We start from the raw sequence: 922,746 nt of genomic DNA, 5'->3' as shown, positions 1-922,746 counted from the left end.
CGCCGTGCACGTGCCCGTGGGCGGCGCCGGAGCGGTATGCGCTGCCGTACCGCGACCGGACGTGGTCGGGCCACCCCGACCAGTCGGTGACCGTCACCGTGCCCGCCACCAACTGCGCGCCGCGACTGGCGTGCTGCAGGTGGGACGACAGCCAGTGCGCGGGGACGAGCGAATCCGCGTCCGTCGTGGCGAACCACTCGTGCGGGCGCGGGGCGACCGAGTCGAAACCCGCACGCCGGGCGGCGCCGACGTTCCGTGCACCCAGCACGACGACGTCGACGTCCGCCGCGCGGGCGACGGCCTCGCTGCCGTCGGTGCACCCGTCGAGCACCGCGACGATCGTGACCGGCACCGGCACAGCCTGCGCGGCGGTCCGCACCCCGTCGAGGCAGCGCGGCAGCAGCGCCTCCTCGTCGTGGGCGGGCACGACTACCGTGATGTGTTCGACGCGCATGACGTCCCTTCCCGATCATCCACTGTTTCCGGGTTCAGCAAGTACCCAGTCCGTCGTCGGCGGAACCACCGCGGACGCCGATTCGGGAGCGGTCGCCGCGGGTAACCTCCCGCCATGAATGCCGCGGACAGCCCCCGCTACCGGAAGATCGTGCTCACCGTCGACGGCGAGGAGCGGACCCTCGACGTGGACACCCGCACCACCCTGCTCGACGCACTCCGCGACCACCTGGGGGTGACCGCGCCGAAGAAGGGCTGCGACCACGGCCAGTGCGGTTCGTGCACCGTCCTCCTCGACGGCAGGCGCGCCACGTCCTGCCTGACGTTCGCCGTCGCCCACGACGGTGCCCGCGTCGTCACCGCGCACGGACTGGCGGACGGCGACGTGCTGCATTCCGTTCAGCAGGCGTTCGTCGAACAGGACGGACTGCAGTGCGGCTACTGCACGCCCGGTCAGATCTGTTCGGCGATCGGGATGTTCGACGAGTTCCTGGCCCTGCAGCCGAGTGCCGTCACCGAGAACCTGACCGCTCCGCCCGAACTCACCGACGACGAGATCCGGGAACGGATGAGCGGAAACCTCTGCCGGTGCGGCGCCTACCCGAACATCCTCGCGGCGATCCGGCAGGCGGCGGAGGCGTGATTCCCTTCGAGTACGAGCGGGCCACCGACGTCGACAGCGCCGTCGCCACCGTCACGGCCGATCCGCGGGCGGCGTTCCTCGCCGGTGGCACCAACCTCGTCGACCACATGAAACTCGGGGTGGCGGGGCCGCATCTCCTCGTCGATGTGAGCCGCCTCCCCCTCGACGACGTCGAGACGCTTCCCGGCGGTGGGCTCCGGATCGGGGCCGCCGTCCGCAACAGCGACCTCGCCGCGCACGACGTGGTGCGGGCCCGGTACCCAATGTTGTCGCGCGCGCTCCTCTCCGGCGCGTCGGGACAGCTGCGCAACCTCGCGACGACCGCGGGGAACCTGCTTCAGCGGACCCGCTGCGTGTATTTCCAGGACGTCACGACGCCGTGCAACAAACGCGAACCCGGCACCGGGTGTTCCGCGCTCGGTGGTTACGTCCGCTACCACGCCATTCTCGGCGCATCGGAGCACTGCGTCGCCGTGCATCCGTCCGACATGGCCGTCGCGATGACGGCTCTCGACGCGGTCGTGCTGGTGCGCGATACCGGCGGGGAGCGGCGGATCCCGCTCCGCGAGTTCTTCCGGCTGCCCGGCGACCGGCCCGACCGCGACACCGTCCTCCGGCACGGCGACCTCGTGACCGCCGTGGAGTTGCCCCCGCCGCCCGCCGGGAACCGCTCGGCGTACCGGAAGGTGCGGGACCGGGCGTCGTTCGCGTTCGCCGTGGTGTCGGTGGCTGCCGAACTGACGATCGAGGACGCGTCGATCACGTCGGCGCGGGTCGCGCTCGGTGGGGTCGCGCACCGGCCGTGGCGCGCCACACGCGCCGAGGAGGTCCTGCTCGGGTCGCCGCCCACGGAGGACGCGTTCACCGCGGCGGCCGAGTCGGAACTCGCCGCCGCACAGCCGCTTCCGGGGAACGAGTTCAAGGTCTACCTGACCCGCCGGGTACTCGTGTCGGTACTCCGGTCACTCGCCGAGGAGGCGCGCCGATGACACTCGTCGAGCCGAAGGTGATCGGAACCCCCGCCGAGCGCCTCGACGCCCACGACAAGGTGACCGGGACGGCGGCGTATGCGTTCGAGCACCCGGTGGACGACCCGGCATATCTGTACCCGATCCTGTCGACGATCGGCCGCGGCCGGGTCACCGCGATGCACACGGCGGACGCGGAGGCCCTGGACGGGGTGCTCGCGGTCCTGACGGTGTTCGATGCGCCCCGTCTTGCGGACACCTCGGACGGGGAACTCTCAATCCTGCAGGACCCCGAGGTCCACTTCCGCGGTCAGTTCGTGGGCGCGGTGGTCGCCGAATCGCCGGAAGTCGCCCGCCACGGTGCGGGCCTCGTCCGCGTCGACTACGACGAGGCACCCCACGACACCGACTTCCGTTCCGGCCGGGACGACCTGTACGCCCCCGGCGACGTCAACGCCGGGTTCCCGACCGACACCGACGACGGCGACGTGACCGCTGCGCTCGCCGCCGCCGCGGTCACGGTCGATCAGGTGTACTCGACCGCGATGGAACACAACAATCCGATGGAACCGCACGCCACCATCGCCCGGTGGACCCCGGGCGGCAGCGGACCGGTTCTGACGCTGCACGATTCGACGCAGGGCGTTCATTCCGTGCGGCAGACCCTGGCACCGCTGTTCGGGCTCGAAGTCGAGCAGGTGCGGGTGATCGCCCCGTACGTCGGCGGCGGGTTCGGGTCCAAGGGACTGCCGCATGCGCACAACGTGCTGGCGGTGCTGGCGGCCCAGCGGACGGCCGGACGGCCGGTGAAGTTCGCGCTGACCCGGCAGCAGATGTTCGCCCTGTCCGCGTATCGCACCGCGACGGTGCAGCACATCCGGCTCGGCGCGGACGCCGACGGACGGCTGACCGCGCTCTCCCACGAGGCGGTCGAGCAGTCCGCGAAGATCAAGGAGTTCGCCGAACAGTCGGCGGTCCCGTCGCGGATGATGTATTCCACGCCGAACCGGCACACCACTCACCGTCTCGCGGCCCTCGACGTTCCTGCCCCCTCGTGGATGCGTGCGCCCGGCGAGACGCCGGGGATGTTCGCGGCCGAGGTGGCGATGGACGAACTGGCCGTGGCCTGTGAACTCGATCCGGTCGAACTGCGGATCCGCAACGAACCGGACGTCGACCCGAGTTCGGGCCGCCCGTGGTCGGGGCGGCGCCTCACCGACTGTCTGCGGGAGGGCGCCCGGCGTTTCGGGTGGGCGGACCGTGACGCGACGGCGCGGTCACGGTCGGACTCGGAGTGGCGGGTGGGGTTGGGCGTGGCCTCCGCGACGTACCCCGCGAACACCATGCCGGGATCGGTGGCCCGGATCGTGTACGAATCCGACGGCACTTACACCGTGCAGATCGGTTCGGTCGACATCGGCACCGGGGCGTGGACGGCGCTCACCCAGATCGCCGCCGATGCGCTGGGGTGCCCGCTGGACTCGATCGTCCTGCAGATCGGTGACACGAACCTTCCGCCGGCGACGGTCGCCGGGGGCTCCACGGGAACCACGTCCTGGGGCAGTGCGATCGTCGCGGCGGCCCGCGCGTTCCGGGATCAGTACGGCACCACCCCGGTCCCGGGTGCGGAGGCGAGTGCGGGAACCCTCGACAACCCCGACGCCGAGAGGTTCGCGCTCCATTCGTTCGGCGCCCATTTCGTGGAGGCGCACGTCCGCCGCGACTCCTGCGAGATCCGCGTCGAACGCATGCTGGGCGTGTTCGCGATCGGCCGGGTCGTCAACGCCCGGACGGTACGGTCGCAACTCATCGGCGGCATGACGATGGGGGTGTCGATGGCGCTGCACGAGAGCAGTGTGAACGACCCCCGGTTCGGCCACGTCGTGACCCAGGACCTGGCCTCCTATCACGTCAGCACACACGCCGACATCAGGTATCTGGACGCGGTGTGCCTCGACGACGTCGACGAGCACGCCGGCCCGATGGGGTCGAAGGGCGCCGGGGAGATCGGCATCGTCGGGGCCGCGGCCGCGGTGGCGAACGCGGTGCATCACGCCACCGGGCTCCGGGTGCGGAAGGTGCCGATCCACCTGGACGATCTGCTGCCGGGGTGATCGGCCGGGCTACTGCACGCCCCACGCCTGCGCGAGGGAGGTGCGTAGCTGACCTTTCATCGCGCGGATCTTCTGGATGTCGGTGGCCTTCGGCGCGAGTCCGTCGAGCACCAGTTCCATGAAACGGCGGCGGTTGACGCCGAATCGTTCCAGCAGTTCCGCCGCGCTCGCACCGCCGAACGGCGCCCACTGGATCGCGAAGCTGATCATCCAGCGCGCATCCGAGCTCACCGAATGCATCTGTGCGAGCAATTCGCACCGGCGCAGCGCCAGGCGCAGCCATTCGGTGCCGAACGCTTCTTCCGGTTCGCCGAAGGTCTCGGTCGCCACGGCGGTCATCGCGGATCACCGGAGCGGACGGCGAACACCGGTAGTTGTTCCGCCGTCGACGCCGGACGGAACTCGACCCGGACCGGGCAGTCGGACGGTGCCGGGACGTCGCCGTCGATCCAGGTGTACACCCACGGACCCTCGTCGAGTTCGACGATCGCGATCGTGCAGGGGGCGCGGCCACGGTCGACGCCGCTGTGCCCGCGGTCGACCACCTTCGAGGACACGATCGACCCGACTCCGCAGGACGGGACCCGCTCGAGGTTCGAACCCTGGCAGGCGGAGCACGTGGCCATCAACGGTGCGAGCAGGGTCGTGCAGTTGAGACACCGCTGGATCATCAGTTCGCACTTCTGAGCGATTCCCTGCCAGCGGGTCATATTTTCGGTGGTCACGCCGTCACCCCCACGAGATCCTGCCCCACCGCGTCGTATGCCACATGTTTTCCCCCGGCCCACTCGAGACACCGGTCGACGGTGTGCACCCGACGGAGCGTCGGGGGCAGTGGAAGTTGGGGGTCGGGCTTTCGGTGCATTCGGGGATCAGTGGACATCGGGGGCCTCGGTCTGGAGCCGGAGTGGGGGACGTGTATGAGCATCCCGTCCGCAGCGCGGAAGTACAGCGGCTGAACGACCCGGAGACATACCTATTTCGCCCCGCGCGGGTGCCTGGTCAGGGGTGCGGGTCCTGCGCGTTTTCGACGATCCACGCCGCGATCTGGGTGCGTGAGGTGAAACCCAGTTTCGCGAGAATGTGCTCGACGTGCCCCTGCGCCGTGCGCTGGGAGATCACCAGCCGAGCCGCGATCGCCTTGTTGGTCAGCCCGTCGGCGACCAGTTCGGCCACCTGCGATTCGCGTCGGGTCAGGTGCGTCGTCGCGTTCGACGACGCCGCGGCGTCGGGTCGCCGCTCGTCCAGCGCGAGCGCGACCGCGTCGTCGAAAGACGTGTGCATGCCGTGGTCGAACGCCGCGTCGAACACGCGGTCCCCGATCAGCGCGCGTGCCTGCTGCTCACATTCCGCGTGGTGAACGAGCAGGTTCGGGTAGACGGTGCTCGGGTTGCCGACGGCCCGTGCGACGGCCTCCGCGGCACCCATCAGTTCGGCGGCGTTCCGGGCCCGGCCGGAGCCGACGGCCACCCACGCGAGCACCTCGAGCGCCCCGCACGCACTGATCCGGTCGTCCACCAGATGCGACAGCCGCAGTCCCTGCTTGACGTAGTCGTCGGCGAGGGCGAGGTGCCCGCGCTGCCATGCCGCCATGCCCGCCGCCCACAGCGACCAGCCGCGGTACACGGATTCGCCGTGGGCCTCGGTGAGCGCGAAGATCTCGGACCCGCACATCTTCGCCACCGCTCCGTCGCCCTGCATGCCGCTGACCAGAGCCACCCCGAGGAGTCCCCACGTCAGTTGGAGCAGGCTGCCCCGGTCGCGGAACACGGGCAGCGCCTCCTCGAAGCATGCCCGCGCCCGCGGCAGGTCGCCGGCGAACATGGCGCAGCACCCGGCGGCATGCATCACGAGGGCGCCGAGCAGCGTGTCGCCGTTCCGCTCGGCGAGGACGGCCCCCTCGTCGATCAGTGCCTTCGCGGCCTCCCGATCGCCGTGCATGCCCGCGAGCACGCTGTCGACGTACAGCGCCTCGATCCGTTCCCGGCTCGCGCCGCCCGGGTGCCGTCCCAGCAGTTGCCCGAGCCAGCGGCGCCCCTCGCGGAGCTGTCCCCGGGCGCGCCAGTACGGATACAGTGCGGCGGCGGTCCGCAGTCCCGGTTCGGACTCCCCCGGCTCGGTGAGGCAGAAATGCAGCGCTGCCCGCACGTTCAGCTTCTCCGCGTCGAGCCGGCCGATCCACATGACCTGCCGGGGTCCGATCCACTCGGCCTCGCACCGCACCACCAACTGCTCGTACCAGTCGCGGTGCCGCCGCCGCAGCGATACGAGCTCGCCGGTCTCCTGCAGTTTCTCCCTGCCGTAGTCGCGCACGGTCTCGAGCAGGTGATACCGCACCGCCTGCCCGACCTCTTCGCGGATCAGGATCGACTTGTCGATCAACGACGCCACCACGTCGAGGACGTTCTCGACGGGCAGGTCGCCGGCGCAGATTCCCTCCACCGCGTCCAGTTCGAAGCCGCCCGCGAACACCGACAGCCGCGCCCACAGCTCGCGTTCCTCCTCGGTGCACAATTCGTGACTCCAGTCGACGCACAGCCGCAGAGTCTGCTGGCGGCTCGGCGCGCCCCGCGACCCGACCGTCAGCAACCGGTAGCGGTCGGTCAGGCGCTGCAGGATCTGTTCCGCCGACATCACCCGAAGCCGCACCGCCGCCAGCTCGATCGCGAGCGGCAACCCGTCCAGCTGGCGGCAGATCCGGGCCACCGCCACATGGTTCTCCTCGGTGAGTTCGAACTCCGGCACCGCGGTGGCCGCCCGCTCGACGAACAGCGTCACCGCCTCGTACTGCGGCAGGGCCTGCAGGGAGGTGCGTTCGGGTTCCGGCACCGTCAGCGGCGGCACCCGGAGCACCGCCTCCCCGCCGATCGCCAGCGGTTCGCGGGTCGTCGCGAGGATCCGCAGTTCCGGGCAGCTCCGCAGCAACGTCTCCGACAGCGCGGCGGCCGCGGCGACCACGTGCTCGCAGTTGTCGAGTACCAGCAGCAGTTGCCGGTCGGCGAGGTACTCGGTCAGCAGCAGTTCCGGGTTCCCGGTGCGCTGCTCCCGCAGTCGCAGCGCGGACGACACCGCGTCGACGAGGGTGGTGTCGTCGTCCAGTTCCCCCAACTCGACCAGCCACACACCGTCTTCGAAGGCGCGGCTCGCATCGGCGGCCACCCGTAACGCGAGCCGGGTCTTCCCGACCCCCCCGATCCCGGCGAGCGTCACCAGACGGGACACGGACAGCAGGCGTCGCGCCTCGGTCACCTCACGGCGACGGCCGACGAAACTCGTCAGTTCGTGGGGCAGATTTCCCACTGTGCCCTTCACTGCCGCCGGCATCACACCGTCACTCTCGACTCGCAGCCCCCTGCGCACACGGTACTCCCGGTGCGCGGGGGCAACGCCGCTTTCGGCTGCGCGTCCGCGAGTCTCGACGGACCCGCGAACCGGATCACCGCGTCCAGCGGGTGGGCGCCCAGCGGCCGGTGTAGGACCGGATGCGGCCGGCGCGCCGTGGCTGACGCAGCGAGCCGGCCTCGGTCAGGCTGTGCGGGACCATCGCGATGCGCGTGCCGTCGACCACGTATGCGGCGCCAGTGACGAACATTCCTGCCGGCGCACACAGATACGACGCCACCGCGGCGACTTCCCCGTCGTCGGGGCCGGGCGCCGCGAAGTCCGGTTCGACCGCGGGTACCACCACCGAATTGACGGTGATCGAGTACCGCGCCAACTCGGCGGCGAGCAGACCGGTCAGCCCGCCGAGACCGGACGAGGAGGTGGTGACGTTGACGATCCGTCCGCCCCCGCCGCCGGCGATCATGTACCGCACGGCGCGCTGGATGCACTCGACGGCGGTGCTGCCCGGGCAGCTGACGAGGACGCCGATTCCACCCAGGTCCCGGGCGAACTCGTCGACGGCGGCGGCGGAGCCGGGCAGGTCGGCCAGATCCATGCGCTGCACTGCCGCGCGCACCGATCTGGATTCGACGTCGGCGGCCGTGGCTTCGGCGCTGTCCCGGTCCGAAGCATAAGCGAGGCCGACGTCGAAACCGTCGTCCGCGAGCGCCAATGCGACGGCTCGGCCCGTCGGCGAATCAGATCCCGTCACGACTGCGGTGCGTGTACTGGGGTGCATGGCTTCGGAATACCCCCTGGTAGATCTGCTCAAACTCTCAACATTTCGGACTGCGCACGGGCAGAACACAATCCGGCGACGAGCCACAGGGGGCCCGCCGCCGATCGGCACCTGCCGGGTCAGCAGTTGGACGGCGCCGGATCGCCGCGGAAGCGGGCGTCGAGGTAGTCGAGGGCGGTCGGCAGACCCAGAACTGCCGTGGTCAGGTGATCGGGACTCGGGAACAGGTCGGACTGCACCTTGGCGCCCGCGGCGCAGTACCGGGCGATGGTCGCCTCGATCGAATCGACCGGGATGAGCACATCGGTCGGGCTGTGCCATTCGAAGATCGGTGCGGTCGGAACGCCCGGGTACAACTCGACGCTGTTCTCGTTCAGCACCTCCCAGGCCTGCGGACTGCTCATCAGGTCCGTGGTCTTGGCGACCTCCGTGGCGCTGCGGCCTGCACCGGCCGCGAGAATACCGTTGGTGCACGCGTTGACCATCTCGTCGCGCATCGCCAGTCCGCGGTCGTTCAGTTGTTCGCTGATCGGAAGCTTGTCCGGATATTCCCGCTCGAGTCCGAGCGCCGCCGCCATCGCGAGGCCGAACGCCGGATGCGGTTGCATGCCGAGACCGTTGGCCATCTTGCCGATGTTCATGGGCACACCGCCCTCGGCGACGCCGACGATGTTCAGTTCCGGGGCGTACGTCGGTGCGAGTGCCGCGGCCCACGCCGAGGCCATGCCGCCGCCGGAGTACCCGGCCAGCGCGACCGGGCTCTCCGCCACCGCCAGTTCCGGTACCCGCTGTACCGCGCGGATGCCGTCGAGCGTGATGGTTCCGCCGAGCCGGGCGGCGCCGTAGGCACTGTTCGGGCCGAGGTGGTCGGGCAGCGCGACGGTCCAGCCGCGCTGCAGTGCCAGGTTCAGTGCCGGTGCCTCCTTGATCTGGAGGTCGGGGTCGTTCGAGTACAGCGTCCGCGACGGCGCGCACCGCGGCCCGAGTGCGTTGATGATGTGCTGGTACGACAGCAACGGCCCGTTCACCGGCCGGTTGCGGGGTACCAGCACGGTGGTCACCGACGAGATCGGGTGGTCCTCCGAGTTGGTGGTGCGGTACTTCACCTGCCACACGTCGGTGTCGGGGAAGGCCAGCAGCGGCGGCATCGGACGAACCGCGAGCGGCTCACCGACCGCGGCCTCCGCCAGACCCTGCGGCTGCCCATAGAAGGGATCGGGGTCGGAGGCGGGATAGATCGGCAGTGCGGCGGCCACTCCGGCGTTCGCGACCGCGGTGCAGGCGACGAATGCGGCACACAGAGCGCTCGCGGTGAGGCTCGTGATACGTGAGCGCTTCATGTCGCCTCCTGTTGTGGGTAGAGATCGATTGTTACCGAGTTCGCAGGAGTTATCGGTATTCGGGCCCGCCCGTTACTGCACTGCAATAGAGAGCGGGCCCGCTCGCGGAAAAAGCGGGTCAGTGCGTGCCCAGATAGTCCTCGAGGACGGGCCCGACCACGGCCAGAACCTCGGGTTCGATCATCTGGTTGTGCTCGCACTCGATCTTGACTTCCCGGATGCCGCCGGTGACCGAATCGCGCCATTCCTCCGGTGAATGCTCGCCAGTCGACGCCGATCCGGCGGCGGTGAAGAACAGCAGGTCCCCGTCGAACACCTGGGGCCGGAAGTTGTTCATGATCCGCGAGGAGTTCGTGAACCCGGCGCTGATCCGCTCGAGGTGCCGAGGGGTCAGTCCGGTCTTCTGCCCGAACGCGTCGTCCAGCAACTCGACGGCCCGCTCGTAGGTGAGTTCCTCCCCGGCGACGGCCTCGAGGTCCAGTCCGAGACCGTGCAGCAACTCGGACACGGTGAGGCTCTCCGGGCCCTGATCGGCCCCGTTCGCCACGTAACTGTCCATGAGGGCCAGGGTGTCGACGGCCTCGCCCTCCCGCCGCAATTCGACGGCCATGGCGTGCGCGATGACGCCGCCGAGCGACCAGCCCAGCAGGTGGTACGGCCCGTGCGCCTGGACCTTGCGCATCTCCAGCACGTACTGGTGTGCCAGTTGCTCGATCGAGTCGACGGCCGGGCCGCCGCTGATGATCGGCAACTGCAGGCCGAACGCCGGACGGTCCTGCGAGAGGTGCTGCAGCAGTCCCGCATACCCCCAGGACAGACCGATCCCGGGATGGATGCAGAACAGCGGCGGCTTCTCCCCCGTCGGGCGCAGCGGGATGACGACGCCGAGCGCCTCGTCGACCGGCGACCCGGCGGTGTTCTCGGTGTCGATCCTCAGTGCCAGCCCCGCGGGCGTGGGGTCCAGGAACATGGACTGCAACGGGATCTGCCGTCCGAGGCGGTCCTGCAGCACCGTGATCACCCGGGTTGCGACGATCGAGTTGCCGCCGAGGTCGAAGAAGCTGTCGGCGGTGCCGACCCGGTCCACACCCAGCACCTCGGCGAACGCCTCGACGATGATCCGCTCGGTCGCCGTCGTCGGGGCCCGGAAGGCCGCGCCGGTGGTGCCGAACTCGGGCGCGGGCAGCGCCTTGCGGTCGAGTTTGCCGACCGGGGTCATCGGGATCTGGTCGAGCACCACCACGGCCGACGGGACCATGTGCGCGGGCAGGCGGTCGGACGCGTGGGTCCGCAGTTCCGCCGGCTCGAGGTCGTGCCCCTCGGCCGCCCGCACGTACGACGCGAGGAGCGTGTCGCCGGACGGACCGGTGTGACCGATGGTGGCCGCGAACGCGACCGCGGGGTGGCGGGCGAGGACGGCGTCGATCTCACCGAGTTCGATGCGGAAGCCGCGGACCTTCACCTGGAAGTCGGTGCGGCCGATGTACTCGATGGTGTGGTCGCCGCGCCAGCGCACGACGTCACCGGTGCGGTACATCCGGCGGCCGGGCTCCCCGTACGGGCAGGCGACGAACCGTTCCGAGGTGAGCGCGGACCGGTTGTGGTACCCGCGTGCCAGTCCGGGTCCGGTGATGTACAGCTCGCCGGGCACGCCGGCCGGGACGGGCTGCAGGCGTTCGTCGAGGACCAGCGAACCGAAGCCCAGTGCGGGGGCGCCGATGTTCACGACCCCGCCCGGACGCATCGGGGCGCTGACGCTCGCCTGGATGGTCGTCTCGGTGGGCCCGTACCCGTTGTGCATGTTGCGGTGCTTGCCCCAGATCTCCACCAGTTCCGGCGGGCAGGCCTCGCCGGCCACCGCGAGGACCCGCAGCGACTCGAGACCCACGTCCTCGATGGACGACAGCGCGGTCGGCGTGATGAACGCGTGCGTGACCTCGTTGCGCCGGAACAGATCGGCCAACTCGGCGCCACCGAAGATGGTGGGCGGCACGATCACGACCCGGGCCGAGGCGCCGAACGCCATCATCAGCTCGAAGATCGACGCGTCGAAACTCGGGGACGCCAGATGCGAGACCCGGGAGTCGTGCGTGACCTGGAACCGTTCGTGTTCCTCCGCGGTGAGGTTGGCCATGCCGCGGTGAGTGACGATGACCCCCTTCGGTTTTCCGGTCGACCCCGACGTGTAGATCAGGTACGCCGGGTGCGCCAGATGCAGCGGCATCGTGCGGTCGGCGTCGGTGACCGGCGCCGAGGACACGCCCGCGACCTGCTCGGCGAACGTCTCGTCGTCGAGCACCAGCCACGGCACCGTGTCCGGCAGGTTGTCGCGCCTGCCGGCGACGGTCAGACCGACCGAGGCCCGGCAGTCGGTGAGCATGTAGTCGATGCGGTCCCGCGGGTACGTGGGATCGACGGGCACGAACGCGGCACCCGACTTGGCCACCGACCAGATCGACACCACTTCCTCGATCGACCGCGGCATACCGATGGCCACGAACGTCTCCGGTCCGACACCCTGCGCGCACAGCACCCGCGCCAGCCGGTTGGACCATTCGTCGAGTTCCCGGTACGTGACCTGCCGGTCCTCGAACGACAACGCCACCGAGTCGGGGTCGAGGGCCGCGGCGGCCGTCAGCAGGTCCGGCCACACCTCGGGCCGCACGTCGGGCTTGCCGCGCGCCGGGACCATCTCGTCGATCTCCGCCTCGTCGAGCAACGGGACGGTGCCGATCGGCCGGTCCGGGTCGGCGACGACGGCCGCGAGGACCCGCACGAACCGGTCCGCGATCGAGCGCGCCGTGTCGGGGTCGAACAGGGAGACGGCGAAGTCGAGGCCGCCGGCGACGCCCGCGGGCGCACCGTCCTGATCGAACCGCTCGGCCAGGATCACCTCGAGGTCTTCCTTCACCACCCGGGTCTCCAGGTCCACGTTCTCGACCCGCAGGTCCGGAAGTTCCAGCGTCGGGTTCTCGTTGTTCTGGAACTCGAGGGCCACCTGGAACAGCGGTGAGTACGACGTGGACCGGGTCGGGTTGAGTTCCTCGACGAGCCGCTCGAACGGCAGGTCCGCGTGCTGGAACGCGGCCAGGTCGGATTCCCGGATCTGCTGCACCAGTTCGGCGAACGTCGCGGACGGATCGATCCGGTTCCGCAGGACCAGCGTGTTGACGAACATGCCGACCATCTCGTCGAGCGCCTCTTCACCGCGCCCGGCGACCGGGGTGCCGATGACCACGTCGTCGGTGCTGCCGAGCCGCGACAGCAGTACGGCCAGCGCGGCGTGGACGGCCATGAACATGGTGGCGTTGTTGGCCCGCGCGAAGGCCGTCAGCCGCTGATGGAGGCCGGCGTCGATCGCGAACTCGACGCGATCACCCTCGAACGTCTGCTGAATCGGGCGCGGCCGGTCGGTCGGCAATTGGATGACGTCCGGCAACCCGGCCAGCGTCTCCGACCAGAACCGCAACTGCCGGTTGATCATCGACTCGGGATCGTTCTCCGAGCCGAGTCCGGCATGCTGCCACAGGGTGTAGTCGGCGTACTGCACGTGCAGCGGAGCCCACTGCGGGCCTGCGCCCTCGAGCCGCGACGTGTAGGCCACCATGACGTCGCGGGCGAGCGGCGCCAGGGAGAATCCGTCCGCGCAGATGTGGTGCACCACGATCGTCAGCACGTGATGGTCGGGCGCCGACCGGAACAGGGCCGCCCGGACCGGGACGTCGGTGCTGACGTCGAATCCGCGGGACACCAGATCCATGATGTGCCTCGGCAGGTCCGCCGCGTCCACCTCGACCGTGGCGACGTCCGGTTGCGCGTCGACGGCGGCCAGGATCCGCTGGGTCGGTTCGTTGCCGACCGTCGGGAATACGGTGCGCAGCGTCTCGTGCCGTTCGAGGACATCCGCCATCGCCAGGCGCAGGGCGTCCTCGTCCAGGGTTCCGGTCAGCCGCACCGCCAGCGGAATGTTGTAGGCGGGTGAGGACGTGTCGAACTGGTTGAGGAACCACATCCGCTTCTGCGCCAGCGACAGCGGAATCCGGTCGGGGCGTTCGACGGGGGCGAGCGCGGGGCGGGCGCCGCCGCTCACGCTGTCGGCGACGCGTTCGGCCAGCGACCGGGCGTCGGGGGCCTCGAACAGCGCCCGCACCCCGATGTCGGTGTCCAGGGCGTCCCGCAGCCGCGCGGTGACGCGCGTCGCGACCAGCGAGTTGCCGCCGAGGTCGAAGAAGTTGTCGTCGATCCCGATCCGTTCGAGACCGAGGACGTCGGTGAAGATGTCCACGATCTTGCGTTCGAGGTCGTTGGTCGGCGGCTGGAACTCCGTGGTGGTGACGTGGAACTCCGGCGCGGGCAGCGCCGACCGGTCCAGTTTGCCCACTGGCGTCAACGGGATTTCGTCGAGGAACATGATGCTCGTCGGCACCATGTGCGCGGGCAGCCGCGTCGACAGGTGCGCGGTCAGCTCGGCGGGATCGACGCCCCCTTCCGTGACGGGCAGCAAATAGGTCACGAGCACCGTGTCACCGGACGGGCCGGGGGCACCGAGGGTCGCGGCGAAGCTGACCCCGGGGAACGTGGCGATCTCGTTGTCGATCTCACCGAGTTCGATGCGGAACCCGCGGATCTTCACCTGGAAGTCGCTGCGGCCCACGTACTCGACGGTGTGATCGGCGCGCCACCGGACGATGTCGCCGGTGCGGTACATCCGCTCCCCCGCCTCCCCGAACGGGTTGGCGACGAACCGCTGGCTGCTCAGTTCGGGGCGCCGGTGGTAGCCGCGGGCGAGACCCGCGCCGGTGATGTACAGCTCGCCGGGAACGCCGACGGGCACCGGCTGGAGCCGCGAATCGAGCACGAGTTCGCCGACGCCGCGGATCGGGCCGCCGAGGGTGATCGGGTCGCCCACCGTCATCGGGTCGCTGATGTTGGCCATCACCGTGGTCTCGGTGGGGCCGTATGCGTTGGACAACTGCCTACCCGGCGCCCAGCGGGTCACCAGCTCGGGCGGGCACGCCTCGCCGCCGAACACCACGTGCTGGAACTCGTCGAGCCCCTCCGGGTCCACCGTGGACAGCGCCGCGGTGGTGACGAAGGCGTGGGTGACGTGTTCGGACCGGATCAGTTCGGCCAGTTCCGCTCCGCCGTACACCGTGGGCGGTGCGATGACCATGGTGGCGCCGACGCCGAACGCCTGCAGGTACTCGAACACCGACCCGTCGAAGCTCGGTGTCGAGAAGTGCAGTGTGCGGGACGTCTGCGCGGCGGCGAAGCGCTGCCGCTGGTCCTCGGCGAAGTTGTCGAGGCCCTCGTGGGTGACGACGACGCCCTTCGGCTTGCCCGTCGAACCGGAGGTGTAGACGATGTATGCCGCGTTGTCGAGACTTATCGGCGACCGCCGGTCCGAATCAGCCACCGGCAGAGCCGGTTTCGACTGGCACGCCTTCTCGAACTTGGGCGAGTCGAGCTGCAGCCACGGCACCGAGTCGGGCAGCGACTTCTCGTACGCGGCCATGGTCAGCCCGATGGTGGCGCCCGAATCGGTGAGCATGTGCTCGATACGGTCCATCGGGTAGTTCGGGTCGACCGGGACGAACGCGGCACCGGTCTTCGCGACCGCCCACACCGCGAGAACCGACTCGATCGACCGGGGAATGCCGAGCGCCACGAACGTCTCCGGACCCGCGCCGCGGGAGATGAGAACCCGGGCGAGCTGGTTGGAGCGCTCGTTGAGTTCGCGGTAGGAGACGTTGCGGCCCTCGAACGTCAGCGCCGTGCGGTTCGGATCCAGCGCCGCCGCGTCCTCGAAGATCTGCGGCAGCGTGCGGACGGAGAACCCGGGGCGACCGCGCACCGGGGCGAACTCGGCGAGTTCGGCCTCGGTGAGCAGTTGCATGTGGGCCAGCGGGATCTCGGGCCGGTCGGCGAGGGCGTCGAGCACCCGCCGCAGCCGGTCCGCGATCTCGTCGACCGCGCTTTCCTCGAGGACCTCGGGGAGGTACTCGAACTTGAAGTTCAACCGGGCGTCACCGGAGGCGACGACGGCGAGCGGGTAGTGCGCGGAGTCCTTGCCGTCGATGCCGAGGACGAACATCCCGGCGATGTCGGTCTGTTCCGTCAGTCCGGCCTCGTCCACCGGGTACGACTCGAACACGGTCAGCGTGTCGAATGCGCCGCCGCCTCCGACCGCCGACTGGATGTCGGTCAGTCCCACGTAGTGGTGGTCGAGCAGCGTGGCCTGTTCGCGCTGCACGCGTTCGAGCAACTCGCCCAGCGACTCCCACGGGTCGAGGGTGACCCGCACCGGGAGGGTGTTGATGAACAGACCCACCATCGATTCGATGCCCGCGATCTGCGGCGGCCTGCCGGACACCGTCCCGCCGAACACCACGTCGGAGCGGCCGACCAGGCCGCCCAGCACGATTCCCCACGCCGTCTGGACGACGGTGTTGAGGGTGAGCCCACGTTCGCGGCTCAGGTCCCGCAACCGGGTGGTGTGCTCCTCGGACAACGTGAACGCGGTCTCCTCCGCGACGGCGGAGTGCGCCTCGCCCCGCTCCAGCGGGGCCAGCAGCGTCGGCTCCTCGACACCGTCGAGCGCGGTGCGCCAGGCGTCGAGGGAATCCGTGGTGTCGTGGCGCTTCATCCACGACAGGTAGTCGCGGTAGGAGTGGACCCGCGGCAGCAGGCTGCCGTCGGCGTCCAGGGCGTACAGCGTCAGCAGGTCCCGGATGACCAGCGGTGTCGACCAGCCGTCGAGCAGGATGTGATGGTTGGTCAGGATCAGCCGGTACTCGTCCTCGGTGAGCCGGACCAGGGCGAGACGCAGCAACGGCGCGTCCGCCATGTCGAACTTCACCGACCGGTCCTGTGCCACGATCCGCTCGTATTCGCGGGTGGTCTCCTCGGGGCCCAGCGCCGACAGGTCGAACTCCGACCACGGCAGTTCCACGTGCTGCTGGATGATCTGCGCGGAGGCGCCGGCACTGTCGTGGACGAACGCGGCCCGCAGGTTGGGGTGCCGGTCCAGCAGGGCCTGCCCGGCCCGGCGGAACCGGTCCGCGTTCACGTCGCCGCGCAACTTCAGCGCCAACTGCACCAGGTACGGGTCGACCGAGGCGTCCGAGAACTGGGCGTGGAACAGCAGCCCCGACTGCAGCGGTGACAGCGACCAGATGTCCGACAGCGCCGGGAACCGGGATTCGAGCCGGTCGATGGCGTCCTGGTCGAGCGTCACCAGGTCCAGATCGGACGGTGTCACACCGCCGGCGTCGGGCCGCGCGACGTGCTCGGTCAGCGCGGTCAGCGCCTGCACCCACAGGTCGGCGAGCGCGCGGACCTCGGACGGGGTGAGGACCCCGGTCGGGAACGCCCACGTGGCCCGCAGCCGGTTGCCGTCGGCCCCGGTGCCGGTGACGGCGTTGATGTCGAGCGCCGACGCAACCGGGATGTCGGAGGCGGGGATGTCGTCGAGCTTGGTGTCCGTCACCGGAACCCAGGCGTGCCCGTGGATGTCGGTCGACGTCGCGCCGCCCAGCCGGCCCAGGTAGTTGAACGTGACCTGCGGCTTCGCGAGCGCCCGCAGCTGGTCGGCGCTGTCCGGATCCAGGTAGCGGAGCATGCCGTACCCGATGCCGTGGTCCGGGATGGCCAGCAGCTGTTCCTTGATCGCCTTGATCGCCGACCCGGCAGCCTTGCCACCGGCGAACGCGTCGTCCAGGTCGATGCCCGACAGGTCCAGGCGCACCGGGAACATGGCCGTGAACCAGCCGACGGTCCGGCCCAGATCAGCGCCCGGCAGCACCTGGTCCTCGCGGCCGTGACCCTCGAGGCTGACCAGCGATTCACGCGTGAAGTCGCCGTGGGTGCGCCGCCACTGCGCCAGGGCCAGCGCCAGCGCGGTCAGCAGACCGTCGTTGACGCCGCCGTGGAACGCCTCGGGGACCCGGGTCAGCAGAGCGTCCGTGACGTCGGCGGGCACCTCCACGGTGACCTTCTCGACGGTCCCCGCCACGTCGATCGCGGCATCGAGCGGACGCGATCCGATCAGCGGGTCGTCGGCCTCGAGCACCCGGCGCCACAATTCGATCTCGGTGCCGCGTTCGCGGGTCGCGTCGACGAGTCCGTGCGACCATCGCCGCATCGACGTGCCGAGCGGTTCGAGTGCCGGTTCCTGACCGGCGGAGACCTGCGCCCACGCCGTCGCCAGGTCGGGCACCAGGATCCGCCACGACACGCCGTCGACCACCAGGTGGTGGGCCACGACCAGCAGCCGCCCACCCTCGTCGCCGGCGTCGAACCACACCATCTGCAGCATGACCCCGGACTCGGGGTCCAACCGTCCTGCGGCGGCGTCGAGTTCGTGGGTCGCGATCTCCGCGAACGCGGACCCGACCACCGTCGGGACCTCGACCCGGTGCAGCACGTCGTCCACGTCGACGGCGCCTACCGCCTGCACCTCGATCCGCCACTGCGGTGCGGCGCCGAGCAGACGCGCCCGCAGCATGTCGTGGTGATCGACGACGGCCGCGATCGTGCGCTTCAGCAACGTCTCGTCGGCGGCGGCGGGCAGGGACAGCAGCGCGGTCTGGGTGTAGCGGCGGAAGTCGCCGCCGCGTTCGAGCAGCCATGCGGTGATCGGGGTGACCGGCATCTCGCCGATCCCACCGCCGGGCAGTTCGTCGAGGACCACCACATCGGCGGCGCCCGCCCAGGACGCGGCCTCGGCGAGGGCGGCCACGGTCTTGGCCTCGAACACGTCCCGCGGGGTGAGGACCACCCCGGCGGCCTTCGCGCGCGCCACCAGCTGGATCGACATGATGCTGTCGCCGCCGAGGGCGAAGAACGAATCGTCCACGCCCACCGATTCCAGACCGAGCACCTCGGCGAACAGCCCCGCGAGGACGGTCTCCATCTCCGTCGCCGGGGCGCGGCCCGCCGACACCCGGGCCCCGAAGTCGGGTTCCGGCAGCGCGCGGCGGTCGAGTTTGCCGTTGCTCGTCAACGGCAGCGTGTCGAGCACCACGAGGGTGGCGGGCACCATGTACGAGGTGAGCTGAGTGCCCACGAACTCGAGGGCGGAGGACACCTCGACGGTGGCGCCGGATTCGGGCACCACGTAGCCGATCAGCCGGTGGCCGCCGTGCCCGTCGTCGCGGGTGAGGACGACGGCCTGTGCGATGCCGCGGTACCGGAGCAGCGCGGATTCGATCTCGCCGAGTTCGATGCGGAATCCGCGGATCTTCACCTGGAAGTCGCTGCGGCCCAGGTATTCGAGCTGGCCGTCGGTGTTCCAGCGCGCCAGGTCGCCGGTGCGGTACATCCGTGCCCCGGGACGGAGCGGGTCGGCCACGAACCGGGTGGAGCTGAGCCCGGCCCGGCCCAGGTAGCCGCGAGTGACCTGGTCACCCGAGACGTACATCTCGCCGATGGTGCCCGGGGGCACCGGGTGCAGGCGCCGGTCCAGGACGTGCACGTGCAGCCCGGCGATGCCGCGGCCGATCACGCTGGCCGACGCCGACTCCGCGAACGCACGGTCCAGTGCGAGGTAGCTGACGTGGACCGTCGTCTCGGTGATGCCGTACATGTTCACCAGGGTCGGGGCGGAATCGTCGTGCCGGGAGTACCACCGGCCGAGCTGACCGAGGTCGAGAGCCTCACCGCCGAAGATCACGTACCGCAACGCCAGTGCCGCCGCGTGCACGTCGATCTCCGAGACGATGCGGTCGGTCTCGGCGAGCTGGTAGAACGCGGTCGGGGTCTGGTTGAGGACGGTGACCTGCTCGTTGCGCAGCAGTTCGTGGAACATCTCCGGCGACCGTGCCGTGTAGTAGTCGACGACGACGAGCCGGCCGCCGTACAGCAGCGGACCCCACAGCTCCCACACCGAGAAGTCGAACGCGTACGAGTGGAACATCGTCCACACGTCGTTCTCGTCGAACCCGTACAGCGGCTGGGTGTTCGCGAACAGGGTCAGCACGTTGCGGTGCGAGACGACGACGCCCTTGGGGCGGCCCGTGGACCCGGAGGTGTAGATGACGTACGCCACCGACGCGGCGTCGAGCGGGGTCACCCGGTCGGCGTCGGTGATCGTCGCCGGTGACTGCTGTGCGAGGTCCGCGGTGGTCTCCGGGTCGTCGAGCAGGATCGCTGGGGTCTCCGAGTCGGGCAGGGCCGAGACGTCGCCGGTGGTGGTGATCACGCAGTTCGGTGCGGCGTCCTCGAACACGAACGCCAGCCGGTCGGCCGGGTAGGTGATGTCGACGGGCAGGTAGCCGCCGCCGGACTTGATCACGGCCAGCAGGGCGATGATCAGATCGCAGGTGCGTGGCAGTGCCACCGCCACCAGCGTTTCCGGGCCTACGCCCTGGGCGATGAGCAGCCGGGCCAGCCGATTCGAGCGGGCGTCGAGTTCGGCGTACGTCAGCGCCACGTCCTCCGACGTCACGGCGGTGGCGTCTGGGAACCGGGCCACGCTCTGCGCGAACCGGTCCGCGAGGGTGTCGGTGCCCGCCTCGACTCCGGCGGTGTTCCACACGGTCGCCATCGCGGACCGCTCGGCGGCGTCGGTGATCACGATGTCACCGACCGGGGCCTGCGGATCGGCGGTGACGGCGGCGAGGATTCGCAGGAACCGGTCCGCGAACGTGCGGACGGTGCCGGCGTCGAACAGATCGGTGGCGTAGATGAACGACGCGGTGATCCCCGACGCCACCCCGTCCGCGTCGAACCCCTCCTCGACGCTGAGCTGCAGGTCGAACTTGGCGACCTCGAGGTCGAAATCGACGGCGGCCGCGGTGAGTTCGGGCAGCTCGAGGCGCGGTGTCTCATTGTTCCGGAACTCGAGCAACGCCTGGAACAGCGGCGAGTGAGCGGTGGAACGCTCCGGCGCGAGGGCGTCGACGAGCCGCTCGAACGGCAGGTCCGAGTGGTGGAACGCGGCGAGGTCGGTGGCCCGCACCTGATCGATCAGGGCGCCGAAACCCGTGGCCGGGTCGACGGCGCTGCGGAGCACCAGGGTGTTGACGAACATGCCGACCATGTCGTCGAGCGCGGCGTCACCGCGACCCGCGATGGGGGTGCCGACGGCGATGTCCTCGGTGGACGACAGCGCGGACAGCAGCACCGACAGAGCCGCGTGCACGGCCATGAACATGGTGGAGTTGTGTTTGCGCGCCAGCGCGGACAGCGCCCGGTGGACGTCCGCCGGAATCGTGAAGTCGACCTGCGCACCCCGGAACGACTGCTGGACCGGGCGCGCCCGGTCGGTCGGCAGCTGCAGGAGTTCGGGCAGGTCGGCCAGCTGATCCGTCCAGTACCGGAGCTGCTGGGAGATCAGCGACTCGGAGTCGCTCTCGTCACCCAGCAGTTGCAGCTGCCACAGCGTGTAGTCGGCGTACTGCACCGACAGCGGGTTCCACTGCGGTGCGCTTCCCGCGATGCGGGCGGCGTACGCGGTCATGACGTCCCGGGCGAGCGGGGTGAGCGAGAACCCGTCGGCGCAGATGTGGTGCACCACGATGACGAGCACGTGATCGTCGGGGGCGAGCGCGAACAGCGCGGACCGCATCGGCACGTCGGCCGTGACGTCGAAACCGGCGGTCGCGAGACCGGCGATGTGCTCCCGGAGTTCGGCCTCGGACACCTCGGTGATCTCGAGGTTCGGCGTCCACTGGCCGGGCGAGAGCACCACCTGGGTCGGTTCGCCGTCGTGGGACGGGAAGACGGTCCGCAACGACTCGTGCCGGACGAAGACGTCCGTCACCGCCGCGCGCAGCGACTCGACGTCCAGGTGACCGGTGAGACGCACGGCCAGGGGGATGTTGTAGGCCGCCGACGACGTGTCGAACTGGTTGAGGAACCACATCCGCTTCTGCGCCAGCGACACCGGCACGTGCGCGGGCTGCGCCATCGGGCCGAGCGGCAGCCGCACGTGGTCGCCGTCGTGCGCCGGGGCGAAGGCCGTCGACTCGATCAGGCGGGCCAACTGATGGATCGTCGGCGCCTCGAACAGGGTGCGGACCCCGATGTCGGTGTCGAGTTCCGCGGTCAGGCGTGCCGCGACCCGGGTCGCGATCAGCGAGTTGCCGCCAATGTCGAAGAAGTTGTCGTCGATGCCGACCCGTTCGATGCCCAGGACCGTGGTGATGACGTCGGCGATCGTGTGTTCGAGCACCGTCGACGGCGGCCGGAAGGCGTCGGAGGTGGGCAGGAACTGCGGTTCGGGCAGCCCCGCCCGATCCAGCTTGCCGACCGGGGTGAGCGGAATCTCGTCGAGGATCATGATGCTCGACGGGACCATGTGCGCGGGCAGCAGGTTCGCCGTCCACTCCTTCAGCTCCGGCGGTTCGAGCACCGACTCGGCCTCCGGCAGCACATAGGACACGAGCACGGTGTCGCCGGCAGGACCGGGGCGCCCGAGGGTGACGGCGAACGCGACGGACGGGTGCCCGGCGAGTGCGCTGTCGATGTCGCCGAGTTCGATGCGGAAACCACGGATCTTGACCTGGAAGTCGGTGCGGCCCAGGTATTCGACCGTATGATCGGGCCGCCACCGTGCGAGGTCGCCGGTGCGGTACATCCGGTCGCCCGCGTCGCCGTAGGGGTTGGCGACGAACCGTTCGCTGGTCAGCCCGGCGCGGGCGTGATAGCCGCGGGCCAGGCCCTCACCGGAGATGTAGAGTTCGCCGGCGACGCCGACGGAGACCGGTTGCAGCCGCGAGTCGAGGATCACCTCGGACACGCCGCGGACGGGGGCGCCGATGGTGACGGTCTCCCCCACCTGCAGGTGGTCGCTGAGGTTGCTCATGATGGTGGTCTCGGTAGGACCGTAGCCGTTGTACAGGGTGCGGCCCGGCGCCCAGCGGCTCACCAGTTCCGGTGGGACGGCCTCGCCGCCGGCGACCACGTTCTGGAACACGTCGAGACCCTCGGGGTCCACGGAGGCCAGCGCCGCCGGGGTGACGAACCCGTGGGTGACACCCTCGGCGCGGATCAGCTCCGCGAGTTCCTCACCGCCGTACACGGATGGCGGCACGATCACCATGGTCGCGCCGACGGCGAACGACAGCAGGTATTCGAGGACCGAGGCGTCGAAGCTCGGCGAGGAGAAGTGCAGGGCCCGCGACTCCGAATCCGTCGCGTAGCGGGTGCGCTGCTCCTCGGCGAAGTTGTCGAGACCGCGGTGACTGACCACCACACCCTTCGGCTTGCCGGTGGACCCGGACGTGTAGATGACGTACGCCGGGTGCGCGAAGCGCAGCGGCACAACGCGTTCGGCGTCGGTCACGGTGTCGGCGGACATCGCCGCGACGGCGGCGTCGGTCTCGGCATCGTCGAGGGTCAGCCAGGTGACCCCGGCGGGCAGCCGGTCGCGACCGGCCGCCACCCGCAGGCCGAACGTGCACCCGGAGTCGGTGACCATGTGTTCGACCCGTTCACGCGGGTAGGTCGGGTCGACCGGAACGAACGCGGCACCGGTCTTGGTGATCGACCACACGGCGAGCACCGATTCGATCGACCGTGAGATGCCCAGGGCCACGATGTCTTCCGGGCCGACGCCGCGGCCGATGAGCAGGCGCGCGAGCTGGTTGGACCGTTCGTCGAGTTCCCGGTAGGACATCCGGCGGTCCCCGAACACGAGCGCGGTCGCGTCGCCCGACGCGGCGGCCGTGTCGGCGAACATCTGCGGCAGTGTGCGCACGGACCGGCCGGGCCTGCCGCGGGCCGGAACCAGTTCCGCTTCCTCGACGTCGGTGAGCAGGCGCAGCTGCGCGAGCTTCATCCCGGGGTGCTCGGCGAGCGCGATCAGTGCCCGGACGACCCGGTCGCCGATCCGCTCGACCGCGGCCCGGTCGAACAGATCCTCGACGTATTCGAGCTTCAGTTGCAGGTTCTCGTGCGCCGAGGCGATCAGGGCGAGCGGGTAGTGCGCGGCGTTCGCGCTGTCGTGCACGTCGAGGACGTGCATGCCGGCGATGTCGGTCTGCTCGGTCAGCCCTTCCCGGTCGACGGGGTAGGACTCGAACACGGTCAGCGTGTCGAATCCGGCGCCGGGACCGGCCACCGACTGGATGTCGGTCAGGCCGACGTAGTGGTGGTCGAGCAGCGCGGCCTGCTCGCCTTGGATGCGTTCGAGCAACTCCCCCAGCGTTTCCCGCGGGTCGAGGGTGACCCGCACCGGGAGGGTGTTGATGAACAGGCCGATCATCGACTCGATGCCCGCGATCTGCGGGGGCCGACCCGACACCGTCCCGCCGAAGACGACGTCGGAGCGGCCGACCAGGCCGCCCAGCACGATTCCCCACGCGGTGCGGATCAGGGTGCTGAGGGTCAGCCCGTGTTCGCGTGCGAGCACACTGAGCTGATCGGTGCGGTCGACGTCGAGTTCGACGACCAGTTCACTGGACTGCGTGTCGCTCTGGGCCGACGCGTCGGCCGGCGCGAGGAGCGTCGGGTCCTCCACACCGGCGAGGGCGCGCTGCCACACCCCGAGGGAGTCCTCGGTGCTGCGGTGCGACATCCACGCGAGGTAGTCGCGGTACGGGTGCACCCGCGGCAGCACGCTGGTGTCCCCCTCCGTGGCGTACAGGGTGAGGAGGTCGCGGATCAGCAGCGGCATCGACCAGCCGTCGAGCAGGATGTGGTGATTCGTGATGATCAGGCGCTGCTCGTCCGCACCGACCTGGATCAACATGAACCGCAGCAGCGGCGGCGTGGCCATGTCGAATCCGCGGCGCCGGTCGGCGTCGAGGAGTTCCGTCACCTCGGCTTCGCGGATCTCCTCGTCGAGCGCGGACAGATCGATCTCCGTCCACGGCAGTTCCGCGTATCCGTGGACCGCTTGGACGGGGGTGCCGCCCTCGTCGTAGACGAACGACGCCCGCAGGTTCGCGTGCCGGTCGAGCAGGGCCTGCCCTGCCACCCGCAGGCGGGACGCCACGGCGCCGCTCAGTTCGAGCGTCACCTGCACCGTGTAGGAGTCGATCGACTCGTCGGCCAGCAACGCGTGGAACAGCAGTCCGGACTGCAGCGGCGACAGCGACCAGATGTCGGACAGCGCCGGGAAGCGCGACTCGATGCGGTCGATGGCGTCCTGGTCGAGGCTGACCAGTTCGAGGTCGGACGGGGTCACACCGCCGGCGTCGGGGCGGGCCGCGTACGTCGTGAGCGCGGTCAGCGCCCGGACCCAGAGTTCGGCGAGTTCCCGCACCTCGGCGACGGTGAGGACGCCGGCGGCGTACGCCCAGGTGGCGCGCAGCTGGGGCCGGTCGTCCACCTCGGTGGTGACGGCGTTGACGTCGATGGCCGAGGTGACCGGGGTGTCGAGGTCCTGCGCCCGGTCCATGTCGACTTCACCGGTCGGCGTCCAGCCGGCGCGGGTGGCCGCCTCGGACAGGTCGGCGGCGAAGCGTCCCAGGTAGTTGAAGCTGATCTGCGGCAGCGACCGGGCCGCGAGCAGCGGTGCGGTGTCGGCGTTGAGGTACCGCAGCATGCCGTAACCCATGCCGTGGTCCGGGATGGCCAGCAACTGTTCCTTGATCGCCTTGATCGCCGACCCGGCGGCCCGGCCGCCGTCGAACGCGTCGTCGAGGTCGATGCCCGACAGGTCGAGACGCACCGGGAACATGGCCGTGAACCAGCCGACGGTGCGGCCCAGATCGGCTCCGGGCACGACCTGGTCCTCGCGGCCGTGACCCTCGAGGCTGACCAGGGTCCCGTCGACGGACCGTCCGTGCAGGGTGTGGCCGCGGGTGCGCCGCCACTGCGTGACCGCCATCGCCAGCGCGGTGAGCAGTCCGTCGTTGACGCTGCCGTGGATCGCCTCCGGAAGGGCCGTGAGGACGGCCTCGCTGACCTCGGCGGGCAACTGCACCGTGACCCGGCCGACGGTCGCGTTGACGTCGACGTCGGGGTCGAGCGGACGGCTGCCGACGAGCGGGTCCTCGCAGTCGAGGATGCGCTGCCACAGATCCAGTTCGCCCGCCCGGTTCGCCGCCTCGTCGACCAGTCCGTGCGCCCACCGGCGCATGGACGTGCCGACCTGTTCGAGGGCCGGTTCCTGGCCCGCCGAGATCTGCGCCCACGCGGTCGCGAGGTCGGGGACGAGGATGCGCCACGACACACCGTCGACGACGAGGTGGTGCGCGACCACGAGCAGGCGTCCGCCGGATTCCCCGGCGTCGAACCACACCACCTGCATCATGACGCCGGCCGCCGGATCGAGCCGGTCCAGCGCGGCGTCGAGTTCCGCGATGACGGTGGCCGCGAATGCCGGTGTTCCCGGGGCCGCGGACACCGCGACGCGGCGGATCAGGTCCTGCGCGTCGACCGCACCGACCGGGCGGACGGCGAGATGCGAGTCGTCGGCGGAGACCATTAGCTGTGCGCGCAGCATGTCGTGCCGGTCGAGGACGGCCTGGAACGTACCGATCAGCGGTTCGAGTTCGCGCAGGTTCGGTGGCGCGGTCAGCAGCGCGGACTGCGACATCCGGTTGAATTCGCCGCCCCGTTCGAGCAGCCACTTGGTGATCGGGGTGGTCGGCATGTCGCCGACACCGCCGCCGGGCAGTTCGTCGAGAACGACGACGTCGGCGGCGCCCACCCACGACGCCACCGCGGCGAGACCGGCGACGGTCTTGGCCTCGAACACGTCCCGCGGGGTGAGCACCACGCCCGCGGCCTTCGCGCGGGCCACGAGCTGGATCGACATGATGCTGTCGCCGCCGAGCGCGAAGAACGAGTCCTCGACACCGGCGGATTCCAGACCGAGCACCTCGGCGAACAGTCCGGAGAGCACCTGTTCCATCTCCGACACCGGCGCCCGGCCGGTGGACACCCGGGCCCCGAAGTCGGGTTCGGGCAGCGCGCGGCGATCCAGCTTGCCCGCCGGGGTGAGCGGCAGCTCGTCGAGAACGATCAGCGCGGACGGCACCATGTACGGGGCGAGGAATCCGCCGACGAAGTCGAGGACGGCCTCCGGGTCGAGTTCCGCGCCCGCCGTGGGGACGAGGTAGCCGACGAGCCGGTTGGCGCCGGTGCTGCCCTTGTGCGCGGACACCACCGAGCGGGCGACCCCCGGGTAGCGGGTGAGGGCGTTCTCGATCTCGCCGAGTTCGATGCGGAACCCGCGGATCTTCACCTGGAAGTCGCTGCGGCCCAGGTACTCGAGCTGGCCGTCGGTGTTCCAGCGGGCCAGGTCACCGGTCCGGTACATGCGGGCACCGAGGCCGCCGTACGGGTTGGCGACGAACCGCTCCGCCGTGGTGCCCGCCCGGTCCTTGTAGCCGCGGGCCAGACCGGAACCGGTGACGTACAGTTCGCCGGTCACCCCGTTGGGCACGGGGTGCAGGCGGGAATCGAGCACCATCTCGCCGGTGCCCATCGGCGGACGGCCGATGGTGACGCCCTCACCGGGCAGCATCGGTCCGGTCACGCTGGACACGACCGTCGCCTCGGTGGGTCCGTAGGCGTTGAACATCCGCCTGCCGCCGGTCACCCACTGCGCCACCAGCTCCGGCGGGCACACGTCACCGCCGGTGGCGACGCACTCGAGCTGGTCGAGGCCTGTGGGGTCCACGGACGCCATGGCCGCCGGGGTGATGAATGCGTGCGTGACCCGGCCCTCGCGGAGCACGTCGGCGAGTTCGGTGCCGCCGATGACGGAGGCCGGCGCGATCACCATGGTCGCGCCGGACCCGACCGCCAGCAGCAGTTCCAGGATCGAGGCGTCGAAGCTCGGCGACGAGAAGTGCAGGGTCCGCGACCGCGGGGTGACCCCGAAGCGGACGCGTTCGTCGGTGGCGAAGTTCGCCAGACCGCGATGGGTGACGACGACACCCTTCGGGGTGCCGGTGGACCCGGACGTGTAGATCAGGTAGGCCGGGTTCTCCAGCGCGAGCGAATGTGTCCGGTCGGCGTCGGTCACGACGGCGTCGGAGTGCGCGCTCACCTGGTCGTCGAAGCCGGGTGCGTCGACCACCACGTAGGAGGTGCAGTCCGGCAGGGTGGGACGGAACTCGGCGACGGTGAGCGCGAGCGCCGCACCGGAGTCGCTGAGCATGTGGACGATCCGGTCGGTCGGGTAGTTCGGGTCGACCGGCACGAACGCGGCACCGGTCTTGGCGACCGCCCACAGCGACAGCACCGATTCGGGCGACCGCGCCATCGCCAGCGCGACCACCGATTCCGGGCCGATGCCCCGCCCGATCAGCAGGCGGGCGAGCCGGTTCGACCGCTCGTCGAGCTCCCGGTACGTCACCTCGCTGCCATCGTACGACAGCGCGGCGGCCTTCGGGTCCACGGATGCCGCCGACGCGAGCAGTTCGGGCAGGGTCCGCGGCTCGGCGTCGGGCCCGTCCATGACCGGGGTGAGCGCCGCACGTTCGGACGCCACCATCAGCTCGACGTCGCCGACAGCCATGCCGGGCTCGGACGTCACCGCATCGAAGATCCGCTGCAGATAGTCGGCGAAACCCGCGATCGTGGAAGCGTCGAACAGGCTCGCCGCGTACGTGAACGCCGCAGAGATCCCGGCGGGCTCCCCCGACACCCCGAACTCCTCCGTCAGCGTGAGCTGCAGGTCGAAGTTGGAGATGTCGGTGGCCAGGTCGAGGCCGGTGACGGTCAAGCCGGGCAGCTCGAGCCGCGGGCGCTCGTTGTTGCGGAACTCGAGCACCACCTGGAACAGCGGCGAATGAGACGTCGCGCGTTCCGGCGAGATCGCGTCGACGAGCCGCTCGAACGGCAGATCCGCGTGGTGGAACGCGTTCAGGTCGGTGTCGCGGACCGTGGACAGCAGGTCGGTGAACGTGCCGGACGGTTCGACCGGGGTGCGCAGTACCAGGGTGTTGACGAACATGCCGACCATGTCGTCCAGGGCGGCGTCGCCGCGGCCGGCGATCGGGGTGCCCACCGTCACGTCGTCCGTGTCACCCAACCGGGCCAGCAGCACGGCCAGCGCGGCGTGCACGGCCATGAACACACTCGAATTGTGTTCGCGGGCGGTCGTGATCAGCCGACTGTGGATCTGCGCGTCGATGCTGAACGAGTGGATGCCGCCGCGCATCGACTGCTGCGTCGGGCGCGGATGGTCCGTCGGCAGCGCGAGCAGTTCCGGAAGCCCGGCGAGCGTGTGCGTCCAGTAGTCGAGCTGGGCGGCGAGCAGGCTGTCCGGGTCGTCGGCGTTGCCGAGCACCCGGTGCTGCCACAGCGCGAAGTCGGCGTACTGCACCGGCAGCGGCGTCCAGTCCGGTGCCTGCCCCCCGGTGCGGGCCGCGTAGGCGGTCATCACGTCCCGGGCGAGCGGGGCCATGGAAAAGCCGTCGGCGCTGATGTGGTGGACGACGATGACGAGAACGTGCTCGCCGGGATCCGTGCGGAACAGGGCGGCGCGCACCGGCACCGACACCGTGACGTCGAAGCCGGCACCCGCCAGCCGCGAAATATGCTCGGGCAGCTGCTCTTCCGTCGAGTCGATCGGCGACAGATCCGGCACCACGTCCTCGGTCGGCAGGATCACCTGGAGGGGCTCGCCCTCCACCATCGGGAACCGGGTGCGCAGCGACTCGTGCCGGTCCATCACGTCGGCGACGGCGTCCTGCATGGCGTCCTCGTCGAGGTCGCCGGTCAGCCGCACCGCGAGCGCGATGTTGTAGGCCGGGGAATCGAGGTCGAACTGGTTGATGAACCACATGCGCTTCTGCGCCAGCGAGACCGGCAGATGGTCGGGGCGCACCCCGGCCACCAGCGGCGGACGTTCGGCGCCCTGCCCGGCCTCGGATTCGATCCGGGTGGCCAGCGTCGCAACGGTCGGGGCGTCGAAGATCTCCCGGACCCCGATCCGGCTGCCGAGCGCGGCGTTGACCCGCGCCACCAGCCGGGTGGCCACCAGCGAGTTGCCGCCGAGGTCGAAGAAGCTGTCGTACACGCCGATGCGGGGGGCGTCGAGCAGGTCGGCGAAGATCGACGCGAGGATTTCCTCGATCGGGTTGCGCGGGGTGACGAATTCGGCGGACGGGCTGAGGAATTCCGGCTCGGGCAGCGCGCCGCGGTCCAGCTTTCCGGTGGCGCCGAGGGGGAACCGGTCGAGCACGATGATGCGGGTCGGCACCATGTAGGCGGGCAGCGCCTCCGCCGCCGCGTCGCGCACGACCGCGGTGTCGATGTCGGCGCCCGCCACGGGGATCACGTAGCCGACGAGGCTTTCACCGGTCGCCTCGCTACGGTGCACGGTCACGACGGCCTGCGCCACCGACGGGTGCGCCAGCACGGCCGCCTCCACCTCGCCGAGTTCGATGCGCTGGCCGCGGAGCTTGACCTGGAAGTCGCGGCGGCCGATGTATTCGACGTTGCCGTCGGCGCGCCAGCGGACGACGTCGCCGGTGCGGTACATCCGCTGTCCCGGTGCGCCGAACGGGTTCGCCACGAACCGGTCCGACGTGAGGTCGCTGCGACCGACGTAGCCGCGGGCCAGCTGGATACCGGCCAGGTACAGCTCGCCGTGCACCCCGACCGGCACCGGATGGAGCCGGGAGTCGAGGACGTACAGCTGCGTGTTCCACACGGGTGCACCGATCGGGACCGACGCGCGGTCGCCTTCCGTGCACTCCCAGAACGTGACGTCGACCGCGGCCTCCGTCGGGCCGTACAGGTTGTGCAGCGCCGCGGATCCGAATTCGCGGAACGCGTCGGCGGTGGCCGGCGGCAGCGCCTCACCACTGCAGAACACCTGGCGCAGCGAACCGCAGAGGTCCGGTTCGGCGCCCGCCGTGAACACGGCGAGCATCGACGGCACGAAGTGCATGGTGGTGACCTGGTGGTCGGCGATGATGTGGGACAGGTACGTCGGGTCCCGATGACCGTCCGGCGCGGCGAGGACGAGTCGCGCACCGACCTCGAGGGGCCAGAACAGTTCCCACACGGACACGTCGAACGTGACCGGCGTCTTCTGCAGCACCACGTCCGTGTGATCCATCCGGTACGTGTCCTGCATCCACAGCAGCCGGTTCGCGATCGCCCGGTGGCTGACGGCGACCCCCTTCGGCCTGCCCGTCGAACCGGACGTGTAGATCACGTAGGCGGTCGAATCGGGGTGGATCGGAACGCCCCGCTCGGCGTCGGTGATCGGGGTGCTGGACCGCCGGGACAGGTTCAGGGTGTCGATCTCGATCACGGCGGCGTCCGCGCCGTCGACGCCCTCGCACCGATCGCGGGACGCGGTGAGAACGCAGGCGGGTTCGGCACTCTCGATCACGTACGCGATCCGGGACGCCGGATGGTCGGGGTCGAGCGGCACGTACGCGGCCCCGGTCTTCTCCACCGCATAGATCGCGATCATCAGTTCCAGGGAACGGCGCAGCGCGACGGCCACCCGGGATTCGGGTCCGACACCACGGGCGAGGAGTTCGCGGGCCAGCCGGTTGGCGCGGGCATCGAACTCCGCGTAGAGCAGTTCCTCCTCGGCGAACACGACGGCGACGGCGTCCGGGGTCCGGGCCACCTGTGACTCGAACAGGCTGACCAGGGTCGCCGAGTCCGGGACGGGAACGTCGGTGTCGATCCACTGCTCGAGCATCCGCTGCGTCTCGTCCGCGCCGATCAGGTCGAGGTCGCCGACCTTCGCGTCCGACCCGGCGGTGATCGTCTCGAGCAGCGTGACGAACCGTGCGGCCAGCGCCGTCATCGTCGGCGGGTCGAACAGTTCCGACGCGTAGGAGAACTGGACGTCGATCGCGCCAGGGGCGCCGGAGTCCTCGATGTGCTCGGTGAGGATGACCTGGAGATCGAACTTGGCGGCACCGGTCTCGAGGGCCTCGACCTCCACGTCGAGTCCGGGCAGCTCGAGCCTGGTGTTCGCGAATCCCTGCAGCACCAGCATCACCTGGAACAGCGGTGAATGCGCTTCGGAGCGGGTCGGTTTCAGTTCGTCGACGAGCCGCTCGTAGGGCAGGTCGGTGTTGCTGAACGCCTCCAGATCCACGGAGCGGGTGTGCGAGAGGATCTCGGGGAAGCTGCGATCAGGGTCGACGGTGGTGCGCAGGACCACGGTGTTGACGAACATGCCGACGACGTCGTCGAGTTGCCGTTCGCCGCGGCCGGAGACCGGGGATCCGATCGACACGTCGGCCGACCCGCTCGACCGGGACAGCAGGACCGCGAGGGCCGCGTGCACCACCATGAACAGGCTGGCGTCGTTCGCGCCCGCGATGTCGAGCAGCGCGGTGTGGATGCGTGCCGGAATCGTGAAGTCGGCGGTGGCGCCGATCATCGACTGCCGGGCCGGTCGCGGACGATCGGTCGGCAGGTCCATGACCTCGGGGGCACCGTCGAGGGTTCGGGCCCAGAACGCCAGTTGCCGGGACAGCAGACTCGTCGGGTCGTCGGAGGATCCGAGCAGTTCGCGCTGCCACACCGCGAAATCGGCGTACTGCACCTCGAGCGGCGCCCACTGCGGGGCGTCGCCGGCGGCGCGGGCGTGGTAGGCCACCATCACGTCCCGGGTCAGCGGCGTCATCGACAGGCCGTCGGCAGCGATGTGGTGCACCACGAACACCAGCACGTGATCGTCGGTCGCGGTCCGGTACAGCTCCGAGCGGATCGGCGGTTCCACGGTGACGTCGAATCCGGTTGCGGCGTCGGCGATCAGGCGGGATTCGAGTTCGCTCTGGGCGACGTCGATCGCGTCGAGTTGCGGGCTCACCTCCGCGACCGGCAGCACCACCTGGATCGGACCGTTGGGGGTGTTCGGGAACACGGTCCGCAGCGATTCGTGGCGGGTGAGGACGTCACTCACCGCGGTCCGCAACGCGTCCACGTCGAGCGTGCCGCGCAGCCGGATGCCGACGGGAATATTGTACGCGGGCGACGCGGTGTCCAGTTGGTTGATGAACCACATCCGCTGCTGCGCCAGCGACACCTGCACCGGGCCGGAGCCGGCGCGCGGCGCGAGCACGGGGCGCGCGGAGGTGCGGGGCCCCGCGGCGTCGACGCGGGCACTGAGCAACGCGACGCTGGGCGCCTCGAACAGATCCAGCACCCCGATCTCCGTGCTGAGCGCAGTGTTGACCCGGGACACCACGCGGGTCGCGACGAGGGAATCGCCACCGAGGTCGAAGAAGCTGTCGTCGACGCCGACGCGCTCGACTCCGAGCAGTGTCGCGAACACCTCCGCGATCTGCATCTCGGTCGGTGTCACCGGCGCCCGGTAGACGGTGGACGTCGCCTCGAACTGCGGTTCCGGCAACGCCTTCCGGTCGAGCTTGCCCGCCGGGGTCAACGGGACCTCGAGGAGCTCCATCACCCTGGCGGGCACCATGTGCGCGGGCAGCGTGGCGGCCGCGTGTTCGAGGATGTCGCCGACGACGATCTGCGCCCCGCTCTCGGGCAGCACGTACGTCACCAGCGCCGTGTCGCCGGATGGTGCGGTCCGTCCGACGGTGGTCGCGAACGCGACGCTCGGGTGTGAGCGCACGACGGCGTCGATCTCGCCGAGTTCGATGCGGAAGCCGCGGATCTTCACCTGGAAGTCGGTGCGGCCCAGGTATTCCAGCTGACCGCCGGCGTTCCACCGGGCCAGGTCGCCGGTGCGGTACATCCGCTCACCGGGTGTCCCGTGCGGGTCGGCGACGAACCGCTCGGCCGTCGGAACCGACCGATTGTGGTACCCACGTGCCACACCGTCGCCGGTGATGTACAGCTCGCCGGGCACCCCGGCGGGGACGGGGTGCAATCGCGAATCGAGCACCAGCAGACCGCAACCGCGCGACGGGCGGCCGATGGTGACCGGTTCGCCGACCGTCAACGGTCCCGCGACGCTCGCGACGACGGTGGCCTCGGTAGGACCGTAGGCGTTGAACATGACGCGTCCCGGCGCCCACTGCTGCACCAGCGCAGGAGGACAGCTCTCACCACCGGTGACGACGCACCGGATGTGGTCGAGCCCGGTGGGATCGACGGAAGCCAGCGCGGCCGGCGTCACGAACGCGTGCGTCACCCGTTCGCGGCGCAGCAGGTCCGCGAGTTCGGTACCGCCGTATACCGTCGACGGCGCCACCACCATCGTGGCGCCCGCGCCCACGGCGAGAAGCAGTTCCAGGATCGACGCGTCGAAACTCGGTGAGGAGAAGTGCAGGGTCCGCGACCCCGCGGTGACGTCGAACCGCTGCCGCTCGTCCTCGGCGAAATTCGCCAGACCGACATGCGTGACGACCACACCCTTGGGTGTGCCGGTAGAGCCGGACGTGTAGATCAGGTAGGCCGGATCCGCCGTCCGCAGCGGCCGGAGGCGGTCGGCGTCGGTGACCGCGCCTGCGGTGTGCTGTTCCAGTTCCCGCCCGAACGACGCGTCGTCCATCACCAGCCACGGCGTGATCGCCGGCAGCGACGCGCGGTGCGCCGTGGCCGTGAGACCGACGACCGCACCGGAATCGGTGAGCATGTGCTCGATACGGTCGGCCGGGTAATTCGGGTCGACCGGCACGAACGCGGCCCCGGACTTCGCGACCGCCCAGGTGGCCAGCACCGACTCGATCGAACGCGCGATCGCCAGCGCCACGACCGAACCCGGCCCCACCCCGTGACCGATCAGCATGCGGGCGAGCCGGTTCGACTGCTCGTCGAGTTCGGGGTAGGTCAGGGTGCGCCCCTCGTAGACGAGAGCGTCCCCGTCGCCGCCGGCCGCGACGGCACCGGCGAGCAGTGCGGGAAGCGTGCGGGGCTCCACCGCGGGCTCGTCGCGGACCGGCGCGAGTTCCGCGTACTCGGCGGGTTCGAGGAGGTCGACGTCCCCGATCGGCGCGGCCGGATCCGCCGTCACCGCCTGCAGGATGCGGACGAAGCGGGCGGCGAGCGCCTCCGCGCTGTCGCGGTCCCACACGTCGGTGGCGAACCGCAGCCGGCCGTTGATTCCGCCGGTCTCCGATTCGGTGAGGGAGAACACGAGATCCAGCCCCAGGGCGCGGTGTTCACGCTGGATCGGGCTGATAGTCACGTTCCCCGAGGAGTCGTGCGGATGGCCACCGTCGGTGAATTCGAGCATGACCTGGAACAGCGGCGTGTGCGACGGGTCGGGTTCCGCGACAACGGCGGCGACGAGATCGTCGAACGGAAGCGCCGCATGCGAGAACGCGGCCCGGTCGGCGTCCCGGACCCGGCTCAGGTGCTCGACGAACGACGACGCCTCCTCCACCTGCGATCGCAGAACGGCCTTGTTGAAGAACGCCCCGGCCTCCGGGTCTTCGGAGTCGGTCGTGTCACGCCCGACGATCGGTGTTCCGATCACGACGTCGTCGGTGTCACCCAGCCGGCCCAGCAGCACGGCCAGCGCGGCGTGCAGTGCGGTGAAGATCCCGGTGCCCGCCTCCTCGGCCAGCAGTGCCGCGCGGCGCTGCACGTCGGCGTCCACGGCGAACCCGACGACCTCGCCCGCCCCGGCCCGCTCGCTCGGGCGCGGCCGGTCCAGCGGCAGCGCCGTCACCTCGGGCAGTCCGGCCAGCTCCCGCTTCCAGAACTCGAGCTGGGACTCCCGCTCGAGGAACCGCGCACCGAGGCGTGCGCTCTCGACGTGGATGTCGGCGGTCCGCGCCTGCGGCTCCGCGGTGACGAATTCCTCGATCAGTTCCACGAACCGGCGGTGGTGAGCGCGCAATTCCTCCGCGCCGTACCGGTTGGGGTTGCCGCGGAAATCGAGGAGTGTCTCGCCGTCACCGCCCTGATAGATGTTGACCAGCAGGTCGTCCACCGGGCCCGACGTCACGATGTGGTACTCGCCGCTGACGGAGCCCAGCGTGAACGCCTGGTGGAACAGCATGACATTCACCATCGGACCGGCGAGACCCTCCGCCGTCCCCGCGAGGCCGGCGTCACGGCGGATGTCCTCGAGGCTGCACCGCTGATGACGCAGCGCACCCATCAGTTCGAGCTGCGTCCGCTGCACGAGTTCGGCCACCGTGTCCTCGGGGCGGACGGTGATCCGCAGCGGGGCGACGTTGACGAGCATGCCGCCGGACCGCTGCAACGGCGCCGTGGTGCGCGCCGACACCGGCAGGTTGATGAGCACGTCCCGCTTGCCCGTCATCCGGGACAGGTAGCAGGCGAACCCGGCGAGCAGGACGGCCGCCGACGTGGCACCGACCCGCTGATCCGACTCGCCGAGGAAACCCAGCGCGGATTCGGAGATCTTCGCGCTCTCGAGCCTGCTCTTCGCCGCCGCGGGCGCGTCGTGGGTGGCGAGCGTCGACCCGTGCTCGATGCCGACTATCCGTTCGGCCCAGTACAACCGGTCGTTCTCGAACCGGGTCGACTTCCGGTACTTCTGGTCCAGTGCGTACAGATCGCGCAGATCCAGTGCACGGTTCGGTTCCGGTTCGGTGCCCTCTATCGCCGCGGTGTAGAGCGCCGCGATCCGGTTCACCATGGTGTTGCCGCTGTACCCGTCGAGGGCTACATGGTGAATCCTGGTGTACCACAGATAGTGCTGCTCACCGACCTGCAGGACGTTCATCTCGACGAGCCGGTCCCTGGTCAACCGCAGAGGTGTGGCGTAGTCCTCGTCGATCCACGCGTGCGCGGCCGACATCGGGTCGTCCTCGCCGCGGAAGTCGAGGAACCCGATCGACGGGTCGATCGTGAAATCGACCGCCTGGTAGGGCTCCCCGTCGACGTCGAGCAGACGCAGGAACGGCGACTGGAACTCCTGGCCGGCCCGCACGGCCGCGTCGCTCAGCAGGTCCAGGTCGATCTCGCCCCGCAACTCGATGTACTGGGCGATGAACTTGGGGACCGTGGGGCTCAGTTGTTGGGCAAACCACATGCTCCGTTGCACCGAGGAGAGCGGGAAGGCCCCCTCGGGAACGTTCACGTTCACATCTTCGGCGCCGTTATTCGGCTGCGGCGAATTCACAGTCGTCATCTCGTTCCCCCAGCGGGTAGAAGACCTTGGATGCGCAAGTCCTGCGCGTGAGACGGACCAACCGACGCCGGTCTCCCACGCTGTACTGATCGTGCTGTACGTGTGGGCCCGGTGTGCGTCGATTCGTGATGTTCGTTTCGGAATCGCCATCGATCGGCGACGGTCGGACCGGTCGAGCAGAGTGCGTCCCACGCTCCCCTGCCTCTGTGCGAGGCTCAGCGGAAGCGTTCGGCCTCACGTGCGAGTTGCACGAGGTCGGCGCACAGGGACTCCACCTCATGGGCCGCCGCACCTTCGGCAACGGCTGTCGCCACGTCCTCGGCGGCACATCGAACCTGGAAAACCCGGTCGACCATGGCGGAGGCTTCCTCCGACGTGAGCACCACCGCATCGGCGGGGATGCTGGTGCCCTTGACCTGGTTGCGCTGCTCGTACGCGCGTTGCCGGCACGATTGGCGGCAGTACCGGCGACGCCGGCCCATCCCCGTCTCGGCCACTTCGCGTCCGCACCACACACAGGAATCCGGTCTGCGGGAGGCGCTGGTCATGGTCGACCACCTTACTGCGCGGCGCCCCCGAGCCCGCCCGGTAAGATGTCGAGGTTGCATCTGCGCGGCGTGCGGGAACCAATCGGGAGGCCGTGGCGTTGTAGATGAGTGTGAACGCTTGGTGCTGGTCCAGGCGTGCTCGCGCGGAGACGAACGAGGAGAGGACACCACCATGGCAGATCGCGTACTTCGAGGGAGTCGACTCGGAGCGGTGAGCTACGAGACCGACCGTGACCACGACCTCGCACCCCGCCGGATGGCCAAGTACCGGTGCGACAACGGTGAGATCTTCGACATTCCCTTCGCCGACGATGCCGAGATCCCCGGCACGTGGCTGTGCCGCAACGGCCTCGAGGGAACCCTGGTCGAGGGCACGGCGCCCGAGGCCAAGAAGGTCAAGCCGCCGCGTACCCACTGGGACATGCTGCTCGAACGCCGTTCCAAGGAGGAACTGGAAGAGCTGCTGAAGGAGCGCCTCGACCTGCTGAAGGCGAAGCGCCGCGGAGCCTGACACAGGCCACCGAACCGTACGAACGCCGTCTCGGCTCTGCCGGGGCGGCGTTCGCCGCGTCCGGGTGGTATGCGACCCCGCCTTCGGCGTGGTCCGGGACGTCTGCGACCCCGCCTTCGGCGTGGTCCGGGGAGTCTGCGCCCCCGGCTTCGGCGGGGACGGGATGTTCGACACGGACAAGCTTCTGTAGGTCACTGGGCTGGTCACCGTCTCGACAGGACTCATCCAAGCACTCCGATCTGCTGAAACGCGGGCGCGTTACATTCCGAGCACACCAAGCACCGAGCGTCACGCCCCGAACACGCAGTCGAAGAAACCACGTATGACCGACCTCCCGGGCTTCCATACCGTTTGAGAGGTAGGTCACATGACCGCTCTCAATCTACTATTCGGTACGGCGGAGTCAAGGGTTTGGTCTTCTCTTCGGGCAGATCTCACACCTGGGGTATGAAACCGGCACCCTGAAGCCACAGCGCGTCCGGCGTCCACGCCATTCCGGGTGGTGAACCGCTCATTTCCACTACAACCGCTCACCTTTCGTGGTATTCCCCCATCACCGCCCAAACCAAACCTCACGGTCGGTTGAGCGGCGGCGGGGTGCGGTCAGCGCACCGGGTGCGGCCGGTTCTCGCTGTCGTCGGGGTCGGCGTCCCGGCCGGTGTCGGGCGCGGCGTGCCGCGGCCGGCGACGCGAACGCTCGAGGTGCGGCGCGATCGCGGCGAGAGCGTCCGGTGTCGTCATCGTCCAGTGCGTCGCGTCCACCGGGTGCTCGTCGATCCTGCCGCGCACGAACGGGGCCCAGCAGGTCACCGGGTCGACGTGGAAGCCGTCGTCGAGGGCGGCGGTGAAGAACACGAGTTCGCCGTCGAACACTCTCGGCCGGTGTCCGTCGATCAGGTCGGGGGCCCGCAGCGCGTTGCCGTAGATCCGGTCGAGTTCCGGGGCGGTCAGTGCTGCCAGCGGACCGCCGACGATCCGGAGCAGCGCGGCCGCCCGCTCGGCGTCGAATTGCCCGCCGGGCGCGAGTTCGTCGAGAACACCGTCGTCGGGCAGGTCCAGGCCGGCACCGCCGAGGAGATCCGCGGTGGTCGCGGTGTTCTCCACGCTGCGGTCGAGCCCGACGTAGCTGTCGAGGAGCCCGAGCAGCCGCACCTCTTCGCCGGCCTCCTGCAACTGCACCGCCATCTCGTGAGCGATGACCCCGCCGAGTGACCAGCCCACCAGGTGGTACGGGCCGTGCGGCTGGATCGAGCGGATCTCGCGGACGTAGCGATCCGCGAAGTCGGTGATCGTCTCCGGGTGCGGCGCGTCCTCGGTCAGCGCCGGCGACTGCAGCCCGTAGATCGGCCTGTCCTCGGTCAGTTCCCGGCTCAGCCCGGCGTAGCTCCACGCGAGCCCGATGAACGGGTGAACGCAGAACAGCGGTTCCGCCGCCCCTCGGGTGCGGATCGGGAGCAGCACGTCGAGCGAGGTGCCGGCACCGTCCGTTCCGTCGGTCGCCGCATTCTGGATGCGCTGCCCCAGCGACCGCGGTGTGGGGTCGCTGAACATCCACTGCAGCGGGAAGTCGATGCCCAGTTCGGACCCGAGCGCGGACGCGGCGCGGGTGGCGATCAGGGAGTTGCCGCCGAGGTCGAAGAAGCTGTCCGTGGCTCCGACCCGGTCGATGCCGAGGACCTCGCCGAACACGGTGGCGACGGCCCGTTCGGCCGCGGTCCGTGGGGGCTGATACTCGGCGGCGGCCGAGCGGACCTCCGGTGCGGGCAGGGCCTTGCGGTCGAGTTTGCCGTTCACCGACAGCGGCAGCGCGTCCAGGTGCACGACGTGCGCCGGGATCATGTACGACGGGAGTCGGGTCGACAGGTGTGCGCGCACGTCCGACCACTCGGTCGCGCGTCGTCCCACCAGGTAGGCGACGAGGGCTTCCTCGCCGCGTTCGTCCCGGTGCACCACCACGACCGCCTGCGTGACCGCCGGATGCGTCTCCAAAGCCGACTCGATCTCCCCCAACTCGATCCGCTGCCCCCGCAACTTCACCTGGAAGTCCGTACGCCCCAGGTACTCCAGAGCCCCGTCGCCGCGGCGTCGCACCAGATCGCCCGTCCGGTACATCCGCCCACCTGCGACGTAGGGGTTCGCCACGAACCGATCCGAGGTGAGATCGACGCGGCCGAGGTACCCCCGCGCCAACTGGTCGCCCGCGAGGTACAGCTCCCCCGCCACCCCGTTCGGCACCGGGTGCAACCGGGCATCGAGCACATGCAGCTGGGTGTTCCACACCGGACGACCGATCGGGACAGACTGTGTGTCGGACGCACTGGTCTCCCAGTGCGTCACGTCGACCGCGGCCTCCGTCGGCCCGTACAGATTGTGCAGATCCGCACCGCTGACCGCCCGGAACCGTGACACCTGTTCCGGCGTCAGCGCCTCCCCCGAACAGAACACCAGACGCAACGAATCACACTGCGCCGCATCGGGTTCGGCGGTGAACACCGACAGCATGGACGGCACGAAGTGGATGGTCGTCACGTGACGTTCCTGTACCAGCCCGGTCAGATACCGCGGATCGCGATGTCCGTCGGGTGCGGCGATCACCAGGGACGCCCCGACCTGCAGCGGCCAGAACAGCTCCCACACCGACACGTCGAACGTCACGGGCGTCTTCTGCAGAACAACGTCCGCGCTGGTCAGGGCGTATTCGTGCTGCATCCACAGCAGCCGGTTCACGATCGCTCCGTGGGTGACCGCGACGCCCTTCGGCCGGCCCGTCGAGCCGGACGTGAAGATCACGTACGCCGTGTTCGCCGCGGACAGCGGCCGGAGCCGGTCCCGATCGGTGACGGGCGCACTGCCGTGCCGGGAGAGGTCCTCGGAGGCGACGTCGATGACGGGGGCCGAGCCGCTGTCATCGAGTCCGACGCCGCTGACCAGCACACACGCGGGCTGTGCGGTGTCGAGTACGTACGCGGTGCGCTCGGCCGGATGGTCGGGATCGATCGGCAGGTAGGCGCCGCCCGCCTTGACGACGGCATGGATTCCCACGAGCAGATCGATCGAGCGGCGCATCGCCACCGCCACCACCGACTCGGGGCCGACGCCCTGCTCGATCAGTCGGCGCGCCAGCCTGTTCACGCGGGCGTCGAAGTTTGCGTACGTCAGTTCGTCCCGGTCAAAGACCACCGCGATCCGGTCGGGGTTCGTCGCCACGGCCGTGTCGAGCAGCGACGCGAGAGTGCCGGCGGGGACGGGGTGCACGGTGTCGTGGGTGCCGGCGATCTGCTTCCGTTCGCCGTTGCCGAGGATGTCGAGGTCGCCGACCGCAGCGCCCGGACCGTCGACCGCCGCGCGCAGCACCTGCAGGAACCGCTGCCCGAATACGTGCGCGGACGGCTCGTCGAACAGGTCGGCGGCGTACGTGAGGCGGGCGGCGATCCCGTCGGGGCATCCCTCGGGGTCGAACTGCTCCATCAGGGTGAGTTGCAGGTCGAACTTGGCGATGTCCACGTCGAAGTCGACACCGGTCACCGACAGGTCGCCGAGTTCCAGGGTCGCCTGGTCGAGGTTCTGGAACGTGAGCATCACCTGGAACAGGGGGTGCCGCCCGGTGGACCGCGACGGATTGACGACCTCGACGAGGCGCTCGAACGGGACGTCCGCGTGCGAGAACGCGGCGAGATCGGTCTCGCGGACGTCGGCGAGGAGTTCGGCGAATGTGCGCCCGCCGTCGACGTGCTGTCGCAGGACCAGCGTGTTGACGAACATGCCGATCAGGTCGTCGAGTTCGCGTTCGCCGCGTCCCGCGACGGGGGTTCCGATGGCGATGTCCGCGGAACCGGCGAGCCGGCTCAGCAGCACCGCGAGCGCCGAGTGCACCACCATGAACACGGAGGCGTTCGCGTCCCGCGCCGCACCCAGCAGGGAGCCGTGCAGATCGGACGGCACGGTGAAGTCGACGGTGCCGCCCCGGTACGACGCGACCGCTGGACGCGGCCGGTCGGTGGGCAGATCCAGCTGATCCGGAGCTCCTGCGAGGGCCCGTGTCCAGAACGCGAGTTGCCGCGCCGCCACCGAGTCGGGATCGGTTTCGTCGCCGAGGAGGTCTCGCTGCCACAGTGCGTAATCGGCGTACTGCACCGGCAGCGGTGCCCAGTCCGGGCTCGTGCCCGCCGACCGCGCCGAGTACGCCGCCATCACGTCCCGCACCATCGGCGCCATCGACCAGCCGTCGCCGGAGATGTGGTGGACCACCACGGCGAGGACGTGTTCCGTCGCGGAGATCCGGAAGATCCGGACCCGCACCGGCACCTCCGCGGTGACGTCGAATCCGGTGGTCACCAGGTCGGCGATCAGGGCGGGCAGTGCGGTCTCGTCGGTCGGGACGACGGACGCTGCGCCACCGGCCCCACCGGCGGGCAGGATCACCTGGTACGGGCCGTCAACGGAGTCCGGGTAGATCGTCCGCAGCGACTCGTGGCGGTGGAGGACGTCGGTGACCGCGTGTTGCAGGGCGGCGACGTCCAGGACGCCCGACAGCCGGACCGCCACGGGAATGTTGTGCACGGCGGAGTTCGGGTCGAACCGGTTGAGGAACCACATCCGTTGCTGCGCCGAGGACAGTGGGAGCCGTTCGGGGCGCACTGCCGGGGTCAGCGCCGGGCGCGTGGGGGCGGTCGCGTCCGTCGAATCCAGCAGCGCCGCAAGGGCGCCAACGGCAGGCGCCTCGAACAGGGACCGAATCTCGACGCGCCGACCTAGTGTCTCGGACAGCCGGGCGACCACCCGGGTGGCGACGAGGGAGTTGCCGCCGAGGTCGAAGAAGTTCGCGCCGGTCCCGACCTCCTCGACGCCGAGCACGTCGGCGTACACGGCGGCGACGATCTCCTCGGTGGGTGTCGCGGGTGCGCGGTATTCGACTGCCGTCGAAGCGAAGTCGGGTGCGGGGAGCGCCTTGCGGTCGAGTTTTCCGTTCGCGGTCAGCGGCAGGTCCGCGAGCACGACGACGGCGGCGGGCATCATATAACTCGGCACCGCGGCGCCGACGTCGGCCAGCACCGCGGCGGGGTCGACGGTCGCGCCGTCCTCGGGGACCGCGTAGGCGACGAGGGCGGTCCCGGTGTGCGGGTTCCGGTGGGCGACCACGACGGCTTGCCCCACCCCCGCGGACCGCACCAGCGCCGACTCGATCTCGCCGAGTTCGATGCGGAATCCGCGGACCTTCACCTGGAAGTCGGAGCGCTCGAGGTACTCGAGGACCCCCTTGGTGTCCCGGACGCGCCAGCGGACCACGTCACCGGTGCGGTAGAGCCGTGAACCGGGTGCGCCGAACGGGTTGGCGACGAAGCGCTCGGCCGTCAGATCGGTGCGGGCGACGTAACCGCGGGCCAGCTGGTCACCGGCCAGGTACAGCTCCCCAGCGACCCCGACGGGGACCGGGTTCAGCCGGGCGTCGAGCACGAACGCCTGCGTGTTCCATTCGGGTCCGCCGATGGGGACGGTGTCGGCGTCGTCGTCGGTGTGCGCCCAGGCCGTCACGGACACGGCGGCCTCGGTGGGCCCGTACAGGTTGTGCAGGGCGACGTAGCCGAACCGGCGGCGGAAACGGGCGGCGGTGTCGGCGGGCAGCGCCTCACCGATGCACAGCACCCGACGCAAGGCCGGCTGTTCCCCCGCACCCGGGATGAACGCCTCCAGCAGGGACGGCACGAAATGTGCTGTCGTGACGCGCTGCTGACGCATCAGGTCCGCCAGGTAGGCCGGGTCGCGGTGACCGTCCGGGCGGGCGATGACGAGCCGGGCCCCCGACGTCAGCGGCCAGAACAGTTCCCACACCGACAGGTCGAACGTGACCGGTGTCTTCTGCACGACCGCGTCGGTGGTGTCGAGCGGGTATTCGTGCTGCTTCCAGCGGAGTTGGTTCGCGATGGCGGCGTGCGATACCGCGACACCCTTGGGCCGGCCGGTGGACCCGGACGTGAAGATCAGATACGCCGTGTTTTCCGGCCGTAGCGGGGCGCGCCGCTGCGCGTCGGTCACCGGTCCGCGCGGGTCGAGGTCGAGGGTGTCGATCTCGAGCACGGGGACGTTCTCGGCGGTGAACCCGTCCGAGGACGTGGTGAGGATGCACACCGGGCGCGCCGTCTCCAGCACGTACGCCAGCCGGTCGGCGGGATGACCGAGATCGATCGGCAGGTAGGCGCCACCGGCCCGCAATACCGCGTACATCCCGGCGAGCAGTTCGATCGACCGGTTCATCGCCAGCCCCACCACCGTTTCCGTCCCCACGCCCGCATCGATCAGCCGGTGGGCGAGCGCGTCGACGCGGCGGTCGAACTCGGCGTACGTCAGTTCGGTGCCCTCGAAGAACACCGCGGGGTCGTCGGGTGTCCGTGCCACCTGGGCGGAGAACAGGTCGGGGAGGGTCGTCTGCGGCAGATCGACAGCGGTGTCGTTGAATTCGGCGATCACCGACTGCCGTTCGGCGTCGTCGAGGAGGTCGATGGCACCGACGGCGAGGTCCGGGTCCTGCACGACCGACCCGAGGATGCGTAGGAAGCGTTCCGCGAACGCCCGGACCGTCGTGTCGTCGAAGAGGTCGGTGGCGTAGGTGAACTGGGCCTCGATCACGTCCGGGGCGCCGTCGGCGTCGTGCTTCTCCGACAGCGTCAGGTGCAGGTCGAAGTTGGAGATCGTGTTCGGCACGTCGAGTCCCTCGACATGCAGGCCGGGAAGTTCGAGTGTGGCGGTGGCGAGGTTCTGGAACGAGAACGCCACCTGGAACAGCGGGTGGTGCGCGCGGGAACGGGCCGGATTCAGCACGTCGACGAGGCGCTCGAACGGGATGTCCGAGTGCGCGAATGCGCCCAGGTCGGTGGACCGTGCGACGTTCAGGCTGTCCGCGAACGAAGTCTCGAGGTCGACGTGGGTGCGCAGGACCAGGGTGTTCACGAACATGCCGACGAGTTCGTCGAGGGACTCCTCGCCGCGTCCGGCGATGGGCGCGCCGACGGCGATGTCGGATTCGTTGCTCAGTCGCGCGAGGAGGACCGCGAGCGCGGTGTGCATCACCATGAACAGCGAGGCGTTCCGGCCGCGCGCGAGCGTCAGCAGTGCGCGGTGGGTGTCGGCGTCGATGGTGAACGGCACGTGCGCGCCCCGGTGGGATGCGACCGCGGGCCTCGGGCGGTCGGTCGGCAGCGACAGCCGGTCCGGCAGGCCGTCCAGGGTGCGGGTCCAGTACGTGATCTGTTCGGCGGCAACCGATTCGGGGTCGGCCTCGTCGCCGAGGAGTTCCCGCTGCCACAGGCTGTAGTCGGCGTACTGCACCGGCAGCGGCGTCCAGAGGGGGACGTGCCCCTCGGTGCGGGCGGTGTAGGCGAGCATGACGTCGCGGGCCAGTGGGGCGAGCGACCAGCCGTCCCCCGAGATGTGGTGGGCGACCATGACGAGCACGTAGTCGTCGGTGCCGACCCGGTACATCCGTGCCCGCAGCGGCACGTCCGAGGTCACGTCGAAGCCCGTCGTCACGAGTGCGAGCACCCGTTCGAGGACGTCGTCGGGGTGCGCAGGCACCGGTGTCAGGTCAGGCACCGCGTCGGCGGCGGGCAGGATCACCTGGTGCGGGCCGTCGGCGGAGTCGGGGTAGACGGTGCGTAGCGCCTCGTGCCGTCCGACCAGATCGGCGATCGCGATCTGCATGGCGTACAGGTCCACCTCGCCCGACAGCCGGAGTGCGACCGGCAGGTTGTAAGCCGGTGACGCGGTGTCGAACTGGTTGATGAACCACATCCGCTGCTGGGCGAGCGACAGCGGGATGTGTTCGGGTCGCACCCTCGCCGTCAGCGCGGGCCGCCGCGCACCGTGGGTGGTGGTCTCGGTGATCCGGGCCGCGAGCGCGGCGACGGTCGGCGATTCGAACACCTCGCGGACGCCGACGTGGACGTCGAGGGCGGCGTTGATCCGCGACACCACCTGGGTGGCGAGCAGCGAGTTGCCGCCGAGGTCGAAGAAGCTGTCGTGGATGCCGATCTCGGGCAGGGTGAGGATGTCCGCGAAGATGCCGGCGACGATCACTTCCATCGGGTTCCTCGGCGCCTCGAACGTGGTGGCCGCGGCGGCGAAGATGGGTTCGGGCAGCGCGGCCCGGTCGAGTTTGCCCGCCGGGGTGAGCGGCAGGGCGTCGAGCAGGGTGACGGACGCGGGAACCATGTAGGCGGGCAGGGTGCGGCCGACGAAATTCGCGACCTCGACGCGGTCGACGTCCTCGCCGGTGAAGGGCAGCACGTACGCGACGAGGGAGGTCTCCCCGTTCGGGTGCTCGTAGCCGATCGTGGTGGCGTACTCGATCTGCGGGTGTGCGGTGAGGGCGGCGTCGATCTCGCCGAGTTCGATCCGGAATCCGCGGATCTTCACCTGGTGGTCGGTGCGGCCGACGAAATCGAGGACGCGGTTCTCCCGCCACCGGACGAGGTCGCCGGTGCGGTACAGGAGGTCACCGGGCTCGCCGTACGGGTCGGCGACGAAGCGTTCGGCGGTCAGTCCCGGCCGTCCGAGGTAGCCGCGGGCCAGACTCGGTCCCCCGACGTACAGTTCGCCCGGCACTCCCACCGGCACCGGACGCAGCCGCCCGTCGAGCACGAGTGCCCGGACCCCGCGGCTCGGGCCGCCGATGGTGACCGGTTCGCCGGCGCGGAGCGGTTCGGTGATGGACGACATGATCGTCGCCTCGCTGGGGCCGTACGCGTTGACCATGCGGCGTCCGGGCGCCCAGCGGGCGACCAGTTCCGGCGGGCACACGTCACCGGCGACGACGACCACGGCGAGGTCGTCGAGCCCGTGGTGGTCCACCGACGCCAGCGCCGCCGGGGTGGAGAACGCATGGGTGATGCGTTCCGCCGCGAGCAGTTCCGCGAGTTCCGATCCGCCGTAGATCGTGGGCGGCGCAATGACCATCGTGGCTCCCGCACCGAGTGCCATCAGCATCTCGAACACGGAGGCGTCGAAGCTCGGCGACGCGAAATGCAGTGTCCGCGAACGGGACGTGACGCCGAGCAGCTCACGTTCGTCGGTCACCAGGTTCACCAGGCCGCGGTGCGTCACCGCGACACCCTTGGGTCTGCCGGTCGATCCCGACGTGTAGATGACGTACGCCACCTGGTCGGACAGGATCGGCCGCATGCGGTCGCGGTTGGTGAGCGGCAACCGGGACTCGTGGGTGCAGCGCACCTCGAGTGCCGGGTCGTCGAGGAGCATCCACCGGATCGACTCCGGGAGCAGTGCCCGCTTCCCGGACACGGTGATCCCGACCATCGCCCCGGAGTCCTGCACCATGTGCAGGATGCGGTCCGCGGGATAGCCGGGGTCGACGGGAACGAAGGCGGCGCCGGTCTTGGCAACGGCCCAGACGGCCACCACGGATTCGAAGGACCGGGGCAGCGCCAGCGCGACCCGGGATTCGGGTCCCACTCCCCTGTCCACGAGCAACCGGGCCAGCTGGTTCGACCGTTCGTCGAGATCCCGGTACGTCAGGCCGGCACCGTCGAAGACGACGGCGAGGCCGTCGGGTGCCGCGGCGACAGCGTCGGCGAGGATCTCGGGCAGCATCTGCACCGGTCGCGGATCCGCGCCGCGGACCGGGGTGAGGGCCGCGTGTTCGTCTTCGCCGAGAACGGGAATGTCGCCGATCGGCCGCTGCGGGTCGGCGACGACGGCCTCGAAGATCCGGCGCAGCCGCGTCGCGTACCCGGCGGCGGTGCTCTCGTCGAAAATGTCGGTGGCGTAAATGAGTTCGGCGTCGATGCCCGCGTGCTCGGCGGTGTCGTCGAGCCGCTCGGTGAGCGTGAAGTGCAGGTCGAACTTGGCGATGCTCGCATCGAGGGTGAGCGGTTCGACCGACAGTCCGTCCAGCTCCAGTCCGCCGCCGGACACCGCCTGCACACCGAGCGCCACCTGGAACAGCGGGTGGTGCGAGGTGGAGCGGACCGGGCTCAGGACCTCCACCAGCCGCTCGAAGGGCAGGTCGGCGTGGGCGAACGCCTCGAGGTCCACGTCACGCGTCTGCTCGAGCAGCGACACGAACGACGCTCCCGGATCCAGCGTGGTCCGCAGGACGAGCGTGTTGACGAACATGCCGATGATGTCGTCGAGTTCGACCCGCCCGCGACCGGCGACGGCGGTGCCGACGGCGATGTCGGCGGTGGTGCTGAGGCGTCCCAGGAGGACGCTGAGCGCGGCGTGGGCGACCATGAAGATGCTGGCGCCGTGCGTCCGTGCCAGTTCGGCCAGGGCCCGGTGCGTGCCGGCGTCCAGGGTGAAACGGGTCGCCGCACCCCGATGCGACGGCACCGCGGGCCTGCCCCGGTCGCCGGGCAGGTACAGCTGGTCCGGGACACCGGCGAGCGTGCGGGTCCAGTATTCCAGTTGGGCGGCGGCGAGGCTGCCCGGCTCGGACTCGGAGCCGACGACCTCCCGCTGCCACAGCGCGTAATCGGCGTACTGCACCGGCAGCGGCGCCCACGCGGGCGGGTGGCCTGCGGCGCGGCTCGTGTAGGCGATCATCACGTCGCGGATCAGCGGTTCCATGGACACGCCGTCGGCGGAGATGTGGTGGACGACGAGCGCGAGCACGTGCTCGGTGTCGCCGAGCGAATACACCTTCACCCGGAGCGGCACAGCCTGGGAGACGTCGAAGCCGGCCAGGAGGAGTTCCTGGAGGTCGACGCGTAACCCGGCCTCGCTCACGTGGACCGGTGCGATGTCGGGGGTGAAGTCTCCGGGCTCGAGGATCACCTGGTGCGGGCCACCCCGCGAATCGGGAAAGACGGTCCGCAGCGATTCGTGCCGAGCGATCAGGTCACCGATCGCCGCGGCCAGCGCCGCCGTGTCCAGCGGGCCGGTCAGCCGGACCGCCGCGGGCATGTTGTAGGCGGGCGAGGACCTGTCGAACTGGTTGAGGAACCACATCCGCTGCTGCGCGAGCGACAGCGGGATCCGGTCGGGACGCGGCGGCGGCACCAGCGCTGGTCCGGCGGAAGCGCGGTCGCCGGCCCCGGACATCCGCGGCGCCAGCGACTCTGCCAACGCGAGGACGGTGGGGGCTTCGAACAGGTCACGCACCGTGACCCGGATGTCGAGCACGGCGCCGACCCGGGCGGTCACCCGGGTCGCGGAGAGCGAGTTGCCGCCTGCATCGAAGAAATCCGTGTCGAGGCCGATGTCCGTGCCGCCCAGCACGTCGGCAAACGCATCCGCGATCGACCGCTCCAGGGGGTTCCGCGGCGCCCGGTACGCGATCTCCTTGGCTGCCGCACCGAAGTCGGGCGCGGGCAGGGCGGCCCGGTCGAGTTTGCCGTTCGGGGTCAGCGGAATCGTGTCCAGGAACACGAGCGCCGACGGAATCATGTACCCCGGCAGTGCCTGACGCAGGAACGCGAGCAGAGCCGCCGGATCACGGTCGGCGCCCGCACCGACCAGCACGTGCGATGCCAGTCGTGTTTCCGAGGGCGACTCGTAGCCCAGGGTGGCAGCGAATTCGACATCGGGATGTGCGCCCAGGGCGGCATCGATCTCGCCGAGTTCGATACGAAGTCCACGAACCTTGACCTGATGGTCGGAGCGGCCGAGGTATTCGATCGCATGCCCGGGAAGAGTGCCGTCGGTCATGCTGCCGGTCACACCGGAATGTACTGCGCGCCAGCGCACTATGTCACCGGTGCGGTACATCCGGGCACCGGCGGCCTCGAACGGACTCGCCACGAAGCGGTCTGCCGTGAGCGCGGCACGGTCGTGGTATCCGCGTGCCAGAGCCGGTCCCAGCAGGTACAGCTCTCCCACGACACCGACCGGCACGGGCCGCAACCTCGAATCGAGAACCACGGCGGCGACCCCGGGCAGCGGCCCGCCGATGGTGATGTCCCGATCCTGGCCGAGCACCGAGGTGAACGTGGCGCCCACCGTCACTTCGGTGGGACCGTATCCGTTGACGAGGTCGAGTCGGTCGGCCCATCGCGTCACTGTCTCCGGTGGGCAGGCGTCGCCGCCGACGACGATCGCGCGCAGATCGTCCAGTCCCTCCGGATCGACCGACGCCAGAGCGGCATTCGTGATGGTCATGTGCGTGACGCGTTCGGACTGCAACACCTCGTGCAGCTCGACGCCGCCGTACACACCGGGCGGACAGACCACCAGCGCGGCCCCGGACGTGTGGGCCAGAAGCAGTTCGAGGACGGACAGGTCGAACGTCGGGGCCGCGAGGTGCGCGACCCGGGACTTCTCGGTGGCCCGCACTGCGGTGGTATACGCGCCGGCGAGATTCGCGAGCCCGCGGTGGGACACCACCACGCCCTTGGGCAGTCCCGTCGAACCCGACGTGTAGATGAGATAAGCGGGATGATCGACATGTAGAGCGCAGGTGCGATCCGCATCCCCGATCGGCGCCGTGCTCGCCGAGGACAATTCGCGGAGCACTTCCGGGTCGTCGAGTACGAGCCAGTCGGTCACCCCCGGGAGGTGTTCGGCGAACTCCGCACCGGTGACACCGACGATCACTCCCGAATCCCGCAGAATGTGCGCGATGCGGTCCACCGGATGCCCGGGGTCGATCGGAACATAGGCCGCACCGGTCTTGGCAACGGCCCACACGCACAGCACCGATTCGACAGAGCGCGGCAAGGCGATCGCGACGTAGGCTTCCGGGCCGACACCCATTCCGACGAGTGCACGTGCCAGCTGCGTCGATCGCCGGTCCAGCTCACGGTAATCGATCGAGACACCGTCGAAGACGACCGCAGTCGAGTCCGGATACCGTTCCGCCGTCGCGACGAGCAGCTCGGGCAGGGTGGCGTTCGCGAGCAGCGGCCCGCCCCACACCGGGGCGAGGGACTGTTGCTCGGCCGCACCCAGGATGGCGATATCGCCGATGGCGATGTCGTCGCCGGTAGCGACCGCCTCGAGGATCCGCACGAATCGCTCCGCGAATCCCGCGACAGTGGCCCGTTCGAAGAGTTCCGACGCGAAGGTGAAGGCACCGGAGATCCCGCGGTGGTCTCCGGCGTCGTCCACGATCTCGGCGAGCCCCAGATCCAGATCGAACTTCGCGATGTGGGGATCGAAGTCGACGGCCTCCACCACCAACTGCGGCAGTTCCAGCGTCACCGGTCGCAGGTTCTGGAAGGCGAACATCACCTGAAACAGCGGATGCCGATCGGACGACCGGGTGGGACGCAGGATCTCGACGAGCCGGTCGAAGGGAACCTCCGTGTCCTGGAACGCCGTGAGATCGACATCGCGCACCTGTTCCAGGAGTGCGTCGACACGCTCGCCGGGGTGAATCCGTGTGCGCAGGGCCAGGGTGTTCACGAACATTCCGACGAGCGGATCGAGTCCTTCGTCGCCACGACCGGCGACGGGTGTGCCGATCACGATGTCGGTACTGCCGCTGAGCCTGTGCAAGAGCGTCGCGAACGCGGCATGAACAACCATGAACAGGGTGGTGCCGCTCTTCTGGGCGCGCTCGACCAGCCCCCGGTGGGTGCCGGCATCGATCTCGAAGTCCACGCGTTCGCCGAGGTGCGACGCTACCGCGGGGCGAGGATGGTCCGTAGGCAGATCGAGCGCCTCGGGCGCACCGTCCAGAGCCGCACGCCAACGCTCGATCTGCTTGGCGGACAGACTGTCCGGATCGTCCTCGGCGCCGAGCAGTTCCCGCTGCCACACACTGTAGTCGGCGTACTGGACGGGCAGCGGCTCCCACGACGGAGCCAGCCCTTCCGCTCGGGATGCATATGCGGCCATCACGTCGGCGGCGAGCGGACCGAACGACCATCCGTCTGCGGCAATGTGGTGCGCGACGAGCAGCAGCACGTGTTCCGAGCGGTTCTCCCGGAACAGGTGGATTCGGAACGGGATCTCCCGGGTCACATCGAATCCGGCGACGGCGTACTCGGCGATCCGGAGCATCAACTGGTCCGGCGCGGTCCGGATCGGTGTGAGGTCGAATTCTGCCGCGGCGGCAGGCCGGATCTCCTGATGCGCACCGTCCGCAGAACCTGGGTACACGGTCCGCAACGACTCGTGACGTTCCAGGACGTCACCGAGCGCTGCACGCAGGGCCGGGACGTCGATCCTGCCCGACATCCGCAGGGCCAGCGGGATGTTGTACGCAGACGACGAAGGATCGTATTGGTTGAGGAACCAGATCCGCTGCTGCGCCAGCGACAACGGGATCCGTCCGGGATGTTCGCGGCGCGTCAGCGCGGGCCGGCCCGAGGACCCGTCCGCCCGCGACGTGGCCACTGCGGAGACGAGTTGACGCACGGTGGGGTTGTCGAACAGCGTGCGAACGGAGACACGGATGCCGAACGCCGAACCGACCCGGGACACCACCTGGGTGGCGGACAACGAGTTGCCGCCGAGAGCGAAGAAGTCGTCGTCCACACCGATGCGTGATTCGCCCAGCACGTCCGCGAACGCTGCCGCGACTGCGCGCTCGTCCGCCGTGTCGGGTGCGGTGAATCGGGTATGGCTCACGAACACGGGCTCGGGGAGGGCGCGGCGGTCGAGCTTGCCCGCCGGTGTCAGCGGGATCGAGTCGAGAAACATGATCGAACCGGGCACCATGTGCGCCGGCAACGCCCCGCCGACGAACGCGGTCAGGTCGTCGACGTCGACGACGTTCCCCGGTGCAGCGCAGACATAGGTGACCAGTGCTGTGACGCCGGATTCGGTGTCGTGCGCGACGGTCGCGGCGAATCCGACCGCAGAATGCGCTCGGAACACGGAATCGATCTCACCGAGTTCGACACGGAATCCACGAATCTTCACCTGGAAGTCGCTGCGCCCGACGTATTCGATGACGTATGTCCCGGTGCGGGACTCGACCCACCGGACGACGTCGCCGGTACGGTACATCCGCCGACCGGGTGCACCGTGGGGGTTCGCGACGAAACGCTCCGCTGTGAGACCGAGTCGCTGGTGGTAGCCACGGGCAAGCGCCGGCCCCGATACGTACAGCTCCCCCGGCACACCGGGGGGCACGGGATGCAGCCGCGCATCGAGAACGAGAGCCTCGACACCGCGCACGGGAGCGCCGATGGTCATCCGCTCGCCGAGCATCAGCGGTCCGCTCTGCGTCACCATCATCGAGGACTCGGTCGGCCCGTATCCGTTGAACAGTGCCCGTCCCGGTACCCAGCGCTCGGCGAGGTCGGCACCCCAGGCCTCTCCGCCGACGACGATGACGGCGAGTGCGTCGAGTCCTGTGGGGTCGACGGACGCCAACGCGGCCGGTGTGATGAAGGCGTGCGTGACTCTCTGCTCGCCCAGGAGTTCGGCGAGCTCCGTACCGCCGTACACCGAGTGGGGAACGACAACCATCGTCGCACCCCCGCAGAAGGCCATCAGATACTCGAACACGGAGGCGTCGAAACTGGGTGAGGCGAAGTGCAGGACACGGGCGTCGGCGGTGAGCTCGTATTCTTCGGCCAGCTCGGTCAGAAGGTTCGCGAGCCCCGAGTGGGTGACGGCGACGCCCTTGGGCAGTCCGGTCGATCCGGACGTGTAAATGAGGTAGGCGAGTTGGTCCGTGTGCATCCGCCCGAGGCGATCGGCCGCTGTCACCGCCGCCGAGGACTGGGCCGCCACCAGCGCAGTGTGGTGGGGATCGTCCATCACGAGCCACTGTGTCGAGTCGGGTAGTCCGCCTCGGAACTCCATCGTCGTCAGGCCGAGCGCGGCCCCCGAATCGCCGAGCATGTGTGCGATCCGTTCGGCCGGGTAGTTCGGATCCACCGGCACGAACGCGGCACCGGTCTTGGCAACGGCCCAGACTGCGAGCACCGATTCGATCGACCGGGCGAGTGCGACGGCCACGAATGTCTCGGGGCCCGCTCCGGCCTCGATCAGTTGGCGCGCCCAGAGGTTGGATCGCCGGTCCAGTTCGTCGTAGGTCATCGAACGGTCGCCGAAGACGAGCGCAGTCGCGGACGGGTCGGCCGCCGACGCGGCGAGAACTTCGGGCAGCAGTCGAGTGGGTCGACTCGCAGCCCCGCGAACCGGTGCCAGGCGGGCCCTCTCGGCATCGTCGAGGAGATTCACGTCGCCGACCACCGTGGTCGGGTCGGCAATCACCGTTTCGAGGATTCGCACGAGCTGCACCGCGTACCGGCGCACCGTAGCGTCATCGAACAAGTCTGCGGCGTAGGTGAACTCGGCGCGAATACCCGACGGAACGCCCGCGGGATCGATGTCCTCGCCCAATGTCAGCTGCAGGTCGAACTTCGCGACCCGCGCGTCGATGTCCTCGACACGCACCCGGAGTCCGGGGAGCTCGATGTCTCCGATTGCCGTCGGCTGCATCGACAGCGCAGTCTGGATGACCGGGTGATGCGCGGACGTCCGCACGGGGTCGAGAACGTCGACGAGACGCTCGAAGGGGAGGTCCGCGTGGCCGAATGCCCCGATGTCGCCGTCGCGTACCCGCGTCAGCAACTCCGCGAACGTCTCGGTGCTCTCGATGCGCGTGCGGAGCACGAGCGTGTTGACGAACATTCCGACCAGGTTGTCGAGAGCGCGTTCGCCACGGCCCGCGATCGGAGCGCCGACGGCGATATCGTCCGACGCGGACAGGCGGGCCAACAGGAGCGCGAAGGCGGCGTGCGCCACCATGAAGACCGTAGCTCCGTGTTCACGCGCCAACCGCTCGATGCCGCGATGGATCTCGGGGGTGACGGTGAAGCCCACGGATCCCCCCGCGTAGGACTGCTCGGTCCGGCGCGGGCGGTCGAAGGGGAGTTTCAGCTCGTCCGGGAGACCGTCGAGCGCCCGCGTCCAGTACTCGAGTTGGCGTCGGGCGAGGGACTCCGGCTCGTCCTCGCTGCCGAGAACCGCCCTGTGCCACACACTGTAGTCGGCGTACTGCACCGCGAGCGGAATCCACTCCGGACTTCGGGACTCTGCTCGGGCCGCGTACGCGGTCATGACATCCCCGCCGAGAGGTCCGAACGACCAACCGTCGGCGGCGATGTGATGCAGCGTGATCGCCAGAACGTGTTCGCCGGGACCGGTACGGAACAGTGTTGCCCGTACCGGCAAGTCCTCGGACACGTCGAACCCGCGCGAGGAGAACGCGATCATCCGGGAATCGAGCTCGCCTTCCGGCACGTCCACGACCTCGAGGGGCATCGAGAGATCTGCCGCGGCCACGACGACCTGAGCGGGTCCGTCCTCCGTGTCGGGGAAAACCGTACGAAGCGACTCGTGGCGTCCGACTACGTCGTCGAGTGCCTGAGACAGCGCTGTCACGTCGAGAGCACCGGACATGCGGATCGCGAGCGGCAGGTTGTACGCGGGCGAGGCCGGGTCGAACTGGTTGATGAACCACATCCGCTGCTGCGCCGGTGACAGCGGTATCCGGTCCGGTCTCTGTGTCCCGGACAGCACCGGACGCGCGCCTGCTGCGGCCGTGGGCTCGGCGAGACGAAGAGCCAACTCCGCAGCCGTGGAGGCGGTGAACACATCGCGCACCGAGACTGCGGTGCCCGACAACTCACCGAGCCGCGCCGCAACTCGGGTGACGGAGAGCGAGTTGCCGCCGAGATCGAAGAAGTTGTCGTGCACGCCGATCCGGCCCGGAGCACCGAGCACGTCGGCGAACACTGCCGCGACGGTGCACTCGGCCTCGTTTCGAGGTGCGATGTACTCGGTTGCACTCCCGTGGAATTCGGGAGCGGGCAACGCTTTGCGATCGAGTTTTCCGCTGGTGTTCAGCGGGAACTCGTCGAGCACGGTGATGGCGGACGGCACCATGTACGACGGTAGGGACTCCGACGCCTGACGGCGAAGCTCCGCAACGTCCACGTCGCCGGGTGTGCCGACGACATACGCGACCAGATGATCGCCGACGGTGGTGTCCGAGTACACCGACACGACGGCGCCGGTGACCGCCGGGTGGGACCGGAGCACTGTCTCGATCTCGCCGAGTTCAATGCGCTGACCACGGAACTTCACCTGGAAGTCGGTACGTCCGATGTAGACGAGCGCTCCCGCCGACGTCCATCGCACGAGGTCTCCGGTGCGGTACATGCGCTCACCCGTGCGTCCGAACGGGTTCGCGACGAATCGATCGGACGTGAGATCGACGCGGCCGAGGTATCCGCGTGCGAGCTGGGCACCGCCCAGGTAGAGCTCTCCCGGAACGCCGACGGGAACCGGGTGCAGCCGGGAATCGAGCACGTAGGCCTGTGTGTTCCATTCCGGCACACCGATCAGCACGTTCGTGGTGTCGGCTTCACCGGTCTCCCAGTACGTCACCGACACTGCGGCCTCGGTGGGCCCGTACAGGTTGTGCAGTCCGGCCGCGGAGAGTTCCCGGAAACGCAGGACAGTCGCGGGCGGCAGCGCTTCGCCGATGACGAACACGTGCCGCAGCGAACGGCACGACCCCTCCGCGGCGGCCGCGACGAACACGTCGAGCATGGACGGAACGAAATCGGTGACCGTCACCGCGTGCTCGTCGATGACCCGAGTCAGATAGGAAGGCTCTCGATGCCCATCCGGGGTGGCCAGCACCATGGTGGCACCCACCTGCAGGGGCCAGAAGTAGCCCCACACCGACACGTCGAACGTGGTTGCGGTCTTCTGCAACCACACATCCCGATCGGTGAGTGCGTACTCCGACTGCATCCAGAGCAGTTGATTCACGATGGCCGCATGCGGTACCGCGACACCCTTGGGTTTGCCGGTGGAGCCGGAGGTGTAGATGACGTACGCGGGGTGGGCAGGGCGCAACGGTTCGATGCGCTCGGCATCGGTCAGCGGCACCGCAGCGACACCCGAGAGGTCGAGAGTGTCGAGGGCCGACACGGGAATCCGGTTCGGCAGGTCCGGTCGGTCGGCCGAGGTGGTCAGCACGCACACCGGCTTCGCCGACGCGAGCACGTAACTCGTTCGCTCCGCGGGGTGATCGGGATCGACCGGCACGTATGCACCACCGGCCTTGAGTACGGCATAGATTCCGACGACCAGTTCCAGCGACCGCCGCATCACCACGGCCACGCGGGTTTCGGGGGCCACACCCTGAGCGATCAGATGCCTGGCCAGCTGGTTCGCGCGCGCATCGAGGGCTGCGTATGTCAGCACGTCCCCGTCGAACTCGACAGCGACGGCATCGGGTGTGCGGGCCGCCTGCGCCTCGAACAACGTCAGCAGCGTCGACTCCGGCACGGGGTGGTCGGTGGCGTTCCAGTCGTGCAACATCCGCGCGTACTCGCCCGGGATGAATCCGGTGACCTGGGCTACCGCGGCGGAGGGCTCTGCGATCAATGCGCGGATCATCGAATCGAGCCGCGCCGCAATCAACTTCGCTTCGTCGCGATCGAAGGTGTCCGGCAGGTAGGCCACCCCGAGCCGCAGGGTGTCGTCGACCTGGGCCATCAGGCTCAACGGGTAGTGGGTGACACTGTGCACCTGGACCGAATCCACGCGCATACCTGCGATGTCGGTCTGCGCCTGCAGCGCCGCCTGATCCATGGGGTACGACTCGAAGACGGTGAGCGTGTCGAACAGCGCCCCGACCCCCGCCTCGGCCTGGATTTCCGTCAGGCCGAGATAGTGGTGATCGAGCAAATCGGCCTGCTGCCCCTGCACCCGCACCAGCAACGAGGCCACCGACTCGTCGGCGTCGATTCGTACCCGGACGGGGACGGTGTTGATGAAGAGCCCGACCATCGATTCGATCCCGGGGATGTGCGGGGGGCGGCCCGAGACGGTGGCACCGAATACGACGTCGTCCCGTCCGGTGAGTCGCCTGAGCAGCAGAGCCCAGGCAGTCTGGATCACCGTGTTCGGCGTGACGCCGTACTGTCGTGCGAAGGCCAGCAGCTCGGCGGTGTCCGCCGCGGAAAAGTGGACCGGAACTTCCTCCGGGTCCGCCGTCGCGCCGCCGCCGGTGCGCGCAGGCGCGAGCAGAGTCGGCTCGTCGAAACCTTCCAACGCGTGCGCCCACGCGTCCCGTGAGGCGGAGGGGTCTCGGCGCGCCAGCCAGTCGAGGTACTCGCGGTACGGCCGCACCGCAGGCAGCGCGGACTGATCGCCCGCGGTCGCGTAGAGCACCAGCAGGTCCTGGACGATCAGCGGGATGGACCATCCGTCGAGGAGGATGTGGTGGTTGGTCATCGCCAACTCGTACCGCTCGGCGCCCGTGCGCACGAGCAGCAAACGCAGCAGCGGCGCCTCGGCCAAGTCGAACGGCGCGGTCCGGTTCTCTGCGACCAGTGCCTCGAGTTCCCTTTCCCCGGAATCGCTCTCACGGCCCGAGAGGTCGACCACCGTCAGTGGGACCTCCACCCCGCGGAGGGAGATCTGCACCGTGACGTCGCCGTCCTGCACGAACACCACCCGCAGGTTCGAATACCGGTCCAGGAGCGCAGCGGCAGCGGCCCGCATCCGATCCGCCGACACGTCGCCGAGCAGCGTCATCCGCAGCTGGGAATGGTAGACGTCGACACTGTGCTCGGCCGCCAACAGCGAATGGAAGTGGAAACCGGCCTGCAGTGGCGACAGCGCCCACACGTCCTCGAGGGCCGGGTAGGTCCGTTCCCAGACCTCGATCTGGGACTGGGTGAGCGCCACCGTGCCGATGTCCGACGGGGTCAGTCCCCCACCGGATCCGGCGACGACATGCTCGATCTGTGAGACGAGCGCCTGCTGCCACAGATCGACGAGTTCGCGAACGTCGTCGGCTGCGAGCAGTTCACCGGCGAACCGCACCGAAGCTCCGAGTCGCGGTCCGGCATCGGTATCGGTCACTCCGACATTGATCTCGATCGCTGCGGAAGCGCTCATGTCCTGATCGGTTTCACCCGAGAAGACGCGCGACGACGCGAGATCCGGCACCCAGCCGATATCACGCATCTCCGGGGACAGATCGCCCATCCCGGTCTTTCCGAGGTAGTTGAAGACGACCTGGGGCGGGTCGAAGCCCGCGAGGACGGTGGCCGTCGCCGGATTGAGATATCGCAGCAGTCCGTACCCGACGCCCCGATCGGGGACCGCCAGGAGTTGCTCTTTCACCGCCTTGATCGCGGCGCCGGCCGACGCGCCGCCGACGAGTGCCTCCTGTGTGTCCACCCCCTCCAGGGCGAGCCGCACCGGATAAACGCTGGTGAACCAGCCCACGGTACGAGACAGATCGGCGCCCGGCACGACCGACTCCTCGCGGCCGTGACCCTCGAGGGTGACGTACGCAGAAGCGGAGGACACTCCGCGCGCACGGCGCCACTCGGTGAGGGCCACCGCGAAGCCGGCAAGCAGGGAATCGCCGATGGAGCACCCGAATGCCTCCGGAACGCGGGCCAGCAGCGTGCCCGTGATCTCGGTGGACAGCTCGAACTGCAGCTCCTGCGTGGTCGAGGTCCGGTCCCGCACCGGATCGAGCGCCCGGTCACCGAGAAGCGGGTCCGGAGCATCGACGACACCTCGCCAGTAGTCGAACTGCGCGAGGGTGGACGGCTGACGGGCAGCCTCCGTCAACCCGTGCGACCACCGCCGCAACGATGTACCGACCTCCGGCAGGTTCGGAGTGTGACCGGCTGCGACGGCACTTCCCGCCGCGACGAGGTCCGGCACGATGATTCGCCAGGACACACCGTCGACGACCAGGTGATGAGCAACCACGAGGAGCCGCCCGGGCCTGGTCGCACCACGGTCCAACCAGACGAACTGCGTGAGCACCGGGGTCTCGAAGTCGAACCGGTCGGCCGCGGCGGAGAGTTCGCGGTCGATCACTGCTTCGAAGGCTGCGTCACCGACGTCGGGATTCACCGGCACCGTCGTGACCAGTCGATCGGCGTAGACGGCACCGGCGGGCAACACCGAGTGACGCATGTCCGCACCGTCGCGAACCAGCCGGGACCGCAGCGCGTCGTGCCTGTCGAGCACCGCCTGCACCGTCGCCACGATGTCCGATCGCTCGATCCCGGTCGGCAGCGTGAGGAGCACGGACTGTGAATACCGGCCCACCGAACCCGGCCGGTCGAGCAGTGATCGGACAACCGGGGTCAACTCGACGTTTCCCACGCCGCCACCCGCCAGTTCGGCGAGCGCGAGTCGATCCGCCGACGCGGCGGTAGCCACTTCGGCGAGCGCGGCAATGCTCTTGCGCTCGAACACGTCCCGTGGGGTGAATACGATCCCCGCCGCCTTGGCTCGCGACACCAGCTGGATCGACACGATGCTGTCGCCGCCGAGAGCGAAGAACGAGTCGTTCACCCCCAGGTCGTCGACGCCGAGTGCCTCCCGGAACAGGGCCGCGAGTGTTTCCTCCATCGGAGTACGTGGCTCCACTCGATCGACCGCGACGTCACCGACGGCCGGGGCAGGCAATGCCACTCGATCCAGTTTGCCGCTCGCGTTGATCGGGAAGGCGTCGAGCGTGACGAACCCGTCCGGAATCATGTATTCGGGCAGCCGACTCTCGGCATACGCCGTCAGTGCCTCGATGTCGACCGTCGTGCCCGCACGTGCGACGAGATAGGCCACCAATTGTTCGCTCGCCGCTCCGGAGTACACGGTCACGACCGCCTGGGCAACCGAGTCCGCCGACTCGAGTACCGCCTCGATCTCACCGAGTTCGATCCGCAGTCCGCGCAGCTTCACCTGGAAATCGTTGCGGCCGAGGTATTCCAATTCGCCCCGGCCGGTCCAGCGAAGACGGTCACCGGTCCGGTACATCCGGGTGCCCGGCGCGTCGAAGGGGTTTGCCACGAACCGTTCGGCGGTGAGGTCGGGGCGTCCGGCGTATCCGCGAGACACCTGTGTGCCGGCCAGGTACAACTCACCGGTCACTCCGGCAGGAGTGGGGTGGAACCGCTGGTCCAGCACGTAGGCTCGGGTGTTCCACACCGGTGTACCCACGGTGACGATGCCCGAGTTCGAGGTGTCCACCCAGGAGGTGGTGGAAGTGGGCGCGACCTCCGCGGGACCGTACGCGTTGAGGACGGCGGCGTCGGAAACGGCCGCGAACCGCCGCGCCACAGTGACGGACAGTGCCTCGCCGCCGACGAACACGGTACGCAGCGACGAGAACCGGGACGGCGCGATCACGTCGGTGAAGACGGCGAGCATCGACGGGACGAAATGTATCGCCGTGATCTGCTCGGTCTCGATCAGTTCTGCGAGGTAGTCGGGATCCTTGTGTCCGTCCGGTTCCGCGATCACCACCCGTGCGCCCACAGCCAGGGGCCACAACAATTCCCAGAGTGATGCGTCGAACGACTGTGGTGTCTTGACGGCAACCCGATCGGTCTCGTCCAGCGCACCGAGCGACACCAGGAACTCGAAGTGGCTTCCGAGACCGGCGTGCGAGACGGCCACTCCCTTGGGCCGGCCGGTCGAACCCGAAGTGAAGATGACGTAGGCGAGGTTGTCGGCCAGAAGGGGCCGCAGCCGGTCGCGGTCCGTCACCGGGGCATCGTCGAACCGGTCGAGTTCGAGACCGTCCATCGGGAGAACCCGGACTCCGGAGTCCGACTCGAACTCGCCGCGGACCGCGGTCAGAACGAGCACGGGGTGGGCTGCCTCGATGACGTGGGCCACTCGCTCCGCCGGAAGGTCGACGTCGAGGGGCACGTACGCCGCACCACTGCGCAACACGGCGTGCAGGGCGATCAGAAACTCGATCGACCGGCGGGCCGCGACCGCGACGGTAGTGTCGGTTCCGGCGCCTTCGGCGATGAGTTTGCGGGCCAATCGGTTGACCCGCGCGTTGAATTCCCGGTACGTCACAGACACGTCGCGGTACACCACCGCCACCGCGTCAGGCGTCCGCGCCGCCTGCTCGTCGTAGCGGGCGAGGTAGGGCCGCTCGCTCACCTCCACGTCCGTGGCGTTCCATTCGCGCAGTACGCGAACCAGTTCCCGCTGATCCAGCACCGGCAGGTCCCCCACCGCCGTGCCCGGATCGGCCAGCGCCGTCGCCACGATCCGCGCGAAACGGTCGACGAACGACTCCACCGTGTCGCGGTCGAACAGATCGACCGCATACGTGAACGCACCGGTGAGACCGGACACGGTGCCGCGCTCGTCTCGGATCTCCGTGAGCGTCACGTTCAGATCGAATTTCGCGATCTCCGGATTCATCTCGACGGCGCTCACCGTCAGACCCGGTAGTTCCAGCACTCCCGGTTCGAAGTTCTCGTATGACAGACCCACCTGGAAAAGCGGGTGACGGGCCGTGGACCGGGCGGGTTCGAGTACCTCCACGAGACGCTCGAACGGCAGATCGGCGTGCGCGAACGCGGCGAGGTCGAACTCGCGGACCTGCGCGAGCAGGTCCGCGAATGACAGGTCACCGGATACTCGCGCGCGCAGGGTGAGGGTGTTGACGAACATGCCGACGAGGTCCTGCAGAGAGGGTTCGCCGCGGCCGGCGACGGGAGTGCCCACGGTGACGTCCACCGCGTTCGACAGCCGTGAGAGCAGCACCGACAGCGCGGCGTGCCACACCATGAACGGCGTGGCAGCGGAGCGGGTCGCGAGGTCGGCGACGGCTGTCACCGTGGCAGCGTCGACCGAGAACGGCACCGTCGCACCAGAATTCGTCGGCACGGCAGGTCGGGGCCGATCGGCAGGCAACTCCAGCAGGTCGGGGATGCCGTCGAGCGCCGCGGACCAGAATTCGATCTGCTCGGCGGCCTGCGACCGACCGTCGGTCTCGTCGCCGAGAAACTCCGCCTGCCAATAGCTGTAGTCCGCGTACTGCACGTCCAACGGCACCCACGACGGTGCCCGGCCGGCCGTACGCGCCGTGTAGGCGAGCAGGATGTCACGGGCGAGCGGGGCCATCGACGATCCGTCGGCGGAGATGTGGTGCACCACCACGGCCAGCACGTACTCGTCCTCATCGACGGACGGTCGCAGCAATGCCGTGCGCAGCGGCACCGCCGCCGTGACGTCGAAGCCCTCGGTGGCGAGCTTCACGAGTCGCGCCGGCAGCTCGGCCTCGATGATCGGCTCCACGTCGAGATCGAGGAACACCTCGTCGGCGCCGACGATCACCTGATGCGGGCCGTCGTTCGAGTCCGGATACAGCGTGCGCAGGGACTCGTGACGCTCGAGGACGTCGCGAATCGCCGAACGCAGGCCGTCGCCGTCGAGAAAGCCGGACAGCCGCAAAGCGAACGGCATGTTGTAGGCCGCGGATGCGGTATCGAACTGGTTGAGGAACCACATTCGACGCTGTGCCGGGGACAGCGGAATCCGTCCGGCACGCACGGCGGCGACCAGTGGGGCACGTGGTGCCGTCGGCACTGTTCCCTCGATACGCTCCGCGAGCGCCCCGACGGTGGGGGCATCGAACAGGTCACGCAGGGCGAGCGGCGCACCCAACTCGGCCCGAATACGCGAGGTGACCCGCGTGGCGACGAGGGAGTTACCGCCGACGTCGAAGAAGTTGTCCCGGAGGCCGATACGGTCGAGACCGAGGATTTCGGCGAAGATCACCGCGAGGTGGGCCTCGACGGGCGTGCGCGGGGCCACGTACTCCGGGGCGGAACCACCGAATTCGGGTGCGGGCAGCGCCCGACGATCGAGCTTTCCACTGGTATTGAGCGGGAATTCGTCGACGACCATCAGGGCCGCCGGAATCATGTACGCAGGCAGGGACGCGGCGATGCACTCGCGAAGTCGCGTGGTATCGAGGTCGTGTCCCCGCTCGGGCACCACGTACGCGACGAGATGATCGCCGGTGCCGGGATCGGAATGGACCAGCACGGCGGCGCTGGTGACCGACGGTTGCGCCCGCAGCACGAATTCGATCTCACCGAGCTCGATGCGCTGGCCTCGGAACTTGACCTGGAAGTCGGTGCGCCCGATGTATTCGAGTGCACCCGCCGACGTCCATCGCACGAGATCGCCGGTGCGATACATACGCACGCCGGCGGTAAACGGATTGGCCACGAACCGGTCCGTGGTGAGATCGACGCGGCCGAGGTATCCCCGGGCCAGCTGCTCGCCCGCCAGGTAGAGCTCACCGGCAACGCCGGGGGGAACCGGATGCAGACGCGAATCGAGAACGTAGACCTGGGTGTTCCACTCGGGCACGCCGATCGGCACCGTGCCGGTGACCGTGGTCGCGGTGTCCCAGTACGTGACCGAGACTGCCGCCTCGGTGGGCCCGTACAGGTTGTGCAGTCCGGCATCGGACAGCGCCCGGAATCGCGTGACGGTCTCCGGGGGCAGCGCCTCGCCGATCACGAAGACGTGCCGCAGAGTGGCGCACGAGGTGGTGGGCACGGACGCGACGAAGGCGTCGAGCATCGAGGGCACGAAGTCCGTGACCGTGACACCCTGCTCGTCGATGACCCGAGCGAGGTACTCGGGGTCGCGGTGACCGTCCGGGGTGGCCAGCACCATCGTGGCGCCCGTGTGCAGCGGCCAGAAGTAACCCCACAGTGATACGTCGAAAGTGGTTGCGGTCTTCTGCAGTAGCACGTCCCGTTCGGTGAGCGCGTATTCCGACTGCATCCACAGGAGCTGATTGACGATCCCGCGGTGCGGCACCGACACCCCCTTGGGCCGGCCGGTGGAGCCCGAGGTGTAGATGACGTACGCGGGGTTGTCCGGCCGGAGCGGTGCCAGTCGGTCGGAGTCGGTGACGCGTTCGCCGGAACAGGAATCCAGCACGATCCGATCGATCTCGACGAACGACGAACCCGCAGGAAGTGCGCTGCGGTCGGCCGAGGTCGTGAGGACGCAGACGGGCTGTGCGGAGTCGAGCACATACCCGATCCGGTCCGTCGGGTGGTCGGGATCGACCGGCACGTAGGCACCGCCGGCCTTGACGATCGCGTACATGCCCACCACCAGATCCGGTGAGCGCCGCATTGCCAGCCCGACACGGGTTTCGGGTCCCACCCCGCGGTCGATCAGATAGCGCGCCAGACTGTTTGCGCGGCGATCGAGTTGGGAATACGACAGCGTGACGTCGCCGAACACCACCGCCACCGCATCCGGGGTGCGAGCAACCTGCGCGTCGAACAGTTCGGGCAGACACATCGCAGGCACGTGGTGCCCGGTGTCGTTCCACGTGCCGAGAAGGCGGTCGCGTTCGGCGGCGTGGAGCAGGGGCAGATCACCGACCGCCGTCGCGGAGGATGTCGCAACCGAGCGCAACAGGTTCACGAATCGCTCGGCCATCGACGCGACGGTGGACTCGTCGAAGAGATCGGTGGCGTAATCGAAACCGGCCGCGACACCATCCGGCGTGCCCGCCTCGACGAACCGTTCGGTGACGGTCAACTGGAGGTCGAATTTCGCAACGTGGACGTCGATTTCTGTCGCCGCGACCTCGAGACCGGGCAGCTCCACGGCGGTCGGCGCGGTGTTCTGGAACGAGAGCATGACCTGGAAGAGCGGATGGTGCGCGGACGACCGGGTGGGGCTGAGCACCTCCACGAGGCGCTCGAAGGGGACGTCGCCGTGCTGGAATGCGGCGAGGTCGGCGTCGCGGACGCGGTCGAGAACCTCCTCGAACGTGTCGCCCGGCTCGGCGGTCGCGCGAAGGACCAGGGTGTTGACGAACATGCCGACGAGGTGGTCGAGCGCTTCCTCGCCGCGTCCGGCGACCGGGGTCCCGATGACGATGTCCGGTCCGGCGCCGAGGCGGTGGAACAGCACCACGAGGGCTGCGTGGGTGACCATGAACAGCGTGGTGCCGGTGCTCTGCGCCAGATCCGCAAGACCCCGGTGGATGTCGGCGGGGATCGTGAACTCGACGCGGCCACCTCGGTGCGACATCTCGGCGGGCCGGGTCCGGTCGGTGGGCAGTTCGATCACCTGGGGCGCTCCGGCGAGCACCGACCGCCAATGGTCGATCTGCCTGGCGGACAGGCTGTTCGGGTCGTCCTCCGACCCGAGGAGTTCACGCTGCCAGAGGCTGTAGTCGGCGTACTGCACCGCGAGGGGCGCCCAGGCGGGCGCGTGACCGGCCGCACGTGCCGCGTACGCGAGCATCAGGTCGGAGGCCAGCGGCGTCATGGACCAGCCGTCGGCGGCGATGTGATGAACCACGAGGACCAGAACGTGCCGGTCGGGCGCCTCCCGGAACAGCCCGGCGCGCAGCGGTGTGTCGGTGGTGAGGTCGAATCCGGCGCCGCCGAGGACCGTCACCGCGGCGGTGAGCGACTCCGCGTCGACGTCGATCGGATCCGTCTCGGCCAGCACGCTCAGAACGGGCACGACCAACTGGTGGGGACCATCCGCGGTGTCAGGGAAGACGGTGCGCAGCGCCTCGTGCCGTTCCTGGACGTCGTCGAGCGCCCCGCGCAGGGCGTCCCGGTCGAGTGCACCGGTGAGCCGCAGGGCGATCGGCAGGTTGTACGCAGGCGACGCCGTGTCGAACTGGTTGAGGAACCACATGCGTTGCTGCGCAACGGAGAGGGGCACGCGGGCGGGTCGTTCCCGCGCCTCCAGCACGGGACGCGAGTCGGCCTGCGGGCCGGTGTTCGCCGCCGCGACCGCCAGTTGCGACACCGACGGCGCCTGGAAGAGGTCCCGGACCCCGATCCGCACGCCGAGGGCGGCATTCACCCGGGACACGACCTGGGTGGCCGTCAGCGAGTTGCCGCCGAGGTCGAAGAAGCTGGTGTCGACGCTCAGTTCGGGCAGGCCGAGGACGTCGAGGAAGATCGCGAGGAGGATCTCCTCGGTGACCGTTCTCGGGCGCACGACGTCGGCCGAGCGCGCGGCGAATACCGGTGCGGGCAGGGCATTGCGATCGAGTTTGCCGGCCGGGGTCAGCGGCAGCGAATCCAGCACCATGATCGACGACGGCACCATGTACCCGGGAAGGCGCTCCCCGACGAAGTCCGCCAACACCCGGGTGTCGATGTCGGTTGCGGGCGCCGGCAGCACGTAAGAGACCAGCCGACTGGTCCCCCTCCCGTCGTCATAGCCGACCGTGTGGGCGAACTCCACCACCGGATGCGCAGCCAACGCGGCGTCGATCTCACCCAATTCGATCCGGAACCCCCGGATCTTGACCTGAAAATCACTGCGGCCCAAGAACTCCAGGACCGGAGGCCCGTCCGGGGCGGTCACCCAGCGGACGACGTCACCCGTGCGGTACATCCGCGCGCCGGTGCCGAACGGGCTCGCCACGAAACGCTCCGCCGTCAACCCGGCCCGATGCACGTACCCGCGAGCCAAGCTGGAGCCGAGGACGTAGAGTTCACCGCGCACCCCGGCCGGGACCGGACGCAACCGATGGTCGAGGACGACGAGGTCGACACCCACGGTCGGTGACCCGATACTCACCAACTGCCCGGGCGCCATCGGTCCGGTAGCGGACGACATGATCGTGGTCTCACTCGGGCCGTACGCATTGACCATGATCCGGCCCGGCGCCCACCGCGCCACCAACTCCGGCGGGCACACATCCCCCGCCACCACCACCGTTTGCAGATGGTGCAGACCGCGGTGATCGAGCGACGCCAACGCCGCCGGCGTGCAGAACGCGTGTGTCACCCACTGCTCGGCAAGGAATTCCGCCAACTCGGTGCCACCGTAGATCGTGGTCGGCGCTACCACCAGGGTCGCCCCCGCACACACCGCCATCACCAACTCGAACACCGAGGCATCGAAACTCGGCGACGCGAAATGCAGCACCCGCGAATCCGCCGACACCACCAGACGGTCCCGCTCGTCCGCCGCCAGATTCACCACACCCCGGTGCGTGACCGCCACACCCTTCGGCCGGCCCGTCGACCCCGACGTGTAGATCACATACGCGGGATGATCGACCGACAACGCCCGCGTCCGATCGGCGTCCGTCACCGCATCCGGGGGATACACCGCCGCGGTCGTCCGAAACTCGTCGTCGTCCAATACGATCCAGTGCGTGCACTCCGGCAGCCCGTCCCGCCACGCGGCGGTGGTGATACCGATCGGCGCACCACAATCCTCCAGCATGAACGCGATGCGGTCAGCCGGATAGCTCGGATCGACCGGAACGAACGCCGCTCCCGTCTTCGCCACCGCCCACACACTCGACACCGACTCCCGCGACCGCGGCAACGCCAGCGCCACCATGACCTCCGGGCCGACCTGGAGGTCGATCAGGAGACGGGCCAGCCGGTTCGACGCCTCGTCCAGGGCGCGGTAGCTCAGGGTGTCGTCGGATGTCCCGTGCCCGGGCGCGACGAGGGCGTCGCCGTCCGGGTTGCTGCGCACGGCGCCGACGAGCAGGTCCGGCAGCGTGACCGGTGCGAATCCGGCGCGCCCGGCGGCCGGCGCCAGGCTGCGGCGTTCGTTCTCGTCGAGGATCTGGAGGTCGCCGATCGGGCGTGGCGGCCCGTTGCTCGCCGATCCGTGCAGTGTGCCGGTGTCGGAGGTGAGGAAGGCGCCGAGGAATCGGGTGAAGCGGGCGTGGTGGGCGTCGAGGACGTCTTCGGAGTACAGGTCGGGGTTGGCCTCGAGGTCGAGGTTGAGGCTGGTGCCGGCGACGCCGTGATAGATGTTGACCGCGAGGTCGTTGATCGGACCGGTGGACAGCAGTTCGAGCCGGCCGACGATGCTGCCGAGGGTGATCTCGTCGTGGAACAGCATGACGTTGATCAGGGGTCCGTAGAAGCCCTGATGCTCGGTGGCCGCGTCGCGCCGGATGTCGATGTGCGGGTAGCGCTGGTGCCGGAGTGCCGCGGTGACTTCCAGCCGGACCGCTGCCACCAGATCGGTGTTCGTCATGTCCGGGCGCACGTGCAGGCGGAGCGGGACGACGTTGGACACCATGCCGCCGGAGCGGCGGAGCAGCGCGGTGGTGCGCGCAGTGACGGGCAGACTGACGGCGACCTCCTCGCGTCCGGTCATCCGGGCGAGGTACGCGGCGAAAGCGGCGATGACTTCGAACGCGGCCGACGAGTCGTGGCGGTCCGTCGCGGCGTCGAGGTGGCCGACGAGGGGGCCGGGGATCTGGCCGCCCGTCGTGCGGCTGCGTGCCCGCGCGGGGGACGTGCGGTCGACGAGGCTGTACGGTTCGCCGATGGTCGATACCCGCTCGGACCAGTACTCCCCGTCGGCCCGGTAGCGCGACGACGCCCGGTAGTCGTCGTCGACGCGGGCGACGTCGGTGAGTGCGGCAGCCTTGGACGGCGCCACGGCGCGACCCTCGACGGCTGCCGTGTACAGCTGTGTGGTCCGGTCGATGAGCGTCATCGATCCCATGCCGTCGAGCGCGACGTGGTGGACACGGCTGTACCAGTAATGACGATCCGGCCCGGTGCACAGGACCGCCGAGGTGACGAGCCGGTCGCGGTACACGTCGACCGGAGTGGTGTACTCCTGCCGCATCCACTCCTTGGCCGCCGCCCTCGGATCGGGCTCGTGCCGCAGGTCGACGAACCTGACCGACGCGTCCAGCGTCGGATCGACCAGCTGATAGGGAACTCCGTCGACCTCGACGAGGCGGAGGAACGCGGAGCCGAGTTCGCGGCCTGCGGCGATCAGCGACTCCGACAGCAGCGTGACGTCGAGGGCACCCACCAATTCGACGCACTGCGCGATGTTGACGGGCACGTCGGGATCGAGCTGCTGGGCGAACCACATCCCCCGCTGAGCGGTGGAGAGTGGGAATGCACCGTCCGGAATACGATCCACGGCGGTCACGTCACCACCCGGCACAGCTTCGACCACCTTGTACGTCCTCTTCCCACTCCGGCGGTGGGACGAACCCACCGGCCACCCAAGAAACTCATAGTGACCTGCGAACCTGGGAATTAACCGAACCTTACCCGGGAGTACGCTTCAGGTTCCTATCGGACGTGCGGTTCAAACCGTTTCAGGGCGTCTCAGAATGTGGACGCGCGGCGCTTTACCCCTGGGTATCACGTTTTGGAGCACCTAACCCAGCACTGCCCCACTACTTCTGTCGAAGGAATGGGGCAGCGGTTGGTACTCGTGGCGCTATCTGGCAGCCACGCCCTTGATCCGGGCGATCCGGTTCCGCAGCCCCCACTGGGTGACCTTGAGAAGGGCCTCGCGGACGATCCCGCCACTCATCTTGGATTCGCCGATCTCTCGCTCCGTGAACGTGATCGGAACCTCACGGACCGTGAAGCCCTCCTGAATGGCCCGCCACGCCAGGTCTACCTGGAAGCAGTAGCCGTGCGACTCCACCGCGGCGAGGTCGAGTTTCTCGAGCACCTCGCGGCGGTATGCGCGGAATCCGCCGGTGATGTCCTTGATCTTCACGCCGAGGGCCAGTCGGGAGTAGATGTTCCCGCCGCGTGACAGCCACTCGCGGTGCTTCGGCCAGTTGACCACCGTGCCGCCCGGCACGTAGCGCGACCCGAGGACGAGGTCGGCGCCGGCATCGACCTGGTCGAGCAGACGATGCAACTGTTCCGGGGCGTGGCTTCCGTCGGCGTCCATTTCGACGAGGACGGTGTAGTCGCGGTCCAGGCCCCACCGGAAGCCGGCGATATAGGCGGCGCCGAGTCCGTTCTTCTCCGTCCGGTGCATCACGTGGATGCGACCGGCGTCGTCGTTCGACGCGAGGGCGTCCGCGACGTCGCCGGTGCCGTCGGGGCTGCCGTCGTCGACGACGAGAACATGCGTCCGCGGCAGCGCCGCATGCAGGCGCCGCACGATCAGGCCGAGATTCTCCCGCTCGTCATACGTCGGAATGATCACCAGAGTCCGTGCGCTCGGTGCCCCGCTCTGCCCGGAATCGGTCTCCGATGCCATGAGGATCCTCCCTGCCGGCATCTGCCGGCGCCTTCTCGGTACTGCTGTGAATCGGTGTGCGAACGGTGCGTCGTCGTTGCACCACGGCGAACGCGACGGCAGCGACGGCGCCGAGACACAGAAGGATCTCCGGAATCGGGCCGAGCCGACTTGCCAGCGTAGTACCGGTGCTCAGCGGCACCTGCGACACCAGGGCCGCGGGGACGAAGAGTGGGGTCTGCTGCACTGTGGACCCGTCGGGTCCGATGATCGCGCTGACACCGCTGGTGGCGGCCACGACGACGGCGCGCCCGTGCTCCACGGCCCGCACCTTCGACATCGCCAGTTGCTGGTAGGTCATCTCGGTGTCGCCGAACGTGGCGTTGTTGGTGGGGACGGCCAGGAGTTCGGCGCCGCTACGTACCGACTGCTCGAACGCCCGGTCGAAGGCGACCTCGTAGCAGGTCGCGACGCCGACGGCGATCCCGTTCGCGTGGACGACGCCATCGCCGTCGCCGGGAACGAAGTTGCCCGCGCGGTCGGCGTAGGAGGAGAAGTGCCGGAAGAATCCGCGGTACGGCAGGTACTCACCGAACGGCTGGATGATCTTCTTGTCGTGCCGCTCCTGCGGACCGGCATCGCCGTCCCACACGATCACCGAGTTGGTGGTGGTGCGGTCGGAGTTCACGAGCACCGCTCCCACCAGAATGGGTGCGCCGATCGCCTCGGACGCCCGGGAGATGTCCGCGGCGGCGTCGGCGTTGCGCAGCGGGTCGATGTCGGATGCGTTCTCCGGCCAGATGACGAGGTCGGGTTGCGGTGCCGCGCCGGACGCGACGTCGTCGGCGAGTTCGAGGGTTCGGTTCACGTGATTGTCGAGGACGCGTTTGCGCTGGTCGTTGAAGTCGAGACCGAGTTTGGGGACGCTGCCCTGGATCGCGGCGACGGTGATCGTCCGGTCCCCCGAGTCCATGCCCGGCAGCGTCGGCCACAGTGCGAGCGAGACGACCGTCGCGGCGAGGGCGGCGACCAGACCGCCCGCGAGCGGCCGCACCCAGTTCGTGGCGCCGCCCGCCCGGGCTCGCACCGTGACGGCGACGGACGCCAGTCCGGCACCGGTCAGCGCCACCCCGAAGCTGAGCAACGGGGAACCCCCGATGCCGGCGAGCGGCAGGAACCAGCCCTCCGACTGACCGAACGCCAACCGCCCCCAGGGGAAGCCGCCGAACGGCACACTCGCACGCAGCCATTCCGTCAGCGACCAGCACGCCGCGATCCACAGCGGCGCCCAGCGCAGCCGCGACACGAGCACGGCGAGCACCCCGAAGAATCCGATGAACAGCGACTCGACCGCCGCGAGCGCGAGCCACGGGAGGGCGCCGACGAACACCCCGATCCACGGGAGCAGTGGCACGAGAAAACCGAGTCCCGCGAGGTAGCCGTAGCCGAAGCCCGCGCGCAGCCGCGGTGCCGCGCCGCCGGCACCGGTGAGGACCAGCGTCAGCAGGGCGATGCCGAGGGGCGCGAGAAACCACAGGGGGCGGGGTGGAAAACCGGCGAAGACGAGGAATCCGGCGGCCACCGACAGGACGGAGCGCACGAGCACGCCACGCTTTCCGGTGGTCCAGCGTGCCGTCGTGCTACCGCTCATGGACGACGCTCCCCCGGTGAACCGACCGCAGCAGGACCGGCGTGGGCGCGTCGTCCTCGAGACGCGGAAGGGCGGGCACCCGGGACCGGGGATCGGTCGACCACCGCTGCACGGAGTCCTTGGGGGCACTGACGACCAGTTCGCCGGCATCCCACACGGCGTACGACGCCGGTGCGCCCGGAGCGAGCGTCCCGGCGAGACCGTCGCGGACCCCGCCGGCACGCCACGCACCGCGGGTGGCCGCCGAGAACGCCGCGCGCGGGGAGATCCCGCTGCCGGGCGTGCGGTGGTGGACGGCGGCGCGCAGCATCGCCCAGGGTTCCACCGGGGTGACCGGTGCGTCGGAGCTCAGCGCGAGCGACACCCCGGCGGAGGCGGCGGCGGCGAACGGGTTGAGCGTGAGGGCGCGCTCGGTTCCGAGGCGCTGCGCGTACAGTCCGTCGGTTCCGCCCCACAGGGCGTCGAATGCGGGCTGGACGCTGGCGATCACACCCCACTGCGCCAGCCGTGCCGCATCGTCGCCGGTCATCATCTCGGCGTGCTCGAGTCGGTGCCCGGCCGCCGCGACCGCGGGACCGCCCAGTTCGTCGGCGACGACGGCGAACGCGTCGACCGCGGCCCGGACGGCGGCGTCGCCGATGACGTGGAACCCGGCCTGAATTCCGGCGATCGTGCAGGCGCGCACGTGGGCGGCGATCTCGTCGACTCCCAGGTAGCTCTTGCCGGTGCCGCCGTCCAGGTCCGCATACGGTTCGCTCAGCCACGCCGTGTGAGAGCCGAGGGATCCGTCGATGAACAGGTCGCCACCCAGCGCGTGCGCGCCGGTGGCGTCGAGCAGCTTCCTGGCCTCGTCGGCGTCGGTGACCGCTTCACCCCAGTAGCCGCGGACCTCGACGCCGTGCGGGGTGGCGAGGAGTTCACGGAAATCGTCGAGTCCCGCGATGTCGGGTCCGCCGCATTCATGGACCGCGACGATGCCCCGCGAGGCGATGGCGTCGAGGGCGGCGAGGCGGGCGGCGGAGCGCTGCTCGGCCGTCAGCAGTGAGCGGGCGACGGTGCGGGCGGCGTGGTGCGCCTCGAAGGTCAGCGGTCCCTCGGACGAGAACCCGGAGGCCTCGCTCAGATCCGGGACCGACCGGCGCAGGGCCGTCGAGCACACGGCCGAGTGGACGTCGATCCGGGACAGGTACACGGTGCGTCCGGGGGCGGCCTCGTCGAGTTGCGCCGTGGTGGGGCCGGTGCCTTCCGGCCACGCCGATTCGTCCCAGCCGTGGCCCCAGATGACCGCGTCGGAATGGGTGCGGGCGAAGGACGCGAGCCGGTCGAGGCACTCGCGGAGCGAACCGACCCCCACCAGGTCGAGTCCGACGATGTTCAGGCCGAGCGCCGTGACGTGCACGTGCGTGTCGACGAACGCCGGGGTGACGAACGCGCCGCCGAGGTCGACCACCTCGGCGCCGGGGTGCAGCGCGCGGGCCGCGCGGTCGTCGCCGACCCACGACACGACACCGTCGGTCACTGCCATCGACGTGGCGTCTGGTGCAAAGGAACTGTAGATTCGGCCGCCGACCAGCAGTTGTGTAGTCACAGGCAACCAGTCTGCCTGTTAGGGCAGAACGTGGGGATCACGGGTCGGGGTTCGGGGCTCCTCGTCGATCACTTCGCCCTCGAAGACCTCGTCGACGACCTCTCCCTCGATCACCTCACCGCGTCCACGCCGGGGTGCCCGCGCGAACGCCTCGGCTCCGGCCGCTACGGTCGCGGCGCGGCGTCCCGCCAGCAGGACGACGACGGGTCGGAGGGCCCACCGGGTGGGCGGAATGAGGAAGAGCAGTCCGAGCACCGAGGTGACGAGGCCGGGAACGAACATCAGGGCGGAGCCCAGCGCGACGAGTGCGCCGTCCGCGACCGCGGCCCCCGGGGAGCCGTCGCCGCCCGCCGCCCGACGCAGTCCGTCCATCACACGACGCCACTGCGACCGCATCAGCAGCAGTCCGATCAGCGTTCCCCCGAGCAGGAGGAGCACCGTCCACAGCACGCCGATCGCGTGACCGACCAGGACGAGCGCGGCGATCTCCACCACTACGTACAACAGGAACAGTGCGGCGTACATGACGTCCCCTTTCGGACGGCCGGTTCATCGAGGGTCTGGGTCAACCGTCTGATCGTTCAACGTTCGAGGTTGCCGTTTTTCTCCCGGCCGCAGATATCGAAGCGGCCACGATGCTAACCCTCAAGTTGACATTGAGACTCTGCACATGATGCAGTTCACTGCGATGGGGGTCTTCCGATCCCGCGCACAACGAGGAGCCGATATGACTCGTTCCACCGTCTTCCGCCGAGCCGCAATCGTTCTCGCGTCCGCAGCCGCCTTCGGCATGCTGTCCTCGGGACCGGCGTCGGCAGCACCGGTCGCCGACTTCGCAAAGGGCGCCGCCGAACTGCAGGCGCTGGCCACCGAGGTCTCCCCCGCCGCGACCGCCGCCGTCGACGCACTTCTCGGTGCCAGCGTGTTCATCCCGAAGGACGTGCTCGAAGTCGGACTCACCACGCCGCAGGATTTCATGTACCCGTCCCCCACCCTCGGGTGCGGCGTCGCCGACAAACCCGCGACGGTCACACTGGCCAGCGCACAGGGCGGCCCGAACCTGTTCCCCCAGATCAGCGCGAACCAACTCCGCTTCCAGGCGATCCCCGCCTACGTTGCGATCCCGCAGTCGTCCGAACTCAGCGTCGCGTGGATCAACCTGACCACGTTCCAGGGTGGCATCGTGAAACTCGACGACAAACTGCCGATCTTGGGCACCCCACTGCTGTCGAAGATCGTCGACACCGGCAAGGGCACGGTTCTCGCGACGATGTTCGGCACGGTCGGCTATGCCGACGCCGTCACGTGCACGGTGGTCCCGACCGTCGGCACCTTCACCGTCTGACCGCGGTACGCTTCCCCACCCGCCGGCCTACGAGCCGGGTCGCACCAGGCCCGTCTCGTAGGCCAGCACCACGGCCTGCACCCGGTCGCGGACGTTCAGCTTGGTGAGGATCCGGCCCACGTGCGATTTGATGGTCGACTCCGACAGGAACAGCTGAGCGGCGATCTCCGTGTTCGACAGCCCGGTGGCCACCAACTGTAAAACTTCCCGCTCACGCTCGGTCAGCACGTCGAGGACCTCCGGGTCGCGCAACGGCGCCGGACCGTCGTCGAGGAACCTCGCCAGCAGCCGCCGGGTCACCTTCGGCGACACCACGGCATCACCCGCGGCGACGCTGCGAATGGCCGACACCAGGTCTTCCGACGGGGTGTCCTTGAGCAGGAAACCGCTGGCCCCCGCCCGCAACGCACCCATGGCGTGCTCGTCGAGGTCGAACGTCGTCATCACCAGCACACGGCTGGCGACACCGGACTCCAGGATCTGGGCGGTGGCGCTCACCCCGTCCACCACCGGCATCCGGACGTCCATCAGCACCACGTCGGGTTCGAGTTTGCGGACCGCGGCGACGGCGGCCGCCCCGTCGCTCGCCTCACCGACGACGGTGATGTCGTCCTGGGCGTCGAGCACCATGTTGAGGCCCATCCGCATCAGTTCCTGGTCGTCGACGAGTAGCACGGTGATCGGCACAGCGCCAACCTAACACCGCGCTCCGAGTGGGCGCGCTGCCCGCACGACAGGCGGTCACGAGTGGATAACCAAACCAAGACCTCCATTACCCCTGGCATACGCTCGAAGTCTGCCTATGATCGAGACGGCGGACAGTGGGAGAGCCCAGGGATCGGGGTGTCCAGATGCGAATCGCGGATGTGTTGCGGAACAAGGGTCCCGCCGTGGTGACGGTGGATCCGGAAATGCCGGTCAGCACCCTGATCGGCGAACTTGCCCGGCACAACGTCGGAGCCCTGGTGGTCACGGAGAACGACGCCGTCGTCGGGATCGTCACCGAACGCGACATCGTGCGCCGCATCCACGAACGCGGCCCCGACATCCTGAATGCGCGGGTCGTGGACATCATGACGACATCGGTGTTCGCGTGCCTGCCGACCGACACCGTGGACAGTCTCGCCGAAACCATGACCGAACGCCGGATCCGGCATCTGCCGGTGATCGTGGACGGCCAATTGGTCGGCATCGTCAGCATCGGCGACGTGGTGAAGAGCCGGATCGGCGAGTTGCAGACCGAACGCGACCAGCTCGAGTCCTACATCGACCACGGCTGAGCGAGGACCACATGCCACTGTTCGTCGTGGAGTACACCTACAGCCCTGAGACGTCGGCCCTTCGCGACGATCACCGAACACAGCACCGTGCGTGGCTCTCCGAGCTCCTCCGTCGCAAGATCATGCGCTCGACCGGGCCTCTCGCGAGCGGCCACGGTGCGCTGTTCATCGTCGACGCCGAGGACGAGGACGCGGTCGCGCGCGTGTTCGCGCACGATCCGTTCGCCGAGGAGAATCTGGTGGCGAACATGCAGATTCGCGAATGGTCGCCCGCGATGGGCGAATTCAGCGAGTAGCACGCCGGGAGCCATCGGCGGCGGGCGGTCCCGCGGCCTGGGGACTCAACCCGCGGAACCTGGACCGGGTGTGCCACCGGTTGCGCCTCCGACCCTGCGCCATCGATTTCCCGTCAATCCGCGCCGCTAAACACACTGCAAAACGTACGACCTCGTCACCTTCGGGTTCGGTGGCTGCGCGGCGTTTCCCCCTGCCCTCTACGATGTCGCGGTGTCTACAGGATTGCTGAACCCACCGCTCGATCGGTCCACCCCGCCACCGGTCGCGAACCCGTACCGGGCGCCGGCGATCCTCGCCGCATCGGGCGCGGTGGTGGCGGCCGTGCTGTTCTGGGTCGTGTCCGGCAGCCTCACCGACGATGCCTACATCAGCCTGTCGGCCGCCCGGAACCTGGCCGTCCACGGCGAGTGGGCGATCGTGCACGGACTGACCGCGAACACGTCGACGTCCCCGCTGAACGTGCTGGTGCTCGGGGCGCTGACGTTCCTGACCCGGTTGTGGGGCCCGGGCGATCCGCTGCTCGCACTCGGGATGCTCAACGTCGCGGTCACCGCACTACTGGGGTGGGTGCTGGCCCGGATCGGGCGGCGACTCGGCCTCGGAACGTTCTGGGCGGCGCTCGCCGGTGCGCTGGTGGCGTTCAACCCGTTCGTGTTGTCGGCGGTCGGGCTCGAGGTGCTCCTGATCCCTGCCGCGGTCGCGGTGATGGTGTGGTTCGCGCTCGACGGGCGGGCCGCGTGGTTCGGTGCGGCCGCGGGTACGGCGGCGCTGGTTCGACTGGACCTGCTCGTGTTCGTTCTCGTCATCGCGGCCCTGTCGCCGGCGATTCGCGGCGGCCAGGTGCGTCGGGCCCTCGCCGGCTTCGCCGCGATCGCCGCGCCGTGGTACGTGTTCAGCTGGCTCGTCCTCGGTTCGGCCCTGCCCGACACCTTCCTGATCAAGCAGGGGCAGGCCTCCGACGTGGGCGGCTTCAACTACCTCACCGGCCCGATCATGTACTTCGAGTCCAACCCGTGGCGGACCGTCGCCGCTTTCGGGCCGGCAGCACTCGGACTCGTCCTGCTTCTGCTCGCGCTCTTCTCGTACGCCCGCTACCGGAAGCGACCGCTACCGGTGCCGGGGGCGGTCCTCGCGCTCGGGCTGTCCGGCGCGCTGTACTACGTCGCCTACGTCGTCCTCGACACCGTGCCGTACCACTGGTACTACGTGGCGCCCGCGACGACGCTGGCGATGTTCGCCGTCCTCGCCGCCGGCATCCACTGGACCGCCGCTCGCGACACCGCGGACCGCGCCGTCGTCGGTGCGCTGGCCGGTCTGCTCGCCGTGCTGGGCGCCGGCGCAGTGTATTTCGACGTCGAGGGCGGCCTCCCGTGGGAGGCGCCACCCATTTTCGGCAACTGGGCGAGTGCGCAGGACTACGAGCGGGTCGGCCGTGCGGTCGGGACGCTCGTCGGGGACGCACCGGTCCGGTCTCCCGGTGAGATCGGCACGCTCGCGTACTTCTGTGAATGCGTCATCGTCGACGAGTTCTCCGACCGCGGGTTGGTGGTCGAGGACCGGTTGGTGCCGCGGCTCGCCGAGGCCTCCGAGCCGGCGCGAACGATGCTGCGCGCCAACTACGCCTTCTTCGACTACCGACTGGCGCCGGTGAACCCCGCCTTCGACCTCCGGTACGGAGAGGGCCGCGGTCCCGGCGGTCCCATGTCGTGGGAAGTGTTCTCCGCGGCCCGCGGAGTCGGCCACTTCACCCTGGTGCCGCTCGCCGCCGGTTGAGGTGGTGTGGAACGTCCTCGAAGATCTCATAGCCGGGTGTCAAGACGTGCTCGGGGTCGAAGGTGCGCTTGGCCTCACGGAGACGGTCGAACGCGGGCCCGAAATGCCGGCGCCAGTCTTCGGGTGACATCGGGAACGCGCTGACCGGGTAGAGCGTGCCGCCGTTGCTGCGGACGCGTTCGTACACGGCCCGGTTGGCTTCCACGAGCCGGTCGGCGTTGCCGCGGTCGGCCGTCGTCGGCACCCGGACGAAGTTGAACGCGAAGCACAGCTCCTCCGAGGGTGTGCGCAGCAGCGGGCTTGTGATCGCTCCGGTGAAGATCGGAGAGAGCACGATCTGGCCGAATGCGCCGAGGTCGTGTGCGGCGTCGATCCTGCCCAGCTCGTCGTCGACGACGTCCGCGACCCGGGAGTCACCGATGAAGGTCGTGATCCAGGGGTGCGGGTGGAACCACTGGCCGTTGGCGCGCAACGCCGATTCCAGCCCGGCCAACCGGTTCAGGTAGTCGGCATACGGAATGGTGCTCGGCGTCCGCCCGGCCACATCGTCGGACAGACCGGCCAGCAGGACGTCGTCGTCCGGTGGGCTCCCGGTGAAGAATTTCGCGACGTCCACCTGGAACATCAGACCACCGGTCGGCGCTGCCGGAATCGCACCTTGCACCGCATCGAAGCGGCCGGCGCGTACCAGGAGACGCTCGTCCCGCAGCATCGTCGCGAGGTCCGGGTAGGACAGCACGAACCTGCGGACCTGCCGCGGCGCCGCGACGAGCGCGAGCGTCGCCTCGGTGATCACGGCCACCTGGCCGAGACCCGCCCGCACCATGGCGAACAGGTCGGGATGGTGCTCCGCCGAACAGGTGATCGTCCGCCCCGCACCGGTCACCACGACCATCGAGACGACGTTGTCGCTCTGGACGCCGTATCGCCAGGTCGTGCCGCCGACACCCCCGACTGCGAGTGTCCCGCCGACCGACAGCCCGAGGTAGTCGGCGAGCACGGGCGGGGTCTTTCCCTGCGGCAGCGTGGCGGCGAGCACCTCGCTCCACGTCGCGCCCGCGCCGACGACGATCCGGTCTCCCCGGACGTCACCGACGGAATGCCGCGCCGTCATATCGGCCACGATGCCGTCCGGGGCGGACGATCGTCCCCACACCGAATGCCGCTGCCCCTGCGGGGCGAACGTGCGGCCCCGCTTCGCGGCCCAGCGGATCGTCGCGGCGACGTCGTCGGTGGACCCCGGCAGCAGTACGACCTCCGGCGGCGTGCGGACCAGGTGCCCGAAGTCGTCGGCGACGGCGTCGCGCGCCGCCCGGTCGAAGCGCAACTCGCCGTCCACAGCCGGTGGCGGCACGTCCCGGGTCCGTGCGACAGACACGCCCTTGGCTGCCGCCGCACCGACGGCAAGAGCGGCAGCGATCAACACGGTTCGCCGAATGGAGCACATCAGGTTCTCCCCGATGAATTCTACGACCGGACTCGCGGTGTCTGCCGACGGTCACGTGCCCGCCGGGTCCCTCGTCGTTTCGAGTCGCTGAAGCAGGGCGCGTGCGCCGTCCAGGAACAGTTCGAGTGCGTCTGGATACGCACTGCGGTCGGCGAGTCCGACGAGAAGTCCCGCGGTCGCAGCGATGTGCGGGTGTGTCTCGGCCGGCAGTTGCGTGTACGACGATCGCCACAGTTCCCGGTCCGACTCACGGACGTCGTCGGGTAGCGCGAGTTCGGCGCCGTCGAGTGCGGCGAACGCCAGCATCTGATCGACGAACGCGCGGTAGAGGCGGACGGCTGCACCGTCGGGAAAGCCCGCTTCACGCAGTATTCCGAGAATCGTGTCGACTGCGGCTTGCTCGGAGGCGCGGCCGCTGACTCTGCTGGCCGACAGGACTGCCGCCTGCGGGTGATCCAGATATGCCGCATGCGAACGTATTCCGAGTGCGTACAGGTCTCGCCACCAGTCCCCGGTGGGTTCCCAGCCGTGAAACGACCGGCCGATCAGCTCGTCGGCGATCGCCAGCGTCAGGTCGTCGATTCCGTGGAAGTACCGGTACAGGGTGCTCGGGTCGGCCCCCAGCGCAGCCCCGAGACGGCGAGCGGACAACCCCGCGCTGCCGTGATGCCGCAGCAACCGCAACGCCGTTTCGATGATCGTCTGCTCCGAGAGAACGACACCCTGCTTCGTCGGCCTGCGTCTCCTTCTGGGCGAATCCGAGACCATCTGCTTCGCCAATTTCGGGCTCCTTCCGTCGCATCCCGACTTATGCCAACACCGTTGACCATGCGGACATCGACAGTGTTGCATGTCACAGGCAGGGAGCGAAACCCCAGGCACCGGCCGTGAGAAGTCCGGATCCGGGCCTGGCGTCGCCCTCCCCACCCTTCGAGCGAAAGCGACGCAGATGGCAACAGTGAACGACGGCGCGGCCGGCGCGCCCAGGGCGACGGCCTTCCACAAAACCCTCGGAGTCATGGACGGCATTGCGATCGCCGCCTCGAGTACCGCGGCGACGACCAGCATCGGTGTCGGATTGGGAGTCGTCGCCGCCGTGGTCGGCCTCCAGATGCCGGTGGTGCTGTTGCTGGCGTTCGTTCCCATTCTGGGAATCGCCAGCGGATATGCCCGGCTCAACCGGGTCGAACCCAACTGCGGCAACAGCTACGTCTGGGTGGGCCGCAGCCTCAGTCCGTGGCTGGGGTTCCTCACCGGCTGGATGGCCATCGTCGCCGTCGTCGTGTTCATGGCCTACACCACCGCGATCGCCGGGTCGGCGATCCTGCAGCTCGGCGGCATGGCCGGCGTGCACAGTGTCGCCGGACTCCCCCTCGATCCCGATTCCACACTGCAGTCGACGCTGCTGGGACTCACCGTTCTGGGAGCGGTGACCTTCACCGCTGTCCGCGGCGTCGCGGTGGCGGCACGACTGCAGAAGTACCTCCTCGTCTTCGAGTACGTCGTGCTGATCGGTTTCTGCGTGTACGGGTTGTTCGCCGGGAGCCAGCCGTTCTCGCTCTCCTGGTTCAACCCCTTCGCAATTCCGTCGTTCGCCGTGCTGGCGCAGGGCATGGTGATCGCCGTCTTCTTCTACTGGGGTTTCGAAGCGGCGTTCAGCGTGAGCGAGGAGGTGCGCGATCCGCGCGACGCGTCCCGCGCCGGTGTGATCACCGTCTTTCTGGTCCTCGGCTTGTTCCTGCTCGGCGCGGTGGCGTTCCAGCGCGTCCTCACCCCGGCGGAACTCGCGGACAACGGGACCGTCGGGCTCGCGTATCTCGGCGAGGCGCTCGCCGATCAACCGCTGGCCGCGCTCCCCGTGCTGGCGCTGATGTTCTCCGTCGTCGCCTCACTCCAGGCCACCGTGATACCCAGTGCGCGTGGACTGTTCGCGATGGGCAGGGACCGCACACTCGGCCCGGTGTGGACCCGTGTCCATTCCCGTTACGGAACCCCCGCGGCCGGTACCGTGCTGCTCGGCGGCATCTCCGCCGTGGTCGCGCTTCTGGCCACGGTCATCCCCAAGCTGAGCGATCTTCTCGGTGCTGGCATCAGTTCGATCGGACTGGTGGTCGCACTCTGGTACGGCTTGACGGCACTCGCGGCCGCTGTGCGGTTCCGCGGACTCCTGCGGGAACATCCGTGGGAGGGATTGCGCGCGGTCGTGTTTCCCGGGAGCAGTGCCCTGGTGCTGCTGGCGCTCGGCGGATATCTGGGCTGGATTTTCTACACCTCGGCCGATCATCTCGAGATCAGCGCGACCAACGGGTGGTTTCAGCTACTGTTCCCGATCCTCGTCGTGATGTCGGGGCTGATGGTGGCCGCGCATGCGAAATGGGTCCGCCGATCGCCCTATTTCGTCACCGGCCGCGGAACTGACGCCGACGACGCGAACCTGCTCGGTGGAGGTGCGCCCGCCGAGGTCGCCGTCACCACCCGTTCCTGATCAGCGCACCGCCGCGTGATCCGAATACCGACGAAAGCACTTCCCGACAGGAGATTCGCGATGTCAGCACTACCCGCAGATCTGGTCTTCACGGGCGGATCGATTGCCACCATGGATCCGGCGCGCCGCCGAGCCACGACGGTCGCCGTCACCGGGGGCCGGATATCGGCCGTCGGCCACGACGAGGTCCGGGAGCTGATCGGCGCCCGCACCGAGGTCGTCGACCTCACCGGCAGGCTGCTGCTGCCCGGCTTCCAGGACGCGCACATTCATCCGGTGGTGGCGGGCCTGGAGCATGCCCGCTGCCACCTCACTGGCACGAGCGATGCCGCTTCCACCCTCGCTGCCGTCCGCAGCTATGCCGATGCGCATCCGGAATTGCCGTGGATCGTGGGCGGCGGGTGGTCGATGGAGGCGTTCGACGGCGGCACACCCACTGCGCAACTCCTCGACACCGTGGTGCGGGACCGGCCTGTTTTCCTGCCCAACCGCGACCACCACGGGGCGTGGGTGAACACGAGGGCCCTGGCTATCGCCGGCATCACCCGTGAGACGTCCGATCCCATCGGTGGCCGCATCGAACGCGATGCCGACGGCGAGCCGACCGGAATGCTCCAGGAGTCCGCGATGGACCTGGTCGGCCGCCACACCCCACAGCACACCCCCGATGACCGACTCGAGGCACTGCTCCACGCACAGCAGCACCTGCATTCGCTCGGCATCACCGCCTGGCAGGACGCGCTGCTCGGTGACACCTCCGGCATCTCCGACGTCTCCGACGCCTACCTGACCGCGGCCGGCGAGGGGTCCCTCACCGCTCGGGTCGCGGGCGCCCTGTGGTGGGATCGCGACCGGGGATCCGAACAGATCCCCGACCTACTCCGGCGACGCTCCCGTCTCCGCGTCGGGAGGATGCGCGCCGACACCGTGAAGATCATGCTCGACGGTGTCGCCGAATCCCGCACCGCGGCGATGATCTCCCCGTATCTGGATGGATGTGGCTGCGCGACCACACATTCCGGAACCAGCTTCGTCGACCCGGACAAACTGCGAGATTTCGTCACCGAGCTCGACGCCCTCGGATTTCAGGTGCACTTCCATGCGCTCGGCGACCGCGCCGTACGTGACGCGCTCGACGCGGTCGAGGCCGCCCGGACCGCGAACGGATTCCGCGACACCCGCCCGCACCTCGCCCACCTGCAGGTCGTGGACCCCGCCGACATCCCCCGGTTCCGCGCGCTCGGTGCCACTGCCAACATGCAACCGCTGTGGGCAGCCCACGAGCCGCAGATGGACGAGCTCACCATCCCCTTCCTCGGGGACGAACGCACCCGGCGGCAGTATCCCTTCGGTTCCCTGCTCCGCTCGGGCGCAACTCTGGCGGCCGGCAGCGACTGGCCGGTCAGCAGCGCTGACCCCATCCATGGGATCCATGTCGCGGTCAATCGGGTTCTGCCGGGTCGAGACGGTCAGGGGCGTCCGGTGTTCCTACCGGAGCAGCGGATCGACCTCACGTCCGCACTCACCGCCTACACCGCCGGGTCCGCGTACGTGCACCACCTCGACGACACGGGAAGCATCGAGGTGGGCAAACTCGCCGACCTGGTGGTCCTCGACCGGGATCCGTTCACCGGACCCGCCGACCTGATTGCCGAGACCCGGGCCGTCCTCACCTATGTGGGTGGTGATCGCGTCTACGCGGCACCGAGCGCTTGATGTCCCTCGCAGGTGCCTAGATGTCAGCTCGGATGCCGATCGGCGACCCTCGTGGCGCCGATCGGCATCCGCGACCACACTGGAGGTGTCCCGCCGAAGTCAGGAGACAGTGATGAGCGACAACAGGCCGTTCGGGTTCGACCCCGACGATCTCGACCGCGTGATCCGTGAGGCCGGCGAGGAGTTGCAGGGCGTCAAGGACCGGATAGTCAGGTTCCTGGAACAGGCGGATTCCCAGATCCCGTGGACGGGCGTCTTCGCGGACTTCGCCCGGTCGCCGCGCGCCGCGCCGAAGCCGGAGACGACCGGGGAAACGGGCGACGGCGTGTGGGCGATCTACACCGTCGACGGCGAGGGCGTCGCCCGCGTCGAGCAGGTATATGCCACCGAACTCGATGCCCTTCGCGCCCACAAACACAACACCGATCCCCACCGTTCGGTGCGGTTCCTCCCCTACGGCGTCACCGTCAGCGTCCTCGACCAGCAGGAGGAGTCGACGCCGCGGGAAACGGAATGACTTCTCGGCAGCCAGCCCTACCACGTGCTGCGGCGAAACGCGCACACTCCCCGTGTCCACGCTTTCCGCAAGGATGTCCCGATCAGCGCCCCGCAATGACGATCGTCACCGGACGGGGCTACCGGGACTGCGCAGTTCAGCGGGTTCCGGTCAACGGCCGGCTTTCGGGGCGTCCCGCGCTGGACAGCTGGCCGCTGCCGGCCGATTGATTTCGTACAACAGCGACAGCTCACGACACGCTAATTTGGGTGCACCCCAAAGTAAAGGAGAGCCCCGTGGGCAAGGTGGTCATGTACAGCTCGGTGTCGGTGGACGGCTTCGTCGCGGACGCGAATGACCAGCCCGGACCGCTGTTCGACTGGCTGTCCAGCGGTGACGTCCCGTTGGACGAGAGCGGCGAGGTGAAGGTTTCGCAGACGTCCTACGACTACACCCGGCCGTACTGGGACCAGATCGGGGCGACACTCGTCGGCCGCCACGTCTTCGATATGACGGACGGCTGGGACGGGAAGCCTCCCGGCGGGATCGACCACGTGGTCGTCGTGACGCACCGGCCGGAGCCCGAGGGTTGGAACCCCGAGGCGCCGTTTCACTTCGTCGACGGCGTCGAGGCAGCCGTGGCAAAGGCGCAGGAGCTTGCGGGTGACCGCATCGTCGAGGTCGCCGCTGGCGACGTCGGTGGCCAGGTGCTTGCCGCGGGCCTGGTCGACGAGGTGCGCATGGACGTCGTACCCGTCGTATTCGGGTCCGGCAAACGCTACTTCGGGTCGGTCCACGCGCAGCACCTGTTGGAGGATCCTGACGTGGTGATTCACGGCAACCGGGTACTTCACCTGCGCTATAGGGTGCGCAGTTAACCGACGACGGATCACCATCCGGTGCTCCGCTCAGCGTTCCGCTTGCGGGACACTCGGCCCCAGAGTTAGTTGCAGAGGTCTCCAATGGTGCACATGACCGTTCCATCGCCGGGGCTGACCCATACTGCATGCGCGTCCCGAACTTCTGGCTTCAGCAAGCGGAGAGGGCTGCTACTCACGACAGGCCAAAATGTGTGCTCATACCCCGTGAACCAGTCTTGAGCCGCTTCAGCAATCCTTGCCGTGATGGTGACGAGATCCACCTCGACCGGGGTTCCGAAACCATGACTTCCTCCGTGTTCGGTCCTGAGCCCGATTGACCAGCCTCCGTAGACTTTGGTCTCGTCGACTACAAGCCAGCTCATCTCACCGAGCCACCTCAGTTCGTCGTAGCAGCGAGTGTCACGACCCACGGCGTGACATGCCTCCACGAAGTGAGGAGGTGCACCAAGAACGTCGCCTTCGGCGCCGTAGAGTTTCACGTTCCATGAGGGTGTCTCCAATGGATGCAGCGGCGGTCGTCGCGATTCTTTGGAAGCCATCCTTCACCTTCTCAACCGGCCTTTGACCGGTCAATAGCACCGCCGTCACGCCCGGCTGACTGTCCCGGGGATGCATCCCTGAACGGTCGCCTGGTTGCCGCTGGCCGCTATTGCTTGTCGAAGAAGTCTCGGCGCGCGGCGTCGATGAGTTCCGGGTAGTCCATGCCATAGGTTTTCGCGGCGTGCCAGAACGCTTCGATGGCCGATTCGAGCGGTTCGGCTTCCGTGTACATGCTGCGTGAGTAGGCGCGCAACGCCTCGTACTGCTGGACGAGTTCTCGGTGGGCGGGGAGGCCGGAGACGATGCTGCGGGTGATCCGCGGGTCCTGATCGAGTCGGTTGCGGGCGGCGAAGCTGTCGATGAAGTCTCCGTTGACGGGCTTTCCGGCGTCCATGTCGGTGAGGACGTCGCGGAGCCAGTCGATATCTGCGATTCTGGCGCGTTCCCAGGCGCGGTGGACGCACCAGCGGGCGAAGGCCCGCTGGTGCTCCGGGGGTGCGGCGTCGATGCGGTCGATCAGGTCGCGGTCGAGGCCGGCGACGTACCGGCTGGAGAACACTGCTTCGAGCGTGGGAGTGAGCGGTGTGCCGCCGAATGCGTTCAAGTGTGCGCGCACGGCGTTGGCTTCGGGGCCCTTGGGTGGCACTTTGACGACATCGCCTGCGTCGTTGCGGATGTAGACGTAGTCGCGGGAGAGGCTGGATTCGTCGACCTGGGTTTGTGGTGACCATGCCCGGTCGGTCTTGTGCAGGGTGCGGACCGTGCCATCGTCGGTGGGGGTGGGCCAGAGTTGGACGAGGTAGTCCTCGCACGGTTCGGAGACGTCTTCGCCGTATCGGGTGTCGCGGCCGCGGGCGTGCGCACGTACCACGTATCGCCCGGCTGGGATTGGGGTGAGGGTGGTGCTTTCGGTGCCGTCGAGAGTGGTCACGACGATGTCCGAGGTGGTGGTGATCGTGGCTTCTTCGATCACCTCCCATTCCTGCGTGGCCTCCGTGTCGGGGGCGTGTTCGAGCAGGTCGAGGGCGAGACGGGCGGGCCCGTAGGTGATTCCGGTGTAGAACGAGACGAAGCCGGGGCCGACCTCGATCAAGGTGCCCTCGGTTACCGCGTTCAAGGTATCGGCACCGGGTTCACCGAGGGCAAACTGATGATGATCAACTCGCACGAGCTCCCAGTGCGTCACTGCATCAGGCTAAACGCAACGTCTGCATTATTCGTTCATTCAACAATCGTCGACCGGTCATCGATCGGTGACCGGTCATTGATCCTCGATGGGTGACGTGGGTGGATGGCCGTACTGCAGATGGAGGTATGCCCCGGGGCGGCCTGTGTAGTGGGCCTGTTCGCTTGAGCCAAGGGTGCTACCGGGCTGCGGTGGGAGGCCGGTGCGATTCGCACCTTCGGGGCCTGTGTAGTCGACTGCGTAGTCGGCCTGTTCGCGCGAGGGTTCGTTCTCTGCCTCTCGTGTCCAGATCTGGAGTAGGTACCGCTCGGGGTGGCCGGACGCATCATCGGCCGCCCAGCCGAATGCGCGCACGAAAACCGTAGCCGGTCCTGGCTCAGTGAGAATTTCGTCGAGCTCGCCCAGGTTCGATCCAAAGTCGCCGTCAAGGATCCGCTGGGAGCCGTTGTTGGTGTGATAGCTGGTCTCCGCCGCTCTGTCCCAATCCTGAGGCGACGGGGTGTCGGCCGGCGGACCGTCATGGACCTCCACCGTCACCTGAACGGGGCCCCATCTGACCTCGGTGGTGATAGCCAGCACGCCTTGCCCAGGCTGCAGGAAATCCGCGGCCCCGTCGATCGTCGAGGCCTGGGCTGCGAAATGGTCGTCGAACAAGAAGAAGTTGCTGTTCTCGCTGTGAACCAGTCCAGTGAGTCGCCGCATGCGTCGGTTCCTGTCTCCCATTTTCCGCTCCTCAGGAAGGGTGCCACGATTCAGTCCGGTGATGCCGCTGAAGGATCCCTGATTGGTGCTCGGAACGATGTGTCCGTCCTCGACAGAGGATTGGTCGAGATTGCAACAATGGAACTGTGACCGATGCAAGCACGTCCCCACCTCCGGAGAGCGACCTACTTGCCGCAGTCAGGTCGGTTCTACTGCGGGAGGTAGAGCGCGTTGACGACCCGGTGGCCGGCGTCCCGGGCGGAGATCCGTCCGACACATCCGGGTGGCATCCGTACACCGTGGATCACGAGCCGAGTTCGGCGCCGGGCAGGCCCTACTACGACGCGGAATCGTGGCGGTGGTTCCGCCTGATTGATCTGGCAGTCTTGGACGGAACCGTGTTGGTGAAGTTTGGTTGGGACGAACCGGACACACCACCGCTCAATTATCTAGTGCAGATCCCGGTGCCGCGGTACACATCGCTGGACATGATGGGCGTCGCACTGATTGTGCGTATATACCTGCGATCCCTGCTCGCACCACTTGATGCACTGAAGTCGGCTCCGTCGAACGACACACCAGGATGGCGTAATCGAGTAATGCGGACCTGGCTCGAATCGGACTTGGTCCTGATCTCGCCACCGGATCCTGATCGCAGCCAGTCAGCCCTTGACCGGGGGTGGAACTCTTGACCGCGATAGGTGCTCGCGCCGCGTTGAAATAGAACGTCGACGTCGCCTGAGCGGCCAATAGCCGATCCGCTATCGGTGACTGTCAATCAATCGCTTCCGACAGGGCGGTCGGCCATACCCGTCCATTCCATTGGGCGATCCTTCGCCTCACGGCTCGCGCGACACGGATACTGATTGAGTGGAGCGGGACGAGGAGGCGATGGCGACGAATCGGATACAGCGCGGTGCTCCGGTGGCCTTTAGAGGGCAGGACACCGACCGCGACATTCTCAATCCGGCGGCGCGACCTGCTCTGTTATTTCACGGTCATCCAGGGCGAATCACCGACCCGACGCTGCAACACATACTGGTGGATTGGGTGGGGCTCGAGGATGAGCCGGCGAGCTTCGCCGTTGGATTCTGTCCGACCACCGTCGACGGCGGATGGGCCGGTCCTACGGTGCCGGGATTGGCAGAGATTTCGGAGGCCGAATTCAAGGTGCGGAAGCAACGAATCGAGAGCGGTCAGCGCCCCCTGCCATGACTGTCGTTCATGGATCCCTGATTGGTGCTCGGAACGATGTGTCCGTCCTCGACAGAGGATTGGTCGAGATTGCAACAATGGAACTGTGACCGATGCAAGCACGTCCCCACCTCCGGAGAGCGACCTACTTGCCGCAGTCAGGTCGGTTCTACTGCGGGAGGTAGAGCGCGTTGACGACCCGGTGGCCGGCGTCCCGGGCGGAGATCCGTCCGACACATCCGGGTGGCATCCGTACACCGTGGATCACGAGCCGAGTTCGGCGCCGGGCAGGCCCTACTACGACGCGGAATCGTGGCGGTGGTTCCGCCTGATTGATCTGGCAGTCTTGGACGGAACCGTGTTGGTGAAGTTTGGTTGGGACGAACCGGACACACCACCGCTCAATTATCTAGTGCAGATCCCGGTGCCGCGGTACACATCGCTGGACATGATGGGCGTCGCACTGATTGTGCGTATATACCTGCGATCCCTGCTCGCACCACTTGATGCACTGAAGTCGGCTCCGTCGAACGACACACCAGGATGGCGTAATCGAGTAATGCGGACCTGGCTCGAATCGGACTTGGTCCTGATCTCGCCACCGGATCCTGATCGCAGCCAGTCAGCCCTTGACCGGGGGTGGAACTCTTGACCGCGATAGGTGCTCGCGCCGCGTTGAAATAGAACGTCGACGTCGCCTGAGCGGCCAATAGCCGATCCGCTATCGGTGACTGTCAATCAATCGCTTCCGACAGGGCGGTCGGCCATACCCGTCCATTCCATTGGGCGATCCTTCGCCTCACGGCTCGCGCGACACGGATACTGATTGAGTGGAGCGGGACGAGGAGGCGATGGCGACGAATCGGATACAGCGCGGTGCTCCGGTGGCCTTTAGAGGGCAGGACACCGACCGCGACATTCTCAATCCGGCGGCGCGACCTGCTCTGTTATTTCACGGTCATCCAGGGCGAATCACCGACCCGACGCTGCAACACATACTGGTGGATTGGGTGGGGCTCGAGGATGAGCCGGCGAGCTTCGCCGTTGGATTCTGTCCGACCACCGTCGACGGCGGATGGGCCGGTCCTACGGTGCCGGGATTGGCAGAGATTTCGGAGGCCGAATTCAAGGTGCGGAAGCAACGAATCGAGAGCGGTCAGCGCCCCCTGCCATGACTGTCGTTCATGGATCCGCATTCGGGACCGGCGCCCGTTGTCGTCGCCTCGGTTCTGATGCCGGCGCCGCAGGCTGCTTCTCACGGGTTCAGTTCGGGGTACCGATCAATTGATGATGGGCGAGCTCTCGGTACAGCTCGCTGGTCCCGAGCAGCTCGTTGTGGGTACCGATCGCGCGGACCCGCCCGTGGTCGAGGACGATGATCTGGTCGGCGTTCTTCACGGTCGCGAGCCGGTGCGCGACGATGACGACCGTCTGATCGGCGCCGGTGGCCTCGAGTGCGGTCTGGAAGATTTCCTCGTTGCGGCTGTCGAGGCTCGACGTCGGCTCGTCCAACAGCAGCAGCGGTGGTCGGGCGAGCAGCACGCGGGCGATCGCCAACCGTTGTCGCTCGCCACCGGACAGCCGGATCCCGTGCTCACCGATCTGCGCGTTCAAGCCCTCGGCTTCGGTGTCGATCCGGTCGCGCAGGTTGACCGTGTCCAGGACCGCCCAGCACAGTTCCTCCGTCACCTCCGGTGCGGCGAGGGTGAGGTTCTCCCGGACGGTGCCCGAGATCGCGGGCGCATTCTGTTCCACGTATCCCAGCTGTGAGCGCAGCACGGTCCGCGGCAACCCGGTGATGTTCACCCCGGCCAGCTCGATGCGGCCACCGTCGAGGTCGTAGAACCGTTCGACCAGCGCGAGGAGGGTGGATTTGCCGGCACCGGAGAGTCCGACGATCGCGGTCCGGGAGCCGCGGGCGACGGTGAAGCTCACCGAGTCGAGGACCGGATGGGCCGGTCGGTATCCGAACCGGGCGTCGCGGAATTCGACCATCGGCGCCGACGATGCCGGGAGTGTCGGGTGCGTGATGATGTCGGCGGCGTCCTCGGCCGGAATCTGCTCGATCTCGGTGATGCGTTGCAGGGCGCCGAGGGCGGCGGCGACGGACTGCACCGCGGTGAAGGCGGTGTTGACCGGTCCCATGAACAACAGCATGAACAGGATGAACGTGACCAGCTCGGCGACGGTCAGATGCCCGGTGGCCACCCGGTACCCGCCGACGCCGAGGATCACGAGCAACGATGCATGCCCGGTGACCTGCCGGAGCGGTTGGACCGCGGCGCCGGATCGAGCCGCGCCCACCCCGGCGTCGAAGGCCGCCCGGACCCGGGCGCCGAGCCGAGCCTGCGCGCGGTCGGTGGCCCCGTTGGCGCGGATGACACTGATCGCCGACAGGGTCTGGTTCAGGTCGCCGGTCAGATCCCCGAGCCGGGACTGGGTTTCGAAGATCAACGCTCGCAGCCGCCGGGTGACATGCAGCGACGCTGCGACCACGGTCCCCACGACGAGGACGGTGATCACGGCCAGGACCGGGTCGAGCAGCGCCATCGCGGTCAGTGCGCCGACGAGGACGAGGATCCCGCCGAGGGGTTCGACCAGACCGTCGGTGAGCGCGGCGCGCAGCAGGGTGGTGTCCGAGGCGACCCGGGAAACCAGGTCGCCGACGTGGCGGCTGCGGTACTCGCTCATCGGCAACCGCAACAGGTGCCCGATCAGCTCGGTGCGGGCGGTGAGCACCACACTCTCCGCGGTCCGCTGCAGCAGGTAGTACTGGATCGTGGCGAGGATTGCGCCGGCGGCGAGGAACGCGACCAGCGCCCACACCAGTCCGCTGAGCGGGGCACCGTCTCCGACCGCGGTGATGATCCGGCCCACCAGCACCGGTTGCACCAGACTCAGTCCGGCAGCGGCCATGGAGAACACCGCTGCCGCCCCGAGCAGCCGGCGGTGCTCACGCACATACGGCCACAAAACACGCACACCGCCCCGGCCGGTCGTGGCTGTCTTTTCTTCTCCCCGCGACTCCATAAGCCCCCAACCCCAGAAACAAGTTCAGCCATCATATTTGGGCCGGCCCCGAATCTCGGGTTGACCGGCCGAACCGGGTACTGCAGCGGTACTGGGATCTGGGCGCGCATTCATCGGGTATCGGTGATCGATCCTCAAGGGGAACGGCCGGGATACCAGCCGTCATGGTCCGTGTCCGCTACCGCCTGTAGGGGAGGCTGCCACGTGGAGTCGACGCAGTGGGTGCAGGTGTCAGTGCAGATTGTGGATTATCCGAAGTTTCGCTCCATCCAGATGTTTCACTAATCGTGAGCAGCGGATCCCAGTTAAGGCACTGCCCAAACGCCGCCGCCCGGTAGCAGCGTGGTGGGAGTGCCCAGGTAACCGGGCATACCGCCCGCTGTGAACGTAGCGACCACGGTCCCGGATCCGGTCTGGATGACCCCAGGCGTACTCGATCCGTAAAAGAGGTCCGCAGCGCCACTCGCACCGTTCGATAGGTTGCGCCAATGGACGACAAGATCGCAGTAGGGGTATGCGTGTCAGCGGTCATGTAATTCCCCAGGTTGAGGGGTTTGTCCGTCACGTAATTCCCCACCCGGCCGTCACGTAATTCCCCACCCTCGGGGCGTGTCGGCCGGGGTTCCGGTGCTGCTGCAGGTTCGCTCCTGACTGGGCCACCGACGGCGGGCCCGGGAAGGGGCCTGACGGTGGCAAGGAGAACGTGGACGATGATTGATCTGATGGAGTTGTTCCGGCATTGGCATGCCGGCCGGTCCCAGGTGCAGATCTCGACGGCCCTGGGGATCGATCGTAAGACGATCCGGAAATACTTGGCTCCCGCGTTGGCGGCCGGGTTGGCGCCTGGCGAGGGCGGGAATTTTGACGAAACGCTGTGGTGGGAGTTGATCGCTGGGTGGTTCCCGGAGGTCGGTGACCCGGCGGCGCGGGCGGTGACGTGGCCGGCGATCGCCGCGCACCACGACTGGATCGACGGGCAGCTGGCCGCGTCGGTGACGGTCGCGACGATCGCGCAACGCCTGCGTGACGATTACGGCGTCGTGGTGTCCGAATCGACGGTGCGACGTTATGTGGCAGCGCAATTCGCCGAGAAGGTCGCCGAGGCGAAGGTGACGGTGCCGCGGGGTGCGGTCCCGCCCGGTGACGAGGCCCAGGTCGACTACGGCAAGCTCGGGATGTGGCGGGATCCGGCCACCGACCGGCGGGTGGCGGTGTGGGCGTTCGCGATCATCCTGGCTTGTTCGCGGCTGCTGTTCGTGCAGCCGGTGTTGCGGATGGACCAGTCCTCGTGGTGCGCCTCGCACGTGGCGGCGTTCGAGTTCTTCGGCGGCACCCCGGCCCGGATCGTGTGCGACAACCTCAAAACCGGGGTGGACCGGCCGGATTTGTACGACCCGAAGATCAACCGCGCCTACGCCGAACTCGCCGCGTTCTACGGGGTGCTGATCGACCCCGCCCGCGCCGGCAAACCCAAGGACAAGCCCCGGATCGAACGCCCGATGCCCTACATCCGGGACTCGTTCTGGAAGGGACGGGAGTTCACCTCGCTGCCGCAGATGCAGGACGCCGCCCTGGCCTGGTGCACCGACGTCTACGGCCGACACAATCACCGTGGTCTCGACGGCGCGCAACCCGTAGCTGTGTTCGACGCCATCGAAAAGCGCAGTCTCACAGCACTTCCACCCAGAACGTTCGAATCGGTCCTCTACCAGGTCGGCAAGGTCGCCCCGGACTGTCACGTCAAGGCCGACAAGGCCCTGTATTCGGTGCCCTGGCGGCTGATCGGCCAGCAGGTGCTGGCCCGCACCTGCGGCGACATGGTGCAAATTTTTCACGCCGAGCAGGTCGTCGCCACCCATGTGCTGCACCTGTCGGGGCGATCGACGAACATCGAGCACTACCCACCGCACAAGATCGCCTACACACTGCAGACCGTGTCCTGGTGTCGGGCGCAGGCCGAGCAGATCGGCCCCGGCGCCGTCGCCATCGTCGGCGAGTTATCACAGGTCAACGCCCTGCACAGGCTCCGGGCGATCCAAGGCATAGTCCGGCTGCGGGACCGCTACGAGGACGCCCGCCTCAACGCGGCCTGCGCCCGCGCCCTCGCGGTCGGCGACCCCACCTACCGCACCGTCAAGGGCATCCTCGCCGCCGGCACCGAACACGACGGACAAGCCGAGGTGTCCGCGGCGCCAGCGCCGGCATTCCTGCGTGGACCCGACGCCTTCGACAACGAACGCACCGCCTAAGCGTTGAACGCTGCTATGACATGCACTGCACAACAAGTACTTTCACAAGAACAGGGGACTGGTCATGACAATTCACGACCCCAGCCTGCGGGCTGCACTGAAGACGTTGAAGTTGACCGGGATGCTCGACACCCTCGACGCCCGGCTCGCCCAGACCCGGGACGGGCAGCTCGGACACCTCGAATTTCTGCAGGTGCTGTGTGAGGACGAGATCGCCCGCCGGGAAACGGCGGCGCTGGCCCGCCGGCTGCGGCGGGCCAAGTTCGAACAGCAGGCTACCTTCGAGGACTTCGACTTCACCGCGAACCCGAAACTCCCGGCGGCGATGCTGCGGGACCTGGCCGCGCTGCGCTGGCTCGACGCCGGCGAGTCGGTGATCCTCTACGGACCCGTTGGAGTAGGCAAAACACATGTGGCACAAGCGCTTGGGCATCATGTCGCTCGCCGAGGTGGGGACGTGCGGTTCGTCAAGTGCTCCCGCATGCTCGCCGACCTCGCCGGTGGCCATGCCGATCGCACCATCGGTCAGCGGATGCGGGAATACACCCGGCCACTGGTATTGATTATCGATGATTTCGCGATGCGCGAGCACACCACCACCCAGTCCGATGACCTCTACGATCTGGTTTCCGATCGTGCGATCGCCGGCAAACCTCTGATTCTGACGAGTAACCGCGCCCCGAAGGACTGGTATCCGCTGTTCCCGAATCCGGTCGTCGCCGAGTCCCTCCTCGACCGGCTGATCAACACCAGCCATCAAACCCTGATGGACGGCCCGTCCTACCGGCCCCGCAAACGACCCGGACACCGCACCGCCAACGCAACCTGATCCGAACCCCTATCCACTCGGGTTACCCTCAACTCAGCACACCCGAGCATGGGGAATTACGTGACGGACACCCCTGGGGAATTACGTGACGGTCGACAGTATGCGCCGCAGCGGAATCGAGTGATGCCTGGTTCGTCTGGGTTCGTCCTGACAGTGATGTACGTGCTGGAGGGCGGGTTAGTCAATCCAGTCGGTCCGTTGGTCAGTCCCGCAAAGGGGATCGGCAGGACCGTGTCGGTCGAGGCTGCGCTCACAGGCGGGGCGGCTAGCAGCAGTGCTGCGAGAGCGATACCGGCGAGAGTAGTCATTCCGCGGGGCGTCGAAGCGGTTCGGAACAAGGTTTTCCACCTCCTACAGGGGCACTTGGATCGGACTGAGGCTCCCGGGTCAATGCCAGGAGTTCCACCAGAGAACTACGGGCACCAACCAGGGTGTCCATACCATCCAGCTGTTTCCCAATCCGTACGGCGGAATCGGAATCACCGTCATCACCTCCAAGTCAGTGGAAAGGTAGGGAGTTCCACCACGCCAGAAAATTGGGGACCGCTGGCCATAGGAACGGGAACCAGAAGTAGAGATCCACCGGCGACCACCTCCTACGCTGTGCATCGTCCGCCGCAGGCCGATCGGTACAGCCCCGCAATCGGGCATCCAGAACGACCGGGATCACGCTGTCGACATCGCGGCACCCATGGGACCAGCTTGTGGGAGAAATACAAGATTTAGATCTGGCCGGCCGGCCTAGCTGACTCAGTCGTGGTCCAATATCGGAGTGGGCACGCGGTCATGGGCCGCTGCGAGCCTCCAATTCTGTCCGCTCATCGATCGGCAACCGACACCATCGGCGAGCCCTAGTCGCAGACCTGTGGTGCGGCGAGAAACAATTTGCCACAGACGAAGGCGCGGGAGAGCTTCCACTCGTTGTTGTAGCGCACGAAGGGTGTCGGCAGTGTGTCCGCCGGTGGTGTTGTAGAAGTCCTCGGCTCAAACAGTGACGAATTGGTAGGCATTGCCATCGCTCACGATACGACCGACACTGTTCCCTGCGAAGTGCGTGCCGAACACGAGAACATCACTGTCTGCAACGGAGGCGAGGAACTCCTGACGCCGAGCGGAGGACACCTCACGATCCCAGTCACTTCGCGAACTCCAGGTAGGATGGGCGACCTGGATCGGATGATGCACGAAATCGCCGGTGATAAAACCGATCTCGCCCTTCGATTCGATGGTGAGACTGTGATGGTACTTGGTATGACCCGGCGTGGAGGTATACCGCACACCCTCGCAAATGGTGTGGTTGACCGGAACCAGATCGACGAGTCCCGCATCGACACAAGGTTGAATCGACTGCGCGAACACGAGACGCGTCTGCCGGTGGATGTCGGGATCCGCTCCGTTGTACGTGACGGCATGCCCGAGGTCGTCGGAGACGTCACCACCCTCGGTGAGTCCCTTGTGGTACTCGAACTCGTCCTGAACGAAGGTGTACCGGGCGTTCGGGAAGGTCGGCACCCATCGGCCACCCTCGAGCACGGTGTTCCATCCCACGTGATCGAGGTGCAGATGTGTGATGGCGACGTAGTCGATCTGTTCGGGCTTGTAGCCGGCATCCGCCAGTCGATCCAGATAGGGGGAGTCCAGGCCACCCCAGGACGGGATCAGCGGTAGATCCTTGTGATTGCCGCACGCGGTGTCGACGAGAACGACAGACGACCCGGTGTCGACGACGAACGAGTGAACGCTCCAGAGTGTCTGCCCCTGTTCGGTGGCGTAGTCGGGGTACAGCCACGGAACGGCCTTGACCGCATCCGGCGTTGCCTCTGCGATCAGTCCGTCGAGCTCACCGACCTCAACCGCGATTTCGTTTATCTGGGTGATTTTCACATCACCGATCTGCCACCTCTGAGTCATGAGGTTTCCTTCTTTCATTCAGCGTGTGGAGCGCTTGTTCAGACAGCGCGTCCGGCCATCTCGCCTTCGTAGATCGCCTCGTCCACCCGGCGGGGTGCCAAGCAGTCTCCGACGCCGTCACGTCGAACTGCGCTTCGAGTTGGGGAAGCAGGGCCGTATCGGCATCGCGAAGCATGACGGTCACGAGAGACTGCGCCGGCAACCACCAGGCGTCTCTGGGGAGTCGATCACGCCCCAGCCCTCGTCGTAGTTCCATGTCCGCATCGTTCCGATGGTCGGAGACATGAATCGATACTGCATCATCACAACGACCGTGCACATGCCAATTTTCTATTCGGCCACGTCATAGACGGATCCCGTGGATCGATCGCAATCCGGTGCCGAGACACGTTCCGGATCGTCAAAGGCTGCCGATCATTGTGTAACGGCTTCTGTCTGACCAGAACGCGACGGCATCGACAAGGCGAGGGGTCATGAAACCACCGGTGTCACCCCATGGCCATGCCACATGAGCGCGGGCCACCTGATCTTGAACGAGGTCGGCAATGCAGACGACGACCGACTCCTCGTCGTTGTTGACCTGCGCGCCGTATCCGCTCATACCTAAGCTTCCGGGCCCGCGACCGAGCACCGTCACGTCGCTCAGAAGCAGCACACAGCCGCTGTCCGGGTCGTACTCGGCGACCCAGTCGACCCGCTCGACCACACCTCCGTACTGACGCACGTTCAGATCCCGGCCGACACGACCCAGCGCGTTGACCCACGCATCCGGCAGGTCCGACGACACCAGGCGCACGCCTTCCCGCGCAACCCAGGTGGCCGTTAGCACTTGCTCACCGCGAGGGTTCCCGAAGAAGCCAGTCATCGTTCCAGGGTGTCACCGAGACGCGATGTATCGAACGAAATCGAGTGCGCCTGGTCGCGACTATGGCGTCGCCTCGATGCCCTGACCTGTCGGGACACCGGTCAGCGATCCCCTTGTGGTGTCTCATGACGCCGGCTCCCGAGAATGGCGGTTTCTGATCCATGGCCGACCTATCATCGAAACCGAATGGACCCGATGAGTTCTTCGCACGCGGCAGGTCCAAGCTCGTAACATCCGAGGAAAGGACACCGCCATGTCAGAGCTTCTCGTCGACTTCATCACCTCCCTCGACGGCAACGCATCGGGAGAGGGCTGGCCCGGGTTCTGGGGCCTCGAGGGCCCGGAGTACCTCGCTTGGCTCGGCGAGCAGCCCGAGGTCACCTATCTCATGGGAGCGAACACCTACCGGCTGATGTCAGGCTTCGCCGCCGGCGAGGTCCCAAATGGCCAAGACGAATTCAGGGCCGAAGAAGAGGCGTCCGTCGACGAGCTCACGCAAGCGTCCAAGGTGGTGTTCTCCTCCTCGCTCGAGGAGCCACTGACGTGGGCCAACTCCACGCTCGTCCGCGACGACGCCGTCGAGACGGTCCGCGCCATGAAATCGAGTGGCGCAGGGCTCCTCAGCACGATCGGCAGCCTCACCCTGTGCCGGTCCCTGCTACGGGCCGGACTCGTCGACCGCTTCCGAGTCGTGATGTTTCCGGTGATCACCGGGGCTACGGGCGCAGAACGCATCTACGACGGCTACCCGGACGTCGCCCTCGAGATGATCGAGCACCGGACCTTCGACGGCCGCATCCAGCTGGTCGAGTACAAGCCACGCGTGCTCAAGCACCCGCCGCTCGACGCCCCTGCGTGACGTCGCCCGTCCGCAGATGTCGAACACCACCGCCCGCCGCCTGTTCCAACTGGTCGAACCGATCGCGGTCGTCACATACCTGACGCCTGAGCCCACCGAAGCAGCAATGGCGCTCGGCGCCGGGACGATGTGGGACGCCTACTTCGCGCCCGGACCGAGGGTCCCGTGCGTTCACCAGGTGCGCGATGAGTGGCTCGCACCGAGAGTCGATTGCCGTTGCGATCCCGGGTGGTGGACATGCAACGGGTTAGGCTGCGGCCGTGTCGAGAGCAGTGTGGTGGGCCCTAGCTGTGGCCGCGTTGGCGTTCACCGCGGATGTCGGGACCTCGTCCACAATGGCTGAGGTGTCGTTGTCGTGCTCGAAGATCGGTGAGAGCCAATCCTATTTTCGGTGCGATGACCGCATCGTCCACGTCCTGGGGGTATGGCCGCTGGTCGGTCTGGCACTGTTGCTCGCGACACCGCCTATGGTGGCGGCATTAGCAATGCGAAAGCGGGTTTCCTGGTTGGCCGTCGCGGCACTCGTTGGTTTGTCAATCGCCGGGCTGGAGAATTGGGCGTCTACCTCTTACTGGGGATTGCTTCTGTTCGCTGTTCCCATGGCGGTCCTTGGATCAATCACCGCGACGTTCCAGCAAACTGTCCCGCGCCCCGGGACGTCAGGGCGGGGTTCTGCCGCAGCGACGTAAGCGCGGTGCTGAAGACGCTTTGGGTGACACATTTTCAGACACGCTCTAGATCCGGAACGAACCCATAAAACGCCGGAAGCGGATGGCTGAGTGGTCATCGATTGCTGATCGATACGGGCCTGGGGATCGAGAGCCTTCGCCACACCCGTTGGGGTGCTAGCCGCCGTGTTGCTTCACGCGTGTGGCCCGATACTGATAACCGTCCTGATCGGTTACCTGTTCCCAGTCGAGTGTGACGGTGTCACCCACAACCAAGGTTCGGAACCCTTCTCCGACGATATCGCTGTAAAAGGCCCAACAACCGCCCGGTGTCTGAGCGGAGTCGATAACTCCCCACCCCTCTTCGCCATTCCACATCTGCACGGTGCCTACGGTCTGGCCGGTAAGCCGGGGCAGCACCGGCACCGGCACCGGCTCCGCCAGATCCGCCTCGGTGATCTCTTCGACGGTGCCGTCCGGGTGGATCGTCCACGCTCTCGACCTGAAAGCCTTCGGCTCGTCGTATGGCGGTTCCCCGGCCGGCCATGCCCGACTGCATTCATACAGAAGGCCCGACTCGGACTGTTCGTCCCGGTACCATTCGAACTCCACCTGTTGTCCTTTGGACAACGCGGGGAAGCCATCTACCGCGACTGCCCCGAACATGATGTGGCATCCGCCCGGGATATCGTCACCGTCGATAACGCCCTCCATACCCTCGATATCCCAGCTGCGGACCACGCCTCGGCTCGGCATCGATCCAGCATCTTCAGCGCCGCCATCCGGTGCGTCGGGAACGGAGGCGGGAATGAGGTCCGAGGCTGCGCCGTTGAGGAGCACCCCTACTGACACGACAGCAACCACCACTACGCCGGCCGCAATCAAAAGGTGTTTGCGCACAGGGCTCCTTCCACATCCGGCACAATCCGAAACCCAATGGATCGAGGACCGGTACCCGATCGTTGATGACGATTGCGTGGCACTAGCTTGTCACGCTGCGACGACTTGGGGCGATACCCAGACCATGAGGGCGACGAACGCCGTGATAGTTGCCAGCGCTCTTGTCGCGATCACAACCGCGACCTGCGGGTGCTCGCCCGCCGATGACGCCGAATCGCGCGATCCGACCGTCATCATTCACTCCACACAGTTCGCGACGGCGCCGACGCTGATCACCGATCTCGTGCCCACTCCCGAGCAACTGACCGCCCTCTACAACGCCACCACCAACTACTCGATCCGTGAGGAGGACCGCGCGCTGCTCCTGGACGGTCCCAGCGGCCTGACCCTGCCGATCGCGCGCGCCTGGGGTGCGCAGCCCAGACCTCAATACATCCAGTTCACCGCGCTGGAACTCGTCGGCCCAGACAAGATCAACGCGACGGGACCGGGCCGCGTCGAAGGCCTGGAACCTTACCCGGTGGGACCAATACCCTTCGTGCGCTACAACAACGAGTGGAAGCTTTCCCGCGCCTTCGTCTGTGGCAAATTGTTTCTCGCCGCACCGCAGGTCTGCGACTAGGGCTCGCCGATGGGTGATCGGTTGCCGATCGGTCACCGGTCATCTTCTGGATGGAATGCAGGCGCCATAAGGGTGATGCCAAACCATGTTCATGAACGGAGAGGCATGTCGCGGCCAAGGGGTGCAGCCGAGATCCGTGGGGTGATCCCTAATTTAATGGACTGGCTTCAGGGATCACCCCACGGTGTCGGCGACGGAAACGTGCTAGATGACCGCGCGTTCGACCAGTGGCCGGTTCTCGGCGATCCGCCGGTGCGAGAGCGCGGAAAGGTCGAGTGTGCGGAATTCGCCGTATGTGATCAGTTCGGCGACCCCGCGGCCGCAGGCCGGTGCCTGCTGGCTGCCGTGGCCGGAGAAGCCGTTGCACATGAACAGGTTCGGCACTTCGGTATGCGGGCCGATGATGGCGTTGTGATCGAAGGTGTTGAACTCGTAGTGGCCGACCCAGGAGTCGGTCACGGTGACGGCGCCGAGCTCGGGGAGACGCTTGGTGATCACGGGCAGCATCTTGTTCTCCCAGATGTCCTCCGGGTAGTCGAAGTCGTCGACGTCGACCGCTGGGTCGTCGTGGCTGGGTGGGCAGCCGACGAGGTAGTCGTGCGCGCCGTAGGAGCGCATGTGCACCCCGGTCGGGTCGATGGTCAGGGGAAGGTCCTGAGCAAGAGGCCTTTCCGCGGAGAAGATGTAGGTGTAGCGGCGGCGTGCCTCGATGGGGAGGTCCACCCCGGCCATCCGCGCCACGTGCGCGGCGCGGGTGCCGGCGGCGTCGACGACCGTCCCGGCGGTGATCACTTCGCCGCTGGCGAGGGTGAGCGTGTCGATGCGATCCCCGGTCCGGCTGATCGACACGACCTCGTTCTCGATGTAGTCGACGCCGTGTTCGCGGGCCTTGCGTCGATACCAGTCGACCATCACCAGGGCGTCGAAGGCGCCCTCGTCGACGGTGTTGAGGCTGCCGGCGACGATGTCGTCGACGCGGTAGAAAGGATATTTCGCGGCGATCTCCTGACGCGAGAGGATCGTCGTCCCTGCCCCGGTGTAGGCCTGGAGACGCTGGTCCTGGCGCAGGGTTTCGGCGAACTCGTCGTTGTCGGCGAGGTAGAGGTAGCCGAAATTCCGGATCGGCAGGTGCGGGATCTCGGAGTCACCGCCGAGGTTCTCGCGGAAATTCTTCACGAACTCGGCGGCGTACTGCGCGATCTCGATATTGATCTCGGTGGCGAACTGCTGGCGCATGCAGTTGTTGCTCGCGATGGTGGCCGAATTCTTCAGCGACGGGTCGCGTTCGACCACGAGGACGGAGCCGGTGAAGTCGGGGTTGGTGGCCAGGTACCAGGCGACCGCGGAGCCGCTGGTGGCGCCGCCGATGACGACGACGTCGTACGCGGAGTGTGTGGGTGTGGCGGGAAATGGTGTGCTGTTCATGGTTTCGGGCCGCTTCCGTGCCGGGAGGGAGGTCTCGGCGACTGTGTGGATGGACTTGGGAGCTGGTCGGTAGGTCAGTCGAGGGCGAAGATCTGACCGGTCTGGACGCCCTCGATGGAGCGCACGTACGCCTGAGCGACATCCGCGAGGTCGACGGCAGGAAAGCCGGGAAAGTAGTCGCCGTAGGCGTCGAGGGCCTCGGTGAACACGGTCGGGCTGATCGCGTTGACGCGCTGCGGGGCGATCTCGACGGCAGCGGCGCGCACGAACGCCTCCACGGCGCCGTTGGCCAGGGACGCGGCGGTTCCGGTGGCGATGTGGGTGCGGGCGAGGATCCCGGTGATGAGGGTGAACGACCCGGTCGGGGCGATGCGGTGGATGCCCTGCCGGACCAGTTCGACCTGACTGCGGACCTTGCCGTCGTAGGCGGCAGCGTAGTCGTCGGCCGTCATCTCCTGAATGGTCTTGTAGGGCACGGTGCCGGCGGCGCTGGCAACGGCGTCGACGGCGCCGATGCTCTCGTAGAGCGCGGCGACCGAGGCGGGCTCGGTCAGGTCGACACGGAAGTCCCCGGAGGTGCGGCCGGCGGTGAGGACCTTGTGGCCGCGGTCGGCGAGGGCGGTGTGGACGGCCGAGCCGAGGCGGCCGGACGATCCGATCAGCAGAATGTTCATGAGGGCAACGCTAACCACGCCACTCAGCGTTGAGAAATGCTATTTCATGTGGTGTTATGCTCGGCAGTAATGAATATCGAGTTGCGGCATCTGCGTGCCCTCGCCGCCATCGGCGACGAGGGCAGCATCACCGGTGCGGCCGCGGTGCTGCATGTGGCACAGCCCGCGCTCTCACGCACACTCGGGCAACTCGAGGAACGGATCGGGACGAAACTCGTCGACCGCAGCACCCGGCACCTGGAGCTGACCGCGCAGGGGCAGCTGCTCTGGGAGCGTGCACATCGGATCCTGCAGAGCGTGGACGAGGCCGTCGCCGAGGTGCAAGCGGGCCCGGCGCCGCTGCGCGTCGGCTTCGCGTGGTCGGCCCTCGGTCGTCATACGGTGGCGTTGCTGCGGACCTGGAAGGACGACACCGGGACCGAGCTGGTGGTCCGCCGCGTCGACGACCCCGCCCTGGCGTTGCGGAAAGGCGAGATCGACATGGCGTTCTTCCGCGCGAAACCGGGACCACCCTCCTTCGAGCACGCCCTGCTCGGCCACGAGAACCGAATGCTCGCCCTCGCCGACGACGATCCGCTGAACCGCAAGGGCGCCTTGTCGCTCGATGATCTGGTTTCGCATCGAATCGCCTTGTGTTCCAATGCAGGAACGGCAGACCTGCAGCTGTGGCCGAAGAGCAGCCGCCCGGAGAAGACAGTTGTGGTGGCGAACGTCGACGAGTGGCTGACGACCATCGCCACGGGTGCCGCGATCGGTGTGACGAGCGATGCCACCGAGTACAGCCACCCCCATCCGGGGGTCACGTATCTGCCGCTGCCGAACACGAGTCCGGTCCCGGTCTACCTCACCTGGCCGCGCCACAACAGGCACCCGATGACCGACCGATTCGTTGTGCACGCCAAACAGATTCTGAACGAGAGAACACCCGACCCAGCCCGGAAATGATTCTGACCGCGCCGCGATACCCAGCCAGGCGTTGCTCGAGGGAGCCGGGGTGGCCTCGCCAAGAGACAGGAAGGCAGCCGGACCAGCGGTGAGGGCGCCCGTCGCCTTCAACACCCCGGTTCAGCCACTCACCTGCGGGTACCAATTGGGGAACCGCTACAGGTACCCGTCGCTGTCTGCCCTCGACGGCGACTCGGCGGATCGCCATTCGGGGCGAGCCCCTATGGTTTCCCTCACACTCGTCCTCGACGCCGCGCTCATTCCGTTACCTCGAACTCTGTGGATCATCCAAGACCTCGGAAATGCTGATGTGCCCAGCCCTGAATTCGTTCGGAGGGCTTATCGGTGGTAGCCCCATGTTCTCGCGTCGTTCATTGACCGAGAAAACGTATTGTGCAAATTCTGCTTTAACATGCACATCGGGGAATTGCAGTCGAAGCTCGTCGATGATTCGATAGCCTTCGTCGTACCACTCGAAGGGACTTATTCCAGGTCGCCGTTGTGGTCGTGAGCTGAAGTCATCTAGCTCTTCCACAAAGAACTTCTGGAACTGGTCAGTCCATGCCAGTAGTTCATCCCCGAGGGCTTTATCCATGCCGATTTGGCTGGGAAGAACGTAGGGCTCCTCTGAATGGCTGATCACGAGCTCCTGCGAAGGCCACATGGAGCTGGGATGACCATGCTCAGGGTGAACTACGATGGTGAACACAGAACCCGCCATCCTTGGTTGCATCCGCTCCTGATAGTACGTTGCCGTGGTCCCCGATGATTTGGACACCGAAAGCCGATCCGCTACTGGCGACATCTTCTGTGCCGCAGCCGTTATAGTCCGCCGCCTACTCCACCGCCGCTGCTGTTGAAGGGAAAGATGTCGGGATGGGACCCGTCCATGCGTCGAGGTGAGACCGACGAATAGGGGCTCGGTTTCCGGTCATGGAGAAGTCCCCGGAAGCCACGGAGGAGATCTCGAAACGTCATCCTCTGGAACCAGCGTCTCAGGTCGGGCGCGGGCCCAGACTCGTACGGGATCGGTTCCTTGCGCACGTAGTGCTCCATAACCCCGGGTTAGTCGGCATCGAGCGTCCACGTTCTCGCTTGCGCGGACCGCCGCCACTGCGGCGTCGCTCGATACTCAGCTGCCGCCGGGGATGATTCCCGCCCGCGAAAGCTGGCCCATTACATCGATCAGCCAGGAAGTTATTGCGGGCGGAAATGGGGACCAGAAGTTCCAGCTGTCTCCCGCCAGATGGATGAAGCTGTCCATCTCAATCACCTTCTACGAGCAGTGGCTGGCGAAGTCGTCGGGTAGCACAGCCCACGATAGTCGGCATCCGACGGCGGACAACCCAAACAACAATGAGGAGGAGCAGCACGCCAATGGTGACGGTCTTCGATGACTGATCGGCGACCGGTCACGGATCTGTGAAAGGTCTATCACGCCGACTAACGGTGGATCGGCCAAAGGTTCGTGACTCGTTTAGCCGAATACCGGAGCGCCGAACCCTCGAATGCGACTGCCCGTAACTGCGTGCGACGCACCGCGGGTTCGATAGCGTTCGCTGATGGACCTGGTCTTACTCGTTCTCGCGTCCCCACGCGGGCGATTTTTCTGCGCGAACGTCGCGTACCTGTGCAGTACGGCCCCCACCGTCCACGAACGCCTGCGGACGTGCTCGAGGTGATCGAGGCAGTCGATGTTCGAGCCTTGTCGGGACTGTCCGAACTGGACCTACTCGACGCTCTCGCGTTCGCGACAGACTTGGCCCGGTACTGGCAACCACCGGACGAGGAGGATGTCATGTTCGCCCAGCCGGACACCGTCGCGGCTCTGCATCCGGTCGCTGCCGCCGTCCCGGAGTCCCAGCTGACCCGGTGGTGGGACGAGCCGGTCGACCTCGACAACCAGCGGATGATTGCACGACTGCCTGCGAACGAGGAGTGGCCGGAATCGGCGATGCCGTACCGCAGTGCTGCGGTCGGCCTCGACCAATGGCGTGACCACGTCCTCGCGGATGAAGCACGGTTCCGCACGCGGCGCGCGGAATGTCCGGACAACACCACCGGTGGTGAATGGTGGTCGACACCGTTACCGAGTGCCGCCTTGGAAACCAGCATGGGACGGGATGACGTGGGTGCATTGGAATTGCTGCTGGAGGAAGACTCGTTCGGCGGAGACGAAGCACGGGTCTGGCCGGTCTCTGTCAGGAGCACACCACGGGTATACGAGATCACGAACCCGACGGACTGGGCGCGTTTGGTCGCCGCACACCCCTTGCCCGTCCCGGAGTCCAAACGCTCCAACTGGTTCGACACCACCGGCGAGTATCACGACTGGTTCATTCCTGACTGGGTTGCGGTGGCCGACGACTACGACGCCGTGCACCTCACCTTGCACGGCTACCTGACCACACCTGGCCTCGCAATCCCACTGGCAGACAACAACGGTGCGACCGTCCTGGCGGGTTGGAACCCCGACGCGACGTGGTGGCTGAACAACGGTGTCGCTCACGTCGACGACGAGCCGGCCTTGTGGCGATGGTGCGACGACCACTGGGTGCGAGCCTGAGCAACGACTGCCAGCGACGCCCACGAAGCTCGTAGTCCTACGATTCGCCCCCCGCACGGTGGAGCTTCTTCGTCGAGCCACCACAAAAGGATCGGTATGCGGCTTTGCATGCGAAGATTAAAGGCAAGCTGTCGCGCTTTGCCACAATGTGTACCGATGCGGGATACGACAACGCGGACGGGGGAAAGTTGCTGGCGCCAATGGACATCGAGATCGACGTCGACTACAACGCGCTGATTCTTCGGCCACAGTTCGACGGCGAATTTCTCGGTACGGAGTGGTTCAACCAAGAACCGTGGTTCGTGAATGGTGGTCCCGGCCGGGTGGTCATCCACACGGGCGGGCGAGGCGTGATCCGCGTGACTGTCGTCGGAACCGACAATGTGGCTCCTCCAAGCACGGACTCGTTGCTCGATGAGTGGGAGGACATTGGTGAAGCCTAGTTCACCACCGAGGATGACGAGATCTGCTTCGATGGCCTGACTGGGAGCATTATCGGTCCGATGGATACGGCGGGCCCGGGCAGCTACCGGATCCGCGTGCTCGCCCGTGGCCGCACTGATTACTGGGACTCGTACCCCCCTAAGTCTGAGCAGCCACTGGTACACCTCCAACTCCAGATCTGGCCGCAGGCCCCTGCTCCGCGGAGACTCGTCCAGTACCGGGACCGATTCACGGGAGATGTGGTTCGGCCTGTCGGCGGTGTCGTTTAGTAATCGGGCTTCGGGACGAAGGAGCACCGCGTACGGGGCGGGCGAGGCCCACACCCTGAGCGCTATCGCGAGCTCGAGCGTCCACACTGACTCAGTGTTATTCGATGTCGGTCCAGCCCGATTGTTGATCGGTCGCAGATAATTCAGAGCGCTCGACGCCCTAAAAGTGAGCTCGGTTGACAGGGCCGGCCAGCTGGGCGAACGTGGCGTAGGTCGGGGCGGCCGCGAGCACTTACGGTGTGATCAACGAGAGGATCCCCGATGTCACCTTCCCCCATGTGGTACTGGCTCGGTGACCATTATTGGTACACGGTGTATCCGCTGGTAACGATCTTCGGCCCGATTTTCGGCTGACTGCGATGATCGGATTCGGTGACGACGATTTCTACTGGTGGCCGTTCCTATGGCCGGTAGTTCAGTGGTGGAACTCTTGGCACTGAGCCCGGATTCAACGATCGCAGGGAGGTCCAATGATCGTAGGGAGGCGGCGGTTCCCGTCAGTCGGTGGCCGACACTGCACCGTCGGACGCATCGACCCAGTTACCGATCGGTAATCGGCCTCTCGGAGAGACTCGATGTCTGCCGGATCATCAGCAGAGTCAGTGGTGAGGACTCTACGCTGAGGTAATGGACGGTCTAGATCATCCGGCCGCGACGAGTGCCCTTGCGTCCTTCCATGTAGGTGGGCGGAGTGGCGGCGCGGTGGAGCCGTACCGGCTTGTTGTACGTGAGAATGTCGCTGCAGTTGCGCTCCGAAACGCCGAGTCGCGGTACGTCGTCATGGTGAACGAAGTGGACGGGCAGTGGGAAACCCCGCAAATGATGACTGTTGGCGAGTTGCCGCGAGCAGCCCCTGATCGAGATTTCCGGCCATCTTTCATCCAACGCCTGGAAATTTCTCGAACCGGGCCACCCTCTGCTGATGGTAACCCTCCCGACAGTTCATGGATCACCATCAGCGGCTTCGTGGCCAGCGGGGCGCGGAGTATCGCGATTACCACTTCCCTCGATGAGTTTGTTGCGGATGTCGCCGATGACGGATTCATCCTTGCCGTGCTGCGGTCACCATGGCGTCAGAAGCCTTCCGTTATCGTCGTCATGGGAGACGACCGCAGGATCCCGTGTGCCCACCCGAGCCTCGCTTGAACGATCCTCGATCGGGCGACTACTAACCGAACGTGAAGCGCAGATTCGCGTTGATGAGTTCATTCACTCGCTTGCGCATGCGGACGGTCGTTTCTCTGTCTGGGACTGGTTCATCGACGATCAATGTCCAGCACAGAGTAGCGCTGCCGCGTGGTGGGCCCGTGATGTCGAAACGGATCCGTGCATCCGGTCACCACGGCCAGATCGACGTCCAGACGACGAGGTTCGGTTCCACCGCCTCGGCGATCGTGGGACGTTGTTCGTCGTTGTGCAAGATCAGCCACGGACGAACGGGGTCACGGTCAGGATTGGTGAGGGCTTCGAAGACAAAGCGAGGCGGCGGTGGTTGGGTGCGATGCCGGCTAGCAATCTCGGGCACACCCGAACCATATCCATGCTTCTCAGATTCCGGTCGCCGATCCGCTTTTGGGACAACCGTCGGCTGCGCAAGCGCGACAATAGGTGAATGACCGAACTGCAGATCCGCGAGGCGACGCCGGACGATGCCCGGATGTGTGGGCGCATCTTGTTCGACGCTTTCGAGGCGCTCGCCACACGCCATGCCTTTCCCATCGAAGCGGGCACGCCCGAATTCGCCGACTTCCAGATCAGGGCAATGCTCGCCACCGATGGCATCTACGGTCTGGTTGCCGAGCGCGAAGGCCATATCGTCGGCAGCGCGTTGCAGGACGAGCGCGGCAAGATCGTCGGCATAGGTCCCGTCGCCGTTGATCCGGCGGCGCCGGACGCAGGGGCGGGTCGTGCGTTGATGAATGCACTGCTTGAGCGATCGGAGGAGCGTGACGTCGCTGGCATTCGGCTGGTCCAGACGGCGTACAACTATCGGTCTTTCTCCCTGTACGCCAAGCTCGGCTTCGCTGTGCGTGAGCTGTTGACCGTCTTCCAGGGAACGCCACGCGGGTCCGCGATTCCCGGCGCAGTCGTGCGGCCGGCGACACCGGACGATATCGCTGCCTGCGACGAGATCTGCCGGCAGGTGCACGGCCACGACCGTCACGGCGAGCTGCAGTTCTGGGTCAATGCCGGCACCGCCCGGGTGGTCGAGCGTGGCGGCCGGATCACTGGCTATGCGACGGGCTTCGGCTACACCTGCCATGCGGTCGGCAAGGCCGACGACGACGTCATCGCGCTCCTGGTCGGTGCCGACGAGTTCACCGGCCTCGGGTTCCTCGTGCCGTCACGCAACACGCGCCTGATGGCCTGGTGCTTCGATGCTGGACTGAAGATCGTCCAGCAATCGACGCTGATGACGATCGGGCTCTACAACGAGCCTCAGGGCGCGTGGCTGCCGTCGATCGGCTACTAGACGTCCTGGCGCAACGATGCGCCGCGCGCCTCGTGGTACACGCCCGAGGCTGACCCGGCCGGTGCGCCGTTGCCCGGTCCACGCGTAGTAATCGATGCGGCTGAGCGCAGTCGCGCCGGTCTGATAGCCGAACCGTCATCGTCCCGATGACGGTTCGGCAATCGGTCGAGCCCTGCGCCGACCATTGGGCAGCGATCATCGCGGCCCTGAAGCGGGCTTCCGCCGGGGCGGCCGCCCCTGCGGACGTTCGTAAGTACTGAAATTGCTAGGTACCGGAATCTGAATATCCGTCGTGTTGAGGTCGGCGGGCGCGTTTGATCGCCCGGTATACCGTCGACCTGCCAACCGAGAACAAGTCGGCCAGTTCTGCGGTCGAGTACTCGCCCGACGAGTGAAGCTCGACCAGGTGCCGTTCCTGGCGTGGGTTGAGCTTAGGCTTCTTGCCCTTCAGGTGTCCCTTCGCCTTCGCGATCCGCATCCCCTCCCTCGTTCGCGCCCGAATCAGGTCGCCCTCGAACTCGGCGACCATCGCCAGAACGTTGAACAACAGGCGGCCGACCGGGTCGGCCGGATCATGCAGTGTGGCTCCGATCTGCAGGCAGGCATTCCGGGCGGTGAGCTCGTCGACGATGTCCCGGGCATCGGGCAACGAACGGGCCAGACGATCCAACTTCGTCACCACGAGGGTGTCGGCGTTCCGGCACGCTGCCAGGGCATTCTGCAGACCGGGCCGCTGACGATTGGTAGCGGTCAAGCCGTGATCGACGTAGATCCGTTCCGGTGGCACCCCGAGCCCGAGCAGCGCCTGCTGCTGCGCTGTCAGGTCTTGCTGGTCGGTGGACACTCGTGCATACCCGATGTACATCGCTGATTCCCATCTCTCGAACGCGCAACGCCGGCGGCGTGGTGCTTGGGACTCAACGGTCGAATAACACGACGAGGGCGGCTAGACCCGCTCCCGATGAGCTAGTGCCGCAGTGCATGGCCGTAGGCAAGTCCACTGGCGACGCGTACCGAGCGAGTCAACCAGCCAGTACATGAGAGGTGAGACTGCAATGTCTGGCCGTCGTGACAGGATCACGGGCATGGATGAGCGCACCCGGCCGGTCAGCGAAACACAGGTGACCGTGGCGATGGACTACGGCCAGTTTTGTCTCGACGGCGGCCTCGGCGATCCGGACATCGAGCTCGCCCTCCTCGAACGAGCCCAGGCCGATCAACCCAGCGCCGGCAACGGGGCCATGCTGCTGGTGCTGTGCCCCCACCAGAACAACTTCCAGATGGCGGTGACGGTGCAGGTGTGGCCGTCCCGACCACCCGCGGACCGGGATCACTGGCAACAGGTCAGCGAGGGGCGCCTGGAGGTCGACGGCCGCGGGGTGCTGTCCTTGTCGTCACCGACAACCGACCCGGTGGAGGTCCTCGTTCCTGCAGGTCGGTACACCGTGGAGATTTCCGGCCGAGGCTTCGTCAACTATGGGTGGCCGGGATCGACGACACCCGGCGACGTGTGGCGGATCCGGTTGTGGCCGTACGACGGAGTCACGAAATCCCCGGCCCAGATGTGGGACATGCCCGGCTTCGGGGTACCGGAGAACACCCCGCCCCCGGCACCCGCCGCCGCGGAGGAGCCGGGGCGTGACTCGGCGGCGGGCACGAGGACTGCGACCGCGACCAGCACGGCGACGGCGATCGACTTCGCGGCGCATCCCGAGCTGCAAAAGGTGCTGGCGTTGCGTGATTTCGACGACTGAAGTCACCGACGGCGAAAATGTTCGACTACGGCCCGGTGCACCGCCCGCACTACGCGATGCCGGCCCTGTTCAGCGCGACGGACCCACGTCCGGTGGTCGCCGCCTTTCAGGCGTTGTCACACGCCTGCGCCACCTACGCCGAGCATGTGGACACCCTTCTCGCCGCGACCCGAGCCGAGTTCGGCATCCCGGAATAGATACTCTCCGGTAGGGCAACCGGATCCGCACGCGAAACCTCATCGGCCACCGCGTTGGGCGAATACCTGCGTGCGGTCGGGATCCGAGCGCCAGATGAGGGCGAGCGTGGCGAGGACGGCGGTCACGGTCGCGACGACGACAGCGAATCCCGTTCCGGAACGAGCGTCGTCGGCAGCGGGGCAGGCGCTCGGCGCCGATCTCGTCCCGCTGGTGGTTCGTCGCTTTCTGTTCTTCCACGTCGGCCAACTCCGGTACGTGGTCATCGAACGCGAGAACACGAAATTCGATCCGCGCGACGCCGGCCGGCTGGTTTCTATGTCGCCCTCGCCGAGGACCGGCTGCGCATGCCGCAGCACCAGCCCAAGGTCGGAATGCTCCTGGTCGCGGACAAGAACGAGTCCGTCGTCCGGTACGCGCTAGCCGGCACCACCCAGCCGATCGCCGTCTCCCGCTTCGATCTCTCGCCCGCCGAGCAGGCCGCGCTTCCCGCCGAGGACGCCCTCACTCGCGCGGTCGCCCTCGAGCTCGGCGACCACACCCCGGAGTAGACAATCCGAAGTTTCCGAGCTGAGCTGATCGCTGCCTCGAAACCACAGCTACGTCCACCGCGATGCGCGGCGAGTCGATACTGCGCTCGGCGGACGCCTTCCGAACATGGATACCAGCAATTGGATTCGGCTCGGCATTAGGCTTCTCGTCATGACTGAGCCTCCATCACATCCCGGGTCGACCGGCGATACGGTCACGCATGCCCTCAGAGAGGACATCCTCGCTGGACGGTTGTCCGCCGGGGAGCGTCTGATCGAGGATGCGCTCGCCAAGCAATACGGAGTGTCACGAATCCCGGTTCGCGAGGCATTGACACGCCTGCAATCCGAGGGATTCGTCAACATCGTCAGAAACAAGGGCGCAACCGTATCCGACGCCATGCTCAAGGGCGGCCGAGAATTGTTGGAGATTCGACGAGGACTGGAGACCTTGTCCGCGCAGCTCGCCGCCCAGAACCATGGGGGTTCTGTTGTGCGTGAATTGACCGCGATTGCCGACGGCGAAGCCATCGAAGACGACCACGCACCGTTCCACGAACTGGTGGCCGAAGCGTCCGGAAATCAGCAACTGGTCGAGATGCTCAAGTCGGTAAACCTTCGAGTGCAGTGGGGATTGGGACACAATCCCGAAGCCTCGTCCGGAGACCACCGCATCCTCGCAATGGCGATCGTGAAGGGGTCTGCCACCCAGGCCGGGTACCTCATGGACGAGCACCTTCGCCGCGACGAACGCTACTTCGCAGAGAAGTTCGACCACGATCAAACGGGAGCTGAACACCGCCAACAGACCTGATTGTATACCGATCTGGGTGTGTTTTCAGGACGGTAACGAAAATGCCCAGCTGGGAAACGGTGGCGTAACAGGTTTCGTATACAAATTGCTGCAGCGCGGTTGGAGTCAGGGACGACTTGCGATCGGCTCGCCGACAGAATTGCTGCCGGTGCCATAACTCAGCACCCGGAGCCCACTATGTCCCAGAACCAGAACGGCACACTCTCTTCCGAACCAGACAAGACAGCTGTTACCGCTGCAGCCCCGGATCCCAGCTCCACACCCGGACTCACAGCAGCATTGGACCGCATCGGCTTCGGTCGCGTGCAGGCCGCGTTGATCCTCCTTTTGATGGCCGGCCTGTTCTTCGATTCCCTGGAGCAGAACTCGACGGGCGCCATGGGCACGCTTCTCAAAGAGTCCTTCGGCATCGGCAACACCGAGCTGACCATGATCAACACCGCCACCGTGATAGGCGGGTTGGTCGGCCGCATCATCGGCGGCTACATCGCGGACCGCTGGGGGCGCCGAGCCGCACTCAGCCTGAACTTACTGGTCTACACCCTCGGCGGCCTCATCAGCGCGATGTCGGTGAGCTACGAAATGCTCCTGGCCAGCCGCTTCATCGTCGGCATCGGCTTGGGCGGCGAATTCACAGTCGGCCTGGCCATCTTGGCGGAGATCGTTGCCACCCGACACCGCGGATCACTGCTGGCCACGTTGAACATATCTTCCGGGGGAATCGGCAACATCGCATCGTTCGGCTTCTTCTGGCTCGTCCTCGGCCCGCTCAACGGAACACTCGGAGGCAACGACAGCGCATGGCGCTGGACTTACGTCCTCCTCGCCCTCCCTGCCGTACTCGTGGTGTTCTTCCGCCGATACCTGCCCGAATCCCCCCGATTCCTACTCTCCAAGGGACGCGTCCTCGACGCCAACAAAAGCCTCACCCGGCTGGCCAGCGGCAGCATCGCCGGACTGCGAAACCCCGGCCCCACACAGCAATTCGTCACCGTTGCCGATATCCCACTCCAGACCAAGAGTAGCTACACCGAGGTGTTCAAGGGCCAAAACCTGCGGCGCACAGCAGCAATCGGAGCAGCGTCCTGGATGTCGTTCGGTCCACAGGTCACGCTGCTGTTCCTGATGCCGATCCTGCTGGTCTCACGCGGCTACTCCCTGGCCGACTCGCTGGCGTTCACCATGATCATGAACATCGGCTCGCTGTTCGGCGCATGCGCAGCCTCGTACCTCGCAGGCAAAGCGCCCCGAAAGCTCACCGTGACCGTCGCCGCCGTCCTGGGCTGCATCTCGGCCGTCTGCTTCGCCTCGTTCGCCAACACCACAGCTCTGATCCTGTTGCTGGGAATGATCTTTCAGTTCTTCACCATGATGCTCAACACGATGCTCTCCGTCTGGTCACCCGAGCTGTTTCCGACATCGGTACGCGCCATGGGCACCTCGGTCGTCAACGGCATCGGCAACGTAGCGGGAGCAGTCATGCCGTTCGCCGCACTGTTCTTCTTCGACCGCTTCGGTGTTCCTGGCGTCTTCTCCATGATCGCAGTCATGTACGCCCTGCTCGTGGTCGCAGCGCGCTTCGGCCCGGAAACGCTGGGCAAGTCCTTGGAAACCGTCACCGAAAAACCGGTCCTCGCTGCAACCGCAGCCTGACCACCACCCCGAAGGAAACTGACATGATGCACCTCAACATCTCCGCCACCGCACACGGACCGAACTACCTGCCCCAGTACTACGCCGAACAAGAAGGCTTGTTCGGCGCACGCGACATCGTCGTCAACGACACAGCATGCGATCCATGGACCGGCGTCCTCGACGACCTCGACAGCGGCGCCGCCGATGTCGCACTCGGCGGATTGTGGGTTCCTGGAATGTATGCACAAGGGCCACGCGAGCTCACGGTGTTCGCACAAGTCAATCACCAGTTCCCCAAAGCGCTGGTCACTCGAAAGCAGTACCCGGACTTCACCTGGTCCGACCTCGAAGGCGCCACGGTATTGGCACCCGGAATCGGAGGCAGCGCCCCCTTCGCCTTCACCGCGGGATTGATCCGAGAGTCCGGCGTCGACCCTTCCTCGATCACCTTCCTACGCGATCTGTCGACGCCGATGTTCGTCGAACTGTTCGAAGCGGGGCTGGGCGACGCGATCATCCTCGACATGACAACCGCAGAAATATTGCAGCACAGGGCATCCGGGCACATCGCCATCGACTACACCGTCGCGGGCGGCCTCGGGCCCAACAGCGTCTACTATTGCCGCACCGACCGCTTCGCCGAGCTCAGCGACCGGCTCTTCGTGTTCGTATCAGCGTTGCAGGAGTCGATGCAGCTACTCAAATCGGTGACTTCCGACGACCTTTCCCCCCTCCTCGCCGCTCACTGGCCGGCAATTCCGGCCGCGGTCCTGGCGAAGTCGTGCGACACGATGCTGCACTCGCGTACGTGGGACACCGTATGCATCGACGCCGATGCAACCAACAGGTGGATGCGAATTCTGCACGAGGAGAAGATGGTCCAAACGGCACCTACGTTCGAGCAACTTGTCGACACCAGCATTGTCGATCAGCTCTCCCCCACCGCCAGTTCGACGAGCCTGCAATGACTCTCGCGTTGACGCACTCGGACATCCTTTCGGTCCTGGATCGACAAGAAGTGCGCAAAGCCGTCGAGCAGGCGCACGCAGGTCTCGCGATGGGTGAGTGTGCCAACCCAGCTCCCTCTGCCATCGCGTTACCCGAGTCCGGCATCGCGCTCCCCATGGCTACCGGTGGGCGCGGGATGGTGGCGGTGAAACTCCTGTGCGACGTACCTGCGAACCGCGACCGCGGGCTGCCGACCCAGCGCTCGACGATCATGGTGTCCTCCGCCATCACCGGTGAGGCCCTTGCCATCCTCGATGGGCGGGCGATCACTGCGATCCGTACCGCCGCCGCGAGTGCGGTTGCCACCGACCATCTCGCGAGGCGGTCCCCCTCGATGCTCGGTATGATCGGCGCCGGCAACTTGGCGGTCGAGCATGCATTCGCAATCGCCGCCGTTCGGGACATCACGCGGATCGTGGTCTGGTCACGCAGCACCGAGACGATAGGCAGCTTCCGCGCTGCAACAGCAACTCTCGGCATTTCGGTCGAATCGGCGGAATCCCCGGAGGATGTCCTGGCGGTCTCCGACATCGTGTGCACGCTTACTCCGTCCCGGCGGCCCATCGTGCGTGGTGTGTCATTCAGACCGGGACAACATGTCAATGCAGTCGGTGCACCGCCTCGCGCCGATCACCGGGAAATCGACGGCATCGGAATGCAACGAGCAAAAGTAGTCGTCGATAGCTTCCCGACGGCAATGGCCAAATCGGGGGGCGTGCTCCTCGCGATCTCCGAAGGTTTCATCACCGAAGACGACGCACGCACCGAGTTGGGTGATGTCATCGTCGGCAAGGCTGCAGGCCGCATGTCCGATACCGACATCACGTTGTACGAATCGGTCGGCATCGGACTCCAAGATCTCGCCACAGCCGAGCTCGTCATCGAACGCGCTACTGCACAAGGCATCGGCACATCGATCAACCTCAGCGGGTGAACAAGTCCCCGGCAAAGTGCGGCGTCGCGGGCGCAGGTGAACGTTCGGGTTGCTTCGGATGGTCCACACCCAGCATGAAGCGGCCAGAGGCCGCTCGAGGGCCAGGGCGGGGGCGGAGCATCACGACGCACACCTTGTCTTGGCACCGGATCGCGCGAACGTAGTTGCGGCGCTGCTTGCGGCTTTTGCGGCCGGTCGTGGTGAGTACTCCGTGACCAAGGTCGTGCTCCACCCCTCGGGACTTTCAGTGTGCTGGTTCGAAATCTGCCAGCATCTGCTCGAGCGCGGCCTGGTCGGGTCCGACGAAGGCATCGGCTTGCGGGGCGGCGGCGAGCATGTCGAGATACTCCGCAGTGCGGCCCTCCGCCGGTGGAAGGTGAGTGCTGAGGAGGAGTCGGGGCTCGAGAGCGCTCAGGGCCGACACGGTGGCCATGAATTTCTCCTGGTCCACGGTGTGCACCCAGGGGCTGTCCACGGTGGCCCACAGGTGCTGGGCGGCGCGTACGGCGCTCGGCAGGCAGTAGCCGATATCATCGGCGGTGGCGAGCTCCGCGGTCTCCATCGGGGCCCCGAAGCAGTCGGACGAGAAGTACGATCCGCTGCGGTCGTCGAAGCAACCGACCGTGCTCGGATTGTCGAACAGCGGCGGACGCAGCGCGGTCAGCCGGCGATCGCCGACATCGAGGGATTGCCCCGGATTGAGCAGGTACACGCGGTCCAACGGGACGGACCGTTCGCACGACATGATGCCGACACCGGCGAAGGTGGTGATCAGTCGTGCGTGGGGCGCCTCGTCGAGCAGGTCGAAGAGCGAGCCGGTGTGATCGCGGTCCGGATGGGTCAGCCACACCCATTCGACGTCGGCGGGGTCGACCACCGATCCGAGTGCGTCCAGGAACCCGCGGTCGGGCAGACTCAGTCCGGTGTCGACGACCACCGGTTCGGCGGCCTGGAGAACATAGGCGTTCACCGGGAGGTGTCCGATGCCGGGCACTTCCAGTTCGTCGCTGAGGACCGCGATGTCGGGACGTATTCTGTTGATGCGCATGGGAACTCTCCTCAGGCTTCGTAGTCGACGCGGATCAGCGACCGGGCGATCTCGGCCAGCTCGGCGTCGGAAGGGACGTATCCCCGGGGAACCTTCAGGCCGAGTTCGAACGGTGAGGCACCGTCGTCGAGAGCGGCACGGAATGCGGAGCCGCCCTCGGCGGGGGTGGCCTCGAGCAACAGGGCCCGCCCCCGGCGAACCAGGCCCCGGTGGGTGACCGTCACCGGTGCGCCGCCGGCGAAGTTGAACCGCCAGGGCCGCTCGGTGAAGATCAGCGTGTCACCGCCGACGTGGTGCAGGCACACCGGCACCCGCAAGATGCGCCCGGTACGGCGTCCGGTGAACTCGATCAGTCCTTGGCGCCGAATGCGCCGACCCAACGACCGGGTCGTGAGGGCACGCCGGACCAACGGATTGACCAGCCTCATCAATCGGGGAGACGGGGGACTCAGCCGCACCTTCGCGGTCTCGGACTTCGACATGCCCCGACGCTAGGCCCGGCACGGCGGGGGCACCATTCCAGATTTCTGGTATTTCCGGCGTTCGGTCCGGGCTCCTAGGATGGACGGGTGAGCACGGATTCCGTGCAGTGCGCGGCCGACAAGATCGCACGAGTGTGCGCCGCACCGTGCGGCCTCGTCGCGTTGTGGCAGGACGCGTCGGACATCGTGGCCGGGGTGGTCCCGTACTACTGGACGCCGTGCTGGTTCACCGTCGACCCGTCGTCGTTGCTGATGACCAGCCACTATCACTTCGGCATGGACGAGTTCCCCAACGAGTGGCTGGCCGCCGAGTACTACGAGGACGACGTCCAATCGGTACCCGACGTGATGCGTTCGGCCACGGGGATTTCCACGCTGCACGACGCAACCGAGGGGGATCCGTCGCAGAGCCCGCGTTGGCGTCGGAACCGCACACTCGGTGGCGATCAGGAGTTGATCGTCCGACTGCGCACCCGCTCCGGCGAGACCTGGGGAGCGCTGTCGCTCTACCGGGACGAGGGCATGCCCCGGTTCACCGACATTGAGAAGTCTTTCCTCCGTGAGATTTCGCCGATCCTCGCCGGCGGCGCCCGACGTGCGTTGCTGTACGGGCAGGCGGAGGAGCCGGAGTATTCCGATTCGCCGGGCCTGCTCGTCCTCGACCACAATTGGGACGTCGAATCGGCCACTCCGGGTGTCGACCGGTGGATGGCGGATCTTCCCGGCGGGAACTGGGATCGCGGCGAGTTGCCGGCCGCCGTGATCGCTCTCGCCGGCCGAGTGCTGCGTTCCGCGGAAGACCGCGATCACGTCGGCGAGGTCGCGCTCTCACGGGTGCTCTCCCGCTCCGGAGCGTGGCTGGTGCTGCACGGTGCGTGCCTGGCGTCGACCGGCCGCCAGCGGATCGCGGTGATCGTCGAGCCCGCGCACCCCAGCCGGCTCTACCCCCTGCTGATGTCGGCCTACGGGCTGACCGAGCGCGAGAGGGAAGTCACCGCGATGGTACTGCAAGGGGCGTCGACCTCGCAGATCTCGGCCGCACTCTCCGTGTCTGCGTACACCGTCCAAAAACATCTCGAGAGCATCTTCGACAAGACCGGCGTCCGCAGTCGACGCGACCTGGTCGGCAAGGTGTTCTTTCACCACTACGAACCACGGTTCCGCGACAACGAAAAACGCACGCTCGCAGACCGGCCGCTCCGGGGTGGCCCCTGGCCCGCGGATCGTCGGCGCCGCACAGGTCGCTAGACGATCGCTGATCGGCTACCGGGCTGCAGCAAGTCAGGCAGGGTGCGCCCGTGTCGCTTGGCCGAAATCGTCGCGGACGTACCAGGCAATCCAGACGGCTGGAAATACGACACAGCCAACAATGACCAGCCCATCTTGTTGTCGGTTCGGCGATACTCACCCACGCCAGTGAGCACCGCCAACAGGGTTATGAGTGCAATCGGTACCGCGAGCATGACCACCATCGTCACCCGCCACGTCACCGCTCACATCGAAATCGTCTCTGCACCATCCCTACGATGCGAAATCCGCGCAGAAGATGCCCGGACAACGGATCGGTGACCAGATGTCGAATGAACAGGGCACCAACAGGCGATTTCGACACTCGGAAGGCTAGGCTTCCCGCACGTGCGGGAGGTTTGACTCTATTCCAGATGGGCCGGCCTGCAACCATAGCTCTGCGGCATCCGGTACCACGGGCTATGCCGCGCGATTTCGCCACACGCCGAACATCTGATGCGTCGCGGCTCGTTGACAACAAGTTTATTTCCGACAAATGTATGCACGATCAGCGACTTCGAGTGGCCGCCATCCACCAGTCCGGTGAACACGAAATCGTACATCGTGAGCAAACGTCCGCATCGGCAGTACATTCTTTCCAGGTAATACCGATCACCGGCCAGCATGCCTTCCCGCAGATCCAGGAGCCGCTCCATCCGTGCAATATCTTCGTCATCGGATTTCGTTGACTTGGTTTCGTCTTCGAGTTCGGCCTCACTCGGCCCCGACTGCTCAAATTCCGCGCGGGACAACGAAACGACGCTGTTGTAGTCAGCCATTGCGGACCTCCAGGTTGCGGACTTGCGCGTTCCGGACATCGAGACCGGACGCCGGGCAACTCGCCAACATGGGTTATGAGACAGCCTCTTGCCTGGCCCATTCCAGCATCACGCGATGACACAAATTTCTCGACAAGACCGGTTGGTTCCATCATGGTCTGCGGCCGGAGGAAAGTCACGGTCGGTTCGCTTCCCTAATGAAGGCGCACAAACGGTGCCCCGGGCGATAGCGCACACATCGAGGTCCGCCGCCGTCCGCGGGATCAGGGTGGACGTAATCGCCGATCCGCGGTCGCTGGCGTGTGCGAAAAGTACTCACCGAGTTGAGCATGAAAGGCCGAGAGCGCCTGCGCTTCAAATCCGAGCGCGTATCCGGCCGAGGGAAACTCCGATCTGCACGGGTGACATGTGGATCAGCAGCCAGAAGATGAGTCCGTCGCCGTGCGGCATCGTTGCCGGCCACAGCGAGCGGCGAAGGCATACCCAGTCCGATCCGTTGGGAGGAGGTCAGTAACTCCCAGCGCACCGTCGACGTCGGGGTAGGCCGTAGAACCCCGCCGTGAGGACTGCGAAGCGCAGCATGCGCGCGGCCACCGTCGTCGTCGGCGGCGGCTGCAGTCCGGCGACTTGACCTCGGCTCCGACCAAGACGACAACCTCTGCCGCCCATCAACGGCGTCTTCGCCCCCCGGGGGTGCGAAACTGCTGAGCCTCGCCAGCTACCGGCCAACGGTGGAATAATCCAACGAGGAGGATCGTCCACCCCGACGAAGCGATGCCCTTGCAAACGTCGACCCCGGCCCAGGGCCTCAGGACCGCCCGAGTGCGCCGGGGTCGGCCCACAGAGAACGGGTGTGGTCCTGCGGCAACCGACTGCGTTCGAACCAACACCAGACCCACAACCGACGTGGAGGGCTCCGATTTCTTGTCACCCTCCCTAACGTGCGGTAACAAATCGGACCCCGGCGCCGACAAACCAGATGACGAAGTCAACGATGACGGACCCGACCAGAGGGCGCTGGACTCGCAAGGCGAGCAGGCAGATGAACGAACTGCTGAGCACGCTGCCGGAAAGGCACCGGAAGACATGCTCCACCTCGTAGTCGGTATGTCAGCCGAGGAGACGGGCCCCGACCGTGGGTAGTACCGCAAGAGCTGTTCGCGCGGCTCGACACGAAGCCATCGCAAGTGACGAGGGCAGGTGAGAGGCTTGGCTAGGAGCTCCGATCGCAACGGCAATCCCGATGCCGACCTCCCAGGAGACGACGCACCGGTGGACGTCACGGCTGTGCGCCGCGACGATGCGCTGATCGATGCGATCGCCGGTGGCGGTCCCGTCGCAACGGATTCGCCGGAGCAGTACGAGCTCGCGCTTCTGCTGACCAATTGGCGTGCCGACATCGTGTCGACGCCGATGCCGACCGGGCCGCTGCTCGACGACGTGATCGCGGCGATCGACGCCTCGGACAACGTTCGTTCCGCACGCGGCGCCGCCCGCGGCAAGCTCCGCCTGTTGCGACCCATCGCGGGCGCTGCCGCCGCGATCGCGGTCGTCATGGGCGGTGCCACCATATTCTCGTACGACGCCGAACCCGGCGATCCGCTGTGGAGCGTCAAGTCGGTCGTGTTCAGCCAGCAGGCCGATTCGACCGTCGCGCAGATCGACACCACGTCGCAACTGCAGGAGGCCGAGCGGCTGATCGCCGTGGGAGACGCGGAGTCGGCGAAGAACCTGCTCGACGGTGCCGCCGATCGTGCGGGCGGGGTGCGCGACGCCGACATGCGCAACGAACTCGACGTGTGGCGGGCGAAGCTGGCCGCGGAGGTCGAGAAGATGTCCCCGACCACGCCGCCGGCCGCGACGACGACGCCCGGTACCACCACCACCGACGCGCCAACGCAGACCGCTGAACTGCCTGCCACCGTTCCGGGAACACCCGGTTCCACGACAGCTCCGGGAATCGAGCAGCTGCCGGGAACCCTGCCGACGGATCTTCAGCCCCCCGAACTGCTGCCCACTTCACCGCCGCCGCTACCCACGACGACCCTCACACTCCCGCCCGAGACGCTGCCGTCCACCAACCCGGAACCCCCCATCACGATGGTCCCGCCTCCGCAGCCGCCCCTGCCCGTCCCGTCCGACACCCCGACCCCACAACTGCCACTCCCCGCGCCGCCGCCGGACAACCCGACCACACAACCACCCCTGCCTGTCCCACCGAACAACCCGACAGAGCCACCCACCCAGCAGCCGTCGCAGGAGCCTTCCTCGGCGCCGCTGGCGCCGCCGGTCCCGACCAGCTGACCCGCTCCACCCGCTCACCCCGCCCCGAGCACGTTCCCGACAGTGGTCGGCCCGCCGTCAGCTCTGGCTTCTCCCCACTCTTCGGGCGACGAGCAGTGATCGTAAATCAGTCCTTCGATTCGCGGACGTCCTTTCCCTGCTCGGCGAACGCCTTGAAGTCCTGCATGTGCTGTTGCGACTGCTTGCGGAAGGCGCCAGGCATCAAGAGCCCCACTAGCCGCATCAGCAAGCCGCTGAACCGGTATTCGCTCTCGCTCACCCAGAGCGTCGTCTCCGGACCGGCTTCGGTCAGCCGGTCTCGCACGGCGCTCCACATGCCCTCACCGACGATCTCGCGGTCGAAGTGGGACTGTCTGAATAACGGTTGATCTGATCTTGGTTCGACACGCCGAGCTGCTGCTTGGCGGGAAGGATCGATGATGACCGAAACACTGGATCCCATGGCAGCGACCGAAGTGGATCAGAAGCAGTTGGCCGAGCAACTCCTGGCCCAGGCCAAGGAGCAGGGGGTGGATTTGATGGGCCCGGACGGGCTATTGAATCAGCTCACCAAGAACGTCCTCGAAACCGCGCTGGACGCGGAGATGACCGAGCACCTTGGCTACGAGAAACACGACGCCGCCGGCCGCGGGAGCGGGAACTCACGCAACGGCACCCGGACGAAGACGGTGCTGACCGAGATCGGACCTGTGGAAATCGATGTCCCGAGGGATACTGATTCCTCGTTCGCGCCGCAGATCGTCAAGAAGCGTCAACGTCGGCTGACCGGTATCGATGAGATCGTATTATCCTTGACAGCAAAGGGTTTAACTACCGGTGAGGTCTCTGCCCACTTCCAGGATATTTACGGAGCGACGGTGTCGAAGGACACCATCTCGCGCATCACCGACAAGGTCGTCGGCGAGATGACCGACTGGCAGAACCGTCCGTTGGACCGGGTGTACCCCGTGATCTTCATCGATGCGATTCACGTGAAAGTGCGGGATGGGCAGGTCACGAACCGGCCGATGTACGTCGCGATCGGGGTCACCGTCAACGGCGAACGCGACATTCTGGGTGTGTGGGCCGGCGACGGTGGTGAGGGTGCGAAGTTCTGGCTCTCAGTGCTCACGGAGATCAAGAACCGCGGTGTCGCCGACGTCTGCATCGTGGTGTGTGACGGGTTGAAGGGATTGCCCGATGCCATCAACACGGTGTGGGAACTCGCAGTGGTGCAGACCTGCATTATTCATCTGATACGCAACACCTTTCGGTTCGCTGCCCGGCAGTACTGGGATGAGATGGCGCGTGATCTCAGACCGGTCTACACGGCACCGTCCGAGTCGGCGGCCAAGGAACGATTCGATGAATTCGCCGGGAAGTGGGGCGCGCGGTATCCGGCGATCGTACGGATGTGGGGAAACGCGTGGACAGAGTTCGTGCCGTTCCTGGACTATGACGTCGAGATCAGACGAGTCATCTGCTCGACAAACGCAATCGAGTCCGTCAACGCCCGTTACAGGCGCGCGATAAGGGCCCGTGGACACTTCCCGACCGAGCAAGCAGCCCTGAAATGTCTGTATCTCGCCACACGGGCTCTGGACCCCACCGGGAAGGGTAAGGCACGATGGGTGATGAGGTGGAAGCCAGCGCTCAACGCGTTCGCAATCACCTTCGAAGGCCGCATCACCCCGAACGGTGACTAACCGACGCCGAGGTCGGATCCACCGTTAATCGGACACTCCCGTCGAAGTGAACGACGCTCCCTTTCGGGATCCCGCGCAGGTCTGCAGGTTCCCGACGCGTGATGGTCTCGGTGCACTCGATCTTCTGCTTCCCCATCTGCATCACGACCCGCGATTTGGTACCGACCTGGCCGTGCGCCCCACTGAGTGGCTCGTGCAGCACCAGACCCCGCAGCCACTTCGGCAGGTGTGCCGAATCGGCGAGCAGCTGTACCACTGTCTCCCGTGGCAGGGCGATCTCGATCGAGACGGTGTTCTTCATACACACGCAGAGTAGCGCCCCGCTGCCTCGGTGTCGGTGGACGATCTATTGCTCGAGCATGCCGCAGTCACCGAACGGATCTGGTTTCAGCACGTCTTGGCAGTCCTGTACCGTCGCCTCGGCGACGTCAACCTGCGGTTTATCTACCTGCTCGCGATCGAGCACTTCGCGCGTCACGCCGGCCACGGCGACATCCTCGACGAACAGATCAGTCATCCCGTCCCGCCCACCGCTGACGCGTCAGAACAGCCGTAGTGTCGATGTCGCTGGCGCCTCCTTGCAGAGAATTCAGGCTTTGCCTTTGAAGGGCTACGTGAGTGCATCGTCCAGCGAGTTGAACTCAGGCGACATCTCGTGCGACGCATTGAATCAACCTGCTCTGCAAGTTAATCCGAATATCGGCTTGGCGCCACGGTGAATCGAACTGCGCCCGAGCCGCGAGTGAGAGTCGAGCTATGGGAGCCGGGCGCTGCCCGCACCCACGTATTTCAGGTGGTGGACCTCGTCGAGGACCTTGATCACCTCGTCGAAGGTGCCCGGGTCGGTCAGCACGTCGTTGGATTCGGCGATAGTGAGTGCGGTCGAGTCCAGAGGTCCGCGGTCAAGGAGCATCAGGGCGAGTTCGGCGGGGTTGTTGCGGCAACGGTAGATCACGCCGTCCGTGTTCGGGTCAGTGTCGAGGATCTGGTGACAGGTGGTTCGGGACCAGGCGTACGCGGAGCGGTCGCAACCGGCCGAGGTCCCTGACAGGTTCAGGGACCGGAGGTCACCGTCCAGCAGGGAGGCCACGGTGACGTCGCGGCCCAGGACCATCTTGGTGTGCGTCTTGTCCGCGAGCCGCTTCCGGCGCACGATCCCCGACCGCGGGATGGGGATGTCGCGGAGGATGCCTTCCGCGACCGCTCCGGCGAGGGACAGCGCCACCTACAGGTATCCGCCGTGGGAGTCGTCGATCGGCTCGAACCGCCCTTGCAGCGAGTCACCGAGTGCGCGGATGCCGCTCCTGTTGAACGAGTTCGGCGGGTACGGAGATCCGGTCCCCGAAATTCGGTGCAGTGCGGTGCCCGCGCGGATCACCCGGGTCTGCGGGGGCCGGCCGTTGTAGCGCTCACTCACCCGGTCAGTCCATGCCCATCTGCTCGGCAGCCACCATCAGCTGCACCTCGGCGTCCGTCAGCGTCTGCGCGATCAGGCGGTCCACCGGCCGCTGGTCGTCGATCAGTGGGTTCTCGGTGAACCACCAGTCCAGGGTTCCCCACGGGTCGAGGTCGCTCTCCATGAGCCGGTTGGCAGATTCGGCGACGGGGCGGATTTGTTTGCGCTCGCGGTCGAATTGGAACAGCGGGTACCGATACTGGTTGCCGACCTTCAACCCGAGGAGTTGATGAGCCTTCCGCTTGGCGTTGGCCAGTGCCCGATTCACATTCCCCGACGGTGAGAGGATCTCGGAGACTTCCATCGAGGAAATCGCCTCGGAGGACAAGGAGAGCGGAGACTCGTAGGTGAGGTTGCCTGTCGCGGTTTCCAGTTCGACCGCATCGCCTCCGGTCGAGCCCTGATCGGCGAGACCACGTGCGGAACGCGATGCCCGGGCACCACCGGCGCCCTCGGCGACGACGGCACGGGTGGCACGTGGCAGCCGCCGCAACTGGATGGTGACCACATCGGTATCACTAGTGTCGAACAACGCCCGCATCACCACACCACTGGCGTCGGAGAGATTCGCGGCGTCCAGTGCGGTTCGGAAAGCGTCGGTGAGCCAGGGCAGCGCCAGCCCCGTCGCACGAAGATCGAACCGAAACTCGAAGTCGACCTCGATACCACCGGACGGACGACGCGACGCACCCTCGAACGAAGACACCACGCTGGTAATCTCCCGCTGCCATTCCAGTGGGCTCTTCGGGAGCTCCCGGACCAGGGCGCCGGCCGCCCGGCCAACGGCGATCCGCGGCTCCGCCATGACACGGTTTCCACCACGAACCGCCGGTGACGGGACGGGCAGGGAACGACCAGCGGCGACACCGGTACGGCCAGGCCACCGGGCCGCAGCCTTCGACCCGAACCGTCCGGAACCCGCGCTCCGATTCACAATCCGATCGCGCTTGTGACCTGCGTTGACGCTTTCGTCCCTCATGATCCGCTCCAACCCCGCCACTACGTTTCTTACGATACAGCGAGTGTAAGTATCGTAAGGCAGGTAGGTGCTCGCCGTCTTCTCGATGACCGGTGACCGATCGGCAACGTGCACAGATCCGGATTTCTAATTGCAGACGGCGGAACCGTTACCTAGTACTACAGTCGCCCTAAACGCGACTGTAGTACTAGTCGTCGTCATGCCGGCTCTGTCATCACACCGAAGTGGCGCGCTGTCCCGGACAGCCCCGGAAGCTCTTGCACGGGCGACCAGGTGCGCAGCCCATCCGTGCTGTCGGAGTAGAGATACTTTCCTTCGGTGTAGGCGTCGAGATAGATCCGCCAGGCGTCGTTCGGCAATTGAACCAGGGCGGGGCCCTCCACCAGCGAACCCCAATTTCCGGGCGGAACGAATGAATAGGGTCCCGTCGCCGACGTCGCGACCGCATGCTCGACGACCTTCTTCGTCTCGTTCTTGGTAAACGCGTGATAGGTCGATCCCACCTTGACCACGGTGGTGTCGATGTGGTCCGCGCCGATCCCGGCGAGCGGAACGGGCGGGCTCCACAACCTGAGCGATGGTTCCAGTGCCGTCATCAGATACGGCACGAATCCTCCACCGGTCGACAGCGACAGGATGACGTTGACGCGGTCGCCGTCCACGAACCATTCGGGCGCCCAGGCTTTGGTGACGAATGGCGACAGCGACGGTCCGTCCTTGAACCCGGCCGATCCCGAGAAGCCCGGCGGGCTCGCAGAACCTGTGCCATCCCCCGTGCCTGGCATGAGTGCGCAGCAAAACGGGACCGGATAGTTTCCCAGGGGTGTCCAGTTGATGCGGTCGCTGCTGCGCGCGAAGCCGATATTCGCACCGCCGCCTGTTGTATAGGTGACGTAATACAACCCGTCTGTGTTCCGGAAGATGCTCGGGTCACGCACAAGCCCTGACGGGGGCCGAAACGCCGACAGTCCGACGGGTTGGAACTCCGTGCCGTCCCTCGACTCGTATACATCCATGTCGCGGTCGCTGACGTTACTGAACGCCACCATTGTGTATCGCCAGGCGGGCGGGGCGGCTGCGCTGCTCCCCGGGGTCGCGAACAGCAGGCCCGCGACAGCGAGCAGCACCATCGATATGGCCGAGAAGCAGGTCCGTTTGGTCACCATCACCGGTGCAGTATCCCTGACAGCAGGCGCACCATGCGTAACTTTGGCCGCAGGCGCTGCGGACGGTGACGGGCCAGTCGTCGGCGGATGTCAGGGCACGAGGGAACACCACCTTGGGGATCTCGTTCATGGCCTGGGCGGACGGGTGGTCGGAGCTGGGCCGGTAGCCGGCCATGATCTCGTAGGTGTTACGGTCCCTGAGGAAAGTCCCCGCATCCCACAGCCGACTGACGAAGCACTCCTCCTGCTCGGGGTCGTCGATGCTCATCATGACGCCTCGAATTCCGTTGTCCGCGTCAGCGCTCTTGCCGTCGAGCGACACGTAAAAGCCCAGAATCGACTCCTCATCCCAGTACCTCCCTGTGCTTCGTCCCGCGCCGGAACCGTACCCGCGCAGACCCACCGCTGTCGGTGTATCCAGAGGTATCGACCACGGATCCACCCGACATTCATCGGTGCACGCGCGTCAGCCGATCTGCTCGAACAGGGACACGATGATCCCTTCCGGCCCACGCACGTAGGCCATCCGCACGCTGTTCTCGTACTCGCCGATGCCGCCGATGAGCCCGTACCCATCCGCAGCCACCGCGTCGACGGCGGCTTGCAGGTCGCCGACCTCGAAGGACACATTGCGCAGCCCCAGCTCGTTCGCCATCGCTGTTGGCGATCCAGGCACGTGGTCGGGCGTGACGAAGGCCGAGAGCTCCAGCCGGGACCCTTCGCCGGGCGGACGCAGCATCACGATCTCACAATGCGCGCCGGGAATGCCGCAGACGGTCTCCACGAACTCGCCCTCCACGGATCCGGTGCCCTCCACCTCCAGGCCCAGCCCGACGAAGAACGCCGTTACCGAGTCGAGGTCCGCGACGGTGACGCCGATATGGTCGAAACGTTGTACGTGTCCCACGGGATCCATCCTCCACTTGGTGTCCTGCCGATTCGACGCTGGGACGGAGCCCGAGCTTGGATCTCGACATTGAGCTCCGTGGTGGATCAGCGTGCGGAATATTGTGCCCGGCTCAACCAGGGCCGGCCACGGTCCCACGTGGCCGGCCACCGTTCGCCATTCAGGACGGGTTCTCGAAGCTGTAGACGAGAGTCAGGACGCCTTGGCGGGCCTCGGTGGCCTGCCCGGATAATCCGGTTAGCTCCGCCGTGCCGGAATGCGGGATCACGGTCCCGAACGTAGTCTGGTCCGCGCCGTCGGCCAGACCGCCATGCTGAATCACGAACGTCCCGCGCCGGCCGTCCAGAATCGCTTGGATGCGTTCCGAGGCAACGTAACCGGCGCCGTCGGCGCCCTGCGAGGTGAGAACGTCCGCCACCCCGGTTCCCTCGAGTGCTCCTCGGTAGGTCTTGCGAATCACGACCCGGGTCAATTTCGGGCCCTCGTCCGGCTCGTCATAGGGAACCTCATCCCAGCTGTCGATGTCGAACTGGGCTTCGACTGTTCGATGTGTAGTGGTGTCAGCCATGAACACAAAGAATGCCAGACCCGACTGACAACCCGCGAGGGCTCTGCACCGTCCGGGAACGAACAGTCACCAGGGTGCTCCGATTTGCGTGCGGTTGAAGGCCGCCGACGGGAATCGAACAGCGCGGCGACCACGGTCACAGAGCATCTGCAGGCCCTTCTCCACTGCGCGCCAGTCCGCTGACAGGTCGAAGAATCCCAGGAGGTCAACGACCTCGGCCACCCACCGTTTCGCGCCACGTCTGTCCCGTCGCTGCTGGGCATGGTAGATCGCCAAGCAAAGAACGGGCACTGCGACAGCGTTCCACCAATGCCGAACGCCGAGACCCACAACCGATGGACACCACTCGGATGCCGGCGTCGAACAGCCCAGGCGATCCGCGCGGAGGCGCCGCTCCGAGATATGTCGAGGTGCACAGTCGTCGCGACGTACCAGGCGGCGTTGTCGACGAGATTGCGGGGATCAGTTCAACTCGAATTCATTCGATTCGTTCACCGGGTAGCCCAGGGCTGGTTGGCTGAGGGTGCGGGCCGTATCGGCGTCCCGTGTAATCACACCCGATCACTGGAGGACCACAGATGCCCACACGTGACGAAGCCTGGCCGCAGGGAACCCCTTGTTGGATCGATTGTCAGGTCGACGACACCGCGAAGGCCCGCGAGTTCTATGCGGGTCTGTTCGGCTGGGAGATCATGGACAGCCCAGAGGAGGCCGGCGGATATCTCATGGCACTGAAGAACGGCAAGCCGGCCGCCGGTATCGGCCCCAAACCCGAGGGAATGTCCGTCCCCTCGGCGTGGACGACGTACTTCGCGGCGGACAGCGCCGACGACATCGCAACCAAGGTCACCGCCGCCGGGGGTCAGAATTTCATGCCGCCATTCGATGTGATGGATGTCGGCCGCATGTTCGTCGCAGCCGATCCCACCGGCGCGGCGTTCGGGGTCTGGGAGGCCCAGACCCACACCGGCGCGGGCATCTTCAACGAGCACGGAGCCTACTGCTGGAACGAACTGCACACCCGCAGCTACCGACAGGCCCAGGACTTCTACGCCCAGGTCTTCGGCTGGTCCTATACCGAAATCGGTGACGGTGACAGCTTCGTCTACTCGACGTTCGCTCTGCCCGGCGGTGAGGGCATCGGCGGCGTCAGCGACGACACCAAGATGCCCGGTCAGACCCCGGCCCACTGGCTGACTTGGTTCCAGGTCGACGACACCGACGCCGCGCTGGCCAAGGCCACCGAACTGGGCGCCACCGTCATCATGGGTGCCGACGACAGTCCCGCCGGCCGAATGGGCATCGTCCAGGCACCGCAGAGCGAGGTCTTCGGCGTCATCGATCCCACTCACACCGTAGGCCAATTCCCCGGCCAGCAGGGCTGACACGAACACCCGGTCTGCCACCGTGAGCACCCGGACGCTCCTCGAGCCGATCGCGTTGACGAGTTTGGGGCCGACGGGCTCCACGGCCGAGCCGTCGGTGACGACTTCACCGGACGAACGCGCACCTGATCCTCCAGGGGTCCGGAAACGCCGTAGAGGGCCTGCACCAGGATCGATTCGGTGCAGGCCCCTCGCGTTGCTGATCGCTAGATCTCACCCTTGCGGGCGGCAGCCCACGTCGACGTCCGCGGTGGTCACGGAGTGCTCGTCGATGGCGATGACGAGTGAGGTGACCCGCGGGTCCCGCAACGCCCACGCCAATGCCATCTGTGCGAGCGATTACCCACGGGCCGAAGCAATGTCGTCGAGTGCGCGCAGCTGCTCGACCACCGCGGGGGTGATCGAGGCCGGGTCGAGGGAGGAGCCGGCGGCGGCGCGGGAGCCGTCGGGGACCCCGTTCAGATACTTGTTGGTGAGCAGTCCCTGCGCCAGCGCGGTGAAGCCGATCACGCCGACACCGACCTGTAGGCACCTGCGGCATCCTGTTCATCACATCACGTGTCCATCGTCGGCACCGCCGTGGACATCGCCTCGAGGAAGGTAACCGACACCGGCGTCCAGTTCGACCGCCAGCGCCCCGCTCGTTGATCATCGCGGAGCGCGAGTAGCAATGCAGTGGTGTGCGAACCGCCGTCCAGCAGGAAACGGTTCAATCCGCGCTCGTCGCATATCGCCGCCACCTCGGCAAGGGCCGACTTCGCCTCGTCGATCCGCCCAGCCGCCGCGAGGCAAGCGGCGAGTAAACGAGTGGCGTGCAGGGCGGCTCGGCGCCGCCCGGTCCCCTCGAGGTCGTTCACCCACTGCTGCGCCGACATGCACGCGCGAGTAGCGTGCTGCGGTGCGTCCTCGGCGAGCAACAACCGGATCGCAGTATCGTCCTCGATCTGCGCGGTTACCCGGCCTATTCCGTGCATCCCACTGTCGGGCGCCCCGCGCGGCGATCCAGCGGAGACTGACTTCGTCGGCAATCCCAGTATCATCCGTTCGTTTGCGATTCGCGCACGAAGGCGATCGAGTGACAAGAAATCCGCTGTTCGTGATCCTTCCTGCAAATATCTGGTAGCGGTTTCACGGTCCCCTTGCAGTGCTTTGATCCTGGCGCCGATGACGTAGCGGGCGATCATGAAATCGACGACACCGCCCTCGGATCCGAGCTTGTAGCCCTCGTCGATCAACCGTTCGGCCTCGTCGAGGTTTCCCTGCTCGTACCTCAATTCACCGAGGAGGGCGCCGGCGAGGCGGGCCGCATGGGAGTGTGTTCCGCCGGCCTGTCGTGCGACGCGGAGCGCGTTGGTGAACTGGTCTTCGGCCACCGCGAGCTCGAGTTGTTCGTAGGCGGCGATGCCGGCGAAGGCATATCCGTACATGACACTGAAGGGACCATTTGTACGGTCGTGGTAGGTGCGCACCCAGTCCTGGATCCTCTGGGCGGCAGCGAAGTCGAATCGGTAGATCTCAACGAAGGTCGCGACGTTCGCGGCGACGGACACCACCCAGGGACGTAGGGTGTCCGGCCGCGCGAGGGCCTCCCCGAACAGCTCCCCGCCCGCGATTCTATCGGCGTAGATCTCAAGGACACCTGCGGCCACACCTGCCTCGACGCGGATATCCTCTCGTTCCGATTCCGTGAACCCGCTCCGATCCAAAGAGACAGACAGATGATCGAGAGCCCTTTGGGCCGGTGTGGACCGATGCAGGAGAATGTTCGCCCAGGCGACCTCCACCTGCAGCCGAGGGCTGTCGGCGACGGCCAGTGGCGGCAGTTTCGCGACCAGCCCCAGCAACGTGGACATCTGCGAGTGCTCGAGCAGATACGTCCCATCACGCTCGACCAGTTGGACGGCCCACTGCTCGTCCCCCGCGGCCAGGGCATGATCGACGGCCTCGCCGAGAAGTTGATGTTCGGCGAACCACACCGATGCCGTGCGATGGAGACCTTCGATCCTGTCGGGTTGGTCCCGCTCGAGACGGCGACGGAGATATTCGGCAAAGAGGTGGTGGTACCGGAACCATTCCCCCTCGTCGTCGATTCGTCGGAGGAACAGATCACACTGCTCAATCCCTTCGAGCCGCCCCTGCCCGTTGGGCACCCGCGCCAGCACGGACGCGAGTTCGCCGCATACGCGCCCCGTGATCGACGTGGCCATCAGGAAATCGAGGACGTCGGCGTCGAGCGTGTCCAGTACGTTCTCCGCGAGGAACTCGCCGATAGCCTGATGGCGTCCCGACAAGTGGCTGATCATCCGGGTCGGATCGTCGCAACCGCGCAACGACAGCGAAGCCAGCTGAAGGGCGGCAACCCAGCCGTCGGTCGAATCGGTCAAGTCCTCGACGTCGCGCTGCCCGAGGCTCAGCCCGCCCAGATCGACCAGGAACGTTCTCGTCTCTGTCAGGTCGAATCGCAGTTCGACAGAATCGATTTCGAGAAGTTCGTTTCGCACCTTCATCCGGCTCAGGGGCAACCCCGACCGTGTGCGGCTGGTGACGATGATGTGCAGGTGGTGGCAGCAGTTGTCCAGCAGGAAGCCCAGTGCGGCCCGCGTTTCCTTGCTTGTCACGCGATGCCAGTCGTCGATGACGACACCCACCGATTCCCCGCTGCGGTCAATTTCGTTGATCAGAGTCGACAAGACATAGCGTTCGGCCTGGTTCCCGTGCTCCTCGAGTGCCTGACCGAGTTCCTCGGCCAGGGTGACCCGGACCTGTCGGATCGCCTCCACCAGGTGCGAGAGGAACCAGACGACGTTGTTGTCGTCGGGATCGACCGAGAGCCAGGCAACCGCCACCCCCTCCTCCATCAGAATGTCGCGCCATTGGGTGGCCAGGGTCGTCTTCCCATACCCGGCGGGTGCGTGGATCACCGTCAGATGCCGTCCCTGGCCGATGCGCAGGGCGTCGACCAAGCGGCGGCGGGTGACCAGTGGTCGATTCGGCGACGGGGGCCGGTACTTGGTCGAGGGAGTAATGGGCGTCCGACCCACCCCGGCGTGCACCGAGTACGCCGGGGTGGGTCGGGCTCGAAGATCGGCTGGACGTTCGGCCTGGGTCGCTCCCCCGCCGGGAAGGTCATCGCCCGCTTCGGCGACGAGTTCGGCGGGAATCGCCATGTCGACGACGACCAGATCATTCCGGCCCTCGGCTCGTCGAAGCTCGTCGCCGAACTCGACAGCAGTCGCAGGTCGGTCACTCGGCCTGCCCGACATGGCATCTTCGATGGCTGCCGACACATCAGTGGGGATCCCGGCCTCGCGTAGGTCGGGGATCGGCTGGGAGGTGATCCGCAGGAACTGGGCGACAACCTGCTCACCACTGCGGCGTTCGAACCCAGCATGCCCGGTGATGGCGCAGAAGAGGGTTGCCGCGAGGCTGTACACGTCGGAGGCCGGCGTGGGTGGCTGCCCCTGCAGCACCTCCGGGGCGGTGTACGCGGGAGACCCGATGATCGTCCCGGTCGACGTCTCGAAGCCGCCGGTAATGTGGGCGATCCCGAAATCGGTCAGCTGCGGCTCGCCGTAATCGGTGAGCAAGATATTCGCGGGTTTCACGTCGCGGTGCAGTGTGCCCAACCGGTGAGCGGTTTCCAGAGCACCGGCCACCTTCACACCGAGTGCAAGCGCCTCACGCCAGGCGAGCGGACCCCGCCGCCGGATCCTCGACTCCAACGAACCCTGCGGGTGGTATTGCATGACGATGTACGGCCGACCGCTCGCGGTGGTTCCGAAATGAAAAATGTTCACGATATTCGGATGGCCCGACAACCTGCCCATCGCGCGCTGCTCCCGCAGGAATCGCTCAACGTTGGTTGCATGCAAGTCCGCGGTGAGCACCTTGACCGCCACCGTCCGCTCGAGGGCGCGCTGGAAGCCGCGGAAGACCACACCGAACCCGCCCCGACCGACCACCATGACGTTCTCGTACCCCTCCGCCGCCAACTCCGCCGCAATCACGGAGTCCTGGGCGTCAGGCGCGGCGAAGTCGGACATCTTCGTCGCCTCGATAGCACCCACTGTCGTGGGCAACGGACCTGCGCACGCCGATCAACCGGTCATGCCGTGAGGAATCATCCCACCGCAACCGACGAACAATATCGCGCACAATCATCTGACCACCTCATGAGATGCCCCTCCTCATGCTATGCCGCCGACGGATGGTCCCCCGTACCTCAACCCTTGGTGGAGGAGAACTTCCAACGTGGCCTCGCCCCACCGACCAGGAATGCCGTCGGTCGCCGCCACTTGCGGGCTTCGGTCGAGGATTGATCGTGACCGGCGGAGGCAATCGGGCTCGGGCGCGGGCCAAAACATGGATGACACTCGGCCAGGTCTTGACGTGGATTCTGGCCACGACGCACGTATCCGCACAGCGGTGCGCCGAGAATGACCGGACCGCTCAGTCCTCCAACTCGAGCGGCAGCTCCGCGGTGACGCGCCAACTCCCGTCGGTCTGCCGACCCGCCTCGAGCGTGCCGTGCAGGACGGCGACCCGCTCCCGCATCCCGAGTAGTCCGTTGCCCGAGCCGAGCGAGAACTGCCCGGACGAGTTGCCGTTGTCGGTGATCTCGACGAGGACGTCCGTCTCGCGGCGCCGCACCCGCACCTTGGCACGCGGACGTTCTCCGGCGTGCCGGAGCACGTTGGTCAGCGATTCCTGAACGAGCCGATGGACGCCGAGGCTGACCGCCGGGCTGACGTCGTCCAACTCCCCCGTCAGCTCCAGTTCCACGGGCAGGCCGGCGCTGCGCATCATGTCGACCACCCTGGCGAGACCGGCCGTGCCGTGCTGGGGCATGTCGTCGGTCGCCGGTTCGGTGCGGAGCAGCGACACGGTGCGCCGCAGTTCCGCCAGCGCCTCCCGCCCGGTGCTCGCGATGTTGGTCAATGCCTGCTTCGCGATGTCGGGGTTGCTCTTCAGGGCGTAGGACGCACCGTCGGCCTGCACGATCATCACGCTCACCGCGTGGGCGACCACGTCGTGCAGTTCCCGGGCGATCCGGGTCCGCTCGGCGGCCACCGCGTCCTCGGCGCGGCGATCCCGGTCGTAGTCGGCGACGACGAGGCGGGCCGCGACCTCCTCGTCGTAGGCGCGGCGGGCGCCGAGAAATTCCGCGGTGATCCAGGACAGCGCGAAGACGAGGACCGAGAACAAGCCGGCCGCCAGCAATTCCTGCTCCAGCAACCAGATCGACAGGACGGAATCGACGACCAGGCCCACCGCGTACACCGCGGCGGTGCGGCGGTCGACGTACGCGACGAGCGTGTAGAGGGAGACGGCGAGCGCCAGCAGGCCGGGGTGCTCGGCGTCGAGGTCGCCGATGGAGTAGCTGATGAAGGTGATCGTGATCGACATCACCAGCACAGCCCCTGCCGCCGCCCGCGGATATCTGCGGCGCCACGCAATCGGCAGGCACAGCAGGAAACCCATGACCAGCTGCACCCAGGGCGAGCGGTCTCCCGACGCGGTGAACACGAACACCTCGAGGGTGAACAGGATCGCCGCCAACATCGAGTCCGCAACCGTCGGCTTGCCCCGCAGCCACAGACTGAACCTCCTCATGTGCACAGCGTAAGTACCTCGTGGCGGGTGTGGTTGAGTCGGCACCATGAATGTGGGTGACTGGGCGCTTCTTCTCACCGCCGCGACGGCCGCCGGGTGGGTGGACGCCGTCGTCGGCGGCGGCGGGCTGATCCTCATTCCCGCTCTGTTTCTCGTCGCACCGCAGCTGACGCCGCAGGCGGCGCTGGCCACCAACAAGCTCACCGCGTTCACCGGCACGTCCGCCGCCGTCGTCACGTTCGCGCGCCGCATCCCCATGAACTGGCGGCTGCTGGTTCCCGCAGGTGTGCTCGCGGCGGTGACGTCCGCGCTCGGCGCCGCGACGGTGTCGCGCATCGACAAGGACGTCTTCATCCCGCTAATCATGGCGGTGCTCGTCGGGGTCGCCGTGTTCGTCACCATCCGTCCGCAACTCGGGACCACGCTGGCGAAGGATCCGCCGACCCGGCGGAAGGTCGTCGCCGTCGTCCTGCTCTCCGCAGGGCTCCTCGGTTTCTACGACGGCCTGTTCGGGCCGGGCACCGGGACGTTTCTCATCATCAGTTTCGCCACGTTCCTCGGCACGGAATTCGTGCGCAGCGCCGCGATGGCGAAGGTGATCAATCTCGGATCGAATCTCGGTGCGCTGGTGTTCTTCGCCGCCACCGGCCACGTGCTGTGGGCGCTCGGTTTGAGCATGGCGGTCTGCAACGTGATCGGAGCGATCACCGGTTCGCGGATGGCGCTGAGCAAGGGTGCCGGTTTCGTCCGGATCACGCTGCTGGTCGTGGTGATCGCGATGGTGATCCGGTTGGGTTGGCAGCAATTCGGGTGATCGACCGACTACGGTGGTCCAGGTGACGGCTCCACGACAGGTTGATCCGGAATTCCTTGCCCTTCCGCTGCGTTCGCTGGCGGACGCGGCGCTCGCCGCCGCCCGTGCGGCGGGCGCGTCGCACGCCGACCTGCGGGTCCATCGACTGACCAGCCAGTCGCTGCGACTCCGCGACGGCGAAGTGCAATCGGCGGTGGACACGGACGAACTCGGCTTCGCGGTGCGGGTCGTCGTCGACGGCACGTGGGGTTTCGCCTCGCACGCCGAGCTGACCCCCGCGACCGCCGCCGCCACCGCGGAACAGGCCGTCGCCGTCGCCCGGGCATTGCGCGGGCTGAACCGGGAAACCGTCGAACTCGCGGACGAACCGGTGTATCCGGACGTGCACTGGGTGTCCGACTACGAGGTCGATCCGTTCGAAATCCCCGCGTCGGAGAAGATCTCGCTGCTGGGCGAATACTCCCGCCGGCTGCTCGCGTCCGACGGCGTCGACCACGTCACCGCGGGATGCCTGCAGGTGAAGGAGCAGACGTTCTACGCCGATCTCGCCGGGTCCTCCATCGTGCAGCGGCGGGTGCGGTTGCATCCGCAACTCGAAGCGACCACCGTCGACCAGTCGGCCGGCGTGTTCGAGACGATGCGCACCCTCGCTCCCCCCGTCGGCCGCGGATGGGAATACGTCGCCGGAGACGGGGTGTGGAACTGGACCGACGAACTCGCCCGCATCCCGGACCTGCTCGCCGAGAAGGTGAAGGCCCCCAGCGTGGTGGCCGGTCCCACCGATCTGGTGATCGACCCGACCAACCTGTGGTTGACGATCCACGAGTCCATCGGGCACGCCACCGAGTACGACCGCGCGATCGGCTACGAGGCCGCCTACGCCGGCACCTCGTTCGCCACGCCCGACAAGCTCGGCACGCTGCGCTACGGGACACCGATCATGCATGTGACCGCCGACCGGACCGAGCGGCACGGCCTCGCCACGGTCGGGTACGACGACGACGGCGTCGAGACGCAGTCGTGGGACCTGGTCGCCGACGGGATTCTCGTCGGCTATCAACTCGACCGGGCGTTCGCGCCCCGGCTCGGGCTGGAGCGGTCGAACGGCTGCTCGTACGCCGACTCGCCGCACCACGTCCCGATCCAGCGGATGGCGAACGTGTCGTTGCAGCCCGATCCCGACACCGATCGCAGCACCGAGGACCTGATCTCCGGCGTGGAGGACGGCATCTACGTGGTGGGCGACAAGTCCTGGTCGATCGACATGCAGCGCTACAACTTCCAGTTCACCGGCCAGCGGTTCTACCGTATCCGCGGCGGCAAGCTCGACGGGCAACTGCGCGACGTCGCCTACCAGGCGACCACCACCGACTTCTGGGGTTCGATGGACGCCGTCGGCGGCCGGTCCACATGGCAGCTCGGGGGCGCCTTCAACTGCGGCAAGGCACAGCCCGGTCAGGTCGCGGCCGTCAGCCACGGCTGCCCGTCGGCGCTGTTCCGCGGAGTCAACGTACTGAACACCCGGACGGAAGGCGGCCGATGATCGCACCGCAGCAACTCGTCGAGCAGGTCCTCGCCCGGGCCTCCGTGGACGAAACCATCGTGATCGTCACGGATGCCAGCGAGGCGTCGCTGCGGTGGGCGGGCAACTCGATGACCACCAACGGCGTGTCCACCTCGCGCAGTTGGACAGTCATCTCCATCGTCCGGTCCGGGCAGGACGCCAGGGTCGGGATCGTCACCTCCGCGTCCGTCGACGTCGCCGACATCGACGGGGTGGTCCGATCGGCCGAAATCTCCGCCCGCGCAGCCACACCCGCGTCCGACGCGATGCCCCTGCTCACCGGAACCGGCACCGACGAGCGCTGGGAGGATTCGGCGCAGCGCACCGAGATCGGCGCGTTCGAACAACTCGCCCAGGATCTGAGCATGGGCTTCGACGGCGACGACCAGCTCTACGGTTTCGCCCATCATCAGCTGCACACCACCTGGTTGGGCACGTCGACGGGGATCCACCGCCGATTCGTCCAGCCGACCGGGTCGGTCGAGATCAACGGCAAACGCGGCGACGCCAGCGCCTGGGTGGGCACCAGCACCAAGGACTTCACCGATGTGGCAGGCGTGAAGTTGCTCGAGGACCTGTCGACGCGCCTGGATTGGGCCGGCAACCGGGTGGAGTTGCCCGCGGGCCGGTACGAGACGATCCTGCCGCCGTCCGCGGTCGCGGACCTCATGATCTACCTCATGTGGACCATGGAGGGCAGGGCCGCCGAAGAGGGCCATTCCGCCCTGTCGGCGCCCGGGGGCACCCGCATCGGGGAAAAGCTCAGTGCACTCCCCCTCACCCTCTATTCCGATCCGGCCGCGCTCGGCCTGGAATATGCGCCGTTCGTGATCGCCGGGTCGTCGTCCGAATCGGTGTCCGTCTTCGACAACGGGATGGACGCGGGCCGGGTGGACTGGATCCGCGACGGCACCGTCGGCGCGCTCGCGTACCCGCGGGCGGCGGCGAAGGAGTTCGACGCCGAGGCGACCGTGCCCGGCGACAACCTGATCCTCGACGCCGGCGGTTCGGTGTCGCTCGACCAGATGGTGGCCGAGACCGAACGCGGACTGCTGCTGACCACCCTCTGGTACATCCGTGAGGTCGACCCCGCCACGCTGCTGCTCACGGGATTGACGCGGGACGGCGTCTACCTCGTCGAGAACGGGAAGGTCGCGGGCGCCGTGAACAACTTCCGATTCAACGAGAGCCCCCTGGACCTGCTGCGCAGGGTCACGCAGGCCGGCGCCACCGAGCGGACCCTGCCCCGCGAGTGGAAGGACTGGTTCACCCGGACCGCGATGCCGTCGGTGCGGGTGCCGGATTTCCACATGTCTTCGGTCAGCAAGGCGCTCTGAGGGCGCAATTTCTATGCGGACGCTCGTCTAGGTGACAGCCCGTGAGCTTTCCGTTATAAATGCTGCAGACATCACGCATATGAGATTTCTCACTCCAGAGTCGTTTCGCCGCGGATGTCATATTCAGGTCTCCAGAGAACGGGACCGAAACTCACCGCATCGCCGCGTGGTCGGCGCGTGCCGCGAGTCCGTCCCTTGCACGCTGAACAGGAGGTTTCATGCACTCCGATACCCGCATCCGCGAAGCACTCCACGGCCACACCAAGGTCACGAGACGGTTCGCGCTCGCCGACGTGGCTCTGACGACGTTCGTCTGCCTCGTCTGCGCCACCGGCATAGGCATCATCACCGGTTCAGTTCTCGCCGCCGCGACGGGGGGACTGATCGTCGTCCTCGCCACGGCGCTGATGGTGGCGGCGGTATGACCGCGCCGAGCATTCAGCGAAGTACCCCAATCCAGGAGATCACAGTGTCGAACGACGTCCTCGAGGCCGCACCGCCTGCACATTCGATCCCGCACCGCCACCCGGACGGACGCGAAGTTCTCGCCACCGCGAAGGGAATCCTCATCGCCACCCGCGGATACGGCGACGCCGAGGCGTTCGAGGAATTGCTCGACGTCTCCCGCCATCACCACGTCAGCGTGTTGCGGGCGGCGAAATCGCTGGTGGAATTGGCGACTCGGCGGCAGCCGTGCCCGTCCGTGACGACGCCGGCACCGTCGTACACACTCGAGTTCAAGGAATGGACGACGCTGCTGGCGCGGTGACGCCGGCGCGGGGTGTCAGTTGCTGTAGACCCGATCGACCCGGACGAAGACGACCGCCCGACCCTGCTCTGCCATCACCCGGTCGTATTCGTCCCAGTCCTCGTGCGTGCCTCCGGCAGCGACGAACACCTCCCGACGCAGAAGCCGCAGTCTCTCGTCGTCGAGCCACGGCTGGGGGTCGTCGGGACCGGCTATCTCGGCTGTTCCCTCGACGGTCGCCCACTGCCACCCATCGCGGAAGGTGGTCGCGACCTGAGGGCGAGACCGCAAGTTGTTCAACTTCACCCTTCCGTAGGTCACGAATCCCAGAACCGGTTCGCCCGTGGCCGGGTGCTCGAGCAGGCCGACGTTGACCATCGAGGCCTGAATGGTTCCGTTCGCGCGGAGGGTGGCGACCACCGCCAGACCGTTGTCGTCCCGTGCCAGCGCTACAGCGTCCTCGAGAGTCGTCATCCACCGAGACTACTGCGGTTCCTACCGGTCGTCGGCCGTGACGGCGAGTCCGATGGTGCCGGTCTTCCCTCGGCGGAGGAGGCTGCCTTTCATCGTGAGCCAGCCGAGGATGCCGTACTTGCGGGCGATCACGTCCCGTGTGTGGTCGGTGTCCGCGGCGTCGAGGATGACGGCGCGGGCGGGCACCTCGGGGCCCTTCGGCTTGCCACGCGCGTCGCACGCGGCCACCGTCACCTCCGGATTGCGGCGGATGCGTTTGACCTTGTAGGAATCGGTGACCGTCCACATCAGCAGACGGTCACCGTCGGCGGCGGCCCACAGTGGCGTCGCCACCGGAGTGCCGTCTTTCCGAAACGTGGTGAGCAGGACATACTTCGCGGACGACACCCGATCGAATTCTGTGGTCACCCGGCCATGCTAGCCCGGACGCCGGTCAGTCCCCTTCGAGTTCGCCTTCGGTTTCGAGGTACACCTGCCGCAGGCCGTCGAGGGTCTGCTGCTCGGGGTGCTCCCACATGTCCCGCTCGGCCGCCTCGAGGAGGCGTTCGGCGATGCCGTGCAGGGCCCACGGATTGGACTGTTCCATGAACTTGCGGTTCTGCTCGTCCAGCACGTACGACTCGGCGAGTTTCTCGTACATCCAGTCGGCGACGACGTTGGTGGTGGCGTCGTATCCGAACAGGTAGTCGACGGTCGCCGCCATCTCGAACGCACCCTTGTAACCGTGGCGGCGCATCGCCTCGAGCCACCGCGGGTTCACGACCCGGGCCCGGAAGACACGGGACGTCTCCTCCGACAGGGTGCGGGTGCGCACCGACTCGGGCCGGGTGCTGTCGCCGATGTACGCCTCGGGCGACTTCCCGGTGAGCGCCCGCACGGTCGCGACCATCCCGCCGTGGTACTGGAAGTAGTCGTCGGCGTCCGCGATGTCGTGTTCGCGGGTGTCGGTGTTCTTGGCCGCCACGGTGATTCGCCGGTACGCCGTCCGCATGTCGTCGGCGGCGGGTGCGCCGTCCAGTCCGCGGCCGTACGCGAATCCACCCCACGTGGTGTACACGTCGGCGAGGTCGGCGTCGCCGCGCCAGCTCTTGGAGTCGATCAGCTGCAGCAGTCCGGCCCCGTAGGTGCCCGGCTTGGACCCGAAGATGCGGGTGGTCGCGCGACGTTCGTCGCCGTGCTCGGCGAGATCCGCCTGCGCATGGGCGCGCACGAAGTTGCTCTCGACCGGTTCGTCCAGTGCGGCGACGAGCCGGACGGCGTCGTCGAGCAGCGCCAGGACGTGCGGGAACGCGTCCCGGAAGAAGCCGCTGATCCGGACCGTGACGTCGATGCGCGGACGGCCCAGTTCCTCGAGGTCGATCACCTCGAGGTTCACCACCCGCCGGCTCGCCTCGTCCCACACCGGGCGCACGCCGAGGAGCGCGAACACCTCGGCGATGTCGTCGCCGGACGTGCGCATCGCGGACGTGCCCCACACGGACAGACCGACCGACCGCGGCCACTCGCCGTGATCGGACTTGTAGCGGTCCAGCAACGATTCGGCCATCGCCTGACCGGTCTCCCAGGCGAGCCGCGACGGCACGGCCTTCGGGTCGACGGAGTAGAAGTTACGGCCAGTCGGGAGCACGTTGATCAGCCCGCGCAGCGGCGACCCGCTCGGCCCGGCGGCGATGAAACCGCCGTCGAGCGCGTGCAGCACCTGGGCGATCTCGTTGTCCGTCTCCCGCAGCCGCGGCACCACCTCGGTGGCGGCGAAACGGAGGATCTTCGCGACCGTGGCGTCGTCGGTGAGGGTGTCGGCGGCGTCCGGGTTCCAGTCGGCGTCGTGCATGCCCTGCACCAGCGCGTGCGCCTGCTGCTCGATCTCGTCCACGCGGGTGCGGGATTCGTCGCCGTCCTCGCTGAGGCCGAGAGCCTCGCGGAGTCCGGGGACGTTCTGTTCGCCGCCCCACATCTGCCGGGCGCGCAGCATGGCGAGCACCAGTTCGACCTCGGCGTCGTCCCGGGGCGCCGCACCGAGCACGTGGAGGCCGTCCCGGATCTGGACGTCCTTGATCTCGCACAGCCAGCCGTCGACGTGCAGCAGCATGTCGTCGAACACGTCCTCGTCGGGACGTTCCTCGAGTCCGAGGTCGTGGTCCATCTTGGCGGCACGCATCAGCGTCCAGATCTGCTGGCGAATGGCGGGCAGCTTGGACGGGTCGAGTGCGGAGATGTTCGAGTGCTCGTCGAGGAGCTGCTCGAGCCGCGAGATGTCGCCGTAGCTCTCCGCGCGGGCCATCGGCGGGATCAGGTGATCGACGAGGGTCGCGTGGGCGCGGCGCTTGGCCTGCGTGCCCTCGCCCGGATCGTTGACGAGGAACGGGTAGATGAGGGGCAGGTCGCCGAGCGCGGCATCGGTGCCGCACGAGGCGGACATGCCGAGCGTCTTGCCGGGCAGCCATTCGAGGTTTCCGTGCTTACCGAGATGGACGACGGCGTCGGCGCCGAAACCACCCGCCGCGGCGTCCGCCGCAATCCACCGGTACGCGGCGAGGTAGTGGTGGCTCGGCGGCAGGTCGGGGTCGTGGTAGATCGCGACCGGCTTCTCCCCGAATCCGCGCGGCGGCTGCACCATCAGCACGAGGTTTCCGAACTGCATTGCGGCGATGACGATTTCACCGTCGGGGTCCTGTGAACGGTCGACGTAGAGTTCGCCCGGCGCCGGTCCCCAGTGTTCCTCGACGCCCTCGCGCAGTTCGGCGGGCAGCGCCGAGAACCATTCGCGGTAGCGGGCGGCGGAGATCCGGATCGGGTTCCCCTCCAGTTGCTCCGCGGTCAGCCAGTCCGGGTCCTGGCCGCCGGCGGCGATGAGGGCGTGGATCAGCGCGTCGCCGTCCTGGGCTGCGAGGCCGGGCACGGAGTCCGGCCCGTCCGCGGGGCCCAGGTCGTAGCCGGCCGCCCGCATCTCGGTGAGCAACCTGATCGCGCTGGCCGGGGTGTCGAGACCGACGGCGTTGCCGATGCGGGCGTGCTTCGTCGGGTACGCCGACAGCATCAGGGCGATCCGGCGCTCGGGGGCGGGGATGTGCCGCAGCCGGGCGTGCCGGACGGCGATGCCCGCCACCCGGGAGGCGCGCTCGGCGTCGGGAACGTAGGTGGACAGGCCGTCGGCGTCGATCTCCTTGAACGAGAACGGCACCGTGATCAGCCGGCCGTCGAACTCGGGGACCGCGACCTGGGTGGCGACGTCGAGCGGGGACAGTCCGTCGTCGTTGGACTCCCACGACTCCCGGCTGCTGGTCAGGCAGAGCCCCTGCAGGATCGGCACGTCCAGCGCCGCCAGCGCGGCGACGTCCCACGCCTCGTCGTCACCGCCGGCCGAGACGCCCGCCGGCTTGGTGCCGCCGGCGGCGAGCACGGTGACCACCATCGCGTCCGCGCGGCGCAGCGTCGTCAGCAACTCCGGTTCGGCGGTGCGCAGCGACGCGCAGAAGATCGGCAGCGGAGTGCCGCCCGCCGCGTCGACGGCGTCGCACAGGGCCTCGATGTAGCGGGTGTTCCCGGCCAGGTGCTGGGCGCGGTAGTAGAGAACGGCGATCGTGGGGCGGTCCGCGTCGGCGTCGGGCGCGAACGGCGCGACACCCCAGCTCGGCAGGTGGACCGGCGCCTCGAAACCGTGACCGGTCAGCAGCACGGTGTCGGACAGGAAGTGGTGCAGTTGGGCGAGGTTGTCGGCGCCGCCCTCGGCGAGATAGTTGTGCGCCTCTGCCGAGACACCGACCGCGACCGTCGAGCACTCCATCAACTCGGCGTCCGGGGCGTGCTCGCCGCCGAGGACCACCACGGGCAGTCCGCTGGCCAGGACCGCGTCGAGCCCCTCTTCCCACGCCCGCTTGCCGCCGAGGATGCGCACCACCACCAGGTCGGCGCCGTCGAGCAGTCCCGGCAGATCCTCCTCGACCAGCAGCCGTGCCGGGTTGGCCCAGCGGTAGTCCGCCCCGCTGGCGCGTGCGCTGAGCAGGTCGGTGTCGGAGGTGGAGAGCAGCAGGATCACGTGTGGAGCCTTCCTGGGGGTGTCGCGCCCCGTGGCGGTGGTTCTGTGCGGAACCGGAGGTCGGAGGACGGCAGGTGAGGGTCTGGCTCGCCCACCGGTTTCGGCGAGCTCACAGTGGCGCGACCGCACCGGATTCTCACCGGCTTCCTCTCCTGCTGTCGCAAGTGCTGGTGATGCTACCCGGGGCCGGACGTAACCTGGGACCATGGTCGACTCCCGTTCCCGCCCCGATGCATGTCCCGGCGCGTTGCAGGTCCACCAGGCGGCCGACGGCGCGCTCGCCCGGGTGCGCCTCCCGGGCGGCCTGCTGACCTCCGCCCAGGTGCAGACCCTCGCGGAATCGGCGCGCGACCTCGGGAACGGCGAGATCGAACTGACGTCCCGCGGCAACGCGCAACTGCGGGCGGTCCGCGACCCGCTGGAGTTCGCCCGGCGGCTCGCCGGCGCTGGCCTGCTGCCGTCGGAGACGCACGAGCGGGTTCGGAACATCCTCGTCTCGCCGCTGACCGGCCGGATCGGTGGTCTCACGGACCTGCGCGAACTGGTCGGTGTCCTCGACCGGACGTTGTGCGCCGACTCCGCGTTGGCGGACCTGCCCGGCCGCACCCTGTTCACCCTGGACGACGGACGCGGCGACGTCTCGGCGCTCGGCGGCGATTTCGGGGTCCACGCGGTCGATGGGGCGGAGGTCGCGCTGATCCTCGCCGGTCGCGACAGCGGGGCCCGGATCCCGACAGCGGACGCGGTGTCGGTGCTCGTCGATGCCGCCCGCGTCTTCCTGGAACTGCGCGATCGACACTGGCGGCTGTCCGAAATCGCCGACGGGGTCGACCGGACGCTGTCGGCGTTGACGCTCGCACCGACCGCCGATCCGGTGCCCGGGTTCGACGAGCACCGGCCGCCGATCGGGTGGCTCGACCAGCCGGACGGCAACGTGACCCTCGGCGGCGGTCTCGCATTCGGTGTCCTCGACGCCCGGCTGGCGGAGTTCCTCGCCGCGGTCGAGAAGCCGGTGATCGTCACGCCGTGGAAGACGGTGCTGCTGTGCGATCTGGACGAGTGGTCCGCCGAGCAGGTGGTCCGGGTCCTCGCCCCGATGGGCCTGATCTTCGACGAGAACTCCCCGTGGCTGAACGTCAGCGCCTGCACCGGGCAACCCGGGTGCGAGAAGGCGCTCGCCGATGTCCGGACCGATGCGCGGGACGCCGTCGCGAGCGGCGAACTCCCGGTGGAGGGCCGACAGCACTGGTCGGGCTGCGAGCGCTGCTGCGGCCGCCCCAAGGGCGAGGTCGCCGACGTCGTCGCCACCGAGACGGGTTACCGGGTGGACAAGCGGTGAACCCGGAGCCTCTATCGTGAGCGGATGATCGAGTACATCCGAGACGGCGCGGAGATCTACCGCCAGTCCTTCGCCACGATCCGCGCCGAAGCGGATCTCAGTGCCTTTCCCGAGGACGTCTCACAGGCCGTGGTCCGCATGATCCACGCGAGCGGCCAGGTCGATCTCGTGGACGACGTCGCGTTCACCCCCGGCGTCGTGAAGGCCGCCCGCGCGGCGCTGGCGAACGGCGCCCCGATCCTGTGCGACGCGCAGATGGTCGCGGCCGGCGTGACCCGCAAGCGGCTCCCGGCGGACAACGAGGTGATCTGCACCCTGCGCGACCCCCGGGTTCCGGTGCTGGCGGAGCAGATCGGGAACACCCGCTCGGCGGCCGCGCTCGAATTGTGGGCCGACAAGCTCGACGGCGCCGTCGTCGCGATCGGCAACGCCCCCACCGCCCTGTTCTACCTGCTGGACATGATCGAATCCGGTGCACCCCGGCCAGCCGCGATCGTGGGCGGCCCCGTCGGGTTCATCGGTGCGGCGGAGTCGAAGGAAGCGTTGATCGAGCACCCGAGCGGACTCGACTATCTGGTGGTCCGCGGCCGCCGCGGTGGCAGTGCCATCACGGCTGCGGCGCTGAATGCGATTGCGAGCGAGGTCGAATGAGTTCCGAAGAGCGGTCGAGCGGCAAGCTGTGGGGCGTCGGCATCGGACCGGGCGACCCGGAACTGGTGACCGTCAAGGCTGCGCGGGTCATCGCCGAGGCCGACGTGGTGGCGTTCCACAGCGCCCGGCACGGCAAGAGCATCTCGCGCGCGGTCGCGGCCCCGTACCTGAGTGAGGGCCAGATCGAGGAACACCTCGTCTACCCGGTCACCACCGAGACCGTCGACCACCCCGGCGGATACCAGGGGGCGATGGACGAGTTCTACGAGGAAGCGTCGCAGCGACTCGCCGCGCACCTCGAGGCCGGCCGTTCGGTGGCGCTCCTCGCCGCGGGCGACCCGCTGTTCTACAGCTCCTACATGCACATGCACAAGCGGCTGGCGCAGCGCTTCGAGGCGGAGGTGATTCCCGGGGTGACGTCGATCAGCGCCGCCTCGGCCGCGCTGGCGATGCCGCTCGTCGAGGGCGAGGAAATCCTCACCGTCCTGCCCGGCACCCTGCCACGCGGCGAGCTGACCCGGCGCCTGCGCGAGACCGACGCGGCCGCGATCCTGAAACTCGGACGCACCTACCCGGCCGTACGGCAGGCGTTGAAGGACTCCGGGCGCATCGACGAGACGTGGTACGTCGAGCGGGCCAGCACGACCCGGCAGAAGATCGACCACGCGGACGACGTGTCGGACAGCGACGTCCCCTACTTCTCGATCGCCATCGTGCCCAGTCCGTCGAACGCCCGCCGTGACGACCAGCCGCCGCAGGGCGAACTCGTCGTCGTCGGGCTCGGCCCCGGTGATCAGGCCTGGACGACCCCGGAAGTGCAGCACGAACTGTCGCTGGCCACGGACCTCGTCGGATACGGGCCGTACATCGACCGGGTCCCCGAACGTCCGGGCCAGCGCCGGCACTCCAGCGACAACCGGGTCGAGGCCGAACGCGCCGCGATGGCGCTCGACCTCGCCAAGAACGGGGCCCGCGTCGCCGTCGTGTCCTCGGGCGACCCCGGTGTGTTCGCGATGGCCGCGGCGGTGCTGGAAGTGGCCGCCGAGGAACAGTGGCGAGGCGTCCCCGTCCGTGTCCTGCCCGGCATGACCGCCGCGAACGCCGTGGCGAGCCGGGTCGGCGCACCCCTCGGGCACGACTACGCCGTACTGTCCCTGTCCGATCGACTCAAGCCGTGGGATGTTGTGGCGCAGCGTATCTCGGCGGTCGCGAGCGCCGACATGGCCTTCGCCGTCTACAACCCGGCGTCGAAGTCACGCACCTGGCAGGTCGCCGCGATGCGCGACCTCGTCCTGGAGCACCGCTCCCCCGACACCCCGGTGATCATCGGCCGCGACGTGGCCGGCGCGCAGGAGTCGGTGCGGGTCGTGCGCCTCACCGACCTCGACCCCGCCGAGATCGACATGCGGTGCCTGCTCATCGTCGGCTCGTCCATGACGACCGTCGTCGAGAACGAACACGGGACTCGGGTCTTCACGCCCCGGCGCTACCCGGGCTGAGCACCGGGACAGCCCTCACTCGACGCTGCCGGAACGGAGTTCGGTCACCGCGATCCGGGCGACGTGCCCGATGGCGGCATCGACCACCGGTAGCACCGGGTCCGTCCGGGCGGCGCGGGTGAAGACGGCGACGGCGACGGGAATCTCGCCGGGAAACGTCACGACGGCCACCTCGTTGCGGATGGCGCCGATGGTCCCGGTCTTCCCGGCGACGTCCACCCCCGAGTGCGGAAACCCGGAACGGATGCGGTGCTGCCAGATCTGCGCGGACATCACGTGCCGGACGAATTCGCCCTGCGCCCCGGGCACCGCCCGTCCGGTCCAGATCGCGTCGAGAAGCGACGTCATCTCCCGCGGGGTCGTCGCGCTCGCGTACGACGGGTCGTAGGCGGACACCGTCCACGCCTCGTCGTTGTCGGCCAGCGCCGCGAATGCTTCAGCGGTGGTGTGCGCGTGGGCGTCGATGACCAGGCTGCGGTGCGCATCCGCGGTGCCGCCGATGATGCGCGTGCTCGTCAGGCCCAATTCCGACAGTGCCCGCTCGACGCTCTCGAGTCCCACCTGCCCGAGAACCAGGTCGGCGGCCGCGTTGTCGGACACGGTCATCATCGACAGCGCCAGATCACGCCAGCTCAGCACCACCGGGTCGCGGAACGTCGACACGCCGGTCGGCCCCGGGGTGCAGTCGGCCGGATTGACCCGGACGGTCGCGGTCGGCGACAGCTCCCCGGATTCGAAAGCGCGGCACAGGGCCACGAGCAGCGGAAGTTTGTAGACGGACGCGAGCACGACGAGGTCGTCCGCGCCGACCGCGACGTCGGCTGCGTCGTCGAGCGGGGTCCCGACGCGGCGGGCGTGCAACCATCCGGTGCACCCGGCGTCGGCGAAGACGTCACGGATCCGCTTCTCCGCCGACGTCATCGACCGGCCCTGATCAGCACCCGGTCGAGGGCGGCGGCAGACGATGCGACATCGGCCCCGGAGCGCCAGACGATGCGCACGCGCAGCGAGAGGTCGTTGCGCAGCAGATCGACCCAGGCCACACCGGGCATCGCCGTGGGCGGCGTCGCCGTCACCCCGAAGTGCCCGCCGGCGGACACGCGCGTGAGGAGTTCCCGCTGCCCCGAGGCGATCACGATGTCCGGGTCCAGACCCCGGACCCGCCACAGGTCGACGAACAGGTCGTGGGCAGGCGGATTGTCCGAGCGCGGACCGGTGGCCAGCATCAGCCCCCGCAGCATCCGGACCTGCGCCTTCTTTGCGGTTGCCACCGGGTGGTCGTCGGGCACCACCACCCACCGCCGGAGTTTGATCACCGGGCCGCTGTCGAGCCCCGTCAGCAGGGCCGGGTGTTCGACCACGGCGACGTCGAGGCTGCCCGCACGGACGCCGTCCACGAGTTCGGTGGTGGACGCCGTGGTCGTCTCCACCCGGGTAGGGTGCGTGGCGTCGGCGTCGCGTAGCGCACGGACACATCGCACCACCACGGCGTCGGCCACCGAGTGCGGGACACCCCATCGCACCACCGCGTCGCGACCACCCGCGATGCGGTGCGCCTCGTCCTCGAATCGGGTCGCGTCGTCCACGAGAAGCCGCGCACGCGGGAGCAATTGGCGTCCGGCGTCGGTGAGTCCGACGCCGCGGGCACTGCGCTGAATCAACTCCGTGCCGAGTCTCTGTTCGAGCCGGCGGACCCCCTGCGACAGCGGCGGCTGCGTCATGCCGAGTCGCGACGCGGCATTCCCGAAGTGTCCCTCTTCGGCAACGGCGACAAAGAAACTCAGATGGCGAAGCAGATCCATGGCGCCCATTGAACCAGTTCCGACCGCCCGGTTCGGGCGACACCGCCACTTCGCGCACACAAAACGCCCCCCTGAACTGGAGTGATAGCGCACCCGACTCGCGGCGAAGGTCGAGTCGTCTTTGCGCTATGGGCAGGGGCACCCCACATTGGATCCATGCCCAGACATCGACATCACCCAAAGCCCAATCATCCGAAGCCTCGGCGCACCGGTCGTCGCGGCGCCGTTGCCCTGGCAGTGGCTCTGCCGCTGCTGGTCGGGGCGTGCACGGCCACCGCGGAGGAGACCCCACCCGCGATGTCGGAGGTGGTGGCGGCGCCGGATCGCCAGTCCCTGGACGCGAAAATCGAGGCACTGGAAGCGCGGTACGCCACGCGGATCGGCGTGACGGCCGTCGATCCCGCGACCGGCGCGGTCTACAGCCACCGGGGCGACGAACGGTTCGCCATGTGTTCGACGTTCAAGGCTTACGCGTCCGCCGCGGTCCTGCGCAAGGTCGAGGACGGGTCGACGTCCCTCGACAAGACTGTGGTGATCGAACCCGGCGATCTCGTCGAGAACTCGCCGGTCACCGCCGCTGCCGTGGGCACCCCGATGACGTTGGGGCAGATCGCCGAAGCGGCGCTGACCCGGAGCGACAACACCGCCGGAAACTATCTGCTCCGCGAGATCGGCGGCCCGCAGGCGATCACCGCACTCGCCCGCGACCTCGGCGACGAGAGCACACGACTGGATCGGTGGGAGACCGAACTCAACACCGCATTCCGCGGCGATCCCCGAGACACGACGACACCGACCGGCCTCGCCCAGGGTTTCCGGGCGCTGCTCCTGGACGATGCGCTCGACGCAGCGAGCCGCGATCAGCTGCTGGACTGGATGCGGGCGAGCAAGACTTCGGACAAGCGGATGCGTGCCGGTCTGCCGCCCGGATGGACCGCCGCCGACAAGACCGGTGGCGGCGGGTTCGGGACCGCAAACGACGCCGGCGTCGCCTGGAGCCCGGACGGCTCCCCCGTCGTCCTCGCCGTCCTCACCGACAGCCTCACGAATCAGGAAGACGCGCAGGGAAACAACCAGGCGATCGCCGACACGACCGCGGCCGTCATCGAGGGTTTGACTGCGCCGTGAGCCACCTGTGCAGAGACACCGCTAGTTCGACGGGGGCGTCGAACTGGATCAGGTGCCCGGCGCCGTCGATGACCTCGAGTGTCGCACCGGGGATGAGGCGCGCCAGTTCCTCGGCCCGGTCGACGGGGATCCACGCATCGTCTCTGCCCCACACGACCGCAACGGGAAGGTCGATCGACGCATACCGGTCCTGGATCTCGTCGGTGTACCGCTCGTCGGCCTGAGCGATCTGCCGGTAGAACGCGACCTGACCCTCCTCCGACAGCCACGGCGTGGTCACCACGGCCATCTGAGCCGGGGTCAGGCCGCGGTGGGATGCGCCCGCGACGTACGCCTCGAGGGCACCACGGTGCACGGACGCCGGTTGCGCAGCGAAGACGTCGGCGTTGTCCGCGACGAGCCGGAAGTAGTCGGATCCCCACGGCCGCAGCGCCACCACGTCTATCAGGGCCAGCGAGGCGTACCGCGCGCCGTGCAGAAGATGGGCGCGGAGCGAGACGGCGCCCCCGTAGTCGTGCGCGACGACATGAGGTGCGTCGAGGTTCCAATGCCGGAGGAGGTCGGCGAGCAGTTCCCCCTGGACGCCGAGATCGACGTCGTGGGCGCCGTCCTTCGACGACTGCCCGTACCCGGGCATGTCCCACAGGTAGACCGAGAACTCGGCGGCGAGTGCACGTGCGAACGGCCACCACAGCTGCGAAGACCACGGCGTCCCGTGGCACATCACCACGGCGGGGCCGTTCCCGAACCTGTCCCACGCCACCGATCTGCCGCGCCATTCGACGGTCTGCGAAAGCTCCACACCCGCAGTGTGCCATCCCCGCACGTGAGTGGCACGGTGTCCGGACGCACACCGTGCCACTCACCTATCGTTAATGCACGAGGCCGCTTTCGAGGACCGAGTGCCCGCCCTCGACGTCGTGACGGCAATCGACTGGGCGCAGCGACCGTCCGCCCTCGACGACCCGCCGCCCGGCCACTGTCAGCATCGGGCGCGGAATTCCGATCCCCATCACCGGCACGCCCGTCACATGCCCTTCCTTGTAGAGATAATTCGACGCGTCGGCCAATTCGTCCCGGGTCAAGGGCGACGGCGCCCAGCCGACGGTCTCACCGACGGCGTGCGCGTCCAGAATCGGACTCCGATACCCTTCGGTGGCCTTCGCGAGAAGCCAACGCAGAACAGCGTCACGAACCGCCCATTGACGATCGGTAGCTGCATTCACATTTCAGTCCTCCGGTAGATGGCGTTGATGCCTGCATGCACCATAGCCACCGGCAGGGAATAAGCAAGTTCGTGAGCATTACTGCGCTTCTTGGGATCTCGCGACTGCGACTCCGGTGGACTTTCCCGCTGTCCCCGGTATGGTCGGGGCAACGATGCCGGCTTTCGATGCGGGACGTGAATTTCTCCGTGCCCGCCCCTGAACCGCCCTACGATGGATGAATGGAGACCGGAACCGACGCGACCAAGACCTGTTCGTCCTGCCACGGTCCGATCGGATACGAAATCAAGGACGCCCACGCCGGATTCGCGTCGCTGCCTCCGGGCAAACGGTACCGGGTCTTCCACTGCATGAATCGATGCTCACAATCTTCCCCCGACGGCCTCGAATGCGGACACCGCCACGAATACCTCTGACCGACCCGGCATCGTCAGAGCCGGTTCGGACCCGAACCCTCTACGGCGAGTTCATCTTCGGGGTTGAGCAATAGCACGCCTTCATCGTCAGGACGGCCACACCGGTGCGGCTGGACACCTCCCCCACAGACAGCAGGCCCTTCGGATCCAAAAGACATCGGATCTTCCCCTTGACCTCGAGTCCACTCGAGATTTTAGCGTGGAGTGCATGACAACGACCGCCCCGTCACAGGCCGGCTGGTCCGAATTGCTCGGACCCCGGTACCGCTCCACCTCCGCTGTCCTCGCAGGCGGCGTCGGACTGCACGCCGTCAACATCTTCCTGACAACGAGTCTGCTGCCCACCGCCATCGGCGAGCTCGGTCACGAATCGCTGTATGCGTGGAGCGCGACCGTCTTCATGGTGGCATCGGTGATCTCGTCGATGACCGTGAGCCGCCTCCTCGCACACCGCGGGCCGCTCGGTGCGTATCTGTTCGCGCTGGCGCCGTTCTTCGCAGGCACGATGATCTGCGCGATCGGCCCGTCGATGGAGGTGCTCCTCGTCGGACGTGCAGTGCAGGGGATCGGCGGGGGCCTGCTCGCCGGCTCGAGCTACGCCGTGCTGCGCGAGGCGCTGCCCGAACGCCTGTGGGCCCGCGCGACCGCATTGGTGTCGGCGATGTGGGGCGTGGGAACTCTCGCCGGACCGGCGATCGGCGGGCTGTTCGCCCAACTCGGCCAGTGGCGACTCGCGTTCGTCACCCTGGCGGTGGTCGCCGCCACCATCGCCATGATCGCCCCGCGCGCTCTGCCGCGCACTGAGCGTGTGCGCGGCAGCGAACCCGTCCCCACCACGTCACTTACGCTGCTCACGCTGGCGACGATCGCGATCAGTGTGGCGGGCATCCTCGGAAACCGCACCCACATGCTGATCCTGATCGCAGTGGGAGTCGCCTTCATCGCGGCGTTCCTGGCCTGGGAACGGCGATCACCGCGCCGAGTGCTGCCGCGGTCGACGTACCGCCGGGCGTCGTCCCTGAAGTGGATCTACCTCACCATCGCGGTCCTCGCATCCGGGACCGTGTCCGAGGCCTTCACACCGCTGTTCGGTCAACGGCTCGCCGGACTGGCGCCGTTCGCCGCGGGATTCCTCGGCACCATGATGTCGGTCGGATGGTCGGTGACCATGATCTTCAGTTCCTACATCTCCCGCCCGCGTGCCAAGACGGTGGCCATGCTCACCGGACCGCTCATCCTCGCCGCGGGACTACTCCTCACGGCGGCCCTCTGGCGCGAAGACGCCGGACGCGCCGTGGCGATTCTGTGGGCGGTCACGCTGGCCGCCGCAGGCGCCGGCATCGGACTCGCCTTCCCGCACCTGATGGTCGCCGCCATGCAGAGCACCGACGACGCTCAGGAGGGCGCCAAGGCGGCGGCCGGGCTCAACACCGTCAAGTTGATCGCAATGGCCGTCGGGTCCGCGGTCGCCGGTGTGCTGGTCAATCTCGGAGCACCGTCGACCCTCGCCGCGGCGCAACTGCTGTTCCTCGGCCTCGGCGTCATCGCGACGGCCGGAGTATTCACCGCGTACCGCGCGACCCGGGAGGCCGGACGCGACGTCGCCGACCCGTCCTAGGCCCGCGCCGCGAAGTGGTCCGCGCGACGGAGGATGTCATGGGCACGGGCGAGTTGCGGCGGATGACCGCCGTGCGTGACCCGGCTACCGTCCGAACCCAGTCGCTCGATCGTCGACTCGGCCCAGGAGATGTCGTCCGAGTCGGGAGCCAGCGCGGTGTTGATCACGGGCACCTGCTGGTTCGCGAGGGTCAGTTTCCCGGTCATCCCCATCTCGCAGGCAAGGCGAGTGTCGTCACGGACGATCTCGGCGTCCTGCGCCAGCGTCGGTCCGTCGATCGGAGCCGCGATGAGGGCAGCCCGGCTGGCAATGACGAGCCGGGACCGGGCGTAAGACAACGCCATCGGGGTTCGTCCGGCGCCGGTGTCGCGGCAGTAGTCGCCGATCCCGAACGCGAGTCGCGCAACGGGAGCGGTACGAGCGATGTCGTCCACGGCCACGACGGCCTCCGCCGATTCGATGAGGGCGACCACGGGGACACCGGGGATCTCGGCGGCGGTGTCCCGCACCTGTCCGGGCGCTTCGGTTTTCGACAGCATCACCCCGCGCAGCCCGGGCAGGCCGCGGATCGCATCGAGGTCGTTCCGCCAGTGCGGGGTAGTTGCGTCGTTGATCCGCACCCAGCCCGGGTTCCGTTCGAGCCACGCGGCGGCGACGGCACGACCCTCGTCCTTCGCGGCGAACGGCAAGCCGTCCTCGAGGTCGAGGATCAGCGCGTCGGCGCCCGAGGCAGCCGCCGCGGCGAGAACCTCGCTCCCGACCGCGGGAACCAGGAGCCAACTTCTCGCCATCGCGAGGTCGATCTCGCTGCGCTGGGCTGTCTCGACACTCATGCTGTTCTTTCCTCGGCCATACCGAGGAGTCTGCGCTTCACCGGGCGACGGCACACTCGACGAAGCGGAGCGCGGCGGACGCGTCCAGACACCGCTTCGTCAGGTGCGGCGCCGACCTGTGCGGTCCGCCTCAGAAGTCGAAGCCCCAGTTGGCCGGGTTGAAGACGACGCGGTACCAGACGGCGGTGGCCGAGTCGAACGTGCACGGCACGATCACGACTCCAGACGTCTGTTCGAGCGCCGCAGCCTTCCCGCAGAAGTACTCCGCGCCTTCGCCGGACATCTCGGCACGGTAGACGGGTCCGACGTGCCACGGTTCGGCACTCGCGGAACCGGCGCCGACGGTGGCTCCGAGGACGAGGGGTGCGGCCAGGATCCCGGCCATTGCTACAGCACGCCGAGCGGACTTCTTCTGCACGAGAGCTCCTTCGTAGGCGACGACACGACAGTTCTGTGGTTAGTTCGCACAAGAAGCGTCGGACGTTACCGCGGTGCCGCCGCCCTCTCCTCGAACTCCTCACTCGACCCGTTCTGCGCGGCAAGCGCGCGGGCTCTGTCCAGGGCCTCCTGGGCGGCAGCCTTCACCGTGGCGGGATCCTCGTCTGTCGCAGGTACTTCGACCGGTGCGGGCGTCTCGACGACGTCGGGAGTCTCCGCGAGATCAGGCGTCCCGACAGCGTCCGGCGTCTCCAAGACACCGGGTGTTTCGACAGCGTCCGGCGTCTCGACGACATCCGGCGTCTCGACGGGGTCGGGAGTCTCGATTGCCGGTGCAGGCGCCTTGGTGACGGGGGGTACCTCGACGGGCGCTGTGCCACCCTTCTTCAGATACTGGCCGCACACCGGCCACGCGCCGGGGCCTTGGGTTTTCAGGACGTTCTCGGCGACCCGGATCTGCTCGGCCTCACTGGCTTCCGAGGGGTCGCCCTTCCCGCCGTTCGCCTTCCAGGTTTCCGGCGTGAACTGCAGGCCGCCGTAGAACCCGTTTCCGGTGTCGGTGGTCCAGTCTCCGCCGCTTTCGCACTCCGCGACTTCTTCCCAGTCGTGCGGCGCGCCGAACGCGGTTCCCGCGCCCAGCCCCAGTAGGACGGTGGCGGCCGCGCCGATCAGGGCGATCCAGCCGAACGTGCGTTTCTCCATGTTGCGAGTGGTCATGCTGGCTCAATCCTCTCCGCGCTTGCGGACGCGGCATGCCGGCGACTTCACGTCGATTCCCGGCCATCCATTTCGGTGCCTCGTCCCGCGCCTCGAAGGTGTCGGGATCACGAACCCGCGTCGGCAGATCTGCAGCGGCGGGCCCCCGAACGTGGCCTCCTCCCGAAATTCACACGGCATGAACAAGGTACGGATGTTCGACTATTGAGAAACGCGAGTGAAAATTGTGCAGTTCTGAGGTTTCGATACCGTTTCGAGGCCATGTCGTGACAATTCCGACATCTGCTGAACGCGCGCGCAAATGCTGGATGACGGCGCGGTGAACGGACGCTCCCGACCGTCGGAGGTGGCGGTGCAGTGACTACCCTGACGATCCCGACACCGCCGGAGCCCGCCGGCGCGGGGACGAACAGGACAGTGCCGACATGTCGCATGGCTCCGCCGATCCGTGGCGCTCGAGCACAACCCTGGCGCGGTTGCGCGCCGGCCTGGCCACTCTGGGCCCCGGGGAGCAGCGGGTCGCGCGGGTCGTACTCGCCGAGCCCGCGGCGGTGGTCGAGTTGTCGACGGCGGAACTGGCGTCGGCGTCGGGAACGTCCCCGGCGACAGTGGTTCGGGCGTGCCAGCGACTTGGTTTCCGCGGATTCCAACATCTTCGGCTCGAATTGGCCCGTGTGACACCGGATCCCGAGGCCGCGGCGGCCACCCCGGTGGACACGGCATTCCGGGCCGCCGCCGAGGCGCTCACCGCGACCCGCGCGACCATCGATCCCGCCGGGTTCGCCGCCGTCGTGGACCTGATCGTGCGGGCCCGGCGGATCCTGTTGGTGGGTAACGGCTTCTCGTCCCCACCGATCCAGGATGCCGCCTTGCGGTTCACCACCGTGGGTCGCAGCGTGGAGGCACCGCTCGACATTCTGGGACAACAGTTCTCGGCTCGGCTGCTCACCGACCGGGACGTGTGTCTCGCCGTCAGCTACTCCGGTGCGAACACCCACACGCTGCGGGCGTGTGCAGCGGCGCGTGACCGGGACGCGGCGGTAGTGGCGATCACGAGCTACTCCAATACCCCGCTGACCCGCATCTCGGACCACGTGCTGTGGGCAGGCGCGGGGGTTCACGAGAACGAGGCGGATTCGTTTTCTGCGCGGATCAGCCAGTTGACGATCCTGTATGCCCTGCAGCGCGCGGTACTCGGCCATCCCGAGCAGCAGGCGGTCGACACCGGGGCGCGCGACGTCGTTCCGGACGCACTCAGCGATTCACTTCCCGACGAACCGGGTCATACGAACGAGTGCGGCGCCCGGAACATGATCGACTGTTAGCGTTCCCGCCGCCGATTGTTTCGATTCACGGTCCCACCCGTTCAAGCCCGCCCCACACGATGTCACCGACGGAACGCCGTTCCGGAACAGATGGAACGTTGAGTGACAGAGGATGGGTCGTGAATTCGATAGAGGTGGCCGGCACGTTCAACGTGCGGGCGGTGGCGGGACCCGGCCTGATACCGCACACTCTGTTCCGCTCCGCGGCGCTCGACCACCTCGATTCCGGCGGCCGGGACATGCTCTACGCGTACGGCATCCGAACGGTGATCGATCTGCGCGACGCCACCGAGCGCGCCGCGGCCGACACGACCGGCGGCTGGACGGTGGCGCACCACCCGCTGTATGACCCGCGCACGGGGCCACCGCAGGCCGGGGACATCGCCGAGGTCTACCGAGCCCTGCTCGACGAACGTGGCAGCGCACTCGTGGAGGCGCTGCGCGGGCTCGCCTGCTCCCCCGCCCCTGTCCTGGTGCACTGCACCGCCGGTAAGGACCGCACCGGGTTGCTCGTCGCTCTGGCGCTCGCAGCGGTGGGGGTTCCGGACGCCGTGATCCTCGACGATTACGCCCGGTCCGGAACGCAGGTGCGGCCCCACCGCGAGGAAGCGGTGCGGCGCCTGTTGACGGGGCTGGCACTCGACCCCGCCGAGCACGCCCGGGCCCTCGAATTGCACCTGGATTCGCCGCCGTCGGTGCTCGGCGACGCCCTCGCCGACCTCCGTGCCCGGCACGGAACCGTGACGAGCTACCTTCGTGCCCACGGGTTCACGGACGCCGACCTGACGGCTCTGCGCACGCGACTGCTCGACGCCACCACCCTCACGGTGCTGCACCTGAGCGACGTGCATGCCTCCGCGTCCGCGCGGCTCCACACCCGGGTGGACGGCATCGCCCGGGTGCGACTGGTCGCCGAGCGCGTCGAATCGTCGACGCTGCGTCCCGACGTCGTCGTGGTCACCGGCGATCTGTCACACCACGGCGAATCGTCGACCTACCCGGCTCTCGCCACGGCGTTCGACGAGTTGCGGGTCCGACTCGGGTGCCCGGTGGTCGTCGTCCCCGGGAACCACGACGAACCACACAGCTTCGCAACGTTTTTCGGACGGAATCCCGTCGAGCACGTGCACGGTTTCCGGGTGATCGGGCTCAACACCGCGGTGGGATCGGTGTCGCGGGTGGATCTGGACCTGTTGCGCTCCGAGTTGCGCTCGCCCGCAGCGAACGGCACGGTCCTGGCACTGCACCACCCGCCGGTACCGTCGCCGGCGGCCACGCTCACCGGACGTGAACTGGCAGCCCCGGAGGAACTGGCCGCGGCGCTCGACGGTTCCGATGTCGTGGCGATTCTCGCCGGCCATTTCCACCACCCGATGAGCGGAGTGTTCGCCGGGATCCCGGTATGGGTGGGTGGTTCGCTCGCCTACCTGCAGGACACCGGGACGCCCGCCGACACCGTCGTCGGGTTCGACGCCCCGATGTACTCGGTAGTGCGGTGCTCCCGGCACGGAGTGAGCGCGCTGCCGATTCCCCTGCACACCCCCGACGTGCTGTTCCGGTCGAGCCCCACGCTCACCGCCGCCGCATCCTGACCCGACCTCGCCATCCCCCTTCGACCAGGAGAATTCGTGAAATCCCTGTCCCGCCTCGTATCGGCCGCCGCGCTCGGCACGGTCGCCGCGCTCACCCTCGCCGCGTGCTCCGAGCCCGCCGCACCCGACGCCGAACAGACCGGCAACGCCGACAGCGGCGCCGGGACCCTGACGGTGTACACCTCCGAACCGCAGGCCAAGATCGACGCGCTCGTTGCCGAATTCACCGCGGAGACGGGCATCGACGTCGAGGTGTTCCGCGCGGGCACCGGCGACCTGACCGCCCGCATCGAGGCCGAACGCACTACCGGCACGATCGGCGCCGACGTTCTGCTCGCGGCCGACGCCCCGACCTTCGAGGGTTACAAAGCCGAGGGTCTGCTGCAGCAGTACACCCCCGCCGATGTGAACGCGCTGAATCCGGACGTCGTCGATCCGGACGGCTACTACGTCGGCACTCGCATCATCCCGACCGTGATCGCCTACAACACCACTGCAGTCGACGCGCCACCCACCGCATGGAAGGACCTGGCCGACTCGAAGTACCGCGGCCAGATCACGCTGCCGAATCCCGACGTGTCCGGTGCCGCCGCGTTCAACACCGCGGTGTGGCTCAGCACGCCCGAACTCGGCGAGAGCTGGCTCGAGGCCCTCGCCGCGAACGACCCGGTGGTCGCGGAGAGCAACGGACCGGTCGGGCAGGCCGTCGCGGCGGGAACGCAGCCGGTGGGCATCGTCGTCGACTACCTGGTGCGGGAACTGGCGGCGAAGGGATCCCCGATCGCGCTGCGCTATCCCACGGACGGCATTCCGTACATCTCGCAGCCGGCTGGCATCGTCACCGGTTCGGACGACACCGAGGCCGCGCGCAAGTTCGTCGACTTCCTCGTGAGCAAGCAGGGTCAGGAACTCGCCGTGAAGCAGCAGTACCTGCCGGTGCGCGGCGACGTCGGGACCCCGGACGGGGCACCGGCACTGTCCGACCTGGCGTTGCTCACCCCGGATCTGCAGGAGATCACGAAGATCCAGGACGATGCGGTCCGGAAGTTCAATGGTCTCGTCGGTTAGGACGGTCTCGTCGTCCGCCGCCCGGGCCCTTCCCGGGCGGCGGTTCGACCCCGTCGATGCCGTGCGGGTCGCGCTGTGGTTGTTCGTCGCCGCGGTGATCGTCGCGCCGCTCGCCACGGTCGTGTCACTCGGTCTCGGCGGCAACCACATTGCGCAACTGATCGACGACGACATCGTCGGCGCCGCGACCCACAGCGTGGTCTCCGCCGGCCTGTCGGCGGTGTTCGCGGTGGTCCTCGCGACGGTGATGGCGTTGTTGCTCGACCGCACCGATCTGCCCGGCCGCGGCGTTCTGCGCCTGATCCTGCTGTCGCCGTTGCTGATCCCACCGTTCGTCGGGGCGATCGCGTGGACCGGCCTCCTCGGCCCGAGCGGCCTCGTGAACCGGGTGTGGGCGGAACGGTTCGGTGATCCGCTGTGGAACATCTACGGTGGCGACGGCGTCGTCTTCCTGCTGACGGTGCACTCGTACCCGCTGGCGTATCTGATCATCGCGGCAGCGTTGCGGAAGGTGCCGGGCGACCTCGAGCAGATCGCCCGGATCGGCGGCGCCTCGCCGTGGCGCGCGATGCGCACCGTGACGCTACCGCTGTTGCGGCCCGCCCTGCTCGCCGCGTTCACCCTCACCGCGGTGTCGAACCTGGCCGACTTCGGGATTCCCGCACTGATCGGCCTGCCGGAGCGATACGTGACGTTGTCGACGATGGTGTACCGCTATATCCAGTCGGGCACGGTGGACCGGCCGCTCGAGGTGGTCTCCACCATCGGGATCGTGTTGCTGCTGCTCGCGGTCCTCGCGGTGTTCGTCGATCGGCGACTGTCGCGGCACAGCAGGCAACTCGACGGCCCGGTCACCGCCCCGCAACCGTTGCCGCTCGCCGGTGCGCGCATCCTGACCGGTGCACTCGCCTGGGCCGTCGGTCTCGCACTGACGGGGCTTCCGATACTCGCGCTCGCCTCCCAGGCGCTGCTCCCCGCCCCGGGCGTGCCGCTGACCTGGGACAACCTGACCGTTGACAGCATCGTGGCGGCCGTGACCGCGCCGGGCACCATAGTCGGCGTGCAGAACTCGCTCCTCCTCGCCGTCGGCGCGGGAGTCGTCTGCGCTTTCGCAGGACTGGTGATCGGGGTGCTCACCACCCGCACCCGGTCACGGGACAACACGAGCCTCGATCTGCTAGCAATGCTGCCGCAGGCCGTGCCCGGACTGGTCATCGCCGTGGGCTGGCTGATCGTCGGCCGCTACACGGGCTTGTTCGACACCCGTTGGGTGATCCTGTGCGCGTATGTCACCGCGTTCCTGGCAATCGTCGTGCAGGCGGTGCGCGCGCCGCTGTCCACCACCCCCACGTCGCTGGAGGAGGCGGCACGCGCATCCGGCGCGTCACGCCTGCGGACACTACGGGACGTGCCGGTGGCGATGACGGTGCCTGCCGCGGCCACCGGCGGCGTGCTGGTGGCGTTGACTGCGGTACGCGAATTGACCATGTCGGTACTGCTGGTGGCACCCGGCACCCAGACTCTCGGGGTGTCCATCTTCAACCTGCAGCAAGCCGGCGATTACAACGCCGCGTCCGCGCTGTCCCTTCTCGTCGCGCTGGTCGGCATCGCCGGTCTCGGCCTGTTCGCCGGCACCCGCGCCGGGCGTTGACACACTCCACAGATCGGAATCCTCTTCATGTCCGCGATCACCCTCACCGCTGTGGACCTCCACTACCCTGACGGCACCGCGGGACTGTCCGGCGTCGACCTGGACGTCCGCGACGGCGAGTTCGTCGCACTCGTCGGACCGTCGGGTTCGGGGAAGACCACCCTGCTCCGCACGGTCGCCGGGTTTCTCGCCCCCACCGCGGGGCTCGTGCGTCTGGGTGACGAGGTCGTCGCCGACGGCGGCCGCGCCGTGCCGCCCGACAAGCGTGGACTGGGAATGGTGTTCCAGCAGCATGCGATCTGGCCGCACCGCAGCGTCGGGCGTAACGTCGCGTATCCGCTCGAGGTAGCCAAGGTGCCGCGCGCCCGGCGCGCCGAGCGGGTCGCCGACGTGCTTGATCTGGTGGGGCTGCCCGGGTTGGCGAAGCGTGATCCGGCGACGCTGTCCGGTGGGCAGCGCCAGCGCGTCGCGCTCGCCCGGGCGCTGGTGGCGCAGCCGCGCGCGTTGCTGCTCGACGAGGCGCTGTCCGCACTCGACGAACCGCTGCGCGATCGGCTGCGTCTGGAACTGCGCACCCTCACCCGCGCGCAGAACCTGACGGTCGTGCACGTCACGCACGACCGCGCCGAGGCTCTCGCCCTCGCCGACCGGGTCGTCGTGCTCGACAATGGGCGGATTCAGCAGGTCGGCACACCGGAGGAACTCGTGCAGCGACCGCGGTCTGCCTTTGTCGCGAAGTTCCTCTCGGACGCGAACCTGCTGTCCGGCACCGTCTCCGACCACGGCTTCGCGAGCGCCGACGACCGCGTGCACCTGGATCGGAATCGGCTGGCGGACAAACGATCTGGAACCGGCACCCTTGCCGTACTGCCCTCCGACATCGAGGTGACGTCGACGGAGAGCGCAGGTACCACCCAGGGGATCGTGATGTCGTCACTCTTCGGGCGCGACGCAAGCGACGTCGTCGTGGCCTGCCGCGGGGCGGAGTTCCGGTGTGCGGTCCGCGGAACCCGGCCGGTGGTCGGCGACCGCGTCGGACTGACGATCCGCCGAGCCCTGTTCTACCCGGCCCCGGCGAAGGCGGACGTTCCCGCTATCGGTACGGCGGTGCTCGCAGGATCGCCGCGATGAGCGAGGCGACCCGATCGGCGCTGGTCCGCCACGGCCGCACCGACTGGAACCGGCGGGGACTGTTGCAGGGCCACAGCGACATACCACTCGACGACGTCGGCCGCGGGCAGGCCCGCGATACGGCGCGGATGCTCCGAGACGACGCATGGGACACGGTGGTCACCTCCCCGTTGTCTCGCGCGGTCGACACCGGCCGGATCATCGCCGAGCACCTCGGGATCGATGTCACGGGAATGCATTCCGACTTCGTCGAGAGAAGTTACGGCGCCGCCGAAGGGATGACCCGGGAGGACGCCGAACGTCGGTGGCCGGACGGAGCCTTCCCGGACCTCGAGCCGCTCGAGGCGGTCTCGGCGCGGGGCCGCCGTGCAATCGACGCGATCGCCAGGACGCACCCCGGCGGCCGAGTCGTGGTGATCACTCACGGGGCGCTCATCCGGGCGGTGCTCGGCGACCTGTCCGCCACAGCGGTGCCGCGCATCGTCAACGGCGCGGTCTGCGAGATCGAATGGGCGGGAGTGTTGCGGGTCCTGTCGGTCAACCGCACCGACTCCCACAGTTTCGCGGACCCGGGGTAGTCCTTCGCCCGATCGTGGGCGCCAGCCGCCACAATCCGGCGGCGGCGAGCACGTGCCACAGCGCGTGGCCCGGCAGAAGACTGGCGTCCACGGCACCGAGCAGAGCGCCGGACGTGATAAGCACTGCCGCGACGATCGTCGTGCGCCGCAACTCCGGTCGGACGCGGGCGCGTTCGAGGCAGAGTCCCACTGCGGCCGCGGCGAGCAGTGCCTGCACGATCGTCGACGCCGTCGGGCCGGCAGCCACGGTGGGAACCATCAGGAACGGAACAGCGAGCCACCACCCCGGCGACAGCCGACGGCCGAACCGATCGGACGCGGCGTCTACGGCGATGTACGCGAGCAACGTCGCGATCGGGATGTCGTGCGCGTATTCCTGCCACGACGGGTCGGGTCCGTGCTGGACGAGCGACCCGAGACCGACCGCGACGACGAGCAGGCCGTAGGTGACGGACGGCGCGTCGCGCCGGCGACCCGCGAGGACTGCGAGGCCGGCGACCACGAAGGCCAGGCTGGTGACAGCGGCCGCGTGCTGCCCGATGAAGCCTCCCATCGTCCGAGGCTTTCAAAGAGGTCGCCGCACCGCAATCGCGACGGAGCGCTCGTGCAGAAAATGGATCGAGGCGCGCCGACACGGAGGACAAAACCTTCCAGTCGGACTTTTTCTGTGGCATCGTATCGCCCCATGGGGGAATCAGCAGTCGACGCGGTCGCCATGTACCACACACCCGCAGCCGACCGACGGGGTACACCGATGGTGGCGCTGGACTACGACGTCGAGCCCGGGACGCGGGATACGTTGTTGCAGAAATTGGCCCGGCGCGGGTGGCGGGACCCGAGTCCCGTCTTCGACGGTGTCGACGACCTGACGTCGGCCGTGCTGTCGTTGCGCTCGGCCGACGGGCGCACCCTGGTGATCGAGGACGGCACGGACGTTCTCTTCGAGGGTGTCGTCACGCCTCCGCACGGGTGGTTCGAACACGTTCGCGCCCTCGGAGCGGTCGGCGTGATCGCCGGAGCGGGAATCACAGCCGCGCCCGACTGGCAGCGACAACTCCCCCGCCTGGCCCGCGAGAGCGAGCTTCTCGGGTCGATCGCGACGGTCACGTTCGGCAACGTCGCCGGCCGGGAAGATTTCCACGCGTTCGCATACGAGGTGGTCTCGGCGTTGCGGCCGGCACTGCCTCCCGACGCCGTGCACGATGCGGGCTTCGCGCTCGAGGACGACCGGCCCCACCGCGCGGTTCTCGAGGTCGTGGACAGTGCGGTGCGGCACCGGGTCGCCGTTCCCGCGCGCATTGTCGATCTGCTCCAACGCCACGCCGCGGACCGCACGTCGTTCGGGTGGCGGGACGCTCGGACGCTGAAGCGTCTCCTCCGGAAGATTCACACACCCTGACGGTCGGCACCCCGCTGTGCAAGACTCGAATACGCACGGGTGACAGTGGTGCGCCGGACCATGGGGATGCGGAGGGCGTCATGTCCCGATCGGTACCCGGAGGTGCTCCGGACGACATGGGGCACACGACGTACGCGCGTGTGCGCGCCGGCCAGGTGAATGCGGTTCAGGCAGCACTCGAGGACCACACGGGACGCCTGGATTGGCCGCGAGAGCAGATCGAGCACTACCGGACCGCACGGCTGCGGGCCCTCCTCTCGCACGCCTGTGAGCGGTCGCCGTTTCACGCCCGGCGACTACGCGGTCTCGATCCGTCGACGGCCACGGTCGCCGACCTGGCGTCGCTGCCGATGATGACCAAGCAGGACGCACAGGACGAGTGGGATTCGATCGTCACCACTCGTGACCTCGACCGCGAGCGCGCCGAGCGGATTCTGGCCGAGCAGCAATGGTTTTCGTACACCCCGAGCGACGAACAGGTCTTCAGTTCGGGTGGGTCGAGCGGGGTCCGCGGCGTCTACGTCTGGGATTGGCAGTTCTACGTGTCGGCCGCGTGCCTGGCCTGGCGGATACAGACACGGGAGGAACGGCGGGCGCCGGTGCGGTCTCCTTCGCGTCTCGCCGTGCTGGCGGCCGGAATCCCTCCGCACGCGAGCACCCCACTGTTCGATGTGCCGACCGCACCGGGGATGGAGACCGTCGTGATCCCGGCGGGCGCACCGTTCGACGAGATCGTCGCCGCGGTCGCCGCGGCCCGGCCCACGCACCTGGTCGGTTATGCGTCGGTGATCGGGCGGCTTGCCCGGGTCGCCCTGGCCGGTGATCTGCAGGTCCGCCCCGTCCGGGTGAGCACCAATTCCGAGCCACTGCTGGACGAGGACCGGCACGCCATCGACGAGGCCTGGTCGGCGACGATCCACAACCTCTGGGGGTCGACCGAGGTCGGCGTGCAGGCAGTGGGTTGCGGACACGGCGAGGGTCTGCACGTGTGCGAGGACGAGGTCGTGCTCGAACGTGTCGACGCCAGTGGCACTCCGGTCGCCGCCGATGCACCCGCGGCGCGAACGCTCGCCACGGGCCTGGCCAACCGGACGTTTCCCTTCATCCGTTACGACCTCGGCGATCAGGTCACGTTGCTGCCCGGGACCTGCCCGTGCGGAAGTGCGTTCGTGCGCGTCGCCGACATCGGTGGTCGGCGTGACGACGATTTCCGTTACGGGACGAAGACGGTGCCCGCGAGCGCGTTTCGTTACGTCCTGGGCGCAGACCCGCGTGTCTCCGAGTACCAGGTCCGGCAGACCGTCGACGGTGCGGAAATCTTCGCGGTCGGCGAACCCGACGTCGCCCGGCTGACGTCGGCTGTCGCCTCGGCGTTGCGCCGGCAAGGATTGTCCGATCCGCAGGTCCGGATCGAGGTCGTCGACCACCTGCAGCGCCATCACGCGAGCGGGAAATTGCAGCGGTTCATCGCACTGCGGTAACGCGGAATCGGCTCACCGCACCCACTCGGTCGGCCGGCGCCGGACAGGGGTCGCCGATCCTCACCCCAGGGTGTCTGTCGCTGCGGCCGCTTCCGTCCGACGATTGTCGTACACGGTCACCCAGTCGAGGAGCAACGATGACGGACACTGATTCCGGGGCAGTCACCGACGGCACGGATCTCGACCGAGTGCACGCCGAGATCGCCCGCCTCGACGCGGAGATCCTGGATGCGGTCAATCGCCGCCTCGTTCTCGCACAGCTCGCGGCCCGAACCCGGGTCGAGTCCGGTGCACCGATGGTCGCGCTCGGTGGGGAGACCGACGTGATCCGCCGCTATCAGGACGAATTGGGCCCGCGGGGTTCGCTGCTGGCGCTGGAACTGCTCCGGCTGGCGCGGCCACCCTTTTCGTCGACGTACCGAACACGGTAGCCGTACCGACACTCACCTCGGTCGACACCGATCGCGAGAGCAGTGCCCAGCAGTCTTCGCGACGCTGGGCACTGTTCGCCTGTTCAGGCGAGCCGGGAGATGACGGTCATCGCCCGGGCTCACGAGACGTTCTTCAGGCGTTCACTTCCCGCAACTCGTCCGTGGGTCCGGATTCGCCGGCGGTGGCGCCGTCGTCGGCCTGCGCCGTGCGCCCGCCACGAGCGATGAGGCGATCGAGCGAGAGTGCACCGCCGCCGAGGAAGATCATGAGGAACAGGGCCCAGCAGAAGATGGCCGAGAGTTCACCATTGTTCTGGATGGGGAGGGCACCGTCCGGCTGGTGGCTCCAGAAGTAGGCGTACGCCATCGAACCCGAGGCGAGGAACGCCGCAATTCGCGTCCCGAGGCCGAGGAACAACGCGGCGCCGCAGACGAGTTGGATCACGGCACCCCACCAGCTCGGCCAGGCACCTACCGCTGCGGTGTGCCCGCTGTGAGGTGCGGTCGGCCACGCGAACAACGTCGAAGTTCCATGGCAGAAGAAGAGGAAGCCGACAACCACGCGGAACGCCGCGATGGCATAGTCGACACTGGCGCCTTGAAGGCGTGAGATGCTCTTGTTTGTCACATCGCAGAAGATAAGGCATGCCTGCCCTAAGCGTGGAACTTGCAGGGCGATTCGGCGCCGCCACGTGGGAAAACCGGTTCAGGTGTGGTCAGCATCACATCCGCGACGCTGAAGTTGCAGCGTTCCCCCGTCGCATTCGGCACCGGCGGAGCCACATCGGGTGCATCGTGAAGTCCATGCACGATTTCCGATTCTCGTTCAACATTTTCGGGTTCGACTCCCGCGACGCCCTTCTCGATCGATGCCGGCTCGGCGAGAGCGCCGGCTACGACACCGTGTTCGCCGCCGACCATCTCGGCGCCCCGGCACCGTTTCCCCTCCTGGTGGCCGTCGCCGGCGCCACGGGACTGCGGGTCGGAACTCTGGTGCTCAACTCACCGTTCTGGAATACCGCCCTACTCGCTCGCGAGATCGCGACGACGGACGTCCTCACCGACGGAAGGCTCGAGATCGGTCTCGGTGCCGGGCACATGAAGTGGGAGTTCGACGCCGCGGGCATCGAATGGAAGCCGTTCGGCGGCCGGGTCGAGCAGTTGTCGGAAATGGTCGACGGCCTCCGCACGTCCTTCACCACGGACTTCGACGAGCTACCCGAGGGCCGCACCGTGCCACGACCGTTGCAGCGGCGCGGGTTCGGCGGCTCGGGCCCGCCCCTGATCATCGGTGGTACCGGCGATCGGGTGCTGCGGATCGCGGCCGCCCACGCCGACATCGTCGGCGTCGCGGGGACGTTTCAGATTCCGGGCCGGCCCCCGGGCAAATTCCGTCTCGCCACCGCGTACGAAACGGCCGAGCGAATTCGCTTCGTGCGGAAGCATGCCGGTGTGCGCGCCGAGGACATCGAGTGGCATCTACTGGTCCAGTTGGTCGTCGAGACGGACGACCGCCGAGCCGCAGCGAACGAGATCGCGGACCGGCTCGGCGGCACCCTGTCGGTGGACGACGTCCTCGGCACTCCGTACGTCCTCGTGGGAACCGTGGAGGAGATGGCCGAGCAACTCCGGAGCCATCGGGAACGTTACGGCTTCTCGTACATCACTGTCCACGAACCCTACCTGGAGGTGTTCGCCCCCGTGATCCGCCGACTCCGTGAACGGAGTTGACGGACAACGACTCACGGCGTGTTGATGTATTCCTGGATGGCCTGCGCCGCCCTGGGGTTGCCCTGGCCCATACCGACGATCGCACCGGTGATCGCGCCGATCGGCGTGCCGATGATGCAGCCGGCGAGGCTGCCGGGGAACATCGAGACACATCCGACGCCGAGACCCATGAGCGCGCCGATCGCCGTGCCGGCCGCTCCCCCGTTGGCCCAGCCGACGCCGAGTTCGTTGAGCATGTTCTCGAGGGCCTTCTGCTTGTCGACCTCGTGCCGGCCGGGGATCGCCAGTGCCGGCGTTCCCGTGTTCGGTACGACGGGGTCGGCGTGTGCCGTGCCCGCTCCGAGTGTCACCGTCGCTGCGACGAGGACCGATGCTGCCGATTTCTTGATCAAGTTCATCGCGATCCCACCCTGCTGAAGAAGGAAAAACCGGTTCCGACTGTAACCTGCGGCTGCATCATCGGTGGCGAAACCGCGGCATCGGAAGAGTACCGCGGTGAGTGCCCGCCGGCACGGGTGAAAGCCGTCAGTTCACGCGCCGGTTGAACAGTCTTTTCGCCCAGAGATAGCCGAACAGCGCGATGCCGGCGCTCCATCCGACCGCGAGCACGGCGCTGCTGCCGACGGGACCGCCGAGCAGCAGTCCGCGGATGGTCTCGATGACGGGGCTGAACGGCTGGTACTCGGCGAACCACCGGAGACCGGCAGGCATCGAGTCGGTGGGAACGAACCCACTGCCGAGAAAGGGCAGGAGTATCAGAACCATCGGAAGGTTGCTCGCCGTTTCGACGCTCTTGGACACCAGCCCGAACGCGACGGACAGCCAGGTGAGCGCGAACGTGAACATCGCGAGCACCACTGTTGCCGCGACCCACTCGCCGAGCCCGGCGGTCGGCCGGAAACCGATGAGCACGGCGACACCGACGACCAGCACGAGGCTGATCAGTGTCTGGATCATGCTGCCGATGACGTGCCCGGTCAGCACGGACACCCGTGCGATGGCCATGGTCCGGAACCGGGCGATGATGCCCTCGGTCATGTCGGTGGCGACCGAGATCGCGGTTCCCTGGGCGGCGCTGGCCACGGTCATCAAGAGGATTCCGGGTGCCACGTAGTCGATGTAGGCGCCGCGTCCGCCGGCGGGGTCGCCGAGTCCCGCCCCCAGCGTGCCGCCGAAGACGTACACGAAGAGCAGGAGAAGGACGATCGGCATCCCGACGAGGAGCACCGTCACCGACGGGTACCGGATCATGTGCCGGAGGTTGCGTCTCAGCATTGTTGCCGAATCGCTCAGCGCGTAACCCATGGTCGTCATCGCAGGCTCTCTTTCCCGGTTGCGGCGCGCTCGGTGAGCGCGAGGAAGACGTCGTCGAGATCGGGGGTGTGCACGGTCAGGTTCTCGACCTGGATCGACGCGTGATCGAGCCGGTCGAGCAGTGCGCGCAGCGATTGCACGCTGCCGTCGCCGGGAACCTGCAGGGTGAGCGATTCCTCGTTCCGGGTCACGTCCCCGAGGAGCCGGGAGGCCGCGTCGAGTTCGCGCGCCCCGGGCAACTGCAGGGTGATGTGGCCGCCCGGAACGAGCCTCTTCAGCTGCTCCGGCGTTCCCTCCGCGACCAGCCGGCCGCCGTCGAGGAGGGCGATCCGGTCGGCGAGCCGATCCGCTTCCTCGAGGTACTGGGTGGTGAGAAAGATCGTGACCCCGTCGGCGACGAGTTCGCGGATGATCTGCCACATGGCGCGTCGGCTTCGCGGATCGAGACCGGTCGTCGGCTCGTCGAGGAAGATGATCCGGGGATCTCCGACGAGGGTCATCGCGAGGTCGAGCCGGCGGCGCATGCCACCGGAGTAACTTCCGGCCGGCTTCGTGCCCGCCTCGACGAGATCGAACCGGGCAAGCAGTTCCGTTGCCCGGGCGCGGCCCGCGTCGCGGCGCAGATGGTGCAGATCGGCCATCAGCATCAGATTCTCGCGACCCGTGAGCAGGTTGTCCACCGCGGAGAACTGGCCGGTCACACCGATGGTTGACCGCACCGCATCGGGCTCGCGGGCGGGATCGTGACCCGCGATCCGGACGTCGCCGCCGTCGGGGGCGATGAGGGTGGACAGAATCTGGACCATGGTGGTCTTGCCTGCGCCGTTGGGTCCGAGCAGCGAGAAGATCGTTCCCTCGTCGATGTCGAGGTCGATGCCGTCGAGGACGACTTTGTCGCCGTAGGACTTTCGTAGCCCGGTGGTGGTGATCGCGGACCGGGTGGTGATCGATGCTGTCATCACTCTGCCTTTCGACTGGTCGACTTCTGGGAATCGGGGCGGCGAATCACGATGTCGCCGAAACCGGTACGGGCACGCACCTCGACTTTGTCGTCCGTCGATTCGGGCCGGTCGACGGAGTCCAGATGGTTCTGGACCTTGCCGAAGGACGTGTGCGCGTCGAGCCGGGCGGCGGTCCCGGAGCGGATGCCGATCTCGATTCGGCCGTGGCCGGTTTCCAGCGACGCAGCGCCCTGCGTCACCTGCCCGATGCGGATGTCGCCGTTGGCGGTTGCCGCGGCGAGGTCGGCGCGGGCGTCGTCGACGGAGATGTCGCCGTTCGCCGTCTTCACTCGCAGTCCGCCGCTGATCGTGCCGATCCAGTTGTCGCCGTTGGAGTTCTTGATCACGGCGCTGCCGTCGATCGCACCGACGCGGAGTTTCCCCGACCCCGTGCTCACGTCCGCATCTCCCGCGACGTGGTCCACGGTGACCGTGCCGGCCCCGGTGTGCACGTCGAGCGGGCCCGTGTCGCCGAGTTGGACGTCGCCCGCCGATGTCTTGATCCGGCACGCCCCGAGCCGTCCGGCGCCGCGGAACGTCGCCACCGACGCCTCGCCCTCGAATTCGGAACCGGTCGGCAGCGCGATGGTGACGTCGACGGAACCCGCCTTGCCGAACAGGCCGAGACCGCGCGGCTTCGGCGCCTTGACCAGCAGTCTCCCCGCGGAGTACTCGACGCGGGTCTGCTCGGCGGCGCGAACGTCCGATTCCCGCGAACCGTCGCTGGGGCGCACGTCCACGACCGTGTCGTCGCGGTCGCTCGCCGTGATCCGTGCGTCGCCGACGACGAGTTCGACCGTCGCCGAGATCGGCGCCGGGGTGCTGAATGTGGGCATGGTTGTCCTCCGGAATGTGGTGATGGCGAATGAAAGGACGGGCGGGTCGGGTCAGCGCACCCAGCCCGTGAAACGGTCGTTGCCGCGTGGGGCACGCCGTTCGGAACGGCCACTGCCGCCGTCGGACTCCAACCCTGCGGCCGCGGACCGGACGAGCCAGGCGTTCACGGACAGTCCGGCCTCCCGAGCGGCCTCCTCGACTCGGTCCTTGAGGTCTTGTGAGAGACGAAGGTTGATCCGGGTCATGGCGCTGTCTTCCACCTCCGCGACTCGCGGCGGCGTCACGTCCGGACCGGATGCGGCCGGCTCCTCGAACGACTGCTCGACGGGCGCGGGAGTGACGACGAACGTGGGCTCACGTCCGCGGAGTCGAAGATCCACCGAACCCGGTGCGAGGTCGCGGGTGATTTCACTGGCGGCCGCCGACAGCGCGTCGAGTAGCGCGAGCCGGACCCCGGACTCCAATGGTGCGGTGAGTCGCTCGGCGAGGGCACGGGCGTCCTCTCCCCCGGCCTCGGCGGCTACGGCCAGTTCGTGACGGAGGGACGCGACATAGGGTGTGAGATCCATGGTGCCATCATGGCATCACAATGGCACCATCGCAAGACTCGGTCGGGGATCGATGTGCCATCGTGGTGTCACCGCGGCGCAGTCGGTCACCGCGAGCGCAGGTCACGGCAAGAATTCAGGCAGACCGAACTGCTCGAAGTGCTCCGGACCGATGAACGAGGTCAGTTCCGCGATCTTGGTGCCGCGCAGGGTCAACACCGTGATCGACCAGCGGAGGTGGGTGCCGGCGCCCTCGTCCCACAGGTAGAAGGCCACGGCGGGCTGACCGTTGGCTCCGACCGGCAGGTGGCGCCACGAACCGCATCCCGTGAGCGGGACCCGGACCGCGAAATCCGTGACCGCGGCCAGACCGCGGTACCAGTGCGCCATCGGCGGCATCGACCAGGTGACGTCCTCCGTCAGGAGAGCGACCAGAGCATCGGCGTCACCGCGTTCCAGCGCGGTGGAGTACCCAGCGACCAGGGCTCGCAGACGCGCGTCGTCGATCTCGCGCAACGTTTGCGATTGGGTCATCGACGGAATCTTCTCCGCGACGATCGCCCGGGCCCGCTGCAGCGCGCTGTTCACCGACGCCGTCGTCGTGTCCATGGCGGCGGCGATCTCGGCGGCGGAGAACCCCAGGACCTCGAAGAGCAGGAGGGCGGCCCGCTGATTGCCCGGCAGATGTTGTAGTGCCGCAACGAATGCCAGTTCGACGGACTCGCGCTGCTCGTAGCGGGCGGCCGGCCCCGCCGCACCGGCGGCCAGTCCCGCATCGGCGTAGGGACCCAGCCACGCCACCTCGGTGAGCGGGACGTCGCCGACGACGGCGCGATCACTGGAGGGACCGAGGTCGACGGGGAGGGCCCTCTTACCACGCGATTCGACGGCGTCCAGGCAGGTGCGCGTCGTGACGGTGTACAGCCAGGAGCGCAGTGCGCTGCGGCCTTCGAATTTCGCGAAACCGCGCCACGCCCGCAGCAGCGCGTCCTGCAGGGCGTCGTCGGCATCGTGGCTGGAGCCGAGCATGCGATAGCAATGGGCGTGCAGTTCGCGGCGCAACGGTCCGACCAGACGTGTGAACGCGGCGTCGTCTCCGTCCCGGGCTCTGGCCAGGTCGGGATCCTCGGCTTCTACCGACGCGTGCGGTGTTCGAACGGAGTTGTCGCTCACAAACGATGATTCTGCCCCACCGGCGACCCGTGTACCGCGCATCACCTCGTGGGGGTCGGAGCGGGTGTGGGCGCCAGCGACATTCCTGCGTAGATCTCGTCGAGAACGGTGGGCAGCAACGCGTTCGCGGTGGTCTTGCCCTCGGGCGACAGGGTCAGATTCGCCCAGATCACGAGCGTGACATCGTTGTCCGGGTCGTATCCGATGAACGAGTTGAAGCCCGGCAGCTCACCGCCGTGGTAATACATCGACGCGTTCGGCCCGAAACGCTGGTAACTGATCCCGTAACCGTATTGCTGCCCATCGGGTGCGTCCGGGTCCTCGGGTTGCAGACTGTCCCGCCACTGTTGCTGGTAGTCCGGATTCAATACCTCGCCGGATACCAGCGCCCGGATCCATGCAGCCAGGTTTTCCGCCGTGGAGATGGCGCCCCCGGCGGCGGTGGCGTAGGACGAATTCTGGTTGGTGTAGTCGAGGGGCTGCAGTTTCCCCGCCCGCGCGGCGGCCTGCATGTCGGCGGGATACGGCTCGTCCACCAGGGCGTAGGCCGATCCGCCGTACATGTAACCGTGTGAATACCGGTCCGGGATCGCCGTATCGTCGGCGGCGGGAAGCGAGGTCTGGTTCAGCCCGAGCGGCCCGAGCAACCGTTCCTGGAACTGCTCGCCCAGCGGTCGACCGCCGACCTTCTCGGCGACCAGACCCAGCAACGCGTAGTTGGTGTTGCTGTATTCGTACGACGTGCCGGGTGGGAAGTCCGGCGGCCGGCTGAACGCGATGTCCAGGACCTCCTGAGGCGTCCAGGCCTTCGACGGGTCGCTGTCCAACGTCGCCGCCAACTCGGGCGCATTCGTGTAGTTGTACAGCCCGCTACGCATCGTCAACAGCTGTGTGATGGTGATGTTCTCGCCATTGGGCACGTCGGCGACGTAGGTCGACACCGGGTCGCTGAACCGGAGCTTGCCGTCCTGGTCCAGCAGGACCGTCAGCGCCGCCGTCAAGGTTTTGGTGTTGGAGGCGATCCGGAAATGGGTCTGCGCATCCGGCGGTGTGTCCGCGCCCAGTTCCGTGGTGCCGACCACCGCGTCGAAGGTTCCCTGCGGGGTGCGGAGCTGCACCACCGCGCCGGGGATCGACAGCTCTTCGGCGGCGGCGTCGACCGCGGCCTGAAATGCGGCCGGATCGATGGAATTGAGCGCCGAACCCGAAGCAGCCGTCGCCGTCGTCGCGGCAGGCGGTGAAGCATTCTCGGCGGTCGGCTCGGACGTGGGTGAGCACCCCGCGATCACGAGTGCGCCGCACGCCGCGAGCACAGCGAGCCGGGTGGCGCGCAGTGCGCGGAACCGACCCACTGCAGTTCGCGGGTGCCCGATGTACTCCGCCTGGGAATGCCTCATAACCATCACCGCCTCGGCGCCATGGTTCGAGTACCGCGCCGATGGGCGGCACCAGCTGGCAGGCCTCCGTCGAATCCTAGCCCGGGAGCCCACCCACTCCGTCGCGATCACCGGAACATTTCACGGCGGAACGACATACTGCTACCTGTATGCGCGAACTGCCGTCCCCAGGTAACCGTCCGACACGGAAGGCATATTCATGAGCACGCGACGCAGCATTCACAGCACCTCGTTGACCGACGGCGAGATCGTCGAACACTCCGACCTCGGCTCGATCACCCGGGTGACAGCGGACACCTTCCCGATCCTGCGAGGCCTGTCAATCAAGCGGGTGTTGATCAATCCCGGAGCGATGCGCACCCCGCACTGGCACGCCAACGCGAACGAACTCACCTATTGCCTGTCCGGTACGTCGCTCGTCTCCGTGCTCGACACCGGCAGCGTGTTCTCGACCTTCACAGTCGGCGCCGGGGAGATGTTCCACATCGATTCCGGATCGCTGCACCACATCGAGAACATCGGCGACGAGGTCGCGGAATTCATCATCGCCTTCCGGAGCGAGCGCCCCGAGGACTTCGGTCTCGGAGCGGCGTTCGGTGCGATGACCGATGCCGTCCTCGGCAACACCTACGATCTCGACGCCTCCGACTTCGCCGTTCTCCGACGCAACACCGCGGACCGCGCCCTGGCGGCCCGAATCGGCGATCCCGTGGTGCCGTCGGCGGCGATATTCTCGGATGGTCACAAGTTCGCCGTCGAGGAGCAGAATCCGGTCATCAGCCTCGCTGTCGGCTCCGCCCACCTCGCACGCGTCCAGTTCTGGCCCGCCCTGAAAGATCTGTCGATGTACTCCCTGCGGATCCGGGAGGACGGAATGCGGGAACCGCACTGGCATCCGATCACCGCCGAAATGGGTTATGTGCGCCGCGGATCGGCGCGGATGACGGTCATGGACCCGGACGGCTCCCTCGACACCTGGTATCTCGAGCAGGGGGACGTGTATTTCATTCCCCGCGCGTACCCCCATCACATCGAGGTCGTCGGGTCCGACGACATCCATTTTCTGATTTTCTTCGACCAGCCGACGCCCGGTGACATCGGATACCGCGCGTCGGTCAGCGCGTACTCGCGCGAAGTCCTCGCCGCCACGTTCGACACCCACATCGCCGACCTGCCGATCTTCCCGTTCACCCCCGCCGACCCGCTCATCGTCACCCGAAAAAACCCGCTCGACGAACGCGGTTAACCCGCTCCCCGATCCGCTACCCACGCCACGCGCCACCTTCGGGTCGTGGCCGATCTGACGGAGGTTAGTGACCGCGCCGCTCGATTTGTCTGTTGAGATACGTCCAATTCGACCGCGACATCGATCCGTCGTTGTCCTGCGACAAACATCGCCGGGTTGCTGAACGGCCCGAGTCCTCCATATTGGATCACGAAGTCATCTGTGCCGGTCCGGAGATTCTCCGGGCAAATACACTAGTGCACCAGCACTTCCGCGGATCAACCTCGTAAGTGAAGATCAAGGTTACGGTCGGGCGCCGGCTCGAGGGCTCGCTCAGTTACTCAGCGACACCCGAATCGGAGACAGTGCTATGAAGTACCACCAGCAACCGGAACCCACGTCACGCATCCTGCGGACGCCTCACCCGTGATGGGCCGGGAAGGGAAGGCCGAGAAGGTGCGTCGTTGCCAGTCAGGTTCATGTCCGATTGACAGAGGTGGACGTGGTCTCATCCCGGCGCGGTCAAGAGATCACGCGCCCGCAGTGCCAACCAGAGCTCGGTGAGGTGAGCGGTCGCGGAGAGAGTCCGGCCGGTTATTTCCTCGACTCGGCGCATTCGATAGACCACCGTTTGGCGATGGACGCCGGTCGCAGCAGAGGCCTGCTGCCACGATCGGTCGCACGTGAGGAAGATGTCGAGAGTCCTCGTCAACTCGGTCCCGTGATCGGCGTCGTAGCGAAGCAGGGGACCGAGAACACGGTCAACCACGACCTGCGCTTCTTCGGTGTCCCGTAACACCGACAGCAGGGTGGCATCGGCGTATCTACTGACCCGACCGGGTGCGTTCACCGCATCGCGCACGGCCCAGTTCGCCTCACGGGCGGCCGCCGGGGCGCGCAGGGGTGAGACGAGCGGGTCACTGACACCGATCAGCGCGCCAGGGCCCAGTCGCCGGGTCAGCACGTCGAGTGCATCGTCGGATGCCGGGAGTAGTGCGTAGAGGACGCCGGATCGTCGCAGCAGAAGGTTGTTGATCTTGCGGCGGTCGAAACTCAGGTGCAGGTGTTCCTCGCCGGTTTCGCTGCCTCCGCGTGCTGCGACGACGACGCAGTCGTCCGCCGGCAGTCCGCGCTCGGATAGTTGGCGGGCCGCCTCGTCCGCGTCGAGCCGGTGATCGAGGAGATGCGCCAGCAGTTCAGCTCCCACTCGGCGTTCGTGTTCACGTCGGATTCCTTGCTGAGCGATCAGCACCGCTGCTGCCGTGGCGATGTGTTGAAGCAGGACAAGGTCCGGCGGCGAGGCGCGATGAGCGTAGGTCAGTAGGACGGTCGGTTCTTCGTCGGGGACTTCCACGACTTGGGCGCGCATTTCGCCGGCGGCGAGATGTACCACGCCGGGCAGCGCGCCGTTTCGCCGGCGGACTTCCTCCAGCAACGCCTGGCGGAGCGCTTCAGGTACCGCCTCGGGACTGTGTAGCACCGGATCCCCCGACTCGGCATCGAGGACGGCGAGCTTGCATGCAAGGTCGCGGGCGAGCGGTTTCAACGCCCCCGCACTCACCGGCTGGGTGACCGAGCGCCGAATCATCGTGTAGACGCGCTCGGTCACCGCTAAACGCCGGCCCTCGTCGGCTGCATTGGCGTCTGCGACCGCCCGCCCGATGGCGGCAAACCCGACCGAATAGGGAGCGAACACGATGGGCAACGGCAACGAATCCGCCGCGGCAATGGCTGCGGGATCGAGAGCGGGGGTCGCAGGGTCGACACCGAGCACGAGACCGCTGATGCCGTTCGCGGCGAGACCTTCCAACAGCGCCACCTGCTCCGGCGCATTGGGCGGCAGGGTGCGGCCATTCTTCATCAACAGTTCGCCGCCGGTCATCCATTCCCACGGCTTGTCCAGGTCAGAGGTCTGCGCCCACATCACTCGTTTCCCGGCGCCGCCACTGCCGGCCCGAAGTTCGAGGCGCAGGTGGGGCATCTCCAGCAGGTCGCCGAGGCTCGGTCCCATGGGGTGTCTCCACTCTCCGGTGTGTTAGATGATCATACAAACCGCTGGTCGAGATCTATACTCTTCGAGTATTCCCGAGTGGTCGTTTCCCGACCATAGTTGCCTCACCAGGATTTGTGAGGAGCACCACCGTGGAATTGGACCAACCGCAGATCCACACAGGCCGTGACAGGCACCCCCTCGACACGAACACACCCACGCCGACGCACGCGCGTCACCTTTCGTTCGCCAACATCACGGCCAGCGTCGACGCCGAGCTGATCGCACCCTTTAGGTAACCGTCGCGCGTCCGCTCGTTCTCCACTGCGCCGCACTATTCTTTGGGCATCTCCGATAATGCCGTCGAATCCTGGGGCGGTAACGATGGTCGTCGGAGAACCCTCGCAGTGGACGCGCGCCAGCAGTGTCTCTCGGAGGGTTCATCACGTGCGGAAGACCACGTGAGCTTGGACCACAGCTGCCTACTCACGGGGATCCACCATCTCCCTGTTCGGCCTCTCCGGCGGGATTGCACACCCGATACACCCAAGAGATCCCTTGGCCGCAGAGGCCAGCCAGACGAAAACGCCGTAGCCCCGCGCCGTCGGTGCACGAGAACCTCGGTGCCATAACCGGATACATAATTCAGACCAATGGAGGAACACCCCAATGACGAGCATGACAAACTCCACCCGCTCCAGCACCACCACACCCGTCGGTCAGGTCGACGGGCTGAGCATCCCCCGATACGCCGGGCACTCCACCTTCGCGCGACTCCCCCGAATCGAAGACGTCCCCCGCCACGACGTCGCAGTCGTCGGCGTCCCCTTCGACACCGGAGTGACCTATCGCCCCGGCGCCCGGTTCGGACCCGCGCACATCCGCCAATCCTCCCGATTGCTGCGCCCCTACAACCCCGCCCTCGACGTCGAACCCTTCGCCCACCAGCAGGTCGCCGATGCAGGTGACATCGCATTCAACCCATTCGATATCGAGGCCGCAATCACCCAGATCGAGCACAACGCCTACGAGCTGATCCGGAACGGTGCCACACTCGTCACGCTCGGCGGCGACCACACCATCGCCTACCCACTACTCAAGGCCGTCAACCGGGTGCACGGCCCAGTCGCACTCGTGCACTTCGATGCACACCTCGACACCTGGGATACGTACTTCGACACACCCCTCACCCACGGCACCCCGTTCCGACGGGCCGCCGAAGACGGGCTGTTCGTGCACGGCCACAGCGCCCACGTCGGGATCCGCGGCTCCCTGTACTCCTCGAACGACCTGGCCGCCGACGCGGAACTCGGCTTCCAGATCATTCATTGCCGAGAGTTCCAGCGCCGCCCCATCGACGCCATCATCGAGCAGCTCCGAAACACCATCGGAGAAACACCCTTGTACGTGTCTGTCGACATCGACGTCCTCGACCCCGCCCACGCCCCCGCGACCGGGACACCCGAAGCCGGCGGCATGACCAGCCGTGAACTTCTCGACATCGTCCGCGGATTCGATGGCCTCAACCTGGTCGGAGCCGACATCGTCGAAGTATCCCCGGCATACGACCACGCCGAGATCACCGGAGTCGCAGCAGCCAATCTGGCCTACGAGTTCGTCTCGCTGCTCGCGAAGCGACCATGACACCAACGCCGCGCACCACTCGGTGATTCGCGGCAGGACGCCCGCAACGCCCTCTCGGCCTGACGGTAAAGGAGCTGTTGCACTTTACTTTCAATGATGCACCGAGTCGGCTCACCCCCGATTCAGCGGACCGATCCGAACGACTTCTGACACCAAACACACGACGGGAAATTAAATGGACATAGCAATAATCGTCATCTACCTGGGTGCCATGCTGGCATTCGGCTGGTGGGGAAAACGCCGCTCCCACAACTCCTCCGACTACCTCGTCGCAGGAAGACGACTCGGACCGATCCTCTACACCAGCACCATGGGTGCCGTCGTCATCGGCGGCGCCTCCACGGTCGGCGGCGTCGGACTCGGCTACAAATACGGGATGTCCGGAATGTGGTTAGTCGTCTCGATCTCGGTCGGCGTGCTGATACTGAGCCTCCTTTTCGCACCCCGCATCCAGAGACTCCGCGTCTACACGGTCTCCGGAATGCTGAAACTCCGATACGGAATTGACGGCGCCGGTGCTTCCGGAATCGTGATGGCCGCATACACCTTGATGCTCACCGTCAGCTCGACCATCGCCTATTCGACAATCTTCTCGGTGCTCTTCGGCTTCGGCCAGATCTACTCGGTCGTTCTCGGCGGAGCCATCGTCGTCTGCTACTCCTCCCTCGGAGGTATGTGGGCAATCACCCTCACCGACATGGTGCAATTCGTCGTCAAGACCCTGGGCATCTTCGCCCTCATGCTTCCGATCACCTGGAACAAGGCCGGAGGATACGACGGCATCGTCGACCGACTCGGAAATCAGGCATTCGACCTCGGCGCCATCGGCGGGGCCACGATCGTCACCTACTTCGTCGTCTATACCTTCGGAATCCTCATCGGCCAGGACATCTGGCAGCGCGTCTTTACCGCCCGCTCACCGCAAGTCGCCCGATGGGGCGGTACTGCAGCCGGCTGCTACTGCCTCCTCTACGGCGTCGCCGGAGCACTCATCGGGACCGCAGGCGCAGCGCTTCTCCCAGGAATTGAAGCGTCGGATGACGTCTATGCCGACATCGCCAAGAGCATACTGCCCGTCGGCATCAGCGGGCTCGTCCTCGCTGCCGCCGTCGCCGCAATGATGTCGACAGCCTCAGGTGCCCTCATCGCCACCGCAACCGTATGCCGCCAGGACGTCGCCCCGCTCCTACGCTCACTGTTCACAGCACAGCCGACGCCGGCATCCGACCTCGACCCAGAAGCCGACGTCCGAGGAAACCGGCTGTACGTCCTCGCCACCGGAGTTATAGCCGTCCTCCTCGCCGCGATGATCCGGGATGTCGTCGCCGCCATCACCATCGCGTACGACATCCTGGTGGGCGGGCTGCTGGTACCCATTCTCGGCGGACTCGTCTGGAAACGAGCTACCGGTACCGCCGCGCTCGCATCCATGCTCGTGGGCGCCATAGCAACGGTCACAACCATGGCCATCGTTGGGAATATTTTGGCAAACGAGCCGGTGTACTACGGCCTCGTCACCTCACTCGCAACGTTCATCGCAGTCAGCATCTTCACCGCGTCCACACCCGACCACGTGCTGCGGGAATGGACCAGTCGATCGACAGGACGTCCGAAAGAACGTAGCGAGCCAGAAGAGCCCGCCACCGTCTAGCGGAAGATCGCCCCGGTCACTTCGCAGTTCTTGTGCCGCACCCCCGTGCAGTGTCGCATCGCTCACGCGACCGTCGTTGGGTGATGCTCCAGGCATCACCCGACGACGGACCCTGGACACGGAAGCCTTCGTACTCGAGACCACATTCCGCCGCAGCTGTCCCGACATCCCGCCGCAGCCCCACGCTCTGCCGCCGCTCCGGCGAACGACTTGCCCAGGCAAGACACCGACATCGCCACCAGCCAGTACGGGCCCTGCGGCGAGCCCTGGTCGACGCCGGACCGGAGCGACGATCCGAGGACGAGGACCCGCGTACATGCTCGTCACTACGTGACGATCCGACCCACTGGCCCAACCCAGACCCGCTCGACTGATGGGGACGGGCACTCGGCCAGCCCTCAACACCATGCGCGCCCGCAGACCGGTGCACGATCAACAATCAAAGCTGCTACTCGGTGGCAGCGCCGCCGTCCACGCGATACCCCGCCCCACCCCACGTCGCCGCGGAAACGGCGTCACTCACCACGCCAATATCGGCAACGCGTAAGCCGACACTCGGACCGCTGACGACCAGCACCGATCCGCAAGAGCACACGCAGCGGCGGGCGTAAGTGACGTTCTCACTGTGGGCGGCCATGCGCAGAGCAGCGGCACCGACAGGTACCCGGGCCGCCGCCGATCCGCGCCGGTTTCAAGAAATTCTCCGAGGGTAATTGGGGTATATGGGCGCACGAGAGAGGACGACGACAGGGTCGACGGCGCTCGCCGACGCACCCCCGGGACGGCTGCCGCGGAGGCAACCACTGCCGCCCAGGCGGCCGGCAACGTCGACATCGACTTCGGCCGGGTCGCGGCACGGCCTTCCCCGACGGACCACGACGACGGCCCGGCCGAAGCGTACGGATACCCGCACCGAACCCGTCACGAAGCCGGCGGCCCGGAAGCATCCCCGGGACAAGGGGTCCCGCGGACCGGCCCACACCGGATCCTCTGGCGGCGGTCGCACGCGCCTGCCCGATCCGGTTACGCCGGACTTCGGGGACGTCACCGAGTGGCTGCAGGACCAGGTTGGCCGCCTCGTCGACGCACTGCGGGACCGCGGCGAGAAGGAGGCGCAGAATCTCCGGCAGAAATTCAAGAAATGGCTGGCGTCGCTCGTCCACGAGGTGATACACAGCAACGCCGGGGCCGGCGCCGGACTCGAGGGCATTCGCGCCGCGCTGACAGGTAAGAATCCGGTGTGGGCCGCGATCAAAGCGCTGATGTCCGGTTTGAGCGGCAAAGCCAAGGTCGGCCTTGTTCTCCTTCTCCTCGTCGCACTTCTGCTCGGACCGGTACTGCTCGTAATTCTTCTGCTGGCGCTCCTCGTCGCGGTGATCGTCGCGGCGGTACGAGCCGCCAGCCGGTGATATTTCCACCTTGCACACGGAAAGCATTGCAGCTGAATCAGTCTCGAACTACGACAGCGATGCGTCGATCCCGTCTCCGCCTACCGGGATGTGTGGGAAGCGTTCGCCGCGGCAGGTCGGCCGAACCGACTTTTCTGCCGCTGGTTGAGCGTCCTGCCGCTGGGGTAGTCGGGAGACGGCGCCCCCTTACCGCGCACGGTATTGCGACACATTACCGAGGACGGTCCTGCGACACATTGCCGAAGTTGGCGAGAGGTGCGCCGGCGACTACTCGGTAAAGGGGTTCGACGATGAAAACCAAAGGTCAGGTGGCGTTGGCCGTCGGCGCGGGTTACATGCTGGGCCGAACACACAGGATGAAAATGGCACTGATGCTCGCGGCTGCGGGTGCGACCGGACGCTTCCCCGGCGGGCCACGCGATTTATTGGAACGCGGCACGAAGGTGCTCGCGAATTCTCCCGAGTTCGCCAAGATCAGCGATTCGGTTCGACAAGAGCTGGTCAGCGCTGCGAAGGCGGCGGCGGTCACTGCCGCAAGCCAGCGCATCAACCAGCTCAACAACCGGATTCTGTCCGGCGGCGGCGAAGCCGTCAGCGACGTGGGCGACACGGTCGACGACACTGTGGGTGGTGTCGGTAAGTCGGTCGGCAAACTCAGCAGTCTCGGAAAACTCGGTCGCAAGCGACGCGGTCGGTCCGAGGACGAGGAGTACGACGAATCCGAAGTCGACGAAGAGCCGGACGAACAGTACGCCGAGGAAGACGAGGACTACGAGGAGCCCGAACCCGACGAGGACGAAGCCTCCGACGAGGAGGAACCTGCTCCGCGCAAGCGCCCCGCCGCACGTCGGCGCGCGTCCAGCAACGGCAGCTCACGGCCGACAAGCAGGTCACGCAGCGCGAAATCCGACGAGGACGACGAAGACGACGAGGAAGCCCCGACCCGCGGCCGCAGGACCCGGGCCAAAGCCACGACTAATTCCGCGCCCGTCCGGCGCGGCGGGCGGTGAGCACGATGACGAACGCTGCAAAGAAACTGAGAGAGGCCGCACCGGGAGACGGCGGCGGGTCGTCGGGCGTGCTGCAGGACGCATTGCAGAAGCTGGTCGGCACGGTGACGGAGAAAGCGCTCACGTCGGTCTCCGACAAGGTGCAGAACGCTTCGGGCAGGCTCACCGACTACGCCGAGGGTGGTGGCGGAGGGCTGCTCGCCGCCGTGACCGGTTCCGAGAAACTGGCCGAGGGTGAATCACCGATCAAGTCGGCGGTGAGCGGTGGCTGGCAGAGCGCCAAGGAAAAGGTCAAGGACACCGCTTCCGACGTCAAGGAGGCCGTCACCGGTGGTGGTGGTGGTGGTGGCAGCAAAGGCAAGAAGCTCAAGCTGACCAACATCGTCGAAACGCTCGATGTCGGGGTCCCGGTCCAGCTCGCCTACAACCAGTGGACCCAGTTCGCCGACTTCCCCTCCTTCATGAAAAAGGTCGAGCGGGTGGAGCAGGAAGCGGACGAGAAGCTCGAGTGGAAGGCACAGGTGTTCCTGTCGCATCGGACCTGGGAGGCGTCGATCATCGAGCAGGTTCCCGACGAGCGGATCGTGTGGCACTCGAAGGGTGCAAAAGGATATGTCGACGGCGCGGTGACGTTCCACGAGGTGACTCCCGATCTCACCCGCATCGTTCTCATCCTCGAGTATCACCCGAAGGGCCTGTTCGAGAAAACGGGCAACCTGTGGCGCGCGCAAGGACGACGAGCGCGACTGGAGTTGAAGCACTTTGGCCGCCACGTCATGACGCAGTCCGTTCTCCATCCCGACGAGGTGGTCGGCTGGCGCGGGGAGATCCGTGACGGCGAGGTGGTCGAGCCCGACGAGTCCGAGCAGGACGAGAACAACGAGCCCGAGCAGGACGAGCTCGAGGAAACTGACGAAGCCGAAGAAGCCGAAGACGAGGAGCCTGAGCAGGACGAGTCGGAGCAGGAAGAGCCCGAGGAAACTGACGAAGCCGAGTCCGAGGACACGAATGAAGACGACACCGACGAGGAAGAGGAAGAGGAAGCACCCCCGCGAGCGCGCCGAGGTCGCCCACGCAAGACCGCTGCGAGTTCCGAGGACAAGGCTGCCCCGAAGCGGCGGGGTCGCCCGCGCAAGACTGCGGCCAAGAAAGCCGCCGGCTCGCGCCAAGGAGCGCGGCAATGACGGCAATACAACCGGCGGGAGGTGGCGGCGGAGTCAGCGGCGGCCCCAGCTCCAGTAGCCTCGCCGACGTCATCGACACCATCCTCGACAAAGGGCTCGTCATCGATGCCTACGTGCGGGTGTCACTGGTCGGTATCGAACTGCTGACCATCGATGCACGCGTCGTCGTCGCCAGTGTCGACACCTACCTGCGGTTCGCGGAGGCCGTGAACCGGCTCGAGATCGGCAGTGGCGAGCCGAAGGGTCTGACAGACCTGGTCGGCGACGTCACCGAGGGTGGCGCCAAATCGAAGACCAAGGGCGCGATCGAGTCGGCGGGTGAGAAACTCGGCGACTTCCTCGGCGGCGGGCAGGAAGAACCTGAGCGCGAGCGGGTTTCGCGCAAGTCCACTCGAGGGGACAAGTGATGTCTACGTCAAAAGAGTCCAACGACGCGCCCGAGGAGCCGCGCACCAGCGGCATCTACGTGTACGGCATCGTGCCTGCGGACGTGGAAGCGGAAGAAGACGCGGTCGGCGTGTGTGACGGATCGGTCGCCATCGTCACACACGGCGACATCGCCGCGCTCGTCAGCGAGATCTCCGTGGACCGGCCACTCGGAAAACCCGAGGATCTCCAGGCGCACGCACACCTCCTGGACGGTACGTCGGGTGTGGCACCGGTACTGCCGCTTCGTTTCGGGGCGGTCATGACCGACGAGGAGGCCGTCGAGAAGGAACTGCTCGAGGCACACGCCGAGGAGTTCGCCGCAGCGTTGAAAGAACTCGAGGGTCGAGCGCAGTACGTCGTGAAGGGGCGGTACGTCGAGGACGCGATCCTCCGGGAGATAATCGAGGAGAACCAGCAAGCGGGCGAACTGGTCGGCGCGATCCGTGATCAGCCCGAGGAGACCACCCGCGACGCCCGGATGGCGCTGGGCGAGATCGTCAGCAACGGCATCGAGGCCAAACGGGACGAAGACACACGCACGGTGGTCGAGGCGCTCCAGTCGCTGTCCGACTCGGTCAACGTCCGGGAACCGACCCATGAGGAGGAGGCCGCGCAGGTCGCCGTCCTCGTCGAGGTCGCACGACAGGAAGAGCTCGAGAAGGCGGTGGGAGACCTGGCCGAACGGTGGGACGGCCGGGTCGAGATGCGCCTGCTCGGACCTCTCGCCGCCTACGACTTCGTGGTGACGCAGAAGCCGGAGGGCTGACCGATGGGCCTGCTGTCGTTCATCGCCACGCTGCCGCTCGCCCCCGTTCGTGGGGTGATCTCACTGGCCGAGTTGATCCAGCGACAGGTCGAGGAGGAACTCCACAATCCCGCGAGCGCGCGCCGCGCGCTCGAGGAGTTGGAGGACGCCCGTGCGGCCGGTGAGATCTCCGCCGAGGAGGAGGAAGAGGCACAGCAGGCCATCCTCGACCGCATGACCGGAACGGCACGGCCCAGCAGCCCGGAGAAGGAGTGACAGTCGATGGCAGAAGAGGAGCCGCCTCCGTTGCCTGCGCCGGAGATCGCGGAGCTCGCAACTCGTGACATCGCGAAGTTGACCGGCAAGAAACCGCTCGGTGCCACATCGGTCATGCCCACCGACGACGGCTGGACGGTGGAGGTGGAGGTGGTCGAGGATCGTCGGATCCCGTCGTCGACGGACATGCTCGCGTTGTACGAGGTGGTACTGGACTTGGATGGAGAACTGTTGTCCTACCGCAGAACCCGCCGCTACATCCGCGGTGTCGGTGACAGAGGAAGCGCGCAGTCATGACGGTCGCCGGCGGCGGTACGAGCAACCTTCCGCAGAGTTCGGGCGGCGGATTCGGCGGTGGGCACCAGTCGACGAATCTCGGCGAGATCCTCGAGCGGGTACTCGACAAGGGTCTCGTGATCGCCGGCGACATCCAGGTCAACCTGCTCGACATCGAACTGCTCACCATCAAGGTGCGACTGGTGATCGCCTCACTGGAAACCGCGAAAGAGGTCGGGATCAACTGGTGGGAGAACGACCCCTGGCTGACCGGCAAGAACAGCGACATCGAACTCGAGAACCGGAAGTTGCGGGAGCGGATCGCCGAACTCGAGTCCGACAGGTCGGTTCGTCCTGCGGTCGAGGCCGCCGACACAGTCGAGGTGGAGGCGAGGCGTCAGGAGCGCGACGATGACAGCGGATGACGGTGTCTGGCTCTACAGCATCACCACCGACAGTATCGGCGACGCGCAACTCGCCGGGGTCACCGGCGTGGCAGGCGAGCCGGTCCGGGCGGTGACGTCGTCGGGTCTGGTCGCGGTGGTGGGGACGGTGAGTCTCGGCGAATTCGGGCAGGAACCTCTGCAACGCAAACTCGAGGACCTCGACTGGCTGGCCGCCACCGCGAGAGCACACGACGCCGTGGTGGCGGCCGTGTTGCGCAACGGCCCCACCGTTCCGTTGCGATTGGCGACGCTCTACCTCGACGACGATCGCGTCCGCCTCCTCCTCACCGAGCGACAGGAGGAGTTCGGTGCGACGTTGCGCCGGGTGACCGGTCGGAGCGAATGGGGCGTCAAGGGATACGGAGACGCGAAGCTTCTGTCGCAGGACGTGAAAGAGGAGCCGTCCTCGACCGGCGCGACAGGGAAGGGAACCGCGTATCTGCTGCGCCGCCGTGCGGAGTTGAGCGCGCAGCAGGACGTGGAACGCAAGGCGGCCGGCCACGCGGGAGAAATTCACGCTGCGCTCCTGGATCAGGCCGTCGACGGGGTGCGCCGGCAGGTCACCGACCCGGTGCTGACCGGTAGGCGGGCCTGGATGATCTTCAACGGCACCTACCTCGTCGACAACGATCGGGTCGACGGTTTCACCGCACTCGTCACCGCACTCGACGCCGAACGTCCGGGCATCACATTGGAATTGACCGGACCGTGGCCTCCGTATTCGTTCGCCGGAATCGATGGGTGAGCCATGAGCGAGATGGTTCCCGCGGACGACACCCGCCGCATCGCGCTCGTCGACCTACTCGATCGGGTGCTGGGCGGTGGTGTCGTCATCACCGGTGAGATCACGCTGTCACTCGCCGACGTCGACATGGTCCGCATCTCCCTGCGCACGCTCATCGCGTCGGTGAGCGCACTCGTCCCGGATCCGGCCGAGCAGGATTCCGCCGATGGCTGAGCCCGAGCCCGTCAATTCGGATGCTCCGAGCGACATCGGTCGCCGGGTACTGCCGCAGCGGATCGACGCGGATCCCGAATCAGTCGAGAAGGGCCTGGTCACCCTCGTCCTGACGATCGTCGAGCTACTACGGCAGTTGATGGAACGGCAGGCGCTGCGCCGAGTCGAGCACGGCGACCTCAGCGACGACCAGATCGAACGCATCGGCACGACGCTCATGCTGCTCGAGGAACGCATGGCGGAGTTGCGTGATCATTTCGATCTCACACCCGAGGACCTGAACATCGACCTCGGACCACTGGGGCCGCTGCTGTCGAACGAATAGGCCGGACTCACCGAGCGTCGATGATGTCGGTCAGTGTTTGAGGGCGTTCTTGATCTTCTTTCCCGCGTCCTTGACCTTGTCGCCCATCTGCTTGGCATTGCCCCTGGCCTGCTCTTTGCTCCCCTCTGCTTCGAGGTGGGCGTCGCCGGTGGCCCTGCCGACCGCCTTCTTTGCGGCGCCCTCGGCGGTTTCGACCTTGTGGCGGATCTTCTTTCCCATGTTCATGACGCCGTCCTGTCCTCTGCTGTCACTCCCGATTGCCCAGCGTCACCGGTTTCAATCACGCAGCAACAGCGCGCTGTCCCCGAACTCGTGCCACAGATATCCGTGTGCGAGTGCCTCGTCGTAGGCGCGTCGGACGGCCGCCGCGCCCACCACCGATTCGAGCAGCATCAGGTGGGAGGCCCCGGGCGCGTGCCAACCCGTGATCAGCCCCTCCACCACGCGGGCCGGCCGCGCCGCGCTCAACACCAGGTTCGTCCAGCCCGCGCCCGCCACCGCCAGCCCGTCCGGCGTTGCCCGGGTCTCGAGTGCCCTGGTCACCGTGGTGCCGACCGCGATCACGCGGCCGCCCGCAGCGCGGCGATCATTGATCAGCCGCGCGGTGTGCTCGGGCACCTCGTACCGCTCGGGGATCGGCGGCTCCCCACGCTCGGGCGAGGACACACCCGTGTGCAACAGGATCGGCGCCGTTACCACCCCCGAGGTCGCGAGATCGGTCACCATCGGATGCGTGAACGGCCGCGCGGCGCTGGCCATCTCGGCGCTCCCACCGGTGCGGCCGAATATCGTCTGGTAATAGGACAGCGGCCAGCGCTCGTGGACGTACGCGTACGTGATCGGACGGCCCGCGGTGGCGAGCAGTTCCGTCGCTACGTCCGCGACGCCCTCGACCGAGGCCCGCCACAGCCGGGACGAACCACGGGGCCAGGGCTCCCTGAGTGTCGCAACGGCGCCTCGCGGCAGACCGATCCGCCTTCCCGCCCCGACCGAATCGAGGGCTCCCGATACCGGACCCGGCGCTCGAACCTCGACCGCCCAGTCCCCGCCCTCGAGTTCGGTGGAGAAGTGCACGACCACCGGTCCCACCGTGTCGACGGTGCCGTCCACTGCCGCGGCCAGCGTCGCCGACGCGTTCACCACCACCACATCACCAGGCCGGAGAAAGCGCGGAAGTTCGCGAAAAGCGCTGTGCACCAAAGCACCCCGATCGGACACGAGCAACTTGACCGAGTCGCGCAGCACGCCCCGCTCCTCCGGCGGGCCGCTCGCCTCCAACCGCTGCGGCAGGACGAACCGGAATTCGGTCACCGAGTGACTGCCTGCCCGGGTCACGACGACACTCCCGTGCCGGCAGCCGCAAAGTCGGATGCACGGTACCGGCCGCTGGGTGGTCTCGTATCGAGCAGCCTCAGCAGGGCCGGGACCACGGTCTCCGGCTCGGGCCGATCCGAGATGTCCTCGCCGGGGAACGCCGCCTGGTGCATCGCCGTGCGCATGTCGCCGGGATCGAACGCATAGACCGCGAGGTCGGGTTCCTCGAGTGCCAGAACCGCGGTCGCGTGATCGAGCGCCGCCTTCGCCGCACCGTAGCCACCCCAGCCCGCATAGGCCTCGACCGCGGCGTCCGACGAAACGTTGATCACGGAGCCGTCCGCGGCCCGGACCTGCCCGATCAGCTTGGCGATCAACGCGATCGGGGCCAGCACGTTCGTCGCGAAGACCTGCGCCAGTGCGTCCTCCGGGTACCGGGTCAGCGCGGGCATCGGGCTGGGGCCGAGCGCGCTGGCGTTGTTCAGGAGCAGGTCCAGTCGGCCCCGCGCCGCGATCACCTCGGCGATGCGGTCGCGATGCCGCGGATCCGTCACGTCACCGGGGATGGCGGTGATGGTGATCCCCCGCGAGGCGACCCGATCGAGCGGTTCGACCCGCCGTCCGGTGACGATCACCTCCCAGCCGCGCTCCGCGAGCGCGAGTGTGCTCGCCCGTCCCAATCCCGCCGATCCCCCAGTGATCAGCGCCGTTCTGGTGCCGTTCATCGCAGACTCCTTGCCTCCAGTGACTTCTGGCACCATCCTGAAACCTGAAGTCCACTTGATGTCAAGGGCCGCTGTCCTGCGGGGCCGGTCCAGCTGCGGGGCGCCCGCACCGAGGGGTGGGATTCCGGGGTCCAACGGACGATAATGAGTCCCTACCGTGAGACGAATGCGCCACGTGCCACGACCCGCCTGGAAGCCTGCGAGCCGAACCCGGCGCCGACCGAATCGAGAGTGACTTCGCATGAACACAGTCGCAGTGCGCTCGGCGATCGCAGCAGCCGCTGCATTCGCCGCCTTCGCCGCACCCGGTATCGCGGCCGCAGCACCGAACCTCCACGGGGATCCGAAGACTCCCGGCACCCAGGTTCAGGTGGAGAGTGAGCCGGGCGACTCGAACAGCTACACCTGTGGGGCGGTCGGCGTCGCGGGAGCCGGCGTCGGATCGAATTCCTCCGGTGGCGCCGGTTCGGTCAACGGCGCCTATTTCGGACCCGGCCCCGTCCAGGGCGGCTGCGTCGGCAGTGACGGATCGGTGTACTTCCCGACTGGCAACGCCGAATAACGTCTAATCCGAAAACGCTGTCCAGATCCGCGTGACGGTCGCGAGCCAGGCCGGTGCGCCGTCGCCGCCGTGGAATCGCGTGTGAATCCGGTCTGGTTGGATGGCTGTAATGTTCCATCCGGATCCGGGGTTGAAGGCCGCGCTCAACTCCTCCCGGCTGACGGGGTGCGGACCGGCATCGGGGCCGTCGTCGCTGAAGCACAGCACGTACAGGGTCCCGTCAGGTTCGGTCACCGAGGCCAGACTCGCCACGTAACCGGTCCGCTCGCCGGCGTCGAACGTGTGGAACAGTCCGCAGTCCAGTACCGTCGCGAACCTGCGTCCCAGCGTTTCCAGGCGGAGCGCGTCGGCGGCGGTGAACTCGATCTCGATCCGGCGATCCTCAGCCTTCGCCCGCGCGATCGCCAGCGCTGTCTCGGCCACGTCCACACCCACAACCGACAGTCCCAGCGCGGCGACGTGAAGAGCGTTCTCGCCCGTTCCGCAGCCCGCGTCGAGGACCGCTCCGGCGAATCCGCCCTCGGACGCTACCCGCACGATCGCCGGCTGGGGTCCGTCGATATCCCAGGGCGCACGGCCCTCGTGGTACGACTCGTCCCACGGCACGCCCGTCATCCGCTCGTGGCTGGTGGGTTCCCGACCGCTGTACGGATCGTCTGCGAGAGGTCCTGATCGCTCCGACATCACCTGTTTCGCTCAGAGTTCAAGCAGTCGCTGGAAGAACTCGCGATAGCGCTTCAGCGCGAGACGAAGGTCCTCCGTCGAGCCCTCTTCGCCTCGGGCCCACTGCTCTTCGAGCCGCGAACGAGCATCCGAGAATCCGGTCGTGATCCGGTCGACGACGTCGGACACGAGGCCGTCCGCCTTCTGTACGCACTCTCGGGGATCGTCGACGAAGCCCGACTGAACCTCGTCCCAGCGCAGGCGCAGAACCGAAAGTTCGTCCTCGGCGAAAAGTGCCTGCCCGCCCGACGTGTCGGCGTTCTGTGCGGGCGGTTGGGATCCCTCGGCCGACGCGGGTCGGGCTTCCCCCGCCGAGTCCGGGACCTCCGCCGACCGCTGGGCCGCCTCGGGCCGCGCGGCGGCAGCCTCGGGAGCAGATTCGGCTGCTCCCGTGGGTGATCCGGTTCCCTCGGTCGCCGAGGCCGGGGCCTCGGTGGACGTTTCGACACTCCCGGTCGGGCTGGCGCCCTCGGGTTGCCCGTGTGGGGTTGTCATGCGCGTGTCTCCTTCGGCTTGTCCTTGTTCGGCTCGTCTTTGTTCTCATCCGTCTCGAGCAACTTCTCGAAAAGCTCGCGGTAGTGCACGAACGCCTCCCGCTGCTGCTCCGTACCGATCTCGCCCTGCTCCTGCGCGAGATAGATGCCGTGCGCCGTGCGGTAGTTCTCGACGACCTTCGGGTGGTCCACCGAAATGTCGGCCGCCCGCTGATCGAAGTCGTCGATCGGGTAGCCACGTTCGCGCATGACGTGGATCACGAGCCGGTCCGCAGCGGCGACCGCGCTCGACGGGTTGTCGACGAACTCGATCTGAACCGTCCGCCACGAATCGGCGTACTTCGCTCGCGCCTCGGGTGGCAACGGGACGATGTCGAGCTTCTCCCGCTTTCGTTCGCGGGCGGCGAGTTCCTTCTCGGCGGCACTTTGGTCGCCCACCTCACCTACCGTCCGCTCGTATTCGGGGCCGAACCGTCCTTTCAGCCTTTCCGTCCTCTTGCGACTGCTGATCGAGCGGGAAGCGATGATCGCCAGCACCGCGATCACGACGAGCACCGCAATCAAGATCCATCCCCAAACAGGCATCTCCTCAGACCTCCTCGTCCCTCGACCGTGTACCCCGACGGCTCATTCGAAAACGGCGCCGGTCCGCGGCTGCGAGAAGGGGCACGGAATGATCACCGCGGTCTGTGCCATGGTCCTCGGTGTGCTTCGCGGGGGGTCGGACCTGGCGGACCGGTAGCGCAAACGCCAGTCGGAACGAGCGCGTGTCGCCGAGGTCGCTGCCGCCCTCGACCGCTTCCCATGGTTGGTTCTCGACGACCTCGCCGAGGCACGTCACCGGCCCATGTACCGACATCGTCGGCAGGGGGACGAGGAGGTCATGTCGTTCATCACGGCCCGCGAGCGCGCCACCCCGGTGCGGACTCGGTTCGTCAAGATTCAGCGGCACCGCGAAAGCGGTGCCGCTGCCGTTCAGGCAGCCCCGATTCATCTGTTGCGCAGTCTTTTCTGTGCCCTAGAGTCACTCGCATGGTCGACCGTCTCGAGCAGACCGTCGGCGAGGAGGCGAGCACTGCTGTGTGGCACAACAGAATGCGCATCAGGTGTGCAGGGTGTGGGCGAATCCAGCTCGAGCCCCGACACGTGTTGATGTCCGAAAGCGACGGTGCCGCCTGGGGACTCAGTCGTCCCAGACCAGGTTGTGCAGTCGCATCGCTTCGATCAGGTCGCGATCGTCCTTGCGGACGGGACCGAAATCAAGTGGGGTGACCTTGCTGCCGACAGCCCCGTCGCCCGGGCGTTCGTACAGCGCCCACAGCGCGAGATTGTCACCGTGCCGGGAGTCGAACTGGATCCCGGCCACCGGCTCATTGTCCGGGTCGGTGAGGGTGCTGATCCATTGTGAGATCGCCTGGGTCAGGGCGCGCGGCCGGCCGTCACGGATCGCGGCGGTGTCGAGGTCGGCGAGCCCGAGCCGGATCGCGTGCGCACGGAAGATGGTCCGCAACGTCGCCATCGTTTCGGTGTCGCCGGGAACGACGAACCACCCGCTGATCACTCCGCTCCCGGTGACGCGGGCCGCCATCCACGACCGCGGTACCCGCCCCGGCGCGATGGTGGGCCACTCGCCGCCGTCGTTGTCGACGATCTCGTCGAGTGCCACGCTGAGCTCGTCGCTCTTGCGTGCGTAAGCGAGGACTTCGAGATAGCAGGCGAGGCGGGTCGCGCCAATGTACAGGGTTCGCCACACTCCGGCCGGGTCGTCCCATCGGCCGGTGAACCGGCCGTCGGTGGCGTACACCCACGGGGTCCACTCCCAGGAGGTCGGTGGGTAGCCGACCCGGTAGGCGGCGGCGCCCTGGACGTGGACGCAGCAGACCGGGCCGCGTGGGGTGGGGGTCAGTTCGCGGGTGGGTTCGCTCATCCGACCGCCGCAAACTGACGTGCCGCTGCGAGGACCTTCGGTCCGACGTCGTTGAGGTCGCCTTCGCGCAGCATCAGCGCCGGTGGTTGGTCGTCGAGGATCGGGTTCAGGCCCTGGAACCAGGTCTGCGCCACGGCAGGGGTGTCACGCTCGGCGATCAGCCTGGCGGCACGGTAGGCGATGCGGAGTCGTTCGACATCGATTTCGTTGTTGATGGTGCGGGTGCCCTCGGCCCATTGCCGGACGGCCCGGGTTTCCTTGACCTTCCCGAGGTACGCGACCAGCTTGGCGCCGAGCAGTCCCCGCAGCTCCGTGACCAGCTGCGATTGTGTCATACGGGCAGCGTCGTTGTACGCGGCGAGGTCGGGTCGTGGGTGTGCGGCAGTCATCAAATCCACCTCCTAATCACATGGTAAATCACAAACTCAGTGCCGTCCATACTCCCATACCGCTGACCACTATCACCCCCACTGCCCGGGCTGCGCCGCTCGTTGTGGAACTTGCCGCTGGTCCTCGGCACCGGGCGATCGGCTACCTGACCGGCGCACTGGTGCCGGCCATCCCCGCTCCACCGCCGCAGTACAGTTTCCCACCTCGTCTTCCCACCTCGTCCCCGATCGAGGTGTCCCGGTGGGGCGCGGAGAAGCGGCCGGCCGTCAGGTGCGTGACGTTCGCGAAGTCCGACCCCCGCCCGCGGCCTCCCGGAGAAGGCCCTCGAACAAGTCGCCGTAAGGGCACTCCATTCCTGGCCTCGCCGGTGACGGTGGAGGGAAAGCGGTAGTGGGAGTGCATGCTTCCGCCAGTCGTGCTGGCGGTGCTCGTGGCGCCGAGGTTCGCAGTCCACTAGATTGTACGAATGTCTTAACATAGACTCGCGGCATGACCGTAAAGATTGGAATTGTCGGGTACGGCCTCGGCGGCCGGTATTTCCACGCGCCGTTCATCGAAGCCGCCGAGGGGATCACGCTGGGCGGCATCGTGACCCGGTCCGCCGAGCGCGCAGCCCAGGCCGCCGCCGACTTCCCCGGAGTGCCGGTGTTCGCGAGCCTGGGCGAACTCGTCGATTCCGGTGTCGATGCCGTCACCATCACCACTCCACCGCAGACGCGACGCGAACTCGTGCTCGAGGCGGTCGGGCGGGGTGTGCACGTGGTCGCGGACAAGCCGTTCGCGCCTGATGTCACGACGGCCCGCGAGTTGATCGCCGCCGGCGACGAAGCCGGGGTGCTGCTCGGTGTCTTTCACAACCGTCGATACGACGCCGACATCCGCACGCTGAAGTCGGTGCTGCCACGACTCGGCGACATCTGGCGTGTCGAGTCGCATTTCGACCAGGACGGTGCCGACACCCTCGAAGCAGGCCCGACCGGCGGGTTGTTGCGGGACATCGGCGCACACGTCGTCGACCAGGTGCTGTGGTTGTTCGGTCCGGCCGATCGGGTCGACGCACACCTCGATTACGTCGACCGGCCGGAGGGACGCACCGACGCCGGCTTCGTCGTCAACATCACCCACCGCAGTGGTGTCTATTCGACCGTCTCGTCGACCAAGGTCAACCATCTGGAGGGACGTCGGCTGCGGGCGTTCGGCAGTGCCGGCAGCTATGTGGCGGACGGCACGGACGTCCAGGCGCAGGCCCTGTTCGCGGGGACGCGGCCCGTCGACGATCCCGCCGGGTGGGGTCTCGAACGACCGGAGCGGTGGGGTGTCCTGCACACGGCGGAAGGACCGGAAACGATCCCGTCGCAGCGGGGTGCGTATCAGGACTACTACACCGAGTTCGCGGCCGCAGTCGCCGGTACCGGTCCGCAGCCGGTTCCGGCTCGCACCGCACTCGGCACCATCGCAGTGCTGGCGGCGGCACGCGAGGCTGCCGAAACCGGCCGCACGGTCGTCGTGCCACCCGTCGACTGACCGGCGGCGCGCGGCTCAGCTTGCTGCGGAGAGGAATTCGGCGACAGCCGTGTTGAACGGATCCGGTCGCTCCATGTTCGTCGCGTGGCCCGCCCGCGGGATGACGGTCGACGCCCCCTTCGGAGCCAAGGCCGCGGCCGCCTCCGCGTGTGCCGACGGCCAGAATTCGCTCTCGGAACCAGCGACGAAAAGCACGGGAAGGTCGCTCGAACGGATCGTCGGACGCCAATCGCGTTTCGCGTGGTCGTTCAACAGAGCGAGTTCCGGTTGCGACAGTTTCCAGTCGACGCGGCCCATCGCGGCGACGAAGCGGACCAACCGCATGCCGCGCTTCCAGATCGGGGTGCCGTGGCCGGTCGAGGGAATTCCGTCCGCAAAGTACGTGTCTACCTCGTCCGGTCCGTAGCCGTAGAACCCGTATTCCCAGTCCGGTGTGTTGAGCATCGTCGGCGTCTGATCGACCACGACCGCGGCGCGAAGCCGCCCCGTGCCGTACGTGTCGACGTACGACCAGATCGTATTCCCGCCCATCGAGCCACCGATCATCGCCGCATCCTGCAGGTCGAGTTCGTCGAGGAGCGCGTGCACGTGGTCGGCCCGTGTCTGCATCGTCGTTCCGTGCGACATGGCAGGTGCGGTCCCGTGGCCCGGAAGATCCACGGCGACGACGCGGTGGCCGGACCGGATCAGCGACGCGATCTGATACCGCCACGAGGTGGCGGGCGCTTTGAACCCCGCCAGCAAGATCACGGTCGACGAGGACCGGCCGCCGTTACCGTGCACGGTGTAGTCGATTCGAGCCCCGCCGGATTCGATGGATGGCACTGCGTCTCCCGTCGCCCTCCTGCCAGGCGGCACGGTGCCCGCCTGCGTCACTGCGACGGTAGTACAGGGCGAGGGAGCAATCCATGGAGAACTTCTCCACTGCACAAGGACTTCTGTGTGGAGTTCGGCCCGGAGGTGTCGGCCCGCGACGTCTGCAGAATTACTCGACCTCCCGGTGTAACGTTCCGGGCCCTCGCGGACACCATTCGAGTAGCTGTGGACGTCGGGTCCACGCATTCGGACAGGACACTTGAAAATGCACACCTCACTTCCCCACGAGGCTTCCCACGCGTCGAATCGTTCGGGCGCAGTGAACACGCTCCGTCGAGTCCCGCTGCGGAACCGGCTCGTGACGGTCGTTGCCGCCGCCGCTCTCGCCGTCGTCCCTGTCGGGGCGGCCACCGCCGTCGCGGCGGCGACCGAACTCCCCGCAACGACAGTCTCCGCGCCGACCATCCCCGGCGACCGCGGCGACAATGGTGACGGCCCCCGCCATGATCGGCAACGCGACCAACGGCAAGAACGCCGAGACCAGGGCATGACGCTCGACGAACTCCTCGTCGGGTGGAACAGCAGCCAGATTCATCAGATGTGACGTCGCGCGGCATCCGCTTTTCGTTCGTACCGCGAACGGGCGAGGGTGTATGCCGTGCAGAGCAACTCGCGGGTGAGCTCACTGGTGCGGGGACCCGGATTCACGACTGCCAGCCAGGCCGCGGAGCCGTAGACGGGGTGAGCGATGACAGTGTCGGACGCGCCGGCGTCGATGTCGGCGGGCCCCTGTTCCCGCGGCGCGTGGCCTAGCGACGCGATGAACCCCTCCTTCCCGGCGTGGATGTTCACCCGGAAGGCACCGACGCGGTCGAGCCGCGAATCTTCGTCACCCGGATAGTTCTTGGTGACGATCGTGGCGAACGGCTGGGTAGTCGTCGGCACAACCCCATCCGGTGAGTAGTAGAAGAAGGTGTCGCCCCAGCTGATTTCCGGCGAGCCGTCGCCCGGGTCCGGCCGGAGGGTGAGGACGTCGTCGAGACCTTCCACGAAGTGGATTATGTCGTCTATCGTCATGCTTCCAGCGTTTCATTGAAGTGCATGTGGAGACCTTGTAGAGCACGTGCAGGAGAAACAGGGGGTCAAGTCTCCACATGCAGAATTTCCGGACCGTGGACGTGGCCCGCCGTGTCGGGTGCTCCGTCCAGCAGATCCGTAACCTCGAACGCGACGGCGTGCTGCCTCCCGCGACTCGCACAGCCATCGGATACCGGATCTACACCGAGGTGCATGTGCAGTGCGCGCTGGCCTATCGCGAGCTCGCCGTCGCCGCCGGTCCGGTCGAAGCGAAGCGGATAGTTCGCAGCGTGCACACGTGCCCGGCCTCGACGACGGTCGCTCTCCTCGACGCCGCACACGCCCGGCTCCACACCGAACGCGCCGAACTCGCGCTGGCGAAGAAGGCCGCAGCGGTGATCTCCGCTGAGCCGATCGAGGACGTGCGAGCATCCGACTGGATGGGCGTGGCCGAACTCGCCGCCGCGCTCGGCGTCCGCTCGTCCACGTTGCGACACTGGGACACAGAGGGACTCGTCATCCCCGATCGGAACGCACCCACGGGAGCGCGCCGATACTCCCCGTCCCAGGTCCGCGACGCCCGCATCGTGCACCAGTTACGTAAAGCCGGTTACCGCATCGCACCCCTCCGCGCCGTGATGGCACAACTGCGGCGCGCACCCGGATCGGGCGACATCGACGCCGCGCTCGCCATCCGCGACGAGACCCTCACGACCCGCTCGAGAGCCCTGGTCGACGCAACCGCCGCGCTCGCCCGGCTTCTACCACCGTCCGATGTCAGTCCGCGCGGGACAGCACCGCCACCAGAAAGTCGGAGTCGTCGGTGAACGGACGCAGATCCCACGTCGAGAGCAGCAGATCCGCCCTCAGACCGTTGGCTGCGGCGTCCGCGAGGAATTGCGGGAACTCGTAGCCCCGGTCGGCGCCGAACCCGACGATCACCCGGCCGGTCGGGGCGAGATGAGCAGCGAATCCCGCCAGCACCGACTCCCGGGTCGACGGCGCCAGGAACGTCATCACGTTGCCCGCACACACGACCACGTCGAAATCGGCCGCGACGCCGCGGGAGGGCAAATCCAACTCCGCGAGGTCACCGACCAGCCACGTCGGGCCGGGGTGATCCTCCTCCGCGACGCCGATCAGCACCGGATCCACATCGACCCCGACCACGTCATGACCAGCATCGTGCAGATAGCCACCGAGCCGGCCCAGTCCGCACCCCGCATCGAGAACCCGGCCGCCACGGCCCAGCATCGCGTCGACCAGCCGGGCCTCGCCCACGATGTCCTGGCCCTTCGCCTCCATGGCCCGGAACCGCTCGACGTACCACGTCGAATGACCCGGGTCGGCCGCGGTGATCTCCTCCCACCGGCTGGGGGTGCGCTCGCTCATTGTCGATTCCTCCTCGATCCGGCCCGCTCGGCGAGCCAGTGCCACCGTAGCGAACCCGGTTCTCGCGAAGGGTCTCGGTCAACGGGACGCCGCGGCCCACCCCGCCTGTCCTCCGGGGAGGATTCAGCCATGAGCGAGTCCCTTCCCGACCGCGTCCAGATCACCGACCGCCTGCACGTCGTGGCAACCCTGCTCGACACGAAGGACTGGCCGGGGTTCGCCGCGACCCTCACCGACGACATCGTGGCCTACGGCCGGACGGGGCCCGCCGACGTCGTCGCGCGTGTCCGCTCCCACCTCGATGTCTGCGGCGCCACCCAGCACCTGCTCGGCAACATCCGCATCGACCTCGACGGCGACACGGCACGCACGACGTCCTATTTCCGGGCATTTCACGTCGGTCTCGGCGACCGCGCCGGCGCGACGTACGAATGCCTCGGCGAATACCGGGACCAGTGGCGGCGCGGCCCGTCGGGCTGGTTGCTGTCGGGGCGGGTGATCGATGTGCGCGCCGAGATCGGCGACCGGAGTGTCATCGCGCCCCGCTGACCGGTCGTACGGCTCAGTCGTGCTCCCGGCACACCGTCGAGTCCGGATCCGGTGCGCAGATCTGCTGCCAGGTGTAGAAGCCGGAGTTGACCACCACGTGGAGGTTGTCCTTCGTGATGTTCTGCACGGGCAGGAACACCGTCGGCACCGCCACGTATTGATTGTCGATCGTGCCGTTGATCATGTTGTCGGGTAGGTCCTCGCCGTGCAGGATCGACGTGGTCAGCTGTGCGGCGACCTTCGCCTGGTCGGACAGGTTCTTGAAGATCGTGTTGTCGAGGGAGCCCTGTGCGATGAGTTGCAGCGCACCGAGATTGGCATCCTGTCCCCCGGTGACCGGTATCCGTCCCGCCAGCCCGCGGCCGGCCAGGGCGGCGACGATTCCGCCCGCCAGGTCGTCGTTCATGGTGACGAAAAGGTCGATGTCGTTGTTCTCCCGGGTCAGGCACTCGTCCGCGAATGCCTGACCTTCGGCCGGGTCCCAGTCGTCGATCGTGGTCTCGCAGACCACGCGGATCTTGCCGCTGTCGATGAGCGGCTGCAGATACTCGTTCTGACCGAGCAGAAACTGGCGGGTTCCGTACTCACCCAGATTGCCCTGCACCCTGGCGACCTTCAGACCGCCGCCGGGCATCGCGGCGATCAGATCCGCGGCGCGACTCCCCTGACGTCGTCCGACCTCGAGCGGATCGAAGATCACCTGAACCTCCGCCGGTCCGCCGACCGCGTCGTGGTCGTAGAGCACCACCGGAACGTTCGCGTCGGCGGCGGCGGTCAACGCTCCTCCCGAGAATCTCGCGTCCGCGGAGATCAGCACGAGCACCGACGCGCCGTCCGCGATCGCCGACTCGACCTGGCTCTGCTGCCGGCCTGGATCGCCCTCGGCGTTGCGGACCGTCACGGTGGCCTTCGGCGCGAACAGTTCGAGGAAGTCGGTGAACAAGGGCTCGTCTCGCTCGATGAACCGGGTGGTCGTCGTGTTCGGCAGGAAGAAATAGACCTTCTTCGCCCCGTCGTCGCCTGGCGGCGGGGCCGCGCACGCCCCGAGCACCATCGCGGCGACCGAGGCTGCGACACCGAACGCGCGCACTCTTGCGTTCACGATGCTCGTCTTCATGATCCGAGGACCTCCAGGCCAATTATGCCTGGTGTGGACATACCCGCGGGCGCGGGCGGCTACGCGTGCTCGTCGATGCTTTCGGTGTTTTCCGGCACCGATCGGCGCACACTGAGTGCAGGGATGAGGAGGAGTGGGTGTTCGACCAGGACCGCGGCACCGTATCCAGCGGAGAGCGTGACACTTCGCCGGCGGACGAGCACCTCCTGAAAGAATCCCTGCTCGTCGAACCCGACATCCGCCGACGCCCGTGGCGCGAATTTCTGGAGTCGACGCCCGGGCGTCTGTCCGTCCTCGCTGTCGTTCTCGTCGCGGTGGCGCTGACGGCCGGTGTGGTGACGTCCGCCGTGATCGGCGCACGGCAGCAGCGAATGGAAACCCTTCGCGCCCATACCGAACCGCTGGCGGACGCCGCACAGAACCTGTTCAGCTCGCTGTCGATCGCCGACGCCGCCGCGACGTCGTCGTTCATCGCGGGCGCCATCGAACCGCTCGCGGTCCGCGACCGGTACAACCAGGCGATCGGCGATGCGTCGAACGCACTCGTCACCGCGTCGTACGGCGTCACCTCCGGTGATGTGGACTCGCTGCGCCTGCTCACCGAGATGTCGCGGCACCTCGCCGTGTACACGGATCTGGTGGCGACCGCACGGTCCAACGACTCCGCGGGAAATCCGGTCGGGGTGGCGTATCTGGGAACCGCGTCGGCTCTGATGCAGGACACCATCCTGCCGCTTGCCGAACGCCTCTACAACGATCAGGCCGGCGCCGTGGCCGACACCCAGTCCCACACCGCGCGACTGCCCGTCACCGCCATCGTGATCGCGTCGGCGGGAGTCCTCGTCCTCGTCGTCGCGCACGTGTACGTGGCGCATCGAAGTCGCCGCCGGGTCAATCCGGGGCTTGCGTGCGCGACGGTCCTGCTCGCTGCGCTCGTTGTGTGGATCGTGGTAGCGGGACTGTTGTCGACATCGGCGAGCGAACGCGCGCGGATCGACGGCGCCGAGCCTCTCGCGGCGGTCACGAAGGCGCGGATCCTCGCGCAGCAGGCCCGCGCGGACGAGACGCTCGGACTGCTCCGGCCCGGTTTCGATCCGGCAGGCAGCGACTACACCCGGCACACGGACGCCCTGACCGCGATTCTGAACTCGGACGCATCACCGGATGCCGTCGACGTACCGGCGATCGACGATGCGTCCGAAAGTTTCGAGGGATGGCGGAACGCGCACCGGGAACTGCAGCGCAAGCTTGCGGACGGCGACTACCAGGGTGCGGCAGACGTTGCGGTCGGCCCGGGATCGACGGCGTCGACGGCCCAGTTCCGTGCCCTCGACGAATCGCTCGAAGATGCCATCATCGCGCTGCGGACCGAGGAACTCGACGCGATGCGTGAGTCGTACCGGACGATGACAGCGCTCGCCGTAGGTGCCGTCGTGCTCGCCGTTTCCGCGGCGCTCGCCGTGATCGCGGGGATCGAGCCCAGAGTGAGTGAGTATCACTGATGGTGCGACCTTTCCACGCACGACGGCTGGGCCTCACCCGGCGGCTCGGGAGCCTCGCGTTCGGAACTGTACTGATTGCCGGTTGCGGGGCGCCCGATGCACCCACCCCGATGTTCTCCGGAGACTTCACGGAGTTCCCCGTGTCCGTCGGCGCCCGGATCATCGAACCGTCCGAATCGGCGCCACCCGCCGCGGAGCCGTCGTCCTGTGCACCAACGGCGAGTCTGCGTCCGGGGACTGCCGGCGTCGGCGGCACTCTCGACGAGATCCGGGCCCGCGGAACCCTGGTCGTCGCCGTCGATCAGAACACCAACCTGTTCAGCTTCCGCGATCCGACTACCGGCACCCTCACCGGCTTCGGTGTCGACGTCGCGCGGGAGGTCGCCCGCGACCTGCTGGGCGACCCCAGCAAGGTCGAATTCCGCCCACTCGGTTCCGACGACGGAGCCGACATGCTCGCGCACCGGGACGCGGACATGATCGTGCGCCCGGTAGCACTGCCCTGCGAGAGCCCCCAGGATCTGGCCTTCTCCACGGTGTATCTGGAGACGCCCCGCCGACTCATCGTGCGGGACGGGTCCGGGATATCCGAGCCGGCGGACCTGGCACGGCGACGGGTCTGCACGCACGACGATCCGGCGTCCGTGTCGGCGCTGTCGCACATGGCCCCCAAAGCCACGATCCTTGCCGTACCCGACTGGGACGACTGCCTGATGGCCATCCAGCAACGGCAGGTCGACGCGGTCGTGGGTGCTGCCCTTCTCGCCGGCCTCGTCGCCCAGGATCCGAATCTCGACATCGTCGGTCCCGACTCCGATTCCGCCCGGTACGCCATCGCCCTCGCGCCCGGCAACGACGACCTCGTCCGCTTCGTCAATGGCACCTTGGAGCGTCTGCGCACCGACGGAACCTGGACCGTCCTCTACGATCGCTGGCTGTCGCCACTCGGCCCGGCGCCCGCACCGCCGTCCCCGGAGTACCGGGACTGATGCCGCAATTACCGGGCGACCTCGGGATCATCGTCGGCAACTGTCTGCGGAAGGCCGGTCCCCATCGGGTCGAGCAGGGCGGTCGTGCGGGCACCCCACCGCTCGTGCGCCGACTGACGAGTCATTCCGCCGGCCTTTCCGATCGTTGCCCACGTTGCACCCTGAAAGCGCAGTCCGAGAACGGTTTCGATGCCGTCCAGTCCAGCCGCCAGCTGGATGCGAAGACTCAGCAGATGCCAGGCCAGGGTGCGCTGGTTCGGAATGTCCGTGTTCTGCTCGGCATCCCATTCCGCCGTGCCGGGAAGCGGCCCGGTGCCGATGATTGCGTCGGCGTGACGGCTCGCTTCGGCTGCCGCAGCCGTGATCACGGCGCGTGCGGCGGCGTCGATATCGGCACTGACGGCGCGTTCGACGAGTTCCATGACGATCTCCCATTCTGTCAGGACAAGCCTGACAGGTGTCGACCCCGGCGTCAAGGATTACCTGACACGTGCCGGATTACCCTGTCGATGCCGCGCGGAGCTGGGCTGCGAGATCGGTGATGTCGGTCGCCGAGATGTCCCAGCTGACCGTGGGCGCGAGATCGGTGGTCTGATGGGGTCCGTGTTCGAGAGGCCGCAGAATGAACGCTGTCGCCAGGCCCGCAGCCTGTGCGGCCTCGAGGTCGCCGTTGTGTGCGGCCGCGAGCATGACTTCGCCGGGGTGGAGGCCGAGAAGGTGCGCGGTGTGCAGATAGGCCCGGGGATGCGGCTTGTAGATCCGGTTGATATCGGAGCCGATGATGACATCCCACGGGATTCCGGCATTCTTCGCCATGTCGAGCAGCAGAGAAGTGTTGCCGTTCGAGAGCGGACCGATGATGTAGTCGGACCGGATCGCGGTGAGACCGGGCACGCTGTCGGGCCACGGAGTGAGCTCGTGCCATGTGCGCGAGAGCTCGTCCAGCTCTCCAGCGTCGTGATCCGAGGGGTCGATGCCCGATTCGAGGAGCGCGGCGTCGAGGTTTTCGCGGTGCAGGGTATCGAGCGTCACGAACTCGCGGGCGCCGGACCGGATGGGTTCCATCGACGGCTGGTAGCGGTCCCGCCACCGGTCGGCGAACGCGGCTGCGTCCAACTCGAGCCGATGGCGTTCCGCGTAGCCCGCCACAGCGGAGGCGATATCGGTGCGCCAGTCGACGACGGTGCCGAACGTATCGAACAGCACGGCACGAATACTGCGTCCCGTCGACGGGGACCGGAACCGCACACCACCCATGAGGCGCCCTTTCGCTCGAACACACGACGTCGCACCACAATAGGCGCGGCGACTCGTCGTCACGAGTCGCCGCGCGGATGGTTCAGGCGCGCCGAACGGGCATGATCGAGCGCACCAGCGGGTCGCGGAGGTACAGCCCGCCCCACACGAATATGCCCACATAGATCGGGAACAGGGTGGTGCTGACGATCGGTTGCTCGGTGAGCATGTTGGTAGCGACCGCTCCACCGAGGTATCCGGTGAGCAGCACGGCGCCCAGGATCGAGGTGATGGGCACGATGTAGAGAATCAGACACACCAGCAGAACCACCCCGATCACGCGGTTGAGGTTCTCGGCGAAGCCCAGTTCTGCCATCGCCTCACGCACCATCTGGGTGTTCGCGATGTGGATGAGCGAGTCGAAGAGGAGAAACAGCACCGCGAGTGCGCTGACGACGAGCCCTGCAACTCGGGCCTTCTTCGTCGTTCCGTCCGTGGGCGCGGGTGTCGCGGCGGACGCTCCGGTGGCGGGAGGTGTCGTGGTCATGAGATTTCTCCTTGTTGTTCAGGAAGCTGCAGACCGCCGGCCTGAAATGTCTGCCGTCGATGTAGCGCGGCAAATTGTCCGCTCCAACACGCTTCGTGGGTCCTCACACCAGTACAGACCGGAGGTGACGGGAAAACTCACCGCAGCGGGGCGAACTTGGTGCGCCACCCACTCTTCGACCGCCCGCACAGAGGTTCTCACGGGTGGTTGGATGGACTGGTGCAACTCGTGATCGAGGCAACCGACCTTCCCGGATCGTCGTGCCCGCCGGGGTCCAATTTCCCCGGCTACGACAACATCCATGTGGCCGTGCAGCGCCGCGGCGCTCTCGGCGATCTCCTCGACCTGCATCCAGGGGACGCGACCACGGCCCGCTGGGTTCTCGAGTGCAAGGCGACCCCGACGCCGACGGGTCTCGACATCACCGGTCCGTACGTACAGGGCCGCCCCGGCGGGCGCTTCGTCTACCTGTCGTGGGGGTCGATCGGCCGAGATGGCGAATTCGATATGTTCCGGCGGGCAAAGTTAATGTGGGACGGGGTGGATCGGGCCACCGCGGATGCGGCGGCGGCGGCCGGACGCATCACCGCGCGACTCGGACTCACCGACGCCCGCGGGAATCCCCTGTGCGCTGCAGTGCGTCCGCCGTTGATCGAGTGGTCCGCGTAGCCACCGCGATCAGGACGCGGGCACTTCCCACTCGACCACTGTCCCCGGCGCGCCGTCGCGGATGACGGCACGACCGCCGAGTTGCGCGGCTCGGTTGCATATGTTCGCCAGCCCGTGCCCCCGGATGACGTCCGCGCCCATCCCGGTACCGTCGTCGGTCACGCTCAGCGCCAGGCGGTCGTCGTCGGCGGCGACCATCACACGGCACGACGTCGCATGGGCGTGACGGGCAACGTTGCTCAGGGCCTCGCGGAGCACCGCCTGAAGTTCCGGACCGGCGTCGTGGCCCGAGAATTGGTCGACCGGCCCGTCCAGGCACACGTCGGGAGTGAAACCGAGTGCGGCCGTGCTGCTCTCGACGATCTCACCGACCGCCGCACTCAAACTTGCGGACCCGTTCGACAGCCCCGCCGCACCGATCTGAAGGTCGAAGATGACCGCGCGCAATCCGCGAACGATGCTGTCGGTTTCGTCGATCAGCGGATCGAGATCCGTGGCGAGGCGGGGATGCCGTCGAGCCAGGGAGGTCAATGCCAGCCCCAGCCCGAACACGCGCTGAATCGTCAGGTCGTGCAGATCGGCCGCCATCCGGGTCTGTTCGTCGTGGCGGGTTCGTTCGTGTTCCGCCCGCACGAGTTGCCGGTTCTGGGTGAGCAGGCTGGTTCGCATGGTGTCGACGGCGCCGCCGATCATCGACACTTCCCTCGGCCCGTCGGTGCCGATTTCCCGCTCGTAGTCGCCCTCGGCCACCGCGCCGATATCGGCGACGAGACGCTCGATCGGCCGGGTCAGCAATCGTCGCGTCAGATACAGGGAGGCTATCGCGGTGCCGATCGCGAGAACGAACGCCACGGCGGTCGCGACATTCGCCACGATCTGCGCCGAGCGAACCCGATCGACCTGTTCGGTCACCCGTTCATCGGTCAGGGCATTGAGGTCCTGAAGGTGTGAGCGCAGCCCGTCGAACAATTCCTTGCCCGTGGCAGTCATGGCCACGACCTGCTCGTCCGCTATCTCGTCGTTGCGGCGAGCGAGTATCTCCGGCTCACTGGCCTGCGCGGTCCAGGTGTTCGCCGCCTCGACGACCGCGTCCAGCGTTGCCGAAGCCTTGGCGTCGCCGGCAAGCAGCGCGTTCAGATCCGACAGGGACGCGGCCGCGGCGTCCCTGCCTGCGTCGTACGGTTCGAGGAAACTCGGATCACCGGTCAGCACGTAACCGCGCTGCCCGGTCTCCTGGTCCACATAGGCGGTCGTCAGATCCGACACAGCATGCTGCGCGGGCAGGAGGCGCTCGGAGAGTACGTTCTCGGACGCACGAACCACCAGTCTCCCGTACACGGAAAACGCGGCAGAAACGGCGAACAGGGCCACGAGGATCCCGATCGCCAGCCACAGCAACGTCCGCAACGACATCCGCCTGGCATTCGCAGTCCGACCCGACATGGTCAGCCTCTCACCCGTTCCGGACACGGGATCGGGTGCCTGGACGGCCCGACCCCGCCGGTTTCCACACTATTGCGCCCGACCTACGCCGCGTAACCGATTACCGAGTCCGATCGCCGCCGGATCCCGGGTCACGCGGGAGGGTGCGTGCCGAGCCAGGTCGCTGCCCTGCGCGCCGACGCGCGCGAGAGCCACGCATCCTGAACGAGCTCCACCAATTCTTGCCGGGACAACTCGCCGATGCGGCTCCCCCGCAGGAGCACCGACAGGTGGCCGTCGAAGTGTGGGGTGGTGAAGAACGGTGTCGCGCGGTCGCGGACCAGCGCCTGCTTGTCGGCTTCGGACGGCACCCAGAACACGATCACGTCGTCGTAGCGTTCCCCGGTGTCGGGGTCCGTCGCATCGGGTCGGGGATTGCGGAAGAACACGAACGACTTGCCCCCGACCTGGTAGACGGGATTGTCGCCAGGGCCGTGGGTGACGGTGACGTGAGGCATGCCGAGAGCCGACTCGTGCACGTCGTCGACCCGTGCCGCCCGGCTACCGATTCCCATCTCACAACCCTAATTGCCCGACTTCCGCGGCGTCCCGGTACTCGGCATCAGGCCGTGTGGACGCGCGCGGCCTCGGGTTCGTGTTGTGTTGTGTTGTGCGCATGGATGAGTCGGAGGGCCGCGTCCCGGTCACGGCGATCCAGTGCGTCGACGAGATCGACGTGCAGTTGCTGTCGTTCGGCGATGTATTCCGGCAACGGTCTGTCTCCGACCGGTTCGACGGAGACGGTGTGGGATTCGATCAGATCGAGGAGGCTCAGGTAGATCGACTTCAGGATTGCGTTGGGGCTCACTCGGGCGATGGCGGAGTGCAGTTCCCAGTTGGCTCGCACGAATCCCGTCGCGTCGCCGGCCTCGGCGGTCTGCCGCATGACGTCGAGCGCGGTGCGCATACGAGTGATGTCGACGGCCGAACTGTGGTCGAGTGCGTCCTCGATGAGCAGTGGGTCGAGAGCGTCACGGATGCGTACGGCATCGGCGACATCTCCTTCTGCGGCATCGAGGGAGAGGATCGAGTTCCCGAGACGCGCGATGGGGGTGGGTGATGCGGCGAAGAGTCCCCCACCGGGTCCCGACCGGACGGTGATCACCCCGCGCGATTGCAGAATGCGCAGAGCTTCGTTGAAGGTGCCCTTCGCGACACCGCACTGTTCCTGAAGTTCTTTCTTCGTGCCGAGGCGGGCACCGTGCGGCGCCTGCTCCGCGAGTTGACCGATGGCCAGCGCAGCTTGCTCGGTTCGGCTCAGAGATGCGTCCATCATCATCCGCTGCGCGAGATCGGTCATCGTGTCCTCGTTTCGTCGTGCCCACCGCCGCTTCATCGCCGAGAGCCGGGCCAACGCTGATTCTACCGTATTGACCATGCTCGATACGGATTGATTGGGTCGATTCTCTTGACATGCGGCACGGGTCACAGCATGCTGTGTCTATTGAACATGCTCAATAGGGCTCAATTGGCGTCCTATTGCACTCGCACCCGAGGAAGAGCAACGAACATGCAGGACAACACCCACGATGTCGTGATCGTCGGTGCCGGGCCCGTAGGACTGGCGCTGGGACGGATGCTCGGCCTGCGCGGCCACGACGTGGTGATCGTCGAACGCTGGCCGGAGCCGTACCCACTCCCGAGGGCCGTCCATTTCGACGACGAGATCGGCCGTGTCTTCCAATCGATGCGCCTGACCGAGGAGATCGAGTCGATCTCCGAGGCAGTGCCCGACCACTACGAATGGCACAATGCGGCAGGAGAGGCGCTGGTGCGGATCGACTGGTCCGGGACCGGCCCGAACGGCTGGCCGACAGCGAGCTTCTTCTCCCAGCCACAGCTCGAGAAGGTGCTCGCCGAGGCAGTGGCCACGATGCCGAACGTCACTCTGTTGCGCGGCGCCGAAGTGGTCGGAATCGACGAGGGCGCAGACGACGTCGTGGTGACGTTCACCAGCACGGTCGTCAAGCAGCGGCAGGTGCGAGCACGTTTCGTCGTCGGCTGCGACGGCGCGAACAGCTTCGTCCGTGAGCGCATGGGTGCGACCATGCACGACGAGGGCTTCTTCTTCGACTGGCTGATCGTCGACACCATTCCGCTCGACGACCGCGAGTGGGCGCCACAGAACTGGCAGCTGTGCGATCCTGCCCGGCCGACCACGGTCGTGTCGGGTGGACCGGGGCGTCGACGATGGGAGTTCATGCGGCTGCCCGGCGAGACGAGAGAAGAACTGAACACGCCGGAGAAGGCATGGGAATTGCTCCGAGAGTGGGACCGGACGCCGGAGAACAGCGAACTCGAGCGTCACGCCGTCTACACGTTCGCCGCGCGGTGGGCGGACCGGTGGAACTCCGGCCGTCTCGCGATCGCCGGTGACGCCGCGCACCAGATGCCTCCCTTCGCCGGGCAGGGCATGTGCTCGGGCATCCGCGACGCAGCCAATCTGTCGTGGAAGCTCGATCGCGTCCTGCGCGGAGAATCCAACCTCACATTGCTCGATTCGTACTCGTCCGAACGAAACGTGCACCTGCAGCACGCGGTCACGATGTCGGTCGAACTCGGGCGGGTCATCTGCGTCCTCGACGAGGAGAAGGCCACGGAACGCGACGTCCGCATGATCGACGGCGGCGCCGACCCCGCGAAGGTCCTACCGGTCACTGCCCTTCCCGTCCTCGGAGACGGCGTCACCGCGCAGGACACTCACGGCGGCGCGCTGCGCGGGACCCTCGCACCGCAGTTTCCGGTGCGGATCGGCGCCCACAGCGACCTCCTCGACGAGGTCACCGGCTTCGGTACGGTCCTGCTGGTACTCGGCGACACCGATGTCGCGCACTCGGACCCGACACTGCAGCGGCTCCTCGCCAGCACCGGAGTACGGCTGAAGACCGTCGAGGAGTCCGGAGCACCGGATCTGCTCGACGCGACCGGTCGATGGACTCGGTGGTTCCGCGGACAGAACATCAGCGCGGTGCTCGTCCGGCCGGATCACTACATCTTCGGCGCCGTCACCGACAACACCCAACTGACGGATCTGCTCAGCGAATACCGCAACCGACTGCAGATCCTCGACCCATCCCCCACCAGTCTCCACCCCGCATCCACCACCGTTTGACCTCACTCCAGGAGAACCCCTTTCATGCGTATCGCCAATATCGACCACCGTGCCGCCCTCGTCCTCGTCCTCGGAGAGAAGGGTGCCGAGCGGGCCGTCGACATCGCCCACGCCTCCCGCGGCCGGTTCGGCCCGAGCCCGCAGGCCCTCTACGAAGCCTGGGACGACGTCACCGAATGGGCCGCAGGCCAGGACCTCTCGGCTCTCGCGGACGACGGCTTCCCGATCGACCGGTCCCTCCTGCGCGCACCCTCACCGGCTCCCCGGCAGGTGTTCGCCGTCGGCCTGAACTACCACGCCCACGCCGCCGAATCCGGCTTCGAATCCCCCACCCACCTGCCGCCGGTCTTCACCAAATACGCCTCCAGCTTCACCGGCCCCGACACCGACGTGATCATCCCCACCGGCGGCAACGTCGACTGGGAGGTCGAACTCGTCGCCGTCATCGGCCGCGAAGCCGCCAAGATCAACGAATCCGACGCCTGGTCCCACGTCGCCGGACTCACTGCCGGACAGGACATCTCCGAACGGATCACCCAGACGCGTGGTCCCGCACCGCAATTCGGACTCGGAAAATCCTTCGCCGGGTTCTCCCCGCAAGGACCGTGGCTGGTCACCCCCGACGAGTTCGCGGACCCCGACGACCTCGAACTCGGCTGCACCGTCGACGGCGAACAAATGCAGAAGGGCCGCACCCGCGACCTGATCTTCCCCGTCTCGAAGCTCGTCGCCACCCTCTCCCACACCATCACCCTGTACCCCGGTGACGTGATCTTCACCGGCACCCCCGCCGGCGTCGGTGTCGGCCGCGAACCGCAACGGTTCCTGCAGGCCGGCGAGACACTCGACAGCTGGATCGACGGCATCGGAGAGCTGCACCAGCGTTTCGTCGCCGAACCCGACGCGCAGTAAGGACACCACGCCATGGCACTACACGGACTCGGCAAGGTCACCATCGGCGTCCCCAACGTCGACGACACCATCGCCTACTACTCCGACTTCGGGCTCGAACACCGCGGGGGCGGGGTGTTCGCCACCCGCAACGGCGGCGAACAACTCGCAATCGTGCACGCACCCACCCGGCGGCTGGTCGAGCTGACCGTCGCCGCCGACGACGCCGACGACATCACCGCCATCACCGCGCGACTGACCAGGCTCGGTGTGGCGATCCGGCACGACGGCACCTCCGTCAGCGCCGTCGAACCGATCACCGGCACGCTCGTGCACGTGGCGGTGCGACCCCGGATCGTGATTGAGCCCGCGGTGTCGCCGACGCCGTACAACGGTCCCGGCCGGATCGATCGCTGGGGACGGGCCCCGTTCCTCACCCGCACCGACCCGGTACGCCCCCGCAAACTCGGCCACGCGGTGATCGGGTCCACCGACCTCGAGACCACCATGAAGTTCTTCACCGACGGTCTCGGGTTCAAGGTCAGCGACTACATGGGCGACAAGGCCGCGTTCCTGCGCTGCTCCGTCGAGCACCACAACGTCCTCGTCATGGCCGCACCGGTGAACTTCATGCATCACACCAGTTGGCAGGTCGACGACATCGACGAGGTCGGCCGCGGCGCCCACACCATGCTCGACGGCAACCCCGAACGCCACATCTGGGGACTCGGCAGGCACTACGCGGGCGCGAACTTCTTCTGGTATCTCAAGGACCCGGCCGGGAACTTCTCCGAGTACTACTCCGACATGGACACCGTGCCCGAGGACGAACTCTGGTCCCCGGAGGTGCTGCACGGACTGCAGGGCCTCTACGCCTGGGGACCGCCGCCGCCCCCGTCGTTCCTCGAACCGGACGACCTCGCGGCCCTCATGACCGGAGCGCATTCCGCGAGGGGGTGACTCCAGGCTACGTCGACATCGAGAGGGTTCTGCGATGGACTCGGACACATTGCCAACACACGCGCTTGTCGGCCGGGAGGACGACGTCGCCTCGATCCTCGCTCTTCTCCGCGACCCCGCGGTCACGATGCTGACCGTGGTCGGCGCAGGGGGCGTGGGAAAGACCGCGGTCGTCGCTGCCGTGACGAGGGGACTGGTGTCATCGGGCAGCGACGTCACGCCGGTAGATCTGTCGGCATGCGAGTCCGCGACAGATGCGGTGACTCTGATCGGCAACGCCATGACGACGCTGCCCGAATCGGAGAAGCCACACGTCGTCGTGGTGGACAGCCTCGAACGGGTCCGCTCCGAGGTACGCGCTCTCGGCGCGCTCGTGGCTGCCCACCCGCACGTCCGGCTCCTCGCCACGAGCCGGGCCGCGACCGACCTGTCACAGGAGTACCGGCATGTACTGCGCCCTCTCCCCTGTCCGGACGCGGACGGTGCCCCCAACATCGACGCGGCGACCAGTCCAGCACTGACACTCTTCCTCGATCACGCCCGCCGGGTTGCCTTCGAACGAGACCTCGAGGCCCAGTCCTTCACGGTCGCCTCGATTTGCCGACAACTCGGCGGGCTTCCCCTCGCCCTCGTGATCGCCGCCCATCAACTCAGCACGGTGACCCTGGATGCCCTGGCGGCGCGGATCGAAGACGGTTGGTCGCCGAACATGCGCGGACCCGCCGATCTCCCCGACCGTCACCGCACCTTGGCCCGCACCGTGGCGGACACCGTGTCGCTGCTCGAGCCCGTCGACGCCGCCGTGTTCAAGGTCATGGCGGCATTCGACGGCGCCATCGAACCCCCAGCACTGTCCGCGATTCTCGCCGGTACGGTGGGCGAACCGCACGGACCTGCCGGAGTCTGTTCTCCGCACGCGGTGGTGGATCACCTCGACGAATTCGTTCGACTCAGCCTGCTCGCTCCGCTACCCGATCGGCCGGACAGTCGCAGACCCGCCTTCACGATGGCACAGACCACCCGCGACTACGGCAGGCAACTACTGCGGTCCGAACCACAGCCCGAGACCGCCAGAACTGCCCACGCACGGTACTTTCTGCACAGAGTGCTCGACGGCGCCGATCTCGTCGGGCCTGCCGCCGACGACTGGCTCACACGCACCGACGGTGACCTCGGCGACATCAGGTCGTCACTGCGGTACTACCTCGAGTTCGGCGACGGGCGCGCCGTCGACATGGCCGCAGGGATGCGCAGCTATTGGCTCGCCCGAGGTCTCCTGCAGGAGGGCTTGCACTGGCTCACCGACAGTCTGCGGCTCACGGACGGCAGGCGGTCCGTGCCGGCGGTGCGGGCCCGCGAAGCCCGGGCAGTTCTCACCGGTGCCGCCTCGTCATATGCGCACGCCCTCGCCGACCTCGAAGAATGCGCACGTCTCTGGCAGGAATTGGATGAACCGGCCGCGCGAGCCCGCACTCTCGTCGACCTCGCCGCCGCCCGATTCGAGGTGCACGGATTCGACGTCGCCCGCCCACTGTTCGAGGAGGCCATCGCCAGCCTCGACGACGCGGACGACCGGTGGTGGGCAGCCCGCGCCCGCAGCCTCTTCGGTGCCTCCGCCGCCGCGACCGGCCACCACCGCGAGCTCGCCCGCAGCACCCTGGACCGTGCCGTCGAGGGGTTTCGCGGCGTCGGGGACAGCTCGTACACCAATGTGCCCCTGCAACAACTCGGCCGCATTCTCCACGAGGACGGCCACGACACTCAGGCGACAGCGCTGCTCGCAGAGGGACTACGTCTGGCTCAGGACGCCGGTGATGCCTGGAACAGTTCGGTCTTTCTCAACCTCATCGCCGAGATCGAACTGAGCCGTGGCACCGTCGTCGCGGCTGCCACACATTACCTCGAAAGCCTCGCTCTGGCGGCCGCGATCGGTGCGAGACCGCGTTTCATCTGGTGTCTGGAGGGTCTTGCCGTGTGCCTCCACGATCTCGGCGACAAGGACTACGCCGCCCGGCTGGTCGGTCTGGCCATGTCTGTCCGCTCGACGTTGAATCTGCACGGCTGGATCGAATTCCCGGCCAGAGCAATAGATGTGACCGGAATCCTTTCCGGACCGCCGTCGACTCTGTCAGTGCTGCATGCGGAGGGTTTCCGGATGACGGTCGGTGACGTCCTGGCCTACGCACCCCAACTCGTGGCGGCCCGCAGCGCCCGGCGCAGTCGGCAGGATCGCTATCCCGACGGTCTGACTGCCCGTGAGGTGCAGGTGCTCCGATTGATCGCGGCCGGCTCGACCAGCCGGGCGATTGCCACCGAACTCGTCATCAGCATCGAGACCGTCGGCAGGCACATCAGCAACCTGTACCGCAAGATCGGGGCCTCCGGGCGAGCGGACGCCACCGCGTATGCCATCAGATCCGGACTGATGGACGACTGACACCCGCCACGACTCGATTGCGTTCGGCGCCCACGGGTTGCGCCTCAGGGCCGGAGTTGACGAGAACCTGTGATGCGCCGATCGGTGTTGTCGGAGAAGGCTTACGGGCGATACGACAACTTCGACCACAGGAGCGACTGGTGCACGCAATCCGAGGAGACATCGACACCCCCACGCGATCGGCGATTCACGACCTCGTCGTCGAATTCACCTGGAAACTCGACCATGCGGAGCCGGCCGGTTTCGCGGAATTGTTCGAGGCAGACGGAAAGTTCGTCACCGGTCAGGCGGTCACAGCCGGCGCTGCCGCACTGCAGGCGTTCGCCGACGGACGCACAGCAATGGTTCGCACGTCCCGAAGCGTGCTCAGCAACCAACGCCTCGTCCGCCTCTCCTCCTCGTCGATCGAGGGCACAGTGCTCGTCACCTTGTACATGCACGACGGACTCGACGCTGGTGAACCCATCGCACAGTCGTTGGCGGAATACCGGGACATCTACGCTCGGGGCGCCGACGATGTGTGGCGTTTTCGTGAGGGGCGCTCGGTTCCGATCTTCACGAGGTCGCTGTGAATCCGTCCGGCAGCACGGTCGGCGAGGCCACCGATCGAACGCACTTGCTGCACGCGTTGGATCTGGCGCGAGCGGCGCGTGCCGACGGCAACCGGCCATTCGGCTCCCTTCTCGTCGACGCCGCAGGGGTCGTTCTGCTGACGGCCACCAACACCGCCGTCACCGAACGCGACGTCACCGCGCACGCCGAGACCAACGTCGTGCGCGCGGCATCGGCGTCCAGGTGGGGCTACGGCACTTGCCTCGACCACCCTGTACACCAGCACGGAGCCGTGCCTGATGTGCGCCGGTGCGATCTATCTGAGCGGCATAGGACGCGTGGTGTACGCGCTCGCCGCCAAAGATCTGGCGTCGCTGCCGGGGGCATCGGACCGAGTCCGCATGGTCCCAACCCCCATGGCGGAGGCCCTCGCAGGTGGTGACGGCCGTCCCGAGATCCGGCATCAGCCGATGGGACCGGCCGCCCTCGAACCTCACATCGACTACTGGAAGGGGCAGTCACGATGATCCTTACCTCGACGGTTCGCCTCGCTGCCGGGGACGGCCACACGTTCCCGGCCTACTCCGCGGGCCCCGACACACGTCCCGGTCGCGGTGGAATCGTTCTCCTGCACGAGATCTTCGGTATCAACCGTTACATGCGGACCATGGCTGAGATCTTTGCGGCGCAGGGGTTTCAGGCACTCGTCCCCGACTTGTTCGCCCGGCAAGAGGCTGATGTCGAACTCGACTACGCCGGGGAGAACTTCACGCACGCGATCGAATTGCGGGACAACCTGGACCTGTCCACCGCCGTCCTTGACATCTCCGCAGCAATCCAGTGGCTACGCCGAAGCGAGTGGGGCAATGGACGGGTCGGCGCGCTCGGCTATTGCCTCGGCGGCGGTCTGGCGATCCTGGCCGCCGCGAACACCGACGTCGATACGGCGGTGAGCTACTACGGCGTCGGAGTGCAGGACCGCCTCGACCTCGCCGAACAGATCGATGTCCCCGTCCAGTTCCACTTCGCCGAAAATGACCACTATTGCCCGCCCGAGGCACGAACCGCCATCACGGAGGCGTTCGCCGAGAACCCGGAGGTGGAGTTCTACCGGTACCCCGGTGCCGATCACGCATTCGCCACGTTCGAACGCGACACGTTCGATTCCGCAGCCACTGATCTCGCGTTCGAGCGCACCCTGCTGCATCTGCAGCGGTGGCTGGACTGACCTGACACATGCCGAGTTCTCGTCATTGCGGGTGCAACTCGAACCCGCCAGGCTTCTTGCAACGAGACTTTCGCCACACCGCCAGTCTCGACGGATCGCGGGAACCGCGAGTCCCTTCAGATCCCCGACCTCATTCTCGGAGAAGGAAACGACCGATGCACATACTGCCCCGACACGCCGTCATCGCCGGCATGGTCACACTCGCCCTAGTGTCGACGGCGAGTTGTAGTTCCTCGAACACGGAGTCCCGAACCGACGGACTGCTCGACGTCACGGTGGGTCAACTGCCCATCGTCGACTCCGTTCCCTTCAAGTTTGCGGTGGACAAGGGATTCTTCCGCGAGGAAGGAATCAACGCGACCGCAGACTTCACCAATGCCGGTGCCATGATCACGAATCTGGTCAACGGCTCCGACCAGTTCGCTCTCGGTGAGACGGCGATCGTCATCCAGGCGTTCGACAAGGGGCTACCGCTGCGGATCGTCGGGGGTGTCACCAAGAGCACCGATCTCCCCGCGGAGGACACCGGAGTCGTACTCGTCGCGAAGAACAGTTCCGTCACGACACCCGCGGACCTGACGGGCAGAACCGTCGCGGTCGGGGCCCTGAAAGGCAGCGGCGAACTGTCTCTCCGTGCCGCACTCGACAAGGCGGGGGCGGACAGCAACCAGGTGAAATTCCTGGAATTGCCGCTGTCGGACATGACCGACGCCCTCGCGAAAGGCCATGTCGACGCGATCAGCACGATCTCACCGTTCGATACCGCCGCGCTCGCCCAGGGTGCCACCCGCTTGATGTCGCCGGGCGCGGAGGCGGTACCGGGTGGCATGCAGCTGACCGTGGCAACCTCTGCGAAGTTCGAACAGGAGAATCCGGAGGCAGTGCAGGGTTTCGTCCGGGCGCTGAACCGGGGCATCGAATACGCCGCCGCGCACCCGGACGAGGTGCGGGCGGTGCTACCGGCGATCAGCCCGGTTCCCGCAGAACTGATTCCGGCAATGCGGCTCCCTGTCTTCGACGCCGGCAACCCCCGTGCGGCGCTGTCACTGTGGACCGGGCTGATGGAGCAGTACCAGTTCGTTTCCGGGGACGTCGATGTCGACGAGTTGATGAGCTGATCGATCATGACCACGCTCACGCGCACCCCTCGGCCCCCGGCAGTGACCTCACCCCGGTTTCCTCTCCCCCAGCGACGCCGGGCCGCGCGGGTGGCAGTTGTCGTCGCAGCACTGGCAGGCTGGCAACTGGCGGTGCAATCCGGACTGTTGCCGTCGAGTTCGATACCCACCGCTGCACAATCGGTGTCGGCTCTCGCTTCGATGACGACCACACCGGAATTCTGGATGACGCTGGGCCAGACCGCAGTGGGCTGGGTTGTGGGCCTTGCCCTGTGCGTCGTCCTCGCCGTCCCCGTCGGACTACTGATCGGAACATCCGACTTCCTCACTCGCAGCACACGCCTGATGATCGACTTCCTGCGTACCATTCCCGCAGTCGCGCTCACCCCTGTTCTGCTGCTGATCCTGGGCTCGACGATGGAGATGAAAGTACTCCTGGTCGTGTTCGGGGCGTGCTGGCCGCTGCTGACGTCCACCGTCGACGGTGTGCATCACGTCGACCCTGTCGCCGCCGACACCGTGCGATCGTTACGACTCTCGCGGCTCGATCGCATGACGCGACTGGTCCTGCCGTCCGCGCTCCCCTTCGTGGTCACCGGATTACGCACATCGGCCGCCATCGCGCTGATGCTGACTACGGCGGCCGAGTACCTCGGCTCGGCTCCAGGACTGGGCAAGTCGCTGGGTATAGCGCAGCAGGCCGGCGGTGTGGACGTGATGTTCGCCTGGCTGATCGTCGCGGGACTGCTCGGTGTCGCCCTCAACGTGGTCTTCCTCCACCTCGAACGCCGGGTGATTCCGTGGTCGCCCGCCAACAGAGAGACAGTGAAATGATAAGGAGAACAGCACGAGCGGCGGCCGTCGAACTGTGGCTGCCCCTCGTGGCCGTCGCCGGAGCGTGGGTGGCGACAACACGCAGCGAGAGGTTCTATTTCCCCCCACTGCAGCAGGTGGCGCACACCTACAAGCAGATGTGGTTGTTCGACCGGATCGGATCGGATGCCGTCCCCAGCGTGCGGAACTTCCTCTTCGGTCTGGTGATTGCGACCGTGATCGGAATCGGCGCCGGGTTGGTGCTGGCGCTGCGCGAGAGTCTCTACGATGCCGCTCTCCCGGTGTTCGAGTTCATGCGCTCGGTACCCGGAATCGTGCTCGTTCCCATTGGCCTCGTGCTGATGGGGGTCGGGGACGAGATGAAGATTGCCGTCATCGCCTACGGGACGATCTGGCCGATCCTGCTCGGCACGATCGACGGTGTCCGCTCCCTTGACCCGCTGGTACGAGACATGATGCGCAGCTATCACATTCCGTTCCATCATCGGTTGCTACGGGTTGTCCTGCCGGGGGCGAGCCCCCAGATTCTGGCCGGGGCGCGGATCAGCGTCGCGCTCGGCGTGGTGTTGATCATCGCCAGCGAATACGTCGCGTCCACGCACGGAATCGGATACGTGCAACTGCAGGCCGAACGCACCTTCGCGATTCCGGAGATGTGGTCGGCATTGCTACTGCTGGGAATTCTCGGTTACACGAGCAACGTCGTGTTCCGCGGCATCGAACGGTATCTACTCCGCTGGTACTACGGGCTCAGGAAAGCTGGGCAAGGAGGTTCTGCATCATGACCACATCCACCACCACGCCGGTGGCACACACCGACCCGGACGTGCACGATCGTCTCACTCTGGATGTGCGGGCCGTGGCAAAGTCCTACGGGCGCGGGACTGCCTCCCGGCACATCCTGGCCGACGTCACTTTCGCGGTTCATCAAGGGGAATTCGTCACCGTGGTCGGCCCTTCGGGGGCAGGCAAGACCACCCTGTTGCGGTGCCTGGCGGGTCTGCTCTCACCGGACACCGGAGAGGTCGTACTCGAGGGTGCGAACGTCACCGCGCCCCCGAAAGGCCTAGCCCTCGTCTTCCAGGACTACTCGCGGTCGCTGCTCCCCTGGATGAGTGTGGTGGGCAATGTCATGCTCCCACTCCGTCGATCGGGCATGAAACGGACAGAACGCCAACGCATCGCCGAACAGGCGCTGCTGGCGGTGGGCCTTGCACACGCGACGAACCTCTATCCCTGGCAGATGTCGGGCGGGATGCAGCAACGCGCCGCCATCGCCCGCGCAGTCGCGTGCCGGCCCGAAGTGCTGCTCATGGACGAGCCTTTTGCATCGGTCGACGCGCAGACCCGGGCAGATCTCGAGGACCTGATGCTCAGGCTGCGTGAGGAACTGGGGATGACCGTCGTTCTCGTCACCCATGACATCGACGAGGCGGTGTACCTGGCCGACCGCGTCATCGTCCTCTCCGGCGCTCCGACGTCGGTCACCGAGATCATCCCGGTCCCCCTTCCCGGCCCCCGGAATCAACTGCGCACCAAACTCGAGCCGGCCTTCGCCGAGCTACGTGCACACGTCCTCGGATTGATCCGGCGCTGAAGATCCCGAGTTTCGGGGATGAGCCGACGGTGCCGACCCGAGCAGTATCGAGCAAGAACACCTCCCACCACCGACCTGAAGTGAGGGCACGAATGTCGATCAGCACAGACACCCCCGACCGGACCGGCACCACCTCGATCGCCGAAGAATTCAAAGACGCGATGGCATCCCTGTGCGCCCCGGTCACGGTGATCACGGCCATGAATGACGGCATGCCCGTGGGCGCCACTGTCAGCGCCTTCGGCTCGCTGTCTCTGACCCCACCCATGATCACCGTCGCCCTCGACCGCCGCTCGCGGGTGCTGACTGCCGTCACCGCAACCGGCCGGCTGGGCGTGAACATCCTCGGCGAGCACGACGAGGAACTCGCGCGCATCTTTGCGACCGGCGGCATCGATCGGTTCGCCGAGGCGCCCTGGCGAATCGACAGTGGGCTCCCCCGCTTGAGCGACGCCCCCGGCTGGCTCGGATGCGATGTCGCCCGGACCGTCGGCGGCGGCGACCACGTCATCATTCTCGGGCAGGTCAGAACGGTCGAAACCCGGCCCGCCCACACCCTCTCCTACAGCAAACGCCGATTCGGGATCCATACTCCGCTGCCCGCCTCGGCCCGTCCGTGACACCCCCACCGCAAAGGAACCGACCGATGACCTCCACCACCACCGCTCCGCTGACCTCGTGGCCGCTCGCCCGCACCGATCGGCGCGCCGCAGCCCTCGCCGCGGTCGATTCCATCCGCGACGAACTCGCCGTCGGTGCAATCGAATCCGAATCGGGCCGGCGCCTCAGTGACCGCTCCATCGCAGCACTGCGGCAGTCGCGGGTGCTCGGAATCATGACTCCCGACGATCTCGGCGGCAACGTCGTCGATGCCGTCACCGCGTTCGAGGTAATCGAAAAGATTGGCCACATCGACCCCGCCACCGCCTGGACAGCCACGATTCTTCTCGAAGGTGCCGGTGAACTCGCCACAGTCGTCAGCGAAAACACAGCTCGCAGGATCTTCGCCGACGGCATCGCCCTCAAGGCGGCGTCGCTCAAGCCCGGCAACGCGCAAAGGGTCGACGGCGGCTACGTGGTCAGCGGCCGGTGGGACTTCGTCAGTGGTCTCTACCACGCCGACTACGTCACGGCGACGTTCCTCATCGCCGATGAGGCAGGCAAACCGGTACGCCGGGCAGCGCTATTGCCGCGTGGCGAGATAGAGGTCCTCGACGACTGGCAAGTACTGGGTATGCGCGGCACCGGCAGCAGCAGCTTCCAGGCGGACCATGTCTTCGTCGCCGACGACATGATCTACGACCCGATGGGTGAGGGCTCCCGCACCGACACCCCGCTGTCCCGCCTCGGCATGGTGCCCTTCGTGTTGCAGATGCACCCCGGCATGGTCCTCGGCGCGGCCCGTCGGGCCCTGGACGAAATTGTCGGCGCCGCGCCGAGGATTCGGCGCGGCGGGCGAATCAACCTGCATCAGCCTCCTGCCCTGACCGAACTCACCTGGTTTCAACGCGAACTCGGCGAACTCGACGCCCGCGTCCGCGCCGCACGCAGCCTCTGCATCGATACCCTGCATCAGGTCAACGACGTGATCGACGCAGGAGACCGCGTCCAGCTCCCATTGCTCGACCAGATGCAGACCGCCGCCTCGCTCGCCGCGAAGACCTCGGTGGAAGTGGTCACCCGCGCGTTCCGGCATGCCGGTGCCGCCGCGATCCTCGACGACAGTCTCCTGTCCAAACTCCTCCGCGACCTCAACACCATCTCCGCGCATGGGGTGATGGGTGAGGCCGGCTTCGAAAGCCACGCAGAATTCATCCTCGGCCTCCAGACCGACGAGAACCGCCGGATGGTGTGACCGTGGCGTCACCCGACCCATAGAGCCGAACCGGATGGAATCCCGGACGTCAATCTACGACGAAGTGCGTCCGCTCGAAGAACCGCCCGACGCCCCGTTCCCGCTGGCGTCCGATGACATACCGACCAGGGGCGATGCCGGTGGCTCCGTGCTCGGGGTGGATGAGGTAGGCGGTAACGCGGGTGTCGAGGATGCCGAGCGCGAGGCGCCGGGGGTCGTTCACCGGTGTCGACCACATGCACATGCCTTCGTCGGCGACGAGGCTGTGCGGGTTTCCGCCCGCAGCGCTCCGCAGCAATACCACTCCCGACAGCGGTACGTTCTCCGACCGCGTCCATGGGCCGGGCGTGACAATCTCGGCGACAAGCGAATACGGGACTACGATGAGGTCGCCCTGTGCCTGCATACCGTCGATGACGGGTACCGATACTTCCTGGTCGAGATAGTCGAAGACATCGAGGCCTGTGAGGGCCGTGAGATCGGACAAGGTCATGATCGAGTTCATGCGAATCACCTCTGGAGTTCGGGTTTCGGTTTCAGGTTCGACGAACGAGACGGGCGTAGTCGGTGCCGTTGATGCCGTAGGTCCACGCGGCGGCATCCAACGCCGACGAAATCCGTGTCGGCACATAGATCCCGTATCGTCGCCGACGTCCGTCGCGTTCGGGAGAACCATTGACGGCGAGCAAGATGTGATCGCTACGGCCCCAGCCGTCCGATATCACGTAAAGCTGCAGCGTGTGACCGACATTGCCGGGATCATCGGCTCGGTCGATCAGCGCGAGCCCGGCCTCGTCGATGTAGGTGTCCCATCCGATGCGCTCGATCGCGCATCGGCGGACCTCGACATTACGTTCGCGTGCGATGCGTTCGACAGTCGGCTCGAGCACGACCCAGTCGGGAACGATGGTCCCGTGATGCACGAAAAGCAAATGACCGTCCTCGAATTCGAGCGCAGGAGCATCCGGGTGGTGCAATCGGCGTTCGTTGTGTACACGGCCCGGTATGGGCTCGGTATGAAGGGCGGTGGGGCGTTCCGCCATCACGCACACGTTGTCGAACGCCCACCACCACCCGGTCGCGCCGGTCACGGCGGTATGGAGGTCGAGTAGCTCGACGTCGTCGGAGCGGAACCTGGCGAGCCCGAACCGGCGGTACGTGTCGTAGAACGCGACCCGATGTGCTTCTTGCTGCCCATACCAGGTCACCCCTCCGACGACGGCGGGCATCAATGTTCGTATCGCAGCCGCGACCCCGTCGAAAAGGCTCGTGCGCAACGAATCCCACACGGCGGCTCGGATGATTGCATTCGGACTGATGCCGACGCGGGCAGAGTCGTCGGGCGACTGGGTTCGCGCGGTCTCGATCGCCCGGCGTTCGTTCGGCCAGTCGGATCTGCCTCGGGCGATCAGTGTGTCCATGCGTCTGCGCGATTCCGACAGCATGGTTGCTATTCGGGAGGAGACGCACGCGACTCCGTCGCCGGCAAACGACAGCGTCGTCGCCAACCCCTCGACGGCGATGAGGTCCGATCCGGCTGGGGGTGACGGCACCCAGACGAACTCCGGTTCGCGGAATCCTGATCGCCGATACAGTGTTTCGACGGCCGATTCCGCTGTGGTGCGATCGGAGGGCCAGGCGCGCAACCCGTGCCCGAGCCATGCGTCACGCACAGCTCCGACACCGAACATGCATTCGGCGGAGTGATCATTGTTATCGGTGAATGTCGCTCGGCGTGCAGCCACCGGGCGAAGCGGCGCGGTGCTCACGCGATTGTGGCGGAGTCCGCCTTTCCAATAGTCATGCATATGAGCGTGGCACGCGAATGCCCCGAGCGCAAGGCCTCCGGCTGGCACCCCGATCTGTCGCGGCCCCTACCACTCGCCGACTCGATCCCGGGGTGGCCGGACACCACCCCCAGGGGGTCTAACACGGCCCGCCCCTTCGCGCCACGATGGAGTAACACCCGCACAGACCGCCGGAAGGCCGAAAGGGAGACTCCCAGTGACGAACTCTGTTCTCTCGTACACCGACCACGGGCACACCGACGAGATGACGCTCATCCCGGACCACTCCCCGATCGTCATCGGCCGCTCCTCGTACGCCGACCTGTCGCTGCCGACCGACCCGGACATCTCCCGCCTACACGCCACCATCGAGCGCATCGGCATCCACTGGACCATCACCGACGACGGCCTCTCCCGTAACGGCACCTTCGTCAACGGCACCCGCTTGCAAGGGCGCCAGACTCTGCACCCCGGAGACGTCATCCAAGTCGGCGAGAGCATGCTCACCTACCACGGGGAGCCGGGTACGGACTGCGGCATCACCCACATCGGGAACACCCTCGACTCCGACATCATTCTCACACCCGCCCAGCGCACCGTCCTCACCGAACTGTGCCGGCCGTTCCACGACGGCACCGACCACCCCATCCCGGCATCGAATCGGCAGATTGCCGACGCGCTGCACCTGAGCACCGAAACGGTCAAGACCCATCTTCGCGCCCTCTTCTGCACATTCGAGATCGAGGACCTCCCTCAGAATCAGAAACGCTCCCGACTCGTCACGCTCGCCCTCAACAACGGCATCCTCGACTCCCCCGGCCCCGACAACGGGACTGTCTGAATAACGGTTGATCTGATCTTGGTTCGACACGCCGAGCTGCTGCTTGGCGGGAAGGATCGATGATGACCGAAACACTGGATCCCATGGCAGCGACCGAAGTGGATCAGAAGCAGTTGGCCGAGCAACTCCTGGCCCAGGCCAAGGAGCAGGGGGTGGATTTGATGGGCCCGGACGGGCTATTGAATCAGCTCACCAAGAACGTCCTCGAAACCGCGCTGGACGCGGAGATGACCGAGCACCTTGGCTACGAGAAACACGACGCCGCCGGCCGCGGGAGCGGGAACTCACGCAACGGCACCCGGACGAAGACGGTGCTGACCGAGATCGGACCTGTGGAAATCGATGTCCCGAGGGATACTGATTCCTCGTTCGCGCCGCAGATCGTCAAGAAGCGTCAACGTCGGCTGACCGGTATCGATGAGATCGTATTATCCTTGACAGCAAAGGGTTTAACTACCGGTGAGGTCTCTGCCCACTTCCAGGATATTTACGGAGCGACGGTGTCGAAGGACACCATCTCGCGCATCACCGACAAGGTCGTCGGCGAGATGACCGACTGGCAGAACCGTCCGTTGGACCGGGTGTACCCCGTGATCTTCATCGATGCGATTCACGTGAAAGTGCGGGATGGGCAGGTCACGAACCGGCCGATGTACGTCGCGATCGGGGTCACCGTCAACGGCGAACGCGACATTCTGGGTGTGTGGGCCGGCGACGGTGGTGAGGGTGCGAAGTTCTGGCTCTCAGTGCTCACGGAGATCAAGAACCGCGGTGTCGCCGACGTCTGCATCGTGGTGTGTGACGGGTTGAAGGGATTGCCCGATGCCATCAACACGGTGTGGGAACTCGCAGTGGTGCAGACCTGCATTATTCATCTGATACGCAACACCTTTCGGTTCGCTGTCCGGCAGTACTGGGATGAGATGGCGCGTGATCTCAGACCGGTCTACACGGCACCGTCCGAGTCGGCGGCCAAGGAACGATTCGATGAATTCGCCGGGAAGTGGGGCGCGCGGTATCCGGCGATCGTACGGATGTGGGGAAACGCGTGGACAGAGTTCGTGCCGTTCCTGGACTATGACGTCGAGATCAGACGAGTCATCTGCTCGACAAACGCAATCGAGTCCGTCAACGCCCGTTACAGGCGCGCGATAAGGGCCCGTGGACACTTCCCGACCGAGCAAGCAGCCCTGAAATGTCTGTATCTCGCCACACGGGCTCTGGACCCCACCGGGAAGGGTAAGGCACGATGGGTGATGAGGTGGAAGCCAGCGCTCAACGCGTTCGCAATCACCTTCGAAGGCCGCATCACCCCGAACGGTGACTAACCGACGCCGAGGTCGGATCCACCGTTAATCGGACACTCCCCCGACAACTGCTGACAGCAAAATGGTTCCCTCAGCTCCAGCAGAAGGGGTGCAAATCCGAGCCCCAGGGTGTGTTTCGGTGCGCGGAGATCCGGCGGATCCTGTTGTTGCCAACAACGTCTATCCAGTGAGGAATGCATGGATCCGATCGTCGTGATTGTCGGTGGCGCGGTGGGCGCCGTCGCCGCATATGTCGTGCCGCTCTGGCTGATCAAGAGCGGTCGCAGCCCACGGCTGGCCGCGAAACGTGAGGTGTCGACGGCGATCAGCAACGGCGCGCTGCCACCGAACGCAGATATCGGGTCCTGGCCTACGCGACTGGTCGAGAGCCGGCAGTCGGTCGCCCGCGGCCGCTGGGTAATGCTTGCTGCTGGTCTCATCATGTCATTTGTCACGCTCACCGACTTCGCCGACGAGGGTGGCTCACTCCTGACATGGGTGTTCGCCGGGTCGGCTGTATTGTTACTTGTCGACGCGTTCGGGATGCATCGCCAGGTGAAGCGAGCCGATGCTCTACTCGCGGCTATCAGCGCAGGGCCAACTGGAACAAGGAATTCCAGCGCTGGTTGAGTGGACACTCGCATTCGGCGTTCGGTCGTCCGGCAGCAATCGCGAATACACTGTGCCCGCAAGTACGCTCGCCGATCTCGGCGGGGCCGATACTTGCGGGACAAGGAGGACGCATTCGCATGCGACGTGTCGTACGGGCCTTCTGGGGGCCGCGGCCGGAGCCGGTCGAAGCGCTGGCGGGGCAATGGCGGCTGACGTTGGAACAGGTCTCGCGGCTGCTGCCGGAAGCCGCGTCGCCGGCAGGAGGCGCGTGGCGGCAGGTGCACGCGTCGGGACCGGATACCGCGTGTGCGCCGGATGGGCTGACAGCGGTTCTTCTGGTCGCACAGGAGGCGGAGGCGTGGTCGGATCTGACGGGCACCGGGTTGCGGTTGGTCTGCACTGGTGCGGCCGGGTGGTCGGTCGAACTCTCCGGCGTGGCCGGGGGTACCCCGCAGTTTCTGCTGCAGTCGCTGGTGATGGGTGTCGACGCGCCCGACGGTGCCGTCGTCCCCGAATCCGAACTGCTCGCGATGCTCGCGTCGGTGTGGGAACCGGATTTCGGCGACGTCACCGACGACGACATTCTCGATGCCCTCGAGGACGACGCCGGATTCGTAGTCGGCGATCCTGTCGTCGGCCGGTTCGGTTACCTGTGCCCGGCCCGGGCCGCCCTGATACCCGACGGCCTCGAGGCGAGCCGTCGGGCTGTTCCGGACGGCGGCGCGCTTCTGCACATCGCCGCGTCAGGCGAGATCGACCCGGTGGTTCGCGCGTACGAACGGCTGCGGGGCGCCGGCGCACTCGCGCCGCTCCCACGGCCGCTGGACCGGCCGACGCTGTGAGCTCGAGCTCCCACCACATGTCGGCCGACCGCTATTCGTCTTCGGGTTCTGCACTCCTCGGCTGCTCGGTCTGCTTGGGTGCAGCCGGCACCCATTCCCGTAATTGCTGCACCACCGTCCCGTAGAACGCGTCCGCGGAGGACGTGACGCTGCTGATGAAGCTCGCCGCCGTTCCCGACCTTCGGCCGCCCATCGGGAACGACTGTTCGAGACAGAAGGAGACGATGTCCCCGGATCTACCGGCGGTGAGCACTTTCGGATCGGCCCGCACCGCCTCGATGTGCTCGCAGGCTTCATTCCCGCGCTCGGAGAACACTGCCTCCACCTGAACGTCGCCGGGGGCATCCTTGAGTTGCTTGAGCAGCCACGCAGCCGGCGACCGGAGGTTCCCTCGTTCGGCGCCTCGACCGTGGTTCGGCAGCGGATCTTGTTGGTCCGCACATCCGCGATCACCACCAGATCACCGGCAGTCTCCGGGATCCGCAGGACCGCCTCGAACACGCCGTCGGCCGCCAACCGCTCGGCAACCGCCGCGTTGCGGGCCACCGGATCGGTGCCGTGCCTGCGGGGCAGGACGTGTTTGACGGTGACCCCCAACTCGGCGGTCAGTCGCAGTGCGAGATGCCGAGACAGGGACACCCAGGTGTCGGCCACGGTGAGGGCTTTCTGGTCCCCGGCGCGCAGAGTGCCGGCGGTGACCGCGTCGCGGACCGTGACCCAGTGCCGACCCATGTCGACGAACTCGACCGCCCCGGAACGGGGATGGTCGAGGTACCGCAGGAACTCCGCAAGGACCCACGCCTGCAGCTCGCCGTCGATTCCGCCATGGGACAGCAACATCCGTGCCTCGTGCGCCACTTCCGCCCACGACAGGTGCCGCAAAGCGACCTTGGCGAGCATGCGCCGATCGACCTCCACCGGCAACTCCCCCGCGCTGGCCGGGACGTCGTTCGACAGGCTTACCACCACGTCGTACTTCTTCTTCCGAGCCACGTCGAGATAGTTCTCGAGTTGCTCCTTCTTCAGCTTGCCGCTGCCGGTCTTGACCTCGAGCAGACCGGTCCACACCCTGCTGCCGCGGGAAACCTTCAGGACGGCATCGGGAATCACCTTCGTCTCGCCCCGCTCGTAGGCCACCTCCACGTATCCCTCGAAGGTGCCCGTGGGAGCCCCCACCCGGGCACACACGGCGCGTGCGAACGGACGCACTGCCTGCATCGTCGCGATCAGTGCGGACGTGGCACGCCGCTCCTGCTCCTCACCCGCGCCGACCCCGATGACCGAGAACAACCGCGCCGGCTGCCAGGTGTCCTGTTCGGCGAGACCGAATGCGAGTGGCTTCGACTTCTTCACCGCCCGCTTGGTGGTGCGGACACCCCGGGTCGTCGCTTTCCGTGCGACCGGTGTGGTGGGCAGTTCGGGCACCAATTGCGGGGTGTCGGAGTCGGCCGGCACCGCTGCGTCGGAATTCTCACGATCGGATGGGGCGTCGGCGGTTTCGGGGTCCGGGTTGTCGTCGATGTCGACTCCGAAATCCGTGGCCAACCCCGCCAGCCCGGAGTCCCAGCCCTGCCCGACCGCCCGAACCTTCCAGTCGCCGTTGCGGCGGTACACCTCGCCGAACACGAATGCCGACTCGGTGGTGGCATCGGCGGTGACGTACTCCGCCAACGTGTGCCCGGCACCGTCGACGACCCGGAGGGCCAGTTTGCCGAGATCACCGAACTGGCCGGCAGCCACGCTGCCTCCGAGGGCAACGGTGTGCACATCGTCCGGCACGGCGGACAGGTCGATCGCGATCCTCGCCTGCGCACCCTCCTCGGTTCCGCTCGTGCCCAGGAACCGAATCGATCCGTCGGTGGACTCCGGCTGGTTGTAGAACACGAAATCGGCGTCGGAGCGCACCTTCCCGTCCACGTTGAGCAGCAACGCCGACGCATCGACCTCGACGTCCGACTCGGTCCACCCGAGCACCACGTCGATCTGCTCCACGTCGGCGGGCAGGGACAGGTTCTGCCCCTTGGACAGCATCGGAAACTCCACCACAACCACCTTCGTTCGACCCGGAACCGCAACGACTCGTGCGGCGGGACGGGCCTGTGCCCAACCGACGTCCGTCGCATCAACTGCGCATACTAATCGGTTCGTTTCGGTCGAGGCCACCACCCGGCAAACGTCGTGTCGCCGCGGATAATCACTGCCTCAGCAGGTCGACAAGATCCCGTCGTCCCGTGTCAGCTGCGTGAATGACATTGCGGAACAGCCGAAATGACAAGAGGTACGGGACCGAAGAACGGATCACAGGAGCACGCGCACACCGTTCGGCGGATGCGTTTTCCGCACCGTCAGGGCCGGGGTCCGAGTTCAGCCGTGATCGCTCCGGCGGCGAGCTGCTGGGCCCGTTCGAGGGTGATGGATCCGCTGAGCCAGCGTTCGCTCAGCCCCTCGATGAGGGCGGTGAGTCGTTCGGCGGCATCGGCGGGGTCGGCGTCCGGGTCGGCCAGTTCGGCGGCCTGCGCCTTGACGATGAGGGTCTCGACATCCGTTGCCCAGGCGCGGGTCGCGTCGCGGAGTTGGTCGCGGAGGTCTTCGTCGAAGATTGCGGTGGCCCGGAGTTCGCCCCAGGCGATGCTGTTTTCACGGACGGAGGGGGTGTTCTGAATTTCGAGCAGGAGCGTCTGCTCGAGCTGGGTCCGAGGGTTCGTCGAGGCAAGGGCCTCCGTTGTGTAGCGCTCGGCCCGCTCGTTGATGTGCTCGAGGGCGCGGCGCAGCACACCTGCCCGGTCCTGGAAGTGGTAGTAGATCAGGGCGGTCGAGACCCCGGCCTCGGCGGCGAGCTTCTCGATCCGCAGCCCGCGCACACCACTTTGCGCGATCACACGGACGGCTGCTTCCAGAATCAACGTCTGACGTTCGGACACGGAACCTCACTTTACGGGAAGGCGGCGGTGCGGCCGCCGCGGAGACCTCGGTTGCCGCAGCGCGCGATCAGCCCGCGGGCTCTTGCTGGGTAGTGCAGTGAATTCCGCCGCCGCCGGCGGCGATGGCGTCGATGTCGATCTGCACCACACGACGGTCGGGAAAGAGCCGTTCGAGTACCTGCCTGGCGGCCTTGTCCGCCACGGGGTCGCCGAACTCGGGGGCGATCACGGCGCCGTTGCAGACGTAGAAGTTGATGTAGCCGGCCGCGAAATCGTCCGATTCGAATGCGGGTCGGACGGAACCCGGCGCCTCGAGTACCACGACTTCGAGCGGGCGGCCTTGCGCATCCACTGCCGTCTCGAGGATCTCGAGGTGGCGGGTGGTCACGTCGTGGTCGAACGATTCCGGATCCGGATCGTACCCGGCGACGACCACGCCGGGGCGGGCGAAGCGGGCGTAGAAGTCGGTGTGGCCGTCGGTGATGTCCTTTCCCGCGATCCCGGGCAGCCAGATGATCTTGTCGAGCCCGAGCAGCGGTCCCAGTTCGGCCTCGACGTCCGCCTTGGACCATCCGGGGTTGCGGTTGTTGTTGAGCACGCAGCTTTCGGTGATGATGGCGGTTCCTTCGCCGTCGACCTCGATGCCGCCGCCTTCGAGGATGAGGTCCGTGGGCAACGATTCGACACCGGCGTGGCGTGTCACGACGTCCGCCACTCCCGCGTCCCGGTCGAAGTCCTGCTTTTCGCCCCAGCCGTTGAAGTTGAAGTTGACCCCCGCCCTTACTCCGTTGCCCTCGACGAACACGGGGCCGGTGTCGCGCATCCAGAGGTCGTCGAGCGGGGCCGTTACCAGTTCGACGGCGGGGCCGACGAGCCCGCGCGCGAGGTCGAGTTCCTCCTCGCGCACCAGCATCGAGACGGGCTCGAATTGCGCGATCGTCTGGGCGATGGTGGCCAGATTGCGGCGGACCTCGGGTAGCAGCTCGGCTCCCCAGATCTCCTCGCTCGCCCCGAACGCCATCCAGGTCCGCTTGTGCGGTTCCCCCTCCTCGGGCATTCGCCACATCCGCTGATCATCCTCATCGGTACTGCTGCCACCTTCGAGGTAGGACACCGGATCGGTACACGCAGCTACCAGCAGCCCACCGACCGCGGCCAGTCCCGACTGGATGAAGCGCCGTCTGAGCATCACTTCGTTTTCCCCTTTTCCTCGCATTGCAACCCCGGTCCAGCCGGAAGCCAACTGCGACCATACTATCCTGACTAAATTTTTAGTTAGTGATGCGTGCCCAGGACGCCCCACGCAAAGCAGCCACGACGATGCGGTGACGGCTCTTCCAGATGGCCGGTGCAGCGATATCCTGAGGTGCATCCTCGAGAGACCGGCGGTGGTTCACTTCTTCGACAGCGGCGCGAACCGGAAGAATCGATGTAGTCGATGACCGACATCGATCCCTTCGCGACGCAACGCGACGCGTCGGGTTCGGTCACGGCAGAGTTGGCGGCGGCCGGATTCGACGACGCTCAGGAGATCGGCCGCGGCGGGTTCGGGGTCGTGTACCGCTGCACCCAGGCGGCCCTCGACCGGACCGTGGCGGTCAAGGTCCTCACCGCCGACCTCGACGAGGAGAACAGGGCACGGTTTCTTCGGGAGCAGCATGCCGCCGGCCGGCTGACCGCGCACCCCAACGTCGTCAACGTCCTGCAGGTCGGCGTCACCGACAACGGTCGTCCGTACATCGTGATGCCGTACCACGCGCAGGGTTCGCTCGACGCGCGGATCCGCCGTCACGGACCGCTCCCGCTGGACGAAGCGCTGCGGGTCGGAGTGAAGATGGCCGGCGCCCTGGAGACCGCCCACCGCCTCGAGATCCTGCACCGCGACGTCAAACCGGGCAACATCCTCATCACCGACTACGGCGAGCCCGCACTCACCGACTTCGGCATCGCCCGGATCGCAGGCGGGTTCGAGACCACCGCCGGCGTGGTGACGGGATCGCCCGCGTTCACCGCCCCCGAGGTGGTGTCGGGCGAACCACCAGGTGCCCCCACCGATGTGTACGGCCTCGGTGCCACGCTGTTCGCCGCGGTCACCGGGCACGCCGCGTTCGAACGCCGCAGCGGTGAGCAGGTGGTAGCCCAGTTCCTGAGAATCGCCTCGGAACCCGTTCCCGACCCCCGGGAGCACGGCATTGCCGAGGACGTCAGCGCCATCATCGAACGCGCCATGGCCGGCGCCCCGCAAAACCGTCCCACCGCCACCGAACTCGGAGAGCAACTCCGTGCATCGCAACGTCTCCATCGATTTCCCGTCGACGAGATGGCACTGCACACCGGACCGGGAGCTGTGCAACGACAGGAGCAGGCGGTGGCGGCCGACCCGGTCGTTCCCAACGCCCACGAATTCTTCCGCGAGGTGACGAGTTTCGTGGGACGCCGAACCGAAGTCGCGGCGGTCAAGGCGTGTCTGTCGAGTTCCCCGATCGTGACGCTGACCGGATTCGGTGGAGTAGGTAAAACCCGGCTGGCATGCCGCGTCGCCACGGAAGTGCGCAGAACCTACGCCGGCGGCGTCTGGTTTGTCGATCTCGCCGCGATCGCCAGTCCCGAACTCGTCGTCAGCACCATTACCGAGGCACTCGACATCCGCGACGGTGTGACCTCGAGCGGTACCCACAACCTCTTCGAATTTCTCGCGGACAGGCACGCACTCATCGTCCTGGACAACTGCGAGCATGTGATCGAGGCGTGCGGAAGAGTCGCCGTCGAGATCGTTCGGCGCGCCGACCGCGTACAGATCCTGGCAACCAGTCGGGAGCCTCTCGGTGTGCTGGGTGAAACCGTGTTCGAGGTGCCGCCCATGTCGGTCCTGGACGAAGATCAGCTCCCCGAGGGACGAGAAGGCACCAGCTTCAACTCCGAGGCCGTCGATCTTTTCGAGCAACGCGCCGCGTCCGTCGTCCCCGGATACACCCTCGACGACGAGAGTCGCATCGGTGTGGCCCGTTTGTGCCGGCGACTGGACGGCATCCCCCTGGCGATCGAACTCGCAGCAGTCCGGATCAGATCCCTTCCCCTCGACCGCGTCCTGTCGCGGGAAGGCGCACTTTTCGAACTGTTGACTCGGGGAAACCGGGGCGGACCGGTGCGGCACCAAACGCTTCGTGGCGCCATCGATTGGAGTTTCGATCTCTGTTCGCCGGAAGAGCAAGTCCTGTGGGCGCGGCTGTCGGTCTTCGCGGGCGGTTTCGATCTCGATGCGGTCGAGAGCGTGTGCACCGATCCGGACATTGTCCCCGACACTTTTGAGATAATCTCCAATCTCGTTGAGAAATCGGTTGTTTCCACCGTTCAGTCCGGATCCACCGTTCGATACAAATTGCTCGAGAGCATCAAGGACTACGCCGCCCAGAAGCTTGCCGAGTACGGCAGCGAGGAAACGTGGCGGAGGAATCATCGAGACTATTTCCTCCGTTTGTCGGAACGCAGCGAGCGCCAGTCACTGGGATCAGGGCAGCTGGAATGGAACCGTCGGCTCCGGCACGAGCGTGCGAATCTGCGGTCGGCTCTGGAGTACTCCCTGTCCACACCCGGCGAGGCCCGGACCGGACTTCGGATGGCGGGTTCGCTGTGGTTCTTCTGGAACGCGAGTGGGCTGCTGCGAGACGGGCGGTACTGGCTGACCCGAGCGTTGGACGCCGACCCGCAGCCCAGCGCGGAGAGGGCGAAAGCGCTGTGGGTGATCGGGTGGTACGCCATGGTTCAAGGCGATATCGCGACCTCCAAGCAGTATTTGCTGGAATCCAGCGCCGTCGCGGAATCGGTCGGTGATCGCGTCTCCGCGGCGTATGCGCTTCAGTTCCGGGGCGCCGCGGAGGAGATCGACGGCAATCTCGACATCGCGTTGGAACTCCTCACCGCCGCCATGGCACAGCACGCCGAAGCCGGGGATGTCAGTTCCCTGACATTGCTCGGTGGCGCTCAACTCGCGTTCGTACACTGCCTGTCCGGGAACTTGGAACAGTCGCTTGCTTCGGCGCAGGATTCCATCGTCCTGGGCAAGTCCCTGCGGGAACGTTTCGCCACGTCCTGGGCGCTGTGGGCGCGCGGCCTCACGCTGTGGACCCAGCGCGCGTTCGTACCGGCATCGGACTCGTTGAAAGAAGCGATCGAACTGAAGCAGTCGTTGAGTGACTGGCTGGGCGTGTCCGCATGCACCGAGATTCTTGCGTGGATCGCGATCGAAGAAGGAAATCCCGCCCGATCCGCACGTCTGCTGGGCATCGGGCGAACCCTGTGCGGCGAGATGGGAAGCTCCCCACTGTTCGGGAACGAAGCATTGGTTCGCACGCGAACCCGCAACGAACAACGCACCCGCCAACTGCTCGGTAGTTCCGCGTACGAGAAGGAATCCCGGGCCGGTGAACGCCTCGAACACCTCGCGTCGATCGAATTCGCGTTACAGAAGCGCGCGCCCGAGACGTCGACGCCCACCCCACTGTCAGCGCATGTGAAACTCACCCGTCGCGAGAAGGAAGTAGGAAAGCTGGTGGCGGAAGGGCTCACGAACAAGGAGATCGCGGAAAGACTCGTCATCTCGCCCCGCACCGCAGAGGGACATGTCGATCGCATCCTCACCAAGACCGGGCATCGATCCCGCGCGCAACTCGCGGCCTGGATTGCCCGCGAGGAACGCACCAACCACCCGAATCCGTAGCTCGGACCGAGTCCCCACTTCGCAATACACCACCCGCTCGGGCACGCCCATGCGCTACCTGCGTAGAAAATGCGGGTAGTGAAGCAGGTAGATCTTCGCCGTCACACCCGCTGCGAAATTGCGAATCTTATCGCCATGAACAGCACACACCTCCACCAGAACAATTCACACACCAGCAGCACCTCCAAGTGGAAGCGGTTCGCCACCGCCGCAGCCGCCACCGCCGCACTCGGCATCCTCCCCGCCGGCGCCGCAGCCGCCACCGTATCGGCGCAAACTCCCGCCGTCGCCACCCATGACATCTCCCGCGACCACGACACCACCATGCAACAGCAGCGCCGGCACGACCGGCAACGCGATCAACGGCAGGAGCGCCGCGCCGAAACCACCATCGGCAGCCAAATCCACTGGAGCACCAGCAATACCCCGATGTAGGAGCGGCCGCACCGACACTCGAAAACCACTCTGCACCAACAACAACACACCAAGGAAACCCACATGTCTGTCACCGCCGAAGTCGCCATCCGCCCGTTCACCGTCGAGTTCCCCGAGACCGAACTCGAAGCGCTGCGTCAGCGCGTCGCGGCCACCCGCTGGCCCGAAAAGGAAACTGTCGCAGATCAGTCCCAGGGCACTACGCTCGCGACGAGTCAGGCACTCGCGCAGTACTGGGCGTCGGACTACGACTGGCACAAGTGCGAATCGCGGTTGAATGCTCTGCCGCAGTTCATCACCGAGATCGATGGGCTCGACATCCACTTCATCCACGTTCGCTCGAAGCACGAGGATGCATTGCCGCTCATCGTCACGCACGGTTGGCCCGGCTCGATCGTCGAGCAACTGAAGATCATCGAGCCGTTGACCGATCCCACCAAGCATGGCGGTGACGCCTCGGATGCGTTCCATCTGGTGATTCCGTCGATGCCCGGCTACGGATTCTCGGGCAAGCCGTCCACCACCGGCTGGGGCCCCGACCGCATCGCGGGCGCCTGGGTGGAGCTGATGAAACGTCTCGGGTACACGCAGTTCGTGGCCCACGGTGGTGACTGGGGTGCCGTTGTCACCGAGAAAATGGCGCTACAGGCACCTCCGGAACTGCTCGGAATCCACACCAACATGGCGTGCGTCGTTCCCCCTGAGATCGATCAGGCACTCCTCACCGGCAACCCACTGCCGTCGGATCTGTCCGACGAGGAGACCCGCGCGACCGACCAACTGGCCTTCTTCTATCAGCACATCGGTTACGCCGTCGAAATGGGCTCGCGCCCGCAGACCCTGACCGGGCTGGCGGACTCACCGGTCGGTCTGGCAGCGTTCATGCTCGACCACGACGTGGCGAGCTTGGCGCTGATCTCGCGGGTCTTCGACGGACAGTCGGAAGGCCTGACACGAGACGATGTTCTCGACAACATCACGCTCTTCTGGTTGACGAACACGGCGTTGTCCGCAGCTCGTCTCTATTGGGAGAACAGGTCCCCGTTCTTCGCCGCCCGAGGCGTCACCGTCCCGGTTGCCGTGAGCGTCTTTCCTGACGAGCTCTATCAGGCGCCGCGAAGCTGGGCAGAGCAGGCGTATCCCAATCTCGTCCACTACAACAAGCTGGACAAGGGCGGGCACTTCGCGGCCTGGGAACAGCCACAGCTCCTGGTAGAAGAACTGCGCACCGGACTGCGGTCGCTTCGGTAGACGACCGTCGCCGAGCGCGGGCACCTGCCCGCGCTCGGCTGCAGTTGCGTCGTCGCTCAGTCTCGATAGGTAGCCGGGGGTGGGCCTGCGATCGGCCCGAGCGAACCGGCGAGCCACCGGTCGTACAGGCGCATCCACGTGCCGTCCGCGCGCAGGCGGTCGAGGGTGCCGTTGACGAACCGCACCAGGTCGTCCTTGTACTTGTTGACACCGATCCCCCAATGCTCTTCGTCCTCCATCGGTGGTCCCACGATCTGAAAATGCGGGTCCTGGGACACGAGGCCGGCCAGGAGCGAGTCGGAGGTGCTGGTCGCGTCGGCTTGTCGTTTCTGCATGGTGACGAGGCAGTCGTCCCAATCGGGGACGGCGACGATCGTGGCCTCCGGTGCGACCCGTTGGACGGTGGGAAGCGACGTGGTGTCGACGAATGTGCAGACCCGTTTTCCGGCCAGGTCCGCCGGCCCCGTGATGTCGGAACCCCGCGGAACCATGATTCGCTGAAAAGCGCGGAAGTACTCGGTGGAGAAGGCGACGCGTTGGGCGCGTTCGCACGTGATCGCGGTGGCGTGAACGACGACGTCGACATCGTTGTGCTCGAGTGCCGTGAAACGGCCGGCCGAGGTGAGCAGCCGGAATTCGACTTTCGTCGGATCACCGAAGATGTCCTTGGTGATTTCCTTCGCCACGTCGATGTCGAAGCCCTGCAGGGTGCCCGTGGTCGGGTCGCGGAAGCTGAACGGGTTCGTGTTCTGGTCGACACCGACGATCAACCGGCCGCGCGCCGCGATCTCGGCGAGTGACCCACCGGGCGGCATCTGTCCCGGAGGAGGCTGCGGGCCGGGCCGCAGGCTCGCGAGCGCTCCGCACGACTCGGGAGACGGTCCTGCAGGCGGCGGATTGTTCGTGGGTGGGATGATCTGCGCACCGTTCGTCATCGGTCGTGTGGTGTACGTGCCCGCGACCGTCGGGGTGAGAGGGTCGGGTGCTGCGCAGCCGGCGAGGACGACCACAGCGAGAATGCCGACCAGGTGCCGAACACACGGCCTCGCCCCCGGTCTCGAAATCCTCATCTGCGTCATCAGTGGTACTCGTTCAGTCGCGGCCAGATTCCCCCGCCGACGGCGAATCCGCAGGACACGCCAATAATCATGCTACCGACCGCCAACGACGACATCGACCGGTAGGCGTCGGTCACAGCGTTTGCCTCGTCGTCCCGAAGTCGGTCGATCGCGTTCTGCAGGGCCTCGTCCATGGCCGCGAACTTCGCCGCCGACGTACCGGAGCCGGACCCGGCGGCGATCGCCGCGGCGGTCGGGTAGTCACCGCGTTCGAGGGCGATCTCGATGTCCCGGTGCGCGGCCAGCCAGCCGTCGCGGGCCGCCACGGCGTCGCGGAGGTCGTCCGCGGCGACGTCACCGTGCGAGCTGTCCAGCTGCCGGGTGAGCTCGTCGGACAACGCCTGGGAGTGCCGCGTGTAGTCGATTTCCGATTGGGTGTCGGCACCGCGCTGCAGGAGGGCGAGGGTCTCGTCGGCGCGGGCCTGCTGCGCCAGGATACGAGCGCGGGCAACAGTGTTGATGGGTTGTGTTCCTTCGGTTCTCGCGTGTTCACTCGCCGACGTCGACACCAGGCTTCCGGCGATCAGCCAGACCAGCAGTCCCGCCATGAGCAGGGTCGCGACAACAAGACCGGGGTTGAACCGGCGCTTGCTCTTCCGCACCACGTACAGCTGGGCGAGGACGAGCGCGACGAGCGCGGCCGCGGTCACCGTGAACGCGGCCGCGGGAAGTTGGGCCGTGTGTGTCTGGGTCTCGGCGACCGCGTCGGACTGACGGATATACAGCTGCTCCGCCAACGGGAGGATGGTGTCCTGCATGAGCGCGGAGGCATCCGACAGATATGCCACCCCGACCGGGTTGCCGGCCCGATCGTTCGCCTGAGCCGTGGCGACGAGATTGAAGTACTCGGCGAGGTTGCGCACGACGTCCGACAACAGTGCCAGCGATTCGGCATCCTGGGACGACACCCCGTTGGTCGCGGTGACCAGCGCGTTCGACGCGTCCCCCACCGCCTGCGTGAACTGCTCCGCGCCGGTACCCGACTCGCCACCGGAGATGAACGATGTCGTAGCGGCCGCATCGGCGATCGACAGCGAGCTGTAGAGGGCCTGGGCGGCGTTCGCCAGGGGCTCGGTGTGGGTGCGCAGCACCTCGACTCGCTGTTGCCGCGCGCCGATCGCCGCCGACGTGAGCACGCCGGCGGCGATGACCACGGCGATGAGCGCGACCCCCAGCACGGTCAGCCGTCCGGGCGTGGACGTGAGGAATTCGACCCACGGGCGGCGACCTTCGGGCTCGACGAGCAGATCCTCGTCGAGCGTCGGGGTTTCGGTGACGACATGGTCGCCGCGGTGGAACATCCGGCCCTCCTGCACCGCCGCCCGCGATTCCGGTTGAGCACCGATCCGGGCGGCGTCGCTGAGTCCAGTGTGCACCGAACGCGGCGGCCGACGGACCGACATGACGGTCGTCGGTTGCGCTCAATCGGAGCGTGCAGGTGAAGCCGAGGTCCTGCGGGGAAGCAGGGTCGGGTCGAGCAGGCTGACCGTACGCGCGGCGTCCGGTTCCTCGATACGAGCGACGAGCTTCTGCACGGCGAGTTTGCCCATCTCGACATAGTTGTTGTCCACACTCGTCAGGCCGATGTAGCCGGTCCGGGCGAGATAGCTGTTGTCGTAGCCGACCACACTGAGATCTGCCGGGACCGACAACCCCAGCTCCACGGCATGCGACATGGTGATCAGTGCGGCGTAATCGTTGTTGGCGAGAATCGCCGTGGGCCGGGGCCGCGATGTCATCAACGCCCGGGCCGCGCGCGTATCGCCCGCTTCGCTGCGATCACTGATCTCGATCTGAATGTGCTCGGCGAGCCCGTTTCGGTGCATCTCCTCGCGGTACCCGTCGGTGCGCAGGTCAGCCGCGCGTCCCGTTCCGGCGAGGTGAGCGATGCGGGTGTGGCCGAGTTCGACGAGATGCGCAACAGCCCGCGCCGCGCCGGCACGGTCGTCGCCGGTCACCACGTCCACGTTCGGCAGATCGGGCTCCCGGCCGGAGACGACGACTGTCGGCAGATTCCGTGCCGTAGACAGCAACTGTTCGGTCGGGGGCACGGTCCCGAGGCAGAGCAGCCCATCGACGCGGGCTTCGACGAACGCATCGAGCACGGACGTGTCGGTCTCGAGTTGATGATCCTCGGCCAGGAAGAGATTGAGCCCCCGCGCCGACAACTCGGTCCGCGTAGAGGCCAGCAGATCGATGAACCAGGGATTGCGCAGGTCACTGAGAAGCGCGCCCACCGTGAAGGTGCGCTTCTGCGCCAGCGATCGGGCCGCAGCGTTCGGGCGATACCCCAACTCCTCGACGGCGCCCAACACCGCGGCACGCTTGGCGGCGCTCACCCCGGACTTGCCACGCAGGACCACGGACACCAACGATTTCGACACGCCGGCCCGACTCGCCACGTCGAAGATCGTCGGCCGGGCCGCGCGGACGTCGGCCGAGGGTTCGCTGTCGGTCACGGAACCACCACTCCCCTTCTGCGGCATCCGGGGTCACAGCACTGCGTCCGAGACGTCGCCGAGCAAGCATAGCAACTATGGAGCGTTCCACAATCGGTGCCCGCATTCCGCTCGCCGCCGCCGCACCTGCGGCAGCAGCGACGCCCCCGAAGAATCACGCCCGCGCAAGACCGACACCTCGACCAGTTCGGGGTATATCCCCACTTCAGCGCCTGGTAGTACACTCCCCACTCCCCCTGAGGCCATGCATGGAAATCTGCAACACTCTTGACAGCACGATGTGATCGTCGTTACTTTTTGCCGTGTGGAACGTTCCACAATTAGTTCGGATCGGTCGGGATTGCCCTCCGCTTCCGTGTTCAGCCAGAGAAAGCGAGATCGTTCGATGTCCCCACAGCAGAAGATCCGAGTGGCGCTCGTGGGCGCCGGTGCCGCAGGCCAAGCGCATGCCTTCGGGTTCCGCAACGTCTCGATGGCGAGCGGGCTCGACACCGTCCAGATCGACTTGGCCGTAGTCGTCGACCCGAACGTCGAACTGGCGCGTCGCACGGCCGCCCGCTACGGGTACGCCGAGGCCACGGCAGACCTGCAGAAGGTCCTCGACGACCCGACGATCGACGCAATCTCGGTTGCACTTCCCAACAGCGTGCACGCCGACGTGCTGCCGGCCATCCTGCGCTCGGGAAAGCATGTCCTGACGGAGAAGCCGATCGGACGCGGCTCCGCGGAAGCAACCGAACTGGTGGCGCTGGCCGAACAGTCCCCGGCCGTGACGGGAGTCGGCTTCTCGTTCCGGCGCCTGCCCGGCCTGGCGGCGGTACACGACCTGGTCGCCGACGGCGCAATCGGCACCGTCCACAACTTCACCGCCTGGTACAACGCAGACTACGGTTCCTCCCCGCAGACCCCGTTCAGCTGGCGATACGCCAAGGACACCGCCGGTGCGGGCGCACTGATCGACATCGGAACCCACGCGATCGACACGGTGCAGTACGTGGTCGGCCCCATCCGCCGGGTGCTGTCGGCAACCCTGCGGACCGCCATCGACCGCCGTCCCGTCCCCGGTACCGGCGAGTCCGCCGTAGTCGACACGGACGACATCGCATTGCTGACAGTCGAACTCGAAAGCGGCGCAGTCGGCCAGATCCGGGTCAATCGGATCGCGACCGGAATCCCCAACTCCCTGGGTATCGAGGTTCACGGCTCCGAGGGGCATGCTCGGTTCGACTCCATCGCCGCCGGTGAGTTCCACGTCCACATCGCCGAAGGACCGGCAGCGCTGTCAGGCCCCCGCCGCGTCTTCACCAGCCCGGCACATCCCTACTTCTCCGATGTGGCGGCGATGCCCGGCGGCGGCGTCGGTACCGGATACGCCGAGGCGTTCGTCGCCGAGATCCAGCACTTCGTGCGGTGCATTCTCGCCCGGACCCCGATGGACACCGGTTTCCCTTCCGCCTACCGCGTGATGCTCACGGTCGACGCTGCCCAGCGGGCAGCCGAGACAGGAACCGCCGTCTCCCTCGACGAGGTCGACACCACGTTGGCGCTCAGCTCCAGCCCTGCCCCCGCCTGACCCGAAGTACACCGACCTGAAAAGGACGCCGTTATGACCTCACCCGATCTCGCCGCTGCAACAGCGGCCCGGCCCGACCCCGCGTTCTCGCGACTGAGCCTCGGCACCGCCCCCGACTCCTGGGGCATCTGGTTTCCCGACGACCCCAAGCAACCGCACTGGAGCACATTTCTCGACGAGGTCGTCGAGGCCGGCTTCAACACCATCGAACTCGGCCCGTACGGCTATCTGCCCACCCACCCCGAACAGTTGAAAGACGAACTCGGACAACGCGGATTGACATTGACCGGCGGCACTGTCGGCACGGCGCTGCACCACGGCGAGGAGGCCTTCGAGAACGGCCGCAAGGACGCCTTCGCGGTCTGCGAACTACTCTCTGCGATGGACGTTCACCACCTGGTCGTGCTGCCCGAGCAGTACACCGACCTGCACACGGGAGCACTCACCCAACCTTCCGAATTGACCGCCGAGCAGTGGCGTGACCTCGTCGACGGACATTCGAAGCTCGGCCGCCTCGTGGCGGAGGAATTCGCGGTGCGGGCCGGCTTCCACCCGCACGTCGACACCCACGTCGACACCCAGGCGTTCATCGAGAAGTTCCTCGACGACACCGATCCCGAGACCGTGTCGCTGTGCCTGGACACCGGACACGTCTCGTACTGCTCGGGCGACAACCGCGAGATCATCAGCCGCTACCCCGACCGCATCAGCTACATCCACCTCAAGCAGGTCGACCCCGGGGTGGCCGCCCAGGCCCGCACCGATCGCGTCGGGTTCTACGAGGCCGTCCAGCGCGGCGCCATGGTCGAACCGCCGCTCGGTGTGCCCACCATGGAACCGCTGCTGCGTGACCTCGCCGCGCTGGGCCGAGATCTGCGACTGATCATCGAGCAGGACATGTACCCCGCCCCGCCCGGCAGTGCGAAGGCCATCGCCGTCCGCACCCGCGAATATTTCGCCGGCATCGGCCTGCCGCCGGCCGTGCGATAGGTCCCGTCCCGCCGGCACCACCGACTTCGGCGCGCGGGAGCCTGTCCTCCCCGTTTCCGCGCGCCGAACGCACGTCCACGCCCGCGTGTCGTGATCGCCCGATCGGACACCGACACCATCTGCAACTGATCGTCGGCCCCGGAATGCCGGGCCGCGATGAATCGGAGACCGCACGATGAATACCACCCCCACTCTGACCTCCCCCGTCGTACTCCCACCCGACAGACCAGGTCCGCACACGAGGCGGCTCGGCGTGGTCACGGTGGTCGCGTCGTTCGGTGGCCTGCTGTTCGGCTACGACACCGGCGTGATCAACGGCGCCGGCGACCCGATGAAGACAGACCTCGGGCTGAGTCCGCTCAGCGAGGGTTTCGTCGTGAGCATCCTGATCTTCGGGGCCGCCTTCGGGGCGTTGGTCGGCGGCCGACTCTCCGACCGTCACGGACGCCGCCACAACCTACTCATGCTGTCCTGCATCTTCATCATCGGGACCCTCGGGTGTGTGTTCGCCCCGACCTGGCCCGCCCTCGCGGCGTTCCGCTTCGTCCTCGGGTTCGCCGTCGGCGGTGCCTCGGCAACGGTTCCGGTCTATCTCGCCGAACTCGTGCCGGCCGAGCGACGCGGCAGCCTCGTCTCCCGCAACGAAATCATGATCGTCGGCGGAGTGTTCGCGGCATTCATCGTCAACGCCGTCATCATGCATACCTGGGGACACCACCACAACGTCTGGCGCTACATGCTCGCTGTCTCGGTCCTGCCGGCGTTCGCGCTGCTGATCGGCATGCTGAGGATGCCGGAAAGCCCGCGATGGCTCACCTCCCGTGGTCGTGACGGCGAGGCCCTCGACGTACTGCGACAGGTGCGCTCGCCCGAACGGGCCGACGCCGAGATCGCCGAGGTGCATGCCCTCGCCGAAGAGGAGCAGATTCTGCACACGGGCGGGTGGCGCGACCTCGCCGTGCCGTGGATCCGCCGCCTGGTGATCATCGGCGCCGTCCTCGGAATTGTTCAGCAGTTCACCGGGATCAACTCGATCATGTACTACGGCACGCAATTACTGCAGACGGCGGGATTCTCGAGCGGCGGCGCGATCATCGCCAACACCGCCAACGGGCTGTTCAGCATGCTCGGCATCATCGTCGGAGTCCTGCTCATCAACAGAGTCGACCGCCGCACCATGCTCATCGGCGGACTATCCCTGATCGTGACGTTCCACGTACTCGTCGGCACCTCCGCACTGCTGCTGCCCGACAACGCGATCAAGCCCTACATCATCCTGGTGTTCGTGGTGCTCTTCGTGTTCTCCATGCAGGGCACCCTCGGTCCTCTGGTCTGGCTGATGCTCGCCGAGATGTTTCCGCTCAAGCTCCGCAGCTTCGCGATGGGACTGTCCGTATTCGTGCTGTGGGTCGCCGACGCCGTCGTCACATTCGGCTTTCCGCCGCTCGTGTCCGCGCTCGGCATCGCACTAACGTTCTTCGTCTTCGCCGGAATCGGTGTACTCGGGATCGTCTTCGTCGCCACCATGGTTCCTGAGACCCGCGGCAAATCCCTCGAGGAGTTCGAAGACGAGTTCCGAAGCGCCCACGCCCGTCGCTGACCACCCGACCCGACTGCTCACGAACGAGGAGACCCGATATGAGCTCTGCCCAGAGGCATCGCCGCCTCACCACACTCGCCACTGCTGCACTTGCGGCCGCGGCCCTGCTTACCGCGTCCTGCTCGAGCACCGGCGGAAAACCCGCAGATACCGGTAGCGGGATCTCCGCCGGAACCGCCGACACCCCCGTGGCGACGATCGCGATGATCACGCACGGCGTTCCCGGCAACGCCTTCTGGGACCTGATCCGCAAGGGCGCCGAAACCGCCGCGGCCAAGGACAACATCGAACTGCGCTACTCCTCCGACCCGCAGGCCCCAAACCAGGTCAACCTCGTCCAATCCGCGATCGACAGCAAGGTCGACGGGATCGCACTCACTCTGGCCAAACCTGACGCCGTGGGCCCGTCGGTCCGCGCCGCCGAGAACGCCGGGATCCCCCTCGTCGGCTTCAACGCCGGATACGACGCCTGGCGGGACCTCGGCGTTCAGCAGTACTTCGGTCAGGACGAAACCCTCTCCGGCCAAACCGCCGGCAAACGTCTCGCCGCCGAGGACGCCCGCAGAACGCTCTGCATCAACCACGAACAGGGCAACGTCTCCCTCGAAGCCCGCTGCGCGGGTGTGGCGCAGGGTCTATCGGGCGGCAACACCGAAGTTCTCAATGTCAACAGCCAAGACATGACATCCGTCGAGGCGTCCATCACCGCCAAGCTCCAACAGGACCCTACGATCGACCATGTCGTGGCGCTCGATACCGCCATCGCCCTCACTGCCGTGCAGTCCAAAGAGACAGCCGGTAGCGACGCCACCATCGTCACGTTCGACACCAACGCCGACCTCGTCAAGGCCATCCAGGCCGGCGACGTCGAATGGGCCATCGACCAACAGCCGTTCCTGCAGGGCTATCTCGCGGTCGACTCCCTCTGGCTGTACCTGAACAACGGCAACACCATCGGCGGCGGGCAGCCCGTACTCACAGGCCCGGCGTTCATCGACCGGACGAACATCGACTCCGTCGCCGAGTACGCCGCCAACGGCACACGCTGAGTCCGAGACCCGCCCCGTGATCGAGCCCTCGATGCACCCCGTCACACACCGAGTAGCAGGCACCCGGTCATCAGCAGAGCAACGACCTTCACAACTTCCAGACCGATGTAGACGTAGTGCGCGTGAGAACGCGGGACGTCCTCGCCGGCGAGGACGTGTCGGATCAACGCGTCAACCGGGACCGATCCCCAGCCCGAGCGGCACCGTTACCCCAGGTGCACGGAACTTCAGCGGTGCTTCCAGGAACGAGATCGCGACGACCATCCCCGGCCAGATGAACGTCACCGCGATCGAGACGGCAAGAGCTGCGGTCATCTGTTCCTCCCCTTCCTCCTGCTCCCGCCGGTGCGGTGGGTGCATTTCGCGGAAGCATCGAATCTGTTTGGAGGAGAGAGGATATCGCGGTCGAGCACGTGGTTCGCGGGTCACCCTCAGGATCAAAGGATTCGACATCTGCGCTCCGCGGTGACGGTGCGACTCACCCCCCACTGTCCAGTTTCGACTCGCCCTGCCCTTTCCTCCCAGACCGGTCGGGTCCGACAATGGGACGGTGAGTTCGCGAGGTTCCGCCGCAGACTGGGCGCTCGGCCAGGTCCACGCCGTGCGTGACGATCCTGATGCCCGCCTCGAGCTGAGTGCCCGCACGTATCACGGTCCGGTGGGCAACGCACCGCGGCATTTGCCGTTTCGCCGTGCGGCGCTGTCGTTCATGCGCTGGCAGGTCGGCCGCGGCGTGCTGGCCGCGATCGACGCGACGCCACCCGGCAGTCCCTGGTGGCGGGCCGTCAATGAGCGACTGTTGCGCGACGGGTGCGAGGCCGTCGCCCGGAGCGGCGGAATGGGAGGGAGGCCGTCATCGCACGCGGTCGACCTGTGGATGCTGTTCGTTGCCGATCCGACCGCACGCACGTGGTACCGGGCCCACAACGCGAGCATCGCGTCCGCCTATCTCGACCATCGCGACCTCGCCGACACCGAGAGCCGTCCCGAGCGCTTCTTTCTCAACGTCGTGCTGCTCCGCGTTCTCTTCGCCCATGCCTTGGTCGCGGCGCCACGACTGGCGCTCGGGCGGCTCGCGCCGGCAGGACCCCTGCTCGGCGATCCGCGACTGTCGATGACCGGGATCTTCCTTTCCCTCTCGCGGGTTCTCCCCGACCGATATCCACTCGGAGACGACGTCGCTGCGTACGTCGCCGCCGAGCACAACCTCGGCGAGATGCTGGACTACGGCCTGATAGGACCGCGCCTGCAGCAGCTGTACGAATGGTCGGCGGACGAGCTCGACGAACCGCGGCTGCTCGACTGTATTCGCGACGGCAGCCCGATCTATGCCTGGTCGTACACCGATCGCGACGTGTGGCATCCGGCGCGACCGCCCGCAGCGATCCGCGCGGTTCGGCGCTTCGTACCGGCTCGCCGGTAGTTGTCTCTGCAGACCGGGAATGACGAAAGGGATACGAGAATGGCCGACCAGTACGCCCGGCAGGATCCCACCACGCAGTACCCCGATCCCGACCGCGAGCATCAACCGGAGATACCGCACCCGGGACTGACCGCCGACATGGTGTCCACGCCGGATCACGGCGAGAAGACCTATCGGGGCAGCGGCCGCCTCGACGGCCGTCGTGCCCTGATCACGGGCGCGGATTCGGGCATCGGACGGGCAGTAGCGCTCGCGTTCGCTCGTGAGGGCGCGGACGTGGTGGTCAGCTGCCTCGACGCCGAGGAGTCCGATGCACGGGAGACCGTCCGACTGGTGAACGAGGCCGCGCAGCGAGGCGTCGTTGCAACCGGGGACATCACGTCGGAGGACCACTGCCAGACTCTCGTGGACCTGACGGTGCGGGAACTCGGCGGCCTCGACATCCTCGTCAACAACGCGGCGTTTCAGATGGTCCAAACGGGTGGCATCGCCGACATCACCACCGAGCAGTTCGACCGCGTCCTGCGGACGAACCTCTACGCACTGTTCTGGCTGTGCAAGAAGTCCGTCGCGGTCATGGAACCGGGATCGACCATCGTGAACACGTCGTCGATCCAGGGCATGAATCCCTCCCCCGGCCTGCTCGACTACGCCACCACCAAGGCGGCGATCATCAACTTCACCAAGGGACTGGCCGCCGATGTGGCGAAACGGGGAATACGGGTCAACGCCGTGGCACCGGGCCCCATCTGGACGCCGCTGATCCCCGCGACCATGCCCGCCGACGGCTACCGGAACTTCGGCGACGACGTGCCGCTGGGCCGGCCCGGCCAGCCGGCCGAACTGGCTCCCGCGTACGTGTTCCTCGCGTCGAACGAATCCAGTTACGTCACCGGGGAAGTGCTCGGCGTCACCGGGGGCATTCCCTTCACGTGACCACCGTGGTGACTGGCGTGCGACCGCACTCCGAGCGAGCTCACTCCTTGTTCTGAGCGGCGACTATGGCGGCGAGACTGGCCGCGATGTTCTCCTCGACGGCGGCTTTGTCGACACCCAGTCCGGCGAGCACACCGACTCCGTCCTCGACCTCGAGCAGGGCGAGCAAAATATGCTCGGTTCCGATGTAGTTGTGCCCCAGCCGAAGTGCCTCACGGAAGGTCAGTTCGAGTGCTTTGCGTGACTGGGCGTCGAACGGGATGAGTGCGGGTAAATCCTCGACGGCAGGAGGCAGCGTCGCGGTCGCGGCGTGGCGGACCGTGTCCAGATTCACGCCCTGTGCGGCGATCGCTCGGGCCCCGAGCCCATCGGGGTCGGTCAGGAGTCCGAGGACGAGATGCTGAGGCAGGATCTCGGCGTTACTTGCGGCCCTGGCCTCGTTCTGCGCGACGACCACGACCTGCCGTGCGCGCGGAGTGAATCGGCTGAATCCCTGATTCGGATCGAGGTCGGAGGCCTGCCCAGGGTCCTTGGGGACGAACCGCTTCTGCGCAGCCTGCTTGGTGACTCCCATGCTCTTGCCGATTTCGGTCCACGACGCCCCCGAGCGGCGGGCCTGGTCGACGAAATGCCCGATGAGGTGGTCCGCGAGTTCGCCGAGGTGTTCGGCGGCGAGAACCGCGTCGGTGAGTTGCTCGAGCGGGGCCTCCGAGTGCACCTTCTTGATCGCGTCGATGAGGTCGTCGAGGCGGATGGGCGGGGTGGCGGGCGTTGAATTCTCCATGCGTCAACTCTAAGTTGACGGTCCCCCATCGTCAACCCTGGGTTGTCGATCGAAGCATTCACGACGATCCGCAACGAGAAGGCATTGAGCGACGGGCCGTCTGCTACTTTGATGGCTAGCAGATCTAGGGATAGGGGTTCTATGCATATCGAGAAAGATCTGGTGGCCGCGTCGGCCACTCCCCTGGTGCTCGGGATTCTCGCCGAGGGCGAGTCCTACGGGTACGCCATCCTGAAGCGGGTCAACGACCTGTCCGGCGGACGGATCCAATGGACCGACGGCATGCTGTACCCCCTGCTGCATCGGCTCGAACGGCTGGGATTGGTGTCGGCGTCGTGGGGCGCCTCCGACAGTGGGCGGCGGCGCAAGCACTACACGATCACCGATAAGGGCCGGGAAATGCTGGCGGAACGGCGCGCCCAGTGGGACGTGGTCGCGGACGCACTGAGCCAGGTGTGGCGCTCCGTTCAACTGCCCCCGGCGCCCGCGGAAGGATGGTCGTGATGGATACCGACAAGGAACTCGAATCGCAGATCGGTCAGTGGCGGGGGTTCGTCGAGCGCCGCCACGCGATATCCGCCGCCGACACGGATGAGATGGAAGACCATCTACGCGATCAGATTTCGGATCTGTCCGCCGCCGGCCTGAAGACCGACGAGGCGTTCCTGGTCGCGGTCAAACGGATGGGCAACGTCGACGACATCTCCCGCGAGTTCGCGCGGGAGCACTCCGATCGGCTGTGGAAGCAACTCGTCCTGCTGCCCGCCGCGCCGGACGGCGATCGCACTCGCCCCACCCGTGAACTGTTCGTCGTTCTCGGATTCGCGGTCGGCGCCGCACTCGCCCTCAAAGCGGGCTTGGCGACACTCGACGAGCAGGACCTCGCCCGCAACCTCAGCCTGTTCGTTCTTCCCTTCCTCACCGGATACTTCGCGTGGAAACGGAAGGTGACGCTCCGACTGGCCGCGGCGCTGGTGGTGCCGTTCGCCCTGGCGGCGGTCCTGTTGAACGTCTTCCCGTTCGTCTCGAACGGCTCCACCGAGGTGATCGCGGCGATCCACACACCGATCGCGTTGTGGTTCGCGGTCGGCGTCGCGTACGTCGGCGGCCAGCGGCGGTCGGACCGGCGGCGGATGGATTTCATTCGATTCACCGGCGAATGGGTGGTCTACCTGACCCTCCTCGCCCTCGGCGGCGGCGTGCTCATCGGCCTGACGGTCAATGCTTTCGACGCCCTCGGCCTGAGCGTCGAGTGGGTCGTCGAGGACTGGGTGGTTCCGTTCGGAGCGGCCGGTGCGGTCATCGTCGCCGCATGGCTGGTGGAGGCGAAACAGAACGTCGTGGAGAACATCGCCCCCGTCCTCACCCGAGTGTTCACACCACTGACGACCCTCATGCTGCTGGTGCTGCTCGTCGCCTTCGCGACGACCGGCAGCGTGGTCGATGTCGACCGGAACCTGCTGATCCTGATGGACCTCATCCTGGTCGTCGTCCTGGGCCTGCTGCTGTACGCGATTTCCGCCCGCGACCCCTACCTGCCGCCCGACCTGTTCGATCGCCTCCAGCTCGTCCTCGTCGTCAGCGCCCTCGCGGTCGACCTGCTGATGCTGTTCGCCATGCTCACGCGAATCGCGGAATTCGGCTTCACCCCGAACAAGGTGGCCGCACTCGGAATGAACCTGGTCCTCCTCGTCAACCTGACCTGGTCGGCCGTTCTCATCCTCGGGTTCCTGCGGGGCCGGCGCGAATTCGGCTCCACCGAACGCTGGCAGACGCGTTACCTCCCCGTGTTCGGTGTATGGGCGGCGTTGATGGTCGGCGTGCTTCCACCACTGTTCGATTTCGCGTGACCACGTCGTGACCGCTTACCGGGATGCTTCCAATGACCGCGATACCTTCCGAATGACGCTGCCGCTGCGTAACATCAAGCACATCTCGCTGGAATCCCTCTGGAGGCCGACGTGGGTGGACTTGGTATCGATCTCGGAACTGCCAACACTGTCGTCGGAACTCCCGACGACGGCATCGTACTGAACGAGCCGTCTTTCATGCTGGTTCGGACGAAGGAACCGCACCGTGCTCTCGCCATCGGTACCGAGGCGCGAAGTCTCGTCGGCCGTACGCCAATCGGAATAACTCCGGTGCGGCCGTTGCGTGACGGGGTGATAGTCGACCTGGAGTCGGCACGGGCCTTCGTGACGGCGATCGTCAAACGGGTGTCGCCGGGCAGGCGATACGGGGTGCGGCCCAAGGCCGTCATCTCGGTGCCTGCCGGCGCCACCCCGCTCGAGCGCAGGGCCCTGCTCGAGGTCGGGCACGAGGCCGGCCTGCGGAAGGTGGGGTTGGTGCCCGAGCCGGTCGCGGGTGCCCTCGGCTGCGGAATCAATCCGCTCGAAGCACGCGCCCACCTCGTCGTCGACATCGGTGGCGGCACTTCGGAAATCACCGCCATCTGTTTCGGTGGCATTCTCTCCCACCGCAGTTGCCGACTCGCCGGGGACGAACTGACCAACGCGCTGTACCACTACCTGCGGTCGGAGCACAACATCGTCGTCGGCGAGCTCACCGCCGAGCGCGCGAAGCTGGGCGCACCCGACACCGACGAAGGGCAGTCACTCGTCGTCGAGGGCCGTGACGCCGCCACCGGCCGGGCACGGTTCGTCACACTCGAAACCGAGGAGATCGTGGATGCATTGCGGCCGACAACAGCCGGAATCGTCCGCACCCTGACCGAGTGCCTCGAAGACCTTCCGCCCCAGGCGATCGGCGACGTGATGTCGGAAGGGCTGCTCGTGATCGGCGGCGGGGCGATGCTGCGCGGCCTCTCGCAGCTGCTCGAGGAAGCGTTCGGATTCCCGGTGAAGACGGCCGAGCGCCCCCTCACCTGCGTCGCCGAAGGCGCCACCGCATGTCTCGTGCATCCCGAGGTCGTTGCCGCGTACAGCAGCTGATCACCGGGGCGGCGCCGGAGCAGGTGGTCGCGGGAAGTAGTGCTCGAGGATCTTCTTGACCACGGGGCCGGAAGTCGCCGACCCGAAGCCGCCACCACGGACCAGCGCCGTCACCACGATCTCGGGGGCGTCGAATGGCGCCACCGCGGAGAACCAGGCGTTCAGTCCCCCAGGCGCTGACGGATCCTCCGCAGTTCCCGTCTTGGCGCCGGCCGGTACCGGAAGGTCCGCGAGTTGCCCGGCGGTCCCGGCCGCCGCGGACGCCCGCATCCCCGCCCGGACAGGATCGAGACGGTCGGCGAACGCGAGCCGCTGTGGTGCCTCTGTCGGGATGGGGATCAGTTCCGGCCCGTACGACGCGGCCAGCTGAGGAGTCACCATCGCGCCGGTGGCGATCCCGGACGTCCAGCGCGCGACCTGGATAGGGGTCGCGCTGACGGTGCCCTGCCCGATACCCATCAACAGCGTCGACCCGGGATACCACGTGGACCCGATGCTTCCGACGTTCTCCGGGGTGCCGAGGAATCCCTCCGCCTCGCCGGGCAGGTCGATCCCGGACTGCCGTCCCGCGCCGAGTTGACTCGCGACGTCGGCCATCTTCTCCGGACCCAGGAGCTCACCGAGTTTGTAGAAGTAGACGTTGTCGGACCATTGGATCGCCTGCAGCATATTGTTCGGGCCCATCGGCTGCCAGTTCCGGAAGGTGTGCCCACCGTAGGTGTAGGCCGCGCCGGTCTCGACCACCGCGTCGGGCGACAGCATCGGGTACTGCATGTCCGTCGACGCGACGACGATCTTGAATGTCGAACCGGGCGGGACCGCGGTCTGGGTGGCGTTGTTGACCAACGCGCTCGGGCCCGGGGTCTGGCTCTGCGCCGCGAGCGCGACGAGGTCGGCGGGGGGTCCGTAGACATTGTTGTCGGCGCCCGGGACGCTGGCGAGAGCGAGCACGGCTCCGGTCCGCGCATCCATCACGACGGCGGCGCCGAGGTCGCCCTTGCTGGTGCGCATCGCCTCCACGAGCGCGTCGGTGGCCAGGGTCTGCACACCGATGTCGAGGTGCAGGCGCAGATCGTGGCCCCGCACCGGGTCGATGCGCTCGCCGGTGGCCACCGGATTGCCCGACGGGTCGACGTACATGCACTGTTTGCCGTCACTGCCGCGGAGCAGAGCGTCGTACTGCTTCTCGAGTCCCGCTTTGCCGACCCGGGATCCGAGTGCGAGGTTGGGCCAGCGTTCCATGTCGTCGGCGTCGGCGACCCCGACGTGTCCGAGGATGGACGCGAGTACGGCACCGTACGGGTACTGCCTGCGTCCGGACGGCACCACGAGAACACCGGGAAGGTGCGCATCCACGATGCCCCGAGCCTGGTCGGGTGGGACTCTCCCCACCTCCACCTGGGTTTCACCCTCGCCGCCGGCGTCGATCAGGTCCGACAGCTCGTCGGGTGACTTCGCGAGCAGCGCGGCGAGCCGGTTGCGGGCGTCGTCGTCGCTCTTCTCGAACATTCGAGCGACCACGGCAACGGCGTACTCGGCGACGTTCGCCACGAGAGGGACGCCGTTGCGGTCGACGATCAGTCCGCGTTCGGCAGGCAGGCGGATGCACCGCATCATCTGTGCATCACTCATCGACCGATACTCCGCACCCCGGTCGTGCTGCACCTGCCAGGCGAACACCGACATGGCGACGAGTGCGGCGATCATCGTCATCGTGCCCGCCGACATTCCGCGTGGGCGGCGCCGGCGCCGGGGGTCGGGGGCCCACAGTGGTCGCGCGACGCCGTCTCGGCGCACCGCGAGTACCAGTCCGATGGCGGCGAATCCGACGATCGCGGCCGTCCCGCCGTAGCTGAAGAGGGGAATCGGCATTCCGGTGTGGGGCAGCAGCGACAGACTCTGACCGATCGACACCAGCGCGTGGATTCCGAACAACCCACCGATCCCGGCCGCGACGAGTGCAGCCTCCCGGGTCCGTGCCGTGCGCGCAGCGAGTGCGGCCCGCCACACGATCACCGACGTCGCCACCACGACGGCCAGGCCGGCGATCAGGCCCCACCCGTACACCAGGCTGGCGAACGCCAGATCGTGCTCCGATTCGGGGAGAAACTGTGCCCGCACGGAGTACATCGGGTCACGCGCCAGACCCCACAGGCCGCCACTGCCGATCGCAATGTTCGCCTGCAACTCGGCCCACCCCGCGCCTGCCGGGTCGGCGTTGCTCGACAGGAACACGTGCACCCGTTCGAGCTGATACGGCTTGAGGAACAGCACCGCGAGCGGTAGCGACGCAATCCCCACCACGAACAACGGGACCAGCGGCAGCAGCGGGACCCGCGCCAGGATGAGCATCAGCCCGGCTGTCGCAACGAGCACGACGGCCGTCGACAGGTCGGGCTGGACCGCCACGAGCGCCACCGGCACCGCTGCAATAGCCAGGGTGGCGACGAATCGTGCGAGGGTGAACCCACCCGCGAGCATGCTCGCGGGCACCAGAATCAGGGCGAGCTTGGCCAACTCGGAGGGCTGGACGGTGAACACGCCGAAGTTCAGCCAGCGCTGCGCGCCCTTCGTCGCGACTCCTGCCAGGGACACGGCCGCGAGCAACAAGGTCGCCACCGCGAACAGGGCCCAGCCGAAGGCCCGGAGGTCACTGATCCGCATGCGGGACAACACCCACATGATGACCAGTCCGACCGCCGCGAAGAGGAGATGGCGAACGGCGTGGCCTGTCATCCCGGTCGCCGTCAGATTCAGGAGTCCGAGCACGACGAGGACGATCGCCGCCCCGACGATCCACGGGTCGGATTCGTGCTTGTCCTCCTGCATCGCTGCCCCCCCCCCCCCCCCCCCCCCCGGCACTCAGCAGCGTGCGTTCTCGGCGGGGATCAGCAGCGGTTCGGACGCGGCCGTCGCCGGGGCGCTCGTGATCGCCGCGACGGCGAGCGCGGTCCCGGGCGGCAGATCGGTCCGGACGATGCCGTACACCTGCTGAGTCCCGGACTGGACGCGCTCCGACACGTCGCCGCCCGCCCGCACCTCGCCCGAGCAGCGGTCGTACACGTTCACTCTCCAGGTCACGGCGTCGACAGTCGCCGCCGGATCGAGGTGGACGTCGACCCGGATCTCGCACGCCTGCCCGGGCCCGCACTCCCCGTTGGCGCGGGTGGCCGTGACTAGCGTGATCGGCCCGGCGCTGCCGGGCGCACCGACGTCGACGGGTGGCGGCACTCGTCCGGCCTCGGTCGTCGCCGGCGCGGCCTGGTCGGCCGGGGGTTCCGGTGGCGGAGACACGGGTCGAATCTGATTCTGCTCCTCGGGATTCACCGGATTCAGGACGGCGTCCCAGCCTCGCCGCAGTTCCGACCACGCCCGCGGAGCCATCCACACTGCGGCGAAAAGTATCAGGATCGCGACGAGCCCGAAGGCTCCCTGCCTCCGCGAGTGGCGTCTCTTCCTGCGATGCCACGGATTCCGGACCGGCGGGAACCAGCCCGGCGATGCGAGAGTGGACCCGGTGGCCGCCGACGGCGGCTTCTCACCGGCAGGCGGCTCCTCCACGGTGCGGCCGTCGGGGCGCGGTCGTCCCTTGGTCGCCGCGACCAGCCGGGCAATCTGACAGCGTTTCCGACTCTCCTCGGCGGGATCGACACCGGGTTCGATCGCTAGACGAACTCGTTGCAGCAGCGCATCGAGATCTGTTGTTTCGACGAGCGATTCGTGCAACCGTTCAGGCAGGGCCGAACTGCGACAGTTCGTCGCGATGCTACGGAACAGTCCGGCAACCTCCTCGTTCACGTCTTGCCCGGACACCGCACCGCGCCCGTACTCGATCGTGAGATGCCCGCTGTCGGATACCGTCACGTTCCGGAGACGGATGCGGTCGGGCCCGTCGCTGCGCGCCGGTTCGAGTTGATCGAGCGCATCGGCAACGAGCAGCGACGCCTGTGCCGGCGACAGTATCGCCGCCGCGAGAAGTCTGCCGAGTGCCACACCACTGACAGGGCCGGCGTGATCGGGTTGTGCGGGCAGTTCGGGTCGAGCATCGGCGGGTTCATTTCTCCTCGTGAGGAGCCCTGTCACTGCTTCGATCATCGCGCACCCCGACGCTCAGCCTCCCGCGCCGTGCGAACGAGAACGGAGCGGGCGGCGACGGACCTTGAGTTGGGCTTACCCTGTGCCGAAATCCTTTACGCCTGCGTCATTCCATTTAACTCCCGCCGATGCTCCGGCGTCCGCGAAATCGTCCCGCCCGCTTCCGCACAGTCTCGTCAACGTTCGCTGGGGGTACACCGAAGGCCTGCATCACGACCGCACCCCAGTCCCGCCATGCCGGGCAGGGCGGAGGATCCCGGTGGTTCAGGAACCGGATCACCTCATCGTCGAAGGCGGCGGAGGTCGGAAGGGACGAGTGCGCGGCGCGGACCGGGCAACCGTTGCGTTCGACGTCCAGGCGCCGGCCGTGCGGCATCAGTGGAAGATCGGCGGCCGACGCGATACTCAGCACACGCACCCCTTCGGGCAGTCTCTCGCCGAGAACGGCCTGTGCGCTGCCCGCGTCCCCGAGCAGTTGCCGCGCCGCGGGAGTGTCGGGGTCGAAGGAGAAGAACGCGAACTCGATCGCGGGCACCGCCCACCGCAACACGTCGCCGAACACCCGGCCCGGTCGGTCGACGTCCGGCGGCGGAAACCCGAGCGGGGTCTCCGGGAACACACCCACGAGGATCAGCACGTCCACCTGTGCCCGACCCGCGGCGACCGCTTCCCACGCGATCCAGCCGGCGTGGGAATGCGCGGCAACGGTCAACGGCCGCTGCAGGTTCGCCGCCTGCTCGGCGAACAGTGCGACCTGCTCCTCGACGGGACGATGGGTATCGGCCGGTTCGTACGGGGCGCCCGTTCGGATCGGGCAGGTAGCGTCGCGTCGGGGCTGCCCGCCACCGGTTCCGGCATAGGAAAAGTAGTACACCTGTTCGCATTCGTACCCCAGGCGCTGCACGTCGGCCCGGTGCATCGTCCCCTCCCCCGAACGCGAGTCGATGCCGGCCATGACGAGCAGCGAACCCGCCTGTCGTGGCCCGGGTTCCGGATCGTCATAGGTGCGGGTCCGAACGAAGATCATCGACACGACCGTCGACGCGACGAGCACCGCGGCAAGTGCCGCGGCGGGCCGCCTCAGCGGCGCACGGCCCATCGCCCACACCGTCAGCCCCGTCGCCGCTGCAGATACCGGCACGAGCAGCACGGTAAGGGCCGGCACGCGCTCCGCCAGGGCGCCCAGTGCGAGGATCGCCGCGCAATACGGCACCATCACCTCGACTCGCAGGCCCCGGCGCCAGGTCCGCCCCATTGCCGCACGCAGGCCGGTGCCGCCCTGCCACGGCACCGGCCCGAGTATCCACACCAGCACCGCGACGAGCGCTACCGCCGGCCAGAACGCCCGCGAGTACAGCATCGCGTAGCCGGTCGCGTCAGCGCACGACGCCAGCAGGACGGGACCGAACGCGGTCGCGTAGAACGCCGTCGCGAAGCGGATACGCCTCGTGTCGAGACCGCCGAGCAGCCAGGCCATCAACATGATCCGCACGGCCGACACGACAGCCAGCAGCACGAGGAACTGCGGCCACGAGTCGGTGCATACCAGCAGAAGTCGCAGGTCCGCGAACTGATCCAGCGGCGGCAGCGCGACGAGGTGCAACAGTCCCGGCCACACCGGAACCACCCCGCACACCGCGAGCACGACGACCAGCACGGCGGCGGCCGCCAACGGCCACCACCGCGCCCCGCGCCGCTCCCACCGGCTCATCCCTTCGCTGTACTCGCTGCCGGTGGTCGTGCACAACCCGGCCTGCCGGCCGCGCAGGACTTCGTGCCGGACAACGCGATTCCAGGACGGGTCATCCGTGTCCGCGGCGGGATCGTCCCGGCGGAAGAATGAACATGACATAGCCGGGGCGGATCGGGGAGGATGATCACCTGATGGACGGTGCGGAGGTCGGGGGCCACGGGTCGCTCATGACATTCGACCAGTTCGAGGACATCTTCCGGGTGGCCGCCAGTATCGGCGTCGTGAGGGACGACTTTCACCGATTCGACGATGTCGTCACCGGGAAGCTGTACGACCTGCTCGTCGTCGCCCAGTCCGATGCCGCGGCACAGCACCGGCACGTCATCGAACTCACCGACCTGCCGATCACCAGAGGCCTGCAAGAAAACATCGGATTGTTCCGGGAACTCGGACCACACCTCCGGATCGATCCGATCCTGGAGCGACTGACCGGCTACCCGCCGCTCGACGGCGTCCTCGCAACCGACACCCGATCAGGGCTCCCGGACATCACCGGCGGGCTGAGCGTCGCCCTCGCGCGGACCTTCCGCATCGTCTACCCCGAGCTGAGGACCCTGCGGGCCCGGGCCACGCACTGGTCGCTGGTCAGCACCCTCGTCGACCTCTATCTCTGACACACCGACGGCGGGCCACTGCCCATTCACAGCTTTGGGAACACCCCTGGGGGTGCAAACAACCACCCCCGGATGGAGGGTCGACCACCCCTCTGGGGGGAGTTGGCGGGGCCCCGTAACGGCGAAGACTGGTGTTCGTCCACAAGGGACACCGGAAACCCACCCACACCAGACTCAGGAGCAACGCAATGAATTCGACCAAGACACGCATCGCCGCAGCAGCCGCAACGGGCGCCGCCCTCGGACTCGGAATGTTCCTGAGCCAGAGCGCCACTGCCGTCGCCGCACCCGCGCAGTCGACGTCGCCTCAGGTCGTCTCTCCGGATTCCGGGCTCTCCCCGTACAAGGTCGAGGTCAGGGACCGCATCGGTTGCGCCAATGCATGGCCCATGGTCTCCTGCGACGCCCCCGACGAGGACGTGCCGCCGCAGGTCACCCTCGTCGAACCCGGCACCACCCTGGTCGAGCCCGGTGGCACATCCCTCTACGGTCCGGCCTCCGCGACCATCCATCAGGTCAACTACCCCCTCGAGCCCGACGACGGGGTGATCTCCCACCCGCTCGATCCCGACATGCCCTGGATGTGATGTGACGACGACCTGAAGGAGACGACTCGGCCGCCGGAGCCCATGGCACCGGCGGCCGAGGTGTGTGTGAAGACGAATATCCTGCGCAGCCGAAATATTTAGAAAGACGAATCATCGCTGACATTCGCACACGCGAGGAGGACGATAAAACAGACCGGTCTCGCTCTGATCGTGGAACGGGTCCCGTTGTCGCGGGTCTTTTCGAAAGCGATTCACCTTCTCCGCAGTTCCCGATCGAACGTGAGGCGGCCGAGATGACGGCAGAGAACGTAATGGGCTCGCAGACCGCCGATCAGGAATGTCAGGACTGCGGGTATGAACCGGAGCTGAAGCGAACTCTGGGCTCCTTCCAGGTGTTCGCTGTCTCGTTCGCGTTCATCTCGGTGGCGGTCGGGATCTTCGGCACCTACGACGACGTACTTCGCGACGCCGGGCCTGTGGGGATCTGGCTCTGGGTTGTCGTGGCTCTGGGACAAACCCTGGTGGCGCTGGTGATCGCCCAATTCGCGGCCCGCATCCCACTCAGCGGCTCCTCATACCAATGGGCGTCACGGCTGGCCAACCCGAAGGTCGGCTGGTTGTTCGGCTGGCTGACCTTCTGCTACCTGGCGCTCGGCGTGGTGACGGTCGACAATGCGATGGCGAGTTCCGCTCTCATGCCGCTGTTCGGCATGGAGCCCGACGAGGGCACGGCGCGCGTCATCACGCTCGTCGTGGTGCTTGTCCAGGCGGTGCTCGTCGTGTTCTCGACGCGCCTCGTCGGCTTGATCACGTCGGGCGCGGTAGGGCTCGAACTGGTGATCGTCGTGGTGCTCGCGATCGGGCTCTTCGTCGCCGTGGCGGTCACCGGCGACGGCTCCGTCGGCAACCTCACCTCCCGCGGTGTCGCCGAGGGCGCCCCCAATTACTTCGCCGTCGGCGGCGGGTTGATGGCTGCGACGATCATGGGGCTCGCCACACTCGTCGGCTTCGACTCTGCGGCGAACATGGCTGAGGAGGCGAAGGATCCGTTTCGCAGCGTCCCGCGCGCGATCGTGGGATCGGTCGTGGCGGCTGCGGTGCTGGGACTGGTGTTTCTGATCGCGCTCACGATCGCGATCAAAGATGTTCCCCGGATCAGCGCCAGTGACACGCCCGTGGCGGCGATTCTGCGCGATCAGCTGGGTCCGGTGATGGAGAGGACACTGCTGGTGGCGATCGCGTTCGCCTTCTTCGGCGCGGGGATGGTGACGTTGGCGACGTGCTCGCGGATGGTGTTCGCGATGTCGCGCGACGCACGTTTCCCTGCTCACCGGGTGATGCGCCGTGTCAACCCGCGCACGCAGACCCCCATACCCGCGACCATCTTGATCGTCGTCGTGGGGGTCGTGCTGATGGCCGCGCTGCCTGGCGGCGCACTGCTGGAGTTGCTCACAGTGGGAACGGTCATCTCGGCGGTCCTCTACGGCGGGATAATCGTCCTGTATCTCGCGGTCCGCAAACGATTGGATCGTAAGGCGGGCGCGTTCGATCTCGGGCGCTTCGAGCTACCGATTGCAATCGGCGCACTGGCGTGGTCGGCCTTCGTGGTGTTCGTGATCGTGTCGCCCTCGAGTGCGTTGACCTCGATACTGATTGCGATCGGATTGCTCCTGGCGGGCGGCGTCTATTTCACCTACCTGTTGATATTCAAACGCGAGGTTCTGGACACCGAGCCAGGAGACGCAGATGTCTTCGCGCACTGACCGAGAGATAACGCCCCTCACCGCCACCACCGCAATGCTCACCGGTGATGTGGTGCGTCCGGGCGATTCCGGCTACGAGGAGGCGCGGGTCGGCTGGAACCGCCTGTATTCCCGCTACCCCGAGGCCATCGTGTTCTGCTGCGACGCGCAGGACGTGGTCAACGCGGTCCGCTGGGCCCGAGAAGAAGGCATCGCCCTACGTGCCCGCAGCGGACGCCACAGCCTCGAGGGCTGGTCGTCACTCGACGGCGGCCTCGTGATCGACGTCAGCCGGATGAAGAACATCGAGATCGATGAATCGGCGGGCACGGCGACGGTGGGAACGGGCCTGACGCAGACGGAGACGGTCGCGGCGCTCGGACAACACGGCTTCGCCGTTCCGACCGGATCGGAGGGCGGTGTCGGACTCGGCGGTGTGATTCTCGGGGGCGGCTTCGGACTACTGACCCGCAGCATGGGCATGGCCTGCGACAACCTGCTCGCCGCGGAGGTCGTGGTCGCCGACGGCGCACGCTCGGCGAAGGTCGTGGAGGCCACCGAGCACAGCAACTCCGACCTGCTGTGGGCGTGCCGCGGTGGGGGCGGCGGCAACTTCGGGATCGCGACGTCCTACACGTTGAAGCTGCACGAGCTGTCTGACGTCACCTTCCTGGTCGCGAGGTGGACCGGTCACGGCGCTCTCGGTGACCTGCTTCGAGCGTGGCAGCGCGAGGCGCCGGTCGCCGACGAGCGGCTGACGAGCGCACTCGAGGTGGATTCCACCGCGGTCGAGTTGTCTGCGCTGCTGCACGGCGGTTCGCGGCGAGAACTCGAGGACCAACTGCGCTCGCTGTTGACGATCGGCAGTCCCGAGGTGACGGTGACGGAGGGTTCCTGGCCGACCGTGTACCGCGACGTGGACAGGGGGCCGAACGACGTCGCCCTCTGGAAGTTCTATTCCCAGTTCGTCACCCGCCCGTTCCCCGACGAGGCGATCGATCTGATCGTCCACTTCATGGACAACACCCCCAGCCCGCCGAGCAACTTCTTCTGCTCGAGCTTCGGCGGGGCCGTGCGGCAGGCGCCGCCAGGAGGATCCGCGTTCCCGCACCGCGACGCGCTGTTCTACTGCGAGCCGGGTGCGGCGTGGAACGACCCCGCACTGAACTCGGCGGCGCTGGGCTGGGCCGCCGACTTCTGGCGGGCGCTGCGCCCCTACGGCGACGGCGCCTACGTCAACGTGCCCAACGCCGCCGCGTCGGACTGGGAGCGCGAGTACTACGGCTCCCACCGCGAGCGGCTGCGCGAGGTCAAGGCCACCTACGACCCGGAGAACGTGTTCAACTTCGAGCAGAGCGTGCCCCTGTCCCCGGGCTGACCCTTCCGGAACCCTACGCTGGGGCGATGACGGTCAACCGAAGTCGCAGGGCCAGGGTCGCCCGTAAACGCAAGCGCCGGATGGACAGTGTCGAGCACGACCTCACCGACGAGCAGTGGAGTGCACTCACCGAGGCGTGGGGCGGCTGCGCGTATTGCGGTGCGACCGACAAGCCGCTGCAACGCGACTGCGTCCAGGCGCTGTCCCGCGGCGGGCGGTACACCCTCGACAACATCGCCCCGGCCTGCGGCTCCTGCAACGCCAGCAAATGCAACGACGAGGTCACCGGCTGGCTGCGGCGCAAGCGACTCGACGAGCGCGCCTTCCTGCTGCGTCACATCGAGATCAAAACAGCACTCGCGTTGCGGTTCCCTGCGTAACCACCGGCAACGTGCTATTTGGTGCCGAAGATGCGGTCGCCTGCGTCGCCGATGCCGGGCAGGATGTAGCCGTGCTCGTCGAGTTGGCGGTCGACGGCGGCGGTATAGATCGGCACATCGGGATGGGCCTTGTCCAGCGCGGCAACGCCTTCCGGACAGGTCAGCAGACAGACGAACTTGATGGATTTGGGACCGCACTCCTTCAGCCGCTCCACCGCCGCCACCGCGGAGTTGCCCGTCGCCAGTAGCGGATCGACCACGACCACGTCGCGCTCGTGCAGGTCGCCGGGCATCTTGAAGTAGTACTCGACCGCCACGAGGGTCTTGGGATCGCGGTACAGACCGATGTGGCCCACCCGCGCGCCCGGCACGATCGTCAGCATGCCGTCCAGGATGCCGGTCCCCGCGCGCAGGATGGAGACGAAGACCAGCTTCTTGCCGTCGATGACTCTGCCGGTCGTGACCTCGAGCGGCGTCTCGATCTCGACCTCCTGCATCGGGATGTCGCGCAGCACCTCATACGTCATGAGCGCGGAGATCTCGTTCGCCAGGCGCCGAAAGCTGTTGGTGGACGCATCCTTACGACGCATCATCGTGAGCTTGTGCTGTACCAGCGGGTGGTCGATCAGATGTACTGTCCCCATGTGTTCGTCCTCGTTTCGTTCTAGAAGACCGTGCCGTCGCTGACGACGGAGAGCGGAGGCAGTCCACCACGCGTGCGCTGTGCGAGCGCACGGCCCGCGGCCCAGGTGCCACCCTCCAGGACGCAGGCCAGCGGCATCTCCCGGGCATCCACGCCCAGGCGTTCGCGGACCAGGGGGGCCAGTTCGTCCAGCAGCGCGACCGTCAGGGCGCGCCACTCGACGACCAGTTCGTCGCCCGCCGCCCAGCTGCGCGCAGTCCAAGCCGGGTCGCGCAGGCGCAGGACGCCGGTGTCGAGCAGCAGGCCGCCGTTGCGGTATTCGGGCAGGCCCGTCAGCGCGTCCAGCCCCACCACCTGCACGCCGGCCAATTGGTAGGGCTCGAGAAGCGAATAGGTCAGCCACTGCGACAGTTTGTGGAACGGCACCCAGCCCCGTGTCAGACCCGGGCCGGCCACGGCCTCGTGAGGCCAGCAGTCGCCCAGCGGCTCGGTGCCGATGGCGTTGCCCGCCGGCCAGATGCCCGACAGCGACGTCAGAAGCTGCGACAGGATGTCGTGGGCTGCGACCGTCGAAGCGGCCGAACCCTGTGGATCGACCAGCAGGTCGAACAGACCACCCGGCCGGCCGTGCGGGCCGAAAACGTCGGGTTGCGCAGCGAGCGCGTCGCCCAACCGGCGCAGCAGCAGCACCCGACCATCGAGTCCCACCAACGGATTCGACGGACCCACCTGGAACGCCTCGGCCAGCAGGTCCGCGTCCAGGCCACGCAGTCCCGCCGCGTCGACCTGCAGCGGCTGCGTCGCGTCGCTCGAGAACAGTCCGCCCAGGAAGGCGTGCCAACTCGCGACGCCCAGACCCTCGGAACGGGTGAAGGGCTGCCCGCTCGCCGCCTCTCGGTACTGCCAGTCGGGACCGGCGCCGGCATCGAGCAGCACGCTGACGACGGCGAGGTCGATCATGGCGCGGGCGCGGCCCGGCGCGTCCAGCGCCGCCAGCCGTGCGTCCAACTCGGCCTTTCGATCGACTCCGCCGGCCTCGAAATGGCGCCACCGGCTGTGGTACGGAATCTTCAGGTCCGGATAGCGGGCACGCGTGACGTCGACGACCTCGTCCGCGGCAGTCGGCAGTGCGTCGTCGTCCACGCCGAACCAGTGTGAACCGCCCTCGCGCGCGCGACGCAGCAGGAGTTGCGCGCGTTCCCGCACGGCGGACGTGGTGCGCAGGGCCGCGGCCGCCCCCTCGGCCCGCCCGACGTCCAGGGCGGGACCGACGCCGGTCAGGCTCATTCGTCCAACTCCCGACCCTTGGCCTTCGCCAATTCTTCGGCGTCCGGCACCGCGCCCGGGGTGAAGTAGCCGGCCGCCATCTTCGCGTCGATCTCCACGCGCGCGTCGGCCGGAATCAGATCCGCGGGGAGGTCCACCCGCTCCCCGACCTCGATGCCCGAGCCGGTGATGGCGTCGTACTTCATGTTGCTCATGGAGACCAGGCGGTGGATCTTTCTGACGCCGAGCCAGTGCAGCACGTCGGGCATCATTTCCTGGAACCGCATGTCCTGCACGCCTGCCACGCATTCGGTGCGGGCGAAGTACTGATCGGCCGTGTCGCCGCCCACCTGGCGCTTGCGGGCGTTGTAGACCAGGAACTTGGTCACCTCGCCCAGCGCGCGGCCCTCTTTGCGAGAGTAAGACACCAGCCCGACACCGCCACGCTGCGCACCCCGGATGCATTCCTCGATGGCATGTGTCAGGTACGGACGGCACGTACAGATGTCGGAGCCGAACACGTCCGAACCGTTGCACTCGTCGTGCACCCGTGCGGTCAGCTCCACCCCGGGATCGGCGAGGTCTCGCGCGTCACCGAAGATGTACACGGTCTGCCCGCCGATCGGGGGCAGGAACACCTCGAGGTCCGAGCGCGTCACCAGCTCCGGGTACATGCCGCCGGTCTCCTCGAACAGCACGCGGCGCAGATCCGTCTCGCTGCAGTGGAACCGCTCCGCCACACCCGGCAGATGCCAGACGGGCTCGATCGCCGCCTTGGTGACCAGCGCAGCACCGCTGGGCAGCAGGAAGCGGCCGTCCGGGTGGAGGCGACCCTTCTGGATGGCCTCCATGATCTCCGGCAGGATCACGTGCGCCTTGGTCACGGCGATGCTGGGCCGGATGTCGTGGCCGGCCGCCAGCTCGGCCGCGAAGACCTCGGCGACCGTGGCGCCCCAAGGGTCCAGGCTCACGATCTTGCCGGGCTCGCTCCACTGCGGATACGGACCGATGGCAATGGTGGGCGCGGTGTTGGTGAGGTCGGCCTTGTGCTGGCGCGACAGCGCACCCGACGCGACCGCCAGCGCCCGGTAGATGCTGTACGAGCCGCTGTGCGTGCCGATCACGTTGCGGTGGGCGCGATTGGTGGTGGTGCCGACCACCGGACCGCGCTCGGACGCCGTGGGTGCGCCCCAGTGGACCGGAATGGCCCCGACACCGCCGCTGTGGGACGTCAATCGGATGTGGCCTGCGGGGTTCTCGGGCGTCGCGGCAACGGGTTCAGCGGACATGACATTCCTCCGTCAAGGAAGGCCCGGCGGCACGGCATGCCTCCGGAACGTGTCTCCGGCGCCGGATGCTGCCTGCCACCGGAAACCGAAGCATAACCACCTTTCAGCCACAATGTCGTGCGGCGAAGACAGCGGTCTTTTCGGCACAGCGGCAGCGCGGTCGAACCTGATCGCGCGACCCGGCCCTGTGGCGACCGCGAGATAATTCACAGCGACCCCACCTACCGAGGGGTGAGCATCATCGGCACACCGTTGCGCGGCCGCAAGGCGATGTCGTAATGGGGCTCGAGCACATAGCCGGACGCGATCTCGCGGTCGAAGCGTTGGGCGACGGTTGCGACAACGACCTGCTGCTCCAGCAAAGAGAGGTTCGCACCGATGCACAGTCGCCGGCCGAGGCCGAAGGGATAGTAGGCCTCGTTCGGACGCTCGGTGGAGTGGTCTGCACCGAATCGCGTGGGGTCGAATTCCTCTGGGTCAGGCCAATGGGCGGTCAGGCGGTGAGTGACATACGGACTGATGATGAGTGCAGCATCCGGTGGCAGGTTGTACGGGCCGAGCTGGTCGCGGTCGTAGGACGTGCGGAAGAACGTCGGAAATGGTGGATACAGCCGAAGGGATTCGCTGATCACCTGGCGCGTGTAAACCAGCCGTGGCAGATCCTGCAACGACGGAACACGACCGCCGAGCACGAAGTCCAACTCGGTCTGCAATCGCGCATCCGCGTCGGGGTGCTGGGACAGCAGGTACCAGGTCCAACCGAGCGCTGCGGCGGTCGACTCGTACCCCGCCATGAGGATGCTCATCACCTCGTCGCGCACCTGTCGGTCGTCCATAGCCGCTTGGGTGCCTTCATCATCGTGGGCGAGCAGCAACATCGACAGCAGATCCCCGCGGTCGGCCGGGTCTTTGCGGCGCTCGGCGATGATCCTCTCGACGACCTCGTCGACGACGGACAATGCGGCAATGAAGCGCCGGTGACCGGGCCTCGGTATGCGCATCGGGAGGAAGAAACTGAAGACCAGCTTCTCGGAATGGTGAAAGATGACATCGGACGCGGCACGGAGCTTTGCGATCTCGCTGTAGTCGATGCTCGTGCCGAACAATGTCCGCAAGACGATCTCGATGTTGATCGGCACCATTTCCTCGAGCATGTCCACCGGCGTCTTTCGGACGATCCGATCGTTCCAGCGTACCGTCGCCGCTTCGACGACGTCGGTCATGACCCCGATCATCGCGGTCAAACGCGGCCTGTGGAAGGCCGGAGACATCAAGCGCCGCTGCCGTTGCCACAGCTGCCCGTCGCTGCCGAATATCCCGTCGCCGATGATCAGTTTGATCCCGCGGAGGATTGGGCCCTTCCAATAGTTGGCATGATTGTCGACGAGGATGTGCCGGACATGTGCAGGATCACTGACGAGGTACACCGTGGCAGGGCCCAACCTCATTCGGACCAATCCGCCGTAGTCGCGCGCAGCGCCGACCAGGTAGCCGAACGGGTCGCGCGCGAGCATTGGAATGACGCCGACGAGCGGTAAGCCTCGAGGGCCTGGGATTTCACGCTCCGCGGAGAAGTGAGCCGCCATCTGCAACCTCGCTGACATCGCGGTGGCCGATCGGACGCGTCTGCTGGTTCTACTCTAAGACCGCGCGACGCACTCGATAAGGGTGCAGAGGTCCTCGCCGACGCGCACGCCCGCGCCGACGCATCCGCGATGCACGGTGGTACCCGCGCAAATGCCTCCGATAGTGTCGCCGTGGTGACGAAGAATCGAGCGCGCGCCGTGGACCTGCGAACCCAGGACGACGCGGACGACGTCTTCGCGCGTGGGGACGCGTTGCAGGCAACCGTGCCGTCCCGTGCACACGATCACGCCGCGACCGGCGCCGACAGACCGGATGTGCTCGACTTCGTCGAGGCCGATAACGAGGGCAGGCTGGCGAATCTCGTCCCGCTGCGGATCGGTCGGATGATCGCCTCGCCGTTCGCCTTCTTCCGCGGCGCCGCCGGCCTGATGGCCGCCGACCTCTCCGCTACTCCGGTCACCGGATTGACAGCGCAGCTGTGCGGTGACGCGCATGCGGCGAACTTCGGCCTGTACGGGACGCCGGACGGTCAAATTGTCATGGACATAAATGATTTCGACGAGACCATCCCCGGTCCGTGGGAATGGGATCTCAAACGCCTCGCCGCCAGCCTGGTCCTCGCCGGACGCGAAGGCGGAGTGTCCGAGAGCGGGTGCGTCGAGGCCGCCGAAGACGCCGTCAAGTCGTATCGGCGCACCATCCGCGAACTCGCCGAACTTCCGTTCCTCCAGTCCTGGAATGCGCTGCCGGACAAGTCGGTGCTCGCGCGGGCGAAGGCCGACGCCCTGCTCGACGACTTCGACAAGGCCGCACAGAAGGCGCGACGCAACACCAGCGAGAAGGTGGCGGCGAAATGGACCGCCCACATCGAGAACCACGAGACCGGGATCCGCAGCCGACGGTTCATCGACGATCCGCCGATTCTCACCCACGTGGATCGCGCGACCGCCGATGCGGTGACCGACGGGCTCGAACGCTATGTCGAGTCACTTCGGGAGTCTCGACGAAATCTGATCACCCGATTCGCCGTGTCCGACGTCGCCTTCCGGATCGTCGGAACCGGCAGCGTGGGTCTGCGCAGCTATATCGCCCTACTGCACGGCAATCGGGACGAGGTGCTCGTTCTTCAACTGAAACAGGCCCGGCCGTCCGCACTGGCGGCATACCTGCCGGTCGACGAACCGAAGCACGAGGGCAAGCGGATCGTGCACGGCGCCCGGCTGGTGCAAGCGGAGTCGGACATCCTCCTGGGCTGGACGACGATCGACGGCCTCCCCTACATCGTGCGGCAGTTCCGAAACCTCAAAGGCGACATCGATCCGACCGGTCTGGAACGGGACCATCTCGACGACTACGGCCGACTGGCCGGTGCCCTGCTCGCGCGTGCACACACCCGCTCCCTCGATCCGCGGGCGCTCGCCGGATACTTTGCCGGCGACACTGAACTCGACGAGGCGATCGGACGGTATGCCGTCCGCTACGCCGATCAGACCGAAGCCGACTACGCAGAACTGGTGGCCGCCGTGAAATCGGGGCGGATCGCCGCCGAGCCGGCCTGATCCGGCACTGGTAGCTGGATCGTCGTGGGCCGAGACAGGTCGCCACTCCGCCGAGATACGACGCGCGGTTGCGCCTCGTATCCACCCGAGCCGAACTGCCTCGGATTCGTGAGTGTGAGTGGCGACCTGTTTCGTCGCAAGCAGAAACCTACCTCGCCCCACCGACACGAATCTCCCGGCCGGGCTCTGCAGCGGCGGACCGCCGCCGCCAGTTCAACCACCGGAGGGACAGGGCCAGAACTCGCGGCACGACGAGATACACCGCGGTGGGAACGACGACACCGGTCAGCGACAAGGCCCTGAGCCAGGTCGGCCAGGTGGCGGTAACCGGGCCCGACAGCGTCATGACGGTCATGCCCAGCGTGACGAGCGGGAAGATCGAGACCCAGGTGACGGCAACCCGCAGGTGAATGGACGGCACCGGCACGACGCCCGGGGCAGCCCGTCCCGTCCGTGTGCGGTGACTCCTCGTTGCCGCCGGGGCTAGTTGCTCCAGCACTGCGGACGCGAGAGCGAGAGATTCCATCCTGAGGGTGACCCTTCCAAATTCCAACTATTCAGTTGCACTTGGAGTGTAAGGCGTGGAAGAGCAACTTGCAACCAAACAGTTGGAGTTTGTCCTAGGATGCACCGGTGGCGTGGGATATCGAACGAACCAAGAGACTTCTGCTCGACGCCGGCGCCGAGGAGTTCAGTGCGTTCGGGCTGGCCGGGGGCCGAGTCGACCGGATCGCCGCGAAAGCAGGAGTGAACAAAGAGCGCATCTATCAGTATTTCGGCAAGAAGGAGGCGTTCTTCAGCGCCGCCGTCGAGAGTGAACTGACGGCGTCACTAGCCGCCGTCGAACTGTCGGGAGACGGAGTGTCCGCCGTCGCCGACTACGCCGGCCGTCGATTCGACTACCAACGCACGCACCCGGCCTTCACCCGGCTGCTGTTCTGGGAAGGCCTCGAACTCGAGACACCGGTGGCCGAGGAAACCCGCAGGAAGCACGCGCAGACATTGGTCGCGGGGGCTCGGAAAGCCACCGGCCTGTCCGAGGCCGACGCGCAGGAACTTCTCATCACGGTGATCACCCTCGTCGATGGTTGGGTCACTCTCCAGACTGCGGACCGGCTGTTCTCGCCTCCTCCTTCGCGCCGCGACGACCGCGATTCACGAAGACGCGAATTCATCGTGATGACCGTCGACGCCGCCACCCGCGCGGCGATCGCCCGGACCGATCAGACCTGACCCGTTGCGGTGCACGGGAGCGGATCGAACTGGCAAGGTCTAGTCATGGCATTCGGGTGGCGGTCGGTCGCTACGGAGTGGCCGCTGGTGATACCGCCCGTCGCGGTTGCGGTGCTGGGCCTGACCTGGGGCCGCCACATCGGCACGGTCCTGGTGCTCGCCGTCGCCGTGGTTCTGGTCGGTGCGGTGCTCGCGGCCGTTCATCACGCCGAGGTGGTTGCACACAAGGTCGGTGAACCGTTCGGGTCGCTGATTCTCGCGGTCGCGGTCACCGTCATCGAGGTCGGACTGATCGTGACATTGATGATCTCGGGCGGCCCGGCGACTGCGTCGCTTGCCCGCGATACCGTATTCGCGGCGGTGATGATCACCGTCAACGGCATCGCCGGGTTGTCGCTGTTCGTCGGCGCACGAAAGTACGGGCTCGCACTGTTCAATGCGGAGGGCACCGGCGCAGCACTGGCGACGGTGGCATCACTCGCGACGTTGAGTCTGGTGCTCCCGACCTTCACGACGAGCCGGCCGGGTCCCGAATTCTCCTCGGCCCAATTGGCATTCGCGGCGGTGGCCTCGCTGGTGCTGTACGGGATGTTCGTCCTCACCCAGACCGGGCCGCACCGGCACTTCTTCCTGCCTGTCATCGCCGATGAACCGGAAACCCGCGACCGGAACTCCGCGCCCCCGACGGGCAGGATGGCCGGGATGAGCCTCGCCCTGCTGGTGGTGGCACTGTGCGCAGTCGTGGGATTGGCGAAGGTGGAATCACCCGCGATCGAAGATGCGGTCGAGGATGCCGGATTGCCGCAATCCATCGTCGGTGTGGTCATCGCCTTGCTCGTGCTACTGCCGGAGACCCTCGCCGCGGTGCGGGCAGCGCAGCGAAACCGGATCCAGATCAGTTTGAACCTGGCCTTCGGATCGGCGATGGCCAGCATCGGCTTGACCATCCCCGCCATCGCCGTCGCGTCCATCTGGCTGGACGGGCCGCTTCTGCTCGGCCTCGGTCCGACCCAGGTCGTGTTGCTCGCGATCACCGTGGTTGTCGGCATGCTGACGGTGGTCCCCGGCCGCGCCACCCGACTCCAGGGCGGCGTCCACCTGGTGCTGTTGGCCGCGTACGTGTTTCTCTCCGTCAACCCCTGACCACGGTCCGCCACCTCGCCGCCCGTGGAGACGTCACCAGCGCGCCCGCCGGATTCACGTTCGGGTAAGTTTCCGCGCATGAGAACCGCATCGTGGGTCAGCGCGGCGACTGCGGTGCTGCTCGGCGCCACCGCTGCCGCAGCGTGGAGAAAAGCGAATCTTGCCGATCAGGCCAGGCGCGAAGCGGAGGCCGCACTGGATGCGGTGCTAGAGCAACTCGAAGCGATGACCCGGATCGCCCAAGCCGCGCAGCAGGCGCTCCCGCGACCGCTGGAAGTCGAATTCGACGTCCAGCGCATCCGTGGACCCGTCGACCGATTCCGGCTCCACAACGTCGGAACGGGAATCGCCACCAACCTGCGGTTCGTCGTCGATCCCGCCGAGGAGCAGAATCGGCGGGTCCCGACGCCGCAGTGGCTGACCGACGACGCTGTGACGCTGCTGCCGAAGGAGTGGGCCGATTTCTCCGCGAGCGCGCTGTCTCCCGTCGCCGGCTCCTGGCGAATCGTGTTTCCGACCTTTGTCACCGTGATCCACGACGAGGCCGGGACCCCGCGACGCGTCGACCTGCCGACGGCCGTCGCCTCCGAGGACGGAGTGATCGGCTGACTGCCCGACGCCGGCACCCGGCGAGACGCGGCGGAACGTTCACCGCCCCAGCCGGTCCTCGACCAGGTCGAACCAATCGAGCACTGCGCGCTCGTACACGATCCCGAAGTCGAGGGTGGCCATCGCGTATCGGTTGGATCCGTGCACGGCGGCGTCACGCTCGTACTCGGCGAGCTGCTTCTCGTGGGCCGCGCGGTGCGAGTCCAGCATCGCGGCCAATCGCTCGGGCGGAAGGTGCGCGCCGAACGCAACCGTGAGAAGTAGCGGGTAGCGAATGTTCTCCTGGCCGGGTTCTCGCTCGATCCATTCCGCGAACGCCCGGCGACCCTCGTCGGTGAGCGTGTAGGGCTTGCGCTCGCGGGCTCCGCGCTCCCCTGCCTCGATCAATCCGGCCCGCTCCATCGCCGCGAGTTCCCGGTAGACCTGGCTGGTCGTGATCGACCAGAACTTGCCGATGCGTTCCTGCGCGGTCACCACCAGATCCCACCCGGTCTTGGAACCCTCGTGCAGGAACCCGAGGAGCGACGCCGCAGTGGCGTTGAGGGGGCGTTCGTCCATCTCGCGGTCCTTCGCTCGATCGGGGGTTGACATTCCACTGTGGCATATCGATCATAGTGGTAGCGACATTCCACAGTGGAACGTCATCGCCGAGGAGGGTCCGATGCAGTACGCGGACAACATCCGGATATCCGATTCCGAACGTGAACAGGTCGTCGGTGAACTCGGGCGGCACCTCACCGCCGGGCGACTGACCATCGGGGAGTTCGACCAACGGGTGGCAGAGGTCTATCGGTCCACCACCCGGCAGCAGGCGCATCAGGTGTTGCGCGACCTTCCGTCCGCAGCCTCAGCGGTTGCCGCCGCCCCGGTCGCGACACCACCCACCCGTCCGGTGCGTCGCCGCATCCCGGGTCACCAGCAGATCGAGTGGCTCGCCTGGGCCGCCGCGGGCGGACTCAACATCGCGATCTGGGGCATCATCTCGCTCGCTACCGGCGTGATGATCTACTTCTGGCCGGTGTGGGTGATAGGCCCGTGGGGGTTGGTGCTGCTGGGCAGGACGCTGCTCGGCCGCGAGAGCGGGTGCAGCAAATTGACCGACACTCTGCGCGACGACCGGATGAGACCCGTCGCGAGTCGCTGACCATGCCGGCACCCGTCCCTCCCGGCCGAACTGCGTCACCCGGTGAAACGCGTGGTCCAGAGTCGGATCGTCTCCTCGGTGGCACCGCGCTCCCGCAGCCACGCGTGGACTCCACCCGGGTGAGCGTCCCAGCGGGCGAGGACACCCTCGATTGCCTCGGGGACGGCACCGCGCAGATCGCGGTCGTTGGGATGTGTCTGACCGAGTTCGGGGGCGAAGCGGGTAATGCGCGCCAGGACGGCACCCATGTGTTCATTGGTCGACTCGTAGTCGGCGACGATGTGCTCTGGCTCGACTCCGGCGGTTCGCAACAGCAAGGCCACGGCGACCCCGGTGCGGTCCTTGCCCGCCGCGCAGTGCAAAAGGACCGGGCCGGGCGCGGTGGCCGCCACCTGGAGGATGTCCACGAGCCGCTGCCCCGCATTCGCGAGGATGCCCTGGTAGATGTCGGCGAGCCGAGACCCCTGATTCGGTGCGGTGACCTCCGCGTCGGACAGCAGGGAGATCAGGTGCACCACCGTCTCGTCCGACCGCAGCGGGTGCTCCCTGGTCGCGAACTCGCGGGGGCTGCGGAGATCGATGACGGTGCGGGCAGGCCACTCGTCGACCGCGGTAGGGCGGGCGTCGCCCGGCGCGGGCAGTGCGCTGCGGTACAGCACACCGCTGCGCGTCCGGCCGCCCTCGGCAACGGGAAGTCCACCGAGGTCACGCAGGTTGGGAAGAACGTCGAGGTCGGTCACTGTCATATGAGCTTCTTTCTGAGGTAGGCGGCGGCGCGGTCCAGAGCGACCACGACCACCAGGACAACAAGGACGATTGTGAGGACGTTGCCGTACTCGAAGAGCCGGAGTTGCTGGGTCAATTCCATGCCGATGCCGCCGGCGCCGACGATGCCGAGAAGCGACGCGGCCCGCACGTTCCCGTCGAGCACGAGCAGGGTGTAGCTGGCCACGGTCGGCACACTCTGCGGCAGCAGCACCCAGCTGATCCGCTGCGACCGAGTGGCGCCGGCGGCGGCAGCCGACTCCCATGCCCGCATGTCCATGGTCTCGAAGATATCGGCGAACAGCCGCGCCATTCCCGCCGCGGATCCGATGACGATCGCCAATGTGCCCGCGAGTGGGCCCAACCCGACCGCGGAGACGAACAGCAGCGCCCACATCAGTTCCGGGATCGCGCGGGTGACGTTGATCGACGCCCGCGCCGCGTGGTGGAGCCAGGCCTGGTCGAACACCGACCGGGCCGCCAGCAACGCCCACGGCAGCGCGAGCAGGACGCCGATCGCGGTACCGATGACCGCAATGGCGAGGGTCTCGCCCATCAGCGAGACGGCGGTCGGCAGAACGGCGAGATCGGGCGGAAACATGCGGCCGACGAAGTCGGCGATATGGGGTAGGCCGTCGACGACGGCGGCCAGGGAGAACTCCGTGGTCTGCGCCGACCACAGGACGACGGCGAGCACGACCACCACCCCGGCGCCCGTCTGCCAGGAGGGCCGGCGCAGAGCCGCGAGATCGGCGGTCGAGGGCGTGCGCTCGGCAGGCTTCGTGTCGAGTGTCATGGTCACTGCACTCCTGCGAGGGGGCGGGCCGAATCGGCATACAGGAGATCGAGATCGGTGTCGGAAATAGAAGCGGTCGGCCGGTCGAACACCAACCGTCCCGCGCGCAGGCCCACGAGTCGGTCCGCGACGTGCCGCGCCAACTCGACGTCGTGGAGATTCAGCACAGCGGTGAGTCCCTCGACACGGGCCAATCGCACGATGTCGTCGACGACTCCGCGAGCCAGGACGGGGTCGAGGTTGGCGACAGGCTCGTCGGCCAGCAGCATGTCGGGCTGCTGCGCGAGCGCACGGGCGATCGCCACACGCTGACGCTGCCCACCCGAGAGCGCGTCGGCACGCTTGCGGAGTTGTTCCTCGAGACCGAGCCGGCAGACGGCCTCGACGGCAATCTCGCGGTCACGGCTCCGCACGAAATGCACGAGGCTCGGCAGGAGTGGCTGACAGGCGAGCCGCCCGATCAGGGCATTCGACAGCACCGTCGCCCGTTCGACGAGCTGAAACTCCTGAAACACCAACCCCACTCGCGCGTGCGCCCGCCGCCTGGCGCGGCCCCGCAACCCGCTGCGGTCGACACCGTCGTGCAGCACCCGGCCCGATGTCGGCGCCTCCAGCCCCGCAAGACAGCGCATGAGCGTCGACTTCCCCGCGCCACTGCGACCGAGCACCGCGACGATCTCGCCGGGCGCCACCCGCACCGACACCTCGTGCAGTGCCGTGGTGCCGTCGGGATATCGGTAACTCACCGCATCGGCTTGCACGCGGGGAATTCCGTTTCGTGTCGACGTCATTTCCGCGACAACTCCTCGAGATCCACCCCGAGTTCGGACGCCGCGTCACGGAAGATCGTGAAATCGCTGTCCTGCGCCTTCTCGAAGCTGGTTGCCCCGACCACTCCGAGTGCCGCCGCATTGTCTCCGTTCACGAATGCATCCACGATTCCCTGCGAGATGGCCGGGTCGAGATCCTTGCGTGCGATGACCACCAGCGAGACCGGGATGGGGTCGGACTCGGCGACGATCGTCTGCGCTGCTCCGTCGATGACGCCCTTGTCGACCATCGTCTGGTACGACGACCGGGCGTCGGCGGCGCAGTCGACCGAGCCCTGCTTCACGGCGAGTTCGGCGGTGTCGTGGCCACCGGCGTAGCTGCCCTCGATGTCGATCTCCGGATCGATCCCGGCCCGCTTCAGCAGGAGCTTGGGGATGTAGTTTCCGCTGGTCGATCCGGCGTCGACGAACGCGATCCTGCGCCCGCGAAGATCGTCGAGCGAGTCGATGCCACGGTCCGTGCGGCACACGAACACAGAACTGTAGGCCGCACCCTTCGCCACCACGAGCGGCTCGACACCGGCGACGGCCTCGGCGAGGGGCGTCGGGAAGGGGCTGAACGCAGCGACGTCGAGGAGCCCGGACCGCATGGCCTCGACGATCGACAGGTAGTCGCTCGTCGGCTTCACCTCGACCGACTTCCCCGTGCCCGCCGCGACCAGCGAGGTCACCGGCTCGAACTTCGCCTGGAGGTTCGCGTTGGCCTCCGCCGGTGGTAGCCCCACCTTCAGTACGTCGGGCGCGCCGTTTTCGGCGGAGGAGTCGCCGCAGGCGGCGACGCCACACAGGGTCACCGCGCAGGCGGCGGCGGCCAAGGTGCGGCGCAGGGTCGGGTTGATGCTCACGGGCGGGGCCTTTCCGAGATGTATCCGAAGTTGATGTCCGAATATTCATCTAGACAAGTAGCCTAAACCACCTCTTCGGGTGACCGCGAAGTGAATGCATCCTGAACTGGAAAGACGTGTCGATCACACCGCCCGCCCCAGGTCAAAGTCCTCTAGACTTATGAAATGCCGAGCAAAACGCCCACGGGTCGGGTGCCGCTCTACCGACAGGTGCAGGACGTCTTGCTGCAGCGACTCGACGGTGGCACGCTGCGGCCGGGAGACCGGTTGCCGCCCGAGACCGACCTCGCCGCCGAACTCCGCGTCAACCGGCTCACGGTCCGGCAGGCGATCGGCGAACTGACCAGGGCCGGGCGACTGGTCGCCAAGCAGGGGTCCGGCACGTTCGTCGCCCCGCCGCCCCGGCACTTCCCCATCGAACTCGCCGCCAGTTACATCAACGATGCCGACGGTCTCAGCGCGGCGTTCAGATCCGTGGGCCGCACACTGACCGAGTCACTCGTCTCGAGCGAGATCGTCCTCGGCGGTAGCGCACCGCAGGCAGAGGAGTATCTGCCGGGATGCCGGTTGCGCCGCGTCGACACGGTGCTCGCGGTCGACGGTGAGCCGTGGTTCGCGAGTTCGGTCTGGATGGACGACCGCCGGTTCGCCGACATCGACCGGCACCTGCGAGACGGTGTCCCGCTGTACACCGTGTGGCGCGACGTCTACGGCGTCCGGCTGAAGGCGGCGTGGCGTTCATTCGCCGCAGGCGCTGCGTCTCCGCAGGTAGCGGCACTGCTCGGGGTGCCGCCCGGTGCAGCGGTCCTTTTTCGCGACGGCCTGAATCTCGACGACGACGACGCACCCACCGTGTACATCCACCGCGCGTGTCGCAGCGACCGGGTGCGGTTCGTCGCGAACTACTCCGCGAAAGACTGACCGGGTATATCCGGAGCGTGGGGTGGGCGATCCCCGACGCTGTGACCAGGCCAAACATTCCCGGTCGCCGACCGGGAGCCGGCCGCGCGGACCAGAAATAGGTATACCCCCCGGTGATTCGGCCGATGTGTCACGTATCCCGAATGGGCCATGATGTGAGCTGTCTCACTCATAAGCACGGAGTCGCCTGATGGTCCGACGCCGCCACTGACGGAGGATGCCCGCACCGATGAACGCACAACCGATGACCTGCGGTGACTACGTCACGGCCACCTTCGCTCGCGACTTCGTCGCCGAGGGATTCGACCACGACACAGTCGAGCGCATCCACCGCGGACTGTTCGACGAGTGGACACACGCCCTCGCCCAGTCGGGCCTGTTCAGCAACGGAACAGTCGCGGCCACCCTGGACTCCTGGCAGGACGACCCGCATTCCCTCCTCAGCGCCCTGCTCGCCAACGCGGACGAGATCACTCTCAAGCGCTACGACCTCGTCTGGGAAGCCCTGGAACGAAGCGCCCACGCCGGGGCCGACGCCGTCGTCGAATACGCATGACCCGCCCGCCGGCGGCGGTGTCACCGCGAAGTCCACCTCGCCCGGGACCGACCCCTCCGCTGCACCGACCACACCACCCACACCGACGAACGAGACCATGAGCACCAACACATATCCCACCATCGAAACCATCCGCATCGGGCAGTACGGTCACGAATGCCGCTACTGCGGGCACGCCGTCGCGAAGGACGGCCCGGGCTACCGGCACACCACGACCGGTCAGTACCGCTGCGATCCCACCAGTCGAGCGCTGCAGGAAGCGCGACTGTCCGACAGCCTGGTTCGGAGCTGAGCACGATGAACACACAAGCGATGCAGTTGCTCCCGCCCCGTGACGGTCTCGCCGACTACCGCGACGCGGTCGATGCGCTGCGCGCCCTCGAAACCCAGGGCAGCCTTCGGGCCGATCCCCGCACAGCACTGCTGTTCGACAGCCTCACCGACGACCTCATCGAGGCCGCTCAAACGAACGGCTTGGGCGACACGATTTCACAGCGCGACATCTTCGCCATGATCGATTCCGCGATATCCCGCCCGCGCCCCTCGCTGTGAGCTAGTCGCACCGCGACTTCCCTTCGTCAGCAACACCTCACCCGTCTACTACGATCCTTCGTAGATGGGACGCACGGTCCGGGCGCCCGGTGAGACGAAGGATCGGCGATGACGAACGACCCCAGCGAGAGCCCGCAATCCCGATCGAAGCCGGGCGGCCTGCGGCGGCGTCTGCCTTGGCTGGTGGCTGCCGCGGTAGCGGTGGTGGGGGTTGTCGCCGTCAGTGCGTACGTGCTGACCTCCGGTTCCGACGACGCCGGCGAAGCCCACGACTTCGCACCCAGCGCGGACAACCCTGACCCGTCACTGGGAATCGAGGGGATCGTCACCGTCGACTATGGGCCCGCCGACCATGTGCAGGCGCCGCAACGGGTGGCCTACGACCAGAGTCCGCCGTTCGGTGGTGCACACGATCAGTACTGGGCTACGTGCACCGGAATTGTCTATCCCGATGCGATCCGCACCGAGAACGCCGTGCATTCCCTGGAGCACGGGGCGGTGTGGGTGACGTACGACCCGGATCGTCTGAGCGCCGACGACGTCACCGCGCTGGCTGCGCACGTCGACGGGGTGCCGTACACCCTGATGTCGCCGTACCCGGGTCTCGATTCGGCGGTGTCGCTGCAGTCGTGGGGTCACCAACTCCGACTCGACGATGTCCACGATCAGCGGATCGCCGACTTCCTCATGGCGTTGCGACAGAACCCGAACACCTACCCCGAGCCCGGAGCGACCTGCTCGACGGTGCGCGGCGGATTCGATCCCGCCGATCCGCCGCCGTTCGATCCCTCCGCACCGGGTGCGGACGCAGTTCCGATGGACGACAACTGACTCTGAAAATTCTTGCCGGGAATTTCGGCGAAAGTGTCGATATTGCGCTTGCCCATTCGACTCATTGGTAGAAGCACAATGAGGAGGTGAGAGCGATGTTGTCGGCACATCTGTTGTCCGGTCTGACCAGTGACGAGGTCGATCTGATCGTTGCAGAGGAACTGCATCTGCTCGATGCCACCGAATGAGGGGCAATGTCCGCCACGGCGCGTACCGTCAGCCGCTTCGGGAAATGTTTGCGTCGAGCGTAGCGGCGATCCGGTCTCTGATCGAGCGGAAATCGACGTCGGTCACGAATCGGTGCACCGGCCCCCGCGCCGGAGTGACGCCCCAGACACTTGACCGCCCGTCCACCCGGTGCACCCGGGGTTGGGCGTCGGTGGCGGACAGCACGACCGTCGGGTCGAGCATCACGGCGGCTGCGACGGAATCGTGTGAGGTGTAGATCGGGTGGTCTGCGCGGTATGTGATTGTGCAGTGCCGGTGGTAGTCCTCAGTGATGTCGCGGACGAATGTCGCGACTTTCCCCGGTGCGGAGCGAGCGACCAGGTCGGCCCAGTCCAATCCGAGTCGGCCGGTGACATTCATTCCCACCCACGTGATCGACCCCGGCGCTGCCGCGACGGCCGTGGCCGCGGCCGGATCGTGGTTGGTGTTCGTGTCGCCTTTTCCGAGGAACTGTGGTTGCACGGCGGCCTCGGCGCCTCTCCGCGAGGCTGGCCCCATTCCGCCCATGATGGTGACGGACCGGAACCGCGTGAGGATCAGTGGATCGCGTGTGACGGCGGCGGCGATGTTGGCCAGCGGTCCGAGACACAGCAGGTCCACGGCACCGGGCCGTTCTTCCGCGGCGCGGAATAGTTGCTCGACGGCGGAACCGGGCGCCGGGCCAGTGTCCGGCGGTGGCCGATGGCCGCGGTCGCCGAGTCCGTCCAGACCGTGTGCGGACGGCGTTGCGGGCGGTGGCCCGGGACGTGGCCGTCCGATACACACCGGAACGTCGCGGAGGCCGACGACGGAGAGGACTGTGAGGGCGTTCGACGCGGCCTGCGTTTCGGTGCAGTTGCCGAAGACGCTTCCGACACCGACGATCTCGATGCCGGGGTCGTGCGCGAGGGTGAGCAGGGCGAGGGCGTCGTCGACGCCGGTATCGGTGTCGACGAGTACGTGGCGATCGGTCACTGCCCGTCCCGTCCCCCGCGATCCTCGATCGGATCGGACTCGAATGCACTCGTGCGCAGTGTAACTGAATCAGCAACGCTCGCGCCCCGTGCCGGTTCAGTAGCTGAACGTGACCGCTCCTTCGTCACCGATCCACTTCCACATCGGCACCGTCCCGGCGAGTTCGGCATTGGATACCAGCGCGTCCTTGTCGAGGTGCTTGGCCTCGAAGCAGATCGGACACACCATGTAGGTGCCGCCTGCGTTCTCGAATCGTGCCGCCAGATCGGGAAGCGGCGGACAACCTTCGCAGGCAACGCCCTGAATCGTGCCCTCGAGCGCGAGCCGTACCGCTTCCTTCGTGAGAAACATCAGCGTCTGGCGCTGTTGTTCTGCCGCGCCGACCGCGACCAGAAACGCAACCGTCACCTTCTCTGCGTCCTCGAGACCGGTGGTGAGACTGACCACTGCTTTATTAGTCATGAATTCGAGTCTTCGCCGCGCGACAACTACCGACAAGGGCCCGAGGGGAGAGTATCGCGCCTAATCTGAGGTGGTGTTCGAACAGCGTCCGTTACAGCAGATTTCGATGCGGCGGAATGGCGACGGTAAGGTCACCGCTCGGCTCGAAGTCCGCCGAAGTCGCTCCACCAGCGCAAACGTCGCCGAGCATGTCGGTATTCACCCGCGCCTGCTGGCCCGGATCGGAGCCGAGCCCCGTCAGCAGGCACGGGTGAGTCACCGGGGAACGACCGCACTGTTCACACTGATACCGGACGCCGATGTAGGAGGGATCGACACCGTTCGGGTAACTGATGGTGGATGCCGTCGGATCGGCGCCGAACCGGGACACGCGGTGGTCCTCGACCTTCGGTGTATCGACCCCACCGTGTCCGAGGCAGAGGCCGAAGTCGAGGGTGAATTCATCGAGCGGCTCGAAGACGACGGGCGCCATCACCGCCTCGTGGTCCTCGCACCGCACGGCGGCGCCATCGAAAGCCACACGGATCGGCAGGCCGAACAGGTTTTTGCGGCGCTCGGATCGCGCGATTCGACACTGTGGACGTGCAAAGGGTGGCGACCGGCAGGCAACGCATACCGGGCATGGCACATTTCCTCGGGCGATCTCAGCGTGCGCAGCTTCCCGCTTCTACGTTCCCTCGGTGCACGACGATTCCAGTGGGCGGTCTCGTTCCACGGCTACAGAGGACACGACGTCCTCATCGGGGGCCGAGCACCCGCACGGCTCAAATCGGAGGTCCGCAACGCAGTCGCGAAGGCACTCGACGGAACCGGAGTCCGTGTTCGCGTAGCCGAACCCGGAGAACGATACAGCGGTGAATCCGCGTCCAACCTGGTCAACCGCCTCACCGTCGACGGTGCGGGCGGAATCCAGATCGAACAGCCCCGACCCGCGCGGACGCTGTACGGAGAAGCCATCGCTGCCGCTGTCACCGAGGTGTGTGAATCCTGGATCGCCGCCGACGCCGGGCCGTGATCGCCTCACCTGGTCGCCGATACCAACCTTCGCCGGTGCGGCTCACCCACCGGGCGCCCAGCACGGCCCGTCCGGGGGCGGCGTGTGCTCGTAGCCCGGGTAGCACGGCAGCACCTCAGGTGCGGGTGCAGGCGCGGGTGCGGGCACAGGTGCCGGAGCGGGTGGCGAGCCGGGCGGGAGACACGGTCCGTCCGGAGGCGGAGTGTGCTCGTAGCCGGGGTAGCAGGGCAGCACCTCAGGTGCGGGCGCGGGCGCGGGTGCCGGTGCGGGCACGGGCGCCGGCAGCACCGGCGGTGATTGCGGCGCCGGAGTCTCTGCCGGCGGGACTTCGTCCTGAACCGGAGCCTCCGCGGCCGGTGGCGCCTGCTCGGCGGCCGTCGGGTTCGGTCTGGCGGTCGGTGATGTGGCGGGTGCCGGCCCGGCCGCGCTGGACGCCGGCACGGGCACCACGACGTCGGGTGAGGACGATTGCGACCCGATGATCACGCCCCCGACGATTGCGACGGCGATGATCGCGGCGAGCGCGAGCCCTGCGAGCAGGAGACGGTTGCGGTCGTTCGGAGGGGTCGCCGGAGTGGGATCCGCGGCGGGCTGCGGACCCGTCGCCGCGGCACGAGCGGCGGCCGCGGCCAGGTCGCGCGGCGACCGGTAGCGCCGCGCGGGATCGGCTGCCGTTCCGCGCGCGATCACAGCCTGCATGCCGACGGGCAGCGTCGAGAACATCGACGACGGCAATTCCCGGCCGTTCGACGCGAACTGCCCGCCGGTCAGGCACTCGTACAAGACGGTGCTCAGACCGGGGACTCCCGACGCGGCACCGGGAGCCGCAGGGAGCCCGACGTCCGTGAGCTGAACCAGTCCCCCGTCCAGCACGACGACGTTCGCCGACGCCACTCCCCGCTCGACCAGCCCCGCCGCGTGCACGGCCTCCAGCCCCGACGCCAGCTGATCGACAACTCCGACGGCGCGGGATGCCTCCATCGGTCCGCCCGATTGAAGGATCGTCCGCAGGTTCGTTCCCCCGATGAGCGGAGTCGCGAGGTAGAGCCGGTTTCCGATCTGCCCGAAGTCGTGGATCGGTACCACGTGCGGGTTCCGGATGAGTGCCGCGATACCGGCTTCACGAACGAACCGATCGCAGTATTCGTCGTCCTCGGCCGCGTCCCGCGGCAACGCCCGCACCGCGACGTGCCGAGCGGTCACGGTGTCGAATGCAGCCCACACCTCGCCGTTCTCGTCCACCGACAGCGACCGGTCCAGCCGGTATCTGCCGAATAGCGCTCCAGTTTCCATTGCCACTCTCCGCCGATTCGAAATTACCGCGTCTGCGGGTCTGTGCACCTGGGACGGGCGACGCATCGGAGTGGGGCGCCCGCCTCCACCGAGATTCTAGGCGGTGGCGGCCGGCGGTTCGCGGTGGAGGCGATCAGGGCACGTCGAACGTGCCGAAGCCCGGAAGTAGCGCCTGTGGATACTCGGCCGGGGCCATCGTGCCGACGACGATTCGTCCGCTGCCGGTGGCCACGTCGATCTCGGGGCGAGGCGAATCGGTCGACCCGGCGGTTCCGATGGGGATCGTGGCCGCGCCGGTCGCGCCGGTGTTCACGTTCAGCCAGTGCACCCGCACAGCGTTCGCCTTCATGTTGTTTCCCGGTCCGGGTATGCACGTGTCCGCACTGATGGGATTCAGGACGTAACACTCGCTCACGGTGCGTAACCGCACGACTCCGGGTACCCGGCCCGTGACCGCGTCGACGGTGAAGTAGGCCGCGAGAACCGGGCTCATCCCGATCGGTGGGACCTGCAGAGTCGTCACTGTTTCCGTCGTGTCCTCGGGCGCCGCGACTGCGATGCCCTGCCCGGTCGTGGTGATCACCGCCGAGACACCGATTCCGGCGAGAATCATTCCTGCTCTACGCATCTGCACTCCCCCTACCTGCGCCGAGCCGTTCATTGCGAAGGGCCCTTCCCGCATCCTAGGGGCCGCACGGGTGTCACCGGATCGGAAGTTGCCGGATCACCGGATTCGCTGCGGCGGGCGCGATTGACCGGCGCAGCTCTCGCACGCACCGCCATCAGGCATGGATGCCGGCGCGGTCGAGTTGAGAGACTCGTTGCGGGCTCAGGTCGAGGATGACACCGATGTCACGCACCGACAGACCCGATCGGCGCAGGTGCGCCACCGCGGCCCGCGAGGCCCGCGCTGCGCATTCCTGCGCGTGGGCGGCGGACTCGACCTGCCAGTGGGCGGCGCGGGCCTCCATGAGCGCGGACGAATCTCCGATTTCGTAGTCGAGTTCCACCTCGACGTCCTCGGCCCGAACACCCCGGACAAGATGCACGGCCTCCGCCACGATCGCGCACACCTGATCGAGCCGCCGCACCTGGGTAAGCGCGCCTTCGACTCCCGGAACCTCCACCACCCACGATCCGCCGCGACGGGTGGCCGTCGCCGTCACCTTCATCACGAACCTCCCGGCCCGTATCCTGTGCGAAAATTCGCCCTCCCGACAACAAGTCTAGTCCCCCTCTACTGCGCACAACGACACGGACAGAGGACATTCAGCGTGCGCACATGGCGGACGACAACCCGTCGCCTTCACCAGAAGTCGAGTGCCTGCGCGGTCGCAGTGGACTCGGCATGCGTGGGCCGGAGCGCACCGCCGATGGCGTAGACGGTGTGCCCGACCGTCGCGACGGACATCCCGTGAGCTCCGGTGGGCATCGGCGGCAACGCCGACCAGGTCGCCGAGGCGACGTCGTAGGCCTCGACCGTCGAGAGCACCCTGGTCGGCTGTTCACCGCCGACCGCGACGATGCGGCCGTCGATGAACGCCGCCCCGAGCCCACCGCGAGGGGTCGGCATACTGGGCAGCGTCGCCCACGTCCCCGCAGCCGGATCGAAGCGTTCGACCGCGGCCGTGTTCTGATCCGACGCCAGATCGCGCCCGCCGATCGCGTAGAAGTACTTCCCGTCCGAGACGCCGGCCAGATGCTCCCGTGACGTCGGAATGTCCGCGACGGTCGTCCACTTCGTTCCGTCGAACACCTCCGTCGACGCCACCAGTTCGCCGTCCGCCTGGCCCCCGGCGACCACGATCTCGTCGCCCACCACGGCCGCGGCCCCGGCCGCCCGCGCCACGTTCAGCGGGGGCAGATCCACCCAGTTGCCGTCCCGCAGCGCGAGCACCCGGTCCGACGTCTTCCCGGTGAGATTCGGCCCTTCCGGCACCCAGCCTCCGAGGACCACCAACTCGCCGCCGTATTCGACGGCCATCGCATGATTGAGCGGGATCGGAAGATCGGGGCCTGCCTTCCAGGTGTCGATGGCCGGGTCGTTGCCCTCGACCTTCGGGGTCGACCCCACGTTGTCGAGTCCGCCGAACACCCAGATCGTCCCGTCCGCAACGGCCGTCGCGGTCTGCTGGCGGGCGATCGGAGCGTCCCTCAGCGGACGCCACGCCGGTGCCCATTGGGTCTTGCGTGGCGCGATCTGCAGCGCCTCGGAAACCGCGGTCGACTCGGCGTGCGTGGGCTTGATACCGCCGCCGACCGCGTAAACCGTGTTGCCGACTGCGCCGACCGCCATCCCGTGCCGCGGCGTACGCAGAGCAGGCAATTGCGACCACGTCCCTGCGACCACGTCGTAGGCCTCGACGGTGGACAGCACCCGGGTCGGTTCTTCACCACCGACCGCGACGATGCGGCCGTCGATGTACGCCGCCCCGAGCCCGCCGCGCGGGGTGGGCATGCCGGGCAGCGTCGCCCACGTCCCCGCGACCGGATCGAACCGTTCGACCGCGGCCGTGTTCTGATCCGACGCCAGGTCACGCCCGCCGATCGCGTAGAAGTACTTCCCGTCCGAGGCGCCGGCCAGATGCTCGCGGGGCGTCGGGATTTGCGAGACCGTCGTCCACTTCGTTCCGTCGAACATCTCCGTCGGCGCCACCAGTGCGCCGTCGGCCTGTCCGCCGGCAACTACGATCTTGTCGCCCACCACGGCTGCGGCACCGGCCGCCCGCGGCACGTTCAGAGGGGGCAGGTCGACCCATCGTCCGTCTCGCATGGCCATCACCCGGGCGGAGGCTACGGCTGTCAGGTTCTGTCCTTTCGCTTGCCATCCGCCGATGACTACGGGTTCGTCGTTGTAGGTCACGGCCATTGCATGATTGAGCGGGACGGGGAGGTCGGGACCGGCCTTCCAGGTGTCGATGGCCGGGTCGAAGCCCTCCTGCCGGGCGGACACACCATTGTCGTCCAACCCTCCGAAGACCCAGATGGTCCCATCCGCAACCGTCGTCGCCGTCTGCTGGCGGGCGACCCGGGCGTCGGCGACCGGTCGCCACGCCGTAGTCGGGTCGACGGCTGGGGGCTCGCTCGCCTCCTGGGCGGTCGGTCCCGCGGTACCGGGTCCCGATGCCTCCCGGTACACGAGGTAACCGCCACCGGCCAGCACCAGCGTCACCACCAGAGCGAGCGCGATCAGGATCCCGCGCCGCCGGGTGCGCGCCGGTCCACTGCTACCCGGCACTCCGGGCGGCGGCCACGGCGACGGACCCGTCGGCGGCCAGAACGGGCCCGAGGGGTGCGACTCCGGCTGGATCTGCTCGGTCGGTGCGAAGAATCGGCGCTGACCGTCCGAATCCTCGAACCGGATCTGACGGTAGCCACCGGTATCCGCCGCAGACGGGTGCGACTCGGCCGGCTGCGCGGGCTCCAGGGGTGCCAGCGCCATCGCGTCCGAACGCAACCCGATGTGTCGCTGGGCGGCTTGTAGTTCGTGTCCGAACTCTTCGGCGGAGGCCGGCCGAGCGAACGGATTCGATGCCATCGCCCTCTCGATGACGGCGCACACACCGTCCGGGATGCCTTGAGCGCGCAGGTCCGGCACCGTTTGGGTGCTGATCCTCACGAATTGCGCGACGAGTTCCTCGCCGGTCTTCCGCTCGAACGCCGCCCGCCCCGCGATCAGCGAAAAGATCGTGGCGCCCAGACCGTAGACGTCCGAACGCGCGGTCGGCGATTCGCCGTTGAGGACTTCCGGCGCGGTGAACGCCAGTGACCCGGTGAACCCGCCGGTGGCGGTTTCGTAACCGCCGGCGATGTGCGCAATGCCGAAATCGGTGAGCTGCGGCTCGCCGTAGTCGGTGAGCAGGACGTTCGCGGGTTTGATGTCGCGATGCAGGGTGCCCGTCCGGTGCGCCGTCTCCAGTGCACCCGCCAGCTTCACTCCGATGCTGATCGCCTCCGGCCAGGGCAGCGGACCTTCTCGGCGTATCTGCACCGCCAGCGAGTCGCGGGGGTGGTAGTGCATGACGATGTAGGGGCGACCGGACTCGGTCACGCCGACCTGCAGGATGTTGACGATGTTCGGGTGGCCGGAGAGTCCACCCATCGCGTAGCCCTCCCGCAGGAAGCGCTCGCGGTTCTCGGAGTCCAGGTCCGACGTCAGGACCTTGATCGCGACGATTCGACCGAGCGATCGCTGCAGGCAGCGGTACACGACACCGAACCCGCCCCGGCCGACCTCTTCGGCGCCCGCGAACCCGGCAGCGTCCAACTCCGCCACGATCCCGTGGCCGACTGCGCGGATCGACGCCGCCTGTGTCGCGTCCGGGTCGAATTCAGCCATCGAGCGCCTCAGTTCCATCCGACATCCACGCCGACGCGCACACCAGCCGCCGAAGACGCGAACATCTTTCTCCCACAAGGGCGAAATGCGGATTTCCCTCGTCGAGTGTCGACGGGAACCGCCTTGTCAGCAAGTATTCGACGCGTCGCGAAGCACGTCAAGATGACAATTTCCCCACCCCAGGGTGCCTATCGGTGGCCACGAATTCGTGTCACGTCGGCAATGCCGCACCGATCAGGCTCTGCCGCCGCCATGGAAGGTGTCGTCGTACAGCGCGTACCCACCCGCTCCCGCTGCCTTAGCACGATACATCGCCGAGTCCGCCCGCCGAACGAGCTCTTCACGGGTGCACTCCGGATCGGACAGCGCGACACCGATACTGGCACTGATCGGCCACTCGAGTGACCGCGCCCGGTTCAGGTCGGCGAAGCTACCGGCGATCCGGGCGGCAATCGCGACCGCCTCCGCCGCGCCCGCGACATGCTCACAGACAACCACGAATTCGTCACCACCGAGGCGGGCAACCGTATCGCCCGGGCGCACCGCCGACCGCAGATGCCGGGCGAGCACGATCAGAGCGTCGTCGCCGACCGCGTGACCGAGGCTGTCGTTGACGGTCTTGAAGTCGTCCAGATCCACCAGCAACAGCGCCACACGCGGGCCGCCACGCGGCACCGCGTCCAGCGCCTCGTCGAGCCGGCGGCGAACCAAGGTGCGGTTCGGCAATCCCGTCAGCGGGTCGTGCAAGCTCTGGTGCACCAACGCAGCCTCGGCCTCGATCCGGCGGATCGCCGCGGAGAGCACAGCTGTCACCGAGCGCAGAAAGTTCAGGTCACGGTCGGTGTATTCGCGGGGACGCAGACTGTGCGCCGTCAACACACCCCACACCGCGTCGGAACCGATCGGAACGCACACCCCGCTCTCCAGCCCGCGCCCCCTCATCCCCACCGTGGAGAACCGGGTTTCGTGAACCCGATCGGTGCACACGACCACCGACCCGTCGGCGGCGGCGTACCCGGGCTGCGATCCCGGACCCGGGGCGAACGTCTTCGGACCGGGCTCGGGTCCGCGGTAGGCGAGCACGGTGAGTTCGTCGTCGTCGGCCACTCGCGCGATCGACGAACAGTGCACACCCATCAGCGCGGCCGCCGCCCCGGCCGCCGCCGTGAGGAGTTCGTCGAGGTCTCCGCCGACGGCGAGTTGGCTCAGGTCTGCGATCGCCTGCTGCTCCCGGGCCCGGTATGCGGACTCCCCCAGTGCGCGTTGCAGCCGTTGCTCGTCGCCTTCGGCGCCGCGGCGATCCTGGGCAATCGACCCGATCACCGACGGCCCGGTCTCGGTGTATTCGAGCACGAAGGTCGAAATCAGCATCGGGATCGGCTCGCCCGTGACGAAATGGCGAAATTCCGTCAACCCGGTCCACTCGCCCCGGTCGGCCAGAGCCGACTCCACGTCACGCGCCTGCACGAGACCGACGTCGGTGAACAGCTCCGCCGTCGTCCTCGAGTACGCATGCACGGCATCACCGAATCCGAGGACGCCGACACCCGCGGGATTGACATACACGATCCGACCGGACACGAATTCGGACACGAACACCAACGCCGGACTGTGTTCGAGGACTGCGAGCAGCATCCGCGAATCCGGCAGCGACTCCATGGACACTCCCTCCGCTGCAAACCTTCCGTCCTGCACCCGCCTCGACCTCCATCCACGATAGGCGTTCCCGGAAGTGACGCCTCGAGCGTCGTCACGCCATTGTGCCGCGCCTGCCGTCTCGAGTCCCGTCCCACGCACGCGGGCGTGGGACGTTGATTCCGCCTCGATGTAGGTGCACCATCGTGGGCATGCGCAGAGCGCGTTGGCCGGCATTCGCGCCGCCGACAGCCAGTGGGACCGCAGTGCACGGTCCCACCATTCTCGCGTCCGGAACTCACCTCACCCTCGACCTCCTCGGAATTGTCGCGTTCTCGTCGGGAATCCACGTCCGTCTCGCGTTGACCGCTACGGGGCGCACCGCCGAGCGTGCACACCACGAGACACGGGTGCTGTCCGATCCTGCGGATCCCGACACCCAGTGGTCGTATCTGTCGGTGCTGCTGCAGTTGGGGTCTGTCGTGGGCGTTGCCGACCCCTATCTGCCACGGTCCGGCTCACCCCGGAAGTGGGGTGGGGTGCCCGCCTACCGCACGGAGCCGAACTACTGGCTCGGCACGTGTACGCGCCCGCACGACATCATGATCTCGGCGGGGTGGCCGGAGATCGGCCTGGGGCCGACCTGTCTGACTGCGCTCCTGGAACCCAGTCCGTCGACCGTCACATCCGACTGACTCGCGAGGTTCAACCTCACCCATTCCGGAGTGGTTCCGGCTAGCGTCGAAACCACAGGCCCCGAGACGGAGGTTCACGATGCGTTTGTCCACCCGGAACCAGCTCACCGGAACGATCACCGAGGTGACCCTCGGCAGTGTGATGGCGACCGTGAAGGTGCGTCTCGACGGAGGCGAGCAGATCGTCACCGCGTCCATCACGAAGGAGGCGGTCGAGGAACTCGGACTGCAGGCCGGCGTGACTGCAACGGTGCTCGTGAAGTCCACCGAGGTGATGCTCGGCGTCGACTGACCGACGGCCCTGGTCCGGTTCCCGCCGGCGTCGACTCGCTGTTAGAACGCCGAGATCGTGAGGGACTCGGACGCGGTCACGACCTCGAACGGCATCTCGATGTGGGCAACCGTCCCGGAGCGTGGTCCGGGGCGGATGGAGAAGCTGCCCCCGGCCGCGACGACACGGAGTTCGTGCGACGTCAGTCCGATGTGCCCTCGGCTGAGACTGCGGTCTATCGCCTCACGGGAGATACCGCACCCGTCGTCGATGACGTCGAGGACCGCATGCTCACCCGTCCGCGACAGTTCGACCCGGACGGTGCGAGCTTTCGCGTGCTTGACCACGTTGCTCAGCAATTCACGTGCCGCGCTGAACAGCACGTCATCGGCCGACGTGCGCAAGTCGTCGTCCCATTCCACCGTCTGGAGATCCACGTCGAATCCGCCACGCGCCTGGGCGGACCGGACGATGTCGCCGAGAGCGCGGGCAAGTCCGACGCGATCGAGCACCGTGGGATGAAGTTCCGAGACGGTGGCCCTCAGCAGCGACGCGGACTCGGTGAGTGCGTGGGTGATGCGATCGACGGCCTCCGGATCGGCGCCGCCGGTGAGGTCGTCGAGATCCATCTTCGCGGCCAGCACGAATTGCAGCGCCCCGTCGTGGAGTTGCTCGGACAGTGCCCGTCGTTCGCGCTGTTCGAGGCCCATCAGCTCGGCGAGCAGGGCTGTGCGGTCGTGGACGAGGTGACCGATGGTGAGCACCCTGGATCGTTGAATTCTGCTGAGCACGACTGCGCCCGCCGAGAGGATGGCAAGTGCCATCGTGCTGAGCAGGATGGACGACCACGGTTCCTCGTTCGACGCCATCGTGGCCCAACTGGCGGCGAGGAACACCAGCACCGTCGGCACGACCACCGCGGCGCACACACCCGGGCGAAGCTGAGTGCAGGCCAGTAACGGGATCACGAACAGTCCGTTGGTCAAGATGTCTGCGGTCCAACTCTGTTGCGCCGCAATACCGGTCAACAGGGTGAGGCTACCGATGACCGCAAGGTCCACGAACAGGGCGAGCCACATCGCGTTCACCGGGCCCGGACCGCCTCGACGGGTCCACAGCGCGAGCCCGACGGTCCAGAATGCGTAGCCGATCAGGATCGCCAGGCACACATTCGCATCGTTCATGGGCGGGACGAACAGCAGTGTCAGCGCAATGAAGAGCGCGAGCAGACCACGCAGTCCGAGTTGGAGGTGCGCGCCGCGATACGCGTGTTCGAGGACGATGCGTTCGAGATCCGGGCTGCCGCCGAGATCCGCGGGTAATACCGATGACTCAGCCATGGAACGGCCTCCTCGGCCGGGCGACTCCGACAGGAAGATCCGGGTACATCAACTGCTGGACCTGCGACAATGCCCCAAAATTCTAGCATCGCCGAGTTTACGAACCGCAGGATCGGCAGACCACGTCCGCTCGCCCACCACCAGCAGTGTTCGGGGCCGATCCGTCGATGCGACGCGACACCCTGGTATTCGTGGGAACATCTCAGGCGTTCGGTCCCGCGGACCGAACAGAAAGGGGTCTGACGCATGACCAGGATTCGACGGCGGTCGGCGGTGGCTCTGGCCTCGATCGCCGGTGCCATGTTTCCCCTTCTCGCTGCCTGCACCCAGGATGCGTCGTCGACCGGCGGCACGGAATCGGCTGCACCTGGCGCTTCCAGCGAGCAACCGACAGCCGAACCGGCGGTCAATGGGGTCGATGCAAATCAGTACGCGTCGAGCGATCCGACGGGCGACGCATACGGCTTCGTCACGCCGTCGGGAAAATGGCTGTGCGCGATCATACCTGCGAAGAAGCTCGCCGGATGCGCGTCGCATCCCACCGCGGGTCCTCTGGGAGTCCCGGGCACCCCGCAGATCGCGTCGCCGGACGGCGGCGCGCCGGCCGAGGCCAACCTCATCGCGGTCGAGGCGGGGAAGGAGCCGAACTTCCAGAACTGGAACCAGGCGCTCTTTCCCGGCAACGCCAATGTCCTCCCCTATGACACCACCCTCGCGATCGACGGATTCAGTTGCAATGTGCAGTTCTCGGGAGTCTCGTGCCGGGACGATGCGACGGACAAGGGCTTCACCGTCGCCACCAGCGGGTACAGATTCGAGTTCACACCGCTGCCGATGAGCATTCCCAGCGCGGGCCCACCGCCGATCGCACCCACCGCCGCGCCCCTCCCCCAGCAGGCTCGCGGATCGAATCAGTGTGGCCCCGTTACCTACCCGGAGACCGGAAAGCCCGCGACGGTGGTCATCGTGAAGGGGACACTCCGCTGCGACGAGGCGCACACGATGCTCACGAAATACTTCACCGGACGCGACAAGAGCGAACCGGAGTACAGCTTCGACGGGTGGGAATGCCGCCTCGCCGGAGACCCGGAATCGGCTCAGATCGGCTACACGATCAACTGCACCGACGGCAACGGGAACTCCGTCGTCGCGCAGCCGTAGAAGGCACGCGCACGCCCATCACCGACGTCCCGGCATGCCGGCACGACAATCGCCCATACCATCGGATATTCGCGTAACCAGTAGTATGATGGTTCGATGGCATCGGCTACCGGAGGGCAGTTATGGCCGTGCATCGCCTATGAGCAGCGCCCATGGACCAGCACTTCGGCCGACTACGGGTCTCGGCGGGAGAAGCGCCTGACTTCCGGCCCCTACCGCGCTTCGGTACCGGCATTCATCGCGGACCGGGCCCTTTTATTGAGCGGCGAACTGCAGGCATTGACAGAAGAAGCTGCTACCGAACTCGCCCGGTTCGATGTCGAGGTCGGCCACATCACCGCACCCTTCGCCTCCATCCTGCTGCGCACCGAGAGTGCGTCGAGTTCGGAGATCGAGAACCTCACCAGCGGGGCACGCCAGATTGCGCTGGCCGAACTCGGTGAGCACGCCTCCCGCAACGCGCGCCTGATCGTCGGAAACGTCCGCGCAATGCAGGCAGCGTTGGAGTTGTCCGACGCCATCGACGCCGAAGCGATTCTCCAGATGCACCACGCGCTGCTCGAAAATGGTGACCCGACCATTGCCGGTCGATGGCGCGAGCAGCAGGTCTGGATCGGCGGCGGAAATCTCGGACCGCACACCGCACAGTTCGTGCCCCCGCATCACGACCGGATTCCCGAACTGATCGACGACCTGATCGCCTTCGCCAATCGGGTCGATCTGCCCGTCATCGCTCAGATAGCGGTCGCTCATGCGCAGTTCGAAACCATCCACCCGTTTCCGGACGGCAACGGGCGCGTAGGGCGTGCGCTGATTCAGGCGATGTTTCGCGGTGGGCAGCTCACGCGCAGCGTCGCCGTCCCGGTGTCCGCAGGGCTACTTCACGACACGGGAGCGTATTTCGAGGCGCTCGGCCACTACCGGTCGGGGAACATCGAGCCGATCGTCCGCGCGATTGCGGAAGCATCATTCGGTGCGGTCGCCAACGGCCGCACACTGGTGAAGGACCTCGAGTTGGTTCGTGCCGACTGGCGCACTCGCGTCACGGCGAGGCGGGACGCGGCGGTGCACCGACTGGTGGAACTCCTTCTCCGCCAGCCGGTGGTCGACAACAAACTGGTCATGTCTGCGCTCGCGGTGACCGGCGCCAACGCGCAGATCGCCATCGATCGTTTGGTCGACGCGGAGATTCTCACCCAGATCACCGACGGACGACGGAACCGGATCTGGCAAGCGAAGGACATCGTTCGTGTGCTGGACGAGTTCGCCGCCCGCGCCAAACGCCGCCGATAGTGCGGTCAGATCCGGGCCCGATGAAGTCCCAGCGAGACTCGTCGCCCGATGTCTACGCTGACGCCATGCACCCACCGAATGACCAGGCCGGTACCTGGGAAGGTTCGTGGCTCGCGGCGATGACGGTAATCAAGAGCGCTCAGCGGGTGTTCACACCGGAGAACCGCCCGCCTTCCGAGCTCATCCCGCTCGTCGAACCCCTGAGTCGGCTGGGCGATGCGCTGCGGGCAACACCGCCCGACCCCGAGGAGTCGCGTCGTCGCGCGGCCGACCTGGTCGCCGATCGAGACCTGATCACCTGGGCTTGTCGGCCGGACCAGCCCAGCGAAATCCGGAAATTCGGGTTCACCTTGGCCTTCCTGTCCATGAAGCTGACCACCTGAGCCTCGATCCCGCCTACGCGGCAACCCGAACAGCTCAGAAGTCGTAATCGACGACGACCGGCGCGTGATCGCTCATCCGGCGATCCGCCGCCGGGTCCCGGTCGGTGCCGGCTGTCACCGCAGCCCGCGCCAGTTGCGGCGTCGCGAGGTGGTAGTCGATGCGCCAGCCGACGTCGTTCACGAACGACTGTCCCAGCCACGACCACCACGAGTACGGACCGTCGACGTCCGGATGGTGTCGCCGGACGACATCGACGAGGGTGCGCGGCGACACGATGGAGTCGAACCACTCGCGCTCTTCCGGCAGATAGCCCTCGGCCTGATTGCTGCGCCGCCAGTTCCGAACGTCGTATCGGGTGTGCGCAATGTTGAGGTCACCCATCAACAGCAGTTCCCTGCCCCGTGCGCGAGCCGTGCGGCGCGAGCGGGTCAGCTGGCGCGCAAACGCGGACAGAAAACGCATCTTGCGGTCGTAGCGGGCGCCCCCGTCGGGTGCCTCCCGCATCCGCCCGGGCTTCTGGAGATGGGCGGGCAGTCCGCCCTTCGGCAGATACATCGAGACGACGGTGATCGGGGACTCGGCGAGGTCGACCTCGATGTACCGGCCATGGTTCGCGAACTCCCCCAGCCCCCGAGCCAACGGATCCGGATCCAGTTCGACTCTCTCGATGTGCGTTTCACCCGGCGCCTGTACCAGCGCCGTACCGCTCCACGTCCGGACCGCGACGGGCGCGCACCGGGTGAGGATCGCGACACCGTTGCGCCCGGCGAACTCGCCCTCGTCGTATGCGAGGTGATACCGGCCGAACACCCCCCGTGGGATGGCGGCGGCACGAGCGCGGACCTCCTGCAGCGCGACGACGTCGGGTTCACGCTCGCCCAGCCACTCCTCGAAGCCGCGCCGCTGCGCCGCGCGGATCCCGTTGATGTTGAAGGTCGCGATTCGCACGGGACACAGTGTAAGGATCCGTCCCACTCCGCCCGCACTCCGGCGGGATGGTCGCCCGCCCGCACGCGGGTTTCGCTGAGTTGGCCGATTTGTGTGTGAACTCGAGTACTGATTGCTAGCGTTCGCGTAGTCGAGTCCACGGCGGGGGGAGTTCGTGATGCGGATCGCCAAAATGCGGCGAGGTGTGGCTACCTCCGCCCTTGCCGTGTCGGTCGTTCTCGGAGTCGCGACCAGCCCCGCGCCCGCCATCGCATCGGCCGAGACGTTCTTCTTCAACGACGTCGGTTCGACAGCCGTCCCGCGGGCGGACTGCGGTCCCGGTTCGCTGCCGGAGACGGGTATGCAGGGCGACGTTCCGGCCGAAGACCGCAACAGCGGACGAAGCACCCAGGGTTATCAATGCAACATGTCGCTGATCGGGGGCCTGCAGGATCGCGGGGGTGGCCTGCTGTCGGTGACCTATGACCACTGCTCCTACACCAGCACGTTCTTCCCCGGGAACCTGCTGGACCCCAACACACCTGGAGTGCAGGTGCTCGACGTGTCGAACCCCGCCCAGCCGGTGCTGTCCACGACCCTGAACGAACCCGCGATGCTGGGCGGTACCTGGGAGAGTCTGAAGGTCAACAAGGCACGCAAGCTGCTCGCGGCCACCGCGGTCCCGGCAGCTCTAGGCACCGGCTACTTCTCCGTCTACGACATATCCGACTGCGCCCACCCTCGATTGCTCAACCGAGGTGCCGGAACCGACGTCACCATGCCGCTGCCGTTCATCTCGCACGAGGGCGGCTTCTCCCCCGACGGCAACACCTACTGGGTGTCCGGTCCCGCCCCAGGATTCCTCACCGCCATCGACATCAGAAACCCGGCCGAGCCACACATCACCTGGCAGGGACTGCACGGACTCGGCGGGCACGGTTTCGGCATCACCCCCGACGGGAACCGGATGTACCTGTCCAACCTCGGGGGGATCACCGTCCTCGACATCAGCGCGGTGCAACGCGGCGACCCGTATCCCACCGTGCCGCAACTCGCCACCTATCTGTGGACCGACGGGTTTTTCAATCAGCACAGCATTCCGGTCACGTACGGGGGGAAGCCCTACATCTTCACCGTCGACGAAACCGGTGGCGGTGGGATCAAGGTCTTCGACGTCGCCGACCCGGCGCACGCCGACATCGTGCAGAGGATCAAGCTCGAGATCCAGCTTCCCGCCAACGCCGCCGCGAACCTTCGGTCCTCGCAAGGCGGCTCGGTCTTCTCCTACGATCCGCACTACTGCGTCGTCGACCGCCCCACGGATCCGACCGCGCTCGCGTGTTCCTGGGAGTCGTCCGGGATCCGTGTGTTCGACATCCGCGACCTGGACGGCATCTGGGAGATCGCCTACTACAACCCGCCGGCGCAGACCGGCAAGAATCTCCAGTTGACCAATTCACCACACGCGCTGTCCTCGCTGATCGGTGTGTCGCTCTTCGATTTCGTTCCGCTCGCCCGCGCGGTCTTCGAGGGCAAGACGGATCCGCGGGTCGCGTTCGGTCCACGCGCGGGCATGGTGGCGTTCGGCGACCTGTCCGCGGATTGGTGCTTCTCGCCGCCGGAATTCCACGGCAACCAGATCTGGACCTCGTGCAGCGACAACGGTTTCATGGCGCTCCAGTTGGACGACTCGGTCTATCGAGCACCGGCGAATCAGGCTTCGACCTATGGGCAGTGACACGCGGTGGTCGCGGTTCCGTCGCCCCCTCGTCCTGTTGCTGTGCGCCGTGCTGCTCGGTGCCGGCGGAATTGTGGCCGGAATGTGGCTGCAGTCGGCGCGCGGCACCGTCACCGTCGGGATTGAGCTGTCCCCGGCCGACGTCGGTTTCGCACAGGACATGTCGGCGCACCACGAGCAGGCGGTGCAGATCGCCCAGACACTGCCGCAGGACGTCGACCCGCAGATCCGGGTCATCGCCGACCAGATCGTCGTGGCGCAGACTTCCGAGATTGCGACGATGCGGGGCTGGCTCAACCTCTTCGACGAACCCTTCACCACAGCGCATCCGATGCAGTGGATGCACGGTTCCGATCACGTCATGAGCGAACAGGGCGGCGCACCCATGCCGGGAATGGCGAGCACCAGCGAGATCATCCGGCTCGCCGGCCTGCACGGACCAGACGCCGAGGCACTCTTTCTGCAACTCATGATCCGGCACCACCAGGGAGGCGTCGACATGGCCGAGGCCGCCATCCACGCGGTCGCCTCGGAACCGATCCGCCGCGTCGCGCGCGGGATGATCCGCGACCAGAGCAACGAGATCGCTGTGATGACAGCACTACTCGGCACCAGGGACGCGAATCCGCTCCCCCACCCCTAGTCCAATGCACTCGATCGTGGTGGCAGGTCGGCGGACGACTGTCGAGAGGTAGGGCCGGTTTCCCCAGCCCCCGGTGGTACCTCCTGCCGGATCGACTTCATTCAGGGATTTGTACGGCCACATTCCCTCACGAGCAGCGGTCATGTCAATCGCAGTCCTCTCAACTGCGCGATGTTGCGTGCAGCAGAGGGAATGGGGAATGACAGCATTGCCGATTGGGTCTAGATTTGGCCGCACAAATTGTTGTAGCCTTTTGCACAACCGAAGGAGCCTTCATGACGCATCGGCCGTCGCAGCCGCGTACCGATTCACCGCGGTATCTGACCGAGGACCGCCTGGCGATCCGGGACCTGGCTCGCGAGTTCGCGATGACGCAGGTGCTGCCGGTCGCGAACGAGTTGGATCCGGTGCAGGGCACCATCCCGGACACGTTGAAGAAGGCGATGGCCGAGGTCGGGTTCTTCGGGATCATGATCCCGGAGGAACACGGCGGTCTCGGGTTGGGGGTGTTCGAGTACTGCCTGGTCGCGGAGGAGTTGTCGCGGGCCTGGATGAGTGTGTCCGGACTGCTGGCCCGCGGCAACGGGATGGGCGGCGGGTTCACCCCGGAGCAGGAGGCGGCGCTGCTGCCGAAGGTCGCCCGCGGTGAGTATCTGGGGGCGTACGCGTTGTCGGAGGCCGAGGCCGGGTCGGATGTGGCGAACATGTCCTGCCGGGCGACCCGTGACGGCGACGAGTGGGTGGTCAGTGGCACGAAGATGTGGTGCACGTACGCCGACGAGGCCGATTATCTGGTGTTGTTCGCGCGCACCGACCCGCACAAGGATCCGGCGAAACCGCACCGGGGGATCAGCGCGTTCCTGATCGACAAGGAGCGGGGTGGGTTCCCGGCCGGGATCAGTGGGACGAAGATCCGCAAGATCGGGTATTTCGGGTGGAGCACCTGGGAGTTGTCGTTCGACAATGTCCGGGTGCCGGCGACCGCGATGCTCGGGGAGGAGGGCAAGGGCTTCTACCTGGCGGTGTCCGGGTTGGAGGTGGGGCGGGCGCACACGGCGGCGCGGGCGATCGGGTTGGCGCGGGCGGCGTTGGAGGATTCGATCGCGTATCTGCACACCCGGCGGCAGTTCGGGCGGGAGTTGGCGGATTTTCAGCATCTGCGGTTCAAGGTCGCGAAGATGGCCGCCGATATCGAGGCGGCGCGGCAGTTGATGTATGCGGTGGCCACCGATATCGATACCGGTCGGCGGTGTTCGTTGGAGGCGTCGATGTGCAAGTTGGTGGCGACGGAGATGGCGGAGCGGGTGACCAGTGAGGCGGTGCAGATCCACGGCGGCGCCGGGTACACCACCGACTTCCAGGTGGAGCGGCACTGGCGCGATGCCCGGTTGACGAAGATCTTCGAGGGCACCAGCGAGATCCAGATGCGCATCATCTCCGACGAATTACTGGGTACCGTGCGGTAATTGCCTCTCGCGTCCACCGACCACTTCGGGCGTCGCGCGTGATAGAAAGCGGACAAGGGCCGAGACCCGCCGAACATGGCAGCGGGTCCCGGCCGCACCGAGGTCTACTTGCCGCGAAGACCGATCGGGTTGCCATCGGCATCGGCGAGCACGCATACCCGCGCCTCCGGCGTTACCTGGCGCGGGGCACTGCGCTCGGTCGCACCTGCCGCGAGCAGGGTCGCGCGGGCCGCATCGAGATCCTCGACATCGGCGAAGGCCACCGGTCCCCCGCCCTCTTCGCCTGGGTTCAAGGCGACCTCGAAGCCGTCGACGTTGTATCCGACGTAGTAGGGCTGGTCGGTGTGCGGTTCGCCGAGCAGCGCGGTGTAGACGGCCTTCGCGGCGTCCAGGTCGGACACCGGAATCACCAGGCTGCGGATCGTGGCACTCATACTTGTCTCCTCAGAGTCCGGCGGTCGCGTCGGCGACCGCTCTATGTCCACGCTAAGGGCAGTCCGAGACCGGCGCTTCTTTATTCCTGATCGGTCTGCTACCTGTTTCGTCGGGCTCAGTCGAACCTGGAGCCGACCAGTGAAGCGATCTCGTCCACGTGGTCATCTATATAGAAATGACTGCCCGAGAATTCGCGGGTGTCGAAGGACCCGGTCGTGAAGTAGCTCCAGAGCCGGATGTCGGTGTCGGTCACCGACGGGTCGGCGTCGCCGCGAAGGGCAACAATCGGACATGATACGTCCGGCCCGGACTTGTACCTGTAGGTCTCCACTGCCTTGTAGTCGTTACGCACGCTCGGTAACACCATCTCTGCAAGGTCGGGGTTCTCGATCAGCATCTGCACCACATTCGAGTCCGCACCGCCGAGCCGGCGCATGTCGCCGAGCAAGGCCTGATCGCCGGCCAAGTGCAACATTGTCGGCTGGACGACACTCGGTGCCGTTCGACCAGAGACGAACAGTGCCACGAGCGCGTGACCTCGCTGCTCGAACCGTCGCGCCGCCTCGAACGCAACTGTGGCACCCATACTGTGACCGAACACTGCAAGACGCCTACCCGCAGGCGGAGTCGACTCGCGCACCACCTGCTCCGCGATAGCGCCGATGTCGGAAATCATGTGGTCGCCGAGGCGATCCTGCCGACCCGGATACTGCACCGCGAGCAACTCGACCCGCGGGAAAAGTGCCTCGGCCAACTTTCGGTAGGCACTTGCTGTCCCACCACCATGTGGAAAGCACAGCAAAACCCCGGATGCGTTCGGGGAGGCCTGGAAACACCTGATCCACATCTTCACTCACCACTCCCCGCTGTCGACATGACGGTGGACGGTGTTCACGGTAGCGCGTGTCGTGGTCGATCAGCGACACGTAGTCGGCCAGCCGATCCCGCCGGCCCTCAGACGCCGGGCTGGAAGAGTTCGATCAGGTTGCCGGCCGGGTCGGCGATCAGGATCTGGCGCCCGCCCGGACCGGCCACCACATCGCTGCGGAATGCGACGCCGGCATCGCGCAGGCGGGTGAGTTCGGCGTCGAGGTCGCCGACGATGAGGTGAACTCGGTTTCTGCCCGCACCGGCGTTGTCGGCCGGGGTTGCGCGAGCACCCGAACTGGCCGGGCCCGACAGCAGGAGCCTCAGCGAGCCGCGGATCACGTCGGCGAAGGCGGGGGCCGGATTAGTGTGCAGGGCGAAACCGAGGTGGCTGGTGTAGAAGTCGATGGCTGCGGCCACATCATCGACAAGGTAGCGAACACTGACGTATTCGTCGGGTGGCGTCATCATCGCAAACTCCTCTTCACGCTTCGGGGGTGAGAATTGATAAGAGGTACCGGATGCGGGTGTCGATCTCGGCGGCGGTCGCCTGGAAGGCCGGGTACGTGTCCTCGTCGGTGCCGCCGGGAGCCGACGGGTCGGGGATGCTCCAGTGGATCCAGTGCACGTCGTCGCCGCAGTCCGGACAGACTTCACGGGCCTTGTCGCACAATGTGACTACCGTGTCGAACCGGTGGTCGGCGAGGGTGTCGAGGTGGCGGGGATTCTGGCCAGAGATGTCGATCCCGAACTCTTCTCGCAGCACCCGCACCGCATTCGGGTGCATTACCGGTTTGGGACGGGTGCCGGCACTGTGCGCTTCGACCCGACCGTTGGTGCGCTGCCGCAGCAGAGCCTCCGCCATCACGGAACGGGCGCTGTTACCGGTGCACACGAACAGCACTGACGCAGGTGCCTGCGAATCGAACTGCGACGAGACAGGATTCGGCCCGAGCGCAGGGTGCAGCGCGGCGCCCGCGCCGGTCAGCATCTCGGCGCAGCAGTCCAGATCCAGGTGGTAGTAGCTGTCGCGGCCGTCGAAGCTGCTGCGGGTAGCTCTCACCAGCCCGCCGTCACGCAGCAGGCGCAGGTGGTAGGAGACCAGATTCTGCGGCTCTCCCAGCAGAGTCACCATCTCCCGGACCCGGTAGTCGCCGCCGGACAGCGCCGCCAACAACTGCCACCGCAATGGATGAGCAGCCAGTTGCACGAACGCCGGGACGGGCTGACGTACCAACACCACAACACCAGGCTACCACTGAATACATCAAATGAGTTTGATGTATTCAGTGGGGTTCCTCAGGCGTCGGAAATATCGAGACCGAAGGTCTCGCGGGTAACACCGAAAACCATTGCCTGCCATGGTTATTGCATTGTTCACTGTCACCAGTGGGATGGTCATGCTTCAACCTTGGGGTCGGTAATGGGGTGCTGGGAGTGCCTGTCGGACGAGGTGCCCGGACTCGCAGTGCGGTGTCGGGCGGCGGGGACGATCACCGTGAGCACCACGACGAGCGCGAGCAAGAGCAGAATGGTGCTGCCGGTGAGGGCGGCGCCGACGTGGTCGGTCACCGCGGCCGGCCCGTCAAGGGTGCCGCCTACATTGGCCGAGATTGCGACGAGGACGCCGAGTCCGAGCGCCATTCCGAGTTGGTGGGCCGTGTTGACCAGGCCCGATGCCGCGCCGGCGTCCGCCGGATCTACACCGGCGATTCCTGCCCTCGTCAGCGGCCCGAACGCCAGGCCTTGCCCGGCGCCCACCAGGATCATCGGCAGCGCAACGTCTACGAGGTATGCATCGAGTGTGCCGATTCGGCTCAGCCATGCCATGCCGGCCAGGGTCAGCGCCGTCCCGGTAGCGAGCAGAGTCCCGTTCGACAGCCGGGCGCTCAGCCGGGGCACCGCGAGTGCGACAGCGAAGTTGACGAGGGTCATCGGCAGGAAGGCGAGGCCGGCTTGCAGTGGGGAGAAGCCGAACCCGTCCTGGAGCAGTTGGGTGGTGAAGTAGAAGAACCCGACCATCGCCCCGAGGTAGAGCAGCCGAGCGGTGTAGGCACCGCTGCGCTCACGACTGCGGAACAACCGCAACGGCAGGATCGGCTGCTGCACCCGACCCTCGTGGACGACCAACGCGACCAGCAGGACGGCCCCGATTACCAGAGCGGCCTGCACCCGTACCGATCCCCATCCAGCGTCGCCGGATTCGATGATCCCGAAGATGACGGCGCCCATGCCGAGTGTGGCAGCGAGCGCACCGATCACGTCGAACCGCCTGGTTCGCCGTGGTGTTTCCACGAGCACGCCGGACCACGCTATCAACGCGACCGCGATCGGGACGTTGACCAGAAATGCCGCTCGCCAGGAGACCCACTCCGTGAGCGCACCCCCGACGAGAAGACCGAGACTGGCGCCGATACCCGCCGTTGCGGCGTACCAGGCGATGGCTCGATTGCGGGCCTCCCCGCCGAAGTACGTCGTGATCAACGCCAACGAGGTCGGTGCGACGATCGCCGCACCGATTCCCTGCACCGCGCGGGAGGCGATCATCCACCACCCCGCCGGCGCCACCCCGACGAGCAACGACGCGATACCGAAGATCGCGAGCCCGATCCTGAACAGTCGGCGCCGCCCGACAATGTCCCCCGCGCGGGCGGCCAGCAACAGCAGACCACCGAAGACCAACGTATAGGCGTCTTGCACCCACGACAACGCCGTCGGCGACAGGTCGAGTCCAGACCGGATGCTCGGCAACCCGGTGAAGATCACCGAATTGTCCAGCAACACCATGAAATAGCTGACCAGAATGATCCCCAGAATCGCAGACGGCGCAGCGGGAGACCGACTCGAAACCGCGGTCGTCACGGCCGGACCGCGACCTTGAGCGCTTCCCGGGCATCCATCGCGGCATAGCCCAGCGGTGTCTCACCGAGGCCGACGGTCCGGTCGAACACCTTTCCCGGTTGCACGGTGCCGTCCAGGACCGCAGGAAGCAGCTGCTCGATATACGCGCGCACCGGTGCCGGACCACCGGTCAACGTCACGTTCGGTCCGAACAGGCTCCCGAACCCGACCGGCGCGTCCTCGTACTGAGGCACCCCCACCCGGCTGATCACTCCGCCCGCGCGGACGACGCCCACAGCCTGGTCGTAGGCGGGCCGGTGGCCAACCGCCTCGAGGACGATCGCGCTGCCGAGTCCGCCGGTCAGCTCACGAACCTTCGCGATCCCCTCCTCGCCGCGCTCGGCAACCACATCGGTTGCACCGAACTCGCGACCGAGGTCGGTCCGCACGCGGTGCCGACCCATCAGCACGATCTGCTCGGCGCCGAGTTGGCGAGCCGACAGCACGGCCAGCAATCCCACCGCCCCGTCGCCGATCACGGTCACGACACTGCCCTCGCGGACGCCTCCGCGGACCGCGGCATGCCAGCCGGTGCCGTACACGTCCGACAGCGTCAACAGGGAGTTGAGCAGCATCTCGTCGACGTCCTCGCCGACCGGTGCCTTCACCAGTGTGCCGTCAGCCAGCGGCACGCGGACTGCTTCGGCCTGACCGCCTGCCGTTCCCAGCGCCGCGTCGTTCCAGAATCCGCCGCGCACGCACGAAGTCTGCAGACCCTGTGCACAGAACACACAGGTGCCACACGACACCGCGAACGGCGCAATGACGAAGTCACCGGCCCGCAACGACCTCACGTCCGATCCGACCGCCTCGACGACGCCGATGAACTCGTGCCCCATCGACGTGCCCGCAGGGTCGACGCCCATGGAGTGGTAGGGATGCAGGTCACTGCCACACACGCAGGCCCGCACGATCCGTACGAGAGCGTCGGTGGACGATTGGATGGTGTGATCAGGGACATCGATGACGCGGACATCGCCCGCTCCGAACATGTACGTCGCTTTCATGCCTTCCAGTCGACCTCCAATCCGGCCGTCCGGGGAGTCACGGATGTTCCGGGTACTGCCAGTACCTCCCACACCGAGCGGTTACTCCCTACCGTGGACTCATGAGTTCGATCGACCTGCGCACCGAAATCCGCGAATTCCTCAGCACGCGGCGCGCACGCATCACCCCCGAACAGAGCGGACTCCCCGTCTACGGAGGTAACCGCCGAGTCAAGGGCCTGCGCCGCGAAGAGGTCGCCATGCTCGCCGGCGTCTCGGTCGACTACTACGTCCGCATGGAACGCGGCAACCTTTCCGGTGCTTCCGACAGCGTCCTGGATTCCCTCGCCGGCGCCCTGCAACTCGACGACGCCGAACGCGACCACCTCCTCGCCCTCGCCCGCCAATCGCGAGCAAGCAGCACCCGGCGCCCCCGCACCCCGCCCATGACGATTCGCCCGGCGATCCAGCAAATACTCGACGCCACCACCGACGCACCGGCGTGGATCCGCAACGGCCGCCACGACATCCTCGCGATGAACGACCTCGCCCGGGCCCTCTACTCCCCCGTGCTCGCCGACCCGCGCCGTCCAGCCAACACCACCCGATTCGTCTACCTCCACCCCCGCGAAGCTGAAGAGTTCTTCGTCGACTACGACACGATCGCCAAGGACGCCGCCGCCATGCTCCGACTCGAAGCCGGCCGCAACCCCCACGACAAAGCACTCATCGCACTGGTCGGGGAACTGTCCACCCAAAGCGAACTGTTCCGCCAACGCTGGGCATCACAAGACGTGCGCTTCCACCGCAGCGGTCGAAAACGACTGCGCCACCCCGCCGTCGGTCAACTCGACCTCGACTTCGAAGCACTCGAACTGCCCTCCGAACCGGGCCTCCAACTCAACATCTACACCGCCGCCGCCGGAACACCCACCGCCGACGCCCTCAAACTCCTCGCGTCCTGGGCCGCCAGCCAGGAAATACTCGACACCGAACAAGACACTTCCCATAGTCCACGGTGATCCCGAACGCACACGGGTGACCGTCACCGACATCAGGACACGAGCATCGCAGACCCCGCCCAAGGTCTCTACCGACTCGGGATGCGAGGTGGGCCGACCCGCAGGCGGACCCGCATCTGCCCGGCGCGCCCACCGAACGGGTACAGACTCTCCAGCCACCATGTCGCACCGGCCCCGACCCACTCCGACACCGCGGCAACATCATCGGACCCAGACGTCGAGCCGCTCGCCACGTACGCGAAATCGTCCTCCCGCCCGATCGCGAGCCGGATCGCACGGAGGTCATCGGTGGTAACCAGCCCCGTTTCGTCGTCGGCCTTGCGGGGAACCACACCGTCGAAGCGAGCGGCCCGCTCGAACGGCGCCCGGTTCGGCCAGTGACCGCCGACCCAGATCGGGATCGTGCCGTTCACGGGCGCCGGCAGCATCGGTGGACAATGCACGTGGTGGTACCTGCCGTCGAAGTCGACCGGACCACCGGTGAACATCGCCGTCAGGACGGCCAACGATTCGTCGAGCACATCCCCGCGCGCGGTCAGTCGCTCACCGAAGACCTCGAAGTCGTAGTCGGCGCCCATACCCACGCCCAGGAGCGCGCGTCCACCCGACAGGTGATCGACAGTCAGGACCTGACGAGCCAAAATCTGCGGCCGACGACGCGCCAGCGGCGTCACCACCGTCCCCAGCAGCACGTGCGAGGTTGCCGTCGCCGCGGCGGCCAGGCACGTCCACGCGTCAGCGATGGGCGGCGTGCCACCCCACTCGGGGTTCCACGTCACGTGATCCCACAGGAAGAAACCATCCCAGCCCGCCGCATCCGCCTCGGCTGCCATCTGGACAACAGTCAACGGGTCGGACCACTCCATGAACGGTGGCAGCGTGACGCCATAACGCATGGGATCAACCTACCGAGACGACGCCCCGCGGACGCAGGAAGTTCGTCGTGAACTTCTGATCAATACCGAGATTCTGTGCGGCCCCGTGGTTACGCTTCGCATACTCTTCCTCTCTGTTTTGAAGCACTCTGAATGGGGTCGGCATGACGGACATCAGCACATCTCGCGTTGGGTACAAGAGGTTCACTCGCAGTGTCGCGGTCGCGGGCATCGCAGCGCTCGCCATGGTCATGGGCAACGGCACGGCGTCGGCCGGCGTGGACAATTCCAGCTCGGTCGTCGACGCCGCCGGTAACCGGATCGAAGTTCTCCAGGGCGACACCTCGTACCAGGTGGTACCGCCGCTCGACGGCGTACCCACCAGCGTGGAGTTCTTCCACAACGGCTATGCCGGGGTCAACATCACCGGGCCGAATGCGGCGGAGTTCAAGGGCACACAACTCACCGTCGGCTACCAGATCGGTTACCCGATCGCGTTGGCGGGCGCAACGATCGTCCTGAACACACCCGGTCTCGGGTTTGCGATCGGCTCGAGCAACGGCATCGACCTGGGTCTCGTCCCGGACCTCACTCTGGGGCTGAACGCGGGCACCAGCGCCACACTCGCAGGCGACATCATTCCGTCGCAGGAACTCGACATCGACCTCGAGCCGGGCGGCATCACCACTGTCCCGATCCTGGAGGGCCAGGAGTTCGACGGACCGGCGGCCTCGGTGAGGATGCAGGGCGTCCACGGTTCCATCTCCGGCGCCCTCGGTGCGGTCACGATCCGCCCCTACGCCATGGCAGTCACCGCGGACGGCGACACGGTCATGACTTACGGTGTGCCGCAGAAGCTCAACTAGTTCACTCCGACACGAACGACGATGTGCAGGCCGGCGCGACCAAGTCGCGCCGGCCTGTCGTCGCGCGGTGGCCCGAACCGCAAGCGAACTGAGACATGTTCGGAAAGAACAGAATTCATGGCGGTTCGGCCCATGCATGCGAGTAGCATTCAGGGTGTGCTGCTGCAAGTTCGATGCAACCGATCCAGCGGCATGTCGGCCCCCGCTCACTGCCCTCGAAAGCGGTGGCGGGGGCGCGTCGCACGTACGTCAGTTACCCGTATCGGTAGTGCATCATGCCGTGATGGCCACCCCCGTGAGTGATGACCACGACGGCGACCAGGGTGTAGAGGATCACGAACAGGAGCAGCAGCCCCCCGAAGATCCACAGCGACAGTTGCCCGAGTCGGCGCACTCGGTCCGACGCGTCCTGTGCGCCGTCGACGTCGCCGCTCGCCCACAGCGGATACACGTTGAACGCATGTGTGAAAGCAGAAAAGGCCAGCGGCCAGAAGAACAACGCGGACGCCACGGCCCACCCGGCATTCGCCGACGGGCGCGGCCTGGCCGACTCACTCAAGGTGCGGGCAGCAGTAGTGGGCGGGGTCGGGTCCGAAGGAATCGGATCGGTGGCGGAGGACGACATGGCAGCGCTCCTGAGGATCAATGGATTCTCTGCTCACGGTAGGAGCCGAAGCTGAGGAGCGCCTGAGATCCAGCTGGCAATGTTGCACTTCTACGGCGCAACCGGATAGTGGCTGGTGACCGCAACCCGGTTCCAGGCATTCATCACCGTCGCGAGCCAACTGATCGCGGACACCTGCTCGTCGGTGAGGGAGCCGTCGTCCCAGGTTCGCCGTTCCGGAACGGCAAGAGCGGTGACCTGTTCCGCGAGGTCGAGCGCAGCGCGCTCCTGATCGCTGAAGTACTGCGCTTCCCACCACGCCGCGACGACCGCGAGCCGATCCGTCGTCTCTCCCTTGGCCAGGGCGTCGCGGGTGTGCATGCGAAGGCAGAAGGCACAGCCGTTGAGTTGCGAGACGCGAATCTTCACCAACTCCACCAGGAGCGGGTCCACTCCCGCAGTCTCCAGGGCAGCCTTCACGTCCGCGTCCAGCTTCATCAGGCTCTTGTACACGGACGGGTGCTGCTTGCTGAGATTCACGCCGGTCATGATGTTCCCTTCAGTAGGCGGTGCGTGCCGGTCACGCAGACCAGGCCGATTCCATGATCCGCTCCACCATGCTCACGCGGCGGAAACCCGGAACGAAATGTTCGAGCACGTCGGCATTGACGGTGCCGTAGGTCGTGTCCGGCCGGTAACTGAGCCCGTCGACGAAGGCACGCAGAAACTCGTTCTTGAAATCGCCGCGCGGATGAACAGCGGTGATCTCCTCCACCTGCCCCGGATCCAGGCGGTCCAAACCCAACCCGACCACATCGGTGAGGACACCGAAGTTGGTGGCAGCGACCTCGTCCCCCATCCGGCCCGGAATCCCCGGCGTGGTGTGCAACGCGATCGCCGTCCAGACCACCTCGGCAGCGGCACCGGAGAAACCCCGATCGAGCAGGAATTGGCGAGCGTGGTCGGCGCCGTCGAGTTCGAACCGCTGCTCGACTTCCGAGAACGGGCGCAGCAGACCCGTGTCGTGAAACAGGGCCGACAAGTACAGCAGCTCGGGGTCCGGCCGCAGGCCGAGCTCACCAGCCCGGAGCGTGCTGAAGAGGAACACCCGCCGCGAGTGATGGAAGATCAGTGGGTTCGTCGTCTCCCGAATCAGCCGCGTCGCCTCCTCCGCCGCCTGTGTCTCGGGAATTTCCACTCCTGCGATGATCTCGGACATGGGGCCCTGCCCTTCCAGATGTCGATGTTGTAGAACGGACGGTGTGTCCGTCCCCTTACGATGCCGAACATCCCGGACCAGCGCCGCCCCGTTCCGGCCATGAAGCACCCGAATCAGGACAGGCGGTAAGAGTGGACAGCAGCGCCCACCCGCATCGGGTCGCGATTCTCGTCTACGACGGCGTGAAACTGCTCGACGTCGCCGGCCCCGCCGAGGTGTTCGCAGAAGCCAATCGCTGCGGCGCCGACTACCGGATCGGGCTGCTCTCCCCCACCGGCGCCGACGTGGCCTCGTCGATCGGCATCCACCTCTCCGTCGACGGCGACCCCGAATCGGAGCCTGCCCCCGACACCTTCCTCGTCGCCGGCGGCGACATCTATCCCCGAACCGCCGTCGCCCGAGACCTCGTCGACGCCACCCACACGCTCGCCACGCGAGCCGCGCGGGTCGGGTCCATCTGCACCGGGGCGTTCATCCTCGCCGCCGCCGGACTCCTGGACGGCAAGCGCACCACCACGCACTGGAAAGTCGCACACCAACTCGCTGCCCGGCACCCCTCGACGCACGTCGAACCCGATTCGATCTACGTTCGCGACGGCACCACCTACACCTCCGCCGGCGTCAGCGCCGGCATCGACCTGGCACTGGCACTCGTCGAGGAAGACCACGGCCCCGACCTGACCCGCGACGTCGCCCGGCACCTGGTGGTCTACTTGCAGCGCGCCGGCGGACAATCACAATTCTCCGCCCCACTCCAGGGCCCACCACCGCGAACACCCGCCCTGCGCCGCATCGTGGACCTGGTGACAGCGGACCCCGCCGGGAAACACTCCCTCACCGAACTCGCCGAACACCTCAACGTCAGCGCCCGGCACCTCACACGCCTGTTCCGAACCGAACTGTCCACCACCCCGGCCCGCTACGTCGAACTGATCCGCTTCGACCTGGCAAAGGCCCTCCTCGACCAGGGACACACCGCAACACAGGCAGCATCACTCGCCGGATTTCCCAGCTACGAAAGTCTCCGACGCGTGTTCGTGCGAGAGCTGTCGATGTCTCCGACCGCCTTCCAACGCCGCTTCGGCACCGCCCACCGCGCCGACGCGGAGTGACTCGAAGCAGGCCTTGGGTGGTTGCCGCTGGGCACGGGACTGTCGTGGCTCCGGTTACACGACCGCAATTCCCGGCCACAGAGTCGCCGCGACCTTCTCGGCCAGATCCTCGCGATCGCTGTCGCCGCGAAGAAAGGCGGCGTAGTAGCTGCCGAAGCAGACGGTGGCCAGGGTGTGGGTGTCGATGTCCTCGCGTACTTCGCCGCGACTTCGCAGATCATCGAGCACGCGTTCGACCAGATCGACGCGTGGTTCCACTGCGTGTTCACGCACGATCTCGAGTAGTTCGGGTGTTCGGAAGGCCTCGCCCATGAAGTTGCCCATGAGAATCATCGCGTCCGGATTGAAGTAGCACGGGTCGACGCGCCTGATGGCCTCGGTGAAGGCTTCGAACGGTCGCAATTTCGCGAGTTCTTGATTCGGGTAGGTCGCACGTTGCGCGCGGAAGCCGAAGTCGAGGGCGTCGACGACGAGTTCGAATTTTCCCGGCCACCGTCGATAGAGCGTGGGGCGGGTGACGCCTGCATCGGATGCGATGTCGCCCAACGTCATTCTCGAGTACCCGTCGACTACCAATCGCCGCCGGGTCGCCTGGATGATGGCGTCGTCGAGAGATGGATCACGGGGACGGCCCCCACGGGTGGCGGCCTCTGCGTCGGCACTCTCCTGCGAATCCGTGTTGGTTGCCTTCTCGGTCATGACCCACCCTAACGCTCGTTCCGTTACGGGTGATCATTGTAACCGAGTAGCCTCCCCGCTTCGGGGCCGCATTGAAGCTCCGCCCACGTTCCGGGTAGCACTGCTACGCCGTGGAGTTGGCGACTCGGCCGCGCTGCAGCCTCACAGATACGTTACACATATTGACTGTAACTGAACTACGTCTTAGTGTGGCAGTAGCCACAGACGTGGCGGGAAGTCTCATCCAGGAGTGCGCCATGAATCCCAGTCAGGCCCTGATCGATCGCAGTATCCCGTTTCTCGACGAGGTCAAGAACCGGACCGCCGGCGGCGAGTTGGAGGCGTGGCTCAACACCAACTACGGCCCCGGGACCGAGTTGTACGACGACCTGGCTCGAATGATCACCGAAGGCGTCAACGACGGGTGGGCAGCGAATGTGGAGCTCGACGGAGCCAAGTATCGCCGCAGCCGAATTGCCTCGCCGAGTGAGGAACTCCACTTCTTCAGTGTCACTGCGGTCTACATGAACAGCATTTCCCGGTACCGGGGCCAGTACCACCAGCATCCGTACGGTGAACTCAACTTGGTAGTACCCCTCGACCCCGGCGCCGAGTTGGCCGGTCCGCGCGGATGGTGCGGCGCAGGCTGGACCGCACCCGGACCGGGAAGCCACCATTACCCGGAGGTGCGAGGCGGCGCCCTGATCGCTCTGTTCTATCTGCCCGCTGGACGGATCTCCTACGACATCACACCCGCCGCCACCGTCTGATCAAGAAAAGGGGGTGCATGCACTGTGAATGACGTGACCACCACCGCCCCGCCGGCGTCCCGCGCCGTACACCGAGCGAATGACGACATGACCGTCGAGCAGGCGTTACTGAGCAGGCGAAGTGTTCGGGCCTTCCTGCCGACACCGGTCCCCCGCGACGATGTCGAACACCTACTCGAGTTGGCCGCACGGTCGGCCAGCAATTCGAACTGCCAGCCGTGGCAGGTCCATGTCGTAACCGGCTCAGCGAAGACGCGCCTGACATCAGCACTTCTCGCTGCCCACGAATGCGAGGAGCATGTCAGTACGCGGGAGTACAACTACCAGCCCAAACCGGACGAATGGGCGGAGCCGTTTCGTACGCGTCGGCGCCAATTCGGTGAGGGCCTGTACGGCAACACCCTGGGCATCGCGGCAAACGACTCAGCGGCCAGGCTGGCCCACCATCGCCGCAACTACGAATTCTTCGGCGCTCCCGTCGGCATCATCCTGTCGGTCAGTCGGCACCCCCTCGACGGTGCGCTCGTAGACGCAGGTCTCTTCCTGCAGGCATTGATGCTCGCCGCCCGCGGCGCCGGACTCGCCACATGCCCCCAGGCATCGTTCATCGACTTCTACCCGGTTCTGCGCAGGCACCTCGACATCCCCGACGATCAGGTGATCGTCTGCGGACTTGCGCTGGGATATGCGGACCACGAGCACCGGCTCAGCCGGCACCGAACTCCCCGGGAACCCGTCGCCTCATTCGCCACCTTCCACGGCGACTCCCCGTAGGCCAGTGGCCCCCCACACGAAGTGTGGGGGGCCACCGCCGTTTTCGGATTCCTACGTGCCCACCGCAACCTTCGCGGGTCGATAGAACAGCGCCAGTTGTACTACTCCGCCGAGAATTCCCACCCCGGCCGCAATGACGAGGCCGGCCCACCCGTCGACCGGGTTGCCGCCGAACACCAACTGCTCGATACTGATCCGCCCCGCACCGAGCACCGCAACGCACACCGCGGATACCGCGATGACGAGGGTGTACTCCCAACCCGAGGTCATCACGTAGAAGCCCATGGTGCGGTGCACGGTCCACGCTGCAACAAGCATGAGCGCCACAAACACTGCCGCGGCGACGGTGGTGAAGAATCCGGCCGCGAGACCGATTCCGGCGACGATCTCCGTCCCGGCCGCCACCCGAGCGTGCAGGAAGCCCGGACGCATGCCCAAGCTTTCGAACCACTTGGCGTTACCCGAAATTCGGCCACCGAGAAAGATCTTGTGGTATCCGTGAGCAGCCATAGTCAGGCCGAGCGTGACGCGCAGCAGCAGCATGGCGAGATCGAATGAGTTCATCGCTGGTTTTCCTTCGGGATGTTGGGTAGATCGGCCGCGGCGGCATCGAGTGCCCCGCAATGGTTTCGCACCGACCTCCGGCGGGCGAAGCCTAGATCCACGTTTCGTTACAGTCAATGTTCGTAATGCAATACAACAAGTTAGGTTACAGGTATTGACTGTAACGGAACGCACTTCTATGGTTTCAGCACCGGCCCCGATCCACCGTCCGCTCCCAGAAGGGCTCGCGGCGCGTGACGAAAGCCGAAGAACCAACATTCAACTCAACTCAACTCGCACCTGAGCGAAAGCGAAGTCGCAATGGCCTCTGAACTCTCCAGTTCGCACGCATCCGTCACCGGGGTCCGCGTCGGTGAACTCATCGACCGGCAGCCCGTGGGCCGCTTCCACTACCTTCTCCTCGCTCTTGCCGGCGCAGTCATGTTTCTCGATGGCTTCGACACTCAGGCAATCAGTTTCGCGGCCCCGTCCATCGCTCACGAGTGGGGACTACCCGTTGCCTCCCTCGGTCCGATCTTTTCCGCGGCCATCGTCGGCCTGATGGTTGGCTACCTGTGCCTTGCACCGCTCGCTCATCGATCCGGGCAGCGACGCGCAGTTGTCTTCTGCACCGCGATGTTCGGCATCTTGACCCTGCTGTGTGCATTCACAGAATCGCCGCTCCAATTGATCGCACTGCGATTCCTCACGGGGGCCGGGCTCGGCGCTGCCATTCCCAGTCTCGTCGGACTTGTCAGTGAGTTCGCACCGGCCCGGCGACGCTCGTCCTTCGTGATGTTCATCTATTGCTGGTACGCCTTCGGATTCGTGGCGGCCGGGGTCGTCTCCGGATTCGTCATTCCGCTGTGGGGTTGGCGCGCGATGTTCATCGTCGGAGGCACCGTACCGTTGGTGCTGTTGATGTTCTTGCTGCGTTACTTTCCGGAATCCCCCAGATACCTGCTCCTACGCGGCGCCGGCGATCGCGCAAATGCCACTCTGCGCCGCCTCGATCCCGCCCTGCCCTGCAACGCCATCGTCCTGGCGGACGCATCAGAAGACAGCCGCCCCGCGGGAACCTCGAAAGGGAAAACCTCAGCAGTTCTCGACCTCGTACGGGGTCGGTGGTTCCTGAACACCCTCCTGCTCTGGCTTGCCTTCGGTGCGAACCTGGCGGCGTTCTATGCCATCCAGAGCTGGCTTCCGACGATCGTCGGCTCCCTGGGTCAATCGTCACGCGTCGTCATCGCTTGCACTGTTCTCACCACTGTGGGTGGCATTGCCGCGGCCATGTTCATCGGCCCTGCCATGGACCGCATCAGCCCATTTCGCACACTCGGAACGGTCTATCTCGTCGGTGCCGGTTTCGTGGCCCTGCTCGGATGGGTGCTCGGCGGCGGCAGCACCGTGACCCTTCTGGTCGCGGCGTTTCTCACGGGGACATGCGTCACCGGCGGTCAGATGAGCGTGATCGCCTTGGCGACAGTCCTCTATCCGACCGACATGCGCTCGACCGGAGTGGGATGGGCACTCGGAATCGGCCGACTGGGCGGAATCGCCGCCCCACTGATCGTCGGTGCCGCGCTGAGCGCCGGCGTTGCGCCCCGCGAGGTCTTCTTCGCGATGGCGATGATCCTCGTTGTTGCGGGCTTCTGCGTGCTGGCCCTCGAACGGCGTGTGCGGGCCGTTCCGCAGCCGTAACACCAGGACCGCCGTCCTTCGCGGAACCACCCCCGAGGGGTGAATTTCGAACCCGTACAGGGGTGGGGGGATGCCCACCCTGTGGGTGTTACCGCGGGCCCGCTCCCGGAGCAGAGTTGGTGTCGTTCGCAAGACGCGGACTTCACCCACCAGGCAGGAGTAACACAATGACCTCGATCAACACCCGCACCGCCGTCGCAGCCGCCGCAGGCATCGCCGTAGGACTGGGGGTGTTGATGGCGCAGGGTGCCACCGCTGGTGCCGCACCCGCCGACGGGGTCGCTCCACACGGGGTTTCCTCGTACACCGTCCAGGTGCGAGACCGCATCGGATGCGCCGACGCCTGGCCCATGGTCTCCTGCGACGCCCCGGACGAGGACCGGCCCCCGCAGGTCACCTTGGTCGACCCCGGCACCTCGCTGACCCAGCCCGGCGGCACCGATCTCTTCGGATCCTCGAGCGCCCAGTTCCACCCGGCGAACTACCCCCTCGAGCCCGACGACGGCGTGATCTCCCACCCGCTCGATCCTGACATGCCCTGGATGTGAACCCAATATCGTGGAGTGGTGGGCGACGACAGCTGGGAAGATTTGGCCGACCATTTTGCCGACGAGGCCTACGCCTCGGTGAAGGGGCTCGTGCGCACCACTGTGTTGCACCAGCAACTGCTCGAGCATCTCCCGGCGCCACCGGCGGCGGTGCTCGATGTCGGAGGCGGCGCCGGCCATCAATCGTTTCCGCTCGCCCGAGCCGGCTACGACGTGACCCTGCTCGACCCGTCCGCAGCGATGTTGGGCAAAGCCCGCCAGCGACTCCTGCAGTTGCCCGATGACGCCCGGCACCGGGTGACGCTTCTACAGGCCGACGGCGAGAACGCCGACGAGGCGGTCGACGGCCGACGCTTCGCCGCTGTGCTCTGTCATGGCGTGGTCGGATACCTCGAAGACCCGGAACCGTTGATCGACCAACTGTGCCGGTGTGCTGATGCCGGCGGAGTCGTCTCGATCATGGCGGGCAACGCCCACGCGATGGCGGTCCGCCCGGCCCTGGAACGGCGGTGGGACGACGCCCTGGCCTCTTTCGATGCCAGCAGCGAGATCGGGGTGCTGGGCGTTCCGACCCACGCCCACACCGTCGAGGAACTCAGCGACATCATCCGAGACCGCGGTATCGAGCCGGTGCGCTGGTATGGGGTCTGGCTGTTCGTGGACTGGCTCGACCTCAGCGGCGCCCGGCTGGATCCGGGCGATTCCGAGCAGGTCGCCGCGGCCACCGCCGTCGAACTCGAAGCCGGCCGACGAGACCCTTACCGCCAGCTCAGCCGAATCTTTCACCTCGTCGGACGCAAAGGCCCGAACTGACCGGGATCACGCACCTGCACCGCGTCGAATGATAGATTCCCCAATATGCGGAGTGAACGCTCCGCTTCGTTGGGAGTATTCATGAAAACCGCTTCGCCGCGGACGCACTATCAATTGACATTTTCCGTTCTCACTATCGGTGTCGGCGCCTTCGCCCTTCTGCAGTCGCTGGTGATTCCGGTGCTGCCGACCCTCGAGTCTGCACTGGGCACGAATCAGGCCGACGTCACCTGGGTGTTGACCGCCTACCTGTTGTCGGCGTCGATCTCCACCCCGGTCATGGGACGCCTCGGCGACATGCACGGGAAGAAGCGCGTGTTCGTCATTGCACTCACCGCGCTGGCGGTGGGGTCCCTGCTCGCCGCCCTCGCCACGTCTCTGCCGGTGATGATCGCGGCTCGGGTGATCCAGGGCATCGGTGGCGGTGTGCTGCCATTGGCGTTCGGCATCATCCGCGACGAGTTCCCCGAGGAGAAGGTGGCGGGAGCAGTCGGCACCATCGCCGCACTCACCGCTGTCGGCGCAGGTCTCGGCATCGTCCTCGCCGGTCCCATCGTGACCGTGCTGAGTTACCACTGGCTGTTCTGGATTCCGCTGATCATGGTCGTCCTCGCGGGGGTGGCCGCGCACATCCTGATCCCCGACTCCCCCGTGCACACCGCCGGCAAGATCAACTGGCTCACCGCACTGCTGCTCTCCGGGTGGCTGGTCACGCTACTGCTCGGCGTGAGTCAGGCGCCCACGTGGGGTTGGGGCTCACCGATCGTCATCGGACTACTGGTAACTGCCGCGGTCCTCGTCGTGACGTGGGTGGTCGCCGAAACGCGATCTGCCAACCCGCTGATCGACATGCGGATGATGCGGGTCCGCAGCGTCTGGGCGGCCAACCTGCTGGCGCTACTGATGGGCGTCGGCATGTATGCCGCATTCGGCTTCCTTCCGCAGTTCCTGCAGACACCCACGTCCGCCGGATACGGCTTCGGCGCTTCGGTCACCGAGTCGGGTCTGATGCTGCTGCCCCTGAGCGTGGGAATGTTCCTGCTCGGGCTCGCCTCCGGCCGCCTGGCCGCTCGACTGGGTTCGAAATTCCTGCTCATCGCAGGGTCGATCGTGGGTGCGATCGGTTACTTCGTGGTGGCGTTCGCGCATGACACCGAGATCGACATCTACCTCGCCACGTCATTGATCGGGATCGGTTTCGGGCTGGCCTTCTCGGCGATGTCGAATGTCGTGGTCGCGGCGGTACCGCCCGAACAGACCGGTGTCGCCAGCGGGATGAACGCCAACATCCGCACGATCGGCGGCTCTGTGGGCGCTGCACTCATGGCCAGCATCGTCACCGCAGGGGCGTCCTCCACAGGAGTTCCGCCCGAATCCGGTTACACCCATGGATTCGTCATGCTGGGCGCGGCAGTGGGTCTCGGCGCAGTTGCGGCCATGTTCATCCCGGCGATGAAGCGGGACGAGACCACGCGTCTCGAGGAATCGGCCGCACTGCGGCACCCGGAACTCGCGATGGTCGCGGGAGGCACTCTCGTGGGCGACGAATCCGAATGAAGTCCGACGTGAGGGTTCGGGGAAGCGAAAGGGCGCTGCGCCGCGACGCCGCGGAGAATCGGCAGCGGCTCCTCGACGCGGCCGCGACCGTGTTCAGCGAGCGCGGCCTGGATGTGGGGGTCGACGAGATCGCCCGGGTCGCCGGCGTCGGGATCGGCACCCTCTACCGCCGGTTCCCCACGAAGGATGCATTGGTCAGTGAACTCGTCAGACAGGTATACGACGACTTCCTGGCCGTGGCCAACGAAGCCTTGTCCGCGCCGGACGGTGAAGGCCTCGAGCAGGTTCTGTACGGCACCGGCGCCATCCTGGCGTCCAACCGCGGATGTTTGTCTCGTATGTGGAACGACGACGAGACCAGGATCCTGCGGGACGAGTACCGACGGATCCTGTTCGAACTCCTGGCGCGGGCCAAGCAACACGGCCGCATCCGCGAGGATGCCGTCGACGCCGACCTGGACCTCATCTTCTGGTCCGTGCGCGGCGTCGTCGCGACAACCCGCGGCGTCACCGACATTGGGTGGCGGCGGACCATGGCGATCATGATCGCGGGACTGCGGCCCGGCGCGGACACACTCGACGCGAGCCCGATGAGCGCCCAGCACGTCGCACAGATCATCGACAACATGTCGGCCCGATAGGGCACAGCGGATCCCTGCTGCTTCAGGCACGGCGCAGGTGGCCGGCCGTCCAGTCGGCCACCTGCGACAGCACCTCCGGATCCACGGCGTCGCGCACGAGTCGCCGATAGGCGCGCAGCGACGGCGGATCCGCATCGCGCCGGATCAGATGCGTCAGGTCCGGCACCCGGACGGTGTCGACCTCGCCGGGGACGAGTTCTGCGATCACCGCGAGGTCGTCCGGGTCCACCTGCACGTCCTTGGCTCCCGTGATCGCGAGGACCGGCGCGGTGTTCTCCCGCAACAGCGTTGTCGGGTCGAAGTCGAGAAACTCGCGGAACCATCGCGCATTCACCTTGCGACCACCCATCCGCGCGGTGTCCGTGGTGGTCCGGGACAGCTTCTCGAGCGCCGCGCGTTGCCTTTCCTTCACGTCGATGCGCAGTGCCCGCAGGACCGCGCGCACCGGAGCGGGCAGGCCGTCGACGGCCTTGCCTGACTGCCAACGCAGCACCTGCCGTCCCGTCACCGCCGGACACGCGAGCAGCACCACTGCGGCCGGGTCGACCCCCCGATCTGCCCCCAGCGCCACTGCCAGGCAGGCACCCTCGCTGTGCCCGATGACCGCGATCGCATTTCGTCCGAATCCCCCGGTCGTGCGTAACCAGTCGACGGCGGCAGCGGCGTCGGCGATGTTGTCCGACAGGCCCGCCGACAGGTAATCGCCCCCCGAGTGCGCGACGCCGCGCTTGTCGTATCGCAGCGACGCGACACCGGCCTGGGCCAACTCGTCCGCGAGGGCACGGCTCACGCCGATCGGGAGCTTTGCGTGGTCGCCGTCGCGATCGAGCCGGCCGGACCCGGTGAGGATCACCGCCGCCGGACCGCCCTCGGCACCCGCCGGAACCGTCACAGTGCCGGTCAGTTCGGTGCCGTCCCCGGAGCGGAACGTCACCTCGCGTTCGGACACTCCGACCCACCCCGCATCGAGCACATCGCGGATCTGCGCCGCGCCGCGAGCGGCGTCGGGCACGGTCACGATCAGTTCGTCGAACTCCGCTCCCGAGCCCCGTCCGAGGGTGCGCACGCGAATCGCAGGCAGACCCGCCCGCGCCACGACGAAGGAGCGCACCCCCCTGCCCCGCCAGGTCCCGATGCACCGACGCCGAGGAATTCCCAGACCCGGCGCCCGCACACCCCGGATGTTCGCGAACGGGTCGGCGATCACCTCGGCGCCCCGAATCAGTGGCATGGGGACGGCGACGTCCCCGTGCAGTCCCGCGAATCTTTCGAACCTGGACAAAGCCAGACGTACCTCGCTCGCGCTCACACTGATCTCGGCCATCGGACACCCTCCCGTCGGCGCTGTCCCATGTCGATCTCATCACTGTGTGACAGCTTCGCGCATTGAATTGGAGTCGCCGCCTCGCACCGGGACGGCGAGGCGGCGACGGTGAACCGGCAGGCTCAACCCTTGATCAGGTCGTCGATCTGGCCGATCGCCTGCGAGGATCCCTCGACCACGCCCATGTCGAGCACGTGTTGGAGACCTTCGGCGGTCGCGTAGGTACTGACGTAGGTGGCGACAGTGCTGCCGTCCCTGTCCTCGAAGGAGAACTCGTTTGTGGACACCGGCATCGATTCGACCGGGGTGAAGTCCGCATCGGCAAATCCGTCGGTGAAGGTGAAGCCGGTCGGCTCGTCGATCTGCCAGATCCGCGCTCGGGGTGCGGCGAACTCGGCAGTGATGGTCACAGTCAAAACGACACGGAAATACCTGTGTGGCATAGATCACACCACAGTGATGCGGCCCGCTGGTGGATCTACCATTTCCTCGCGACGGTACACACCCAGTGCACCGCGCCGACGCACTCGCTTCCTGGCCAAATCCGAACCGGTCGAAGGCGATTGGCGCAGTTCGTTGCGCCGAGATCCACCGTCCGCACGAGCGCGGCGGGGACCGAAGCAGTGTCTTTCCATACGTCACGGCGAGGCCCGGTCAGAGCGGAAATCCACTCCGACCGGGCCGCTTCGGTTCACCCGACGGATCACCGCATCCACAGACGGACCGGCGCCCGCTACCCTCACCCGACACAGATCAGCACACCCACGACCACCACCGCGACCAGCGAGGCGCCGCCGCAGATCAGCCACGCCCGGGTCGCGAGTTGTCGCCACTGATCGCACCGGCCGGTCATTTCCGCAACCGCGACCGATCGCCCCTCATTCGCACCGGGCGCAGGTGACTCCGATAGACGGCGAGCCTTCGCGTCCGCGCGTGCCGCCACACCGAACGACACTGGGACCACCAGCAGCGCAACCACCAGCAGGCCCACCATCGCGCCCAAACCCGTCCCGAACATTCCCAATTCCTTCCACACCAGACGACGCCCGTCACAGGTGCCGCGCCTCTGCCACCGCCCACCCGCACCCACGGGCACAACCAATCCCCCGTCAGCTATATCGCCAGACGGCCGCCTGGTGTTGCACCCCCGGACCGCGGGCCCTCGCGAAGGACAAGATTCACCGCCGGACTACACGCCCGGGACCGGGAAGTTCCACATCGCCACGACGATCACGCCCATGACCAGTCCTGCGCACACGACGGTGCCAATGACGCTGACACGTAACGCATCCAGTAGATCGGCCCCCGATTTCTTGCTGATCCGTGCCATGACAACTCTTTCTTTCACGTGCAGGGGTTCCTGACTGCCACGTCGATGACGGTGCACCACATACACTCGCCCGAGTTCGCCACCGGCACAACGGCCGATATACCTACGCCCATACCCCTGTCGGGCCCCGAGAAGCACCCCAACCACAACCCGTACCCGCGCGCCGAACTTCTCCGCAGAATTACGTGTGTTTCATGTCACATGTTTGCGTTTCGCCCTGGTTGCCACACGCCGGGATTCGAAATCACACCTACCGGTCGGTAATTCAGGGAGTTGGAAAATTATGCAATGGCATAGGTCACACTCTATGGACTTCCGCGCTGCGCCTCACGAAAATCGTTGATACGCCGCTCATTACTACGGGCGGGCTGTCCGTGTAGCGCCCCTGCCAGCTGATATCCATCGTTGGCGGGGGCTGCGCTTGGTTGCGCCGCAAGATCGTACGCGCAACCCCGATGCCCCGATCCGGTCGTACCGCCTTGTATTGCAGCGCAATTCGCCGAGACATCATGAGATGTGGGCAGACACCCGATCCGTGTGTCAACTGTTGATCGCGCGGAACCTTGTGTCAGAAGGGGTTTCGCCGTAACGCCGCCGGTACGCTGCCGCGAAGCGGGAGAGGTGAACGAATCCCCACCGGTAGGCGATGTCGGTCACCGACTCCGTGTCCCGACTGCTCGGTGCGAGAAGGTCCTCTCGGACCCGGGCCAGTCGAAGCGATTGGAGATAGCGGCTCGGGGACGTGCCGAGATCCTCCTGGAACGCGCGTTGCAACGACCGAACGCTGACACCGACGTGCTGGGCGACGTCGCCGATCGTCACCGGCTCGGTGAGGTGTTGCTCGTAGTACTCCACCGCGCGGGCGAGTGCGCGGCGCCCCAGCCGCGGCTGATCGTGTTGGTGGAGGACAGCCGAGTAGGTGTGTGGCTGTGCGAGGAGCAGACCGGTGAGCAGCATGTCCTGCACGCTCGCGGCGGCCAAGGGGTGGGCGGTCAGGCCACCGTCCGCGTCCAGGTCGCGGATCAGTACCTGCAGTGACGACATCCAGGTCGACAGTTGGGGCGTCGTCAGATCCACGGACAGATCGAAGATCACCGGCGCGGGAACCGACCGTCCGATCAGGCACTCCAGTCGACGGTCGAGGGCGTGTTGTTCGATGCGCAGATGCATCTGCCGATACGACGCGTCCATCTGCATCCGGGCTCGCATCCTGGGCGACAGCACTGCGGCGTGGGCAGGCCCGACGTGCGTGCGAGCGTCGTCGCAGGTGATCTGGTTGGTGCCGTCCACTGCGAGCATCAGGTCGTAGTAGTCGAGGTGTTCGAGGATGTCGACGTCGATGCCGATGCCCTGTTCCAGATAGACCAGTTGGAGGTCGCCGAGCGACGCCGCACGCACCCGGCCCCGGAACGGCGCCGTGTCGACCGCATCTATACGGCGGATGCGGTGCTCGCTGAGCAGGCTGGAGGCCTGGTGGCGGAACTCGTCGACGCTGGTGGTGTCGAGTGTGTCGTGGCGCGCCAATGGGCCCGGCAGCGTGGCGGCGTGTCCAGGACTGTGCATATCGAATTGGTGAGTGCCCACGTCAACCTCGTCCGATCGAGCGCCCGGTCATCCCGATGGTATCCCGGCTGAGCGTCCGGACCGGCGCGGCCGAAAAGTTCGTGGCGTGATGCGGCTACCGCTGGCGCGTTGCGGATAGCGACCCGGATCACACCCTCGTAGCTTCGTGGCATCGGGCAGAAAGCCCCAGGTAGCAAGGAGTTGTGGTGTCCCCAGATTTCGATGTCGCGGTGGTCGGATACGGGCCGACCGGTCTTGTGCTCTCGTCGCTTCTCGGTCGCGCGGGCCACCGAGTGGTGGTGTTCGAGCGGTGGCCGGATCTGTACGGTCTTCCGCGCCTGACTCACATCGACGGCGAGACCGCGCGGATCGTTCAGGCGGCCGGCGATATCGAGTTCGCGCTGCGTGATGCTTCCCCGAAACAGGTATACGAGTGGCGCGGATGCGACGGCGAATTGTTGCTCGAGGTGGACTGGTCCGGGCAGTCCAGTGGTTTCGAGGCCCATTACTCGATGTACCAGCCTGATATCGAGTCGGCGATCGATCAGCGCGTCCGGTTGTACCCGAATGTGGAGGTCAACCAGGGAGTCGGTGTCGTCGCCGTCGAGCAGGAGCCCGGCCGGGTGTCGCTCGTGGTGCGGCCGTGGAAACGGGACCGGGACGAGCAGTGGTCCAGCGGAGCCGAGGACCGGACCGTGACCGCGCGGTATGTGGTGGGCGCGGACGGCGCCAACAGCTTCGTGCGCAACGCGTTGGGCATAGAACGCTCGGACTTAGACGTCGAGGACCGCTGGTTGAACATCGACACCGAGTGTCTCCGTCCGCTCGGCCCCGAGTTCGAGGTCACTCGGCAGTATTGCGATCCGGCGCACCCGAACATGTTCATGCCGATCGGACGCAGCCGGCAGCGATTCGAGGTCGCGGTGTTGCCCGGCGACGATCCCGCGGAGATGGAGTCCACGGAATTCGCGTGGTCGTGGTTCCGCGAGCGGCACGGCCTGGGACCGGACGACATCCGGATCTTGCGGCAGATCATCTACACCTTCTCTGCCCGCACCGCCGACAATTGGCGCAGCGGTCGGGTGCTGCTCGCCGGGGACGCCGCGCACACGATGCCGCCGTACATGGGCCAGGGCGCGTGCTCCGGGATGCGGGACGGGATCGCGCTGGCATGGAAGTTGGATCTGGTGTTGTCCGGTCGGGCGGGCCCCGAGCTGCTCGATACCTACGAGACCGAACGCCGGCCCCACGTCGAGGTCATCCAGCGGTGCGCGGTCGAACTCGGCCGGGTCGCGAATCTGAAGGATGCCGAGGCTGCGGCCGCCCGCGATGCCGCGTTCCGGCGCGGCGACGTTCCGCCGATGCCAGCATTTCCCATACTCACGACCGGGATCGTCGCCACCACGGCGGACGGGACACCGCAACCGTTGGCGGGGACGTTGTCACCGCAAGGCGTCATCGCGGTCCGAGACCGGGTGGGCCGCTTCGACGACGTACTCGGGTGGGGCTTCGTCGTCGTCACGACAACCGATCCCCGCGCGGTGCTCGATGCCGACCACCTGGACTTCCTGAATTCGCTCGGCGCCGTCCTCGCAACAATCGAGCCGGGCAGCGCGCATTCGTTCACCGACGTCGACGGGACCTACACCGACTACCTGGCCGCGCACGGAATCGAGGCGTTCCTCGCGCGACCCGATTTCCATCTCTACGGCGCGGGAACGATGCTGGAGCTGCCCGGCCTCGTCGATGGGCTGCGTGCCGCGTTGGGCACTGCAGAGGTGCCGCCCCGCCGGCCCGAGGGAGCCGCACTGTGACCGACACCGTCATCGACGCTGCGCTGTCGGCGGAGAATGCGGCGCACCGTCGGGCGATGCCGGCCACCCGGTTGCTCGACGGCGGCATGCTCTACGCCGACGTCGTCCTCCTCGAACAGGCGATCCTCGCCGGCGACCACTGGGATGTGGCCGCCGAACGCCTGGGTGAGCACCGCTTGGAGCTGGCCGAGTGCGCGCTGGGGTCCGGGCACGGGGTGACCGCCCGGCAGCAGTTCCGGGCCGCGGCCGCCGCCTTCGTGTTCGCGCAGATGGCGATCAATTCGGACACGGACCGCAAACGGGAGCTGTACGACAGATTCGGGGCCGCGGTCGCCGCGGTCGCCGCGGCAGCCACGGTGGTTCCGTCGTCGATACGGAAGGTCGAATTGCCTTTCGCGGGTAGTTCGTTGGTCGGCTGGCATGTGCAGCCGACGGGCACTCCGGTGGGCACGGTGGTGGTGTTCGGCGGCCAGAGCGGTTGGGGTGCGACGTATCTGCGATACGCCGATGCGCTCGCAGAACGCGGGATGGCGACCATTCTGGCCGAGGGCCCCGGGCAGGGAGAGACGCGGTTGCGGCACGGGATCTACCTGGACGTCGACGTCGCTGACGCGTACGGCCACTTCGTGCGATACGCGACCGAACAGGCCGGTGGCCCGGTCGGGGTGTGGGGCAACAGTGTCGGCGGACTGTTCGCGGCACTGACTGCCGCCCGCAATCCCGCCGTCCGCGCATGTTGTGTCAACGGTTCGTTCGCCGCGCCCCGGTTACTCCCGTTCCGCACGTTCACCGAGCAGGCCGCCGCCATGTTGGGCACCACCGACGAGGCCGCGATCACGGCGAACTTCGCCCGTCTGCGCTTCGACCCGGGCACCGAATCGATACGGTGCCCACTACTGGTACTGCACGGAGGCGCCGATCCACTCGTGACCATGGAGGACCAGCAACCGTTCCTCGACGGAGCGACAGGCGGCGACGTGGCCCTGCGGGTCTGGGACGATGGTGAGCACACCCTCTACAACCACGCCGACGAACGTAATGACGTCGTTGCCGACTGGTTCGCCGACCGACTCTCACTGAGCGAAGGGAACACGCACCATGCGTTTTGAACACGAAACCCTGCCGCAGCGTGTCTGTTTCGCCACGGGCGAGGCGAAAGCGATGCTCGCCGGCGAGGTGGCCCGGCTGGACGCGTCCAGGGTGATGGTGATCGCCTCGGCGGCCGAGGCCGGGCGCGCAGAACAGGTCGTCGCCGACCTGCCGGGCCTGTATCGCCACGACGAGGTGGTGATGCACGTGCCGGTGTCGGTGGCCGAACGGGCCCGGGCAGCGGCCATCGCACACGACGTCGACGTCGTGGTCTGCGTCGGTGGCGGGTCGGCCACCGGGCTCGCGAAAGCGGTGGCGTTGACCACGGGGCTGCCGATCGTGGCGGTCCCGACCACCTACGCAGGCTCGGAAGCGACGAACGTGTGGGGTCTGACCGAGGCATCGCGCAAGACCACCGGCGTCGACGACCGGGTGCTGCCGGTGTCGGTGATCTACGACGCCGAGCTGACGCTCTCGCTCCCGGTGGAGCTGTCCGTCGCCTCGGGTGTGAACGGGCTCGCGCACTGCATCGACTCGATGTGGGCGCCCCGCGCCGACCCGATCAACGGCGCCCTGGCAGTGGAGGGCATTCGGGCACTGGCCGCCGGCCTGCCCGCGATCGCGACGGACCCGCACAACGTTCCCGGCCGTGAACAGGCCCTGTACGGGGCCTACCTCTCCGCGGTTGCCTTCGCGTCCGCCGGCTCCGGGTTGCATCACAAGATCTGCCACGTTCTCGGCGGCGCCTTCGACCTCCCGCATGCCCAGACCCACGCCACCGTGCTGCCCTACGTTCTCGCCTTCAACTCCGCTGCGGCCCCGGAAGCCGAACGTCGCATTGCCTCCGCTTTCGGGGCGTCGACAGCCGTCGACGGGCTCGAGCGGCTGCGGCAGCAACTCGGTGCTCCGACAGCGCTGCACGACTATGGATTCCGCTCTGCCGATATCGACCAAGCGGTCGAGGCGATCCTGCCGGTGGTGCCGACAAGCAACCCCCGCCCCGTCACGGCCGAGGAACTTCGGCGCCTTCTCGACGCGGCACAGCGCGGATCCGATCCGAGAACGATGACCACGAATCCGAACGCACGGAGCCGATCATGACCGAGCAGCCCACGACTGCACCCGACTCAGCCAGCACACAGAGCGACGAGCAGCAAACGGTGGAGGAGGAACTCGTTGCACGAGTGGCCGCCTCGTTTGCCGGCACTGCGGATCCGCGACTGCGGCAGCTCATGCAGTCCCTGGTGAAGTATCTGCACGGTTTCATCCGGGAGGTCCGGTTGACCGAGGCCGAATGGAACACCGCCATCACGTTTCTCACCGAGTGCGGGCACATCACCGACGACACGCGGCAGGAGTTCGTCCTGCTCTCCGACGTGCTGGGTGCATCCATGCAGACGATCGCGGTGAACAATCAGGCCTACCAGGGCGCCACCGAGGCGACCGTGTTCGGCCCGTTCTTCGTCGACGACGCCCCGGAAATCCCGTGCGGTGGCGATATCGCCGGCGGTGCGACCGGACAACCATGCTGGATCGAGGGCACCGTCACCGACACCGACGGCCGTCCCGTCGCCGGCGCCCGCATCGAGGTGTGGGAATGCGACGAGGACGGCTACTACGACGTCCAGTACGACGATCACCGGATCGCCGGCCGGGCCCACCTGTTTTCCGACGACAACGGTTGGTACCGATTCTGGGGGCTGACACCGGTCCCGTACCCGATCCCGCACGACGGACCGGTCGGCCGGATGCTCGAGGCCACGGGCCGCTCCCCCGTGCGGGCGGCGCACCTGCATTTCATGGTCTCCGCACCGCACCAGCGGACGCTGGTCACCCACATCTTCGTCGCGGGTGATCCGCAGATCGACATCGGAGACTCCGTCTTCGGTGTCAAAGACTCGCTGATCACCCGCTTCGATCAACAACCCGCCGGAACCCCCACCCCGGACGGACGCGACCTGACTGGGCGCAGCTGGGCCAGAGCCGATTTCGCCATCGTCCTGGCCCCCGAAGGCGCCTAGAGTGGGGTTTTCGTCAACTCGCCGGTCGGCGCAACGCCGCGTGCCCCACCTCCTCGAGGATGTCGAGACGATCGGGATCAGGCATCCAGCCGAGTTCGATGCGACTGCGCGGCGCCCGCGAGCGACTGCACACGCTGAACGCGATGATCGCGGTGAACTTGTCCCAGATCCCGACGGCTTCGGCGAGATCGATACTGCGCGTGGGTACATCGAGGTCCCGGGCCACCGCTTCGGCGATGGTCCGGAAGTTCGTCTCTCCCGACACCGCGTGATACAGCGCACCGGGCTTCCCCTTCTCCAGCGCGAGGTGGAACAGTTCCGCCACGTCGTCGACATGGACGTTGGAGTAGAGGTTGAGTCCCCGGCCCACGTAGCAGACGGATCCGGTCTGCGCAGCCGACGCGTAGAGGTTCCTGATCATCGGACAGCCGCCGCGACCCCAGATCATCGAGGGCCGCACCACGATGCCTCGGACTCCTCGGCGGTTCGCGGCGAGGACGAGATCCTCCGTGTTTCGGCGGGCACCGATGTATTTCGACGGTACGAAGTCGTCCTCCTCCGCGAATACATCGGCACTCCACTCCCCGTCTGTCCGCTGGGACAGCACTGCGGTGCCCGAGGTGAAGATGAAGGTCTTCCCGGTGCCGTCGAGTGAATCCAGCATGGCCGAGACGACGCGATATTCGGGCTCGAGCATGAGTTGTGCGGCGAATACCACCGCGTCCGCGTCCCGAAGCAACCCGAGTGATCCGTATGGGTCGGTAAGGTCTACCAGCGCAGGGACCGCACCGAGGTCGCGTACGTTCGCGGCCGCTGCATCGCTTCGCACCGTCCCGGTCACGGAATGTCCTGCTGCCAGGAATCTCTCGACGAGCGCGCCGCCGAGGTAGCCGCTTGCACCGAACACGATTACGTGCACTGGTGTGTCTCCCTTCTCCGTTCGACTGTTCGGCGGCTACGCCACGGACTCCCGGGCCGCTCCGTCGACTCGTGCCCCGGACCGGCCGACGGTCGCGGTGGCGATGTAGCCGGCGGAGCGGCCCTCCTGGAAGTCCTGCAGGCTCGTGGCATTGCAGGTGAGGTAGAGGGTCTCCAGATCCGGCCCGCCGAATGCGCAGGCAACGGCCCAGGCGCCGTCCACCGGGATCTTGTCGGTGATTTCACCGCCTTCGACAACTCGGTAAAAGCCACTGTCGTCGTCGGAGGTCATGGCGTTGCCGAACCACACACCGCCCGCGGCGTCGAAGGCGATGCCGTCGGGATGGTAGGTGTCCGGGAGTTGTGCCCAGACTCGATGGTTGGTCAGCGATCCGTCACCGTTGATGTCGAACGCACTGATGCGGTGAGCGAAGGTTTCGGCCAGAAGGAGCGATCCGTCAGGGGTCAGTGCCGCACCGTTGGGGAACGTGACGTCTCCCTCGACACGGGTGACCTTGCCCGCGGCGTCGATGTGCGCGAGGTTGGTCGGCTTCGGGGCCTCCTGCAGGACTGCGAATCCGAAGTTTCCCACGTAGGCATGCCCGGTTTCGGTCACCAACATGTCGTTACCCAGTCCGCCGGCGATGTCGCTGAAATCGGCGTACTCCGCTGTGGAGCCGGAAGTATCGATGCGGAGGACCTTGGCGTCCGCTTGGGAGACGACCAGGACGGATCCGTCGCCGAGGAATCCGAGGCCCGAGGGGGCGCCGGAGAGCTCGGCAACGGTGTCTGCGGAACCGTCGGGGTGAAATCTTAAAGATGGTTCGGTAATAGGGTGTGTCATTGCACGGGATTCCCACTGTGCTGCTGGATCATTGATGAATGGCAGGTAAGGAAACCGGTTCCGGCGAGGAGCCCGACGCCCGGAAAGTCAAGCAGCGCGGTACTCGCCGTGATCTCGGTGCGTTGCGTGACAGGCGGATGCGGGCGGCGGAGATGTTCGCCGCAGGTCGGCGGCAGATCGATGTCGCGGTCGAGTTGGAAGTCTCCCAGCAGACCGCCTCACGCTGGCATCGACAGTGGACCGAAGGAGGCAGTGAGTCGTTGGAAGGTGCCGGTCGCGCGGGGCGCCGGCCCCGGCTCGATGACGCCCAGATCGAGGCGATCCGAGAGGAACTGCTCAAAGGACCGCAAGCGCATGGCTTCGCGACCGGGGTGTGGACCCTGGGCCGGGTCGCGATCGTCATCGAGCGGCTCACCGGCGTGACCTACGGACCCACCCAGACGTGGACGATCCTGCGGACCCGGCTCGGGTGGAGCCGACAGCGGCCCGCACGTCGGGCAGTCGAACGCGACGAGGACGCCATCGTCGCCTGGCGCGAGAACGAGTGGCCGCGGATAAAAAAATAGCGCGGCGCCGAGGTGCATGGATCTGCTTCCAGGACGAAAGTGGTGTGTCGCTACTCCCGGTGGTCCGTGCAACCTGGGCGCCCAAAGGTATGACACCGGTTCTGCATCACCGATTCTCCTGGAAACGGATGTCCATGGCCGGGGTCCTGGCCTATCGCCCTGACCGCAGCCGCAGCGCGTTCGTGTTCTCCATGACCGACGGCGCCTACAACACCGACAAGCTCATCGAATTCCTCACCGAGCTACGCACCCACTTCGCCGGCGAGAAGGTCATCCTGATCTGGGACGGGCTCATGGCCCACCGATCCAAGGCGATGACCGCGTGGCTGGCCACCCAACGCGACTGGCTCCACGTCGAACGCCTCCCTGCGTATGCGCCTGAGCTCAACCCCATCGAACAAGTCTGGGGCAACATGAAATCCACCGAACTCGCCAACCTTTGCCCCGACATCCTCGACGAGGTCCGCATCGCGACCGAGGCCGGCCTGACCCGGATCGGCTCGAACTACGACCTGTGCCACGGCTTCCTCGACCACACCGGCCTTTCCTTATGATCAGTGCTCACCCTATTACCGAAACATCTTTAGAACCTTCTTGGCGAAGAAGTCGCTGGCCCAGAGTTGGCCGTCATGCCATCGAGGTGTCTCGAGGAACTGATGCCCGGACGAAAACACGTTCAGACCATGTTGTTTCATCGTTCTCTCCTGGTTGTCGATGATGAGTGTCGGGTCGGTCGCTCACGTTGTGACCGCCTTCATGAACGCCTCCAGCTCGTGCGGGACGTCCGGCCCGGAGGGTGTGTAGGTGACCTCGGTCGCTCCGCCCGCCTCGAGCGCGTCGACCTTGTCCCGCCATGCACCGGCGGAGAGCGCCATTCCGCTCTTGACGAGGATGTCGCCGTCGATGAACGGGCGGTCGACGGCCGATACGAATACACCGTGTCCCTCGTGCAGCACCAGGTGACGGGTATCGGCGGGAACGTCGGAGTACGCGTTCGCCCAGTCCGTCGCATCGAAGGGAAGCTGGTTTACGCCGTTGAATTCGACGGCGTAGTGCAGCATGATCGCGGCGCCCGGTCCCCCGGCGTCGAGAACCCGTTGCGAGCCCGGGTCCTCCCCCTCGTCGAGAACGGTGCCTTGCGCCATGACCATGCTCCAGTCCCAACCACGGTGTGGTGCGAAGGCTCCGATCGCGCCGTCTGCGAGTTCCCGGGCAACCGCCATCCCCTTCGGTCCGTCGGCCGCTACGAGAAAGGGGACGTCGATCGGCCGGTCCGGGCCGGTGAGCGGTCCGTGCAGCAGTTTGACGCTGCTGCCTTCCCACGGGACGGTCTCGCCGCGCAACAACGCACGGACGGTCTCGATGTACGCCGCGACATAGCTCCATTTCGACGGCCGCTGACCAGTGACGATTGCGCCGCTGAACCCGCTTCCCACGCCGACCGCCACACGGTCGCGGCCTGCGATCGAGACGAGTGTCGATATCGCATTGGCGGTGGTGATCGGGTGACGCAATGCCGGAGCCAATACGCCGGTCGCGAGTCTGATGCGATCGGTGCGATCGGCCGCTCGGCCGAGTTGCATCCACACATCCGCGCACACCGGCGCCGTATCGAACATCCACGCCGTGTCGTAACCGAGTTCTTCGGCGATTCGCGCGTGTTCGTGGCTGTCGAGTGATGTTGCCAGGCCGCACGACAGGGTCAACGCCATTGTGGATCTCCTCCGAACGTGGTCGAGGGCAGCATGCCCGGCTCAGCTGTCCTGGGCGCTGGTGAAGGTCTGCTCGCCATAGAAGATGGTCAATTCCACAACCTTGCCGTCGCGCACAGTCGACTGTTCGGCGATGTAGACGTCCTGACCCGACGCCACCTCCGGCGCATGGAACGTGACGAAGCACTTCTCGCCCTCGGCCACCATGCCCTCGATCACGATCTTGGTGAGGTCGATCTTCTGCACGAGGGTGCCGAAGAGTCCGAGGAACTGCTCGTGCCCCGTATACGTCCCACCCCAGGGGAGGTAGGCGGGCTCGTGGACGACGACGTCCTCGGCGAGGCTTTCGAGCAGACCTTCGACGTCCCCTGCGGAGCCGGCGGCGTAGAGCCCTGCCACCACTGTGCGGGTCTGCTCGGTCTGCGAAATCGTGTCGGTCATGGTGTCTTCCCTTTCATCAAGACGCCCACGTCGAGTGAGTGAGCGGTTCGTTCTGTTCGCCGGCATGCGGCGGCATCGTCAGGCCGAGCAATGGTCGGACCCACGAGCCCATTCGCTCGATCGCCCGATCTGCTTCGGGCGCCCGGCCCGCGAGGCATGGATAGATGTGCTGCATACCCGGTTCGGTCTCGACGGTCACGTCGACCCCGGCGGAACGTGCTTTCGCGGCGAAGCGAATCGAGTCGTCGAGCAGAGCTTCGTGGGAGCTGACGTGGATGAGAATCGGTGGCAGTCCCGTCGGATCCGCGTACAGCAGGTTGATCGACGGATTCGATATCGCGTCGTCGGGCACAGCCAGACGGCGGATCGTCTCCAGCATCGCCCGGTTCACCGTCAGGTCGTGTTCGGCGTTGGTGTCGAGGCTCGCGCTCCCGAGTTCCATGTCCAGCCACGGAGATATCGGCATGATGGCGGCAGGCGGGGCGTCACCGTCCGCTATCTGCTCGAGAGCTACTGCAATGCAGAGGTTTCCACCTGCCGAATCCCCGGCGGTGGCGATGTGCTGCGCGTCGATACCCTGCTGCCGCAGCCAGCGGTATACGGTGACGGCGTCCTCCAACTGCGCGGGAACCGGATGCTTGGGCGCCCGTCGATAGTCGGGCACGAGCACCGGGGCGCCGACCGCCTTTGCCAGGTGCCCGGCCAGCTTGCGGTGCGAATGCCGGGACCAGAACAGGAACCCACCGCCGTGCAGGTAGAGCACCGCCCGGTCCATCGCACCGCCGCTCGGTACGCACCACATCGAGGGCACGCCGTCGGCATCGATCTCCTCGTATCGCACGCCGGTCGGCTCGACCGTCGCACGGTGCCACTCTTCGAGCATTTCCCGGTTGGCGGCGAGGCTCATGTCCGGCTGTGCGGCGGCGCGTTCCGTCCAGCTGGAGTACAGCTCTGCCAGGTAGCCCGATTCCGTGCTCGCCATCTCGTCTCCGTTCGTGTTCTCGCGTGATTGTCGGCTGCGAAGGGTGAATCTCCGGCAGGTGCGCCGATGGTCAGCTCGGGCTGGGCGTCTCGTACGGGAAGGTGACGTTCAACCCGCCGTCCACTGTGATGTTCTGGCCTGTGATGTAGCCGGACAGCGGGGTGGCCAGGAACAGCAGCGCCGACGCGATGTCCTCGGGGTACGCCCTGCGGCGCAGGGGGGTGTTGTTGCCGTTCCGCTCCCCCAGCTCCTCACCGAGCATTGCGGCGATTCGCGGTGTCCAGACGAGACCCGGGGCGATCGAATTGACCCGAATTCCCTCGGGCCCCAGCTCGACAGCCGCGGTGCGGATCAGCGACATCAGGCCGGCCTTCGCGACACCGTATCCGACGTGTCCGGGCGCGCTCGAGATGCCGGACACCGACGACACGAACACGAGCGGTCCGCCGCCGTTCCGGGCCATCAAGGGCGCCGCGCTCTGGATCACGTAGTACGCGTGCCGGAGCACGATGTCGTGGTGGAAGTCCCAATGCTCGTCATCTGCGTCGAGCAACGAGGTCCAGCGACCCATCCCGACGATGTCGACTACACCGTCCACCCCTCCCATCTCGTCGACGGCGACGTCGAAGATTCGCTCGACCTCGTCCCGCCGGGTGACGTCGCCGACGAGAGGTATCCCGTCGATCTCCGCGGCGACCTGGTCCGCCCGCGCCTGGTCGACGTCGACGAGCAGCACCTTGGCGCCGACACCGGCGAGGGCATGGCAGGTCTGCCGGCCGATGCCCACGCCGCCGCCGAGTACGACGAAACGCTGTCCGTCGAGTCTCGACATCGCCGCGTAGTCGGGGACCTCGCTGTAATCCTGTTCGATGACGGGTTCAGCGCTTGTTGTGGTCGTCATGGTCTTCTCCTGCGGTCGAATTGTTCAGCTGAAATGTCGTGCACGGCCGTGTCGACGGCCGGGAGCTACGCGGGCTGCCGCTGGGTGAACCGCTCGCGCAGAGTCAATTTGGCGACCTTCGCCAAGCCTGTGCGCGGCAAGGTGTCGACCAACTCGAGTTGCTCGGGCAGCTTCTGGCGAATCAGACCGGCTTCGCTGAGCCACTCCGTCAGGGACCGCAGGTCGATTACCGGCGCGCCTTCGCGCAGCGCGACCACCGCGCAGATCCGCTCGCCACGCTCCTCGTCCGGAAGCCCGATGACCGCGACCTCGGCCACCGAGGGGTGGCCGGCAAGTAGCCCTTCGATTTCCGCGGGAGCCACGTTCTCGCCCTTGCGGATGATCATGTCCTTGGTGCGACCGACGACCTCGACGATGTCCCCGTCGCGGACCCGCCCGGTGTCGCCGGTGCGGAGCCAGCCGTCTCCGGTGAAGTTCACCGAAGTCGCCGCCTCGTCCGTGTAGCCGAGGCACAGCGCGCGTCCGGACACCTCGAGTTCACCGGTCGATCCGTCGGTCAGCAACTGCCCGTCGAGGCCGCGCACCCGCACCCGATTTCCCGGGAGAATGTGACCGTCGGTGTCGGCGAGGAGATCCTCCGGGTCCTGGGGATCGCCCACCGCGATCAAGGGGACCTCGGTCATTCCGTAGTCGTGCGCAACGACCACGCCCAGTTCGTCTCGCGCCGCCTCGAACAGACTCGCCGAGCACGGTGCCCCGCCACCGACAAGTTTGCGCAGGTCCGGATACAGCGGAGTGCCCGGATGAGCGCGCTGGTGTGCGAGCAGCATCTGGTAGAACGGCGTCGCGCCGCCGGTGACCGTCACCCGATGGCGGGTGAAGAGTTCCACGGCGCCCGCGGCGTCGAACGCCTCGATCAGCAGAGCCGGGAACCCGCCGGACAGCAGGGTGGCAGTGAACGAGATTCCTCCGCTGTGCGCGAACGGGAACCCGAGTGCCGCGACTTCGTCCTCGCGTTCGCCCAGGCGGCCGTGCGCCGCGAAACCGAATGCGCCGCTGAGCAGACTGCGGTCGCAGTGCCGGACGCCTTTGGGCATCCCCGTCGAACCGGAGGTGAAGTACATCCAGAGTGCGGCCTCGGGTTGGACCGGATTCGGAGGCAGGGTCGTGAGGTCGTCGCTCTCGGGTGCGTCCTGGCCGATGACCTCGACGCGTGTCGCGATCGCCCCGCTCGCGTTCAACTCGGCTGCCATCGCGGAATGGTCGAAGCCGTTCCACGTGCCCGGCACCAACAGGAGGTCGGCCTGTGCCAGTTGCACCGCGGTGGTGACCTCACGTTCCCGGTAGATCGGGATGATCGGGGCCTGCAGTGCGCCGAGTCGGCGCAGTGCCACCATGACCAGGACCGTGCTGATCCGGGTCGGCAGCTGCCAGGCCACACGACTCCCGGGTCCGACTCCGAGCGCGGCGAGTGCGGCCGCGACTCGTTCGGCCTTGTCGCGGAACTCTCGGCAGGTGAGTACGGTCCCGTCCTCGGCGATCAGGAGTCGTCGATCCGGAGTGGTGGCGGCTCGCCGTTCCACCAATTCCCAGATCGTCGACGCAGTCAGTACCCAGGGCCAGGCCTGGAATGCCTCGGCGAGGTCGAAGTCTTCGTCTGATGTCATCAGGGCTCCTGCGGGGTGAGCGGATCGTGGTCCTAGATCGTCGAGACGCGCGGCACGTAGGTCTGGTCAGGTGCCGCGGGCCGGCGGACCGCCGATCGGGGTCGCTCGACCAGCTCGACCATGGTGCCGTCCGGATCGCGAAGGAACAGGATGGTGAATCCACCGGTCGGAATGTCCTCCATCGAGATGTGCGCGGGTTCGGGGATCCCGTCGTACTTGTCGGCGAGCGCGTTTCGGGACGCCCACACGTCGTCGACGGCGAGTGCGATGCGGTACAGACCGTGCGTGTTCGCCGCAAGGTTCCGGTGCGCGGCGATCTGAGAGGCGTCGACATCGGCCTGTTCGAACTCGAGGGAGAAGGTCGGATCCTCGGGCAGAACCAGCGAGACCGCGTCGCCGTGGGTCTCCCCGGCCACCACCTCGAAGCCGATGTCGCGGTACCAGGCAACCGTTGCGGACAGGTCGGCGCAGCGGGCGCGCAGGTGTGAGAACAACGTGGTGTGCGGCTCGTCGGCACTGGGAGCGACCTCGACTACTTCGAACCCGATGCCCTCGCCGTCGATGCCTTTCACTGCCCTGCGCGAGTGTCCCCGGACGGTGACGTCGACCTTCTCGGTTGCGCGGCCGGCGCTGTCGAGTCGCGCCGCGACCGCGTCCAGTGCCGGCGTGCGGAAGCCTGCCGCGAGGTAGCCCAGCACCTTGTCGCCCGAGGAGGGAATGACGGCGGGACGCTGCCACTCGACGAGTTCGAACGAAGGCGCGGATCGCGGGCCGCGGGCATCCCACAGGAAACGGGTGTCGCTCGTGGCGGGTTCGGTGAGGCCCATGGCGGTGACGTCGGTGCCGTTTCCGAGCGACGTCATCTTGGTGGTGTGGTCGAACGCCGTGTTGTAGAACGTCTCGCCGGCGGTGATGTCGGTCGTGTTGAGATTGCAGTGGAGGACGGCGTGCGCGCGTAGCGCGTCGGTGTGTTCGGACAAGGAATGTCTCCGGATCGATGTCGTTGGTGGTCGGGCACGGGCATGCATCCACCCGTGCCCGCGAGGTGCACGAAACTAGACGCCTGCCGGCGCAGCCACCGGGAGATTCATGAGGCGTCTGGCGTTGTCGCCCATGAAGTCCCGGGTTCGCTTCTCGTCCATGCCTTCGGCGTAGGCGAAGAAACCCTTCGGTTCGGTCAGGCCCTCGGGGTGCGGCCAGTCGGAGCCGAACAGCACCTTGTCCCAGCCCAGCCACTCGACGACGTCGGCGACGTTGCCCTCCCAGAACGGGCTGACCCAGCAGTTGCGGCGCAGCACCTCGATCGGGTTCTCCTCGAAGTTCTGCGGCATCTTGGCGTAGGTCGCCTCGAGGTCGTCCATCAGCGGCTTGATCCACGCACTGCCGTTCTCGACGCTGGCGATTCGCAGTTTCGGGAAGCGCGTCAAGGTGCCGTGGCAGACGAGACTGGCGAGCATGTCGGAGATCTCGCGGTGGCCCAGCGCCACGTACTTGAAGGCGGATCCTTCGAAGACGTTGACGGAGTTGTCGGGCTCCCACTTGAGCACGTAGTCCTCGAGGGGCGGTTGACTCGCGTGCAGGCCGACCGCGATGCCCGAGTCCTCGACGTCCTTCCAGAACGGGTCGAACTCCGGCAGGGCCGGGGAGCGCCACCCGCGGTAGCCGTACACCGGTGCCGGCTTGATCAGCACGATCTTGGCACCGTTTTCGACGACGTACTCGAGTTCACGGCGGGCCTCGTCGACGAGCGCACAGTTGATCACCGGCGTCATGAAGAGACGGTCCTGGTAGGTGTATCCCCAGACGTCGAGCATCCAGCGGTTCAGGGCGTGGATGACCGCGACGGTCAGATCGGGGTCCTCGGCCGTGGAATGCTCGACCAGGTTCGCCAACGTCGGAAACACCATCGCCTGCTGAACCCCCTGCTCCTCGAGCACCTTCATGCGGGGCCCGGGCTCACGGAACGCCGGAATGGATTCCATCGCATGTTCGTGGGACATCTCTTTGAGCGACTTGCCTTCCGGATTCTGGCCGGAATAGAAGGCCTCGTGTGCACCCGGGGCAGCGACCCGCTCGAACGTCGGATTCGGGATGAACTCCCTGATCTTGCCGAGGATGGAGATCTTCGTCCGGCGGCCGGACTGAACGAACTCGATCGCGTTCCTGAACCGGTCCGGCAGGTACCGGGTCAGCGCATCCGGAGTTTCGTACATGTGAGTGTCGAAGTCGAAGATGGGTACGTCGGTGTACTGAGTCACTGTGTGCCTCCGATGAGTTGAGATGTGCACATTGCGCGACGGCGATGTGAATGAATACTTTCGATGGTGAATCCGTCATAGCCACCGTCCGCGGCAGCCTGACACGTCTTGCGATAGGTGCCGACCCCACCGAAGAAGAACAACACTCCGCGGGGCTTGCCGGGAATGTTCGCGCCGAGAAACCAGGAATGGCGGCCCCGCGGCAACAACGTCGCGTTGATGTAGTCCTGTAAGAGTTGCCACCAGGATTCGACGGACTCGGCTGTCGGCTCGATGGTGTCGAGTTCGTTCATCCGCAGGTGCCCGATTGCGTCACCGATCCACTCGACTGTCCCTTCGACCACGACCGGGATGTTGCCGAACGGACTCTGAGGGCCGCTGACCATGAACATGTTCGGGAATCCGTCCACGGAGATACCCAGATGGGTCCGCGGCCCTTCCGCCCACTTCTCTCTGAGGGTCTGTCCGCCCCTTCCTCGGATGTCGATGTGGTTGTAGGCCCCGGTGCCCGCGTCGAAGCCGGTGGCGAACACGATGACGTCGGCGGAATACTCGTCATCGCCGACGCGAACGCCACCCGCCGTGATCTCGGTGATCGGGGTACTGCTGACGTCGATCAAGCTGACGTTGTCCCTGTTGAAGGCCTCGTAGTAGAAATGCCCGAGCGGGGGCCGTTTCGACACGATCGGATAGTCCTTGGGGCAGAGCAGATCCGCCGTGTCCGGGTCCTTCACTATCGTCCGGATCTTCTCACGCACGAACTCCGAGGCGATCTCGTTCGCCTCCTGGTCGAGCGTGATGTCGTCGAACGTCTCGAAGATGAACCGGAACCCGCCTGTCTCCCAGCCGCGCTCCAGAATGTTCCGGTGCTCGTCCGGGGTCACGTCCTTCTTTGTGACACCGGCCCGGTCGAACGCGTACCCGAAGGGATGCTTCCTCGCCTTTCGCCAGATCTCGTCGTACGAAGCGCGGATACTCTCACGCTCGAAGTCGGTCAGGGTGTAGTTGCGGGCCGGAAGTACGTAGTTCGGCGTCCGCTGGAACACGGTGAGCTGTGCGGCCGTCTGCGCGATCAGCGGGATGGCCTGAACAGCTGTGGCGCCGGTCCCGATGACCGCGACGCGCTTGCCGGCGAACTCGACGTTCTCCCGGGGCCACCGACCGGTCACATACCACTCCCCTTCGAACTTGTCGATGCCGTCGAAGTCGGGCTTGTAGGGCAGTGACAGCAGGCCGAGCGCCGTGACGAGGTACTGGCAGTGATAACGCTTCCCGTCCTCGGTGGTGACCAGCCAGCGCCCGGTCTCCTCCTCGTAGACCGCGGATACGACCCGGGTGTCGAAGACGATGTCCTTGCGAAGATCGAATTTGTCCGCCACGTGACGCAGATACCGATGAACCTCGTCCTGGGTCGGAAAACGCTCGGACCAGTCCCACTCGTCCTGCAACTCCGTGGAGAACGAGTACGCGTAGGTCCAGCTCTCGCTGTCGGTCCGCGCTCCTGGATAGCGGTTCCAGTACCACGTGCCGCCTAGGTCCGGGGCGGCCTCGAGAATCTGCGCACGGAGTCCTCGCCCGCGAAGCTCGTGCAGCATCCGCAGTCCGCCGAAGCCGGCGCCGATCACGACCGCATCGATCTCGACGACATTCGCGCCGGCCACCGCGTTGTTGTTCGATTGGTCTGACATCACGTGCCTCTCTGATTCGTGCGGGGTCACGGGATGGCCGGTGCCGCGGCACGCAGTTCGAAGCCCTCGTACCCGTTCGCTGTCGCCTTGTCGATCAGCTCGTTGTACGCGGGACCGCCACCCAGATACACCAGGCAGGCCCGCGGCTTCCCGGGGATGTTGGCGCCCATGTACCAGGAGTTCGCCTGAGGCAGCAGGGTGTATGACGCGATCTCACGCGTCTGCCGATCCCATCCGTCCTCCGCTTCGGCCGTCGGCTCCACCGTCTCGAGACCGTTCTCACGCATGTGCCGTATCAGATCGGCGGTCCAGTCCGCGGTGTCCTGCACGGCGAAGGGGATGCTGTAGAGCGCCGACGGGCTCTGCGGTCCGAGCGCCATCACGAGGTTCGGGAACTGGTTGATCATCCGGCCGAAGTAGGTCCGCGCTCCCTGCTCCCAGTGCTCCGCCAGCGGAAGTCCGCCACGACCGCGTAGGTTCATCCTCAACAGCGGACCTGTCAGTGCGTCGAAGCCGGTCGCGAGGATGATGTCGTCGAATTCGTACTCGACGTCACCCGCCTGGATGCCGTTTTCGGTGATCCGCACGATCGGGGTGGCTCGAAGATCGATGAGTTCGACGTTCTCCCGGTTGTACGTCTCGTAGTAGTTCGTTTCCAGCGGCGGCCGTTTCGTGGCATACGGGTGATCCCGCGGAGTCAGCAGATCCGCGACCGCCGGATCCGTCACCCGCTGGCGAATCTTGGCCCGAATGAACTCGGCCGCCAGTTCGTTCGACTCCGGATTGAATGCCAAGTCGGCAAAGGAATCGAAGCACAGCCGAAACCCGCCTTGGCGCCATTTCTCCTCGAAGGTGGCAACACGCTCCTCGTCGCTGACCGCCACCGCGGAAGGCTGGGCGGTGTCGTAGGGGATGCCGGCATAGGTTCGGCGTGAACGCTCGATCAGCGTGGCGTGATTTGCCTTGATCTGCGCCTGGAACTCGGGGTCCATGACACCGTTTCCGAGCGGAGTGGCGTAGTTCGGAGTCCGTTGGAACACCGTCAACGCGCCCGCCTCCTGTGCGACCAGGGGGATGAGCTGAATGCCGCTCGATCCGGTGCCGATGACCGCCACTCGCCTGCCGGCGAAATCGACGCCCTCGTGGGGCCAGTGCGACGTCCGGTACACGTTGCCCGTGAAGTCCTGCAGACCCTCGAATGCCGGTTCCTTCGCCGCCGACAGGAAGCCCACACCGGAGTGGAGGAACTGCGCGGTATAGGTGTCGCCGTCCTTCGTCTCGATGACCCAGCGGTTACGCTCTTCATCGAACGTGCCCGAGCTGACTTGCTTTTCGAACATGTAGCTTCGACGCAGGTCGTACCGGTCGGCGACATGGTTGAGATAACGCAGAATCTCCGGTTGGCCGGCAAACCGCTCGCTCCAGTTCCAGTCCTGTACCAGTTCCGGGTCGAAGGAGTACGAGTAGTTGTAGCTTTCGACGTCGCAGCGTGCACCGGGGTAGCGGTTCCAGTACCACGTTCCGCCGACGTCGGTCGCTGCGTCCAGACCGAGCACCGCCAGTCCCTCGATGTTGCGGTACTTGTGCACGGCGTAGAGCCCGGCGAAGCCGGCGCCGACGACGATGACGTCGAAGTCCTTCTGTGGCGTTGCGCCGCCGTTCTGGCCGTGAGTCGAACTGGGCACCGTTCCTCCTCGGTAGTTTTCGGTCGAGCCGTGCGCCGATTGCATTCCGCGGCAGGGCGCGTACAGGTCTCGGTGTGCGGTTCGGGCGGAACAACTCTCGCCCTGACGCTGTGGCCGGTTATCGCCGGGACGTTCGAAGCTCTCCGGCTGACGTGACCTATGCCACTATCGGCCTCCGGGCCCCGTCGCCGCATCCCGCAAAGTACGTAGAGGAATGACTAGAGGCGCGAGATACGCACTTCTTCGGCCTCGCCATCCCCCGTTTTGCCTGAATAATCGAAGTTGACGACAGGTTCAGTTGGCTTGATCGCTCAGACTGCGTCCAGCCTCGGCAATCCACTCGGTGTCGCGAGGCGCGAAGAATTTCGACTTGAAGAGGTGAACTCGAATGAGCAATTACGACGTCGCAGTAATGATGATTCGCGTTGTCGTCGGCGGCACGATGATCGCGCACGGCTACAACCACCTATGGGGCGGCGGGGGGCTCGCGGGGACCGCACGCTGGTTCGATGCCCTCGGAATGCGCCCAGCGAAGTTGCACGCCGTGCTCTCGGGTGCCGGGGAACTGGCCGCGGGCGTCGCGCTCGCGGTGGGACTTCTCACTCCGTTGGCCGCAGCGTTCGTGGTCGGCACAATGACGGTCGCCGCCGTCACGGCCCACCGCCATAACGGCTTCTTCGTCTTCAAGGACGGCTACGAGTACGTGCTGATGATCGGCATCGTGTCCATTGCCCTCGCGATACTCGGGCCGGGCAGCCCATCGATCGATCATGCGGCGGGACTCGACGCTGGACTGGACGGAGGCGTCGGTGCAGCTATCGCCGCCGGTGGAGGTGCACTCGGCGCGGTCGTACTACTCGGGACGACGTGGCGCCCAACACGTTGCAACCAGGTCGAGACTGCACAGCCGTGACCACGGGTGACGCTAGCGGTGAAAGCTGAATCCGACCGTGCACGGAGCAGCCATCGAAACCGACTCGACGCGATCGTCACGCCCACCGGGAAGGCCGGTGAAGAGCGCGGCAGCATGCTCGGCTCGCATGACGATCTCGACCCGATCGCACGATTCAGGCTCGAGTGAACCCAAGGCGGATCACGCTTTTCGCGCCGTGATCCACGCAGCGATACTGGTCCGCGAGGTGAAGCCCAGTTTGACGAGGACATTTTCGACGTGCGTTGCGACCGTGCGCGGCGAGATCACGAGCCGCTCGGCGATCTCGCGATTGGACAGGCCCTCGCTCACCAAGCCGGCCACCTCCGTTTCGCGCGGTGTCAGTATGTCGCGCTGCGACGACGGTGCCACCGGCGCCGGGACCGACCGCCCTTCGAGCGCGTATGCCAGCACCTCCTCCGGAGGCAGTCCCGCACCGCGCTCGAAAGAACTGTCGAACAACCGGTTACCTGCATCCCGCCGCGCAGACTCTTCACAACGCTCCCGATGCACCTGCCATGACCTGGAGCCGAACAACTGCTGTCCGAGGCTCGACCACAGACGTTGAGCGCATCCGAGGAAGAAGGCGGCTCGCTCGGGCTCATGGTTATCCGCACACACCCAGGCGTAGAGGTCGAGCGCCATGGCTCGGCCGAGCGAGTCCGGAAAGACTTGGTACAAGCGCAATGCGTCGCGCACACCGCGTTCGGCCGGTTCGAGGTGCCCTTGCGCGAAATCGACGAAGGCCCGGCCGTAAATCGCGTAGGACAGCATCCAGCGCTCGCCATGGCTCTCGGACAGCGTTCGACTGCTCTCGAAATGCTCGAGGGCGACCTCGGGTTGCTCCAGGAAGATGTATGCCAGTCCCAGCCCGATCCGCAGGTTGGAGACCAGGCCGGCAGGAGCGCCCAGCCCCGTGTACCGAGCCAGGGCCTCGGTCATCGCCTGTACGCCGAATTCCCCATCACCCGCGAGGTATGCCGGCATGCCACGGATATGACGGCCGTACGCCACGGTCAACTCGTCGCCGAGGTCGGTGGCCTCGACGAGGCAGTCCTCGAGCGAGACCGCCGCAACCGCATGGTCCCCCTGCAGGGCAGTGACGAATCCTCTCGTTGCGAGCGCCCATGCGTGCTCCTGGCTGGGTCCGGATTCGACAGCGAGCAGCCGATCGAGCCAGTGCCTGCCTTCGGCGAGGGAGAACGCCCAGAGAAACCATGCCGGCCCGGCGATGCGCAGACCCGAGGACAGCTTCCCCGATTCCGTGAGGCAGTACTCGAATGCTGCGCGCAAGTTCGGCTGCTCCTGGCGTAGGCGCGCGAACACATCCTCCTCGGTCGGGCCGAACCAATCCTCCACGGCGGAATCCATCAGCGCCGCAAACCAGCTCAGGTGCCGATCGCGTAACGTCGGCACCGCGTGGCTGTCGCGCAGCTTGTCCTGGCCGTACTCGCGGAGAGTCTCCAGCAACCGGAACCGAACGTGACCGTCACGATCCTCCCGCGCGATGATCGACTGGTCGATCAATCCGGAAAGTCCGTTCAGAATCGAATTCTGATCGAGCCCGTCGCCGCTGCATACGGCCGTCGCCGCAGCCAGATCGAAACTCCCGGCGAACACCGCGACCCGAGTCCACAGGAGTTGCTCCGACGGGCTGCACAGATCGAAACTCCAATCGATCGTCGCCCGCAGCGTCTGATGCCGAGCCGGTGTGATGCGTGAGCCTTCGGTCAGAAGCTGCAACCGGCGATCGAGCCGATCGGCCAGATCGGATACCGACAGCACCTTGAGCCGCACTGCTGCCAATTCGATCGCCAGCGGGATACCCTCGAGCTGCTGACAGATACGGGCCACCTCGGGAAGGTTGGTCGGCGACACCTCGAAACCAGGAACCGCGGTCGCTGCCCGATCGGCGAACAGGACCAGCGCGGCGTAGCGCTGATCGGACCCGGCGGCCACAGGTTCGTCCGGGGCGGGAACCGGTAACGGCGACACCGACAGCACCCTCTCGCCGGGGACCCCCAGCGCTTGACGGCTGGTGGCGATGATGCGCAGGTGAGGAGCACTCTGCAGCAGCCTCACGCCGAGACGAGCGGTCTCGGCCAGCAGTTGCTCGCAATTGTCGAGGACGAGCAACACATGCCGCGATCGAAGATAGTCCTCGATGGCTTCGACCGAGTCCCGCGCCGACACTTCGGTCAATCTGAGCGAGTCGACGACGGTCTGCGCCAGGAGCCGTGGTTCCCGCAGCGCCGCGAGCTCGACTATACGAACGCCGTCACGGAAGGACCGCTGCACTTGCGTGGCCGTCCGCAGAGCCAGCCGCGTCTTTCCCACTCCCCCGAGACCGGTCAGGGTCACCAAACGGTTCTCGGCGAGCAACTGACGTGTGTGCGACAGTTCCTCCCGGCGACCGACGAAGGTCGTCAACTCCGGGTCGAAATTCGTCCGGGGCGCTGACTCCGATCCCATCGCGCCAACCACCCCTATCTCGTGCGATGCCGGCGTCGGTGTCGACTGCCACCCGCCTCGGCGATCTCGAGGTGAACCTCGAGAATCACGTTAGCACCAATCGGCGACGGTAAGAACCCCGGAACAGGTAACACGATCAGGTCGTCAGCGACACACGGCGCTCGTAGTGCTCCGCTCCGCCGCTACCCGCCAGGTGCGCGCCCATCGCGACATAGAATGCCTTGAATTCTGGAGTCCTTCGGTAGCTTTCGTGCGATTCAACGCTGTCCCAGGTGATGACTATCAGGCAGGCATCCGGACTCTCGACCCCCTGCAGCACCTCGGCGCTCGTGGGGACACCGTCCGACAGCAGACCGAGTAGGCCTGCCTCGACGTCCGCGAGGAAGGTGCTCAGATGACCTTCCGCGACCTGGACCCGTACCACTTCGACAACACTCACTGGGACTCCCTGGGCCCCGGCGACGGGGACTTGTCGGATCGACACTCGCCGACCATGACGGAGTGGCCGGCGGATCAAGAGTTACAGTCGACATCAAGTTCGACTTTTCGCCCACGGTAATTGTCGGCCCTTCGAGAAGTCAATGGCCGCCGAGCCACTCATCGTCGATAATTGAAGTTGACCATAAGTTCAGGGTAGGTTGAAGGGCGTGACAGCCGCTCCGAAGCCGAAGAAGTCGCCGGGACCGTCGATAACCCCGCAGGGCCTCCTCCGGGAGCTGCCTCCCACCGACCGCGGCGCTCGTCGCCGCGCCGCCCTGATCGCCGCCGCGCGCAAGGTGTTCGAACGATCGGGCTACGTCAACACCCGGTTGTCGGACATCACGGAAGAAGCCGAGTGTTCGGCCGGGACCTTCTACACCTATTTCAAGACCAAAGAAGAGATCTTCGCTGCACTCCTGGAGACGGTCCAGGAAGAAATGCTGCATCCGGGCGCCGGCAGCGAGGTCGTCGACGCGGCCTCCGCCTACGAGGTGCTCGAGGCCAGCAACCGTGCCTACCTGGCGTCGTACAAACGTAACGGTAAGTTGATGGGCCTCCTCGAGGAAGTGGCGCTCGTCGACCCAGTTTTCGGCGACCTGCGGCAGCGCCGCGCAGACGCATTCATCAGCCGGAATGCCCGCAATATCGCCGAACTGCAGAAGCGCGGGGTTGCCGACCCGGATCTCGATCCCGAATTGACGGCGCGGGCGTTGTCCGCAATGGTCAGCCGCACCGCGTACCGATATTTCGCCGCTGCCACCGGGCGCAAGCGCGTGAACTTCGACAAGCTCGTCGAAACTATAACGCGGATCTGGGCCAATGCGTTGAGGATTACACCCTGACGCTATCGCTCCGAGGGGAACTCACCATGCCCCACGGTGAGGACGAACGGAGGGAATCGGGGCCACCTCCGTTCGCTGCGGCGGCGACAGAATGTGCAAGGGGCACCTTCCTGGTCGACGGCAAACTGGCGGTGAACGCCAGCATCGTGGAAGGAGAGATGGTTCGGGCGGTGAACCTTCTTGGTTGGCGCGCCATTGGCCGTGAAGCGGATACGGACAGCTGAGAGTTCGGCGAATTCAGTTGATGCCCTTCGCCCACCATCCGGATGGCGGGGATGCCGCAAGCTCCCAGCGTGGCGCGTAGTGCTCGAGGAATATCTGCCCCACCAGTTCCCCGCGGCTGCGCACCCCGGTTTTGTCGAAGATCGACTTCATGTGGTCTTGAATTGTATAGACGGATAACGACATTGCGTGCGCCATCTCCCTTGTCGATCGCCCTTGGACGCACAGCGCAGTGAGATGGCATTCGCGTTGGGACAGTCCGTAGGCCATGGCAATGACGGGCGCGATCTCATGCGGCGTCGCGGGTTGGATGATGACGGCGGTGCGTCCGTCTTCGACGCCGGAAAGCCTGGTCCCGTACAGCAACAGCCAGGCGCCGGATCGCGTGCGTACCCGCGAGCGCGCGGCAAGTTCCAGCGGATCGGTGCCCGGTTCGATCGCCCGCGCCCGGGCCGCGATGGCCTGCACGACCTTCGATTCGAACGGCGTCGACGGCGCCGGGACCTCGACAATTTCGTCGATCCAGCGTTCCGCGGCGGGTGAGACCGATTCCGGGTCGCCCGCGGCGTCGAAGACCACCACGCCGGGGCCGTAGTCCACGGTCGTCACGGCGACCTCGACCTCGTGGAGCATCGAACGCCGCAGACCGGTAGCGAGCGCGGGCGCCAGCGCGGCGATTGCGCGGACGTGCTCGGCGGTGTACCACGGCGCGCCCGCATCGCGCAGGAATGCCGCTGCACCCCAATAGACCCCGTCCGACACCAGGGAGACCCGCAGCTCGTCGCCGATTCCGTACGCCTCGTGCGAACGGTGCCGTGCACTGCGGGACAAATCTCCGTGGGTATCCAGACTCAGTGCACCCGCCAGGCGGCCACTGTGCGCAAGAAACGCCCACTTGTCGACGTCCTCGACCTCGTATTCGTAGTGCGCCAACCAGGATCCGGAACACCCAACGTTCCGGTTCACGCTGCCGGTGAACAGGATGGTGCCCGGGTCGACGGTGTGCCAGCAGCAGCGGTCATGTGGGATCACCGTGCGCAGGGCCTCGCTCATTCGCGCGCTGTACCCCACCCAGTCCAGCTGGTCGGCGACGGCACGCGAGATTTGATCGCGGACGCGTGGCAGCAAGCTCTGCGCCATGTCCGAAGTGTATCGCAGCAGGTTAGGGCTGCCTACCCCAGAAATCTGGGTGAATTCCCCAGGATTCAGGGATATGACGCAGAACCGACAACAACGACGCTGGTTTCATGACGATGACAGCCCATACCTCCGCCGAAACCGACCTGCCTAACCCGGAGCCGATCATGCAGCTGGCGTCCGGGTTCATGGCCGCCAAACACCTCTTCGCCGCCAGCGAACTCGGTTTGTTCGAGGCGTTGGGCGAGGGCCCCACCGACCTGCATGGCCTGGCCGCCCGCACCGGGCTTACTGCCCGAGCCGCCCGGATCAGCGCCGACGCCATGGTCGCGCTGGGTATGCTCGAACGCCGAGGCGAACAGTATGTCAATACCGAGACGGCGGCCGCGTTCCTCGCCGGCGGATCGCCCGCCGACCTGCGTCCGCTGCTGCGGTTCTGGGACAAGATCAGCTTCCCGGCGTGGGAAGGCCTGGCCGACGCACTAGCCCGCGGGCCGAAACACCAGATCTTCGACCTCGACGCCGCCCTGCAACCCATCGCCTCGATCGGTATCGAGGCGTTTTCGGCCGGCCCCTCGCTCGCCCTGCCGGACACGGTCGATCTGTCCGGCAATCGTCGACTCCTCGACATCGGCGGCGGCACCGGCTCCTGGTGCATCGCGGTGGCGCGCCACTGCCCGCAACTGAGCGCGACCGTGTTCGAGCTGCCGGCGGTTGCCCAGACCGCGCAGGACCGCATCGCGTCGGTCGGGCTGGAGGGGCGAATCGACGTATGCGCCGGCGACGCAGGGGCCGACCCGCTGCCCGCCGGATACGACGCCTTCCTGGTCGCGAACCTGGCGCATTACTGGTCACCGGAGCAGAATCGTGCTCTGCTACACCGCATTCGCGACGTCGCCGCACCCGGCGCCACGCTGCTGATTGCCGACTTCTGGACCGACCCCACCCACACCCAGCCGGTCGCGGCCGCCCTGATGGCGGGCGAATTCGCGGTCCACCTCGAACACGGCGACGTCTACAGCGTCGACGAAGGCATCGCCTGGCTGCAGGACACTGGCTGGCGTTACCGCGACCATCGCTCGCTCACCGGCACGATGAGCGTCATTGTCGCCGAAACCGCATGAAACAAGACAACACCCAAGGAGCACACGATGAGCGAGCATCAAGTCGCAATCGTCGGTGCCGGCACCTCCGGGGTCGCGGCGGCGGTGGCCCTCGCCGACCGTGGCATCAACCCGTTGCTGATCGACCGAGCCGACCACGTCGGTTCGTCGTGGCACTCTCGTTATGACCGGCTGCGACTGAACACCGGCAGGCAATTCTCCCACCTGCCGAACCGCCCCTACAAGCAGGGCACACCGACCTTTCCCACGCGGGAACAGGTGATCGAACATCTCGAGCGGCACGCACGCGCGGACGGGATAGAGCTGCGCCTGGGCTGCCCGGTGGAACGGCTCGACCGAACGAACGGGCACTGGCGGTTGACCACCGCTGCCGGTTCGGTCGACGCTGCCGAGGTGGTGGTCGCGACCGGCTTCGATCATGCGCCCTTCGTCCCGGACTGGCCCGGACGCGGGGATTGGCGGGGTGCACTGGTTCATTCCTCGCAGTACCGGAATCCCTCGCCGTACAACGGGAAACGGGTCCTCGTGGTGGGAGCGGGCTGCTCGGGCATGGAAATTGCCTACGACCTCGCCACCGGAGGCACGGCAAAGGTCTGGCTTTCGGCTCGCACGCCGCCGAACATCATGCTCCGCCAGGGACCTGGTGGCATACCGGGAGACTTCATCGCAACGCCGCTCTACCATGCCCCGGTCCCTATCGCGGACGCAATCGCTCGGTTCGGCCGGGAGAGGAGCATCGGCGACCTGCGCGAGTTCGGATTACCGATCCCCGACGAGGGGATCTTCGCCCGCAGCGCCCGCCTCGGCGTGGCACCGGCGATCGTCGACAAGGAGCTCATCGCCGCGATCCGAGACAGGTCCATCGAGGTCGTTCGCGGAGTCGAGTCACTCGACGCGGACAGCGTGTGGCTGGTGGACGGGATGCGAATCGACCCGGAGGCGATGGTCTGCGCGACGGGGTTCCGCCAAGAACTCGAAAAGCTGGTCGGGCACCTCGGCGTACTGGACGAGCGAGGTTGGCCGCACACGACCGGTGAAAAGCCGGCCGCCGAGAGGTTGCGTTTCATCGGGTTCGTGCCCAGGCCGTCGCAGATCGGGTTCGCGGCGAAGCAGGCTCGCCGCGCGGCCCGAGCGATCGCGCGGGAACTGCGGTGAGCGTCGGCGGTAGGATTCTCCCGCCCTGCCCCGGCCTCGAACAACTCAGCGGCTGAAGGTCCCGCCCTCACGTGCCAATCGCACCAACAGCGATGCCGGTTCCCAGCCCGGAGGGGCGACGCGGCGAAGCGCTGTCAGTACGGTGTCCAGTCCGACGGTGTCTGCGTAGAACATCGGCCCACCGCGGTGGCGCGGGAACCCGTATCCGGACATGTACACCACGTCGATGTCGGACGCGCGCGAGGCGATCCCCTCCTCGAGAATCCTCGCGCCCTCGTCCACCAGGGCGAAGATCAGTCGTTGCACGATCTCGTCCGGCTCGAAGGTCTGGAGCGCAGTATCCCGCGATGCGCGGAAGGATGCCAGCAGCGAATCGACCGTCGGGCTGGGCAGCGCGACCCGGCTTCCGGCCTCGTAGTCGTACCATCCACCTCCGGTCTTCTGCCCGAATCGACCCAGCTCGCAGAGAGCGTCGCTGATCGCGTCACGGGGAGATTCCGGTTGCTCGGCGTAGCGACGCTTGCGGATCGCCCAACCGATGTCGTTGCCTGCAAGATCGGCCATCCGGAACGGCCCCATCGCGAGGCCGAAGTTCTCGATCGCGTCATCGATCTGCGCGGGCGTCGCACCGGCGTTGAGCACCACTTTGGCGGCGGCCTGGTATCTGGCGAGCATCCGGTTCCCGATGAACCCGTCGCACACCCCGGAGACCACACCGATCTTGCCCACCCGGCGTCCGGTCTCCATCGCGGCGACCAACACGTCGTCGGTGGTCTCTTTGCCACGGACGACTTCCAGCAACGTCATCACGTTTGCGGGGCTGAAGAAATGCATGCCGACGACGTCGCCCGGCCGTGACGTGATCGCCGCGATCGCGTCGATATCGAGGGTCGACGTGTTCGAGGCGAGGATCGCACCTGGCTTCGCGGTCGCGTCGACGGCGGCGAAGACGTCTCTCTTTACGTCCATGTCCTCGAACACTGCCTCGATGACGAGATCGCAGTCGGCTATATCCACGTAGTCGAGCGTGGGCGTCAACAGGTCCATCCGTTGTTGCAGCGCGGCGGCGTCAAGTTTTCCCTTGTCGACCTGCAGTTGGTAGTTCCGCCGGATGACCTGGATTCCCCGGTCGAGTGATTCGGACTTCGATTCGACGAGCGTGACGGGGATCCCGGCGTCGAGGAAGTTCATGGCGATGCCGCCGCCCATCGTCCCCGCTCCGATCACCCCCACCGTCTCGACTACGCGGGAGCGGATCCCCCGGGGCAGACCGGGGATCGTGCGTGCTGCTCGTTCGGCGAAGAAGGCGTGTCGGAGCGCCGCCGATTGCTCCCCGGCGACCAGAGCGGCGAAGGTGCGGCGTTCGGTGTCCAGCCCCTCCGCGAAGGGCAGGGTGGTGGCCTTCTCGAGGAGGTCCAGGGCGGCGAGCGGAGCGAGCGAACCGCGGCTCCGCTGATGAAGCTGTTTACGCGCCGCCTCCGTCACGGCGCCATTGTCCGGGGCAGCGAGATCGCGGATACGCGGCAAGTGCTGCACCCCCGTGACCTGCCGAGCAAACTGCGATGCCGCGCCGACCGCATCATCGTCGACGACGAGGTCGAGCAGGCGTTGCCCGGGCAGGTCGGCAAGACGACGGACCGTCTGCGGATTTCCGTGGACGATCATGTCGATCGCGGTCTCGAGATCGACGACCCGCGGTAGACGCTGCGTGCCGCCCGCACCGGGCACCAGTCCGAGCGTCACCTCAGGTAGCGCTATCCGGCTGTCGGCGGTGGCCACACGGAAGTGCGCACCGAGTGCCAGTTCGAGGCCGCCTCCGAAACAGATGCCGTCGATCGCGGCGATCACCGGCTTGTCGGCGGCGTCGAATGCGTCGATCACGGTCTGCAAGGACGGTTCCGCGGCGGCATTCGGTGTTCCGAATTCGGTGATGTCGGCGCCGGCGGAGAAGAATTCTCCCCTTCCAGTGAGGACGACGGCGTCCACCTCGGGTGACTCGAGAGCGCGGCGCAGGTCTGCCAGGATCCCGACGCGGGTGGAGTGCCCCAGTCCGTTGACGGGAGAATTGTCGAGGCGAATCGTCGCGACGTTGCCCGCGACGCTGTACTGGGTTGGCATGGTGGCTTCTTTCTGAGCTGGTGTGATGGAAGCGTTCATTTCGCTACGCTGACGCCACCGTCGACAGGGATCACCGCGCCGGTCAGGTATGCACCCGCCCGCGACGACAGGAAGAGCGCCGTGCCCGCGATATCTTCCGGTGTGCCCGTCCGGTGTAGCGGCACTTTGTCCGTCATCCGCCGGCGTGCCGCGTCGTCGTCCAACGCGTGCGCCATCATCTTCGTCGGAAAGAGTCCCGGGGCAATGGCATTGACGGTGATGTGCTCGGCCGCGAGGGCTGCGGCCGTCTGCCTGGTCAGCATGTGGACCGCGGCCTTGCTCGCGGCATAGGAGAAATTGTCGGCACTCGATACGCGGAGTCCGTCGATCGAACCGATATTGATCACCCGCGCGGGGTCTTCGGCGCTCGCGGCGACTCGGAGCTGGGGCAGCAGTTTCTGGGTGAGCAGGAAGACCGCCTTCACGTTGACGCCCATGACCTTGTCGAATCCGCCACCGGGGAACTCGCCGATCGGTGCCCCCCATGTGGCTCCCGCATTGTTGACGAGCACGTCGAGTGATGGTGCGATCTGTGCCGTCCCGTCGGCAAGACTGTCGATTCCTTCGTCGGTGGCGAGGTCGGCGGCGTGGGCGATGCACGTCCCGAACCGGGACAGCTCCGTCTCCGCCTCCTTACAGACATCGGCCTTGCGAGAGGAGATGATCACGGTTGCCCCGGCCTCGACGAATCCCCGGGCGATCATCAGACCGATGCCACGGGAACCACCCGTGACCAGCACGTTCTTGCCGGCGACGTCGAACAGGCCCCGCATCACAGAACCTCGAACAGTCCGGCTACGCCCATCCCTGCGGCGACGCACATCGTGACCACGACATACCGCACTCCGCGACGTTTGCCCTCGATGAGAGCATGGCCGACAAGGCGCGCCCCTGTCATGCCGTACGGGTGTCCGACCGAGATTCCGCCGCCGTCGACGTTGAAGCGGTCGGGGTCGATTCCGAGTTCGTCGCGGCAATGCACGGCCTGGGATGCGAACGCCTCGTTCAGCTCCCACAGGCCGATGTCGTCGACGGTGAGATTGTGGTTCCCGAGGAGTTTCGGGATCGCGAACACCGGGCCGATACCCATCTCGTCGGGCCCGCAGCCGGCCACCGCGATACCCCGGTAAAGCCCGAGCGGTGTCAGGCCACGCCGCTCCGCCTCTCCCGCTTCCATGAGCACCGACGCCGACGCGCCATCGGAGAGCTGCGACGAGTTACCCGCGGTGACGGTCGATTGCTTCGTCACCTGCCCGTCGGGCAATACCGTGCGCAGGCCGGACAACCCGTCGAGAGTGGTTGACACTCTGTTTCCTTCGTCGTGCGTGAGGTTCACCTCCTCGGAGCGCACGGCGCCGGTGGCTTTGTCGGTGAGGGTCTTGACGCTCGGCATCGCGACGATCTCCTCGTCGAATCGCCCGCCGTCCTGTGCTGCGGCAGTGCGCCGTTGGGACGTCAATGCGTACTCATCCTGACGGTCTCTGCTGACGCCGTACCGCTCCGCGACGATCTCCGCCGTCTGCAACATCGGCATGTAGAAGTCGGGCTTGTGCTCGGTGAGCCACGGATCCGCCGCGCGGTGCCGGTTCATGTGGTCGTTCTGAACCAGCGAGATCGATTCCACCCCACCGCCGACCGTCACCTGCATGCCATCGGTGATGATTTGTTTTGCGGCGGTAGCGATCGCCATCAGTCCCGATGAGCACCTCCGGTCTATCGTCATCCCCGGTACCGAGTCCGGTAGCCCGGCGCGAATCACGGCCTGGCGGGCGATGTTGCCACCCGCAGTGCCTTCCTGGAGCGCGCAACCGAGGATCACGTCCTCGACTTCGCCGCCGTCGATTCCCGCGCGCTGGACAGCGTGCGACAAGGCGTGAGCGGCGAGTTCCTGCGCTTGGGTGTCGTTGAATGCCCCGCGGTACGCCTTGCCGATCGGCGTGCGTGCCGTGGAGACGATGACTGCTTCCCTCATGGTGCTAGTTCACTTTCTTCATCATGGTCGATTCTTTGCCCGCTTCGCCTACGTCTCACATGCCGGCGTCATCGGCGATCTCGTGGGCCTTGTCGACGAGAGCGCTGACCCGTGCCGCCGTGGGAGTTCCCGCGGTAGCCCTGTTCTGGGGCTCGTCGATCGCGCGTTTGCGCACTCCCTCTGCGATGACGGCGATCTTCCACAATCCCAGGGCATGCCAGAATTTCAGTGCCGCCGGATCTCTGCCCGTCTCGGTCAGGTAAATCTGGGCGAGCTCGTCGCGGCACGGGAATCCGTCGAGTGTGGAGGCTGCGAAGTCGCTACCCATCGCCTCTCCCCGCTCCGGCCAATAGGCGAGCACGGTGCCCATGTCTGCGAGCGGGTCGCCCAGTGTCGCGAGCTCCCAGTCGAGCGCGGCGATCACCTCGCCGTTCTCGTATGAGGTGATGACATTGCGCAAATGGAAATCGCCGTGCACCAATGTCAACTCGCGTTGCGAGGGAACTGCTGCGGACAGGCGTCTGGTGAGGCTGTCGAGCGCAGGCAGTTCCCGAGTCTTCGACTTCTCCCACTGCATACTCCACCGCCTGAGTTGGCGTTGCGCGTACGAGTGCTGGCTTGCCAAATCGAGCAAACCGACGGACTTCAGGTCCACCGCATGGATCTTCGCCAAGGTTCGCGGTAGCGATCGTCCGATGTCGCGGCGCAGGCGCGGTGCCAGTTCGTCTGCGATGGGCATGCGGTCAACCACCAGGCCGTCGACGAACTCCATCAACACCAGCGGCACGTCGGTGACAGCTGCATCCGCCGTGACGCCCAGGATTCGCGGAACCGGGACCTCGGTTGCCTCGAGCGCGGACAAGATCCTTGCTTCTCGCACCACATCGTGCGCGGACGCAAGCAGCTGTCCGAGCGGCGGTCGGCGCAGCACCCATTTCCGTTCGGCTTGATCGCGAACCAGATAGGTGAGGTTCGATTGCCCGAGGCCGATCCGATCGAAGCGAAGCGGTCCGGTCACGGCCACACCGAGGGTGAACATCCAATCAGCAGCCTTCACCGGTGCTGAGGGTTCGAGTGGAAACACGGTAGCTCCTGAGGGTGTTGACGAGAGTAGGCGGCTCCGCCGCCCGTGCGTGGTTAACGAGTCTCTGCACTCGCCGACCACGCACGGGCCCGGAGGGCCTACAGGGCCTTGAGTTCCTCGGTGACCTCGGAAACCGACTTCTTCGCGTCCCCGAACAGCATCGAGGTGGTGTCCGCGAAGAACAGCGGGTTGTCGATGCCCGCGAACCCGGAATTCATCGACCGCTTCAGCACGATCACCGACTTCGACTGATCCACATTCAAAATCGGCATCCCGTGGATCGGCGACGACGGATCATTCCGCGCGGCCGGGTTGGTGACATCGTTCGCCCCGATCACCAGGGTGACATCGGTCCGCGAGAACTCATCGTTGATGTCGTCCATTTCCTTCATCGCGTCGTACTCGACGTCCGCCTCCGCCAACAGCACATTCATGTGCCCGGGCATCCGGCCCGCGACCGGGTGGATCGCGTACTTGACCTCCACACCCTTCGCCTCGAGCAGCTTGGCCATGTCCTTGACCGCGTGCTGGGCCTGCGCCACCGCCAACCCGTAACCCGGGACCACGATGACCTGGTTCGCGTACGCCATCTGAATCGCCGCGTCCGCCGCCGAGGTGGCCTTCGCCGTCTTCGCGGTACCGTCCCCGACCGCCGCCGCCGCGCCGCCGCCACCGAACCCGCCGGCCACGATCGCCGGGATGGACCGGTTCATCGCCTTCGCCATCAGGTTCGTCAGGATCGAACCCGACGCCCCGACGATCATGCCGGCCACGATCATCGCCTGATTATTCAGCGCCAGACCCGCCGCCGCCGCGGACAGACCGGTCAGCGCGTTCAGCAGCGAGATGACGACGGGCATGTCGGCGCCGCCGATCGGCAGCACCACCATCAACCCGAGCACCGCCGCCAACACCAGCACCCCCACGATCCACCACTGGGAGGTGGGTCCGGTCGGGTCGATCGCCTTGACCCCGATCGCCACCGCCAACGCGACCGCCCCGACCAGTAGCACCGCATTGAGGGGTTGCTGCAGTTTGCCGATGCCGATCGGCCGGCCCGGCAGCGTCTCCTGCAGCTTCAGGAACGCGATCACGCTGCCCCAGAACGAGATCGACCCGATGACCGCCGCGAACAAAGAGGCGATCACGATGTGCACCGTCGGGGACTCACCGTGCGCGAACGCGGTGAACCCGTCCGAGTCCAGGAACTCCGCATACGCGATCAGCGCGACGGTGCCGCCGCCGACACCGTTGAACAACGCCACCAACTGCGGCATCGCGGTCATCTTCGTCCGCAACGCCGGCGGCACCCCCAGCACCACACCGATCACCAGACCGGCGACGATCAGCACCCAGTTCGAGGTGTCCCGGATCGAGATCAGGGTGGCGACCACCGCCACACCCATACCGACCGCGGCGATCTGATTACCGCGGACCGCGGTCTTCGGGCCGGTCAGACCCATCAGACCGTAGATGAACATCGAGAACGCCACGATGTAGAGCACGTTGACGAGGTACTCCATTACCGGTCCCCACCCTTCTCAACAGCAGCGGCAGGGGCGGCCGGCTTGGACTTGAACATGCCCAGCATCCGGTCGGTCACCACGAAACCACCGACCACGTTGATCGTTCCGAACACCAGCGCCACGAACAGGATCACCTGCAACCCCCACGGCGGGTTGTCGACCTTGCCGAGCACCACCAGGGCGCCGAGCACCACGATGCCGTGGATCGCGTTCGTCCCCGACATCAACGGGGTATGCAACGTGTTCGGGACCTTCGAGATCACCGCGAACCCCACGAACCCGGACAACACCAGGATCGCGATGTTCGCCAACAACTCCGCATACATCAGATGGCCGCCTTCGTATCTCGACGAACATCCGTCTCGCCCGCCAGTTCCTCCGACAGGTCGACGAATTCGTACGTTCGCCTCGGTACCATCACGTGGTCGAGGAACACTGCCAGCGGTGTCGCGAGTGTTTTGAAAAGTGTTGTGATCATGACGATTCCTTGGTGTCGCGGGTGACGCAGGACGCGGCGAGGACCTCGTCCGAGAAATCGGGCGCCAGCGCGCCGTCGACGAGCATCAGCTCCAGCAGCGCGGAGATGTTCTTCGAGTACAGCTCGGAGGCGTGCTCGGGCATGGACGCGGGCAGGTTCAGCGGCGAGCAGATCGTCACCCCGTGCTTGACGACGGTCTGACCGGGTTCGGTGAGCTCGCAGTTGCCGCCGGTCTCGCCGGCCAGGTCGACCACCACACTGCCGGGTTTCATGCCCTCGACCGCGGCGGCCGTGACCAACCGGGGTGCCGGGCGGCCCGGGACCAGGGCGGTGGTGATGACCACGTCGAACCCCTTGATCGCGTTTTCCAGGGCCTGCTGCTGCTGCGCCCGCTCGTCCTCGGTGAGTTCGCGGGCGTAGCCGCCCTCACCGGCGGCGTCGATTCCCAGATCGAGCCACTGCGCACCGACCGAGCGGACCTGGTCGGCGACCTCGGGGCGCACGTCGTAGCCGGTGGCCCTACCGCCGAGCCGCTTCGCCGTCGCGAGGGCCTGCAGGCCGGCGACACCGACCCCGAGGACCAGCACCGTCGCCGGCTTGACCGTGCCCGCGGCGGTGGTCAGCATCGGGAAGAACCGGGTCGACTCCGACGCCGCCAACAGCACCGACTTGTAGCCGGACACGTTCGCCTGCGACGACAACGCGTCCATCACCTGGGCGCGGGAGATCCGCGGGATCGCCTCCACCGCGAAGGCCTGCACCCCGGCCGCCTTCAGCGCGGCCACCTGATTGTCCTGATTACGGGGGGCGAGGAACCCGATCAACGTCTGCCCGGCGCGCAACCGGCCCACTTCCTCGTCCGACGGCGGCGCGACCTTCACGATCACCTCCGCCGACCACGGGTCGGCGATGGCGGCTCCTGCCAATTTGTACAACTCGTCCGGAATCAACGCGCCCAACCCGGCACCCGACTCGACCACCACGTCGACGCCCTTGGCGATCAACGACGCCACGATCTTCGGCACCAACGCCACCCGACGCTCACCGTCGTTCGACTCCCGAACGACACCGACTACGGGCGGACGGGGAGATTTCAGAGACTCAGACACATCCAATTCCTTTCTGTCCGAACCAAGAGCACTGCTAGTGCTGCGGTTCGAGTTCCAGGTCCGGGGACTCCGACGCCACTTGCCTTCTCCATCGGAGCGCAGCCAGCGCAATCAACCCGGCGCCGACGGTGAGCGCGACAATGGGAAACCACAGCCCGATGGCGGACAGGAGAGTCGCATTCTTCGAAAGGTCGTCGGCAACCGCGGTGACATCCGCGGGCGCGGTATGAAGCGTCGCGACGGACAGCGGAAGTATCGGCACGTCCTGGCCGTCGATCGGCACCGTGACATACAGCCCCTGTGTCTGCGCGATGTCGAGTGGCGTTCCGAATTGCTGATCGACGGCGACGCTCATCGAATTCGTGCTGCCGTAACCGATGGCGATCCGTTCCGGCAGCGAGGCCAGTCCCTCTTGGACAGCTGGGATAGAGGATTCCGGAACGATTCCGGCCTGCAGCAATCCGAGGACGAGCGCCTTGGGGAGTTGGGTGGGAAACTGCTCGAACTGCGCCAAAAGGGCCGGGCTCTGTATCGGTCCTGCCGCGTCAACCTCATATCGCTTGACCTGGCGACCGGCCACGGTGTCCTCACCGGTGAAGGTCGCGCTCTGGCCCGTCATTGTCACCGTGTCGTAGATCTGATTGCCATCGGCCGGGGGGTTCGGTGTGAAACTGAAGGCAACGCCCTCGTGTGGCTCGAACGTCGCCCGCTCACCTGCCGGTACCACTGCCTGCATTTCCTGCTCGGTCAGCGGCACGGGTGAGAAATCGACACGATTGACGGCAAAGGTGTGAGCATCCTTTTGCTGCGTACCGTCAGGGAGATTGATCGCGGTGTCGGTGGTGACAATTGCCGTGTCACCATCGACGGCATCCACGGACAGTCGACGGTCTGCGGTCACCGCGACTGTGGGACCGACCAGATTCGCCAGGTCATTCGATGCGAACGCCTGTTGGTTCAGCGCGCTGATACTGCCCTCGTACTTCTGGCTCGCAGTGAAGTCGGCAGGCAGCTTGGACAGCGCCGGCAACGCGACGAATCGGACCAGTACGCCACTCATGATCAGCACTATGCCGAGGACGAGCCATACGATCGAAGATCGGCGGACGGACATGTTCGTTCTGCTCCTAGTTGATGTCGGGTCGTTCGAATTGTGCGAGTGCGTGATTCGGCATTGCAGGAATTCTGCGAACCGACGAGACACCCGTCAGAGGAAGGCACTGACGCCGGTCTCGGCGCGCCCGATGAGCAGCTTCTGGATCTGGCTCGTGCCTTCGTAGAGCGTCATGACGCGAGCGTCGCGCATGTACTTCTGGACCGGATACTCGTCGACGTAGCCGTACCCGCCGAATGCTTGGATCGCGAGGTTGGCTGCTCTGACAGCGGCTTCACTCGCGAAAAACTTCGCCTTGGACGCCTCGACGCCGAAGGGCTTGCCCTTCTCGATGAGGTCGGCTGCCCGCCAGACGAGCAGACGCGCGGCGTCGGCGTCGACCGAGATGCTCGCGATCATGTCCTGGATCATCTGGAACGAGGCAAGCTGACGTCCGAACTGTTTGCGTTCCTTCGAATACTGCACGACCGATTCGAGACACCCTTGGATGATTCCGACGCAGCCGGCGCCGACGGAGACCCTGCCCTTGTCGAGCGAGTGCATGGCGATCTTGAACCCTTCGCCTTCGCCCCCGAGCAGGGCGTCACGAGGTACTCGGACGTTGTCGAACGCCAGCTCCGCCGTGGCCTGACCACGGAGACCGAGCTTTCCCTTGATCTCACATCTTCCGAATCCAGGAAGATCAGTCGGAACGAGGAAAGCTGAGACGCCGGTGGGTCCCGGACCGCCGGTGCGGGCGAACACCAGGCACAGGTCCGCCCACGTCCCGTTCGTAATGAACATCTTGGCGCCGTCGATCACGTAGTCGTCGCCGTCTCGAGTAGCTCGTGTGCGGAGGTTTCCCGCGTCGGATCCGGTGTCCGGTTCGGTCAGTCCGAAACAGGCGAGCACCTCGCCGGTGGCGATGCCTGGTAGCCACTTCTGCTTCTGCGCCTCGGTACCGTGGGACAGAATTACTTTGCCCACCAACCCCATCGACACCGAGACGATTCCCCGCACTGCAGAATCAGCCCGCCCGAGTTCTTCCATCCCGGTGCAGTAGGTGATGTAGTCACCTCCGAGACCGCCGTACTGCTCGGGGATCGTGAGTCCGAAGAATCCCATCTCCCCCAGTTTGGGAATGATCGACGTGTCGACCGACTCATCGCGGTCCCACTGCGCGCGGTAGGGAACGACCTCCTTGTCCAGGAACTCGCGCGCGAGCCGCTGGAAACTCAACTGTTCATCGGTCAGGACCAAGTCCATGGTCCACCTCCACATCGTTTGATCCGAGTGCCACGACTTTGGCCCGCACGGCCACAGACCCTCGAAATGCTCGACTTCGTTTGTTCCACAACGGCACTCACTGACAGCGAGCACTGCACTCCAAGTGAAACCCGAGCCGGACCAGAGAAGTTGTAGTTGACTTCAATTTCAACTGAAGCCAAGAATAAGCAACCCGAGACCGGGAAGTCAACGGTCAGCGGCGACCAATTCTGAAGTTGAGCGTAACTTCAACTTGAAGGTTGCGGGTCACCCACGAAGGCTGCGTAATCCCCACTGAAGTCAGCGCTCGGGGTGGGCGGCGGTATAGGCCTCCCACACCTCGGCGCGCAGTCGTCCGCGGTCGGAGACGGGAAAGTCGTGTTCGCGAGCCCACGCCCGGACCTCGGCGGTGGACGGCGCAGGTGCGTCAGTGCTGCCGTCATCTTCAGTGGGAGTCTCGTCGGCCGGTACTTCGTCGGCCGGTGTTTCGCCGGCGTCGTCGTCCTCGTCATCAACGTCGGCGGACGGGTCTGCGGCCGGCGATTTCCTGCTCGTCGCAGGCCGCCGGCGCTTCAGCTTGCCCGCGGCGCCGAGCAGGCCCTTACCCACGTCGACGTCGACGGCGGCGGTTTCGGCGCCGTCGATGACGTGTTCGACGGAGTCGTCGACGGGGACATCGTCGACCAGGTCCGCGGCATCCTCGACCAAGTCTTCGGCGGCTTCGTCTGTGCCGCCGGGGAGCAGACGGTCGATATCGACGTCGACGTCACCCCGAGCGGTGCCGGCGGTCACGGCCGCCACCCTCACGGCATCGAGGAGTTGACCGCGCATCGATTCGTCGAGGGCGGCGAACTCGGGCGATGCATCCAGCAGCTTCGCGGCGTGGTCGACCATCTCCTGCGGACTGCCTGCAAGGCGTCCGGCACCCGCCGCGACAAGCTTCGTGTGGCGGGCCCGGCCCAGCCAATATCCCACGATCACCGCGATCGCGACCTGCAGCCTGGTCATCATCGTCGACTCCCACGGATGGATTTGACCGTGCGGACTACTGAGCCGACTACCCTGGACCGCCCGCGCTCAATCGCCAGTAAACGACGGTGAAGGCATCACGACAGACCCGATCGAGCCGTTTCGCGATGAACACCCGACGAGTGCAACGGCAATTGCAGTAGCACGTCTTGAAGCAAGATCGCAACCATTACGATGGCGTTAGCACGACAGTGATCACCCACCGGTTCCCGAGGAGAAGAGGGCGCGCATGGCCACGAAGTCCAAGACGGCGGGTCCTGCGACCTTCGAGGAATTGCTCACCGAGATTCGTCAGCGCGAGGGCACGTTGTCGCCGTCGCACAAGAAACTCGCCGAGCGGGTGATGTCCGACCCTGAGGCGGTGGCGTTCATGACGATCTCGGAACTAGCGGCCGCGGTCGGCGTCAACGAGGCCACCGTCGTACGGTTCGCGACGGGACTGGGACTCAAGGGATATCCCGGGCTGACGCGCCTGTGCCGCGAACGTCTCCAGGAGCAGGCGCAGCTGCTGCGCCGTTTCGACAACCTCGAGCACATGGCCGCGGACGGGGCCGGGCTGCTGGAACAGACCGTCGCCCTCGACCAGGCCAACATCGCCCGCACGTTCGCCCGGATCGAGGATTCCACTTGGGATTCAGCGGTCGAACACCTCGCCCGGGCTCCGCGTGTGCACGTCATGGGATTGCGCAAGTGCCACGCCCCGGCGTACTTGCTCGGATACTTGCTGCGCATGCTGCGTGAGGACGTGGAGACGGTCAACGCCAGCGTCGGTTCGCTGACCGACGATTTGCGTCGGGTCCGCGAGGGCGACTGCTTCGTGGCGATGTCCATCCACCGTTACAGCGTTGACACCGTTCGGGCCGCCGAGTGGGCGAGGCGCAGTGGTGCACACGTCATCGCGTTCACCGACAATGCCAGCTCTCCGCTCGCCGCGTCGGCGCACGACACCTTTTACATCGACGCGTCGAGCGCCTCGGTGTTGCGGTCGATGACAGCGTTCACCTCGCTGGCTCAGGCCATGTCCGGCGGCGTCGCACAGCTTCTCGGACACCGGGTGCGCGAAACCCTCCTCGAGGAGGAGAAGCTCTTGAGCAGCTTCAGCGTGTACGTCACCGACGCCGCGACAGGCAAGCAGCAGTAGCCGGTCCACCAGAGGAGTGGGGTGCACCCGATCGGATGCACCCCACTCTCCTTGTGCGCGAGGGCTACTGCCGGCGAGATTCGGTCAGCGTGGTGTTGCCGTTTCCGGCCGGCACGGTGGTGCGTCGCTGGTGAATCAGGCCCGCGGCGACGGCCAGGGCGGTGACGATCATGGTCAGCACCAAGGGCGTTCGAGTGGCGGGAGTGAACGCCATACCGGCGACGATGGCGAGCAGGATGACGCCAACCACATAGGACAGGTAGGGGAAGCCCCACATCTTGACCGGCAACGCAGCCGTCTCCTCCGCGGTCTTCTTTCGGCGGCCGACGATCTGGGTACCGCAGATGCACAGGTAGACCACCACGGCGACGGCGCCGGACGAGCTGAGCAGGAAGGTGAACACGGCCCCGGTGGGCAGGAAGTAGTTCGCGATGACCGCGACGAATCCGGCACTGGAGGCTGCGAGCACCGCTTTCACGGGAACTCCGGACTTGCCGGTCCGGGCGAGCACTCGGGGGCCTTCCCCGCGGCGGGCCAGCGAGAAGAGCATCCGGGAGGAGGAGTAGATGCCCGAGTTCAGGCAGGACAGCACCGCGGTGAGGACGACCAGGTTCATGATGGTGTGCGCGCCGGGCAGGCCGAGGAGGTTCAGCACGGCGGTGTACGGACTCTTGGTGACCTCGGCGGTGTCCCACGGCAGCAGCGTGACGACGACGAGGATGGAGCCGACGTAGAAGATCAGGATTCGCCAGGCGACGCTGCGCGTGCTCTTGCGGACGGCTGTGACAGGGTCCTTTGCCTCACCAGCGGCGATGGTGACCAGTTCGGTGCCGAAGTAGGAGAAGAACACCGTCAAGGTGGCGATCAGCAGAGGTGTGAGACCGTTCGGGAACAGCCCACCCTGCCCGAGCAGGTTCGAGGTGCCGGGCGAGTCGAAGTGCGGCAGGACGCCGAAGATTGCGGCGACGCCGATACCGATGAACAGCACGATCGCCGTCACCTTGATCAGGGCGAACCAGAATTCGAACCGCGCGAAGGAGGTGACCGCCGCCAGATTCACCCCGGTCAACGCGGTCATGAAGATCAGTGCGTACAGCCAGGTGGGCACGACGGGGATCAGTTGGTTCGCGATCGCGGCGCCGGCGATCGCCTCGAAGGCGACGGTCACGCACCAGTGATACGCATAGAGCCACCCGACGGAAAGCCCTGCCCACGAACCGAGTTCGCGGGAGGCATAGGTCGAGAACGAACCGGTCTCGGGGCTCGCGGTGGCCAGTTCGGCGAGCATCCGCATCACCAGGATGATGAGGAGCCCGGTGAACAGATAGACCAGGACGATGCCCGGGCCTGCGGAGGAGATCGCCTTGCCGCTGCCGACGAACAGGCCGGCACCGATGACGCCGCCGATGCCGATCATCGTCAGCTGACGAGTGTTGATGGAGTGCTCGAGGTTTTCCGAGCTGGAAATCGAGGTTGGCACGATGCCTTCTTCCGTGAAACGCGGATGTGACCCAGGTAACTGCGTGCCAGCCATGAAACACGCCATCTGCGCTGGATGCAAGTCCATTTGCATATATGCCACTCGATGCAATTCATTACTGCGCTCACGGAAACACCCTCTCACCTGGCTGGACGCCGAACGGTCGACGCTCGGACGTCACCCGAAATGAGCATCCCCGCTGCGTCCAGAGACCCGCACTCGACCGGAATCATCGGGTGCCACAACGACAACCAGGCTCCCGACACGAATGAAGAACTCCCAATTTGCGTGACCTCACCCATTTGCAACTTTTCTTGCATCGACAGCCGGGATGCGGTTATATGGATCACAGCGGCCCCTATCGGAAGCACCCCGACGGGCAGTACCCTGCGGCCACACCGTCAGCAGGACAACGCATTACAGTCAGCTCGACGAGAAAGAGACGTGAGACGATGACGACCGTCCTGGCAACCCGTTCGGGTTCGACCGCGACCCTGGCCCTGAACCGCCCCGACCGCCTCAACGCGGTGAGCGAGGAGCTGTACCAGACGCTGATCGACGAACTGGTCGCGGCAGATTCCGATCCGGACGTGCGCGCGGTCGTGATCACCGGTGCAGGCCGCGCCTTCTGCGTCGGCGCCGATCTGAAGGCCCACAAGTCCGGCACCCGCAGCCGGGAGGAGCAGGCTCACTATCTCGACCTCGGCCAGAGAGTGTGCGAGCAGATCCAATCGATGGATACCCCGGTGGTTGCCGCGGTCAACGGCTACGCACTCGGCGCCGGCGCGGAGATGGCGGTCAGCGCCGACTTCCTCGTCGTCGCCGAGGACGCCCAGTTGGGCTTTCCCGAGGTCAGCATCGGCACCTTCGTCGGAGGCGGTGTCACCAACCGACTCCCCCGCCTCGTCGGACTGCGGCGGGCCACCGACATGCTGATCCTCGGCGAACGCTTCACCGGCGCCCAGGCGCTGGAGTGGGGACTCGCGCACTCGGCAGTTGCCGCCGACGCGCTATTGGACGCGGCGCACGCGCTCGCCGACACGCTTGCCGGGAAGGCCCCGCTCTCGCTCGCCCGGATGAAGGCAGCGCTGCGGCGTAACGACCCCCTCGACGTCGTCCTCGAGACCGAGCCCCAGGAGTTGCTGGCGCTGATGGGCACGCAGGACTGGGCCGAAGGCGTGGCGGCATTCGCCGAACGCCGCACTCCGATCTTCCAGGGAAAGTAGAGATGACAACGATGGCTCAGCCTTCCTCCGTCGCGGTCGCCGACACCCTGCCGGCCGAGACCCGCACGGCGCTGCAGCGCCTGTTCGATCCCCGCTCCATTGCGATCGTCGGTGCCTCGACCAGCCCGACCAAGCGCGGTTTCCAGGCCGTGCGCGCTCTGCAGCAGGCCGGGTACGCGCACCCGGTGTACCCGGTCAACCCGAAAGCAACCGAGATCCTCGGCCTCGAGGTCGTCCCCTCGATCGACGGACTGCCCTACGGCGTCGACGTCGCTCTCATCGCCCTGCCCGGCGCCGCCGTGCCCGACGCCCTGCGCCACTGCGCGGCCGTCGGCATCGCCGGAGCGGTGGTGCTGGCCAACGGATTCAAGGAAACCGGAGACTCGGGCGCCGAGCTCGACGCCGCGCTGGCGCGAGCGATCGCCGAGACCGGTATCCGGGTCATCGGCCCGAACACCTCGGGAATGCTCAACGTCTCCACCGGCGCCAACCTGGTGGGCCTGCAAGACGTGCCCACGGGCCCGATCAGCGTGGTCACCCAGAGCGGAAACATGCTGCTGTCCCTGGTCAACGACAACCGTGCTCTGAAGGGCCCCGGCTTCCACGCCTACATCGGCCTCGGCAACCAGGCCGACGTCCGCTACGACGAATGTGTCGCCGAACTCGCCCGCGACACCCGCACCGGCGCCGTCGCCATCCACTCGGAGGGTTTCGCGGACGGCCGGGCGTTCCTGGTCGCCGCGGCGAGCGCGGTGCAGGACAAGCCGGTGGTAATGCTGCGCGGCGGCCGCTCCGACGTTGGGCGGCGCACGGCGCTCTCCCACACCGGGTCGATCGCCGGTTCGGACGCCGTCGCCACCGCGGTCCTCCGCCAGGCCGGCGTGGAATTGGTCGACCGCTCGGACGAACTGGCCGTCGTCGCAGGAGCGATGGCCACCACCGCGCCGATCGCATCCGGCCGCAAGGTCGCGATCCTGTCCGACGGCGGCGGCCACGCCACCTTGGCCGCCGATGCACTGACCGCGCGCGGGATCGAACTCGCGCAGATCAGTGAGCGGACCCAGCAGGTCCTGCGTGATCTGCTGGGTGGGCCGGCGTCGGTGGTCAACCCCGTCGACGTGGCCGGGGCCACCGATGCGGATCCCACGGTGTTCGCCGACGCGGTGGACGCCCTGATGAGCGATCCCGCAGTCGGGTTGGTGCTGATCGTGGGACTGTACGGCGGCTATCACCTGCGGTTCGACGCCAGCCTGACAGCCGCCGAGGACGCCACCGCCGACCGACTCCTCGAGCTGACCACCGCCCACCGGGTTCCCCTGCTGGTACAGAGTTGCTATGCCGGGGACATCGTCTCCAACCACGACCGCCTGCGGGCCGGTGGGGTTCCGGTGATCAACTCCATCGACCATGCCGTCCGGGTGGTCGCCGCCCTCGACCGGCGCGGACGACGACTGGCCACCGCGTCGCAGCGGTCGTCCCTCACCCTGCCCGCCCCCGCACCACGTGCTGCGGCGGGAACGGGGATCCTGGACGAGCCCACCGCCCGCGCCCTCGTCGAGGACGCCGGGGTCGACATCGGCGGATGGACCTTCGCCCGCACCGTCGACGAGGTCGTCACCGCGGTCACCGGATACGGGCGGCCGTGCGCACTGAAGATCGTCTCGCCACAGGTGATCCACAAATCCGACGTCGGCGGCGTGAAACTGAACGTGGTCGGCGCCGGCGCCGCGGAGAACGCACAGGCAATCATCGACGCGGTCACCGAGAACGTGCGCGGCGCGGTGATCGACGGCATCGTCGTCACCCCGATGGCCGATCACGGCGTCGAACTGCTCGTCGGCGCCACCCACGACCCGATCTTCGGTCCGGTGGTGGCGTTCGGCAGCGGTGGCGTGATGGTCGAAGCCCTCGAGGACGTCACCTTCCGCGCGGCACCGTTCACCGAGATCGAAGCCCACGAGATGATCGACGAGACCATCGCCTCCCGCATGCTCGACGGTTACCGCCACCTTTCGGTGATCGACCGGACAGCGTTGGCCCGGTTCCTCGTCCGCGTCGGTGACATCGTCGCGGCGCACCCGGAAATCAGCGAACTCGACCTCAACCCCGTCATCGCCTCGAAAACCGGAATCGTCCCGGTTGACGTGCGGATCGTACTGTCCGACACACACTCTGGAGCACACGCATGAGCGACCCCCTGCTGACCGACCGCACCGGCGACACCGTCGTCTGGACTCTCAACAACCCCGAGGCCCGCAATCCCATCTCCGAGGCCGACACCATCGACGCGCTCGAGGAGGCCGTCACCGCGGTCAACCGCGACCCGAGCGTGCGGGTGGCGATCCTCACCGGCGCCGGCTCCGCGTTCTCCTCCGGCGGTAACGTCAAACACATGCGCGACAAGGACGGCATGTTCGGCGGGTCACCCGCAGAACTGCGCCAAGGCTACCGGCACGGCATCCAGCGCATCCCGAAAGCCTTGTATCACTGCGAGATCCCGACGATCGCCGCCGTGAACGGGGCGGCCATCGGAGCCGGCTGCGACCTGGCGATGATGTGCGACCTGCGGATCGCCTCGACCACCGCAAAATTCGCCGAGAGCTTCGTCAAAGTCGGCATCATTCCCGGCGACGGAGGCGCCTGGCTGCTGCCCCGCGCCATCGGCATGGCCCGGGCCAGCGAGATGGCCTTCACCGGTGAGGCGATCGACGCGCACACTGCACTCGAGTGGGGCATGGTCTCCGCGGTCACCGAGCCCGAACACCTCCTGACCGCCGCCCACGAACTCGCATCCCGGGTGTCGGCGAACCCGCCGCACGTGCTGCGGATGACCAAGCGACTGCTGCGCGAAGGGCAGCACCAGAGCCTCGAGAGCATCCTCGAGTTGTCGGCGGCCATGCAGGCGGTCGCGCATCACACCGAAGACCACCACGAGGCAGTCGGGGCCGTGCTCGAACGGCGAACCCCGCAGTTCAGCGGACGATGAACGCCCACATCGACGAGACCACGGTCGCCGGACTGCGATGGGTGGTGGTCTCCGGTGAACGCACCGCCGCGTTCACCCTGCTCGGTGAGTACGCCCGCGCCTCGATCACCGCCGTGCAGAACCAGCTGCCCGAACGCGAAGGATTGCACGCCTTCACCCGCAGCGGTCGCGGACGACGCATCCTGGCCGACGTGGTGACAGCCACCGAACAGGCGTACCCGCACCTCACCGCCGAACTGCGCGCGCTCGCGGCTGGCGCCGCGCTGCCCTACGAGGACCTGCTGCTGGCCAATCTGCGCGGTGACCTCGGCGTCGACGACGGCACCGGCTGCACCGACCTCGCCTGGCGCGGCACGTCGTCCTTCATCGCTCACAACGAGGACGGCGCTCCCGCCCTCGACGGACATTTCATGCTCCTGACCCTGCACATCGACGGGGACCTGCCGGTCACCGTCGAGTGGTATCCCGGGTTCCTGCCTTCCAACACCCTCGCCGCCAACGCCGCCGGACTGGTGTGGGGCATCAACCACATCCAGGTCACCATTCCGATCGTCGCTCCCGGCCGCCATTTCGTCGCCCGCGGACTGCAGCAGTGCACCACCTTCACGGACGCCGTCGATTTTCTGCGCACTCACCCCAGCGCCGGCGGCTTCGCCTACACGATCGGCGACACCCACACCGGTCGCGTCTCCGTCGTCGAAACGGCCGCGGGGCGCCACGCCGTCCGTGAACTCTCACCCGAGAGTGCATTCGAATGGCACACCAACCACATCCGGTTCATGCCCAACTCGCCGGACCGGGCGCCGGCCGGTGCCGCCACCGCCAACCTCGGGCAACGGGACGAGAGTCTTGCCCGGGGCAAGGTCCTCCAAGACATCAACCCGGCCCTGGAACCCGACATCTACTGGTTCGATCGAGTCCTGACCGGGTCCCCCATTCCCACCGGTGTGCACCGCACCGCCGCCGGCCACGACCCGCTCGCCACCCTGTGCACCACCGTGACCAACCTGACCGACCGAACCATCTACATCCGCAACCAGCACGGCCGAACAGCCACCCTCTCGCTGGCCGACTTCGTTGCCGGACAGCCCTCCGCTGAACGAATCGGCAAAGGCCTCGGCGGCGAGCGGCCATGACCGACGCCGTGTCACCAGTGGCGGCAGCCGCGCAGTGGCGGATGTGGCCGCTCTACGCGGCCGGTTTCACCACCGCCTTCGGGGCGCACGCCGTCGCGGCGAACCTCGCATTCGACCTCGAGGACCCCGGTGGTTCCCTGCTGTATCTCGGTCTGCTGCTGGCGCTGTACGACGGCGCGGAGGTAGTGCTCAAACCCATGTTCGGGACACTCGCCGACCGGATCGGTGCCCGACCGGTCCTCTTCGGTGGGCTCATCGGATTCGCCGCAGCCTCCGCCCTGTTCGTCGTTGTCGGCGACTCGAACTGGCTGTGGCTGGCCCGGCTCGGGCAAGGCGCTGCCGCGTCCGCGTTCTCCCCGTCAGCGAGCGCACTGGTCGCACGGATGACCCTGAAAGCCGGTCACGGCACCGCGTTCGGAACATACGGTTTCTACAAGAGCCTCGGCTACACGCTCGGTCCGCTGCTGGGCGGCGTGCTGGTGTGGCTCGGCGGCCTCACGCTGCTGTTCGCGGTGATGGCCGTCCTCGCGCTCACCATCGCGGCATGGGCGGCGCGTATGGTGCCCGTCCTGCCTCCCCTGCCGCGCAACCGGCAGACCGTCCTGGACCTGGCACGCCGTCTGACGGATCGGACGTTTCTCGGGCCCACCCTCGCACTCGCGTTCGCAACCTCGGCGCTGTCCGTGGGCGTGGGGTTCCTGCCGGTCACCGGGGCCGCCGCCGGACTCGGCTCGGTGGCGACCGGTGCCGCGGTGTCCGTCCTCGCGGCCTGCGCCGCCCTCGTGCAACCGCGAGCCGGACGGGCGCTGGACGCAGGTCGTATTTCGGCCGAATCCGGAACCGCGCTGGGTCTACTTCTCACCGCCACCGGACTCGGGTGCGCGATGCTCCCCGGCCTACCCGGTGTACTGCTCGCCGCAGTGGCGATCGGCTCCGGGACGGGACTGATCACGCCGTTGGCGTTTGCGTCGCTCGCCGGTTCGACTCCCGCCGAAAGGATGGGACAGACCATGGGCGCCGCCGAACTCGGACGCGAACTCGGTGACGCGGGAGGACCGCTGCTCGTCGGAGGCGTCGCCGCGGTCGCCACACTCACCGCCGGATTCGGCGCGATCGCAGCGCTCACCCTCCTCGGCGGCGCCGTGACCGCAGCCGCACCGCTGCGCCGCCATCTCAATTTCGTCTCGCCGAAGGACGAGTGACTCACACGGCGACAAGTGGTCTGATCATGGGGGTCCCTCACACTTGTCCGAGTTCGAGCTGTGCTCATTGCAGAGCTGCAGGGTCAAATCCCGCTTCCAGCCGCTGCCGCACGGTGGTGAGGTAGCGGGCGGCGTCGGCGCCGTCGACGATGCGGTGGTCATAGGAGAGCGAGAGGTAGGCCATCGATCGAACTCCGATCTCGAGGGAACCCCTGGCGCCGCGGGTGGGGACGAGACGTTCGACGACAGTCCCGAGACCGAGGATCGCGGACTGGGGTTGGTTGATGATCGGGGTGTCGAACAATGCCCCGCGGCTGCCGGTGTTAGTGATGGTGAAGGTGCCGCCGGAAAGGTCGTCGGGCTTGATGGATCCCGACCGCACGCTGTCTGCGGCGTCGGCGATAGCACGTGTGAGCCCGGAAATCGAAAGCGCACTCGCGTCTCGGATGACGGGCACCATCAGGCCCTTGTCGCTGTCGACGGCCATACCGAGGTGCACCGCGCCGTGGTAGGTGACCTCGGTGCAATCGGCATCGAGCGAGGAGTTGATCACCGGATGCTCGGCGAGCGCTTCGACCGCGGCGGCCACGAAGAACGGCAGGAACGACAACTTCATGCCTGCGCGCCGGTGGAAGTCTTCCTTCTCCTGCGCCCGCAAGCGGGCGATCGCGGTGACATCGACCTCGACGACTGTCGTCAATTGCGCAGACGTCTGCAACGATTCGACCATCCGGCGGGCGATGGTCCGGCGGATCCGCGGCAGCTTCTCGACGCGGTCCACGCCGGACACCGTGACCGGTTCGACGATGGGCGCAGGCTCGGGTTCCGGCAGTGTCTGCTTTCCAGCGTCCTCACCGATCACCCCCAGCGGGCCGCCGACGTCGACGATAGTGTCCTCTGAAGCCAGGATGTCGACGAGAATCCCGGCCATCGGCGACGGGATCTCGGTGTCGACCTTGTCGGTGGACACCTCGAGCAGCGGCTCCCCCTCCTCGATGCGGTCACCTCGCGATTTGAGCCAGCGGGTGACGGTCGCCTCGGTGACGTTTTCCCCGAGCGACGGCAGCACCACGGTGGTCGCGGCGATTTGATTCGTAGTCATTCCTGTTGTCTCTCTTGATCAGTCGGTGAGGTCGAGGGCGGCGCGGACGATGCTGTCGGTGTCGATGCCGTGATACCGGTACACGTCGTCGAGGGACCCGACCTGCCCGAACCTGCTGACCCCCAGCGCCGCCCCGGGCACCCGGTTGATGCCGGTCAGGAACGCCAAAGTGTGCGGGTGCCCGTCCAGAACGGTCACCATCGGCGCCGCCCGCCCCGCCGGGAACACCTGATCCAAAATCCACGACGACCCCTCGGTCAGACCCCGCCGCGCCTGCACCGCCTCGAACAACAGTCCCGCACTGGTCACACACACCACATCCGCAGCAATGCCCTGCTCCGCCAACCTGTCCGCCGCAGTCAGGGTTTCGGTGATCACCGCACCCATCCCCACCAACGTCACCACCGGATTCTCTGCGTGCCGCAGGCTGTATGCGCCGGCGACGACCTGCCGGCGGCGACGTTCCCGCGCCGCCGGATCCGACGGAACATTCGCGAGGGTCTGATCCACCGGACGCGTCGAGAGCCGCAGATACGACGACGACCCATCCGGGCGACCCAACCGGCCGATGCTGTCGAGCAACGTCCATTCGGTGTCGATCGCGAACGCCGGCTCGAAACTCACACACCCCGGCTGCTCGAGCCCGATCGACGGCGTCTTGATCGACTGATGCGCCCCACCCTCCGCGGCGAGGGTGACTCCGGACGGGGTGCCGACCAGGATCGACTGACCACCCGCATAAATCCCGTACGACCACGGCTCGAGGGCCCGTTCGACGAACGGGTCGTACATCACCCCGATCGGGAACAACGGCTGCCCCCACCGACTCCACGTGGCCCCCAACTCCCCCATCAACCCCACCAGGTTCGTTTCCGCGATCCCCAACTCCATGTGCTGCCCGGTCGGCTTCTCCCGCCAGTGCATGATCGTCTCGGCGTCGTCGTCGAACCAGTTGCGGCGCTCGTTCGGCGACCACACCCCCACCTTGTTCAACCACCCCGCCAGGTTCGTCGTCGACGACACGTCCGGGCTGACCGTGACCACCCGCTTCGCCGCCTCCGGGGCCTCACGCGACAAATCCAGCAACGCCCGCCCCAGCGCCGCCTGCGTCGTCGACGTCCCGGACGGGGTACGGCCGATGTCGGCGGGGACGGCGGGCGGGGTGGCGAGTTCGACCTTCTTGCGCGTCAACGTCTCCGCGGTGGCCGCGCACACCCGGCCGGGCACACTATCGGCGGCGAACCGCGCCCACGGATCGTTCGGGTCCATCCCCAGTTCGGCCGCCAACTGCTGGTACTGCTCCACCGTCAGCAACGACGAATGATTCTGCGGATGCCCCTGCGTCGGCAGGCCGCGGCCCTTGATGGTGTAGGCGATGATCACCGTCGGCCGGGTGTCGTCGATCCGCGCATACGCCGCTCGCAGCGCGTCGAGGTCGTGGCCGCCGAGGTTGCGGATCGCCCGCAGCAGGGTGGCGTCATCCAGGTCGGCGATCAGGGCCGCGATCGCCGAAGCGTCCGTGCCGTCACCGGGCAAACGACGACGCAGTTCCTCCGCGCCGCAGCGCAGCAGCCGCTGGTACTCCGGGTTCGGCATGTCCAAAATCCGGGTCCGCAGCGCCGGACCACCGGCCCGGGTGAACAGCGATTCGAGCAGGGTCCCGAACTTCACGGTCAGCACCTGCCACCCGGCGGCGGAGAACATCGCCTCGAGCCGGCCGGCGGCGATGTTGGGGACCACCCGGTCGAGGGACTGCCGGTTCAGATCGACGATCCACACGATCTCGCCGAGTTCGGCGACGGAGGTGTCCAGGATCGCCTCCCACACCGCACCCTCGTCCAGTTCCGCGTCGCCGACCAGGGAGTACTGCCGGCCCGTGCCGGCGCCGCCGATGGTGGTGTCGACGTAACGCCGGGCGATGGCACCCCAGATCGGGGCCGTCGCACCGATGCCGACGGAGCCGGTCGAATAGTCCACCGGATCGGGATCTTTCGCCCGCGACGGGTAGGACTGCAGGCCGCCGAACTCCCGCAGCGTCGTCAGGTACTTCTCGTCCAATTCCCCCAGCAGGTAGTTGATGGAGTGCAGCACCGGCGACGCGTGCGGTTTCACGGACACCCGGTCCCCCGGCCGGAGTTGTTCGAACCACAGTGACGTCATGATCGTCGCGATCGACGCACACGACGCCTGATGCCCACCGACCTTCAGCCCGGTCGGGTTCGGGCGAACCCGGTTGGCGTGGTGGATCATCGACGTCGCCAACCACAACACCCGCTCTTCGATTACGCGCAGCGTTTCCGAATTGTCGCCGGCGATCGGTGTGTGCTGATTGGCGAAGGAGGTCGTCGCGGTCATTGGGTCACTTCCTATTGGCTGAGTGCGTCTGTTCGGTGCGCATTTCGTCATCGACCGGCCGCGGGGTGAGGCGACGGGTCGGCAGCGCGCCCGTCCATCTCGACTCGCTGTTATGTGGGTCACGCTGAAAACTCACGGTAGGGCGAGAAGCGAGGCGTTGGATAGCCGGTTTACGCGATGATCCGTCCACTACGCGAACCGCCGAAATCCGATGTGCAGCGGCGTCCTCCGGCCGAGACTCACCCTCGACTGTCGCCATGGTGCGCAATCTGCTCATCCCTGCATATTCGGACGCGACGCCCTCGAGCAGAGTGCTGAAATCGGCTGGTGCCGATTGTCGATCGCGGTGGCCTGTGTTCCACTGGGTATTCCGGTTCGCCCATCAGTGAGCATGGGTTCTTGCGCACCATCCTCCGATCCCGAGGATGTCCGGCAGGCCACGAAGTCAGGCATCCGACACTTCGCCCGGCCGTGTCGACTCGACAGCCCCGCCCAGATCAGAGGACCTCCCGTGACTGCATCTACCCAACTCTGCGAACAGACGACTTCCACCGCGATCGAGCGCCTCCCCGAACGAGTCACGGGAGCGCAGTCCGTGGTGCGCTCGCTCGAGGAACTCGGCGTCGACTGCGTGTTCGGTATCCCCGGGGGTGCGATCCTTCCCGTCTACGACCCGCTGCTCGAATCGACACGGGTGCGGCATGTGCTGGTGCGCCACGAGCAGGGCGCCGGACACGCCGCCACCGGCTACGCGCAGGCCACCGGCAAGGTCGGCGTCTGCATGGCCACGTCTGGTCCGGGGGCAACGAACCTGGTGACCCCGCTCGCCGACGCCCAGATGGACTCCGTCCCCGTCGTCGCGATCACCGGCCAGGTCGGCAGCCACCTCATCGGCACCGACGCCTTCCAGGAAGCCGACATCTCCGGAATCACGATGCCGATCACCAAACACAACTTCCTGGTCACCGATCCTGCCGACATTCCCCGGACCATCGATGAGGCCTTCCACATCGCTTCCACCGGACGGCCCGGCGCCGTGCTCGTCGACATCCCGAAAGACGTCCTCCAGGCACAGACCACCTTCACCTGGCCACCGGAAAGACATCTGCCCGGGTACCGCCCGACCACCGCACCGCACGGCAAGCAGATCCGCGCAGCCGCAGCGATGATCAACTCGGCCGGCGCCCCGGTCTTGTACGTGGGGGGCGGGGTGATCAAGGCCGACGCGGCAGCCGAATTGCGGACGCTCGCAGAATTGACCGGTATCCCCGTCGTCACCACTCTGATGGCGCTCGGCGCTTTCCCCGACAGCCACCCGCTGCACTACGGTATGCCCGGCATGCACGGGACCGTCGCCGCCGTGGCCGCCCTGCAACGCAGCGACCTGCTGATCACCCTCGGCGCGCGATTCGACGACCGCGTCACCGGGCACGCCGCCTCGTTCGCCCCGAATGCGCGGGTCATCCACGCCGATATCGACCCCGCCGAGATCGGCAAGAACAGGGATGTGGACGTCCCGATCGTCGGCGACTGCAGAGAGATCATCGGGGCGCTCACCGACGCCCTCCGCCTCGAACGCGCCGCCGGCACCAGCCCTGATCTTCGTGGTTGGCGTGCGTCGCTGGACGGGATGCGGTCGGCGTACCCGGTGAGCTACGACCGACCCACCGACGGCAGCTTGTCGCCACAGTTGGTGATCGAGGCGGTCGGCAAGGCAGCCGGACCGGACGCGATCTACGTTTCCGGCGTCGGCCAACACCAGATGTGGGCCGCCCACTTCATCGGCTTCGACAAGCCTCGGACCTGGCTGAACTCAGGCGGACTCGGGACGATGGGTTACGCAGTCCCGGCCGCGCTCGGCGCGAAACTCGCTGCGCCCGAACGGGAGGTGTGGGCGATCGACGGTGACGGCTGCTTCCAGATGACCAATCAGGAATTGGCGACGGCCGCGATCGAGGGGGTGCCGATCAAGGTGGCCCTGATCAACAACGGCAACCTCGGCATGGTCAAGCAACTGCAGGCGATCCACTACGACGGGCGCTACTCCCAGATCGACCTGGCCACCCACTCGCGCCGGATCCCCGACTTCGTCAAGCTCGCGGATGCTCTCGGCTGCGTCGCGCTGCGGTGTGAGCGAGAGGACGACGTGGAATCAGTCATCGAACAGGCGCGGGCGATCACCGATCGACCGGTGGTCATCGACTTCGTCGTCAATGACGACACCCTCGTGTGGCCGATGATCGCGGCAGGCACGAGCAACGACCACATCATGGCCGCCCAGGGAATTCGCCCACTGTTCGATGACGAACAATCGGCGGAGAGGGCCACCATCGCCGCCCTGACGAAACCATCCGAGGAGTGAAGCAACCTATCGGTCCAGATGAGGACAGGTCAATGAATCCCCTACTCCTCGGAGCCAGAGTCCTGATCGGGGCGACCTAGGGATTGCTCGGCTTCGACGCCGCGCGATACGTCGACATCACGTTCGTGAGCTGAGATATCGAGAGCGCGAAGCTGGCCCCGCCCGGTCACACCTGGGCGGGGCCAATCCCTCATCTGCCGAACCTTCGGGTGGGGTCAGGTCGCGAGCCACTCCAGAGCGGCGACCACCAGCGCTTGCGTTCCCGTATCGCAGGTCGGTTGGATCATCGGCGCGAAGTTGGGGGCGTGGGGAGCCGGGATGTCCTGCGCCACACGGCCGGATTCTACGGCCACCCGGTACAGCTCCGGGTCGATGCATCCGATCCCCCAGTATGTGTTCGGTGTTCCGAACGCCCCGGGGATGTCGCTGAAGTTCTCACTCGCCGGGAGTTGCTCCATCTCGCCGGTGCGATCGGCTCCGAAGAACGCCTCGAATGCGGCGGCGACCCGTTCTGTCGTCGCGGTGTCGTTGTCGGTCAACGGGAATTGGTCGAACATCGTGAATTCGGGGTCTTTCGGGCAGCCCGAGGCCCGGCATTCCGCCGTGACGATCCGGTGCACGGCGTCCAGGAGTATCTTCCGGGTCTGCTCGCTGTAGCTGCGGATGTTCAGTTCCAGGACGGCCCGGTCCGAGATGACGTTGCTCTTGGTGCCGGCTCGGATGCTACCCACGGTGAGGACCGCAGTGTCCGAAGGCGGTACCTCGCGGGACACCACGGTCTGGAGGCGGACCACGATCATCGCCGCGAGCGCAACGGGGTCGACGGTGGTGTGGGGCATCGAGCCCGGCCCGCCGCGGCCGTGGAGAGTGATCCGGATGCTGTCGGCCACCGACAGTGCCGGCCCGGACCGGGTGCGGACGTGCCCGGCAGGCTGCTGCAGATTGTGTTGTGCCAGGGCGACGTCGGGTCGGGGAATAATCCCGGCGAGGTTGTCCTCGACCATGATCCGGGCTCCGTCCCCGACCTCCTCCGCGGGCTGGAAGAGTGCGATGAGGGTGCCACTCCACTGCTGTCGGCCGGCGGCGAGCAGGTGGGCCGCGCCGACCAGACAAGTGGTGTGCATGTCGTGCCCGCACACGTGAGAGACCGGGATCTCGCTTCCGTGGGCATCGATGTCGGTCGTGGTACTCGCATACGGCAGGCTGGTGTCTTCCCGGACCGGGAGCGCGTCCATCTCGGCCCGCAGCAGCACGACCGGGCCGTCACCGTTGCGGAGGATGCCTACCAGGCCGGTGCCGCCGATACCGTCGTGGACGGTGAAGCCGGCGTTCTCCAAGCGCGCGGCGACCTTCTTCGACGTCTCGAACTCGCGGTGCGACAGTTCCGGATGGCTGTGGACGTCGCGGTAGAAGTCCTCTTGCCAGCCGCGTACGTTCGGCAGCGCGGCGAGGACTGCGGACGCGGCCGTTGTCGACGGCACGAGGCGAGCGGTGGGTGTGGTTTTCGGTGTGAGGTTCATCAGGATTCGTTGTCCTCGTCGTCGAGTGAAATTCCGCTGGTCTCAGGCATGAGGTAGACCGCCGCGGCGGACACGGCCATCAGGCCGACCGCGGGGGTGATCGAGGCGAGCCCCGCGACGAAGATCAGCGCGGTGCTCATCGCCGCGAACAGTTGCCAGGCGTCGTCGCGGATCATCCAGTTCAGCGGGAACATCAGTATGACGAGTGCGCCGAAACAAACCAGGAGTACCGGGCGGCGGCCGATCCGGTCGGACAGCGCTCCCCAGAACGGGAGGGCGATCATAAACAGCACCGTGGCGATGGAGCCGGCCCACAGCGCGGACGTCGGGTCGATGCCCCGTTCCGAGATGGCGAAGGCGGGCGCGGCGACGGCCCACACGTAGTAGACGACAGTGCCGCCGACGCAGAAGCACACGACGCGGAGCTGGAGCGCCGGGTGCCGGCAGATCTCCTTCCAGATCGAGTGCCCGCCGTGGGCGCGCGTCTTTCTCGAACACCTCGGTCTCGGGAAGCGACGACCGCAGAACCAGGATGATCAGGCCGAGCGCGCCACCGATCAGGAACGGGATACGCCAGCCGAAAGACGACATCTGCTCCGAGGTGAGAACGGCGCTCAGGACGGCGCCGAGTATCGTTCCGAAGAGCACGGCGAGGGAGATGGAAATGTACATTGCACTCGACCACAGGCCACGCCGATGTGGTGGAGCGGCCTCGGCCAGATAGGTTTGCGCAGTGGGTACTTCACCGCCGGTACCCAAACCCCGGAGCAGTCGCGCCGAAACCAGGAGGATGGGCGCGAGCACTCCGATCGAAGAGGCGGTCGGGATGACACCGATACCCACGCTGTCTGCGGCGGCGAGGCTGATCGACCACATCATCGCGAATTTTCGGCCCCTGCGGTCGGCGAGCCAGCCGAGGACGAAGCCGCCGATCGGGCGTGCGACGAAGCCCGCGGCGAAGACAGCGAGGGTTTTCAAAACCGCGGAACTTCCACTTCCCGCGAAGAACTGACCGGCGAAGAACACTGCGAACGTCGTGTAGACGCTCCAGTCGTACCATTCGATGGCAACGCCTGCACCCAGACTCGCCAGTGTTCGACCCGGACGCCGGGGTCCGGGCGGCGGAGGGGGCGCAGCACCGCGCTCGGGAACGTCACCCGGGTGGGGCCGTCGGAAACGACGGTTACGGTGTTGTCTATTGGGTCCACGGAAGATGCCTCCGGATGGTCGGATCATGACGAAAGGTGATTGCGTCATCCTGGGCGCAGAACCGCCGACATCTCCGGATCCGATAGTTATGCTCATTTGTCAGGAAGAAACGAGATCATCGTGCACAGCGATCTGACCGAAGACGACATGGCGCTCATCCACGCGCTGCAGATCTGCCCGCGGGGCAGCTGGAGGGCGCTGGCCCCGATCCTGGAAGCCTCACCGATGACGCTGGCACATCGATGGAATCGACTCCGCGACGCCGGCCTCGCCTGGGTGACGGCACTGGCGGTGCCCGGCCTGCTCAGCGGCTACTCGTCCGTTGCGCTCGTCGAAGTCGACTGTGTCCGAGACTCGTTCGACGACGTCGTCGCGCGCCTCGAGCGGTGCACCTCGAGGGCAGCCGGTGGCGTCTGGACGCATTGCATCCGGGCCAGCGGGAGGCCGTCACCGCCCTGCGACAGGCCGCCCGACCGGACCTTGGTCTGTCCCATCCGCGACCGACACCGCTGCTCGCGGCCGTCGAGAAGGAACTGTTCTACGACGGACGCGCGAGCGCCGCCGAGATCGCCACACGACTGGACCGTCCGTCGTCGACGGCACGGCGCGCCCTCGCCACACTACTCGGTTCCGGGGATCTGGCCGTCCGATGCGAGGTGGCGCAGTGGCACACCCGATGGCCGATCAGCGTGACGTGGTGGTGCCGGCTTCCCGGCGAAAAGCTGGACGACATCGTGGGGCAGTTGCGCCGGGACGGAAACATCCGGATGTGCGTATCCCTCACCGGGCCATCCAATTTCGCCGTGCAGGCGTGGGTCGCCGACATGGCCGATCTGATGGCCACCCAGACCCGTCTCGAACACATTTTGCGCCCCGGCGAGATCACCGACAGTTCGGTCACGCTGCGCACCCGCAAACGCAACGGTTGGCTGCTGCAGCCGGACGGGCGAGCGCGAGGAGACCGAATCCCGCTGATGTAGTGGTGCTCCAGACGTGGGCTACTTCGTCTGCGGTTCAGCGAGGAAGACCTGGTTCAGCTCACCGATTCCTTCGATCCAGCTGTGCAGCCGTTCGCCGGACTGCAGATACCGTGGCGGCTTCTGTCCGATACCCACACCGGCGGGGGTGCCGGTGAAGATCACGTCACCGGGATAGAGAATGACAGTGTGCGAGAGCGCGGCGATCAACTCCGATACCGGGAAGATCAGATCGCTGGTGCGGCTCTTCTGGACCTCCGCGCCGTGGATGGCGCAGCCCAGTTCCAGGTCGTCGGGATCGGCGAACTCGTCGGGAGTGACCAGCCACGGGCCCTGCGGAGAGAATCCGGGGAAGGATTTGCCGAGCCCGAATTGCGCTGCAGGTCCACGTAACTGCGAGAGTCGTTCGGAGATGTCCTGTCCCACCGTCAGTCCGGCGACGTGCGACCACGCATCGGATGCGTCGATCCGGTGGGCCTCGCGCCCGATCACGACGACCAACTCCACCTCCCAATCGACGTTGCCACCGTTCGGGAGGATCACCTCGGTGTCGGGACCGGCGAAGCTCGAGGTGTACTTGGTGAACACCGGCGGAAGCGTCGTCGGCGAATCGAACCCGGACTCGGCCGCATGTTCGTGGTAGTTCAAGCCGATCGCGAACACCTGCCGGGGTTCCGGCGACGGCGCACCGAGCCAGGTCCGGTCGATCGCGAATCCGTCGTCTGCCAGGGCCGTGAGATCCTCGGCGGCAGCCCACGCCGTGACGCCTTCCCACACCCGATAGGTCTCGGCCAGGGAGGGGCCGAATCGACCCCGCGATGCGGTGGCGAGATCTACCGCCCGCTCGGCACCGGCCTCTCCCAGTATCAGGGCGGCCCGGTTGTCGATATTGGCGATACGCATGAGTCCTCTGTTTCGTTCGTCGTGATGGCGCGCCCGGTGATTCCGCCGGGCTGGTGCGGGCATAGCGTTAGGGTGTGACCCAAGTCATGGTCAACCATAGGGCGGGCGCACGCGCCAGGACTATCCGATACGCGCACCGGGTCGTCCGGCCCGCGAAGCGCCTGGTTGTGGTCCGCAGCACAGCAGTGCTCGTATCATGGGCCCAGTACACGAGGAAGCAAGGATCAGCATGGTCGAACTGCCGGCGTCAGCGTTGAACGCCGAGACTGCACAGTCGCGGCGGGGGATCTTCTGTGCCACCGACGACTTCGACGTGTTGCGCGCCGAGATCAACGACGCCTATTACCCGGCGCGACTCGAGATCGTCGGCGGAGCCCGGCAGTTGTCGGACGCGCAGATGCTGGCGGTACGTCTGAACCACATGACCGTCGGCATCGTCCGCTTCGGTGCCGATGTCCTCATCGACCCGGGCGACGTCGGCGGCTACCACATCGACCTGCCGCTGTCGGGCTCCCTGGCGACCAGTTGCGGCGGTCGGGAAGTTCTGGCCACCCCGCAGAAAGCTGCGGTGTACACCCCGAACGAGCACACCTATCTGTCGAGGTGGGCCGCCGACAACACGCAGGTCAGCATCAAGATCGACCGGACCGCACTGGAGGAGGAGCTCGGTCGGATCCTCGGCCGTCCGCTCAACAAGGGCGTGCGCTTCGACATCGGTTTCGATCTGACCACCCCCCCGGGACGACGGTGGGCCTCGACACTGCAGATCCTGCTCGACACGATCGCCGATCCCGGTCCGGTGCCCGATCCGGCCCTGATCGCTCAGGTCAGCCACCTCGAGCGGGCTCTGATCAGCGGATTGCTCGTCAATCAGGGCCACTCCATGAGCGAAGCAATCCTCAACGGCGGCGAGGACGCCGACAATCCGGCCGCGGTCCGCAAGGTCCTCGACCTTCTCGAGGCGGCACCGGGGGCTCAGCACACGGTCGCCGACCTCGCCGAGGCTGCCGGGGTCGGGGTCCGGCAGCTGCAGAAGCTGTTCCTCGACCGGTTCGAGATGAGCCCGTCGGAGTATGTGCGCAACCTCCGGCTCGACGGTGTGCGGGCGGATCTGCTGAAGCGCGAACCCGGCTGCACGGTCAGCGAAGTCGCGTTCCGGTGGGGTTTCAACCACCTCGGCCGCTTCGCCCAGTACTACGAGCAGAAGTTCGGCGAAACCCCCTCCCGGACATTGGGAATCCGCCAGGGCTGATCCACGGCCCTGCCGAGGCGTCCCCCCGGTCGAGGGGACGCCGACCCACGCGCAGGATCGGCGCCTTCACGCTGCCCACCCTGTACTCGCATGACCGGTTCGCCTACTGGACGAACGGACTCGCAAACCGGATATTCACATCCCGGCGCTGCCTCTAACGTGAATCTCAACCGGAAGTGAGCTAGCTAACACGAGCCGACGAAAGCGTCCCACCCCACTGGACTCCACACCCCCGGTGCCAGTGAGACGCACAGCCGAACATGTTGTCGGACAAGCTCACACGACCGATCGCATCGCCAACGGTGCTCACCGCACCCCACCTCCAGGAGAGTGAACCGTTATGTCGGCCAAGCCGAAGTTCGCACACGTCGTGTTCCAGACCGGCCAGCCCACCGAGATGCGGGACTGGTACTGCGCCGTCCTCGACGGACATGTGGTCTACCAGGACAAGGCGTTGTGCTTCATCACCTTCGATGAGGAGCACCACCGGGTCGCGTTGCTGACCCCGCCCGTGCCGCTCGAGCGCAAGAGCCCGACCACTGCGGCCGCCCATCACGTCGCCTACACCTTCGACCACCTCGACGACCTTCTCGACCGGTACGAACTGCTCCGCGACAAGGGCGTGCTGCCCGCGGTCTCCATCGCACACGGCGTCACGACCTCGCTGTACTACCAGGACCCGGACGGCAGCTTCGTCGAGATGCAGATCGACAACTTCGCCGAACCCGAGCAGGCCACCGAGTACATGCACGGCCCCGAATACGCCGGCGACTCGGTAGGACCGGCCTTCGACCCCGAAGCCATGCTCGCTGCCCGCCGCGGCGGTGCTTCCGTCGACGAACTCACGAATCGCGCGTGGTCCCTGAAAGCGGGCCTGCCGGACCCGATGGCCGTTCTCGTCGGCGCCCACTGACCCACCTACCCACGACCCGGGGAGCAGCATCATGAGTACCGCATCCGACATCGACCCCGCCGTAGTCGCCGGGGGCATCGACCCGAAGCGTTTCCGGGACCTGATGGCCCGGGTCTGCGCCCCGGTCACGATCGTGACCACCACCGATGGCGACGGCCCCCACGGGGCGACCGCGAGCTCGTTCGCGGCGTTGTCGCAGGACCCGCCGTTGGTCACCGTGGCATTCGACCGTCGGTCCGCGCTGCTCGCCCGGATCGTGGCCACCGGCCGATTCGGGATCAATCTGCTCCACCACGGGCAGGAGGACCTCGCGATGCGGTTCGCGAGCCGTGGGACCGGCGGCGAGCGGTTCGCCGGAACACCGTGGCACACCGACACCGGCCTGCCCCGCATCGACGACGCGGCCGCCTGGGTGTCGTGCGAGCGGTACAACACCGTCGACGGCGGCGACCATCTGCTCCTGATCGGCCTGGTCACCAAGGCCTGCAACGTCGAACGGCCCCCACTGGTCTACGCCAACCGCACCTTCGGCACCCACTCGAGGTTCTCCGAACGCCCCCGCCGCCCCATCGTCGACCACATCACCGCCTGTACCTCGGACTGACACGACGGACATTCCCGCCGTGCCTGTCTTCCCCCACCCCTGAGCCTGAGAAGGACTTCCGATGACTACCGTCACCGACACCCCGCACATCACCGTCCCTGCCGCCGACGAGATCGTCGACCGCGTCCGCGAACTGCAACCGCTGCTGGCGAAGAACTCCGCCCAGGGCGAAGCAGATCGCCGCGTGGTCGAGGAATCGATCACCGCCCTCACCGAAGCCGGAGCCTTCAAGATCGCCCAGCCCCGCCGCTACGGCGGATACGAGACCTCCATGCGCACCATGCTCGACGTCTCGGCGGCGGTCGGTGCGGCCGACGGCGGCACCGCCTGGGTGGTCACCCTCTGCAACGTCTGCGCCTGGCTGACCGGGCTGTTCCCCGAGCAGGCACAGGACGAGGTCTGGGCGACCACCCCCGACGCGAAGGTTTCCGGCGTGCTGTCGCCGACCGCAGAAGCGGTCAAGGTCGACGGCGGCTTCAAGGTGACCGGCCGCTGGTACTACAACTCCGGCTCCTGGCACGCGAGCTGGGCCGTCCTGGGAATTCCCATCACCAACGCCGACGGAGACGTCGTCGACCAGGGACTGGCCCTGATCCCCCGCGCGGACCTCGGCTTCGAGGAAACCTGGTTCGTCGCCGGCATGCGGTCCTCGGGATCGAACTGCCTGATCGCCACGGACGTATTCGTCCCCGATCACCGCATCATGCCGGTCCCGGCGGCGATCGGCGGTAATTACGCCACCGAACACACCGACGAGGTCCTGTATCGGTCCGCGTTCGTTCCGCTGCTGTCCCTGGTACTCGCGGGACCGCAGTTGGGCATGGGCCGCAAGGCACTGGAACTGGTCACGGCCAAGGCCGACACGAAGGCCATCGCGTACACCTTCTACACCGCCCAGTCGGATTCGGTGGCCTTCCAGTTGCAGATCGCAGAAGCGGCGATGCTCATCGACACCGCGCACCTGCACGCCTACCGGGCCGCCGACGACATCGACAGCGCCGCAGTCGCCGGCGTCTACCCCGACGAGCTCACCCGCACCCGGGTCCGCGCCGACACCGGCTGGGTCCTCGACCACATCACCAAGGCCATCAACATCCTCATCTCCGCCCACGGCGCCGGAAGTTTCGGGGAAAACAATCCCCTGCAACGGATCTGGCGCGATTCGAACGTCGCGGCCCGCCACGCCGTCACCCTGCCCGCCGTCAACTACGAGGTCTACGGCAAGGCCCTCCTCGGCCGCGACGACCAGATCACCCCCCTCATCTGAGACGCGAGAAACGGACATCCCCATGCAACGACTCACCACGGTGGTCGACGGCTACGCGGTCACGGCGCGGTTGCACCCCGCGCCCACGCCGAACCCGCACACACCACTGCTCGTCGGACTGCACGGCGGCCTCTATACCGGCCGCTACTTCGAGGTTCCGGGATCGATCGCCGGATCGTTCGTGGAGATCGCGAATCGCAACGGATACGGGGTGCTGACCATCGACCGGCCTGGATACGAAGACAGTGACCTCCTACCGGAGGACGAGAACACCTTCGAAAAGCAGGCCGAGTTGCTCGATGGTGCCATCGCGAACCTGACCGCGGACGTCGGCGCCACCTCCGTCGTGCTCGTCGGGCACTCGATCGGCGGCATGATCGGCCTGGAGATCGCGGCACGCCGCCCGTCGTGGAACCTCCTCGGTGTGTCGGCAACCGGGATGGGAGCTCGAATCCCCGAACAGGGGGCTGCCGAGGCGCTCGCCGCCCTCCCACTCGGCGGTGTGGTGGATGTGCCCGTACCCGAGCGTGAAAAGCTCTGGTACGGGCCGGCGGGCAGCTACACCGCCGAGGCGGTAGGGGCAGCGCGGTCGTCGTACGCAGCAGCACCGATGGTGGAACTGGCGGCCGCACCCAGGTGGGCCGTGCAGAGGCTCACCGACGTGGCGGCGACGATCGACGTGCCCGTCCACCATGCCTTGGCCGAATTCGACGCCCTCTGGGACAGTTCCACCGACGCTCGGGAACTGTTCCTCTCGAAGTTCCCCGACAACCGCAGAATTCACTCGGAGATCATCGACGGTGTCGGTCACTGTCTCGATCACCACCTCAGCGGCGCCGCACTGCATTACAAACAACTCGCCTTCGCGACCGAGTGCACGCTCCACGCCTCGGCCGCCTGTTCGGCGGGATGAATCCCCGGCCTCCCGGCCAACCCAGCCCGAACGACCCGACCCTTCACCGAGGAAGTGCATCCCATGTCCGACAAGACCGCGCACACCGAGTGCCTGCTGTGCGCCATGGAACAGGCCGACGACACCCGGGTGGTGTTCCGCGACGAGTTGTGGGCCGCGGAGATCGTGACCGGCATGGAAGTTCCGGGCTGGTTCGTTCTCCGGGCGCGTCGGCACGCCGAGCGGATCACCGGTCTCGACGACGACGAAGTGAGCACTCTCGGCCGTCGGGCCCGTGACCTGACCGCGGCCGTCACCGACGTCACCGGTGCCCCCGCCACGTACCTGATGGTCTTCGGTGAGAACCACCGGCACTTTCACGCCCTCGTCGCGGCCCGCGGAGACGACGTCCCCGCCGACCGCCGCAGCGGCAATATTCTCCGGCTCGTCACCGAACGCGCCGATCCGGCCGCAGCCACACAACTGGTGCCGGCCGTGCGCGAAGCGTATGCCCTCGCCGCTTCCGTCGGTGCACAGTCCGCCTCCAGCGCGTAAGGACAGAGGTCAACACCATGGCAACGGTGACGCAGCCGGAACAATATCCACGCCCAGGGATCGCCGGGGCACGCGACATCATCGGATTCGCGCTTCAGTGGGCTCCGTTCGACAGTGGCGACGAATACATCCTGCCGCAGTTCGGGATCGTGCCGCAGACCTTCTACCGACGGCTGGCGGAAATCCTGCGCGACAGCCACACCCGCCTCGATCACAGTGTCCGTGAGACGCTGACCGTACTGTGCCGGGACAAGATCCTCGATCACCGGCCGGAACCGACGGAGGCACGATGACCGGGGACGCTCCTCTCCTGACCGCAGCACGTACATTCGACCGAGACCGCCTCGCGGCGATGGTCGCAGGCGACCTGGACACCCTCGATGCCCTCATCGCCGACACCGCGCTGTACATTCACTCGACCGGTGAGGTCGACACCAAGACGGACTACCTGGCCAAGTTGACCAGCGGCCAATTCCGTTTTGCCACAGCCACCGCACAAGATCACCGGGTCACCGAGCTGGGATCGGCCGTTGCTCTGACCTACCGCATACAGGCTGAAGTGGTGTTCCCCGCAGGCTCGCGGCAGATCAGCGCGCGGGCCACCGCGGTCTGGCGACAATTCGACGACGGCATTCGCCTGACCTTGTTCCATTCCACCGCACTGCAACCCGAGGAGTGATCGACATGTCTGCAGCTCTCGGCCCGGCCGGTCACCCCGGACTTCCGGCATTCCCACGGCACGAAAGTGGAGCTTCCTGATGGATTCCTATCTCGCCGACCGTCGAGCGATCGACGACCTCATGACCGGCTGGATCCGCCGCGACCTCGCCCAATGGGACGCGATGCGGGAGTTGTTCCACCCCGACGGAATCATCGAAATCACCTGGTTCACCGGGCTCTTCACCGACTTCGTCGACGCCTCGGCACGAATGGGTGCGTCGGACCTGAGGACGAAGCACGTGATCACGTCTCCGGTCGTGGCGTTTAACGGAAACCGGGCGGTCGCCGAGACGAATGCGATGATCGTCGCCGAGAACGTGGCACTCAAGCTCGGCTGCCTCAGTCACAATCGATTCCTCGACCGCATCGAGAAACGCGACGGCATCTGGAAGATCGTCGACCGCCGCAGCATCTACGACATGGGCTCGTTCACGTTCCCCTGCGGCATCGTCGACATCGACGCCGGCACCACCGAGAAGTACCCGCCCGAGTACGCCGCCCTGGCCTATCTGCTCGACAAGAGTGGATTCCCCGTCACCGGCGTCTTCGCGACCAAGGGCAGCGACCACGAGGTCGAGATCAAACAGGCCGCTCACCACTGGCTGGAGACCGGACGATGACAACACGCACCCGCATCACTGGAGTCCGTGTCTTCGACGGCGAGGAATTGCTTCCCCTCCCCATGGACGTCACCTTCGACGCCGACGGGATCGTCTCCGTCACGCCCGCCGGATCCGCAGGCGCAGGCGCAGGCAGATCCGGCGATGTCGAGGTCGATGGTGGCGGCGCCACCGTGCTTCCCGGGCTGATCGACGCGCACATCCATCTGCACGACGCCGACACCCTGCAGCAGCTCGCCGGGTACGGTGCGACCACCGGCCTGGACATGGCAACGTGGCCGGCCGAGAAGCTCGCAGGACTGCGCGAGATCGCGGGACGCGGCGGGCTCGCGGACTTTCGCAGCCCCGGCCTTCCGGCGATCGGCCCCGCAGGTCCCCATTCCCGGTTCGTTCCCGCCGACGCGGTCGTCACCGGACCCGAACAGGCTGGGCGATTCGTCGACGCCCGTATCGCCGAGGGCGCCGACTACATCAAGATCGTCGCCGAGGCACCCGGCGACGGCAGTCCCGATCTGCCCACGCTGACCGCGCTCGTCGGCGCAGCGCACCGGGCGGGAAAGAAGGTGATCGCGCACGCGGCCACCGCGGCGGCCTTCACGATGGCCCTCGACGCCGGCGCCGACATGCTCACCCACATCCCACTCGGCCGACCGCTCGATCCCGACACCGTCCGACGAATGGTCGCCGAGGACCGGATTGCCATCCCCACACTGGCATTGATGGAAGGGATCGCCGCCGCACACAGCAGCACGGAGGCTTTCGCCGGATCGCTGCGCAGCGTGGGTGCTCTGCACAGCGCCGGCACAGCCGTGCTGGCCGGGACCGACGCCAACACCGAACCCGGCGCCCCCACCCAAGTCGCACATGGGACGAGCTTGCACCACGAACTCGGACTGCTCGTCGACGCCGGCCTGACGCCCACCGACGCCCTGCGCGCGGCCACCAGTCGCACCGCGGACGCGTTCGATCTGCCCGACCGCGGCCGTATCCGCCCCGGACTGCGCGCGGACCTCCTCCTCGTCGACGGCGATCCCACCAGCACCATCACCGCCACTCGATGCATTCGCGCCGTCTACGTCGCCGGAACACCCGTCCGCCTACCCTCCACCCCGCAGGAGCGCCGATGAGGATCATCACGCTCGAGGAGCATTACCTCGACCCCGCGATCGCCGCCGCCGGTGCTCCCCTCGCACGAGAGCTCAGCCCCGATTTCGCCGCCGCCTACGATCCCGCGAGCGGGCTCAGCTACACCCCGACCGCGCAGGTGCTGCAAGATCTCGGTGAAGGACGGCTCGCCGACATGGACCGCCACGGCATCAGCATGCAGGTCCTGTCCTGCCTGACCACCCAGCAAGTGCCCGCCGACGTCGCCCCCGACCTGGTCCGCGCGGCCAACGACACCGCCGCCGCCGCGGTGCGAGCCCACCCGGACCGATTCGCCGCGTTCGCCGCCCTGCCGACCACCGCACCCGATGCGGCCGCCACCGAACTCGCCCGCTGCATCGACGAACTGGGATTCGTCGGCACCATGATCAACGGCCGCACCGACGGCGAGTTCCTCGACGCACCCCGCTTCGACCCGATCCTGGCCACCGCCGCCAGCCGCAACGTACCGATCTACCTGCACCCGGCCGTGCCACCCCGCGAAACGACCGACTCCAACTACGCCGGACTCGCTCCGCTGGTGACCACGCGTCTGCAGACCAGCGCCTGGGGTTGGCACCAGGAGACCGCCGTGCACTTTCTGCACCTGGTGCTCTCCGGAGTTCTCGATCGCTACCCGAATCTGCAGTTCATCCTCGGTCACTGGGGCGAGATGATCCCCTTCTACCTCGACCGCCTCGACGAGGCCCTGCCGCAGACCCTCACACAGCTCGACCGCACCGTCTCCGACTATGTTCGCAACAATGTCTACATCACCCCGTCGGGGATGTTCAGCCAGGCGCAGCTGCAGTACTGCGTCGAAACCCTCGGCGTCGACCGCATCCTCTACTCCGTCGACTACCCCTTCATCGGCAACGAGGGTGCTGTCGCGTTTCTCGAGAACGCGAACCTGCCCGAAGATGCGAAACCCCGTATCGCCCACGAGAATACGGAGAAACTCCTCGGCGTCTGACCGCCGACTCTGGGCCGCTGCCCGGGCAACGCCGCCGTCCGCGTGGACGGCGGCGTCTCGCTTTCTACCCGGCCTGCTGAAGGTTCAGGTCGGGAAGGCAGATCTGGGCGAGGTCCTCCAGCGGGACCGCCAGCACCGCCGCGAGTGCGGCGACCGTCGTGAATGCCGGAGTTGCCAGGCGTCCTGTCTCGATCTTGCGCAGGGTCTCGGGTGAGATCGACGCGGCATGTGCCACTTCGGCGGGCTTTCGGTCGCCGCGCGCCTGCCGGAGGTAAGCACCGAGTCGCTTGCCGGCAGCACGTTGCTGCGGCGTCAAAGGGGATCGCACCATTCGACAAGGATACGCCACATCGGTATGAAAATACCGAACATTCCGCTAGCCTGGTATTTCTATACCGGAATGATGGCGAAAATGTGGAGGGTGAGCGCGTGTTGGAACTGAAGACGTCACAGGAGATCGAGGCGATGCGCACCACCGGCGCGTTCATCGCGGAACTGCTCGACGACCTGCAACAGCGCGCTCTGGTGGGGGTGAATCTGCTCGACCTCGAACACCGCGCCCGACACCTGATCGAGGAGCGCGGGGCGGTGTCCTGCTACTGGGACTACGCGCCCTCGTTCGGCCGCGGTCCGTTCCGCAACGTCATCTGCCTGTCCGTCAACGATGCGGTGCTCCACGGCCTGCCGCACGATTACGACCTGCGCGACGGGGACCTGCTGAGCATGGACATCGCGGTCTCGGTCGACGGGTGGGTGGCCGACTCGGCGCGCAGCCTGATCGTCGGCACACCCCGCGCCGACGACCAGCGGCTGATCGAGGCCACCGAACGCGCCCTCGCCGCCGGTATCGACGCGGCACGTCCGGGCGGGCGCCTCGGCGACATTTCCGCGGCGATCGGCGCGGTCGCCGCCGACTACGGCTACCCGGTAAACACCGAATTCGGCGGACACGGACTCGGTCGAACGATGCACGAGGACCCGCATGTGTCCAACCAGGGGCGCGCCGGACGGGGCCTGGTGCTGCGACCCGGCCTGACCCTCGCACTCGAGCCCTGGTTCGCCCGCGGCACCGACAAGATCGTCTACGACCCCGACGGGTGGACCATCCGATCGGCCGACGGCTCGCGGACCGCCCACAGCGAACACACGATCGCGATCACCGACGGTGATCCGCTCGTCCTGACACGCCGCGCGGCCTGAGTCCGGTCGGCGCCCGACGGTCAGGGCATGTTGTAGGGGGTGATGATCCGAATCGGTGACTTCACCGTGGTCACGCCCGACAGCCCACCACGACCCTGAATCAGCATGCGGCAGGCCAGGTTCGCGTCCGACCGCAGGTCGTGATCGAGGACGGCCGAGATCTTCTTGTCGCGGAGCAATTGCTTGTTGTCCTGATCGAGGTCGTGGGCGATGAAAACGCGGTAGCGGCGGCCAAGCTTCTCGAAGGCGCGCACGGTTGCCATGTTACCGCCACCGATCGAATAGACCGCCTCGATGTCCGGGTTGCGTTCGAGTGCGTCGAGGACGAGACGCTCGACCGTCGTGTCGAGACCCTCGCTCTCGGAGATGTCGATCAGTGTGCGCTGAGAGCCGCTCCCCCCGACATCGATCGAGCGGCGCAGGGCACCGCGAAATCCCATCTCTCGCTCCTCTTCGCCGCGAAACGCGTTGCTACTCAGGGTGATGAGGACACTGGACGCGCTGTCGCACAGCCATTGCTCGAGCAGGTAGGCGGCTGTCTCCCCTGCCGCCCGGTTCTCGATACCGACGTAGCCGACCCGACTGCTGTTCGGCACGTCGGTGGCATAGGTGACGACGGGGATCCCCGCCTCGGTGAGCCTGTCGATGGCGTCGGAGACCTCGGTGGTGTCGGGCGCCTTGACGATGACACCTTGCGAGGGGCGTTTGACGAGCTTGTCGAGTGTCTCGACCATGGCAGGCACCGAGCCGGTCTCCCGGAAGTGAAACCGGGTCCGGACCACGGCAGGGGCGAGGGACGGCAGTTCCGCCTCCACCGCCTCGCGGAACGCCCCGGAAAATCGCGGCGGCGCCTGCATGACGACGTCGAAGAGATACTTTCGCCCGGCCAACCGCAGCTGGGAACGCTGCTTGTCCAGGTCGGCGACCGCTTGCGCGACTTCTGCGCGGGTTCCCTCACGCACCCCCGGGCGGTTGTGAAGCACGCGGTCGACCGTCGCCTCGCTGAGGCCCGCCTGTTGGGCGATCTCCCGAACCTTGTAACGACTGTGCGCCACAACTTCTCCCTCGAGGTGAACATGATGGACGATGCCAATTGATTGAGGCACGTTTCACAGCAAGATTAGCAGGCATGCACGAAAGAGACTCCCGATGAACAACTCCCGCACAACCACCCGAGGAGTCGCCGCCCGCGGAAGCGTGGTCCGTACCGGATCAGCGACCCCCCGCATCCGGTCCCCCGACCTCCGCATAAACCTGTTGGCGGATCATGACGGCCACTGCTACGTTTCCGGAGGCCGTGCGAGTGAACGAGGAGGTGGTACCCGTGAGCGCAGTATCGATACGGGTGCTCCCCTCCAGGGTCACGGTCGGACGACAGGTCGTCCGGGAGCGCCGATCACGAGCACTCCCGAAAGGCACACCATGCACTTCACTTCCGAACAGCGCCTCGACGACCACGTCCTCGAACGCGAATTCACCCTGGGTGAGATCCCCGGCATCCTGTGGACGCCCCGATCTGCATCCGGATCCGCACCGGCACCACTGATCCTGGTCGGCCACCCCGGCGGACTGCACATGATGTATCCCCGACTGGTGGCCCGGGCCCGGCACGCCGCGGCGGAGGGCTTCGCCGCGGTCACCATCGAGCTCCCTGGAGGCGGTGACCGGCCCCGTTCCGCCGCCGCCGAGCAGGCCCGCGCCGACCTGCGCCGGGCACTGGAGGCCGGCGAGCCGGTCGATGGTGAGATCGTCGACCGGCTCGTCCTCCCCCTGGTCGAAAAGGCCGTCCCGGAATGGCGGGCGGTCCTGGACGCCCTCCTGTCGCTACCCGAAATCGGTGGCCCGGTCGGGTACTCGGGAGGGGTGATCGCCATCGGCATCCGGCTGGCGGTGGTCGAGCCGCGCATCGCGGCCGCCCTCCTGTTCGCCGGGAGTTTCGTGCCCCGCAGCATGTTCGAGGAGGCCCGACAGGTCACCATCCCCCTGCAGGTCCTACTGCAGTGGGACGACGAAGGAAACGACCGGCAACAGGCCCTGGATCTGTTCGACGCCTTCGGCTCGAAGGAGAAGACGCTGCACGCCAATATGGGCGGGCACACCGGCGTCCCACAGTTCGAGGGTGACGACGGGAACCGGTTCTTCGCCCGGCACCTGAAATAGGGCAGACCCATCAGGCCGGCAGCAGACGCTCGGAGCTGCCGGCCAGGATGGGCAGGAGATCCCCGCCAACTGGACATCACCTTCACCGCCCGGCTGAGCAAGGTCCGTCCCGGGGACAACTGAACCCACCAGAGCCAGGACTATCTGAGGCCGCGTCAGAGCTGGTCAGGGACCGTCCGGTGCCGCGTGCGGATGCCGCGGCCTGTCTGTGGTGGTGGGTACACGTATCGGGCGATGGTCGCTGACGTCCACCCCGCCAACCATCCGGCAAAGAACAGTAGGACCGGGGAGCGGGCTTGTGGTCGCGTGGTGCCGATGATCGACCACACGATGGCCCAGGCGATGCCGCATCCGATGCTGTAGGCCGTGTAGGTGTGAGGCTTCATGCTCTCATTGTCCTTCGGCCGGGGGAGCCTCATGCGATCCGACGTTCACCGAAGTTATCTCGATGTGGTGGCGTTTCCACGTCGGCCGGCAGTGAGTGCAATGCATGAGAAGGCGGCTGCGGCAAGGCCCAGTCCCGTGCGTATCCAGTTCCAGCGATACCAGGCGGTCAGCTCGGCGTGCACGGCCTGGGGTGGGAAGGCGGGGTCAAGCAGGGCGAGGTTCGCATCCAGGAAGTAGATCGGGAGCAGTGAGAATGTTCCGACCATGCACGTCGTCGCCAGAGCCCACGCGAGGCGGCCCGGTTGGCGACGCGTGACGGTCGAGTACGTCGTCATGCCCAGCAGCACGACCGAAGCGACCTCGAACGGGAAGACCGTCGCTCCGGTGGCAGGTCCGGACCTCGCGAATTCCGACAGGAATTTTGCCGGATCCATTTCCCGCCAGTGCGGAACAATCACGGTCTGGGTGAGCAGGGCTCCCCCGGCGAAGGCCGAGGTAACGGCAACCGCGGTGGTGTCGATGATGCGAGCCGCGGGTCCGCGAGGAGGCGAGGCATTTGGGGGCTGAACCATTGGGCCACTCCGGATCTCTCGCTCGAGCGGTTCCGGTCGGCGGCGTTTGCGTTGGCCATAATTCCGCACAACTCCATAGTCGCCACCTCGACGCATTTCGTCGACAAGCGAGTGTCTACCAAGATCTTCAAACGGCTATGCCCCGAGACTGTTGACAATATCTGCGCCGTCGGCGAAAAGTTGGTCAGAGACCGTGTGACTCGATCTGTCGACGTCGGTGAGTAGGTGAGAAGCGTGGGCGCAACCGATCCCCCGCCGCTGGTCGTCGTGCCGCCGGGGACCGGGAAGACCGGCGACCTGGGCCCGATCGGGGTCGAATTCAAGCTCTGGGGACGTGACACCGGTGGGGTGTTATCGGTCGTCGAGCACCCATTCCCGGTCGGTGCGCTGGTGCCGCCGCATCTCCATACGCGGGAGGACGAATTCTCGATAGTTACTCAGGGTGTGATCGGATTCCGCTCCGGCGATCGGGAGGCCGTTCTCGAATCCGGTGGATACATCACCAAGCCCCGAGGCGAGATGCACGCCATGTGGAACGCCGGCACCGAACCCGCTCGCATGATCGAGATCATCAGTCCGGCCGGCTTCGAACATTGCTTCCTGGAAATGTCCGAACTGATCGCCGCCGGCACACCTGATGTCACCCAGATCGCCGCGATTGCCGAGCGTTACGGACTGGAATTCGGCGAACCCGACTGGTTGCCCGACATAATCGCCCGGTACGACCTGACACCGCCGTGAGTCAGGCCGGCACCGTCGGACAGTTGAATTCGGCGGGCGGTGAACACTGTCGGCTGCGATACTGAGGTGATGGACGGCCCAGCTGCTCATTCCTTCGACAGTGCCGCCCGACGGTTCCTCGAAGTCAGCGCCTCCGCGACAGGTCACTATGACGACCCCGGTCTCGGTGAGTGGTCAGTGCGCGACCTACTGGGTCACACCAGCAGGTCGCTGACGACGGTGGAGACCTACCTCGACGTCGCCGGCGACGACTCCGACCCGGCAGACCTCGCTGATGCCGTTGCGTACTACCTGGCCATCGCCAGTGCCCTGGCTGACACCGCAGGGGTGGCGGAGCGGGGACGCGCCGCCGGCGCCGCGCTCGGGGAGGACCCGATGGCCGCGCTGACCGCGCTGGTTGCCCGGGTACCCGAGCGCGTCCGGGCCACTCCAGCCACCGCCCTGGTGCGCACACCATTCGGGACGATGACCTTGCAGGGCTACCTTCCAACCCGAACCCTCGAGCTGACGGTGCACACCTGCGATTTGGCAGCCGCCCTCGGCGTCAGCGCGGATGTCCCTCACGATGCAGTAGCCGAGACATTCGCCGTGATCGGTGGCCTGGCCGCAGCACAGGGAACGGCATCCGCGGCGCTGCTGGCCTTGACCGGCCGCCTTCCCCTGCCAGCGGGTTACTCGGTCCTCTGAGTCAACCTCGCCGGGGGCGCCGTCGTCGACTGACGCGGGGTTGCGACGGCCAACCATCGGCATTGGTTCTGAACAACACTGTTGCTCAGTATTTTTCGAGGCGGCCCTCCGGCTCGAACAAGGGGGGATTCAAGCCGGAAGACCTGGCTGGCGCGCTGCCATCGCATGCTGCGCGCGCAGCGTCCACACGGAGTACCCGCGACGGTGCGGTTCATGCCCCGGCGATCACCCTGATTCGCGCAGCAGAATATGCGACGGTTGACCCACGAGATCTACAGTGCCGAATGTTAAGCGGAGGACATCATGTTGCTCGACGGGGTCAACCATATTGCCTGGATCTCCAAGGACGCCGCCCGCCTGGGCAGGTTCTATGCCGACGTATTCGACGCCGACGTCGGGCCGACGCGGCCGCACGGCCGCGAAGGAGGAGAAACGATGACCGTGATCCGGATCGGCCCGCACACCGAGTTGAACATCTTCGTGATCGACGGCAACACCGAAGCCGAGCGTCAGACACCGATGTGGGGGCGAGGTCGCATCGACCACGTCGGTCTGCAAGCCGCCTCACCGGAAGCCTTCGCAATGATCCGGCAGCGGCTGATCGACGCGGCCGCCAGCGATGGAACCATCAACGACTTCGGTTCTGCACAGAGCATCTTCTTCCGGGACCCCGACGGACTCGAAGGGGAAGTGCTGATCGCCGTCGTTTGAGGCGCAGAGTCCACGGGTAGGCGGAGAGCACGAATTCGATGGGAGGAGCGCCGGATGGCAACCAAAGATTCGCAACCCCAACTCAAAGACCAGGACCTGTACGAGGAACTACGCGACAAGGGTGATTCCAAAGAGAAGGCGGCGCGCATCTCCAACGCGGCTGCCGATCGCGGGCGCGAGAACGTCGGAAAGTCGGGCGGGAAGTCGCAGTCCTACGACGACTGGACGGTCGACGAGCTCCAGAAGCGAGCCAAAGAACTCGGCTTGACCGGCTATTCGAAGCTGAACAAGAAGGAACTCATAGACGAGCTCCGCAATCACTGAGGCGGCCGCCACGATGCGGGCTTCGGCTCACCAGCAGCACTGACACCTGCCGACCGGTCCGATCCCGATATTCACTCGAATCGAACACCTTTCGCGTGGTTTGGGGTTTTCAGCTGGGGGCAAGCTGTGCAGAGGGCGTTCGGACGACGGTTCGGCTGACCTGCTCGTGCCACACAACAGTCAGGAGATGTCATGCAGAAAGTGTTGACCTTCGCAGCGGGCGCGGCCGTGGGCTTCGTCCTGGGCACTCGATCCGGCCGGCAAACCTACGAGAAGATGAGGCATCAGTCCCTCGAACTCTGGCACAACCCTGCCGTCCAGGAGAAGGTGAGCGGCGCGACGGAAACGGTGAAGGACAAGGCGCCGCAGGTGCAGCACAAGGTCGGCGAACTGGCGAAGAAGGCCACTCACCACCACCACACCGAAACGAGTTCGACGACAACCCCCACAAACGGAGCGCCGCTGGGTGATGCTGCGACCCCGGCTCCGGCGGCACCAACTCCCACGGAGGTTGAACCCACCACCGCTGCTCCGCCGACGCGCGGCGAATCTGCGGGGTGAGCCGCCTCGCCGGTTGTCAGGGCGGCGGCACTGCGCCGGCAGACGGCGTGAAGTCGGAGCCGAAGGCGCCGAGGACGTCGTCGGTGTGTTGTTCGGCGGTGCCGTAGGTGTTGGCAGCGACGGAGAAGTCGGGTCCGAAGGATGCGGAGGCGACGACGCTGGAGCCGTCGTCGGACCATCCCCATTTGGTTCCGGTGACCGACGGCAGTGCACCGGTGCCCCAATTCTGGTGGGTGCCGTCGACGGCGACAGGGGCGGCGGTGGCCATCCATCCGAGAACGGGGCTGTTCGGGTCGGTGGTCTTCTTCGCTTCGAGGAAGGTGACCGTGTCAGCCGTGCTGGTCACCGAGTTGCCCCAGAAGGCGGCGCCGCGGGTGCCGGTGAGCCGATACTCGGCGGCGACGGCGTCGATGGATTGCGGATATTTTGCATAGGCCTGCGAGGCGGCGGCGTCGTCGCTGTCCCGGATCATTCGTTGCCCGAGTTCGAGGTCTTCGGGCGAGCCGTCACCGTGCCGGATCATGTAGTCGGCGACATACAGTTTCACGATCGACAGACCGGGTCGCGCCTCGCCCTGATTCGCGGTTCCCACTCTCGTTCCGCTGGGTGTATGTGCGAACGACAGCGCGGTCCGTGGGGGAGCGTCCGCGATTTCGCTGGGAGCCGGGGCGGCCAGGGCCTGCCCTGTCGCTGCGCAGGCAACTCCCCCTGCCATCAGCGCTGCAGCGACGGCGGACCGCATTCTGCGTGATGCGGAACTGGATGCCATGGTCTCCGTGTACCCATCCCGGCGCACTTCAAGGCGTCGACGCCGCGTCACGCAATTCGGCGTACGAATCTTCCATCGCCAGCGCCAGCCGGGCAACATCGGGCAGCGCCTCGGGGTCGGTGCAGAGCCCGATTCCGACGATCCCGGCGCAGGAAATCGCCGAGATCCGCAACGCGTGGTGAACGGCGGGCTCCGAGGACGAGAAGAGCCGCTCCACCCGGCGTCCGGACACACTCACCGGCACGCGCGGGCCGGGAACGTTCGAGATCGCGAGGCTGAACTCGCGCGCGCTGCCCGCGAGTCGTTGCACTGCCGCCCCGACGCGCTTCACGCGTCCGAGAGCGTGGAAGAGATCGAAGAGCTCGTCGGCGTCGTCGAGGTGCTTGCGCTTGCTGGTCTCGGCGCTGATCCGGTCGAGTCGGATGAGCGGATCAGCCTCGGCGAGCGGCAAATCGATGTTCAGGAATGAATCGCGGTTTCCGACCTCCGCTCCCTCGCTCCGGTGGTGAAGGCTGACCGGAACCTGAGCACGCAGACGCGGCAGCGCAGCGTCGCCGGCCGAGAGCCAGCTGCGCAGGCCCCCTGCGACGATCCCCAGAAGTACGTCGTTGACGGTTGCGCGGGTGGGGCGCGAGGCGCCTATTGCTTTCAGCTCCGAGAGCGGGGCGACGGTGAACGCGAGTTCGCGCGCGGCACTGATCGGACGGTCGAAGGGCGAGCGTGAGCCGCGATGGCCCAGTTCACGATGCACGGCCGCGGGCAGCCGCAGCACCTCGTCGACTCGCGAACGCTGCCCCGAATCGGCGCGAACACCCGGACGCGACCCGTGCGGGGCCGGTTCGGCGTGTCGATCCCAGAGCACGTCGTGCAGGAAGCGCACGGCGCCGATCCCGTCGGCCATCGCGTGATGGATCCGGACGGCGATCGCCTCGCGCCCGTCGTCGAGTGGGCCGATCAGATCGAACGTCCACAGCGGCCGCTCGTGATCGAGGTGCTCGGACATCAGCGTGCTGACGGCCCGCCACAGATCGGCCCGCGTGGCACACGGCTCTTCCCGGCGCCGAATTTGGTCGCTGATATCGAAGGCGGTCGCCGCGGTCCAGCGCGGCTCCGGACCCGAGGCGTCGATCCGCTGCGTCGCGCGCGGCTCGCTCGAAAGGCGCTCCGCCACCGCGGTTCGCAGGGCCCCGAGGTCCAGCGGGCCGGGGCTCGGTTCGAGAACCACCAGCTTCAGGGTGTGACCGGATATCACCGCCGATTCGAGCCCCAGAATATGGGCATCGTCGGCGGAGAGCCGATCGGGATCCTCGCGGGTCACCTCGGCAAGTCTATTCGGGTCTGCACGTTGTCGAACCAGGAACTGCGCTCTCGACTGGGACGGCCCACCGACGTCACCCAGCGGACGCCGGACTCCCCGTGACGGCGACCGCGGATCCCACCCATCGGCGCAGATAAGCACGCAGCTCGTCCTGGCTACGCGGCGGGTTTCCCGGCGAGATGAAGAACGACTGCATCGTCCGCAACTGATACTCGACGAGCTCACGCAAGGCGTGCTCCCCGTAGCCGTGCCGCTCCCAGTCGACGTCGAAGCGCTGGATCATCGTCATTCCGAAGGCGAGGGCTTCGTCGGACGTGATTCCCTCGGCGTGGGAATGGGAACCGGACAGCATGATGCCGAGCTGCGGAACGCGGGGCGCTTCGTTGAGCGTGTAGATCACGGCCTCGACCACAGCTTCTGCTGGATCCTCGATACCGGCGACGTGTTGCGTCAGGCGGTCGAGGAATCCGTCGACCGCGGCGATGGCTGCGGCTCGTAAGAGGGAGTCTGTGCTGGGAAAGTACCGGTACACCGTCTGGCGGATGACGCCGAGGGATTCCGCAACGTCGGCGATGCTGATCGCCGTGCCTTTCCGGCTGATGAGCTCGACCGCGGCGACGACGATTCGCCGGGACGCTTCCTCGTCACTTCCGGGTGGGCTGCCACCCCACCCACGCCTGCCTGCCATTGCCCGTTCCCTACCTCTCGCAATGCGTCGTCGGCCGAACGTACTGCACGGACGACTGCACATTGCCCGACCTGGACTCAGAGGTTACCGCGAGCGGGTTTCACTTCCGGCCACAACAGTTCTCTCCGAATCTGTCGCAAAGTAATCATACAGAGTTTATGGTGCGTGTATGTTGTTGGGGCTCGGGTCTCCACCTGCCCACAGACTTCAACCCACTCAGGCCGCACGAGACGAGGAATTGCACATGTCCGACCTACATCCCAGAAAGATGGATTTCGCGTTCGAGGAACAGGACGTCCCGTTCCTCTGGAACCCCGACAACCCCGCCTGGTCGAGCATGTCGAACGCGATCTCGTTCCTGGCCATCGGTTTCGAGAAGATGATCGTCAAGGCGATCATGCAGGCCAAACCGTTGATGACCGATCCCGAGGTCGCAGCGGAGGCCGTGGCGTTCATGCGTCAGGAGGGCCACCACTCGACCGCGCATCGACAGCACGTCAAGGCCCTGATCAGGCGGTATCCGGGACTTCAGAACACCCTCGACGCGGTGATCGGCGAGTTCGACCTCCTCACCGAGGCGACCAGCCTGAACTACCGACTCGCCTACACCGCCGATCTGGAGGCGACGTTCACGCCGGTATTCAAGCTGATGCTCGACAACGACGCGACCCTCTTCCGGCCGGGCGACGACCGGGTTGCGTCCCTGTTCATCTGGCACTTCGTCGAAGAGGTCGAACACCGTAGCTCAGCGCTGGTGATCTTCAATTCCCTTGTCGGAGATGAGCTGTACCGGATGAGGATGGCGCCGTCGATCTTCACGCATGTGATGAAGGTCGTCCGGATCGCCTGCGCGGGGTTCAACCAGCACGTCCCGCTGAGGGAGCGGAAGGTCGATTCGATGTCGATGTTCGCGACGCACCGCATTAAGCAGAAACTGCTGACTGCGTTCGCGCCCTACCTGAGCAAGGGGATCATGCCGCGCGCGTTCGACGACCTCCCCCGCGGAGAACAACTCACCGCTCTCGCCGGCGTCGTCCGCAGTCAGATGCCGAAACACAACCCGACGCACGAGAAGCTGCCCGCGCTCGCCGACGAGTGGTTCACCCGCTACGACGCCGGCTACGACTGCACCCGCTGGTACACCGCCGAGTCGGGTGAGCGCCGGACCGAGCCCGCGGCGGCGGTGGTCAACTGATGGCCGATCTCTGCTCCCCCACCTTCGACCAGCTGTCGACGGCGCTCGGCTTCTCGTGCGCCGAGGCCGGTGGACTCGTCGAGGTCCGCAATCCGTTGGCCCTGGAGAACTGGACGCTGCCGGTTCTCGAGCTCACGATCGTGCTCGGGTCGGTGCTCGCGCTCGTGTTCGCGATCCTGCGCTGGCGCCGCAACGGCGATCCGACCACCCTGGCGCTCTGGTTCGGCGCTACCGCATATCTGTTCGTCATCGAACCGCCGCTGTACTTTCCGGCAGCGTTCGGGATCGAGGAACACGTGGACACGATGTTCGCGCACAACGTGTTCACGGTGGACTTCCTGTGGGGCCGTCTGCCCCTGTACATCATTGCGATCTATCCGCTGATGGCCACGCTGGCCTTCGAACTCGTCCGGATGCTCGGGGTCTTCCGGAAATATGGCGTGCTCGTGGGCGCGGTCTGCGTGGGCTTCGTGCACCACGCGTTCTACGAGATCTTCGACCAGCTCGGGCCGCAGCTGAGGTGGTGGGAATGGTCGACCACCAACCCGGTCAATCAGCCCATGTTCGATGCGGTCCCGTTGCCGAGCGTCGTGGTGTTCGCGGCACTGTGGCCGATGTCGCTGGCGCTGTGCGTCCAGTTCTTCGTGGGTCGCCACGCCGACCGGGGCCGGGACTTCACCGGACTCGAACTGGCTTGGCGGACAATCGTAATCGGCCTCCTGGCGTCGGCGGGCACGTTCATTCTCCCGATCCCGGCGACAGTCGTCGGAATGGAGAGCACCACGGTCCGCGGAGTTCTCTACGCGGCGGAACTGGTCGTCGTCGCGCTCGTCGCGATCCCGGTCCTGGTGCGGCAGTGGTCGCGGCTGCGCCGGGGGACGTCGGATGTTCCCGCCTACTCCAACGACTTCGTGCGTGTCTACAGCGTGGTGTACCTCGGCGTGGTGGGCCTGCTGTGGGTGACCGCGTTACCGGACTACTTCGCCGCCGTCGACGGTGTCACGAGCAACGGCGATCCCATCGGAAATATCTGGTACACGATTGTCTGCTTCGCGATCGCAGTTCTGTGCGTCGCCGCCGCCTTCACGGTGCCGCGGTATTCCGTGGACGGACACGGCCCGGTCTCCGGCGAGAGGACGTCGAACGCTGTCCGATAGCTGCCGTGCATTCTCGTGATCGACAACCGCCTCCTGCCAGTCCCGGTCGGTGACCGGACTGCCGCCCGCGATCGGAGCGGCCACACCGAGCCGAGTACCGATCTGCTCCCACGACATGCCACCGGCAAGCGCATCGATCACCGACCGGGCGAGGAGTTCTTCGTCCTCTTCGCCCGGTAGACGGACCGGGGATTGCACCAGCCGAAGCTGTCGACGGTTCGGGCCCGTCTCCTCATCCATTCGGGCGACTGTACCGGGGGCGGATTTCCTGTCCATTCGCCGAACGGCACGGCTGCGAAAACCGGGCACTTGGCGACCGGGCCGAGTGGCACACGACCGGGTATGTGGTGTACAACATAGTCGGCCACGATGTGAACCAGATCACAGACGTGACCGTGAGGCACACATATAAGTAACCGACGAAAGCAGGACGCATGGCGACAGTCTCGATCACCCCGGCAACTCCCACCGTGTCGCGGACGCCCCGCCACGGCGGCTCCATGAGCACCGCGGAGATCAAGTCGAGGATCGAGGCCATGTTCGCCGACGACCGGACGCCCGCCCGTCGCAAGGTCACAAGCTGACGATAGCGTTTCTCACCATGAGGGCGGTCAACGTGGCGCCGCTCGGCAAGCTGTCGTCGCGAGTTCCCGCCGACCACCACATACGGGGCTGAGGATCCTTGGCGCTCGGTCATTTTCGAGAAATCGGAGACCGAGGCGCCTCGGTCTCGATGCATTAACATCACACGCGGCCCGCAGCGTGGGAAGACGACCGGCAGGTTACGGATGAACGATGTCCAGCAGTACGCAGACAGTCTCGCGGATCAGCTGAACCGCTCGATCGAAATCGACGACTGCGGTCTCAAACCGCTGGCGTTGACCGAGCAGCACGGTGACCTCGACGACGTCCGTGTCCGGTCGATCCTCCAGCGACACTCCTCCCCGGAGGTGTTCGAATACGCCTTCTCGCTCGATATCGCCCACGCCACCGGCCCCGTCCGGTTTCCCGCGAATCCGGCGTTGCAGACGTTGCCTCGGGTCTGCATACCGATGCGAGCGCACGGGGAACTCCACGGATATCTGTGGCTGATCGACAGCCCTCCGCTCACAGATCCCGACATCACCGCAGCGACCAGCACAGCAGGCACGATCGCAGAACTGCTTCACCAGCAGTCGGAGTCGACAGCCACTGCGCTGGATCGGGAAGCTCGACTCGTCAGCGCCCTGCTGGCGCCACCGCGTGAGGGCAGACCGTCGGCGGAGCTCCTGGGCAATGAACCTCTCCTCGAATTCGCCGAGCCCGCGAGTGTGCTCACCACGCGGTTTGCGCCGATCGGTGACAGCGGCGAGACGCTGGACACCCGAGCACTGCGCGGTGCTACCCAGGAAGTGGCGTATGCGCGACCGATGGGCCATTCCCTCCTCGGGCATGGCGACGACACAATCCACCTGATCGTCAGTGCAGAGGTCCACGGCGATCGCCTTCGTCCGTTCCGCCACGCACTGACGAACGCGGCCCGGCGACGCGGGTGGATGCTGCGCGGAACCGGCGTCGGAGCGGCTGCATCCGATCTCGATGACCTGCGACGATCGGGAATGCAATCCAGCTACGCGGCATCCATTGCACATGCACGGAAAGTCGAGCAGTTGAGCTGGAACGAGCTCGGAGCCGACCTCGTGTTCTATGGACTGCCGTGGACCACTGACACCCTGGAGATTCTGTTTCCGGGCGCATCTCGTCTGTTCGACGCGGACAACTCACTGATTCGCGAAAGTCTGGATGCGTATTTCGACTGCGGCGGTGACACCCGCCGCGCAGCCGCCCAGCTAGCGGTGCACCGCACCACCCTCTACTACCGCCTCGACCGTGCTCAGCAGCTCCTCGGAGAGGATTGGGCGCAGGGCGAGCGTCGGGCCGGACTTCAGCTCGCCCTCAGATTGGCGATGCTGATCCGCAACACCTGATGCGTGTTCGCCGTTCAGTTTCACCCGTTCACCTGGGGATTTCGACAATTACAGGAACAGGCCGCGCGTTTACTCGAACACATACGGAAGACGCCCCCACGCGTCGCTCGTAGTGTTCGGAATCACAGTCGAGAACGTCGCGGCGGTGCCAACCACGCACCGACAGACCATCACCGACCACACCGACGTATCGGTTCTCTCCAACACTCGAACGGAAACTTCCGGCGGGTGTGCGGGCAGTAATCGGCGCGCTCGGGGGGTCGCGACTGATGAATTTCACAGCCTCTTTCCTGAAGGAGCCCCCGTGGCCACACACGCTCTCGACGACGCGAAGCTATCGCGGTTTCATCTGAAAACGACGCTCTACGGAAATGGCGGACACCTCTGCGACGGCTACATCCTCGGCGCCATCGTTCCCGCACTCCCCCTCTTCGCCCAGTCTCATCCAGTCAGTTCATTGATGAGCGGCCTGATCGGTGCCTCCGCACTGATCGGCGTGTTCCTGGGGAGCCTGTTGTTCGGCTGGGTCACCGACAGGATCGGACGCCGCCGCATGTTCGTCATCGACCTGGCATTGTTCGTCGTCCTCTCCCTCGCGCAAATCGCGGTCACAGGCGCCGTGATGTTGCTCGTTCTCCGCGTTCTGCTGGGGATTGCGGTCGGTGCCGACTACACGATCGCCACGACCTTGGTGGCCGAGTTCGCACCACGCAAGTACCGCGCCACCCTGCTCGCAGTGGGGCCGGCGATGTGGACTATCGGGTACGTCCTCGCAATTGTCGTCGGAACGGCGATTGCCGAGTTCGGTGGTGACGGCGCCTGGCGCTGGATCCTCGCAACCAGCGCGGTTCCTGCGCTCATACTGCTCATCCTGCGCCGGAACACCCCCGAGTCGCCGCGGTGGCTCGCTCGGAACGGACGGGCGGACGAAGGCCTGGCAATTCTGCGGAAGCATGTCTCCCCCACCGCGACCCTCGCCGACCTCGCCGACGAGGAAGAAGAAGACGAATCGGCTGGATCGCTGCGCGAGGTGTTCGCCGAACAGCACCGCAAGCGACTGGCATTCGCATGCCTGTTCTGGTTCTGCCAGGTCGTTCCCTATTTCGCGGTCTTCACCTTCCTGCCCACCATCCTCGAGTCACTCGACATCGACTCCGGCTTCTGGCAGACCACGAGCGTCAACCTCTTCCTTCTGATCGGCGGCGCCGTCGGCATCGTCACGATAGGCAAGATCGGTCGACGCCCCTACACCCTGGTCTCCTTCGCACTGCTGACCGCATCGACACTCGCAATCGGCCTGTGGCAGAGCGCCCCCGCAGGCTATGTCATCGCCCTTTTCGCCCTCTTCGCCCTCATTTCTTCGGCGATGGCCGCGCTCGACACCGTCTATCCCAGCGAACTGTTCCCCACCAGCATCCGCGCATCGGCGACCGGAATCTGCGTGTCCTTCAGCCGAATCGGCGCAGCGATCGGCACGCTTCTACTGCCGATGGGAATCGATCACTTCGGGGCACACGGCGTCACGCTGATGACCGGTGTGGTTGCAGGCCTCGGACTCCTCATCAGCATCGCCTGGGCACCGGAAACCGCGGGCCTACCCCTCGCCCAGGCCGCAGGTGACACCGAGGAAGGACCCGGAAAGTCACCCACCGGCAACCCGGACCGCAGCTCATCGTTCGCATCTCAGCAGTAATTCGACCAACCGCCACAACAACAGCCCCACTCCACGCAGGAGGACTTTCATGACTGTAGTCATCGACACCAGTGACGACCTGACCCTCGACAATGTCGCGCGGGTGGCCTGGATGGGCGAGCAGTGCAGAATCAGTGACCGCGCACTGGCCGCCATCCGTTCCCGCCGAGACGAGTTCGTCGAGTTCGTCGAACAGAACGCGGATCGTCATCTCTACGGGATCACGACCAAGCATCATGTCGGCGCGAAATCCGTGCTCGGCGCCGACAGCCGCGCGGAGTTCGCAACCCGGCTGCCGTCGACTCCCGCCACGGTCGGCCCTCGACTGCCTGAACGCCTCGCTCGCACCATCGTCCTTGCACGGCTTGCTGATGTGCTGAACGGGACAGCGTGCCTGCGGGTGGAAACAGTGCACCGACTGATCGAACTACTCGACTCGAATCTTCCACCGGTTCCGGCCCGCGGAAACGGCGAGCCGGGCGACATCATCGCTTTGGGACACCTGCTCAGGACTCGGTTCGACGGAACTCTCGAGATCGGTGAGGGGATGGCCCTCATCAACGGTTCACCGGTGGCTGCGGCGGCCTTGGGGGACGCCGCACTGGCCGGGCGGCACCGAATCACCGTGATGGAACAGGTGATGGCGCTGGCCGCGGTCGCGATCAACGCCCCGGCAGCCCACTACGCCCCCGAACTCGAGGCCGCATGGCGCGACGAACACCAGGCTGAAGCCTTACACAACATCCGCCGGCTCATGGAGACCGACGACCACTCGTCCGAGCTCCCCTATCAGGCACCGGTGTCCTTCCGCAGTGGGCCCCGCGTCATCGGATGGGCACGCAGAGCGCAGGCCGCCGCCGAGGAATGCGCCGAGATCGCGCTCTCAGCCTCATCGAACAATCCCATCTTTGTCGGGCCGACAGTCCATCCGCCCCTCGGCGCAATCTTGTCGAACGGCGGTTATCACAACTCTCTCGTCGCTCCGACACTCGATTCTCTCGCTCGCTCCTGGGCAGATACCTGCCAGCTGATCACCGCTCAGGTCAATCGCATCGTCGAAGACCCGGGTGGACTCGTCGCCACCGAACCCGAATCCCAGGTCAGCTTGCTTTACATGACATCAGCAGGGTGGGCCGAGGAGGCCCGCGTCGCCGCCACGACATCACTGATCGGACTGGGCGGAGCAGGTCAAACCGACACCGGAACACCCGACCTGCTCGCCTGGCGGAAGGCGCACGATGCCGGTGCAGCACTCGACAACAACCTCGCCGTCCTCGGCGTCGTGTCGAGCCACGCACTCGCCCGCAAGGGACAGGCCGTGCCGCATCGGCTCGCAGTGCTCAGCCGGCAGATCCTTCAGCGATTTCCGGTTGGAAGCGCGCCCGTCGACTACGGCGCTCACCTCGAGTCGGTCGTCGACCTGCTCGCACGATCCCGAGACGCCGCGGCCGCACCCGCTTCGGAGTTCGCCAATACCTGAACTTATTTCACAGAATCTGCAGGAAAGGAGACGGATGTGGCTGTCGCAGTGATCGGCGGCGGGATCGTCGGAATGAGTACAGCGTGGAGCCTTCGCCGACGCGGCGAGGAGGTCACGGTCATCGAACGCGGTTCGATCGGCGAGTCGGCTTCGGGCGTCAATGCCGGTTGGGTCACCCCGTCACTGTCGACCCCCCTCGCCTCACCGGGCGTCGTCGGACTCGGCCTCACACACGCCCTCGACCCGAATGGTGCCTTGTCCATCCGGCCGCGTCTGGACACCGACTGGATCCGTTGGCTGTGGAAGTTCGCCCGCGCCGCCCGGCCTTCGGCGTACGAGAGCGGAGTCCGTGCACTGTTGCACCTCAACCGCCACACACTCGAGTTGTTCGACGAATTCCACGACGACGGTGTCGATTTCGAGATGCACTCGGCCGGCCTGCTCGCACTGGCACAATCCGCCGACGGCCTGAAATGGTTCAGCCAGTTGTTCGACCAACTGGTCCCGATGGGCTTCCCCGGTCGCGTCGAATACCTGTCCGGCGACGAAGCACGTCAACGCGACGCCGCCGTCGGCCTCGGAGTGCAGGCCGCCGCCCACACCTCGATCGACCGACACGTCAACCCGGAATCCCTGCTCCAAGGTCTGCACAAGAGAGTCACGGAAATGGGCGTCACCGTCCTCCAGCACACAGCCGTGGAGGCCGTCACCCCCGCAGGTACGGGCTGGTCGATACGACTTCCGGACACCTCCTTGGATGTCGACCAGGTAGTGGTAGCGCTCGGTGTCGCGACAAACACCATTCTCGCTCCTCTCGGCTTCACGTTGCCGATCATCGGAGCCAAGGGGTACTCGATCGACATCCGGGGAGCCGGGACGTCTCCACGCCACGCGCTGTACCTGATGGAACCCAAACTGGGCCTGAGCCCGTATCACGACGCCCTCCGCATCGCCGGCGCCTTCGAACTGCCTGCCCGCGATGAACGCGTCCCCGAACAGCGGATCCGGAACCTCGTGGACCAGGTACACCCGTACCTGGCCGGATGGGCCCCGGATGCACGAGTCGATGCCCGCGCCGGCCGGGCAGGATTACGGCCTGCCACACCGGACAGCCTGCCGTTCATCGGCCCGGTTCCCGGTCACCACGGCCTCTACATTGCTGCCGGACACGGCATGCTGGGCGTCACCCTGGCACCCGCCACAGCCGAGGGAATCGCCGAGATGATCACCACCCGCCGCATCCCCGAACCGATGCTCCCCTTCCAGTTGGCAGGACGCACCCGATGACACGTCTGAACCCCGTCGGACGCACACCGGCGGCTAACCGACCCGCGTCGCCTGGTCGGCGAGCATCACGTGGTGTGCGAGGACGGGTCCGATGCCGGCGAGGGCTTCCGGACTCGTCAACTGCTGATGCGATGCGGGAACGTTGTGCACGAAGATCTCGCCGCTGATGTACTGCCGCCACGCGGAGACACCGGTGGGCGCGTCGAAGGAATCTGCCGCTCCGAAGTACAGCAAATCGACGCCGATCGGTGTCGACGGGCGGTGCGCGAGGGCGAGGTCGACCGTCTGCGTGAACACCCGGTGCACGGCCTCGAGGTCGCCTGCAGTCACGGCGGCGAACGGTCCGCCGGTGCGACGCAGTACCTCCACCGCACGATCGGTGGTCGTCGCATCATCTCCGTCATCCGGGACCACCGCGCCGAACTCCGCGAGAAGTGCTGCCACGGTGGGCTTTTCGGTCGTGCGATCAAGACCTGCGGCCAGATGGGTGTCGAGCATCGTGAGGGTGGCCACCTCGTCGCCGGCGCTTGTGAGCTGCACCGCCATCTCCTGGGCGATCTGGCCGCCGACCGAATAGCCCACCAGGTGGTACGGGCCGTGCGGCTGCACCGAACGGATCCGGTCGACATACCGGGCCGCGAGTTCTTCCAGGGAGTCGACATGCAGGCCCGGGTCGGTCAGTGCCGGGGACTGCAGTCCGTACACCGGACGGTCGCCGAGATACTGCACCAGTCCGGTGAAGCACCACGCCAACCCGATCGCGGGATGGATGCAGAACACCGGGCTGCCGGTTCCCGTGGTGCGCAGCGGCAGCAGTACGTCCAGTGACCCGTCGGCGCCATCGTCCGACCTGGAATCCTCCGGCGCCGTGACGATCATGTGTGCCAGAGCTTCCGGCGTCGGATGCGTGAATATCCACTGCACCGGCACGGCGCGCGCGGAGGATTCGGCGATCCGGGCGATCACGCTCGTCGCGGTGAGTGACGTGCCACCGAGCGTGAAGTAGTTGTCGTCGAGGCCGACCCGGTCCAGTCCGAGTCCCGCGGCGAACGCGGCGGCCACCACCTCCTCGGTCGCGTTGCGTGGCGCCCGGTACTCCGCGCGTCCCGCGGTGAAGTCCGGTTCCGGCAGGGCGGCGCGGTCGAGTTTCCCGTTCGCGGTCACAGGCACGGCGTCGAGCACCGTCACGGTCGCAGGGACCATGTGCGGGGCCAGGCTCGCGCGGGCGTGTGCCAGGACCGCGGACGTGTCGAGTTCCGATCCCGCGGCGGGAACGACGTAGCCGGCCAACCGGTCGCCGCTGGTGTGCACGACGGCATGGTCGATACCGGGGTACCCGAGGAGAGCGGACTCGATTTCGCCGAGTTCGACGCGGAACCCACGAATCTTCACCTGAAAATCCGAACGACCCACATACTCGAGCACCGGCCCACCACCCGCACGCTCCCGCCACCGCACCACATCCCCCGTCCGATACATCCGCTGACCCGGAGCACCGAACGGGTCGGCCACAAACCGTGACGCCGTCAACCCGATCCGATTCCGATACCCCCGCGCCAACGCCGGACCCGACAAATACAACTCCCCCGCCGCCCCGAACGGCACCGGCCGCAACCGCGCATCCAACACCAACTCACCGAACCCACGAACCGGACCACCAACCGTCACCAGCTCTCCCGCGATCAGTGCGTCGCTGGCATTCGACATCACCGTCGCCTCCGTCGGCCCGTACGCATTGACCATCCTCCGACCCGGCGCCCACCGCGCCACCAACTCCGGCGGACACGCCTCACCCGCAACCACCAAGGTGCCCAACGCCTCCAACCCAGCGGGGTCGATGGACGACAACGCCGTCGGCGTCAACACCGCATGAGTCACACCCTCACGACCCAAAATCTGCACCAACTCCTCCCCGCCGTACACCGACGGCGGAACCACCACCAACCGGGCCCCCATCCCCACCGCCCACACCAACTCGAACACCGACGCATCAAAACTCGGCGACGCACACTGCAACACCCGCGCACCCACAGCCGATCCGAACTCGGAACGCTGTGACGCCACCAAATTCGCCAACCCCCGATGAGTCACCACCACACCCTTCGGCAGACCCGTCGACCCCGACGTATAAATCACATACGCCGCCTGACCCACCCGCACCGGCCCACCCCGATCCACATCCGACACCGGACCCGCCGACACCGACGACAACCGCGAAACGGTATCGACGTCGTCGAGCACCACCCACCGCACCGCACCCGGCAACCGATCCACCGAACCCGACAACGCCACCCCCACAACCACACCCGAATCAGCAACCATGTGCTCGATCCGACCCACCGGATACAGCGGATCCACCGGCACAAACGCCGCCCCCGTCTTCGCCACCGCCCACACCGACACCACCGACTCCACCGACCGCGCCACCGCCACCGCCACCACCGACTCGGAACCCGCCCCCGCCCCGAGCAGCACCCGCGCCAACCGATTCGACGCCTCATCCAACTCCCGATACGTCAACCGACGACCCTCGCACACCACCGCCACCGCATCCGGAACCACCGCCACCGCCGCCGCCAACAACCCCGGCAACGACACCTCCGGGACCGACCGCTCACCCACCACCGGCGTCAAACGAGCCAATTCATGCGCGCCGAGGACGTCGATGTTGCCGATCGGGCGCTCCGGCGACGCGGCGACCGCGTCGAGGATTCGAACGAATTGATCCGCGAAACCGCGGACGGTGCCCGCGTCCAGGACGTCGGTAGCGAAGCCGAATGCCGCGGACATCCCGGCGGGCGCGCCGGTTTCGTCGATGTTCTCACTCAGGGTCAGGAACAGGTCGCATTTGGCGACCTCGACGCCGGCGTCGACGACCTCTACGGTCAGTCCGGGCAGTTCGAGGCGGCTCTCCTCGGTGTTCTGAAATTCGAGCAGCACCTGGAACAGCGGGGCGTGCGCCGTGGAGCGCACCGGGTCGACCGCCTGCACGACCCGGTCGAACGGCACCTCCGTGTGCCCGAACGCGCCGAGATCGGTGTCGCGGACGTGCGCCAACAGGTCGGTGAAGGAGTGTTCGGGTGCGACGCGGGTTCGCAGCACCACGGTGTTGACGAACATGCCGACCATCTCATCGAGGGCCGCGTCGCCGCGACCGGCAACCGGTGTGCCCACCGCGAGGTCCGTCGCATCGCTCAGCCGGCCGAGCAGGACGGCGAGTGCGGCGTGCGCGACCATGAACAGCGTCGAATCATGAGTCCGGGCCAGGTCGGACAGCGTCCTGTGCAGGTCCGCGCTGATCGCAAACGGCACGGTCGCGCCGTGCGAGGACCGCTGCAGGGGTCGCCTGCGATCGAGCGGCAGCTCGAGCAGCTCGGGCATGCCGTCGAGGGTCCGGCGCCAGTAGTCCAGTTGCGCCGAGATCGGAGAGTCCGGGTCGCTGTCGCTGCCGAGGGTGCGACGCTGCCACAACGCGAAGTCGGCGTACTGTACCCGCATCGGCGCCCACCCGGGCGGACGTCCGTGTGCACGCGCGGTGTACGCGACCATCACGTCGCGGGCCAGCGGCGCCATCGACGATCCGTCCGCCGCGATATGGTGCAGAACCAGGGCCAGCACATGTTCGTCCGGACCGATTCGCAGGAGCGTGGCGCGCATCGGGACCTCGCTGCGCACGTTGAATTCGGCCGACGCCAGAGACACCAACTCGGAGCGCAGCGCCGCCTCGTCGGACACGGTGACCGGAGTGAGGTCGAGGGTCACCTGGTCCACGGGCAGCACCACCTGGTGCGGGCCGTCCTCGGACCCCGGGTAGACGGTGCGGAGGGGTTCGTGCCGTTCGACGACGTCGCCGAACGCCGCACGCATGGCCTCGATGTCGAGGTCGCCGGACAGGCGAAGCGCAATCGGAATGTTGTAGGCGGGCGAAGCCGTGTCGACCTGGTTGACGATCCACATCCGCTGCTGGGCCAGCGACAGCGGCACACGGTCGGGGCGCGGACCCGCGGTCAGGGCGGCACGCGCCGCGATGCGGCGATCCGATGCATCGGCGCGGGCGGCGAACCCCGCCACCGTGGGTGCCTCGAACAGCTCCCGCACTCCCAGACCGATACCCAGCGCCGAGTTGACGCGGGCGACGACGCGGGTCGCGCTCAGTGAATTGCCGCCCAGGTCGAAGAAGTTGTCGTCGAGCCCGGTCCGGTCGAGTCCGAGCACCTCGGCGAAGGCATCTGCCACGGTCTGCTCGGTCGCGCTGCCCGACGCACGGAACACCGTGCGTACCACCGCGAAATCCGGTGTGGGCAATGCCTGCCGGTCCAGCTTGCCCACCGGTGTGAGCGGCAACTCGTCGAGGATCACGATCGTCGCGGGCACCATGTGGGCGGGGACGCGGCCGCGCACATGGTCGGTGACCGCGGCGACGTCGGGTTCGCCGTCACCGGACGGCAGGACGTAGGACACCAGGACGGTGTCCCCGGACGGGGCGGTGCGACCGAGGGTCACCGCGAATGCAATGCGGGGGTGCTGTGTCAGCACCGCGTCGATTTCGCCGAGTTCGACACGGAACCCACGAATCTTCACCTGAAAATCCGACCGACCCACATACTCGAGCACCGGCCCACCCTCCGCACGCTCCCGCCACCGCACCACATCCCCCGTCCGATACATCCGCTGACCCGCACCACCGAACGGATCGGCCACAAACCGTGACGCCGTCAACCCGATCCGATTCCGATACCCCCGCGCCAACGCCGGACCCGACAAATACAACTCCCCCGCCGCCCCGAACGGCACCGGCCGCAACCGCGCATCCAACACCAACTCACCGAACCCACGAACCGGACCACCAACCGTCACCAGCTCTCCCGCGACCAGTGCGTCGCTGGCATTCGACATCACCGTCGCCTCCGTCGGCCCGTACGCATTGACCATCCTCCGACCCGGCGCCCACCGCGCCACCAACTCCGGCGGACACGCCTCACCCGCAACCACCAACGTCCCCAGCGTCTGCAACCCGGACGGATCCAACGACGACAACGCCGTCGGCGTCAACACCGCATGAGTCACACCCTCACGACCCAAAATCTGCGCCAACTCCTCCCCGCCGTACACCGACGGCGGAACCACCACCAACCGGGCCCCCATCCCCACCGCCCACACCAACTCGAACACCGACGCATCAAAACTCGGCGACGCACACTGCAACACCCGAGCACCCGCGACCGCACCGAACTCCGAACGCTGCGACGCCACCAGATTCGCCAACCCCCGATGAGTCACCACCACACCCTTCGGCAACCCCGTCGACCCCGACGTATAAATCACATACGCCGCCTGACCCACCCGCACCGGCCCACCCCGATCCACATCCGACACCGGACCCGCCGACACCGACGACAACCGATCCACCGTGTCGGCGTCGTCGAGCACCACCCACCGCACCGCACCCGGCAACCGATCCACCGAACCCGACAACGTCACGCCCACAACCACACCCGAATCAGCAACCATGTGCTCGATCCGACCCACCGGATACAGCGGATCCACCGGCACAAACGCCGCCCCCGTCTTCGCCACCGCCCACACCGACACCACCGACTCCACCGACCGCGCCACCGCCACCGCCACCACCGACTCGCGACCCGCCCCCACCCCGAGCAGCACCCGCGCCAACCGATTCGACGCCTCATCCAACTCCCGATACGTCAACCGACGACCCTCGCACACCACCGCCACCGCATCCGGAACCACCCCCACCGACGCCGCCAGCAACTCCGGCAACGACACCTCCGGGGCCGACCGCTCACCCACCACCGGCGTCAAACGAGCCAATTCAGCCGCGCCGATCGCGGCGAGTGGAGTGCCGGGGTCTGCGGCGAGCAGTTCGCCGATCAACCCGACGACGGCGGCGTGATGCGACCGCAGTTCGTCGTCGCGGTAGCGGTACGGGTTGGCCTCGAACTCGACGATCGTCGATGCCGGGGTGCCGCTGCGATACACGTTGACGGACAGGTCCGGGACAGGACCGGTGGTGAGGATCCGGAAGTCTCCGGTCAACGACCCGAACGTGAGGTCCTGATCGAACAGCATCACGTTTATCATCGGTCCCGAGATCCTGCGCGCTTCGGCGGACACACCCAGGTCGCGCAGGATGTCCTCGACGTTGCCGCGCTGGTGCCGCATCGCTCCCATCAGTTCGTGCTGCACCCGGGCCACGAGGTCGCCGACCGTGTCGCCGGATCGGACCTGGACCAGCAGGGGCGCGACGTTGGCGAGCATGCCGCTGGATCGTCGCAGTACGGCGGTGGTGCGGGCGGACAGCGGAATGTCGACGAGGACGTCTTCGCGTCCCGTCCGCCGCGACAGATGGCAGGCGAACGCGGCGATCAGAGCAGCTGCCGCCGTCGCGCCCGGCCGGGCGGCCGTGTCCTCGAGCCGGGCGACGGTATCGGGCGACAACGCTGCGCGCGCGGTGAGGCTGTGGGCGGCGGGGGGCGCCTCGAGATCGGTGAGGGAGGCCCCGTTCGTGCGCCTGTGGAGTCGTTCGGCCCAGTAGTCGCGGTCGGACGAGAACCGGTGGGATGCCCGGTAGTCTTCTTCGAGGCCATGCAGGGTGTGCAGGTCCGCGGCACGGTTCGGTTCGGGCGCACGGTCTTCGACCGCCGCGGTGTACAGGGCGGCGACACGGTTGACCAGCGTCATCGCCGCGTATCCGTCGAGGGCGACGTGGTGGATCCGGCTGTACCACAGGTGCCGTTCGTCACCGACGCACAGCAGCGACGACTCGCACAGGTGGTCGTGCTCGAAATCCACTCGTGCCGTGTAGTTGTCGTGCATCCATGTCTCGGCCGCCGCCATCGGGTCGGATGCGCCGCGGAAGTCGACGACGCCCATGGCCGCGTCGGCCGGCGGATCGATCACCTGGTGTGGTTCGCCGTCGACGTCGATCAGACGCAGGAACACCGACTCGTATTCGTGGCCGGCCACGAGCGCGACCTCACGGAACAATTCGACGTCCAGCGACCCACGAATGTCGACGTACTGCGCGATGCAGATCGGCACGTCCGGGGCGAGTTGCTGCGCAAACCACAGCCCGTGTTGTGCCGCAGACAGCGGGAACGGATCCGATCGATGCTCACGGTAGGTCGCTCGTGCGGCGTGTTCCATCAAATCACCAATCAGGGTGTTTGCGCCGCTGGGCTCACGGCGGGACGCTCGGTCCGTCTGTACAGGGGCGCCGGACAAGCCGGTGCCACTACAGTCCCTTGGAACGCCGTGCGCGAAAACACACCCTAGGTGTGTGGTGTGGGCACCCTGATCACTGCACGAGCGACTCGCTCTTCAGCCAGTCGTACGCGACATCTGCGGGATCCTCGCCTTCGATGTCGACTCGGCCGTTCAGTTCCTGCATCAAGTCGTCGGTCAGTCGTTCGGAGACCACACCCAGCAGGTCGGCGATCTCCGGATAACGGTTGAGGATCTCGCCCCGGACGACCGCGGTGCCGCTGTAGGGCAGGAAAAACTTGCGGTCGTCGTCGAGGACGTCGAGGTTCAGGTTCTTCACGCGCCCGTCGGTGGTGTAGACCATTCCGAAATTGCAGGGTGCGCTCTGCGCCGTGGACGTGTACACCACACCGGCATCCATCCGGGTGACATTGCTCGACGGAACACCACCGGGTGCGTTGAGGGGGATGCCGTAGGTCTCGAGCATCGGAACGAACCCGTCCGCACGACTGAAGAACTCGTCGTCGACGCAGAATGTTCGTTCGGATTCCGGCAAACGCGCGACATCGGAGAGCGACTTGACGCCCAGACGCTCGGCGGTCGGTGCCGATGCGGCGAAGGCGTACGTGTCGTTGAAGTTGGCCGGCGGCAGCCATTCGAGGTCGTGGTCGCGCTGCTCGAAGTCGTGCACGCGCTGCCACAGTTCGCCGGGATCCGAGATTGTCTCCGTCTCACCGTGGTAGTTCACCCACCCCGTGCCGGTGTACTCCCACAGGATGTCGGCGTCCCCGTTGAGTTGCGCTTGCCGTGAGGACGCAGATCCCGGCGCGCCCGTGAGGTCGGTGACCTTCGCGCCCGCCGCGGCCAGGTACGTCGCGGTGATCTTCCCGAGAAGTACCCCCTCGGTGAAACTCTTCGACGTCACGACGAGAGAGGAATCGGCCAGTAGGCGATCACCGCCGGGCAGGGTCGCGTCGTGGAAGGTGCCCGAGGAGCTGACCAACCCGCAGCCGGCCACGCTCGCGGACACCGCGGCCGCGATCGCCGCCGCAGCAAGTCGAAAACGCCGCCGGTTCATGCCACTCCTCGCGGGGTTGCGACGAGCTCGACCAACCGTCCGAGCCAATCGATGATCAACGCCAGCAGTCCGACCAGGATGGCCCCGGAGATGAGCAGTTTCGGCAGGAACAGTGTCACTCCCGTCGTGATGAGTGTGCCCAGGCTGGTGGCGCCGATGAACGTGCTGAGGGTTGCGGTGCCGACGAGGATCACGAGTGCGGTCCTGACGCCGTTCAGGATCACGGGAACGGCGAGCGGCAACTCCACCTGCACCAGCGTGCGCAGTCCCGAGAAGCCGATACCTCGCGCGGCCTCGATGGTTCGTCGATCGACCTGGTCGATACCGACGATCGTGTTCTGCAGGATGGGCAGGATCGCGTAGACCACGAGTCCGACCACCGCGGTGCGGAATCCTGTGCCCAGCCACATGGTGAGCAGAACGATCAGACCCACGGCGGGCGCCGCTTGGCCGACGTTCGCGAAGTTCACCACTACCGGCTTGACCGGTCTGGCCTTCTCCCGGGTGAGCACGATTCCCAGGGGAATGGCGATCAGGACGACGATGACCGTGGCGGTCAGGGTCAACGTGATGTGGTCGAGGATGGTCGTGCGCAGGTTGCTCCAGCCCAGTGACGCCTCCTCGGTCGGCGTCAGCGTGGTGGACCGGTACCACAGGATGTACCCGGTGCCGAAGACGATGATGAGGAGGGGCTCGAACCACACGTCCATCGGCAGGCGACGAAGCCGGTTCACCGGATCGTGCCCTCGGTGTGCGCGGTGTACGTGACGTGCCCGTCGCCGGCCCGCGCATCGGACAGCTGTTCGCGGATGACCGCCATCACCGTGGCGATGGTGAGGGCACCGGTCACCGCTCCTCTGCTGTCGGTGACGAGCACCCCGCCCTGGCTCGCGGCCAGCATGGAGTCGAGCGCATCGTTGAGCGTGGACGACGGCGCCACCACCGGAAGACGCGGGTCGACGTAGTCGGACACCCGCTCCTTGGTGGCCACTTCGTCGAGCGACGGCCACGCTTGGGCACGGCCGTCGCCGTCGACGACGACGATCCACGTCGCGCCCTGCGCCTGCGCGCGACCGATGACCTCTCGGGACGGCTCGCCGATCCTCGCGGTCACCACCGGATCGTGCTCGACATCCTTCACTCGCGACAAGGTCAGGTGGGCGAGCGTCGCACCCGACCCGACGAACTCCTCGACGAACGGGGTGGCCGGCTTCGCCAGAATTTCCTCGGGTGTCGCGTATTGCTCGATGCGGCCGCCCTCGGACAGGATCAAGACCTTGTCACCGAGTTTCGTGGCCTCCTCGAAATCGTGTGTCACGATCACGATCGTCTTCGCGAGTTCGTGCTGAATGGCGATCAGTTTGTCCTGCAAACGAACCCGGGTGATCGGATCCACCGCCCCGAACGGCTCGTCCATCAGGAGAACCGGCGGGTCCGCGGCCAGAGCACGTGCCACCCCGACCCGCTGCTGCTGACCGCCCGACATATCCTTGGGGAGCCGGTCCTGGAAGGTGGCGGCATCGAGTCCGACGAGATCGAGCAGATACTCGGTGCGTTCGGCGATCCGTTGCGCATTCCACCCCAGCACCCGAGGAATAGCGCCGATGTTCTTGGACACGGACCAGTGCGGGAACAGGCCACCCGACTGGATGACATAGCCGATCGACTGCCTGAGCTTGTCCGGATCTTCGCCGGTGACGTCGCGGTCGCCGATGAAGATGCGCCCCTCGGTCGGTTCGATGAGACGGTTGATCATTTTCAGTGTCGTCGTCTTGCCGCAACCGGACGGGCCGACGAAGGCGACGATGTGACCCGCCTCGATATCGAGATCGAGTTTCTGGACGGCCGGCTTCGTCTGGCCACGATACTGCTTCACCACTCCGTCGAGCCGAATGGAGGCACCGGTGACCGTACGCTCGCCCGTCACCGTGTCGGCGGCGCTCCCGGTCTTATCGTCGGTCATGACAGTCCCTTCGCGATGGTGAGCCGCCCGAGGAGGACGAGCAGGCCGTCGAACACCAGGGCGATGACGACGATGAGCACGGTTCCGGTCAGTGCCATCTCCACGGAGTTCGTCCCTCCCAGCCGGGACAGGCCGTTGAAGATCAGCGAGCCGAGTCCCGGCCCGAGAACGTAGGCGACGATCGCGGCGACACCGACGACCATCTGAGTCGACACCCGAATCCCGGTGAGGATGACCGGCCACGCCATGGGCAACGACACCGAGAACAGGATGCGTCGACGGGAGAGCCCGATCCCGCGTGCCGATTCGATGACCGAATCGGGGACCGAGCGCAGGCCGACGATCGCGTTGCCGATGACGGGCATTGCCGCGAAGAACGCCAGCATGATGAACGACGGCACGACTCCCAGCCCGAACGGCACGATCAGCAGTGCGAGCAATGCGAGGGACGGGATCGTCAACGCGACCCTGCTTGTGGTGAGCGTCAAGGCCGAGAAGAGCGGCAGTCGGTGCACCGCGATTGCGATGAGCACGGCGACAATGGTTCCGACCAGCACAGTTTGGAACGCGAGCGATGCGTGCTGATACGTCAGGAACCCGAGAAACTCTCCCCTTCCCTGCAGGTAGTTCCAGATGTCCACGAGATTCCCCCTTGCGGCCACCGTGTTTTCGGGGGCACATCGACTCCAGTACTCCGCCCGTGCCGGACGGCGACGATACCGCCCGGATACCGGCGACGACCGAGTACCCAGTCTTACCGATCACCTATCCATCCGCAGGAAAGAGGACCGGCGTGTCTGCCAACTGCGGCGACAGTCGATCGCAGCAGAACTCACCCGGTTCCGGAACAGTTGGAATCAGCTCGAGCCGAACATCTCGAGTCGGGATTCCGCGGCCGAATTACTGCGCCTCGAAGGGTTCGCCCTCGAGTGCCTCGGACGTGCGTCCGTCCGGTCCGACGGGCACGTCACCTTCGAGGGTGATGCGGAACAGTCGACGGTCGTCGTCGGTCACGAGGTCGCTCGGCGCGAGATGGACCGACGAACGGTTGTCCCAGAACGCGATCGACTCCGGCTCCCACTTGAACCGCACCGTGTACTCGGGGCGGGCCAGCTCCTCGTAGAACAAGCCGAGAAGGCGACGGCTCGCGTGGGCCGACACACCGGCGATCTTCTGAGTGAAGCCCGGGTTGACGTAGAGGGCCTTCTCCCCTGTCCCGGGGTGCACCCGCACCACCGGGTGTTCGCTCACCAACGGGCGACGCTCGATACGGCGGAGGTAGTCCTCGGTGGGCGTCGAACCGGCGTCGGGCGCGAATCGGTGCAACGCACGCAGTTCGTCGGCGAGTCGCTGGATCGGCGCCGACAGACCGTAGTACGCGGCGACGCCGTTGGACCACTGGGTGTCGCCGCCGTACGGGGGCAACACCTCCGCACGCAGAATCGACGCGAAGGGCGGGTTGACCGCAGCGGTGACGTCCGCGTGCCATCGCACCTTGTCGTACGACTGGTTCAAGCGGTCCGGCGGGTCGTGTGGGTGGCCGCGCACATCGGGCACCACGTTGCCTCACCGACGATCCACCCGTTGGTGCGGGCGAAGGCGACCGCCTCCGGCCGACCGGCGACGGCAGCGTCGAATCGGTGCTCACACAGATCGCACCGCAGCATCCACCCACGCTTCCCTGAGGACCGCACCAAGATGTGAACAGTCATGTCACCCCCGTGACTTCGTCAGACTTCGCACTCAGCATGGCACACTCTGCCCAGCCCTGGCTGTCCCACACAGGCGCCCCGAGTCGCCGTCAGGATGCGGCTCTCGTATTCGACGGCGTGCGCGCAGCCGCGACGAAGGCACGACAATCATTCTATCCCAATGGATTCTGCGTTCGCGGGCGCTCCGCACAGGCGCCTAACCCGGCCGCCGCAGCCTCCGCTGTGGGTACGGACCCGAGTAACCATCACGCCGATTCGAACCCTCCGCCGCATCCGGGACGGGCACTAGCATCGTTGGAACTCAGCGGTTTCCGGTGCCTGTCCGCGCGGACAGTCCGGCGTCTCGCCGACAGTCCCCACCCGAAACACACCAGTCATATGCAAGCCACTCGCGCGGTCAATGGAGTCGATCCGGTATGTCGAACAATAGAAATGCAAACGTCGGTCGCCAGTGGAGTGCGATCGCGCGCCGCATCGCGGCCGTGACGGCGCTCGGAGGCGTGGCACTGCTGGGCTTTGCCGCACCCGCCGCGGCGCACGTCCACGTCGACAGCGCGGAGCAGCTGACGAAGGGCGGATACGGCCTGGTGCGACTCATCGTTCCCACCGAGTCGGACGACGCGTCGACGGTCGGTCTGACCCTCACGGTCCCCGAGGGCGTCGACTTGACCTCGGTTCGGACCCTGCCGATTCCGGGATGGACGGCGACGGTCGAACGTGAGCAGTCGGGCGACGGGGAGCGGGTGTCACGAGTCAGATGGCAGGCGACGGATCCTGCGAACGGGTTGAAGGCGGCGGAATTCGGCGTGTTCACTCTGTCGGCGGGCCCGTGGCCCGAGGATGTCGACTCGGTGCCGCTACCCACCGAGCAGAACTACAGCGACGGATCGGTGGTGTCCTGGAACGAGGTTGCCATCAACGCGGGCATCGAACCCGAGCACCCGGCTCCCGTCGTCACGCTCGCTGCCGGTGGCGCGCACGGCGACGGACACGGCGGCACACCGGATTCGGCATCGACCGACGGTTCCCATGCGGCCGCGGCCGACAGCGACTCGACAGCGTGGCTGTGGCGCACGATCGCTGTCGTCGCCCTGGTGCTCTCACTGGGGGCGACAATCGCGGTGATCGCCCTCGTGCGCCGAGGTCATGTCGCGAAACCCTAGCCCGCCGGTGCTCGCGCAGAACGACAACCGCCGATTCGCAGTCACGATTACGCGAGCTGTTGCGCTCTCCTGGCTTCTCGCGCTTGTTGCGACGGCAGCGGCGGTGTGGGGGGCGCCGCCCGCGTCGGCCCATGCCACCATCGTCTCGACCACTCCGGGCGACGGATCGCACGTCGACGTGTCGCCGGAGGTACTGGCCTTCGAGTTGAGTGAGCCGGTCACGCTGGTCGAGGGGTCGGCGCAGCTGATCGACAGCACCGGTGACCGCCACTCGGTCTCGACCGACCGGGTCGAGGACGGTGGCCGCCGGATCGTGTTCGTGGTCGACGGAGAGATCCCCGACGGGGCGTATCTCGCCACGGCACGGGTGATCTCCGCCGACACGCACGTGGTGTCACTGTCGAGCAGATTCACGGTGGGCTCGGTTACCCAGTTCGGACACGTGCTCGACGCCGGTGCGACGACGACGGGAGTCGAGCAGTACCTCCGCTACCCGAGCAAGGCGGCGGTGTACCTCGGTGTCGTCCTGTCTTCGGGTCTCATTATCGCCGGCCGCTGGGTCTGGCCCACCGCCCTCGGTGGCGGCCGTTTCCGCACGGTCTACCGGGTGGGAGCGGCGGTGTTGACCGTCGGGCTGCTCGGTCGATTCCTCGTGCAGGTGGCGCAACAGTCGGGCGGGCTGGTCGAGGCGTCGGCTGCCGCAACTGTCCTGGGCAGTCAGGTGGGTGTCGCGATCGCGGTGGCGGTGGTGCTGAACCTCGCCTGCTTCGCGTTTCCGCCCGGCACGAACCGGACCGCGGATGCGCTCGGATACGTGCAGGCGGCGTCCGCGGTTGCCGCGGTCACGCTCGGCGGTCACGGGGGGTCCACCGAAAGATGGCCGCTGGCGTTCATCGGCACCGCGACGCACGTGTACGCCGCCGCGCTGTGGCTCGGCGGAGTGTGCATCCTGGCTCTGGCCATCGACGGTGTCGCGCAGCTCGAGCGGTGGCATCGGGTGGCTGCAGGCCATGTGGTGCTCGTGTCCGCCACGGGTCTGACCCTGGCGATCCTGCAGGTCCGTCCGATCGAGGCGCTGTTTCGCACCTCGTACGGCCAGGTGCTGATCGTCAAGGTCGTACTGGTCGGGCTCGTCGTGGTCGCCGGCTACCTGACCTACCGTCGGTACCGTCACGGAACGACCGACCCGGCCGGCGACCGCGGTGAGGTCACCCGGCGCTCGCACATCGTGACCGTCGAGGCGGGCCTCGCGGTCGCGGTCCTCGCTGCGACGTCGGTGCTGTCGTCTCTCACACCCGCCAAGGACAGCTACACCACGAATGTGCACACCGAGCTGAACTTCGGTACCTCGGAGATCCTGGACGTCGAGATCGATACCGTTCGCCGCGGCCCCCAGACGGTGACCGTGAGGTTCCCGACCCCGGATACGGGGTTCGCCGCCGGCGCAGTGCTGCCCGACGTGGACGTCGAACTCTCCTCGGCCCAAGCAAATGTCGCGCGCATGCCGATCGAACTCACCAGAACCGGACCCGACGACGACGGGCTCACCTGGATCAGTGACGGAGTGATCGTGCCGACCGCCGGGAAGTGGAAAGTGACGGTTCGGTTCGAGGGCGCCCACGGACCCAAGCTGGCGTCCTTCGACTATGACGCCCTCTAGAGTCCGAGAGTATCGACAGGCCCCTGACCGGGAGTCACCTGCTCTCCCCCGTCGCCACCGGAATGTTCGCGCCGCGGAATTTCGTTTCCAGGAACTGTGCCAGTTCAGGGCTTTCCAGCGCACGCGCCAGTTCGAGCACTCGCTGGTCGCCCGCCAATCTCGACGGCGCGACGAGCACATGCGCATAGGGATTCCCGGGGCCAGGTTCGATCGCGAGCGCGTCTTCCGCCGGTGTCAGGCCGATGGATGCCGCGTCATCCGGGTTGAGAACCACTGCGTCGTAGTTCTCGTACAGCGACTGCAGGTAGTCGTCATAAGCGAGTCCGAGAAGTGAGAGATGCCGGAGCGAGTCCAGCACGTTCGCCTGGGTAATCGTAAGATCCACCGCAGAGGTACCCCCGAACGGGCGATCCAGCTTCACCAGCCCCGCGCTCTGCAGCAGATAGAGTCCACGCGCGAAACCGGTCGGAGTGGCGGGCAGCACGACCTGCGAGCCATGGGGAAGACTCTGTCCGGTCACCTCGTCCGCCACCAGGCCCACGTTCACCCAGCTGTCGGTGTCTTTCACGTCTTTCCATTTCGACGAGTACAGCCCGTACGGAACGACATTCACCTTCGACACGATGCTCAGATTGTCGTACGAAAGCTTGCCGAGATCGGCTTCGAACGCGGGAATGTGCTGATAGAACGAAAGATCGCCGTCCCCTGCGGCCACCTTCGCGTTGGAATCGTCCGATGCGTCGACCAGTTCGACTTTCGCCGAGGCCGGCAGGAGATTCTCGACCGCATACTCCAGGATCTCTCGGTCGTCTCCGGTGCCGACGTAGACGACGATCGAGTCCCCGGCGTCGCCGGCGGTCTCGTAGTTGACCTGTGTGTCCGACCCGCAACCCACCAACCCCGTCGCGGCCGCGAGCGCGAAGGCAGCGGTCGCGAGGACGCTGCGCCGATTGAGGACCACCGTTCCGTTGACGAGGCTACGATGACTTGCGCGTTGCATCTGATCTCCACTCATGAATTGTCGACTTGGAACGGCGTGCACCCAGGAACCCGGGGTCGAGTTCCTGGGTGCACGGGAAGCGCGATGACCTACCGACCATGGCGGACGCCAATACGGACTCGCGGGTTCGTCACTTGTTCGTCAGACCTCGCTGCCATGCGGTCAGACGCCATTCAGCGGCAGTGAGCACGCCGTTGACGAGGATTCCGATGAGACCGAGGGTGAGGATGCCGGCATACATTTGCGGGGTCTGATAACGCAACGCGGCGTTGTTGATATAGATGCCCAGACCCTGAGCACCACCGACGAGTTCGGCGGCAACGAGGGCCGTGAAGGCGTTCGCCGCAGCCAATCGGATACCGGGGAAGATTGCCGGGATCGCAGCCGGAAGCACGACGCGGCTGAAAATGTACACCCGGCCGGCCCCGAGTGTCCGGGCCGCATTCAGCAGGATGCGCTCCACACCCCCGACCGCTCCGACCGCGTTGATGAAGATCGGCCAAAAGCATGCCCACACGACAATCGCGACCTTCGACTCCTCACCGATTCCGAGGAAGACGACGAAGACCGGCAGGAGCGCGAGCAGCGAAAGGTTCCGGAAGAACAGCAAGAGCGGTTCGGCGAGCTTCTGGAAGATCCGGAACGATCCGACGACGATGCCGAGCGTGATACCCGCCACGAGCGCAATGGCGAATCCGGTCAACGCCCGCTCGACACTCGGCCAGATCTCCGAGCGCAACGTGCCGTCCGCAAGTCCGTCCACGAACGCTTTGGCCACGTCCAGCGGCTTCGACAGGTACAGGGCGCTGACGTACTCGGAATCAACGATCCACCACCAGAGCACCAAAAATGCTGCAAGACCGAAAATTCCATAGATCGGTCGGTCGTATTTCACGAGCCACGGGTTGGGCGCCTTGGGCGGAGTGAGATCCTCGTCCAGCAGCTGTTCCTCGCCGCGTGTCTCCTCAGTGATTGTCGTTGCCAATGTGCACCTCCTCCTCGAGGACGCGCGCGACGCGCGACCGGATATGCGCGAACTCCTCCGAGTTCCGGGAGTCGCTGTCCCGGGGCCGCGGAAGCTCGACGTCGATCAGCGTCTTCACCCGGCCGGGTGCACGGGTCATGACCGCGATCCGATCCGACAGGAAAATGGCCTCGTCGATCGAGTGGGTGACGAAGAGGATCGTCTTCTTCGTGTCACCGGATTCCCAGATACGCAGCAACTCGCCCTGCAGGAACTCACGCGTCTGCGCATCCAGGGCGGCGAACGGCTCGTCGAACACCAGGATGTCGGGTTCGTATGCGAGAACGCGCGCGATCGCGACCCGCTGACGCATTCCACCGGAGAGCTGGTGAGGAAGCCGGTTGGCGGCGGCTTCCAGGCCCACCGTCTTCAGCACTTTGGCTGCCCTCGCCCTGCGCTCGGCCTTCGGGACGCCGCGGATCTTGAGACCCACCTCGACGTTCTTCTGCGCGGTCAGCCAGGGGAACAGGGCGTAACCCTGGAAGACGACGCCGACGTTCTTGTTGACGCCTTCGACTCGCTTACCGTCGACGAGAACGGCGCCTCCGTTGTGAGCCTCCAAGCCCGCCAGGATGTTCAGAAACGTCGACTTGCCGCAGCCACTCGGCCCGAGCAGGGAGAGAAATTCGCCGCTCTTGATCTGCAAGTCGAATCCGTCGAGGACCGAGGTGGCGTCCTTGGCCGACCTCGATCCCGGTTTCGGATAGATCTTGGCGACGCGCTTCGCCTCGATCTTCCAGTCCGTACCGTGGGCACGGGGTGCAATCGGCCCCGCGTCCTGCTCGAATCGTTCAGCTAGCACTTGTTGAGTCATGTCGTGTGACTTCCTGTCGGGTGCGGATGGCGCCGGTTCACTTCTCGAGGCCCTCGATGTCGACGAGGGGCGTCTTGAAGATCCCGTCGTTCTGCTCGTCGGTCACGATCGCGGTGTTGTCTTCCTGGGATTCCAGAAGGTCAGCCGACTTCGCGTAGGGGTTGAAGGCGTTGGTCGCAACGTCTTCGGGCTTCAGATTCTCCGAGCCCGGCAGCGGTTCGCCCACCTGTTCCACGAGATCCCACCACAGCTGCAGGCTCGCCTTGTCGAGCAGCGCGTTGGGTGCGTAATGCCAGTTGGTGGTCTGCTCCACGGGATATCCCGTGGTCTTGCCGGCGATCTCCGCGGACTCCTTCGGATGGGCGTTGGCCCAGTTTGCCGTCTTCGCGATCACGCCCACGAACGCACGCGCCGCGTCCGGGTACTTCTGCAGCCACGCATTGCTTGCGACATACGGTGCCTGGCCACCCAGCGGCCCCCAGTCTTCGAAAGACGTGAAGGCCTGGGTGAACTTGTCCGGCTGGCTCTGCAGCACACCGACCAGCGGCGGGTGGAAGACCCCGAGGTCGACCTCGCCTCTCTCGATCGCGGGTGCAATGAGCTCATTCTTGAGCTCGAGGAAGTTGACCTTGTTCAGGTCCACACCGTTGTTCTGCAGGTATCGCTTGATCACCAGGTCGGTGCAGCTGTTGGACCCCGAAAGACCAATCGTCTTGCCCTCGATGGCCTTCAGGTTCTCCTTGGTGATGTCCGAGCCTGCCTTGGTGAAGTAGGCCATGTGCGGCATGTCGGGCAGGTCGAGCATGCTCGAGGCGATGGCCGTGAACTTGAAACCCTTCACCTTACCGTCGATGTCGTTGTTGAACATGCCCGTCGCGATGTCGATCGCGCCCTGATCGAGCAACTGCACCGCGGGCACCGCCGTGGCAGGCCCGACGTACTCCGGACGGACCCCGGCGTTGTCCCAATATCCCAATTCGTCGGCGATCCTGACCAGCGACAGGGCGGTGGGCGAGTTGGCGAAGCGGAACGTCACCGCCCCGTCGTCATCGCTTCCACTGCCGCACCCGGCCAGCACCAGCGGCGCTGCAACCAGCAGGGCCGACCAGGTGGACAACTTCTTCGTCAGGCGCATGTTGCCGAAGACGTTCATGCTCGCGCCTCCCGGTGCGTGGTTCTGCCACTCACGGCATTTCCTCTCTCTCGCGGGGGATGTGGTCGTCGGTTTCCGGTCGGCCGGTCACTCCCGAGGAATAATTCGATTTAGAAGATAAGCTCCGACACTGGCTTTACCTACGAATAGATTCACCATGAGCCAAGCTCCACCGGCCCGACTCCGATCGAGACCGCGTAACCCACTCTGGGTCAGCAGATTTCGTGTCCAGCGCCCTTGCGCTCCGACGCCGAAACTGAAGAATAGATGAACGATGGAACGATAACCGTGTAATTGCGTACGACGGCAGCCGCGGGTGCGGTGCCCGCTTAACAGTCTGTCCAGCGAATCTGCACGATTCGAACCATTCCCATTCCGTAGCCGTTCGATGACAGTGGTCGGGATCGATCCACACCCGTCACCGATGAAGGGACCACCGAGTGAGCGGCCGGCTTCACATCAACGTCAACATCCTCAACGCCGGGGTCTTCGGTGGATCGTGGCGGTTCCCCGGGACGGACGGCCTGGCCAGTTACTCGATCGACCACTACACCTCGATCGCGAAGAAGGCGGAGGCCGCCAAGCTCGACGCCGTCTTTCTTGCCGACGGACCTTCGCTCGACCCGAGTATCACGCACCGGACAGGCAACAACCTCGAGCCGACCACGGTACTGGCGAGGGTTGCTGCACAGACCGAGCGGATCGGGCTGATTGCGACACTGTCATCGTCCTACAACGATCCTGTCGAGCTCGCCAGACGGCTCGGCGACCTCGATCACCTCAGTGGTGGCCGGTTCGGCTGGAACGTCGTCACGACAGCGGGGCCGATCGCCGCACACAACTTCGGACGGACCGGCGAGCCGGACCACGGCCTCCGCTACCGGCGGGCAGCGGAATTCGTGGAACAGGTCGCCGCCGCGTGGGCCGCCCGAACCGACTTCCCCTCGCCCCAGGGTCGACCGGTCGTCGTTCAGGCGGGAGGCTCCAGCGACGGCAAGCAGCTGGCTTCGCGCGTCGGCGAGGTCGTCTTCTCCGCCGAGCAGGACATTCGGAAGGCAATGGCTTTCCGGACCGAGTTGCGCGAAGGCGCCCGGCGTTTCGGCCGGGACCCGGACGGGATCGTGATCCTGCCCGGACTGTCGACTGTTCTCGGTAGCACGGAGGCCGAGGCGATCGAGCGGCGCGAACTGCTGGACGACCTGCTCCCCGACGCCTACGCGCGTGGCCGGCTCGCAGGACAACTCGGATTCTCGCTGGACGGGCTTGCCGACGACGAGCCGATCCCTGCGGAACTGCTCACCGAGCCGGACGAGGCAGGCGGGTCACAGACCTTCTACCGGGTCGTGAAGGACATCATCGACCGGGAAAACCCGACCCTGGGACAGCTACTGAAGAAGCTGTCGGGCGGTGGTGGGCACCGCATCGTCGTCGGCACCCCCGAGCAGGTCGCGGACGACATCGAGCGATGGTTCCGCCACGGCGCAGCTGACGGGTTCAACGTGATGCCCGACGTATTGCCTTCCGGCTTCGACGATTTCGCCGACTACCTCATCCCCGAGCTGCAGCGGCGCGGTCTCTTCCGCACGGAATACGACGGGACGACCCTGCGTGACCACCTCGGTCTCGACGTCCCGGACGTACCGGCCGGGGTGTGGGACAGCGAACCTCTCGAAGCCGCTCGCTGAGCGATCCCACGGAACCAGAAGAGGCAACACATGAGTACCCCGATCCTGATCGACCTGGCCGTCGGCGATGCACGCGCAGTTGCCGCGACCGATCGTTTCGACCCGATCTCGCTCGCCGCGGCTGTCACGGTCACCGAAGCGGCGCAGGAGGCCGGCGTCTCCGCGCTTCGCCTGCTGGACACTGTCGGTGGTCGCCCCGCGATCGACCCGAGCGTCGCCGGTGCGTATCTCGCCGGCCGGTTCGGCGACATCGGCTACCTCGTGGACGTGCCGACGACCCACAACGCGCCGTACAACGTTGCCCGGCGGATTCTGTCGTTCGACCGGGCCACCGCCGGCCGCGTCGGTGTGGTCCTGCGCCCCGGCGCAGGCGACGAGGTGAGCGCTGCCACAGTGCCGGACAATACCGCTGACTCTCCATCGGAACGCTGGTCGGAGTACGCCCGGATCCTGACCCGCCTGTGGGAGTCCTTCCCCCGGGACGCGCTGATCGGGGACCAGGAACGCGCAGTGGTCGTCGACGACGAATTGATCCGAGCGATCGACCACGAGGGCCGGTTCTACCGAGTAGCGGGACCGCTGGACGGACCCTCGTCCGCGCAGGGACGCCCGGTCGTCGTGGCCGGCGACCCGGACGTGCTCGGTTGGGCGGCGGTGGCGCAGTCCGCCGACGCGGTGGTCGTCGATCGGAGGCAGTCGGCGGGGGCAGACCTCGCTCTCACTGCCGGCCTCGAGCAGGCCGGCCGAAAGCGCGAGGAGGTCGCTCTCATCGGACGGGCAAGTGTGACGCTGTCCGACGACGCGAGTGCACTGGCCGACGAACTGGCCCGCTGGATCGACCGCGACAGGTTGGACGCCGTGGAGTTGGTGCCGACCGGAGGGGTCGACGGCGTCCTGGCCGCGGTGCGCACGCTGGTGCCGCTGCTGTCCGCCTCGACAGGACCGACTCTGCGAGCGTCCCTCGGACTGCGCGACACCGCGGAGGCGTTGTCATGACCGCTGTGTACCCGGGACACGAGTCGATCGAAGCGACGTCGGTCTCCGGACTCACGGTGGCGGGTATCCGCGCCGCGGTCCGCCCTGTCCTGCGCCGTCTGGGCGATACCGCCGGGGCGCGGGAGAAGGCACGCGACTACGCTTTCGGCGAGGTCCGTGCACTCGCGGACGCGGGGATCGCGCTGGTCGGCGTCGCCCGGGAGGACGGTGGTGCTGGTGGCTCGCTGCGTGATGTGGCCGAGGTCGTCATCGAGGTGGCGCGCGCCGACTCCAGCGTGGCGCAGGCATTGCGAAGCAGTTTCATCATCGCCGAGCAGGTATCGAGCCGGCCCGATCTGCCGCACCGCGACGTGATTCTGACGCGTCTGCGCAACCGGGACCTGTTCGCCGGAACGAGCAATGAGCGAACCGGAGGCGCGAGCGGGCAGGTCAACGCCACGGCCCGGCGTGACGGTGCGGGCTGGGTGGTCGACGGCGAGAAGTACTACTCGACCGGCGGGCTCTACGCATCCTGGTTCTCGACCCAGGCACTCGCCGACGACGGGACGGTGGTTCGGTTCACCGTGCCCGTCGACCGCGAGGGAGTCGAGCGGCTCGACGACTTCGACGCCGTCGGTCAGCGGCTCACCGCCAGTGGCACCACCCGCCTGACCAACGTGCGCGTATCCGACGACGAGGTGACCTTCCCCGATCGGGCCCAGCCGGACAACCCGTGGCCCGGCAGCTTCGCGCAGTTCTATCTGGCGGCCGTACAGGCCGGTGTGGCGGCGCGTGCGCTCGACGACGCGGTCGGGTACGTGCGGGAGAAGGCCCGGCCGATCAAGCACAGCTCCGCGGATACCAGCGCCGAGGATCCCTATGTGCGGCAGACGATCGGACAGATCGCCGGCCGCGCCCAGGCGGCGCGGGCCGTCGTGCTGTTGGCAGCCGAGACACTGGAAGATGTCCGGGGGCTCACCGGGCCCACCGCACGCACCGCCGGTGCGGCTGCCGCGGTTCACGTCGCGCACACGAGTGCGATCGCAATCGAGTCCGCGCTCGACGCTGCGGAACTGCTCTTCGACGTCGGCGGCGGCTCGATCACCAATCGTGACCTCGGATTCGACCGGCACTGGCGCAACGCGCGCACCGCCGCCAATCACAACCCGCGGCAGTGGAAGCAGGCGATCGCGGGGGCATACCACCTGACCGGCGAGGAACCACCGACCACCGGCCTCTTCTGACCACCGACCGACAACAAGAAACCGATCAGAACGGAAAAGACGACACCGATGACCGCCAACCCCTTCGATCTCACCTACGCCGCCGCCGAGGACCGCTACCAGAAGGTCCCCTACCGTCGCACCGGAAACTCCGGTCTCGATCTGCCCGCCTTCTCGTTCGGGCTGTGGCAGAAGTTCGGTAGCGACTATGCCTTTGCGACCCAGCGGGAGATCATCCTCCACGCATTCGACCTGGGGATCACCCACTTCGACAACGCCGACCGCTACGGCCCACCGCACCGCGCGGCCCAGCAGAACTTCGGCAGGGTACTCGCCAAGGACCTTGCGCCCTACCGGGACGAACTCATCCTGTCGACCAAGGCAGGCAACCCGATCGGTCCGAGCCCGTATCTCAAGGGCGGCTCGCGCAAGTCGATCCTCACCTCGCTCGACCACAGTCTGCGCGACCTCGGCACCGACTACGTCGACATCTTCTACCACCACAGCCCCGACCTCAGCACGCCGCTGGAAGAATCGGTCGGTGCACTGGTCAGCGCGGTGGAGCAGGGCAAGGCGCTCTACGTCGGCATCTCCAACTACCTGCCCGACCGCACCCACGAAGCCGCCGAACTGCTGCGCCAGGCCGGCGTCCCGCTACTCATCCACCAGGCGCGTTACTCGATCTACGACCGGCGCCCCGAACAGAACGGCCTGCTGGACACCGCCCACCAGGACGGATTCGGGCTCATCGTGTACTCACCGCTGGCGCAGGGTCTCCTGACCGACAAGTACCTGGAGACGATTCCCGAACACGCACGGGCGCAGAACAGCTCATTCCTGTCGCCGGATGTGATCGACGAGACGTACCGGCAGCGCACCGCCGAGCTCAACAAGATCGCCGAGGCCCGCGGGCAGTCACTCGCCCAGCTCGCGTTGCAGTGGGTACTGCGCCGCCCGGAGGTCACGTCGGCGCTGATCGGTGCGAGTTCGACCGAGCAACTCGACCACAATATCGCGGCCCTGAACTTTCCGGCGCTCACCGACGACGAACTCGCGCTCATCGAGGAACACGGCGTGCACGGCACCGGACTCAAGCTGTGAACGAGCAGATTTCGGCAGACGACAACTGAAAGCCCGCCCGGGCCGATTCTGCGACAACCGCAGCATCGGCCCGGGCGGACTACTGTGAACATCCTGGTAGCGCGTCCGCGCTCACTCCCCCAGTAGCGGCAACAGCTGATTGCCCTGACGCTCGATCTCCCGTAGATACGGGGTGTCCGACAGCACGAAATGGGTGATGCCGAGGTCCTGATACTTGCGCAGCGACTTCGCGACGTCTTCCGGGGAGCCGACGAGCCAGGTGGTGCCGGCGCCGCCGCCACCGACCTTGCCGGGTGCTGTGTACAGATTGTCGTCGAGCACCTCGCCGCGGGTAGCGAGGTCGAGGAGTCGCTGCTGTCCCACGGCCGTCTGGCGATGCGGGTTCTGCGCAGGTGCACCCTGGTTTTTCGCCATCTCCGCGACCCTCGCCTCCGCTTCGGCCCAGGCCTGCTCGGTCGTGTCCCGGACGAAGGTGGTGATCCGCAGACCGAACTCGAGCGGTGCATGCTCTCGGCCGAGTTCCTCGCTCAGTGCCCGCAGGCGCTCGATCCGTTCCCGCACCCCTTCGAGGGGTTCGCCCCAGAAGAGTTGGACGTCGGCTTCGGCTGCTGCTACCCGCTCGGCGGCGTCGGAGGCCCCACCGAAGTAGAGCTTCGGGTGGAGCCGGTCTCCGCGTGGCGCGATTCGGGGCACCACCGTGGAGTCGGTGACCTGGAAGTGCTCGCCCCGGTAGGTGACGTTCTCCTCCGTCCACAGCTTGCGGACGAGTTGCAGGAACTCCTTGGTGCGCGCGTAGCGAGCGGCCTGGTCGCTCTCGCGTTCGCCGTACGCTCCCAGGTTGTCCTTCCCGGACACGATGTTGACCCGAACGCGGCCACCGGACAGGTGGTCGAGACTCGCTGCAGCGGAGGCGAAGTGAGCCGGAGACCAGTATCCGGGCCGAACGGCGACGAGGGGCTCGAACGTCGTTGTCCGGGCGGCGAGGGCCGTCGCGACGGTGAGGGTGTCCGGGCGACCCCAACCGGTGCCGATCAATGCGCCCTTCCAGCCGTGTTCCTCGAGGGCATTCGCCTGGGCGGTGAGGGTGTCGAGGCTGTTGTGGTCGACCGTGACGGGCTCGCCGCGGTGTCCCGGCGTCACCTGATTCGGGATGTACCAGAGGAATTCGAGACTCATGGGATGATGATTCCTGTTCGGTGGTGGTGATCAGCGGGCGAGTTCGGCGAGCTGCGCCCGGCGAACATCGGTGGTTTGCCCTTGGACCAGGACGAAGAGCGCCGACCGTGCATGAAGCTGCGCCGTGTCGTCGCCACTCAGGCCCCGGCCGGCCCGCGCTATCAGCAGTGCACGGGTGATCGTGGACAACGCCTCGCCACTGGCGACCTTCGTCGCGAGGCGTTCGTCGATCCGGTGCGGACCGCCTCCCGCGGCGGTGGCCTCATCGGACAGCTCGTACGCCGTGCTCCTGATCCGCGCGATGCGTGGCCGCCACGTTGCCGCCACGTCCTGGGCGAGCGGCTGTCCTGACTGCTCCAATTCCTGGAGGACCGTTTCTGCAAGTCCGAAGTGGTGACCGCGTGCATCGCTCGCCGTGCCGATGTCGTTGAACCGAGTCTTCTCCAGCGATTGAGCGGAGAGCACGTGCTCGTCGGGTACGAACACGCCGTCGAGTTCGACCCGCGCGGTCCGGCTGCCGGCGACGGCGCCGAGTGAGAGCGGGCCGGTGCTGCGTGTGCGGTCGCTCACCGGCACGAGCGCGGTGACCACGGTCTCGGTCTGCCGTTCCACCGCGGCGACAGTCAGCGCGTTGTTGAGCCCCCACCCGCTGACCCAGGAGATGGCGCCGGTGAAGATCCAGCCACCGCTCGTCCTTTCGGCCGCGATGTAATGGCCGGGGAACCTCCGGACGTCGCTGACGCCGGCACCGAGCAGGAGTTCGCCACGCAGAATTCGCTCGGCAAGTTCCGAAACCGGTTCGCCCGGTTTCCTGGATTCGACGATTCGCCCGGCCATCGGCGCGTGCTGCGCCCAGACGAGCCACGTGTTGAAGCACGCGCCGGCGATGATCTCGTGCAGGCGGCGATCGGTGTCGCGGTCTATGGCGAGGCCACCGTATTCCCGTGGCGCCTGATGGTTCAGGAGCCCCAGCGCAGCGAGTTCGCCGATCCGTCCTGCGGCGACTCCGTCGCGGTCGGTCGACAGGGCTTCGGGGCGCAGCACTCGATCGGCGTACTCCCGCACCCGAGCGACGAATGGGTGGCGGTCTGCGGCTGTCACGGATTCGGCCGCACTGACGGCCGTATTCGCCGCTGTCATGTCGTCCCTTCCCTATTTCGGTCCCAGAGGGATGCCTGGCACGCGACAGAGTGACGGTGGCCGGCATCCGGACATCGAGAGACTAGCCCCGGTTGTCGGCGTCGGGCGTTCACCGCCTCCGCCATCCACGGCGAGAAACAGGGCCTGACGTGGGACAGTTCGATCCACTCGGACATTAATTCGTCCCGATCGGAAACATGCAGTGCAACTGCATCTTCGGCCGCTGGGGTTTCGATCCGGCTGAAGAAAAGGGGCGCTCGAACATACGACGAACCGTAGGCTCACGGGCGACCATCCGGAGCGACCGAGAGACCCTTGGTTCGTGGTGCGACCGAGCCGTTTCACCGTCACTGCTCTTCCCGAGACTGGAGTCTTCGTCGATGACCTCGAACACCCCCTTGCATCTCGCCGCCGCTCTCGACGGCGCGGGCTGGCATCCCGCCGCGTGGCGCGAGCCGAACTCGCGCCCGGACGAGTTGTTCACCGGCGCCTACTGGACCGATCTCGCTGCCGTCGCGCAGCGCGGCCTGCTGGACTTCGTCACCATCGAGGACAGCCTGGCGGCACCGGTGAATCGCTACGCACCCGACGCGGCCGACTCCGTGGACCGGGTCCGCGCGCGCATCGACGCGCACCTCGTGGCGGCGAGAATCGCCCCGCTCACGCGGCACCTCGGCCTGATCCCGACGATCACCACGACGCACACCGAGCCGTTCCACGTGTCGAAGGGCATCGCGACCCTGGACTACACCTCCCGCGGTCGCGCGGGGTGGCAGGTCAAGGTGTCCGGGCATGCCGACGAGGCCGCACACTTCGGCCGTCGCACCGTCCCGGAACTCACCGCGCAGGACTGGACGGCGATCGCGGAGGGCACGTTGCCGCAGGTGTTGGTCGACCTGTTCGACGAGGCCGGCGACTTCGTCGAGGTCGTCCGCCGGCTGTGGGACAGCTGGGAGGACGGCGCGGAGATCCGCGACGTCGAGACCCGCCGGTTCATCGACCGCGACAAGCTGCACTACATCGACTTCGAGGGTCGCTACTTCAGCGTCCGCGGCCCCTCCGTCACACCGCGACCGCCGCAGGGCCAACCGGTGGTCACCGCACTCGCCCATCAGGCGCTGCCGTACGAACTGGCGGCCCGCGGCGCCGACCTCGTGTTCGTCACCCCGGCCGACGACGTCCACGCGCAGTCCGTTCTCGCCGACGTGGCCGCGGCATCCGAACGCGTCGGGCGCACCGGTGAGCCGCTCCGGGTCTACGCCGACCTGGTGGCCTTCCTCGACAACGACCACGAATCCGGGGCAGCCCGGCTGCGTCGCCTGGACGGTCTCGCCGGCATCGAGTTCGCCTCGGACGCCACCGTGTTCACGGGTTCTGCCGGCGACCTCGCAGACCATCTCGCGGCATGGCAGCAGTTAGGATTCGACGGTTTCCGGCTGCGACCGGGAGTCGCCGTCGACGATCTGGAGGCGGTGTCGTCCACGCTCGTGCCGATCCTGCAACGGCGCGGTCTGCTGCGCACCGAGTACCCCGACACGTCCCTGCGCGGTGTGCTCGGCCTGCCCACCGACGTCCCCAACCGGTACGTCACGGGAACCCCGGCCGCCTGAGACCCCGCGACCCTTCAGACAAGGACACGTCACGATGAACACACTCAAGAAGCAGGTCATCCTCGGCGCCTACCTCGGAGGCGTCAACCACCACACCGCATGGTGGGATCCCCGGGCGGGCAGCCAGATCGAGTTCGATTCGTTCGAACACACCGCACGGACCGCCGAGCGCGGCAAGTTCGACTTCTTCTTCCTCGCCGAGGGTCTGGCGCTGCGCGAGCGCGCCGGGCAGATCTTCGACCAGGACATCATCGGCCGCCCCGACACCTTCACGGTGCTCGCGTCCCTCGCCGCCGTCACCGATCACCTCGGACTGGCCGGAACCATCAACGCCACGTTCAACGAGCCGTACGAACTCGCCCGGCAGTTCGCGTCGCTCGACCAGCTGTCGGGTGGTCGGGCGGCCTGGAACGTTGTGACTTCGTTCGACGCGTTCACCGGGCAGAACTTCCGTCGCGGTGGATTCCTGGACCATTCGCAGCGCTACGAGCGCGCCGAGGAGACCCTCGAAGTGGTGCGGCAGCTGTGGGATTCGTGGCGCGGTGACGACATCGTGGCGGACAAGGAAAACGGCCACTTCCTGCGCCGCCCGGACGCCGGAACCTTCGACTTTCACGGCGGCCAGTTCGACATCCGCGGCCGGTTCACGGTGCCGCGCAGCCCCCAGGGCCGCCCGGTCCTCCTGCAGGCCGGCGTGTCACCGCAGGGGCGCGATTTTGCGGCAGGCAACGCCGACGCGATCTTCTCGCCCTACGGGAAGCTGCCCGAGGCCGCCGAGTTCTACCGCGACATCAAGGCCCGCGCGGTCTCGTTCGGGCGCAGCGCCGACGACATCAAGATCCTCCCCTCGGCCAGCTTCGTCCTCGGCGACACCGAGGCCGAGGCGTGGGAGAAGTACCACGAGGTCCGCAACCAGCAGGTCACCGGCCAGACCGCGCTGATCCTGCTCGAGCAGATCTGGAACCGCGACCTCTCCACGTTCGACCCCGACGGACCTGTCCCGGACATCGAACCGGATCCCGACGCGCCGCCGATCATCCAGGGCCGCGCCTTCACGTACCAGGACCGGTTCGAGACGGTCGCCACCTTGCGGGCCGTGTCGGAGGCGAAGAAACTCACCCTGCGGGAGACCGTCATCGACCAGTTCGAACGTGGCCCGATCGTCGGCACCGCCGCCCAGGTCGCCGAGAAGGTCGATGCGTTCGTGCAGAACGACGGCTCCGACGGATTCATCATCGGCTCCCACCTCGTGCCGTCCGGTCTCGACGAGTTCGTCGATCACGTGGTGCCGTTGCTGCAGGACCGGGGCGTGCTGCGCACCGAGTACACGGGAACCACGTTGCGCGACAACCTCGGCCTGCCGGTGCCTCACGATCGAATCCCCTATCCCGACCCGGTGTAGAAGAGAAGGGTTTCGGTCACCGGATAGCTTTGTGGTTACGGTGATTTCAACTATCGACCGCGGCATCGACGTCATGACACTGTGATTCTTCGAATCTAGTCGTACGGAGAACAGTCATGACCGAAAGTGCCACGCGCACCGAGTTCGTCGTCCGCACAGCCTCGTGGTCCGATCCCGACGCGGTGACATTGCGGGCGGCCATGGCGGCGGAAGTCGGCCCCAGGTATTCCGACCGAGTGTCGGACGCCGTGCGGGCCACCACCAACGCGGTGGATCCGGAATCGGTGCATCTCACCGTCCTGGTGTACGTCAGAGACCTCGAGTCCGCGGAGCCACGAGCCGTAGGCCACGCGGCCTTGCGCTGGAACGGCGACGATCTCGAGTTGAAGCGGATGTTCGTCGTCAAGGAGGAACGGGGAACCGGCGTCTCGACCGCGCTGCTCACCGCGGTCGAGAACGCGGCCCGAGACGCGAGGCGACCCCGCTTGATCCTCCAGACCGGCGACCGGCAGCCCGACGCGGTCAGGCTGTACGAGAAGAGCGGCTACTCGCGGATCCCGACCTTCTCCCCCTACGAGGCCCTCCCCTTCTCGAACTGCTTCGAGAAGGTGTTCGGGTAGGTATCGATCGGTTCGCACAGCGCGCTTGCGGCCAGGACTCGCAGATCGAATCTCCTCGGCACGACGAGGCACCAGGATTCGACACCGACGAAAACTATGCCGGGTTCGGCCGACGGATGCCAAGGCCCCGCGGTCGGCGCCCGGACAATCCGGGCGCCTCTCTCCGCACGTGCCGTCGTTACGCGGTGGTTCCGCCGTCGGCGCTGTAGACGGCACCGTTCACGAACGACGCATCATCCGACAACAGCCAGGCGACCAGCCGCGCGATCTCCTCGGCTGTGCCGTATCGACCGAGTGGGATCTGCGAGATGAGCTGGTCGTGGACGGTCGACGCGTTGCCGGGCGCCCACTGCTCCGCGAGGCTGTCGATCATGCGGGTCGCGATCTGACCGGGCGCGACGGCATTGACCCGGACGCCGCGTCCTCCTGCCTCCAAAGCGGCGCTGCGGGTCAGGCCGACGACCGCGTGCTTGCTGGCGGCATACGCGGAGAGCCGGGGAACACCTCGGATACCGGCCTGGCTTGCGGTGTTGACGATGGCGCCTCGCCCCTGCGCGTACAGGTGCGGAAGCACTTCCCGCATTCCGAAGTACACGCTTCCCGCATTGACCGCGAGTACCTTCCCGAACTGGTCCGGGTCGCTCTCGTCGAGAGCGGTCGCCAACCCTTCGATTCCGGCATTGTTGTGCAGGTAGTCGATGCGCCCGAAATGCGCGCGCGCCGCCTCGACATACGCTCGTGTTCCGTCGTGAGTGGAGACGTCGGCACCGACCGCCAGACAGTACTCTCCGAGTTCGGTCTCCAACTCCTTCACAGCGTGCTCGTCGAGGTCGACGGCGGCGACGCGGATCCCGTCCGCGACCAATCGGCGCACCGTCGCGGCGCCGATCCCGCCGCCGGCCCCGGTAACGATTGCTACGCGGCCGGCACCTTGGTGATCGTCAATCATGTTGCCTCACTTGTCATCGATTTCGTTGTGATCGGGCTACTGCGCGGTGTATCCGCCGTCTACGAGGAGAAGCTGACCGGTGACATAGGACGAACTGTCGCTCGCAAGATGTGCCACCGCATCGGCGATGTCGTCCGGGGTCGCGGTTCTGCCCAATGGATGTTGCGCAGCCATCGAATCCCACTGGGCGTCGTCGCTGATCTTGTCGGCGGTGAATCCCACCCGCGCGAAACTGGGGCCGACGGCATTTACGCGCACTCCGTGCGCGCCGTATTCGACGGCGGCGGCCTTCGTCAACCCGAGCACCGCGTGCTTTGACGCCACGTACGCACTGATGTTCGGCATCGCAACGGTGCTCATGATCGAGGCGATGTTGATGATGGAACCTCCGCCCGCGGCCGACGAGGTCATCGCTGCCAATTCGGCTTGTAGGCAGTAGAACACGCTGCTCAGGTTGACGTCGATCACCTGTTTCCAGGCGTCGAGCGGGTACTCGGCGAGCGGCACCATGTCGCCGCCGATTCCGGCATTGTTGACCGCGATGTCGAGGTGGCCGTACTGGCCGACCACGGAATCGACCACCTCGCGGACTGCGCAGGGATCGGTGAGGTCGATCTTGTGGAACGTTGCGACGCCTCCGGCCTCCCGAACAGCGGCGGCGGTGGCTTCTCCGCCGGCAGGATCGCGGTCGAGTACCGCGATTTCGGCGCCCGCCGCCGCGAGCCGCCGACAGATCGCGCGGCCGAACCCGCCGCCGCCCCCGGTAACGAGCGCAGTCTTGCCGGCAAGGTGTGGATCACTCATGGATATTCCTTCACTCGTGTGCGGAGGTGCGGTTAGCCCAGGTCTGATCGAAAGTGCCCGAGCTGATTTCGAGGATGTTGCCGAACGGGTCCTCGCAGTAGACGACGTCGCGACCGGGAAACAGCGTCCACACCTTGCTGCGCTGCTTGCCGCCGTGCCGCTCGATATGTCCGGCCAACTCCGCGACATTCGGCCACGTCAGGCACACATGGAACGGCCCGGTGCGCCAGTACTCCACCTGGTCCGGCTGCGTGGTGGCGGGCGAGAGGAACTGGAACAGCTCGACTCCGGTGCTGTCCCCGGTGGCGAGAAAGGCGACGCGCAGGCTCCCCCACTCAACCCCGAAGATATCGCTGAGGACTTCGCCGAACGGTTCGTCCTCTTTGCCGATCTGCATCGGTCCGCCGAGGACGGTGAAGCGCAGTACCTGTCGATACCACTCGACAGCCTCGTCGAGGTCGGGGACGGTGATCCCGACATGGTTGAAGGCCGGCGTCGACGATAGAGATGAGGTCATGGTTCTCCGATCGATGAGCTGTGCAGGATGAAGCGGCTACTGGAGATCGGTCGATCCGTACGAGTAGTCGACCAACTGGGTGTTGTGCACCGCGTCGTTGTCTTTGGCCATGTAGTAGTGAAGTCGCGCATCACCCATGACGGCGAGTTGCCCGTCCTCGGTGTAGCCGCCGATGGGCCCGTCGAACATCGCGAGCATCACGCAGCCCGTTTCGGTCGAGAAGGGCTCGTGAATGGTGCCGGCCGTTTCGACCGTGAACGAGTGGGGTGTTCCAATATCAGGGATCGTCTGCCCGTCGACGACGACCGTTCCGTCGTAGTAGTAGAAGCCGCCCTCGAGGATGTACACCTGCAGGTTCCCGACATGCCAGTGCGAAGTGGCCTTGATGCCCGGATCCACCTGCAACAAGAGCGTGAAGGCACCCGAGACGAGGTTGCAGTAGAGCAGCTTGTAGCGCGTTCCGGGCATCAGCCAGTCGGTCCACTCGGTCTCGTCCATGGTGTGGAAGTCCCGCCGATCCCCCTTGGGGGTGTTTCCCGGGCTCGTCATCCAGAACAGCGGATTCCGGGCGGTGGCGGGTGCGGCCGTGCCGTCGACAGCGGTCATCGAATTTCTCCTGCGAGATTGGGGGATGGAGGTACTGACGTCCGGCCGGGACGAGGGCTGCTCGACGGCCTGTGACTCGTAACACTGTGCCGCCGGAGCGGGACGAACACCAGGTCCTATCCGGCGCCCAACGTTAAGCAACACTTACCGATCCGTGCGGATGATCCTGACGCGCACACTTGCAGAATGAAGAAGACGCACGCCGGAACCGGGAAGGAAACCCATGGACATACACCCCCGCGTCTTACGCTACTTCCTGGTGGTAGCCGAGGAACTGCACTTCCGCCGCGCTGCCGAACGCCTCTACATCACCGGACCCGCCCTGAGCCAGCAGATTCGCCACCTCGAGCGTGAGCTCGGGTTCGAGGTCCTGAGAAGAACTTCCAGGTCGGTGGACCTCACAGACAAGGGCGCGGAACTGGTACCGCTCGCACGCGCAGTTGTCGACGCAAGCGACACGCTGTCCGCCTGGGCTGCGCGCGCAGACCAGGGAACGACGCGCATTCGGATCGGGTTCATGGCCACCGGGGCCGGTGAGCTCACCCAGGGGATCCTGAATGCCACGAGCGCGAATCTCCCGCTTCTCGATGTGCACCTGAAGCATCTCGAGTGGGGCGACCAGACCCGTGCGCTTCTCGAGAATCGGGTGGACGTGGTCTTCACACGCGAACCTGTGCGAGCTGACGATCTGCGATGCACCGTGGTCTTGAGCGAGCATCGTGTAGTGGTGCTCCCCAGCAGCCATCCTCTCGCGAATCGGTCGACCGTCACGTTCCGCGAGATCGCGGAGGAAACGTTCCTGCCCAGCGAAACAGGTTCCCAGGAATGGATCGACTACTGGCTGGTCAACCCTCGCCCCGACGGATCCGCGGCGCGAACCGGACCCTCGATTTCAACGGTCGAAGAGATGCTCGAGCAATGTGCGGCCGGCACCGGAATCGCCATCACCGCGGAGTCGGTCCCCCACTTCTACGCCCATCCCGGCGTGCGTTTCGTCGTCGTCGAGGACCTGGCACCTACACGCGTTCTCCTGTGTGCTCGTTCAGACAATAGCGATCCGACGGTGCGCAAATTCGAGCAGCTTGTCGAGGACATTGCCCACAGATGAAGCCCTCTGCCTTCCTGCGATGCAGTACTCGGATGCCAGCAGTCAGCCCGGGCCGGGCACCCATGTCCGGAAGAGACAGCACCCTTCCTCACTCGCCTGCCGAAAGCGGCATCGATATTCGTCGCGGCGCCGAGAGAAGGTCAGCGGCGCGACGCGGAGTGCACCTCACGGACAGCCCGGGCGATGCGCTGCGCCCCGAGACGGAGGTTCCCTTCGCTCTGGTTCGTGAAGCCCAGACGCAGGCTGCGGGCGTACAGTCCGCTCGCTGCGGGGTCGAAGTAGCGGCCCGACGAGAAGTCCGCGCCGAGCGCGTTCGCGGCGGCGCGCACCTCCGCGAGGTCGATATCGGGGTCGGTCACCGTGACCCAGGCGAAGATTCCGCCTTCGGCCTGCGGAATCGACATCAAATCACCTGCCTCCGCGGTGAGAACGTCGGACAGCAGATCCGCTCGCTCCCGGTAGAGGGTGCGGGCGTTCGCGACGATGCCGTCGAACAGTCCCGGCCGGTCGAGCAGATGCGCCACGGCGGACTGGGTCAGTAGCGACGCGTGCTGATCGAGGTTCGCGCGCAACCGCAACAGTCCGGCCTGGAGCCAGGTCGGGGCGACCGCCCATCCCAGCCGGAGCCCGGGTCCGAGGGTCTTGGAGAACGTGTTGACCCGCACCACCCGATCGCTGTCGAGCGGGAAGTCCGGAACGGCCGTGCCCCGGAACCGGAGCTCGCGGTACGGGTTGTCGGAGACGACGACGAATCCGTAGCGCTCGGCGAGAGCGACGAGGCGCAACCGGTCCTCGGCCGCGAGGGTCGTGCCGGTCGGATTGTGGAAGTCGGGGATCACGTAGAACAGCTTCGGGATCCGACCCGCCTGCAAGTGGCTCTCGAAGACATCGAGGTCGACACGTCCCCCGGTGTTCGGCACCGGCAGGAGTTGGGCGCCGTAATGGTCGAGTACTCGCAGCGCCACGGGAAAGGTCGGGCTCTCGACGGCCACCAGGTCGCCGGGGTCGAGGAGGGCCGCGAATACCAGGCTCAGTCCGTGCAGGGCGCCGTTGGTGACGACGACCCGGTCCGGATCGGCAACGGATTCGTCGCTCTCACGCGCCGCGATCCATTCGCGGAGCGTCTCGATGCCCGGGGCCACCGAGTACTGCAGCGCCCGTGCACCTGTCGGGGGTGACGCGAGGGCGACCGCGAACGCGGCCGCCAGTTCGTTCACCGGCAGCGCCTCGTCGGCGGGGACCCCGCCCAGCAGGCGGATCGCGTCCGACGGCAGGGAGGCCGGCGGGGGTCCGAACCCGCCCGCCTCGAGCGGGCGGGTGATCAAGCTGGACAACGATGGCGTAGAAGGGGAAACGAGGCTCGTCATGTTCGGAGTTCCTTCGTGGTCGGGACAAATCGGCGGATCACGCGGCGAGGGCGCGCTCCGGAATCGCGGGCAGGCCGAGATTTCCTCGAAGCGTGTCGGATTCGTAGTCCGTGCGGAACAGTCCGCACTTCTGCAGGATCGGAACGACGTGCTCGGTAAACGCCTCGACACCACCCGGACCTTGCCCGGGCATGACGATGAAGCCGTCGGCACCGCCGTCGACGAACCACCGTTCGAGCCGGTTCGCGACCTGTTCGGGTGAGCCGACCGCGCGGCCGTGACCTGCGGACCGTTGCTGCAGTGTGATCAACTGCCGGACCGTCCAGCCCTCGTCCACCGCCAGTTCGCGGAACACACCGTAGCGGCTCTGCCTGCCCTGTACCGACACGACCGGCGGCAGCCACGACGGCGGAATCGCGTCGTCGAGCGCGAGGCCCGACAGGTCGACGCCGGACAGTTGCCCCTCGAGCGCCGTGCGGGAGGCGTCGCTGTAGTGCTGTTCGAACAGGTCGTCGTCGATCCGCTTGGCCTCCTCCTCGGTGCCGCCGATCGTCGTGCTGATTCCGGGTAGAACGAGGATGTTCGCCGGGTTGCGGCCCGCTGCGGCGGTCCGGGCCTTCAGGTCGCGGTAGAAGGATTGGGCTCCGCGCAGTGTCTGCTGCGCGGTATAGACACCCTCGGCGAACGCTGCCGCGAACGCCTTGCCGTCGTCGGACGAGCCTGCCTGGAACAGCACCGGGTGGTGCTGTGCCTCGTGTTCGGGCAGCGGTGCGTCGCCGAAGTTGCGCTCCCCCGCAGCCGATGTGACCGCGTTCCACCCCACGCGGCCACCGGAAAGGTGGTCCAGCGACTGCAATTGTCGCGCAAGGTTGAACGGCGCCGTGAACGTCGTGGACACCGTGGGGACCAGCCCGATGCGCTCCGTCACGGCGGCGAGCGCCGAGAAGAGTGTCAGTGGTTCGGGTTTCGTACCCACCTCGGTGTCGGAGGTCAGTCCGTCGGCGGCGAACAGAACGTCGAACTTCGAGGCTTCCGCGGTCCGGGCGAGATCTGCGTAGTGGTCGAGGACGCGGCCGGTGTGCCGGACATCGCCGGGGCGGACCTGTCCGCGGGCACCGTTGCCGGGCGGGTTGGTGAGGAGGCCGAGCCGGATCTGCCGGCGGGCGGGTTCTGCTGACACGATGCTGTGCTCCATTGTCGTTGTGCGGCGGGTGAATCACGCAGAAGCGCGCTCGCTCGCTGCATGTAGTCCACTGTCCGGCAGCGTGTTCCGACAAAGCGTGTGACCAGTCTCCAAGCCGCCCGGTCGTCCTACAAGAGTTTGTCTCGCACCGATCCGAAGCCGCCGCTGCTGCAGCCCCGAGGGCAAGGCCACGGAACCCTCAGACCCGCCTCCGCCGGCTGTCCCAGACCGCACATGCCGACGACAACGCCAGCATTCCGGCGCACACGGCAAGTGCCGCCGCCATCGCACGGCCGTAGTTTCCGGGGTCCACCGAGAGGACCCCGAGATAGAGGCCGGGCACCGCGGCGAGGCTGACCGTCGCCGACAACCGTTGCGACAACTGCAGGAATCCGACGGCCACGCCGCTCACTCCGGGCGGCGCGTGCTCGAGCGTCATCGCACGGTTGGGGGCGTCGACGAATCCGCTTGCGACCCCGGACAGGACGGCAAGGGCCGCGACCACCACGAGGACCGACGTCCGCGGCAGCACCGTGACCGCGAGCACGTATCCGGCGACCACGAAGAGTTCCGCGACGATCGCACCCACCACCGCGGCGCGACCGAACCGAGCGACCACCCGCCAGCCGACTGCCGACGTCACGGCCATCATCACCGAACTCCCCGACATCACCAAGGCCGCGTGCAGCGGTGCGATGCCGAGTCCCTCGATCAGGTAGAGGCTCATCACGGCGTTCATCGCCAGAAGGGCGCCGAACCAGAACAACGCGACCGCCGTACCCAGGGTGTAGCCACGTGCCCGCATCAATGCAGGCAACAGCACCGGCGTGCCGCCGCGACTCGCGTACCGCCGTTCCCACCAGCGGAAACACCCCAGGACCAGGATCGAACCCGACACCGACAGCACCGCTCGCGTCGCCCCGAAGTGCGACACCATGGGCAGCAGCAGAAGCGTCGTCGCAGCCGCGAGCAGCCCGAGACCGACGACATCGACGGTCGCACCCGACCGGGAGCGGCTGTCGCGGCGCAGGAACAGCGCACCGAGCATCACCGTCACGACCGCGAACGGGACGTTCAGCACGAGCAGTAACCGCCATCCCCACTCGGGACCGCCGATCCCGAGGAGCACACCACCGAGGATCGGACCGATGAAACCGGCGAGTCCTCCGGCCGTTCCGTACGCCGCCAGAGCCTTGGCTCGACGCGGTCCGGAGTAGCGGTCGGAGATGATGCCGAGGACCTGGGAGCTGACGACTCCTGCCCCCACACCCTGACCGAGACGGGCGGCGACGACGGTCCACGGCTCCGCGGCGAGTGCCCCGACCAGGCCCATGACGGCGAACAGGCTCAACCCCGCGAGGAACAGCCGTCTCCGGCCGATCAGATCGCCCATCCGCCCCGCCGGGACGAGCGCGAGACCGAAGGTCAGCGAGTAACTCGCCAGAATCCACTGCACGTCCGCCGTCCCCGCGTCGAGGGACGACCGAATGGCCGGCAACCCGATGCCCAGCACAGCGGAGTCGAGGAGTGTGGTGAAGCCGGCGGCGGCGCAGACGAGCACCTCTCGACGTCCTGCCGTGTCGCGAGGCGCCGGTCCGGCATCGGTGCGTTCCGGTGCTGTGTCGAGGTCGGTCAGGTTCGGGCTAACGATTCCCGCCCGCAGCGGTACGGATGTGGTCGGCGTCTGCGAGCGCGACCACCCGCCCGGCCTCGGCCACGACCACCGGCCCCCGGTGTTCCCCGATTCGCCGCACTGCCACCGGAAATTCCTCGGTGACTCCGACGACGGGCAGCGGCTGAGCGACGTGCACGCCGACCGGGTCGTCGTCCGGAGCGTCCGACAGCGTCTCGGGACCGACGGACCCCAGGATCTCCGCGACCACGATCGGACCGGCACCCGGGCGCGCCAGCACCACGGGTAGCGCCGAGGTGTCCGCGAGCACGTCACGGGCCTCGGCCACGGTCGCGGTGGACGGCACCGTCCGGGGTGCGATTCCCCGGCCGCCCAGTGCGTCACCCACGACGGGTCCGGACGCTGCGTGGTACAGCGGGAAGCCCAGCCGTCCCAGCCACTCGTTGTCGAAGTACTTCGACAGGTACGCCCGGCCCGAGTCCGGGACGATCACGACCACAACGTCGTCCGGGCCGAGAGTCCGCGCGACCCGCAGCGCGGCGGCGACCGCGGTACCGGCGGAGCCCCCGACGAGAAGTCCTTCTTCCCGGGCGAGGCGGTGCAGCACCGTGAGGGCCTCGACGTCCGTGATCCGCTCGAGTCGGTCGACGACGTCCGGGTGATAGGAGTCCGGCCACTCGTCTGTCTCGGTCTGCGGGTGCAGGAAATGGCCTACCGATTCGATGTACCAGGCCCGTCCGTCTCCCCCGCCGTACACGGAGGTTTCGGGATCCGCGCCGACGATCTGCACCGCGCCGCCGGAGACCTCCGTCAGGAACTCCCCTGTCCCCGTGATGGTCCCACCGGTTCCGACTCCGGCCACGAAATGGGTGACCCGGCCTTGGGTCTGACGCCAGATCTCTGGTCCGGTCGTGGTGCGGTGTGCGTCCGGATTGGCCGGGTTGTCGTACTGACCGGCGAGCCAGCCGCCGGGAATCTCCGCCGCGAGCCGAGTGGCGACGTTGCGGACGAATTCAGGATGATGACTGGGCCGTCCGCCGGGCGTCACATGCACCTGCGCCCCGTGCGCCCGCAGCAGCGCGATCTTCTCGGTGCTGGTCTTGTCGGGCACGACGACGACCGAACGGTATCCCCGGGCGGCAGCGACCAACGTCAAACCGACCCCGGTGTTGCCCGACGTGCCTTCCACGACGGTGCCCCCGGGTAGCAGCTCTCCCGATTCCTCCGCCGCGCGAATCATGGCCAGGGCGGCACGGTCCTTAACACTGCCGCCGGGATTGAGGAACTCGAGCTTGGCATACACCGTCGCGGAGATCCCGTCGGTTACCCGGTTCAACCGAACGAGCGGCGTGTTGCCGATGGCGTCGGTGATCGAGTCGTAGACGCCGAGGCTCGCAGCATCGACTGTGGGTGGATCGAGGATGGTCATGCGTCTACCTTTCGAGGGCGCACCGAGGTCACTCGATCAGCATGGCAAGGACAGTCGCCGAACAACAGGATTCGAGTCACGCCGATCGGATCTTCGCATCCTCGAGATTCGAATTCTTTTCCGGCGACGGCCGATCGGCTGTACTACGGGACGACCCGAGACCGAAGGGGGTAGTCGAAAAATGTCGACACCGGTGACAACACTGCAGCGCCACGACACGGATCTGTGGCAGTGGCGACTGTCCGCGCGTTGCCATGAAGAGGACGCGGAGATCTTCTTCCCGGCGGACGCTGAACGCAGGAACGCGCGCTTCGAGCGGGAAGATCTCGCCAAAGAGTTCTGCCGCGGCTGCGCGGTGACGGAGGAATGCCTGGCGTACGCCCTCGACACCGGCCAACAGCACGGAGTCTGGGGTGCGACGACGCCGGGTGAACGGCTCGCACGACTCGGCCGCTGAGCTCCGGGGGGCGCGACAGCCGAGTTATATTCGCAAAGAATTGATTTGGTGCGCCACTCCCGGAAAACAAGTACGTTCAGTGTGCCGCAGTCTTGGGAGAGGCTGCGGTGACATGCGGTGTTCGAGAAGAGGGGTAAGAACACCGGACGTGGTGGATGGCCCCGTCAACGACGTCTCCTCGAGACGCGTTGGCGGGGCCTCCGTCGGCCCTCCTGCTACGCGGCGGGGGTCCGTCGCAGCTCCGGCCGGGCCAGTGCCTCGGGAATCTTTCCGGTGTCGCGTTCGGTGAACACCGTTTCTGGCGAGACGATCTCGTCGATCCTGTCCAGCACGTCACCGGACAACGGCACATCGACCGCATCCAGATAGGTGTCGAGGTGCTCGATGGTGCGTGGTCCGACGATCGCGGACGTGACATCGGGGTGGGCGAGCACGAACGCCAGCGACAGTTGGATCAGACTGATGCCCAGCTCTTCCGCCAGCACGGCAAGTGCGTCCGCGGCCGCGAGCTTGCGGGCGTTGGCGGGTGCGTCGATGTCGAAGCGGCCCTTGATCAGTTCGGCGCGATGCGACTCCGGCTGCGGGGCACCGATCCGGTACTTCCCGCTGAGCCAGCCCGCGGCGAGCGGACCGTAGGTGATCACGCCGAGCCCGTACTTGCGGGCGATCGGCAGAGTTTCCCGTTCGATGCCGCGGATCAGCAGCGAGTACGGCACCTGCTCGCTCGACGAGCGCTGCAGGTTCCGGGAGTCGGCAACCCACTGGGTCTCGACGAGTTCGGCCGGCGAGAACACGGAGGTTCCGTAGTACCGAATCTTGCCGGCACGGACCAGATCGTCGAGTGCCCCGACAGTTTCGCCGATCTCGGTGTGCGACTCGGGCCGGTGGACCTGGTACAGGTCCAGGTAGTCGGTGCCGAGTCTCCGAAGACTGCCCTCCACGGCCTCGGTGATCCACCGACGCGAATTGCCGCGGTGCTGTGGGTTGTCGTCGACGGCATTGTGGAATTTGCTTGCCAGGAACACGTCGTCGCGGCGGCCCGTCAACGCCTTCCCGACGATCTCCTCGGATTCACCGCGTGAATAGGTGTCTGCCGTGTCGACGACGTTGATGCCCGCGTCCAGCGCCCGGCGGATCACCCGGATGCCGTCCTCGTGCGTGGTCTTGCCGCGGGCCCCGAAGTTCATGGTGCCCAGCGTCAACGGGCTGATCTTCACACCCGTGCGTCCGAAGACGCGGAAGTCCTGCAGTGCCATCAGTGATCGTCCTTTGCTGTGGTGGTGCCGCGACGGCGAGTCGCCGCGTCGGTCAGTGACGGCGGCAGGTAGCCCTCGTCCGCCGGGCTGATCGTGACTCCGGGCGCGACGATCTCGTCGATACGGTCCAGGATGTCGCTGCCCAGTCTCACGTCGACGGCGCCGAGCTGACTCTCGAGGTGCTCGAGGGTCCGTGGCCCGATGATGACGGAACTGACGGCGGGATGCTGGAGGACGAAGGCCACGGAGAGGTGGATCAGCGACAGGCCCGCGTCGTCGGCCAGCTTCTGCAGTTCCTCGGCGGCGGCCCGCTTGCGCTGGTTGGCGAGCAACTCCGGGTCATGGCGGTGCGGCTGCCGGGTCAACCGGCTCGACTCCGCGGCTTCCGACTCGCCCGCGCGGTACCGGCCAGACAGCCAGCCCCCGGCGAGCGGGCTCCAGGTGAGGACGCCCAGCCCCTACTTCTCGGCGATCGGCAGCGTGGCGCGTTCGGCGGCCCGCGCGAGGATGGAATACGGCGGCTGCTCGGTGACCGGACGCTGCAGGTGGCGCCTGTCCGCGGCCCACTGGGCTTCGACCAGTTGGTGGGGCTCGAACGTGGTGGTGCCGAAGTAGCGGATCTTGCCCTGCCGCACGAGGTCGTTCAATGCGCCGAGGGTCTCGTCGAAGTCGGTGTCGGGGTCGGGACGGTGGATCTGGTAGAGGTCCAGGTGATCGGTCTGCAGCCGTCGGAGGCTGCCCTCGATCGCCTTGAAGATCCAGCGCCGCGAATTGCCGCGGTGGGTGGGGTCGGACCCGATCTGGCCGTGAAACTTGCTGGCGAGGATCACGTCGTCGCGGCGGCCGTGCAGCGCCTTCCCCACGATCTCCTCGTTCTCGCCCTGCGAGTACACGTCGGCGGTGTCGACGACGTTGATTCCGGCGTCCAGCGCGCGGTGGATGATCCGGGCGGCGTCCTCGTGGTCGGTGTTCGCCCAGGACCCGAAGTTCATCGCGCCGAGTGTGAGGGGGCTGACCTGCACACCGGTCCGTCCGAGGTGGCGGTACGTCATGATCGGTTTCTGCTTTCTGTCGTGGCAATCATCTGCGGGCAAACGTGTTGATCGGTTCGCGGAGACCGAGGTGGCTCCGGAGTGTGTGGCCGGCGTAATCGGTGCGGAAGAGTCCGCGGGCCTGGAGGATCGGGACGACGTGGTCGACGAAATCCTCCAGATACGAGGGCAGGACGGCCGGGATGACGGTGAACCCGTCGACGGCGCCCGACCGCCACCACGTCTCGACATGATCGGCCACCTGCTCCGGCGTACCGACCACCACGCGGTGCCCGCCGAGGAACTCGGACAGGAGTTGCCGGACGGTGTGCCCGCTGTCGGCGGCGTACCGGGTCAGCGACGCGAAGAAGCCCTGTGGTCCGATCCTGTTCCCCGGCAACGTCAGCAGCCGCTCGGGGATCGGTGCGTCCAACTCGAGGTCCGTGTCCGGGTAGCCCAGCCACCGGGAGAGTGCCCGCACCGGGGCGCTGTCCGGGTGCAAGCGGGACTGCAGGGTGTCGAACTTGGCGGACGCCTCCGCGGTGGTGCCGGCGACGACGGGGACGAGTCCGGGCAGGATTCGGATCTGGGTGGGGTCGCGACCGTCTGCGGCCGCGGCGGCCCGGATCTCCCGGGCGAACTGCTGTGCCGGCCCCAGCCCGAACTGGGTGGCATAGATCGCCTCCGCGTGGGCCGCCGCGAAGGCTTTGCCCTGGGCGGACGATCCCGCCTGCACCAGGACGGGTCGGCCCTGCGGGGACCGGGTGACGTTCAGGGGCCCGGCCACGGTGAAGAACTCACCGCGATGATCCACGGCGTGCACCTTGTGTGGGTCGGCGAATCGCGCCGACGCCTGGTCGCCGATCAGTGCGTCGTCTTCCCAGCTGTCCCAGAGCTTCTTGGTCAGGTCGACGTACTCGGCGGCACGCCGGTAGCGTTCGTCGCGCTCGGGTAGGTGGTCGATGCCGAAGTTGCGGGCGGCGTTCGGCTCGAACGTGGTGACCACGTTCCACCCGGCCCGGCCGCCGCTGACATGGTCGAGCGAGAGGATTCTGCGCGCCAGGTTGTACGGCAGATTCAGTGTCGACGTGGCGGTCGGGATCAGCCCGACCCGTTCGGTCGACACGGCCAGAGCGCTCGTGAGCAGGATCGGGTCCAGTGTGGCCGCGGGACCGCGGGCGATACTCGGCTGCTGAACCGGGATGTCCGGGAACAGCAATCCGTCGAGGAGTCCGCGCTCCGCCACGGCGGCCACCCGGCGGTAGTGGTCGAGACTGATGAACGACTCCGGCGCCAGCGCGGGATCCAGCCAGGCGGCCGGGTGATATCCGGCACTTCCGACGTTGACGAGGAAGTGCAGCGAGCGACCATCGGCTCCGCCCATCACGCCACCACCCGGTCCGTCGAGGTCGGGACGGTGTGAGCCGGGATCTTCAGGCCCAGATGCCCGCGCAGGGTCGTCGTCTCGTACTCGGTGCGGAACCGGCCGCGGCGCTGCAGGATCGGGACGACGTGGTCGACGAAATCGTCGAATCCGCTGGGCAGCACGTCGGGCATCAGGTTGAACCCGTCGGCGACGCCCTTGTCCACCCAGACCAGGATCGCGTCGGCGATCTGCTCCGGGGTGCCGGTGACGATGCGGTGCCCGGCGCCGCCGCCGAGTCGGCGCAGCAACTGGCGCACTGTCAGATTCTCGCGCTGCGCCAATCCGACGGCGATCTTGTAGAACGTCTGCGAGCCGCCGGCCTCGTCCGCATCCGTCAGCAGGTGCCAGGGCAGGGGCCCGTCGAGTACCAGCGCGTCCTCGGGAACCCCGAGCTGACCGGCCAGGCGGGTGAGCGCGTACTCGGGCGGCACGAGTTCGGCGAGCAGGTCGCGGCGTCGCTGTGCCTCCGCCTCGGTGCTGCCGATCACGGTCGACAGGCCCGGCAGCACCACGACGTCCTCGGCGCTGCGCCCGTATCCGACCGCGCGGGCCTTGACGTCTCGGTAGTACTCGGCCGCTTCCTGCTCCGTCTGCGCGGCCGTGAAGATGATCTCCCCGACCTGGGCGGCGAGCGCCCGCCCGTCCGTCGACGCGCCGGCCTGCACCACAACCGGCTCCCCTTGCGGAGAGCGCGGCACATTCAGTGGCCCGGCGACGTCGAAGTGAGGTCCGTGGTGGTCGGTGCGGTGAATCTTGTCGGGATCGGCGAATCGCCGTGCCGGTTTGTCGCCCACCAGGGCGTCGGGCTCCCAGCTGTTCCAGAGTTTGCGCACCACCTCGACGAACTCGGCCGCCCTGGCGTAGCGTTCGGCGTGGTCGGGTTCGTCGTCGAAGCCGAAGTTGCGCGCGGATTCCTTCCCCGCCGTGGTCACCACGTTCCAGCCGGACCGGCCGCCACTGAGCTGGTCGAGCGTGGCGAAACGCCGGGCGACGTCGTACGGGTCGTTGTAGGTGGAGGACAGGGTGCCGATCAGTCCGATCGCGCTCGTCGCCGCGGCGACCGCAGCCAGCACGACGGACGGTTCCAGGCTGTTGAACGGCCGGTAGCGCAGGTCTTCTCGGATCGCCGGGCCGTCGGCGAGGAAGATCGCGTCGAGCCTGGCCGCCTCCGCTTTCCGGGCGATATCGATGTAGTGGTCGAGCCCGAACGCGGCGAGCGGATCGGTTCCCGGAAATCTCCAGGATCCACCGAAGACGCCGGCGTTGAGAATGTTGACGTTGAGGTGGACCTGCCTGCTCACTGCTCCTCCTCGCCGGGCGCGCCTGCGGAAATGGCCGACTTTCCGAGGTTGGCAATGACGAAGTCGCTCTGCGGGAAATGAATCCGGCCGACCATTGCATTGCGATGGTGTCGCTCGAGTGGGTTGCTGCGGGAGAGTCCCGGGTTTCCGGTGAGGTCGAGAGCGGACTCGGTGATCCGGATCGCCATGGTCGTCGCCACGTGCTTCGCCAACGCGGGCAGGGCATTGTCGGATTCCACTTCCGCCGCCGCGTGGCGGAGCAGTGCACGGCTGGTCTGCAGTTGCGCTTCGATCTCCCCGACACGGTCGTGGAAGCGCGGAACCGTCGCGAGCGGCGCGCCCAGCGCGGTGGGCACTCGGGTGTGGAGGTATCGGACCAGCCAGTCCCTCGTCGCGATCGACACCCCGTTGTAGTTGGCGGCCAGGAGCAGGGGCAGTGCCTGTCTGCCCGCACTGCGGACCTTGCCGGTGCCGTCGTTCGGGTCGCGCAGATCCACCAACCGGGAGTGCGGAATCCGGGCATTGTCGAAGATCACCGTCTGCGTGTCCGAGGCGCGCAGCCCGAGGTGGTCCCACGTCTGCTGCACCCGCCAACCCGTGGCCTGGCGATCGAACAGAAACGTGGCCACCCGGGGCTCCGGGTCCGTCGTGGTGGCGGTGACAGTGAACCAGTGCAGCCCCGAGATGCCTGTTCCGTACGCCTTCTCACCGTCGATGCGCCAGCTGCCGTCGGGAAGGCGAGTGGCGGTGGTGGCGGGGACGCCGCCGCGGGACAGACTGCCCAGTTCGCGTTCCACCGCGAGACCGTTGATGAGGGCGCCCTCGGTGACCGCGGTACGGAACACCGCAGTCTTCAGGTCGTCCGGCCAGAGGTTTTCGGGCCGTTGGAGCGTCAGGTGGTTGGTGTAGTTCCACTGCAGGATCAGTCCCACCGACGGGTCCGCGGCTCCGACGCGTTCGATCACCTCGACGGCCTCGGCGATCCCGGCTCCACCCCCACCGAACCGCTCGGGCACGGTCAGCGACTGCGCCCCGATCCGGCGCAACGCGTCGAACGCGTCGAACGGGAACTCGCCTGTGAGGTCGTGGTATTCGGCGCGGGAGGCGATGAACTCGAGGACCTCGCGAAATCGGTTCTCGTCGAGTCCTCGCACGGTGGTGCGGGGTTCGGTCACTCCGACAGTCATGTGAAGCTTTCCTTCCTGGTGCGGTCGGCAGTCTCGGTCACATCGAGGCCGAGATTGCCTCGCAAAGTGCGGTGGGTGTACTCGGGGCGGAAGAGTCCGCGGCTCACCAGATGCGGGACCACCTGTTCGACGAACGCCTCGAGGCCGGTGCCCACCTCCCCCGGCATGATCGTGAAGCCGTCGGTGGCGCCGCTGCGGAACCACGCTTCGATCCGGTCCGCGATCTGTTCGCCGGTCCCGACCGCCAACTGGTGCCCCGCTCCTCCTGCGAACTTGTGGATCAGCTGCCGCGCGGTGAGCGGTGCGCCGGCGAGCAGTGCACGTGTGCTCGCGAAGAATCCGGCCGAGCGGGGCAGCGAAGACGCGGTGCCCGGAAGGTCGTCGGCACTGATCACCGTGTCGAGCCGGAGGCGCCCGGGGTCGAGACCGAGTTGTCCCGCGAGCTGCCGCAACGCCGGCTCGAGCGGAATGGTCTCGCGCAGTTCCTCCTCACGCCGCCGGGCCTCGGATTCGGTACCGCCGACGACGGTGATGAGACCGGTCGAGACCTTGACCCGGTCGGGATCACGCCCGTTCGCCGCCGCCCTGCCGCGGATGTCGGTCCTGAGGTTCCTCGCGACGTCGACGGTCTGTGCGGCCGAGAACACGAGATCCGCATACTTTCCCGCCAGAGCGAGGCCGCCTTCCGACGCACCTGCCTGCACGATCAGCGGCCTGCCCTGGGGTGAGCACGGCAGCGGCAACGGGCCCGCGACCGACAGGATCGGACCACGATGGTCGGGAGGCGTGATCCTGTCCGGGTCGGCGAACTGCCCGCTCTCGGCGTCCCCGATGATCGCGCCGGGTTCCCACCCGCCCCAGAGCTTGGTCACGACGTCGACGAATTCGTCTGCTCTGCGATATCTTTCGTCCTTGTCCGGGGGCTCCGAGTACCCGAAGTTGGCGGACGCCGCCGGATGCTGCGTGGTGACCACGTTCCAGCCGGCCCGACCGCCCGTGAGATGGTCGAGCGACAGGTATCGCCTAGCCAGGTTGTAGGGGTCGTTGTAGGTGGACGATCCCGTCGCGATCACCCCGATGTGTTCCGTTCCCGCGGCTGCATCGGCCAGCATGACCACGGGGTCGAGACCGAGACCGGGAGCGTGGTGAATGTCCGAGGACAACGCGGGACTGTCACCGACGAAGACGGCGTCGAGGTGTCCGCGCTCGGCGATCCGGATGAGGCGACGGAAGTGCACCGGATCCACGAAATCGCCGGGGTTGTTGCCCTCCACCCGCCAGGAACCGCGGAAGTGCCCGGGTGTGAGAAGTGAAATATTCAGGTGCAGTTGCGAACTCATGGTCACATGCTTCAGTGTCGAGCGGGAGATTGAGGCGAACAAGCCAGTGACGCTACGAGAATCGTTAAGAAATCCTCAAACCGGACCGGCGGAACCGCCGACAATTCACGACGCGAGCTGCAATGGTCCCGCGACCATCCGCAACGCCCTGATGGCCGCGGCCACCGCCGGGCGCTCGATCGACGCCTGACGGTACGTGACGCCGATCTGCCGCGCGCCGTTGGCGACCGGGCACGCGATGAGGTGCCGGTGGCCCTCGGAGACCGCCATTTCCGGAACCACGGCCACCCCGAACCCGGCCTCGACCATTTCCGCCATCCCCGTGAAGCTGCCGCACCGATGCTCGATCCGGGGCGTGAACCCGGCCTGACGGCACGCGAACATCACCGACACGATGGACGGAGCCCCGTCGGAGGCGGCGATCCAATCCACGTCCGCGACCGCGCCGAGCCCGTGCTGCCTCGCGCGCTCCCGCAACGGAGTCGGAGCCAGCAGCACCAACGGGTCGTCGAACAGGAACTCCGAGGCGAGACCGGCGGGAAGGTCGCGGGCACGGAACGAATAGGTGTAGGTGATCGCCAGATCGACTTCCTGCTGCCGGACGGCAGGAACCGAGTTGACCGGCATCGCGTCGATGAGCCGCACCCGCAGTCCGAGGTGCTCTCGGCCCAGCCGTGCGGCCACCGGCAGCGCGAGCCGGGTCAGGGCGGTCTGGAACGTCGCCAGCGTGAGCACACCGGTGACGGATTCTCCTGTCGCCGCGACCGCGCTCTCCGCCTCTTCCAGTGCGGCAACAACTCTCGATGTGTGATCGACCAGCACCCGGCCCGCGTGGGTGAGACGCAGCACGCGCCCCTCTCTGCGGGTCAGGACGGCGCCGACCTCGTCCTCGAGGATCCTCAACTGCTGGGACACCGCGGACGTGGTGATCCCGTGCAATTCGGACACAGCCGTCATCGTCGTGTGCTCGGCGAGGTCGCGGAGCAGAATCAACCGTCGAATGTCATACACAGGTGGTCCTCGCGGGTAGATCGGCCGGTCGCGCGGGATCTCCGCTCGACCGTATTCCCATCCTGCCCACCGGCGACCGTTCAGCACAGGTTTGTGATCACGACGATTCTGTTCAGTACACCTTGTCGCGTGCACTCGATCCCCGACCGGGGACGGCCGCGAGCAGTTCGGCCGTGTAGTCGGTCGCGGGGTCGGTGAAGACCTGTTCGGCCGCTCCGTGTTCCACGACCCTTCCGTGGTTCATCACCGCGACATGGTCACTGATCGCACGCACCACGGCGAGGTCGTGGGAGATGAAGACATAGCTGAGGTCGAGTTCGCGCTGCAGTCGGTCGAGCAGGACCAGAATCTGGTCCTGCACCGAGACGTCCAGCGCCGAGACCGGCTCGTCGAGTACGACGATCTTCGGCTCCAGCACCAACGCTCTGGCGATCGCGACGCGCTGACGCTGGCCCCCGGACAGCTCACTCGGCTTCCGCTCCAGATAGGCAGCGGGCAACGCGACCTCCTCGAGTGCCCGCCGCACGCGCGCTGCACGGTCCGCGCGGGTGGTGCTGCCGTGCGCGCGGAGGGGCTCTTCGATGATCGAGAACAGATCGAACCGCGGGTCGAAGGCCGCGTACGGGTTCTGGTACACGATCTGGATGTTTCGGCGGTGTCGCCGGAACTGTCTGCGCGACAACGCGGTCACGTCGGTTCCGAGGATCTCGATCGATCCACTCGTCGGTTCGATGAGCCGTACCAGCATCCGGGCGGTGGTCGATTTCCCCGAGCCGGACTCCCCCACGATCGACAGCGTCTGTCCCCGCCGGACATCGAACGAGACGTCGTCGACGGCCTTCACCGCGCCCCTCGCGCCGGGCACGGCGAAGTGCTTGGTCAGGTGCCGCGCCGACAGCACGACCGGGGACTCTGAATCGTCCGTGCTCGTCGGCGCGGTCCGGGTTCCCCGTCCGAGGGTGGGAGCGCTGCGCAGCAGGTGCCGCGAGTACTCGTGCGCCGGGTCTGCGATCACGGACCGCGTCTCCCCCTGCTCGACGATCTCACCGGCACGCATGACGGCGATGCGATCGGAGCGATCGGCGGCGACACCCAGATCGTGGGTGATGAGGACCATCGACGTCCTTGTGCGCTCGCGTAATTCGTCGAGGAGGTCGAGGATCCGCTTCTGCACGGTGACGTCGAGACCCGACGTCGGTTCGTCCGCCACGATCAGGTCGGGGTCGCCCGCGATGGCAACGGCGATCAGCACACGCTGCCGCATTCCGCCGGACAACTCGTGCGGGTATTGCCGGTAGCGACGCTCCACCTCGGTGAAGCCCACCTGTTCGAGCAGACGGTGGACGTGCTCGCGGCGCGTCGCCCGGTTCTCGTCGGTGTGCAGTTTCAGGACGTCCGCGATCTGCGGGCCGATCCGCTTGATCGGGTTGAGCGACACGGTGGGGTCCTGCGGGATCAGGCTGATCCGCGAACCCCGCAGTTCCCGCATCCGGTCGGCGCCCGCGGTCACGAGGTCCTCGCCGTCGTGCCGGATCTCCCCCGCCAGCACGTCACCGTTCGCCGGCAGCAATCCGAGGACGGCCTGGCCGATCGTCGTCTTACCGGAGCCCGACTCACCGACGAGTGCCAGCACCTGTCCCGCGCCGAGTGTCAGGTCGGCGCCCTCCACCACGGGAACGGTCTCCGACGACGTGCGGTACCCGACCCGCAGTTTCCGCACGTCCAGGACCGGAAACCGATCCTCTGTCTCGGCCTTGCTCACGGTCGGCGCCTTTCTCCCAGGTAATGGCTGATTCGGTTGGCGGCAAGGACGACGGCCACGATCGCTAGGCCCGGGAACAGCGTCAGCCAATAGCGGGACGCGATGTAGTTTCGGCCTTCAGAGACGAGGAGGCCCCATTCGGAACTCGGCGGCTGCGCACCGAAGCCGAGAAAGCCGAGCGACGCGATCGCCAGAATCGCCGTCCCGAACTGCAGCGCCGCGAGCGAGAGCACCGTGCCGGTCGAGTTGGGCAGGATGTGGCGCCACAGAATCGCACCGAACCTGCTCCCCGCGCTGATCGCCGCCTCGACGTACAGGCTGGACCGCACGGTGAGCACCTCCGTGCGGATGAGTCTCGCGAACGTCGCGCTCGATGCGAGTCCCACGGCCAGGGCGGCGTTCACGGTGCCGAAACCGAGGACGACGACGATCGTCACGGCGAGCAGGAAACTCGGCACGGCGAGCAGCACGTCGACCACCCGCATGAGCACCGTGTCGACGAGTCCGCCGAAGGCACCGGCGAGGAGTCCGGTCAGTGATCCGAGTACCAGTCCGACGGCTACCGCGATGAACGATCCCGTCAGCGAGTGCCGGGCACCGTAGATGACGCGGCTGAACATGTCCCGGCCTAGGTAGTCCGTGCCGAACAGGTGCTCGAGCGACGGCCCCCGCAACTTCAGCGACGGCGTCGCGGCCGTCGGGTCGATCGAGGTGAACCAGGACGGGAACAGCGCCCACGCCAGCGCCACCGCGACCACGACGACGGCGAGGGTGATGTCCCACCGGGGTCGCCTGCGCCGAGGTGCCCGCGGCCGCCGCGGGGACTCGGTGCCGACCGCCGGCTCGGTGTCACTCCGATGCACCGGGACGTCGAGCTGTTCGACTGCGGTCATGCCGCCTCCTTCACCTTGTGTGCGCGGATCCGGCTACGTCCTCCGATGAGCTGGATCCGCGGATCGACGAGTGGATACACGAGATCGATCACCAGATTGACGAGGACGTAGACCGACGCGGCCAACAGCACCACCGCCTGGATCACCGGAAGGTCCTGCGCTTGAACCGAACTCTGCGTGAGCCGGCCGATGCCGTCACGGGAGTAGACGGTCTCGGTGACGAGGGAACCGGCGATCAGCTCGCCGATCGTCAACCCCAGCAGGGTCAGCCACGGCAGTATCGAGTTCCGCAGCACGTGGTGGCGGAACGCGTACCCGTCGTCGGCGCCCTTCGCGAGGACCACCTGCACGAACGGCTCACGCCTGATGCTGTCGAGCGTGCGGATCAACACCTGGGCGAGCGGCGCGGACACGGCGATCCCGAGGGTGAGAACCGGCGCGACCAGTGCGGACGCGCTGCCGTCGGCGACCGCCGGGAGCCAGCCGAGCTCGAACGAGAACACCTGGAGGAACAGAATGCCGATCAGGAAGGTCGGAACGGAGGCGAACAGCGGCGGCACCGACAGCAGCAGACCCCGCAGCCATCCGAAGCGGCTGTACGACGCGGCGACCCCCAGCACACCCGCGATCAGCAGTCCCGCCAGCAGGCTGAACGCTGTGAGGTGAATCGTCGACGGCAACGCCTCGGCGATCAGCGTGCGCACCGGGGTGCCCCGAGTGAGCGAGTAGCCGAAATCACCGTGCAGGACGCCCGCGAGGCGATGCACGTACTGCGCGACGATCGGCTGATCGAGCCCGTAGTACTCACGCAGCCGTTCCCCGTCCTCGGGGGTCAGCCCGCTGTCGGGCGCGCTGATCCGAATGCTGATCGGATCACTCGGCAACACGGCGAGGAGCACGAACGACGCGGTGTAGGCGGCCCACAGAACGAGGAACGCCTGACCGATCCGCGACGCGATGTATCGTCCCATCCCCGCCCGCTCAGTTCTCGCTGAGCCAGGTGCCGTAGAACTCCGAGCGCGCGACCGGGTCGGTGCCGAAGCCCTGCACCGTCGGGGACACGGCGAAGATCTGCGTCTCGTCGTAGAGCGGGATCACGACGGCGTTGTCGATGAGGTACTTCTGAATGTCCGCGACCGCGGCCTTGCGCTGCGCCGGGTCGGTGATCGCGGCCTGCGCTCGCACGAGTTCGTCGAGCCGGGGATCCGCGACGAAGGTGACGTTGTTCAAGGTCGAATCGTAGGACGTGCGCAGCACATCGGGTTCCGCTCGGCTGAGCTGGCTCTGCGAGAACGGTTGCCCCTTCTCGGCGACGGTCTTGGTGTACGTGCCGTAGTCGACCTGCTTGACGTTCAATTCGACGCCGGCCTTCTTCCACTGCTCGGCGAGCAGTTCCCACGTCGCCTTCGACGGCTGGTAGAACGGGGCGACGTAGCCTTCGACGCTGAGCCGCTGACCGTCCTTGACGCGGATGCCGTCGGCACCCACCTTCCACCCGGCTCCTTCGAGGAGCTGTTCGGCGCGGTCGAGGTCGAACGTCAGGGCGTCGGAATTGTCCGAGAACCATGGAGACGACTGCGGCAGAATCGACTTCGCCACGCCGTAGTTGGGTGAGAGCACCGTGTCGACGATCTCCTGCCTGTTCGTCGCCGCCTGGAGGGCGAGCCGCACGTTCTTGTCGGCGACCAGCGGCGCGGTCTGGTGAATGTTGAGGTGGTTCGTCTCGCCGTCGACGCTCTTCGCGATGATGTCGATACCCGAGCCGGAGAGGAGCTCCTCGTCGTAGGGCTGGATGTTCCGTGCGATGTGTGCCTGACCGGACTGCAGGCTGCCGGTCCGCACGCTGCCCTCGGTGACGACCTTGAACACGATCCTGTCGAGATACGCACGACCCTGGTGCTCGGAGCTCGGCGGCGCCCAGTCGTAGTCCTCGCGCCTCTTCAGCACGATTTCCTGGTTGCTGTTGGACGATTCGAGCACGAACGGTCCGGAGCCGATCAGGTTGGCGATCTGCCCCTGTGCGTCGAGGTTCTTCCCCAGCGTCGACTGTGCGAGAAGACCCGACCGGTAGATGGACGTTACCTGGAGGAATCCCGCATTCGGCGAGGACAGGCGAACTGTGACCGTGTCGTCGTCGACGACGTCGGTGCCGGCATAGCTTCCGAAGAACGCGTCCTTCACGATCCCCAGTTCGGGCGCGCCGAAGCCGTGCTGGTCGTAGTTGGCCTTCACCGCGTTCGCGTCGAGCGGTGTTCCGTCGCTGAACGTCACGCCGTCACGCAGGTGAAAGGTGTACGCCAGACCGTCATCGCTGATGTCCCAGCTCTCCGCGATCCACGGTTCGATCTCGCCGGTGTCCGGGTCCTGGTACGTCAGGCGGTCCACCAACTGCGGGGTGACCTGGGTGTTGGACCACAACGTGTTCGTGATGTTGAACGCCTGGTACTCGACCGGGTCGAGGAAGGTCAGTGTTCCGCCGTACACGGGTTCGCCCGCCGCCCCGGCGTCTCCCGGCGTACCGGACCCGCACGCGGCACCGAGGAGGAGGAAGCCGACCGCGGTGGCGGCCAGCGCTGAGGATCGGATGCGGGAACGTCTCGAGTTCATCTCTGTTCTTTCTGGGGATGGTGCGGCGATCAGGAGTTCTTGGGCTCGCCGTACCGGTCGGCGAACGACTTGGGTGTGGTGCCGTTGACCAGGTAGTCACCGATGACCGTCGGCTTGTAGACCACGGGATTGTGTGAGGCGAGAGTGCGGGCGTTCCGCCAGTGGCGGTCCAGATTGCGGGTCTCTCGCACCGCGGAGGAACCACCCGCGTTGAAGATGAGGTTGGCGGAGTCCAGGACCGCGTCGATCACGGCGATCTGCGCCGCGGACGTGTTCACGAAGACCTCCGCGAACAGATCGCGGGTGGGTCCCTCGGCCGCGAACCGTACGTTGACGTGTTCGAGTTCCTGCGCGATCCGCTGCAGGATGCTGTCGACGACCAGAACGTTCTTCGCGATCTTCCCGACCACGCCGAGAACCGCGTAGTCCGACGTCGCCGCATCGGACGGCGCATGCAGACTCGTCCGGGTGCGGCTGCGCACGAGTTCCACCGCGTCGTCGCGCAGGTTGCGGTTGATCCCCGCCAGCGTCGCCAGGTGCACGATCTGCACGAACGAGGACTGCTGGTCGAGGAATCCCGGGCGCTGCCCGAATTCGCCGAATTCGGCGACCGGTGCCGCCTCGAACTTCGTGGTTCCACTGGCGGTGAGCCGTTGACCGATCCCGTCCCAGTCGTCGATGCGGTCGACGCCGGCCGCGGTGGCCGCCACGATCACGAAGCGGCGCCGGGCGTCGCCGTCCGTCACGGCGACCCGGATGTAGTCGGCGTAGAGAGTTCCCGTCGTGTAGTACTTCTCGCCGGATACCACCGCCTCACCGTCCAGGTCGGTGACGGTGGTCGAGATGTCGAACGTGCCCCGGCCGGTGGGCTCGGACTGTGCGTTGCCGAATGCCACTCCGGCACCGATCTTTTCCAGCCAGTGGGTCCGCACCGGTCCGTCGTCCAGATTGCGGAGGATTTCGACGGTGGTGAAGTGTCCCCGCAGGATCTGCGGGATGTTGGAATCGGCCTGCCCGAGCTCGGCGAGGAGTTCGAAGAGCTCGGGCAGGGTGACCCCGTGGCCGCCGAATTCGACCGGGACGCGCAGTGCGCCGAACCCCGCGGCGAACAGCTCGGCCACCTCCGTGTACGGCAGTTCCCGGGCGCGTTCGCGCTGCGCCGCGCCGGCGGCGATGCGGGCGAAGATCTCCCGGAACCGCGGGAGGGAACGGTCCGCGGCGGTGGAATGGTCGCTGACGCGGCCGGTCAGGGTGACAGCGGTCATGAAGGGGCTCCTCGGGCGACGTGATCGAGCGCCGTCACCCGGACGGGTGACGGTCGACGGAACGGGCTACCCGGCCGGGCCCCGAGGGGAGCGACCGGAAGCTCAGGTTCTCCGTTCTATCTCATATCGAGACATGTTGCCGATCAACACAATCGGCCTTGACGCTTCGTGTAGATCCGCTAAATCCGCGTCTCGTCGCCGTGTGCCCGTGCAGGCTCGTTCGCGGGCAGGCCTGCGGCCTTCCAGGCGGCGAACCCGCCGTCGACGTGCACCACGTTGCGGAAGCCTCGCTCGAGTAATCCCTCCGCCACCGGGCCGGACCCCGCAATGGATCCGCACACGACGACGATCGGCTGGTCGAGCGAGATGATCTCGGCGTGCTTCGTGGGTGAGTCGAGTCCGAACTGTTCGTCGAGCGCGTCTCGGTCGGCAACGATTGCTCCCGGGACCTCGCCGTTCTCTCCGCGCCCCTTGGCGCTGCGCACGTCCACGAGCACGGCGCCGCCCTTGACGGCCGCGGCCGCGAGCACCGGGGTGACGAGAGCGGGGGTGAGCCGGGCGGAGGTGTCGATGTTGTGGGTCATGTGATGTCCTTCTCGGTAGGTGGTCGGGATGTCAGAGCGCAGCGGCGAGAAGTGGGTTCTCGCCGGGTACGGCGTGCAACAGGTTGCGGGTGTAGGCCTCGCTCGGCGCGCCGAAGATATCGTCGACGCGCCCCGACTCCACCGCCCGCCCGCCACGCATCACGGTGACGTCGTCGGCGATCAACCGCACCACGCCCAGGTCGTGGGTGATGAACAGGTACGTCAGCCCGAATTCAACCTGCACGTCGACGAGGAGTTGAAGGATCTGCGATTGAACCGAGACGTCGAGGGCCGAGACCGCCTCGTCGAGAACGACGATGCTCGGGTCGGCGGCGAGTGCCCTCGCGATCGCGACGCGCTGCCGTTGCCCGCCCGACAGTTCGACGGGCTTGCGCCGGAGGAACGTGCTGTCGAGCGCCACCGCGTCGAGCAATTCGACCACCCGGTTGCGGCGTTCTGGCCGATTGTTCCGAATCTTGAACGCTGCCAGCGGTTCCGCGATGATCTGCTCGATGCTCAGCTTGAGGTCGAGTGACGAGTACGGGTTCTGACGCACGAGCTGGATCCTGCGCCGCACCGGGCGCAACCGGCGGTGGGACAGTCCGTCGATCCTCTCTCCGTCGAGCAGAACCTCGCCGGCGTCCGGTCGGCTGAGCCCGACCGCGATTCGCGCGAGTGTGGACTTGCCCGCTCCCGATTCGCCGACCACGGCGTGCGTGGAACCGGCGATCACACCGAGGGTCACACCGTCGACGGCGACGAACTCGGACGCCTTCGAGCCCGACCCGACGGTGAACCGCCTGGTCACGTCGCGCAATTCCAGGACGGGGCCCGCGACCGCGGTGTCGTCCACGGCCCGCGCCGCGAGCGCGAGCGGTGACGGCCCGAGACGGGCGCTGCGGAACGACGGCGCCGCGGCGATCAGCGACCGCGTGTATTCCTGCCGCGGATTCTCGACCAGCTCCCGCGTCTCCCCCTGTTCGACGATCCGCCCCTGCCGCATGACCACCACGCGGTCCGCCCGGTCGAACGCCACCCCGAGGTCGTGGGTGACGAGCAGGACGCCGAGCCCGAGCGTGTCGCGGAGAGCCGCGAGATGGTCGAGGATCACCTTCTGGACCGTCACGTCGAGCGCGGACGTGGGCTCGTCCGCCACCAGCAGTGCCGGATCACTCGCGAGGGCGATCGCGATGAGGACACGCTGCTTCATTCCGCCCGAGAGTTCGTGCGGGAACTGCGAGTAGATCCGTTCGACACTGTTCAGTCCGGCGAGACGCAGTTTGTCGAGCGCCAACTCCCGCGCCGGACCCGATTCGACCTTCCGGTGCAGCCGGATCGCCTCGAGGACCTGCACCCCGACCTTTTTCACCGGGTTGAGCGAGGTGCCGGGATCCTGTGGAACGAACCCGACGAACGGACCGCGCAGCTGTGCCAGTTGCCGATCCTTCCACCGGGTCACGTCCCGCCCGCCCAGGTGGATCGTGCCGGAGTCGATGGACGCCGACGACGGAAGGAGCCGCAACGCGGCATGGACGGTGGTGCTCTTACCCGAGCCCGATTCACCGACGACGGCGACGAACTCACCCGGGTGGACGCTCAGAACCACACTCTCGACGGCGGTCTTCCCCGCCCCGCGGGCGGTACGGTAGCTGACCCGCAGATCGTCGATCTGCAGCAGTGGACCGTCACCCTGTTCGACGTTGCTCATCTCTGATCTCCTAGCGATTTGCTGATGCGATTGGTGGCGAGCACGACCACGGCGATGAGAACGCCGGGCAGGATCGAGATCCAGGGATAGGTGGCGAGGTAGTCGCGCCCCTCCGACACGGCGAGGCCCCACTCGGGCTCCGGCGGCGGAGCACCGTAACCGAGGAAACCCAGTGCCGCGACGGCCAGGATGGCCGAACCGCATTCGAGCGCAGCCAACGACAACACGGCGGTGACAGAATTCGGCAGCACGTGCCGGACCACGACCCGGCCGAAGCCGGCCCCCGACCCGTAGGCCGCCTCCACGTAGTCGCTCTGGGCAACCTTGAGCACCTCGGAACGCATCACGCGGGCGAATGCCGCAACCGCGGAGATTCCCACGGCCAATGCAACATTGAAGGTTCCGTACCCGAGGGCCGTCACCACCGTCATGGCGAGCAGGAGCGCAGGAATCGCCAGCAGCACATCGACGAAGCGCATGACGATCGCATCGGTACGACCGCCGACGAATCCACTGAGCAGGCCGACGACCGAACCGACGACGAATCCCACCAGCACCGCCAGCAGCGTCGCACTGAGCGTCGTGGACGCCCCGAAGATCACGCGGGCGAGGAGATCCCGGCCGAGGCGGTCGGTGCCGAACAGGTGGTCGGGACCGGGTGGGCTGAAGCTGGCGTCGACATCGCCGTCGTACGGACTGAACGATGTGAACCAGCCGGGAACCACCGCCCAGAGAACGACTGTGACGATCACCAGCCAGGACAGGACCAGCCCCGGTGCGGTCGACGCGAGTCGCACGAACCGCAGGAACCTGTCGCCGGCGGTGTCGGCGGTGGATGCGGCCGATGAGCGGAAATCGAATGTGGTCACTGTGATGCCTCCTTACCCGGCCGCCGGGGCGGCGCCGGCCAGGACCCGCGTGCGCAGCCGCGGGTCGAGCAGCGGATAGACGATGTCGACCACAAAGTTGACGACCACGAAGACGATGGCCGCGAACACCACCACCGCCTGCACGAGCATCACGTCCTGGGTGCGGACCGCCGTCTCGGTCAGCCGGCCGAGGCCGGACCGCGAGAAGATGGTCTCGACGATCACGGCACCGGCCAGCAGGTTGCCGAGGGTCAGGCCGGCAATCGTCAGAGCGGGCAGGCTCGCGTTCTTGAGAACGTCGCGCACCAGAACCCACAGCCGGCTGGCGCCCTTCGCCACGGACACCGTGACGTAGGGCGCGTTCAACCCGAGTTCGATGTTCTTCAGCAGCAGTTGCGCAATGGGCGCCGACACCGGTATCGCCAGCGTGACGGCGGGCAGAACGAGTGAGGCGAAGCCGTTGTTTCCGATGGGAGGAAACCATCGCAGCTGGAACGAGAAGACCTGCAGGATCGCGAGCCCCACCAGGAACACCGGTACCGACACACCCGCCGCGGGGAGAGACGCGATAGCCTGCGACAGCCACGAACTACGGGTGTACGCCGCCGACAGTGCAATTACGAACGCCACGATCACCGCGAGCAGCAGCGCGGCACCGGCGAGGATCGCCGTCTGCGGCAACACCGCGAAGATCATCGACCACACGTTCTCCCCCGTGCGCACCGAATGTCCGAAGTCCCCGTGCAACGCACCGAACAGTCGCGTGGCGTACTGCACCACGACCGGCTGGTCGAGCCCGTAGTGTGCGCGCGCCGCGTCCTTGTCGGCGTCACTGACCAGTTCCGCCTCGCTCGGGTCGAACATGAGGTCGACGGTGTCGTATGGAAGGACGTAGAGCAGGACGAAGGTGAGTGAGTACGCCGCCCACACGACGAACAGGGACTGGCCCAGTTTGGCGAGGATGTACCGTCCCATTGCTTAGCCCTGCTCTATCCATGTGTCGTAGAACACGTTTCGCGACTGTGCCTCGTAGCCCACGTTGTGGACCTTCGGGTTGGCCGCGGTCACCTGGGCCGGGTTGTACACCGGCACGCTGAGGACCTCCTCGTTGAGAACGAAGTCCTGCGCTGCGGCGGCCGCGGCGGCACGCTTGGCCGGATCGAGTGTCTCGTTGACGGCGCGGAACGTGTCGATCGCCTTCTGCCGGACGGGGTTGTCCGACGTGATGGCGGCGCCGTTCGTGAACAACGGCGAGTACGTCTGCTCGAGCACCGCCACATCCGATCGGCTGGTGTTGAACACCTGGACGTTCCATTTGCCCTGAAGCTTGCTCGCCGCCTGGTAATCGGGAATGGGAAGCACCTGCAACTGCAGGTCCACACCGATGTCACGCAGATCCTGTTGGATGAGTTCGAACGCGGGCTTGTTGATCACCAGGTTGTTGATGGCGAGCAGACTCAGCGTGAGCGGCTTGCCGTCGGCGTTCACACGAATACCGTCCGGGCCTTCCTTCCAGCCGGCCTGATCCAGGATCCGCCTCGCCTCGTCCTGGTTCTCGACCAGTTGATCGCTGAAATCCGCATATCCCGGCACGCGCTCCGAGACCACCGAGGACGACGGCCGGTAGCTGTCGGTCAGTACCGTCTTCGCCAGCGCGTCCCGGCTCCAGCCGAGTTTGACGGCCTCACGCACCGCACGCTCGTTGGTCGGGAAGAGATCGGTCTTGAAATCGAATGCGATATCGCGGCCCGGGATCAGCTGGGGAACGATCTCGTAGCCCTCGGCGCGCAGGGGCGCCTCGTCCGTCGTGTTGACGTCCAGGATCGCGTCCACCTCACCGGAGCGCAACGCCCCCGTCCGGACCCCTGCCTCGGGGATGACGAGCACTTCCACCGTGTCGAGGTACGCGTCACCGTTGTGCCCCCGGCTCGCCGGCGCCCAGTTGTATCCCTCCCGCTTCCGCAGGACGGTCTTCTCCTGGTACACGTGCTCGGTCACGACGAACGGCCCGGTGGCCACGATGTTCTGCGGAAGCGCGCGGTCCTCCTTCCGCAACTGCAGCGTCGAGTGCCCGAGGATCCCGGCGAAGTACATCGAAAGACCTTGCAGGAATCCGGCACTCGGTTTGTCGAGGGTGACCTTCACGGTGCTCGGATCGATCACCTCGGTGCCGATGTACCCGCCCCAGTACGCGGATACCGGGACGACACCGAGTTCCTTGTTGCCGAAACCGAGGAGGTCGAAGTTCTCCTTCACCGAGTCCGCCGTCAACGGCGTGCCGTCGCTGAACGTGACGTCGTTCCGCAGGTGAAACGTGAACTCCGTCAGGCTCTCGTTGACGTCCCAGAACGTCGCAAGCCAGGGCTCGAGGGCACCCGATTCGGGATTCTGGTAGACGAGCTTGTCGCTGATATTGCTCGTGATCAGCGACTCCGGGTACGAGCTACCGGAATGCGGATCGAGGTTCGCCGGCGCGTCCAGGACGGCGAACCGGAGAGTCCCGCCTGGAACCGGATCCCCACCGACGTTCGAGGAGGCCACCGATTGGGATGCGGCGCACCCGGTGAGCACCAGTGCTGCGGCGGCTGTGGCCGCGATCAGAGCTGTTGCTCTGCCGACGAATCTTCGGGTCATCTGACGAAACTCCTCAATGCATGGACGAACGGAGGGAAGACGAGACACGCGCGCGGCGCCGAATCCACGCCGACAACGGTCGGGCGGACGGGACGATCAGGGGATCGGAGGGACGAACTCCGAATGGGCGCCCGCAGGGCGCCCGGTCACGAGATCAGCGACAACAGTGGAACGCAGCGGAGGAGAACAGGGGGCCATGGGCACTCATCACGTTCTTCCTTCCGCATCTCGGCACTCGTCACAACTGTGACCAGCTGAGTGTGCACAGTGCCGGAATCGCGAACAACCAACCTGAACTACGAGGTTCTTTAAGATTGGCTCAAGTCAGCGATCGGCACGGCCGTATCCGTTTACGAGTCCGCGACCCGGGGAATGTCGTAGACGAAGGTGATGCCAGATGTTGAATTCCGAGATCTCGAACCCCGTGCGGTCCGCCCGAAGCTTCCTCGACCGGCGCCGGGGGCCGTCGGACCGCGAACTCGTGACCACCGCGAAGGCGGTACTGATCACCAGGCGCGGCTACACCGATGCCCAGGCTTTCGACGAACTACTCGACGTGGCCCGTCGGCACCACCTCTCCGTGCACGGCGCTGCCCGGTGCCTGATCGACCTCACCAGCAACACCGGTCACCTCACGAGTCGCAGGCAGGTCGCATTCCCCGAGTGGGAAGGACTCCGCGGACCGTCGTCCGGGCACCACCGTCGTCCGTCACCGCGCATGGACAGTTTGCAGGGACGCCACCACCCCCACCTCGCCACACAGATTCGACCGTGACGGCCCGGACCGGACAGCGACAAACGTCACGGGGGCACAGATCCATGGCAATCCAGCCCTGGCTGAGTTGATCCCCGGATCCCGCTGCCGATCCCGCAGTGAACCCTGCCACTGCCGCGAAAATTCTCTCACGCGTTGTAGTGAACGGAATGGACCGATGAATCGTGGTATCGGATATGAAGCTCTCCACAGTTCTGCTGGGGCCGGCCTTCGTCGCCGCATGTGCGCTCACCGCCTGCAGCAATGACGGCGGCAGCACCGTCGACTACGGACCCACCCCGGCGATCACCGACACCACGTCGATGCCGTCATCGGAAGGGGCCGTGGCGGCGGGAACGAACGAGATCGTCATCTCGGGATTCGCCTACACAGTGCCCGCCACGGTGGCACCCGGTACGCAGGTCACCGTTCGCAACAACGACACGGCGGAACATACGGTGACCGCAGACACCGGCGGCGCATTCGACGTCGAGATCGAAGGCGGCGAGACCGCGACACTGACCGTGCCGTCGACACCCGGGACCTACCCGTTCCATTGCACGTATCATCCGAACATGCACGGCGACTTGACCGTCGGCTGACGAGACCATCGCCGATCCGGGTTCTACGCGGCTGGTCTCGGGCCTCCCCGAGAACAACGAGTGACGACGGCCGGCCCCCGCAGTGGTCACACACCTCAGCCGACGACGACCGAGTCACCCTGAACCGAGACGTTCCGCGCGGCGAGCGGAATGGACGCCGGACCGTTGTGCACGGACCCGTCGAGATTGAACTTGCTCCCATGGCACGGGCAATTGATGGTGCCGCCGGAGACGTCGGATACGGTGCACCCCAAGTGCGTGCATGTCGACGAGAACCCGCGGAAATCACCGCCGCTGGGCTGTGTGACGACAACGTCGCCGAGCACAACACCGCCACCGACGGGAACGTTGCCGGTCGGCACGGTTGCACTCGCGGCCTTCACAGCTGGGCCGGCGCTGACGCCGGGCGCCGACGACGCGCGAGTTCTGCTGAACAGCGCGCTACCAGCGGCCAAGGCGGCTGCAACACCGATACCAGCGATGACCGTACGACGCGGAAACGCCATCTGGTTGATCCGCAGGCTCTGCTCCTGGTTGAGTTCGTCGGACTGCATGGCGGTTGCTCCCTGTCTGGGCTGGGGTCACGCGGGATCGCACACTGCGGCTCTCAATAGTTCTAACGCGGGACACCGACGACTGGTTCACACGCGCGACGCCGGGCAGGCCGTATCCGACTCGGCGGACGCCCGCGAAACCCTTCACCGTGCGCGGGTCAGTGCGGGGTTCCGCCCGCGGCCAGAAAGGTGTCGATTGCCTGTTGCAAGCGGTCCAGGGCCGCGCCGTAAGCGGTGAAGTCGCCGGTGCGTTGCGCCTCGCGCAGGTTGGCCAGAGCGTCGTTGAGTTCGAGGACCGCCGCGGTCAGCTGGTCCGATGCCGGCGGTGGCGGAGCGGGCGGGGCACCCGATGGAGGCGGCGGCGGTTGCCCATCGGTAGGTGGTGGTGTGGTGGCGTCGCCGCCAGGTGCGGTGGCGACGGCGCCGGTGCCGGTGCCGAAGACCTGGTCGAGGGCCTCGGCGAGGGTGGGGGCGTATCCGATCCGCACCCCGCCGGTGCCGGGTTCGCGGTAGCTGACCAGGACCCGGGCCAGCTGCGGGAACGTGGAACCATTGGGCGTGCTGGTCAAGCGTTCGGTGAACACCGGTTCGACGTAGAGGATGCCGCCGTCGGCGATCGGCAGGGTCAACAGGTTGGCGTAGTAGATCCGGTTGGACCGCTCGAGGAGGGTTCGCTCGGAGGCGACGCGGGTGTCGGAGATCATCGAGTTCTGGGTCTGCCGCGGGCCCTGGGTCTGGGTGTCCGTCGGCAACCGCAGAATGTCGATCCTGCCGTAGTTTTCGGGGTCGGAGTGCACCGAGAGGTAGGCGGAGAGAAATTCCCGGTTGAAGCCGACCATGGCGCTGGTGAGCCGGAAGGACGGGGCCGCGGTGCCGGCGTCGCCGACCAGGACGTAGTACGGCGGCTGCTCGCCACCGGTGTCGGCGGTCGGATCACTGGGCACCGACCAGAATGCATTGGTGGTGAAGAACTCCCGCGGATCATCGACGTGATACTTCGCCAGCAGGTCCCGCTGCAGGCGGAACAGATCCTCTGGGTAGCGGAAGTGCGCGCGCAGCTCGGTCGGGATCGCCGTCGGCGGCTGCACCGTGCCCGGGAACACGCTCATCCACGCCCGCAGGACCGGGTCGTTCTCGTCGACCTGGTAGAGGGTGACGGTGCCGTCGTAGGCGTCGACGGTGGCCTTCACCGAGTTCCGCACGTAGGACACCTGCTCGAGGGGCAGGGTGCGGCCGGTGTCGGTGACCACCGGCTCGGCGAGTGCGCCGACCTGCGAGTACGGGTAGTGGGCGGCGGTGGTGTAGCCGTCGACGATCCAGACGATCCGGCCGCCGACCACCGCCGGATACGGGTTGGTGTCGGTGGTCAGCCACGGGGCGACGTGTTCGACCCGGGTGGCCGGGTCCCGGTTGAAGATGATCTTCGACCCGGGCCCGATGGCGCCGGAGAACAGGATGTTGCGTTCGGCGTACCGGGCGGCGAACGCCAGCCGGTTGACCCAGCTTCCTACCGGCACCCCACCGGTGCCGGTGTAGGTGTACTGGGCGGTGTCGGTGTCGTACTCGCGCGGCGGCGCACCCTCGGGCCCGCCGACGATGGCGTAGTCCGGGTCCGCCTGCGCGATCACCTCACCGAAATAGATGCGCGGTTGCTCCACCGGGATAACCTGGCCGCCCCCCGCCTGCGAGGCGATGTCGCTGACCGCGTAGATCGGGTACCCGCTGTCGCTGCTCGCGCTCTGACCGGCGGCGTCGCGGACGGCGGCGTTGACCCGGTTGGCGGGGGCGGCGACGAACCCGTTGCCGTGGGTGTATACGGTGTGCCGGTTGATCCACTGAGTCTGGTTGCCGCTGAGGCTGTTCGGGGAGAGCTCGCGGGCGGCGACGATGTAGTCGGCGAGTCGTCCGTCGATGGTGTAGCGGTCGATGTCGAGGTGCTCGGGGAAGCCGTAGAAGTTCTTCAACTGTTGCTGCTGGGTGAAAGTGCGCGAGAGCACGGTCGGGTCCAGCAGGCGGGCGTTGGCGATGGTGGTGACGTCGGCGGGAATGTCCCGGGGCGGCCGGGTGCCCACCCCGGGATAGTCGAGGTAGTCGACCCGGTCCGGGCCGATTCCGTAGGCCTGCCGGGTCGCGGCGATGTTGCGTTCGATGTAGGGACTCTCCCGGTCGGCGGCGTTCGGGCGGACCGAGAACTGCTCGATCAGCGCCGGATAGATTCCGCCGACCAGTATCGCCGAGAGCACCAGCAATGCCGTGGCCATCGCCGGGATCCGCAGGTCCCGCACCGCGATCGCGGCGAAAAACGCGGCCGCGCACAGCACCGCGATCGCGACCATGATCAGCCGGGCCGGCAGCACCGCGTTGATGTCGGTGTATCCGGCCCCGGTGAAGGTGGGCTCCTTCCGGCCGCTCCACAACAAGGAGTACCGGTCGAGCCAGTAGGAGGCCGCCTTCAGCGCGATGAACGTGCCCGCAAGCACCGCGAGCTGGATGCGCGCCGGTCGGGACACCTCGATGAGGTGGTCCTTGCTCGGTGCCAGCCGGATGCCGCCGAACAGGTAGTGGGTTCCCAACCCGATCAGCAACGCCAGGAACACCGCCATGAACAGCCAAGTCAGGATCAGCCGGTAGAACGGCAGGTCGAAGACGTAGAAACCGATGTCGTACCCGAACTCCGCGTCCACCGTGCCGAAGCCGCCGCCGTGCAAGAACAGTTGCACCGTCTCCCAACTCGACTGCGCGTGCAACCCGAACGGCAGCGCCAGCAACAGCGCGATTCCCACCGCGAACGCCCGCGGGCGCCGCTGCACCACCGTCCGGTACCGCTCGAGCGGATCCTTCGCCGCGTCCGCGGCAGCGGCCGCGAACAGTGGGCGGGATCGGTACGCCCACACCGTGGCCGCGAAGATCACCGCACCCACCAGCAGCGTCACCGCCGTGAACAGGATCAGCCGGGTGACCAGGACGGTCCCCCACACCCGGCGGTAGCCGACCTCACCGAACCACAGCCAATCGGTATACCCCACGACCAGACGCGGCCCGATCACCAGCACCGCAACGGCAGCCACCGTCACCATGATCGTGACCCGGGCCCGCCGCGGCAGCGCCCACATCCGGTCGGACGGTTGCATGGCCACCTCCCACGGGTCGGCTCACGAGCAGCCCCGCCGCCGCGGACCACCCTCGCCCGATGCAGCGAAGGCATCCGTATAACCACATTCTAGTCGGCGCCGGGCTCGTCCTGGCCGGCGCGAACTCGGCACCGGATTGGGCTCAGTGGACTCGCGAATGGACCGCGCGCCGGGTTCGATGACGCGGCTCGCAGCCCTCATCTGCCTCGCCCGACGCCGATCCGACATCACCTACGCCATCGTCGAGAACAAGACCTACGACCGAACACCATCCGCAGCAGCGGCTTGACCGAAACAAGCGACAACCCACCCTTGCCCGGCCACGACGACTGTAGAAGCATTTCCGTAGACCGATCGGAGAAATCGTGACCAGCGAAACCACACCAGTCGCCATGCAGCGTGAACCGGAGCTGGCGGGACAGACCGTGGTCCTCATCGGCGGCAGCGCAGGCATCGGGCTCGAGACGGCGCGACGCGCCCGGATGGAGGGTGCCGACGTCATCCTCACCGGGCGCAATCCCGACCGGCTCGAGGCCGCAGCGGCAGACGTCGGCACGCAGCGCACCGCAGCGTTCGACGCCAACGACCCGGCCGCGCTGCGGACGTTCTTCGAGGACCTGCCGACACCGGTCGACCATGTGCTGGTGACGGCCGGCGGCCCGCGTTACGCTCCCCTGCTCGAGATGGACTCGGACGAGGTGCGCCGACAGCTCAGCGACCACATAGTGCTGGGGCTCGAGGTCGCGCGCAATGCGGCGAACACGATGCGGCCCGGGGGCGCGCTGGTGTTCATGGGCGGCACCGGCGGCCGGCGCATCGGTCACGGCCTGGGGATCGTCTCCGCCGCCACGGCCGCACTGCCCCCGTTCACGGCGGCCCTCGCTCTCGAGCTCGCGCCGATTCGCGTCAACCTCATCGCCGCGGGCTTCGTCGACACCCCGCTGTCGGCATCTCTGCTCGGCGACCGGCTCGACGAACGGCGGAACGAGTTGCGAGCGAAGCTTCCGATCGGCCGGGTCGTCGGCCCCGCCGACGTCGCAGCACTCGCCGTCCACATCATGAGCAACACGGCGCTCACCGGCGCGACGTACGACATCGACGGCGGACAGCAGTTCGTCTTCTGACGACCGCACGACGACAGACGCACTGATGTGCGGGACCTGTCATTCTCCGGACAGGTCGGCCGAAAGGTCACGAACCTCGACGCCGGCGGGAATCTCGACCTCGGCGATCAACTCCGGCCGGTCGTCGAATTCGAGGCGCAGGGCCCGGCACATGGTCGCGTGCATGTCGTAGAGGGTGGTGATGTAGGTCAGCTGCAGAATTTCGGGATCCGTCAGGTGGGCTTTCAGGACCGCGAACACCTCGTCCGGCACCCGGCCGCCGTCGTAAACGAGGCCGTCGGTGTAGGCGAGGACCGCCCGCTCGAGTGCGGAGAAGCAGTCGCTGACCTGCCAGTGCGGAAGGGCCGCGATCTTTTCCTCCGGTGCCCCGAGGGAGCGCATCTGCTTGCAGTGCTGGGAGAAAACGAACTGGCTTCCGCGTGCGTACCCGGCCCTGGCCTGCCCCAGTTCACGCAACAGGGGGTCCAGGGTGACGTTGCGGTAGAGCGAGAATCCGCGGACGGCGTGCCGGAACACGTCCGGCGATTGGGCGAACACGGTCCACCAGTCGCCGGGGGTGGCGTGGATGGTGCCGTGATCGACGGCGGGATCCTTGTCGGGTCCGAACAGTCGGTCGTAGAAGAACAGGATCTTCTCGTCGGTGACTTCGGCGCGGGGTACCTCACGGAGACGGGGCACGGCTGTTCCTTTCGGGCGGTAGCGGTCAGGATGCGGTGGGTACGCGCCGGTCGGCGGCGGTCTTCGGTTCGTGCGAGACGTCGGCTTCGGTGAACGTTCTCGTCCAGCAGGCGAATTCGAGCAGGACGCCGTCCGGGTCCTGGAAGTAGAACGAGCGCACGAAGGTGCCCGGGTGCACGTGCCGGGACACACCGGCGGAACTGTCGTCGTGGTTGAGGACCCGACTGACCTTGATTCCCTCGGCCTGCATGCGGGTGTAGTACTCGTCGAACTGTTCCGGCGGCACCGCGAACGCGACGTGATTCATCGACCCGACCGCACTCGCGAGTTCCCCCTCGTCGGGGAGCCCCTTGGGGGCGGCGAGACCGGGCGCGGCTTCGGGAGAATCGGCCAGCCAGAAGAAGGCGATGGTGTTGCCGTTGCCGCAGTCGAAGAAGAAATGCTGGCCCAGATCCCCCGGCAGCTCGATGGTCTTGATCAGGGGCATGCCCAGGACGCCCGAGTAGAAATCGATGGTGCGTTGCATGTCCGAGCACACCAGCGCAAGGTGGTTGATACCCCGAAGTTCGTACTTGGAGTTCGGATTGCTCATGGCGGTCCTTCCGATGTGGTGAAGTCGTCGCGAGAAGCGAACAAAAATGACTTGACAGTCATGTCATCTATTGGGAGAGTTTGTCCGTGAGCAAGTCATCTGTCAATACCTCGTCCACGCCGGCCACGGTCGACACCCTCACCGCGCGTGGCCGTAAGACACGCGACGCGCTGCTCGACGCCGCCCGGAAGGTGTTCGAGACGGTCGGATTCCCCGACACAAGGGTCGAACACATCGCCCAGGAGGCGAACGTCTCCTACGGCACCTTCTACCGCTACTTCGAGTCGAAGGAAGAAGTGTTCCGGGAGCTGAGCACACGATTGTTCGAGGACATGCACCGCCGGGAGCCGACCGACGGCGACCTGTCTCCGGCGGAGAAACTGGTCGCGTCGAACCGCTCGTACTACCAGTCCTACCGCCGGAACGCCCCGCTGATGGCGATCGTCGAACAGGTCGCGACGTTCAACGACGAATTCCGCGAGCTCCGTCACGAACACCGCCGCCAGTTGATCGACCGGACCTCCCGCGCCATCGCACGCTGGCAGCAGGACGGACTGGTCACCGCCACTCTCGACCCGGTGCTGGCGGCCCGCGCGATGGCCGCCATGGTCGACCACACCCTGTACCTGTGGTTGATCCAGGGTGACGACGCCGACGAGGCGGCCCTGCTCGACACCCTCGACCAGATGTGCCTGGGCGCACTCGGTCTCGACCGGAACTGAGCGCTGCACGCTCCCCCACCGAGAACAGTGCCGGGCCACGATCCCGACGGTGCGCTTCCTGCACACCCCACCATCGACTGAACAGCGGCCGACCGATCGATCGATCTCGTCGGCTCGGCCGTTGTTCCGATCTCTCCGAAGGCACGCACAATGACAACGCATTCGCCGTTCGCGTCCGCTACCACCGACACACCGCAGGGAGCGCTCGACGGCCTGCGGGTACTCGAACTGGGCACCCTGATCGCAGGCCCGTACTGCGGGCGTCTCCTCGGTGACATGGGCGCCGACGTCATCAAGATCGAAGCCCCCGATCGGCCCGACCCCCTACGGGACTGGGGCCAGGCCGAGGGCGGGCACCAATACTTCTGGTCCGTGCACGCCCGCAACAAGCGATGCGTGAACCTCGACCTGCGCACCGAAGCCGGCCGGCGGATCTTCCTCGACCTCGTCGCCACGGCCGATGTCGTCGTCGAGAGCTTCCGGCCCGGAACCCTCGAACGCTGGGGCGTCGGCTACGACGTCCTCCGGAAGATCTCCCCGCGACTGGTCCTGGCCCGGGTCTCCGGATACGGCCAGACCGGTCCGTACGCCGCGCGACCCGGATACGCGTCGGTGGCCGAGGGCATCAGCGGCTTGCGGCACCTCAACGGATTTCCCGGCCAGGCGCCCCCGCGAATCGCACTCTCGCTCGGCGACAGCCTCGCCGGCATGTTCGCCTTCCAGGGTGTCCTCGCCGCGCTGATCGCGCGCGAACGCACCGGACGGGGACAGATCGTCGACGCCGCGCTCACCGAGGCCGCACTCGCCATCCAGGAGTCCACCGTTCCCGACTACCACAAGACCGGCCACGTCCGGCAACCCTCCGGCACCCGCCTCGACCGCGTCGCACCGTCCAATCTGTATCGGACGCAGGACGGGCTGTGGGTGATCATCGCGGCCAACCAGGACACACTGTTCGCGCGTCTGTCCGCTGCGATGGGCCGTCCCGACCTCGCCACCGATCCGCGCTACGCCACCCACACCGCGCGCGGGGATCACCAGGACGAGCTCGACACCCTGATAGCCGAGTGGGCGGCCGGCTTCCCCGCTGCGGAGCTGATCGAACTGCTGACCAAGTTCGAGGTGGTCACGGGCCCGGTAAACACGGTCGCCGAGGTGATGGCCGATCCCCAGTTCAACGCCCGCGAAATCTTCGTCGACCATGTCGACCCCTCCCTCGGGCCCGGCGACACCGGATTCGATCCGGAGCCGGTGAAGGGAGTCGGAGTGATCCCGAAACTCAGCGAGACCGCGGGCGGGGTCCGGTGGGGCGGGCCCAGCCGTCCGGGCACCCACACCGACGAGGTGCTCACCGAAATCCTCGGCTACGACGCCGACCGGCTCGCCGCATTGCGCGATCAGGGCACGATCTCGTGACCGCGATTCCACCCGAGGTCGACATCCGGGAAGTCGGGCCCCGCGATGGACTGCAGATCGAGAAGCCCATTCCCACTGCCGCCAAGCTGGATCTGATCGACGCGCTCGCCGCGACCGGTGTCCGGCGCATCGAGGCCACGTCCTTCGTCTCCCCGCGGGCCGTCCCGGCGCTGGCCGACGCCGAGGCCGTCGCCGCCCAACTCGGCCGCTGGCCACACGTCACGTTCTCGGCGCTGGTTGCCGGACTCGGCGGCGTCAAGCGAGCACTCGCGGCAGGCCTGACCCACCTCGAATACGTCGTCTCCGCGTCCGACGGGCACAGCCGGGCCAACGTCGGTCGCAGCAGCGAGGAGTCGATCGCGCTGATCACCCCCATTGCCGAACTGATTCACCAGGCGGGCGGCACACTCGAAGTGATCGTCGCCATCGCCTTCGACTGCCCGTTCGACGGGCCCACCCCACCGGACCGCGTGGCCGACATCGCGCGGCGTGCGGTTCTTTCGGGTGCGGATGCGCTGTCCGTCGCCGACACCATCGGCACGGCGACGCCGGTGCGCACCACCGATGTACTCACCCGGGTGCGCGCCGCGGCCCCCGGCGTGGACCTCGGCCTGCACCTGCACGACACCCGCGGCCAGGGGCTGGCGAACGCGTGGGCGGCATACGCCTCGGGCATCCGCCAGTTCGACGCCTCCGTCGGCGGGCTCGGTGGGTGCCCCTTCGCGCCGGGCGCGAGCGGCAACATCGCCACCGAGGAACTGGTCTACATGTTCGAGGACGGCGGCATCGCGACCGGCATCGACATCGACAGGGAACTCGACGCCGCTCGACTGGCCGAGCGCCTGCTCGGCAGATCCCTCGCAGGCAGACTGCTCGCGGCCGGGGGCCGACCGGTTCCCTCCGGCACCGCCCGCAATTGACCACCTCGCTGCCGACACCGCGACGAGACACTCCGCCGCGCCGCAGGCAGCACCACACGGAAGAGACGGATTTTCGCATGAACGACCTGGCTGATCGCTTCTTCGCCGCCGTCGGTGACGGCGACGAGAGGACACTGACCGCGCTGTACGCACCGGACGCGCGGATCTGGCACAACGACGACGGACGCGAACAGACGGTCACCGAGAACCTGAGGGTGCTGCGCTGGCTCTCGCGCACTCTCGAGGACCTGCGCTACGAGGACATCCGCCGCCACGAGTTGCCGGACGGCTTCGCCCAGCAGCACGTCCTGCGCGCCACGCTGCCCGGCCACGGACCGCTGGAGGTGCCGGCGTGCCTGTTCGTCCGCGTCGACGACGGCCGGATCACCCGCATCGACGAGTACGTCGACTCCGCCGCCACCCTGCCCCTGCGCGCGCAGGCCGACCGGCGACGAGAGAACTGACATGACCGGAACCCGTTCCGCCGTCCCGCTTCCCGAACTGTGCGCGCGGATGCGCTCGTTCATCGACGACGCCGTCATCCCCGCCGAACCCACTCTGGTGAACGAGGAGGGCCCCGCACACGAGGCTATCGCCGAATTGCGTGAGCGAGCCAAGGAACGCGGCCTGTGGGCGCTCGGCCATCCCGCCGAACTCGGCGGTGGGGGTGTCCCGTTCCTCGACTTCGTCCATCTCAACGAGATCATCGGACGCTCGGAGTTCGGCCAGTTGGCCGTCGGCTCGGTGTCCATGCAGGACACCCTGATGCTGCACAAACACGGCACTCCCGAGCAGCGGCAGCGGTGGATTCCCCCGCTGGTCGCCGGGGACTTCCTCCCGTCCGTCGGGTTGACCGAACCGGACGCGGCGGGATCCGATCCCACCCTCATCGAGACACGCGCCGAACTCGACGGCGACACCTGGATCATCAACGGACACAAATGGTTCACTACCGGAGTGAAGGACGCCGGCTACTGCTCGGTCTTCGCGCGGACCGAGCCCGACACCGCCCCGCGGCACGAACGCATCAGCGCGATCATCGTGCCGACGGACACCCACGGATTCGAGATCGTCCGGTCGATCCCGACGATGGGACACGACCCGAGTGATCACTACGAGGTCCGGCTCACCGACGTGCGGGTCCCCGCCGCCAATCTCCTCGGCGAACGCGGCAGGGGTTTCGCGGTGGCTCAGGACCGGCTCGGCCCCGGCCGGATATTCCATTGCATGCGGTGGCTCGGGCAGGCTCAGCGCGCATACGAGTTGATGTGTGCGCGCGCGAACACCCGCTACACCCACGGCTCGCTGCTCGCGGAGAAGGGTGAAGTGCACCGCTACATCGCCGAATCCGCCGCCCAGATCCACGCCGCCCGGCTCATGACTCTCGATGCCGCCCGCGCGATGGACGCCGGGGAGGACGCCCGGGTGCGCATCGGGCTGGTGAAGTTCTGGGGCGCCCGCATGCTCCACGACGTCGTGGACCGGGCCATCCAGATTCACGGGGCGCTCGGCCTGACCGCCGATACCCCACTCGAGCGGATGTACCGGCAGGCGCGGTACGCCCGCATCTACGACGGTCCCGACGAGGTACACCGCATGTCGACCGCTCGCCGGTTGCTGCGCGATCCCGAGGCCGCCCCATGGCGATGACCGACGCTCCCGTAGCCCTCGCGGACGGCATCCGCGCCGTCCTGACCGCCGCCTACGGCACCGATGCCACGGTCGGGGAACCCCGGCAGCTGACCGGTGGCGCCAGCAGGCAGGTGTGGGCCGTCGACGCCGACGGCCCGGACGGGCAACCCCGGCCCGTCGTACTGCGCCGCGACCCGCCCGGACACGGCGACGCGGCCCGGATGCGCGCGGAGGTGGCGTGCCTGCGGGCCACCGCCGCCGCGGGCGTCCCGGTGCCCACCGTCCTCGCTTCCGGGGACACCGCGCCCGGCATCGACGCCCCGTATCTGATCATGAACAAGGTGGAGGGCGAATCGCTCCCCCGGAAACTGCAGCGGGACCCGGCCTTCGACGAGGTGCGCAGCCGTCTCGCCGAGGACATGGGTTACGTCCTCGGCCTGATCCACCGGACTCCCCTGGACTCTCTCGCCGTGCTCGACACCACCGACCCGGTGGACGCGCTCGAGGCCATCTACCGCGACCTCGGCGACCCCCGGCCCGCGGTCGAGGTGGGTCTGCGATGGTTGCGCGACCACCGTCCACTCTCGCGACCGCAGGCGTTGGTACACGGCGACTTCCGGATCGGCAACCTTCTCGTCGACGGAACCGGCATCCGCGGGGTGCTCGATTGGGAACTCGCCCACCTCGGTGATCCCGTCGAGGACCTCGGCTGGCTGTGCGTGCGGGCGTGGCGGTTCGGCGCGGCCGCGCCGGTGGCCGGGATCGGCGCCCGCGACCAGCTCCTGGACGGCTACGAGAAGGCCACCGGGACGAGACCGTCGTTGTCCGAACTGCACTGGTGGGAAACATTCGGAACTTTGAGATGGTTGGTGCTGAGCAGGTTTCAGGCCGAACGTCACCTCGGCGGGGCCGAGCGGTCCCTCGAGTTGGCGGCCATCGGACGCCGGGTCTGTGAATCCGAGTACGACCTGCTCGACGTCCTCGGACTGCTCGCCGACGACGCGCCCGCTCCCCCGCCGGCGCCACCCGGGCACACCGTGCACGACCGGCCCAGCGTCGCGGAGATCCTCGACCTCGTGGCCGGCACCTTGACCGACGACCTCGGACCGGCCCTCGACGGAACGCACGAGCGGGAGCGGTATCTCCTGCGGATCTGCGTCAACCTGTTGCGCACCGCCGGGCGCGAACTCGAAGCCGGGAACGGCGCCGATTCCCTGCTCGACGGCGCCCTCGGTGCGCTCGGATGCACGTCCGAGGCCGAGCTTGCCGCACGGATTCGCGAGGGGACGCTCGACTACCTCGACGACGGCGTACGCCGGGCGATCTCGATCGCCGTTCTGGCCCGCCTGCGGGTGGCCAACCCGCGGCACCTGAACCGGTAGCTGCGAAAAGCGGGGAAGTGCCCGGCGGATTCGTCCGCCGGGCACTTCCCGTTTTCGGGCTCCTACAGTTCGTCAGTGGGAGACGACCGGCTCCCGCGGATCCTCGTCGGCCGAAGACGCAAAAGCCCTGTGGCGGCGAGTGCCGGGGATCTTGTTCACCAGCGGCGCCAACACCCACCGGATCACACTGATCAGCCCGTACGGGATCACGAAGATGAAGACGATCAACGCCGCACCGTACGTGATGCCCGCCGCCGACTGGTTGATCTCCGCCGTCCACTGCGGCACGTACTGCACGAAGAACGCCCCGAACACCACACCGGGGACAGTGCCGAGGCCACCGATGACGATCATGGTGATGAACGCGATCGCCAGCGGGAGTCCGAATGCCTCGGGGCCGACGTACTGCACGACGAAGCTGTAGAGCACGCCGCCGACACCGGCGAAGGCCGCGCTGAGCGCGAACACCGTCGTCTTCGTGCGGGTGGCCCCGACGCCGAGCGTGGTGGCGACGGCCTCGTAGTCCCGGATCGCGATCAGTGATCGGCCGATCCGGCCGGTGGAGAGTCGCCGCACCACGAAGAAGGCGATCAGCGCCACCACCAGGCACAGGTAGTACACCCACTGGTCGCGTTCGAGCCCACTGAATGCCGGTGGCTCGGCGCCGGCGATGTTGATTCCCGCCTGCCCGTCGGTGACGTGCTCGAACCGTTTGATCACCGCCGGGGTCACCAGTGCCAGCCCCAGGGTGGCGAGCGCCAACTGGAGTCCGTGCAGGCGCAGGGCGGGCAGGCCGAACAGGTACCCGATCACGAAGCAGACCGCGAACGCGACCGGAAGGAGCAGCAGGTACGGGACGTCGTGATTCTCGACCAGCACGGCGCTGAGGTACGCACCGACGGCGAAGAAGAAGCCGTGGCCGAGAGAGATCTGACCGGTGTTGCCGGTCAGCAGGTTCAGTCCCAGCCCGACCACCACGTACACCAGCACCATGGATCGGTCGAAGTTGACGTACGGCGCCGACACCAACGGCGCCACCGCCGTCACGAGGATCACCACCGCGACCGTCGCTCTCGCCAGCCACCGTGGTGGGTCGAGTTCGGCTCGGGGACGGCGAAGTAGTTCGACGATTCTCATACTCGGGCCACCTTCCGTGCACCGAACAGACCCTCGGGTTTGAGAAGCAACACACCGAGGATCAGGGCCAACGCCACGGCCTGTTTGAAGTCGTGGCCGATCCAGGAAATGTAGGTGCCGGCAAGGTTTTCCGCGACACCCACGCACAACCCACCGACGAGTGCACCGACCGGACTGTCGAGGCCGCCGAGGACCGCGGCGGCGAACGAGTAAATCAGCGAGGCGACGAGCATGTTCGGTTGCAGGAACAGCTGCGGCGCCGCGAGGGAGGCGGCAAGGGCTCCGATGGTCGCGGCGAGGCCCCAGCCGATCATGAGCATCCGGCCGACGGGCACACCGATCAGTTGCGCCGAGTCCGGGTTGTCTGCCGCCGCCCGCATCGCCAGACCGACCTTCGTTCGCTGGAACAGGACGAACAGCAGCGCCGCGACCACGACGACGGCGGCGACGATGACCAGCGACTGCTGGGAAACCGCGACAGGACCGAGCGTGAGCACCGGCCCGGACACGATCGCCGGGAACTCCTTGCTCTGCACGCCCCAGATCCAGCCGGCGGCGCTGTTGAGCACCAGCATCAGGCCGAGGGTGATGATGACCAGCGGCATGTGGTTCGGGGACGATGCCAGCGGCCGGATCAGTACCCGTTCGGTGGCGGCTCCCCCGACGAAGGCGACCGCCATCGCGCCGAGAACGGCAAGGTACAGCGGCGCACCCCATGCGTGGAACTGCCAGGCGAAGAACGCCGAGAACATCGCCATCTCGCCCTGCGCGAAGTTGACGATTCCCGATGCGCGGTAGACCAGGACGATGCTCAGCGCGAACGCGCCGTACAGGGCGCCCCACATGAGCCCGTCCACCAGTTGTTGGAGAAATACATCCATGACCACTCTCCTGTGCTCAGTAGCCGAGGTAGGCGCGTCGCACCGACTCGTCGTGCGCCAATCCGGCGGCGGGGCGTTGGGCGACGACTCGACCCGCGTCCACGAGGACCGCGGACGTGCCGATCTCGAGGGCGAGGTGCGCGTTCTGTTCGACCACGAGGATCGTGGTCTCGGTCTCCTGGCTGATCCGGCCGAGCGCACGGAAAACCTCCTGCGTGATGCGCGGGGCCAGGCCGAGGGACGGCTCGTCGAGCAGCAGCAGACGCGGCCCGGCCACCAGCGCGCGGGCGATCGCGAGCATCTGCTGTTCACCGCCGCTGAGCCCGCCCGCCTGCTGGTTGCGTCGCTCGCGCAATCGCGGGAAGAAGTCGTACCAGTGCTCGACGGCCCGGTCGGTGATCGCGGCCGACGTCGTGAATCCCCCGACGCGAAGGTTCTCCTCCACTGTCAGGGTGCCGAAGGTGCCGCGGCCCTGCGGAACATGGGCCACACCGAGCCGGGCGATCCGGTCGGTACGCATGCCGGTGATGTCGCGGCCGTCGAGCCTGATGCACCCGCTGGTGCGGACCATCTGGCAGATCGACCGGAGGATGGTGGTCTTGCCTGCGCCGTTCGCGCCGAGTACCACGGTCACCTCCCCCGCCGGTACCCGGAAGTCGATGCCGTGCAGCACTTCCGCGTGGCCGTATCTTGCATGCAGATTTTCGACGGTGAGCAGATTCATGCCGCACCGCCCAGGTACGCCTCGATGACCTCGGGGTGGGCAGCAACCTCTGCCGGTTCGCCTTCGGTGACCTTCTGACCGAAGTTCAGCACCACCACCCGGTCCGAGATCGACATCACCATGGCCATGTGGTGCTCAACGAGCAGCACCGAGAATCCTCGCTCGTCGCGCAACCGGCGGACCGTGTCGGCGAGTTCGAGGACCTCCTCGTGGATCAGTCCGTTCGCCGGTTCGTCGAGCATCAGCAGGCGAGGTCGTTGCATCAGTGCCCGTGCGAGCTCGACCCGTTTGAGGGTGCCGTAGGGCAGGTTGCCTGCCGGTTCGCGGCCGACGTGCGCGAGATTCATCGACTCGAGCAGAGCCCAGGCCTCGTCCCGTTCGCGTGCCTCCTCCCTGCGGGTGCGCAGAAGTCCGAGCGCGGTGGCGAGGAAACCCGCCCGGGTGCGCGAGTAGGCCCCGGTGAGGATGTTGTCGAGCACCGAGATCGTCGGGAACAAGCCGATGTTCTGGAAGGTGCGCGCGATCCCGGCGTCGGCGACCCCGTCCGCCGACAGAGCGAGCAGGTCGGTGCCGCCGAACGTGATCTGGCCCGAATCCGGTTCGTAGAGTCTGCTGATGCAGTTGAACAGGGTGGTCTTCCCGGCGCCGTTCGGGCCGATCAGCCCGACGATCTGTCCGGGCTCGATCGTGAACGACGGTCCGTCGAGGGCGACGACTCCTCCGAACCGCAACCGGACGTCGCTGACCTTCAGCGTCGGCACCTCCGGTGGCCGGGCGGTCATCGGTCGGCGCTGCGCGTCACCACAGCGTCGTAGTGCCAGCTGCCGTCGCGGAACGTCATCGGTGCCATCGACGTGATCGCGTACGGGTAGTCCGCGCTCGTGTCGAACGTGACGCCGTCGATGGACAGGTCGGTGGTGACCGCGTGCAGATTCCGGACAGAATCGAGCAGATCGGCGCGGGTGCATCCCTTCATCTGTTCGAGTGCGGCGACCAGCAGCTGAGCCGTGTTGTGGCCGGTCGCGGCGATGGTGTCGGAGGACTTGAACGCACCGGCGTGCCGACCGGCGAATGCGCGCCATTCCTGCACCCCCGGCACCTGGTCGTGGTCGGTGCTGCTGACGTCGTAGATCCAGTAGAACGAGTGCACGCCCTCGGCGGCGTCGAGGCCCGCCGGTGCGAGGACGAAGTTGGTGTCGGTGGCGCCGGAGTAGATGTACGTCTCCGGCTTCCAGCTCAACTCGTGGGCCTTCTTCAGAGACTGCGTCACGAAGCCGGCAGTGGCGAAGTTGACGAACACGTCGGCTCCGGAGCTCGCGAGGTTGACCACCTGCGAGTCCACGGACGGTGTGGTCTGTTCGTACGACTGCTCGGCGACGATCTGTGTGCCGCTGCCGTCGAGGGCGGACTTCAGGGCGTCGAGACTGCCGTTGCCCAGACTGTCGTTCGAGTACAACACGGCGACCTTGCCTTGCGGGTGGTCGCGGAGGATCTGTTTCGCCCGCTCCGCGACCTCCCAGCCGGTCTGCGGGTTCACCGCGCCGGCGACCACGGGCCGTTCGTCGAGGGTGGTGAGCAGTTCGTCGGTGCCGGTCATGGGGAACACCAGCGGGACGTTCTTCTGGGTGAGGTAGTCGACGACCGCGAGGGTCGAGGCGGTGCCGATCAGGTTCTGGATCGCGAAGACCTGTTGCTGTTCGACCAGCGATCGGACGTTGCCGACCGTGCGCGCCGGATCGTATCCGTCGTCGAGTGCGGTGTAGACGATCTTGCGGGACTTGCCATCGCCCATCGCGACGCCGCCGGCGGCGTTGATCTCATCGAACAGGGCGGATGCCGCGGTCGCTTGGGGTCCGGCGATCGACTGGACCAGGCTGGTGCCGAAATGGATCTCGGTGTCGGTGATGCCGGGGTCACAGCCACCTGCGGCGGTCGCGGTGTCACCTCGGCCAGAACATGCGGTCAGGGCCGCGGCGGCGCACAGGGCGGTCAGGCCCGCGGCGAGGGTACGTTTCATGGTTGCTCCGTTGAGGGGAAGGCACAGGGACGGAAGACGTTCCAGCTGGCTTGTTTTCGGCAGCGCGCGACGGGCGGCGACGAGAATCGTCGCCGCCCTGCGCGGTGTGTGGGACTAGACCGTGGTGCGGGAGAACCGTTCGCGTAGATCGCGTTTGAGGATCTTCCCGGTGACGTTCCGAGGCAGGGTGTCGACGAACTCGACCCGGCGGGGCACCTGGAATCCGCCGAGCTGTTCCCGGCAGGAGGTGATGATGTCGTCCGCGGTTGCGGTAACGCCGTCACGGAGAACGACGACCGCACAGACCAGTTCGCCCCAGGTGTCGTCCTCGACGCCGATCGCCGCGGCCTCGGCGACCGCGGGGTGACGGTAGAGGGCTTGCTCGACGGACAGCGAGGCGACGTTCTCGCCGCCGCTGATGATCAGGTCCTTCTTCCGGTCGACGATGTAGACGAAGCCCTCCTCGTCGCGTCGGACCAGGTCGCCGGTGTGGAACCAGCCGTCGGTGAACGCGGCCGCGGTCGCGTCCGGATCCTGCCAGTAGCCGGTCATCACCTGGTCGCCGCGAACCACCATCTCCCCCACCTGACCGGTGGGCACGTCGCGCATGGCATCGTCGACGATGCGGATGTCGACCAGGCGCATGGGTTTGCCTGCGGCCGCCAGCAATTCGCTCTCACCACGGGCGGCGCGCCGATGCGCGTCGTAGTCGAGGTGGAGCACGTTGCCTGCGAGTTCCGTCATTCCCATGCCCTGATAGAAGTCGCAGCGGAGACGTTCGAGTCCCTGCCGCAGCACTTGCGCCGGGATCGCCGACGATCCGTACCCGATCGCCTGCAGGGTACTGAGATCGTGGTCGGCAAGGGCGGGATCCTGGAGCAGGAAGTTGATCATCGTGGGTGCCAGCCCGGTCTGCGTGACCTGCCATTGCTCCACCAGACGCAGGAACGTCGCGTTGTCGTAGGCGCGGACGATGCCGACGGTGCTCCCCATCAGATGGTTGAGCAACGTCACGTACCCGCCGACATGGCACAGCGGGAAACAGAACAGGAACACCGTGTCCTCCGGCAGAGCCCACTGCAGCGCCGAGGACGTGATCCCGCTGACCAGGTTGCGGTGGCTGATCATCACGCCCTTCGGCGTGCCGGTCGTGCCGGACGTGTAGACCAGCCACGCGACGTCGTCCGGCGCCGGCCGCACCGACGGTGCCTGCGCGGGTCCGACGCCCACGAAATCGTCCCAGCCGACGGTCCCCGGGGCGGCCCCGATCGAGACGACCGTGTGCACCGACGGGATCGAACCGCGGATCTGCTCGATTGCGCCGGCGAACTCTTCGGCCACGATCAGCACGGTGGCACCGGAATGCTCGATCAACGCCGCGATTTGGTCGGGATGCAGCCGGAAGTTGAGGATGGTCAGGGCCATCCCGGCCATCGGCACACCGTAGTAGCAGTCGAAGTACTCGGTGCAATTGGTGGACAGGATCGCGACCCGGTCCCCCGGCGCGGCGACACCGAGCAGTGCGCCCGCGAGCCGTCGGCTGCGATCACGCAGCTCGGCGTAGGTCACCGCGTCGTCCTCGAATCGCAGTGCGATCCGATCGGGATGCTTGCGCGCGCCGTACTCGACGATGTCGCTGACCAGCATTCAGTTTCTCCTTGGAACGGATGAGGTGGCGGTGGACTCGGTGCTCATCGGATCGCGAGCGGGTTGATCGGCGACCCCACCCCGCGGGTGAACTGGAGCGGTGGTCCGGCATAGAAGAAGTCGTACACGCCGTCGGCGGCGCAGGCGGCGGACAGCTCCTCGAAGTCGAGCAACTCGGCAAGGGTCATGCCCATGTCGCGGATCAACACCATGTGAAGCTCGAACAACGCCCCCGGATTCTCGCCGGGCATCACCTCGACCGCCCAGTTGTCCGAGCCCACCACCGCGACGTCGCGCTCCCGCAGCCACGTGGCACACGACAGACTCAACCCCGGCTCACCGGCCATGAACCCCGCCGGGTCGTGGTCGGCGAGAAACTTTGCGCGCCAACCGGTGCGGATCAGCACGATGTCTCCCGGGCCCACCTCGACGTTCTGCGCGGCAGCGACGGCGTCGAGTTCGTCCGGAGTGATCGCCGTCCCGGCCTCGAGCCACTCCACACCGCGCGCCCTTGCTACGTCGAGCAGCACGCCGCGACCGGCGATCCCCTTCGCCTGAGTGTGGATCCCGCACTTGTCGGCGCCCTTGACGGTGACCCCCGTACCCGGATGACCGTTGTACAACTGATCGTCGTAGTGCACATGGGACAGGGAGTCGTACTGCGAGCCCGCCTGCAGCGGCATGAAGACGTAGTCGTCGGCCCATTTGAAGCCGCCGGGAAGCACCTGCTCCTGGCCGTTCTCGGCCATCAGCCTGATCGGGTTGATCCGATTGCCTCCCGGCTGGGGCCCGTCCCCGTCGAGCGGAATGCCCAGTTCGAAGATCGTGCCGGTCCGAATCAGCGCAGCGGCAGCTGCCACACGCTCGGGCGTGATGAGATTCGTGGTTCCACGCTCGTCGTCGGCACCCCAACGACCCCAGTTGCTCAACCGCCGGCCCAGTTCTCGCATGTCGGATATGGACGTCGTCATCCTGCCTCCTCGGGCAATCGAACAAAGTATGACGTGACAGTCATGTCAACTTTGTGAATTGTGACCCGCGGCACCCCCGGTGTCAATACCGGGCATGCGAGAGGTCGGAAGAGGCGCTCGCGGGATGACGAGCGGTCCTCAGTCGACTCCGCCCGGCAGGTGACGTTGCAATAGTGCCGCTGCCGAGGTCCAGTCCAGTTCCAGAACCTCGCCGGCTCGTCCGTCGCCGACGCACCCTCGAACCTTGGCTTCGAAATCCGCGGCGGACGCGGGCCTGCGCGGATGCCCCTCAGGAACCGCGACCACGGCCTCGAGATGTGATCCGTCGGCGAGTTCGACGACTACCGCACAGTCTCCATCGAGCACCCCCTCCCCTACGGGCTCAGCCACCAGGCTGACACGGTCGAGAATGCTCCGAACTTCCCGTCGGCGCACGGCAGCGTCGGTGAAGCTGTCGATGCCGGGGAATCCGTCCAGCAACGCGGCGGCGATACCGTAGTTCAGCGAGAACTTGCCCTCCAGGCCCGAAGCCGGATAGTCGTGAATCAATGGAAGAACAGCGCTGTGTGGAGTGCGCAGACGTATGCGGTCGATGCCGTCAACCGGTAGCCTGCCGAGCGACCGGATCGCCCCGATCGGACGTTGAAGCGCGTAGCAACACGGGTGAAGCTTCAGCCCGAGACCATCCGGAACGATAGGACCTTCGATCTGCGGGATGCTCCGCCCGCCGACCAGCCGAAACCATTCGCCGACGGCCCGGGGGTCGGCAGTCGCTCCGGCGGCGGCGAGCCTCGCCGCACGCACACCGGCCTGGGCAGCAAAGCCGACCTGTATCGGCTTACCCGCGGTGCCGAAGGCTTGACGGACGCCACCCGCCCCGGGGACGGCATGCGCCATCGCAGTTGCAATACGGTCCGAATCGAGCCCGAGCGACAGTCCTGCCGCGACAGCCGCCGAGATGGCACCGACCGTCGCGGTGGTGTGCCATCCCTGTGTGTAGTGGTTCCAACCGAGCGCTGTACCGAGACGCGCCATCACACCCGCTGCCGCCAGATACTCCCGGCAGCCGCCGCCCGCCGCCAACGTGGCGGGCACGCAGACCACACTGATGTGTGTCGTGGAAGGAATGTGCAGATCGTCGAAATCGAGCACATGTCCGACCGACGCCCACCGAAGGGCAGCCGGCAAACCGTCCGTCCACGCAGCCACCGGATCATCCAGTGCGGCAATGGTCACCGCAACAGTATCGACGAGAGCACGCCGACCGAGTTCGAGATCTGCGGACCCCGGCTCGATACCGGACGCCCATTGCGCGAGATCGTGCGCGCTGACTTTGGCTGATTCGTGCGGCGCAACCGCCATGGCCCACTCCTTTTCCCACCAGAGCACCCCTTGCGCCCTGAATCAATTCGGCACACCATATCGCTCAACGGCACACGCGACAAGAACTCATTCCCGAGCACCGAGCATTCACCGCCGGATCGACCGCAGGTCAGTTTTGATGATTGGCAACATATTTCGACTGTCGATCAGCACTCTCCACCCCAGCGAACCTGGCGCACCGACCTTGACACTGTGTGATCCAAGGCACGATACTTCAGGCGACACAACGTGCCGTTCAACGGCACACTCGATGTCACTCCGCTACGCGCTCGGACCCCACTCGCCGAAGTAACGCCCCTGCCGAAGTCCGCGAGGCCGGTGGTCGGCACATCGAACTCGCGCCGAAAGGACATTCATCGAGCGATCTGCAATCGAGATCCAAATGAACCACGAGCAACACCATTCGCAGAAAGACACTTCGCACATGAAAATGGAAACATCCGATAAATCGGCCATCTTGAACCCGCGACGACAACTGATCGCCGGTACCATCGGGCACTCGGTCGAGTTTTTCGATTTCCTCGCGTACTCGTACCTCGCGGTCTACTTCGCGTCTTCGTTCTTCCCCTCCTCCGAGTCCTCGGGACTGGTACCGCTCTTGAGCGCCTTCGGTGTTTTCGCCGTCGGGTTCCTCGCACGTCCACTCGCGGGACTCTTCATCGGACAGTTCGCAGATCGGTACGGCCGTCGCCGTGCCTTGAGTCTCACGATCAGCCTCATGGCCGGTGGCAGCCTGCTGGTCGCCGTCTGTCCCGCATACAGCCAGATCGGAGTTGCCGCGCCCATAATTCTCACCGTTGCCCGCATTTTGCAGGGCTTGTCCGCCGGCGGCGAGTACACGACCGCGGGTGCCTTCATCGTCGAATCCGCCCCCGCCGGGCGGCGTGGCTTCTACTCGAGTTTCATGTTCGTCGCGTCGGGCATAGGGAAACTGACATGTCTGGCTTTCATCACTTCGTTCGTCGCACTGATCGGTGAAGATGCGATGCGCGATTACGGTTGGCGAATCCCCTTCGCCGTCGGCGCCCTTGCCGCCCTCGTCGCCTGGTACATCCGCCGCGGAACGCAGGAAACACTCGAAACTGCCGTCTCCGACGAAGGCACGTCACCGGTTGATCGCAATCCACTCAATGCACTGCAGCGTTACCCCAAACAGTCCCTCATCGTGTTTGCAATCGCAACCGGAATGGGAGTTGGACAATACTTTTGGGCCACGTACCTGACTACATATTTCCAGATCCAGAACGGCGCCTCGGCCACCACCGCGATGACGGTCGGCATCGTCACGCTCGTTCTCTACACAATCGCGCAGCCGGTAGCCGGGTTGATCTCCGATAGATACGGGCGTAAACCATGCATGTACGCATTCGGCATCGGCACGGTGATTGCGACCCCCTTTCTGCTGTCGATCACGAGTTCGAACTTCGGGGTGCTGATATTCATTCAGCTCGTCGGGCTCCTGTTGTTGAGCTTCTGCACTTCGATCACGTCTGCCGTGATGGTCGAAAACTTCCCACCGCACGTACGAGTGAGCGGTCTGGGCTTTCCCTACTCACTCTCGGTGGCAATCTTCGGCGGAACGGTGCCGCTCGTGGCGACAAGCCTGGCCAATGCCGGTTACTCCCAGTATTTTCCGTGGTACATCGTGGCCACTGCGGTCATCACGCTTCTGGGCGCCATATCCGTACCGGAGACGTTCCGCAGCGATATTTCGGGAGAAGAATCCTGATCGACATTCGCCGCCGCCAATTTTGATTCGCCCCTTCTCGGGTCCGCCTCGGGACCCGAGAAGGGGCGAGCCGACTCGCCTACCATCTGTCCAGTGTCGTCCGGTAGGTGTAGCGCTCCGGCAAGAAGTAGGTAATCGCCAGCTCGACTGCCCGGTCATCGGAGTCGAGATACAAGCGATCGGCGCGCAACAGCCCATGACCGATGGGGCAGCCCAGGTGCTGGGCGATCTCCTCGGGCGCCGTAGCCACCGTGATCGACTGCACGAGTTCGACGACGGGAGTCACGAGGTGGGGTTCGAGAACACCGATGATCGTGCGTACCCCGATCGTGCCGAGCTCCGATTCAGCTTCGCTCGGGAGGTGCACCCCAAGATCCGGCAGATGGACAATCGTCATCGCGAACACGGTGCCCGCGTCGCGCCGTACATACGCCAGGGTGGAAACGAAGTCGCTGTCGAGGCGTAAACGGCCTGCGGCTTCGATATCGGCCCTACGTCGCAGAGGTGCAACGATTTCCGTAGTGGTATCGGAGGGAAGGTTGGTCAGGTCTTCGATCGCCCCCAGCCGTCGGAGGCGCGAAGTCCCCTGCTCGGAGACGAACGTCCCCTTTCCCGGAACACGATAGACAAGACCTTCCGCGACGAGATCGTGGAATGCTCGCCGCACCGTCTGCCGACTCAGTCCGTACCCTTCGGCAAGCTCGAACTCGGTGGGAAGTCGACGGCCGTCCCTGAAGTGACCCGCGGCGATCTGCTCGCGCAGCGCGTTCGACAACCGCCGATGCGCGGGCGCTGTTTCGTAGCCAGGGTCATCCATGAGCCCACATCGATCCATTCCCGTCGCCCTTCGGCGTCGCCCAGTGCACGCGACGCGCTGTCCGTCGCACGCCGATCCATTGGGATCGTCCGGACATCATGGTAGATAGAATCGGCACATCATGCCAGTCAACGGCACACAAATGCAGCTTACCTAGAAGGCGGGGGTTGACCAACTGGGCGTCAGTACGGCATTCTTTTCGATATCGGAACACTGTGCCATTGAGAGGCACGGATGAAGGGTTGAAGCCACATGACTGCTGTAGTTGACGACGTCGGATCGTCAGGAGCCGCTTATCTCACCGAAGAACGGCTCGCGATCCAGGCGATGGCGCGGGAGTTCGCAGCCAAGGAAGTGCTGCCCGTCGCGAATGAACTCGATCCGGTCAAGGGCGAGATTCCGTTGGACCTGCGCCAGAAAATGGCCGACCTCGGATTCTTCGGCGTCCTCATTCCCGAGGAGTACGGCGGGCTCGGCCTCGGAGTCTTCGAGTACGCGCTGATCGTCGAGGAACTGGCCCGCGCGTGGATGAGCGTGTCGAGCCTGATCGCTCGCGGACAGCAATTCACCGCGGGGTTCACTACGGATCAACGCCGAAAGTACCTGCCGCAGATGGCAACGGGCGAGTTCCTCAGCGCCTTTGCCCTCTCCGAGCCCGATGCGGGCTCCGATGTGGCGGCGCTGTCCACTCGCGCACGCAAGGACGGCGGCGGGTGGCGAATCAGCGGCCAGAAGATGTGGTGCACGTTCGCCGACGGAGCCGACTACCTCCAGGTGTTCGCCCGCACGACACCGATCGACCGCGACCACCGATCGCGGGGTATCAGCTGCTTCATCATGCCCAAACCCCGCGGCGAGCTACCCGAAGGAGTGACGGGGACACCCGTACGCAAGATCGGATATCACGGATGGAAGACCTGGGAACTGTCCTTCGACAACGCCTGGGCTGCGGGTGACGCCATGATCGGCCCCGAAGGTGAAGGCTTCAAGGTCGCCATGGGCGATCTGGAGACAGCCCGGATACACACCGCCGCCCGCGCGATCGGTGTGGCGCGTGGGGCGCTCGAGGACTCCGTCGCGTATGCGCGGCAACGCGTCCAATTCGGCCGCGCCATCGGTGACAACCAGGCCATTCGGTTCAAGATCGCACACATGGCGACCGAGGTGGAGGCGGCCAGATCGCTGATGTACCGGGTGTGCACCGAGGTCGACGCGGGCCGGCGAAATTCCGTGGAGGCATCGATGGCCAAGTACGTCGCGACCGAGATGGCCGAACGAGTGACCAGCGAGGCCCTGCAGATTCACGGCGGTGCCGGATACACCACCGATTTCGCAGTCGAACGGTACTGGCGGGACGCGAAGCTGACCAAGATCTTCGAGGGAACCTCGGAAATCCAGCTGAAGATCATCTCGGACGCGATCCTCGGAAGGCAGGCACGATGAGATTACCTGCCGGCGGGCCGCTGAACGATGTCGTGGTGATCGACCTGACCACCATCCTCGCTGGGCCGTTCGCCACCATGGTCCTGGCAGATCTGGGTGCCGACGTGATCAAGATCGAACCTCCTCGTGGTGACTTCATCCGAGACCAGGGTCCGTTCGCACCGGATGACGAATTGCGCGCGTTCGGTGGGTATTTCCAGAGCGTCAATCGCAACAAGCGCAGCGTCGTTCTCGACCTCACCACCGAGACGGGACGCGCCTCGCTGCTCGAACTGGTCGCGAACGCCGATGTCGTCGTGGAGAACTTCCGGCACGGAGTCATGGACCGACTCGGACTGTCGTACGAGCGCCTTCGGGAGCAGAATCCACATCTGGTGTACGCCGCGATCCGCGGCTTCGGGGACGAACGCACCGGTAGCAGCCCGATGCAGGACTGGCCGGCATACGACATCACGGTCCAGGCTCTCAGCGGCTTGATGGAAATCACCGGCGAGCCCGACCGCTCCCCGATCAAGACCGGTCCAGGTTTCGGTGACACGGTGCCGGCACTCTTCGCGGTGATCGGCCTGCTGTCGGCCGTGCACCGTGCTCGCCGCGACGGAGTCGGCGGCTTCGTCGACGTCTCGATGTACGACGCCATGCTGGCAATGTGCGAGCGCACGGTGTACCAGCACTCCTACAACGGCGACGTGCCGACCCGGCAAGGAAACAGCCATCCCCTGCTCTGCCCGTTCGATGCGGTGCCCGCGGCGGATGGGTGGGTCAGCATCGCCGCGCCCGGCGACAATCACTGGCGGCAACTCTGTGCGGCAATCGGGCGCCCCGAATTGGCGACGGACGAACGCACAAGGGACAACGTCAGCCGACTGGCCAATCGTGACTTCACCATGTCAGCGGTGACCGCGTGGACAACCACCCGGACCAAGGTCGAGATCGTCGAAACACTCGGCGGCAAGGTACCGGTCGCACCGGTCAATACTGTCGAGGACATCTTTGCGGATCCCCACGTGCATGGCCGCAACATGTTGGTCGACGTCGATCATCCCGGCGTATCCCACCCGCTGACGATCGCCAACACTCCGATCAAGTTCGCAGATTCACCCCCGACCCACATCCGGCGAGCGCCGCTACTCGGCGAACACACCGATGAAGTGCTTGCCCAGTTCGACATCACCACAGCTGCCATTCAGCTCGAAGAAACAAAATAGGGAGATCTCATGTCCAGAACACAACGACCGCGGCGGTCCTGTCTCGCGGTTCCCGGCTCGAGCCCGAAGATGATCGAGAAGGCCAAGGGACTCGACTCCGACCAGGTCTTCCTCGACCTCGAGGATGCCTGCGCACCACTCGCGAAGCCCGGCGCCCGCAAGTCCATCGTCGCGGCACTCAACGAAGGCGGCTGGGGATCGAAGATCCGCGTCGTGCGGGTCAACGATCTCACCACCCACTGGACGTATCGCGACGTGGTCGAGGTCGTCGAGGGTGCCGGCGAGAATCTCGACTGCATCATGCTGCCGAAGGTGCAGTCCGCGGCCCAGATCGCCTGGCTCGACTTCACTCTGACCCAGATCGAGAAGACCATGGGTTTCGAGGTCGGCCGAATCGGAATCGAGGCGCAGATCGAGGACGCCGCCGGATTGATCAACGTCGACGAGATAGCGGCAGCGTCCCCGCGTACCGAAACGATCATCTTCGGCCCCGGAGACTTCATGGCGAGCATCAACATGAAGTCGCTCGTCATCGGCGAGCAGCCGCCGGGCTATGAGGTCGGTGACGCATTCCACTACCCACTGATGCGTATCCTGATGGCCGCCCGAGCGAACGGGCTGCAGGCAATCGACGGACCGTACGTGCAGGTCCGTAACGTCGAGGGCTTCCGTCGGGTGGCCGGACAGGCCGCCGCACTCGGCTACGACGGCAAATGGGTGCTGCATCCGGCCCAGATCGAAGCCGCCAACGAAACCTTCAGTCCTGCCCAGGCCGACTACGACCACGCCGAGAACATCCTCGCCGCATACGAGTGGTTCGCCTCCGACCGTGGCGGCCGCAAGGGCGCCGTCATGCTCGGCGACGAGATGATCGACGAGGCGTCCCGCAAGATGGCGTTGGTCATCGCGGGCCAGGGCCGCGCCGCCGGAATGGAACGGCTCGACGTGTGGACGCCGGAGACCGAAACTGTCGAGAGCGGTGTGTAAGACGATGACCACCACAGAAAAAGAAAAGAACATGCAGTTCGGTCGGTTCTTCGAGGAATTCGAAGTCGGCGCAATCTACAGGCATTGGCCAGGCAAGACCGTCACCGAATACGACGATCACCTGTTCTGCCTGCTGACGATGAACCATCACCCGTTGCACATCAACTCCCACTTCGCGGAGGAAACAACAGAATTCGGCCGCAACGTAGTCGTGGGCAATTACGTCTACTCGCTGCTGCTCGGAATGTCGGTGCAGGACGTGTCCGGCAAGGCGATCGCCAACCTCGAAATCGAATCGTTGCGACACGTCAAACCGACGTTCCACGGTGACACCATCTATGGCGAAACCGAGGTCCTGGAGGTCACTCCGTCGAAGTCCAAGGACGACCGGGGCGTCGTGTACGTCGAGACCCGCGGATACAAGCAGGACGGGCAGATCGTCTGCATCTTCCGGCGCAAGGTTCTCGTACCCAAGCGAAGCTACGGCGACACGCACGGCGGCGACCAACCGGCTCGACCACTGCCACACGTGTAGTCACCGCCGGCGAGCCCGAATTCCACCAAGGGCCCCGATGAGATCTACTGGGGTGGATGGGTTTTACTCCAGTTACGGACCTGGGGCTCGCCGGACCGTCGATGTCGCTCCGTCCCGATCCCCCGGTCCGAGGGAGCTTGACAGAGATCATCGAAACCACGGATGCTGAAACATAACGAAACACTGTGCCGAATATCGGCACGATTACGGTGTGACCGCTCACACGGGTGCACCACGCGGAGAGGGAAGCACAATGCGAGAGCGCTACGAGGCGTTCGTCGGCGGACATGACGAACGCACTAAGGGTGGGCAATACTTTTCCACCCGTGACCCTGCCACAGGCGACGTCATCGCCGAAGTCGCGCTCGGCGGGGCGGAGGACATCGAGGATGCAGTTGCCGTAGCGCACAGCGCCTTCGGTTCGTGGCGTGACACACCGGCCGCCACTCGCGGTCGCGTACTCCTCGAGGTCGCCCGCACACTGCGGGAACACGCGGACGAGCTGGCCCGAATCGAAACGCTGGACACGGGTCAGACACTGTCGCAGTCGAAGGTCGACATCGAGACCGCTGCACGGTACTTCGAATACTACGGCGGTGCGGCCGACAAGGTACACGGCGAGACGATTCCGCTGGGGCCCGACTATCTCTCGTATACCCGTAATGAACCGTTCGGCGTGATCGGTGTCGTCACGCCGTGGAACGCGCCGATCAATCAGGCTGCCCGGGCCATCGCACCCGCTTTGGCGATGGGCAACGTCGTGGTCCTCAAACCTGCCGAGGACACTCCGCTGTCGGCACTCGAGATGAGCCGCCTCGCCGTCGAGGCGGGACTGCCCCCGGGGGTTCTCAACGTCGTCCCCGGGTTCGGCGCCGATGCGGGAGCTGCGCTGACCGGTCACAACATGGTCCGGAAGATCGTCTTCACCGGCTCGGTGGAGACCGGCCGGGCGATCATGCGGGCGGCCGCCCAACGACTGATTCCTCTGACTCTCGAGTTGGGCGGCAAGTCTCCCAACATCGTCTTCGACGACGCCGATCTCGACGCGGCCGCCGCCGGCGCCTGGACGGCGTTCACAACCAAGGCGGGTCAGGTTTGCTCGGCCGGCAGTCGGCTGCTGGTGCATTCCTCGGTGCACGACGAATTGATCGACAGGCTCGTCCAGCACGCCGAAACCACGGTCATCGCACCGGGGATCGAGGACCCTGACATCGGATCCCTGGCCACGCGAGGGCAGTTCGACAAGGTCCGCTCATATCTCGAGCTCGGACCTCGTGAGGGCGCACGTGTTGCTGCCGGCGGAAACGTTGCCGACACCGGCCGGCTGAGCCGCGGGTTGTTCATCGAGCCGACCATCTTCGTCGACGTCGACAACACCATGCGCATCGCGCGCGAGGAGATCTTCGGCCCGGTGCTGACCGTGCTCCGATTCGATTCCGACGAGGAGGCGATCGAGATCGCCAACGACAGCGACTACGGCCTCGTCGCGGGGGTCTGGACTCGCGATCACAGCCGGGCCCATCGCGTCGCCGGTGCCGTCGAGGCGGGACAGGTCTTCATCAACCAGTACTTCGCCGGTGGTGTCGAAACCCCGTTCGGCGGCTACAAGTCGAGCGGTTTCGGCAGAGAAAAAGGCTTCGAAGCGCTCAAGCACTATTGCCAGCTCAAGACGGTGACCGCCCGCCTGTGACGGTGCCCGGCGCCTGGCCTCGGGAAGGACGTTCGTTCCTCCGAGGGCGGGCGCCGACACCGCGACCCCGTATGTAGTCGTGAACGACCGTGAAACGCGTCGACCCCTGTCAGGAGGGTGCAATGCCGATTGATACCGAGACCCTCCGGGTCGCCGACAATACTCATCGCAACCGGTTCGAACTCGAGGTGCGGAACGAACTCGTGGGAATCCTGGGCTACGTCGATCTGCGCTTCCTCACAGAACCGCTCTCGCTCGAGGACCGATCCGGACCGCGGTCGCACGGTGTCGTGATGTCCCTCATGCACACGGTCATGGCGGAGGAGTTCGAGGACTCCGGCCTTGCCACCGTCCTCGTGCGGCAGTCGCTGGAAATCGCCCGCGGCTACGGATGGACGGTGCGGCCGGTCTGCCCCTACGTTGCCGAGTTTCTCACCGCCCACCCGGAGTACCACGATCTGATCGCGGACGTGTCCGCGTAGTGACGACATCCGCCTGTGCGGCCGGGGAAACGCTTCGGACGCACAGGCGGCAGCGGTGAAGTCAGAGCAACGAACTCACGTTCGCTGCAGTGTCGGAAACCTGCTTTCCCCACCATGGCACACGATTCTCGTCGAAACGGGTCTCCGGCATCGAGATGCCGATGCCACCGACCGGGCAACCACCCTCCCCCAGCACGGCGGCCCCGACAGCACACACTCCCATCCGATTCTGATTGACGTTCACCGCATATCCGACTCGGCGGATTTCGTCGATCTTCTTTCGGATCGATTCGGGGTCCGTGTCGGTCTGCGGGGTCAGTTGCTGAATCGGGCTGGACAGAATCCTGTCGACCTCGTCGTCCGGCAGGCGTGCCATGATCGCCATTCCCCCTGAAGTGTGGGGTAGCTGCCAGGTGCTGCCGACCTTGATGAAGGTGCGGACCGCCTGATGGGAATCCATGCGTTCGATCTGAACCACCCGCTCCACACCGTCGCGAATCTGGAGCGTGATCGTTTCGTTCGTCAGATCCCGCAGCTCACGCATCGGCTCGAGCGCGACGGTTCGCAAGTCGCCCTTGTCCCAGCCTTTTCGGCCCACGGCCAGTGCCCGCGAGGTGAGCTTCCATTTTGTGTACTCGCTGTCATCGCTGCGGATCCATCCGGCGGACGCGAGTGCCTGGAGAGTTCGCTGGACGGTCGATTTCGGCAGCTGAAGAGTGCGTGACAGTTCGCCCACTCCGACCGGCTGGCTCTCCGCCACGGCCTCGAGTACGCGCAAACCTCGTTCGATGCCTTGCACCTGCTGCTCCTCTCCCTCGACCGCCACGGAAACCGGCACCGCTGCGGTGAACATTCGACATACTGTGCCGATTATCGGCACAGTATGTCGAAATGTCCAGCCCTCGGCCGCAGCTAAAGGCTCACGGCCGACCGGCCTCGGCGACCACACCGACGCCGACCGCGGTCGAATCCCCCGCGAGAATCTTGAAGACACCCGCCGCCGTGGCCACCACCGACTCGTTCACCCGCAGATCGGAGTCCGCGAAAACGATCGATGCCGTACGCCGCACGATACGGGGCGAGCTCGTCAGGAGGTCACCGACCCGGACTGTGCCGAGGAAATTGACACTCAGTTGCACTGTCGCCATGTTCTGAGTGCCTGTTTCGTCGAGGGCGGTCGAGCCGAGGGCACGGTCGGCGAAGGCCATGATCAGTCCCCCTTGGACGACTCCTCGAAGGTTGCGATGCTTTGCCTCGCACCGCAGTCCGAACTCTCGCACACCGTTCTCGTTGTCGCGCAACAGTAGTGGACCGATCAGGCCGATGAAACCGCCGTCGGGCACCTCGACCCATCCGACTTCGCTCACGCCGAACCTCTACTTCCGTCCTTGTTTCGTTCTCACATGCGGAGCCGCCGACGGCGAGGTTGGAGGAACTCGTCCGCCGGCGGCTCCACGAGGCTGCGCGGGCCCTGTAGCGTGACCACAGAGGCACCGGGGCCGCACGCAACCGGTCAGCGCCCTACTGGCTGGCCGACAGCACCTTCGACGGCACGGCCGCGTCACGGATTTCCCACAGCACCGGCTTGATGCAGCGGAAGAACTGGGCTGCATCCTCGCTCATCGGGAAGTGTCCGAGCCCAGCCATCGGAACGACCTTCGCACCCTCGATCTGCGCGCCGAGTTCGTCGGCTTCCTCCGGTCCCGTCGCGAAGTCGTATTCGCCGTTCAGGATGTACACGGCAGTCTTCGTCGTGTCGATGTCCTTTGCCGTTTCCCGAAGATCGTGTTCGACGCTGTAATAGTGCAGGTCGCCCTTGAAGACCGGCGGAGAACCCTGACTGTAGACCCAGGTCGTTTCCCGGCGGCCGACCTCGGGGGCCGTCGGCGAGGTGAGCGCGTACATCGCCGCCGGCTTCGAGTCGTTGCTGATCTCGGGGTGGAACCAGTAGTCGAGGTAGTACCCGGGCGAGTGCAGGGCCGCTTCCAGGGCGATCACGGCACGGAACACTCCGGGGTAGTGCAGGGCCAGGTCGGGGGCGAGATTGCCTCCCATCGAGCTGCCCATGTAGACCGCGTCCTCGCAGTCGAGAGCCTCCGCGAGGGCCACGACGAACTTCATGAAGAAGTCCTGGGTCAGGTTGTACTCCTGCTCCCACCACCGCACCGAGAGCGGCGGCAGCGACCGCCCATGGTACGGCAGGTCCCAGGTGATCACGCGGAAGTTCGACGTGATCTCCTCGTCTTCGAGCAGATGACGATACTGACGCCCGTCACAGCCGGCGGTGTGCTGGAGAAGCAGCGGAATTCCCGAGCCGCTCTCCTCGTAATAGACCCGGTACTCGGTGTCGTCGATCGTGAGATGGACATACCGCCCGACTGCCTTGTCGAACTTCGTCGCGGTCATTTCGCCTCCTCGGCAACGTTGGTGAAGGTACGCATGAAATCGAACAGTCGCCGAAGCGCGGCGTAGTAGGCGAAGAACATCTTCATGTCTCCCCCGTAACGGAAGTTGTGCCGGGTGACTGCCGAAAAGAGGTCCTGATAGAACGGCTGCGGCACCCGCTCGAAGAACTTGCCCCATTCTTCGACAGGCGCCGAGATCTCGATGTCGTAGTTCCGCGACACCGTCATGAGGTTGTTGCCCGCAGGCGCCCCCATGGAGTCGAGTCGACCGTCACGAATCACCAGCACATAGGTTTCATCGCCGATCTCCAACCGGACGGTGGCGTTCCAGAAGCGTGCCGCAATCTTGAATTCGGGATCCAAGTTGAGCGCCTCGGTGAACCTCTCCGTGTCCACAAATGGCATGGCCTATCCCTTTCTAGGAAGTCGCTGTTCGACCTGCGATCACACGCAGGCGGCGTGGGGTTCGCGAGACAGGCGGACCGCAGATCCCCGAACGAGCTGTGCCGTTCAGCGGTACGCCGTGTCAGTTTCGAGTATGTGCACTGCCTCACACTTTGTCAATACCGCGATAGGGTCGTTCGGTTCCCAGTCCTCAAACCGACTACCCGGATTGTGTGCAGGCGCCGTCGCGCATCGGCTCTTCGCACGAAGCAGGAAGAAAAGTCCTTCCGCAGCAACGGATCCCGAGACGGGCGGTGACGGGCGCCGCAGTTCGAATATCCGATGGAAAAACGCAATCGCGAACATGGCGAATCTGATCGCCGAAGCCATCGACGACGCCGGCAACCGATCTAGAACTGCCCCTCAGCGGGCTCCCAGTTGACAATCAGTTCCACGAGGCCGGGAAAGCGGTCGTCGAGGTCCTCGAGGCGGACTCGGCTGCGCCGCTCGAGTCCGTGCTGCCGCTGTCTGATGACGCCCGCTTCCCGGAGGGCTTTGAAGTGATGAGTGAGGCTCGACTTCGGCCGGTCGAAGCCGAACCAGCCGCAGGTGTGATCGTATTCTTCGGACCCGGTCAAGAGCTGCTTGACGATTGTCAGCCTCAGCGGATCGGCAAGAACACTCATGACCCGCTCCAGGCGTATCTCCGACGCCGCCGGTTCGGGCAGCGGGCACGGCAGGGCGACATCTTCACTGCTGCTCGTGCGATACGTCGGCGCGAGGTGGGCCATAGATCCAGCATAGCGTCAGTACGATTCTTGTCGTACCGTATCTGTACGAGAATTCTCGTACCGCTACGACCTGCATCGAACAGCTGCGGGTAGAGGAGACAGCGATGGCAACGACTTCCACCGACTCGAAAGGCCTGGGATGGTGCCTGGCTGCCGCAAGCACGGTCACTGCCGTGTTCGTGCTGTCGAACGCGCCCACCCCGCTGTATACGCGCTGGCAAGCGGAATGGAAGTTCACTTCCGGAACCTTGACGATCGTTTTCGGGGCGTACATGGTTGGTCTGATCGGGGCTCTTCTCGTCACCGGGAAACTTGCCGATCGGTACGGGCGGAAGGTCGTGCTCGTCCCCGGTCTGATCGCCGCGGTCACCGCATCGGGCCTTTTCCTGTCTGCCACGAACGTCATGTGGTTGCTGGCGGCGAGGCTGCTGGCAGGTGCCGCCGTCGGCGCGGCCGTCACCGCAGGCATGTCGGCGACGGTCGATCTCGCCCCGGAACACCGGCGCCGGACCGGATCGATGATCGCTTCCGCTGCAATGGTATTCGGCGCCGGACTCGGACCCCTCCTGTCCGGGACGCTCACACAACTCATCGACACTCCACAGTCGTGGATATTCGGAATCGTGCTCGCCGTGACGTCCCTGACACTGGTGATCGCGATCCGGCTGCCCCTCCCCCGGCCGAGTGTGGACGACGGCCCTGTCGAACGCCTTTGGTCGTGGCCGTCCGTGCCTCACCCGAATCGGCGTGAACTTGCGTGGGGAGTAGCAGCATTCGCCCCCGGAATCACCGCGACCTCGTTCTTCCTCTCACTCGGACCCACGGTTCTCGCCGACGGCATCGACTCCCCCAGCCCACTTCTCGCCGGCGCCACGGCGTGCGGCATGTTTCTCGTTGCCACCGGAGTCCAGTTCGCCCTTGCTCATCTGCGTACGAGAACCCATCTCGCTTTGAGTTCCTCCGCCGCGTTCGTCTCGATGGTGACGCTCACGGCGACCGTCACCGTCTCTCCGACACCGGCACTGTTCGTGATCGCCGCACTTCTCGCGGGCGCCGCGCAGGGCCTCGGCCAGCTTGCGGCACTCACGCTGATCGGCACCCGGATTCCCTCGCATCACGGCGCCGAAGCCAACGCGGCTCTGAACATCGCCGGTTACATCCCCGCGGCGCTGCTACCTGTCGGAACGGGCTACTTGATCCAATTCGCACCCTTCGGCACGGCCGTCGCCACCTTCACCGCAATTGTCATGGCGTGCTCGCTCACCGCGCTGATCACCGTACGAGTCGGCACCGCCGACCACCTGGTGTCACCCACTCCGGGATCGACACCGCGGAACTCCGCCGAATCCCTTGCCCACCGTCGATACGACCGCGACCCGACGTGCCTCCCCGGAGTCAGCGGGCCGACGCCGCCGTCGACCCTTGTCAGGAGCTCCGCTGAGGGTCTTGACTGAAACGTGGGTCTCGATCGCTCACGATGACAGACAGGAATGATGCAGATGCCTACCCACAAGGCAGTTCACGTCCAGTCCCCCGGCGAGCCGCTGACACTCGTCGACGTCGAAACGGAATCGCCGCCGCGCGACCACGTTCGCATAGCCGTCTCCGCATGCGGCGTGTGCGGCACCGACCACGCATTCGTCAACGGCGCGTTCCCCGAGATGTCGTGGCCGTTGACGCTGGGACACGAGATCGCCGGAACCATAGCCGAACTCGGCGCCGGCGTCGACAACTACGCCGTCGGCGATCGCGTCGGGGTGGGTTGGTTCGGTGGGCACTGCAATCAGTGCATCCCGTGCCGCAGGGGGACCTTCATCTATTGCGAGAAGTTGCAGGTGCCGAGCTGGCAGTACCCCGGCGGATACGCCGAATCCGTGACGGTTCCCGCCAACGCGCTTGCCCGGATTCCGAGCGAACTGTCCTTCACCGAGGCCGCGCCCCTGGGCTGTGCCGGGGTCACCACGTTCGACGCGCTGCGGAAGACACGGGCCGTTCCGGGTGACCGCGTCGCCATCCTGGGAATCGGCGGACTCGGCCACCTCGGTGTGCAGTTCGCCCGGGCGATGGGCTTCGAGACGATTGCCATCGCTCGTGGCGCCGACAAAGCCGACGACGCTCGCCAGCTGGGCGCCCATCACTACGTCGACTCCACCGCCGGCGACGTCAGCGAAGCATTACGCGCACTCGGTGGCGTGTCGGTGGTCCTGGGGACCGCGGCAAACTCGAAGGCGATGGGTGCCGTGGTCGGTGGGCTGCTTCCGCTCGGCGAGCTCACCGTCGTCGGTGTCACGCCCGACCCACTGCCTATCAGTCCCCTGCAGCTGATCACCCCCGGCGTCAACGTCACCGGTCACCCCTCCGGCACCGCCCGCGACGTCGAGGAGGCGATGCAATTCGCGGTCCTGTCCGGCGTGCGCGCACGGATCGAGGAGCGGCCCCTGAGCGAAGCCGCGGAGGCCTACGCCGCGATGGAGGAAGGGCGGGCGCGCTATCGCATGGTCCTCACCATGTGACCGTTCCCGGGCTGTCGACCGTCTTCAGCGGAGTTCGTTGCCGCCGCGCCGCTCGACGCCCAAGGTGACGGAAGGTCCGTGGAGTTTCTCGTACGCCGCCTTTTCGGCGTCATGACGGGACGCCTTCTTCGGGTTCTCCAGATCGGGCGGCAGTCCGTGCCTCTCGAGGCGTCGAGATCGGTTCTGCGCCATGTACGACACCGCATAGAACACGGCGAGAAGCACGCCGAGCAGGACCATGGAGGCTCGCAGCCCGAGCGGTCCCGGGAACAGGAAGAACACGGCGAAGACCGGAACGAACGGGACCATGCTGCGGACGAGGTGCCGGGGAACGGCCCAGTCACCGACCAGGTCGTTGCGGACCCAGTCCTGCATGGAGTCGGGAAGTTTGCGGCCTACCGCGTAGCCCAGCCACTGCAGGGGTCCGGGCCGTGTTCGTTGCGTCTTTCGCGACATGACAACTACCTGTTCATGTTGTGCTGAAATCGAATTCGACATGGTTGTCCTCACTGATCGAGCGCGCCCGCTCTGAGCGCAGCCTGATTGACGCGGGTGAGAACGTCGTGCAGTTCCTCGAGTTCGGCCAGGCTGACGCCGAGCTTTTCGATCACGGCGGGCGGAATCTTCAGCGCTTCCGCCCGCAGCGCAGCACCGGCTTCGGTCAACTCGACATCCAATTGCCTCTCGTCGGCCCGACTGCGGGTGCGCGTGATCAGTCCGGATGCCTCGAGGCGCTTGAGGAGCGGCGAGAGGGTGGGTGAATCGAGTTGCAGTGCGGTCCCGATCTCCTTGACCGCCATCGGGGCCTTCCCCCAGAGGGCGAGCATGACCAGATACTGCGGATGCGTCAGCCCCATCGGTTCGAGCAAGGGGCGGTAGACGGCGAGCACCGCCCGGTTCGCGATCGCGAGCGCGAAACACACCTGCCGGTCGAGAGCGAGTAGATCGTCGCCGGCCTTACCCTGCTGCACGTCTGCGGTCATGCGACCAGGCTACCAGATTGATTCGTGCAATAACTAATATTGCACGAATCAATCTGGTGCTCGTCAAGGCAGACGCGCAACGAGTGCCTCGAGTCCGGTTCGCGGCCCGGAGAAGAAGGGCGTTTCCAGCCGAACGTGCCGGCGCGCGTCGGTGGCGCGAAGGTCTCGCATCATGTCGACTATCCGGCTCGGGTCCGGAGCCTCGAAGGCGAGGATCCACTCGTAGTCGCTCAATCCGAAGGAACTCACGGTGTTGGCACGCACATCCGGGTAGGCACGAGCCGCTCGGCCGTGCTCGGCGAGCTGCCGTCGCCGTTCGGCGTCCGGCAGCAGATACCACTCGAGCGATCGGTTGAACGGGTACACGCACACGAACTGCCCCGGCTCCTCATCGGCCACGTATGCAGCGATATGGCTGCGATTGAATTCGGCCGGCCGGTGGAGCGCGGCCGCACTCCAGACCGTCGTACACGCTCGCCCGAGTCGGCAGCGCCGAAAGCCCGAGTAGGCCGCCTGCAATCCTTCGACGGTGTCGGCATGCGTCCAGATCATGAAATCGGCGTCTCCACGCAGTCCTGCGACGTCGTAGATTCCGCGGAGCACGACACCGGACTCGGCAACTCCCTCGAAGTAGGCGCGGGCATCCTTCACGACCTCAGCGCGCGCATCCGGAAGCGCGCCGGGGACCACCTGGAACACGGTGAACATCATGAACCGCACGCGTTGGTTGAGTTCGACGAAGCGAGAGCCGATCAAGGCAGGTCACCTCTCGACCGGGACGCCGACCAACGAGCCGTACTCCACCCAGGAGCCGTCGTAGTTCCGGACCTCGGGGTAGCCGAGCAGTTCGTGGAGCACGAACCAACTGTGCGCCGATCGCTCGCCGATTCGGCAGTAGACGATGATGTCCTTCGTGTCGTCGAGACCGGCGTCGGCATACAGGGCGCGGAGTTCGCCGTCGCCGAGGAAGGTGCCGTCGTCAGCGGCAGCCTTGGACCACGGCACGTTGACAGCGGTCGGGACGTGCCCAGGAACCTGGGGTTGTTCCTGTGGGAACTGCGCCGGAGCGAGGATCTTGCCGGCGAATTCGTCGGGAGACCGGACGTCGACGATGCTCTTCTTTCCGATCTGCTCGATCACCTCGTCGCGGTGCGCGCGGATTCCCGACACGGGCTCGGACGCGACGTAGTCGGTAGCCGGTCGGGCGACAATATCGCTCGACAACGGCCGGCCGTCGAGCTCCCACTTCTTGCGTCCGCCGTCGAGCAGCCGGACGTCGCGGTGGCCGTAGAGCTTGAAGTACCAGTACGCGTAGGCCGCGAACCAGTTGTTGTTCCCGCCGTAGAGGATCACCGTGTCGCCGTTGGCGATTCCCCGCTCGGACAGGAGTTTCTCGAACGATCGCCGGTCGATGAAGTCGCGGCGTACGGGATCTTGAAGGTCGCGTTTCCAGTCGATCCGGACGGCACCGTCGATGTGGTTCTTCTCGTACTGGGTGGTGTCCTCGTCCACCTCGACGAGGACGACGTCGGGGTCGTTCCCGTGTTCGACGACCCAGTCGGCGTCGACCAGGAAATTGCTTCTGCTCATCGTTCATCCTTCACATCGTAGAAATCGAGGCGTGCACATATTATTAATGCACGATCTATTCGCCTACGCTACAGTTTCGGCCACACAGTTTCGACAGGAGCACCGGATGACAACACCGACGACCCGTCCTGCCCGAGCGAAGTCCCCGCGCCCGGAGGGGCAATGGGCGCAGGGCGATCGCGAGCCACTCAACGTGAACGAGCAGGTCAAGCAGGATGATGACGGCCTCAACGTGCGCAAACGGATCGAAGAGGTGTACTGCCGTACCGGTGTCGCCGGCATCGACCCCACCGATCGGCGAAGCCGGTTCCGCTGGTGGGGGCTCTACACCCAGCGCGCACCCGGCATCGACGGCGGCCGAACCGCCACATTGCCGCCGGAAGAACTCGAGGACGAGCACTTCATGCTCCGCATCCGCATCGATGGCGGAGCACTGACCACCGAACAGCTGCGCGTCGTCGGCGAAGTCTCCCGACTGTTCGCCCGCGACACCGCGGACCTCACCGACCGCCAGAACATTCAGCTGCACTGGATCCGGGTCGAGGACCTACCCGAAATCTGGCGGAGACTCGAAGGGGTAGGCCTCACCACAGCCGAATCCGCAGGTGACACCCCGCGGGTGGTCCTCGGCTCGCCGATGGCAGGCATCGCCGTCGACGAGGTCCTCGACGCCACGCCCGCGCTGCGCGAGATCACCCGCAGATTGATCGCGAACCCCGAATACTCCAATCTGCCGCGCAAGTTCAAGACCGCCATCTCCGGACTCCAGGACGTCGTCCACGAAATCAACGATGTCGCATTCATCGGCGTCGAACACCCGGAACACGGTCCAGGACTGGATGTCTGGGTCGGCGGTGGCCTGTCGACCAACCCTCGCATCGGCGAACGGTTGGGCGCTTGGGTTCCGCTCGAGGAGGTGCCCGACGTGTGGATCGGCATCGTCTCCCTCTTCCGCGACCACGGTTATCGACGCCTGCGGGCGAAGGCACGCCTGAAGTTCCTCGTCGCGGACTGGGGTGTCGAGAAATTCCGCGACGTGCTCGAGAGGGAGTACCTCGGACACCCGATGATCGATGGACCCGCGCCAGAGCCGCTCGACGAGCCACGCGACCACGTCGGGATCCAGCGGCAGAAGAACGGGCTCAACGCCGTGGGAATCGCACCCGTCGTCGGCAGAGTCGGAGGCACCATGCTCATCGACCTGGCGAACGTCGCCGAATCCTCCGGATCCCGACGGGTCCGCATCACCCCGATGCAGAAGCTGGTCGTCCTCGACGTGCCCGACGAACAGATCGACCCACTCCAAACCAGTCTCCACAGTCTCGGATTCCCGGCGCGTCCGTCACCCTGGCGACGAAGCACCATGGCATGCACCGGCATCGAATTCTGCAAATTCGGGATCGTCGAGACCAAGGCGCGGGCCGCCACCATCATCTCGGAGATCGAGGACCGACTCGCCGACGTCCAGGATCGACTCGAGCACCCGATCACGTTGCACCTCAACGGGTGCCCCAACTCCTGCGCTCGCATTCAGGTCGCCGACATCGGCCTCAAGGGCATGATCGTCACCGACGCCGACTCCGAACAGGTCGAGGGATTCCAGGTTCATCTCGGCGGCAGTCTCGGACTGGACACGAGCTTCGGGCGCAAACTGCGCGGCCACAAACTACCCGCCACAGACGTGGCCGACTACGTCGAACGCATAGTTCGACGCTATGTGGCCGACCGTTCTCGCTCCGAGAGGTTCGCGAACTGGGTCCACCGCGCCACCGAGGCCGACCTCACATGATCCGACACCGCCCCGGCATCCTCGAGATCGACAGCTACGCTCCCGGTGACTCCGGATCCTCCCTGAGGCAAGCGGCGAGGCTCGCTTCGAACGAATCGCCCTTTCCACCGGACGACAGGGTGGTGGCGGCGATCCGCGCGAGCATCACCCGGGCCAATCGGTACCCGGACTTCGAGAGCACGGAACTGACCGAGGCGCTCGCCAGTCGGTGGCACCTGTCCCCCGATCAGGTGAGCGTCGACAGCGGATCCAGCAGTCTCCTGCGCAACATCGTCACCGCGTGCGCCGGCCCCGGAACTGAAGTCGTCTACGGCTGGCCCTCGTTCTCGAGCTACGAGCACACCGCGCTGCTCGCGGGAGCGACACCCATTCGCGTCGCGCTCACGCCCGACCACCGCCTCGATCTCACGCGCATCCTCGCCGCCATCAACGACCGCACACGAGTGGTGCTTCTGTGCCTGCCGAACAACCCGACCGGCACCACCGTCGACCACACCGCGCTCGAGGCCTTCATGGAGGCGGTACCCGAAGACCTGCTGATCGTCCTCGACGAGTGCTATCGCGCGTTCGTCACCGATCCCGACGCTGCGAGCGGCCCCAGACTCCTCGGACGATTCCCGAACGTCGTCGTACTTAAGTCGCTGTCGAAGTCCGCGGGATTGGCGGGACTGCGGATCGGCTATGCCCTGTCGTCCCCCGATATCGGCTCCTTGCTGCGGGCCGTACGCATCCCGTTCTCCGTTTCCGCGGTGGCTCAGGCGGCAGCCCTCGCATGTCTCGAACCCGCGGTGACGGCTGCCCTCGAATCTAACATCACTGCAACCGTGTCCGAGAGGAAGCGTGTGTACGACACGCTGACCAGAGCGGGGATCGAGGTAGTCCCCAGTCAGGCGAACTTCTTGTTCCTTCCCCACCAACACGGTGCACAGGAAAAAGTACGACTCCTGGCACAGGACGGTGCAGTTGTCCGGCTGGCGGGACCGCGGGAAATCAGAATCTCGATAGGCAGCAGGAGAGAGAACGACCACCTACTCTCGTGCATCGGCCCCCTGACCGAAGGGATGCAGAAGTCGTCACTTTCCGAATCCCACCTCACATGATCTTCTCGTCAGGCCATCTCGGGGACGTGCAGATGGGCGATCGCCAACTCGAACTCCGCCACTTCGAGGAGCCGAGCGCCGGACTCACACATTTCCGACGTTCCGATGCTCTCGGCCATTTCCCCGGTACCGCCCGCCGGGGCGCTGTCGAAGGTCATCGACGACACCATCCGGCCGGCGGCCGGATCGACGAGCAGACTCGCGCTGCAGAATCCTGCGAGCTCGTGCATGGCGGGCAGCGAGGACATCTTGTACACGTCGATCACACGGTCCAGGTGACCCGGCTCGACGTCGAGCCACGCGACCCGCACCCAGGCGCCCTGATGTGAGCGGTGGTCGCGGTGCAGGGCCGCGATGTCCCACCGCGAGACTGTCGCGGTGGCGTGGAAAACCTCGGCCATGCGGTCACGCAGCTTTCGAACAGGTGCTTCGCTCGCGCGCAGAGCCTCGTCGTCCGTCCAGGAACTGGTGGCGATGCACCGGCCGGAGCCTCGGTCGACCAGCAGGGACATTCCGGCGGATCCTGCGATGTCGGCAAGCGCGGGCATCACGGTGTCGCGCACATGCTTGATCCCCTCGTCGATGAACGACGGGTGCGCATCAAAGGTGGAAGAGCGTGCAAACACGGTGGCCATCCTTCTCCTCGGGCGGCGCCGCGTGGCGCCGACGTCCAATCCCCATCTCCCACACTCCTCCCCCTACGCGGGCGAGACAATGATCGACAGTGACAGACGAAACCCGAACGCCTACCCGTGCCGTGTGGAGGATTCACCCTCGGTGTAAATGGAGGGCTCGCCCTCGGCGTAAATGGAGGACTCGCCCTCGGCGAGTGCGGTCGCGTGGTCGATGACCACTCGCTTCCACCACGAATCGAGCGGGCTCGGGTCCGGCCAGACGACGGCGTCGGCGGTGAGCGACGACGTGGTTTCGCGGGGGAGGCTCGTTTCCGTTCCGGTAATCGTTTCGGGATCGGCCTGGATACCGCCGACCGCGCCCTGTTGCGTCAACTTGCCTGCGCGTGTCGGCGGGGAGGGAGTTGGGCGACCAGCTGCTCCCACTCGTCGAATCGAGCGGTGTCGGCCCTGCGCGGTCGGGGTGACGGGCCTGCCGCCAACTCGACCAGGCTCCGGGCAGCGCCGAGGACGGTGAGGTGGTGGCGTCGTGCAACGTCGAGAAGTTCGTCGAACGCCTGGGCGTCGGTGCAGCCGCGGCCTGCAATCAGAATGCCCTTGGCCGTACCGAGCAGTTCCCGGCCATCGGGGCGCCGTCGCGGAATCAGGCGCGTCGGGCTGGGGACTGGAGTGAGGGATGGTTCGGTGCTGTCCTCGATCATTCCGCGTAACTCCTTCGTTCTCGTGCATCTGCCGCCGGTGTGCCGACGATCCCGTCCGGACGCGAAATGTGAGTCACGTCACTGTTGATGCACGATCAGTTCTAGCGGACCGAGCCGCACCTGTCATCTAGACACATGTCCAACTCCACGGGCATTTGCCCAGGTGACACGGCACACGGTGCGATTCGCGACTAACATCACGATACCAACTTGTGACCTGTACCACACAGTAGCGTTATCTCGCGGCGTGATTGCACCGGGTTGGACACCATTTCGACCCACGAGCACGACACGGTCACGCGACCGGGGACGGCGTTAACGCATCAGACGCCGAAGCAATTCGGGGACGCCGAAACCCAAGCGGTCAGCCATTGCCGCTTCCATACCTGAGGGCTCGGCCGGCCGACCCCGAACACCCGCATGCGCCGTCTGTTCCGATCCCGTGGGGGGGCATTGGCCGACGTCCGTCGCGCGGCCCAGAAACAAACAACCCTTCACCCGAAATGGCGCCCATCTCTCGATCCATTGTTCAGATGAAAATGGACGGTTGTCAAATATCAATATGTGAGAATAATCCGAATTGATGAAACACTGCGAGATCGCGAACGCGATAAATGAAGTAGGCGGCGATCGACGATCACGTGGATTTCATCACCAGCCGAGGAGTGAATTCTGATGGGTTCTGCAGGAATCGACTTCAACGTCACATTCGAGGCGTTCCCGAAGTGGCTGAGCCTCACCCTCGGCGGCGGAATCGGCCTGGGCTGAGCAGCGAAAACGGCCCGACAAGCGGTGGCCAGGCTTTCCTGGGGACGGCCTGGCCATCATTCCGATCGCGATGTACGAAGATTTCGTCGGCAAGTCATGCCGCCGAAGGACTCGGACGCAAATAATTCGAAATTCACCCTCACTGCGCGTCGGAATAATTCGACCGTCGCGTGAGCAACTTTGAGCGCGATCGCCGAGAATTCCGGCGTCGCCAAAAGCGGGCTGTTCTGTTCTTTCTCCGCGAAAGAGGACCTCGCGCCCGGCGTGATCGACGGGGGTTCGTGCGGTCGAGCAGCGGGGAGCGACCGGTCGGCCTGTTTCGTCGCACGATCACGCACCGAATCACCCAGTCACTTCGGGCTTTTGACCGATTGAATATCCGTCGTTGGGGGTAGTCGGGATCGGTGCGGTGTGCGTCGAGCGACGATCGCCGTCCGGGTGAAGGGAGTCGACAACGATGACCACAGCAGGAGGGGGCCCGAGTTCGAGCAGCCTGGCCGACGTCATCGACACCATTCTGGACAAGGGCCTGGTCATCGACGCCTACGTACGGGTCTCGCTGGTCGGGATCGAACTGCTCACCATCGACGCCCGCGTGGTGGTGGCCAGCGTTGACACCTACTTACGCTTCGCCGAAGCGGCGAACCGGCTCGCGATCGGCAGCGAACCCAAGGGCCTGACCGATCTCGTTTCCGACGTCAAGGGCAGCGGCAGCACGAAGTCCAAGACGAAGGGCGTACTCGAGGGAGTGGGCGAAACGCTCAGCGAGCTGCTCGACGGCTCGGGCAGCAAACGCGAACCCGCACCACGCCGGAAGTGAACTTGTTCCCGGATAGATCCGCCCTCGACGGTGAAACCCGTTCGGGGGGACCGGTCGGTCCGTGACATCGGCCGCCTGATCGACTACAAATGAGACACTTGCTCGTCGCTGTCGGGGGCCGCGAGTTACACCAATCCACTCCAGCGCGATCTTTCGGGGAACGAACACTTTCCTCTAGGCACGCCTTGTTTCCGGGGAGGCGACCGCATGAGCACATCGCGGTCCTCACAGCCACGATCGGATGCCTACTGGCAACAGCAGGTGGTTGCAGAACTCCGTCCGCACCGAGGTTCGGAAACCCGGCCGCAGGCGCCCATCAACCGGCCCACCCTCGCCGACCATGGCCAGGCGGGCGGGGTACCGATGGAGCGGATTCTCCCCCAGACCTACACCGCGGACGGTGCGAGGTGCCGGCCGAGATAGGCGGCGGTGGCGGAGCCAGCCGACTCTGCGACGATCGCCGGCTGACCCGAGGCGATGATGCGGCCGCCGTTGTCTCCGCCGCCGGGTCCGAGATCGATCATCCAGTCCGCCGAGGCGATGACCGACATGTCGTGTTCGACCAGGACGACGGTGTTTTCTGCCGCGACGAGACGGCGCAGCACCCCCATGAGTCGGTCCACGTCGGCGGGGTGCAGTCCGGTGGTGGGTTCGTCGAGCACGTAGAGCGTGTGCCCGGATCGGACGCGCTGCAGTTCGCTGGCCAGCTTGACGCGTTGCGCCTCCCCACCCGACAGCGTGGTGGCCGATTGGCCGAGCCGCAGATATCCGAGACCCACCTCCACCAGCATGTCCAGGCTCTTCTTCGCGGCCGGGACGTGGTTCAGGAAGTCCCGGGCATCGTCGACGGTCATCCCGAGGACGTCGGCGATCGACCGGCCGTCGACCAGGATCTCGAGGGTCTCGGCGTTGTAGCGTGCGCCGGCGCAGACCGGGCACGGCGCGGAGGCCTCGGGCAGAAACAGCATGCCGATGGTGATCACACCGGCGCCCTCGCACTCGTCGCATCGGCCTCCGGTGACGTTGAACGAGAATCGGCCGGGACTGTATCCGCGCTCGCGGGCGGTGGGGTGTGCAGCGAAAAGCTTCCGGATCACGTCGAACAGTCCGGTGTAGGTTGCGAGATTCGAGCGCGGAGTCCGCCCGATCGGGGTCTGGTCCACCCGCACCAGCCGGTCGATGTGTCCGAGCCCGTGAGACGACACCACCGTCGGTTCGGTGGTGTCGCGGCCGTCGGCCATCACGGCCGTGGAGTCGTCGGCGTCGTCGCTGACGGTGTCGGGTCCGGGTTCGTCGTCGACGCCGAGGTGCCGGGCGACGACGTCCGTGAGCACGCGACTGACGAGCGTGGATTTGCCCGAGCCGGACACGCCGGTGACCGCGGTGAGCACCCCGAGCGGGATCCGCACGCTCAGATCCCGCAGATTGTGCATCGTGATTCCGGAGAGTTCGATCCACATGCTCGGCTGTGCAAGCTCCGGGCAATTGCCCGATTGTTCGAAAAGGTATCGGCGGGTGACGGATTCGGCGATCGCAGCGAGACCGTCCACCGGGCCGCTGTAGAGGACCCGCCCACCGTGCTCCCCGGCATCGGGGCCGACATCGACGATCCAGTCCGCCGCCCGGACGACGTCGAGGTTGTGTTCGATGACGAAGACGGAGTTGCCTGCCGCGCGAAGCCGCCGCACGGCAGCGACCAGCGCCTCGGTGTCGGCGGGGTGCAGGCCCGCGGACGGCTCGTCCAGGACGTACAGCACTCCGAACAGGCCCGACTGCAGCTGGGTGGCCAGCCGCAGGCGCTGAAGCTCCCCCGGCGACAGGGTGGTGGTCGATCGGCCGAGACTCAGGTATCCCAGGCCGAGCTCGGACAACCCCCGGAGGCGTCCGAGTAGGTTGTCCACCAACGCCTCCGATGCTCGGTCGGTAGCGTCGTCTGCGGGGGCATCGCGGGATGCGACGGCGGCTTCGAGGACCGTGGCCAGATCGGCCAGTGGCAGTTCGGTCGCGTCGGCGATGTCGAGGCCGGCGAACCGAACCGCTAGCGCCTCCGGTCGCAGCCGCTTACCGTCGCACGCGCTGCAGGGCCGGGAGACCAGGTATCGCGAGACCTTCGCCCGCTGGGTTGCGCTCTTCGTCGTCGCGAAGGTGTGCAGGACGTAGGTGCGGGCGCTCGAGAACGTTCCCTGATAGTCGCGCACCATCTTGCCCGGGTCGCGGATCGGTGACACCGTCACCGTGGGCTGCTCCTCGGTGGTGAGGATCCACTCACGTTGGTCTGCAGGGAGTTCCGACCAGGGGCGGTCCACATCGATCCCGAGGGTGTCGAGGATGTCGCGGTAGTTCTTCCCCAGCCACGCACCGGGCCAGGCCGCGACGGCGCCGTCGCGGATACTGCGGCTCGGGTCCGGGACCAGGGCGTCGACGTCGACGTCGTGGGTGCGTCCGAGTCCGTGACAGGTCGGGCATCCGCCTTCCGGGGTGTTGGGCGAGAAGGCGTTCGAGTCGAGGATGTCGGCGTCCGGCGGGTAGGTGCCGGCCCTGGAGAACAGCATGCGCAGCACGTTGGAGATGTGGGTGAGGGTGCCGACCGACGATCTGGCGGACGTGTGACCGCGGGCCTGCTGCAACGCGACCGCCGGGGGAAGCCCGGTGATGTCCCCCACCCTGGGTGCGCCGACCTGATCCATCAATCGGCGCGCGTACGGGGTGACGGACTCGAGAAAGCGTCGTTGCGCTTCGGCGTAGATGGTGCCGAAGGCCAACGACGACTTGCCCGATCCCGACACCCCGGTGAACGCGACGATGCAATCCCGGGGAATGAACACGTCGACGTGGGCGAGGTTGTGTTCGCGGGCGTCGAACACCTCGATGCCGGCGAATGCCCGGGCGGGTGATGGTTCGGCCGGCGGTCCGGGATCGAGGGTCGGCACAACTGCTCCAGGTGTCGGTTCGTGCTCGGGCAGGTCGGGTCCCAGTCTTCCTCGAGGGATGGAACGGGCGTCCCAGTGGTGCGTCGGGTCAGACGATGTTCGTCTCGCCTGCGCCGATACCGGTCTTCGCGAAGCGGCGCAGGGCGAACGAACCGATGTCGTACCCGGGCTCTCTACCGTGGTACAGGTCGCGCACGATCTCACCGGTCGCCGGTCCCATCAGGAAGCCGTGGCCGGAGTAACCGGTCGCGATGAGCAGGCCCTCCACCTCGGTGGATCGGTCGATGATCTGGTTGCGGTCGGGAGTGACCTCGTAGAGTCCGGCCCAGCCGGTGCTGATGCCGTAGTCCAGCACGGCCGGCACCCGGGTCTCGGCGATCGCGCCGAGACCCATCAGCCAATCCTCGAGTTCGAACCTGAGGTTGAATCCCTCGGGTTCGTCCGGGTCGGACCAGCCCAGCAACAGACCTTTGCCTTCGGGATGGAAATAGAAGTTCGAGGGAAAGTCGATGGTCAGCGACGGCGAGAACTCCGGCAGCTCGGACAGCGGCTCGGTGAACGCGATCTGCCGGCGGACGGGGACCACGGGGATATCCACCCCGACCATGGTCCCGATCTCCGCCGACCACGCCCCGGCGGCGCAGACCACGGTGCGCGTCGCGATACGTCCGTGTTCGGTGACCACGGCGGTGATGGTGCCGCCCGTGCTCTCGATGTCGGTGACCGCGCAGTGCCGGATGATGCGGGCACCGTGGCGACGGGCGGCCGCGGCGTACCCCATCACCACCGATTCCGGCGTGGCCTTGCCGTCTTCGGGGGACCAGGAGGCGGCGAGGAGCCCGTCGGTGCTGATGAGCGGCGAGATCTTCTTCGCCTCGTCGGGCATGATCATCCGGCTCGGAACACCGTGCCGGTTCTGCAGCGCCACGCTTTCGGTGAAGATGTCGACGTTGGTCTGGTCCGAGAGGAGGTAGAGGTAGCCGTCGCGGCCGAAGTCGATCTCCTGGCCGTAGTCCTGGGCGAACCGCGAATACACCTCGAGGCCGCGCAGTCCGATCGCGATGTTGGCCTCGTTACTGAACGACGCACGGACACCGCCGGCGGCCTTACAGGTCGAGCCGCAGGCCAACTCGTCCTTTTCCAGGAGGACGACATCGGAGACCCCGGATTCGGCAAGGTGGAACGCGATACTGGCGCCGATGACGCCACCGCCGATCACGACGACGGACGCCTGTTCGGGGAGTTCCTTGCTCATGTCGCTTCTTCTTTCCTGAAGAGTGATTATGTTATGCCGGACCGTCTTCTAGAACGCCGCGTTCCGCGGAGCCCGTCCACGCAACACCATGGCTTCGCGCACGCGGTCCTGGGCGGTGCTGCGCGCCACCTCGTGGGTGGTACGCCCCTGAGCCTTCGACGCATCGAGGGTGTCGATGGTGCTGGCGCGCAGTTTGTTCGAGATGTTGGCGAACACTGCAGCGGGTTCGGGACGGATGCCGGAGTAGCGGGCGTCCATGGCCACGGCTGCGGCCACCACGCCGCCGGCGTTGGCGATGAAGTCCGGGACGACGGTCACGCCGCGGCCGTGCAGCACTGCCTGCGCTTCGGGGCTGCTCGGCAGGTTCGCGCCTTCGACGACGATCCTGGCAGGCAATGTCCGGGCGAGATCGGTGTCGATGACGTCCTGCAATGCGGCCGGGATCAGGACGTCCGCCGTCACCGAGAGTTCTTCCCCGGCGGCGAGCGGCTTTGCGTCGGAGTACTCGTCGACCAGGCCGTCACCGTATCGTTCGCGCAGGTCGAGCAGGGCGGCGACGTCGAGGCCGTCCGGGTTGTGGATGCCACCCCGCGACGTCGAGACGGCGACAACCGTGGCGCCCAGTTCGGCGAGGCGTTTCGCGCTCGCCGCTCCGACCGCTCCGAAGCCCTGGATGGACACGCTCAGCGAACCGGTGGACAGGCCGATCGCCTGCGCGGCGGCGTCGGCGGACTCCGCGACTCCGTGGCCGGTGACGCCGAGTTGGTCGTACGGGAGTCCGCCGAGCGCGTGCGGGGTGCCGACGGCGCCGCCGCGGCCACCGACCTCGTCGAGCATGATCGCGGCGTCCTTCTCGGTCAGTCCGACGTCGAGGCCGAAGACGTATTCCTCGGGGACCTCGTTGCGCAGGGCCCGCACGAACGCCCGCAGGACCGCTTCCTTCGACTCGGCGTGCGGGTCGGCCCAGATCCCGGCCTTGGCGCCGCCGTAGAAGAGGTCGACCCCGGCCCACTTCCAGGTCATGTTCCGGGCCAGCCGGGCGACCTCGCCGACACTGACGGTGGTGGACATGCGGGTGCCGCCCTTGCCCATGCCGCGGGCGGTGTTGTCGATGACCAGAACGCCGCGCATGCCGGTGCGTGCGTCGGAGACGCACACCACCTTTTCCGGGCCCCATTCGTCGATCAGTTCGAACATCGTCGTTGCTCCTCGTGCGATTCGAAGGGGTTTCAGGCGAAGTTGACGCCCTGAGCCAGGGGCAGCTCACGGGAGTAGTTGACGGTGTTCGTGGCCCGGCGCATGTAGGCGCGCCACGCGTCGGAGCCGGATTCGCGGCCGCCGCCGGTGGTCTTCTCCCCGCCGAATGCGCCGCCGATCTCGGCTCCGGACGTGCCGATGTTGACGTTGACGATGCCGCAGTCCGAACCGTCGGCGGCGATGAACCGCTCGGCCTCGCGCTGGTCGGTGGTGAAGATCGACGACGACAGACCCTGCGGGACGTCGTTGTGCAGAGCGATCGCCTCCTCGAACGTGTCGTAGGTCAGGACGTAGAGGATCGGTGCGAAGGTTTCGTCCTTGACGATCGCGCTCTGCGTCGGCATCCGCACGATCGCGGGCTCGACGTAGTACGAATTGTCGCTGCTGGGCCGGCGCCGACCACCGACGAGGATCTGCCCGCCCTGCGCGACGGCCTGCTCGAGGGCTTCGGTCATGTTGGCGTGTGACTTGCCGTCGATCAGCGGGCCTACGAGGGTGCCGTCGGCGAACGGGTCGCCGATCGGGAGGCGCCGGTAGACCTGGGAGATCCGGTCGATCAGCTCGTCGGCGATGTCCCGGTGCACGATGATGCGGCGCATCGAGGTGCACCGCTGACCTGCGGTGCCCGCGGCGGCGAAGACGATGCCGCGGGTGGCGAGATCGAGGTCCGCGGACGGGGTGACGACCGCGGCGTTGTTGCCGCCGAGTTCGAGGATGGCGCGGCCGAAGCGGGCGGCGACGCGCGGGGCGATCTGCTCCCCCATCCGCTCGGAGCCGGTGGCGGAGATCAGCGGCACCTTCGGGCTGTCGATCAGGGCCTGGGTGTCGGCGGCACTCGCCGAGACGAGGACGTTCAGGTTGGCCGGTGCGCCCGATTCCGCTGCGGCGCGGTCGAACAGCGCGGAGCAGGCGGCGGCGGTCAGGGTGGTCAGCTGGGCGGGCTTCCAGATCACCGCGTCACCGCAGACGATGGCCAGGGCGAGGTTCCAGGACCACACCGCAGCCGGGAAGTTGAACGCGGAGACGACACCGACGACGCCGAGCGGGTGCCACGTCTCCATCAGGCGGTGGCCGGGGCGCTCCGAGGGCATGGTGCGGCCGTCGAGCTGGCGGGACAGTCCGACCGCGAAGTCGCAGATGTCGATCATTTCCTGGGCCTCGCCGAGGGCCTCCGAGCGGATCTTGCCGACCTCGATGCCGATCAGGTTGGCGACGTCTTCCTTGTGCTCGGTGAGCAGTTCGCCGAGGCGCTTGATCAGGAATCCGCGGACGGGGCCGGGAACGGTGCGCCACTGCAGGAACGCGTCGTGGGCGGCGTCGATCGCGGCCTCGACGTCGGCAGCGCCGGCGGCCGGGTAGTCGAACAGGGCGTCCCCGGTGACCGGGGTGCGGGCGGTGACGGTGTTCGTCACCCCGGCGGTGTCGAGCACGGCCGGGTCGACCCCACATCGCTGCAGGCTGGTGCGGGCGAGCGTACGCAGTTCGTCGGTGGTGGGCAGGGCGATGGTGTCGGCGACAGCGGTGCTCATTTACTTGACTCCTTGGGTAGCGATGGGTGCAGGTACTTCGATGGGTCCGCGGATGTGCAGTTCGGTGGCGACACGAGCGAGGGATGCACGGCGGACCCCGTCGTAGAGCGCATACGGGTCGTGCAGGGGACGGCCCAAAACTCCCTCCATCCAGTCGGCGTCGACAGCGGCTGTCGACTGGGTGTCGTCCTTGCGACCGTCCGACGTCAGGTTCGACAGGAAGATCCCGGCGGCGGACTTCGGCAGGAAGTCCTCGTAGACGATCGGCTCGGGGCGGACCCAGCCCTCGTCGATCAGATCCGGCAGCGACCGGGACGGCGCGTGCCCGTTGGGCAGCTTGTCGGTGTTCACCGTGTACGTGAAGTAGGCGAGGTCGTGCAGGGCCAATCCCTGCTCGGTGGCAGGCATCCGCTGATTCCACTGCTCCGCGGCGATCGCGTTGCGCGCCTCGGCCGACACCGGTGCCGTCGCGGCGGCCTCCCGGACCGCCTGTTCCGTCTCGACGGTCAACCGGTCGTAGACTTCCCGGCCGCGGACGGTGGCGGCGATGCCGCGGGCTTCGACCTCACCGAAACGCACTCGCAGCGACCCCGCCTCGACGCTGCCGTCGGCCTCGCGGAACATCCGCGGTTCGGCGAGGGCCCGGAACGAGGTCTGACGCAGCAGCAGATCCGGGCCGGCCCACCTGGGCGGTCCCTGGATCGTGTCGATCATGTCGATGCCGCGACGCTCCATGCGGGCGTACAGATCGTCGATGTCCAATACCCGCGGGGTCAGGTGGTTGACGTGGGTGCTGGTGACGCCGCCGATATCGGCGGCCACCGACGACACCTGTTCGAGCTCGCGGTACCAGGCGCGGTCGACGGCCTCGGTGGAGAGCTTGAACGCCGCCGTCGCGAGGGTCAAGAACATCTCGGCGTCACCGGAATTCAGCCCCCGGTACTCGCTCGCCCGGTCGGCGAGGACCAGCAGTTCGGTGGTGAACAGCGTGCGCCTGGCGAGGAAACTCTCGAGTCGCCGCTGCAGATCTGCGCTGAAGAAGCGGCGGTCCGAGGGGACGAGCATCGACGTGAACACCCGGAAGGGGTTGCGCGCCAGTTCGTCCGGGTCCGTGGGCCGGAAGGCGGTCGAGACGACCGGGACGGAACTGGCAGCCGCCTCGCGCAGGTCGTAGAACCCGACCGGGTACATGCCCATGGCCGCGAACACGCGTGCCACCTGCGCCATCTCCTGTGGGGTGCCCACACGGATGGCTCCGTGGCGTTCGGCGGTGACCCGGGCGATCGAGCCCAGCCGTTCGGCATCGGCACCGGGACGCGACAGCACGGCGTCGTTGACGGCCTGCGAGACCTCGAGCAACGTGGTGTAGGCGGGAACTTCCTTCCCGTACATGTGCGAGAGGCGGCGAGCGAACTCGGCGCGCAGTTCCCACTGCTGGGTGATCGGCATGCGTGCAACTCCAGGGTCGATGGGGTCGGGTGAGAGCGAAGTCGTGTTGTGCCGGAGGGTTTTCGAACAGTGCGGCAGTTCGACGTTTCGTTCCCGCTCGTTCATCGTGGCGTGCCGGATTGAATAGCACCAGCGACGAAAACTAGCCACAACCGTTTAGGATCCCTATATGAACATGAGTCTGGCCCACCTCGTCACGCTCCGCGAACTGGCCCGGCGCGGAACGATGGTCGCGGTCGCCGAAGAACTCGGATACACCGCGGGCGCCGTATCCCAGCAGATCGCAGCGTTGGAGAAGGCCGTCGGCTCGCAACTCGTCACCAAGGTGGGACGCAACGTCGTCCTCACCGATTCCGGGGTCGTCCTGGCCGAACACGCCGTGAAAATCCTGAGCGCGGAACAGACCGCCCTCGACGCGCTCCGCGCAGTCCACGACGACGTTGCTGCGCCCCTTCTGCTCGGCACCTTCGGCAGTACCGCCGCTGCGCTGCTGCCGCCGGTGGTGGCCGCCGCGCAGCGCGAGTACCCGCACCTAGCCCTCAGCAGCCGCGAACTCGACGTCGACGACGCCGCCACCGCGGTCCAGCGCGGACAGGTCGACGTCGCTTTCGGGCTGGACTACCCCAACGCGCCGATGCCCCGCACTCCGGATATCGAGATGATCACCCTGCGCAGCGAGCGATTCGGACTCGCCGTCTCCTCCGGGGCATACGGCATCCGCACCGAGTGCACGATCGATCTGCGCGAGGCCGCGGACTGGAACTGGATCCTGCCGCCCGCGGAAACCCAGTTCGGTCGCGCCATCCGAATCGCCTGCCGGCAGGAAGGATTCGAACCGATCGCACGGCACGAGATCGTCGACACCGCCGTTTCCCTGGCACTGGCCGCGGAGGGGCTGGGCGCGGCTCCGGTAACGGACATGATGATCAAGCTCAACAGCTCGGTACCGATCGTCCGGGTCGACCTCGCCCAGGAGATCGGCAGGCGGATCGTGCTCCTGCGGCTCGCCGGCTCGGAGATCCGGCCCACCGTGCGGGCCGTCACCGAGATCGTGCGTGCCGTCGTAACCACGGCCGAGACGCGATGAGGACTCTACCGAGGGGAAGTCAGTTCTCCTGGCCGGTGGAGGTGTCCCGTGCACCCTGGTGCTCGGCGATGAAGCGTCCCAGTGTGAGGCCGACGTGTAACTCGAGTCGCTGCGCGCCCAAAGACAGGTCGAGGCCGGTGACCTCCTCGATTTTCGCAAGCCGGTAGTACAGGGTCTGACGGTGGATGCCGAGGATCGCGGCGGTGGCGCCGGTATCGCCGGCCTGGTCGAGATAGGTCTGGGCGGTGGCGAGCAGGTCGATGTTGCGGTGGTCGAGCAGGGCCCGCACCGACGGCGTGAGGACTGCATCGGCGAGGACGCCGGTGGGCCCGCACGAGGCCAGCCGATAGATGCCGAGCTCTTCCCAGTAGGCGATCGGTCCCGTCGACTCGTCGTGCCGGGCGACCCGGGCACCCAGCTTGGCTTGCTGCCAGCTCCGCCGGGCCGAACGCAGCCCTCGACAAGACCCTCCCACTCCGACCAGCGCTCCGGCGCCCGCACCGCTTTCGGCGATGGACCGGACAGGGTCGACGGCGCCGTCCGCCGCAGGCACCACGACGGCGGTCAGCGATCCGATCGGCGCCAGCAGACTGCGCGTGCCGGGGGCGGGCAGGAGACCGTCGACGGCCAGCACGGTCAGCGCGCCGCCATCGGGAAAGAGTCCGGAGTCTTCGATGCGAGCAAGCGCACGGGCGAACGCCTTCCTGTCCCCTTCCAGGAGGTCGGCGACGTCTACCGCCAGATCGTCGCGGCCCCGCGAAGTATGCGCGAGGTGAGCGCCCGCCTGACCGGCCAGGGACATCGCGGCAGTCAGATCACGATCGGACACCGTGCTGTTCTCGTCCGGTAGGACGAACAGATACCCGTACGCCGAACCGGCGTAGCGGGCCGGGAGGCAGATCCGTGACGACGCCTCGATCTGCGGATTCTCGGGCGTGGTGACCGGGCGCATGCTATCGGCGATGCCGAAACTCTCGTACCATGCACGCGCTTCCGGCGGACAACTCCGGGTGAGGATCGACTGCACCCGGTCCCTGTCGACGCCCGGCGACTGGGTGCTGTAGGCCATCAGCGAAAAGGCCCGATCGACCAGCACCACCGACGCCGACAGTCGTTCGGCCACCTCGGCGACCACTTCATCGAGAGTCACTTCACCATCTCCGTGAACGGCATATTTCGTGGGCAATACTTACTGCGATCATTCCGAGTCGGCCATACAAGTGTCTGAGCGCCGGGGCCGAAAATTCTGGCAGCTGTCCCTAGCATGCTACGTGTTGCGCCGTTACGTTGGTCACACACGAACGGAAGTTCGCCATCTCGCCAGGCTTCGGCCTCGGCACATCCTCTGTCGGAGCGTCCGACCACCGCAGAACGGATCGCGCCCGATCGCCCTCGTGTCCGACTCGACCTTTGGAGCGTGTGATGTCCATTCACGAACAACCGCCCGAGACGTTGCAGAAGTCTCTGAAGCAACGCCACCTGACAATGATCGCGATCGGCGGCGTCGTCGGCGCAGGCCTCTTCGTGGGCTCGAGCGCCCTGCTGCACACCTCCGGACCCGCAGCCTTCATCTCCTACGGCGTCACCGGCGTCGTCATCGTCCTCGTGATGCGCATGCTCGGCGAAATGGCCACCACCAATCCGTCGACCGGATCGTTCGCCGGCTACGCCCGCAAGGCCTTCGGCGGCTGGGCCGGTTTCACCACCGGCTGGCTCTACTGGTTCTTCTGGGTCGTCGCCGTCGGCGCCGAAGCCGTCATCGGCGGCAAACTCCTCCAACGCTGGATCGACCTGCCCTCCTGGATGATGGCCACCGTTCTGCTGCTTGCCATGGTCGCCACCAATCTCCGTTCGGTCCGCAACTTCGGCGAATTCGAATACTGGTTCGCGGGAATCAAAGTCGGCGCGACCCTGCTGTTCCTCGGTCTCGGCGCGGCCTACGTCTTCGGCCTCTGGCCCGGCCACACCGCCGACGTCAGCAACCTCACCGACCTCGGCGGCTTCGCCCCCAACGGCTGGACGGTCATTCTCTCCGGCGTCGTCGTCGCAGTCTTCTCCATGGTCGGCCCGGAAATCGCGACGATCGCCGCAGCCGAATCCGCCGAACCCGAAAAAGCCGTCGCCAAAGCCACCAACTCCGTCATCGCCCGCATCGGATTCTTCTACATCGGCTCGGTGCTGTTGCTCGCCATCATCGTTCCCTGGACCGACGTCGAGATCGGCCAATCCCCCTTCGTCGACGCCCTCGCCCACATGGGCATTCCCGGCGGACCCGACATCATGAATGCCGTCATCCTCGTCGCCGTACTGTCCTGCCTCAACTCCGGGCTCTACACCTCCTCCCGAATGCTCTTCACCCTCGCCCACAAAGGCGACGCCCCGCACGGCATCGCCAAACTCGACAGACACGGCGTCCCCCGCAACTCGCTGCTCCTGGCAACCCTCGTCGGTTTCGCCTGCATCGGCCTGGACTACCTCTCCCCCGACACCGTCTTCGCGTTTCTCCTCAACGCCTCCGGCGCCACCATCCTCATGGTCTACCTCATGATCGCGATGTCGCAGATCAAACTCCGCGGCCTGATGACCCCCGACGAAGTCGCCCGGCTCCGCCTGAAAATGTGGCTGTTCCCGTACCTGTCGATTCTCGCCGCCGGCAGCATCGTCGCCGTCCTGGTCTCGATGTTCTACGTCGAGACAACCCGATCCCAGATCTCCCTCAGCGTCGCCGCGCTGGTCGCGACTCTGATCGCCTACCGACTCCGCCGACGACTCAACCCACCCGTCACCAGCCACCCCGCACCCGTCACGAACTAGCACCCGGGGCGGCGGCAGGCGAGACACACCGTCTCCTGCCGCCGCCCCTTTCCGTGCGAGCACCCGAGGTTCAGTCCCGTCGGCGCGCACGGTCCGCGTCGAGCTGCGCGGCGAGCAGCTGCGCCAGGTGGTCGCCGCGGCGATCGGTCAGATCCGCGAGCTGGGTGCGGCAGGAGTATCCGTCCGCGAGGATGGTGGTGTCGGCGTCGGCTCCGGCCACGGCGGGGAGAAGCTGCTGTTCGGCGACGGCCACCGACACCTCGTAGTGCCCCTTCTCGACGCCGAAGTTCCCGGCCAGGCCACAGCATCCACCCAACCGCTGGACCTGTGCACCGGCCTTCTCCAGGAGCTGCGCGTCCGGACTCCACCCCATCACCGAATGGTGGTGGCAGTGCGGCTGCGCGACAACGGATTTACCCTCGAGGGACGGCGGTTCCCACCCTCGGTCCGTCAACAGTTCGGCCAGGGTGCGGGTGGCCTCGGCGACCGGGTCGGCGGCCGCCCTGCCGAGCAGTTCCGCGGCGTCCGAGCGCAGCACCCCGGTGCAGGACGGCTCCATGCCGACGATCGGGATTCCGGCCGCGGCGCTGCCGGACAGTGCGTCCACGGTGCGTCCGAGGATCTTCTTCGCCGCGGTGAGCTGCCCGGTCGAGATCCAGGTCAGTCCGCAGCACTGCTGTTTGTCGGTCAACTGCGGTCGGTACCCGGCGGCCTCGAGCACCCGCACGGTGGCGTGCCCGACCTCGGGGGTGAAGTAGTTGGTGAACGAGTCCACGAACAGCAGCACCGGGTCACCGGTGGTGGCACGGTCGTTCTCGGTGGCCTTGAACCAGGACCGGAACGTCTGCTTCGCGAACGGGGGGATGGTGCGGCGCCTGTCCACTCCGGCCGACGACAACGCCAGCGGTCCGATGCCGGGAACGCGCATCAGGGCGTTGACCGGACCGGGGGCACGGCTGGCGATCTTCGCCCAGCGCGGGAGCCACCCCAGCGAGTAGTGGGAGGCGGGGCGGATGCGACCCTGGTAGCTCTGGTGCAGCACTTCGGCTTTGAACGCGGCCATGTCGACCCCGGTCGGGCAGTCCGAGGAACACCCCTTGCAGGACAGGCACAGGTCGAGGGCGTTGTGGACCTCCGGCGAACGCCAGCCTCCGTCGACGGCGGTGCCGTTGATCATCTCCTGCAGCACGCGTGCACGGCCGCGGGTGGAGTCCTTCTCCTCCCGTGTCGCCTGATACGACGGGCACATCACACCGCCGGTGGCGGTGTTGTCGGCCCGGCACTTCCCGACGCCGGTGCAGCGGTGCACGGCCTGGGTGAAGTCGCCGTCGTCGTGGTGATAGGCCATCGCGAGTGGGCGGCGCACGAGCGGGGCGGCCGGCACCCGCAGATCCGCGTCGACGGGGCGGGGGTCGACGACGACACCCGGGTTGAGGATGTTGTCGGGGTCGAAGACGTGCTTGACGGCGGCGAAGAGTGTCATCGCGTCCGGTGAGTACATCAGCGGCAAGAGTTCACTGCGGGCGCGGCCGTCACCGTGCTCACCGGACAGGGAACCGCCGTAGCCGGCGACCAGTGTGCTTGCCGCGACCAGGAACTCCCGGAAGATGCCGCTGCCGCCGGGCTCGTCGAGCGGCCAGTCGATGCGCACGTGCAGGCAGCCGTCGCCGAAATGCCCGTACGGCAGGCCGGTGACGTTGTAGTCGTCCATGAGGGCATCGAAGTCGCGGAGGTAGTTACCCAGCATTGCCGGTGGCACGGCCGCGTCCTCCCACCCCGCGTGCGCGGGCAGTCCGGCGGGGCTGCGCCCGGCGAGCCCGGCTCCGTCGGCCCGGATCCGCCACAACTGCGCGGTGCGGGCGGCGTCGGTGACCACGAGGCTGTCCACGGCGCCGCAGTCGCGTCCGACCTGCTGGGCCCGGGCGATCGTCTCGTCGAGATCTTCGCCGACGACCTCGACGAACAGCCACGCCGCCCCCGTTGGCAGCGGCGGCACCGCGCCCGGGCCGCGCCGCTCGCGCACGACGTCGACGATTCGGGAATCGATCCCCTCGCAGGCCGTCGGATCGAACTTCAGCACCAGCGGGGTGGCGTCTCCGGCCGCCGCGATGTCGGGGTATCCCAGGACGACCAGAACGCGGTGGGCGGGCTCGGACACCAGCCGAACCGTGGCCCGGGTCGCGACGGCGAGCGTGCCCTCGGTGCCGACCAGCATGCGGGTCACGTCAAACCGGTTCTCCGGCAGGAGATGTTCGAGGGCGTAGCCGGACACCTGACGGCCGAATCGGCCGAGTTCGGTGCGGATGGTCGCCAGGCCGGCGCGGGTGACCTGCTGCAATGCACTCAGTGCCGGGGATGCCGTCACCTCGCCGGGCGCGCCCAGTTGCAGCGACTCCCCGGTCCCGGTGAGCACATGTAGACCCGTCACGTTGTCCGAGGTCCGGCCGTAACCGAGGGTGCGGGACCCGCACGCGTTGTTGCCGATCATGCCGCCGATCGTGCAGCGCGTGAACGTCGATGGATCTGGGCCGAATCGCAGGCCGTGCGGTGCCACTGCCTGCTGCAGCACCGTCTGAATCGTGCCCGGCTCCACCGTCGCGGTCTGTGCGTCCGTGTCGATCGAGAGCACCCGGTTCATGTGCCGGCTGAAGTCCAGGATCAGTCCCGTCCCGACCGCGTTGCCTGCCACCGAGGTGCCGCCTCCACGACTGGTCAGCGGCACACCCTCCCGGCGGCACACCGCGAGGGCCGCCGCGACCTCGTCGGCGTGCCGCGGCCGCGCGACGACCAGCGGTCGCACCCGGTACAGAGATGCGTCGGACGAATAGGCGGCGCGGGTCGTGCCGTCGGAGAGAACATCGCTCACTCCAGAACTGCGCAGCTCAGCGGCCAGTGATTCAGCGGTGATCATTCGTAGCATGCTACAGCTTCTAGCATGCTACGAACAGTCCCGTGTTGTTACAGTGATCGGGTGGCAGACGAAGCGCTCGAACTCGAACCGCTCACCCCGTTCCCGGGACGACGGATGGAGCAGGCGATCGCGGCCGTGCGGGCCGCCATCGACGACGGCCGCATGAAGCCGGGAGTGAAGTACTCGGTCTACCAACTCGCCGAGGGCCTGGGCATCTCCCGCACCCCCGTGCGCGACGCGCTGCTCCGCCTCGAAGAAGTGGGACTCATCAAGTTCGAGGCTCGGCAGGGCTTCCGCATCCTGCTCCCCCAGCCCAAGGAGATCGCCGAGATCTTCGCAGTCCGATTGGCGCTGGAACTTCCCGCCGTCCGCAAGGCCGCGACCGCATCCGACCCCGCCTTGTCGGACGCACTGCTCCGCCGGCAACGCCTGATGCGGGACGCGGCCGCCATCGGCAACGAACACGAATTCGCCCACCACGACCTCGGACTCCACGACCTGATCCTCGACGCCGCCGACAACACCCGGGCCCGCGCGATCGTCAAGACACTGCGCGAGACCACCCGGCTACTCGGGGCCAACACCGCCGACAAGACCAGAACCCTCACCGACATCGACGACGAGCACACACCCGTCATCGACGCGATCATCGCCGGTCAACCCGACGAGGCCGAAGCCGCGATGCGCAGGCACCTCGAAAACACCGGACGCCTGCTCGTCGCACAGGCTCTCCGCACGGAGGCGTCCGATCCGTCCGTCGACGAGATCTGGTCGGCCGTCGTCTGACCTCCACCCGTGAGTACTTGTCAACGGCCGGCGGTTGACAAGTACTCACGGGTGCGACATCAGTCCTGCTTGGGCACCCAGTGGTCGGTCACGAGTTCGAACGATTGTTTGAGCTCGCCGTATGCCGCACGTTGAGCCTCCTCGCCCTCGCCGTACCGCCGAACGGCTGTCTCGTGTGCCGTGGCGAAAGCGGCCTGCACCTCCTTCGATGATCTCCGCAGTGTCTGTGGGAGGTCGGTCCGATTCACGGCTCCACTCCTTCTCGGTCATGGGCTTGATGTCGTACCCATCGATTGTCCGCCCGGTACCACCGCGACGGAACCGGAGTTGGGCAAGTTTTCCGACTCCCGACAGCGGCGACACAGACCGGGAAACACCAGCATCGGACACCGGTATAGGCAACAATGGCTCGGGAAGCTCGCCGCCCTGTGAAATTCATTCTCGCCGAAGGGAATTCCGCACCAGAGGAGACTCGATGCCCGTTTCGCCACACTCTTTGTTGCAGCACGTCCAGGATCGCACCACCGACCTACGCCGATGGTTGGATACCGGCGAGAACACCGCCACCTTGACTGCATACCTGCGCGACGAACCCGTCGACCACCGATGGCTCTCCACCTACCGACGACTCACCCACGAACTGCTGCGGGCGGTCGACCACGCCTGTCCCCACAGGGAACCTCACGACACGCGGGCGCCGAGCGTCGACCGCCAATCGGACCTGCAGTGAACGACGACCAACGCCGGGCGCTCGAACACGTGCGCGACACGTGCGCGATGCTGCACTGCTTCCTGACCACCCACCCGAGCGACCGACCCCCGGAACGGGTCCGCACCGCCACCTTCGAGCAACTCACCGACGACCTCCTCGACGCCGTCACCTCGGCACAGAACGCCGGCGTCCCGGAAGAACGCATCTTCGACATCATGTGACGGATGGACTTCGTCTGCGTTCAGCCCAGGTCGAGTTCGGCGCGGTGGAACCCCCGATGGGGGTGGTGCTGATGATGACCTGTTGGGTGGTGGGAAGGGTGATGGAGAAGTAGGCGCTGCCGCCGTTGGAGAGGTAGACCGCGCGAGTGACAGTGGATCCGTCGGGCAACCTGGTAATGGCGCGATCCGGATCGATCTCGTTCAGGTACTCGTCCTGCGGAGAAGCCGCGGATCGGCCGCTGACGACGGCAATATCCAGGCGCCCGACCCCGGCGGGAGATTCCACGGTGACCACCTCGCAGACGTTGTCCTTACCGAAGTCGGTCAACCGGAGTGATCCGATCGGTCGGTCAAGGGTGAGATCGCTGTTGCTCGGCATACCCGCCCATCGCGCTTCGAGCGCCCGGTCGAGCCGGGCCACCTTCTCACGGGTCAACTCCGGCCCGTTTCCCTCGGTGTTCGCCCCGCAGGACGGCATGAGCGGTAAGGCCGGGACGACCGGCGCCGTCACCGTCAGCGGCGGCGCGGTGGCGATCGCAGTCAACTCGTCGAGGGTCAAGGGAATGTGTCCGCTGTGCTTGGTGCCCGTCCTCGGGTCGGTGTAGTCGGCGTCGCCGGCCGTGGCCACGATCCGGGTGCCGTCGGGACGGTAAGCGACGACGGTGCGCTCGAGTGTGCGGACCCCGTTGATCTCGAACCAGCTGTCCAGCGAATCGAGCACCGTACCGTCCGGGAGGCTGTCGCGTCGATCCAACGCCCCTGCCACGCAGGGCGGGACGGGACGGTCCCAGGCCCGAACATCGACCGTCAACGTTCCGACGTGCCCGTCCCGGATCAGCGAGCCGCGGGCAGTGGTCGATCCGCTGAACAGGTCCGCATCACTCTCCCGGGGGAAGGTGGACCCGTCGTAATCGGCGATCGGCTCGAACTCCAGAGACTCGCGTGGACTGGCGAAGACCAACTCCACCGAGTCCGGCAACGCACTGACGACGGCTTGCGTCATCGCTGCCGCCTTCGCCCTGGAGAACCACGGATACTTCGGGTTGTCGTACTCCTGCGAGCCGACGACGGCGAAGTTGACACGTTCAGGATCCGAGGGCGATTCGACCACAGCACACCCCGGTATCCGCGTCGGGTACTGCGCTGTCCCGCCAACTCCGCTTCCGGTCCTCGGCCACAACTTCTCTCCCCCATCCTTGCTCACCGTAACCCAGGAGGCCGCCTCCTCGGCCGAAAACTGGGTGCGGCGGACGCCCTGCCTACGGCAGACTGTGCCTGGTGATCCTGACCATTTCCACGACGGCGCGCCCGGCAACCGATCTCGGGTACCTGCTGCACAAGCACCCCGATCGGGTTCAGGAGTTCACCCAATCCTGCGGTGTCGTACGCGTGTTCTATCCCGAGGCGAACGAAAATCGTTGCACGGCAGCGCTGTTGCTCGATGTCGATGCGATCCGGCTCGCTCGCACGTCGGGCAGGTCCGCCGACTACGCGCTCGGCCAGTACGTCAACGACCGGCCGTACGCCGTGTCGTCGCTGCTGTCGGTGGCGTTGGCGGACGTCTTCCGCACTGCCCGTGCCGGACGGTGCATCCTCAGGCCGGAGTTGGCCGCGACGCCGATCCCCCTGGAGATTTCGCTGCCCGCACTGCCGTGTCGCGGTGGACCGGAACTGGCCGAACAACTCTTCACCCCGCTGGGGTGGACCGTCGAGGCACGCCCCGTTCCGCTCGACGATGCGTTTCCGGAATGGGGCGACTCCCGCTATGTCCGGCTCACCCTGCGCGGCGACATCCGGCTCGCCGACGCTCTCAATCACCTGTACGTATTGCTTCCGGTGCTGGACGACGCCAAACACTATTGGGTCGCCTCCGACGAGGTCGACAAGCTGATCCGGGCCGGTGGATCCTGGCTCGCGGAGCACCCGGAGAGAACCCTCATCACCCGCCGTTACCTGCGGCATCAGTCCGCCCTGACGCGCTCGGCGTTCGAGCGGCTCGCCGAACTCGGCGACGACGTGGCGGAGCGGTTGGAACCACCGGTCGACGAGGAGCCCGGCAGCGACGCGGCGGTCGCGGCGGAAACCGTGGCCGCCCCGCCGCTGAACCTGCTTCGGCGCGAGGCGGTCCTCGAAGCCCTCGGCGAACTCGAGGCCCGCACGGTCATCGACCTCGGATGCGGTTCCGGTCAACTCGTTTCCGCGCTGCTCGACGATCCCCGTTTCACCGAGATCGCCGGGGTGGACGTGTCGACCCGGGCGCTGACGATCGCGGCACGCCGGCTGCGGCTCGATCGCATGCCGGAGCGCCGCCGCGAGCGTCTGCAGCTGTTCCAGGCGGCCCTCACCTACACCGACCACAGGTTCGCCGGTTACGACGCGGCCGTGTTGATGGAGGTCATCGAGCACATCGACCCGCCGCGGCTCACCGCACTCGAACAGGTGATCTTCGGTGCTGCGCGGCCCGCGCACGTCATCGTGACGACACCCAACTCCGAGTACAACGTGCGGTACGCCGACCTCGTGGGAATGCGTCACCGAGACCACCGCTTCGAGTGGTCGCGGGCCGAATTCCGTTCGTGGGCAGGCAACGTCTGCCGGGTCCACGGATACACCGCCGATTTCCGGCCGGTCGGCGACGACGACCCCGAGGTCGGTCCACCGACCCAGATGGCGGTTTTCGCACGAGCGGGTGGCGCCGATGCCTGACATCTCTGTACCGGCACTGTCGCTGGTGGTTCTCGTGGGTGTGTCCGGCAGCGGCAAATCCAGCTTCGCCGCACAGCATTTCGCCCCCACCCAGGTGCTGTCGTCCGACTTCTGCCGGGGTCTGGTCGCCGACGACGAAAACGACCAGTCCGCAACCTCGGATGCCTTCGACGTGCTGCTCTACATCGCCGGGACCAGGCTGCGGCGCGGGCTGCTCACGGTCGTCGATGCCACCAATGTGCAGCGCGAAGCGCGCAAGGCATTGATCGACCTGGCCAAGTCCCACGACGTCCTGGTGGACGGGATCGTGATCGACGTTCCCGACGACGTCGCGATCGCGCGCAACGCGACCCGACCGGACCGCGACTTCGGTGCACACGTGATCCGACGGCAGCACAAGGACCTTCGGCGGTCGCTGCCGAAGATCGGCCGCGAAGGCTTCCGGCGAGTGCACGTGCTCTCCGGAGTCGATGCCATCGACTCGGCGACGGTGTCGACCGAGAAGGCCTGGACCGACAAGCGGGATCTGACCGGACCGTTCGACATCATCGGCGACGTCCACGGCTGCCGAAGCGAACTGGAAACGCTGCTGCGGGAACTCGGCTGGCAGCTCCAGCCCGACGGCGCCGGCGCCTACCACCCCGAGGGGCGGACCGCTGTGTTCGTCGGCGACCTGGTCGACCGCGGACCGGACACCCCGGGAGTGCTGCGCCTGGTGATGGGCATGGTGGCGGCAGGAACGGCGCTGTGCGTCTCGGGCAATCACGAACAGAAACTCGCCCGGGCGCTGCACGGCCGTAAGGTCGCCGCCTCGCACGGGCTGCAGGAGTCGCTCGATCAGCTCGCCGCGGAATCCGACGACTTCCGTAAGTCCGCGCACGCGTTCATCGACGGTCTGATCAGCCACTACGAACTCGACGGCGGAAATCTGGTGGTCGCGCATGCCGGGCTGAAGGAGGCCTACCACGGCCGCGCATCGGCGCGGGTTCGTTCGTTCGCCCTCTATGGCGACACCACCGGCGAGACCGACGAGTACGGGCTACCGGTGCGCTACCCGTGGGCCCACGAGTACCGCGGGCGGGCCGTCGTCGTCTACGGCCACACCCCTGTTCCGGAGACCGAGTGGATCAACAACACCATCTGCCTCGACACCGGGGTCGTCTTCGGCGGCAAGCTGACCGCCCTGCGCTACCCCGGCAAGGACATCGTGTCAGTTCCGGCCGAGCAGGTGTGGTTCGAACCGGCGCGACCACTCGACACGGGGCGGGCCGCACCGGGTCGTCGGACGCATCGCGATCCGGCCCTGTTGTCGATCGACGACGTGCGCGGAACACGGCACCTCGACGTCCGCTACAACAAGGGACGCATCAAGGTGCGTGAGGAGAACTCCGCCGCCGCGCTCGAGATCATGAGCCGGTTCACCGTCGACCCGCGCTGGCTGGTCTACCTGCCGCCGACCATGGCTCCGCCGGCCACCTCGAACCTCGACGGCTACCTGGAACACCCGGCGCAGGCCTTCGCCGAGTTCGCGGCGAGTGGGGTCACCGACATCGTGTGCGAGGAGAAGCACATGGGTTCCCGGGCGATCGCCGTGCTGGCCCGCGATGCCGCAACCGCGGCGGAGCGGTTCGGTGTCACCGACGGAAGCTCGGGGATCGTCTACACCCGCACCGGCCGACCGTTCTTCGACGACCCGGCCACGATGAGCGAACTGGTGGCGCGGCTCCGCACCGCGTGCAGGCCGCTGATGGACGACCTCGGGTCGTCGTGGCTGGCGCTCGATTGCGAACTGCTGCCGTGGTCGGCGAAGGCGGGAGAACTGATCCGCAGCCAATACGCGTCGGTCGGCGCCGCGGCGGGTGCAGCGCTGCCGGACGCGATCACCGCGCTGGAACGGGCTGCGGCGCGGGGATTGGACGTCGCAGACCTGTTGGCTCACAACCGAACCCGCGCGGCCAACGCCCGACTTTTCAGGGACGCATACGCGCGGTACTGCTGGCCGGTGACCGGCCTGGACGGAGTGCGGCTCGCGCCGTTCCACATCCTCGCCTGCGAAGGCCGCGCAACCGCAGTCACCGAACCGCACTCCTGGCACCTCGCGAAGCTGGCGACACTCGACGATCCCCTCATCGCCGCGACCAGGCACCAGTTCGTCGATCTCACGTCCGACGAGTCACGCGACGCGGCGACCACCTGGTGGTCGCAACTGACCGATGCCGGCGGTGAGGGCATGGTCGTCAAGCCACTCGGCCCGACACCCGCAGAACTGGCGCACCGCAGGATTCAGCCGGGCATCAAAGTGCGGGGACGGGAATACCTGCGAATCATCTACGGCCCCGATTACACCGAGAACCTCGATGTTCTCCGCGACCGATCACTCGGCCGCAAACGATCGATGGCCCTGCGCGAACATGCGCTCGGTCTCGAGGCGCTGACCCGGCTCACCGAAGGCGACCCGCTGTGGCGAGTGCACGAAACGGTGTTCGCGGTTCTGGCGCTCGAGTCCGAGCCGGTGGACCCACGGTTGTAGCCGTCACCGGGTGCTCTGCCGGCGTGCGGTGATGGCGCCGTGAGGCCTGGAGCCGTTCCCCGTTCGGGTATGTGTCTCGATCACCTCGAAGCCGGCCTGGGCCAACTGCCTGCCGAGTTCGGCAACCGGCCATCGATGGGCAGTGGTGACGGCATGGTGGAAAGTCTCCACGGTTGTTCCTTCGAAGAACCCGACCAGCAGCCCTCCGCCCGGTCGTATCACGCGTGCGAACTCGGCGAGCGGAGTCTGGATGTCTCGCGGACTGTGGTGAATGAGCGAGTACCAGGACAGCACACCACCCAGTGATTCTGTCGCGACGTCCAGCGTCTCGAAGCTGCCGATTTCGAACGAGAGGTCCGGATACTGCGCGCGGGCCCGCTCGACGAACTCGGGCACCAGATCGACTCCGCACGCAGCGACTCCGCACGCGGCCAGGAAGTCGGTCCACTGCCCCGGACCACACCCGGCGTCGAGCACGGGTCCCGTCAGGGAGGCAGCCCAACTGCTCACCAGGGCCCGATCGGACGCGTGTGTAGAAGTCATGGAGCCGAAGAGATCCGTGTATTCCGAGGATCTGGCCGAGTACGACGCCCGGACGATGCCGCCCGGCTGGGTTCTCGCGTTCGCCATGCCGTCAATGATCGTCGATCGGGTGCTGTAGCCGCCGAACGTCCCCGCGGGCGAGTCGGCACCTGGCGTCGACAATCGCCGTACGATCGCTGGGACCACCCGCGACGACGCATTTTCATCTCGCGATCGGTCCCAGTCTGGAGCAGAGCAGCGTGCAGAAGGATGGAGAGCCGGATGTCCAGCTCAACGGTGACATTGCCATGCTGATCTACTCGATGAGCGTCTCGGTGGACGGCTTCATCACCGACCGGGAGGGCGGCTTCGGGTGGACGGTACCCAACGACGAGCAGTTTCGTTTCCACGTCGAGCAGATACGCGAGCTCGGCGGCCATCTGTGCGGCCGCAGGCTTTACGAGACCATGCTGCCGTGGGAGACGGATCCGTCGATGCGCGACAACGAGCTTCAGGCCGAGTTCGCCGACATCTGGTGCAGTATCCCGAAGGTCGTCTTCAGCCGCACGCTCGACGCCGTGCAAGGCAACGCCCGGCTCGCCGAGGCGTCGTTGGCCGAGGAGGCTGCGGCAACGCTCGACGCGACCAACAAGGACGTCTCGATCGGCGGCGCCGGACTGGCCGCGACAGCAATCGAACTCGGCCTCGTCGACGAGCTGCGCATGTTCCGCAATCCGATCGTCGTCGGTGGCGGCACGCCGTTCCTGCCGCCGGTCACCGAAGACGTTCCACTGGACCTGATCGAGACCAGGACATTCGGCTCGCGCGTGATTTACGAGCGCTACCGGCGCGTCCGCGGCGAGTCCGACGGGCCGGACCAACATGTGCGTTCCTCACCGCGAAGGACCCGTCGATGACGCTTCGGTTCAACTCGATATTGGCCTGCGGCATCGTCGTCGCCGCGTCGGTGCTCATGGCTGCGTGCAGTTCGGATGACGGTGAGGCATCATCCACACCCGGCATACCGGGAATGCTCCCGACGGCGGACGAACTGACCGCGCTGTACAACACCGCCCTCGACTACGACGCCCCCTTGTCCGACCGAGTGAATCTGATTCAGGGCGTCGACGAGGCAGATCCGCGGCTCGCCCAGAAGTTCGTTCAGGAGGGAATGACTGTCGAGTTCCACGCGGTGCTGGATCGTGGCGATGGATCCGTACTCGCCTTCGGCAACCCCGTCGTAAAAGGGCAGGCGCAGCCGGAAGGGTCACCGATTCCGTTCGTGGCCGAAGACGGCGCATGGAAGATCGCCAGAAGCTGGGCATGCTCACAGGTCGGCTGCTAGGCAAGGCTCAGCCGGTTCGTGGCCGCTGTGCACCCGCGCCCTACGAACTGCTGCCGAATGGTCCGGGTGGCGGCTGGACGGGGTAGGCGGCGACGTCCATGATCACCGAGCGTCTACGTAGATCTCATACTGTCGGCCACTGGTGTGGCGGGCGTGGGAGATGGACGTGTAGATGACGGCAAGCCCCCGACGCTCGAGGTCAGCCAAACCGCTGTGTCACGGCTACCCGCATCACCTTGTAGTGGTGCGGGTTTGACCGTGTCCCACACCGACGCTTGTGGCGCAGGAACATTCTGTTTCGGAGTCACCCCCAACCGCGGTGTTGTGGTGGGGAGGCTGCGGCGGACCCGGCGATGCCGCGGCCGAGGTGGTGTCGGACTGGTCTTGTCCCGGGACTTGCGCACCGGTGCCCGCTCGTCGACCCGGACCGCAGGCAGCTGCCCCCGCCGCCGGGTGACCTTGCCTTTGCCGAGGAGTGCTCGTTTGGCGAGGTTCACCCCCGCGACGTGGTCCCGGTTGCCGCCGACCCGGCAACTTGAACACCACGCCGTGTGGTAGCCGCCGGGACGGGCAAGCGGTTCGTCGCAGCCCGGACATTGTGCGGACGATCCGCGGGCGGGCACCGAGACCACCGCGATACCGACGCCGGCGGCGGTGTGCGCGAGGGCGGTGACGGCTTGACGGCGGGCGGACTGTGCGGCCCCGTTATTGTTGACCCGGCCGTGCCCGCGGGTCTCGAGAGTCGTCAAATCCTCCACCGCGATCACCTGCGCGCCCGCCGCCTCGGCGTAATCGGTGACCTGGCGGGCGAAATGGAATCCCAGCTCCCGGTTGATCTTCCCCCTCTTGGCACCGACCGCGGTGCGGTGCTCGTTCAGGGCGGCGATCTTCTCCTCCAGCCGGGCGCGGACCTCGGGAGGGGCGGTGGCGGCCAGCCGCGCCAACCGGGCCGCCTTGCGGTGCAGCATCTGCCCCTCGGCCTGCAGGCGCGCGAGTTTGGTCCCGAGCCCCCGGTCGTCGTAGGTGAAGCCCCGGTAATCCGACAACAGCCCGTCCGAGTTCTCGGTGGTGGCTGCGGCCGCGCCGAGCGTGGACGGCGACCAATCCACCCCCACCGCGACGGTCGCCGATCCCAGGTCGCAGTCGGGGACCAGTTCGGTCGCCGCGCACCGCCACAGCAGACCCCGACGGTCGAGGACCAGGGTCGGCAGATGCCAGTCGGTGATCGCCCGACCGTGCAGATGTGCGGGGATGGTGGCGGTGAGCCGGACCCGCCGCCACTGCGCCCGCCCCGCCGGGGCGGGGCTGGTGGGCAGTTTCACCGTCAGCACCAGCTCGCGGTCTGTGACGGTGATCTGCGCGAGTTGCCGGTCGGCGGCGGAGAGTCGGGCCATCGCGCTCGTCAGCGGCCGGCCTTGGACGTCGGTGATCCGCAACCGCGTCGACTGCGCCCCGTCGGTCCGGCGGGCGCGTGCGAGGAGCTGGCGTCGCACGCCCCGGGCGAAACCCAGCGGCACACGGTCCGCGGCGGCGGTAGGTGGGGCTATCCGGCCGGTGGCCGGGTCGAACCGCTCAGACAGCGCCGTGATCGCGGTGTCCCGGTAGGCGAGGGTCCGCAGGGTCGCCATCACCTGCGCCGTCACCACCCGGCTCACCCGCGACGGCACGTAGATTCCGTCCGGGTAGTGCGGGTTCCAGCCGAGGCGGGACGCGGCGACATGACCCTGGGCGGGTAGCCTGCGGCCCGCACGGTCCCGTCCGGCCGCGAGGACGTCGAACGTGACCGGCTGCCACAGCCGTGCCGTCAACTCGGCGCCGGCCGCCGCGATCAGGTCGAGCAGCCACCGCACTCGGGTGTCGACGTCGTCGAGGCCGATCGGCTCATCGGTCGCGTCGTCGACCGCCATATGGGCGCGGGTGGTAAACGCGAACTGACGCGGTGCCGTTGATTCCGGCCCGTTCATGCCGACCGACCCGGCGCCAGGCACAATCCGAACGAACCCGGACTCGTCCGTCGCCGAGAAGAGTCGCCACCGCCCGACAAGCTCATCGATTGCCCCCCTTCCCACCGTCTACTTCCCCACCTCCCGCAGAGTCTCGACTATAACGCCGACCTCCGACAAGTACCGCTCGATCCGCACCATCGGCAAACCGGGGCAATCGATCTCGCCACATCGCACCACCACGGGCCGGCCCCCGAACCGCGTCGTCGAGCATCCACCCACGCCCTGCCCGCTGCTCCCCCGAGACACGAACCACAATCCCGGCAGATCCGACATCCCGCACCAAGAACGTTCTCCCACAACATTGTTTCCTGATCAGCCCGCGACACCTCTTGCCCTGCCGAACCCGACACCCGGCGAAACGCGAAGCCTCCGCGCCTCTCCTCCTCTCCGCAATCTCTTCCGCACAACCCTATGCAGTCCTGCCGAAAGAGGCGCCCTGGTCCGCAGCCGCAGAGTTGGGGCCCGAACCCGCCCGACGAGAAGGCAACCGACCTCTCCGTCGGCACCCTTGCGCACCCCAACGACCGACGGCCCACGCATTCCGCAGTCACCAATTCGCGGGGGCAGAAAGTGTCAGAGACTGATGGAGAGTATTAGATATATCAGCAACAGCTGAGAGCCTTCGCATGGGCCGCTGTCGATATCGGTACGCCGGGAACCGGTCAGCGTCCCGTCTGGCTGCGGTGTGTAGTACGCAACCGAGTGCGCCGGTGCCCACACCTTCGGCACGCCCTCACCTTGATAGCAGTCCCACTCCCAGTCGTAGGTGTGGACCAACTGGTCCCGTCCCATGTGTATCGCGGCGGTAGCGGCACTGTCGGATTGGCCGGCGTGGGCCCATCGGTCACGGTGGCAACGCAAGAGTCGTCCGTGCAACTCTTTTCGAATCGGTACGTATCAGCGAAGTCGGGCTCCCACTGCCGCGCGGCCAGACTCGTACCGGTCTTTCGTCGCGACGCAGCCTTGCAATGAGTACTCCCCCGACTAGAATGGCTGTGTCGGTGCCGCCCCCGCAGGCACGCCCCGGCCACCGACCAGGACGCAATCAACGCGACTATCAGCAGTGACTTGCGCATGACGCGACTGAATCACAGGTGTCGGCAGCGCAGTGGGTATCAGTGTCCGCAGCGGTGGCCGGGATCGCGGTGTCTGTGGCGGCGCTCGTGTTCCGCTCTGCACAGAGAAACAAGGTCGCCGCACGCCTGCCAATCCGCGGAACTCCGCAGATCAGGACCGTGATCAGATCACCGGTCTGGGCAGTGAGTGGCGACCTGTTGCCCGTCGCGATGGTAACAGTAGTTTGCCCCTCTGACAGAGGCGATCCGCTCCGCCCGCCACAGCGCGCGACCCCCTGGCTGTAGCGGGCGGAGACACCTCACGAAATCCTGCCCGATGCTGTGTTCGGTCGATGACGATGAGTTTCGCAGTGGTTCCCAGTCTGTACCAATATCGATCAAAACGTGACTCGAGGAGAACGACATGACCGCGACCTACACCTTCGACGTCTTTGCCAGCCTCGACGGCTACGGCGGCCTCAGCGGCGGCGACTGGGGAGGCTACTGGGGGAAGCAGGGCCCCGAGTTGCTCGACCACCGCCTTGCCCTATACGAGTCGGAGCAGCGGATGGTATTCGGGGCCAACACGTATCGGGCGTTTGCGCAAATGCTGGCATCGAGCACCGAGGAGTCCGAAGTGCGTGACCCGTGGGTCACCCGGATGAGGAGTCTGCCGGCAACGGTGGTGTCGACGACGTTGGAAGGACCTCTCGACTGGCCGGACGCGACCATCGAGAGCGGTGACGCCGTCGACATCGTCGCCCGCCTCAAGCAGGAGTCCGACGTGCCGCTGCGTTCCCACGGCAGTCTGTCGATGAACCGTGCACTGTTGGCCGCCGGCCTCGTCGACCGCCTGCAGGTGACGCTCTTCCCGGTGATCACCGGTCAGACCGGCGATGACCCGATCTTCCGGGGCGCGGCCGACTTCGACCTGGAGCTGATCGAGAACCGGACGCTCGACGGTCACATTCAGGAGCTGATCTACCGACCCACCCTCCATTGATCTCCGGCGCGGTACACGGTCCCACGGCCCGGCGCGATCGATGCTTGCTGACAACCTGCAGTATCAGCCCTGAAACGGCGCACCGATCAGGACTCGTCTGATGGACTCTCCAGGGCCAGGGCCGTCACGGATGTCGAGAATGCGGAGCCGGCTCCGTCCCAGGCACACCAGCGGCCACGACAGGCCGCGCGACCACGAAGGAGAACCACATGGCGATTCGGCGGATGGACCACGTGAGCGTCGTCGTCGACGACCTCGAGGATGCAATCGCGTTCTTCGTCGAACTCGGTATGGAGCGGGAGGGCGCGGCGCAGATCGAGGGACCGTGGGTGGACCGCATCAACGGGCTCGACGGCGTCCGAGTCGATATCACGATGATGCGGACCCCGGACGGCCACGGCCGGCTCGAGCTGACGAAGTTCCACAACCCGACGGCGATCAGCGCCGAGCCGAAGAACGCACTGGGTAACACGCTGGGTCTCCGGAGCATCATGTTCGCCGTCGACGACATCGACGCCACTGTGGCCGGCCTGCGAGCCCATGGCGCGGAACTCGTGGGTGAGGTGGCGCAGTACGAGGACAGCTACCGGCTCTGCTACGTCCGCGGCCCCGCGGGGGTCATCGTCGTTGGCCGAGGAGCTCAGCTGACGGCCCCTTGCCGCCGAATCGACGACCGTGCCGGTGCACAGGAATCTACACTTTCGTGCGTGGTCGATCCGATACATTTCGAGGCGCACGCCGACATCTACGGTGAGGCACGACCGCCGTATCCGCAGGCCCTGTGGGACAGTCTTCGCGGTCTCGGCGTTCTCGAGCCCGGCCGCCGCGCCCTGGACATCGGATCGGGAACAGGGCAGGCGACCGGTCCCCTGCTCGCCGCGGGCCTGAGCGTCACCGCGGTGGAGCCCGGCCCACGGCTCGCCGCACGCCTCCGGCGTGCACATCCGGATGCGGCCGTCATCGTCGAACGCGTCGAGGACGCCGAGCTTCCCGAGAATGCCTTCGACATCGCAATCGCGGCGACATCGATTCACTGGATCGATCTCGATATCGCTCTTCCGAAGGTCCACCGCGCGCTGACCCACGATGGGAGGTTCCTGGTGTGGCGGAACGTCTTCGGAGATCCAGACGCCAGGACCCCGTTCCGGGAGCGTGTCGCACGGATCGTGCAGGACCGCGGCGCACCACCACGCCCCGGACCCGATCCGGAGGATGTTTCAGCGCTCACGACAGAGTTGACTCGTTCGGGCCTGTTCACCGTCGACGTGGTCCGCACGTTCCGGTGGAACATCGAGCTGAACGACCGGCAAGTGTTCCGGCTGTTCTCGACGTTCAGCGACTGGACCTCGGAGGAGGCCGACCGCGCGGCCGCCGCTGTCCGGGAACTCGGAGGCACCGTGGTCGAGCACTACATGACGTGGCTCGTCGCACTGACTCCCGCGAAGACTCCTTGCGCGGATCGGTGGTAGGTCAGCGTCCACGGTTGTACTTGATGTGTTCGGTGCGGGAGTAGTCGTCGAGTGCGTTTCGGTCGACGCCTGCGGCGGTGCCTTCGAGGACCGTGCACTGCGTCGATACGACGCTGTGCACGGTCCTCGAAGGAATAGCTCAGTCTTTGCGATCCGCCGTGGCGGCTGTGGCGGTGCTTTCCTCCCAGAAGTCGGCTCCTTCGATGCCGAGCGACTTCGGGTCGAAGGTCGGGTCGAGTCCTTGCTTCTTCTGCTGCTCGAAGTCGCGGTAGACCTTGTAGACCATGGGGAACAGCAGTACCAGGCAGGCGAGGTTGATCCAGGCGATCATCCCGAGCCCGATATCACCGATGGCCCAGACGATTCCGGCGTTCACCACGGAGCCCACGAAGACGATCGCGAGTGTGCCGACCTTGAGAATCAGCCTGGGCACCGGACCCTTTCGCCCGTTCAGAAGGAACAGGAGATTCGAGTTCGCCACGTAGTAGTACAGCAGCAGACAGGTGAAGCCGAACAGGAACACGGCTACGGCGATGAAGCCCGCACCCCATCCCGGCGCCAGTGTGTCGATGGACTTCTGGACCCAGTTCGGGCCTGCCTCGACGCCGGGAAGATTCTCGACGAGATGTCCGCCGGAGCCGTCCGAGACGTTGTACTGGCCGGACACCACCATCATCAAACCCGTTGCCATGCAGATCAGCAGGACATCGATGTAGATGCTGAAGGTCTGGACGAGGCCCTGCTTACCGGGATGCGAGGTTCGCGCCGCCGCGGCCGCGAAGGTGGCCTCACCGATGCCGTTGGCCGACGCGAAGACCGCCCGGCGAACACCCCACGCCACTGCGGCGCCCGCGATACCGCCCAGCACCGGATCGAGACCGAATGCCGAGTTCACGATGAGCTTGATTGCGTCGGGGACGCTTTCGAGGTTCGCGAAGATCACGGCCAATGCCAGCACGAGGTACCCGATTGCAAGAGTCGGGACGAGCGTCTGGGTGACTTTGACGATCCGCGTCGTGCCACCGAAGATCACCAAGGCGATCAGCGCGGTGACGAAGACCGCAGGCACCCAGCTCGGCAGACCGAACGCCAGCTGAGCACTGGACGCGATGGTGCTGACCTGGAACCCGGGGAACATGAAGCCGTAGCCGACCAGACCGAGAAACGCGATGAGCGCCGCGACCTTCGGAAGCTTCAGACCGTACTTGATGTAGTATGGCATGCCGCCGATGTCCTCGCCGGCCTTCTTCCGGTCTTCGTCCTCCACGTGCCGTTTGAACACCTGCGCCAGGGTGGCCTCGGCGTACCCGACGGTGCAGCCGACGAGTCCCGTCACGGCCATCCACAGCAGTGCGCCCGGTCCACCACCGCCGACGGCGGTGGCGACGCCCGCGATGCTTCCGACACCGACGCGGCTCCCGAGAGCGAGCACGAGCGCTTGGAAGGAAGACAGGCCTCCTTCTCCCTCGCTGTGCTCCCTCAGCTGGCGAATCATGTCGGGAATGCGCCGGAACTGAATGCCTTTCATGGCAATGGTGTATGCCAACCCCAGGCCCAGTACGACATAGGCCATCGGTCCCCAGATTCCGTCTGCCAGAGTCGTGAGTAACTCGGCCCAGTCGATTTCCGGCACGATTTACCCGTTCCGGTCAGCGAGCTTCTTCAGAGCCCGTCCGATTCGCTCGACCTGCTCCGCGGGGAGCTCTGCCGTGGGTCGACGGGGAGCGCCGACCGGCTCGCCCTGCAGGGCAAGTCCTGCCTTGACGGCGGAGATGAACGGAACGGAGATCATCGAATCGATCACCGGGTACAGGTCGCGCCACTTGGCGAGCGCGCCGTGCAGGTCGCCGTCGGCGATGAGCCGGTTGACTGCGACGATCTCGTCCGGAACCACATTCGCGGCACCCGCCATAACTCCGGCAGCACCCTCGACCAGGGCGCTGTAGATGTAGGAGTCCCAGCCGATGAACGTACCGATCACGTCACTGTGGTGGTGGATCAGCTGCAGTGCCTGTTCCCAGTTCGCGCTCGAGTCCTTGATGTAGCGGATGTTGTCGACCTCTTCGGCCAGCGAGCGCACGGTGGCGGGGTCCAGGTTCACACCGGTGACCGCGGGGATGTTGTAGAGCATGATCGGCAGTTCCACCGACGACGCGACGTCCTTGATGTAGGTCACCGTCTCTTCGGTCGAGAGCGGCTCGTAGAACGGGGTGATCAGCATGAGCACGTCCGCGCCCGACTTCTCGGCGGCGCGGGAAAGCCGGATGGCTTCGGCAGTTGTCGTGGCACCGGTTTGAGCGATGACGGGTACCCGGCCATCGGCGTGCTCGATGACCGTGTCGACGAGCCGCAGGCGCTCGTCCGACGACAGCGCCCCGACCTCACCGGTCGATCCCGCGGCGACGACACCGTCGACGCCTGCCTTGATCGAGCGGTCCACCACGACCTTGAGCTTGTTCACGTCGATCTGCTCGTCGGCGTCGAACGGGGTGGTCAGGGCAGTGAGGACACCGCTGAGTTGCTTGGACATAAAAATGACTCCTGGATCGTTGGCGGGTGTTGGGTGTGCGGAATGTCAGGCGCTGGCGGCCTGTGCAGCGACGGGGCTGCTGTGAAGTGTCTGACGTTGTGTGGCAAGCACACTCGCCACCTCTTGTGCGGCGGAGAACCCGGAGGTGATCGACGTTTCCGTGTAGAGCGTTCCGAGATAGTCGCCGGCCAGGAAGACGCGACCCGCACCACGAGTCAGCGTGGGCTGCAGCTTCGCGCGGCCCGGGAAGCTGTACGGCGACGCATTCTTCCATCGCGCGGCCTTGGCCTCGACGACCGTGTCGGAGAATCCGGGCCCGAGGATCTGCTCGAGATCGGCGAGGTGGGTCTGTACGACCTCTTCGTCAGTCTTGTCGAGCAGTGCCTGGCCCAGGGCTGCCGGCGAGAACGTCATGAAGCTGCCACCCGGCTGCCGTACGGACTCACTGCCACGCACGATGCTTGCCTGGTTCAGGGCAATGGCGAAGGACCGCTTCGGGGCGGCGATGGCGTAGATGTCGTCCCACGGCTGCTTCGTCTTCTCGTCGGTGAGGAACGCCGAGCTGACGTGAGGTCCGTACTTGACCTGCGCGAGCGCTTCACGCAGCTCCTGCGGCAGATCGACACCGACGCGATGGGACACGTCCGCGGTCGTGGCGAGAACGACGGTTCGCGCCTCGACCTCGTGGTCACGGCCGTCCTGGCGGTAGCGGACGACGACCGATTCCTTCTTGTGGACGACCTCCTGCACCTCGGCACCCAACTGGACGCGGTCGCCCAGCGACGCGGCGAGGGCTTCGGTGAGGGTGGAGGGGCCGCCGACGATGCCCCGGCTCAGACCCTGTCCGAATCCGAGCACCAAGCTGAAGTATCCGATGCCCGCACCCGCTGAGATCTGGTCCATGTTTCCGGCCGACCGGGTGACGGTCGTCTTGAACAGGGCCGCCGCATCCTCCGGCAGGTCCCCGACGAAATCGAGGAAGGACTCGTCGTTCGCGAAGTTGTAGATTCGCTGCTGTCGCATTGCGCCGGACTCACCGGCGCGGGTCCGCACCACGCCGGTGTACTTTCCGACGCCCGCGACGATCTTCATTCCGGCACGCATGGTCGCCATCCGCGCCGACAGGGACATCGGGATCCGGAAGGGGTAGGTGGCGATGTGCCCCTTCTTGAGGAACTTGCCGTTCATGGAGAGCGCCTGGAGCGACCCGGGGATGTCGACCGACATGACGCCGGCCTCGTTGAGCAGGGCTTCGGTCGAAGATCCGGGGCCGGCGAACACGTGGCCACCCCAGTTCAGCCAGTACGAGCCGCGACGCTCGGAGCGAATACGGCCACCGACGCGCTCGTCGGACTCCAGAACAAGGGTGTCCCAATGACGCAGCCGCCAACCGGCTGAGAGTCCGGCCAGGCCCGCGCCGACAACAACTACATCTCGCACTTCATATCTCCTTGACTAGCGCCGCGTCCCCACCGGAGGCATCGGCGAGTTTCTGGCGAATCCTTGTTTCGGGACGCCCGTCCCGGCTTGCGGTAGCGCCGTGAAAGCCAGGCCGGGTCGAGTCGCACATATCGGGTTCTGATGGTGATGCCCGTCATACCCGGACCACTCAAGACTAAAGTGTGATCACAGATCACGCAATCCCGAATCGCGGAAATTTCGACGATTCCCACGGCTGCGGCAAACTGACCGTCCGGTTATGTAAGTGTCACCACCTCAGATTTGGGCACAATCGAGAGTGGAGACAGCGAACAGGCCCGTGCGGGAGGTGAGCCATGCGTCGCCCGGAGGAATCGGCACCGGTACCCACCCCGACCCGGTGGTGGCGACTGAGCCCGTGGAGCCGCAACCACCTCATGCGGCCGAGCGACCGGGCCGAAGCTGCCATCATCCTGATCACCGCCGTACTGATACTGCTGGCGATCCCATTCGCCGCGGCATTCGGAACCGCCACCCACGCCCGGCTCGAACAACAGACCCGCGCGCTCCGGGCTGATCAGCAGCAGGTGCCGGCCGTCCTACTCGAGGACACCCATCCCGCACCCGACACCCCCGAAGACGCCCTCCGCCCCGCCGGCAGCGAAGACAGTGCCCGCGCCCGCTGGACGACACCCCACGGCGAGCACACCGCCATCGTGCCCACCGACGCCCCCGCCAAGGCCGGCCAGACAATCACCATCAGCATCGGCGCCGATGGCAACCTCACCGGACCCATCCCCAGCGGCGGGCAAAACACGGCTCTCGCGGCGACCGCGGCAACCGGAGTCTGGGCACTGTCCGCCGGCGCTCTCCTCATCCCCACCGCACTCACACGCACGCTGCTGCGCCGAAAGCGACTGCGGCAATGGGCATACGAATGGAAACAGCTCGACAACCCCTGATCAGCAGGTAGTGGGTGACTCCGGGCCCCGAAGGTAGTCGATCAGAGTGTCGAGGACGGCCTCGAGATCCTCGACACTGCCCGTCGACCGCAGAACCTGTACCCCACCCTGGATACCCGCGATGAACGCGGATGCAGTGCGCGACGCATCTACCTCCGCCCGCACCTCGCCCGTCGCTTGCATCGCCTCGATCCCCGCCGCGACGTGGGTCCGCCACTGCGCCAACATTGTTCGGATCACCTCGGACGCCCCCGGAGTTCCGCCCGCCTGCGCCAGCAGCGAACCGAGCGGACAGTGCGCCCCCTGAGCGCGGTACCGGGTGACCAACGCCTCCCGCCACCTCAACCACGCCGCCCACGTCGTCAGCGCGCCGAGGTGCGGTTGCTGATCGTCGAGAACCCGGTCCGCCTCGAAGACGGCGACGGCAAGTAGCAGTTCGTCCTTGCCGCCCGGAAAGTAGTGGAACAGCTGCCCCTTGCTGGTGCCGGTGATCGCGCGGATGTCGTCGAGCGTGACCCGGCCCGGCTCACCACCCCGAAGATGCGTCGCCGCACCCTCGACGATGCGCTGTCGGGTCGCGAGCCCCTTCGCAGTGATCGGCACGTGGCAACGGTAGCGCAGTTCTGGACCGGGCAACCCTGTCCGACTGCTATTGCCCACGATCACACCGAATTTTCTGGACTTGCTGGTCCAAAAGTTTGTTCCTACCGTCGGGGGCATGACCAATCACCTCACCGGCAACCGACTCCGCGGCCGCACCGCTCTCGTCACCGGATCGACCTCCCACATCGGCCGTGCCATCGCCCTCGCCTTCGCCGCCGAAGGCGCACACGTCATCGTCTCCGGCCGCGACACCACCCGCGGGAACGACACCGTCGCCGCGATCCACGCGGTGGGAGGCCGCGCCGACTTCCTCCCCGCCGACCTCGACGGCACCTCCGCCACCAGCCGCACCCTCGCCGAACAGACACTGCATCTGACCGGCGGGCAGCTCGACATCCTCGTCAACAACGCCGGCGTCTTCCCGCCGTCCGGCACCCTGACCGTCGACGACGACGCCGTCGACCGCATCTACGCCGTGAACGTCAAAGCGCCCATCTTCCTGATGCAGGCCCTCGCCCCACACCTGATCGACAACGGTGGCGGGGTCGTCGTCAACCTCGGTTCCTGGGTGGCCCGCGTCGGCATCCCCCACGGCCCCGTCTACGCGTCATCCAAAGCCGCGGTGGAAAGCCTCACCCGATCGTGGGCCGCCGAATTCGGGCCCCGAGGACTCCGCGTCAACGCCGTCTCCCCCGGCGTCATCCGCCCCGCCGGACCCGACACCGACTCCCCGGCCGACACCCTGATGCACTCCACACCCGCCGGCATGCCGGGCACCGCCGAAGACATCGCCGCCGCCGTGCTCTACCTCGCCTCCGACGACGCCCACTTCATCCACGGAACCGTCCTCGACGTCGACGGCGGACGCGTCGCGGTCAACACCGTGTAGACGCGCCCGCGGCCAAAGCCGAAACCGACGCAACGCACACGACCGGCAAGAATTACGCGAACCGCAGAAACAGGTACGTCCATACGTCAAACGACCCATGCGCAACGTCGCAGATCACCACACAATTGGAAGCACATCGAAACCCGCCGAATCGTGAGAAGGAGGCCGCCGGACACAATGTCCGACCCACAACTTCACTCGCAGACACGCAGGCAGCACACCCCGCGCAGCCACAGACAGGCAACATGCGCCCCCTTTTGAGGGATCGGTGCTGCACTCCACGACCGCACCACCCCCCTGGTGCGCGTCGGGCGATCATCCCGCCCGTACGACGGCACCGTCGTACGGGCGGGCCTCTATGCCCGATGCCGACCGCCAAACCCCGCCAGCCGACGAATTTGCCTGCACCAGTTGCCTCAGCGTCCATCACCGCGGCCGACTCACCCCGGTCGTGACGAAATTCCGCATCGACTCACCCGGGTTACACACCGCGCCTTGGAGCGACATCGGGCGCGTATGTCACAGCGGCTGAAATGGTTTCAGGTTCCGTACTCCCGGCGCCCGTCGTCGACCTCACGCCACACAGATCAGGACGCCCACGACCGCCACTTCGACCAGCGAGGCACCGCCGCAGATCAGCCACACCCGCGTTGCCAACTGCCGCCATTGCTCGCGCCGCTCGTCCACGTCCGCGACTGACCCCCTCGGGTCCGGATCGGGGACTCGGGGCCGCGAGAGACCGCGGACCTTCGCGTCCGCTCGTGCCGCCACACCGAACGAGACGGGAACCACCACGAGTGCAACCGCAAGCAGAGCAACCATCGCGCCGCTGTTCGTCCCGAACATTGTCGTTCCTTCCACACCAACAGGAGCCGGTCATGGGCGCCACGCCTACACGCCGGGCATCGGGAACTTCCACACCGCCACCACGACCACACCCATGATGAGCCCGGCGTACAGAACAGTGCCAACCACACTGACCCGCAATGTATTCAGCAGATTGGTGCCCAGATTCTCGGTGATCGGTGCCATGACAACTCTTCTCTCACGTGCAGATATTCTCGGTTGCCACGTCGATGACGTGGCATACCAGCTACCTTGGACCGACTTCGACACCTGCACATTGGCCGAAATACCCACACCCATACCCGTATCTGGTTATGGAGGCTTGGGTCTCGGCTAAGAGTTGCAACCAAACATCCCCGAGCGCCAGGCCTCCCCCGTAAATTCAGCTGTGTCTTACGTCACATTGCTGGCGTACGCACTCCGTCGCACGTACTCAGACACGCTGCAGCACAGACCAATCGGACACACACCCCTGTCGCAGGCTCGCGCCCGAGCAACCTCAACCGGATCGCACCCGGCACACGAGGACTTGAAATCGCACTTACCAGTCGGTAATTCGGAACGTGTGAAAATAGTGCAGTGGCATGGATCACACTCCCTGGACTTCCGTGCTCCGGCTCACGAAGATCGTTGATGCACTCTCCCCTCGAAGCGAGTCACCCCGCCCCCCGGTCTCGTTCGTCTACTTCCGCGTTCACGCCCGACATCGGCGCCGCCCGGACACGGCATTGACTACCGGCACAGTCGAATTCGGTGGTCACATCCACGACCTTCACCGTGCGGATCCCACCCTACGGACAGCCCGGGCACGAAATAGGTATGTCCAGCGGTCGTTCTACCGTCGCCGGATGGACATCTCGCGAGGAGTGTGGGAGTCGAACAACTCCCGAACCCTGCAAGTCGAGGCCCCCAATGCACGATCTGCTCCACCGCTCCCCCCTCGTCGCACGCGGCGTCTGCACCATCCGCCACCCCGATCAGTCCCACACGACGCTCGCCCTCGACGCATCCACGTGCTCGTCGTGCCGCAGAACCGAACTGAGCGAAGCTCCCTCACCCAGGGTGCCCGGGGCACGATCTGCATCCGCTGTGACCGGATGATTGGCGACCGGCAGACAAGGTTCCGCTGCTTGGCGGCTCCCGACAGTCAGCCGTGGAGAAATCGTCACATCGAGCCCAGCCCGCCACCACGAAGAACGGCCTCGAGACAGTCCATCGAGGCCGCCAAGAAGAGAGAATTTCAATTGAGAAGGCTATACGGGTTTCTTGCGTGTCTCACAGCCACCCTCGGCGCATTCCTGATCAACACGCCGGCGGCATCAGCCACCGGTGTCGTCTCCAACGGCATTCCCTGGACCGACGACCTGAACCCGGTGCCGCACCCACCCGGCGTCATCGAGTTCTGCACGATGGGCGTCGTCGGTTCCGACTCGCTCGGCAACAAGATCGGCATCTCCGCCGCCCACTGTGTCGATGACGCACCCGACGGTGCGCCCGTCTACCGCTACACTCCGACCGGACCGCGCGAACACATCGGGAACATCGCGTACCGCAGTCCCGGCGGCGGGACCGGTGTCGACTGGGTGGTCATCCGCCTCAACGCTGACGCGGTACTCACATCGGATGGTCCCAGTGCCCGGGTCGACGGGATCGGCGCCTCCGATCCGGTCGGTCCCCATTGCAAGGACGGGGCCGGTACCGGAATTCATTGTGGGTCGATCACTTCGCAGAACACGACACGCTTCTACAGCAACGCCCAATCAGGCGGTGGTGACTCCGGTGGTCCCGTACTTCAGAACAACACCGAAATCGTGGGCATGGTCCGCGGATTCGACCCTGTGCTCTTCGCGTTCGAGTACATCAAATTCGCTGCCGTCCTCGACGGCATCAGCGCCCAACCCAACCCAATCGGCAAGGGCTTCGTCGTCACCAACAATTGACCCACATCCCACGGACTACCACAGCTGCTGCACAATCAGCCACAACCATTCTCGGACAGGTTGAGGAAACGGACTGTAGTACAGCCACCAATTGTCCATGCCCGTCCTTCCGCGTAGGCGCTCCGGCGGTCCGTCGATCATACGTCCGACCTTTCGACGAACACGACGTCGAATATTCGGTGCACTGGCTAGAAGTTCCTGTAGGCGTTCAGCTGCAAGTGTCCTTACGCACCGCAAGTCCGGCCTGCGCGTTCGTGGCTCAGCACGAACTGCAATCGACATCCCCGTCTCCGTGTTGTTTCCGGATCCACGGCTACCCGATTCAGGCCTTCGCGAGCGATGACCGCGCCGGCTGGAGTGACACATGACCGACGGAGATACCCGAGGAGAAGTAGTGTAATTCGGGTATGGATCGGCGGCCGGCACCGAGAGCATCGGCCAGGGTACCCAGCACCCCGGTTATACGTAACTCGATCCGGGACGCACGATCATCAGCACCACCACGAGCACCCACAGCAAGTTGAACAGGCCGGTCACGATGCGAAGGCGCCGGAGTTGCGCGCCGTCGTCGGCTGCGGTGAGTGCCTGTTGTTGGAGCGGCGCGATCTGCAGAGCGAGCAGTCCCCCTGCAAGAGCGGTGAGCACCATCGCGACCACGACCCAGACCTCACTCGCGCGGCCTTGCACGGAAGCGAGGACGAGGCCAACGACCGGGACCGCGAACGCCAGGACGCCGTAGGTACAGGTGATCCGGTGCAGCACCCGGGCGGTGTCGATGCTCCGCTCGACCCGCTGCGCACCGTCCACCGTGGCAGTCACCGGTGTGTACCGGGAAAACAGACTCGTGGCCACCGCGACCGGACCCACGAAGAGGATTCCCGCCACGACATGGAGGGAGAGAAGCAACGATTCCATAACCTTCAGCCTAACTGAAGGTTGGCGCGTGGGGTCAGTCCGTGGCCGACATCACCCGCGTCATGTGCACCCGCAACGCCTCGGTCAGCTCCGGATGCTGCGCGGCGAACTCCGCGTCGAGGCGCGCCACCACCTCTGCCGCCCGAGCCAGCAGTGATTCACCCTCCGCTGTGACCCGCAGGGTCGAGGCGGCTCCGGCGTGCGCGGTCCCGTCGTCGACCAACCCGGACTCGACCAAGGCCGCGACCGCCGCGTGGGCGCTCTGCACGGTGATGCGGGAGCGCCGAGCGAGTTCGCTGAACGAGATGCCCGGCATTCCGCGAATGTGCCCCAACAACCCGTACTTGCGGGCGGTCAACCCGAGCGGCTTCAAGCCCCCGGCGAACGCGGCCTCCCAAACCCGGCCCACCGTGAGCAGCGTGACCGTGGGACTGAAAGGAGGAGGCTGCGACATGGGAGCAGGCTACCCAAAGACCGCTACACCACAGCTCGATTGTGGGCGAACCGTGGATCGCCCGCAGAGTTCACGCTGGGGAAGTCCATCCCGGTCCGGACGAGCGGGGCAGGGACCGGCGGTCACCACGTCGATGGCGGCGAAGACCCGGCGCCCGGCACATCGTGAACGATTGCCACGTTTGCGCGCTAATTCGGAACGTAGATGCTGACAATCTCGGCAATACAGACCGGCTTGTCGGCATTCTCTCGTTCGATCGTGACGGCCGTGACAACTTGGACGCCCGAGGGAACGGTGTCAACGTTTGCTATGACAACCGCTGCCCGAATCCGTGAGCCGACGGGGACGGGTGCTGGGAATCGAACCTTGTTCGACCCGTAATTGATTCCCATTCGGACGCCGTTGACGGCGTAGACCTCCCATACAAGCATCGGGATCATCGAAGTCAGCAGATGTCCGTGGGCGATGGTGGCGCGGAACGGTCCGTCAGCAGCCCGCGAGGGATCGACGTGAATCCACTGGTGGTCACCCGTCGCGTCAGCGAACGCGTCGATCTTCTCCTGGGTGAGGGTGTGCCATGACGAGTAGCCGATCCGGGTGTTCGCCACCGCGTGCAGTTCGTCGATTCCGTTGATTGTCTTCATACCTTGGGTCCTCCGGCGACGTAGATAACCTGTCCGGAGATGAAACCGGCTCCTTCACTCGCAAAGAATGAGATCGCGTGTGCGATGTCTTCGGGGACCCCGACGCGGGCGACGGGGATGTCAGCGGCCGCCTTCCTTTTGAGTTCGTCGAAGTTCATTCCCATTCGCGCTGCTGTCGCGGCTGTCATCTCGGTCTCGATGAAACCGGGAGCGACGGCGTTGGCGGTAACACCGAATCTGCCGAGTTCCAGGGCGAGAGTCTTGGTGAAACCTTGCAGCCCGGCTTTGGCCGCGGCGTAGTTGGCTTGTCCGCGGTTGCCGAGCGCTGACACGCTCGAGAGGTTGATGATTCGTCCGAAACCGGCCTCGGTCATGTTCCCCTGGACTTCGCGCGTCATCAGGAACGAGCCACGTAAGTGGACGTTCATGACGGTATCCCAGTCGGCGGCCGACATTTTGAATAGAAGATTGTCGCGGGTGACGCCGGCGTTGTTGATCAGAACGACCGGTGCTCCAAGCTCGGTTGTGATCTTATCCACTGCTCTCTCGACAGAGGTTCCGTTGGAGATGTCTGCGCCGACGGCAAGTGCGGTGCCTCCGGCCCGGGTGATCGTGTCGACCACGTTCTGGCCGGCGGCCTCGTCGAGGTCGACGACGGCGACGGCGTGGCCGTCTGCTGCGAGCCGCTGTGCGACGGCGGCGCCGATTCCCCGTGCGGCGCCGGTGACGATTGCGGTACGACGGTGTTCGGGATGAGGTGATGCGCTCACGAGATGAGGTTCCTCTCAGGGATTGGATCGATGTGACTTCAGCTCAGGAGAGCCGTTCGAGGATGGGGGCCATGCCCTAATCCCCCAGCTAAGCATGTTGTTTCGAGTCCGAATTGCGTGTCGTGTGTCTGCAATCGCTGCTCGTTCGACGCCGAGTTCGCGGGGTTCCTCGAATCGGGGCTTGTTGGGCGTGAAAGAAGGTGGAGGCGAACGTTCAGCCGGCGCAGCCGGAGATCCCGCCGTCGAGTGGAATGATGGTGCCGGTCAGATAAGAGCCGGCACGGGAGGCCAGGAACCGGATCGTGCCGATCAGGTCCTCGGTTTGTCCGTAGCGGCCCAGCGGAACGCGCTCGAGGAGTTCCGCCTCGACCTCTGGATCCGCCGCGACGTGTCCGAGCATCTCCGTCAAGATCGGGCCGGGGGCGATCGCGTTGACGGTGATGCCGTCGGAGGCCAGTTGCTTGGCTAAATGGCGGGTGACCATGTGCAGCCCGGCTTTGCTCGCACTGTAGGAGTAGTTCTCCCAGCTCGGTGTAGCCAAGGCATCCACGCTGCCGATGTTGATGACACGAGCGGGCCGGTCGGGACGTGCCGCGTTGCGCAGAAGCGGAAGCGTTCCCGTGATGAGGTAGAACGGGGCGACAAGGTTGGTGTTGAGCACCTTCGTCCAACCGATGAGGGGAAACTCTTCAAGTGGCGCACCCCAGGTGGCCCCGGCATTGTTCACTAGGATGTCGATGCTTGTCAGGTGCTCGCCGAGCCAGTCGAGAAGACCAGTCACCCCTTCGGCCGACGACAGGTCACTGGCGACGGGGGTGCAGCGTCCTGCCGTTCCCGCAGCGTCTGCCTCTGCATCGATGGCTTCGGCCGTCGCGCGGCACTGTTCTTCCTTTCGGCTGGTAATGACAACGTGGGCACCGCCCAGTACCAGGCCTCGGGCGATCATGGCGCCGATCCCTCGCGAGCCACCGGTTACGACGGCCGTCCTCCCGGCGACAGAGAAGAGGGGGTCGGGCGCCGGTCGCACTTCGGAGGTGGTTGCACTATTCATAATATCTACGCTAGGACCGGATTAACGTTATCTCTTGGGGTGCAGCGCACTTCGCTTGCATCGCGCGCAGCAGACATGCGCGGACCCGCGGGCAGGCCCGGTCGTCAAGCCTGATCCGACCCGCCAGTCAGCCATTTTCGGAGGCGGCGGATCGCGTGTCGGATGGGCGCTCACCGAAGGCCCGCCGGTAGGCATTGCTGAAGGTGCTGAGATCGCCGAATCCTGAGGAGTATGCCACCTGAGTCACGCTCTGGTGGCTCCAGCCACCATCCTGAAGCCGCAGCCGGGCCAACGCCAGACGCTCCTCGCGGATGAGGTCCGACGGTGTTGTCCCAATCCGTTGCAATTGGGCCTGGACGTGCCGGAGTGACCAGCCGAGGCGCGTCGCGACCACGGCACCTGTGAGGTTCGGGTCGTGTGCATTCTCGCGAACAAAGCGCCGGATGGCGATGACCAACCCTTCCTGAACATCGATGGAGGGGGCGGCCGTGTCTGCGTTGTAGGCGAGTGCCACGAGATCCACGATTCGGTCGGCGATCGCGTCGAACTGACTGCCGGTGATCTCGTGCCGCTCTCTGCGCAGACTACTGACCACGTCGACAACGATGCGTCCCAGTCCAGATGTTGTATCGAGGACGGCGCCTGCCTGCGACAATGTCGGCATCCGTGCCTCAATCCGGTCACGTGGCATCACGAATGCCACAGAGGAGAAGCCATCACCATGGCGCAGATCAGTCACGGTGTCCAGCGATGTGAGAGCCATGACCGCCGGCGTGATCGTGGCTTCTTGCCGATCCTGCTCGAGGATCAATTCGCCCCGGACCGGTATGAGCAGTTCGTAGGCGCCATGTGGATGTCGACGGATGTCGGCTGCCGTACGGGTGAGGACTTCCGCTTCGCCCCACCAGCGAACGAGCTGGTATGTATCCGAGTGTTGATGCTGAAGGGTTCCCTGGTAGCTGTCCGCAAGGGAGAAGGCCATCGGACAGTGGATCGACGAGACCTGATCGCGCCACCAATCACCGCGCTCGCGCTGGTCGTGCTCGTTGCTGCGTAACGTATCGACGGAATACAACCTCGCAACACCTTCTCACACCGGTATGTCGAAATCGCGACTCGTGCCACCGTCGACGCTAGCGCTCGGCGACGCCCACGCCAATGGCTTGATCATCGCAGAGCCCGCTTGAGGAGCTTTCCCGTCGCGTTCATCGGCAAACTATCCCTGAACTCCACCAGTCGCGGGTACTTGTAAGCCGCCAACCGTTCCCGTGACCAGCCGATCAGGTCTTCCTCCTTCAATTCCGAGCCGGGTTCTCGGATGACGAAGGCTTTCACTTCCTCACCGATTCGCTCGTCGGGGATTCCGACGACGGCCACGAGGCTGACCTCTGGATGGCCGATGATCACCTCCTCGAGCTCGCGCGGGTAGACGTTGAAGCCTCCCCTCACGATCAAATCTTTGGCGCGATCGACGATGAAGTAGTAGCCGTCCTCGTCTCGCGTGGCGATATCGCCCGTGCGAAACCAGCCGTCGCGGATCACTTCCTCTGTCGCCTCGGGCCGCCCCAGGTATCCCTTCATCACGTTGTATCCACGTACAGCGAGTTCTCCTGGCTCACCGACGGGAACCTCGGTCCAGTGATCGTCGATGAGCTTCACCTCCACTCCCCAGATCGGTGTGCCGATCGATCCCGACCGGTTCGGTAGGTCAAGCGGGTTGAACGTGACGGTCGGACTGGTTTCGGATAGTCCGTAGCCTTCCCGGATTCCGACACCGAAGACATCCCTGAACCGCTCCAGCACATCGACGGGCATGGCAGCTGCGCCGGAAAGCGCGATTCGCAGGAGACCGTCGAGGCGAGCGTCTATTCCGTCAGCAGACTTGTTGAGCAGGGCCCAGTACATCGTCGGGACACCGGCGAAGACCGTCACCCGGTGCTGCGTCATCAACGCCAGAGCCTCGGCTGCGTCGAACCGTGGCAGCAGGACCAGGGTGGCACCCATTGCGAAACCGGCGTTCAGCTGCACGGTCTGTGCGAACGAGTGGAAGAGCGGAAGAGTGACCAGATGTACGTCGTCGGCTCGGGCGTCGAGCAGTTGGTTATGCCCGACGGCATTGAGGACCATGTTGGCGTGGGTGAGCTCCGCCCCCTTCGGCCTGCCGGTCGTCCCGCTCGTGTAGAGGACCACCGCTGTGTCCGTTGCCTCGGTCACCTGCAAGACGTCTTCGGCGGGGTGTTCGGCCAACGCGTCAGCCAAGGTTGTTCCCACGCCTGGCCCATCGAGCAACGCGGAGCCAAGGGTGACCAGATGCTCGCAGGATTCGACGTCCTGGAATCCGTGCCACGCCTCGTCGCCGAGCCCCGGCACGGTACAGAAGTATGCCGTCGCGCCCGAGTCACGGAGGTGGTAGGCAACCTCCTCCCGCTTGAGCATCGTGTTGAGCGGAACCACCGCTCCACCGGCCTTGAGGATGCCGAAGTAGACGATCGGAAACTCGACAACATTCGCGATCGTCAGGGCGACGCGGTCGCCGGGGCGCAACCCCAGCGAGAGAAGAAAATGGGCGACACTGTTCGCAGCCGCATCGATTTCACCGAAGGTGAGGGTTCGGTCACCTTCGATGACAGCGGTTCTGTCGGGAGTGCGTCGAGCAGTGTCGGCAAGCATGGTGGCCAGGTTGAGCATGATCCTGCTTTCAGATGATGATGGTGCGATGCTGTGAATGCGGATTGCCAGCTCAGGACCAATCCCAGTCGTAGTCAGCTCCCACCCGCCTCGCCAACGGCTTGAACATGCGATCTTCGTAAGTCGCCATCGTGTCGAGTCCGCGAATGGGCGCGAGGTTCAAGATCTCGGCTAGCCGCTCGAAGTCGAGTTCGGGTTTCGGCACGCCCGCAGCAATTGCGAATCTCTGTAGCTGGTTGGTGAAGCTCTCACTACACGGCGGCTTTCCGAAGTTCACCGGATGCTTCATCGCCTCATCGAGGGTTACAAACTCCACGCCACGCTCGAGGAATGCCTCGAGGATCGGAGCAAGGGTGTCACGAGAGATCGTGGTGCCGTGGACGAGCCAGATGAGGGGCGCGTCGGCACCGAACAGGGTGTGCGCGGTGTCCGCGTGTTTGTAGAGCATGTCAACCGCGGTCGACACGTGCAGGTCGCGTACCTGCTTCTGCACGTCCTTGTCGCCTAGGGTCATCGCGCGGAAGTACGGCATGATGAACGCGAAATCACTGAACCAACTGGTGATCGGGGCGGTGCGGTAGCCGAGATCTGCGAGGTAGTTCTCGACTTCCCCTCGACGTCGTTCGGATCCTGACGACATGTCCATGGGGTACCGGAAGTACTTCGACGGTGCGGCGTCGATCAGATGACCGATGTACTTCTCGGCCGTCTCGAAATCGCGTCGGAATGCCGCGTCGGGCATCCAGCGCAGTGGAGCGTGCTGGTGAGTGTGGTTACCCAGGTGATGGCCTGCTTCGGCCCACGCCTCGAAGGCCTCGATTTGCTCTGGCTCGTTCTCGAGCCGGTATGTGTGAGAGAAGCCGTAGGTCCCGTCGAGTCCGTAGTCGTTAAGCGTTTTCGCCACGGACCGCGTGATGTCGGTGGGAGTCGTGTCGTCCGGCATGGGAACGCCGTCCCACAGGACGAAGTCATCGATCGTGACCGCAATCTCGAGAGGTCGGTCGGCGCGTGTGTCATTCATTGCGTTGACTCCGAATCTTCCATGAGGGCTCTTCGGCACGAAGCCCATTTGTCACCGACCCTATGAAGTGATGGACATCACGTCTTGGCTGTGTGCGCGTACCTGCTTTCCTCAGGCGCATCGCATCGGGCATTGGGATGCGCGCTGTGCGCGCTCTTCGAATCCCGTGCGCATAGGGCCAAGTTTCGCCTTTTGATGACTTCTACCGTCTGTGGTGACGAAGGAGAAGCACACCGTGAATTCATCACAACAGATCGTCCTGGCGCAACGCCCTCACGGGCACGTGCGCGTGGAGGACTTCCGCGTGCAGGACCTCGCCCTGCCCGAACTCGAGGCTGGTGACGTCGCACTCGAGACCCTCTTCATCTCGATCGATCCGGCCATCAGGGGCTGGCTCGACGACCGACCGAGTTATCTTCCGCCAGTCGCACTTGGAGAGCCAGTTCGCGCTTTCGGCCTGGCACGCGTGACCGCCTCACGCAACAGCAACTTCACCGCGGGCGACATCGTTCGTGGCTTTGTCGGCTGGCAACGGCGCCAGATCGTCAGCTCGCCCGGTACCGACTGGGACCGAATCACATCACGCGAGGACGTTCCCTTGGAGCACTACCTTGGCATCCTCGGGATGACGGGCCTGACCGCGTGGGCCGGAGTGTGCGACATCCTGCGCCCGCAACCAGGGCACACCGTCTTGATCTCCGGCGCCTCTGGCGCAGTCGGAAGCGTGGCTGTCCAGCTCGCGAAGCAGGCGGGCGCACAGGTTGTCGGCATCGCAGGAGGCGCCGAGAAGTGCTCGATGGTGGCCCGACTGGGAGCCGACGCCGTCGTCGACCGAAAGGCCCCTGATTGGAAAGACCAGCTCGAGGCGGCAACACCGGACGGCATCGACCGCCTCTTCGAAAACTCGGGGGGCCCGATGTTCGAGGCATCGATCGCCCGGCTGAACAACCACGCACACATCGCATTGTGTGGCCTGATCGACGGCTACAACTTGACCGAACGACCTTCCGGCCCAACCAACTTCGGATTGCTTCTCACCAAGCGTATCCTCACACAAGGATTCGTCGTGCTCGACTACATGGATCGCGCAGCAGAGGTCGAAGCCACGCTCGGCGAACTCATCAGGTCCGGACGGTTGGAGGCCGTGCAATCCGCATTGCCCGGGTTCGAGCAGTTGCCGGCCGCCTTCGTGGACTCCTTCTCCAACGGCCAACCAGGCAAACTCGTGATCGATCTGACTGCGTAGCCAGCCCCTGAATCTTGTCACCGCGCGGCCGGAATGCGGTCTCCAACGCATGCAAAGATTTCCCGCCGATCCATTTCTATTGCAGGTCCTCGCCAAACCCCGTCCACTGGGACCACTATTCATGCGCACGCCCCCGCCCGTGCATCGATCGTGCACAGTCCGGGCCTTCCGGCACTGCCGACGAGTACCGGCCGCCGCTCCGCACCGACCATTCGAATTGATAGGCGACGCACGGCTGACCCTAAACTTACTGTGCACCAGCTTTTCCTGATGCGTGAACATCGCAGAACGAGAGGGCCAGAAGGAGTGCGGTCAGGAGTTGGATATCGAGGCCATCGACACCGAAGGCCTTCGAGCTGCTGCCCGACGCCGACCTGTCCGGCGAGAATTCACAGTCCGCGTCATCCCCAACGCCGGGAACTAACGGCCGACGCCTCGGTCTGATCGGCGAGGTAGGCGTCGACGACCGCATCCCGCGTGCGGCGGCGAGCCACGGGATCGAACAGATGGATCGAAGCGCGGGGACCGTCCTTATCCAAGAGCCCACCGGGTCGGCGCAAGGCCTCGATGTCAGCCGCGACATGCCCGAACGTGGACTCCCGTGCCACCAGTTCCGCTGTCATCCGATCGTGATCGATCCGCCCCGCGCCATGCGCGAGCAGCACCTCCCGCGGACAGCGGTCGCGCACCGACGGGTTCGAGAATGTCGAGGACCACGGACAGCTCGGCGTCCCGTCCGATCCCGTTGGTGGCGGTGAAAGTGAACTCGAATTATCGAGCGGTAAGGGAGTTCCGGTCAGCACGCCGTCCAGGATGAAGGTCTCAGACAGGGCGCCGGCGATCACCGTCGCGGTGAGGTGTAGCCGCGAGAGCCGACGAGTTCGTAGGCGGTCTGGGTGAAGGTCCGGGCGGCGGTGCTGATGTAGGCGCCTTGTCGGTAGAGGAGGGCTACCGTACGGGCCGGCAGGGGCGGGTCGAGGAGGACGGGGACGAGGTGGGGGTGGTCGTGGGTGATGGCGTCCGGCAGAACAGTGGCCACAGATGCGCGTTGGACGATCTCGATTATGGATTGAATCGAGTTGGCCTCAAATATAATTCGTGGCTCGACGCGGTGTTCGGCAAAGTAGGTGTCGATGTGGCTGCGGGTGGCGAAGTCGCCACTGAGCAGCGCCAGTTGCTGGTCGTGCAATGCTTGGGCGGGTAGGGGTTCCGGACTCGGATCAGCGCCTTGGACGCCGGTGACGAGGCCGAGGGTTTCGATGAAGAGCGCGGCAGCAGTGATGCCGGTGAGGTGGGACCCGGTAAAGGCGATGCCGAGGTCCAGATCGTCGGCGAGCAGGGCCGATTCGATGCGATCCTGAGTTGTCTCGGTGAGGGTCAGGACAATACCCGGGTGGCGGGTGTGGAATTCGGCAACGAGTGGGCCGATGAGGTATGCCGCGAAGGTGGGGGTGGCACCCAGGCGCAGATGGCCGTGAGAGAGGTCTTGGACGTCATGAACTGCACGTTCGGCAGCGCTCAGATCACGCAGTGCACGCCGGGCGTGGTCGACGTAGACGTCACCGGCGTCCGTGAGCCGGACTCTACGGCCGGTGCGGTCGAGGAGCTGTACACCCACTGCGCGTTCGAGTTGCTTGATCTGTTGAGAAAGCGTGGGCTGGGAAATGTGTAGATCTTCGGCAGCGCGGGTGAAGTTGCCGTGCTCGGCGACGGCGAGCAGATAGCGCAGGTGGCGCAGTTCGAGGGCGGCCATGAGTCAACTATAGCTGCCAACAATTGCATCGATGGATATCAAGTCTTGGACTCTATAGATGCAGTTCGTGCAGGGTGATAGTCACAGCCGACAAGGGGCTGATCACCACTGAAGGAAGTGACCCATGCAAGACCTCGCCGTAGGTGTCGCCCATTTCCGGGAAGCCGTATTCCCGGAGAAGGCGGAATTGTTCGCCCACCTGGCCTCACATCACACGCCGCATACCCTGTTCATCAGCTGTTCCGACGCCCGCGTCGTGCCGGAGTTGATCACCGGCACTGAGCCGGGTGACCTGTTCGTCATCCGCACTGCCGGCAACCTGGTGCCCGCCCACACGCCCGAAACCGACGGCGTGGCCGCGAGTATCGAGTATGCCGTGGCGGCGTTGGCTGTGAAGGACATCGTCGTCTGCGGCCACTCAGCCTGCGGCGCGATGACCGCGCTGGCTCAGGGACACGACCTCAGTGGTGCCCCCGCGGTTGCCGCATGGCTGCGGCACGCGGACGCTTCCCGGGCCCGCACCGCCGTCACCGGTGACGTCGACGCTCTGGTGCGCCAGAACGTGCTCGCGCAGCTGGCGAACCTGTCCACCCACCCTTCGGTTGCTCGCGCCTTGGCCGGGCAGAAGCTCACCCTCCACGGCTGGGTCTTCGACATCGCCACCGGAGCAGTCGAAGTACTGCCCACCGCAGGCTCCGGTCTCGTTTCCTGACTCCCCTACACACAACTTCCACCTCGCGATCCTCGCGACGTGGTCCACCCGAGAAGGGAAAGAAGCACCAATGATGATGCAGGCCCAGTTCGACCCGACCGCCCGTCAGGCCATCGCCAACACAGCTGTCGACGCCAAGACCCGCAAGGGCCTTTCCTGGCAGCAGATCGCCGACGCGTCCGACCTGTCGGTTGCCTTCACCACCGCCGCAGTCCTCGGCCAGCACCCTCTGCCGGAGCAGTCGGCAAAGGCCGTCGCTGAGCTGCTCGGCCTCGATGAGGACGCAGCCCTGCTGCTCCAGTCCGTCCCGACCCGAGGATCGGTCCCTGGCAATATCCCGACCGACCCGACCATCTACCGCTTCTACGAGATGCTCCAGGTCTACGGCACCACCCTCAAGGCGCTCGTCCACGAGCAGTTCGGCGACGGCATCATCTCCGCAATCAACTTCAAGCTCGACGTGAAAAAGGTTGCGGACCCCGAGGGAGGCGAGCGCGCCGTGATCACACTGGACGGCAAGCACTTACCGACGAAGCCGTTCTGATCCGACATCGAGCCTGCACAGGCCAGGCATCGACAGGGTGGGCCGGAAGCATCTTCCGGCCCACCCCCACGCAGACCACTCATCGAAGGAGGACACCTCATGGACTTCGTCCAACGCACCATCGATCTCGCCCGCCAGAACGTCACAACGGGTGGCCGACCATTCGCAACCGTCATCGTCAAGGACGGCGAGATCGTCGCCGAGAGCCCCAACAAGGTCGCCCAGACCGGTGACCCCACCGCCCACGCGGAGATTCTCGCGATCCGCGAAGCCTGCACCAACCTGGGCACCGAGCACCTGACCGGCGCCACCATCTACGTCCTCGCCCACCCCTGCCCTATGTGCCTGGGTTCGCTGTACTACTGCTCACCAGACGAAGTCGTCTTCCTCACCACACGCGCAGACTACGAGGGCTACTACGTCGACGACCGCAAGTACTTCGAACTCGCCACCTTCTACGACGAGTTCTCCAAACCCTGGGACGAACGCCGCCTTCCCATGCGATACGAACCACGCGATGACGCCATCGACGTCTACCGGCACTGGCAAGTGAACTCGGCATAGCACCATCTCCGGCGCCATGCCGTAGGCGGTTGCCCTTCGCTAGCTGTGCCGGCCAACCGTACGAGGTATCCCGACGACACCTGACCTTTTCCCAGCACCATGGCCGCGAGATTCATCACGACCGTGATGCTGCCTACGCGGCAGGCTCCTTGGCCTGCGCGACATGAAAGGCGTCGACGATCTCCGCCGAAATCCGGCCACGGGAGGACACATCGAGGCCCTCGCCGAGCGCCCACTCCCGAATGTCCTTGGTCGTCCTCTTCGCCGGAGCCTTCCTCACCGCCGCTCTGTTCGACGGAGCCTTCCTCGCGGCAGGCTTCCTCGCGGCAGGTTTCTCCGGGGCCGTCTTCTCCGGGGTCGCCTTCTCCGCGGCTGCCTTCTTCACAGCCGGCTTCCCCGCAGCGACCTTCTTCGCCCGAGCCGTCTTTGCCTGAACCTTCTTTTTCTGAGCGTCGTCGAACGCTTTTACGATCTCTGCCGAAATCCGGCCACGGGACGACACGCCGAGACCCGCACCGATCGCCCACTCCCGAATCTCATTGGTCGTCGCCGCCGCCGGAGCCTTCGTCGCGGCTGGCTTCTCCGTGGCCACCTTCTTCACGGCCGACGTCTTCACAACCGACTTCCGCGCGGCTACCTTCTCAGCAGTCCGCTTTCCCGCAGCGACCTTCTTCGCCGGACCCCTTGTTGCCTGACCCTTCTTGGGCTGACGCTTCTTGGCCTGAGCGCCCTCGAAGGCTTCCACGATCTCCGCCGAAATCCGACCGCGCGAGGACACATCATGACCCGCACCGATCGCCCACTCGCGAATCTCCTTGGTTGTCCTCGCCGCCGGAGCCTTCCTCACAGCCAGTCGTTTCGCCGGAGCCTTCGTCGCGACAGACTTCTCCGCGGCTACCTTTTTCACAGCCGGCTTGCCGACGGAGACCTTCTTCGCCGAAACCCTTGTTGCCTGAACCTTCTCAGGCTGACGCTTCTTGGCCTGAGCGCCCTCGAAGGCTTCCACGATCTCCGCCGAAATCCGACCACGGGACGACACATCATGACCCGCACCGATCGCCCACTCGCGAATCTCCCTGGTCGTCTTCGCCGAACCTTTCGAACCCTTCGGTGTTTGGGCCATTTTGTTTCTCCTTCTTCGCCGGGCAATCGTCGAACGCACACAGTAACGGCAAACTTCTCTCGGTAGTCAGAAAGGTCACCTGAGATCGCTTTTCGACATCTCCAGTTATTGCTTATCTGGGCAGGCCAACACGATGATCCGGGCTCCAACGCGCGACTCGCCCCCGAACATCGATTCCCCACCACCCCCGAAAATGCTTCGACCGCTGCAGTATCAAGTGCGTCAGGTTTGACGCACTCGGCGATGAGGGTTCCGAGCACAGCGTGCGCCGGATCACATCTGCACCGAGTCGTGACGTCTGGAACTGCACGGAAACCATAACCGATGCAGATGGGCGTCCGTACCCTCAGCAATTGATTACGAAATACACACTCCAGCCGCCAGCGCGACTCTGTTCGCTCAACGCCCGGGAGTGTCCGATTAACGGTGGATCCGACCTCGGCGTCGGTTAGTCACCGTTCGGGGTGATGCGGCCTTCGAAGGTGATTGCGAACGCGTTGAGCGCTGGCTTCCACCTCATCACCCATCGTGCCTTACCCTTCCCGGTGGGGTCCAGAGCCCGTGTGGCGAGATACAGACATTTCAGGGCTGCTTGCTCGGTCGGGAAGTGTCCACGGGCCCTTATCGCGCGCCTGTAACGGGCGTTGACGGACTCGATTGCGTTTGTCGAGCAGATGACTCGTCTGATCTCGACGTCATAGTCCAGGAACGGCACGAACTCTGTCCACGCGTTTCCCCACATCCGTACGATCGCCGGATACCGCGCGCCCCACTTCCCGGCGAATTCATCGAATCGTTCCTTGGCCGCCGACTCGGACGGTGCCGTGTAGACCGGTCTGAGATCACGCGCCATCTCATCCCAGTACTGCCGGGCAGCGAACCGAAAGGTGTTGCGTATCAGATGAATAATGCAGGTCTGCACCACTGCGAGTTCCCACACCGTGTTGATGGCATCGGGCAATCCCTTCAACCCGTCACACACCACGATGCAGACGTCGGCGACACCGCGGTTCTTGATCTCCGTGAGCACTGAGAGCCAGAACTTCGCACCCTCACCACCGTCGCCGGCCCACACACCCAGAATGTCGCGTTCGCCGTTGACGGTGACCCCGATCGCGACGTACATCGGCCGGTTCGTGACCTGCCCATCCCGCACTTTCACGTGAATCGCATCGATGAAGATCACGGGGTACACCCGGTCCAACGGACGGTTCTGCCAGTCGGTCATCTCGCCGACGACCTTGTCGGTGATGCGCGAGATGGTGTCCTTCGACACCGTCGCTCCGTAAATATCCTGGAAGTGGGCAGAGACCTCACCGGTAGTTAAACCCTTTGCTGTCAAGGATAATACGATCTCATCGATACCGGTCAGCCGACGTTGACGCTTCTTGACGATCTGCGGCGCGAACGAGGAATCAGTATCCCTCGGGACATCGATTTCCACAGGTCCGATCTCGGTCAGCACCGTCTTCGTCCGGGTGCCGTTGCGTGAGTTCCCGCTCCCGCGGCCGGCGGCGTCGTGTTTCTCGTAGCCAAGGTGCTCGGTCATCTCCGCGTCCAGCGCGGTTTCGAGGACGTTCTTGGTGAGCTGATTCAATAGCCCGTCCGGGCCCATCAAATCCACCCCCTGCTCCTTGGCCTGGGCCAGGAGTTGCTCGGCCAACTGCTTCTGATCCACTTCGGTCGCTGCCATGGGATCCAGTGTTTCGGTCATCATCGATCCTTCCCGCCAAGCAGCAGCTCGGCGTGTCGAACCAAGATCAGATCAACCGTTATTCAGACAGTCCCCAACGCCCTCCGCAGGGCCCCATAAGTCGAACTGAACGTCGCCCAACCACGCTGCGGGTACTCACACTCCGCTGAGACTTGATACGAATTCGTCGATGGCGCCGCTGCGGCCGGGGACAATCACCTTCTCGAAGAGGGTCAGGATCAGCTCGTCGAGGTGGTCGGTGTGCGCGTGGGTGGTGCGCGTGACGCTGATGGAGCGGAGTCCGCGTCCACGTACGAGCTCTGCGAGCGGTGCTCCGTCGCGCTCAGCGGTCGCCTTGCGGCCGGACGTGTGCCGAAGTGTGTATGCGCGGCCGGGGAGAGTGATCTCGGCTCGTTTATATTTGCGGCGCATCTTTCCGGGCATCTGGTCGGTGACGGCCCCGGTGGTTCCGTCGGCCAGTTCCAGGGATGCCGGTACGCCTTTGCGTAGCGCGGCACCGTAGCGGCCAATGCGCTCGGCCAGGGATTCTCGCGCGAGGCGGGAGAAGTGGGCGGTGAATTCGTCACCGGGGCCGGGGCGCAGTGCGGCGCGAGTGATATGCGACGGATCGATCAGCGTGACCGAGGACAGGTCGTCGTTGATCCGGGCCGTCCATCCGGTAATTGTTGGCTGATTCCAGGACACGTGGTGATTCTGTCAGGCCCGCGTGCGGACCGCGTGACCCGCATCGCTGGCCGTACTCCCGATGTGTGCGTCGGGCGATCCAGTTCAGCAGATATTGACGGGTGCCGTTGTGGCGGAAGTGAGTTCCAGCAGTTCGGCGTAGGTCGCGCAGAACATGGTGTGGGGTCTCCACCGCCGGCCCACAGCAGATCATGCCGGACCAGGTCGGCGTCGAGAATGGTCCGCAGGGGTTTGGGTGCCCGATCGGCGAGACCCGCCGATCTGTTGTTCTGGCGATTCGACGACGAAGGTCCGCTTTGCCCGGGTGATGGTTTCGATCCCGAAGGGTCGTCGCGACCAGTTTGGTGTTCACGCGGTGCGCTTCACTGGCCAGCACGAGCAGTCGCAGGTGCCGCATGACCGGTAGCTAAGCACACGCAGGCGACGCCGAGACCCGCCCCGAGGCACTCGCCTGCCGTGCAGCGGCTGGTGCCGACCGCGACGATCGTCGCCGTCCGGGACCTCGACGATTGCAGTTGGATCAGTACGGCATCGGTGTGAACAAGGACCACGACGACGTCGTGCGGGCGGTCAACGGCACTCTCGAACGAGTGCGCGCCGACGGCACCTGGATGCGTCTGTACAACCACTGGCCTGCGGCCCCACTCGGCCCGGTGGCCGGACCGCCCATACCCACCTACCGTGATTGATACCCACCGACCGCCCGGCGAACGCGAAACGCTGCACACACGTCGGCCACGAGGGCTAGCATCCCCGATCGTGACAACATTGCGCGGCGTGCCGATGACACTTTTGCGAATGAATTACCAATTACTGCGCATCCCTTTGCAATTCGTGGAGGATATCGCGATCACGCAGTTCGACGAGCGAGCGCCGGCGCGCCTCGCCTACGAACAATTGCTGATTCGGTGCGATCGCGCGGCCGCCCATTTTCTCGACGACGAGAACGCCGACGGCCGGGCGGCGGAACTTCACCGACGTACGACCGCCGTTCGGGTCGGAATTGCCCGTAAACAACAGCAGGCAGATGCCGAGGGCGGGACCCTCCTGGATCTCCAGCGCGCCCGGTTCCACCAGCGCCGCCAACCCCGCAGGGCCACCGACCCGGCGTGACGCACCGCTCACCGGCAGAGGCTCCGTTCGGCGGTGGCGATCAGGATGCGAGCGACCTCGTCGACGGGGAGGCTGCGCCCCGTGTAGAGCTGGTCGAAGCTGTCGAAGCTCGCCAGCAGCCAGAGCAGGTCTGCGGCTTCGTCGACGGTGACGTCCGGCCGCAGGACGTCCTGCTCGGCCAGCCGCCGGGCGAGGTGGACCATCCCCCCGGCCCTGTTCTCCTCGATCCGCGCGATGGCCCCGCCGACGGCATCCGCGTCGAGTTGGGCCATCGAGAACAGTGCCCGGAAGACGTCGCGGTGGGCTGCGAACACCCGGACTCCCGCGTCGATCCCGCCGCGTAGGTGCTCGCGCGCGTCCGAGTGCTCCACCGCGTCCACCACCCCCTGGAACCCCGCCCGGTTCCACCACAAGTCGGTGGTGAGTGCGTCGAAGAGCCCAGCTCGTGAACCGAACACCAGGTAGACGGTGGAGCGGGAGACACCCGCCGTCTGGGCCACTTTGTCGACGCTCACCGGTGTAGCCGGCGCTGCCCGCAGCCGCTCGTAGACCGCGTCGAGGATGCTGCGTCGTGTTTCCTCGGCCGCCTCCGCACGCAGGCGCTGCTCATACTTCCTGGTCGCCACAGGCGTCACTCTAACATTTTCACTTGACATGTCGTCTCGTGAAGTTCAGGCTGGTAATCGAAAGACATACTGTCCGGCGAAATTGGGAAGTGGCTGAACACCTTCCTGGTACCGGTACAACCAGCCTTCCGACGATGGAGCTGACGTCATGAACAGCCTCGGCACGACCCCCCGCCCGCAGAGTCCCCCGGCGTCCACGCCCGTGCTCGTGGTCGGTGCGGGACCGGCGGGACTGACCACGGCCATCACCCTGGCTCGCCACGGGATCGAGGTCGTGGTGGTAGAGCGGCGACCGGCCCCCTCGGGGCTGCCGCGGGCGGCCTCGGTCAGTACCCGCACGATGGAGTTGCTGCGTTCCTGGGGCCTGGAGCGGGAGATCCGGGCGGGCGGGGTGGACGTCGAATGGAAGCAATGGGTCGGTCCCACGCTCACCGCGGCCGGTGACGCACACCTGACGAGTTTCCCGACGCGTGAACAGAGCGCGGTCCTCAGCCCGACCGCCCCGGCCTCGGTTCCGCAGGATCACCTCGAGCCCGTGCTGCTCGACCACCTACGCTCGTTCGGCACCGCGCGGGTGGTCATGGGCACCGAGGTGGCCGGAATCGACCACCGGTCCGACGGTGTCGAGGTGACACTGCGCGACGTCGAAAGCCGCGAAACCCGATCCGTCCATGCCCAGTACGTCGTCGCGGCGGACGGCGCGCGCAGCACGGTGCGCGATGCCCTCGGGATCGCCATGCGTGGGCCGGGCCGGCTGTCCCAGGCCATCGGAACCGAATTCCGCGCCCCGCTGTGGGAACTGCTCGGCGACCGCCGCTTCTGCATCTACGCCGTCACCCACCCCGAAGCCGCGGGGGTCTTCGTCCCGGCCGGCCGCGGTGACCGGTGGGTGTACGGCGTGGAGCACGACCTCGCCCGGCAGTTCGTGTCGAGTCCGACGAAGGATCAGGCCGCCCGCCTCATCCGGCTCGGCAGCGGACTGGCCGACTTGGAGCCGCGAATCGAACGCATCGGGACCTTCACGTTCGCCGCGCAGCTCGCGGACCGCTGGCGGGACGGCGCCGTGTTCCTGACCGGCGACGCGGCGCACCAGATCACGCCGCGCGGGGGCACCGGCATGAACACCGCCATCCAGAGCGCCCACGACCTCGGGTGGAAACTCGCCTGGGTACTGCGCGGCTGGACCGGACCGCAGCTACTGGACACCTACGAAACCGAACGCCGACCGGTGGCCGCGCACAACGTGGCCCGCTCGGCCGATCCGCGCGGCGGAACCCGGCTCGCCGCGCAGGAACTCCCTGCGGACCTCGGCGGCCGAATCCCGCACGTCTGGCTGCCCTCCCACGCCCACACGGTGTCCACCCTCGACCTGCTCGGGCCCGGGCTGACGCTGTTCACGACCCGCCCGAGCGCGTCGTGGCAGCGCGCCGCGACCTCGCTTTCCGGGCCGCCGCTCGTCGTCCACGACCTCGACGCCATCACCGCCCGCGGAATGGGCATCCACCACGGCGGGGCACTCCTGGCCCGCCCGGACGGGTCGACGGCCGGATGGTGGCCGGCAGGCACCGAACCGGGCGCTGCACTCCGCCTCGCGATCCAGGCCCTGCCGGCCCCGTCGGACACAGCGGATCGAATTTCCGAAGTCGCTGGCTCATAGCGTCGACAGCCCCTAGCGCAGGGGGAACCCGAGTCGGATCAGCGATTCCTCGAGCCGATCGCGCCCGTTCAACCGTGCTGCCGAGGCGAGTCGGTCCAGAACCCGTGCAGTCCACGAATGCTCGAGCTGCTGGGTGCCGTAGAAGGCGGCGATGCGCCCCTCGTAGGCGTCGACGTGGTCGCGCTGGGCGGGCAGGTCGTACGTCTCGTGGTGCAGCACGGCCTGCCGGGGCAGACGCGGCTTGATCTGGGCGTCGGCGTCCGGATGGGGTTGTCCGACGACGAGCCCGAACACCGCGAACACGTGAGGCGGCAGCCCGAGTTCCGCGGCGACCTCCTCGGGCTTGTTACGGATCGCGCCGATGAACACCGTTCCCAAGCCGAGGGACTCCGCCGCGGTCACGGCGTTCTGCGCCGCCAGGGCGGCGTCGATGAACCCGAGGTAGCTGCTCTCGAGGTAGTCGGCGCCCTCGATCGGCGCGCCGCGGTCGCCGGCGAGTTGGCGGACGCGGGCGAAGTCGGCGAGCCAGACCAGCAGGACCGGGGCCTCGACGATGTGGGCCTGGTCGCCGGCGAGCGCGGCAAGGCGAGCCTTCCGGTCGGGGTCGCGGACCGCGACGACGCTCCACGCCTGGAGGTTCGACGACGTGGCGGCCGACTGTGCCGCCGAGACGAGGACGTCGAGGGTCTCGTCGGTCAGCGGATCGGGCAGGTAGTTGCGAACCGACCGGTGCGAATGCAGGGCTTCCAGAACCGGATTCCACTGGGCGGGTTCGGTGAGCGCGGGGTCCCAGTAGCGCTGCTGCAGTGCGGTACGAGGTGCGATGTCTGCGATGGTCACCGGGACAGGAAACCCGACCCCACTCCCCCACTCCAGGGTTCGGCGCACCATGATTCCTGCGGGCACCACGAACAAGTCGGCCGAACAGCCGCTGTCGAACACCGGCGATCGGCGACAGTTCGATCGTTACCATCAGTTGTTCGCGAACCATATGTTACCGATCGAACTGAGGAGTGAACGTGACGGAACGGGTCATCGTCGTGACGGGTGCCGGCTCGGGAATCGGGCGGTCCATCGCGACCGGACTACTCGATGCCGGACACCACGTGGTGCTGACCGGACGGACACGTGAGGCCCTCGATCAGACAGCGCACGGGCACGACCACGCGCTCGTGGTGCCCGCCGACGTTTCTTCACCGCAGTCGGTGCACGGCCTCTTCGCCGCCGTCGCCGAACGGTTCGGCCGCCTCGACGTACTCGTCAACAACGCCGGCACCTTCGGACCCTCCGGCGCGGTCGACGAGATCGAACCGGAGGACTGGGACCGGACCGTCGCCACAAACCTCACCGGGGTCTTTCTCTGCTCGCGCGAAGCAGTCCGAATGATGAAGGCGCAGACACCCCGCGGCGGACGCATCATCAACAACGGCTCCCTGTCCGCGCACACACCCCGACCCGCCAGCGTCGCCTACACCGCAACCAAACACGCGGTCTCGGGATTGACCAAGTCGATCGCACTCGACGGACGCGACCACGACATCTGCTGCACCCAGATCGACATCGGGAACGCCGACACCGCCATGACCGCCGGCATCAGCCACTCCGCGCGCCAAGCGGACGGGTCCATGCGAGCCGAACCCACCTTCGATCCGCGGTACGTCGCGGACGCGGTCACCCGGCTGGTCGAACTCCCCCTCGACGTCACCGTGCCGACGATGACGATCATGGCCTCCCGCATGCCGTACGTCGGCCGCGGCTGACCGCGGTTCCGGCGGCCTTACCGCGCCCAGTCGACGCGGGCGGCCAGTGCGTGCAGCGAGCGTTTCCTGCTCTCGTTCGATTCGCCGACCCAGGCGATGCGTCCGTAGACGTACTCGCGAAAGTGCGGTCTGCCGTCACGATTCTGCGAATCCGGTCCGTGTCGAATGCAATTGAACAGCAGTGCCTTCACGTCGTCGTACTCGGCGCGGGCCGCCTGCGGACGAGTGTTGACCACCAGCCCGGCCAGGTGCTGGCGCCGGTGTGCTCGCATCACCCGGGTCTTGCCGGGGTGGACGGCGAAACCTTCGTCCGCCACGATCCGGCCGACGGCGTGGATCAGTCGATCCACCGCAAGGTCCGAGCCGGAGAACGCGAGGTCGTCGGCATACCGGGTATACGCGACGCGGTGGGTGCGGGCGAGTCCGGTCAACCTGCGATCGAGCCGGTGTGCAACGAGATTCGCGAGCGCCGGCGACGTCGGCGCCCCCTGAGGCAGGTGCGCACCCCGGAGCCGGCTCGCCGCGTCGAACGGAAGCTGCGCGAGGACACCGGGTGGGGTCGACGTCGTGCAGAGCCCGGCGAGCACCCGGGACACCCGGGTCGGATAGCCGAGTGCGTCGAAGACCGCCCGCACCCGCGTCTGCGAAACCGACGGAAAGAAGGCGCGAAGGTCGATGCGCACCACGACCTCGTGCCCCGCATGCGGAGCGGCGAAGGTGTGGACGCTGCGACCTCGGACGAATCCGTGCGCCGCCGCATGAGGCGGAACGCGGTCGAGGACGGTCCGCAGCATCCGGCGCTGCACCTCCCGAAGGCGTTCCTTGGGCGCTTCGAGCAGGCGGTTGTCCGACCGGATCCGATAGCGGTAGTGCTGCAACGGCGGCGCCTTCGTGCGCAGCCACCCGCCGGGATCGGCGAACCAGTCGAGTTCGGCGGGCGTGAGGCCGACCGCCTCGGCAACGGCCGCCGTCCGCGACCATTGCGGGACGTCGAACTTCCAGTCGTTGCCGGATACGTCGTCGACGATCGGCTCTGCTCGCTCGATCAGCGGGAGTTCCGACAGCAGCCGAAAGACGCTGTCGGCGCCGTCGATCGGCGGCGTGGGCATGAGGTCGTGGAGCCGTATCGCGATCCGGCCGGCGTCCGGCACTCCGGTTTCCTCGAAGCGGAGGACGAGGCCGGCCCTGGTCCAGGCTCCGTCGATCGCCACCGCCGCGAGACGACGAGCGACCTCGGGCGGCAGGGCCGGGCGGGCCGTCATGCGTGCGACGGTGCGAGGTGACCGATATCTGTCGTCTGCGGCGCGCCGGAGCACGCGGAGCATGCGGTCGCGCGTCGGACGGTGTCTCCGATGAACACTGTCGAGCCAGGGGTTACCCCTGACGTGGTCGCAGCCGGCGAACCGGCCACACCACTCTCACCCCGCCACCGCCGCACTTCGTGAGAATGCCACACGCTCTCCGATCGGGTGGGCCCTATCGGGTTGAAATCTCGAGTCGAGCTGAGGTCCAGCATCTCGACGACCCGTGTCCAACGGTCAATGCGCCACGGTCGTGACGATCCTCGGACGAGTCATCAGCTCTCGCCGGAGTATCTTTCCGCTCGGAAGTCGCGGAACCTCCTCGAAGGAGATCGACCGTGGTGCCTTGTAGTGCGCGACGTGATCGCGGGCGTAGGCAATGAGTTCGGCTTCGAGCGCCGGACCCGGAACCGCGTCGGCGGCAGGCTCGATCACCGCGTGCACACGCTGGCCCATCTCGTCGTCCGGAAGTCCGATCACCGCAACGTCCAGGACCGACGGATGCAATGTCAACGCGTCCTCGATCTCCTGTGGATAGATGTTGACCCCGCCGGACAGGAGTATGCGAGCGATTCGACGTCGATCGCCGCCGGTACCGGCAGATGCTCGGACAGCTTCAGCACCTGGCCGAGCACCAGCGAGGAATGCACGTTCTGCCGCACCGCCGCGTGCAAATCACCGATTGCGGCCTCCGGATCGTGGGCCGCGACGGAAAACCGCTCGGCCGGTGACGACTGCGCCGCGATTGTCGTATCCAGCGCCGACAGCAGGTCCCACAGCGCCGGCGACGGCTCGCCGCGGCCACGCCGCAATCCGACCAGCAGCCGGTCGCTCGCCCACGCCCGCTCCCCAGCTCGGGCACAGGTGACGGCGTCGACGTCACCGTCGAGGTCCACTGTCAGGATCGGAACGTCGACGGCGGCACCCTCGGACAGCAGCGGAGCGTCGGCGGCCCCGTCCGCCAGAGCCTGCGGGGTGATGGTCAGGTTGTCGCTACCCATTCCCCTACATTGCCAGCCCCACATCGATTGTCGGCAGCCGGGTTTCACACTTCGCGCCCGGGGTAGCATGGCGCCGTGTCCTCCCCCGCCCCGGTGGCCCCCTCCGATCCGGCCCGGGATTGGGCCGAGAGCGGGGTTCTCGCCCTCACCGGGCACCCCGGCGGACCCTTTGCCATGCCGCCCGGGCGGGCCGCGACCGTGGCGCGCGAGCTGGCCTCGTGGATCGCGGAGGTCACGGCGGACGGACCACACCCGGTGCGCGTCGACGGGGCTCGGCTCCTCTCCGAACGTGCCGCATTCACCGGACACCGGCGTCGAGGCCGCATCTCGGTCGGAGGGAGTTGCCGCCTGCTCCCGACCGCCGACGGGTGGGCCGCCGTGTCGTGCGCCAGACCCGACGACCCCAGCCTTCTCGGGGCCCTGATCAGCGCGAACATCGACGAGGCCGATCCGTGGCCGGCCGTCGGCGACTGGCTGCGCGCGCACCCCGGAGCGGAGGTCGGTGAGCGCGCCGAGTTGCTCGGGATCGCCGCCGCACCCGTGCAGGCGGATCCCATTCCGACGCCCCCGCTCGAGCCCCTGACTCCCCGCGCCGTCGACGGACTGTTGGTCGTCGACTTCAGCGCACTGTGGGCCGGGCCGCTGTGCGCGCACCTCCTCGGACTGGCCGGCGCGCGAGTGGTGAAGGTCGAGACACCGTCCCGTCCCGACGGCGCCCGACGCGGAAATGCGGACTTCTACGCCCTGCTGCACGGCGGCCACTACTCCGTCGTACTCGATCCGGGCGCCGAGGACGGCCGACGGGCGCTGGCCGAACTCGTCGACCGGGCGGACATCGTCATCGAGGCGTCGCGGCCCCGCGCGCTCGAACGGTTCGGGCTTTCCGCCGACGCGACCGTCGCGGACGGCACCACGTGGATCTCGATCACCGCGGACGGGCGGGCGTCGGGGCGCATCGGCTTCGGTGACGACATCGCGGCCGCCGCCGGTCTGGTCGCGCGGGACACCGACGATTCCCCGTTGTTCGTCGGGGACGCGATCGCCGACCCTCTGACGGGGCTCACCGCCGCCGCGCTGGCCCTGTCGGCCCCGGCCGACGGATCCGGGAAGCTGTGGGACATCTCGATGTCCGCAGTCGTCGCGTCCACGCTGACCGCGGAAGGCGGATCGGTTCCCGACGCGGTGGCGGTACCGGAGCGCCGGACCGCGCGCGGCCCGGTCGCCGAGTTCGGCGAGAACACCACGGACATCCTGCGCGGGTTGGGAATCCGATACCCATGACCGGCATCCTGATCCGGAATGCGGAAGTCCACGGCGCCCCGGGGACGGACGTGCGGGTGTCGGGCGGCTCTGTCACGGCGGTCGGCCCGGACTTGACCGCCGAGGGTGCCGACGTAATCGACGCCAACGGCGGGGCGGTGTTGCCCGGTCTCACCGATCACCACCTGCATCTGCATGCGATGGCGGCGGACGCAGTCTCGGTCCGCTGCGGACCGCCGGATGTTCGGGACGCGGCCGGACTCGCCGATGCCCTTGCTCACGCCGTCGCCGACGGCCACGGCTGGGTGCGCGGAGTCGGCTATATCGAAACCGTGGCAGGCGAACTCGACTACACAGCTCTGGACCGATTGCACCCGCAACGGCCGGTCCGCATTCAGCATCGCAGCGGTGCGATGTGGGTGCTCAACGGAGCAGCAGTCGCCGCCGCGGGGCTTGCCGAAGCCCATCACCGCGGGGTCGAACGGGACGCGAGCGGCGCTCCGACCGGCCGGGTGTGGCGGGCCGATAACTGGCTTCGCGAACGTCTCCCCGCCTCGCGCCCACCGGCATTGGCGCCCATCGGCCGATCGCTGGCCCGCCTGGGAATCACGTCGGTCACCGATGCCACCCCGGACCTGCATCCGGACTCGCTGCATGCGATCGTCTCGGCGGCCCGTTCCGGCGAGCTTCCGCAGCGGGTGCACCTGCTCGGTGCGCCGCTCGCCGGAGAGTCCGAGTCGACGGGACGCCTGACTGTCGGGCCGCACAAGATCGTGCTGGCCGATTCCGGGCTACCGGACCTGACGGAGCTGGCCGACCTGATCCAACGGGTGCACAACACCGGCCGCGCCGTCGCCGTGCACTGCGTCAGCCGCGAGGCCCTGCTGATCCTGATGGCCGTGTTCGACGATATCGGCACGATCCGGGGCGACCGCATCGAACACGGCGCCCTCATACCTTCCGAGACCCTCGATGAGATTCACCGACTCGGCCTGCGCGTCGTCACCCAGCCCGGGTTCCTCGCCCACCGGGGCGACGACTACCTGCGGCACGTCGACACGGTCGATCTACCGGACCTCTACCGCTGCCGGTCCCTGATCGATGCGGGCATCCCCGTCGCGCTGTCCAGCGACGCACCCTACGGGCCACTCGACCCGTGGCAGGTCATCGCGGCCGCCGTCGAACGCAAGGCACCCACCGGCGAGGTCGTCGGCCGCGACGAACGCCTCAGCGCGGCAGAGGCACTCGACGCCTACCTCCCGCCGGCAACCGATCCAGGAGGCCGACCCCGCAGCATCCGACCCGGCACACCCGCCGACCTCGTGGTGATGCACACGCCCCTCACCGAGGTCCTCACCGACCCTTCCACCGCGCTCGTGCGACTCACTCTGATCGACGGATCCGTCGTCGGCCCCGGTTCGTGATCAACTGCACTGGCACTGAAACGTGACCGTCGCGGCCTGCACGCCGGGCGCCGGGAAAGCGAGAATGACCAGCGCCATGGCGCCCATGACGAGGCCGGCGAGAAAGGCCGCGCCGCCTACGCTCGCGCGAATCGTGTGAAGCAGTCGATAACTTCGGCCTCTGTGTTCACTGACCATGACGATCTCCGTGTGCTGGTGCCCATGCCGCGGCGGTGGCGGCGTGAAAGCCAGCATGGCGGGTGCTCGCCCTGCTCACATCGGCCGAAGTACGCGTACGCATACCTGGTTTCCGAAGGCCCGCACCTATTCGACCGTGGCGTGTTCGACCTTGGCGTGCTGAGGCGACCGGACGCTCAGTCCGGCGGCCGCGAGCGCTGCGGCGAGGACGATACCCGCGGCGACGAGCAGGGCGAGGTGGTAGCCGTCGGACAGCAGTGGTGTCACGACGAGCGGGCCCGCGATCTGACCGAGGCTGTATCCGCTCGTCAAAATCGCGACCGCGCGTGAGAACTGGAGGTGGGCGCCGATCGCGAGCGACATCTGACTGATGCCGAGGAACGTTCCCCCGAACAGGAAGGCGGAGATCAGTGCGGGCCCGATGCCGCCTGCCACCGCGGGCAGCGCGATACCGGCAGCCTGAACGGTGAGGGCGATCACCAGCAGGACCGGACGGGACCATCGTCGACCGAGCGACGCCCACAGCGGACCGGACGGCAGCGCCGCCAACCCGACGAGCACCCAGGCGCCGCTGCCCGCGAGGCCACCCGCGGTCCGGTCGATCGCCGCGACGAGGAAGGTGCCGGCGATGATGTAACCGACGCCCTCGAGGGAATAGCTGAAGAAGAGTGCACCGAACGGGCGGATCCCCTGCGCGGGTGACTTTCGACGCTCGCCGGCCGCCGCGGATGCCGGGTGTTGCGGTGTGAGAGTCCACGCCGCGAGGGTGCAGATCGCGGTCAGCACCGCGGCTGCCCACCACACCGACTCCCACGTGCTCATCGACCGCAGGATGAGGACGACGAGACCCGACAGGGCGATACCCGCTCCGATTCCGCCGAACGCCCACCCCGACAGGTGCGCTGCCCGACCGCTCAGGTGGGAGTGCATGGCGCCGACAGCGACTACGAACACCAGCGCACTGGCGACACCTGCAGCGAATCGTAATACACCCCAAACATTTTCGTTCGATGCGACCGGCATCAACGCCAGCGTGAGGGTCAGGACAAGCAGTGAGACACGCAGGGTTGCCGCCGAGCGCATCACGCCGGGTAGGGCGATTCCGGCGAGCGCCCCGACGAGATAGCCGAAATAGTTGGCCGTCGCCAGAGCGGCGCCCGCTGAGGGGGTCAAACCGGCCTGGGCCTCCATCAGCGGGAGAACAGGGGTGTAGACGAACCGTCCGATTCCCATGCCGGCCGCCAGTGCAGCCCCCACCTGGCCCACCGTGATCCACGGCGAGGTCGGGGTTCGGAACGAGATTCGCTCCTCGGTGCTACCTAAAGCGTTCATGCCTTCTCTTCCAGGGACGTTCGCCGCCGAACCTACCGAGCGACGGATCTCAGCGACGCCGGGCGGCATCAGACTTGCCGCGCTTCTCTCCACAGGTCCCGGATGATCTCTTCGGCGGGGGCCGACCGGGCCATGCGATACCCGACGCCGGCCCACAGTGCGAGGCCCTGCGGGTCGTCCGCGGCGCCCGCCGCGGCCCGCAGCCCGCTCGTCAACAGGTGCACCTGCGGATATGCCGTCACCGCGTACGCGTCGAAGTCGGTGATGAAATCGTTGACCAGGCCGCGGGCGGGACGGCCCGAGAACGCGCGGGTGACGACGGTGTCGGTGAACCGGTCGTCGTGTAGCGCGGCGCGGTGCGCGGGCTTGGTGCCCGCCTCGTCGGCGCGCAGGAGAGCGGTACCGATCTGGACTGCGGTGGCGCCGGCCGCGAGCGCCGCAGCGACGTCTTCGCCCGTCGCGATCCCTCCCGCCGCGACGAGGGGACGGTCGACCGCAACGCGGGCAGCCTCGACCAACTCCCGGGTCGAACGTGGGTCCGGCTCCGCGTCCGGGTCGAGCGTCGCCCGATGCCCACCTGCGTCGACTCCTTGCAGACAGATCGCATCGACGCCCCGCTCGGCGGCGGACACGGCCTCGTCGACATCCGACACCGTCGCCACGACGGCAGTGCCTACCGCGTGCAGCCGATCGACGACGCCTCGCGGCGGAAGGCCGAACGTGAACGACACGACGGGAACGGCAAGCTCGACTGCGAGGTCGACCTTGGCATCGAAGGCGTCGTCGTCGCGGTCGACGACCTCGGGCAGCACCACGTTCCGGCGTTCGGCGAGCGGCTGCAACCGATCCCGGTAGGCCTCTACGGCCGCGCGGTCGGCCAGGGGGCGGCCCGGGACGAAGAGATTGAGTCCGAACGGTGCATCCGTCAGAGCGCGGACCGCGTCGACCTCACGGCGAACCGCGTCGACGCTCTTGTACCCGGCCGCAAGGAAACCGAGGCCACCGGTGGACGAGACCGCCGCAACGAGTTCGGGTGTGCTCGGCCCTCCCGCCATGGGCGCACCGACGATGGGAATTCGGAGGTCTTCCTCGAAATCGAACACCAGGATCCTTTCGGTCGATGGGTGGCGTGACGGACGCTGCTCACGCCCTTCTCACGCTTCCGTCCACCATCGTGCACCGCTGCATCGGGGATGCGGAAATGCCGTTTCGGCTGGATCTATGCTTGGCAGTTATGACCATCGAACTGCGGCATCTGAGGGCGGCCGTGGCGGTCGCCGAGGCGGGTTCGTTCACTGCCGCGGCGACCGCGCTCCACATCACCCAGCCGGCGCTCACCCGGACGGTGCAGCAACTCGAGGCCTCGCTCGGCGTGCGATTGTTCGACCGGACCTCGCGTGCGCTCGCCCTCACCGAGGACGGCGCCGGTTTCGTCGAGAAGGTTCGCGTCATTCTCGGCGACCTCGATTCCGCGGTGGCGCTGTACACCACCCGAACCCTCGCCCTCGGCTTCAGCTGGCTCCTCCCCGACCCGTGGGCGCAGCAGGTGATCGACGACGTCGAGAAGAACTCCCGCGCCACCGTGGTTCCGCGTCGCTGCGACGACCCCATCGCCGCACTGAACAACGCCACCGTGGACGCCGCAGTCGTTCGGCGGGACGTCCCGGGCGACGAGTTCGTGCAGCATCCGCTGTTCGAGGAGCAGCGGATCGCGGCGGTCTCGGCTGCCTCGTCTCTCGCGAGCCGTGAGTCCATCGACTGGGCCGAGTTCGGAACGCTTCCTCTCGTCATCAACACCCTCAGCGGCACCACGTCCGAGGATCTGTGGCCGAACCACGACGGCCCGGTGGTGACGTGCTCGAACTTCGACGAGTGGCTCGAACTGATCGCCGCGGACCGCGGTGTGGGCACGGTTCCGGAAGTCGCCCAAAGGCGAGTGAACCACCGCAATGTCCGTTTCATCCCGCTGATCGGTGCGCCGCCCGCGGTCGTGAGGTTCGTGTACCGCCGCAACCGGGTGACGCCGCTGCTGCGGGTGTTGCGGGACGCCGCGATCCGCAACTCTCCCCCGCCCGGCGGCGTCGCCGTCGCTCAACCCCGCTGACCGTCACCGCCGCCGCGCAGTTGCGCGATCTCCCGCTCCAGTTCGGCATTGCGGGACTTCAGGACGTCGATCTTTTCCTGTTCGTCGGGCCTGCCGACGTTTTCGCCCTGCGCTCGCCTCCGCCCGCACCAATGGATGCTTACCGCATCGAGGAGGACTTCTACTCACCCTTGACTGACAGGTTCACGCGTGGACGGATCGGCACTCAGCAACGCACGCGCTTGGAGGATGTCCTGTTCGACCTCGCCGGTGACATCTGCGGCGGGGAGTGAACCGATTTCGCCGATCAACAGTCCGACATCCTTGAGCAGCAGGTCGTACTGGACATCGACGAGGTTGTCACTCATCCAGCTCTGGCCGGTTGACACCCCGATCACTTCGAACAGACCCTTGGCTGGTACCCCTTGCTGCGCTGCGAGATTGAGCATTCGTGCGGTGGCGGCCAAATTGTAGGTGGCCAGAGCGTTGTTGAGAAGTTTCACCAGTGCCGGTTGTCCGTAGGACTCCGAACGGAATACGCGGCCCGAGATGTCTGCCAGCAGCCGGTCCTCCGCCGGGGTTGCGTCGGGCCCGGCCAGGAAGATGGTCATCGAGCCTTGACGTGCACCCTGGGGGCCACCCGACACGGGAGCCTCGAAGACGCGCCAGTTGTCGGGGGCAGAGGACAAGATTCTCCGAGCGTCGTTCGGCGCCAGGGTGGTGTGGACGAAGACGGTCAGCGGCCGCGTCGTGTGCGCCCGGAGGGCCTCGAATACCGACGAGACCTGATCCGCCATCCGCACCGCAACGTGGACGCTGTCCACGGACGGCCACTCGAGAGCCGCCAGGTCGCTGCCGGCCGACGACCGGGTCTCCTCCGCCCATTCGCGGACGCGCTCTGCGTTGAAGTCGTAGCCGTACACCTTCTGTCCCAGCTGGGCGAGATGTGCACCGATATTTCCACCGATGGGTCCGAGTCCAATTATCAAGTGCATGAGCGTTCCTCGAGTGTGAGTGCGAAGGGTATGAAAACGAATGTGCCGGACCAGGCATGGTGAGTCGTCGAGCTGCCGGCGGGATCGGCGGGCGCCACGAGGGCGCCATGGTGAGACGGAATCGCCTCAGTCCGTGGAAGACTCCGGTACGAGACCGCGCTCTGCCATGACCTGCTTGACGAGAGTCAGACTGTTGAGCACACGCGGGAACCCGATGTACGGGATGCAGTGGATCAGGGCACCGACGATCTGCTCTTTGGTCAGGCCGACGTTGAAGCCGGTGTTGATGTGCAACTTCAGCTGGGGTTCGGTGCCCAGGGCGACCAGCGTGGAGATGGTCACAAGGGTCTGCTCCTGCTGGGTCAGGCCCTTCCGGGAGTAGATGTCTCCGAAGGCGAAGGAGACGATGTAGTCGGGCAGGTCGGCGTCCAGACTCTTGTAGGACTCTACGAGCTTGACGTGGTCGAAGGTGTTGGTGTGCTCGGCGGAGACGAGTTCCGTCATGCGGTCGAGGCCGCGCTGGTAGCGATCTGTGGTCATGTGGGATGTTCCTTTTCAACTTGCCGGAGGGCGATGGGCCGTAGCCAAAGAAACGCTACGTTGCGTAGCAATGGTAGCATTTCTCGACCGGCGAGCGAAAGGGCAGTCGACATGAACATCTCGAGAGCGGGCGACGGCGGAACACCCCCGAGTGAGGGATCCGGGTACGACAAGCGACGGGCCCGGACGCAACGGATAGTTCTCGATGCCACACGGGAATTACTGGCGGAGAACGGATTCGACAAACTGACAGTCGAAGGCGTGGCCGCCCGATCGGGGGTGGCGAAGACCACGATCTACCGCCGGCACCGGTCCAAGAACGATCTGGCTCTGGCGGTCCTGCTGGACATGGTGGACGAGGTGAGCACCCAGCCGTATGTCGCGGATACGGGCGCCGAACTGATAACGCTCGTCGATCGGACCGTCGAACTCATGACCACCACCCTCATGGGCCTGGTCATGAAGGGCCTGGTTTCGGAGGTGGCTGCCGATCCTGAGCTCGCCCGTGTCTATCGGGAACAGGTGGTGAGCAACCGGGTGGCGGATGTGAGTGCCCTGGTCGAACGTGGAGTCTCCAGAGGCGAGCTGAGGCCAGACCTCGACCCCGAGATGGTCACCGATCTGTTGCTCGGCCCCATCTATTACCGGTTCTTCCTCAGTGGCGCGCCCATGGACAGCGGATTCGGTAAGCGGCTCGTCTCCACTCTGCTTCCCTCTTTCACGACGCCGGGGGGAAGCAGTCCGGAGTGACCGGACCGCTTCCCCCCGGCTTGGCGCGCCGCCCGGGAAACCAGGGATGATTGTCATCCTCGAGGTTTGCGCACCAGCTTCTTGTTGGCGAACTCGTTGAAACCGAACCTGGCCAGCTCGCGTCCGATGCCGGACCCCTTGACACCGCCGAACGGCAGATCCGGCGAACTCTTGCTGGTGCTGTTGATCCACACCATGCCGGTTTCGAGTTCGGCGGCCACGCGGTCACCCTTTTCCGGGTCGGATGTGAACACGCTCGCTGCAAGGCCGAACGGGGAGTCGTTGGCCAGGTCGATCGCCTCGTCCACAGAGCCCACGCGGTAAACGACCGCCGCCGGGCCGAACAGTTCCTCACTGAACGCCCGCATCTCGCGCGTGACTCCTGCCAGGACGGTGGGCGGGTAGTAGGCGCCGGTCCCGTCCGCTCGGCTACCGCCCAACAGCACCTCGGCTCCGCGGGAGATTGCCTCCTGCACAATGTCGTCGAGTTCTTCGACTCCCGAGTTCGATGCCAGCGGTCCGAGCTTCGTGTCGGGGTGGGTCGGGTCGCCGGGCTGCCAGCCGGCCATCCCGTCGATGAATTTCCGAACGAACTCGTCGTACACCCGCTCATCGACGAGGAACCGCTTCGACGCGGTACAGGTCTGCCCGCCGTTACCGAGCCGGCCGACTACGGCAGCGGCCGCCGCGGCGTCGACATCGGCGTCGTCGAGCACGATGAACGGGTCGGAGCCCCCGAGTTCGAGCACGCACTTCTTCATGTGCCTGCCGGCGATCTCGCCGACAGCGGACCCGGCCTTTTCCGATCCAGTCAGCGAAACACCCTGCACGCGCGGATCCGCAACGGTATTCGCGACCTGCGCGGAGGAGATGAAGGCGTTGAGGTACACACCCGCGGGCAACCCGGCCTCGGCAAGGACCCGCTCGATGGCGAGCGCGGACTGTGGGCAGTTCCGGGCGTGCTTGAGGATGATCGTGTTGCCCAGGGCGACGTTCGGGGCGGCGAATCGTGCCACCTGGTAGTACGGGTAATTCCATGGCATGACCCCGACGAGCGGGCCGATCGGCTCGGTGCGGACGACGGCCGTGCCGGACCCTGTGATGTCGAGGGGCTCGTCCGCCGTGAACTCCTCCACATGGTCGGCGTAATACTGGTAGATCGACGCGACCAGCGCCACCTCGCCCTTGGCCTGAGCGATGGGCTTGCCCATTTCCAAGGTGAGGAGCTTGGCCAGCTCGTCGGCCTGCTCGCGGTGGATCTCGGCGGCCCGTGTGAGAACGACGCGGCGCTGCTCGAGCGAGGTGGTGCGCCACGAGCGGTAGGCCGCCGTGCTGCGTCCGATGAGAACGTCCAGTTCCGCATCAGAAATCTCCGGGTACTGTGCGGTCTCTTCCCCGGTGACCGGGTCGATAGTGGTGTACACGCCCATGGGTGGTTCTCCTGTGTGGTGGTGAAAGGTGTCAGGCCGCGATCGTGTCGGCCGACTCGAATCCGCGGTATCCGTTGGCGGTGACATCGGCGAGGACGGCACGGTAGTTGCCCAGGCCGCCCAGGTAGAAGAGGACGCTGGGCTTCTTACCTGGAATGTTCGCGCCGAAGATCCACGAGTCGACCTTGGTGAACACCGTCATGTCGGCGATCTCGGTGCACGTCTCGGTCCATTCGGCCTCGGCCTCCGGCGTGGGCTCGATCGCACGCAGCCCGTTGCGCTCGGCGAAGTCGATCGTGTCGCTGATCCACTCGACCTGGGTTTCGATGCTCGGCGGCAGGTTCGTGAACGGACCGTTGGGACCCAGCACCATGAACCAGTTGGGGAAGTTCGCAGTGGCGATGCCCAGGTAACTGGTCGGCTGCCCGTCCCAGTGGTCGTTGATGTTCAGACCGCCCCGACCACGGATCTCCATGCGACGGTAGTTGCCGTCCACGGCGTCGAACCCGGTGGCGAAGACGAGCACGTCCAGCTCGTGCAGGACGCCGTCCTCGGTCACCACACCCTTGGCGGTGACCTCGCGGATGGGGTTCTCCTTGATGGCGACGGCCTCCACGTTCGGCCGGTTGAAGACCTGGTGGTAGCCGTCGTCGCACAGCGGGCGCCGGGCGAACAACCCCGTCGGCGTCAGCTTCCGAGCCGTCTCAGGGTCCTCGATGACCTCGGCGATCTTGGAACGGATGAACGCCGCCGCGGCCTCGTTGGCCTCCTCGTCCGTGGCGATGTCACCGAACGTGGCGAACATGAAGCGGAAACCGCCGCCGTGCTGCCAGGCCTGCTCGAAGACGCGGCCGCGCTCCTCCTCGGAGACACTCATCGCCGGCACGGTGGACTCCTCGAAGCCGAACGCCACGGAGGAACCCTTGACCTGCGTCCAGATCCGGTCGTAGTCGGCCTTGACCGCATCGATCTGCTCCGTGGTCACGGGGCGCTTGCCGACCGGAACGGAGTACTGCGGGGTCCGGACGAACACGGTCAGGTGCTCGACCTCCGGTGCCAGCGCCGTGATGACCTGCTGGCCGGTGGAACCGGTGCCGATCACGCCGACTCGGCGGCCCGCGAGGTCCTTACCCTCCGGCCAGGCGGCGGTGTGGATGGTCTCGCCCTCGAAGGTGTCCAGACCGGGCAGGTTCGGGAAGTTGATGGCAGAAAGCAGTCCGACGGCGTTGACGACATAGGTGGCCCGATACACGGTGCCTGCGCCGGTGGTGACCTCCCACTGGGCCTCGTCGTCGAGATAGACGGCGGAGGTGACCTCGGTGCCGAAACGGAAGTGGCGACGAAGGTCGAAGCGGTCGACGACGCCCTCGAGGTACTCGAGGATCTCGGGCTGGGTGATGTACGTGTGTTTCCACGTGCCGTCCTGCAGCAGGTCGGAGTCGAAGGAGTAGCGGTAGACGTGGCTTTCCGTGTCGGAGAGGGCACCCGGGTACCGGTTCCAGTACCAGGTGCCGCCGGGACCGTCTGCCTTGTCGAAACCCACTGTGGTGAGGCCGAGTTCGTTGTGCAGCTTGTGGACGGCGTAGATACCGCCGAATCCGGCGCCGATGACGACGGCGTCGACGATCTGGGGGGTGCTGTGTGCAGGCATGGCGAACTCCTGAGTGGTTCTGATGCGGGAAAGAATCGGTGAAAGGCAGAGGGGCCCAGGGTGTTATGCGCGGTACCAGGCGGCGAGCTTCTCGAGCTCCTCGGCCACGAGCGCGGAGCGTCCGGCCAGGAACGGGTACACGTGCTGCTGGCCCTCCCCGATGGACAGCGTGACATCCACACCTGCCGCCCTGGCGCGCTCCTCCACGCGGGTGGCGTTGTCGAGGAGCGACTCGACGCTGCCGGCCGTGACATACAGCCGCGGGAAACCGGTGAAGTCGGCATGTAGCGGATTCGCCAGCGGGGTCGTCGGGTCGACGGTGCCCCCGAGGACGCCCGCGATCATGCCTTCGAGCAGTTCCGGGGTGATCAGGGCGTCGGTGTCGTTGTTGGTGGCGAGCGTCTCGCCCTTGTTCTCCATGTCGAGCCACGGGGAGAAGGCGATGACCCCGCCGGGACCCTGCTTGCCCTGTTCCCGGAGTGCGAGGGCGATGGTGATGGCGAGGTTGCCGCCGGCCGAATCGCCGATGGTGGTGATGTCGCGCGAGGCGATGCCGGATGAGACGAGCGCATCGAACGCGGCCACCCCGTCCTCGACCTGGGCAGGGTGCTGGAATTCGGGGGCGCGGCGGTAGTCCAGCACAAAGCTCACGCAGCCGAGGGCCTTGGCGACGTGAGCGGCGAGCTTGCGGTGGCTGGACGCCGATCCGACGGCGAATCCGCCGCCGTGCGTGTAGAGGAGCACCTTCGACGTGTCCGCTCCCAGCGGCAGGCACCAGATGCCCGGGACTCCGCCGACGGTGTCCTCGCGGTATGTCACGCCCTCCGGCTCGGCGGTCGGCTGGTGCCACTCGTCGAACATGGAACGGAACAGGCGCATCGTCAGGTCCGGCGTCGCCGCCATGATCTGGGACCAATCGGCGTAGAGGTCGCGCAGAACGTCCCGGCCCTCGGCATCGACATCGGCACAGGTGACGCCGGACTGTTCGGAGATGTTGGTGGTCATGATTGCCTTCGATTCGGTTTCGGACCAGGTGGGCTGATGCCTCGTCCGTGTTCTGTGTGCTACTTGCCGCTGCCGCCCCGATGTGATGGCCGCCACGGCTCCTGAATCAAACGTAGAAGGATGTTCCGATTCACCTGTGTTCCGATGTGAAACACTTCGCCCCGCGTGCTTGTGCACATGATGAGGGGACACCTGACAGCCCACCCCACCCCGAACGAGGCACTCCCCCATGCACGCATTCGCCGTCCTCCCCGATGACAGCACGATCCACCACCTGGATATCCCGACCCCCGTCCCCGAGGGCAGGCAGGTCCTGGTGAAAGTCACGCGGGCAGGTGTCTGCCATACCGATACCCACCTGCGGACCGGCGGATACGACTTGGGCAGCCGCGGGCTGATGAACCTGAAAGATCGCGGTTTCGAGTACCCGATGGTGCTCGGTCACGAGGTGGTCGGCATCGTCGAACAGGTGGGTGACGACGTCGAATCCGTTCGCCCGGGCAACGTGCGACTGATCTACCCGTGGATCGGCTGCGGCGAATGCCGCCACTGCCGCGACGGCAGCGACAACCGTTGTGCTGCGGGACGACACTTGGGTGTGGCCCGCCACGGCGGCTACGCCGAATACATCCTCGTCCCCGACGAGAAATACCTCGTGGACATCGACGGTATCGACCCGAGCTGGGCTGCCACCCTGGCTTGTTCGGGCCTGACCGGCTACAGCGCCGTGGACAAAATACTTCCCCTCGAACCGGACGAGCCGGTCGTCTTGTTCGGCGCAGGAGGCCTCGGCCTCACTGCCATCGCGCTACTTCGCGCCCGGGGGCACCGCAACATCTGCGCGGTCGACGTCGCGGAGCGGAACCTCGCCCTGGCCCGGAACTTGGGCGCATCGAGCACGGTCCTCTCCGGGCCCGGCACCGGGGCGAAAGACATCCGACGGGTGATCGGCGGACCCGCGAGTGCCGTCATCGACTTCGTCAACAACGGCGCCACGGCCACGTCGGCTTTCGAGGTTCTGTCCAAGGCCGGGCACATGGTCCAGGTCGGGCTCTTCGGCGGCGAAGTCACCATCCCGACAGCGCTGCTGGCCCTGCGAATGATCCACATCGAAGGCAGCTTCGTGGGAACACTCTCGCAGCTGCAGGACCTCGTACGGATCGCGCAAAGTGGAAAGCTGCCTCGCATCCCGGTCGTGGAACGGGCGCTGTCCGCAGAGGCGGTCTCCGGCGCCCTGGACGACCTCGCCACCGGGGCCGTCGCTGGACGCATCGTCTTGACTGCTTGACACTGGGAGGGTGATGGAAAAGTCACGCCGCGAGGACGAGGTCCGGAGCGCCCGCGAACTGCTGATCGCGCAGGGGCTGGTCCGGGCTTCCGTTCCAGCGTCCCTCGTCGCCGAGGAGATCGAGCAGAGCTGGCGTCGCTCGGTCTCGCATCGCGTAGATCCCGGGTCCGGACCCCACATTCTGGGGGAAATCGACCCGGACAGCGCCATCCTGCGCGCCGCAGGCCGGATCCTGGACCAGTGGCAGACCAACCTCACCGACTCGCGGATGACCCTCTTCCTGGCCGACGAGGACGGGCGCATCGTTTCCCGCCGCATCGTCGATACCCAGGACGAGCGGACACTGGACCAGGCCAACGCGGTGGAAGGTTTCGACTTCTCCGAACAATCCCTGGGCACCAACGGGCTCGGCACCCCGATCGAATCACGCGGGATCGTATTCGTGCGCGGCACCGAGCATTTCAACGATGCCCTCGCACAACTGGCGTGCGCCGGTGCTCCGATCAAGCACCCCATCACCGGGCGAATCGTGGGCTCCCTGTCCATCGCCTCCCACATCGACGTCGCCAGCCCTTTGATGGTCGCGATGGTGCGGCAGGCCGGACACGAGATCGCCGAAGCGCTGGAGCTGATGGCCGATTCCCGGGACCTCGAACTGGCGCGCACCTACCGGCTCTTCCGGTCCTCGCGGCACCCGGTTCTGGTCATGAACTCGGAAACAGTCATGACGGACCTACCCGCTCTCGCCCACTTCGACGCGGAGTCCCACGCCGAACTGTGGGAAAAGCTACGCCGCCACCGCTGGGATCAGGACGAACTGCAGGTCGAGTTGCCCACACTCGGCGCCGAGGCCCTGGTGCGGCGCCTCGGCCGCGCCGGTCAGGACTCGATCTTCGCGCTGGAGTTCACTGCGCAGGCCGCAACGGCCGCCTCCGGACAGGTGTCCGTCACCCACAACCCGGACAGTGCGGCCGCACCCGCCGGCGGCGTTGCGCCGGACGGTGTGGCGTCCCATCGGACCCGGCCGGACCCGTACGGCGACGTGCAACGGCAACTGACCACGTCCGCCGATGTCGACGGGCTCATTCGCGTCGTCGGAGGCCCCGGCACCGGCAAACGCCACCAGGCAACGAGGTGGCTGCGCCACCACACCAACCAGGAGCCCGAGGTCGTCACCGCCCCCGACCTCGTTGCGGATGACGCGGTCTGGGCCGGAGGGGAAGCCGCGTTGCGGGAAGGCCGCGGGGTCGTCGTGGTGGGAGGAGACGACCTCTCCGACGACCTGCGCGCGCGTCTCGAGGATTTCGCCAGGCTCCCGCGCCCCGGAGTCCCGGCGGTTGCCCGGATCATCGTCACCGAACGCACCGGCGATGCAGACAGCCCTCGAGATGGAACAGAAACCGTTCCGGCCGCGGTATGCGTTCCCTCCCTAACTGAACTGCGCGAGGAGCTTCCCGACATCGTGCGCGCGGTCGCGGCCGAACTGTTCCCCGGCGCGCCGGCACTACGGCTCTCCCCCGCTGCGCTCCAGTGCCTGCTGGCCTGGCACTGGCCCGGCAACATCGCCGAGTTGGCCCGGCTCCTCACTGATCTCCCTTATCCGGTTCGCAGCGGCCTGATCCAGACCAAGGACCTGCCCGCCCACATGCGACAGACGGCATGGTCCTCGCTGAGTCGCTACGAGCAGGCGGAGCGCGAGACGATCGAAGGCGCCCTGCGCGAAGCCGGCAACAACAAGGCGCGCGCCGCCAAGATTCTGGGCATCGGCCGGACCACCTTGTACCGCAAGATGCGGGCCCTGAAAATCAATGCCGACGAACGAATGATCGCACCCGGTCCGTGACCTCAGGGCATTCAGAGATGTTCGGCGTGCAATCGACCCATCAGTTCTGCACATCTCGTACCGCCGAGCAATTCTGCGGGAGTCTTCGACGTCTCGCGCATTCCGATAACCGCGATCGCACCGATTCCGGTGGCAATCGCACCGAAGAACGCCACCGGAAGCCAGCCCGACGGGCCCGCGCCGAGGAGCAGGGCGGCGATCAGCGGAGCGAATCCTGCAAGGAGGTTACCGATCTGGTTGCTGACGGCCATTCCCGTGAATCGGACGGGTGCGGGGAATTGCTCGGCGAAGAACGAAGTCCACACGCCGTTGTAGCAGCTGAAGAACACTGACATGTTGACGAACGCGAAGATCGCGATCACCAAGATATTCGTTGTCGAGATCGCCCACAGGTACGCGAAGATACTGAGCGCACCGCCGACGGCGCCGATCAGCATCGTTCGCTTCCGGCCGATGACGTCGGAGAGGTAGCCGGCTGCAGGGATGGTGATAATCGACAACGCTATTGCTCCGGAGATGATGGCGAGCATCGCACCCCGATCCACCCCGACCGAGGTGGCGTACGAAAGGCTGAACACAGCGAACAAGGTTTGCATCGACGCGATCAGCGATGCTCCGGCGACACGGATCACGTCGCGCCAGTGATACTTGATCACGTCGTTCAGCGGCCGCTTCCGGACTTCGCTTCCCTCTTTCGCTTCGGTAAACGCCGGAGTTTCGTCCAAATGGCTCCGCACGTAATAAGTGATGACGACGACCACGGCGCTGAGCCAGAAAGGAATTCTCCAGCCCCAGGTGTACAGCAGGTCGTGGGGCAGCATCGCGACCGGGAGAAACACGACGGTCGCCAATGAGCAGCCGACGGCGTAGCCGACCATCACGAAACTGGTGAAGAATCCCCGGCGTCCGACCGGGGAATGCTCCACGGTCAACGTCGACGCTCCCGCCGATTCGGCTCCCGCGGAGAATCCCTGGACGATGCGGAGGGCGACGAGGAGTACCGGGGCGAGAAGGCCCAGCTGTTCATATGTCGGAAGGCATCCGATGGCGAAGGATGCGACACCCATCATCACGACGGTGGCCAGCATGACGCGTTTACGGCCGAGTCGGTCGCCGAAGTGTCCCATCACCACCGCGCCGACAGGTCGGGCCACGTACCCCACAGCGAATGTCGCGAACGATGCGATGAGCGCAACAGTGGGATCGCCGGAGGGAAAGAACAACACGTTGAAGACCAGAGCGGCTGCGGCGCCGTACACGAAGAAGTCGTAGTACTCCAGCGCGCTACCGAGGAGCGCGGCCGTCGCAGCGCGGCGGGGAGTCATCGCGGGCGGCGACGATGTTGCAGTTGTCATGCGATTCTCCTGAAACGGACTGAGTGGGAGCAGGGCCACGGGCGGAAGGAATTGTGATGGCCGCCACGGTGTGCGGACCAAACGTAAAGGCATGCTCCATCCGACTCCTGTTCCGATGTGAAACACTGCAGGCTCATCCCCGGTGTGCAGAGGGGTCGAGTTCGCCTTTGGCAAGCGATGATTCGTAGGCGGTCCGGCCAATCGTGATGCCGCGGCGGCGAGGTGTTCCGCTTTGGAACACCGAAAGTCCACGGAACTGACCGATCCTGAAGGAGCTACTTTCAGCCCGGTGTACCCCAGCCCGCTGGAGCCGTGTGCTGACGCTCGGTTGATATTCAGGAGAGACGACGTGACTGCCATTGTGACCAGTGATCCGACGATCCAGTTGGACGACGACGATTTCCGCGACATTCTGGCCCACACCCGGGGGTTCGTGCGGAACGTGGTGGTTCCGCGCGAGCAGGAGATCGACGAGACCGACACCGTCCCCGCCGAGATCCGCACCGCGGCCAAGGACATGGGCCTGTTCGGGTTCGCCATCCCCCAGGAATGGGGTGGTCTGGGGATGAACCTGATCCAGGACGTCGAGCTGGCGATGGAGTTGGGATACACGACACTCGCCCTGCGGTCGATGTTCGGTACCAACAACGGCATCGCCGGCCAGGTGCTGGTCAATTACGGCACCGACGAACAGAAGGCGAGGTGGCTCGAGGACATAGCGTCCGGCGACGTCGTCGCCTCGTTCGCTCTCACCGAGACCGGCGCGGGCTCGAACCCCGTCGGCCTGCGTACGAAAGCGGTGCGGGACGGCGACGACTGGGTGCTCACGGGTGAGAAACGGTTCATCACGAACGCCCTGATCGCGAATCTGTTCCTGGTGTTCGCCCGTACCAGGCCCGCCGACGGTGACGGCCTCGGAGTCGCCGTGTTTCTCGTTCCGTCCGATGCTCCCGGTGTGCAAGTGGGCAGCAAGGACCGCAAGATGGGGCACGCCGGGTCGACGACGGCGACCGTGCATTTGGACGCCGTGCGGGTGCCGTCCTCGGCGCTGGTCGGTGGCAGAGAAGACGTCGGCTACCGCGCGGCCCTGGCGTCGCTGGCCCGCAGCCGGGTGCATGTCGCGGCGCTGGCGGTCGGGCACGCGCAGCGCGCGCTCGACGAGTCCGTCACCTACGCCGCGACCGCGACCCAGCACGGCAGCGTGATCGGTGATTTCCAGCTGGTGCAGGCGATGATCGCCGACCAGCAGACCGGCGTCATGGCCGGGCGAGCCCTCGTCCGCGACGCCGCCCGCGCCTGGGTCGAGCAGACCGACCGACGCGTCGCCCCGTCGGTCGCGAAGGTGTTCTGCACCGAGATGGCCGGCAAGGTCGCCGACCTTGCCGTGCAGATTCACGGCGGCAGCGGATACATGCGCGAGGTCGCCGTCGAACGCATCTATCGGGACGTCCGCCTGCTGCGCCTGTACGAGGGCACCAGCGAGATCCAGCGCCTGATCATCGGTGGCGGCCTGGTCAAGCAGGCCCGCAACACCGCAGTCGGGCAACGATGAGCGAACCGATCCGGGAATGCCCCTCCACGCGCAGGGAAGCGCTCACACCCGATTCCGGTGACTGGTGGGCGCGCGCCGCGTGCCGTGATGCCGAACTGGCGGTGTTCTTCTCGCCTGACGATGAACGCGGCCACGCCCGCGACCGACGCGAAGCGCAGGCGCTGCAGATTTGTATGCCCTGCCCTGTGCTCGTGCAATGCCGCGACCACGCGCTCGCCGTGGGTGAACCCTACGGTGTCTGGGGTGGCATGACCGAAGGGGATCGACGAAAGCGCACCCGACGACTCCGCGGTCAGCGTCGGCCGCTCGAATCCTGCGTGCGCACACCATGAACCTCGGATTGAACGGCAAGCGCGCGATCGTGACCGGCGGGAGCCGCGGCATCGGATTTGCGGTTGCCACGACGCTCGCCGCGGAGGGCGCCGACGTCGCCCTCGCCGGGCGTGACCTGGCGGCGCTCGAACGGGCGGCGGCCACGATCGCATCCGTCCCGCTCCGGGGTTGGCCGCACTCACCGACGCGGAGATCCGCGAGCAGTTCGAGACGAAAGTGCTCGGATACCTGCGCTGCGCTCGCGCGGTCGCACCGCACATGATCGACGGTGGATGGGGTCGCATCGTGAACATCGCCGGGCTCAACGCCCGCCAGGCCAATTCCATCGCCGGTTCCATTCGCAACGTCTCCGTCGCGGCCATGACGAAGAACCTGGCTGATGAGCTCGGCCCGGCCGGGGTCGGAGTCACAGTGGTGCATCCGGGAATCACCGTCACCGAACGCACCCCGACACTGCTGGCTGACCTCGCCGCCCGCGAAGGATCCACCGCCGATCAGATCGCCGACCAACTCGGTGCCGCCACCAGCATCGGGCGGCTCGTCACCGCCGCGGAGGTAGCCGACGTCGTGGTCTTTCTGTGCTCGCCGCGCAGCGTCGCCGTCACCGGCGACGCTGTTGCCGTCGGTGGCGGAGCACGCGGAGCCATCTACTACTGATGTCCGGCATCCTCGGTGTGGGATGGGTGGAATAGGCCAGCACAGACTGGTCGGCCGGAGACGTTCACGACGCTCCCAGCGGAGCCGACTCACCCACGGGGACCGACAACCACGCGCGGATCGCGTCGGATCCGCTGTCGAGGGCGGGCGGTGGCACGTCGTGGCTCGCGGGCGTGCGGGAGAACTCGAGGGGATGCCGCACGGTCGGCATCGCGTCCGGCCCGCTGCCGATGGTCACGACCGGATCGAGGCCCAGCTCGCGCGCGGACTGGACACCCCCGGCGACGTCCTGGATCGGGGCGACGGGCACGCGGCAGCCCCGCAACCGGGCGAACCACTCCGTGGACGTACTCGCGCGCAACGCCTCTTGCAGAAGCGGGCGCAACTCCGCCCGGTTGACGCTGCGCGCGGACGCCTCCGCGAACCGCGGGTCCACCACGAGTTCGGGTCTGCCGATCTCGTCGCAGAATCGGCGGAACTGGCCGTCGTTACCGACCGCGACGATCAGTTCACCGTCGGCGGTGGGGAACGGTTCGTAGGGGTAGATGCTCGGGTGCTCGTTGCCGATGCGGGTGGGCACGACCCCGGCCACCGCGTAGGCGCCCGTCTGGTTCACCATCGCCGACAGCGCCGACGACATCAGATTGGCCTCGACCCGCTGTCCCAGCCCGGTTCGTTCGCGGTCGTGCAGGGCGGCGACGATTCCGACGCAGGTGTGCAGTCCGGTCATCACGTCGAAGACGGCGATCCCGCTGCGGTAGCCCTCGGTGTCGGGGCTACCGGTGATGCTCATCAGACCCGACATCCCCTGCACCAGAAGGTCGTAGCCCGGCAGGTCGGCCCCGCCGCGGCGGCCGAACCCGGTGACGGACGCGTAGATCAGTCCCGGGTTGCCCGCGGAGACGGACTCGTAGTCGAGGCCGAACCGGTCGAGGTCGCCGGGCTTGAAATTCTCGACCAGGACGTCGGCTCGGTGAATCAACTCCTGCACCACCGCCCGGTCGTCGGGGTCCCGGAAGTCGAGCCTGATGGAGTGTTTGTTCCGGTTCAGGGAAAGGTAGTAGGTGCTGTCGTCGCCGTGGACCGGGGGCTTCCAGTTCCGGGTCTCGTCGCCGTCGGGACCTTCCACCTTGACGACAGTCGCGCCCATGTCGGCCAGGAGCATCGTGCAGTACGGTCCGGCGAGTACGCGGCTCAGATCGGCGACGACGAGTCCGGCGAGCGGTCCCGTCGGGCGGCGGCCGAAGAAGTCGTCCCACTGAGTGGTGCCCGCTCTGTGCGTTTCGAAGTTCATATCGTTCCTGTCTGAGCAATAATTCGGGTATGGAGTTGCATCACATTCGGGCGTTCCTGGCGGTGGCCGAAGAGCTGCATTTCGGCCGGGCGGCTGCGCGGCTGCGCATCTCTCAGCCGCCGCTGACCCGCGCTATACAGCAGCTCGAGCACGAGCTGGGGACTGCATTGTTCGACCGCTCGACGCGGCGGGTGGCGCTGACGCCGACGGGGCAGGCTCTGCTGGAGCCGGCCGCCGACGTGGTGGCCGCGTGCCGCCGGGTCGAGTCGGTGGCCCAGGCGGCCGGTAAGGGCACGATCGGCCGTGTGCGGGTGGCATACGCGGGTGCGTCGACACACGTACTGGTCGGCAAGCTGGCCAAGCAGATGCGGGCGGAGTTTCCCGGAATTCAGCTCGAGCTCTACAGCTCCAACTTCGCCCTGCCTGCACTGGACAAGGTGATCGACGGTTCGATGGAAATCGGTTTGGGGCGATGGGATTTCATTCCCGCCGGCATCGCCTCGACAACGATGGTGGCCGAGCAGCTGGTCATCGCGGTGCCGGAGGGCCATCCCCTGGCCGGCGAGGACACGATTGCGATGGCACAGCTGGCCGGTGAGCCGTTCGTGTGCCTGCCGCCGTACGCGGGGTCGGTGCTCACCGACAGGTTGCACCGCCTGTCGCATCGCGCCGGTTTCGCGGTGGAACCCGCTCAGATCGCACCGGAGTCGTGGACGCTGCTGTCGCTGGTGGCCGCCGGGATCGGCGTTGCGCTCACGTTGTCGACGATCGCGGAGAACGTCGTGCAACCGGGAGTGGTGTTCGTGCCGCTGTCGGACGATGTCGAACCGGTGGCGCTGAAGATGGTGTGGCGCGAGGACACCGCCGGCCCCGGCACGGCGAGCGTGCTGGAGGCGGCGCGGTCACTGGTGTCCGGGTAACGCCGACAACACTATCCGTCCGGGCACACCACCCTCCGCGAGGCTGGCGAGCGCACCGCTGACGCCTTCGAGGGTGAGCTCGCCGGGGAGGATCGGCGGCCGCGGCAGCGTGTCCTTCTTGGCGATCTGCACCAGCTGCTTCAGTTCGTCGAGTGTGCCGACGTAGCTGCCCTGCACGGTGAGGAGCTTGAGCGGCATCAGCACGGTCGGTACGACCATCTCGCCGCCGAACAGGCCGATCTGCACGAGTGTTCCGCCCTTGGCCAGCGCGTCGAAGGCGATCGCCGCTGTCTGGGTGTTGTTCACGACGTCGATGACGGCGTCGACCGGGCCACCGCACACCGACATCAGGTCGGCCGCGGGATTCTCTCCGTCCGAGACGAGGGTGGTTCGCGCCCCCGTTTCCGTTGCGATCGCGAGGTTGGCCGGGTCGATGTCCACCGCGCAGATGTTGCGGTGTCCCAGCGCGGCGAGAATGCCGACGACCGTCAGCCCGACGCCCCCGGCACCGATCACCGCGACGGGCGCCTCCGGCGGCAGGGGTAGCACCTTGTTCGCGGCGCTGAACGCGGTGAGGCCGGAACAGGCCAGTGTCGCAGCCCAGCTCGGGTCGAGTCCGGCGATGTCTATCAAGTATTTCTCGTCCGGAACGGACACGACTTCGGCATACCCGCCGTGCCGGTTCACGCCGAGCGATCGGCCGGACGTGCAGTAGTTCTCCTGCCCGGCCTCACACCGGTGGCATCGTCCACAGCCGATCCAGGGGTAGACCAGGCGCACGTCGCCGATCTCGACATCGTGCACGTCGGGGCCGACCGCCTCGACGCGGGCGACGATCTCGTGCCCGAGTACCAGCGGATAGGGAATCCCGCGGTCGGTGAGCCGCAGCCGGCCGCGCCGCCCGAGGTCGTAGTACCCCTGCTGCAGATGCGTGTCGGTGTGGCAGACCCCGGAATGCAGGACACGCAAACGAACCTCGCGTCCTTCCGGTTCCTGCGCCGGCACATCGATCTGCCGTACGACGGTGTCGTCTTCCATGACCGCGAAGGCGTGCATGGTGAGCTCCTTTCGAGCCTCGGTGAATGCGTCTGGAGTCACATCGTGCCTACCGCACCCGATGAAGGGAAATACCCGATTGGTAGCACATTGTTCCCTTTTGGGTAACAATTGGTCAGCGTGCAGGTGGAGCACCATATTTGCAGCTAGAGGCTGATTCGGTGTTGCGAAACGGGACACCTTTTCGCCGTAAAGAGGGTGTAAACCTGACAGATCAGGCACCTCTATTCCTGATTGTTCCGCGTATCGGCACAGGTGTCGTCCCGCCGATGCCCGGCTCGTCCGCCGACCTCCAGTGCAAGGAGCATTCGTGACCATCGCCGTCAGCCCCAGCCCCGATACCCGAACGACCGCCGAGCTTCGCGGTCACCTCGTCCCCCGAACCCTCTTCATCGACGGCCGCTGGGTGGACACGGATTCCACATTCGACGTCGTCGACCCCGCAACGGGCGAGGTCATCGGGTCCGTCGCCGATGGCCGGTCCGAGCATGCCGCGGCCGCCCTCGACGCCGCCTCCGCGGCCCAGGCCGACTGGGCCGCGGTGTCGCCGCGCGCCCGTGCCGAACTCCTGCACTCCGCCCACGACGTCATGAAGTCGCACGCGGACGCCTTCATCGATGTCCTCACTTTGGAAAGCGGCAAGCCGCGAACCGAATCCGCCGGCGAGTTTCATCTCTCCACACAGTTCCTGCGCTGGTTCGCCGAGCAAGCGGCACACGTGCACGGAAGCTACTCCCCCGCCTCGGCCGGCGACTTCCGCATCATCACCCGACAGGACCCCATCGGCCCGAGCCTGCTCATCACACCGTGGAACTTCCCGCTGCTCATGCCGGCACGCAAGATCTCTGCCGCACTCGCCGCCGGATGCACGACCGTCGTGAAGTCGGCGGGTCTGACCCCCTTCACCGCCGCCCTGATGACCCAGGTGTTCGCCGAAGCCGGATTTCCGCCGGGCGTGGTCAACCTGATCCACACCACCACGTCGGGTGAGGTGTCGTCGGCGCTGATGGCCGACCCGCGGCTGCGGAAGGTCAGCTTCACCGGGTCCACGGGCGCGGGACGGGTCCTGCTCGGCCAAGCCGCCCAGAACATCATGGGAACGTCGATGGAGCTCGGCGGCAACGGCCCGTTCCTCGTCCTCGACGACGCCGACGTCGACGCTGCTGTCGAGCATGCGATCGTCTGCAAGTTCCGCAACGCCGGCCAGGCGTGCGTCGCGGCGAACCGCATCATCCTGCAGTCCGGTATCGCCGACGAGTTCACCGCGAAGTTCGTCGCGGCCACACGCGCGCTGGTCGTGGGGAACGGATTCACCGACGGTGTGGACGTCGGCCCCATGATCAGCGGGAAGCAGCGGGCGGAGGTCCACGCGGACGTCACCGACGCGGTCGCCGGTGGCGCCGAACTGCTCACCGGCGGCGCTGTGGTGGACGGTCCCGGCTACTTCTACGAGCCGACCGTACTGCGGTTCTCGGGCACGACCCATCCGCTGGCGTGCAAGGAGCTGTTCGCGCCCGCCGCGACGCTGTTCACCGTCGACACCGTGGACGAGGCCGTCGCGTTCGCCAATGACACCGACATGGGTTTGGCCGCGTACGTGTTCACTCGCGATCTCTCCCGGGCCATGTCGGTCGCCGAGCGGCTCGAGTCCGGCATGGTCGGGGTCAACCGGGGCGTGATGTCCGACCCGGCGGCTCCGTTCGGCGGCATCAAGAACTCGGGGCTCGGCCGCGAGGGCGGCCACGACGCACTGCACGAGTTCCTCGAGACGAAGTACATCGCACTCACCGTGTGATCCACGACGACGAGAGGCGGACCGGGATTTCCGGTCCGCCTCTCGGTGTCCGCAGTTCAGCCTGCGGCCGCCGCTTCGAGACGCGCGGACACCTGCGGGATGACCTTGTTCGCGATGTATTCGATGCGGGCGGAACCCGACTCGACCGGCTCACCGGGCAGCTGCGCCCAGACGTGGATGTCCCGGATCTGCGGGCACGCCTGCACCATGGCGACGAACTCGTCGACCGCCGTGTCCGCGTCCAGCAGTCGGTACGTTCCGGCCGCGAGAACGGCGTCGGGATCCGCGAACAGCGGTGTCGACTCGGGCGGACCGAACGCGCCGTGCGCAATGTAGCGGTTGAGTTGGTAGAGGGCCCGCTCCCCGACCTCGGACCACACCTTTTCCGGATCGTCCGCGATGATCGCCCACTGGCTGGCATAGATCCGGGCGTCGTCGATCGATCGTCGGTGCCGTTGCACTGCGTCGAGGTACACCCGGTGGTCGTCGTTCTTGAGGGTGATCAGTCCGTCGGCGAGTCGCGCTGCGCGGTCGATCCCGCCGGCGGACTGCGCACCGATCAGCAGCCGTGGCGCGGATTCCGGCACCGGCGTGACCGCGAGGGCCGGGAGCGTGAAACGTCGCCCCTGGTAGGGCGTCACGCTTCCGGACCACGCCCGGCGCATCACATCGATGCTCTCTTCGAGCAGGCTGGTGCGCTGCGCGACCTTGCGGCCGAACGCCTCGAACTCCTCCACGTGATAGCCGAGACCGACGCCGAGCTCGAAGCGGCCGCCCGTCATCAGTGACAGCGCTGCGGAGTCCTCGGCGACACGAACCGGGTCGTGTAGCGGTGCGACGAGGATGTTCGTCCCGATGCGCATCGACGACGTTGCCTGACCGACCGCGCCGGCAATGACCAGTGGCGATGACGCGTACGCGTCGTCGGCGAAGTGATGCTCACTGAGCCAGACCGACCCGAAACCGAGCTGCTCGGCCCACCCGATCTGGGCGAGCGTCTCCCGGTAGAGGGCGCCGGCCGGCTGTTCCCAGCGGGGCGGGTTGCGGAAGTCGTACCACAGGCCGAAGCGTGGAACCGGTTGTGCCATGTTTCCTCCTAGCCAGGAGAGGTGAACGGGCGGCGGCCGGCTCGCGGCCGCCGCCCGGCGTGGTTGTCAGGAAAGGCCGAGCTTCGGCCGCAGCCACGCGGCGATGCGAGCGATGGCGTCATCCGCCTCGGGTGCCCGGCCGGCACAGAAGTGGAAGACGTGCTGCTGCTCGGGGACGACGTCGAGCACGGTTTCGATCTCCGCCTTCTCCGTGAGCTCGGCGAGTCGACGCGCATCGTCGAGCAGGGTCTCGTGACCACCGACGCTGATGTACACCGGCGGGAAGCCGGTGTAGTCGGCGAGGAGCGGGTTCGCGAACGGGTCGGTCGCGTCCCCGGGACCGGAGAGGAAGCTGTCGATCATGCCCTGCAGCACTGCGCGTTTCACCAGGGCGTCGGTTCCGTCGTTGGTGTCGAGGGTCTCGCCGCTGAGTTCCATGTCGAGCCACGGCGACAGTGCGACGACCGCAGCCGGGAGGGGCTTGCCGAGCGCGGCCAGCTTCAACGGAGTCGAGACGGCGAGGTTGCCGCCGGCCGAATCGCCGACGTTCGCGATGTGTTCGGGTGTGAATCCCTGATCGAGCAGCCAACCGTGCACGGTCACCGCGTCGTCGATCTGCGCCGGGAACCGGTGCTCCGGGGCCCGGCGGTAATCGATCACGAGCGCCCGGGCACCGACGGCCTTCGCCAGGTGTCCGGCCAGTTTCCGGTGCGAATGCCGTGACCCGACGACGAAACCGCCGCCATGGGTGAACACGAGCACACGATCACTCGCGCCGTCGACCGGATCCGCCCACACCGCGGGCACGCCCGCCGCGTCGACCTCCTCGTAGGTGACGCCGGACGGTTCGATCGTGGCCAGGTGCCACTCCTCGAACAGGTCTCGCATCGTCGGCAGATCCATGCCGTCCATGCGGCCCAGCCACTCCGTGTACAGATCGCGGAGGAACAGTGACTGCGTGCTGGCCATGCGGTTGTCCTTTCGGAAAGGCCGACCCCGGCCACGATCGGATGTCGTGGCCCGGAGCCGGCAGAGGGGGTCGGGAGGGGTTCGCCGTATCAGGAGAGGACGAAGCCGGAGTAGCTCTCGGATGCACTGCGGCGCCAGTTGTCCAGGTACTGCGGCAGACCACCCGGGTACAGGAGCATCTGGCGCGGCTTGCCGGGAATGTTCGCGCCGACATACCAGGAGTTGGCCTTGTCGAACAGCGTCGGACCGACCAACTCGGTGACGTGGTCACGCCACGCGTTCTCGGCCTCGGCGGTCGCCTCGATACGCTGCAGACCCGCCTCGCGCATGTGCTCGAGCGTCTCGACGATCAGGTCGCCCTGGATCTCGGCGCAGGTCGGCCCGTTGCAGAAACCGGACGGACTGTGCGGGCCGTAGACGAACAGCAGGTTCGGGAATCCGGCGGTCGCAACACCCAGGTGGGCGCGCACCCCTTCGGACCACTTCTCGCGCAGCGTCTGCCCATCGGTTCCCTCGAGATCGATCGCGGTGATACCGCCGGTGGAGGCGTCGAATCCGGTGGCGAGGACGATGATGTCGAACTCCTGCTCGGTGTCCGAGGTGCGAATTCCCGTCTCGGTGACCGATTCGATCGGCGTCTCCCGCAGGTCCACCAAGTGAACGTTGTCCTGGTTGAAGATGTCGTAGAAATTCTGTTCGAGCGAGGGTCGTTTGACGCCGAGCGGATGTGCCGCCACTTCTGGTGCGAGCTTCTCGGCGAGAACGGGGTCCGCGATCCGCGCCCGCGTCTTGTCGCGCCAGAATGCATAGGCGGTGTCGTTCGCGGCCTGGTCGAAGAGGACGTCGTTGAACGTGCCCAGCCAGAACCGGAAACCGCCCTCTTCCCAAAGCTTCTCGTAGGTCTCGCGGCGCTCCTCCTCCGACACCTCGAGCGCGCTCTTCGGAAGGAAGTCGAAGTCGAAGCCGGAGAACGAGTCGATGCGGCGTGCGAACCGGTCCGACATCCCCTTCTTCAAGTCCGAGTGCGCAGCCGCGTCGAGCTGCTTCTGACGCATGGGGAGAGCCTGGATCGGGGTGCGCTGGAAGATGGTCAGCGACGCCGCATCCTTCGCGGCCTCCTGCGCGACCTGCACGCCACTGGCCCCGGTGCCGATGACCGCGACGCGCTTGCCGGTGAAGTCGAGGCCCTCCTGCGGCCACAGACCCGTGTGGTGGCACGGCCCGTCGAACCTGTCCAGGCCGTCGATCGGCGGGATGTACGGCTTGGAGCCGAATCCGGTGCAGAGCACCACATACCGGGCGGTCACCGTGTGACCGTCCGTCGCCCGGACCGTCCAGGTGTTGGCGTCGGCGTCGAAGACTGCGGATTCGACGCGGGTGTCGAAGCGGATGTCGCGGCTCAGGTCGAGCTTTCCGTCGACATGCTCGAAGTAGCGACGCAGTTCCTGCCATCCGGGGTACAGCTCGGTGTAGTCGAAGTCACGCCAGAGGTCTTCCCGGGCGTACTGGTAGATCGCGCCCTCGCTGTCGACCCGGGCACCCGGGTAGCAGTTCCAATACCAGATCCCGCCCAGACCCGCCCCTGCCTCGAAAATCTTCACGGAGAAGCCCAGCTTGCGCAGCCGGTCGAGCTGATGGAGACCGGCGAAGCCGGCCCCGACGACGAGAACGTCGAGCTCCTCGACTGCGGTGTCTGGGGTGTTCGTGTTCACGGTGTGCTCCCTTGCATCGGAATGCGAATGTGGTGGCCGGTCCTACCGGCGTTCTGTGATGCCCGCCACTGCGCGGTAGTTGTCGATTCTCGGGAACCGCAAGGGCATGTAGGTGTCCCACTTCGCGTCACCCGGACACCCCGGAGACACATCCGGCCCTGTGTACCGATGTGGAACACAGTGAGACGAATCACGACACATATCGTGAGGTAAACGGGCCGCAGGGCGCCGGCGACCGGAAAGAAGGGACGCGGATTCACATGACGGAAGAGACACCGTACGAGGCCCGCGTGCGTGAACCGTGGCCGGGTCGCCGCGACCCGAAGTCCGGCGCGGCGGCCCGCTCCGAAATCGTCACGTCGTGGCGGCGCAGCCAGCTCAGCGGCGTCGTCTCGGGGGCGGAAGACCTGCCGTTCAATCCCAATCTGAACCGGACCAGCCGACTCGTCACGGCGGCGACCCCGGTGATCGACCGACTCGCCGCCCACCTCGACGGCGGCGGTGCGACGATCGTGCTCGCGGACTCGAACGCGCAGATCATCGACCGGCGAGCCGGAGGTTCCACACTCGCCCGCGCGCTGGACAGGGCCATGGTCGCGCCGGGATTTTCCTATGCGGAGGAGCACGCGGGCACCAACGGGATCGGCAGCGTCATCGAGGGGCGGCGACCGATCATGGTCAGCGGCACCGAACATTTCCGCGAGAACCTGCAACAGTTCACGTGCGTGGGCGCGCCGGTGGTCAACCCGTTCACCAATTCGATCATCGGGGTCCTCGACGTCACGAGCCGCCTCAGCGACACCAGCGAACTGATGACGCCGCTCGTCGTCGCCGCGGCCCGGGAGATCGAAACTCGCCTACTCGCCGACTCCTCCCGCCGCGAGCAATTGCTGCTCGAACAGTTCCTTGCCCGCGCGAACCGGTCGTCGGCGGCGGTGGTCACCCTCAACGAGGACTTCATCATCACCAACACCGCCGCCTCTCGGCTGCTGGAGCCGACCGACCATGCGGTGCTGTGGAATTGGACCGCGCGAACAATGGGTTCCGGGGAGTACGCCGAGGGCGAATTGTGTGTCGGCGACGACGTCCCCGTCCGTGCACAGGCCCGGATGGTCCGCATGGACGACAAGAGCATCGGTGTGCTGATCGAACTCCGGGTGCATCACGACCTTCAGAAGGCGATCGCGCTGGCGCCGCCGAGTCCGGGCGTCACCCTCGCCGCACCCGGTGCAGCCGCGACACACGACCCGCTGGCGGGTCTTCCTCCCGGCCGCAGCGCGGTCTGGCAGCGCGCACGCCGCGAGATCGCATGCACGGCCGGGCTCGACGAGTCCGTACTGGTCACCGGTGAACCGGGCACCGGCAAACGCTGTGTCGCCGAGGCCCTCGTCGGCGGCCGCCCGTCCGCCGTCCTCGACGCGATGGCCGTCGACCGTGACCCCGCCGCGTGGATCTCGAAAGCCGAGGACGTACTGACCGACGGCGGCCACCTCGTCGTCACCCACATCGATGCGCTTCCGGTCCCGCTGTGCGGGTCCCTCATTGCACTGATGAAGGAATCGGCGGCTCGCGGCGGCCGCATTATTGCGACCGCAACACGCCTCGATTTCCGGGTCTCCCGGATCGGTGATCACTTTCCCGTCCGGTTGCACCTGCCGGCATTGCGCGAACGGCCGGAGGACCTCGCCGACATCGTCCCGTTCCTCCTCGACGGCCAGCCCACGCTACGACAGCGAATGCTCCCATCGACCCTGCAGGCGCTCATGGCACTCGCCTGGCCCGGCAATCTCCGGGAGCTACACATGGTGCTGACCTCGGCTGCCGTGCGGGCCAACGGTGTCGACCTCGCGCTGCAGCACCTCCCGTACGAGTACCGTGCCCCCAGTGCCGACCGCGAGCCGGCTGCGCTCAAACGCGCCGAGCGTGAAACGATCCTCGATGCTCTGTCCGTGAGTGCCGGGAACAAGAAGCGCGCAGCCGATCGCCTGGGCATCGCGCGGTCGACGCTCTACCGCAAGATGCGGGCACTCGGAATCGACGAGAAGCGTTGGGACACATGCGACACATGAAAGTGCCGCCGCGGGGTCAGCACGAACACCAGGCGGCCCGATGGCCGGGGCACCTCACGCCACGTGGGCGTCGCGCAGGTTCGCGGCCTCTTCGAGAAGGTCGGGGTCTGCGGTCAGTTCGTGGACCGCGCCGAACTCGGCGAGGATCGCGTCCCGGACCTGGTCGAGGGTGACGGCCGGGTTCAGGTCCGTGAGGGACGCCGCCGTGGCGGGGTCGAACTCCAACTCGAGGGCAGCGTTGACATCGGCGAGCACCGCCCGCACGGGATCCGAATCGGACACCACGAGTTCGAAGCCGAAGAGCCACGCGCCGGCGACTATTCGCTGCGCGGTCCCGGCTAACTTGACGCGGCCCGCGCCGTTCACCGTCCAATCACCGGGGCAGTACTCGCCGGGCACCGGTCCGATGCGAGCATCGACGCCGAGCGTCCTGAGCACGGCGACGACCCTCGGGGTGAGGCGCTGGAAGCGTGGCCGGGCCCCGACGATGCCCTCCGTGTCCGGGGAGAAGATCTCCACGACGAGAGTCTGCTCGTGGTATGCCGCCGCCCGGCCGCCTGCGCCCCGGACGAGCGGGGTGAACCCGTGGTGCCGCGCCGCCTCTGCCGCGGCCGGAAACTGCGGTCGAACAGCGTCCAACCGTCCGAACGACAACGTCCGTGTGGGACTGTAGATCCGCACCAGCGCAGACGCATTCGGATCTCGCCCCGTGCGCCGCAGCAGCGCCGAGGCAAACGCCGCGTCCATCACGGGATCATCCGGAAAATGCGTGGTCAGCAACTGCTCGATCGTCATCCTCGTCCCGCCGTTCCGCTCCGGAGTATCTCAGACATAGTCTGCACGGCGATCGGATTTCGCGGATACCCCCTCGGACGCACGGTCCGTGGCCCTACCCTGGACACGCCGTAATGCACTCCCACTGGACGTCTGCGCGCAGTGTGCAGGGCCAGCGCGTCGAGAGGTCGTCACGATGCTCCTCAGATCGAGTGTGGTCGTCTTGTCCTGTGCCATCGCCGCGGCGCTGTCCGCCTCCCCCGCCCAGGCCACGCCGTCTTCGGGGGTGACCGCACAGATTCTGTTCGAGACGACGGTGCCGGCGGTCGCGGGCAGTTCGGCGGGCACGGATCTGACGCTGCGGCGCATCGAGATCGCCCCCGGCGGCACGACGGGGTGGCACTACCACGACGGCCCGGTGTACGCCGTCGTCGAATCGGGTGTGTTGACCCGCACGCTGCAGGACTGCGCGACCGCGGTGACCACCGCCGGTCAGGCGATCACCGAGGACCACGGCAGCGATCACGTCCACGAGGGTTCCAATCTGGGAACGGAACCGCTGGTCCTGCTCGCGTTCTACACCGAACCGGAGGGCAAGCCCCTGTCCGAGGACGCACCGGCGCCGGCCTGCTGACGGGCGGGCCGGGTCGTCAGCGCGTGAGGGCGCCGATCCAGGCGACGGCCCCCGCGACGTCGCCGACCGTTTCCGTCGCAGGCGGCAACAGCGGACGGCGAATCATCAGTACCGGGACGCCCAGCGCGCGTGCGGCGTCGAGTTTCGCGTCGGTCTGACCGCCGCCGCTGTTCTTGGTGACGAGGACGTCGATGCGGTGCTCACGCATCAGTGCGGTCTCGTCGGCGACCGCGAACGGCCCGCGCGCGAGGAGCAGGGTCGAGTTCGGCGGCATCGCCACGTCGGGCGGATCGATCGCGCGGATCAGAAACCACAGCGCGTGCAGGTCCGCGAACGCGTCGACGCCCTGCCTGCCGATGGTGAGGAAGACCCTCGTTCCCAGATCGGGCAGCAGTGCGGCGGCGTCGGCCAGGCCTGCGGCGCCGTGCCAGTCTTCGCCCGGGCGCGGCGACCACTCGGGGCGCCGGAGAACCATCAGTGGGATGCCGCGGCGGTGCGCGGCGTCGGCGGCGTTGCTCGTGATCTGCGCCGCGAACGGGTGCGTCGCGTCCACGATCGCGTCGACGGGGTGCACGCGCAACCACTCCGCGAGTCCGTCCGCTCCCCCGAAACCGCCGATCCGCACGTCACCCACGGGCAGGCGCGGGTCACGGACCCGGCCGGCGAGGGAGGACACGGCCTCGACGCCCGGAACGTCCGCGAGTGCCGCCGCGAGCGCTCGGGCCTCCCCGGTGCCGCCGAGGATCAGGATCCGCGCCACGCTCAGTGGGTGGTGCGCTCGCGGGCGGCAGAATATAGGTAACTGTCCGGAAACCCCTCGGCAGCAAGCACTTTACCGACGATCACCACGGCGGTCTTCGTGACGCCCGCTGCCTTCACCTGATCGGCGATGGTGGCCAGGGTGCCGCGCAGCACGATCTCGTCGGGGCGCGACGCGAACGCGACGACAGCGGCGGGACAGTCGCGGCCGTAGTTCTCGGTGAGTTCCAGGACGATCTGATCGATCCGGTGCGCCCCCAGGTGCACCACCATCGTGGCGCCGCTGCGGCCGAGGGAACGCAGGTCCTCACCTTCCGGCATCGCGGTGGACAGCGTGGACACGCGGGTCAGCACGATCGACTGCGACACACCGGGAACGGTCAGTTCCCGCCCCAGCGACGCCGCCGCCGCGGTGAACGCGGGCACTCCGGGCACCACCGTGTATGCGACCCCGGCGGATTCGAGCCGGCGGACCTGTTCGGCGACGGCGCTGAAGATCGACGGGTCACCCGAATGCAGTCGGGCGACGTCCTGACCGGCGGCATCCGCCTCGATCAGCAGAGCAACGATCTCGTCGAGACTCAGACGCGCCGTGTCGATCACCCGCGCCCCCTCGGGGCATTCCGCCAGCAGTTCCTGCGGGACGAGGCTGCCCGCGTACAGGCAGACCGGGCTGGCCGCGATGATCCGCTGCGCGCGGACCGTGACCAGGTCGGCCGCACCGGGACCGGCTCCGATGAAGTACACCGTCATGCCACAACACCTTTCGACTGCTTCGTCACCGACCACTGCGCCACCGGCAGTTGCGGCCGCCACGCGGTGAACCCACCGAGCGGCTCCCCCCGATACACCTGAAATTTGCGGAGCTGCCCGCCGCAGTGCGAGAACCACTGCAGCAGCAGCGCTTCCGATTCCGCCGTCACCGCGTTGGCTACCATCCGGCCACCGACCCGGAGCCGGGACCAGCACTCGTCCAGCAGACCGTCCTGGGTGACGCCACCGCCGACGAAGATCGCGTCCGGAGCGGACAGGTCGGCGGGCACGTCCCCGAAGGCCGCGGGTGCGTCGCCGAACACCGCGAGGGACGGCACCCCGAGCGCTGCGGCGTTCGACGTGATCTGGTCGACGCGTGCCGCGCTGCGCTCGAAAGTCACTGCCCGGCAAAGAGGGTTGGTGCGCATCCATTCGATCGCGATCGTGCCCGATCCGCCTCCCACGTCCCACAGCACCTCTTCCGCCGCGGGTGCGAGGGCGCACAGCGTCAGGGCGCGGATCTCGTGTTTGGTCATCTGCCCGTCACCGGTGAACGCGGCATCCGGCAGTCCCGGCAGCCGGGTCAGCCGGAGGGCGCCGGACTCGGCGCGGCAGTCGATCGCGATCACGTTCAGCCGGGGCCCCGGCTCGTGCGACCACGCCGACGCCGTTCCGTCGAGCCTCGACTCGTCGGGCCCGCCCAGTTCGCCGAGCACGGTGAGGCGCGACGGTCCGAACCCCCGTCCCGTCAGGAGTTCGGCCACGGCCGCGGGGGTGTGCTCGTCGCGGCTCAGCACCAGCAGTCGCGTCCGATCGCCGAGTGCCGGCACGAGCGTGTCCACGGGCCGGTTCACGAGACTGACCACCGGTGTGTCGTGCGCCGCCCAGCCCAGGCGGGCGCAGGCCAGGGTGGCGGACGACGGGTGCGGGATCACCCGCACCCGGTCCGCGCCGAGAAGGTCGACGAGGGTGACACCGATGCCGTGGAACATCGGGTCTCCGCTGGCCAGCACGCAGACCCGCCGGCCGTGATGCTGCTCGAACAGGCCGGGCAGCGCCGGAACCAGCGGCGACGGCCAGGCAACCCGCACCGCCGGCGACTCCGGAATCAGCGCGAGTTGGCGCCCCGAACCCATCACGACGTCGGCGGCCTCGATCTCGCGTCGCGCGGACGGCGACAGACCGTCCCATCCGTCGGCACCGATACCGACGACGACGATCGGGTCGGTCATCGCGGCATCCGGCGCCAGATCGCCTGCGGCAGCAGTCGCATGACGAAGAACACCGGTCGCAACCGTCCCGGCACCCACACTCGGCCTGCGCCGCGGCGCAGGCCCCGCACGACCGCGTCCGCGACCTGCCCGGGCGTGCTCGACATCGGCGCGGGCGACATTCCCTCGGTCATCCGGCCGATCACGAAGCCGGATCGCACGAGCAGCAGGGACACACCACTGCCGTGGAGGGCGTCACCCAGACCTGAGGCGAACCCGTCCAGGCCGGCCTTGGCCGACCCGTAGACGTAGTTGGCGCGGCGCACCCGCACCCCCGCGACGGACGAGAACACCACTATCCGTCCCGACCGCTGCTCCCGGAGCAGGGTGGCGAGGTGGGTGAGCACAGAGACCTGCGCGACGTAGTCGGTGTGGACCACGGCGACGGCGTGCCGTGCGTCCCGCTCGGCGCGCGCCTGGTCGCCCAGAATGCCGAATGCCAGCACCGCCACCGACAGCGGACCGTGCGCGTCGACGACGGACCTCAGCAGCTTCTCGTGGCTGTCGAGGTCGTCGGCGTCGAACTCCACGCAGTCCACCGCGGACGCGCCCGCATCGAGCAGCGCCTGCCGCTCGGCGGCGAGTTCGGTGCTGCGGCGGGCGGCGAGAACGATTCTGCGGCCGGGCGCGAGCCGGGAGGCGATCTCGAGGCCGATCTCGCTGCGACCACCGAGCAGGAGTACCACCCCGTCGTCGGGCTTTCCGCTGTTCTTCTTCGATCCCAGGCTCACCCGTCCAGTGTCCTGGATTACCGTCGGGGGATGGACCGCACCCCCTCCACCCCGATCCGGCTGCCCGACGCGGCACTCGCCTTCCTCGGCGAATACCACCTCGGGACGCTCACCACGCTCCGCAAGAACGGCACCCCGCACGTCGTCGCCGTCGGGTTCACCTGGGATCAGGAGCACGGGCTGGCACGGGTCATCACCAACGGCTCCTCGCAGAAGGCCCTCAACGCCGAACGCGGAGGGTACGGCGCGGTCAGCCAGGTGGACGGACCGCGCTGGATGACCCTAGAAGGCCCCGCCCGGGTCCTCACCGACCCCGAATCCGTCGCCGACGCCGTGGCCCGCTACGCCGCGCGGTACCGCCAGCCCCGGGTGAACCCGACACGGGTGGTCGTGGAGATCGCCGTCAGCCGCGTACTCGGCTCGGCTGCGCTGCGTCACGACTGAACCGCAGCTTCCACGGGACCCGCGCCGACTCGAGCTGCACCGCGAGGCTCATCTTGGACACGCCGTCGGTGCGTTCCTCGAACCGGATCGGGACCTCGGCGATCGTCATGCCGCGTTGCACCACCCGGTAGTTCATCTCCACCTGGAATGCGTACCCGTTGCTCTGCACACCCTCGACGTCGATGGCCCGCAGCGTGTCCGCGTGCCACGCCTTGAACCCGGCGGTGGCGTCCTTGACCCGCAACCGCAGGATCGCGTTGACGTAGAAATTCGCCCACGCCGACAGCGCCTTGCGGTGCCACGGCCAGTCGCTGGCGACCGCGCCGCCCGCCACGTAGCGGGAGCCGAGCACGACGGCCGCATCCGTCGTCGTCAGCGTCTCCACCATCCGCGGGATGGCCTCGGTGGGGTGCGACAGGTCCGCGTCCATCTGGATCACGATGTCCGCGCCCTCGGACAGCGCCCGCGACATGCCGGCGACGTAGGCCCGCCCGAGGCCGTCCTTCACGGTCCGGTGCAGCACACCGACCGGGATCGGACCGCTCTGCGCGAGCGTGTCGGCGACCTCACCGGTGCCGTCCGGCGAGTTGTCGTCGACGACCAGCACGTGCAGGTTCGGGATGGCCAACGCCGCGAGAAGCTCGACGATCTTGGGCAGGTTGTCGCGTTCGTTGTAGGTCGGGACGACGACGGTTACCTTCGGGGCGACGCTTTCCATGACACCTTCGGTTGATCTGTGATCCCGACTCTCCGCGAACGTGCAGCGGCGAGTGCGGTCGTGAACAAATGGGAGATGTTACTACCCGCGCCGCACCGCCCCGCACACTCCCGCTCCCCGCGGCGCACTCAGCCCGGGAGAACCGTCAGCCCGTGCGGCCGGGTGTTGACCGGCTCACAGCCGTCCGCGGTCACGATGACGATGTCCTCGATGCGGGCACCCCACTCCCCGCGGAAGTAGATTCCCGGCTCCACGCTGAAGGCCATCCCCTCGGTCAGTTCGATCGCGTTACCCGACACGATGTACGGCTCCTCGTGCACCGACAGACCGATTCCGTGCCCGGTCCGGTGCACGAACACGTCGGCGAGCCCCTGCGCGGCCAGCAGGTCCCTGGCGGCCGCGTCGACCGCCTCGGCGGTGACGCCGGGACGCACCAGGGCGACCGCCGCCGCCTGCGCCTCCTCGAGCACCGCGAACTTCTTCGCCACACCCGGATCGGGCTCACCCATGCTGTAGGTGCGGGTGGAGTCGGAGTTGTACCCGGGTTCGACGGGTCCGCCGATGTCGATGACCACCACGTCACCCGACTCGACGACCCGCTCGGACACCTCGTGGTGCGGGTCGGCGCCGTGCGGTCCCGAGCCGACGATGACGAACGCCGCCTCGGTGTGCCCCTCGTCGAGGATCGCCGCGGTGATGTCCGCCGCCACCTCGGCCTCGGTACGGCCGACCTTCAGGAACTCCCCCATCCGGGCGTGGACCCGGTCGATGGCCTGACCGGCCCGGCGCAGCGCGTCGATCTCCGCGTCGTCCTTGACCATCCGCAGCTCCCGCAACACGTCGGTGGCCAGGACCGGCAGCGCCCCGAGCGCCTCCGACAGCGGAATAAGGTGCAGCGCCGGCATCGCATCCGTCACGGCGGTCCGCGCAGGGGACGGCAGCAGACCCGACACCAGTGCGTACGGGTCCACCCCGTCCACCCAGTCGCGGACCGTCAGACCCAGTTCGGACGTGGCGGATTCGGTGAGCGCGGCCAGTTCGAGCCGCGGCACGACCACGGACGCCGTGTCGCCGTTCGCCGGAATCACCAGGCAGGTGAGCCGTTCGAACGACTCCGCGCGCGAACCCAGCAGATACCGCAGATCCGGTCCGGGCGTGATGAGGAGGCCGTCGAGTCCGGCATCGCGGGCCAGGGCGCCTGCGCGGGCGATCCGGTCGGCATAGATGGTCGTCGGGAAACGTGAAGTCGATGCGCCGAGGGAACTCATGGCTTCAGGCTAAACCGGTTTGGCAGGATGAGGGTCATGACAGGGCCTCTGCTTCTCCTCGACGGTGCCAGCCTGTGGTTTCGCGCGTACTACGCGCTACCCGACTCGATCACCTCACCCGACGGTCGATCCGTCAACGCAGTGCGCGGATTCACCGACATGGTGGCCGCACTGATCACCAAGCACCAGCCGTCCCGGCTCGCGGTGTGCCTCGACCTGGACTGGCGGCCCGCGTTCCGCGTCGAGGCGGTACCCACCTACAAGGCGCACCGGGTCGCCGAGGACACCGGCGGGGCGGAGGAAGAGGTCCCCGACACCCTGTCGCCACAGGTCCCGATGATCCTGGATGTCCTGGCCGCCACCGGAATCGCGACGGCAGGCGCGGAAGGCCTCGAAGCCGACGACGTTCTCGGCACCCTCGCCGCCACCGAGACACGCGACCCGGTCGTCGTCGTCACCGGCGACCGCGACCTCCTGCAGGTCGTCACGGACGACCCGGTGCAGGTTCGGGTGCTGTACGTGGTGCGCGGACTCGCCAAGGCCGAGTTGCTCGGGCCCGAAGAGGTGGCAGCCAAGTACGGGGTGCCCGCCGACCGGGCCGGTGAGGCCTACGCCGAACTCGCGCTGCTGCGCGGCGACTCGTCCGACGGGCTGCCGGGCGTGAAGGGCATCGGTGAAAAGACCGCGTCCAGCCTGATCATGCAATACGGATCCCTCGACGCACTGCGGGCCGCGGCCGTCGATCCGGAATCCGACATGGCGAAGGGTGCGCGCGCGAAGTTCGCCGCCGCGGCCGACTATCTCGACGCGGCACTGCCGGTGGTGCGGGTGGTGCGCGACGCGGACGTCGAACTGTCCCGCGAAGACACGCTGCCCGCCGAACCGGTCGACGCGGACCGACTCGGCAGGCTCGCGGACGAACTCGGAATCGAGAACTCCGTGGGACGCCTCACCGCGGCGATGAAAAAGGTGGCCGCCGCACGGGTTCCGTGACGGCCGGGTGGGCCGCCTGGGAGCCGATGGGCTAGCTCGGGCGGCTCACCTCGTACGTGCCCTTGTCGTCGGTGAAGGTGAGAGTGACCTGCTTCTTCTCACCGTCCACGGTGAGGCTGCACGTGAAACTGTTGCCCTTCTTCACTTCCTGACCCGAGGGGCAGGTGACACCGGACACGTTCTCGGCGCCGTACGAATCGGTGACGATGCGCTCGACACCGTCCTCCGCCGCCTTCTGATCGAGGGTGTCCGTGCCGAACACCGTGAACGCCAGTACCAGCGCGATACCCACGATCACGAGCAGCGCCACCACACCGCCGATGATCAACGGCAGCTTCGACTTCCCCGAGGACGGCGGCTGCCCCCACTGCTGCTGACCGGGGGCCTGTCCCCACTGCTGCGGCTGACCCGGCTGCTGACCCCACTGCGGCTGCCCGGGCTGCTGAGGCTGCTGGCCCCACTGCCCCGGGCCCGGCTGTCCGAGCTGACCGGGCTGCGGCTGCTGACCCCATTGCGGCTGGCCGGGCTGCTGGGGCTGCTGACCCCACTGCGGCTGCCCGGGTTGCTGGGGCTGACCCGGTTGCTGACCCCACGGCTGGGCGGGCGGCTGCTGACCGTACTGCGGCGCGCCGTACTGCCCGCCGGTCTGGTCAGGATTACCCTGGCCCGGTTGCTGTCCCTGGGCCCATTGCCCGTTCGGGTCGTTCGGTCCGTAAGGGCCGCTCATCGTCGCCTCCCGCTCACGTGTCAAGTTTTGTACCTACCGTAACGCCCCACCATCGGATTCGGGCCTTCGGACGGCGTGCGAATCCAACCACACGGCGTCGGGTCACGCAGCATCCACGGCGACGACGCCACGGCGGATCGCTGCGACCGCACGACCTGCGGCCTTGCCGACCTCCGGATCGGGTGACGTCGACCGGACCTGTTCGAGGAGGTCGATCACCTGCCTGCACCACCGCACGAAGTCGCCGGCCGACAGTGCGCGCCCCTGGTCTCCCGCCGCGATCAGCGCCTCGACGAGCGAATTGTCGCTGGCCCAGTGGTAGATCGCGGCGGCGAAGCCGAAGTCCGGTTCACGGGTGGGCGGCAACTTGTGCCGGATCTCGTCCGCCTTCAGTTCCCGCCACACCCGCACGGTCTCGTCGAGGGCGTGCCGCAGCGCTCCCGGACCGCCGCTCTCGACGGTGTCCCCCTCGCGGCGCGATTCGAAGATCACGGCCGACGCGACGGCCGCGAGCTCCGCGGGCCCGAGTCCCTTCCACACCCCCTGCCGGAGGCACTCGGCCACCAAGAGGTCACTCTCGCAATAGATCCGGCTCAACCGGGTGCCATGCTCGGTGGCATCGGGGTGCTCACCCGCCGAGACGTAGTCGCGTTCGGCGAGCAGCGACAGGATCCGATCGAACGTGCGCGCCAACGAGTTCGTCGTGGCGGCGGCCTTCTGCCTCATCGTCTCCGTCTCGCGGGCCAGCCGGTTATAGCGCTCACCGATCCGGCTCAGCTGCTCACGGTCGGGCCAGCTGTGGCACGGATGCTGCCGGATGGCACGCCGCAGCCGCGCGATCTCGGCGTCGTCGCCGGCCGCACCCGACTTCTTCCGTTTCCGCCGGCCCGGCGCGACGATTCCGGTGCTGCGCAACGCCGATGCCAGATCGCGTCGCACCCGGGCGGTGTGGTGATCGAAGCGTCGCGGCAACCGCATCGATCCCAAAGACCGTGCCGGCTCGGGGAAGTCGCCCGCCGACACCCGGCCCGCCCACTTCGCCTCGGTGAGGATCAACGGCTTCGGGTCCGTCGGGTCCCGGTCCGGTTCGAGCACCACCGCCAGACCGGAGTGCCGTCCCACGGGGATCGCGATCACGTCGCCGCGCCGCAGAGCGACGAGCGATGCGACGGCGGCGTCCCGGCGTTCGGTCCGGCCTGCGCGTTCGAGCGACCGTTCCCGGCTGCTCAGTTCCTCCCGCAGGCGTGCGTACTCGAAGTACTCGCCGTCCTCGCCGCCGAGGCGTTCGCTGAGCGTGGTGAGCGCGGCCTCGTTGCGTTCGATGCCGCGGGTCAGGCCGACCACCGACCGGTCGGCCTGGAACTGGGCGAACGACCGCTCCAGCAGGGCCCGCGATTCCGCCGCACCCATGCGGTCGACCAGGTTGATCGTCATGTTGTAGCCGGGACGGAACGAACTGCGCAGCGGGAACGTGCGGGTGGACGCCAGCCCGGCGACGTCCACCGGTTCCACCCCGGGCTGCCACAGGACCACCGCGTGGCCCTCGATGTCGATGCCGCGACGTCCCGCCCGGCCTGTGAGCTGGGTGTACTCCCCCGGGGTGAGTTCGGCGTGGGCCTCGCCGTTGTACTTGACGAGGCGTTCGAGCACGACGGTGCGGGCGGGCATGTTGATGCCGAGCGCCAGCGTCTCGGTGGCGAATACGGCCCGGACCAGCCCCTTGACGAACAACTCCTCGACCGTCTGCCGGAACGCCGGCAACATTCCCGCGTGGTGCGCGGCGAGGCCCCGCTCCAGCGCCTTGCGCCATTCCCAGTACCCGAGGACCTCCAGATCGGCCTTCGGAAGTTCGGCGGTGTGGGCGTCGACGATGGTCCGGATCTCGGCGACCTGCTCCGGCGTCGTCAGATCGAGGCGCGATCGCAGGCACTGCGCCAGCGCGGCGTCGCACCCGGCCCGGCTGAAGATGAACGTGATCGCCGGAAGGAGCCCCTCGTCGTCGAGGCGGGAGATCACCTCCGGCCGGGGCAGCGGCCGGAAATCGCTGGAATACCCGCGGCCGCCGCCGCGGCGCCCCCTGCCCCGCGGTTCCCACGAGTCGGCCCGCTCGAGGGCCTGCCGCTGCTTGACGTGACGCACCAGATCCTGGTCGACCACCAGATCCCTGCGGGCATCCCCGCTACGCGCCCTCGTATCGAACAGGTCGAACAGCCGTTTCCCGACCATGATGTGCTGCCACAGCGGGATCGGGCGGTTCTCGTCGACCACCACTGTGGTGTCGCCGCGCACCGTCTCCATCCACGCACCGAACTCCTCGGCGTTGCTGACGGTCGCCGACAGACTGACGAGCCGGACGTCCTCCGACAGGTGCAGGATCACCTCTTCCCACACCGCCCCGCGGAACCGGTCGGCCAGGAAGTGCACCTCGTCCATGACGACGTGCGACAACCCGCGCAGCGCCGCGGAATCGGCGTACAGCATGTTCCGCAGCACCTCGGTGGTCATCACCACCACCGGGGCGCCCGAGTTGATACTCGAGTCTCCGGTCAGCAGCCCGACGGTGTCCTTGCCGTACCGCCGCACCAGTTCCGCGTACTTCTGATTGCTCAGCGCCTTGATCGGTGTGGTGTAGAAGCACTTGCGACCGGCCGCCAGCGCCAGGTGCACGGCGAATTCGCCGACCACCGTCTTGCCCGCGCCGGTCGGGGCGCAGACGAGGACGCCGTGGCCACCCTCGAGCGCGCGGCAGGCGTTGATCTGGAAGGGGTCGAGCACGAAGCCGAGCTGCGCCGAGAACACATCGAGTTCGGTGCCGCCGGTCGTGTCACCTGTTGTCACTGCCACCCCGTCAGATTGTCACAGGGTGTCGGAGAAGTCCTGACCCGGTGTGTTGCTGCCGGTCGTGCTCGCGTCGTCGTTCTTGTTCGCGGCACCGGACTTCCCGGACTTGCGGGAACGCCGGAACCGGCCCGCAGGCTCGGGGACCGCGGTGGCGGCCACGTCGAACGACTCGTTCAGGTCCGACGGCGCCGCGATCGTCGACGCCTCGTCGTCGTCGAGGGCACCCCACTCCTGCTCCGTGCGACGAGCCTTGCGGCGGTCGTTGACGCGGGCGATCTGCACGGCGATCTCGAACAGCAGCGTCAACGCGAACGCGAGCGCGAGCATCGAGAACGGGTCCTGCCCCGGTGTGGCGATCGCGGCGAACACGAACAGGGCGAAGATCAGGCCGCGGCGCCACGCCTTGAGCTTCGCGTAGGGCAGGATGCCGACGAAGTTCAGGGCGACGATGAGCAGTGGGATCTCGAAGCTGACACCGAAGATGATCAGCAGGTTGATGATGAACCCGAAGTATTCCGCGCCGCCGAGTGCGGTGATCTGGACGTTGTCGCCGATCGTCAGCAGGAAGTGCAGGGCCTTGGCGACGACCACGTACGCCAGGACGGCGCCGGCCATGAACAGCGCCGCGCCGGACACCACGAATCCGATCGCGTAGCGGCGTTCCTTCGCGTACAGGCCGGGGGTGATGAACGCCCACAGCTGATACAGCCAGATGGGGCAGGCGAGGACGACGCCCGCCGTGAGCGCGACCTTGAAGCGGAGCATGAACTGCTCGAACGGTCCGGTCGCGAGGAGGCGGCACGACCCGTCGTTGCTCAGGTCGGCGCGGCTCGACTCCGGCAGCGAACAGTACGGCCCGCGCAGGAGCTCGCCGAGACTCTCGATGCCGAAGATCTCGTGGGAGTACCAGAAGAAGCCCACCGCGGTGGTGACCACGATGGCCAGCACCGACAGGAGCAGTCGCGTGCGCAGCTCGTAGAGGTGGTCGACCAACGACATCGTGCCGTCGGGGTTGGTCCTCCGCTTGCTGTGGCGCGGATCGAACGGAATTCGCACTGTTGTTCGCCCTAGTCTTGGTCAGCAGTCAACCGGGGTGAAGAGTCACCCCGGTTGTCAGGCGGCTCGGGCTACGCCGACTTGGGCTCGGTGTGCTGCGGGTGCGGCTGCGGCTGCACCGGCGCCGGAGGGGTGACCGGTGCGGTGGTGGTGTCCGCCACGGGCAGCTCGGCGGGCGCACTCTGCTGCGCGGTGGGCGCAGGCGTGCTGTTGTCGTTCTGCATCTCCTTGACCTCGCTCTTGAAGATGCGGAGCGAACGGCCGAGTCCACGAGCCGCGTCGGGCAGCTTCTTGGAACCGAACAGGATGACGACGACCAGCGCGACGATGGCCCAGTGCCAGGGGCTCATGGCTCCCATGATGAAACCTCCAAAAGATCAGGTGACCCCGATGCTACCGGACATACACGGCACCAGCCCGGTCGAAACCGGCTAGCTGCGCTGCCGTTTCCCTGCAGGTTTCCTGGGTCCCCGCTGTGAGCGCAGATCGGCCAGCAGAGCGCCCCCGGACCACTGCCGGTTCCCGCCCGCCTCGGCCTCGCGGATCAGTGCGACCAGCCTCGCGTTCACCGGCGCGGCCGTCCCCGACGCCTCGGCCAGGCGCACGATCTCCCCACTGATCCAGTCCACTTCGGTGCGCCTGCCCGCCTCGAGGTCGTCCCACATCGACGACCGCGCGTGCGGGTCGATGGCCAGCATCCGGCTGCCCGCCACCCGGAACACCCCGTCCGGGACGGTCAGCAACCGGGGAATCCACCGCGGCGGCAGCGGTGTGAGCTTGGCGACAGCGATACCGCGGGCGGTCAGGAGTGCGAGGGCTTCGCGCTGTGCCAGCGCGAGGGCGCGGCGGAACGGCCGCCGCGACAACTCCTCCCGGAGCGGCAGACCGGACAGCGCGTTGACCGGGTTATTCAGGTTGAGCAGCAGCTTCGCCCACTGCACCGAACGGAAGTCGTCGTGGGCATGCAGCGGCAGCCCGGCGTCGTCGAACGCCGGCGCGAATGCGGGCACCGCCGGATGCTGCTCGATTTCGAGGTCGCCCTCGGAACCCTGGTGAAAGTGGCCGTCGCCGCGGTGCACCACGTTGAACGGCACCATCGCCGCGAGAACGACGTGACCCGGAAGTGCGGCACGCAGGGTGTCCGCGTTACCCAGCCCGTTCTGGGCGCTGACCACGACGGTGCCGGGGCCGATCGCCGACGCCAGCGTGGCACCCACCTCCGGTGTGCCCGCCGACTTCACCGAGACGACCACGAGATCGGCGGTGGCCGCCGACTCGGGACCGGTGTCGAAGGCGATGTCGGAGGCAGCGACCCGGATGTCCGATCCGTGCAGGTCCGTCAACCGCAACCCGTGGTCGCGGATCTCGGCCCCGACCCGCTCCCGGCCGATCAGCGTCACCTCGGCGCCGGCCGCGGCGAGCCGGCCCCCGAGATAGCACCCGATGCTGCCCGCGCCGAACACACTGATCCGCAGCGGACGCGTGGCGCCGCTCATGCCTCGACGGCCTCGTACGCGGACAGCGCGTCCACGGCCCGGTGGCGCACCTCGTCGACCAGTTCGGGCGGTTCGAGCACCCTGATTCCGGATCCGAACCCGAGCACGAGCCGGGCCATCCACTCCAGCGCCCCGTAACTCATGGTCGCCTCGACCGACCCGTCGGCGGCGACCGTCGCGACGTCCATCGGGTAGTAGTCGAGCACCCACACGCAGTCGGCGCCGATGTGCAACCGTGCCTGAGGAAGGGACGCGTCCCCGCTGAACAACTCCAGGTTGGAGTCCCGTACGAGTGCCTGCGCCGGCGGGGTGGACGGCTCGTCCAGTTCGGTGGCGGCGTCGATCCGGTCGAGGCGGAACAGCCGGACCCCCTCGGCCTGTCGGCACCAGGCCTGCAGATAACTGTGATTGTCGACCAGCACGATCCGCACCGGGTCCACGGTGCGCTCGGTGACCCGGTCCCGGGACGCCGAGTAGTACGTCAGGTTGAGAGCCCGGCGACGATGGAGCGCGGATCGCACCGTGGCGGCGATCGGATCCTCCGCCACGTCCTCCACCGCACCCCGCTCGGACGCCGGCGTCACCGCCGCACGGGCCGCGGCCGTGCCCGCGGCGTCCTCGATCTTGGCGATCGCACTGTGCGCCGCGGACGGGTCGACCATCCCCGGCATCTCCACCAGCGAACGCAGGGCAATCAGCAGGGCGGTCGCCTCGGTGGATGTCAACCGCAGCGGACGGTCGATGCCCGCCGAGAACGTCACCTCGATGCTCTCCTCGGAGAACGACAGGTCGATGAGGTCGCCGGGACCGTATCCGGGCAGTCCGCACACCCACAGCTGATTGAGGTCGGACATCAGCTGGGTGGTGGTGACGCCCAGTTCGGCGGCGGCCTCGGCGGCGCTCATTCCGGGGTTCGCGATGAAATACGGCACCAGGTTGAGGAGCCGGGACAGCCGTGACGACAGCCTGTTGCTCACGACGTCCCCTCTTCCCCTGCGGCGTCCTTCAGCTTGGTCAGCACCTCGTGTCGTAATTCGGGCGGATCGAGGACGAGGGCGTCCGCCCCGTGCCCCGCGACCAGCCGCGCGATCCAGTCCCGGGAACGGACGGGGATCCGGAGCACGCTGCCGCTGCGCTCGTTCACCCGCTTCTCCTCCGCGGTGGTCGCCAGTCGGCGCAGTTCCTGAGCTCGGCCCGCCGCCACCCACACGGTGGCGGTGCCGGTGACCTCGCCCGAACCGGTGACTCGGTCGACGATGTCCCGGAGGTCGACACCAGCCGGTTTGTGGACGACCCCCGACGGTCCGAACTCCGTCACGTCGTCGCCGATCCGCGACAGCCGGAACGTCCGGACGGCGCCCCGGTCGACGTCGTGACCGACGAGATACCACCGGCCGTGGGCGGTGACGACACCCCACGGTTCCACGGTGCGTTCGGTGTACGGCTCGTTGAGAGCACCACGGTGCGGGAAGTGCACGGCCCGGCCGGCGTCGACCGCCGCCAGCAGCTTGCCGAGCGCCGGTTCGGAGCCGCGGGTGCGGGCGGGCACGGCCGTGATCGGGGTGGCCGCCGAATCCGGATCCACCTGCACACCCGCCGCGCGCAGCTTGAGCAGCGCCCCCTGCGCCGCGGACGTCAGCTCCGGCGACTCCCACAACTGGACCGCCACCGCGACCGCCGCCGACTCCTCCTGGTTGAGGTCGATGTCGGGAAGCTCGTACGCATTGCGGTTGATCCGGTAGCCCTCGACCGTCGAGAACCGCGACGCCTGCCCGGTCTCGAGCGGAACACCGAGATCCCGCAACTCGTTCTTGTCGCGTTCGAACATCCGGCTGAACGCCTCGTCGCTGGCGGAGTCGGCGTACCCGGCAACGCTCTCGCGAATCTTCTCGGCGGTGAGGAACTGTCTGGTGGACAGCAAACAGATCACCAGGTTCATCAAGCGCTCGATCTTGGAAGTCGGCACGCCCGGAAGCCTAGTGGGTGAGCCCGAGACGGACTCCCCGAGCGCCGCTACATCGAGGCAATCAGCCGCTCCACCCGCTCGTCGACCGACCGGAACGGGTCCTTGCACAGCACGGTCCGCTGGGCCTGATCGTTGAGCTTGAGATGCACCCAGTCGACCGTGAAGTCGCGTCCGGCCTCCTGCGCGGCGGTGATGAACTCGCCGCGCAGCTTCGCCCGGGTGGTCTGCGGCGGGGTGTCCACTGCAGCCTCGATCGTCTCGTCCTCGGTGATCCGCTTCACCAGACCCTTGCGCTGCAGCACGTCGAACACGCCGCGACCGCGCTTGATGTCGTGGTACGCCAGATCGAGTTGCGCGATCTTCGGATCGGCCAGTTCGAAGCCGTGCCGGTCCTGATAGCGCTGGAACAGCTTGCGCTTGATCACCCAGTCGATCTCCGTGTCGACCTTCGCGAAGTCCTGTGTCTCGACGGCGTCGAGCATGCGGCCCCACAACTCGACCACCTGCGTGACCTGCGGATCGGGGTCGCGGTTCTGCAGGTGTTCGACGGCGCGGGCGTGGTACTCCCGCTGGATGTCGAGGGCACTGGCCTGCCTGCCGCCTGCGAGCCGCACCGGACGGCGCCCGGTGACGTCGTGGCTGACCTCGCGGATGGCGCGGATCGGGTTGTCGAGCGCGAAGTCGCGGAACGACACCCCGGCCTCGATCATCTCGAGCACGAGCGCCGCCGTGCCAACCTTCAGCATCGTGGTGGACTCGGACATGTTCGAGTCACCGACGATCACGTGCAGGCGGCGGTACTTCTCCGCGTCGGCGTGCGGCTCGTCACGGGTGTTGATGATGGGCCGCGACCGCGTGGTCGCCGAGGACACACCCTCCCAGATGTGCTCGGCGCGCTGCGACAGGCAGAACGTGGCCGCCTTCGGCGTCTGCAGCACCTTGCCCGCGCCGCAGATCAGCTGCCGCGTCACCAGGAACGGGAGCAACACGTCCGAGATCCGCGAGAATTCGCCGGCCCGGGCCACGAGGAAGTTCTCGTGACAGCCGTACGAATTGCCCGCCGAGTCCGTGTTGTTCTTGAACAGATAGATGTCGCCGCCGATGCCTTCCTCGGCGAGCCGCTGCTCGGCGTCGATCAGCAACTCCTCGAGCACGCGCTCACCCGCCCGGTCGTGGTTGACCAACTGGATGAGGTTGTCGCACTCGGCTGTCGCGTATTCGGGGTGCGAGCCGACGTCCAGATACAGGCGGGCACCGTTCCGGAGGAACACGTTGGAGCTCCGGCCCCACGACACCACCCGCCGGAACAGGTAGCGCGCAACCTCGTCCGGGCTCAGTCGCCTGTGACCATGGAAGGTGCAGGTCACACCGAACTCTGTCTCAATTCCCATGATTCGTCGCTGCACACCTCGAGAGTACAACGCCGATCACCCGGCGGAGCGGGAAAACCGTGCGGCGACACTCCGCGCCTACGCTGAGACGGTGAACCGACACCTGCACCGCATCCACCGGGCCGACGAGATCGTGTTCGGCCGCAGCGCCGATCTGCGCCCCTCCGAGGTCGACCGGGCCATGCGCTTCCTCAGTCACGCGGCCGACAAGGGGGTCCTGTGGTGGTGTGTGGCAGCGCTGCTGGGACTGGTCGGCGGGCGCGCGCGGCGCGGCGCCGTGCGAGGCCTGCTGTCCCTCGCGATGGCGAGCGGTCTCGCCAACGGCATCCTCAAACCGGTGTTCCCGCGGCGGCGCCCTCCCGCCCGCGCGTGGACGAACGTGCTGCGCGGGGTGCCGATCCCCCGGTCCTCGTCCTTCCCGTCGGGACATTCGGCGTCGGCGGCGGCATTCACCACGGGTGTCGCCCTGGAATCGCCCGCGGCCGGTGCCGTACTGGCTCCCCTCGCGGCCGCGGTCGCGTACTCGCGGGTGCACAACGGCGTGCACTGGCCGTCGGACGTCGTCGCCGGGCTGGTGCTCGGCGGGGCCGTCGCTTCGGGAACCCGCCGCTGGTGGGCCGTGCGCACCGAGGACCCGGCGGAACTGGGCCGCGCGGTCGACGCGCCGGCGCTGCCGGGAGGTGAGGGCCTGCTCGTAGTGGTGAACCCGGAGTCCGGGCCGGACAGCGTGGATCCCAGTGAGGACATCGCGACCGCTCTCCCGAAGGCGCACGTGCGCGCCCTCGACACCGATCACGATTTCGCCGCGCAACTCGACGCCTGGGTGGCCGAGGCGAATCCGCGTGCCCTCGGCGTGTGCGGTGGAGACGGAACCGTGGTCGCCGTGGCGTCCGCCGCGGCACGTCATTCTCTGCCGCTGGCAGTCTTCCCCGGCGGCACCCTCAATCACTTCGCGCGGGACGCCGGCGTCGCCGAGATCTCGGACACGGCGAACGCCGTCGAGACCGGACATGCGGTTCTCGTCGATCAGGCCGTCGTCCACACCGATGTCGAGGAACCCGCCCCGTTCCTCAACACCGCCAGTCTCGGTGGCTATCCCGACGCGGTGCGGCTGCGGGAGAAGTGGCAGCCCCGGTACGGGAAGTGGCCCGCGGCCGCTGCGGCAATGGTCCGGATTCTCTCCGCGGCAACACCGCTCGCCATCACCATCGACGGCCGCCCCGTGAAGGTCTGGATGCTGTTCGTGGGGAACGGTCGGTATTCCCCCGCCGATCAGGTTCCGATGTCCCGTCCCGCGATCACCGGCGGACTGCTCGACGTCCGGTACGTGCGAGCCGACCGGCGAGCGTCCCGGCCGCGGCTGTTGTTCGCCGCCGCGACCGGAACGCTCGGAAGCAGCCGGGTGTACGTGCGATCCCTCGTGCCCCGGCTCACCGTCCGCGTGAACGGAGCTCCGGTGGCGCTGGCCACCGACGGTGAAGTGGTGGCCGACGCCCGGCGGTTCGAGTTCCGGACCGAACCCGGAGCGATCGCCGTGTACCGACCTCAGTCCTGAGTGTCGGCGGGCTTCGTCTCGGTGTCCGCTTTCGGCTCCGGAGCGGACTCCGAGGCGGCCGCCGGCTCCGCGGGAACCAGCTGTTCGAGCGCGGTTCCGGCGATCCGCCGGAACGCGCGGCGAGGACGGGACTGATCGAGCACGGCCACCTCCAGGCTGGCCACGTCGACGTTCCGCTTCTCGCCTTCCCCCGCACCGCCCTGACGCAGGGCGTTGACCGCGATGCCGACCGCCGCCTCGAGATCGAGGTCGGCACGGTACGACTCGCGCATCGCGGTCGCGATCGGCTCGGTCGTGCCACCCATCACCACGAAATGCTGTTCGTCGACGATGGATCCGTCGTACGTGATGCGGTACAGCTGGGGAGCCTTCGGGCTGCCCACCCGCCCGACCTCCGCGACGCAGATCTCCACCTCGTAAGGCTTGGGCTGCTCGGTGAAGATCGTGCCCAAGGTCTGCGCGTACGCGTTGGCGAGCGATCGGCCCGTCACGTCACGGCGGTCGTAGGAGTAGCCGCGCATGTCGGCGTGGACGATCCCGGCGCGCCGCAGGTTCTCGAACTCGTTGTACTTGCCGACGGCCGCGAAGCCGAGCCGGTCGTACAGTTCGCTGACCTTGTGCAGGGCGGTGGAGGGATTCTCGGCGACGAACAGCACGCCGTCGCGGAACGTGAGCACCACGACGCTGCGTCCCCGGGCAATTCCCTTGCGCGCCAGTTCCGAGCGGTCCCGCATGATCTGCTCGGCGGAGGCGTAATACGGCATGGTCATCGCGCAGACCCCCCTTGTTCGGTGCGCTCGGCGACGATGCGCCGAGCCAACTCGGACGTCGTCTCCTCGGACACGTGCACGGCACCGGCCTGGGTGATCGTGACCGCGGTCGGGTAGATGCCGCGGGTCAGGTCGGGCCCACCGGTGGCCGAGTCGTCGTCGGCAGCGTCGTACAGCGATTCGATGGCCGCCCGCAGGGCGGTCTCCTCGTCGCTGTCCGGCGAGTAGATCTTCTTCAGCGCCGACTTCGCGAACAACGATCCCGAACCGACCGCGTGGTATCCGGCGCGTTCCTCGTACCGGCCGCCGACGACGTCGTACGAGACGATGCGGCCCGCCCGGGCCTCGTCGTCCGCGTCGAGGTCGTAGCCGACCAGCAGCGGGACGACCGCGAGACCCTGCATCGCCGCCCCGAGGTTGCCCCGCACCATCGACGCCAGGCGGTTGGCCTTGCCGTCGAAGGTCAGCGGAACGCCCTCGATCTTCTCGTAGTGCTCGAGTTCGACGGCGAACAGGCGCACCAGTTCGATGGCGATGCCCGCGGTGCCGGCGATACCGGCCGCCGAATATTCGTCGGTGACGTACACCTTCTCGACGTCCCGGCTGGCGATCAGGTTGCCCTGGGTCGCGCGCCGGTCGCCTGCGAGGAGAACGCCACCCTTGTAGGTGAGCGCCACGATCGTCGTTCCGTGCGGTGCGAGATCACCGCTCTCCATCCCGTCACCACCCCGTGTCGAGTGCGAACGATGGCCGATCCGATTCTCCGGCAGCAATTCTGGTGCGTGACCACGCAGATACTCGGTGAACGAGCTCAGATTCGAACCGAAACTGAGCCTCGTGTCACCGTCGCCTGTCCGCAATGCCGGTCGATCCGCCGTCACTGGCCGCCCTTCTGGACATAGGCCCGGACGAAGTCCTCGGCATTCTCCTCGAGCACGTCGTCGATCTCGTCGAGAAGGTCGTCGGTGTCCTCGGCCAGCTTTTCGCGACGTTCCTGACCAGCGGCACCGTCACCACCCGGGGTGTCGTCCTCGTCGCCGCCGCCAGTTCGTTTGGTCTGCTCTTGTGCCATCGCCGCCGACCTCCTTGTGTGAAGGGAGCTCTTCTTCCGAGCGTCCTGTCCTGCCAAGCAGTCTGACTACATCATCCGCTCGGACCTTCACCCTACCGAGCGTCGCCGCCCCACGTGTGCCGACGCGACGGCGAGTTCGGGGCAGATCTGTCCGGGAACGGCCGAGATGTCAGTTCGTGAGCTCGTCGACGAGCTCTTTCGCGGTCTCCACCGACTCCAGCAGCTTCCCCACGTGCGCCTTGCTGCCCCGCAGCGGCTCCAGGGTGGGAATGCGGACCAGGGAGTCGCCACCGAGATCGAAGATCACCGAATCCCAGCTCGCAGCCGCAATGTCGGCGCCGAACTTGCGCAGGCACTCGCCACGGAAGTAGGCACGGGTGTCGGTCGGCGGGGTGTCGACGGCGTCGAGCACCGCCTGCTCCGACACCAGGCGTTCCATCGACCCGCGGGCGACGAGCCGATTGTAGAGCCCCTTGTCGAGGCGCACGTCCGAGTACTGCAGGTCGACGAGATGCAGTCGTGGTGCGGACCAGTTGAGGCCCTCCCGGTTCCGGAAGCCCTCGAGCAGGCGCAGCTTGGCGGGCCAGTCCAGCAAATGGGCGCATTCCATCGGGTCCCGCTCGAGGAGGTCGAGCACCATCGCCCACTTCTCCAGCAGGTCTGCCACGCGGGGGTCGTCGTTGCCCTCGGCGGACATGAACTTGTCGACCCGGTCCAGGTAGATCCGCTGCAACGCAAGCCCGGTCAGTTCCCGGCCGTCGGCCAGCGCGACCGTGGCGCGCAGCGTCGGGTCGTGGCTGATGTGGTGCACGGCGGTGACCGGTCGGGCCAGCTGCAGGTCGGTGAGGTCCACGCCGGCCTCGATGAGATCGAGGACCAGCGCCGTCGTCCCGACCTTCAGGTACGTCGACATCTCGGCGAGGTTCGCGTCGCCGATGATGACGTGCAGGCGCCGGTACTTGTCCGCGTCGGCGTGCGGTTCGTCGCGGGTGTTGATGATGCCGCGCTTGAGTGTGGTCTCGAGCCCGACCTCCACCTCGATGTAGTCGGCCCGCTGGGACAGCTGGAAGCCGGCCTCGTCACCGGACTGGCCGATGCCCACCCGGCCCGACCCGCAGATCACCTGACGGGACGCGAAGAACGGCGTCAGCCCGTTGATCACCGCGGAGAACGGCGTGGCCCGGGACATCAGGTAGTTCTCGTGGGTGCCGTACGACGCGCCCTTGCCGTCCACGTTGTTCTTGTACAGCTGCAGTCGCGGGGCGCCGGGGACGCTCGACGCGTGCCGGGCGGCCGCCTCCATCACGCGTTCGCCGGCCTTGTCCCAGATGACGGCGTCCAGGGGGTCGGTGACCTCCGGAGCCGAGTACTCGGGGTGCGCGTGGTCGACGTAGAGCCGGGCGCCGTTGGTGAGGATCATGTTGGCCGCGCCGACCTCGTCCGCGTCGATCACCGGTGCCGGGCCGCTGAGTCGGCCCAGGTCGAATCCGCGGGCGTCCCGGAGCGGGGATTCCACCTCGTAATCCCATCGGGTGCGCTTGGCGCGCGGCACTCCCGCTGCCGCCGCATAGGCCAGCACCGCCTGGGTGGACGTCAAGATCGGATTGGCCGAAGGCTCGCTGGGTGAGGAGATTCCGTACTCGACTTCGACACCGATGATCCGCTGCATGCTGCCGAGCCTATGCGATCACCGACGCCACCCGGCGGCACACTCCTGCCGCGCGAGCCGTCGGTGTCCGGCGACTAGCCCGGCGAGCACTCCAGGTACCGGTCCGCCGAGATCGCCTCGAGCACGGTCCGGACCCCGGGCGGGGCCCAGGAGTGGGTGCCGTCGGTGCCGATTCGAGGGTCGGTCAGGTGCACCGTCCGGCGGCGCGTCACGATGGTGCATCCGCCCGCCGCCACCACGTTTCGCACCCAGTCGCTGTGCGCTCCGTACGTGAGGGCGAACCGGTAGCGGCCGTCCACGACGAACACGTTGACGGGTGTGCGGTACGTCTTGCCCGACGTACGGCCTCGGTGCTCGACGATGGCGAAACCGGGCAGGAATGTCGCGACGTGACGGCTCACCCGGTTGGTGACGACCCGGTTGAATCGGGCGATCGAACGCGGCAACGCCATGAACTCTCACCCCTTCGGCACCGGAACGAGCAACCGACCTCGACAGTACCGACGTTCGCCGGGGTGCTGGCAGGATCGACTCATGGATTCCGCACCGAACACCCCACCCGGCACGGACGAAGTGGTGGCGGTGTTCGACAGTTCCGGGCGACCGGTGGGGTCCGCCGCGCGCTCTCGCGTCTACGCCGAGGGACTGTGGCACGCGAGCGCCGGGGTCCTCGTCCGATCCGGCGACGAACAGCGCCTCTACGTGCACCGGCGGTCGGACACGAAGACCGTGTTCGCCGGACACCACGACTGCCTGGCCGGCGGGGTGGTCGATCCCGGGGAGACCCCGGAGGAGGCCGCAGCGCGGGAACTGGCGGAGGAACTGGGCATCAGCGGGGTCGGCCTCAGCCCCATCGCGAGGGTGGCGTGGGACGGCGAGTGGCAGGGCCTGCGGCTGCGCTGCCACCTGTACGCCTACGAGACGCACTGGGACGGGCCCGTCGTCCACCAGGCCAGCGAGATCGCGACGGGCTGGTGGTGGACACCCCACGAACTGGTGACGCATCTGCGCGACCCGCAGTGGCCGTTCGTCCCGGACACGAGGGCACTCCTCGAGGACTACCTCGTCGCACGGGACCGCTGACACAACGACCCGCGCGGCGAACCGTATCCGGGTTCCCGCCGCGCGGGTCGTGCCGATCGGCCTACAGGTACTGGCCGGTGTTGGACTCGGTGTCGATGGCGCGGCTCGCGCTCGCGTTCTTGCCGGTGACCAACGTGCGGATGTAGACGATCCGCTCACCCTTCTTGCCCGAGATCCGGGCCCAGTCGTCGGGGTTGGTGGTGTTCGGCAGGTCCTCGTTCTCCGAGAACTCGTCGACGATGGAGTCGAACAGGTGCTGGACGCGCAGGCCCGGGGCACCGGTGTCGAGCACCGACTTGATCGCGTACTTCTTGGCGCGGTCGACGATGTTCTGGATCATCGCCCCCGAGTTGAAGTCCTTGAAGTACAGGACCTCCTTGTCGCCGTTGGCGTACGTGACCTCGAGGAAACGGTTCTCCTCGCTCTCGGCGTACATGCGGTCGACGACCCGTTCGATCATCACCCGGATGCAGGCCGTGCGGTCGCCACCGAACTCCGCGATGTCGTCGGCGTGCACCGGCAGCGTCTCGACGAGGTACTTCGAGAAGATGTCCTGCGCCGACTCGGCGTCGGGGCGTTCGATCTTGATCTTCACGTCGAGGCGGCCGGGACGCAGGATCGCGGGGTCGATCATGTCCTCGCGGTTGGAGGCGCCGATCACGATGACGTTCTCGAGCCCCTCGACACCGTCGATCTCACTGAGCAGCTGCGGCACGACGGTGGTCTCGACGTCGGAGGAGACGCCCGATCCGCGGGTGCGGAAGATCGAATCCATCTCGTCGAAGAACACGATCACCGGAGTGCCCTCGGACGCCTTCTCCCGGGCCCGCTGGAAGATCAGCCGGATGTGCCGCTCGGTCTCGCCGACGAACTTGTTCAGCAGCTCGGGGCCCTTGATGTTGAGGAAGTAGGACTTGGCTTCCTTGCTGTCCTGCCCCCGGGCCTCCGCGATCTTCTTCGCGAGCGAATTGGCGACCGCCTTCGCGATGAGCGTCTTGCCGCACCCGGGAGGACCGTAGAGGAGCACACCCTTCGGCGGGCGGAGCTCGTATTCGTGGAACAGGTCCTTGTGGAGGAACGGCAACTCGACGGCGTCGCGGATCTGCTCGATCTGCCGGCCGAGGCCGCCGATGTCGTCGTAGTGGACGTCGGGAACCTCTTCGAGGACGAGATCCTCGACCTCGGCCTTGGGGATCCGCTCGAACGCGTACCCGGCCTTGGTGTCGACGAGGAGGGAGTCGCCCGGCCGCAGTTTGCGGGTGGGCGATTCGGCGTCATAGGCGACCGACTCCCTCTCGCTGTCCGCGTACACGGTGGCGAGGGGTTCGGCCAGCCAGACGATCCGTTCCTCGTCGGCGTGGCCGACCACGAGGGCGCGCTGACCGTCGTCGAGGACCTCGCGCAGCGTGCTGATCTCACCGACGCGCTCGAACGTGCCCGCTTCCACGATCGTGAGTGCCTCGTTGAGGCGCACGGTCTGGCCGAGCTTGAGGGTCTCGGCGTCGACGTTCGGGGAGCAGGTCAACCGCATCTTGCGTCCGGAGGTGAACACGTCCACGGTCTGATCGTCGTGCACTCCGAGCAGCACGCCGTACCCGCTCGGCGGTTGGCCGAGGCGATCGACTTCCTCTCGAAGCGCAATGAGCTGCTGACGGGCCTCCTTGAGGGTGTCCATCAGCTTGGTGTTCCGGATGGACAGCGAGTCCACTCGCGATTCCATCTCACGAAGCTGTTCCGGCGACTCCGCAAGCTGCCTGCGCAGTGCCGACGCCTCCGCGCGCAACGCCTCGAGCTCTCGTGCGGCCGCAACCGAATCGGGGTTCTCTGTCGAGCTCATGTGCGTCTCCTCCCAATGAGATCTATCAACGCTACCGGCACTGCCCGAATTCTGCGCCGTGACACGGATTCTGCCGATTGCGAATCGGCATACGTGACACCGTGGGCCACCGAAACTCTCATGTTAGCCTTACCTACCTGTCGAGCAGTTTCCTCTCTGTTCTGTGTAACGAAAGGGTTCGTCGTGATAATCCGCAAGCCCCTGAACGGCACATCCTTCACCGTCAGGTCCGTGGTTGCCGTGGGCGCGGTGGTCTTCGCGCTCGGGATGTCGGCCTGCTCGTCCGACGACGCTTCCGACTCCGCCGCGGCGACGTCCGCGGCCACATCGTCCCAGGCAGACGCGGCCGTTGCCGCCCCCACGCCGGAGGAACTGCTCGGTACGCTCCAGCTGCTCGTGGACCCGGCCCGGCCCGTCGACGACAAGACGGCAGTGGTCGTCGACGGCGACGAACGCCGCCCGAATCTCGAGGCGATGACCGCTGCCATGGCCAACTACCCGGTGTCCTTCACGGTCACGGACGTGCAGGTGGAGGGCGATACCGCGACGGCGAACGTCGCGATCTCGAGCCCGCACGGCACGGCAGCGCCGACGGCGTGGACGTGGGAGAACGTCGACGGCGTGTGGAAGGTGTCGGACGCGAGCACGTGCACCCTGCTCGGCATGGCACGCGCCGGCTGCAGCTAGCTCTTCTTCCTTCGGCGGCGCCCGCTCCGGGCGCCGCCGAAGGCGTGTGTCAGCCCTTGCCCGAGCGGCGCTGCGGCTTGGGGGTGACGGTTCCCTCGGCGAGACGCCGGGCGCTCACCAGGAACGCGGTGTGGCCCTGCATCCGATGTTCCGGGCGCACGGCGAGCCCGACGACGTGCCAGCCACGGACGATCGACTCCCAGGACCGCGGCTCGGTCCAGCACTCCTGCTCGCGCATCGCCTCGACGACCTTGGAGAGCTGCGTCACGGTCGCGACGTAGACCACGAGCACACCGCCGGGGACGAGCGCCTTGGACACGGCGGGCAGAGCGTCCCAGGGGGCCAGCATGTCGAGGACCACCCGGTCGACCTGTCCGCCCGCCGCGTCGGCATCGAACTCGGCGACGTCGGCGATGGTCAGGTCCCAGTTCGCGGGGCGTTCCCCGAAGAACGTCTCGACGTTCCGCACCGCGTGCTCGGCGTGGTCGTCGCGCACCTCGTACGAGATGACCCGGCCTTCCGGCCCCACCGCGCGCAGGAGGGAGCACGTCAATGCGCCCGAACCGGCGCCGGCCTCGAGAACGCGGGCGCCGGGGAAGACGTCGCCCTCGTGGACGATCTGCGCGGCGTCCTTCGGGTAGATGACCTGCGCCCCGCGGGGCATCGACAGGACGTAGTCGACGAGCAGCGGTCGCAGCGCGAGGTACGGGGTGCCGTTGGTCGACTTGACCACGCTGCCCTCGTCGGTGCCGATCAGGTCGTCGTGCAGGATTCCGCCGCGGTGCGTGTGGAAATCCTTGCCTGCCTCCAGGTTGACCGTGTAATGCCGGCCCTTGCTGTCGGTCAACTGGACGCGATCGCCCACCCGAAACGGTCCACTCGGTCGCGTTTCGCGTCCCACCATCGTCACCGACTCCTCAGCCTGTTCGTCCGGCGCCGTCCGGCGCCCGCCCCGCTGCCCCGACACCGACTGTCGGACCGGGGGCCTACCCTGCCAGGTGTGAGCATCTCAGAGTCGCCAGCCCCTGTCACAAAGGGTTCCCCGTCACAGCCCGGCGACACTTCGGTCACCCGCAGGCGGCCCGCCCTGTCACCGTCCCGCGCCGGCGACTTCAAGCAGTGCCCGCTCCTCTACCGCTTCCGCGCCGTCGACCGGCTCCCCGAGGCGCCGTCGCGCGCGCAGGTGAAGGGAACGGTGGTGCACGCCGCGCTCGAGACGCTGTTCGGGCTGCCCGCCGCCGAACGGGTCCCGCAGAAGGCGGTCGAGCTGATCCTCCCGTCCTGGGAGCGCCTCCTGGCCGACGCTCCCGACCTGATCGACCTGGTCCCCGAGGACCAGCGCGAGTCGTTCCTCGACGAGGCGCGGTCGCTCGTCACCGCCTATTACCAGCTGGAGGACCCCACCCGGTTCGAGGCCGAATCGTGCGAACAGCGCGTCGAGACCGAACTCGCCGACGGGGTGCTGCTCCGCGGATTCGTCGACCGCATCGACGTGGCCCCCACCGGTGAGGTGCGGGTGGTCGACTACAAGACCGGTCGCGCACCCCGCGAGATGTCCGAGTCCAAGGCGCTGTTCCAGATGAAGTTCTACGCGCTGGTCCTGCTGCGCACCCGCGGCATCGTCCCGGCGCAGCTGCGGCTGCTGTACCTCGCGTCCGGAACGGTCCTCACCTACGCGCCCGACGAGGACGAACTGCTGCGGTTCGAGCGCACGCTGTCGGCGATCTGGAAGGCCATCCTGGCGGCGGGCGTCACCGGCGATTTCCGACCCAAGCCGAGCCGGCTCTGCGACTGGTGTGATCATAAGTCCCTGTGCCCCTCGTTCGGAGGAACGCCGCCGCCCTACCCGGGATGGCCGGAGGGGCCCGCCGAAGACGCACCAGGTTTCGAGGAGATTGTCGAATGAGTTCCGAGTCCTACTACGTACCACTCGGTTCGGAAGCACTGGGTGCGCCGGAAGTGGACTCGGACCAGAAGATCACGGTCGAGCGATTCGACAGCACGGATCTGACGATCAGCGTGTGGGCCGAGACGATGCAGCACGGCGCTCCCCCGTCCGCGCTGCTCGTGCGGGCACTCGAACGGTGCGCCCCACGTGACGACGCGCGCATCACGCGGGTCGTGGTCGAGATCCTCGGCCCGATCCCGATCGCCGAACTCGAGGTCCGGTCCTGGGTGCAGCGGCCGGGCCGCCGGGTGGAACTGGTGGTCGCCGAATTGTGGACCGCCGGCGACCGGCCGCGTGCCGTGGCGCGGGGCTCGGCGTGGCGCATGGAGACCGTCGACACCAGCAACGCCGTCCACGTCGTCGACCCGCCACTCGAACCGCGGTCCACCGGCCGCGAAGGCAAATTCGCCGAGGGCTGGAATTCGGGCTACCTGACGACCCTCGACTGGCGGTGGATCGCCGAGATGGGGTGCGAGGGCCCCGGCAAGCTGTGGGCGAGGCCGCGGCCCGCACTGGTCCTCGGCGAGGCCATGACGCCGCTCGAGCGGCTCTTCTCCATCGCTGACGTCGCCAACGGTGTGGGATCGAAACTCGACCCGGCCGACTGGACGTTCCTCAACACCGACCTCACCGTGCACATCTTCCGGGTCCCCGAGGGTGAGTGGGTCGGCGTCGGCTCCGAGACGTCCATCGGACCCGACGGCGTGGGAATGTGCGCGGGCGTGCTGTACGACGAGACCGGCGCGGTCGGCCGGATCGCCCAGACCGTACAGGTCCGCGCCCGCTCCTGATCGGAACGGACGCGGATCGTCCTGCGGCGGAACGAGATCAGAGTGCGCGGCAGGACCGGATGTTCGACGCGAGGATGGCCTTGGCGCCGAGGTCCGCGAGTTCGTCCATCACTCCGTTGTGGCCCTTGATCGGCACCATCGCCCGGACCGCGACCCAGTTCTCGTCGGCGAGCGGTGACAGCGTCGGCGACTCCAGTCCGGGGGTGATCTTCAGCGCGTCGTCGAGGATCGTCTTCGGGCAGTCGTAGTCGAGCATCAGATTCTGCTGCGCGAAGACGATGCCGCGCACCCGCTCGACCAACTGGTTGCGCGCGGAATCGTCGGCGGGCGAGCCGGCGCGCTCGATGAGCACACCCTCGGAGTCGCACAGGGTGTCACCGAACGCGACCAGGTTGTGCTGGCGCAGCGTGCGGCCGGACCCGACGACGTCGGCGATGGCGTCGGCGACCCCGAGCTGGATGGAGATCTCCACGGCGCCGTCGAGTCGGATGACCGACGCCTCGATCCCGCGTGCGGAGAGGTCGTCGCGCACCAGGTTGGGGTAGGACGTGGCGATCCGGAGCCCGGCGAGGTCCTCGACCTTCCAGTCCTTGCCCGCGGGGGCGGCGTACCGGAACGTGGAGCGGCCGAAGCCGAGCGACAGCCGCTCGGCGACCGGGGCGCCCGAATCACGGGCGAGGTCGCGGCCGGTGATGCCGAGGTCGAGTTCACCGGATCCGACGTAGATCGCGATGTCCTTGGGGCGCAGGAAGAAGAACTCGACCTGGTTGGACGGGTCGAGGACGGTCAGGTCGCGGGAGTCGGTGCGACGGCGGTAGCCGGCCTCGGAGAGGATTTCGGCGGCGGACTCGGACAGCGAGCCCTTGTTCGGGACTGCGACGCGCAGCATGGCTGAGGGTTCCTTTCGGGAGCGGGTGGAGGAGTCTCGATCACCGATCACAGATGTCGGTAGACGTCCTCGAGTTTCAGGCCCTTACCCACCATCAGCACCTGCGTCCAGTACAGCAGTTGGGAGATCTCCTCGGCGAGCGCCTCGTCGCTTTCGTGCTCGGCGGCGATCCACACCTCACCCGCCTCTTCGAGGATCTTCTTTCCCTGCGAATGGACGCCGGCGTCGAGGGCGGCAACGGTGCCGGACCCCTCGGGGCGGGTAGCGGCACGCTCGGTCAGCTCGGCGAACAGGGATTCGAAGGTCTTCACGAGGACCCATTGTTTCACGCCGCCGCGGACCTCTCCGAACCGGTCACCACCCGAGTGTGCGGCGACTCTCGAACCGGCGGACCCGGCCCGAACGGGGATCGGTGAACTCGATGGCCCGCGCCAGCAACCGCAACGGCGTCGAGAAGTCGCCGGGCTCGGATCGGCGGAAGTCCGGGTAGTAGTTGTCGCCTTCGATCGGCAGCCCCAGCGACGACATGTGCAGCCGCAGTTGGTGGGTCCGGCCGGTCTTCGGCAGCAGCCGGTAGCGGGCGCGGGCGTCGCGGGTCTCGATCAGGTCGACGACGGTTTCGCTGTTCGGCTCGCCCGGTTCCTCCGTGGCCGTCATGATCCCGTGTTCCTTGACGATGCGGCTGCGGATGATGCGCGGAAACTCCAGCGCGGGATCGTGCCCGGCGACGGCCTCGTATTCCTTGGTGACCTGCTGAGAGACGAACAGTTCCTGATACGCCCGGCGGTCTTCCCGCCGGATCAGGAACACCAGCACACCGGCCGTCATCCGGTCGAGCCGGTGCGCCGGCGTGAGATCGGGAAGGTCGAGCGCCCGCCGCAACCGCACGACCGCCGTCTCGGTGATGTGCGCGCCACGCGGGATGGTCGCGAGGAAGTGGGGCTTGTCGATCACCACGAGGTGGTCGTCGCGGTGGAGGATGTCGATCTCGAACGGAACCGGGATCTCGGGTGCGGGGTCACGGTAGAAGTACACGAACCGGGTCGGCGCATAGCGGGTGACGCGGTCGACGACCCTGCCGTGTTCGTCGACGACTTCCCCACCGTCGATCAGCGACAGCCAGTGCGCCCGCTCGTCGGGGTACGTCTCGACCAGGAATTCGGCGACGGTCTTCGCACCGAGCCCGGCCGGCATCCGGATGCGATCGGGACCGAGACCGTTGCGGACGGGCAGCGGCGCCCCGGCCACCTCAGCCCGCCCGGTTCTCGGTGCAGCCGGCGCACACGAGCACGAGTTCTCGGCCCCGGTCGTCCGGCAGATTCTCGTACCGGGACGTCGGACCGCCGCACCGGGTGCACCGTCCCAGGGTCTTGGCCTGATCGCTGAACTCGATGGCCATCCGCTTGTCGAAGACGTACAGCGACCCCTCCCACAGACCCGAGTCGCCGAACGCCTCGCCGTAGCGGACGATGCCGCCGTCGAGTTGGTAGACCTCGCCGAACCCGCGCGAGCGCATCAGCGAGGACAGGACCTCGCACCGCACTCCCCCGGTGCAGTAGGTGACGACGGCCTTGTCCTTCAAATGGTCGTACTTGCCGCTGTCGAGTTCGTGCACGAAGTCGCGGGTGGTGGACACGTCCGGCACGACGGCGTCCCGGAATCGGCCGATCTCCGCCTCGAAACCGTTGCGTCCGTCGAAGAAAACGACGTCGTCACCGCGCCCCTCGACCAGTCGGTGCACCTCGTCCGGCGCCAGGTGGGTACCGCCGCCGACGACGCCGTCCGCGTCCACCTTCAGCTCGCCCGGTGCACCGAACGTCACGATCTCCGACCGCACCTTCACGCTGAGCCGCGGGAAGTCGTCCCCCAGCCCGTCCGACCACTTGATGTCGGCGTCCTTGAACGGCGCGTAGCCGCGCGTCCCCTTCACGTACCGCTTGACGTCGCGGATGTCGCCGCCGACGGTCGCGTTGATGCCGTGCTCGGAGACGAGGATCCGTCCGGTCAGGTTGTGCGCCTCGGCAAGCGTGTACTGCCACAGCCGGATCGCCTCCGGGTCGGCGAGCGGGGTGAACACGTAGAACAGCACGATTTTCGGGACAGCCACGGGAAACCAGACTACCTAGAGACGCACACCGCTCGGCTGCGCCCAGGCCTCGGCCAGATCGGAACCGGTGATGCCCTCGAGGCTGTCCCGGAACACCCGCCCCGGGCCGTCGGCCACCGGGATCTCGCACGGGACGATCAGGACGACGCACCCCGCGGCCTGCGCGGACGCCGCGCCGGTGGGTGAGTCCTCGATGGCCAGGCACTGCGACGGATGCAGCCCGAGCAGTTCGGCGCCCCGCAGGTACGGGTCGGGATGCGGTTTACCTGCCGGCACCTCGTCGCCGCACACCGAGTGGTCGAAATGGTGCCTGCCGAGCGTCTCGAGTGCCCGCTCGGTGAGACGACGCTCGGTGTTGGTCACCAGCGCCGACCTCAGGCCGTGGGCCCGGGCCGTCCGCAGTGCGTCGTGGGCGCCCGGCCGCCACGGGATGCCGTCGCCGAACAGTTCCTGGACTCGGGTGAACATCCATTCCTTGGCCTCGGCGAGCGCCGCCGGATCCCGGTCGAGTCCGAGCGCGTCGAAGATGACGCCGAGCGCGTTGGCGCTGGACGCGCCGATCGTCTTCAGCCGGGTCTCCTCGGTCATCGGCCCGCCGAGGTGCAGCGACAACTCGCGGACCGCGACGTCCCACATCTTCTCGGAATCGAGCAGCGTTCCGTCCATGTCCCACAGCACGCCTGCAAGACCGTCGAATGCGTCAGACATTGAAGTACTTCGCCTCGGGGTGGTGCAGCACGAACGCATCCGTGGACTGCTCGGGATGCAACTGCAGTTCCTCCGACAACTTCACACCGATCCGTTCCGGTTCGAGGAGAGCGACCATCTTCGCGCGGTCCTCCAGGTTGGGGCAGGCGCCGTACCCGAAGGAGTAGCGGGCGCCGCGGTAGGCGAGGTCGAAGAACCCGGACACCTCGGACGGATCCTGCTCGGCCACGTTGTGGCCGCCGGGCAGCACGAGTTCTTCACGGACCCGTCGATGCCAGTACTCGGCCAGCGATTCCGTCAGCTGCACGCCGATGCCGTGCACCTCGAGGTAGTCGCGGTAGGCGTTGGCGGCGAACAGTTCGTTCGCGAAGTCCGCGATCGGCTGCCCCATGGTGACCAGCTGCATCGGGAACACGTCGACCTGACCGGTCTCCTTCGCCTCGGTGCGGGACCTCACGAAGTCGGCGACGCACAGGAACCGGTCCCGGTGCTGGCGCGGGAAGGTGAACCGGAAGTGTTCCTCCGCGTCGGGCGCCGGTTCGGCGAGCACGACCACGTCGTCGCCCTCGGACACCGCGGGGAAGTAGCCGTACACGACGGCGGCGTGCGCGAGGATTCCCTCGGTGCTCAGCCGGTCGAGCCAGTACCGCAGGCGTGGGCGCCCCTCCGTCTCCACCAGTTCCTCGTACGTGGGACCGTCGCCGGAACGCTGCCCGCGCAGGCCCCACTGCCCGAGGAACAGAGCGCGCTCGTCCAGCAGCCCGGCGTACTCGGACAGCGAGACACCCTTCACGATCCGGTTGCCCCAGAACGGCGGGCTCGGGACGACGATGTCGGTGGCCACGTCGGACCGTTCCGGCACCTCGACCGGGGTCTCGGCCGCCTTGCGCTTCTCCGCGATCCGCTTGGACCGCTCGTGGCGGGCCTTGCGTTCGGCCGCCTTCTCCCGGGCCGCGATCGCTTCCGGGCTGTCCGGGTCGGGTCCGCCGCCGCGCTTGACGGCCATGATCTCGTCCATCTTGTGCAGGCCCTCGAACGCGTCACGCGCGTAGCTGACGTCGCCCTCGTACACCTCGGCCAGGTCGTTCTCCACGTACGAGCGGGTCAGCGCGGCACCGCCGAGGAGGACGGGGAAGTTCTCCGCGACGCCCTTGGAATTGAGTTCCTGCAGGTTGTCCTTCATCACCACGGTCGACTTCACGAGCAGACCGGACATGCCGATGACGTCGGCCTTCTGCTCGATCGCCGCGTCGAGGATCGTCGCGATCGGCTGCTTGATGCCGAGGTTCACCACGTCGTACCCGTTGTTGCTCAGGATGATGTCGACGAGGTTCTTGCCGATGTCGTGGACGTCGCCCTTCACGGTGGCGATGACGATGCGGCCCTTGCCGTCCTCGTCGGTGGCCTCCATGTGCGGTTCGAGGTACGCCACGGCCGCCTTCATCACCTCGGCGGACTGCAGCACGAACGGCAACTGCATCTGCCCGGACCCGAACAGTTCGCCGACGGTCTTCATGCCGGACAGCAGGGTCTCGTTGATGATCGCGAGCGGCGGCTTCTCTTCCATCGCCGCGGTGAGGTCGTCGTCGAGGCCGTTGCGTTCACCGTCGACGATGCGCCGTTCCAGCCGCTCGAACAGCGGAAGCGCCGCCAGTTCCTGGGCGCGGGATTCGCGCGCCGACGCCGCGGAGACGCCCTCGAACAGTTCCATCAGTTTCTGCAGCGGGTCGTAGCCCTCGCGCCGGCGGTCGTAGACCAGGTCGAGGGCCGTTTCGCGCTGTTCGTCGGGGATCCGGGCCATCGGCAGGATCTTCGACGCGTGCACGATGGCCGTGTCCAGGCCGGCCTCGGTGCACTCGTGTAGGAACACCGAGTTCAGGACCTGCCGGGCGGCGGGGTTGAGACCGAACGAGATGTTGGACACGCCGAGGGTGAAGTGCACCCGCGGGTGCCGCTTCTTCAGTTCGCGGATCGCCTCGATCGTCTCGATGCCGTCGCGGCGGACCTCCTCCTGACCGGTGGAGATCGGGAACGTCAGCGCGTCGATGATGATGTCGGACTCGTCGAGGCCCCAGTTCTCGGTGATGTCGTCGAGCAGGCGCTCGGCGATGCGGACCTTGTGCTCGGCGGTACGCGCCTGGCCCTCCTCGTCGATGGTCAGCGCGACGACGGCGGCACCGTGCTCCTTGACGAGCCGCATGATCTTCTGGAACCGCGAGTCCGGTCCGTCGCCGTCCTCGTAGTTGACGGAGTTGACGGCGCACCGGCCACCGAGGTGTTCGAGACCGGCCTGCAGGACCGCGGGCTCGGTGGAGTCGAGCATGATCGGCAGTGTCGACGACGTCGCGAACCGGCTCGCGAGGGCGGCCATGTCGGCGGCGCCGTCGCGTCCGACGTAGTCGACGTTGAGGTCGAGCATGTGGGCGCCGTCGCGGGTCTGATCCTTCGCGATGTCGAGGCACTTCTGGTAGTCCTCGGCGAGCATCGCCTCGCGAAATGCCTTGGAGCCGTTGGAGTTCGTGCGCTCGCCGATCATCAGGATGCTGGCGTCCTGCTCGAACGGCACCGCCGAGTACAGCGAAGACGTCCCCGACTCGTGCACCGGGTTGCGCGCGGCCTTCTCGACGAGGCGGACCGCCTCGGCCACCTGCCGGATGTGCTCCGGGGTGGTGCCGCAGCAGCCGCCGACCAGACCGAGACCGAACTCGGTGACGAAGCCGCTGAGCGCCTCGGCGAGTTCCTCCGCGGTGAGCGGGTACTCGGCGCCGTTCGGGCCGAGCTGCGGCAGTCCGGCGTTGGGCATCACCGACACGGGGAGGGAGCTGTACTTGGACAGGTGGCGGAGATGTTCGCTCATCTCGGCGGGACCGGTCGCGCAGTTGAGTCCGATCATGTCGATGCCGAGCGGCTCGAGCGCGGTCAGTGCGGCACCGATCTCGCTACCGAGCAGCATCGTGCCGGTGGTCTCGACCGTGACGTGGGTGATGATCGGCAGCCGCGACCCCAGCGCCTCCATCGCCCGCTGACTGCCCAGGATGGCCGCCTTCACCTGAAGGAGGTCCTGGCAGGTCTCGACGAGGATCGCGTCGGCGCCCCCGTCGATCATGCCCATCGCGGCCTCCGCGTAGGCATCGCGCAGGATCGCGAACGGCGCGTGGCCGAGCGTCGGCAGCTTGGTTCCGGGGCCCATCGAGCCGAGGACGAAGCGGCCCATGCCGTCGCGTCCCGGCCCCATCTCGTCGGCGACCTCACGCGCCAGCCGGGTGCCCTTCTCGGCCAGTTCCCGGATACGGTCCGAAATGTCGTAATCGGCGAGGTTGGGGAGGTTGCACCCGAACGTGTTGGTCTCGACGGCGTCGGCCCCGGCCTCGAAATACGCGCGGTGGATCTCTTTCAGCACGTCAGGGCGGGTGTCGTTGAGGATTTCGTTGCAGCCTTCGAGCCCGAGGAAGTCGTCGAGGGTGAGGTCCGCGGCCTGCAACATGGTGCCCATGGCTCCGTCGCCGATGACAACGCGCTGGTTCAACGCATCGAGCAGGGCAGAGTGAAATGGCGCAGACATGCCGTCCAGACTAGTGGGCGCGCGAACCAATGCTGGCCGTAGGCTGGGTGGGTGAGTTCCAGTGAGTTCCCCGTCACGCCTGCGGGCCCCGACGACGACACCCCCGACACCGCCGACGACGGTGCCACCGACAGCGCCGTGCCCGTACTTCGTGACCCTGTTCTCGTCGCCGCCTTCGAGGGCTGGAACGACGCCGGCGACGCCGCGAGCGGAGCCGTCGAGCACCTCGAACTGACCTGGGACGCCCAGCCGCTGGCCGAGCTGGATTCCGAGGAGTACTACGACTACCAGGTCAATCGCCCCACGGTCCGGCAGGTGGACGGTGTCACCCGGGAGATCGTGTGGCCGGCCACCCGGCTGTCTGTGTGCTCGCCCCCCGGCAGCGACCGCGACGTGGTGCTGCTGCGCGGAATCGAACCGAACATGCGCTGGCGCAGCTTCTGCGACGACCTTCTCGAGCTGATCGATCAACTGCAGATCAACACCGTGGTGATCCTCGGGGCGCTCCTCGCGGACACCCCGCACACGCGGCCGGTCCCGGTGACGGGCAGCGCGTACAGCAGCGAGGCCGCCGAGCGGTTCAAGCTCGAGCAGACCCGCTACGAGGGGCCGACCGGGATCACCGGGGTGCTGCAGGACGCGTGTGTCCGGGCCGGTGTGCCTGCCGTGTCGTTCTGGGCGGCCGTGCCCCATTACGTGTCCCAGCCGCCGAACCCCAAGGCGACCGTGGCACTGCTGCAGCGCGTCGAGGACGTCCTGGACATCGAGGTGCCCCTCGGGGAACTCCCGTCGCAGGCCGACGACTGGCAGGAAGCCGTCACCGAGATGACCGCGGACGACGAGGAGATCGGCGACTACGTCCGCTCCCTCGAGGAGCGCGGCGACGCCGAGACCGACATCTCCGACGCCATCTCGAAGATCGACGGTGACGCGCTCGCGGCCGAGTTCGAACGGTATCTCCGCAGGCGTGGGCCCGGCAGCTTCGGGCTGTGACGAAGAACTCGTCCGAGTCGCTTCGTTCCTCGCTCCAGCGCACGGCGCTCTACGCCGGTGGTTTCCTCGGCCCCTTCGGCGGCGGTGTGGTCGCCTCGATCCTCCCCGAGATCGGTGACGACCTCGGCGTGAGCGCGTCCGCCGCGGCCGGGTCGCTGACGGCCTACCTGCTGCCGTTCGCGCTGCTCATGCTGGTGTCGGGCACGCTGGGCGCCCGGTGGGGTCAGATGCGGACCGTGCGGATCGCGTACGGCGTCTACCTGCTGTCGTCGCTGGCCTGCTTCGCGGCGCCGACGCTGCCGCTCTTCCTCGGCGCCCGTGTGCTCCAGGGATGTTCCAACTCGTTCACGACGCCGCTGCTGCTGGCCGCGCTCGCCGCCTCGACGCCGAAGAAGCACCTCGGCCGGGCGCTGGGGATCTTCGGCGCCTTCCAGGCCGCGGGGCAGTCGAGTGCCCCGCTCGTCGGCGGCCTCGCGGCGGAGGTCGACTGGCGGCTCGCATTCCTCGTCATCGCCCTCGTCGCCGCGGTGCTGGGTCTGGTCGGCGTTCCCGACAGCCCGCCCGCCGAGCCGGGGGCGGCGCGCCCGCGACTGCGGGACGCCCTCACCCCGTCGGTGCTGCGAATCGGGGTGGTCGCACTGCTCGGCTGGGGCGCCCTCGGCGGGCTGAGCTTCCTTGTCGCCTTCCGCGCCGAGGACGTGTTCGGCCTGAGTCCCACTCAGCGCGGCCTGCTGCTCACCGGGTTCGGCGTCGCCGGCATCCTCACCGCGCGCCTCGTCGGCGGGGTCATCGACAAGATCGGGGCCCGGGCCGCCGTGTTGATCGGCGCGTTCGGCGGTGCTGCTCTCGTCGCCGCCGCCGGAACCGTATCGCTCCTCGCGGTCGTCGCCGTGGCGTGGTTCGCGGCCGGAACCGCAGGTCAGTTCATCCTGGTCGGCGTCAACGCCGCCGTCCTCGGGTCGCCGGGCCCGAACCGGGGCGGCGCGGTGTCCGTCGTGCAGGCGTTGCGGTTCACCGGCAACGCGCTCGCGCCGATCACCCTCACCCCGGTGTACGCGGTGTCGCCCGCGGCCGGGTTCCTTCTGCCCGCCCTGCTCCTCGCAGTGCTGGCCCCACTGCTGATGCCCCGCGACCGACCACCTGTCTGACACGCTTTCCGGGAACGCTGTGAGGTGTTCCTGATTCCGACGTAACGTGCACGCAGCCGTTACGACACTCCCGGGGCGCAGCCTCTTTGCATGGCCCACACACCGAGTTCGAGCAAGCTGCTGGTCGTCGGCAACGGTATGGCCGGCGCCCGCACCGTCGAGGAGATCCTGAACCGTGGCGGGCGCGAGCGGTTCGAGATCACCATGATCGGCGACGAGCCGTACGGCAACTACAACCGGATCATGCTCTCGCACGTGCTGTCCGGAGAGGCGGCCGTCGACGACGAGGACCTGATCCTCAACCCCGTGGGCTGGTACACGGCGAACGGTGTGAAACTCCACGCCGGTGATCGCGCGGTCGCGCTCGACCGGTTCGCGAAGACCGTCACCTGCGAGAGCGGCCGCGTCGTCGACTACGACGTGCTGATCGTCGCCACGGGAAGCAACACGTTCTTTCCCAACATGGACGGTCTGCGGGAGCACGACGGGCGCCTGGCCCGCGGGGTGTTCGGATTCCGCAACATCGCCGACACCAACGGCATGCTGCAGATGGCGCAGGCACGCGACGACGTGTCCGCGGTGGTGATCGGCGGCGGTCTGCTCGGGCTCGAGGCCGCGTACGGGCTGCGGACGCAGGGGCTCACCGTCGACGTCGTGCACTCCCCCGGGCACCTGATGAATCAGCAACTCGACGAGCGCGGCGGCAGCGTCCTGCGCGCCGAGATCGAGAAACTCGGCGTCGGCGTCCACACCTCGATGCGGACCACCGCCGTGCTGCGCGACGACGCCGGCCTGGTGACCGGGGTGTCGTTCGTCGACGGCTCCACGCTGGACGCCGACATGGTGGTCGTCACCGCCGGAATCCGGCCCAACACCGAACTGGCGCGGGCCGCCGGTCTGGTGGTCGAGCGCGGGATCGTCGTAGACGACCAGATGCGCTGCGAGGACGAGGGTTCCGTGTACGCCGTCGGCGAGTGCGCGCAGCACCGCGGCGAGACGTACGGCCTCGTCGCCCCGGTGTGGGAGCAGGCGGTCATCCTCGCGGACGTGCTCACCGGGTCCGATCCGGAAGCCGCCTACGTCGGTACGCGCACCACCACCCAGCTGAAGGTCGCCGGGGTGGACGTGGCCGCGATGGGCGTCAAGGGCCCGGAGACCGCGGACGACGAGTTCGTCCAGTACTACGAACCGCGCAGCGGCACGTACAAGAGCCTCGTCGTCCGGGACGGAAAGCTGATCGGCGCCACCCTGATGGGCGACATCAGCAAGGCTGGCTTCCTCACGCAGGCGTTCGATGGCAAGGTGCCTCTGCCCGAAGAACGAATCAGCATGCTCTTCGACGTCGGAGCCCCCGGCGCCGCGACGAGTGTCGCCGACCTTCCCGACGAACTGCAGGTGTGCAACTGCAACGGCGTCAGCAAGGGCGACCTGGTGGCCTGCGTCCACTCCGGCGCCAAGACCCTCACCGACGTCTGTGCCAGGACCCGCGCGGGCAAGGGCTGCGGGTCGTGCAAGGGACTCGTCGCCGACATCGTGGCCTGCGCCGCGGGCGGCGAACTCGAGGCCGACCCGTCCGCCGACTGGTACGTGCCGTGCATCCCGATGAGCAAGCCGGAACTCATCGCGACCATCCGGGAACGCGATCTCCGCGCTGTGTCCCGGGTGTTCGCCGAACTCGCGACGGACGCGAAGGAGGACGCGTCCGCGAAGATGCCGCTCGCGTCGCTGCTCCGCACGATCTGGGGTCCCGATTGGGTGGACGAGCGCGGTGCGCTGTTCATCAACGACCGTGTGCACGCCAACATCCAGCGCGACGGCACGTTCTCGGTGGTCCCGCAGATGAAGGGCGGCGTCACCACGCCGGATCAGCTTCGCAGGATCGCCGACGTCGCCGACAAGTACGGCGTGCCGCTCGTGAAGGTCACCGGCGGGCAGCGCATCGACCTGCTCGGCATCAAGAAGGAGGACCTCCCCAAAGTGTGGGGCGACCTCGACATGCCGTCCGGGTTCGCGTACGGCAAGAGCATGCGCACGGTGAAGACGTGCGTCGGAACCGATTTCTGCCGCTACGGTCTCGGCGATTCGACGAGCCTCGGCATCGCACTCGAGGAGCGGTTCCAAGGCCTGGAGACGCCCGCGAAACTGAAACTCGCGGTCGCCGGGTGCCCCCGCAACTGCTCGGAAGCTCTGTGCAAGGACTTCGGTGTGGTCGCGGTCGGCGACGGCCGCTGGGACATCTACATCGGCGGCGCCGCCGGCGCCCACATCCGCAAGGGCGATCTGCTGGCCACGGTCGAATCACCGGACGCCGTGATCGAACTCGGCGGGCGATTCATCCAGTACTACCGCGAGAACGCGAAATGGCTCGAACGCACCTACGACTTCGTGCCGCGGGTGGGGCTCGAACATCTTCAGGCGCTACTGGTCCGAGACGAGGAGGACATCGTGACGGGATTGGACGAGCGGATCCAGACGGCAGTCGACGGCTACCGGGATCCCTGGACGGAGCGCAGCGCACCGAAGTCGCCCGCACAGTTCGCTCCCTCGCTGCCGCTGCTGCCGCTCCCCCAGGTGCCGGTCCGATGACCGCCCTGATCGAGGGGCCCGCCGAGGTGGCAGTGGGGCCGGTCAGCGACCTGACCCCGGGCGAGGGCCGGACCTACGTCGTGCAGAACCGGCAGGTGGCCGTATTCCTGCTGTCGGACGGCACCGTTCGGGCCATGGACGCGGTGTGCCCGCACAAGGGCGGCCCCCTCGCCGACGGGCAGATCGACGCCACCGGCGTTATGTGCCCGCTCCACCAGTACGCGTTCGCCTTCGACACGGGCGCCTGCGGATCCGAGGGTGTGGGCTCGGTCCGCACCTACCCCGCGTCGGTCCGCGACGGGTCGGTCGTCGTGCACGTGTGAAAGTTCGCCCGATTGCGCTCTGCCCTGGTACGGCGTGCCTTTCGGGAAAGTTGCGGCACCGCTGTCATCATGAGGCCAGTGCTGCAGCTGAAGGGGCTCGTCGCATGGACAGATCGCTGATCGAATGAGTACCGTCGCCAGTCCGGAACAACGGGGCCGATCCGGTGACCACCCTCAGGCCCGTGACCGGACCGCGGGAACCGTGTTCCGTACGGACATCGAGGGTCTGCGGGCCGTCGCGGTGCTGGCCGTGGTCTTCTTTCACGCGGGTGTGCCCGGCATCGACGGCGGGTTCGCCGGTGTCGACATCTTCTTCGTCGTCTCCGGGTTTCTCATCACCGGGCTGCTGTGGCGGGACGTAGCGTCCACCGGCCGCGTGGGGCTGGCCGAGTTCTACGGTGCCCGTGCCCGGCGGCTGCTGCCCGCCGGGTGCGTCGTGCTGGTGGCCACCGCGATCGGCGCCGCCCTGCTCCTTCCCCCGCTGCAGGCCCGCGCGGTCCTCGGCGACGGCATCGCCAGCGCGCTCTACGTCGGCAACTACCGGCTTGCGCTGCACGGCACCGACTATTTGGCCGCAGACACACCCCCGTCACCGTTCCAGCACTACTGGTCGCTCGGCGTCGAAGAGCAGTTCTACCTGCTGTGGCCTGCACTGATCATCGGGGTCGCCTGGCTCGTGCGGCGCCGAACACGACGACGCCGCGGCCCGAATAGCGCACCGTCGACCACCCCGTATCTGGTAGTCCTCGCGGTGGTCGCGGCGGTGTCGTTCGCGGTCTCTCTCGACTGGACCCGCACGCTGCCGCCGTGGGCGTTCTTCTCGCTGCCCGCCCGCGCCTGGGAGCTGGCCGCCGGCGGGTTGGTCGCGCTGTCGGTTCGGCACTGGCGGCGGCTGCCGCCTGTGGTCGCTGCGGCCGCCGGATGGGCGGGTCTCGCACTGATCGTCTTCGCCTGTCTTCGGCTGGGCGAGAAGACGCCCTACCCCGGCACCGCCGCGCTGCTGCCCGTTCTCGGCACAGTACTGGTGATCGGAGCGGGCTGTGCCGCACCGCGGCTGGGAGTCGGCCGGGGCCTGTCCCTGCCGCCGATGCGGGCGGTCGGGCGGGTGTCCTATTCCTGGTATCTCTGGCACTGGCCGGTGCTGCTGTTCGCGCCGATCGTGCTCGGCCGCTCTCTCGATCTGACCGATCGGCTGGGGATGGTCATGGTGTCCGCAGGCCTGGCCGGACTGACACTGGCCCTGGTCGAGAACCCGGTCCGCTTCGCGGCTCCGCTGCGTCTCTCGGCCTCGCGCAGCCTCGTCCTCGGCGGAGCCGTCACCGCCGCCGCCGTCTGTGCGGCACTGGTGCTGCTGGTGGCGCGGCCGGTCCCGGTCGGACACGGCGCCGCCGCAGCAGCCCTCACCGTCTCGGCGCCGGTCGAATTGGCCACTCCCGCAAGCGATCCGCGTGACGCGGCGGTGCACGACATGACGGCGCAGGTGCAGGCGGCGGTCGCGGAATCGGCAGGACTGCAGGCGGTCCCGTCGAATCTGTCGCCACCGCTCGCCGACGCACCGGCAGACAAGCCCGCGGTGTTCGTCAACGGCTGTGTGCGGTCATGGCTCGAGGTGGGGCAGGACGAGTGCGCGTCGGGTGACGTGACGTCCGCGACGACGGTGGCGCTCGTCGGGGATTCGCATGCCGCGATGTGGGCCCCGGCGTTCGAAGCGGCCGCCGAACAGCAGCATTGGCGGCTGGAGACGATGGGCAAGGTCACCTGCCCACTCCTCGACCTTCCCCTCACCAGCCCCTACCTCGGGCGGGAATACAGCGAGTGCGAGCAGTGGCGCGGCGAGATCCTCGACCGGCTGCGGGCCGAGCGGCCACAATTGGTCGTGCTGAGCATGTCCCGGCGGTACGGCGCCGATTTCGGTTTCAGCGTGTACGGCGGGCCCTGGCTCGACAGCCTGACCCGGCTGGTCACGGAACTCCGGGCCACGGGTGCGGCCGTCCTGGTCCTCGGGCCCGTCCCGGATCCGCAGTCGACAGTGCCGACGTGCCTGTCCGCACACCTCGACGACGCGACTGCCTGCTCGCCGCCGCGGCCCGTCGCGGTCGACGACGCCGGGGTCGCGGCCGAGGCGGCGGCCACCGCGGCAGGCGGCGGACGGTACGCCGATCTGACCACCCTGTTCTGCACCGCCGAGCGCTGCCCGGTGGTCGTCGGCAACGACCTCGTGTACCGCGACGACAACCACCTGACGCTCGAACACGCGCAGGCACTCTCCCCCGTGATCGCCGCGCTGGCCGACCGCGCACTCGCGCCGGGCTGAGGGGCGGCCGGCGAAAAAAATCCGGTTCGGATGTCACATTCGGCGCGTGGCCGGTGTCTCTATGCCGAGAACATTCGAACCGAGGAGGAATCATGGCCAGGATCCCGCAGGCAGAATTGACCGGCATCTACGGTGCGGTCGTCAAGCGGATGTCGCGCAAGATGCTCGGGGACGTGCCCGAGGGGGTGGGGGTCGTGTGGCACAACCGCAAGGTGACGAACTTCAGCTTCAGCGTCGCCCGGCAGGTACAGAAGTGGGACCGGTGCGACGAGAATCTGAAATCGTTTGCCCACATGGCGGTCGCGAGCATGGTCGGCTGCGCCTTCTGCCTGGACTACGGCTACTTCCAAGCCCACAACAAGGGCCTGGACGAGACGAAGGCACGCGAGGTTCCCCGATGGCGTGAGTCGGACGTCTTCACCCCGTTGGAGCGCGACGTCCTGGAGTACGCCGAGGCGATGACGCTGACCCCACCGACGGTCACCGACGAACTGTCGGCCAGGCTCCTGGAGGCGCTCGGCCCGGCCGCGCTGGTGGAACTGACCGCGTTCATCGCATTGACGAACTTCATGACCCGCTCCAACACCGCGATGGGCATCGAATCGCAGGGTCTCGCGGCGTCGTGTGGCCTGAAACCACTGAGCGAACGCCCGACGACCCGAACTCAGCCGACGTCGTAGGACAGAACGAATTCGTAGCCGCCCTCGCCGGGTCCGGCGATGGACAGGTCCGCGCTGCCGCGCAGGTCGGTCAGACCGCCCGTGCCCATACCCGGCACCACCTCGATCCGTGCCGACACGGAACCCTGGTCCTGACTGCCGAGGTGCTGGAACACGCACGTTCCGTCGTGCCCGCCGATCGAGCCCTCGAAGCGCTCGAGACCGAGCACCGGCGCGGCGTCGGCCTTGTACGCGATCAGGTAGGCCACCGTGCTCGTTCCCTCGATGTCCCCGGAGTACGAATATTCGACGGCCGCCCGGGTGGCGCCGCGCGCCGGGTAGTAGGTGTCGCCGGCGGTCGTGCCTTCGCCGTCGACGTCGGTGATCACCGATTCCGACCACGCGGCGATGGTGAATTTGCTTCGAGCGGTGTGCGAGTAGCTCATGTCAGGAGACTCTAGGTACGCGCCGGCGTGGCGTGCTTGAACATTCGCGACACTAGGATGGGCGAGTGCCGAATGTGCCAGGACACCCCGAGGCGATCGTCCGCCCCACCGCCGGCGAACCCGGTTTCGAGGTCGAACGGGTCGCTCCCCGAGCGGATTTGGCCGAGTTCGTCGACTACCACTGGCTGGTGCGGTGGTCGGTGCCGAAGCCGCATCGGCAGCAGGTGGTTCCTCAGCCGCGCATTCATGTCGCCGCAGAGGACGGACAGCTGCTGGTGCACGGGATCTCCCGGTCGCCGTTCTACCGAACATTGACGGGAGACGGCCACGTGCTGGGAGCCGCCTTCCACGCCGGCGGGTTCCGGCCTCTGCTGAAGTGCAGTCTCGGTGCGATCTCGGGAACCGTCCAGCCCGGACGGGATCTGCTCACCGGTGACGATCGCCCGGTCGCGGAACACATCCTCGCCGGCACCGACAGCGCGGAGATGATCGACGTCTTCGAGCGGTACCTTCTGCGCACCGATCCCGTTCCGGACCCCACGGGACGGGAGGTCACGACCCTGGTCGGCGACGCCCAGCGCCGCCGGGACGTCGTCCGCGCAGACCAGCTCGCCGCACACGCCGGCTGCAGCCTGCGCACCCTGCAACGGCTGTTCACCGAATACGTCGGGATCGGCCCGAAGTGGGTGATCCAGCGGTTTCGCATCCTCGACGCGGCCGCCGCCGCCCACTCGGGCGAGAGGATCGACTGGTCGGCGCTCGCCTACGAATTGGGGTTCAGCGACCAGGCCCACCTGACGCGGGTCTTCACGCAGGTCGTCGGCACACCGCCCGCCACGTATCAGCGCGCGCACGGCCTGCTGTAGCGCCTCCGGCTCCGCTCAGCCGGCGAAGCCGAGTCCCCGCTCGGCGAGTTCCGCCTCGAGGATCCGGATCGCTTTCGGTCCGACGCCGTGGATCTTCAACAGCTCCTTGGCGGTGACCGTCGTCAGTTGATCGAAACGCGTGTAGCCGTGGGACGCGAGCTCACGGCGGGAGACCTTCCCCATGCTCGCCGGGAATTCCGTCTCGCCCGTGGTGTCGGAAGACGACATGTCCGTCCTTTCTTCTCGGCGTGCGCCGATGCCGCTCACATCGTATGGGGCCGTGCGTTGCCGGCGCGCACGTCACGCCGGCGGGGCGTCGTCCGCGGCGTGCAGGTGTGCCCGCTCCCCGTCGTGGTCGAAGATCGTGAGAATCTCCACCGGACCGTCGTGGGCTCCGATGGAGTGCGGCACCATGGTCGAGAACTCCGCTGCGGCACCGGCTTCGATCAGGATGGTCCGCTCCCCCAGTTGCAGGCGGGCAGTCCCCGACAGGACCGTGAACCACTCGTGCCCGGGGTGCACACAGACGTGGTCCGGGCCCGCGGGCCTTTCGGGGGTGATACGCATCTTCGCCACGGTCGCGCCGTGGAGGGCGCGTTCGCGGGACAGCAACCAGGTCGTGAGTCCTCGCGCCTGTTCGGGCATCGGCCGGATCACCACGTCCTCGTCGTCGACGGACTCGACGAGCTGATCGAGCGTGGTGCCGAGAGCCCGCGCGATCGGAACCAGTTGGTCGAGAGCGATCCTGCGGTGGCCCGTCTCGATGCGGCTCAGCGTGGACGGACTGAGGAAGCAGCGGGCGGCCAGCGCGTCGAGGGACCAGCCGCGGGCCAGCCGTAGGCCCCGGATGCGCTGCCGGATCACACCGTCCAACCCGAGTTCTTGCGTCATACGCAAGAGTGTATGCGCATGGAGCAGAACGTGACTAGCCTGGAGGCATGACACAGCATTCGCATCACCACGGCGGGCACCATGGCGGGCACACCTCGGCCCACGAAGCCGCTCTGCCGGATCTCCTCGACCTGGACGCCGAGATCTTCGGCTCCTACCTCGACCAGGTGGCCGACTGGGCCGGGCTGCGCGTCCGAGAGACCCCGCACCGGGTCGTCGACGTGGGCGCGGGAACGGGCGCCGGCAGCCTGACGCTGGCTCGGCGGTTCCCCGCCGCCGAGGTCGTCGCGATCGACAGGTCGGAGGTGATGCTCGAGCGCATCCGCACCGCCGCCCACGCGCAGGGCCTGGCCGACCGCGTGAGCGGCGTGCACGCCGATCTGAATGCCGGCTGGCCCGCGGTCGAGGCCGCCGACGTCGTGTGGGCGGCTTCCTCGTTACACGAGGTCGCCGACCCCGACCGGGTACTCCGCGACATGTACGCCGCGCTGAACCCCGACGGCGTACTGGTGGTCGTCGAGATGGACGCGCTGCCCCGACTCCTGCCCGACGACCTGGGCATGGGCCGCCCGGGCCTGGAGTCGCGCTGCCACGAGGCCCTGGCGCGGATGGATTGGAACGCGCACCCGAACTGGCGGGGCCACATCGAGCGGGCCGGTTTCGTGGACGTCGAGGAGCGCAATTTCACCAGCGAGGCAACCCCGGCCCCGCCGAGCGCCGGACGCTACGCACACACGTTTCTGAGCCGTGTTCGCTCCGCCCTCGACGGACGACTGGCCGTCGACGATCGCGACACTCTCGATCGCCTCCTCTCGGACGACGGCCCCGACAGCGTCCTGCACCGCGGCGACCTGACGGTCCGCGGCAGCCGGACGGCCTGGATCGCCCGACGGTGACCTGACCGATCACTCGCCGCAGGCGGAAACTCCCCGACTGTGTGCAATACGACCACGCCACGCCGCGCGTGATGGCGCGCACAAGCACCCTCTGGTAGCAGGATGTACATCTTGTGGCCTCACCGACCGAGTCGGACGGGCCTGACGGAAGTCGCAATCCGTTCGCAACACGAATAGGGGTTCTTGCATGTCCATGGGAGTCGGGCTCAGGATCGGCAGTGTCGTGTCCACCGCGGTGGTGGCGTCGAACGATCCAGGATCCCCGGATCCGGTCGTCATCGTCCGCGACACCGTCCTGCACATGTGCCCGGACGGCACCGCAATTCTCGGCGGATCGGCGCCGCACATGATCGGCGACACCCACACCGTGTCGGGGTTCCTTCCCCGCGTCGGCGACCCGGCCGGTGTCGCGGTCGGCGACGGATCGCGGTACCGCGCAGAAGACCTGGTCGCGGGTGCGATGCGATGCCTGCTCCGCGAGTGCGAACCTCTCCCCGACCACGGCGGCCGGACGGGCGGCGCCCCCGACATCATGGCCACCTACCCGACCCGCTGGGACTCGGCCGCGGTCGCAGCGCTCCGCGACGCGCTCGACTACGCCGACATGTCGTACCTGTCCCTGGTCTCGGACGCCGAAGCCGCCGCGGCCTGGTTCGAATCCGAGATCGCCGAGCGCCCCGGGCAGTTGGTCGGCATCTACCACGTCGACGACACGGGATCGACGGTCGCGCTGATCCGCTCGGGTGTGGAGGCAGGCAAGGCGTTCCGGTTCTCCTCGGGGGGCTCCCCGACGGCCCAGATCGCGACCGCGCTCGGTGCGTTCGGCTGGCTGCCCGGCAACCTCGATGCCGTGGTCGTCACGGGCGACGGCCTGATCGCGAGGGACTCCGCGGCCGTTCACGGATTCGCGGCCACGATCGGCGAGAAGTTCGACGTCCGGTGCGTCGTCGGCCCGGGCCCCGAGCAGACCTCGGCGCTCGGTGCGGCCATCCGCGCCGCCGGGTTCAATCCGACCACGCACAAGGTGACCCCGATCGGCCTGCCGCCGTCGTACGACGTCACCGAGGTGATCGACGCCGTCGTCGGCGAACCGGTGCCGTCGACCTCCGCAACCCCGAACCGGCCCGCCACCCGCACGCAGAACCCCGCGCCCGCCGCGGCGGTGGGCACCTCCCCCGCACGGGCGTCCGGCGGAACGGCGGTCGCGACGCCGCCGGAACCGCGCGCCGTCGAGCAGTCCGGGGACGAATCCGACAACGCCTCCCGGGCGTCCTGGCTCGTCGCCGCGGCGGTCGGGCTGGCGCTCGTGCTGGTCGCGATCGTCTTCGTGCTGTTCGTCCTCTGATTTCCCGCCTCGCTCGTCGGGAGATGTCGGCGCAGGTCGGCACGGCGTTCGCTCGACCGCTGCACGACCGCATAACCTGTCACGGTGAGTGAATCAGGCAGCGATCCAGGTCGGTCCCCGTCGGGGCTGCGCGCCGCACGTCCGGCGGTCGCTCCCCCGCTCCGGGACGACCGGCTGAAACTGTTCTCCTTCGCCACCGCGGAGAAGCGGGCGGAGTACCTGTGGGTGCTGCGGGCCTTCGATCACGCCCGCGCCAACTACATCGTGCTGCTCCACGCGGGCGACGTCGCCCGCATCCTGGACGGCCTCGCCGGCGACGACCCGGCCGGGCAACTCGGCGCCGGCGACGTCACTCCCCTGCTCGAGCAACTCCACGTCTGGGAAGTACTCGAGCGCAGCTACGACGGAACGCGCGCCGCGACGCTCGCCGAGTACCGGAACCGGCATTTCGTGTATCAATTCAGTCAGGCTGGCTACCAGGTGTTCCGGGCCGTCGAGGACGCACTCGCGGCCCGGCTCGACGACGCGTCGCTGTCCCGGCTGGCGCTCCCCGACCTCCTCGCCGACATGAACGACCTGGCCGCGGCGAATCGCGCCGCCGACAACGACCTGGTGTACAGGAAACTCAACCGACTCGACGCGACGCTGTCCGACATGGCCGGACGCGCAGCCCAGTTCTATCTGACCCTGGGCGACCTCGTCCGCACCACGGAGATCACCCCCGAGACGTTCATGTCCCACAAGGACGCTCTCCTCACACACATGCGCGAGTTCAGCTCCGACCTGTCGCGGTATGCGCCGAAGCTCGCCGCGGCCATCGCGCTCGTGGAAGACACCGGCGTCGAGTCGATGGTGGCGCGGGCCGCCGCCAGCGACGAGCGGGTGTTCCTCGATGTCGAAGAGCGCGAAGCCGATTGGCGCGCCCGGTGGGCCGGTTTGACGCACTGGTTCGTCGGGAGCGAGGCGGGTCCGAGCGAGTCGGAACGCCTGCGCGAGGGCACGATGAGCGCCATCGCCGCCGTCCTGTCGCTGTTGCGCCGCGTCACCGAGACCCGCAAGGGCGGCGTCAGCAGGGAGAGCCAATTGCGGCACCTCGCAGGCTGGTTCGCTGCGACTCCGAACGAGGACGCCGCGCACGCCCTGTTCCAGGCCGTGTTCGACCTCGGGCGTCCGCGCCACCTCTCGATGGTGCATCCGGACGCCGACATCATCCCCGACACCCGGTCGTGGTGGGAGGCGCAGCCCGTGGAGATCTCCCGCACACTGGCCGAGACCGGACGTCCCCCGTCCCCCGGTCTGCCCGCGCGGGTGCAGCGCAACGAGGGCAGCGTGCGCCGCCTGCGGGAGGAACAGCTGACCGCACAACGACTTCGCGCGGCCGCCGCCCAATCGCTCGCCAGGGGCGGAGTCTACGAGCGGGAACTCGACGAGTCCGAAACCGACGTGCTGCTGAGCCTGCTGAACGCCGCACTGACGGCGCGGGTACCGGTCAGCGGCCGCGTCAAGAGCAGCACCGGATCGGAGAACGGCGTGAAGCTCACCCTCAGCCCGCACAGCGAATCGACGGTGGTGCACACCGCCCGAGGACGTCTGCACCTCGACGGACTGCAGGTGAGCGTTCGGTGAAGGCACGGGAGATCTCACCGCTCGCCCTCGATTCGTATCAGCGCGCCGCCCGTGTCATCCTGTCGAATCATCTGGTGACGCAGACCTATCCGGATCGGATCGCGCTTCCCCTGCTCCGCCGGTGGGCCACCGAACTGCGCGAAGATCTGATGACGCTGTTCGGGTACCGGCTCGAGGTCACCGAGACGACAGCCCGCCTGTTCACGGTCAGCGACCGACTCGACGCCGGGACCCCGGCCAAGACGGCCACCGACCGCACGTTCGACCGGTACCGCTACGCCTACCTCGCGTTGGCGCTGGCCGCATTGGGTCGCGCCGGCAACCAGATCACCCTGTCCGAACTCGCCGATCACGTCGCCGCCGACGCCGCGCAGGTCGACGGGGTGGACCTGTCCACCGAACGCGCGTCCGACCGGGACGCGTTCGTCGACGCCGTCGGCTGGCTCGCGGCCCGCGGCGCGATCGCCCTCGCCGACGGCGACGCGGGCGGCTGGGCCGCCAATCCCGATGCGGGCGAAGCGCTCTACGACATCGACCGGTCCGTCGTCATCGCCCTGTTCCGGCCGCCGCGCGCACTGCAGCATCTCCGCTCCATTCGCGGTCTGCTCGCAGGCGCGGATTCGGTGACCGACGACGACACGGCGGAGTTCGGGACGTCCCGGACGGTCGACGTGAAGGAGACGACGCGGCGCGTCCGGCGTGCTCTCGTCGAACGGCCCGTCGTCTACGCCGCCGACCTGGACGACCACGAACTGGTGCAACTCGCGCTCCCCCGCACCGCAGCCGATGTCGAGTTGCTCACCGGACTGGTCGCGGAACGGCGCGAAGAGGGTGTCGCGATGATCGACTCGTCCGGGCGGCTCTCCGACGTCCGGTTCCCCGGGACGGGGACGGTCGCGCAGGTCGCGCTATTGCTCGCCGGGGAGATCGCCGATCGTGTCCTGGATCCCGACACCCCGGAGACGGCCCGGATGCCGCTGCCGCGAGGCCGGTCCGAAGACCTGCTCGAACAGGTCGACAGCGCGATTCCGCAGTCCGGGATCTTCGACAGCCTGGCAGGCCACGACGGAGTCGAACCCGAGCAGCCCGCCCCCGCCGACCGGCTGTTCCCGGTCGTCGAGGACGAGTGGATCACCGACACCGTCCGGACCCTGACCGACAGATTCGGGCGCACGTTCGCCGCCGGGTGGCAGGCCGACCCGGACGGCCTGGGCCGCGCCGCGCTGGCGTTGCTCGAGCGGCTGCGCCTCACCGCGGCGGTGCCGGGCGGCGTGCTCGCGCTCCCGGCGCTCGCCCGCTACCGGGGTGTGGTGGTCACGATCCGCGACCGCACACCGGAGATCGACCTGTTCCAGAGCTCAGCGAACGACAGCGAGGACATCACAGCATGACGAGTGCGCGTTTCCGGCCCACCCGAGCCGGGATCATCAACCTCTGGGACTACCGGGATCAGGAGTTCTCCTTCGCCGACGGCCGCCTCGTTCTCCGCGGCCCCAACGGTTCCGGCAAGACCAAGGCGCTCGAGGTGCTGTTCCCGTTCGTCCTCGACGGCAGGATCGAACCGCGCCGCCTCAACCCGTTCGCCGGCGAGGAACGGACCATGAAGTCGAACCTCCTGTACCGCGGACAGGAGAGCGCGTACTCGTATGTCTGGATGGAGTTCTGCCGCGGCGCGAAGGACGACCCCGAGGCCGTCACCGTAGGCATCGGCATGCGTGCCTCCCGCACCAACGACAAGGTCACGCGCTGGTACTTCGTGGCCGACGGCCGGGTCGGCGTCGACTTCTCCCTGCTCGGCAGCGACGACCGTCCACTCACGAAGAAGCAACTCGGCGAGCAGATCGGCACCGACTCCATCACCGACCGGCCGCTCGACTACCGCGCCGCCATCGACGCACGGATGTTCGGGCTCGGTGTCCAGCGCTACGACCAGCTGATCAACCTCATCCTCACGCTGCGCCGCCCCCAGCTCGCGAAGAACCTCGACCCCAAGGGATTGTCGCAGGCGCTCACCGACGGTCTGCGCCCCCTCGACGAACAACTCGTCCTCGAGGCGGCGCGCTCGTTCAGCGACATGGAGGAGGTCGGCCGGGCACTCGAAGGGCTGGCGGCGGCGGACCAGGCGGCGCAGAGCTTCGTCGGCGTGTACGCGAAATACCTTCGCCAGCAGGCGCGTACCGACGTCGACCAGCTCGCGACCCGTCTCGACGCGGTGCGGTCCGGCATCACCGCCCTCCACGGGGCGGCGGCCGACCGGGCGCGCAGCCAGGCGAGCCGGGAGGCCGCCGAAGAACGCTTCACCGCCGCCGACCGCGCACTCGACCAGGCCAACGCCACCCTGGACGCACTGAAGCGGTCGACCGCCTACGAGGGGCGTACGCAACTCGACGACCTGGCGCAGGCCGTGTCGACGCTCGAGAAGTCGACGGAACTGCAGGCCGAGAAGGCCCGCAAGGCCAAGGCGACCCTCGAACAGCGGTCCGAGGAGCACGCGAAGGCCGGCGACGCCGTCACCCGCGCAGTCGAGGCCCTCGCCCACGCCGAGGACGAACTTCACGCCGCCGCCGAGGACGCCGGAATCACCTGGACCGCACTCCCCGACGACGCGCGCGCCGACCAGTTGACCGCGGCGCTGCGCGGGCACGCCGAGGAGCGCGACGGCGACCTTCGCGCGGTCCGGGCCGCGCTCGTCACCGTCGAGAAGGCCGCCACCGAACGGACGCGCGCCGACGACGCGGCACGTCGCGGCCAGGAGCAACTCGACACCGCGAAGGTGGCCGTCCTCGAAGCCGAGACCGCGGTCGAATCGGCCCGCAGCCGATGCGCCACCGACCTCCGCTCCTGGTGGGCGGAGCACTCGTCCCTCTACGCCGAGATCGAGGCGCCCGCCGCGCTGTTCGACGCACTGGACACCACCCTCCGCGGGATCGGCGACGACGACGCCGCCACCCTGTCGGAGACGCTGACGGAGCAGACCACGGACGCCGTCGATGCACTCCGGCTGCGTCGTCAGCAGTACGACCGGGACGCCGCCGACGCGGCCGAGTCGATCGCCGAACACGAATCGGCTCGCGCGGCAATCGAATCCGAGCACGACGACGCCCCGCCGCTCCCGGCGGCCAGGCACGACGCGCGGTCCGGGCTGACCGGTGCGCCGCTCTGGCGTCTGGTCCGGTTCGCCGACGGTGTCGACGCCGCCGTCGCGGCGGGAATCGAGGCCGCACTGGAGGCCGCGAATCTCCTCGACGGCTGGGTCACGGTCGACGACGGGCTCCCCGACGTCGAATCCGAACACTTCCTCGTGGCCCTCCCCGCCGCGGACCGGCCCACCGGCAGGACCCTCGCCGACGTTCTCGACGTCGAGCAGGACGCGGGTGTCCCCGACGACCGCGTGCGCGGAATCCTCGAATCCATCGCGCTCGAATCCCTCGACCTCGCCGAGGGTCCGGTGGGCGTCGCCGGGGACGGGGCGTACCGCCAGGGGATCCAGCGGGGACGCCACTCGAAATCGGATGCGGAGTACATCGGAACCACCGCGCGGGCCCGCAGGCGTGCCGCCCGCATCACCGAACTCGACAGGACGCTGGAGGAAACCCGGGCGCGGCTCGAGGACACAACGGCATCAGCGGATGCGGCGGCAGCGCTGCTGACGCGGACGACCGTGGCGGCACAGTCCCTGCCCCGCACCGGATCGATCCTCACCGCGCTGAAGAAGGTCACCGAATCGGCAGGCGCGCTCCGCAGCCGCACCGACACCGCGACAGCCGTCGGCCGCGAACTCGACCAGGCCATCGCCGACCTGTCCTCGAAGGAAAAGCAACTCCGGGCCACCGCATCCACGCACCGGACTCCCCACGTCGCCCGCGAGATCGACTCGCTCGCCGCGGCAGTGCGGCATTTCGAGAAGCAGGGCGAGATGGTGCAGCGGTGCAGGCGCGAACACGGCAAGGAGGTCGAGCACACGCACCAGTCCGAGGACCGGCTGCACGAGGCGCGCGGCAACGCGGAGGAATTCGCGGAGGAAGCCGCCGTCGCCGAAGAGGTCCTCGCGCAACAGATCCAGCGCCTCGAAACGCTCCGCGACACGCTAGGCGCAGGAGCCGAGCAACTGGACCGGCAACTCGAGGAAGCGCACGCGCGGATCGAGGCGTGCAAGAAGGAGCAGCGCGACGCCCGCAAGGCGGACAAGGATGCGGGCGAGGGCATCGGCAAGGCCGAGGGCGCGTACAACACCGCCGTCCAGACGCTCCGGCTGGCGCTCACCGAAACCCACGCCGACGCCGCCCACCTCGCGCCGTACGCCCGGCGCGACCTGCTCGAACTCCTCGGCGTCGACGGCGGCCACACGTGGCCGGCCAGTGCGGCGGCGTGGATGAGCGCCGAACAACTGGTGTACCGGATCCAGAACGCCGACCAGGACATCCCGATCCTGCCGCCCGAAGCGGACGCGCTGTTCCGCGCGCTGGACGGCGCCACCGAATCGGTGCGGGTCAGCGACTCGGCACGCAAGTCGACGCGAACCGCGCTCACCACCGCGCTGCAGGACTTCGACGCACAACTCGCGGCCGCCGGCCAGGACTACCGGCTGCAGTGGGACGCGCCGGACGGCCTGACGGTGGTCCAGGTGCAGGACGACGAGGGGTACTCGTCGATCGGCGAGTTCGCCGCCCGCATCGCATCCGCGCGCTCCGATCAGGAACTGCTGCTCACCGAATCCGAGCGTCGCATCCTGGAGGACGCGCTGCTCACCGGTCTCGCCCAGCAGATCCACGAACGCACCGTCGACGCCCGCGAACTCATCGCCCGGATGGGCACCGAGATGCGGGAGCGGCGGATGTCGTCCGGCAACACCATCGGCGTCCACTGGGTCCTCGCCGACAACCTCGACGACAGCGCGAAGGCCATCTCCAAACTGCTCGAGCGCGACACCTCGGCGCTGGGCCCGGACGAACTCGCCACGATGCGCGCCCACTTCGCCCACCAGATCAGGACCGCCCGCGCCGCCCACCCTGAACGGTCGTACCCGGAGATCCTGGCGTCCGCCCTCGACTACCGGCGGTGGCGGGTGTTCTCGTTCACCCTGATCAGCGGGAACGGCAACGAAGACAGGCTGACGGTCGCCCGGCACAGCGCACTCTCCGGCGGCGAGCAGTCCGTCTCGCTGCACCTGCCGCTGTTCGCCGCAGCACACGTCATGCTCGACTCCGCCGACCCGCACGCCCCGCGGCTGCTCGCACTGGACGAAGCGTTCGCCGGCGTCGACGACAACGGCCGGGCCGAACTGCTCGGCCTCAGCGTCCAATTCGACCTCGACCTGTTCATGACCGGGTTCGACCTGTGGATCACATACGGCGGCGTGCCGGGCTGCGCGCACTACGACCTGGCGCACTCGACGGCCGAGCAGAGCGTCAGCGCCACCCTGCTCGTGTGGTCCGACGGTGAACTACTCGCCGAGCACGACGGCACCGACCTTGCGCAGGCGCTCGGTTCGCCCCTCCGCCGGCGCGTCCCGACGCCCGCGGAGGGTGCGCTCGAGTTCGCCTGACCCGTGAGTACTTGTTAACCGCGGGCGGTTAACAAGTACTCACGGGCGGCGAAGCCGCACACCGAGAAGGGCATCCACCGCCGCGGCGAATTCGCTCGGCGCGTTGGTGTCGGAACCCCCGTTGTCGAGGGCGCGGCGGGCCCAGCCGTCGAGGGCGTCGAGCGCCTTCGGGGTGTCGAGGTCGTCCGCGAGATGCTGGCGCAGCCGGGCGATCGTGTCGGTGGCCGACTGCGCCGACTCGAGTGCGGCGGCGTCCTTCCACAACTGCAACCGGGTGTGGGCGTCGGCGAGTACCTGCTCGGTCCACGGACGGTCCTGCCGGTAGTGCCCGGACAGCAGTCCGAGGCGGATAGCGGCCGGATCGACGCCCTCGCCGCGCAACTTCGACACGAACACGAGGTTGCCACGGCTCTTCGACATCTTCTCGCCGTCGAGACCGATCATGCCGGTGTGCACGTAGTGCCGTGCGAACCGACGGTCACCCGTGGCCGACTCGGCGTGCGCCGCGGAGTACTCGTGGTGCGGGAAGATCAGGTCGCTGCCGCCGCCCTGGACGTCGAAACCCGAACCGATGCGGTTGAGGGCGATGGCCGAGCACTCGATGTGCCAGCCGGGACGCCCGGGACCGAACGGCGACGGCCAGGACGGCTCACCCGGCCGGACCGCGCGCCACACCAGCGCGTCGAGCGGGTTCTGCTTGCCGGGGCGGTCGGGGTCGCCGCCGCGTTCGGCGAAGAACTTGTCCATCGTCGCGCGGTCGTAGCCGGACTCGTACCCGAACTGTTCCGTCGCGTCGGCGCGGAAGTACACGTCGGGGAATTCGGCGTCGTCGACGACGTAGGCGGCGCCGGACGCGACGAACTTCTCGACCATCTCGATCACTTCGCCGATCGATTCCACCGCGCCGATGTAGTCGCGCGGGGGAATCACCCGGAGGGCTTCCATGTCTTCGCGGAACAGTGCCGTCTCGCGCATGCCGAGGACGACCCAGTCCTCGCCGTCGCGGTTGGCGCGCTCGAACAGCGGGTCGTCCACGTCGGTGACGTTCTGGACGTAGTGCACGTCGTGCCCGGCGTCACGCCAGATCCGGTTCACCAGATCGAACGTCAGGTACGTGGCGGCGTGACCGAGGTGGGTCGCGTCGTAGGGGGTGATACCGCACACGTACATCGTGGCCGTGCGTCCGGGAGTGACGGGGCGCACCTGCCGGTCGGCGGTGTCGAACAACCGCAGCGGAGGCCCCTGGCCTGGAACGGACGGGACAGCGGTTTCGGACCAAGACTGCATGACAGCGAGCCTAATGGACCCGCGTTTCCGCCTCGGAGGGAGCCGCCGCCCGCCGGGCTCCGAACGGGTCGCTCAGAACGCGGGCCACGGGATGGGCCGGTGACCGTTCGGCCGGGGCATCACGGGTGCGGCGAGCAGATCCACGGCGCGCTCGTACAGCGCGGCGACCTCGTCGGACGTGATGTGCTCGCCGAGCCGCGCACCGAAGTCGCCCTCCAGCGAGGAGATGAGTTCGGCGATGTCGACGACGAGGGCGCCCGGCACCTCCGTCCCGGCCCACCCCCACAGCACGGTCCGCAGTTTGTTCTCCGTGTGCAGGCAGATGCCGTGGTCGACGCCGTAGACGGACCCGTCGAGACCCTCGAGCGCGTGGCCGCCCTTGCGGTCGGCGTTGTTGATCAGCACGTCGAGGACGGCCATCCGCTGCAGCCGCGGGTCGTCCGCGTGGATCAGCGCGACCGGTTCGCCGTCCATGTCGGTGGCGCGCAGGATCTCGAACCACCCCGCGGGGACGGCGTCGGGGGCGCAGATGTCGACCAGATCGAGACCGCCGGTGTCGTCGGCGTGCCGGTCCGGGGTGTCGATCCACCGCTGCACCATCCCCGGGCCGAACGGACCGTCCCGCAGCAGAGTGCGAGGAATCACACCCCACCCGAGCTGCTCGGACACGAGATACGACGCAACCTCACGTCCAGCGAGCGTGCCGTCCGGGAAATCCCACAGCGGGCGTTCCCCGCGGACGGGTTTGTACACGCAGCGGACGGTGTTCTCACCCGCGGCCGCGTCGCAGACCAGGGTGGCGTTGCTGGCGTGGGTGATCTGGCCGATGAGGGTCAGCTCGCCGGACTCCAGGGGATCGGACTCCTCGGCAGGCAACCGTCAGTCCTCCTCGTCCATTTCCGGGGTGAGTCCGAAGCTCTGGCCGCGGCGGTACCCGTTGGTGCGGATGCAGATGTGTCCCTCCGGGGCGAGCGGCTCACCGCACAGCGGGCACGGTGCGCGACCGGCGGCGATGACCCGTTCGGACCGCAGGGAGAAGTCCCTCGCCTGCAGTGGGGTGAGGAACACGCGCACGGCGTCCGGTCCGTCCTCAGAGTCGTCGAGCACGACGGACTCGTCGAATTCCGTCTCGCTGACGGCGAGCAGTTCCACGACGACGGCTCCGGCGTCCGCGTCCCAGCCCAGGCCCATCGTCCCGACCCGGAACTCGGCGTCGATCGGAGTGACGAGTGGGCTGGCGTCGTCGAGTTCGGCCCCTTCCGGAGGAACGTCCGTCCCGAACCTGCGGTGCACTTCCTCGAGGAGGAGTCCCATCCGGTCGGCCAGGACCTGTACCTGCTGTTTCTCCAGCAGGACGCTGATCACTCGCGCCTCGTGTACTGCCTGGAGATAGAACGACCTGTCGCCGGGTTCACCCACCGTCCCGGCAATGAATCGGTCAGGAGTGCGGAATACGTGAATTGCGCGTGACATTGCACCTCCTTCAGCTGGAGCCGGGCCCTACTGCGGCGCTGCCCACTCGTTGTTCCGTCTCGGACTGTTCCTCGCAGCATGCTGCGTTCATTATCCGTCAATCGTTCCCGGCGGTGTCCGCCTAATCGCTACCGGCGGGGTCCGCCTAATCGCTACCGGCGGGGTCCGCCTAATCGTCACAACCGGACCTCCCCGCCGGGCACCGATCCGGATACTTCGGCCCGGGCGCCGTCTCCCGACGCCGGGGGGACGTTCACCCCTGACAGATCGGCCCCGGTGTCGTTCATCTTCAACACGTAGGGGCGGGTGGAGGTGTACCGGACGACGCTGATGGAGGCGGGTTCGGCGACGATCCGCTGGAATCCGTCGAGGTGTGCGCCGAGGGCGTCCGCGAGGACCGACTTGATGACGTCACCGTGCGAGCAGGCCACCCACACGACGTCGCGGCCGTGGAGTTCCGCGAGCCGGGCGTCGTGCTCCCGGACCGCGGCGACGGCCCGCGCCTGGACCTGGGCGAGCCCTTCGCCGCCGGGGAACACTGCGGCGGACGCGTGCTGCTGCACGATCTTCCACAGCGGTTCCTCGAGCAGGACCTTCAGCTCCCGACCGGTCCACTCGCCGTAGTCGACCTCGACCAGCCCATGTTCCACCACCGGGGTCAGGCCCCGTGCCCGGGCGAGCGGTTCCACCGTCTGCTCGCACCGAAGAAGCGGTGAGTGCACGATCTCCTCGATCACCACGTCCGCGAGCCGGGCCACGATCGCCTGCGCCTGCTCGCGACCGCGGTCGTCGAGTTCGACTCCCGGCGACCGGCCGGCAAGCGTGTGTGCAGTGTTCGAGGTCGACCGCCCATGGCGCAGCAGCACAACTGTCATTGGCCCAGCCTAGTGTCGCGCACTCCCCGACCGCCCGATCTCAGGTGGCCGACACGACGCCGGTCGCGAGAAGCGACAGGACGATGACGCCGAGGATGATGCGGTAGCCGACGAACCAGTACATGGAGTGGTCGACGACGAAACGCAGCAGCCACGCGATCGACGCGTAGCCGATGGCGAAGGCGATCGCGGTCGCGACGAAGAGCTGCGGGCCGCTCGCGTTGAGACCCTCACCGGCCGGTTCGAACGCATCCGGCAGGCTGAACAGCCCGGATGCGACGACCGCGGGAATGGCGAGGAGGAACGAATAGCGGGCCGCGGCTTCACGGGTGAGTCCGAGGAAGAGGCCGGCGCTGATCGTGCCGCCCGACCGCGAGACCCCCGGGATCAGGGCGAGCGCCTGGGCCGAACCCATGATGATGCCGTCCTTGGCGCGCAGATCCTCGACGGGACGCACCTTCCGCCCGTAGTACTCGGCGGCCGCGATGACGAACGCGAACACGATCAGCATGGTGGCGATCAGCCACAGGTTGCGGGCGCCGGTGCGGATCTGGTCCTTGAACAGGAACCCGAGCACACCCACCGGGATCGTGCCGATGATCACATACCAGCCCATCCGGTAATCGAGGTCACTGCGATGCTCGGCGTGGAACAGGCCCCGGAACCAGCCGGCGATGATCCGTCCGATGTCGCGGGCGAAGTAGATGAGCACGGCCGCTTCGGTGCCGAGCTGGGTGACGGCGGTGAAGGACGCACCGGCGTCGTCACCGAAGAAGACCTCGGACACGATCCGGAGATGGCCGGACGAGGAGATGGGCAGGAACTCGGTCAACCCCTGGACGGCACCGAGGACAATCGCCTGGAGCCAGGTCATCGCCTCGCCCATCACTCACCGGTCCCGGGGCCGAATGTGCCGCTCTGACGCCAATTTCCCATGTCGCGTTCGTAATTCACCGGCGCCACGGTACCGGGGTGGGTGTGCTCCGGCAGAATCCGGCGTGGCAGGCCCCCTGCCACGCGGAACCCCACTACTCTGCTCCTGTGGTGGCCGTTCCCGGGGGGCACCAGCATCGTCGGGGATGCCGGGGTTGCAGCTACGGTACGAGACGCAGGCGGTTATGGAACAGAGATCGGTCGGAGCAAGCGGGTTGCGAGTGTCACGTCTCGGCCTGGGCACGCTCACCTGGGGTCGGGACACCGACGGCGACGAGGCCGCCGCGCAGATCGCGGCGTTCGTCGATGCGGGCGGAACGCTCGTCGACACCTCCCCCGCGTACGGCGACGGTGCGGCGCAGCGGATCCTGGCGGAACTGCTCGACGACGTGGTGCCGCGCACGGAACTCGTCCTGAGCTCGAGTTCGGGCATCAACCCGGCGGGACCCTCGCGAATCGACTGCTCGCGACGGGGACTCGTCGCCCAGCTCGACGCGACCCTGCGCGAGCTCGGCACCGACTACCTGGACATGTGGCAGGTCGCCACGTGGGATCCGTTCACGCCGGTCGACGAGATCGCCGCCACACTCGATTTCGCGGTATCCAGCGGCCGGGTCCGGTACGTCGGGGCAAGGGGCTACCTGGGCTGGCAGCTGGCCACGGCGGCAGGCGCGTCCCGGGGCACCACGCTCGTCGCCACCCAGGTGGAGTACTCGCTCCTCGCCCGGGGTGTCGAGGAAGAGCTCGTTCCGGCCGCCGCCCATCACGGCGTCGGGGTGTTCGCGGCCGTGCCGCTGGCCCGCGGGGTGCTCACCGGCAAATACCGCAACGGCATCCCCGTCGATTCCCGCGGCGCCGACGAAGCGCACGCGCAGGACGTCCAGAGCTACCTCACCGACTCGTCCGTGCGGGTGGTCGATGCGGTCGTGACCGCGGCCGACGGTCTCGGCACGTCCCCGCTGGCGGTCGCACTCGCCTGGGCACGCGACCGTCCCGGCGTCGCGAGCGCGGTTGTCGGGGCCAGGGACATCGCCCAGCTGACCGGCGTGCTCGTCGCCGAGGAGCTGGAACTGCCCGCCGCGATCGCGGCGGCGCTCGACGACGTCAGCGCGTAGCGCGAGCGGGGAGCCGGCGGACGTGCACCTGCAGTTCACGTGCAGGGCAGGCTAACCTGGTGCCCACCGGCCGACGTCCGTAGATCCGCAGGAGAGTCCATGACCACGCTGAACGAGGCCGACGCGGCCGACCGCGGAACCGTCGGCTTCGCCGAGCGCATCAAGGCGGGCACGGACGCCGCCCACCGGGAGACCGAGCAGTCCCCCTTCGTCGGGGCACTCCTCGCCGGTGAGCTCACCTCCGACGGCTACGCCGAACTGCTCGCGCAGACGTACCTCGTCTACCGCGAACTCGAGGACGCCGGACGCACGCACACCGGCAGCCCCGTCGTGTCGCCGTTTCTCCACGACGAGCTGTTGCGGGTTCCGTCGCTGGAAGCGGATCTCGCATTCCTGCGCGGGCCGTCGTGGCGGGACAGCGTCTCGGCCCTGCCCGCCACCACCCGGTACGTGGAACGGCTCCGCGAAGTGGCATACGAATCGCCCGCCGGTTTCGTTGCGCACCACTACATCCGATACATGGGCGACCTGTCGGGTGGGCAGATCATCCGGCGCATGCTCGAGCGCGCCTACGGGTACAGCACCGACGGCCTGCAGTTCTACATCTTCGACGAGATCCCGAAACCGAAGGTGTTCAAGGACACCTACCGCGCGAAACTCGACGCGGCGCCGCTGTCTCCGGAGGACCAGCAGCGGGTGATCGACGAGGTCAACCTCGCGTACCGCCTCAACGGCGCCCTGTTCGCCGACCTCGAAGCCGGCATCGACCGGTACCGCGCACGATGAGCTCGATGTTCCGGGCCCGCGCGGACAGGTCGCTGTTCGCCGTTCTCATCCTGCTCGTGGTGTCCGCGGTGGCCGTGTCGGCGTGCAGTTCCGGCGACAGCGTCGGCGGCACGGGCGGCGCGCGCACGGCGGTCCTCGACAACCTGGATCCGGAACCGCTCGCGTCCCCGGCGACACCGGCGCTGCCCGTCACGGTCCGCAGTTTCGACGGGGTGGACGTGACGATCACGGACGCGAGCCGGATCGTGACCGCGGACCGCTACGGAACGCTCACCGAGACGGTGTTTGCGCTCGGGCTCGGCGACAACGTGGTGGGCCGCGACATCGCGTCCGAGTTCCCGGCCGCGCAGGACGTGCCGGTGGTCACCCCGGGCGGGCAGTCCCTCAACGCCGAGGCCATCCTCGACCTGGCGCCGACGGTGATCCTCACCGACACCAGTATCGGTCCGCAGGCGGTGCAGGACCAATTGCGGGCCGCCGGGGTGCCGGTCGTCTATTTCGATCCGACGCGCACCCTCGACGGCGTGCCCGGCCAGATCACCGCGGTGGCGAATGCGCTCGGGGTGCCGGAGCAGGGCCGGGAACTCGCGGCCCGCACGGAGAGCGAGATCGCGGCGGCCCGCAGTCGCGCGCCCCAGGGCGAGAATCCGCTGAAGATCGCGTTCCTTTATCTGCGCGGCACCGCGATCACCATGATCGGCGGCCCGGGATCGGGTGCCGATTCCCTGATCGACGCGCTCGGCGCCGTCGACGCCGGTACCGCCTCGGGGATCACGCAGCAGTTCGCCCCGATCACCAGCGAGGCACTGATCGCCGCCGCCCCCGACGTGCTCCTCATGATGACCGGTGGACTCGAATCGATCGGCGGGATCGACGGCCTGGAGAAGATCCCCGGGGTGGCGCAGACACCGGCAGGCCGGAACCAGCGGGTCGTGGACATGCAGGACGGGGTGCTGCTGAGCTTCGGCCCCAACACCGGTCGCGTCCTCGGCGCCCTGGCCGACGCCGTCTACCCGGCCGCCACTCCATGACGGTCGAAGACCTCGACGCTCCTGGTAAGCCCTCGTCACGCAACCGGACCGGTGCCGTCCTCGGCGGTCTGCTGATCGCCCTCGCCGTCGCCGCCGTGCTCTCGGCCTGCATCGGTCAGGTGCCGACCGGCCCCGGGGAGGTCGTCGGCAGCATCCTGCACCGCATCGGGCTGGATCTCGGGCCGATGCCCGCGCACCCCAGCGGTGAGGTGACGCTGTGGGAGGTCCGATTCCCGCGGGTGATCCTCGCCATCCTGGTGGGGGCGGCACTCGGATGCGCGGGAGCGTTGCTGCAGGGTGTGTTCGCCAACCCGCTCGCCGAACCCGGCGTCATCGGGGTGTCCGCAGGTGCCGCGGTCGGTGCCAGCGCCGCGATCGTCGTCGGCGGCGCGTTCGCGGCCGGGTGGACGGTGGCCGCGGCCGCCTTCGTCGCCGGACTGGTCACGACCGTCGCCGTGTACCTCCTGGCCCGGCACGAGGGCCGCACCGAGGTCGTCACCCTCGTCCTGACCGGTGTCGCGGTCAACGCGTTCGCAGGCGGCCTCATCGCGTTCTTCACGTTCGTCGCGTCCCCCGCGGCGCGCGATCAGATCGTCTTCTGGCAACTGGGCAGCCTCAACGGGGCCACGTGGAGCGCGGTCGCGGTGGTGGCGCCGATGACGGTCGCCGGGATCGCGGCCACCATGCTGATCGCCGGGAAACTCGACCTGCTCTCGCTCGGCGAGAACGCGGCCCGGCACCTCGGCCTCGACGTCGAACGGCTGCGTCAGATCGCGGTGCTGATCGTCGCCCTGCTCGTCTCCTCCAGCGTGGCATTCACCGGCATCATCCTGTTCGTCGGACTGGTGGTCCCACACCTGATGCGGATCGCCGTCGGCCCGGGCCACCGAGCCCTGATTCCCGCGAGCGCTCTGTGCGGTTCCCTCGTGCTGCTGCTCGCCGACCTTGGTGCCCGGTCGCTCGTGACCAATGCGGACCTCCCCCTCGGCATGCTCACGGCCCTCGTCGGCGGGCCCTTCTTCTTCTGGTTGCTGCGCCGCACCCGGGCCAGTCAGGGCGGGTGGGCATGAGTCCGTCGTTCCGCACCCGCGTCGGCGAGGCCCTCGAACAGAACCTGTTCCGGCGGACCGATCCGGTGCCCCCACCGCGGCCCTCGGGGGCCGTGACGCTGCGCGCGGACGGCATCGCCGTCACCCGCGGTGGCAGACCTGTGCTCGACGACGTGTCCGTGGACGTGCGGATCGGGGAGGTCCTCGTTCTCGTCGGCCCCAACGGGGCGGGCAAGTCGACGCTCCTCGCGGCGCTGTCCGGTGATCAGGGCGTGCACGCGGGCAGCGTGCACCTCGACGACCGGGACCTCGGCGAGTGGACGGCGCTCGAGATGGCCCAGCGACGGGCGGTCCTCCCCCAGCAGAACACGGTCGGATTCTCGTTCACCGCACGTCAGGTGATCACGATGGGCCGGTCCCCGTGGGCGCGCACACCCCGCACCGACGACGATGACGCCGCGATCGCCGAGGCCATGCGGATCTGTGACGTCGTGGCGTTCGCCGAACGTCCGTTCACCGCGCTGTCAGGCGGCGAACGGGCCCGCGTGGCGCTGGCCCGCGTGCTGGCGCAGCGCACCGAGACCATCCTGCTGGACGAGCCCACTGCCGCCCTCGACCTCGGTCATCAGGAGACGGTGATGCGTCTCGCCCGCTCCCGCGCGGAGCGGGGCACCGCGGTGGTGGTCGTGCTCCACGACCTCGCGCTCGCCGCCGCGTACGCGGACCGGATCGTGGTCCTCGAGCAGGGCCGAGTCGCCGCCGACGGGCCTCCCCGCGACGTCCTGTCCGAAGACTTGCTGACCCGGGTCTACGGACACCCCGTCGAGGTCATCGCGCACCCGGTGACCGGCGTGACCCTCGTCCTCCCCCGCCGCGACCACCGCTAGCGGCCGACGGTCACAGTCCGTCGATGACCGCCCCCAGACGGCTGAGGACCGCACGCACGGTGATGCCGTCCTCCGTACTCGCCATCCGGGAATCGGGCGGCCCCGCCGCCAGGGAATCGGGATGGGACACGGCGTCCCGCACGACGGCGACGATGCTGCGCTCGTCGGTCAGGTCGATCTCCCGGACCGAGCGCCGCGCCGACGCCACGATGTCGTCCGGGTCCGGGACCTCGGTTTCCACGTCGGCGCGGTAGACCTCGACGTGCATCGTGCTCTTGCGCACGCGGAATGCGTAGGAGTTCCCTTCGGCGGTCCGGCCGAAGCCGTGCGCGTGCGGTCCGACCGAGATGTCTTCGACGGTGAACGTCGGCGTTTCGGGTATTTCCACGGTCTGCTCCTCGATGACCTGGGCCGGCGGTCGGGAAACCACCGGGCGCGGGGTCGATGTTTCTCACGGTATCGCCTCGGCACCCGCTCGGCACCGACCGAATTCGTGGGCGTTTCGCGGATCAGGGATGCTAGTGGACAGTTGTGCAGGTGTAGGTCGTTGAGAGAACCCCGAGGAGCAGCACATGGGTAGACCGGGAGCGCGCGTCGTCGCCTCGTGTATCGGAGCGGCATTTCTGCTGGTCACGGGTTGTTCGTCGAACTCCGACGAGGATCAGGCGATCACGATCGCGCCCGCGACTGCCGCGCAGTCCCCGGCGCAGAGCACCGCGCCCGCGGGTGTCGTCCACCCCGTCGGCCTGCCGATCGATTCGACCACCTTCGACCCCGAGACCCGCACGACCGTCGTCCTCGGCGGCGAAGGCAACGAGATCCTGCTGTTCCCGGCCGGCGATTTCACGGCGGCTCCGCGCACGATTCCGCTGGACGGGGCCGTCGCCCAGGTGTCCCTCGCTCCCGGCGGTGTGGCCCTTCTCGCGATGAACACGCAGGTAGGACGGCTCGACCTGCGCACGGGCGAGGTGACGTTCGTCCCCGCCGACGGCGATGTCCGTTCGGTCGCCCAGTTGCCCGACGGCCGGCTGGCGATGGGCCTGGGCAATGGCGAGATTCACATCGTGAACACCGAGACGAACGAATCACAGGTGATCGACGGCCTCACCTCCGTCGACGGGCTGGCCGTCGTCGGGGACTCGCTGACCGCCCTCGACCGCGGTCAGACGTCCGTCACCGCCGTCGACGTCCCGGGTTCCGCGCTCGGCGTCGCGCTGCGCGCCGGTGAAGGCGCGACGCAACTCACGACCGACCACTACGGGCGGATCCTCGTCACCGACACGACCGGCGACGAACTGCTCGCCTACACCACCGACACACTGATGCTCCGCCAGCGGTTCCCGGCCGGACTCGCGCCGTACGCCGTCGCCTACGACGACACCGCCGACCGGGCGTGGGTCACGCTGACCGGAACCAACGAGGTGGTCGGATTCGACCTGTCCAGCGGTGTCGGCGTGGAAACGGCCCGGTATCCCACCGTCCGGCAGCCGAATTCTGTCACTGTAGATACCGTGAACGGTGACCTCCTGATCGGATCCGCGACGGGAGACGGCTTGCAGCAGATCCCGACTAGGAGTTCGTAGATGGCATCGCATTCACGTCGACTCCCCTCCGGGTGGGAGATCGAATCCGAGGACTACGAGTACGTGCCGCTTCGGCTGCCACCCGACGTCACCCGCGTCAGCGCATCGATGCGCTTGGCCCTCCAGGCGGAATTCGGCGGCTGGGAGCTGTCGCGGGTTCGCCTGTACTCCGACGGAAGCCGCCGGGTTCTGCTCAAACGAAGGAAGACCGCTCACCATGTCCCCGACCCCGCAATCTAGGGAGACCTCCTTGTACCACCTGCTCCTACAGGTGATGTTCCGCCTTCCTCCGGAGCGCATTCATCACCTGGCCTTCGCTGCGATGCGCCTGGTCACGCGGTTCTCGCCGCTGCGCCAACTCGTCGGCAGGGTTCTCGTGGTGGACGATCCGGTTCTGCGGAACACCGTGTTCGGACTCGACTTCCCGGCGCCGCTCGGGCTGGCCGCCGGATTCGACAAGGACGCCACCGGCGTCGACGCCTGGGGTCCTCTCGGATTCGGGTTCGCCGAGGTGGGCACCGTCACCGCCCAGGCGCAGCCCGGCAACCCCGCCCCCCGCCTGTTCCGGCTGCCCGCGGACCGCGCCCTGATCAACCGGATGGGGTTCAACAACCACGGCGCAGGCAACGCGGCCAACCATCTGCGTCAGCGCCGGGCCGGTGTCCCGATCGGCGCGAACATCGGCAAGACCAAGATCGTCGACGCCGCGGACGCCCCCGCCGATTACACGGCGAGCGCGCAACTGCTCGGCCCGCTCGCCGATTTCATGGTGGTCAATGTCAGCTCACCGAACACCCCGGGACTGCGCGACCTACAGGCTGTCGAATCTCTCCGGCCGCTGCTGCGTGCGGTTCTCGACACCGTGACCGTCCCGGTGCTGGTGAAGATCGCTCCGGACCTGTCCGACGACGACGTCGACGCGGTCGCGGATCTCGCCCTCGAACTCGGCCTCGCCGGCATCGTCGCAACCAACACCACCATCCGCCGGGACGGGCTGAACACCCCGGACGACGAGGTGACCGCGATCGGCGCGGGCGGCTTGTCCGGCCCTCCGGTCGCGGAACGATCGCTCGAGGTCCTGCGCCGCCTGCACGCGCGCGTCGGGGATCGTCTGGTGCTGATCTCCGTCGGCGGCATCGAGACGGTCGACCAGGCGTGGGAACGCATCCTGGCCGGGGCGTCCCTCGTGCAGGGGTACACCGGCTTCATCTACGGCGGCCCGTTCTGGGCTCGCCGCATCCACAAGGGACTGGCCCGGAAGGTGCGCGAGGCCGGCTACGCCTCCGTCGCCGATGCGGTCGGCGCCGGCGCCGTGCGCTGACAAAACCCGCACCGAGACCGGTGGCCGGCGAATCCCGAGGATTCGCCGGCCACTCGTCTGTTCCCGAACTACTGGAGTTACTGCTCGTACGTCCCCTGGATCTTCGCGCGGGCGATCCCGTGGGAGAACAGGTTGAACCCCAGGAACGCCGGCGTCGAGTCGGCCGTGACCCCGTCGAGGGTCTCCACGTCGACCGCGTGGACCACGATGATGTAGCGGTGCGGCCCATGACCTGCCGGCGGGGCAGCGCCGAGGAAGCGGCTCAGTCCGGCGTCGTTCCTCAGCGTGATCGCACCGGCCGGGAGCCCGGTTCCCTCGTCGTCGCCTGCGCCGCTCACCAACGTCGTCGTGTCGGCCGGGATGTTCGCGACCGCCCAGTGCCAGAATCCGGACGCCGTCGGCGCGTCGGGGTCGTACACCGTCACCGCGAAGCTCTTGGTCTCGGCGGGGAACCCCGACCACGACAGCTGGGGTGAGTTGTCGTGGCCGCCGGCGCCGAAGATTCCGCTGACCTGTTCCTTGTTCAGCGGCTGCCCGTCGGTGACGTCGGTGGAGGTCAGCTCGAAACTCGGCAGGTCGGGCAGTGCCTCGTACGGGTCGTGTGACATGCGGTTCCTCTCTTGTCGCGTATCGGTTTTCGATCAGCTGTGGAGCAGAAAATGTTCCAGCACGCGTGTACCGAACAGTAGTGCGTCCACCGGTACCCGTTCGTCGACGCCGTGGAACAGAGCGCTGAAATCCAGGTCGGCAGGCAATTGCAGCGGTGCGAATCCGAAGCACCGGATGCCGAGCTTCGCGAACGCCTTGGCGTCGGTTCCGCCCGACAGCATGTAGGGCACGGTGCGGGCGCCGGGGTCGTGGGCGAGGATGGCGTCGTTCATGGCGTCGACCAGGTGCCCGTCGAACGTGGTCTCGTAGGAGTCGAGCTTCGTGATCCATTCGCGCTGGACGTCCGGTCCGATGAGCTCGTCGACCGTCGCCTCGAACTCGGCCTGCCTGCCGGGCAGGATCCGGCAGTCGACGACGGCCTCCGCGGTCTGCGGGATGACGTTGGCTTTGTAGCCGGCGGACAGCATGGTCGGGTTGGCGGTGTCGCGGAGCGTGGCACCGAGGATGTTGGCGATGGTGCCGAGTTTCGCGAGGGTGCCGTCGAGGTCGGGCGAGGCCGGGTCGAAGTCGAGTCCGGTCTCCTCCCCGGCCGCTTGGAGGAATTCGGCCACCGAATCGGAGATGACCAGGGGGAAGGTGTGCGCCCCCAGCCGGGCGACCGCCTGCGCCAGGATGGTGACGGCGTTGTCGCCGTGCAGGAACGAACCGTGCCCGGCCCGCCCCTTCGCGGTCAGCCGCATCCATCCGAGGCCCTTCTCCGCGGTCTCGACGAGATAGAGCCTGCGGTCCGTGCCGTCCGGGCGGGCGACGGTCAGGGAGAAACCGCCGACCTCCCCGACTGCTTCCGTGACCCCCTCGAACAGATCGGGACGATTCTCGACCAGCCACTGGCAGCCGTACTTGCCACCGGCCTCCTCGTCGGCGACGAACGCGAACACGAGGTCGCGGGGAGGAACGATGCCCTCCGCCTTGAACTGGCGGGCGACCGCCAGGATCATCCCGACCATGTCCTTCATGTCGACGGCGCCGCGACCCCACACGTAGCCGTCCTCGACGGCTCCGGAGAACGGGTGGACGCGCCAATCGGCCGGTTCGGCGGGGACGACGTCGAGGTGACCGTGCAGCAACAGCGCGCCGCGGTCGGGGTCCGAACCCTTCAGCCTCGCGAAGACGTTGCCGCGGCCCGGTGCGCCCGACTCCACATATTCGGTCTCGTAGCCCACTTCCTGCAGCTGGGACGCCACCCACTCCGCACACTCGCGCTCGCCCTTCGTCGTCGCGAGCTCTCCGGTGTTGGACGTGTCGAAGCGGATCAGTGAACTGACGAGATCCACGACTTCGGCTTCGGCGCGACCCTGGCCTGGGGTTTCCTGTGTAGTTGGCACTCCACTTTCCTACCACCGGGCAGGCGGAAACGCTCAGGTGAGAGGGGCGATTTGGGCCGTGGCGGTTCATCGGTTAATCTTTTGCAGCACCCAGGAAATGGGGGCAGGCAAGTCCGAGTGGCGGAATGGCAGACGCGCTAGCTTGAGGTGCTAGTGTCCTATTAACGGACGTGGGGGTTCAAGTCCCCCCTCGGACACTCTGAGTTGAGACAGACGAAAAAGCCCCGGTTCACTGAACCGGGGCTTTCTTCGTGAGAGGGCGAAGTTCGATGGGTGAAACAACGACGATCGATCCGGCGGATCTCGAGATCTGCCTGAGAGTTCTCGATCTGGCGGCAGACCTCGACGACGCGGATCCCGACTCCGTCACCGTCCAGCGTGCTGTCGGTCACCTTTTCAAGAAGCTGAAGAAGCGCAGGCGCATCGCGGCCCGCGACGCCGTCTCCGAGGCCGACCGCAAGGTCGTCGCCGCCACCGCCACGGGTTCCCCCGACCGGATCGACGACGAGACCGCGGGCATCCTGCTGACGTCGAACGCCGACGGCGCGTCCGCGGGCACCCTGATCCGGCCCCGCCCGTGCTACATCTGCAAGCAGCGCTACACCCGGGTCGACGCGTTCTACCACCAGCTGTGCCCCGACTGCGCGGCGAAGAGCCGGGCCAAGAGGGATGCGCGCGCCGACCTCACCGGACGCCGGGCGCTGCTGACCGGTGGTCGCGCCAAGATCGGCATGTACATCGCGCTGCGGTTGCTGCGCGACGGCGCCCACACCACCATCACGACCCGTTTCCCGAACGACGCCATCCGCCGCTTCAAGGCGATGGAGGACAGCAGCGAGTGGATCCACCGGCTGCGGGTGGTCGGTATCGATCTGCGCGACCCGGCGCAGGTCGTCGCGCTCGCCGACTCCGTCGCCGCGCAGGGCCCGCTGGACATCCTGATCAACAATGCGGCGCAGACGGTGCGACGCTCGCCGGGCGCCTACAGCGCGCTGGCGGACGCCGAATCCGGTGCGCTGCCCTCCGGCGACCTTCCCGACGTCCTGACGTTCGGCAAGACGAGCGACGCCCACCCGGCGGCGCTCGCCGGGTCGCTGTCCGACGTGTCCGTGATGGCGGGCGCCGCGCTGTCCCCCGATGCGGTGAGTTCGCTCGCGCTGGTCGCGAAGTCGGCGTCTCCCGATCGGATCGACCAGGGTCTCGCGATCGACGCCGGCGGTCTGCTGCCCGATCTGGCGCACACGAACAGCTGGGTCCAGACGGTCGAGGAGGTCGACCCGATCGAGCTGCTCGAGGTGCAGTTGTGCAACTCGGTCGCCCCGTTCATCCTCGTGTCCCGGCTGCGGCCCGCGATGGCGGCGGCAGGTGCCCGCCGCAAGTACGTGGTGAACGTCTCCGCGATGGAGGGCCAGTTCAGCCGCGCCTACAAGGGTCCGGGGCATCCGCACACCAACATGGCGAAGGCCGCGCTGAACATGCTCACCCGCACCAGCGCGAAGGAGATGCTCGAGGACGGCATCCTCATGACCGCCGTGGACACGGGGTGGATCACCGACGAGCGGCCGCACTACACCAAGATGCGCCTGGCAGACGAGGGTTTCCATGCCCCCCTCGACCTCGTCGACGGCGCCGCCCGCGTCTACGACCCCATCGTCCAGGGCGAGCAGGGCGTCGATCTGCACGGCTGCTTCCTGAAGGACTACGAGCCCTCACCCTGGTGATCGGGCACCACGCGGATCCCTGTTCGAGAGCATCGACACAGCAGGAGCACCCTCCAGCACGGGGATAATGGGCGTGGTACCGATCCCTGAATATGGAGGCGCTTCATGGCGATAGCCGTTGTCCACCGAGACAGTCCGGAAGGCCGGGCGGCCATCGTCCACGCCGCCCGCGAGGCTGTGCAACGACGGGAACAGCTACTCGTCCTCCACGTGCTCGACGACGATCCCGGACAGGATGCCGAGTCCGATCGGTCCGCTCTGCGCGCCGAGATCCAGGCGACGCTCGAGAGTGGCGGGGTCGGCGAGTCGTCGTGGGAACTGCGCACCAGCGAACACGACGGCGATCAGGTGAGTGCATTGCGTGCGCTGGTCGACAGCAGCGGCGCGGATCTGCTCGTCGTGGGTACCCGGCGCATGTCCCCGGTCGGCAAGTTCCTGCTGGAACGGTGGCTGCAGCGTCTCCTGCTCGAGGTCGACATTCCGATCCTGGTGGTCAAGGAAGAGGCGCGCGGCTCGGCCTGATTCCGCCGCCGAGCCCGTTCCCCCGTGGACCCGGCAGCCCACGCCTACGATGGCGTTGGGGGGACACTTCGGAGGTCAGGGGTGCATCGATGGGGAGCGTGGTCTTCTACGAGGTCGTCGCGGGCGCGACGGTTGTCGCACACCTGATCTTCATCCTCTACGTCGTGTGCGGTGGTTTTCTCGCCTGGCGTTGGCCGCGGACCATTGCCCTCCACCTGGCCGCGGTGGCCTGGGGATTCACCGGGCTGATCGTCGGCATCGACTGCCCGCTGACGCATCTGGAGAGCTGGGCGCGGGTCCGCGCCGGGCAGGACCCGCTCCCCTCGTCCGGGTTCATCGCCCACTACCTCACCGGCGTGGTCTACCCGGAATCCGCGGCGGGAGCGATCCAAACTCTCGTGGCACTGGGCGTCGTCACGTCGTGGGCCGGTTACGTCGTCCTGCGGGTCCGCACGCGGACACCCCTCGCACCGACCCGACCCGGCGGTGCCGGACTTTGACGCCACCCTTCCCTACCGACGAGTAGGGTCGTGCCATGACAGACAGCACGCGTGAATTGGATCTCGTCGTCTACGGGGCCACCGGCTTCGTCGGCAAACTTCTCGCCGACTATCTCGCTCAGCACGCCCCGGACGGTGTCCGGATCGCGCTCGCGGGACGGACGGCCGCCAAACTGGAGACGGTGCGGTCCTCGCTCGGTCCGCGCGCGGCGGACTGGCCCGTCATCGTCGCGAACTCCGACGACGCCGCGTCGCTCGCCGCCCTGGCGGGACGGACCCGCGTGGTCGCGACGACGGTCGGGCCCTACGCCAAGTACGGACACGCACTGGCCGCGGCCTGCGCCGAGGCGGGCACCGACTACGTCGACCTCACCGGAGAGGTGCTGTTCGCCCGCGAGAGCATCGACGCCAACCACGAACGGGCCCGCGAGACCGGCGCCCGGATCGTCCACTCCTGCGGATTCGACTCCATTCCGTCCGACCTCGGGGTGCACGTCCTGCACGCGAAGGTCCGGGAGGACGGCGCCGGCGAACTCACCGACACCACCCTCGTGGTCACGTCGCTGCGCGGCGGCGTCAGCGGCGGCACGATCGATTCGCTCCGCACTCAGGTCGACGTGTCCAAGAAGGATGCGGCGTCGCGCCGTCTCGCGGCCTCTCCGTACTCGCTGAGCCCCGACCGGTCGAAAGAACCCGATCTCGGCAAGCAGACCGACATGGGCGTGGTCGACGGCAAGACCATCGCGCCCGGCGTCAAGGGCTGGAAGGCGCCGTTCTTCATGGGCCCCTACAACACGCGGGTCGTGCGGCGCAGCAACGCGCTCCGCGACTGGGCGTACGGCCGGGAATTCAAGTACCGCGAGGTCATGAGCGTCGGCAGTTCCCCGATCACGCCGGTGATCGCGGGCGCGGTGACGGTCGGCCTCGGCGCGCTGATCGGCGGAATGGCCCTCCCGCCCACCCGCTACGTCCTCGACCGCGTGCTGCCCTCACCGGGCGACGGTCCCAGCGAGGAGGCGCAACGCAACGGCCACTTCACCGTCGACCTGTACACAACCACGACCACGGGCGCCCACTACACGTCGCGGGTGAAGGCGAAGGGTGACCCCGGCTACCGCGCCACCGCGGTGATGCTCGGCGAATCCGCGTTGAGTCTCGTCCTCGGCGGCGACGCGCTGCCGGACGCGGCGGGCGTTCTCACTCCGGCGACGGCGCTCGGCGACGTGCTGGTTTCACGGCTGCGCGACGCGGGTTTCGAGATCTCTGCGCGAAAACTGTGAGCGGTTGGGCGCGTGTGAAGATGACACGCGCCCACTCCTGCCGCTAATGTCGAACCCTGTGCGCGGACGGCCGTGCACACGACGAGAGATTCGGGAGTTCGAGTGAACGGCACGAGCGCGCAGGCAGGCCCCGCGGCCTCGCTCGCCCTCATGCCCTTCTGGCCCTCCCGCCGAGGCCATGCCTTCGACCAGGGATGTTGCTGACCAGCCTGCTCGCTGGTCTTTGCTGCCCTGACGGTTCGCTCTCTCGGTCGGAGTCTCGATGTTCAAGCTCTTGATTTTCACGCTGGTCGGCGTGGGTGCCCAGCTGGTCGACGGCGCCCTCGGCATGGCGTTCGGTGTGACTGCGACCACCCTGCTCGTGTTCAGCGGCGTCGGACCTGCCCACGCCAGCGCAGCGGTGCACTTCGCCGAGGTCGGCACCACGCTCGCCTCCGGCGCGTCGCACTGGCGGTTCCGCAACATCGATTGGTCCCTCGTGCTGCGCCTGGGCGTCCCCGGCGCGATCGGCGCATTCCTCGGCGCGACGGTGCTGTCGCAGTTGTCGACGGCCGCCGCCGTCCCCGTGACGTCCACGATCCTGCTGGCAATCGGCGTCTACGTCCTCCTGCGCTTCTCGATCCGCCCTCCCGCCGTCAACGACGCCCGGACGTCGCCGCACACGGCAAAGTTCCTCTCACCGCTCGGACTGTTCGGTGGATTCATCGACGCGAGCGGTGGCGGCGGCTGGGGACCGATCACCACCAGCACGCTGCTCTCGCGCGGCAAGACCGCACCGCGCACCGTCATCGGCTCGGTCAGCGCGTCGGAGTTCCTGGTATCCGCCGCGGCCAGCATCGGATTCATCTTCGGGCTCGGCAGCGACTTCTTCGACAACATCCCGATCATCGCGGGTCTGGCGCTCGGCGGAATCATCGCCGCACCGGTCGCCGCGTGGCTCGTCAGCCGGGTGCCTGCGACCCTTCTGGGCACCGGTGTCGGCGGCATCATCATCATCACCAACGCGCAGAAGCTGTTCAAGACATTCGACGTGACGGGGGCCGTCGCCGCCCTCGGCTACGTCGCGCTCGTGGCGGTGTGGGCCGGACTGCTGGTCGTCGCGTGGCGCCGTTCGCGTCTCAGCGCCGCAGAGGCCGCGGGCGATCTGCACCGGATCGACGCCGAGATCGACGCGCCCAACGAGGCGGACGCGCAGTCCCTGGAGCCGTCCACCGGCGAGAAAGCCTGAGCTCACCTCACACCTCCGCCCGGATCGAGAAGCCGCCGGGCATCTGCCACACCGCATCCCTACCAGCGGGTAACATTGGTCGCGGTTCATGGCACCCGTGCGGTGCTCCGATAGCGGAACAGTGAGGCTTTTCATGACTGAGCGTGTTGAGGTCGGCGGTCTGCAGGTCGCGAAGGTGCTCTACGACTTCGTGAACGAGGAGGCGTTGCCGGGGACCGGGATCGACGTCGACGGTTTCTGGTCGGGTGCGGTGAAGGTGATCGAGGACCTGGCCCCGAAGAACCGGGCCCTGCTCGCCACCCGCGACGAGCTGCAGGCGCAGATCGACCGCTGGCACCGCGACCACACCGGCACCCCCGACCCGGCCGAGTACCGGCAGTTCCTGACCTCGATCGGCTACCTGGTGCCCGCCCCGGCCCCGTTCGAGGTGTCCACGGCGAACGTGGACACCGAGATCACCTCGACCGCCGGCCCGCAGCTGGTGGTCCCGGTCCTCAACGCCCGCTTCGCGCTGAACGCGTCCAACGCCCGCTGGGGGTCGCTGTACGACGCCCTGTACGGCACCAACGCCATCGGTGAGGACGGCGGCGCGCAGCCGGGCACCTCCTACAACAAGGTCCGCGGCGACAGGGTCATCGCCTGGGCCCGCACCTTCCTCGACACCGCCGCCCCCCTCACCGGCGGCTCCCACGCCGACGCCACCGGCTACCGCGTCGACGGGGACACCCTGCGGGTGGAGTTGGCCGACGGCACCGTCACCGCCCTGGCCGACCCCGGCAAGTTCGTCGGCTACCTCGGCGACCCGGCCACCCCCACCAGCGTGCTGCTGCGCAACCACGGCCTGCACGCCGACATCCAGATCGACCCCACCTCCCCGATCGGCCAGACCGACCGGGCCGGGATCAAGGACGTCGTCCTCGAATCCGCGGTCACCACCATCATGGACTTCGAGGACTCCGTCGCCGCCGTCGACGCCGACGACAAGGTCATCGGCTACCGCAACTGGCTCGGTTTGAACCGCGGTGACCTGACCGAGGAGATGACCAAGGGCGGCCAGGCGTTCACCCGCCGGCTGAACCCGGACCGCACCTACACCGCCCCCGACGGCACCGACCTCACGTTGCACGGGCGGTCGCTGCTGTTCGTCCGCAACGTCGGGCACCTGATGACCACCCCGGCGATCCTGCACCCGGACGGCACCGAGGTCCCCGAGGGCATCCTCGACGCCCTGCTCACCTCCCTCTGCGCCATCCACGGCCTCACCCGGTCGGAGGCGTCGGGGCCGCTGGACAACTCCCGCACCGGATCGATCTACATCGTCAAACCCAAACAGCACGGCCCCGACGAGGTCGCGTTCACCACCGAACTGTTCGGCCGCGTCGAACAGGTCCTGAACCTGCCCGCCAACACGTTGAAGGTGGGGATCATGGACGAGGAACGGCGCACCACCGTCAACCTCGCCGCCTGCATCCACGAAGCCCGCGAGCGGGTGGTGTTCATCAACACCGGGTTCCTCGACCGCACCGGCGACGAGATCCACACCTCGATGGAGGCCGGGCCGATGATCCGCAAGGCCGAAATGAAGCAGCAGACCTGGATCACCGCCTACGAGGACTGGAACGTCGATGTCGGCCTGGCCGCCGGCCTGCAGGGCAAGGCGCAGATCGGCAAGGGCATGTGGGCGATGACCGAACTGATGGCCGAGATGCTCGAGCAGAAGATCGGCCACCCCAAGGCCGGCGCGAACACCGCGTGGGTGCCGTCGCCGACCGGGGCCACCCTGCACGCCACCCACTACCACCAGGTCGACGTGTTCGCCGTCCAGGACACGCTCAAGGGGGCGCCGCGGGCCACCCTCGAGCAGATCCTCACCATCCCCCTCGCCCCGAACACCGACTGGACCGAGGAGCAGAAGCAGGAGGAACTCGACAACAACTGCCAGTCCATCCTCGGGTACGTGGTCCGGTGGATCGACGCCGGCGTCGGCTGCTCCAAGGTCCCCGACATCCACGACGTCGCGCTGATGGAGGACCGCGCCACCCTGCGCATCTCCAGCCAGCTGCTGGCGAACTGGATCCGGCACGGAATCGTGACCGCCGACCAGGTCGTCGCCTCGCTGCAACGGATGGCGCCGGTGGTGGACCGGCAGAACGAGGGTGATCCGACGTATCGGCCGCTGGCCCCGGACTTCGACACCAACATCGCGTTCCAGGCCGCCAAGGAACTCATCCTCGACGGCACCGCGCAGCCCTCCGGCTACACCGAACCGATCCTGCACCGCCGCCGCCGCGAATACAAAGCCGCCAACGCCTGACCCCCACGTGAGTGGCAAAGCGTGCGGGAGCACACTTTGCCACTCACGTATCCGGGGGTCGACACCACGCATCACTACACTGCGAGGGTCAACGTCGAACTCGTCGGACAGGGGCTGGAAAGCACGTGGGGCAGCATCGCGGCGAATCGCGCGCCAGGGGTATCAGCAAGGGGCCTTTGATCGTGCTCGGTCTCGTCGTCGTGCTCGTGCTCGGCATGCTGGGCTGGATCCAACTGCGTGACCGGATCAACGATCAGGGAGTGGCGGCCGCCGGCGCCTGCGTCGAAGGCGAATCGGTGCTCGCGGTCGCGGCGGATCCCGACATCGCACCCCAGCTGCAGACTCTCGCCGACAAGTACACGGCGACGGCGCCGGTGATACGCGACCAGTGCGTCTCGGCGACGGTCACTGCCGTCGCGTCCGACACCGTGCGGAACGCCCTGTCCGCGGGCCCCGACGGCCCGTGGGACGCAGCGGCATTCGGCCCCCGGCCCGCCCTGTGGATTCCGTCCAGCTCGCATTCCGTCAAGCAGGTGTCGGCGACCGGTGTCATCAGCGGCGAGGCACGTCCGCTGGCGACCAGCCCGGTGGTCCTCGCCGTCCGGACGGCATTCGCGAACGCACCGGGCACGGCGGCGCTCGACTGGAAGGACTTGCCGTCACTGCAAACAGGACGCGATTCCCTCGCGACTCTCGGTCTACCGGGCTGGGGCAGCGTGGGCTTGGCGCTCCCCGTCGGCTCCGGCGCCGAAAGTACGGAGATGGCCGTCGAAGCGGTCGCTGCCGCCGTCACCGGAAGCAGCACCGGCCCGGTGACGGAAGAGCAGGCGCGTTCCATTCCTGTCACGTCGGCACTCACCGATCTGGCGCTCGGCTACGAGGCGTCGACGGGGACGAAACCCGCGACGACGCGGGAGGCGCTCACCGCGCTGGCCGAGCAGGGCGACCCCGCCACCTCCGCCATCCATGCGGTCGCGACCACCGAACAGCAGGTCTATCAGGCCCTGCGCGACGCACCCGGAGCAGACATCACCGCAACGATGCCGAAAGGCCCCACACCCGTGGCAGATCACCCGGCGGCCGTCCTGGCGGGCCCGTCCGTCGACGAGACGCAGAGCCGCGCCGCCGCGCAGTTCGCGGAATTCGTCCGTCGACCCGAACAGGCGCAGGTCCTGGCCGACGCAGGTTTCCGGGTCGAGGGGCTCGCCCGCCCCGACGACACCACGCTGGCCTTTCCCGGTTTCGAATCCACCCTGGTTCCCGCGGACGCCGCCGCTGCCGCCGAGCTGATGCAGGTGATCCGGAATCCGATCTCGCCGCGCACGTCCACCATCCTGCTCGACGTCTCCAGTTCGATGAGCGAACGCGAGGGGACGGCGACACGCCTGGCGAACACGACGGCGGCGCTGGCCGCCCACGTGAATCGTTCCCCGGACTCGTCGAACCTCGGGTTGTGGGAGTACAGCACCACCCTCGACGGGTCCCGGCCGTACACGACCGTCGTCGCCACCGGTCCCCTGTCGGCGGGCGGATTCACCGAGGGCACCCGCCGGCAGGCCCTCGACGCCCGGCTCGCCAAGGCGACGTCCGCCACCGGATCCTCGACTTACACGTCGCTCGAGGCCGCCTACAAGAGCGCGGTCGACGGATACACGCCGGGCCGCACCAATTCGGTTCTGCTCGTCACCGACGGCGCCAACGACGATTCCGTCGCGCGCGCGGATCTGCTGTCCGCCGTCGCCGCGGCCTCGAGTACGTCGAAGCCGGTCCGCATCGACGTGGTGACGATCGGCGAGAATCCCGACCTCAACACGTTGCAGGCGCTGGCCGATCGCACCGGCGGGTCCTTGGAGAAGGTCGCGTCCTCGGACGGGGCGGCATTGCCGACCGCGATCAGCAAGCTGCTGTCGTGACGAGGCTCCTGGTCTTCGCGGTCTTCCTCGCGCTCGTCACCTGGTGGCTTCATCGGCGGCTCGTCCGGGCTACCGGGTTGAGGCGCCCCTGGTCGGTGGTCGTCGACGTGACCCTCGTCGTTCTGTGGGTTCTCGCCGTCATCGGCGTGGGCAGCGGCGAAGCCTTCGATCCGGGATGGGCGCGTCCACCGGGATGGGTGGGCTGGGTGTGGCTCGGCGCGATGTTTTATCTGGTGCTCGGACTTCTCCTGGTCGCCCTGGTGTCGCTGCTCACCCGGCTGTTCGCCCGCCAGCGCGGCAGGGGGCGCGACGAACAGGTCGATCTGTCCCGTCGGCGAGGTCTGCGCGTCGCCACCGCGGTCGTGGTCGTGGGTGCCGTCGGCGCCGCAGGCTATGGGGTGCGCGAGGCCGCTCGTCCACGGATCGTGCGGGTCCGCGTACCGCTGCGGCGCCTTCCCGCCGAGTTCGAAGGTGTGCGCGTGGCGCTCGTCTCCGACCTGCACGTCGGCCCGGCGCGAGGAGTCGATTTCACGCGCCGCGTGGTCGATCTCGTGAACGCGGAGCGGCCTGATCTCGTCGCGATCGCGGGCGACCTGGTGGACGGGACCGTCGCGAAGGTAGCGCCCGACCTACAGCCGCTCGGCGACCTCGAAGCCCCGCTCGGGGTGTTCGGGGTCAGCGGCAACCACGAGTTCTACGCCGACGACGGTGGCCGGTGGCTCGATGTGTGGGACCGCCTGGGCATCAGGACGCTGCGCAACGAACACGCGACGATCACGCGAGGCGGCGCCGCCATCGACATCGCGGGCATCCACGACTACTCGTCGCCGGCCCCGTACGAACCGGACCTCCCTGCCGCGCTCGCGGGACGCGATCCGTCGACGTTCGTCGTGCTGCTCGCGCACGAACCGCGACAGGCCCTGGAAGCGTCGGACCTCGGTGTGGACCTGCAACTGTCGGGGCACACGCACGGTGGCCAGATGTGGCCGCTGAATTACCTGGTGCCGTTGCAGCAGCCGTCGGTGGCGGGACTCGACCGGATCGGGAACACCGTCCTCTACACGACCCGCGGCGTCGGCGCGTGGGGACCGCCCGTGCGGGTCGGCGCCCCACCCGAGATCACGATCCTCGAACTGGTGCGCGCGGACTGACCTGCGCACGGACTGAGGCGGGACCCGCCCCGCCGAAGCGGGACGGGCCTCCGGTGTCAGGCGCCTTCGAATGCGGAGATCGGCGGGCAGGAGCACACGAGGTTGCGGTCACCGTGCGCGCCGTCGATGCGCCGCACCGCGGGCCACACCTTCGGCCGGGCCTTGCCGCGAGGGAACACCGCCGTCTCGCGGGTGTAGGGGTGGTTCCATTCCGCCGCCAGGCAGCCGGCCGTGTGCGGGGCGCCGCGCAGCGGGTTGTCGTCCACCGTCCACTCCCCCGAGCCGACGCGGTCGATCTCGGCGCGGATCGCGATCATCGCCTCACAGAAGGCGTCGATCTCTTCGAGGTTCTCACTCTCGGTGGGCTCCACCATCAGCGTGCCCGCCACCGGGAAGCTCATCGTCGGTGCGTGAAAACCGTAGTCGGCGAGACGCTTTGCGACGTCGTCCACGGTCACACCGGTGTCCTTGGTGATCGGCCGGAGGTCGAGGATGCACTCGTGGGCCACCATTCCGCCCTCGCCCGTGTAGAGGACGGGGAAGTACTCGTCCAGGCGGCGCGCGATGTAGTTGGCCGACGCGATGGCGGTCAGGCTGGCGCGGCGCAGTCCGACGGCGCCCATCATCCGGATGTACGCCCACGTGATGGGCAGGATCGACGCGCTGCCGTACGGGGCCGCGGAGATCGGGCCTGCGGTGCCGAGTTCGGGTGCGAGCGGATGTCCGGGCAGGAACGGTGTGAGGTGCGACCGCACACCGATCGGACCGACACCGGGGCCGCCGCCGCCGTGCGGGATGCAGAACGTCTTGTGCAGGTTGAGGTGGCTGACGTCGCCGCCGAACCGTCCGGGCCTGGCCAGACCGACCAGGGCGTTGAGGTTGGCGCCGTCGACGTACACCTGGCCGCCTGCGTCGTGGACGGCGGCGCAGATGTCGGCGATCTCGTGCTCGTACACCCCGTGGGTGGACGGGTAGGTGATCATGATCGCCGCGAGGCGCTCGGCGTGGTCCGCGATCTTCGCCCGCAGATCGTCGAGGTCCACGTCACCGTTGGGGCGGCACGCGACGACCTCGACGCGCATCCCGGCCATGACCGCCGAGGCGGCGTTGGTGCCGTGGGCGCTCGACGGGATGAGGCAGGTGTCGCGGTGGTCGTCGCCGCGGCTGAGGTGGTAGTTGCGGATCGCGAGCAGTCCGGCGTACTCGCCCTGGCTGCCGGCATTCGGCTGCAGGCTGACGGCGTCGTAGCCGGTGACGGCGACGAGCCAGTTCTCGAGGTCCTTGATGATGCGCAGAATTCCCGGGGTGTCCCCGGTGGGCGCGAACGGGTGCAGTCCGGCGAATGCGGGCCAGGTGATCGCTTCCATCTCGGCGGTGGCATTGAGCTTCATCGTGCAGGAGCCGAGCGGGATCATGCTGCGGTCGAGTGCGATGTCCTTGTCGGACAACGCCCGCAGGTAGCGCAGCATCGCCGTTTCGGTGCGGTACCGGGTGAACGCCTCGTGCTGCAGGTAGTCGGATCCGCGGAGCTGCGCGTCCGGGACGGATGTGCCCGCCTCGGGGGCCACTGCGCCGTCGCCGCCGAACGCCGCCAGCACGTGGGCGACGTCGTCGTCGGTGGTGGCCTCGTCACAGGCGACGGCGACGTGATCGGCGTCGACGAGCCGCAGGTTGATGCCGGCGTCCTTCGCCTTCGCCACGACGTCCGCCGCCCGGCCGTCGACGCGCACGAGGATCGTGTCGAAGAACTGGTCGTGCACGACGACGGACCCGGTCTTGCGGAGGGCGGCCGCCAGGGAATGTGCCGTGTTCGCGACGCGCAGGGCGATCGCCTTCAGACCCTCGGCGCCGTGGTAGCTGGCGTACATGGCCGCGAGAATCGCGAGGAGCACCTGCGCGGTGCAGATGTTCGAGGTCGCCTTCTCACGGCGAATGTGCTGCTCGCGGGTCTGCAGCGCCAGCCGGTAGGCCTTGTCGCCGTCGGCGTCGACGGAGACGCCCACCAGGCGGCCGGGGAGCTGGCGTGCGTGCTTGGTGTGCACGGCCAGGTAGCCGGCGTGCGGGCCGCCGAAGCCCATGGGGACACCGAACCGCTGGGTGGTGCCGAAGCAGGCGTCGGCACCGATCTCGCCGGGCGGGGTGAGGAGAGTCAGCGCCAGCAGGTCCGCTCCGACTGCGACCAGTGCGCCGCGCTCGTGGGCTGCGGCGATCACGTCAGTGTAGTCGGCGATGCGGCCGGACGCGCCGGGCATCTGCCCGAGGACGCCGAAGAAGTCGCCGTCCGGCAGGCCTGCGGACAGATCGGCCACCACGATCTCGATGCCGAGCGGCTCGGCCCGGGTCTCGACGACGGCCAGCGTCTGCGGGAACAGGTCGGCGTCGACGACGAACCGCGGGGACTTGCTCTTGCTCGCCCGGCGCAGCAGGGTCATCGCCTCGGCGGCGGCGGTGGCCTCGTCGAGCATCGACGAGTTGGCGACCTCCATGCCGGTCAGGTCGGCGACCATCGTCTGGAAGTTGAGGAGGGCCTCGAGGCGGCCCTGGCTGATCTCGGGCTGGTACGGCGTGTAGGCCGTGTACCAGGCCGGGTTCTCGATGATGTTCCGGATCAGAACCGGCGGGGTGAGGGTGTCGTAGTAGCCGAGCCCGATCATGGACGTCGCCACGGTGTTCTGCGCGGCGAGTGCGGACAGTTCGGCGAGCGCCTCGTGCTCGGAGACCGGTGCGGGCAGGGCGTCGAGGCCGTCGGCGATCCCACCCGTGACCCCGTCCAGGATGACGGCGGGAACGGCTTTCGACGCGAGGTCGTCCAGCGAATCGGCCCCGACCAGTTCGAGAATGTGCGCGAGTTCCGCAGCGTTCGGGCCGACATGACGATCGGCGAATGTACGGCTTCCAGCGTCGATCACGACAACTCCCAAGCAGTTCGGAGGACCAGGACACGCCCCGCTCTGCGGAACGTCCCTCCCCCTCTGTCGCCTGCTCGGGTCGAGCGCCTGAGAGATTCGGTACCGTCGTTCACGTGTGAAGACGGCCCTTTCCCCGTGGGCGGGTGGGTGCTCCCACCGCTTTCCAGAGGCGTCGGAGCCCGCACGGTCCTGTTTGCCTGAGAGATTGACGGGGAGGTGTTGCTCCTTCGGCGCCCGAACTCCCGCACACACGATGCTGCTGTGCATGCAGTGCCCGGAACTCTCCCGCACGGCGTCGACGCACCGCCAGTCTATGTCACGAGCTCAGAGAGCGGCGCCACCAGCGCCGCGCTCCTGGGGTTGCGGCCTAGCCCGTCTTGCGGCTCGCGCGGTTCTTGCGCCGCGACGCCAGCTCGTCCTCGGGGCTCTGCTCGCTCTCGCCGCCGTCGGCGCGCTCTGCGGGGAAATCGGCGATGGTGCCGGTCAGTTCGCGCATTGCACCACTGACCGCGATACCGAACACACCCTGCCCACCCTGGAGCAGATCGACGACCTCCTCGGCCGACGTGCACTCGTAGACCGTCGTCCCGTCCGAGAAAAGTGTGATCTTGGCCAAGTCCCGCACTCCGCGCTTACGCAGGTGGTCGACGGCCACGCGAATGTTCTGCAAGGAGATTCCGGTGTCGAGCAGGCGCTTGACGATCTTGAGGACGAGGATGTCCTTGAACGAGTACAGCCGTTGGCTGCCCGACCCGGCCGCGCCACGGATGGACGGCACCACGAGGGATGTGCGAGCCCAGTAATCGAGCTGGCGGTAGGTGATTCCCGCGATCTGGCAGGCGATGGGGACGCGGTATCCGACGAGGTCGTCGGGCACGGAATCGTCCGGGAAGAGGCCCGGCTGGATCTCCTCGGAGCTGAACTCGGACTCGGCAACGTTGTCGCCGGGCGCAAGATTCAGCGCATTCTCCTGCGGCCGATCTCCCACTGACTACTCCCTCTCGCATGTTGCACTGAACCCGACGATCAGTGCGCCTGTGACGCGCGTCGCCAGTGTCCGCGGCAATCCGCAGCACATCGAGCGGCGCAAGCGCCACCAGTGACATCGAGCTAGTCCGTACCCTGAACCTACTCAGCGTACGCCCGATACAATCTGCAGGGCAGAAAATCACTGCACCGAACGCTATGACTCCGAGGAGACCGGGTCAACGCAACGCGCCGGAAGAACCTCAACCGTTACTGCGCCGGCGGCTCTTCCGCTGGAGAAACTAGCCGTCGGTGGCTTTGAAATCGTCCGGCGACACGGACTCGAGGAATTCCTTGAACTTCTCGACCTCGTCCTCACGCTCGTCGGGCATGACCAGCCCGGCCTCCGTGAGCACCGATTCCTCGGCGAAGATCGGGACCCCGATGCGCAGTGCGATGGCGATGGAGTCGGACGGGCGGGCCGAGACGCGAGTGTTCTGGTCGAACACCAGGTCGGCGTAGAACGTGCCCTCGCGGAGTTCGACGATGCGGACTTCCTTCAGAGTGCGGCCGAACGCTTCGATCAGGTTCTTGATCAGGTCGTGGGTCAGCGGACGCGCCGGCTCGACACCCTGCTGCTCGAGTGCGATGGCGGTGGCCTCGGTCTGCCCGATCCAGATGGGCAGGTACCGCTCGCCGTCGGTTTCCCGCAGCAGCAGGACAGGTTGATTCTGGGGCTGCTCGACACGAACTCCGATCACGTGCATTTCGCTCATCGCGTCTGCCTCCACCCTGCAATGGTCCGTCCGCGGCACACAATGCCGTACCAGGATTCTATTCGATTCGTGTCTGCTCTTCGACCGTACAGCCGTTCGAGCGCAGCGTCGTTGGGAAGTTCCGAGGTGGGACCGCCGGCGAACTCACCTCACCGATCGAGCGCACCTCGGACGGCCGACTTCACCAGGCAGGTGTGCAACGTCAGAGACAGCGCGGCCAGTTCCCGCACCATCTCCTCGGCGCGATCCCGTGCGCCGGCGTCGCGGCCCTTGGCGACGGGCCCGGCGATCTGCGCGACCAACCCGGCCTCGCGGTCGGCGGCCAGTTTGAACGCCCGCAGGTGCCGCACCTCGAGTCCGAATTCGGACATCGCTCTCGCGGTGCGCGCCAGGGTCACCGCATCCTCGTCGAAGAACCCCGCAGGCCCGGGAACCACCAGGCCGCCCCGGGTCAGCTCGACGAGGAACTTCTCGTCGATCCCGGCCCGGGAGATCAGGTCGTCGCGGCTGATCCGCACCTCGCGGTCGGAGCGGAATTCCTCCGGGGACACCTCTCCCGGGGCCACGGTGAGCGCGCGCGGCCGGCGCGGCGAAGAATCGCCTGCGCCGACCGTGGCCACACCTCTGTCGATGGCCTCGAGCTGCTCCTTGATGACCTTCAGCGGCAGATACTGATCGCGCTGCGCCGTCAGGACGTAGCGCAGTCGTTCAGTGTCGGCGATCGAGAATCGCCGATACCCCGAGGGAGTGCGCTGCGGGCTGATGAGACCCTCGGCTTCGAGGAATCGGATCTTCGAGATCGTCACATCAGGAAAATCGGGGCGCAGTCGATCCAGCACGGAGCCGATCGACATCCCCGAATGCGCCTGCTGCTGCCGCACCGCGGTCATTGGCTACCCGCACCAGCTGACGTCTCACCGATCTGCGACCCACCGGCCGTGGTCCGGGGTCCGGTCAGGAAGACCAGCCGGAACTTGCCGATCTGCACCTCGTCGCCGTTCGCGAGGACTGCCGAGTCGACCGGCTCACGGTTGACGTAGGTGCCGTTGAGGCTGCCGACGTCGACCACCTGGAACTCGTCGTCCTCCTGGCGGAACTCCGCATGACGACGGCTGACGGTGACGTCGTCGAGGAAGATGTCGCTGTCGGGATGCCGTCCTGCGGACGTCGTCGGCTGGTCGAGCAGGAAGCGCGACCCTGCGTTCGGTCCACGCTTGACGACGAGCAGAGCAGAGCCCGCGGGCAGTCCCTCCACACCCGACACCGGAGCCTCCGGAGCCTGGGTTGCCGAGGAGTTGTCGAGCTCATTGAGAAAGTCCGCGCGGAAGACCGACGTGGTTTCCGCCGGCGTCTCCCCATAGACCGCGTCGTTGCCGTTCTCGCTCACCGTTTCTCCTCCTAGTTCGATCATCCAGCAAGATTCGCTGGACTACGCAATGCCACTCGGTACTACATAATTCGGTTCCCGTGCACATTAACTTCTGTGCAAACTCCCACGATCACATTCAAACTACGGACCTGCGCCCCGACACGGCACATGCGTTCAACATTGACCGTACCCTGCGCACGCCGGTGCGTGTAGTGAGACAGGCCGCCAGTACATTACGAACCGGTATTCCGACAGCGGATTTCTCCGGCAACCCCGTTTTCCGGGCTGTCGGCACCTTCCGAAACTATCCGATTACCGCTTCGCGTGTTCGGCGGGAAATTATCCTGCCGTGATGTCTGCATACCCGGCGGCGTCCAGCATTTCGGCCAGTGCGGCGTCGAGGGTCGCCTCGTCGTCGACGCCGAGTTCCACCAGCCACCCCTGCCCGTAGGGCGCGGAGTTCACGAGTTCCGGGTTGCCGTCCAGATCAGCGTTGGCGGCAACGACTTTCGCCGTCAGCGGGGCGAAGATGTCGGAGACGCTCTTGGTGGATTCCACCTCGCCGAACGATTCGCCCGCCGTCACGTCCTCGTCGACGGCCGGAAGCTGGACGAACACGACGTCGCCGAGCTGGGACTGCGCGAAATCGGTGATGCCGACGCGCACCGTCGTGGGCCCCGTCCGCTCGACCCACTCGTGTTCGGCGGTGTACCGACGATCGGCGGGGATTTCGAGCTCACTCACAGTGGCTTCCTTTCGATGGCAATCCGCGGGCGGATGCGAAGATCAATTTCCGGGCTGAGCGTATTGGCGAGGTTTCGCCTCCCGCAAGGCGGAGATCGTGACCTGCTGCGATTGTTCGATCGTCAACTGTCCACCGCTGCGCGCGACCGTGTCGACCACCCCGCCGGGAATGTTCAGGGCGGCCGCCAGAGTCGGCGGATCACCGATGGCGACAACTCCGTAGGGGGCGTTCACCTTGCGGCCGTCCACCGACACGCCGCCTGCCGAACCGGACACCCAGGAGTCGACGCCGATCCGGATGGGCGGGCCGTCGGCACCCTGGATCTGCACGGCCTCGGCGCCCGCGGCGCGCAGTTCCTGGACGAGGTCGAGCAGGACCTCGGATCCGACCCCCTTGTTGGGGTCGGTGATGCGCAGCGTCACGCCGGGGCCGGTGGCCGGCGCGCTCCCGACTTGGATCGACAGGGCCGTCAACCGGGCCTGCGCCTCGTCGAGTGCCGCCCCGGAACTGCCACTCTGTTGCAAGGTTGCCAAGGTCTGTTCCAGCGAGGCGATCTCCTGCCGCAGAGCCGCCTCCCGCTGATTCAGCGTGTCCAGGACGACCAGCAGATCCGCGGGGCTCGCCGAGTCGAGCGTGTCGCCGGACCCGGTGTTCTTCACCTGCGTCACGATCGCGATTCCCAGCCCGCCGAGCAGGAGCGCGGCCAGCAGCGCGAAGACGACGTGTGAGCGCCGCGACGTCGTGGGTTCGTTGCCATGGAGTTCGTGTCTGCCCTCGTGCCCGCTCACGTCGCGATCACGCCCCGAGCAGACGGCGCCGCAGCGCGGCCGCGTTGCCGAAGATGCGGATGCCGAGCACGACGACGATCGCGGTGGACAGCTGGGTTCCGACACCGAGTTGGTCACCGAGCCACACGATCAGCGCCGCCACGAGGACGTTGAACACGAACGAGACGACGAACACCTTCGAGTCGAAGATCTCGTCGAGGTATGCGCGCAATCCGCCGAACACCGCGTCGAGCGCGGCGACGACGGCGATGGGCAGGTAGGGCTGCACGGCGTCGGGCACTTGCGGGCTGAACACCACTCCCAGCACGATCCCCACGATCAGGGCGAGCACCCCGTAGATCGCGGATCCGCCCTTCAGTGCTGCCTTCATTCGTGTGACGCCTCCATCCGACTCCGCCGTTGTCATCGTGTTCCTGCTTCCCGGGCTGCCCGCACTTCCCGCGCCGGGGCGGCAGGCAAGTGGAGATCGTCGGCCTCCGCGACGGCGAAGCCGATGCCGTACAACTGCGCCACGCTGGACATCCGCAGGTAGGCGTCGCTCACCACGAATCCGGTCTGCATCGGCCCCTGCGGGCCGATGGCGGAGACCACGTACGGCGAGAACACCGGCTGATTGTCCACGAGCATCGCGCCGCCCGCCTGCCGGATCGTCACCGACGGCCCGATCCGCACGTCGCCGACCGCAATGGCCTCGGCGCCGCCCGCCCACAGCGAATTGACCACCGACTGCAGGTCGCGATCGAGCACGACCGCCTTCCCCCCGACACTGCGCTGGGACGAATCGGACAGGTTGGGTTTGGCCGCGGGGTCGGTGAGCGTCACGGTCAGTCCGGGACCGTGCACGGTCTCGACCCCGGCGTCCCCCTCGAGTCCGTGTAACTCGTCGAGCAGTGCGGCACCGCGGGCGTCGCCGGCCAGCGCGGTGGCGCGGGCGTCGTCCGCCTGTGCCGTCAACGTGTCCCGGGTCGCCGCGAGGGCGCCCGCCCGGTCCTCCGCGTCCTGCACCTTGCTCAGGAGTTCGGACCGCACCTGCTCGGTGCCCGGGATGCGTTCGGTGGCCTGCCGGTAGGCGACCGACAGCACCAGGCCGACGAGCAGTGCGCCGATCGCGATCCACACCTGCCGACCGACCCGTGTCTGCCGCGAATGTCCGTGCTCGCGATCCTCGGCCGCGCCCTCGTAGCCGGGGTCCAGATGATCGTTCATCAGAGACTGCAGCAGGGACGGCACCGGATTCCTGCGGACGCCGGACTCGGTCCGTTTCATCAGCGGACCTCGCGTTCGTCGCCGCCCGATCCTCGCGCGGGAACGGTGCGCGCGACGGTCAGCGCGTTGACGGTGTAGAGCAGCCCGGTCCACACGTACAGCACCGTGCCCCAGATCAGGAGTGCAGCGCCGAGCGGTTCCGCCACCGTGGCGATGCTCCAGTCACCCTGCGCCGCGAGGGTGATCGGCAGCGCGAACATGAGCAGGAACGTGGCCCCCTTGCCGAGGTACATCACGTCGGGGGGTGGCAGTCCGCGCCGCCGGTAGATCAGCAGTGTCAGCGCGAGAACGACGTCGCGGCCGATCAGGATCGCCGCCACCCACCACGGGATGAATCCGCGCACGACGAACGTCACCAGTGTCGTGACGACGTAGAGGCGATCGACGAACGGATCGAGCAGCGCACCCAGCTTCGACGACTGGTCGAGGATCCGGGCCAGCTTGCCGTCGAGCCAGTCGGTGAATCCGCTGATCATGAGGATCGCGAGGGCCCACCCGTCGGAGTGCGTCACGAGCAGCAGGTACACGAAGAGCGGCACTCCGAGCAGGCGTACCACGCTCAGGAGATTCGGGACGGTCACGATCCGGTCCGACCGCACAGTGTCCCGGTCCACCGAATTCACCAATATCTCCCCAGCGTCGAGTGCGGACCTGTTCTCGGGCGCTCGTCGCACCGCTCTCGCCACTCTTCCACAACCGCGGCGGTGGTCCGTCGATCCTCCCCCGGAGAATCCATCGGAGCAGGTCAGGACCGTCTCACTCGCCGGCAGCGACGTCGGGTCGTGGCGGAACCGGGACCCGCGCGACGGCGTCCGCGGTCAGACTTCCCAGGTACAGCCACCCGTCGTGCTCCCGCACCCCGGTGACGGGTGCGTAGCTGCCCTTGCCGCCGCGCAGGCTGTGCACGATCTCGCCATGCCGATCGAGTGCGACCACCCAGCCCGCGTGCACCGGATTCGGCTGGACGGCATCGGGCAGGTTCGCCGCGACGATGCGCAGCGCCGGGTACGGCGCGAGCAGATCCAGCAGCCGCATCCGCGGGCTGTACAGCGCCACCCAGAAAAGCCCGTCGTCGGTCTGCGACGTCATGTTGTCCGGGATGCCGGGCAGATTCTCGGCCCACACGGACGTCCGGCCCTGCGACGGTCCGGTCAGGTCGACGCGGGAGATCTGGTACGAGCCGGTCTCGGCGACGAGGACGAACGATTCGTCCGAGGCCAAGCCCACGCCGTTGGCGAACTGCAGTCCCTCGGCGAGAAGGTCGGTCTCCCCTGTGCGCGGGTCGAGACGCAGCAGCCGACCGGTCCCCCGGTGTTCGAGAAGGTCGTAGCGGTGGTCGGCGATCGTGAAGTGCGCGGAGGAGTCGGTGAAGTACACGACGCCGTCGTGCCCGACCGCGGAGTTGTTGCACGCCACGAGTGGGCGCCCGGCCGCGGTGTCGGCGAGCACGTCGACGCGCCCCTTCTCGTCCACCCTCAGCACGCCGCGCTCGGCGTCGCAGATCAGGTACCGGCCGTCGTCGAGGACCTCGACCCCGAGCGGCCGGCCGCCCGTGTTCGCGAGTTCGGTGGCGTCGCCGCGGCTGTCGAACCGCCAGATTCGGCCGTCGTTGCCCCCGGTGACCACCCGGCCGTCGTGATCGACGGCCACGTCCTCCGGTCCCTCTCCGGTGGGCAGGGCCCAGCGGTGCACGCCGTCGAGCACGCCGTTGGGAGCGAGCACTCCCGTGAGCGGAGGGGACGGCGGGGCGTGCCAGACGACGGGGTCGATCCCGGTGCGGTCGAGTTTGCGGGCGAGAGACTCGAAGAAGGTCACGGACTGTGAGATTAGTCGCGTTCCCCGGCGGATGTGGCCGCCCTACCTCCAGGCGAAGACGGGTTGGTCGAAACCGTCGATCCGGGTGTGCCGGTCGTGCAGTGCGACCTCCCGGAACTGGTACACGACCGCGCCGGTCGGGGCGTGCACGAGGTGACGCCGGAACGGCCACTGGATCACCGGTTTCGACGATTCGGGGATCTCCACGAATCGCGGCTCGGCGTCGATCTCGGCGACGCCCACCGAGAACACTTCTGCCACTTCCTCGTGGTTGGGGACGAGCGAGGTGATCGACTGCTCCGACCACACGACGAAAGGCGTGATGACGTACCCGGAACGGGTCACGTAGTCGTCGAGCCTGCCGAGCACCGCGGACGGCCCCACGTCGAGGCCGAGTTCCTCGTGCAGTTCGCGCCGGGCGGCGTCCTCACCGGTCTCCCCCGGATCCACCCCGCCACCGGGCAACGCGAACTGCCCCGGATGCGCGCGCATCTTGCTCGGGCGCCTGGTCAGCGGAACGGCCTGACCGTCCGCGCCGTCGTTCATCACGGCGATCACGACCGCCGCGGACCGCCGGTTCGTCGGGTCCACGATCCGTGGTTCGAAGCGTGCCAGCGCGTCGGCGAGCCGTTCCCTGCTGAGTACGTGCCCATTCACCATCACCCGACAGTATCGCCACTCGCCGCGAAACCCACGTTCCGCGTCCCCCGCGTTTCGAGGCCCGCGCGTCGAGGGCCGCCGTCAGCCGAGCAACTGCTGTTTGATCTCGTTCTTGAGGACCTTCCCGAGTTTGGAACGAGGCAGATCGGACCAGACCAGGATCTCCTTCGGGGTCTTCACGCTGCCGATGCGCGCCTTCACGAACGCCGTGAGCGCGTCGGCCTCGATCGGTGTTCCCGCTCGCGCCTGGACGACGGCGACGACCCGTTCGCCCCATTTGTCGTCGGGGAGCCCGATCACCCCGCAGTCCTGGATGCCCGGGTACGCCATGAGCGCCTGTTCCACTTCGACGGAATAGACGTTGAATCCGCCGGTGATGATCATGTCCTTGGCGCGGTCGACGATGTACAGGAAGTTGTCCTCGTCGAGGTACCCGATGTCGCCCGTGTGATGCCAGCCGTGCGCCGACGCCTCCTGCGTCGCAACGGGATTCTTGTAGTACCCCGTCATGACGAGTGAGCTGCGCACGACCACTTCGCCCCGCTCCCCGGCAGGCAGCAACGCCCCCTGCCCGTCCATGATCGCGACCGTCACCAGCGGGGAGGGTCGGCCCGCGGAGCTCAATCGGGCGGTCGCCACCGAGCCGTCCGCCAGGAAATGGTCTTTCGGCGCCATCGTCGCGATCATCATCGGCGCCTCGCTCTGCCCGAACAACTGCGCCATCACCGGCCCGATCCGGGTCAGCGCCTCGCTCAGCCGTGTCGGCGAGATCGGCGCCGCGCCGTACCAGAAGCATTGCAGCGAACTCAGGTCCGTCGTCTCCAGGTCGGCGTGGTCGAGCAGCATGTAGATCAGCGTCGGTGGGAGGAACGTGTGGGTCACGCGGTCCCGGTCGATGTGCGCGAGGAACTGCCCGAGGTCGGGCGCCGGCATGATGACCACCTGCCCGCCGAGGGCGAGGATCGGAAAGCACAGGACACCCGCCGCGTGGGTCAACGGCGCGAGGGCGAGGTACTTCGGTCTGCCGTCGAACGGGTAACTCATCAGGGTCAGCGCGGACATCGTCTCGATGTTCCGGCCGGTGAGCATCACCCCTTTCGGCCGCCCCGTCGTCCCGCCGGTGCCGACGATCAGCGCGAGGTCGTCGACGGGTTCGGTGTCGAGGCGTTCGGCACCGAGCCACGCCTCGAACGAGTCGGCGTACGTCTCCTCCCCGTCGAGGCAGACCAGCGTCGTGAGCAGCGGCAACTGCTGCCGGATCCGATCGACCAAGGGCGCGAACGCTTTCTGGAAGATCAGGCAGCGACAGTCGAAGAGGTCGAGCAGGTCCCGATTCTCCACGGCCTCGTTCCGCGGGTTGATCGGGCACCACACTGCCCCCGCTCGGCTGATCCCGAACACGCAGGAGAACGCGGTCGGGTCGTTGCCGGACAGGACGGCCACCTTGTCGCCGGCGGCGATCCCCGACCGTGCCAGCGCCGCGGCGACCCGCCGGCTCAGGTCCTGGACGTCCGCGTACGACAGCGTCCGCTCGCCCATCGTCAGACACGGCGACGACGGTCCGAGCGAGGCGCCCTTGTCGAGGTAGTCGGTCAAGCGCATCGTGCGGTCCTCCTGAATGTCGCGGCCGGGACGGTCAGCTCTGCACGGTGACGACCGGCTCCATCACGAGACCGAAACTGCGCAGGATTCCCAGGAGTTCCCGATGACCGAACGCCTGGCATGCCGACGCCAGTCCCGCCCGCTTCGGCGGCTGCTGCAACAGGGAGTACGCGGCGTAGGCCTGCAAGAGACCCGTCTGCTTGTAGTTGCAGTTGCCGTGGATGACGCAGTGCGCACGCCCGAGCGGCCCCGACGCGTACACGGAGTCCAGCGACGTGTTGACGCGCGGGTTCTCGCGCGGCGGCATTCCCGCCTGCACGGAACCGGCTATCTCGGCGAGCGCGGCCTCCTGCTGGTCCGCGGGCAGGGTCTTGATCTGCTCCTCGACCATCTTCTGCGTCGCGACGACGCCCTCCATGACGGACCGGTCGAACACGCCGCCCGCGGCCTTCACGTTGGCCACCCGCGGATCGTCCTTGAACCACACGGGATGGCAGGTACCTCCCCACGGCAGCGCGAGTGCCATCTGGTGCTGTCCCGGAACGACGACCTCGAATGTGCTGCCGGGCTCCCACTTCGCGTACCGGTTCTGTTCCAGGTAGTACCAGTCGGCCTTGAGGATGGTGAAGATCGTCTGGGTGGACGCGTACGTGGGAAATCCCTTCCACAACACCAGGATGTCGAGTGTGTCCAGACCCGGCGTCTCCAGCGCGATGTTCGCGGCGATCTCTCCGGTGGTGTACATCTGGGCGACGCCGGGAGAGAGCAGCAGTCCCTTCTCCGCGAACTGGTCACCGAACTTCGCCTGCACGTCCAGAACCCAGTCCTGCTCACCGGTCGTGTCGGTGTAGTGGCATCCCGCGGCGAGGGCCGCCTCGACGACGACGGCACCGTACTTGATGAACGGGCCCACCATGTTGCTGACCACGCGTGCGCCGCTGAACAGTTCGGTCAGCGCTGGGACGGTGTGCTCGACCTCGACCACGTCGTGGTCGACGGTGTCCAGGCCGGGGATGCGGTCGAGCACTTCCTGGATCCGCTTCTTGTCCCGCCCCGCGGCGATGAACGGAATGTTGAACTCGCGCAGGTATTCACACACGAGTCGTCCGGTGTATCCGGAGACTCCGTAGACGATGACGGGTTTCTTGTCGGTCATGACGTGCCCTTTCGGTGAATGTGGGGAGAGAGCCGGAGCGGTCGGTCACATGCCCATGCCACCGTCGACCGGCAGGCCGATTCCGGTGACGAAGCGGGCGGCGTCGGAGGCCAGGAAGACGACGGTGTCGGCGATGTCCGCGACCTCACCGAGCCGCCCGAGCGGGGTCAGGCCGATCACGTCGGCAACCGCGGCGTCGGCGCTGGGCCACAGTCCGAGCCTCTCCATGTCGGCGGCCAGTCCGAGTCCCATCTCCGTGGCGACCAGCCCCGGGTACACGCAGTTCACGCGGACGCCGTACCCGAGTTTTCCCGCCTCCTGCGCCGCGACCCGGGTCAGCCGGTCGACGGCGGACTTGGTGGCGGAATAGCCGGCGATGCCGGGGAACGGGATGGTCGCGGCGACCGACGAGACGTTGACGATCGACCCTCCCGCGCCCGCGCCACCGCCGGGGCGCATCGCGCGCAGACCGTGCTTCAGGCCGAGCGCGACACCGAGGATGTTCACGTCGCACATCCGGCGAACGTCGGCGGGGTCGATGTCGACCACGAGTGACGAGATCTCGATGCCGGCGTTGTTGACGAGGAGGTCGAGTCCGCCGAGTTGCTCCACGGTGGCAGCGACGGCGCGCTCCCAGTTGCCGTCGTCGGTGACGTCGAGGGTCACGAATCCGGTGTCGACACCGGTCTTCCCGAGCGAGTCGGCGGTCGCGCGCCCCTCCTCCTCGAGGACGTCACCGATCACGACCGCCGCACCGGCGTCGGCGAGGGCGGCGGCCATTCCGGCCCCCAGCCCCTTCGCACCCCCGGTGACCAGCGCTTTTCGTCCTGCAAGATCACGCACGCTCATTCCGACCTGCCTTCGCACCGAGACGATTCGCGGAAACCACGTCGCGAGTCACTGTCGCATTGTGGTGTGGGTCACAGCGTATTCGACTCTGGACGACTGTCAAGAATTCTCTTGACGACTGTCAAGAATTTGTTACACAGTCGTCAAGGAACCCGGGCTAGACTGATGCTCACCGTGCTGGACTCCGCGAGCCGAACAGGAAGAATGCCGTGACACCCGTCGCCGAGAAGAACGCCGACCGGGTCTCGCGCCGCCAGGTCGACAAATTCGCCGAGCGCCGGGATCAACTCGCCGAGGCCGCGTTGCAGACCCTCTCGGAACTCGGCTACGCCCGCACCAGCCTCCGGGAGATCGCCCAGAACTCCGAGTTCTCCCACGGCGTTCTGCACTACTACTTCAGCGACAAGGTCGATCTGATCACGCACTGCGTAAAGCACTACAAGGCGCGCTGCGTCACGCGCTACGACGGCGTGGTTGCCACGGCGCAGACGCCCGAGGAGTTGAGGGCGGGATTCGGCCGCGTGCTGGTGGATTCGCTCCGCGACGAGGCCTCGATGCATCGCCTCTGGTACGACCTCCGCTCGCAGTCGCTGTTCGAGGAGTCGTTCCGCGCGGACGTCGCCGCAATCGACCAGAGTCTCGAAAACATGATCTGGCGCATCGTGTCCCGTTACGCGGAACTGGCGGGACGCACGATCACGATCGCCCCGCCCACCATGTACGCGGTGTTCGACGGACTGTTCCAGCAGAGCCTCGCCAGGTACCTGTCGGGCGACGACACGGCGGCGGATGCCCTCGCCGACAACGTCGATCAGCTACTGACGCTCGTCATCCCGGCACGGTAGGTCCGGTCACTTCTCCGCGGCGGCCTTGATTCGCTGCGCGAAAGCGGGCGCGTCCTTGCGGGCCGCCCGCAGCGCGAGGGGTGCGATCAGTTTTCCGATTCCGTGACCCTCCAGCACGTTGAAGATCGTCACCTTCGTACCCGCGCCCGACGGTTCGAGGTCGTAACCGCCCTCTTTCGCGGTCACGGAGTTCGTCGATCGCTCCGCCCAGCGAATCTTCCGCGGCGCCTCGAATTCGGTGATCTCGAACTCCCGCTTCGTGGTCATTCCCGCGTCCTTGACGGTGCTGACGAAGACGGTGCCGACTCCGGGAGGACCGTCCGTCTTCTTCACGATCTCCTGAACCCGCGGGCTGAACTCCCGGTCGTTGACCCCGGCGGCGAGGTATTCGAACACTTCCTCGATGGGGCGATCGATCACCACAGTGCCTTCGAACCGTCCAGCCATGCCAGCCTCCCGTTTCCGTGACCTGCCGGGTTCCGACAGTACTCGCGACGCGGCCGGTGCGCGGTCACATCGCCGCCGGGCCGTCGGTCATAGAAGTGACGACCGAAGAACACAGGAAGGCCCGACATGAACACCTCGATCACCGGCACGTCCGGATCGCGACGATCGACTACGACACCGCAGTTTCTTTCCACCGCCCGCGGCAGACTCACCCTGACGTTGTTGTGCGCCGTGGCTTTTCTCGACTTCGTCGACGCGTCCATCGTCAACATCGCGCTGCCCGACATACGCAGCGACCTGAACTTCTCGGTGCAGCAACTGCAGTGGGTGCCCAGCGGCTATCTCATCACCTACGGCGGGTTCATGCTGCTCGGCGGTCGCCTCGCCGACCTCCTCGGCCGCCGTCGCGTCCTCGTCACCGGCACCGTCGTCATCGGATTGTCCTCGCTGGTCGGTGGTTTCGCCGGCAACGCCGAGATCCTGATCGGCGCCCGGCTGGCGCAGGGTGTCGGTGCGGCGCTGATGCTTCCGGCCGCGCTGTCGATCCTGACGACGACATTCGAGGAAGGGTCCGAACGCCATACCGCACTCGGTGTCTGGGCCGGCGTGGGCGGTCTCGCGTCGGCGGTCGGGGTGTTTCTCGGTGGTGTGCTCACCGAGGGCCCGGGCTGGCGATGGGTGTTGTTCGTCAACCCGGTGGCGTGTGTTCTCGTGCTGCCCGCAGTCTACGCGCTGATTCCCGACGACCGCCGACGCGCCAGGCTCGCGGACTTCGACCTGGTGGGCGGCGTGCTCGGTACCGGCGGGATGCTGATGTTCGTCTACGCCCTGGTCGAGGCGCCCGAGCAGGGGTGGGGGTCTGCTCGCACGATCAGCGCGTTCGCCGGGGCGTTCGTCCTGATCGCCGCGTTCGTGGTGAACGAGCAGCGCAGCCCCGATCCACTGCTGCCGCTGTCGATCTTCCGCATCAAGGGCCTGGCGGCGGCAAATGTCACGGGGCTGATCGCGTTCGCCGGTCTGCTCGCGATGTTCTTCTTCCTCACCCTCTACATGCAGAACGTTCTGGGCTACTCCCCCATGCAGACCGGGGCGGCGTACCTTCCGCTCTGCCTGGGCGTCGGCGTCGCAGCCGGAATCTCCTCCCAGTTGCTCACGCGCATCGGAACCCGCCCCGTCACCGTCGTGGGCGCGCTGGTGGCGGCGGCGGGCCTGTTCTACCTGTCCCGGATCCCGGTCGACGGCGCCTATCTCGCCGATCTGTTCCCGGGACTGATGATCGTGTCGCTGGGTCTCGGTGCCGTCTTCGTCGGCGTCACCACCGCAGCCAACGCGGGTGTGCCTGCCGAGGAGGCGGGGTTCGCGGCGGCGTTGCTGAACGCCTCGCAGCAGGTCGGCAGCGCGCTCGGTCTGGCGATCTTCGCCGCGATCGCCACCTCCCGTACCCAGCACCTGCTCGCAACGAATTCGCCTGTGCCCGAGGCACTCACCTCCGGCTTCCAGCGAGCGCTGCTGACCGGCAGCATCTTCCTCGCCGCCGCAGCGCTGATCGCCCTGCGCACCGGCAACGCCCACGGAGACGGCGGGCACCGCGCGGAATGACCTCGGTGGGCTCGTCAGTCGAGATTCTCGACGACGAGCCCGGCGAGGCGCTCGCGGTCGGCGAGGATGTCGATCTCCACAATCGTCCCCTGCCGGATCGTGACGCCCATGACGGACAGCAGCTGTCCCTCGGAGATCGCGACCACGCCGGCGGCACCGTTGACGAGTGCCGGTTGCGCGAACCGGGCCAGCCGCGCGTACCCGAGCACCCGGCCCGCGACGGTCTCCGCACCGCGCACCATGGTGGAGGCGCCCGGGGGCAACGCGCCCGTGTCGGCCCGGAGCACGACATCCGGATCCAATACCGCCACGAGGGCGTCGAAGTCGCCGCCCCTCGCCGCCGCCAGGAACGCGTCGACCACTGCGCGCTGCCGGACGGGATCGGTGTCGGGAACGGGTGCTCCCTGCAGTCGGCGCCGTGCGCGGCTCGCCAGTTGCCGGGCGGCCGCCGGGGATCGCTCGACGATGGGGGCGATGTCCTCGAACGGCACGGCGAACATGTCGTGCAGCACGAACGCCAGCCGCTCCGACGGGGTGAGCGTGCCCAGGACCACGAGCAGCGCGAGACCCACCGAATCGGCGAGCACCGCCTCCTGTTCGGGGTAGCTGCCGTCCGAGAGAGTCACGATCGGATCCGGCACCTGTAGGTCCAAGGGCTCTTCCCGCCGCGACCTGCGGGACTGCAGCATGTTCAGGCACACGCGGGCCACTACCGTCGTCAGCCAGCCGCCCAGGTTCTCCACCGAATCGGTGTCCGTGCGGCTCAGCCGCAGCCAGGATTCCTGCACCGCGTCCTCGGCCTCGGTGAGCGAGCCGAGCATCCGGTAGGCCACCGCCCGCAGGTGCCGGCGATGCGTCTCGAACTGCTGCGCCAGCACATCGTTCTCGTTCATCGGTCACATCCCTCCGTCGCCGTCTGTCACCTATGTGACCGGCGAAACGCGGCCGATGTGACGACGGCGCGTCGCCCGTGGCCCTCTGATGCGCGTAATGCATCCAGTTTCCCTGGTTCCGCTGTCGGATATCGCCGTGGTTAACTGAAATGACGCTCACAGTCTCTGAAGGGCTGGACGGCATGTGGAAATCGCAGCAGGTCGGACGTCTGTTCCTCGTCTCGGTACTCGCGGCACTCGCCGTGTGCGGAGTGAGCGCCGCCGCGTCGGCGACGCCCCCAGCCGTCACCGGAAAGATCCTCGCGCCGGCACTCTCCCCCGCGAGCGGTCAGGTCGTCGGCATCGCCCATCCCGTCGTCGTCAGGTTCACGTCTCCGGTGCCCGATCGCGCGCTCGCCGAGCGTGGTGTCCGGATCACCCCGTCGACACCGGTGCCCGGGCAGTTCTCCTGGATCGACGACCGCACCCTGCAGTGGAGCCCGGACCACTTCTGGCCTGCGCACACCGCGGTGACCGTCGAGGCGGCGGGCGCGAGGTCGCAATTCCAGGTCGGTGACGCACTCGTCGCCGTCGCGAACACGACGACGCACCAGTTCACGGTCAGCATCAACGACCAGGTCGTGCAGACCATGCCCGCGTCGATGGGCAAACCCGGCTACGAGACACCGCTCGGGACCTTCCCCGTCATCGAGCAGTTCCGCGACATGATCATGGACTCGTCGACGTACGGTGTCCCGATCGACGACGAGGAGGGCTACCGCCTCTACGTCGAATACGCCACCCGCATCACGTGGGGCGGAATCTTCGTGCACGCCGCACCGTGGTCGGTGGGTTCGCAGGGATTCGAGAACGTCAGCCACGGCTGCATCAATCTCAGCACCGAGAACGCGCAGTGGTTCTACGACAACGCCAAGGTCGGCGACCCCGTCATCGTCACGGCGTGAATCCCGCGCCGGAGACACAGAAAAGGCGGTTTCCCGTTTCCGGGAAACCGCCTTCGCTGATCATCTGGTCGGGCTGACAGGATTTGAACCTGCGACCACTTGACCCCCAGTCAAGTGCGCTACCAAGCTGCGCCACAGCCCGTCCACACCCTCGTTCAGGTGCTCGATGAGATTACATCAGCGGCAGTCCGTAACGCTAATCGCCTGGTCAGAGCGCATTCTGTCGGATCAACGACTCCGTCGCTCACGCTTTTCCCGCACTCGCACCGAGATGCGGACGGGGCTGCCGTCGAAATTGAACTCCTCACGCAGACGCCGCTCCAGGAACCGGCGGTAGCCTGCCTCGAGGAACCCGGTCGTGAACAGCACGAACGTCGGCGGACGCGTTCCGGCCTGCGTGGCGAACATCACGCGAGGCAGCCGGCCACCGCGCATCGGCGGCGGGGTCGCGGCGACGACTTCCTTGAGCCACGTGTTGAGCCGGCCCGTCGGAATGCGCTTGTCCCACGATTCCAGCGCCGTGTCGAGGGCGGGCACCAGTTTCTGCACCGCGCGTCCCGTCTGCGCCGAGATGTTGACGCGCTGCGCCCACGGCACCCGCACCAGGTCCCGATCGACTTCCCGATCGAGCTGCAGGCGCCGGTCCTCGTCGACCAGATCCCACTTGTTGAACGCGATGACGAGGGCCCGGCCCGCGTCGGCGACCATGCTCAGCACGCGCAGGTCCTGCTCGGAGATCGGCTCGGATGCGTCGATCAGCAGGATCGCGACCTCGGCGGCCTCGATGGCGCTCTTCGTCCGCAGCGACGCGTAGAACTCGGCGCCGCTGGCGTGGCTGACCCGCTTGCGCAGACCGGCGGTGTCGACGAAACGCCACGGCCTGCCGCCGAGTTCCACGATCGAGTCGACCGGGTCGACGGTGGTACCGGCAACGTTGTGGACCACCGAACGTTCGTCGCCCGACAGCTTGTTCAGCAGGCTCGACTTCCCGACGTTCGGCTTCCCGACCAGGGCCACACGTCGCGGTCCGCCGCCGGGGATGCCCTCACGCGGGGTCTCCGGCAGGGCGGCGAGCACCTCGTCGAGGAGGTCGCCCGTGCCGCGGCCGTGCGTCGCACTCACCGAGTGCGGCTGTCCGAGCCCCAGCGACCAGAGTGCGGCCACCTCGGATTCGGTGCGGCCGTCGTCCACCTTGTTGGCGACCAAGAGAACCGGCGTCTTGGACCGGCGCAGCACCTTGGCCACGGCCTCGTCGGTCGCGGTGGCGCCGACGACGGCGTCGACGACGAGCAGGATCGCATCCGCGGTCTGCATCGCCAGTTCCGCCTGCCGGGCCACGGACTGCTGCAGGCCCTTGGCGTCGGGTTCCCAGCCGCCGGTGTCCTGCACCATGAATCGGCGGCCACTCCAGTTCGCCTCGTACGAGACACGGTCCCGGGTCACACCGGGAATGTCCTCGACGACGGCTTCGCGGCGGCCGATGATCCGGTTGACGAGCGTCGATTTGCCGACGTTCGGGCGCCCGACCACGGCGAGGGTCGGCACCGGGATGTGGGCCTCCCCGTCGCCGCCGTCTTCGAGGTCGAGGACCTCCCAGTCGGATTCCTCACTCCAGGTGCCGTCGCCGGCGAACTCGGTGGTGAATTGTTCGGTCACTGCCCTGCTCCACTTCTGTCGCTTACCACCAGCAGCAACCTGCCGATCACGTCGTCGATTCCGAGTTCGCTGGTGTCGACCAGCACGGAATCGTCGGCCGGCCGCAGCGGCGACACGGCGCGCGTGGAGTCGAGGTGGTCACGACGCTGCACGTCGGCCAGTACGGCCGCGTAGTCGTCGCCTCGTCCTTCCGCGAGATTCTGCGCATTCCTGCGCTGGGCCCGGGCTTCCGCCGAGGCGGTGAGGTAGATCTTCACGTCGGCGTCGGGAAGCACGACGGTGCCGATGTCCCGGCCCTCGACGACGATCCGTTCGGTCTCGCCCGTGATTCGACGCTGCGCGGCGACGAGCAGTTCACGCACCGCGGGAACGGCGGAGACAGCCGAGACGGCCTTGGTCACCGCGTCGCCGCGGATCTCCTCCCCCACGTCCTCGCCGTCGAGCAGAACCTGCTCGCCCGCCGGGTCGGTGCCGATCGACCACGGCAGACCCGCGGTCGCGTCGGCGATCGCGGCGGGATCGGTGAGGTCCACGCCCTTGCGCAGCACATGCAGCGTCGCGATGCGGTACATGGCGCCGGTGTCGAGGTAGCGGGCGTCGAGGCGCTGCGCCAGCATCCGCGAGACGCTCGACTTCCCGGTTCCGGACGGGCCGTCCATCGCGACGACCAGCGAAGGGGTACTCACAGGCCCACCGCCCCGTAGAGACCGCCGACCTCGCCTCGACCCAGGACGCGGAGCGTGCCGGGCCGCTGGTCGCCGAGAGCGACCGCACCGATGTCCGTCCGAACCAGCCGGATGACGGGATGGCCAACGGCGTCGAACAAGCGGCGCACGATGTGCTTGCGGCCTTCGTGCAGCGTGACCCGGACCAGCGACTTGCCCTCGTTGATGTCGAGGAGCGTGAACGTGTCGACCTTCGCCGGTCCGTCCTCGAGTTCGACACCCTCCTTCAGCTTCTTACCGACGCCGCGCTCGAGAGCACCCGACACTGTCGCCAGGTACGTCTTCGACACCTCGAACGACGGGTGCATCAGCCGATGCGCGAGATCACCGTCGTTGGTGAGCAGCAGCAGTCCCTCGGTGTCGGCGTCGAGTCGGCCGACGTGGAACAACCGCTGACCGGCGGCGACCCGCTCGGAGACGATGTCGCCGACACACGGGCGACCCAGGTCGTCCGACATCGTCGACTGCCAGCCGCGGGGCTTGTTGAGGGCGAGGTGAACCAGGTCCTTCTGGACGACGACGCGGACACCGTCCACGCGCACCACCGCGTTCTCGGGGTCGATGCGCAGTCCCTGTTCGATGACGATGCGGCCGTCGACCTCGACGCGACCCTGCGATATCAGTTCCTCGGCCGCACGACGCGACGCGACGCCGGCCTGAGCGAGAACCTTCTGCAGGCGCATGCCGTCGCCCTGCGGCGGGCCGACGGGCCGATCGGCGTCGGCGTACTGGTGTCGGGCCGGCTTGGCGTTGCTGATCTTGGGGGCCTGGGCCTGCGCGCGCTGCGGCTTGGCCGACTTGGGCTTGCCGCGCTTGTTCTTCGCGGCAGGGTCGGGCCTGCCGGGTTTGCCCTTCGCGGCGTCGGGCCGGCCTGATCGATGACCGGCCTCGGCCCTGTCCGGACGCCCTCCGGCCTCCGACCTGGTGCGCCCTCCGGTCTCCGACCTGGTGGGGCGCTGCTTCTTGTTGTTGCGATCCGGTGTGCCATCTCGGCGAGCGGGTTTCTTCACTTTTGTACTATCCCTGTCAGTCTTCGGTGTCCAGCCCGGTGTCCAACTCTTCTGTGGAAGCCGTAGCTTTATTCATTCTCGCAAATCGTGGGTCAGATTCCAGACTGTCACTGATGTCATCTATCAGGTCCACATCCGGCAACAACGGAGCCAAGGCGGGAAGATCGGCCAGAGACGCCAGGCCGAGCCGTTCCAGGAAGAGTTCCGTCGTCGAGTACTGCGTGGCGTTGGTATCGGGGTCGACGCCGGCTTCGGCGATCAACCCGCGAGCGAGAAGTGTGCGCACCACACCATCCACGTTGACGCCGCGCACCGCACTGATCCGTGCGCGGGTCAACGGTTGACGGTATGCCACCACGGCCAGAGTTTCCAATGCCGCCCTCGTCAGTTTGGAGCGCGCTCCGTCGAGCAGGAGCCGTTCCACGTAGGGCGCGTACGCGGTGCGGGTGTAGAGACGCCAACCGTCACCGGCATATCGGAGGTCCATCCCGCTTTCCCGGGCGGTGAGCTCGGCCGACATGCGGTTCAGGGCCTCCGTGATGCGATTCACAGAAGCACCGGTCGCGGACGCGAGCTGCTCCGCGCCGGCCGGAGAGTCGACGATCAGCAGCAACGACTCGAGAACCGCCGCGAGTTCGGTGTCCGACAGCTCGGGTTCGGTGTCCGACAGCTCGGGTTCGGCGTCCGACAGCTCGGGTTCTCTGTCGACGGCGCCGGGCTCGTCCGGCTCGTCGAACGGGGCCGAACTCATCCGTAGTCCTCCTCGGTCACGGGGGCGTGTAATCCTTCCCCGGTCCAGCTCACCAGTAGTTCCCCGAGCGGCTCGGGCTGTTCGAACAACACCGACTGCTCGCGGTACAGCTCGAGCAGCGCGAGGAATCTTGCCACGATTTCGACGGTAACCTCGCACTCCGAGACGAGGTCGCCGAAGCTCGCCCACTCCCCGGCTCCTCGTTCGCGGAGCAGTTCCAGCATCCGCGCCGCCTGTTCGGGAACCGACACCGCGTGCATGTCGTGCAGGTGGTCGAGTCCCACGGTGGGCTTCGGGCGGGGTGTGAACACGGTCGCGGCGATTTCCGCGAACCGCTGCGGGTCGACGCCGAGCAGCACTTCCGGCAGCAACTGGGTGAACTGGTCCTCCAGTGCCGCCGAACGCGGGTATCGACGCAGCGCAGCCGCCTCGAGCTCACCGAACAGTTGCGCCACCTGCTTGTACGCGCGGTATTGCAGCAGCCGGGCAAACAGTAGGTCGCGCGCCTCGAGGAGCGCGAGGTCCTCGGCGTCGTCCACCTGTCCCGCGGGGAGCAGACGCGCCGCCTTCAGATCGAGCAGCGTCGCCGCGACCACCAGGAACTCGGTGGTCTGGTCGAGTCCCAACTCCGCGCCGAGCGTGCGCATGTAGGCGATGAAGTCGTCCGTCACCTGGTGCAACGCGACTTCCGTCACGTCCAGCTGTCGCTGGTTGATCAGGGTGAGCAGCAGATCGAACGGACCCTCGAAGTTCCGCAGCGTCACCCGGAAGCCGGGCTTGACGGCGGGCGCCTGCGGGTCCTCGCCGTTCGAACCCTCGGTCTGCGGTGGTGCCGGAATGTCTTGCGTATCCACCACTTACCGGCCGGACCGGTGGATGACCTCGCGTGCCAGCGCACGGTACGCCTCGGCACCGGTCGATTTGGGCGCCCACGTGGTGATCGGTTCCCCGGCGACGGAGGTCTCGGGGAATCGCACGGTCCGGTTGATCACGGTGTCGTAGACCAGATCCCCGAACACCTCCACCACGCGGGCCATCACCTCGCGCGCGTGCAGGGTCCGCGAGTCGAACATCGTCACGACGATGCCGGCGAGTACGAGCCGCGGGTTGAGCCTGTCGTGGACCTTCTCGACCGTGTCGTTGAGCAGCGCCAGGCCACGCAGGCTGAAGTACTCGCACTCCATCGGAATGATCACCGAGTCCGCGCAGGCCAACGCGTTGACCGTGAGCAGACCGAGCGACGGCTGGCAGTCGATGAGGACGTAGTCGTAGCGGTCGAGCACGGGATGCAGCACACGTCCGAGCGTCTGCTCCCGCCCCACCTCGGTGACGAGCTGGATCTCGGCCGCCGACAGGTCGATGTTGCTCGGCAGCAGGTCGAGACCCTCGACACGTGTCCGCATCAGGACGTCGTCGATCGAGACGCGCGGTTCGACGAGCAGATTGTGGACGGTCAGTTCGAGGTCGTTGTGCGCGACGCCGAGGCCCGCGGACAGCGCCCCCTGGGGATCGAGGTCGACGAGCAGGACCCGCCTGCCGTACTCGGCCAGCGACGCACCCAGGTTGATCGTCGACGTCGTCTTGCCGACGCCGCCCTTCTGGTTGCACATCGCGACGATCTTGGCCGGTCCGTGCGAGGGCAACGGGGCGGGTTCCGGCACGTCACGCGTCGGCCGTCCCGTGGGGCCGAGTTCCTCCTCCACGACCACGGCAGCGTCCTCGAACAAGTCTGCGGTTTCAGTTTGCCGCACGTCGAACATGTCGCCCTCCGGTTGCGAGTGCTCTGACTCCGCCGCTGGCGGCTGCGGTGTCACCACGGTCCGATGATCCCCTGTTCTCTCGATGATCGCTGCCGATCCCACATCGTTATACGAACGCTACCGCCTCGTACCGTGAATTTTCCCCTCGACACGCTTTCCGCTACCGCGCCCGGGGGTGCGCTCCCGCCCACACTTCGCGGAGCGCACCCACTGTCACCAGCGCAGATATCCGGGTGGTCGTCACCGACGCGTGTCCCAGCAACTCCTCGACGACGCGGACGTCGGCGCCGCCGTCGAGCAGGTGGGGTCGCGAACGAGTGGCGGAGTGTGTGCGGTCAGGCCCGCGCGGCTTCGTCCCCGGCGGCACGTGCGCGCTTCCGCTCGCTGAACCGCTCGGGACGATCGACCCAGGGTGCGCTCACGTCGCGGAGTTCGCCGACACCGCCCGGCCGGGACCGGGCGGCGGCGAGGGCCATCACTCCGGACGCGGCCGTGGCGTTGACGATGGTCCCGTTCAGCACCATCGACACGACCTCGTCGAACGGAATCCGCTCGATCTCGAGGTCGGCTTCCTCGTCCTCCGGGTCGGGCCGGTCCACCTCGTACAAGTCCTCGGCGAGGAACACGCGCACCGACTCGTCCGTGAACCCCGGTGAGAGAACGACATCCACGAGAACGGACCAGCGCCGGGCCGCGAGGCCGGTCTCTTCCGCCAGTTCGCGCCCGGCGGCGTCGACGGGGTCCTCCCCGGGCTCGTCCAGCAGGCCCGCCGGGATCTCCCACAACCGGCGCCCCACCGGGTGCCGATACTGGTGGATCAGCACGATCCGGTCCTCGTCGTCGAGCACCACGACGGCGACGGCGCCGTGGTGCTCGACCACCTCACGTTCAGCGGTCCTGCCGTCCGGCATCGCGACGTGATCCACGCGCAGCGCGAGGATCGCGCCGCTGTAGACGGCGCGCGAGTCGAGAGTCTCGAATTCGTGCCGGCCGATGTCGGGCATGGTCCGTGTCGCCCTATCCTGCGCTGTCGACCGACGCGACCTCGTCGCGGTCGGCGGAATCGGCGATCTCGTTTTCGGCGGCCGCACGCTCCTCACCGTGCACGTCGACGGGGAGGCGCTCCTCGAGCTTGTGCCGCAGCGCCGCGTCGACGAACGCCGCGAACAGAGGATGCGGACGCGTCGGACGGCTCTTCAGCTCGGGGTGGGCCTGCGTGGCGACGAAGAAGGGGTGCTGGTCGGCCGGGTACTCGACGAACTCGACGAGGTGACCGTCGGGAGAGGTGCCGCTGAACCGGAGTCCGCTCTTGGCGATCCGGTCGCGGTACGCGTTGTTGACCTCGTAGCGGTGACGGTGACGTTCGGACACCTCTTCGCTGCCGTACGCCCGGGCGACGACGGATCCCTTCGCCAGGACGGCGGGGTACGCGCCGAGGCGCATCGTGCCGCCGAGGTCGGCCTCGCCGGCGATGACGTCTTCCTGGTCGGCCATGGTGGAGATCACGGGGTGCGTGGTCTCGGGCTCGAACTCGGCGGAGTTGGCGTCGTCCAGACCCACGCTGCGCGCGGCCTCGATCACGACGCACTGCAGACCCAGGCACAGTCCGAGAAGGGGGATCTTCCGGTGGCGGGCGTACCGGATCGCGCCGAGCTTGCCCTCGATGCCGCGGATTCCGAAGCCACCGGGAATCAGCACGCCGTCGACGTCGCCGAGCGCGGCCTGCGCGCCCGCTTCCGTCTCACACGCGTCCGACGGCACCCACGAGATTTCCACTTTGGAGCGGTTCGCGAATCCGCCGGCACGCAGCGCCTCGGTGACGGACAGGTACGCGTCCGGCAGGTCGACGTATTTCCCGACGAGGGCGATCCGCACGGTCTCGCGCGGCTGGTGGACACGCTCGAGCAGGTTTCCCCACACGGTCCAGTCCACGTCGCGGAACGGCAGTCCCAGCTGGCGGACGACATACGCGTCGAGGCCCTCGCTGTGCAGCACCTTCGGGATGTCGTAGATCGACGGCGCGTCGGGGGTCGAGATGCAGCCGTCGACGTCGACGTCGCACATGAGCGCGATCTTGTTCTTCAGCGCCGGGGGAACCTCGCGGTCGCAGCGCAGGATCAGCGCGTCGGGCTGGATACCGATGTTCCGCAGTGCGGCAACCGAGTGCTGGGTGGGCTTCGTCTTGAGCTCACCCGACGGCGCCAGGTACGGGACCAGGGAGACGTGGAGGAAGAAGACGTTGTCCCGGCCGACGTCGTGGCGCACCTGACGGGCGGCCTCGAGGAACGGCTGCGACTCGATGTCGCCCACGGTGCCGCCGATCTCCGTGATGACGACGTCGGGGCGGTGCCCCTGCAGATCCGGCCCGCTCATCGCGAGGATGCGGCTCTTGATCTCGTCCGTGATGTGCGGAATGACCTGGACGGTGTCGCCGAGGTATTCCCCGCGCCGCTCCTTGGCGATGACCGTCGAATACACCTGGCCGGTGGTCACATTCGCCTGACCGGACAGGTCGCGGTCGAGGAAGCGCTCGTAGTGGCCGACGTCGAGGTCGGTCTCGGCACCGTCCTCGGTGACGAAGACCTCACCGTGCTGGAAGGGGTTCATCGTGCCCGGATCGACGTTGAGGTACGGATCCAGTTTCTGCATGGTCACGCGCATTCCCCGCGCGGTCAGCAATTGCCCGAGGCTCGAGGCTGTGAGGCCCTTGCCGAGTGAGGAGGCGACGCCGCCGCTCACGAAGATGTGCTTGGTGGCGGTACGCGAATGAGTGCGTGACTGTGGCAAAGGGGCTCCCGTGACGACTGTGCAGGGCTTGGTCTGTTCGAGCAATGCTGGGGCCTGCCGACCCACGGGACTTCACGGTAACACCTCGGTGGACGTCCCGGAAACAACGCGCCGCGATTGCCCGCACCGATGTGACGCGCGCTACGCCGGGGTGGCCCCCACGGTGACTCCGGTCGTGCCGGGTCCCGTGCCGTACCGGCCTGCGCCGCCGTTCAGCTGCTCCTGCAGTGCGAGCGGAACGGTGATCTTGCCCGCTTCCCGGTCGATGTTGTCGATCGTCGTGAGGGCCGCCGAGAGGGCGGCGTCGGCCCGTGCCACGGCGACGGCGCCGTTGCCCTGGGCGGAGGCCGGACGTCCGGCGAGCACCGCACCGGCGCCGCGCGAGTTCAGCGCGCCCGCGAACCGGGCCACGACCGCACCGCGGTTGCCGCTGACGCCGTCCTCGACGTCCCGGTCACCGGTCAGCACCACCGCGACCTGCGCAGGCTGGACGGCCCCGTCGTCGTAGCTGACGAATCCGGCGCCGCGCAGGGTCTCGAGGGCGAGCGCCATCTCCTGGGCGGAACTCTGCGGCTGACCCGTCTCCTTGCCGAGCATGAGGACCGAGCCCAGCAGGTCGCCTGCGAGGCTGCCCTGGTCGACGGCCCCGGTCTTCAATGTGACGCCCGCGGGGATCACGTTGTTGACGACCGTCCGCAACCGGTCGCCGCCAGTGGCGTCGACGAACGAATCGGTCAACGACACCCGCCCGGTCACCGAACCGCCGGCTTGCGCGATCATCCGGTTGACCCCGTCGAGGTCGGCAGGGTCGGCATCGGGGGTCGTCACGACCATCACGGTGCGCTGCGCGAGCGAGCCTGCGACCACGCGGCCGCCCACCGCGGAATCGAAGCCGTCGGCCGAGTTCAGCTGCTCGGTCAGTTGGTTGTTGCGTTCGGTCGCGTTCTCCATGTCGGTCTGCAGGTCGGCCTTGTCGTCGCGCAGTCCCGACACGAGACCGCTCGACAACAGGCCGGAGCCCATCACCACGCCGATTGCCAGAGCCAGAAAGATCGCCGCTATGGAAATGGCATGTTGACGCAGAGAAATCACTTGAAGAACCCCTGGACCCACAACGCGAAGCTGTTCCATGTCGCGACGGCCCAGTCGAGTGCCTCACCGCCCACGTTGGACACGACCAGGGCCACGATCACGGCAACGAGAGCGGCGAGGACGAGCAGCGCGATCGCGCCGCCCGACACCCGGCTGCGGTACAGGGTCGCCACGGCCTTCGCATCCACCAGTTTCGGCCCGACCTTCAGGCGGGTCATGAACGCCGACGGGTTGCTGTCGCGGCGGCCGCGGTCGAAGAACTCGTCGAGGGAGACGGTGCTCCCGACCGTGACGATCAGCGACGCGCCGTGGTGGTCGGCCAGTAGCAGGGCCAGGTCGGACGGGGACCCGGACGCGGGGAACGTCATCGCTCCGATGCCGAGGTCCTGGATGCGCGACAGACCGGGTGCGTGACCGTCCTGGTCGGCGGGCAGGACCACCTCGGCGCCCGACTTCAACGTCGCGCTCGTGATGTCTTCGGGGTCGCCGACGATGAGGTCCGGGCGATAGCCCGCCGACTTCAGCACGTCGGCGCCCGCCCCGACGCCGATGAGGATCGGTGAGTACTCCTTGATGAACGGTTTGAGGTTCTTCAGGTCGGACGCGTGGTCCGGGCCGTCGGACACGATGACGACGTGCCGGTCCTTCATGTCGACGTCGACGTCGGGGACCCCGACCCCGTCGATCAGCAACGGGCTCTCGGTGCGGATGAACTCGATGGTGTTGCCGGAGAACGCCTCGAGGTGGTCGACCAGTCCGGTCTTCGCCTCGATCATCCGGTCGGAGATCTCCGCCTCGGTCTGTTCGTCGCCCTTCGCGATGCGCCGTTCCCCGGAGTAGACACCTCCCCCGTTCACCCGGACCTTACTGCCGTCCTTGATGCTCTTGAAGACCTCGGCGCCCGCCGAATCCACCAGGAGGATCCCGTTGGCGACGATCACCTCCGGGCCGAGGTTGGGATACCGCCCCGAGATCGAGGGCGACGCGTTGATCACTGCGAGAACGCCGGCCTTCACCAGGGCGTCCGCGGTTCCGCGATCGAGGTCGAGCTCGTCGAGTACGACGATGTCACCGGGTCCGACGCGGCGCAGCAACTTGGCCGTGTTGCGATCCACCCTGGCGATGCCGCTGACCCCAGGCAAAGTTTCGGTGTTACGTGACAGCAGTGCCGGCATCTTCATGAATTCGATGATGGACCGGAAGCAGGACTGACCTGTGGAGGCGCGCCGAACCGTTTACCACATCAGTCACACCATTACCACGGCGGCCGAAAGTTCGCCGGGCCGGGTCAGGCGGAACGCTCGGCGTTGGCAGTCGCCAGCAGCTCCTCCGCGTGGGCGCGACCGGTCTCCGTGTCGTCGAGGCCGGCGAGCATCCGGGCCAGTTCCACGACCCGTTCGTCGTCGGTGAGTGTGTGCACGCCACTGCTGACGACGCCGTCCTCGTCGTCGACCTTGTCGACCACCAGGTGGGTGTCCGCGAACGCCGCGACCTGCGGCAGGTGCGTGACGACGATGACCTGATGCGTGCGGGCCAGCCGGGCCAGCCGCCTGCCGATCTCAACCGCGGCCCGTCCGCCGACACCGGCGTCGACCTCGTCGAACACCATCGTCGCGCCCGAGTCGGACCCGGCGAGCACCACCTCGAGAGCCAGCATCACGCGCGACAGCTCACCGCCGGACGCGCTCTTGCTGATGGGCAGCGACTGCGCGCCGCTGTGCGCCGACAGCCGGAACTCCACTTCGTCGACGCCGGACGATCCCGCGTGCAGTTCGGTGCCGTCGACCGTGAGCGGGGCCGTGTCCTGTGGTCCGGCGATCCGGGGCCGGACCGTCACCTCGAGCGCCGCCCGGCCCATTGCCAGACCGGCGAGTTCGGAGCTGACGGCCTTGGCGAGCTTGGTCGCGGCCTTGACGCGGGCCGCGGTCAGTTTCGACGCGGCCTCCGCCGTCGACGCCGCCGACTCCTCCACCTGCTTCGTCAGGGCGGCCAGCGCATCGGAGGAGACGTCGATCTTCTCGAGCCGCGCACGGGCGTTGTCGGCCCATTCCAGGACGCCGTCGACATCGGCGGCGTACTTGCGGATGAGGTTCTTCAGCTCGGCCTGCCGGGACAGCAAGGAGTCCAGCGCCCCGGGGTCCGCCGGCAGCCCGGCGAGGTACGTGGTGAGGTCGGCGGAGACGTCGGTGACCACCGCGATCGCGTCGGCGAGGCGGGGTCCGAGCCCGTCGAGTTCGGGGTCGGTGGCCGATTCGATCCGAGCCCGAGCCTCGGACAGCAGGTCCAGCGCGGGCGCGGCCCCACCGTCGCCGTCCATGTCGTCGCCGCCGGCGAGCGCAGCGTGTGCTTCCTCCGCCGCCGACCGCAGCGAGTCGAGTTCGCTGAGCCTGCGCACCTCCGACACGATCGACTCGTCCTCGCCCGGGGTCGGGGCGACGCCGTCGATCTCGTTGAGGGCGAACGTCAGTTGGTCGGCTTCCTGCGCGAGTTCCCGGGTACGACCGGTCCGTTCGATCAGTTCGGATCGCGCGGTCATCCACTCGTCGCGGTGCTTGCGGTACCGCGCGACCAGCGGCCCGACCGCCTTGTCCGCGAATCGGTCGAGCGCGGCGCACTGCTGGTCCGGGCGAAGCAACCGCAGCTGATCGTTCTGCCCGTGCACGGTGAGCAGCGGATCGGTGAACTCGGACAGCACACCTGCCGGAACGCTGCGACCACCCAGGTGGGCGCGGGACCGACCGTCGCTGCCGACGGTGCGGACCGCGATGATTGTGCCGTCCTCGTCCCGCTCCGCCCCGGTCGATTCGAGCAGCCGGGACACGGCGCGTTCGACGTGCTCCGAGCCCTCGTCCGTCATGAACCGGCCCTCGACGACGGCGCGCGGCGCACCGAGGCGCACCCGGCCCGCGTCTGCCCGCGCACCGCTGAGCAGGTGCAGGCTCGTCACGACCATCGTCTTGCCCGCGCCGGTCTCGCCGGTGAGCACTGTCAAACCTTCGTGGAATTGCGCCGACGCCTCGGAGATCACACCGAGGTTGTCGATCCTGATCTCTGCCAGCACGTCTAGGGCTTCCTTCCTCGCCACCCGGTGACGGGCAGCTCGAACTTTCGCACCATCCGGTCCGCGAACGGCGCCGAATCCAGTCGCACCCAACGAACGGGTTCCTTGCCACGCACCACTTCGACGCGGGCTCCCGCGGGCAATTCGAGGGTCCGGCGACCGTCGCAGAACACCAGGCCGTCGTGGCTGCCTGCCACCGTCTCCACAGCGATCAACGATTCCGGGCTCGTCACGAGGGGGCGTGCGAACAAGGCGTGCGCGTTGCTCGGGACCACCAGCAGCGCCTCGAGCTCCGGCCACACCACGGGGCCGCCCGCGGAGAACGCGTATGCCGTCGATCCGGTGGGTGTGGAGATGAGGACGCCGTCGCAGCCGAACGCCGACACCGGCCGTCCGTCCACTTCGAGCACCACCTCGAGCACACCGAGCCGGGACCGGTTCTCGATGCTCGCCTCGTTGAGCGCCCAGCCTCGTTCGATGATCTCGTCGTCGACACGGACCAGCACGTCCAGCGTCATGCGGTGTTCGATGCGGTATTCCCGGCGCACCACCTGGCCGAGTGCCTCGTCGAGGTGCTCGGCCTCCGTTTCCGCGAGGAACCCGATTCGGCCCAGGTTGATGCCCAGGACCGGAATGGACGCGGCCTGGGCGAGTTCCGCTGCCCGGAGGAAGGTGCCGTCGCCGCCGAGGACGAGCACCATTTCGCATCCGAGGGCGGCGTCGGGGCCGGCCTGCACGATGGTGACTTCCAGCCCGGGAACCAGGAATTCGTCGGCCGCCATCCCGTCCATCGGTTCGATGCGGGTGCTGTCGACCTCGTCGACGAGCACACGCAGTCCGATCCCGGCCCGCTCGAAGATCTTGCCGACGCGTCGCGCGGTCTCCGTGATCTCGGCGCGACCCGGGTGCGCCACGAGCAGGATCTCCCGCTCGCGTTGCTGGGCGCCGCTGCTTCCCCCGCTCACTGTGGTCCCTCCTGCACCGCGGTGCGGATCAACTCTTCTACCGACTCGACCGGTACATCATCCGTCCCGGGTGTGACATCCGCGCGGAGCCACAGGAAGTATTCGACGTTTCCCGACGGCCCCGGCAGTGGACTGGCCACCGCACCGACGGTACGCAGTCCCAGCGACGCCGCCGTGTTGGCGACGTCCAGTACCGCGGCGACACGCAACTCCGGGTCACGCACCACCCCACCGGAGCCCACGTGATCCTTGCCGACCTCGAACTGCGGCTTCACCATCGGAATCAGATCTGCGCCCTCGGCCACGCAGGCGACGAACGCCGGGAGCACGAGTTTCAGGGAGATGAACGACAGGTCCGCGACCACCAGTTCGACCCGGCCGCCGATCTGCTCGGCATCGATGGATCGCACGTTGGTGCGGTCCACGACGTGCACGCGGTCGTCGGACTGCAGCCGCCACACCAACTGCCCGTACCCGACGTCCACCGCCACGACTTCCCGTGCGCCGTGGTGCAGGAGCACGTCGGTGAAGCCGCCGGTCGATGCGCCGGCGTCGAGGCAACGCTTGCCGTCGACTTCGAGTCCGCGGGGGCCGAACGCCTCGAGCGCACCGAGGAGTTTGTGCGCGCCGCGCGATGCCCAGGACACTTCGTTGTCGACCTCGACCACCCGCAGCGGGGTTCCCGCTTCGATGGCGGTGGCCGGTTTGGTCGCTGCCGCACCCGAGATCAGCACTCGACCGGAGGCGATGAGTTCTTGCGCGTGTTCTCGGGACCGGGCCAGCCCCCGCCGAACGAGTTCGGCATCCACCCGTGCTCGACGGGCCACGTCAGATCTTGTCCACGGTGGCCAGGGCCTCCACCAGCACGTCGTGCGCCTTCTCGAGAAGGTGGGCTTTGCGTGGGATGACCCCGACGCCGTGCTCGTCGTCGGGATCAGGTTCGACGGCTCCGAGCCGCGACAACAATCCGTCGACCTCCGTGTGGATCTTCTCGGGGTCGACACTCTGAGGAGGCACAGGTAGATGGGCTCCCGGGCGCGGTATTGGCGTGCTCATCGGGCACAACGCTAGTCCATCGCGTTCCGATACGCATACAGCGAATCGCGTGACGAACAACGCGGGTCCGGCAGGGTTCAGGCACCCCAGCCGGACACGACCACGCTCACCGCGGGCGTCGTCGACATGATCCGCGCGAAGTCGGGGAATTTCCATGCACCGACGGCCACGGCCCGCAGCAACGCAGCCGAATCCACCGGTTCGGCCGAATCCGCGGCTGGTTCGATCACCAGATCGGTGCCGTCGAACTCGACGGACCACCGGCTGTTCTCCCCGACGAGCGACTCGTCGGCGGGCTGGTTGAGCGCGTCCAGTTCGGATGCCAGGTACGTGGGGCGCTGCTCCGGGACGGCACGCAGCACGTCGATCGCAGTGCTCACTCCGGTGAGCACCAGCAGCGAGTCGAGACCGACGTTGTTGGCGCCTTCGATGTCGGTGTCCAGCCTGTCGCCGACGACGAGGGGCCGCACACAACCGCTGCGGCGCATCGCATCTTCCATCAGAGGCGCGGCCGGCTTGCCCGCCACGAGTGGTTCGCGGGACGTCGCCGCGCGCAGGGCCGCGACCATCGAACCGTTGCCGAGGACGAGGCCACGCTCGGTGGGGAGGGTCGAGTCCAGGTTCGCCGCCACCCAGACGACACCCGCACGGATCGCGAGGGTCGCCTCGGCGAGGATCGCCCAGTCCGTGGTCGGCGAATGTCCCTGGACGACAGCGGCGGGTGCGTCCTCGAACGAACGCACCGGACGCAGTCCGACGTTCCGGACCTCGTCGGCGAGCGCTTCCGTGCCCACGACGAGCACCGGCGAGTCGGGTGCGACGTTCTCCGCGAGGAGCCTGGCCGCCGACTGCGAACTCGTCACCACCGTCGACTCGTCGGCGGCGAAGCCGAGTTCGGTCAGGTGTTCCGCGACGTCGCCGGGACTGCGACTGGCGTTGTTGGTCACGTAGTAGCAGGACTGTGTCCCGACCGCCAAAGCCTCACGCGCACCGGGGATTTCCTGCGGCCCCTGGTACAGGGTGCCGTCGAGGTCGAGCAGCAGAGCGTCGTAATTCTCCCGCAGGGTCGTCACTGATCGTCTCCGGTCAGCTCGGCCACACGCTCCTCCGCGTCGGTGTCACCCTCGAGATCCGCGGCGGCGGAGTTGAGGAACCACTTGAGTCCGTCTTCGATACGACCGGCCGCAACCAGGGCATCCGCGTACGCGTAGAACAGGCGAGCGGCACCGGGACCGGTCCGCGCGGCATCGAGATCGGGAGTCTGCAGCGTGACGACGGCCTGATCGAATTGTCCGAGGTCCATGCGCGCTCCAGCGACCACCATGCGCAGCTCGGCAGCCTCGTCACCCGAGAGTGCAGCGGCTTCCTCGCTTCGTCCGAGTTCGATCGCACGCTCCGGGCGACCGAGTCCACGTTCGCAGTCCGCCATCACCGCGAGCAGCCCGGGACCGCCTGCCATGCGACGAGCAGCGCGCAACTCCGACAAGGCTTCCGCCCATTCGCCGGCGTGGTACGCGGTGATACCCGCAGCCTCACGGACGATGGCAATGCGACCCGCACGCTGACGCGCGGCCCGGGCATGTGCGAGTGCGAGGCGCGGATCATCGTCGACGAGCTTGCCGGCCATCACCAGGTGACGCGCAACCGTGTTCGCGTTCGTTTTGTCCAAGCTCAGCAGGTCTCGGCGGACGGCCGGATCGAGTTCGCCTGCCTCGACGTTCTCGGGCAGATCCGGTTCGTCCGGACGGGCCTGCTGCCGCTGCGGACGGTCACCTTCACGTCCGCGAGGCGCGAAGCCTCCCTCACCGCCGCGACGGGGTCCGCCACCGCGACGATCGCCCCCTGCGCCGCCACGGTTGTCGCGCGAATCACGACGGGGACCGCCGGACGAGCCACCACGAGCGGAACCGCCGGCACCGCCACGGTTACCTCCGGAGGCACCGCCACGATCGTTGTGGGAGGCACCGCCACGGTTAGCACCGGAGGCACCGCCTCCGCGGAAGGACCGACGTCCGTCGTCACTCTCCGACACAGTCATTCCTTTCACACAAACCACGAAAGGGGACCCAGTATATTGGGTCCCCTTTCGGTAACGGATGTTCGGCGGTGTCCTACTCTCCCACACCCTGTCGGGTGCAGTACCATCGGCGCTGGAGGGCTTAGCTTCCGGGTTCGGAATGGGACCGGGCGTTTCCCCTCCGCTATGGCCGCCGTAACTCTATGAAACTGTCACACGGAACATCAGCGAAGACACAACCCACACATCGTTTTGATCGATGATGGGTGTGGTTCTTCATTCTTCAGTTCTGAAACGTGTGTGTTGTTTCAGATACTGCACAGTGGACGCGTAGCTTCTTTGTGGTAAGTCCTCGGCCTATTAGTACCAGTCACCTGCATGCATTACTGCACTTCCAGTTCTGGCCTATCAACCCGGTGGTCTGCCGGGGGCCTTACCCCCTCGAGGGGGTGAGAAACCTCATCTTGGAACAGGCTTCCCGCTTAGATGCTTTCAGCGGTTATCCCTTCCGAACGTAGCTAACCAGCGGTGCTCCTGGTGGAACAACTGGCACACCAGAGGTTCGTCCGTCCCGGTCCTCTCGTACTAGGGACAGCCTTCCTCAAGTTTCTAACGCGCGCGGCGGATAGAGACCGAACTGTCTCACGACGTTCTAAACCCAGCTCGCGTGCCGCTTTAATGGGCGAACAGCCCAACCCTTGGGACCTACTCCAGCCCCAGGATGCGACGAGCCGACATCGAGGTGCCAAACCATCCCGTCGATATGGACTCTTGGGGAAGATCAGCCTGTTATCCCCGGGGTACCTTTTATCCGTTGAGCGACACCGCTTCCACTTGCCGGTGCCGGATCACTAGTCCCGACTTTCGTCCCTGCTCGACCTGTCAGTCTCACAGTCAAGCTCCCTTGTGCACTTGCACTCGACACCTGATTGCCAACCAGGCTGAGGGAACCTTTGGGCGCCTCCGTTACATTTTGGGAGGCAACCGCCCCAGTTAAACTACCCACCAGGCACTGTCCCTGAACCAGATCATGGTCCGAGGTTAGAGGTCCAATACGATCAGAGTGGTATTTCAACAACGACTCCACACTCACTGGCGTGAGCGCTTCACAGTCTCCCACCTATCCTACACAAACCGAACCGAACACCAATACCAAGCTGTAGTGAAGGTCCCGGGGTCTTTTCGTCCTGCCGCGCGTAACGAGCATCTTTACTCGTAATGCAATTTCGCCGAGTCTATGGTTGAGACAGCTGAGAAGTCGTTACGCCATTCGTGCAGGTCGGAACTTACCCGACAAGGAATTTCGCTACCTTAGGATGGTTATAGTTACCACCGCCGTTTACTGGGGCTTAAATTCTCAGCTTCGCCACAAGTGGCTAACCGGTCCTCTTAACCTTCCAGCACCGGGCAGGCGTCAGTCCGTATACATCGTCTTACGACTTCGCACGGACCTGTGTTTTTAGTAAACAGTCGCTTCTCACTGGTCTCTGCGGCCCCACCCCGCTCAGGAAGCAAGTTCCATCACCGGACGAGGCCCCCCTTCTCCCGAAGTTACGGGGGCATTTTGCCGAGTTCCTTAACCATAGTTATCTCGATCGCCTTAGTATTCTCTACCTGACCACCTGTGTCGGTTTGGGGTACGGGCCGTGTGAAAGCTCGCTAGAGGCTTTTCTCGGCAGCATAGGATCACTGAATTCGCCTCATTCGGCTATGCGTCACCTCTCAGGCTGCGTGAACGGCGGATTTGCCTACCGTTCGCCCTACAGGCTTACACCAGTATTACCACTGACTGGCTCAGCTACCTTCCTGCGTCACCCCATCGCTTGGCTACTACCAGATCAGGTCCCATGCATCCACATCCAGGGCCCCCGAAGGGACGTAAGGACGCTTCAGGATGGTTAGTATCACTGATTCACCAGGGGCGCGTTCACACGGGTACGGGAATATCAACCCGTTGTCCATCGGCTACGCCTGTCGGCCTCGTCTTAGGTCCCGACTCACCCTGGGCGGATTAACCTGGCCCAGGAACCCTTGGTCATTCGGCGGACGAGTTTCTCACTCGTCTTTCGCTACTCATGCCTGCATTCTCACTCGTGTGGCCTCCACGGCTGGGTCACCCCGCCGCTTCCATGGCCACACGACGCTCCCCTACCCACCCACACCACTGCCCAAGACTCCGCAGAATCAAGGGGGTGCATTGTGTGAGTGCCGCAGCTTCGGTGGTGTACTTGAGCCCCGCTACATTGTCGGCGCAGGATCACTTGACCAGTGAGCTATTACGCACTCTTTCAAGGGTGGCTGCTTCTAAGCCAACCTCCTGGTTGTCTTCGCGACCCCACATCCTTTTCCACTTAGTACACGCTTAGGGACCTTAGCTGGCGATCTGGGCTGTTTCCCTCTCGACTACGAACCTTATCGCCCGCAGTCTCACTGCCGCGCTCTCACTCACCGGCATTCGGAGTTTGGCTGATTTCGGTAAGCTTGTGGGCCCCCTAGACCATCCAGTAGCTCTACCTCCGGTGAGAAACACGCGACGCTGCACCTAAATGCATTTCGGGGAGAACCAGCTATCACGGAGTTTGATTGGCCTTTCACCCCTACCCACAGCTCATCCCCTCAGTTTTCAACCTAAGTGGGTTCGGTCCTCCACGACGTCTTACCGTCGCTTCAACCTGGCCATGGGTAGATCACTCCGCTTCGGGTCTAGAACATGCCACTGGATCGCCCTATTCGGACTCGCTTTCGCTACGGCTACCCCACACGGGTTAACCTCGCGACATGCCACTAACTCGCAGGCTCATTCTTCAAAAGGCACGCCATCACCCCCAGTGACAAGTCACTCGAAGGCTTTGACGGATTGTAAGCGCACGGTTTCAGGTACTATTTCACTCCCCTCCCGGGGTACTTTTCACCTTTCCCTCACGGTACTAGTCCGCTATCGGTCACCAGGGAGTATTCAGGCTTATCGGGTGGTCCCGACAGATTCACACCAGATTTCACGGGCCCGGTGCTACTTGGGTTTCCATCACGACAGTCATCATGTTTTCGTGTACGGGATTCTCACCCTCTACGACAGGCCGTTCCAGACCACTTCCACTAACACAATGATTTCTTACTGTCGGCCAACACGGCAGCATTGACAAGATGAACCCCACAACCCCACGAATGCAACACCTGCCGGCTATCACACATCCATGGTTTAGCCTCTTCCGCTTTCGCTCGCCACTACTCACGGAATCACTATTGTTTTCTCTTCCTGTGGGTACTGAGATGTTTCACTTCCCCACGTTCCCTCCACACACCCTATATATTCAGGTGCGGGTAACACGACATCACTCGTGCTGGGTTTCCCCATTCGGACATCCTCGGATCTCAGCTCGGTTGACAGCTCCCCGAGGCTTATCGCAGCCTCCTACGTCCTTCATCGGCTCCTGGTGCCAAGGCATCCACCGTACGCTCTTCATTACTTACAACAAAGATGCTCGCGTCCACTGTGCAGTTCTCAAACAACACACAACCAACCATGTTCACGTCGCCACCGAACACCAGGAAAAACCCGGCCGGTATGACCACCACAATTGTTTGTCGTCACTTTCCTGTAGAGGAAACACTTGCGTGTTCTCTCAGGACCCAACAGTGCATCGATATAACACTTCCCGCCGCCGGCACTCGGGCCGGCAGTCATCGAGAAGAATGATTGTCAGTGTTCCACCCATGAGCGTCTGCCGTTCCACATGCGGGAACGAAACAGTCTCTGCCAGAGGAGAATCAACCTGTGTTGATCGCCTGCTGGAGATGCGCTCCTTAGAAAGGAGGTGATCCAGCCGCACCTTCCGGTACGGCTACCTTGTTACGACTTCGTCCCAATCGCCGATCCCACCTTCGACGGCTCCCTCCCACGAGGGGTTAGGCCACCGGCTTCGGGTGTTACCGACTTTCATGACGTGACGGGCGGTGTGTACAAGGCCCGGGAACGTATTCACCGCAGCGTTGCTGATCTGCGATTACTAGCGACTCCGACTTCACGGGGTCGAGTTGCAGACCCCGATCCGAACTGAGACCGGCTTTAAGGGATTCGCTCCACCTCACGGTATCGCAGCCCTCTGTACCGGCCATTGTAGCATGTGTGAAGCCCTGGACATAAGGGGCATGATGACTTGACGTCGTCCCCACCTTCCTCCGAGTTGACCCCGGCAGTCTCTTACGAGTCCCCACCATTACGTGCTGGCAACATAAGACAAGGGTTGCGCTCGTTGCGGGACTTAACCCAACATCTCACGACACGAGCTGACGACAGCCATGCACCACCTGTATACCGACCACAAGGGGGGCCGTATCTCTACGGCTTTCCGGTATATGTCAAACCCAGGTAAGGTTCTTCGCGTTGCATCGAATTAATCCACATGCTCCGCCGCTTGTGCGGGCCCCCGTCAATTCCTTTGAGTTTTAGCCTTGCGGCCGTACTCCCCAGGCGGGGCGCTTAATGCGTTAGCTACGGCACGGATCCCGTGGAAGGAAACCCACACCTAGCGCCCACCGTTTACGGCGTGGACTACCAGGGTATCTAATCCTGTTCGCTACCCACGCTTTCGCTCCTCAGCGTCAGTTACTGCCCAGAGACCCGCCTTCGCCACCGGTGTTCCTCCTGATATCTGCGCATTTCACCGCTACACCAGGAATTCCAGTCTCCCCTGCAGTACTCAAGTCTGCCCGTATCGCCTGCAAGCTCGAGGTTGAGCCTCGAGTTTTCACAGACGACGCGACAAACCGCCTACGAGCTCTTTACGCCCAGTAATTCCGGACAACGCTTGCACCCTACGTATTACCGCGGCTGCTGGCACGTAGTTGGCCGGTGCTTCTTCTGCAGGTACCGTCACTCTCGCTTCGTCCCTGCTGAAAGAGGTTTACAACCCGAAGGCCGTCATCCCTCACGCGGCGTCGCTGCATCAGGCTTTCGCCCATTGTGCAATATTCCCCACTGCTGCCTCCCGTAGGAGTCTGGGCCGTGTCTCAGTCCCAGTGTGGCCGGTCACCCTCTCAGGTCGGCTACCCGTCGTCGCCTTGGTAGGCCATTACCCCACCAACAAGCTGATAGGCCGCGGGCCCATCCTGCACCAGTAAACCTTTCCACCAACAGCCATGCAGCCATCGGTCATATCCGGTATTAGACCCAGTTTCCCAGGCTTATCCCGAAGTGCAGGGCAGATCACCCACGTGTTACTCACCCGTTCGCCGCTCGTGTACCCCGAAGGGCCTTACCGCTCGACTTGCATGTGTTAAGCACGCCGCCAGCGTTCGTCCTGAGCCAGGATCAAACTCTCCGTTGAAGACTCAAGATGACCGGCAGAACCGGCAATCAGTCATAGACATCGAGTCAAATCACTAGCAAAAAAACTCAAACTAGCTTCAATCAAACACTGACCCCCCATCCGACGGAAGAAGGAGGGAAGCCAGCAAATACCCACACCTCACTCGCCAACCAAACCCCAAGAGGCGGTTGAACATTCGTGATGTGGAGTACCAAAAACATTTGGCACTGACATTCATCGACACACTGTTGAGTTCTCAAAGAACACGCACACACCATCACTTCTGACTCACGCCAGCCGCTCCGGGGCAACCGTTCCAACTTATCTCCTGCCGCGTCCCGGCGCAAACCGGGGCGATCAGGACATCTCGAAAGCATCGAACCAAGTCGATATTCTCGGGAAGTTCAGGCGCCTGCGTCCAACCTCGTGTCCCCGGCCTCTTGGTCGGGGTTGGTGTCCGTGTCGCTCTGACCTGGAATAAGTTACGCGAATGAAAACGGAGCGTCAAATCCCCTGGTCACAGGCATCCGGCATGTGAAATCCGCTGGTGACCCGCGCTGCGCGCGGGCCACCGGACGGAGTCGGTCCGAATTACGCCGCTGTGACCCGCCGCACGCTAGTTCGACAGCACTTTGACGCCGGCGAAGTTGCGCTTTCCGCGCCGAACCACGAGCCACGTCCCGTGCAGCAGATCACCCGATTCGGGAGTCCAGTCCTCATCGGCGATCTTCTGGTTGTTGACGGAGGCGCCGCCTTCCTTCACGGCGCGACGGGCCGCACCCTTGCTCTCGCACAAGCCACTGAGAACGAGAAGGTCGACGATGCTCGACGGCTCGCCCGGCGCAAGTTCCGCGACGGACGCCTCCCGGAGGGCAGCGCCGAGCGTCGGCTCGTCCAGGTCCTGCAGTTCCGCGCGCCCGAACAGTGCCTGACTCGCGAGTTCCACGGCACGGGTGTTGGCCTCGCCGTGCACAAGGGTCGTCATCTCGGCCGCGAGCCTGCGCTGGGCCTCGCGAGCATGCGGCCGCTCGGCGGTCGCCGTCTCCAGTTCCGCCAGCTCCTCGGCGGTGAGGAACGTGAACCACCTCAGGTACTTGATCACGTCGGCGTCGCCGGTGTTCACGAAGTACTGGTACCACGCGTAGGGGCTCGTCATCTCCGGGTCGAGCCACAGGCTTCCGCCTCCGGTCGACTTTCCGAACTTCTTGCCGTCCGCCGACGTGACGAGCGGGACGGTCAGACCGTGAACCGATTCGGCGTCGACGCGCCGGTTCAGCTCGACGCCGGCGATGATGTTGCCCCACTGATCGGATCCGCCGACCTGCAGCGAGCACCCGTGGCTGCGACGCAGGTGCAGGTAGTCGTTGGCCTGGAGCAGCATGTAGCTGAACTCGGTGTAGGACATGCCGTCGGTTTCGAGGCGGCGCTTCACGGTGTCCCGCGCGAGCATCACGTTGACGGAGAAGTGCTTGCCCACGTCGCGGAGGAAGTCGATGGCCGACAGCTTGCCGGTCCAGTTCATGTTGTTCTCGATGACGGCGCCGCTCGGCGAGTCGTCGAACTCGACGAATCGTTCGAGCTGACCGCGGATCCGATCTGCCCATTCCGCCACGGTGTCGGCGGAGTTCATCGTGCGTTCACCGACGTCGCGGGGATCGCCGATCAGACCGGTCGCGCCACCGGCCAGCACGATGGGCCGGTTGCCCGCGCGCTGGAATCGCTTCAGCGCGAGCAGGGGCACGAGATGGCCGGCGTGCAAACTCGGTCCGGTCGGATCGAAACCGGCATAGAGCGTGACCGGTCCGGCGTCGAGATCACGGCGCAGCGCGTCCAGATCGGTTGATTGGGCAATGAGCCCGCGCCAGGTCAGTTCATCGATGATGTTCTCAGTCACGGGTCCGATCATCCCATCTGCTCGTCTGAGGGCATCGCACGCGGGCTTCTCCGGTATGAGGACACGGCAGGCGACTCCGGAATCCAGAGGCGCCACGGGCGGTCGGCGGCCGTGCTGACCCCGACCCGGGGCCCGCTCACCCAGCCGTCCGAGTCCGCGACCTCCAGCCGAACAGGCGAATCGGCGTCGAACAGTGCCGCGCCGTTCTCGGCGAGGGTGACGCCGGTCGCGGACCCCAGGTTGCCGGGCCCGCGCGCCCAGTCGGCTGACCTCGTGACGCGGGGTCTGCGGGCCCGGACCGTCGCGGACCCGTCGAGCACTTCGCCGGCACGAAGTAGCACCCCGCCCGCGGTGCCGACCGGCCCGTAGGACACGTTCATGCAGAAGTGCATCCCGTAACTGCGGTAGACGTACAGGTGCCCGGCAGGGCCGAACATCACCTCGTTGCGCGGGGTCCTCCCGCGATACGAGTGCGAAGCCGGATCGGGCCACGGGCCGCTCTTCTCCCCGCCGTACGCCTCCACCTCGACGATGCGGATGCGGACGTCGCCGACGATCAGCGTGGATCCGAGGACGATGCGCGCGGCGTCCACGGGTTCCGCCCGGTCGAGTCGATCGATGGTCACGTCCCGATTCTCCACAACCGTTGACGACGCCACCTCGACGGTCGCATAATTCATCACACAATGAATTCACCCAGTGATGAATTGAGGCCCGCCATGAATGGCAGCGCAGCGATCGACATCCGTGATCTGCACGTGCGCCGAGGCCGGAACGAGGTGCTGCACGGCATCGACGTCCAGGTGCCGAGCGGATCCATCACCGGCCTCCTCGGACCCTCCGGCTGCGGAAAGACCACGCTGATGCGGTGCGTGGTCGGCACTCAGATCGTGGAATCCGGGACGGTCACCGTGCTGGGATCCCCCGCAGGCTCGGTCTCGTTGCGAAGCCGCGTCGGGTACGTCACCCAGTCCCCCAGCGTGTACGCCGACCTCACGGTCAGGAAGAACGTCGCCTACTTCGCCGCGCTCTACGGTCAGCCGTCGAGCGCAGTCACCGAAGCCGTCGACGCGGTGGGGCTCACACGCTTCGCAACCCAGAAGGCGGCCGACCTATCGGGCGGACAGCTGGGCCGGGTCAGCCTCGCCTGCGCACTGGTGGCGCGCCCCGAGATCCTCGTCCTCGACGAACCCACTGTCGGCCTGGACCCACTCCTGCGCGTCGAACTCTGGGAGCGGTTCGAGGAACTCGCCGCCGCCGGAACCACCCTGCTGGTGTCGAGCCACGTCATGGACGAGGCAGAACACTGCGCGTCGCTCCTGCTCATGCGCGACGGCTACGTTCTCGCGCAGGTCTCCCCCGGCGGGCTCCGGGAACAGACCGGAGAGAAGAGCCTCGAAGACGCCTTCCTGAACCTCATCCGCGCATCACATGTCGGGAGTGAGAACTGATGAACGTCACTATCTTCGCGGCCACGGCGGGCCGGATCCTCGCGCAACTGCGGACGGATCACCGCACCGTCGCCATGATTCTGGTGGTGCCCAGCCTGCTGATGGTGCTGCTGTACTTCCTGTACCAGAACGTTCCGGCGCCGCCCGGTCAGCAATCGCTGTTCGAGCGCGTCGCTATCACGATGCTGGGCATCCTGCCGTTCGTCGTGATGTTCCTCGTCACGTCGATCGCGATGCAACGCGAGCGGACGTCGGGCACCCTCGAGCGCCTGCTCACGACGCCGATGGGCAAGCTCGACCTGCTCGGCGGCTACGCGGCGGCGTTCTCCACGGCCGCTGCGGCGCAGGCGGCGCTGGCGTGCGCGGTGGCATTCGGATTCCTCGGCCTCACCACCGAGGGCAGCGTGACGTGGGTTCTGCTGATCGCCGTGCTGAACGCGATCCTCGGCGTGGCCCTCGGTCTGCTGTGCAGCGCGTTCGCGCGCACCGAATTCCAGGCGGTGCAGTTCATGCCGGTGGTCGTGGTTCCCCAGCTCTTCCTGTGCGGGCTCCTCGTTCCGCGGGATCAGCTCCCCACCTGGCTGGAGTGGATCAGCAACGTCCTCCCGCTGAGCTACGCCGTCGAGGCGTTGCAGCAGGTCGCCACCCACCCCGGTGCGACGGGCCTCATGTGGCGCGACCTCGCGGTGGTCGCCGCCTTCGCCCTGCTCGCGCTGTCGCTGGGCGCCGCAACGCTGAGGCGCCGCACACCATGACCGACCCCGCGACACGCACGGACGGCGCCCCCGGGCTGCGGACCGGGCGACGCCCGGGCAACCCGGACACGCGGTCGCGAATCCTGACTGCCGCACGAAAACTGTTTGCACAGAACGGATTCGACAAGACCAGCGTGCGTTCCGTGGCCACCGGGGCAGGCGTCGACTCCGCGCTGGTTCACCACTACTTCGGAACGAAGCGACAACTGTTCCTCGCGTCGGTGGACATTCCGGTGGATCCGACAAAGGTGATCGCGCCGGTGCTCGACACCCCGCCGGACGAGATCGGCAGCCGCCTCGCCGAGGCCGTGTTCTCCGTCTGGGAATCGCCGCACAAGCCGGCCGTGGTCGCGGCGTTCCGGTCCGCGATGGCGGGGAACGAACCGACCCTCATCCGCACGTTCCTCCTCGAGGTCGTGCTCCGGGACCTCGGACCGCGCGTCGACGAACCACCCGGAACCGGGATGCTGCGCATGCAATTGGTGGCATCCCAGATGGCTGGTGTCCTGGTGACGCGGTACGTCCTCGAATTCGAGCCACTCGCGTCGCTGCCCGTCGACGACCTGGTCGCGATCGTCGCACCGACGTTGCAGCGCTATCTCACGGGCGATCTGCCGGTGTGATCAGGACTCGCCGGACGCCCGGGCAAGCAGTGTCTCGTGCTCGGCCGCGTCGACATCCCGGGCCTCGTCGATCAGCAGGACGGGGATTCCATTCTCGATGGGATACGCCCGCCGAAGGCGAGGGTTGTAGAGCCACTCGTCACCGACCAACAGCAGAGGACCCTTGTCCTGTGGGCACGCGAGAATGCCGAGCAACGTCGGATCAATAACCACGGAAGTCCTCTCCAACCGTTCGGGTGAGCAGTGTCAGGTTACCGCGCGCCAGCGGGCACTCCGGCGGAGCCGTCCTGGAACTCGGCGGCCACCGCCTTGGTCAGCCGCCGGTACTGGTGCGATTCCGGATCGGCGTACCACACACGGGTTCCCGGCTTGGGCAGGCCGGCGGAGCTCAGGGCATCGGCATTCGGGCGGTACGAGGACCCCAGCGGGATGTCCTCCACCACCTGGATGATGTCGGGCCGCAGCGCGGGCGCAAGCGCGTCGAGCGCGTCCGAGATCTCCGCCAGTCTCGGCGGCCGCCCGTCGCGGAGGGTGAACGCGGCAACGGCCAGCGTGCGGCCGCCGACTGCCACGCCGTAGGCCACCGCGAGGTCGACCCGATCGACGGATCCGAGCGCGTCGACGATCGGCTGGGTGAACACGGCGCCCCGGGGAGTCGCGATCACGGTCTTCCTGTGGTCGACGAGCCAGTAGTCGCCGTCGGCGTCGCGGCGGAAGAGGTTCTCCGTCGGAATCCATGCGTCGCCCGCGGCGAAGATTCCGCGCATCGCGCCGCCGGACATCTCGGCGTGCACGCCCGCCCTGCCGAGGAGCAGACCGACCTCGTCGTCCTCGCATTCGCGGATGAATCCCTGCTCGTCCTCCAGCAGCCGGCCGGCGATCGGGTCGTAGGCCGCGAGCCGCACCTCGGCGCTGCCGGGCAGGGGCCGACCCTTCGCCCCGACCTTCGCGCCTGCGACGTTCGCGAGAACGACGTCGCCCTCCGTGGACGCGTAGAACTCGAGGACCTTCGCGGGCGCGAACCGTTCCGTCGTGCGGCGCCATAAGCCCTGCGGCATTCCGGATCCGATGAAGAGCCGGACGGGGTGACTTCCGTCGAGTGCGAGGTTTTCGGCGTCGAGGATCTCGCGCATCATCGTCCACGTGTAGCTGACCACCGTCACGCCGTAGCGGTGGACCTCCTCGGCGAACCGCTCGGGGTCGAGTCCGCGGGAGAGCGCGATCCGGGATCCGCCGGCCACGGCACCACCGATCGCGGCGAGCAGGCTCGACGAATGATGCAGAGGCGCAAGGCAGTACACGGTGTCGCCGCGGTCGAGATCGGCGGCCGAGGCCGTTCCGAAAGCCGACAGCGCCCACCGGTAGTTCGTGATCTGCTTGGTCTCCCAGTGCCCGTTGGACTCACTGCAGATGATGAACGCCAACTCGCGGGCCAGGCCGGGATCGGGCCGGTACCAGCCCGGCAACGTCACGGCGCCGGGGTCGATCTTCTCGAGATCGACGACGTTCGCCGACGGATCCACGTCGAGGTCGCGCTGGGCGCCGCCGCCGAGCACGAGGACCTGCATGCCGGTGGCGATCGCGGCGTCCAGATTCTCCGGGTCGGTGACGATGCGCTCGACACCGTCGATGCGGAGGGCGGTGTGGACTTCCCGCCCCGGGGGCAGCAGGACCGCGACGGCGCCGAGGCGGGACAGCGCGACGATGGCGGCGAGCGCGCTCGGGCGCGTCTGCATCACGACGCCGACGTGAGCGGCGGGACGGACACCGGCCTGGATCAGACCGCGGACCACGTTGTCGATGCGCTCATTGACCGCCTCGTAGGTGTGGACGCGATTGTCGAAGAGGAAGCACTCGCCGCCCGGCGCCTTCCGACGCTGCTCGGCCAGCAACCGGCTGAGCGAGATCTGCGTGTGCGGCTGGATCTGGCCGAGCCGGGCCAGCCGGGGCAACGCCCGCGTGGCCTCGCCGGACAGTTCCACCGTGCCGCGCAACGCGCCGGACGCGAAGTCGCTGATCCCCTTGCCGACACCGACACCCACCTCGGCGACCGACGCCACGGTGTGAATGATGCGGTCGCTGATGGACACTCCGGATTCGCTACCGAAATGCTCGTCGTAGCGCATGAGCTCGATGTTGGTGGGGCGCGGCCCCAGCCCCTCGTTCCACAGCACCCACTTGCCTGTCGTGGGCCACGTGTGGGTCGCCGCCGCGGAGCCGACGACGAGACCGAAATGCCCTGCCCGCAACGTCGATTCGTACACATTCGCGCGTGGGGCGGCCCGGCGGATGCCGCGGACCGCCAACGGCTGACCGATGTCGTCGACCTCCCCCACGAACGCGAGGACGGGGCAGGTCAACTCCGCGAGCGACACCACCTGGTCCTTGATCACGAACCCCCCGGTCATCATGCGGTTGTGCACGATGAACTGCTTGAGCAACTCGGCGACGGCCGGACCGGACCATGCAACCCAGCCCTCGGTCGCGAGGAACCGTCGCTGCTGCTCCCGCGGCAACAGCGCTTCCCTGTCGTGCAACTGACGGAGGAAATCCAACCTCGACTTCAGTGTCTTGACGGGGTCGAGGAGCTGAAACCCGGTGCGGGCCATCCACCCCGACACCGCGAGCCGGTTGAAGACGTGGTCCGCGAGGAAGCCCGCGGCGTCGGTGGCGAAGCCTGCCGGGATCCCGAACGGCAGCCCGGCGAGCGTGTCGACCGGGCTGCCGAACGTCACGAGTCCGGCGATGTTGCGGCTGCGGCGGTAGGCGGCGGCCTGGTAGGCGAACATGCCGCCCTGCGAATATCCGGACAGGTAGACGTCACGACCGGTGTGCGACCGCACCTGGTCGATGATCTCGCTGATCGCGACGATGTGGTCGGCGAGATTCCGATCCCAGCCGCCCTCTTCTGAATCCGGCGATCCGAAGTCGACGACCCAGGGGTCGATTCCCATCGAGCGGAGGATGCCGACCGCACCCTGGTCCCGTGTCACGTCGTAGACGTCGGCCGACATCATCATCGGCGGGACCAGGACGATCGGGGGTCCGGCTTCGGCCGGGTCCGTGTCCGGGAAATACCGTCGGAGCCGATACATCGGTGCACGTTCGACCACCTCGAACGGCGATGTGGTGAGGTCCGTCTCGAGTCCGCCGAGACGAACCACCTCCAACCCGTTCTGCGCCGTCGCCACCACGCGACGGATCGGGCCCATCACCGTTTCGGTATTCAGTCCCACGAACACTCTCCCAGACTCTCGAACCGTGACGCACGTCTCGCTGCCGCCCGCCCTCACCCTACTGCGCTCGACGCGTCACACTGCCCCTAATCCGGGGCGTCCGACGCCGGTGTCATCGACACCACTCGCGCAGCGACTCGGACAGCTGACGGACCCCGCCCAACTGTTCGGCCACACGGATACCGGCCGTACCGCCGCGGGCGTTACGCGAGGCGATCGAGCCCTCGACGGTGAGCACCTCCCGCACGTCCGGGGTGAGAGCCGGATCGACCCCGGCGAGCTCGTCGTCGGTGAGATCCTCGAGTCCGGCGCCCCGCGCCTCGGCGACGCGGACACACGCCCCCGCAGCCTCGTGCGCCACGCGGAACGGGACGCCCTGACGGACGAGCCACTCGGCGATGTCGGTGGCCAGCGTGAAGCCCGCCGGTGCCAGTTCCGCCATTCGATCCGTGTGGAATTCGAGGGTGGAGACCAGTCCGGTGATCGCCGGGAGCAGCAACTCGAGCTGCGCCACCGAATCGAAGACCGGTTCCTTGTCCTCCTGCAGATCCCGGTTGTACGCGAGCGGCTGCGCCTTCAGCGTCGCCAGCAGCCCGGTCAGGTTGCCGATCAGCCGGCCCGACTTGCCGCGGGTCAGCTCGGACACGTCGGGGTTCTTCTTCTGCGGCATGATCGACGAGCCCGTCGACCAGGCGTCGGCGAGCGTGATGTAACCGAATTCCGGAGTGCTCCACAGGATGACCTCCTCGGCCATCCGCGACAGGTCGACGCCGATCATCGCGAGTACGAACGCCGCCTCGGCCGCGAAATCCCGCGACGAAGTGGCGTCGATCGAGTTCTCCGCCGACGAATCGAACGCGAGTTCCGCGGCGATCGCCTCCGGATCGAGTCCGAGAGACGAGCCGGCCAGCGCCCCGGAACCGTACGGCGACACAGCCGCCCGCACGTCGAAGTCCCGCAGCCGCTGAACGTCACGGAGCAACGGGTGCGTGTGCGCCAGCAGGTGGTGCGCCAGCAGCACCGGCTGCGCGGCCTGCAGGTGGGTCTTGCCGGGCATCACCGCGGACGGGTGCGCCGCCGCCTGAGTCGCGAGGGCGTCGACGACGTCGAGGACACCGTCGGCGACGCGGCGGACCGCGTCCCGCAACCACATCCGGAACAGCGTCGCCACCTGATCGTTGCGCGAACGCCCGGCGCGCAGGCGTCCCCCGACCTCCGGACCGACCCGATCGATCAGACCGCGCTCGAGCGCCCCGTGCACGTCCTCGTCGGATTCGCTCGGGACGAACTCGCCGCTCGCGACGTCGTCCGCGAGCCTGCCGAGACCGTCGAGCATCGTCGCCAAGTCGTCGTCACCGAGCAGACCGGCCTTGTGCAGCACCCGGGCGTGCGCCTGGGATGCGCGCACGTCGTACGGGGCGAGCACCCAGTCGAAGTGGGTGGACTTGCTCAGCGCCGCCATGGCGGCGGCCGGTCCGGACTCGAACCGGCCGCCCCACAGTGCGCCGGTCACGGTCGCACCCTGACGGGGGGCTCCTTCGTTGGTGCCGTCGGCGCTCATACCTAGAGGCCCAGATCGCGCTTCGCCGCGACCTTCGAGGACAGTCCGTGGATCTGCACGAATCCCTTGGCGTAGGACTGGTCGAACGTGTCGCCCTCGTCGTAGGTGGCCAGGTTGAAGTCGTACAGCGACTGGTTGCTGCGGCGGCCGTTGACGATGATCGCACCGCCGTGCAGCACCAACCGGATGTCGCCGGAGACGCGTTCCTGGGTCTTCTCGATGAACGTGTCCAGCGCGACCTTCAGCGGGGAGAACCACAGGCCGTCGTACACCAGCTCGCTCCAGCGCTGCTCGGTCTGACGCTTGTAGCGACCCAGCTCGCGTTCCTGCGTGACGTGCTCGAGTTCCTGGTGCGCGTTGATGAGCACCATGGCACCGGGAGCCTCGTAAATCTCCCGGCTCTTGATGCCGACGAGACGGTCCTCGACGACGTCGAGGCGGCCGACGCCCTGGGCGCCCGCGCGGCGGTTGAGCTCCTGGATGGCCTCGAGGACACTGACCGGCCTGCCGTCGATCGCGACGGGGCGTCCCGCCTCGAAGCTGATGATCAGCTCGTCCGGGGCCTGCCAGTTGACGGTCGGGTCCTGCGTGTAGTCGTAGACGTCCTTGGTCGGCGCGTTCCACAGGTCCTCGAGGAACCCGGTCTCCACGGCGCGGCCCCACACGTTCTGGTCGATCGAGAACGGCGACTTCTTGGAGACGTTGATCGGGATCTCGTTCTCCTCGGCGAACGCGATCGCCTTCTCCCGGGTCCATGCGTAGTCGCGGACCGGAGCGATGACGTCGAGGTCGGGAGCGAGCGATCCGAAGCCCACCTCGAACCGGACCTGGTCGTTGCCCTTGCCGGTGCAGCCGTGCGCGACCGTGGTTCCGCCGTGGGCACGCGCGGCCTCGACGAGGTGCTTGACGATCAGCGGGCGGCTGATGGCCGACACGAGCGGGTAGCGGTCCATGTAGAGGGCGTTGGCCTGGATGGTCGGCAGGCAGTACTCGTCGGCGAATTCGTCGCGCGCATCCACCACGACCGATTCGACCGCACCGCAGTCGAGTGCACGCTGGCGCACGACCTCCATGTCCTCGCCGCCCTGGCCGAGATCGATGGCGACAGCAACAACTTCCTTGCCGGTCTCCTTGCCGATCCAGCTGATGGCGACTGAGGTGTCCAGCCCGCCCGAGTAGGCGAGTACGACGCGATCGGCCATGGTCCTTGTGCTCCTTAGGTTGAAGATCTGTAGAGATGATTCAGTTGTCAGGCGAGGGATTCGATCTTGGCCGCGAGTTCCGCCCCGCTCAGCGGCTCGCGTGCCACCACGAGAACGGTGTCATCCCCCGCGATGGTTCCCACGACGTCAGGTAATGATGCCCGATCGAGTGCACTCGCCAGATAGTGCGCTGCCCCCGGGGGGGTTCTCAGCACCGCCATGTTGCCACTGGCATCGGTCGACACCAGTAGCTCCCCCAGCAACCGCGACAGCCGGTCGGTTCCGCCGGACACGCCGCGGACGGGATTTCCGTCCTCGGGCACCACGTACACCCCGGCGCCGCCGTCTGCGGCGCGGAGTTTTACGGCACCGAGTTCTTCGAGGTCGCGCGACAGCGTCGCCTGGGTGGCGTCGATGCCTTCGGCCGCGAGCAGCGCCGCGAGTTCGGTCTGGCTGCGGACCGGGTTGTTCGACAGGATCGCGATGATGCGCGCCTGCCGTCCCGCCCGGGTCGGTGCCGTGGCCGCATTCACGGACGGTCTCCGGTTCGTTGCGCGAGCAGCCACACCAGCAGTGCCTTCTGCGCGTGCAGGCGGTTCTCGGCCTCGTCCCAGACGACGCTCTGCGGTCCGTCGAGGACGGCGTCGGTGATCTCCTCGCCGCGGTGGGCGGGCAGGCAGTGCAGGACCACCGCATCAGCGGCCGCTTTCGCGAGCAGCGCCTCGTTGATCTGGAACGGGCGGAACGGGCCGACCCGGTCCAGTCCGTCGTTCTCCTGGCCCATCGACGTCCAGGTGTCGGTGACGAGTGCGTCCGCGCCGACGACCGCCGCCTGCGGATCCTCGGTGAGGGTGATGGTCGCGCCGGTGTCGGCGGCCCGCGCGCGGGCTGCCTCGACCACCCAGGGCAGGGGTGCGAATCCCTCGGGGCCGGCGATGGTCACGTCGACACCTGCGGTCACACCACCCAGCATCAGTGAGTGCGCCATGTTGTTGGCGCCGTCGCCGAGGTAGGTGAGTTTCAGGCCCTTCAGCGAGCCTTTCCGCTCCGCGAGGGTCTGGAGGTCGGCCAGCACCTGGCACGGGTGGAACTCGTCGGACAGGGCGTTGACGATCGGGACGTCGGCGCCGGACGCCATCGCCTCGAGCCGCTTCTGGCCGAACGTGCGCCACACCACGGCGTCGACGTACCGCGACAGGACGCGGCCGGTGTCCTGCAACGTTTCCTCGCGGCCGAGCTGGGTGCTGCGCCCGTCGACGACGATCGCGTGACCGCCGAGTTGTGCGATGCCCATCTCGAACGAGAACCGGGTGCGCGTGGAGTTCTTCTCGAAGATCACGCCGACCCCGCGGGGACCCTCTAACGGACGCTCGGCGAACGGTGCCTTCTTCAGCCTGGCGGCGAGCTCGAGGACCTCCGCCTGCTGTTCGGGGGTGAGGTCGTCGTCCCGGAGAAAGTGTTTCACCACGGTCGTCACTGCTTTCCCGGCTGAGCGGCCGATTGCGCGTTGTCGAGGATCGCGGGCAGCGCCGCGACGAAACCCTCGGCCTGTTCGTCCGTGAGGACGAGGGGCGGAGCGAGCCGGACGACGCCCGGCTGCGCGGCGTTGATCAGGTACCCGGCCTCGCGGGCGGAGTTCTCCACCGCGGGGGCCACGTCCTGGGTGAGGACGATTCCGAGCAGCAGTCCGGCGCCGCGGACGTGGTCGATCAGCGGGTGGCCGAGACCTTCGATGCCTGCCGACAGCGACTTGCCGAGCGTGTCGGCGCGGGAGATGAGGTCGTCCTCGGCGATGGTCCGCAGCACGGCGAGCGCCGCCGCCGCGCAGACGGGGTTCCCGCCGAACGTCGTGCCGTGCTTGCCGGGCCCGAACAGGTCCGCGGTCGCTCCGGTGGCGATGCACGCGCCGATCGGCATCCCGCCACCGAGACCCTTCGCGAGAGTCATGACGTCGGGCACGATGCCGACCGCCTGGTGGGCGTAGAACCAGCCGGTGCGGCCGATGCCGGTCTGCACTTCGTCGAGTACGAGCAGGGCGCCGCGATCGGCGGTGATCTGCCGTGCGCCGGCGAGGTATCCCTCCGGCGGAACGACGACTCCGCCCTCGCCCATCATCGGCTCCAGGAAGACCGCTGCGGTGTCGGCGTCGACGGCGCGATCGAGTGCGTCGAGGTCGCCGTACGGCACGTGCTCGACACCCGGGGGCATCGGCTCGAACGGCGTCCGCTTGGCGGCCTGCCCGGTCAGCGCGAGGGCGCCCATCGTGCGGCCGTGGAACGAGTTCTCCGCCGCGATGATCTTCGATCGTCCGGTGGCCCGCGCGAGCTTGAACGCCGCCTCGTTGGCCTCGGTGCCGGAATTGCAGAAGAAGACACGTCCGGGAGCACCCAGATGGGACAGCAACTTCTCGGCCAGTTCGATCGCCGGTTCGCTGGCGTACAGGTTCGACACGTGCCCGAGGGTCGACAACTGCGCCGTGACGGCCTCGATGATCGCCGGGTGCGCGTGCCCGAGAATGTTGACGGCGATGCCGGCGAGGAAGTCGACGTACTCCTTGCCGTCGGCGTCGGTGAGCACCGCACCCTGACCGCGCGTGAGAGCCACCCGGGGGACGCCGTAGGTGTTCATCAGGGCGCCGGACCAGCGCTGCTGGAGTTCCGGGGTTCCGGTCATGAGGCAACTCCCTCGGTAGGTGAAGTCGGGGCGGGCGTGACCATCGTGCCGATGCCCTCGCCGGTGAACAGTTCGAGCAGAACGGAATGCGCGAGGCGGCCGTCGATGACGTGCGCGGTGGGTACCCCGCCGCGGACCGCGCGCAGGCAGGCCTCCATCTTGGGCACCATGCCGGCGTCGAGACTCGGCAGCAGTTGTGCGAGCGCGTCCACGTCGATCTCGGTGGCCAGCGAATCGCGGTCCGGCCAGTTCGTGTACAGCCCTTCGACATCCGTGAGGACCACGAGTTTCTCGGCGCCGATGGCCTCGGCGAGCGCAGCGGCGGCGGTGTCCGCGTTGATGTTGTGCACCACACCGTCCGAGTCGGGGGCGATGGTGGACACCACGGGAATGCGGCCCGCGCGGATGAGGTCGAGAACGGCGTCCGGATTCACGGTCGTGACGTCGCCGACGAGTCCGATGTCCGTCGGCGTGCCCTCGACCATCACGGTGCGCTTGGTGGCGGTGAACAGGTGTGCGTCCTCGCCGGAGATCCCGACAGCGTACGGGCCGTGGGCGTTGATCAGCCCGACCAGTTCACGGCCGACCTGACCGAACAGCACCATCCGGACGACGTCCATCACCTCGGGGGTGGTGACGCGGAATCCGCCCTTGAATTCCCCTGTCATGCCGAGCTTTCCGAGCATGGCATTGATCTGGGGGCCGCCGCCGTGCACGACGACCGGCTGAATTCCGACCGTCCGCAGGAAGGCCATGTCGGCTGCGAACGCCGTCTTCAGTGCGTCGTCGACCATGGCGTTGCCGCCGTACTTCACGACGACGACCTTGTCGCGGAACTGCTGCAGCCACGGCAGCGCCTCCGCCAGGACGTGTGCCTTCTGGTAATCGGTGATGCCGGTGAGCGCTTCGCTGGCCGCTGTCATGACGAATACGCCGAGTTCTCTTCGACATAGGCGTGCGAGAGGTCGGTGGTCCGGATGGTCACCGCGTGCTCGCCCAGACCCAGATCGATGTCGAGGGCGATGTCGATGTCGCTCAGGTCCACGTCCCGCGCACCCGGGGCGCCGACGCCGTCGATGCAGACGGGGGCGCCGTTGAACGACACCGAGATCTTGTCGGGGTCCAGTTCGATCGGCGCGATGCCGATCGCGGCGAGGACCCGGCCCCAGTTGGGGTCGGAACCGAACAGCGCCGTCTTGACGAGACTGTCCCGCGCCACCGTCCGGGCCCCGATCAGCGCGTCGTGCTCGCTGACCGCGCCGCCGACGGTGACCCGCACCCGCTTGGTGACGCCTTCCGCGTCGGCCATCATCTGATCGGCCAGGTCGTCACAGACGGCTGTCACGGCCGCGTTCAGTTCGTCCTGGGTGGGTGTCACGTTGCTCGCGCCGGACGCGAGCAGCAGCACGGTGTCGTTGGTCGAGGTGGCGCCGTCGACGTCCAGTCGGTCGAACGTCACCCGGGTGGCCGCCCGCAGCGCCGCGTCGAGTTGGGCCGCGGTCGCGACGGCGTCGGTCGTGACCACGCACAGCATCGTCGCCAGCGCGGGCGCCAGCATGCCGGCGCCCTTTGCCATCCCGCCCACGTTCCACTTGCCCGCATGGTGCAGGGCGGCCTGCTTCGGCACCGTGTCGGTGGTCATGATCGCGTACGCGGCGTCGGTGCCGCCCGAGATTCCGCCTGCGAGTTCGTGTACGGCCTCCGTGACGCCGGTCAGGACCTTGTCCATGGGCAGGCGGTCGCCGATCAGACCGGTGGAACACACGGCGACCTCGACGGCACCGGTCTCGGTGCCCCAGTTGCTCAGCGCCGACGCCACTTCCTCGGCCGTCTTGTGCGCGTCCTGGAATCCGCCCGCACCCGTGCACGCGTTGGCACCACCCGAATTGAGCACGACGGCGCGCAGCCTGCCCGTGGTGAGCACCTGCTGTGACCACAGCACCGGGGCGGCCTTCACCTTGTTCGCGGTGAAGACGCCCGCCGCCGCGAGTTCCGGCCCCTCGTTGAGCACGAGGGCCAGGTCGGCGTTGCCGCTCGCCTTGATACCCGCCTTGATCCCGGACGCGCGGAAACCCGCGGGCCCCGACACTCCCTGGCTGCGGACCAGGGTGCCGCCGGCGATTTCCCGGGTCGGGTGCGGATCGATCGTGCTGTCACTGCTCACGGGGCAACTCCCACTGTCGAGAGACCGGCGGTCTCGGGTAGTCCAAGCGCAAGATTCATCGATTGCACCGCTCCCCCGGCGGTGCCCTTCGCAAGGTTGTCGATCACCGCGACCACGACGATCTGGCCGGCGTCGGCGTCGACCGTCACCGCGAGCTGGACCGCGTTCGATCCGACGACCGCCCCGGTCTGCGGCAGCACACCCTGGGGCAGCACGTGCACGAACGGCTCGTCGGCGTATGCCTTTTCGTAGATCGCGCGTACCTCGTCCTCGGTCGCCGTGGTGACCGCGGTGCAGGTGGCGAGGATGCCACGCGGCATGGGCGCGAGCACGGGGGTGAACGACACGGTGACGCGCTCACCGGCGAGTTCGGAGAGGTTCTGGATGATCTCCGGGGTGTGGCGGTGCACGCCGCCGACGCCGTACGCGCGGACCGAACCCATCACCTCGGAGCCGAGCAGATCGGCCTTGGGGGCACGTCCCGCGCCGGACGCGCCGGTGACCGCGACGATCGTGACCCGCGGTTCGACGATGCCCGCCGCGACCGCGGGCGCCATCGCCAGGCTCGACACCGTCGGGAAGCACCCGGGGACGGCGATGCGGGTGGCGCCCGCCAGCTTCTCGCGGGCACCGGGGAGTTCCGGAAGTCCGTACGGCCAGCTGCCCGCGTGCGGGCTCTTGTAGTACCGCTCCCAGTCCTCGGCGTTCGTGAGCCGGAAGTCGGCGCCGCAGTCGATGATGACGGTGGACTCGGGCAGGTCCTTCGCGTACTGCGCCGAATTGCCGTGCGGCAGACCGAGGAACACCACGTCGTGACCGGAGAGCGTGTCGACGGTGGTGTCTTCCAGCACTCGGTCGGCGAGGGGAAGCAGATGCGGATGGTGCGAACCCAGGGTCGAGCCGGCGTTGCCGCCGGCGGTGAGCGCGCCGATGACGAGCGAACCGTCCGCGTACGACGGGTGCCCCAGCAGCAGACGCAGCACTTCGCCACCGGCGTATCCGCTCGCGCCGGCGACGGCAATCCTGATCGGTTTTCCCGCGTGCTCAGTCATACGATTGATTATGCATCATCATGCAAGCTAATACACAACGTGGTCTCCCGGCGGGACGGGAACCGCGGTCACTGCTTGCCGAGCGACCGCCGGATCTCGTCGAGCTTGGCCTTACCCGCCTTCTCCCGCTTCTCCCACGCGTCCTCCAGCGACCGCCCCGACGGGCTGTCGTGCGCGAGTCCCGAGGAGCCCATCGCCGTGCCGAACCGTCCCTCGATCCGCTCACGTACGCGGTCGAACGTCGGGACGCCTCCCGAGGTGTAGTCGGGTTCGGGCACACCCGGCACGACGTGGGGCACGACCTCCGCGGTCACCGGATCCTCGGCCGGGATCGCCGCACCCACGTCCACAGCCGCGAGCAGCGCGCCGAGACCCGGACGTCCGGCGGCCACCGCGCGCACGACCTCGAGAAATTCGGCGTCGGTCAACTGACTCGCCGCCGCCACGACGTCGCGCACCTCGGTCATCGCACCGCTCCTCACCGTCCCGGGCCCTCCACCCAGGCTACGGGTCAGCTGCGCAGTTCGGCACCCACCGCTGCGGACGCCGCGGCGACCGCAGCGTCGCGGGCGGCGCTCGCCTCGTCCTCGGTCAGCGTGCGGTCGGCGCCCCGGAATCGCAGCGCGAACGCCAGCGACTTCCGGCCCTCCCCGACCTGCTCGCCCTCGAACACGTCGAACAACCGGATGTCCTCGAGGAGTTCCCCGCCACCCGACCGCAGGGCGGCCTGGACCTCGGCGGCGGGAACCGCCGTGTCGACGACGACCGCCACGTCCTGAAGGACCGCGGGGAAGGGCGAGACCTTCGGCGCGGGCAGATTCTCCACAAGCGGCAGGGCACTCAGATCGATCTCCACCGCACTCGTCCGCGGGGGGAGCCCGCCGCGCTCGAGCACTGCGGGGTGCAACTCACCCGCGTGCCCGACGACGACGCCGTCCACGAGAAGCTCCGCGCCGCGGCCCGGATGCCACGGCAGGTACTGCGTCGCGCGGAACTCCAGCTCGACACCGGCCGCGGCGGCCACCGTCCGGGCTGCGGCGAACGCGTCGGTGGCGTCGGCTGCGCGTCCCGCGCCCCACGGACCACTCGGCTCACGCTGTCCGGTGAGCACCGCCGCCACGTGCACGGGCTGATCCGGCAGCGACTGCAGCAACGCCGTGATCTGTTCGTCGGTCGGACGCCGGTCCACCGGGAGCGCCGCGACCGGCTTCGTGTCCGCGCCGGGCAGCACGACCTGCGCGATGCCGAAGAGCGACAGGTCGCGCTGGCCGCGGGACACGTTGCGGGCGAGGACCTCGAGCAGTCCGGGAAGCAACGTGGTGGCCAGTTCGGGCCGATCCGATTCGAGCGGATTGAGCACCCGGCCGGTGTTCCTGCGGGGATCCTCCGGATCCAGCCCCCACGTGTCGAAGACGGCGGTGGGCAGGAAGACGGGGGGAAGGATCTCGACGTACCCCGAGAACGCCAGGGCGCGGCCGACGGCCCGCTTGCGGCGCTGCGTCGGCGTCAACCCACGACCCGCGGGGGCCGCGGGCAGCACCGACGGAATCTTTTCGAGACCCTCGAGGCGCAGCACTTCCTCCACCAGGTCGGCGGGCTGCACCAGGTCGGGGCGCCACGACGGCGGGGCCGCGACGAGCTGGCCGTGCCCGCTGTCGCTGACCCCGACCTCGACGGTGCAGCCGATCTGCGTCAGGCGGCGCGCCGAGGTTCCGGTGGGGTACTCGACGCCCGCCACGCGGTCGGGGAGGTCGATGTCCATGTGGATGGGCTGGTGCGGGGTGACCGCACCGATGTCGGTGAGCGCCGACTCGACCCGTCCGCCGGCGATGTCGACGAGCAGCGCGGCCGCCCGGTCCAGTGCCGCGACGGGGATCTCGGGATCGACGACGCGTTCGAAACGCTTGCCTGCCTCGCTCGTCAGCTTGTGCCTGCGCGCGGTCTTGAACACCGCGAGCGGATCCCACGTGGCCGCCTCGAGCAGGATGTCGGTGGTTCCCGGTCCGACCTCGGTGGATGCGCCACCCATGATGCCTGCCAATGACAGGACTCCCGAATCGTCGGCGATCACGACGTCCTCGGGGTCGAGGACGCGCTCGGTCTCGTCGAGAGTCGTCAGCTTCTCCCCCGCCACCGCGCGGCGCACGACGAGTTCGCCGCTGATCTTCGCGGCGTCGAACGCGTGCAGCGGCTGGCCCAGTTCGAGCAGAACGTAGTTGGTGACGTCGACGGCCGGCGAGATCGGGCGGACACCCGACAGCAGCAACCGGCGCTGCAGCCACCACGGGCTGACCGCATTCGGATCGATACCCGTCACCCGGCGGGCGGCGAAACGCGTTGCCTTCGACTCGGGTTCGACGCGGATCGGCCAGGCGTCCCCGTCCGAACGAGACGGCGCCACCGCCGCGGGGTCGGCGAAGTCCAGGTCGAACCCGCACGCCAGTTCACGGGTGAGCCCGCGGACGGAGAAGCAGTAGCCGCGGTCCGGGGTGATGTTGAGTTCGATGACCGTGTCGTGGAGACCCATCAACTCGTTGGCGTCCGCGCCCGGAAGCGCGGTACCCGGCTCGAGGACGAGGATGCCCGAGTGGTCCTTGCCGATGCCCAGTTCGGCCACCGAGCAGATCATCCCGTCGGAGACCTGCCCGTACGTCTTGCGGGAGGCGATGGCGAAACCACCGGGAAGGACCGCACCGGGCAGGGCGACCACCACGAGGTCGCCTTCGGCGAAGTTCCGGGCGCCGCACACGATGCCCTGTGGCTCGGCCGCACCCACATCGACCTTGCAGAAGCGGATCGGCTTCTTGAACTCGGTGAGCTCGGTGATCTCGAGAACCTTGCCGACCACGAGGGGGCCGTCGACGGGCTCGAGCCGGTCGACTTCCTCGACCTCGAGCCCGACCCGGACGAAACCTGCGTCGAGTTCCTCGGCGGTGACGTCCCAGTCCGGGGTGGCACGCTGCAGGATCTCGGTCAGCCAGGATTGCGCTACTCGCACGTCTGCTCAGCTCTCTCGTTCGTGAAAATGTCGTGACTGTGGTGGACGGGATCCGGGTGACGCGGGGTCAGCCCTGGACACCGAAGGGCAGCGTGAAACGCACGTCGCCCTCGACGATGTCGCGCATGTCCGGGATCCCGTTCCGGAACTGGAGTGTGCGCTCGAGCCCCATCCCGAACGCGAACCCGGTGTACACGTCGGGGTCGATTCCGGAGGCGCGCAACACATTCGGGTTGACCATTCCGCAGCCGCCCCACTCGACCCAGCCCGCGCCGCCCTTCTTGTTCGGGAACCACACGTCCACCTCGGCGGACGGTTCCGTGAACGGGAAGTAGTTCGGGCGCATCCGGGTGCGGGTGTCGGGACCGAACAGTGCGCGGGCGAACGCGTCGAGCGTGCCGCGCAGATGAGCCATGGTGAGGCCCTTGTCGACCGCGAGCCCCTCCACCTGGGAGAAGACGGGGGTGTGCGTCGCGTCGAGTTCGTCGGTGCGGAACGTCCGTCCGGGGCAGACCACGTAGATCGGCACCTCGCGCGAGAGCATCGTGCGCACCTGTACCGGCGACGTGTGCGTGCGGAGCACCTGTCGCGAGCCCTCCGGCGCGATGTGGAACGTGTCCTGCATCGTCCGCGCGGGGTGATCGGGCAGGAAGTTCAGAGCATCGAAGTTGAAGTGCTCGGTCTCGACCTCCGGCCCCTCGGCGACCTCCCAGCCCATGGCCACGAACACGTCCTCGACCTGCTCGGAGATGATGCTGATCGGATGGCGGGCACCCACCGGCTGACGCTGCGACGGCAGCGTCACGTCGATGGCCTCGGCCACGAGAACGGCGGCGTCGCGCTCGGCGAGCAGCACGGCGCGGCGATCGTCGAACGCCGCACTGATCCGGGTGCGGGCGACGTTCACGCGCTTGCCCGCGTCGGCCTTCTCCTTGCCCGGGAGGGCTCCCAGTCCGCGGCGGGCGAGGGCGATCGGCGACTTGTCGCCCATGTGCTCGACCTTGGCCTTCGCGAGGTCGTCGAGATCCGCCACCGACGCGAACGCCTTCTCGGCGCTCTCCGCCGCCGCAGTCAGGGCGTCCTCGGTGAGCGCACTCGCATCGACCGCACCGCCTTCGACCCCCGTGGAGGCAGCGCCCTCTTTTTTAGCCACGACCGGTGCCACTCCTTAAGTTCGTTCAGTCAACACTCTCGACGAAACCGAAACAGCTCGCCGTCAAATCCTATGCGATCCGATTGTCGCCGTTTCAGCTGTCGGTTCGCTTGCGGTTCTGGACCCGCGCGCTCGAATACAGGCAGATCGACGCCGCCGTCGCCAGGTTGAGGCTCTCGGCTCGACCGTGGATCGGGATCCGCACCCGGTGGTCCGCTCGCGCCGCGGTGGCCGCGTCGAGACCGTGGGCCTCGTTGCCGAACAGCCACGCCGTGGGGCGGGCCAGGAGTTCGTCGGCGTCGTCCAGATCGACTTCGCCGTCCGCCGCCGTGGCGAGCAACTGAATGCCCGCCGCGCTGATGCTGTCGAGAACCGCGGCCGTGTCCCGTTCACGCACCACCGGAAGGTGGAAGAGACTTCCGGCGGACGCCCGGACACATTTTCCGTTGTGCGGGTCGACGCTGTCGCCGGCGAGAATCGCCGCGTCCGCGCCCACCGCGTCCGCGACCCGGATGACGGTGCCGGCGTTGCCCGGCTCCGCGACCGCGACCGGAACAGCCAGCAGGCGGGTTCCGGGACCCATCGCCTCGGCCAGCGGAACGTCGAGGAGATCACACACCGCGACGAGACCCGGCGGGGTCACCGTGTCGCTGAGCGCCCGGACCGCCCGGTCCGTCACCAGCGACGTGCGGACACCCGCGGCATGCGCCCGGTCGATCAGCGTCGAGTACCGCTGCTCCGCGTCCGCGGTGTAGAAGAGGTCGTGCACCGGGTGTGTGGCGAGTGCCTCGCCGACGGAGTTCTCCCCCTCCACCAGGAAGCGCCCGACCTTGCGGCGTTCCGCGGTGCGCAGCAGCTTGACAGCAGAAACGACCCGTGGGGTGCGCTCGGTGAGCGGGTCCACGGGTCGTTTCCTAGGCTCGAACGGCCGGGGCTCGAAAGGCCGGGGCTCGAAAGGCCGGGGCTCGAAGGGCCCGGGTACGAGACTCAGGCTGCTTCTCCGGCCGGAGCGTTCACGTCAGCCGGGAGAGCTGCCTTGGCGAGGGCCACGAGGCCGGCGAATGCGGCGGCGTCGGACACGGCCAGCTCGGCCAGGTTCTTGCGGTCGACCTCGATCTCGGCCAGACGCAGACCCTGGATCAGGCGGTTGTACGTGATGTCGTTCGCCCGTGCAGCGGCGTTGATACGCGTGATCCACAGCTTGCGGAAGTCGCCCTTGCGCGCACGGCGGTCACGGTAGGCGTAGGTCAGCGAGTGAAGCTGCTGTTCCTTGGCCTTGCGGTACAGGCGCGAGCGCTGTCCGCGGTAGCCGCTGGAGGCTTCGAGAATCGAACGACGCTTCTTCTGGGCGTTTACCGCCCTCTTTACGCGTGCCACTGAAAAATCCTGTCAATCTTGGGGCGGTGAGCCGCCCCGGGTGGTCAGTAAAAGGGGTGTCGACTCAGATGTCGAGCAGGCGCTTGATGCGAGGAGTGTCAGCCTTGCTGACGACAGCCACGCCATCGAGGCGACGGGTCACCTTGGTGGCCTTGTGCTCGAGCAGGTGGCGGCGACCGGCCTTCTGGCGCAGGATCTTTCCGCTGCCGGACACCTTGAATCGCTTCGCGGTGCCGCTGTGGGTCTTCGACTTGGGCATGGAGTCCTCAGTTCTCTGGTATCCGGACCATGATCCGGGTCGTGCTGGTGTAGTCGGACTAGCTGGTCGGCGCTTCGCCGGGCGTAGTGCCGCCCGCCTGCTCCGCAGGTGTCGCCGGAGCCTGTGCCGGAGCGGGAGTTGCCCGCTGCGCCGGCGGCGCGGCGGCGCTCTCCTGCGCCTTGACACGGGTCTTCGCGCCCTTGTGCGGAGCGAGCACCATCGTCATGTTTCGACCGTCCTGCTTGGCGGACGTCTCCACGAACCCGAGATCCGCGACGTCTGCACCGAGACGCTGCAGCAGCCGGAATCCGAGCTCCGGACGCGACTGTTCGCGTCCGCGGAACATGATCGTGACCTTGACCTTGGATCCGGCCTCGAGGAAGCGCACGACGTTGCGCTTCTTGGTCTCGTAGTCGTGATCGTCGATCTTGGGGCGGAGCTTCTGCTCCTTGATGACCGTGAGTTGCTGGTTCTTGCGCGACTCACGAGCCTTCTGCGCGGCCTCGTACTTGAACTTGCCGTAGTCCATGATCTTGCAGACCGGCGGGCGAGCGTCGGGGGCCACCTCGACCAGGTCGAGATCGGCCTCGAGGGCCAAGCGGAGTGCATCTTCAACACGCACGATGCCAACCTGTTCACCTCCGGGTCCGACGAGGCGGACCTCGGGAACTCGGATGCGATCGTTGATGCGGGTCTCAGTGCTGATGGGGCCTCCTAGGTTGAACGGTCTTGTCTCGAGACCGCCAGCAGCCCGTACGCCCGGGATTCCCAACAAAAAAGCCCCGCTGCGGTGAATGACTCTCACCATGCGGGGCCCGATGTCGACCGATCAGACGAACTCACGGCTCACGCCGCTCCCTCATCTCCTCACATTCGAGGAACTCGGGCCGAGGAACCTCGGACCGAGCGACCGGACCACTGAGCTGCAGTTTTACCTGCCGCGCAGAGGTGGGAGTCGGACTCCACTTGCTGCCCCCGACAAATCCGAAGGCGGTCGTTGGACCAAGAGTAACATTTGCGCACGTCGTCAGCTAATCGATACCGGGACGTTGCGTCCCACGGCCACCTGGCCGCCCGGTCACCGGCCGCTGGTGGAATCCTCTAGGGCATGACGGACAACATCGATGACACCCCGAACGACGGCACCGTGAACGACGGTGACCAGAATACCGACGTCCGGGAACTGGCCGACGTTCCCTCGGTCGAGGTCATCAGCCGCGCCGCGGTCATGCTCATGAGTTCGGCAGCCGAGAAACTCGGCCTGTCCGACGCCGACCCCGACTCCAGCCCCCACCGCGACCTCGACGAGGCCCGGCGGGTCATCACCGCCCTCGCCGGCCTGGTGACCGCGTCCATCGAGTACCTCGGACCGCACGCTGGGCCGATCCGCGAAGGCCTGCAGGCGCTGCAGCGCGCGTTCCGCGAAGCGTCTTCGCACCCGGACGAGCCCGGCAAGGGTCCGGGTGAGAAGTACACCGGACCGGTGTACTGAGAAACGGCGAGCACCGAGATGGCGGGGTACTGAGATGGCGAGCCGCAACAAGACCGAGCAGACGTCGGCCGGTGTCGACGAATTCCTCGACACGATCGCCGACCCGGTGAAGCGCGCCGACAGCGCACGGATGGTGGAATTGCTCACCGCCGCGACGGGTGAGCCCGCCGCGATGTGGGGAACCAGCATCGTCGGATTCGGCTCCCGCCATTACCGGTATGCCAGCGGCCACGAGGGCGACACCGCCCTGATCGGATTCTCGCCGCGGGCGGCGGCACTCACCCTGTATCTCTCCCTCGACTGCACCGAGCACGAGGACGAACTCGCCGCGCTCGGCAAGCACAAGGTCGGCAAGGGCTGCCTCTACGTCAAGAAACTCGCCGACGTCGACGAGTCGGTTCTCGTCTCGCTGGTGAACCGATCCGTGGCGGCCGCCCGCGCGCTCTGATCGCCCTCACCGGTCGAACACGGTGCGCGCGTCGGCGGGCGGTTCGCCGAAGAGGTCCGGATCGCGCGGGACGAACGACCGGCCGGTGAGGGTGGCGTCGGAGACCCGGTCCAACCGGAACCAGCGCACACCCGCGCGGCTCACGCACCACGCGACGAGGAACCACGACCCTCTCGTGTGCGCGAGAAGGTGCGGTTCGACAACCCGTTCGGTGCGTCCGCCGTCCCGGTCGACGTACCGCAGGGAAACCATCAGTTCCCGCTGCAATCCGTCTTCGACGACGCGGCGGATGCGGGGTTCCGCGCTGCCTCCGGTGGTGTCTCGCCGGATCCACACCTTCGCGCCGAGTCGCTCCACCCGCTCCCTCGACTCCGTGTCCATCACGTCGAGCAACTTGGCGAGCGCGGCCCGCCCGTCCGTCGCGAACGGCGCATCGCGAAAGGCTGTGAGGGCGAGCGCCACCGAGACCGCCTGAGCGGGAGTGAAATTCACCGGCGGCAACGTGCCGTTCCCGATGATCCCGTATCCCCCACCCGGTCCGGCAGTGGCCCGGATCGCGGCGCCCGAGGACTGCAGTACGGCGATGTCCCGCTTGATCGTGCGGGCCGTCACCTCGAACTGCGCCGCCAACTGCTCCGCGGTCCGGCCCCGGTCACCCGCGCGGCGCAGTTCTTCCGTCAGGGCGTGGAGGCGGGCGGGACGGTCCATGAGGGCAGTCTGCCGAACGTCCGCGGCAAAGTCCCGATTCTGATCGGGCCGGTTCCGTTATGAGACTGTGACGAATACGGTGACACGCTGATGTCACCGGTGCGGGTTCACTCTTGTCTCATGACTCGGACAAGCGAAGTACACGGCAGCACAGGCACTCACATCATTCTGGTCCCCGGATTCTGGCTCGGCGCATGGGCCTGGGCGGCAGTGGAATCCGACCTGATCGGGCAGGGGCATCGCGTCACCGCGGTGACGTTGCCGGGACTCGACTCCACCGTCAGCGACCGCGCCGGCGTCCGGCTGGACGACCACATCGCCGCGATCACGGAGGCCGTCGCGAACACACCGTCGTCGGAGCGGGTGGTGGTCGTGGCACACAGCGGTGCGGGGCCGGTGGCCTACGCGGCGAGCGATCGGGTGCCCGACCGACTCGCCCGCATCGTCTACGTCGACTCGGGACCATTGCAGAGCGGAACCGCGCTGCGCGACGATCTCGACCCGGCGGACGTCGAGATTCCGCTGCCGTCCTGGTCCGAACTCGAGGCCGAAGGCAGCAGCCTCGATGGGCTCGACGACGACACGCTCGAGACGTTCCGCAACCGGGCGGTGCCCATGCCCGCCGGACCGGCGAGGGACACGCTCGAACTCGCCGACAGCAGGCGATTGGACGTGCCGACCACGGTGATCTGCACCAGTTTCCCGTCGGAGGTCATCCAGCAGATGGCCGCAGCGGGCCACCCGATGGCGGCCGAACTCGCGCAGATCGCGAAAGTCGACTACGTCGATCTGCCGACCGGGCACTGGCCGATGTGGTCGCGGCCCGCAGACCTCGCGACCGCGATCGACGCGGCCGCGAGGGACTGACCGGATTCAGCTGACTGCTGCGGCCTTCTTCGGCGCCCGCTTACGCGGTGTCGCCGTGGCGGCCGCGGCAGTCTTCTTCGCCGACGCGGACTTCCGCGTCGGCGAGGACTTGGCTGCCTTCGACTTCGCCGGAACGGGTGCCGGCACCGAGAGAACATTCTCGAGGAACCGGCCCGTGTAACTCTCCGGAACCTGCGCGATGTCCTCAGGGGTTCCCTGCGCGACGACGGTTCCGCCGCCGGACCCGCCCTCGGGCCCCATGTCGACCACCCAGTCGGACGTCTTGATCACGTCGAGGTTGTGCTCGATCACGATCACCGTGTTGCCCTTGTCGACCAGACCGTTGACGACCCCGAGCAGCTTGCGGATGTCCTCGAAGTGCAGACCCGTCGTGGGCTCGTCGAGGATGTACACCGTGCGGCCCGTCGAACGTTTCTGTAGTTCGGCGGCGAGCTTCACGCGCTGCGCCTCACCACCGGACAGCGTGGGCGCGGGCTGACCGAGCCGCACGTACCCGAGACCGACCTCGACGAGGGTCTTGAGGTAGCGGTGGATCGAGGTGATGGGCTCGAAGAATTCCGCGGCCTCCTCGATCGGCATGTCCAGGACCTCGGCGATGGTCTTGCCCTTGTAGTGGACCTCGAGCGTCTCGCGGTTGTACCGGGCACCGTGGCAGACCTCGCACGGTACGTACACGTCGGGCAGGAAGTTCATCTCGATCTTCAGCGTGCCGTCGCCGGAGCAGGCCTCGCACCGGCCGCCCTTGACGTTGAACGAGAACCGGCCCGGCTGGTAGCCGCGCACCTTCGACTCGGTGGTGGCGGCGAACAGGGTGCGGATCTTGTCGAACACCCCGGTATAGGTGGCCGCGTTGGACCGCGGGGTGCGGCCGATCGGCGACTGGTCGACCTGCACGAGCTTGTCCAGCTGGTCGAGCCCGTTGATGCGGGTGTGCCTGCCGGGCACCTGACGGGCGCCGTTGAGCTTGTTCGCCATGACCGTCGCGAGGATGTCGTTGACGAGCGTCGACTTACCGGACCCGGACACACCGGTGACCGACGTGAGCACGCCCAGCGGGAAGCTGACGTCGATGCCGCCGAGGTTGTGTTCGCGCGCGCCGACGACCGTGACCTGCCGCTTGCGGTCGACCGGCCGGCGGATGGCGGGAATCTCGATGTGACTGCGGCCCGACAGGTAGGCGCCGGTGAGGGATTCCTCGCAGTCGAGCAGTTCCTGGTACGGCCCGCTGTGGACGACCTTGCCGCCGTGCTCGCCGGCGAGCGGTCCGATGTCGACCACCCAGTCGGACGTGCGGATGGTGTCTTCGTCGTGTTCGACCACGATCAGCGTGTTCCCGAGGTCGCGCAGGCGCGTCAGGGTCTCGATGAGGCGCCGGTTGTCGCGCTGGTGCAGACCGATCGACGGCTCGTCGAGCACGTACAGCACGCCCACCAGACCCGAGCCGATCTGGGTGGCGAGACGGATGCGCTGCGCCTCACCACCGGACAGGGTGCCTGCGGCGCGGGCGAGGGAGAGGTACTCGAGGCCGACGTCGAGGAGGAAACCGAGGCGCGCCTGGACCTCTTTGAGCACCTGACCGGCGATGGCCTCCTCGCGGCTGCCCAGCGTGAGGCTGTTCAGGAAGTCGGCGCAATCGGAGATCGACAGTTCACAGACCTCGGCGATCGATTTCATCCCGAACTTCTCGTTCGCGATCGTGACCGACAGGATCTCGGGGCGCAGTCGCGCACCACCGCACGCGGGACAGGGGGTGTCCCGCATGTAGCCGTCGTAGCGTTCCTTCATCTGGTCGGACTCGGTCTGCTCGAGCCTGCGGTGCAGGAACGGCATGACGCCCTCGAACTCGGCGTAGTAGGAACGGGTACGCCCGTACCGGTTCTTGTAGCGGACGTGGACCTGCTCCTCACTGCCCTCGAGGATCGCCCGGCGCGCCTTCGCCGGGAGCTTGTTCCACGGCGTCTTCATGTCGAAGCCGAGGATGTCGCCGAGGCCGGACAGCAGGCGACCGAAGTATTCGGAACTCTGCCCCATCGACCACGGCGCGATGGCCCCGTCCTCCAGCGACAACTCGGGGTCCGGGACGACGAGGTCCGGGTCGACCTCCTTGCGGATTCCGAGGCCGGTGCACTCGGGGCACGCGCCGTACGGGGAGTTGAACGAGAACGACCGCGGCTCGAGGTCATCGATGGACAGGGCGTGGCCGTTGGGGCACGCCAGCTTCTCCGAGAACCGTCGCTCCCGGTCGGCGGCGTTCTCCTCGCGGTCGACGAAGTCGAGGACGACGATGCCCTCCGCCAGTCGCAGCGCGGTCTCGACGGAATCGGTGAGCCGCTGCTTGGAACCGGCCTTGACGGTGAGGCGGTCGACGACCACCTCGATGTCGTGCTTTTCCTGCTTCTTGAGCTTGGGCGGCTCGGACAGCGGATACACCACGCCGTCGACCCGCACACGCGAGTAGCCCTGCATGTTGAGCTGGTCGAACAGGTCGACGAACTCGCCCTTGCGGGTACGCACGACGGGGGCGAGCACCTGGAAGCGGGTGCCTTCCTCCATCTCCAGAACCTGGTCGACGATCTGCTGCGGCGTCTGCCGCGCGATCTGCTCCCCACAGACCGGGCAGTGTGCGGTGCCGGCCCGCGCATAGAGCAGACGGAGGTAGTCGTAGACCTCCGTGATGGTGCCGACCGTCGACCGCGGGTTCCGGTTGGTCGACTTCTGGTCGATGGACACCGCGGGCGACAGACCTTCGATGAAGTCGACGTCGGGCTTGTCCATCTGGCCGAGGAACTGGCGCGCGTACGCCGACAGCGACTCGACGTAGCGTCGCTGGCCCTCGGCGAAGATCGTGTCGAACGCCAGACTCGACTTGCCCGAGCCCGACAACCCGGTGAACACGATCAGGCTGTCGCGGGGCAGATCGAGATCGACCCCTCGCAGATTGTGCTCACGGGCACCCCGCACGATAAGGCGATCCGCCACTCCAAGTCCCTTCATTGTTCGACAGCCGAGGACGCGCGTGGACGCTCAGCCCTCTGGCCGTGCCATGGTAAGCCGGGGCACCGACACGTTCTGTGGGACGGATGGCCGCCCTGCCACTCACCTGCCTGTATTCGACGGTAGCCTCCCCATCATGACCGAGCAGCCCATGGTGATAGAAGACTCGTACACCGGCCACCTCTCCCCCGGTTCGGCGCCGCAGCGCCGCACGGTTCCGGGAGCCACGATCACGAAGATGTCCGTCGGCCCCATGGACAACAACGTGTACCTGGTCGTCTGTTCCGCAACCGGAAAATCCGTCCTCATCGACGCCGCCAACGAGGCGGACCGCGTCAACCAACTGATCGGCGAACACGCGCCGTCCCTCGACCTGATCGTCACCACGCACCAGCACGGCGACCACTGGCTGGCGCTCGAGGACGTCGCGGCGGCCACCCGCGTGGACACCGCCGCCCATCCCCTCGACGCCGACGCACTGCCCGTCCGGCCCGACCGCCTCCTCGAAGACGGCGACACCGTCACCGTCGGTGAGATCACCCTCGACGTGATTCACCTCGCCGGCCACACCCCCGGCTCCGTCGCGCTCGCGCTCACCGAGGCAGGCGGCGGACGCACCCACCTCTTCACCGGTGACTCCCTCTTCCCGGGCGGCGTCGGCAAGACCGCCGACGCGGGGAAGTTCGCATCGCTGCTCACCGACGTCGAGACCAAGCTCTTCGACCGCTACGGCGACGACACCGTCGTCTACCCCGGCCACGGTGACGACACCACCCTCGGCGCCGAGCGCCCCCACCTCGGGGAGTGGCGCGAACGCGGCTGGTGACCGCATCCGATCGCCGATCGCGCACCGCACGGTCCGCGATTGGCGATCGGCCTCCCTGGGTACTGGTGAATGGGCGGACCGTCGGTCCGGCAACACTGTCGTACGCCGACGACTGCCCAGAACTCTCGTTAGTGTGAGACGGGAGAACTCGAGATTGGGAGGCCAGGAATGCTCGTCCGTCGTATCGCTCGCCCACTGCTGTCCGCGATCTTCATCAGCGGAGGGATCGATGCACTTCGAAATCCGGCGCAGAAAGCACAGGCCGCCGCACCACTGATCGACAAGTCCACCGAGGCGCTTCCCGGGTCCGTCACGCAGAAGATCCCGTCCGACCCGGAGACGCTGGTCAAGATCAACGCCGCCGTGCAGATCGGCGGCGGCGTTCTCCTCGCCACCGGGAAGGCACCGCGCCTCGCGTCGCTCGCGCTCGCAGGCAGCCTCGTCCCCACTACCGTTGTGGGGCACGACTTCTGGAACGAGACCGACCCCGCGAAGAAGGCGGCGCAGCGCACTCAGTTCCTCAAGAACGTCAGCCTGCTCGGCGGGCTGCTCATCGCCGCCGTCGACACCGAGGGCAAGCCGTCGCTGGGCTGGCGTGGACGCCGCGCCGCCCGGCACGCACAGGAGACCGTGGCCGCGGCCCTGCCACTCGGCTCCGGTCACGACCATCACGGCCCCGAGATCGGAGAGGCCCTGGCCGCGGCGTCGGAGCGTGCCCGCATCCTGTCCGGTGAGGCCGCCGAGCGCGGGTCCGGCCTCCTCGAGGTCGCGAAAGAACACGGCGCCGAACTCGCGAAGGTCGCGGCGGATCGCGGCGCCGAGTGGGCGGAGGTCGCGAAGGAGCACGGCGCCGAGTGGGCGGACGTCGCCCGCGAACGCGGCGCCGAATGGGCGGACGTCGCGAAAGAACACGGCGCCGAGTGGGCGGACGTCGCCCGCGAACGCGGCGCGGAACTCGTCGAGGCGGCGAAGGAGCACGGCCCGGAACTGGCCGAGGTCGCCCGCGAGAAGGGCGGCGAATGGGCAGGCACCGCCGCAGAACGCGGTGAGGTGCTGAGCAAGCGGGCCCGCAAGCAGGCGGAGACCGCGCTCGAGAAGGCCAGGGCGAAGCGGGACGAACTGTCCCACTGACCCGGCCCGCGCCGGATATTCGATCTGATCGGCCCCGGAGACCGCCGCTGACCTGCGATGTCAGCGACACGCCTCCGGGGCCGACTAGACTGTCCAGGCACTTTTGCAGCCGATCCGGTTGCAGCCGAACCAGTCAAGGAGACCTCTTGCCCGACGAGGACACGTCACGCGACGAGCGCGAGCTCGAGCAGCAGTACGTGACGATGCTCTACACCCGACTGGACGGCCTTCGCCAATACGCGGCGAACCGGCTGAGCCGTGTACTGCTCGAGACCGGCGGAACCCCGCAGGCCAGGAGCGAGCGGGAGTCGTTCAACCAGCTCTACACCGAAGACCTCGCCAAGTACGACGCCGCGGAGAACGGACTGTGCTTCGGCCGGATCGACCTCGACGGCGAGCACCGCTACATCGGCCGCCTCGGCATCCTCGACGAGGAGAACGACTACGAGACGATGCTCCTCGATTGGCGTGCGCCCCTTGCCCGCCCGTTCTATCTCGCGACGCCCGCGGCCCCCGACGGGGTCACCCGCCGACGGCACATCCGGTCGCGGAGTCGCCGGGTGACCGCCGTCAACGACGAATACCTGGACCTGGCGGCCGCGGAGGCCGCAGGCACTGTCACCGGCTCGGACGGCGTCGCCGGTGAGAGCGCGCTGCTCGCGGCGTTGAACGCGGCCCGCACCGGGCAGATGAACGACATCGTCGAGACCATCCAGGGCGAGCAGGACGCCATCATCCGGTCGGAGCACAAGAGCGTGCTCGTGGTCCAGGGTGGTCCCGGAACCGGCAAGACCGCGGTCGCTCTGCACCGCGCCGCCTACCTGCTCTACACGTATCGCCAGCAGCTCGCGAAGGCCGGCGTCCTCATCATCGGCCCCAATGCCACGTTCCTCGACTACATCGGCCAGGTGCTGCCGTCGCTCGGCGAGACCGGTGTGCTGCTCTCCACCATCGGCGACCTCTACCCCGGTGTCCGCGCCACCGTCGAGGACAGCCTCGACGGCGGCGAGATCAAGGGCTCTCTCGACATGCTGGAGGTTCTCAAGAAGGCGGTCCGGGACCGGCAGGAAGTGCCGTCGCGGCCCGTGGAGCTGACGTTCGACACCTACCGGATCACCCTCGACCGCAAGGTCGTCACCCGCGCTCGTGGCCGGGCGAGGTCGTCCAGGCGCCCGCACAACCTGGCCCGCCCCATCTTCGTCTCCTCGGTCATCGAGGCGCTCGCGCAGCAACTCGCGGACACCCTCGGCGCCAACGTCGTCGACGGCGGGAACCTGCTGAGCCGGGACGACATCGCCGACATGCGCGACGAGATGCGTGAGGACCCGGACATCATGACGGCGATCAGCGCGCTGTGGCCGGAACTGTCGCCGCAGCAGGTGCTCGCCGAGCTGTACGCCTCACCGAAGCGGCTGGCCGATGCCGCGCCGAATCTGACGGAGGCGCAACGCGTCTCGCTGCACCGTCCCGGAATGCGCGGCTTCAGCGCCGCCGACGCCCCACTCCTCGACGAACTGGCGGAACTCCTCGGCGTCGACGACGCCGCCGAGCGGGAGCGCGCCCGTCGCCAGTGGCGGGCGCAGATCGCGGACGCCCAGGGCGCCCTGGACATCCTGACCGGATCGGCGCCGCAGGATCTCGAGGACGAACTGGACCCGGAAATCCTGATGGCCTACGACCTGATCGACGCCAGCCAGCTCGCGGAACGCCACGACGTCGGGCAGCACCAGACCACCGCGGAACGCGCCGCCGGCGACCGAACGTGGACCTACGGTCACGTGATCGTCGACGAGGCGCAGGAGCTCTCGGAAATGGCCTGGCGAATGCTGATGCGGCGCATACCGAATCGCTGGATGACGTTGGTCGGCGACACCGCGCAGACCGGCGACCCGGCGGGAACGTCGTCGTGGCAGCGGATCCTCGAACCGTACGTCGCCAAGCGGTGGAAGCTGACGGAACTGACCGTCAACTACCGCACACCGGCGGAGATCATGACGTCGGCCCGGCGGGTTCTCGCCGAGATCGACGCCGAGCAGACCGTGCCGCGGTCGGTGCGCGAATCCGGTTTCGCGCCGTGGGCCCTGCAGGTGTCCGAGGCCGAACTGGCAGACACCGTGCGCACCTGCGTGTCCCGGGAAACCGGACCGGGCACCACCGTCGTGATCGGCGGCCACGACCTGGTCGCCGCACTCGCCGACCTGCGGTCGGACACGGTCAGCGTCCTCACGGTGCGAGACGTCAAGGGACTGGAATTCGACTCGGTGCTCATCGCCGAGCCCCAGGACATCCTCGACGAGTCGCCGCGCGGCATGAACGACCTCTACGTCGCCCTGACCCGGGCGACGCAACGACTCGGTGTGGTGCACACGAAGGCGTTGCCCACTGTGCTGTCCGAACTCGGCCCGGCAGAGGTCGGGATCCTGTCGTGACCCCGGGCGGTCGCGGTCGGCGGATCGGGTGTGGGCTCGTCCTCACCACGATTGCGCTGACCGCGTGCTCGGAGGCCACCGCCTCCGACCCGCCGCGCACCGCCTCGGTGGCATCCACCACCGCCGCATCACACCTGGATGCCCGTGGCCTGCGCTACAAGGAGGCGCTGGTCGCGGCGGGAATTCCGGCGCCGCCCGACGATACGGTCCTGGCGCTCGCCAACGGGATCTGTGGTCAGCTCTCCGAGGGGACCGACGAGCCGACGATTCTCGCGCACCTCACCCCGATGGCGCAGTTCGCCTCGGCGACGTCGGATTCGGGCCTCACCACCGAACAGGTGGCGCAGGTGTATCTCGATGCCGCCGAGGCGAATTACTGCTGATCGGTCCGGTGTCAGCGCACCGTGTGGACGATGAGGACGTCGGACGTCGACTTGCGTGCGGCATCGGACGGAACCGACCCGAGAAGCCGCCCGGTGAGGGTGTTGAGTCCACGGTTACCGATCACCAGGAGACCGGCCTCGACCTCGTCGACCAGGTTGAGCAGCGACTCGACGGGGGCGCCGACGACGGCGCGTTCGACGACCTCCTTGGCGCCGGCGGCGTGTGCGCGCTCCTTCGCGGTGCGCAGGATCTCGTACGTCGGGGCCGAACCGGTGATCTGGTAGGCCTCGTCACCGAGCGCGTCGGCGGCCTGCCCGACGTCCTTGGGATCGGCCGGGTAGTACGCGCAGGCGATGATCAGCTTGGCACCGGCGTCCCCCGCGATGGCGGCAGCCTTCTCGACGGCCAGAAACGACGACTCGGAGCCATCGGTTCCGACGACAACGGTCCGGTAGGCGCTCATTCATTCCTCCATGTCTGCGGTGGTCGATTGGCCGGGGTCCGGACACACGTCATGCCTGGACCCAGCAGCCACTGCGCTGACCCTAGCCGTCCCGGTCCCCTCATAGGTGCATTTGCAACACATGCCACAGGGGATATCCCCGGTGCATGACGGATCACATTTTGCGTGCGCGCGGACTGTGATCGGTGTCAGCGGGACACGGCGACCTTGGGCCCGAACACGCCGGCCGGGAACACTCCCGCCTCGACGATCGCGTCCCGCCACGGGGTCGCGAGTTCGACGAGACGGGCCGCCCCGTCCTCGCCCAGTGCCGCCCACGGGGCCAGCGCGAGATCGTCGGTGAGATCCTCGACCAGTTGCCGCAGTTCCTTGCCTTCGGCAGTGAGTTCGCCCCGGGCGTCCAGGATTTCCCGGTCACGCAGACTGTCGCATGCGGAGTCCCACTGCTCCTGGGTCCAGGCGCGGCGGGTGATTGCGAACTTCTTCTGGAACCCATACCCGGTGGCGGTGTGGGTGATCAGCGATTCGAGTCCGCTCAGACCTGCGGTCTGCAGGGCGGCGATGTGACCGTCGCCGCGGTACTCCCGCAGCACCGTGAGGGCATGCCAGAACGCGAGATGCGGTGAGTCCGGCCACTCGACCTCCGTGTAGCCCGCACAGAGCGGCCTGCCCTCGACACCCGGGACACCCCGCGCCGCAATGGACGCCAATTCGGCCGCCTCGGCCATCTCCGGTGACGCGGTCACCGATTCACCGAGCAGTCGCACATACGCCTCGCCGACCGCCCGGTACCGCGCCTCGACGATTGCCGCGGGCGTGGCCAGACTCCAGGCACGCGGAATGATCGACGCGACCGCGGCGGGACTGAAGTTGAAGAACGTGGCCGTGACCACGCCCGCGCCGACCGCACCCATCGGCGCGGAACGTCCGGCGAAGTAGGTCATCCGGCCCGGTTCGAGCCCCGTCTCGACCAGGCGTTCCTCGACCTCGGGAACGAAATAGCTGAGGGAATGTAGCAATTCCAGGGACCGGGCGGTGCGACCTGCGTTGTGTGCATCCATATGTGCGACCGTACTGCTGCGCGACCGTACTGCCTCGGCGCCCTCGCTATTTCAGGCCCGCGGCATCCATGCCGCGCAACTCCTTCTTCAGATCGGCGATCTCGTCGCGCAGTCGCCCGGCGAGTTCGAACTGCAGATCACGGGCGGCGTTCATCATCTGATCGGTCAATTCCTTGACCAGGTCGGCCAACTCCGCCCTGGGCATCGACTTCGTGTCGCGGCCCTCGTACACGCCCGCACTGACCGAGCGTCCCGCCTCGCCCTGTGCACGACGCCCCCGGGTCGCGTTGCGTCCGGAACCTCCGACATCGACGCCACTGGCCGTGTCCTCGGCCTCCTCGTAGACCTGGTCGAGGATGTCGGCGATCTTCTTCCGCAGAGGCTGCGGATCGACGCCCATCTTCTCGTTGTAGGCGATCTGCTTCTCACGACGCCGCTCGGTCTCCTCGATCGCGTGCTGCATCGAGTCGGTGATCTTGTCGGCGTACATGTGCACCTGACCGGAGACGTTACGAGCCGCACGGCCGATCGTCTGGATGAGGCTGGTCGAGCTCCGCAGGAAGCCCTCCTTGTCGGCGTCGAGGATGGCCACCAGCGACACCTCGGGCAGGTCGAGGCCCTCACGCAGCAGGTTGATGCCCACCAGAACGTCGTACTCCCCCAGCCGCAGCTGCCGGAGCAGTTCGACGCGTCGCAACGTGTCGATGTCCGAGTGCAGGTACCGCACCCGGATCCCGAGCTCGAGGAGGTAGTCGGTGAGGTCTTCCGACATCTTCTTCGTCAACGTGGTGACGAGGACGCGCTCGTCGCGGTCCGCGCGTTCCCGGATCTCGTGCACCAGGTCGTCGATCTGCCCCTTGGTCGGTTTGACGACCACCTGGGGGTCGACGAGACCGGTCGGGCGGATGACCTGCTCGACGAACTCGCCCCCGGCCTGCCCCAGCTCGTACTTGCCGGGTGTGGCCGACAGGTACACCGTCTGCCCGATGCGCTGAGTGAACTCCTCCCACGTCAGCGGGCGGTTGTCGGTGGCCGACGGCAACCGGAACCCGAACTCGACGAGGTTCCGCTTACGCGACATGTCACCCTCGTACATCGCACCGATCTGCGGGACCGTCACGTGAGACTCGTCGATGACGAGGAGGAAATCCTCCGGGAAGTAGTCGATCAGCGTTGCGGGCGCGGTGCCCGCTCCACGACCGTCGATGTGCCGCGAGTAGTTCTCGATGCCGGAGCAGAACCCGACCTGCTTGATCATCTCGAGGTCGTACTGGGTGCGCATCCGGAGCCGCTGCGCCTCGAGCAGCTTGCCCTTGTTCTCGAGGTCGGCGAGCCGCTCCTCGAGCTCGGCTTCGATGTCTTTGACGGCACGTTCCATCCGCTCCGGACCCGCGACGTAGTGCGTGGCCGGGAAGATGCGTACCGAGTCGACCTTCCGCACGATGTCCCCGGTGAGCGGGTGCAGGTAGTACAGCGCCTCGATCTCGTCGCCGAAGAACTCGATCCGCACCGCCAGTTCCTCGTACGAGGGAATGATCTCGACCGTGTCACCCCGCACCCGGAAGGACCCCCGGGTGAACGCAAGGTCGTTGCGGGTGTACTGCACGTCGACCAGCAGCCTCAGGAGGGCGTCGCGCGGAACCTCCACACCGACCTCGAGCTGCACCGAGCGGTCGAGGTACGACTGCGGGGTGCCGAGGCCGTAGATGCACGACACGGACGCCACCACGACCACGTCCCGCCGCGAGAGCAGGCTCGATGTCGCGGAGTGCCGCAGCCGCTCGACGTCGTCGTTGATCGACGAGTCCTTCTCGATGTAGGTGTCGGTCTGCGCGATGTACGCCTCGGGCTGGTAGTAGTCGTAGTACGAGACGAAGTACTCGACGGAGTTGTTGGGCAGCATGTCGCGCAACTCGTTGGCCAACTGCGCGGCGAGCGTCTTGTTGGGCGCCATCACCAACGTGGGTCGCTGCACCTTCTCGATCAGCCACGCCGTGGTCGCCGATTTACCGGTACCAGTGGCGCCGAGCAGGACCACGTCCTTCTCACCTGCGTTGATGCGGCGTTCCAGATCCGCGATCGCCGTCGGCTGGTCGCCTGCCGGTTTGTGGTCGCTGACGACCTCGAAACGCGCCTCCGACCGCTCGATCTCCCCGATGGGACGGAACTCGGAATGTGCCACCACGGGGTGCTCGGATGCAAACGCCATGCAACCAGGGTAGGCCGAGGGACCGACAAACTTCCCGGGCGATCTCCGTCGGCTGAAAAATCCCGGTAGGTTCCCTGCCATGGCAGGCGCGACGCACGACATCCACCCACCGAAGGTCGAATACTTCGACCTCCGCGATCACACCAACACCGACCCCAAGGGTTTCGTCCGTCACGTCGACCACTACCGCGTCGAACCATGGGGGCTGTACATGGCGCGCACCGCCGACCACCGGCAGTTCCACTACCTGGAGTCGTGGCTGCTCCCCGACCTGGGTCTGCGCGCGTCGATCTTCCATTACCACCCGTACCACCAGCGCGATCAGGACCACTACGTCGACATCGGCACGTTCACGCGCGGTGAGAACGTATGGAAGTCGGAGGACCACTACCTGGATCTGGTCATCCGCACCGGTCGAGACACCGAACTCCTCGACGTCGACGAACTGATGGAGGCGCACCGCGCCGGCCTGCTCGACGCGGCGACGGCCGAGCAGGCGATCCTCACCGCCACCACGGCGATCGACGGAATCGCCGCACACGGCCACGACCTCGGCGGCTGGCTGGCCTCGATCGGCATGCCGATCGACTGGCGGTGACCTACGCGGTCCAGCCGGCCTGCTCGGCCCACTCCCACGCCCGGTGATACGCGCGGTCGAACCACGGGGTCTTCGCGTCGACGTAGGCGGTGATCGCGTCCTGATAGTCGGTGTGACCGGCCGCCTTCTCCGCCGCGGCCTCCTTGACCGCGAGGTACTCGGCGCGGGCGTCGGTGTCGGCGCGGAGCCAGTCCCGGAACACGAGTGCGAACTGCTGTCCCGGCCACCCGTCGACCCGAAGGTGGATGTTCACGGGCCGCCCCGGATCGGCGCCGCCGTGGATCCGCTTGCCCCACAGCGCCGGATCGGTCTCGCCGCCCTGGTAGGACGGCTTCGGGTCGTCGGCGGTGATGTGCTCGATGCGGGGGAACCCGGCGCCGGCGAGTGATTCTGCGAGTTCGTCCGCGGTGTCGAGGCTCGCGACCGTCACCTGGACGTCGATGACGTCCTTGGCAGGCAACCCCTCCACGGCCGTCGACCCGATGTGGTCGATCCGGACGGCGCGGTCGCCGCACGCCAGGCGCAACCGGGCGATCAACCGGTCCGCCTGGGCAGGCCACTGCGGATTCGGCGCGGCGAGTACGGGCCGCACCCGGACGACGGTCCGCGTGCGGATGTTCGACTCGAAGGGTACGAGACGCTCCGCCCACAGTGCCCGGATCTCCGGCTCGAGCGCGCCCGCGGCACGGCTGTTGTCGAGCCGGACGTCGGCCGCAGCCCGCCGCTGATCGTCGTCCGCCTGGGCGGCGATCCGCGCCCGCGCGTCGGTCTCGGGCATCCCCCGCGATCCGACAAGCCGCTGCACCCGCTCCTCGGCGTCGACGAACACGACGACGACCAGATGGAACGCGGCACCCATTCCGCCCTCGACCAGCAGCGGAATGTCCTGGACGAGCACCGCGTCCTCCGGCGCCGACTCGATGGTCTCCGCGGTGCGCGCCCCGACGAGCGGGTGGACGATGGAATTCAGCGCCAGCCGCGACTCCTCGTCGGCGAAGGCACGCGCTGCCAGGGCGGGCCGGTCGAGCGCGCCGTCCGCCGTCAGAATCTCCTCGCCGAACCGGTCGACGAGGGCAGCGAGGCCGGGCGTACCGGGTTCGACGACCTCCCGCGCGATCAGATCGGCGTCGACGATCACCGCCCCGAGTTCGGCGAGGACCTTCGACACGGTGGACTTACCGGCTCCTATGCCTCCAGTGAGGCCGATTCTCAACACGCCCCCCAGTGTTGCACCCGCCCCGAAGCGACGACGCACGTCCCTCGCAGATCACCACCCTCTTCCCGCTCAGCAGACTCACCTGCCCCAAATACCACAGAAGTCCGACACGTTCGGTTATGTTCGAGCGAACGCACCGACCTGCACCTTCTCGAAGAAGAGGAACGCCATGCGCGATCACCGCAACCAGTTCGGTCGGCACCGCCTCGGCATTGCAGGCGGGGTGCATTGCATCGAGATTCCCGAGGTCGCCTCCGCGCTCGCCGAGCATCGCCGGACCTGGCTCACCGCGCTCATCAGCCAGGGCAGGCACAGCTTCGCGACAATGCGCAAGCGCGCCGAGGTGCAGTCCTCGCCCGGTTACTGGATTCCCGCAACCGCGAACTGAGCGCCCCCACACGCTGTGGCCCGACCTCCGAAGAGGTTGGGCCACAGTCGTATTCAGCACCTCTGCCCGCGGAAGTCCAGAAACGACGAAACCCCGCCCCTGCAGTGCAGGAGCGGGGATTTCGACTGTGCCTGACGAGTCAGGCGGACTTGCTAGGCGTTGCCCGACAGCTTCTCGCGCAGAGCGGCGAGCTGTGCGTCGCTGGCCAGCGATCCACCGGCAGACTCGGACGACGAGGAGCTGGAGGACGAAGCGGCGTCGGCGTCGCCGGCACCCGACTCGGAGGAGTAGCCGGCAGCAGCGGTGGCAGCCTCGGCGGCCTCGTCTGCAGCGGTCTTCTCCATCTGAGCGGTGTGCATCTTGTGACGACGCTCAGCCTCGGCGTAGCGGTTCTCCCACTCTTCACGCTGCTTGTCGAAGCCCTCGAGCCATTCGTTGGTCTCGGGATCGAAGCCCTCGGGGAAGATGTAGTTGCCCTGCTCGTCGTAGCTGTCCGCCATGCCGTACTTGGACGGATCGAACTCGGCGTTGTAGTCCTCGTTGGCCTGCTTCAGCGACAGCGAGATGCGACGACGTTCGAGGTCGATGTCGATGACCTTGACGAGTGCATCGTCGTTGACGCCGACAACCTGGTCCGGGACCTCCACGTGGCGCTCGGCCAGCTCGGAGATGTGGACGAGGCCTTCGATTCCCTCTTCGACGCGCACGAAGGCACCGAACGGAACCAGCTTCGTGACCTTGCCGGGCACGATCTGGCCGATGGCGTGCGTGCGGGCGAACTGACGCCACGGGTCTTCCTGGGTGGCCTTGAGCGACAGGGAGACGCGCTCGCGGTCCAGGTCGACGTCGAGAACCTCGACGGTGACCTCGGTGCCGACCTCGACAACCTCGGACGGGTGGTCGATGTGCTTCCAGGACAGCTCGGACACGTGCACCAGGCCGTCGACGCCGCCCAGGTCCACGAAGGCACCGAAGTTGACGATGGAGGACACGACGCCCTTGCGGACCTGGCCCTTCTGCAGCTGGTGCAGGAACTCGCTGCGAACCTCGGACTGCGTCTGCTCGAGCCACGCGCGGCGCGAGAGGACGACGTTGTTGCGGTTCTTGTCGAGCTCGATGATCTTGGCCTCGATCTCCTTGCCGACGTACGGCTGCAGATCGCGGACACGGCGCATCTCGACGAGCGAAGCGGGAAGGAAGCCACGCAGGCCGATGTCGAGGATCAGGCCGCCCTTGACGACCTCGATGACGGTGCCCTTGACGGCCTCGTCCTTCTCCTTGAGCTCCTCGATGGTGCCCCAGGCACGCTCGTACTGAGCGCGCTTCTTCGACAGGATCAGTCGGCCTTCCTTGTCCTCTTTGGTGAGGACGAGAGCTTCGACCTCATCGCCCACGGAGACGACCTCGTTGGGGTCGACGTCGTGCTTGATGGAGAGCTCACGGGAAGGGATGACGCCTTCGGTCTTGTAACCGATGTCGAGCAGGACCTCGTCACGATCGACCTTGACGATGGTGCCTTCGACGATGTCGCCATCGTTGAAGTACTTGATCGTTGCGTCGATGGCGGCGAGGAAGTCCTCGGCGGAGCCGATGTCGTTTACGGCTACCTGCGGCGAGGTCACGGTGGTGGAGGGCATGTGTTGAGTTGCTCCGGACGGGTTGTGGTCGGTTGATGGTGTTCTGTCGGACAAGCAACCCGACCCGACGAAAATTCCCGCCGAATCAGATCACCGCAAGCGCAAGGAACGACACCCGACTGGAACCGAACAAACTCGAACTGAACCGAATCCGATGCCGCACACATAGACACTCGCGTGGAATAGGCTACGCGCCCGTGGGCAAGCTGGGCAAACCCGGGTACGTTCCCACGCTCTACTCTGTTGCCCATGCCCGATCCTCGCCCGTCCGATTCTCCCCTGTCCGCGGAAGACGACCGCCACGGCACCGCCAACAGCGTCCTCGGAACGTCGGGGGTGAGCCGCGTCCGCGTCGACTCCGAGTCCAGCGAACGCGCGAGCCGGGCCTGGTGGGACGCCGACGCGGACGACTATCACCGCACGCACGGCGAGTTCCTGGGCGTCGACTCGTCCCGAGGCGAGTTCGTCTGGTGCCCGGAGGGGCTACACGAGGGCGACTACCACCTCCTGGGTGACGTGGCAGGCAAGGACGTCCTCGAGGTGGGCTGCGGTTCCGCACCCTGTGCGCGGTGGCTGGCCGGCCAGGGCGCCCGAGCCGTCGGGCTCGATCTGTCCATGTCGATGCTGACCCGCGGGGCCGAGGCCATGCGGGCGGGCGGCCCGGCCGTGCCGCTCGTGCATGCGGGAGCCGAGCACCTTCCCTTCGCCGACGCGAGCTTCGACATCGCCTGTTCGGCTTTTGGTGCAGTTCCGTTCGTGGCGGACTCACAGCAGGTGATGAGTGAGGTCGCCCGGGTCCTTCGCCCCGGCGGGCTGTGGGTGTTCGCCGTCAACCACCCGATCCGCTGGATCTTCCCCGACGATCCGGGCCCGCGCGGTCTCACCGCATCACTCCCCTACTTCGACCGCACGCCCTACGTCGAGGTCGACGGCGACGGCGTCCCCACCTATGTCGAGCACCACCGGACCATCGGCGACCGGGTCCGCGAGATCGTCGCGGCCGGGCTGGAGGTGCGGGACATCATCGAGCCGGAGTGGCCCGAGTGGCTCGACCGGGAATGGGGGCAGTGGAGCCCGCTGCGGGGACAGATCTTCCCCGGCACCGCCATCTTCAGCTGCCGCAAGCCGTGAGTACTTCTTAACCGCCGGCGGTTAAGAAGTACTCACGGGGCCGAAGGCCACTAGAGCAGTTTCGACAAGAACGCCTTGGTGCGGTCGTGCTGCGGATTGGCCAGCAGCTCGCGGGGATCGCCCGATTCGACGACGACGCCCGCGTCCATGAACACCAGCTGGTCCGCCACCTCGCGGGCGAAACCCATCTCGTGGGTGACGACGACCATCGTCATTCCGCCGGCCGCGAGATCCTTCATCACGGTGAGCACCTCCCCGACCAACTCCGGGTCGAGGGCGGACGTCGGCTCGTCGAACAGCATCAGCTTGGGGTCCATCGCCAGCGCGCGGGCGATGGCGACGCGCTGCTGCTGACCACCCGACAGTTGCGCGGGGTACGCGTCGGCCTTCTCGCTCAGCCCCACCTGGTCGAGGAGATCCCGCGCCCGTTCGAGCGCCTTCTTCTTGCTCAGTTTCTTCACCTGGATGGGCGCCTCGATGATGTTCTCGAGCGCGGTGCGGTGCGGGAAGAGGTTGAAGTGCTGGAAGACCATCCCGATGTCCCGGCGCTGCTTCGCCGCCGCCCGGGGGTGGAGTTCGTAGAGCTTGCCGTTTCGCTCGGAGTACCCGACGATCTCGCCGTCGACGTACAGCCGGCCTGCGTTGACCTGCTCGAGGTGATTGATGCACCGCAGGAACGTCGACTTGCCCGACCCGGACGGCCCGACCAGGCACAGGACCTGGCCGGCGCCGATCTCCAGCGACACACCCTTGAGCACCTTCAGCGCCCCGAAGTTCTTGCAGACCCGGTCCGCCTTGACCATCGGCGTCATTTTCGTTCCCCTCCGGGTGTGTCGGGCAGGGTCTCGGGACCGGGTTCGATCACCAGCGGCTTGCCCTGCGCGTCGGCGAGCGCCTGCAGTTGCCGCGCGGTGAGCTTGCGGGACGCCCCCTTCGAGTAGTACCGCTCCAGGTAGAACTGGCCGATCATGAGCAGGCTCGTGATGGCGAGGTACCAGGTGGCGGCCACCATCAGTAGCGGGATGGGCTGGAAGTTCGCGCCCGAGATGTCTCTGGCACGTCCGTACAACTCCAGGCTGTACGGCACCGCCGTGACCAGCGACGTCGTCTTCAGCATGCTGATCAGCTCGTTGCCGGTGGGCGGGATGATCACCCGCATGGCCTGCGGCAGAACCGTGCGGCGCATGGTCTGCGACCACGTCATGCCGAGCGCCACCGACGCCTCGGACTGCCCCTCGGCGACCGAGTTCACGCCGGCGCGGACGATCTCGGCCATGTACGCGGCCTCGTTGAGTCCCAGCCCGATCACCGCGAACAGGAACGCCGCGTTGATGCCCTGCAGGTCGATGTGCACGAACTGGTGGACGAACGGGATCCCCAGATCCAGCTGCTTGTAGATGGACGGGAACAGTCCCCAGAACACCAACTGCACGTAGACCGGGGTGCCGCGGAAGATCCACAGGTACCCCCACGACGCCGCCTTCAGAACCGGGTTCGGCGACAGCCGCATGACCGCGAGCACGACACCGAGCGCGATGGCGATGACCATCGACAGGATGGTCAGCTGGATGGTGTTCCACGCCGCGGCCGAGATCCGGGCGTCGAACAGATACTGCGCGTAGACGTCCCAGCGGTACGCCTCGTTGGTGCGCGCACCGTTGACGAACAGCGCCAGCAGCAGGCCGACGACGATCGCGGCGATCCACCGGCCGGGCCGCCGCAGCGGGATCGCCTTGATGGGTTCCGGTTCCTGCCCCGTCTCGGTGCCCGTCCGGTCCGGAGCCTTCTCCACGTCAGACACTCGTCAACCGCTCAGCTCGTGGCGCCGTTGATCTGCGACGTGGTGATGACGCCCGCCTCGACACCCCAGTTCTCCGCGATCGTCCGGTAGGTGCCGTCGTCGATGAGGTGCTGCAGCGCCTGCTGCAGGGTCTGTGCGAGCGGCGAGCCCTTCGCGACGGGCCAGCCGTACGGCGCGGCGTCGAAGACCTCGCCCGCGGCCTCGATCTTGCCGTCGCTCTGCTTGATCGCGTACGCGGTGACGGGCGAGTCGGCGGACATCGCGTCGACCTTGCCGAGGGCGACGGCATTGGCCGCGTCGTCCTGGCTGTCGAACTTCACGATGTCGATGGGCGGCTTACCGGCGGCGACGCACGCGGCGCTCTTGGCGGGCACCTCCTCGAGGTCCTCGATGGTGGTCGTCTGCACACCCACCCGGAGGCCGCACGCGTTGGTGGGGTCGACGGACTTCCCGGCGGGCTGCGCCCACTGCACCCCGGCGCTGAAGTAGGTGGTGAAGTCGACCGACTGCTCGCGTTCCTTGGTGTCGGTGAACGACGACATACCCATGTCGTAGCTGCCGGCCTGGATCGACGGGATGATCTTGTCGAAGTCCGCCTCGGTGTACTGCGGTGTCACGCCGAGCACCTTGCCCACGGCGTCCACGAGATCGACGTCGAAGCCGACAATCTTGCCGCTCGGATCCTTGAACTCGTTGGGCGAGTAAGGAATGTTGACGCCGACGATGATCTTGCCGGACGAGGCGATCTTCTCCGGCAGTGTCGCCGCGATGGCATCCACCTTGTCGACTTCCACGGCGACGGTGTCTTCTCCGGACGGCGAGCCGCCGCCCTCGGTGTTGCTGGCGCAGCCGGCGAGCAGCAGAGCACTGCCACCCGCCAGTGCACAGATGGTGCGGGCCATTCGGCCTCGCGCGAAGACGGATCGACCAGACACTGGCATGTCCTCCAAGAATCGTGGTGCACCGAGCGAGCTACGGCGACGGAGAACTCTCGAACTCCGACCAGTCGAACGGTAGGTCACGACACCCGCGACTGCGGACGTCGTTACCCGAACATTAACGGCCTGACCCGGCCCGTGGCGGTGGTTTCAGCGACGCAGTGTCCGGGCGAGGACCGTCTCGGTGAACTCGCTGGTCGACGCGAGTCCACCCAGGTCAGCCGTGGCGACCCCGGAAGCGGTCGTGGCGCGGACCGCGTCGCGGATACGGTGGGCGGCGCCGCCCAGATGCCGGTCGGCGCGCCGGTCCCCGAGCCACTCGAGCATCATCGCCGCCGACAGCATCAGGGCCGTCGGATTGGCCCGGTTGCGGCCCGCGATGTCGGGGGCGGCCCCGTGCGCCGCCTGCGCCATCACCCTGGTCTCGGAAGTGTTGATCGACGGCGCCGTGCCGAGCGAGCCGGACAGCTCGCCCGTCAGGTCCGACAGGATGTCGCCGAACATGTTCTCCGTCACCACGACGTCGAAGTCACGCCCCCTGCGGACGAGGTGCGCGGTCATGGCGTCGACGTGCTCGTCGTCGACCCGCACGTCCGGGTAGTGGCGCTCCCCCACCTCCCGGCAGACGTCGCGGAACAGTCCCGTGGTCATCGCCAGCACGTTGGCCTTGTGCACGATCGTGACGTGGCGACTCCGCGTACGCGCCAGCGCGAATGCGGTGTGCGCGATGCGCTCACACGCCCGCCTCGTCACGACGCCGACGGCCAGCGCCACGTCCGGAGTCGGCATGAACTCGCCGCTGCCGGCGAACATGTTCCGATCCGCATACAGGCCTTCGGTGTTCTCCCGGACGATGACGAGGTCCATGTCCGGCACCGTCGAGGCGACGCCCTCGAGCGAGCGCGCGGGGCGGATGTTGGCGAACAGGTCGAAACGCTTGCGCACCACCCCGCCCGGGGTCAGCCTGCCGCGGAACGGCTCCGGGTAGGCGGCGCTGTCGTGCGGACCGAGGATCCAGGCGTCGAGTTCGTCCAGCGCGGAGAGTGTGGAGTCGGGGATCGGCGTCCCGTGCGACTCGATGGCACCGAGGCCGAGGGGCAGTTCCACCCAGTCGACGTCACCGCCTCCCGCCGCGGTCACCGCGGCCGAGACCACCCGCTGAGTCGCCGGAACGATCTCGTGGCCGATGCCGTCGCCGAGGAGCACCCCGATCCGGTTGCCGGAAATGTTTGCCGTAGCACCGCTCATGAGGCCATCATTGCCTACCATGGTCCAGTCGGTGGAACTGCTGTTCGACGAAGCGACCGACGTTGCCGTGCGCGCCGAGTGGCAACGCCTGTGGGATGCGGGGATGCCCAGCCGCACCCGGGTTCGCGCCGAATCGAATCGACCCCACATCACCCTGTTCGTGGCACGCCACATCCCACCCGAGATCGACGAACTGCTGGGCCGCCGGATCGCGACGCCCTCGTTCCACATCCGGCTGGGCGGGCTCGTGATGTTCGGCGGCAGGCACGTCACGCTGTCCCGGCTGGTGGTGCCGTCGAAGGCCCTGCTGTCTCTGCACCGCAGCGTGTTCGATCTGGCGGAGCACGCCACGGAGGTCACGCCGCACATCCGCCCCGGCGAGTGGACGCCGCACGTGACCCTCGCACGGCGGCTCCCGGCGGATCAGATCGCGGAGGCCGCGCGGCTGCTCGACGGCGGCGACATCGTCGGCCGGGCGTCGGTGGTGCGCCGGTGGGACGGGGAGGCCAAACGCGAGTGGGTGGTCACGGCACCCCCGTGATCACGGCGTCCGCGCGGCGATCGTCGCGGCGGCCCGACGCGAAGACCGTTGGGTGACGACGATTCCCGCGATCACCGCCAGCGCCCCGACCGGCTGGTTCCAGGAGATGTGCTCGTCGAGTGCGACCGCGCCGAGCACGACGCCGACCACCGGCGTCAGGTAGGTGACGGTGGACGCCGCGGTGGGTCCCCAGCCACGCACGACGTTCGTGTTCCACACGAATGCCAGTCCCGTGCCGAACGCCCCGAGCCCGATCATCGACGCGACGATCGCGGGGGTCAGGTGCATCGGCGTGCTCGCGACCCACGGGGTCGCGAGAACCATGACGGCTGCGGCGATGGACACCTGCATGAACGCGATCGTCGGGGTACCGACGCCGCGCGGGAGGATGAACCGCCTCAGGTAGACCAGCGCCACGCCGTACGACGCGGTGGCGCCGAGGCACGCGAGCTGGGCGGGGACACTGCCGAGAATCCCCGACTGCCACGGCGCCAGCACCACGACGACACCCGTGAATCCGAGCAGGAGGCCGAACAGCTTTGCGTCCGTGAGCTTCTCCCCCGGCAGAAACGCCAGGGCCACCGACATCGTCATCAGCGGTGTGGTCGCGTTGTAGATGCTGGCAAGGCCCGAACTGATGCTCTGCTCGGCCCAGCTGAACAGCAGCCACGGCAGCAGGCACTGCGCGAAAGCCAGCACCGACAGGTGCGCCCAGGTCGCCGCTTCGCGCGGCAACCGCGTCCGGGTGATTCCGAGGACGGCACCGAGGGTCACCGCCCCGAACACGAGTCGCCACAGCACGACCTGGGTGAAGGACAGGCCTTCGAGGCCGACCTTGATGAAGAGGAAACTCGCACCCCAGGCGAGCGCCGTGCTCGCGTACTGGACCGCCAGATTCCCTCTCAAAACCGGAAGTCTCCGTGCTGGATGACTTCGTTGTGCGTGTCGGGCGTGCGGCCGGCGAGCGCCAGCGCAGCGAGCGCCAGGAACACGAGGAGTACCACGACCAGGATTGTCATGCCTTCAGCCTGGTTCCCTCGACCGCCGAGCAAAAGTGGCAGAAACGACATAGTTGATCGTTTTCCTGCCATACTGGGTTCGTGCTGAAAAAGGTCGTCGTGCCATTGATGCCGCTCACCGAGGCGTTCGAACTCGGCGTCGCCTGCGAGGTGTTCGGTTTCGACCGTTCCGACGACGGCCTGCCCACCTACGACTTCTCCCTCGTCGCCGGCTCACCGGAACCCATCCGCACCCGATTCGGATACGGCATCGACGTCCCGTACGACCTCGACCGGCTCGACGACGCCGACCTCATCGTCGTTCCCGCGGGCGGCACCTACGCCGAGGAGGACGGCTCCTACCTGTGCGCGAAGGAGCCCGCCTCGCACATGGATCCGCTCCTCGGCAAACTCCGGGCGGCGGTGGACCGCGGCGCCAAGGTCGCCAGCCTCTGCAGCGGCGCGTTCGTGCTCGGCGCCGCCGGACTGCTGGACGGACGCAAGTGCACCACCCACTGGCGGCACGCCCGGCGGCTCGCCGAACTCCACCCGGCGGCCACCGTCGATCCCAACGTCCTCTACGTCGACGACGATCCCGTCCTGACCAGCGCGGGCACCGCCGCCGGCATCGACCTGTGCCTGCACATCGTGCGCAAGGAACAGGGCAGCAAGGTGGCCAACGTGATCGCCCGGCGCATGGTCGTCCCGCCGCACCGCGACGGCGGCCAGGCGCAGTACGTGGCGATGCCGCTGCCGTCGACAACGATCGACACGCTCGGGCCGCTGCTCGACTGGATGACCGAGCACCTCGCCCTGGACCTCACGGTGACCGCGGTGGCCGCCAAGGCCAACATGTCGCCGCGGACGTTCGCGCGACGCTTCCAGGCCGAGACCGGGACCACGCCGGCACGCTGGCTCAGCGACCAGCGGGTGCTGGCCGCACAGCACCTGCTCGAGAACTCGGATCTTTCGGTCGATGTAATCGCCGAACGCGTCGGCTTCGGCGGTGGCGCGGTGCTACGGCAGCATTTCCTGCGGCTACGCCACACCACCCCGCAGGCGTACCGCCGCACGTTCCGGGACACGGAGCGCACCGGCTGAGGAACCGGCAGGGAAGAATCGACGGCGACGCAGCGTTGCACAGGCAGACCCACCGATCGAAAGGACCCTCGTGGCCACCAAGACTCTGACTCAGCAGAACTTCGACGAGACCGTGACCGGCAACGACGTCGTTCTGGTCGACTTCTGGGCATCGTGGTGCGGACCGTGCCGCTCCTTCGCCCCCACGTTCGAGGCCTCGTCGGAGCAGCACCCGGACGTCGTGCACGCCAAGGTCGACACCGAGGCGGAGCAGGGCATCGCCGCCGCCGCGAACATCCGCTCGATCCCGACGATCATGGCGTTCCGCGAGGGTGTGCTGGTGTTCAGCCAGCCGGGTGCGCTGCCGCCTGCGGCGCTCGAGGATCTGGTCACGCAGGTCAAAGCCCTCGACATGGACGAGGTGCGCAAGCAGATCGCCGAGCAGGCCCCCGCCGAATAGGGCGAGGGCCCCGGCCGAACAGTGTGACGGACCGCCGCCGCCTAGTGTGCGGCGGCGTCCCAACTGCGGCCGGTGCCGACGGACACGTCGAGCGGCACCGACAGTTCGATGGCGGAGGCCATCTTGTCGCGGACCAGTTGTTCCACCCGGTCCCGTTCCGCCTCGACGACCTCGAGCACCAGTTCGTCGTGCACCTGCAGCAGCATGCGCGACTTCAATCCCGCCTCACGCAGTGAGCGCTGCACGTCGATCATCGCGACCTTGATGATGTCGGCGGCCGTGCCCTGGATGGGGGCGTTGAGCGCGGCGCGCTCGGCGACCTCCCGCCGCTGCCGGTTGTCGCTGGTGAGGTCGGGCAGGTAGCGGCGGCGCCCGTACAGCGTCGACGTGTAGCCGTCCTTGCGGGCCTGTTCCACGACCTCGTGCAGGTAGTCCCGCACTCCGCCGAACCGGGCGAAGTACGCCTCCATCTGCGATTTGGCCTCTTCGGTCGAGATCTTGAGCTGCGTTGCCAGACCGAACGCGCTGAGCCCGTACGCCAGCCCGTACGACATCGCCTTCACGCGGCGGCGCAGTTCGGGGGTGACCTCCTCGATCGGCACGCCGAACGCCCGGGCACCGACGAAGCTGTGCAGGTCCTCGCCGGTGTTGAACGCCTCGATCAGCCCCTCGTCGCCGGACACGTGCGCCATGATCCGCATCTCGATTTGGCTGTAGTCGGCGGTGAGCAGCGAGTCGAAGCCCTCCCCGACGACGAACCCGTCGCGGATCTGACGGCCCGCGTCCGTGCGCACCGGGATGTTCTGCAGGTTGGGCTCGGTGGACGACAGCCGGCCGGTGGCGGCGACGGTCTGGTTGAACGTCGTGTGGATCCGCCCGTCGTCGGCGACCGTCTTCAGCAGACCGTCGACGGTCACCTTCAGGCGCGTCGCGTCGCGGTGCGCGAGAAGGTGCTCGAGGAACGGGTGCGACGTCTTCTCGAACAGGTTCTGCAGCGCCTCGGCGTCCGTGGTGTAGCCGGTCTTCGTCTTCTTCGTCTTGGGCATCTCCAGCTCGTCGAACAGCACGACCTGCAGCTGCTTGGGCGACCCGAGGTTGATCTGCTTGCCGATGACCCCGTAGGCCGCCTCCGCCGCCGCGGACACCTCCGCCGCGAACCGGCTCTGCAGGTCGTGCAGGTGGTCGCCGTCGACCGCGATACCGGACGCCTCGATGTCGGCCAGCACCGCCAGCAGCGGCAACTCCATCTCGGACAGCAGGGCCGTCGACTCGATGTTCTCGAGTTCCGTGTCGAGCGCGGCCGCGAGGTCGAGGACGGCGCGGGCACTGAGGATCTCGGTCTCGGCGGCTTCGGCGTCGACCTGATCGGCGTCGTCGAGCAGCGACAGCTGCTCCTGCCCCGTCTCCTCCACCCGCAGTTCCCTGTGCAGGTAGCGCAGCGACAGGTCGTCGAGGTTGAACGTCCGCTGCCCGGGGCGCACCAGGTACGCCGCGAGCGCGGTGTCGCTGGTGAGACCGCCGAGTGCCCAGCCGCGTCCGCGCAGCGCGTGCATCGCCCACTTGGCCTCGTGCAGAGCCTTCGGCTGATCGGCGTCCGCGAGCCAGTCGCCGAGCGCCTTCTCGTCTTCCGGGGTGGCGGACGCGGTGGCGATGTACGCGCCCTCGCCATCGGCGGCCGCGATCGCGATCGCCGTCACGTCGCCGCCGTACGGGGTGCGGGTGCCGACCACCGACACACCGGACCGCTCGCCCGTCGACGCGTGCGCCGACAGCCAGTCTGCGACCGCACCCGGTTCGAGCGCACTGCCGCGCACCTCGAAGCCCTCCTCCGCCTCGGCTTCGACGGGGGCGAGCGTGGCGAACAGCCGGTCGCGCAGCACCTTGAACTCGAGGTCGTCGAACAGCGCGTGGATCTTCTCCCGATCCCACTGCACGAGCATCAGCTGATCCGGGGTGTAGGGCAGCGGGACGTCGCGCACCATCTCGGTGAGCTCCCGGTTGAGCAGCACGTTCGGCAGGTTCTCCCGCAGCGCGTCACCGACCTTGCCGCGAACCTTGTCGACGTTGTCGACCAGGCCGACGAGATCCCCGTATTCCTTGATCCACTTGGTGGCGGTCTTCTCCCCCACACCCGGGATGCCCGGCAGGTTGTCGCTCGGGTCGCCGCGCAGGGCCGCGAAGTCGGGGTACTGAGCAGGTGTGAGCCCGTACTTCTCCTCGACCGCCGCAGGCGTGAACCGGGTGAGGTCCGAGACGCCCTTCTTCGGGTAGAGCACCGTCACCCCGTCGGTGACCAGCTGGAGCGAGTCCCGGTCGCCGGTCACCACGAGGACGCGGTACCCGAGCACCTCCGCCTGGGTGGTGAGCGTGGCGATGATGTCGTCGGCCTCGAAGCCCTCCTCCGCCATCACCGGGATGCCGAGGGCCCCGAGGACGTCCTTCGTGATCTCGACCTGCCCCTTGAACTCGTCCGGGGCCTTGCTGCGATTGGCCTTGTACTCGGGGAACTTCTCGGCCCGGAACGTCTGCCGGGACACGTCGAACGCCGCCGCCACATGGGTGGGCTGTTCGTCGCGCAGCAGGTTGATCAACATCGACGTGAACCCGTAGACGGCGTTGGTGACCTGACCACTGTGTGTCTTGAAGTTCTCGGCGGGCAGGGCGTAGAACGCACGGAAGGCCAGCGAATGGCCGTCGAGCAGCATCAGGGTGGGGCGATCGTCGGACGGCGCGACTGCGCCGGACGCGGGGGACGTGGTGGACCGGGGGGTGGTTGCAGGGCTCACGGTTGCCCAGTCTAGGGAGCGGATACGACACCGATCAGCCGGATGGTTCGATACCCAACCGAAACGTGCCGGAAATCCGAGAACCCCATTTCGCGCGACCGGAGCCGTTAGAGTCCGGAAATTGCGGCACGGGCGGTAGCCCTGCCCGTCGCCGCACGTTCCTGACCGACTACACGTCCCCGGAGGACCTGCGTGGCCCCAACCGTGAGGAAGCGACTCCCAGCAGTGAGGACGCGACCGACATCCGCGAGGAAACACACGAGACGAGGTCCGGTCACCCGGCAACTCGGCCGTGCGTTCGTCCTCGTCCTACTCGGCCTCGTCGCGGCGATCGCCTTCGGCGGTCCCGCGGCGGCGCAGGAACCCACGCCGCCCCCACCGACCACGAGCAGTGCGCAACCGGCGCCGCCGGCAAACGCGGTGCGGGTCAGCGGCAATCTCAACAACGCAGGCGAACGGCTCGCGGACGTCGACGTGCGCGCCCTCGACGCCTCGGGCACCGAGGTGGCGAAGGCGACGTCGGAGTCCAACGGCCGCTGGGAACTCCAGCTCGCGCCCGGCACGTACACGTTCGAGATCGTCGCGGACTCCCTTCCCGACGACGTCAGCGTGCAGGGCACGGTGGAGCGTGAAGTGGTGGCCGGTCGCACCAACACGGTGATCTTCTCGTTCGGCGAGGCCCGAACCGGTTCCGCGGTCCCGTTCTACGAGAAAGTGATTCGCCAGACCATCGACGGACTCCGGTTCGGTCTCGTCATCGCCATCGCCGGTGTCGGGCTGAGCCTGATCTACGGCACCACCGGCCTGACGAACTTCGCGCACGGCGAACTCGTCACCCTCGGCGCGGTCGCAGCGTGGGTGATCAACGTGACGTTCGGTGTGCAGCTGATCCCGGCCACCATCCTCGCGGTGTTCGTGGGGATCCTGATCGGCCTGCTCAACAACGCCGCGATCTGGAAACCGCTGCGAAAACGCAAGACCGGTCTGATCGCCCAGCTGGTGGTGTCGATCGGACTCGCGATCTCCCTGCGCTACCTGATCCTGATCTTCTTCTCCGATCGCGCGGAGCCGTTCGTCGACTACCAGGCGCAGGTGGAACGGCACTGGGGGCCCATCGCGATCACCGACGCCAACCTCGTGTGCATCGCGATCAGTCTCGTCGTCCTCGTCGGAGTTGCCCTGCTGCTGCAGAAGACGCGCATCGGCAAGGCCATGCGCGCCGTCTCCGACAACCGCGACCTGGCCGCGTCCTCCGGCATCGACGTCGAACGGGTGATCCGCTTCGTGTGGGGGCTCGGCGGCGGCCTCGCCGCGCTCGGCGGCGTCCTGTTCGGCATCTCCGAACTCGGCGGCCGCGTGCAGTGGGAGATGGGTTTCAAACTCCTGCTGCTGATGTTCGCCGGCATCACGCTCGGCGGACTCGGCACCGCCTACGGCGCGCTGCTCGGCTGCGTGATCGTCGGTCTGCTCGTCCAGCTGTCGACGCTGGTGATCAACCCCGACCTCAAGTACATCGGAGGACTGCTCATCTTGATCGTCATCCTGGTCGTCCGGCCTCAGGGCATTCTCGGCAGCCGGCAAAGGATCGGGTGAGGGCATGGACATCACAGGAGCACTCCAGGTCTCGCTCGCCCAGCTGATCGGCCCGTCCGCGATCTTCTACGCGCTGCTGGCGATCGGCCTCAACCTGCACTTCGGTTACGCCGGGCTGCTGAACTTCGGTCAGATCGGTTTCGCACTCCTCGGCGGCTACGGCGTCGGGATCATGACCGTCACCTACCAGCAGCCCCTGTGGGTCGGCATCCTCGTCGGTCTCGCCGCCGCCGGGTTGCTGGCCGTCGTCCTCGGTATCCCGACGCTGCGGTTGCGGGCCGACTACCTCGCCATCGTCACGATCGCCGCGTCCGAGATCCTGCGGCTGATATTCCGCTCCACCGCTTCGGATTCGATCACCGGATCCACCAACGGCCTGTTCGGCTTCGCCGATCCGTTCACCACGCTCAGCCCGTTCGACTCCGGCAAGCAGTACAACTTCCTCGGCGTGAAGTTCTACGGCGACGACCTGTGGTCGATGGTCGTCGGCTGGACTCTCGTCCTGGTGCTGTGCGGATTCGTGTACCTCCTCACGCACAGCCCGTGGGGCCGCGTCCTCAAGGCCGTCCGCGAGGACGAGGACGCCGCGCGCGCCCTCGGCAAGAACGTCTTCGTCTACAAGATGCAGGCGCTGGTCCTCGGCGGCATGATCGGCGGGCTCGGCGGTGTGTTCAACGCACTGCAGACCAAGTCGATCAACCCCGACTTCTACTCCACCGCCCAGACGTTCTTCGCGTTCGGCGCCCTCATCCTCGGCGGCGCGGCCACCGTCTTCGGACCGGTGGTCGGAGCGATGCTGTTCTGGTTCCTGCTGGCCATCCCGGACGCACTGCTGCGTCAGGCCATCTCCGGCCCGGAGCCGCTGCTGCCGCTGACGGAACAGCAGGTCGGGGCCATGCGGTTCGTCTTGCTCGGCATCATGATCGCAGTGCTGATGGTCTTCCGGCCGCAGGGCATACTGGGCAACAAGCGGGAGGTGCAGCTCAATGCCTGACCACAGACTGCCGGATCATCTGCAGACCGATACCGTGCTCACCGCCGAGGAACGGGCCTCGATCTTCACCGACGTCCCGCACTCCCCCGGCGCACCCAAACCCGACCCGATCCTCCTCGTCGACAACGTGTCCCGGACGTTCGGCGGGCTCAAGGCCGTCGACGTGGCGCATCTGGAGATCCAGCGCGGCTGCATCACCGGACTGATCGGTCCGAACGGGGCGGGCAAGACCACCTTGTTCAACCTGCTCACCGGTTTCGACCGGCCGGACAGCGGCACGTGGTCGATGGACGGCCAGTCCCTCGGCCGGATGTATCCGCACCAGGTGGCCCGCCGCGGCGTCGTCCGCACGTTCCAGCTGACGAAGGCGTTGTCGAAGCTGACGGTGCTCGACAACGTGCGACTCGGCGCCACCGGGCAACGCGGCGAGCGGATCTTCAACACGCTGCTGCCGTGGACGTGGAAGGCGCAGGAACGCGCCGTCACCGAACGGGCGAACGAACTGCTCGCGCGGTTCAAACTCGACACCAAGTCCGACGATCTCGCCGGTTCGCTGTCCGGCGGTCAGCGCAAGCTGCTCGAGATGGCGCGGGCGCTGATGACCGAGCCGACCGTCGTGATGCTCGACGAGCCGATGGCCGGCGTGAACCCGGCGCTCACCCAGAGTCTGCTGGGCCACATCAAATCGCTTCGGGACGAGGGGATGACCGTCGTGTTCGTCGAACACGACATGGACGTCATCCGCGACATCAGCGACTGGGTGGTGGTCATGGCGCAGGGCAGTGTGATCGCCGAATCCACCCCGGAACACCTCTCGTCCAACACCGCGGTGGTCGACGCGTACCTCGGCAGCCACCACGATCAGGCACTCGAATTCGACGAAGACGGGAATCCGGTGGGCGCGACGGCCGCTCTGGCCGAGGCACTCGAGAGCGCCGAGGCCGAAACCCTCGAGACCGGCGGCGACCTCTCCGAACCCGACATCACCGACCTGAGGCGTGAGAACCCATGACCGAACCGACCCCAGCAGAATTCGCGGCCACACCCGAGGAGCACGCCCGGCTCGCCGAGGGTGCCCTCGTCCGCGCGGACGGTGTGGTGGCCGGCTACATCCCCGGCGTCAACATCCTCCGCGAATGCAATTTCTTCCTGCGCGAGGGTGAGATCGTCGGCATCATCGGCCCCAACGGCGCCGGAAAGTCGACGCTCCTGAAGTCGTTGTTCGGGTTGATCCCGGTGCGTGAGGGCTCGGTGACCCTGCGCGGTGAGGACATCACGTCCAAACCCGCCCACGTCCTCGTTCAGAAGGGCGTCGGCTACGTCCCGCAGACGCAGAACGTCTTTCCCTCGCTCACCATCGAGGAAAACCTCGAGATGGGGATGTATCTGCGCCCCAAACTCTTCGCGGAGAGGTTCGCGGTCGTCGGCGACCTGTTCCCGCTGCTCGTCGAGCGGAAGAAGGTGAAGGCGGGCGCCCTGTCCGGCGGTGAGCGGCAGATGGTCGCCATGGGCCGGGCGCTGATGATGGATCCGTCCGTGCTGCTGCTCGACGAGCCGTCCGCCGGCCTCTCCCCGATGTTCCAGGACGAGGTGTTCATCCGCTGCAAGAGGATCAACGCGGCGGGTGTCTCGGTGATCATGGTGGAACAGAACGCCCGGCGGTGCCTGCAGATCTGCGACCGCGGCTACGTCCTCGATCAGGGGCGCAACGCCTACACCGACTCGGGACCCAACCTGATGCACGACCCGAAGGTGATCGAGTTGTACCTCGGCACGCTCGCGGGCAGCCAGGAGAAGAAGTAGTCCGAGCGGTTCCGGACACGACTGTGGGCCAGGTTTCCCTGGCCCACAGTTCGTTTCAGAGCAGTGCGATCACCCGCCGACGACGATGTACCCGTCCGTCGTCAGCTTGTTGTCGGCACCGAACTTCAGCTTGCCGTACGAACCGATGGACGGCTCGCCTGCGGCGGCGAAGTCGAGCTTGCCGGTGATGCCGTTGTAATCGATGTCCGTTCCGGCCTGCACGAGCGGCAGGCATTCCTGGTACGACGTGCACGGCGTGCCGCCCTCGGTGACGTTGTTGATGTTCGCGGCGATGTCGCGGCCCGCCGTCGACTTCCCCGCTTCCGCCGCGAGCGCGGAAATGACGACAGCGTCATAGGACTCACCGGCGTAGTTGAAGTCGATCAACCCCGGGTTGATGGCCTTGAGGCGATCCTGGAATGCCGGGCCGACGTCGGTGAGCGGTGTGGTGCCCTGCATCCCGTCGAGCAGCGGCGCCGCCACCGACTCGCCGAGTGCGTTACCCATGTTGCCGTCCACGCCGTAGACCTTCATGCCGTCGGACGGGCCGATGCCGACCTCGTGCATACGGGTGATGATCTTGGCCGACTCCTCGAATCCGACCACCGCGACGGCGTCCGGGGCGAAGTCCTTGACCTGGTCGACCTCAGAGTTGAACGACTGCGCGTTGGGGTCGTAGATGATCTTCTGGATCTGGTCCTCGGGGATGCCCGCGTCGACGAGGTTCTTCTGGATGTTGTCGGCGAGCCCGGTGCCGTACGGGTCGTTCAGGGCCAGGATGGACACGCGCTGACCGCCGTCGTCCGAGATGAGTTGCGACACAGCCTGAGCCTGCAGCACGTCGGTGGGGGCGGTGCGGAAGTACTGCCCCTTGTCCGGGTAGCAGACGAACTGGTCGGACGTGTTGGCCGGCGAGAACATCACGACGCCGGCGCTGGACACCTTGTCGATGACCTTCAGCGACACCGACGACGACGCCGCACCGATGATCACCTGGGTGCCCGCGGCCAGTTCCCGGTCCACGGTGGTGTTCGCGGTGTCGGTGGTGGTGTCGCCCGAGTCGCCGGGAATCAGCTGGACGGGCTGGCCGAGAACCCCGCCTGCAGCGTTGACGTCATTGACGCCGAGCTGGGTGCCCGCCACCATCGGCGGTCCGAGGAAGGAGAGGCTCCCCGTGTCGGGGAGCAGGGTGCCGATCTTCAGCGGCGCCGTGGACGGGGCACCGGCTGCCGCCGCTTTTTCGGGGGTGCAGTCGGTGGAAACAGTGGTGGCCGAGGCAGAGCTGCCACTCCCGCTCGCGGAGTCGTCGCCACTGTCCGAACTACAACCTGCCAGTGCGAGAGATGCCGCGCCGAGAACCGCGGCCGCCCGCACGAGGGTCCGTTTAGCCATCCAAACTCTCCTTAGATCACCTGTGTACGGGCGCCACCCGAGTTGGCGTCCGCTGTGGGATCAGACGCTAGCGGTCCGGCGGCTTTCGCGATCGGTCCGGAAAGGCTCGTGACCTTACTGTGATCTGAATACGACGAGTGTTTACGCGGCCGTAGCGTGGCGGGCGTCAGGCGCCGACGAGAAGGCGCACGGACTCGACCACCACCTGACGCCGGCGGGCCCGGTCCGCGGGCGCCGACGCGCCGAGTTCCGGGGTCTGCGTGTGCCAGGACATCGCGACGGACCGGACGACGGCGAGCAACTCCACCGGCGCGAATCGGGTTGGCAGCACACCACTTTTCTGCGCCCGCTCGATGTCGGCGAGCTTCGACCGGTTGGACGCGACCACCACCTGGAGCGGCTCACCGTCGGGCCGCTCCAGTTGGTACCAGGTGGCGAGCCGCAGCGTCGCCGGGTTGTCCTCGTACAGGTCGAACGAGCGTCCCGCGTAGCCGGGGAGGTCGGTGGCGTCGAAGCGCACCTGCTCGGTGAACGCCACCACGTGGGCGGCGAAGACGGCGTCGAACAGTTGCCCCTTGTCACCGAAGTACGCGTAGATCATCGACTTGTTCGCCTTCGCGGCGCGGGCGATGCGGTCGACCCGCGCCCCGGCGATACCGAATTCGGCGAACTCGGCCGCCGCCGCGTCGAGTAGTCGTTTCTTCGTTGCCTCTGCATCACGGACCATGCGCCCACACTATCAACTAACCAGTTGGTTGACAGCTTCGCCGCGCGGGTGTTTCATGGGTCCGTAAGTATCCAACCAGTCAGTTGCAAGCAGAAACGGGACCTCCCATGACCAAGACCTGGCTCATCACCGGTAGTTCACGCGGTTTCGGCCGGGAACTCGCGACCGCGGTCCTGCGCGGTGGCGACAACGTCGTCGCCACCGCCCGCAAGCCCGAACAGCTGGCCGACCTACTCGACGCGTGCGGCGACCGGATTCGGACCGTCGCCCTCGACGTCACCGACGCCGCGGCCGCCCGCACGGCCGTTGCGACCGCGGTCGCCGAATTCGGCGGCCTCGACGTCGTGGTGAACAACGCCGGCTACGCCAACAGCGTCCCGATCGAGGAGATGACCGACGACGACTTCCGGCAGCAGGTCGACGCCAACTTCTTCGGCGTCGTCAACGTCACCCGGGCCGCACTGCCGATCCTGCGCGAGCAGCGCAGCGGCTGCTTCGTGCAGTTCTCCTCCGTCGGGGGCCGCGTCGGCGGCACACCCGGGCTGAGCGCATACCAGGCCGCGAAGTTCGCCGTCGAGGGGTTCTCCGAAGTGCTGGCGGCCGAGGTGAGACCGTTCGGGGTGAAGGTGCTCATCGTGGAACCCGGGGCGTTTCGCACCGACTGGCAGGGCTCGTCGATGCGGCGCAGTTCCGTCGGACCCGACTACGAGGCGACGGTCGGCGCGATGAACCGCTACCGGGAGGACTCCGACGGCACCCAGCCGGGAGATCCGGCGCGGGCCGCTCGGATCATCATGGATGTGGTTGCCGCCGAGGACGCCCCACTGCGCCTGCTGCTCGGGGCCGGCGCCGTCGAGATGGCCGAGAAGTCGTCCCGCGAACGCGCCGCCGAGGCCCTCGCGTGGGCCGACGTCAGCCGCTCCGCGGACTTCTCCGCCGGCGGCTGACTTCCTTGAGGTGAAAGACGCGAAAACGTTCCGGCTGCCGCCGATCTCGCGGGGTCAGATCGTGGGGGCTTCGCCGCCGAGGGTCTCGAGCACCACCTGCGCGACCGCCTTCATCGTCGATCGGCGGTCCATCGCGGCCCGCTGGATCCACTTGAACGCTTCGGGCTCGGTCAAGGACTGCTTGTCCATCAGCACGCCCTTGGCCCGCTCGACGATCTTGCGGGTCTCCAGCCGCTCGGACAGATCGGAGATCTCCCGCTCGAGCGCGGTCACCTCCTTGAACCGGCTGGCGGCCAACTCGACCGCGGGCACCAGGTCTGCCGAGGAGAACGGCTTGACGAGATAGGCCATCGCCCCGGCGTCGCGGGCCCGCTCCACCAGCTCGCGCTGACTGAACGCTGTGAGAATGACCACGGGCGCAATACGTTTCGCCGCGATCTCCGAGGCCGCATCGATCCCGTCGCGGCGGGGCATCTTCACGTCCATGATCACGAGGTCGGGTTTCAGCTCCACCGCCAGGTCGACGGCGGCCTGCCCGTCCCCCGCCTCACCGACCACGTCGTAGCCCTCTTCCCGCAGCATCTCGACCAGATCGAGCCTGATCAGCGCCTCGTCCTCGGCCACCACGACCCGTCGCGGCTGCGACGGCACACCTTGCTGCTGGGGAGCATTCATGGCCACCATTCTCCTCTGCTCGGACGACCCCGGCGCGGGGAGCGAACGTTAGAAGGGTACCGGTGGTTGACTCCCGACGGCGATCTTCTACAGTGGTACAGCGCAACACGCCCTCGTATCCCAATTGGCAGAGGAAACGGATTCAAAACCCGTCCAGTGTGAGTTCGAGTCTCACCGAGGGCACTGCGAAGAGCCAGGTAGCTGGCCCTTCAACTTCGACCGAGCGAAATGAACGTGACCACCCGTGATCACGTATTGATTGAAGTCCGGATTTCGGAAAGCGCGACCCGCTGAGTGTCGCTGCCTGGTCCACGCTCGCCGCATCGCCGCCCAACGCCGACGTCAAGACTTATTGAGAAGACGTGCTCGATCGCTATCAATGTGTGGATCCTTTGCTCGCCACATGGCCAACGGCCGCGCGCATGTTGACCTCCGACGCGCGCAGGTGTTCCTCCACCCACATTCGACGCAGCGATCGCCTCACCTTCCGGACGACCAACCACATCATCAAGATGCCAAAGGAGCCGACAATTGATGCCACTCCGGAGAACAGCAAGAGGGGATTATCGAATATCGCAACACCAAAGCTGTAGGGGAACCAATTCTCGAGGACCCACAAGTACGCCGACCACGATGTCCCGGCGAGAACAATGATCGTGACGGCGCGAGTGAATCCATCCTCGGGTTGACGACGCACTGCAGCGACTTCAAGTGCGAGTCGCCTATTATCCTCTCGCAATACGGCACTAGCGGGAGACTCCTCCCCTGCCGCATCGATGATCTTCTGTTGGCGCTCGATCCGGTCAGCCGCCCTACGTTCCCACATCCAATGCTGTAATGCGGCCGGAATACCGATCACGAATAGCGCTGTAGCCAACGTGGCTTGAATCAACGGGACCAAATTCATGCCCAGACGGTAGAGCCCCGATACGACACAGTCAGAGCACCGGTGACTCGGCCTGAAGTGCAACGCAGACCGTTCAGCCCTTGGCCGCGCCCTCTACACGTATGCCCATCGGTCTCACACTTCCGTGAGGCACGGTTCATCGAGACCTCTCAGCCGTCCCCCTCACCACTGCCCGCCCGCGACCTGCCGGGTGGCGGCGTTGATGCGGTTCCACAGGTTCACGCCCGCGATCGACAGCACCAGCGACGCGAGTTGCTCCTCGTCGTAATGCCGGGCAGCCTCGTCCCACACCTCGTCCGGCACCGGGTCCGGTCGATCGCTCAGCCGGGTCATCGACTCGGCCAGCGCGAGCGCGAGCGTTCGGCGTCGCTGAAGTACGGGGCCTCCCGCCACGCCGCCACCGCGAAGATCCGCTGATTGGTTTCGCCTTCCTTCTCCAGTTCACGCGCGTGCATGTCCACGCACACGCTGCAGCCGTTGATCTGGCTCGACCGCAGGTGCACGAGGGCGTGGGTCACCGGCGGCACGTTCGCCTTCGCCGTGGCCTTCCCCAGCGCCAGTAGAGACTTCATGGCGTCGGGAACGATCATCGCGGGGTTGGTCATCCGGGCTTTCATGATTGCCTGCCTCCAAGGGTATTCGGGTACCTTCTCTTGTTTTTCGTTCTCTCTGACATGACGAACCGCGACGGGAGAATGTGACAGATGAACGACAACGAAGTTCTGGCGCACCGCTTCGAGGAGAACCGGACGCATCTGTCGGCGGTCGCATACCGGATGCTCGGCTCGATCGGCGAGGCGGAGGACGCCGTGCAGGAGGGCTGGCTGCGGCTCAGCCGGGCCGAGACGTCCGACGTGCAGAACCTGCGCGGTTGGCTGACGACGGTCGTCGGGAGGGTCTGCCTCGACATGCTCCGGTCCCGCAAGGCGCGGCGCGAGGATCCCCTGGAGGTCCATGTTCCGGATCCGATCGTGCGCGAGGTGGACGGGACCGTTCCCGAGCACGAGGCGGTGCTCGGCGACTCCGTCGGTCTCGCGCTGCTGGTGATTCTCGACACGCTGACGCCCGCCGAGCGGCTCGCCTTCGTGCTGCACGACATGTTCGCCCTGTCCTTCGACGAGATCGCCCCGATCGCCGACCGCACGCCCGCCGCGACCCGGCAACTCGCGAGCCGGGCGCGCCGGCGAGTCCAGGGATCGGGGCCCGCCCCGGAGACCGACCCGACCCGGCAGCGCGAGGTGGTCGAGGCATTCATGACCGCCTCGCGGGGCGGCAGGTTCGACGACCTCCTCGCCCTGCTCGACCCGGACATCGTTCTGCGGGCCGACCGCGGCGCCGACGGGTTCGACATGGTGCGCGGAGCCCGCGCAGTCGGCGAGCAGGCCCTCACGTTCTCGCGTTTCGCTCCTTTCGGCCGGCTCGCCCTGGTGAACGGCGCGCCCGGGGTGGTGACCGCACCCGACGGGAAGACGTTCTCGGTCATGGCGTTCACCGTCGCGGGCGGGAAGATCGTCCGGATCGACATCCTGGCCGACCCGGTCCGCCTGCAGCGTCTGGGCATCTCCCCCGGCGACGCCTGACGACCCGCAGGTAGCGGCGGTTTTTTGTGCCCGATCCTGGGGATCTGCGGCGTCCTGCCAGTACCATGGTGGGACAGGTACGCCCTCGAGCACGGAGGTCACCCATGGAGCTCGGCACCGTCACTTTCACCTACGACGGGCGGGTAGCCCTTCGATTCCAGCAAGCGCTCTCGCACTCGCCGGAGAAGGTGTGGCGTGTTCTCACCGACCCGCAGTACCTGAAGGCCTGGTTTCCCGCCGACGTCGACTTCGACCTCACCCCGGGCGCCGACCTCGTCTTCCGGGTGACACCCGAGCAGGTGCGCCGATTCGGTCTGCCCGCAGATCAGACCACCACCGGAACGGTCATCTCGGTGCATCCCGCGCACATCCTCGAATACCTGTGGGACGCCGAGACGCTGCACTGGGAACTCGTTCCCGACGGCAGCGGCGGCTGCTGGCTGACGCTCACCCACACCGTGGAAGAAGAAGAATCCGCCTACGCGCACGCCGCAGGCTGGCACGCAGGGCTCGAGGTCGTCGAAGCGCAACTGGACGGCCGCGAAGTCGACTGGTCGCTGTGGGATCGGGCCGACGAACTCGCCGAGTCCTACCGCAAGACGTCCTGACCACCCGAAATTCACCGACCACCCGATTTCACCGACAGTAGGGAGTGCGTATCCCGGGCAGCACCACCACACCGGCAGCGACTTTCGTGAAGGAGGTCACCGGCGAGGCGACGCGGCGATGGGGTGTGCGCGGCACCGACCTCGGTTGTCCGGTGCGCCTGGCCGACGGCCGGGTCGCGTTCTTCTTCGGCGACACGTTCAGCTCCCGTGGCCGGAGCGGCCGGGGGTGGCGCAGTCCCGTGATGTTGCGCTCCATCACAACCGATCTCCGCGGCGGCATCGAATTCGACTCTGCGGCAGGCGGCCGGACGGCGAGGGAGATCCTCCCGAACGCGCACGACGTGCGCGAATCACCCGACCCGGAATCGGCGGGCAGCGAGTTCACCGTCGTTCCCGCGGACGCCGTCACCCTCGGCGACCGGACCTATCTGTCCGTCGTCAGTGTGCACTCCTGGGCGTCGCAGGCGTGGCCGACGAACTTCACGTATCTCGCCTGGTCCGACGACGGCGGTGAGCACTGGCACCGGACGCCGGCCCGCTGGGACAACCGCGGCGGGTCGCTCGACCAACTGTGGACCATGGAACGGCACGACGGCTACGTCTACGTCGTCTCGAGCGCGTTCGACCGCGTTAATCCGGGTGGAATGATCCTGCGCCGAGTCCCCGAAGCGCGCATCCTCGACCCCGGAGCCTACGAAGACTGGGGCTGGGCCCGCGGCACCGGATGGGCGTGGGGACAGCCCGCGACCCCGATCCTGCCGGGACCCGTCGGGGAGATGTGCCTGCGGCGGATCGACGGAACCTGGGTCCTCGCCTACTTCGACCCCACTGCCTACGCGATCGTCACCCGCACGGCGCAGCACATCGACGGACTGTGGTCGGAACCGACGGTGCAGGTCGCCGGCGGCGATTGGGGGGCCGCGGACGGCACGTGGGCGCAGATCTACGGCGGTTACATCCATCCGGCGTCCACGCTGGACGAGCTGCATCTGCTTGTGTCGCAATGGAACACGACGACCGGGGATCCCTATCGCGTGCTGCAGTTCACCACTCGGCTGGACGTGCCGGTCACTTCACGAGCTCCGACTCCGTCCACCGCCCTTCCCCTTCGAGTTCCACACCACGGGAATGGAACTGGTTGAGGGTGCTCCGGTGCCCGACACTGACCACGATGCTGTCGGGGAGTTCGGTCCTGAGCAGCGTGTAGAGGGTGTGCTCGAGGCCCTCGTCGATCGCCGACGTGGCCTCGTCCAGGAAGATCACCGCGGGACGGGCGATCAGCACCCGCGCGAACGCGAGACGCTGCTGCTCGCCCGGCGACAGGATCCGCGTCCAGTCGGCGGTCTCGTCGAGCCGATCACCCAGGTTGCCGAGCGACACCCTCGACAGTGCACCACGCACGACGTCGTCGGACGCCGTCGGCTCCTTCGGGTAGGCCAGTGCGGTGCGCAGCGACCCGAGCGGCAGGTACGGGCGCTGGGACAGGAAGATGGCCTCCCCCGAGGGCCGCGACACGGTGCCGTCGGCGTACGGCCACAGATCCGCGAGTGTGCGGAGCAACGTGGTCTTGCCCGAGCCGGACGGCCCCTTGACCAGTAGCGACTGCCCGGGGGTCACGGTGAGCGCGAGGCCCTCGATGAGGGTCTCGCCCGTCGGGATGCGCACGTCCAGCTTTTCGACCTGCAAATCGTCGCCCGACTTGCCGGTCTTCAGGACCGGAAGTTCGGCGGCGTGCAGGTTGTCGTTGGCGAGACCGTTGAGTCGGATGAGGGTCGCGCGGAAACTGGCGAAGTCGGCGTACGACTCGCGGAAGAACGACAGCGAGTCGTGGACCTGCCCGAAGGCCTGCGACGTCTGCATCACGTCACCGAGGGATACCTGGCCGGTGAACAGTCGCGGACCCTGCACCAGGAACGGGAAGATGACGGCCGTCTGGTTGACGGTGAGGTTCCAGCCGCTGAACTTCAACGTCCGGAAGACGATCTGCCACATGTTCCGGATGACGTCCGCGAACCGTCCGGCGAGGGTGCGCCGCTCGACGTTTTCGCCGCGGTAGAACGCGATGCTCTCACCGTACTCCCGCACCCGGATGAGGGCGTAACGGAAGTTGGCGCCGAGTTTCTCGTTGAGGAAGTTCAGCTTGATGAGGGGCTTGCCGATCCAGAACGCCACCGCCGTAGTCACCAGCACGTAGATGTAGACGAGGAAAATCATCGCCCGCGAGATCTCGACACCGAACACGGTCATCGGGCCGGACAGGTCCCACAGGATTCCGGTGAACGACACGATCGACAGCACCGCGGTCACCGCTCCCATCGACAGCGAGCGGGACGTGGTCACGAAGTTGGTGATGTCGGCCTGGATGCGCTGATCCGGGTTGTCGATCGCGTCGCCGAGGAAGCGGTCGCGGTAGTAGGCACGGCTGTCGAGCCAGTCGTCGACGAGATGGTGGTTGAGCCAGGTCCGCCAGTCGATGTCGAGGGTCTGCCCGATCAGGTACTCGACGAGGGCACGGACCACGTGGACGGTCGCCAGGATGGCGAACACGCGGAGGAAGTGCCAGAACGCCGTCTCGTCCAGGTTCTGGATCGAATCGTAGAAGTCGTTGTACCAGTAGGAGAACAGCACCGTCATGCGCACCGCGAAGACCGTCGACAGCAGCAGCACCGCCAGGATGGTCAGCGGCTTGAGGCTGCGCCGCGGATCGAAGTAGGGCGCGGCGAAGCGCCAGAACTGCTTACCCCATTTGGTGAACCGCGCGAGCAGTATCACCACGACGACGAACGCGACGACAGTCATGACGTAGGCCTTGAGCAGCCACATCGAGCTGTCCCATACGACGTTGTTCCAGTCCACGACCCATATCCCCGATCACGAGGTGAAACTCACCAGAAAAGATGGCGAAGTCTAACCCCGGAGGTCGGTGATGGGCGAGAGATCCGCGCAGGACACGCGCCGACTCGGGGACACAGATCGCCCGATGTCCCATTTGCGCGGTTTCGACCACAGGGTGGGACATCGGGCGAGGTGAACGGGCCCAGGCGACAGCGGGTGCTACGAGTCCTTCTCGGGTTCAGGCTCTTTCAGATTGCCGTCGTCGTCGACGTAGTCGTCGAAGGCGGTTCCCGACACCGTGCCGTCGGAGCCGGGCAGGACGACCGTCTCGCGGGCCCCCGGCTCGTAGCGGGCGTCGATCTCCTCCACCTTCTTCCTGGCTTCGGCGAGCGCCTCGTCGTCGGGCACGGGAACTTCGCTCTCGGCCGGCCGGTCGGTCTTCTTCTCGGGTTCGTCTGCGCTCATGTTGCACGTCCGTTCCGTTTCGGAGATTCCAGACCGACCCTACGCCGTGGCCACCGGTTGAACTACCGTTCAAAGCCGTTCGGTGGCAACACCAATGGCAGCGCCGCTATTGACGCGGCGGGAAGTGCCGGATGAGCCCTTCCTGGACCACCGTCGCCAGCAACTCCCCCTCGAGGGAGAAGAAGCGCCCCGTCGCGAGACCGCGGGAACCTGCCGCGACCGGCGACTCGGTGGCGTACAGCGTCCAGTCGTCGAAGCGGAACGGCCGGTGGAACCAGATGGAATGGTTGACGGTGGCCGCGACGATCCGGTCCAGCCCCCACGACAGTCCGTGGGTAGTGATGATGGAATCCAGGACCGTCGTGTCCGACGAGTAGCCCATCACGGCCACGTGGATCAGCGGGTCGTCCGGGAGTTCTCCGTCCGATTTCATCCAGACCCGGTTGTGGTTGAGTTTCTCCCCCGTGCCCTTCATGATCCACGACGGGTCGTTCGCGTACCGCATGTCGATCGGCTTGAGCGCGTCGACGAACATCTTCAGGCGGTCTTCGTAACCCTGGAAGTGGTCGCCGAGCGGCGGCAGCGTGTCCGGGAACGGGACGTCGGGCACCTCGACCGCGTGCTCGAGACCCTTGCCCCAGTCCTGGAACGCCGCCAGCATGACGAACAGTTCCTGACCGTTCTGCAGCGCCGTGACCTGGCGATTCGCGAATGCCCGGCCGTCGCGGTGCCGCTCGACGCGGTATTCGATGGGTTCCTTGACGTTTCCGCCGCGGATGAAGTGGGCGTTGACCGCGTGCACGGCGCGCTCGCCGCTGACGGTGCGGCCGGCGGCGACCAGTGCCTGGGAGATCAACTGGCCGCCGAACGTCCGACTACCCACCTGCGCGGGATGCCGACCTCGGTACGTGTCCTCGCCGGTCTTCTCGAGATCGAGAAGTTCGAGCAGGGTCTGGAGATCGGTCTTCGCCGCGACTTCGCTCACCTAGTGGTCCTCTTCGCCGATTCTGTGGACGTGGATCAGGTTGGTCGAGCCTACGGTGCCGGGCGGCGACCCCGCCACGATCACCACCAACTCACCCTTCTGATACCGGCCCAACCCCAGCAACGCATTGTCGACCTGCCGCACCATCGCATCCGTACTGTCCACCGGATCGACGATGAACGTCTCCGTCCCCCACGTCAACGACAACTGCGACCGCACCTCCGGCAACGGCGTGAACGCCAGCAACGGCAACGGCGTATGCAACCGCGCCAACCGCCGCACCGTGTCCCCGGACTGCGTGAACGCCACCAACGCCTTCGCGTCCAACCGCTCCCCGATATCGCGGGCCGCGTACGAGATCACACCCCGCTTGGTGCGCGGCACATGCGTCAACGGCGGCACCTGCGTGGACTCGTTCTCCACTGCCTCCACGATCCGCGCCATGGTGCGCACCGTCTCCATCACATACTTACCCACCGACGTCTCACCGGAAAGCATCACCGCATCCGCACCGTCGAGGACCGCGTTCGCCACATCCGAGGCCTCCGCACGCGTCGGCCGCGAATTCTCGATCATCGACTCCAGCATCTGCGTCGCCACGATCACCGGCTTCGCGTTCTCCCGCGCGATCTGAATCGCCCGCTTCTGCACCAACGGCACCTGCTCGAGCGGCAACTCCACCCCCAGATCACCACGCGCGACCATCACCGCGTCGAACGCCAGCACGATCGCCTCGAGGTTGTCGATCGCCTCCGGCTTCTCCAGCTTCGCGATCACCGGGATCCGCCGCCCCACCCGGTCCATCACCGCGTGCACCAACTCCACATCCGCCGGCGACCGCACGAACGAGAGCGCGATGAAATCGACGCCCAACCCGAGCGCGAACTCCAGATCCGCGATGTCCTTCTCCGACAGCGCCGGGACCGACACGTTCATCCCCGGCAGCGACACACCCTTGTTGTTGGACACCGGGCCGCCCTCGGTGACCCGGCAGATCACGTCGTTGCCCTCCACCCCGGACACGACGAGACCGACCTTGCCGTCGTCGACCAGCAACCGGTCACCCGGCTTCGCGTCCTCGGCCAACTGCTTGTACGTGGTCGAAACCCGGTCGTGGGTGCCCTCGCACTCGTCGACGGTGATCCGCACCTCCTCACCGTTGGCCCACGTGGTGCGACCCTCCGCGAACCGGCCCAACCGGATCTTCGGGCCCTGCAGATCGGCCAGGACACCGACCGCCTTACCCGTCGCGTCCGAGGCCGCCCTCACGCGTTTGTAGTTCTCCTCGTGGTCGGCGTGCTCGCCGTGGCTGAAATTCAGCCGCGCCACGTCCATACCGCTTTCGACGAGCTCGCGAATACGGTCACCGGTGGCGGTAGCAGGTCCAAGTGTGCATACGATCTTCGTGCGTCGGTTCACGGCCTCGAGCCTAGTCGTCCCGCGCGCCCTTCTCCATTTAGACGACTGCCAGCGGAAGCGCCGTCGGATGCACCGGCGACGGGAGGTCCGACGCCCCGGTGAGGTACACGTCGACGGCGTGCGCCGCGGATCGGCCCTCCGCGATCGCCCACACGACGAGCGACGCGCCGCGGTGCGCGTCCCCGCAGACGAAGACCCCGGGTGCGGTGGTCTGCCAGTCCGGTCCGCAGGAGAGCGCTCCGCGCCGGGTCGGCGACAACCCGTAGTCGTCGAGCAGCGGACCGAGATCGACACCCTCGAAGCCGATCGCGAAAAGTGCTAGTTCGCAAGGCAATTCGATCTCCTCGCCGACCGGCGTGATGATGCGTTTGCCGTCCTCACGGGTGACCTCGACCTCGGCGAGCACCATGGACCGGACGTTCCCGTTCGCGTCGCCGAGGAACCGCTGCACCGCGACCTGGTACCGGCGGACACCGCCCTCGGCGTGCGCGGGCGACGTGCGCAGCACCATCGGCCACGCCGGCCACGGCGTCGCGGCCTCGTCCCGCTCCGTCGGCAACTCCGGGTTGTAGTCCAGTTGGGTCACCGACAGCGCGCCCTGGCGGTGCGCCGTTCCGAGGCAGTCGGCGCCGGTGTCGCCGCCACCGATGATGACGACGTGTTTGCCCTTGGCGGTGATGTCCGCGGGACCGTCGCCTTCGCATTCCTTATTGGAGGTGACGAGATGTTCCATCGCGAGATGGATCCCGTTCAGCTCGCGGCCCTCGACGGTGGTGTTGTCGCGGGCCCGCAGCGCACCGATCGCGAGCACGACCGCGTCGAAGTTCCCGCTCACCTGCTCCACGGTGAGGTCGACGCCGACCTCGCAGTCGGTGACGAAGTGGGTTCCCTCGGCGCGCATCTGCATCAGACGCTGATCGAGAATGGCCTTCTCCATCTTGAATTCCGGGATGCCGTACCGCAGCAGTCCCCCGAGCCGGTCGTCGCGCTCGTAGACGGTGACGTCGTGCCCCGCCCGGGTCAGTTGCTGAGCCGCCGCCAGACCGGCCGGGCCGGATCCGACCACCGCGACCTTCCGTCCCGTGGCGATCATCGGCGGTTTGGGGACCACCGTGCCGGAGTCCCACGCGACGTCCGCGATGGCCTGTTCGATCCGCTTGATCGTGACACTGCCCGTCGTGTGCGTGTCGGCGAGCGAGAGCACGCACGCCGACTCGCACGGCGCCGGGCACACCCGGCCCGTGAACTCCGGGAAATTATTGGTGGCGTGCAGCCGCTCGCTGGCCGCCGACCAGCGGCCGCGCCGCACGAGGTCGTTCCACTCCGGGATCAGATTGCCCAGCGGGCAGCCCGCACTTCCCGAGTGGCAGAACGGGATTCCGCAGTCCATGCACCGCGCCGCCTGCTCGGACACCTCGGCGGCCCGCTCCGCGGAACTCTGCGGCGCGTACACCTCGTTCCAGTCGTGCACCCGCTCGGCGACCGGGCGCTTGCGCGCCTCCTTCTTCACGATGTGCAGAAAGCCCTGGGGATCAGCCACGTGCCGCCTCCATGATCGCAGTGTCGACGTCGAGACCCTCCGCCTTGGCCATCCGGGTCGCGTCCAGCACCCGCTGGTAGTCGACCGGCATCACCTTGGTGAACAGCGCGGACCGCCGGGGCCAGTCGGCGAGCACGGACGCCGCGACCGCGGAACCCGTCCACCGGTGGTGCCGGGTGACGGCGCCGCGCAGCCAGTCCAGATCGTCCGGGTCGGGTTGCATCAGCTTCACCATCGTCGGGTTCACGTCCTCCGGGTCCAGGTCGAGGACGTACGCGATGCCGCCGGACATGCCGGCCGCCATGTTCCGCCCCGTCGGCCCGAGGATCACGACCCGCCCGCCCGTCATGTATTCGCAGGCGTGGTCGCCGACACCCTCCACGACGGCCGACGCACCGGAATTGCGCACCGAGAAGCGTTCCCCGACTCGCCCCCGGAGATAGACCTCCCCGGAGGTGGCGCCGTAGAGCAGGGTGTTGCCCGCGATCACCTGTGTCTCCGGGACGAACAGGACGTCGGCGGCGGGACGGACCACGATCCGCCCACCGGACAACCCCTTGCCGACGTAGTCGTTGGCGTCCCCGGTCAGGTCGACGGTGATGCCCGGCGGCAGGAACGCGCCGAGCGACTGCCCGGCCGAACCGGTGAACGTGAGCCGGATCGTGTCGTCCGGCAGCCCGGCCGCGCCGTAGCGGCGGGTGACCTCCGCGCCGAGCAGTGTGCCGACGGTCCGGTTGACGTTGCGCACCGGCATCTCGATCTCCACGGCGTGCGCGTCCTCGAGGGCGCCCTCCGCCAGCTGGATGAGTGTGCGGTCCAGTGCCCGGTCCAGTCCGTGGTCCTGATCGCGGTCCCGCCGCCGCTGCGACAGCGGCTCCCCGTCGGGCCCGGTGGGCACGGCGAAGATCGGGGTGAGGTCGAGTCCGCGGTTCTTCCAGTGGGCGATGCCCTGCGCGGTCTCGAGGACGTCGGCGTGACCGACGGCCTCGTCGATACTGCGGAATCCGAGGTCGGCGAGGTACCGGCGCACGTCCTCGGCGACGAACCGGAAGAACTCCTCCACGAACTCCGGTTTGCCGGTGTACCGCTTGCGCAGCTCCGGGTTCTGGGTGGCGACACCGACCGGGCAGGTGTCGAGGTGGCACACCCGCATCATGATGCAGCCCGCCACGATCAGCGGGGCCGTGGAGAACCCGAACTCCTCCGCACCCAGCAGCGCCGCGACCATCACGTCGCGTCCGGTGCGCATCCCGCCGTCGCACTGGACGGTGATGCGGTCGCGGAGACCGTTGAGCACGAGCGTCTGCTGGGCGTCGGCCAGCCCGATCTCCCACGGCGCCCCGGCATGCTTCATCGACGTCAGCGGGGTGGCGCCGGTTCCGCCGTCGTTGCCGGAGATGAGGACCACGTCGGCGTGCGCCTTGCTGACGCCTGCGGCAACGGTTCCCACCCCGACCGAGCTGACCAGCTTCACGTGGACCCGGGCCCGGTCGTTGGCGTTCTTCAGGTCGTGGATCAGCTGCGCGAGATCCTCGATCGAGTAGATGTCGTGGTGCGGCGGCGGGGAGATCAGCCCGACCCCCGGCGTCGAGTGCCGGGTCTCCGCGACCCACGGGTACACCTTGTACGCCGGCAACTGGCCGCCCTCGCCGGGCTTGGCGCCCTGCGCCATCTTGATCTGGATGTCGCTGGCGTTGATCAGGTAGTCGCTGGTGACGCCGAACCGCCCGCTCGCGACCTGCTTGACGGCGCTGCGCCGCGACGGATCGTAGAGCCGGTCGACGTTCTCGCCGCCCTCCCCGGAGTTGGAGCGCCCGCCGAGATTGTTCATCGCGACGGCCATCGTCTCGTGGGCCTCGGCGGAGATGGAACCGTAGCTCATCGCGCCCGTGTTGAACCGGGTGACGATCCGCTCGACCGGTTCCACCTCGTCCAGCGGCACCGGCGGCCGCACACCCTCACGGAACGTGAACAGGCCGCGCAGGGCGCCACCCGCCTCGGCGAGCCGGTTCACCTCGTCGCTGTACTGGGCGAACACCTCGTGCCGACCGGTGCGGGTGGCGTGCTGCAGCAGGAACACCGTCTCCGGGGTGAACAGGTGCAGTTCGCCGTCGCGGCGGAACTGGTACTCGCCGCCGTCCTCGAGCCGCCGGTGGGCGAACTCGGCCGGGTTGTCCGGGTACGCCTGCCGGTGGCGGACGGTGACCTCGCGGGCGATCTCGTCGAGACCCGCGCCGCCCAGCTTGCTGACCGTGCCCTTGAAGTACTCGTGGACGAGGTCGCGGTCCAGGCCGATCGCCTCGAACACCTGCGCCGCGGTGTACGAGCCGACGGTGGAGATGCCCATCTTCGACATCACCTTGAGCACACCCTTGCCGAGCGCGGTGAGGTAGTTCCGCACGGCGATCGTGTGCTCGACCCCGGTCAGTTCGCCCTCGGAGACGAGGTCCTCGATCGACTCCATCGCAAGGTAGGGGTTGACGGCGGCGGCGCCGTATCCGATGAGCAACGCCAGGTGGTGGACCTCGCGGGCGTCACCGGATTCGACGACCAGCGCCACCTTGGTGCGTTCCTTGGTCCGCACCAGGTGATGGTGCACCGCGGCCACCGCGAGCAGCGACGGGATCGGCGCCCTCGTGTGGTCGGAGTCGCGGTCCGAGATCACCAGCGTCCGGTAGCCGTCCGCGATCGCGGCGCTCGCCTGCGCCCGCAACTCCTCGATCGCCTCGGCCATCCCCGCACCGCCGCGCTCCACGTCGTACAGCGCACGCAGCACCGCCGCGGCGAGCCCGGGATGGTTGCCGTCCGCGTTCACGTGGATGATCTTGTTCAGTTCTTCGTTGTCGAGCACCGGCCACGGCAGCACGATCTGCCTGCACGACGCCGCGGTCGGCTCGAGCAGATTCTGCTCCGGACCCATGACCCGCGACAGCGACGTCACGATCTCCTCGCGGATCGCGTCGAGCGGCGGGTTCGTGACCTGCGCGAACAGTTCGACGAAGTAGTCGTAGAGCAGCCGCGACCGCTGCGACATGACGGCGATCGGCGTGTCCGTCCCCATCGAACCGAGGGGCTCGCCGCCGGACGTGGCCATCGGGGCGAGCAGGATGCGCAGATCCTCCTCGGTGTACCCGAACGCCACCTGCCGCCGCACCACCGACTCGTGGTTGTGCTGCGCGTGCGGACGATCCGGCAGCGTCTTCAGTTCGAGCAGACCGGCGTACAGCCACTCGGCGTACGGCCGCTCCGCCGCGAGCCGCATCTTGATCTCCTCGTCGGGCACGATGCGGCCCTCGGACGTGTCGACGAGGAACATCTGCCCCGGCTCGAGCCGGCCCTTGGCCACGACCTCCGCCTGCGGGACGTCGAGGACGCCGCTCTCGCTCGCGAGGATCACCCGCCCGTCGACGGTCTGCCACCAGCGTCCCGGGCGCAGGCCGTTGCGGTCCAGCACGGCGCCGACGACGGTCCCGTCGGTGAACGTCACACACGCGGGCCCGTCCCACGCTTCCATCAGCGACGCGTGGAACTGGTAGAACGCCCGCCGGTCGGGGCACATCGACGTGTCGTTCTCCCACGCCTCCGGCACCATCATCATCACCACGTGCGGCACGCTGCGGCCGGCGAGGTGCAGCAGTTCGAGCACCTCGTCGAACGATGCCGAATCCGACGCGTCGGGGGTGCAGATCGGGTACACCCTGCGCAGATCGCCGGGGATCACCGCACTGGACAGCAGCGCCTCGCGGGCCCGCATGCGGTTCCGGTTGCCGCGGACGGTGTTGATCTCCCCGTTGTGCGCGACGAACCGGAACGGGTGTGCGAGCGGCCAGGACGGGAACGTGTTGGTCGAGAACCGGCTGTGCACGATCGCGATCGCACTCGCCATCCGCGGGTCGCGCAGGTCCGGGAAGTACCGCGCCAACTGGGACGTCGTCAGCATTCCCTTGTAGACGACCGTCCGGCTCGACAGGGAAGGGAAGTACACGCCGCTGCCCTCCGACTCGATGTCGGGGGTGACCTGTTCGGCCCGCTTGCGCAGCGGGTAGACGAGTCGGTCGAGGGCGAGCCCGCCGGGCCGGATCCCGCCGACGGCGGGTGCGGCGACGAACAACTGGCTCATGTGCGGTGCGCAGGCGCGTGCGGTGGCGCCGACGTCCGCACCGTCCGGGTCGACGGGCACCGGACGCCAGCCGAGGATCTGGAGTCCCTCCTCGTCCGCGAGGTCGGACACGCGCCGTTGCGCGGCCGCCCGCGCCTGCGGGTCCTGCGGGAGGAAACAGATGCCCGCCGCGTACGTGCTGCTGCCGTCGTCCAGGGGCGCGGGGAGGTCGAACGGGGCGAGAGCCCCGAAGAATTCGGTGGGGAGCTGGAGCAGGATGCCGGCGCCGTCGCCGCTGTTCGGTTCCGAACCCGCCGCGCCGCGATGCTCGAGATTCTCGAGAGCGAGGAGTCCGTCCGAGACGATGGAGTGGGAGCGGCGGCCGTGCACGTCCGCGACCATGGCGACACCGCAGGAATCGACTTCCTGGCCCGGGTCGTACAAGCCCTGGGGACCGGGCAACTGAGAGAACAGCACCGATATACCTCCACATCGGCCGGGAAGACCACCAGTGTGTGCGCTCCGCACGTGCTGTCGGCGGCCTCCGCTAGCGGGGTCGCCACGACGGGCGCTAACTGCTTTTCGGGGGTCTACCGGGACAGCATCGGCCCGTGAAGGTTGTTACCGGACATACACCCGGCGCGCTCAGCTTACCAGGACCGATACCCGGCAAGATATGCCGAATCGGGCCCGGAACGGACGGTGGCCCGTGTCGCATCAGCAACACGGGCCACACGTTTTCCGGGGATCGTCACTGGTCCCGCAGGGGCCGCCCGTACTGGTCCTTCACGCTGCCGGTCAGCATCATGATGCCGTCGACCAGCGGCCAGATGCCGCCGATTCCACACGTGAGCCACGTGACGGCGATCTGCGCCACGGCGATGCCGGGCTGGTTCAGGTAGAACCGTCCCACGCCGAACGCGCCGAGGAAGATCTGCAGCAGTCCGGCGGTCAACTTGGACTTGTCCGAGTACGGCTCACCCGTCAGCGGGTGCCTGCCGAACGGCGCCGACGGATCGGCGTACGCGTTGTAGCCGGGGGCATACCCGGGCGGCGGGTACCCCTGCTGGGGGTAACCCTGCTGCTGTCCGTACCCCGGCTGCTGGTACCCGGGCTGCTGGTAGTCCTGCGGCGATTGCGGAGCCGCCCCGTACTGCGCGCCGTAATTCGGATCCGGTGCCCCGTAGGTCGGACCGTCCGGCTGCTGGGGCTTCTCGTACCCGGAGTACGGCGCGGTCGGAGAAGTCGGCTCGCCCACGTTCGGGAACGGGGCCGTCGGCTCGGTTCCGCCCGGCGACGGGTAGGTGGGCGTCGACCCCCAGCCCGGGCCGTTACCGACACCCGAATACGTGTCCCAGCCCGGTCCCGTCCCGGACGAACCCGGCGACGGCGTCGCGTCGGACGTGGCGGGCGGCTGGGACAGCGAGGCCTCGGCGGTGGCGTCGTAGTCGAAGGGCGAGCCGAATTCGGGCGGCACACTCGAGTCGCTGCTGTTCTCGGTGCCGTCCGCGCTCTTGCCCAGGTCGACCTTGTGTGCGTCGTCGGATGCACCCGTGCCGGAATCGTCGGATGCTTTCCCCGGTTCAGTCATTCGCGTCATCCTTCTTGCTGTCGATGGTCTTCGTGCCCGCGTCGCCGCCGGCACTCGCAGTGCTCGCGGCCTTGTCGTCCGATACCGACTCCGATGCGGACGCCTTCCCGTCCTCGTCCGTGCCCTCGACCTTCTTCTCCCCCTCCGCCGGTGCGGTCTCGTCCGCGACCGGTTCGCCGTCGGCAGGCCGCAGTTCCGCCGGATCCTCGCGCCCCTTCGTGGCGGCGAAGAAGTACACGACGGCCGCGACGAACACCAGGGCGGAGGTGAACGAGTTGACGCGGACACCGGCGATGAGGCTCGCGTGGTCGCTGCGCATCAGTTCGATCCAGAAGCGCCCGGCGCAGTACCCGGCCACGTACAGGGCGAAGAGGCGGCCGTGCCCGATGCGGAATCGGCGATCGACCCAGACGAGCAGGATCACGATCAGCACGTTCCACAGCGCCTCGTACAGGAACGTCGGATGCACCACGAACGCGACCTCGCCGGTGGACACCCCGTCGATCAACTGCGGAGACACCTGGCCGACGTCGTTGCGGCGCTCGAAGATCTCGAGCCCCCACGGAACGTCCGTCTCGCGACCGTAGAGTTCCTGGTTGAAGTAGTTTCCGAGCCGTCCGATCGCCTGCGCGAGCAGGATGGCAGGCGCGACCGCGTCACCCAGCGCCGGCAGCGGGATGCCGCGGCGACGGCAACCGATCCAGGCACCGACACCGCCGAGCGCCACGGCGCCCCAGATGCCGAGGCCGCCCTGCCACACCTTCAGGGCGTCGACGGGATCGCCGCCCTCCCCGAAGTACGTCGGCCAGTCGGTCATCACGTGGTAGAGGCGGCCGCCGATCAGGCCGAACGGCACCGCCCAGATGGCGATGTCGAGGACGGTGCCCTTCTCGCCGCCGCGGGCGACCCAGCGACGGTCGCCCCACACGATCGCGACGACGATCCCGACGATGATGAACAGCGCGTACGCGCGCAGGGCCACCGGTCCGACATACCAGACACCTTGGGGCGGACTCGGAATGTAGGCCAGTACGTCCACAGTGGAAGTCACGACGCCACGGTAGCGGAGCGAACGCCCTCGGCAAGTTCCTCCGTCAGCGACCGCACCGCGTCCAGACCGCTCTCCGCCGCGGTGACCAGCGCGGATCCGACGATGACCGCGTCGGCGTAGGCGGCGATCTCGGCGGCCTGCGCGCCGGAGCGGACACCCAGTCCGACACCCACCGGAATGTCCGAGTGGGCGCGGATGCGGGCCGTCAGTTCGGGTGCCATCGACGACACGGCGTCACGCGCGCCGGTGACACCCATCGTGGATGCGGCGTAGACGAACCCGCTGCTGGCGTCGAGGGTGATCGCGAGACGCTCCTCGGTCGACGACGGCGCGACGAGGAAGATCCGGTCGAGGTCGTGTTCCTTCGACGCGGCGATCCAGTCGCCGGCTTCCTCGGGGATGAGGTTGGGGGTGATCAGGCCGAGGCCGCCCGCGCTCGCCAGATCGCGGGCGAACTTGTCGACGCCGTACTGCAGAACCGGGTTCCAGTACGTCATCACGACGGCCTTGCCGCCGACGGACGCGATCGCGTCGACGACCGTGAACACATCGCGCACCCGGACACCGTTCTGCAGCGCCGTCTCGGCCGCCGCCTGAATGGTGGGTCCGTCCATCACTGGGTCGGAGTAGGCGATGCCGACCTCGACGATGTCGCAACCGGATTCGACCATCGCCTTGAACACGTCGATGGATTCCTGCACGGTGGGGAACCCGGCCGGGAGGTACCCGACGAGCGCGGCGCGCTTCTCCTCGCGGCACTGCGCGAACGTCGGGGCGAGGCGCGAGAGTCGTTCGCTCACTTGGCCGAACCTTCCTTGTCAGTCGTGGTGGTCTCCGTCGAGTCGTCCGGATCGAACAATCCGAACCACTTGGCGGCCGTGTCCATGTCCTTGTCGCCGCGCCCGGACAGGCTGACGACGATGATCGCGCCCTCTCCCAGTTCGCGGCCCAGCCGCAGCGCACCGGCGACGGCGTGGGCGGACTCGATGGCCGGGATGATGCCCTCACGCTCGGACAGCAGTCGGAGCGCGTCCATGGCCTCCGAGTCGGTGACCGGCTCGTAGGTGGCGCGGCCGGTGTCCTTGAGCAGTGCGTGTTCCGGGCCGACTCCGGGGTAGTCGAGGCCCGCGGAGATCGAGTGCGACTCGATGGTCTGGCCGTCCTCGTCCTGCAACAGGTACGAGTACGCGCCCTGGAACGCGCCCGGGGTGCCACCCGCGAACGTCGCGGCGTGCCTTCCGGTCTCGACGCCGTCACCGGCGGCCTCGTAACCGACGAGTCGCACGGAGGGATCGTCGAGGAAGGCGTGGAAGATGCCGATGGCGTTGGAACCGCCGCCGACGCACGCCGTCACGGCGTCGGGGAGCCTGCCGGTCAGCGCCTGCACCTGGACCCGGGTCTCCAGACCGACGACGCGCTGGAAGTCGCGGACGATGGTCGGGAACGGGTGCGGTCCGGCGGCGGTGCCGAAGCAGTAGTAGGTGTTGTGGGCGTTGGTGACCCAGTCGCGCAGCGCCTCGTTGATCGCGTCCTTCAGGGTCCTCGACCCCGACTCGACGGACACGACCGCCGATCCGAGCAGCCTCATGCGCGCGACGTTCAGCGCCTGCCGCTCGGTGTCGACTGCGCCCATGTAGATGATGCATTCCAGACCGAGGAGCGCGCAGGCGGTGGCGGTGGCCACACCGTGCTGACCGGCGCCGGTTTCCGCGATGATGCGGGTCTTGCCCATGCGCTTGGCGAGCAGCACCTGCCCGAGCACGTTGTTGATCTTGTGCGAGCCGGTGTGGTTGAGGTCTTCGCGCTTGAGGATAAGCCGCGCCCCACCGGCGAACTCGCTCATCCGCGTCGCCTCGAAGATCGGGGACGGACGACCGGTGTAGTCGCGCTGGAGTCGGTCGAGTTCGTTCAGGAACGACTCGTCGCCGCGCGCCTTCTCGTACTCGGCGGTGACCTCCTCGATCACCGCCATCAGGGCCTCCGGCACGTGCCGTCCGCCGTACACGCCGAAGTGCCCTCCGGCATCGGGGTCGTGCGTCGTACGCTCGGCGATTCCGGCGCTGGCAGTCGGCAGATTGCCACCCTTGAAGACGGTTTCCTGATTACGTGAAGTCACAGGTCCAGTCTGCCTCGAGGCCGGGTTCCGCCGCCGTCCGGGTCAGGTCCGCCGGGGCGGGGTCAGCGCGACGGCTTGGGGCAGGACGGGTGCGCGCCGGCGTTGACCAGATCGGCCACTGCCTTGCGCGGATCACCGCTGGTGACGAGGCCTTCGCCGACCAGCACCGCGTCGGCTCCCGCACCGGCGTACGCCAGCAGGTCGGCCGTGCCGCGCACCCCGGACTCCGCGATCTTGATGATCTGGGTGGGCAGTCCGGGAGCGATCTCGCCGAACGTGTTCTTGTCGACCTCGAGCGTCTTGAGGTTGCGCGCGTTGACCCCGATGACCTTGGCGCCCGCCTCGATCGCCCGGTTCGCTTCTTCCTCGGTGTGGACCTCGACGAGGGCCGTCATGCCCAGCGACTCCGTCCGATCGATCAGCGACGCGAGCGCGTCCTGCTCGAGGGCGGCGACGATGAGCAGCACCATGTCGGCGCCGTGCGCGCGGGCCTCGTGGATCTGGTACGGCCCGACGATGAAGTCCTTGCGGAGGATCGGGATGCTCACCGCGCGGCGGACGGCGTCGAGGTCCGCGAGGGACCCCTGGAACCGGCGCTCCTCGGTGAGCACGCTGATCACGCGGGCGCCACCGGCCTGGTAGGCGGCGGCCAGTTCGGCGGGATCGGCGATGTCGGCGAGCGCACCCTTCGAGGGGCTGGCGCGCTTGACCTCGGCGATGACTCCGATGCCCGGCTCGAGCAGGGCGGCCGCGGCGTCGAGGGCCGGCGGTGCGGCGGCAGCGGCAGCCTTGACTGCGGCGAAGTCAAGGACGGCTTCGCGGGCGGCGACGTCGGCGCGCACCCCGTCGAGAATCGAGTCGAGAACGGTCATCGTGGCCCGAGTCCTTTCTGGGCAGAAACCCGATGTGAGGAACATCATCAGGGGTGAAGCCAGCCTAGATGGCACTCTGATTGTGTTTACGTCCGGGTACCCGGGTCTTCGTCCGAACCGTCAACTTGGTCGACAGGTCCGGCTTTCCTGTCTTCCACCGTGGGGTCCTCCCCCGCATCCAGGGCGTCCCAGAGCATGCGCTGGGTGACGGGACCGTCGGCGGAATCGGCACCGGCCTTTTTCGCCGCGTCGCGTCGCGCACCGGGGCTGTCGTACTTGGAGGACAGCCCCGCCCGCACCCGCGGTCTGCGAATCAGTTCCACCGCGGCGGCGAGTGCCGCCAGGGCCCCCACCAGCACGAGAACAGCGGGTCCGGCGTGCACGGACACCGTCTGGACGTCGGCCCGGCCGGGCAACTCGGCCAGCCGCGCCGCCTCGTCGTCGGAGGCGCCGGACACGAGCAACCCCACCGCCGGGACGGCGGCCGCGACGGCCACCACCGCGACGAGCACACCCAGCACGCGCAGGGCCCAGCCCTTCACGGCGAACGACGCGGCGATCGCGGCGACGAGGGTCAGCGCCAGCGGTGTGAGCGCCGCCGCCCACGTGCCGCCCACGAGCACCGACGTGCGTTCCTCGCCGAGTCCGTCGGAGGAGGTGACCTCCACCCACGTCATCCGTGACGCGCCCCACAGGCACACGGCGGCTACCGCGAGGAGCAGCACCGCGATCATCGATCGGCGGCGCCCCGCCCGCGCGGGGTCCCGGGCCGGCTCCGACGCGTCGCTCACTGCGTGTCGCCTCCCAGGGTCTTCAGCGTGTGTGCCGCCGCGATCGCGCTGAGCACCGCCATCGCCTTGTTCCGCGCCTCGGTGTCCTCGTACTCGGGGTTCGAGTCGGCGACGACGCCCGCGCCCGCCTGGACGTACCCGACGCCGTCCTTGATCAGCGCGGTCCGGATCGCGATGGCCGTGTCGGCGTCGCCGGCGAAGTCGAGGTACCCGATGATGCCGCCGTAGATGCCGCGGCGGGTGGGTTCGAGTTCCTCGATCAACTGCATCGCCCGGACCTTCGGCGCGCCCGACAGGGTGCCCGCCGGGAAGCAGGCGGTGACGGCGTCGAGGGCCTGCTTGCCCTCGGCGAGGTGACCGGTGACGGTGGAGACGAGATGCATCACGTGGCTGTACCGCTCGATGTGGCGGTAGTCGTGGACCTTCACCGTGCCCGGTTCGCACACACGCCCGAGGTCGTTGCGGCCCAGGTCCACGAGCATCAGGTGCTCCGCGTTCTCCTTCTCGTCGGCGAGCAGGTCCTTCTCGAGCAGGATGTCCTCCTCCTCGGTGTGCCCGCGCCACCGGGTGCCCGCGATCGGGTGCGTGGTGGCCACACCTTCCGACACGGTCACGAGCGCCTCCGGGCTCGATCCGACGATCGAGAACGCGGTCTCGTCGTCGCCGTTCGGCACGTTGAGGAGGTACATGTAGGGGCTGGGGTTGGAGGCGCGCAGCATCCGGTAGACGTCGATCGGGTCGGCGGTGCAGTCGATCTCGAAGCGCTGCGACAGCACCACCTGGAAGGCCTCGCCGGCCTCGATGTCGCCGACGAGTTTCTGCACGTCGGCGCCGAACCCCTCGGTGGTGCGCTGACGGCGGTAGTCGGGGGCGGGTTTCGCGAAGGTGGACACGGTCGACGACGCCGGGGCCGACAGGGCGCGCGTCATCCGGTCCAGCCGCTCGACCGCGGAGTCGTAGGCCTCGTCGACGCGTTCGTCCGTGCCGTCCCAGTTGACGGCGTTGGCGATCAGGGTGATGGCGCCCTCGTGGTGGTCGACGGCCGCGAGATCCGTCGCCAGCAGCATCACCATCTCGGGGATCTGCAGGTCGTCGGTGGCGTGCTCGCCGATGCGCTCGATGCGCCGCACCGCGTCGTATCCGAGGAAGCCGACCATGCCGCCGGTCAGCGGCGGCAGGTCGGGCAGCCGTTCGCTGCGCAGCAGTTCGAGGGTCTGGCCGAGCGCCGCGATCGGATCGCCGCCGGACGGTGCGCCCGCGGGAACGTTGCCGTACCAGGCGGCTTCACCGTCGACGACGGTCAGCGCGGCGGGACTGCCCGCGCCGATGAACGACCATCGCGACCACGATCGGCCGTTCTCCGCCGATTCGAGCAGGAAGGTGCCGGGCCGGTTCGCCGCCAGCTTGGTGTAGGCGGACAGCGGAGTTTCCGCGTCTGCCAGCACCTTGCGCGTCACCGGGACGACCCGGTGTTCGGCGGCGAGAGCGTGGAACTGCTCACGTGTGGTGGTCGAGTCGGACCCGCCGTCGGCCGGGGTGGCGGCGGACTCGGGTGCGGGAATCGTGGTGGGCTCGCCGTGCATGCGAACCATCATCCCAGGCGCACTCGTCTCGTCTGCGTGCGCGGGTAGCCTCGGCTCCCATGAAGCCAGGTCAGCTCGCACCGGAATTCACCCTGCCCGATCAGGACGGCATCGAACGATCGCTGTCGAGCCTCCTCGAGGACGGCCCCCTCGTGCTGTTCTTCTACCCCGCGGCGTCGACGCCGGTCTGCACCGCCGAGGCCTGCCATTTCCGGGACCTCGGAACGGAGTTCTCCGCGGTGGGAGCGTCCCGCGCCGGGATCAGCACCGACGCGGTGGCGAAGCAGGCGTCGTTCGCGCAGGCGCAGTCCTTCGACTACCCACTGCTGTCGGACGCCGACGGAGCCGTCGCGGAGAAGTTCGGCGTCCGCCGCGGACTGCTCGGCAAACTCGCCCCGGTCAAGCGGTCGACGTTCGTCATCGACACCGACCGCACCGTGCTCGAGGTCATCTCGAGCGAGTTCCGCGCCAACACGCACGGCGATCAGGCGCTGGCCTTCCTCCGGACGCGTCAGGCCACCTGAATCGACCGCTTGGCCAGTCCCATCCAGAAGCCGTCGATCACCTGCCGGGGAATCTGCTCGGGGTCGCTCGACGCGCCGAGCGTGACGAAGAGCGGCGCGAAGTGCTCGATCGTCGGGTGTGCGTACGGCATGCCCGGCGCGAGCGAGCGGAAATCGATGAGCGAATCCACGTCGCCGGCGGCGAGACGCTCGTCCGCCCAGGCGTCGAACTCCGACGACCAGCCCGGCGCCTTCGCGTCGGGTGACGGGTCGCGCAGGAACGGCAGGCCGTGGGTGGTGAATCCGGAACCGACGATCAGCACGCCCTGCTCGCGCAGGGGACGCAGCCGCTCACCGAGGTGCAGCAACCGCTGCGGGTCGAGGGTCGGCAGCGAGATCTGGAGGACCGGGATGTCGGCGTCGGGATACATGACCGTCAACGGCACGTAGGCGCCGTGGTCGAGGCCGCGATGCGGCTGGTGCGACACGGTCTCGTCGTCCGGCATCAGGGACACGACCTGCGCCGCGAGTTCAGGGGCGCCGGGCGACTCGTACGTGGTCCGGTAGAACCGCTCGGGGAAGCCCCCGAAGTCGTAGACGAGGGGCGTGCCGGTGGTGGTGGATCCGATGGTGAGCGGCGCCGATTCCCAATGCGCCGACACCATGAGGATGGCCTTGGGCCGCGGCAGGTCGCCCGCCCACTTCGCCAGCTGCGACACCCACAGGTCGCTGTCCACCAGCGGCGGCGCACCATGGCTGAGGAACAGGGCGGGCATGGCGTTGGTCATCGCGACTCCTTCGGATCGAGGTCCGGCATCGACGAAGAAGTGAACTCGTCACCGACCGCGATGTTGAACCTTCAAGTTACTATAGGAGTCAACATGCGGGCGCGGCAACTATTCCCCGGGCACGAATCGGCCCCGCGGCGTGCTAACTATTGAGGACACGCTGCACAGTGGATCGACGTACGGACGGAGGACACCACCGATGAGTGGCAACGACGAGGGCAAGCCGGACCAGCCCGGCACCCGATGGCTCGACGCAGAGCAGCAGGAGGCCTGGCTCACCCTCATCGCACTGGTCACCCGGCTCCCCGCCGCGCTCGACACTCAACTCCAACGCGACTCCGCACTCACCCACTTCGAGTACTTCGTCCTCGCCTCACTCTCCGGCGAAGCGAACCAGCGCCTGCAGCTGTCCCTGCTCGCGCAACGCGCCAACGCGTCGCTGTCGCGGCTGTCCCACGTCGTCACCAAAATGGAGAAAGCCGGCTGGGTGCGCCGCGAAAGCATCCGCGGCAGCCGCGGCTCCGACGCCGTCCTCACCGACGAAGGCATGGCCAAGGTCGTCGAGGCCGCGCCGCCGCACGTCGAATCCGTGCGATCACTGATCTTCGACGGCCTCTCCGCCGACCAGGTCCGTCAACTGTCCGAACTGTCCGGCGCCATGCTCACCCAGCTCGACAAGAGCATCGCCGCGGGAACCGGCAAGGCCTGACCGCACTCACAGCTCAACCGAGCGGCGTCCCGCCAGCTCAACCGAGCGGCGTCCCGCCAGCTCAACCGAGCGGCGTCCCGCCGACACCCCAGCTGTCGCGCGGCACCTCCGTGATCGTCACCCACACCTTCGCGGGATCCTTGCCCGTCGCGTCGGCGTAGGCCTTCGTGACGGCCTCGATCGTGGCGCGCTTCTGCTCCGCGGTGAGCCCCGGCGTCTGACTGATCTGAATGAGTGGCATGCGGACATCCTGCCCGAGAGCACACGGACATCCTGCTCGAGGGCCGCTGTGCTAGTCGGCGGCGAGCAGCACGTCCGAGTCGAAGCAGGTGTGCGTGCCCGTGTGGCACGCCGCCCCCTCCTGGTCGACGATGAGCAACACGGTGTCGCCGTCGCAGTCGAGCCGCACCTCGTGGACGTACTGCGTGTGACCGGACGTCTCGCCCTTCACCCAGTACTGCTGACGGGAACGGGAGTAGTACGTGCCCTTACGGGTCTCGAGGGTGCGCGCGAGGGCCTCGTCGTCCATCCACGCCACCATCAGGACATTGCCCGTCGACCGTTCCTGCGCGACGGCGCTGAACAGTCCCGCCTCGTTGCGCTTGAGCCGTGACGCGATGGCCGGATCGAGACTCATCGGACGGTGATCCCTTCTGCACGCATGGACTTCTTGACGTCGCCGATCGTCATGTCACCGAAGTGGAAGACACTGGCCGCGAGGACGGCGTCCGCGCCTGCCCCGACGGCGGGTGCGAAGTGCTCGACGGCGCCCGCTCCCCCGCTGGCGATCACCGGCACGTGCACGGCGGCGCGGACCGCGCGGATCATCGGCAGGTCGAAACCGGCCTTCGTGCCGTCCGCGTCCATCGAGTTGAGCAGGATCTCCCCGACACCCAGTTCGGCGCCGCGGACCGCCCACTCGACCGCATCGATGCCGGTGCTGCGCTTGCCGCCGTGGGTCGTAACCTCCCACCCCGACGGGGTGTCCGGCTGGCCCTGCGGCACGGTGCGCGCGTCCACCGACAGCACGATGCACTGGGAGCCGAAGCGTTCGCTCAGTTCGCGGAGCAACTCGGGCCGCGCGATCGCGGCGGTGTTGACGCTCACCTTGTCGGCGCCGGCACGCAGCAACCGGTCGACGTCCTCGACGGTGCGGACACCGCCGCCGACCGTGAGCGGGATGAACACCTGTTCCGCCGTGCGGCTGACCACGTCGAGCATGGTGCCGCGGTCTGCGGTCGACGCGGTGACGTCGAGGAACGTGAGCTCGTCGGCGCCCTGGGCGTCGTATGCGGCCGCCAACTCGACGGGGTCGCCCGCGTCCCGCAGGTTCTCGAAGTTGACGCCCTTGACGACGCGTCCGGCATCGACGTCCAGACACGGGATCACTCGAACCGCCAGAGTCATTGCGTACGCCCTCCTGAAGGCTCGGAACGGGGATCACCCAGTGATCCGAGGATATCGAGAATTTCGCCGTGCACCCCGGGCGCTCCGGCGAGCACCGAGTCGGACGTCACGGTCCAGGGTTTGCCGCCCAGATCGGTCACCACACCGCCCGCGGCGCGCACCAGCGCGACACCGGCCGCGTTGTCCCACGCATTGTGGCCGAACACCACCGCGCCGCCGAGTATTCCGGCCGCGGTGAACGCGAGGTCGACACCGGTGGACCCGTGGATCCGGATCCGCGAGGACACGCGGCTGAGCTGCGCGAGGACCTGCAGCCGGTACGCGCCGGGGATCCGCCCGCGACTGTCGATGTTCAGCGCCCCCAGGCCCACGATCGACGACGCCAGCGACGTGCGGCCGAGCCGCGGCAGCGGCTGACCGCCCTCGAGCAGCGGGCCGTCCGCGACGGCCGCGTAGCGCCGCCCGACGAGCGGCAGCCACGTGAGACCGAGAACGGGAACGCCGTCGTCGAGGAGCGCGAGCAGCGTGCCCGCGGTGGGCAGACCGGCCGAATAGTTGAACGTGCCGTCGATGGGGTCGAGCACCCACACAGGGCCGCTGTCGAGGTCGGGTCCGCCGAACTCCTCGCCGTGGACGTCGATGCCGGTCCGGTCACGCAGTTCGCCGGTCAGCCGCTTCTCGAGTTCGAGGTCGACGGCGGTCGCGAAATCGTCGGGTCCCTTGTGGACGGCGCTGGGCGCACCCACCCCCGAGACGAACCGGTCGTGCACTCCGTCGAGCAGCTCACTGGCGACGGCGAGGAGTTCCCGGGGATCGCGGGACAGGGCCATGGCGGGAACTCAGCCCGAGACCGCGGCGAGCGCCTCGGGGAGGGTGAACCGCCCCGCGTACAGCGCCTTGCCGACGATGGATCCCTCGACGCCCCGGTCGACGAGTCCGGCGATCGCCCGGAGGTCATCGATGGTGGACACGCCCCCCGAGGCCACGACGGGGGCGTCGGTGGCCGCGCAGACCTGCGCGAGGAGTTCGAGATTGGGGCCGGTGAGGGTGCCGTCCTTGCTCACGTCGGTGACGACGTAGCGGGAGCAGCCGTCCTTGTCGAGCCGGGCGAGGGTCTCCCACAGGTTTCCGCCCTCGGTGACCCAGCCGCGACCGCGGAGCTGGTACTCACCGTCGACGAGGCGCACGTCGAGACCGACGGCGATCTTCTCGCCGTACTTGGCGATGGCGCGGGCACACCACTCCGGGTTCTCGATGGCGGCGGTGCCGAGGTTGACGCGACCGCAGCCGGTGGCCAGTGCGGCCTCGAGCGACGCGTCGTCGCGGATTCCGCCGGACAGTTCCACCTGGACGTCGAGTTCCCCCACCACGTCGGCGAGGAGTTCACGGTTCGAGCCGCGACCGAATGCGGCGTCGAGGTCGACGATGTGGACCCACTCGGCACCGTCGTTCTGCCATGCGAGGGCGGCATCACGAGGCGAGCCGTAACCGGTCTCGCTTCCTGCCTCCCCCTGGACGAGGCGAACAGCTTCACCGTTGACGACATCTACAGCAGGCAAAAGGACCAGGCTCACGTGCGACAACCCTAGTCGCTCAGCGGTCGGAACCCGGCTTCGGGTCCTCGGGGTCGCGGCCGTAGGCGTTGCGGGTCATGCGTTTCGACACGTAACCCATAGCGGCGATAGCACCGACGACGCCGAGCAGCCCGACGAGCAGCCCGAGGACGGGGCCCGGTTTCAGCACCCAGAATGATCGCGGTCGCGAGGACCAGGACCGCGGTGGCGGCACCCATCGCGTACACGGCGAGCCTGCCGATCGACAGGTCGCCGCGCCCGTCCCCGGGTTCGGTCACAGACTGCGAACCCAGTTGCGGAGCAGTTCCGCGCCCGCGTCGCCGGACTTCTCGGGATGGAACTGGGTGGCGGACAGCGCGCCGTTCTCGACGGCGGCGAGGAACTTACCGCCGTGGTCGGCCCAGGTCAGGGCGGGCGGCGCCAGCCGCTCCGGCGTCGGCAGCTCCCAGGTCTGGGCCGCGTACGAGTGGACGAAGTAGAACCGGGTGCCGGGGTCGATACCGGCGAACAGCGTGCTGTTGCCCGGCGCCTCGACGGTATTCCAGCCCATGTGCGGCAGCACATCGGCCTGCAGGCGTTCGACGGTGCCGGGCCATTCGCCGCAGCCTTCCGCCTCGACGCCGAACTCGACGCCGCGCTCGAAGAGGATCTGCATGCCGACGCAGATCCCGAGGACCGGCCGCCCGCCGGCCAGACGCTGGCCGATGATCCGTTCCCCCCGCACCGCGCGGAGACCCTCCATGCACGCCGCGAAGGCGCCGACGCCGGGAACGACGAGACCGTCGGCCGCGAGTGCGACCTTGTGATCGGACGTGACCTCGACGCGCGCGCCGGTCCGGGCCAGAGCGCGGGTGGCCGAATGCAGGTTGCCGGAGCCGTAGTCGAGGACGGCAATCGTGGAGACGGTCATGACACAACCTTATCCGGCGGCCGAACGACGCCGGAGGGCGCGGCCGACGAGCATTCCGGCGGCCGGGACCACCGCGACCGCTGTCGCCGCGACCCCGAACACCCAGGAATACCCGGCCGCCGACGCGACGGCTCCGAGTGCGAGGGAACCGAACCCGGTGCCTGCGTCGAACCCGATGTTCCATCCGGCGCTCGCCGAGCCGAAGCGGGTCGGCCCCGCGGCGGTGAAGATCATGACGAGCGACTCGTTCTGCACCGCGCCGAACCCGAATCCGAATGCCAGCGCCGCGCACACCAGGAGCGGCACGGGCGCCGCTGTCGCCGCGGCGACGGCGAACAGGACCAGGCCGAGGCACACGAACGTCAGCGCGGGAATCAGGGCACGGCCCACCCCGAGCCGGTCGGAGAACGATCCCGCGGCGTACCGCCCGAACAGTGTCGCCCCGCTCGACACGGCGAGGATCACCCCGGCGAGCGACGCCCGCTCCGAGATCGCTATCGGCAGCAGGCTGGACAGACCGCCGAACGCGGCCGCCACGATCGCGATCGACAGCCACGGGGTCAGCACGGCGGCGAGCGGGATGCGACCGCGCGACGCGCGATCCGCGGGGGCGTCGATCGCGGGGAGCCGCGTGACCGCGACGACCGCGAGCGCGGGAATGAGAGCGCCGATCACGAAGACGGGGGTCGCGGACCAGTGCTGCATGATCGCGAGCCCCGCCGGCAGCCCGACCATCTGCGCGGCGGCCACCGCGATTCCCTGCGCCCCCGTCGCGCGGCCCAGCATCTGCCGCGGAACGAGTTCGGCGACCAGCGCACTGCTCGCGACGGTGAGCATGCCGAAGCCCGATCCGCGGACGGCCGACACCGCGAGCACCGGGATCGCCTCGGTGGAGAGCAGCAGGAGCAGCGACGGCGGCCCCAGCAGCATGCAGCCCGCGGCGAGCACCCAGCGGTGCCCCCATCTGCGCAGGAGCCGGGGCACGCCGAGCTGGGTGGCGACGGTCGCGGCCATGAACACGGCCGTCACGCTGCCGGCGAGCGTGTCCGAACCGCCGGACAACGAGACGATCAGCGGGACCACCGGCAGCAGCACCGCCCAGCCGCCGAACGCCGCGGCGCCCATCACCATCGCGGTGGGCAGACCGCGGGTGCGGAGCAGGCCGCGGCGCTCCCCCACAGCGACCGGCACTACATCAACCTGAGAACGCCCGCCACGGCTGCCAGCACCGCCAGTGCAAGCAGCACGCCCGAGGCCAGTTTGTTGAACTTCCACATGGAGTACGCGCCGCCCGCCGCGATCCCCGCGGCGATGAACAGGACGTAGACGAGGACGACGCTCACGAGTGCGTCCGGTTCACAGGCTGCCCTTGGTGGACGGCACACCCGTGACGCGGGGATCGGGTTCGACGGCCTCGCGCAGGGCGCGGGCCACGGCCTTGAACTCGGCCTCGGTGATGTGATGCTGATCGCGCCCGTAGAGCACGCGCACGTGCAGGGCGATGCGCGCGTTGAGTGCGATCGACTCGAACACGTGCCGGTTGATCACGGTCGCATACGGCACCCCCGGGTACCCGCCGATGACGGCGTGCAGCAGGTGTTCCGGTTCGCCGGTGTGGACGCAGTACGGGCGCCCGGACACGTCGACCGACGCGTGGGCGAGCGTCTCGTCCATCGGGATGAACGCGTCACCGAACCGGCGGATGCCCTTCTTGTCGCCGAGGGCCTGACCGAGCGCCTGGCCGAGCACGATCGACGTGTCCTCGACCGTGTGGTGCGCCTCGATCTCGATGTCGCCCTTCGCGTGGACGGTGAGGTCGAAACTCGCGTGGGAGCCGAGCGCGGTCAGCATGTGGTCGAAGAACGGAACCCCGGTGGAGACGTCGACGATCCCGGTGCCGTCGAGGTTCAGTTCGACGGTGATGCTGGATTCCTTGGTGGTGCGTTCCACGCGGGCGATGCGGTCGGTCATCCTCGGTCTCCTGAGCTGGTGAGTTCGGTGGCGGCGATCTCGTCGCTCGCCACGATGAAGGCGTCGTTCTCGGAGGCCAGCCCGACGGTGGCCCGCAGGTATCCGGGGATCCCGACGTCCCGGATCAGCACCCCGCGGTCGAGGTAGGCCTGCCAGGCGCGGGCACTGTCGGTGAACTCACCGAACAGGATGAAGTTCGCGTCGCTGGGAATGACGTGGAACCCCGTGTCCTCCAATGCCTTCGACACCCGCACGCGCTCCGCGGCGAGGGCGTGCACGCTGCCGAGCGTCTCGTTCGCGTGCCGCAGCGCCGCACGGGCAGCGGCCTGCGTGACCACCGACAGGTGGTACGGCAACCGGACCAGGAGCAGCGCCTCGATGAACGCCGGTGCCGCCGCGAGATATCCGAGCCGGCCGCCGGCGAACGCGAAGGCCTTGCTCATCGTCCGCGACACCACGAGCTTCGACGGGTACTCGTCGATCAACGTCAGGGCGCTCGGTGCGTCGGAGAATTCGGCGTACGCCTCGTCGACGATCACGATGCCCGGCGCGGCGTCGAGGACCCGGCGCAGTTCCGCGATGCCGACGCTGTGCCCGGTCGGGTTGTTGGGGCTGGTGACGAACACGACGTCGGGGCGGCGTTCGGCGATCGCCGCGGTCGCGGCGTCCACGTCGAGTGCGAAGTCGGCGCGCCGGAAGATCGGCAGCCACTCGGTCTCGGTGCCGTCCGCGATGATCGGGTGCATCGAGTACGACGGCACGAAGCCCATCGCGCTGCGACCGGGACCGCCGAACGCCTGCAGCAGCTGCTGCAGGATCTCGTTGGACCCGTTGGCCGCCCACACGTTGTCGACCGTGACCGGCACCCCGGTCTGACGGACGAGGTACGCGGCGAGGTCGGTGCGCAGGGCCACCGCGTCGCGGTCCGGGTAGCGGTGCAGTTCGCGTGCGGCCTCCCGCACGGACTCCGCGACGTCGTCGACGAGCGCCTTCGTCGGCGGGTGCGGGTTCTCGTTGGTGTTCAGCTGAACGGGGACCGTCAGCTGCGGCGCCCCGTACGCCGACTTGCCACGCAGATTCTCCCGGATCGGCAGGGCGTCGACCCCGATCGACGAACCGGGCACGTTCGCGGCGGTCACCGCAGCGCCTCGAACCGCAGCCGCACGGCCTCACCGTGTGCGGGCAGATCCTCGGCGTTCGCCAGGGTGATGACGTGGCCGGAGACCTCCTTCAGCGCGGATTCCGAGTAGTCGACCACGTGGATGCCGCGCAGGAACGTCTGCACGCTCAGCCCCGAGGAGTGCCGGGCGCAGCCCGCAGTGGGCAGGACGTGGTTGGACCCGGCGCAGTAGTCGCCGAGGCTGACCGGCGCCCACGGGCCGACGAACACCGCGCCCGCACTGGTCACCTTCGCGGCGACGGCGGTGGCGTTCTCGGTCTGGATCTCGAGGTGCTCGGCGGCGTACGCGTTGACCACCCGCAGCCCGGCCTCGACGTCGGAGACCAGGACGGTACCCGACTGGGTGCCGGACAGCGCGGCGGTGACGCGCTCGCGGTGCTTGGTGATCTCGAGCTGCGCGACCAGCGCGGTGTCGACGGCGTCGGCGAGTTCGACGCTGGACGTGACGAGCACGCTCGCGGCCATCACGTCGTGCTCGGCCTGGCTGATCATGTCGGCGGCGACGTGCACCGGGTCGGCGGTGTGGTCGGCGAGGATCGCGATCTCGGTGGGGCCCGCCTCGGCGTCGATGCCGACGAGGCCGCGGCAGAGGCGCTTGGCGGCGGTGACGTAGATGTTGCCGGGACCGGTGATGAGGTCGACGGGGGTGAGTTCGGCACCGTCCGGGGTGACGTCGTTGCCGCCGTAGGTGAGCAGCGCGACGGCCTGACCGCCGCCGACGGCCCACACCTCTTCGACACCCAGCAGGGCGGCCGCGGCAAGGATGGTCGGGTGCGGCAGACCGCCGAACTCGGACTGCGGCGGCGACGCCACCACGAGCGAGCGGACGCCGGCGGCCTGCGCGGGCACCACGTTCATCACGACGCTGGAGGGGTAGACGGCGTTGCCGCCCGGGACGTACAGCCCGACGCGGTCGACGGGCACCCACCGTTCGGTGACGGTGCCGCCCGGGACGACCTCGGTGGTGGTGTCGGTGCGGCGCTGGTCGGCGTGCACCTTGCGGGTGCGTTCGATCGCGACCTCGAGCGCGGCGCGGACGGCCGGGTCCAGTTCGTGGAGAGCGCGGTCCAGTTCGGCCTGCGGCACCCGCACCTGCGCGGGGCGGACGCCGTCGAACTTCTCGCTGAATTCGAGGGCCGCGTCGGCGCCGCGCTCACGGACCGCCTCGACGACGGGGCGAACCTGATGCAGGACCGCGTCCACATCCACTCCACCTCGAGGAAGTGCGGCGCGAAGTTCGGCCGTGGAAGGGGTACGACCACGAAGGTCGGTGCGGGCGAGCATGAGAGGTCCTCTCTGCGACTGTCGGGACACGGTGTCTCGGACGAGCGGACTGTTCTGCGGAGAACAGGGCTCGACACCGATTATCCAGGATAGGCGCACCCCGTTTTCACCGGTCGGCGGCCGACCGGGTTTCGGCCGGGGTGCCGTGCGCACACAGGCACCCGCCGGCGCCGTGACGCCGGCGGGTGCCGCGTTGTGCTGCCCCGGCCGCGAGGGAACCCGGCGGCCTAGAGCCGGGTCGAGTGCAGGAACCTCCTCGCCAGGTTCTCCTCGGTCGACGCGCCGGGCGTCCACTCGGTGATCCACGGACCGGTGCCTTCGCTCGGGTCGACCACGCCCCGCTCCAGCCACGCGTACCGTCCCTCGAGGATCGAGTGCGCGACCTGCTTGTCGGCGTCGTCGGTGTTGTGCCACAGACCGTCGAACAACTTCTCGACCCGCAGCGCCGCCTGACGGCAGAACACGTCGGCGAGTTCGTAGGCCGCGTCGCCCTCGGCCTCGTTCTCCTGCCGCTGCATCTCCGCCTTGACGCAGGTGGCGGACATCGCGAACAGTTCGGCGCCGATATCCACGACCCGGCCGAGGAAGCCCTGCTGCTTCTCCAGTGCGGCCTGCCACCGGGCCATCCCGTAGAACGTGGAGCGGGCCAGCTTCCGGGAGTGCCGTTCGACGAAACGCAGGTGCTTGGCCAGGACGCCGAATTCGCCGAACGACGTCGGCACCTGCCCCTTGCCCGCGACGAGTTGCGGCAGCCACTTCGCGTAGAAGCCGCTCGCCTTGGCCGCCGCCCGGGCCTTCGCACCGGTGTCGGCGTGCGGGTCGGCGAGATCGCCCGCCGCCGTGAGGTGCGCGTCCACGGCCTCGCGCGCGACCAGCAACCGCATGATCTCGCTCGACCCCTCGAATATCCGGTTGATGCGCAGGTCGCGGTCCAGCTGTTCCACCGGCACCGCCCGTTCACCGCGGGCGGCCAGCGACGCCGCCGTCTCGTATCCGCGACCGCCGCGGACCTGGATCAGCTCGTCGGAGATGACGCAGGCCATCTCGGACGACCACAGCTTGGCGAGCGCCGCCTCGATCCGGATGTCGTTGCGACCCTCGTCGTTCATCTGCGCCGACAGGTCCACCACCGCCTCGAGCGCGTACGTGGTCGCGGCCATGAACGACAGCTTGTTGGCGACGGCCGCATGCTCGGCGATCGCTTTGCCCCATTGGACGCGGACGCCGGACCATTCGCGGGCGATCTTCAGCGACCACTTGCCTGCGCCCGCGCACATCGCCGGAATCGCCAGCCGGCCGGCGTTGAGGGTGGTGAGTGCGATCTTGAGTCCGTCGCCCTCCCGCCCGATCAGGTTCTCCCGCGGAACGCGCACCTTGTACATGCGGGTGACGCCGTTCTCGATCCCGTGCAGTCCCATGAACGCGTTGCGCCGTTCCACGGTGATGCCCGGGGTGTCCGCTTCGACGACGAACGCGGAGATGCCGCCGCGATGGCCTTCGCTCTTCGGTACCCGCGCCATGACGACGAGCAGTTCCGCGACGACGCCGTTGGTCGTCCACAGCTTCACGCCGTCCAATTCGTAGGCGGCACCGCCCTCGATGGGTACCGCCGACGACGCCAGCCGCGCCGGGTCGGACCCGACGTCGGGTTCGGTGAGGAGGAAGGCGGAGATGGCGCCGCGGGCGCAGCGCGGCAGGAACTCGCGCTTCTGCTCGGGAGTGCCTGCCAGCTTGAGCGGTTCGGGGACGCCGATCGACTGATGGGCCGACAACAGCGCGCCGAGGCTCGGGTGCACCGACGCGACGAGCATCAACGCCCGGTTGTACGCGACCTGGGAGAGTCCGAGGCCGCCGTACTCCTCCGAGATCTTCAGGCCGAAGCACCCGAGGTCGGCGAGGCCGCGGACGTATTCGTCGGGAATGCGGGACTGCGTTTCGATGACGCTGCCGTCCATCTCCTCGCAGTATGCGCGGAGGCGGACGAGGAATTCTTCGGCCTTGGCGGCGGCGTCGGCAGCCGGCCGTGGGAAGGGATGAACCAGATCCAGCCGGAACCGTCCGAGAAACAGTTCTTTCGCGAAGGAGGGTTTGTCCCAGCCGGATTCCCTCGCCTCCTCCGCGACTGCTCGTGCTTCTTCTTCGGTGACCTTCGGAGCTGAGGTGTCGACCATGACGCGCCTCCTACTGGCGGGTAGTCCTACTCGCCAGTATCCCCCAATGTGCGCACTCGGGACAGCGTTTCCGCTACTGTTCGGCCGGTGCGGACTCCCTCGCGACTCCTGGGTGCCGGCGCGGTTCTACTGTGCTTGCTGAGCCCCGCCGCCGCGGTGCACGCCGACCCTCTCCCCGGCGACTTCCTGTGGGGCGTGGCGACGTCCGGGTTCCAGTCGGAGGGTTCCTCCCCGGACAGCAACTGGCGCCGGTATTCCGACTCCGGCCGTACCCACGACGCGATCGGAAACTCCGTCGACTTCCGGCACCGGCACAGCGAGGACATCACCCGCGCCGCGGATCTGGGTGTCGACGTGTTCCGGTTCGGCGTCGAGTGGGCACGACTGCAGCCCGCGCCGGGCGTGTGGGACGAGACCGAGCTGCGGTACTACGACGACGTCGTCCGCGAGATCACCGGCCACGGCATGACCCCGATGATCACGCTCGACCACTGGGTGTACCCGGGGTGGGTCGCGGACCGGGGCGGGTGGGCGAACCCGGAGATCGTCGACGACTGGCTCGCGAACGCGCAGAAAGTGGTCGAGCGCTATGCCGGTGTGGGCGCGATCTGGATCACGATCAACGAGCCGACCGTGTACGTGCAGAAGGAGCTGACGTTCGGCGGCATCGGCCCCGACCGGGCGCCGCAGATGCTCGACCGGCTCGTCGAGGTCCACCGCCGCGCGTACGACCTGATCCACGGGATCGATCCGGGCGCCCGGGTCAGCAGCAACCTCGCCTACGTCCCGGCCGCCATGGACGCGCTCGACGCCACGTTCGTCGACCGCGTCCGCGACAAACTCGACTTCCTCGGCGTCGACTACTACTACGGGCTCTCCCTCGACAACCTCACCGCGGTGAACGCGGTCACCGACGCGTTCTACGACATCAGTCCCCAGCCGGACGGCATCTACCACGCCCTGATGCGGTACACCCGCAAGTTCCCGGGACTGCCGCTGTACGTCGTGGAGAACGGCATGCCCACCGACGACGGGACACCGCGCCCGGATGGCTACACCCGGTCCGATCATCTCCGCGACCACCTCTACTGGATGGAGCGGGCGCGGGCCGACGGCGCACCGGTGATCGGATACAACTACTGGTCGATCACCGACAATTACGAATGGGGCACGTTCCGTCCCCGGTTCGGCCTGTTCACCGTCGACGCGCTGACCGATCCCACCCTCACCCGGCGGCCGACCGATGCGGTGGCGACCTACCGGGACGTCGTCGCGAACGGGCTCCCACAAGGCTACGAACCCGGCCGTCGCGCCGGGGTCTGCTCCCTCGTCGATCCGCCCCTCAGCTGCACGAATCCCCCGTAACCGGAACACGGCGGGACGCGACGTACGATCACCACGTGTCGTGGCAGATGTGGTGTGCAGTGCTCGGGGCGTCGTGCGTGATCAGTTTGTCGCCGGGCGCCGGTGCGATCGCGTCGATGGCCACCGGAATGCGATTCGGGCTGCGGCGCGGCTACTGGAACATCGCCGGTCTCCAACTGGGTTTGCTGCTGCAGATCGCGGTGGTCGCCGCCGGGCTCGGGGCGCTGCTCGCGAACTCGACCCTCGCGTTCACGGTGATCAAGTGGTTCGGCGTCGCCTACCTGGTGTATCTCGGCGTCCGGCAGTGGCGGGCGAGCGCGACCGACGTGTCCGGGGTCGACGGTGAGGTCGCCGAGACCAGCGGACCCGCGATGACGCTGCGCGGTTTCCTCGTCAACGCCAGCAACCCCAAGGCCGTCGTCTTCATGCTGGCGGTGCTCCCGCAGTTCATCACCCCGTCGGCGCCGCTGCTCCCCCAGTACCTGATCATCGCCGCCACCATGGTCGCGGTCGACGTCGTCGTCATGACCGGCTACACCGGGCTCGCGTCGAAAGTCCTGCGGCTGATGCGCTCACCGCGCCAGCAGCGGACCACCAACCGGACGTTCTCCGGGTTGTTCTTCGTCGCGGCCACGTTCCTGGCGACGATTCGCCGTGCCGTCTGACCTGTGAGTACTTATTAACCGCCGGCGGTTAATAAGTACTCACAGGTGGGGTCACATGTCGAGGCCGAGATCCAGCACGGTCACCGAATGGGTGAGTGCACCGACCGCGAGGTAGTCGACTCCGGTCGCGGCGTACTCGGCCGCGACGTCCAGCGTGAGACCGCCCGACGATTCGAGCTTGGTGGCGGGGGCGTTCGCGTCGCGGCGCTGCACCGCGATCTGGGTCTGCCACAGCGGGAAGTTGTCGAGGAGCACCAGTTCCACGTTCTCGGCAAGTACCTCGTCGAGTTGCGCGAGGCTGTCGACCTCCACCTCGCATTCGATGTCCGGTGCGGCGGCGCGGACGGCCCGCAGCGCCGCCACCACCGACCCCGCGGCGGCGACGTGGTTGTCCTTGATCAGCGCGGCGTCGCCGAGCCCCATGCGGTGGTTGACACCGCCGCCCACCCGGACGGCGTACTTCTGCAGCGACCGCAGTCCCGGCAACGTCTTGCGGCTGTCGCGGATCTTCGCCCCGGTGCCCTCGACCGCATCCACCCACGCGGACGTCGCGGTGGCGATGCCGGACAGGTGGCAGACCAGGTTGAGCATCGTCCGTTCCGCGGTGAGCAGCCCCTGCGTGGGCGCGGACACCGTCAGCACGGCCTGGCCGGGCACGATCCGCGTGCCGTCGGCGACCCGGTCGAGGACCTCGTAGCGGCCCGCCCCGATCACCTCGTCGAGCACGAGCAGTCCCACGTCGAGGCCGGCGACGGTGCCGTGCGCGCGGGAGACCACGGATGCCTTGGCGACCGCGTCGGCCGGAACCGTGGACGCGGATGTCACGTCAGGTCCGTACCGCAGGTCCTCGTCCAGCGCGAGGTGCACGAGCGTGCGGACCTCGTCCGCGTCCAGACCGTCGGGAAGGACGTGGTCGGCCATCACAGCACTCCTGTCAGTTGGGGTTGGAGAAGCTCGAGTTCGCCGTCGCGCAGGCGCACGTGCGTGCTGCGGCGCCACTCGTCGGACGTCTCCGGGTAGTCGCTGCGGGTGTGGCATCCGCGACTTTCGGTGCGCGCGCCTGCGGCGAGCACGAGCGCTGCCGCCGTCAGGGTCAGCGCGGCGTCTTCGAGCGCGGTCTGTCCCTCGGGCACCGTGCGCGGCGCGGCGGCGAGGGCGGCGGCGACGGCCTCGAGGCCTGCGCCGTCCCGGACGACGGAGGCGTTGCCGGTCATCAACTCTTGCACCAGTTCCCGCGGCGCGGACGGCAGTGCGCGTCGCTGCGCGTCGGCCGCCTCGACGCGCAGATCGGCGCGTTCGACGGCCGCGGCGCCGGCCCGTTCGCCGACCACCAGGCCTTCGAGGAGGCTGTTGGAGGCCAGCCGGTTCGCGCCGTGCAGCCCGGTGCGGGCCACCTCGCCCGCCGCGTAGAGGCCGGGGACGGCGGTGCGACCGTCGACGTCGGTGACCACGCCGCCGCACGAGTAGTGCGCGGCGGGCGCGACCGGAATCAGCTGTTCGCGCGGGTCGATCCCGGCTTCCAGGCAGGACGCCGTCACGGTCGGGAACCGCTGCGCGAACCCGGACAGCTGACGGGCATCGAGGTAGACGTGGTCGTGTCCCAGTTCCCGCAGCCGCGACGCGATGGCCCGCGACACGACGTCGCGGGGTGCCAGGTCGCCGCGCGGATGCACGCCTGCGGTCACCGAATCGCCGTTGGCGTCGACGAGGATCGCGCCCTCGCCGCGGACGGCCTCGCTGATCAGCGGACGCCGGCCGAGACCGCCGGGGGTGAACAGCACGGTCGGGTGGAACTGCACGAACTCGAGATCGGCGACGGCCGCGCCCGCGTCGAGTGCGAGCGCGATGCCGTCGGCGGTGGCGCCGGGCGGGTTGGTGCTGCAGGCGTACAGCTGCCCGAGTCCGCCGGTCGCCAGGAGGACGGCGGGTGTGTGGATCACGCCGAGTCCGCGCGGGGAGTCGACGAGAACCCCGGTGACGCCGCGCGCATCGGTGAGCACGCGGACGGCGGAACTGTCGAACAGGACCGGAAGCCCGGCCGCACCCAGTGCGCGCTGGACCTCCGCACCGGTGGCGTCGCCGCCGGCGTGGATGATCCGCCGGGTGCTGTGCCCGCCCTCGCGGGTGCGTGACACGGCGCCGTCGCGGCCGCGGTCGAACACCGCACCCAGATCGGTCAGCGCGGCCACGGCGTCGCGGCCGCCGGCCACGATCGACCGCACGGCGTCCTCGTCACAGAGGCCGACACCGGCCTCGCACGTGTCGGCCACGTGCGAGTCCACCGAATCGGTGACGGCGTCACCGACCACGGCGATGCCGCCCTGCGCGTACTGCGTCGCGGTGTCCGTCGCCCCACCCTTGCTGACGGTGAGCACGGTCAGCCCGCGCAGCGAGGCGGTGCGTGCGGCCGTCAGTCCGGCCACACCACCGCCCACCACGACGAGGTCGGCGTGCTCTTCCCAGGAAATCCCCCGGGCCGGGCTGCTCACTCGCCGCCGCCCGGGTTTCCGATCTCGATCATCCGCTGCACCGACTTGCGGGCACGCTCGGCGGTCGCGAGATCGACGTGAACCTCGTCCTTGCCCTCGAGCAGGCAGCGGAGCAGGGCGGCGGGGGTGATCATCTTCATGTACGGGCAGGACGCGCGGTCGTTGACGGCCTGGAAGTCGACCTCCGGCGCGGCCTTGCGCAGCTGGTGCAGCATCCCGACCTCGGTGGCCACGAGAACCTGCTTGGCCCCGGTGGCGCGCGCGGCGTCGAGCATGCCGCCCGTCGACAGGATCTTCACCTTGTCCTCGGGCACGAATCCCTCGCCGGCGAGGTAGAGCGCCGAGGTGGCGCAACCGCATTCGGGGTGGACGAACAGTTCGGCACCGGGGTGCGCCTTGGCCTGCGCGGTGAGCTCGTCGCCGTTGATGCCGGCGTGGACGTGGCACTCGCCGGCCCAGATCTGCATGTTCTTGCGACCGGTGACGCGCTTGACGTGGGCGCCGAGGAACTGGTCGGGCAGGAACAGGACCTCGCGGTCGGGGTCGATCGACGCGACCACGTCGACGGCGTTGGACGACGTGCAGCAGATGTCTGTCAGACCCTTCACCTCGGCGGTGGTGTTGACGTACGACACGACGACGGCGTCGGGGTACTCGGCCTTCCACTCGCGCAGCTGATCGGCGGTGATCGAGTCGGCCAGTGAGCAGCCCGCGCGCTCGTCCGGGATCAGCACCGTCTTGGCGGGGCTGAGGATCTTCGCGGTCTCGGCCATGAAGTGCACCCCGCAGAACACGATCGTGTCCTCGGGGGCCTCCGCCGCGATGCGCGAGAGTGCCAGGGAGTCGCCGACGTGGTCGGCCACGTCCTGGATGGCGGGCAGCTGGTAGTTGTGCGCGAGGAGCGTCGCTCCCCGCTCGCGTGCCAGCCGTTTGATCTCGGCAGCCCACTCTTCGCTCGCCTCGACGCCCGCGTAACCGCCGGGACCGTCCTGAATCTGCGGGTTGGTACCCGCCCACAACGTCGTGGTCGTCATGGCTTGCTCCTTCACCGTGAACTCGGGCGGGCTGGCCCGAATTTCCGAAATCGAGGTTTTCGACTTAGGATCGAAAACATGCCCAATAGTAACACCACGCATGAAGTGCTTACCGCGGTGTTCCAGGTTCGCCACTTCCCCGGCTATATCGATGCAGGTCACAGCGGTGATATGCGTCACGCGGGGGGCACCGGAGAGCTCGCCGTGCTGCTGTGGCAACGGGCCCTCGATCCACAGGCCGGCGCGTGGTCGCTGCCCGGCGGACTCCTCCACGAGGACGAGGACCTCACGACGTCCGCGCGACGCCAGCTGGCCGAGAAGGTGGACGTGCAGGAGGTCTCCCACCTCGAGCAGCTCTCGGTGTTCAGCGATCCGCGGCGGGTGCCCGGACCGCGCACCATCGCGTCGACGTTCCTCGGGCTCGTCCCCCTCCCCGCCGACCCGCAGCTGCCGCCGGACACCGCGTGGCATCCAGTGTCGGCGCTGCCCGAGATGGCGTTCGACCACGGCACCGTCGTCCGGCACGCCCGGACCCGCCTCGCCGCCAAGCTCTCCTACACCAACATCGCGTTCGGGCTGGCGCCCGACGAGTTCTCCATGTCGACGCTGCGCGAGATCTACTGCGCCGCACTCGGTTACCAGGTGGATGCGACCAACCTCCAGCGCGTCCTCGGACGCCGCGGGGTGCTGACCCCCACCGGCAACACGGCACCGTCCGGCCGCACCGGCGGTCGCCCGGCCGCCCTCTACCGGTTCACCGACTCCACCCTGCGGGTGACGGACGAGTTCGCGGCGCTCCGGCCGCCGAGCTGAATCCGGCCGTCAGGCGGCCGCGATTTCACCCTCCTGCGAGGTGCGCCGCCGCCACGCCGCCGCGACCGACGGCTCCGCGCCGAGCACCGAATCGATGCGGCCGAAGCGGCCGAGAACGCGGTCGAGCAGCTGCTCGACCTGGCGGGGGTCGGACGGATCGGCGGCAACCGCGAGCAGCCGGTGACCGGACATGCCCGGCATGATCCGGGCCAGTTCCACGACCGTGCGTGCGGTGACCGCGACGCACCAGCCCGAATCGAGCAACTCCTGCGCGGTGCGCCTGCCCTGCTCGCTGCCTGCGGCAGTCACCACCACGACACCACGGGCCGAGCCGGCTTCGTCGGTACGCATCATCTTCGCCTCCTGGGGGATCGACATTTCCGACTCCAGGTAAGCGCCGATACTCGAGACTGCGACGGGAGTGCGCTGTGAGATCGCCGGGAGCCGCGTCACGCCCGGGCGAGACCCCGCCAGAACGTGTCGGATGCGGCGGTGACCACTTCGTCCACCGGCGCGTCGTCGAGCATCCCGCCGGCGGCGAGGGTCGCGATCCCGTGGAAGGTGGCGAACGCGACGAGGGCGATGCGCGAGGCGTCCCCGGGTCCGATGTCGCCCGCGGCCTGGGCCTCGGTGACGATCCGGACCGTCAGGTCCATCGAGGTGTGGCCCGCCTCCACGACCTGGGAGGCGGCTCCGGGCGCGTGCTTGTTGCCGTACATCAGGGCCAGCAACTCCCGGTGCGCGAGCGCGAAGGTCACGTAGGCGTCGGCGAGCGCCGCGAAGCGAGCCCGGGCGTGGGGTTCGGCCTGGTCGACCGCGCATTCGAGGGCGGCGGTGAGCCGCCGGAAACCGGATTCGGCGAGTGCGTCGAGCAGCGCTTGACGGTCGCGGAAGTGCTTGCTCGGTGCGGCGTGACTGACCCCGGCCTCACGGGCGAGCTGTCGCAGGGACAGGCCGTCGACGCCGTCCCGCTCGAGGGTGCTCTCGGCGCGTGCGAGCAGCACCTGGCGAAGACTCCCGTGGTGGTAGGGCTGTTCGGCGGCGGACACGGCGCAAGCCTAGCAAAATGTTGTCATTGACTACATAGATGGCACTGACTACATTCGGGATCACCCCACCGCTAGGAGCAGACATGCCTTTCGACGCATCCGGAACCACCGTCCTCATCACCGGCGCGAGCGCGGGCCTCGGTGCCGAATTCGCCCGTCGCTTCGCCGGGCGCGGCGCCGACCTCGTCCTCGTCGCGCGGCGCGCCGACCGGCTCGAACAACTCGCCGCCGAACTCCGCGCCGCACACCACGTGACGGTCACCGTGCTCCCGTTCGACCTCGCGGCACCCGGCGCAGGCGCGCGGTTGCGCAGCGAACTCGCCGCGCGCGACATCCGCGTCGACTCGCTCGTCAACAACGCCGGATTCGGGACGCACGGAGATTTCGCGTCCGCCGACCTGGACCGGTTGACCTCCGAGATCCAGCTCAACGTCACCACCCTCGTCGAGTTGTCGCACACGTTCCTGCCCGACCTGCTCCGCGGGCGCGGCGCACTCGTCAACGTGGCGAGCACCGCGGCGTTCCAGCCGACTCCGGGTATGGCCGTCTACGGGGCGACGAAGGCGTTCGTCCTGAACTTCACGGAGGCGTTGTGGGCGGAGGCGAGAGGCACCGGCCTCACCGTGCTCGCCGTCTGCCCGGGCCCCACCCGCACCGAGTTCTTCGACGTCGTCGGCTCCGAGGACGCCGCCGTCGGCCGCATGCAGACCGCGGACCAGGTGGTCGCGACGGCGCTGCGGGCGCTGGACCGGCGCAGCACACCGCCGAGCGTCGTCTCCGGGCTGATGAACTGGGTGTCGTCGGTGAGCACCCGCTTCGCGACCCGCCGCATCGGCGCTCTCGCCAGCGGGCGCCTGCTCGGCGACATACGAATGCGAGCCTCGGTCACGAAGTAACGGTCGCGTCGCGCTCTTCCGGCTCGTCGAGTTCGACCGGCCCATCGCCGACACCGAGATCGTCGTACGGGTTGAGCGCGGCGAGCACCAACGTCACGACGCACGCGACGAGCGGCTGGAAGATCAGCACCAGCGGGGTCCCGATCCCCGGCGCGACCGCGACGACGGCGCCGGCGGTCGAGGTGTCGGGGTCGGGGAAGCGCAGGGCCGCCACGCCGATGCCGCCGAGGGCCATCACGCAGGCCCCGACCACGCTGCCGGAGAGTACGGCGCCCAGCGCCACGGGACCGCGACTTTTCCGCGCCGTCCACGCCGCGACCGCGGTGAGGATGCCGACCACCAGGCCGGCACACGCGAACATCCCGATCGCGTCGAACCGGTGGACGCTCTCCCCGGTCAGCGACACCCCGCGGTCGGGGGACACCACCAGCAGATGTTCGGGTGGTGCCAGGAGTCCCCACAGCACCCCGGCGAGCGCGCTCGCCACCACCGTCCCGCAGAAGATTCCGGCGGCAGATCGAAGCCTGAAGCGCGGGAGCGTGGTCACACGTTCGACGCTACCGCCGTCCGCGGTAGATCGAGTCGAACACACCGTGGCGGGAACATTTCGCCCACCAGCCATCGGGGCTGATCTGCACCACCATCCGGCGGCCGCACGCCTCGCAGAAGCGGGGCGGTTCCAGCCCGAGCTGCGCGGCGGTGGGCACGGCGTCGTCCACACCGGCCACCACGCGGCGGCCGGTGTACGGGTTGTAGCGCTCCTCCAGACCGTCGGCGTCGCCCGCGGTCGTCTCCATGGTCGTCACAGGGTGTCGTTCAGGGCCTTGATCGGCATCTGCAGATCGACGAGCAGGTCGAGGTCCTGTTCGGCCGGGCGGCCGAGGGTCGTCAGGTAGTTGCCGACGATGACGGCGTTGATGCCGCCGAGGATGCCCTGCTTGGCCCCGAGGTCGCCGAGGGTGATCTCGCGGCCACCTGCGAAGCGGAGGATGGTGCGCGGCAGCGCGAGCCGGAAGGCGGCCACCGACTTGAGGGCCTCGCTCGCCGGCAGCACCTCGAGGTCGCCGAACGGGGTTCCCGGACGCGGGTTGAGGAAGTTGAGCGGGACCTCGTCGGGTTCGAGTTCCGCCAGGTTGGCGGCGAACTCGGCGCGCTGCTCGAGGCTCTCACCCATGCCGAGGATGCCGCCGCAGCACACCTCCATGCCGGCCTCGCGGACCATGCGGAGTGTGTTCCAGCGTTCGTCCCACGTGTGGGTGGTGACGACGTTCGGGAAGTGGGACTTCGACGTCTCGAGGTTGTGGTTGTAGCGGTGCACTCCCATCGCGGCGAGCTGGTCGACCTGCTCCTGGGTGAGCATGCCCAGCGAGCAGGCGATCTGGATGTCGACCTCGTTGCGGATCGCCTCGATTCCGGCGGCGACCTGGGCGAGCAGCCGCTCGTCGGGCCCGCGGACGGCGGCGACGATGCAGAATTCGCTGGCGCCGGACTTGGCGGTCTGCTTGGCGGCCTCGACGAGCGAGGGGATGTCGAGCCATGCCGCGCGCACCGGCGACTGGAACAGCCCCGACTGCGAGCAGAAGTGGCAGTCCTCGGGGCAGCCGCCGGTCTTGAGGCTGATGATGCCCTCGACCTCGACCTCGGGGCCGCACCACTTCATCCGCACGTCGTGGGCGAGGGCGAGCAGGTCCTCGAGCCGGTCGTCGGGAAGTTGCAGGACTTCGAGCACCTGGCTCTCGTTCAGCGCTTCGCCGCGCTCGAGAACCTGCTCACGCGCGAGGGCGAGGATGTCTGTCTGTACCGGGGCCGAGGTCACACGCATCTCCTGGAAAACGGGCCGATCACGTGCCGTGAGTCGACGGAACCGAAAAATTGAACACCGTACAAGTTGAACGGTGTTCACGTTAGATCCGTGATGGAATACTGTCAAAGCCGGAGCAAGCTTTTCGACGAGATTGGGAGATCACACAGTGCAATTGCGACGCGGCGACGTACTCGACGGCGCAATGGCCATCCTCGACGAGTTCGGCCTCGCCGACCTCACGATGCGCAGACTCGCAACGGCCCTCGGCGTACAGCCCGGCGCCCTGTACTGGCATTTCCCCAACAAGCAGACGTTGCTCGGGGCCCTCGCCGACAAGATCCTCGAAGACGTCGACGCCCCGGTCACGGCGCCCGGCTGGGACGCGGAGTTCACCGAACTGGCCCACCGGCTCCGCACCGCGCTGCTCGCCCACCGCGACGGCGCCGAATTGGTCTCCGCCACCTACGCGTCACGCATGACCAACTCCCGGGTCCGGGAAAGCTTCGCCGCAGTGGGTCTGCGATCCGGGCTGTCCCGCGAACACGCCGAACTGTCGTCCTACTCCCTGCTGTACTACGTCCTCGGCCACACCGTCGACGAGCAGTCGCGGGCGCAGATGGAATCGGCGGGCGCCCTCACCCGCGCCGCGCTCTCCCCCGACGCCCCGCAGTCGCAGATCGCGGCGTACGACGAGGATCTTCTCGACGGCGATCCGGCGGTCCGGTTCGACTTCGGGTTGTCGCTGTTCGTGGACGGAATTCGCGCGCGACTGAAAGACTCCGCCCACCACCCCTGAGCGGGCACAATTGAGTGGACGCCGCGCCGGCCACTCGCGGGCCGCGCGGCGCCTCCGACGGCCCAGGGACGGACGCGATGACGTCTTCGCTCGGCCGCCGCGCCGGAACGGTCCTCGCGGCGGCACTCGCACTGTCGCTCTTCGGTGCGCCCACTCCGGCGCCCGCGCAGACCGCGGAGGGCGATCCCGGTGCCGTCGTCGCCGTGACGCCGGTGGCGCCGGACACGCGGCCCGCGGGTGCCGCCGAGGCCACCTACGTCACGTACTGGACGACGGGGCCGATGAACGAACCCGCGCTCAGCACCGGCGCAGTCCTGCTGCCACCCGGTGACGCGCCGCCCGGCGGGTGGCCCGTGGTGTCCTGGGCCCACGGAACGGTCGGCATCGCGGACGCGTGCGCGCCGACGGTGACGGGGAAAATCGCCGGACCGTACGTTCAGGCCTGGCTCGATCAGGGTTACGCCATCGTCGCAACGGATTACGTCGGTCTCGGCACACCCGGCGTGCACCCGTACCTGGACGGTCCGACCGAGGCGCACAGTGTGATCGACATGGTGCGCGCGGCGCGGGCCGTCACGCCGTCCCTGTCGAACCGGTGGGTCGCGATCGGTCAATCGCAGGGCGGCCACGCCGCACTCGTCGCCGCCTCGATGGCCACCACCTACGCACCCGATCTCGACTTCCGCGGCACCGTCGCCACCGGCGCCCCGTCCAATCTCGAGAACCTCGCGCCGCTCGTCGGCCCCGGTTTCCCGCAGATTCCCCTCACCGGGAGCACGGTGTTCGTGGCGTACGCGCTCGCGGGACTGCGCGCGTCGCGGCCCGACCTGGACGTCGACAGCTACCTCACCCCGCTCGGCCTGGACGTCCTCAATCGGGTCGAGTCGCTCTGCTACGAGGAGGCGGCCCCGCAACTCGCGGGCATCTCCATCGGACAGTTGATGTCGCGCCCCCTCGACGATCCGGCGATCCTGGCGGCGCTGCGCACCACGCTCGGGGTCCCCGTCCGGGGCTACGACCGGCCGCTGTTCATCGGTCAGGGACTGTTCGACGACGTCGTCCCCATCCCTCTGACCTGGAAGTTCACCGCCGACCTCGCCGCGAACGGGCAGCAGTTCCTCTTCCGGACGTATCCGACCGGCCACCTCACCACCATGCCCGCGTCCCTGCCCGACACCACCGCGTTCGTCCGGAGCCTGTTCAGCTGACAATCACTGGTAAGACCACTTGACCTCTTACCTGTAGCCGTTCTAGTGTCGAAGTCATGATGTTCGAGCCGATCGCGCGGAAATCCGCCTCCACCGAAGTCTTCGACCAGATCACCGCGCGCGTACTCGGCGGCGACCTCGGCCCCGGCGAGGCCCTGCCCAGCGAGCGGCGCCTGGCCGAGGCGTTCGGGGTGTCACGGCCCGCGGTCCGGGAGGCGATCCAGAAACTCGCGCAGGCCGGACTCGTCGAGGTCCGGCAGGGCGACGCCACCTCGGTCCGCGACTTCCGGCAGCACGGCGGGCCCGAACTGCTGTCCCAGCTGCTGATCCGCGGCGGCGTCCCCGACTGGGCGGTGGTCCGCAGCGTGCTCGAGGCCCGGCGGATGATCGGCGTGCAGGTCGCCCGGCTCGCCGCGGACCGGGCGACCGAGAAGTCGGGCACCGCTCTGCGGGAGGCCGTGGATCACCTTGCTGCCGAGAGTGATCCGGTCGCGCAGCAGGTCGCCGCGCTCGCGTTCTGGGAACGCGTGGTCGACACGGCCGATTCCATCGCGTTCCGGCTCATCTTCAACAGCCTCCGCAACGCCTACGAACCGACCATGACGGCGATGGCCGCCGTCATGGTCGCGGAGGTCGGCCGCACCGACCTGTACCACCAGCTTGCGGACGCTATCTCCACCCACGACGCAGACCTCGCGGCACACACCGCCGCCACCCTGCTCGACCTCGGGACGGCGGCCGTGACCGCCGTGATCGACACACTGCAACAACACGATTCGGAGAAGGACACATGACCACGACACCTCCCGCAGATCGCCGCCAGCGCAGGTCTATCACCCTCCGCGACGCCGCGGACCAGTTCCGCCGCCACCCCTCACCGTGGATGATCGGCGGCATGCTCGTTGCTGCCGTGGTCGCCCGCGTCGTCGTCGGCGACTTTCAGGTCACCGACGCCGCCGTGCCGCTGGTGATGCTGGCGGTGTTCCCGTTCGCCGAATGGGTCATCCACGTCTGCATCCTGCACTGGAAGCCCCGGAAGGTCCTGGGCCTGACCGTCGATTCGCTGCTCGCCCGGAAGCATCGCGAACACCACGTCGATCCCCGCGACGTGCCGCTCGTCTTCATTCCGTGGCAAACCCTGACATGGCTGATCCCGGTTCTCGTGGCGCTCGCGCTATTCGCGTTCACCCGCACGGGACTCGGGCTGACGTTCCTCGTGGTGCTGAGCGTCCTCGGCGTCCTCTACGAATGGACGCACTACCTCATCCACAGCGACTACAAGCCGAACTCCCGCCTGTACCGCGCGATCTGGCGTAACCACCGCCATCACCACTACAAGAACGAGCACTACTGGTTCACCGTCACCACCTCGGGAACCGCCGACCGCATCCTCGGCACCGACCCGGACCCCGAATCGGTCGAGAAGTCGCCCACCGCCCGCAACCTCCACTCTGTGCGCTGACGCACCCGTGAGTACTTGTTAACCGCCCGCGGTTAACAAGTACTCACGGGCGGCGACGCCGCAGCTTGTTGCCCAACCAGACGATCGGGTCGTACCGCCGGTCGACCACCCGCTCCTTCATCGGAATGATGGCGTTGTCGGTGATCTTGATCCCCTCGGGGCACACCTCGGTGCAGCACTTGGTGATGTTGCACAGTCCGAGACCGAAGTCTTCCTGCGCCGCGTCACGACGGTCCGCCGTGTCGAGTGGATGCATCTCCAGTTCGGCGACGCGGATGAAGAATCGGGGCCCGGAGAACGCCGGCTTGTTGTCGTCGTGATCACGGATGACGTGGCACGTGTTCTGGCAGAGGAAGCATTCGATGCATTTACGGAATTCCTGCGACCGTTCGACGTCGATCTGCTGCATCCGGTACTCACCCGGCCCGAGTCCCGGCGGCGGGGTGAACGACGGGATCTCCCTGGCCTTCTCGTAGTTGAACGACACATCGGTGACGAGGTCGCGGATGACGGGGAACGCCCGCAGCGGCGTCACCGTCACCACCTCGTCCTCCGTGAACGTCGACATCCGGGTCATGCACATCAGCCGCGGCTGACCGTTGATCTCCGCGGAGCACGACCCGCACTTGCCCGCCTTGCAGTTCCACCGCACCGCGAGGTCCGGAGTCTGCGTCGCCTGCAACCGGTGGATGATGTCGAGCACCACCTCACCCTCGTTGACGGGGATGGAGTAGTCCTCGAGGTCTCCGCCGTCGGCGTCGCCGCGCCATACCCGGAACTGCGCGTCGTATCCCATCTCAGGCCTTCCTTCCCGGATGTTCCGCGAGTTCGGCGTCGGTGTAGTACTTGGCCAGTTCGTCGATGTCGAACAGCTCCAGCAGTTCCGGTCGCATCGGGAGCTGGGGTTCGCGGGTGACCGTGACGTCGGGGACCACGGAATCGGGGTGCGTGGACATGTCGCCGACGACGCTGCACACCAGCAGGGTGTTGCGCCAGTCCGCCTCCATGTTCGGGTGGTCGTCGCGAGTGTGCCCGCCGCGACTTTCGGTGCGCAGCAGGGCCGCCTGCGCGACGCATTCGCTGACCAGCACCATGTTCCTCAGGTCGACGGCGAGGTGCCAGCCCGGGTTGAACTGGCGGTGCCCCTCCACCTCGACGCCCCCGATCCGGCCCTTGATCTCGGTGAGCTTCTCCAGGGCGCGCGCGATCTCGTCTTCCTTCCGGATGATGCCGACGAGGTCGTTCATGGTCTGCTGCAGTTCGGTGTGGAGCGTGTACGGATTCTCGGTGGTGCCGCCCTCCCCGACCGCGGGATCGAACGGCGACAACAACATCCGGGCCGCCGCGTCCACCGCGTCGGCGGAGACGACCGGACGCTCCTGCAGCGACTTCACGTATTCCGCGGCGCCGAGTCCCGCGCGACGGCCGAACACGAGGAGGTCGGACAGCGAGTTGCCGCCGAGCCGGTTGGAGCCGTGCATTCCGCCCGAACACTCCCCCGCCGCGAACAGTCCGGCGACGCTGGACGATCCGGTGTCGGGGTCGACCTCGATGCCTCCCATCACGTAGTGGCAGGTGGGTCCGACCTCCATCTGCTCCTTCGTGATGTCGACGTCCGCGAGTTCCTTGAACTGGTGGTACATCGACGGCAGGCGCCGGACGATCTCGTCGGCGGGCATCCGCGAGGCGATGTCGAGGTACACGCCGCCGTGCGGGGTCTGCCGTCCCGCCTTGACCTCGGAGTTGATGGCGCGGGCCACCTCGTCGCGGGGCAGCAGATCCGGTGTGCGGCGGTTGTTGTCGGAATCCTTGTACCAGCCGTCGGCCTCTTCCTCGGTCTCCGCGTACTGCCCTTTGAAGACGGGCGGGATGTACGAGAACATGAACCGCTCGCCCTCGGAGTTCTTCAGTACCCCGCCGTCGCCGCGGACACCCTCGGTCACGAGGATCCCCTTGACGCTGGGCGGCCACACCATGCCGGTGGGGTGGAACTGCACGAATTCCATGTTGATGAGGTTGGCGCCCGCGCGCAGGGCGAGGGCGTGCCCGTCGCCGGTGTACTCCCACGAGTTCGACGTCACCTTGAACGATTTGCCGATTCCGCCCGTGGCCATCACCACGGCGGGCGCCTCGAACAGCACGAAACGTCCACTCTCGCGCCAATATCCGAAGGCGCCCGAGATCCGGTCGCCGTCCTTGGTGAGTTCGGAGACGGTGCACTCCGCGAAGATCTTGATGCGGGCCTCGTAGTCGCCGGTGGCGGCGAAGTCTTCCTGCTGCAGCGACACGATCTTCTGCTGCATGGTGCGGATCAGTTCGAGCCCGGTGCGGTCACCGACGTGCGCGAGCCGCGGATAGGTGTGACCGCCGAAGTTTCGCTGACTGATCCGGCCGTCGGGGGTCCGGTCGAACAGGGCGCCGTACGTTTCGAGTTCCCACACCCGGTCGGGGGCCTCCCGGGCGTGCAGTTCGGCCATCCGCCAGTTGTTGAGGAACTTGCCGCCGCGCATCGTGTCCTGGAAATGGGTCTGCCACGTGTCCTTCTCGTTGGCGTTTCCCATCGCGGCGGCGCAACCGCCCTCCGCCATGACGGTGTGCGCCTTGCCGAACAGCGACTTGCAGACGACGGCCACGGACAGGCCCTGCTCCCGGGCCTCGATGACGGCTCGCAGTCCGGCGCCCCCGGCACCGATGACCACGACGTCGTACTGGTGCCGTTCGACTTCCGTCATTCCACTCCCTCTTCGGTGAAGTCAGTTGATCAGGCGCAGGTCGGAGATGGTGCCGCTGGCCACGAGCATCACGTAGAAGTCGGTGACGATCAGTGTGGCGAGCGTGGTCCAGGCGAGCTGCATGTGCCGAGTATTCAGTTTGCTGACCCCGGTCCAGAGCCGGTATCGGATCGGGTGCCGGGAGAAGTGGGTGAGCCTGCCGCCCGTGACGTGCCTGCAGGAATGGCAGGACACGGTGTACGCCCAGAGCAGGATCACGTTGCCGACCATGACGAGGGTGCCGAGCCCGATCCCGAACCCGCCGTCGGCGCCGTGGAACGCGCGGATCGCGTCGTACGTGTTGATCAGCGACACGACGAGCGCGACGTAGAAGAAGTAGCGGTGCGCGTTCTGGACGATCAGCGGCAGCCGCGTCTCCCCCGTGTACTTGCCGTGCGGTTCCGCGACCGCGCACGCGGGCGGCGAGAACCACACCGACCGGTAGTAGGCCTTGCGGTAGTAGTAGCACGTGAGGCGGAAGCCGAGCAGGAACGGCAGCACCAGGAATCCGAGGGGGATGATCATCGGCAACTCGCCGATGGGTGTCCCGAAGTCGCTCGAACCGGGCACGCACGAATCGCTCAGGCACGGCGAGTAGAACGGGGTCAGGTAGTGGTACTCCTCGACGAAGTACGCGGTGCGGACCCACGACCGGACCGATGCGTACACCACGAAGACGGACAGGCCGAGCACCGTCAGCAGCGGCGCCAGCCACCACCGGTCGGTGCGGAGCGTGCGTTCCGCGATCCGGGCACGCGTCGGCGCCCCCACACCGGCACTATCGGAATTCTTCGGCGGCGCGCTCATCCGCGCTCGTAGTGGAGCCCGCCCAGCCCCTCGTCATCGATACCGAGCCACATCGACGCGTCGTACGGGGTGTCCGACACCTTGATTCGCTCCACCGGTTCGCGGTGGACGACGTTCGGTGGCGAGGCGTCGAGATCTCGCGCGTCGATCTCGAGGCGCTCCAGATCATTGCTCAGTCGCCGCACGGATGCTGCGTCGCCGTACATCGTTCGCAACGAACCGACAGCGCGCCGAAGGCGGTCGATGGTGCGATTCAATTCGAGCATTTCGGAGGTCGACATGTGACCCCTCCCAACCCAGCCGGATGTAGCCGTGACCTGAATCACACTACCGATATTCCGGGGAACCGGGGCAGCTTTCGGCCCCCGGAAAACCGGCGGCGATGAATTTCGCCGGGCGGCCGAGTCGATACCTATAGGACCACCGAAACCGAACCCCACCGGGAGGAAATCATGGCCGACGCCACGATCGGAAGCATCCTGCTCGCCAGCACACACCCCGAACGATTGCGGGACTGGTACACGGCCGCGTTCTCGCCGAAGGTCGACCGCACGCCCGGCGAACCGGGCTACGACGTCCTCGATTTCGACGGTTTCTACATCATGCTCGACCGGCGCGACGACGTCGGCGACACGAATCCCGAACCCGGGCGTGTCCTCCTCAATTTCGAGGTCGCCGACGCCAGCGCCGCGGCCGGCCGCCTCGACGACCTCGGGGCCGCGTGGCTGTCCCCGCTCGAGGATCGTGACGGCAGCTGGTTCGGCACCGCCGTCGACCCCGACGGCAACTACGTTCAGGTAATCCAGCTCAGCGCGCAGGCGCGGGCCGAGATGTCCTGACCCACCCACCGGCAGGAAAGAAACAGAGCCATGTTGAACAACGCGAGAGCATTCAGCGGATTCGCCGTCGACGACATCGCCGCGGCCAAGTCCTTCTACACCGACACCCTGGGGCTCGAGGTCACCGAGGAGGAGATGGGCCTGCTGGGCCTGCATCTCCCCAAGGGTCCCGTGGTGCTGATCTACCCGAAACCCGACCACACGCCTGCGACGTTCACGATCCTCAACTTTGCGGTCGACGACGTCGAGAAGGCCGTCGACGCGCTCACCGAACGCGGGATCCGGTTCCTGCGATACGACGGTTTCGAGCAGGACGACAAGGGAATCATGCGCGGCAACGGGCCGGACATCGCGTGGTTCACCGACCCGGCAGGCAACGTGCTGTCGGTGCTCGCGGAATCCTGACCGTCGCGCTCAGCGAGCCGTGATCGTCGTCTTCAGCCAGGTGCCGTCGAACCACGTGGACGCGGCCGCGGCGAACGACGCCGGGTCGAGGCGGCCGCTGCCCGCCGGGATCGAGCCGGCCAGGTCGACACCCGTCACCGCGGGCAGGTCGTCCAGATTGCACCGCTCGGCGAGCCCGGGCTCGTCCGGCCACGACCCGATCACCGTGCCTGCACAGGCGACGCCGGCCGCCGCCAGCGCCCGGGTCGTGAGTTCGGTGTGGTTGAGCGTGCCGAGTCCGGCCGCCGCGACCACGACAGCCGGTGCGCCGAGAGCGAGCGCGAGATCGACGAGCGTGAAGCCCTCGGCGCCCATCCGCACCAGCAACCCGCCCGCACCCTCGACGAGGACCAGATCGTGCCGGTCGGCGAGCCCGCGGACCGCCTCGACGACGTCGTCGCACCGCAGCATCGGCAAACCGCTGCGGCGGGCGGCGGTGTCGGGGGCCAGCGGTTCGGGGTAGCGGGCGAGTTCCACCACCGCGGTGACGCCGGACAGCCGGGTCACCTCCGCAAGATCGCCGTGCTCGCCCGGCGCGACGCCGGTCTGCGCGGGCTTGCACACCGCGACGGACAGGCCTGCCTCGCGCGCGGCCGCCGCGAGCGCCGCCGTCACCACCGTCTTGCCGACGTCCGTCGACGTTCCAGTAACCATCAGGATGCTCATGCCGACGCCCCCGCCAGGACGTCGGTGAGCACGGACTCGATCCGCGCCAGTTCGTCCGGATCGAGCGTCGCGCGGGCGGTGAGCCGCAGCCGCGACGTGCCCTCGGGCACCGACGGGGGCCGGAAGCAGCCGACGTGCAGCCCCTGCTCGCGGCAGGCGGCCGCGGCGTCGAAGGCGCGTTGCGGGTCCCCGAGGATCACCGAGACCACGGCGGACTCGGGTGCCGCGGCACCGGTGAACCGCGCGAGATCCCGGGCGCGGTCCAGGACGGAGTCGGCGCGGTGCGGTTCACGCCGCAGAACGGCGAGGGCGGCCCGGGCCGCACCGACGGCCGCCGGGGCCAGTCCGGTGTCGAAGATGAACGTGCGCGCGGCGTCGACGAGATGTGCGCGCACCTTCTCCGACGCCAGCACCACACCGCCCTGGCTGGCCAGCGACTTCGACAGCGTGGCCGTGACGACGATGTCGTGTTCGCCCGCGAGTCCCACCTCGTGCACGAGTCCGCGGCCCCCTGCGCCGCGGACTCCGACACCGTGGGCCTCGTCCACCACGAGAAACGCGCCGTACTCGCGGCAGACCCGGTGCAGGTCGACGAGGGGTGCGAGATCACCGTCCGCGCTGAACACCGAATCGGTCACGACCAGTGCCCGCTCCTCCGGCCGGGTGGCCAGTGCGCTGCGGACGAAGTCGAGATCGGCGTGCGGCGCGACGGCCACCCGGGCCCGCGACAGCCGGCATGCGTCGACGAGCGAGGCGTGACTGCCCGCGTCGGAGACGATCAGCGATCCGGCGCCGGACAGCGCGGTGACGGCGCCGAGATTCGCGGTGTACCCGGAGGAGAACACCAGCCCGGCGTCGGCACCGACGAACTCGGCCAGTTCCGTTTCGAGCAGTTCGTGTTCGGTGGTCGATCCCGTCACCAGTCGCGAGCCGGTGGCCCCGGCGCCCCACCGCCGCAGCGCGGTCATCGCGCCGTGCAGCACCTCAGGGTGTCGGACGAGCCCGAGGTAGTCGTTGGACGCCAAATCGATGAGCGCGCTGCCGGACGTGCGTGGCCGCAGCTCGCGGCGCAGCCCTGCGGCGCGGCGCCGCTCCTCGACGTCGTCGAGCCAGGTGGTGAAGGTGTGGTCGGTACTCACACTCGGCACCATACGCGACTTGAACGGTGTTCAACCCGGGTGGACCCACTTTTCCTCCGATGGCTAGGGTCGAGACCGTGACCTCCCCGAGCCTGTCCGCCGACGACATCACCTCCCTCGATGCCTCGCTGCTCTGGCATCCATACGGCGCCTTCCCTGCAACGACCACCCCGCTCGTGGTGGCCGAGGCGAGCGGCACCCGCCTCACTCTCGCCGACGGACGCGAACTCGTCGACGGCATGAGTTCATGGTGGGCGGCGGTTCACGGCTACCGGCATCCCGTCCTCGACGCGGCGGCGACCGCGCAGCTCGGCCGGATGAGCCACGTGATGTTCGGCGGGCTGACCCACGAACCGGCCGCGCGGCTCGCCCAGCTGCTCGTGGAGATCACCCCGGGCGGACTCGACAAGGTGTTCCTCGCCGATTCCGGTTCGGTGTCGGTCGAGGTCGCCGTCAAGATGTGCCTGCAGTACTGGCGCAGTCGCGGCAGGCCGGAGCGGCATCGGCTGCTGACCTGGCGCGGCGGCTATCACGGCGACACGTTCGCGCCGATGAGCGTCTGCGACCCGGACGGCGGCATGCATTCCCTGTGGACAGACGTCCTCGCACGGCAGGTGTTCGCGGGACCGCCGCCGCGCGAGTTCGACCCGCGGTACGTCGCGGAGTTCGAGCGCCTGGTAGCCGCGCACACCGACGAACTCGCGGCCGTCGTCGTGGAGCCGGTGGTCCAGGGCGCCGGAGGCATGCGCTTCCACGACCCCCGGTACCTGTCGGAACTGCGCCGCATCTGCGACGAGCACGGGCTCCTGCTCGTGTTCGACGAGATCGCCACGGGCTTCGGCCGCACCGGCGAACTGTTCGCCGCGGACCACGCCGGGACCCGCCCCGACATCATGTGCGTCGGCAAGGCCCTCACCGGCGGATACCTGACCCTCGCCGCGACGCTCTGCTCCACCGACGTCGCCGAGACCATCAGCGCCGGCGACGCGGGCGGGTTGATGCACGGACCTACGTTCATGGCGAACCCGCTCGCGTGCGCCGTCGCGGTGGCGTCGATCGAACTCCTACTCTCGCGCGACTGGCGAGGCGAGGTCGAGGACGTTCGCCGCGGGCTCGAATCGGGTCTCGCGCCTGCCCGGGAACTGCCCGGCGTCCGGGACGTCCGGGTGCTCGGCGCGATCGGAGTGATCGAACTCTCCGAGCCCGTCGACATGCGGGCCGCAACAGACGCCGCGGTGGCGGCCGGAGTCTGGTTGCGACCCTTCCGCAACCTGATCTACGCGATGCCGCCGTACGTGTGCACCAGCGAGGACGTGCGCAAGATCACAACCGGAATGCTTGCTGCCGCACGGACCTCCACCCAGGGCTGACGGTGCGCTCTCGTCGGGCTGAGACGGTGCGCTCTCGTCGGGCTGAGAGCGACGCGAACGCGGGCTAGTGTTCTCGATATGGAAGCGAGCGAGTCGACCGGCACCACGCCCATTCCCGTGTGGCCCGGCAGCGCCTACCCCCTGGGCGCCACCTACGACGGGGCCGGGACGAACTTCTCCTTGTTTTCCGAGGTCGCTGAGGCAGTCGATCTGTGCCTGATCGCGAAGGACGGCACGGAGACGCGGGTGCGTCTCGACGAGGTCGACGGTTACGTGTGGCACGCCTACCTGCCGACCGTCGTGCCCGGGCAGCGGTACGGGTACCGGATCCACGGACCGTGGGACCCCTCGGCCGGGCACCGCTGCGACCCCAGCAAGCTGCTCCTCGACCCGTACGGCAAGGCGTTCGACGGCGAATTCGACGGCGACCGGTCCCTGTTCTCCTATGACATCGACGCGCCCGCCTCCGAGGATGCCGGGGACGACGACGCCGGGGACACAGTTCTGATCGTCGACACCGACGACGACCTCGAGGCGGAGGACGCCGGGGACGCACTCGAAGCGGAAGCCGAGGACGACTCGGCGCCGGGGCTGCCCGGACACGATTCGCTCGGCCATACGATGACGACGGTCGTGATCAACCCGTTCTTCGACTGGGCCGCCGACCGCGCACCGAAACACCCGTATCACGACACCGTGATCTACGAGGCCCACGTCAAGGGCATGACGGCGACGTATCCCGGTGTGCCGGAAGAACTCCGCGGCACGTACGCGGGCCTCGCGCATCCGGTGATCATCGACCACCTCGTCGACCTCGGCGTCACGGCGATCGAACTGATGCCGGTGCACCAGTTCATGCACGATCAGACCCTGCTCGACAAGGGGCTGCGGAACTACTGGGGCTACAACACGTTCGGCTTCCTGGCCCCGCACACCGGGTATTCGTCGGCGGAGAAGCCGGGCGCGGCGGTGTCGGAGTTCAAGGCGATGGTCCGCTCGTTCCACGAGGCGGGAATCGAGGTGATCCTCGACGTCGTCTACAACCACACCGCCGAAGGCAACCATCTCGGTCCGACGATCTCGTTCCGCGGCATCGACAACGCCGCCTACTACCGGCTCGTCGACGGCGACGCCGAGCACTACATGGACTACACGGGCACCGGGAACAGCCTCAACGCCCGGCACCCGCACACGCTGCAGCTGATCATGGACTCGCTGCGGTACTGGGTCACCGAGATGCACGTCGACGGCTTCCGCTTCGACCTCGCGTCGACGCTCGCCCGCGAACTGCACGACGTCGACCGGCTCTCCGCGTTCTTCGACCTCGTCCAGCAGGATCCGATCGTCAGCCAGGTCAAGCTCATCGCCGAACCGTGGGACATCGGCGAGGGCGGCTACCAGGTGGGCAACTTCCCCGGTCTGTGGACGGAATGGAACGGCAAGTACCGGGACACCGTCCGCGACTACTGGCGGGGCGAACCGGCGACGCTCGGCGAATTCGCGTCCCGGCTCACCGGCTCCTCCGACCTCTACGAGGCGACCGGGCGCCGCCCCGGCGCGAGCATCAACTTCGTCATCGCCCACGACGGGTTCACCCTGCACGACCTCGTGTCGTACAACGAGAAGCACAACGAGGCCAACGGCGAGGACAACAACGACGGCGAGAGCCACAACCGGTCCTGGAACTGCGGCGTGGAGGGACCCACCGACGATCCGGAGATCCACGATCTGCGGGGGCGGCAGAGCCGCAACATCCTGGCCACCCTCCTGCTCAGCCAGGGGACGCCGATGCTGGCGCACGGTGACGAGATGGGCCGCACCCAGCAGGGCAACAACAACGTGTACTGCCAGGACTCGGAACTGTCGTGGATGGACTGGTCGCTGGCCGATACCAACGCCGACCTCGTCGAGTTCACCAAACGGGTGATCGCGCTGCGGATGAAGAATCCGGTGTTCCGCCGCCGCCGGTTCTTCGAGGGCACCCCCATCCGCAGCGGCGACCAGACCCGCGACATCGCCTGGCTCACCCCGTCCGGTGAGGAGATGACCCCCGAGGACTGGGACAGCGGTTTCGGGAAGTCCCTCGCGGTGTTCCTCAACGGCGAGGGCATCCCCGAACCCAACCATCGCGGTGAGCGGGTGGTCGGCGACTCGTTCCTGCTGTGTTTCAACGCGCACGACGAGGAGATCGAGTTCTCGACGCCGAATTCCGATTACGCCGACGAGTGGGCGGTGGTGCTCGACACCGCCGTGCCGACCGGGGCGAAGGACGCGGTGATCAAGGCCGGGAATTCGCTGCAGGTCGAGTCCCGGTCGCTGGTCGTGCTGCGCCGGACCGCCTGAACCGGGGGCGACGATGGCGATCACGGCCACCTACCGGCTGCAACTGCGCGGAGACTGCTTCACCCTGGCGGACGCCGCCGCCGTCGCCGATTATCTGGACGACCTCGGGATCTCGCACGTCTACCTGTCGCCGATCCTGACGGCCACGACGGGCTCGACCCACGGTTACGACGTCACCGACGTCACCCGCGTGTCCCCCGCCCTCGGTGGCAGGGAGGCGCTGGCCGCGCTGTCGCAGGAATTGCGCGGCCGCCGCATGGGCCTCGTCGTCGACCTGGTCCCCAATCATGTGGGCGTCGCGAATCCGCGTGAGAATGCCTGGTGGTGGGACGTTCTCACGCACGGTCGCGGCTCCGAATACGCCGACTTCTTCGACATCGACTGGAGCGAGGACAACGGCGCGGGCGGACGGCTCGCGCTGCCCGTCCTCGGATCGGACGCCGACCGCGAGTCGCTGACCGTCGACCGCTCGGGACCGGAGCCGCTGCTCGCGTTCTACGAGCACCGGTTCCCCATCGCCCCCGGCACGGACGCGACCGAGCCGGAGTCGGTGCACGACGCGCAGTCGTACCGCCTGGTCCCGTGGAACTCCGGGCTCATCGGGTACCGCCGATTCTTCGCGGTCAGCGAACTGGCCGGGATCCGTCAGGAAGACCCCCGCGTGTTCGAGGCCTCGCACCGCGAACTGCGGGGCTGGGTGGCGGACGACTTGATCGACGGCGTGCGCATCGACCACCCCGACGGGCTGTCCGACCCGGCCGGGTACCTCGACCGGCTGCGCGGCGTGATCGGCGCGGACCGCTGGCTCGTGATCGAGAAGATCCTCGGCCACTCCGAACCCCTGGACGATCACCTGCCGATCGACGGCACCACCGGCTACGACGCACTGGCCGAACTCGGCGGCGTGTTCGTCGACCCGTCGGGAGCTCCCGCGCTCACCGCCCTGTCGGCGTCCCGCACAGGCGACCGGGGTGACGTGACGTGGATCCACGAGCACGAAACCGCGATCAAACGCGACGTCGCCGGCACCGGCCTCGCCCCGGAGGTCCGGCGCCTCGTCCGCGCGATCCGCGCGGAGACGGGCACCGACTGCACCGCCGAGGACCTGCGCGATGCCGTCGTGGACGTCGTCGCGGCGATGCCCGTGTACCGGTCCGACTACAGCCCGCTCGCCGGGCTCGCGACCCGCGTGATCGGTGACGCCGCGCGGCGCGAACCGGGGCGGTCCGCGGCACTGTCCGCCCTCGCCGCCGCCCTGATCGCCTGCGGTGAGGCGGCCACCCGCTTCCAGCAGGTCTGCGGCGCGGTGATGGCGAAATCCGTAGAGGACTGCCTGTTCTACCGCACCGCCCGGCTGGTGTCGCTGCAGGAGGTGGGCGGCAACCCCGCGCACGTCGGCGTCTCCCCCGCCGAATTCCACCTCGCCGCCGCCGAGCGCGCCGGCCGGTGGCCGCGGGCGATGACGACGCTCTCGACGCACGACACCAAGCGCGGCGAGGACGTCCGCGCCCGGATCGGCATCCTGTCGCAGGTGCCGGACCTGTGGGCGGAATGCGTCGACCAGTGGGAGCGCATCGCCCCCAGCCCCGATCCCGCCACCGGACTGTTTTTGTGGCAGAACCTGTTCGGTGTGTGGCCGGTCGACGGCCGCGCCGCGGGCGACGTGCCCGACTTCCGCGACCGCGTCCACGCATACGCGGAGAAGGCCGTCCGGGAAGCCGGGACCCGGACGTCGTGGAACGACGTGAACGAGGACTTCGAACGCGACCTCCACCGCTGGCTGGACACCGTGATCGACGGCACTGTCGGCAAGGCCCTCGGGTCGCTGTGCACGCAACTGGCACCGCACGCCTGGTCCGATGCGCTCGGCCAGAAACTCCTCCAGCTGTGCGGACCCGGAATCCCGGACGTGTACCAGGGCACCGAACTGTGGGAGGACTCGCTCGTCGACCCCGACAACCGCCGTCCCGTCGACTACGACGTGCGGCGGACCGTGCTCGCGGGGCTCGGCACCCCTCCGGTCGACGCGACCGGCGCCGCGAAGATGCACGTCGTGCGGACGGCCCTGCGCCTGCGCCGCGAGCGTCCGGGCAGCTTCGCAGGCGGCACCTACGCGCCGGTCTTCGCGTCGGGGACCGCAGCCGAACACCTGATCGGATTCACCCGCGGGCCCCAGGGAGCGGCGCCGGACGTCGTGACCCTGGCCACCCGGCACAGCGTCGGGCTGCAGCAGGACGGCTGGGGCGACACCACGGTGATCCTCCCGGACGGCACGTGGACCGACCTGCTCACCTCCGCGACGCACCCCGGCGGCCGCATCGACGCCGCCACCCTGTTCGCCCGCTACCCGGTGGTCCTGCTGGCCCCCGTGAGTACTTCTTAACCGCCGGCGGTTAAGAAGTACTCACGGGGGTACTGGCCCTTGTATGCGACGTGTGGTTGCCCGGGCGTACGGAGGGCCGGAGGTCCTCGCGGTGGTCGATGCGGAGCCGGTGGGTCCCGCGCGGGGTGAGGTGGTGATCGAGGTCCGCGCGATCGGGGTCAACCCGATCGACTACAAGCTCTACAGCGGCGCGTTCGGCGCCGATCCCGTAGCGCTGCCGATGCGGCTGGGCAGCGAGGCGACTGGCGTCGTCGCGGAGGTGGGTGACTCCGCCACGGGACCGAGGGGCCCGATCGCGGTGGGCGACGAGGTGATCGCGTACCCGTTGTCGGAGGCGTACGCGGACCGGCTCGTGGTGTCCGGTGATTCGGTGGTCCCGAAACCGGCGTCGTTGCCGTGGAATGAGGCTGCCGGACTTCTCGCGGTGGGTGCCACCGCGGTCGACACCCTCGACACGGCGAACGTCGGCACAGGCGACCTGCTGCTCGTGCACGGGGCGGCGGGCGGCGTGGGGTCGTTCGTCGTGCAGTTGGCGCGGGCTCGCGGCGCCACGGTCATCGGCACGGCGCGGCCCGGGAACCACGACTACGTGCGGTCGCTCGGTGCGACGCCCGTGTCCTACGGGGACGGCCTGAGCGACCGGATCCGTGTCCTGGCACCGGACGGGGTGGACGCCGTCATCGACACCGCGGGCAGCGACGAGGCGATCGACGTGTCCGTGGGCCTGGTGCGGGACCGGTCGCGGTTGGTGACGACCGTCCCCGGACCACGGGCGGGCGAGGCCGGTTTCCGGATCGTGGGCGCGCTCGGGCCGGAAAGCATGGAACCGCGTAAACAGGCCCGAGCCGCCCTCGTCGACCTCGCGGGCAGCGGTGACGTGCGGGTGCGGGTCGCGCGCACGTACGCGCTGTCGGAGGCGGCGCGCGCTCACGCCGATCTCCGGAAGCCGCACGCGGCGGGCAAATTCATCCTGTTGCCTTAGGCGGGGTTGTCGGCGCTCAGTGGAGCAGGCTGGCCCGGATCGTCGCCTTCACCCAGTTCCGGTAGTCGTCGACGTCCCACCCGCACTGCAGGCGCAGCATCGAATACACCTGCGGCGACACGACGGTGAACAGCACGTCGGCTGCCCGCTGGACGGAGATCTCGGGGCGCAGCAGTTCGTGCGCGGCGAGTCCCTCGGCGAGGGTCATCGCATTCTCGGCGGACGCCCGCGCGCCCTCGTCGGCGAACCGCCGCATGTCCTCGTCCGCTCCCGAGGATTCGATCGACGTCGCCATCAGGGTTCCGGCCCGCTCCAGGACGTCGGTGCTGTACTCCACCATCTGTTCGAGGATCCGCTCCACCGGGTCGCCGTCCCGGGGTGTGCGGGCGGCAGGAGCGGCGTCGGTGTCGCCCTGGATCGCCGCGTGCAGTGCCTCGTGGAACAGTTCCGCCTTGCCGCCCGGGAACACGGTGAAGACCGTGCGAGTGGACACTCCGGCTGACTCGGCCACGTTCCGCACCGTGGTGCTGACGTATCCGCGTTCGGCGAACAACCGGGCCGCGGCATCCCGGACGAGGAGGCGGGTCCGGCGCGCCGATTCCGCACGCAGCGGCGATGAGTAGGGCCTCTTGGCGGAATCGGGCACGGTCTCACGATAGACGCATTCGTTTCATCGATCGTGCAACCAATGCGGCACGGCGATCCGCCGCACCTGGACCAGGCGAAACGTCCGATGTCTACGACTTCGGGTGTTCCACCCAGGCATCGGATCCGGGAAACACGAGGGCCTCGTGGCCGTCGTCGTATCGGACGAGATAGGGCGGTTCGCCGTTCTCGCCGTGTACCTCCACGACCTCGGCGGTCGTCTCGTGCACCCCGACCACCCGGCCTTGAACGTGCAACCGGTCTCCCACTGCTACGTGCATGACTGCTCCTCGCGACGTTCGAGTCCGTACTCTCAGCTTGCTACTTCCGGATGCGGGGCGAAAGGGCCGACTCGCCGCCATCTCCGCCGCCGTGTGCCATCGTGGGGGCATGGCTACGTATCGATACCTCGACAAGGACCGTAACGTGCTCGAGGAGCAGGACTTCGGCACGGTGCAGGATGCCGAGGAACACCGGCTGTCGGTCCTGGGCGCCGAGATCATCGAGGAGGTCGAGGACTCCTCCGCGCCCGAGAGCTGACTGTCCTGCGCGGCCCGCCCGGTCGGGGCATGCTGATCGGGTGCACACATTCGAGGTATGGGCCCCGATCCCGACATCGGTTTCCGTGGAGGTGGACGGCAGGCGCCACGAGATGACCCCGTCACCGGACGGGTGGTGGCGGGCCGACGTCGACGCGTCGCCGGACTCCCGGTACGCGTTCGTCCTCGACGACAGCGATACCCCGCTCCCCGATCCCCGGTCGCCGCGCCAGCCCGACGGAGTGCACAGCGCGTCCCAGCTCCACACGCTCGACGAGAGCCTCTGGACCGACTCGCAGTGGACCGGGCGGCAGCTCGCCGGCTCGGTCGTCTACGAATTGCACGTCGGCACGTTCACTCCGGAGGGCACGTTCGCCGCCGCAATCGACCGGCTCGACCATCTCGTCGGACTCGGCGTCGACTTCGTGGAACTGATGCCCGTCAACGGGTTCAACGGAACCCACAACTGGGGATACGACGGCGTCCTCTGGTACACGGTGCACGAGGGCTACGGCGGACCGGACGGACTGCAGGCCCTCGTCGACGCGTGTCACGCACGCGGTCTCGGTGTGGTCCTCGACGCCGTCTACAACCACCTCGGACCGTCCGGGAACTACCTCGACCGGTACGGCCCGTACCTGGCGCAGGGCGCCAACACCTGGGGCCGCAGCATCAACCTGGACGGACCGGACAGCGGCGAGGTGCGCCGCTACATCATCGGCAACGCGCTGCGGTGGTTCCGCGAGTTCCACATCGACGCGCTCCGACTCGACGCCGTCCACGCGCTCGTCGACCACACCGCCACCCACCTTCTCGAGGATCTGGCCGTCGAGACCCGCCGGCTGTCCGCGCACCTGAGGCGGCCGCTGACGCTCATCGCCGAGAGCGACCTCAACGATCCGCGCCTGATCACGTCACGGTCGGCAGGCGGCTGCGGCCTCGACGCCCAGTGGGACGACGACGTGCATCACGCCATCCACGCGGCGGTCTCGGGCGAGAGGCAGGGCTATTACGGAGATTTCGGTTCGATGGCCTGCCTCGCGGACACGCTGCGCCAGGGGTGGTTCCATGCGGGCACGTTCTCGACGTTCCGGGGTCGCACGCACGGCAGGCCGCTGGACACGCGGCGGATCCCGGCCAGTTCGCTGGTCACGTACACGTGCACGCACGATCAGATCGGCAACCGGGCGATCGGCGACCGCCCCGGCACATATCTCGATTCCGGGCAGCTCGCCGTGAAGGCGGCGCTCGTGCTCTGCTCGCCGTTCACGCCGATGCTGTTCATGGGCGAGGAGTGGGGGGCGAGCACCCCGTTCCAGTTCTTCACCTCGCACCCGGAGCCGGAGCTCGCGCGGGCGACGGCGGAGGGACGCAAGGCCGAGTTCGCGGAGCACGGCTGGAGCACGGACGACGTTCCGGACCCGCAGGACCCGGAGACGTTCGAGCGGTCCAAGCTCGACTGGGACGAACCGGCCCGGCAGCCGCACGCCCGGCTGCTGGACTGCTATCGCTCGCTGCTGCGGCTGCGCCGGGAGCGCGCCGAGCTGACGGATCCGTGGCTCGAGAACCTGTCCGTCGACTACGACGAGGCGCAGCAGTGGATCGTGGTGCACCGCGGCGCACTTCGCCTCGCCTGCAACCTGGGCGCCGAACCGGTGACCGTCCCGGTCGGCGGCTCCCCCGTGTTGTGGTGGGAGCCGCCGACGCAGGACCAGACCGCGTCGGCGACGGAGCTACCGGGTCACTCGTTCGTGGTGCTCGACAGCTCGCCCTGACGGTCGCGCAGCATCCGCAGGACGAGGATCGCGGTCGCGAACAGGATCACGGCGGTCGCGCCCGCGGCGACGTGCATGCCGTCGACGAATGCCGACTGCGCGGACTCCAGGAACACCGCCCGCGCCGTCTCGGGGAGATGCTGTGCCTCCGCGACCGCGGCACCGAGCGTGCCCTGCGCGGGCTCGATCTGCTCCTGCGGCAGCATCGACGTGTCGAGGCCGCTGCGGAAGATCGCCATGACGACGCTGCCGAGCACGGCCACACCGAGTGCGATGCCGAGTTCGTACGCGGTCTCGGACACCGCGGAGGCGGCGCCGGCCCGTTCGGGCTCGACGGCGCTCACCACGAGGTCGGACGTCAGCGTCAGCGCGATGCCGACACCGGCTCCGGCGAGACCGAAGCCGACGACGAACATCGTCGGGGCACCGTCGACACCGAGCGTGAGCATCAGTGCCGCACCCACACCTGCGACGGCGAGGCCGCTGCCGAGCACGTGCGAGGTGGCCCACCGGCGCACCATCCAGGCCGCCGCGAGCGCGGTGACCGCGCTCATCAGCATGCCGGGCAGCATCAGCACACCCGATTCGAACGCGCTGTTGCCCAGCACCAACTGCAGGTACTGCGAGCCGAAGAACAGGACGCCGGCGAGCGCGAAGATGGACAGCAGGTTGGTGAGGACGGCGGTCGAGAACGCGGGCTTCGCGAACAGGCCGATGTCGATCATCGGGTCCTTCATCGACTTCTGCCTGCGGACGAACACCACACCCGACAGGACGCCGACGAGACCGACGCCGAGGAGCACCGGGTCGAGGCCGTGCACCACGGTTTCCTTGACCGCGTACACCAGCGGCAGCATCGTCGTCATCGACAGTGCCGCGCTGAGCAGGTCGAACCGTCCCGGCGCGGGATCCTTGGATTCGGGGATCACGAGCGGTCCCACGGCGATCAGCACCAGCATCACGGGGAGGTTGATCAGGAACACCGAGCCCCACCAGAAGTGCTCGAGCAGCCAGCCGCCGATCAGCGGGCCCGCCGCGGTGCCGCCGCCGGCCATCGCGCCCCACACGCCGATGGCGAGGGTGCGCTGGCGCGGGTCGACGAAGATCGTGCGGATCAGGCCGAGGGTCGCGGGCATCAGCGTGGCACCCGAGATTCCCTGCAGCACACGGGCCGCGATGAGCATCTCGGGTGTCGGCGCCCATGCCGCGATCAGCGACGCGATACCGAATCCGGCGGCGCCGATCAGCAGCAGACGGCGCCGTCCGATCCGGTCGCCGAGTGTGCCCATGGTGATGAGCAGTCCGGCGAGGACGAAGGAGTAGACGTCGATGATCCACAGCAGCTGCGTGCTGCTGGGCTCGAGGTCGGCGCTGATGAACGGCAGTGCGAGGTCGAGCACCGTGCCGTCGACGGCGATCAGGAGGACGGCGAAGGCCAGGACGACCAATCCGAGCCAGTCTCGGCGTGATGCGGAGGACTGACCTGGTGCGCCGTAGGCGTCGTTGATCCCGCGATCCGTGGAGACAGACATTTATCTTCCTGCGACTTTCGATTGGGGCCGGCACCGTGATGAACCGTCCGGCCGGTACAGTTTCGTAACCTTACCGTTAACCGTCCGGACGGTAAAGTTATTTCCCGGGTACAGTCGCTCTCCATGGCTGCCGGTACGCGCGATCGAATACTCGACGCCCTCGAGAAGCTGCTGCTCGACGTGGGGATAGCCCAGGTGACCCTCGAAGCCGTCGCGGCGGAGGCCGGGGTGTCCAAGGGCGGATTGCTCTATCACTTCCCCAGCAAGGAAGCGCTCCTCGCCGCCATGGTGCGCCGGCTCGGCGAGCGGGCCGACGCCCAGCTCGCCGACGCCGTGTCCGGCGGCACCTCGATGTCCGAGTGGTATCTGCAGGTCCCCGACGCGAGCACCACCGAGGAACTCGCCCTCTACCGCTCGACCATCGCCGCCCTACGGAGCGTCGACGGTCAGCACGACGAGATCCAGAAGGCCGTCACCGACGTCATGCGCAGCTGGGACGAGGGTCTGCAGGACGAGATCGACGATCCCGTGCAGGCCGAGATCGTGCGCCTCGTCGGCGACGGCATCTACCTGGCCGCGCTGCTCAGGCTTCCCATGCCCGAGCCCGAGCTGTACAAGAAGGTCGTCGCGCGGCTGCTGCAGAAATAGCGACTCAGGTGAGGTAGCGGTACGCCGGGCTTCCCGGCTCCAGGCGTTCCACCTGCATCCGGGACTGCTCCATCCGCTCGAGCAACTCGCCGAGCCCCTCCGCCTTACCGAGCTCGATACCCACCAGAGCGGCGCCGGTCTCCCGGTTGTTCCGCTTCACGTACTCGAACAGCGTGATGTCGTCCTCGGGGCCGAGCACCTCGTCCAGGAAGCGGCGCAGGGCGCCCGGCTCCTGCGGGAAGTCGACGAGGAAGTAGTGCTTGAGACCGAGATTGACCAGCGAGCGTTCCAGGATCTCGCCGTACCGCGAGACGTCGTTGTTGCCGCCCGAGATCAGGCACACCACCGTGGAACCCGGCTCGAACGTGATGTTCCCGAGTGCCGCCACCGACAGCGCGCCCGCCGGCTCGGCGATGATGCCCTCGTTCTGATACAGCTCGAGCATCGCGGTGCACAGCGCACCCTCGTCGAGGTTGGTCATCACGAACGTCTCCGGATCGAGCCGGATCGTGGACGACCGATCCGCCTGGCCCAGCGACGTGTGCGTCACCACCTCGGCACCCAGGGCGGACACCACGGCGTAGGGCAGGTCGCCGACCCGCTTCACCGACGCGCCGTCGACGAACGGGTCGATCTCCGTCAGCGTCACGGGACCACCGGCCACCAGGGCCGCCGTCATCGACGCCGCCCCCGTCGGCTCCACCCCGACGATGGCCGCGCGGGGTGCGTGCGCGTGCAGATAGGTCGCGATGCCGGCGATGCACCCGCCGCCGCCGACCGGAACCAGGACGGAATCGGGGGCGCTGCCGAGCTGCGCGAGGATCTCGGCGGCGATGGTGCCCTGACCGGCCGCGGTCCGGGCGTCGTCGAACGGTGCAACCATCGTCGCGCCCGTCCGCCGCACATCGTCGGCGGCCGCAGCGGCGGCGGCGTCGTACGTCTCCCCCGTCAGGATCAGCTCGACGAACTCGCCGCCGTGCGCGCGGATACGATCACGCTTCTGCTTGGGGGTGTTCGACGGGACGTAGATGCGGCCGGTGATTTCCATTGTCCGGCAGGCGAACGCGACGCCCTGCGCATGGTTGCCGGCGCTGGCCGTCACGACGCCGGCGGCACGCTCGGCGGCATCGAGCTGTGCCATGAGGTTGTAGGCACCGCGAAGTTTGTAGGAGCGGACGACCTGCAGGTCTTCACGCTTGAGGTAGACGTTCGCGCCGGTCAGGGACGACAGGCGTTCGCTCCACTGCAGTGGGGTGGCGTCGATCACGTGGGAAATTCGCTCGATGGCCGCGTCGATGTCGCCCACTGTCAGGGGCGAGGTGATGTTCTGGGCTGCGGTATCGGGCGATGTGGACACCCGGATATGTTCCCACTCTCCGGCCATGGGATACCAGTCGGGTTCAGCCGCGCGGATCGAACTGCGACGGTCGCGGCACGTTCCGGACGTTCGACTTCGCCATTTTCACGGCCTCGCCGACACCCCCGTTCATCACCATCTTCGACAGCGCCAATGCGAAACCGGTGAGCTGGCCACCCGTGATGGTCGGTGGCAGCGACAGCGCCAACGGGTCGGTGACGAGATCGACGAGGGCCGGTCCGTCGTGATCGAATGCCTGCCGCAGACCCGATTCGATGTCGGCCGGATTCTCGATCCGGCGGGCGAAGATGCCCAGCGCGGAGGCCACCGCCGAATAGTCGACCGGCGCGACGTCGACCCCGAAATCAGGCAGCCCGTCCACCAGCATCTCCAGCTTGACCATGCCGAGCGTGGAGTTGTTGAACACCACGATCTTGACCGGGAGCCGGTACATCGCGACCGTCACCAGTTCGCCCAGCAGCATCGACAGCCCGCCGTCGCCCGACACGGACACCACCTGCCTGCCGGGCGCGCACACCTGGGCGCCGATCGCATGCGGCAGGGCGTTCGCCATCGATCCGTGCAGGGCCGAGGAGAGGAAACGCCGCGAGCCGTTCGGCGTCAGGTAGCGCGCCGTCCACACGTTCGACATTCCCGTGTCCGTGGTGAAGATCGCGTCCTCGGCGGCCAGGTCGTCGAGGATCGACGCCGCGTACTCGGGGTGGATCGGGACGCGCTGCTTGGCCGGTTTCGTGTATGCGCCGACCACCTTGTTCATCAGCGTCCGGTGCTTGTCGAGCATGTCGTCGAGGAAGCGGCGGTCGTCCTTCCGCCGGATCAGCGGGGCGAGCGCACGCAACGTGCTCCCCACGTCGCCGTGCACCGCCAGGTCGACGTCCGTTCTCCGGCCGATTCGCTGTGCGGCCCAGTCGATCTGCGCGGTGCGGACGCCGTCCGGCAGGAACTGGTTGTAGGGGAAGTCCGTTCCGACGAGCAGCAGGAGGTCGGCGCCGTGCATTCCGTCGTGCGCCGCCCCGTACCCCAGCAGCCCCGTCATCCCGACGTCGAAGGGGTTGTCGTACTGGATCCATTCCTTGCCGCGGAGGGTGTGCCCGATCGGCGCACCGATCGCGTCGGCCAGGCCGAGCAACTCCTCGCGTGCCGCGCGCACCCCTTCGCCGGCGAAGATCGCGACCTTCCCCGCCGCGTTCACCGCGTCGGCGAGTGCCTGCACGTCGGACTGGTCGGGCACGATCGCCGGCGCACCGGTGCGCGGCACCGACGGCGCCCGCCCCTCGGCGGGACGGTCCGCGATGTCGCCCGGCAGGGTGATCACCGCGACACCGGACAGCGCCGTCGCGTGCGCGATGGCGGACGCCGTGACGCGCGGGGCCTGGGCGGGACTTCCGATCAACTCGGCGTACCGGGAGCACTCGACGAAAAGCCGGTCCGGGTGCGTCTCCTGGAAGTAGCCGAGACCGATCTGCTCGCTCGGAATCTGCGCCGCGATCGCGAGCACCGGTGCCCCCGAGCGGTCCGCGTCGTAGAGACCGTTAATCAGGTGCAGATTTCCCGGCCCGCACGAGCCGGCGCAGACCGCCAGCGTGCCGGTGATCTGCGCCTCCGCGGCGGCGGCGAAGGCTGCGGCCTCCTCGTGCCGCACGTGGATCCAGTCGATCCCGCCGTTCTCCGCGCCGCCCGACCGCCGGACCGCGTCGACGACGGGATTGAGGCTGTCGCCCACGATTCCGTAGATCCGCCGGACGCCGGCATCCTGGAGTTGACGCACCAGCTGATCGGCAACGGTTTTCGCTCTCATCGGGCCTCCGGTCGGGGACGGTCGAACGGCGAACGACAGCGGCGGTGCGAGAATCAGGCGGGTTCGAGCACGAACACCGGGATCTGCCGATCGGTCTTCTTCTGATACTCGGCGTAGTCCGGGAACGCGGCGACGGCCCGCTCCCACCACGTGGCCTTCTCGTCGCCCGTCACCTCACGGGCCACCATGTCGTGGGTCGCCGAGCCGTCGCGGAGTTCGACGTGCGGTTCGGCCTTCACGTTGTAGTACCAGACCGGGTTCTTCGGGGCGCCGCCGAGCGACGCGACGACCGCGTACGTCCCGTCGTGCTCGACACGCATCAGCGGCGTCTTGCGGATCTTGCCGGATTTCGCTCCCCGGGTGGTCAGCAGGACGACGGGCTTGCCGCCCAACGTCGTGCCCTCGGCACCGTCGGTGGATTCCATCAACTCGGCCTGATCCGCTGCCCACTTGGTCGGACTGGGTTCGTATTCACCTGTGAGTGGCATGCGTCCAGTCAACACCTGATCCGCGAGGGCCCGCCACCGATTCCACCGAACCAGCGCACATGCGAAGGACCACATCCGATTGTTCGTTGCGCCGAACTCCGGATTCCGAGTACCCTGATCGCACGCGGGGACGTCCGCTCCCCCGACCCACTCCAGTGAGGTGACCTGCGATGACGACACACGACGCTTGGGTGCGCCGCGATGTGCCCCGCAGCACCCCCGCACGGACGGTCGATCTGGCCGGCACCGAGTGGCCCCTCTACAAGCTGGAGGCCCTGGCAGTCGCGCTGCTGGTCTTCGTCACGATCCTCGTCGTCACCCAGGCGCTGCAGGCGGCCGTTCTCACCGCCGCCGCGGCCGCCGTGGTGGTGTGGTGGGCGCGGCGGCTCTTCCCGCCGCGCTCCTAGCCGCATCCGTCAGAGCGATCACACGGACAGGCAGCTCGGTCCGAGCAGCGCCTTGAGGTCGCCCATCAACGCCGACGACGGTTCCACCCGGAGCACGTCGTCCACCTTCCACAACGTGACCTCGGTGCCGCCGATCAACCGCACGTGCACGTCCGACGTGCCCGGATGGCGGGTGAGCACCTGCCGCAGCGCGCCGATCTTGTCCTTGGTGCACTGACGCAGCGGCAGGCTGACCGCCAGCGGCTTCGCGACCCCCACCGCCGAGAGGTCCGGCACCGCAAGGTCGTTGGCGATGAGTGAGATCCGGTCGTCGCGGATCGACACGCGCGCTTTGACGAGCACCACGGAGTCCTCCGTGACGTCCATCCCGTACACCGAGTAGGCCTGCGGGAAGAACAGCACCTCGATACCACCGGTCAGGTCCTCGAGCTGAGCGGACGCCCAGGTGAGACCGTTCTTGTTGATCCTCCGGTTCACCGACGCGAGGATGCCGCCGACGGTGACCTGGGTGCCGTCCTTGATGTCGCCTTCGAGGATGGTCGGGATCGCGGTGTCGGACTGCGCCGACAGCACGTGCTCGACGCCGTTGAGCGGGTGCCCGGACACGTACAGTCCCAGCATTTCCCGTTCCAGCGCCAACCGGTGCTTGGAGTCCCACTCCTCCTCGGGGATCTTCACGTTGAACACCGACGCGATCGACTCGTCGGCGTCGTCGCCGCCGAACAGGTCGAACTGGCCGATCGCCTCCGCCTTCTTGGTGCCCATCACCGCGTCGATGGCGTCGGCGTGGACGAGCATGAGCCCCTTGCGCGGGTGGCCCAGCGAGTCGAATCCGCCTGCCTTGATCAGCGATTCGGTGACCTTCTTGGAGCAGGCGGCAGCGTCGATCTTGTTGAGGTAGTCGGAGAAGTCGACGAACTTGGACTTCTCCTTGCGCGCCTTGATGATCGAGCCCACCACGTTGGCACCGACGTTGCGGACGGCGCCCATGCCGAACCGGATGTCCTCTCCGACGGAGGCGAAGTTGACCTCCGATTCGTTGACGTCCGGCGGCAGCACGGTGATGCCCATCTTGCGGCAGTCCGCGAGGTAGACGGCGGCCTTGTCCTTGTCGTCACCGACCGAGGTGAGCAGACCGGCCATGTACTCGGCCGGATAGTTGGCCTTGAGGTACCCGGTCCAGAACGACACCAGGCCGTATCCGGCGGCGTGCGACTTGTTGAACGCGTACCCGGCGAACGGGAGGATGGTGTCCCACAGCGCCTTGATGGCGGGCTCGGAGAACTCGTTCGCGAGCATGCCCTCGCGGAAGCCTGCGTACGCCTCCTCCAGCACCGACAGCTTCTTCTTACCCATGGCGCGGCGGAGAATGTCGGCCTGTCCGAGCGAGTACCCGGCCACCTTCTGCGCGATCTGCATGATCTGCTCCTGGTAGACGATCAGGCCGTACGTGTCGGCCAGGATCTCCTTCAGGGGCTCCTCGAGTTCCGGGTGGATGGGTTTGACCTCTTGCCGCCCGTTCTTGCGGTCGGCGTAGTCGTTGTGCGCGTTCATGCCCATCGGACCGGGCCGGTACAGCGCGAGCACCGCGACGATGTCCTCGAAGCCGGTGGGCTGCATGCGGCGCAGCAGGTCGCGCATTGCGCTGCCGTCGAGCTGGAACACCCCGAGAGTGTCACCGCGCGAGAGCAGTTCGTACGTGGCCGTGTCGTCGAGCGCGAGGGTGTCGAGATCGAGTTCGATCCCCCGGTTCGCCTTGATGTTGTCGATGGCGTCACCGATGACGGTGAGGTTCCGCAGCCCGAGGAAGTCCATCTTCAGCAGGCCGATGGCCTCGCACGACGGGTAGTCCCAGCCGGTGATGATGGCGCCGTCCTGGGCGCGTTTCCACACGGGAATCGCGTCCATCAGCGGTTCGGACGACATGATCACCGCGCAGGCGTGGACGCCGGCGTTTCGGATCAGGCCCTCGAGTCCCTTGGCCGTCTGGTAGATCTTCGCGACGTCCGGGTTGGAGTCGATGAGGGCGCGAACCTCCACCGCTTCCTTGTAGCGCTCGTGGGTCGGGTCGGTGATGCCGGACACCGAGATGTCCTTGGCCATGATCGGCGGCGGCAGCGCCTTCGTGATCTGGTCGGCGATCGCGAAACCGGGCTGACCGAACTGGACTCGGGCGGAGTCCTTGATGGCCGCCTTCGTCTTGATGGTGCCGAACGTGATGACCTGGGCGACGCGGTCGCTGCCCCACTTGTCCGTCGCGTAGCGCACCATCTCGCCGCGACGGCGATCGTCGAAGTCGATGTCGATATCGGGCATGGACACGCGCTCGGGGTTCAGGAACCGCTCGAACAGCAGGCCGTGCGGGATGGGGTCGATGTTGGTGATGCCCATCGCGTAGGCGACGAGCGAACCGGCGGCCGAGCCTCGGCCGGGGCCGACCCGGATGCCGACCTCACGCGCGTGGTTGATGAGGTCGCCGACGACGAGGAAGTAGGCGGGGAAACCCATTTCCAGGATGACGCCGATCTCGTAGTCGGCGCGGGCCAGGTACTCCTCGGGCGGTCCGTCGGGGAACCGGCGGTCCAGCCCGCGGAGGACCTCCTTGCGCAGCCAGGTGCCCTGCGTCTCGCCGTCGGGGACCGGGAAGATCGGCATCCGGTCGTGGTGCGCCCACACGTCGTCGTACGGCTGGACACGCTCGGCGATGAGCAGGGTGTTGTCGCACGCGCCGGGTACCTGGTCGTCCCACAGGGCCCGCATCTCCGCGGCGGACTTGAGGAAGTAGCCGTCACCGTCGAACTTGAACCGGGTGGGGTCGGACAGCGTCTTGCCGGTCTGGATGCAGAGCAGCGCCTCGTGGTTCTCCGCCGCTTCCTTCGTGACGTAGTGGCAGTCGTTGGTGGCGAGCGGCGGGATTTCGAGCTTCTTGCTGATCTCGAGGAGGCCCTCACGCACGCGTCGCTCGATCGACAGTCCGTGGTCCATCAGCTCGAGGAAGAAGTTGTCCTTGCCCCAGATCTCCTGCCACTTGGCGGCCGCCTCGAGCGCCTCGCGGTCGTGGCCGAGTCGCAGCCGGGTCTGGATCTCGCCGGACGGGCAGCCCGTGGTCGCGATGATGCCCTCGTGGTGGGTGGCGATGAGGTCTTCGTCCATGCGCGCCCACTTGCCGAGCTGACCCTCGATCGACGCGAGCGAGGACAGCTTGAACAGGTTCCGCAGACCGGTCGCGTTCTCGGCGACCATCGTCATGTGGGTGTACGCACCGCTACCGGAGACGTCGTCGGACTTCTGGCTGCGATCGCCCCACAGCACACGCTTGGTGTTGAAGCGGGACTCGGGCGCGACGTACGCCTCGATGCCGATGATCGGCTTGATGCCCTGCTTCTTCGCCACGTTGTAGAACTCGCTGGCGCCGTACATGTTGCCGTGGTCGGTCATGCCGACCGCCGACATCTCCAGCCGCGCGGCCTCTTCGAACAGGGGGCCGACCTTGGCCGCACCGTCGAGCATCGAGTACTCGGTGTGATTGTGCAGATGTACGAACGAGTCAGCCACGTGCGCCTCTCTGAAGGTCTGGGAGCCTCACGAGTGTAGGCCCTCGGACCGACAGCTCCGGTCGCCGACGGCGGGTGTCGCCGAAGTCGTGACGCGAGTTACGGGACGGGCGCCTGGGACGGGGCGGGATTGCGCCGCTCGCGCCGGACCCGTACCAGCGCATCGGTACTGAAGATCGCGAGCGCCACCCAGATCAGGGCGAATCCGATCCACCGCGACGCGGGCATGTCCTCGTGGAGAACGGCGACGCCCCACGCCATCTGCAGCGCCGGTGTCAGGTACTGCAGCATGCCGAGTGTGCGCAACGGCACCCGTTGCGCCGCCGCGCCGAACAGCAGCAGCGGCAGGGCGGTCACCGGGCCCGCGGCCATCAGCAGCAGGGTGTGCCCGATGCCGAACCCGAGGAACGTGCCTGTTCCGGTGAGGGCGAGGAACACCAGGTAGCCGACCGCGACGGGTGCGGCCACGATGCCCTCGGCGGTGAGGCTCGTCCGCGGGTCGAGCGGCATCACCTTCTTGCACAGCCCGTACAGCGCGAACGAGGCGGCCAGGGTGAGCGCGATGTACGGCGGATGCCCGTAGTCGACGGTGATCACGATCACCGCGACCGTGGCGAGGGCGAGCGCGACGATCTGGGCCGGGACGAGCCGTTCCCGGAAGATCACGACGCCCAGGAGCACGCTCACCAACGGGTTGATGAAATACCCGAGCGCGGTCTCGACCACCCGGTCCGACGTGACCCCGTAGATGTAGGTGCCCCAATTGACCGCGATGGCCGTCGATGCGGCCGCGACCAGCAGCCAGGTGCGCGCGCTGAGCCCGCGCAGCGAGTGGAGCCGGCCGGAGACCGCGAGGACGAGAAACATGAGGGCGAGCGTCCACACCACGCGGTGCGCGAGGATCTCCACCGACCCGGCCGGGCCGAGGAGACCGAAGAACGCCGGGAACGCGCCCCACAGCACGTAGGCGCCGACTCCGCAGGCGGCGCCCACGGTTTCCGCTTTCCACGCCGTCACGAAATGCTCCCCGGGACGACGCCGTCGTCGGGACCGGGCGCGACGGTCCCGACCTGCTCCGGCAGCAGCGGGCGCACGGCGAACCGACCGGCGACGGCGTCGGCGCCGAGCGCTTCGACCGCCCGGACGTCCGGTTCGGACCGCAGCGCGGCCAGGGCGTCGTGATCGCCGCGGACGACGGCGCCGATCACGCACGCGCAGTTCCGGGCGAGTTCCGCCGACGAGACCGCCGCGATCTGCGCCTGCCGCTCCGTTTCGCCCGTCATCGCCTGGGCGCGGCCGGCGGCCAGGTCGCTCGCCCGGGCGAGGGCCGCGTCGCCTGCCGCGACGGACACGGGCACGAGGGGGGTCTGCACCCGGTCGAGCGGCACGCGGAAGAGCACCTGCGACACCCGGGTGCCGGACGCGGCGTCCCGGACGGTGTCCGTGGTCACCGGACGCGTGAACGAGACGAGCGCCCAGCGCTCCTGGCGGCCGTCCGCCTCGTCGAGCGATCGGTCCGCCCGGGCCAGGTAGTCGGCTACCACTTCCCCGTTGTCGGGGCCCAGCGTGTCCGTCGATACGGGCGCGCGCCGGACAGGGTTCAGCGCCCCGAGCAAGACGGTCACCGCGATCAGGACGACGGCGGTGAGCACGGCAGGCACCGCGGTACCGCCGGGGCGCGGGAGCCGCACCTCAGTTCGCCCGCAGAACCCCGAGAGCGTCCTCGAGATCCTTCGGGTACTTGGACGTGATCTCGACCCACCGCCCGTCCGCGGGATGCGCGAACCCGAGCGACCGGGCGTGCAGCCACTGACGCTCCAGCCCGAGGCGTTCGGCCAGCCGCGGGTCGGCCCCGTACGTGAGGTCGCCGCAGCACGGGTGCCGCAGCGCGGCGAAGTGGACGCGGATCTGATGGGTCCGGCCCGTCTCCAGGTGGATGTCGAGCAGGCTCGCCGCCTGGAACGCCTCGACCGTGTCGTAGTGGGTGATGCTGGGTTTGCCGTCCGCGGTGACCGCGAACTTCCAGTCGTTGCTGCGGTGCCTGCCGATGGGGGCGTCGATGGTTCCGCTGCTCGGATCCGGGTGCCCCTGCACCAGCGCGTGGTACCGCTTGTCGATGGTCCGCTGCTTGAACGCGCGCTTGAGGAGTGTGTAGGCGCGCTCCGACGTGGCCACCACCATCACTCCGGACGTACCGACGTCCAGCCGGTGCACGATGCCCTGGCGCTCGTGCGCACCGGACGTCGAGATCCGGAAGCCCGCGGCGGCGAGGCCGCCGATCACCGTCGGACCGGTCCACCCGACACTGGCGTGGGCCGCGACCCCGACGGGTTTGTCGACGGCGACCACGTCGTCGTCGGCGTACAGGATCTCCATGCCCTCGACGGGTTCCGCCTCGATGGTCAGCGGCCGCGGCGGTTCGGGCAGTTCCACCTCCAGCCAGGTGCCTGCGGACAGCCGGTCGGACTTGCCGACGGGAGCGCCGTCGACGAGCACCGAGCCTTCCTCGGTGAGCTGGGCGACCGCGGTGCGCGACAGACCGAGCAGTCGAGCGAGGCCGGCGTCGACCCGCATCGCTTCGAGCCCATCCGGGACCGGCATCGACCGTGTTTCCCTCACTTCTCTTCCCCCTTGCGTGTTCCGTCCGGTTCCAGCCCCACCAGGGTGAGCACGACGAGCAGGATCGCACCGCACACGATCGCGGAGTCCGCGACGTTGAACACCGGCCACCAGCCGACGGAGACGAAATCGACGACGTGCCCCTGCATCACTCCGGGGGCCCGGAAGAACCGGTCGACGAGATTGCCGAGGGCACCCCCGAGCACGAGCCCGAGACCGAGCGCCCACCACGGCGACCGCAGCGTCCGGCCGATGCGGACGACGCCGATCACCACACCCACGGCGACGAGGGTGAGTAGCCACGTCATGCCGGTGGCCATGGAGAACGCCGCGCCGGGGTTGCGCACGAGCCGCAGCGAGACCAGGTCCCCGATCAGCCAGACCGGGCGCCCGGGCTCGATGTTGGCGACGGCGAGGATCTTCGTCAGCAGGTCGGTCGCGAGGATCGTCCCTGCGATCGCGAACAGCAGCAGCCTGCGCTGATGCTTCGCCGGCCGGGGGGCTACGGCGCCGGACGCGTCACCGTCGTTCCGGTCTTCGGCGTCGGTCTCGTTCTCTGCCGTGGGGTCTTGACTCACCCGTTCATCATCCACTACGGAGGCAAGCCTCCGTTCACGCGCTCCCGCGCGCACTAGCCTGGGGGCGTGCCACTGTTCTCGAAATCTCTGCGACCCGGATTCTGCCTACTCGCCGCAACCCTCTCCCTGGTCGCTCTGACCGCCGGGTGCGGAGGCGACGGCGACTCCTCGGAGTCGAGCCCCGCAGGGTCCACGTCCACTCCCGCCGAAGTGACCGTCCCGATCTCCGCCACCACCGTCGAACTGATCCAGCCCGGCGAGGAACCGCGGGAGGTGATCTCACGCAGACCGCCGGCTGGGGTCACGCAGGACGTCCAGCTGACCACGGACGCGCAGGTGTTCCAGCAGATCGACGACCAGCCCGCCCAGGACTTCTCCTCTCCCCAGGTGACGCTCCCCCTCACCGCCGCCGTCGGCCGGGCGTCCGACGACGCGGACGGCAGCACCACCGTCGACCTCACGCTCGGCGACGTCACCAGCCCCGACGACCGCCTCGGCAGCGCACTCGAAGCCAGTGCCGGTTCCGGCGCCGGCTTCACCGTCGATCCCACCGGTGCGATCACCGCGCTGCGACTACGACCGGACGCCGACGCCCAGGACATCGCCCGCTCCGCGATCGAGCAGGCCTTCTACCAGGCCGTGTACCGCACGGTCCCGTTTCCGGCGGAACCGGTCGGTGTGGGCGCCCAGTGGACGATCCGCCAGCAGGTGATGAGCGGCATCGCGCTCGACCAGACGACTGTGGCCACCCTGACCGCGCGGGACGGCAACCGCCTCACCGTCGACTACACGATCGACCAGAAGCCGAAGTCCCCCGTGTGGGAACTGCCCGGAGAGGCAGGCACGCTGAACGTCGACCAGTACGTGATGCAGGGCTCGGGCACCATGACCGTCGACCTCGGTCTGCCGCTGCCGGTGTCCGGGGCGGTGACCGTGGGCGGTGACCAGCAGTACAGCGACCCCGACGGCGCCACCCGCCTGCACCAGACCACGTCGAACTCGGTCCGGTGGGGCTCCTGATGCGCCGCGGACCCGTCGCCGCCGCCTGCTCCCTGCTGGCCGTGCTCGCACTGTCGGCGTGCTCGTCGAACGCGTCCGGCGACGCAGGCGACGCCGGATCGCTGGAGCCGCTCGGTCCGGTCGTGACCGCCGCGCCGGACGCGGCGGGCACGCCGTTCGCCGATCGGGCCGCGCTGAAGGCGGCGCTCCTCGACGTCGGCGACCTACCGGTCGGCTTCACCCCGGTGCCCGATCCCGAGGAGGATCTGGGTTTGCCGCCGGCGTCGGAGTCGGCGGATTCCGACAAGTCGAGCACGGATCCCGCGGACTGCGCCGCGGTGCTGTCACCGGTCGCGGACCAGCGCCCGGGAGCGCCGGCGTCCGCGTCCGGCTGGTTCACCGGCCCGGGCTTCGCGACCATCGACCAGGACGCGGCGAGCTACGCCACCGGCGCCGACGCGGCCCAGGCCTTCGCCGCGGTGCAGGACCGGCTCGCGGGATGCACCCAGTACAGCGGCACGGACGCCGACGGCGTGCAGGTGCAGTACCGGATCGGGGGCCGCGAGCAGCAGCCCTCGGGCGACGCGTCGACGGCGTTCCGGCTCGTCACCACCAGCGAGGGCGTCAGTCTCGTCTCGGACGTGGTGGTGGTCGTCGTCGGCAGCACCGTCACTCAACTGGTCGCGACGGGACAGGACCCGATCGACGCCGGCGTCTTCGGCGACCTGACGAACACCGCCGTGGCGAAGCTCGCGCCCGCACCCGCCGGCTGAGCCGACCCCGAAACGACCGATGCCGGTGCCCCCGAGGGGACACCGGCATCGGTGCGAGAACGCGGCGATCCGTCAGGACCGCACGGTTCGGCCTGGAATCAGGCAGGGCATGCAGGCGAGGTCAGCTGCGCGAGCGACACGATCTGGCATGCGGTGATCTTCGACAGCTTCCACGTTCCGTTCTCGCCGGGAACGAAGATGGCCGGAACGCCACCCTGCTGGACCTGGCCGTTGACGGTCAGCTGCAGCTGGCCGCTTGCGGTGCCGTCACCGTTGTCGATGACCGGGTCGAGAACGGTGACCTGGGCGTTGTTGGCCTTGGCGGCGGCGGCGACCTGGTTGATGAGCTCCGGATCCTGCTCCGAGCCCTCGACCATCGCGGACTTGACCTCGAGCGGGGTGGCCGGGTCGAGGCCCTGCACCAGAAGCGCGTTGAGATCGGCCGCGGTGGGCACCTCGATGGCTTCCGAGGTCTCGGCAGCTGCGGAAGTCGTCGTCGTGGTCTTGGCCGCCGTCTCGCCGTCGTCGGAGCCACACGCGGACATCGTGAGGGCTGCGGCGATTGCTACTCCGGCAACCGTGATCTTACGAAGCTTCAACTCAATAACCTCTTCATTCTCGGTGTTCGTTCTCGGACGATCTGAGCACGTTCGCTACCCGGGCGACATTACCCAAGGGTAGGCATCAGCGCCCGAGGCTACCTGCTCGCGGAGCCGGTCTCCACTCCCTCGTCCGGGCGATGCGTTCGGTCACGCGAGCGAGCCTTCCACATCGGCCGTCTCGAGTTGCCCGTCGTCCTCCTTGAACGTGTGGGCCTTGCCCGGACCCGTTGTGCGCGTTTCGAATCGCACGGTCACGACACCGTGCCCCGCACCCTGCACCCAGCCGTGGCCGAAGTCCGGGTGCACCACATCGAGACCGGGATGCCACCGCGTGTCGATCGCCCGGGCGGGTGCGGGGACTGCCGCGGACAGGCCGTCGTCACCGCCCGCCTCCGTGATCTTCGACTCCTGGTACCCCGGGACGTCCAGGTCCAGTTCGGGGAACAGCGAGCCCTGACGCACCGTCGACAGTCCGGCGAACCCCACCCCGACCAGACGCACCGGCCCGAGTTCGATCGGGTCGATCACCTGACGCTGCGCGGCCGCGACCAGAATCTGACGGTCGAGCGTCGCGTAGGGCAGCGTGACCGAACGCGTCAGAATGCTCATGTCCGCCTTCTTCAGCTTCAGCACCACCGTGCGCGCGGCCCGGCCGTCCTTCTGCAGGCGCACGAACGCCGACGCCGCGCTCGACTCGACGGCACTTCGCAAGTCCGCCATCGTGACGATGTCGGTGGCGAAAGTCGTCTCCGCACTGACCTGTTTCGACTCCGCGCGTTCGGCGACGGGCCGATTGTCGATGCCCTGCGCCAACCGGTGCAGGCCCGGTCCGATCGTGGTGCCCAGAATGGATGCGACCTCCGATTCGGGGGTCCGCGCGAAACCGCCGATGGTCTCGATGCCGAGCCGCTTCAGTTTCTCCTCCGCGACCGGGCCGATGCCCCACAGCTTCCGCACCGGAAGCTCGTCCAGCACCGCGTGCTGCTCGTCCGGCGAAATCACCGTGATCCCGTCGGGTTTGGCCAGACCGGACGCGATCTTGGCCACCTGTTTCCCCGACCCGGCGCCGATGGACGCGACCAGCCCCGTCTCCTCGAGAACCAGGGCCCGCAGGCCCTCGCAATAGCGTTGCACCGTGGCCGCATCCGCTCCGGCCAGTTCGGTGGGTTCACCGAACGCCTCGTCCATCGACAGTTGCTCGAGCACCGGCATCGGCCCGCGGAGCGCGTCGAACACGGACTTGCTCAGCATGCCGTACAGCCGGCCCCGCGGCGGCAGCACCACCGCACCCGGACCCACCAGCCTCCGCGCCTGATGCATCGGCATGGCCGACCGCGCGCCGAACACCCGCGCCTCGTAACTGGCCCCGGCGACGACACCCCGTCCGCCGAGACCGCCGACGAGAACCGGGCGGCCGCGGAGCGTCGGCCGGGTGAGCTGCTCGACCGACGCGAAGAACGCGTCCATGTCGAGGTGCAGCACCCACCGACGACTCACCTGGTGCAAAATACCCGCCCGGTCCGACAGGTCACGCCTTCGTGATCGCCGCCCGCACACCCTCGCCGAGTTCCACGGCATCGGTCGGCGCCTCGGCCAGTTCCAGCTGGACGGCGAGGATCTCACCCGCGATCAGTTCCCGGTGCGCCAGCGCCCAGTCCCGCCGTTCCGCGGGCACGTCGAGGACGACGGTGATCCGGTCGGACACCTCGAGCCCGGCCGCGCGGCGCGCGTCCTGCAACTCGCGGATCCGGTCCTTCGCCCAGCCCTCGGCTTCCAGTTCCTCGGTGACCGCCGAGTCCAGGACCACCAGACCGGCACCGTCGGGCAGGGCCGCCGTCGACTCCGGCTCGGCGGCGACCAGACGCTGCGTGTACTCCTCCGGCAGCAACTCGATCCCCGCCGCGACGACGACGCCGTCCGAATTCTCCGACCAGTCACCGGCCTTCACGGCCTTGATGACGGTCTGCACGTCCTTGCCCAGCCGCGGCCCCGCGGCGCGCGCGTTGACGACGAGCTCGAAGCGGCCGTGCACGTCCACGTCGGTGGTGAGGTCGACCTTCTTGACGTTGACCTCGTCGGCGATCAGGCCGAGGTACGGGCGCAGCCGCTCCGCGTCCTCGGCGGCGACCGTCACCTCGGGCAACGGCAACCGCACCCGCAGGTTCTGCGCCTTGCGCAGACCCAGCACCGTCGAGCACACCGACCGGACCTCGTCCATGGCCGACACCAGCTCCGCATCCGCGGGCAGCTCACCCTGGGCCGGCCAGTCCGCGAGGTGCACCGACCGTCCGCCGGTCAGCCCCCGCCAGATCACCTCACTGATCAGGGGCAGCAACGGAGCGGCGAGCCGGGTGACCACCTCGAGCACGGTGTGCAGGGTGTCGACGGCCTCGGCGTCCTCGTCCCAGAAGCGCGAACGCGACCGCCGCACATACCAGTTCGTCAACGCGTCGCAGAACGTGCGCAGTTCGTCGCACGCCCCTGCGATGTCGTTCGTCTCGAGCGCGTCGGTGATGACGTCCCGGGTGCCCGCCAGCTTCGCGAGGATGTACCGGTCCAGGACGTTCGTCGAATCCGTGCGCCACTCACCGGACGTCGGCGCGTACAACTGCAGGAAACTCCACGCGTTCCACAGCGGCAGCAGCGCCTGCCGGACACCCTCGCGGATGCCCTGCTCGGTGACGACGAGGTTTCCGCCGCGCAGGATGGGCGAGGACATGAGGAACCAGCGCATGGCGTCGGAGCCGTCGCGCTCGAACACCTCCTTCACGTCCGGGTAGTTGCCCTTGGACTTGCTCATCTTCAGGCCGTCCTCGCCCAGGACGATGCCGTGGGCCGCAACGGTCTTGAACGCGGGACGATCGAACAGCGCCGTCGCCAGCACGTGCAGCGTGTAGAACCAGCCGCGGGTCTGCCCGTTGTACTCGACGATGAAATCGCCCGGGAAATGGGAGTCGAACCACTCCCGGTTCTCGAACGGGTAGTGCACCTGCGCGTACGGCATCGACCCGGACTCGAACCAGCAGTCGAGGACCTCCGGCACGCGGCGCATCATCGACTTGCCGGTCGGGTCGTCCGGGTTCGGGCGCACCAGGTCGTCGATCATCGGGCGGTGCAGATCCGTCGGCCGCACCCCGAAGTCACGCTCGAGTTCGTCGAGGGAGCCGTACACGTCGGTGCGCGGGTACGCCGGATCGTCGGACACCCACACCGGAATCGGGCTGCCCCAGTACCGGTTGCGGCTGATGTTCCAGTCGCGGGCACCCTCGAGCCACTTGCCGAACTGTCCGTCGCGGATGTGCTCGGGCACCCAGGTGATGTCCTGGTTCAGCTCCACCATGCGGTCGCGGAACTTGGTGACGGCGACGAACCACGAGGGGACGGCCATGTAGATCAGCGGCTGCCCGCTGCGCCAGCTGTGCGGGTACGAGTGCTCGATCGTCTCGTGCCGCAGCAACTTTCCAGCAGCCTTGAGGTCCTTGATGATCACCGGGTTCGCGTCGAACACCAGCAGACCCTCGTACGGCGGCACCATCGCCGTGAACTTGCCGCCCGGGTCGAGCGGCTGCACCAGTTCGATGCCGTTGCGGACGCAGTAGTCGTAGTCCTCTTCACCGAAAGCCGGTGCCATGTGCACGATTCCGGTGCCGGACTCGGTGGTCACGTAGTCGGCGGACAGCACCCGGTGCGCGTTGTCGTGGCCGGCGAAGAAGTCGAACGGCGGGTCGTAGCTGAGCCCGACGAGCTCGGAGCCCTTGTGCTCGGACAGCACCTCGGGCGCCTCGCCGAGTTCGCGGGCATAGTGCCCCAGCCGGTCCTTCGCGAGTACGTAACGCTTCCCGTCGCCACCCGCGACCTGCACGTAGTCGATGTCCGGGTGGACCGCGACGGCGAGGTTGGACGGCAGCGTCCACGGGGTGGTGGTCCAGATGATGGCGTTGGCGCCGTCGAGCGGTCCCTCACCGCGCAGTGGCATGTCGACCGTGACGGCCGGATCCTGGCGCATCTTGTACGCGTCGTCGAGCCGCGTCTCCTGGTTCGACAGCGGCGTCTGCTCGTACCAGCTGTACGGCAGCACGCGGAAGCCCTGGTAGATCAGGCCCTTGTCGAACAGTTCCTTGAACGCCCACATGACCGACTCCATGAAGTCGAGGTCCAGGGTCTTGTAGTCGTTGTCGAAGTCGACCCACCGGGCCTGACGGGTGACATAGTCGCGCCACTCGTCCGTGTAGCGCAGCACCGACGACTTGCAGTACTCGTTGAACTTCTCGAGACCCATGACGTCGATCTCGGCCTTGTCCTTGATGCCGAGTTGCTTCTCCGCCTCGAGTTCGGCGGGCAGCCCGTGACAGTCCCAGCCGAATCGGCGCTCGACCTTCTTGCCGCGCATGGTCTGGAACCGCGGGACCAGGTCCTTGACGTACCCCGTGAGGAGGTGGCCGTAGTGCGGGAGACCGTTCGCGAACGGCGGGCCGTCGTAGAACACGAACTCGGGGGCGTCGTCGCGCTGGGTGACCGAGGCCCGGAACGTGTCGTCCTCGTCCCAGCCGGCCAGCACCCGCTGCTCGATCTGGGGGAACCGGACGCCGGCGTCCTGGGAGACGCCGTAATCGACCTTGGGGTACGACTCGTTGCTGCTGGTCACGTTGCTGGTGTCGGTCACCGCGATCTCCTCGTGCCTGACGTACTCGGCACGGGGACGACGGGGACGCCTCCTGCGTCACCTACCGCGGTACCACCCCGCTTGCACCCCGGAGGGCGCCTCTCGGTGCCGGGCTGTGACGGGCCCACCCGTTCGGTTCTACTGAGCCGGCGTGCCGGCCGTTCTTCCGAAGGCTCCCCGGTGATGGCCGGATCGTCGCCGCGAAACTCGATTACTGAATTATTCGCTGAATGCAGTCTAACCGCCACCGCCGGACGGCAGCTCAGTCGGTCTCGTCGGATCCGGGCGTCGTGTCCGTATCCGCTGCGGGACCGCGGTCACCGGGGACGCCGCTCGCGGGTTGCCCCGGCACGACCGTGGCCTTCTTGCCCGCGAGGGCGCTGACGAGCAGCAGGACCGCTCCGGCGACGCATACCACGATGCATCCCCAGGCCCACACGACCGAACCGGTCATGAGAGCCACCACCAGGAGAGCGAACCCCACCGCTGCAAGAGCGAGTGTCACGACCAGCACGGCTCAACCTCTATCCGGGCCGCTGGCTGGGCAACTACCGCGCGCTCAGTCAGCTATTGCCCTTGGCGTAGGACTGGCTGTAATTGGACTGCGATCCACCCTGCGCGAACGAATCCTGACCGCCGTCCACCGGAACCGCGGATCCCCGCTGCTCCAGTTCCTCGAGCTGCGACTCCAGGTACGACTTCAGGCGCACACGGTATTCGCGCTCGAACGTCTTGAGCTGTTCGATTCGACCCTCCAGCACCGAACGCTGCTGGTTGATCGTCGCCATGATCTCGGTGTGCTTCTTCTCCGCGTCCGCCTGCAGCGCGTCGGCCTTCTCCTTGGCCTGGCGCAGCTGGGTCTCGGAACGGGTCTGAGCGTCGGTGATCAGTGCTTCCGACTTCTGGCGGGCGTCCGAGATCATCGTCTCGGAACGGTTCCGTGCGTCGCTGACCAACTGCTCCGAGTTGGTGCGTGCGTTGCCGAGCAGCTGCTCGGACTCGGTCTTCGCGTCGCTCGTGAGACGGTCTGCCATCTCCTGGGCGAGACCCAGAACCTTGGCGGCCTGCATGTGAGCGTCGGCGCCCTGAGTGGGAGCCGGGGCAGCCGCGGCGGCCGGGGCCGGAGCGGGCGCCGCAGCCGGCGCCTTGGGCTGCTCGACGACGCGAGCGGGCTCCGCCTTGGCGGCAGGAGTGGGTGCTGCAGACGTGGAGCGGGGAGCCTTCTTCGCATCGGCGAGCTCCTTGTCGAGCTCCCCAACTCGCTGCCGAAGGTCGGCGTTCTCCTCGATCAGGCGCGACAACTCTTGCTCGACGAGGTCGAGAAACGCATCGACTTCGTCTTCGTTGTAGCCCCGCTTACCGATCGGTGGCTTGCTGAACGCGACATTGTGCACATCAGCGGGAGTCAGCGGCATGGAAGGATCCCTTCACGCGTCATTTGGCGGTCTAGCAAGCATTCAGTTACAGCGCAGTCTACGTAACGGTGAAACAAGACTGGATCAATGGGGTCCATTCTGTCACACCACTCCCGCGGCACGCGCTTGTCCCTGAACGATCGACATCAGGATGAAGACGATGAACAGCAAGACCATGATGGATAGATCCAACCGCACCCCACCGAGATTGATCGGGGGGATCAACCGCCGAAGCAGTTTGACCGGTGGATCGGTGACCGTAAAAATCGCTTCGAGAATGACGACCACGACGCCGGTTGGCCGCCAGTCTCGTGCGAAGGTCCGTACGAACTCGACAATGATTCTGCCGATGAGAAGCAGCCAAAAGACAAACAGTATCAAGTAGATCACCGAGAACAAGGCCACACCTTCACTCTGCCTGAGAATGTCCGGGCGATCAAAACGAGCCGCGTGGCCAGGGCGTTCTGCGCCACAGCCGTCGCGGCTCGCGTCGTGTCGGACGTTCGGATCCCGATGGTCGTTTCCCCCGCTCCCCGGCTTACTTCTGGCTGTAGAAACCGGTTTCCGCGATGCGGCGACGCTCCTCGGCGGACACGTCGATGTCTGCGGGTGAGAGCAAGAACACCTTCGTGGCCACCTTGTCGAACGACCCGCGCAGCGCGAATGCCAGACCGGCGGCGAAATCCACGAGGCGCTTGGCGTCGGCGTTGCTCATCTCGACGAGATCCATGATGACGGGGGTGCCGTCCCGGAACCGCTCGCCGATGGTGCGGGCCTCCCCGTAGTCGCGGGGGCGGAGCGTGGTGATCTTGGACAGGGGGCCACCTTCGTCGAAGAGGGGTCCGCGACGGCTCTCGACCCGGTCGGATCGCGTGTCGACGGCGAGCGCGCCGCGGGTGCTGCCGCGCACAGCACCGCTCGCGCTGGGACGTGCCGACCGGACGGCCACGGGTTCCACCCGGGACGAGTGCCGGGGGCTCTCGTAGCGGTCGAAGTCGTCGTCCAGGTCGTCCCGGCGACCGGGCGCGTAGGCGGCCTTGCTGAAGGCCGGTTCGGCGAAGTCGCGGTCGTCACGGTCGAGGTACGGATCGCGTCCACCGTCGCGCGCCGGTCGAGCGGGCCTGCGCGCAGGTTCCGGCTCGTCCAGGTACTCGTCCTCGTAGTCGTCGAGGGGAACCATGCCGAAGTAAGCCTTGAACTTGTGCAGACTGCTCATTGATCGACCTTCCTTGGCGCGGCGGACAGGATCCAACTGCGACCGGTCGCAGCGGTGTGGACGGGTTGGCGATCACCTGAGCGATCTATTTCGAGGTTATAGGCCTCGAACCCAACAGCGCGGTTCCGACACGCACGCAGGTGGACCCGTGTCGGACGGCGTGCTCGAGATCATTCGTCATGCCCGCCGAGAGTTCCGTCGCATCCGGATGGTCGCGCTGCAACCGCACGTGTATCTTCTGCAGTTCCTCGAACGCCGCGTCCGGGTCTGCGTCGATCGGCGGAACCGCCATCAGTCCGCGGTACTCGAGCCCCGGCGACGACTGCACCTGCGCGGCAAGGCGATCGAGGTCGGCGATCGCGGCGCCGCCGCGCTGCGGATCACCGTCCAGACTGACCTGCAGCAGCACCCGCAGCGGCGTGGGCCGCTCCCCCGCCTCCAGGGCCGTGGTCGCCGCGCGGCCGAGGGCGCCGACGAGTCGTTCGCTGTCCACCGAGTGGATCGCATACGCCCAGTGCGCGATGGCCTTCGCCTTGTTGCGCTGCAGGTGCCCGATCATGTGCCACCGCACCGACGGGTCCGTCACCGCGTTGCGGAACTCCGCGATCTTGGCCGTGGCCTCCTGCTCCCGCGACTCCCCGAATTCACGGCAGCCGAGGTCGTACAGGATCCGCGCGTCCGATTCGGGGAAGAACTTCGTGACGGGCAGGAGCGACACCTCCGAGGGGTCGCGGCCGGCGTCCCGGCACGCCGCGTCGAGCCGTGCGCGCACGGCGCCGAGCGCAGCCTCGATGTCCCCGACCCTGCTCATCGTTTCCACTCCCACACCGAATCCCTCACCGGCGACGCCGGCAGTTGTCACCGCCGGCACCGCCGGCAGTTGTCAAGGCCGGCACCGCCGGCAGTCGTCACACGCTGTCCTGCCCAGTATCCATCCAGATCACCGCCGCGAGCCGACCGGTCGGGGCCTGGCGGCGATGACTGAACAGCGTCTGGTCCTCGATGGTGCAGCGCGGATCCTCCGCAACTCCCGCGACCCCCGCGTCGAGCAGTTGCTTCCGCAGACCTGCCCGCAGGTCGAGACCGGGGGTCCCCTTGACGGTGCGGACGGCGCTGCCGGGAAGGAACTTCTCGACGTCCGCCTGCATCGCCGCGGGCACCTCGTACTGCCTGCCACTCGCCGCCGGACCCAGGAACGCGCCGATCCGATCGATCCGCGCTCCCTGCTCGACCATGACGTCGAGAACCCGCGGAACGATGCCGATGCGGGCGCCGATCCGGCCGGCGTGGACGGCGGCGATCACCCCGGCCTCGTCGTCGGAGAGCAGCACCGGGACGCAGTCGGCGCTGAGGGTCGCGAGCGCGAGCCCCCGCACCGTCGTCACCAGCGCGTCCGTCGCGGGCACCGGCGTGTCGGTGGGCCCGTCGACGACGGTCACGTTGCGGCTGTGGATCTGCTCCATCCACACCAGGTGGTCGAACGGCACGCCGATCTCGCCCGCGAGACGGCGCCGGTTCGCCTCCACCGCAGCCGGATCGTCGCCGACGTGATCACCGAGGTTGAACGTGTCGTACGGTGCGACGGAGCGTCCTCCGGCACGGGTGGTGACGACCCGGCGAACCCTGAACTCGGGGGCGGACGGCGAACTCAACGACGCATGAAGGAGGGCACGTCGACTTCGTCTTCACCCTCCTCGTCGGACACCGGCACCGCACGGGACTGCCCGTTCCCGGGAAGCGGCGGCAGACTGCTCGGGCCCTGGTGCGAGCTGATCGTCTCGCGGGTCACCGACATCGGCTCGCTGTTCTGCTGCTCGGCCGACTGCCCGACCTCGCCCGCCCGTCCGGCGCCGATGGCGCTGCGACCGGCGGCACCCGACTCGACCGGCCTGCGGGTGGGGGTTCCGCCGTCGAACCCGGCGGCGATGACGGTGACCCGCACCTCGTCGCCGAGCGAATCGTCGATGACGGTACCGAAGATGATGTTGGCGTCGATGTGGGCGGCTTCCTGGACCAGCGACGCAGCCTCGTTGATCTCGAACAGGCCGAGGTCGCTGCCACCGGCGATCGAGAGCAGCACGCCGCGCGCACCCTCCATCGACGCCTCCAGCAGCGGGGAGTTGATCGCGGATTCCGCGGCCTTGATGGCCCGGCCCTCACCGCGCGAGGATCCGATGCCCATCAGCGCGCTACCCGCACCGGACATGACTCCCTTGACGTCGGCGAAGTCGACGTTGATCAGTCCGGGGGTGGTGATGAGGTCGGTGATGCCCTGGACACCGTTGAGCAGAACCTCGTCGGCACTGCGGAACGCGTCCATGAGGCTGACCGCGGCGTCGCCGAGCTGCAGCAGGCGGTCGTTGGGGATCACGATGAGGGTGTCGCACGATTCACGCAGCGACTGGATGCCGGTGTCGGCCTGACCGCCGCGGCGCTTGCCCTCGAAGGAGAAGGGCCGGGTGACGACACCGACGGTGAGGGCTCCGAGTTTGCGCGCGATACTCGCCACGACCGGTGCGCCACCGGTACCGGTGCCGCCGCCCTCGCCTGCGGTCACGAACACCATGTCGGCGCCCTTGAGGACTTCCTCGATCTCGTCCTTGTGGTCTTCTGCGGCCTTGCGGCCGACTTCGGGATCCGCGCCGGCGCCGAGCCCGCGGGTGAGTTCCCGGCCGACGTCGAGCTTGACGTCGGCGTCACTCATCAGCAGCGCTTGCGCGTCGGTGTTGACGGCAATGAACTCGACTCCCTTGAGTCCCTGCTCGATCATCCGGTTGACTGCGTTCACGCCGCCGCCGCCGATGCCGACGACCTTTATTACGGCGAGGTAGTTGTGCGGGGGCGTCATCGGCTCTCGCCTTCCATGAGTGTGTATCACGCTTTCGTACAGATCAGCCCAGCCTGAACCCTCAACATCAACCATAGGGTTACGGTTATGTCAAGTGCTGCTCGACTAGAGCGAAACGCTATGCACCGTCATACGGATACGCCATTAGGCGCGCCGAGACGCGCCGAGTTATTTGACGAACTCGCCCGCAACTCTCTCGCATCCGGGTCACGCCCCCTCACCGCACCGTCGGCAGGTCCGGACTGGACACGTCGTACGTCTGCCCGGGCTGGGTGAGCAACGGCAGCGTGACCGCGGCCTTGCGCTCGGACTTCTCCGTGCCACCCCACACCACGACCCGGCCGTCGAGCAGGGTCACCGCGATATCCGAAATCGACTTCGCGCCAACCTGTCCCACCTGACCGCGCAGCTGGGGCGGCATCGACTCCAGCACCTCGATCGCCGCCTCCGTCGACGGGTCGCCCCACCCCGGCTTCTCCGTCACCAGTCGCGGCACCCCGGGCGGCGGCGGGGCGATCTCGTAATCCACGGCCTCCACGTCGAGGAGATGGGTGCCGCCGGGGCTGTCGACGAACACGACGGGCACCCGCTCGGTTACCGTGACGCGGATGGTGGACGGGTACACCCGCTGCACGCGGGCGGACGCCACCTTCGGGATGGCGGCGACCCGCAGCGCCGCGCCCTCGGTGTCGACGCGGAGCAGCGGCTGCCCCTGCGGCACCGCCAGCGCCTGGCGAATCTGCTCCTCGGAGATCGACGTCGCCCCCGCGACGTCCGTCTGCCGTACCGACAGCAGCGGCGTGAACCACGCGACGAGACCGAGCGCCACGACCACCACGACGCCGACGGCGCCCATCACCGCAGGACGCCGGTACCACGGACGCCGCGGCGCCTGCACCGCCGCGGACTTCCGTGCCGCCGAAGCCGATTCGCGGGTGCGCCGCGTGCCGGGGTCGGTGGCGGTCGCGCTGCGCCGCCGCGCGGACGTCCCCTCGCCCGCCGTGGCGCGCGCGCCGGACGCGCCCGGTCGCGGACTGCGCGCGGCGTCGCGGCGGACGGGGCGGTCCGGCCTCTCGGACCGGCCGCGGCGCTCCCGCGTCATCGCGACGGGTGGTGGTGCGGAGCCGCACGCAGAGCGTCGAGGATCTGGTTCCCGAGCATCGTCACGTCGCCTGCACCCATGGTGATGACCACGTCACCAGGGGACGCGAGTGCCGCGACCTGACGCGGCGCCTGCGACAGGTCGGGCTGGTAGTGCACCGGCTTCGACACCGACAGCGCGACCAGGGCGCCACTGACTCCCGGGAGCGGTTCTTCCCTCGCGCCGTACACGTCGAGGACGACGACCTCGTCGGCGAGGTCGAGTGCGTGCCCGAATTCCTCCGCGAATGTTGCTGTGCGGGAATACAGGTGCGGCTGGAAGACCACGATGACCTTGCCGCTGCGCACCGAGTCCTCGGATTCGCGGCGATCGGCCTCGTGGGGCTGGCGCACCAGATCGGCGGCGGCGCCGAGCACCGCCCGCACCTCCGTCGGGTGGTGCGCGTAGTCGTCGAACACGCGGACCCCGTGCTCGCGGCCGGTGAACTGGAACCGGCGGTGCACTCCCCCGAAACCGGCGATGCCCTCGAGGATCTCGTCCACGTCGGCACCTGTCTCCCGGGCGGCGAGGAGCGCGGCCAGCGCGTTGAGCGCCATGTGCCTGCCGGGCACGTTCATCCGGATCGTTCTCGGCGCCTGCTCCCCGGCCAGCTGGAACTGCAGTACCCCGCCGACGTCCCTGGCCTCGAAACTCAGCAGGCGCGCACCGACCTCGACGCCGTCGATCGGAGCGAAGGCCCCGTCCGCGTTCTCGGCGCTGCCGTAGCCGAGCACCCGCACCCCGGGCAGTCCCCGCGCCGCCACCCGCTGCGCGAGCGCCGCGGACCCCGGATCGTCGAGGCAGGCGACGAGCAGCCCGCCGTGCGACAGCCGGGCCGCGAAATCGTCGAACACCTGGACGTACGCCTCGGGGCTGCCGAAGTAGTCGAGGTGATCTGCCTCGACGTTGGTGACGACGACGACGTTCGGGTCGTACTGGAGCAGTGAACCGTCGCTCTCGTCGGCCTCGGCGACGAACACGTCGCCGCTGCCGTGGTGGGCGTTGGTTCCGGCCTCGTTGAGTTCGCCGCCGACCGCGAACGACGGATCGAACCCGCAGTGCTGCAGCGCCACCACCAGCATCGACGTCGTCGACGTCTTGCCGTGGGTGCCCGACACCAGCAGGGTGCGGTGCCCCTGCATCAGCGAGGCCAGCACCGCGGGCCGCAGGATCACGGGAATCCCGCGCCGGGCCGCCTCCACGAGTTCCGGATTGTCCTTGGGGATGGCGGCGTGGGTGGTGACCACGACGGTCGGGCCGCCGGGCAGCAGGTCGAGCGCGGAGGCGTCGTGGCCGATGCGGACCTGCGCGCCGCGGGCACGCAGCGCGAGGACGCCGCGGCTCTCCTTGGCGTCCGAACCGGAGACCTGGCCACCCCTGGCCAGCAGGATCCTCGCGATTCCGGACATTCCGGCGCCGCCGATCCCGACCATGTGGACACGTTCCAACTGCGCGGGCAGGTCGGTCATCGGGTTCCCCTCGTCTGCGCGGCCACGTCGATCACGATGCGCGCAACCTCGGCGGCTGCGCTGCGGTGACCCGCGCCGGCCGCGCGTCGCCCCATGTTCTCGAGCTGTGCAGGGTCGCGCAGCAGAGGGATCACGGTTTCCGCGACGAATCCGGCGGACAGGTCTCCGTCGGCCACAATCATTCCACCTCCGGCGGCGACGACCGGCCGCGCGTTCAGTTCCTGCTCACCGTTGCCGTGTGGCAGCGGCACGTACACCGCGGGAAGGCCGACGGCCGACACTTCCGCCACCGTCATCGCACCCGACCGGCAGATCACCGCGTCCGCGGCCGAATAGGCGAGGTCCATCCGCGACAGGTAGGGAACGGCCACGTACGGCGGGCCGCCCGGGGTGGCGGGAACGTCGAGGGTGTTCTTCGGTCCGTGCGCGTGCAGGACGGCCACCCCGGCTGCCGCGAGTGACTCGGCCGCACCCGACACGGCCTCGTTCAGCGACCGCGCGCCCTGGGAACCGCCGAACACGAGCAGCACCGGGCCCTCGGCGGGGAGGCCGAAGTGTGCACGCGCCTCCGCGCGCAGCGCGGCGCGGTCGAGACCGGTGATCGACGCCCGCACCGGGATCCCGAGGATCTCGGCGTCCGAACGCCCCCGCGCCGACACGCCCGAACCGGCCACCGCGGCCAGGACGCGGGCGGCGCGGCGGGCGCCGATCTTGTTCGCGATCCCGGCGCTGGCGTTCGCCTCGTGCACGACGATCGGAATGCGGCGCCGGCGGCGGAGCAGGCCGGGGCCTGCCGCGAGGTACGCCGGCAGCGCCACGTATCCGCCGAAACCGACGACGACGTCGGCGCCGGTCGCGTCGAGCACCTCGCGGGTGCGGCGCACCGATGCGCGCACGCGCCCGGGCAGCCGCAGCAGGTCGAGGGTGGGTTTACGGGGCAACGGCACCGGCGGCACGAGCTCCAGGGGGTAGCCCCGCTCGGGAACCAGCGTCGTTTCGAGGCCGCGCGCCGTGCCGAGGGCGGTCACCACCGCGGTGTCGTCGATCGCCTTGATCGCGTCGGCCACGGCCAGGGCCGGTTCGATGTGCCCGGCGGTACCACCGCCGGCCACGATCACCGACAGGGTGGACTTGTCGCCGTTCACCTACGAAATCCTCGCTCTCCTGCTCGGCCACCCGAGCTTCGCTGTTGACGTGCACCGCGTTCGGGGGTGCGGCCCTTGCCGCGTTCGGGGGTGCGGCCCTTCTCGTATGTGATGCTGCGGGTCCGCGGGGCCATCTCGCGACCGGCCCGGCGACGCGCCTCGGCCCGGCGCACCGCCTCCGCGCGGGCCGCGTCCGCCCGCACCGGTGAATACGCCTCGGGTTTGCGGAGCCGCAGCAGCCGGCCGAACGGGCCGTCCTGCCCGGAGTGCAGCGCCGCGACCGCCTCCGGTTCGTGCCGCGCCGCGTTGGCGACGAGACCGAACATGAACAGTGTGGTCGCCGTCGACGTTCCGCCCGCCGACACCAGCGGCAACTGCAGACCGGTGACGGGGAGCAGCCCGATCACGTATCCCACGTTGATGAACGCCTGCCCGGTGATCCACACCGTCGCCGTTCCCGTGAGCAGCCGCAGGAACGGGTCGGCGGATCGGGCCGCGATCCGAAGGCCCGTGTACACGAACAGCCCGAACAGGCCGAGGACGGCGGCGCCGCCGAGATATCCGAGTTCCTCGCCGATGATCGCGAAGATGAAGTCGTTGTGCGCGTTCGGCAGGTAGCTCCACTTGGCGCGGCTCTGCCCGAGCCCGCGGCCGAGGATCCCGCCGTCCGCGAGCGAGTACATCGCCTGCCGCGACTGGTATCCGATGCCCTGCGGGTCGGAGCCGGGGTTGAGGAATTCGCGGACGCGGGCGGACCGGTAGCCGGCGGTGAGCGCGAGGATCACGATTCCGGTGACGCCGGTGCCGACGATGGCGACGAACAGCTTCAGCGGCAGCCCCGCGAACCACAGCAGCGCCATCAGGATGATGGCCAGCGAGACCGTCGTGCCGAGGTCGGGCTGCAGGATGATCAGGACGAACGCGACGAGCGCGGCCGGAACCAGCGGCACCAGCATGTCGCGGACGCTGGAGATGTCGCTGCGGCGCGACGCAAGGATGTGCGCGCCCCACACCGCCAGCGCGATCTTGGTGAGCTCGGCGGGCTGCAACGAGAATCCGGCGACCACGAACCAGCCACGGGTGCCCTGGGACACGGTGCCGATGCCAGGGATGAGAACCAGGACCAGCAGGATGATCGTGGCCGCGAACGCCGGGAACGACAGGGCGCGCATCACCCGGACGGGGATCTGCAGCGCGGCGTAGAACAAGCCGAGTCCGAGAGCCGCGAACAGCGCCTGCCGGGTGAAGAGGGTGTAGGCCGAACCGTCGGAGGCGTAGGCCTCGACACTGGACGACGACAGCACCATCACCAGGCCGAGGACCGTCAGCAGAAACGCGATGGTCACCACGAGGTGGAACGACGCCAGCGGCCGCGACAGCCACGCCCCGATCCGGGTGCGCGGACTGCGGGGAGGGGCCGTCCGCGTGCGCGGACCCGACGGGGCGCGCTTGGCCACCCCGGGTGCGGCGGCGGTGCGAGCCGGGGACCGCTGTCCTTCGGGGACGCGGCGGGTGCGGGCTCCGGCGGAGGTCATCGCAGCGTCCTGGAGATGTCCGATTCGTCGAGCCTGCCGACGGCGTCGGCGAAGCTGCGCCCCCGGTGCCCGTAACTGTCGAACATGTCGAGCGACGCCGCCGCGGGCGCCAGGACGACGGCATCGCCTGCCGTTGCCAGCGCAGCTGCCTCGCGCACGACGACACCCATCACGGCGTCGCTGTCGGTGTCCGCCGGCAGCACCACCCGGTGCGCCGCGGACTGCGGGACTGCACTCACACCTGCATCGTCTCCCGTTTCGACGGTGACCACGGGAACCTCGGGGGCGTGTCGCGCAAGCGACTCTGCGATCTGCATCGCATCGCAGCCCAGGAGGACGGCGCCCGCGAGGCGGCCGGCCACCTCCCGGACGAGGTCGTCGACCCGCGCACCCTTCAGCAGACCACCGGCGATCCACACCACCCGGTCGTGGGCGAGGATCGACGGGCGGGCGGCGTGCGGGTTGGTCGCCTTGGAGTCGTCGACGAACGTCACTCCCCCGACCTCGGCGACGTGCGCCGCCCGGTGCGGGCCCACCACGTGGGCGGCCAGGCCTGCTGCGACCGCGGCCGGCGGAACCCCGATCGCCCGGGCGAGAGCCGCCGCTGCCAGCGCATCCATCAGTCCGGCGGGCCCGGGCGGGGTGATCCCGTCGGCCGGGGCCAGCCGCTCGCCGTCCGCGAACGCGCGATCGACGAGATAGCCGTCCTCGACACCCAGTTCGCCCGTCGCGGGCACTCCCAGCCGGAACCCCAGAGTGCGGACCGCGCGAGACGAAGAGAAGAGAGAGGACGCGACTTCGTCGTCGAGGCCGAGAACCGCGACCTCACCGGTCAGGGCGCGAGCCTTCGCGTCGATGTACGGCTGCATGCCGCCATGCCAGTCCAGGTGATCCTCGGCGATGTTGAGGATCGCGCCGGCGGTCGGCCGGACCGACGGCGCCCAGTGCAGCTGGAACGACGACAGTTCGACCGCCAGCACCTCCGCCTGCGGTTCGGTCTGCCGCAGTGCGTCGAGCACCGGCAGCCCGATGTTGCCGCACGCGAGGCTCGGCAGCGCGGCCGCCTCGAGAATGGCGTGCAGCATGGAGGTCGTCGTGGTCTTGCCGTTGGTGCCGGTGACCACCAGCCACTGCCGCGGCGGGCCGTAGAGCCCGGCCCGGTCGACATGCCAGGAGAATTCGATGTCGCCCCAGATCGGCACCCCGTCCCCGGCGGCGATCGAGAGCAGCGGCGCGTCCGGGCGGAACCCCGGGCTCGTCACGACCAGCGCGAATTCGGCGATCCTCTCCCGCTCGGCGAGCAGATCGTCGATCGGGACGGTCGCCGCCCCCAGTCGCGCGCACTCGGCGAGGGCGTCGACGTTCGCGTCGGTGACGGTGACGTGGGCCCCGAGGTCGCGAAGAGGTTCGATGGTGGCGCGGCCGGACACCCCTGCACCGGCGACGAGGACACCGCGGCCTCGCAACCAGTCGAGCCCGCCGTGTTCCTCTGTCATGGCGTCAGCCCCCGATCGCTGCCAGGTACTCGCTGTAGAACAGCGCGAGCCCGATCGCGGAGGCGATGGCGGCCAGCAACCAGAAACGGATGATTACCGTGGTTTCCGCCCACCCGGCGAGTTCGAAGTGGTGGTGGAACGGGGCCATCCGGAACACGCGTCTTCGGCTCGACCGGAATACCGCCACCTGGATCACGACCGACGCCGCCTCGGCGACGAACAGCGCGCCGATGACGACCATCAGCAGTTCGGTGCGCGTCGTGATCGACAGTCCGGCGAGCATGCCGCCCAGGGCCAGCGAACCGGTGTCGCCCATGAAGATCTTCGCGGGCGCCGCGTTCCACCACAGGAATCCGATGCACGCACCGGCGCCTGCCGCGCAGATCAGGGCCAGGTCGAGCGGATCGCGGACGTCGTAGCAGCCCTTGCCGGGGCTCGTCTCGCACGCGTTGCGGTACTGCCAGAACGTGATGATCACATACGCGCCGAGCACCAGGCTCATGGAACCGGCGGCGAGACCGTCGAGGCCGTCGGTGAGGTTGACCGCGTTCGACCACGCACTCACCAGCAGGTAGCAGAAGGCGACGAACACGACGGAGCCCATCGTGACCGTCGCGATGTCACGAACATACGACAGGTGCTCACTGCCGGGAGTGAGGTCGTTCGCGCCCCGGAACTGCAGCGCGAGGATGCCGAACGCCACCGCCGCGATGAGCTGCCCGACGAGCTTCGCCGTCTTGTTCAGCCCGAGGTTGCGCTGCTTGCGGATCTTGATGAAGTCGTCGAGGAACCCGACACCGCCGAGCGCCGTCGTGAGACCGAGCACGAGGAGTCCCGACGCCGACGGCCCGTCCGCGTCGTAGCCGATGCCGATCATGTGCGAACCCCAGTAGCCCGCCCACAGTCCGGCGAGGATGGCGACGCCGCCCATCGTCGGGGTGCCGCGCTTCGACTGGTGACTCGCCGGACCTTCGACGCGGATCTCCTGGCCGAACCCCTGCCGGGAGAAGGCCTTGATGAGAACGGGGGTCAGCAGAATCGAAACGGCGAGCGCGATGCCCGCCGCGAAGAGGATCTGTCTCACCGCGTAGCCTCCGAACCCTTCTGTCCCGTGCTTCCCGCCAACACCGTGTCCGCGACCTCCCACAATCCGATGGACTGCGACGCCTTGACCAGCACCAGATCTCCCGGCGCCAGTTCCTTCTCGAGCAGTGCGACCGCACCGGCGATGTCGGGGACGAGGATCGACTCCTCACCCCACGAACCTTCCATGACCGCACCCTGATGCATGGCGCGGGCGGGCCTGCCGGTTCCGACGACGATCAGCCTGCTGACATCCAGCCGGACCGCGAATCTGCCGATCGCGTCGTGTTCGACCACCGATTCTGGACCCAGCTCGGCCATTTCTCCGAGCACCGCCCAACTCCGGCGCGCCGCTCCCCTGCCCGACCTGGCCATCGACACCAGCGCTTTGATGGCTGCCCGCATCGAGTCGGGGTTCGCGTTGTACGAATCGTTGACGACGGTCACACCGTCCGGCCGGTCGCGGACGTCCATCCGGCGCCCCGAGACGGCGGCGGCGCCGGACAGCGCCTGCGCGATCTGGTCGAGGTCCGCCCCGCATTCGAGCGCCACCGCGGCTGCGGCGAGTGCGTTGCCGACCTGGTGCTCACCGTGCACGGCGAGTTCGACCGGGACGCTGCCCGCCGTCGTCGTGAGAGTGAAACGCGCCCTTGCCCTCTCGTCGAGCACGATGTCGGTGGCCCGCACGTGCGCGGACTCCGACCGGCCGACGAGCACCACCCGCGCGGACGTGCGCGGGGCCATCGCTGCCACCAGCGGATCGTCCGCGTTGAGGATCGCGACGCCACCGTCCTCGGCCGAGGGCAGCGACTCCGGGAGTTCCCCCTTGGCGGCGGCGATCGCGTCCCGCGAACCGAACTCGCCGAGGTGCGCCGTGCCCACGTTGAGGACCACCCCGATCTTCGGGGGCGCGATCGCGGCGAGGGAGGCGATGTGGCCGCGGTCGCGGGCCGACATCTCCAGAACCAGGAATCCCGTTCCGGCGTCCGCGCGCAGCGCGGTCCACGGGTGGCCGAGTTCGTTGTTGAACGATCCGGGCGGCGCGACGACGGAACCGAGGGGGCGCAGGACGGCGGCGAGCAGATCCTTCGTCGACGTCTTGCCTGCCGAGCCCGTGACGCCGACGACGGTGAGACCCTTCGCGGTGAGGTCGTCGACTGACGCGCGCGCGAGCTTCGCGAGGGCCGCGAGCACGGCGGCGCCCGATCCGTCGGTGTCGTGTTCGAGCGCCATCGCCCTGCTCGGACCATCGCCGGGCGTCGGGGTGACGACGACGGCGGGGACCCCGACCGGGCGCGCGGCCAGAACCGCGACCGCCCCGGCCTCGACCGCCGCCGCCGCATGATCGTGTCCGTCGACGCGGGCGCCGGGCAGGGCGAGGAACAGTCCGCCGCCGGTGACCTTGCGCGAGTCGAACTCGACCGTTCCCGTCACCTCGGCCGACGGGTCGGCGACGTCGTGCAGTTCGCCGCCCACGATCTCGGCGATGCGGGCGAGTGTCATCGGGATCATCGCGTTCCTCCGACCTGTCGCTCGATCGCGTCGCCCAGAACGTCGCGGTCGTCAAATGGGTACTTCACCCCGTGTATCTCCTGACCGATCTCGTGTCCCTTGCCTGCGACCAGAACCACGTCGCCTGCCTGCGCCCAGCCGACGGCGTCGGCGATCGCCTTCGCTCGGTCCGCTACTTCCCACACCTGTCCCCGCTCGGATTCGGGCACCCCGAGGGCGCCCTCGCGGATCGCGGCCCTGATTTTCGCCGGATCCTCGGTACGCGGGTTGTCGTCCGTGATGATGAGCAGGTCCGCTCCCCGCGCGGCCGCGGCGCCCATCAGGGGCCGCTTGCCCGCGTCGCGATCGCCGCCGGCACCCACGACGACGGCGACGCGGCCGCGTACCTGCTCGCGCAGCGTCGCGATCACGGCCTCGACCGCTGCCGGCTTGTGCGCGTAGTCGACGACGGCGAGGAAGTCCTGCCCCCGGTCGATCCGCTGCACCCGGCCCGGCACGTCGACCCCGGCGATACCCGCGACGGCGTCGCGCGGATCGACGCCCAGCGCGGCGCACAGTGCGACGGCGAGCGACGCATTCGCGACGTTGTACTGCCCCGGCAGCCGGAGGTCCACGTCGAGGGTCGTGCCCTCGGCGGTGGTGAGCGCGAACGTCTGCGAGCCCGAGGGCGATACCGTCGCCGGTCCCGCCGTCCACACCGCGTCGTCGATCTCCGGCGTGGTCGCGACCGTCGTCACGATCGAGTGGGCGCCGCGCGCCACCTCGGCCATCCGCCGGCCCCACACGTCGTCGACGCAGACGACGGCGTGCTGCGCGTGCACGGACGAGTCGGCCGCGAACAGCCGCGCCTTGGCAGCGAAGTAGTCCTCGAAGTCGCGGTGGAAGTCCAGGTGGTCCTGGGAGAGATTCGTGAACGCGCCCACGTCGAAGCGGACTCCGTCGACGCGGCCGAGGGACAGCGCGTGGCTGGACACCTCCATGACGACGGTGTCGATCCCCTGCTCGAGCATCACGGCGAACAGGGCGTGGAGCTGCGGCGCCTCGGGGGTCGTCAGGGCGCTCGGCACGCGACGGCCGCTCATCCGGGTCTCGATGGTGCCCACGAGACCCGTCGTCCGGCCGGCCGCGTTGAGGGCTCCTTCGACGAGATACGAGGTGGTGGTTTTTCCCGACGTCCCCGTGATGCCGATGACCTGCATCTTCTCCGAGGGCCGACCGTAGATGGTGGCCGACAGCTCACCGAGCACGCCGCGCGGGTCTTCGTGGACGAGCACCGGGGCGTCGGTGCCCAACGCGGACACGAGTGCGAATCCGGCCTCGTCGGTGAGGATCGCGCTCGCTCCGCGTTCGAGAGCGTCGGCCGCGAACTCCGCGCCGTGCGCGCGGGCCCCGGGAAGGGCTGCGAACAGATCGCCCTCCACGATCCCCTGGGCGCGGAGATCCACACCGGTGACGATCACGTGCTCGGCGGTTCCGGTGGGTGCCTCGACCCTCGCTCCGGCGAGCGCTGCCAGAGCGCTCACCGTGGTACGGACCGGCTGGGCGGGGCGAAGACCGTCTGTGACCTTCACCTCCACTGACGCCGACTGCGGGCGGGACGGAACAGGCACCGGGCTCCTCTCGTATGTCGACTCGCACTGACAACGGCGTAGTGCACGGATCGATACAGCGTGCTACCTCGGCAGTTCCCTGCGTCCACGGCAAATGCGCGTGTCCGCTGAACGGCCGACGTGTCAGATTACCGTGAGCGCTCCCGGAACCCGATTCGGCCGACCTTCGCTCAATCGGCCTGCAGCACCAGCCTGCGTCCGGGGTCCGGGGACATCGGCACGCTGTCGCGCTGCAACATCCACGACGCGATGTTGTGGAACAGCGGGGCAGCGGACTGCCCACCGGAGCCGTCCGCACTGCGTGTCGGCGCGTTGAGCATGATTCCGACGACGTACCGCGGATTGTCGGCCGGAGCGATCCCGGCGAACGTGATCCAGTAGTTCGAGTTCGAGTAGCACTTGCAGGCGGGGTCGACCTGCTGGGCGGTCCCCGTCTTGCCGCTGATCTGATACCCGTCGACGGCGGCCTGCACCCCGGTACCGCGCTGGTTGCCCGTGTCGTTCTGGGTGACGGACCGGAACATGTCGCGGACGGTGGCCGCGGTCTGCGGGCTGACGACCGTCACCTCCTCGGGCGCCTCGGTCTCCGTCCGGTTGCCGGACGCGTCGACCGTCGCCTTGACGATGCGCGGCGGGATGCGCACACCGTCGTTGGCGATCGCCTGGTACATGCCGGTCATCTGCAGCAGGGTCATCGACAGGCCCTGTCCGATCGGCAGGTTCGCGAACGTGCCCCCCGACCACTGGTCCCGGCTGGGCACGTTGCCGGCGCTCTCACCGGGAAGTCCGACGTCGGTACGCTGGCCCAGACCGAACCTGGACAGCATGTCCGCGTAACGGTCCTCGCCCACGCGCTGGGCGAGCATCAGGGTGCCGACGTTCGAGGACTTACCGAACACCCCGGTGGCCGTGTACGGGGCGACCCCGTGATCCCACGCGTCCTTCACCGACACCCCCGACATCTGAATGCTGCCGGGAACCTCGAGAACCTCGTCGGGTGAGGTCAGCCCGTACTCGATCGCGGCCGCAGCGGTGACGATCTTGTTGACGGATCCCGGCTCGAACGGCGTACTCACCGGCAGGTTGCCCATCTCCACCGTCCGTGGGTTGTTGCCGACCCCGATCGCCGGATTGAACGTGCTGTCGTTCGACATCGCCAGCACCTCACCGGTGTGGGAGTCGAGCACGACCGCCGACGCATCCTTCGCACCGGACTTGTCCTTGGCCATCTGCACCTGCTGCTGGACGTAGTACTGCAGGTCGGAGTCGATGGTGAGTTCGACGCTCGATCCGTCCACCGCCGGTTGCTTGTCGCGCCAGCTGCCGGGAATCACCGCGCCGTCGGAGCCTCGGTCGTACGTCTGGGAGCCGTCGGTCCCGGCGAGCGTGGAATCGAGCGAATCCTCGAGGCCGAGCAGTCCGTGACCGTCCCAGCCGGTGGCGCCGACGAGGTTGGCGGCAAGCGACCCGCCCGGGTACTCGCGGATGTCCTGGCGTTCGAGACCGACCTCAGGGAACTTGTCGCTGATCTGCGCGGCGATGTTCGGGTCGACGCTGCGGGCCAGATACACGAACGTCTCGTCGCCGTGCAGTTTCTCCTTCAGATCCTTCTCCGGTGCGACGTCGCCGAGCCGGTCGTGGATCTCCTTCGCTATCGCGTCGAGCCGGGAATCGACGTCGGGGGCGGTGTCACTCTTGGCCTTCGCCTCCTCGAGTTCCTTCCGCACCCGCGCAGGCTGAAAAGTCAGCGCCTTCGCTTCCATCGTGAAGGCGACGGGATTGGAGTTGCGGTCGGTGATCGAGCCGCGCAGCGCCGGATCCACCTCAGTGGTCGTGCGCTGGTTCGCCGCCTCCGCAGACAGTTGCGGTGCGTCGATGACCTGGATCCACAGAAGCTGCACGGCGGCGAGGCCGAGCGCCAAGAACATCAATCCGCGCCCGATCCGTTGCCTGAACGGAAAAGACGCGGTCCCGGCGCCCGTGGGGCGCCGGGGACGATTTCTCGGTGCGCTTCGACTCACCGGCGACCACCGGAGGGTGGAACAGTCGTCGGTGCGGCGGCCGAAGGGATCACGGGAACCAATTGTTCACCCTGCGCCTGGATCTCTGCGCCATTGCCGGGCTGCGGCGTGGCGCGTGGAGATTGTGTGGTGCCCCTGTTCGGAGCGGTAGCCACGGAGTTGCCACGCTGAGTGTTCGGGGCGGCGGCGTCGAGCGGAGGCACCGGCGCACCCGACGCCGGGGCCGGCTTTCCGACGACCTCGACGCTGCCGTCGGGGTGGACGACGAGCCGCGCCGGGTCGTTCGCGGGGACCATGCCGAGCTTGGCCGCTTCCTCCGCCAGTTTCGGGGCGGAGTTGGCGGTCTCGACGTCACGCTGGAGCGCGGCCTTCTCCTCTTCGAGGGACTGGTTGTGGGCGCGGGCGGCGCTCAGCTGGTACGAATCCTCCGCGGACCGGGTGGTGAGCAGCAGTGTGACGGCCAGGCCCGTCGCGAGCAGCACGAGGATCGTCGCCACGAACGGGATGCGGGCGGTGAGCGTGCCGGTGCGGTTCTTGCCGGAGACGGCGATCGCGGATCCGTTGTGCACAGCCGCGCGCTGGGTGCGCTTCTTGTACGCCCGCTCAGCCGCGCCCGACCGGTTGTCCGCCCGCGCGGGCCGCATCTCGGTGGAACTCACCTGAACCGTCATGCCGCCGACCTCCTGGCAATTCTTTCTGCAGCGCGCAAACGCACCGGGGCTGATCGTGGGTTCTCTTCGATTTCCTGTTCGGACGCGCGCTCCGCCCCTCGTGTGAGGATCCGGAATTCCGGTCCCATCCCGGGCAATTCGACGGGAAGCCCCTCCGGGCTCTTCGACTTGGACCTGGGAGTGATTTCCTGCTTGACGACCCGGTCTTCCAGGGATTGGTACGACATGAACACGACGCGTCCCCCGACGGTCAACGCGTCGAGTGCAGCCGGTACCGCGGCGCGCAGTGAATCGAGCTCGCCGTTGACCTCCACCCGAAGAGCCTGGAACGTCCGCTTCGCGGGATGTCCCCCGGTACGGCGGGTCGCCGCAGGAATGGTGCGGTACAGCAGTTCGACCAGAGCTGCGCTGGTCGTGAACGGCTCCTTCGCGCGTTGCCGGACCACCTCCGACGCGATCTTGCCCGCGAAGCGCTCCTCGCCGTACGTGCTGAGGATGCGAGCGAGATCTCCGTGGCTGTACGTGTTGAGGACCTCGGCCGCCGTGATGCCGGTGGTCGGGTCCATCCGCATGTCCAGGGGCGCGTCGATCGAGTACGCGAACCCTCGATCCGATTCGTCGAGCTGCATCGAGGAGACACCCAGATCGAAGAGGATGCCGTGCACCGACTCCTGCGCGGACAGACCCGCCTGGGTGAGCGCATCCTCGATGCCGTCATAGCGGGTGTGCACGAACGTGATTCGGTCCGCGAACGGGGCGAGCCGGCCACCCGCGATCTCCAGTGCGTGCGGATCACGGTCGAGGGCGACGAGCCTCAACTGGGGGTAGGTCCGCAGGAAGTGCTCGGAATGCCCGCCGAGGCCGAGGGTCGCGTCGATCATGACGGCGCCCCCGCCCTGCGGGTCGTTCGCGGTGAGGGCAGGGCCCAGCAGTTCGTCTGCGCGGTGAAGCAGTACCGGGATGTGACCGAAACCATCGGCGGGCGAGGAATCTTCCCCCTCGTGATCCACCATGATCCCTCCGGCTCCTGCTCTGTGGTGCTGGTGAACGTGCCCGGTGCCGGGGTCCACTGCTCGAACTTCTCGTGTCGGCCAGTTGCCGTGGCGAATGCTTCGAGGTCCCTGCCCGAAATGAAAACCTGGCGCTGGGGAAGTGCGTCAGGGTTCCGTCGGACAGAGGCCTCGCGGCATTCGCGGGGACGTGTTCACGCTCAGACGATCTCGCCGAGCGCGACTCCTGTTGCCTGCGAGTAGTTCTCCTCGTTCGCCTCGACATAGGTCTGCCAGGCTTGCGCATCCCAGATTTCGAGGAAGTCGACCGAACCGATCACTACGCAGTCCTTGGAGAGACCCGCGTAACGACGGTGATCTGCCGAGAGGGTGATGCGCCCCTGGGCATCTGCGTGCTGCTCGTCGGTACCTGCCGCCAGTCCGCGAACGAAGGCTCGCGCCTCCGGATCGCTTCGCGACGCGGCCGCGGCCTTGCGTGCGAGAGCGGTGAATTCTTCCCGGGGATATACCGCGAGGCTGTGATCCTGACCCTTGGTGACCATCAACCCTCCCGCCAGCGCATCCCGGAACTTTGCGGGCAACGTGAGCCGCCCCTTGTCGTCGAGCTTCGGCGTGTAGGTACCGAGAAACACTCGACACCTCCCACCGCGTTCATATCGAACGCCGCATGCCCGGGCGGTTCACCTTCGCTCCCCGCTGCGCACCACAGTACCCCACTTTCCCCCACCCACAAGGTAGATAACCGCGTGTTGCCACCCAATTTGCCCAATACTTGCTGGTCAACGCGAATTGGAGCAGGTGGGGGGAAATTCCCGACGTGATCACCGACACGGGCACCGTCGATCGCGCTCCGGCACACAGCGGCGCCAAGCATCCGAAAGGCCCAGGTGAGAGCTCACGGAGAGGGTGCGTTACCCCTGCTCCGCGGCTCGTCGCGGACCCGAGGGGGGAAAGTGGGGAAACGGGGTGGGTGAGGGTGGGGATTCGTGGGCGGGAGCGTTCACTGGCCCCACCTGCCGGGCACAACAGGGCCGAATGGGCGCCGGGCGACCGGGTGCCGACCCCGGAGACAGCAGTGGCGGCGTGGCATCACATGCCACGCCGCCACTGAACTGCTGAGCGGGTTGTACTACTCCTGCTCGAATCTCTTCTTGAAGCGGTCTTCCATTCGCGACGAGAATCCGCCACTCTTGCGCCCGCTTCGGGGCTTACCGCGTTCGGCACGGCCGGTCTCGCCTTGCGTGGTCGAGCCACCACGTGAGGACTGTCCGGACTTGCTCTTTCCTCCACCCCACAGGAGGAGGACTCCGGCACCGAACATGACGATGAAGCCGATCAGGCTGATGACGGGAAAACCGCCCGGCTTGATCGGAAGGGCGACGCCGGCGATGAGCAGGACCAGGCCCAGAACGAACAGGGCCACCGCCTGCAATCGACGACGACTCGATGCCGCACGCATGCGACCGCCTCGCACAGTGGAGGCGAACTTGGGATCCTCGGCGTAGAGAGCGCTCTCGATCTGGTCGAGCATGCGCTGCTCGTGCTCGGAGAGTGGCACGGTACCTCCCCCGGCACTGGAGTGTTGGCCACCGCCTCACGGTGCGAGACGGTGGGTAACCGACTTTGGCGGCTACCTAGATTTAATAATACGAGCAGTTCGATCCCCGTACCACCTACTCCACGTACGAGTTCCCCACCAACCTTACGGACTCCCGCACCGAACGACGTTCGGGGCACCGCAATGTCGCGGACGCCGCACCGTTTTCCCGCCGTTTCCGGTCTCCCGGCCGTCCTACGAGGCCCGCAGATCGAGACCTGCGCCACGTTCGATGTGATCTTCGACGGCCTGGAGAAAGCGTCCGACCTCGACGAAGAACTCGTCGGCCTCGAGATCGGTGAGGGTTCTCGACATTCCTGCCTCGATGGCGGCGCGGGTGGGCGAGTGACCGGCGAAGTAGTCGGCCCAGTTCCTGAATTCCGGCGCCGCCCCGGCCATGAGCACCCAGGCGTTACGTGTTCGTGTCCTTTTGCTCCCCGCCGGCCCCTCCGCGGCGGCCAGCACGGCGCCCGCGCCGCGCAACGCGGCCAGATACGCGCTGTGGAATCGATCCGCCGGGCCGCCTGCCCCCACCGATTGGACGAGGAGCGCGTCGGCGCGATCGAGCAGCACCGAGCCGCGGCGCGAGGCCGGGTTGCGTACGTCACCCTTCCGGTGCGAGTTCCCAGAGGTCGGTCCCGTGACCGGATTCGTCAGCACTTCGAACACCTCCAAAACCCCGGTGCAACCACCCCGCCGGGCGTAGTCAGGTCGTGAGTTCGGGGGTCGGCGATGCTCGCTTCCCTCGAGCATCGCCGGATCCCCACCATCGAACATCTGTTCGACCTATTCAATATAGCTGGACCCACCGACATGTCGTCAAGAGAAAGGTGAGACCGGTCGAACCGAACGCTGACCAGACTCCGCTCGTGGTCGAACTCTCGGCCGCCGAGTTCCGCGACCGCCTGCACGAGGCGCTGTCGATCTACGTCGCCGCCATGGGCTATCCCCACGGCACCGAATACCACCGGGCGCCGATGTGGAACGAGCACCTCCAGCGGTCGGGGTGGCGTGGCGTCGGCGCGCTCGTCCCGGCCGGGGACGGATCCACCGACGACGCGGCCGCCCGCCTCGTCGCCATCGCCTACGGCTACCGCGGAGCCCCCGAGCAGTGGTGGCACCAGCAGGTCCGTTCCGGCCTGCGCCACACGGGGTGGACCCGCGACCAGATCGACGTGATCCTCGGCAACTACTTCGAACTCACCGAACTCCACGTCCACCCGGACGCCCAGGGTCACGGGCTCGGCGAGACCCTGCTCCTGCGCCTCCTCGAACGCCGACCCGAACGCGGGGTGCTGCTCTCCACCCCGGAAGTGGCGGACGAGGACAACCGCGCGTGGCGGCTGTACCGCCGCCTCGGCTTCAGAGATGTCCTGCGCCACTTCCGATTCGCCGGCGACAACCGGCCGTTCGCGGTGCTGGGACGCGGGCTTCCCCTGTGATCGACGCGGTGGTCGTCGGATCGGGACACAACGCCCTGGTGTCGGCGTGTTACCTCGCGCGGTCCGGGTGGTCGGTCGAGGTGATCGAACGCGACACCGTGCTCGGCGGCGCCGTGTCCACGGTGGAACGCTTCCCCGGGTACAAGGTCGACCGCGGGTCGTCCGCGCACATCATGGTCCGGCACACGGGGATCGTCGAGGAACTCGACCTCGGCGCGCACGGCCTTCGGTACCTCGACTGCGATCCGTGGGCGTTCGCCCCCGCCCCCGCTGGAACGGACCGGCCGGGAATCGTGTTCCGCCGCAGCCTCGAGGCGACGTGCCGGTCCATCGAGGAGTCCTGCGGGGCCGCGGACGCCGACGCGTACCGCCGGTTCGTGGACGTGTGGGGTCCGCGCAGCGCCCGCGTCATGCGCGCGTTCTCGAATCCGCCGACCGCGCCCGCGCTGCTCTCGTCGTTCTGGGGGCTCGACACGGGCGGCGGCGGCAGCGACCTCTCCCGGCAGTTCCTCGGTTCCGGCGACGCACTGCTCGACGAGTATTTCGACGACGAACGGCTCAAGGCGGCGCTCGCGTGGTTCGGCGCCCAGTCCGGTCCGCCGATGTCGGAGCCGGGGACGGCGCCGATGGTCGGGTTCGCGGCCCTGATGCACACAATTCCGCCCGGCCGCGCCGTCGGCGGCAGCGGAGCCCTGACCGCGGCGCTCGCCTCGCGACTGCAGTCGGACGGCGGGACGGTCACACTCGGCGAGTCGGTGGTCTCGCTGAGCCGCGACGGCGGCACCTGGACGACTCGGACGTCGTCGGGCCGCGAGATCCGCTCCCGTGTGGTGGTCGCAGGCTGCCACGTGCTGACCACCCTCGGCCTGCTCGAACGCGGCGGGTACGACCCGCAGACCCTCGCCCGGTGGCGTCGCCGGATCCGCGTCGGCCCGGGGATCGGGATGGTGGTGCGGCTGGCGACCGACGCTCTCCCCGCCTATCCGAGCGCGCCCGACGACACCGTCACCGACGGGCTCCAGCTGCTGGTCTCGGATCGCGCCCAGCTGCGGCTCGCGCACGGCGCGGCGCTCGCCGGGGAGCTCCCGCCGCGGCCCGCGGTGCTGGGGATGAGCTTCAGCGGACTCGACCCCACCATCGCACCCGAGGGCAGGCACCAGGTGACCCTGTGGTCGCAATGGCAGCCGTACCGGCTGACCGGCGGCAGGCGGTGGAGCGACCTCGCCGCGCCGGAGGCCGACCGGATCGTGGCGGAGATGGACGCGCTGGCACCCGGGTTCGGCGAGTCCGTCCTCGACCGGCACGTGCAGTCGCCGCAGGACCTCGAAGACGAGATGGGGTTGCTCGGCGGCAACGTCATGCACGTGGAGATGTCGCTGGACCAGATGATGATGTGGCGTCCCCTCCCCGAGTTGTCGGGGCACCGGGTTCCGGGGGCCGACCGCCTGTACCTGACGGGGGCCTCGACCCATCCGGGTGGCGGGGTGTCCGGTGCGAGCGGCCGGAGCGCCGCCCGGATAGCGCTCCGCGACGACCGAAAGGGTCTGGCCCGCGTGTGGCGCCGGCGATGACCTCCCGTGTTCCCGTCGTTCTCGCGGGGGCGGCGATCGCGGCGCAGATCCTCTACCCGCTGGTGCACGGCGGGGTCCGTGACGTCGTCACCGTGTTCGTGGTCGTCCTGCTCGCCGCCGCCTCGATCACCCACGCGGCCGTGACCCGGGGCGGACGCTGGGCGGCGGGACTCGTGATCGTGACGGCCGGGCTGGGTCTGGTCTCCGAGGTCGCCGGGACGGCCACCGGCTTCCCCTACGGCTGCTACGACTACAGCGTCGACCGCCTCGGTCCCGCACTCGCCGGGGTGCCCCTCGTGGTGCCGTTCGCCTGGACCGCCGGCTTCTACCCGGTGTGGTGTGCGGCGTCGGCGCTCGCCCGCGGCCCGCACAGGCGGGCGGTCCGGATCGCGCTGACGACCGTCGGCGTCGTCGGCTGGGACCTGTACCTGGACCCGCAGATGGTCGCGGACGGCCAGTGGCGCTGGTGCGTCACCGACGCCGGCCTGCCCGGTGTCGAGCACATTCCGCTGACGAACTACGCGGGGTGGTTCGTCGTCGCGACGGTGATGGCGGTCGCGATCGACCGGATCGACCGCCGCTTCGGCACGGGAACCCGGCACCGCGACGGCGTCCCGATCGGGTTGTTCCTGTGGACGTGGCTGGGTTCGGCGCTGGCCCACTCCGTCTTCCTGGACGCCCCCGAGTTGCGGTATTCGGCAATCTACGGGTGGTGCGCGATGGGAATCCTGGGAGTTCCCCTGCTCGTCTCGCTGCTGCGGCCGGGCGTCCGGCGGCCCGGGGCCCGCGACACGCACCCTCACGCCTGACACCGAACCGGTCCCCTGGCACGATACGACTGTGCAGCTGCCTTCGGTTCCGACCTCGACCCGCTCGCGGAGGGCCGCGTCCCTCGCCGTCCTCGGCCTTCTCCTCGTACCGTTCCTCGCGGGATGCCTGCGGGTTCAGGTGTCGATGGGTGTGTCCGCCGACGACCGGGTCTCCGGCCAGATCGTGGCCGCCGCCGTGCCGGCGAACGATCAGGACAAGGGCCCCCAGCTCACTCCCCCCGGCTCGCTGTCGGACAAGGTGCGCATCCAGGAGTACAAGAAGGACGGCTACGTGGGCAGCCAGGCGTTCTTCAGCGACCTCACGTTCGGCGACGTGGCGCAGCTCGGCACGATGTCGGAGCAGGCCACGGGAAGTTTCCAGATCTCGCTCCAGCGGACCGGCGACCTCGTGACCCTCGACGGGAAGGCCGATCTCAGTTCGGTACCCGCCCAGGGCACCGACGTGCAGTTCACGATCGCGTTCCCGGCCCGCGTCGCCACCACCAACGGCACCCGTGAGGGCGATTCGATCGTGTCGTGGAAGTTGCCCGCCGGCGACACCTCGACGATCCGGGCCGAGGTGCGCTATTCGGATCCCAGCACCCGCAGTTTCGCGGGCTGGGCGGGCATCATGGCCGGTGTGACGCTGGGTGTGGCCGTCATCGTCGGTGCGCTGGCGTGGCTGGCCCGTAACAAGGAGCCGGTGCTCGGCGGCCGTCGCGCACGAGATCATTCGGACGTGTGACCGCGGCGCCGATCGAGCGGGTGGTCCGGTTCGGCTCCCTGGTCTCGGTGCTCGGTCTCGCCGTCTCCGTCGCCAACCTGCGCTCCGCACCGCGGCTCCCTGCTCCGGCCCGCCGGGTCACCGAACCCGTCACGGTCTGCGTCCCGGCCCGGGACGAGCGTGACCGGTTACCCGCTCTGATCGGCGACCTGCGCGCACAGCGCGGGGTCGACGATCTCCGGGTGTTCGTCTACGACGATGCCTCCACCGACGGCACGGCCGGGGCCGCGGAGGTCGCGGCCGGCGGCGACCCTCGCTTCTTCGTGCTGCGGGGAACCGCCGAACCGCCGCCGGGATGGGTGGGTAAACCCGCGGCCTGCCACCGCGTGAGCGAGCACGCCTTCGCGCAGGGACGGGCACACAGCGGGGTCCTCGTGTTCCTCGACGCCGACGTGCGGTTGCGCCCCGACGCGCTGAACACCGCCTGCACCGCCCTGCGCGAGTCCGACGCCGCCCTGGTCTGCGCGTGGCCGTTCCAGCAGGCGGGATCGGCCGGTGAGGCCCTGGTGCAGCCGCTGCTCGGATGGTCGTGGGCGGCGACGCTGCCCGTCCGCGTGGCCAACCGGTCTCGGCGCCCGTCCACCGCCGTCGCCTGCGGGCAGTTCATGGTCTTCGACGCCGCCGCGTACCGCGGGGTCGGGGGTCACGGCGCCGTTCCGGACAGGGTGACCGAGGACCTCGACATCGCACGCCTGCTCCGCCGGTGCGGGCAGACGACCACGCTGGTCGTGGCCGGCCGGTCGGCATCCTGCCGGATGTACGAGGACACCGGTGCATTGCGGGGAGGCTACGACCGCTGGCTGTGGACGGCATTCGGCTCCCGCCTCGGCGCCGCGGCGGTCCTCGGTGTCGCGACCGTGGCGTACCTGGTGCCGCCGGCGGCCCTCGCGGCGGGACGGGGACGCGTCCGCCGGTGGGGCGCGGTGGGGTATCTCGCGGCCACGACATCCCGGCTGTGCGCCCGGGCACTCGAACGCGGCGATCGCCTCACCGCCGCAGATGTGGCAGGCGCGCTCGCGCATCCGCTGTCGGTGGCCGCGGTGACGGCACTGACGGTCTCGTCACACCGCAGTCATCGGCGCGGGCGCACCCGGTGGAAGGGCCGGACGCTCAGCTGACCGGCGCAGGGGTGACCGGGGACGGATCCGCCACGCCCGAACCGACCTTGTCGCCGAGCCGGGCGAGCACCTCGCTGGTGGCGCGCGCGAAGTTGAGAGTGATGAAGTGCAGGCCGGGCGCACCCTCCGCGATGAGGCGTTCACTCATCTCGGTGGCGAGGTCGATGCCGATCTCGCGCACGGCGGCGCGGTTCTCCTCCGGACCGTCCCCGGCGGCCGTGGCCAGCCGCTTCTCGAGGTGCGCCGGCAGACTCGACCCCGACAGTTCGAGCATGCGGCGGACCGACCCCAGCGACGTGATCGGCATGATCTCGGGGATGATCGGCTTCGCGCCCTGCTCGGGGTCGTACGCCGTCACCCGGTCGCGCAGCCGCAGGTAGTCGTCGACGTCGAAGAACATCTGGGTGATCGAGTACTCGGCGCCCGCCCGCAGCTTCGACACCAGGTACCGGGTGTCGTGTGCAAGATCGGGCGCGCGGTAGTGACCTTCCGGGAACGACGCCACGCCGACGTGGAAGTCGCCGAGGTCGCGGACGAGCCGGACCAGATCCTCGGCGTATTCGACGCCCTGGGGGTGCTTCTCCCATTCGCCCAACGGGTCACCGGGCGGGTCGCCGCGCAGGACCAGGATGTTGCTGATTCCGCGGTCGGCGTACGCGCCGACCATCGACCGCAGTTCGTCGACGCTGTGGGACACGGCGGTGAGGTGCGCGACCGGCAGGAGGGTGGTCTCCTCGGCGAGCTGGCCGGTGACGCGGACCGTGCGGTCGCGCGTCGACCCGCCCGCACCGTATGTCATGGACACGAAGGCCGGACCCATCCGCTCGAACTCGCGGACGGCACGCCACAGACGGGCCTCGGCGGCCTCGTCCCGCGGCGGCGAGAACTCGACGGAAAAGGGCACCCGACCGTCGCCGGACGACCGGATCCGGTCGACGATGGACGGGGTGCGGGTCACCCAGCCTTCGCTGGCCCGCCCCCTGACGGAATCGAATGTCACCCGTCCAGCATAGGTAGTGCCCGGAGGAATGCACCCACTGCGTCTCAGCAGGCACCCGGGATCCGGGCAACCGGCTGCCCGGACGAGCGCCCACTATGGTGGTGTCGACGCCTGCTGCCGGTCTCGGCGCACACGCGAAATTTCGATCCTGGAGGCAACACTGTCCGTTGGAACGCGCCCCTCCGCCCTCGCGGCCGAGGTCGAGAATGCGCTGCGCGACTTCTTCGCCAGCCGGCAGGACGTGGTCGACGCCGTGGGTGGCGGCTACCGCGAGGCCGTGACGACACTCGAGGACTTCGTCCTACGCGGAGGCAAGCGGGTCCGTCCCGCGTTCGCGTGGACCGGCTGGCTCGGGGCGGGCGGCGACGCCGGGGGCCCCGAGGCCGGGCCCGTGCTCCGCGCCTGCTCCGCGCTGGAACTGGTGCAGGCCTGCGCCCTGGTCCATGACGACATCATCGACGCCTCCACGACGCGCCGCGGGTTCCCCACCGTCCACGTCGAGTTCGCGGAACAGCACCGCACCGGGGGGTGGAGCGGTGATTCCGCTCACTTCGGCGAGGGCGTCGCGATTCTCCTCGGCGATCTCGCGCTGGCCTGGGCCGACGACATGATCCGCGAATCGGGCATCACCGCGGACGCGTCGGCCCGCATCTCCCCCGTGTGGTCGGCGATGCGCACCGAGGTGCTCGGCGGGCAGTTCCTCGACATCAGCAACGAGGCCCGAGCGGACGAGTCGATCGACGCCGCCATGAAGGTCAACCGGTACAAGACCGCGGCGTACACCATCGAGCGGCCGCTGCACCTCGGCGCGGCACTCGCAGGCGCCGACGACACTCTGGTCTCGGCGTACCGCCGATTCGGCACCGACATCGGTATCGCCTTCCAGCTCCGCGACGACCTGCTGGGCGTGTTCGGGGATCCGGCCGTGACCGGCAAGCCGTCGGGCGACGACCTGCGGGCGGGCAAGCGCACCGTCCTGTTCGCGATGTCGCTGCAGCGCGCCGATGCCGGCGACCCCGCGGCGGCCGCCCTGCTCCGCGAGGGCATCGGCACCGATCTGTCCGATTCGGACGTGGACACCCTCCGGAACACGATCACGTCGCTCGGCGCGGTCGCCGACGTGGAGAAACAGATCGAGGATCTCGTCGCGACCGCGCTGTCCACGCTGGAGACGAGCACCGCGACCACCGCGGCGAAGCAGCAGCTCACCGAGATGGCCGTCGCCGCGACGCGCCGCGACTACTGAGGTCCGCGGTGGCTCGCGCGCTGCGGACGGTTCCCGGCCGCACCGATCACGTCGTGGTCGTCGGTGCCGGCCTCGCCGGTCTCTCGGCCGCCCTGCACCTCACCGGATCGGGCCGCCGCGTCACCGTCCTCGAACGGGAGTCGTCACCGGGCGGGCGGGTCGGCACCTACCGCGGTCCCGGCTACGACATCGACAACGGCGCGACCGTCCTCACGATGCCCGAACTGGTCGGCGAGGCGCTCGCGGCCGTCGGCGCGGATTTCACGTCGACCAGCCCGCCACTGGTCCTGGAACGGCTGTCCCCGGCGTATCACGCGCGGTTCGCGGACGGTTCCTCGCTCGACGTCCACTCCGATCCCGACGCGATGGTCGCGGAGGTCAGCCGGGTGTGCGGGCCGGACGAATCGGCGCGGTACCTGCGGCTGCGGCGCTGGCTCGGCCGGATCTTCGACGCCGAGTACCACCGCTTCATGGACGCGAACTTCGATTCGCCGCTGGATCTCGTCTCGTCCCGTGAGGCCGCGCGGGATCTGCTGAGGCTCACCGCGCTGGGTGGGTTCGGCCGCCTCGGCGCCCGGGTCGACCGGACCATCACCGATCCGCGACTGCGCCGGATCTTCACGTTCCAGGCGCTGTACGCCGGCGTCGCCCCCGCCGACGCCCTGGCGGTGTACGGCGCGATCGCCCACATGGACACCTCGCTCGGTGTCTACTTCCCCCGGGGCGGGATGCGTTCGATCGCGCTCGCCCTCGCCGACGCCCTCACCACCGCGGGTGGGGAGATCCGGTTCAGCACCGAGGTCGCGGCGCTCGAGCGAACCGGTGACCGCGTGGGCGCCGTCGTCACGGCGGCGGGTGAGCGCATCGACTGCGACGCGCTGGTGCTCACCCCCGACACGGCCGTCGTCGACGCGCTGCTGCGCCCGGTGACCCGCCGAACGCCCCGCCGGGTGCGGGTGTCGCCGTCCGCCGTGGTCCTGCACGGGACCGTCCCCACCGCGGTCGCGTCGCGGTGGGCCACCCAGCGGCACCACACCATCGACTTCGGTCACGCGTGGAAACGGACGTTCGCGGAGATCACGGCGCGCCGGGGACGCGGACGGCTGATGACGGACCCGTCGCTGCTGATCACCCGGCCCGCCGTATCGGATCCGGGCCTCGTCCTCGACCGCGCGGGCACCGCCTCGGAACCGCTGTCGGTGCTGGCTCCGTGCCCCAACCTGCACAGCGCGCCGCTGGAGTGGTCCTCGCTGACCGGCCCGTACACGAACGAACTGCTGCGCGAACTCGAGAAGCGCGGGTACAGCGGGATCGCGGAGCATTTCACCATCGACTACGTCGACACCCCCCTCACCTGGCTCGGGAAGGGCATGGCGGCCGGCAGTCCCTTCGCGGCGGCGCACGTGTTCCGGCAGACGGGTCCGTTCCGGCGCCCCAACCTGGTCCGGGGCCTCGACAACGTCGTTCTCGCCGGGTCCGGCACCGTCCCGGGTGTCGGCGTTCCGACCGTCCTGCTGTCGGGGAAACTCGCGGCCGCGCGCATCACCGGGCCGGTAGGAGCACGAAGTGCGGAATTGCACTCGAAAGCACGAAGTGCGGGAGGATAGGGCGAGGCGTGGCGAGAACTGGTGCCGGCAGCAATTAAACTGGTTCCTCGACCATGCGATGCGCGCGACGACGAGCGCACCGACCGCAACCGAACTCACCTCGGGGGAGGAATCTGCACTCATGACGTCCTCTGCCCGGCAGGCGACCGTCGCCGCTGCGACGACCACGCCGCAGCGGTCGTGGCCCCAGACCACGGCCGACTTCCTCCGCAGCCCGGAGGGGCACGCCGCACTTCTCGGTTTCGTGGGCGCCGTGATGATCACGTTCGGTGGTTTCGGTGCGGGCAGCGTCCGCCGCGAGGACCCGCTGCTCGAGGCGATGCACCTGTCGTGGCTCCGGTTCGGTCACGGGCAGATCCTGTCGACCGTCATCGTCTGGGTGGGTGTCGTCGCGATGATCACGGCGTGGGTGCGGCTGGGCCGCGCCACCCTCGGCGGCGACGTCACGCTCCGGCAGTTGCGGATGGTCGTGCCGGTGTGGACGGCGCCGCTGCTGCTGGCCGTGCCGATGTTCAGCCGGGACGCGTACTCCTACCTGGCGCAGGGCGCGCTGCTGCGTGACGGGTTCGACCCCTACGCCGTCGGTCCGGTGGTCAACCCCGGAATCCTTCTCGACAACGTCAGCAACGTGTGGACCACCACCACCGCGCCGTACGGTCCGCTGTTCCTGCTGCTCAGTCAGGGCATCACCGCGATCACCGGCGACAACGTCATCGCGGGAACGATGCTCCTGCGCGTGACGATGCTGCCCGGGCTCGCGCTGATGGTCTGGGGCGTTCCGCACCTCGCGCGGCACCTCGGCGGTAATCCGGCCATCGCGCTGTGGCTCGCCGTGCTCAATCCCTTGGTCCTCGTCCACCTCATCGGCGGTGTCCACAACGAACTGCTGATGGTCGGCCTGATGATCGCCGGCATCGCGCTCGTCCTCGAACGCCGCCATCTGGCCGGCATCGCGCTCGTCGCGGTGGCGGTCGCGATCAAGGCGACCGCGGGCGCCGCGCTCCCCTTCATGGTGTGGATCTGGGTGCTCCACGAGAAGGAGAAGGCCGAGGCGGAGGGGCGCACACCCGCGTCGCCGCTCGCGTCGTTCGCGAAGACCGCGGGTGCGGGATTCGCCGTGTTCGTGGTCGTCTTCGCCGCCGCCTCCGCCGTCGCCGGTGTCGGGCTCGGCTGGATGACGGCGCTGTCCGGTTCGAACAAGATCATCAACTGGTTGTCGCTGCCGACGATCCTCGCCCACTTCGTGACGGTCGGAACGTCGTGGTTCGCGGATCTGCGGCTGGGTGAGGTCCTGGCCGTCACCCGCCCGATCTGTGCGGTGGCCCTCGTCGGGATCGTGCTGGCGGCCTGGTGGCGGTACCGGAAGACCGAGCGGGATGCGATCCTCGGGATCCTCATCGTCCTGGTCGCGATCGTGATCCTGTCGCCGGCCGCGCTGCCCTGGTACTACTCGTGGCCGATCGCCATCGCGGCCGGCTTTGCGTTGTCGACGCGGACGTTGATGATTCTCGTCGGGTTGTCCACCTGGTTGATGCTGGTCTTCCAGCCGGACGGGTCGATCGGTCTCTACACGTTGGCGCACGTGGTGCTCGCGACGTTCGCCGCGGTCGTGGCGGCGGTGTCGCTGCGCACGGTCGACCCGCTGCGGCTGCGCGCACCGCGGCCCGTCGAGGAAGAGCGCACCGCCGACCTCGCTGGTGCGGCGTCGTCGCCCGGCGTCGAATGACCGGTCGATGACCGCGCTGGCCGACAGTTACCGGTACTGCGGCGCGGTGACGGCGGAGCACGGACGCACCTATCACCTGGCCACCCGCCTGCTTCCCGAGCGCCGCCGGGCCGCCGTGCACGCCTTGTACGGGTTCGCCCGCACGGTAGACGACCTCGTGGACGTCGATCCCGGCCGGACCGCCGGGGAGTGCGCCGCCGAACTCGACCGGATCGACGCGGTGCTGCGACGCGGCTTCACCGACCGGAAGGCCGGTGTGTCCGCGTGCTCGCCGCAGATGCGACAGGTTCTTCCCGCGTTCCTCGACACCGTGGCGGACTTCGCCATCCCCCAAAACTACTTCTACGCGTTCCTGAACTCGATGCGGATGGACGTTCCGGGGACTCCCGAGCACCGGGCCGAGTACCGCACTCTCGCCGAACTCCGCACGTACATGTACGGGTCGGCCGTCGTGATCGGTTTGCAGATGCTGCCCGTCCTCGGCACCACCGGGCCCGGCGCCGAACCGCATGCCGCGGCTCTCGGGGAGGCGTTCCAGCTGACCAATTTCCTCCGCGACGTCGGCGAGGACCTCGATCGGGGCCGGGTCTATCTCCCGGCCGAGGAGCTGGCCGCGTTCGGGGTCGACACCGCACTTCTCGTGCACAGCCGCCGCCGCGGCGCGACGGATCAGCGGATCGTGCGGGCGCTAGCCCACCTGATCGCCGTCACCCGGTCGGTGTACCGGGACGCGGAACCGGGCATCGCGATGCTGGATCGACGCGTCCAACCCGGCATCCGGACGGCGTTCGTGCTGTACTCGCGCATCCTCGACGAGATCGAGCGCGGCGGATACCGGGTCCTGGACCGGCGCGCCACGGTTCCGCGCCGGAACCGGTGGGCGACGGCGCTGCCTCAGTTCGCCCGGCTCGCGGTGCCCACCCGTGGCCGGGTGTGGTGAGCGGCGGTCAGAATCCCATGGCCTGAGCGCGGCGGATCACTTCGCGGGCGAGGTCACCGTGCAGGGCCTGGACGGGTGTGCCCGGCAGGCTGTCGTCCTCACGGAACAGCCACAGCAGTATTTCCTCGTCCTTGAATCCGCCGTCGTGCAGCACCGCGATGAGTCCGGGCAGCCATTTGACGGTCTCACCGGTCTCGTCGAAGAAGAGTTCGGGGACGCCGAGGACGCCGTCGCGTCGCACGGCGATCAACTGCTGATCCCGGAGAAGCTGCTGCACACGGGTGACAGCCACACCGAGGTTCTTCGCAACGTCCACCAACTGGAGGAGCGAGACGGAAGGGTCCAGGACATCGTCACAGTAAGGGATGGCACTCACTCCCCTAACGTTATCTGGTCGGCTCCGGCGTGGCGCTACCGGTCGGTGTCGCTGGCTACGATTGAGAGGCGCGTGGCCGGGCTGCGCGCACTGACGGGGGAACGGACACTGTGCACGATGGAGGTCAACGTTTGATCGGCGAGCTGCTCGACCGGCGCTATCGGGTGGATGCCACGATCGCGCGTGGCGGCATGTCCACCGTCTACCGGGGGCTCGACACGCGTCTCGACCGTCCGGTGGCCATCAAGGTGATGGATCCGCAGTTCGCGGCCGATCCGGCGTTCGTGACCCGCTTCGAGTTCGAGGCCCGCTCGGTCGCGCGACTCAAGCACCCCTCCCTGGTCGCCGTGTACGACCAGGGACACGACCGCGATCACGCGTTCCTGGTGATGGAACTCGTGGACGGCGGAACGCTGCGCGAACTCCTGCGGGAACGCGGGCCGATGCCGCCGCACGCGGTGGCCGCAGTGGTGGGGCCGGTTCTCGACGCGCTCGCCGTCGCCCACCGGGCCGGTCTCGTGCACCGCGACATCAAGCCCGAGAACATCCTGATCTCCGACGGCGGCGAGGTGAAGATCGCCGATTTCGGTCTCGTGCGGGCCGCCGCCGCGTCGAACACCACGTCGAACAGTGTGATTCTGGGCACGGCGGCGTATCTGTCGCCGGAACAGGTGACCTCGGGGATCGCCGACACCCGCAGCGACGTCTACTCCACCGGGGTCCTGCTGTTCGAACTCCTCACCGGGCGGACCCCGTTCACCGGGGACACGTCGTTGTCCGTGGCCTATCAGCGGATAAACCAGGACGTCCCGCGGCCGGGTTCGTACATCGCGGGTGTCCCGCCCGAGTTCGACGAACTCGTCGCGGAGGCCACGCACCGGGAGCCGTCGCACCGCTTCGCCAACGCCGAGCAGATGGGTTCGGCGTTGCGCGGCATCGCGGCGGCACTCGACCTGCCCGCGTACCGGGTGCCCGCCCCGCGACGCTCCGCGCAGCACCTGAGCGCCGCGGCCGCCGCGAGCGCCCCGCCCCTGGGCGCGCCGCCCGGCCCCGTCGCACCGCCGACGGTGCACCTCCCGCCCGCCGCGCCGCTGTCCCCGCCCAGCCCGCTGCCTGCGCAGCCCGGCGTGCAGCACACGAGGGTCGTCACCGCCCAGACTCCACGGCCACCTCTGGACGAACCGACGTTCGCGGTGGACGACGAACCAGACGACGGCTACCACTACCCCGACTTCGCCGCCGAACGGCAGCGGTCGCGCCGGACCACGATCGTGTGGCTGCTCGTGATCCTGATGCTCGCCCTCGCGGTGGGTTTCGGTGGCTGGTGGATGGGTTCGGGCCGGTTCACCGCCGTCCCGACCACCGACGGTCTCGATCGGGGTGCGGCGGTGACGGCGATCGAAGCGGCCGGTCTGTCGACGGAGATCCGAGGGCAGTATTCGGACACCGCGGCGCTCGACACGGTGCTGGGCACCGATCCGACGGGCGGTTCGCGGATCTCCCGGGACGGCACGGTGGCCCTGCTCGTCTCCCTGGGCAGGCCGACGGTCCCGCCGCTGCCCGCGGGCGGCGAACGCGCGGGGATAGAGCAGGAACTGCGGAACCGCACGTTCACCCCGGTGGACGGCGGTCAGGCTTTCAGCGCGAAGGTACCGATCGGTGCGGTGGCCGCACTCGACCCGGCACCGGGCACGGAACTCGCGACCGGTTCCACGGTCAAACTGATCGTCAGCAAAGGCGCACCACCGGTGGACGTTCCCGACGTGAAGGGCATGTCGGAGGCCGAGGCACGCGCGTCACTCGAGGCGGTCGGCATCGTCGTGCAGGACACCACGACAGACTTCGACCGGAACGTCGCCGCCGGGGACGCGATCGCCACCAGCCCGAAGGCGGGCACCACTGTCAATGCGGGCACCAGCGTGACGTTGAGTGTGTCGAACGCGGTGCGGGTGCCGTCCATGCTGGGGCGGACCGTCGGATCCGCGCGTGACGAACTGAGCCGTCTCGGACTCGACGTGAAGGTGCGTCAGGTGACCGACACCGACAGGTCTCTGGTCATCGGCCAGAACCCGGGCAACGGCGATCTGGTGAAACCCGGGAGCACGGTCACCCTGGTCTCACTGCCCTGACCCCGCGGGAGCAGGGCAGTGAGGGTCTCTGTGCGGGCGATCAGCCGCGGAGCATCTCCGCGACGAGGAACGCCAGTTCCAGCGACTGCTGAGTGTTGAGGCGGGGGTCGCACGCCGTCTCGTAGCGACCCGACAGGTCGAGGTCGGAGATGTCCTGCGCGCCGCCGAGGCATTCGGTGACGTTCTCACCGGTGAGTTCGACGTGGATGCCGCCCGGGTAGGTGCCGAGGCCGTTGTGGACCTCGAAGAATCCCTGGACCTCGTCGACGATGCGGTCGAAGTGGCGGGTCTTGTAGCCGGTGGACGCCTCGTGTGTGTTGCCGTGCATCGGGTCGCACTGCCAGATCACCTGGTGACCGGTGGCCTGTACCTTCTCGATGATGGGCGGCAGCAGGTCGCGGACCTTGTTGTTGCCCATGCGCGAGATCAGGGTGAGCCGGCCCGGCTTGTTGGTGGGGTCGAGGCGTTCGACGTATTCGATCGCCATCTCCGGGGTGGTGCTCGGACCGATCTTCAGGCCGATCGGGTTCGACACGAGTTCGGCGAACGCGATGTGCGCTCCGTCGAGCTGACGGGTGCGGTCGCCGATCCACAGGAAGTGGGCGGACAGGTCGTACAGCTTGGCGTGGTCGTCGTCGTTGTCGAGGCGCAGCATGGCGCGCTCGTAGTCGAGGACGAGCGCCTCGTGGCTGGCGAAGATCTGCGCGTGGTGCAGGCTGGGATCGGTGACACCGCAGGCGTTCATGAACTGCAGCCCGCGGTCGATCTCTGCGGCGAGTGCCTCGTACCGGGCTCCGGCCGGCGACGAAGACACGAATTCGCGGTTCCAGTCGTGCACCTTGTGCAGGTCGGCCATGCCCGCGCCGGTGAGCGCGCGGACCAGGTTCATCGCGGCGCTGGCGTTCGCGTACGCCCGCACGAGCCGCGACGGGTCGTGGGCGCGCACGGCCTCGTCGGCGACGAGGGAGTTGATCATGTCGCCGCGGTACGACTGCAGGCCCAGCGCGTCGACGTTCGACGACCGCGGCTTCGCGTACTGACCGGCGATGCGCGCGACCTTGACGACAGGCAGGCTCGCTCCGTACGTCAGGACGACGGCCATCTGCAGCAGGGTGCGGATGTTGCCCTTGATGTGCGGTTCGGTGTTGTCCGCGAACGTCTCGGCGCAGTCACCGCCCTGGAGCAGGAACGCCTCGCCGCGCGCGACCTGGGCCAGCTTCTCCTGCAGGGCCACGACCTCGCTGGCCACCGTGATCGGGGGCACGCTCTCGAGGACGGTCCGCATCGCAGCGGCCTGGCCTTCGGGCCATTGCGGCTGCTGGGCAGCGGGCTTGGCCAGCGCTGCATCGAGGCGCTCACGCATCTCGGTGGGCAGCGGCGGGAGTTCGGGCAAGCGGTCGATCGGCACGTCGACAGTCCAGTTCACCCATACAGGATATTCGCTCGACCGGAGCAATGGCGAGTCAGGTCACCGGAGTGACCGCGCCACCCGAACTGCCTCGAACTTCGCCAAGTTGTGCCGGGCGTCGGCGAGCGCGTCGTGAGCGTCGCCCGGTGCAGGTGGGAGCGCCGGGCTGCCGTGCTCCTCCCAGTACTGGCGGAGTTCGCGCGTGTACCGGGGCAGCGTCTGCGGCAGCTCCGTCATGTCGCCCCACAGCTGGCAGAGGGCGACGTGGTCGTAGGCGGCCACCCACGCCCACAGTTCGGGGACGATGCCGGGCCGCGGAATCAGGAACGCGTAGAGGTCGTCGCGAATGCGGGCGCGACTCTTCCAGAGGGGCGACGACGGCTGCGGCAGCTTCGGCAGCACGTTCCTGCGGACCCACTTGCCCGCGCGGTCGGGATCGAACTCGGTGGACACCGCGTAGAATTCACGTCCGTCCTCCGCGACCACCCCGATCGACACCAGGTCGATCGTGCGACCATCCTCGATGAACTCGCAGTCGTAGAAGTAACGCACGCCCGCAAACTATGCCTCACCCGTCGGCGTCATCCGGATCCACCCCTACCTCGTGAAGGAGGCCTCGGTGAGCGCACGCTCCGACGGTCGACAGTCCGCCGCCCCTGTCGCGGACCCGCTCGACCGGCCGCGGGTGCCCGTGCATCTCCGCGTCGGCGGTCTCGTGATCCGCGTCCTCGTGCTCGCCGGGCTCGCTGTCGGATTCGCCTACAACCTGCTCGGACTGCCCGGTCTACGGGACTTCGGCTTCTACTACCGGCTCGATCTCGACGTCTACCGGCTCGGCGGTTCGGTGTTCCTGCACGGCCCGACGCTGTACGGGTCGATGCCAGCCACCCAGATGGGCAACTTCCTGCCGTTCACGTACCCGCCGCTGGCCGCGGTCGTGTTCAGTCCGCTGTCGACGGTGTCGCTGGCGACGGCCGGGACCGTCGTGACGGTGTTGTCGCTGATCGCCCTGTTCGGCGTGCTCGTCGTCACGCTCGACTCGCTGGGCATCGCACCCCGCCGCACGCTGGTGTGGACGGCGCTCGGTGCGCTCGCGGTGGCGATGGCCCTCGAACCCGTCTCGTCGACCCTGGACTACGGGCAGATCAACATCCTGCTGATGCTGCTGGTCGCGGCGGACTGCCTGCCGAAGAAGACGCCGTGGCCCCGCGGACTGCTGATCGGTCTCGCGGCGGCGGTGAAGCTGACTCCGGCCGTGTTCATCCTGTACTTCCTGGTGCGCAAGGACTTTCGCTCTGCCGTCGTCACCGCGGTCAGCTTCCTCGCGTTCAGCGCGGTGGGCGCGATCGCGACGTGGAACGATTCCGTCACCTATTGGACGCAGACGCTGTTCGATTCCGATCGGATCGGCACCCCGGCGTATCCCGCGAATCAGAGCATCACCGGTGTGCTCGCCCGGCTCGGCCTGAGCGACGGGATGCGGACCCCGATCTGGCTGCTGCTCAGCGTCGTGGTTCTCGCACTGGTGATCGTCGCGATGGTGCGGGCACTGCGGGCCGGCGAGACGGCTCTCGCGCTGGGACTCAACGCCGTCCTCGGACTGCTCGTCTCCCCCGTGTCCTGGTCGCATCACTGGGTGTGGTCGGTGCCGGTAGTCCTCGTACTCGGCATCCTCGCCTACCGGCGCCGGAGTGCCGCCCTCGCGGTCACGGCCGTCGTCGGCGTCGTCGTCGTCAAACTCGCCGCGCACTGGAAGCTCGGGGTGGGACGCTGGAGCGGAACCCACTGGAATCTGTGGGATCAGTTCCTGGCGTCGTCGTACGTGTGGTGGGGGCTCGCCGTGGTGCTGGTCGCGATCTTCGCGTTCCGCACCCGCACCACGCAGCCCGACGAGGACGATCGGTCGGAGAACTCCGACGATCTGACCGTCCCCGTCGGCTGAGAGGTCGCGGCGGTCAGCTCGCCCGGGTGTCCGGCAGTCGCGTGACGGTGCTCGCATCGCTCGCCGGTGCCACGCCGGCCACCGGCGCGGAGCCGTCCGCGGCGAGGGCCTTCTTCTTCAACGAGGCCGCGTAGATGTCGACGTATTCCTGACCCGACAGCTTCATCAGCTTGTACATGACCTCGTCGGTGACAGCGCGCTCGACGAACCGGTTGCCACCCATCCCCTCGAAGCGCGAGAAGTCGATGGGCTCGCCGACACGGATGGTGACCTTCGCGGGACGCCACACGCGGGAGCCGATCGGGTTGACCTTCTCCGTTCCGATCATCGCGACCGGGATGACCTTCACACCGGACTCGAGCGCCATGCGCGCCAGACCCGTCTTGCCCTTGTACAGGCGACCGTCGGGCGACCGGGTGCCCTCCGGGTAGATGCCGAGCAGCTTGCCCTGCGAGAGGACGCGCAGTCCGGCGTTCAGTGCGTCCTGCGCGGCGTCTGCGCCGGTCCGGTCGATCGGCACCTGGCCGACCACCGAGAAGAACCAGCGCTGGAACGCGCCCTTGAGTCCCGTCCCGGTGAAATACTCGCTCTTGGCGAGAAAAGTGATCCTCCGCGGCACACGCAGCGGCAGGAAGAACGAATCCAGCACGGCCTGATGGTTACTCGCCAGAATGGCGCCGCCCTCCGCCGGAATGTTCTCCGTACCCTCCACGGTCGGTCTGCCCAACCCCCAGAGAACCGGCCCCAAAAACACGTACTTGAAGAGCCAGTACCACATGGCGTCCCTCCCGTTCACAACCCAAGCTTCGTTCGGCTCGACTCTACTTCGGGTGGGTGAGGGTCGCTACACACGGCGGGGAGGCCCGCACAACATCACACTCTGCGGGTTTACAGAGGTAGGCCGGGCGTCAACCCACCCGATCGGGCAGGACCGCCCGCGCGAGTTCGGCCGCCCCGATCATGCCCGCCGCCTCCCCCAGCTGGGTCGGTCGGATCCGGGCCAGCGGCCGGTGCCCGGCGCCCGTCGTCAGCGCCGCGTAGTGCTCGCGGGCCTCGTCGATGAACAGTGCGGAGGAACTGGCGACTCCGCCGGCGATCACGACGAGATCCGGGTCGTACACGTCACCGATGAGAGCCAGGCCGACCCCGAGCCACCGGGCGAAGTCCCGCATCGTCTCCAGGGCGAGCGGGTCGCCGTCCTGTGCGGCGCCTGCGATCCGCCTGCCCGTCAGCACCCCGGGATCGACGGCCACCTCCCGCGCGAGGACGGTCGACGTCGCCGGGTCCGCGGCGAGACGTTCGATCGCGGTGTCGACGAGCGCCGTCCCGCTGCAGTACCGCTCCCAGCAGCCGTGCTTGCCGCACGCGCAGGCGCGACCGTCGGGCACGACCTGGATGTGCCCGAGTTCGGGTGCGACGCCGTGGCTGCCGCGGTACAGCCGGCCGTCCGCGAGGAGCGCCGCCCCGATGCCCGTGCCGATCGCGAGCATCACCACGTTCCGGCCGCCGGCGGCCGCACCGAACCGGTGCTCGGCCCACGCCGCGGCGTTCACGTCGTGCTCGAGGATCACGGGCAGACCGAGGCGCTCCCCCAGATCCCGGCCGACGGGCGCCCCGACCCACGGCAGATGCGGCGCGAACCGCACCGTCGTGCGGTCGGGGGTGATGAACCCGGCGACCGCCAGCCCCACCGCGGCGACGTCGTGCCGCGCCGACAGTTCCCGCACCGCCCGGTCCAGGCCGTTCTCCAGGGCCGTCGCCGACGCCGGGGTCGGCGACTGGAGCGAGTCGAGCACCTCGCCGTCCGAGTCGACCACCGACGCACGGATGCTCGTTCCACCCACGTCGATGCCGATGGTCAGCGCCGAGCCGGGGGTGCGATCGCTGCCCGTGCCTGTGCTCATGAAGATGATTGTGCCCATGCCGGATCGCCGACGTGCAGGAGTCCGCCGATCCCGCCTGCGGCAGGCGCCGTCAGCGCTTGAACGTGATGGTGATCGGTTCGAACGCCGGACCGCCGTCGGGTTCGGTGTTCGAACCGCCGTCGCCCGGACCCGGTTCCGGAGCACCGGGGCCCGAAGGGTCGTGATCGGTGTGCTCGTCGAGGATCTGCCGCAGCACGGCGATGAGCACGGACGCCTGGCCGGCGAGCAGGGTCACGAGGTCGTGCTGTTCGCCGCGGATCAGGGCCGCGAGCGCGCACACCGGGCACCACGTGCATCCCGACCACTGGCCGGCGCCGGCAGGCTCCCCCGCAGCGTCCGCCGGGGGGTGCGGCGCCGCCGCGCGCTGGAGGATCGGCTCGAGACGGTCCAGGGCGGTCTCGGCCAACGTCCGCAGTTCCGCCAGCAACTGCGCGTGGTCGTCGTTCATACCGGCCACACCTGAGGGTCGGGCGTGAAGCGGACGACCAGATCGCTTCCGTCGAGTTCTGCGCCCGCGACGACGCACCGGCGCAGGACCGAGGCGAGGCGCACCCGGCGGCGCACCCCTTCCGCTCCCACGACCAGGTCGTCCTCCACTCGACCCAACGTGAGGGTCGACGGGTTCACGAGCGGCAGATACATCCGCATCGTGTACACAGAATCCACACCGGCCCCCGATTCCAGCCCCACCCGCACCGCAGGCGGGTTCTTCCCCAACACCGCAACCGCGTCCGTGTCGTCGGCATACAACTCCCGGGCGATACCGCCGAGATCGGCCCACCCTACCGGCTCCGTCACCGACCGGGTGACCGAGAGGATCACCGTGGTGCCCGCAGAGGCGGTCAGCTCGGCGAGCACCCGCTGCTGCAGCGCTCGTCGCCTGATCAACCATGCCACACCGGGATCATCGTGTCCTGCCGGCGAATCGAAGTGCGGCAGAAGGTTGTTCACGAGGATGGCGTCGATGCGCAGCCCGGACAGTGCGGCCACCGCGACGGTGCGCCGGGTCTCCGTCAGAACCACCCGCTCCGGTGTCGTCACCAGTCGCACAGTGGTTTTCGCGCGGTTCGCGAGCAGCTCCCGGACCTCGCCGACCGCGGAGACGACCTGTTCGATCAGCGTCACCAGCATGACGAGCCGGGGGTCGGAACCCAGCAGCGCGGCGATGCGGCGGTGCTGCGGCCACACCCGTTCGAGGTACTCCAGTGTCATCGCGGGCGCGGCCAATGTCCGGAGGCAATCCGCGGTGGGCGGGCAGTCGACCACGACGGCGTCGTAGTCGCCCTCGGTGGCGAACCGGACGATCTCGCCCAGCCCGAGCACGTCTTGCACGCCGGGAAGCCCGGTCAGTTCCTCCGGTTCGAGCGCCGACAACTGGGCACCGTGGTCGTGCGTGCCTGCGGCCGCGAGAACCGCTGCCAGGCTGCGGAATCTGTTCTCGAGCAACGTGAGGGTGTCGAGTTCGAGGACGTCGAGGGTGTCGGTCACGGACACGACGTCGCGGGCGGCGGCGATGCCGACCACATCGGCGAGGGAGTGCGCCTGGTCGAGCGAGACGAGGAGCGTCCGGTTGCCGGACTCGGCCGCCGCCTGTGCCGTCGCGGCCGCGAGCGTCGTCTTGCCGACGCCCCCCTTCCCCACGAAGAACTGGACCCGCGCAGGTCCGGCACGGCCCTCGCTGCTCAGCCTTCCACCCGCTTCTTGAGTTCCTTGAGCGCGGTGTCGGTGATCGCCTTCTCCGCCTTGCGCTTGAACAGGCCGATCATCGGAATGGTGAGGTCGACGGTGAGCTCGTACGTGACGGTGGTGCCGCCGTCCGGCTCGTCCTCGAGGACGTACGAACCGAACTGCGACTTCTGGATCTCACCGGACTCGAGTTCCCAGCTGACCGACTTGCCGTCGGGCGCCCAGTCGTAACGGAGGACGTACGTGTCCTTGACCATGCCCGCGTCGAGCACGAAACGCACCCGGTCGGCGCGGCCGTTCGTCCCGGGTTCCATGACCTCGACGGATTTCGCGGCCGCCACCCACGCGGGGTATGCGTCGAAGTCGGCGATCACATCCATCACCCGGGCGGGCGGCGCCTCGATACTGATCGACCTCTTGGTCCTCTCGGGCATGGAGTGAACGCTTCCTTTCGCCTGGCCGACCCGCTCTCGATCGCGGGGCCACGCCGTTACCGGTTCCGTATGTCTGTGTGGTGCCCGACTATCACACACGATTCCGGCGCCCGGACACAATGCCGACCCCGCCGCGACGGCCGGAACGGGTTCAGGACGGCGGTTCTCCCGCTGCGCGACCGGCCTCGAGTTCCTTCTTCACCTCGAAAGACATCACCTTGCCCTCGACGCGCCTGCGACGGTTGAGGGCGGCCAGATCCGGGGCGGCCTCGCTGCGCGCCGGTTCGGCGTGGAGGAAGTAGTGCACGATCGCTCCGTCCAGCACCGGCTCGAGCCATACTTCCATCGTTCCGGTGAGGGGTCCGGCCACGGTCCAGCGGATGCCCTTCTCGGCGCGGTCCTCGCGGACGGCGAGGGTGAGGTCGGGCCACCACCGGCGCCAGCGGGCAGGCTGCGCGATCGCCGCCGCGACCTGCTGCGGTGGGGCCGCGATGAACGTCTGGTCTGCGACCTGAATGCTGCTCACGGCGACAAGCTTCACATATGGCCATCGGATGGGTTCCGCGGTGCCCCGCGAGCAGGCCTCTGACCACCCGTGTTCGGCCAGGAGGCGGAGCCTTCGGGAGAAGGTCTAAAGTTGGGAACGCAATCCTACTCGTCAGTATTTTCAGTGTCGGAGGTTTTCGTGCCCGAGTTCAGCGCGCCACAGTCGTTCACGATCGCGGAGGACGCGTCCGCGGTCGACTCGGTGTTCGCCCATGCCGCGGCCCACCCGACGCTGGTCGTGTACAAGCGCAAGATCGACGGACGGTGGACCGACGTCACGGCCGCCGAGTTCGCCGCGCAGGTCACCGCGGTGGCCAAGGGACTCATCGCCATCGGCGTCCAGCAGGGCGACCGGGTGGCCCTGATGTCGGCCACCCGGTACGAGTGGCCGCTGCTCGACTTCGCCATCTGGGCGGCAGGCGGCGTCACCGTCCCGATCTACGAGACGTCCTCCGCCGAGCAGGTCCGCTGGATTCTCGAGGACTCCGCCGCGATCGACCTCGTCGTCGAGAACGCGGCGCACGCCGCCACGGTCAAGTCCGTGGCCGCCGAGGCCACCACGCTCCGCGGCGTCTACCGGATCGAGGCGTCGGAAAATGATCGCGGCGTCGTCGCGGAACTGACCGAACGGGGCACCGACGTTCCCGACTCCGAGGTCCGGACCCGCGTCGCCGCGCTGAAGTCCAGTGATCCGGCCACCCTCATCTACACGTCCGGCACCACCGGCAGACCCAAGGGCTGCCAACTCACCCACGCCAACCTCATCGCCGAGTCGAAGGGCATCCTCGATTCCAGTCTCGGCACCCTCCTGAAGACGCCCGGCGTCAGCACCCTGATGTTCCTGCCGATGGCGCACGTCCTGGCGCGTGCCGTCAGCATCGCCTCGTTCGACGCCGGCGCCGCACTCGGACACACCAGCGACATCCCGAACCTCGTGCCCACGTTCGGTGAGTTCCGTCCCGACTTCATCCTGTCGGTGCCGCGGGTGTTCGAGAAGGTATACAACAGCGCCCGCGCCAAGGCCCACGGCGAGGGCAAGGGCAAGATCTTCGACGCCGCCGCCGAGACGGCCATCGCGTGGAGCGAGGCGCAGGACAACGGCGGCCCGGGACTGGTCCTCAAAGCCAAGCACGCACTGTTCGACAAGCTGGTGTTCTCGAAGCTGCGGGCCGCGCTCGGCGGCAAGTGCCAGCTGGCGATCTCCGGCGGCGCTCCGCTCGGTGCGCGCCTCGGCCACTTCTTCCGCGGCATCGGCATCACCATCTACGAGGGCTACGGCCTCACCGAGACGTCCGCGGCGTTCGCCGTCAACACGATCGGCGAGCAGAAGGTCGGGTCGGTCGGCAAACCCCTTGCCGGCAATTCCGTTCGCATCGCCGAGGACGGCGAGATCCTGTTGTCGGGGCCGGTCGTCTTCGGCGGCTACTGGCGCAACGAGAACGCGACCGCCGATGCGATCGAGAACGGCTGGTTCCACACCGGCGACCTCGGGTCGGTCGACGCGGACGGCTACATCACCATCACCGGCCGCAAGAAGGAGATCATCGTCACAGCGGGCGGCAAGAACGTCTCCCCCGCCCAGCTCGAGGATCACCTGCGCGCCCACCCGCTGATCAGCCAGGCCATCCTCGTCGGCGACCAGCAGCCGTTCATCGGCGCGCTCATCACCATCGACGCCGACGCACTGCCCGCGTGGAACGAGCGCAACGGCAAGCCCGCGGGTACGACGGTCGCGGATCTGCTCGCCGACGCCGACCTCACGGCCGAGATCGACGAGGCCGTCGCCGAGGCCAACAAGCTCGTGTCGCACGCGGAGGCCATCAAGAAGTTCCGGGTCCTGCCCGTCGACTTCACGGAGGAAACCGGGGAGCTCACGCCGACGATGAAGCTCAAGCGCAGCGTGGTGCACGACAGCTTCGCCGACGACATCGCCGCCCTCTACGCCAAGTAGTGCGCCTCCGGCGCTCGTAAGTACTTGTTAACCGCCCGCGGTTGAGAAGTACTCACGGGGCGGTCACGCCAGGAGGGACTGCAGCTTCGCGGCGAGCACGTCCCAACGCCACTGCGCCTTGACCCAGTCCCGGCCGGCCGCGCCCATCGCCGCCGCCCGGTCGCGATCGGACAGCACCGCGATCACCGATCGCGCGACCTCGGCCACCGACGTGCCGTCCACGACCATCCCGGTTTCGTTCTGCCGCACCGTTTCCGGGGCGCCGCCGGACTGTCCGGCGATGACCGGGACACCGGAGGCCGACGCCTCGAGGAACACGATGCCGAGGCCTTCCACGTCGAGTCCCGCGCCCCGCGTGCGGCAGGGCATCGCGAACACGTCGGCGATCGTGTGGTGCGCCGCCAGCT

General features: G+C 67.4%; 819 protein-coding genes, 3 tRNA genes, 3 rRNA genes, 15 pseudogenes and 2 riboswitches (2 of these 842 only partly in view). Of the genes and pseudogenes, 352 read left to right on the top strand and 488 right to left on the bottom strand.

The window, feature by feature from the left end:
• Positions 1-454, bottom strand: the 5' portion of a protein-coding gene (locus tag JWS13_RS44765; RefSeq protein ID WP_206011449.1) for a glycosyltransferase family 2 protein. 212 nt of this gene lie to the left of the window's left edge; only the first 454 of its 666 coding nucleotides appear in the window; the start codon lies at positions 452-454; the stop codon falls past the left edge of the window.
• A 114-nt stretch (positions 455-568) separates the two neighbouring features.
• On the opposite strand from JWS13_RS44765, the gene JWS13_RS44760 reads away from it, so the two are divergent.
• Genes JWS13_RS44760 through JWS13_RS44750 form a run of 3 tightly spaced genes read left to right on the top strand, consistent with a single transcriptional unit; the run spans position 569 to position 4,178 of the window.
• Positions 569-1,096, top strand: a complete 528-nt coding sequence (locus JWS13_RS44760) for a 2Fe-2S iron-sulfur cluster-binding protein (RefSeq protein ID WP_012687505.1) — start codon at positions 569-571, stop codon at positions 1,094-1,096.
• Complete coding sequence (locus tag JWS13_RS44755; protein ID WP_206011448.1) at positions 1,093-2,085, top strand: FAD binding domain-containing protein; 993 nt, start codon at positions 1,093-1,095, stop codon at positions 2,083-2,085. The genes JWS13_RS44760 and JWS13_RS44755 overlap by 4 nt, the downstream gene beginning before the upstream one ends.
• Positions 2,082-4,178 carry a xanthine dehydrogenase family protein molybdopterin-binding subunit gene (locus JWS13_RS44750; protein ID WP_206011447.1) on the top strand — a complete coding sequence of 699 codons (2,097 nt, stop codon included), beginning with the start codon at positions 2,082-2,084 and terminating at the stop codon, positions 4,176-4,178. Before JWS13_RS44755 ends, JWS13_RS44750 begins: the two co-directional genes overlap by 4 nt.
• A gap of 9 nt (positions 4,179-4,187) precedes the next feature.
• On the opposite strand, the gene JWS13_RS44745 is transcribed toward JWS13_RS44750, so the two are convergent.
• From JWS13_RS44745 to JWS13_RS44715, 7 genes are all read right to left on the bottom strand, one after another.
• Entirely contained in the window at positions 4,188-4,517 is a 330-nt protein-coding gene (locus tag JWS13_RS44745; RefSeq protein ID WP_206011446.1) for a hypothetical protein, read from the bottom strand.
• Positions 4,514-4,903, bottom strand: coding sequence for a Zn-ribbon domain-containing OB-fold protein (locus tag JWS13_RS44740; protein WP_206011445.1), 390 nt, complete (start codon positions 4,901-4,903; stop codon positions 4,514-4,516). Before JWS13_RS44740 ends, JWS13_RS44745 begins: the two co-directional genes overlap by 4 nt.
• A 277-nt stretch (positions 4,904-5,180) precedes the next feature.
• Positions 5,181-7,538 (bottom strand): ATP-binding protein, encoded by a 2,358-nt coding sequence (locus JWS13_RS44735; RefSeq protein ID WP_206011444.1) that lies wholly within the window; start codon positions 7,536-7,538, stop codon positions 5,181-5,183.
• A gap of 76 nt (positions 7,539-7,614) precedes the next feature.
• Positions 7,615-8,301 (bottom strand): SDR family NAD(P)-dependent oxidoreductase, encoded by a 687-nt coding sequence (locus JWS13_RS44730; protein ID WP_206011443.1) that lies wholly within the window; start codon positions 8,299-8,301, stop codon positions 7,615-7,617.
• 119 nt (positions 8,302-8,420) lie between these two features.
• The gene (locus JWS13_RS44725) at positions 8,421-9,641 is read right to left on the bottom strand and encodes a lipase family protein (protein ID WP_072946212.1); all 1,221 of its coding nucleotides are present in this window, start codon (positions 9,639-9,641) and stop codon (positions 8,421-8,423) included.
• A gap of 118 nt (positions 9,642-9,759) precedes the next feature.
• On the bottom strand, positions 9,760-36,549 hold the full coding sequence (locus JWS13_RS44720; RefSeq protein WP_206011442.1) for a non-ribosomal peptide synthase/polyketide synthase: 26,790 nt from the start codon (positions 36,547-36,549) through the stop codon (positions 9,760-9,762).
• A 215-nt stretch (positions 36,550-36,764) separates the two neighbouring features.
• Positions 36,765-37,097: a hypothetical protein gene (locus JWS13_RS44715; RefSeq protein ID WP_124393462.1), complete on the bottom strand. Its 333-nt coding sequence runs from the start codon at positions 37,095-37,097 to the stop codon at positions 36,765-36,767.
• Between the two features lie 172 nt (positions 37,098-37,269).
• On the opposite strand from JWS13_RS44715, the gene JWS13_RS44710 reads away from it, so the two are divergent.
• Positions 37,270-37,608: an RNA polymerase-binding protein RbpA gene (locus tag JWS13_RS44710; RefSeq protein WP_124393463.1), complete on the top strand. Its 339-nt coding sequence runs from the start codon at positions 37,270-37,272 to the stop codon at positions 37,606-37,608.
• A gap of 603 nt (positions 37,609-38,211) precedes the next feature.
• On the opposite strand, the gene JWS13_RS44705 is transcribed toward JWS13_RS44710, so the two are convergent.
• The 5 genes from JWS13_RS44705 to JWS13_RS44685 all read right to left on the bottom strand — a co-directional run bounded on the left by JWS13_RS44705 (position 38,212) and on the right by JWS13_RS44685 (position 74,081).
• Positions 38,212-69,285, bottom strand: a complete 31,074-nt coding sequence (locus tag JWS13_RS44705) for a non-ribosomal peptide synthetase (RefSeq protein WP_206011441.1) — start codon at positions 69,283-69,285, stop codon at positions 38,212-38,214.
• Between the two features lie 270 nt (positions 69,286-69,555).
• Positions 69,556-70,338 (bottom strand): polyprenol monophosphomannose synthase, encoded by a 783-nt coding sequence (locus JWS13_RS44700; protein WP_206011440.1) that lies wholly within the window; start codon positions 70,336-70,338, stop codon positions 69,556-69,558.
• The gene (lnt, locus tag JWS13_RS44695) at positions 70,265-71,968 is read right to left on the bottom strand and encodes an apolipoprotein N-acyltransferase (protein WP_206011439.1); all 1,704 of its coding nucleotides are present in this window, start codon (positions 71,966-71,968) and stop codon (positions 70,265-70,267) included. The genes JWS13_RS44700 and lnt overlap by 74 nt, the downstream gene beginning before the upstream one ends.
• A complete protein-coding gene (locus tag JWS13_RS44690) occupies positions 71,958-73,562 on the bottom strand; it encodes an amidohydrolase (protein WP_206011438.1) in 1,605 nt (534 codons plus the stop codon). Before JWS13_RS44690 ends, lnt begins: the two co-directional genes overlap by 11 nt.
• A gap of 12 nt (positions 73,563-73,574) precedes the next feature.
• Positions 73,575-74,081, bottom strand: a complete 507-nt coding sequence (locus tag JWS13_RS44685; protein ID WP_160093799.1) for an FxsA family protein — start codon at positions 74,079-74,081, stop codon at positions 73,575-73,577.
• 202 nt (positions 74,082-74,283) lie between these two features.
• Here JWS13_RS44685 and JWS13_RS44680 point away from each other — a divergent pair, with 202 nt between their 5' ends.
• The gene (locus JWS13_RS44680) at positions 74,284-74,901 is read left to right on the top strand and encodes a hypothetical protein (RefSeq protein ID WP_206011437.1); all 618 of its coding nucleotides are present in this window, start codon (positions 74,284-74,286) and stop codon (positions 74,899-74,901) included.
• A gap of 27 nt (positions 74,902-74,928) precedes the next feature.
• Here JWS13_RS44680 and JWS13_RS44675 read toward each other — a convergent pair whose 3' ends face one another.
• On the bottom strand, positions 74,929-75,588 hold the full coding sequence (locus JWS13_RS44675; protein WP_124393470.1) for a response regulator: 660 nt from the start codon (positions 75,586-75,588) through the stop codon (positions 74,929-74,931).
• Positions 75,589-75,752: 164 nt separating this feature from the next.
• Here JWS13_RS44675 and JWS13_RS44670 point away from each other — a divergent pair, with 164 nt between their 5' ends.
• The 3 genes from JWS13_RS44670 (at position 75,753) to JWS13_RS44660 (ending at position 78,251) form a co-directional block, all read left to right on the top strand.
• Positions 75,753-76,181: a CBS domain-containing protein gene (locus tag JWS13_RS44670; RefSeq protein ID WP_206011436.1), complete on the top strand. Its 429-nt coding sequence runs from the start codon at positions 75,753-75,755 to the stop codon at positions 76,179-76,181.
• An 11-nt stretch (positions 76,182-76,192) separates the two neighbouring features.
• A complete protein-coding gene (locus tag JWS13_RS44665) occupies positions 76,193-76,477 on the top strand; it encodes a YciI family protein (RefSeq protein ID WP_206011435.1) in 285 nt (94 codons plus the stop codon).
• A 211-nt stretch (positions 76,478-76,688) separates the two neighbouring features.
• A complete protein-coding gene (locus JWS13_RS44660) occupies positions 76,689-78,251 on the top strand; it encodes a glycosyltransferase family protein (protein WP_206011434.1) in 1,563 nt (520 codons plus the stop codon).
• Here the strand turns inward: JWS13_RS44660 and JWS13_RS44655 are convergent.
• Both JWS13_RS44655 and JWS13_RS44650 read right to left on the bottom strand, forming a co-directional pair.
• A complete protein-coding gene (locus JWS13_RS44655) occupies positions 78,223-79,698 on the bottom strand; it encodes an FAD-binding protein (protein WP_241032566.1) in 1,476 nt (491 codons plus the stop codon). The genes JWS13_RS44660 and JWS13_RS44655 overlap by 29 nt on opposite strands.
• Before the next feature lie 51 nt (positions 79,699-79,749).
• Entirely contained in the window at positions 79,750-80,478 is a 729-nt protein-coding gene (locus JWS13_RS44650; RefSeq protein ID WP_206011433.1) for a TetR/AcrR family transcriptional regulator, read from the bottom strand.
• A gap of 169 nt (positions 80,479-80,647) precedes the next feature.
• Between JWS13_RS44650 and JWS13_RS44645 the strand changes: the two genes are divergently transcribed.
• The 4 genes from JWS13_RS44645 (at position 80,648) to JWS13_RS44630 (ending at position 85,273) form a co-directional block, all read left to right on the top strand.
• A complete protein-coding gene (locus JWS13_RS44645) occupies positions 80,648-82,183 on the top strand; it encodes an APC family permease (protein WP_206011432.1) in 1,536 nt (511 codons plus the stop codon).
• Positions 82,184-82,243: 60 nt separating this feature from the next.
• On the top strand, positions 82,244-83,899 hold the full coding sequence (locus JWS13_RS44640) for an amidohydrolase (RefSeq protein ID WP_206011431.1): 1,656 nt from the start codon (positions 82,244-82,246) through the stop codon (positions 83,897-83,899).
• Between the two features lie 112 nt (positions 83,900-84,011).
• Positions 84,012-84,416 carry a hypothetical protein gene (locus tag JWS13_RS44635; RefSeq protein WP_206011430.1) on the top strand — a complete coding sequence of 135 codons (405 nt, stop codon included), beginning with the start codon at positions 84,012-84,014 and terminating at the stop codon, positions 84,414-84,416.
• Positions 84,417-84,691: 275 nt separating this feature from the next.
• Complete coding sequence (locus tag JWS13_RS44630; RefSeq protein WP_206011429.1) at positions 84,692-85,273, top strand: dihydrofolate reductase family protein; 582 nt, start codon at positions 84,692-84,694, stop codon at positions 85,271-85,273.
• 649 nt (positions 85,274-85,922) lie between these two features.
• Here the strand turns inward: JWS13_RS44630 and JWS13_RS44625 are convergent.
• Together JWS13_RS44625 and JWS13_RS44620 are read right to left on the bottom strand one after the other, a co-directional pair.
• Complete coding sequence (locus tag JWS13_RS44625) at positions 85,923-87,002, bottom strand: hypothetical protein (RefSeq protein ID WP_206011428.1); 1,080 nt, start codon at positions 87,000-87,002, stop codon at positions 85,923-85,925.
• A gap of 75 nt (positions 87,003-87,077) precedes the next feature.
• Positions 87,078-87,725 carry a hypothetical protein gene (locus JWS13_RS44620; RefSeq protein WP_206011427.1) on the bottom strand — a complete coding sequence of 216 codons (648 nt, stop codon included), beginning with the start codon at positions 87,723-87,725 and terminating at the stop codon, positions 87,078-87,080.
• 849 nt (positions 87,726-88,574) lie between these two features.
• On the opposite strand from JWS13_RS44620, the gene JWS13_RS44615 reads away from it, so the two are divergent.
• Positions 88,575-88,919, top strand: coding sequence for a hypothetical protein (locus JWS13_RS44615; RefSeq protein WP_206011426.1), 345 nt, complete (start codon positions 88,575-88,577; stop codon positions 88,917-88,919).
• A gap of 809 nt (positions 88,920-89,728) precedes the next feature.
• A complete protein-coding gene (locus JWS13_RS44610; RefSeq protein ID WP_206011426.1) occupies positions 89,729-90,073 on the top strand; it encodes a hypothetical protein in 345 nt (114 codons plus the stop codon).
• An 88-nt stretch (positions 90,074-90,161) separates the two neighbouring features.
• Here JWS13_RS44610 and JWS13_RS44605 read toward each other — a convergent pair whose 3' ends face one another.
• Positions 90,162-91,859, bottom strand: coding sequence for an ABC transporter ATP-binding protein (locus JWS13_RS44605; RefSeq protein WP_206011425.1), 1,698 nt, complete (start codon positions 91,857-91,859; stop codon positions 90,162-90,164).
• 779 nt (positions 91,860-92,638) lie between these two features.
• Between JWS13_RS44605 and istA the strand changes: the two genes are divergently transcribed.
• Positions 92,639-94,177, top strand: a complete 1,539-nt coding sequence (gene istA, locus JWS13_RS44600; protein ID WP_206011424.1) for an IS21 family transposase — start codon at positions 92,639-92,641, stop codon at positions 94,175-94,177.
• Positions 94,178-94,241: 64 nt separating this feature from the next.
• Positions 94,242-95,006 carry an IS21-like element helper ATPase IstB gene (gene istB, locus JWS13_RS44595; RefSeq protein WP_206009186.1) on the top strand — a complete coding sequence of 255 codons (765 nt, stop codon included), beginning with the start codon at positions 94,242-94,244 and terminating at the stop codon, positions 95,004-95,006.
• A gap of 984 nt (positions 95,007-95,990) precedes the next feature.
• Here istB and JWS13_RS44590 read toward each other — a convergent pair.
• Both JWS13_RS44590 and JWS13_RS44585 read right to left on the bottom strand, forming a co-directional pair.
• Positions 95,991-96,917: an MBL fold metallo-hydrolase gene (locus tag JWS13_RS44590; RefSeq protein ID WP_206004573.1), complete on the bottom strand. Its 927-nt coding sequence runs from the start codon at positions 96,915-96,917 to the stop codon at positions 95,991-95,993.
• 400 nt (positions 96,918-97,317) lie between these two features.
• Positions 97,318-97,782 carry a hypothetical protein gene (locus tag JWS13_RS44585; protein ID WP_206011423.1) on the bottom strand — a complete coding sequence of 155 codons (465 nt, stop codon included), beginning with the start codon at positions 97,780-97,782 and terminating at the stop codon, positions 97,318-97,320.
• Between the two features lie 253 nt (positions 97,783-98,035).
• Between JWS13_RS44585 and JWS13_RS44580 the strand changes: the two genes are divergently transcribed.
• A complete protein-coding gene (locus tag JWS13_RS44580) occupies positions 98,036-98,641 on the top strand; it encodes a dihydrofolate reductase family protein (protein WP_206011422.1) in 606 nt (201 codons plus the stop codon).
• 845 nt (positions 98,642-99,486) lie between these two features.
• Here JWS13_RS44580 and JWS13_RS45835 read toward each other — a convergent pair.
• Complete coding sequence (locus tag JWS13_RS45835) at positions 99,487-100,209, bottom strand: hypothetical protein (RefSeq protein WP_241032565.1); 723 nt, start codon at positions 100,207-100,209, stop codon at positions 99,487-99,489.
• Between JWS13_RS45835 and JWS13_RS44570 the strand changes: the two genes are divergently transcribed.
• Positions 100,202-100,831, top strand: coding sequence for an MTB12 C-terminal domain-containing protein (locus tag JWS13_RS44570; RefSeq protein WP_241032564.1), 630 nt, complete (start codon positions 100,202-100,204; stop codon positions 100,829-100,831). The two genes, JWS13_RS45835 and JWS13_RS44570, sit on opposite strands and share 8 nt — an antisense overlap.
• Positions 100,832-101,035: 204 nt before the next feature.
• Here JWS13_RS44570 and JWS13_RS44565 read toward each other — a convergent pair whose 3' ends face one another.
• Positions 101,036-102,256 carry an NAD(P)/FAD-dependent oxidoreductase gene (locus JWS13_RS44565; RefSeq protein WP_206011421.1) on the bottom strand — a complete coding sequence of 407 codons (1,221 nt, stop codon included), beginning with the start codon at positions 102,254-102,256 and terminating at the stop codon, positions 101,036-101,038.
• Between the two features lie 74 nt (positions 102,257-102,330).
• On the bottom strand, positions 102,331-102,930 hold the full coding sequence (locus JWS13_RS44560; RefSeq protein WP_206011420.1) for a short chain dehydrogenase: 600 nt from the start codon (positions 102,928-102,930) through the stop codon (positions 102,331-102,333).
• Positions 102,931-102,999: 69 nt separating this feature from the next.
• Between JWS13_RS44560 and JWS13_RS44555 the strand changes: the two genes are divergently transcribed.
• Positions 103,000-103,875, top strand: coding sequence for a LysR family transcriptional regulator (locus JWS13_RS44555; RefSeq protein ID WP_206011419.1), 876 nt, complete (start codon positions 103,000-103,002; stop codon positions 103,873-103,875).
• Between the two features lie 265 nt (positions 103,876-104,140).
• On the opposite strand, the gene JWS13_RS44550 is transcribed toward JWS13_RS44555, so the two are convergent.
• Together JWS13_RS44550 and JWS13_RS46065 are read right to left on the bottom strand one after the other, a co-directional pair.
• Entirely contained in the window at positions 104,141-104,584 is a 444-nt protein-coding gene (locus tag JWS13_RS44550) for a hypothetical protein (RefSeq protein WP_241032563.1), read from the bottom strand.
• Between the two features lie 423 nt (positions 104,585-105,007).
• A complete protein-coding gene (locus JWS13_RS46065; RefSeq protein WP_259375288.1) occupies positions 105,008-105,139 on the bottom strand; it encodes a hypothetical protein in 132 nt (43 codons plus the stop codon).
• Between the two features lie 414 nt (positions 105,140-105,553).
• Between JWS13_RS46065 and JWS13_RS44545 the strand changes: the two genes are divergently transcribed.
• From JWS13_RS44545 to JWS13_RS44535, 3 genes are all read left to right on the top strand, one after another.
• On the top strand, positions 105,554-106,441 hold the full coding sequence (locus tag JWS13_RS44545; protein WP_241032562.1) for a hypothetical protein: 888 nt from the start codon (positions 105,554-105,556) through the stop codon (positions 106,439-106,441).
• A 104-nt stretch (positions 106,442-106,545) separates the two neighbouring features.
• On the top strand, positions 106,546-106,884 hold the full coding sequence (locus tag JWS13_RS44540) for a hypothetical protein (protein WP_206011418.1): 339 nt from the start codon (positions 106,546-106,548) through the stop codon (positions 106,882-106,884).
• Between the two features lie 1,050 nt (positions 106,885-107,934).
• Entirely contained in the window at positions 107,935-108,300 is a 366-nt protein-coding gene (locus tag JWS13_RS44535) for a hypothetical protein (protein WP_206011417.1), read from the top strand.
• A 190-nt stretch (positions 108,301-108,490) separates the two neighbouring features.
• On the opposite strand, the gene JWS13_RS45830 is transcribed toward JWS13_RS44535, so the two are convergent.
• Positions 108,491-108,679 (bottom strand): hypothetical protein, encoded by a 189-nt coding sequence (locus JWS13_RS45830; RefSeq protein WP_241032561.1) that lies wholly within the window; start codon positions 108,677-108,679, stop codon positions 108,491-108,493.
• 87 nt (positions 108,680-108,766) lie between these two features.
• On the opposite strand from JWS13_RS45830, the gene JWS13_RS44525 reads away from it, so the two are divergent.
• Positions 108,767-109,627, top strand: coding sequence for a GNAT family N-acetyltransferase (locus tag JWS13_RS44525; protein ID WP_206011416.1), 861 nt, complete (start codon positions 108,767-108,769; stop codon positions 109,625-109,627).
• A 265-nt stretch (positions 109,628-109,892) separates the two neighbouring features.
• On the opposite strand, the gene JWS13_RS44520 is transcribed toward JWS13_RS44525, so the two are convergent.
• Positions 109,893-110,492: a recombinase family protein gene (locus JWS13_RS44520; RefSeq protein ID WP_206011415.1), complete on the bottom strand. Its 600-nt coding sequence runs from the start codon at positions 110,490-110,492 to the stop codon at positions 109,893-109,895.
• A gap of 220 nt (positions 110,493-110,712) precedes the next feature.
• Here JWS13_RS44520 and JWS13_RS44515 point away from each other — a divergent pair, with 220 nt between their 5' ends.
• Together JWS13_RS44515 and JWS13_RS44510 are read left to right on the top strand one after the other, a co-directional pair.
• Entirely contained in the window at positions 110,713-111,381 is a 669-nt protein-coding gene (locus tag JWS13_RS44515) for a hypothetical protein (protein ID WP_241032560.1), read from the top strand.
• Between the two features lie 17 nt (positions 111,382-111,398).
• Positions 111,399-111,578 (top strand): hypothetical protein, encoded by a 180-nt coding sequence (locus JWS13_RS44510; RefSeq protein WP_206011414.1) that lies wholly within the window; start codon positions 111,399-111,401, stop codon positions 111,576-111,578.
• A 39-nt stretch (positions 111,579-111,617) separates the two neighbouring features.
• On the opposite strand, the gene JWS13_RS44505 is transcribed toward JWS13_RS44510, so the two are convergent.
• Entirely contained in the window at positions 111,618-111,842 is a 225-nt protein-coding gene (locus JWS13_RS44505; RefSeq protein WP_206011976.1) for a hypothetical protein, read from the bottom strand.
• Positions 111,843-111,923: 81 nt separating this feature from the next.
• On the opposite strand from JWS13_RS44505, the gene JWS13_RS45825 reads away from it, so the two are divergent.
• From JWS13_RS45825 to JWS13_RS44480, 5 genes are all read left to right on the top strand, one after another.
• The gene (locus tag JWS13_RS45825; protein WP_241032559.1) at positions 111,924-112,127 is read left to right on the top strand and encodes a PDDEXK nuclease domain-containing protein; all 204 of its coding nucleotides are present in this window, start codon (positions 111,924-111,926) and stop codon (positions 112,125-112,127) included.
• A gap of 151 nt (positions 112,128-112,278) precedes the next feature.
• Positions 112,279-112,920, top strand: a complete 642-nt coding sequence (locus tag JWS13_RS44495) for a GntR family transcriptional regulator (RefSeq protein ID WP_206011413.1) — start codon at positions 112,279-112,281, stop codon at positions 112,918-112,920.
• 177 nt (positions 112,921-113,097) lie between these two features.
• A complete protein-coding gene (locus tag JWS13_RS44490; protein ID WP_241032558.1) occupies positions 113,098-114,573 on the top strand; it encodes an MFS transporter in 1,476 nt (491 codons plus the stop codon).
• Between the two features lie 23 nt (positions 114,574-114,596).
• A complete protein-coding gene (locus JWS13_RS44485) occupies positions 114,597-115,523 on the top strand; it encodes an ABC transporter substrate-binding protein (protein WP_206011412.1) in 927 nt (308 codons plus the stop codon).
• Entirely contained in the window at positions 115,520-116,497 is a 978-nt protein-coding gene (locus JWS13_RS44480) for an ornithine cyclodeaminase family protein (protein ID WP_206011411.1), read from the top strand. The genes JWS13_RS44485 and JWS13_RS44480 overlap by 4 nt, the downstream gene beginning before the upstream one ends.
• Before the next feature lie 244 nt (positions 116,498-116,741).
• Here JWS13_RS44480 and JWS13_RS44475 read toward each other — a convergent pair whose 3' ends face one another.
• Both JWS13_RS44475 and JWS13_RS44470 read right to left on the bottom strand, forming a co-directional pair.
• Complete coding sequence (locus JWS13_RS44475; RefSeq protein ID WP_206011410.1) at positions 116,742-117,545, bottom strand: MBL fold metallo-hydrolase; 804 nt, start codon at positions 117,543-117,545, stop codon at positions 116,742-116,744.
• An 11-nt stretch (positions 117,546-117,556) separates the two neighbouring features.
• Complete coding sequence (locus JWS13_RS44470; RefSeq protein WP_241032557.1) at positions 117,557-118,027, bottom strand: grhN; 471 nt, start codon at positions 118,025-118,027, stop codon at positions 117,557-117,559.
• An 87-nt stretch (positions 118,028-118,114) separates the two neighbouring features.
• Here JWS13_RS44470 and JWS13_RS44465 point away from each other — a divergent pair, with 87 nt between their 5' ends.
• Positions 118,115-119,275 (top strand): helix-turn-helix transcriptional regulator, encoded by a 1,161-nt coding sequence (locus JWS13_RS44465; protein WP_241032556.1) that lies wholly within the window; start codon positions 118,115-118,117, stop codon positions 119,273-119,275.
• Here the strand turns inward: JWS13_RS44465 and JWS13_RS44460 are convergent.
• Positions 119,272-119,505 (bottom strand): hypothetical protein, encoded by a 234-nt coding sequence (locus JWS13_RS44460; protein ID WP_206011409.1) that lies wholly within the window; start codon positions 119,503-119,505, stop codon positions 119,272-119,274. The two genes, JWS13_RS44465 and JWS13_RS44460, sit on opposite strands and share 4 nt — an antisense overlap.
• A gap of 174 nt (positions 119,506-119,679) precedes the next feature.
• Positions 119,680-120,093: a hypothetical protein gene (locus JWS13_RS44455; RefSeq protein WP_206011408.1), complete on the bottom strand. Its 414-nt coding sequence runs from the start codon at positions 120,091-120,093 to the stop codon at positions 119,680-119,682.
• Between the two features lie 948 nt (positions 120,094-121,041).
• On the opposite strand from JWS13_RS44455, the pseudogene JWS13_RS45820 reads away from it, so the two are divergent.
• Positions 121,042-121,310, top strand: a pseudogene (locus JWS13_RS45820) (RNA polymerase subunit sigma); the annotation flags it as partial.
• Complete coding sequence (locus tag JWS13_RS44450; RefSeq protein ID WP_206011407.1) at positions 121,294-122,397, top strand: anti-sigma-D factor RsdA; 1,104 nt, start codon at positions 121,294-121,296, stop codon at positions 122,395-122,397. The pseudogene JWS13_RS45820 and the gene JWS13_RS44450, both read left to right, overlap by 17 nt.
• A gap of 106 nt (positions 122,398-122,503) precedes the next feature.
• Here the strand turns inward: JWS13_RS44450 and JWS13_RS44445 are convergent, their stop codons facing one another.
• On the bottom strand, positions 122,504-122,839 hold the full coding sequence (locus JWS13_RS44445) for an SRPBCC family protein (RefSeq protein WP_241032555.1): 336 nt from the start codon (positions 122,837-122,839) through the stop codon (positions 122,504-122,506).
• On the opposite strand from JWS13_RS44445, the gene JWS13_RS44440 reads away from it, so the two are divergent.
• Entirely contained in the window at positions 122,817-124,082 is a 1,266-nt protein-coding gene (locus tag JWS13_RS44440; RefSeq protein WP_206010612.1) for an IS256 family transposase, read from the top strand. The genes JWS13_RS44445 and JWS13_RS44440 overlap by 23 nt on opposite strands.
• Here the strand turns inward: JWS13_RS44440 and JWS13_RS44435 are convergent.
• From JWS13_RS44435 to JWS13_RS44395, 9 genes are all read right to left on the bottom strand, one after another.
• Positions 124,063-124,383: an SRPBCC family protein gene (locus JWS13_RS44435; protein ID WP_241032554.1), complete on the bottom strand. Its 321-nt coding sequence runs from the start codon at positions 124,381-124,383 to the stop codon at positions 124,063-124,065. The two genes, JWS13_RS44440 and JWS13_RS44435, sit on opposite strands and share 20 nt — an antisense overlap.
• A 45-nt stretch (positions 124,384-124,428) precedes the next feature.
• Positions 124,429-124,599, bottom strand: coding sequence for a hypothetical protein (locus JWS13_RS46595; RefSeq protein WP_241032553.1), 171 nt, complete (start codon positions 124,597-124,599; stop codon positions 124,429-124,431).
• A 237-nt stretch (positions 124,600-124,836) separates the two neighbouring features.
• Positions 124,837-125,307, bottom strand: coding sequence for a hypothetical protein (locus JWS13_RS45810; protein WP_241032552.1), 471 nt, complete (start codon positions 125,305-125,307; stop codon positions 124,837-124,839).
• Positions 125,308-125,499, bottom strand: coding sequence for a hypothetical protein (locus JWS13_RS44420; protein WP_206011405.1), 192 nt, complete (start codon positions 125,497-125,499; stop codon positions 125,308-125,310).
• A 4-nt stretch (positions 125,500-125,503) separates the two neighbouring features.
• The gene (locus JWS13_RS44415) at positions 125,504-126,343 is read right to left on the bottom strand and encodes a hypothetical protein (RefSeq protein WP_206011404.1); all 840 of its coding nucleotides are present in this window, start codon (positions 126,341-126,343) and stop codon (positions 125,504-125,506) included.
• Positions 126,344-126,714: 371 nt separating this feature from the next.
• Positions 126,715-127,647 carry a glycoside hydrolase family 43 protein gene (locus tag JWS13_RS44410; protein ID WP_206011403.1) on the bottom strand — a complete coding sequence of 311 codons (933 nt, stop codon included), beginning with the start codon at positions 127,645-127,647 and terminating at the stop codon, positions 126,715-126,717.
• On the bottom strand, positions 127,550-128,086 hold the full coding sequence (locus tag JWS13_RS44405) for a dihydrofolate reductase family protein (protein ID WP_206011402.1): 537 nt from the start codon (positions 128,084-128,086) through the stop codon (positions 127,550-127,552). Before JWS13_RS44405 ends, JWS13_RS44410 begins: the two co-directional genes overlap by 98 nt.
• 63 nt (positions 128,087-128,149) lie before the next feature.
• Positions 128,150-128,590, bottom strand: a complete 441-nt coding sequence (locus tag JWS13_RS44400; protein WP_206011401.1) for a VOC family protein — start codon at positions 128,588-128,590, stop codon at positions 128,150-128,152.
• A gap of 160 nt (positions 128,591-128,750) precedes the next feature.
• Positions 128,751-129,158: a DUF3224 domain-containing protein gene (locus JWS13_RS44395; protein WP_206011400.1), complete on the bottom strand. Its 408-nt coding sequence runs from the start codon at positions 129,156-129,158 to the stop codon at positions 128,751-128,753.
• A 578-nt stretch (positions 129,159-129,736) separates the two neighbouring features.
• Here JWS13_RS44395 and JWS13_RS44390 point away from each other — a divergent pair.
• A complete protein-coding gene (locus tag JWS13_RS44390) occupies positions 129,737-130,543 on the top strand; it encodes a VOC family protein (RefSeq protein WP_206011399.1) in 807 nt (268 codons plus the stop codon).
• 339 nt (positions 130,544-130,882) lie between these two features.
• Here the strand turns inward: JWS13_RS44390 and JWS13_RS44385 are convergent, their stop codons facing one another.
• From JWS13_RS44385 to JWS13_RS44375, 3 genes are all read right to left on the bottom strand, one after another.
• Positions 130,883-131,053, bottom strand: coding sequence for a hypothetical protein (locus JWS13_RS44385; protein ID WP_206011398.1), 171 nt, complete (start codon positions 131,051-131,053; stop codon positions 130,883-130,885).
• 44 nt (positions 131,054-131,097) lie between these two features.
• Complete coding sequence (locus JWS13_RS44380; RefSeq protein ID WP_206011397.1) at positions 131,098-134,586, bottom strand: serine/threonine-protein kinase; 3,489 nt, start codon at positions 134,584-134,586, stop codon at positions 131,098-131,100.
• Positions 134,587-134,992: 406 nt separating this feature from the next.
• Positions 134,993-136,156, bottom strand: a complete 1,164-nt coding sequence (locus JWS13_RS44375) for a sensor histidine kinase (protein WP_206011396.1) — start codon at positions 136,154-136,156, stop codon at positions 134,993-134,995.
• A 46-nt stretch (positions 136,157-136,202) separates the two neighbouring features.
• Here JWS13_RS44375 and JWS13_RS44370 point away from each other — a divergent pair, with 46 nt between their 5' ends.
• From JWS13_RS44370 to JWS13_RS44350, 5 genes are all read left to right on the top strand, one after another.
• Entirely contained in the window at positions 136,203-136,970 is a 768-nt protein-coding gene (locus JWS13_RS44370; RefSeq protein ID WP_206011395.1) for a TSUP family transporter, read from the top strand.
• 22 nt (positions 136,971-136,992) lie between these two features.
• Entirely contained in the window at positions 136,993-138,513 is a 1,521-nt protein-coding gene (locus tag JWS13_RS44365; protein ID WP_206011394.1) for a TldD/PmbA family protein, read from the top strand.
• Positions 138,510-139,871 carry a metallopeptidase TldD-related protein gene (locus tag JWS13_RS44360; protein ID WP_206011393.1) on the top strand — a complete coding sequence of 454 codons (1,362 nt, stop codon included), beginning with the start codon at positions 138,510-138,512 and terminating at the stop codon, positions 139,869-139,871. Before JWS13_RS44365 ends, JWS13_RS44360 begins: the two co-directional genes overlap by 4 nt.
• A 218-nt stretch (positions 139,872-140,089) precedes the next feature.
• Positions 140,090-140,296 (top strand): hypothetical protein, encoded by a 207-nt coding sequence (locus tag JWS13_RS44355; RefSeq protein WP_206011392.1) that lies wholly within the window; start codon positions 140,090-140,092, stop codon positions 140,294-140,296.
• Positions 140,293-140,640, top strand: a complete 348-nt coding sequence (locus JWS13_RS44350; RefSeq protein WP_206011391.1) for an ANTAR domain-containing protein — start codon at positions 140,293-140,295, stop codon at positions 140,638-140,640. Before JWS13_RS44355 ends, JWS13_RS44350 begins: the two co-directional genes overlap by 4 nt.
• 15 nt (positions 140,641-140,655) lie before the next feature.
• Here the strand turns inward: JWS13_RS44350 and JWS13_RS44345 are convergent, their stop codons facing one another.
• The 3 genes from JWS13_RS44345 to cobN are packed head-to-tail and all read right to left on the bottom strand — an operon-like array spanning position 140,656 to position 145,129.
• On the bottom strand, positions 140,656-141,093 hold the full coding sequence (locus tag JWS13_RS44345; protein ID WP_087557466.1) for a TIGR03618 family F420-dependent PPOX class oxidoreductase: 438 nt from the start codon (positions 141,091-141,093) through the stop codon (positions 140,656-140,658).
• A 21-nt stretch (positions 141,094-141,114) separates the two neighbouring features.
• Positions 141,115-141,501 carry a PPOX class F420-dependent oxidoreductase gene (locus tag JWS13_RS44340; RefSeq protein WP_206011390.1) on the bottom strand — a complete coding sequence of 129 codons (387 nt, stop codon included), beginning with the start codon at positions 141,499-141,501 and terminating at the stop codon, positions 141,115-141,117.
• Between the two features lie 25 nt (positions 141,502-141,526).
• Positions 141,527-145,129: a cobaltochelatase subunit CobN gene (cobN, locus tag JWS13_RS44335; protein WP_206011389.1), complete on the bottom strand. Its 3,603-nt coding sequence runs from the start codon at positions 145,127-145,129 to the stop codon at positions 141,527-141,529.
• Between the two features lie 56 nt (positions 145,130-145,185).
• Positions 145,186-145,328, bottom strand: a riboswitch (cobalamin riboswitch).
• Between the two features lie 6 nt (positions 145,329-145,334).
• Between cobN and cobG the strand changes: the two genes are divergently transcribed.
• Genes cobG through JWS13_RS44320 form a run of 3 tightly spaced genes read left to right on the top strand, consistent with a single transcriptional unit; the run spans position 145,335 to position 148,618 of the window.
• Positions 145,335-146,468: a precorrin-3B synthase gene (gene cobG, locus JWS13_RS44330; protein WP_206011388.1), complete on the top strand. Its 1,134-nt coding sequence runs from the start codon at positions 145,335-145,337 to the stop codon at positions 146,466-146,468.
• Positions 146,469-146,492: 24 nt separating this feature from the next.
• Positions 146,493-147,119, top strand: a complete 627-nt coding sequence (locus tag JWS13_RS44325) for a precorrin-8X methylmutase (RefSeq protein ID WP_206011387.1) — start codon at positions 146,493-146,495, stop codon at positions 147,117-147,119.
• A complete protein-coding gene (locus tag JWS13_RS44320; protein ID WP_206011386.1) occupies positions 147,116-148,618 on the top strand; it encodes a precorrin-2 C(20)-methyltransferase in 1,503 nt (500 codons plus the stop codon). Before JWS13_RS44325 ends, JWS13_RS44320 begins: the two co-directional genes overlap by 4 nt.
• 15 nt (positions 148,619-148,633) lie before the next feature.
• Here the strand turns inward: JWS13_RS44320 and JWS13_RS44315 are convergent, their stop codons facing one another.
• Together JWS13_RS44315 and JWS13_RS44310 are read right to left on the bottom strand one after the other, a co-directional pair.
• A complete protein-coding gene (locus tag JWS13_RS44315) occupies positions 148,634-149,539 on the bottom strand; it encodes a serine hydrolase (protein WP_206011385.1) in 906 nt (301 codons plus the stop codon).
• The gene (locus tag JWS13_RS44310) at positions 149,536-150,429 is read right to left on the bottom strand and encodes a LysR family transcriptional regulator (RefSeq protein ID WP_206011384.1); all 894 of its coding nucleotides are present in this window, start codon (positions 150,427-150,429) and stop codon (positions 149,536-149,538) included. The genes JWS13_RS44315 and JWS13_RS44310 overlap by 4 nt, the downstream gene beginning before the upstream one ends.
• A gap of 147 nt (positions 150,430-150,576) precedes the next feature.
• Between JWS13_RS44310 and bla the strand changes: the two genes are divergently transcribed.
• Complete coding sequence (gene bla / locus JWS13_RS44305; RefSeq protein WP_206011383.1) at positions 150,577-151,548, top strand: class A beta-lactamase; 972 nt, start codon at positions 150,577-150,579, stop codon at positions 151,546-151,548.
• Here bla and JWS13_RS44300 read toward each other — a convergent pair.
• Together JWS13_RS44300 and JWS13_RS44295 are read right to left on the bottom strand one after the other, a co-directional pair.
• Positions 151,523-152,350: an alpha/beta fold hydrolase gene (locus JWS13_RS44300; RefSeq protein WP_206011382.1), complete on the bottom strand. Its 828-nt coding sequence runs from the start codon at positions 152,348-152,350 to the stop codon at positions 151,523-151,525. The genes bla and JWS13_RS44300 overlap by 26 nt on opposite strands.
• Positions 152,351-152,420: 70 nt before the next feature.
• On the bottom strand, positions 152,421-152,774 hold the full coding sequence (locus JWS13_RS44295) for a serine recombinase (protein ID WP_206011381.1): 354 nt from the start codon (positions 152,772-152,774) through the stop codon (positions 152,421-152,423).
• A 221-nt stretch (positions 152,775-152,995) separates the two neighbouring features.
• Between JWS13_RS44295 and JWS13_RS44290 the strand changes: the two genes are divergently transcribed.
• Positions 152,996-153,190 (top strand): hypothetical protein, encoded by a 195-nt coding sequence (locus JWS13_RS44290; RefSeq protein WP_206011380.1) that lies wholly within the window; start codon positions 152,996-152,998, stop codon positions 153,188-153,190.
• A gap of 208 nt (positions 153,191-153,398) precedes the next feature.
• Positions 153,399-154,808: an MFS transporter gene (locus JWS13_RS44285; protein WP_206011379.1), complete on the top strand. Its 1,410-nt coding sequence runs from the start codon at positions 153,399-153,401 to the stop codon at positions 154,806-154,808.
• Here the strand turns inward: JWS13_RS44285 and JWS13_RS44280 are convergent.
• From JWS13_RS44280 to JWS13_RS44270, 3 genes are all read right to left on the bottom strand, one after another.
• Positions 154,805-155,641 carry an HpcH/HpaI aldolase/citrate lyase family protein gene (locus tag JWS13_RS44280; RefSeq protein ID WP_206011378.1) on the bottom strand — a complete coding sequence of 279 codons (837 nt, stop codon included), beginning with the start codon at positions 155,639-155,641 and terminating at the stop codon, positions 154,805-154,807. The genes JWS13_RS44285 and JWS13_RS44280 overlap by 4 nt on opposite strands.
• A gap of 130 nt (positions 155,642-155,771) precedes the next feature.
• Entirely contained in the window at positions 155,772-156,059 is a 288-nt protein-coding gene (locus tag JWS13_RS44275; RefSeq protein WP_206011377.1) for a hypothetical protein, read from the bottom strand.
• A 65-nt stretch (positions 156,060-156,124) separates the two neighbouring features.
• The gene (locus tag JWS13_RS44270) at positions 156,125-156,796 is read right to left on the bottom strand and encodes a transglycosylase family protein (RefSeq protein WP_206011376.1); all 672 of its coding nucleotides are present in this window, start codon (positions 156,794-156,796) and stop codon (positions 156,125-156,127) included.
• Between the two features lie 425 nt (positions 156,797-157,221).
• On the opposite strand from JWS13_RS44270, the gene JWS13_RS44265 reads away from it, so the two are divergent.
• The 6 genes from JWS13_RS44265 to JWS13_RS44240 all read left to right on the top strand — a co-directional run bounded on the left by JWS13_RS44265 (position 157,222) and on the right by JWS13_RS44240 (position 164,141).
• Entirely contained in the window at positions 157,222-158,121 is a 900-nt protein-coding gene (locus JWS13_RS44265) for a MurR/RpiR family transcriptional regulator (RefSeq protein WP_206011375.1), read from the top strand.
• Between the two features lie 119 nt (positions 158,122-158,240).
• Positions 158,241-159,713, top strand: coding sequence for a tyrosine-protein phosphatase (locus JWS13_RS44260; RefSeq protein ID WP_206011374.1), 1,473 nt, complete (start codon positions 158,241-158,243; stop codon positions 159,711-159,713).
• 36 nt (positions 159,714-159,749) lie between these two features.
• The gene (locus tag JWS13_RS44255) at positions 159,750-160,781 is read left to right on the top strand and encodes an ABC transporter substrate-binding protein (RefSeq protein ID WP_206011373.1); all 1,032 of its coding nucleotides are present in this window, start codon (positions 159,750-159,752) and stop codon (positions 160,779-160,781) included.
• Complete coding sequence (locus JWS13_RS44250; protein WP_241032551.1) at positions 160,765-162,432, top strand: ABC transporter permease; 1,668 nt, start codon at positions 160,765-160,767, stop codon at positions 162,430-162,432. The genes JWS13_RS44255 and JWS13_RS44250 overlap by 17 nt, the downstream gene beginning before the upstream one ends.
• A gap of 27 nt (positions 162,433-162,459) precedes the next feature.
• The gene (locus JWS13_RS44245; RefSeq protein WP_206011372.1) at positions 162,460-163,563 is read left to right on the top strand and encodes an ABC transporter ATP-binding protein; all 1,104 of its coding nucleotides are present in this window, start codon (positions 162,460-162,462) and stop codon (positions 163,561-163,563) included.
• Entirely contained in the window at positions 163,560-164,141 is a 582-nt protein-coding gene (locus tag JWS13_RS44240; protein ID WP_206011371.1) for a histidine phosphatase family protein, read from the top strand. The genes JWS13_RS44245 and JWS13_RS44240 overlap by 4 nt, the downstream gene beginning before the upstream one ends.
• Here the strand turns inward: JWS13_RS44240 and JWS13_RS44235 are convergent.
• The gene (locus tag JWS13_RS44235; protein ID WP_206011370.1) at positions 164,101-164,694 is read right to left on the bottom strand and encodes a hypothetical protein; all 594 of its coding nucleotides are present in this window, start codon (positions 164,692-164,694) and stop codon (positions 164,101-164,103) included. The genes JWS13_RS44240 and JWS13_RS44235 overlap by 41 nt on opposite strands.
• 132 nt (positions 164,695-164,826) lie before the next feature.
• Between JWS13_RS44235 and JWS13_RS44230 the strand changes: the two genes are divergently transcribed.
• The 3 genes from JWS13_RS44230 to JWS13_RS44220 all read left to right on the top strand — a co-directional run bounded on the left by JWS13_RS44230 (position 164,827) and on the right by JWS13_RS44220 (position 167,452).
• Positions 164,827-165,540, top strand: a complete 714-nt coding sequence (locus tag JWS13_RS44230) for a hypothetical protein (protein ID WP_206011369.1) — start codon at positions 164,827-164,829, stop codon at positions 165,538-165,540.
• An 80-nt stretch (positions 165,541-165,620) separates the two neighbouring features.
• A complete protein-coding gene (locus JWS13_RS44225; protein WP_206011368.1) occupies positions 165,621-167,021 on the top strand; it encodes a phenylacetate--CoA ligase family protein in 1,401 nt (466 codons plus the stop codon).
• A 137-nt stretch (positions 167,022-167,158) separates the two neighbouring features.
• Positions 167,159-167,452, top strand: coding sequence for a chorismate mutase (locus tag JWS13_RS44220; RefSeq protein ID WP_206011367.1), 294 nt, complete (start codon positions 167,159-167,161; stop codon positions 167,450-167,452).
• Positions 167,453-167,585: 133 nt separating this feature from the next.
• Here JWS13_RS44220 and JWS13_RS44215 read toward each other — a convergent pair whose 3' ends face one another.
• Positions 167,586-168,080 carry a DoxX family protein gene (locus tag JWS13_RS44215; protein WP_206011366.1) on the bottom strand — a complete coding sequence of 165 codons (495 nt, stop codon included), beginning with the start codon at positions 168,078-168,080 and terminating at the stop codon, positions 167,586-167,588.
• A gap of 176 nt (positions 168,081-168,256) precedes the next feature.
• Between JWS13_RS44215 and JWS13_RS44210 the strand changes: the two genes are divergently transcribed.
• Positions 168,257-169,183, top strand: coding sequence for an LLM class F420-dependent oxidoreductase (locus tag JWS13_RS44210; RefSeq protein ID WP_206011365.1), 927 nt, complete (start codon positions 168,257-168,259; stop codon positions 169,181-169,183).
• An 11-nt stretch (positions 169,184-169,194) separates the two neighbouring features.
• Here JWS13_RS44210 and JWS13_RS44205 read toward each other — a convergent pair whose 3' ends face one another.
• The 7 genes from JWS13_RS44205 to JWS13_RS44175 all read right to left on the bottom strand — a co-directional run bounded on the left by JWS13_RS44205 (position 169,195) and on the right by JWS13_RS44175 (position 175,369).
• Positions 169,195-169,581, bottom strand: coding sequence for a hypothetical protein (locus JWS13_RS44205; RefSeq protein WP_206011364.1), 387 nt, complete (start codon positions 169,579-169,581; stop codon positions 169,195-169,197).
• A gap of 127 nt (positions 169,582-169,708) precedes the next feature.
• Complete coding sequence (locus tag JWS13_RS44200) at positions 169,709-170,497, bottom strand: ABC transporter permease (protein ID WP_206011363.1); 789 nt, start codon at positions 170,495-170,497, stop codon at positions 169,709-169,711.
• A complete protein-coding gene (locus JWS13_RS44195; RefSeq protein ID WP_206011950.1) occupies positions 170,494-171,444 on the bottom strand; it encodes an ATP-binding cassette domain-containing protein in 951 nt (316 codons plus the stop codon). Before JWS13_RS44195 ends, JWS13_RS44200 begins: the two co-directional genes overlap by 4 nt.
• Before the next feature lie 11 nt (positions 171,445-171,455).
• The gene (locus tag JWS13_RS44190; protein ID WP_206011362.1) at positions 171,456-172,334 is read right to left on the bottom strand and encodes a DUF4097 family beta strand repeat-containing protein; all 879 of its coding nucleotides are present in this window, start codon (positions 172,332-172,334) and stop codon (positions 171,456-171,458) included.
• A 51-nt stretch (positions 172,335-172,385) separates the two neighbouring features.
• Positions 172,386-172,904, bottom strand: coding sequence for a toxin-antitoxin system HicB family antitoxin (locus tag JWS13_RS44185; RefSeq protein WP_124393811.1), 519 nt, complete (start codon positions 172,902-172,904; stop codon positions 172,386-172,388).
• A gap of 102 nt (positions 172,905-173,006) precedes the next feature.
• A complete protein-coding gene (locus tag JWS13_RS44180; protein ID WP_206011361.1) occupies positions 173,007-174,056 on the bottom strand; it encodes a sigma-70 family RNA polymerase sigma factor in 1,050 nt (349 codons plus the stop codon).
• A 41-nt stretch (positions 174,057-174,097) separates the two neighbouring features.
• Positions 174,098-175,369 carry a serine hydrolase domain-containing protein gene (locus JWS13_RS44175; RefSeq protein ID WP_241032628.1) on the bottom strand — a complete coding sequence of 424 codons (1,272 nt, stop codon included), beginning with the start codon at positions 175,367-175,369 and terminating at the stop codon, positions 174,098-174,100.
• A gap of 283 nt (positions 175,370-175,652) precedes the next feature.
• Here JWS13_RS44175 and JWS13_RS44170 point away from each other — a divergent pair, with 283 nt between their 5' ends.
• Positions 175,653-176,699 (top strand): cupin domain-containing protein, encoded by a 1,047-nt coding sequence (locus JWS13_RS44170; RefSeq protein ID WP_206011359.1) that lies wholly within the window; start codon positions 175,653-175,655, stop codon positions 176,697-176,699.
• A 487-nt stretch (positions 176,700-177,186) separates the two neighbouring features.
• Here the strand turns inward: JWS13_RS44170 and JWS13_RS44165 are convergent, their stop codons facing one another.
• Positions 177,187-178,689, bottom strand: coding sequence for a helix-turn-helix domain-containing protein (locus JWS13_RS44165; RefSeq protein WP_206011358.1), 1,503 nt, complete (start codon positions 178,687-178,689; stop codon positions 177,187-177,189).
• A 657-nt stretch (positions 178,690-179,346) separates the two neighbouring features.
• On the opposite strand from JWS13_RS44165, the gene speB reads away from it, so the two are divergent.
• The 13 genes from speB to JWS13_RS44100 all read left to right on the top strand — a co-directional run bounded on the left by speB (position 179,347) and on the right by JWS13_RS44100 (position 189,021).
• Positions 179,347-180,312 (top strand): agmatinase, encoded by a 966-nt coding sequence (gene speB / locus JWS13_RS44160; RefSeq protein WP_206011949.1) that lies wholly within the window; start codon positions 179,347-179,349, stop codon positions 180,310-180,312.
• 175 nt (positions 180,313-180,487) lie between these two features.
• Positions 180,488-181,963, top strand: a complete 1,476-nt coding sequence (locus tag JWS13_RS44155) for a sodium:solute symporter family protein (protein ID WP_206011357.1) — start codon at positions 180,488-180,490, stop codon at positions 181,961-181,963.
• Positions 181,964-182,685: 722 nt separating this feature from the next.
• Positions 182,686-183,372: a hypothetical protein gene (locus JWS13_RS45805; protein WP_225928213.1), complete on the top strand. Its 687-nt coding sequence runs from the start codon at positions 182,686-182,688 to the stop codon at positions 183,370-183,372.
• A gap of 290 nt (positions 183,373-183,662) precedes the next feature.
• A complete protein-coding gene (locus tag JWS13_RS44145) occupies positions 183,663-184,382 on the top strand; it encodes a hypothetical protein (protein WP_206011356.1) in 720 nt (239 codons plus the stop codon).
• Positions 184,383-184,387: 5 nt separating this feature from the next.
• Positions 184,388-185,566 carry an SRPBCC family protein gene (locus tag JWS13_RS44140; RefSeq protein WP_206011355.1) on the top strand — a complete coding sequence of 393 codons (1,179 nt, stop codon included), beginning with the start codon at positions 184,388-184,390 and terminating at the stop codon, positions 185,564-185,566.
• The gene (gene gvpJ, locus JWS13_RS44135) at positions 185,563-185,973 is read left to right on the top strand and encodes a gas vesicle protein GvpJ (RefSeq protein WP_124393806.1); all 411 of its coding nucleotides are present in this window, start codon (positions 185,563-185,565) and stop codon (positions 185,971-185,973) included. Before JWS13_RS44140 ends, gvpJ (JWS13_RS44135) begins: the two co-directional genes overlap by 4 nt.
• Positions 185,973-186,761: a GvpL/GvpF family gas vesicle protein gene (locus JWS13_RS44130; protein ID WP_206011354.1), complete on the top strand. Its 789-nt coding sequence runs from the start codon at positions 185,973-185,975 to the stop codon at positions 186,759-186,761. The genes gvpJ (JWS13_RS44135) and JWS13_RS44130 overlap by 1 nt, the downstream gene beginning before the upstream one ends.
• Before the next feature lie 3 nt (positions 186,762-186,764).
• A complete protein-coding gene (locus JWS13_RS44125; protein ID WP_206011353.1) occupies positions 186,765-187,016 on the top strand; it encodes a gas vesicle protein GvpG in 252 nt (83 codons plus the stop codon).
• 6 nt (positions 187,017-187,022) lie between these two features.
• The gene (locus tag JWS13_RS44120) at positions 187,023-187,313 is read left to right on the top strand and encodes a gas vesicle protein GvpO (RefSeq protein WP_206011352.1); all 291 of its coding nucleotides are present in this window, start codon (positions 187,023-187,025) and stop codon (positions 187,311-187,313) included.
• Complete coding sequence (locus JWS13_RS44115; protein WP_124393802.1) at positions 187,310-187,717, top strand: gas vesicle protein; 408 nt, start codon at positions 187,310-187,312, stop codon at positions 187,715-187,717. Before JWS13_RS44120 ends, JWS13_RS44115 begins: the two co-directional genes overlap by 4 nt.
• A complete protein-coding gene (locus JWS13_RS44110; RefSeq protein ID WP_206011351.1) occupies positions 187,704-188,483 on the top strand; it encodes a GvpL/GvpF family gas vesicle protein in 780 nt (259 codons plus the stop codon). Before JWS13_RS44115 ends, JWS13_RS44110 begins: the two co-directional genes overlap by 14 nt.
• 3 nt (positions 188,484-188,486) lie before the next feature.
• Positions 188,487-188,696 carry a gas vesicle protein gene (locus JWS13_RS44105; RefSeq protein WP_124393800.1) on the top strand — a complete coding sequence of 70 codons (210 nt, stop codon included), beginning with the start codon at positions 188,487-188,489 and terminating at the stop codon, positions 188,694-188,696.
• Entirely contained in the window at positions 188,689-189,021 is a 333-nt protein-coding gene (locus JWS13_RS44100; protein WP_124393799.1) for a gas vesicle protein K, read from the top strand. Before JWS13_RS44105 ends, JWS13_RS44100 begins: the two co-directional genes overlap by 8 nt.
• A gap of 30 nt (positions 189,022-189,051) precedes the next feature.
• Here JWS13_RS44100 and JWS13_RS44095 read toward each other — a convergent pair whose 3' ends face one another.
• Genes JWS13_RS44095 through JWS13_RS44085 form a run of 3 tightly spaced genes read right to left on the bottom strand, consistent with a single transcriptional unit; the run spans position 189,052 to position 191,060 of the window.
• The gene (locus tag JWS13_RS44095) at positions 189,052-189,246 is read right to left on the bottom strand and encodes a CsbD family protein (RefSeq protein WP_206011350.1); all 195 of its coding nucleotides are present in this window, start codon (positions 189,244-189,246) and stop codon (positions 189,052-189,054) included.
• Between the two features lie 51 nt (positions 189,247-189,297).
• Positions 189,298-190,356: an S-adenosylmethionine:tRNA ribosyltransferase-isomerase gene (locus JWS13_RS44090; protein ID WP_206011349.1), complete on the bottom strand. Its 1,059-nt coding sequence runs from the start codon at positions 190,354-190,356 to the stop codon at positions 189,298-189,300.
• Positions 190,353-191,060, bottom strand: coding sequence for an SDR family NAD(P)-dependent oxidoreductase (locus tag JWS13_RS44085; protein ID WP_206011348.1), 708 nt, complete (start codon positions 191,058-191,060; stop codon positions 190,353-190,355). Before JWS13_RS44085 ends, JWS13_RS44090 begins: the two co-directional genes overlap by 4 nt.
• Positions 191,061-191,301: 241 nt before the next feature.
• Between JWS13_RS44085 and JWS13_RS44080 the strand changes: the two genes are divergently transcribed.
• The gene (locus tag JWS13_RS44080; RefSeq protein WP_124393796.1) at positions 191,302-191,622 is read left to right on the top strand and encodes a hypothetical protein; all 321 of its coding nucleotides are present in this window, start codon (positions 191,302-191,304) and stop codon (positions 191,620-191,622) included.
• Positions 191,623-191,625: 3 nt separating this feature from the next.
• Here JWS13_RS44080 and JWS13_RS44075 read toward each other — a convergent pair whose 3' ends face one another.
• From JWS13_RS44075 to JWS13_RS44055, 5 genes are all read right to left on the bottom strand, one after another.
• The gene (locus JWS13_RS44075) at positions 191,626-192,237 is read right to left on the bottom strand and encodes a class I SAM-dependent methyltransferase (RefSeq protein WP_241032549.1); all 612 of its coding nucleotides are present in this window, start codon (positions 192,235-192,237) and stop codon (positions 191,626-191,628) included.
• Positions 192,238-192,318: 81 nt separating this feature from the next.
• The gene (locus JWS13_RS44070; protein WP_206011346.1) at positions 192,319-192,840 is read right to left on the bottom strand and encodes a hypothetical protein; all 522 of its coding nucleotides are present in this window, start codon (positions 192,838-192,840) and stop codon (positions 192,319-192,321) included.
• Positions 192,837-193,424, bottom strand: coding sequence for a hypothetical protein (locus JWS13_RS44065; RefSeq protein ID WP_124393793.1), 588 nt, complete (start codon positions 193,422-193,424; stop codon positions 192,837-192,839). The genes JWS13_RS44070 and JWS13_RS44065 overlap by 4 nt, the downstream gene beginning before the upstream one ends.
• 598 nt (positions 193,425-194,022) lie before the next feature.
• Positions 194,023-194,766 carry an RES domain-containing protein gene (locus JWS13_RS44060; protein ID WP_206011345.1) on the bottom strand — a complete coding sequence of 248 codons (744 nt, stop codon included), beginning with the start codon at positions 194,764-194,766 and terminating at the stop codon, positions 194,023-194,025.
• Positions 194,763-195,155 (bottom strand): hypothetical protein, encoded by a 393-nt coding sequence (locus JWS13_RS44055; RefSeq protein WP_206011344.1) that lies wholly within the window; start codon positions 195,153-195,155, stop codon positions 194,763-194,765. The genes JWS13_RS44060 and JWS13_RS44055 overlap by 4 nt, the downstream gene beginning before the upstream one ends.
• Before the next feature lie 490 nt (positions 195,156-195,645).
• On the opposite strand from JWS13_RS44055, the gene JWS13_RS44050 reads away from it, so the two are divergent.
• Positions 195,646-196,680 (top strand): Gfo/Idh/MocA family oxidoreductase, encoded by a 1,035-nt coding sequence (locus JWS13_RS44050; protein WP_206011343.1) that lies wholly within the window; start codon positions 195,646-195,648, stop codon positions 196,678-196,680.
• 15 nt (positions 196,681-196,695) lie between these two features.
• On the opposite strand, the gene JWS13_RS44045 is transcribed toward JWS13_RS44050, so the two are convergent.
• Positions 196,696-197,505, bottom strand: a complete 810-nt coding sequence (locus JWS13_RS44045; protein WP_206011342.1) for an alpha/beta fold hydrolase — start codon at positions 197,503-197,505, stop codon at positions 196,696-196,698.
• Positions 197,506-197,854: 349 nt separating this feature from the next.
• Between JWS13_RS44045 and JWS13_RS44040 the strand changes: the two genes are divergently transcribed.
• Entirely contained in the window at positions 197,855-198,100 is a 246-nt protein-coding gene (locus JWS13_RS44040) for a hypothetical protein (protein ID WP_241032548.1), read from the top strand.
• Here the strand turns inward: JWS13_RS44040 and JWS13_RS44035 are convergent.
• Positions 198,091-198,573, bottom strand: coding sequence for a DUF6194 family protein (locus JWS13_RS44035; protein ID WP_206011340.1), 483 nt, complete (start codon positions 198,571-198,573; stop codon positions 198,091-198,093). The genes JWS13_RS44040 and JWS13_RS44035 overlap by 10 nt on opposite strands.
• 77 nt (positions 198,574-198,650) lie before the next feature.
• Here JWS13_RS44035 and JWS13_RS44030 point away from each other — a divergent pair, with 77 nt between their 5' ends.
• Entirely contained in the window at positions 198,651-199,400 is a 750-nt protein-coding gene (locus JWS13_RS44030; RefSeq protein WP_206011339.1) for a TioE family transcriptional regulator, read from the top strand.
• On the opposite strand, the gene JWS13_RS44025 is transcribed toward JWS13_RS44030, so the two are convergent.
• Positions 199,351-199,965, bottom strand: coding sequence for a class I SAM-dependent methyltransferase (locus JWS13_RS44025; protein WP_206011338.1), 615 nt, complete (start codon positions 199,963-199,965; stop codon positions 199,351-199,353). The two genes, JWS13_RS44030 and JWS13_RS44025, sit on opposite strands and share 50 nt — an antisense overlap.
• A 129-nt stretch (positions 199,966-200,094) precedes the next feature.
• On the opposite strand from JWS13_RS44025, the gene JWS13_RS44020 reads away from it, so the two are divergent.
• Positions 200,095-200,514, top strand: a complete 420-nt coding sequence (locus JWS13_RS44020; RefSeq protein WP_206011337.1) for a nuclear transport factor 2 family protein — start codon at positions 200,095-200,097, stop codon at positions 200,512-200,514.
• Between the two features lie 13 nt (positions 200,515-200,527).
• Here JWS13_RS44020 and JWS13_RS44015 read toward each other — a convergent pair whose 3' ends face one another.
• The gene (locus tag JWS13_RS44015; RefSeq protein ID WP_241032547.1) at positions 200,528-201,631 is read right to left on the bottom strand and encodes a substrate-binding domain-containing protein; all 1,104 of its coding nucleotides are present in this window, start codon (positions 201,629-201,631) and stop codon (positions 200,528-200,530) included.
• A gap of 137 nt (positions 201,632-201,768) precedes the next feature.
• On the opposite strand from JWS13_RS44015, the gene JWS13_RS44010 reads away from it, so the two are divergent.
• Both JWS13_RS44010 and JWS13_RS44005 read left to right on the top strand, forming a co-directional pair.
• The gene (locus JWS13_RS44010; protein WP_206011336.1) at positions 201,769-203,133 is read left to right on the top strand and encodes a hypothetical protein; all 1,365 of its coding nucleotides are present in this window, start codon (positions 201,769-201,771) and stop codon (positions 203,131-203,133) included.
• Complete coding sequence (locus JWS13_RS44005; RefSeq protein WP_206011335.1) at positions 203,133-204,122, top strand: glutamate ABC transporter substrate-binding protein; 990 nt, start codon at positions 203,133-203,135, stop codon at positions 204,120-204,122. Before JWS13_RS44010 ends, JWS13_RS44005 begins: the two co-directional genes overlap by 1 nt.
• An 8-nt stretch (positions 204,123-204,130) precedes the next feature.
• On the opposite strand, the gene JWS13_RS44000 is transcribed toward JWS13_RS44005, so the two are convergent.
• The 3 genes from JWS13_RS44000 to JWS13_RS43990 form a co-directional block, all read right to left on the bottom strand.
• Entirely contained in the window at positions 204,131-204,544 is a 414-nt protein-coding gene (locus tag JWS13_RS44000) for a hypothetical protein (RefSeq protein ID WP_206011334.1), read from the bottom strand.
• Positions 204,545-204,620: 76 nt separating this feature from the next.
• On the bottom strand, positions 204,621-205,379 hold the full coding sequence (locus tag JWS13_RS43995) for a haloacid dehalogenase type II (RefSeq protein ID WP_206011333.1): 759 nt from the start codon (positions 205,377-205,379) through the stop codon (positions 204,621-204,623).
• 82 nt (positions 205,380-205,461) lie between these two features.
• Positions 205,462-205,905, bottom strand: coding sequence for a DoxX family protein (locus tag JWS13_RS43990; RefSeq protein ID WP_124393779.1), 444 nt, complete (start codon positions 205,903-205,905; stop codon positions 205,462-205,464).
• Between the two features lie 219 nt (positions 205,906-206,124).
• Between JWS13_RS43990 and JWS13_RS43985 the strand changes: the two genes are divergently transcribed.
• On the top strand, positions 206,125-206,574 hold the full coding sequence (locus JWS13_RS43985; RefSeq protein WP_206011332.1) for a DUF5990 family protein: 450 nt from the start codon (positions 206,125-206,127) through the stop codon (positions 206,572-206,574).
• A gap of 9 nt (positions 206,575-206,583) precedes the next feature.
• Here the strand turns inward: JWS13_RS43985 and JWS13_RS43980 are convergent, their stop codons facing one another.
• From JWS13_RS43980 to JWS13_RS43970, 3 genes are all read right to left on the bottom strand, one after another.
• Positions 206,584-207,987: a sensor histidine kinase gene (locus tag JWS13_RS43980; RefSeq protein ID WP_241032546.1), complete on the bottom strand. Its 1,404-nt coding sequence runs from the start codon at positions 207,985-207,987 to the stop codon at positions 206,584-206,586.
• A 161-nt stretch (positions 207,988-208,148) separates the two neighbouring features.
• Positions 208,149-208,571 carry an MmcQ/YjbR family DNA-binding protein gene (locus JWS13_RS43975; protein ID WP_206011330.1) on the bottom strand — a complete coding sequence of 141 codons (423 nt, stop codon included), beginning with the start codon at positions 208,569-208,571 and terminating at the stop codon, positions 208,149-208,151.
• A 47-nt stretch (positions 208,572-208,618) separates the two neighbouring features.
• Positions 208,619-209,356, bottom strand: coding sequence for a FadR/GntR family transcriptional regulator (locus JWS13_RS43970; protein ID WP_206011329.1), 738 nt, complete (start codon positions 209,354-209,356; stop codon positions 208,619-208,621).
• 210 nt (positions 209,357-209,566) lie between these two features.
• Here JWS13_RS43970 and mhpA (JWS13_RS43965) point away from each other — a divergent pair, with 210 nt between their 5' ends.
• The 14 genes and pseudogenes from mhpA (JWS13_RS43965) to JWS13_RS43905 all read left to right on the top strand — a co-directional run bounded on the left by mhpA (JWS13_RS43965) (position 209,567) and on the right by JWS13_RS43905 (position 222,640).
• Positions 209,567-211,168: a bifunctional 3-(3-hydroxy-phenyl)propionate/3-hydroxycinnamic acid hydroxylase MhpA gene (mhpA, locus tag JWS13_RS43965; RefSeq protein WP_206011328.1), complete on the top strand. Its 1,602-nt coding sequence runs from the start codon at positions 209,567-209,569 to the stop codon at positions 211,166-211,168.
• A 24-nt stretch (positions 211,169-211,192) separates the two neighbouring features.
• Positions 211,193-212,080: a fumarylacetoacetate hydrolase family protein gene (locus JWS13_RS43960; protein ID WP_206011327.1), complete on the top strand. Its 888-nt coding sequence runs from the start codon at positions 211,193-211,195 to the stop codon at positions 212,078-212,080.
• A 12-nt stretch (positions 212,081-212,092) separates the two neighbouring features.
• Positions 212,093-213,019 (top strand): VOC family protein, encoded by a 927-nt coding sequence (locus tag JWS13_RS43955; protein ID WP_206011326.1) that lies wholly within the window; start codon positions 212,093-212,095, stop codon positions 213,017-213,019.
• 34 nt (positions 213,020-213,053) lie between these two features.
• Positions 213,054-215,456 carry a LuxR C-terminal-related transcriptional regulator gene (locus JWS13_RS43950; RefSeq protein WP_206011325.1) on the top strand — a complete coding sequence of 801 codons (2,403 nt, stop codon included), beginning with the start codon at positions 213,054-213,056 and terminating at the stop codon, positions 215,454-215,456.
• Positions 215,457-215,596: 140 nt separating this feature from the next.
• Positions 215,597-216,028 carry a nuclear transport factor 2 family protein gene (locus JWS13_RS43945; RefSeq protein WP_206011324.1) on the top strand — a complete coding sequence of 144 codons (432 nt, stop codon included), beginning with the start codon at positions 215,597-215,599 and terminating at the stop codon, positions 216,026-216,028.
• Positions 216,025-216,240 (top strand): annotated as a pseudogene (locus JWS13_RS46590) (cytidine/deoxycytidylate deaminase family protein); the annotation flags it as partial. The gene JWS13_RS43945 and the pseudogene JWS13_RS46590, both read left to right, overlap by 4 nt.
• Before the next feature lie 25 nt (positions 216,241-216,265).
• Positions 216,266-216,535, top strand: a pseudogene (locus tag JWS13_RS43940) (deaminase); the annotation flags it as partial.
• Positions 216,532-217,236: a dienelactone hydrolase family protein gene (locus JWS13_RS43935; protein WP_206011323.1), complete on the top strand. Its 705-nt coding sequence runs from the start codon at positions 216,532-216,534 to the stop codon at positions 217,234-217,236. The pseudogene JWS13_RS43940 and the gene JWS13_RS43935, both read left to right, overlap by 4 nt.
• 155 nt (positions 217,237-217,391) lie before the next feature.
• Entirely contained in the window at positions 217,392-218,354 is a 963-nt protein-coding gene (locus JWS13_RS43930; protein WP_206011322.1) for an ABC transporter substrate-binding protein, read from the top strand.
• Positions 218,355-218,360: 6 nt separating this feature from the next.
• On the top strand, positions 218,361-219,188 hold the full coding sequence (locus tag JWS13_RS43925; protein ID WP_206011321.1) for an ABC transporter permease: 828 nt from the start codon (positions 218,361-218,363) through the stop codon (positions 219,186-219,188).
• On the top strand, positions 219,185-219,973 hold the full coding sequence (locus tag JWS13_RS43920; protein ID WP_206011320.1) for an ABC transporter permease: 789 nt from the start codon (positions 219,185-219,187) through the stop codon (positions 219,971-219,973). The genes JWS13_RS43925 and JWS13_RS43920 overlap by 4 nt, the downstream gene beginning before the upstream one ends.
• Positions 219,970-220,785 (top strand): ABC transporter ATP-binding protein, encoded by an 816-nt coding sequence (locus tag JWS13_RS43915; protein WP_206011319.1) that lies wholly within the window; start codon positions 219,970-219,972, stop codon positions 220,783-220,785. The genes JWS13_RS43920 and JWS13_RS43915 overlap by 4 nt, the downstream gene beginning before the upstream one ends.
• Before the next feature lie 92 nt (positions 220,786-220,877).
• Positions 220,878-221,405 (top strand): flavin reductase family protein, encoded by a 528-nt coding sequence (locus tag JWS13_RS43910; protein WP_206011318.1) that lies wholly within the window; start codon positions 220,878-220,880, stop codon positions 221,403-221,405.
• Positions 221,406-221,431: 26 nt separating this feature from the next.
• Positions 221,432-222,640, top strand: a complete 1,209-nt coding sequence (locus JWS13_RS43905; RefSeq protein ID WP_206011317.1) for an acyl-CoA dehydrogenase family protein — start codon at positions 221,432-221,434, stop codon at positions 222,638-222,640.
• Between the two features lie 49 nt (positions 222,641-222,689).
• On the opposite strand, the gene JWS13_RS43900 is transcribed toward JWS13_RS43905, so the two are convergent.
• Both JWS13_RS43900 and JWS13_RS43895 read right to left on the bottom strand, forming a co-directional pair.
• Positions 222,690-223,145, bottom strand: coding sequence for a hypothetical protein (locus JWS13_RS43900; protein WP_206011316.1), 456 nt, complete (start codon positions 223,143-223,145; stop codon positions 222,690-222,692).
• 31 nt (positions 223,146-223,176) lie between these two features.
• A complete protein-coding gene (locus JWS13_RS43895) occupies positions 223,177-224,409 on the bottom strand; it encodes a DUF6745 domain-containing protein (RefSeq protein ID WP_206011315.1) in 1,233 nt (410 codons plus the stop codon).
• A gap of 235 nt (positions 224,410-224,644) precedes the next feature.
• On the opposite strand from JWS13_RS43895, the gene JWS13_RS43890 reads away from it, so the two are divergent.
• The 4 genes from JWS13_RS43890 (at position 224,645) to JWS13_RS43875 (ending at position 228,029) form a co-directional block, all read left to right on the top strand.
• Positions 224,645-225,268, top strand: coding sequence for an FHA domain-containing protein (locus tag JWS13_RS43890; RefSeq protein ID WP_206011314.1), 624 nt, complete (start codon positions 224,645-224,647; stop codon positions 225,266-225,268).
• A 62-nt stretch (positions 225,269-225,330) separates the two neighbouring features.
• The gene (locus JWS13_RS43885) at positions 225,331-226,596 is read left to right on the top strand and encodes an IS256 family transposase (protein WP_206011313.1); all 1,266 of its coding nucleotides are present in this window, start codon (positions 225,331-225,333) and stop codon (positions 226,594-226,596) included.
• A gap of 177 nt (positions 226,597-226,773) precedes the next feature.
• Positions 226,774-227,205 (top strand): hypothetical protein, encoded by a 432-nt coding sequence (locus JWS13_RS43880; RefSeq protein WP_206011312.1) that lies wholly within the window; start codon positions 226,774-226,776, stop codon positions 227,203-227,205.
• 119 nt (positions 227,206-227,324) lie between these two features.
• Complete coding sequence (locus JWS13_RS43875; RefSeq protein ID WP_206011311.1) at positions 227,325-228,029, top strand: hypothetical protein; 705 nt, start codon at positions 227,325-227,327, stop codon at positions 228,027-228,029.
• A 31-nt stretch (positions 228,030-228,060) separates the two neighbouring features.
• Here JWS13_RS43875 and JWS13_RS43870 read toward each other — a convergent pair.
• The 3 genes and pseudogenes from JWS13_RS43870 to JWS13_RS43860 all read right to left on the bottom strand — a co-directional run bounded on the left by JWS13_RS43870 (position 228,061) and on the right by JWS13_RS43860 (position 232,139).
• Positions 228,061-230,072 (bottom strand): annotated as a pseudogene (locus JWS13_RS43870) (TerD family protein).
• A gap of 302 nt (positions 230,073-230,374) precedes the next feature.
• Positions 230,375-230,950, bottom strand: coding sequence for a TetR/AcrR family transcriptional regulator (locus tag JWS13_RS43865; RefSeq protein WP_206011310.1), 576 nt, complete (start codon positions 230,948-230,950; stop codon positions 230,375-230,377).
• 67 nt (positions 230,951-231,017) lie between these two features.
• Complete coding sequence (locus tag JWS13_RS43860) at positions 231,018-232,139, bottom strand: agmatine deiminase family protein (RefSeq protein ID WP_206011946.1); 1,122 nt, start codon at positions 232,137-232,139, stop codon at positions 231,018-231,020.
• A gap of 249 nt (positions 232,140-232,388) precedes the next feature.
• Here JWS13_RS43860 and JWS13_RS43855 point away from each other — a divergent pair, with 249 nt between their 5' ends.
• The 3 genes from JWS13_RS43855 to JWS13_RS43845 all read left to right on the top strand — a co-directional run bounded on the left by JWS13_RS43855 (position 232,389) and on the right by JWS13_RS43845 (position 237,353).
• A complete protein-coding gene (locus JWS13_RS43855) occupies positions 232,389-235,667 on the top strand; it encodes a protein kinase domain-containing protein (RefSeq protein ID WP_206011309.1) in 3,279 nt (1,092 codons plus the stop codon).
• Between the two features lie 135 nt (positions 235,668-235,802).
• Positions 235,803-236,102, top strand: coding sequence for a hypothetical protein (locus tag JWS13_RS43850; protein ID WP_206011308.1), 300 nt, complete (start codon positions 235,803-235,805; stop codon positions 236,100-236,102).
• Positions 236,103-236,165: 63 nt separating this feature from the next.
• Positions 236,166-237,353 carry an epoxide hydrolase family protein gene (locus JWS13_RS43845; protein ID WP_206011307.1) on the top strand — a complete coding sequence of 396 codons (1,188 nt, stop codon included), beginning with the start codon at positions 236,166-236,168 and terminating at the stop codon, positions 237,351-237,353.
• Between the two features lie 56 nt (positions 237,354-237,409).
• Here the strand turns inward: JWS13_RS43845 and JWS13_RS43840 are convergent, their stop codons facing one another.
• The 3 genes from JWS13_RS43840 to JWS13_RS43830 are packed head-to-tail and all read right to left on the bottom strand — an operon-like array spanning position 237,410 to position 240,930.
• Positions 237,410-238,432 (bottom strand): glutamate ABC transporter substrate-binding protein, encoded by a 1,023-nt coding sequence (locus tag JWS13_RS43840; RefSeq protein WP_206011306.1) that lies wholly within the window; start codon positions 238,430-238,432, stop codon positions 237,410-237,412.
• Positions 238,432-239,874, bottom strand: coding sequence for a hypothetical protein (locus JWS13_RS43835; RefSeq protein WP_206011305.1), 1,443 nt, complete (start codon positions 239,872-239,874; stop codon positions 238,432-238,434). Before JWS13_RS43835 ends, JWS13_RS43840 begins: the two co-directional genes overlap by 1 nt.
• Positions 239,875-239,892: 18 nt before the next feature.
• A complete protein-coding gene (locus JWS13_RS43830) occupies positions 239,893-240,930 on the bottom strand; it encodes a LacI family DNA-binding transcriptional regulator (protein WP_206011304.1) in 1,038 nt (345 codons plus the stop codon).
• A gap of 385 nt (positions 240,931-241,315) precedes the next feature.
• On the opposite strand from JWS13_RS43830, the gene JWS13_RS43825 reads away from it, so the two are divergent.
• From JWS13_RS43825 to JWS13_RS43810, 4 genes are all read left to right on the top strand, one after another.
• Positions 241,316-242,503, top strand: coding sequence for a Gfo/Idh/MocA family protein (locus tag JWS13_RS43825; RefSeq protein ID WP_206011303.1), 1,188 nt, complete (start codon positions 241,316-241,318; stop codon positions 242,501-242,503).
• A 33-nt stretch (positions 242,504-242,536) separates the two neighbouring features.
• Positions 242,537-243,493 carry a sugar phosphate isomerase/epimerase family protein gene (locus tag JWS13_RS43820; RefSeq protein WP_206011302.1) on the top strand — a complete coding sequence of 319 codons (957 nt, stop codon included), beginning with the start codon at positions 242,537-242,539 and terminating at the stop codon, positions 243,491-243,493.
• Positions 243,494-243,668: 175 nt separating this feature from the next.
• A complete protein-coding gene (locus tag JWS13_RS43815) occupies positions 243,669-245,093 on the top strand; it encodes a sugar porter family MFS transporter (RefSeq protein ID WP_206011301.1) in 1,425 nt (474 codons plus the stop codon).
• Positions 245,094-245,131: 38 nt separating this feature from the next.
• Positions 245,132-246,142 (top strand): substrate-binding domain-containing protein, encoded by a 1,011-nt coding sequence (locus JWS13_RS43810; protein ID WP_206011300.1) that lies wholly within the window; start codon positions 245,132-245,134, stop codon positions 246,140-246,142.
• 41 nt (positions 246,143-246,183) lie between these two features.
• Here the strand turns inward: JWS13_RS43810 and JWS13_RS43805 are convergent.
• Positions 246,184-246,457, bottom strand: a pseudogene (locus JWS13_RS43805) (hypothetical protein).
• Positions 246,458-246,692: 235 nt separating this feature from the next.
• Here JWS13_RS43805 and JWS13_RS43800 point away from each other — a divergent pair.
• Entirely contained in the window at positions 246,693-247,565 is an 873-nt protein-coding gene (locus JWS13_RS43800; RefSeq protein WP_206011299.1) for a hypothetical protein, read from the top strand.
• 39 nt (positions 247,566-247,604) lie between these two features.
• Positions 247,605-248,501, top strand: a complete 897-nt coding sequence (locus JWS13_RS43795) for a glucose 1-dehydrogenase (RefSeq protein ID WP_206011298.1) — start codon at positions 247,605-247,607, stop codon at positions 248,499-248,501.
• Positions 248,502-248,541: 40 nt separating this feature from the next.
• Here the strand turns inward: JWS13_RS43795 and JWS13_RS43790 are convergent, their stop codons facing one another.
• A complete protein-coding gene (locus JWS13_RS43790; RefSeq protein WP_206011297.1) occupies positions 248,542-249,285 on the bottom strand; it encodes a Clp protease N-terminal domain-containing protein in 744 nt (247 codons plus the stop codon).
• A 141-nt stretch (positions 249,286-249,426) separates the two neighbouring features.
• On the opposite strand from JWS13_RS43790, the gene JWS13_RS43785 reads away from it, so the two are divergent.
• The 3 genes from JWS13_RS43785 to mreB all read left to right on the top strand — a co-directional run bounded on the left by JWS13_RS43785 (position 249,427) and on the right by mreB (position 252,236).
• Positions 249,427-249,789 (top strand): PadR family transcriptional regulator, encoded by a 363-nt coding sequence (locus JWS13_RS43785; protein WP_087557526.1) that lies wholly within the window; start codon positions 249,427-249,429, stop codon positions 249,787-249,789.
• Positions 249,789-251,135, top strand: a complete 1,347-nt coding sequence (locus JWS13_RS43780; protein WP_206011296.1) for a permease prefix domain 1-containing protein — start codon at positions 249,789-249,791, stop codon at positions 251,133-251,135. The genes JWS13_RS43785 and JWS13_RS43780 overlap by 1 nt, the downstream gene beginning before the upstream one ends.
• 111 nt (positions 251,136-251,246) lie before the next feature.
• Complete coding sequence (mreB, locus tag JWS13_RS43775; RefSeq protein ID WP_087557527.1) at positions 251,247-252,236, top strand: rod shape-determining protein; 990 nt, start codon at positions 251,247-251,249, stop codon at positions 252,234-252,236.
• On the opposite strand, the gene JWS13_RS43770 is transcribed toward mreB, so the two are convergent.
• The 3 genes from JWS13_RS43770 to JWS13_RS43760 all read right to left on the bottom strand — a co-directional run bounded on the left by JWS13_RS43770 (position 252,237) and on the right by JWS13_RS43760 (position 258,042).
• The gene (locus JWS13_RS43770) at positions 252,237-255,065 is read right to left on the bottom strand and encodes an FtsW/RodA/SpoVE family cell cycle protein (RefSeq protein WP_206011295.1); all 2,829 of its coding nucleotides are present in this window, start codon (positions 255,063-255,065) and stop codon (positions 252,237-252,239) included.
• 33 nt (positions 255,066-255,098) lie between these two features.
• Positions 255,099-256,331, bottom strand: a complete 1,233-nt coding sequence (locus JWS13_RS43765) for a hypothetical protein (protein ID WP_206011294.1) — start codon at positions 256,329-256,331, stop codon at positions 255,099-255,101.
• A 115-nt stretch (positions 256,332-256,446) separates the two neighbouring features.
• Positions 256,447-258,042 carry a hypothetical protein gene (locus JWS13_RS43760; RefSeq protein WP_241032626.1) on the bottom strand — a complete coding sequence of 532 codons (1,596 nt, stop codon included), beginning with the start codon at positions 258,040-258,042 and terminating at the stop codon, positions 256,447-256,449.
• Positions 258,043-258,215: 173 nt separating this feature from the next.
• On the opposite strand from JWS13_RS43760, the gene JWS13_RS43755 reads away from it, so the two are divergent.
• The 5 genes and pseudogenes from JWS13_RS43755 to JWS13_RS43735 all read left to right on the top strand — a co-directional run bounded on the left by JWS13_RS43755 (position 258,216) and on the right by JWS13_RS43735 (position 262,746).
• The gene (locus JWS13_RS43755; protein WP_206011293.1) at positions 258,216-258,698 is read left to right on the top strand and encodes a DUF1931 family protein; all 483 of its coding nucleotides are present in this window, start codon (positions 258,216-258,218) and stop codon (positions 258,696-258,698) included.
• A gap of 188 nt (positions 258,699-258,886) precedes the next feature.
• Positions 258,887-259,285, top strand: coding sequence for a hypothetical protein (locus JWS13_RS43750; RefSeq protein ID WP_124393752.1), 399 nt, complete (start codon positions 258,887-258,889; stop codon positions 259,283-259,285).
• A 254-nt stretch (positions 259,286-259,539) separates the two neighbouring features.
• Positions 259,540-261,009 carry an APC family permease gene (locus tag JWS13_RS43745; protein ID WP_206011292.1) on the top strand — a complete coding sequence of 490 codons (1,470 nt, stop codon included), beginning with the start codon at positions 259,540-259,542 and terminating at the stop codon, positions 261,007-261,009.
• A 34-nt stretch (positions 261,010-261,043) separates the two neighbouring features.
• Positions 261,044-262,433, top strand: a pseudogene (locus JWS13_RS43740) (FAD-binding oxidoreductase).
• A gap of 13 nt (positions 262,434-262,446) precedes the next feature.
• Positions 262,447-262,746: an HNH endonuclease gene (locus JWS13_RS43735; protein ID WP_083395875.1), complete on the top strand. Its 300-nt coding sequence runs from the start codon at positions 262,447-262,449 to the stop codon at positions 262,744-262,746.
• A 14-nt stretch (positions 262,747-262,760) separates the two neighbouring features.
• Here the strand turns inward: JWS13_RS43735 and upp are convergent, their stop codons facing one another.
• The 4 genes from upp to JWS13_RS43715 form a co-directional block, all read right to left on the bottom strand.
• A complete protein-coding gene (gene upp, locus JWS13_RS43730; protein WP_072943378.1) occupies positions 262,761-263,390 on the bottom strand; it encodes a uracil phosphoribosyltransferase in 630 nt (209 codons plus the stop codon).
• Between the two features lie 20 nt (positions 263,391-263,410).
• Positions 263,411-264,676 (bottom strand): URC4/urg3 family protein, encoded by a 1,266-nt coding sequence (locus JWS13_RS43725; RefSeq protein WP_206011290.1) that lies wholly within the window; start codon positions 264,674-264,676, stop codon positions 263,411-263,413.
• A complete protein-coding gene (locus JWS13_RS43720) occupies positions 264,673-265,944 on the bottom strand; it encodes a GTP cyclohydrolase II (protein ID WP_206011289.1) in 1,272 nt (423 codons plus the stop codon). The genes JWS13_RS43725 and JWS13_RS43720 overlap by 4 nt, the downstream gene beginning before the upstream one ends.
• 221 nt (positions 265,945-266,165) lie before the next feature.
• Positions 266,166-267,530, bottom strand: a complete 1,365-nt coding sequence (locus JWS13_RS43715) for a cytochrome P450 (protein WP_206011288.1) — start codon at positions 267,528-267,530, stop codon at positions 266,166-266,168.
• Between the two features lie 174 nt (positions 267,531-267,704).
• Between JWS13_RS43715 and JWS13_RS43710 the strand changes: the two genes are divergently transcribed.
• A complete protein-coding gene (locus JWS13_RS43710) occupies positions 267,705-269,090 on the top strand; it encodes a DUF2252 domain-containing protein (RefSeq protein WP_206011287.1) in 1,386 nt (461 codons plus the stop codon).
• A 148-nt stretch (positions 269,091-269,238) separates the two neighbouring features.
• Here JWS13_RS43710 and JWS13_RS43705 read toward each other — a convergent pair whose 3' ends face one another.
• Positions 269,239-269,616 carry a putative antibiotic biosynthesis monooxygenase gene (locus tag JWS13_RS43705; protein ID WP_206011286.1) on the bottom strand — a complete coding sequence of 126 codons (378 nt, stop codon included), beginning with the start codon at positions 269,614-269,616 and terminating at the stop codon, positions 269,239-269,241.
• 107 nt (positions 269,617-269,723) lie between these two features.
• Here JWS13_RS43705 and JWS13_RS43700 point away from each other — a divergent pair, with 107 nt between their 5' ends.
• From JWS13_RS43700 to JWS13_RS43690, 3 genes are all read left to right on the top strand, one after another.
• Positions 269,724-270,323, top strand: coding sequence for a TetR/AcrR family transcriptional regulator (locus JWS13_RS43700; protein WP_206011285.1), 600 nt, complete (start codon positions 269,724-269,726; stop codon positions 270,321-270,323).
• A 45-nt stretch (positions 270,324-270,368) separates the two neighbouring features.
• Entirely contained in the window at positions 270,369-271,466 is a 1,098-nt protein-coding gene (locus JWS13_RS43695) for a calcium:cation antiporter (protein WP_206011284.1), read from the top strand.
• A gap of 78 nt (positions 271,467-271,544) precedes the next feature.
• Positions 271,545-272,075, top strand: a complete 531-nt coding sequence (locus JWS13_RS43690) for a hypothetical protein (RefSeq protein WP_206011283.1) — start codon at positions 271,545-271,547, stop codon at positions 272,073-272,075.
• 39 nt (positions 272,076-272,114) lie between these two features.
• On the opposite strand, the gene JWS13_RS43685 is transcribed toward JWS13_RS43690, so the two are convergent.
• A complete protein-coding gene (locus JWS13_RS43685; RefSeq protein ID WP_206011282.1) occupies positions 272,115-272,633 on the bottom strand; it encodes a PadR family transcriptional regulator in 519 nt (172 codons plus the stop codon).
• Between the two features lie 103 nt (positions 272,634-272,736).
• On the opposite strand from JWS13_RS43685, the gene JWS13_RS43680 reads away from it, so the two are divergent.
• Positions 272,737-273,219 carry a DUF1707 SHOCT-like domain-containing protein gene (locus JWS13_RS43680; protein WP_206011281.1) on the top strand — a complete coding sequence of 161 codons (483 nt, stop codon included), beginning with the start codon at positions 272,737-272,739 and terminating at the stop codon, positions 273,217-273,219.
• A 35-nt stretch (positions 273,220-273,254) separates the two neighbouring features.
• Here the strand turns inward: JWS13_RS43680 and JWS13_RS43675 are convergent, their stop codons facing one another.
• From JWS13_RS43675 to JWS13_RS43660, 4 genes are read right to left on the bottom strand one after another with little or no spacing between them, the layout of a single operon-like run.
• Entirely contained in the window at positions 273,255-273,965 is a 711-nt protein-coding gene (locus tag JWS13_RS43675; RefSeq protein WP_124393741.1) for a tyrosine-protein phosphatase, read from the bottom strand.
• A complete protein-coding gene (phnE, locus tag JWS13_RS43670; RefSeq protein WP_206011280.1) occupies positions 273,962-274,780 on the bottom strand; it encodes a phosphonate ABC transporter, permease protein PhnE in 819 nt (272 codons plus the stop codon). The genes JWS13_RS43675 and phnE overlap by 4 nt, the downstream gene beginning before the upstream one ends.
• Before the next feature lie 2 nt (positions 274,781-274,782).
• Positions 274,783-275,571 (bottom strand): phosphonate ABC transporter ATP-binding protein, encoded by a 789-nt coding sequence (gene phnC, locus JWS13_RS43665; protein ID WP_206011279.1) that lies wholly within the window; start codon positions 275,569-275,571, stop codon positions 274,783-274,785.
• Entirely contained in the window at positions 275,568-276,455 is an 888-nt protein-coding gene (locus JWS13_RS43660; RefSeq protein ID WP_206011278.1) for a phosphate/phosphite/phosphonate ABC transporter substrate-binding protein, read from the bottom strand. Before JWS13_RS43660 ends, phnC begins: the two co-directional genes overlap by 4 nt.
• Positions 276,456-276,620: 165 nt before the next feature.
• On the opposite strand from JWS13_RS43660, the gene JWS13_RS43655 reads away from it, so the two are divergent.
• The 5 genes from JWS13_RS43655 (at position 276,621) to JWS13_RS43635 (ending at position 279,315) form a co-directional block, all read left to right on the top strand.
• Positions 276,621-277,376, top strand: a complete 756-nt coding sequence (locus tag JWS13_RS43655) for a GntR family transcriptional regulator (protein WP_206011277.1) — start codon at positions 276,621-276,623, stop codon at positions 277,374-277,376.
• 229 nt (positions 277,377-277,605) lie between these two features.
• Positions 277,606-277,932, top strand: coding sequence for a hypothetical protein (locus JWS13_RS43650; RefSeq protein WP_179220202.1), 327 nt, complete (start codon positions 277,606-277,608; stop codon positions 277,930-277,932).
• Between the two features lie 97 nt (positions 277,933-278,029).
• Complete coding sequence (locus tag JWS13_RS43645) at positions 278,030-278,224, top strand: hypothetical protein (RefSeq protein WP_087557546.1); 195 nt, start codon at positions 278,030-278,032, stop codon at positions 278,222-278,224.
• 5 nt (positions 278,225-278,229) lie between these two features.
• Positions 278,230-278,484, top strand: coding sequence for a hypothetical protein (locus JWS13_RS43640; protein ID WP_124393735.1), 255 nt, complete (start codon positions 278,230-278,232; stop codon positions 278,482-278,484).
• 108 nt (positions 278,485-278,592) lie between these two features.
• Positions 278,593-279,315, top strand: coding sequence for a DUF3105 domain-containing protein (locus JWS13_RS43635; protein WP_206011276.1), 723 nt, complete (start codon positions 278,593-278,595; stop codon positions 279,313-279,315).
• A 216-nt stretch (positions 279,316-279,531) separates the two neighbouring features.
• Here the strand turns inward: JWS13_RS43635 and JWS13_RS43630 are convergent, their stop codons facing one another.
• The 3 genes from JWS13_RS43630 to JWS13_RS45795 form a co-directional block, all read right to left on the bottom strand.
• On the bottom strand, positions 279,532-280,497 hold the full coding sequence (locus JWS13_RS43630; RefSeq protein WP_206011275.1) for a nucleoside hydrolase: 966 nt from the start codon (positions 280,495-280,497) through the stop codon (positions 279,532-279,534).
• A 96-nt stretch (positions 280,498-280,593) separates the two neighbouring features.
• Positions 280,594-280,959 (bottom strand): DsrE family protein, encoded by a 366-nt coding sequence (locus tag JWS13_RS43625; RefSeq protein WP_206011274.1) that lies wholly within the window; start codon positions 280,957-280,959, stop codon positions 280,594-280,596.
• A gap of 91 nt (positions 280,960-281,050) precedes the next feature.
• Positions 281,051-281,329: a hypothetical protein gene (locus tag JWS13_RS45795; protein ID WP_241032543.1), complete on the bottom strand. Its 279-nt coding sequence runs from the start codon at positions 281,327-281,329 to the stop codon at positions 281,051-281,053.
• Between the two features lie 36 nt (positions 281,330-281,365).
• Between JWS13_RS45795 and JWS13_RS43620 the strand changes: the two genes are divergently transcribed.
• A complete protein-coding gene (locus JWS13_RS43620) occupies positions 281,366-281,974 on the top strand; it encodes a poly-gamma-glutamate hydrolase family protein (RefSeq protein ID WP_241032542.1) in 609 nt (202 codons plus the stop codon).
• Between the two features lie 42 nt (positions 281,975-282,016).
• On the opposite strand, the gene JWS13_RS43615 is transcribed toward JWS13_RS43620, so the two are convergent.
• The 5 genes from JWS13_RS43615 to JWS13_RS43595 all read right to left on the bottom strand — a co-directional run bounded on the left by JWS13_RS43615 (position 282,017) and on the right by JWS13_RS43595 (position 289,265).
• A complete protein-coding gene (locus JWS13_RS43615) occupies positions 282,017-283,267 on the bottom strand; it encodes a serine/threonine-protein kinase (RefSeq protein WP_206011272.1) in 1,251 nt (416 codons plus the stop codon).
• A 133-nt stretch (positions 283,268-283,400) separates the two neighbouring features.
• Positions 283,401-283,895, bottom strand: coding sequence for a hypothetical protein (locus tag JWS13_RS43610; protein ID WP_206011271.1), 495 nt, complete (start codon positions 283,893-283,895; stop codon positions 283,401-283,403).
• Between the two features lie 154 nt (positions 283,896-284,049).
• The gene (locus tag JWS13_RS43605) at positions 284,050-284,439 is read right to left on the bottom strand and encodes a hypothetical protein (RefSeq protein ID WP_206011945.1); all 390 of its coding nucleotides are present in this window, start codon (positions 284,437-284,439) and stop codon (positions 284,050-284,052) included.
• 134 nt (positions 284,440-284,573) lie between these two features.
• The gene (locus JWS13_RS43600; RefSeq protein ID WP_206011270.1) at positions 284,574-287,606 is read right to left on the bottom strand and encodes a serine/threonine-protein kinase; all 3,033 of its coding nucleotides are present in this window, start codon (positions 287,604-287,606) and stop codon (positions 284,574-284,576) included.
• A 234-nt stretch (positions 287,607-287,840) separates the two neighbouring features.
• Entirely contained in the window at positions 287,841-289,265 is a 1,425-nt protein-coding gene (locus JWS13_RS43595; protein ID WP_206011269.1) for a sensor domain-containing diguanylate cyclase, read from the bottom strand.
• A gap of 188 nt (positions 289,266-289,453) precedes the next feature.
• On the opposite strand from JWS13_RS43595, the gene JWS13_RS43590 reads away from it, so the two are divergent.
• Positions 289,454-289,936: a hypothetical protein gene (locus tag JWS13_RS43590; RefSeq protein WP_192581970.1), complete on the top strand. Its 483-nt coding sequence runs from the start codon at positions 289,454-289,456 to the stop codon at positions 289,934-289,936.
• 79 nt (positions 289,937-290,015) lie between these two features.
• Positions 290,016-290,228, top strand: coding sequence for a TOBE domain-containing protein (locus JWS13_RS43585; protein WP_206011268.1), 213 nt, complete (start codon positions 290,016-290,018; stop codon positions 290,226-290,228).
• A 41-nt stretch (positions 290,229-290,269) separates the two neighbouring features.
• On the opposite strand, the gene JWS13_RS43580 is transcribed toward JWS13_RS43585, so the two are convergent.
• On the bottom strand, positions 290,270-291,547 hold the full coding sequence (locus JWS13_RS43580) for a sensor histidine kinase (protein ID WP_206011267.1): 1,278 nt from the start codon (positions 291,545-291,547) through the stop codon (positions 290,270-290,272).
• Positions 291,548-291,793: 246 nt separating this feature from the next.
• Between JWS13_RS43580 and JWS13_RS43575 the strand changes: the two genes are divergently transcribed.
• The 3 genes from JWS13_RS43575 to JWS13_RS43565 all read left to right on the top strand — a co-directional run bounded on the left by JWS13_RS43575 (position 291,794) and on the right by JWS13_RS43565 (position 294,384).
• Positions 291,794-292,708, top strand: a complete 915-nt coding sequence (locus tag JWS13_RS43575; protein ID WP_206011266.1) for a hypothetical protein — start codon at positions 291,794-291,796, stop codon at positions 292,706-292,708.
• Positions 292,709-292,804: 96 nt separating this feature from the next.
• On the top strand, positions 292,805-294,001 hold the full coding sequence (locus JWS13_RS43570) for a Fic family protein (protein WP_206011265.1): 1,197 nt from the start codon (positions 292,805-292,807) through the stop codon (positions 293,999-294,001).
• Positions 294,002-294,066: 65 nt separating this feature from the next.
• Positions 294,067-294,384 carry a hypothetical protein gene (locus JWS13_RS43565; RefSeq protein WP_124393724.1) on the top strand — a complete coding sequence of 106 codons (318 nt, stop codon included), beginning with the start codon at positions 294,067-294,069 and terminating at the stop codon, positions 294,382-294,384.
• Positions 294,385-294,418: 34 nt separating this feature from the next.
• Here JWS13_RS43565 and JWS13_RS43560 read toward each other — a convergent pair whose 3' ends face one another.
• Positions 294,419-295,333 carry an exodeoxyribonuclease III gene (locus JWS13_RS43560; RefSeq protein ID WP_206011264.1) on the bottom strand — a complete coding sequence of 305 codons (915 nt, stop codon included), beginning with the start codon at positions 295,331-295,333 and terminating at the stop codon, positions 294,419-294,421.
• A gap of 157 nt (positions 295,334-295,490) precedes the next feature.
• Here JWS13_RS43560 and JWS13_RS43555 point away from each other — a divergent pair, with 157 nt between their 5' ends.
• The 3 genes from JWS13_RS43555 (at position 295,491) to JWS13_RS43545 (ending at position 299,159) form a co-directional block, all read left to right on the top strand.
• On the top strand, positions 295,491-297,050 hold the full coding sequence (locus JWS13_RS43555) for an LVIVD repeat-containing protein (RefSeq protein WP_206011263.1): 1,560 nt from the start codon (positions 295,491-295,493) through the stop codon (positions 297,048-297,050).
• Positions 297,040-297,693 (top strand): DUF305 domain-containing protein, encoded by a 654-nt coding sequence (locus tag JWS13_RS43550; protein ID WP_206011262.1) that lies wholly within the window; start codon positions 297,040-297,042, stop codon positions 297,691-297,693. The genes JWS13_RS43555 and JWS13_RS43550 overlap by 11 nt, the downstream gene beginning before the upstream one ends.
• Positions 297,694-297,968: 275 nt before the next feature.
• On the top strand, positions 297,969-299,159 hold the full coding sequence (locus JWS13_RS43545) for an acyl-CoA dehydrogenase family protein (protein ID WP_206011261.1): 1,191 nt from the start codon (positions 297,969-297,971) through the stop codon (positions 299,157-299,159).
• Between the two features lie 104 nt (positions 299,160-299,263).
• Here JWS13_RS43545 and JWS13_RS43540 read toward each other — a convergent pair whose 3' ends face one another.
• The 6 genes from JWS13_RS43540 to JWS13_RS43515 all read right to left on the bottom strand — a co-directional run bounded on the left by JWS13_RS43540 (position 299,264) and on the right by JWS13_RS43515 (position 304,369).
• A complete protein-coding gene (locus JWS13_RS43540) occupies positions 299,264-299,593 on the bottom strand; it encodes a VOC family protein (protein ID WP_206011260.1) in 330 nt (109 codons plus the stop codon).
• Between the two features lie 116 nt (positions 299,594-299,709).
• A complete protein-coding gene (locus tag JWS13_RS43535; RefSeq protein ID WP_206011944.1) occupies positions 299,710-300,441 on the bottom strand; it encodes a thioesterase II family protein in 732 nt (243 codons plus the stop codon).
• 107 nt (positions 300,442-300,548) lie between these two features.
• Positions 300,549-300,929, bottom strand: a complete 381-nt coding sequence (locus tag JWS13_RS43530; protein ID WP_206011943.1) for a VOC family protein — start codon at positions 300,927-300,929, stop codon at positions 300,549-300,551.
• Between the two features lie 16 nt (positions 300,930-300,945).
• A complete protein-coding gene (locus tag JWS13_RS43525; RefSeq protein ID WP_206011259.1) occupies positions 300,946-301,704 on the bottom strand; it encodes an arsenate reductase/protein-tyrosine-phosphatase family protein in 759 nt (252 codons plus the stop codon).
• Between the two features lie 155 nt (positions 301,705-301,859).
• Positions 301,860-303,323, bottom strand: coding sequence for an MFS transporter (locus JWS13_RS43520; RefSeq protein WP_206011258.1), 1,464 nt, complete (start codon positions 303,321-303,323; stop codon positions 301,860-301,862).
• Positions 303,320-304,369 carry an alcohol dehydrogenase catalytic domain-containing protein gene (locus tag JWS13_RS43515; protein WP_206011257.1) on the bottom strand — a complete coding sequence of 350 codons (1,050 nt, stop codon included), beginning with the start codon at positions 304,367-304,369 and terminating at the stop codon, positions 303,320-303,322. The genes JWS13_RS43520 and JWS13_RS43515 overlap by 4 nt, the downstream gene beginning before the upstream one ends.
• A 101-nt stretch (positions 304,370-304,470) precedes the next feature.
• On the opposite strand from JWS13_RS43515, the gene JWS13_RS43510 reads away from it, so the two are divergent.
• Positions 304,471-305,370, top strand: coding sequence for a helix-turn-helix transcriptional regulator (locus JWS13_RS43510; protein WP_206011256.1), 900 nt, complete (start codon positions 304,471-304,473; stop codon positions 305,368-305,370).
• Positions 305,371-305,438: 68 nt separating this feature from the next.
• On the opposite strand, the gene JWS13_RS43505 is transcribed toward JWS13_RS43510, so the two are convergent.
• Positions 305,439-306,266 carry an LLM class flavin-dependent oxidoreductase gene (locus tag JWS13_RS43505; RefSeq protein WP_206011255.1) on the bottom strand — a complete coding sequence of 276 codons (828 nt, stop codon included), beginning with the start codon at positions 306,264-306,266 and terminating at the stop codon, positions 305,439-305,441.
• A gap of 143 nt (positions 306,267-306,409) precedes the next feature.
• Here JWS13_RS43505 and JWS13_RS43500 point away from each other — a divergent pair, with 143 nt between their 5' ends.
• Complete coding sequence (locus JWS13_RS43500) at positions 306,410-307,111, top strand: MspA family porin (protein WP_124393712.1); 702 nt, start codon at positions 306,410-306,412, stop codon at positions 307,109-307,111.
• Between the two features lie 253 nt (positions 307,112-307,364).
• Here JWS13_RS43500 and JWS13_RS43495 read toward each other — a convergent pair whose 3' ends face one another.
• The 3 genes from JWS13_RS43495 to JWS13_RS43485 all read right to left on the bottom strand — a co-directional run bounded on the left by JWS13_RS43495 (position 307,365) and on the right by JWS13_RS43485 (position 308,934).
• Positions 307,365-307,736: a CD225/dispanin family protein gene (locus tag JWS13_RS43495; RefSeq protein ID WP_206011254.1), complete on the bottom strand. Its 372-nt coding sequence runs from the start codon at positions 307,734-307,736 to the stop codon at positions 307,365-307,367.
• Positions 307,737-307,826: 90 nt separating this feature from the next.
• On the bottom strand, positions 307,827-308,264 hold the full coding sequence (locus JWS13_RS43490) for a carboxymuconolactone decarboxylase family protein (protein ID WP_206011253.1): 438 nt from the start codon (positions 308,262-308,264) through the stop codon (positions 307,827-307,829).
• Positions 308,265-308,295: 31 nt separating this feature from the next.
• On the bottom strand, positions 308,296-308,934 hold the full coding sequence (locus JWS13_RS43485) for an HD domain-containing protein (protein ID WP_206011252.1): 639 nt from the start codon (positions 308,932-308,934) through the stop codon (positions 308,296-308,298).
• Between the two features lie 131 nt (positions 308,935-309,065).
• Here JWS13_RS43485 and JWS13_RS43480 point away from each other — a divergent pair, with 131 nt between their 5' ends.
• Positions 309,066-310,046, top strand: a complete 981-nt coding sequence (locus JWS13_RS43480; protein WP_241032541.1) for a GlxA family transcriptional regulator — start codon at positions 309,066-309,068, stop codon at positions 310,044-310,046.
• A 54-nt stretch (positions 310,047-310,100) separates the two neighbouring features.
• Here JWS13_RS43480 and JWS13_RS43475 read toward each other — a convergent pair whose 3' ends face one another.
• A complete protein-coding gene (locus tag JWS13_RS43475; protein WP_206011250.1) occupies positions 310,101-310,745 on the bottom strand; it encodes a TetR/AcrR family transcriptional regulator in 645 nt (214 codons plus the stop codon).
• Positions 310,746-310,981: 236 nt separating this feature from the next.
• Between JWS13_RS43475 and JWS13_RS43470 the strand changes: the two genes are divergently transcribed.
• Both JWS13_RS43470 and JWS13_RS43465 read left to right on the top strand, forming a co-directional pair.
• A complete protein-coding gene (locus JWS13_RS43470) occupies positions 310,982-311,494 on the top strand; it encodes a DUF4863 family protein (RefSeq protein WP_206011249.1) in 513 nt (170 codons plus the stop codon).
• A gap of 33 nt (positions 311,495-311,527) precedes the next feature.
• Positions 311,528-312,268 (top strand): nitroreductase, encoded by a 741-nt coding sequence (locus JWS13_RS43465; protein WP_241032540.1) that lies wholly within the window; start codon positions 311,528-311,530, stop codon positions 312,266-312,268.
• Positions 312,269-312,319: 51 nt separating this feature from the next.
• Here the strand turns inward: JWS13_RS43465 and JWS13_RS43460 are convergent, their stop codons facing one another.
• The gene (locus tag JWS13_RS43460) at positions 312,320-312,832 is read right to left on the bottom strand and encodes a DoxX family protein (protein ID WP_206011248.1); all 513 of its coding nucleotides are present in this window, start codon (positions 312,830-312,832) and stop codon (positions 312,320-312,322) included.
• Between the two features lie 300 nt (positions 312,833-313,132).
• On the opposite strand from JWS13_RS43460, the gene JWS13_RS43455 reads away from it, so the two are divergent.
• The 5 genes from JWS13_RS43455 to JWS13_RS43435 all read left to right on the top strand — a co-directional run bounded on the left by JWS13_RS43455 (position 313,133) and on the right by JWS13_RS43435 (position 318,071).
• Entirely contained in the window at positions 313,133-314,512 is a 1,380-nt protein-coding gene (locus JWS13_RS43455) for an MFS transporter (protein ID WP_206011247.1), read from the top strand.
• Between the two features lie 167 nt (positions 314,513-314,679).
• A complete protein-coding gene (locus tag JWS13_RS43450; RefSeq protein WP_206011246.1) occupies positions 314,680-315,060 on the top strand; it encodes a hypothetical protein in 381 nt (126 codons plus the stop codon).
• An 18-nt stretch (positions 315,061-315,078) separates the two neighbouring features.
• On the top strand, positions 315,079-315,873 hold the full coding sequence (locus JWS13_RS43445; RefSeq protein ID WP_241032539.1) for a methyltransferase: 795 nt from the start codon (positions 315,079-315,081) through the stop codon (positions 315,871-315,873).
• Positions 315,874-315,954: 81 nt separating this feature from the next.
• Positions 315,955-317,430, top strand: coding sequence for an MFS transporter (locus JWS13_RS43440; protein WP_206011244.1), 1,476 nt, complete (start codon positions 315,955-315,957; stop codon positions 317,428-317,430).
• A complete protein-coding gene (locus tag JWS13_RS43435; RefSeq protein ID WP_206011243.1) occupies positions 317,427-318,071 on the top strand; it encodes a TetR/AcrR family transcriptional regulator in 645 nt (214 codons plus the stop codon). Before JWS13_RS43440 ends, JWS13_RS43435 begins: the two co-directional genes overlap by 4 nt.
• Before the next feature lie 22 nt (positions 318,072-318,093).
• On the opposite strand, the gene JWS13_RS43430 is transcribed toward JWS13_RS43435, so the two are convergent.
• The 5 genes from JWS13_RS43430 to JWS13_RS43410 form a co-directional block, all read right to left on the bottom strand.
• Complete coding sequence (locus JWS13_RS43430) at positions 318,094-319,302, bottom strand: alpha/beta hydrolase family protein (protein ID WP_241032538.1); 1,209 nt, start codon at positions 319,300-319,302, stop codon at positions 318,094-318,096.
• Between the two features lie 215 nt (positions 319,303-319,517).
• The gene (locus JWS13_RS43425; protein ID WP_206011241.1) at positions 319,518-319,838 is read right to left on the bottom strand and encodes an SRPBCC family protein; all 321 of its coding nucleotides are present in this window, start codon (positions 319,836-319,838) and stop codon (positions 319,518-319,520) included.
• 296 nt (positions 319,839-320,134) lie between these two features.
• Positions 320,135-320,413, bottom strand: a complete 279-nt coding sequence (locus JWS13_RS43420; RefSeq protein ID WP_206011240.1) for a hypothetical protein — start codon at positions 320,411-320,413, stop codon at positions 320,135-320,137.
• Positions 320,414-320,584: 171 nt separating this feature from the next.
• Positions 320,585-320,725, bottom strand: a complete 141-nt coding sequence (locus tag JWS13_RS43415; protein WP_192581968.1) for a hypothetical protein — start codon at positions 320,723-320,725, stop codon at positions 320,585-320,587.
• 540 nt (positions 320,726-321,265) lie between these two features.
• Positions 321,266-322,288, bottom strand: coding sequence for a helix-turn-helix transcriptional regulator (locus tag JWS13_RS43410; protein ID WP_206011239.1), 1,023 nt, complete (start codon positions 322,286-322,288; stop codon positions 321,266-321,268).
• 206 nt (positions 322,289-322,494) lie between these two features.
• Between JWS13_RS43410 and mhpA (JWS13_RS43405) the strand changes: the two genes are divergently transcribed.
• The 4 genes from mhpA (JWS13_RS43405) to JWS13_RS43390 are packed head-to-tail and all read left to right on the top strand — an operon-like array spanning position 322,495 to position 327,212.
• Entirely contained in the window at positions 322,495-324,102 is a 1,608-nt protein-coding gene (mhpA, locus tag JWS13_RS43405) for a bifunctional 3-(3-hydroxy-phenyl)propionate/3-hydroxycinnamic acid hydroxylase MhpA (protein ID WP_206011238.1), read from the top strand.
• Complete coding sequence (locus JWS13_RS43400; RefSeq protein WP_241032537.1) at positions 324,099-325,211, top strand: alpha/beta hydrolase; 1,113 nt, start codon at positions 324,099-324,101, stop codon at positions 325,209-325,211. Before mhpA (JWS13_RS43405) ends, JWS13_RS43400 begins: the two co-directional genes overlap by 4 nt.
• A complete protein-coding gene (locus JWS13_RS43395; RefSeq protein ID WP_206011237.1) occupies positions 325,201-326,292 on the top strand; it encodes a maleylacetate reductase in 1,092 nt (363 codons plus the stop codon). Before JWS13_RS43400 ends, JWS13_RS43395 begins: the two co-directional genes overlap by 11 nt.
• A complete protein-coding gene (locus tag JWS13_RS43390; RefSeq protein ID WP_206011236.1) occupies positions 326,289-327,212 on the top strand; it encodes a dioxygenase family protein in 924 nt (307 codons plus the stop codon). The genes JWS13_RS43395 and JWS13_RS43390 overlap by 4 nt, the downstream gene beginning before the upstream one ends.
• Before the next feature lie 13 nt (positions 327,213-327,225).
• Here JWS13_RS43390 and JWS13_RS43385 read toward each other — a convergent pair whose 3' ends face one another.
• Complete coding sequence (locus JWS13_RS43385) at positions 327,226-328,131, bottom strand: NAD-dependent epimerase/dehydratase family protein (protein WP_206011235.1); 906 nt, start codon at positions 328,129-328,131, stop codon at positions 327,226-327,228.
• 36 nt (positions 328,132-328,167) lie between these two features.
• Positions 328,168-328,974, bottom strand: a complete 807-nt coding sequence (locus JWS13_RS43380) for an SMP-30/gluconolactonase/LRE family protein (RefSeq protein WP_206011234.1) — start codon at positions 328,972-328,974, stop codon at positions 328,168-328,170.
• Between the two features lie 38 nt (positions 328,975-329,012).
• Here JWS13_RS43380 and JWS13_RS43375 point away from each other — a divergent pair, with 38 nt between their 5' ends.
• Together JWS13_RS43375 and JWS13_RS43370 are read left to right on the top strand one after the other, a co-directional pair.
• Complete coding sequence (locus JWS13_RS43375) at positions 329,013-329,540, top strand: winged helix-turn-helix domain-containing protein (RefSeq protein WP_206005830.1); 528 nt, start codon at positions 329,013-329,015, stop codon at positions 329,538-329,540.
• Positions 329,444-330,094 carry an IS630 family transposase gene (locus tag JWS13_RS43370; RefSeq protein ID WP_338050737.1) on the top strand — a complete coding sequence of 217 codons (651 nt, stop codon included), beginning with the start codon at positions 329,444-329,446 and terminating at the stop codon, positions 330,092-330,094. Before JWS13_RS43375 ends, JWS13_RS43370 begins: the two co-directional genes overlap by 97 nt.
• A 183-nt stretch (positions 330,095-330,277) precedes the next feature.
• On the opposite strand, the gene JWS13_RS43365 is transcribed toward JWS13_RS43370, so the two are convergent.
• From JWS13_RS43365 to JWS13_RS43325, 9 genes are all read right to left on the bottom strand, one after another.
• Positions 330,278-331,252, bottom strand: a complete 975-nt coding sequence (locus JWS13_RS43365; protein ID WP_206011233.1) for an LLM class flavin-dependent oxidoreductase — start codon at positions 331,250-331,252, stop codon at positions 330,278-330,280.
• A 42-nt stretch (positions 331,253-331,294) separates the two neighbouring features.
• Complete coding sequence (locus JWS13_RS43360) at positions 331,295-331,693, bottom strand: nuclear transport factor 2 family protein (protein ID WP_206011232.1); 399 nt, start codon at positions 331,691-331,693, stop codon at positions 331,295-331,297.
• 16 nt (positions 331,694-331,709) lie between these two features.
• Positions 331,710-332,675: an alpha/beta hydrolase gene (locus JWS13_RS43355; RefSeq protein ID WP_206011231.1), complete on the bottom strand. Its 966-nt coding sequence runs from the start codon at positions 332,673-332,675 to the stop codon at positions 331,710-331,712.
• Between the two features lie 70 nt (positions 332,676-332,745).
• Positions 332,746-333,576, bottom strand: coding sequence for an SDR family NAD(P)-dependent oxidoreductase (locus JWS13_RS43350; RefSeq protein ID WP_206011230.1), 831 nt, complete (start codon positions 333,574-333,576; stop codon positions 332,746-332,748).
• Between the two features lie 65 nt (positions 333,577-333,641).
• On the bottom strand, positions 333,642-335,243 hold the full coding sequence (locus tag JWS13_RS43345; protein WP_206011229.1) for a class I adenylate-forming enzyme family protein: 1,602 nt from the start codon (positions 335,241-335,243) through the stop codon (positions 333,642-333,644).
• A 32-nt stretch (positions 335,244-335,275) separates the two neighbouring features.
• Positions 335,276-336,223: a VOC family protein gene (locus JWS13_RS43340; protein WP_206011228.1), complete on the bottom strand. Its 948-nt coding sequence runs from the start codon at positions 336,221-336,223 to the stop codon at positions 335,276-335,278.
• A 75-nt stretch (positions 336,224-336,298) separates the two neighbouring features.
• On the bottom strand, positions 336,299-337,501 hold the full coding sequence (locus JWS13_RS43335) for an amidohydrolase family protein (RefSeq protein WP_206011227.1): 1,203 nt from the start codon (positions 337,499-337,501) through the stop codon (positions 336,299-336,301).
• Complete coding sequence (locus JWS13_RS43330; RefSeq protein WP_206011226.1) at positions 337,498-339,189, bottom strand: flavin-containing monooxygenase; 1,692 nt, start codon at positions 339,187-339,189, stop codon at positions 337,498-337,500. The genes JWS13_RS43335 and JWS13_RS43330 overlap by 4 nt, the downstream gene beginning before the upstream one ends.
• A gap of 26 nt (positions 339,190-339,215) precedes the next feature.
• Positions 339,216-340,874 carry a flavin-containing monooxygenase gene (locus tag JWS13_RS43325; protein WP_241032536.1) on the bottom strand — a complete coding sequence of 553 codons (1,659 nt, stop codon included), beginning with the start codon at positions 340,872-340,874 and terminating at the stop codon, positions 339,216-339,218.
• Between the two features lie 388 nt (positions 340,875-341,262).
• Between JWS13_RS43325 and JWS13_RS43320 the strand changes: the two genes are divergently transcribed.
• A complete protein-coding gene (locus tag JWS13_RS43320) occupies positions 341,263-341,787 on the top strand; it encodes a DoxX family protein (RefSeq protein WP_206011224.1) in 525 nt (174 codons plus the stop codon).
• Positions 341,788-341,967: 180 nt separating this feature from the next.
• On the opposite strand, the gene JWS13_RS43315 is transcribed toward JWS13_RS43320, so the two are convergent.
• On the bottom strand, positions 341,968-344,235 hold the full coding sequence (locus JWS13_RS43315; protein ID WP_206011223.1) for an ATP-binding protein: 2,268 nt from the start codon (positions 344,233-344,235) through the stop codon (positions 341,968-341,970).
• Positions 344,236-344,413: 178 nt separating this feature from the next.
• Entirely contained in the window at positions 344,414-344,716 is a 303-nt protein-coding gene (locus JWS13_RS43310) for an antibiotic biosynthesis monooxygenase family protein (RefSeq protein ID WP_206011222.1), read from the bottom strand.
• Positions 344,717-344,924: 208 nt separating this feature from the next.
• Between JWS13_RS43310 and JWS13_RS43305 the strand changes: the two genes are divergently transcribed.
• Positions 344,925-345,599, top strand: coding sequence for a TetR/AcrR family transcriptional regulator (locus JWS13_RS43305; RefSeq protein WP_241032535.1), 675 nt, complete (start codon positions 344,925-344,927; stop codon positions 345,597-345,599).
• A gap of 237 nt (positions 345,600-345,836) precedes the next feature.
• Here JWS13_RS43305 and JWS13_RS43300 read toward each other — a convergent pair whose 3' ends face one another.
• Entirely contained in the window at positions 345,837-346,961 is a 1,125-nt protein-coding gene (locus tag JWS13_RS43300; RefSeq protein ID WP_206011221.1) for a helix-turn-helix transcriptional regulator, read from the bottom strand.
• 107 nt (positions 346,962-347,068) lie between these two features.
• Between JWS13_RS43300 and JWS13_RS43295 the strand changes: the two genes are divergently transcribed.
• Both JWS13_RS43295 and JWS13_RS43290 read left to right on the top strand, forming a co-directional pair.
• Positions 347,069-348,082 (top strand): methyltransferase, encoded by a 1,014-nt coding sequence (locus JWS13_RS43295; RefSeq protein ID WP_206011220.1) that lies wholly within the window; start codon positions 347,069-347,071, stop codon positions 348,080-348,082.
• A gap of 27 nt (positions 348,083-348,109) precedes the next feature.
• Positions 348,110-349,237, top strand: a complete 1,128-nt coding sequence (locus JWS13_RS43290; RefSeq protein ID WP_206011219.1) for a flavin-containing monooxygenase — start codon at positions 348,110-348,112, stop codon at positions 349,235-349,237.
• Positions 349,238-349,282: 45 nt separating this feature from the next.
• Here JWS13_RS43290 and JWS13_RS43285 read toward each other — a convergent pair whose 3' ends face one another.
• The 11 genes from JWS13_RS43285 to JWS13_RS45790 all read right to left on the bottom strand — a co-directional run bounded on the left by JWS13_RS43285 (position 349,283) and on the right by JWS13_RS45790 (position 360,933).
• The gene (locus JWS13_RS43285; RefSeq protein WP_206011218.1) at positions 349,283-351,355 is read right to left on the bottom strand and encodes a 3-hydroxyacyl-CoA dehydrogenase NAD-binding domain-containing protein; all 2,073 of its coding nucleotides are present in this window, start codon (positions 351,353-351,355) and stop codon (positions 349,283-349,285) included.
• Between the two features lie 35 nt (positions 351,356-351,390).
• The gene (locus JWS13_RS43280) at positions 351,391-352,167 is read right to left on the bottom strand and encodes an SDR family oxidoreductase (RefSeq protein ID WP_206011217.1); all 777 of its coding nucleotides are present in this window, start codon (positions 352,165-352,167) and stop codon (positions 351,391-351,393) included.
• Positions 352,167-353,366 carry an acetyl-CoA C-acyltransferase gene (locus JWS13_RS43275; RefSeq protein ID WP_206011216.1) on the bottom strand — a complete coding sequence of 400 codons (1,200 nt, stop codon included), beginning with the start codon at positions 353,364-353,366 and terminating at the stop codon, positions 352,167-352,169. Before JWS13_RS43275 ends, JWS13_RS43280 begins: the two co-directional genes overlap by 1 nt.
• A 55-nt stretch (positions 353,367-353,421) precedes the next feature.
• Positions 353,422-354,405 (bottom strand): phosphotransferase family protein, encoded by a 984-nt coding sequence (locus tag JWS13_RS43270; protein ID WP_206011939.1) that lies wholly within the window; start codon positions 354,403-354,405, stop codon positions 353,422-353,424.
• 143 nt (positions 354,406-354,548) lie between these two features.
• Positions 354,549-355,973, bottom strand: coding sequence for an NAD(P)(+) transhydrogenase (Re/Si-specific) subunit beta (locus JWS13_RS43265; protein WP_206011215.1), 1,425 nt, complete (start codon positions 355,971-355,973; stop codon positions 354,549-354,551).
• Complete coding sequence (locus tag JWS13_RS43260) at positions 355,973-356,302, bottom strand: NAD(P) transhydrogenase subunit alpha part 2 (protein WP_206011214.1); 330 nt, start codon at positions 356,300-356,302, stop codon at positions 355,973-355,975. The genes JWS13_RS43265 and JWS13_RS43260 overlap by 1 nt, the downstream gene beginning before the upstream one ends.
• Positions 356,302-356,454, bottom strand: a complete 153-nt coding sequence (locus tag JWS13_RS43255; protein ID WP_206011975.1) for a hypothetical protein — start codon at positions 356,452-356,454, stop codon at positions 356,302-356,304. The genes JWS13_RS43260 and JWS13_RS43255 overlap by 1 nt, the downstream gene beginning before the upstream one ends.
• Positions 356,451-357,563: a Re/Si-specific NAD(P)(+) transhydrogenase subunit alpha gene (locus JWS13_RS43250; RefSeq protein ID WP_420855038.1), complete on the bottom strand. Its 1,113-nt coding sequence runs from the start codon at positions 357,561-357,563 to the stop codon at positions 356,451-356,453. Before JWS13_RS43250 ends, JWS13_RS43255 begins: the two co-directional genes overlap by 4 nt.
• Before the next feature lie 34 nt (positions 357,564-357,597).
• A complete protein-coding gene (locus JWS13_RS43245) occupies positions 357,598-358,677 on the bottom strand; it encodes a porin PorA family protein (RefSeq protein ID WP_206011212.1) in 1,080 nt (359 codons plus the stop codon).
• Between the two features lie 93 nt (positions 358,678-358,770).
• Positions 358,771-359,922: an acyl-CoA dehydrogenase family protein gene (locus JWS13_RS43240; protein ID WP_206011211.1), complete on the bottom strand. Its 1,152-nt coding sequence runs from the start codon at positions 359,920-359,922 to the stop codon at positions 358,771-358,773.
• A 300-nt stretch (positions 359,923-360,222) separates the two neighbouring features.
• On the bottom strand, positions 360,223-360,933 hold the full coding sequence (locus JWS13_RS45790; RefSeq protein ID WP_241032533.1) for an Lsr2 family DNA-binding protein: 711 nt from the start codon (positions 360,931-360,933) through the stop codon (positions 360,223-360,225).
• Between the two features lie 247 nt (positions 360,934-361,180).
• Between JWS13_RS45790 and JWS13_RS43230 the strand changes: the two genes are divergently transcribed.
• Positions 361,181-362,092 carry a MurR/RpiR family transcriptional regulator gene (locus tag JWS13_RS43230; RefSeq protein ID WP_206011210.1) on the top strand — a complete coding sequence of 304 codons (912 nt, stop codon included), beginning with the start codon at positions 361,181-361,183 and terminating at the stop codon, positions 362,090-362,092.
• Between the two features lie 64 nt (positions 362,093-362,156).
• On the opposite strand, the gene JWS13_RS43225 is transcribed toward JWS13_RS43230, so the two are convergent.
• Complete coding sequence (locus tag JWS13_RS43225) at positions 362,157-363,572, bottom strand: amino acid permease (RefSeq protein ID WP_241032532.1); 1,416 nt, start codon at positions 363,570-363,572, stop codon at positions 362,157-362,159.
• Positions 363,573-364,024: 452 nt separating this feature from the next.
• Between JWS13_RS43225 and JWS13_RS43220 the strand changes: the two genes are divergently transcribed.
• The 5 genes from JWS13_RS43220 to JWS13_RS43200 are packed head-to-tail and all read left to right on the top strand — an operon-like array spanning position 364,025 to position 370,122.
• Positions 364,025-364,798: an enoyl-CoA hydratase/isomerase family protein gene (locus JWS13_RS43220; RefSeq protein ID WP_206011208.1), complete on the top strand. Its 774-nt coding sequence runs from the start codon at positions 364,025-364,027 to the stop codon at positions 364,796-364,798.
• An 11-nt stretch (positions 364,799-364,809) separates the two neighbouring features.
• Positions 364,810-366,987 carry an acetate--CoA ligase family protein gene (locus tag JWS13_RS43215; RefSeq protein ID WP_206011207.1) on the top strand — a complete coding sequence of 726 codons (2,178 nt, stop codon included), beginning with the start codon at positions 364,810-364,812 and terminating at the stop codon, positions 366,985-366,987.
• Entirely contained in the window at positions 366,984-367,784 is an 801-nt protein-coding gene (locus tag JWS13_RS43210; protein ID WP_206011206.1) for a crotonase/enoyl-CoA hydratase family protein, read from the top strand. The genes JWS13_RS43215 and JWS13_RS43210 overlap by 4 nt, the downstream gene beginning before the upstream one ends.
• Complete coding sequence (locus tag JWS13_RS43205; protein WP_206011205.1) at positions 367,781-368,920, top strand: C45 family autoproteolytic acyltransferase/hydrolase; 1,140 nt, start codon at positions 367,781-367,783, stop codon at positions 368,918-368,920. Before JWS13_RS43210 ends, JWS13_RS43205 begins: the two co-directional genes overlap by 4 nt.
• Positions 368,917-370,122 carry an MFS transporter gene (locus JWS13_RS43200; protein ID WP_241032531.1) on the top strand — a complete coding sequence of 402 codons (1,206 nt, stop codon included), beginning with the start codon at positions 368,917-368,919 and terminating at the stop codon, positions 370,120-370,122. Before JWS13_RS43205 ends, JWS13_RS43200 begins: the two co-directional genes overlap by 4 nt.
• A 64-nt stretch (positions 370,123-370,186) precedes the next feature.
• Here the strand turns inward: JWS13_RS43200 and JWS13_RS43195 are convergent, their stop codons facing one another.
• Both JWS13_RS43195 and JWS13_RS43190 read right to left on the bottom strand, forming a co-directional pair.
• A complete protein-coding gene (locus tag JWS13_RS43195) occupies positions 370,187-371,224 on the bottom strand; it encodes a 2-oxo acid dehydrogenase subunit E2 (RefSeq protein ID WP_206011204.1) in 1,038 nt (345 codons plus the stop codon).
• A gap of 18 nt (positions 371,225-371,242) precedes the next feature.
• A complete protein-coding gene (locus JWS13_RS43190; RefSeq protein ID WP_206011203.1) occupies positions 371,243-373,579 on the bottom strand; it encodes a transketolase-like TK C-terminal-containing protein in 2,337 nt (778 codons plus the stop codon).
• 511 nt (positions 373,580-374,090) lie between these two features.
• On the opposite strand from JWS13_RS43190, the gene JWS13_RS43185 reads away from it, so the two are divergent.
• Positions 374,091-375,941 carry an acetolactate synthase large subunit gene (locus JWS13_RS43185; RefSeq protein ID WP_241032530.1) on the top strand — a complete coding sequence of 617 codons (1,851 nt, stop codon included), beginning with the start codon at positions 374,091-374,093 and terminating at the stop codon, positions 375,939-375,941.
• 215 nt (positions 375,942-376,156) lie between these two features.
• Here JWS13_RS43185 and JWS13_RS43180 read toward each other — a convergent pair whose 3' ends face one another.
• The 3 genes and pseudogenes from JWS13_RS43180 to JWS13_RS46255 form a co-directional block, all read right to left on the bottom strand.
• On the bottom strand, positions 376,157-377,461 hold the full coding sequence (locus tag JWS13_RS43180) for an amidohydrolase (protein WP_206011201.1): 1,305 nt from the start codon (positions 377,459-377,461) through the stop codon (positions 376,157-376,159).
• Positions 377,461-377,910 carry an MFS transporter gene (locus tag JWS13_RS45785; protein WP_420855063.1) on the bottom strand — a complete coding sequence of 150 codons (450 nt, stop codon included), beginning with the start codon at positions 377,908-377,910 and terminating at the stop codon, positions 377,461-377,463. The genes JWS13_RS43180 and JWS13_RS45785 overlap by 1 nt, the downstream gene beginning before the upstream one ends.
• A 13-nt stretch (positions 377,911-377,923) precedes the next feature.
• Positions 377,924-378,697, bottom strand: a pseudogene (locus JWS13_RS46255) (MFS transporter); the annotation flags it as partial.
• A gap of 359 nt (positions 378,698-379,056) precedes the next feature.
• Between JWS13_RS46255 and JWS13_RS43170 the strand changes: the two are divergent.
• Positions 379,057-379,650 (top strand): Lrp/AsnC family transcriptional regulator, encoded by a 594-nt coding sequence (locus tag JWS13_RS43170; protein WP_206011200.1) that lies wholly within the window; start codon positions 379,057-379,059, stop codon positions 379,648-379,650.
• 18 nt (positions 379,651-379,668) lie between these two features.
• Here JWS13_RS43170 and JWS13_RS43165 read toward each other — a convergent pair whose 3' ends face one another.
• The gene (locus tag JWS13_RS43165; RefSeq protein ID WP_206011199.1) at positions 379,669-380,550 is read right to left on the bottom strand and encodes a fumarylacetoacetate hydrolase family protein; all 882 of its coding nucleotides are present in this window, start codon (positions 380,548-380,550) and stop codon (positions 379,669-379,671) included.
• Between the two features lie 229 nt (positions 380,551-380,779).
• Between JWS13_RS43165 and JWS13_RS43160 the strand changes: the two genes are divergently transcribed.
• From JWS13_RS43160 to JWS13_RS43110, 11 genes are all read left to right on the top strand, one after another.
• Positions 380,780-381,802: an AraC family transcriptional regulator gene (locus JWS13_RS43160; RefSeq protein WP_206011198.1), complete on the top strand. Its 1,023-nt coding sequence runs from the start codon at positions 380,780-380,782 to the stop codon at positions 381,800-381,802.
• A 340-nt stretch (positions 381,803-382,142) separates the two neighbouring features.
• Entirely contained in the window at positions 382,143-382,715 is a 573-nt protein-coding gene (locus tag JWS13_RS43155; protein WP_206011197.1) for a VOC family protein, read from the top strand.
• 31 nt (positions 382,716-382,746) lie between these two features.
• Positions 382,747-383,319 carry a flavin reductase family protein gene (locus tag JWS13_RS43150; RefSeq protein ID WP_206011196.1) on the top strand — a complete coding sequence of 191 codons (573 nt, stop codon included), beginning with the start codon at positions 382,747-382,749 and terminating at the stop codon, positions 383,317-383,319.
• Between the two features lie 61 nt (positions 383,320-383,380).
• The gene (locus JWS13_RS43145) at positions 383,381-384,586 is read left to right on the top strand and encodes an acyl-CoA dehydrogenase family protein (RefSeq protein ID WP_206011195.1); all 1,206 of its coding nucleotides are present in this window, start codon (positions 383,381-383,383) and stop codon (positions 384,584-384,586) included.
• Positions 384,587-384,608: 22 nt separating this feature from the next.
• A complete protein-coding gene (locus JWS13_RS43140; protein WP_206011194.1) occupies positions 384,609-385,499 on the top strand; it encodes an alpha/beta hydrolase in 891 nt (296 codons plus the stop codon).
• A gap of 63 nt (positions 385,500-385,562) precedes the next feature.
• On the top strand, positions 385,563-386,033 hold the full coding sequence (locus JWS13_RS43135) for a hypothetical protein (RefSeq protein ID WP_206011193.1): 471 nt from the start codon (positions 385,563-385,565) through the stop codon (positions 386,031-386,033).
• A 26-nt stretch (positions 386,034-386,059) separates the two neighbouring features.
• Entirely contained in the window at positions 386,060-386,326 is a 267-nt protein-coding gene (locus tag JWS13_RS43130; RefSeq protein ID WP_206011192.1) for a hypothetical protein, read from the top strand.
• Positions 386,323-386,712 (top strand): nuclear transport factor 2 family protein, encoded by a 390-nt coding sequence (locus JWS13_RS43125; protein ID WP_259375287.1) that lies wholly within the window; start codon positions 386,323-386,325, stop codon positions 386,710-386,712. The genes JWS13_RS43130 and JWS13_RS43125 overlap by 4 nt, the downstream gene beginning before the upstream one ends.
• Before the next feature lie 79 nt (positions 386,713-386,791).
• Complete coding sequence (locus tag JWS13_RS43120) at positions 386,792-387,373, top strand: nuclear transport factor 2 family protein (RefSeq protein ID WP_206011190.1); 582 nt, start codon at positions 386,792-386,794, stop codon at positions 387,371-387,373.
• On the top strand, positions 387,370-388,500 hold the full coding sequence (locus tag JWS13_RS43115) for an amidohydrolase family protein (protein WP_206011189.1): 1,131 nt from the start codon (positions 387,370-387,372) through the stop codon (positions 388,498-388,500). Before JWS13_RS43120 ends, JWS13_RS43115 begins: the two co-directional genes overlap by 4 nt.
• Complete coding sequence (locus JWS13_RS43110) at positions 388,497-389,489, top strand: amidohydrolase family protein (protein WP_206011188.1); 993 nt, start codon at positions 388,497-388,499, stop codon at positions 389,487-389,489. The genes JWS13_RS43115 and JWS13_RS43110 overlap by 4 nt, the downstream gene beginning before the upstream one ends.
• Positions 389,490-389,553: 64 nt before the next feature.
• Here the strand turns inward: JWS13_RS43110 and JWS13_RS43105 are convergent, their stop codons facing one another.
• The gene (locus tag JWS13_RS43105) at positions 389,554-389,820 is read right to left on the bottom strand and encodes a helix-turn-helix domain-containing protein (RefSeq protein WP_206011187.1); all 267 of its coding nucleotides are present in this window, start codon (positions 389,818-389,820) and stop codon (positions 389,554-389,556) included.
• A 98-nt stretch (positions 389,821-389,918) separates the two neighbouring features.
• Here JWS13_RS43105 and map point away from each other — a divergent pair, with 98 nt between their 5' ends.
• Entirely contained in the window at positions 389,919-390,689 is a 771-nt protein-coding gene (gene map / locus JWS13_RS43100; RefSeq protein ID WP_206011186.1) for a type I methionyl aminopeptidase, read from the top strand.
• 20 nt (positions 390,690-390,709) lie between these two features.
• On the opposite strand, the gene JWS13_RS43095 is transcribed toward map, so the two are convergent.
• Positions 390,710-391,744, bottom strand: coding sequence for a LacI family DNA-binding transcriptional regulator (locus JWS13_RS43095; protein ID WP_206011185.1), 1,035 nt, complete (start codon positions 391,742-391,744; stop codon positions 390,710-390,712).
• A 367-nt stretch (positions 391,745-392,111) separates the two neighbouring features.
• On the opposite strand from JWS13_RS43095, the gene JWS13_RS43090 reads away from it, so the two are divergent.
• Positions 392,112-392,849 (top strand): dienelactone hydrolase family protein, encoded by a 738-nt coding sequence (locus tag JWS13_RS43090; protein WP_206011184.1) that lies wholly within the window; start codon positions 392,112-392,114, stop codon positions 392,847-392,849.
• A 155-nt stretch (positions 392,850-393,004) separates the two neighbouring features.
• Here JWS13_RS43090 and JWS13_RS43085 read toward each other — a convergent pair whose 3' ends face one another.
• Together JWS13_RS43085 and JWS13_RS43080 are read right to left on the bottom strand one after the other, a co-directional pair.
• Positions 393,005-393,235: a hypothetical protein gene (locus JWS13_RS43085; RefSeq protein ID WP_206011183.1), complete on the bottom strand. Its 231-nt coding sequence runs from the start codon at positions 393,233-393,235 to the stop codon at positions 393,005-393,007.
• A 54-nt stretch (positions 393,236-393,289) separates the two neighbouring features.
• Positions 393,290-393,808, bottom strand: a complete 519-nt coding sequence (locus tag JWS13_RS43080; RefSeq protein WP_206011182.1) for a DUF1772 domain-containing protein — start codon at positions 393,806-393,808, stop codon at positions 393,290-393,292.
• Between the two features lie 234 nt (positions 393,809-394,042).
• Here JWS13_RS43080 and JWS13_RS43075 point away from each other — a divergent pair, with 234 nt between their 5' ends.
• From JWS13_RS43075 to JWS13_RS43055, 5 genes are all read left to right on the top strand, one after another.
• Positions 394,043-394,549: a cupin domain-containing protein gene (locus JWS13_RS43075; RefSeq protein WP_206011181.1), complete on the top strand. Its 507-nt coding sequence runs from the start codon at positions 394,043-394,045 to the stop codon at positions 394,547-394,549.
• Positions 394,550-394,618: 69 nt separating this feature from the next.
• The gene (locus JWS13_RS43070) at positions 394,619-395,236 is read left to right on the top strand and encodes a maleylpyruvate isomerase N-terminal domain-containing protein (protein ID WP_206011180.1); all 618 of its coding nucleotides are present in this window, start codon (positions 394,619-394,621) and stop codon (positions 395,234-395,236) included.
• Positions 395,237-395,539: 303 nt separating this feature from the next.
• A complete protein-coding gene (locus JWS13_RS43065; protein WP_206011179.1) occupies positions 395,540-395,947 on the top strand; it encodes a VOC family protein in 408 nt (135 codons plus the stop codon).
• A 54-nt stretch (positions 395,948-396,001) separates the two neighbouring features.
• Positions 396,002-396,271, top strand: a complete 270-nt coding sequence (locus tag JWS13_RS43060) for a DUF7218 family protein (protein ID WP_206011178.1) — start codon at positions 396,002-396,004, stop codon at positions 396,269-396,271.
• 192 nt (positions 396,272-396,463) lie between these two features.
• Entirely contained in the window at positions 396,464-396,832 is a 369-nt protein-coding gene (locus JWS13_RS43055) for a YtxH domain-containing protein (RefSeq protein WP_206011177.1), read from the top strand.
• Positions 396,833-396,848: 16 nt separating this feature from the next.
• On the opposite strand, the gene JWS13_RS43050 is transcribed toward JWS13_RS43055, so the two are convergent.
• From JWS13_RS43050 to JWS13_RS43040, 3 genes are all read right to left on the bottom strand, one after another.
• A complete protein-coding gene (locus JWS13_RS43050) occupies positions 396,849-397,601 on the bottom strand; it encodes a hypothetical protein (protein WP_241032528.1) in 753 nt (250 codons plus the stop codon).
• A gap of 28 nt (positions 397,602-397,629) precedes the next feature.
• Entirely contained in the window at positions 397,630-398,919 is a 1,290-nt protein-coding gene (locus tag JWS13_RS43045) for a wax ester/triacylglycerol synthase domain-containing protein (RefSeq protein ID WP_206011176.1), read from the bottom strand.
• A gap of 73 nt (positions 398,920-398,992) precedes the next feature.
• Positions 398,993-399,607: a TetR/AcrR family transcriptional regulator gene (locus JWS13_RS43040; RefSeq protein WP_206011175.1), complete on the bottom strand. Its 615-nt coding sequence runs from the start codon at positions 399,605-399,607 to the stop codon at positions 398,993-398,995.
• 244 nt (positions 399,608-399,851) lie between these two features.
• On the opposite strand from JWS13_RS43040, the gene JWS13_RS43035 reads away from it, so the two are divergent.
• From JWS13_RS43035 to JWS13_RS43000, 8 genes are all read left to right on the top strand, one after another.
• On the top strand, positions 399,852-400,802 hold the full coding sequence (locus tag JWS13_RS43035) for a metal-dependent hydrolase (protein WP_206011174.1): 951 nt from the start codon (positions 399,852-399,854) through the stop codon (positions 400,800-400,802).
• Positions 400,802-401,959 (top strand): hypothetical protein, encoded by a 1,158-nt coding sequence (locus JWS13_RS43030; protein ID WP_206011173.1) that lies wholly within the window; start codon positions 400,802-400,804, stop codon positions 401,957-401,959. The genes JWS13_RS43035 and JWS13_RS43030 overlap by 1 nt, the downstream gene beginning before the upstream one ends.
• 15 nt (positions 401,960-401,974) lie before the next feature.
• Entirely contained in the window at positions 401,975-402,139 is a 165-nt protein-coding gene (locus JWS13_RS43025) for a hypothetical protein (RefSeq protein ID WP_206011172.1), read from the top strand.
• Between the two features lie 254 nt (positions 402,140-402,393).
• A complete protein-coding gene (locus JWS13_RS43020) occupies positions 402,394-402,543 on the top strand; it encodes a hypothetical protein (protein WP_179220489.1) in 150 nt (49 codons plus the stop codon).
• Between the two features lie 204 nt (positions 402,544-402,747).
• Complete coding sequence (locus JWS13_RS43015; protein ID WP_206011171.1) at positions 402,748-403,926, top strand: PucR family transcriptional regulator; 1,179 nt, start codon at positions 402,748-402,750, stop codon at positions 403,924-403,926.
• Positions 403,927-404,230: 304 nt separating this feature from the next.
• The gene (locus JWS13_RS43010) at positions 404,231-405,619 is read left to right on the top strand and encodes an MFS transporter (RefSeq protein WP_206011170.1); all 1,389 of its coding nucleotides are present in this window, start codon (positions 404,231-404,233) and stop codon (positions 405,617-405,619) included.
• Between the two features lie 49 nt (positions 405,620-405,668).
• Entirely contained in the window at positions 405,669-407,099 is a 1,431-nt protein-coding gene (locus JWS13_RS43005; protein WP_206011169.1) for an aromatic amino acid lyase, read from the top strand.
• A 36-nt stretch (positions 407,100-407,135) separates the two neighbouring features.
• The gene (locus JWS13_RS43000) at positions 407,136-408,386 is read left to right on the top strand and encodes an NAD(P)/FAD-dependent oxidoreductase (RefSeq protein WP_206011168.1); all 1,251 of its coding nucleotides are present in this window, start codon (positions 407,136-407,138) and stop codon (positions 408,384-408,386) included.
• Positions 408,387-408,419: 33 nt separating this feature from the next.
• Here JWS13_RS43000 and JWS13_RS46060 read toward each other — a convergent pair whose 3' ends face one another.
• The 7 genes from JWS13_RS46060 to JWS13_RS42965 form a co-directional block, all read right to left on the bottom strand.
• The gene (locus tag JWS13_RS46060; protein ID WP_206011167.1) at positions 408,420-415,553 is read right to left on the bottom strand and encodes an amino acid adenylation domain-containing protein; all 7,134 of its coding nucleotides are present in this window, start codon (positions 415,551-415,553) and stop codon (positions 408,420-408,422) included.
• A gap of 151 nt (positions 415,554-415,704) precedes the next feature.
• The gene (locus JWS13_RS42990; RefSeq protein WP_206011166.1) at positions 415,705-416,688 is read right to left on the bottom strand and encodes a glycine betaine ABC transporter substrate-binding protein; all 984 of its coding nucleotides are present in this window, start codon (positions 416,686-416,688) and stop codon (positions 415,705-415,707) included.
• On the bottom strand, positions 416,685-417,422 hold the full coding sequence (locus tag JWS13_RS42985; RefSeq protein WP_206011165.1) for an ABC transporter permease: 738 nt from the start codon (positions 417,420-417,422) through the stop codon (positions 416,685-416,687). Before JWS13_RS42985 ends, JWS13_RS42990 begins: the two co-directional genes overlap by 4 nt.
• The gene (locus tag JWS13_RS42980; protein WP_206011164.1) at positions 417,419-418,651 is read right to left on the bottom strand and encodes an ABC transporter ATP-binding protein; all 1,233 of its coding nucleotides are present in this window, start codon (positions 418,649-418,651) and stop codon (positions 417,419-417,421) included. The genes JWS13_RS42985 and JWS13_RS42980 overlap by 4 nt, the downstream gene beginning before the upstream one ends.
• Positions 418,648-419,292, bottom strand: coding sequence for an ABC transporter permease (locus JWS13_RS42975; protein WP_206011163.1), 645 nt, complete (start codon positions 419,290-419,292; stop codon positions 418,648-418,650). The genes JWS13_RS42980 and JWS13_RS42975 overlap by 4 nt, the downstream gene beginning before the upstream one ends.
• Positions 419,293-419,551: 259 nt before the next feature.
• Positions 419,552-420,166 (bottom strand): TauD/TfdA dioxygenase family protein, encoded by a 615-nt coding sequence (locus tag JWS13_RS42970; RefSeq protein ID WP_225928068.1) that lies wholly within the window; start codon positions 420,164-420,166, stop codon positions 419,552-419,554.
• Positions 420,163-420,363 (bottom strand): hypothetical protein, encoded by a 201-nt coding sequence (locus tag JWS13_RS42965; protein WP_206011974.1) that lies wholly within the window; start codon positions 420,361-420,363, stop codon positions 420,163-420,165. The genes JWS13_RS42970 and JWS13_RS42965 overlap by 4 nt, the downstream gene beginning before the upstream one ends.
• A gap of 416 nt (positions 420,364-420,779) precedes the next feature.
• On the opposite strand from JWS13_RS42965, the gene JWS13_RS42960 reads away from it, so the two are divergent.
• Both JWS13_RS42960 and JWS13_RS42955 read left to right on the top strand, forming a co-directional pair.
• Positions 420,780-421,526 (top strand): YcnI family copper-binding membrane protein, encoded by a 747-nt coding sequence (locus tag JWS13_RS42960; RefSeq protein WP_206011162.1) that lies wholly within the window; start codon positions 420,780-420,782, stop codon positions 421,524-421,526.
• A complete protein-coding gene (locus JWS13_RS42955) occupies positions 421,510-423,186 on the top strand; it encodes a copper resistance CopC/CopD family protein (protein ID WP_206011161.1) in 1,677 nt (558 codons plus the stop codon). The genes JWS13_RS42960 and JWS13_RS42955 overlap by 17 nt, the downstream gene beginning before the upstream one ends.
• A 34-nt stretch (positions 423,187-423,220) precedes the next feature.
• Here JWS13_RS42955 and JWS13_RS42950 read toward each other — a convergent pair whose 3' ends face one another.
• The 4 genes from JWS13_RS42950 to JWS13_RS42935 form a co-directional block, all read right to left on the bottom strand.
• Positions 423,221-424,186, bottom strand: a complete 966-nt coding sequence (locus tag JWS13_RS42950; protein WP_206011160.1) for a MetQ/NlpA family ABC transporter substrate-binding protein — start codon at positions 424,184-424,186, stop codon at positions 423,221-423,223.
• 130 nt (positions 424,187-424,316) lie between these two features.
• Positions 424,317-425,171: an ABC transporter permease gene (locus JWS13_RS42945; protein ID WP_241032527.1), complete on the bottom strand. Its 855-nt coding sequence runs from the start codon at positions 425,169-425,171 to the stop codon at positions 424,317-424,319.
• A complete protein-coding gene (locus tag JWS13_RS42940; protein ID WP_206011159.1) occupies positions 425,152-426,024 on the bottom strand; it encodes an ABC transporter ATP-binding protein in 873 nt (290 codons plus the stop codon). Before JWS13_RS42940 ends, JWS13_RS42945 begins: the two co-directional genes overlap by 20 nt.
• 37 nt (positions 426,025-426,061) lie before the next feature.
• Entirely contained in the window at positions 426,062-427,177 is a 1,116-nt protein-coding gene (locus JWS13_RS42935) for an ABC transporter substrate-binding protein (RefSeq protein WP_225928065.1), read from the bottom strand.
• 440 nt (positions 427,178-427,617) lie between these two features.
• On the opposite strand from JWS13_RS42935, the gene JWS13_RS42930 reads away from it, so the two are divergent.
• From JWS13_RS42930 to JWS13_RS42915, 4 genes are read left to right on the top strand one after another with little or no spacing between them, the layout of a single operon-like run.
• Positions 427,618-428,862 (top strand): LLM class flavin-dependent oxidoreductase, encoded by a 1,245-nt coding sequence (locus JWS13_RS42930; protein ID WP_206011158.1) that lies wholly within the window; start codon positions 427,618-427,620, stop codon positions 428,860-428,862.
• A 30-nt stretch (positions 428,863-428,892) separates the two neighbouring features.
• A complete protein-coding gene (locus JWS13_RS42925) occupies positions 428,893-429,858 on the top strand; it encodes an LLM class flavin-dependent oxidoreductase (RefSeq protein ID WP_206011157.1) in 966 nt (321 codons plus the stop codon).
• Complete coding sequence (locus tag JWS13_RS42920) at positions 429,855-431,081, top strand: acyl-CoA dehydrogenase family protein (RefSeq protein ID WP_206011156.1); 1,227 nt, start codon at positions 429,855-429,857, stop codon at positions 431,079-431,081. The genes JWS13_RS42925 and JWS13_RS42920 overlap by 4 nt, the downstream gene beginning before the upstream one ends.
• A gap of 48 nt (positions 431,082-431,129) precedes the next feature.
• Positions 431,130-432,161, top strand: coding sequence for an aldo/keto reductase (locus JWS13_RS42915; RefSeq protein ID WP_206011155.1), 1,032 nt, complete (start codon positions 431,130-431,132; stop codon positions 432,159-432,161).
• A gap of 111 nt (positions 432,162-432,272) precedes the next feature.
• Here the strand turns inward: JWS13_RS42915 and JWS13_RS42910 are convergent, their stop codons facing one another.
• On the bottom strand, positions 432,273-433,337 hold the full coding sequence (locus JWS13_RS42910; RefSeq protein ID WP_206011154.1) for an LLM class flavin-dependent oxidoreductase: 1,065 nt from the start codon (positions 433,335-433,337) through the stop codon (positions 432,273-432,275).
• A 30-nt stretch (positions 433,338-433,367) separates the two neighbouring features.
• Positions 433,368-434,477: an acyl-CoA dehydrogenase family protein gene (locus JWS13_RS42905; RefSeq protein ID WP_206011152.1), complete on the bottom strand. Its 1,110-nt coding sequence runs from the start codon at positions 434,475-434,477 to the stop codon at positions 433,368-433,370.
• Between the two features lie 380 nt (positions 434,478-434,857).
• Between JWS13_RS42905 and JWS13_RS42900 the strand changes: the two genes are divergently transcribed.
• The 3 genes from JWS13_RS42900 to JWS13_RS42890 all read left to right on the top strand — a co-directional run bounded on the left by JWS13_RS42900 (position 434,858) and on the right by JWS13_RS42890 (position 438,109).
• Positions 434,858-436,087 (top strand): LLM class flavin-dependent oxidoreductase, encoded by a 1,230-nt coding sequence (locus tag JWS13_RS42900; protein WP_206011151.1) that lies wholly within the window; start codon positions 434,858-434,860, stop codon positions 436,085-436,087.
• A 34-nt stretch (positions 436,088-436,121) separates the two neighbouring features.
• Positions 436,122-437,489, top strand: a complete 1,368-nt coding sequence (locus JWS13_RS42895) for an NtaA/DmoA family FMN-dependent monooxygenase (protein ID WP_206011150.1) — start codon at positions 436,122-436,124, stop codon at positions 437,487-437,489.
• Between the two features lie 116 nt (positions 437,490-437,605).
• A complete protein-coding gene (locus tag JWS13_RS42890; protein WP_206011148.1) occupies positions 437,606-438,109 on the top strand; it encodes a GNAT family N-acetyltransferase in 504 nt (167 codons plus the stop codon).
• 178 nt (positions 438,110-438,287) lie between these two features.
• On the opposite strand, the gene JWS13_RS42885 is transcribed toward JWS13_RS42890, so the two are convergent.
• Genes JWS13_RS42885 through JWS13_RS42870 form a run of 4 tightly spaced genes read right to left on the bottom strand, consistent with a single transcriptional unit; the run spans position 438,288 to position 440,985 of the window.
• On the bottom strand, positions 438,288-439,058 hold the full coding sequence (locus JWS13_RS42885) for an SDR family NAD(P)-dependent oxidoreductase (protein WP_206011147.1): 771 nt from the start codon (positions 439,056-439,058) through the stop codon (positions 438,288-438,290).
• A gap of 36 nt (positions 439,059-439,094) precedes the next feature.
• A complete protein-coding gene (locus JWS13_RS42880; RefSeq protein ID WP_206011146.1) occupies positions 439,095-439,862 on the bottom strand; it encodes an SDR family NAD(P)-dependent oxidoreductase in 768 nt (255 codons plus the stop codon).
• 10 nt (positions 439,863-439,872) lie between these two features.
• The gene (locus JWS13_RS42875) at positions 439,873-440,379 is read right to left on the bottom strand and encodes a VOC family protein (protein WP_206011145.1); all 507 of its coding nucleotides are present in this window, start codon (positions 440,377-440,379) and stop codon (positions 439,873-439,875) included.
• A gap of 36 nt (positions 440,380-440,415) precedes the next feature.
• A complete protein-coding gene (locus tag JWS13_RS42870; RefSeq protein ID WP_206011144.1) occupies positions 440,416-440,985 on the bottom strand; it encodes a cupin domain-containing protein in 570 nt (189 codons plus the stop codon).
• A gap of 223 nt (positions 440,986-441,208) precedes the next feature.
• Here JWS13_RS42870 and JWS13_RS42865 point away from each other — a divergent pair, with 223 nt between their 5' ends.
• The gene (locus JWS13_RS42865) at positions 441,209-442,093 is read left to right on the top strand and encodes a LysR family transcriptional regulator (RefSeq protein WP_206011143.1); all 885 of its coding nucleotides are present in this window, start codon (positions 441,209-441,211) and stop codon (positions 442,091-442,093) included.
• Between the two features lie 140 nt (positions 442,094-442,233).
• Here JWS13_RS42865 and JWS13_RS42860 read toward each other — a convergent pair whose 3' ends face one another.
• From JWS13_RS42860 to JWS13_RS42845, 4 genes are all read right to left on the bottom strand, one after another.
• Complete coding sequence (locus tag JWS13_RS42860; protein ID WP_206011142.1) at positions 442,234-443,460, bottom strand: aminotransferase-like domain-containing protein; 1,227 nt, start codon at positions 443,458-443,460, stop codon at positions 442,234-442,236.
• 37 nt (positions 443,461-443,497) lie between these two features.
• Positions 443,498-444,640 carry an LLM class flavin-dependent oxidoreductase gene (locus tag JWS13_RS42855; protein WP_206011140.1) on the bottom strand — a complete coding sequence of 381 codons (1,143 nt, stop codon included), beginning with the start codon at positions 444,638-444,640 and terminating at the stop codon, positions 443,498-443,500.
• Positions 444,641-444,842: 202 nt separating this feature from the next.
• Entirely contained in the window at positions 444,843-446,204 is a 1,362-nt protein-coding gene (locus JWS13_RS42850; RefSeq protein ID WP_206011139.1) for an MFS transporter, read from the bottom strand.
• An 82-nt stretch (positions 446,205-446,286) separates the two neighbouring features.
• A complete protein-coding gene (locus JWS13_RS42845) occupies positions 446,287-447,705 on the bottom strand; it encodes a PLP-dependent cysteine synthase family protein (RefSeq protein ID WP_206011138.1) in 1,419 nt (472 codons plus the stop codon).
• 193 nt (positions 447,706-447,898) lie between these two features.
• Here JWS13_RS42845 and JWS13_RS42840 point away from each other — a divergent pair, with 193 nt between their 5' ends.
• Positions 447,899-448,162, top strand: a complete 264-nt coding sequence (locus JWS13_RS42840) for a WhiB family transcriptional regulator (protein ID WP_275957317.1) — start codon at positions 447,899-447,901, stop codon at positions 448,160-448,162.
• A gap of 215 nt (positions 448,163-448,377) precedes the next feature.
• On the opposite strand, the gene JWS13_RS42835 is transcribed toward JWS13_RS42840, so the two are convergent.
• From JWS13_RS42835 to JWS13_RS42755, 17 genes and pseudogenes are all read right to left on the bottom strand, one after another.
• A complete protein-coding gene (locus tag JWS13_RS42835) occupies positions 448,378-449,418 on the bottom strand; it encodes an aldo/keto reductase (protein ID WP_206011136.1) in 1,041 nt (346 codons plus the stop codon).
• Positions 449,418-450,470 (bottom strand): annotated as a pseudogene (locus JWS13_RS42830) (aldo/keto reductase). The gene JWS13_RS42835 and the pseudogene JWS13_RS42830 overlap by 1 nt, the downstream one beginning before the upstream one ends.
• 28 nt (positions 450,471-450,498) lie before the next feature.
• Positions 450,499-451,833, bottom strand: a complete 1,335-nt coding sequence (locus tag JWS13_RS42825) for an NtaA/DmoA family FMN-dependent monooxygenase (RefSeq protein ID WP_206011135.1) — start codon at positions 451,831-451,833, stop codon at positions 450,499-450,501.
• Positions 451,833-453,176 (bottom strand): LLM class flavin-dependent oxidoreductase, encoded by a 1,344-nt coding sequence (locus JWS13_RS42820; protein ID WP_206011132.1) that lies wholly within the window; start codon positions 453,174-453,176, stop codon positions 451,833-451,835. The genes JWS13_RS42825 and JWS13_RS42820 overlap by 1 nt, the downstream gene beginning before the upstream one ends.
• A complete protein-coding gene (locus JWS13_RS42815) occupies positions 453,173-454,363 on the bottom strand; it encodes an acyl-CoA dehydrogenase family protein (RefSeq protein WP_206011131.1) in 1,191 nt (396 codons plus the stop codon). Before JWS13_RS42815 ends, JWS13_RS42820 begins: the two co-directional genes overlap by 4 nt.
• A complete protein-coding gene (locus tag JWS13_RS42810) occupies positions 454,360-455,703 on the bottom strand; it encodes an NtaA/DmoA family FMN-dependent monooxygenase (RefSeq protein ID WP_206011130.1) in 1,344 nt (447 codons plus the stop codon). The genes JWS13_RS42815 and JWS13_RS42810 overlap by 4 nt, the downstream gene beginning before the upstream one ends.
• 105 nt (positions 455,704-455,808) lie before the next feature.
• Positions 455,809-456,714: a LysR family transcriptional regulator gene (locus JWS13_RS42805; RefSeq protein ID WP_206011126.1), complete on the bottom strand. Its 906-nt coding sequence runs from the start codon at positions 456,712-456,714 to the stop codon at positions 455,809-455,811.
• A gap of 112 nt (positions 456,715-456,826) precedes the next feature.
• On the bottom strand, positions 456,827-458,476 hold the full coding sequence (locus JWS13_RS42800; RefSeq protein ID WP_206011125.1) for a dipeptide ABC transporter ATP-binding protein: 1,650 nt from the start codon (positions 458,474-458,476) through the stop codon (positions 456,827-456,829).
• Complete coding sequence (locus JWS13_RS42795; protein WP_206011124.1) at positions 458,473-459,369, bottom strand: ABC transporter permease; 897 nt, start codon at positions 459,367-459,369, stop codon at positions 458,473-458,475. The genes JWS13_RS42800 and JWS13_RS42795 overlap by 4 nt, the downstream gene beginning before the upstream one ends.
• Positions 459,366-460,340, bottom strand: coding sequence for an ABC transporter permease (locus JWS13_RS42790; protein WP_206011122.1), 975 nt, complete (start codon positions 460,338-460,340; stop codon positions 459,366-459,368). Before JWS13_RS42790 ends, JWS13_RS42795 begins: the two co-directional genes overlap by 4 nt.
• Positions 460,341-460,350: 10 nt before the next feature.
• Complete coding sequence (locus JWS13_RS42785; protein WP_206011120.1) at positions 460,351-461,976, bottom strand: TIGR04028 family ABC transporter substrate-binding protein; 1,626 nt, start codon at positions 461,974-461,976, stop codon at positions 460,351-460,353.
• 29 nt (positions 461,977-462,005) lie between these two features.
• On the bottom strand, positions 462,006-463,241 hold the full coding sequence (locus tag JWS13_RS42780) for an acyl-CoA dehydrogenase family protein (protein WP_206011118.1): 1,236 nt from the start codon (positions 463,239-463,241) through the stop codon (positions 462,006-462,008).
• 179 nt (positions 463,242-463,420) lie between these two features.
• Positions 463,421-463,825, bottom strand: a complete 405-nt coding sequence (locus tag JWS13_RS42775) for a rhodanese-like domain-containing protein (RefSeq protein ID WP_206011117.1) — start codon at positions 463,823-463,825, stop codon at positions 463,421-463,423.
• A gap of 31 nt (positions 463,826-463,856) precedes the next feature.
• The gene (locus JWS13_RS42770) at positions 463,857-465,533 is read right to left on the bottom strand and encodes a dipeptide ABC transporter ATP-binding protein (RefSeq protein ID WP_206011116.1); all 1,677 of its coding nucleotides are present in this window, start codon (positions 465,531-465,533) and stop codon (positions 463,857-463,859) included.
• Positions 465,530-466,402 (bottom strand): ABC transporter permease, encoded by an 873-nt coding sequence (locus JWS13_RS42765; RefSeq protein WP_206011115.1) that lies wholly within the window; start codon positions 466,400-466,402, stop codon positions 465,530-465,532. Before JWS13_RS42765 ends, JWS13_RS42770 begins: the two co-directional genes overlap by 4 nt.
• 12 nt (positions 466,403-466,414) lie before the next feature.
• The gene (locus tag JWS13_RS42760) at positions 466,415-467,377 is read right to left on the bottom strand and encodes an ABC transporter permease (protein WP_206011114.1); all 963 of its coding nucleotides are present in this window, start codon (positions 467,375-467,377) and stop codon (positions 466,415-466,417) included.
• Between the two features lie 3 nt (positions 467,378-467,380).
• Positions 467,381-469,036, bottom strand: coding sequence for an ABC transporter substrate-binding protein (locus tag JWS13_RS42755; protein WP_241032526.1), 1,656 nt, complete (start codon positions 469,034-469,036; stop codon positions 467,381-467,383).
• 397 nt (positions 469,037-469,433) lie between these two features.
• Here JWS13_RS42755 and JWS13_RS42750 point away from each other — a divergent pair, with 397 nt between their 5' ends.
• Together JWS13_RS42750 and JWS13_RS42745 are read left to right on the top strand one after the other, a co-directional pair.
• Complete coding sequence (locus tag JWS13_RS42750) at positions 469,434-469,811, top strand: ANTAR domain-containing protein (protein ID WP_206011113.1); 378 nt, start codon at positions 469,434-469,436, stop codon at positions 469,809-469,811.
• Between the two features lie 176 nt (positions 469,812-469,987).
• Positions 469,988-470,392, top strand: a complete 405-nt coding sequence (locus JWS13_RS42745) for a cupredoxin domain-containing protein (protein WP_206011112.1) — start codon at positions 469,988-469,990, stop codon at positions 470,390-470,392.
• A 95-nt stretch (positions 470,393-470,487) separates the two neighbouring features.
• Here the strand turns inward: JWS13_RS42745 and JWS13_RS42740 are convergent, their stop codons facing one another.
• Positions 470,488-470,946 carry a QcrA and Rieske domain-containing protein gene (locus tag JWS13_RS42740; RefSeq protein WP_206011111.1) on the bottom strand — a complete coding sequence of 153 codons (459 nt, stop codon included), beginning with the start codon at positions 470,944-470,946 and terminating at the stop codon, positions 470,488-470,490.
• A 158-nt stretch (positions 470,947-471,104) separates the two neighbouring features.
• Complete coding sequence (locus JWS13_RS42735; protein ID WP_206011110.1) at positions 471,105-474,077, bottom strand: UPF0182 family protein; 2,973 nt, start codon at positions 474,075-474,077, stop codon at positions 471,105-471,107.
• A 157-nt stretch (positions 474,078-474,234) separates the two neighbouring features.
• Here JWS13_RS42735 and JWS13_RS46055 point away from each other — a divergent pair, with 157 nt between their 5' ends.
• Positions 474,235-474,366: a hypothetical protein gene (locus JWS13_RS46055; RefSeq protein ID WP_259375286.1), complete on the top strand. Its 132-nt coding sequence runs from the start codon at positions 474,235-474,237 to the stop codon at positions 474,364-474,366.
• 76 nt (positions 474,367-474,442) lie between these two features.
• Positions 474,443-475,201, top strand: coding sequence for an SDR family oxidoreductase (locus JWS13_RS42730; RefSeq protein ID WP_206011109.1), 759 nt, complete (start codon positions 474,443-474,445; stop codon positions 475,199-475,201).
• A 39-nt stretch (positions 475,202-475,240) separates the two neighbouring features.
• Here the strand turns inward: JWS13_RS42730 and JWS13_RS42725 are convergent, their stop codons facing one another.
• Positions 475,241-475,879, bottom strand: coding sequence for a carboxymuconolactone decarboxylase family protein (locus JWS13_RS42725; protein WP_206011108.1), 639 nt, complete (start codon positions 475,877-475,879; stop codon positions 475,241-475,243).
• Between the two features lie 25 nt (positions 475,880-475,904).
• Positions 475,905-476,471, bottom strand: coding sequence for a VOC family protein (locus JWS13_RS42720; RefSeq protein WP_206011107.1), 567 nt, complete (start codon positions 476,469-476,471; stop codon positions 475,905-475,907).
• 86 nt (positions 476,472-476,557) lie between these two features.
• On the opposite strand from JWS13_RS42720, the gene JWS13_RS42715 reads away from it, so the two are divergent.
• From JWS13_RS42715 to JWS13_RS42690, 6 genes are all read left to right on the top strand, one after another.
• Complete coding sequence (locus tag JWS13_RS42715; protein ID WP_206011106.1) at positions 476,558-477,193, top strand: TetR/AcrR family transcriptional regulator; 636 nt, start codon at positions 476,558-476,560, stop codon at positions 477,191-477,193.
• 150 nt (positions 477,194-477,343) lie between these two features.
• Positions 477,344-478,609 (top strand): CaiB/BaiF CoA transferase family protein, encoded by a 1,266-nt coding sequence (locus JWS13_RS42710; protein WP_206011105.1) that lies wholly within the window; start codon positions 477,344-477,346, stop codon positions 478,607-478,609.
• The gene (locus tag JWS13_RS42705) at positions 478,606-479,529 is read left to right on the top strand and encodes a hydroxymethylglutaryl-CoA lyase (RefSeq protein ID WP_206011104.1); all 924 of its coding nucleotides are present in this window, start codon (positions 478,606-478,608) and stop codon (positions 479,527-479,529) included. Before JWS13_RS42710 ends, JWS13_RS42705 begins: the two co-directional genes overlap by 4 nt.
• A gap of 77 nt (positions 479,530-479,606) precedes the next feature.
• Positions 479,607-479,993 (top strand): nuclear transport factor 2 family protein, encoded by a 387-nt coding sequence (locus JWS13_RS42700; protein WP_206011103.1) that lies wholly within the window; start codon positions 479,607-479,609, stop codon positions 479,991-479,993.
• 1 nt (position 479,994) lies between these two features.
• Complete coding sequence (locus JWS13_RS42695) at positions 479,995-481,179, top strand: acyl-CoA dehydrogenase family protein (protein ID WP_206011102.1); 1,185 nt, start codon at positions 479,995-479,997, stop codon at positions 481,177-481,179.
• Entirely contained in the window at positions 481,170-482,543 is a 1,374-nt protein-coding gene (locus tag JWS13_RS42690; RefSeq protein WP_338050732.1) for a phosphotransferase family protein, read from the top strand. The genes JWS13_RS42695 and JWS13_RS42690 overlap by 10 nt, the downstream gene beginning before the upstream one ends.
• A 72-nt stretch (positions 482,544-482,615) precedes the next feature.
• Here JWS13_RS42690 and JWS13_RS42685 read toward each other — a convergent pair whose 3' ends face one another.
• The 8 genes from JWS13_RS42685 to JWS13_RS42650 form a co-directional block, all read right to left on the bottom strand.
• Positions 482,616-483,680 carry a branched-chain amino acid ABC transporter permease gene (locus tag JWS13_RS42685; RefSeq protein WP_206011101.1) on the bottom strand — a complete coding sequence of 355 codons (1,065 nt, stop codon included), beginning with the start codon at positions 483,678-483,680 and terminating at the stop codon, positions 482,616-482,618.
• Positions 483,677-484,561, bottom strand: a complete 885-nt coding sequence (locus JWS13_RS42680; RefSeq protein WP_206011100.1) for a branched-chain amino acid ABC transporter permease — start codon at positions 484,559-484,561, stop codon at positions 483,677-483,679. The genes JWS13_RS42685 and JWS13_RS42680 overlap by 4 nt, the downstream gene beginning before the upstream one ends.
• Positions 484,562-484,577: 16 nt before the next feature.
• Entirely contained in the window at positions 484,578-485,285 is a 708-nt protein-coding gene (locus JWS13_RS42675) for an ABC transporter ATP-binding protein (protein WP_206011099.1), read from the bottom strand.
• Positions 485,282-486,067, bottom strand: coding sequence for an ABC transporter ATP-binding protein (locus JWS13_RS42670; RefSeq protein WP_206011098.1), 786 nt, complete (start codon positions 486,065-486,067; stop codon positions 485,282-485,284). Before JWS13_RS42670 ends, JWS13_RS42675 begins: the two co-directional genes overlap by 4 nt.
• Entirely contained in the window at positions 486,064-487,302 is a 1,239-nt protein-coding gene (locus JWS13_RS42665) for an ABC transporter substrate-binding protein (protein ID WP_206011097.1), read from the bottom strand. Before JWS13_RS42665 ends, JWS13_RS42670 begins: the two co-directional genes overlap by 4 nt.
• 114 nt (positions 487,303-487,416) lie before the next feature.
• Positions 487,417-488,949: a long-chain-fatty-acid--CoA ligase gene (locus JWS13_RS42660; RefSeq protein ID WP_206011096.1), complete on the bottom strand. Its 1,533-nt coding sequence runs from the start codon at positions 488,947-488,949 to the stop codon at positions 487,417-487,419.
• A gap of 44 nt (positions 488,950-488,993) precedes the next feature.
• Positions 488,994-489,920 (bottom strand): cyclase family protein, encoded by a 927-nt coding sequence (locus JWS13_RS42655; RefSeq protein WP_206011095.1) that lies wholly within the window; start codon positions 489,918-489,920, stop codon positions 488,994-488,996.
• Positions 489,921-490,058: 138 nt separating this feature from the next.
• Complete coding sequence (locus JWS13_RS42650; RefSeq protein ID WP_206011094.1) at positions 490,059-491,282, bottom strand: MmgE/PrpD family protein; 1,224 nt, start codon at positions 491,280-491,282, stop codon at positions 490,059-490,061.
• Positions 491,283-491,727: 445 nt separating this feature from the next.
• Between JWS13_RS42650 and JWS13_RS42645 the strand changes: the two genes are divergently transcribed.
• The gene (locus JWS13_RS42645; RefSeq protein WP_206011093.1) at positions 491,728-493,032 is read left to right on the top strand and encodes an MFS transporter; all 1,305 of its coding nucleotides are present in this window, start codon (positions 491,728-491,730) and stop codon (positions 493,030-493,032) included.
• A 79-nt stretch (positions 493,033-493,111) separates the two neighbouring features.
• Here the strand turns inward: JWS13_RS42645 and JWS13_RS42640 are convergent, their stop codons facing one another.
• The gene (locus JWS13_RS42640; protein WP_206011092.1) at positions 493,112-493,849 is read right to left on the bottom strand and encodes a GntR family transcriptional regulator; all 738 of its coding nucleotides are present in this window, start codon (positions 493,847-493,849) and stop codon (positions 493,112-493,114) included.
• A gap of 252 nt (positions 493,850-494,101) precedes the next feature.
• Between JWS13_RS42640 and JWS13_RS42635 the strand changes: the two genes are divergently transcribed.
• From JWS13_RS42635 to JWS13_RS42610, 6 genes are all read left to right on the top strand, one after another.
• Entirely contained in the window at positions 494,102-495,292 is a 1,191-nt protein-coding gene (locus tag JWS13_RS42635) for an acyl-CoA dehydrogenase family protein (RefSeq protein WP_206011091.1), read from the top strand.
• Positions 495,289-496,500: a CaiB/BaiF CoA transferase family protein gene (locus JWS13_RS42630; RefSeq protein ID WP_206011090.1), complete on the top strand. Its 1,212-nt coding sequence runs from the start codon at positions 495,289-495,291 to the stop codon at positions 496,498-496,500. The genes JWS13_RS42635 and JWS13_RS42630 overlap by 4 nt, the downstream gene beginning before the upstream one ends.
• 9 nt (positions 496,501-496,509) lie before the next feature.
• Positions 496,510-497,487: an HpcH/HpaI aldolase/citrate lyase family protein gene (locus tag JWS13_RS42625; protein WP_206011089.1), complete on the top strand. Its 978-nt coding sequence runs from the start codon at positions 496,510-496,512 to the stop codon at positions 497,485-497,487.
• Positions 497,488-497,491: 4 nt separating this feature from the next.
• Positions 497,492-498,022 (top strand): MaoC family dehydratase, encoded by a 531-nt coding sequence (locus JWS13_RS42620; RefSeq protein WP_206011088.1) that lies wholly within the window; start codon positions 497,492-497,494, stop codon positions 498,020-498,022.
• A 253-nt stretch (positions 498,023-498,275) separates the two neighbouring features.
• Complete coding sequence (locus JWS13_RS42615) at positions 498,276-499,712, top strand: aldehyde dehydrogenase family protein (protein ID WP_206011087.1); 1,437 nt, start codon at positions 498,276-498,278, stop codon at positions 499,710-499,712.
• A 122-nt stretch (positions 499,713-499,834) separates the two neighbouring features.
• Positions 499,835-500,194: a GNAT family N-acetyltransferase gene (locus tag JWS13_RS42610; RefSeq protein WP_206011086.1), complete on the top strand. Its 360-nt coding sequence runs from the start codon at positions 499,835-499,837 to the stop codon at positions 500,192-500,194.
• A gap of 61 nt (positions 500,195-500,255) precedes the next feature.
• On the opposite strand, the gene JWS13_RS42605 is transcribed toward JWS13_RS42610, so the two are convergent.
• From JWS13_RS42605 to JWS13_RS42585, 5 genes are all read right to left on the bottom strand, one after another.
• On the bottom strand, positions 500,256-501,047 hold the full coding sequence (locus tag JWS13_RS42605) for an IclR family transcriptional regulator (protein WP_241032525.1): 792 nt from the start codon (positions 501,045-501,047) through the stop codon (positions 500,256-500,258).
• Between the two features lie 67 nt (positions 501,048-501,114).
• Positions 501,115-501,561, bottom strand: coding sequence for a PaaI family thioesterase (locus JWS13_RS42600; RefSeq protein WP_206011085.1), 447 nt, complete (start codon positions 501,559-501,561; stop codon positions 501,115-501,117).
• 154 nt (positions 501,562-501,715) lie between these two features.
• Positions 501,716-502,600 carry an alpha/beta fold hydrolase gene (locus JWS13_RS42595; RefSeq protein WP_206011084.1) on the bottom strand — a complete coding sequence of 295 codons (885 nt, stop codon included), beginning with the start codon at positions 502,598-502,600 and terminating at the stop codon, positions 501,716-501,718.
• On the bottom strand, positions 502,597-503,004 hold the full coding sequence (locus JWS13_RS42590) for a hypothetical protein (RefSeq protein WP_087560687.1): 408 nt from the start codon (positions 503,002-503,004) through the stop codon (positions 502,597-502,599). Before JWS13_RS42590 ends, JWS13_RS42595 begins: the two co-directional genes overlap by 4 nt.
• Positions 503,005-503,393: 389 nt before the next feature.
• Positions 503,394-503,774, bottom strand: a complete 381-nt coding sequence (locus tag JWS13_RS42585) for an ArsR/SmtB family transcription factor (RefSeq protein ID WP_206011083.1) — start codon at positions 503,772-503,774, stop codon at positions 503,394-503,396.
• Between the two features lie 104 nt (positions 503,775-503,878).
• Here JWS13_RS42585 and JWS13_RS42580 point away from each other — a divergent pair, with 104 nt between their 5' ends.
• A complete protein-coding gene (locus JWS13_RS42580) occupies positions 503,879-505,228 on the top strand; it encodes an MFS transporter (protein ID WP_206011082.1) in 1,350 nt (449 codons plus the stop codon).
• A 45-nt stretch (positions 505,229-505,273) separates the two neighbouring features.
• Complete coding sequence (locus JWS13_RS42575) at positions 505,274-506,287, top strand: alcohol dehydrogenase catalytic domain-containing protein (protein WP_206011081.1); 1,014 nt, start codon at positions 505,274-505,276, stop codon at positions 506,285-506,287.
• Positions 506,288-506,311: 24 nt separating this feature from the next.
• Here JWS13_RS42575 and JWS13_RS42570 read toward each other — a convergent pair whose 3' ends face one another.
• The 4 genes from JWS13_RS42570 to JWS13_RS42555 form a co-directional block, all read right to left on the bottom strand.
• A complete protein-coding gene (locus tag JWS13_RS42570; RefSeq protein WP_206011080.1) occupies positions 506,312-506,743 on the bottom strand; it encodes a DUF5313 family protein in 432 nt (143 codons plus the stop codon).
• Positions 506,744-506,793: 50 nt separating this feature from the next.
• A complete protein-coding gene (locus JWS13_RS42565) occupies positions 506,794-507,270 on the bottom strand; it encodes a MarR family winged helix-turn-helix transcriptional regulator (protein ID WP_124394044.1) in 477 nt (158 codons plus the stop codon).
• Positions 507,271-507,333: 63 nt separating this feature from the next.
• Entirely contained in the window at positions 507,334-507,981 is a 648-nt protein-coding gene (gene hemQ, locus JWS13_RS42560) for a hydrogen peroxide-dependent heme synthase (RefSeq protein ID WP_206011931.1), read from the bottom strand.
• Between the two features lie 51 nt (positions 507,982-508,032).
• Positions 508,033-508,860, bottom strand: coding sequence for a sulfurtransferase (locus tag JWS13_RS42555; protein ID WP_206011079.1), 828 nt, complete (start codon positions 508,858-508,860; stop codon positions 508,033-508,035).
• Positions 508,861-508,966: 106 nt separating this feature from the next.
• On the opposite strand from JWS13_RS42555, the gene JWS13_RS42550 reads away from it, so the two are divergent.
• Together JWS13_RS42550 and hisC are read left to right on the top strand one after the other, a co-directional pair.
• Positions 508,967-510,649 carry a nitrite/sulfite reductase gene (locus JWS13_RS42550; protein ID WP_206011078.1) on the top strand — a complete coding sequence of 561 codons (1,683 nt, stop codon included), beginning with the start codon at positions 508,967-508,969 and terminating at the stop codon, positions 510,647-510,649.
• Positions 510,646-511,749: a histidinol-phosphate transaminase gene (gene hisC, locus JWS13_RS42545; RefSeq protein WP_206011077.1), complete on the top strand. Its 1,104-nt coding sequence runs from the start codon at positions 510,646-510,648 to the stop codon at positions 511,747-511,749. Before JWS13_RS42550 ends, hisC begins: the two co-directional genes overlap by 4 nt.
• An 8-nt stretch (positions 511,750-511,757) precedes the next feature.
• On the opposite strand, the gene JWS13_RS42540 is transcribed toward hisC, so the two are convergent.
• The 3 genes from JWS13_RS42540 to JWS13_RS42530 form a co-directional block, all read right to left on the bottom strand.
• Positions 511,758-512,384, bottom strand: coding sequence for a hypothetical protein (locus JWS13_RS42540; protein ID WP_206011076.1), 627 nt, complete (start codon positions 512,382-512,384; stop codon positions 511,758-511,760).
• 111 nt (positions 512,385-512,495) lie between these two features.
• Positions 512,496-512,756 carry a hypothetical protein gene (locus tag JWS13_RS42535; protein ID WP_206011075.1) on the bottom strand — a complete coding sequence of 87 codons (261 nt, stop codon included), beginning with the start codon at positions 512,754-512,756 and terminating at the stop codon, positions 512,496-512,498.
• Positions 512,753-513,082: an ANTAR domain-containing protein gene (locus JWS13_RS42530; RefSeq protein WP_012687733.1), complete on the bottom strand. Its 330-nt coding sequence runs from the start codon at positions 513,080-513,082 to the stop codon at positions 512,753-512,755. The genes JWS13_RS42535 and JWS13_RS42530 overlap by 4 nt, the downstream gene beginning before the upstream one ends.
• 1,225 nt (positions 513,083-514,307) lie before the next feature.
• On the opposite strand from JWS13_RS42530, the gene gvpJ (JWS13_RS42525) reads away from it, so the two are divergent.
• Entirely contained in the window at positions 514,308-514,670 is a 363-nt protein-coding gene (gene gvpJ / locus JWS13_RS42525; RefSeq protein ID WP_206011074.1) for a gas vesicle protein GvpJ, read from the top strand.
• 386 nt (positions 514,671-515,056) lie between these two features.
• Here gvpJ (JWS13_RS42525) and uvrA (JWS13_RS42520) read toward each other — a convergent pair whose 3' ends face one another.
• The 5 genes from uvrA (JWS13_RS42520) to hglS form a co-directional block, all read right to left on the bottom strand.
• Positions 515,057-517,600, bottom strand: coding sequence for an excinuclease ABC subunit UvrA (uvrA, locus tag JWS13_RS42520; protein ID WP_206011073.1), 2,544 nt, complete (start codon positions 517,598-517,600; stop codon positions 515,057-515,059).
• A gap of 88 nt (positions 517,601-517,688) precedes the next feature.
• On the bottom strand, positions 517,689-518,855 hold the full coding sequence (locus JWS13_RS42515; RefSeq protein ID WP_206011072.1) for an NAD(P)/FAD-dependent oxidoreductase: 1,167 nt from the start codon (positions 518,853-518,855) through the stop codon (positions 517,689-517,691).
• Positions 518,856-518,903: 48 nt separating this feature from the next.
• A complete protein-coding gene (locus JWS13_RS42510; RefSeq protein ID WP_206011071.1) occupies positions 518,904-520,052 on the bottom strand; it encodes a Glu/Leu/Phe/Val family dehydrogenase in 1,149 nt (382 codons plus the stop codon).
• 32 nt (positions 520,053-520,084) lie between these two features.
• Positions 520,085-521,641 (bottom strand): L-piperidine-6-carboxylate dehydrogenase, encoded by a 1,557-nt coding sequence (gene amaB / locus JWS13_RS42505; protein ID WP_206011070.1) that lies wholly within the window; start codon positions 521,639-521,641, stop codon positions 520,085-520,087.
• Positions 521,642-523,090, bottom strand: coding sequence for a 2-oxoadipate dioxygenase/decarboxylase (gene hglS, locus JWS13_RS42500; RefSeq protein WP_206011069.1), 1,449 nt, complete (start codon positions 523,088-523,090; stop codon positions 521,642-521,644).
• A gap of 169 nt (positions 523,091-523,259) precedes the next feature.
• Between hglS and JWS13_RS42495 the strand changes: the two genes are divergently transcribed.
• Positions 523,260-524,177: a LysR family transcriptional regulator gene (locus JWS13_RS42495; protein ID WP_206011068.1), complete on the top strand. Its 918-nt coding sequence runs from the start codon at positions 523,260-523,262 to the stop codon at positions 524,175-524,177.
• Positions 524,178-524,196: 19 nt separating this feature from the next.
• On the opposite strand, the gene JWS13_RS42490 is transcribed toward JWS13_RS42495, so the two are convergent.
• Positions 524,197-525,327: a PucR family transcriptional regulator gene (locus JWS13_RS42490; RefSeq protein WP_206011067.1), complete on the bottom strand. Its 1,131-nt coding sequence runs from the start codon at positions 525,325-525,327 to the stop codon at positions 524,197-524,199.
• A gap of 272 nt (positions 525,328-525,599) precedes the next feature.
• Between JWS13_RS42490 and JWS13_RS42485 the strand changes: the two genes are divergently transcribed.
• Positions 525,600-526,991, top strand: coding sequence for an amino acid permease (locus tag JWS13_RS42485; RefSeq protein ID WP_206011066.1), 1,392 nt, complete (start codon positions 525,600-525,602; stop codon positions 526,989-526,991).
• 70 nt (positions 526,992-527,061) lie between these two features.
• On the opposite strand, the gene JWS13_RS42480 is transcribed toward JWS13_RS42485, so the two are convergent.
• Positions 527,062-529,911, bottom strand: a complete 2,850-nt coding sequence (locus tag JWS13_RS42480) for an FAD-binding and (Fe-S)-binding domain-containing protein (protein ID WP_206011065.1) — start codon at positions 529,909-529,911, stop codon at positions 527,062-527,064.
• Between the two features lie 51 nt (positions 529,912-529,962).
• Here JWS13_RS42480 and JWS13_RS42475 point away from each other — a divergent pair, with 51 nt between their 5' ends.
• Positions 529,963-530,688, top strand: coding sequence for a GntR family transcriptional regulator (locus JWS13_RS42475; RefSeq protein WP_206011064.1), 726 nt, complete (start codon positions 529,963-529,965; stop codon positions 530,686-530,688).
• Positions 530,689-530,747: 59 nt separating this feature from the next.
• Here JWS13_RS42475 and JWS13_RS42470 read toward each other — a convergent pair whose 3' ends face one another.
• Positions 530,748-530,936 carry a ChaB family protein gene (locus JWS13_RS42470; protein ID WP_072941588.1) on the bottom strand — a complete coding sequence of 63 codons (189 nt, stop codon included), beginning with the start codon at positions 530,934-530,936 and terminating at the stop codon, positions 530,748-530,750.
• Positions 530,937-531,163: 227 nt separating this feature from the next.
• Here JWS13_RS42470 and JWS13_RS42465 point away from each other — a divergent pair, with 227 nt between their 5' ends.
• Together JWS13_RS42465 and JWS13_RS42460 are read left to right on the top strand one after the other, a co-directional pair.
• Positions 531,164-531,418, top strand: coding sequence for a hypothetical protein (locus JWS13_RS42465; protein ID WP_206011063.1), 255 nt, complete (start codon positions 531,164-531,166; stop codon positions 531,416-531,418).
• Positions 531,415-531,621, top strand: a complete 207-nt coding sequence (locus JWS13_RS42460) for a hypothetical protein (RefSeq protein WP_206011062.1) — start codon at positions 531,415-531,417, stop codon at positions 531,619-531,621. The genes JWS13_RS42465 and JWS13_RS42460 overlap by 4 nt, the downstream gene beginning before the upstream one ends.
• On the opposite strand, the gene JWS13_RS42455 is transcribed toward JWS13_RS42460, so the two are convergent.
• A complete protein-coding gene (locus JWS13_RS42455) occupies positions 531,614-532,732 on the bottom strand; it encodes a hypothetical protein (protein ID WP_241032524.1) in 1,119 nt (372 codons plus the stop codon). The two genes, JWS13_RS42460 and JWS13_RS42455, sit on opposite strands and share 8 nt — an antisense overlap.
• A 167-nt stretch (positions 532,733-532,899) precedes the next feature.
• Between JWS13_RS42455 and JWS13_RS42450 the strand changes: the two genes are divergently transcribed.
• On the top strand, positions 532,900-534,327 hold the full coding sequence (locus JWS13_RS42450; RefSeq protein WP_206011061.1) for a 3' terminal RNA ribose 2'-O-methyltransferase Hen1: 1,428 nt from the start codon (positions 532,900-532,902) through the stop codon (positions 534,325-534,327).
• Positions 534,320-536,857 (top strand): polynucleotide kinase-phosphatase, encoded by a 2,538-nt coding sequence (locus tag JWS13_RS42445; RefSeq protein ID WP_206011060.1) that lies wholly within the window; start codon positions 534,320-534,322, stop codon positions 536,855-536,857. Before JWS13_RS42450 ends, JWS13_RS42445 begins: the two co-directional genes overlap by 8 nt.
• Before the next feature lie 3 nt (positions 536,858-536,860).
• Here JWS13_RS42445 and JWS13_RS42440 read toward each other — a convergent pair whose 3' ends face one another.
• On the bottom strand, positions 536,861-537,487 hold the full coding sequence (locus tag JWS13_RS42440; protein ID WP_206011059.1) for a class I SAM-dependent methyltransferase: 627 nt from the start codon (positions 537,485-537,487) through the stop codon (positions 536,861-536,863).
• A 200-nt stretch (positions 537,488-537,687) separates the two neighbouring features.
• Between JWS13_RS42440 and JWS13_RS42435 the strand changes: the two genes are divergently transcribed.
• Positions 537,688-538,296, top strand: coding sequence for a dihydrofolate reductase family protein (locus JWS13_RS42435; RefSeq protein ID WP_206011058.1), 609 nt, complete (start codon positions 537,688-537,690; stop codon positions 538,294-538,296).
• On the top strand, positions 538,293-538,724 hold the full coding sequence (locus JWS13_RS42430) for an MTB12 C-terminal domain-containing protein (RefSeq protein WP_241032523.1): 432 nt from the start codon (positions 538,293-538,295) through the stop codon (positions 538,722-538,724). The genes JWS13_RS42435 and JWS13_RS42430 overlap by 4 nt, the downstream gene beginning before the upstream one ends.
• Positions 538,725-538,837: 113 nt before the next feature.
• Here JWS13_RS42430 and JWS13_RS42425 read toward each other — a convergent pair whose 3' ends face one another.
• The 3 genes and pseudogenes from JWS13_RS42425 to JWS13_RS46640 form a co-directional block, all read right to left on the bottom strand.
• Positions 538,838-540,688, bottom strand: a complete 1,851-nt coding sequence (locus JWS13_RS42425) for a zinc ribbon domain-containing protein (RefSeq protein WP_206011057.1) — start codon at positions 540,686-540,688, stop codon at positions 538,838-538,840.
• A 615-nt stretch (positions 540,689-541,303) separates the two neighbouring features.
• A complete protein-coding gene (locus tag JWS13_RS46645; protein ID WP_476748555.1) occupies positions 541,304-541,522 on the bottom strand; it encodes an Rv2253/PknI dimerization domain-containing protein in 219 nt (72 codons plus the stop codon).
• A 101-nt stretch (positions 541,523-541,623) separates the two neighbouring features.
• Positions 541,624-541,806: pseudogene (locus tag JWS13_RS46640) on the bottom strand (Rv2253 family sensor-like surface protein); the annotation flags it as partial.
• Between the two features lie 403 nt (positions 541,807-542,209).
• Here JWS13_RS46640 and JWS13_RS42420 point away from each other — a divergent pair.
• Positions 542,210-542,788, top strand: coding sequence for a dihydrofolate reductase family protein (locus JWS13_RS42420; RefSeq protein ID WP_206011056.1), 579 nt, complete (start codon positions 542,210-542,212; stop codon positions 542,786-542,788).
• A 209-nt stretch (positions 542,789-542,997) separates the two neighbouring features.
• Positions 542,998-544,257, top strand: a complete 1,260-nt coding sequence (locus JWS13_RS46250; protein WP_338050731.1) for a methyltransferase domain-containing protein — start codon at positions 542,998-543,000, stop codon at positions 544,255-544,257.
• Between the two features lie 139 nt (positions 544,258-544,396).
• On the opposite strand, the gene JWS13_RS42405 is transcribed toward JWS13_RS46250, so the two are convergent.
• The 3 genes from JWS13_RS42405 to JWS13_RS42395 form a co-directional block, all read right to left on the bottom strand.
• Positions 544,397-545,830: an alanine/glycine:cation symporter family protein gene (locus tag JWS13_RS42405; RefSeq protein WP_259375285.1), complete on the bottom strand. Its 1,434-nt coding sequence runs from the start codon at positions 545,828-545,830 to the stop codon at positions 544,397-544,399.
• 63 nt (positions 545,831-545,893) lie between these two features.
• A complete protein-coding gene (dapA, locus tag JWS13_RS42400) occupies positions 545,894-546,787 on the bottom strand; it encodes a 4-hydroxy-tetrahydrodipicolinate synthase (protein WP_206011054.1) in 894 nt (297 codons plus the stop codon).
• 45 nt (positions 546,788-546,832) lie between these two features.
• Complete coding sequence (locus JWS13_RS42395) at positions 546,833-548,227, bottom strand: protoporphyrinogen/coproporphyrinogen oxidase (RefSeq protein ID WP_206011053.1); 1,395 nt, start codon at positions 548,225-548,227, stop codon at positions 546,833-546,835.
• Between the two features lie 335 nt (positions 548,228-548,562).
• Here JWS13_RS42395 and JWS13_RS42390 point away from each other — a divergent pair, with 335 nt between their 5' ends.
• A complete protein-coding gene (locus JWS13_RS42390; RefSeq protein WP_206011052.1) occupies positions 548,563-549,168 on the top strand; it encodes an Rv1733c family protein in 606 nt (201 codons plus the stop codon).
• Here JWS13_RS42390 and JWS13_RS42385 read toward each other — a convergent pair whose 3' ends face one another.
• The gene (locus JWS13_RS42385) at positions 549,169-549,771 is read right to left on the bottom strand and encodes a TetR/AcrR family transcriptional regulator (RefSeq protein WP_206011051.1); all 603 of its coding nucleotides are present in this window, start codon (positions 549,769-549,771) and stop codon (positions 549,169-549,171) included.
• Between the two features lie 115 nt (positions 549,772-549,886).
• Here JWS13_RS42385 and JWS13_RS42380 point away from each other — a divergent pair, with 115 nt between their 5' ends.
• Entirely contained in the window at positions 549,887-550,660 is a 774-nt protein-coding gene (locus JWS13_RS42380; RefSeq protein ID WP_206011050.1) for an SDR family NAD(P)-dependent oxidoreductase, read from the top strand.
• Positions 550,661-551,233: 573 nt separating this feature from the next.
• On the opposite strand, the gene JWS13_RS42375 is transcribed toward JWS13_RS42380, so the two are convergent.
• Positions 551,234-551,506, bottom strand: a complete 273-nt coding sequence (locus tag JWS13_RS42375) for a hypothetical protein (RefSeq protein ID WP_206011049.1) — start codon at positions 551,504-551,506, stop codon at positions 551,234-551,236.
• 45 nt (positions 551,507-551,551) lie between these two features.
• Entirely contained in the window at positions 551,552-551,692 is a 141-nt protein-coding gene (locus JWS13_RS42370) for a hypothetical protein (RefSeq protein WP_192581919.1), read from the bottom strand.
• Between the two features lie 1,058 nt (positions 551,693-552,750).
• On the opposite strand from JWS13_RS42370, the gene JWS13_RS42365 reads away from it, so the two are divergent.
• Entirely contained in the window at positions 552,751-553,446 is a 696-nt protein-coding gene (locus JWS13_RS42365) for a chymotrypsin family serine protease (protein ID WP_206011048.1), read from the top strand.
• A 459-nt stretch (positions 553,447-553,905) separates the two neighbouring features.
• Here JWS13_RS42365 and JWS13_RS42360 read toward each other — a convergent pair whose 3' ends face one another.
• From JWS13_RS42360 to JWS13_RS42325, 8 genes are all read right to left on the bottom strand, one after another.
• Positions 553,906-554,361 carry a hypothetical protein gene (locus tag JWS13_RS42360; RefSeq protein ID WP_206011047.1) on the bottom strand — a complete coding sequence of 152 codons (456 nt, stop codon included), beginning with the start codon at positions 554,359-554,361 and terminating at the stop codon, positions 553,906-553,908.
• 34 nt (positions 554,362-554,395) lie between these two features.
• On the bottom strand, positions 554,396-554,815 hold the full coding sequence (locus tag JWS13_RS42355) for a MarR family winged helix-turn-helix transcriptional regulator (RefSeq protein ID WP_206011046.1): 420 nt from the start codon (positions 554,813-554,815) through the stop codon (positions 554,396-554,398).
• A gap of 188 nt (positions 554,816-555,003) precedes the next feature.
• Complete coding sequence (locus tag JWS13_RS42350; protein WP_206011045.1) at positions 555,004-555,459, bottom strand: MaoC family dehydratase; 456 nt, start codon at positions 555,457-555,459, stop codon at positions 555,004-555,006.
• Complete coding sequence (gene fabG / locus JWS13_RS42345; protein ID WP_206011044.1) at positions 555,456-556,229, bottom strand: 3-oxoacyl-ACP reductase FabG; 774 nt, start codon at positions 556,227-556,229, stop codon at positions 555,456-555,458. Before fabG ends, JWS13_RS42350 begins: the two co-directional genes overlap by 4 nt.
• A gap of 214 nt (positions 556,230-556,443) precedes the next feature.
• Positions 556,444-557,280, bottom strand: coding sequence for an SDR family oxidoreductase (locus JWS13_RS42340; protein WP_206011043.1), 837 nt, complete (start codon positions 557,278-557,280; stop codon positions 556,444-556,446).
• A 127-nt stretch (positions 557,281-557,407) separates the two neighbouring features.
• Complete coding sequence (locus tag JWS13_RS42335) at positions 557,408-558,355, bottom strand: helix-turn-helix transcriptional regulator (protein ID WP_206011042.1); 948 nt, start codon at positions 558,353-558,355, stop codon at positions 557,408-557,410.
• 92 nt (positions 558,356-558,447) lie between these two features.
• Positions 558,448-559,968 carry a long-chain-fatty-acid--CoA ligase gene (locus JWS13_RS42330; protein ID WP_206011041.1) on the bottom strand — a complete coding sequence of 507 codons (1,521 nt, stop codon included), beginning with the start codon at positions 559,966-559,968 and terminating at the stop codon, positions 558,448-558,450.
• Between the two features lie 52 nt (positions 559,969-560,020).
• Positions 560,021-560,989 (bottom strand): polysaccharide deacetylase family protein, encoded by a 969-nt coding sequence (locus tag JWS13_RS42325; protein ID WP_206011040.1) that lies wholly within the window; start codon positions 560,987-560,989, stop codon positions 560,021-560,023.
• 214 nt (positions 560,990-561,203) lie between these two features.
• Here JWS13_RS42325 and JWS13_RS42320 point away from each other — a divergent pair, with 214 nt between their 5' ends.
• Positions 561,204-562,235, top strand: coding sequence for an NADP-dependent oxidoreductase (locus tag JWS13_RS42320; protein ID WP_241032520.1), 1,032 nt, complete (start codon positions 561,204-561,206; stop codon positions 562,233-562,235).
• A 401-nt stretch (positions 562,236-562,636) separates the two neighbouring features.
• On the opposite strand, the gene JWS13_RS45765 is transcribed toward JWS13_RS42320, so the two are convergent.
• Positions 562,637-563,080 (bottom strand): hypothetical protein, encoded by a 444-nt coding sequence (locus JWS13_RS45765; protein ID WP_241032519.1) that lies wholly within the window; start codon positions 563,078-563,080, stop codon positions 562,637-562,639.
• A complete protein-coding gene (gene cynR, locus JWS13_RS42310) occupies positions 563,077-563,988 on the bottom strand; it encodes a transcriptional regulator CynR (protein WP_206011038.1) in 912 nt (303 codons plus the stop codon). The genes JWS13_RS45765 and cynR overlap by 4 nt, the downstream gene beginning before the upstream one ends.
• 124 nt (positions 563,989-564,112) lie before the next feature.
• Between cynR and JWS13_RS42305 the strand changes: the two genes are divergently transcribed.
• The 3 genes from JWS13_RS42305 (at position 564,113) to JWS13_RS42295 (ending at position 565,808) form a co-directional block, all read left to right on the top strand.
• A complete protein-coding gene (locus JWS13_RS42305; protein ID WP_206011037.1) occupies positions 564,113-564,700 on the top strand; it encodes a carbonic anhydrase in 588 nt (195 codons plus the stop codon).
• 73 nt (positions 564,701-564,773) lie between these two features.
• Complete coding sequence (gene cynS / locus JWS13_RS42300) at positions 564,774-565,244, top strand: cyanase (RefSeq protein WP_206011928.1); 471 nt, start codon at positions 564,774-564,776, stop codon at positions 565,242-565,244.
• A 99-nt stretch (positions 565,245-565,343) separates the two neighbouring features.
• The gene (locus tag JWS13_RS42295) at positions 565,344-565,808 is read left to right on the top strand and encodes a nucleoside deaminase (RefSeq protein ID WP_206011036.1); all 465 of its coding nucleotides are present in this window, start codon (positions 565,344-565,346) and stop codon (positions 565,806-565,808) included.
• A gap of 133 nt (positions 565,809-565,941) precedes the next feature.
• Here the strand turns inward: JWS13_RS42295 and JWS13_RS42290 are convergent, their stop codons facing one another.
• The 3 genes from JWS13_RS42290 to JWS13_RS42280 form a co-directional block, all read right to left on the bottom strand.
• Entirely contained in the window at positions 565,942-566,931 is a 990-nt protein-coding gene (locus JWS13_RS42290) for an Lsr2 family DNA-binding protein (RefSeq protein ID WP_241032518.1), read from the bottom strand.
• 448 nt (positions 566,932-567,379) lie between these two features.
• A complete protein-coding gene (locus tag JWS13_RS42285; protein ID WP_206010612.1) occupies positions 567,380-568,645 on the bottom strand; it encodes an IS256 family transposase in 1,266 nt (421 codons plus the stop codon).
• Between the two features lie 135 nt (positions 568,646-568,780).
• A complete protein-coding gene (locus tag JWS13_RS42280) occupies positions 568,781-569,329 on the bottom strand; it encodes a hypothetical protein (protein WP_206011034.1) in 549 nt (182 codons plus the stop codon).
• A 509-nt stretch (positions 569,330-569,838) separates the two neighbouring features.
• Between JWS13_RS42280 and JWS13_RS42275 the strand changes: the two are divergent.
• Positions 569,839-570,018, top strand: a pseudogene (locus JWS13_RS42275) (ABC transporter substrate-binding protein); the annotation flags it as partial.
• 70 nt (positions 570,019-570,088) lie between these two features.
• Positions 570,089-570,442, top strand: a complete 354-nt coding sequence (locus JWS13_RS42270; RefSeq protein ID WP_338050730.1) for a hypothetical protein — start codon at positions 570,089-570,091, stop codon at positions 570,440-570,442.
• A gap of 8 nt (positions 570,443-570,450) precedes the next feature.
• On the opposite strand, the gene JWS13_RS42265 is transcribed toward JWS13_RS42270, so the two are convergent.
• Positions 570,451-571,068 carry a TetR/AcrR family transcriptional regulator gene (locus JWS13_RS42265; protein WP_206011032.1) on the bottom strand — a complete coding sequence of 206 codons (618 nt, stop codon included), beginning with the start codon at positions 571,066-571,068 and terminating at the stop codon, positions 570,451-570,453.
• A 148-nt stretch (positions 571,069-571,216) separates the two neighbouring features.
• Here JWS13_RS42265 and JWS13_RS42260 point away from each other — a divergent pair, with 148 nt between their 5' ends.
• The gene (locus JWS13_RS42260; protein WP_206011031.1) at positions 571,217-572,725 is read left to right on the top strand and encodes an FAD-dependent oxidoreductase; all 1,509 of its coding nucleotides are present in this window, start codon (positions 571,217-571,219) and stop codon (positions 572,723-572,725) included.
• A 12-nt stretch (positions 572,726-572,737) separates the two neighbouring features.
• On the opposite strand, the gene JWS13_RS42255 is transcribed toward JWS13_RS42260, so the two are convergent.
• A complete protein-coding gene (locus JWS13_RS42255) occupies positions 572,738-573,565 on the bottom strand; it encodes an NADPH-dependent oxidoreductase (protein ID WP_206011030.1) in 828 nt (275 codons plus the stop codon).
• Positions 573,566-573,738: 173 nt separating this feature from the next.
• On the opposite strand from JWS13_RS42255, the gene JWS13_RS42250 reads away from it, so the two are divergent.
• Positions 573,739-574,485: an SDR family oxidoreductase gene (locus tag JWS13_RS42250; RefSeq protein ID WP_206011029.1), complete on the top strand. Its 747-nt coding sequence runs from the start codon at positions 573,739-573,741 to the stop codon at positions 574,483-574,485.
• A 17-nt stretch (positions 574,486-574,502) separates the two neighbouring features.
• On the opposite strand, the gene JWS13_RS42245 is transcribed toward JWS13_RS42250, so the two are convergent.
• The 3 genes from JWS13_RS42245 to JWS13_RS42235 all read right to left on the bottom strand — a co-directional run bounded on the left by JWS13_RS42245 (position 574,503) and on the right by JWS13_RS42235 (position 576,787).
• A complete protein-coding gene (locus tag JWS13_RS42245; protein ID WP_206011028.1) occupies positions 574,503-575,747 on the bottom strand; it encodes a reverse transcriptase family protein in 1,245 nt (414 codons plus the stop codon).
• Between the two features lie 276 nt (positions 575,748-576,023).
• On the bottom strand, positions 576,024-576,299 hold the full coding sequence (locus tag JWS13_RS42240; protein WP_241032517.1) for an AMP-binding enzyme: 276 nt from the start codon (positions 576,297-576,299) through the stop codon (positions 576,024-576,026).
• Positions 576,296-576,787 (bottom strand): hypothetical protein, encoded by a 492-nt coding sequence (locus JWS13_RS42235; RefSeq protein WP_206011027.1) that lies wholly within the window; start codon positions 576,785-576,787, stop codon positions 576,296-576,298. The genes JWS13_RS42240 and JWS13_RS42235 overlap by 4 nt, the downstream gene beginning before the upstream one ends.
• A 75-nt stretch (positions 576,788-576,862) precedes the next feature.
• Between JWS13_RS42235 and JWS13_RS42230 the strand changes: the two genes are divergently transcribed.
• Together JWS13_RS42230 and JWS13_RS42225 are read left to right on the top strand one after the other, a co-directional pair.
• On the top strand, positions 576,863-578,068 hold the full coding sequence (locus JWS13_RS42230; protein WP_241032516.1) for a CoA transferase: 1,206 nt from the start codon (positions 576,863-576,865) through the stop codon (positions 578,066-578,068).
• Complete coding sequence (locus JWS13_RS42225) at positions 578,065-579,471, top strand: amidohydrolase family protein (RefSeq protein WP_206011026.1); 1,407 nt, start codon at positions 578,065-578,067, stop codon at positions 579,469-579,471. Before JWS13_RS42230 ends, JWS13_RS42225 begins: the two co-directional genes overlap by 4 nt.
• On the opposite strand, the gene JWS13_RS42220 is transcribed toward JWS13_RS42225, so the two are convergent.
• The 3 genes from JWS13_RS42220 to JWS13_RS42210 all read right to left on the bottom strand — a co-directional run bounded on the left by JWS13_RS42220 (position 579,472) and on the right by JWS13_RS42210 (position 582,083).
• Complete coding sequence (locus JWS13_RS42220) at positions 579,472-579,648, bottom strand: hypothetical protein (protein WP_241032515.1); 177 nt, start codon at positions 579,646-579,648, stop codon at positions 579,472-579,474.
• 126 nt (positions 579,649-579,774) lie between these two features.
• Positions 579,775-580,980, bottom strand: a complete 1,206-nt coding sequence (locus tag JWS13_RS42215; RefSeq protein ID WP_206011025.1) for a YbfB/YjiJ family MFS transporter — start codon at positions 580,978-580,980, stop codon at positions 579,775-579,777.
• 68 nt (positions 580,981-581,048) lie between these two features.
• On the bottom strand, positions 581,049-582,083 hold the full coding sequence (locus tag JWS13_RS42210) for a nitronate monooxygenase (RefSeq protein WP_206011024.1): 1,035 nt from the start codon (positions 582,081-582,083) through the stop codon (positions 581,049-581,051).
• Positions 582,084-582,214: 131 nt separating this feature from the next.
• Between JWS13_RS42210 and JWS13_RS42205 the strand changes: the two genes are divergently transcribed.
• The gene (locus JWS13_RS42205; RefSeq protein WP_206011023.1) at positions 582,215-583,084 is read left to right on the top strand and encodes a LysR family transcriptional regulator; all 870 of its coding nucleotides are present in this window, start codon (positions 582,215-582,217) and stop codon (positions 583,082-583,084) included.
• 164 nt (positions 583,085-583,248) lie between these two features.
• Here the strand turns inward: JWS13_RS42205 and JWS13_RS42200 are convergent, their stop codons facing one another.
• Together JWS13_RS42200 and JWS13_RS42195 are read right to left on the bottom strand one after the other, a co-directional pair.
• On the bottom strand, positions 583,249-584,058 hold the full coding sequence (locus tag JWS13_RS42200; protein ID WP_206011022.1) for an NAD(P)-dependent oxidoreductase: 810 nt from the start codon (positions 584,056-584,058) through the stop codon (positions 583,249-583,251).
• Positions 584,059-584,184: 126 nt separating this feature from the next.
• On the bottom strand, positions 584,185-584,598 hold the full coding sequence (locus tag JWS13_RS42195) for a carboxymuconolactone decarboxylase family protein (RefSeq protein ID WP_206011021.1): 414 nt from the start codon (positions 584,596-584,598) through the stop codon (positions 584,185-584,187).
• A gap of 33 nt (positions 584,599-584,631) precedes the next feature.
• Between JWS13_RS42195 and JWS13_RS42190 the strand changes: the two genes are divergently transcribed.
• A complete protein-coding gene (locus JWS13_RS42190) occupies positions 584,632-585,348 on the top strand; it encodes a TetR/AcrR family transcriptional regulator (RefSeq protein ID WP_338050769.1) in 717 nt (238 codons plus the stop codon).
• A gap of 53 nt (positions 585,349-585,401) precedes the next feature.
• Here the strand turns inward: JWS13_RS42190 and JWS13_RS42185 are convergent, their stop codons facing one another.
• The 3 genes from JWS13_RS42185 to JWS13_RS42175 form a co-directional block, all read right to left on the bottom strand.
• Entirely contained in the window at positions 585,402-586,778 is a 1,377-nt protein-coding gene (locus JWS13_RS42185) for an NAD-dependent succinate-semialdehyde dehydrogenase (RefSeq protein WP_206011019.1), read from the bottom strand.
• Positions 586,779-586,809: 31 nt separating this feature from the next.
• Positions 586,810-588,429: a flavin-containing monooxygenase gene (locus tag JWS13_RS42180; RefSeq protein ID WP_206011018.1), complete on the bottom strand. Its 1,620-nt coding sequence runs from the start codon at positions 588,427-588,429 to the stop codon at positions 586,810-586,812.
• Positions 588,430-588,492: 63 nt separating this feature from the next.
• On the bottom strand, positions 588,493-589,434 hold the full coding sequence (locus JWS13_RS42175; RefSeq protein WP_206011017.1) for an alpha/beta hydrolase: 942 nt from the start codon (positions 589,432-589,434) through the stop codon (positions 588,493-588,495).
• Positions 589,435-589,663: 229 nt separating this feature from the next.
• Between JWS13_RS42175 and JWS13_RS42170 the strand changes: the two genes are divergently transcribed.
• Both JWS13_RS42170 and JWS13_RS42165 read left to right on the top strand, forming a co-directional pair.
• Positions 589,664-590,722: an alcohol dehydrogenase gene (locus tag JWS13_RS42170; protein WP_206011016.1), complete on the top strand. Its 1,059-nt coding sequence runs from the start codon at positions 589,664-589,666 to the stop codon at positions 590,720-590,722.
• A 13-nt stretch (positions 590,723-590,735) separates the two neighbouring features.
• Complete coding sequence (locus JWS13_RS42165) at positions 590,736-592,565, top strand: helix-turn-helix domain-containing protein (RefSeq protein WP_206011015.1); 1,830 nt, start codon at positions 590,736-590,738, stop codon at positions 592,563-592,565.
• 11 nt (positions 592,566-592,576) lie between these two features.
• On the opposite strand, the gene JWS13_RS42160 is transcribed toward JWS13_RS42165, so the two are convergent.
• Complete coding sequence (locus JWS13_RS42160) at positions 592,577-593,920, bottom strand: MFS transporter (protein WP_241032513.1); 1,344 nt, start codon at positions 593,918-593,920, stop codon at positions 592,577-592,579.
• Positions 593,921-594,269: 349 nt separating this feature from the next.
• Between JWS13_RS42160 and JWS13_RS42155 the strand changes: the two genes are divergently transcribed.
• The 3 genes and pseudogenes from JWS13_RS42155 to JWS13_RS42140 all read left to right on the top strand — a co-directional run bounded on the left by JWS13_RS42155 (position 594,270) and on the right by JWS13_RS42140 (position 596,462).
• Positions 594,270-595,472, top strand: coding sequence for an acyl-CoA dehydrogenase family protein (locus tag JWS13_RS42155; protein ID WP_206011014.1), 1,203 nt, complete (start codon positions 594,270-594,272; stop codon positions 595,470-595,472).
• A complete protein-coding gene (locus JWS13_RS42150; RefSeq protein WP_206011013.1) occupies positions 595,469-595,804 on the top strand; it encodes a WhiB family transcriptional regulator in 336 nt (111 codons plus the stop codon). The genes JWS13_RS42155 and JWS13_RS42150 overlap by 4 nt, the downstream gene beginning before the upstream one ends.
• A pseudogene (locus JWS13_RS42140) lies at positions 595,801-596,462 on the top strand (SDR family NAD(P)-dependent oxidoreductase). Before JWS13_RS42150 ends, JWS13_RS42140 begins: the two are co-directional and overlap by 4 nt.
• A 64-nt stretch (positions 596,463-596,526) precedes the next feature.
• Here JWS13_RS42140 and JWS13_RS42135 read toward each other — a convergent pair.
• The gene (locus JWS13_RS42135; RefSeq protein ID WP_206011010.1) at positions 596,527-597,756 is read right to left on the bottom strand and encodes a CaiB/BaiF CoA transferase family protein; all 1,230 of its coding nucleotides are present in this window, start codon (positions 597,754-597,756) and stop codon (positions 596,527-596,529) included.
• 29 nt (positions 597,757-597,785) lie between these two features.
• On the opposite strand from JWS13_RS42135, the gene JWS13_RS42130 reads away from it, so the two are divergent.
• Complete coding sequence (locus tag JWS13_RS42130; RefSeq protein ID WP_206011009.1) at positions 597,786-598,676, top strand: LysR substrate-binding domain-containing protein; 891 nt, start codon at positions 597,786-597,788, stop codon at positions 598,674-598,676.
• Here JWS13_RS42130 and JWS13_RS42125 read toward each other — a convergent pair.
• Positions 598,659-599,732 carry an alcohol dehydrogenase gene (locus JWS13_RS42125; protein ID WP_206011008.1) on the bottom strand — a complete coding sequence of 358 codons (1,074 nt, stop codon included), beginning with the start codon at positions 599,730-599,732 and terminating at the stop codon, positions 598,659-598,661. The genes JWS13_RS42130 and JWS13_RS42125 overlap by 18 nt on opposite strands.
• 316 nt (positions 599,733-600,048) lie before the next feature.
• On the opposite strand from JWS13_RS42125, the gene JWS13_RS42120 reads away from it, so the two are divergent.
• Positions 600,049-601,527 carry an NAD-dependent succinate-semialdehyde dehydrogenase gene (locus tag JWS13_RS42120; RefSeq protein ID WP_206011923.1) on the top strand — a complete coding sequence of 493 codons (1,479 nt, stop codon included), beginning with the start codon at positions 600,049-600,051 and terminating at the stop codon, positions 601,525-601,527.
• 56 nt (positions 601,528-601,583) lie between these two features.
• Here JWS13_RS42120 and JWS13_RS42115 read toward each other — a convergent pair whose 3' ends face one another.
• The 3 genes from JWS13_RS42115 to JWS13_RS42105 form a co-directional block, all read right to left on the bottom strand.
• Entirely contained in the window at positions 601,584-602,615 is a 1,032-nt protein-coding gene (locus tag JWS13_RS42115) for an LLM class flavin-dependent oxidoreductase (RefSeq protein WP_206011007.1), read from the bottom strand.
• 66 nt (positions 602,616-602,681) lie between these two features.
• Positions 602,682-603,584: an alpha/beta hydrolase gene (locus JWS13_RS42110; RefSeq protein ID WP_206011006.1), complete on the bottom strand. Its 903-nt coding sequence runs from the start codon at positions 603,582-603,584 to the stop codon at positions 602,682-602,684.
• Between the two features lie 89 nt (positions 603,585-603,673).
• Positions 603,674-605,296: a flavin-containing monooxygenase gene (locus JWS13_RS42105; RefSeq protein WP_206011005.1), complete on the bottom strand. Its 1,623-nt coding sequence runs from the start codon at positions 605,294-605,296 to the stop codon at positions 603,674-603,676.
• A gap of 260 nt (positions 605,297-605,556) precedes the next feature.
• Between JWS13_RS42105 and JWS13_RS42100 the strand changes: the two genes are divergently transcribed.
• The gene (locus JWS13_RS42100; protein ID WP_206011004.1) at positions 605,557-607,365 is read left to right on the top strand and encodes a sigma-54-dependent Fis family transcriptional regulator; all 1,809 of its coding nucleotides are present in this window, start codon (positions 605,557-605,559) and stop codon (positions 607,363-607,365) included.
• A 54-nt stretch (positions 607,366-607,419) separates the two neighbouring features.
• Here JWS13_RS42100 and JWS13_RS42095 read toward each other — a convergent pair whose 3' ends face one another.
• A complete protein-coding gene (locus JWS13_RS42095) occupies positions 607,420-608,160 on the bottom strand; it encodes a lipoate--protein ligase family protein (RefSeq protein WP_206011003.1) in 741 nt (246 codons plus the stop codon).
• Between the two features lie 175 nt (positions 608,161-608,335).
• Between JWS13_RS42095 and JWS13_RS42090 the strand changes: the two genes are divergently transcribed.
• Complete coding sequence (locus tag JWS13_RS42090; protein ID WP_206011002.1) at positions 608,336-608,773, top strand: cupin domain-containing protein; 438 nt, start codon at positions 608,336-608,338, stop codon at positions 608,771-608,773.
• Between the two features lie 16 nt (positions 608,774-608,789).
• Here the strand turns inward: JWS13_RS42090 and JWS13_RS42085 are convergent, their stop codons facing one another.
• Genes JWS13_RS42085 through JWS13_RS42070 form a run of 4 tightly spaced genes read right to left on the bottom strand, consistent with a single transcriptional unit; the run spans position 608,790 to position 612,287 of the window.
• Positions 608,790-609,533, bottom strand: a complete 744-nt coding sequence (locus JWS13_RS42085) for a cobalt-precorrin-6A reductase (RefSeq protein WP_206011001.1) — start codon at positions 609,531-609,533, stop codon at positions 608,790-608,792.
• Positions 609,534-609,535: 2 nt separating this feature from the next.
• Complete coding sequence (gene cobM, locus JWS13_RS42080; protein ID WP_087556965.1) at positions 609,536-610,285, bottom strand: precorrin-4 C(11)-methyltransferase; 750 nt, start codon at positions 610,283-610,285, stop codon at positions 609,536-609,538.
• Positions 610,282-611,517: a precorrin-6y C5,15-methyltransferase (decarboxylating) subunit CbiE gene (gene cbiE, locus JWS13_RS42075; protein ID WP_206011000.1), complete on the bottom strand. Its 1,236-nt coding sequence runs from the start codon at positions 611,515-611,517 to the stop codon at positions 610,282-610,284. The genes cobM and cbiE overlap by 4 nt, the downstream gene beginning before the upstream one ends.
• Positions 611,514-612,287: a decaprenylphospho-beta-D-erythro-pentofuranosid-2-ulose 2-reductase gene (locus JWS13_RS42070; RefSeq protein ID WP_206010999.1), complete on the bottom strand. Its 774-nt coding sequence runs from the start codon at positions 612,285-612,287 to the stop codon at positions 611,514-611,516. Before JWS13_RS42070 ends, cbiE begins: the two co-directional genes overlap by 4 nt.
• Positions 612,288-612,317: 30 nt before the next feature.
• Here JWS13_RS42070 and JWS13_RS42065 point away from each other — a divergent pair, with 30 nt between their 5' ends.
• The gene (locus tag JWS13_RS42065) at positions 612,318-612,731 is read left to right on the top strand and encodes a TIGR03618 family F420-dependent PPOX class oxidoreductase (protein WP_012687822.1); all 414 of its coding nucleotides are present in this window, start codon (positions 612,318-612,320) and stop codon (positions 612,729-612,731) included.
• Here JWS13_RS42065 and JWS13_RS42060 read toward each other — a convergent pair.
• Both JWS13_RS42060 and JWS13_RS42055 read right to left on the bottom strand, forming a co-directional pair.
• Entirely contained in the window at positions 612,691-613,449 is a 759-nt protein-coding gene (locus JWS13_RS42060; protein ID WP_206010998.1) for a polyprenol monophosphomannose synthase, read from the bottom strand. The genes JWS13_RS42065 and JWS13_RS42060 overlap by 41 nt on opposite strands.
• Positions 613,450-613,577: 128 nt before the next feature.
• Complete coding sequence (locus tag JWS13_RS42055; protein WP_206010997.1) at positions 613,578-614,717, bottom strand: M24 family metallopeptidase; 1,140 nt, start codon at positions 614,715-614,717, stop codon at positions 613,578-613,580.
• A 36-nt stretch (positions 614,718-614,753) separates the two neighbouring features.
• Here JWS13_RS42055 and JWS13_RS42050 point away from each other — a divergent pair, with 36 nt between their 5' ends.
• The gene (locus JWS13_RS42050) at positions 614,754-615,710 is read left to right on the top strand and encodes a 5'-3' exonuclease (protein WP_206010996.1); all 957 of its coding nucleotides are present in this window, start codon (positions 614,754-614,756) and stop codon (positions 615,708-615,710) included.
• A 31-nt stretch (positions 615,711-615,741) separates the two neighbouring features.
• Here JWS13_RS42050 and JWS13_RS42045 read toward each other — a convergent pair whose 3' ends face one another.
• The 8 genes from JWS13_RS42045 to pafA all read right to left on the bottom strand — a co-directional run bounded on the left by JWS13_RS42045 (position 615,742) and on the right by pafA (position 625,202).
• Positions 615,742-616,437: a DUF4333 domain-containing protein gene (locus JWS13_RS42045; protein ID WP_206010995.1), complete on the bottom strand. Its 696-nt coding sequence runs from the start codon at positions 616,435-616,437 to the stop codon at positions 615,742-615,744.
• Positions 616,438-616,539: 102 nt separating this feature from the next.
• Complete coding sequence (locus JWS13_RS42040; protein ID WP_206011922.1) at positions 616,540-619,275, bottom strand: DEAD/DEAH box helicase; 2,736 nt, start codon at positions 619,273-619,275, stop codon at positions 616,540-616,542.
• An 18-nt stretch (positions 619,276-619,293) separates the two neighbouring features.
• The gene (gene tatC, locus JWS13_RS42035) at positions 619,294-620,334 is read right to left on the bottom strand and encodes a twin-arginine translocase subunit TatC (RefSeq protein ID WP_206010994.1); all 1,041 of its coding nucleotides are present in this window, start codon (positions 620,332-620,334) and stop codon (positions 619,294-619,296) included.
• Between the two features lie 71 nt (positions 620,335-620,405).
• The gene (tatA, locus tag JWS13_RS42030; RefSeq protein WP_206010993.1) at positions 620,406-620,693 is read right to left on the bottom strand and encodes a Sec-independent protein translocase subunit TatA; all 288 of its coding nucleotides are present in this window, start codon (positions 620,691-620,693) and stop codon (positions 620,406-620,408) included.
• Between the two features lie 72 nt (positions 620,694-620,765).
• The gene (locus JWS13_RS42025) at positions 620,766-621,830 is read right to left on the bottom strand and encodes a 2-dehydropantoate 2-reductase (protein WP_206010992.1); all 1,065 of its coding nucleotides are present in this window, start codon (positions 621,828-621,830) and stop codon (positions 620,766-620,768) included.
• Positions 621,827-622,807, bottom strand: a complete 981-nt coding sequence (locus JWS13_RS42020; RefSeq protein WP_206010991.1) for a helix-turn-helix transcriptional regulator — start codon at positions 622,805-622,807, stop codon at positions 621,827-621,829. Before JWS13_RS42020 ends, JWS13_RS42025 begins: the two co-directional genes overlap by 4 nt.
• On the bottom strand, positions 622,804-623,796 hold the full coding sequence (locus JWS13_RS42015) for a helix-turn-helix transcriptional regulator (protein WP_206010990.1): 993 nt from the start codon (positions 623,794-623,796) through the stop codon (positions 622,804-622,806). The genes JWS13_RS42020 and JWS13_RS42015 overlap by 4 nt, the downstream gene beginning before the upstream one ends.
• A 47-nt stretch (positions 623,797-623,843) precedes the next feature.
• Positions 623,844-625,202: a Pup--protein ligase gene (gene pafA, locus JWS13_RS42010; RefSeq protein ID WP_201453095.1), complete on the bottom strand. Its 1,359-nt coding sequence runs from the start codon at positions 625,200-625,202 to the stop codon at positions 623,844-623,846.
• 76 nt (positions 625,203-625,278) lie between these two features.
• On the opposite strand from pafA, the gene JWS13_RS42005 reads away from it, so the two are divergent.
• Complete coding sequence (locus JWS13_RS42005; RefSeq protein WP_206010989.1) at positions 625,279-626,742, top strand: phosphatase PAP2 family protein; 1,464 nt, start codon at positions 625,279-625,281, stop codon at positions 626,740-626,742.
• Here the strand turns inward: JWS13_RS42005 and prcA are convergent.
• The 5 genes from prcA to JWS13_RS41980 all read right to left on the bottom strand — a co-directional run bounded on the left by prcA (position 626,733) and on the right by JWS13_RS41980 (position 630,705).
• Positions 626,733-627,512 (bottom strand): proteasome subunit alpha, encoded by a 780-nt coding sequence (prcA, locus tag JWS13_RS42000; protein WP_206010988.1) that lies wholly within the window; start codon positions 627,510-627,512, stop codon positions 626,733-626,735. The two genes, JWS13_RS42005 and prcA, sit on opposite strands and share 10 nt — an antisense overlap.
• The gene (gene prcB, locus JWS13_RS41995) at positions 627,509-628,393 is read right to left on the bottom strand and encodes a proteasome subunit beta (RefSeq protein ID WP_206010987.1); all 885 of its coding nucleotides are present in this window, start codon (positions 628,391-628,393) and stop codon (positions 627,509-627,511) included. Before prcB ends, prcA begins: the two co-directional genes overlap by 4 nt.
• On the bottom strand, positions 628,390-628,584 hold the full coding sequence (locus JWS13_RS41990) for a ubiquitin-like protein Pup (protein ID WP_005242990.1): 195 nt from the start codon (positions 628,582-628,584) through the stop codon (positions 628,390-628,392). Before JWS13_RS41990 ends, prcB begins: the two co-directional genes overlap by 4 nt.
• Positions 628,585-628,753: 169 nt before the next feature.
• Positions 628,754-630,253 (bottom strand): depupylase/deamidase Dop, encoded by a 1,500-nt coding sequence (gene dop / locus JWS13_RS41985; protein WP_124395165.1) that lies wholly within the window; start codon positions 630,251-630,253, stop codon positions 628,754-628,756.
• Positions 630,254-630,327: 74 nt separating this feature from the next.
• Positions 630,328-630,705, bottom strand: a complete 378-nt coding sequence (locus tag JWS13_RS41980) for a nitroreductase family deazaflavin-dependent oxidoreductase (RefSeq protein ID WP_124395166.1) — start codon at positions 630,703-630,705, stop codon at positions 630,328-630,330.
• Between the two features lie 82 nt (positions 630,706-630,787).
• On the opposite strand from JWS13_RS41980, the gene JWS13_RS41975 reads away from it, so the two are divergent.
• Complete coding sequence (locus tag JWS13_RS41975) at positions 630,788-631,336, top strand: NUDIX domain-containing protein (protein WP_206010986.1); 549 nt, start codon at positions 630,788-630,790, stop codon at positions 631,334-631,336.
• 61 nt (positions 631,337-631,397) lie between these two features.
• On the opposite strand, the gene arc is transcribed toward JWS13_RS41975, so the two are convergent.
• Positions 631,398-633,173, bottom strand: coding sequence for a proteasome ATPase (gene arc / locus JWS13_RS41970; protein ID WP_206010985.1), 1,776 nt, complete (start codon positions 633,171-633,173; stop codon positions 631,398-631,400).
• A 183-nt stretch (positions 633,174-633,356) separates the two neighbouring features.
• Here arc and JWS13_RS41965 point away from each other — a divergent pair, with 183 nt between their 5' ends.
• Positions 633,357-633,860, top strand: a complete 504-nt coding sequence (locus JWS13_RS41965) for a WKL family lipoprotein (RefSeq protein ID WP_206010984.1) — start codon at positions 633,357-633,359, stop codon at positions 633,858-633,860.
• 49 nt (positions 633,861-633,909) lie between these two features.
• Here JWS13_RS41965 and JWS13_RS41960 read toward each other — a convergent pair whose 3' ends face one another.
• Positions 633,910-634,764 (bottom strand): tRNA (adenine-N1)-methyltransferase, encoded by an 855-nt coding sequence (locus tag JWS13_RS41960; RefSeq protein ID WP_087556985.1) that lies wholly within the window; start codon positions 634,762-634,764, stop codon positions 633,910-633,912.
• Between the two features lie 96 nt (positions 634,765-634,860).
• Here JWS13_RS41960 and JWS13_RS41955 point away from each other — a divergent pair, with 96 nt between their 5' ends.
• Together JWS13_RS41955 and JWS13_RS41950 are read left to right on the top strand one after the other, a co-directional pair.
• A complete protein-coding gene (locus tag JWS13_RS41955) occupies positions 634,861-635,766 on the top strand; it encodes a RecB family exonuclease (protein WP_124395170.1) in 906 nt (301 codons plus the stop codon).
• On the top strand, positions 635,763-636,599 hold the full coding sequence (locus JWS13_RS41950; RefSeq protein WP_206010983.1) for a thioesterase family protein: 837 nt from the start codon (positions 635,763-635,765) through the stop codon (positions 636,597-636,599). The genes JWS13_RS41955 and JWS13_RS41950 overlap by 4 nt, the downstream gene beginning before the upstream one ends.
• A 37-nt stretch (positions 636,600-636,636) precedes the next feature.
• Here JWS13_RS41950 and hisG read toward each other — a convergent pair whose 3' ends face one another.
• The 6 genes from hisG to metH are packed head-to-tail and all read right to left on the bottom strand — an operon-like array spanning position 636,637 to position 643,865.
• Positions 636,637-637,488, bottom strand: coding sequence for an ATP phosphoribosyltransferase (hisG, locus tag JWS13_RS41945; protein WP_012687844.1), 852 nt, complete (start codon positions 637,486-637,488; stop codon positions 636,637-636,639).
• A 47-nt stretch (positions 637,489-637,535) separates the two neighbouring features.
• A complete protein-coding gene (locus JWS13_RS41940; protein ID WP_009473527.1) occupies positions 637,536-637,817 on the bottom strand; it encodes a phosphoribosyl-ATP diphosphatase in 282 nt (93 codons plus the stop codon).
• Positions 637,818-637,842: 25 nt separating this feature from the next.
• Entirely contained in the window at positions 637,843-638,736 is an 894-nt protein-coding gene (locus JWS13_RS41935) for a pseudouridine synthase (protein WP_206010982.1), read from the bottom strand.
• Between the two features lies 1 nt (position 638,737).
• On the bottom strand, positions 638,738-639,595 hold the full coding sequence (trhO, locus tag JWS13_RS41930) for an oxygen-dependent tRNA uridine(34) hydroxylase TrhO (RefSeq protein WP_206010981.1): 858 nt from the start codon (positions 639,593-639,595) through the stop codon (positions 638,738-638,740).
• A 15-nt stretch (positions 639,596-639,610) separates the two neighbouring features.
• On the bottom strand, positions 639,611-640,303 hold the full coding sequence (locus JWS13_RS41925) for an HAD family hydrolase (protein WP_206010980.1): 693 nt from the start codon (positions 640,301-640,303) through the stop codon (positions 639,611-639,613).
• The gene (gene metH / locus JWS13_RS41920; protein ID WP_206010979.1) at positions 640,296-643,865 is read right to left on the bottom strand and encodes a methionine synthase; all 3,570 of its coding nucleotides are present in this window, start codon (positions 643,863-643,865) and stop codon (positions 640,296-640,298) included. Before metH ends, JWS13_RS41925 begins: the two co-directional genes overlap by 8 nt.
• 51 nt (positions 643,866-643,916) lie before the next feature.
• Between metH and JWS13_RS41915 the strand changes: the two genes are divergently transcribed.
• The 6 genes from JWS13_RS41915 (at position 643,917) to JWS13_RS41890 (ending at position 651,909) form a co-directional block, all read left to right on the top strand.
• Complete coding sequence (locus tag JWS13_RS41915; protein ID WP_124395176.1) at positions 643,917-644,858, top strand: PAC2 family protein; 942 nt, start codon at positions 643,917-643,919, stop codon at positions 644,856-644,858.
• On the top strand, positions 644,855-646,006 hold the full coding sequence (locus JWS13_RS41910; protein ID WP_206010978.1) for an MFS transporter: 1,152 nt from the start codon (positions 644,855-644,857) through the stop codon (positions 646,004-646,006). The genes JWS13_RS41915 and JWS13_RS41910 overlap by 4 nt, the downstream gene beginning before the upstream one ends.
• Before the next feature lie 90 nt (positions 646,007-646,096).
• Positions 646,097-648,592: a nitrite reductase large subunit NirB gene (gene nirB, locus JWS13_RS41905; RefSeq protein WP_206010977.1), complete on the top strand. Its 2,496-nt coding sequence runs from the start codon at positions 646,097-646,099 to the stop codon at positions 648,590-648,592.
• On the top strand, positions 648,589-648,915 hold the full coding sequence (locus JWS13_RS41900) for a Rieske (2Fe-2S) protein (protein WP_087556995.1): 327 nt from the start codon (positions 648,589-648,591) through the stop codon (positions 648,913-648,915). Before nirB ends, JWS13_RS41900 begins: the two co-directional genes overlap by 4 nt.
• 124 nt (positions 648,916-649,039) lie before the next feature.
• Complete coding sequence (locus tag JWS13_RS41895) at positions 649,040-651,229, top strand: acyltransferase family protein (protein ID WP_206010976.1); 2,190 nt, start codon at positions 649,040-649,042, stop codon at positions 651,227-651,229.
• Between the two features lie 92 nt (positions 651,230-651,321).
• On the top strand, positions 651,322-651,909 hold the full coding sequence (locus tag JWS13_RS41890) for a carboxymuconolactone decarboxylase family protein (RefSeq protein WP_206010975.1): 588 nt from the start codon (positions 651,322-651,324) through the stop codon (positions 651,907-651,909).
• Here JWS13_RS41890 and JWS13_RS41885 read toward each other — a convergent pair.
• The gene (locus tag JWS13_RS41885) at positions 651,894-652,334 is read right to left on the bottom strand and encodes a DUF3224 domain-containing protein (RefSeq protein ID WP_206010974.1); all 441 of its coding nucleotides are present in this window, start codon (positions 652,332-652,334) and stop codon (positions 651,894-651,896) included. The genes JWS13_RS41890 and JWS13_RS41885 overlap by 16 nt on opposite strands.
• 65 nt (positions 652,335-652,399) lie before the next feature.
• Here JWS13_RS41885 and JWS13_RS41880 point away from each other — a divergent pair, with 65 nt between their 5' ends.
• The gene (locus JWS13_RS41880) at positions 652,400-653,200 is read left to right on the top strand and encodes a helix-turn-helix domain-containing protein (protein WP_206010973.1); all 801 of its coding nucleotides are present in this window, start codon (positions 652,400-652,402) and stop codon (positions 653,198-653,200) included.
• 15 nt (positions 653,201-653,215) lie between these two features.
• Here JWS13_RS41880 and JWS13_RS41875 read toward each other — a convergent pair whose 3' ends face one another.
• Both JWS13_RS41875 and JWS13_RS41870 read right to left on the bottom strand, forming a co-directional pair.
• Entirely contained in the window at positions 653,216-653,428 is a 213-nt protein-coding gene (locus JWS13_RS41875) for a helix-hairpin-helix domain-containing protein (RefSeq protein ID WP_124395184.1), read from the bottom strand.
• A 72-nt stretch (positions 653,429-653,500) separates the two neighbouring features.
• On the bottom strand, positions 653,501-654,091 hold the full coding sequence (locus JWS13_RS41870; RefSeq protein ID WP_206010972.1) for a helix-turn-helix domain-containing protein: 591 nt from the start codon (positions 654,089-654,091) through the stop codon (positions 653,501-653,503).
• Positions 654,092-654,138: 47 nt separating this feature from the next.
• Here JWS13_RS41870 and JWS13_RS41865 point away from each other — a divergent pair, with 47 nt between their 5' ends.
• From JWS13_RS41865 to JWS13_RS41845, 5 genes are all read left to right on the top strand, one after another.
• The gene (locus JWS13_RS41865) at positions 654,139-654,987 is read left to right on the top strand and encodes a class I SAM-dependent methyltransferase (protein ID WP_206010971.1); all 849 of its coding nucleotides are present in this window, start codon (positions 654,139-654,141) and stop codon (positions 654,985-654,987) included.
• Positions 654,988-655,174: 187 nt separating this feature from the next.
• On the top strand, positions 655,175-656,332 hold the full coding sequence (locus tag JWS13_RS41860) for a hypothetical protein (RefSeq protein ID WP_206010970.1): 1,158 nt from the start codon (positions 655,175-655,177) through the stop codon (positions 656,330-656,332).
• 174 nt (positions 656,333-656,506) lie between these two features.
• Positions 656,507-657,958 (top strand): TIGR02677 family protein, encoded by a 1,452-nt coding sequence (locus tag JWS13_RS41855; protein ID WP_206011921.1) that lies wholly within the window; start codon positions 656,507-656,509, stop codon positions 657,956-657,958.
• Positions 657,955-659,349, top strand: a complete 1,395-nt coding sequence (locus JWS13_RS41850; protein WP_206010969.1) for a TIGR02678 family protein — start codon at positions 657,955-657,957, stop codon at positions 659,347-659,349. Before JWS13_RS41855 ends, JWS13_RS41850 begins: the two co-directional genes overlap by 4 nt.
• Positions 659,346-663,503, top strand: a complete 4,158-nt coding sequence (locus JWS13_RS41845; protein WP_206010968.1) for a TIGR02680 family protein — start codon at positions 659,346-659,348, stop codon at positions 663,501-663,503. The genes JWS13_RS41850 and JWS13_RS41845 overlap by 4 nt, the downstream gene beginning before the upstream one ends.
• Before the next feature lie 39 nt (positions 663,504-663,542).
• On the opposite strand, the gene mshC is transcribed toward JWS13_RS41845, so the two are convergent.
• From mshC to JWS13_RS41820, 5 genes are all read right to left on the bottom strand, one after another.
• On the bottom strand, positions 663,543-664,790 hold the full coding sequence (mshC, locus tag JWS13_RS41840; protein WP_206010967.1) for a cysteine--1-D-myo-inosityl 2-amino-2-deoxy-alpha-D-glucopyranoside ligase: 1,248 nt from the start codon (positions 664,788-664,790) through the stop codon (positions 663,543-663,545).
• A 72-nt stretch (positions 664,791-664,862) separates the two neighbouring features.
• Positions 664,863-665,666: an SCO1664 family protein gene (locus JWS13_RS41835; protein WP_124395191.1), complete on the bottom strand. Its 804-nt coding sequence runs from the start codon at positions 665,664-665,666 to the stop codon at positions 664,863-664,865.
• Positions 665,667-665,669: 3 nt separating this feature from the next.
• Positions 665,670-666,263 (bottom strand): DUF3090 domain-containing protein, encoded by a 594-nt coding sequence (locus JWS13_RS41830; RefSeq protein WP_087557007.1) that lies wholly within the window; start codon positions 666,261-666,263, stop codon positions 665,670-665,672.
• A gap of 176 nt (positions 666,264-666,439) precedes the next feature.
• Positions 666,440-667,138, bottom strand: coding sequence for a histidine phosphatase family protein (locus tag JWS13_RS41825; protein ID WP_206010966.1), 699 nt, complete (start codon positions 667,136-667,138; stop codon positions 666,440-666,442).
• A gap of 40 nt (positions 667,139-667,178) precedes the next feature.
• Positions 667,179-668,024 carry an undecaprenyl-diphosphate phosphatase gene (locus tag JWS13_RS41820; RefSeq protein WP_124395193.1) on the bottom strand — a complete coding sequence of 282 codons (846 nt, stop codon included), beginning with the start codon at positions 668,022-668,024 and terminating at the stop codon, positions 667,179-667,181.
• 232 nt (positions 668,025-668,256) lie between these two features.
• On the opposite strand from JWS13_RS41820, the gene JWS13_RS41815 reads away from it, so the two are divergent.
• From JWS13_RS41815 to JWS13_RS41795, 5 genes are all read left to right on the top strand, one after another.
• Positions 668,257-669,186, top strand: a complete 930-nt coding sequence (locus tag JWS13_RS41815) for an aldo/keto reductase (protein ID WP_087557010.1) — start codon at positions 668,257-668,259, stop codon at positions 669,184-669,186.
• Between the two features lie 99 nt (positions 669,187-669,285).
• A complete protein-coding gene (locus tag JWS13_RS41810) occupies positions 669,286-669,972 on the top strand; it encodes a biliverdin-producing heme oxygenase (RefSeq protein WP_206010965.1) in 687 nt (228 codons plus the stop codon).
• A complete protein-coding gene (locus JWS13_RS41805) occupies positions 669,969-671,003 on the top strand; it encodes a heme/hemin ABC transporter substrate-binding protein (RefSeq protein ID WP_206010964.1) in 1,035 nt (344 codons plus the stop codon). The genes JWS13_RS41810 and JWS13_RS41805 overlap by 4 nt, the downstream gene beginning before the upstream one ends.
• Entirely contained in the window at positions 671,000-672,073 is a 1,074-nt protein-coding gene (locus tag JWS13_RS41800; protein WP_206010963.1) for a FecCD family ABC transporter permease, read from the top strand. Before JWS13_RS41805 ends, JWS13_RS41800 begins: the two co-directional genes overlap by 4 nt.
• The gene (locus tag JWS13_RS41795) at positions 672,070-672,939 is read left to right on the top strand and encodes a heme ABC transporter ATP-binding protein (protein WP_206010962.1); all 870 of its coding nucleotides are present in this window, start codon (positions 672,070-672,072) and stop codon (positions 672,937-672,939) included. Before JWS13_RS41800 ends, JWS13_RS41795 begins: the two co-directional genes overlap by 4 nt.
• Before the next feature lie 10 nt (positions 672,940-672,949).
• On the opposite strand, the gene JWS13_RS41790 is transcribed toward JWS13_RS41795, so the two are convergent.
• Positions 672,950-673,327, bottom strand: coding sequence for a hypothetical protein (locus JWS13_RS41790; RefSeq protein ID WP_206010961.1), 378 nt, complete (start codon positions 673,325-673,327; stop codon positions 672,950-672,952).
• Between the two features lie 184 nt (positions 673,328-673,511).
• On the opposite strand from JWS13_RS41790, the gene JWS13_RS41785 reads away from it, so the two are divergent.
• From JWS13_RS41785 to JWS13_RS41775, 3 genes are read left to right on the top strand one after another with little or no spacing between them, the layout of a single operon-like run.
• The gene (locus JWS13_RS41785) at positions 673,512-674,522 is read left to right on the top strand and encodes an NHL repeat-containing protein (RefSeq protein ID WP_124395200.1); all 1,011 of its coding nucleotides are present in this window, start codon (positions 673,512-673,514) and stop codon (positions 674,520-674,522) included.
• On the top strand, positions 674,523-674,762 hold the full coding sequence (locus tag JWS13_RS41780; protein ID WP_087557015.1) for a DUF5703 family protein: 240 nt from the start codon (positions 674,523-674,525) through the stop codon (positions 674,760-674,762). It begins immediately after the preceding gene.
• A 10-nt stretch (positions 674,763-674,772) separates the two neighbouring features.
• Positions 674,773-675,843, top strand: coding sequence for a quinone-dependent dihydroorotate dehydrogenase (locus tag JWS13_RS41775; protein ID WP_206010960.1), 1,071 nt, complete (start codon positions 674,773-674,775; stop codon positions 675,841-675,843).
• Positions 675,844-675,920: 77 nt separating this feature from the next.
• Here JWS13_RS41775 and JWS13_RS41770 read toward each other — a convergent pair whose 3' ends face one another.
• Both JWS13_RS41770 and JWS13_RS41765 read right to left on the bottom strand, forming a co-directional pair.
• Positions 675,921-676,451, bottom strand: a complete 531-nt coding sequence (locus JWS13_RS41770) for a YbhB/YbcL family Raf kinase inhibitor-like protein (RefSeq protein WP_124395202.1) — start codon at positions 676,449-676,451, stop codon at positions 675,921-675,923.
• A gap of 33 nt (positions 676,452-676,484) precedes the next feature.
• A complete protein-coding gene (locus JWS13_RS41765; RefSeq protein WP_206010959.1) occupies positions 676,485-677,837 on the bottom strand; it encodes a M20/M25/M40 family metallo-hydrolase in 1,353 nt (450 codons plus the stop codon).
• Positions 677,838-677,948: 111 nt separating this feature from the next.
• Here JWS13_RS41765 and JWS13_RS41760 point away from each other — a divergent pair.
• The 9 genes from JWS13_RS41760 (at position 677,949) to JWS13_RS41720 (ending at position 688,466) form a co-directional block, all read left to right on the top strand.
• Positions 677,949-678,034, top strand: a tRNA-Leu gene (locus JWS13_RS41760).
• Between the two features lie 72 nt (positions 678,035-678,106).
• Positions 678,107-679,558 carry an SDR family oxidoreductase gene (locus JWS13_RS41755; RefSeq protein WP_206010958.1) on the top strand — a complete coding sequence of 484 codons (1,452 nt, stop codon included), beginning with the start codon at positions 678,107-678,109 and terminating at the stop codon, positions 679,556-679,558.
• A 105-nt stretch (positions 679,559-679,663) separates the two neighbouring features.
• Positions 679,664-680,080, top strand: coding sequence for a universal stress protein (locus JWS13_RS41750; protein ID WP_124395205.1), 417 nt, complete (start codon positions 679,664-679,666; stop codon positions 680,078-680,080).
• A gap of 89 nt (positions 680,081-680,169) precedes the next feature.
• A complete protein-coding gene (locus JWS13_RS41745) occupies positions 680,170-680,580 on the top strand; it encodes a DUF2784 domain-containing protein (RefSeq protein ID WP_124395206.1) in 411 nt (136 codons plus the stop codon).
• Positions 680,581-680,615: 35 nt separating this feature from the next.
• Positions 680,616-681,860 carry a saccharopine dehydrogenase family protein gene (locus tag JWS13_RS41740; RefSeq protein WP_206010957.1) on the top strand — a complete coding sequence of 415 codons (1,245 nt, stop codon included), beginning with the start codon at positions 680,616-680,618 and terminating at the stop codon, positions 681,858-681,860.
• Between the two features lie 262 nt (positions 681,861-682,122).
• Entirely contained in the window at positions 682,123-683,088 is a 966-nt protein-coding gene (locus JWS13_RS41735) for a sulfite exporter TauE/SafE family protein (protein ID WP_206010956.1), read from the top strand.
• A gap of 133 nt (positions 683,089-683,221) precedes the next feature.
• Positions 683,222-685,402 (top strand): malate synthase G, encoded by a 2,181-nt coding sequence (locus tag JWS13_RS41730; RefSeq protein ID WP_206010955.1) that lies wholly within the window; start codon positions 683,222-683,224, stop codon positions 685,400-685,402.
• 125 nt (positions 685,403-685,527) lie between these two features.
• Complete coding sequence (locus tag JWS13_RS41725) at positions 685,528-687,315, top strand: substrate-binding domain-containing protein (RefSeq protein ID WP_206010954.1); 1,788 nt, start codon at positions 685,528-685,530, stop codon at positions 687,313-687,315.
• Positions 687,312-688,466, top strand: a complete 1,155-nt coding sequence (locus JWS13_RS41720; protein ID WP_206010953.1) for a metallophosphoesterase — start codon at positions 687,312-687,314, stop codon at positions 688,464-688,466. Before JWS13_RS41725 ends, JWS13_RS41720 begins: the two co-directional genes overlap by 4 nt.
• 56 nt (positions 688,467-688,522) lie before the next feature.
• On the opposite strand, the gene gcvP is transcribed toward JWS13_RS41720, so the two are convergent.
• The 15 genes from gcvP to JWS13_RS41645 all read right to left on the bottom strand — a co-directional run bounded on the left by gcvP (position 688,523) and on the right by JWS13_RS41645 (position 703,367).
• Positions 688,523-691,375 carry an aminomethyl-transferring glycine dehydrogenase gene (gene gcvP, locus JWS13_RS41715; RefSeq protein ID WP_206010952.1) on the bottom strand — a complete coding sequence of 951 codons (2,853 nt, stop codon included), beginning with the start codon at positions 691,373-691,375 and terminating at the stop codon, positions 688,523-688,525.
• Positions 691,376-691,549: 174 nt separating this feature from the next.
• Positions 691,550-691,673, bottom strand: a riboswitch (glycine riboswitch).
• Positions 691,674-691,742: 69 nt separating this feature from the next.
• Positions 691,743-692,363 (bottom strand): MerR family transcriptional regulator, encoded by a 621-nt coding sequence (locus tag JWS13_RS41710; RefSeq protein WP_206010951.1) that lies wholly within the window; start codon positions 692,361-692,363, stop codon positions 691,743-691,745.
• Between the two features lie 280 nt (positions 692,364-692,643).
• A complete protein-coding gene (locus JWS13_RS41705; protein ID WP_124394326.1) occupies positions 692,644-693,117 on the bottom strand; it encodes a bifunctional nuclease family protein in 474 nt (157 codons plus the stop codon).
• 149 nt (positions 693,118-693,266) lie between these two features.
• The gene (gene ftsR / locus JWS13_RS41700) at positions 693,267-694,007 is read right to left on the bottom strand and encodes a transcriptional regulator FtsR (RefSeq protein WP_206010950.1); all 741 of its coding nucleotides are present in this window, start codon (positions 694,005-694,007) and stop codon (positions 693,267-693,269) included.
• Positions 694,004-694,528 carry an oxoglutarate dehydrogenase inhibitor Odhl gene (odhI, locus tag JWS13_RS41695; protein ID WP_370183841.1) on the bottom strand — a complete coding sequence of 175 codons (525 nt, stop codon included), beginning with the start codon at positions 694,526-694,528 and terminating at the stop codon, positions 694,004-694,006. The genes ftsR and odhI overlap by 4 nt, the downstream gene beginning before the upstream one ends.
• Positions 694,529-694,825: 297 nt before the next feature.
• Positions 694,826-695,230, bottom strand: a complete 405-nt coding sequence (gcvH, locus tag JWS13_RS41690) for a glycine cleavage system protein GcvH (protein ID WP_087562140.1) — start codon at positions 695,228-695,230, stop codon at positions 694,826-694,828.
• A 42-nt stretch (positions 695,231-695,272) separates the two neighbouring features.
• Entirely contained in the window at positions 695,273-696,019 is a 747-nt protein-coding gene (locus tag JWS13_RS41685; protein ID WP_124394324.1) for a DUF881 domain-containing protein, read from the bottom strand.
• Between the two features lie 7 nt (positions 696,020-696,026).
• Complete coding sequence (locus JWS13_RS41680) at positions 696,027-696,389, bottom strand: small basic family protein (RefSeq protein WP_206010949.1); 363 nt, start codon at positions 696,387-696,389, stop codon at positions 696,027-696,029.
• A 32-nt stretch (positions 696,390-696,421) separates the two neighbouring features.
• The gene (locus JWS13_RS41675; RefSeq protein ID WP_206010948.1) at positions 696,422-697,285 is read right to left on the bottom strand and encodes a DUF881 domain-containing protein; all 864 of its coding nucleotides are present in this window, start codon (positions 697,283-697,285) and stop codon (positions 696,422-696,424) included.
• Positions 697,285-697,908 (bottom strand): CDP-alcohol phosphatidyltransferase family protein, encoded by a 624-nt coding sequence (locus JWS13_RS41670; RefSeq protein ID WP_124394322.1) that lies wholly within the window; start codon positions 697,906-697,908, stop codon positions 697,285-697,287. The genes JWS13_RS41675 and JWS13_RS41670 overlap by 1 nt, the downstream gene beginning before the upstream one ends.
• A gap of 133 nt (positions 697,909-698,041) precedes the next feature.
• Positions 698,042-699,100 (bottom strand): SMP-30/gluconolactonase/LRE family protein, encoded by a 1,059-nt coding sequence (locus JWS13_RS41665; protein WP_206010947.1) that lies wholly within the window; start codon positions 699,098-699,100, stop codon positions 698,042-698,044.
• A 42-nt stretch (positions 699,101-699,142) separates the two neighbouring features.
• Complete coding sequence (locus JWS13_RS41660; protein WP_206010946.1) at positions 699,143-699,760, bottom strand: NUDIX hydrolase; 618 nt, start codon at positions 699,758-699,760, stop codon at positions 699,143-699,145.
• Between the two features lie 81 nt (positions 699,761-699,841).
• The gene (locus JWS13_RS41655) at positions 699,842-701,362 is read right to left on the bottom strand and encodes an acyl-CoA synthetase (RefSeq protein ID WP_206010945.1); all 1,521 of its coding nucleotides are present in this window, start codon (positions 701,360-701,362) and stop codon (positions 699,842-699,844) included.
• A gap of 34 nt (positions 701,363-701,396) precedes the next feature.
• The gene (locus tag JWS13_RS41650; RefSeq protein WP_206010944.1) at positions 701,397-702,518 is read right to left on the bottom strand and encodes a DUF5938 domain-containing protein; all 1,122 of its coding nucleotides are present in this window, start codon (positions 702,516-702,518) and stop codon (positions 701,397-701,399) included.
• A gap of 45 nt (positions 702,519-702,563) precedes the next feature.
• Complete coding sequence (locus tag JWS13_RS41645) at positions 702,564-703,367, bottom strand: SDR family NAD(P)-dependent oxidoreductase (RefSeq protein WP_206010943.1); 804 nt, start codon at positions 703,365-703,367, stop codon at positions 702,564-702,566.
• Positions 703,368-703,576: 209 nt separating this feature from the next.
• Here JWS13_RS41645 and JWS13_RS41640 point away from each other — a divergent pair, with 209 nt between their 5' ends.
• A complete protein-coding gene (locus JWS13_RS41640; protein WP_206010942.1) occupies positions 703,577-704,212 on the top strand; it encodes a TetR/AcrR family transcriptional regulator in 636 nt (211 codons plus the stop codon).
• 6 nt (positions 704,213-704,218) lie between these two features.
• Here JWS13_RS41640 and JWS13_RS41635 read toward each other — a convergent pair whose 3' ends face one another.
• Entirely contained in the window at positions 704,219-704,659 is a 441-nt protein-coding gene (locus tag JWS13_RS41635) for an SRPBCC family protein (RefSeq protein WP_087562130.1), read from the bottom strand.
• 126 nt (positions 704,660-704,785) lie between these two features.
• Between JWS13_RS41635 and JWS13_RS41630 the strand changes: the two are divergent.
• Positions 704,786-706,051: pseudogene (locus JWS13_RS41630) on the top strand (MFS transporter); the annotation flags it as partial.
• Between the two features lie 221 nt (positions 706,052-706,272).
• Here the strand turns inward: JWS13_RS41630 and JWS13_RS41625 are convergent.
• Entirely contained in the window at positions 706,273-707,151 is an 879-nt protein-coding gene (locus tag JWS13_RS41625) for a sigma-70 family RNA polymerase sigma factor (RefSeq protein ID WP_206010940.1), read from the bottom strand.
• A 182-nt stretch (positions 707,152-707,333) separates the two neighbouring features.
• Between JWS13_RS41625 and JWS13_RS41620 the strand changes: the two genes are divergently transcribed.
• Positions 707,334-708,095, top strand: coding sequence for a L,D-transpeptidase (locus JWS13_RS41620; protein WP_206011920.1), 762 nt, complete (start codon positions 707,334-707,336; stop codon positions 708,093-708,095).
• A gap of 65 nt (positions 708,096-708,160) precedes the next feature.
• On the opposite strand, the gene JWS13_RS41615 is transcribed toward JWS13_RS41620, so the two are convergent.
• The 23 genes and pseudogenes from JWS13_RS41615 to JWS13_RS41505 form a co-directional block, all read right to left on the bottom strand.
• A tRNA-Pro gene (locus tag JWS13_RS41615) sits at positions 708,161-708,237 on the bottom strand.
• A gap of 86 nt (positions 708,238-708,323) precedes the next feature.
• Positions 708,324-709,751, bottom strand: a complete 1,428-nt coding sequence (der, locus tag JWS13_RS41610; RefSeq protein ID WP_087562127.1) for a ribosome biogenesis GTPase Der — start codon at positions 709,749-709,751, stop codon at positions 708,324-708,326.
• On the bottom strand, positions 709,748-710,437 hold the full coding sequence (gene cmk, locus JWS13_RS41605) for a (d)CMP kinase (protein WP_206010939.1): 690 nt from the start codon (positions 710,435-710,437) through the stop codon (positions 709,748-709,750). The genes der and cmk overlap by 4 nt, the downstream gene beginning before the upstream one ends.
• Positions 710,434-711,486: a pseudouridine synthase gene (locus JWS13_RS41600; protein WP_087562125.1), complete on the bottom strand. Its 1,053-nt coding sequence runs from the start codon at positions 711,484-711,486 to the stop codon at positions 710,434-710,436. Before JWS13_RS41600 ends, cmk begins: the two co-directional genes overlap by 4 nt.
• 16 nt (positions 711,487-711,502) lie before the next feature.
• The gene (scpB, locus tag JWS13_RS41595; RefSeq protein ID WP_206010938.1) at positions 711,503-712,237 is read right to left on the bottom strand and encodes an SMC-Scp complex subunit ScpB; all 735 of its coding nucleotides are present in this window, start codon (positions 712,235-712,237) and stop codon (positions 711,503-711,505) included.
• A complete protein-coding gene (locus JWS13_RS41590; protein WP_206010937.1) occupies positions 712,234-713,094 on the bottom strand; it encodes a segregation and condensation protein A in 861 nt (286 codons plus the stop codon). The genes scpB and JWS13_RS41590 overlap by 4 nt, the downstream gene beginning before the upstream one ends.
• Positions 713,095-714,099 (bottom strand): ParA family protein, encoded by a 1,005-nt coding sequence (locus JWS13_RS41585; protein ID WP_124394310.1) that lies wholly within the window; start codon positions 714,097-714,099, stop codon positions 713,095-713,097.
• A gap of 58 nt (positions 714,100-714,157) precedes the next feature.
• Positions 714,158-714,332: pseudogene (locus tag JWS13_RS41580) on the bottom strand (tyrosine-type recombinase/integrase); the annotation flags it as partial.
• Positions 714,333-715,001 (bottom strand): NUDIX domain-containing protein, encoded by a 669-nt coding sequence (locus tag JWS13_RS41575; protein ID WP_206010936.1) that lies wholly within the window; start codon positions 714,999-715,001, stop codon positions 714,333-714,335.
• Between the two features lie 13 nt (positions 715,002-715,014).
• Positions 715,015-716,784 (bottom strand): CTP synthase, encoded by a 1,770-nt coding sequence (locus JWS13_RS41570; protein ID WP_124394308.1) that lies wholly within the window; start codon positions 716,782-716,784, stop codon positions 715,015-715,017.
• Positions 716,785-716,925: 141 nt separating this feature from the next.
• Positions 716,926-717,876 (bottom strand): copper transporter, encoded by a 951-nt coding sequence (locus tag JWS13_RS41565; RefSeq protein ID WP_206010935.1) that lies wholly within the window; start codon positions 717,874-717,876, stop codon positions 716,926-716,928.
• A complete protein-coding gene (gene steA, locus JWS13_RS41560; RefSeq protein ID WP_124394306.1) occupies positions 717,873-719,057 on the bottom strand; it encodes a putative cytokinetic ring protein SteA in 1,185 nt (394 codons plus the stop codon). The genes JWS13_RS41565 and steA overlap by 4 nt, the downstream gene beginning before the upstream one ends.
• 107 nt (positions 719,058-719,164) lie before the next feature.
• The gene (gene recN, locus JWS13_RS41555) at positions 719,165-720,937 is read right to left on the bottom strand and encodes a DNA repair protein RecN (protein WP_206010934.1); all 1,773 of its coding nucleotides are present in this window, start codon (positions 720,935-720,937) and stop codon (positions 719,165-719,167) included.
• Between the two features lie 2 nt (positions 720,938-720,939).
• A complete protein-coding gene (locus JWS13_RS41550; RefSeq protein WP_072941897.1) occupies positions 720,940-721,902 on the bottom strand; it encodes an NAD kinase in 963 nt (320 codons plus the stop codon).
• Complete coding sequence (locus tag JWS13_RS41545) at positions 721,899-722,729, bottom strand: TlyA family RNA methyltransferase (RefSeq protein WP_206010933.1); 831 nt, start codon at positions 722,727-722,729, stop codon at positions 721,899-721,901. The genes JWS13_RS41550 and JWS13_RS41545 overlap by 4 nt, the downstream gene beginning before the upstream one ends.
• Before the next feature lies 1 nt (position 722,730).
• Positions 722,731-722,958, bottom strand: coding sequence for a hypothetical protein (locus tag JWS13_RS41540; RefSeq protein ID WP_241032512.1), 228 nt, complete (start codon positions 722,956-722,958; stop codon positions 722,731-722,733).
• 77 nt (positions 722,959-723,035) lie between these two features.
• A complete protein-coding gene (locus JWS13_RS41535) occupies positions 723,036-724,031 on the bottom strand; it encodes an HAD-IIA family hydrolase (protein WP_206010932.1) in 996 nt (331 codons plus the stop codon).
• Complete coding sequence (locus tag JWS13_RS41530; protein WP_206010931.1) at positions 724,028-724,996, bottom strand: tetratricopeptide repeat protein; 969 nt, start codon at positions 724,994-724,996, stop codon at positions 724,028-724,030. The genes JWS13_RS41535 and JWS13_RS41530 overlap by 4 nt, the downstream gene beginning before the upstream one ends.
• 60 nt (positions 724,997-725,056) lie before the next feature.
• A 5S ribosomal RNA gene (gene rrf, locus JWS13_RS41525) occupies positions 725,057-725,173 on the bottom strand.
• A 142-nt stretch (positions 725,174-725,315) separates the two neighbouring features.
• Positions 725,316-728,448: ribosomal RNA gene (locus tag JWS13_RS41520) — 23S ribosomal RNA — on the bottom strand.
• Between the two features lie 335 nt (positions 728,449-728,783).
• Positions 728,784-730,302, bottom strand: a 16S ribosomal RNA gene (locus JWS13_RS41515).
• The 16S, 23S and 5S rRNA genes sit together here, the layout of an rRNA operon.
• 598 nt (positions 730,303-730,900) lie before the next feature.
• Positions 730,901-732,178: a tyrosine--tRNA ligase gene (tyrS, locus tag JWS13_RS41510; RefSeq protein ID WP_241032511.1), complete on the bottom strand. Its 1,278-nt coding sequence runs from the start codon at positions 732,176-732,178 to the stop codon at positions 730,901-730,903.
• Positions 732,179-732,186: 8 nt separating this feature from the next.
• Positions 732,187-732,858, bottom strand: coding sequence for a DNA-3-methyladenine glycosylase (locus JWS13_RS41505; protein WP_206010929.1), 672 nt, complete (start codon positions 732,856-732,858; stop codon positions 732,187-732,189).
• Between the two features lie 39 nt (positions 732,859-732,897).
• On the opposite strand from JWS13_RS41505, the gene JWS13_RS41500 reads away from it, so the two are divergent.
• The 3 genes from JWS13_RS41500 to JWS13_RS41490 are packed head-to-tail and all read left to right on the top strand — an operon-like array spanning position 732,898 to position 735,007.
• A complete protein-coding gene (locus JWS13_RS41500) occupies positions 732,898-733,629 on the top strand; it encodes an ABC transporter ATP-binding protein (RefSeq protein ID WP_206010928.1) in 732 nt (243 codons plus the stop codon).
• Positions 733,629-734,384 (top strand): ABC transporter permease, encoded by a 756-nt coding sequence (locus JWS13_RS41495; protein WP_124394378.1) that lies wholly within the window; start codon positions 733,629-733,631, stop codon positions 734,382-734,384. The genes JWS13_RS41500 and JWS13_RS41495 overlap by 1 nt, the downstream gene beginning before the upstream one ends.
• Positions 734,381-735,007 carry a TetR/AcrR family transcriptional regulator gene (locus JWS13_RS41490; RefSeq protein ID WP_206010927.1) on the top strand — a complete coding sequence of 209 codons (627 nt, stop codon included), beginning with the start codon at positions 734,381-734,383 and terminating at the stop codon, positions 735,005-735,007. The genes JWS13_RS41495 and JWS13_RS41490 overlap by 4 nt, the downstream gene beginning before the upstream one ends.
• On the opposite strand, the gene JWS13_RS41485 is transcribed toward JWS13_RS41490, so the two are convergent.
• From JWS13_RS41485 to infC, 17 genes are all read right to left on the bottom strand, one after another.
• Positions 735,008-735,220: a Trm112 family protein gene (locus JWS13_RS41485; protein ID WP_206010926.1), complete on the bottom strand. Its 213-nt coding sequence runs from the start codon at positions 735,218-735,220 to the stop codon at positions 735,008-735,010.
• Positions 735,221-735,258: 38 nt separating this feature from the next.
• The gene (locus JWS13_RS41480; RefSeq protein WP_206010925.1) at positions 735,259-738,249 is read right to left on the bottom strand and encodes an acyl-CoA synthetase; all 2,991 of its coding nucleotides are present in this window, start codon (positions 738,247-738,249) and stop codon (positions 735,259-735,261) included.
• Between the two features lie 106 nt (positions 738,250-738,355).
• Positions 738,356-739,804 (bottom strand): argininosuccinate lyase, encoded by a 1,449-nt coding sequence (gene argH / locus JWS13_RS41475; protein ID WP_124394374.1) that lies wholly within the window; start codon positions 739,802-739,804, stop codon positions 738,356-738,358.
• A gap of 2 nt (positions 739,805-739,806) precedes the next feature.
• Positions 739,807-741,006, bottom strand: coding sequence for an argininosuccinate synthase (locus tag JWS13_RS41470; RefSeq protein WP_007295785.1), 1,200 nt, complete (start codon positions 741,004-741,006; stop codon positions 739,807-739,809).
• Positions 741,007-741,053: 47 nt separating this feature from the next.
• Positions 741,054-741,572 (bottom strand): arginine repressor, encoded by a 519-nt coding sequence (locus tag JWS13_RS41465; RefSeq protein WP_206010924.1) that lies wholly within the window; start codon positions 741,570-741,572, stop codon positions 741,054-741,056.
• Positions 741,536-742,483, bottom strand: a complete 948-nt coding sequence (gene argF / locus JWS13_RS41460) for an ornithine carbamoyltransferase (RefSeq protein ID WP_124394372.1) — start codon at positions 742,481-742,483, stop codon at positions 741,536-741,538. Before argF ends, JWS13_RS41465 begins: the two co-directional genes overlap by 37 nt.
• Positions 742,480-743,679 carry an acetylornithine transaminase gene (locus JWS13_RS41455; protein ID WP_206010923.1) on the bottom strand — a complete coding sequence of 400 codons (1,200 nt, stop codon included), beginning with the start codon at positions 743,677-743,679 and terminating at the stop codon, positions 742,480-742,482. Before JWS13_RS41455 ends, argF begins: the two co-directional genes overlap by 4 nt.
• The gene (gene argB, locus JWS13_RS41450) at positions 743,676-744,602 is read right to left on the bottom strand and encodes an acetylglutamate kinase (protein ID WP_206010922.1); all 927 of its coding nucleotides are present in this window, start codon (positions 744,600-744,602) and stop codon (positions 743,676-743,678) included. The genes JWS13_RS41455 and argB overlap by 4 nt, the downstream gene beginning before the upstream one ends.
• Complete coding sequence (gene argJ / locus JWS13_RS41445) at positions 744,599-745,843, bottom strand: bifunctional glutamate N-acetyltransferase/amino-acid acetyltransferase ArgJ (RefSeq protein WP_206010921.1); 1,245 nt, start codon at positions 745,841-745,843, stop codon at positions 744,599-744,601. The genes argB and argJ overlap by 4 nt, the downstream gene beginning before the upstream one ends.
• On the bottom strand, positions 745,840-746,895 hold the full coding sequence (gene argC / locus JWS13_RS41440; protein WP_206010920.1) for an N-acetyl-gamma-glutamyl-phosphate reductase: 1,056 nt from the start codon (positions 746,893-746,895) through the stop codon (positions 745,840-745,842). Before argC ends, argJ begins: the two co-directional genes overlap by 4 nt.
• 68 nt (positions 746,896-746,963) lie before the next feature.
• Complete coding sequence (locus JWS13_RS41435; protein WP_206010919.1) at positions 746,964-747,362, bottom strand: hypothetical protein; 399 nt, start codon at positions 747,360-747,362, stop codon at positions 746,964-746,966.
• 44 nt (positions 747,363-747,406) lie between these two features.
• Positions 747,407-749,893 (bottom strand): phenylalanine--tRNA ligase subunit beta, encoded by a 2,487-nt coding sequence (pheT, locus tag JWS13_RS41430; RefSeq protein WP_206010918.1) that lies wholly within the window; start codon positions 749,891-749,893, stop codon positions 747,407-747,409.
• Positions 749,894-749,960: 67 nt separating this feature from the next.
• Complete coding sequence (gene pheS / locus JWS13_RS41425) at positions 749,961-751,046, bottom strand: phenylalanine--tRNA ligase subunit alpha (protein WP_206010917.1); 1,086 nt, start codon at positions 751,044-751,046, stop codon at positions 749,961-749,963.
• Between the two features lie 94 nt (positions 751,047-751,140).
• Positions 751,141-751,950, bottom strand: coding sequence for a TrmH family RNA methyltransferase (locus JWS13_RS41420; RefSeq protein ID WP_206010916.1), 810 nt, complete (start codon positions 751,948-751,950; stop codon positions 751,141-751,143).
• Positions 751,951-752,033: 83 nt separating this feature from the next.
• Complete coding sequence (gene rplT / locus JWS13_RS41415) at positions 752,034-752,423, bottom strand: 50S ribosomal protein L20 (RefSeq protein ID WP_005247385.1); 390 nt, start codon at positions 752,421-752,423, stop codon at positions 752,034-752,036.
• A gap of 64 nt (positions 752,424-752,487) precedes the next feature.
• The gene (gene rpmI / locus JWS13_RS41410; protein WP_005247390.1) at positions 752,488-752,682 is read right to left on the bottom strand and encodes a 50S ribosomal protein L35; all 195 of its coding nucleotides are present in this window, start codon (positions 752,680-752,682) and stop codon (positions 752,488-752,490) included.
• A 58-nt stretch (positions 752,683-752,740) separates the two neighbouring features.
• The gene (gene infC / locus JWS13_RS41405) at positions 752,741-753,448 is read right to left on the bottom strand and encodes a translation initiation factor IF-3 (RefSeq protein ID WP_124394384.1); all 708 of its coding nucleotides are present in this window, start codon (positions 753,446-753,448) and stop codon (positions 752,741-752,743) included.
• A gap of 342 nt (positions 753,449-753,790) precedes the next feature.
• Here infC and JWS13_RS41400 point away from each other — a divergent pair, with 342 nt between their 5' ends.
• Positions 753,791-754,174, top strand: coding sequence for a DUF1844 domain-containing protein (locus tag JWS13_RS41400; protein WP_206010915.1), 384 nt, complete (start codon positions 753,791-753,793; stop codon positions 754,172-754,174).
• Positions 754,175-754,208: 34 nt separating this feature from the next.
• The gene (locus JWS13_RS41395) at positions 754,209-754,622 is read left to right on the top strand and encodes a DUF1801 domain-containing protein (RefSeq protein ID WP_206010914.1); all 414 of its coding nucleotides are present in this window, start codon (positions 754,209-754,211) and stop codon (positions 754,620-754,622) included.
• 6 nt (positions 754,623-754,628) lie between these two features.
• Here the strand turns inward: JWS13_RS41395 and JWS13_RS41390 are convergent, their stop codons facing one another.
• The gene (locus JWS13_RS41390) at positions 754,629-755,330 is read right to left on the bottom strand and encodes a helix-turn-helix transcriptional regulator (protein WP_206010913.1); all 702 of its coding nucleotides are present in this window, start codon (positions 755,328-755,330) and stop codon (positions 754,629-754,631) included.
• Positions 755,331-755,450: 120 nt separating this feature from the next.
• On the opposite strand from JWS13_RS41390, the gene JWS13_RS41385 reads away from it, so the two are divergent.
• Positions 755,451-756,197 carry an alpha/beta fold hydrolase gene (locus JWS13_RS41385; protein WP_206010912.1) on the top strand — a complete coding sequence of 249 codons (747 nt, stop codon included), beginning with the start codon at positions 755,451-755,453 and terminating at the stop codon, positions 756,195-756,197.
• A gap of 6 nt (positions 756,198-756,203) precedes the next feature.
• On the opposite strand, the gene uvrA (JWS13_RS41380) is transcribed toward JWS13_RS41385, so the two are convergent.
• The gene (uvrA, locus tag JWS13_RS41380; RefSeq protein ID WP_206010911.1) at positions 756,204-759,197 is read right to left on the bottom strand and encodes an excinuclease ABC subunit UvrA; all 2,994 of its coding nucleotides are present in this window, start codon (positions 759,195-759,197) and stop codon (positions 756,204-756,206) included.
• Between the two features lie 151 nt (positions 759,198-759,348).
• On the opposite strand from uvrA (JWS13_RS41380), the gene JWS13_RS41375 reads away from it, so the two are divergent.
• The 4 genes from JWS13_RS41375 to JWS13_RS41360 all read left to right on the top strand — a co-directional run bounded on the left by JWS13_RS41375 (position 759,349) and on the right by JWS13_RS41360 (position 763,981).
• Positions 759,349-760,038: an MBL fold metallo-hydrolase gene (locus tag JWS13_RS41375; protein WP_206010910.1), complete on the top strand. Its 690-nt coding sequence runs from the start codon at positions 759,349-759,351 to the stop codon at positions 760,036-760,038.
• Positions 760,039-760,206: 168 nt separating this feature from the next.
• Positions 760,207-761,169, top strand: coding sequence for a DoxX family protein (locus tag JWS13_RS41370; RefSeq protein ID WP_206010909.1), 963 nt, complete (start codon positions 760,207-760,209; stop codon positions 761,167-761,169).
• 146 nt (positions 761,170-761,315) lie between these two features.
• Positions 761,316-763,598: a HelD family protein gene (locus tag JWS13_RS41365; protein ID WP_206010908.1), complete on the top strand. Its 2,283-nt coding sequence runs from the start codon at positions 761,316-761,318 to the stop codon at positions 763,596-763,598.
• Positions 763,595-763,981, top strand: a complete 387-nt coding sequence (locus tag JWS13_RS41360; protein ID WP_206010907.1) for a DUF732 domain-containing protein — start codon at positions 763,595-763,597, stop codon at positions 763,979-763,981. The genes JWS13_RS41365 and JWS13_RS41360 overlap by 4 nt, the downstream gene beginning before the upstream one ends.
• Before the next feature lie 11 nt (positions 763,982-763,992).
• Here JWS13_RS41360 and JWS13_RS41355 read toward each other — a convergent pair whose 3' ends face one another.
• The 3 genes from JWS13_RS41355 to uvrB form a co-directional block, all read right to left on the bottom strand.
• Positions 763,993-764,445: a universal stress protein gene (locus JWS13_RS41355; RefSeq protein WP_005247414.1), complete on the bottom strand. Its 453-nt coding sequence runs from the start codon at positions 764,443-764,445 to the stop codon at positions 763,993-763,995.
• 188 nt (positions 764,446-764,633) lie between these two features.
• The gene (locus tag JWS13_RS41350; RefSeq protein ID WP_206010906.1) at positions 764,634-765,506 is read right to left on the bottom strand and encodes an SCO6745 family protein; all 873 of its coding nucleotides are present in this window, start codon (positions 765,504-765,506) and stop codon (positions 764,634-764,636) included.
• 46 nt (positions 765,507-765,552) lie between these two features.
• Positions 765,553-767,715 carry an excinuclease ABC subunit UvrB gene (gene uvrB / locus JWS13_RS41345; protein ID WP_206010905.1) on the bottom strand — a complete coding sequence of 721 codons (2,163 nt, stop codon included), beginning with the start codon at positions 767,713-767,715 and terminating at the stop codon, positions 765,553-765,555.
• A gap of 79 nt (positions 767,716-767,794) precedes the next feature.
• Between uvrB and JWS13_RS41340 the strand changes: the two genes are divergently transcribed.
• Complete coding sequence (locus tag JWS13_RS41340; protein WP_087556335.1) at positions 767,795-768,313, top strand: ribonuclease FAU-1 family protein; 519 nt, start codon at positions 767,795-767,797, stop codon at positions 768,311-768,313.
• Between the two features lies 1 nt (position 768,314).
• Here JWS13_RS41340 and coaE read toward each other — a convergent pair whose 3' ends face one another.
• The gene (gene coaE, locus JWS13_RS41335; RefSeq protein WP_206010904.1) at positions 768,315-769,529 is read right to left on the bottom strand and encodes a dephospho-CoA kinase; all 1,215 of its coding nucleotides are present in this window, start codon (positions 769,527-769,529) and stop codon (positions 768,315-768,317) included.
• Between the two features lie 169 nt (positions 769,530-769,698).
• Between coaE and JWS13_RS41330 the strand changes: the two genes are divergently transcribed.
• Positions 769,699-769,917 (top strand): hypothetical protein, encoded by a 219-nt coding sequence (locus JWS13_RS41330; protein WP_124394353.1) that lies wholly within the window; start codon positions 769,699-769,701, stop codon positions 769,915-769,917.
• Positions 769,918-770,069: 152 nt separating this feature from the next.
• Here the strand turns inward: JWS13_RS41330 and rpsA are convergent, their stop codons facing one another.
• Positions 770,070-771,554: a 30S ribosomal protein S1 gene (rpsA, locus tag JWS13_RS41325; RefSeq protein WP_012687956.1), complete on the bottom strand. Its 1,485-nt coding sequence runs from the start codon at positions 771,552-771,554 to the stop codon at positions 770,070-770,072.
• A gap of 249 nt (positions 771,555-771,803) precedes the next feature.
• Here rpsA and JWS13_RS41320 point away from each other — a divergent pair, with 249 nt between their 5' ends.
• Positions 771,804-772,685, top strand: coding sequence for a class I SAM-dependent methyltransferase (locus JWS13_RS41320; RefSeq protein WP_206010903.1), 882 nt, complete (start codon positions 771,804-771,806; stop codon positions 772,683-772,685).
• A 50-nt stretch (positions 772,686-772,735) separates the two neighbouring features.
• Here JWS13_RS41320 and JWS13_RS41315 read toward each other — a convergent pair whose 3' ends face one another.
• From JWS13_RS41315 to JWS13_RS41300, 4 genes are all read right to left on the bottom strand, one after another.
• Positions 772,736-773,497, bottom strand: a complete 762-nt coding sequence (locus tag JWS13_RS41315) for an amino acid ABC transporter ATP-binding protein (RefSeq protein ID WP_275957315.1) — start codon at positions 773,495-773,497, stop codon at positions 772,736-772,738.
• The gene (locus JWS13_RS41310; protein ID WP_124394382.1) at positions 773,494-774,477 is read right to left on the bottom strand and encodes an amino acid ABC transporter permease; all 984 of its coding nucleotides are present in this window, start codon (positions 774,475-774,477) and stop codon (positions 773,494-773,496) included. Before JWS13_RS41310 ends, JWS13_RS41315 begins: the two co-directional genes overlap by 4 nt.
• Before the next feature lie 20 nt (positions 774,478-774,497).
• A complete protein-coding gene (locus tag JWS13_RS41305; RefSeq protein WP_420855037.1) occupies positions 774,498-775,427 on the bottom strand; it encodes an ABC transporter substrate-binding protein in 930 nt (309 codons plus the stop codon).
• Between the two features lie 147 nt (positions 775,428-775,574).
• Positions 775,575-776,672, bottom strand: a complete 1,098-nt coding sequence (locus JWS13_RS41300) for an isocitrate/isopropylmalate dehydrogenase family protein (protein ID WP_206010902.1) — start codon at positions 776,670-776,672, stop codon at positions 775,575-775,577.
• A 19-nt stretch (positions 776,673-776,691) separates the two neighbouring features.
• On the opposite strand from JWS13_RS41300, the gene JWS13_RS41295 reads away from it, so the two are divergent.
• A complete protein-coding gene (locus JWS13_RS41295; RefSeq protein ID WP_124394349.1) occupies positions 776,692-777,213 on the top strand; it encodes a 2'-5' RNA ligase family protein in 522 nt (173 codons plus the stop codon).
• Here JWS13_RS41295 and JWS13_RS41290 read toward each other — a convergent pair whose 3' ends face one another.
• Positions 777,214-778,119: a DMT family transporter gene (locus tag JWS13_RS41290; RefSeq protein WP_206010901.1), complete on the bottom strand. Its 906-nt coding sequence runs from the start codon at positions 778,117-778,119 to the stop codon at positions 777,214-777,216.
• Between the two features lie 194 nt (positions 778,120-778,313).
• On the opposite strand from JWS13_RS41290, the gene JWS13_RS41285 reads away from it, so the two are divergent.
• Positions 778,314-779,312 carry a helix-turn-helix domain-containing protein gene (locus JWS13_RS41285; protein ID WP_206010900.1) on the top strand — a complete coding sequence of 333 codons (999 nt, stop codon included), beginning with the start codon at positions 778,314-778,316 and terminating at the stop codon, positions 779,310-779,312.
• Positions 779,313-779,382: 70 nt separating this feature from the next.
• Complete coding sequence (gene trxA, locus JWS13_RS41280) at positions 779,383-779,751, top strand: thioredoxin (protein ID WP_005247443.1); 369 nt, start codon at positions 779,383-779,385, stop codon at positions 779,749-779,751.
• Positions 779,752-779,792: 41 nt separating this feature from the next.
• On the opposite strand, the gene polA is transcribed toward trxA, so the two are convergent.
• Positions 779,793-782,537 carry a DNA polymerase I gene (gene polA / locus JWS13_RS41275; RefSeq protein ID WP_206010899.1) on the bottom strand — a complete coding sequence of 915 codons (2,745 nt, stop codon included), beginning with the start codon at positions 782,535-782,537 and terminating at the stop codon, positions 779,793-779,795.
• Positions 782,538-782,762: 225 nt separating this feature from the next.
• Here polA and JWS13_RS41270 point away from each other — a divergent pair, with 225 nt between their 5' ends.
• From JWS13_RS41270 to JWS13_RS41255, 4 genes are read left to right on the top strand one after another with little or no spacing between them, the layout of a single operon-like run.
• Entirely contained in the window at positions 782,763-784,130 is a 1,368-nt protein-coding gene (locus JWS13_RS41270; RefSeq protein ID WP_124394345.1) for a branched-chain amino acid ABC transporter permease, read from the top strand.
• Between the two features lie 4 nt (positions 784,131-784,134).
• A complete protein-coding gene (locus tag JWS13_RS41265; protein WP_124394344.1) occupies positions 784,135-785,124 on the top strand; it encodes a branched-chain amino acid ABC transporter permease in 990 nt (329 codons plus the stop codon).
• Positions 785,117-786,136: an ABC transporter ATP-binding protein gene (locus tag JWS13_RS41260; protein WP_206010898.1), complete on the top strand. Its 1,020-nt coding sequence runs from the start codon at positions 785,117-785,119 to the stop codon at positions 786,134-786,136. Before JWS13_RS41265 ends, JWS13_RS41260 begins: the two co-directional genes overlap by 8 nt.
• A complete protein-coding gene (locus JWS13_RS41255) occupies positions 786,133-786,927 on the top strand; it encodes an ABC transporter ATP-binding protein (RefSeq protein ID WP_124394342.1) in 795 nt (264 codons plus the stop codon). Before JWS13_RS41260 ends, JWS13_RS41255 begins: the two co-directional genes overlap by 4 nt.
• Before the next feature lie 69 nt (positions 786,928-786,996).
• On the opposite strand, the gene JWS13_RS41250 is transcribed toward JWS13_RS41255, so the two are convergent.
• A complete protein-coding gene (locus JWS13_RS41250) occupies positions 786,997-788,319 on the bottom strand; it encodes an ABC transporter substrate-binding protein (RefSeq protein ID WP_124394341.1) in 1,323 nt (440 codons plus the stop codon).
• A 166-nt stretch (positions 788,320-788,485) separates the two neighbouring features.
• Positions 788,486-789,046: a TetR/AcrR family transcriptional regulator gene (locus tag JWS13_RS41245; RefSeq protein WP_206010897.1), complete on the bottom strand. Its 561-nt coding sequence runs from the start codon at positions 789,044-789,046 to the stop codon at positions 788,486-788,488.
• A 107-nt stretch (positions 789,047-789,153) separates the two neighbouring features.
• Between JWS13_RS41245 and JWS13_RS41240 the strand changes: the two genes are divergently transcribed.
• Entirely contained in the window at positions 789,154-789,993 is an 840-nt protein-coding gene (locus JWS13_RS41240; RefSeq protein WP_206010896.1) for an oxidoreductase, read from the top strand.
• A 54-nt stretch (positions 789,994-790,047) separates the two neighbouring features.
• Here JWS13_RS41240 and JWS13_RS41235 read toward each other — a convergent pair whose 3' ends face one another.
• Positions 790,048-790,677 carry an ANTAR domain-containing response regulator gene (locus JWS13_RS41235; protein WP_206010895.1) on the bottom strand — a complete coding sequence of 210 codons (630 nt, stop codon included), beginning with the start codon at positions 790,675-790,677 and terminating at the stop codon, positions 790,048-790,050.
• A gap of 100 nt (positions 790,678-790,777) precedes the next feature.
• Between JWS13_RS41235 and JWS13_RS41230 the strand changes: the two genes are divergently transcribed.
• A tRNA-Leu gene (locus JWS13_RS41230) sits at positions 790,778-790,851 on the top strand.
• Positions 790,852-791,044: 193 nt separating this feature from the next.
• Here JWS13_RS41230 and JWS13_RS41225 read toward each other — a convergent pair.
• Positions 791,045-791,575: a hypothetical protein gene (locus JWS13_RS41225; RefSeq protein ID WP_206010894.1), complete on the bottom strand. Its 531-nt coding sequence runs from the start codon at positions 791,573-791,575 to the stop codon at positions 791,045-791,047.
• A gap of 162 nt (positions 791,576-791,737) precedes the next feature.
• Positions 791,738-792,192 (bottom strand): annotated as a pseudogene (locus JWS13_RS41220) (carboxymuconolactone decarboxylase family protein).
• An 87-nt stretch (positions 792,193-792,279) separates the two neighbouring features.
• On the opposite strand from JWS13_RS41220, the gene JWS13_RS41215 reads away from it, so the two are divergent.
• The 3 genes from JWS13_RS41215 (at position 792,280) to JWS13_RS41205 (ending at position 794,905) form a co-directional block, all read left to right on the top strand.
• Positions 792,280-793,155, top strand: a complete 876-nt coding sequence (locus tag JWS13_RS41215) for a sigma-70 family RNA polymerase sigma factor (RefSeq protein ID WP_206010893.1) — start codon at positions 792,280-792,282, stop codon at positions 793,153-793,155.
• A 104-nt stretch (positions 793,156-793,259) separates the two neighbouring features.
• Entirely contained in the window at positions 793,260-793,763 is a 504-nt protein-coding gene (locus JWS13_RS41210) for an SRPBCC family protein (RefSeq protein WP_124394335.1), read from the top strand.
• Positions 793,764-793,807: 44 nt separating this feature from the next.
• Positions 793,808-794,905, top strand: a complete 1,098-nt coding sequence (locus JWS13_RS41205) for a DUF4185 domain-containing protein (protein ID WP_206010892.1) — start codon at positions 793,808-793,810, stop codon at positions 794,903-794,905.
• On the opposite strand, the gene JWS13_RS41200 is transcribed toward JWS13_RS41205, so the two are convergent.
• From JWS13_RS41200 to JWS13_RS41140, 13 genes are all read right to left on the bottom strand, one after another.
• Positions 794,832-796,619, bottom strand: a complete 1,788-nt coding sequence (locus JWS13_RS41200) for an ABC transporter ATP-binding protein/permease (RefSeq protein ID WP_206010891.1) — start codon at positions 796,617-796,619, stop codon at positions 794,832-794,834. The genes JWS13_RS41205 and JWS13_RS41200 overlap by 74 nt on opposite strands.
• A gap of 198 nt (positions 796,620-796,817) precedes the next feature.
• Positions 796,818-797,063, bottom strand: a complete 246-nt coding sequence (locus JWS13_RS41195) for a hypothetical protein (RefSeq protein ID WP_206010890.1) — start codon at positions 797,061-797,063, stop codon at positions 796,818-796,820.
• A gap of 106 nt (positions 797,064-797,169) precedes the next feature.
• A complete protein-coding gene (locus tag JWS13_RS41190; RefSeq protein ID WP_206010889.1) occupies positions 797,170-798,048 on the bottom strand; it encodes an acyl-CoA thioesterase in 879 nt (292 codons plus the stop codon).
• Positions 798,049-799,467, bottom strand: coding sequence for a pyruvate kinase (gene pyk, locus JWS13_RS41185; protein ID WP_074933926.1), 1,419 nt, complete (start codon positions 799,465-799,467; stop codon positions 798,049-798,051).
• 37 nt (positions 799,468-799,504) lie between these two features.
• On the bottom strand, positions 799,505-801,007 hold the full coding sequence (locus JWS13_RS41180; RefSeq protein WP_206010888.1) for a glutamate synthase subunit beta: 1,503 nt from the start codon (positions 801,005-801,007) through the stop codon (positions 799,505-799,507).
• Complete coding sequence (gltB, locus tag JWS13_RS41175; protein ID WP_206010887.1) at positions 801,000-805,583, bottom strand: glutamate synthase large subunit; 4,584 nt, start codon at positions 805,581-805,583, stop codon at positions 801,000-801,002. Before gltB ends, JWS13_RS41180 begins: the two co-directional genes overlap by 8 nt.
• 274 nt (positions 805,584-805,857) lie before the next feature.
• Positions 805,858-806,697, bottom strand: coding sequence for a TM2 domain-containing protein (locus tag JWS13_RS41170; protein WP_206010886.1), 840 nt, complete (start codon positions 806,695-806,697; stop codon positions 805,858-805,860).
• A complete protein-coding gene (gene lgt, locus JWS13_RS41165; RefSeq protein WP_206010885.1) occupies positions 806,690-807,748 on the bottom strand; it encodes a prolipoprotein diacylglyceryl transferase in 1,059 nt (352 codons plus the stop codon). The genes JWS13_RS41170 and lgt overlap by 8 nt, the downstream gene beginning before the upstream one ends.
• The gene (gene trpA, locus JWS13_RS41160; RefSeq protein ID WP_206010884.1) at positions 807,745-808,548 is read right to left on the bottom strand and encodes a tryptophan synthase subunit alpha; all 804 of its coding nucleotides are present in this window, start codon (positions 808,546-808,548) and stop codon (positions 807,745-807,747) included. The genes lgt and trpA overlap by 4 nt, the downstream gene beginning before the upstream one ends.
• Complete coding sequence (gene trpB / locus JWS13_RS41155; protein WP_124390028.1) at positions 808,545-809,864, bottom strand: tryptophan synthase subunit beta; 1,320 nt, start codon at positions 809,862-809,864, stop codon at positions 808,545-808,547. Before trpB ends, trpA begins: the two co-directional genes overlap by 4 nt.
• Before the next feature lie 62 nt (positions 809,865-809,926).
• On the bottom strand, positions 809,927-810,736 hold the full coding sequence (gene trpC / locus JWS13_RS41150; protein WP_124390027.1) for an indole-3-glycerol phosphate synthase TrpC: 810 nt from the start codon (positions 810,734-810,736) through the stop codon (positions 809,927-809,929).
• 86 nt (positions 810,737-810,822) lie between these two features.
• Positions 810,823-811,527: a TIGR02234 family membrane protein gene (locus JWS13_RS41145; protein ID WP_206010883.1), complete on the bottom strand. Its 705-nt coding sequence runs from the start codon at positions 811,525-811,527 to the stop codon at positions 810,823-810,825.
• A complete protein-coding gene (locus JWS13_RS41140) occupies positions 811,524-813,110 on the bottom strand; it encodes an anthranilate synthase component I (protein ID WP_192581724.1) in 1,587 nt (528 codons plus the stop codon). Before JWS13_RS41140 ends, JWS13_RS41145 begins: the two co-directional genes overlap by 4 nt.
• A gap of 59 nt (positions 813,111-813,169) precedes the next feature.
• Between JWS13_RS41140 and JWS13_RS41135 the strand changes: the two genes are divergently transcribed.
• Complete coding sequence (locus JWS13_RS41135) at positions 813,170-813,634, top strand: peroxiredoxin (RefSeq protein WP_206010882.1); 465 nt, start codon at positions 813,170-813,172, stop codon at positions 813,632-813,634.
• On the opposite strand, the gene JWS13_RS41130 is transcribed toward JWS13_RS41135, so the two are convergent.
• Positions 813,622-814,401: a dioxygenase family protein gene (locus tag JWS13_RS41130; protein WP_206010881.1), complete on the bottom strand. Its 780-nt coding sequence runs from the start codon at positions 814,399-814,401 to the stop codon at positions 813,622-813,624. The two genes, JWS13_RS41135 and JWS13_RS41130, sit on opposite strands and share 13 nt — an antisense overlap.
• A 199-nt stretch (positions 814,402-814,600) precedes the next feature.
• Between JWS13_RS41130 and JWS13_RS41125 the strand changes: the two genes are divergently transcribed.
• Positions 814,601-815,110, top strand: coding sequence for a MarR family winged helix-turn-helix transcriptional regulator (locus JWS13_RS41125; RefSeq protein WP_206010880.1), 510 nt, complete (start codon positions 814,601-814,603; stop codon positions 815,108-815,110).
• Between the two features lie 61 nt (positions 815,111-815,171).
• Here JWS13_RS41125 and JWS13_RS41120 read toward each other — a convergent pair whose 3' ends face one another.
• The 13 genes and pseudogenes from JWS13_RS41120 to JWS13_RS41060 form a co-directional block, all read right to left on the bottom strand.
• Positions 815,172-815,351, bottom strand: coding sequence for a tautomerase family protein (locus JWS13_RS41120; protein WP_005247502.1), 180 nt, complete (start codon positions 815,349-815,351; stop codon positions 815,172-815,174).
• Positions 815,352-815,402: 51 nt separating this feature from the next.
• Positions 815,403-815,747 (bottom strand): phosphoribosyl-AMP cyclohydrolase, encoded by a 345-nt coding sequence (gene hisI / locus JWS13_RS41115; protein ID WP_206010879.1) that lies wholly within the window; start codon positions 815,745-815,747, stop codon positions 815,403-815,405.
• Positions 815,744-816,517: an imidazole glycerol phosphate synthase subunit HisF gene (gene hisF / locus JWS13_RS41110; protein WP_072945236.1), complete on the bottom strand. Its 774-nt coding sequence runs from the start codon at positions 816,515-816,517 to the stop codon at positions 815,744-815,746. The genes hisI and hisF overlap by 4 nt, the downstream gene beginning before the upstream one ends.
• Positions 816,514-817,347 carry an inositol monophosphatase family protein gene (locus JWS13_RS41105; RefSeq protein WP_087556295.1) on the bottom strand — a complete coding sequence of 278 codons (834 nt, stop codon included), beginning with the start codon at positions 817,345-817,347 and terminating at the stop codon, positions 816,514-816,516. The genes hisF and JWS13_RS41105 overlap by 4 nt, the downstream gene beginning before the upstream one ends.
• Before the next feature lie 9 nt (positions 817,348-817,356).
• On the bottom strand, positions 817,357-818,091 hold the full coding sequence (gene priA, locus JWS13_RS41100; protein ID WP_012687996.1) for a bifunctional 1-(5-phosphoribosyl)-5-((5-phosphoribosylamino)methylideneamino)imidazole-4-carboxamide isomerase/phosphoribosylanthranilate isomerase PriA: 735 nt from the start codon (positions 818,089-818,091) through the stop codon (positions 817,357-817,359).
• A 19-nt stretch (positions 818,092-818,110) separates the two neighbouring features.
• A pseudogene (locus JWS13_RS41095) lies at positions 818,111-818,369 on the bottom strand (hypothetical protein).
• Positions 818,366-819,001: an imidazole glycerol phosphate synthase subunit HisH gene (gene hisH, locus JWS13_RS41090; protein WP_185724367.1), complete on the bottom strand. Its 636-nt coding sequence runs from the start codon at positions 818,999-819,001 to the stop codon at positions 818,366-818,368. The pseudogene JWS13_RS41095 and the gene hisH overlap by 4 nt, the downstream one beginning before the upstream one ends.
• A gap of 9 nt (positions 819,002-819,010) precedes the next feature.
• Positions 819,011-820,192, bottom strand: a complete 1,182-nt coding sequence (locus tag JWS13_RS41085; RefSeq protein WP_206010878.1) for an MFS transporter — start codon at positions 820,190-820,192, stop codon at positions 819,011-819,013.
• Positions 820,192-820,344, bottom strand: a complete 153-nt coding sequence (locus tag JWS13_RS41080) for a hypothetical protein (protein ID WP_007297398.1) — start codon at positions 820,342-820,344, stop codon at positions 820,192-820,194. Before JWS13_RS41080 ends, JWS13_RS41085 begins: the two co-directional genes overlap by 1 nt.
• Before the next feature lie 13 nt (positions 820,345-820,357).
• On the bottom strand, positions 820,358-820,972 hold the full coding sequence (hisB, locus tag JWS13_RS41075; protein WP_005247522.1) for an imidazoleglycerol-phosphate dehydratase HisB: 615 nt from the start codon (positions 820,970-820,972) through the stop codon (positions 820,358-820,360).
• A complete protein-coding gene (locus JWS13_RS41070; protein WP_206010877.1) occupies positions 820,969-822,111 on the bottom strand; it encodes a histidinol-phosphate transaminase in 1,143 nt (380 codons plus the stop codon). The genes hisB and JWS13_RS41070 overlap by 4 nt, the downstream gene beginning before the upstream one ends.
• Positions 822,108-823,436 carry a histidinol dehydrogenase gene (gene hisD, locus JWS13_RS41065; protein WP_206010876.1) on the bottom strand — a complete coding sequence of 443 codons (1,329 nt, stop codon included), beginning with the start codon at positions 823,434-823,436 and terminating at the stop codon, positions 822,108-822,110. Before hisD ends, JWS13_RS41070 begins: the two co-directional genes overlap by 4 nt.
• Before the next feature lie 227 nt (positions 823,437-823,663).
• Positions 823,664-825,607: an acyl-CoA dehydrogenase family protein gene (locus JWS13_RS41060; RefSeq protein ID WP_206010875.1), complete on the bottom strand. Its 1,944-nt coding sequence runs from the start codon at positions 825,605-825,607 to the stop codon at positions 823,664-823,666.
• 87 nt (positions 825,608-825,694) lie between these two features.
• Here JWS13_RS41060 and JWS13_RS41055 point away from each other — a divergent pair, with 87 nt between their 5' ends.
• Positions 825,695-826,972 (top strand): glycoside hydrolase family 1 protein, encoded by a 1,278-nt coding sequence (locus tag JWS13_RS41055; RefSeq protein WP_206010874.1) that lies wholly within the window; start codon positions 825,695-825,697, stop codon positions 826,970-826,972.
• A gap of 35 nt (positions 826,973-827,007) precedes the next feature.
• On the top strand, positions 827,008-827,637 hold the full coding sequence (locus JWS13_RS41050) for a LysE family transporter (RefSeq protein ID WP_087556287.1): 630 nt from the start codon (positions 827,008-827,010) through the stop codon (positions 827,635-827,637).
• A 51-nt stretch (positions 827,638-827,688) separates the two neighbouring features.
• Here the strand turns inward: JWS13_RS41050 and nadC are convergent, their stop codons facing one another.
• Genes nadC through nadA form a run of 3 tightly spaced genes read right to left on the bottom strand, consistent with a single transcriptional unit; the run spans position 827,689 to position 831,160 of the window.
• Positions 827,689-828,558 carry a carboxylating nicotinate-nucleotide diphosphorylase gene (nadC, locus tag JWS13_RS41045; protein ID WP_206010873.1) on the bottom strand — a complete coding sequence of 290 codons (870 nt, stop codon included), beginning with the start codon at positions 828,556-828,558 and terminating at the stop codon, positions 827,689-827,691.
• On the bottom strand, positions 828,558-830,126 hold the full coding sequence (locus tag JWS13_RS41040) for an L-aspartate oxidase (protein WP_206010872.1): 1,569 nt from the start codon (positions 830,124-830,126) through the stop codon (positions 828,558-828,560). The genes nadC and JWS13_RS41040 overlap by 1 nt, the downstream gene beginning before the upstream one ends.
• Positions 830,123-831,160 (bottom strand): quinolinate synthase NadA, encoded by a 1,038-nt coding sequence (gene nadA, locus JWS13_RS41035; RefSeq protein ID WP_095865261.1) that lies wholly within the window; start codon positions 831,158-831,160, stop codon positions 830,123-830,125. Before nadA ends, JWS13_RS41040 begins: the two co-directional genes overlap by 4 nt.
• Positions 831,161-831,238: 78 nt before the next feature.
• On the opposite strand from nadA, the gene JWS13_RS41030 reads away from it, so the two are divergent.
• On the top strand, positions 831,239-831,973 hold the full coding sequence (locus JWS13_RS41030) for an NUDIX hydrolase (RefSeq protein WP_087556283.1): 735 nt from the start codon (positions 831,239-831,241) through the stop codon (positions 831,971-831,973).
• Between the two features lie 9 nt (positions 831,974-831,982).
• Here JWS13_RS41030 and JWS13_RS41025 read toward each other — a convergent pair whose 3' ends face one another.
• Positions 831,983-832,351: an SDR family NAD(P)-dependent oxidoreductase gene (locus tag JWS13_RS41025; RefSeq protein ID WP_206010871.1), complete on the bottom strand. Its 369-nt coding sequence runs from the start codon at positions 832,349-832,351 to the stop codon at positions 831,983-831,985.
• Positions 832,352-832,422: 71 nt separating this feature from the next.
• Positions 832,423-833,022 (bottom strand): TetR/AcrR family transcriptional regulator, encoded by a 600-nt coding sequence (locus JWS13_RS41020; protein ID WP_206010870.1) that lies wholly within the window; start codon positions 833,020-833,022, stop codon positions 832,423-832,425.
• 83 nt (positions 833,023-833,105) lie between these two features.
• Between JWS13_RS41020 and JWS13_RS41015 the strand changes: the two genes are divergently transcribed.
• Entirely contained in the window at positions 833,106-833,918 is an 813-nt protein-coding gene (locus JWS13_RS41015; RefSeq protein ID WP_206010869.1) for an SDR family NAD(P)-dependent oxidoreductase, read from the top strand.
• Here the strand turns inward: JWS13_RS41015 and JWS13_RS41010 are convergent.
• Genes JWS13_RS41010 through bioB form a run of 3 tightly spaced genes read right to left on the bottom strand, consistent with a single transcriptional unit; the run spans position 833,908 to position 835,734 of the window.
• Positions 833,908-834,465, bottom strand: a complete 558-nt coding sequence (locus tag JWS13_RS41010) for a DUF2567 domain-containing protein (protein WP_206010868.1) — start codon at positions 834,463-834,465, stop codon at positions 833,908-833,910. The genes JWS13_RS41015 and JWS13_RS41010 overlap by 11 nt on opposite strands.
• Before the next feature lie 10 nt (positions 834,466-834,475).
• Positions 834,476-834,715: a biotin synthase auxiliary protein BsaP gene (gene bsaP / locus JWS13_RS41005; RefSeq protein WP_206010867.1), complete on the bottom strand. Its 240-nt coding sequence runs from the start codon at positions 834,713-834,715 to the stop codon at positions 834,476-834,478.
• A 5-nt stretch (positions 834,716-834,720) separates the two neighbouring features.
• Positions 834,721-835,734 carry a biotin synthase BioB gene (bioB, locus tag JWS13_RS41000; RefSeq protein ID WP_087556279.1) on the bottom strand — a complete coding sequence of 338 codons (1,014 nt, stop codon included), beginning with the start codon at positions 835,732-835,734 and terminating at the stop codon, positions 834,721-834,723.
• A gap of 154 nt (positions 835,735-835,888) precedes the next feature.
• Between bioB and JWS13_RS40995 the strand changes: the two genes are divergently transcribed.
• From JWS13_RS40995 to JWS13_RS40980, 4 genes are all read left to right on the top strand, one after another.
• On the top strand, positions 835,889-836,518 hold the full coding sequence (locus JWS13_RS40995) for a TetR/AcrR family transcriptional regulator C-terminal domain-containing protein (protein ID WP_206010866.1): 630 nt from the start codon (positions 835,889-835,891) through the stop codon (positions 836,516-836,518).
• 77 nt (positions 836,519-836,595) lie between these two features.
• Positions 836,596-837,726, top strand: coding sequence for a lipase family protein (locus tag JWS13_RS40990; RefSeq protein WP_206010865.1), 1,131 nt, complete (start codon positions 836,596-836,598; stop codon positions 837,724-837,726).
• A gap of 56 nt (positions 837,727-837,782) precedes the next feature.
• Positions 837,783-838,520: a FadR/GntR family transcriptional regulator gene (locus JWS13_RS40985; RefSeq protein ID WP_206010864.1), complete on the top strand. Its 738-nt coding sequence runs from the start codon at positions 837,783-837,785 to the stop codon at positions 838,518-838,520.
• The gene (locus tag JWS13_RS40980) at positions 838,517-839,188 is read left to right on the top strand and encodes a sterol desaturase family protein (protein WP_206010863.1); all 672 of its coding nucleotides are present in this window, start codon (positions 838,517-838,519) and stop codon (positions 839,186-839,188) included. Before JWS13_RS40985 ends, JWS13_RS40980 begins: the two co-directional genes overlap by 4 nt.
• A 43-nt stretch (positions 839,189-839,231) precedes the next feature.
• Here the strand turns inward: JWS13_RS40980 and JWS13_RS40975 are convergent, their stop codons facing one another.
• The 4 genes from JWS13_RS40975 to JWS13_RS40960 are packed head-to-tail and all read right to left on the bottom strand — an operon-like array spanning position 839,232 to position 843,047.
• A complete protein-coding gene (locus JWS13_RS40975) occupies positions 839,232-839,984 on the bottom strand; it encodes a succinate dehydrogenase/fumarate reductase iron-sulfur subunit (RefSeq protein WP_206010862.1) in 753 nt (250 codons plus the stop codon).
• Position 839,985: 1 nt separating this feature from the next.
• On the bottom strand, positions 839,986-841,920 hold the full coding sequence (locus JWS13_RS40970; RefSeq protein WP_206010861.1) for a fumarate reductase/succinate dehydrogenase flavoprotein subunit: 1,935 nt from the start codon (positions 841,918-841,920) through the stop codon (positions 839,986-839,988).
• Positions 841,921-841,941: 21 nt separating this feature from the next.
• The gene (locus JWS13_RS40965) at positions 841,942-842,766 is read right to left on the bottom strand and encodes a hypothetical protein (protein ID WP_206010860.1); all 825 of its coding nucleotides are present in this window, start codon (positions 842,764-842,766) and stop codon (positions 841,942-841,944) included.
• A complete protein-coding gene (locus JWS13_RS40960; protein ID WP_012688022.1) occupies positions 842,763-843,047 on the bottom strand; it encodes a hypothetical protein in 285 nt (94 codons plus the stop codon). Before JWS13_RS40960 ends, JWS13_RS40965 begins: the two co-directional genes overlap by 4 nt.
• 171 nt (positions 843,048-843,218) lie before the next feature.
• Here JWS13_RS40960 and JWS13_RS40955 point away from each other — a divergent pair, with 171 nt between their 5' ends.
• Entirely contained in the window at positions 843,219-843,605 is a 387-nt protein-coding gene (locus JWS13_RS40955; protein WP_206010859.1) for a VOC family protein, read from the top strand.
• A 30-nt stretch (positions 843,606-843,635) separates the two neighbouring features.
• Positions 843,636-844,010 carry a VOC family protein gene (locus JWS13_RS40950; RefSeq protein WP_206010858.1) on the top strand — a complete coding sequence of 125 codons (375 nt, stop codon included), beginning with the start codon at positions 843,636-843,638 and terminating at the stop codon, positions 844,008-844,010.
• Between the two features lie 9 nt (positions 844,011-844,019).
• Here the strand turns inward: JWS13_RS40950 and bioD are convergent, their stop codons facing one another.
• Both bioD and JWS13_RS40940 read right to left on the bottom strand, forming a co-directional pair.
• Positions 844,020-844,715 (bottom strand): dethiobiotin synthase, encoded by a 696-nt coding sequence (bioD, locus tag JWS13_RS40945; RefSeq protein WP_206010857.1) that lies wholly within the window; start codon positions 844,713-844,715, stop codon positions 844,020-844,022.
• Entirely contained in the window at positions 844,712-845,866 is a 1,155-nt protein-coding gene (locus JWS13_RS40940) for an 8-amino-7-oxononanoate synthase (RefSeq protein ID WP_206010856.1), read from the bottom strand. The genes bioD and JWS13_RS40940 overlap by 4 nt, the downstream gene beginning before the upstream one ends.
• 65 nt (positions 845,867-845,931) lie before the next feature.
• On the opposite strand from JWS13_RS40940, the gene JWS13_RS40935 reads away from it, so the two are divergent.
• The 4 genes from JWS13_RS40935 (at position 845,932) to JWS13_RS40920 (ending at position 852,932) form a co-directional block, all read left to right on the top strand.
• On the top strand, positions 845,932-847,224 hold the full coding sequence (locus JWS13_RS40935) for an adenosylmethionine--8-amino-7-oxononanoate transaminase (protein ID WP_206010855.1): 1,293 nt from the start codon (positions 845,932-845,934) through the stop codon (positions 847,222-847,224).
• A 78-nt stretch (positions 847,225-847,302) separates the two neighbouring features.
• Complete coding sequence (gene glgX / locus JWS13_RS40930) at positions 847,303-849,567, top strand: glycogen debranching protein GlgX (protein WP_206010854.1); 2,265 nt, start codon at positions 847,303-847,305, stop codon at positions 849,565-849,567.
• A 13-nt stretch (positions 849,568-849,580) separates the two neighbouring features.
• The gene (gene treY, locus JWS13_RS40925; protein WP_206010853.1) at positions 849,581-851,950 is read left to right on the top strand and encodes a malto-oligosyltrehalose synthase; all 2,370 of its coding nucleotides are present in this window, start codon (positions 849,581-849,583) and stop codon (positions 851,948-851,950) included.
• A 43-nt stretch (positions 851,951-851,993) separates the two neighbouring features.
• Entirely contained in the window at positions 851,994-852,932 is a 939-nt protein-coding gene (locus JWS13_RS40920; RefSeq protein ID WP_206010852.1) for an NADP-dependent oxidoreductase, read from the top strand.
• 16 nt (positions 852,933-852,948) lie between these two features.
• Here JWS13_RS40920 and JWS13_RS40915 read toward each other — a convergent pair whose 3' ends face one another.
• Complete coding sequence (locus tag JWS13_RS40915) at positions 852,949-853,578, bottom strand: TetR/AcrR family transcriptional regulator (RefSeq protein ID WP_206010851.1); 630 nt, start codon at positions 853,576-853,578, stop codon at positions 852,949-852,951.
• A gap of 91 nt (positions 853,579-853,669) precedes the next feature.
• Positions 853,670-853,858 (bottom strand): DUF1918 domain-containing protein, encoded by a 189-nt coding sequence (locus tag JWS13_RS40910; RefSeq protein WP_005247576.1) that lies wholly within the window; start codon positions 853,856-853,858, stop codon positions 853,670-853,672.
• A 109-nt stretch (positions 853,859-853,967) separates the two neighbouring features.
• Between JWS13_RS40910 and JWS13_RS40905 the strand changes: the two genes are divergently transcribed.
• On the top strand, positions 853,968-854,117 hold the full coding sequence (locus JWS13_RS40905) for a hypothetical protein (RefSeq protein WP_179220139.1): 150 nt from the start codon (positions 853,968-853,970) through the stop codon (positions 854,115-854,117).
• Between the two features lie 40 nt (positions 854,118-854,157).
• On the top strand, positions 854,158-855,891 hold the full coding sequence (gene treZ, locus JWS13_RS40900; protein ID WP_206010850.1) for a malto-oligosyltrehalose trehalohydrolase: 1,734 nt from the start codon (positions 854,158-854,160) through the stop codon (positions 855,889-855,891).
• Here treZ and JWS13_RS40895 read toward each other — a convergent pair.
• Positions 855,858-857,423: an MFS transporter gene (locus JWS13_RS40895; RefSeq protein WP_206010849.1), complete on the bottom strand. Its 1,566-nt coding sequence runs from the start codon at positions 857,421-857,423 to the stop codon at positions 855,858-855,860. The genes treZ and JWS13_RS40895 overlap by 34 nt on opposite strands.
• A gap of 123 nt (positions 857,424-857,546) precedes the next feature.
• Here JWS13_RS40895 and JWS13_RS40890 point away from each other — a divergent pair, with 123 nt between their 5' ends.
• Positions 857,547-858,071 carry a TetR/AcrR family transcriptional regulator gene (locus JWS13_RS40890; RefSeq protein WP_087556262.1) on the top strand — a complete coding sequence of 175 codons (525 nt, stop codon included), beginning with the start codon at positions 857,547-857,549 and terminating at the stop codon, positions 858,069-858,071.
• A 4-nt stretch (positions 858,072-858,075) separates the two neighbouring features.
• On the opposite strand, the gene ilvA is transcribed toward JWS13_RS40890, so the two are convergent.
• The 3 genes from ilvA to JWS13_RS40875 are packed head-to-tail and all read right to left on the bottom strand — an operon-like array spanning position 858,076 to position 861,735.
• Positions 858,076-859,428, bottom strand: coding sequence for a threonine ammonia-lyase IlvA (gene ilvA / locus JWS13_RS40885; RefSeq protein WP_124389984.1), 1,353 nt, complete (start codon positions 859,426-859,428; stop codon positions 858,076-858,078).
• Positions 859,429-859,471: 43 nt separating this feature from the next.
• A complete protein-coding gene (locus tag JWS13_RS40880) occupies positions 859,472-861,247 on the bottom strand; it encodes a pyruvate dehydrogenase (protein ID WP_206010848.1) in 1,776 nt (591 codons plus the stop codon).
• Between the two features lie 53 nt (positions 861,248-861,300).
• Positions 861,301-861,735, bottom strand: a complete 435-nt coding sequence (locus tag JWS13_RS40875) for a nitroreductase family deazaflavin-dependent oxidoreductase (protein ID WP_206010847.1) — start codon at positions 861,733-861,735, stop codon at positions 861,301-861,303.
• 170 nt (positions 861,736-861,905) lie between these two features.
• Between JWS13_RS40875 and JWS13_RS40870 the strand changes: the two genes are divergently transcribed.
• Complete coding sequence (locus JWS13_RS40870) at positions 861,906-862,142, top strand: hypothetical protein (RefSeq protein WP_206010846.1); 237 nt, start codon at positions 861,906-861,908, stop codon at positions 862,140-862,142.
• A gap of 18 nt (positions 862,143-862,160) precedes the next feature.
• Here the strand turns inward: JWS13_RS40870 and dnaE are convergent, their stop codons facing one another.
• The 5 genes from dnaE to lspA form a co-directional block, all read right to left on the bottom strand.
• On the bottom strand, positions 862,161-865,697 hold the full coding sequence (gene dnaE / locus JWS13_RS40865) for a DNA polymerase III subunit alpha (RefSeq protein ID WP_206010845.1): 3,537 nt from the start codon (positions 865,695-865,697) through the stop codon (positions 862,161-862,163).
• A 98-nt stretch (positions 865,698-865,795) separates the two neighbouring features.
• A complete protein-coding gene (gene rarD / locus JWS13_RS40860) occupies positions 865,796-866,713 on the bottom strand; it encodes an EamA family transporter RarD (RefSeq protein ID WP_206010844.1) in 918 nt (305 codons plus the stop codon).
• A complete protein-coding gene (locus tag JWS13_RS40855) occupies positions 866,710-867,387 on the bottom strand; it encodes a hypothetical protein (RefSeq protein ID WP_206010843.1) in 678 nt (225 codons plus the stop codon). The genes rarD and JWS13_RS40855 overlap by 4 nt, the downstream gene beginning before the upstream one ends.
• Before the next feature lies 1 nt (position 867,388).
• Positions 867,389-868,315 (bottom strand): RluA family pseudouridine synthase, encoded by a 927-nt coding sequence (locus tag JWS13_RS40850; protein WP_206010842.1) that lies wholly within the window; start codon positions 868,313-868,315, stop codon positions 867,389-867,391.
• Complete coding sequence (gene lspA / locus JWS13_RS40845; protein WP_206010841.1) at positions 868,312-868,908, bottom strand: signal peptidase II; 597 nt, start codon at positions 868,906-868,908, stop codon at positions 868,312-868,314. Before lspA ends, JWS13_RS40850 begins: the two co-directional genes overlap by 4 nt.
• Positions 868,909-868,959: 51 nt before the next feature.
• On the opposite strand from lspA, the gene JWS13_RS40840 reads away from it, so the two are divergent.
• Entirely contained in the window at positions 868,960-869,913 is a 954-nt protein-coding gene (locus JWS13_RS40840) for a hypothetical protein (RefSeq protein ID WP_206010840.1), read from the top strand.
• On the top strand, positions 869,913-870,665 hold the full coding sequence (locus JWS13_RS40835; protein ID WP_206010839.1) for a sensor domain-containing protein: 753 nt from the start codon (positions 869,913-869,915) through the stop codon (positions 870,663-870,665). The genes JWS13_RS40840 and JWS13_RS40835 overlap by 1 nt, the downstream gene beginning before the upstream one ends.
• Before the next feature lie 98 nt (positions 870,666-870,763).
• On the opposite strand, the gene JWS13_RS40830 is transcribed toward JWS13_RS40835, so the two are convergent.
• From JWS13_RS40830 to JWS13_RS40715, 24 genes are all read right to left on the bottom strand, one after another.
• Positions 870,764-871,264, bottom strand: coding sequence for a WKL family lipoprotein (locus JWS13_RS40830; RefSeq protein ID WP_206010838.1), 501 nt, complete (start codon positions 871,262-871,264; stop codon positions 870,764-870,766).
• 150 nt (positions 871,265-871,414) lie between these two features.
• Positions 871,415-872,764, bottom strand: coding sequence for a DNA polymerase IV (locus JWS13_RS40825; protein WP_445322397.1), 1,350 nt, complete (start codon positions 872,762-872,764; stop codon positions 871,415-871,417).
• Positions 872,765-872,795: 31 nt separating this feature from the next.
• A complete protein-coding gene (gene ileS / locus JWS13_RS40820; protein WP_206010837.1) occupies positions 872,796-875,930 on the bottom strand; it encodes an isoleucine--tRNA ligase in 3,135 nt (1,044 codons plus the stop codon).
• Positions 875,931-876,192: 262 nt separating this feature from the next.
• Positions 876,193-876,444 carry a hypothetical protein gene (locus tag JWS13_RS40815; RefSeq protein WP_206010836.1) on the bottom strand — a complete coding sequence of 84 codons (252 nt, stop codon included), beginning with the start codon at positions 876,442-876,444 and terminating at the stop codon, positions 876,193-876,195.
• 49 nt (positions 876,445-876,493) lie between these two features.
• Positions 876,494-877,345 (bottom strand): DivIVA-like cell division protein Wag31, encoded by an 852-nt coding sequence (wag31, locus tag JWS13_RS40810; protein WP_206010835.1) that lies wholly within the window; start codon positions 877,343-877,345, stop codon positions 876,494-876,496.
• A 102-nt stretch (positions 877,346-877,447) separates the two neighbouring features.
• The gene (locus JWS13_RS40805; RefSeq protein WP_072945348.1) at positions 877,448-877,750 is read right to left on the bottom strand and encodes a YggT family protein; all 303 of its coding nucleotides are present in this window, start codon (positions 877,748-877,750) and stop codon (positions 877,448-877,450) included.
• 133 nt (positions 877,751-877,883) lie between these two features.
• The gene (locus JWS13_RS40800) at positions 877,884-878,561 is read right to left on the bottom strand and encodes a cell division protein SepF (protein ID WP_124389971.1); all 678 of its coding nucleotides are present in this window, start codon (positions 878,559-878,561) and stop codon (positions 877,884-877,886) included.
• Positions 878,562-878,646: 85 nt separating this feature from the next.
• Positions 878,647-879,372, bottom strand: coding sequence for a YggS family pyridoxal phosphate-dependent enzyme (locus JWS13_RS40795; RefSeq protein WP_206011916.1), 726 nt, complete (start codon positions 879,370-879,372; stop codon positions 878,647-878,649).
• 97 nt (positions 879,373-879,469) lie between these two features.
• Complete coding sequence (pgeF, locus tag JWS13_RS40790; RefSeq protein ID WP_124389970.1) at positions 879,470-880,213, bottom strand: peptidoglycan editing factor PgeF; 744 nt, start codon at positions 880,211-880,213, stop codon at positions 879,470-879,472.
• Positions 880,210-881,409, bottom strand: a complete 1,200-nt coding sequence (gene ftsZ / locus JWS13_RS40785) for a cell division protein FtsZ (protein ID WP_124389969.1) — start codon at positions 881,407-881,409, stop codon at positions 880,210-880,212. The genes pgeF and ftsZ overlap by 4 nt, the downstream gene beginning before the upstream one ends.
• A 217-nt stretch (positions 881,410-881,626) precedes the next feature.
• A complete protein-coding gene (locus JWS13_RS40780) occupies positions 881,627-882,511 on the bottom strand; it encodes a cell division protein FtsQ/DivIB (RefSeq protein ID WP_241032510.1) in 885 nt (294 codons plus the stop codon).
• Positions 882,508-884,019 carry a UDP-N-acetylmuramate--L-alanine ligase gene (gene murC, locus JWS13_RS40775; RefSeq protein WP_124389968.1) on the bottom strand — a complete coding sequence of 504 codons (1,512 nt, stop codon included), beginning with the start codon at positions 884,017-884,019 and terminating at the stop codon, positions 882,508-882,510. Before murC ends, JWS13_RS40780 begins: the two co-directional genes overlap by 4 nt.
• On the bottom strand, positions 884,016-885,164 hold the full coding sequence (gene murG, locus JWS13_RS40770) for an undecaprenyldiphospho-muramoylpentapeptide beta-N-acetylglucosaminyltransferase (RefSeq protein ID WP_206010834.1): 1,149 nt from the start codon (positions 885,162-885,164) through the stop codon (positions 884,016-884,018). Before murG ends, murC begins: the two co-directional genes overlap by 4 nt.
• Positions 885,161-886,699: a putative lipid II flippase FtsW gene (gene ftsW, locus JWS13_RS40765; protein WP_124389966.1), complete on the bottom strand. Its 1,539-nt coding sequence runs from the start codon at positions 886,697-886,699 to the stop codon at positions 885,161-885,163. Before ftsW ends, murG begins: the two co-directional genes overlap by 4 nt.
• Entirely contained in the window at positions 886,696-888,195 is a 1,500-nt protein-coding gene (murD, locus tag JWS13_RS40760) for a UDP-N-acetylmuramoyl-L-alanine--D-glutamate ligase (RefSeq protein ID WP_206010833.1), read from the bottom strand. The genes ftsW and murD overlap by 4 nt, the downstream gene beginning before the upstream one ends.
• 4 nt (positions 888,196-888,199) lie before the next feature.
• On the bottom strand, positions 888,200-889,279 hold the full coding sequence (gene mraY / locus JWS13_RS40755) for a phospho-N-acetylmuramoyl-pentapeptide-transferase (protein WP_072945365.1): 1,080 nt from the start codon (positions 889,277-889,279) through the stop codon (positions 888,200-888,202).
• Positions 889,276-890,790, bottom strand: a complete 1,515-nt coding sequence (locus tag JWS13_RS40750) for a UDP-N-acetylmuramoyl-tripeptide--D-alanyl-D-alanine ligase (RefSeq protein ID WP_206010832.1) — start codon at positions 890,788-890,790, stop codon at positions 889,276-889,278. Before JWS13_RS40750 ends, mraY begins: the two co-directional genes overlap by 4 nt.
• On the bottom strand, positions 890,787-892,400 hold the full coding sequence (locus tag JWS13_RS40745; RefSeq protein ID WP_206010831.1) for a UDP-N-acetylmuramoyl-L-alanyl-D-glutamate--2,6-diaminopimelate ligase: 1,614 nt from the start codon (positions 892,398-892,400) through the stop codon (positions 890,787-890,789). Before JWS13_RS40745 ends, JWS13_RS40750 begins: the two co-directional genes overlap by 4 nt.
• A 170-nt stretch (positions 892,401-892,570) precedes the next feature.
• Entirely contained in the window at positions 892,571-894,421 is a 1,851-nt protein-coding gene (locus tag JWS13_RS40740) for a peptidoglycan D,D-transpeptidase FtsI family protein (protein WP_206010830.1), read from the bottom strand.
• Entirely contained in the window at positions 894,418-895,092 is a 675-nt protein-coding gene (gene ftsL / locus JWS13_RS40735) for a cell division protein FtsL (RefSeq protein ID WP_206010829.1), read from the bottom strand. The genes JWS13_RS40740 and ftsL overlap by 4 nt, the downstream gene beginning before the upstream one ends.
• Positions 895,089-896,105 (bottom strand): 16S rRNA (cytosine(1402)-N(4))-methyltransferase RsmH, encoded by a 1,017-nt coding sequence (gene rsmH / locus JWS13_RS40730; RefSeq protein ID WP_206010828.1) that lies wholly within the window; start codon positions 896,103-896,105, stop codon positions 895,089-895,091. Before rsmH ends, ftsL begins: the two co-directional genes overlap by 4 nt.
• A 197-nt stretch (positions 896,106-896,302) precedes the next feature.
• Positions 896,303-896,734, bottom strand: coding sequence for a division/cell wall cluster transcriptional repressor MraZ (gene mraZ, locus JWS13_RS40725; protein WP_005247637.1), 432 nt, complete (start codon positions 896,732-896,734; stop codon positions 896,303-896,305).
• A gap of 497 nt (positions 896,735-897,231) precedes the next feature.
• Positions 897,232-897,660, bottom strand: a complete 429-nt coding sequence (locus JWS13_RS40720; protein WP_012688068.1) for a DUF3040 domain-containing protein — start codon at positions 897,658-897,660, stop codon at positions 897,232-897,234.
• Between the two features lie 234 nt (positions 897,661-897,894).
• Positions 897,895-898,356, bottom strand: coding sequence for an SAV_6107 family HEPN domain-containing protein (locus JWS13_RS40715; protein WP_241032623.1), 462 nt, complete (start codon positions 898,354-898,356; stop codon positions 897,895-897,897).
• Between the two features lie 173 nt (positions 898,357-898,529).
• Between JWS13_RS40715 and JWS13_RS40710 the strand changes: the two genes are divergently transcribed.
• From JWS13_RS40710 to JWS13_RS40690, 5 genes are read left to right on the top strand one after another with little or no spacing between them, the layout of a single operon-like run.
• A complete protein-coding gene (locus JWS13_RS40710; RefSeq protein ID WP_124389957.1) occupies positions 898,530-899,141 on the top strand; it encodes a GNAT family N-acetyltransferase in 612 nt (203 codons plus the stop codon).
• Entirely contained in the window at positions 899,138-900,712 is a 1,575-nt protein-coding gene (locus tag JWS13_RS40705) for a phytoene desaturase family protein (protein ID WP_206010826.1), read from the top strand. The genes JWS13_RS40710 and JWS13_RS40705 overlap by 4 nt, the downstream gene beginning before the upstream one ends.
• Positions 900,709-901,521, top strand: a complete 813-nt coding sequence (locus JWS13_RS40700) for a carotenoid biosynthesis protein (protein WP_206010825.1) — start codon at positions 900,709-900,711, stop codon at positions 901,519-901,521. Before JWS13_RS40705 ends, JWS13_RS40700 begins: the two co-directional genes overlap by 4 nt.
• Positions 901,522-901,552: 31 nt before the next feature.
• A complete protein-coding gene (locus JWS13_RS40695; protein ID WP_124389954.1) occupies positions 901,553-902,266 on the top strand; it encodes an LppM family (lipo)protein in 714 nt (237 codons plus the stop codon).
• Positions 902,263-903,423, top strand: coding sequence for a glycosyltransferase family 2 protein (locus JWS13_RS40690; RefSeq protein ID WP_206010824.1), 1,161 nt, complete (start codon positions 902,263-902,265; stop codon positions 903,421-903,423). Before JWS13_RS40695 ends, JWS13_RS40690 begins: the two co-directional genes overlap by 4 nt.
• Here JWS13_RS40690 and JWS13_RS40685 read toward each other — a convergent pair.
• Positions 903,416-904,381 (bottom strand): methylenetetrahydrofolate reductase, encoded by a 966-nt coding sequence (locus JWS13_RS40685; protein ID WP_206011914.1) that lies wholly within the window; start codon positions 904,379-904,381, stop codon positions 903,416-903,418. The two genes, JWS13_RS40690 and JWS13_RS40685, sit on opposite strands and share 8 nt — an antisense overlap.
• A 70-nt stretch (positions 904,382-904,451) precedes the next feature.
• On the opposite strand from JWS13_RS40685, the gene JWS13_RS40680 reads away from it, so the two are divergent.
• The 4 genes from JWS13_RS40680 to JWS13_RS40665 all read left to right on the top strand — a co-directional run bounded on the left by JWS13_RS40680 (position 904,452) and on the right by JWS13_RS40665 (position 909,942).
• Positions 904,452-905,669 (top strand): polyprenyl synthetase family protein, encoded by a 1,218-nt coding sequence (locus JWS13_RS40680; RefSeq protein ID WP_206010823.1) that lies wholly within the window; start codon positions 904,452-904,454, stop codon positions 905,667-905,669.
• Positions 905,670-905,677: 8 nt separating this feature from the next.
• Positions 905,678-907,276: a phytoene desaturase family protein gene (gene crtI / locus JWS13_RS40675; RefSeq protein ID WP_206010822.1), complete on the top strand. Its 1,599-nt coding sequence runs from the start codon at positions 905,678-905,680 to the stop codon at positions 907,274-907,276.
• 121 nt (positions 907,277-907,397) lie between these two features.
• Positions 907,398-909,002 carry an alpha-(1->6)-mannopyranosyltransferase A gene (locus JWS13_RS40670; protein WP_206010821.1) on the top strand — a complete coding sequence of 535 codons (1,605 nt, stop codon included), beginning with the start codon at positions 907,398-907,400 and terminating at the stop codon, positions 909,000-909,002.
• A 7-nt stretch (positions 909,003-909,009) separates the two neighbouring features.
• Positions 909,010-909,942 carry a phytoene/squalene synthase family protein gene (locus JWS13_RS40665; RefSeq protein WP_206010820.1) on the top strand — a complete coding sequence of 311 codons (933 nt, stop codon included), beginning with the start codon at positions 909,010-909,012 and terminating at the stop codon, positions 909,940-909,942.
• Between the two features lie 7 nt (positions 909,943-909,949).
• Here the strand turns inward: JWS13_RS40665 and JWS13_RS40660 are convergent, their stop codons facing one another.
• On the bottom strand, positions 909,950-910,318 hold the full coding sequence (locus JWS13_RS40660; protein ID WP_087556228.1) for an Rv2175c family DNA-binding protein: 369 nt from the start codon (positions 910,316-910,318) through the stop codon (positions 909,950-909,952).
• Between the two features lie 110 nt (positions 910,319-910,428).
• On the opposite strand from JWS13_RS40660, the gene pknB reads away from it, so the two are divergent.
• Positions 910,429-912,447, top strand: a complete 2,019-nt coding sequence (gene pknB / locus JWS13_RS40655) for a Stk1 family PASTA domain-containing Ser/Thr kinase (RefSeq protein ID WP_241032509.1) — start codon at positions 910,429-910,431, stop codon at positions 912,445-912,447.
• A gap of 40 nt (positions 912,448-912,487) precedes the next feature.
• On the opposite strand, the gene JWS13_RS40650 is transcribed toward pknB, so the two are convergent.
• Both JWS13_RS40650 and JWS13_RS40645 read right to left on the bottom strand, forming a co-directional pair.
• Complete coding sequence (locus JWS13_RS40650) at positions 912,488-913,873, bottom strand: class II 3-deoxy-7-phosphoheptulonate synthase (RefSeq protein WP_124389946.1); 1,386 nt, start codon at positions 913,871-913,873, stop codon at positions 912,488-912,490.
• 42 nt (positions 913,874-913,915) lie between these two features.
• Complete coding sequence (locus tag JWS13_RS40645; RefSeq protein ID WP_124389945.1) at positions 913,916-914,407, bottom strand: polyadenylate-specific 3'-exoribonuclease AS; 492 nt, start codon at positions 914,405-914,407, stop codon at positions 913,916-913,918.
• Between the two features lie 67 nt (positions 914,408-914,474).
• Here JWS13_RS40645 and JWS13_RS40640 point away from each other — a divergent pair, with 67 nt between their 5' ends.
• Positions 914,475-915,797, top strand: a complete 1,323-nt coding sequence (locus tag JWS13_RS40640; protein ID WP_241032508.1) for a glycosyltransferase 87 family protein — start codon at positions 914,475-914,477, stop codon at positions 915,795-915,797.
• A 13-nt stretch (positions 915,798-915,810) separates the two neighbouring features.
• Here JWS13_RS40640 and JWS13_RS40635 read toward each other — a convergent pair whose 3' ends face one another.
• The 6 genes from JWS13_RS40635 to JWS13_RS40610 all read right to left on the bottom strand — a co-directional run bounded on the left by JWS13_RS40635 (position 915,811) and on the right by JWS13_RS40610 (position 920,368).
• Positions 915,811-916,575, bottom strand: a complete 765-nt coding sequence (locus tag JWS13_RS40635; RefSeq protein ID WP_206010817.1) for a lysophospholipid acyltransferase family protein — start codon at positions 916,573-916,575, stop codon at positions 915,811-915,813.
• Positions 916,576-916,705: 130 nt separating this feature from the next.
• On the bottom strand, positions 916,706-917,719 hold the full coding sequence (locus tag JWS13_RS40630) for an ROK family protein (RefSeq protein WP_206010816.1): 1,014 nt from the start codon (positions 917,717-917,719) through the stop codon (positions 916,706-916,708).
• A 52-nt stretch (positions 917,720-917,771) separates the two neighbouring features.
• Positions 917,772-918,170 carry a hypothetical protein gene (locus tag JWS13_RS40625; RefSeq protein ID WP_206010815.1) on the bottom strand — a complete coding sequence of 133 codons (399 nt, stop codon included), beginning with the start codon at positions 918,168-918,170 and terminating at the stop codon, positions 917,772-917,774.
• On the bottom strand, positions 918,167-919,408 hold the full coding sequence (locus tag JWS13_RS40620) for an ArsA family ATPase (RefSeq protein ID WP_206011913.1): 1,242 nt from the start codon (positions 919,406-919,408) through the stop codon (positions 918,167-918,169). Before JWS13_RS40620 ends, JWS13_RS40625 begins: the two co-directional genes overlap by 4 nt.
• Positions 919,405-919,842 (bottom strand): SRPBCC family protein, encoded by a 438-nt coding sequence (locus JWS13_RS40615; RefSeq protein WP_124389940.1) that lies wholly within the window; start codon positions 919,840-919,842, stop codon positions 919,405-919,407. The genes JWS13_RS40620 and JWS13_RS40615 overlap by 4 nt, the downstream gene beginning before the upstream one ends.
• 151 nt (positions 919,843-919,993) lie before the next feature.
• Entirely contained in the window at positions 919,994-920,368 is a 375-nt protein-coding gene (locus tag JWS13_RS40610; protein ID WP_124389939.1) for a polyketide cyclase / dehydrase and lipid transport, read from the bottom strand.
• Positions 920,369-920,527: 159 nt separating this feature from the next.
• On the opposite strand from JWS13_RS40610, the gene JWS13_RS40605 reads away from it, so the two are divergent.
• Positions 920,528-922,339, top strand: a complete 1,812-nt coding sequence (locus tag JWS13_RS40605; protein WP_206010814.1) for an AMP-dependent synthetase/ligase — start codon at positions 920,528-920,530, stop codon at positions 922,337-922,339.
• A gap of 63 nt (positions 922,340-922,402) precedes the next feature.
• Here the strand turns inward: JWS13_RS40605 and JWS13_RS40600 are convergent, their stop codons facing one another.
• Positions 922,403-922,746 carry the final stretch of a glycosyltransferase family 4 protein gene (locus JWS13_RS40600; RefSeq protein ID WP_206010813.1) on the bottom strand. The gene runs 784 nt beyond the window's last position, so the window shows 344 of its 1,128 coding nt (coding positions 785-1,128); the start codon falls outside the window, past its right edge — the gene reads right to left on this strand; its stop codon occupies positions 922,403-922,405.

The organism is Rhodococcus pseudokoreensis, assembly GCF_017068395.1.
In the GTDB taxonomy this organism is placed as follows: domain Bacteria; phylum Actinomycetota; class Actinomycetes; order Mycobacteriales; family Mycobacteriaceae; genus Rhodococcus_F; species Rhodococcus_F pseudokoreensis.
The sequence above is the reverse complement of the archived record's forward strand: the minus strand, read 5'-3'. Positions and strand labels throughout refer to the sequence as shown.

Coding starts and splice junctions, on each gene's coding strand:
- JWS13_RS43835 (WP_206011305.1), bottom strand. CDS start 239,874: ATGTCGGTCCGTCGGCCGCCGCGTTCGGTGCACACTGGACTCAGCGAC.
- JWS13_RS43240 (WP_206011211.1), bottom strand. CDS start 359,922: ATGGACTTGGTCCTGACCGATGAACAGTTGAGTTTCCAGCGGCTCGCG.
- JWS13_RS42435 (WP_206011058.1), top strand. CDS start 537,688: ATGCTGATCTACTCGATGAGCGTCTCGGTGGACGGCTTCATCACCGAC.
- JWS13_RS44250 (WP_241032551.1), top strand. CDS start 160,765: ATGGTCTCGTCGGTTAGGACGGTCTCGTCGTCCGCCGCCCGGGCCCTT.
- JWS13_RS41495 (WP_124394378.1), top strand. CDS start 733,629: ATGAACGTCACTATCTTCGCGGCCACGGCGGGCCGGATCCTCGCGCAA.
- JWS13_RS41390 (WP_206010913.1), bottom strand. CDS start 755,330: ATGGACCGTCCCGCCCGCCTCCACGCCCTGACGGAAGAACTGCGCCGC.
- JWS13_RS40835 (WP_206010839.1), top strand. CDS start 869,913: ATGCGCCGCGGACCCGTCGCCGCCGCCTGCTCCCTGCTGGCCGTGCTC.
- mhpA (WP_206011328.1), top strand. CDS start 209,567: ATGCAGGACAACACCCACGATGTCGTGATCGTCGGTGCCGGGCCCGTA.
- JWS13_RS43500 (WP_124393712.1), top strand. CDS start 306,410: ATGACGGACATCAGCACATCTCGCGTTGGGTACAAGAGGTTCACTCGC.
- JWS13_RS44415 (WP_206011404.1), bottom strand. CDS start 126,343: ATGGCGGAGCCGCGGATCGCCGTTGGCCGGGCGGCCGGCGCCCTGGTC.
- JWS13_RS43220 (WP_206011208.1), top strand. CDS start 364,025: ATGACGACCGTCCTGGCAACCCGTTCGGGTTCGACCGCGACCCTGGCC.
- JWS13_RS44440 (WP_206010612.1), top strand. CDS start 122,817: ATGACCGAAACACTGGATCCCATGGCAGCGACCGAAGTGGATCAGAAG.
- JWS13_RS42920 (WP_206011156.1), top strand. CDS start 429,855: ATGACCGCTGTGTACCCGGGACACGAGTCGATCGAAGCGACGTCGGTC.
- JWS13_RS43455 (WP_206011247.1), top strand. CDS start 313,133: ATGGCCTCTGAACTCTCCAGTTCGCACGCATCCGTCACCGGGGTCCGC.
- JWS13_RS41235 (WP_206010895.1), bottom strand. CDS start 790,677: ATGGTGGCCATGAATGCTCCCCAGCAGCAAGGTGTGCCGTCGCAGCCG.
- JWS13_RS42465 (WP_206011063.1), top strand. CDS start 531,164: ATGCCCGTTTCGCCACACTCTTTGTTGCAGCACGTCCAGGATCGCACC.
- JWS13_RS42695 (WP_206011102.1), top strand. CDS start 479,995: ATGACCGGAACCCGTTCCGCCGTCCCGCTTCCCGAACTGTGCGCGCGG.
- JWS13_RS42895 (WP_206011150.1), top strand. CDS start 436,122: ATGAACACACTCAAGAAGCAGGTCATCCTCGGCGCCTACCTCGGAGGC.
- JWS13_RS42055 (WP_206010997.1), bottom strand. CDS start 614,717: ATGAGTTCCCTCGGCGCATCGACTTCACGTTTCCCGACGACCATCTAT.
- upp (WP_072943378.1), bottom strand. CDS start 263,390: ATGGGGACAGTACATCTGATCGACCACCCGCTGGTACAGCACAAGCTC.
- JWS13_RS41895 (WP_206010976.1), top strand. CDS start 649,040: ATGAGTACCGTCGCCAGTCCGGAACAACGGGGCCGATCCGGTGACCAC.
- JWS13_RS41435 (WP_206010919.1), bottom strand. CDS start 747,362: ATGACCGAGGTGCGCGACGTCGTGGCGGCGGCGAGTCAGTTGACCGAC.
- JWS13_RS44065 (WP_124393793.1), bottom strand. CDS start 193,424: ATGCCTGTTTGGGGATGGATCTTGATTGCGGTGCTCGTCGTGATCGCG.
- JWS13_RS41680 (WP_206010949.1), bottom strand. CDS start 696,389: ATGAAGGCAGCACTGAAGGGCGGATCCGCGATCTACGGGGTGCTCGCC.
- JWS13_RS43810 (WP_206011300.1), top strand. CDS start 245,132: ATGAGCTCTGCCCAGAGGCATCGCCGCCTCACCACACTCGCCACTGCT.
- ftsL (WP_206010829.1), bottom strand. CDS start 895,092: ATGACGGTTCAGGTGAGTTCCACCGAGATGCGGCCCGCGCGGGCGGAC.
- JWS13_RS43650 (WP_179220202.1), top strand. CDS start 277,606: ATGAACGCACAACCGATGACCTGCGGTGACTACGTCACGGCCACCTTC.
- JWS13_RS43955 (WP_206011326.1), top strand. CDS start 212,093: ATGGCACTACACGGACTCGGCAAGGTCACCATCGGCGTCCCCAACGTC.
- JWS13_RS44270 (WP_206011376.1), bottom strand. CDS start 156,796: ATGACCACTCGCAACATGGAGAAACGCACGTTCGGCTGGATCGCCCTG.
- JWS13_RS43690 (WP_206011283.1), top strand. CDS start 271,545: ATGAGAACCGCATCGTGGGTCAGCGCGGCGACTGCGGTGCTGCTCGGC.
- JWS13_RS42780 (WP_206011118.1), bottom strand. CDS start 463,241: ATGACCGCTGTCACCCTGACCGGCCGCGTCAGCGACCATTCCACCGCC.
- JWS13_RS43165 (WP_206011199.1), bottom strand. CDS start 380,550: ATGCGTATCGCCAATATCGACAACCGGGCCGCCCTGATACTGGGAGAG.
- JWS13_RS43090 (WP_206011184.1), top strand. CDS start 392,112: ATGCACTTCACTTCCGAACAGCGCCTCGACGACCACGTCCTCGAACGC.
- JWS13_RS43905 (WP_206011317.1), top strand. CDS start 221,432: ATGACCTCCACCACCACCGCTCCGCTGACCTCGTGGCCGCTCGCCCGC.
- JWS13_RS44120 (WP_206011352.1), top strand. CDS start 187,023: ATGGCAGAAGAGGAGCCGCCTCCGTTGCCTGCGCCGGAGATCGCGGAG.
- JWS13_RS43640 (WP_124393735.1), top strand. CDS start 278,230: ATGAACACACAAGCGATGCAGTTGCTCCCGCCCCGTGACGGTCTCGCC.
- JWS13_RS43160 (WP_206011198.1), top strand. CDS start 380,780: ATGGTCGAACTGCCGGCGTCAGCGTTGAACGCCGAGACTGCACAGTCG.
- JWS13_RS42810 (WP_206011130.1), bottom strand. CDS start 455,703: ATGAGTTCGCAACTGCACCTGAATATTTCACTTCTCACACCCGGGCAC.
- JWS13_RS44095 (WP_206011350.1), bottom strand. CDS start 189,246: ATGAACATGGGAAAGAAGATCCGCCACAAGGTCGAAACCGCCGAGGGC.
- JWS13_RS44200 (WP_206011363.1), bottom strand. CDS start 170,497: ATGACGACCATGGGTTACGCGCTGAGCGATTCGGCAACAATGCTGAGA.
- hisC (WP_206011077.1), top strand. CDS start 510,646: ATGATCCGACACCGCCCCGGCATCCTCGAGATCGACAGCTACGCTCCC.
- JWS13_RS43855 (WP_206011309.1), top strand. CDS start 232,389: ATGACCGACATCGATCCCTTCGCGACGCAACGCGACGCGTCGGGTTCG.
- JWS13_RS44130 (WP_206011354.1), top strand. CDS start 185,973: ATGTCTACGTCAAAAGAGTCCAACGACGCGCCCGAGGAGCCGCGCACC.
- JWS13_RS42180 (WP_206011018.1), bottom strand. CDS start 588,429: ATGCCTGCACACAGCACCCCCCAGATCGTCGACGCCGTCGTCATCGGC.
- JWS13_RS43845 (WP_206011307.1), top strand. CDS start 236,166: ATGTCTGTCACCGCCGAAGTCGCCATCCGCCCGTTCACCGTCGAGTTC.
- JWS13_RS43875 (WP_206011311.1), top strand. CDS start 227,325: ATGCGACGTGTCGTACGGGCCTTCTGGGGGCCGCGGCCGGAGCCGGTC.
- JWS13_RS40875 (WP_206010847.1), bottom strand. CDS start 861,735: ATGCCACTCACAGGTGAATACGAACCCAGTCCGACCAAGTGGGCAGCG.
- JWS13_RS43060 (WP_206011178.1), top strand. CDS start 396,002: ATGGCAACCAAAGATTCGCAACCCCAACTCAAAGACCAGGACCTGTAC.
- JWS13_RS44490 (WP_241032558.1), top strand. CDS start 113,098: ATGTCCCAGAACCAGAACGGCACACTCTCTTCCGAACCAGACAAGACA.
- JWS13_RS44035 (WP_206011340.1), bottom strand. CDS start 198,573: ATGACGATAGACGACATAATCCACTTCGTGGAAGGTCTCGACGACGTC.
- JWS13_RS44410 (WP_206011403.1), bottom strand. CDS start 127,647: ATGGTGCTGCTCGCTGTCGCGGGCCTGCTGTTCGCGACCCCGGGGAGC.
- JWS13_RS42890 (WP_206011148.1), top strand. CDS start 437,606: ATGACCGAAAGTGCCACGCGCACCGAGTTCGTCGTCCGCACAGCCTCG.
- JWS13_RS41210 (WP_124394335.1), top strand. CDS start 793,260: ATGGAGCTCGGCACCGTCACTTTCACCTACGACGGGCGGGTAGCCCTT.
- JWS13_RS42860 (WP_206011142.1), bottom strand. CDS start 443,460: ATGACGAGCCTCGTTTCCCCTTCTACGCCATCGTTGTCCAGCTTGATC.
- JWS13_RS41340 (WP_087556335.1), top strand. CDS start 767,795: ATGGCAGGCGCGACGCACGACATCCACCCACCGAAGGTCGAATACTTC.
- JWS13_RS42350 (WP_206011045.1), bottom strand. CDS start 555,459: ATGAAGACAATCAACGGAATCGACGAACTGCACGCGGTGGCGAACACC.
- JWS13_RS42325 (WP_206011040.1), bottom strand. CDS start 560,989: ATGAATGACACACGCGCCGACCGACCTCTCGAGATTGCGGTCACGATC.
- JWS13_RS43815 (WP_206011301.1), top strand. CDS start 243,669: ATGAATACCACCCCCACTCTGACCTCCCCCGTCGTACTCCCACCCGAC.
- JWS13_RS41455 (WP_206010923.1), bottom strand. CDS start 743,679: ATGACCGGAACCCCGGAACTCCAGCAGCGCTGGTCCGGCGCCCTGATG.
- JWS13_RS43145 (WP_206011195.1), top strand. CDS start 383,381: ATGACTACCGTCACCGACACCCCGCACATCACCGTCCCTGCCGCCGAC.
- JWS13_RS43410 (WP_206011239.1), bottom strand. CDS start 322,288: ATGCACAGTCCTGGACACGCCGCCACGCTGCCGGGCCCATTGGCGCGC.
- JWS13_RS44725 (WP_072946212.1), bottom strand. CDS start 9,641: ATGAAGCGCTCACGTATCACGAGCCTCACCGCGAGCGCTCTGTGTGCC.
- JWS13_RS42615 (WP_206011087.1), top strand. CDS start 498,276: ATGCGAGAGCGCTACGAGGCGTTCGTCGGCGGACATGACGAACGCACT.
- JWS13_RS41330 (WP_124394353.1), top strand. CDS start 769,699: ATGCGCGATCACCGCAACCAGTTCGGTCGGCACCGCCTCGGCATTGCA.
- JWS13_RS42175 (WP_206011017.1), bottom strand. CDS start 589,434: ATGACCACCAACATCTCCGAACAGTCCGGCGTCACCTGTGCCGATGTC.
- JWS13_RS41785 (WP_124395200.1), top strand. CDS start 673,512: ATGGGTAGACCGGGAGCGCGCGTCGTCGCCTCGTGTATCGGAGCGGCA.
- JWS13_RS42380 (WP_206011050.1), top strand. CDS start 549,887: ATGACCAATCACCTCACCGGCAACCGACTCCGCGGCCGCACCGCTCTC.
- steA (WP_124394306.1), bottom strand. CDS start 719,057: ATGAAGATGCCGGCACTGCTGTCACGTAACACCGAAACTTTGCCTGGG.
- JWS13_RS40670 (WP_206010821.1), top strand. CDS start 907,398: ATGACGTCCTCTGCCCGGCAGGCGACCGTCGCCGCTGCGACGACCACG.
- JWS13_RS43755 (WP_206011293.1), top strand. CDS start 258,216: ATGGACGGTGCGGAGGTCGGGGGCCACGGGTCGCTCATGACATTCGAC.
- JWS13_RS44710 (WP_124393463.1), top strand. CDS start 37,270: ATGGCAGATCGCGTACTTCGAGGGAGTCGACTCGGAGCGGTGAGCTAC.
- JWS13_RS40890 (WP_087556262.1), top strand. CDS start 857,547: ATGGCTGCCGGTACGCGCGATCGAATACTCGACGCCCTCGAGAAGCTG.
- JWS13_RS42905 (WP_206011152.1), bottom strand. CDS start 434,477: ATGACAGCGGCGAATACGGCCGTCAGTGCGGCCGAATCCGTGACAGCC.
- JWS13_RS42660 (WP_206011096.1), bottom strand. CDS start 488,949: ATGCTGGTCAGCGACATCGTCGAGTACGGCGCGCGCAAGCATCCCGAT.
- JWS13_RS43935 (WP_206011323.1), top strand. CDS start 216,532: ATGATCCTTACCTCGACGGTTCGCCTCGCTGCCGGGGACGGCCACACG.
- JWS13_RS44190 (WP_206011362.1), bottom strand. CDS start 172,334: ATGCCCACATTCAGCACCCCGGCGCCGATCTCGGCGACGGTCGAACTC.
- JWS13_RS40870 (WP_206010846.1), top strand. CDS start 861,906: ATGACGACACACGACGCTTGGGTGCGCCGCGATGTGCCCCGCAGCACC.
- JWS13_RS41400 (WP_206010915.1), top strand. CDS start 753,791: ATGACGGACAACATCGATGACACCCCGAACGACGGCACCGTGAACGAC.
- JWS13_RS42590 (WP_087560687.1), bottom strand. CDS start 503,004: ATGCCATTTGTGGACACGGAGAGGTTCACCGAGGCGCTCAACTTGGAT.
- JWS13_RS42900 (WP_206011151.1), top strand. CDS start 434,858: ATGACCTCGAACACCCCCTTGCATCTCGCCGCCGCTCTCGACGGCGCG.
- JWS13_RS44680 (WP_206011437.1), top strand. CDS start 74,284: ATGACTCGTTCCACCGTCTTCCGCCGAGCCGCAATCGTTCTCGCGTCC.
- rpmI (WP_005247390.1), bottom strand. CDS start 752,682: ATGCCCAAGTCGAAGACCCACAGCGGCACCGCGAAGCGATTCAAGGTG.
- JWS13_RS43595 (WP_206011269.1), bottom strand. CDS start 289,265: ATGGAGTCGCTGCCGGATTCGCGGATGCTGCTCGCAGTCCTCGAACAC.
- JWS13_RS41135 (WP_206010882.1), top strand. CDS start 813,170: ATGAAGCCAGGTCAGCTCGCACCGGAATTCACCCTGCCCGATCAGGAC.
- JWS13_RS42245 (WP_206011028.1), bottom strand. CDS start 575,747: ATGACGGCCCGCCCGGCCCTGCCGCCCGAGGTCGCTCGTCGTCTCGCG.
- JWS13_RS44685 (WP_160093799.1), bottom strand. CDS start 74,081: ATGTACGCCGCACTGTTCCTGTTGTACGTAGTGGTGGAGATCGCCGCG.
- JWS13_RS41805 (WP_206010964.1), top strand. CDS start 669,969: ATGAGCTCGATGTTCCGGGCCCGCGCGGACAGGTCGCTGTTCGCCGTT.
- JWS13_RS42215 (WP_206011025.1), bottom strand. CDS start 580,980: ATGAACGCTTTAGGTAGCACCGAGGAGCGAATCTCGTTCCGAACCCCG.
- JWS13_RS43295 (WP_206011220.1), top strand. CDS start 347,069: ATGACGATGACAGCCCATACCTCCGCCGAAACCGACCTGCCTAACCCG.
- JWS13_RS42530 (WP_012687733.1), bottom strand. CDS start 513,082: ATGATCGAGGACAGCACCGAACCATCCCTCACTCCAGTCCCCAGCCCG.
- JWS13_RS43475 (WP_206011250.1), bottom strand. CDS start 310,745: ATGACCGAGAAGGCAACCAACACGGATTCGCAGGAGAGTGCCGACGCA.
- ftsR (WP_206010950.1), bottom strand. CDS start 694,007: ATGACCGCGGTGCGGCAGCAGCAGGCGCATTCGGGGATGTCGATCGGC.
- JWS13_RS42510 (WP_206011071.1), bottom strand. CDS start 520,052: ATGTTCGAACTGATCGACGAATGGGGCCCGGAAAAGGTGGTGTGCGTC.
- JWS13_RS43330 (WP_206011226.1), bottom strand. CDS start 339,189: ATGTCAGACCAATCGAACAACAACGCGGTGGCCGGCGCGAATGTCGTC.
- JWS13_RS43585 (WP_206011268.1), top strand. CDS start 290,016: ATGCGTTTGTCCACCCGGAACCAGCTCACCGGAACGATCACCGAGGTG.
- JWS13_RS42645 (WP_206011093.1), top strand. CDS start 491,728: ATGAAAATGGAAACATCCGATAAATCGGCCATCTTGAACCCGCGACGA.
- nadC (WP_206010873.1), bottom strand. CDS start 828,558: ATGGCCGACCACGTCCTTCCCGACGGTCTGGACGCGGACGAGGTCCGC.
- JWS13_RS41255 (WP_124394342.1), top strand. CDS start 786,133: ATGACCGAACCGACCCCAGCAGAATTCGCGGCCACACCCGAGGAGCAC.
- JWS13_RS41260 (WP_206010898.1), top strand. CDS start 785,117: ATGCCTGACCACAGACTGCCGGATCATCTGCAGACCGATACCGTGCTC.
- JWS13_RS43290 (WP_206011219.1), top strand. CDS start 348,110: ATGAGCGAGCATCAAGTCGCAATCGTCGGTGCCGGCACCTCCGGGGTC.
- JWS13_RS42595 (WP_206011084.1), bottom strand. CDS start 502,600: ATGACCGCGACGAAGTTCGACAAGGCAGTCGGGCGGTATGTCCATCTC.
- JWS13_RS42115 (WP_206011007.1), bottom strand. CDS start 602,615: ATGGCACAACCGGTTCCACGCTTCGGCCTGTGGTACGACTTCCGCAAC.
- JWS13_RS42150 (WP_206011013.1), top strand. CDS start 595,469: ATGAGCGAACCGATCCGGGAATGCCCCTCCACGCGCAGGGAAGCGCTC.
- JWS13_RS42750 (WP_206011113.1), top strand. CDS start 469,434: ATGTTGAATTCCGAGATCTCGAACCCCGTGCGGTCCGCCCGAAGCTTC.
- JWS13_RS42680 (WP_206011100.1), bottom strand. CDS start 484,561: ATGGATGTATTTCTCCAACAACTGGTGGACGGGCTCATGTGGGGCGCC.
- JWS13_RS44655 (WP_241032566.1), bottom strand. CDS start 79,698: ATGTGCTCCATTCGGCGAACCGTGTTGATCGCTGCCGCTCTTGCCGTC.
- JWS13_RS42170 (WP_206011016.1), top strand. CDS start 589,664: ATGCACGCATTCGCCGTCCTCCCCGATGACAGCACGATCCACCACCTG.
- JWS13_RS43390 (WP_206011236.1), top strand. CDS start 326,289: ATGACCGAGCAGCCCACGACTGCACCCGACTCAGCCAGCACACAGAGC.
- JWS13_RS42260 (WP_206011031.1), top strand. CDS start 571,217: ATGAACAGCCTCGGCACGACCCCCCGCCCGCAGAGTCCCCCGGCGTCC.
- JWS13_RS42195 (WP_206011021.1), bottom strand. CDS start 584,598: ATGACCACAGATCGCTACCAGCGCGGCCTCGACCGCATGACGGAACTC.
- JWS13_RS41625 (WP_206010940.1), bottom strand. CDS start 707,151: ATGAACGAGAACGATGTGCTGGCGCAGCAGTTCGAGACGCATCGCCGG.
- JWS13_RS40975 (WP_206010862.1), bottom strand. CDS start 839,984: ATGGGATACGACGCGCAGTTCCGGGTATGGCGCGGCGACGCCGACGGC.
- JWS13_RS43680 (WP_206011281.1), top strand. CDS start 272,737: ATGCAGTACGCGGACAACATCCGGATATCCGATTCCGAACGTGAACAG.
- JWS13_RS41875 (WP_124395184.1), bottom strand. CDS start 653,428: ATGTCGTCTTCCGACACCACGGGCGAGACGGAATTCCCGGCGAGCATG.
- JWS13_RS43230 (WP_206011210.1), top strand. CDS start 361,181: ATGGCCACGAAGTCCAAGACGGCGGGTCCTGCGACCTTCGAGGAATTG.
- JWS13_RS40960 (WP_012688022.1), bottom strand. CDS start 843,047: ATGTCGACCTCCGAAATGCTCGAATTGAATCGCACCATCGACCGCCTT.
- JWS13_RS40635 (WP_206010817.1), bottom strand. CDS start 916,575: ATGTGGTACTGGCTCTTCAAGTACGTGTTTTTGGGGCCGGTTCTCTGG.
- JWS13_RS44050 (WP_206011343.1), top strand. CDS start 195,646: ATGACCGTAAAGATTGGAATTGTCGGGTACGGCCTCGGCGGCCGGTAT.
- JWS13_RS42925 (WP_206011157.1), top strand. CDS start 428,893: ATGAGTACCCCGATCCTGATCGACCTGGCCGTCGGCGATGCACGCGCA.
- JWS13_RS42575 (WP_206011081.1), top strand. CDS start 505,274: ATGCCTACCCACAAGGCAGTTCACGTCCAGTCCCCCGGCGAGCCGCTG.
- JWS13_RS41225 (WP_206010894.1), bottom strand. CDS start 791,575: ATGAATTTGGTCCCGTTGATTCAAGCCACGTTGGCTACAGCGCTATTC.
- JWS13_RS43285 (WP_206011218.1), bottom strand. CDS start 351,355: ATGCCAACCCAGTACAGCGTCGCGGGCAACGTCGCGACGATTCGCCTC.
- JWS13_RS43430 (WP_241032538.1), bottom strand. CDS start 319,302: ATGCCACTGATTCGGGGCGCCGAGGTGATCGCCGACCCGTTCGCGAAC.
- JWS13_RS42420 (WP_206011056.1), top strand. CDS start 542,210: ATGACCGCGACCTACACCTTCGACGTCTTTGCCAGCCTCGACGGCTAC.
- hglS (WP_206011069.1), bottom strand. CDS start 523,090: ATGCCGATCACCCAGCAGTGGGAACTGCGCGCCGAGTTCGCTCGCCGC.
- JWS13_RS43790 (WP_206011297.1), bottom strand. CDS start 249,285: ATGGAGAATTCAACGCCCGCCACCCCGCCCATCCGCCTCGACGACCTC.
- cbiE (WP_206011000.1), bottom strand. CDS start 611,517: ATGACCGACCCGATCGTCGTCGTCGGTATCGGTGCCGACGGATGGGAC.
- JWS13_RS42220 (WP_241032515.1), bottom strand. CDS start 579,648: ATGGTCAGTGAACACAGAGGCCGAAGTTATCGACTGCTTCACACGATT.
- JWS13_RS42935 (WP_225928065.1), bottom strand. CDS start 427,177: ATGAACGTCTTCGGCAACATGCGCCTGACGAAGAAGTTGTCCACCTGG.
- JWS13_RS42090 (WP_206011002.1), top strand. CDS start 608,336: ATGCTCCTCAGATCGAGTGTGGTCGTCTTGTCCTGTGCCATCGCCGCG.
- JWS13_RS44390 (WP_206011399.1), top strand. CDS start 129,737: ATGCCCACACGTGACGAAGCCTGGCCGCAGGGAACCCCTTGTTGGATC.
- JWS13_RS44565 (WP_206011421.1), bottom strand. CDS start 102,256: ATGAACAGCACACCATTTCCCGCCACACCCACACACTCCGCGTACGAC.
- JWS13_RS43615 (WP_206011272.1), bottom strand. CDS start 283,267: ATGGAAACTGGAGCGCTATTCGGCAGATACCGGCTGGACCGGTCGCTG.
- JWS13_RS44000 (WP_206011334.1), bottom strand. CDS start 204,544: ATGGAACTCGTCGAACGCGCCGTCAGTGCCGATATCGACGCCGCCGCA.
- JWS13_RS43270 (WP_206011939.1), bottom strand. CDS start 354,405: ATGTTCACCCTCGGTGTGGCCGTGACCGGACCGCTTCGCTTCGATCGG.
- JWS13_RS44555 (WP_206011419.1), top strand. CDS start 103,000: ATGAATATCGAGTTGCGGCATCTGCGTGCCCTCGCCGCCATCGGCGAC.
- JWS13_RS43950 (WP_206011325.1), top strand. CDS start 213,054: ATGGACTCGGACACATTGCCAACACACGCGCTTGTCGGCCGGGAGGAC.
- JWS13_RS43485 (WP_206011252.1), bottom strand. CDS start 308,934: ATGTCCGAGATCATCGCAGGAGTGGAAATTCCCGAGACACAGGCGGCG.
- JWS13_RS41245 (WP_206010897.1), bottom strand. CDS start 789,046: ATGGTCCGTGATGCAGAGGCAACGAAGAAACGACTACTCGACGCGGCG.
- JWS13_RS43885 (WP_206011313.1), top strand. CDS start 225,331: ATGACCGAAACACTGGATCCCATGGCAGCGACCGAAGTGGATCAGAAG.
- JWS13_RS41750 (WP_124395205.1), top strand. CDS start 679,664: ATGGCGATAGCCGTTGTCCACCGAGACAGTCCGGAAGGCCGGGCGGCC.
- JWS13_RS44280 (WP_206011378.1), bottom strand. CDS start 155,641: ATGAGTGTCGAGACAGCCCAGCGCAGCGAGATCGACCTCGCGATGGCG.
- trpC (WP_124390027.1), bottom strand. CDS start 810,736: ATGACCGTTCTCGACTCGATTCTCGACGGGGTGCGCGCCGACGTCGCC.
- JWS13_RS44015 (WP_241032547.1), bottom strand. CDS start 201,631: ATGAAGACGAGCATCGTGAACGCAAGAGTGCGCGCGTTCGGTGTCGCA.
- JWS13_RS45805 (WP_225928213.1), top strand. CDS start 182,686: ATGGGCGCACGAGAGAGGACGACGACAGGGTCGACGGCGCTCGCCGAC.
- amaB (WP_206011070.1), bottom strand. CDS start 521,641: ATGAGCACCGCTGTCGCCGACACCATCGCCCTGCCCACCACCGACGAA.
- JWS13_RS44125 (WP_206011353.1), top strand. CDS start 186,765: ATGGGCCTGCTGTCGTTCATCGCCACGCTGCCGCTCGCCCCCGTTCGT.
- speB (WP_206011949.1), top strand. CDS start 179,347: ATGACAAACTCCACCCGCTCCAGCACCACCACACCCGTCGGTCAGGTC.
- JWS13_RS44745 (WP_206011446.1), bottom strand. CDS start 4,517: ATGACCGCCGTGGCGACCGAGACCTTCGGCGAACCGGAAGAAGCGTTC.
- JWS13_RS46060 (WP_206011167.1), bottom strand. CDS start 415,553: ATGGAACACGCCGCACGAGCGACCTACCGTGAGCATCGATCGGATCCG.
- JWS13_RS40920 (WP_206010852.1), top strand. CDS start 851,994: ATGCGACGTGTGGTTGCCCGGGCGTACGGAGGGCCGGAGGTCCTCGCG.
- JWS13_RS43750 (WP_124393752.1), top strand. CDS start 258,887: ATGAATTCGACCAAGACACGCATCGCCGCAGCAGCCGCAACGGGCGCC.
- hisI (WP_206010879.1), bottom strand. CDS start 815,747: ATGAGTCTCGATCCGGCCATCGCGTCACGGCTCAAGCGCAACGAGGCG.
- JWS13_RS42355 (WP_206011046.1), bottom strand. CDS start 554,815: ATGTCGCAGCCTCCTCCTTTCAGTCCCACGGTCACGCTGCTCACGGTG.
- JWS13_RS44360 (WP_206011393.1), top strand. CDS start 138,510: ATGATCGCACCGCAGCAACTCGTCGAGCAGGTCCTCGCCCGGGCCTCC.
- JWS13_RS43900 (WP_206011316.1), bottom strand. CDS start 223,145: ATGAACTCGATCATGACCTTGTCCGATCTCACGGCCCTCACAGGCCTC.
- JWS13_RS44320 (WP_206011386.1), top strand. CDS start 147,116: ATGAGTTCCGAAGAGCGGTCGAGCGGCAAGCTGTGGGGCGTCGGCATC.
- JWS13_RS42815 (WP_206011131.1), bottom strand. CDS start 454,363: ATGACTGTCGGAGTGACCGAACCCCGCACCACCGTGCGAGGACTCGAC.
- JWS13_RS43515 (WP_206011257.1), bottom strand. CDS start 304,369: ATGAAAGCGACGTACATGTTCGGAGCGGGCGATGTCCGCGTCATCGAT.
- JWS13_RS42630 (WP_206011090.1), top strand. CDS start 495,289: ATGAGATTACCTGCCGGCGGGCCGCTGAACGATGTCGTGGTGATCGAC.
- JWS13_RS43080 (WP_206011182.1), bottom strand. CDS start 393,808: ATGGTTCAGCCCCCAAATGCCTCGCCTCCTCGCGGACCCGCGGCTCGC.
- JWS13_RS43505 (WP_206011255.1), bottom strand. CDS start 306,266: ATGCGTTATGGCGTCACGCTGCCACCGTTCATGGAGTGGTCCGACCCG.
- JWS13_RS41300 (WP_206010902.1), bottom strand. CDS start 776,672: ATGAGCGGTGCTACGGCAAACATTTCCGGCAACCGGATCGGGGTGCTC.
- JWS13_RS44375 (WP_206011396.1), bottom strand. CDS start 136,156: ATGAGGAGGTTCAGTCTGTGGCTGCGGGGCAAGCCGACGGTTGCGGAC.
- JWS13_RS42110 (WP_206011006.1), bottom strand. CDS start 603,584: ATGGCCAGCACGCAGTCACTGTTCCTCCGCGATCTGTACACGGAGTGG.
- JWS13_RS43035 (WP_206011174.1), top strand. CDS start 399,852: ATGTCCGACCTACATCCCAGAAAGATGGATTTCGCGTTCGAGGAACAG.
- JWS13_RS41120 (WP_005247502.1), bottom strand. CDS start 815,351: ATGCCACTCATTCAGATCAGTCAGACGCCGGGGCTCACCGCGGAGCAG.
- JWS13_RS43365 (WP_206011233.1), bottom strand. CDS start 331,252: ATGGCGTTGACCCTGTCGTGCGGCCTGGCAACATCACTCGACAGCCAC.
- JWS13_RS43115 (WP_206011189.1), top strand. CDS start 387,370: ATGACAACACGCACCCGCATCACTGGAGTCCGTGTCTTCGACGGCGAG.
- hisB (WP_005247522.1), bottom strand. CDS start 820,972: ATGACCGACCGCATCGCCCGCGTGGAACGCACCACCAAGGAATCCAGC.
- JWS13_RS41215 (WP_206010893.1), top strand. CDS start 792,280: ATGAACGACAACGAAGTTCTGGCGCACCGCTTCGAGGAGAACCGGACG.
- JWS13_RS44525 (WP_206011416.1), top strand. CDS start 108,767: ATGACCGAACTGCAGATCCGCGAGGCGACGCCGGACGATGCCCGGATG.
- JWS13_RS43770 (WP_206011295.1), bottom strand. CDS start 255,065: ATGCAGGAGGACAAGCACGAATCCGACCCGTGGATCGTCGGGGCGGCG.
- arc (WP_206010985.1), bottom strand. CDS start 633,173: ATGAGCTCGACAGAGAACCCCGATTCGGTTGCGGCCGCACGAGAGCTC.
- JWS13_RS43735 (WP_083395875.1), top strand. CDS start 262,447: ATGGACAGTGTCGAGCACGACCTCACCGACGAGCAGTGGAGTGCACTC.
- JWS13_RS44560 (WP_206011420.1), bottom strand. CDS start 102,930: ATGAACATTCTGCTGATCGGATCGTCCGGCCGCCTCGGCTCGGCCGTC.
- JWS13_RS40750 (WP_206010832.1), bottom strand. CDS start 890,790: ATGATCCCGATGACACTCGCCCGCATCGCCGAGATCGTGGGCGGCGAA.
- JWS13_RS41770 (WP_124395202.1), bottom strand. CDS start 676,451: ATGTCACACGACCCGTACGAGGCACTGCCCGACCTGCCGAGTTTCGAG.
- JWS13_RS41830 (WP_087557007.1), bottom strand. CDS start 666,263: ATGTCACGCGCAATTCACGTATTCCGCACTCCTGACCGATTCATTGCC.
- JWS13_RS44285 (WP_206011379.1), top strand. CDS start 153,399: ATGACAACGACCGCCCCGTCACAGGCCGGCTGGTCCGAATTGCTCGGA.
- JWS13_RS41870 (WP_206010972.1), bottom strand. CDS start 654,091: ATGACGCAAGAACTCGGGTTGGACGGTGTGATCCGGCAGCGCATCCGG.
- JWS13_RS41865 (WP_206010971.1), top strand. CDS start 654,139: ATGACACAGCATTCGCATCACCACGGCGGGCACCATGGCGGGCACACC.
- JWS13_RS44225 (WP_206011368.1), top strand. CDS start 165,621: ATGTCCCGATCGGTACCCGGAGGTGCTCCGGACGACATGGGGCACACG.
- JWS13_RS41825 (WP_206010966.1), bottom strand. CDS start 667,138: ATGACAGTTGTGCTGCTGCGCCATGGGCGGTCGACCTCGAACACTGCA.
- JWS13_RS43760 (WP_241032626.1), bottom strand. CDS start 258,042: ATGAGCCGGTGGGAGCGGCGCGGGGCGCGGTGGTGGCCGTTGGCGGCC.
- metH (WP_206010979.1), bottom strand. CDS start 643,865: ATGTCTGCGCCATTTCACTCTGCCCTGCTCGATGCGTTGAACCAGCGC.
- JWS13_RS41740 (WP_206010957.1), top strand. CDS start 680,616: ATGACAGACAGCACGCGTGAATTGGATCTCGTCGTCTACGGGGCCACC.
- JWS13_RS44060 (WP_206011345.1), bottom strand. CDS start 194,766: ATGAGCGAACCCACCCGCGAACTGACCCCCACCCCACGCGGCCCGGTC.
- JWS13_RS44470 (WP_241032557.1), bottom strand. CDS start 118,027: ATGTCGAAGTCCGAGACCGCGAAGGTGCGGCTGAGTCCCCCGTCTCCC.
- JWS13_RS42620 (WP_206011088.1), top strand. CDS start 497,492: ATGACCACCACAGAAAAAGAAAAGAACATGCAGTTCGGTCGGTTCTTC.
- JWS13_RS40680 (WP_206010823.1), top strand. CDS start 904,452: ATGCACCCACTGCGTCTCAGCAGGCACCCGGGATCCGGGCAACCGGCT.
- JWS13_RS44070 (WP_206011346.1), bottom strand. CDS start 192,840: ATGACAACCCCACACGGGCAACCCGAGGGCGCCAGCCCGACCGGGAGT.
- JWS13_RS41130 (WP_206010881.1), bottom strand. CDS start 814,401: ATGACCAACGCCATGCCCGCCCTGTTCCTCAGCCATGGTGCGCCGCCG.
- JWS13_RS41950 (WP_206010983.1), top strand. CDS start 635,763: ATGAGTTCCGAGTCCTACTACGTACCACTCGGTTCGGAAGCACTGGGT.
- JWS13_RS40985 (WP_206010864.1), top strand. CDS start 837,783: ATGATGTTCGAGCCGATCGCGCGGAAATCCGCCTCCACCGAAGTCTTC.
- JWS13_RS42185 (WP_206011019.1), bottom strand. CDS start 586,778: ATGGGCGTGTACACCACTATCGACCCGGTCACCGGGGAAGAGACCGCA.
- JWS13_RS40665 (WP_206010820.1), top strand. CDS start 909,010: ATGACCGCGCTGGCCGACAGTTACCGGTACTGCGGCGCGGTGACGGCG.
- hisD (WP_206010876.1), bottom strand. CDS start 823,436: ATGCTCGCCCGCACCGACCTTCGTGGTCGTACCCCTTCCACGGCCGAA.
- JWS13_RS41385 (WP_206010912.1), top strand. CDS start 755,451: ATGACTCGGACAAGCGAAGTACACGGCAGCACAGGCACTCACATCATT.
- JWS13_RS43435 (WP_206011243.1), top strand. CDS start 317,427: ATGAAGTCCGACGTGAGGGTTCGGGGAAGCGAAAGGGCGCTGCGCCGC.
- JWS13_RS41375 (WP_206010910.1), top strand. CDS start 759,349: ATGACCGAGCAGCCCATGGTGATAGAAGACTCGTACACCGGCCACCTC.
- JWS13_RS44140 (WP_206011355.1), top strand. CDS start 184,388: ATGACGAACGCTGCAAAGAAACTGAGAGAGGCCGCACCGGGAGACGGC.
- JWS13_RS42775 (WP_206011117.1), bottom strand. CDS start 463,825: ATGACCCACAACATCGACACCTCCGCCCGGCTCACCCCCGCTCTCGTC.
- uvrB (WP_206010905.1), bottom strand. CDS start 767,715: ATGGCGTTTGCATCCGAGCACCCCGTGGTGGCACATTCCGAGTTCCGT.
- JWS13_RS43780 (WP_206011296.1), top strand. CDS start 249,789: ATGGATACCGACAAGGAACTCGAATCGCAGATCGGTCAGTGGCGGGGG.
- cynS (WP_206011928.1), top strand. CDS start 564,774: ATGATGCAGGCCCAGTTCGACCCGACCGCCCGTCAGGCCATCGCCAAC.
- JWS13_RS41810 (WP_206010965.1), top strand. CDS start 669,286: ATGACCACGCTGAACGAGGCCGACGCGGCCGACCGCGGAACCGTCGGC.
- JWS13_RS40905 (WP_179220139.1), top strand. CDS start 853,968: ATGGCTACGTATCGATACCTCGACAAGGACCGTAACGTGCTCGAGGAG.
- JWS13_RS44585 (WP_206011423.1), bottom strand. CDS start 97,782: ATGACTGGCTTCTTCGGGAACCCTCGCGGTGAGCAAGTGCTAACGGCC.
- JWS13_RS42095 (WP_206011003.1), bottom strand. CDS start 608,160: ATGACGATCGAGCAGTTGCTGACCACGCATTTTCCGGATGATCCCGTG.
- JWS13_RS44240 (WP_206011371.1), top strand. CDS start 163,560: ATGAGCGAGGCGACCCGATCGGCGCTGGTCCGCCACGGCCGCACCGAC.
- JWS13_RS46250 (WP_338050731.1), top strand. CDS start 542,998: ATGGCGATTCGGCGGATGGACCACGTGAGCGTCGTCGTCGACGACCTC.
- JWS13_RS42340 (WP_206011043.1), bottom strand. CDS start 557,280: ATGAATAGTGCAACCACCTCCGAAGTGCGACCGGCGCCCGACCCCCTC.
- JWS13_RS43280 (WP_206011217.1), bottom strand. CDS start 352,167: ATGCGGGGCCTGTTCGACGTCGCCGGCAAGAACGTGCTGGTCACGGGT.
- bioD (WP_206010857.1), bottom strand. CDS start 844,715: ATGAGCATCCTGATGGTTACTGGAACGTCGACGGACGTCGGCAAGACG.
- wag31 (WP_206010835.1), bottom strand. CDS start 877,345: ATGCCGCTGACTCCCGCTGATGTGCACAATGTCGCGTTCAGCAAGCCA.
- cynR (WP_206011038.1), bottom strand. CDS start 563,988: ATGGCCGCCCTCGAACTGCGCCACCTGCGCTATCTGCTCGCCGTCGCC.
- JWS13_RS44580 (WP_206011422.1), top strand. CDS start 98,036: ATGTCAGAGCTTCTCGTCGACTTCATCACCTCCCTCGACGGCAACGCA.
- JWS13_RS42685 (WP_206011101.1), bottom strand. CDS start 483,680: ATGAGAATCGTCGAACTACTTCGCCGTCCCCGAGCCGAACTCGACCCA.
- JWS13_RS43345 (WP_206011229.1), bottom strand. CDS start 335,243: ATGACATCAGACGAAGACTTCGACCTCGCCGAGGCATTCCAGGCCTGG.
- JWS13_RS40970 (WP_206010861.1), bottom strand. CDS start 841,920: ATGACGGAAGTCGAACGGCACCAGTACGACGTCGTGGTCATCGGTGCC.
- argC (WP_206010920.1), bottom strand. CDS start 746,895: ATGACTGAGCACGCGGGAAAACCGATCAGGATTGCCGTCGCCGGCGCG.
- JWS13_RS44645 (WP_206011432.1), top strand. CDS start 80,648: ATGGCAACAGTGAACGACGGCGCGGCCGGCGCGCCCAGGGCGACGGCC.
- JWS13_RS41845 (WP_206010968.1), top strand. CDS start 659,346: ATGACGAGTGCGCGTTTCCGGCCCACCCGAGCCGGGATCATCAACCTC.
- JWS13_RS42430 (WP_241032523.1), top strand. CDS start 538,293: ATGACGCTTCGGTTCAACTCGATATTGGCCTGCGGCATCGTCGTCGCC.
- JWS13_RS43695 (WP_206011284.1), top strand. CDS start 270,369: ATGGCATTCGGGTGGCGGTCGGTCGCTACGGAGTGGCCGCTGGTGATA.
- istB (WP_206009186.1), top strand. CDS start 94,242: ATGACAATTCACGACCCCAGCCTGCGGGCTGCACTGAAGACGTTGAAG.
- JWS13_RS44665 (WP_206011435.1), top strand. CDS start 76,193: ATGCCACTGTTCGTCGTGGAGTACACCTACAGCCCTGAGACGTCGGCC.
- JWS13_RS43570 (WP_206011265.1), top strand. CDS start 292,805: ATGGCATCGGCTACCGGAGGGCAGTTATGGCCGTGCATCGCCTATGAG.
- JWS13_RS41265 (WP_124394344.1), top strand. CDS start 784,135: ATGGACATCACAGGAGCACTCCAGGTCTCGCTCGCCCAGCTGATCGGC.
- JWS13_RS41800 (WP_206010963.1), top strand. CDS start 671,000: ATGACGGTCGAAGACCTCGACGCTCCTGGTAAGCCCTCGTCACGCAAC.
- JWS13_RS44220 (WP_206011367.1), top strand. CDS start 167,159: ATGACGGACACTGATTCCGGGGCAGTCACCGACGGCACGGATCTCGAC.
- JWS13_RS42870 (WP_206011144.1), bottom strand. CDS start 440,985: ATGACCGCTGTCGACGGCACGGCCGCACCCGCCACCGCCCGGAATCCG.
- JWS13_RS43540 (WP_206011260.1), bottom strand. CDS start 299,593: ATGAGTGCCACGATCCGCAGCCTGGTGATTCCGGTGTCCGACCTGGAC.
- JWS13_RS41730 (WP_206010955.1), top strand. CDS start 683,222: ATGACTGAGCGTGTTGAGGTCGGCGGTCTGCAGGTCGCGAAGGTGCTC.
- JWS13_RS42190 (WP_338050769.1), top strand. CDS start 584,632: ATGGGCCGTAGCCAAAGAAACGCTACGTTGCGTAGCAATGGTAGCATT.
- JWS13_RS43420 (WP_206011240.1), bottom strand. CDS start 320,413: ATGTTCGGGACGGGTTTGGGCGCGATGGTGGGCCTGCTGGTGGTTGCG.
- JWS13_RS43675 (WP_124393741.1), bottom strand. CDS start 273,965: ATGACAGTGACCGACCTCGACGTTCTTCCCAACCTGCGTGACCTCGGT.
- gvpJ (WP_124393806.1), top strand. CDS start 185,563: ATGACGGCAATACAACCGGCGGGAGGTGGCGGCGGAGTCAGCGGCGGC.
- JWS13_RS43565 (WP_124393724.1), top strand. CDS start 294,067: ATGCACCCACCGAATGACCAGGCCGGTACCTGGGAAGGTTCGTGGCTC.
- JWS13_RS43915 (WP_206011319.1), top strand. CDS start 219,970: ATGACCACATCCACCACCACGCCGGTGGCACACACCGACCCGGACGTG.
- JWS13_RS42915 (WP_206011155.1), top strand. CDS start 431,130: ATGACCGCCAACCCCTTCGATCTCACCTACGCCGCCGCCGAGGACCGC.
- JWS13_RS42480 (WP_206011065.1), bottom strand. CDS start 529,911: ATGCTACGAATGATCACCGCTGAATCACTGGCCGCTGAGCTGCGCAGT.
- JWS13_RS42880 (WP_206011146.1), bottom strand. CDS start 439,862: ATGAGTGATCCACACCTTGCCGGCAAGACTGCGCTCGTTACCGGGGGC.
- nadA (WP_095865261.1), bottom strand. CDS start 831,160: ATGACGACCACGACGTTGTGGGCGGGTACCAACCCGCAGATTCAGGAC.
- JWS13_RS40940 (WP_206010856.1), bottom strand. CDS start 845,866: ATGGTGCCGAGTGTGAGTACCGACCACACCTTCACCACCTGGCTCGAC.
- JWS13_RS43380 (WP_206011234.1), bottom strand. CDS start 328,974: ATGACACACCCTATTACCGAACCATCTTTAAGATTTCACCCCGACGGT.
- JWS13_RS42940 (WP_206011159.1), bottom strand. CDS start 426,024: ATGACTCAACAAGTGCTAGCTGAACGATTCGAGCAGGACGCGGGGCCG.
- JWS13_RS41315 (WP_275957315.1), bottom strand. CDS start 773,497: ATGACGCCGATGGTCAAGGCGGACCGGGTCTGCAAGAACTTCGGGGCG.
- JWS13_RS42635 (WP_206011091.1), top strand. CDS start 494,102: ATGACTGCTGTAGTTGACGACGTCGGATCGTCAGGAGCCGCTTATCTC.
- JWS13_RS43860 (WP_206011946.1), bottom strand. CDS start 232,139: ATGCTCAGACGGCGCTTCATCCAGTCGGGACTGGCCGCGGTCGGTGGG.
- JWS13_RS42125 (WP_206011008.1), bottom strand. CDS start 599,732: ATGCACGCCTTCGCGGTCATGGAAGACGACACCGTCGTACGGCAGATC.
- JWS13_RS40965 (WP_206010860.1), bottom strand. CDS start 842,766: ATGAGCGCGCCGCCGAAGAATTCCGATAGTGCCGGTGTGGGGGCGCCG.
- JWS13_RS40615 (WP_124389940.1), bottom strand. CDS start 919,842: ATGCCCGAGAGGACCAAGAGGTCGATCAGTATCGAGGCGCCGCCCGCC.
- JWS13_RS41860 (WP_206010970.1), top strand. CDS start 655,175: ATGTCCATGGGAGTCGGGCTCAGGATCGGCAGTGTCGTGTCCACCGCG.
- JWS13_RS41745 (WP_124395206.1), top strand. CDS start 680,170: ATGGGGAGCGTGGTCTTCTACGAGGTCGTCGCGGGCGCGACGGTTGTC.
- JWS13_RS44325 (WP_206011387.1), top strand. CDS start 146,493: ATGATCGAGTACATCCGAGACGGCGCGGAGATCTACCGCCAGTCCTTC.
- JWS13_RS41635 (WP_087562130.1), bottom strand. CDS start 704,659: ATGGCTGGACGGTTCGAAGGCACTGTGGTGATCGATCGCCCCATCGAG.
- JWS13_RS43990 (WP_124393779.1), bottom strand. CDS start 205,905: ATGACCACGACACCTCCCGCCACCGGAGCGTCCGCCGCGACACCCGCG.
- JWS13_RS40795 (WP_206011916.1), bottom strand. CDS start 879,372: ATGAGCAGGGTCGGGGACATCGAGGCTGCGCTCGGCGCCGTGCGCGCA.
- JWS13_RS41105 (WP_087556295.1), bottom strand. CDS start 817,347: ATGGCCCTGTCCCGCGATCCCCGGGAACTCCTCGCCGTCGCCAGTGAG.
- JWS13_RS42305 (WP_206011037.1), top strand. CDS start 564,113: ATGCAAGACCTCGCCGTAGGTGTCGCCCATTTCCGGGAAGCCGTATTC.
- JWS13_RS43415 (WP_192581968.1), bottom strand. CDS start 320,725: ATGGCACGGATCAGCAAGAAATCGGGGGCCGATCTACTGGATGCGTTA.
- JWS13_RS42735 (WP_206011110.1), bottom strand. CDS start 474,077: ATGCAACCGTCCGACCGGATGTGGGCGCTGCCGCGGCGGGCCCGGGTC.
- JWS13_RS44210 (WP_206011365.1), top strand. CDS start 168,257: ATGCACGATTTCCGATTCTCGTTCAACATTTTCGGGTTCGACTCCCGC.
- JWS13_RS42375 (WP_206011049.1), bottom strand. CDS start 551,506: ATGTTCGGGACGAACAGCGGCGCGATGGTTGCTCTGCTTGCGGTTGCA.
- JWS13_RS43110 (WP_206011188.1), top strand. CDS start 388,497: ATGAGGATCATCACGCTCGAGGAGCATTACCTCGACCCCGCGATCGCC.
- JWS13_RS44355 (WP_206011392.1), top strand. CDS start 140,090: ATGCACTCCGATACCCGCATCCGCGAAGCACTCCACGGCCACACCAAG.
- JWS13_RS42390 (WP_206011052.1), top strand. CDS start 548,563: ATGCGTCGCCCGGAGGAATCGGCACCGGTACCCACCCCGACCCGGTGG.
- JWS13_RS42440 (WP_206011059.1), bottom strand. CDS start 537,487: ATGGCGAACGCGAGAACCCAGCCGGGCGGCATCGTCCGGGCGTCGTAC.
- JWS13_RS44005 (WP_206011335.1), top strand. CDS start 203,133: ATGGTGCGACCTTTCCACGCACGACGGCTGGGCCTCACCCGGCGGCTC.
- JWS13_RS43085 (WP_206011183.1), bottom strand. CDS start 393,235: ATGAAGCCTCACACCTACACGGCCTACAGCATCGGATGCGGCATCGCC.
- JWS13_RS44350 (WP_206011391.1), top strand. CDS start 140,293: ATGACCGCGCCGAGCATTCAGCGAAGTACCCCAATCCAGGAGATCACA.
- JWS13_RS43205 (WP_206011205.1), top strand. CDS start 367,781: ATGAACGCCCACATCGACGAGACCACGGTCGCCGGACTGCGATGGGTG.
- lnt (WP_206011439.1), bottom strand. CDS start 71,968: ATGAGCGGTAGCACGACGGCACGCTGGACCACCGGAAAGCGTGGCGTG.
- JWS13_RS43245 (WP_206011212.1), bottom strand. CDS start 358,677: ATGTCCGTCCGCCGATCTTCGATCGTATGGCTCGTCCTCGGCATAGTG.
- JWS13_RS44515 (WP_241032560.1), top strand. CDS start 110,713: ATGGATGAGCGCACCCGGCCGGTCAGCGAAACACAGGTGACCGTGGCG.
- JWS13_RS43155 (WP_206011197.1), top strand. CDS start 382,143: ATGTCGGCCAAGCCGAAGTTCGCACACGTCGTGTTCCAGACCGGCCAG.
- JWS13_RS42045 (WP_206010995.1), bottom strand. CDS start 616,437: ATGAGCGGCCCTTACGGACCGAACGACCCGAACGGGCAATGGGCCCAG.
- JWS13_RS44715 (WP_124393462.1), bottom strand. CDS start 37,097: ATGACCAGCGCCTCCCGCAGACCGGATTCCTGTGTGTGGTGCGGACGC.
- JWS13_RS43265 (WP_206011215.1), bottom strand. CDS start 355,973: ATGGAGTACCTCGTCAACGTGCTCTACATCGTGGCGTTCTCGATGTTC.
- bla (WP_206011383.1), top strand. CDS start 150,577: ATGCCCAGACATCGACATCACCCAAAGCCCAATCATCCGAAGCCTCGG.
- JWS13_RS43320 (WP_206011224.1), top strand. CDS start 341,263: ATGAGCAATTACGACGTCGCAGTAATGATGATTCGCGTTGTCGTCGGC.
- JWS13_RS42875 (WP_206011145.1), bottom strand. CDS start 440,379: ATGACCTCATCTCTATCGTCGACGCCGGCCTTCAACCATGTCGGGATC.
- cobG (WP_206011388.1), top strand. CDS start 145,335: ATGGTCGACTCCCGTTCCCGCCCCGATGCATGTCCCGGCGCGTTGCAG.
- rpsA (WP_012687956.1), bottom strand. CDS start 771,554: ATGCCCTCCACCACCGTGACCTCGCCGCAGGTAGCCGTAAACGACATC.
- JWS13_RS43065 (WP_206011179.1), top strand. CDS start 395,540: ATGTTGCTCGACGGGGTCAACCATATTGCCTGGATCTCCAAGGACGCC.
- JWS13_RS44700 (WP_206011440.1), bottom strand. CDS start 70,338: ATGGCATCGGAGACCGATTCCGGGCAGAGCGGGGCACCGAGCGCACGG.
- JWS13_RS41885 (WP_206010974.1), bottom strand. CDS start 652,334: ATGAGCTACTCGCACACCGCTCGAAGCAAATTCACCATCGCCGCGTGG.
- JWS13_RS43590 (WP_192581970.1), top strand. CDS start 289,454: ATGCGCAGAGCGCGTTGGCCGGCATTCGCGCCGCCGACAGCCAGTGGG.
- JWS13_RS44145 (WP_206011356.1), top strand. CDS start 183,663: ATGAAAACCAAAGGTCAGGTGGCGTTGGCCGTCGGCGCGGGTTACATG.
- tatA (WP_206010993.1), bottom strand. CDS start 620,693: ATGGGAGCCATGAGCCCCTGGCACTGGGCCATCGTCGCGCTGGTCGTC.
- JWS13_RS43140 (WP_206011194.1), top strand. CDS start 384,609: ATGCAACGACTCACCACGGTGGTCGACGGCTACGCGGTCACGGCGCGG.
- JWS13_RS41650 (WP_206010944.1), bottom strand. CDS start 702,518: ATGACCGACAAGAAACCCGTCATCGTCTACGGAGTCTCCGGATACACC.
- JWS13_RS43395 (WP_206011237.1), top strand. CDS start 325,201: ATGCGTTTTGAACACGAAACCCTGCCGCAGCGTGTCTGTTTCGCCACG.
- JWS13_RS42745 (WP_206011112.1), top strand. CDS start 469,988: ATGAAGCTCTCCACAGTTCTGCTGGGGCCGGCCTTCGTCGCCGCATGT.
- JWS13_RS44730 (WP_206011443.1), bottom strand. CDS start 8,301: ATGCACCCCAGTACACGCACCGCAGTCGTGACGGGATCTGATTCGCCG.
- JWS13_RS43425 (WP_206011241.1), bottom strand. CDS start 319,838: ATGCCACACAGGTATTTCCGTGTCGTTTTGACTGTGACCATCACTGCC.
- JWS13_RS43960 (WP_206011327.1), top strand. CDS start 211,193: ATGCGTATCGCCAATATCGACCACCGTGCCGCCCTCGTCCTCGTCCTC.
- JWS13_RS42770 (WP_206011116.1), bottom strand. CDS start 465,533: ATGAGCAACGTCGAACAGGGTGACGGTCCACTGCTGCAGATCGACGAT.
- JWS13_RS43030 (WP_206011173.1), top strand. CDS start 400,802: ATGGCCGATCTCTGCTCCCCCACCTTCGACCAGCTGTCGACGGCGCTC.
- JWS13_RS42515 (WP_206011072.1), bottom strand. CDS start 518,855: ATGAGCAAGGAACTCCCCGAACAGGCGTCCGTCGTCGTGATCGGCGGT.
- JWS13_RS44640 (WP_206011431.1), top strand. CDS start 82,244: ATGTCAGCACTACCCGCAGATCTGGTCTTCACGGGCGGATCGATTGCC.
- hisF (WP_072945236.1), bottom strand. CDS start 816,517: ATGACTCTGGCGGTTCGAGTGATCCCGTGTCTGGACGTCGATGCCGGA.
- JWS13_RS44590 (WP_206004573.1), bottom strand. CDS start 96,917: ATGACTCAGAGGTGGCAGATCGGTGATGTGAAAATCACCCAGATAAAC.
- JWS13_RS41355 (WP_005247414.1), bottom strand. CDS start 764,445: ATGAGCGCCTACCGGACCGTTGTCGTCGGAACCGATGGCTCCGAGTCG.
- JWS13_RS42845 (WP_206011138.1), bottom strand. CDS start 447,705: ATGACCATCCTCGATCCACCCACAGTCGATGCTGCGAGCCTCGGCGTC.
- JWS13_RS41620 (WP_206011920.1), top strand. CDS start 707,334: ATGTGGAAATCGCAGCAGGTCGGACGTCTGTTCCTCGTCTCGGTACTC.
- JWS13_RS43825 (WP_206011303.1), top strand. CDS start 241,316: ATGTCCCCACAGCAGAAGATCCGAGTGGCGCTCGTGGGCGCCGGTGCC.
- JWS13_RS43580 (WP_206011267.1), bottom strand. CDS start 291,547: ATGGCTGAGTCATCGGTATTACCCGCGGATCTCGGCGGCAGCCCGGAT.
- JWS13_RS43555 (WP_206011263.1), top strand. CDS start 295,491: ATGCGGATCGCCAAAATGCGGCGAGGTGTGGCTACCTCCGCCCTTGCC.
- JWS13_RS41975 (WP_206010986.1), top strand. CDS start 630,788: ATGGATTCCGCACCGAACACCCCACCCGGCACGGACGAAGTGGTGGCG.
- JWS13_RS43720 (WP_206011289.1), bottom strand. CDS start 265,944: ATGTCCGCTGAACCCGTTGCCGCGACGCCCGAGAACCCCGCAGGCCAC.
- JWS13_RS41370 (WP_206010909.1), top strand. CDS start 760,207: ATGCTCGTCCGTCGTATCGCTCGCCCACTGCTGTCCGCGATCTTCATC.
- JWS13_RS43600 (WP_206011270.1), bottom strand. CDS start 287,606: ATGGCTGAATTCGACCCGGACGCGACACAGGCGGCGTCGATCCGCGCA.
- JWS13_RS43605 (WP_206011945.1), bottom strand. CDS start 284,439: ATGAAGGTGACGGCGACGGCCACCCGTCGCGGCGGATCGTGGGTGGTG.
- nirB (WP_206010977.1), top strand. CDS start 646,097: ATGGCCCACACACCGAGTTCGAGCAAGCTGCTGGTCGTCGGCAACGGT.
- JWS13_RS46055 (WP_259375286.1), top strand. CDS start 474,235: ATGGACCGCGCGCCGGGTTCGATGACGCGGCTCGCAGCCCTCATCTGC.
- JWS13_RS43645 (WP_087557546.1), top strand. CDS start 278,030: ATGAGCACCAACACATATCCCACCATCGAAACCATCCGCATCGGGCAG.
- JWS13_RS41250 (WP_124394341.1), bottom strand. CDS start 788,319: ATGGCTAAACGGACCCTCGTGCGGGCGGCCGCGGTTCTCGGCGCGGCA.
- JWS13_RS46645 (WP_476748555.1), bottom strand. CDS start 541,522: ATGGGACGGGACCAGTTGGTCCACACCTACGACTGGGAGTGGGACTGC.
- JWS13_RS43120 (WP_206011190.1), top strand. CDS start 386,792: ATGGATTCCTATCTCGCCGACCGTCGAGCGATCGACGACCTCATGACC.
- JWS13_RS43055 (WP_206011177.1), top strand. CDS start 396,464: ATGCAGAAAGTGTTGACCTTCGCAGCGGGCGCGGCCGTGGGCTTCGTC.
- JWS13_RS42960 (WP_206011162.1), top strand. CDS start 420,780: ATGTCGAACAATAGAAATGCAAACGTCGGTCGCCAGTGGAGTGCGATC.
- rsmH (WP_206010828.1), bottom strand. CDS start 896,105: ATGGTGGATCACGAGGGGGAAGATTCCTCGCCCGCCGATGGTTTCGGT.
- cobM (WP_087556965.1), bottom strand. CDS start 610,285: ATGACGGTGTACTTCATCGGAGCCGGTCCCGGTGCGGCCGACCTGGTC.
- JWS13_RS44185 (WP_124393811.1), bottom strand. CDS start 172,904: ATGGATCTCACACCCTATGTCGCGTCCCTCCGTCACGAACTGGCCGTA.
- JWS13_RS40910 (WP_005247576.1), bottom strand. CDS start 853,858: ATGCACGTAGCAGTGGGAGACCGGTTGCACGTTCAAGGCCGGGTGGTC.
- JWS13_RS44205 (WP_206011364.1), bottom strand. CDS start 169,581: ATGAACTTGATCAAGAAATCGGCAGCATCGGTCCTCGTCGCAGCGACG.
- JWS13_RS43785 (WP_087557526.1), top strand. CDS start 249,427: ATGCATATCGAGAAAGATCTGGTGGCCGCGTCGGCCACTCCCCTGGTG.
- JWS13_RS43350 (WP_206011230.1), bottom strand. CDS start 333,576: ATGACGACCACAACAAGCGCTGAACCCGTCATCGAACAGGATTACAGC.
- JWS13_RS44105 (WP_124393800.1), top strand. CDS start 188,487: ATGAGCGAGATGGTTCCCGCGGACGACACCCGCCGCATCGCGCTCGTC.
- JWS13_RS41705 (WP_124394326.1), bottom strand. CDS start 693,117: ATGAGCGAAATGCACGTGATCGGAGTTCGTGTCGAGCAGCCCCAGAAT.
- JWS13_RS42885 (WP_206011147.1), bottom strand. CDS start 439,058: ATGATTGACGATCACCAAGGTGCCGGCCGCGTAGCAATCGTTACCGGG.
- istA (WP_206011424.1), top strand. CDS start 92,639: ATGATTGATCTGATGGAGTTGTTCCGGCATTGGCATGCCGGCCGGTCC.
- JWS13_RS42655 (WP_206011095.1), bottom strand. CDS start 489,920: ATGACGACGTCCATATCCGACATGCGAGAACTGGGCCGGCGGTTGAGC.
- JWS13_RS40880 (WP_206010848.1), bottom strand. CDS start 861,247: ATGAGAGCGAAAACCGTTGCCGATCAGCTGGTGCGTCAACTCCAGGAT.
- JWS13_RS42790 (WP_206011122.1), bottom strand. CDS start 460,340: ATGGGACGATACATCGCGTCGCGGATCGGTCAGGCGTTCCTCGTTCTG.
- JWS13_RS43440 (WP_206011244.1), top strand. CDS start 315,955: ATGAAAACCGCTTCGCCGCGGACGCACTATCAATTGACATTTTCCGTT.
- odhI (WP_370183841.1), bottom strand. CDS start 694,528: ATGATCGAACTAGGAGGAGAAACGGTGAGCGAGAACGGCAACGACGCG.
- JWS13_RS42710 (WP_206011105.1), top strand. CDS start 477,344: ATGACAACGCATTCGCCGTTCGCGTCCGCTACCACCGACACACCGCAG.
- JWS13_RS44290 (WP_206011380.1), top strand. CDS start 152,996: ATGGAGACCGGAACCGACGCGACCAAGACCTGTTCGTCCTGCCACGGT.
- JWS13_RS41780 (WP_087557015.1), top strand. CDS start 674,523: ATGGCATCGCATTCACGTCGACTCCCCTCCGGGTGGGAGATCGAATCC.
- JWS13_RS43360 (WP_206011232.1), bottom strand. CDS start 331,693: ATGACCGACACGATTTCGCAGACCGAGCAGACCCGCACAGTGGTGGCA.
- JWS13_RS43355 (WP_206011231.1), bottom strand. CDS start 332,675: ATGGCGAGCACGGAATCGGGCTACCTGGCAGAGCTGTACTCCAGCTGG.
- JWS13_RS42865 (WP_206011143.1), top strand. CDS start 441,209: ATGGACATACACCCCCGCGTCTTACGCTACTTCCTGGTGGTAGCCGAG.
- JWS13_RS43535 (WP_206011944.1), bottom strand. CDS start 300,441: ATGTGGATCAGGTGTTTCCAGGCCTCCCCGAACGCATCCGGGGTTTTG.
- JWS13_RS40630 (WP_206010816.1), bottom strand. CDS start 917,719: ATGGGCACAATCATCTTCATGAGCACAGGCACGGGCAGCGATCGCACC.
- JWS13_RS42135 (WP_206011010.1), bottom strand. CDS start 597,756: ATGAACTTCGAAACGCACAGAGCGGGCACCACTCAGTGGGACGACTTC.
- gvpJ (WP_206011074.1), top strand. CDS start 514,308: ATGACCACAGCAGGAGGGGGCCCGAGTTCGAGCAGCCTGGCCGACGTC.
- JWS13_RS42370 (WP_192581919.1), bottom strand. CDS start 551,692: ATGGCACCGATCACCGAGAATCTGGGCACCAATCTGCTGAATACATTG.
- JWS13_RS43460 (WP_206011248.1), bottom strand. CDS start 312,832: ATGAACTCATTCGATCTCGCCATGCTGCTGCTGCGCGTCACGCTCGGC.
- JWS13_RS43215 (WP_206011207.1), top strand. CDS start 364,810: ATGGCTCAGCCTTCCTCCGTCGCGGTCGCCGACACCCTGCCGGCCGAG.
- JWS13_RS44230 (WP_206011369.1), top strand. CDS start 164,827: ATGGGGGAATCAGCAGTCGACGCGGTCGCCATGTACCACACACCCGCA.
- JWS13_RS43610 (WP_206011271.1), bottom strand. CDS start 283,895: ATGCGTAGAGCAGGAATGATTCTCGCCGGAATCGGTGTCTCGGCGGTG.
- JWS13_RS42050 (WP_206010996.1), top strand. CDS start 614,754: ATGACAGGGCCTCTGCTTCTCCTCGACGGTGCCAGCCTGTGGTTTCGC.
- JWS13_RS43685 (WP_206011282.1), bottom strand. CDS start 272,633: ATGGACGAACGCCCCCTCAACGCCACTGCGGCGTCGCTCCTCGGGTTC.
- JWS13_RS44315 (WP_206011385.1), bottom strand. CDS start 149,539: ATGACGTCGGCGGAGAAGCGGATCCGTGACGTCTTCGCCGACGCCGGG.
- JWS13_RS42675 (WP_206011099.1), bottom strand. CDS start 485,285: ATGAATCTGCTCACCGTCGAAAATCTGCATGCAAGATACGGCCACGCG.
- JWS13_RS43470 (WP_206011249.1), top strand. CDS start 310,982: ATGAATCCCAGTCAGGCCCTGATCGATCGCAGTATCCCGTTTCTCGAC.
- JWS13_RS44380 (WP_206011397.1), bottom strand. CDS start 134,586: ATGTCCGACTTCGCCGCGCCTGACGCCCAGGACTCCGTGATTGCGGCG.
- JWS13_RS43040 (WP_206011175.1), bottom strand. CDS start 399,607: ATGGCAGGCAGGCGTGGGTGGGGTGGCAGCCCACCCGGAAGTGACGAG.
- JWS13_RS43495 (WP_206011254.1), bottom strand. CDS start 307,736: ATGTCGTCCTCCGCCACCGATCCGATTCCTTCGGACCCGACCCCGCCC.
- JWS13_RS42795 (WP_206011124.1), bottom strand. CDS start 459,369: ATGACCGCAGTCGAACAGCTCGACGTCCCGGTGCATCGGAGTGACACC.
- JWS13_RS40955 (WP_206010859.1), top strand. CDS start 843,219: ATGGCCGACGCCACGATCGGAAGCATCCTGCTCGCCAGCACACACCCC.
- phnE (WP_206011280.1), bottom strand. CDS start 274,780: ATGACACTCGACACGAAGCCTGCCGAGCGCACGCCCTCGACCGCCGAT.
- JWS13_RS43125 (WP_259375287.1), top strand. CDS start 386,323: ATGACCGGGGACGCTCCTCTCCTGACCGCAGCACGTACATTCGACCGA.
- JWS13_RS42605 (WP_241032525.1), bottom strand. CDS start 501,047: ATGTTCACCGCAGCGGTGCCGGTTTCCGTGGCGGTCGAGGGAGAGGAG.
- JWS13_RS44485 (WP_206011412.1), top strand. CDS start 114,597: ATGATGCACCTCAACATCTCCGCCACCGCACACGGACCGAACTACCTG.
- JWS13_RS41925 (WP_206010980.1), bottom strand. CDS start 640,303: ATGTCTGACGCATTCGACGGTCTTGCAGGCGTGCTGTGGGACATGGAC.
- JWS13_RS40625 (WP_206010815.1), bottom strand. CDS start 918,170: ATGAACGACGACCACGCGCAGTTGCTGGCGGAACTGCGGACGTTGGCC.
- JWS13_RS44535 (WP_206011417.1), top strand. CDS start 107,935: ATGGTGAACGAAGTGGACGGGCAGTGGGAAACCCCGCAAATGATGACT.
- JWS13_RS41820 (WP_124395193.1), bottom strand. CDS start 668,024: ATGGGCGAGGCGATGACCTGGCTCCAGGCGATTGTCCTCGGTGCCGTC.
- JWS13_RS40990 (WP_206010865.1), top strand. CDS start 836,596: ATGACGTCTTCGCTCGGCCGCCGCGCCGGAACGGTCCTCGCGGCGGCA.
- JWS13_RS44080 (WP_124393796.1), top strand. CDS start 191,302: ATGAACACAGTCGCAGTGCGCTCGGCGATCGCAGCAGCCGCTGCATTC.
- JWS13_RS43715 (WP_206011288.1), bottom strand. CDS start 267,530: ATGGCGGCTCACTTCTCCGCGGAGCGTGAAATCCCAGGCCCTCGAGGC.
- ftsW (WP_124389966.1), bottom strand. CDS start 886,699: ATGACCTCCGCCGGAGCCCGCACCCGCCGCGTCCCCGAAGGACAGCGG.
- ftsZ (WP_124389969.1), bottom strand. CDS start 881,409: ATGACGCCCCCGCACAACTACCTCGCCGTAATAAAGGTCGTCGGCATC.
- JWS13_RS43970 (WP_206011329.1), bottom strand. CDS start 209,356: ATGACCGATCTCGCGCAGCGGATGATGATGGACGCATCTCTGAGCCGA.
- JWS13_RS45790 (WP_241032533.1), bottom strand. CDS start 360,933: ATGATGACCAGGCTGCAGGTCGCGATCGCGGTGATCGTGGGATATTGG.
- JWS13_RS43745 (WP_206011292.1), top strand. CDS start 259,540: ATGACGGCAGAGAACGTAATGGGCTCGCAGACCGCCGATCAGGAATGT.
- JWS13_RS41125 (WP_206010880.1), top strand. CDS start 814,601: ATGAGTGGCAACGACGAGGGCAAGCCGGACCAGCCCGGCACCCGATGG.
- JWS13_RS41575 (WP_206010936.1), bottom strand. CDS start 715,001: ATGCCCGACATCGGCCGGCACGAATTCGAGACTCTCGACTCGCGCGCC.
- JWS13_RS43840 (WP_206011306.1), bottom strand. CDS start 238,432: ATGACGCAGATGAGGATTTCGAGACCGGGGGCGAGGCCGTGTGTTCGG.
- JWS13_RS43105 (WP_206011187.1), bottom strand. CDS start 389,820: ATGGTGCGATCCCCTTTGACGCCGCAGCAACGTGCTGCCGGCAAGCGA.
- JWS13_RS43910 (WP_206011318.1), top strand. CDS start 220,878: ATGTCGATCAGCACAGACACCCCCGACCGGACCGGCACCACCTCGATC.
- JWS13_RS44170 (WP_206011359.1), top strand. CDS start 175,653: ATGAGCACGCGACGCAGCATTCACAGCACCTCGTTGACCGACGGCGAG.
- JWS13_RS43195 (WP_206011204.1), bottom strand. CDS start 371,224: ATGACTACGAATCAAATCGCCGCGACCACCGTGGTGCTGCCGTCGCTC.
- JWS13_RS41470 (WP_007295785.1), bottom strand. CDS start 741,006: ATGGCCGATCGCGTCGTACTCGCCTACTCGGGCGGGCTGGACACCTCA.
- JWS13_RS44720 (WP_206011442.1), bottom strand. CDS start 36,549: ATGACGACTGTGAATTCGCCGCAGCCGAATAACGGCGCCGAAGATGTG.
- scpB (WP_206010938.1), bottom strand. CDS start 712,237: ATGAGTTCGGCCCCGTTCGACGAGCCGGACGAGCCCGGCGCCGTCGAC.
- JWS13_RS44110 (WP_206011351.1), top strand. CDS start 187,704: ATGACAGCGGATGACGGTGTCTGGCTCTACAGCATCACCACCGACAGT.
- JWS13_RS43375 (WP_206005830.1), top strand. CDS start 329,013: ATGGCAGGTAAGGAAACCGGTTCCGGCGAGGAGCCCGACGCCCGGAAA.
- JWS13_RS44475 (WP_206011410.1), bottom strand. CDS start 117,545: ATGCGCATCAACAGAATACGTCCCGACATCGCGGTCCTCAGCGACGAA.
- JWS13_RS42295 (WP_206011036.1), top strand. CDS start 565,344: ATGGACTTCGTCCAACGCACCATCGATCTCGCCCGCCAGAACGTCACA.
- JWS13_RS41795 (WP_206010962.1), top strand. CDS start 672,070: ATGAGTCCGTCGTTCCGCACCCGCGTCGGCGAGGCCCTCGAACAGAAC.
- hemQ (WP_206011931.1), bottom strand. CDS start 507,981: ATGATGTTCACCGTGTTCCAGGTGGTCCCCGGCGCGCTTCCGGATGCG.
- JWS13_RS43880 (WP_206011312.1), top strand. CDS start 226,774: ATGGATCCGATCGTCGTGATTGTCGGTGGCGCGGTGGGCGCCGTCGCC.
- JWS13_RS43980 (WP_241032546.1), bottom strand. CDS start 207,987: ATGTCGTTGCGGACGTTGCTGTGGCTGGCGATCGGGATCCTCGTGGCC.
- JWS13_RS43255 (WP_206011975.1), bottom strand. CDS start 356,454: ATGATCACAACACTTTTCAAAACACTCGCGACACCGCTGGCAGTGTTC.
- JWS13_RS41305 (WP_420855037.1), bottom strand. CDS start 775,427: ATGCCAGTGTCTGGTCGATCCGTCTTCGCGCGAGGCCGAATGGCCCGC.
- JWS13_RS43135 (WP_206011193.1), top strand. CDS start 385,563: ATGTCCGACAAGACCGCGCACACCGAGTGCCTGCTGTGCGCCATGGAA.
- JWS13_RS42760 (WP_206011114.1), bottom strand. CDS start 467,377: ATGGGACGGTACATCCTCGCCAAACTGGGCCAGTCCCTGTTCGTCGTG.
- JWS13_RS44020 (WP_206011337.1), top strand. CDS start 200,095: ATGAGCGAGTCCCTTCCCGACCGCGTCCAGATCACCGACCGCCTGCAC.
- JWS13_RS44750 (WP_206011447.1), top strand. CDS start 2,082: ATGACACTCGTCGAGCCGAAGGTGATCGGAACCCCCGCCGAGCGCCTC.
- JWS13_RS40980 (WP_206010863.1), top strand. CDS start 838,517: ATGACCACGACACCTCCCGCAGATCGCCGCCAGCGCAGGTCTATCACC.
- JWS13_RS42585 (WP_206011083.1), bottom strand. CDS start 503,774: ATGGCCCACCTCGCGCCGACGTATCGCACGAGCAGCAGTGAAGATGTC.
- JWS13_RS43050 (WP_241032528.1), bottom strand. CDS start 397,601: ATGGCATCCAGTTCCGCATCACGCAGAATGCGGTCCGCCGTCGCTGCA.
- JWS13_RS44370 (WP_206011395.1), top strand. CDS start 136,203: ATGAATGTGGGTGACTGGGCGCTTCTTCTCACCGCCGCGACGGCCGCC.
- JWS13_RS42360 (WP_206011047.1), bottom strand. CDS start 554,361: ATGGAATCGTTGCTTCTCTCCCTCCATGTCGTGGCGGGAATCCTCTTC.
- JWS13_RS41735 (WP_206010956.1), top strand. CDS start 682,123: ATGTTCAAGCTCTTGATTTTCACGCTGGTCGGCGTGGGTGCCCAGCTG.
- JWS13_RS42540 (WP_206011076.1), bottom strand. CDS start 512,384: ATGGCCACCGTGTTTGCACGCTCTTCCACCTTTGATGCGCACCCGTCG.
- JWS13_RS42700 (WP_206011103.1), top strand. CDS start 479,607: ATGAACGACCTGGCTGATCGCTTCTTCGCCGCCGTCGGTGACGGCGAC.
- JWS13_RS42405 (WP_259375285.1), bottom strand. CDS start 545,830: ATGGCCTATGTCGTACTGGGCCTGGGGTTGGCATACACCATTGCCATG.
- JWS13_RS44495 (WP_206011413.1), top strand. CDS start 112,279: ATGACTGAGCCTCCATCACATCCCGGGTCGACCGGCGATACGGTCACG.
- JWS13_RS43070 (WP_206011180.1), top strand. CDS start 394,619: ATGGACGGCCCAGCTGCTCATTCCTTCGACAGTGCCGCCCGACGGTTC.
- treY (WP_206010853.1), top strand. CDS start 849,581: ATGGCGATCACGGCCACCTACCGGCTGCAACTGCGCGGAGACTGCTTC.
- JWS13_RS42065 (WP_012687822.1), top strand. CDS start 612,318: ATGGACCGCACCCCCTCCACCCCGATCCGGCTGCCCGACGCGGCACTC.
- JWS13_RS44100 (WP_124393799.1), top strand. CDS start 188,689: ATGGCTGAGCCCGAGCCCGTCAATTCGGATGCTCCGAGCGACATCGGT.
- JWS13_RS42025 (WP_206010992.1), bottom strand. CDS start 621,830: ATGAGCGGCGCCACGCGTCCGCTGCGGATCAGTGTGTTCGGCGCGGGC.
- JWS13_RS42785 (WP_206011120.1), bottom strand. CDS start 461,976: ATGAACTCGAGACGTTCCCGCATCCGATCCTCAGCGCTGGCCGCCACC.
- JWS13_RS43930 (WP_206011322.1), top strand. CDS start 217,392: ATGCACATACTGCCCCGACACGCCGTCATCGCCGGCATGGTCACACTC.
- JWS13_RS42610 (WP_206011086.1), top strand. CDS start 499,835: ATGCCGATTGATACCGAGACCCTCCGGGTCGCCGACAATACTCATCGC.
- dop (WP_124395165.1), bottom strand. CDS start 630,253: ATGCAGCGGATCATCGGTGTCGAAGTCGAGTACGGAATCTCCTCACCC.
- JWS13_RS41025 (WP_206010871.1), bottom strand. CDS start 832,351: ATGTCGATCCCCCAGGAGGCGAAGATGATGCGTACCGACGAAGCCGGC.
- JWS13_RS40895 (WP_206010849.1), bottom strand. CDS start 857,423: ATGTCTGTCTCCACGGATCGCGGGATCAACGACGCCTACGGCGCACCA.
- JWS13_RS42165 (WP_206011015.1), top strand. CDS start 590,736: ATGGAAAAGTCACGCCGCGAGGACGAGGTCCGGAGCGCCCGCGAACTG.
- JWS13_RS42640 (WP_206011092.1), bottom strand. CDS start 493,849: ATGGATGACCCTGGCTACGAAACAGCGCCCGCGCATCGGCGGTTGTCG.
- JWS13_RS40950 (WP_206010858.1), top strand. CDS start 843,636: ATGTTGAACAACGCGAGAGCATTCAGCGGATTCGCCGTCGACGACATC.
- JWS13_RS43765 (WP_206011294.1), bottom strand. CDS start 256,331: ATGATCGAAGCAGTGACAGGGCTCCTCACGAGGAGAAATGAACCCGCC.
- JWS13_RS41060 (WP_206010875.1), bottom strand. CDS start 825,607: ATGGTCGACACCTCAGCTCCGAAGGTCACCGAAGAAGAAGCACGAGCA.
- JWS13_RS44520 (WP_206011415.1), bottom strand. CDS start 110,492: ATGTACATCGGGTATGCACGAGTGTCCACCGACCAGCAAGACCTGACA.
- JWS13_RS41900 (WP_087556995.1), top strand. CDS start 648,589: ATGACCGCCCTGATCGAGGGGCCCGCCGAGGTGGCAGTGGGGCCGGTC.
- JWS13_RS42205 (WP_206011023.1), top strand. CDS start 582,215: ATGACCATCGAACTGCGGCATCTGAGGGCGGCCGTGGCGGTCGCCGAG.
- JWS13_RS42965 (WP_206011974.1), bottom strand. CDS start 420,363: ATGACTGTTCACATCTTGGTGCGGTCCTCAGGGAAGCGTGGGTGGATG.
- JWS13_RS43705 (WP_206011286.1), bottom strand. CDS start 269,616: ATGGAATCTCTCGCTCTCGCGTCCGCAGTGCTGGAGCAACTAGCCCCG.
- JWS13_RS44115 (WP_124393802.1), top strand. CDS start 187,310: ATGACGGTCGCCGGCGGCGGTACGAGCAACCTTCCGCAGAGTTCGGGC.
- JWS13_RS45825 (WP_241032559.1), top strand. CDS start 111,924: ATGCCGCAGCACCAGCCCAAGGTCGGAATGCTCCTGGTCGCGGACAAG.
- JWS13_RS44760 (WP_012687505.1), top strand. CDS start 569: ATGAATGCCGCGGACAGCCCCCGCTACCGGAAGATCGTGCTCACCGTC.
- JWS13_RS44165 (WP_206011358.1), bottom strand. CDS start 178,689: ATGGGACCGAGCCTCGGCGACCTGCTGGAGATGCCCCACCTGCGCCTC.
- JWS13_RS44075 (WP_241032549.1), bottom strand. CDS start 192,237: ATGACGGGCGTGCCGTGGGACGAGTCGTACCACGAGGGCCGTGCGCCC.
- JWS13_RS41295 (WP_124394349.1), top strand. CDS start 776,692: ATGGTCCAGTCGGTGGAACTGCTGTTCGACGAAGCGACCGACGTTGCC.
- JWS13_RS44030 (WP_206011339.1), top strand. CDS start 198,651: ATGCAGAATTTCCGGACCGTGGACGTGGCCCGCCGTGTCGGGTGCTCC.
- JWS13_RS42950 (WP_206011160.1), bottom strand. CDS start 424,186: ATGCAACGCGCAAGTCATCGTAGCCTCGTCAACGGAACGGTGGTCCTC.
- bsaP (WP_206010867.1), bottom strand. CDS start 834,715: ATGGAGACGACCGCGGGCGACGCCGACGGTCTGGAGGAGCGCTACAAC.
- JWS13_RS41530 (WP_206010931.1), bottom strand. CDS start 724,996: ATGACTGTGTCGGAGAGTGACGACGGACGTCGGTCCTTCCGCGGAGGC.
- JWS13_RS42495 (WP_206011068.1), top strand. CDS start 523,260: ATGAACATGAGTCTGGCCCACCTCGTCACGCTCCGCGAACTGGCCCGG.
- murD (WP_206010833.1), bottom strand. CDS start 888,195: ATGACAGAGGAACACGGCGGGCTCGACTGGTTGCGAGGCCGCGGTGTC.
- JWS13_RS43490 (WP_206011253.1), bottom strand. CDS start 308,264: ATGACCGGCGTGAATCTCAGCAAGCAGCACCCGTCCGTGTACAAGAGC.
- JWS13_RS42425 (WP_206011057.1), bottom strand. CDS start 540,688: ATGAACGGGCCGGAATCAACGGCACCGCGTCAGTTCGCGTTTACCACC.
- hisH (WP_185724367.1), bottom strand. CDS start 819,001: ATGACCGTCTCCACGATTGCCGTCCTCGACTACGGCTCCGGCAACCTG.
- JWS13_RS41500 (WP_206010928.1), top strand. CDS start 732,898: ATGAATGGCAGCGCAGCGATCGACATCCGTGATCTGCACGTGCGCCGA.
- JWS13_RS42720 (WP_206011107.1), bottom strand. CDS start 476,471: ATGAGCAATCCGAACTCCAAGTACGAACTTCGGGGTATCAACCACCTT.
- JWS13_RS42225 (WP_206011026.1), top strand. CDS start 578,065: ATGACCGGCATCCTGATCCGGAATGCGGAAGTCCACGGCGCCCCGGGG.
- JWS13_RS41395 (WP_206010914.1), top strand. CDS start 754,209: ATGGCGAGCCGCAACAAGACCGAGCAGACGTCGGCCGGTGTCGACGAA.
- JWS13_RS43725 (WP_206011290.1), bottom strand. CDS start 264,676: ATGAGCCTGACCGGCGTCGGTCCCGCCCTGGACGTCGGGCGGGCCGAG.
- JWS13_RS41675 (WP_206010948.1), bottom strand. CDS start 697,285: ATGAAACGGACCGAGTCCGGCGTCCGCAGGAATCCGGTGCCGTCCCTG.
- JWS13_RS42290 (WP_241032518.1), bottom strand. CDS start 566,931: ATGGCCCAAACACCGAAGGGTTCGAAAGGTTCGGCGAAGACGACCAGG.
- JWS13_RS41240 (WP_206010896.1), top strand. CDS start 789,154: ATGACCAAGACCTGGCTCATCACCGGTAGTTCACGCGGTTTCGGCCGG.
- hisG (WP_012687844.1), bottom strand. CDS start 637,488: ATGCTGCGCGTCGCAGTCCCGAACAAGGGCTCGCTGTCCGAGTCCGCC.
- JWS13_RS41350 (WP_206010906.1), bottom strand. CDS start 765,506: ATGGATGCACACAACGCAGGTCGCACCGCCCGGTCCCTGGAATTGCTA.
- JWS13_RS44505 (WP_206011976.1), bottom strand. CDS start 111,842: ATGACCACGTACCGGAGTTGGCCGACGTGGAAGAACAGAAAGCGACGA.
- JWS13_RS43550 (WP_206011262.1), top strand. CDS start 297,040: ATGGGCAGTGACACGCGGTGGTCGCGGTTCCGTCGCCCCCTCGTCCTG.
- JWS13_RS43575 (WP_206011266.1), top strand. CDS start 291,794: ATGACCAGGATTCGACGGCGGTCGGCGGTGGCTCTGGCCTCGATCGCC.
- JWS13_RS40800 (WP_124389971.1), bottom strand. CDS start 878,561: ATGAGCAGTCTGCACAAGTTCAAGGCTTACTTCGGCATGGTTCCCCTC.
- JWS13_RS41140 (WP_192581724.1), bottom strand. CDS start 813,110: ATGCACGGCGAGCCCACCACGATTCCCGCACCCGAGTCCGCCGCCACC.
- JWS13_RS44455 (WP_206011408.1), bottom strand. CDS start 120,093: ATGGCTGACTACAACAGCGTCGTTTCGTTGTCCCGCGCGGAATTTGAG.
- JWS13_RS41655 (WP_206010945.1), bottom strand. CDS start 701,362: ATGCGCTTGACCGACTACCTCGACAAGGGCGCCTCGCTCGGACCGTCG.
- JWS13_RS44245 (WP_206011372.1), top strand. CDS start 162,460: ATGTCCGCGATCACCCTCACCGCTGTGGACCTCCACTACCCTGACGGC.
- JWS13_RS42580 (WP_206011082.1), top strand. CDS start 503,879: ATGGCAACGACTTCCACCGACTCGAAAGGCCTGGGATGGTGCCTGGCT.
- JWS13_RS43275 (WP_206011216.1), bottom strand. CDS start 353,366: ATGAGGGAAGCAGTCATCGTCTCCACGGCACGCACGCCGATCGGCAAG.
- JWS13_RS44265 (WP_206011375.1), top strand. CDS start 157,222: ATGTCGCATGGCTCCGCCGATCCGTGGCGCTCGAGCACAACCCTGGCG.
- JWS13_RS42955 (WP_206011161.1), top strand. CDS start 421,510: ATGTCGCGAAACCCTAGCCCGCCGGTGCTCGCGCAGAACGACAACCGC.
- JWS13_RS41990 (WP_005242990.1), bottom strand. CDS start 628,584: ATGGCACAAGAGCAGACCAAACGAACTGGCGGCGGCGACGAGGACGAC.
- JWS13_RS42445 (WP_206011060.1), top strand. CDS start 534,320: ATGCCTGACATCTCTGTACCGGCACTGTCGCTGGTGGTTCTCGTGGGT.
- JWS13_RS42160 (WP_241032513.1), bottom strand. CDS start 593,920: ATGACAACTGCAACATCGTCGCCGCCCGCGATGACTCCCCGCCGCGCT.
- JWS13_RS43920 (WP_206011320.1), top strand. CDS start 219,185: ATGATAAGGAGAACAGCACGAGCGGCGGCCGTCGAACTGTGGCTGCCC.
- JWS13_RS42565 (WP_124394044.1), bottom strand. CDS start 507,270: ATGACCGCAGACGTGCAGCAGGGTAAGGCCGGCGACGATCTACTCGCT.
- JWS13_RS43625 (WP_206011274.1), bottom strand. CDS start 280,959: ATGACTAATAAAGCAGTGGTCAGTCTCACCACCGGTCTCGAGGACGCA.
- JWS13_RS44435 (WP_241032554.1), bottom strand. CDS start 124,383: ATGAAGAACACCGTCTCGATCGAGATCGCCCTGCCACGGGAGACAGTG.
- JWS13_RS44480 (WP_206011411.1), top strand. CDS start 115,520: ATGACTCTCGCGTTGACGCACTCGGACATCCTTTCGGTCCTGGATCGA.
- JWS13_RS41540 (WP_241032512.1), bottom strand. CDS start 722,958: ATGAGCACGCCAATACCGCGCCCGGGAGCCCATCTACCTGTGCCTCCT.
- phnC (WP_206011279.1), bottom strand. CDS start 275,571: ATGACGTCGACACGAAACGGAATTCCCCGCGTGCAAGCCGATGCGGTG.
- JWS13_RS43635 (WP_206011276.1), top strand. CDS start 278,593: ATGACGAACGACCCCAGCGAGAGCCCGCAATCCCGATCGAAGCCGGGC.
- murC (WP_124389968.1), bottom strand. CDS start 884,019: ATGACCGACCTGCCCGCGCAGTTGGAACGTGTCCACATGGTCGGGATC.
- JWS13_RS44510 (WP_206011414.1), top strand. CDS start 111,399: ATGTTCGACTACGGCCCGGTGCACCGCCCGCACTACGCGATGCCGGCC.
- JWS13_RS43150 (WP_206011196.1), top strand. CDS start 382,747: ATGAGTACCGCATCCGACATCGACCCCGCCGTAGTCGCCGGGGGCATC.
- JWS13_RS44620 (WP_206011427.1), bottom strand. CDS start 87,725: ATGGGAGACAGGAACCGACGCATGCGGCGACTCACTGGACTGGTTCAC.
- JWS13_RS41815 (WP_087557010.1), top strand. CDS start 668,257: ATGGAACAGAGATCGGTCGGAGCAAGCGGGTTGCGAGTGTCACGTCTC.
- JWS13_RS42990 (WP_206011166.1), bottom strand. CDS start 416,688: ATGAACCGGCGGCGTTTTCGACTTGCTGCGGCGGCGATCGCGGCCGCG.
- JWS13_RS44345 (WP_087557466.1), bottom strand. CDS start 141,093: ATGACGACTCTCGAGGACGCTGTAGCGCTGGCACGGGACGACAACGGT.
- JWS13_RS40700 (WP_206010825.1), top strand. CDS start 900,709: ATGACCTCCCGTGTTCCCGTCGTTCTCGCGGGGGCGGCGATCGCGGCG.
- glgX (WP_206010854.1), top strand. CDS start 847,303: ATGGAAGCGAGCGAGTCGACCGGCACCACGCCCATTCCCGTGTGGCCC.
- JWS13_RS41015 (WP_206010869.1), top strand. CDS start 833,106: ATGCCTTTCGACGCATCCGGAACCACCGTCCTCATCACCGGCGCGAGC.
- JWS13_RS44155 (WP_206011357.1), top strand. CDS start 180,488: ATGGACATAGCAATAATCGTCATCTACCTGGGTGCCATGCTGGCATTC.
- JWS13_RS42100 (WP_206011004.1), top strand. CDS start 605,557: ATGACGGAAGAGACACCGTACGAGGCCCGCGTGCGTGAACCGTGGCCG.
- JWS13_RS44085 (WP_206011348.1), bottom strand. CDS start 191,060: ATGAACGGCACCAGAACGGCGCTGATCACTGGGGGATCGGCGGGATTG.
- JWS13_RS41195 (WP_206010890.1), bottom strand. CDS start 797,063: ATGAGCGCAGACGAACCCGAGAAGAAGACCGACCGGCCGGCCGAGAGC.
- JWS13_RS41890 (WP_206010975.1), top strand. CDS start 651,322: ATGGCCAGGATCCCGCAGGCAGAATTGACCGGCATCTACGGTGCGGTC.
- JWS13_RS43925 (WP_206011321.1), top strand. CDS start 218,361: ATGACCACGCTCACGCGCACCCCTCGGCCCCCGGCAGTGACCTCACCC.
- JWS13_RS42555 (WP_206011079.1), bottom strand. CDS start 508,860: ATGAGCAGAAGCAATTTCCTGGTCGACGCCGACTGGGTCGTCGAACAC.
- JWS13_RS41980 (WP_124395166.1), bottom strand. CDS start 630,705: ATGGCGTTGCCGCGTTCGATCGCCCGATTCAACCGGGTCGTCACCAAC.
- argH (WP_124394374.1), bottom strand. CDS start 739,804: ATGAGCGCCGACGGCACCAACGAAGGAGCCCCCCGTCAGGGTGCGACC.
- JWS13_RS43200 (WP_241032531.1), top strand. CDS start 368,917: ATGACCGACGCCGTGTCACCAGTGGCGGCAGCCGCGCAGTGGCGGATG.
- JWS13_RS42650 (WP_206011094.1), bottom strand. CDS start 491,282: ATGGCGGTTGCGCCGCACGAATCAGCCAAAGTCAGCGCGCACGATCTC.
- JWS13_RS42570 (WP_206011080.1), bottom strand. CDS start 506,743: ATGTCGCGAAAGACGCAACGAACACGGCCCGGACCCCTGCAGTGGCTG.
- JWS13_RS42550 (WP_206011078.1), top strand. CDS start 508,967: ATGACAACACCGACGACCCGTCCTGCCCGAGCGAAGTCCCCGCGCCCG.
- JWS13_RS43020 (WP_179220489.1), top strand. CDS start 402,394: ATGGCGACAGTCTCGATCACCCCGGCAACTCCCACCGTGTCGCGGACG.
- JWS13_RS43015 (WP_206011171.1), top strand. CDS start 402,748: ATGAACGATGTCCAGCAGTACGCAGACAGTCTCGCGGATCAGCTGAAC.
- JWS13_RS46595 (WP_241032553.1), bottom strand. CDS start 124,599: ATGACTGATCTGTTCGTCGAGGATGTCGCCGTGGCCGGCGTGACGCGC.
- JWS13_RS42285 (WP_206010612.1), bottom strand. CDS start 568,645: ATGACCGAAACACTGGATCCCATGGCAGCGACCGAAGTGGATCAGAAG.
- JWS13_RS42825 (WP_206011135.1), bottom strand. CDS start 451,833: ATGGGCGGAGCCGATGGTCGCTCGCTGCACTTCCTCGTCAACGTCGGA.
- JWS13_RS42665 (WP_206011097.1), bottom strand. CDS start 487,302: ATGAAACGTACCCTCGCCGCGGGCCTGACCGCCCTGTGCGCCGCCGCG.
- JWS13_RS42625 (WP_206011089.1), top strand. CDS start 496,510: ATGTCCAGAACACAACGACCGCGGCGGTCCTGTCTCGCGGTTCCCGGC.
- JWS13_RS43005 (WP_206011169.1), top strand. CDS start 405,669: ATGACTGTAGTCATCGACACCAGTGACGACCTGACCCTCGACAATGTC.
- JWS13_RS42690 (WP_338050732.1), top strand. CDS start 481,170: ATGGCGATGACCGACGCTCCCGTAGCCCTCGCGGACGGCATCCGCGCC.
- JWS13_RS43510 (WP_206011256.1), top strand. CDS start 304,471: ATGAGTTCGATCGACCTGCGCACCGAAATCCGCGAATTCCTCAGCACG.
- JWS13_RS44055 (WP_206011344.1), bottom strand. CDS start 195,155: ATGACTGCCGCACACCCACGACCCGACCTCGCCGCGTACAACGACGCT.
- mshC (WP_206010967.1), bottom strand. CDS start 664,790: ATGCAGTCTTGGTCCGAAACCGCTGTCCCGTCCGTTCCAGGCCAGGGG.
- JWS13_RS41170 (WP_206010886.1), bottom strand. CDS start 806,697: ATGACTGAACCGGGGAAAGCATCCGACGATTCCGGCACGGGTGCATCC.
- JWS13_RS44235 (WP_206011370.1), bottom strand. CDS start 164,694: ATGGGAGGCTTCATCGGGCAGCACGCGGCCGCTGTCACCAGCCTGGCC.
- JWS13_RS43300 (WP_206011221.1), bottom strand. CDS start 346,961: ATGGCGCAGAGCTTGCTGCCACGCGTCCGCGATCAAATCTCGCGTGCC.
- JWS13_RS42485 (WP_206011066.1), top strand. CDS start 525,600: ATGTCCATTCACGAACAACCGCCCGAGACGTTGCAGAAGTCTCTGAAG.
- JWS13_RS41660 (WP_206010946.1), bottom strand. CDS start 699,760: ATGGTGAATGGGCACGTACTCAGCAGGGAACGGCTCGCCGACGCGCTG.
- JWS13_RS43450 (WP_206011246.1), top strand. CDS start 314,680: ATGACCTCGATCAACACCCGCACCGCCGTCGCAGCCGCCGCAGGCATC.
- JWS13_RS42835 (WP_206011136.1), bottom strand. CDS start 449,418: ATGGCACTGCAGGACTTCCGCGTCTTCGGACGCACGGGTGTGAAGATC.
- JWS13_RS43655 (WP_206011277.1), top strand. CDS start 276,621: ATGCCGAGCAAAACGCCCACGGGTCGGGTGCCGCTCTACCGACAGGTG.
- JWS13_RS43260 (WP_206011214.1), bottom strand. CDS start 356,302: ATGTATGCGGAGTTGTTGGCGAACATCGCGATCCTGGTGTTGTCCGGG.
- JWS13_RS44395 (WP_206011400.1), bottom strand. CDS start 129,158: ATGGCTGACACCACTACACATCGAACAGTCGAAGCCCAGTTCGACATC.
- JWS13_RS40780 (WP_241032510.1), bottom strand. CDS start 882,511: ATGACGCGGGAGCGCCGCGGCCGGTCCGAGAGGCCGGACCGCCCCGTC.
- JWS13_RS43795 (WP_206011298.1), top strand. CDS start 247,605: ATGGCCGACCAGTACGCCCGGCAGGATCCCACCACGCAGTACCCCGAT.
- JWS13_RS42200 (WP_206011022.1), bottom strand. CDS start 584,058: ATGCACTTGATAATTGGACTCGGACCCATCGGTGGAAATATCGGTGCA.
- JWS13_RS43210 (WP_206011206.1), top strand. CDS start 366,984: ATGAGCGACCCCCTGCTGACCGACCGCACCGGCGACACCGTCGTCTGG.
- JWS13_RS42980 (WP_206011164.1), bottom strand. CDS start 418,651: ATGACCGACGATAAGACCGGGAGCGCCGCCGACACGGTGACGGGCGAG.
- JWS13_RS43545 (WP_206011261.1), top strand. CDS start 297,969: ATGACGCATCGGCCGTCGCAGCCGCGTACCGATTCACCGCGGTATCTG.
- dapA (WP_206011054.1), bottom strand. CDS start 546,787: ATGTCCAAGCAACTCAGCGGTGTCCTCACTGCCCTGACCACCCCGTTC.
- JWS13_RS41030 (WP_087556283.1), top strand. CDS start 831,239: ATGCCCAATAGTAACACCACGCATGAAGTGCTTACCGCGGTGTTCCAG.
- JWS13_RS42060 (WP_206010998.1), bottom strand. CDS start 613,449: ATGGAAAGCGTCGCCCCGAAGGTAACCGTCGTCGTCCCGACCTACAAC.
- JWS13_RS43975 (WP_206011330.1), bottom strand. CDS start 208,571: ATGGGAATCGGTAGCCGGGCGGCACGGGTCGACGACGTGCACGAGTCG.
- JWS13_RS42130 (WP_206011009.1), top strand. CDS start 597,786: ATGGAGTTGCATCACATTCGGGCGTTCCTGGCGGTGGCCGAAGAGCTG.
- JWS13_RS44025 (WP_206011338.1), bottom strand. CDS start 199,965: ATGAGCGAGCGCACCCCCAGCCGGTGGGAGGAGATCACCGCGGCCGAC.
- JWS13_RS42755 (WP_241032526.1), bottom strand. CDS start 469,036: ATGACCCGAAGATTCGTCGGCAGAGCAACAGCTCTGATCGCGGCCACA.
- JWS13_RS42910 (WP_206011154.1), bottom strand. CDS start 433,337: ATGAGTCTCGAATTCCTCTGGTACATCCCGAATCAGGTGACGCCGGGA.
- JWS13_RS41755 (WP_206010958.1), top strand. CDS start 678,107: ATGGGTGAAACAACGACGATCGATCCGGCGGATCTCGAGATCTGCCTG.
- JWS13_RS44445 (WP_241032555.1), bottom strand. CDS start 122,839: ATGGGATCCAGTGTTTCGGTCATCATCGATCCTTCCCGCCAAGCAGCA.
- JWS13_RS41645 (WP_206010943.1), bottom strand. CDS start 703,367: ATGAGCGTGCGTGATCTTGCAGGACGAAAAGCGCTGGTCACCGGGGGT.
- JWS13_RS42330 (WP_206011041.1), bottom strand. CDS start 559,968: ATGCTCAACCTGGCCACCATGCTTGCCGACACTGCTCGACGCACTCCC.
- JWS13_RS44635 (WP_206011430.1), top strand. CDS start 84,012: ATGAGCGACAACAGGCCGTTCGGGTTCGACCCCGACGATCTCGACCGC.
- JWS13_RS43995 (WP_206011333.1), bottom strand. CDS start 205,379: ATGGGTGGTGTGCGGTTCCGGTCCCCGTCGACGGGACGCAGTATTCGT.
- JWS13_RS46065 (WP_259375288.1), bottom strand. CDS start 105,139: ATGGACAGCTTCATCCATCTGGCGGGAGACAGCTGGAACTTCTGGTCC.
- JWS13_RS42235 (WP_206011027.1), bottom strand. CDS start 576,787: ATGGGTAGCGACAACCTGACCATCACCCCGCAGGCTCTGGCGGACGGG.
- JWS13_RS41320 (WP_206010903.1), top strand. CDS start 771,804: ATGCCCGATCCTCGCCCGTCCGATTCTCCCCTGTCCGCGGAAGACGAC.
- JWS13_RS43820 (WP_206011302.1), top strand. CDS start 242,537: ATGACCTCACCCGATCTCGCCGCTGCAACAGCGGCCCGGCCCGACCCC.
- JWS13_RS44670 (WP_206011436.1), top strand. CDS start 75,753: ATGCGAATCGCGGATGTGTTGCGGAACAAGGGTCCCGCCGTGGTGACG.
- JWS13_RS43180 (WP_206011201.1), bottom strand. CDS start 377,461: ATGAACCTCACACCGAAAACCACACCCACCGCTCGCCTCGTGCCGTCG.
- JWS13_RS41505 (WP_206010929.1), bottom strand. CDS start 732,858: ATGAATTATGCGACCGTCGAGGTGGCGTCGTCAACGGTTGTGGAGAAT.
- JWS13_RS44310 (WP_206011384.1), bottom strand. CDS start 150,429: ATGGGCGCCATGGATCTGCTTCGCCATCTGAGTTTCTTTGTCGCCGTT.
- JWS13_RS43850 (WP_206011308.1), top strand. CDS start 235,803: ATGAACAGCACACACCTCCACCAGAACAATTCACACACCAGCAGCACC.
- JWS13_RS42740 (WP_206011111.1), bottom strand. CDS start 470,946: ATGCAGTCCGACGAACTCAACCAGGAGCAGAGCCTGCGGATCAACCAG.
- JWS13_RS41490 (WP_206010927.1), top strand. CDS start 734,381: ATGACCGACCCCGCGACACGCACGGACGGCGCCCCCGGGCTGCGGACC.
- JWS13_RS43530 (WP_206011943.1), bottom strand. CDS start 300,929: ATGACGCCACCCGACGAATACGTCAGTGTTCGCTACCTTGTCGATGAT.
- argB (WP_206010922.1), bottom strand. CDS start 744,602: ATGACAGCGGCCAGCGAAGCGCTCACCGGCATCACCGATTACCAGAAG.
- JWS13_RS43190 (WP_206011203.1), bottom strand. CDS start 373,579: ATGACCGCGACGACCTCCTTCGCCAATCAGCACACACCGATCGCCGGC.
- prcA (WP_206010988.1), bottom strand. CDS start 627,512: ATGACCATGCCGTATTACGCCTCCGCCGAGCAGATCATGCGGGACCGC.
- JWS13_RS41960 (WP_087556985.1), bottom strand. CDS start 634,764: ATGGTGGGACGCGAAACGCGACCGAGTGGACCGTTTCGGGTGGGCGAT.
- JWS13_RS42670 (WP_206011098.1), bottom strand. CDS start 486,067: ATGACCGCCCGGCCACCGGAGGTGCCGACGCTGAAGGTCAGCGACGTC.